Raw genomic sequence first — 922746 nt, 5'->3', positions numbered from 1 at the left:
CTGCCCGGTGGCTTGCCCGACAAACGTCAGGTGGCGGCGTCCTTCTCCCGTGCGGCGGCCAGTTACGACAGCGTCGCCGAGTTGCAACGCGCGGTGGGCGGCGAGTTGCTGAGCCGCTTGCCGGCCGGTTCCGCACCCAGCCGTTGGCTGGATCTGGGCTGCGGCACGGGTTATTTCAGTCGCGTACTGGGCGAGCGCTTTTCCACCAGCGAAGGTTTGGCGCTGGACATCGCCGAAGGCATGCTCAATCACGCACGGCCACAGGGCGGTGCGACGCATTTCGTGGCCGGTGACGCTGAGCGTTTGCCATTGCAGGCGCAGAGCTGCGATCTGATTTTCTCCAGCCTGGCGGTGCAGTGGTGCGCCGATTTCGCCTCGGTGTTGAGCGAAGCCCAGCGCGTGCTCAAACCGGGCGGCGTGTTGGCGTTCGCCAGTTTGTGTGTGGGCACGCTGTACGAATTGCGTGACAGTTGGTGTCAGGTCGATGGTCTGGTACACGTCAACCGTTTCCGAGAGTTTGGCGCGTATGAACAGCTGTGTGCCGACAGTGGCTTGAAAGTCATCAGCCTGGAAAACGCCCCCCATGTGTTGCATTACCCGGATGTGCGCAGCCTGACCCATGAGTTGAAAGCGCTGGGCGCGCATAATCTGAATCCGGGGCGGCCGGGTGGTTTGACCGGGCGGGCGCGGATCCGAGGGTTGGTCGACGCGTACGAGCATTATCGAAAGGAACACGGCCTGCCTGCGACGTATCAGGTGGTCTATGCCGTTTTGGAGAAACCGCGATGAGTGCAGCCTATTTCATTACCGGCACCGACACCGACGTTGGCAAGACCACCATCGCGGCCCGGTTTGCTGCATGCGGCGCGGTTGGCCGGGTTGAGCACGGCGGCTGGCAAACCGGTGGCGTCCGGTTGCAACGTGACGCCCAAAGGTCTGCGCAATGCCGATGCCCTGGCGCTGATGGCGCAGTGTTCGTTGCCGCTGACGTATGCGGAGGTCAATCCGGTAGCCTTTGAGCCCGCCATCGCACCGCATCTCGCGGCGCGTGAGGCGGGGATGGCGCTGACGGTCCAGTCGTTGTTGGCGCCGATGCGGCACATTCTGGATCAGCAGGCCGATTTCACCTTGATCGAGGGCGCGGGCGGCTGGCGAGTGCCGCTGGCCGATCAGGACAATCTTTCGGACCTGGCGATGGCACTCGATCTGCCGGTGATTCTGGTGGTCGGGGTGCGCCTGGGGTGCATCAATCATGCGCTGCTGACGGCCGAAGCGATTGCTCAGGACGGTTTGCAGTTGGCCGGTTGGGTGGCCAACATCATTGAGCCCAAGACTGCGCGCCTGGAAGAAAACCTCGCCACCTTGGCCGAGCGTCTGCCGGCACCGTGCCTGGGACGGGTGCCGAGGCTCAAGTCGGTGACGGCGGAAGCGGTGGCCGAATACCTTCAACTGGACTTGCTTGACTAGATTTTGCCTATGACAAGGCACTGTGCCATTAGTGTTTTTGTCGGGTGTTTTGCCGGCGTGTCTGCTTCAATGAACGCTGTTTATCCTTTGCAGGGTTGAGTTCTCCCATGGAAATCTCAGGGAATACCGCTTTCTACGCCGGTCTGAGCACCATTCAGACAGGGCAGAACCGTGTCGATCAAGCGGCCAGCCAGATCGCCAGCACCACGATTGAACGTTCGGTCACCAGCCAGTCTTCCGAAACCCAGGTGGATCGACTGCGTTCCGTGGATCGCAGTCAGCAATCGGACCTGGCCAGCAGCATGGTCGACATGTCCCAGGGCAAGATTCAGGCAGAGCTGGGCGTCAAAGTCGCCAAAGCTGCGGATGAAATGCTCGGAACGCTGATTGATACCTTCGCTTGATCCCTCGCTGAGCCTGCTGCCCGAACGCCGCGCTGAGTGCGGCGTTCTGTCGGGCATGTGCTACTCGTTCTACTAATCTTTCATACACGACACGGCTTTTGCTTCACGCAAGGGCTGCGGGCGTTCGCGTGCGCGTTGTGATGCCAGCCGTGACGAACGGCAAAGGATCGACGCTTGACAAGATTTCGGCGTAAACGTATGTTTCAAACAACTGTTTGACCGTCATAACAATTCAACGCGGTCGTCCATTCCCGGTTACATCAGCAGAGGTTTATCGCTATGCCTGACTACAAGGCCCCCTTGCGTGATATTCGCTTCGTTCGTGACGAACTGCTCGGCTACGAAGCGCATTATCAGAGCCTTCCGTCATGCCAGGACGCTACTCCTGACATGGTTGACGCCATTCTTGAGGAAGGCGCCAAGTTTTGTGAGCAGGTGCTGGCACCGCTGAACCGCGTGGGCGATACCGAAGGCTGTACCTGGAGTGAGTCCGGCGTTAAGACCCCGACTGGCTTCAAAGAAGCCTACAAGCAATTCGTTGAAGGCGGCTGGCCAAGCCTGGCCCACGACGTAGAGCACGGTGGCCAAGGCCTGCCGGAGTCTCTGGGTCTGGCTGTGAGCGAAATGGTTGGCGAAGCCAACTGGTCGTGGGGCATGTACCCAGGCCTGTCCCATGGCGCGATGAACACCATTTCCGAGCACGGCACGCCTGAGCAGCAAGAGGCTTACCTGACCAAACTGGTTTCCGGCGAATGGACCGGCACCATGTGCCTGACCGAACCGCACTGCGGCACCGACCTGGGCATGCTGCGCACCAAGGCCGAGCCTCAGGCTGATGGCTCCTACAAGGTTTCCGGCACCAAGATCTTCATCTCGGCCGGTGAGCACGACATGGCCGACAACATCGTCCACATCGTTCTGGCACGCCTGCCGGATGCGCCGGCTGGCACCAAAGGCATTTCGCTGTTCATCGTTCCAAAGTTCATGCCGAATGCTGACGGCAGCATCGGTGCACGCAACGCCGTGACCTGTGGTTCCCTGGAACACAAAATGGGCATCCACGGTAACGCCACCTGCGTGATGAACTTCGACGCGGCCACCGGTTTCCTGATCGGCCCGGCGAACAAAGGCCTGAACTGCATGTTCACCTTTATGAACACCGCGCGTCTGGGTACGGCACTGCAAGGTCTGGCTCACGCCGAGATCGGTTTCCAGGGCGGCCTGAAATACGCTCGCGACCGTCTGCAAATGCGCTCCCTGACTGGCCCGAAAGCACCAGACAAAGCGGCCGACCCGATCATCGTGCACCCTGACGTACGCCGCATGCTGTTGACCATGAAGGCGTTCGCTGAAGGTAACCGGGCGATGGTTTACTTCACGGCCAAACAGGTCGACATCGTCAAGTACGGTGTGGACGAGGAAGAGAAGAAGAAAGCCGACGCACTGCTGGCGTTCATGACGCCAATCGCCAAAGCCTTCATGACTGAAGTCGGTTTTGAATCTGCCAACCACGGCGTTCAAATCTACGGCGGCCACGGCTTCATCGCCGAGTGGGGCATGGAGCAGAACGTTCGCGACAGCCGCATTTCCATGCTGTACGAAGGCACTACCGGCATCCAGGCACTCGACTTGCTGGGCCGCAAAGTGTTGATGACTCAAGGCGAGGCTCTGAAAGGCTTCACCAAGATCGTCCACAAATTCTGCCAGACCAACGAAGGCAACGAAGCCGTCAAAGAGTTCGTTGTACCGTTGGCGGCCCTGAACAAAGAGTGGGGCGAGCTGACCATGAAGGTCGGTATGGCCGCGATGAAAGACCGCGAAGAAGTGGGCGCGGCGTCCGTGGACTACCTGATGTACTCCGGTTACGTGTGCCTGGCCTACTTCTGGGCTGACATGGCGCGTCTGGCTGCTGAAAAACTGGCTGCCGGCACCACCGAAGCGGCGTTCTACACCGCGAAGCTGCAGACGGCGCGTTTCTACTTCCAGCGCATCCTGCCACGTACCCGCACTCACGTTGTGACCATGCTGTCGGGCGCGAACAACCTGATGGACATGAAAGAAGAAGACTTCGCACTGGGCTACTAAGCCTTACGCGGATCTTCAATCAGCCGCTGCTTCTTTGGAAGCAGCGGCTTTTTTATGCCTGCGAGGAAGGTGGCCGCGAGGCTGCAAAAATTCCCGACTAAAACGCTAAGTAGAACGCTGTTGCTGCCGTTAAAGAGTGTGCGATGTGATGCCGGTCACATTGCATGTGCTTAACTGTCCGAAATGAAGGCACAATGCCATCTATTGATTTGCCGGGTCGGAGCTTTACCCTTGTTGCGTTCTTCCGCTGTACGTTTCAGTCATTTCCTACCATCGCTGCTGTTGTTGCTTGCAGGGCTTGCGGCTGCCTACGTCAAGGATCTCAACGTCTTCTTCACTTCGCTGTTCAACGTGTTGCCAACCTTGGTGCTGTTGCTCGGCGGTGCGTATTGCGCAGTTTACCGACGTCAGCGTGAACTGTTTCTGATGGTCACGGTGTACATCGCCTACTTCCTGCTGGATACCCAGACCGATTACTACCGTGACAACGGCAAAGTTCGTGATGACGCGGCGGTGGTTTTTCACCTCTGTTGTCTGCTGTTGCCGCTGCTGTACGGACTGTTCGGTGCCTGGCAGGAACGTACCCATTTGTTTCAAGACATGGTGGCGCGCTTTGCCGTGCTGCTGGCCTTTGGCAGCGTGGCCCTGGGCCTGGAACAAAGTTACCCGCATGCCTTGCTGAACTGGTTGGCCGAGATCCGTTGGCCGGCATTGCACGGCTCGTGGATGAGCCTGATCCAGTTGTCCTACCCGGTGTTTTTCGCCGCGTTCCTGTTGCTGGCGATTCAGTACTGGCGCAACCCGCGCCCCTTGCACGCTGCCCAGTTGGTGGGTTTGCTCGGGTTGTTCTGGATGCTGCCCAAGACCTTCATCCTGCCGTTCACCCTGAACATCATGTGCAGCCAGGTGATGTTGATGATTGCCGCGGCGGTGGCCCATGAAGCCTATCAAATGGCTTTCCGCGATGAACTGACCGGCCTGCCGGGCCGCCGCGCCCTGAACGAGCGCATGCAGCGCCTGGGTCGCAATTACGTGCTGGCGATGAGCGACGTCGATCACTTCAAGAAATTCAACGACACCCATGGCCACGACGTGGGTGACCAAGTGTTGCGGCTGGTGGCCAGTAAACTGTCGAAAATCAGCGGTGGCGGTCGGGCCTATCGCTATGGTGGCGAGGAATTCGCCCTGGTGTTTGCCGGAAAAACCCTCGAAGAATGTATGCCGCACCTGGAAGTCATCCGCGAGTCTATTGCCAGCTACCTCATCCAGTTGCGTAACCAGGACAGTCGCCCGCAAGACGACCAGCAAGGGCGTCAACGGCGTGCCGGTTCTGGTGCGTCCGCCGTTTCGGTCACCGTCAGCATCGGGGTGGCCGAGCGTCTCGAACAGCGCACGCCCGAAGAAGTCCTCAAGTCCGCCGACCAGGCGCTCTACAGTGCCAAGGGCGCGGGGCGGAACTGCGTAATGGCGTTCGGTCAGAATCGCCGTGGCGCAGTGCGCATGGACAGCGCTGCGGGTTGAGGGCTGATTGCGCTGAAATCTTCAGATCAATCGTCAGTGACTAAAAATTACAAACAAGTCACTAGCTGACCCTATGTGTCGTAAAAGTTGTTCGGTTACACTCAGGGTCTTGTTGAATTCCGATCCCACGAATCACTTTTCACGTTCTCACGAGGTTTGCCATGGCTGACTACAAAGCGCCCCTGCGCGATATGCGCTTCGTCCTCAATGAAGTTTTCGAGGTCGCCAAACTCTGGGCCGAGCTGCCTGCCCTGGCCGACACCGTCGATGCCGATACCGTCGAGGCAATCCTTGAGGAAGCCGGCAAAGTCACCAGCAAAAGCATCGCACCGCTCAGCCGTGCCGCCGACGAAGAAGGCTGCCACTGGAGCGACGGCGCCGTCACCACGCCAGCAGGTTTCCCACAGGCTTATCAGACCTACGCTGAAGGCGGTTGGGTCGGTGTCGGTGGCGATCCTGCCTACGGCGGCATGGGCATGCCCAAGGCTGTCTCGGCGCAGGTCGAAGAAATGGTCAACTCCGCCAGCCTGTCATTCGGTCTGTACCCGATGCTCACCGCCGGTGCCTGCCTGTCGATCAACGCCCATGCCAGCGAAGAACTGAAAGCCGCTTACCTGCCGAACATGTACGCCGGCGTGTGGGCCGGTTCCATGTGCCTGACCGAGCCGCACGCGGGCACAGACCTGGGGATCATCCGCACCAAGGCTGAACCGCAGGCAGACGGTTCCTACAAAGTCAGCGGGACCAAGATTTTCATCACCGGTGGCGAACACGACCTCACCGAAAACATCATTCACCTGGTGCTGGCCAAGCTGCCGGACGCGCCGGCCGGGCCGAAGGGCATCTCGCTGTTCCTGGTGCCGAAGTTCATGGTCAACGCCGATGGCAGCCTGGGTGCACGTAACCCGGCAAACTGCGGCTCGATCGAACACAAAATGGGCATCCAGGCGTCCGCGACCTGTGTGATGAATTTCGACGAAGCCGTGGGTTACCTGGTGGGTGAGCCGAACAAAGGTTTGGCGGCAATGTTCACCATGATGAACTACGAGCGTCTGGGCGTCGGTATCCAGGGCCTGGCCACTGGCGAACGCTCGTACCAGAACGCCGTCGAGTACGCTCGCGACCGTCTGCAAAGCCGTTCGCCGACTGGCGCGCAGAACAAGGACAAAGTGGCTGACCCGATCATCGTCCACCCGGACGTGCGGCGCATGCTGCTGACCATGAAAGCCTCGAACGAAGGTGGTCGTGCGTTCTCCACCTACGTGGCGATGCAACTGGACACCGCCAAGTTCAGCGAAGACCCGACCACCCGCAAGCGTGCGGAAGACTTGGTTGCGCTGCTGACTCCGGTGGCCAAGGCATTCCTGACCGACCTGGGCCTGGAAACCACGGTTCATGGCCAGCAGGTGTTCGGCGGCCACGGTTACATCCGCGAGTGGGGCCAGGAACAACTGGTGCGCGACGTGCGGATCACACAGATCTACGAAGGCACCAATGGCATTCAGGCGCTGGACCTGGTCGGGCGCAAGATCGTCGGCAGCGGCGGGGCGTACTACAAGCTGTTCGCCGATGAGATTCGCCATTTCACGGCCACCGCGAGCGCCGATCTGGCGGAGTTCACTCAACCGTTGAACGACGCTGTCGGCACGCTGGATGAACTGACTGCCTGGCTGCTGGACCGTGTGAAAAATAACCCGAACGAAATCGGCGCGGCTTCCGTCGAATATCTGCAAGTATTCGGCTACGTTTCCTACGCCTACATGTGGGCACTGATGGCCAAGGCCTCCTTGGGCAAAGAGGCCCAGGACGACTTCTACGCCAGCAAACTCGGCACTGCACGCTTCTACTTCGCCCGTCTGCTGCCGCGGATTCACTCGCTGAGCGCGTCGGTCAAGGCCGGTAGCGAATCGCTGTTCCTGTTGGACGCGGCGCAGTTCTGAGGGATGTAACGTCATGTAAGCAATGTCTTACATGACGTGCTGCTGTTCGCTGCTACCCGAGAATTGGATCCACGGCTAATCTACTGTTCATGGACGTAGCGCAGGAAGCGCAAAGCAATAACAGGGACACGTAGGATTCTGCCAGGATGGCGGAGTGAAATGGATGTCAGGGAAACAGTCTGCAAAGCCCCGCTTCGGCGGGGTTTTCTTTTGCCTGCGATTTGTGTTTTTGCCGCTCAGCCCTGCACGTCCAGGACTGTCGGGTGTGTGATTCGCCCGTCCGGGCCATTTATCACGTCTTCCAGCAGATTGCGCAACAACTCCAGTGTTGCTTGCTGGCGTTGCACGTCGCGACACACCAAGCCTACTTTCAGCGGCACGCGTGGCTCACTCAGTGGTTTCCACAGCAGTGCCTTGTTCCCGTGCTCCTGTTGCGAGCGCCCCGGCAGTACGGTCACCAGTTTGGTGTGGGGCAGGCTGTCGAGAATCCCGGCCATGTTGTTCAGTTCCGCCTGCACCTGAGGCCGGCGCCCGAGACTGGCCAGTTGGGTCTGCCAGATCTGTCGTACTTGAAACTCTTCCCCCAGCAGCAACATCGGCAGCTCGGCGGCCTGGCGCATGGAGACTTTCTTGAATTCACGCAGCGGATGGTCGGCGGGGATGACCAGTGTCAGTTCATCTTCGTACAACAGCACGCCGTGCAGGCCAGGTTGGCGCGGTGGCAGGTAGCTGATGCCGATGTCCAGCGAGCCATTGAGCAAGCGTCGCTCGATTTCCAAACCCGTCAGCTCATAGATCTGCACCACCAGATGGGGCTGGGCGGTGCGCACGCGCTCAAGCATCTGCGGCACCAGGCTGGTGTGAACGGTTTGCAGCACGCCGATGGCCAGCGTGCGCAACGCCTGGCCCTTGAAGTTACCCAGCGCCTCACGTGCCCGCTGCATGCCGTCGAGCAAGGGCAGGGCGTGGTTGTATAAGGTGTGAGCGGCAAGGGTGGGCAACAGGCGTTTGCTGCTGCGCTCGAACAGGCTCACATCGAGGTTCTGCTCCAGGTGGCGAATCTGCTGCGAGAGCGCCGGTTGAGAGATCGACAGGCGTTCGGCAGCCCGGCCGACGTGGCCTTCTTCGTACACCGCGACGAAGTAACGCAGTTGTTTGAAATCCATAAGTAATGCTTATCGAAAATGCTGGAAAATCGAAATGGCCCGAGGCCCCGCAGGAGCCTAGTCTAACCGCATTCACAAGGCTTACAGGGCCAGAGAGCGCGATGAATACCGTTTACGTTGATGGTGTTTACATAGGCAAGGCAAAAAACCTCGGGCAGGGTTTGATCAGCGATATCGACAAACAGCGAATTGCCAATCGGCTCTGGTTGTGGCCACAAGGCCTGGGCAGTGATGAACACGGCGACCCGCGCTTTCATACCGGCCCCGAACGCGCCCTGCATCATTACCCCGCCGAGCACTACGCCTACTGGCGCAAACGTTATCCACAGGTCGACTGGAGCGCACCGGCCTTCGGTGAAAACCTCTCGACTCATGGGCTGACCGAAGAACACGTGTGCCTGGGCGACATGTTTCGCTGGGGTGGCGCCTTGTTGCAGATCAGCCAGCCGCGTTCGCCGTGCTATCGCCTGAGCCATCGCTGGGGCGTGCCGATCCTGCCGCAACTGGCGCAGGACACTGGCCGCTGTGGCTGGTTCTACCGTGTGCTCAAACCCGGTTTTGTCAGCGCCGATCAACCGTTCGAACTGATTCAGCGCAGTTACCCCGGCCTCACCGTGGCCTGGGCCTTGCGCAGCTTTTATCGCGAACCGCTGGAGCATGCAGGCTTGAAGAAACTGGTGGACTGCCCGGCGCTCTCTTCGCGCTGGCGTGATATCGCGATAAAGCGCATGCGCAGCGGGCGCGTCGAGGACTGGTCTGCACGTTTGCTGGGTCTGCCGTTGGAGGGGCTGCGCGCATGAATCTGTTCAACCTGCGTCGCCCTCAGCCGAGCCTGGATGATCTGACCGTGGAGCCTGCGTCCGTCCAGTGCGATAACCCGTCCAGTGAGTGCCTGATGCCGAGCGTTGAGCGCCCGCGGCAAATTTTCGTACGCGGCCAGGGTTCCTGGCTATGGGACAGCGACGACCGCGCCTACCTCGATTTCACTCAGGGCGGCGCAGCCAATAGCCTCGGGCACAGCCCTTCGGCGCTGGTCAACGCCATCAGTGCTCAATCGCAGGCGTTGATCAATCCGGGGTTTGGCTTGCACAACCGTGCGCAGCTCACCCTCGCCGAACGGTTGTGCCAGAGCACTGGCAGCGATCAGGCGTACCTGCTCAACAGCGGCACCGAAGCCTGCGAGGCGGCAATCAAACTGGCGCGCAAGTGGGGCCAGTTGCATCGTGGCGGCGCGTCGCGAATCATCACCGCCAGTGGCAGTTGCCATGGCCACGGGTTTGCGGCGATGTCTGCCTCGGACTGTCAGAACAATCGCTTTGAGCCGCAGCTTCCCGGTTTCAGCCGCATCCCGTTCAATGACTTGCCGGCCCTGCACGCTGCCGTTGATGCCCGGACGGTGGCGATCATGCTTGAACCGATCCAGAGCGAGGCCGGGGTGATTCCCGCCACAGAGCATTACCTCAAGGGTGTCGAACGGCTGTGCCGTGAGCTGGGCATCCTGTTGATCCTCGACGAAGTGCAAACCGGTGTCGGACGTTGCGGCACCTTGCTGGCCGAGCAAACCTATGGCGTGCGTGCCGACATTACAGTGCTGGGCAAAGGGCTGGGTGGCGGGGTGCCGGTGGCGGCGTTGCTGGCGCGCGGTACTGCGTGTTGCTTTGCGCCGGGCGAACTGCACGGCACCCATCACGGAAACGCGCTGATGAGCGCTGCCGGTCTGGCGGTACTCGGCAGTGTGCTCGACCACGGCTTCCTCGAGCACGTTCGCGAAAGTGCTCAGCACCTGCGCGAAGGCTTGGCTCGGCTGGCCAATCGGTACGGCCACGGCGAACTACGCGGCCAAGGCTTGCTCTGGGGTCTGACGCTGAGCGACGACTCGGCTGACGCGGTGGTGAAAGCCGCGCTGTACGAAGGTTTACTGCTGAACGCTCCCCAAGCCAATTGCCTGCGCTTCACCCCGGCGCTGACGGTCAGCAAGGCCAACATCGACGAAATGCTCCTGCGCCTGACCCGGGCCTTTTCCCGGGTACGCACCGCCCAACTCCAGTGCCGTAAAGGCATCGCAGTCTGACCCGAGCACCACCTCTCAAATTCCCGAACCGTCTCGCGGTATAACGCATCGCCTCCTGCCTGATTTTTTTGGCAGGGGGCGTTTTTTTGTCTCAAGGATTTGCCGAATGCCATCCCGCGCTTGAGCACTGATCTGAATCAGTGGCTTTAAGGATTGCCGATGCCGTCACAGCGACTGTCTGTAGTGAAGCTTGTTCGAATATATACCACTCAGTGGTATGTTAACTTTGGAAGGGATGCCCATGGCGATCAGGCTGTTCAAGACTCGGCGTTTTTCAATTCAGGCAGGCAAAGCCTGGATCGGTGATGACGAGTTGCGCTGTGCATTTCTGGAGTTGCTTAAAGGGCAGGCTGTCAGTCTTGGCGGTGGTGTGTGGAAAAAACGCTTGAACGAAAACCGTCACCGTTCGATTGTCCTGGCCAAAGGTGGACGCTACTGGGTTTACCCGTTTCTGTTTGCCAAGAAAGACCAAAGCAACATCAGCCCAGTGGAACTGGGTGCTTTTCGGGCATTGGCCAAGGCCTACGAAGGGCTGAATCAAACACAGGTCCAGCAGTTGCTGGAGATGAAGGAGTTTGTGGAGATACATCATGAGTAAGCAGTTCAAGAGTGAAGCCCTGGAGTCGGTTCACGATTCGGCCAGTGCCTTATTGAAGATCGGTGCCATTGGCAAGACCACCATGCGTCAGTTCGATGAGTCGTGCCTGGCCCAGGTGCCGCAGGCCATCGCGGCCGAGCAGATCAAGGCGTTGCGCGAGCGCAGCAATGTCAGTCAGCCGGTGTTCGCTCGTTATCTGAACACCAGCGCTTCCACGGTCAAGCAGTGGGAAGCCGGAGACAAACACCCCAGCGGCATGGCGCTGAAGCTGCTGAGTATCGTGCAGAAGCACGGGCTCGAAATACTGGCTTGAAGGGCAGGCTATTGCCTTGAGCGGATCAAGACGTCGTTTCTGACGGGTATTTCTCTGAACCCTCACGCGCGGCGCGGGTCGACTGAGGGTGTGGCTCCTCCGAGCCAACCCCGATCCGGAGCTGACCCTATGGATTTCATTCGCATCATCATCGCCATTCTGTTGCCGCCACTGGGTGTGTTTCTGCAAGTGGGATTTGGCGGCGCGTTCTGGCTGAATATTCTGCTGACCTTGTGCGGTTACATCCCGGGGATCGTGCACGCGGTGTACATCATCGCCAAGCGCTGATCAGCGGTTCATCAGGCCTTCGTAAAACAACCATTCCTGTTCCAGCGCATGGGCCTGATTGCCAGCCTTGCGAAAACCGTGGCGTTCGTCGGCGTAGTAGTGGGCCTGGACCGGAATGTGGTTGGCCTGTAGCGCTTCGACCATGTCGCGGGTCTGTTGCGGCACCACCACGGCGTCGAGTTCGCCCTGGAAGAAGATCACCGGCACGCGGATGTTGTCGGCATGCAGCAAGGGTGTGCGGGCGTGGTAGCGCTCGGCGTCCCGTTCGGGGTCGCCGATCAGCCAATCCAGGTAGTCGCCTTCGAACTTGTGCGTGGCGCGGCCCAGGGCAACCGGATCGCTGACGCCGTAAAGGCTGGCCCCGGCACTGAAGACATCGTGAAAGGCCAGCGCGCAGAGCGTGGTGTAGCCGCCCGCACTGCCGCCGCGAATGAACGCGTGATCGCCGTTGATCAGGCCTTGCCCGGCGAGGTAAGCGACTACGGCGCAGGCGTCTTCGACGTCCACTTGGCCCCAGTTCAGGTGCAGCGCCTGTCGATAAGCCCGGCCATAACCGCTGCTGCCGCGATAGTTGAGGTCCGCGACGGCAAAGCCGCGTTGCGCCCAGTACTGGATGCGCGGGTCGAGCATCGGGTAGCACGCCGACGTTGGCCCGCCATGAATGAACACCACCAGTGGCGGCCGGGGGACATCGGTCATGGCCGGGTAAAAGAAGCCATGGGCCTCGCCCGCTCCGCTGGGGTAACGCAGGGTTTGCGGTTGGCTGATCATCTCGACCGGTAACAGCGCAGTGCCTCCGGCCAGTACCCGGACCTGATGGGTGGTGCGGTCGATGGCAATCACCGCCGAAGGTCGGACCGGTGATGCGGCGATGCAATAAACGAATTGCTCATCCAGCGCCAGATTGCGAAAACGGCTGAATTCGCCGGTCAGGTCCTGAAGTGCTTCGCCGGCACGCAGGCCCAAATAGCCGAAGCCTTCCAGCGTCCAACTGGCCAGATACGCCTCGTTACCCAGTGGCAGCCAGGTAGCGCCGCCGAGTTGCCACGGCGCGGGAGCGTGATCGGCCTGTGCGCTGGGCAATGCCCGTAAACCCGATTCGCTCTCGACCCATGGCTGCCAGAATCCGGCGCGGTCCGTCAGGCAATACAGGCGACCGGCGTCATCAAAACGCGGCTGTTGCAGGGACTCTTCACCCGCGTTGCCGGCCACACAGCGCGGCAGACCGAAATCACCCTCGGCGTTGCGCTCGGCAACCATCAACCGCGTCGAGGTCCAGGGCTGATGTGGCCGGCTCCACTCGATCCAGGCCAGGCGTCGGGCATCCGGGCTCAAGGTAGGCGCGGCATAGAAGTCGGCGCCTTCCACCAGCAGATGTCGCTGCCCGTCAGCCAGATCAATGGCCACCAGGCGATGCCGGTCGCGTTGTTCTTCAACGGCGAGCACCCGGCCAGCGGCATATTGCACGTCGCCGTATCGGCATCCACCGGATGTCAGCGCTTCAGGTTCTTCATCTTGCAGCGACTGGCGATACAGCTGTTGATCTGCCTCGTTGACGAAAACCACCCCCTCATCGCTCAGGCAAAATGCCCCGCCGCCGTACTCATAGACCCGACTGCGCACGCTGAACCCGAGCGGAGTCAGGCACCGGGCGGCACCGTCGCGCCAATGCCAGATCCGGCAAGCGGCGTCATCCGGGCGGTATTCGTTCCAGAACAGGCCGTGCGGGCCGGCGCGCAAGTCTGCGAAGTCGATGCCAGCGGCGACAGCCTTGAGGGCGCTCAAGGGGTCAGCCTTTGGCGATGAGGCGTGAGTTTCGTTCATTGCGAAAGGCCAGTTGTTCGATGGTCTGGGTGGCGTGTTCGGCTTCTTCGCGGGCCTTGAGAATCACACCGTGATGTTCGGACTTGCTGCACACCGGGTCGGCATTGCTGGCGTCGCCTGTGAGCATGAAGGCCTGGCAACGGCAGCCGCCAAAGTCCTTTTCTTTCTCATCGCATGAGCGGCAGGGTTCGGGCATCCAGTCGTAACCGCGAAAGCGGTTGAAGCCGAACGAGTCGTACCAGATGTGCTGCATGCTGTGATCGCGCACGTTCGGGAATTGCACCGGCATTTGCCGCGCGCCGTGACACGGCAGGGCAGTGCCGTCCGGTGTGACGGTCAGGAAGATACTGCCCCAGCCGTTCATGCAGGCTTTGGGGCGTTCTTCGTAGTAGTCCGGGGTGACGAAGATCAGCTTGCACGGGTGACCTTCGGCTTGCAGCCTGGCGCGGTATTCGTTGGTGATGCGTTCGGCGCGCACCAGTTGTTCCCGGGTCGGCAGCAAACCGACGCGGTTGAGCTGGGCCCAGCCGTAGAACTGGCAAGTGGCGAGTTCGACGAAGTCCGCCTCAAGGGCAATGCACAGCTCGATGATGCGGTCGATCTTGTCGATGTTGTGCCGGTGGGTGACAAAGTTCAGCACCATCGGGTAGCCGTGGGCCTTCACCGCACGGGCCATTTCGAGCTTTTGCGCGAAGGCTTTTTTCGAGCCGGCCAACAAATTGTTCACCTGTTCGTCGCTGGCCTGGAAGCTGATCTGGATGTGATCCAGCCCGGCCTGCTTGAAGTCGCTGATTTTCTGTTCGGTGAGGCCGATGCCCGAGGTGATCAGGTTGGTGTAGAAGCCCAGTTTGCGCGCCTCGCCAATCAGCTCGGCAAGGTCCTGACGCACCAGCGGCTCGCCACCGGAGAAGCCCAACTGCGCGGCGCCCATCTCCCGTGCTTCGCGAAATACCTTGATCCACTGCTCGGTGCTCAGTTCCTTGCCTTGTTCGGCAAAATCCAGCGGGTTCGAGCAGTAAGGGCATTGCAGCGGGCAGCGGTAGGTCAGCTCGGCGAGCAGCCACAGCGGCAGGCCAGTCTCGGGCTTGGGCGGGATGACCAAGGCCTCAGCCGAGTTCGATCCAGTGTTCTGCACGGGCGACCTCCATGAATTGCTCGATGTCGTCACCGAGCTCGGGCACGCCGGGGAACCGGGCATCGAGTTCGGTGATGATGGCCGCGACATCACGTTCGCCGTCGATCAAACCGCCAATCAGCGCGGCGCTTTCGTTGAGTTTGATCATGCCTTCGGGGTACAGCAGCACATGGCCTTTTTGCGCCGGTTCGTACTGGAAGCGATAGCCGGGACGCCAGGTCGGGGTTTTGCTGCGGTCGAAATTCATAACGCGATTCCTTTATGCCAGACCCGCTGCGCGGTCACGCTGTGATAGGGCGGGCGGTTCAGTTCGTAGGCCATGCTCATGGCATCGAGCATGCTCCAAAGGATGTCCAGTTTGAACTGGAGAATTTCCAGCATGCGCTGCTGGCCTTCATACGTGGTGTAGTGCTGCAAGGTGATCGCCAGACCATGCTCGACGTCGCGCCGCGCCTGGCCGAGGCGCGTGCGGAAATATTCGTAACCGGCCGGGTCGATCCACGGGTAATGCTGCGGCCAGCTGTCCAGGCGAGACTGGTGGATTTGCGGGGCGAACAGCTCGGTCAGCGAGCTGCTGGCGGCTTCCTGCCAATTGGCGCGGCGGGCGAAGTTGACGTAGGCGTCCACAGCGAAACGCACGCCGGGCAACACCAGTTCCTGGGAGCGCAGTTGATCCGGGTCCAGGCCCACCGCTTGGCCGAGGCGCAACCAGGCCTCGATGCCGCCGTCTTCACCGGGGGCGCCGTCGTGGTCGAGCAGGCGTTGAATCCACTCGCGGCGAATCTCGCGGTCCGGGCAGTTGGCCAGAATCGCAGCGTCCTTGAGCGGGATGTTCACCTGATAGTAGAAGCGGTTGGCGACCCAGCCCTGAATCTGCTCGCGGGTCGCCCGGCCTTCGTACATCGCCACGTGATAAGGATGGTGGATGTGGTAGTAGGCGCCTTTGGCCCGCAGGGCGTGTTCGAACTCGGCGGGGGACAGCGGTGTGTCAGTCATTTCGGTTCTCCGGGCAAGACCGGTGGATTCTGTGGTGTTTGCTCTGGCCTCATCGCGAGCAAGCTCGCTCCCACATTGGATCTGTTGAGCAAACGAAATCTCTGTGGGAGCGAGCTTGCTCGCGATGAGGGCATCCGCTACAGCAAAATACTCATGCCGTCATAAGCCACTTCAACATTGCGCCGAACCAGTTCTGCGCGCTCGGCCGAGTCTTCATCAAGAATCGGATTGGTGTTGTTGATGTGGATAAGCACTTTGCGCTGATCGGGCAGTTGCTCCAGCACTTCCAGCATGCCGCCAGGGCCGTTCTGCGCCAGGTGGCCCATCTCGCGACCGGTGCGGGTGCCGACGCCACGGCGCTGCATTTCGTCGTCGTCCCACATCGTGCCGTCCACCAACAGGCAATCGCTGCTCGCCATGATGTCCAGCAGCGGCCCATCGACCTTGCCCAGCCCCGGCGCGTAGAACAGCTTGCCGCCCGTGCGCAGGTCTTCGACGATCAAACCGATGTTGTCGCCCGGATGCGGGTCGAAACGGTGCGGCGAGTAGGGCGGTGCGGCGCTGCGCAGGGGCAACGGCGTGAAGCGCAGGTTCGGGCAGGCCGGGACGGTGAAGCTCTGGTCGAGTTCGATGCGGTTCCAGTTCAGCCCACCGTTCCAGTGGGTGAGCATGGTGAACAGCGGGAACCCGGTGCTCAGGTCCTCATGAACCATGTCGGTGCACCAGACCTGATGCGGGCAACCTTCGCGCAGGCTCAGCAGGCCGGTGGTGTGGTCGATCTGGCTGTCCATCAGGATGATCGCGCTGATGCCGGTGTCACGCAGGGCACGGCCCGGTTGCATCGGGGCAAAGCTCTGGAGTTGTGCGCGGATATCCGGCGAGGCGTTGCACAGCACCCAGTTCACGCCGTCATCGGAAAGCGCGATGGACGACTGGGTGCGCGCCTCGGCCCGCAGGCTGCCGTCGCGAAAACCTGCGCAGTTCACGCAGTTGCAGTTCCACTGCGGAAACCCGCCGCCGGCGGCGGAACCTAGAATCTGGACAAACATGGCCGCTCCATCACTCGTAAACTGAAAATAAAAACGCCCCGGACGGGCCGAGGCGTTGTGCTGCGCAACAAATCAACGGCTGGCGAAGTACATGGTGACTTCAAAGCCGATACGCAGGTCGGTGTAGGCAGGTTTGGACCAGGTCATAAAAACGCTCCTTCAGATTGGGCTGTATACATATAGTCCACCTCCGGCAGGAGATGTTCGGATGCATGGCAGGCTATGTTACTGAAACGTTTCCGCTAATTGGAGGCATCTGCCGAAGAAAGCCCGTTACAGCCCCGGTAAAGATCAGTCTGTCGGTTGCCAGGTGTCATCCGGGCGAGCACCGCTGGCCAGGCATCTGCGGCCTCCTTCTGCGTGAATCAAGCGCCTTGCCGCGTCGAGCAACGCGCTGCGGTCCAGTCGGCACACGGCCTGTTGTAACTGAAGCAGGTAATCCGACGAGTGGCCACCCAGTTTGCCCTGCCACAACAATTCAAAGGCCTGGGCAAGTGGCATGGCATTGCCGTCGAGCTGCTCGGCCAAGGCCTGTTGCTGATGGATCAACGCCTCATCATCGAGCGTCGATATCAGATCCGGCAGTTGGGTGAGGAACAACTCCAGGCGATCGAGCAGTTCGTTCACCGGCGTCTTCGGCGATTGCACGCCGAACAGCAAACCGGTTTGGCCGTTGACCTGTCGGACGCCACTGAACACCGCGTAACCCAATTGCAGTTCGACCCGCAGACGTTGGTAGAACGGCGTTTGGCAGACGTGGGCGAGCATTCGCCATGCGGCCTCGTCGGCCAGTTCCTGAGTCGGTGTAGGGCAAAACAGCAGCAAGGCGTGTTCGTTGCCTGCACAGGGCAGCTCAGACCACAGACGTTGACCGGCAATAGACGCCGGTGCGCTCATCTCGCTGTCGGGAATACCGGGCGCGCGGCTCAAGGCGCGGGTGATTGCGGTTTGAGCGGTGGCCGGCAGACCTGCGGCCAGTCCTTCCCAGCGTGCGCTGGCCCAGATTTGCTGGAGGTCATCCGCCGTGCCTGGCTGAGCGCTCGGGTTTGGCTGTTGCCCCTGACACTGCGCGGGCAGCGCCTTGAGCAATTGGCGAATCGCAATCAGCGGCGCAGGTGCGTCAGTGTTGAGCCAGGCATCGGCGGCGGGGTTGGCCAGGCACTGCAACGCCTGTTCAAGAATCGCCGGCATCGGCTCATGCCATCCGCTCATCTTCAGCAACCATTGGTTGCCGGTTTCACTGAAGGACAGCTCGACGCCCGCCTGAAGCGCGTCGTCGCACAGGCTTTGCAGGCTGCGAGCGAGCGTTGGCTGAACATTGGCAGGCACTGCGGGGTCGAGATGCCAGCGCAGGCACAGTGCCGCTTCGCCATTAGCCTGCGCCAGTGCGGGACTGAACTGCATGGACGAGCGCTCACGCCGGCCTCGCGTGCGGTCCTGAGCGAACGTGCGCAAGCCGCGATGGGCGCTGGTTTGCCCGCGAATCAGCCCGGCTGGCGCGGGTTCTTCAGCGCTGTGCAGGAATGGATTGGCCGCAGGCAGTTGCCAGGCGACGCTCATGTTATCCACAGGCGTCGGGTTGATCTGTTGCAGGATCACGCTGAGGGCAACGACACCTGTGTCCGACAGCCGGGGTTCCCGTTGTTCGCCGTCCAGTCGGGCCAGCGCCAAGGCGTTGCTGGCCTGGTGCTTTCGCTGTTGCAGCAGGGCATATTCTTCGCGCAACTCAGACGTTTCGACATGTTCGGCAAAGAAACCCAGCCAATCGTTGAACAGCTCACGGAGAGTCTCGGCCTGTGGGGTGGCGGTGGCGCTCAGTTTAAACTCGACCTGCAACAGCGCTTGTCCGGCGAACTGGTACAGCGGCGCGGCCTTCAGGCTCTCGATCAACTGGCGCTGGCGCAACTCGGCGAACAGGCCACCGGGTTTCGCGGTGTTCAGCCACGTGCAGAGAAAATCCAGTGCCTCGGGGGACGAATCCGGCAGTGCTTCAAGCGCAAACAGCAGGTTCAACCGGCGTTCGTCAGCCTGTTGATAAGTTGACTGCGAAGCTGCCATCAATGCTGGCGGCGCACTTTGCGGCTGATGATTTGCGACGGCGAAGTCGGCGCTCATACGTTGCGCCAAGTTGCGCAGTTCATCCAGCGGCTGCGGGCCGGCGAGGCTCAAGGTCATTTGGCCGGTGTGATAAAAACGCTGATAGAACCCGCCCAGCGCTTCTTGGAACTCTGGGTTGGACACCGCCAGGCTCGCGCGATTGCCTGCGTGAAAGCCCCGCAACGGGTGATTTGGCGCCAGACCATTGAACAACGCCTGCTGTTGCTGCGCCGACACATCCAGGGACCAGGCGTGGTACTCCGCTTCCAGCACTTCCCGTTCACGCAGTTGATCGTCCGTGTTCAGGCGCGGGTGGGCGAGCATGTCGCACAAGCGCTCCAGCCCACCGGCGAAGGATTTGGGTGGCAATTCGAAGAAGAAGTCAGTGGTGCGTTCACGGGTTTGTGCATTCACCTGCCCACCGTGACGTTGCACGTAAGCCATCAGCCCTTCACTGGCAGGAAAACGCTCGGTGCCGAGGAACAACATGTGCTCAAGAAAGTGCGCCAGCCCAGGCCAGGCCTGCGGGGCGTCGTGGCTACCCGCCGCGACCCGTAACTGGGCTGCGCAACGCTTCAAACCGGGGGCATGACGAAGCGAAACCCGCAGGCCGTTGGCCAGGGTTTCGGTGTGGGGGTGAAGGTGGGTCGGCGCAGGCATGAGCACTTCCGCTACTGAGGAAGCGCTCATGCTAGCGAAAACCAGGGGTCAACGCTTGTTCAGTGCGTCGTACAGTTCGGGGCGACGGTCGAGGAAATAGCGATTGGCGGCCCGGGAGTCCTGCATCAACTGCCGGTCCAGCGTGCCAACGATCAACGCCTCATCCAGACCTGCCTGGGCGATACGGCTGCCGTCCGGCGCGGCTATGCTGCTTTGCCCGCAATAGTGGATGTCGCCTTCACGCCCGCAGTAGTTGGCGTAGGCCACGTAGCACTGGTTTTCGAAGGCCCGCGAGCGCACGGTCACGTCGGCAATGAAGTCATAGGGAATCATGTTCGCCGTGGGCACCAGGATCAGCTCGGCACCGGCCAGGGCCAGGCGTCGGGCGTTTTCCGGGAACTCCAGGTCGTAGCAGATCAAAAAGCCGAGCTTCCAGCCATTGAGCTCCACAATCGGAAACTCATCCTGGCCGGCGCTGAACATCGAGTGGTCGAGATCGCCGAACAGGTGGGTCTTGCGGTAGTTGCACACGCGCTCGCCTTGCGCGTTGATTAACTGCACGGCGTTGTAGATCTGCCCGTCCTCGGCGCGCTCGGGGTAGCCGTACAGAATGGCGACTCCCGAGATTCTGGCAATCCGTGCGATCTGCTGCGTCGACTCACCGTTGTGCGCCTCGGCCAGGACGCTGACCGCGTCGACACCGATGTTGTAGCCGGTCAGGAACATCTCCGGGAACACTAGCAGGTCGGCGCCCTTGGCTTCTGTCGCAAGCTGTTGCAGACGTTGCAGGTTACCGGCAACGTCAAGCGGCAGCGGCGGGCATTGGTAAAGGGCTACGCGCATTTCAGACTCCTCTTACTCGGGCAGGGCAATCGGCCCGATTTCATGGAACACATCACCTGGACCCGGGTTTTCGGCGTGAGTTTCACCGCCGAAGTGATTCATGATGCCCCACACCGCGTTGAGCGAAGTCTGCACCGCGCCTTCGACCCAGGCCGGCGTCCATGACACGTCGTCGCCGGCGATAAAAATCCCGCGCTGTTCGGTGGGCATGTCCTGCTGCATAAAGTGCGCATACATCCGCTGGTTGTAGCGGTAATGGCCGGGCAGGGCGCCTTTGAACGCACCGAGGAAATGCGGGTCGGCTTCCCATGACACAGTGATCGGGTCGCCGATGATACGGGCGGCGATGTCGACTTTCGGGTAGATCTTTTTCAGGGCGTCGAGCGCCAGTTTCACGCGTTTTTCGATGGGTTGCGGGAGCATTTTCAGCGCGTCGCTCATCCACGAATACGACAGGCAAATCACCCCGGGTTTGTCGTCACCATTGTCGAACAGGTACGTGCCACGGGTCAGGCGATCGGTGAGCGTCATGCTCATCAGGTCGCGGCCGGTTTCCGGGTCTTTGTCTTTCCAGAACGGGCGGTCGACCATCACGAAGGTTTTCGAGGACTGCATGTAGCGGGTGCGGTCCAGGGCCATCCACATTTTTTGCGAGAACAGCGACTCTTCGCACTCGATCTGCGTGGTCAGCAGCCAGCTCTGGCAGGTGGTCAGCACGGCCGCGTATTCGCGGGTATCGCCCCAGTTGTCGGTCACGCTGAAGCGGCCATCGGCGGCACGCGAGATGCGTTTGACCCCGGTCCGCGGCGCGCCGTTGTGCAGCGAGCTCAGGCTGGTGCCTTCCGGCCAGTGGGCGCAGCGCTCCGGCACATGGCGCCAGATGCCCAGCGGCACTTGTTCCACGCCGCCGACCACCAGGTGTTGGTGATCGTCGCAGTTGGTCATCACCACGCGGAAGATTTCCAGCATCGAGTTCGGGAAGTCCGAGTCCCAGCCGCCCGTGCCGAAACCGACCTGACCAAACACTTCGCGGTGATGGAACGACAGCTTGGCGAAGGCTTTGGAGGTGGCGACGAAGTCGTAGAACGTCCGGTCATCCCACAGCGGAACCAGAGTGTTCCACAGCTCTTTGAGACGTGGCACGTCGCGGTCGCGGATCGCTTGCTGGATCTCGCCGAAGCGCGAACCGTCTTCCAGAGCGTCGGCCCACGCGTCGGCCACTTCCTGGAACAATGCAGGAAGGTCGGCGAGTTTCTGTGCGTAATGGGTCTGGCCTTCCAGGTCGATCACGGTACTGCCGGACGCCGGAGTCAGCGGGTTGGGGAAGGGTTTGGTTTGCAGGCCGAGCTTGTCGACGTAGTGATAGAACGCCGTGGACGACACCGGAAAACGCATGCCACCCAACTCGGCGATGATCCCCTCGGCGCCTTCGAAGGCCTGGGAGCGCAGGCGCCCGCCCATTTTCGAGGCTTCGTAGACGACCGGTTTCAGGCCCAGCTTCATCAGTTCATAAGCGGCCACCAGACCGGCGATACCCGCGCCGACAATCGCCACTTCCGCACCGTGGTTGTGCGCCGGGATGCTGCCCAGACCTGCCGGGTGCTCGATCCAGTCGTCGAAGGCGAATGGGAAGTCCGGGCCGAAAATGGTGACTGGTTTTTTACCGTCTGCAGGATGGCGATTATTCTTGTTCATGGCTGACCTTGCTGGCGACTCGCACGGGGTGCTGAGTATAGAAAAAGACAGCCGTCATTCTAGGGAGCGTAGCGCACGTTAATAAGACGCAATGTGTCGTCGTTTTGCATGTGATTGATACGATATGACGATTGCACTGGTCAGACTGGCTGACCGCGATCGATCTTGCTGCTGAGGATGATCGAGGTGGTGGTCTTCTCGACGCCGTCGACGCTGCCGATCTGGTCGAGCAATTGGTCGAGTTGTTCCGGTGAGTCGGTGCGCAGCCATGCCACGTAATCGAACTCGCCGCTCACGGCGCATAACTGCTGAACCTGGGCCATGGCGCTCAAGCGGCGCAGCACTTCCTTGCCGGAGCGCGGTTGCACCTTGATGCCGACATACGCCTGCAAACCGCCATCGACCACACGTTGCCCGAGGCGAACGCCATAACCAGTGATCACCCTGGCCTTTTCCAATCGCGCCAGGCGCGACGTCACCGTGGTACGGGCGATGCCCAGTTGCCGGGCGAGCATGGCCACGCTTTCGCGAGCATTGATCTGCAACGCGGCGATCAACTGCCGGTCGATTTCATCGAGGACGGGAGGGCGGGTGTCAGGCAAGGTCTTCTCCGGCGGCACGCATCAGTGGACGAGCATGTTACCGCCTCGCGGGCAGCGATGCTTGCAAGCGCTGGAGGCGTTTCGGGTACAAAAAAACCACGCAGTGCGTGGCTTTTTCATAGGGCTGGGTGGGGTTAGCGCATTGCAACGTTCACCGCGTCCCAGACAATGGCGGCCATCTCGTCAACGGTGCGTCGGCGTCCGCTGCTGTCCTTGATGGCGATTTTCGCCACGGCAGGGTCATCCGGGAGCTCCCGGAAGTAACGGTTTACGGCCTGCTGCAGGTCCAGCGAGGCTTCGTGAATGTCGGCTTCGCCTTCGGCATAGGCCCGGTTGGGGTCTTCGGCGCGGTTAAGGTGGTGGCCATCGCGATAGTAGTCGTCGTCCGAAGACAGCACGATTTCCAGGTTTGGACGCGGCAGGTCATACACGTCGTATTCCAGCCAACGCAGCAATTCGTCCAACTCTTTACGGCGCTGATCGTCTTCGATCTTCGCGCCCTGAAAAGCGATGTTGGAGGCCACAAAGCGGTCGCAGATCACCACCGAACCGTTGTCCAGCGCGTCCCGAATGCTTTGGCGTGCCACCAGGCGATCTGCTGCGAACGCCAGCCCGAGGAACTCGGGCGTCACCTGCCCGAAGTTCCCACGCAGGAAGTTACCGATCAGCTTGCCGATGGGCGTGCCAGACTTGTTGGGAAAATCGAAGGTGACGATGTGCCGGCCTTGCGACTCGAGCCGGCGCTTTAGAATCTCGAATTGGGTAGACTTGCCGAGCCCATCGCCGCCTTCGATGATGATCAAGTAACCAGACTGGGAATTGGGAAGGGATGCCATTGAGAACTACTCCGGATAAATACGCACACGCAGATGCCAACAAGCTATTTTTCAGATCGAAGCGTTACTTCATCTGCGTTTTTTCATTCATTTTTGTGGCAGGACTCGCTCTTGTCATCCTGCCGGGTCTGATACCGGTTGTCTTTCCGGATCTGAAACTGATCTCTCCCGGAACGGTGTTCATTTCGGGGGCGCTGGTTTCTATTGGCACATCGTTTATTGCAGGCGCAATGATCTCTTTTGCGACGCTATGGATCGATCATTTACGAAGTGGCGAACAAGTCAGGATGACGGAGCTGATCAGTACGGGGCTGGTGGCTGCTTATCCGCAACGAAATCTGGGGCAAGAATACGGTGTGCTGGTCGCTCGCGCCAAGGTTATCGATGTCACAGGTTACACATTGACGGCGTTCAGTGAGCAGAACAAAGAGCACTTCATCGCGTGTGTGAAGGCGAAAAAGCCGATTAAGGCGCGAATACTCTTGGTCGACCCCGATTCGGAGGCTGCCGGAATCATGGCCGCCGCAGAAAACAAAGAAGTGAGCCAGTATCTCGCATCGCACAGAACCCTCATCAAGAGCCTGTCAGGTCTCAAGGGCGTACACATCAAAATCACCAAACGGCATCTGTCCATGATGGTTTATCGGATCGACGACGTTCTGTTCACCGGCCCGTATCCATTCACGGGTAACAGCACCACGGCGACCACTTTGAAGGTGGGCCGTGGCTGGTTATTTGATCGACAAATGGAAGATTTTGATCGGTTATGGGAGGAGGCTGCTCCTTACACGCTCGATGAACCTCAACCGATCGTTGCCGCACCGCCGAGCGCCCCAACGGCAACCCCCGCGGCCTGACCGTAGATCACCGCCAGCGCATCGCCTTGCTGGACCTGTGCACCGTCGCGGCACAGCAGTTCGATGCCGCCACCGGCCACCACTCGCACACCAGGGGACGGCTCCAACCGGACGTTCACCTGGTTGTTCGCCACGTCAGCGAGCGCAATGGCGTCCCACGTCAGGTTGCCTGAGCGTTCGGCCCGCAATGTCGCCTGGGGCAAATCGCCAAGGATTGCCTGGCGCGGGTCACGGGCAAAGGCGCGAAGGAACGTGTTTTCGGCTCCATGGTCTGCCCACAACGTCACCATTGCCTGGAACGCTTCGCCGCTGGCTATTGCCTGCTTTGCGCGTTGAGTGACGGCGTTGGGGTCGAGTTTTAGCTGGTGGGCAAAGGTGTGCAGGAACCCTAGCGCAGTGCTCAGCTCCAATTGTCCTGCCTCGTCAGGCGCTCCCCCTCGCAACAGTTCGGCAATTTCCACGACTTCGGTGCTGGCGCCAACCGAACGGCCCAGCAGGCTGGCGGACTGGCGCAACTGCGCCACGATGGTGATGCCATTGCTACGGCCAATGTCCTCGCACAAGGTGCCGAAAGCCGCTGCTTCAGGGGCGGTATGCAGAAACGCGGTCGGGCCGTGAAGAATGTCGAGAATGATCACGTCGGCCGGCAAGGTGATTTGCTTGGACATGATGCTGGCAGCCATCAGGCCGGTGTCGGCTACCGTGCCGGTTTCGCCCCGGATCCGGTACATCATGGCGTCGCGGGGGCACAGTTGGGCGTCAGCTGCAAAATAGCGCACCGGTTTATCCCGGCCATCCCAGTGTGGGAGTTCGCTGACGCTGGACACTTCAAAACCCGGTATCACCGAGAGCTTGTCGCGGGTTCCACCGGTATGGGCCAGTCGGGGGGCGACCAGAAACGGTGAACACCAATGGAAGTCCGCGGCCAGGGCTCTCATCAGCGGGGGCAGTAACAGCGCCTGTTTCTCTGATATGCCTCCAGTCGGGTAGCGCCGTGCAGAGACAACCGCATGCCGGTGGGTGCGCGGTGAGGCGCCTGCGAGGAAGCGCGTGAGGTGTTGAGCCTCCTCGGTTTCGATGCCGCGAAGGAACGCATCGGCCAACCAGTAACCGGCGGCAATTTCAGTCTCGTCGCTTGACTCTTGCGGATCAAACCAGTGCGAGGCGACCCGCTCGAATACCTGCGGCGAGGGCGCTTGGCCAATAAGCGTTGCTGCCTCAGTGCCATCTTCGAACAGCTCCCGGACGACGGCTTCTGCCTGCTCGACCGCCAGTGCGGCCTCAGCGGCAACTGACAGGCCCAAAGCTTGCTTGAGCCGCAACGCACTGCCCGATTGCGCCGGGGTCAGAGGGCTTGAGAGCACCGGGTTGGCCGGCGTCCCGTTGCGGACAGCGGCGATTGCCTTGGCCAGGGTCAGGGCGGCTGACTCGTTCATAGCTCGACCCCGATGGCGACGGCGACCCGACGGGCAGTGTCCTCGGGCGTCGAGGAGGCCTGGTTCACAACAATCAGGCTTGAGCCGTGCGCTTGTTCTGCGGCCTTGCACGCCTGCAGCATTTTCTCCTGCATCTCGAAGTGTTTGTTGAGTTCGGCGTTGCGGTCGAAGTCCCGATCTCGCCGGCTCATGAACTCCGTCCAGGTCGCTTCGTCCAGGCTCAGAAACACAATCACGTCGGCTTTTGGAAGCGTCTCCCAGTCAGCGTCCACCATGGCCCTGGCGGCCGGGAAGTACGGATCCTGACGAGAAACCAGCCATTCAAAGGCGTTATCACCGAGGTAGCGGGCGATCAGGACGTCGTAATAGCTGTCGATAATGGCGGTCTTGTTGGTCTTGCGGGTTGCATCGGCCTTGAACAGCTGAGGTACACGAACCGTCCGGAACCAGCTCAGTGCGGTAAAGGCTCCGCTGGTTTCTCTTTCCCTGACCAGATCAGGCCACGCTGACTCCTCGGGCTCCAGATGAACCTCGACCTCCATCAACCGGGCCAGTGCCTTGGCGGTAGACGATTTTCCGGAGCTGGGCAGCCCTGCAAACGCAATCAGCATCAGTTATTTCCCTATTTTTGCGGGTTCCTTGAGAGGCCACCATCGTGGTGTTCTCGCATTATGAGGGCTCATAGATAAAGAAATTGACGACAAAAGGCCATCATTCATTGGTCCAATGTTTCCGAGAATCGGTATTGGCCGCGAACGTGGGATGGTCGAGCCGCTTCAGCACTTTCCTAGGCTCTGTACGAAAACTGCCTGCGTGTCGAGCATGCTGCGTTAAAAACAGGCTCGGAATGCTCATTTACACCCCGTAAACTCCGCTTCCTCGCCTGTTTTTGCCTTGCCTGATCGCCACTCGGCGACTTTTCGTACAGGCCCTAGGGTTTAAAGGATGCTCTGACTTCGCCGTGCTTATCTACGGTGCCTATTATTTTTCTGACGATGTTATAGCTACCCCCATCGTCATTGGTTCTTTTATCATCAAGAAAGATCGTAATCTTTTCGCCTGGTGTATAACCACTTGTCTTAATGAGGAACCCCGCAGTGTCCCCAGAGGATGCACTTTTAAGTTCGGTAGAAAAGTCACTTTCCATCCATGTCGCCGATATGATTTCTTTACCATCATCGTATGATGAAGTGGTCGCACTTCCTGTGCGCTCCGTCGTTTTGATCGGGGTAGGATAAACTACATTGCTGCAAGCCGTTGTCAGGAGGCTCAATGCGCAAATTACTACGAAGGATGTAAGTTTCATTGCTTGCTCACTGTATGGTTTTCACAGGGTGACGTGCTTGATGTCTTTGGCTCAAAGCTATCATGTTTAAGTAATATAAGAATGGTTGACTGATTTAGGGTGTGGCCGAGAAAGGCGCGATACGACATGATCTACAGTCTTTATATATAGCGTCCGGATCATGGTGTCACTGGCACTGGCTCGGCTTTTCAGAGTGGCCTTACTATAATGTTAATGAGCAATTGATGCGTTTGAAATGGTTATTTTTGCTTGATGAGATAAAGATTGTCATTGGCTGAAAATAGAGAATATTTTAAATTTGGATTTGTGTAATAGGCAAAGTTTACGAGTAAGCTCTCTTTCGGTGGAAAGGTTTCACCCTTGAAGTCAGTGCGGGATAAATTACCGTTGTTTTTAAATTTTAGACTGCTTTCACCCACCGTGACTTGATAGTAACCCACGCCATCCCAGCGGTAAGACATGTGGCAGCCAACCTGATCTGGGGCGCAGAATTTACTGTGCGTTTGTTTTTCAAAATAAGGAATCATAATGTTGCTTGGCGGTATGTATCGTCCAAAGCTACGTTCAATGTCAGTGAAGTTTGTGAACAAGGTGTTGGTGCCAGATATGCCTTTGCCAGAATGATCAGAGTCTAATGAATTTCCGTGCAGGATGTACCACTCGCCCGTTGAGTTAAGATAATATATTTTTCGAATTCGTCGCTTGTTTTCTTGTGTGCTGATCTTTTTCCAAACGTCAACGTTATCCAGTCGTGCGCTTTTTCTTACGACCTCTTTATAGTAAGCATCGACCTGTTCTGTACTCCAGGCTAACGCTTGATTGACGGGAATAAACGGTTTATTTGTATGGTCACCGTTGAATGGCCAGGTGGAGTAGTAAGCCTTCTCTTTGTTTACCAGGAAAGCGCCGTCAACCATTTCTTCATTGCCCGTTTTTTCCTTTATCAGGAGGCTTCTTGTAAATTGATGTCTGTCAATGATATTTCCAGAGGTGTCCAGTTTGTAGAATTCGTACAGGCGGGTACTGTCGTCAATATCTGTTGCGACTTTAATGATGACGTTGTTTGTGACTTTATTGATGTTGTGTTCGACGGTAGCCATCGGTGGAGTTTTAAACCGTTCAATGGTGTAATTCTCGAACTCTGTGATTTCGTCGATGTATTTATAATCTGCGAATTCAGTGGGTAGCGTTTCTATGTTCTCGCTAAAAAAAAGCGGGGGAGAGTCTTGATAACCGCAGCCCGCCAATACGGAGAGTGCGAAAATGGTAACAAATGAGATGATTAGGTTCATATATACGATTTTGATCCGTCAAGGAGGCTCGTTACTTATGCCGTAATCCTGCTAACTGCTCAGTCGCGCAGCTATCGACCAGATTGTTTCCTGTTCCGCATGCTTCGATTGTTTGGCAGCATCAGTGTAGCTCGCATCGCCATAGACGTACGTTCCTCCACCATAAGGCCGCCGATGCAGGAGTGTCGTGCTGCGCGTACTCAAACGTGGCCGCTGCGAGGCGGAAAAGGCGCTTGTAGAGCGTCTTTCTAGTGTTGCCGGCGTCGGTCTTTGCGACTTCAGTAGCTCATGCGCGCTGGGTTCGAAGGCTTTCCCCATCGGTTCCGGCGTGCGATATGCGGCAGTGTGATCCAGGCACCCAAGTGGGCTTGATCTAGCCGCGGGCCGGTAAATCGCATCTGCGTAGGTCGTTGAGTGTAGATTTTGGCGCGTTGGAGGTACAGAACTGGCCTGGCTGTTTTTGTCGCGGACATGAAAAAGCCGCGCAATGCGCGGCTTTCGAATTGGTGGGCCCACACGGACTTGAACCGTGGACCAAAGGATTATGAGTCCTCTGCTCTAACCAACTGAGCTATAGGCCCTCAGTAGGCCGCGGATTATAGCGACGGTTTCTCGGCTGTGCTATCCGAAAAGTTTGAAAGCGTTATACGAAGGAAGGTCGCGGCGAATTCTTCGGCCGGCAGCGGCAGGCTGACGATGTAGCCCTGGATCTGTTCGCAGCCTTCTGCGGCGAGGAAAATTTGCTGGGCCTGGGTTTCGACGCCCTCGGCGATCACCGTGAATTGCATGCTGCGGCCCAGGGCGATGATCGCGCGGACGATGGCGGCATCGTGTGGGTCGTCGGGCAGTCCACGGACGAAGGACTGGTCGATTTTCAGGAAGTCCAGCGGCAGGCGTTTGAGGTAGCTCAGGGACGAGTAACCGGTGCCGAAGTCGTCGATGGCCAGTTGCACACCCAGGCGCTTGAGCTGGTGCAGCACCGCCAGCGCTTCTTCGGCCTGGCTCATGATGAAGTTTTCGGTAATTTCCAGTTGCAGGAAACCTGGTTCGAGGCCGTAGTCCTTGAGCAGTTGTTCAATGCGCCCCAGCAGGTTTGGCTGGCGCAACTGCGCGCCCGCGAGATTGACCGAGAGCGGACCAAAACTGTCATAAAGCCGATTCCAGGCATGCAGCTGTTGGCAGGCTTGCTCCAGGACCCAGTCGCCTATTTGCAGGATCATGCCGTTTTCTTCGGCCAGCGGGATGAAATGCTCGGGCGGTACGTCGCCAAAGGTCGGGTGATGCCAGCGGATCAAGGCTTCGGCGCCGACCAACGCATGACTGACCAGGCTGATTTTCGGTTGATAGAACAGGCTCAACTCATTGCGCTCGATGGCCCGGCGCAGTTCGTGCTCCAGGGCGATGCGCTCGCTGGCCTGGGCGGTCAGGTCGCGGGTGTAGCTCTCGACCCGGTTGCGGCCCTTGGCCTTGGAGCGGTACATGGCGGCATCGGCATTCTTGACCAGCGTGGCGACGTCGCAGCCGTCCTTGGGGTAGAGGCTGGTGCCAATGCTCGCGCTGATAAAGAACTCGTGTTCACCGGCCTGGAACGGCGCCGTGAAGCAGTGCAGCAGTTTAGTGGCGATGTGTTCGGCGTCGCTGGGTTGTTGCAGGCCGGGCAGCAGAATGATGAATTCGTCGCCGCCCAGCCGGGCAACGGTGTCGATGTCGCGCAGTTGCTCTTTCAAACGCACGGCGATGCCTTTGAGCAGCAGGTCGCCGACCGGGTGGCCGAGGCTGTCGTTGATGTGCTTGAAACGGTCCAGGTCCAGAAACAGGACCGCGCCCTGACCGCCGTTGTCCTGTTGGGCATTGAGCGCTGTCAGCAGGCGACTTTCGAACAGTGTGCGGTTGGGCAGGCCGGTCAGGGGGTCGTGGTGAGCCTGATAGTCGAGCTTGGCCTGGGCATGCTTGAGGCTGGAGATATCCGCGAACACCGCCACGAAGTGGGTGATGAACCGGTCGCGGTTGCGCACGGCACTGATGGTCAGCCAACTGGGGTACAACTCGCCGTTCTTGCGCCGGTTGGAAATCTCGCCTTGCCAATGCCCTTCGGCGGTCAGTTGATGCCACATGGCCGCGTAGAAGGCGCTGTCGTGCAGGCCTGAGGCGAGCAGCCGGGGTGTGTGGCCCAACGCTTCGGTTTCGCTGTAGCCGGTGATCTCGGTGAACGCCCGGTTCACCGCGCTGATGTGTTGCTGGGTGTCGGTGATCAAGACGCCTTCTGCGGTGCTCTCGAACACGGTGGCGGCCTGTTGCAGTTTTTCCTGCATCAGGTGCCGCTCGGTGATGTCGCGCACGATGGTCAGCATGCAATCGTCTTCACCGATGGGCAGTGGCCGGCTGGACATTTCGCAGAGGCGGATCTGCCCGTCATTGCGCCGGATGTGGCAACTGAAGTCCCGTACGAAACCGTCGCGCTGGAGCAGGTCGAGCATTTGCTTGCGCTCGTTGAGGTTGACCCAGATGCCAAGGTCGAAGGTGGAGCGGTCCACCGACATGGCGGTATTGAAGCCGGTGATGCGACTGAACCCCTCGTTGATTTCGAGCAGCAGGCCATCGCGTTGTCGGGACAGCAGCAAGCCGTCGGGAGAGGCGTGGAAGGCCTTGGCGAACTTCTCTTCCGAGGTTTGCAGCAGTTGCTGGGTTTCCTTGAGCTGGCTGATGTCGCGCACCACCACCACCAGCGCCGGGGTGGTGTCCAGGTCGAAAGGCTCGGCGGAAATCAGTCCGGTAAACACTTGGCCGTTACTGCGGCGAAAGGGCATCTCCAGGTTGCGAATGCTACCGGCCTGCAAGCGTTGCAGCAGGTTGGGGCCGACGCCGGGGATGCCCCAGATGTTCAGTTCGGTGGCGGTTTGGCCGATCACGTCCTGCGCACTCAGGCCGATCTGCTCCTCGAACGCTTCGTTGACCTCCAGCAAACATCCATCGGACAACCGAGCGATGACCAGGATGTCCGGGCATTGCTGGAACACCGAGGCGAACTTCTGCTCGGACAGGCGCAAGGCTTCTTCGATGTGCTTGGTTTCGCTGATGTCGATCATCAGGCCGCGCATCACCGGCTCATGGCCGTGTTCGATCAGGCTGACGATATCGCGCACCCACAGACAGCGCCCGTCGGCGGTAATGACGCGGTAGTCGAGGCTGTGATCGCGCCCGGCCAGGACTTCATGGTCGCAAAAAGCCTGGGCACGGGGCAGGTCGGCCGGGTGGATGATGTTGCGCCAGAAGCCCGGAATCAGCCATTGGGACAGGGGATAGCCAAGCAGGGCCTCGGCGTGGGGCGAAACGTAGCTGTACGTGAAATCGCTGATGCGCGCCTCCCAGGCAATCGCCGAGAGGCTCTCCACCAGCCCGCGATAGTGGTACTCGCTGCTGCGCAGTTCTTGTTCAAGGTCGACACGCCGGGCGATTTCCGAACTCAGGCGACGGTTGATGCGGATCACCACCGCCAGCACCGCGACCAGCAGCAGAATTCCCGGCAGGCCGTACAGCAACAGGTCGGACCAGAAGGTGCGGTGATCGAGAACGTTACCGACCCAGCGCTCCTGGATGGCACTGATTTCGGCGGGGGTCATGTCTGCCAGGACTTTATCCAGAATGCCCACGAGCATTTTGTTGTCGTGCGGGACGGCCATCGCCAGTTGGTAGCGGTAGGGCGTTTCACCGCTGACGTAAAGGCCTTCCAGCTTGAGCTGCCGCAGGCTCCAGACGCTTGAAGCGAGGTCGCCCACCACGGCATCCACTTCGTCGGTCGCCAGTGCTTGCAAGGTCGAGCTGACATTGGGCATCGGGACGAGGTTCAGGTCCGGGTGGTGGGTACGCAGCAACTCATGAGGCGCGTAGTTTTCCACCACGGCTATCTTCAGCCCGTACAGGTCGTCGATTTTATGCGGTTGCGCGCCCCCCACGTGAGCGAGGATGACGATCGGGAAGTCCAGATAAGGGCGGGTGAACGAAAGGTAGGTCTGCCGTTCGGGTGTCGACATGATGCCTGGCAGCAGGTCCAGCTTGCCGTGTTTGATCTGCTCCAGGACTTCGGTCCAGCTGGCGGGCTCAACGGGGGTGAACTTGATCGCCAGGCGATCACGGATCAGGTTGATGTAATCCGCTGCCAGGCCCTGATATCGGCCCTGCTCATCGCGAAACTCAAATGGTGGCCATGAGGCGTCTACGCCCAGGCGCAATTCCGGATGGGCCGTCAGCCAGCCGCGTTCCTCATCGGTCAGAGTCAGCGCGCCAGCCGTTGCGGTCCAGGCAAGCAGCGACAGCAACAACACGGCCGGCAGTCTGGGCATAACGGTCTCGTTATGGCTCAAGGGGAATGGTTCGAGTGTAGACGGGCAATGCGAAGGGGGAGTGAAGCGCGGGGGATTTAATCGGCAGAAAGCAAAACCCCCGGCAGGGCCGGGGGTTTTGTGATCACTCGTCGAGGAAGGAGCGTAAATGCTCGCTTCTCGTCGGGTGGCGCAGCTTGCGCAACGCCTTGGCTTCGATCTGACGAATCCGTTCACGGGTAACGTCGAACTGCTTACCAACCTCCTCAAGGGTGTGGTCGGTATTCATGTCGATGCCGAAGCGCATGCGCAGAACCTTGGCTTCACGGGCAGTGAGGCCGGAGAGAACTTCGCGAGTCGCTTCTTTAAGGCTCTCAACGGTTGCAACATCGATTGGCGACTGCATGGTCGAGTCTTCGATGAAGTCACCCAGGTGGGAGTCTTCGTCATCACCGATCGGGGTTTCCATGGAGATCGGCTCTTTAGCGATCTTCAATACCTTGCGGATCTTGTCCTCAGGCATTTCCATGCGTTCGCCCAGCTCTTCCGGGGTCGGTTCGCGACCCATTTCCTGCAACATCTGGCGGGAAATACGGTTGAGCTTGTTGATCGTCTCGATCATGTGCACCGGAATACGGATGGTGCGGGCCTGGTCGGCGATCGAGCGAGTGATCGCCTGACGGATCCACCAGGTGGCATAAGTCGAGAATTTGTAGCCGCGACGGTATTCGAACTTGTCTACCGCTTTCATCAAGCCGATGTTGCCTTCCTGGATCAGATCGAGGAATTGCAGGCCACGGTTGGTGTACTTCTTGGCGATGGAGATCACCAGACGCAAGTTCGCTTCGACCATCTCTTTCTTCGCGCGGCGGGCCTTGGCCTCACCGATCGACATGCGACGGTTGATGTCCTTGATCTCGGCAATCTTCAAGCCGGTTTCGGCTTCAAGTGCGGTCAGCTTCTGTTGGCAACGAACGATATCGGCCTGCAGGCGACCAATGGCTTCAGCGTATTTGCTTTTGCCTTTGGCCAGTGCGTCGGTCCAGCTTTCGTCAACTTCGTTGCCCGGGAACTGGCGCAGGAAGTCGGCACGCGGCATGCGTGCATCACGAACGCAGAGCTGCATGATCGCGCGCTCTTGCTGACGCAGACGATCCAGGGCGCCACGCACACGCTCAACCAGGCCTTCGAATTGCTTCGGAACCAGTTTGATCGGCATGAACAGCTCGGCCAGCGCCAACATCTCGGCAATAGCCTGCTTGTTTTCGCGCCCGTGCTTTTTCAGCGCCTTGCGGGTGACTTCCATCTGGTCGGCCACAGCGCCAAAACGCTGGGCTGCGATGACCGGATCCGGACCGCTTTCGGCTTCTTCTTCGTCGTCACTGGCTTCAGCGTCGTCGTCTTCGGCGTCGTCATCCGCTTTCACGGCTTTCGGGTCGACAGGCGGCGGCACTTCTGCAGCAGGCGGCGCAATGCCGTCGTCCGGGTCGATATAACCGCTCAGGACGTCGGACAGGCGGCCACCTTCGGTGGTGACGCGAGTGTACTCGGAGAGAATATGGTCAACCGTGCCAGGGAAGTGCGCAATTGCGCCCATCACTTCACGGATGCCTTCTTCAATACGCTTGGCGATTTCGATTTCGCCTTCACGTGTGAGGAGCTCTACGGTACCCATCTCACGCATATACATGCGCACAGGGTCGGTAGTGCGACCAATGTCGGTCTCAACCGCTGCCAACGCAGCGGCCGCTTCTTCCGCGGCTGCCTCGTCGGTATCGGCGTCGGCCAGCATAAGGGCGTCCGCATCCGGAGCACTCTCGTGTACGGGGATCCCCATGTCATTAATCATGCGGATGATGTCTTCCACCTGTTCCGGATCTGAAATATCCTCCGGCAGGTGGTCGTTGACCTCTGCGTAAGTCAGATACTTCTGCTCACGACCAAGGGTGATCAACTCTTTGATACGAGACTGCTGTTGCGCTTTTCCGGACATAACACCCTATCCACTGAAGGTCTTGGCGGGCAAAAAACAAGCCGAGGATTATACCTGAGCTATGACCTCACGCGCCAGTTGAGGTCGGGTTTGATGCGGAAACCTTTTGACGCAGGAGGTCGCGCATCTGGTTTGCTTCCTCTGGACTGAGTCCAGACTGGTTTGCTTTGTTGATAAGTTTTTCCAGGTTTCGTTCACGTTGACGTGTCGCTAGCGTAGTAATGGTGTCGAAAAACTGTTGTTCAAGGTTGTCTCCCTCAATCAACCATTCCTTTTCTGCCAATGCCTTGAGCAGGCGCCCTTGTTCGGTGCCATGCCAGCGTGCGATCAGTTGAAATGAGTTTAGCTTAGGATTCTTCTGCACGGCTTCGAGCAGTGCTACCAGCAGTTGCGTGGTGGAGTGATCTTCAGCGGCAAAGTGCCCGGCGTCCTCCACTTTTTCCGCCAGTTGCGGGTGGTGCAGCAGGGTGCGCAGGGCCGTCAGCGTGGGTGGTTCGACGGACGTGGGGATACGTGGGGCGTAGGCCTGATCGCGATCACCGCCGCGTTTGCCTTTTTTGTCCCAGGGTTTGTTTTCCCACTTCTTGCCGCCGTTGCCCGGTTTTTTCGGCGTCCACTCCTGCTGGGGCGCGTAGGCCTCCTGCGGTTGGTGGTAGTCGGCATAATCCGGCATGGCGTCGTAATCGATGCCAGGGTCATAAGCGGGGGGCGCGTCCTGAGGGGCGCTGTGCACCAGTTGGTTGACGGTTTCGCTGTTGAGTCCGGTGATTTCCGTCAGGCGCTGGCGCATCAGTGTGCGTAAGTTGGCCCCCGGGACTTTGTCGATCAGCGGCGCGGCGAGGGTGGCCATGTGGGCCTTGCCTTCGAGCGAGCGCGGGTCGGACTCTTCGGTCAACTGCTGAAAAAAGTAGTCTGCCAGCGGCTGGGCATGCTGATTGATGCGGGCGCGGAAGGCATCGGTGCCTTCGGAGCGCACCAGCGTATCCGGGTCCTCACCTTCGGGCAGGAACAGAAAACGCGCGCGCCGCCCGTCTTGCAGGCTCGAAAGCGTTGACTCCAGGGCGCGCCATGCAGCGTTGCGGCCCGCCTGGTCGCCGTCGAAGCAGAACAACACGTTGGGTACGACGCGAAACAGTCGCTTCAAGTGTTCTTCGCTGGTAGCGGTGCCGAGGGTGGCGACGGCGTTGCGCAGGCCTTGTTGGGCGAGGGCGATAACGTCCATGTAACCCTCGACGACAATGATCTCGTCGAGGTTGCGATTGTTTTTGCGTGCTTCATAAAGGCCGTAGAGCTCCTGGCCTTTATGGAATACCGGGGTTTCCGGGGAGTTCAGGTACTTCGGTTTGTCGTCGCCCAGTACCCGGCCGCCAAACGCGATGATGCGCCCACGGCTGTCGCGGATCGGGAACATTACGCGATCGCGGAAGCGGTCATAGCGTTTGCCGGTTTCGGCGTTCTCGATCAACAGGCCTGCGTCGATCATGGCTTTTTGTTGCAGGGTGTCGCTGCTCAGGTGCTTGAACAGGTTGTCCCAGCCTGGTGGTGCGAAACCCAGGCCGAAATCGCGGGCGATTTCGCCGGTCAGGCCGCGGCCTTTCAGGTAGTCGACGGCCGCTTTGCGCGCCGGGTGGCTTTTCAGCGCCTGGCGGTAAAAATCGGCGGCAGCGGTGAGCAGCGGGTACAGCGGCGAGTCGGTCGGCTGTCGCGGTTTGTGCGGTCGGCCGCTTTCCTCGCGGGGAATTTCCATGCCGGCGGCTTTGGCCAGTTCTTCGACGGCCTGGGGGAAGTCCAGGTTGTCGTGGTCCATGATGAAGCCGAGGGCGTTGCCGCCCGCGCCGCAGCCAAAGCAGTAATAGAACTGTTTGTCCGGGCTGACGCTGAATGACGGGGTTTTTTCTTTGTGAAACGGGCAGCAGGCAGTGTAGTTCTTGCCGGCTTTTTTCATTTGCAGGCGCGAGCTGACCACATCGACGATGTCGGTGCGGTTCAGAAGGTCGTCAATAAAGCTCTGGGGAATTAGCCCGGCCATGGCGTTCTCGTCATCACTGCGCTGAAAATTTGATCCGCGCGAGGAGCGGCCCGATGCCGGTCATTGTTTTGAGGCGCGGCAGATGTGCGGCTCGACCAGGTATCGTCTGCGTATTCGCTGTCGGGAAGTGTATCTGCCGAAAAACCACCGACGTTAATGCTCATCAGTATTCGACTGCTTGAAAGTGTTGCGCTCAATCCGGTAGTGGCCAAAGACAGGCCTCGGATAGCTCATGTAAGTGGGCACGCATAATAGTGCCTTGCGCTGATCGTCGTGAGAGGATCAGTAAAAAGGGTGTGCTCGTCAGTAGCCTTGGAAGGCTCGTCAGAAGAGACGTGCACCGCTGGCAAAAGAGCCAGGTCTGACGTTTAAAGCAGATTTGTCTCGGTCGCGTCTGCGGCTTTGACGGTGAAGCATCAAGCGATGTCCGCAAATGCCATTAGCCCGGCTGAGGGCCGGGCTTGGCAGAAGCTTGCTACGAACGTCTGTGTATTAGTACAGACGAACGGCGCGGCGCTGTTCGCGCTGAACTTTCTTGGCGTGACGCTTAACAGCAGCAGCTGCTTTGCGCTTACGCTCAGAAGTCGGCTTCTCGTAAAATTCGCGGCTACGAACTTCAGCCAGTACACCGGCTTTTTCGCAGGAGCGCTTGAAACGACGCAGAGCTACGTCGAAGGGTTCGTTCTCTTTAACTTTGACGGCTGGCATCCAGAGCTACCTTCATTCATTACCGGGGTCAACATCCTCGCGGCAAAAATGCACTTGAAGACGTCGGTTTTTAAGGGTTGCGGATGTTAACCCCTCATCGCTCGGAATGCAAAGCCTCTGATCGAAAACCGCTGGTCGGGGCACCACGTGGCGACTATTATGCGCGCCTTCGAATTCAGCCTAAACAAGGCGCAAACCCATGCTAGTACTGGGATTAGAAACCTCCTGCGACGAAACCGGTGTCGCACTTTACGACAGTGAAAGAGGCTTGCTGGCCGACGCACTGTTCAGCCAGATCGACCTGCATCGCGCCTATGGTGGCGTAGTGCCGGAGCTGGCGTCGCGTGACCACGTCAAGCGTATGCTGCCCTTGATTCGTCAGGTGTTGGCTGAAGCCGATTGCGTGCCGACCGAGATCGATGCAATCGCCTACACCGCAGGTCCTGGCCTGGTGGGCGCTCTTCTGGTGGGGGCTTCCTGTGCTCAGGCGCTGGCCTTTGCCTGGGGCATTCCGGCCTTGGGCGTGCACCACATGGAAGGCCATTTGCTGGCGCCGATGCTGGAGCCGCAACCGCCCGAATTCCCGTTCGTCGCTTTGTTGGTGTCCGGGGGGCATACGCAACTGGTTCGGGTCGATGGCATTGGCCAATACGAGCTGTTGGGTGAGACTCTTGATGACGCTGCGGGTGAGGCGTTCGACAAGACGGCCAAGATGATGGGGATGAATTACCCCGGTGGTCCGGAAATCGCACGACTGGCTGCGCAAGGCGTTGCCGGACGTTTCGTCTTCCCGCGTCCGATGTGTGATCGTCCGGGGCTGGCCTTCAGCTTCAGTGGCTTGAAAACCTTTGCCCTGAACACCTGGCAGCAATGCGTCAGTGCCGGGGACGACAGTGAACAAACCCGCAGCGACATCTCGCTGGCCTTCCAGCAGGCAGTGGTGGAGACTTTGACCATCAAGTGCAAGCGTGCCCTCAAGCAGGCGGGTCTCAAGCGTCTGGTGATCGCTGGTGGCGTCAGCGCCAACAAGGCATTGCGGGAGTCGTTGGAGAAGATGCTCGGCGACATGAAGGGCGACGTTTACTACGCACGTCCGGAGTTCTGCACCGATAACGGCGCGATGATTGCTTTTGCCGGTTGCCAGCGTTTGCAGGCAGGTCAGCAGGAAAGCCTGGCCATCAGCGTGCAGGCACGCTGGCCGATGGAGCAGTTGTCGCCCCTGTGATGAGCGTTGTTCATGGCGGGTATTTAAAAATGCCGTTCGCGCCCGGCAAACAGGTCGCGTAGATTGCCGCGATGCCGCCACACGATCAACGCCGTCAGGGCGCTCATCGGCAGCAGTGCTTCCGGCTCTTGCCAGGCCAGCAGTGGCAGGGTCAGGGGCGTGGCGATCAGCGCAGCCAGCGAGCTGGTGCGGGTGAGGTAGAAGGTCAGTAGCCAGGCACCGATGGCCAGGAGCGCGGCGGGTGGGTAAAGCCCCAGCAGCATGCCGGCCGCGGTGGCGACACCTTTGCCGCCGCGAAAGCGGAAGTACAGCGGGAACAGATGGCCAATGACGGCGCAGACGCCGACCCAGGCCTGTTGTTGCACCGAAAGACCGGCGAGCGCGGCGATCAGCACCGGCAACAAGCCTTTGCAGAGGTCGCCGAGCAAGGTCAGGATGGCGAGTTTTTTGCCGGCCAGACGCAACATGTTGGTGGCACCGGCATTGCCGGAGCCACTCATTCGCGGATCGGGGTTACCGGTCAGGCGGCTGAGCAAAATGGCGAAGGACAGAGAGCCGAGCAGGTAGGCGAGAATCGCCAGTAACCAAAACATGCTAACCATTCCGGGCGAGGACGCCCTGATTCTAACGGCGCATTGCGCCCTTGTCGTGCTGCGGAGAAGAGTGCTTGGACAGAGTGTTTATCGAGGGCCTGGAAGTCGACACGGTGATCGGTGCCTACGACTGGGAGCGCGGCATCCGTCAGTGCCTGCGGCTTGATCTGAGCTTCGCCTGGGACAATCGTCCGGCAGCGGCCGGTGATGACCTGACCCTGGCGCTCGATTACGCCAGCGTTTCGGCGCGTATTCAGGCGTTTGCCGAGCAAGCGCAGTTTCAACTGGTTGAAACCTTTGCCGAGCGCCTGGCTGAAGTCTTGATGAGCGAATTCAAGATTACCTGGCTGCGCCTCAAGCTGACCAAGCCAGGGGCCGTTCCGGCGGCTACGGGTGTGGGCGTGGAGATCGAGCGCGGATGTCGCTGACTCAGGTTTTCCTCGGCCTCGGCAGTAACGTCGAGCGTGAAGCTCATTTGCAGGCGGGGCTGGAAGCGCTTGCCGGTTTTCTGGTGGATATTCGCTGCTCGGCGGTGTTCGAGAGTCAGCCGGTGGGCATCAAGAGTGGGCCGTTTTTCAATTTTGTGGTGTCGGCCCTATACCGATCTGCCACTGCTGGAACTGGACCGGCGCTTGAAATTCATTGAGGCGGATAATGGTCGCTATGCGCCGGACCGCAAGGGTTTGCCGCTGGATATCGATGTGTTGTTGTATGGCGAGTTGGCAGGCAACTTCGATGGGCTGATCCTGCCGCGTGTGGAAATTCTGAAAAATGCCTTCGTGCTGTGGCCGTTGTCGCTGATTGCGCCGGACAGGGTGCATCCGGGTGTAGGCAAGAGCTTTTCGACGTTGTGGAGCGAGGCGCAGATTGATCAGGTGCTGGCGCCTGTGGCGTTTGAATGGCGTGGTGAGCAGTTGACCCCTTCACATTTGTTGTGAGGCGGATGACGCCTTCGCGGGTAAGCCCGCTCCCACAAGGGTTGTGCCGGTCCTGTGGGGGCGGGCTTGTTCAGGTTGACGCCGCCTCTTTGTAAGCCTTCAGCGCTTTAAGCCTTTCACGCTTGATTGCCTCGCCCAGCCCTGGCCCCTTGAAGCCCTTCTCCAGCAACGGCTGAACGGCGATGCCTCGCGCCGCAGTAGCCGCACCACGCAAATAATCCGCTTGTGGATAACTTCTCTGCTCAAGCCCCTTGCGGCCTCGTGCGTCCATTTCGCAGGCGATGATAAATTCCTCAAAGCGCTGCGGCCGACGGTAAACGTCGAAACTCTGTAGCAGTTCCAGCAAAGTTGATGCTTTCAGTTCCAGCGCCCGGTGACCATGGGTGTGGTATTCGCCCACCAGCAGTGCCAGTTCCTGGCAGTCACGCGGTGCCTTGAAGCGTTCGTTGAGCGCTTTGATCAGCTTCAGGCCCTTGTGTTCATGGGCGATGTGCCGAGGCCATTCTTCTTTTGGTGTCAGGCCTTTGCCCAAGTCATGCAGCAGGCAGGCCCAGCGTACGGTCAGCGGTTGTTGGTGTCGCGCCGCTTGCTCCAGCACGCTCAGGGTGTGCACGCCGGTGTCGATTTCCGGGTGGTGGGCTTCGGGCTGAGGCACGCCAAAGAGTGCATCAACCTCCGGCATCAAGACCTTCAGTGCGCCGCAGTCGCGCAGCACTTGGATGAATACCTGTGGCTGATCTTCCATCAGGGCGCGGGAGATTTCTTTCCAGCTGCGTTCAGCGGTCAGGGCTTCAAGTTCGCCTGATTCGCTGAGTTGGCGCATCAGTTCCAGGGTTTCAGGGGCGACAGTAAAACCCAGCTCGGCATAACGAGCTGCGAAGCGGGCGACGCGTAGCACTCGCAGGGGATCTTCGGCGAACGCGGGGGAAACATGGCGAAGTACGCGGGCATCGAGATCGCGTTGGCCGTGATAGGGGTCGGTCAGATTGCCGTGATCGTCCTCGGCCATGGCGTTGATCGTCAGGTCGCGACGAATCAGGTCTTCTTCCAGGGTAACCTCGGGGCTGGCATGGAAGGTGAATCCGCCGTAACCCCGCCCGCTCTTGCGTTCGGTGCGTGCGAGGGCGTATTCCTCGCCACTTTTTGGATGAAGAAACACCGGAAAGTCCGCGCCGACCGGGCGGTAGCCTTTGGCGAGCATCTCTTCAGTGGTCGCGCCTACCACGACCCAGTCGATGTCAGTGACAGGCTTGCCGAGCAGGCGATCACGAACCGCACCACCGACTTTAAAAATTTGCATAAAAAACCTCCGTAAGCCCGACAGGATAACCCTTGCGTCGAACTTTCGGAGGTCTGGGTTGCATCACAGGTGAATGACAGCCAGGTCCAGTCGCCCGTAATCCCCTTCGTTGTGATCGCCTCTGGGCGGGACATGGTGGGTTTTCATGAGCTGGTCACCTTGCAGCGTCTCCAGGTGTATATCGAACCCCCACAGCCGGTGCAGGTGCTTGAGGACTTCGTCGGTGGAGTCACCCAGGGGTTTGCGGTCATGTTGTTGGTGGCGCAGGGTCAGCGAGCGGTCGCCGCGGCGGTCGATGCTGTAGATCTGCACGTTGGGCTCGCGGTTACCAAGGTTGTACTGCGCCGCCAAGGTTTCACGAATGATCCGGTAGCCTTCTTCGTCGTGAATCGCAGGCACCAGCAGGTCGTCCTTCTGATCGTCATCGAGAATGCTGAACAGTTTCAGGTCGCGGATCACTTTGGGTGACAGGTACTGCAGGATGAAGCTCTCATCCTTGAAGCTGCTCATGGCGAACTTGATGCTCGACAGCCAGTCGGTCCCGGCGATTTCCGGGAACCAGCGGTAGTCCTCTTCGGTGGGTTCTTCGCACATGCGCCGGATGTCGCGGTACATGGCGAAACCGAGGGTGTAGGGGTTGATCCCGTTGTAGTAAGGGCTGTCGAAGCCAGGCTGGAAGACCACGCTGGTGTGTGACGTCAGGAACTCCATCATGAAGCCGTCGGTTACCAGGCCCTCGTCGTACAAGTCGTTCATCAGCGTGTAGTGCCAGAACGTTGCCCAGCCTTCGTTCATGACCTGAGTCTGGCGCTGTGGGTAAAAGTATTGGGCGATCTTGCGCACGATCCGCACGATTTCCCGTTGCCAAGGCTCCAGCAGCGGGGCGTGTTTTTCGATGAAGTAGAGGATGTTCTCCTGCGGCTCGGCGGGAAAACGGGCGTTGTCCTTCTCGTTGTACTTGTCGGCCCCTTTGGGGATGGTGCGCCACAGGTCGTTGATCTGCTTTTGCAGGTGTTCTTCACGATCTTTCTGCCGGCGCCGCTCTTCTTCGGCGGAAATCGGATAAGGGCGTTTGTAGCGGTCGACGCCGTAGTTCATCAGCGCATGGCAGGAGTCCAGCAGGTCTTCTACGGCGTCGATGCCATGGCGCTCTTCGCATTGCATGATGTACTGCTTGGCGAAAACCAGGTAATCGATGATCGAGCTCGCATCGGTCCAGGTGCGGAACAGGTAATTGCCCTTGAAAAAGCTGTTGTGGCCATAGCAGGCGTGGGCAACCACCAGCGCCTGCATGCAGATGGTGTTTTCTTCCATCAGATAGGCAATGCACGGGTCCGAGTTGATCACGATCTCGTAGGCCAGCCCCATCTGGCCGCGACTGTAGGACTTCTCGGTGCTGAGGAAGTGTTTGCCATAGGACCAGTGGTGATAACCCAGTGGCATGCCGACAGACGCATAGGCGTCCATCATCTGTTCGGCGGTGATCACCTCGATCTGGTTGGGGTAGGTATCCAGCGCATAGCGGTTCGCGATACGGCTGATTTCGCGGTCGTAGGCCTGGATCAGCTCGAATGTCCATTCGGAGCCGGTGGAAATGGGTTGGCGCTTCTGCTCTTTGGCGGTCATGTCACTAACCTGCGCTGGAAGAGTTCACGGAAGACCGGATAGATATCCCCGGCCGAAACCAGCTGCTGCTGAGCGAACGTTTCAGAAAAGGCTTCGCTGATACGCTCGTATTCGTACCACAAGGCCTGGTGTTCGCGCGGGGTGATCTCCACATAAGTGTAGTACTGCACGAATGGCATGATTTGGTTGATCAGGATGTCGCGGCAGATCGGCGAGTCGTCGTTCCAGTTATCGCCGTCCGAAGCCTGGGCAGCGTAGATGTTCCAGTCGTTGCTGGGATAACGCTCTGCCATGATTTCCTGCATGAGTTTCAAGGCGCTGGAAACGATGGTGCCGCCGGTTTCGCGAGAGTAGAAGAACTCTTCCTCGTCGACTTCGCGGGCGCTGGTGTGGTGACGAATGAACACCACATCGATTTTCTCGTAGTTACGCTTGAGGAACAGGTACAGCAGGATGAAGAACCGCTTGGCGATGTCTTTGGTGGCCTGGGTCATGGAGCCGGAGACGTCCATCAGGCAGAACATCACGGCTTTGGAGCTGGGGTTGGGTTGCTTGATCAGCAGGTTGTACTTGAGGTCGAACGTGTCGAGAAACGGTATGCGATGGATTCGCGCACTCAAGCGTTCAATTTCTGCTTCGATGGTCTGGATATCGCCGAAGTTGTCGGGTTCTTCCCGTTTAAGTCGGGCCAGTTCATCTTTGGCGTCCTTCAGCTTTGCCCGGCTGCTGCCAGATAGCGCAATACGCCGTGCATGGGCTGAACGCAAAGTGCGGATGATGTTGATCCGTGACGGGTTGCCCTCGTTGCTGATGCCGGCGCGCACGGTTTTGAAGGTGTCGGTGCCGCTCAGGTTGCGCTTGACCAGGTTCGGCAGCTCCAGGTCCTCGAACATGAACTCAAGGAACTCTTCCTGGGTGATCTGGAAAACGAATTCGTCCATGCCTTCGCCGGAGTTGCCGGCCTTGCCCGGACCTTTGCCGCCACCACCACCCGGTGGACGGGCGATATGCTCGCCGCTGGTGAATTCCTTGTTGCCCGGATGCACGACGGTCTGCTTGCCGCCGCGACCATGGTGAAGCACCGGCTCGTCGATATCCCGGCCGGGAATGCTGATTTGCTCGCCGTGCTCCATATCCGTGATGGAGCGCCGGCTGACCGCCTCTTCGACGGCCTTTTTGATGTGGTCACGGTAACGCCGCAGAAACCGCTGACGGTTTACCGTGCTCTTGTTCTTGCCATTGAGACGTCGGTCGATCACATAGCTCATGACTGCTCCTTAGAAGCTGTCTTGAGAAATCGCGAGCAAGTCTGGCTGTAAGGGGCGCAAGGTAGGGGGGCGCGGTTATGCGCCTTCCGTACCTGTTGCGCGTTGCCTGGGCTTCGCTGTCGATTTCCAAACACCTTCCAGAAACCTGTGTAACAGAAATTGTGTACACAGGCTCCGGGCTAACGACAACCGGTCTGACCGGCAGCGGGTTACTGCGATTTCCTGACTCGCAGATACCACTCGGACAGCAGTCGTACCTGTTTGTCGGTGTAACCGCGCTCGACCATCCGTGTAACGAAGTCGTTGTGTTTTTGCTGGTCCTCTTTGCTGGCCTTGGCGTTGAAGCTGATAACCGGTAGCAGATCCTCGGTGTTCGAGAACATTTTCTTCTCGATGACCACGCGCAGCTTCTCGTAGCTGAGCCAGGTTGGGTTCTTGCCGTTGTTGTTGGCTCGGGCACGCAGGACGAAGTTGACGATTTCGTTGCGGAAATCTTTCGGATTGCTGATGCCCGCCGGTTTTTCGATTTTTTCCAGCTCTTCGTTGAGGGCTACGCGATTGAGGATCTCACCGGTTTCCGGATCGCGGTATTCCTGGTCCTGAATCCAGAAGTCTGCGTAAAGCACATAGCGGTCGAAGATGTTTTGACCGTACTCGCTGTAGGACTCCAGGTAGGCGGTCTGAATCTCCTTGCCAATGAACTCGATGTAACGCGGCGCCAGGTACTCTTTGAGGAAGCGCAGATAGCGCTCGCGGGTTTCCGCCTGGAATTGTTCCTGTTCGATCTGTTGCTCCAGCACGTACAGCAGATGTACCGGGTTGGCGGCGATTTCGTGCGGGTCGAAGTTGAAGACCTTCGACAGGATCTTGAAGGCAAACCGGGTCGACAGGCCATTCATGCCTTCGTCGACACCTGCGGTGTCGCGGTATTCCTGGATCGACTTGGCCTTTGGATCGGTGTCCTTGAGGTTTTCGCCGTCATACACGCGCATCTTCGAATAGATGTTGGAGTTTTCCGGCTCCTTGAGGCGCGAGAGCACGGTGAACTGAGCGAGCATCTTCAGGGTGTCGGGCGCGCAATGAGCCTTGGCCAGGGAGCTGTTGAACAACAGTTTGTCGTAGATCTTCACTTCGTCGCTGACCCGCAGGCAGTACGGCACTTTGACGATGTAGATCCGGTCGATGAACGCTTCGTTGTTCTTGTTGTTGCGGAAGGTGTGCCACTCCGATTCGTTGGAGTGGGCCAGCAGGATCCCGGTGAACGGAATCGCGCCCAGACCCTCGGTGCTGTTGTAGTTGCCTTCCTGGGTGGCCGTCAGTAATGGGTGCAGCACCTTGATCGGTGCCTTGAACATTTCGACGAATTCCATCAAACCCTGGTTGGAGCGGCAGAGTGCGCCCGAGTAGCTATAGGCATCGGCGTCGTTTTGCGGGAATTCTTCGAGCTTGCGGATATCGACCTTGCCCACCAGCGCGGAGATGTCCTGGTTGTTTTCGTCACCCGGTTCGGTCTTGGCCACGGCGATCTGGTTAAGGATCGACGGGTAGAGTTTGACCACGCGGAACTGGCTGATGTCACCGCCGAATTCGGCCAGGCGCTTGGTTGCCCAGGGCGACATGATGGTGTTGAGGTAGCGTCGCGGAATGCCGAAATCCTCTTCGAGGATCGCGCCATCTTCTGTGGCGTTGAACAGCCCCAGGGGCGACTCGAATACCGGCGAGCCCTTGATGGCATAGAAGGGCACTTTTTCGATCAGTTGTTTGAGTTTCTCGGCCAGGGACGATTTACCGCCACCGACAGGGCCCAGCAGGTAGAGGATCTGTTTCTTCTCTTCCAGGCCCTGCGCAGCATGGCGGAAGTAGGAGACGATCTGGTCGATGCATTCTTCCATTCCGTGGAAGTCTTCAAAGGCCGGATAGCGACGGATCACTTTGTTGGAAAAGATGCGCGACAGTCTCGAATTGGTCGAGGTGTCGAGCAGTTCCGGTTCGCCGATTGCCAGTAGCAAACGTTCGGCGGACGACGCGTAAGCGCTGCGGTCCTTTTTGCACAGTTCCAGATACTCTTGCAGCGTGAGTTCTTCCTGGCGCGTGGACTCGAAGCGTTGTTGGAAGTGGCTAAAAATACTCATGACGTCACCTCGCTCGATACGTGGAGCCGACGTCGGATCAGTCAGTCGATGCTGGCAAGCAACTGAAATGCAGCTGCTGTTTACCCCCCAGAACACCTTCAAAGCTATCGACCTTGAAAGCTACTCCCGATGATCCGCATGCCGGTGTACCGGCTCTCCCCTGTTTTGGATGGCCTGAGGCTAAGGATAGTTCGGAATCCGGGAGGCAAAGGGGCAATGCGTAATTTGTTGTGACGGACCGTTCGTCAGCCCACGGCGGGCGTGGGCTGGAGCGTGTGAAAAAAATTATTCGGTAGGGTTTTGAGAGATTTCTGAGGGAAAAGTCGTGCGCCACAGCTCAAAACCACCGTCCATGCTGTAGACGTCGGAGAAGCCTTGGCTGACCAGATAGGCTGCCGCCCCTTGGCTGGAATTGCCGTGATAGCAGACCACAACGGTCGGTGCATCAAGGTCGGCGGCGGTGATGAAAGCGTGCAGCGAGTGGTTGTCCAGGTGCTTTGAGCCGCTGATGTGGTTCAGGGCGAAAGTCTGCGGATCACGGACGTCGACCACGACGGCGCCTTTTTCGCGCAGGGCCTGGGCCTGCTCTGGGGGGATGCGTTTGAATTCGCTCATGGCGGGCTCCTGAGTCTAGCGCTTGGCGCTGGCTAATTGATCGGGGGTGGTGGGGGCGATGGGCTGCATAAGGTGACCTTCGTCATCGCATTCGCAATGAAGGCGCTGGCCGGTATCGATGTTCATCAAGGTCAACGAACCTCCCCAGACACAACCGGTGTCGAGGGCAAAGATACCGGGTTCGTTGCATTGGCCTTCCAGGGCCGCCCAGTGACCGAAGATGATCTTCAGCCCCTTGGTCTTGCGCTCCTTTTGCTTGAACCAGGGCGCATAGCCGGGGCGCGCGGTCTCGGCGCCTTCCTTGCCCTTGAGGTCAAGCTTGCCTTCGCTGGTGCAGAAACGCATGCGAGTGAAATAGTTGGTAATGACCCGCAGGCGGGTAACGCCCTTGAGGTCGTTGTCCCATTTCGCCGGCTCGTTGCCGTACATACCGTCCAGGTAAGGTGCGATGAGGTTATCGTCGCGCAGGGCGGCTTCGACTTCGGATGCACACTTTAAAGCCTTGCGCAGGGACCATTGCGGCGGGATGCCGGCATGCACCAGGGCCATGTCGCGTTGTTCGTCGTAGTGCATGAGCTTTTGCTGGCGCAACCACTCAAGCAGCTCCCGGGCGTCCGGTGCTTCGAGTATCTCGTGCAGGGTGTCGTTTTTTTTCAGGCGCTCGATGTTTTTCCCGGCGGCCAGCAGGTGCAGGTCGTGGTTACCCAATACGCACACCAGCGATTCGCGGATGCTATAGAGGAAGCGCAGGGTTTGCAGCGACTGCGGGCCACGGTTGACCAGATCGCCGACCAGCCACAAACGATCCTTTGCAGGGTCGAATGCCACCTGCTTGAGCAGGCATTGCAGGGGTTCAAGGCAACCTTGCAGGTCACCTACGGCGTAGGTTGTCATTAATGCAGGGCTCCGGGCACCGCCAGACGAAACGGCGCGATGACGGCGTCGAAGTGTTTTCCGTCTTCAGCGAGCATCTGGTAAGTGCCTTGCATGGTGCCGACTCGTGTGGTCATCACGGTGCCGCTGCTGTAGGTGTGGCTTTTGCCGACGTCGATCAGCGGTTGCTGACCCACGACACCGGCACCGCGAACCTCTTCGACATGCCCGTCGCCATCGGTGATGACCCAGTGCCGAGAGAGCAACTTGGCCGGGACCTGGCCGTTGTTCTGTACGGTGATGGTGTAGGCGAAGGCAAAGCGGTTGTGCTCGGGTTGCGACTGTTCTGCCAGAAAGCGGGTAACGACGCTGACGTCGACCTGATAACGAGGATCGGACATGCAAAAGGCCTTTAGAGCGAAGCGGAGCGCGGGGCATAACTGATAGAGGTCAGTCTAGGCCAAGTAGCGGGTAGTAAACCAGACTGGGCGCCTGGTGTCCTACCCGTTAACGCTCAAGGGCTGTCAGTCGGCGGCGGGCGCCGCGTTGACTTGTTCGCTGAGCTTGTCGGCCAGGCGAACGAAGGCCGCCAGGTCGAGCTGCTCGGGACGCAGGCCGCCATCGACGCCGGCAGCTTCGATTTCAGCGTTGCTCAGCAGCAACTTGAGGGTGTTGCGCAGGGTCTTGCGGCGCTGGTTGAAGGCTTCGCGAACGACGCGTTCCAGCAGGCGATGATCCTTGGCCGGGTGTGGCAGCACGTCGTGCGGCACCAGGCGGACGATTGCCGAGTCGACTTTTGGTGGCGGGTTGAACGCGCCGGGGCCAACGTTGAACAGGTGTTCAACCCGGCAGTGGTACTGAACCATGATCGACAGACGCCCCCAGTCACCGCCGCCAGGGCCGGCCGCAAGACGTTCAACCACTTCCTTTTGCAGCATGAAGTGCATGTCGCGGATGATGCCTGCATTGCTCAGCAGGTGGAAAATCAGCGGCGTGGAGATGTTGTACGGCAGGTTGCCGACGACGCGCAGGCTGTTGGGTGCTGCATTCAGGCTGTTGAAGTCGAACTTCAGCGCATCGCCCTGGTGCAGGTTGAAATTGCTCTTGCCGGCGAACTGTTGGTTGAGGATCGGGATCAGGTCCTTGTCCAGTTCAACCACGTCCAGTTGGGCGCCGCTGTTGAGCAGGCCTTCGGTGAGCGCACCCTGGCCCGGGCCGATTTCCAGCAGGCGGTCTTCAGGCTTGGCGCGGATGGCGCGCAGGATGCGGTCGATAACGCCGGCATCGTGCAGGAAGTTCTGGCCGAAGCGCTTGCGCGCCCGGTGTTGGTAATGCTCGGTCATAAACGGGTCTCGGCCATCTGATAGGCGGTTTCCAGGGCGACGTGCAGGCTGCCGGTGTCGATTCTGCCGCTGCCAGCCAGGTCCAGGGCGGTGCCGTGGTCGACTGAAGTGCGGATGATCGGCAAGCCGAGGGTCACGTTGACTGCCGCGCCGAAACCTTTGTATTTCAGCACGGGCAAACCCTGGTCGTGGTACATCGCCAGCACTGCATCGCAGTGCTCCAGATATTTGGGGGTAAACAGAGTGTCGGCGGGCAGGGGGCCACGCAGGTCCATGCCTTCGCCGCGCAGACGCTCCAGGGTGGGTTCGATGATGTCGATTTCTTCATGGCCCAGGTGTCCGCCTTCACCGGCATGCGGGTTGAGCCCGCAGACAAGGATGCGCGGCCGGGCGATGCCGAATTTTTGTTGCAGGTCGGCGTGCAGGATTCGCGTGACCCGCTCCAGTCGCTCCACGGTGATTGCATCGGCAACCTCGCGCAGCGGCAGGTGGGTGGTGACCAGGGCTACGCGCAAACCGCGGGTAGCCAGCATCATCACCACTTGTTGGGTGTGGGTCAGGTCGGCGAGGAACTCGGTGTGGCCGGAAAAGGCGATCCCGGACTCGTTGATCACACCCTTGTGAACCGGGGCGGTGATCATGCCGGCAAAGTGCCCGTCCAGGCAGCCCTGGCCTGCTCGGGTCAGGGTTTCCAGGACAAACGCGGCATTGGCCTTGTCCAGCTGACCGGCCGTGACCTTGGTGTTGAGCGGCGTATCCCAGACATACAGACTGTTGGCGGGCGCCGGAGCGTCCGGCCAATGGTCGGGGGTGACCGTCAGCAGGTCGACGACCACGCCCAGTTGCGAGGCCCGCTCAAGGAGCAGGTCGCGGCTGGTAATGGCAATCAGGGGGTGTGGCTGGGCTTGCGAGGCAAGCAGCAGGCACAGGTCAGGACCTATGCCCGCCGGTTCGCCGGGTGTCAGCGCGAAACGCTTGGGTTTCACTGCTTTGCCTGGTCTGCACCAGGGAGTTTGATCTCTACGTAGGCTTCGTCGCGGATCTGACGCAGCCAGGTTTGCAGCTCTTCGTCGTATTTGCGGTTACGCAGTACGGTCATCGCTTGCTGTTCACGGGCCTGGGTAGTGCTGTCGGTGGCGCGGCGGCCAAGGACTTCCAGTACGTGCCAGCCGTAAGGGCTCTTGAAGGGCTTGGACAGTTGACCTTGCGGGGTCTTGGCCATCACTTCGCGGAACTCCGGTACGAGCGAGTTCGGGTCGATCCAGTTCAGGTCACCGCCGTTAAGGGCGGAACCCGGGTCTTCCGAGTAGCTTTTTGCCAGGTCAGCAAAGTCTTCGCCCGCTTCAATGCGCTCGTAGAGCTTCTGTGCCAGACGCTTGGTTTCTTCTTCGCTGCGGATTTCGCTTGGTTTGATCAGGATATGGCGAACGTGGACTTCGTCACGTACCTGATTGCCGCCGCCGCGCTTTTCCAGCACTTTCAGAATAATGAAGCCACCAGGTGTGCGTGCCGGCTGAGTGATCTCACCCACGGACATGGCGCTCAGCTCACGATCGAACGGCGGTGGCAGTTGAGCGGCTTTACGCCAGCCCATGTCGCCGCCTTCCAGTGCGTTGTCGCTCGCGGATTTGGCAATGGCCAATTGGGCGAAGTCTGCACCTTGCTTGAGCTGCTGATAGATTTCCATTGCCTGGCGAGCGGCATTCTGAATCGCTTCAGAGTTGGCGCTTTCCGGCGTCGGAATCAGGATGTTGGCCAAGTGCAGTTCTTCAGAGAGCTGAACTTTGCCAAGGTCGGAGGCGAGGAAGTTCTTCACTTCCTGCTCGGACACCTGAATGCGCTCGGCTACACGGCGTTGGCGCACACGGCTGATGATCATTTCACGGCGAACCTGGTCACGTGCGTCGTCATAAGACAGGCCGTCGTGTGCCAGGGCGGCGCGGAACTGATCCACGGTCATGTTGTTGCGCTGGGCAATGGTGCCGATCGCCTGGTTCAGTTCTTCATCTGTAATGCGGATGCCGGAGCGCTCGCCGATCTGCAGTTGCAGGTTTTCGACGATCAGACGCTCAAGTACCTGCTGATCCAGTACGCCAGGCGGCGGAGTGCCGCCGCCGCGCTTGGCGATGGTTTGCTGAACTTCATGAACGCGTTGGTCCAGTTGGCTCTGCATGACCACGTCGTTGTCGACGATGGCCACCACTTTGTCGATGGACTGTACTGCGGCATTGGCCACAGTACCCAGGAACAACGCGCCCAGCATCAGCGGGCGCAGACAATCAGAAAGCTTGGTCTTCACGTTCACGATAACCCTTGATGCCTTGGTCGAGGAAACTCTCTACTTTCTGGCCAACAACGCCACCAAGTCCCTTCAGCACAATTTGGAGGAAAATGCCGCGGTCACCGCTTTCGTTTTGCGGAGCCTGCTGGCTGAACTCGTCATACTTGATCCAGTAACGGCTGATCAGGCGCAGCTTCCAGCAGCAGTTGTCGTACTCGAAACCACCAATAGCGTCGAGCGTGCGGTTGCGGCTGTAGTCGTACTGCCAACGGCTGATGGCGTTCCATTGCGGCACGATCGGCCAGATCACGGAGAAGTCGTGCTGCTGGATCTTGTAGTAGTCCTTCACGAAACCAGGAGTGCCCGGGGTGCCATAGTCGCCGCCGCCCACAATCCACTTACCGGTAGATTCGTCGTAACGAATCTGGTCGTTGCGATAGCGATAGCCGGCGTTGATGATTTTGTTCGGGTTGTCTTCAGGCTGGTAGTGGAACATCGCGCTGCCCGAACGAGGGCTGCGGCTGTCAGGGTCCCAGTTGTAGTCGGCCGTGGCGCGCCAGTCGCGGTTAAAGCGATAGGAGTATTCCATTGCATACGGTGACACATTGGAATGTGCGTCGGCGCGAGTCTTGGCATCGATACCTGGCAGTTGTACTTCGCGGTCCTTGAAGTACAGGGCCTGGCCAACACTGATGGTTTGACGTTCGAAGCCATTGTCCTCGATCCAGCGGTTGGTCACGCCCAGGGACAGTTTGTTCTCATCCCCTACGCGGTCGGAGCCGGTGAAGCGATTGTCGCGAAACAGCGACGAGTAGTTGAACGTGCTCTCGCCAGAGTCGAATACCGGGATGTCTTCCTGATTGGTCTCCGGGACATACAGGTAGTACAAGCGTGGCTCAAGCGTCTGCCGGTAGTTTTTGCCGAACCATGAAGTATTGCGGTCGAAGTAAAGGCCGCTGTCGATGCTGGCAATAGGGACGCTGCGGTTCTGGGAGCCACTGAAGTTGCCGCCGATGTAATCGGTGCCGTTTCGTGCTGCGGCTGCGCGTGCATCGTCAATCTGGACCTTGCCCAGATTGTCGAGGCTGAGGTCGTATTGGGTGTACTTGTACTTGAGCGACGGCTTCACGAAGCCGTAGGTCCAGTTCAGAGGCAGACTGACGGTCGGTTCAAGATCCAGGCGGTTACCGTTGGCGCGTGCCAGGCCGGTAACGTTTCTGTCCAGACGACCTTGATCGATGCCATCCTTGTCGAAGTAGCTACCAGTTAGCAGGTCGCGATCAAAACGCACGATTTCCGTGTTGTACGAAAAATCCAGACCGCCCGGATGTTGTGGCAGTTCACCTACGAAGGTGATCTGTGGCAGGCGGTTGTACGGCGTAATGTTGGAGACCGTTGCCAGTTCATAGGCCTGAGCATTGATGCGTGCGCGGTAGGTATCGCCACGGTAAGTAACGACGCCCTGCTGGTTAACGTATTCGTGGGATGCCTTGATCCCGATTTGATCACTTTCCAGATCCTGGAAGTAATACGGGTCGCTGATCTTGGTGTAGTCGACCTCTGTCATCAGGCGCGAATCAAGCCCGCCCTTGTGCTGCCAGTTGAGCATGTAGCGGGATTTTTCGTAGTCGCTCTGCTTGCTGCGTTCGGTATCGTCGTCGTTGAGGTACGCCGCGCCGAACTGACCTTCGCTGGACTTGGTCAGGTAGCGGAACTCGCCTTCCATCAACAGGCCGCGTTTGCTCATGTAGCGCGGGTACAACGTGGCATCGTAGTTCGGCGCCAGGTTGAAGTAGTACGGGGTGACGAGCAACATGCCCGTGTCGGTGCCGGTGCCGATGGTCGGCGGCAGGAAGCCGGACTGGCGACGGTCGTCGATCGGGAAGTAGATGTACGGGGTGTAGAGCACCGGAATGTCTTTGACCCGCAGCGTCACGTTGGTTGCGGTGCCGAAGCCGGTCGCCGGGTTCAGGGTGATGTTGTTACCCTTGAGCTGCCAGGCGTTGCTGTTCGGTTCGCACGTGGTGTACGTGCCGTCCTTGAGACGGATGATCGCGTTTTCAGCACGCTTGGCGTACAGCGCGTTACCGCGGATGCGTGACTTGTGCATCACGTATTCGGCGTTGTCGACCTTGGCTTCACCGGTGTCGAGCTGCACGTCGGCGTGGTCGCCAACGATCAGGGCACCGTTGTCGCGAATCCGCACGTTGCCGCTGAGTTCGCCACGGTTCTCGGCCTGATACAGGTTGGCTTCGTCGGCCTCGACCTGCATGCTGCCCTGACGCATGACGACGTCACCGGCCAGGGTCGCGACCTGCTGTTCTTGCTGGTAGCGCGACGCCTTGGCACCGATGAAGGTCGGCGCGTCACTTTTATTCGTCTTGTCATTCATGCCAGGACGAATGGGTTCGATATAGGAACCAGAGCAATAAGGACCGGTTTCAGCCAATTGCGCCGCGGTGAGCTTGTCACGCGGGACCCAGTCGAGGTGACTGTAGTCTTCGCTGCGGGACTTCAGGCCACGACCTTTGGATTCGGTCACCAGGACCGGTTTGGGTCCCGAGTCGTCGCTGGCACTGGTGCCCGCTGCCGATTCGTTGTTCGACGTGACGGCGCTGCCGTCATGCACGGGACGCGGCGGCAATTGGGCGGCGCTGGTTTTCGGCGCGCAGTCCCAGGCACCCGAAGCAGAGACTGAGCAGTCATACTGTTCCGCGGCGACCACATACGAAGTGGCTAGAGGTTGCAGGGCCAGCAAACTGCCGGTTACCAGCAACGGAAATTTTTTACGAAACGCGGGGGATTTCAATGCCATCTTATTAGTCCGGGCTTCCTGCGTGCCATCTGCCCGCGGTGGTGGGCCGCACGCCTCTCGATGGTCTGAAAAAGATGCTGGATAATAAAGCATGACCCGCTTGACGGCTAGCGCCGTCGGAGACCCTTGCAATGCCTGACCAAGATGTACGCTTGCAACACCTGAAAGTTTGGCTCGATGAGCAGTTGGCAATTGTGTTCGCAGATCAAGGCTGGGGCGCCGTGCCCCCGGCCACGTTGACTGCGGCCAGTAGTGACGCGAGTTTTCGGCGCTACTTCCGGTGGGAAGGCGGCGGCAAAAGCTTTGTCGTGATGGACGCTCCGCCGCCCCAGGAAAACTGCAAACCCTTCGTGGATATCGCCTTTTTACTGGCCCAGGCGCATGTAAATGTGCCGAAAATTTACGCAGAAGACCTCGAACGCGGGTTTCTTTTGCTCAATGACCTGGGCACCCAGACCTATCTGGACGTGATCGACGGCACTAATGCCGACGATTTGTTCGATAAAGCGCTGCAGGCGTTGCTGGCGTTTCAGCAGTTGCCGATGGTCGCGCCGCTGCCCAGTTATGACGTGGCGTTGCTGCGCCGTGAGCTGGAACTGTTCCCCGAGTGGTATGTGGGGCGCGAGCTGAGCGTGAAATTCGATGCCGGGCAACAGGCCTTGTGGCAACGCGTTAGCGATCAACTGATCGACAGCGCGCTGGCCCAACCCAAGGTGCTGGTGCATCGCGACTATATGCCGCGCAACCTGATGATCAGCGAGCCGAACCCCGGCGTGCTGGACTTCCAGGACGCGGTCTACGGCCCGGTGACCTATGACGTGACGTGCCTGTTCAAGGACGCGTTTCTCAGTTGGCCCGATGAGCGAGTGCGCGGCTGGTTGGCCGATTATTGGCAGCAGGCCGGTGCGCTGGGGATTCCCGTGCAGCCGGATTTCGAAGAATTCCTGCGGGCCAGCGACCTGATGGGCGTGCAGCGTCACCTGAAAGTCATCGGGATTTTCGCCCGCATCTGCCACCGTGACGGCAAGCCGCGTTACCTGGCCGATGTACCGCGCTTCTTTGCTTATATAGAAGCCGTCCTGGCCCGGCGTCCGGAGCTGGCCGAACTTGGCGAGTTGCTTGCAAGCCTGCGGGCTTCGGTCGGAGTCTGCGCATGAAGGCGTTCATTCTCGCGGCAGGCAAGGGCGAGCGAATGCGGCCCTTGACCCTGACCACGCCCAAGCCGCTGGTGCGCGTCGGCGGTGTGCCGCTGATCGAGTATCACCTGCGGGCGCTGGCGGCGGCGGGCTTCACTGACATCATTATCAACCACGCCTGGTTGGGCCAGCAGATCGAGGATTACCTGGGCGACGGCTCGCGTTTCGGCTTGAGCATTCAGTATTCGCCTGAAGAGGCGCCGCTGGAGACGGGGGGCGGAATCTTCCGGGCCTTGCCGCTGCTGGGGGACGAGCCGTTCGTGGTGGTCAACGGTGATATCTGGACCGACTACGACTTTGCGACCCTGCGCCACCCCCTCGTGGGCGAGGCGCACCTGGTGCTTGCGGACAACCCGGAGCATCACCCGACAGGTGATTTCAGCCTGATCGATGGGCAGGTGCAAGAAGGTCAGCCTGCGGCCGATACCCTGACTTACAGTGGGATTGCAGTGTTGCACCCGAAACTCTTCGCGACCTGTACCGACGGTGCTTTCAAACTGGCCCCGCTGTTGCGTGCCGCGATAGCGAAAGGTCAGGTGAGCGGTGAGCGCTTGTCTGGACACTGGGTCGATGTGGGCACTCACGAACGTTTGGCGCAAGTCGAAAAATTGTTAGAAGCGAGCTACTGATATGTTGTGGCCAGGGACTCTGATTGGAGCCGGAGCGGGCTTTGCCATAGCCAGCATTCCGGGGGCCATGCTCGGCGCATTGTTGGGGCAGGCGTTGGACCGACGCCTGCAATTGCAAAGCCTGGGGCATTTGCGTGAACGTTTGGGCGGTCGTGCGCAGCTGCGTAACGACGAACTGTTGTTTGTGTTGTTGGGGCGATTGGCCAAAAGCGATGGCCGGGTGGTCGACGGGCATATCCAACAAGCGCGTCAGGAAATGCGTTCGCTGGAGATGACGGAGTCAGCGCAGAAACGCGCCATCGCGGCGTTCAACCGGGGCAAGTCCGGCAGCGACCGGTTGCGCGGCTATCTGCGACGGCTGAGGGCGCAGCCTTTTGCGGCCGAGGGCGTGTTACGCGCGTGTTGGCGGATGATTTGGGCCGATGGCCGAGTGGGCGCCAACGAGCGTGAACTGATTGCGCAATGGGGGCGCTGGTTGGGCTGGACGCCGGAGCAGGTGCAGTCGTTGTCCGCTGAACACGACCCCCATCGAAAACCCTTGGTCAGCAGTGCTACCGCTTACAAAGAAGCGATGTTGCTGCTGGGAGTGACGGTGAACAGCGAGCCGTCGCAGATCAAGCGCGCCTATCGGCGGCTGCTCAGCCGCCATCACCCGGACAAAGTGGCGGGCACGGGCGCGAGCCTGATGCAGGTACGTGAAGCGACCGAAAGAACCCGAGAGCTGCATAGCGCCTACACATTGATTCGTGAGCGGCGGGATTTTCGTTAATCGGGTAATAGAAGGGGAACTCTGTGGCGAGGGAGCTTGCTCCCGCTCGGCTGCGCAGCGGGCGCAAATTCTGCACCTGAGGTATCCCTGACGGAATCTCGGTGGTCGATTGGGGGCCGCTTCGCGCTGGAGCGCCAGCCCGGCCCCAGCGGGAGCAAGCTCCCCCGCCACAGAGTTTGTGTCAGGCGATCAATCCGGGTTTGCCGATCAGTCCGCCGCGGGCTGAGGGCTCAACCAGCCGCGTACGCGGCGAAACAGTTGTTCCTGTTCAGCCGCGCTGTTGCCGGGCAGGGCCTTGAGGGGGATTTGGCTGAACCGCGAGGCTTTCAGGCGTTTGCTGGCTTGTAAACGCTCGAGGGCTGCGGCGCGTGCCAGCGGTTTGTCCTTGTAGAAAATATCCGCAGTAGCCAGCTTCAGGGTGGGCGTCAGCTCAGCCAGTTCAGGCTTGGCGCCGACCGGTGTTTGCGCCGCAACCATCACGAATTTCTCGATTTGCGCAGGCTGTTTTTCGCTCAGGTAGCGCGCTGCCCAATAGGCGCCGGTGCCGTGGCCCAGCAGAACGACACTGCGGGCGCTTTGCTGTTCGGCAAAGGCAATCGCGGCATCGATGCGCGCAAAGATCCGCTCGGCGTCGGCCTTGGCTTTCTCTTCAACGGTGTCGACGGTCGGTCGGTCACTGACTTCGCCTTCGCCGCCGGCCACCTGCTCGATGGGGGCTGCGGTGCTGGCGTCTTTGCTGGCGGGGTCGGTCTTGACGGGGGCCGGTGCGGCTTCGACAGCGCGTGCCTGGGCTGCGTCGCTTTGCAGGTCCGGCAGCGTCAGGCTCAGGCTGCCCCAGTCGGCATCCGGCAGTTTGTGGCGCAACGGGCTGATTGCCTGAGGCCAGTCCGCCGTTTCACCCGCCCCAGGAATGATAATGACCGCGCCTTTGGGTTCGCTGGTGTTCGCCGGTTTCCACAGGGCCAGGAAACTGTCGCTGCCGGTTTGCAACTGCTGTTGTTCCTGGGTAGGAACAATTCGCTCAAGGGCCGTGGCTTCTTCCTGACTACGCTCAAGCAATGGCTGGCGTTCGGCCGGTTTGTCTTCTGTGGGTTTTTCCGTGGCGGCGGGTGCCGGGTCGGCAGCCTGAACGGAAAACGCACAAGGCAGGATCAACGACAGGCACAATGCTGGCAGTGCCAGGCGGTAAACAGGGGGCATCGGATATTCCAGGCCAGAAGTAATCCCGGCAGCCTAATGGGTTGGTCAGTATTTGTCAGTGTGTGAGAGTTCGATGATGCGTTTTCGCTGCCTGTGGGTTATCGGCTGTTTATGGCTTCCCTTGATGGGATGGGCGGCGCCCGTACCGGTGGCGCCGGGCGTGCCATTGACGGTCGAACAGCGCCAATGGCTGGCGCAGCACGCGCAACTGCGGGTCGGCCTGGTGCTGCAAGCCCCTTACGCGCAGTACGACCGGCGCTTGCAGCGCTTGTCCGGCGCCAATGTCGAGTTGATGCAATGGCTGGGCAAGGCGCTCGACGTCGAACTGAGCTGGCGCCACTTCACCGACCTGGCGCAACTGGAAGCGGCGTTGCGCGACGGCGAGATCGACCTCGCCCCCGGCCTGACGCAAACCCCGGCGAGCCTGCGCCTCTGGCAATTTTCCGACCCGTACATGCGGGTCCCGCAACTGGTGGTCGGCGAGCAGAAAGGCGCCGGCGCCGTGGAGCTGGAAAAACTCGACAGCCAATCCCGGGTGGTGGTGCGGATGCCCAGCGCCATCGCGGACTATCTGCGGGCCACTTACCCCAACCTGAACCTGCAAGGTGTGCCGCAAGAGCGTCAGGCCCTGCAATTGTTGCTGAGCCAGCAAGCGCGCTACGCGGTGATCGATGAAGCGCAACTCAGCCGTTTGTCGGCCGAACCCGAGTTCGCCGGGCTGGCAGTGGTCGGTGATATCGGGCTGCCGCAATTGCTGCGAGTGGCGACCCGGCGCGACTGGCCGCAGTTGGCTGACATCGTCGAACGCGCCTTGCATGCGATCCCCGGCAAGGACCTGGAGCAACTGCACGCCCGCTGGTTGCAACCCAAATACCCGCGGTTGGCCGAGTCCCCGGGTTTTTGGCAGAACCTGTGCCTGCTATTGGTGGTGTTGCTGCTCGCCAGCATGGCCATCGTGTTCTGGCAGCGGCGCCAACAGCGTGCGCTGGAACTGCTGCTGGTGGCTGCCCGGGAAGACATTGCCCTGCGCGCGGCCAGCGAAGAATCCCTGCGCCTGACGCAGTTTTCTATCGATCAAAGTACGGTCGGGATTCTCTGGGTCAACTGGGACAGCCATGTCCGTTACGCCAACCCTGCCGCTGAAGCCATGCTCGGTTACCCTCCGGGCGGGGTCATTGACCGGCCGTTGATCGATTTTGAACCAGGCCTGCACATGGACCGCTGGCTGAACCTGTGGAAAAGCGCCCGGACGAGCGAGGACGGGCCGCAAAGTTTTGAAACCCACTGCGTGCGGGCCGATGGCAGCATCCTGCCGGCGGACGTGTCCCTGAGTTTTCTGCGTTTTCGCGACGGTGAGTATCTGGTGGTCTACCTCAACGACGTCACCGAGCGTCGACGTGCACTGGCCGCTCTGCAAGAAAGCGAGGCGCGGTTGCAGGGCATTGCTGCCAACGTGCCGGGTTTGGTCTTTCGCCTGGAAAGGGCGCCACTGACCGGGCAAATCGACTTTGCCTACATCAGTGAGGGCAGCGAGGGCCTGGTGGGTTATTCGCCGGCCACCTTGAGCCATCGCGACAGGGGCCTGCGCAGTCTGGTGCATCCAGACGACAAGGCCAGCTACCACCAGACTCAGGATCATGCACTGGACACCGACAGCGACTGGTCGTGGCAAGGCCGGATTCTCACGCGTCAGGGCGAACAGCGCTGGGCCGAGATCAAGGCCATTACCCGTCGGCTGGAGGACGGGACGGCAGTGTGGGACGGGATTGTCTGGGACATCAGCGAAAGCAAGCGCATCGAACTGGAGCTGGCCAGCTCCCGCGAGCAATTGCGCGAATTGTCGGCGCACCTGGAGAGCGTTCGCGAGGAGGAAAAGGCCCGCATTGCCCGAGAGGTTCACGATGAGTTGGGGCAGATGCTCACCGTGTTGAAACTCGAAACCTCGATGTGCGAACTGGCCTACGCCGAGTTGGACCCAGGGTTGAGCGAGCGCCTCCAGAGCATGAAGCGCCTGATTGCCCAGTTGTTCCAGTTGGTGCGGGACGTGGCCACGGCCTTGCGTCCGCCGATTCTCGATGCGGGGATCGCCTCGGCCATCGAGTGGCAGGCCCGGCGCTTCGAGGCGCGCACGCAGATTCCGTGTCTGGTGCAAGTCCCCGACAACCTGCCGATGTTGAGCGATGCCAAGGCCATCGGCCTGTTCCGGATTCTTCAGGAGGCGCTGACCAATGTCATGCGCCATGCCCAGGCGCATACTGTCGAGCTGACGCTGGTGCTGGAAGGTAGCGAGTTATGCCTGACCATCAGTGATGATGGTGTAGGGTTTGTCGCTTCCACCGGCAGGCCGACGTCCTTTGGCGTGGTCGGCATGCGCGAGCGGGTGTTGATCATGGGCGGGCAGTTGTCACTGGAGAGTGTGCCGGGTGAAGGCACGACCCTGAGTGTGCGCGTGCCGCTGGATGAAGCGTGATGGTTGTGTGGTGTTTGGGCTGACGCTTTCGTTGGAGCGCCGCCCGGAGCAACCCCGCTCTTGTATTTGATTGTGGGTGTGTCAGAGGTTTTGGCGACTTGCACAAATCCCTGTGGGAGCGGGCTTGCTCGCGAATGCTCTTGGCTCTGGATAAGAAAAGTGGAGAAAAACGTGATCCGTGTACTGGTAGCCGAAGACCACACCATCGTTCGCGAAGGCATCAAGCAGTTGATCGGCCTGGCCAAGGATTTACGGGTGGTGGGGGAGGCAAGCAACGGCGAGCAATTGCTGGAGACCTTGCGTCATGTGCCCTGTGAGGTGGTGTTGCTGGACATCTCGATGCCCGGCGTCAACGGGTTGGAGGCGATCCCCAGAATCCGTGCGCTGAACAATCCGCCCGCGATTCTGGTGCTGTCGATGCACGACGAAGCCCAAATGGCTGCCCGCGCGCTGAAGGTCGGCGCGGCCGGTTATGCCACCAAGGACAGCGACCCGGCGCTGCTGCTGACGGCGATCCGCAAAGTCGCAGCAGGCGGGCGTTACATCGACCCCGAACTGGCGGACCGGATGGTTTTCGAAGTCGGCCTGACGGACTCGCGGCCCTTGCATTCATTGCTTTCGGAACGCGAGTTTTCGGTGTTCGAGCGCCTGGCCCAGGGCGCCAACGTCAACGACATCGCCCAGCAACTGGCCCTGAGCAGCAAAACCATCAGCACCCACAAGGCGCGGTTGATGCAGAAACTCAACATCACCTCCCTGGCCGAGCTGGTGAAATACGCGATGGAGCACAAACTCCTGTGACACACCTAATCCCACAGGTTCACTGCAGTCCAATGTGGGATCTCCATTAGGCATCCAGTCGTGGTCATGTCCATTTGCGACATGACGGAAAGTCCGGCCCCACCGGCTTTTGTGGCTTGCAGCCTGATGCTGGCCACTATCGCTCATCGACATACCCAATCCCGCCATCTTTGTAGGGCAATCCCTACACTCGACCTTCCATCCGGCTGAGGCGATTCTCTCCTGCACCCCGATTTGCGCGGTTGGAACCAGCCACTAGGCTTAATCCACAGCCGTCAAAACAACAAAGGTGTGGTTATGAGCGAGGTCGATTCAAGCGTTGGGGCCAGTGATGTCCTGGTCAGCTTTCGTGGTGTGCAAAAGAGCTACGACGGCGAGAACCTGATCGTCAAAGACCTCAACCTGGAGATTCGCAAAGGCGAATTCCTCACCTTGCTCGGGCCGTCCGGCTCCGGCAAGACCACCAGCCTGATGATGCTCGCCGGTTTCGAAACCCCGACCGCGGGCGAAATCCTGCTGGCCGGGCGCTCGATCAACAACGTGCCGCCGCACAAGCGCGACATCGGCATGGTGTTCCAGAACTACGCGTTGTTCCCGCACATGACGGTGGCCGAGAACCTGGCGTTCCCGTTGAGTGTGCGTGGGTTGAACAAAAGCGACGTCAGTGATCGGGTCAAGCGAGTGCTGAGCATGGTTCAGCTCGACGCGTTCGCCCAGCGCTACCCGGCGCAGCTTTCCGGTGGTCAGCAGCAGCGAGTGGCCCTGGCCCGGGCGCTGGTGTTCGAGCCGCAACTGGTGCTGATGGACGAACCGTTGGGTGCCCTGGATAAACAGCTGCGTGAGCACATGCAGATGGAGATCAAGCACCTGCACCAGCGTCTCGGCGTGACCGTGGTCTACGTGACTCACGACCAGGGCGAAGCCCTGACCATGTCCGACCGTGTGGCGGTGTTCCATCAGGGCGAAATCCAGCAGATCGCGCCACCGCGCGAACTCTATGAAAAGCCCCGCAATACCTTCGTTGCCAACTTCATCGGCGAGAACAACCGGCTCAATGGCCGTTTGCACAGCCACGATGGCGACCGCTGCGTGGTCGAATTGGGGCGCGGTGAAAAGGTCGAGGCGCTGGCGGTGAACGTCGGCAAGACCGGCGAGCCGGTGACCTTGTCCATTCGTCCGGAGCGCGTGAGCCTCAACGGCGCCAGCGATCAATGCATCAACCGCTTCTCAGGGAGGGTGGCGGAATTCATCTATCTGGGCGACCACGTCCGGGTTCGCCTGGAAGTCTGCGGCAAGACCGACTTCTTTGTGAAACAGCCCATCGCCGAGCTGGACCCGGCGCTGGCGGTCGGAGACGTGGTTCCGCTTGGCTGGCAGGTCGAACACGTTCGCGCGCTCGATCCCCTTCTAGAGGCGAACTGATCGCCCCCCTTGCTTCACCCAACCCTGCACGTGGAGAGAACAATAAATGTTGAGATCCCTGAAATTCACAGCACTGACCCTGGGCCTGATGGGCGCTGCCCATGCCATGGCCGGCCCCGACCTGACCGTGGTGTCGTTTGGCGGCGCGAACAAGGCGGCGCAGGTCAAGGCGTTCTACGCACCGTGGGAAGCGGCGGGCAACGGCAAGATCGTCGCCGGCGAGTACAACGGTGAAATGGCCAAGGTCAAAGCCATGGTCGACACCAAGAGCGTGTCCTGGGATCTGGTAGAAGTGGAGTCGCCGGAATTGTCCCGTGGTTGCGACGAAGACATGTTCGAACCGCTCGACCCGGCGCTGTTCGGCAAGTCCGAGAACTACGTGAAGGGCGCGATCCAGCCGTGCGGCGTGGGTTTCTTCGTCTGGTCGACCGTGCTGGCGTACAACGCCGACAAGCTCAAAAGTGCACCGACCAGTTGGGTGGATTTCTGGGACACCAAGACATTCCCGGGCAAGCGTGGCCTGCGTAAAGGCGCCAAGTACACCCTGGAGTTCGCGTTGATGGCTGACGGCGTTGCGCCGAAAGACGTCTACAAAGTGCTGGCCAGCAAGGATGGTCAGGACCGCGCATTCAAGAAACTCGACGAGCTCAAGCCAAGCATTCAGTGGTGGGAAGCGGGCGCTCAGCCGCCGCAGTATCTGGCTTCCGGCGATGTGGTCATGAGCTCGGCCTACAACGGCCGGATCGCGGCCGTGCAGAAAGAAAGCAACCTGAAAGTGGTGTGGAACGGCGGTATCTACGACTTTGATGCCTGGGCGATTCCAAAAGGCCTGGATAAGGCTCGCGCCGAAGCGGCGAAGAAATTCATCGCCTTCTCGGTCATGCCGCAACAGCAGAAAACCTACTCGGAAAACATCGCCTACGGCCCGGCCAACACCCAAGCCGTACCGCTGTTGTCCAAAGACATCCTGAAAGATATGCCGACCACCCCGGAAAACATCGCCAACCAGGTGCAGATCGACGTCAGCTTCTGGGCTGACAACGGCGAGCAACTGGAACAGCGCTTCAATTCCTGGGCTGCGAAGTAACCGAAGCTTCAATGTCAGGGAGGCACTTTGTGGCGAGGGAGCTTGCTCCCGCTTGAGTGCGTAGCACTCACAACGTTGGCGCTGCCAATAGAATTTTGGGGCCGCTTCGCAGCCCAGCGCGAGCAAGCTCGCTCGCCACAAATGTTCACTCCCACAGGTTGCGGTGTTTCAACAGAACAGAGGCGGTCCGACGCCTCTGCATCGATCAAAGATTTCCGGAGTACGCCATGGCTATCGCCGTTCCCCTGAACGCGGGCACTGATCCCACCTTGAAGCAGCGGCTCAAGCGCGCCGAGCGGGTCAACCGCTGGAAGGCCCAGGCCTTGATCGCGCCATTGGTGCTGTTTCTGCTGTTGGTGTTCCTGGTGCCCATCGTGGCGCTGCTCTACAAAAGTGTCGGTAATCCTGAAGTGGTCGGCGGCATGCCGCGTACCGTGACGGCCATTGCCACCTGGGACGGCCGGGGCTTGCCGGCAGACCCGGTCTACAAAGCTGCCAGTGAAGACCTGGCCGAGGCCCGCAAGAATCAAACCCTGGGCGATCTTTCCAAGCGCCTGAACATGGAGTTGGCCGGCTACCGCAGCCTGCTGACCAAAACGGCGCGCGCATTGCCGTTCGCCACCGAGCCGACTTCCTATAAAGAAGCCCTCGAAGCGCTCGACGAGCGTTGGGGCGACCCTGCGTACTGGCAAGCGGTGCGCCGCAACACCAGCAGCCTGACGCCGTTTTATCTGCTGGCGGCGGTCGATCACCGAATCGATGACCTCGGCGCAGTGGCCCCGGCCACGCCCGACCAGGCAATCTACCTCGACATCTTTGCGCGCACCTTCTGGATGGGCCTGATCATCACCGCGATCTGCCTGGTGCTGGCCTATCCGTTGGCGTACCTGCTGGCCAACCTGCCGTCGCGCCAAAGCAACCTGCTGATGATTCTGGTGCTGCTGCCGTTCTGGACCTCGATTCTGGTGCGGGTGGCGGCGTGGATCGTATTGCTGCAATCGGGTGGCCTGATCAACAGCGGGCTGATGGCCATGGGGGTTATCGATAAGCCGCTGGAACTGGTGTTCAACCGCACCGGGGTTTACATCTCGATGGTGCACATCTTGCTGCCGTTCATGATTCTGCCGATCTACAGCGTGATGAAAGGCATCTCGCCCACATACATGCGTGCGGCGATTTCCCTGGGTTGCCATCCGTTCGCGAGCTTCTGGCGGGTGTACTTCCCGCAGACCTATGCCGGTGTCGGCGCCGGTTGCCTGTTGGTGTTCATCCTGGCGATTGGTTACTACATCACCCCGGCGCTGCTCGGCAGCCCGAACGACCAGATGGTCAGCTACTTCGTCGCCTTCTACACCAACACCAGTATCAACTGGGGCATGGCGACCGCGCTTGGCGGGTTGTTGCTCCTGGCGACCATCGTGCTCTATCTGATTTACAGCTGGCTGGTGGGCGCAAGCCGCCTGCGCTTGAGCTAAGGGGAGAATCGAAATGCTCAGTCCGTATATGTCGCCCGTTGAGCGGGTGTGGTTCTACAGCTTGCGCATTCTCTGCGGGCTGATCCTGTTGTTCCTGATTTTGCCGGTGCTGGTGATCATCCCGTTGTCCTTCAACTCGGGGAGTTTCCTGGTGTATCCGCTGCAAGGGTTCTCGTTGCATTGGTATCAGGACTTCTTTGCGTCGGCCGAATGGATGCGCTCGCTGAAGAACAGCATGATTGTCGCCCCGGCAGCCACAGTGCTGGCGATGGTGTTCGGCACACTGGCGGCGATTGGCCTGACCCGTGGCGACTTTCCCGGCAAGGCGTTGGTCATGGCGCTGGTGATTTCACCGATGGTGGTGCCGGTGGTGATCATTGGCGTGGCCAGTTACCTGACCTTCGCTCCGCTGGGATTTGGCAACAGCTATATTTCGCTGATCGTCGTGCATGCGGTGTTGGGTGTGCCGTTCGTGATCATCACGGTGTCGGCGACCTTGCAGGGTTTCAACCACAATCTGGTGCGGGCAGCGGCCAGTCTTGGCGCGTCGCCACTGACGGCGTTCCGTCGGGTGACCTTGCCGTTGATCGCTCCCGGTGTGATCTCCGGTGCGCTGTTTGCTTTTGCCACCTCGTTCGATGAAGTGGTGGTGACCTTGTTCCTTGCCGGCCCGCAGCAAGCAACCTTGCCTCGCCAGATGTTCAGCGGTATCCGCGAAAACCTCAGCCCGACCATCGCCGCCGCCGCGACGCTGCTGATCGCCTTCTCGGTGATCCTGCTGCTGACCCTGGAATGGCTGCGTGGGCGCAGCGAAAAATTGCGTACGGCGCAGGTTTAGCGGCGGGTTTGACGTCCACCCTCTCCCCAGTGGGGAAAGGGAGCAGATTTTCGTGCTCTTCAAATCCGGCGTTCACCTCAATTTTTCAGGTCGATGTATAACGAAAGACATCACGGTCAGTCCCCTCTCCCTCCGGGAGAGGGCTAGGGTGAGGGCGCGTCCGATCATTCACCCCCTGAATAGCAGACAAACCCAAATCCCCAGCTACTCTTGTGCCCAGCTCCCCTATCTATATAAGAGGCTGCGCACATGAGTATTTCCTCTTTCAAAATCGCTCACAAATTGCTCACAGGCACCGGTGCCATCGAGCAGCTGGCCGCCGAGCTGACCCGCCTGGATGTCGATAACCCACTGATTGTCACCGATGCCGCGCTGGTCAAATCCGGTACGGTGGAGCTGGCGTTGGCGCAGTTGGGCGAGCGCACCTACGAGATATTCGACCGGGTGCTGCCGGACCCGGAAATCGCCATCGTCGAAGACTGCATGCGCGTGTACCGCGAGGGCGGGCATGACGGGTTGATCGGCCTGGGCGGCGGCAGTGCCATCGACATCGCCAAAAGTGTCGCCGCGTATGCCGGTTATCACGGCGCGCTGGAGGACCTGTTCGGCGTCGATCAGGTGCCGCGCAAAGGCCCGCCGCTGATCGCCATCCCGACCACGGCGGGCACCGGGTCGGAGGTCACCAACGTGGCGATACTTTCCGACAAGGTCGCGCAGCTGAAAAGAGGCATTGTCAGTGATTTCCTGCTGCCGGACGTCGCCCTGGTCTGTCCGCAAATGACCCTGACCTGCCCGCGCAGCGTGACCGCGTCCAGCGGCGTCGATGCGCTGGTGCACGCCGTCGAATCCTATCTGTCGCTCAATGCCTCGGCGATTACCGATGCGCTGGCCATTGGTGCCATCAAGTTGATCGCCCGGTCGTTGCCCAAGGCTTACGCCAACCCCTCGAACCTGCAAGCCCGCGAAGACATGGCCACCGCCAGCCTGATGGCCGGCATGGCGTTCGGCAATGCGGGCGTGGGCGCGGTGCATGCACTGGCCTATCCGCTGGGCGGGCGTTTCAACATTGCGCATGGGGTCAGCAACGCCTTGCTGTTGCCGCATGTCATGCGCTGGAACCAGTTGGCGTGCGTCGAGCGCCTGCAGGACATTGCCGAGGCCCTGGGTGTAAAAACGGCAGGGTTGAGCGCTGAGGAGGCAGGGGATAAAGCGGTCGAGGCGATGGCGCGACTCTGTGCCGCAGTGGAAATCCCACAAGGCCTGCACAGCGTTGGCGTGCCTGCGGAGGCAATCCCGGCCATGGCCCTGGAGGCCGCGGGAATCGAGCGGTTGATGCGCAACAATCCGCGCAAACTGAGCACCACCGATATCGAGAAGATCTACCGAGCGGCTTACTGATCATCGCCGCCACGGTGCGCGCGCCAAAGCATGAGGTATACAATGCGCGCCATCGTGATTTTGCTCAGAAAAGGTGCGTCATGCAGCCCTTCGTAATTGCTCCGTCGATTCTCTCCGCCGACTTCGCCCGCCTGGGTGAAGAAGTGGACAACGTCCTGGCCGCTGGCGCCGACTTCGTGCACTTCGATGTCATGGACAACCACTACGTGCCGAACCTGACCATCGGCCCGATGGTTTGCTCGGCATTGCGCAAGTACGGCGTGACCGCACCGATCGACGCACACCTGATGGTCAGCCCGGTAGACCGCATCATCGGCGACTTCATCGAGGGCCGGCGCGACCTACATCACCTTCCACCCCGAAGCCACTCTACACGTCGACCGCTCCCTGCAAATGATCCGCGAAGGCGGTTGCAAGGCAGGCCTGGTGTTCAACCCGGCCACCCCGCTGGACGTACTCAAGTACGTGATGGACAAGGTCGACATGATCCTGCTCATGAGCGTCAACCCAGGCTTCGGCGGGCAGAAGTTCATTCCGGGCACCCTCGACAAGCTGCGCGAAGCGCGTGCGCTGATCGACGCGTCGGGCCGTGACATTCGCCTGGAAATCGACGGCGGCGTGAACGTGAACAACATCCGCGAAATCGCTGAAGCGGGCGCCGACACCTTCGTCGCCGGTTCGGCGATCTTCAATACACCGAACTACCAAGAGGTGATTGAAAAGATGCGTTGCGAACTGGCACTGGCTCGCCCATGAGTGGTTTTGAGCAGCTGTTCCCGGGATGTCTGCCGCGGCTGGTAATGTTCGATCTGGATGGCACGTTGATCGATTCGGTTCCGGACCTCGCGGCGGCTGTGGATAACATGCTGCTCAAACTGGGGCGCAAACCGGCCGGCATCGAGTCGGTGCGCGACTGGGTCGGCAACGGCGTGCACATGCTGGTGCGCCGGGCCCTGGCCAACAACATCGATCCGCAAGGTGTCGATGAGGACGAAGCGGCGCAGGCGCTGGAACTGTTCAACGTCGCCTATGAAGACGGCCATGACCTGACCGTGGTTTATCCCGGCGTGCGTGACACCCTCAAGTGGCTGAGCAAGCAGGGTGTCGAGATGGCGCTGATCACCAACAAGCCGGAGCGCTTCGTCGCGCCGCTGCTGGATCAGATGAAGATCGGCCGTTACTTCAAGTGGATCATCGGCGGCGATACCCTGCCGCAGAAGAAGCCCGACCCGGCGGCGCTGTTTTTCGTCATGAAAATGGCCAACATTCCGGCCTCGCAATCGCTGTTTGTCGGCGACTCGCGCAGCGATGTGCTGGCAGCGAAAGCCGCGGGCGTGAAGTGCGTGGCCCTGAGCTACGGCTACAATCACGGTCGACCGATTGCCGAGGAATCCCCGGCATTGGTGATCGACGATCTGCGCACGCTAATTCCCGGTTGCCTGGATCCAGCCGCTGAGCTAACGTTGCCCGACGTTGCTCAACCTCCTTCTGGAAACGCCATCGTGGTGGTTACTCGCAAACTCTGGATGAAAGTCATCAAGGCCCTGGCCCGCTGGCGTTGGCGCGCCTGACTTGTTCCTGGCCGGTTATCCGGCACGTTTGCCTACCTGACCGTTAGACCCTCAAGCCACGAGGCACCTCATGATCCGCGAAGAATTCCTGCGTTTGGCCGCTGCCGGCTACAACCGTATCCCGCTTGCCTGCGAAACCCTCGCCGACTTCGACACACCGCTGTCGATTTACCTGAAACTGGCCGACCAGCCCAACTCCTACTTGCTGGAGTCGGTGCAGGGCGGCGAGAAATGGGGCCGTTACTCGATCATCGGTTTGCCGTGCCGCACGGTGCTGCGCGTGCATGACCATCACATCAGCGTGACCCACGACGGTGTCGAGATCGAAACCGCTGACGTTGACGACCCGCTGGCCTTTGTCGAAGCCTTCAAGGCCCGTTACAACGTGCCGACCATCGCGGGTTTGCCGCGTTTCAACGGTGGCCTGGTGGGTTACTTCGGATACGACTGCGTGCGGTATGTGGAGACGCGTCTGGGCAAGTGCCCGAACCCGGACCCGCTGGGCGTGCCGGACATTCTGCTGATGGTTTCCGACGCCGTTGTGGTGTTCGACAACCTGGCCGGCAAGATGCACGCCATCGTGCTGGCCGATCCGTCGCAGGACAACGCCTTCGAGCAGGGGCAGGCACGTCTGGAAGAGCTGCTGGAAAAACTCCGTCAGCCGATCACGCCGCGCCGTGGCCTGGATTTCAGCCAGCAGCAAGCGGCTGATCCGGTGTTTCGTTCCAGTTTCACCCAGGGCGATTACGAGAAAGCCGTCGACACTATCAAGGAGTACATCCTGGCGGGCGATTGCATGCAGGTTGTACCGTCGCAGCGCATGTCGATCGACTTCACGGCGGCGCCCATCGATCTGTACCGGGCGCTGCGTTGCTTCAACCCGACGCCTTACATGTACTTCTTCAACTTCGGCGACTTCCACGTCGTCGGCAGTTCGCCGGAAGTGCTGGTACGGGTTGAGGACAACCTGATCACCGTGCGCCCGATTGCCGGCACCCGCCCACGCGGTGCCACCGAAGAAGCCGACCGGGCGCTTGAAGAGGACCTGCTGTCGGACGACAAGGAAATCGCCGAGCACCTGATGCTGATTGATCTGGGCCGCAACGACACCGGCCGGGTTTCAGAAATCGGTTCGGTGAAACTCACCGAGAAAATGGTCATCGAGCGCTATTCCAACGTGATGCACATTGTCTCCAACGTCACTGGCCAGTTGAAAGCCGGCCTGACGGCGATGGACGCACTGCGGGCGATTTTGCCGGCAGGCACCTTGTCGGGCGCGCCGAAGATTCGTGCGATGGAAATCATCGACGAACTGGAACCGGTTAAACGCGGTGTTTACGGTGGTGCAGTCGGTTACTTTGCCTGGAACGGCAACATGGACACCGCGATTGCGATCCGTACCGCCGTGATCAAGAACGGCGAACTGCACGTGCAGGCCGGTGGCGGCATTGTCGCGGACTCGGTGCCGGCGCTGGAGTGGGAAGAAACCTTGAACAAGCGTCGCGCCATGTTCCGCGCCGTGGCCCCTGGCCGAGCAAACCCCGCAAAGCTGACCTGTGGCGAGCGAGCTTGCTCGCGTTCGGCTGCGAAGCAGTCGTAATCGGGCCTGCTTCGCAGGCCGGCGGGAGCAAGCGCCCTCGCCACAAGAGCGGTGGCCATAAAAAAACGCTGCCCCCGCAAAGAGGCAGCGTTTTTTATGGCCTGCGGTTTAGAAGTCCAGGCTGACACCCACGTTGATGCCTTGTTGGGTGAAGTCATCATCCTTGCGGATGTTGTAGCTGGCACGTAGCGCCAGGTCCGTGGTGAGTTTGTGGCTGACGCCCAGGTTCAGGCGGTTCAGGTTGGTCTGCGGGGTGTAGCCCTCCAGCGTGAAGTCGTTGGCGGGCAGGGTGTTGAGTGCAATCTTGAGCTTTTGCGTGTCGTCGTTGTACTCGCGCTCATGTGCCACTTCGCCAAACACTTGGGTTTGCGGCGTGATCTGGTATTTGCCCTGCAAGCCGACGCCCAGGCGTTTGGAGGTACGTGCCTGGTCATCGTATGTCAGCGCGGTAGAGCGGGCGCCGTTCTCCGAGTAACCATCGACTTCCACCCGTGCGTAATCGGCGCTGACGAACGGTGACAGGTGCCATGGGCTGCTCGCCTGTTGCGCGATGTCGTAGCCCAGCCGACCGCTGAAGGCCCAGAGGCTGCCATCGGTGTCGCCTTTTTCCGCGCCTTCGCTGACGCCCAGGTCGAATTTGCGCTTGAGGTTGTCGTAGTCCAGCTTGCCACCGGTCAGCGCGGCATCCGCCCACCAGCGGTTTTGCTGGAACTGGGCGAATGCGGTGCCCAGGTAACTGTTGAGTTTGTAGTCCGAATCGTTGTGGCCCGCTTCAAGGGTCTGACGATAGAACCCTGCCGCGACACCGACACGCCAGGCCTCATTGAGGCGATAGCTGCCGCCGACATTCAGGTTGTAGCCGCTGCCATCACCACTCGCGCTGCTGTCCTGGTCATCGAAGTCCAGATGCTGTCCCCCCCCGGCGACGATGGCGCGCCATTGACCCACCGTTTGCCAGTTTTCCCAATCGGCTTGCCATTGGTTACGCAGTTCGTCCTGATGCGCACGTAAGGTGCCGTGGGCCATTTCTGGTAATAGCGTCAGTTCCCACGGCGCAGACAGTAAGGAGTAGGCGTAGTCGGCGATCAACCGTTGCCCGGCTTCGGTGGGGTGGACCGAGTCGTTGTAGATCAGTTTGGTCGGGTCCGGGGTGGCGCTGTTGATGCCGTACCTGGCGTTTTCCGTACAGCCGTTGCCGCTGAAGCAGGTGGCGGTGAGGTTCTGGTCGGCGGCGAGGCCGAATCGGGCCGGGTCGGCGAAGCTTTCTCTCAAGAGCACCGGAATGTTCAGCGGGATGACTTCGGCATTGACCGTTTGGAGTTGGCGCACCAGCTCGGTATTGAACTGCCCGCTGAGCTGGGACGTGAACGCCTGCAGCGGACTGCCGTTGATCGCCGGGGTCAGGCCCAGGTCGGGCAGCAGCCAGACCATGATGTATTTGGCTCCGGCCTGTTGCAGTGTCTGCACGCTATCGACCAGCCGACCGGCTGCGGCGTTGGCCTGGTCGAGGCTGACGACCCGCCCCTGAAGGAAGTCGTTACCGCCACCGGAGAGGTAGTAGAGGGCGTTCGGATCGGCGCGCCAGTTGTTGCTCGGCAGATAGCCGGGACGGCTGCGGTCGCCGGTGTCCGAGGTGGTGGTGATCGAATCGAGGATCTGGTCGGTCCGGTACCCGCCCACGGCCCAATTGTTGCCGTCCGGCAGGCCTTGGCTGGCGCGGGTCGCCGAGGTCGAGGCGGCGGTGTCGTTAGCGGAGAACCCCAGTTTTGCACCCAACAACTGCGTTGAGTTGGCCGCGCGAACTTCGCCGCTGCCATTCTTGTAGCTCGGCCCGACGCGGTTGGTGTAGCGCTCGGTTGCGCCCGCCGGACCGCCCGGGTCGGCAAACTGTCCGGCATCGTTCAGGCTGTCGCCAAAGACGATGAATTTTGAATAGGGGGCGGGCGATGCGATCGCCTGGGCGCAGGCCATCGCGAGAAGACAACCAGCAAGCGGCACAAACAACGTCTGTTTGATCATGAGCAAGTCCGTTTTATTTATTGTTGTAGTGAACGAAACGACAGTACCAAAAACTTTTGCGCTTTAGCTATGGCTAAAGGCTGCTTCGATTGCCGGTGTCGAGCCATATTGCACCCCGCGTCCTGCTAAGTTACTGTGCCGGAACGTATGAATGAGACCTTCCCCGTGTTGATCGTCAGCAAACTCTTGAATCAAGTGATCAAGGCCCACGCCCGTTGGCGTTGGCGTTGGCGTGCCTGATTTTCTCTGCCGGCCTGGCCGGACCTGTACAGATTTGCCTTCTTTGCCCGTATGAAATGTCGCTGTTGCTGGTCCTGTTCCAGCAACCGACTGCGCAGCACGCTGCGGGTAAATCATTCGAAGGCCGTAATGCATTCAGTGAATTCAAGAGGTTTTAACCACCATGTTGCTGATGATCGATAACTACGACTCTTTTACCTACAACGTTGTGCAGTACCTCGGCGAGCTGGGCTCGGAGGTCAAAGTGGTTCGCAATGACGAACTGACCGTCGCCGAAATCGAGGCCCTCAAGCCTGAGCGCATCGTCGTGTCGCCTGGCCCGTGCACCCCGACCGAGGCCGGCGTGTCCATCGAAGCCATCAAGTACTTCGCCGGCAAACTGCCGATTCTCGGTGTGTGCCTGGGGCACCAGTCCATCGGCCAGGCATTTGGCGGCGATGTGGTGCGTGCCCGCCAAGTCATGCACGGTAAGACTAGCCCGGTATTCCACGAGGACAAGGGTGTGTTTGCCGGGTTGAACCGGCCGTTGACCGTCACCCGCTATCACTCCTTGATCGTCAAGCGCGACACCCTGCCCGATTGCCTTGAGTTGACCGCCTGGACCCAGCTTGAAGATGGCTCCATCGACGAAATCATGGGCCTGCGTCACAAGACGCTGAACATCGAAGGGGTGCAGTTCCACCCCGAGTCGATCCTCACCGAGCAGGGCCACGAGCTGTTCGCCAATTTCCTCAAACAAACCGGCGGCACGCGCTAAGGACTTTCCATGGATATCAAGACAGCCCTGAGCCGTATCGTCGGCCACCTCGACCTGAGCACCGATGAAATGCGCGATGTCATGCGCGAAATCATGACCGGGCAATGCAGCGACGCACAGATTGGCGCGTTCATGATGGCCATGCGCATGAAGAGCGAGAGCATCGACGAGATCGTCGGCGCCGTCTCGGTTATGCGTGAGCTGGCCGACAAGGTCGAACTCAAGACCCTCGACGGTGTGGTCGACGTGGTCGGCACCGGCGGCGACGGTGCGAACATTTTCAACGTTTCGACCGCTTCGTCGTTTGTCGTCGCGGCGGCCGGTTGCACCGTGGCCAAACACGGCAACCGTGCGGTGTCGGGCAAAAGCGGCAGCGCCGACTTGCTGGAGGCGGCCGGGATCTACCTGAACCTGACGCCGGTTCAAGTGGCGCGCTGCATCGATAACGTCGGCATCGGCTTCATGTTTGCCCAGTCTCACCACAGTGCAATGAAATACGCTGCCGGCCCGCGTCGCGACCTGGGTCTGCGGACTCTGTTCAACATGCTCGGCCCGCTTACGAATCCGGCCGGCGTGAAGCATCAGGTGGTGGGCGTGTTCAGTCAGGCGTTGTGCCGGCCATTGGCTGAAGTCTTGCAGCGTCTGGGCAGCAAACACGTGCTGGTGGTGCATTCCAAGGATGGGCTGGACGAGTTCAGCCTGGCGGCACCGACCTTCGTGGCGGAGCTGAAGAATGACCAGATCACCGAGTATTGGGTCGAGCCAGAAGACCTGGGCATGAAGAGCCAGAGCCTGCATGGCCTGGCGGTGGACAGCCCGGCAGCCTCGCTTGAACTGATTCGCGATGCCCTGGGGCGCCGCAAGACCGAGAACGGTCAGAAAGCGGCGGAAATGATTGTGCTCAATGCCGGTGCCGCGCTGTACGCCGCCGACCATGCGAGTAGCCTGAAAGAGGGCGTTGCCTTGGCCCACGATGCTCTGCACACCGGTCTTGCGAGGGAAAAACTCGAAGAGCTGGGTGCCTTTACCGCGGTATTCAAAGTGGAGAATGAGGCATGAGTGTGCCGACGGTTCTGGAACAGATCCTGGCCCGTAAAGCCGAAGAAGTGGCTGAGCGCAGTGCTCGTGTGAGCCTCGCCGAGCTGGAAAGCCTGGCCAGGGCGGCCGATGCACCCCGTGGTTTTGCCAAGGCATTGTTGGCTCAGGCCAAGCTCAAGCAGCCGGCGGTCATTGCTGAAATCAAGAAAGCGTCGCCGAGCAAAGGCGTGATCCGCGAGCACTTCGTGCCGGCCGAAATCGCCAGGAGTTACGAGAAGGGCGGGGCGACTTGCCTGTCGGTGCTGACGGATATCGACTACTTCCAGGGCGCCGATGTTTACCTGCAACAGGCCCGCGCGGCGTGCAAGTTGCCGGTGATCCGCAAGGACTTCATGGTCGATCCGTATCAGATCATTGAAGCCCGTGCGCTGGGCGCCGACTGCGTTCTGTTGATCGTGGCGGCACTGGATGACGTGAAAATGGCCGAGCTGGCGGCTGTGGCCAAAAGCGTAGGCCTGGATGTGCTGGTGGAAGTCCACGACGGCGACGAACTGGAGCGGGCCTTGAAAACCCTCGACACGCCGCTGGTGGGCGTGAACAACCGCAACCTGCACACCTTCGACGTCAATCTGGAAACCACCCTCGACCTGTTGCCGCGCATCCCTCGTGATCGTCTGGTTATTACCGAAAGTGGCATTTTCAACCGGGCCGATGTCGAGCTGATGGAAATCAGCGACGTGTATTCGTTCCTGGTCGGTGAAGCGTTCATGCGCGCCGAGAGTCCGGGCGCCGAGCTGCAACGGCTGTTCTTCCCGGAGCGCGGCGTTGCGGTGAGCGGTTCTACACTCGACTGAGTGCAGGCAGGCAAACCGAGGCGCGCCTTTCGCGAGTAAGCCCGCTCCCACATTGGAATGCATTTCAAATGTGGGAGCGGGCTTACTCGCGAAGGGGCACTCAAATCCCAAAAAATCTCATGCCTTGCGGAGTCATCCATGACCCGGCCGACCATTCTGACCACCGAAGCCGGCCTGCTCGCCGAACAGGATCTGTTGGCCCATGTCTGCACTGGCGATTCGGACTTCGGTTTATTGTTCTGGCAGCCCAGTGATCGGGCGTTGGTCATGCCGCGGCGATTGAATCGTCTGCCAGGGTTCGAGGCTGCATGTGAAGTCTCGGCAGCGGCCGGTTGGCCGGTATTGCTGCGGGAAACGGGGGGCGAGCCGGTGCCTCAGTCCGCCGCGACCATTAATATCGCATTGGTTTACGCGCCGCCGCGCAGCGAAGGCGATCACGGGCGGATCGAAACGGCCTATCGGCGGTTATGCGATCCGATCTGCGCGTTGTTGATGGAGCTGGGTGGCGTGGCTTCCCTGGGGGAGGTCGACGGGGCTTTTTGCGACGGTCGATTCAACGTCAATCTCGACGGCCGCAAGATGGTCGGCACGGCTCAGCGCTGGCGCCAGAGCAAGGGTGGTCAGCGGCCGGTGGGGCTGGTGCACGGAGCGTTGTTGCTCGATGACGAGCGAGCGTCGATGGTCGCAGCGGTCAATCGCTTCAACGAAGCCTGTGGCCTGGAGGCGCGGGTGCGTGCTGAAAGCCACATTGCCTTGCATGAGCAGTTCGCCGCCCCGGATGCCATCGGGCGGCTGGACACCTTGTATCGGCAAATGCTGGCAGGGGTGATGTCGGCTTAGCGGGTGCCGAACACCACCATGGTCTTGCCTTTGACGTCCACCAGGTTGCGTTCCTCAAGGTCTTTGAGGACGCGACCGACCATCTCCCGCGAGCAGCCGACGATGCGGCCGATTTCCTGACGGGTCACCTTGATCTGCATGCCGTCCGGGTGCGTCATCGCGTCGGGTTGCTTGCACAGCTCAAGCAGGCAGCGCGCCACGCGACCGGTCACGTCGAAAAACGCCAGGTCGCCGACCTTACGTGTGGTGTTGCGCAACCGCTGTGCGATCTGTCCGCTGAGCACGTAAAGAATGTCTGGATCTTGCTGGGACAGTTCGCGGAACTTGCTGTAGCTGATTTCCGCAACTTCGCATTCCACCTTGGCCCGCACCCAGGCGCTGCGCTCCTGTTCCTGGCCTGCTTGCTCAAACAGGCCCAGCTCGCCGAAGAAGTCTCCCGGGTTCAGGTAGGCAATGATCATTTCCCGACCATCGTCATCCTCGATCAGGATGGTGACCGACCCCTTGATGATGAAGAACAGCGTGTCCGAGCGATCACCGGCACAGATGATGTTGCTCTTGGCCTGATAGCGTTTGCGCTGGCAATGCATCAACAGCTTGTCGAGGTTCTTGATCTTGGGTATGGGGGTAATAGCAACCATGGTTGTATCCCGATAAGACTGCACGGTGTGGTTTGGCTTTTTTTATGTGTGGCTGATGACGGTCGCTGAAGCGCTGGCCATGCGCCAGTGAATTGGCGCCAGCTTAACAGACACATTCCTTCAAGATTCGAGAATTTACCTACAGTGCGGGTGCTTCCTGCCTAAGCAGGGGAAGCGCTGCCCGACAGGGACCCTGTGCTAAGCTGGCGACCCTTTTTTTACAGTGGAGTCTTGGCGATGAAGGCACGCATCCAATGGGCTGGTGAAGCCATGTTCCTCGGTGAATCCGGCAGTGGCCATGTGGTGGTCATGGATGGCCCGCCAGAAGCGGGCGGTCGGAACCTGGGCGTTCGACCGATGGAAATGCTCCTGCTGGGTGTAGGCGGTTGCAGCAATTTCGACGTGGTCAGCATTCTGAAGAAGTCCCGTCAGGCCGTTGAGAGCTGCGAAGCCTTCCTCGAAGCCGAGCGTGCGACGGAAGATCCCAAGGTCTTCACCAAGATCCACATGCACTTCGTGGTCAAGGGCCGTGCGCTGAAAGAAGCCCAGGTCAAACGAGCCATCGAGCTGTCGGCCGAGAAGTATTGCTCGGCGTCGATCATGCTCGGCGCGGCGGGTGTCGTCATCACCCACGACTACGAGATCATCGAGCTCGGTTGAATCGACATTCAACTATCATAAAAGCAGCGCAGACTCTGGCGATCCCACGCTGACGTCTGCATAATGCGCCACTTTTTTCAGGGTCGTGGCCGGTCAACCGGCAGGTCACTCACCCGAACAGATAACCAAAATCGCCATCGCGAAGAGGTGTTAACCGTCCTACGCAGGTGCGTTGTTCGCATCTGACGGGCATGCTTGATCACGCGGCCGGGCCGCAATACATAGAGAGTTTTTAAACGGTGAAAAGCAAACTCAAGCTCCATGGGTTCAATAACCTGACAAAGACCTTGAGCTTCAACATCTATGACATCTGCTATGCGGAAACCCCGCAAGACCAGCAGGCGTACGTCGAGTACATCAACCAGATGTACGACGCCGAACGTCTCACGCAGATCCTCACGGAAGTTGTCGATATCATTGGTGCCAACATCCTGAACATCGCCCGTCAGGATTACGATCCCCAAGGTGCCAGCGTGACCATTCTGATTTCTGAGGAGCCGGTGACCCCCACCGAGAGCCAGATCGAAGAGTCGCCGGGCCCGATACCCGAAATCATCCTGGCCCACCTCGACAAGAGCCACATCACGGTGCACACCTACCCGGAAATCCATCCGGTGGACGGTATCGCAACGTTCCGCGTGGACATCGACGTGTCGACGTGCGGGGTCATTTCACCGCTTAAAGCGCTCAACTTCCTGATTCACCAGTTCGAGTCGGATATCGTCACCGTGGATTATCGCGTCCGTGGCTTTACCCGTGATGTTGAAGGCAAGAAGCACTTCATCGATCACGAGATCAACTCGATCCAGAACTACCTCTCCGAAGACACCCGCGACGGTTACCAGATGACCGACGTGAACGTGTACCAGGAAAACATGTTCCACACCAAGATGCTGCTCAAGGACTTCGAACTGGACAACTACCTGTTCGGCGATGCCACCAGCAACTTGTCCGCCGAACAGCGGGTTCAGGTGACTGATCGTGTGAAGCACGAAATGCTCGAGATCTTCTACGCCCGCAACATGCCGACCTGAGATTTTCGAGTACAAAAAAGGCGACTACCTTGCGGTAGTCGCCTTTTTTATTTCTGTTTGTCTGATGTGCCGTGCGAGGGCCTATCGCGAGCAGGCTCGCTCCCACATTAGATCCGCGTCAGAACTCAATGGTGTGAACGATGCGGGCTCAGTGTGGGAGCGAGCCTGCTCGCGATGAGGCCTTACAGAACGACGCAAACTTCAGATCCGATAAGTGCTCTTGGTCATGACCTTGGCCATCAGGCTCATGCCGAACTTCACCGGCGCCGGGAAGCGGAAACCGCCTGCTTCCAGCGCGCTTTCAGCGTGGTGTTCTTCGTCGATGCGCATTTGCTCAAGAATGGCCCGGGACTTTTCGTCTTCGGCCGGCAATTGTTCAAGGTGATCGTTCAGGTGCTTGCACACCTGATCTTCGGTGGCGGCAACGAACCCCAGGCTGACTTTGTCGCTGATCAGCCCGGCAACAGCGCCGATACCGAAAGACAGGCCGTAGAACAACGGGTTGAGCACGCTGGTGTGACTGCCCAACTGATGGATGCGTTGTTCGCACCAGACCAGGTGGTCGATTTCTTCTTCGGCGGCATGTTCCATGGCGGCGCGTACGTGCGGCAGCTTGGCGGTCAGGGCCTGGCCTTGATACAGCGCCTGGGCACAGACTTCGCCGGTATGGTTGATGCGCATCAGGCCGGCGACGTGCCGGGTGTCTTCATCGCTCATTTGCGCGTCGGGCTGCACGATGGCCGGCGACGGGCGATACGGCTGGCCGCTGAAGGGCAGCAAAGTGCGCATCGCAGTGTCGGCTTGCAACAGAAGGCGATCAATTGGCGAGTAGTGACGCTGGGTAGTCATGCTGACCTCCGGGAGGAATCTCGGCGGCCAGTTTACCCCAATCGGCCGGTGAAGGTTTGCGCTGGGTCATTGCAGAAGCCCACTTGGCATTGGCAGATACTGGCTTTGTGGCGAGGGAGCTTGCTCCCGCTCGGCCGTGAAGCGGTCGTAAAGTCAGCCGGTCGGGGAAGGGTCGCGGTGAATGACCTTTGGGCTGCTGTGCAGCCCAGCGGGAGCAAGCTCCCTCGCCACGGAAAATCCGAGCCAGTCTGGCAATCAGCCCGGCGGCCAGTTCATCTGGCGTTGACCGAGTACGTGCATATGAATGTGGTAAACGGTCTGCCCACCCAGTTCATTGCAGTTCATGACCACCCGGAAGCCTTCTTCGCAACCCAGTTCCAGGGCCAGGCGCTGGGCCGTGAACAGAATATGCCCGGCCAATGCCTTGTCGTCTTCGGTAAGGTCGTTAAGCGTACGGACTGCTTTCTTCGGGATAACCAGAAAGTGTACCGGCGCCTGCGGGGCGATGTCGTGGAAGGCCAGTACCTGGTCGTCCTCGTAAATGATCTTGGCGGGTATTTCTCTGTTGATGATCTTGGTGAACAGAGTATCCACAGCTGTTTCTCCGTTGAGTGGGTCCGGGCCGAGTGTACTCAGGCAACGTGCCCGCGCCCAGCCCTTTGCCCGAGATGGGTTAACGCGGGCAGTAGGCCCTTGTTGACCATGCCGACAATGGTGCGGGTCAGCCAGCGGGAGCCGAGGCGAGGCAGGAACGCAAACCAGCGATTCCGGCGGCCGGGAATGATGATTGCGCGGTTCTTGTCCAGCGCCCGCACCGTGTACAGGGCTACTTCCTCGGGGCTCATCAGCAAGTTGCTGCTGGTCAGCTTCTCGGTGTCCAGTTGAGCGGTGCGAAAGAACGCGGTGCGCGTCGGGCCAGGGCAAAGTACCGAGACCTTGACCGCACATTTTTTCAGCTCGACCCGCAAACCCTCGGAGAAGTGCAGCACATAGGCTTTGCTGGCGTAGTAGGTGCTCATCCAGGGGCCGGGATTGAAGGCTGCCACCGAGGCGACATTCAGGATCTGCCCGCCACCCTGTAGCGCCATGCTGTTGCCGATGGCGTGGCACAGGCGGGTGAGGGCCAGGATATTCACCTCGATCAGGTCCTGCTCGGTCATCCAGTCCTGAGCCAGGAACGGGCCACAGGTGCCGATGCCAGCACAGTTGACCAGCAGATCGATCTGTCGGTCACCTTCTTCGAGTTCCAGCAGAAAGCCGGACAGGCGCAGCGGCTCGCCCAGATCGCACGCACGAAACAACACCTCGACGCCAAAACGCTGGGTCAGTTCGATCGCAATGTTTTCCAGCTGATCACGCTGGCGGGCCAGCAGGATCAGGCTGCGACCGCGCCGCGCCAGCGCTTCGGCCATGGCCAGGCCTATGCCGCTGGAGGCGCCAGTGATCAGAGCGTAACGGGTCATGCAGTTCTCCATCGCAACGGCTCACAGCTTGCAGACAACGATGTCGCAGGCGTGAACGCGTTTATTCTTTCTCATAGTCTACAGGGGGCTGGGCAGCTTGCGCCTCGGTGTCTGGCTCGGCAGGTCGCGCGGCGGCACTGTACTCGTATTCATGCCTGAGGGCTGCCAGGCCACCCGCGATTATGCCAATGACACCCAGTGCCACCAATCCCAGCCAGACCCCGCACAGCGCTTTGACGGCAAGACTGTTCGGCGGCGCAGGGGCGCCATAACGATTGGGCCCCGGTGTACCGGGAAGTGCCGCCAGCAGCAGCGGCAAAATACTGCCGATAACCGGCGCCACATACAAAAAACACAGCCAGCCAGACCAGTCGAGGTCGTGCAGGCGTTGCACGGTAATCGTGATGCTCGCGTAAAGGAAGGCCAGCGTCAGTGCGAACAGCAGCAGGATGCCTGGTATAAGCAGGTCAGCGCTGAAAATGATGAGGAAAATCACTGAAGAAAGGCTGGAAGCGACCAGCACCACCACCAACATCCAGGCCAGAAAGCGCAGGCGACCAATGCGGCCCTGCACGCCGAAGATGTTGAGTTCGCCAAACTCCGGCAAGGTTTCGCCAACCGCAGAGCGTGGAGGGCTGTAAGGGGATTCATCGTCTGGAGCGGGCGTAACGGTCTTGACCTTCTCCAGGCTCGGTTCGGGCATGGGGTCGGGTTCGAGGCGGGCTTTGATGCCGGTTCTCGACAGTGCCGTCAGGTAAGTCTGAGCTTCTGTGTGCGACACGTCGCGCTTCAGCGTAATGGGTTTGCCTGTGAACAGCCTATCAATCGCGCTGACATCGCACTTGAACAGCTCGGCCAGGTTGAGCTTGGCGGTCGTGACATCAACGCCTGGCAACAGAGTCCCGTCGAAGACGATCTTGTATCGGCGTTCGTTCATCGGGCCTCCATGTCACCCATCGTTGGTGTAGCCAACCGCAAGGGTTGGCCCCTTCCGGTGGATCAGCGTGGCCAGCGTTTTGGCAGTTGTGCTGCGTGTTCCTGTGCCTTGCGGTACTCAGCGTCCAGTCGAGCCACCAATTCATCGACGCTCGGCAGGTCGTCGATTTCACCGACGCCCTGGCCGGCAGACCATACGGTTTTCCAGGCTTTGGCTTCGTCGCTCAGCGGCTTGAGTTTCGAACCGAAGTCGACCTTGCCTTTGCCTTGTAGCGCGTCGACGTCAAAACCGGCGTTCAACAGGCTTTGGCGCATGAAGCTCGCAGGTACGCCAGACACTGCTGGAGTATGGACGATGTCGGCCGCTCTGGAAGTCAGTAGCATCTCTTTGTAGGCGTCAGGTGCACGGCTTTCAGTGGTGCCGATAAATCGCGTACCGAAGTAGGCCAGATCCGCCCCCAGCAGTTGCGCGGCGAGAATCTCGTGCCCGTGGTTCAGGCAGCCCGCCAGCAGCAGGGTTTTGTCGAAGAACTGCCGAATCTCGGCAATCAGCGAGAATGGGCTCCAGGTTCCGGCGTGGCCACCGGCCCCGGCGGCAACGGCGATCAAGCCATCGACTCCGGCTTCGGCGGCTTTTTCCGCGTGACGACGGGTTGTCACGTCATGGAATACCAGGCCGCCATAGCTGTGTACCGCATCAACGAGTTCCTTCACCGCACCAAGGCTGGTAATCACGATCGGCACTTTGTGCTCGATGCAGATCGCGAGGTCAGCTTCCAGTCGAGGGTTGCTGTGGTGCACGATCAGGTTCACCGCATACGGCGCCGGGTTTTCCAGTGTGGCCAGGCCCGCTTCGATTTCCTCAAGCCACGCCTTGAAACCGCTGCTTTCGCGTTGGTTCAAGGCTGGAAAACTCCCCACCACACCATTGCGGCAACAGGCGAGCACCAGTTGCGGGTTGGAAATCAGGAACATCGGCGCTGCCACCACAGGCAGACGCAAACGTTGTTCGAGCAAAGCGGGCAGCGACATTGGAAGTACCCCGATAAATGGCGACTAGTAAGATTTAGAACGGTCGTACTACAACCAAAATTACAATAGCCAGCAATATCAGAACTGGCACTTCATTGAACCAGCGATAAAAGACATGGCTACGGGGGTTCTCGCCACGGGCGAAACGTTTTACCTGCGCGCCGCACATGTGGTGATAACCGATGAGGATCACCACCAGCGTCAGCTTGGCGTGCATCCAGCCACCCTGGCCGAAGTAGGCGCTGGGGTTGAGGCTGATCAGCCAGCCGCCGAAGATCAGGGTAGCGATCATTGCCGGGCCCATGATCGCGCGATACAGCTTGCGTTCCATGAGGCTGAAGCGTTCTTTACTGACGCTGTCTTCGCTTTGAGCGTGGTAAACGAACAGGCGCGGCAGGTAAAACAGGCCGGCAAACCAGCAAACGACGCTGATGATGTGAAAAGCTTTGAGCCACAGATAAAGCATTTTTAGTTATTCCCAGGTTCACGGTAGCCCGAATAGTAGAGGCTTGAGCCTCCGTACGTCATCTTGACGGTTGTCGCAGGGCAGAGCGCACCCTATTATCGACGGCTTTCCAGTGGGTTCGTTGAGGGCAGGTTTATGGTCAAGGTCGGTATCGTCGGCGGCACGGGTTACACCGGTGTCGAACTGCTGCGTCTGTTGGCGCAGCATCCGCAAGCTGAAGTGGTTGTCATCACTTCCCGATCCGAGGCTGGCCTGCCAGTCGCTGACCTGTACCCGAACCTGCGAGGCCACTACGACGGCCTGGCATTCAGCGTTCCGGACATCAAGACCCTGGGCGCTTGTGACGTGGTGTTCTTCGCCACCCCTCACGGTGTAGCTCACGCCCTGGCCGGTGAACTGCTCGCGGCCGGGACCAAGGTCATCGACCTGTCGGCAGACTTCCGTCTGCAGGACGCTGACGAATGGGCCAAGTGGTACGGTCAGCCGCACGGCGCGCCAGAGCTGCTGGAAGAGGCGGTCTACGGCTTGCCGGAAGTCAATCGCGAGCAGATCAGGCAAGCACGGCTGATCGCGGTTCCGGGTTGCTACCCAACCGCCACCCAACTGGGGTTCCTGCCGTTGCTTGAAGCCGGCCTGGCCGATACATCGCGTCTGATCGCGGACTGCAAGTCGGGCGTCAGTGGCGCCGGTCGGGGCGCCAGCGTCGGTTCGCTGTACTCCGAAACCTCCGAAAGCATGAAAGCCTATGCCGTCAAAGGGCATCGCCACTTGCCGGAGATTCGCCAGGGGCTGCGTCGCGCGGCGGGCAAGGACGTTGGCCTGACCTTCGTCCCGCACCTGACGCCGATGATCCGTGGCATTCACTCCACGCTCTATGCAACCGTGGTCGACCGCTCGGTGGATTTGCAGGCGCTGTTTGAAAAGCGTTATGCCAATGAACCGTTCGTCGACGTGATGCCGGCTGGCAGCCACCCGGAAACCCGCAGCGTGCGTGGTGCCAACGTTTGCCGTATCGCGGTTCATCGTCCACAGGATGGCGACCTGGTCGTTGTACTGTCGGTCATCGACAACCTGGTCAAAGGTGCTTCGGGCCAGGCGGTACAGAACCTGAACATCCTGTTTGGCCTGGATGAGCGCCTGGGCTTGTCCCATGCCGGTATGTTGCCGTAAGCAGTATCCCGTGCAGCAAAAAGGCCCGTTAAGCGGGCCTTTTTGCTTTCTGTAGGAGTGATTCTGCTGATTGCTATACCGTAACAATAGTTGACCGCTTTTCTGGGAGAAGCGGATAATGCGCGTCATCACGCATTATGGCGGCGTAACGCCGGGAGATAGTCAGCATGAGCGTCGAATCCTTCACCCCCACGGCTTTGCAATTCACCCAAGGTGCCGCGCACAAGGTGAAGAGCCTGGTCGATGAAGAGGGTAATGATCGCTTGAAGCTGCGCGTATTCGTTACGGGCGGCGGTTGTTCAGGGTTTCAGTACGGCTTCACCTTCGATGAGGATGTGGCCGATGACGACACCATCGTCGAGCGCGAAGGCGTGAGCCTGGTGGTCGACCCGATGAGCTACCAGTACCTGGCAGGTGCCGAGGTGGATTATCAGGAAGGTCTGGAAGGTTCGCGTTTCGTGATCAAGAACCCGAATGCCACCACGACGTGTGGTTGCGGTTCTTCGTTCTCGATCTGATCGCGCCTCACGCATAACAAAACGCCGCAGTGCCTCACGGCATTGCGGCGTTTTGCTGTCTGGCGATCAAGCGGGGTAGATGGCGCCGAGTACGCGCAAGCCACGAGCGCCAGTGACGCTTGGACGGTTGGCGGGGATGCTTTCGAGGCAGCAATGGGCCAGCCAGGCGAACGCCATGGCTTCGACCCAGTCCGGGTCTACGCCGTAAGCGGCTGTGCTACTGACTTTCGCGTTGGGTAGCAGGCTGGCAAGACGGCCCATCAGTGTGGCGTTGTGGGCGCCACCACCGCAGACCAGCAGTTCCTGTGTATCGGTTTGGGCCGATTGCAGTGATTCGATAATGGTCAGTGCTGTCAGCTCAAGCAGCGTGGCTTGCACGTCCTGCGCGGCAAAGGTGGGCAGATTGCTCAGGTGCTGTGTCAGCCATTGCAGGTTGAACACTTCGCGGCCCGTGCTTTTAGGGCCCTTTGTCAGGAAGAAGGGGTCGCTGAGCAAGGCTTTAAGCAGAACAGATTCAACCTTGCCACTTGCTGCCCACTGGCCATCACGGTCGAAGGTTTCACCGCGTTGCTGGTGAATCCAGGCATCCAGCAGAACATTGCCGGGGCCACAGTCAAAGCCTGAAACAGGCTTGCCGGTTTCGATCAGGCTCAGATTGCTGAAGCCACCGACGTTCAAGACTGCGCGGTGACCGCTGCGCTCTTCAAACAGGGCTTCATGAAAGGCCGGAACCAGTGGCGCACCTTGTCCGCCCGCCGCGACGTCACGGCTACGGAAATCACTGACGACGGTGATCCCGGTCAGTTCGGTCAGTAGCGCGGGATTGCCGATCTGTACCGTGAAGCCGCGTGCAGGCTCGTGGCGAATGGTTTGGCCGTGGCTGCCAATCGCACGAATGTCATGAGGGTTGAGCCGTTGCTCGGCGAGAAGGCTGTTAATGCCTTGCGCGGCCAGTTTCACCCAGTTCTGCTGGGCGATGGCGGAGCGGGCAATCTCATCGGGGCCGCTGGCGCACAAGCCAAGCAGCTCGGCGCGCAGGGTGTCTGGCATGGGGATGTAATGCGTGGCGATCAGCTTGATCGCCGGGGCCTGCTCGATCAGTGCAATGTCCAGGCCGTCGAGGCTGGTCCCGGACATCACGCCTATATAGAGCGCCATGGCTTAACGTTTGCTCGAGGCCAGTTGGGTGGCCTTCTCTTGATCCATGCGCGCCATCAGCGGTTGGCTCTGTTGCAGGAAGCGTGCGCGTTCTGCCTTGGCGATCGGGTCTGCCATCGGCAGTTTCTGGCCCAGTGGGTCAACGTGCACGCCGTTCACCTGGAACTCATAGTGCAAGTGCGGGCCCGTGGAGAGACCGGTGGTGCCGATGTAGCCGATGACCTGGCCCTGCTTGACGTTGCCGCCAGTCTGCACGCCTTTGGCAAAGCCTTGCATGTGGCCGTACAGCGTGCGGTAGCTGTTGCCGTGCTGAATGATCACAGTGTTGCCATAGCCACCACGACGACCGGCCAGCAATACTTTGCCGTCGCCGGCTGCCTTGATCGGCGTGCCGCGTGGCGCGGCATAGTCGACGCCTTTGTGGGCGCGGATTTTGTTCAGGATCGGGTGCTTGCGGCCCATGGAGAAGCGCGAGCTGATGCGGGCAAAGTCTACCGGGGTGCGGATGAATGCCTTGCGCATGCTGTTGCCGTCAGCGGTGTAGTAGCTGCTGTTGCCTTGTTTGTTGGTGTAGCGTACGGCGGTGTAGGTCTTGCCGCGGTTGGTGAAGCGGGCAGACAGGATGGGGCCGTTGCCGACCGCTTTGCCGTTTACGACTTTCTGTTCGTAGATCACATCGAACTCGTCACCCTGGCGAATATCTTGGGCGAAGTCGACGTCGTAGCCAAACACGCTGGCCATGTCCATGGTCAGGCTGTGGGACAGACCGGCCCGGGCAGCGGACTGCGAGAGCGAGCTGTTGATCACGCCGTGAACATAAGCGGAACGCACCGTTGGTTTGGCGGTAATGCGGTTGAACGCAAAACCTTTGGCGCCTTTGGTCAGGCTGATGCTTTCAAGGTCGCTGACTTTGCTGTGCAGGTTGTTCAACTGACCGTCTGGGGTGAGTTCGAACTCGAGTTTCTGACCGTGTTTCAGTTGAGTGAATTGCTTGGCCTGCTTGTCGCTGGCCAGCACCTCATGCACGGCGGTAGCAGGCAGGCCAACCTTTTCAAACAGGGTGGAAAGCGTATCGCCCTTGGCAACAATCACTTCACGGTGGCCTGGCGCTTTCTTCTCTTCAACGGCTGGCGCAGCAGGTGCTTGAGCTGTTTTCTGGGTCTCGTCGGTGCTGTTTTCGATCTGTGCGAAGGGTGACTCTACCGCCTCATTTGTGGCTTGTGCGGCGTCGGCAGCGTCTTGATCTTGTGTCAGTTGTTCAGCAGGGCTTTCCAGTTCAAGGCTCAGCGTCGTCTTTTTGGCTTCTACATCACTGGAAGGGAATACCAGGAGCGCCAGGCTGAGGAGGGCGGCGATACCACTTGCAGCGAGCAGGTGGGTCTTCGGATAAAGCGGTGGCGCTTTAGACGGTTCAGTGGTCATAGGTAATTTGACTTTGAAAATGATGAATTGGAAAAGATGAATGACATGATGAAGATGAAATAACTGTATAAAATATAACCAAATCACTCTTGAAGCAAGTCTGCGGACGCTCTGTTCGTGGATTGGCGTCCGTACGCCGGGCAAAACTTGTAATTGAGCTGCGTTCTTGTATGGTTGGTTCCCTTTGAATCTGAGCCTTGCGGGTCTGTTATGAAGTCGGTTGAAGAGCAGCTAGCGCTGATCAAACGTGGTGCGGAAGAACTGTTGGTCGAGTCCGAGCTGGTCGAGAAGCTCAAGCGCGGCCAGCCGCTGCGCATTAAAGCTGGCTTCGATCCGACTGCGCCGGATTTGCACCTGGGTCATACGGTGCTTATTAATAAGCTGCGCCAGTTCCAGGATCTGGGTCACCAGGTGATCTTCCTTATAGGTGACTTCACCGGGATGATCGGGGATCCGAGCGGCAAGAGCGCAACGCGTCCGCCACTGACGCGCGAACAAGTGCTTGATAACGCCGAGACCTACAAGACCCAGGTCTTCAAGATTCTCGACCCGGCAAAGACTGAGGTGGCCTTCAACTCCACCTGGATGGATCAGATGGGGCCGGCGGATTTCATTCGCCTGACGTCTCAGTACACCGTCGCCCGGATGCTGGAGCGCGATGACTTCGATAAGCGCTACACGACCAATCAGCCCATTGCGATCCATGAGTTCCTGTACCCGCTGGTTCAGGGATATGACTCGGTAGCGCTGCGCGCCGATGTTGAGTTGGGCGGTACTGATCAGAAGTTCAATCTGCTGATGGGGCGTGAGCTGCAGCGTGGGTACGGTCAGGAAGCTCAGTGCATTCTGACGATGCCATTGCTTGAAGGTTTGGATGGCGTGAAGAAGATGTCCAAGTCGTTGGGCAACTACGTCGGTATCCAGGAAGCGCCGGGTGTCATGTATGGCAAGCTGGTTTCGATTCCTGATGCATTGATGTGGCGTTACTTCGAACTGCTCAGCTTTCGTTCCGTGGATGAGATCAATGCATTGCGCGCTGATGTCGAGGCTGGCGCCAATCCTCGGGATATCAAGATCAAGCTGGCCGAAGAGATCGTTGCGCGCTTTCATGGTGAAGAAGCGGCCGCGAACGCGCACCGTGCTGCGGGTAACCGTATGAAGGACGGCGAGTTGCCGGATGACCTGCCGGAGATCGAACTGACTGCAACGGAGGATATGCCCATTGCGGCAGTCCTTAATAAAGCAGGGCTGGTGAAGAACTCGGCGGTCGCGCGTGACCTGCTCGGTTCTGGTGGTGTGCGTATAGATGGTGAGGTGGTTGATCGCACCTTTATATATGCACTGGGTGCGACCCATGTTTGCCAGGCGGGCAAGAAGGCATTTGCACGCATTACGCTTAAATCCGAGTAAGGCTGAAATTAGGGGTTGACGGCGTTTTATATCTGTCTATAATTCGCCCCACTTCCGGCGCAGTCGAAACGGAAAACTCCTTGGTAAACAAAGAGTTACGCAGTTTTCGGCAGCGGGTTGCTTCAGTTCATCGAAGCCTGGAAGGAGTTGAAAGAGCGGTGTAGTTTGGCTCTTTTAACGGTTCGGTCTTCTCGATCGAAAGCGGAGAAAAAGAGGGGTTGACAACAGCGAGTAACGCTGTAGAATTCGCCTCCCGCTGACGAGAGATCGGAAGCGCAAGTGGTTGAAGTTGTTGAAGAATTCTTCGAAAGCTTCTGAAAATAATCACTTGACAGCAACAGAGGCTGCTGTAGAATGCGCGCCTCGGTTGAGACGAAAGGTCTTAACCAACCGCTCTTTAACAACTGAATCAAGCAATTCGTGTGGGTGCTTGTGCAGTCAGACTGATAGTCAACAAGATTATCAGCATCACAAGTTACTCCGCGAGAAATCAAAGATGTAACCAACGATTGCTGAGCCAAGTTTAGGGTTTCTTAAAAACCCAAAGATGTTTGAACTGAAGAGTTTGATCATGGCTCAGATTGAACGCTGGCGGCAGGCCTAACACATGCAAGTCGAGCGGCAGCACGGGTACTTGTACTTGGTGGCGAGCGGCGGACGGGTGAGTAATGCCTAGGAATCTGCCTGGTAGTGGGGGATAACGCTCGGAAACGGACGCTAATACCGCATACGTCCTACGGGAGAAAGCAGGGGACCTTCGGGCCTTGCGCTATCAGATGAGCCTAGGTCGGATTAGCTAGTTGGTGAGGTAATGGCTCACCAAGGCGACGATCCGTAACTGGTCTGAGAGGATGATCAGTCACACTGGAACTGAGACACGGTCCAGACTCCTACGGGAGGCAGCAGTGGGGAATATTGGACAATGGGCGAAAGCCTGATCCAGCCATGCCGCGTGTGTGAAGAAGGTCTTCGGATTGTAAAGCACTTTAAGTTGGGAGGAAGGGCAGTTACCTAATACGTAATTGTTTTGACGTTACCGACAGAATAAGCACCGGCTAACTCTGTGCCAGCAGCCGCGGTAATACAGAGGGTGCAAGCGTTAATCGGAATTACTGGGCGTAAAGCGCGCGTAGGTGGTTCGTTAAGTTGGATGTGAAATCCCCGGGCTCAACCTGGGAACTGCATTCAAAACTGTCGAGCTAGAGTATGGTAGAGGGTGGTGGAATTTCCTGTGTAGCGGTGAAATGCGTAGATATAGGAAGGAACACCAGTGGCGAAGGCGACCACCTGGACTGATACTGACACTGAGGTGCGAAAGCGTGGGGAGCAAACAGGATTAGATACCCTGGTAGTCCACGCCGTAAACGATGTCAACTAGCCGTTGGGAGCCTTGAGCTCTTAGTGGCGCAGCTAACGCATTAAGTTGACCGCCTGGGGAGTACGGCCGCAAGGTTAAAACTCAAATGAATTGACGGGGGCCCGCACAAGCGGTGGAGCATGTGGTTTAATTCGAAGCAACGCGAAGAACCTTACCAGGCCTTGACATCCAATGAACTTTCCAGAGATGGATTGGTGCCTTCGGGAACATTGAGACAGGTGCTGCATGGCTGTCGTCAGCTCGTGTCGTGAGATGTTGGGTTAAGTCCCGTAACGAGCGCAACCCTTGTCCTTAGTTACCAGCACGTTATGGTGGGCACTCTAAGGAGACTGCCGGTGACAAACCGGAGGAAGGTGGGGATGACGTCAAGTCATCATGGCCCTTACGGCCTGGGCTACACACGTGCTACAATGGTCGGTACAGAGGGTTGCCAAGCCGCGAGGTGGAGCTAATCCCATAAAACCGATCGTAGTCCGGATCGCAGTCTGCAACTCGACTGCGTGAAGTCGGAATCGCTAGTAATCGCGAATCAGAATGTCGCGGTGAATACGTTCCCGGGCCTTGTACACACCGCCCGTCACACCATGGGAGTGGGTTGCACCAGAAGTAGCTAGTCTAACCTTCGGGAGGACGGTTACCACGGTGTGATTCATGACTGGGGTGAAGTCGTAACAAGGTAGCCGTAGGGGAACCTGCGGCTGGATCACCTCCTTAATCGACGACATCAGCTGCTGCATAAGCTCCCACACGAATTGCTTGATTCATTGAAGAAGACGATAGAAGCAGCCTGTATCGGTTTGTAGCTGAGTTGGTTAGAGCGTACCCCATGCTTTGTGGTAAGGAGCAGGGTGAGGTCGGCCTTAGTAGCTCGAAATTGGGTCTGTAGCTCAGTTGGTTAGAGCGCACCCCTGATAAGGGTGAGGTCGGCAGTTCGAATCTGCCCAGACCCACCAATTTTGTGTGGGAAACGCCTGTAGAAATACGGGGCCATAGCTCAGCTGGGAGAGCGCCTGCCTTGCACGCAGGAGGTCAACGGTTCGATCCCGTTTGGCTCCACCACTTACTGCTGTTTCTGCGTTAGAGCTTAGAAATGAGCATTTCCTTCGGATGAAGGTTAAATGTTGATTTCTAGTCTTTGATTAGATCGTTCTTTAAAAATTTGGGTATGTGATAGAAAGATAGACTGGACGTTACTTTCACTGGTAACGGATCAGGCTAAGGTAAAATTTGTGAGTTGCTCTTGATTAAGAGAGCATGCGAATTTTCGGCGAATGTCGTCTTCATAGTATAACCAGATTGCTTGGGGTTATATGGTCAAGTGAAGAAGCGCATACGGTGGATGCCTTGGCAGTCAGAGGCGATGAAAGACGTGGTAGCCTGCGAAAAGCTTCGGGGAGTCGGCAAACAGACTTTGATCCGGAGATGTCTGAATGGGGGAACCCAGCCATCATAAGATGGTTATCTTAAGCTGAATACATAGGCTTAAGAGGCGAACCAGGGGAACTGAAACATCTAAGTACCCTGAGGAAAAGAAATCAACCGAGATTCCCTTAGTAGTGGCGAGCGAACGGGGACTAGCCCTTAAGTGGCTTTGAGATTAGCGGAACGCTCTGGAAAGTGCGGCCATAGTGGGTGATAGCCCTGTACGCGAAAATCTCTTAGTCATGAAATCGAGTAGGACGGAGCACGAGAAACTTTGTCTGAATATGGGGGGACCATCCTCCAAGGCTAAATACTACTGACTGACCGATAGTGAACTAGTACCGTGAGGGAAAGGCGAAAAGAACCCCGGAGAGGGGAGTGAAATAGATCCTGAAACCGTATGCGTACAAGCAGTGGGAGCCCACTTTGTTGGGTGACTGCGTACCTTTTGTATAATGGGTCAGCGACTTATTTTCAGTGGCGAGCTTAACCGAATAGGGGAGGCGTAGCGAAAGCGAGTCTTAATAGGGCGTCTAGTCGCTGGGAATAGACCCGAAACCGGGCGATCTATCCATGGGCAGGTTGAAGGTTGGGTAACACTAACTGGAGGACCGAACCGACTACCGTTGAAAAGTTAGCGGATGACCTGTGGATCGGAGTGAAAGGCTAATCAAGCTCGGAGATAGCTGGTTCTCCTCGAAAGCTATTTAGGTAGCGCCTCATGTATCACTGTAGGGGGTAGAGCACTGTTTCGGCTAGGGGGTCATCCCGACTTACCAAACCGATGCAAACTCCGAATACCTACAAGTGCCGAGCATGGGAGACACACGGCGGGTGCTAACGTCCGTCGTGAAAAGGGAAACAACCCAGACCGTCAGCTAAGGTCCCAAAGTTATGGTTAAGTGGGAAACGATGTGGGAAGGCTTAGACAGCTAGGAGGTTGGCTTAGAAGCAGCCACCCTTTAAAGAAAGCGTAATAGCTCACTAGTCGAGTCGGCCTGCGCGGAAGATGTAACGGGGCTCAAACCATACACCGAAGCTACGGGTATCACTTAGGTGATGCGGTAGAGGAGCGTTCTGTAAGCCTGTGAAGGTGAGTTGAGAAGCTTGCTGGAGGTATCAGAAGTGCGAATGCTGACATGAGTAACGACAATGGGTGTGAAAAACACCCACGCCGAAAGACCAAGGTTTCCTGCGCAACGTTAATCGACGCAGGGTTAGTCGGTCCCTAAGGCGAGGCTGAAAAGCGTAGTCGATGGAAAACAGGTTAATATTCCTGTACTTCTGGTTATTGCGATGGAGGGACGGAGAAGGCTAGGCCAGCTTGGCGTTGGTTGTCCAAGTTTAAGGTGGTAGGCTGGAATCTTAGGTAAATCCGGGATTCTAAGGCCGAGAGCTGATGACGAGTTACCCTTTGGGTGACGAAGTGGTTGATGCCATGCTTCCAAGAAAAGCTTCTAAGCTTCAGGTAACCAGGAACCGTACCCCAAACCGACACAGGTGGTTGGGTAGAGAATACCAAGGCGCTTGAGAGAACTCGGGTGAAGGAACTAGGCAAAATGGCACCGTAACTTCGGGAGAAGGTGCGCCGGTGAGGGTGAAGGACTTGCTCCGTAAGCTCATGCCGGTCGAAGATACCAGGCCGCTGCGACTGTTTATTAAAAACACAGCACTCTGCAAACACGAAAGTGGACGTATAGGGTGTGACGCCTGCCCGGTGCCGGAAGGTTAATTGATGGGGTTAGCTAACGCGAAGCTCTTGATCGAAGCCCCGGTAAACGGCGGCCGTAACTATAACGGTCCTAAGGTAGCGAAATTCCTTGTCGGGTAAGTTCCGACCTGCACGAATGGCGTAACGATGGCGGCGCTGTCTCCACCCGAGACTCAGTGAAATTGAAATCGCTGTGAAGATGCAGTGTATCCGCGGCTAGACGGAAAGACCCCGTGAACCTTTACTATAGCTTTGCACTGGACTTTGAATTTGCTTGTGTAGGATAGGTGGGAGGCTTTGAAGCGTGGACGCCAGTCTGCGTGGAGCCAACCTTGAAATACCACCCTGGCAACTTTGAGGTTCTAACTCAGGTCCGTTATCCGGATCGAGGACAGTGTATGGTGGGTAGTTTGACTGGGGCGGTCTCCTCCTAAAGAGTAACGGAGGAGTACGAAGGTGCGCTCAGACCGGTCGGAAATCGGTCGTAGAGTATAAAGGCAAAAGCGCGCTTGACTGCGAGACAGACACGTCGAGCAGGTACGAAAGTAGGTCTTAGTGATCCGGTGGTTCTGTATGGAAGGGCCATCGCTCAACGGATAAAAGGTACTCCGGGGATAACAGGCTGATACCGCCCAAGAGTTCATATCGACGGCGGTGTTTGGCACCTCGATGTCGGCTCATCACATCCTGGGGCTGAAGCCGGTCCCAAGGGTATGGCTGTTCGCCATTTAAAGTGGTACGCGAGCTGGGTTTAGAACGTCGTGAGACAGTTCGGTCCCTATCTGCCGTGGACGTTTGAGATTTGAGAGGGGCTGCTCCTAGTACGAGAGGACCGGAGTGGACGAACCTCTGGTGTTCCGGTTGTCACGCCAGTGGCATTGCCGGGTAGCTATGTTCGGAATAGATAACCGCTGAAAGCATCTAAGCGGGAAACTAGCCTCAAGATGAGATCTCACTGGAACCTTGAGTTCCCTGAAGGGCCGTCGAAGACTACGACGTTGATAGGTTGGGTGTGTAAGCGCTGTGAGGCGTTGAGCTAACCAATACTAATTGCCCGTGAGGCTTGACCATATAACACCCAAGCAATTTAGTGACTCGAGAGAGCGCCAGATTGCGGTGTGTGAAGACGAAACGAACCGAAAGTTTGCGATTCACAAAGCACCGAGATCTATCACATCCCCATTCGCTGGAGCGTGAACCGAAAGGCACACGAGCTGGCTACCGAATTTCTTGACGACCATAGAGCATTGGAACCACCTGATCCCATCCCGAACTCAGCAGTGAAACGATGCATCGCCGATGGTAGTGTGGGGTTTCCCCATGTGAGAGTAGGTCATCGTCAAGATTAAATTCCGAAACCCCTATCTGCGTATGCAGGTAGGGGTTTTGTTTTGCCTGCGATAAAGTTGCTCCGTTGGGTTTCTATGCAACAGCCCATGGCATAGCTATCATGCGGGCCTCATTCTGAGGCGAGGCACGCATGCTGACGTTGTTAAAACTCCTGGGGGATGGCCGTTTCCATTCGGGCCAAGTGCTGGGTGCTGCCTTGGGCATCAGTCGTAGTGCTGTGTGGAAGCAACTCCAGCATCTTGAGGCTGAGTTGGGTCTTTCAATTCACAAGGTGCGTGGTCGTGGTTATCAGCTTGCCACACCGGTTGCGCTGCTCGACCCTGTCGAGATATCTCGGTATTCGGCTGCTTGTGCCTGGCCAGTATTCGTCTTTGACTCTATTGACTCCACCAATGCCGAGGCTCTGCGCTCTATTGAGAGAGGCGTGGCTGCGCCGTTTGTAGTGCTTGCTGAGCGACAAGTTTCTGGTCGCGGGCGGCGTGGTCGCAAGTGGGTAAGTCCAATTGCGGAGAACATTTACTACAGTCTTGTTCTGCGTATGGATGGCGGTATGCGCCAGCTGGAGGGGCTTAGCCTTGTTGTCGGTCTTGCGGTTATGCGAACACTGCGTGAACTGGGTGTTACAGGCGCGGGCTTGAAGTGGCCCAATGATGTCCTGGTTGGTCGGAAAAAAATCGCGGGCATATTATTAGAGTTGGTTGGTGATCCGGCTGACGTGTGTCATGTGGTTTTGGGCGTTGGGATCAATGTGAATATGCAGGTCGCGGATGAGGTCGATCAGCAATGGTCTTCTATGCGGCTTGAGGCGGGTCGCGCGTTTGATCGTAATCACGTTGTAGCGCTTCTGAATGATGTGCTTCAGGAGCATTTGAGTCGTCACCGGTCTGAAGGGTTTGTAGCGCTTCAGGGTGAGTGGGAAAACGGGCATCTGTGGCAAGGGTGCTCGGTTTCACTGGTTGCCGGCGTTAACCAGGTTGACGGTGTGGTTATGGGGATCAATGGGCAAGGCGCTTTGCGTTTGAGTGTCGGTGGTGTGGAAAAGGTCTTTAGTGGCGGAGAGCTAAGTCTGAGGTTGCGTGATGATTCTTGAGCTCGACTGCGGAAATAGCTTCATTAAGTGGCGAGTGCTGCATGCGGATGCTGCGAGCTTGTTTGCGGAAGGGGTGGTTGACTCGGATCGTGCCCTCCTGGAAAGCCTGGGCAGCTGTGATGGCCTTGCTCTTCGACATTGTCGTCTTGTCAGTGTGCGGACGAGTGAGGAGACCGGTGCGCTTGTTTCCTTGTTGGAGGATGCATTTGCGGTCACTGTTTCTTGTGCTGTGCCCGCTCGTGAGATGTCTGGCGTTCGCAATGGTTATGATGATTACGAGCGGCTAGGGCTTGATCGCTGGCTTGCAATGCTTGGTGGCTTTCATCTCGCCGCTGGAGCGTGCCTGGTGCTCGACTTTGGCACGGCGCTAACGGCGGATTTTATTGCGGCAGATGGTGAGCACCTGGGAGGATTCATTTGCCCAGGGATGCCATTGATGCGAAATCAGTTGCGCACGCATACTCGGCGAATCCGTTATGACGACCTTTCAGCCGCAAGGGCGCTGGAGAATCTCGAGCCGGGTCGAACAACAGTAGAGGCTGTGGAGCGCGGGTGCGTGCACATGCTGAGGGGCTTTGTCCTTGCTCAGATGGAGCTTGCCCGTAGTTACTGGGGGAGCGAGTTCGCAGTATTCCTCACGGGTGGTGATGCAGTTCTTGTTGCGGGCATGGTGCCGGAGGCGCTGGTGGTTCCGGATCTTGTATTTGTAGGATTGGGCATGGCTTGCCCATTGTCCTGAGGTTTCTATGCGTTGGCTGTTTTTGCTGTTGCTGGTTCTCAATGGTTTCTATTATGTCTGGCATCAGCAGGAGGCTCCTCTTCGTGCGAAGGATGTCACGCCGTTGAGTTTGTACCGAGGTTCGCAGCAGGACATACGCTTGCTGAGCGAGACTGGGGATGCTGCCATGGCAAGAGACAAGGGTAAGTCTGCGGCGGTTGAAAGTCATTGCATCTATATGGGTGGTTTCGCTCGTCAAGAGATGCTCCAGCGACTTGAGCAAAGGATGAGCGGCCTGAGTATCAAGGTTCAGCGACTGTCGATGGCTCCCCCTGGTTCTTCGGGTTACTGGTTGCGTGTCGCGCCAGAAAGCCAGCATCTGGTGGAGGAATCCTTCATTCAGGACCTTGCTAATGAATTCAATGAGTTAAAACATAAAATAATGCCGTGCGAGGGGGTTGCAACTGTCGAATAGGTTGCATAGAATGGCGCCCGCTTCGCAGTGAACGTCTCTTGAGACGGAAAGTACGAAGCGGTGTCAATGCAGCTAAGCTCAGGTTTTTAATGAGAAAAGCGCTTGACAGAAGGCTGGCATGATGTAGAATGCCGGCTCGCTTAGGAGGGGTTCCCGAGCGGCCAAAGGGATCAGACTGTAAATCTGACGTCTACGACTTCGAAGGTTCGAATCCTTCCCCCTCCACCATATTTAAGCGTGAGCTGCAAGCTCTGCGGGTATAGTTTAGTGGTAGAACCTCAGCCTTCCAAGCTGATGATGCGGGTTCGATTCCCGCTACCCGCTCCAAGTTTGCAGGTCGTGCAAAGTGTTTCGCTCTTGTAGCTCAGTTGGTAGAGCACACCCTTGGTAAGGGTGAGGTCAGCGGTTCAAATCCGCTCAAGAGCTCCATATAACAAGGCAGATATGAAAATATCTGCCTTTGTTTTAATGGCTTGTGTGACTCGCTAATTCTTCTGCTAGGGTGATTTCGATGGCTAAGGAAAAGTTCGAACGTAATAAGCCGCACGTCAACGTAGGTACTATCGGTCACGTTGACCATGGTAAAACTACTCTGACTGCAGCTCTGACTCGCGTCTGCTCCGAGGTTTTCGGTTCGGCAAAGGTTGACTTCGACAAGATCGATAGCGCCCCAGAAGAAAAAGCTCGTGGCATCACCATTAATACTGCTCACGTTGAGTACGATTCGGCTGTGCGTCACTATGCGCACGTTGACTGCCCGGGTCACGCCGACTACGTAAAAAACATGATCACCGGTGCTGCTCAGATGGACGGTGCTATCCTGGTTTGCTCGGCCGCTGATGGTCCGATGCCGCAAACTCGTGAGCACATCCTGCTGTCCCGTCAGGTTGGCGTTCCGTATATCGTTGTCTTCCTGAACAAGGCTGACATGGTTGACGATGCTGAGTTGCTGGAGCTGGTAGAGATGGAAGTGCGTGATCTGCTGAGCACTTACGATTTCCCAGGTGATGACACTCCGATCATCATTGGTTCGGCGCTTATGGCTCTGAACGGTCAAGACGACAACGAGATGGGTACTACTGCCGTCAAGAAGTTGGTTGAGACTCTGGATAGCTACATCCCGCAACCTGAGCGCGCTATTGATAAGCCGTTCCTGATGCCGATTGAAGACGTATTCTCGATCTCTGGTCGTGGTACGGTTGTGACTGGTCGTGTTGAGCGTGGCATCGTTCGCATTCAGGAAGAAGTTGAGATTGTTGGTCTTCGTGACACGGTCAAAACTACCTGTACTGGTGTTGAGATGTTCCGTAAGCTGCTTGACGAAGGTCGTGCTGGTGAGAACTGTGGCGTACTGCTGCGTGGCACCAAGCGTGATGATGTTGAGCGTGGTCAGGTCCTGGTTAAGCCGGGTACCGTTAAGCCGCACACCAAGTTTACGGCAGAAGTTTACGTTCTGAGCAAGGAAGAGGGTGGGCGTCATACTCCATTCTTCAAGGGCTACCGTCCGCAGTTCTACTTCCGTACGACTGATGTGACTGGTAACTGTGAGCTGCCAGAAGGTGTTGAGATGGTAATGCCAGGTGATAACGTCCAGATGACGGTCACTCTGATCAAGACCATTGCGATGGAGGACGGTCTGCGTTTCGCTATCCGTGAAGGCGGTCGTACTGTCGGCGCTGGTGTCGTGGCCAAGGTCATCGAGTAAGTTGTTGTAATGTCTTTTTCGGGCCGGCATAATGGTCGGCCTGATTTTGTTTTAGGTCAGTAGCTCAATTGGCAGAGCGACGGTCTCCAAAACCGTAGGTTGGGGGTTCGATTCCCTCCTGACCTGCCAGATTCACTTCGTGTGTCTGGCTTTCTTTTCACAGGATCTTCATAGATGACTCCTAAGGCTGAAGCTCAAGGCTCTCGCTTCGATCTGCTCAAGTGGCTTGTAGTAGTCGCTTTGGTGGTTGTTGGCGTTGTTGGCAATCAGTATTATTCTGCTTCGCCGATCCTGTACCGTGTACTCGCTTTGCTTGCTATTGCTGCTGTAGCTGCCTTTGTAGGCCTGCAGACTGCCAAGGGCAAGTCTTTCTTTGTACTGGTCAAGGAAGCTCGCACCGAAATTCGTAAAGTCGTGTGGCCAACTCGCCAAGAAACCACGCAGACCACCCTGATTGTGGTGGCTGTTGTTCTGGTTATGGCGTTGCTGTTGTGGGGGCTTGATTCCCTGCTCGGTTGGCTTGTTTCCTTGATTGTTGGCTAAGGGTGTCCCGTGGCTAAGCGTTGGTATGTTGTGCATGCTTACTCGGGTTACGAGAAGCATGTTATGCGCTCGCTGGTAGAGCGCGTGAAGCTGGCAGGCATGGAAGATGGCTTCGGCGAAATTCTGGTTCCCACTGAAGAAGTGGTTGAAATGCGTAATGGCCAGAAGCGCAAAAGCGAACGTAAGTTCTTCCCTGGCTATGTGTTGGTCCAGATGGATATGAACGAGGGTACTTGGCACTTGGTCAAGGATACTCCTCGGGTGATGGGTTTCATCGGCGGTACCGCTGATAAGCCAGCACCAATCACAGATAAAGAGGCAGAAGCAATTCTGCGTCGTGTTGCTGATGGCAGCGACAAGCCGAAGCCGAAGACGTTGTTCGAGCCGGGCGAAGTGGTTCGTGTTACCGATGGTCCATTTGCTGATTTTAATGGCACTGTCGAAGAAGTTAACTACGAAAAGAGCCGGATCCAAGTGGCGGTGCTCATTTTCGGTCGCTCTACTCCGGTAGAGCTAGAGTTCAGCCAGGTCGAAAAGGTCTAACTGAACAAGCATCCCAACCCCGCAGCCCTAGGCTGTGGGGTTTTGTCGTCACTGGGATAAACGCGCAAGTAACCGGGGAGCCTCTCGAGGCGTTTGAACCCGTAATTGGAGTGCCTCATGGCCAAGAAGATTACCGCTTACATCAAGCTGCAAGTGAAGGCCGCTCAGGCTAACCCAAGCCCACCTGTTGGTCCTGCACTGGGTCAGCATGGCGTGAATATCATGGAATTCTGCAAGGCTTTCAACGCCCGTACTCAGGGTCTTGAAGCAGGTCTGCCGACTCCAGTGATCATCACTGTCTACAGCGACCGTAGCTTCACGTTTGAAACCAAGTCGACTCCGGCTTCGGTTCTGCTGAAGAAGGCTGCTGGTTTGACTAGCGGTTCCGCTCGTCCAAACACCGTTAAGGTTGGCACCGTAACTCGTGCTCAGCTGGAAGAAATCGCGAAAACCAAAAACGCGGATCTGACTGCAGCTGATATGGAAGCAGCCGTGCGTACTATCGCCGGTTCTGCTCGTAGCATGGGCCTTAACGTGGAGGGTGTGTAATGGCTAAGCTGACTAAGCGCCAAAAGGCTATCGCCGGCAAAATCGAAGCAGGCAAGGCCTATAGCTTCGTTGACGCAGCTGCTCTCCTGACCGAGCTGTCGACTGTCAAGTTCAGCGAGTCGGTAGACGTCGCTGTAAACCTGGGTGTTGACCCGCGTAAATCTGACCAGGTTGTTCGTAGCGCTACTGTGCTGCCACACGGCACTGGCAAGACTGTTCGCGTTGCAGTGTTCACCCAAGGCCCAGCAGCTGAGGCTGCTCTGGCTGCCGGCGCTGATCGCGTAGGCATGGACGACCTGGCTGCCGAAATGAAAGGCGGCGACCTGAACTATGACGTAGTTATTGCATCCCCGGATGCAATGCGCGTTGTAGGTCAGTTGGGTCAGATCCTCGGTCCACGTGGTCTGATGCCTAACCCTAAAGTCGGCACCGTAACTCCAGACGTAGCTAACGCGGTTAAAAACGCCAAGGCTGGTCAGGTTCGTTATCGCACCGACAAAAACGGCATCATCCACACTTCCGTTGGCAAGGTCGGTTTCGACGCCGTCAAGCTGAAGGAAAACGTTGAAGCCCTGATCGCTGATCTGAAGCGTATCAAGCCAGCTTCTTCGAAAGGTATCTACGTCAAGCGCGTTACCCTGAGCACCACTATGGGCCCAGGTCTGGTCATCGACCAAGGCTCGCTGGACGTATAAGCAATACATTGGCGCGAGCAATCGCGCCAATTGAAAAAATTGGGGTCCCTGCCTGGCGGGGGCTATCCAAGACCGTAGGCGACGCAAGTCTTAAACCTCAAGCCTACGCAGATGGTGCTCCCGGTTCCTTACCGAATCAGACACCAAAACGACATCCGGCTTCGGCTGGATGAAACGGTAACAAGCAGGAGTTAAACCCGTGGCAATTAAACTCGAAGACAAGAAGGCCATCGTCGCTGAAGTCAACGAGGCTGCCCAAGTTGCCCTGTCTGCTGTTGTGGCTGATGCCCGCGGCGTGACAGTTGGCGCTATGACCGGACTCCGTAAAGAGGCTCGTGAAGCTGGCGTTTACGTACGTGTTGTACGTAACACCTTGCTCAAGCGCGCCGTTGCTGGCACTCAATATGACGTGCTCAACGACGTGTTCACAGGCCCGACCCTGATTGCATTCTCCAAAGAACATCCGGGCGCTGCTGCCCGTATCTTCAAAGAGTTCGCAAAGGGTCAGGATAAGTTCGAGATCAAGGCAGCTGCGTTCGAGGGCAAGTTCCTCGCAGCTAATCAGATCGACGTACTGGCAAGCCTGCCGACCCGTGACGAAGCAATCTCCCAGCTGATGAGCGTGATTCAAGGCGCTACCAGCAAATTGGCTCGTACTCTGGCGGCACTTCGCGACCAGAAAGAAGCTGCTGCAGCCTAAGGCTGAGCGACTCCTTTCAGCGTTTATTGTTTATTTCGATGGCCGCGTAGGCTGTCACCCCAATACAGGAATTTATAGTCATGTCTCTGACTAACGACCAAATCATCGAAGCAATCGGCGAAAAATCCGTTCTGGAAATCGTTGAGCTGATCAAGGCCATGGAAGAGAAGTTCGGCGTTTCCGCTGCCGCTGCTTCCGCAGGTCCTGCTGCTGTTGCTGCCGTTGTTGAAGAACAAACTGAATTCAACGTCATGCTGACCGAAGCTGGCGAGAAGAAAGTTAACGTGATCAAGGCAGTACGTGAACTGACCGGTCTGGGCCTGAAAGAAGCCAAGGCTGTAGTTGACGGCGCTCCTGCCATGGTTCTGGAAGCTGTTTCGAAAGACGCAGCTGACAAAGCCAAAGCAACTCTGGAAGAAGCAGGCGCTAAAGTCGAGCTGAAGTAAGCATCGACTTTGCGTCTCCAGCCCGAGCGTTAAGCGAAAGGCTGATGGCTGGTGGCTCTTGCCACCGGCCTTTTTCCGTTATTGGCAGCCGACTGGGTCGGTGCTGATAGCGAGCTGTAACCACCCGATGCGGTGGAGCAAACCATGGGGTTTGCACGATTTTCTGGCTGCTCCCGTCGGGAGGGGCCAAACAAGCAGGTGACCAAGCTGGGGAACGCTGATGGCTTACTCATATACTGAGAAAAAACGTATCCGCAAGGACTTTAGCAAGTTGCCGGACGTCATGGATGTGCCGTACCTCCTGGCCATCCAGCTGGATTCGTATCGTGAATTCTTGCAAGCGGGAGCGACTAAAGATCAGTTCCGCGACGTGGGCCTGCATGCGGCCTTCAAATCCGTTTTCCCGATCATCAGCTACTCCGGCAATGCTGCGCTGGAGTACGTCGGTTATCGCCTGGGCGAACCGGCATTTGATGTCAAAGAATGCGTATTGCGCGGTGTAACTTACGCCGTACCTTTGCGGGTAAAAGTGCGCCTGATCATTTTCGACAAAGAATCGTCGAACAAAGCGATCAAGGACATCAAAGAGCAAGAAGTCTACATGGGTGAAATCCCCCTGATGACTGAGAACGGTACCTTTGTAATCAACGGTACTGAGCGTGTAATCGTTTCCCAGCTGCACCGTTCCCCGGGCGTGTTCTTCGACCACGACCGTGGCAAGACGCACAGCTCCGGTAAACTGTTGTACTCCGCGCGGATCATTCCTTACCGCGGTTCGTGGCTGGACTTCGAGTTCGACCCGAAAGACTGCGTATTCGTGCGTATCGACCGTCGTCGCAAGCTGCCTGCATCGGTACTGCTGCGCGCGCTGGGCTATACCACTGAAGAAGTGCTGGACGCGTTCTACACCACCAACGTCTTCCACGTGCAAGGTGAAAACCTCAGCCTGGAACTGGTGCCTCAGCGCCTGCGTGGTGAAATTGCTGTCCTGGATATCCTGGATGACAAAGGCAAGGTTATTGTCGAGCAAGGTCGCCGTATCACTGCTCGCCACATCAACCAGCTGGAAAAAGCCGGGATCAAAGAGCTGCAAGTGCCTCTGGACTACGTCCTGGGTCGCACTACCGCCAAGGTCATCGTGCATCCGGCAACCGGCGAAATCCTGGCAGAGTGCAACACCGAGCTGAACACCGAGATCCTGGCAAAAATCGCCAAGTCCCAGGTTGTTCGCATCGAAACTCTGTACACCAACGATATCGACTGCGGTCCGTTCGTCTCCGACACGCTGAAGATCGACTCCACCAGCAACCAATTGGAAGCGCTGGTCGAAATCTATCGCATGATGCGTCCAGGCGAGCCGCCAACCAAAGACGCAGCTGAAACCCTGTTCAACAACCTGTTCTTCAGCCCTGAGCGCTATGACCTGTCTGCGGTCGGCCGGATGAAGTTCAACCGTCGTATCGGTCGTACCGAGATCGAAGGTTCGGGCGTGTTGTGCAAAGAAGACATCGTCGCGGTACTGAAGACTCTGGTCGACATCCGTAACGGCAAAGGCATCGTCGATGACATCGACCACCTGGGTAACCGTCGTGTTCGCTGTGTAGGCGAAATGGCTGAAAACCAGTTCCGCGTTGGCCTGGTACGTGTTGAGCGTGCGGTCAAAGAGCGTCTGTCGATGGCTGAAAGCGAAGGCCTGATGCCGCAAGATCTGATCAACGCCAAGCCAGTGGCTGCGGCGGTGAAGGAGTTCTTCGGTTCCAGCCAGCTGTCCCAGTTCATGGACCAGAACAACCCGCTGTCCGAGATCACCCACAAGCGTCGTGTGTCTGCACTCGGCCCTGGCGGTTTGACTCGTGAGCGTGCTGGCTTTGAAGTGCGTGACGTACACCCGACTCACTACGGTCGTGTATGCCCGATTGAAACACCGGAAGGTCCGAACATCGGCCTGATCAACTCCCTGGCCGCTTATGCGCGCACCAACCAGTACGGCTTCCTCGAGAGCCCGTACCGTGTGGTGAAAGACGCTCTGGTCACCGACGAGATCGTGTTCCTGTCCGCCATCGAAGAAGCTGATCACGTGATCGCTCAGGCTTCGGCCACGATGAACGACAAGAAAATGCTGATCGACGAACTGGTAGCTGTTCGTCACTTGAACGAGTTCACCGTCAAGGCGCCGGAAGACGTCACCTTGATGGACGTATCGCCGAAGCAGGTAGTTTCGGTTGCAGCGTCGCTGATCCCGTTCCTCGAGCACGATGACGCCAACCGTGCGTTGATGGGTTCGAACATGCAGCGTCAAGCTGTACCAACCCTGCGCGCTGACAAGCCGCTGGTCGGTACCGGTATGGAGCGTAACGTAGCTCGTGACTCCGGCGTTTGCGTCGTGGCTCGTCGTGGCGGCGTGATTGACTCCGTTGATGCCAGCCGTATCGTGGTTCGTGTTGCTGATGATGAAGTTGAGACCGGTGAAGCTGGTGTCGATATCTACAACCTGACCAAATACACCCGCTCCAACCAGAACACCTGCATCAACCAGCGTCCGCTGGTGCGTAAAGGTGATCGGGTTCAGCGTAGCGACATCATGGCTGACGGTCCGTCCACCGACATGGGTGAGCTGGCGCTGGGTCAGAACATGCGCATCGCGTTCATGGCCTGGAACGGTTACAACTTCGAAGACTCCATCTGCCTGTCGGAACGAGTTGTTCAAGAAGATCGCTTTACCACGATCCACATTCAGGAACTGACCTGTGTGGCGCGTGACACCAAGCTTGGGCCAGAGGAAATCACTGCAGACATCCCGAACGTGGGTGAAGCTGCACTGAACAAGCTGGACGAAGCCGGTATCGTTTACGTAGGTGCTGAAGTTGGCGCAGGCGACATTCTGGTCGGTAAGGTCACCCCGAAAGGCGAGACTCAACTGACTCCAGAAGAGAAGCTGTTGCGTGCCATCTTCGGTGAAAAAGCCAGCGACGTTAAAGACACCTCCCTGCGTGTACCTACCGGTACCAAAGGTACTGTCATCGACGTACAAGTCTTCACCCGCGACGGCGTTGAGCGTGATGCTCGTGCACTGTCGATCGAGAAGACTCAACTCGACGAGATCCGCAAGGACCTGAACGAAGAGTTCCGTATCGTTGAAGGCGCCACTTTCGAACGTCTGCGTTCCGCTCTGGTCGGCCACAAAGCCGAAGGCGGCGCCGGTCTGAAGAAAGGCCAGGAAATCACCGACGAAGTTCTCGACGGTCTTGAGCACGGCCAGTGGTTCAAACTGCGCATGGCTGAAGATGCTCTGAACGAGCAACTCGAGAAGGCTCAGGCCTACATCGTTGATCGCCGCCGTCTGCTGGACGACAAGTTCGAAGACAAGAAGCGCAAACTGCAGCAGGGCGATGACCTGGCTCCAGGCGTGCTGAAAATCGTCAAGGTTTACCTGGCAATCCGTCGCCGCATCCAGCCGGGCGACAAGATGGCCGGTCGTCACGGTAACAAAGGTGTGGTCTCCGTGATCATGCCGGTTGAAGACATGCCGCACGATGCCAATGGCACGCCGGTCGACGTTGTCCTCAACCCGTTGGGCGTACCTTCGCGTATGAACGTTGGTCAGATCCTTGAAACCCACCTGGGCCTCGCGGCCAAAGGTCTGGGCGAGAAGATCAACCGTATGATCGAAGAGCAGCGCAAGGTTGCCGAGCTGCGTAAGTTCCTGCACGAGATCTACAACGAGATCGGCGGGCGTCAAGAGAGCCTTGACGACTTCTCCGACCAGGAAATCCTGGACCTGGCGAAGAACCTGCGTGGTGGCGTACCTATGGCTACTCCGGTGTTCGACGGTGCCAAGGAAAGCGAAATCAAGGCCATGCTGAAACTGGCAGACCTGCCAGAAAGCGGCCAGATGCAGCTGACTGACGGCCGTACCGGCAACAAGTTCGAGCGCCCGGTTACCGTTGGCTACATGTACATGCTGAAGCTGAACCACTTGGTAGACGACAAGATGCACGCTCGTTCTACCGGTTCGTACAGCCTGGTTACCCAGCAGCCGCTGGGTGGTAAGGCGCAGTTCGGTGGTCAGCGTTTCGGGGAGATGGAGGTCTGGGCACTGGAAGCATACGGTGCTGCATACACTCTGCAAGAAATGCTCACAGTGAAGTCGGACGATGTGAACGGCCGGACCAAGATGTACAAAAACATCGTGGACGGCGATCACCGTATGGAGCCGGGCATGCCCGAGTCCTTCAACGTGTTGATCAAGGAAATTCGTTCCCTCGGCATCGATATCGATCTGGAAACCGAATAACACGTGACGCGAATGAGAGCGGGGCAGGATTGCCCGCTCTCTGCTCCGCCAGGAGGAAAGGCCTTGAAAGACCTACTGAATTTGCTGAAAAACCAGGGTCAAGTCGAAGAGTTCGACGCCATCCGTATCGGATTGGCATCGCCTGAGATGATCCGTTCGTGGTCGTTCGGTGAAGTTAAAAAGCCGGAAACCATCAACTACCGTACGTTCAAACCTGAGCGTGACGGCCTGTTCTGCGCCAAGATCTTTGGCCCGGTAAAGGATTACGAGTGCCTGTGCGGTAAGTACAAGCGCTTGAAGCACCGTGGTGTGATCTGCGAGAAGTGCGGCGTTGAAGTCGCGCTGGCAAAAGTTCGTCGTGAGCGCATGGCGCACATCGAACTGGCCTCGCCAGTTGCCCACATCTGGTTCCTGAAATCGCTGCCGTCGCGTATCGGCTTGCTGATGGACATGACCCTGCGTGATATCGAGCGCGTTCTCTACTTCGAGAGCTACGTCGTTATCGATCCAGGCATGACCACCCTTGAAAAAGGTCAGCTGCTGAACGACGAGCAATACTTCGAAGCGCTGGAAGAGTTCGGCGACGATTTCGATGCCCGCATGGGTGCCGAAGCTGTCCGTGAACTGCTGCACGCTATCGACCTGGAACACGAGATTGGCCGTCTGCGCGAAGAAATTCCGCAAACCAACTCCGAAACCAAAATCAAGAAGCTGTCCAAGCGTCTGAAGTTGATGGAAGCCTTCCAGGGTTCCGGCAACTTGCCAGAGTGGATGGTGCTGACCGTTCTGCCGGTTCTGCCGCCAGACCTGCGTCCACTGGTTCCATTGGATGGCGGTCGTTTCGCGACTTCCGACCTCAACGATCTGTATCGTCGAGTGATCAACCGTAACAACCGCTTGAAGCGCCTGCTTGATCTGTCCGCTCCGGACATCATCGTGCGCAACGAAAAGCGTATGTTGCAGGAAGCCGTCGACGCCCTGCTCGACAACGGTCGTCGTGGCCGCGCTATCACAGGTTCCAACAAGCGTCCTCTGAAATCCCTGGCTGACATGATCAAGGGTAAGCAAGGTCGTTTCCGTCAGAACTTGCTCGGTAAGCGTGTTGACTACTCGGGTCGTTCGGTAATTACCGTAGGCCCGACCCTGCGTCTGCACCAGTGCGGTCTGCCGAAGAAAATGGCTCTCGAGCTGTTCAAGCCGTTCATTTTCGGCAAGCTGGAAATGCGTGGTCTCGCGACCACCATCAAAGCTGCCAAGAAGATGGTCGAGCGCGAGCTGCCGGAAGTGTGGGACGTTCTCGCTGAAGTGATTCGCGAACACCCGGTTCTCCTCAACCGTGCACCGACCCTTCACCGTTTGGGTATCCAGGCATTTGAACCGGTTCTGATCGAAGGTAAGGCTATCCAGCTGCACCCTCTGGTCTGCGCCGCGTACAACGCCGACTTCGACGGCGACCAAATGGCCGTGCACGTACCGCTGACACTGGAAGCCCAGTTGGAAGCGCGTGCGTTGATGATGTCGACCAACAACATTCTGTCGCCAGCCAACGGTGAGCCAATCATCGTTCCGTCGCAGGACGTTGTATTGGGTCTGTACTACATGACGCGTGAAGCGATCAACGCCAAAGGCGAAGGTCGTGTGTTCGCGGATCTGCAGGAAGTTGACCGTGTGTTCCGTGCCGGCGAAGCCGCACTGCACGCTAAAGTCAAAGTGCGGATCAACGAAACCGTCAACGACCGTGATGGCGGCAGCGTAAGCAACACCCGTATCGTCGACACCACTGTCGGCCGTGCGCTGTTGTTCCAGGTTGTGCCAAAAGGTCTGTCGTACGACGTCGTCAACCTGCCAATGAAGAAAAAGGCGATCTCCAAGCTGATCAACCAGTGCTACCGCGTGGTTGGTCTGAAAGAGACCGTGATCTTCGCTGACCAGTTGATGTACACCGGTTTTGCCTATTCGACCATTTCCGGCGTTTCCATCGGTGTTAACGACTTCGTTATCCCGGATGAAAAAGCCCGCATCATCAGTGCTGCCACCGATGAAGTGAAAGAGATCGAAAGTCAGTACGCCTCCGGCCTGGTAACCCAGGGCGAGAAGTACAACAAAGTGATCGACCTTTGGTCCAAGGCGAACGACGAAGTTTCCAAGGCGATGATGGCCAACCTCTCGAAAGAGAAAGTCATCGACCGTCATGGCGTCGAAGTCGACCAGGAATCCTTCAACTCGATGTACATGATGGCCGACTCGGGTGCACGGGGTTCTGCTGCGCAGATCCGTCAGCTCGCCGGTATGCGTGGCCTGATGGCCAAGCCGGACGGTTCCATCATCGAAACGCCGATTACCGCGAACTTCCGTGAAGGTTTGAGCGTACTTCAGTACTTCATCTCTACTCACGGTGCTCGTAAAGGTCTGGCGGATACCGCGTTGAAAACGGCGAACTCGGGTTACCTGACTCGTCGTCTGGTAGACGTGGCGCAGGATCTGGTTGTAACCGAGATCGATTGCGGCACCGAACACGGTCTGCTGATGACTCCGCACATTGAAGGCGGTGACGTTGTAGAGCCGTTGGGTGAACGCGTATTGGGTCGTGTTATTGCCCGTGACGTATTCAAGCCAGGTACCGAGGAAGTTATCGTTCCTGCCGGCACTCTGGTAGATGAGAAGTGGGTCGAGTTCATCGAGCTGAACAGCATCGACGAAGTGATCGTGCGTTCGCCGATCAGCTGCGAAACCCGCTACGGCATTTGCGCCAAGTGCTACGGCCGTGACTTGGCTCGTGGTCACCAGGTGAACATCGGTGAAGCTGTCGGCGTAATCGCTGCACAGTCGATCGGTGAGCCGGGTACCCAGCTGACCATGCGTACGTTCCACATCGGTGGTGCGGCAAGCCGGACCTCCGCAGCCGACAGCGTTCAGGTGAAGAATGGCGGTACCGTCCGTCTGCATAACCTGAAGCACGTTGAGCGAGTGGATGGTTGCCTGGTTGCTGTGTCCCGTTCCGGTGAGCTGGCAATCGCTGATGACTACGGTCGTGAGCGTGAGCGTTACAAGCTGCCGTACGGTGCTGTGATTTCGGTTAAAGAAGGTGACAAGGTCGACGCTGGCGCAATCGTGGCCAAGTGGGATCCGCACACTCACCCAATCGTTACCGAAATGAAAGGTACCGTGACCTACGTGGGCATGGAAGAAGGCATCACGATCAAGCGTCAGACTGACGAATTGACCGGTATGACCAACATTGAAGTGCTCGACGCCAAAGACCGTCCAGCGGCCGGTAAAGATATCCGTCCTGCTGTGAAGATGGTTGATGACAACGGCAAGGATCTGTTGCTGCCAGGCACTGACGTAATCGCTCAGTACTTCCTGCCAGCCAACGCCCTGGTCGGTGTTGCGGATGGTGCGCGGATCGCGATCGGTGATGTTATCGCTCGTATTCCGCAAGAAACTTCGAAAACTCGCGACATCACCGGTGGTCTGCCGCGTGTTGCCGACTTGTTCGAAGCTCGTCGTCCGAAAGAAGCCTCGATTCTGGCTGAAGTCAGCGGCACCATCGCGTTCGGTAAAGAGACCAAAGGCAAGCGCCGTCTGGTTATCACCCCGAACGACGGTAGCGATCCGTATGAAGAGCTGATTCCGAAGTGGCGTCACCTGAACGTGTTCGAAGGCGAACAGGTAAACCGCGGCGAAGTTATCTCCGACGGCCCGAGCGATCCACACGACATCCTGCGTTTGCTGGGTGTGAGTGCGCTGGCCAAGTACATTGTTAACGAGATCCAGGACGTTTACCGTCTGCAAGGCGTGAAGATCAACGATAAGCACATCGAGACCATCCTGCGTCAGATGCTGCGTAAAGTTGAAATCGCTGAATCCGGCGATTCCAGTTTCATCAAGGGCGACCAGATGGAATTGACTCACGTTCTGGTAGAGAACGAGCGTTTGGCTGGCGACGACAAGTTCGTTTCCAAGTTCACTCGCGTTCTGCTTGGTATCACCAAGGCGTCGTTGTCCACCGAATCGTTCATCTCGGCGGCCTCTTTCCAAGAGACCACTCGTGTACTGACCGAGGCGGCGGTAACCGGCAAGCGCGATTACCTGCGCGGCCTGAAAGAAAACGTAGTCGTGGGTCGTCTGATCCCGGCAGGTACCGGTCTGGCTTATCACAGCGAGCGTAAGCGCCGCCGTGAGGCTGACAAACCGTTGCGCGTAAGCGCCAGTGAAGTGGAAGCTGCACTGACCGAAGCGCTGAACTCGAGCGGTAACTGAGTTCTGCGATAAATAAGTGTGGGGCCCTGGCGCTTCCGCTCATCGAATCGAGGCAATTTGTCGAGGTTCGATGAGTGGGGAGGTCGGGGCCTTGCCTTGACTGGGGGCAAGATCCTCTTTAGACTCTTGTACCCCTAAATTTGGCGGGAACTCGTTCCTGCCATTTTGCTTTTCTTGCAAGACAATAGCGTCGCAAGACAACAGTGGAGCTAGTAGATGGCAACTATCAACCAGCTGGTACGTCAGCCGCGTAAGCGTATCGTCGAGAAATCCGACGTGCCTGCGCTGCAGAACTGCCCGCAACGTCGTGGCGTATGCACCCGTGTGTATACCACCACGCCGAAAAAACCTAACTCGGCACTGCGTAAAGTATGCCGTGTGCGTCTGACCAACGGTTTCGAGGTTTCCTCGTACATCGGCGGTGAAGGCCACAACCTGCAAGAGCACAGCGTGGTACTGATCCGCGGCGGTCGTGTAAAAGACTTGCCAGGTGTTCGTTACCACACCGTACGCGGTTCTTTGGATACTTCCGGCGTTAAAGGTCGTAACCAGGGTCGTTCGAAGTACGGTACCAAGAAGCCTAAGTAGTAGCGGCTTTTTGTAAAAACTGAATTATCTATTTTTCTGAGTCGATAAGAGTAAGGTCGGAGGCGTCCCGAAAGGGCACCGATTCCGAGCGAACCTGAAGACCGTTTGAGGGCTTATCCATGCCAAGAAGACGCGTAGCAGCCAAGCGCGAAGTGCTTGACGATCCAAAATACGGAAGCCAAATCCTGGCCAAGTTCATGAACCACGTAATGGAAAGCGGCAAGAAAGCCGTTGCCGAGCGTATCGTTTATGGCGCGCTGGAAAAGGTTAAAGAACGCAAGAACAGCGATCCCCTGGAAATCTTCGAGAAAGCTCTCGACGCCATCGCTCCGCTGGTCGAAGTGAAGTCGCGCCGTGTAGGCGGTGCTACTTACCAGGTTCCGGTCGAAGTTCGTCCGTCCCGTCGTAACGCCCTGGCAATGCGCTGGTTGGTAGACTTCGCCCGTAAGCGCGGCGAGAAGTCTATGGCTCTGCGTTTGGCCGGTGAACTGTTGGACGCTGCTGAAGGTAAAGGTGCTGCTGTTAAGAAGCGTGAAGACGTGCACCGTATGGCCGAAGCTAACAAAGCTTTCTCGCACTACCGCTTCTAATTTTAGCTTCACTAATTTTGCGAGGGCTTTATGGCTCGTACTACTCCGATTAGTCGCTACCGTAACATCGGTATCGTCGCTCACGTGGATGCTGGTAAAACCACCACCACCGAGCGCGTCCTTTTTTACACTGGCAAAAGTCACAAGATGGGCGAGGTGCATGACGGCGCCGCGACCACAGACTGGATGGTTCAGGAGCAGGAGCGTGGTATTACCATTACTTCTGCTGCCATTACCGCCTTCTGGCAGGGTTCCGAGAAGCAGCACAAAGATCAGTACCGCTTCAACGTCATCGACACCCCGGGCCACGTTGACTTCACTATTGAAGTTGAGCGTTCCCTGCGTGTTCTCGACGGCGCGGTCGTTGTGTTCTGCGGTACCTCGGGTGTTGAGCCTCAGTCGGAAACCGTATGGCGTCAAGCCAACAAGTACGGCGTTCCACGTCTTGTTTACGTAAACAAGATGGACCGTGCTGGTGCGAACTTCCTGCGCGTGATCGGTCAGATCAAGCAGCGTCTGGGTCACACTCCGGTGCCAATCCAGTTGGCTATCGGTTCCGAAGACAACTTCCAGGGTCAGATCGATCTGATGTCCATGGAAGCTGTTTACTGGAATGACGCTGACAAAGGCATGACTCCACGTCGCGAGCCTATCCCTGCCGAGTTGCAGGAACTGGCTAACGAGTGGCGCGGCAACATGGTTGAGGCTGCGGCCGAAGCCAGCGAAGAGCTGATGAACAAGTACCTCGAAGGTGAAGAACTCACCAACGCAGAAATCAAGGCCGCTCTGCGTCAGCGTACTATCGCTGGTGAGATCGTTCTGGCTGTTTGCGGTTCTTCCTTCAAGAACAAGGGTGTTCCCCTGGTTCTCGACGCCGTTATCGACTACCTGCCGGCTCCTACCGACATTCCTGCCATCAAGGGTACTGACCCGGATGACGAGGAAAAGCAAATGGAGCGTCATGCGAACGACGACGAGCCGTTCTCGGCTCTGGCGTTCAAGATCGCTACCGACCCATTCGTGGGTACCTTGACTTTCGTCCGCGTTTACTCGGGCGTGTTGGCCTCCGGCGACGGCGTGATCAACTCGGTCAAGGGCAAGAAAGAGCGCGTGGGTCGTATGGTGCAAATGCACGCAAACGCCCGTGAAGAAATCAAGGAAGTGCGCGCTGGTGACATCGCGGCCTTGATCGGCATGAAGGACGTCACCACTGGTGAAACTTTGTGCGACGCTGCCAAGCCAATCATCCTGGTTCGCATGGACTTCCCGGAGCCGGTTATTTCGGTTGCCGTTGAGCCTAAGACCAAGGATGACCAGGAAAAAATGGGTATCGCTCTGGGCAAGCTTGCTCAGGAAGATCCATCTTTCCGCGTTAAAACTGATGAAGAGACTGGTCAAACGATCATCTCTGGCATGGGCGAGCTGCACCTGGACATCCTGGTTGACCGGATGCGCCGTGAGTTCAACGTCGAAGCCAACATCGGTAAGCCTCAGGTTTCCTATCGTGAGCGCATCACGAAGAACTGTGAAATCGAAGGCAAGTTCGTTCGTCAATCCGGCGGTCGTGGCCAGTTCGGCCATTGCTGGATTCGTTTTGCTCCTGCTGACGAAGGTCAGGAAGGTCTGCAATTCGTGAACGAAGTTGTGGGTGGTGTGGTTCCTAAGGAATACATCCCGGCGATCCAGAAGGGTATCGAAGAGCAGATGAAGAACGGCGTTGTTGCCGGCTATCCGCTGATCGGCCTGAAGGCTACCGTGTTCGATGGTTCTTACCACGACGTCGACTCCAACGAGATGGCGTTTAAGGTGGCTGCTTCCATGGCGACCAAGCAACTGGCCCAGAAGGGCGGTGGTGAGTTGCTTGAGCCGATCATGGCGGTAGAGGTTGTTACGCCTGAAGACTATATGGGTGACGTGATGGGCGACCTTAACCGTCGTCGCGGCATGATCCTGGGTATGGAAGATACGGTTTCCGGCAAAGTAATTCGTGCCGAGGTTCCGTTGGGTGAGATGTTCGGTTATGCGACCGACGTCCGCTCCATGTCCCAAGGTCGCGCAAGCTACTCTATGGAATTCAAAAAATACAATACAGCTCCGTCGCACATCGTCGAAACTGTTACCAAAAAACAAGGCTGATTCAGCCCTTTAGGCAAGGAGTTAATTGTCGTGGCTAAAGAAAAATTTGACCGTACCCTCCCGCACGTCAACGTTGGCACCATCGGTCACGTTGACCATGGTAAAACCACGCTGACCGCTGCTCTGACTCGCGTCTGCTCCGAAGTTTTCGGTTCGGCCGTTGTTGCTTTCGACAAGATCGACAGCGCTCCGGAAGAAAAGGCTCGTGGTATCACCATCAACACCGCGCACGTTGAATACAACTCGCTGATCCGTCACTACGCTCACGTCGACTGCCCAGGTCACGCTGACTATGTGAAGAACATGATCACCGGTGCTGCTCAAATGGACGGCGCTATCCTGGTTTGCTCGGCCGCTGATGGTCCGATGCCACAAACCCGTGAGCACATCCTGCTGTCCCGTCAGGTTGGCGTTCCGTACATCGTTGTCTTCCTGAACAAGGCTGACATGGTTGACGACGCTGAGCTGCTGGAACTGGTTGAGATGGAAGTGCGCGATCTGCTGAGCACTTACGACTTCCCAGGTGACGACACTCCGATCATCATCGGTTCGGCTCTGATGGCTCTGAACGGCCAAGACGACAACGAAATGGGCACCACTGCCGTTCGTAAACTGGTTGAGACTCTGGACAGCTACATTCCAGATCCAGTTCGTGTTATCGACAAGCCGTTCCTGATGCCAATCGAAGACGTATTCTCGATCTCGGGTCGCGGTACTGTTGTGACTGGTCGTATCGAGCGCGGTATCGTCAAGGTTCAGGATCCACTGGAAATCGTTGGTCTGCGTGACACTACTGTCACCACCTGCACCGGTGTTGAAATGTTCCGTAAACTGCTCGACGAAGGTCGTGCTGGCGAGAACTGTGGCGTACTGCTGCGCGGCACCAAGCGTGACGACGTAGAGCGTGGCCAGGTTCTGGTCAAGCCAGGTTCGGTTAAGCCGCACACTACCTTCGAAGCTGAAGTGTACGTGTTGAGCAAAGAAGAAGGCGGTCGCCACACTCCGTTCTTCAAAGGCTACCGTCCACAGTTCTACTTCCGGACCACTGACGTGACCGGTAACTGCGAACTGCCGGAAGGCGTTGAAATGGTAATGCCAGGCGACAACATCAAAATGGTTGTCACCCTGATCAAAACCATCGCAATGGAAGATGGTCTGCGTTTCGCTATTCGTGAAGGCGGTCGTACCGTCGGCGCTGGCGTCGTAGCCAAAATCATCGCCTAAGCGTTGATTGATGAAAAAGCCCCCGCTAGCGGTCTCCGCTTGTGGGGGCTTTTTTATTGGGTTGACACTATGTTGGCCCCTCTATAGAATTGCGCCTCCTTTTAACGGGCGTATTGCGCTCGCTGGGAATAGCAGCCGGAGTCTGAAATCCAATGCAAAATCAGCAAATCCGTATCAGGTTGAAGGCTTTTGACCATCGCCTGATCGACCAATCCACCCAGGAAATCGTGGAAACCGCGAAACGTACTGGTGCTCAAGTGCGTGGTCCAATTCCACTGCCTACCCGTAAAGAGCGGTTCACCGTTCTGGTCTCCCCGCACGTCAACAAAGACGCGCGTGACCAGTACGAGATCCGTACTCATAAGCGTGTTCTGGACATCGTCCAGCCAACGGATAAAACCGTTGATGCTCTTATGAAGCTTGATCTTGCGGCCGGTGTGGAAGTGCAGATCAGCCTCGGCTAAGACTCGGTCTTAGTCGTGTAACGCTCTGAAATGGGCGGCCATAGCGGGTGAAAGCCCCGTACACTCATGAGGTTTACAACATGACTATTGGTGTAGTCGGTCGTAAATGCGGTATGACCCGTATTTTCACCGAAGAAGGTGTCTCCATTCCGGTCACGGTCATTGAGATCGAGCCGAATCGCGTCACCCAGTTCAAAACTGAAGAAACCGATGGCTATCGTGCAGTGCAAGTCACTGTCGGCGAGCGTCGTGCTTCGCGTGTAACAGCTGCTCAAGCTGGCCACTTCGCTAAGGCGAACGTTGCCGCTGGTCGTACCGTAATGGAATTCCGTCTTGAAGAAGGCGAGTACCAGGCCGGCGATCTGATCAACGCTGAAATCTTCGCCGCTGGTCAACTGGTTGATGTAACCGGTCAGTCCAAGGGTAAAGGCTTCCAGGGTACGATCAAGCGTTGGAACTTCCGCGGGCAAGATAATACCCACGGTAACTCCGTGTCCCACCGCGTTCCAGGCTCTATCGGCCAGTGCCAGACTCCTGGTCGTGTATTCAAGGGCAAAAAAATGTCCGGTCATATGGGCGCTGAGCGCGTGACCGTGCAGTCCCTTGAAGTAGTGCGCGTGGACGCTGAACGCAATCTGTTGTTGGTCAAGGGCGCTGTTCCTGGCGCTACTGGCGGCAACTTGGTTGTACGTCCAGCAGCCAAGGCTCGCGGTTAAGGGGAAGCTGACATGCAATTAAATGTAAATGACGCTCAAGCGATCGAAGTTTCCGAACTGACATTTGGCGGCGAATTCAACGAGACGCTGGTTCACCAAGCAGTCGTGGCCTACATGGCCGGCGGCCGTCAAGGTAGCAAGCAGCAAAAGACCCGTTCCGATGTTCGTGGTGGCGGTAAACGCCCATGGCGTCAGAAAGGTACTGGCCGTGCTCGTGCCGGTACTATCCGTAGCCCAATCTGGCGCGGCGGCGGTACCACTTTTGCAGCTCGTCCTCAGGATCACTCCCAAAAGCTGAACAAGAAGATGTATCGCGCAGCAATGCGTTCCATCCTTGCTGAGCTGGTGCGTACTGATCGTCTGGTCGTGGTTCAGGACTTCGCTGTTGATGCACCGAAGACCAAAGATCTGCTGAACAAACTGACCGGCATGGGCCTGACTGACGTCTTGATCGTGTCTGAAGTGGTTGATCAGAACCTGTACCTGGCTGCTCGTAACCTGCCACACGTTGATGTACGTGACGTGCAAGGTTCCGATCCAGTTAGTCTGATCGCATACGACAAGGTGTTGATCACCGTGTCGGCCGTGAAGAAATTCGAGGAGCTGCTGGGATGAACCAGGAACGCGTATTTAAAGTTCTGCTTGGCCCGCACGTTTCCGAGAAGGCTACGGTTCTGGCTGACAAGAAAGGCCAGTTCGTTTTCAAGGTTGCAACTGACGCAACCAAGCTGGAAATCAAGAAGGCCGTCGAAAGCCTGTTCAGCGTGAAAGTAGAGCGTGTTACTACCCTGAATGTTCTGGGTAAGAGCAAGCGCACTGCTCGCGGTCTGGGCAAGCGTAATGACTGGAAGAAGGCAGTTATCTCCCTTCAGCCAGGCCAAGATCTCGATTTCAGCAGCAGTGCTGAGTAAGGAAGGGGTGCATCATGGCAATCGTTAAATGCAAACCGACTTCCCCTGGCCGCCGTTTTGTGGTCAAGGTGGTCAACCAGGAGCTGCATAAAGGCGCTCCTCACGCACCGCTGCTCGAGAAAAAATCGAAGACTGGTGGTCGTAACAACAATGGTCGTATTACCACTCGTCACATCGGTGGTGGCCATAAGCAGCATTATCGTCTGGTCGATTTCCGTCGCAACGACAAAGATGGCATCTCTGCCACTGTCGAGCGTATCGAATACGATCCAAACCGTACTGCTCACATCGCTCTGCTGCTGTACGCAGATGGCGAGCGTCGCTACATCATCGCCCCTAAAGGCGTGAGCGCTGGCGACCAGCTGATCGCAGGTGCTCTGGCACCGATCAAGCCGGGCAACGCTCTGCAACTGCGTAACATTCCAGTTGGTAGCACCGTACACGGCATCGAATTGAAGCCAGGTAAAGGCGCGCAAATCGCTCGTTCCGCTGGTGCTTCGGCTCAGCTGATCGCTCGTGAAGGTGTCTACGTGACCCTGCGTCTGCGTTCTGGTGAGATGCGTAAAGTGCTGGCTGAATGCCGCGCGACCCTGGGCGAGGTCTCGAACTCCGAGCACAGCCTGCGTTCGCTGGGTAAAGCTGGTGCCAAACGCTGGCGTGGCGTTCGCCCAACCGTTCGTGGTGTTGCCATGAACCCGGTTGACCACCCACATGGTGGTGGTGAAGGTCGTACCTCTGGTGGTCGTCATCCGGTATCGCCATGGGGCTTCCCGACTAAGGGCGCGAAGACTCGTGGTAATAAGCGTACCGACAAAATGATCGTCCGTCGTCGCAAGTAAATAGAGGGATACGACAGTGCCACGTTCTCTGAAAAAAGGTCCTTTTATTGATCTTCACCTACTGAAGAAGATCGAAGTGGCGGCGGAAAAGAACGATCGCAAACCAGTTAAGACCTGGTCGCGCCGTTCCATGATCCTGCCACAGATGGTCGGTCTGACCATCGCTGTACATAACGGTCGTCAGCACGTCCCAGTTCTTGTGAACGAAGACATGGTCGGCCACAAACTGGGCGAGTTTGCCGGTACCCGCACATATCGTGGGCACGTGGCAGACAAGAAAGCCAAGCGTTAAGGGGTAAGGAACGATGGAAGTAGCCGCTAAGTTGTCGGGCGCTCGAATCTCCGCCCAGAAAGCCCGCTTGGTCGCCGACCAGATCCGCGGGAAGAAGGTGGGCGAAGCGCTCAACCTGTTGGCTTTCAGCAGTAAGAAAGCCGCCGAGATCATCAAGAAAGTGCTGGAGTCGGCCGTAGCCAACGCCGAGCATAACGAAGGCGCAGACGTTGATGACCTGAAGGTCAGCACCGTTTTCGTCAACGAAGGGCGTTCGCTGAAGCGCATCATGCCACGTGCCAAAGGCCGTGCTGATCGCATCGTCAAGCGGTCTTGCCATATCACTGTCAAGGTTGCTGACAAGTAACGGAGTCGAAGAGATGGGTCAGAAAGTACATCCCATTGGCATTCGCCTGGGAATCGTCAAGGAGCACACCTCCGTCTGGTACGCAGACGGTCGGACTTATGCGGACTATTTGTTCGCTGATCTGAAGGTGCGTGAGTATCTCCAAGACAAACTAAAAAGCGCGTCCGTAAGCCGTATCGATATCCATCGTCCGGCCCAAACTGCACGTATCACCATCCACACCGCTCGTCCAGGTATCGTTATCGGGAAGAAAGGTGAAGATGTTGAGAAACTGCGCCAGGACCTGACCAAGCAAATGGGTGTGCCTGTGCACATCAATATCGAAGAGATCCGCAAGCCGGAGCTCGACGGTATGCTGGTTGCGCAGAGCGTAGCTCAGCAGCTGGAGCGTCGCGTAATGTTCCGTCGCGCTATGAAGCGCGCAGTACAGAACGCCATGCGCATTGGTGCCAAAGGCATCAAAATCCAAGTGAGCGGTCGTCTCGGCGGTGCTGAAATCGCACGTACTGAATGGTATCGCGAAGGTCGTGTGCCACTGCACACCCTGCGTGCCGACATCGACTATGCCAACTACGAAGCTCACACCACTTACGGTGTGATCGGTGTAAAGGTTTGGATCTTCAAAGGCGAAGTAATTGGTGGTCGCCAAGAAGAGCTGAAGCCACAAGCACCAGCGCCTCGTAAAAAAGCTGCTAAGTAAGGGGTACGCCAAATGTTGCAACCAAAGCGTACGAAGTTCCGCAAGCAAATGACTGGCCACAACCGTGGCTTGGCATTGCGCGGTAGCAAAGTCAGCTTCGGCGAGTTCGCGCTGAAGTCTGTTGCTCGTGGTCGTCTCACCGCTCGTCAGATCGAGTCAGCGCGTCGTGCTCTGACCCGTCACGTAAAACGTGGCGGCAAGATCTGGATCCGTGTGTTCCCGGACAAGCCTGTCACCAAAAAGCCACTCGAAGTTCGGATGGGTAAAGGTAAGGGTAACGTGGAATACTGGGTTGCCCAGATTCAGCCAGGCAAAGTCCTGTATGAAATCGAGGGTGTTTCTGAAGAGCTGGCGCGTGAGGCTTTCGCCCTGGCTGCTGCAAAGCTGCCGCTCGCCACCTCCTTTGTTAAACGGACGGTGATGTGATGAAAGCGAATGAACTTCGTGAAAAATCAGCACAGCAGCTGAACGAGCAACTGCTCGGCCTGCTGCGCGACCAGTTCAATCTGCGTATGCAGAAAGCAACTGGCCAGTTGGGGCAGTCTCATCTGCTCTCGCAAGTTAAACGTGACATCGCTCGCGTGAAGACTGTGCTCAACCAGCAGGCAGGTAAGTAATCATGGCTGAAGCCGAAAAAACTGTCCGTACGCTGACTGGCCGTGTTGTCAGCGACAAGATGGACAAGACCATCACCGTTCTGATCGAGCGTCGCGTTAAGCACCCGATCTACGGTAAATACGTTAAGCGTTCGACTAAGCTGCACGCGCACGACGAAACCAATCAGTGCCACATCGGCGACAAAGTCACTATTCGTGAAACTCGTCCGCTGGCCAAGACCAAGTCTTGGGCACTGGTTGATGTTCTCGAACGCGCTGTGGAAGTCTAAGGACTAGGGGTCGGAGAAATTATATGATTCAGACTCAATCCATGCTCGATGTGGCCGATAACAGCGGCGCTCGCCGTGTTATGTGCATCAAGGTGCTGGGTGGCTCCCATCGTCGTTACGCTGGTATCGGTGACATCATCAAGGTTACCGTCAAGGAAGCAATTCCTCGCGGTAAAGTGAAAAAAGGCCAAGTGATGACTGCTGTTGTAGTCCGCACTCGTCACGGCGTTCGCCGTGCTGATGGCTCGATTATCCGCTTTGATGGTAACGCTGCTGTTCTTCTGAACAACAAGCAAGAGCCAATCGGCACCCGTATCTTTGGGCCAGTGACCCGTGAACTTCGTACTGAGAAGTTCATGAAGATCGTCTCGCTCGCCCCAGAAGTGCTGTAAGGAGATCCGACATGCAAAAGATTCGTCGTGACGACGAGATCATCGTGATCGCCGGCAAAGACAAAGGTAAGCGCGGTAAGGTGCTTAAGGTTCTCGCTGATGACCGTCTGGTCATTGGTGGTCTGAACCTGGTTAAGCGTCATACCAAGCCAAACCCGATGTCGGGCGTACAAGGCGGTATCGTCGAAAAAGAAGCGCCACTGCACGCTTCCAACGTCGCCATTTTCAACGGCGAAACCAACAAGGCTGACCGCGTTGGTTTCAAAGTAGAAGACGGCAAGAAAATTCGTGTCTTCAAGTCGACCCAAAAAGCGGTTGATGCTTGAACACTGCTAGGTAGAAGACCATGGCACGACTAAAAGAGATTTACCGGAAGGAAATCGCACCGAAACTTAAGGAAGAACTTAAGCTTTCGAACGTGATGGAAGTTCCGCGCGTTACCAAAATCACCCTGAACATGGGTCTGGGCGAAGCGATCGGTGACAAAAAAGTCATCGAGCACGCTGTTGCTGACCTGGAAAAGATCACCGGCCAGAAAGTCGTTGTGACTTACGCTCGGAAATCCATCGCTGGCTTTAAAGTCCGTGAAGGTTGGCCGATCGGCGTCAAAGTGACTCTGCGCCGTGAGCGTATGTACGAGTTCCTGGATCGTCTGCTGTCGATCTCCCTGCCTCGGGTTCGCGACTTCCGCGGCCTGAATGCCAAGTCCTTCGATGGTCGTGGTAACTACAGCATGGGCGTGAAAGAGCAGATCATCTTCCCGGAAATCGATTACGACAAGATCGATGCTCTCCGCGGTCTGGACATCACCCTGACCACCACTGCCAAGAACGATGATGAAGGCCGCGCATTGCTGCGTGCTTTCAAATTCCCGTTCCGCAACTGATTGGAGTAGGACCATGGCCAAGATGAGCATGAAAAACCGCGAGCTGAAGCGTCAGCTCACGGTTGCCAAGTACGCCAAAAAGCGTGCAGCACTGAAAGCTATCATCGTTGATCTGAACGCAAGTCCAGAAGCGCGTTGGGAAGCTACAGTAGCTCTGCAGAAGCAGCCACGTGACGCAAGCGCTTCGCGCATGCGTAACCGCTGCCGCCTGACTGGTCGTCCACACGGCGTTTACCGCAAGTTCGGCCTTGGCCGTAACAAACTGCGTGAAGCGGCAATGCGTGGTGACGTACCAGGTCTGGTTAAAGCCAGCTGGTAAGTACTGTCAAAGTCTCGATGTTCGGGGTCGCAAGATCCTGACCATCGGTGGCCTTGAATCTGAATCAAGCCCCTTTTGGGGCTTGATTCATTTCTGGGGTGTGTCTAGAATACCCGGCTCGCCTGAGCCCGTACTTTTTTCGTGCGGCGTTTCTCGGCCGAGGTAGTAGCCGTAAGGCTTATTTTTTTGTATTAGGAGCGTCTAGCCCATGAGTATGCAGGACCCGTTAGCGGACATGCTAACTCGAATCCGTAATGCCCAGATGGCTGAAAAGTCCGTCGTAAGCATGCCATCTTCCACGTTGAAGGTAGCTGTAGCCAAAGTCCTGAAGGACGAAGGTTACATCGCGGGTTATCAGATCAGCAGCGAAATCAAGCCACTGCTGTCCATCGAGCTGAAGTACTTCGAAGGCCGTCCGGTCATCGAGGAAGTGAAGCGCGTTAGCCGTCCAGGCCTGCGTCAGTACAAGTCCGTCGATGATCTGCCAAAAGTTCGTGGCGGTCTCGGTGTGTCTATCGTCTCCACCAACAAAGGTGTGATGACGGATCGTGCTGCGCGCGCTGCCGGTGTCGGCGGCGAAGTTCTTTGCACTGTGTTCTAAGGGGGGATAAGCATGTCTCGCGTCGCTAAGAACCCCGTTAAGCTGCCAGCCGGTGTCGAAGTCAAATTCGCAGGCCAACAGCTTTCGGTGAAGGGTGCCAAGGGCACTCTCGAACTGAACATCCATTCGTCCGTTGAGATCGTTGAAGAAGCTGGTGAGCTGCGTTTCGCTGCTCGCAATGGCGATCAACAAACTCGCGCAATGGCTGGTACCACTCGTGCGTTGGTTAACAACATGGTCCAAGGCGTAAGCCAAGGCTTCGAGCGCAAGCTCCAGCTGGTCGGTGTTGGTTACAAAGCGCAAGCAAAAGGCACAGTGCTGAACCTGGCTCTTGGCTTCTCGCACCCAGTGGATTATGAACTGCCGGAAGGCATCACCGCTGAGACTCCTAGCCAGACCGATATCCTGATCCGGGGTATCGATAAGCAGCTGGTAGGTCAAGTGGCCGCCGAGATCCGCGACTTCCGTCCACCAGAGCCGTACAAAGGCAAAGGTGTGCGCTACGCGGACGAAGTCGTCCGTCGTAAAGAAGCCAAGAAGAAGTAGGGCATAGCAAATGACCGACAAAAAAGTTACTCGACTGCGTCGCGCTCGCAAAGCACGCCTGAAAATGCACGAACTCGAAGTCGTGCGTCTCTGCGTGTTCCGCTCGTCGCAGCACATCTACGCCCAGGTCATTTCGGCCGACGGCAACAAAGTCCTGGCAAGTGCCTCGACTTTGGATAAAGAACTGCGTGATGGCGCCACTGGCAACATCGACGCGGCCACTAAGGTTGGCCAGCTGGTCGCTACGCGTGCTAAAGCCGCTGGCGTCTCGCAGGTGGCTTTCGACCGCTCTGGCTTCAAGTACCACGGTCGCGTCAAGGCGCTGGCTGATGCTGCTCGTGAAGCTGGGCTGGAGTTCTAAGTTATGTCAAATAACGACCAAAAGCGCGACGAAGGCTACATTGAGAAGCTGGTTCAAGTTAACCGCGTAGCCAAAACCGTTAAAGGCGGCCGTATCTTCACTTTCACCGCGTTGACCGTGGTAGGTGATGGTAAAGGGCGTGTTGGCTTCGGCCGTGGCAAGTCGCGTGAAGTGCCTGCTGCGATCCAGAAGGCAATGGAAGCTGCTCGTCGCAACATGATCCAAGTTGATCTGAACGGCACCACTCTGCAGTACGCAATGAAGTCCGCTCATGGCGCTTCGAAGGTGTACATGCAGCCTGCTTCTGAAGGTACCGGTATCATCGCTGGCGGCGCTATGCGTGCTGTCCTCGAGGTTGCTGGCGTTCAGAACGTTCTGGCCAAGTGCTACGGCTCGACTAACCCGGTAAACGTGGTTCACGCCACTTTCAAAGGTTTGAAAGCTATGCAATCTCCTGAATCCATTGCCGCCAAGCGTGGCAAAAGCGTCAAGGAGATCTTCTGATCATGGCTACCGTTAAAGTTACGCTGATCAAAAGCATGACCGGCCGTATCCCTAACCACAAACTGTGCGTTAAGGGTCTGGGTCTGCGTCGCATCGGTCACACTGTAGAAGTACTTGATACTCCCGAGAATCGCGGGATGATCAACAAGGCTTACTACATGCTGCGTGTCGAGGGTTAATCGATGAAACTCAATGATCTGAGTCCAGCGCCGGGTTCCCGTCGCGAAAAGCATCGTCCGGGCCGTGGTATCGGTAGTGGTTTGGGCAAGACCGGTGGCCGTGGCCACAAAGGTCAGTCCTCCCGCTCCGGTGGCACTATTGCTCCAGGCTTTGAAGGCGGTCAACAGCCGCTGCATCGTCGCCTGCCGAAGTTCGGTTTCGTTTCCCTGAAGGCCATGGATCGCGCAGAAGTGCGTTTGTCCGAACTGGCTAAAGTGGAAGGCGACATCGTCACCGTGCAGTCCCTGAAAGATGCCAACGTGATCAACGTCAACGTACAGCGTGTGAAAATCATGCTGTCCGGCGAAGTTACTCGCGCTGTCACCATCGGAAAGGGAATCGGCGCCACCAAAGGTGCGCGTGCGGCTATCGAAGCAGCTGGCGGCAAGTTCGAGGAATAAATGGCTAAGCAAGGTGCTCTCTCTGCGCTCGGCAAAGGCGGTATGTCTGAACTCTGGGCTCGTCTGCGTTTTCTGTTCCTGGCGATTATCGTCTACCGAATAGGCGCACACATCCCGGTTCCAGGTATCAACCCGGACCGACTCGCGGACCTGTTTCGACAGAATGAGGGGACCATTCTTAGCTTGTTCAACATGTTTTCCGGCGGCGCGCTGGAACGGATGAGCATCTTTGCACTGGGGATCATGCCGTACATTTCGGCATCGATCATCATGCAGCTGATGACAGCCGTCAGCCCGCAGCTGGAGCAGTTGAAGAAGGAAGGTGAAGCTGGCCGTCGCAAGATCAGCCAGTACACCCGCTACGGCACTGTCGTTCTCGCTCTCGTTCAGGCTATTGGCATGTCCATTGGCCTGGCGGGGCAGGGCGTTGCGTTCACTGGTGACTTTGGCTTCCATTTCGTCGCGGTATCCACTTTTGTGGCTGGTGCGATGTTCATGATGTGGCTGGGTGAGCAGATTACTGAGCGTGGTGTTGGCAACGGTATCTCGATGTTGATTTTTTCGGGTATCGTCGCCGGTCTTCCGAGAGCAATCGGGCAGTCTTTCGAGTCTGCGCGTCAGGGTGATATCAACATCTTCGCCCTGGTTGCCATCGGTTTGCTGGCAGTAGCGATTATCGGTTTCGTGGTGTTCATTGAGCGTGGTCAGCGTCGTATTGCTGTTCACTACGCCAAGCGTCAGCAGGGCCGCAAGGTGTTTGCTGCGCAGACTAGCCACTTGCCGCTGAAAGTGAACATGGCCGGTGTTATTCCGGCTATTTTCGCGAGCAGCATTTTGCTGTTCCCGGCTTCGTTGGGTGCCTGGTTCGGCCAGTCTGAAGGTATGGGCTGGTTGCAGGACATCTCACAGTCGATCGCTCCTGGTCAGCCGTTGAATATTCTGCTGTTTAGTGCAGGGATTATTTTCTTCTGCTTCTTCTATACGGCGTTGATGTTCAATCCGAAAGACGTAGCGGAAAACCTGAAGAAGTCCGGTGCCTTTATTCCGGGTATCCGTCCAGGTGAGCAGTCTGCGCGCTATATTGATGGCGTTCTGACCCGCTTGACCATGTTCGGTGCTCTTTATATGACGGCCGTGTGCTTGTTGCCCCAGTTCCTGGTGGTTGCGGCAAACGTTCCGTTCTACCTTGGCGGGACCTCGTTGCTGATCGTCGTCGTGGTTGTGATGGACTTCATGTCCCAAGTACAATCGCACCTCGTTTCGCACCAGTACGAATCCCTGATGAAGAAAGCCAACCTGAAGGGTTACGGCAGCGGCATGCTGCGCTGACCCATAAGGTTCGAGGAGTTGGTGATGAAAGTTCGTGCATCGGTGAAAAAGCTGTGCCGTAACTGCAAGATTATTCGCCGCGAAGGTGTTGTTCGAGTAATTTGCAGCGCGGAACCGCGTCACAAACAGCGCCAAGGCTGAGTGTGATTGTGCTTCAAGCCCAGCAGCTAGTGCGCTGCTGGGTTGATTATTTGTTATTACAGCGATATTATCTCGCGCCCTATTTCTTGGCTTCCGGGGCGTAGGTAGCTGTCAATTGGAGTCCCACTGAATGGCCCGTATTGCAGGCGTTAACATTCCAGATAACAAGCATACTGTTATCTCGCTGACCTACATCTATGGTGTTGGTCGCACTACTGCGCAGAAGATCTGTGCAGTGACTGGGGTAAACCCAGCAGCAAAGATCAAAGATCTGAGCGACGAGCAAATTGAACAGCTGCGTGGCGAAGTGGCGAAGTTCACCACTGAAGGTGATCTGCGTCGCGAAATCAACATGAAAATCAAGCGCTTGATGGACCTCGGTTGCTATCGCGGTCTGCGTCATCGTCGTGGTCTGCCAGTACGCGGTCAGCGTACCAAGACCAACGCGCGTACCCGTAAAGGTCCGCGTAAGCCGATCCGCAAGTAATCGCCCCAGCGAATCGACAGGAATTTAATCATGGCAAAACCTGCTGCTCGTCCTCGTAAAAAAGTCAAAAAGACAGTGGTTGATGGCATCGCCCACATCCACGCGTCTTTTAACAACACTATCGTGACCATCACCGACCGTCAGGGTAACGCTCTTTCTTGGGCTACCTCCGGTGGTTCGGGTTTCCGCGGTTCTCGCAAGTCCACCCCGTTCGCTGCTCAAGTAGCTGCTGAACGTGCTGGTCAAGCTGCGCTGGAATACGGCCTGAAAAACCTCGACGTTAACGTCAAGGGTCCAGGTCCAGGTCGTGAATCCGCAGTCCGCGCTTTGAACGGCTGTGGCTACAAGATCGCCAGCATCACCGACGTGACGCCAATCCCGCACAACGGGTGCCGTCCGCCGAAGAAGCGCCGCGTGTAATCCAGGAGATTGTAAAGAATGGCTCGTTACATTGGTCCAAAATGCAAACTCGCTCGTCGCGAAGGCACCGATCTCTTCCTGAAGAGCGGCGTGCGCGCGATCGAATCGAAGTGCAACATTGAAGCAGCACCTGGTATCCACGGCCAACGCCGCGGTCGCCAGTCCGACTACGGCACCCAACTGCGTGAAAAGCAGAAGGTCCGTCGTATCTACGGCGTTCTCGAGCGTCAATTCAGCGGCTACTACAAAGAAGCTGCTGGCAAGAAAGGCGCAACTGGCGAAAACCTGTTGCAACTGCTCGAATGCCGTCTGGACAACGTTGTATACCGTATGGGCTTTGGTTCGACTCGTGCCGAATCCCGTCAGCTGGTATCGCACAAGTCGATCAGCGTAAACGGTCAGACCGTTAACGTTCCGTCCTACCAGGTTCGTGCTGGTGACGTGGTTGCTGTTCGCGAGAAAGCAAAGAACCAACTTCGCATTGTCCAAGCTCTCGATCTGTGTGCCCAACGTGGCCGCGTAGAATGGGTAGAAGTAGACACTGAGAAGAAGTCGGGCGTTTTCAAGAACGTTCCTGCTCGCAGTGATCTGTCCGCCGACATCAACGAAAGCCTGATTGTCGAGCTCTACTCCAAGTAAGGGCTAGAAAATAGGTGCATCCATGCAGATTTCGGTAAATGAGTTCCTGACACCCCGCCATATTGATGTGCAGGTTGTCAGTCCAACCCGCGCCAAGATCACTCTCGAGCCTCTCGAGCGTGGTTTTGGCCACACCCTGGGCAACGCGCTGCGCCGCATCCTGTTGTCCTCAATGCCCGGCTGTGCAGTAGTCGAGGCCGAGATTGACGGTGTGCTCCACGAGTACAGCGCCATCGAAGGTGTACAGGAAGACGTAATTGAAATCCTGTTGAACCTTAAAGGTCTGGCTATCAAGCTGCACGGCCGTGACGAAGTTACGCTGACCTTGTCGAAGAAGGGTTCGGGGGTGGTTACCGCTGCCGATATTCAGCTGGATCATGATGTCGAGATCGTTAATCCCGATCACGTAATCGCTAACCTGGCGTCTAACGGCGCCCTGAACATGAAGCTCACCGTAGCTCGTGGTCGTGGTTATGAACCGGCCGACTCGCGTCAGAGCGATGAAGACGAAAGCCGCAGCATTGGTCGCTTGCAGCTTGACTCTTCGTTCAGCCCGGTTCGCCGTATCGCATACGTGGTGGAAAACGCCCGTGTCGAGCAGCGTACTAACCTGGACAAGCTGGTTATTGATCTGGAAACCAACGGTACTCTGGATCCTGAAGAGGCTATCCGCCGTGCTGCAACCATTCTGCAACAGCAGTTGGCTGCGTTCGTCGACCTCAAGGGTGACAGCGAACCAGTGGTAATCGAGCAAGAAGACGAGATCGATCCGATCCTGCTTCGCCCGGTTGACGATCTGGAACTGACTGTACGTTCGGCTAACTGCCTTAAGGCGGAAAACATTTACTACATCGGCGACCTGATTCAGCGCACCGAAGTAGAACTGTTGAAGACTCCGAACCTTGGCAAGAAATCCTTGACCGAAATCAAGGACGTTCTGGCCTCCCGCGGTCTGTCCCTCGGCATGCGCCTCGACAACTGGCCGCCTGCAAGTCTTAAGAAGGACGACAAGGCGACTGCCTGATCGTCGTAATCACCGAACGTTGTGTTTGGTAAGGAATGAACCATGCGTCATCGTAAAAGTGGTCGTCACCTGAGCCGCACCAGCTCGCACCGCAAGGCCATGTTTCAAAACATGGCGGTGTCGCTGTTCGAGCACGAGCTGATCAAAACTACACTGCCGAAAGCCAAAGAACTGCGCCGCGTTGCTGAGCCGCTGATCACTTTGGCCAAGACAGACAGCCTGGCTAACCGCCGTCTGGCTTTCGACCGTACTCGTTCGAAAGCTATCGTTGGTAAGCTCTTCAACGACCTGGGCAAGCGTTACGCTACCCGTGAGGGTGGCTACCTGCGCATCCTCAAGTGCGGTTTCCGCGCTGGTGACAACGCGCCTATGGCGTACGTTGAGCTGATCGATCGTCCAGTTGGCGGTGAAGCTGTATCCGCTGAGTAAGACGTCAGTCTGAAACGAAAAACCGGGCCTAGTGCCCGGTTTTTTGTGCGCGCTCGAAAAGTATGGGTGCACGGCTAGTCGATCCCCTTGCTATCTACAAGGTATGTTCGTTAGTTATTTTCTATTGATATTGATCAATTAATGAATTTGCTGGTGTCATGTTCGTGGTCAATACTTCCTTCCAGCCGATTAGCCGGCGGTGTCCAAGACTGAAGAGGAAGATTGAGCATGAGCCAGAATAAAACGCTGACGACCGCCAGTGGTGCGCCCGTCGCTGACAACCAGAACTCCCGTTCCGCCGGCCCTCGCGGCCCGCTGCTGCTCGATGATTTTCACCTGATCGAGAAGCTTGCCCATTTCAATCGTGAGAACATCCCTGAGCGCCGCGTTCACGCCAAGGGCTCGGGTGCTTACGGTACGTTCACCGTTACCCGTGACATCACTCAATACACCAGCGCCAAGCTGTTTGAATCGGTTGGCAAGCAAACCCCAACCTTCCTGCGTTTCTCCACCGTGGGTGGCGAGCGGGGTTCGGCTGACACCGAGCGCGATCCGCGTGGTTTTGCGCTGAAGTTTTACACCGAGGAAGGTAACTGGGACATCGTTGGCAATAACACGCCAGTGTTCTTCATCCGTGATCCGTTGAAGTTTCCGGACTTTATCCACACCCAAAAACGTCTGCCGCAAAGCAACCTGAAAAGCGCGCAGATGATGTGGGACTTCTGGTCGCATTCGCCTGAGGCGCTGCACCAGGTCACCATTCTGTTTTCCGACCGTGGCATTCCTGATGGCTACCGTCACATGCACGGCTTTGGTAGTCACACTTACAGCCTGATCAACGCCAAGGGTGAACGTCACTGGGTGAAGTGGCACTACAAGACCAAGCAAGGTATCAAGAACCTGGCGCCGGCAGACGCTGCGCGCTTGGCTGGTACTGATCCGGATTACGCTCAGCGCGATCTCTTTGGCGCAATCGAGCGCGGTGATTTCCCAAAATGGCGTGTGTGCATTCAGATCATGACCGAGGCCCCAGGCTGCGGCGCATTACGAGAACCCGTTCGACGTGACCAAGACCTGGTCGCAGAAAGAGTTCCCGCTGATCGAAGTCGGTGAACTTGAGCTGAACCGAAACCCGCAGAACTACTTCGCTGAAGTCGAGCAGGCGGCTTTTGGCCCAAGCAACATGGTTCCAGGCGTGGGTCTGTCGCCGGATCGCATGCTGCAGGGGCGCGTGTTTGCCTACGCCGACGCACATCGCTACCGTATAGGCACCAATCACCAGCAACTGCCGGTGAATGCGCCGCGCAGCCCGGTCAACAGCTACCAGCGCGACGGCTCCATGGCATTTGGCAGCAATGGTGGTGGTTCGCCGAACTACGAGCCCAACAGTTACGCTGATGCACCGAAACAAGCGCCGCAATTTGCGGAGCCTGCCCTGGCCCTTAGCGGTGCGGCCGATCGCTATGATCACCGCGAAGATACTGACTACTACAGCCACGCAGGGGCGCTGTTCCGCTTGATGAGCGACGATCAGAAGGCTCTGCTGATCAATAACATTGCCGGTGCAATGGCTGGAGTTTCGAGCGATGTGGTTCAGCGTCAATTGCAACATTTCTGCAAAGCCGACAAGGCTTATGGAGAAGGAATCGCAAAGGCGTTGGGTGTACAGCTTAACTAAGTCTAAACGATAAGCAGAACCGCCCTCATCTGGGCGGTTTTTGCGTTATTTAAACCACTTTTCTCAGAATATCTTCGCTTTTATCGCGCTATTTGAGTGACCAATCGGTCTGCTTGGTTCAAACTGCAGACTTTCAAGCAGGGAGATGTAGGGCGATGCAAGGTCACCCGGACGTAATCGATTACCTCAACACATTGCTCACGGGCGAACTGGCAGCGCGTGACCAATATTTCATCCACTCGCGGATGTACGAAGACTGGGGCTTTACCGAGCTCTACGAGCGCATCAATCACGAGATGGAAGAAGAGGCTGGGCACGCCGATGCGCTGATACGCCGGATCCTCATGCTCGAAGGTACGCCGCGCATGCGTCCAGACGATCTGGATATCGGCACCACGGTGCCTGACATGTTCGCTGCGGATTTGCGCCTGGAATACAAGGTTCGCGCTGCGCTCTGCAAGGGCATCGAGCTCTGCGAACTGCACAAGGATTACGTCAGCCGAGACATGCTGCGCATTCAACTGGCGGATACTGAAGAAGATCACACCTACTGGCTGGAGAAGCAGTTGGGTCTGATCAAGCTGATCGGTCTGGAAAACTACCTGCAATCGCAGTTCTGATACTGCCTTGTAGGAGCAAGCTTGCTCCTACAGAGGCAAGAAACAAAAAAGCCCCTGTCACCGATAAAGTGACAGGGGCTTTTTCATGGGGCTGATTTAAGCCCGGTCGCGCTCAAGCAACGGCTTGAGGTAGTAACCGGTGTGAGACTGCTTCATCTCGGCCACTTCTTCCGGCGTACCGACGGCAATGATCTGCCCGCCCTTGGAGCCGCCTTCCGGACCCAGGTCCACCAACCAGTCGGCAGTCTTGATCACGTCGAGGTTGTGTTCGATCACCACCACGGTGTTGCCGTGATCGCGCAGGCGATGCAGTACGTCGAGCAGTTGCTGGATATCCGCAAAGTGCAGGCCGGTGGTCGGCTCATCGAGGATGTACAGGGTTTTGCCGGTATCGCGCTTGGACAGCTCGCGGGACAGCTTCACCCGTTGCGCTTCGCCGCCAGACAGGGTGGTCGCCGATTGCCCGAGCTTGATGTACGACAGGCCGACATCCATCAAGGTCTGAAGCTTGCGCGCCAGCGCCGGAACCGGATCGAAGAACACTCGCGCCTCTTCGATGGTCATCTCCAGCGTCTCGTGGATGTTTTTGCCCTTGTACTTGATCTCCAGGGTTTCGCGGTTGTAGCGCTTGCTCTTGCAGACGTCGCACGGAACATAAATGTCCGGCAGGAAGTGCATTTCTACCTTGATCAAGCCGTCGCCCTGGCACGCTTCGCAGCGTCCGCCCTTCACGTTGAAGGAGAAGCGCCCCGGGCCGTAACCGCGCGAGCGGGATTCCGGCACGCCAGCAAACAGTTCACGGATAGGCGTGAACAATCCGGTGTAGGTTGCCGGGTTGGAGCGCGGTGTGCGGCCGATCGGGCTTTGGTCGATGTCGACCACTTTGTCCAGATGCTCAAGGCCCTTGATGCTGTCGTGGGCGGCGGCTTCAAGGGTGGTCGCACCATTCAGTGCAGTGGCGCTGAGCGGAAACAGGGTGTTGTTGATCAGCGTCGACTTGCCGGAGCCAGAGACGCCGGTCACGCAGGTCAGCAAGCCAATCGGAATGTCCAGATCGACATTGCGCAAGTTGTTGCCACGGGCGCCCTTGAGCGACAGCGACAGCTTCTTGTTGCGTGGCGTGCGCTTGGTCGGGACTTCGATTTTCACGCGGCCGGACAGGTACTTGCCGGTCAGTGAGTCCGGGTGAGCCATGACTTCGGCCGGTGTGCCTTCGGCGACGATGTGCCCGCCGTGCACGCCAGCGCCAGGGCCGATATCCACAACGTAGTCGGCCAGACGAATTGCATCTTCGTCGTGTTCGACCACGATCACCGTGTTACCGATGTCCCGCAGATGCTTGAGCGTCCCCAGCAGGCGGTCGTTGTCGCGCTGGTGCAAGCCAATCGACGGTTCGTCGAGGATGTACAACACGCCCACCAGGCCGGCGCCGATCTGGCTGGCCAGGCGAATACGTTGTGCTTCACCGCCAGACAGCGTGTCGGCACTGCGGTCCAGCGACAGGTAGTCGAGGCCGACGTTGACCAGGAACTGCAAGCGCTCGCGGATTTCCTTGAGAATCTTGTCGGCAATTTCGCCGCGTCGGCCGGTCAGCTTCAGCGTGCCGAAGTAGTCGCAGGCATCGCCAATCGGCAGGTTGGTGACAGCGGGCAGCGTTTTTTCGCCAACCCACACATGCCGCGCTTCACGGCGCAGGCGTGTGCCACGGCAGTCCGGGCATGGCTGGGTGCTGAGGAATTTGGCCAGCTCTTCGCGTACCGAGGCGGACTCGGTTTCGCGGTAGCGACGGTCCAGGTTCGGCACGATGCCTTCGAACGGGTGCGAGCGTTTGACGATGTCGCCGCGGTCGTTCAGGTATTTGAAGTCGACGTTCTGCGTGCCGCTGCCGTGCAGGATGACTTTCTGCTGGTCGGCCGGCAGTTGGTTGAACGGCACTTCCAGGCTGAAACCGTAATGGGCGGCCAGTGAGCCGAGCATCTGGAAGTAATAGACATTACGCCTGTCCCAGCCGCGTATTGCGCCTTCGGCCAGGGTCAGTTCGCCATTGACCAGCCGTTTGATGTCGAAGAACTGTTTGACCCCCAGCCCATCGCAGGTCGGGCATGCGCCCGCCGGGTTGTTGAAGGAGAACAGCTTGGGTTCCAGCTCGCTGATGGCATGGCCGCAGATCGGGCAGGCGAAGCGTGCGGAGAAGATCATTTCTTCGCCCGGCTCGTCGTCCATCGGCGCGACCAGCGCAATGCCATCTGCCAGTTTCAGCGCGGTCTCGAACGACTCGGCCAGGCGTTGTTGCAGGTCGGCGCGAACCTTGAAGCGGTCGACCACGACATCGATGGTATGTTTTTTCTGCTTGTCGAGCTTGGGCGCTTCGTCCAGCTCATAGAGCTTGCCGTTGATCCGGGCACGGACGAACCCTTGTGCGCGCAGCTCTTCGAAAACCGACAGGTGCTCGCCTTTGCGCTCGCGGATGACCGGCGCCAACAGCATCAGCTTGCTGCCCTCCGGTTCGGCGAGGACCAGGTCGACCATCTGGCTGACGGTCTGCGCTTCCAGCGGGATGTCGTGATCCGGGCAACGCGGAATACCCACGCGTGCATAAAGCAGGCGCAGGTAGTCGTAGATTTCGGTAATGGTGCCGACCGTCGAACGGGGGTTGTGCGAGGTGGATTTCTGTTCGATGGAGATGGCCGGCGACAGGCCTTCGATGGTGTCGACGTCGGGTTTTTCCATCATCGACAGGAACTGGCGGGCGTAGGCCGACAGGGATTCGACATAGCGTCGCTGGCCTTCGGCGTACAGCGTGTCGAACGCCAGGGAAGACTTGCCGGACCCGGACAAGCCGGTGATGACGATCAGTTTGTCCCGTGGCAGGGTCAGGTCGATGTTCTTCAGGTTGTGGGTTCGAGCCCCACGAATCAGGATCTTGTCCAAGGTGGCCTCGCTCGGCGGGCGTAAAGGCAGGAGTATAAAGCCAAATACTGGATGGATGCACACTATCAAATGATGCTTTCTGAACGGTGTCTGACAAGCATGCAGAACACGTGCGCGGCAAACCGCCGCATATACCCCCTCCCTCGATGGGACTGGTAGAATCGCCGCCGGTTCACATGAGGTTTTTCCATGCACGATCCCCACAGCGAACGCATGAGTGGCAGTGAGACCCGCGCAGCAAGCGGTCTGGCCCTGGTGTTTGCCTTCCGTATGCTTGGCATGTTCATGGTGTTGCCGGTCCTGGCGACCTATGGGATGGACCTGGCGGGAGCGACCCCGGCCCTGATCGGGCTGGCGATTGGCGCTTACGGTCTGACCCAGGCGCTTTTCCAGATTCCGTTCGGGATCATTTCCGACCGTATCGGTCGGCGGCCGGTGATTTACCTCGGGTTGATCGTCTTCGCCCTCGGCAGTGTGCTGGCGGCCAATGCCGATTCGATCTGGGGCGTGATCGCCGGACGAGTCCTGCAAGGTGCCGGGGCGATTTCGGCGGCGGTCATGGCGTTGCTGTCAGACCTGACCCGCGAGCAGCACCGCACCAAGGCGATGGCGATGATCGGCATGACCATCGGCCTGTCGTTCGCCGTGGCGATGGTGGTCGGGCCGTTGCTGACCCGTGCCTTTGGTTTGTCCGGGTTGTTCCTCGCCACGGGCGGCATGGCGCTGGTGGGCATTGTGATCGTGGCCTTCATGGTGCCGCGCTCCACCGGGCCGTTGCAGCATCGTGAGTCCGGCGTGGCCCGTCAGGCATTGATGCCGACGCTCAAGCACCCGGACCTGCTGCGCCTGGACCTGGGCATTTTTGTGTTGCACGCGATGTTGATGTCGAGCTTCGTCGCGTTGCCGTTGGCGCTGGTCCAGAAAGCCGGGTTGCCTAAAGAGCAGCACTGGTGGGTGTACCTGACCGCGTTGCTGATTTCGTTCTTCGCCATGATCCCGTTCATTATCTACGGCGAGAAGAAACGCAAAATGAAACGAGTTTTACTCGGCGCCGTGATGACGCTGATGCTCACTGAGCTATTCTTCTGGCAGTTCGGCGACAGCTTGCGGGCTCTGGTGATTGGGACGGTGGTGTTCTTCACTGCGTTCAATCTGCTGGAAGCTTCGTTACCGTCGCTGATCAGCAAGGTTTCACCGGCGGGCGGCAAAGGCACGGCGATGGGGGTTTATTCCACCAGTCAGTTCCTCGGTTCGGCACTGGGCGGGATCATGGGCGGCTGGCTGTTCCAGCATGGCGGTTTGTCGGTTGTGTTCCTGGGATGCGCAGGTCTGGCTGCCCTCTGGTTGGCCTTTGCTGTTACCATGCGCGAACCCCCGTATGTGACGAGCCTGCGCTTGCCGTTATCGCCCGAAGCGATCCGCGAAGCCGGTCTGGTCGAGCGCCTGCTGGCCGTCGTTGGGGTAACAGATGCAGTGGTGGTTGCTGACGAAGCGGCCATTTACATCAAATTGGACACCGAACTATTGGATCGCACGACCCTTGAGCGCCTGGTCAACAACCCGGCGCCGACAGCGTGCGAAGCCTAGGAGAACGTTATGGCCCGTGGGGTTAACAAAGTCATATTGGTCGGCACTTGCGGCCAGGATCCCGAAGTTCGCTACTTGCCTAACGGTAACGCCGTGACCAACCTGAGTCTGGCGACCAGCGAACAATGGACCGACAAGCAAACCGGTCAGAAGGTCGAGAAGACCGAATGGCACCGTGTATCGATGTTCGGCAAAGTGGCGGAAATCGCCGGCGAATACCTGCGTAAAGGTTCGCAGGTCTACATCGAAGGCAAGCTGCAGACCCGCGAGTGGGAAAAAGACGGTATCAAGCGTTACACCACTGAAATCGTGGTCGACATGCAAGGCACCATGCAACTGCTGGGCGGCCGTCCACAGGGCGACCAACAGGGCCAGGGCGGCGGTAACAACTACCAGCAGTCTGCTCCAGCCCCGCGCCAACAGGCTCCTCGTCCACAGCAGTCGGCTCCGCAACAGCGTTCGGCTCCGGCACCACAGCAGGCCGCACCGCAGCCAGCTCCGGATTTCGACAGCTTTGATGACGATATTCCGTTCTGATCTGCCGCTGCATTCGCTCTAAATAAAAAGGCCTGTCGCTTGATGCGACGGGCCTTTTTTTGTGGGTGCGGGCTTGCTCGCGAAGACGTCGGCACATTCAACATCAATGTTTGCTGATGCACCGCTTTCGCGAGCAGGCTCGCTCCCACAGAGATTTAACTTAACTGACTGACATTAGCCCGCCGGGCGACGTTTTTCAGTCCAGAATCAGATGCGGCAGAAACCGGCTCGAATCCTTGGTGATCAGGCTGTTGTCTTCACGTACGCCGATGCCGGCAGCCTGGTCGCCGATCACCCAGGAGCCGATCAGCGTGAAGCTGTCGCCAAACTGTGGCAGCGGGGCGAACTCCTGGAGGATGAACGGCGCGTCGGTGTACGGTCCGCCTTCCTTCACGACTTTGCCATCGGGAGTGTGCAGCTCGATGTTGGCACCTTCGCGGGAGAAGAACGGCTTGCGTACCCAGCCCTTGGGCACGGCTTTGCCTGGGTCAGCGTCCAAGTGCGAAGCAAGCAGGTTCGGGTGCCCTTTGTTGAACTCCCACAGCAGGGGCAGGATGCCTTTGTTGGAGATGATCGACTTCCAGGGCCGGTTCGAAAAACTGCGTGTCGCTCTGGGCGATGGCCTCACCAAACGGCTCGTGGAAAATGAATTCCCAGGCGTGCAGTTTGAACAGGTGGGGGATCCAGCGCTCTTCGAGGTCGACGAAACGTCCTTCGTTGTTGAGGCCGATGTCTTCGATGTCGATGTGGCGCGACTCGATCCCGACTTTCTCTGCGATCAGGCGCAAGTAGTCGGTGGTGCCTTTGTCTTCGACCGAGGCTTTCATCGAGGCGAAGTAGAAAGGCTGTTTGATCTGCAGTTGCGCGAAGGCCTGGTGCAGCTTGGTGTCGATGCTGTTGAACTGGTCGGCGTGGCCGGGCAGCAAGCCACGTTCGATGCACTGCTCCAGCCAGCCCCACTGGAACGCCGCCGCTTCATACAGGCTGGTGGGCGTGTCGTAGTTGAGCTCCAGCAGTTTGGCGGGGCCGTGGCCGTTGTAGGAGAAGTCCAGGCGACCGTAAAGGTGCGGATGGCCTTCGCGCCATGACGTACAAATCATGTCGAAGAAGGGCGCCGGAATGCTCAGGCGCTCCAGCAGTTCTTCGCTCTGCACCACCCGGCTGACCAGGTCCATGCACATCTCATGGATTTCGGTGGTGGGGTCTTCGAGATCATTTTCGATCTGCTTGAGCGTGAATTGGTAATACGCGCTCTCGTCCCAGTAGGGTTCGTCGTCGATGGTGTGAAACAGAAAGCCGAGGTGTTCGGCGGTCTGTTTCCAGTCGTGACGCTCTGCGCAGAGGATTTTCTTCATGGCCCTGTTCCCTTAGCTGCTCGAACCGCCAGAACTCTTGCCCGATCCACCCCAGCCACTGCGTGCGCTGGCCTGGCTGCCGAAGCCGCCACGGGAGGTGGACGACGTAACCGACACCGGCTTGCTGCGGGTGATGGAGTCGGTGTAACTGCTACTGCTACCGTACCGCGCCTGGTTGGACCTGCTGAAGGTCGAGCCTGAAGAGACCCGCTGGCTGAGCGTCGAGGACGAGTAGCTGCCGCGATCATCGCGATACCTGTAGACCGGCTCGGAGTAATAGCTGTTGCGGTTGTTGCTGAGCATGTTGCCGATCAGCAGTCCGGTCAGCAGGCTGCTGCCGGAGATTCCCGACCCGGCGGCAGTCGCTTCCGACGCGGGCAATTTAGCCTTGGCCGCGTCCACTTCGGCTTGCGTCACCTCGCCATCGGCGCTCAGCTCGAAACCGCCGAGCCTGGGGATGAACTTGCCGGCGGAATCCTGCTGGCACCAGTCGGCGACAAAGTCGGCGTCGCAATCGGCCTTGTTGTCGTACACCGGCGTAATGCTTCGATGCTGGGCCATGGCCTTCATGTAGGCGTCAGAACAGATGTCGACCGGAAGCTTTTCATCGGCGCACTGCTGAACGGACTGGAAGTTGTACTTCTTGTGTATCTCGTAGGTTTTTTCTGCCGGCTCGCAGCCGGATATTGCAATGGCGACCGACGCCGCCAGGGACAGTTGAACGTACTTGCTGCGTTTCATCGACGTCTCTCTCCGTGGCACGATCAGTTCTGCGAAGGGGTCATGCACGCGGCATTGAGCAGGCCCACGCTGATGGCAACGGCTGCGACATAGATGGCCGAGGCAATTTCACCGTTGCGGATGCGCTCGGAAGTGCCTTTGAGCACCAGGGTAGTCATCAGGAATGCCAGCAGTTGAACCACGGCGGCAATCAGTGCCCACACCGCGAAGTCCAGCAGGCTGACCGAGTAGGCAATCACATTGCTCGCCGGGATCGCGAAACCGATGATGGCACCGGCCAGGGCGATAGCGGCGGCGGTGTTGCCGGAGCGGATCAGCTCGAACTCTTTGTGTGGGGTGATGCGGGTGTAGGCGAACTGGAAGATCGCGAACAGCACGGCGGCACCGATGATGTACGAAACAAAACCCAGGACAGCGGCTTGGTTCAGCGAGATGGAGAGTGCTTCTAGCATGGGCTTTTCCTTTTCAGAGTGTGTTGAGGTCGGTGGTGTACAGCGAGATACCCAGGGAGGTGCTCAGGCTGATGCTGCCGTCGGCATCTTCTTCGACCGAGAACAGCAGGAATTCACGGCGGTCGGTGAGGCCGGTCTCGCGGGCGTAGAGCATCGAACGGTGTTCCACGACGTAGGACTGATCCGGGTTGCGGACCTGTTCGCGCAAGCCCACCAGTTCGGTCTGGCCGGTTTCGGTGCCCCATTCGCGGCTGTATTCGACGCCGTTGTGGGTGTAGGTCGCCAGGCCGATGTTGCTGTCCGGTCCGGCGAGCCTGCGCAGTTCGGCTTCGCTGGTGAGGGTGACGTAGCTCTGGTAGTTGAACAGGATCACCGACTCAACCTGGCCGTCGATGGCCCCAGTGGTATGGACCTGTAGCCAGTAATCCTCGTCGTCCATGTAGTAGCGCGACAGCCAGGTCGACTGGCCGAGGTCGACGGTGCCGACGCTCCAGATCTGCTGGGTGCCGGGAATGACGACGCTGGTTTTTTCGTCGAGCAGCAGTTTGAGGGTGGTGTCAAAGATCACCGCTTTGCCCTGGCCAAGCCCGAGCGGGCCGGTGGTCGGCGCAACATCCTTGGGGGTTGGGGCCTCAAGGCCCATCAGCTGTTTAAACCATCCCATGGGAGATTTCCTTCAGGCGGGTAGAGGCAATGTAGAAGAGTTCGCCGCCCTGGATGCGGGTGGCCCCGGGCGGGTTGATCGACGGTTGTTGGGCGCCCTTGGCGCGATAGCCGATGAGGGTCGCGTTGTGGCGTTCTTTCAACTGCACATAGAGCTCGCCGAATGCGCCCTCAAAGCTGTCCGGCAGCTTCATCAGGTATTGGGTGGCGCCCTGGCCGACGCACAGCAGCTCATTGATGACCACTGAAGAGCCAGGGTCCTGGGAGGCGCGCACCAGCATCTCGATGGCCATGCTTGAGGTGCATTCAAGGTTCGGTGCGTAGGAACCCGCCAGCGCGGCGATTTCGCTGTCATTGAAGTGCGCGACCACGTGGCCCGCCGGTTTCAGTTGGTTGACCGCCAATACGGTGGCCAGCGTCAGGTCGTCGGAGCGGGTTCGCACCAGCACGCGTTCGGCGCCGGGGACGCCGGCGCGCAACAGCAGCGCCGCCGAGGAAAGACTTTCGCCCTTGATGAACGATGCCTTGCCGGGCATGGGGTTTTCTTCCAGCGTGGCGTCGCAAATGACGATCAGGTTGTCGTTCGAGGTTTCGTCCTGAAGCAACAACTCAATGACACGTTCGCTGGACGAGCCTTCCCAGCCAATGAGGACGGTATGGCCGGTCTTGCCGGTGTAATCGCCTTTGCCCTTCATGCCTTTTCTCCATACATCAATGACGCTGCCAGTGGTTTTGCCGATTGCGGCGGTCAACAGGGCGATGCCGCCGAGCATCACCCAGGTGGCCACGAAGATTCGCCCCGCCGGGGTTTGTGGCGCGAGGTCGCCATAACCGACCGTCAGCGTGGTCGTGAGGTAGAAATAAAGAAACGTCGTGGGGTTGGTGAGCGGTAGCTCGCCCAGCGCCAGCAGGCCCAGATAGGCCGTGGCAATGTGTACGCCCAGGGCAATGGCAAGGCCGGCCCAGCCAAACTTGTGGAAGAAGGACGCTGCGTACACGCGTAACAAGAGGAAAATCGACATTCGTCCCTGGCTCCCTGGGGGTGACGCGTCCGTGGCGAAGAAACCCGCCGCGGACCTTGTTGGGTTCAGCGTGTTTGCCGGTCAGCATTAGACCCGTTGCGCGGCGCCGAGAACAGTAGTCGGGCTGCAAAAAATCCGGCAAGTGCGCCGCCGATGTGACCTTCGAAAGACACGCCCTGGCGTGGAATGAAGCCGAAAATCAGCCCGCCATACAAGAAGGCGACAATCACCGCGATCAGCACGTTGCTCCAGCTGCGGTGGAACCAGGCGCGAGCCAGCAGGTAGGCCCAGAGGCCGAAGATCCAGGCACTGGCGCCGATATGCACGCCTTTGAAGCCGAACAGCCAGACCAGCGAGCCACCGAGCAGGATGATGATGGCGCTGACGGTCACAAAACGTTTGAGCCCATCGGCGATCACCAGGGTGCCCAGCACAAGGAACGGCACCAGGTTGGTGAGCAGGTGCGCAAGGGAGCCGTGCAGAAACGGCGAGGTGACAATCCCGACGAGGCCGTACCCGGTGCGGGGCACCAGGCCGAACATCGTCAGGCTGTAGCCTGTCAGCATGTTCAGCAGTTGTATGGCGACCATCGCCAAGGCCAGGGCCTGCGATGATCTTGAAGCCGGATACCTTGTCCATCCTTGTCCTCTGGTCGATAAAAAGAAGGGCATCAAGTATGTCGATGCCCTTCTTTTTGAGTGTGCGCCTGAGCCGGTTATTCGGCCGATTGCTTCTTCAAGCGCTCAAGAATCGCGTTCGCGCTGCCCTGGTCCGGGGTGATGCCGGCTTCGCGCAGTTTGCGCTCCAAGTCGTTGCCGACGGATGCGTCCGCCAGTTCTTCGTGGGCTTCGAGTTCGGCTGCGCGTTGTTCCTGTTTGGCCTGCAGGCGGTTCAAGGTGCCGACCGCGGTTTCCAGCTTGCCGTTGGCACCGCCGCTGGCAATGGACGCGCTGACCTGAGCTTTCTGCACGCTTTCACGGGCCTTGGCCATGTCCACTTGCTGGCGCAGGCTCTTGATGCGGGCTTCGGCCTTGGTGATGTCCTTGCGCATTTTGTCGGCGTAGGCGCCAAATTCGGTGGCTTGCTTCTGTTCGGCGTCGAGGTCGTTGGTCAGGGTCGAAATGGCTTCGGCCACTTCCAGTGCAAGGTCTTCACGGTTGGCCTGGATCGCGGCCATGGCCTTGGACTCCAGGTCCTTGATCTTGGCGTTGAACTGCGACACGCGTTCGGCCGAGAGTTTGTGCTTGGCCATGATGCTGACCAGTTCGCGCTTGGCGTTGGCCAGGGCGTTGTCGGCGTCGCGGATTTCCTGATCGAGGATGCGCAGGGCCTGTTGGTCGGCAATGGCTTCGCCGACTTCGCTGGCGCCGCCGCGCAGGGCGGTGAACAACTTGCTCCAGATCGATTGGTTTTGCATGAGTCGGTACTCCCGGAAATTAGTTGAAGAAGCTTTCGAAGGCTTCGCTGGCGCGCTGAACGTTGTCGACGAGGGTTTTGATCTCGGTCACGACGTTGGTCAGGCTGGATTCGGAACTGAGTGCGCCGAACATGCTGTAGACGGTCTGGCCGTTGGGCATGGCTTCGATGCCGATCGACGACAGCGGGAACATTTCCCGGCTGCGCAGCACGGCGTCATTGAAGCGCGGCACGTCCTTGATCGATTCGAGGTCGACCAGCACGGTGTCGACGATGATTTGCTCGCCAACGACGGCGATGTAAATCGGCAGCCCGCCAAACTCGTTCATTTCCAGCTTGATGCTTTGCTCGGAGCCTTGAACCAGTGTCAGGGTGATTTCGTTGGAAACCACCTCATCCAGGGCTTGCAGGGCGTTGAAGAGACGGTCGATGTTCCAGTTATTACCTGCGCTCATGTAATCCTCCAAGTTGAATGAGCCCGCCAGAATCGGCTGGCGTAGCTGTTTCTCCATGAGCTTGAGCAGGCTTCGGTTTTCGGGAAGCACCCAAGTCTCATGTTTTACATAGCCAGCGGCGCTAAGGCCTCCGCGCATCTGCTTCATGTAGAAGCTCGATGGTTTTTTCGCGGAAGGTTTCGATCGCTCTCCCTGGCGGCTCTCTGGAGCGGTATCTGACGCTGATGGAGAGCGGCGTTTCATGGCAGTGACTCCGTTTAGCTTGTATCACGCGTGAGAAAGCTACAGGCAATTTATAACGCCATCAATAGCTCACGCGTGAGATTTTTTATCTGACTGATTTCCATCACAAAAAAGGCCCGCAGCGTGTCAGCGCGGTGGGGCTTTTGGGTTTTGATGGGGGCAGGTTCAGTGACTGGCCGCCAGGACGTCGTCAGTGGATACCGCCGTTGCGTAGGCAAAACCGAGGGCCGACATGAAGGTGGCATGTACCTGTGCCGCCGGAACCACAAGACCGCTGAACCCCAGGTCACGGGTGGCAGGAGCCGGCAAGCTGTACGGCCCAAGTCGTTCTGAGTGCTTCAATCGAGTGTTGTAGGGAGCGACCGCTGGTCAAAAGCACCGTTCTACCTGTTATTTATGACAGTAGACGCTGTTTTGCACCTATGTTCCGATGGCCCTGCATGTCGCACAGTACGTTGCGGCCCTGAAAAAGGAGTTTTCTCATGAATGACAAAGTGTCGCTTCCCAATACTTCGGTGAGTACCACGATCGATGCTGATAAAGGGGAACCACAGGCTCTACGCATCTATGCCGTCAAAGACCCCTCAGGTAATTCCATTGGAAACCCGGGCGAAACCACTCATATCTCGGTAACGTTGTGGGGCAATGATTATCCTGGGCGGGTCGGATTTATCTATGATGGACCCACCCAACTGGCCCCGTACCAAGCAGACAGTGGCGGCGGTTTCGATGTTACGGTCCCCTTGTACAGCTGCACGACATATACCTTTATTGTTGTACCTCACGGGGGAGCGCAGCCTTCTCTACCCTGGATTGTCACGAGAGTTTGACCCAGAGGTAAAGTTCACGGCGTCAGGGTGACGAACAGTAAGCTCGCCAGGAATGAGTCTTCAGTGGGCTTGCTGTTGCTAAGTTATCGCTTAGGTGTGAACGGCATCACGCGCTTGTGATGGCAGCCTCAACCAAACGGATGATAAACCTCTGATCGGAAAGCAATCTCGACCCTGCGTTTTAAACTCGGCGATGGGACCTGGTTGAGCGACACAAAATCCAGAAACTCACCGATGCCGGATCAGTGTGTTGTGTAATTCATCACTGGCCTGTTGATCGAGTTCGAGCCAGAAATGCAGGGTGCCGGCAATGTCGGCGGCGGCCGGTAATCCGTCGCGGTACACCAGTCGATTGTTCGTCAGTGCCGGGACTTTGGGCCCTGGCAGCAAGGTGCCGGCGAGGTTCAGCGGGTCGACGCCACACACGGCAATCAGGCTGCCGTCGTGGGGGCGACGGCGGACTTCGCGCAGCAATGGAATCGCCTCCGGCAGGGCAAACTGCTCACCGGCCAGACCGCTGACGAAACGTCCGCCACGAATCTCCCCGCGTGCTTCCAGTCGGTGAAAGGTACGCAGCAATTCACGCCAGCTCGGCAACCAGTCAGCCTCGCGCGCAAGCAAGCGCCAGAACACCACGCCGTAGCGGCGCAGCAAGGTCATGGCGATGTGTTCAAGGGTGTCGCTCGGTGTTGAGGCCGGGCGGTTGTTATCCACAACCGGCGCTGGCGGCCCGCGACGCAACAAGGCCCAGCGCCCGGCATCGTCCATCCCGCCAATGAACGCCCCGCGTCCACGCCGACTGCTGCGGGCCTGGCGTTTGCTCGCCGGAGTAATCAACGCCCGCAGGCCGGCGAAACTGTCGGCGTTCACCAAACCTGCGCCCACCAGTTCCTGCAAGGCGATTTCCAGTTCGCTGCGCAGCAGGTGGGCTTCGTGGATCAGCTCATCGAAAAACAGCGCACCGTGTTGGCTCAGGGCCTGATGGACTTTTTGGGTCTTGGGCGACAGTTCGCTGGCCGGTGTCTGTTCGGTCAAACCGCTCCACAGGGCAACCTGACTGCGCGGCAGCAGCACAATCGGCGTGCTGCGAAGCGCCGTGCCAGTGCTTTGATGGCGAACAGTCAGGCGGGTCCAGACCAGTTTGCCGCTGCGGCACAACTCATCCAGCCAACTCGCCGAATAGTCCTTGAGCCGCGCGGGCAGGATGTCGCTGTCCCACGCCGACGCGGCCGCCGGATAACCTTCGAACTGACTGATGATCGCCGGCAACATCGCGCAGCCCTGACCCTGAGTGGCCGCAGACACATGCTGCCAGTCGAACAGAAACCGCATGAAATCCTGCAACGCCACTGGCTCGATTTCCCGTCGCAGGCGTTTGACGGTGTAGCGGTGAATCCGCGCCAGCAGGTGCCGCTCGCACCACTGCTCTTGCGAGGCACCAGGGCTGAAGTGACCGCGCAGCACGTAGCCTTCGCGTTCCAGTTGCGCCAAGGCCTGATTGACGTGAATCGTAGTCAGCCCCAGCGGTTGGGCGATTTCACGCAAGGTCAGTGGGCCGAATGCGCCGAGCCGCGCGCGAATCAACTCCACCAGCGCCTGTTCGCCGTCCCACGCCTCATCGAAATCCGCCAGGGCGTGCAGCGGCGGTTGCAGCGCTGCCTGTGGATAAACCGCTTGCAGGCAGGTCAGGCGTTCCAGTGCCAACCATAACCCTTGCCCTGAGTTGATCTGCAAACGGCTGGCGCGACCACCGTCGGCCAGAGTTTGCAGCCAACCAGACCACTGCGGACTGGCCTGTGCCTCGGCATCGTTGATGGCGGCCAGGCTCATCAGTACTTCATGCATTTCATCGACGTTGGCAGGCGCAGGCCAGGCCTCTTCACACACGGATTGAATGGCTTCGGCATCCAGGGCGCCGAGGTCATCGGTTGATTGCGGGTCGCTCCAACGGCGGTTGAGCACCGCTTGGGTGCGGCGTTCTTCCAGCGGCGCGTCATCGAGAAAGGTGTACGGCCGGGCGCTGAGAATCTCCGCCGCGAGCGGTGAGGGCGCGGGTAAGTCGCGGCTGAGCAAGCGCACCTCGCCACGCTCCATCCGCCGCAACAAGGCGAGCCAGCCCTCGCAATCCATGGCGTCATGCAGGCAGTCGTCGAGGGTTTGTTCCACCAGCGGGTGATCGGGAATCTCGCGCTCGCCCGCGAGGTTTTCCAGGCAGGCGATCTGATCGGGAAACACGCTGGCGATCAGGTCTTCGCTTTTCATGCGCTGGATCTGCGGCGGCACTTTGCGGCCACCGCTGTAACGCGGCAACGCCAGCGCCACACCGGCGTTCCAGCGCCAGCGCACGCCGAACAGCGGCGCGTCGAGCACGGCTTGAATCAGCAGATGTTCGGCGCTGTTGCTGTGCAGGTAACGCCACACGTCATCCAGCTCGAAACTGTGGCTGGTGGACAGCGACAACACGATAGCGTCTTCGTTGGCGGCGGCCTGCAACTCGAAGTTGAAGGTGCGGCAAAACCGCTTGCGCAGGGCCAGGCCCCAGGCGCGGTTGATGCGGCTGCCGAACGGCGAGTGGATGATCAACTGAGTGCCGCCGGACTCGTCGAAAAACCGCTCCATCAGCAGAGTGTCCCGGGACGGCAGGGCGCCGAGGGTCAACCGCGCACGGGCGAGGTAATCCACCAGTTGTTCGGCGCTGGCCGGGTTCAGGCCGAGTGTCTCGGTCAGCCAGTCGAGGCTGGGCTGCAAGTTGCCGGGGCTGGCGCCGAGCAGTTCATCGAGCCGGGCGTGTAGGCGCGCCACGGCGAACGACAGTTCCGCACTGCGCCCCGGCGCTTCGCCGAGCCAAAACGGAATGGTCGGTGGCTGGCCCTGGGCATCTTCGACCCTGACCTTGCCGGTTTCGATCCGCAGGATCCGGTACGAGGTATTGCCCAACTGAAAGACATCGCCCGCGATGCTTTCCACCGCGAAGTCTTCGTTGACGCTGCCGATGTTCAGGGCTTGCGGCTCCAGCAGCACGGCGTAATCGGCGTTGTCAGGGATGGTTCCGCCGCTGGTCACGGCGGTCAGCCTGGCCCCGCGTCGGCCGCGCAAGGTGCGGCTGACGGCGTCGCGGTGCAGGTAGGCGCTGCGGATGCCCAGGCGACCGTTGTAACCCTCGGCGAGCATCTGCAACAGGGCCTGATAGTGACGCTCATCGAGTTCGGCGTAGGGGGAAGCGCGGCGCAGGGTGTCGAGCAGTGCCTGTTCCGGCCATTCCTGACAGCTGATTTCAGCGATGATCTGCTGGGCCAGCACATCCAGCGGTGCCTTGGGGATCAGCAGGGTGTCCAGTTCGCCCCGGCGCACGCAGTCGAGCAGGGCGGCGCATTCGATCAGGTCGTCGCGGGTGGTGGCGAACAACCGGCCCTTGGGCGTGCCGCCGACCTGATGCCCGGAGCGTCCGACCCTTTGCAGAAACCCGGCAATCGAACGCGGAGAAGCGATCTGGCAGACCAGATCCACATCGCCGATGTCGATGCCCAGTTCCAGCGAAGCGGTGGCGATCAGCACTTGCAGCTCGCCGCGCTTGAGCCGCTGCTCGGCGTCGAGTCGAAACTCCTTGGCCAGGCTGCCGTGGTGGGCGGCCACTGCGTCTTTGCCCAGCCGTTCGCTCAAATGGCGGCTCAGGCGTTCAGCCAGGCGACGGGTGTTGACGAAAATCAGCGTGGTCCGGTGTTCGCGGGCCAGCGTGGCGAGGCGGTCGTAGACCAATTCCCAGACATCGTTGGCCATCACGGCCGACAGCGGCACGGGCGGTACTTCGATGTTCAGGTCCCGTGGGCGGGCGTGGCCGATGTCGACGATTTCGCATGGGCGAGCGGTGCCCACCAGAAACCGCGACACCGCATCGATGGGTTTTTGCGTGGCGGACAGGCCGATGCGCATCAGCGGTTCGGCGCCCGCCTTACTTAAGGTCAGCGCCTGCAAACGTTCCAGGCTCAGAGCCAGGTGGCTGCCGCGTTTGCTGGCGGCGATGGCGTGGATTTCATCGACGATTACCGTGCGCGTGCTGGCAAGCATGCGTCGCCCGGAATCAGAACCGAGCAGCACATAAAGCGATTCCGGGGTGGTCACCAGAATGTGCGGCGCGGTTTTACGCATGGCGCTGCGGTCTTTTTGCGGGGTATCGCCGGTGCGCACGGCGGTATTGATCGCCAGTTCAGGCAGGTCCATCACGCGCAATTGCTCGGTGATGCCGGCCAGCGGGTCTTGCAGGTTGATTTGAATGTCGTTGCTCAAGGCCTTGAGCGGCGAGACGTAGACCACCAGGGTTTCGTTCGGCAAGTGGCCGCCGTTGGCCAGCCCGCGATGGACCAGGTCATCGATCACCGCAAGAAACGCGGTGAGGGTTTTGCCCGAGCCGGTGGGCGCGGCGATCAACGTCGAGCGGCGCTGGCGAATCAACGGCCACGCCGCGGCTTGAGCGGCAGTGACCGAGGGGAAAGTGCTGTTGAACCAGGCGCTGACGGCGGGGTGGAAGTCGTTCAGCACGCGGTTGGCTGATTCGGGCAGGTTCATGGGGCAATTTATGCGGGTAGAGGAATGAAGAAGCAAGTACCGCTCAAGATCTCCAGCGATCCTTATGGCCCTTTCGCGAGCAAGCCCGCTCCCACACTGTGAATGCAATATTTGTGAACAACAGAGAACACTGTGGGAGCGGGCTTGCTCGCGAAGAGGCCAGTAGCGGCACCGCAAACGCCAGCGATCTACACTTTACGGATGACGGTTGCGCACTAAACCCGCAAAATGCAACGATTCTGGCAACTTTCAACGACAACGCCTGCGGGTGCTGTCGATAAAACCATCGTTTCAATCAGACTGGGCCTGCTGACTCTATGCGAATGCGCCTTATGTTACTGGGCGGCGGAAATGCCCTTGGGCAGGCGCTGATTCGCCTCGGTGCAGAGGAAGACATCGGTTTCCTCGCCCCCCGTCCGCCTCAGGACGGCTGGGATGCCGCGAGCCTGACGCAACTGCTCGACGACACCCGCCCGGATGCGGTGATCAACCTCGCCTATTACTTCGACTGGTTCCAGGCGGAGACCGTCAGCGAGACGCGTCTGGCTGGGCAGGAGCGCGCCGTCGAACGCCTGGCCGAACTGTGCCAGCACCACAACATCGTGCTGGTGCAGCCTTCCAGCTATCGGGTGTTCGATGGTTCACGGGCAACCGCCTACAGCGAAAAAGACGAACCGGTGCCGCTGGGCCTGCGCGGTCAGGCCTTGTGGCGCATCGAGCAAAGCGTGCGCGCCACCTGCCCGCAGCATGTGATGCTGCGGTTCGGCTGGCTGCTCGATGACAGCGTCGACGGCACGTTGGGGCGTTTCCTCGCCCGCGCCGAACAGCCGGAAGAGCTGCTGATGGCCGACGACCGGCGTGGCAACCCGACGCCGGTGGATGATGCGGCGCGGGTGATCATTTCGGTACTCAAGCAACTCGATTGCGCGGCGCCGTTGTGGGGCACTTATCATTACGCCGGGCACGAAGCGACCACGCCGCTGGCGCTGGGCCAGGCCATACTCACTGAAGCACGCAACCTGCATGCGCTAGCCATCGAAGCCCCGACCGCCCAGGCTCACGCCGCGCGACCGGACGCCGCCGAGGAGCCGCAACACGCGGTGCTGGCCTGCAAGAAAATTTTGCACACTTTCGGGATCAAGCCCCGCGCCTGGCGCGCGGCACTCCCGGGTTTACTGGATAGGTTTTATCGCCATGGCTGACGGCCCTGTTTTGATCACCGGCGGTGCCGGTTTTATCGGTTCGCACCTCACGGACGCCTTGCTCGCCAAAGGCCATTCGGTGCGGATTCTCGACGACCTGTCCACGGGCAAGCGCAGTAACCTGCCGCTGGACAATCCCAAGGTCGAACTCATCGAAGGCGATGTCGCCGACAGCGCCTTGGTGGCGCGGGCGATGCGCGGTTGCAGCGCGGTGGCGCATCTGGCCGCCGTGGCCTCGGTGCAGGCCTCGGTGGACGACCCGGTGCGCACGCACCAGAGCAATTTCATCGGCACCCTGAACGTGTGCGAAGCCATGCGCGAGGCCGGGGTCAAGCGCGTGTTGTTTGCCTCCAGCGCAGCGGTCTACGGCAACAACGGTGAAGGCGAATCGATTGACGAAGACACCGCCAAGGCACCGTTGACGCCTTATGCTTCGGACAAACTGGCCAGCGAATACTATTTCGACTTCTACCGCCGCCAGCATGGCCTGGAGCCGGCGATTTTCCGCTTCTTCAACATTTTCGGCCCACGCCAGGACCCGTCCTCGCCGTATTCCGGGGTCATCAGCATTTTCAGCGAGCGCGCGCAAAAGGGCCTGCCGATCACCGTGTTCGGCGATGGCGAGCAGACTCGCGACTTCTTGTATGTCGAAGACCTGGTGGACCTGCTGGTGCAAGCCATTGAAGCGCCGCAGGTGGAAGTCGGTGCGGTTAACGTCGGCTGGAATCAGGCGACGACCCTCAAGCAAATGCTCACGGCGCTGAGTGACGTGGTGGGGCAATTGCCACCGATCAGCTACGGCCCGGCGCGCTCGGGCGATATCCGCCATTCGCGGGCGAACAACCAGCGCCTGAAACAGCGTTTCACGCTGCCGGAGCGCACGCCAATGAGCGTGGGGCTGGCCCGGTTGTTGGGGCGCTAGAAATAGCCCTCAAGCCATCAACAAGAAAGGCGCCCAAGGGCTAATGCCAGTCAGTTAACGTCACTTTTGCGAGGAATGCTTCGGGCTGTTCGCCAGGCTCGAGAACACCCCCTTACCCTAACCCTCTCCCCAAAGGGGCGAGGGAACTGACGGCGGTGTTCATTCGAGTGACATCGACCTGAAAGTCCGAGTCGAACTCAGGTTTTGAAAGGCATGGAAATCTGCTCCCTTTCCCCTCGCCCCTTTGGGGAGAGGGTTGGGGTGAGGGGTAGATTTCAGATCAGAACAGAGCATTCAGACGCTGAGTTTTCTTAACTGACAGGCATTAGCCCAAGGGCGCCTTCTTTGTGCGGGTACGGTTTAGAACTTGTAGCCCAGGCCGACCATGTAGACCCATGGGTCCACGTCGACGTTGACCTTGGCGCGCGTGCCTTGGGCCAGGGCGTTGTTGTCCACGTAGGCGCGGGTGTCGATGTCCATGTAACGCGCCTGGGCGTTGATCATGACGTTGTCGGTCAGCATGTAGTCAGCACCGACCTGCCATGCCATGCCCCACGAGTTTTTTGCGCGGAAGTTGCTGAAGCCGTTGTTGCTGGCCTGGCTGCCGACGTGTTCGTCGTAGATCCAGGTGTAGTTGATGCCGCCGCCGACGTACGGCTGGAATGCGGACTTGGCGTCGAGCGGGTAGTAAACCAGGCTGAGGGTCGGTGGCAGGTGCTTGAGTGTGCCGAGCTTGCCGTTGGCCGCATCCAGCGAGGTGCCCTTGATCTTCACGTCGTGCTCGAACGGCGTGGCCGCGAGCAGCTCGATCCCCAGGTTGTTGGTGATCATGTAGGCGAAGTTCAGGCCCAGTTGGGTGTCGCTGGACATGGTGGCCTTGCCACCCAGGTTGGCGCCGGCCAGTGGGCCGCGGTCGACCTTGACGCTGGAGCTGTCGGCTTTCGGGTTGACGGTGATTGCACCAGCCCGGACGATGATGTCGCCAGCCTGGTGGGCGTGGGCGAGCGGGGCTGCGAGCGCGAGGGCAAAGAGGGAAGCGCTGAGCAATGACTTGTGCATGGGGGCTCCAAAGGACAGATTCAAATATTCTGTGTCCAATTGTATGGAGCGCCCGGTCAGGGGCTTTGACTCAGCTCAATGAAATCGCAAGAGGGAATAAAAACCGCTTTACCCATCGCGTTTTTGGTCTTTACTCCGGCAATTCGTACACGTAGATCTTGTCCGCATCCATCTGGTAACCGGCGTCCGCCAATTCACTGGTGGAGGCTTTCACCTGCATGGCGCCTTCCACCCAGTACGGCTGATACAGCTCATCGAGTTTGACCCCGACCGCGCTTTTGACGTGAACGATCTGGTTCGACGGCGGCGGTGGCACATGAATGCACGCGCCGAAATACGGCACCAGCAGAAAGTCCGTTGTGCGGCCTTCTTCGCTGACTTCCAGCGGCACGATGTACCCTGGCAGGCGAATGACTTGCCCGTCGAGGCTTTTCACCACGGGCGCGTTGGGCATGTCCTGCCTGGCGGCCGGCGCTGACTCGGCGGCGAGCGCGTCGCTCATTTGCGACAGGTCGTGCAGCGGTTTCATGTTCGGCACTTCCGCCGGGGCGTCCGGCGGGATCATCTCGGACCAGGTCAGGTCCTTGGGCTGCGCCGCCCAGAGCGGCAGCGCGACCAGCATCAACAGCGCAAACAGAGCGCGGGGCATGTTCAACGTCCTCATAAACGGATCGACAGGCCATCGGCCAGCGATTGGCGATAAGCGCGCCAGGCGGGCACGCTGCCCATCAGCAGGGCGGCCGCCAGAATGCCACCGAGCAGCGTCCATTCATATTCGCTCGGCCAACTCAGCGGCAGGAACAGCCCATACGTCGACTGCACATACCCCTGGGCCGCCGCGATGCAGACGTAAAGCAGCGCCACGCCGGCAATCACTCCGGCCAACGCCAGGGCGAATGCCTCCAGCACCAGCAAGGTTGCGATGTGCCAGGGGCGGGCGCCCACCGAACGCAGGATTGCCATTTCGCGGCGGCGCTCGTTGAGGCTGGTGAGAATCGCGGTGAGCATGCCGATCAACCCGGTCAGCACCACGAACAACGACACCACGAACAAGGCTTTTTCGGCGGTGCCCATCAGGCTCCACAACTCCTGCAAGGCCACGCCCGGCAGGATCGCCAGCATCGGCTCGCCACGGAATTCATTGATCTCGCGTTGCACCGAGAACGTCGCAATCTTGCTGTTGAGGCCGAGCATGAATGCGGTAATGGCTTGCGGGGTGAGGTCCATGTTACGCGCCTGGTCGGCGTTGATCCGGCCGTTGCCCTGGGCGGGCACGCCGTTGTGCCAGTCGATGTGAATCGCTTCCATGCCGCCGAGGCTGATGTGCAGCGTGCGGTCGACCGGTGTACCGGTTCGTTTGAGGATACCGACCACGGTGAACGGTTTGTCATCGTGTTTGACCAGGCTGATCACCGCCACGCCGTGGGCCAGCACCAGTTTGTCGCCGAGCTTGTAATGCAGCGCATCGGCCACTTCGGCGCCGAGCACCACTTCGAACGGGTCGGTGGCAAATGCCCGGCCGTTGGCCAGTTGCAGGTTTTGCTGACGGCCGTACTGGTAATGCTGGAAGTAGGCGTCGGTGGTGCCCATCACGCGGTAGCCGCGATGGGAATCGCCGAGGGAAATGGGGATCGCCCATTTCACTTTCGGGCTGTTGGCGAAATGCTCGAAGCTGTCCCAGCGGATGTTGTTGGTGGCGTTGCCGATGCGGAACACCGAGTACAGCAGCAGGTTCACCGAGCCCGAGCGTGCGCCGACAATCAGGTCGGTGCCGCTGATGGTGCTGGCGAAACTGGTCTTGGCTTCGGTGCGCACCCGTTCCACGGCCAGCAACAGGCAGACCGACAGGGCGATGGCGAATGCGGTCAGGAGCGCGGTGAAGCGGCGGTTTGCCAGGCTGGCCATGGCTAGACGAAACAAATACATCTCAGACCTCTAACGGCGTGGCGGCGCGATTGAGCTCGCTCAGCGACAGGTGACGATCGAACAGCGGTGCCAGGCTCTGGTCATGGCTGACGAACAACAGGCTGGAACCGGCCTCGCGGCATTCGGCGAACAGCAGGCGGAGAAATGCCTCGCGGGCGTCGTAATCGAGGGCCGAGGTCGGTTCGTCGGCGATCACCAATTCCGGTTGCCCGATCAGCGCCCGGGCGGCGGCGACCCGTTGCTGCTGGCCGATGGACAGCGAGTCGGCGCGGCGGCTCAGGATGTTTTGATCCTTGAGCCCCAAGTGCGCGAGCAAGGTCGCGGCGGCCTGGTCGACACTGCCGTGGCGCTGCACCGCACGGCTGGCGCGCAGTGTTGAGAAGTGGCACGGCAGCTCGACGTTTTCACGCACCGAGAGAAACGGTAGCAAGTTGAACTGCTGGAAGATGTAGCCGGTGTGGTCGACCCGAAAGCGGTCGCGGGCACCGGCCGACAGCTCGGTCAGCTCCTGGTCGAGCAGGCGAATGCTGCCGCGATCAGGTTTTTGCACGCCACCGAGCAGGCCGAGCAGGGTGGTCTTGCCGCTGCCGCTCGGGCCCTTGAGAAACAGGGTTTCACCGGGTTCCAGGCGAAACGCCGGGATGTCCAGCAAGGGCGGATGACCGGGCCAACTGAAGCTCAGGCCGGACAATTCGATAAGGGGTTGGGTCATGTGAAACCGGCCTGATTGGAAGTGAACCCTGTGGGAGTGAGCTTGCTCGCGATAGCGGTCTTACAATCACTCAATGTTGAATGTGCTGGCCTCATCGCGAGCAAGCTCGCTCCCACACTGGATAGGGCAGTAGTCAGAACTTCAGCGTCGCAGCCTTCGAAGTCACTTCAACCCCTTGCTGGCCGCTCGGGCTGATGAGTTGTACCTGAATTTTCTGGGTCGCGGGGAAGGTCTTGAACACCTGCGTCAGGTCCAGGGTTTTCAACGCACCAGGGTTTGCACAACTGAACTGGTAGTGAGCGTGAATCTCGCTGTGGTCGTGATGATGTTCTTTGGCGGCCAGGCCTTTGCCGTCGGTGGCATGGTCGTCGTCATCGTCATGTTCATCGGCGTCCGGTTTGTCACCGAACAATGGGCTTTCCAGTTCCTGCTGGCTGATCACGCACTGGGCCGCTGTCGGCAGGTTGAACAGCACCAGCGGTTTCTCCAGCTGTGCGCGGGTAGCGGCGACTTTGGCCTTGTCTTCAGCGCTGCTGGCAACGTGTTCGAAACCCACCAGGTTCATCGCCGGGCTTTCCAGCTCCAGCTCCAGGGTCTGGCCGTCCAGCGCTGCGTTCAACCGCCCCACGCCATGTTCATGGGCACCGAGGCTGCCGTGCTCATGATCGTGATCATGGACCTCGGCGGCTTGAGCGGCAGCCAGTGGCAACAGGGCGAACGGCAAAGCGAGAAGCAGACGGCGCATGGCAAGTCTCCGGGAGGGAAGATGAAAATTTTGTTATGTAATCTTATAACAAGAGTGCCGAGAGTTTGACTGTCCGCTTGGCGTTGCGCAAGGCGCGTGGGAGCATGTTCGTCAGAAATGTGAGGAAACCCTAATGTTGCGCATACGTGGAAGCATCGGCGACTGGCCGGTGGATTTGACGCTGGAACTCGATGATGGCGACTGGGCAAAGCTCGGCGCGCAATTGCAGGTCACTCAACCGGCGAGCGACAGCGCGCCGGTGATCAAACCGGTCAATCAGGACGAAGCGTTGTGGCAGATCGCCAAGAATTTGCTGCGCAAGGCCGGGCAGTTGACCGGGCCGGATTTGCTGGAGCAGTTGGAAGGGCTGACCGGCAACGCGGTCGCCGGTAAGCGCTTGCTGGTACGTTTGCGCCACAGCGCCGACGTCAAGGTAGTGAGCGGCGGGGATACGCCGCTCTACCGCTGGATCGAGCCCGCGTAGGCACTGAACTTGCTCTGGGCGATGGCGATCTCAAGGACGCCATCGCCGGATCGCCGCCCGCAGCAAGCCGTGCTCCTGCAAGGCTGTTTAATACAGCGCGGCGAACAGCTTGCGGCGGTACACGGTCACCAGCGGGTGATCGTTGCCCAGCAGTTCGAACACTTGCAGCAAGGTCTTGTGCGGCAAGCCTTCGCTGTAGCTGCGGTTGCGGATGAACAGCTTGAGCAGCGAATCCAGCGCCGGCTCGTATTGCTGGCGGGCCAGTTGCTGCACCGCCAGTTGATAGACCGCTTCGTCATCTTGCGGGTCTTTTGCCAGACGAGCTTTCAGGTCCGCTGCATCCGGCAAATCCTTGGCCTGACCCAGGAACTGGATCTGCGCCTTGGCGCCGGCCAGGGCAGCCTTGTGCTCATCGGTCTTGACTGCGTCGAGCACGATTTGCGCTTCGCCCAGTTCACCCCGTTCGGTCAGGCAGCGTGCGTACAGAATCAGCGCACGGGCGTGGGTGTTGTCCTCGCCCAGCAGCACTTTCAGCGTGGCTTCGGCGTCGGCGAAACGGCCTTCGTCGAACAGCGCCTGAGCCTGCTCGAACGGGTCGGCGGCGGCCGGCGGCGGCATTTGCACATGCGGTTCAAGCATCGCGCGCACAGCGGACTCGGGTTGTGCACCGGCAAAACCGTCCACCGGCTGGCCGTCCTTGAACAGCACCACGGTCGGCAGGCTGCGAATGCCGAAGCGCGAAACGATGTCCGGCTCGACGTCACAATTGACCTTGGCCAGCAGTAACTCGCCCTGATAGCTCTCGGCGATGGTTTGCAGCATCGGCATCAGCGCCTTGCACGGCGCGCACCATTCGGCCCAGAAATCCACCAGCACCGGTTTGTGGAACGAGCTCTCGATCACCGTCTGGTCGAAATCGGCAGTCGTGGCGTCGAAGATGTACGGCGTGTCTTGACTCATGGGCTCTCTCGAAAGAAACGTGAATGGGGCAACTATAAGGCTTGGCGGGGGGCGCTGAAAGCGGGGGCGGTCATTGGAGACCGATGTTGTCTGATAGGGCGCCATCGCGAGCAAGCTCGCTCCCACAGTGGTTTTGTGTCGAGCCAAGATTTTGTGGCAGCTCTAGATACCTGTGGGAGCGTGCTTGCATCGCGATGCTTTAGCCGCGCCGTGCGTGATACAGGCTCACATGCCGAAACTCTTCCGGTTCGGCCAGGTCCGGCAGGGTCATGGCTTCCAGCATGTGCAGCCGCTGATACGACGGATGACGGAAATCCCGAACCCGCGAATCCGCCACCAGCGCTTCCCGCCCACGGCTCAAGAATTCATCGAGCAATGGCAGATTCGCCCGGTCGTACAGCACGTCGGCCACCAGAACCAGATCAAAGCGATCCGCCTCGGCGAAGAAGTCCGTCGAATAGTTCAGATGCACGTCATTGAGTTCGGCATTGGCCCGGCATGCGGCTATCGCCAAGGGGTCCAGGTCACACGCCACCACCTCCAGCGCCCCGGCTTTCACTGCCGCGATACCGGCCACGCCGGAACCGGCGCCGAAATCCAGCACGCGCTTGCCGGCAACCCACTGCGGGTGTTCGGCCAGATAACGCGCCACCGCCAGGCCACTGGCCCAGCAAAAGCTCCAGTACGGCGGCTCATGCAGAATGCGTCGGGTTTCCTCGGGGCTGAACGCGCGGTCCATGTTGTCGCCGTCGATCAGCCAGAGTTTCAGGTCGGTGTCCGGCAACTCACAGGCCACCAGTTGTGCATCGCCGAGCAGTTCACCTAACGCCTGTTGCAGGTCGAGCGGCGCCTTCATGGTGCTTTGATGAACTGCAACTGGCCCAGGGCCTGGGTGGTCGGTTGATTGATGCGCTGCGCCGGCAGGTGCAGGATCAATTGCCCGGATTGGCTGGCGCGGCCACGCAGTTCAACGCGGGCTCCGGCCGGGAAGGCGTCGGGGTTGAAGCGCAGGCGAAACGGCAACGCCTGGTTGGTGCCGATCAGGTTGGTGCTGGCGAGCAAGTGCTGGGGCCGGTCACGGTCATCGATCACCAGCAACGCCAGTTCCACCTCGGCACCGGCCGGCACGCCCAGCAAGTTGCCGCTCAATTCTCGCTGGTAGGCGGGCAGCGGGCCGAGTTCGGCCGGTGCCTGGGCTTTTTTCTGCGCCTGTTGCGCAGTGCCCGGGGTCGGTGCTGCCGGTTTGGGCGCATCGCTGCTGCAGGCGATCAGCAGGCTGACGAGGCTGAGCAAAACAAGCGGTCTTAGCGGCATTTGCGGCTCCGGCAAGGTGAAATCCGTGGATCAAGGATGTAGCCAGTCTGTATACCGTAAACCCTATGGCTTGTCTTGCCAGTGGGATGCGCTACCATGGCCCTCCCTTTTTTTGTTGCCTGCCACCATGCACTGTCCCTTCTGCGGTGCCAACGACACCAAGGTCATCGACTCGCGTCTGGTCGCCGAGGGCGAGCAGGTGCGCCGCCGGCGCGAATGCCTGGCCTGCGGTGAGCGTTTCACCACCTTCGAAACCGCCGAACTGGTGTTGCCGCGCCTGATCAAAACCGACGGTAGCCGCCAGCCCTTCGACGAAGAAAAACTGCGTGCCGGCATGCAGCGAGCGCTGGAAAAGCGCCCGGTCAGCGTCGAGCGCCTGGAATTGTCGCTGGCGCACATCAAACACAAACTGCGGGCCACCGGCGAGCGCGAGGTCAAATCCCTGGTGGTCGGTGAGCTGGTGATGGCCGAGCTGCAAAAGCTCGATGAAGTCGCCTACATTCGCTTCGCGTCGGTGTATCGCCGCTTCCAGGACCTCAACGAGTTCCGCGAAGAGATCGATCGCCTGGCCCGTGAGCCGGTCAAGCCATGACGATTTCCCCGGAACAAGCGATTCTCGACGCCCATTACATGGCCCGCGCCCTGGAACTGGCGCGCAAAGGTCACTACACGACTCACCCCAACCCTCGGGTCGGCTGTGTGATCGTGCGTGACGGGCAGATTGTCGGCGAAGGCTGGCACGTGCGCACCGGCGAACCCCATGCCGAAGTCCACGCCTTGCGCGCAGCCGGCGAAAACGCCCGGGGCGCCACAGCCTACGTGACGCTCGAACCGTGCAGTCACCACGGGCGCACGCCGCCGTGCGCCGATGCATTGGTGAATGCCGGGCTGGCCCGCGTCGTGGCGGCGATGCAGGACCCGAACCCGGAAGTCGCCGGTCGCGGCCTGCAACGCCTGGAACAGGCCGGCATCGTCACCCTCAGCGGCGTGCTCGAAGGCGAGGCCCGCAAACTCAATCAAGGTTTCCTCAAACGCATGGAACACGGCTTGCCGTTCGTGCGGGTCAAGTTGGCCATGAGCCTCGACGGTCGTACCGCCATGGCCAGCGGCGAAAGCCAATGGATCACCGGCCCCGCCGCCCGTTCGGCGGTGCAACGTCTGCGCGCGCAGGCCAGCGTGGTGCTGACTGGCGCCGACACGGTGCTGGCCGATGACGCCCGTTTGACCGTGCGCGCCGCCGAACTGGGCCTGGACGCCGAGCAAACCGCGCAGGCCATGAGCCGTTTGCCGCTGCGAGTGCTGATCGACGGGCGCTTGCGGGTGCCGCTCGACGCGCCGTTCTTCAAGGCCGGCCCGGCGCTGGTCGCCACCTGTGTCGCGGTGGAAGAACAATACGCCAACGGCCCCGAATGTTTGATCGTGCCGGGCGACGATGGTCAGGTCGACCTGCGCAAGTTGCTGGTTGAACTGGCGGCGCGTGGCGTCAACGAAGTGCTGGTGGAAGCCGGCCCGCGCCTGGCTGGGGCGTTTGCCCGGCAAGGGCTGGTGGACGAATACCAGATCTTCATCGCCGGCAAGTTTTTGGGTTCCACGGCCCGGCCGCTGCTCGACTGGCCGCTGGCGCAGATGAAAGACGCGCCGGAGCTGAAAATCACTGAAATTCGCGCCGTTGGCGATGACTGGCGAGTCACTGCCATTCCTTCGCCAGCAGCGAGCGTATAATTCCGGGCCTGTGCCAAGCGAAGGCCCTGTTCTCGAGGAGGACTCCATGTTTACCGGCATCATCGAATCCATCGGCAGCATCCGTGCATTGACCCCAAAAGGTGGTGATGTGCGGGTTTATGTAGAGACCGGCAAGCTCGACCTGAGCGACGTCAAACTCGGCGACAGCATCGCGGTCAACGGCGTCTGCCTGACGGCAGTCGAGCTGCCGGGCAATGGTTTTCTGGCTGACGTCAGCCGTGAAACCCTTGATTGCACCGCCATGAACGACCTGAAAACCGGCAGCCCGGTCAATCTGGAAAAAGCCCTGACCCCGACCACGCGCCTGGGTGGGCATCTGGTCAGCGGCCACGTCGACGGCGTCGGCGAAGTGGTTGCCCGTACCGAAAACGCCCGGGCCGTGGAGTTTCGCATCCGTGCGCCGAAAGACCTGGCCAAGTACATCGCCCACAAAGGCTCGATCACCGTCGACGGCACCAGCCTGACGGTCAACGCAGTGGATGGCGCCGAGTTTGAACTGACGATCATTCCCCACACTCTCAGCGAAACCATCATGGCGGCCTATCAGCCAGGTCGCCGGGTGAACCTCGAAGTGGACCTGCTGGCCCGTTACCTGGAGCGTTTGCTGCTGGGCGACAAGGCTGCCGAATCTTCGAAGGGCACCATTACCGAAAGCTTTCTGGCCGCCAACGGCTACCTCAAATCCTGACTCAAGGGGGTGCCGCGTGGCGCTCAATAGCATCGAAGAACTGGTTGAAGACATCCGCCAAGGCAAGATGGTCATCCTCATGGATGACGAAGACCGCGAGAACGAAGGCGACCTGATCATGGCCGCCGAGTGCTGCCAGCCTGAACACATCAACTTCATGGCCAAACACGCCCGTGGCCTGATCTGCATGCCAATGAGCCGCGAGCGCTGCGAACTGCTCAAGCTGCCGTTGATGGCACCGCGCAACGGTTCCGGTTTCGGCACCAAGTTCACCGTGTCCATCGAAGCGGCCACCGGCGTGACCACCGGTATTTCCGCAGCCGACCGTGCGCGCACCGTGCAAGCGGCCGCGGCCCGTGACGCCAAGGCTGAAGACATTGTCAGCCCGGGCCATATCTTTCCGCTGATGGCCCAGGCCGGCGGCACCCTGGCCCGTGCCGGCCACACTGAAGCAGCGTGCGACCTGGCGCGCATGGCCGGTTTTGAGCCGAGCGGGGTGATCTGCGAAGTGATGAACGACGACGGCACCATGTCCCGTCGCGCCGAGCTGGAAACATTTGCCGCTGAACACAGCATCAAGATCGGCACCATCGCCGACCTGATCCACTACCGGATGATCCACGAACGTACCGTTCAGCGGATTGCCGAGCAGCCACTGGACAGCGAACTGGGCCACTTCAACCTGGTGACCTATCGTGATTCGGTAGAAGGCGACGTGCACATGGCACTGACCCTGGGCACCATTTGCGCTGAAGAACCGACCCTGGTTCGCGTGCACAACATGGACCCGCTGCGTGACCTGCTGATGGTCAAGCAACCGGGCCGCTGGAGCCTGCGCGCCGCCATGGCCGCGGTCGCCGAGGCGGGCAGCGGTGTGGTGCTGTTGCTCGGTCACCCGCTCGATGGCGACGTGTTGCTGGCGCATATCCGCGAAACGGCTGACCACGCGCCGGTGAAAAAACCGACCACCTACAGCATCGTCGGTGCCGGTTCGCAGATCCTGCGTGACTTGGGCGTACGCAAAATGCGCCTGATGAGTGCGCCAATGAAATTTAATGCGATATCCGGTTTCGACCTGGAAGTTGTAGAATACGTGCCCTCCGAATAATGACCCGGAGATTCCGGCATTGTTAACTTAGAACCATTGTGGCGAGGGAGCTTGCTCCCGCTTGGGTGCGCAGCACTCACAAGAGGGGCTGCTACGCAGCCCAGCGGGAGCAAGCTCCCTCGCCACGGATGTGTAAGTGAACGGCAATGCGGTGTTTCCGGCCGTGTATTCGTGGCTAATATCACTGAGGGATGCGTACAAGACGCGTCCCGGCTCTTTAAGAGATTTGTCGAATGACCCTGAAGACCATCGAAGGTACCTTCATCGCCCCCAAAGGCCGCTACGCTTTGGTTGTTGGCCGTTTCAACAGCTTCGTCGTTGAAAGCCTGGTAAGCGGTGCTGTTGATGCCCTGGTTCGCCATGGCGTGAGCGAAAGCGACATCACCATCATCCGTGCCCCTGGCGCCTTCGAAATCCCGCTGGTTGCGCAGAAAGTCGCTCAGAAGGGCGAGTACGCGGCAATCATCGCGCTGGGCGCGGTCATCCGTGGCGGTACTCCGCACTTCGAATACGTGGCTGGCGAATGCACCAAGGGCCTGGCCCAGGTGTCCATGGAGTTCGGCGTACCGGTTGCCTTTGGCGTGCTGACCGTTGACTCGATCGAGCAAGCCATCGAACGTTCCGGCACCAAAGCCGGCAACAAAGGTGCTGAAGCTGCCCTGTCCGCTCTGGAAATGGTCAGCCTGCTGGCGCAGTTGGAGGCCAAGTGATTAGCGACGAAAGCGATCGTTTCAACCCGCGCGATCCAAAACCTGCGGATGCTGGCAAACCATCGAAAAGCGTCAAGCGTCGCGAAGCCCGTCAGCTCGCGACCCAGGCGCTGTATCAATGGCACATGGCCAAGCAATCGCTGAACGAGATCGAAGCGCAGTTCCGGGTCGATAACGATTTCAGTGATGTCGATGCCGCGTACTTCCACGACATCCTGCACGGGGTTCCGGCGCACCGCACCGAAATCGACACCGCGCTCAAGCCATGCCTGGACATCGAAATCGAAGAGCTGGACCCGGTTGAACTGGCCGTTCTGCGCCTGTCGACCTGGGAACTGATCAAGCGTGTCGACGTGCCTTATCGCGTTGTGATCAACGAAGGCATCGAGCTGGCTAAAGTCTTCGGTTCCACCGACGGCCACAAGTTCGTCAACGGTGTTCTCGACAAACTGGCGCCGCGCCTGCGTGAAGCTGAAGTGAAGGCGTTCAAGCGCTAATCAGCGCTTGCAGTGCCCTGTCTCGCCGATAGGTTCCCTTTTTGGCGAGTGACTGTTGTTGCCAGACAAGACGCCGCGACGCGTCATCACCTGCTATGGCGAGGCGCGGCAACGCAGTCTGGCGACAACAGGCGCCGCCCAAAAAAAGAACAGTACTGGTGAGACAGGATTCCCAATGGGTGAGTTTGAGCTGATCCGCAACTACTTCGCCGCCGCGCCGTGTGCGCAGGCCGGCGAAGGGGTGGCCCTGGGGATTGGCGACGACTGCGCCTTGCTCGCTGTTCCCGCTGGGGAACAGTTGGCCATTTCCACCGACACCCTCGTGGCCGGTGTGCATTTCGCAGACCCTTGCGATCCGTTTCTGCTCGGTCAGCGCTCGCTGGCCGTGGCGGTCAGCGATCTGGCTGCCATGGGCGCCACCCCTATTGCCTTTACCCTTGCCCTGACACTACCGACGGTCACCGCCGATTGGCTGGACGCCTACGCCCGTGGTTTGAACGCGATGGCGCAAAGTTGTGGCGTGCGGCTGGTGGGCGGCGACACCACGCGCGGCCCGCTGAGCCTGACCCTGACGGTGTTCGGCCGAGTCCCGACCGGCCAGGCCCTGACCCGCAGCGGCGCGCAACCCGGCGACTTGCTGTGTGTCGGCGGCGAGTTGGGGAGCGCCGCCGGGGCGTTGTCGCTGGTGCTGGGTGAGCGCGTCGCACCGGCGGATGTCGCCGGAGCGTTGTTGGCGCATTATTGGTCGCCACAGCCACAGTTGGCGCTGGGGCAGGCCCTGCGCGCCAAGGCGACCTCGGCGCTGGACATCTCCGACGGGCTGCTCGCCGATTGCGGGCATATCGCCAAGGCTTCGGGGGTGGGCTTGCAGGTCGAGCGCGAGAAAGTGCCGCTGTCGGCGGCGTTGCTGACGTTCCTCGGTCGGGACGCTGCGCAAGTCGCTGCCCTCAGCGGTGGCGACGATTACGTGCTGGCCTTCACCTTGCCGCCGCTGGAACTGCCGGCATTGCTGGCCGACGGCTGGCCGATCCACGTCATCGGCCAGGTCGTGGCCGGGCAGGGCGTGACCCTCATGGACGCAAACGGAAAGGACATCACCCCGCGAACACGGGGCTATCAACATTTTCGGGAGACCCCGTGACAGATCACCCCAAACAGGTTCCGGCAGCGTGTGTGCCGCCATCGGTCTGGCGCAATCCCTGGCATTTCCTGGCCTTCGGTTTCGGTTCTGGCACCTTGCCCAAGGCACCGGGCACCTGGGGCTCATTAGTTGCGCTACCCTTTATCCCGTTGTGGCAGATGTTGCCCGTCTGGGGTTACTGGCTGATGCTCGGCGTCACCCTGCTGTTCGGCATCTGGCTGTGCGGCAAGGTAGCCAGCGATTTGCGGGTACACGACCACGAAGGCATCGTCTGGGACGAGATGGTCGGAATGTGGATCACCCTGTGGCTGGTGCCGCAAGGCTGGTACTGGTTGCTGGCGGGTTTTTTGATGTTCCGCTTCTTCGACATTCTCAAGCCGTGGCCGATCAGTTGGGTCGACCGGCATGTGCACGGCGGCTTCGGGATCATGCTCGACGATGTACTGGCCGGGGTGTTTGCCTGGCTGGCGATGCAGGGCCTGGTCTGGTGTTTCGCTTGAGAAACGGATTGAGGGGCTAAGGAATGGTGATGCGCTGGTGGTGGGTGCTGGTTTTTGCGGTGTTCTGTTCGGTTGCCCGTGCGGCGGACGCCCCGGCGACACCTGTCGTGATTCATCTGGCCAGCGAAGACTGGGATAACTACACCGCCGCCGACGGGCATGGCCTGGCCTGGGACATTTTGCGTGCCGTGTTTGAACCGGCCGGAGTGAAGCTTGATCGGCGCACTGTGCCTTACACCCGCTCGGTGGGGCTGGTGCAGCGTCGCGAGGTGGATGCGCTGGTCGGTTCCTATCGTGACGAAGCCGAGCAGGTGTTGTACCCGCGCTGGAACTTCGATTCCGATCATATCTATGCACTGGGGCTGGCAAGCAGCCCGACGCCGACGCTGGCGACCCTGGGCACGTATCGACTGGCCTGGGTGCGGGGTTACCGCTACGAAAGCTACCTGCCGAATATCCACCGCTATAACCAGATCGAGCGTCGCACCGGGATCTTGCCGATGCTCAAGCAAGCACGCGCGGACTTCTACATCGACGCGCTGACAGAGATCGATGCGGTGCTCGCTGAAGCCGAGGAACCGTCCCAATACCGGACCACCCACATCGCCGAACTGCCGCTGTACCTGGGGTTCGCCGATACGCCACAAGCCCGGGCACTGATGGCCTTGTACGATCGGCGCATGGAGTTACTGGTTAAAAGCGGCGAACTCAAACCGATCTTCGAGCATTGGAAGCAGCCTTATCCCTTCAGCGCGAACTGAACTCGGTCTTGTCGATGTCGACGACGCCAATGTGGGGGAGGCGGGCCAGTGATCAAACTTTTAGATCGTTATGGCCGATAATTCAGCCTAAGCGTCTGTCAGAACCTGCTGTTACAATGCCGCCTCTGCGAATCTCCACTCCTCATACAGATCAGGAGCACACGGTGCCCGTCGTTTTCGTCGCTGCTTCCAAGCTGCCAACCCCTTTTGCGCAATTCACCATGCATGGCTTTCTCGATGAGGCCACTGGCCGCGAGCACGTTGTACTGAGCCTGGGTGAGTTCGCCGATGGTGCCCCGGTACTCGGCCGGTTGCACTCCGAATGCCTGACCGGCGATGCCTTGTTCAGCCAGCGTTGTGACTGCGGTTCGCAACTTGAGGCCGCGTTGCAGGCGATTGCCCGCGAAGGCCGTGGCGTGTTGCTGTACTTGCGTCAGGAAGGCCGTGGCATTGGCCTGCTGAACAAGATCCGCGCCTATGAATTGCAGGACGGCGGCGCCGACACCGTGGAAGCCAACGAGCGACTGGGCTTTGCCGCGGATCAGCGCGACTACGCCATGTGCCTGCCGATGCTGGAACACCTGGGCGTCAAATCCCTGCGCCTGATGACCAACAACCCGCGCAAGGTCAAGGCCTTGACCGACATGGGCATCGTCGTCGCCGAGCGCGTGCCGCTGCACACCGGCCACAACCCGCACAACAAACTCTACCTGGCGACCAAGGCCAGCAAGCTCGACCACATGATGGGCAACGAGCATCAGGGCGAGGCGGACCGGGCGTGACCCGCGGCCAGGTTCGGCGGCGACTGTCCGTCAGTTGGTGGCAATACCTGGCGTTGGCCTTGTTGCCGCTGTTCGTGATCAACGGTGTATTCGGCCAGGGCGAAGCGATTCTGCCGGTGCTGGCGATGCCGTTTTTCATTGCGGGCGTGGCGTCGATGTTTGTCAGCCTGCGGTTTTTTGGCGGCTACAAACACGCCTTGATCGCCACCCAGAAAACCCTCGATACCCCGGATGAGCCTGCGGCCTGGATCGCCTTGGCGGCCAAGCGTCGCGCGGCGTTTCTGGCGGCAGGGCTGCCGGCCTGGATCGGCGCGCTGGCGGTGTTCGTCGGTCTCGAAGCGGTGCCGCTGGTGCTGCTGGCGTTGTCCACCACGGTGCTGTTCTACCTCTACCGTATTCCGCGTCAACTCGGTTGATGCGCCGCTGGCTGGCGGTTCTGCTGCTGGCCACCAGTGGCTCGGTGGTGGCGGTGGAGCGGGTGGTCAGCCTCGCGCCGTCACTCTCGGAAATCGTCGTTGAACTGGGTTCGGCGGACCTTCTGGTCGGTGTGCTGGATGCGGGCGACCGTCCCGCTGAACTCACGTCCGTGCCGTCGGTGGGCCGCTACGGTCAACTGGACATGGAACGCCTGCTCAGCCTCAAGCCTGACTTGCTGCTGCTCTGGCCCGGCAGCGTCGGTCCGGCGCAGCGCGAGCAACTCAGCCGCTTGGGGATTCCCACGTTCGTCGCCGAACCCCACAGCTTCGAACAACTCACCACCCAGATCGAAGCGATTGCCCAACAGCTTGGCCGGCCCGAGCGTGGGCAGACACTTGCGACTCATCTGCGCGCGCGACTCGCGGAGTTGCGTGAGCGTTATCGCCGCGATGAGCCGCTGAAGGTGTTTTATCAGGTCTGGGATCAGCCGCTCTACACCGTGGGCGGCGGGCAAATCATCAGCGATGCGCTTGAAGTGTGCGGGGCGCGCAACGTGTTTACCGACCTGAGTCTGCCCGCGCCGCAAGTCAGCGTGGAGGCGGTGTTGCAGCGCAACCCGCAAGCGATCCTCGCCAGCAGCCAGGCACAACTCGATGCCTGGAAAACCTGGAAACAGGTGAGCGCGGTGGCGCAAGGGCAATTGCTGCTGGTGACAGACAAAGGCCTGGAGCGCCCGAGCGGGCAGATGATCGAAGCGACGGCCACGCTCTGCCAGTTGATCGCCCCCGGTCGCTGACCTGTGGCGAGGGAGCTTGCTCCCGCTGGGCTGCGAAGCAGCCCCAAGACCTGCCAATGGTTTTCTTCAGATCAATAGTGTCGTATTTGATTGCGGCTGCTGCGCACCCGGGCGGGAGCAAGCGCCCTCGCCACAATGGCCAGTGTTGTTTGTTAGATTTCCGGCGTCCAGGTCACGCCAAACATCCACGCCCGACCTTCTTCGCGATAGCCGTACTGGTTGCCTTCGTGCTGGTACAGCGCCCGGCTGTAGCCCTTGTCCAGCAGGTTATCGACCTTCAGCTCAAGCTTGATCTCGCGATTCACCGCCCAACTGCTGCGTAGCCCGAGCAAGGCATAACCGCCCAGCGGTTGGGTGTTTTTTTCGTCGTCGTAACTGCTGCTCACCGCTTGCCAACTGGCGCCCAGGCCCAGTTGATCGAACTGCCGGTCGAGGTCCAGGCTCAATGTGCGCCGGGCGCGGCGTGCCAGGGTATGGCCGCTGTCGCGGTCCCGTGGGTCGATGAGCGACACCCCGAGGTTGCTCTGCCAGTCGAACAGCTCTTGCTTGAGCGCCGCTTCGAAACCGTTGATCCGTGCCGAGGCGACGTTTTCCGGGCGTGAATGGCTGCCGAAGATGATCGCGTCTTCAAGATCGGTGCGGTACAGCGAGGCTTCCAGGCGGCTGGTGTCGCTCAACTGGCTGCGCCACTGCACCTCGTAGCTTTTTGAGGTTTCGGGGTTCAGGTCCGGGTTGCTGAAGTCCGGGTAATACAAGTCATTGAAGGTCGGCGCGCGGAAGCCTTCGCTGTAGGTCAGCAACACATCGTTGTCCGGGTTCAGTGGCAACGTGAGCGTGCCGCTCCAGCTGTTCTGGCCGCCAAACTGCTGGTTCTGGTCACGGCGCAGGCCCAGTTCGGTGGAAAAGCGTTCAGCCTGGAAGCGATGCTGGATGAACGCCGCACGGTTCCAGCGGCTGTCTTCGTCGAACTTCGTGCTGCTGTTGACCCGGTCTTCGTACCAGTCGCCGCCCAGGATCAGGCTGTTCTGATCGTTCAGCTTCAGATCGTTCTGCCAGTTCAGCGAGTCGCGGTAGGTGTTGAACACGCTGTGCTCGTCGCTGAGCTTGTCGAAGGTTTCTTCACGGTTTTCGCTGTGCCCCAGCTCCACGCGGGACTTCCACACGTCGTTGATGCGGGCGTCGACGTAACTGCTGACGCCGCTGATGGTGAAGTCGTTGTAGGGTTTCTGGGCAACGCTTTTGAAGGTGCTCATGTCGAAGCGGCCGAACGGGTTATCAAACTCGTTTTTGCCGCGGTTATCGAGGATGTTCAGTCCGGCTTCGATGTCGTCATTGAAGGCGTGGCTCAGGTTCAGGCTCAGGGACTGGTTGCGATAAGCGTCGTGGTCGCCATCGCTTGCGTAGGACTGATGCGTGCGGTTGATCCCGGCCGTTTCATCGAGGCTGGCGCCCAGGTTGAAGCGGGTTTGTGCATCGCCGCCAGACAAGCCGAGGCTGCGTTCCCACGTCTGGTTGCTGCCAAACCCCATGTGCAGGCGCGGTTGCAGGCCCTGCTCGGTGCTGCGACGGGTGAAGATCTGAATCACCCCGCCAATCGCGTCACTGCCGTAGATCACCGAGCGTGAGCCGCGCAGCACTTCCACGCGCTCGATCTGCTGGATGTTCAGGTGCTGCAGGTTGCTGTCGCCTGAGGTCGAACTGCCGATGCGCTGGCCGTCCACCAACACCAGGCTTTGCGCCGATTTGGTGCCGCGAATGTAAATCCCCGGCAGGCTGCCGCGCCCGCCGGTCTGCGAAACCTGCACCCCTGGCACTCGTTTCAGCAGGTCGGTCACGCTGTTCGGTTGCAGGCGGTCGATGTCTTCGCGGGTGAATACCGTGTTGGCGGCGCTGCTGTCATTGCGCGCCTCGACCTGGCGGTTGGCGCTGATCAATACGTCGGGCAGCTTCAATGCCTGCTCGCGTTCGAAGGTGTCGGCAAGGGCATTGGCGGCTGGCAGCAGTATCAGCGGCAGGGCGAGGCGGGAGAGGTTCATGGGCAGTCCTTGGCATATCAAATTTGACGCTAACAACTGTGGGAGCGAGCTTGCTCGCGATGACGGTGTGTCAGGCAACATCCAAGTTGACTGACAGTCCGCTATCGCGAGCAAGCTCGCTCCCACAGGGTTTGTGCAGGTTTGGGGTTTAGAGGCCCAGTAGCTGCAAGCGCTCGCGCACCGCTGCTTCGATCCCGGCCTCGTCCAGCCCGCACTCGGCGAGCATTTGCGCCGGTTTGGCGTGTTCGACGTAAAGGTCCGGCAGGCCCAGGTGCAGCACAGGCTTGAGGATGTTTTCCCGGGCGAGAAACTCGCTGACTGCGCCACCGGCGCCGCCCATGATGGCGTTTTCTTCGACGGTCACCAGCAGCGCGTGGCTACCGGCAATCTCGCGGACCAACGCTTCATCCAGCGGTTTGACGAAGCGCATGTCGACCACGGTCGCATCCAGCGTCTCGGCGACTTTCAGCGCTTCGGCCAGTTGCACACCGAACACCAGCAGGGCGACGGTGCTGCCCTGACGACGAATCACGCCTTTGCCGATTTCAATCGGTTCGAGGTTCTTCTCGATGGTCGCGTTCGGGCCGGTGCCGCGCGGGTAACGCACCGCCGCCGGACCGTTGTACAGGTGGCCGGTAGTGAGCATTTTGCGCAGTTCGTTTTCGTCGCTCGGGGTCATCACCAGCATGCCGGGGATGCAGCGCAGGAACGACAGGTCGAAGCTGCCGGCGTGGGTCGGGCCGTCTTCGCCCACCAGCCCTGCGCGGTCGATGGCGAACAGCACGTCGAGGTTCTGCACCGCGACGTCATGCACCAACTGGTCGTAGCCGCGTTGCAGGAAGGTCGAATAGATCGCCACCACCGGTTTGGCGCCTTCGCAGGCCATGCCGGCCGCGAAGGTCACGGCGTGTTGCTCGGCAATCGCCACGTCGAAATAGCGCAGCGGGAAGCGTTCGCTGAAGGCCACCAGATCGGAGCCTTCTTTCATCGCAGGCGTAATGCCGACCAGACGCGGATCGGCGGCGGCCATGTCGCACAGCCACTCGCCAAACACGCCGGAGTACTTCGGCCCACCGGATTTCTTCGGCGCGGCGGCCGGTGCGTCCAGCGGTTCGAGTTTGGTGATCGCGTGGTAACCGATCGGGTCGACTTCCGCCGGGGCGAAGCCTTTGCCTTTCTTGGTGACCACGTGCAGGAACTGCGGGCCCTTGAGGTCACGCATGTTGCGCAGCGTGGCGATCAGGGTCGGCAGGTCATGGCCGTCGATCGGGCCGATGTAGTTCCAGCCCAGTTCTTCGAACAGGGTGCCGGGCACCAGCATGCCTTTTGCGTATTCTTCGGTGCGTCGGGCGATTTCCCAGGCGCCGGGCAGGCGCGACAGGACCTTTTTGCTGCCTTCACGCATGCTGGCGTAGGTGCGGCTGGAAAGGATCTTCGCCAGGTAATTCGACAGCCCGCCGACATTGCGCGAGATCGACATGTCGTTGTCGTTGAGGATCACCAGCATGTTGGCGTCGACTTCCGGCGCATGGTTCAGCGCTTCGAACGCCATGCCGGCGGTCAGGGCGCCGTCGCCGATCACCGCAATGGCCTTGCGATCACTGTTTTGCAGGCGGGCGGCAATGGCCATGCCCAGCGCGGCGCTGATCGAGGTGCTGGAGTGGCCGACGCCAAAGGTGTCGTACTCGCTCTCGGAGCGGCGCGGGAACGCAGCAATGCCGTCCTTCTGGCGCAGGGTGCCCATGCGCTCGCGGCGACCGGTGAGGATCTTGTGCGGATAAGCCTGATGACCCACGTCCCACACCAGCCGGTCGTCCGGGGTGTCGAAGACGTAATGCAGCGCGATGGTCAGTTCGATGACGCCAAGACCTGCACCGAAATGCCCGCCCGTCTGACCGACGGTATAGAGCAACTCCAGGCGCAACTCATCGGCCAGGGTTTCCAGCTCGGCTTCGCCTAACCGGCGCAGGCCGTCCGGCGTGTGGGCACGGTCGAGCAGGGGCGTGGTCGGGCGCTTGCGGGGAATCTCATGAAACGTCGTGGGCATCAGGCGAATCGTTATAGGTATAAAAGAGGCGGCAGTTTACCTGATGCATCGCACGCTGCCCACGCAGAGCTCGGAACTTGGCCGATATGCGGTGGGCAACGAGCAGTCGATCAGCTGCGGCGTTCGACGATATAGCGGGCCAGTTCGCGTAACGGCTCGGCGCACGCGTCAAACGGTCGCAGGGCGTGCAGGGCCTGATCGCGCAGTTCCAGGGCATAGGCCTTGGCCGCATCGAGGCCAAGCAGGGCCGGGTAGGTTGGCTTGTCGCGGGCAATGTCGGCGCCCTGGCGTTTGCCGAGGGTCGCGGTATCGCTTTCGACGTCGAGAATGTCGTCTTGCACCTGAAAGGCCAGGCCGATGGCCTGTGCATAAGTCTGCAAGGACTGGAGTTGGTCTTTCTCGGCACGACCACTGGCCAGTGCGCCCAGTTTGACGCTGGCTTCGATCAGCGCGCCGGTTTTGTGCCGGTGCATGTATTCGAGGGCTTTCTGGTCGAGCTTGAGGCCGACCGAGCCAAGGTCGATGGCCTGGCCGCCGACCATGCCGGCCGGGCCTGCCGCCAACGCCAGGGCGCTGACCATTTGCAGGCGAATCTCGGCATCGGCGCCGTTCAGATGCGGGTCGAGCAGGGCGGTGAAGGCCAGGCTTTGCAGGCCGTCACCGGCCAGAATCGCGCAGGCTTCATCGAACGCTTTGTGGGTGGTGGGCTGGCCGCGACGCAGATCGTCGTCGTCCATGGCCGGCAAATCGTCGTGCACCAGCGAATATGCGTGGATCAACTCCACCGCACACGCCGCGCCGTTGGCGTGTTCAGGGTCGGCACCCAGCGCTTCGCAGGCCGCGTAGGCCAGCAACGGGCGCACGCGCTTGCCGCCATTCATCACGCTGTAGCGCATGGCTTCATACAGGCGCGCCAGTTCCGGGCTCGGCGCGATGAACAGGGTTTCCAGTGCCGCGTTGACCCGGGCCTGACTGCTGGCCGAATACGCTGCGATCATTCTGGCTGTTCCGCGTCAAAGGGCGCCTCGGCCAGTTCGCCATCACGCTCGAGCAACACTTGAACCTTTTGCTCGGCCTGGGCCAGTGCAGCCTGGCAGTCGCGAGTCAAGCCGATGCCTTGTTCGAAGGCGGTCAGCGAGTCTTCCAGCGACAACTCGCCGTTCTCCAGGCGCTCGACCAGTGTTTGCAGGTCAGCGAGAGATTGTTCGAAATCCAGTGCAGCTTTTTTGCGGGCCATGGCGGCAATTCCGGTAGACGTTAAACCGGCGCGACACTAGCAGATAGGGGGGGGAGGGGCAATTCGCCTGTCAGCATAGCGCTGCCGCGCGCCGGGTTGATTTGTGTTCAAGGCCTGACGTAGGCTGGCGCGGCTGGCCGTTTGCGGCGCCGCTCAGGGTCGAGCGTTCAGCGTGGTTCCTCAGGATGCAGGCGACAGGCTCGGTTCGAGTGGTGTCGGCTGCCTTTAAATGCATTAGCGACACCCGGTCATTGAGACGCGCATGTCCTTGTACTTTTCCTCCTCCATTCGGCAGCCCTTGACGACTCGTCCGGGTCACGCCGTTTCGGGTCCTCATTCGGCCAACAGCCGCCGTCGCAGCATTCTGTTCGCGTTCACCTTTTCGCCGCCCACCCCAAAACACTGATTTCTTCGCGAGACCTTCGCCACCTCGATGGGCGTTTGGGCGCATGGCCTGAACCGTTGATGGGCGATGGCGTGTCTGTGTGTGGCTGTTTTGCAGGTGTGGGGTGGTGATTGATGAGTCGTTCAATGAATCGAGCGTTGTTGGCGGCGCTGATACTTGGTGTGTCGATTGTCGGCCTGAGTATCGGCTCGACGGTCCCTGTGGTCGCGCTGCGCCTGTACCAGGCCGGGGCGTCGAATGTGCAGATCGGCGTGATGTCGGCGCTGCCAGCGGCGGGTATGATGCTCTCGGCGTTTATCGTGGGGTGGCTGTGCCAGCGGTTGAGCCGCCGACACATCTACCTCGGTTGTTTCGCGCTTTCAGGTGTGAGTATTGCAGCCATCGAGGGCCTGGCGATCAATGGCTATGGCCTGGCGGTGGCACGGCTGCTGATGGGGCTGGCGGCCGGGATCATCATTATTCTCGGGGAATCCTGGGTGAATGAACTGGCCGAGGACGGCCATCGCGGCCGGACGGTGGCGGTCTACACCACCTGCTTCACGGTGTTCCAGTTGCTGGGGCCGGGCATGGTCGCGGTGTTTGGCACCGAAGGTCCGCATGTGATTGCCGCCGTGGTGGCCGGGCATGTGCTGGCCATGGCGGCCATCGGCTGGGCGATGCCAGGCGGTGTGAGCAGCCACCCGCAGGACGAGCACCGGTCCTTTTCGGTACTGGGGTTCATTCGGGTAGCGCCGGCGCTGTGCATGGGGATCATTTTCTTTTCGTTCTTCGATAGCGTGATTCTGTCGATGTTTCCGGTGTACGCCGCCAGCCACGGCTACGCCATCCAGCTCGCGGCGTTGATGGTGACGGTGATCCTGCTGGGCGATGCGGTGTTTCAGTTTCCCCTGGGCTGGCTGTCGGACAAGATCGCCCGGCCGAAAATCTACCTGACCTGCGGCGTGCTGGCGGTGCTGATCGGCATCAGCCTGCCCTGGCTGATGGGCCAACCCTTGCTGCTGTGGCCGGGCCTGGCCGTGTTGGGCGCGGTTGCGGGCGGGATCTACACCTTGGCGATCATCCTGATCGGCCAGGGTTTCAAAGGTCAGGACCTGGTCACGGCCAACGCCAGCGCCGGGTTTCTATGGGGGCTGGGCAGCCTGCTCGGTCCGCTGCTGAGTGGCGTGGCCATGTCGACAAACGTCCATGGCCTGCCGCTGGTGCTGTCCGCCGCGGCTGGCGTGTTTGTGGTGTTTGCCCTGTCGTTGTTACGGCGCTCGGCGCTGGTCAGTGCACTGGAGTGATTACGGTTTTTACCGTCTCCGGGTAGTTGATTCGATAGCGGGTGCTCCGCCCGCCGCCCGGGAGGCGGACGAGGCAGCCTTTGTCCAGAAGTTCGGCCAAATGGCGAGTTGCAGTGGCTTTGGAGACCTTTGCGACGGTTTGGTACTGAGCAGCGCTGATGCCGTCCTCAAAGCCCTTTTCTCCGCCATCGAGCAGGCGGTTCAGGACTTTTATTTGTTCGGCGGACAACGGCTGCCCTCGATGGTCATTCCAGAAGCGCGCTTTGCCGAGTACCCGTTCGATGCGGGCCATCGCCTGTTGCAGGCTGCGTAACAACGTTTGCAGAAACCACTCCAGCCATTCGCTGATATCCAGGTCGGCTTTCTGGGTGGTTTCCAGCACACGGTAATAACCTGAACGGTCATCGAGAATACTGGCCGACATGGCATAAAAGCGGATCGACTGGTTTTCGCCCTGAGCGAGCGCCAGGTCAGTCAGGGTGCGTGTCAGGCGGCCATTGCCATCATCGAAGGGGTGCAGTGTCACGAACCAGAAATGAGCCATACCCGCCCGCAAAAAGGGATCGAGGCCGGCTTGCCGTTCGCAGGCGTTGAACCAGTCGAGGAAAACCCTCAGTTGTTGCTCCAGACCCTCTCGGGGCGGGGCTTGGAAATGCACCGTCGGTCGGTCCAGCCGGCCGGACACCACTTGCATCGGTTCGTTACCGCGTAGTGCACCGACGCGGATAGACCTTGGCGTAAGGTCGTCCTGCGTGGGAAACAGGCATTCATGCCAATGCATCAACCGCTCAAGGGTTAGCGGTTGGGCGAAATGTTGCGTCGCATCCAGCATCAACTCCGCCAAACCCTCGCTGCGTTTGCTTACACGGTTATCGGCGTCCTGCTCCAGACCTAACCGGCGTGCGAGAGATGAGCGTACCGAGCCGACATTTAATTGTTCACCTTCGATGGCCGACGAAGTCACGATGTTTTGCAGCAGGGCATCGAGTTCGCTCTGCGCACTGAGTGCTTCATTGACGGTGCCAACCATGCCCAGAAGTTTTCCCTGGGCCTGCACGCACTCGCGCAGTAACGGCGCGAGTCGCTCGGCTTGCCAGTGAAGTTCTGGCCAATCGGGGTGCTGCCAGATCCAGTGAGGGTATGACATGAGGTTGGTACTCGGGCTGTGAGCCGAATAGAAAAGCTATTCGGCTCATTTGGTGAGCCGATTGTCGATGCTAATCGGCTCACCGTCCAGCTCAGGCTTGCCAGCGTGGCAGTCTCAGAAGGTGATGTTCAGCGCAAAAACAAATGTATCCGATTGTTAATAAGTAGCCGAATCGCTAACCTTCCGATCTTTCGTACAACCGTCGACGATAGCGCTGCTGAATCAGGCTCTATCCTGTCTGTACTGCGCCGAGGAATGGGTGCAAGGTTTCGTCATGCATGGCAGGAGGCATCACATGCGTCTTTTTCTTTCGCTCGCGATGACGCTGGTGTGGGCGACGGTTGCCTGGGCAGAACCCTCGGCCGAACTTCAGGAGCCGGTGGGTGGCTGGCGGTTTTCCGGCTTGCTGGACCGCACTGAAAACCCTCGCGTCGCCTACCCCACGCCGCCCATCGACCGTGGCGTACAGCGCAATCGCACGATGATCGAAGGCCAGCTCAAGGCCATCGGCACTCAGCGCGGGCCGCACACCCTGGCCGTCAATGGCAACCCCCTGAACCTGTACACCGACGAGCAAGGCCGTTTCGCCCGCCCGTATGCGTTTGGCGCCGGCTCCAACAGCGTCGAAGTGCGCAGCGCCGAAGGGCGCTCGCTCAAGCGCGTGCAATTCTACGAAGCCAATGACCTGCGAACCCCGGCGCGCATCCGCGTGGTGCTCGGCTGGGACGATCCCAAGGCTGAACTCGACCTGCACATCATCACCCCGGACGGCCAGCATGCGTTCTTCGCCCATACCGCGTTGACCAATGGCGGCGGGCTGGACCCGGACGGCGTCGACGGGCCGGGGCCGGAAATGTTCACCATGACCGCGCCGATGAAGGGCACCTATCTGGTTTACGTGAACTACTGGGGCAACTTCGGCGACGGCGGCTATAACTTCGAAGAAGGCAGCAACCAGAACGAAGTGATCACGTCGCAGATCAACCTGGTGCTCAACGAAAACACCGTTAACGAAAAACGCGAGAGCTTCGTCGTGCCTTTACGGGCAATCGGCGACCTGCTGCTGGTCAAGACTTTCAACTATTGAACATCCCGCTCCACGGATGAATTGGGTTTTGTGAATCATGAGCGAAAACATTGCTTCCCCGGACGCCGGTACACCGGCTACCACACCCTCTCGCCGTTGGCCGGCGCTGCTGATCGGGCTGTGCCTGGCGGCGGGCGCGGCGGGTGGGCTGGGGTGGTTTTTGCACACCTCCAAAGCCCCACCCGCGCAGTTGGCCGGCGACAAACTGGGCCTGAGCCGTCCCGATGGCCTGCTGGAAACCCATTCCCTGAGCCAGTTGCCCAAGGACCTGCTGGCGGTGCCGTTCCTGCGCGAAACGCTGACCGAGGATTTCGTCTTCTATTACGAAGCCCATGCCGACCGCCTCGGGCTGATCGGCAGCCTGCGCCGGATCATCTACGAGCATGACTTGAAGATGCAGGACAGCATGATTGAGGAATTGCTCGACCAGCCGGCCGATGTCGCCTTGTGGCGCGGGGCCGACGGGCGCTTGAAAGACTTCCTGCTGGTGATGGACCGTGGCGGTCTGGCCAAAGTCCTTGAGCCGCTGGCCAAGGTTGCCCTGGATGACTCGCAGTTGAGCCAGGTGGGCACCTTGACCGTGGCCGGCGACGAGGTGGCGCTGTACCAACTCAATTTCAACGCCAGCCGATCGCTGCTGTTCGCTTCCCGTGGCGACAAACTGGTGGTGCTGTCCAACCCCGGCAAGCTCTACGACTTCAGCAACGGCCCGACCGATGTGACGGGCGCGGTGTCGACCGAGGCCCTGGAAGCGCTGCTCAAGGGCGACAAACTGTTCCCCGAAGCCTTTGGCCTGACACCACGGGCACCCGAGGTCACCCAACGGATCTCGGTGAACGCCAGCGTGTTGGCCATGGGTTATCAGCGTTTCATTCCCAACTTTGCCGGCCTGCGTTTCGACATGGACGACAAGGGCTGGCACAGCTTCCTGGCGCTGGATGAGCTGGACAACCAGCCGGACTTCGACTTCAAGCCGATCTGGCAGGCCATGCCGATGGGCGCCAGCGCCTGCGTGGCGTTGCCGTTGGCGGCCGAACAGCAGAAACCCTTGCTGGTGAAGCTCGGCGCCGAAGAACCGGTGGCCCAGGCGTTGACCGAACACATGGCCGGTGCCGCAGGCCTGTGCTGGTACGCCGATTCGCGGCTGTACACACCGCTGCTGGTGGCCAGCCTCAATGACAAGAACAGCGACAAACTCGATGGCGACCTGGGCAACCTGTTCGGCTCGATGGTCGGCGCCTATGAGAGCAAGGTCGCTGAGCATGCGTTCCCGGTCGAGGAAAAACAGCAAGGCGAGGTCCACCAGTGGCAGCGCCAGGTCAGCTCCAACTTCGGGCAGTATCCGGCCAGGGAGGCGAGCGATCCGAACGCGATTACCGGCAAAAGCTTCCTGCGGGTGAGCCTGGCGCGGCACGCCTCGACGCTGCTGTTTTCGTTGGACGACAAACTGGTCGACAAAGCCCTCGGCACCCTCGACAAACGCTTCCCGCCATTGGCCGACGTACTGCCCAAGGACGTTCTGATGCCGATCTACTTCGGCCCGGACGCCATGGCGCAACTGATGCAGCAGGAAACCCTCGACAGCCTGCCGCAGGACATGGAACCCGTGTTCTTCAACGCTGCCCAGACGTACCTGATTCCGAAACTGCGCAAGCTCGGCGGTTACGGCAAATATGCCCTGACCTTGCCTGAAGGCAGCGAGCCGGACGGCCACTGGCAATGGCTGCCGCTGCAATGGAAAGCCCTGTGACAGCGTTGCTCAGAGGCCTGGGGCTGCTGGCGTTGTTGCTCGGCACGCGTTTGCACGCCGCCGAAGCACCGCCCGTGGCCGCCCTCGATGCACAACAATCCCAGGTGTTTCGTGCCTGGTTCGTGCGTATTGCCCAGGAACAACTGACCCAAGGCCCGAGCCCGCGCTGGTATCAGCAGGACTGCGCCGGGCTGGTGCGGTTCGCCGCCAACGAAGCACTGAAAACCCATGACGACAAATGGCTGCGCAGCAATGGCCTGTCCAACCGCTACCTGCCGCCCGAGCTGCAACTCAGTGACGGCCAGCGCCGCCTCGCCCAGCAATGGCAGCAGGGCGGCGGCAAGGTCGGGCCGTACGTCAACGCGATCAAACTGATCCAGTTCAACAGTCACCTGGTAGGCCGCGACCTGAATCAGGCACGCCCCGGCGACTTGATGTTCTTCGATCAGGGCGACGACCAGCACCTGATGATCTGGATGGGCCGCTACATCGCCTATCACACCGGCACCACCACTCCCACCGACAACGGCATGCGATCCGCTAGCGTGCAGCAACTCATGACATGGAAGGACACCCGATGGATACCCGACGCAGCCAACCCCAACTTCATCGGCGTCTATCGACTGAACTTCCTCTCGCAATGATCGGAGCCCGCATGCTGCGTCTGTGTTCACGTTTGCCCCTGTTGCTGGCACTGCTCGCGCCCCTGGCCACGGTCAACGCCGAGGACTCGGTGGAGCCGAGCAATTACACGCCGATGTCTGGTGAGAGCTTTTTCCTGCTGGCCGACAGCAGTTTTGCCAGCGACGAGCAGGCGCTGGTGCGACTCGAAGCGCCGGGCCGCGACTATCGGCGCTTTCGCATGGAGCCTTACGGCGGCGCGGACATTCGCGTGTACCGGATCGACAAGCCGCTGGACTTCCTCAAGCGCCAGAAAAACCTGCACCGGGTGGTCAGTGACGGCCAGTTCAAGGGCGAAGGCTTGTCGAACACCCTCGCGTACCTGTGGGATAACTGGTATCGCAAGTCCCGTCGGGTGATGCAGCGGGCGTTCTCCTACGAGTCGCGCAAGCAAGTGACCGAAGAAGTCCCGGAACTGAAAATGGGCAACGCTATCGTGGCTCCGACACCGTACGAGGCGCAGCCGCAATTTGCGCTGATCCCGGGCCTGCCGGTGGTCGGCCAGTTCCGTTATCCGCTGTGGCAAGCCAAACCGATCCAGCCACCGGCCGGGGTCAACCTGGCCGGCTCATCCAGTGAGTTCGTCAGCGTCGCACCGGGCAACGTCTACATTCCGTTGGGCAAGCTCAAACCGGGCCTGTACCTGGTGGAAGCGCTGATCGGCAAGTACCGCGCCACCACCATGGTTTTTGTTTCCAACACCGTGGCCGTGAGCAAGATTGCCGGTGACGAGTTGCTGGTCTGGGCTGCGCGCAAACACGAAGGCAGCTCGGTGCCCAAGGTCAATGTGCTGTGGACCGACGGTCTGGGCGTGATGAGCAGCGGCGCGACCGATGCCGATGGTCTGTTGCGCTTGAAACACGTGAGCCCGGAGCGTTCTTTCGTGATTGGCGAGGATGAGGAGGGCGGCGTTTTCGTCTCCGAGAACTTCTATTACGACAGCGAAATCTACGACACCAAACTCTACGCCTTCACCGACCGGCCGCTGTACCGGCCGGGCGATTGGGTGTCGCTGAAAATCGTCGGCCGCGAGTTCAAGAACGCCCGCGATTCGGTGCAGCCAGGTGCGGCGGACGTGAACGTGAGCGTGCTCGACGCCACGGGCACGGCGTTGCAGTCACTGGCGTTGAAGCTGGATTCGAAGGCTGGCACCCAAGGCCGCTTCCAGTTGCCGGACAATGCGGTCGCGGGCGGTTACGAGCTGCGTTTCAGCTACAAGGATCAGGTCTACAGCAGCGCGTTTCGCGTGGCTGAATACATCAAGCCGCATTTTGAAATATCCCTGAACCTCGCCAAACAGGACTTCCACACGGGTGAACCAGTTAAGGGCAACCTTGTGTTGCTGTACCCGGATGGCAAACCGGTGGCCGATGCACGGCTGCAACTGAGCCTGCGGGCCCAGCAACTGTCGATGGTCGACAACGAGCTGCAATACCTGGGGCAATTCCCGGTGGAATTGACCAGCGCCGAGCTGACCACCGACGCCAAGGGCAACGCGACCATCGACCTGCCGGCCGCCGAGAAGCCGAGCCGCTACATGCTCACCGTGTTCGCCAGCGATGGCGCGGCGTATCGGGTCAAGACCACCAAGGAAATCCTCATCGACCGTGGCGCCGCGAATTTCCGCCTGAGCGCGCCGCAGCGTTTCAGCGCCGTGGGTGACAAGGTCAATTTCAGCTACACCAACGAGGGCGGCAACACCCCGGCCAAGGCTGGTAAACCGGTGCGCTACAGCTGGGTGCGGCTGGAAGACCAGTCCACCGGCGAGGGCAAACTGGCCCCTGCCGACAAAGGTTTCAGCGTGGCGTTTGACCGCCCAGGCACCTACAACCTGACCATCAAGGACGAACAACAACGCGTGCTCGGCGCCACCGGGCATTCGGTCACCGGCGAAGGCGTCAAAGCCGTGCCCGGCACCGTGGAAATCGTGCTCGACAAGGCCGAGTACAAGGCCGGCGATGAAGCCTTGGCGTTGATGACCTTCCCTGAGCCGATCAACGATGCGCTGCTGTCGCTGGAGCGCGACAAGGTCGAAGCCACGGCGTTGCTGTCCAAGGGCGGCGACTGGTTGAAACTGGAAAAACTCAGCCCTACCCAATACCGCGCGCGGATTGCGGTGAAGGACAGTTTTGCGCCGAACCTGACCTTCTCGGTGCTCTACACCAAGGGTGGCGAGTACAGCTTCCAGAACGCCGGGATCAAAGTCGTCACGCCGCAAATCGACGTGGCGATTGCCACCGACAAAGACCGCTACCAGCCAGGCGAAACCGTGACCGTCGACCTGACCACCCAGTTCGTCGGCAAGCCGGTTCCGGCGCACCTGACGGTCAGCGTGGTCGACGAAATGGTCTACGCGTTGCAGCCGGAAGTGGCGCCAAGCATCGACCAGTTCTTCTATCACCCGCGCCGCAACAACGTGCGCACCAGCGCCAGCCTGTCGTTCATCAGCTACGACGTGGCGTTGCCGGGCAGCCCCGGTGCGCCGGGCAAAGCCAACCGCAGCGAACGCGGGGTGAAAGTGCTGGAGCGCCCGCGTCGCGAAGACGTCGACACGGCCGCGTGGCAGCCGGAGCTCGTCACCGACGCCAATGGCAAGACCCGTTTCACCTTCAAGATGCCGGACTCCCTGACCCGCTGGCGCATCACCGCGCGGGCGATTGCCGATGGCGGTCAGGTCGGGCAGAAGAAGCAGTTCATCCGTTCGGAAAAGCCGCTGTACCTGAAGTGGAGCGGGCCGACCCGTTTCCGCACGGGCGACAAGCCTGATCTGGGGGTGTTTGCCTTCAACCAGGCCGAGCAAGCGGTCAAGGCCGAACTGGTGATCCATTACGGCGGGCAGGAACAACGTCTGCCGCTGACGCTGAACAACGGCATCAACTACATCGCCTTGCCGGCCTTCGTGGTCGGCAATGGCGACTGGAGCGCCGAGCTGGTGCAAAACGGCAAAACCGCCGATGGCCTGGCGGTGCACCTGACGACCACCAGTGATGGCTGGCAAGTGGTGAAGACCCAGAGCGTGGACGTTGCCAGTGGCGACACACCGCTGAGCCTGCCGGCCGACGCCAGCGAGGTTCGCCTGCGTCTGGACGACAGCCCGCAAGCGCTGTTCCGTGCTTCGCTCGACGACTTGCTCGGTTACCCGTACGGCGGCGTCGAGCAAACCGCCAGCCAATTGTTGCCATTGAGCATGGCTTACCCGGTGCTGTCGGCGAACCCGCAAATCCGTGACCGCTTGCGCCTGATCATGCAGAACAGTCGCCTGCGGCTGGTGCAAATGGCCGGCCCGTCGGCAAGCTTTACCTGGTGGGGGCAGGACGGTGAGCCGGACGCGTTCCTCACTGCTTACGCCTACTACGCCGACTGGCACGCCAGTAAAGCGCTGGAACTGACCCTGCCGCCGGAGCACTGGCAACGGGTGCTGGACGTCTACGCGAAACAGGCGGGCAGCACGCCGCTGTTGCAGCGCGCACTGATTCTGTCGTTTGCCCGCCAGATGCAATTGCCGGTCAACACCTTGTTGAGCGGCCTGATGGAGGACCTGGCCAAAGCTGGCGAGGGCGCTGAGGATTTTCTCAATGAGGGGGGTGAAGACAGCCTGGTGATGGGCGCTCCCGACTCGACGTTGGGCCTGGCCAGTGCACGAGTATTGACCGCGTCCCTGGCGCGGCAGGCCAAGGTCACGCCACCGGATGCGTTCACGCAGCAGTTGGCCAATGCGCAGCAGTGGCTGGGCGTCAGCTCCGAACCGTTTGCCGAAGCCTTGAATCTGTCGATGCAGGCCTTCGATCAGGCCCATGCGCAAGCGTTGCTGCAACGTTTGTTGCCACAGCAATCGACCCTGGAACGCGCATTGGCGTTGAGCTGGCTGCAACGCAGCATCGAGCAGACACCGACACCGGTCGCGCTGACACCGGGTCAAGGCTGGAAGCAACAGCAGGGCGCCACCGGCGAAACCTTCTGGCAGTGGCAGGGTGCGCAAGCGCCGAGCGTCCTGTCGCTGAGCGGCACTCAGGAGCGCCCGGTACGTGCGGTCCTGAGTTTCCTGAGCAAACAACCGGCGTCCGGTGTGGTGCCGGCGACCATCACCCGTCGCCTGTCGCGTCTGGTGCCGGGTGACGAAGCGTTCAGCTTCAAGCTGGAGCCGGTCGGGACCAAGCCGTTGTCCAGCGACAGCCTGTACCTGGACGAAATCATCATCAATGGCAAAGGCAAGAACCCGCTGCGCTACGGCATGGTTGAAGTGCCGCTGCCACCGGGTGCGGATGTCGAGCGCACCACGTGGGGCATCAAGCTCATCGGCAAGGACGGTGACGAACCGGCACCGCTGGAAAAGGCGCGCTTCGAGCAAGGCCAGATGGCCTACGCGATTCCAGTGGACAGCCTCAGCGGCGAACTGCGGATGCGGCATCTGGTGCGCTTCTCGCAAAAAGGCCAGTTCAACCTGCCGCCAGCGCGCCTCACCCAGGTGTACGCGCCGCAGAATCAGGTTCAGGAACAGAAGCCGGCGCTTGGTCAGGTTACGGTCAAATAACATGACGTGGCGTTTGGGCTGTTTGCTGTTGTGTCTACTCCCTGCGCTGGCAACTGCGCAGGGTGAGCCGCTGCGGCTGGCCTGGAAAACCGGACAGGCCGCGGAACTGGTTCACCTGAGTAAAACCCAGGTGCTGGACCGTGAGCCGTTGCCGGCCAGCCTCCAGGCACCGTTGGGCAGTCTGTGGAAGCTGTTCGTTTACGCCTGGCTGGTCGACACGGCCAGCAATGAACCGGCCTATGACTGCCGTGGCCAGTCCCGCGAAGAAGTCTATTGCTGCACGCCGGGCGCCAGCATCGCCAGGGATCAGGCACTGGTGCGTTCCTGCGGTTTGTACTTCGACCCGCAACGGCTGCACCTGCAAGCACCGGTCTGGCGTGCTTACTGGCAGGCCCGACAGGCGCCGGCATGGTTGCAGGATCTCAGTCAGCTCCAGCCCGAAACCCGGGTGTCGGTGAGGGAACTGCTGCAATCACTCGCCACCTTACCGGCTCAGCAACAGGCACGCCGGGTGCTGCTCGACGTAGTGTTGAACGCAGCGGACGGCACAGTGGTCGGTGCGTTGGGCGGGCGTCTGCGAGTCAAAACCTGGAGCTGGCTGGCCGATCAGGATGCTCAGTCGCGTCAGGGCGGGTTTGCCGGGTGGCTGGCGGACGGCACACCGATCTGGGTTGGCGGGCGCGGCACCAGTCAGCGAGTACTGAAGGATTACGCCAACGTCTTCGCGAGTTTTCTGCCAACCACCTGGCCGACGGAGGCTGGACGCTGTGTCGAGGTCAGCCTGTTTTCGCGTTATCCGGTGCAACGGGTGACTCAGGAGGGTCGGCCAGCGGCGGCGGGGGCCTTGCAGGGGGATTACCGGGTCGAGTTCGCCAACGGCAACCAGCTCGATATCCACAGCGGCGGCGAAGTGTTTCTCCAGCAGGACGCGTCTGCGCCCCGGCTGGTCGCCCGGCTGGACCGTGAGGAGTACGTGGCGCGGGTGCTGCAACGCGAAGCCAGCAGCGAACCGGCGGAGGCCGCCAAAGCGCTGGCCGTGGCGATCCGCACCTACTTGTTACAGAACGCCGGGCGCAGTGGCGAGTGCCTGAGCATCGACGACAGCAGCAGCCGTCAACGGGTGGCGCCACGTCCGGCCACCGCCGAGTCGCGCAGTATTGCCGCCTGGACCAGCGACATTGTGCTGGCCGGGACTCCGGTCACCTATCACTCCGATCAGGCTGCACCGGACAAATTGTCCTGGCAGCAAGCCGTCGAGCAGGCCAATGCCGGGCAACGTTACGACGCCATTCTGCTGCACGCTTATCCGCGTGCCAGCCTGAGCCGTTGGGACAACCCGGTCGCGTCCTGCGAGCCGTTGCCCGCCGCGCAGGAGTGGCTGCAAAACCAGCGTCGCCGTTGGCGCCAACCGCTGGAAAGCGAAGTCGGCTACAACGAAGTCAGCCAGTTCGCGGTCTGTCGCCTGGGCTTCGGTCGACCTTATGTCGACCGCGAGCGTCAGCGCATCTACGTGCGTGGCGTGCTCTCGCTGCAAGACCGCCTCGACCTGACGCATGAATACCTGCACCTGGCCTTTGAAGCCCATCCCAACGGCCAGGATGAAACCTACATCGAAGGGCTTGCCCGTCACCTTTTACTGGAATAGGCCATGAAACTCCGTTATCCACAGGTCATCCTGTTCCTCTGCGGCGCACTGTCATTGCCCAGCGTGATCGCCGACAGCAACATCCAGCTCGATACCCCCAAGGGCGGCTGGCGCAGCGGCGCCGTCGAGGGCGATGACGAGTATTTCCAGCAGACCGTCAACTACCCGGCTTCCTCGGTCAACACGCGGCCAGGCCAAGCGAACACGGCAAGAATCATGGGCGAGATCAAAGGCGCGCCCAAAAACGCCAATGAGCCGGGCAAACTCGTCGTCAACGGCGTCAGCATGCCACTGAAGATCGACGCCAGCGGTCGCTTCGACCGTCCGTTTTCCTTCCCCAACGGCAGCAACAGCGTGGAAGTGCGCAGCGCCGACGGCCAGCAACGCAAACGCGTGCAGTTCCTCAACAGCAGCGGTGGCGCGACCCCGGCCAAGTTGCGGGTGCTGTTGTCCTGGGACAGCGACAACACCGACCTCGACCTGCACCTGGTCACGCCCGACGGCGCCCACATCTGGTACGGCGACCGCTCGGCAGCCAACGGCGCGGCGCTGGACGTTGACGTCACCACCGGCTACGGCCCGGAAATCTTCGCCATGCCGGCGCCGATCAAAGGCCAGTACCTGATTTACGTGAACTACTTCGGCGGTGGTTACCGCAGCGACGAGGAAGGTCAGGAAGATGCGGTGCAGCCGCTGACCACGGCGCAAATCACCCTCATCACCGAAGAGGGCACGCCGAACGAGAAAATGGAGTCGTTTCTGGTGCCGATGCGCGCGGTAGGCGAGCTAACGCTGGTCAAGGCGTTCAGCTATCCGTAACGAGCCGAGGCTCCCTGCTCAAGGGTGGGGAGCCGATTGATCAGTTGTTTTGGTCGGCGGGGGCTTGAACGTCGTCGATCTTCCAGCAGGTCTTGTCCTTCACCAGCCGCACCTCCAGCCGCAGCGTCGTCTCGGGTGTGTTGCCCAGCGTCACACGTTCCTTGGCCGAGGCGCCCTGTATGGCCGGCTCGCTGACCGCGATGTGGGAAACCCATTCGTCCATGTAATCCTGAGCCTTGATGAAATAGTCCTCATCAAGCCCATCCGGGCTGGCCATCTGCTTGTTGATCGAACGGATCAACGCCTCCGACACGTACTGCTTCATCTGAGGAACGTCATCGGTCAGCGGATTCTTGTCCTGGCTGACACTCATGAGATACCAGGTGTAAAACGCTTCCGTCGCCTGCCTGGGCGAACTGGCGCACTCGGCCAATGCCAACGAAGTGTGCAAAGAGGCGACGGCCAGCAGCGGCAACAGCAGTTTTTTCATGGTTGTGTCCCTACAGATGAAAGTTGAGTTGGCACTTTACCTGTCGCGGTTGGGCGTGAGGTGATACCGGCGTCATCATCCAGCGCTAACGCCCATTGCTGGCCCAGGAAATCGACTCACTCTGGGTAGCGTCTCGACACGGTTGCGGCCGTTATCCTTGGCGTCGTACAGCGCTTCATCGGCCTGCGAGAGCAGGTGAGAAAGCTCGTAACCCGATTCGTGGGTGGTCACGACACCGATGCTGACGCTGAGCAGTCCCGGTTCCAGCAGGGGCAGCTGCGCAAACGCCTGGCGAATACGCTCGGCCACTTCTACGGCGGTATGTTCATCTGCGTTCATCAGCAGACAGGCAAACTCTTCGCCGCCTATGCGCCCCAGCAGATCCTGCGGACGCAAACTGTCCACCACGACTTGGCTGAAGGCGATCAGGGCCTGGTCCCCCATTTGATGACCGAAGGTATCGTTCAGGCGCTTGAAGTGATCCAGATCGCACAACAAAAGGGCGACGGGTTCGCCCCGGCGTTTGCCATCAACCAGCATCTGCTCCCCGTGAAACATGAAGGCGCGACGGTTGCCAATGCCTGTCAGCGGGTCGCAAAAGGCTGCGGCCTTGAACTTGAGTTCGGCCCGCTCCTTGACCATTGCCAACGTCACATAGGCGATCCCGATGACGTACAGCATGGACTCGAACAGCATGAAGGAGAAAAAACACACACCCGGACCGCTTCCCTGCAGCGCTTCATCCATGGAAAAGCCCTGATCGCTGATACTTCGTGCTCCATAGAAGCCGGTATGCAACAAGGTCAGTATCAATGCCGGCATGTAAGCAACTTCGAGGTGATTGCGACTACGCCAAAACTCCAGAGCGGTCAGCAGCCCATAGCCGAGGGCTAGCACGGAGTACACGGATACTCGCGCCGGTGTCGATTCATGGAAAGCCGGAATCAGGCACAAAACCAACCAAATGCCTGCACCTGCGAAGATACCCGGTACAGAGGGTGAACGGCCGACGAATACGCGCATGGCGGTCCAGTTCATCGCGGCACTCAGTAACAGGACAACGTTGGCGAGTACCACCGGGATGACGTCGTACACCTTGCCACGCAAGCCGATGAGTACCACGCCCAGCGCGGCAAGCAACATCATGGCGCCCAAATAGGCTAACGATCGTTCACGTGTTTCGCGAAGCCAGGCGTGTCCGGTCAACAAGCCCATCAGACAAAAGACGAAGACCGAGACTATCAGCAGGGTCGTGATGTGAAGCACCATTTCCTTGGCTCCCGTTGAGCGCAATACCGGCACCTGTCCAGAGAAAAGAGTCCGGATAAAGGATGAGGCCTTTATAAGGGGCTGGATTTAGCACTTAAGCGAGATGACTGGCAAGCTCTCGACCAAGGCGAGCAGTGGTTTGGACCGGCATCAAGCGTTGCTAGCCTGCTTCCCCGCCTTCGAGGCGCTCGCGCCGCAGGGTTTTACAGAACATGAAGATCAGTCATTTGAAGCTTTGCTTTGGCTTCTTCATATATCAACTCAAGGGAAAGAGTCAGGTCGCTCATTCCTTCTTCCTCTGTCCACAGTGGAACGTGGAGCGCTATGCCAGAGCCATCCTTGTACTCATAAGTATCTATCTTCTCTACGAAAGAAGCTGGAGGTAATACCAATGTATTGCCGTACTCAGAGATTCTTGCCTCAATATCCGGTTTGTTGAGTCTGCCATACCAGTTTTTGGCGGAGATTTTACTGTTGGAAATGAAGAATCAACCTGAGCTGGAGTTTTTCAATAGTGTAGGTGGATTTGCTGACCAATCGTCGAGTAGGCGGGGATTTGTGCAGCGTCAAGGCACTTTGCCTTTACCTTGCTCTGTGTGCTGGATATTGTGACATCCATCAAACTCCAGGCAGGCCGCTGTTTCCCAAGGATGGCATCTCGAGCGCACCGAAAAATCGGCAGCGCCCCTACAAAGCCTATCTTGTTATCGCGGCCAGCCGAAGCTGAGCATCGGTTTACCGTGCCCAGACAAAACTCATTAGGCAGTTGCCCCAAAAAATTAGCGGTGATCGACGTGAACTCAGGCCCTGAAGCATTGGCTATCCAGCGGTATGAACTTGTTCTGCAATGGATACTGGAACTGGTCCCCGCAGACGGGACGGCCGTTGGCAACAAGTCACTCAGGGACCGGATCGATCGGCGAGCTGAGCTTCAGAATTTCGCCGTCTCTGAGGAAGAGTACTGGCGCCTTCGCGACGAGCTCATTACCCAGGGACTGCTCAATAAAGGCGGCGGCCGGGGAGGGTCGGTTTACCGGTTCGATACCGAGTCCAAGGGACGTTCAAAGTCCATTGAAACAGCGCCTCTTATCGATTGGGATGACCTTGATACCCCCCCAAGCGAGATACCGGAAAGCCTAGAGAAGCTGAGAAGTAGGCTTCTCGACCTCAGCGCCCGCAATCGGCTGCTGAACTTTTCACATGCGCGCTCCAAACGTTTCGTACGGATTATTGATGAGTTGCCGGATCACCTGTTCAATACCTTGGCAGATGAAAAATCCATGCGATTTGCTGCTGTTCCTGAACCAACGGAAAGGCAGCTCCTTACCCACGGCTTTTTGAAACTGGACGAAAAAACAGGCGCAGTTGTTGAGTTAAAGAAACAGCCTACGGCAGAAGTCTGGGCGCAGATCCTTGGTATAGCGACCAGCTATGAGCTACCACTGCCCCCTGAAAGCGGGCAAATAGGTAAGCATTCAGACGACGCGATTCAGACGCTCTATTACCCCGTGGAGATGGAGTCGCGGCTACAGATTCTGTATACCCAGTCGCGATCGGCTCTCGAGGAAACGGGCGCGAACATTCTTTATCTTGCGCTCGGGTTCCTGGAGTGGAGTGACTCAGTCGCAGGTAAAGACAGCACCCGCCTAGCGCCGCTGATGTTGGTGCCAGTGAACCTGGAGAAAGGCAAACTCAATCCTCAAACCGCGACGTTCGAATACCGCGTACATCCTACTGGCGAAGACATTCTTACCAACCTTTCATTACGGGAAAAGCTTCGCGTCGATTTTGGTATCGCGCTACCGCGGATAACCGACGACAGCACGCCCGAGGAATACTTCGAGCGCATTGTTGAAACGGTGCTGAAGGTTAAACCTGACTGGAAGGTTCATCGTTACGCATCGCTTGGCTTGTTCGAGTTTGGCAAGTTGATGATGTATCTCGACCTTGATCCAGGTCGTTGGAAAGACCAATCGTTGCTGGATCATGGCCTGGTTAAGCGGCTAACAGGGATGGACGGTTTACCGGCCGATTCGACAGGAAAGCAAGGCGCATTTTGCGTCGAGCATTCAATAGACGACATTGAGCAGATTCACCTGCAGTTTCCTCTAATTGATGACGCTGACAGCTCTCAGCACAGCGCATTGATAGACGTGATTCGCGGGGATGATCTTGTGATCGAGGGGCCACCCGGTACAGGGAAGTCTCAGACCATCACCAACATGATTGCTGCGGCACTGGCCCAAGGCAAAAAAGTGTTGTTCGTTGCGGAGAAGCGCGCAGCGCTTGAGGTGGTCAAAACCCGTCTGACAAGGGCAGGGTTAGGCGATTTTTGTCTGGAGCTGCATAGTCATAAGAGTCAAAAGAGCGCTGTTATCGATAGCATCCGGCAACGTATTCAGAACAGCGGTGGCTTTCGCTCGCCCAAGCAACTGGCGGATCTGATTGCCAACTATGAGCGATTGAAGCAGCAGCTCAACAAGCACGTACATCATCTCCATGCTCAGTTCGAAGAGTCGGGGATGAGTGTTCATGAGGTGCTAATGCAGGCAACGCGTTTGCGTGAGGCGTTGTCGATTAAACCTTCCGACCTGCACCCGGAGTCGGAGGCGCGAATCGATAAAATGCATTTGCGAGAGCAGGCCGGCTTTTATGCACACATCTATCGCAAGACAGCTGAGGAAGCTGGCCACGCGGGCAAACTTGAAACGCACCCGTGGTTTGGCAGCACAAAAACGCGTGTGACTGGTGCTGAGCGCTCTGTACTTCTAGAAAATCTCTCCCTGGCTCAGCAGGCGCTGAGTCGTCTAGCGACTCTTCGTCCTCAATTAGCAGAACAGCTACAGGTAGCTGTGCTGGAAACCTACAGCCCAGATCAGTTGCGAGATTTAGCCGCTTCAATTCCGGTTCTTACATTACCTAAAGGTGATGAGGATTGGGATCTGTTAGGACGACTGGATATCGAGTCCTGCGAGGCATTGAAGCTTTGGCTGCAAGGTATGGACTCCTTGTTGGACGAGCAGGGTGTACTAGCTCGATCATTGCGCGCTGATGTTATTGGCTCTGGGCAAGCGATAGCTGCTATCAAAAAAGCCTGCGCGGCCATACGTCTGCATAACGGTGATGAGACCCTGTCACTTAATGTCTTGCTGGATGTGATCGAAGAGGCTGAGGAGTTACTGGAGCTGGCTCCACGCGTTCAAAGGCTGATTCAGTTGTTGGCGGAAGGGGCTGCGGTTCAAGGCTTGCGAAGCGATTTTATCGGCATTGAACAAGTGGTGCTCTTTCTACAAATGCTCGCGGCGATGCCCGAGGATTTGGCACCTCTTCGCCATAAACGCTTCGAAGACGAGACCTTGGACGGGTTGCTCGTAGAGTTGGACAGTGACATCCCGGTCATCAAGCAGTTGCAGGAGCAGGCTGCGAGTCATTTCACGCTGGAACGATTGCCTGGTCATACGCGACTGGAAGATTTGAGTCGGGTTCTGGCAGATAAATCACTTTTCCGCTGGTTCAAGGGGCAATGGCGCTCTGCTAAAGCCGAAATCTTGGCCATGGCGCGACCAGGGCTCAAGCTGAACCAGCTTCTGGTGGTCTTGCCTGATGTCATTGCCTATTTGAAAAAGCACAGTCAACTGAATGAAAACAAAGCGTTCACCGAAAATCTGGGTGAGCATTTCCAAGGACTTGATACTCCGATCGACGCACTCAAGCGCTTGCGGGGTTGGTACAAGCTCTTGCGGGCTGAATGCGGACGTGGATTCGGTGCAAAGGTATGGGTTGCGGAGTACCTGCTTAAGGTCGAAGGGGAACTACTGGCCGGTGTTTCCGGCGATAGCGCGGAACTCGAAACCTACCTGATGGATGTTCTAAATCATCGGCTGGACCTGGAAGAGCTGTTGCCTTTTGACAGTCATGATTTGCGTTCGGAGGATTTGCTCGCTCCACAGGGACTGTATGTTCGCCTTATCAAGGATATCGGAACCCCTCTACGCTCTTTATTACCCGTAGTCAGCGAAGAGAAGCCCACAATGGGGCAACTGCTGCAGTTGATTCAGGCCGTGGAAAGTTGGCAGGGCCCCGCTCGGCGGCACTGCAAAGCGACGCAGTGCTACAAACCTGCTTGCTAGGTGAAGAGCTCCCTCGGGTAGACAACCTTTCAGCGGCTCGACCTCGCTTGACGACCTGGCGGCATACAGTTGCCTTCGTTCAGCCCATTTTGGCGTTGCCGATTCGGGATATTCTCGTTCCGCAGTTGACTGCGTGCACATCAAAGGAAGCCGAGGAGCTGATACTCCATTGGCATCAACAAGGTACAGCGCTCGCGCAAACTGTAGATATCTGGGAGCAGGCACTGGAAGCGTTTTTCCAAAGCGCTGCGGTTATTGCTGATCAGTGGTGGCAGTCCATTGAGAAAGCAGATTTCGAGCCCATGGCCAGTCGTCTGTCCTGGGCCGCTCAGAACCCCGATCTGCTCGACCATTGGTTCGAGTACCGCCGCTTGCGTTTGCACCTGGTCGAGTTAGGGTTTGAGAGCGTCGTCGAAGCAATCGAGACGCAAAAGCTGGTTTCTGAGCGTTGCATTGATGCCTGTCTGCTCGGGCTTCTTGACAGCTGGGCATTGAAAATCCTTGAGCTTGACCCCTCTCTGGGTCAGTTTTCGGGCAAAGAACAGGAGGCCATCCGCGCTCGGTTCGCTGATATCGATGAGCAGCTCAAGCATCTTCAACGTGAGCAGGTTTCTTCACGTATTAGTCAGAACAATATTCCTGTCGGAAATAGTCATGGAGCGGTCAGAGACTTTACGCAACTGGCTTTGCTGCAGCGCGAGGCTGAGAAAAAGACACGGCATGTTCCGATCCGCAGCCTGATGAACCGTGCAGCTGAAGCGCTACAAGGCCTCAAACCCTGCTTCATGATGTCGCCAATGGCCGTTGCTCAATATTTACCAGCTGGGCACGTCGAGTTCGATTTGGTTGTCATGGATGAAGCCTCTCAAATGCGCCCGGAGGAAGCATTGGGTAGCATCGCCCGAGGTAAACAGCTAGTGGTCGTGGGTGACCCGAAACAGCTGCCACCGACGAACTTCTTTTCCCGCAATGGTGGCGATTCGGATACCGATGAAACAGATGCATCATTGGCCGAGGACTCGGAAAGCATTTTGGAAGCAGCCATGCCGTTGTTCAAGCTGCGACGTCTACGTTGGCACTACCGTTCCCGTCACGAGAGCCTAATTGCTTTCTCCAACAAAGCCTTCTATGAAAGCAATTTGGTGGTGTACCCATCACCGCACCGTGAATCAACCGAATTTGGCGTCAAGTTTGTCAGAGTGCCTCGCGGGCGTTTTGTCGAGCAACGCAATATCGAAGAAGCCGAGGTTGTCGCCAAAGCCATCGAGCACCACGTTATTCACCGCCCCGATGAGTCGCTAGGTGTGGTGGCCATGAACGTCAAACAGGCTGATCAAATCGAGCGGATGCTTGAGCATCTGGCCAAACAAAGCCCGCAACTGCAAGTCGCATTGGACCGTAATCAAAGTCAGGATGAGCCACTGTTTATCAAGAACCTGGAAAACGTCCAGGGTGATGAGCGAGATGTTATTTACATCTCCGGCACCTACGGCCCTATGGAGGTAGGCGGTACCGTTCCTCAGCGTTTTGGCCCGATTAACGGTGCCAGCGGATGGCGACGTTTGAACGTGCTGTATACCCGCTCCAAGAAGCGCATGCAGGTGTTCTCCTCGTTTAGCTCGACCGATGTAGTGGTGACCGGTACTTCCAGCAGAGGCGTGCAGGCACTGCGTGATTTTCTGCATTTCGCTGAGTCCGGCCGCATGCCGCACATCAAAGAGTCTGAACGTGCTCCCGACAGTGATTTCGAAGTGGCTGTCATTGAGATGCTGTCTCGTCATGGCTATCAATGCGAGCCCCAGGTTGGTGTTGCTGGTTTCTTCATTGATCTGGCGGTACGTGATCCAGGGCAGCCCGGTCGCTACCTGATGGGGATTGAATGCGACGGTGCGGCATATCATTCGGCCAAGTCAGCGCGTGACCGTGATCGTCTGCGTCAAAGCGTGTTGGAGCAATTGGGCTGGAATATTCGCCGCATTTGGTCGGTGGACTGGTTCCGTAATGCCCGTGTGCAAATCGAACCCATCCTTCAGGAGCTTGCGCGGTTGCGAACCGAGCCAGCTGTAGAGGTCGAGGGGGGGAGTACGGAATCTGAAGAGGTTTCGATCCAGCAAGTGGCAGATGAGCAGAGCGAGCACGCTGAGCGTATTACCCTTGAGGGTAACTACAGCCTGCGAGAGAAGTTGGTCTGGCTTGAAGAGAATGTGATCCGGCCGAATCTGCCAGAGGTTCCTGTAAACCAGCGGCTATTGAGGCCGGCGATGTTGGAAGCATTGCTTGAGTTTCTTCCTTCCGACCGTATTGAGTTTCAGCAGATGATTCCAGGGTATTTACGTAATGGCACAGATGGTGCGGAGGGGCGATACATTGACGATGTATTGCTTGTAATTAGCGAGCAGTAACTGCCAGCTTGCTGAAACTAGGTCCGTGCCTTTACGGCACGGATGCGAGTTTACCCTGCACTTGGGTCCATAAAAGGATCCACGGTAAGCGTTTCTCTGGACCCTGGCAGCGACCTCAGGAGTTGGGCGAGATTCGATCTTGTGCGTCCTGGTAAGCGGCTTCGCGTTCGCGCTTACCGATGGCGACCACAAAAACCACCACTTCCTGGTCGAGGACCTGATAGATCAGCCGGTAACCGGCGCTGCGCAATTTGAGTTTGTAGCAGTCAGGCAGTTGGCGAAGCCGATTGGCTTCAATGCGAGGGTTTTCGAGGACTTCGAAGAGCTTTTTCTTGAACTGTTGGCGCAACGTATCTCCCAGCTTTTGCCACTCTTTCAGTGCGCGCCGGTCGAATTCGAGGCTATAGGTCATCCAGACTGACCTTGACTCGCTGAGGCGCGGCAAGACGTTCTGTGACCGCGGCTATCAGTGCTTCATCCTCTTCGCTGAATAGCGCGGGTTTGAATGGCAGCTTGCCGCGTTCGGCGACGTATTGAAGGGTTTGGCGCAATAGCTCGGAAGGGGTTACCCCGAGCTTTTCCAGTTCGGCGAAGGAACGCTGCTTCAAGTCATCGTCAATGCGAATGTTGATGGAAGCCATGGTGAAATACCTGTAATGACGTTTGTCATTACGGTAGCAATTGCTCCGTTGCCCGACAACCTCTGATTCCTCAGGTTTCAGTGTTTCAGACGATGGGTATGCTTTCCTGCGGACATTAAAAAGCCGGCTTGTGGCCGGCTTCTCGGGGACTGGCTTGGTTTATTTTTGGTAAACCCTACCAGCCTTCAAAACGTACACCCGGATCTTGCGTCCGGCTGTGGGACTTGGCGAGAAAGTCATCTGCCTTGTCGGGGCGGTCTAACCGGCGCTGGGCGGGTTGATGCCAATGTGGGGCGCAGCATACTGATTTTTTTCGGTCATGCCCAGTGGGAAGTGCGGGGCAGAGCGTTGTGGTCTCAGGTGAACGGCACTGGCGGTCGGCGTTTGTTGAGGGTGGACCACCAGAAGACCCAGCCCATAATGTGGATGTTTTGATGCTGGATCTGTTCGGCGCTGAACAGTTCGTCGGGGTATTCGGCACTGTTGTGGCTGCGCAGGCGCAGGGCGTTGCCGGGCATGCGGTGCAGGTACTTCACGCGCAGCATGCCATCGTGTTCCAGGGCGTAGATTTCGCCGTCGACGACCTGGGTCAGGCCACGGTCGAGGGCGATGATCGAGCCGTCGTCGATTTTCTCCGCCATGCTGTTGCCGATCATCGGTACACAGATGGCCTGGTCAGGATCGATTTCCAGGCTTTCCATGTGCCGCCGGGGCAGGCGAATGGATTGCCCGGGGACTTCGATCACGTGGTTTTGGCTGGCGCCGGGGCTGATCGGGGTTTCCTTGTACAGCGGGAGTTCGACGTCGGCCGAATGCAGGTTGACGGTGTAGACACCTTTGACCTCCGCCGCTTCAAACAATTGGCCCGGGTGGTCCAGGGAGTACAACGGGCTCGTGTGTTTCGGGCCTTCGCCGGTACTCAGCCATTTACTGGTGACCGACAGCAACCCGGCAATTTCTTCCATTCGGTAATCCGGCACACCGCGGTGATACCAGTTGTTGACGTGCTGCGGATCGACGTTGCAGAACGTGGCAAATTCCGAAGGTTTGATGCCCACCTCTTTGAGCAACGCCCTGAAGCGCGGGCCGCATGTTTTTTTCTTTTTCATGAACACGGAGTCTACTGACGAGTGTCGGGCGTTTAAATAAACAACTGGTTCATTTTTCGCAGGAAGTTTTTGTGATGGGCGGAGGCTGTTGCGAGGGTATTTAAACGTGGCTAAACGCTTTGCCGATTACTCAATAAACAATCTGTTTATTGATGTTTCCCGAGCATAAAAAAACCCCGGTCAGGCCGGGGTTTCTTGACGTATGCGGCTCAAAGCGTGCCGCTGCTGCTTAGCCTTTGTAGGCCGCAACCGACTTCATGATCTCGGCGCGAGCGGCTTCTGCGCCAGCCCAGCCTTCAATCTTCACCCATTTGCCTTTTTCGAGGTCTTTGTAGTTCGCGAAGAAGTGCTCGATCTGCTGGATCAGCAGCGGTGGCAGGTCGGTGTATTCCTTCACGTCCACGTACAGCTGGGACAGCTTGTCGTGTGGGACTGCGATGACTTTGGCATCGCCGCCGCCGTCGTCGGTCATGTTCAGGATGCCGACCGGACGGGCGCGGATAACCGAGCCTGGAGCAACCGGGTAAGGGGTCACTACCAGCACGTCCAGCGGGTCACCGTCGTCAGCCAGGGTGTTCGGGATGAAGCCGTAGTTGGCCGGGTAGAACATTGGGGTGGCCATGAAACGGTCAACGAACAGGCAATCGCTGTCTTTGTCGATTTCGTATTTGATCGGCGCGTGGTTGGCCGGAATCTCGATCGCGACGTAGATGTCGTTCGGCAGGTCTTTGCCAGCCGGAATCTTGCTGTAGCTCATTGGGCGGTGCCCCCGTAAGTTGGCCAAATGACTTGGCCGGATTGACCAAAAAGTGGCGGCGATTATAGGCATATTCTGCCGTCGATGCCACGTACCAAGGGTCGTACAGACCTTAGTCGTGTTCGCGATAAGCCGGGTGTTCGGCTTGCAGTTGCCGTAGGCGGCTCAGCGGGTCCTGGCGGTAAAACAGCGTCAGTTGCCGGTAGACCTGTGGATAAGTGTCGTGCAGCAAATCCGGGGCGCTGAAGAAGTATTCACTGGTTACGGCGAAGAACTCGGCCGGGTTTTCCGCGGCGTAAGGGTCAATCGCTGTTTCGGCGTCCGGGTTGTGGTCCAGTTGCCGGTTCAGGTCGTCGTAGGGCCTGTTGCATCACCTGTGCCCAGTCACTGACGCGCATGTCGCCGTGTAACGGTGGCAAGCCATTGGCGTCGCCGTTGAGCATGTCGAGTTTGTGCGCCAGTTCGTGGATCACCAGGTTGTAGCCTTCCCAGCCACCGCTGGCCATCACGCCGGGCCAGGCAAGGATGATCGGCCCCTGTTGCCAGGCTTCGCCGCTGTGCTCGCCGTCCCACTCATGCTCGACACCGCTGGCATCGCGATGGCGCTGCGGGCTGAGAAAGTCGTCGGGGTAGAGTACGATTTCGTGAAAACCCTGATACCAGTTCAGATCGCCCAGGTGCAGCAGCGGCAGTTGGGCTTGTGCAGCCAGCAACAGGCGTTGCTCCTGGTGCAGTTCAACGTCGGGCAGGCAGGTCAGGTGTTTGTCTTGCAGGAAAAGCACGGCGGCTTCGCGCAGCCACTGGTCCTCGACGTCCGTCAGGCCGTCGAGGAAGCTCAGTTGCTGGCGCACCCGTTGCCAGGTTTCGTCAGTAACAGGGTGCCTGGCCAGGGTGCGCCGACGGCGCCAGGCCTTCAGGGGCCACATGCTCGATCAGCGCGATTCGGCTTTGGAGCTCGCGTTGGCCAGCCGATTACGGACCACGCCAATGATCATTGGCACCAGCGACAGCAGGATGATGCCCACCACCAGCAGCGACAGGTTTTTCTTGATGAACGGCACGTTGCCGAAGAAGTAACCCAGGGTCACCAGGCCGCCGACCCACAGGATGGTGCCGAATACACTGAAGCCAAAGAAGCGTGCGTAAGGCATTTTTGCCACGCCGGCGACGAACGGCGCAAAGGTCCGGATGATGGGCAGGAAGCGCGCCAGGGTCACGGTCTTGCCACCGTGTTTGTCGTAGAAGTCATGGGTTTGTTGCAGGTAGTCGCGGCGGAAGATCTTCGAGTTCGGGTTGCTGAACAGCTTCTCGCCGGCCGTTCGCCCCACCACATAGTTGGTGCTATCGCCCAGAATCGCCGCGAGCATCAGCAAACCGCCCAGCAGCACCGGGTCCATGCCGCCGCCTGCGGCGACTGCGCCGGCGATGAACAGCAGCGAGTCACCCGGCAGGAACGGCATGACCACCAGTCCGGTTTCACAAAAGATCACCAGGAACAGGATCGCGTAGATCCACGGCCCGTAGTTGGTTACCAGCATGTCGAGGTAGACGTCGAGATGCAGAATCAGGTCGATCGGGTTGAAATCCATGCTTGGCACCTGTGGTGATGGCCCGGCTCGGCAGGCCTGTGCGATGACGTCAGAGTAGAAGGCTACACGCAGGTGTAGGTTTTCTTACGGTCCGAAAAGACCGGCATTATACGGACCAGGAGGTGAAAAGCGTGTCGAGTTTGTAGCGGGGGATGTCGACGGGAATGCTTCGGCGTTTGCCCCATTTGTCCTGGAAGGACTGTAGGCCCACTGACGGATTTCGCACGACAGGTCGTGCGCTCGGGTTTTGGAAGTGCGCCGTCCTCCTGCGGGGGGCAAGCCCCTCGCCACAGAAGCCCACCTCACTGGGAAGCGCCTTACAACTCGTCGCTGATCGGCAAGATGTAGTTCTTGAACTCGGTGTCCTCGCGAAAACCGATGGACTCGTAGGTTTTGCGCGCCACGTCGTTGTCGCTGCTGGTGGATACGCGCATACGGACGGCCTGGGTTTCCTTGGCCATTTTTTTTGCGGTGCGCATCAGGTTGTCGGCGACCAGTTGTCGGCGGGCGTCTTCAGCGACATAGATGTCGTTGAGAATCCACACGCGCTTGAGCGATAGCGACGAAAAACTTGGGTATAGCTGGCAGAAACCCAGCAGTTTGTTGTCGTCATCGTCGGGCAAGGCCAGGTAAATCACCGATTCCTTGCGTCGCAGGCGCTTTTCCAGAAAGGCCCGGGACGAGTCGGGATAGGGCAGCGCGCCATAAAATTCGCGGTATTTGACGAACAATGGCGTCAACAGGTCCAGGTGTTCGAGGGTTGCTTGAGTAATCCGCATGCTAGGCCTCAACTTCCAGTGGGTATGACGGCAATGGGTCCATTACTCGGGCAGCCGTTCGTCGATGCTGCCCCAAAGCGTAGCCAATGCGCAATCGGGGAACGGCTCAGGCATCCGGCGGACTCAGCAGGAAATTGCCCTTCATATCGCCACCTGTGTCCGTCTCAAGTGTCTGAATTTGCGCTTCATCCTTCAAATTGACCCCGGATAACTGCCGCCGACAGGCCTCACGCATCAAGTACAACAAGCGGTGCGCGGCCATGCCGTAGCTCAAGCCTTCGAGCCGCACGTTGGAGATGCAGTTGCGATAGGCGTCCGTCAGGCCGACCTTTGGATTATAGGTGAAATACAACCCGAGGCTGTCTGGAGAGCTGAGGCCAGGGCGTTCGCCGATCAGGATCACCACCATTTTGGCGCCCAGCAGCTCACCGATTTCATCCGCCACCGCGACCCGGCCCTGTTCCACGAGAATCACCGGTGACAGCGACCAGCCTTCGGCTTCGGTCTGTTCTTCCATGCGCGCCAGAAACGGCAAGGTGTGCCGATGAACGGCCAGTGCCGACAGACCATCGGCCACCACCACCGCCAGATCGACCCCGCCGGGATGGGCGTGAGCGTATTCACGCAGCGTTTGCGCCGATGCATCGCTGAGCTTGCGGCCCAGGTCCGGGCGTTGCAGGTAGCTGTGGCGATCAGTGGCGGCGCTGTGCAACAGCAGGCTGTCACGCCCGCGTTCGGCCAGTTGGGTGCTCAAGCCGGGGTGATCGAATGGCAGGTGCACCGCATCGCGGGCCTGGGCGTGGGCGTACTGAAAATCCAGCTGTGCGCCGGTCGGCAGGCTGGTGCCGGTGCGGCCCAGTGCAATACGCGCCGGGGTCAGTTTGCGCAGTTCCAGCCAGGGGTTTTGCGGGTCGACGGGTGGTTTATCCATCAGCAGATCACTCATCCCAGTTGCGCCAGGGCCTGACGGAAGGCCGGTGGCAGGTTGTTGCCGAAATGCACCTTGCCGTCACCTTGGGTGAAGATGCCCATTTTGGCCAGCCATTGCTCGAACTCCGGCGCCGGTTTCAGGCCCAGGGTCTGGCGGGCGTAGAGCGCGTCGTGGAACGAGGTGGTCTGGTAGTTGAGCATGATGTCGTCGGAGCCGGGGATGCCCATGATGAAGTTGATCCCGGCCACGCCCAGCAGCGTCAGCAGGGTGTCCATGTCGTCCTGGTCGGCTTCGGCGTGGTTGGTGTAGCAGATGTCGCAGCCCATGGGCACGCCGAGCAATTTGCCGCAGAAGTGGTCTTCAAGGCCGGCGCGGATGATTTGTTTGCCGTTGTAGAGGTATTCCGGGCCGATGAAGCCAACCACGGTGTTCACCAGAAACGGCTTGAAGTGCCGCGCGACGGCGTAGGCGCGGGTTTCGCAGGTTTGCTGGTCGATACCGAAGTGGGCGTTGGCCGACAGGGCGCTGCCCTGGCCGGTTTCGAAATACATCAGGTTTTGCCCCAACGTGCCGCGATTGAGGCTCAAACCGGCTTCGTAGCCTTCTTTTAATACGCTCAGGCTGATGCCGAAACTGGCGTTGGCCGCTTCGGTACCGGCGATGGACTGGAACACCAGGTCCAGCGGCACGCCACGGTTGATCGCCTCGATGGAGGTGGTGACGTGCGTCAGCACACAGGCCTGGGTCGGGATTTCGTAGCGCTGGATCACCGCGTCGAGCATTTCCAGCATGGCGCAGATCGAGGCGATGCTGTCGGTGGCCGGGTTGATGCCGATCATCGCGTCGCCGTTGCCGTAGAGCAGGCCGTCGAGAATGCTCGCGGCGATGCCGGCCGGTTCGTCGGTGGGGTGGTTGGGTTGCAGGCGTGTCGACAAGCGGCCGCGCAGGCCCAGGGTGCCGCGAAACTGAGTCACCACGCGGATTTTCTGTGCCACCAATACCAAATCCTGCACGCGCATGATTTTCGACACGGCGGCGGCCATTTCCGGGGTCAGGCCGGGGGCCAGGGCCCGCAGGCTCTGCTCGTCGGCGGCATCGCTGAGCAGCCAGTCGCGAAAACCGCCAACGGTGAGGTGGCTGACGGTCGCAAAGGCTGCGGCGTCGTGGGTGTCGATGATCAGCCGGGTGACTTCGTCGGATTCGTACGGAATCAGCACTTCTTGCAGGAAATGTTTGAGCGGGATGTCAGCCAGCGCCATTTGCGCGGCGACCCGCTCGCCGTCGTTGAGGGCCGCGACCCCGGCCAGAAAGTCCCCGGAACGTGCCGGGCTGGCCTTGGCCATGACGTCCTTGAGGTCGTCGAAACGGTAGGTCTGGGCGCCGACGGTATGGGCAAATGCAGCCATGGGCGGTGTCCTCCTGGTTCTATAAATGACTCAAATTCACCGCTGACCCCCTGTGGGAGCGAGCTTGCTCGCGATTCAGGCACCTCGGTGTGTCAGTCATACCTAGGCGATGCTATCGCGAGCAAGCTCGCTCCCACACGGGGTCTCAGTGCACTTCCATAAAGCAGGCCCCGGGAGATTCGCCCGGCACCGGTGCACTCAGATACCTGTGAGCATAGCGTCCGCCGGTGCGTCGGAACGCTGCTTGGCGGTCAGTTGGAAGTAGATGAAGCCTGCCGCCATGAACCCGAGGAAGATCAGCCCGATCAGGGTGTTGAACCAGGCCATCGCCACCAGGCAGACCACCGCCAGGAACAGCGCAATGCCCGGTACGATCGGATACCCCGGCGCACGGAAGGTGCGTTCCAGCAGGGGCTCGGTTTTGCGCAGTTTGAACAGGCTGAGCATGCTGATGATGTACATCACGATGGCGCCGAACACCGACATGGTGATCATCGCCGCCGTCAGGGTCATGCCTTGCAGGTTGACCAGGCCGTCGCTGTAGATCGCCGCGATGCCGATCACGCCGCCCGCCAGGATCGCTCGGTGCGGGGTCTGGAAACGCGACAGCTTGGCCAGGCCGCGGGGCAGGTAACCGGCACGGGCGAGGGCGAAGAACTGCCGCGAGTAGCCAAGAATGATCCCGTGGAAGCTTGCCACCAGGCCGAACAGGCCGATCCACACCAGCATGTGCATCCAGCTGGAGTTATTGCCGACCACGGCTTTCATCGCCTGCGGCAGCGGATCGTTGATGTTCGCCAGTTGGCGCCAGTCGCCCACGCCACCGGCCATGACCATCACGCCAATCGCCAGGAACACCAGGGTCAGGATGCCGCTGACATAGGCCCGTGGAATGGTGCGTTTCGGGTCCTTGGCTTCTTCGGCGGCCATGGCCGCGCCTTCAATGGCGAGGAAGAACCAGATGGCGAATGGAATGGCAGCAAAGATGCCGGGGATCGAGGCGATCGTGAACTCATTGGAGCCAGACCAGCCGTTAAGCACGAAGTTGCTGAAGCTGAAGCCCGGCGCAACCACGCCCATGAACACCAGCAACTCGGCCACTGCCAGCACGGTCACCACCAGTTCGAAGGTCGCGGCAATGCTGACGCCAAGGATGTTCAGGCCCATGAACACGAAATAGGCGCCGACCGCGGCGATTTTCGGGTCCAGGTCCGGGTATTGCACGTTGAGGTAGGCGCCGATGGCCATGGCGATGGCTGGTGGCGCGAAGACGAACTCGATCAGCGTGGCGATCCCGGCGATCAGTCCGCCCTTCTCACCAAAGGCCCGTCGGCTGTAGGCAAACGGCCCGCCGGCGTGGGGAATGGCGGTGGTCAATTCGGTGAAGCTGAAGATGAAGCAGGTGTACATCGTCGCCACCATCAACGCGGTGACGAGAAAACCCAGGGTGCCTGCGGTGCCCCAGCCGTAACTCCAGCCGAAGTACTCGCCGGAAATCACCAGGCCGACGGCAATACCCCACAGGTGCAGGGTGCCGAGTGTGGGTTTGAGCGTGGTTGTTGTAGTCATAAGTCCTCTCTGTCTTTTTTATTGTTTGAACTGTTGGACTTTCAGGTGTGGTTGTCGGGTTGATGAACGCTGTTCACGCAGCGGCTGTTGTGTTGAAAATCCTGAATCACGGGTACGCAAGGCCCGTGCCAGAGCGGCCAGGCGATGTGTGTTGTGTCAGTTGGGGCGCCATCGCGAGCAAGCTCGCTCCCACAGTGGACTTGTGTCAGCCCAGACTGGTGGATTCACCACAAAACCCCTGTGGGAGCGGGCTTGCTCGCGAAAGCGGTTGAAAGGGCGACACAGAAATATCTGCATCGCCCCCGGTTTTTAGAAGAAGCCCAGCGGATTGATGTCGTAGCTCACCAGCAGGTTTTTGGTCTGCTGATAATGGTCGAGCATCATTTTGTGGGTTTCACGGCCGACGCCGGACTTCTTGTACCCGCCGAACGCGGCATGCGCCGGGTACAGGTGGTAGCAGTTGGTCCACACGCGCCCGGCCTTGATCGCCCGGCCCATGCGGTAGGCGCGGTTGATGTCGCGGGTCCAGAGACCGGCGCCGAGGCCGAACTCGGTGTCGTTGGCGATGGCCAGGGCTTCGGCTTCGTCCTTGAAGGTGGTGATGCTCACCACCGGGCCGAAGATTTCCTCCTGGAACACGCGCATTTTGTTGGTGCCCTTGAGCAGGGTCGGCTGGATGTAATACCCGGTCGCCAGGCTGCCTTCGAGTTTTTCCACCTTGCCGCCGGTCAGCAGCTCGGCGCCTTCGCCCTTGGCGATTTCCAGGTACGAAAGGATCTTGTCGAATTGTTGCTCGGACGCCTGCGCGCCGACCATGGTGTCGGTGTCCAGCGGGTCGCCACGTTTGATTTGCAGGACTTTTTTCATGACCACTTTCATGAAGTCGTCGTAGATCGACTCTTGCACCAGGGCCCGCGATGGGCATGTGCAGACTTCGCCCTGGTTGAAAAACGCCAGCACCAGGCCTTCGGCGGCTTTTTCGATGAAGGTCGGTTCGGCCTGCATGATGTCGGCGAAGAAGATGTTCGGCGACTTGCCGCCCAGTTCCACGGTGGACGGAATGATGTTTTCGGCGGCGCATTTCATGATGTGCGAGCCGACCGGGGTCGAGCCGGTGAAGGCGATCTTGGCGATGCGTTTACTGGTGGCCAGGGCTTCGCCAGCTTCTTTGCCGAACCCTTGCACCACGTTCAGTACGCCGGGCGGCAGCAGGTCGCCGATCAGCTCCATCAGCACGGTAATGCCCAGTGGGGTTTGCTCGGCAGGCTTGAGCACCACGCAGTTACCGGCGGCCAGGGCCGGGGCGAGTTTCCAGGCGGCCATCAGGATCGGGAAGTTCCACGGGATGATCTGCCCGACCACGCCCAGCGGTTCGTGAATGTGATACGCAACCGTATTGCCATCGATTTCGGCGGCACTGCCTTCCTGGGCGCGAATGCAGCCAGCGAAGTAACGGAAATGGTCGGCGGCCAGCGGGATGTCGGCGTTGAGGGTTTCACGCACGGCTTTGCCGTTGTCCCAGGACTCGGTGATTGCCAGCAGTTCCAGGTTTTGTTCGATGCGGTCGGCGATTTTCAGCAGCACCAGCGAGCGCGCCTGAGCAGAAGTGCTGCCCCAGGCATCGGCAGCGGCGTGGGCTGCGTCCAGGGCTTTTTCGATGTCTTCAGCCGTGGAGCGAGGGAATTCGGCAATCGGTTGGCCGTTGACCGGCGAGGTATTGGTGAAGTACTGACCTTTGACAGGCGCGACGAACTCGCCGCCGATGTAGTTACCGTATTTGCTCTTGAACGAGACGATAGCGCCTTCAGTACCTGGGTGAGCGTAACGCATGATGAATGTCTCCTTGGCTTTTGTGCTTATAAGGGAGTACGCGCAGTAAGCGCTTGTATAAGCGTAGAGCAAAGGTCGGGCCAGTGCTGCGCAAGTCAGTTAAATCAAGGGGTTATAGGGTGTTTGCGCTGGATGAAAATGGACTCTGTGACGGATGCGGTACAGGTGTCGTGACACTTTGTACCGCTTGTGGCGCAGCCTGTGACTTGACGGTCAGGCCGGCATTGCAATGCGCCCGGTGCTGGAGGATGCTGGGCGTTCTGTGGCGAGGGAGCTTGCTCGCGCTGAGCTGCGAAGCGGCTCCAAAATGTCTGCCGATCATGTTTTTTGCGAGCGCTACGCACTCGAGCGGGAGCAAGCTCCCTCGCCACAAGGTGGTGCCAGCCCTTCACGGGGTCCCAGCACAGCATTCGGGGAGAACAATAAGAAATGCACAACACCCATTTAAGCCGCCACGCTCAGCAAGTGCTGACCGTGACTCAAGGCAAATCCCGCTTGCAGGGGCCTGGCAGCGATCCGTCCATCGCCCGTTCCTGGTTGCGCTGCCTTGAGGATTATCACCTCGACCCGGCCCTGACCATGGCGCCAACCGTCCTTGAACACGGTCGGGTGCTGGAAAGCCGCGAGCGCTTGCAGCAAGTGCTGCACATCGCCGGCAACGAGATGACCAGCCTGCATCAACAACTCTCCGGCGCCGGTCATGCGGTGCTGCTGACCGACGCCCGTGGTGTGATCCTCAACTGCGTCACGGCGCCAGCCGAACGCAAGACTTTCGAGCGTGCCGGTCTTTGGCTTGGCGCTGACTGGAGCGAGGCCTGCGAAGGCACCAACGGTATCGGCACCTGCCTGGTGGAACGCCAGTCGCTGACAATCCATCAGGACGAACACTTTCGCGGTCGCCACACCGGGCTGACCTGTTCGGCGAGCCCGGTGTTCGATCCGCACGGTGAACTGCTGGCGGTGCTCGACGTGTCGTCGGCGCGTCACGATGTCTCGCGCCAGAGTCAGTTCCACACCATGGCCCTGGTCAATCTCTCGGCGAAGATGATCGAGAGCTGCTATTTCCTGCGCTACTTCGACAATCAATGGCTGCTGCGCTTCCACTTGCAGGCCGAGTCGGTCGGGTTGTTCAGCGAAGGGTTGCTGGCGTTCGACGGGGAAGGGCGGATCAGCGCGGTCAACCAGAGTGCGCTGAACCTGCTGGGGCATATTCGCGGCGGTTTGCTGGGCAAACCGGTCGAGGCGTTTTTCGATTGCTCGCTCGACGAATTGCTCGGCCGCGCCAGCGTGAACGCCAGCGCCAGTTGGCCGTTGCGCACCCGTGACGGGCGCGTGTTGTTTGCATTGTTGCGCGGGCAGCCGCGCAGCGTGCCGACGCCGGTGGTTCAAACGCCTATCGTTGCCGAGCGCCCACGGTTGTCGGGTATTTGCCTGGGCGATGAAGGCTTGCAGAACGATTTTCGCAAAGCTTTGCGGGTCTTTGAGCGCGACGTGCCGCTGCTGATCAACGGTGAAACCGGTTCAGGCAAAGAGGCCTTTGCCAAAGCGGTGCATCAGGCCAGCCAACGGGCCGACAAAGCCTTCGTTGCGCTCAACTGCGCGGCGATTCCCGAGAGCCTGATCGAGAGCGAACTGTTCGGTTATCGCGGCGGCAGTTTCACGGGTGCCCGCAAGGAAGGCATGCGCGGCAAGTTGCAGCAGGGCCGATGGCGGGACGTTGTTCCTCGACGAAATCGGCGACATGCCGCTGGCCCTGCAGACCCGGCTATTAAGGGTGCTGGAAGATCGGCTGGTGGTGCCCATCGGCGGCGAGCCGCAAGCGGTCAACGTGCGGATCATCAGCGCTACGCACCGTGATTTGCTGGATCGGGTGCAGGACGGCAGTTTCCGCGAAGACTTGTACTACCGGCTCAACGGTCTGGAAATCGGTTTGCCGGCGTTGCGCGAACGCAGCGACAAATCCCAGTTGCTCGACTTCCTGCTGGCCGAAGAGTCAGGCGCTGAAGCGCTGTTCATCGAGCACCCGGCGCGTCAGGCGCTGCTGGATTTCGCCTGGCCGGGCAACGTGCGGCAGTTGCGCAATGTGCTGCGAACCTTGGCGGCGTTGTGTGAAGAGGGACGGATCGGGTTTGAGGACCTGCCGGTGATGATTCGCCAGGGCCGGCCGGTTCAGGCCTTGGCGCCTGTGGATGAAGTGTCGGAACATCCGCTGGACGATGCCGAGCGCCTGGCGCTGCTCAATGCGTTGGAGCAGCAGCGATGGCACATGACCCACACCGCCGAGCAACTGGGGGTCAGTCGTAATACGCTTTATAGAAAGCTGCGCAAGCATGGGATTGCCCGTTGAACCGCATGGGGCATACCTTGTGGCAAGGGGGTTTGCCCCCGTTGGGCCGCACAGCGGCCCCAAAACCTGCAATCTCGATTTCCCGGATATATCGCATGTACCTGGTTTACGACTGCTGCGCAGCCGAACGGGGGCAAGCCCCCTCGCCACAGTGGTCGTGGTCATCTCACTAAAGAGTGCGATTTTTCCCACCCTACGCTAACCTGCCTCGATGTTTACGAGGTTGACTATGCACATTCATATTCTGGGTATTTGCGGCACTTTCATGGGTTCGATGGCGGTTCTGGCCAAAGAGCTGGGCCATCGCGTGACGGGCTCCGACGCCAACGTTTATCCGCCGATGAGTACTCAGTTGCAGGCCCAGGGCATTGAATTGACCCAAGGTTACGATCCGGCGCAACTCGATCCGGCACCGGACCTGGTGGTGATCGGCAATGCCATGTCCCGTGGCAACCCGGCCGTTGAGTACGTGCTGAACAAAGGCCTGCCTTACGTCTCCGGTCCGCAATGGCTGGCCGACCATGTGCTGCAAGGTCGTTGGGTGCTGGCGGTTGCCGGTACTCACGGCAAGACCACCACCAGCAGCATGCTCGCCTGGGTGCTGGAATATGCCGGTATGGCGCCGGGTTTCCTGATCGGTGGCGTGCCGCAGAACTTCTCCGTGTCGGCGCGTCTGGGCGACACACCGTTCTTCGTGATCGAAGCCGATGAATACGACAGCGCGTTCTTCGACAAACGCTCGAAGTTCGTTCACTACCGTCCGCGCACCGCGATCCTCAACAACCTTGAGTTCGATCACGCCGATATCTTCCCCGACCTGCCGGCCATCGAGCGACAGTTCCACCACTTGGTGCGGACCATTCCGAGCGAAGGCCTGGTGATTCACCCGACCACCGAGCCGGCCTTGCAGCGTGTGATCGAAATGGGTTGCTGGACCCCGGTGCAAACCACCGGCAACGGCGGTCAGTGGCAGGTCAAGTTGCTCAGTGAAGACGGCTCGCGGTTTGAAGTGATGTTTGAAGGCGTTGCCCAAGGCGTGGTCGAGTGGGACATGACCGGCCAGCACAACGTGGCCAACGCCTTGGCCACGTTGGCGGCGGCGCGTCATGTCGGCGTGGTGCCGGCCATGGGGATCGCGGCGTTGAGCGCGTTCAAAAGCGTGAAGCGGCGGATGGAAGTCGTGGCGCAGGTCAACGGCATCACTATTTATGACGACTTCGCCCACCACCCGACGGCCATCGCCACCACCCTCGACGGCTTGCGCAAACGCATCGGCGATGCACCGTTGATCGCGATCATCGAGCCGCGCTCCAACTCGATGAAGCTCGGCGCGCACCGTGACGGCTTGCCGGAAAGCGTGGTCGATGCCGATCAGGTGATCTGGTACGCGCCGGCCAATCTGGGTTGGGATCTGGCGGCGACCGCTGCACGGTGCACGGTGCCGTCGGTGGTCAGCGATTCGTTGGACGGCATCATCGAGCGTGTCAAAAGCCAGGTCCAACCCGGCACTCACGTGGTGATCATGAGCAACGGGGGCTTCGGCGGCCTGCACGGCAAATTGGCCGAGGCGCTGCAATGAACAACGGCCCGGATCGCATCACGCTGGCGATGACCGGCGCATCCGGCGCCCAGTACGGTTTGCGCCTGCTGGACTGCCTGGTGCGTGAAGACCGCGAAGTGCACTTCCTGATTTCCAAGGCTGCGCAATTGGTGATGGCCACCGAGACGGACGTCTCGTTGCCGCCCAAGACCCAGATGATGCAGGCCTTCCTCACCGAATACACCGGCGCTGCCGCCGGCCAGATTCGCGTGTATGGCAAGGAGGACTGGATGTCGCCCGTGGCTTCGGGCTCCGGTTCGCCCGCCGCGATGGTGGTGGTGCCGTGTTCCACCGGGACCTTGTCGGCGATTGCCTCGGGTGCCTGCAACAACCTGATCGAACGCGCCGCCGACGTCACGTTGAAAGAGCGGCGACAGTTGATTCTGGTGCCGCGTGAGGCGCCGTATTCGAGTATCCACCTGGAAAACATGCTCAAGCTGTCGAACATGGGCGTGACGATTCTGCCGGCCTCACCGGGCTTCTATCACCAGCCGCAGACCATCGATGATCTGGTGGATTTTGTCGTGGCGCGGATTCTCAACCTGTTGAACATCCCGCAAGACATGCTGCCGCGCTGGGGTGAGCATCACCTGAGCAGTGATGAATAAACTGCTGTGCCTGGCGCTCGCCCTGCAACTGGGCGGGTGCGCCACGGCACGTACCTTGAACGCGGCCCAGCCCGGCGCACCGGTGGTGTATTCGGGCATGCGCCTGGACTTGTATGCGCTGGACGGCGGGTGCTGCGCCAAAGACCGTTTCGGCGCCGAGGCACCGAGTTACCCTGGCCTGGACCTGCCGGCCAGCGCGTTGCTCGACACGTTGCTGTTGCCGTTGTCGGTGCTGACGGTGCTTGGCGTAGGGTTTCAGGCGACGGGTGGGTTGTAAGAGCTGACACAACCTTTGTGGCGAGGGAGCTTGCTCCCGCTGGGGCGCGAAGCGGCCCCTAAACCTGCCGCTGTAATTTCTCAGGTAAATCCAATTGACCCGATGACGACTGCTGCGCAGCCGAGCGGGAGCAAGCTCCCTCGCCACAGAGGATCGCAGTTTACTTACCTAACTTGCGCAACTCGTCCGACTCGACAATCCGCACGCCGTCCTGTTCTTCCAGCGCCAGGCGCCACATGGCGCGGGCCAGTTGGCAGGCTTCGATGCCGCGGTACTTGCCGGGAATCAGTTTGGACAGCGGCCCGACCACTCGCTCGGCCAGGCGAGGTTCAAGGCGATCGCCGAGCAACAGGGAAGGGCGGCAAATGGTCAACTGCGGCCAGTCCTGAGCCTTGAGCGCTTGCTCCATTTCCCCTTTGACGCGGTTGTAGAACACCGAGGATTTAGGGTCGGCGCCGATGGCGCTGATCACGATCAGGTGCCGTGCGCCCATCTCCCGAGCGCGTTTGGCGAAGGCCACGACCATGTCGAGGTCCACCGCCCGGAAGGCCTGTTCGGAACCGGCCTGTTTGATCGTGGTGCCCAGGCAGCAATAGGCGATATCGACCCGGCCACTGAGTTGTGGAAGAAACACGGCGGGATCGCCGACCGGGTTTTCCAGGTGCGGGTGTTCGGCCAGTGGGCGGCGTGATGGCGCCAGCACGCGGCTGATGGTGGGTTCATTGAGCAGGCGGTCGAGCAGGTGTTCACCGGTCAGTCCGGTCGCTCCGGCGAGCAGGATGTGCTGAGGCGTCAAGTACATAATATTTTCCCCTTGATACTGTTTCAGCTTAGTTGCTCTTTGCTTCCTTGCTGGCAATCGCGGCACTTTGCAGGGCCTTTTGCGCTTGCTGTTTGCGCAGCAGTTGCCAGTGGGCAATGACGGTTTTCGGTGCCCAGATTTGTGGCTCGGAGGCTTCGAAGTTGTCCGCCAGTTCGCGTTCGGCAACGGTGGCCTTGGCCTGGTTGAAGGCTTGCTGCAAGTCGTCGGTCTGGTTCAGTGCCTGGGCGAACAACGCATCGCCGAAGTACGTGAAGTCGGCCTCTTCCGAGCAGCCGAAGGACACTCGGTCGGCTCTCGAGGCCGTCATGATCAGGGTGTGTTCGTCCTTGAGTGCGGGTATGAACCCGCCGGAGTAGCAGGCCGAGATCACGATGATTTTGTCGCGGTTTTTCAGCGGAGCAAGGACGCTCGCCAGTTCATCGGCCGGCAGGTCGGCCAGCTCCATGCGCGGCTGGTCGAGCACCAGTTCATGGTCGCTGGTGCCGTGGCTGGTCAGGTAGATGAACAGCAAGTCTTCCGGACCGCTGCGTTCGGCCAGCGTCAGGGCGGCGCGGCGCAGGTTCTCGCGGGTGGCCATCGGCCGGTCGACGAGATGGTCGCGATGGTTGACCAGGCGAATCTGGCCACGGGCGCCGAAGCGGCTGGCGAGCATGTTGCTGACGTAATCGGACTCACGCAGGAACACACTTTGTTTGCCGTCGCCGCCCAGCGTCAGCGTGTACAACTCGACCGCCGGCGTGGAAGCCGGCACTGCGGCCAAGGCTTGCTCGACCAGGCGACCCTGCGCCAGCAAACCAAGTTCGAGGCTGTCGGGCAGCAACCTGCCGTCGGCATCGCGCACGCGCTGGCCGTTGGCCCAGTAGCCGCTCTGTACCGTGCCGTCGATGAGCACCAGTGTGCCCTGGCCCTGGTAGCTGTCGCTGTCGAACTGGCCGATGTAGAAACTGCCATCCGGCAGATTCAGGCGACCGGAGCCAGTGAAGCGCCAGTCACTGAACTGGCCGGTGTAATGGCTGCCGTCGGCACCGATCAACTCGCCCTTGCCGTTCAGTGCGCCGTCCTTGAACTGACCGATCCAGACGTCGCCATCGGCGTTTTCGTAGCGGCCCTTGCCGTTCAGCTGATTCTGTTTGAAACCACCGACGTAGATGTCGCCGTCGGCGCTGTTGAACGTGCCGTTGCTTTCCAGCTGACCGTCGACAAAATGCCCGGTGAACTGGTTGCCGTTGCCATCGCTGCGCTGGCCTTCGCCGTTGGGTTTGCCATGGGCGAACTGGCCTTGATACTGGCTGCCGTCGTCGAGTTCGAGACGACCGAGCCCTGAATATTGATCGGCCTTGAATTCGCCACGGTAAGTCATGGCATTTTCTTTAAGGGTGCCTTCACCGTCACGCCGCCCGAGCTTGAAGCCGCCGGTGTAACTGCTGCCGGTGGTGGTCAGCGTGCCCTGGCCCTGAAACAGCCCTTGCTGGAATTCCCCGCGATAGACTTCGCCGTTGCTGCCATGCCATTCACCCTGGCCATGCCACTGGCCCTTGTCGAACTGCCCGGCGTACCAACTGCCGTTCGGGTAGTCGATGCGGCCCTGGCCCTGTAACAGCCCATTGACCAGATCGCCGCGATAACGGCCGCCATCGGGCAGGCGTGCGTCAGGCGGCAACAGCGATTCGCCATCACCACACGCAGTGAGCAACAGGGTCAGAGCAAGGGGTACAAGTGAGCGCATAGCGGGATCCGGGCAATTAGGCGACCGAGTATGCCGCAGCAAGATGGCTTGTATATAGAGACGCGCGAAACAGCGTGAGCTGTTTCGCAGTCAGGCGTGCTTCAGACGAAGCACAGCGACAATGGTTCAGCGATGTACGCCGGTTTGTCCGAACCTTCGATTTCCAGGGTGGCGGTGGCCTTGAGTAGCCATTGGCCGGGTTTCTTCTCGGTGACCTCGGCCAGGTCGACCTTGAGCCGGACCCGGGAATCGACCTTCACCGGTTGAATAAAGCGCACGCTGTCCAGGCCGTAGTTGACTGCCATCTTCAGGCCTTGCGGCAGGATCAGGATGTCTTCCATCAGCTTGGGGATCAGTGACAGCGACAGGAAACCGTGGGCAATGGTGCCGCCAAACGGGGTCTTCGCCGCCTTGACCGGATCAACGTGGATGAACTGATAATCGCCAGTGGCTTCGGCGAACAGGTTGATGCGGTCCTGATCGATGGTGAGCCATTCGGAACGTCCGAGTTCCTTGCCGACATAATCTTTGAGCTCTGCTACGGGAACATAGGGCATTGAGACTCTCCTTGGGTTCATCGGTTTTATATTTTTGGCTGGGGATGTGACCTCCCCGAACAACCACTTTAGATCATCATGGCAATTTGCTCAGGTCAAGCCTCCATACCGTTGGCGAATACCCTCGCATAGCATGTGCCGTGCTTATAATGCCCGGCCCGTTTGTGCGGGCCGAGTTCTGCTGGAGATGACGGATGTTGTTACGTGGCCTGACCTGGCTGGTGCTGTTTCAATTGCTCGGCACGGCCATCAACCATTTGTTTTTGCCGGTGCTGCCGGGGCCGATTGTCGGCCTGCTGCTGATGCTGGTTTTTCTGATTGTGCGCGGTGAAGTCGGTGAGCCGCTGAGTCAGGCGGCGAGCAGTTTGCTGCGTTATCTGCCGTTGCTGCTGGTACCGCCCGCCGTGGGCGTGATGGTGTATGCCGCCGATATTGCTGCGGATTTCTGGGCCATCGTCGGTGCGCTGGTGCTGTCGCTGGTGCTGTCCATGGCGTTCGCCGGGGTGCTGATGCAGCGTCTGGTCAGGCGCCAGGCACGGCGGGAGGACGGGCAATGATGTTCGACTGGCAGGGCGCCTGGGCGGCGGTGATTCACCATCCGTTGTTCGGCATCGGTATTACCCTGGGCGCATATCAGTTGGTGCTGGCGGCGTTCGAGAAAACCCGCTGGATCTTCCTGCAACCGGTGCTGGTGTCGATGTTGCTGGTGATCGGCGTGCTGCTCGGTTGTGGCCTGAGCTATGCCGAGTACCGCAAGAGCACCGAGATTCTCAGTGTCCTGCTGGGGCCGGCCACGGTCGCCCTCGCGGTGCCGCTGTACCTCAATCTGCGACGGATTCGGCAGTTGTTCTGGCCGATATTTACTACGCTGGTGATAGGCGGCGTAGTGGCCACCGGCATGGGCGTGTTGCTGGGCTGGTGGTTTGGCGCCGAGCACATGATCCTGATGACCATGGCGCCCAAGTCGGTGACGTCGCCGATTGCCATGCTGGTGGCCGAGCAGATCGGCGGTGTAGCGGCGCTGGCGGCAGTGTTCGTGTTGATCACGGGCGTGATCGGGGCGATCTTCGGGCCAAGTCTTCTGACCCGTCTGGGTGTTCATGGCCCTGAGGCGCGGGGCATGGCGCTGGGCATGACGGCCCATGCGGTCGGCACGTCGGTAGCGTTGCAGGAAAGTGAGGAGTGCGGCGCGTTCGCCGCCTTGTCGATGAGTTTGATGGGCGTGGCCACGGCGGTGTTCCTGCCGCTGGCGGTGTCGATGGTGGTTTAAGGAAACCTTTATGAACCTGGCGCTTTTTCCTCTCAATACCGTGCTGTTTCCGGGCTGCATCCTCGATTTGCAGATCTTCGAGGCGCGCTACCTGGACATGATCGGCCGCTGCATGAAGCAGGGGGCAGGCTTTGGCGTGGTGTGCATCCTCGATGGCGACGAGGTCGGCATCGCCCCCGAGGGTTATGCACTGGTGGGGTGCGAGGCCTTGATCACCGATTTCAAACAGCAGGACAACGGCCTGCTGGGCATTCGTGTCCAGGGCGGGCGCCGCTTCAACGTGCTGCGCACCGAAGTGCAGCGTGACCAGTTGACGGTCGCCGATGTCGAGTGGCTTGAAGACGAACCCGAACAACCCTTGCAGGAGGAAGACGCCGACCTGCTCGCCTTGCTCAAGGCCCTGGCCGAACATCCGATGGTCGAAGCCCTGAATATGGGCACCGAAGCCACCGGCCAGCAATCGCTGGCCAATCAACTTGCGTATTTATTGCCGTTTTCCGAGCTGGACAAGATTGATCTGCTGCAACTGGATGATCCGCAGCAACGCCTGGATGCGATCCAGGCGTTGCTCGACGAGTTGCAAGGCGAGTTGTTCGCCTAGTGCGGGTCAGCCGCGATCAGTTGCTGGCTGGCACGCTCAGGTCGGGGGCAAAAGTAACGTCATTGGAGAACACGTCTTTGCCGGCGGGAAAGTTGAGCACCGGTTTGTTTGCCGCCGCGACCTGATCAATCAGGTCGTCGTATTCATTCAGGTTGTGCGCGCCGGCCCATGTTCGCTCTTCGATACTGTCAGCCTCGCCCCTGGAGGAGTGGTCGGCATGATCATAGGATTGCGAATAGAGGTCGTTGACTCGCGCGGCACGGGTAAAAGTCGAGTTCACCAGCCAGATCCGGTCTGCGCTGAAGCCCCGGCTGGACATTGAAATATGCCCTTCCAGATCATCGTCGGGAAACCAGGTGTTGCCTCCGGTTTTTTTTGACTCATTGAGCGCGTCCCTGTTGAGCTGATAGTTTTCACGGGCCGGGACGATCTCGATGTTGCGGGTGTCGAACAGGTAACAAAAGGCTATGTTCTGGTTGCGTCTTTTCGGGTAATAGTCCTTCTCCATGATCCGTCCCAATTCGACATCCGAGCCACTGGCGCTGTTCTCGGAATCGCCGTCAGCGTCCGAAGCACTGTCACTTGAGTCTGTAACGCGCGATTGGGTGCTGTTCAAGTCGCCGGGGTATTTGTGGTACTGGGTGTCGTACAGAAGCTCTTCAATCCCGGATTGCTTGCCGAAATGATGAATGTACTGTTGCGCGTCGCTCAGGCTGAAGGTTGCGCTTACGGCCCTTTGGGTTGTTGAGCCTTCGCCCAGGTTTGCGCGCGGGAGCATATGACCGTCCCGGGAAAACTCGAAAGGTGTACGGTCATCGCCCCTGAACATGGCTGGAATATCGGTTCGGTACAAACAGTTGTGTTTGTTGCGTTTGTACCCGGCGTAGGCCAGTAAACCCTCAAGATAGGGGCGGGTGTAGCGGGTGTTGAAATCCGTAAAGCCCTGTCCGCTGTTTCGCAGGCTCAGGATTTCAGGCAGCAACTCTTCATAGGCATCGTCGAACCGGTGCGTGTTTGCCTCGTCCATGGATGATTGCTTATGGTTTTCAGCCCACGGCGGGATGCCTCCGTCGGGCTCTATCTCGGCGATCAGGCGCGTTAGCTGCCGGTTCGACAAGTTGTAAGGTTTAATCGACGCCGTCACTTCGTCCAGGGTTGGCGGGCCTTTGTCCGTGTGTGTTCGGGCTTGAAGTTGTACAACCAGTTGCTTTCTCGATTCGGCGTTTTGACGAGCCGTCTCGAGGTAGGTGAGGGCTGGTGCCGTCTCGCCGGTCGGTTGTGCCTCTGTCAGGCGGGGGTGCTTCGCAGAGCTACTGGGCCCGGGTTGCTGATCGCTCGATGTGCGTTTGCGGGCTTCTCTCTGTTGAGCGGTATTCCAATTGATGTCCACTTTGTCGAGCATCGCCAACAATTGCGCGGACGAATGGTTGTGCGGCGCCATTAGCCTGGCAAACGCTTCCTCGCTCTCCTGAGGGAATAGCCAGCGCCGGAGTTCGTGGAGCAGGTGGGGTGTGCTTCGTCGGTTCAACCGAGGTTCGGCCCCATTGTGGTTTCTTGCCGGTCAGGGCGACCTCGGCGCGAAATCGGCTGATATCCCCCCCCTGCAAATCATAAAAATCCCAGATGTCACGGTCAGTCCAGGCGGGTAGCTGCTGCGCTGGCTGGTCGATCGGACGGCCGGTCGGTTCGACGCTGACAAATTTTCCATCGATATCCGGGAATGCCAGTTGAGTCTCGGGGCCGACGGATTGATCCGCGTCCCTTTTTCTGTGCATCACCACATACCCCTGGAGGTTGGTTGCCTGCGGGTTCCAGACGTAGTGCGCAATGTCGATGTAGGTGCGCTGGCCGACAGGTTGACCTCGGTGCGCAACTGATGGGTTCATCGTGGAATTGGCGGGCTGCGGCTCGGCATTGAGGGTGTCTGTGGGGGATGCCAGGCGCCAGGTTTGGCCGTCGGCATTCAGCCGCAAGGCTGGCCCTGAGGCTGTTCGTTCGTGGCGCAGCTTTGCCCGGTACAACCCCGCCGCAGTGTCGAAGTCCACATGAACCGTACCACCAGACTGAAGGTCGGCGTACCGGCGTTGCGCATGGATTCTGAACCCGTCGCCGTCGGGTGCCGGCAGGAAGGTGGATGAGTGCGTGGACAGATGGAATGCCTGGAGCGGGTTCGTCCCTGTAGCGGATGCCGACGGCAGGGCAGTGGCAGCATCCCGAACGTTTAACGGTGGCAATGTCGGGAGTGCCGTTTCCGTCCTGGGCACGCTCACTTCCGGTAGCAAGGGGATGTATGTCGTAGAGTCAGGCGAGGTGCCACTTTGTACGCCCGGGCGAACGATTGAGGGGGCTCCCGCCGCGTGCAATGGCGGCAGCGTCAATGCTGGTGGCTCAGGCGCGGTGAATTTTGGTGGAGAAGTTACCGGTGGTTTTGGCGCCATGCTGGATTCCTTTCCAGTGGTTGAATGAGGGTGGTCGATGTGGCCGTTGGTTTTGAAGATTGATCAATGTCGGGACGGTTGCGTGGCGTGGTTCATGGCTCGACAGTGTCGGGTGCGGGGGGCATTGGCACGATGTAAACGTCTGTGGCATCCAGCGTTCTTGACCAGTCGCCTTCGACCGTCAGGTTCTGGGTCGTACCGTCGTAGTACAGGGCAGCGGCTTTGCCGTCATTCAGGCGCAAGTGCCGCAGGGGTAACAGTTCGGCCATGGGCGCGTTGGTGCGTTGATGCTGCCTGAGCTCCGACAGCAGGGCTTCGGGACTGGCATAAGCGCGCCCCTCGACCTGCGCCCAATACACCAGGCCAAACGCCAGGTCGATGTCGTATCGATGCCCGGAAGAGGTAAAGATGTGGAGGGTTTCCAGCGCAACATCAGGATCGTCAACGTCGGGTAACAGCACGTTGATGTTGCCGATCCGTAGTTGCGAGTCCGTCAGGCGGATGTGTGGGTGCTCGATCTGCTCGCTCAGGTGCTGGGTGTGGATGTTCCAGTGGGAGGCATTGGAGGTCTTCGACGCGGCACCAGGGGTTGAGAGCCTGAGCAGGGTGTCCGCTGCCGGGTAAATGTCGTAGGTCGAGGCCTGCCCTTGCAGGAGGTAAATCGCCGATTGAGGGACCGGGTCGATATCCACGCGTTGCGCCTGTGTACCGAGCACGATGGCGCGGTAATACGCCGGTTGTGCCAGCAGGTATTTGCCGGCGCGATATCCCAGCGAGCGACGTGCCTCGACACGTTTTCTGCCTGGGTGTCGATGGTCATCGACGTAGGAGTGTTCAGGTGTCTTGAGTCGAAAGGATTCGCCGTCACGCATGATCAGGATGAAACCGTGATTGAGCATCATCCCCGATGCTCTCAGGCTGCCACCGACATGGGTTCCCACGCTCGAACGATTGCGCGCCAGGTGCTTGAAGGTCAGCTGCTTCTGATCGGTGAAACGCAGCGTCAGGTCGACGTCGTGGTAGTTCAGATAGTCGAAGTTGCCCACGCGGGTCGAGGTGACGGTGTAGCCAGCGTCCACCGCTTCGATTTCGTGACTGTCGTAGCCCACATGGAGGGTGCTGGTGAGGGTGTCGTTTTCACCCTGAACGTTCAGTACGGTCGAAGGTTGATGACGACAGAGGAAGTAGCTGGCGTCAGGCGTGGCGGGAATTGAGTACTCACCCCCCTTCAACGGAGGGGGCGCCGGTTTTGCCGGACCGGCCTTCAGAATGATCACGTTGATGGCGGTTGTGCCGTGGCCATCCAGGTGTTGCGGTAAATCAGCTTTGAGCGAGTAGCCGTCACGGGTGACGAAGAGCAATTTGTCGTTCTTCAGTTCTCGCTTATCGGCCAGTTGTCGATACACGCCGCGGATCGTCACGCAGGTTTGCGGCAGTTCTCCGTCAGGGCCGTGCAACGCGGTCATCACCAGCGCAGTGCCGTCGATGTGCCAGGTCTGAATGCGCTCGAACGCCCAGCCCATTTCTATCAGGCTTTCGTCCTGACCGTCCTCGGTGATCGTGGTCGTGCCCGTTGCGTCGGCGATGGTATATCGGTCGATGCCGGCCTCGCCGTTGACGTGGCAATCGAAGCCCCGGACATGGAGCTGATCGTCGCCCGCGCCGGCATTGGTACGCTCGTCGGTCCCCCGCAACACAATCCGGTTGGCTTGCGCAGAGCCGGTCACATGGCTGGAGGCCCCGGCCAGGGTTTCGACATTTTCGATTGATTCAAGGGTCACGGGAGTGCGATCAGGGTTGGCGCGCAAACTCAGCGTGCCGTTTTCCAGATCAATGTGGAAGCCCCGGCGAGCGGTGTCTTGCGAGGCGTTCCCCAGCAGTTGCAGCGTGTCACTTCCAGCACCGCCATGCAGGTGGCTGTCAGCGCCGTTTTTCGTGTCGAGCAGGCTGTCGGCAGACTGAAAGATGAACTGATCGTCCTTGTCCCCACCGGTGAACTGCTTCCCGCCCGCGCCGTAGAGGAAGTAGTTGGGTTTGTCCTTGACCCCGACAACACGGTCGTTCCCACCGCCCAGTTGCCAGAAAATGGCCTTGTCCTGGGCCGTTGTGCCGGTAATGACGCCGGGGATAGCGTCCAGGCCCTGGCGGGCGTCGTAAACGTCATCCGTTTCCTTCACGACCGGTTCTTTGACGTCGGTGTAAGGGCGCTCGCCTGCGGCGGCGTCCCATTCAAGTTTCCAGTGCTTGGCCGGTTGCAACTCGATCTGATAGTTGCCCAGGACCACCGCTTCGACGCTGTCCTTCAACTCGCCATCGAGCCAGCCTCTCGCGGCCTGGGTGAGTCGTTGGCGGTAGTTGGCATCGGTGCGGGCGATCAGGTAACGATCCATGACATCGGTGTCCAGCGCTTGCCCGGTGAACGCGAACCAGCCCGACCGCCAGCGTTCATGAGTACTCAGGGCGATGTAATCGTCAATGTCGTCAACCTGACGGGCGGCGCCATAGATTCGTGCGCCCAGAATCAGCAGGGCTCCGGCGACGAGGGCCGACCGGGCCGGCAGCGCCGAAACCGGCCAGTGCCGCCGTTCCCAGTGCAAGGCTCAGGCCCGCGCTGGTCAAACTCAGCGCCCCGTTGAAGTACAGATCCTGGGCGGTTTTGCCCGTCGCGGTGGCGGCATCGTTGAAGGATTTGATCGCAGTGTAGAGGTCGAAGGGCAGGGTGATGGCGCTGGCAATCAGGCCGGTGCTGCGCGCCAGCCACTTACCAGCGCTGGTCGCGGAAAACCCTTTGAACACCTGTGCACCGTTTTGAATCATGACGTGACCAGTCTTCTCCAGTCCGCGCTCGACTAGCAATGAGGACATTTCTGCAAACACGCCACTTGCATTGATGGATGCATCAAGCGTGTCGTCTTTTTTCAAGGCATCGACGGTTCCCATGATGCCGCTGTAGATACCATAAGCCTGCATCCCGACGCCCATGCTGGTCATGCTGCGGCTTTTAAGCCTATCGACCCAGTCCGGCAGGTTTTCCGAGAGGATGGGTGGGCTCAATGACAATTGTTGGGCCGAGTCCAGAAGGCTGCCGAGCTTGTACACAGGCGACGGCAACTCTGGCGATACCGTGAGCAGCAGAGACTGGGCGCTGGGGGCGCGTCGGGTGGCGAGTTCGAACAGCACACCCGCAAGTTGCTCGTTGTGTGACGCACGCGCCTGAACACTGACCGGATCCAACTGCAGCGAGTTGATGAAGTTCTGGTCGGGGGACGGCGCCGGAGTGTCGTGTGTGCTGACGGGGCGCCCGTTGATTCTGGCGCCCATTTCATACAGCTCCACCCGGCTGATCGTGAATTCACCAATGCGCAGGGGGCCGAACTGGCTGTCCTGGGTTTCCAGTCGATGACGGCGACCTGATGTTGTCGAGACGTCCTTGGCCGCAAGGCCACTGATGTTGGAGACGCGAATGTGTTCAGGTATTGCCCCTTGGTGGGGGCTTGAGGGTGTCGACATAGAGAGCGTCCGTTCTTTCTGAAGGATGATGTGGGCACGCTCCGAGTATTCGGAGCTTCAGGAAGAAGGATGTTAATGAAGGGGGGGGCGGGGGGGCGGTACATAGGTATACCGATGTGTCCCGGTATTTGCTTTGCAGGGCTTACTGTTAAATGGGTTGGGAACCCCTGCCAGCGTTGGCGGGCAGGGATTTTCAGGCCTGTTTTGCAACAGCGGGATCAGTACGCGTATCGCAACATCGCATGGGGCAAGTGCCGGAGTGCGAACAGTGCAAACAATGCGCCCAATGTCGGCAGTACCCACCACCAGACCCTGGGTGGTAGCGCGTTGAGTGGACCCTGGCGCTGATTCAGCCACAGGCTGGCGGCGCACACGCAGGCGGCGAGCATGGCCCCGGCCAGCACATCGGTGGGCCAGTGAGCGCCCAGATACACCCGCGACAGGGCAATGGCCGCCGCCGGCAAGCAGCCGAGCAGCAGCCACGTCAGGCGCATGCGCGGTGGCTGGCCCCGGCCGGCAAGCACCGCCAGGGTCAGGAACAACGCAAACGAACCGGAGGCATGACCGCTGGGCATGCTGTAGCTGGTCAGCGGGTCGCTCAAGACTTCCGGGCGCACGCGGGCGAACAGGTGCTTGGTCGCCGTGTTCGCCAGCGCGGTGACCAGCAACGTGCTGCCCGCGAAGATCATGTGTCGCCATTGCTTCGTGACCAGCAGCAGGATCGTCAGCGCTGCGCTGATCACCAGCATGTTGCGGAACTCGCCAAGCTGGGTCACGCCAACGGCGATTTCATCAAGCATCGGGCTGCGATGCTCCTGCACCAGCGTCATCAGGCCCTGGTCAAGGGCACTCAAGTGCGGATAACCGAGAAACAGCCCGGTCAGAATCGCCAGGCTCAGGCCGGCAATCAATAGCGTGGCCTTGCGGTGCTGTCGCAGGCTGCTATTGATGCTCAAGCCGATCAACACGGCAAGGCTGCCGACCACGACACCTGCCTGCGGCCAGAAACCTTCGGGCAACGGCAGGCGGATGGCCGCGCCGGTGGCCCAGCCCGGCAACAGATACGCCACCGACCAACCGGCGCCGGCCAGCAGGCTCACGGCAAAGAAGCGCGGGAACGGCATGTCGAACATCCCTGCGACCATCGGCAGCATTGGCCGCAACGGGCCGATAAAGCGCCCGACCAGCAGGCTGGCAATCCCGTAGCGCTGGAAATAGGCTTCGGCGCTGCCAATCCATTCAGGGTGGTGGCGCAAGCCCGGCAAGCGTCGGATGTTCTGGTGGAAGTGTCGCCCGAGAAAGTACGACACCACGTCGCCGAGTACGCCGCCCAGAAAACCCAAAAGCAGGGTTTCACCCAGCGACAGCGCGCCGCTGCCGGCCAGTACCGCGACGGCAAACAACAACACCGTGCCCGGTACGATCAGCCCGGCGATTGCCAGGCATTCGACGCAAGCCACGATGAATACCGCGGCTGCCAGCCATTGCGGGTTGACCGTCAACCAACCGGTCACGCTATCGAGCCATGGGCCCATACATGCAACTCCATCAAATGTTCATTAGTCCCAAGGGACGACCGCAATCTTCAAAACACCACACATTGACTGTGGGAGTGGGCCTGCTTCCACAATGGATCTCAATACTCAGGGAGACACAAAATAGTCGCGTCCTTCGACCTGACCACGGCGCAAAGGGTTGCGCGTGCAGAAGGGCGCATAGGTACTGTCGACGAAGCGGTACATCAGGTGTTCGTCGCGTCCGTGAGGGATGCCCAGGCGAGTAGTCTGGATGATATGGGTCGGTGGCGTGCCAACGTCTTCGACAAACAGCACTTCATGGTCGAAGCGTTTGGCGTCCCAGGTCGGGACCTTGAGGCCCAGCGCCTTGCACAGCAGCGTCTGGCCGGCGCAGAGTTTCTGCGAGGGGCGGGGGCGCCCGGCGGCATCGGGATTGTTCAGCAGCATTTGCGCCAGGCTGGCCGGGCCGGACAGCTCGTCGACCCACGGATAAGCCGATTTGATCAGCACCGCGTTGCCAGGCCCCTGGGCGCTGAAGTTCAGCGAATCACCGCCACGAGCGTAGTACATATAGATGTGGCCGCCATCCAGAAACAAAGCCTTACGCTTTTCTGTGTAGCCGAGGGAGGCGTGGCTGCCTTTTTCTTCGCAGTAATAGGCTTCGGTCTCGATGATTCGCGCCGACAGCCACAGATCCCCCACTCGGTGGCGGATCACTTTGCCCAGCAGTTCACGGGCAAGGCGCTGGGCATCACGGTCGAAAAAACGGTCGGGCAGGGCTTTTGGCAGCTTCGCGGTGGTCAGGATGGACATGGGGTGTCAGCGTCATGAGGCCAAACAGACCTGAATGATAACAACTCCAGTCTTAATCGAGGCTGAACGTCGACGGACCCCGACTATTTGCGGTCCATTTTGACCATCCGCCCGTCACTGCTGTTAGTCGGGAGACGCGACAGCTATAATCTGCCGCTTTACTCTTTTCCAAAATCTTAGCAAAGATCTCACCAGACCATGACTGAGTCCGTTCTTGACTACATGACCCGCCTGGGTCGCGCTGCCCGCGAAGCTTCCCGCGTCATCGGCCGTGCCAGCACTGCGCAGAAAAACCGCGCCCTGCTGGCCGCCGCCAGCGCGCTGGACGCTGCTCGCGTCGAGTTGGCCGCCGCCAATGAACTGGACCTGGCCGCTGGCCGGGCCAATGGTCTTGAGCCGGCAATGCTCGAACGTCTGGCCCTGACCCCCGCACGCATCGACGGCATGATCGTCGGTTTGCGTCAGGTGGCGGCGCTGCCAGACCCGGTCGGTGCGATCCGCGACATGAGTTACCGGCCGTCGGGTATCCAGGTCGGCAAGATGCGCGTGCCGCTGGGCGTGGTCGGGATCATCTATGAGTCGCGGCCGAACGTGACCATCGACGCCGCGAGCCTGTGCCTGAAGTCGGGCAACGCGACCATCCTGCGTGGCGGTTCCGAAGCCATTCATTCCAACCGGGCCATCGCCGTGTGCATTCAGCGCGGTCTGGCCGAGGCCGGGTTGCCGGCCGCCGTGGTGCAGGTCGTCGAAGTGACGGACCGTGCCGCCGTTGGCGCGCTGATCACTATGCCCGAGTACGTCGACGTGATCGTACCGCGCGGCGGCAAGGGCCTGATCGAACGGGTCAGCCGCGACGCTCGCGTGCCGGTCATCAAGCACCTGGACGGCATCTGCCACGTGTATGTCAGTGCCCACGCCGAACTGCCGAAGGCCCAGCGCATCGCGTTCAACGCCAAGACTTACCGTTACGGCATCTGCGGCGCGATGGAAACCCTGCTGGTCGATCAGGCGGTTGCCAGGGACTTCCTGCCGGCAATGGCCGAACAGTTCCGCGAAAAAGGCGTTGAACTGCGTGGCTGCGAGCGGACCCGGGCGATCATCGACGCCGTGGCCGCAACCGAAGAAGACTGGAACACCGAGTACCTGGCGCCGATTCTCTCGATCCTTGTGGTCGACGGGCTGGACCAGGCCATTGAGCACATCAACCATTACGGCTCCCATCACACCGACTCGATCGTCACCGAACACCAGGGCGAAGCCCGGCGTTTCGTGGCTGAAGTCGATTCCAGTTCGGTGATGATCAACACCCCGACCTGCTTCGCCGATGGCTTTGAATACGGATTGGGTGCCGAGATTGGCATTTCTACTGATAAGCTGCACGCCCGCGGACCGGTGGGCCTCGAAGGTCTGACCTGCGAGAAGTACATCGTGGTCGGTGATGGCCAGTTGCGCGGCCAGGAGCCGGTCTGACTTGGGCGATCTCGACCCGTCAGCCGCAGTGATCGTGCCCCGGCGCATTGGCGTGCTGGGTGGAACCTTCGATCCGGTGCACGTCGGCCACTTGCGTGGTGCGCTGGAAGTGGCCGAATCGCTGGCCCTCGATGAGTTGCGCCTGATGCCCAGTGCTCGGCCGCCTCATCGGGACACGCCGCAGGTGTCGGCGCTGGATCGACTGGCGATGGTCGAATGTGCGGTGGCCGGAGTGGCGCCGTTGGTGGTGGACGACCGCGAACTCAAGCGCGACAAGCCGTCCTACACCATTGATACCCTGGAGCTGATGCGTGCCGAGTGGGCCGCTGAAACCCAGGTTTTTCTGCTTTTGGGCTGGGACGCATTTTGCGGCCTGCCCACTTGGCACCGCTGGGAAGAGTTGCTCCAGCATTGCCACATCCTGGTGCTGCAACGCCCGGATGCCGACAGCGAACCGCCGGATGCCTTGCGCAACCTGTTGGCGGCGCGCTCGGTGAGCGACCCGTTGGCCCTTAAAGGGCCGAGCGGACAGATTGCATTCGTCTGGCAGACGCCGCTCGCGGTATCCGCCACCCAGATCCGTCAACTGCTGGCCAGCGGTAAGTCGGTACGTTTCCTGGTGCCCGACGCGGTCCTGGCCTACATCGATGCGCACGGTCTGTACCGTGCGTCGAACTGAAACGGAGTGCTTCAAGGCACGAATCAACGTGTATTGAAGCGCCCGAACATATGAGCAAAACGAGTTTTATATGACTGACAAAGACGTATCTAAAGTAAAGCGCAAAGGCACGTTCAAGAGCGCCCCGCTGCCGGAAAAAGTGCTCAGCGGCGAGCCCCTCAAAGGCCAGGCGCTGGTTGATGTGGCGGTAGCCGCCCTGGAAGATGTGAAGGCTCAGGACGTGCTGGTCATCGATGTCCGTGACAAGCAAAGCATCACTGACTACATGATTATCGCCACCGGTACCTCCAACCGCCAGATCGGCGCGATGCTGGATAAGGTTCGCGAAGCGGTCAAGGCCCTGGGCGTCAAGCCGTTGGGTGAAGAAGGCAAGGGCGACAGCGACTGGGTATTGCTGGACATGGACGAAGTGATCGTCCACATGATGACGTCCAATGCTCGCCAGTTCTACGACCTGGAGCGTTTGTGGCAGGGCGCCGAACAGAGCCGTGCCAGCAGCGCTGCTCACCACAGCCCGGAAAACACTCACGAGCATTTCATCAAGCTCAACAAAGACCAGGAATAAGGAACGGCTGTGCGCCTGCGTCTGATCGCCGTCGGTTCCCGCATGCCCAAATGGGTGGAAGAAGGCTGGCATGAATATGCCAAGCGTCTGCCATCCGAGCTGGCGCTGGAACTGGTGGAAATACCGCTCAATACCCGTGGCAAGAACGCTGATGTGGCGCGCTTCATCCGTCAGGAAGGCGAAGCCATGCTGGCCAAAGTCGGCCCGAACGAGCGCGTTGTCACCCTCGAAGTGCACGGCAAGCCCTGGAGCACCGAGCAGCTTGCGGTCGAACTGGACCGCTGGCGGCTGGATTCGCGCACGGTGAACTTCATGGTCGGCGGCCCCGAGGGGCTGGCGCCGGAAGTCTGTGCGCGGGCGGATCAGCGTTGGTCGCTGTCGCCTTTGACCTTGCCGCACCCGCTGGTGCGGATTTTGATCGGCGAACAGCTGTATCGCGCCTGGACAGTGCTGTCCGGGCACCCTTATCACAAGTAATAGCCCTTAAATGTCCCAGCCGATCCGCATCAAGGACCACGAGAAAGACGCCCGTCTGGTGCGCGGCCGGGTCGTGTTCGGGGCAATTACGGTTGTCACGCTGATCGGCGTGCTGATCGCGCGGTTGTATTTCCTTCAGGTGATTCAGTACGAGTACCACTCGACCCTGTCGGAAAACAACCGCGTCCATGTACAGCCGATTCCGCCGACGCGCGGCTTGATCTTCGACCGCAATGGCGTGGTGGTGGCCGATAACCGGCCCAGCTTCAGCCTGAGCATGACCCGCGAGCGTTCCGGCGACTGGAAACAAGTGCTCGACGTGATCGTTGAGGTGCTTCAGCTCACACCTGAAGACCGGGTGCTGTTCGAGAAACGCATGAAGCAGGGGCGCCGGCCATTCGAGCCGGTGCCGATCCTGTTCGAGCTGACCGAAGAGCAGATCGCCCGGATCGCGGTGAACCAGTTCCGGTTGCCGGGGGTTGAAGTGGTCGCGCAGTTGGTGCGTCATTACCCGCAGGGCGCGCACTTTGCGCACTCGGTCGGGTACATGGGGCGGATCAACGAAAAAGAGCTCAAGTCCCTCGATCCGGTCAACTACAGCGGTACCCACCATATCGGCAAGACCGGCATCGAGCGTTTCTACGAGCCGCAATTGCACGGTCAGGTCGGCTACGAAGAAGTCGAGACCAACGCCCGGGGCCGCGTATTGCGCGTGCTCAAGCGTACCGATCCGATTCCCGGCAAGGACATCGTCCTGAGCCTGGACATCAAATTGCAGGAAGCCGCCGAAGCTGCACTGGGCGGCCGTCGTGGCGCCGTGGTGGCGCTGGACCCCAATACCGGCGAAGTGCTGGCAATGGTCAGCCAGCCGAGCTTCGACCCGAACCTGTTCGTCACCGGCATCAGCTTCAAGGCGTACGCCGAGTTGCGTGATTCCATCGACCGGCCGCTGTTCAACCGCGTGTTGCGCGGTCTGTACCCGCCGGGTTCGACCATCAAGCCCGCCGTGGCGATTGCCGGGCTGGACTCGGGTGTGGTGACCGCATCGAGCCGGGTTTTCGACCCTGGCTATTACATGCTGCCCAACTACGATCACAAATACCGTAACTGGAACCGCACCGGCGACGGCTATGTGGACCTGGACACGGCGATCATGCGTTCCAACGACACCTACTTCTATGACCTGGCGCACAAGCTGGGCATCGACCGGTTGTCGACGTACATGGGCAAGTTCGGCATCGGCCAGAAGGTCTCGCTGGACATGTTCGAAGAGTCGCCGGGGCTGATGCCGTCCCGCGAGTGGAAACGCGCCACCCGCCGTCAGGCCTGGTTCCCGGGTGAAACCCTGATTCTGGGGATCGGCCAGGGCTACATGCAGTCCACGCCGCTGCAACTGGCCCAGGCCACCGCGCTGGTGGCGAACAAGGGCAAATGGAATCGGCCGCACCTGGCCAAGACCATCGAAGGCGAGAAACCGGTGGATGAAAACCCGATACCGGACATCGTCCTGCGCGACCCGTCGGACTGGACCAAGGTCAACCATGGCATGCAGCAAGTGATGCACGGTGCCCGAGGCACCGCCCGTAAAGCGGCCATCGGCGCGCAATACCGGATCGCCGGCAAGTCGGGTACGGCCCAGGTCGTCGCGATCAAGCAGGGCGAGAAGTACGACCGCTCCAAGGTTCAGGAACGCCACCGCGACCACGCCTTGTTCGTCGGTTTTGCACCGGCCGATAACCCGAAAATTACCGTGGCGGTGATGGTCGAGAACGGTGAATCCGGTTCCGGCGTCGCCGCGCCGGTGGTGCGTCAAATCATGGATGCCTGGCTCCTGGACCAGGACGGCCGACTCAAACCCGAGTACGCCAGCCCTATCAGCGCGGAGGCTACGGCCCGTGAAGAGTAACTTTGATCGCATCCTCTCCAGCGAGGATGTGATGCGTCGCCGCGCGACACTGTTGCAGCGCATGCACATTGATGGTCCGTTGTTGATCCTGCTGCTGATCCTCGCAGCGGGTAGCTTGTTTGTGCTGTATTCGGCCAGCGGCAAGAGCTGGGACCTGCTGGCCAAACAGGCGACGTCTTTTGGTATCGGCCTGGTCTCGATGATTGTCATCGCCCAGTTCGAACCGCGGTTCATGGCCCGCTGGGTGCCGCTGGGCTACGTCTTCGGCGTGGTGTTGCTGGTGGTGGTGGACATCATGGGCCACAACGCCATGGGCGCCACGCGCTGGATCAACATCCCGGGGGTGATTCGATTCCAGCCTTCGGAGTTCATGAAAATCATCATGCCGGCGACCATCGCCTGGTATCTGGCCAAGCGCAGCCTGCCTCCGCAGCTCAAGCACGTGGGGGTCAGCCTGATCCTGATCGGCATTCCGTTCATTCTGATCGTGCGCCAGCCTGACCTCGGTACATCGCTGCTGATCCTGGCGGGCGGTGCGTTCGTGCTGTTCATGGGCGGGCTGCGCTGGCGCTGGATCCTCAGCGTGATTGCCGCCGCCGTGCCCGTGGCCATCGCCATGTGGTTCTTCATCATGCACGACTACCAGAAGCAGCGAATCCTGACGTTCCTCGACCCGGAGAGCGATCCGCTGGGCACTGGCTGGAACATCATTCAGTCCAAGGCCGCCATCGGCTCCGGCGGGGTGTTCGGCAAGGGCTGGCTGCTCGGCACCCAGTCGCACCTGGACTTCCTGCCTGAAAGCCACACCGACTTCATCATCGCGGTGATGGGCGAAGAGTTCGGCCTGGTGGGCATTTGTGCCTTGCTGTTGATTTACCTGTTGTTGATTGGTCGTGGCCTGGTGATTACCGCCCAGGCGCAGACGTTGTTCGGCAAATTGCTGGCCGGCGCGCTGACCATGACGTTTTTTGTTTACGTTTTCGTCAACATCGGTATGGTCAGTGGCCTGTTGCCGGTTGTGGGGGTGCCGTTGCCGTTCATTAGCTACGGAGGAACTTCGCTGGTGACGCTGCTGTCAGCGTTTGGGGTTTTGATGTCGATCCATACCCATCGTAAGTGGATCGCGCAGGTTTGAATAAGGTGAAGATTTCAATGCACGTAATGCGTGGCTGGGCGACTCGATACGCTCCGTGGGTCGGCCTGGTAGGCATCCTGGGGGCGGCGCAGGAAGCGCTGGCCGGCGATTATGAAGGCTCGCCCCAAGTGGCCGAGTTCGTCGGTGAAATGACCCGCGACTACGGTTTTGCCGGTGAACAGCTGATGGGCGTGTTCCGCGAAGCCGAGCGCAAGCAGTCGATCCTCGACGCCATCTCCCGGCCTGCCGAGCGGGTCAAGCAGTGGAAGGAATACCGGCCCATGTTCCTCACCGACGCGCGAGTCGCTCGCGGTGTGGATTTCTGGCGTCAGCACGAAGCCGTGCTGGCCCGTGCCGAGCAGGAATACGGCGTACCGGCCCAGGTGATCGTCTCGATCATCGGCGTTGAAACCTTTTTCGGCCGCAATACCGGCAATTATCGGGTGATCGACGCGCTCTCCACGCTGGGCTTCGACTATCCTCCTCGTGCCGAGTTCTTCCGCAAGGAATTGCGCGAGTTCCTGCTGCTGGCCCGCGAAGAGCAGGTCGACCCGCTGACGCTTAAAGGCTCGTACGCCGGCGCCATGGGGCTGCCGCAGTTCATGCCGAGCAGTTTTCGCGCCTACGCGGTGGATTTTGACGGCGATGGCCACATCAATATCTGGACCAACGCGGACGATGCCATTGGCAGCGTCGCCAGCTACTTCAAGCGTCACGGCTGGGAGGCCGGGTTGCCTGTGGTCAGCCGCGCCGATGTTCGCGGCGACCGGGTCGACGAAGGTTTGACCACGGGCATCGAACCGACGAAAACCGTCGGGGAGTTGCGAGCCCTGGGTTGGTCGAGTCATGATGCGCTGCGCGACGATATGCCCGTCACCGCATTCCGCCTGGAAGGTGACAATGGCCCTGAATACTGGATGGGCCTGAAGAATTTTTACGCGATTACGCGTTATAACCGCAGCGTGATGTACGCCATGGCTGTACATCAGTTGTCTGAAATGCTGGTCCAAGCACGGGGCGTCAAGTAATGCTGGCATCGCCAATCCGCAAACCCCTGAAGCTGGTGGCTTTCGCCGCGTTGTCGTTGCTCGTGGTCAGTTGTTCGACCAGTCGCGCCCCCCAGCAAAAATCCACCGCAGGCGTACGCGCCATGCCGGGCCTGGACATCAACCGGGCCCACAAGGATGGCGCGCCGTGGTGGGACGTCGATGTTTCGCGCATCCCGGATGCCACCCCGACCCTGCACACCGGCGCTTATAAAGCCAACCCGTACACCGTGCTGGGCAAGACGTATTTCCCGATGCAAGAGTCCAAGACCTACGTGGCTTCGGGCACTGCGTCCTGGTACGGCACCAAGTTCCATGGCCAGAACACTGCCAACGGCGAAGTCTATGACCTGTACGGCATGAGTGCCGCGCACAAGACCCTGCCGTTGCCGAGTTACGTTCGGGTGACCAACCTGGACAACAATCGCACGGTGATCCTGCGGGTCAACGACCGTGGGCCGTTCTATTCGGACCGCATCATCGACTTGTCCTATGCGGCGGCCAAGAAACTCGGTTACGCCGAGACCGGCACCGCGCGGGTCAAGGTAGAAGGCATCGACCCACAGACATGGTGGGCCCAGAAAGGTCGCCCGGCACCGTTGATGCTTAACGAGCCACAGGTCGCGCAAAACGCCGCGCCGGTGATCACCGCATCGACCGGCACCGTCGAGCAATGGACGCCACCGCCGCAGCAACACGCCGCGGCCATCGTGCCCGTGCAGATGGATGCAAAAAAAAACGCTTCTGTACCAGCCTCTGGCCAGTATCTGCAGGTGGGCGCGTTCGCCAACCCGGACGCTGCAGAGCTCCTGAGATCGAAGCTCAGCGGGATGGTGAGCGCTCCGGTGTTCATCAGCTCGATCGTGCGCAATCAACAGACGTTGCACCGGGTTCGCCTGGGGCCAATCGGTTCGCAGGGTGAAATCCAGCAAGTGCAGAACAGCGTGCGCCTGGCCAATCTCGGTTCGCCGAGCCTGGTCACCGCCGAGTAAGTAATACCTGATTCAAGGTTCGCTTGCGGTTTGGGGGGGGAACCTGGTTGTTGGCTCGTCGAACAACAAAAACCCGGCAAGGGTCAGAGAGTGAACAACTGAACACGCGACAACCCGCAGGCTCCATGCCTGCATGGCTGTCTGATTAGTTTTGCCCGTAGGGCAGTTTCCATTAGCGATTTCGAGAGACGGATGAACATCACCACCTTTGCCAAACGCCTGTGCCTGCTAGTCCCGCTGCTCCTCTCGCCTGCCGCTTTCGCGGTCGAGATGATGCCGTCTGCCCCACAACTGGCCGCCAAAGCCTATGTGCTCATGGACGCCAGCAGCGGTAACGTGCTGGTCGAGAACAACGGTGACCAGCGCCTGCCACCGGCCAGCCTGACCAAGCTGATGACCGCGTACATCGCGACCCTGGAAATCCGTCGCGGCCAGATCGGCGAGAACGACCCGGTTACCGTCAGCGAAAACGCCTGGCGTACTGGCGGCTCGCGGATGTTCATCAAGGTCGGCTCGCAGGTGACCGTCAGCGACCTGTTGCACGGCATCATCATTCAGTCGGGTAACGACGCCAGTGTTGCGCTCTCCGAGCACATCGCCGGCAGCGAAGACGCCTTCGCCGACGTCATGAACAAGACCGTTACCGATCTGGGCATGACCAACAGCCACTTCATGAACCCGACCGGTCTGCCGAACCCTGAGCACTACTCGTCGGCTCACGACATGGCCGTACTGGCTCGCGCGATCATCCACGAAGACCCGGCTCACTATGCGATCTACTCGCAGAAAGAGTTCTTCTGGAACGGCATCAAGCAACCGAACCGCAACCTGCTGTTGTGGCGTGACAAGACCGTTGACGGTCTGAAAACCGGTCACACCGACGAAGCCGGCTACTGCATGGTGTCCTCGGCCGTACGTGATGGCATGCGCCTGATCGCCGTGGTGTTTGGCACCAACAGCGAATCCGCTCGTGCTGCCGAAACCCAGAAACTGCTGACCTACGGTTTCCGCTTCTTCGAAACCCAGACCTTCTACCAGAAGGGCGCAGAACTGGCCCAGGCTCCAGTCTGGAAAGGCACCACTAACCAGGTCAAGGCTGGCCTGGCTGAAGACCTGACCATGACCCTGCCAAAAGGCCAGCTGAAAAAGCTCGCTGCCAGCATGACCATGAACCCGCAACTGGTCGCGCCGATCGCCAAGGGCGACGTGATTGGTAAAGTCGAAGTGAAACTGGACGACAAAGTGGTGCACAGCGCCAACCTGATCGCTCTGGACTCGGTCGACGAAGGTGGTATCTTCCGCCGCATGTGGGATAGCATCCGTCTATTCTTCTTCGGCTTGTTCAACTGATATTGTCGACCTGCATGCCCCTCTCCCTGATGTAGGGTTGGGGGCATGTCCGTCGCCACGGCTTACGAGGCCGTTACGCCATGACAGACACAGAAGTAAAGGCGCCAAAGATCGAATTCCCTTGCGCGGATTACCCAATCAAGGTGATCGGCGACACCGGCGTGGGTTTCAAGGACACGATCATCGCGATCCTCGAGAAGCATGCCACCGTAGACCATAAGACCCTGGCCGAGCGTCAGAGTACCAATGGCAAGTACACGACCATCCAGTTGCACATCATCGCCACCGGTCAAGAACAGCTGTACGACATCAACAGCGAGTTGCGAGCGACCGGTTTCGTACACATGGTGCTGTGATGTCCGCTCCGCTCGGCTTTCGCGAGCTCGGCCAGATGGCTTACGAGCCGGTCTGGCAGGCCATGCAACGGTTTACCAACGAACGCGGCAGTACGGCCCCCGATGAAATCTGGCTGGTCGAGCACCTGCCGGTGTTCACTCAGGGGCAGGCTGGCAAGGCCGAGCACTTGCTGCTGCCCGGCGACATCCCGGTGGTGCAGGCCGACCGCGGCGGTCAAGTGACCTACCACGGCCCCGGCCAGTTGGTCGCCTACCTGCTGCTGGATGTGCGCAAACTGGGGTTCGGTGTGCGTGACCTGGTCAGCCGCATGGAACAGTGCCTGATCGAGTTGCTGGCCAGTTACGGCGTTACCGCCGTGGCCAAGCCCGACGCGCCGGGCGTGTATGTCGACGGGGCGAAAATCGCTTCGCTGGGTCTGCGGATCCGCCACGGTTGCTCCTTTCATGGCCTGGCCCTGAACGTGGATATGGACCTGGAGCCGTTCCGACGGATTAATCCCTGTGGCTACGCCGGGCTGGCAATGACCCAGCTGCGTGATCACACCGGGCCGATTGAATTTGCCGAGGTAAGTGCCCGGCTGCGTGCGCAGCTCGTCAAACACCTCGACTATGCTGAGCAGACGACCCTAACGGGCGGAATCGACTGATATGACTACTGCGCAAGACGCTGTGCAAACCCTGATCCCGACGCTGGATATCTCCGAGCGCGCGCCCCGTCCGAAAGTTGAGGCGGGCGTCAAGCTGCGGGGCGCCGAGAAGGTTGCGCGCATTCCGGTGAAGATCATTCCGACCACCGAGTTGCCGAAGAAACCCGACTGGATTCGCGTGCGTATTCCGGTTTCCCCGGAAGTCGACCGCATCAAGGCCTTGCTGCGCAAACACAAGCTGCACAGCGTCTGCGAAGAGGCGTCCTGCCCGAACCTGGGCGAATGCTTCTCCGGTGGCACCGCGACCTTCATGATCATGGGCGACATCTGCACCCGTCGCTGCCCGTTCTGCGACGTGGGCCACGGTCGTCCGAAGCCACTGGACGTCAACGAACCGGAAAGCCTGGCCATCGCCATCGCTGACCTGCGCCTGAAGTACGTGGTGATCACCTCGGTTGACCGAGACGACCTGCGTGATGGCGGTGCCCAGCACTTTGCCGACTGCATCCGCGAAATCCGCAAGCTGTCGCCGAACGTACAGCTCGAAACCCTGGTCCCGGACTACCGTGGCCGCATGGATGTAGCGCTGGAAATCACCGCGGCCGAGCCACCGGATGTGTTCAACCACAACCTGGAAACCGTGCCGCGCCTGTACAAGGCTGCGCGTCCGGGCTCCGATTACCAGTGGTCGCTGACCCTGCTGCAACGCTTCAAGCAGATGATGCCGCACATTCCGACCAAGTCCGGCTTGATGCTGGGCCTGGGCGAAACCGATGAAGAAGTGATCGAAGTCATGAAGCGCATGCGCGAACACGACATCGACATGCTGACCCTGGGCCAGTACCTGCAACCGTCGCGCAGCCACTTGCCGGTGCAGCGTTTCGTGCACCCGGACACCTTCGCCTGGTTCGCCGAGGAAGGTTACAAGATGGGCTTCAAGAACGTCGCGTCGGGCCCGCTGGTGCGTTCCTCGTACCACGCCGATGAACAGGCGAAACTGGTCAAGGCCGAGTTGATGTCGTCCTGACCCGCAATGCCCGCAAGGTTTACACCTTGCGGGCATTTTTGTGTCCCGGCGCTGACTTCGGTGCTACGTCACCTTCAGTCTTTTCCTGCACCCCGTGGGACGGCTGACCCTCTTCTGTTTGCAAACAATCCCGTCTACTGTGCGTTGATATCTTTACGCAGGGAGAATCATGGATGAGCGCTCGTTCGCCTCACCTAATTAGTGAACACACCCCGGTTCCGGCATTGCCCGTCGAAGGACGGATTGGCGTCATTGCCCCCGCAGGGGCCGGCACCACTGGACACCGAAAAGGCCTTTCAGTGGATGCGTGCTCGCGGTTACTCGCTGAAGATTTTCCCAGGGGTGGCAGAGAGTGACGGCTACCTGGCGGGCAGCGACGAGGTGCGCCTCAAGGATCTGCACGATGCTTTTGCCGACCCGGCAATCGACGCCATTCTCTGCCTTCGCGGCGGTTATGGCAGCCCGAGGTTGCTCGACCGGATAGATTTTGACCTGCTGAGACGCAACGCCAAGCCGTTTGTCGGCTACAGCGACATCACCGCGCTGCATCTGGCCATCAGCCGTTATGCGGGGTTCGTGACCTTCCATGGGCCGATGCTCAACGCCGACCTGCTGGGCGACAAACAGCAACCGACCGAGTCGGCGATGTTCAGCCTGCTCAGAGGCCAGCTCAAGACCGCAAGCCTGCTCGCGCACCCGGTGGCCTACCCCTTGACCACGATTGAGCCAGGCATCGCTCGTGGACGGTTGATCGGCGGTAACCTGTCGATGATTGCCGCGACCTTGGGCACGCCCTTCGAAATCGATGCCGACGGGGGCATTCTGTTCATCGAGGATGTAAACGAGCCGCTCTACCGCATCGACCGGTTGCTGACGCATCTGCGCCTGGCAGGCAAATTGAGCCCGTTGCGGGGTGTGCTGGTGGGAGATGTGGCGGGGGTGGACGCGGACGCGTTGGCGCGGCTGCTCAAGCAAACCTTTGAACCGTACTGCATTCCCGTACTGGCCGGTTGGCGCAGCGGTCATTGCGACCCGAACCTGACGCTGCCCATGGGCGCATTGGTGCGGCTGGATGCGGGGAACAAGGAATTGGTGCTGGAGCAGGATGTGGTCGTTCGCTAGGCGCGTGGCTTTTGTGGCGAGGGAGCTTGCTCCCGCTCGGCTGCGAAGCAGTCGTCGTTCGGTCAACGGGCTCTTGCAGGTACTGCGCATTTACCCAATTGGAGGTGCTTCGCACCTCAGCGGGAGCAAGCTCCCTCGCCACAGATTGAGGCCGAGCCTCAGCGGTTACGAAGGCCTTCGAGCAGCTTGTGCGTCGGATAGCCATCCGCCGGCCAGCCAAACGACTGCTGGGCGCTGCGAATCGCTTTGCGGGTGTTGGCGCCAATGATGCCGTCGGCAGTCCCGGCGTCGTACTGATGGGCGCTCAGCAGGTTCTGCAGTTCAATCCGTTCACTGCGGCTCAGCGGCAGGTCATCCTTCGGCCATTCGCCGTTGATCAGGCCGGCACCGCTGAAGCGTTGCGACAACAGGCTCACGGCCAACGCATAGGACGACGAGTTGTTGTACTTGAGAATGGCGCGGAAGTTGTCGAGGACCAGGAACGCCGGGCCGCGATAGCCTGCGGGTAACAGCAGGGCGGCGGACAGGTGTTCGGAGCCGGCCGGTACGTTGGCACCGTTGGGCAGGGTCAGGCCCAGTTGCATCCACTCGGCAACCGTTCTGCGGGTTGCGCCGTCGGCCAGCGAATAATCGAAACCTTTCGCCAGTTGCACCTCAAACCCCCACGGTTGTCCACGCTGCCAGCCTGAGCTTTGCAGGTAGTGTGCGGTGGACGCGAGGGCGTCGGCCGGGCTGCCCCAGATGTCACGTCGACCATCGCCATCGAAGTCCACGGCATGGGTGTTGTAGGTGGTCGGGATGAACTGGGTCTGGCCCATGGCGCCTGCCCAGGAGCCGAGCATCTTCTCGGGCTCGATATCACCTTGTTGCAGGATTTGCAGGGCGGCCAGCAATTGGGCGTGGGCGAAGCCCGGGCGGCGACCTTCGTAGGCCAGGGTTGCCAGCGAGCGGATCACCGACTTGTTGCCCTGGAACTGGCCAAAGTTGCTTTCCATGCCCCAGACCGACACGAGCGCCTGACGATCCACGCCATAACGTTGCTCGATGCTTTGCAGGGTGTCGGCGTATTGATTGATCAGCGCCTGACCTTTACGCACACGCACGGGCGACAAGGCGCCATCGAGGTATTCCCACACCGGGCGGGAGAATTCAGGCTGGCTGCGGTCGGCCTTGATGACGCTCATGTCCGGCGATACGTCGGCGAAGGCGCGGTCGAACAGTTCGGCACGGATACCGGCGGCCAGGGCGTCCTTGCGGAAACCTGACTGCCATTCGGCGAAGGTCTGGGTCGGCTGGATCTCCAGGTTTTCGCCTGCTGGCACCACCGGGGGAATCACGGCGGGTGCGGGGACGGCAGGAACGGTCTGAAGGGGTTGGGCGTCGGCGGCGGTCGGTTTTTCCGCACAGGCAACCAGCAGAACAAGGCTTGCGGCAGTCATCAATTGGCGCAGGTGCCAACGGCGGGAGTTACAAAAGGGCATGCACGGGTCCAGAGAATACGAATTCAGGGTGGGACCTTATCACGGGGAGGGGGGTGTTTGCTTTAGGCGGTCAGAAAGTAAGAAGCCTCCCAGCTTTTAGACTGGAAGGCTTCGCGGCGGTAGCTGCCTTTGCCCTTGGCGGCGGGTTCCTGACGGCTGCGGAACAGTGGCTGGGCGATGATGGATTTGGCCTTGTTGGGCCGCTTGTTTTTGCTCATGGGCGTTTCTCTCGTGGGGTGGGTTTTGCGGGGCAAATAATCTGCCTAAGTCGGGGATCTGTCTAGTCCCACGATGTGTAGGAAATGACGGTCTGTGACGAGGGAGCTTGCTCCCGTCGGCCGGTCCGCGCTCGGGCGCAGCAGCCGCAGGTCAGTGAGTGTATGAGGATGGATTTTGGGGGTCGCTTCGCAACCCAGCGGGAGCAAGCGCCCTCGCCACAAAAGGCTTACTCGGCCGGCAAGGCCAGACGCTGACCGGCCATCAACAACGACAACCGGCTCAAGCTCATCCACGGTGAACCTGCGGCCTGGCCCTTGATTTGTGCGTCGATGCGTTGCGCTTCGAGCAGCAACTGCGCCCAGCGCTGTGCCGAGTAACGTTGCAGGGCTTTGCTCATCAGCGGTTTGCGTTTGTCCCAGACCGGCGGCCGGGCCTGGCTGAACGCCTTGTCCAATGGCACACCCTGGCTGTATTGCAGCGACAGGTTGGCCAGCAGCCTCAGCTCTCGCGCCAGCGCCCAGAGAATCACCGGTGGTTCGACACCTTCGCCACGCAAGCCTTCGAGCATGCGCAGCGCGTGGGCGGCTTCACCGTTCAGAATTGCATCGGTCAACCCGAAGACATCGAACCGCGCACTGTCAGCGACGGCGGCTTGCACCGTTTCGACCGTGATCTGGCCACCTTCGGCCATCAGCTTGAGTTTTTCGATTTCCTGGGCGGCTGCCAGCAAGTTGCCTTCCACCCGTGCCGCAATCAGTTCAACGGCATCCTGGCTGGCGGCGAGGCCAGCCTGGGACAGACGCTGACGAATCCATTGCGGCAACTGGTTGGCATCCACGGGCCAGATCTGCACGAACTGGGTGTGCGAACCTTCGACCAGCGCCTTGCCCCACTTGGTTTTCTGCGCACTGCCATCGAGCTTGGGCAAGCTGATCAACAACACGGTGTCTTCGGCGGGGCGCGAGCAGTATTCGATCAACGCAGCAGCGCCTTTGTCCCCCGGCTTGCCCGACGGTAAACGCAGCTCCAGCAGGCGCTTCTCGGCGAACAACGACATGCTGGCACCGGCTTGCAGCAGTGTGCCCCAGTCGAAACTGGCGTCGGCACTGAACACCTGGCGTTCGTCGAAACCTTGCTGGCGAGCGCTGGCGCGAATGGCGTCGGCGGCTTCCTGACAGAGCAACGGGTCGTCGCCGCTGACGATGTAGACAGGCGCGAGGTTACCTTGCAGGTGTTTGGCGAGTTGGGCGGGGGCGAGTTTCATAAGGCGGGCGAGCGGGGCGCTGGTGCGCCCCGCATGGCTTACTCGGTCGGAACTTGCAGAGGCGACTGGCGTGGCGTTTGCGCTTCAGCCTTTTGCGCGGCTTCCAGGGCGTCGGCTTCTGCCTTGGCCTTGGCTTCTGCCGTTTGCTGCAATTGCTCCAGTTGGGTCGGCGTGATCAGTTGCAGGCGCAACATCATGCGCTGCACCAGGTCGCGACGCATTTCCTTGCGCGCTTCGGCGGCTTGCTGGTCGGAGCCGACGAGGTTGTTGCCGTCCTGCATGTACACTTTCTGCACTTGCAGCTTGTCAGTGAGCAGCACAAGGTTGTCGTGACTCAGGATCTGGAAGTTCAGAACGCTGGTCAGTTCGTTTTCCGCCGAACGACCGGCGCCGGAATAGCTGAGGCTGCGTCGGGTTTCCTGTTCGTCGGTCAAGATCAGTTTGTAAGGTGCGCCGGCGTGGACGTTAACGCCACTGCCTTGCATTACCTGACGTAGCATCACCACGGTTTCGCCGTAGGCGTTGCGCGCGCTCAGGTCGAGTTCCTTGATCGCCAGTTCGGTGGTACCGGTGCCGCGCAGCTGGAAGCCGCAGGCGCTCAACAGTACAGCGAGGCCCATCACCAGCAGATTGCGTTTGATCATCTTGTTGCTCCCCTTGAAACCATGTGGGCCGACTGTGCGGCCCGAAAGGTTCTGTTCGGCGCCAGGTGCACGACCTGGCGCCTGATCCAATTAGCTAGCGACAATATTGACCAGTTTTCCGGGCACTACGATCACTTTACGAATAGTCAGGCCGTCGACGAAGCGCAGCACGTTTTCATTGGCCCGTGCGGCGGCTTCGACTTCTTCGCGGCTGGCGCTGGCCGGCATTTCGATCTGGCCGCGCAGCTTGCCATTCACTTGAATGACAAGCTGCAGGTTGTCCTGAACCAGAGCGCTGTCGTCCAGAACCGGCCAGCCGGCGTCGATCACTGGGTCGGCGTGACCCAGTCGATGCCACAGTTCATGGCTGATGTGCGGCGTGATGGGCGCCAGCAACAGGGTAATGGTCTCCAGACCTTCGTGAATCAGCGCGCGATCCTGATCGGTGCCTTGCGGGGCTTTCTCCAGCACGTTCATCAGCGTCATCACCTGGGCGATGGCGGTGTTGAATTTGTGATGCTGGCCGACGTCCTGACTGGCTTGCTTGATGGCCAGGTGGATCGCGCGGCGGATGACTTTCTGCTCGTCGTTCAGCGTGCCGATGTCCAGCTTGCCCGGCAAGTCCTGACCAACGTGGGCCTGAGCCAGACGCCAGACGCGCTTGAGGAAGCGGTGCGAACCTTCGACGCCGGAGTCGGACCATTCCAGGCTCATGTCGGGCGGCGAGGCGAACATCATGAACAGGCGGCAGGTGTCGGCACCGTACTGGTCGATCATCGACTGCGGGTCAACGCCGTTGTTCTTCGACTTGGCCATCTTCTCGGTGCCGCCGATTTCGACGGGCAGTCCGTCGCTGATCAGCTTGGCGCCAATGATCTTGGCCTTGCTGTCGCGTTCCAGTTCAACGTCCGCCGGGTTGTACCAGGTGAAGCTGCCATTGGCTTCGCGACGGTAGTAAGTCTCGGCGATCACCATGCCCTGGGTCAGCAGGTTCTTGAACGGTTCGTTGGAGCTGACCAGGCCTTCGTCGCGCATCAGTTTGTGGAAGAAGCGCGCATATAGCAGGTGCAGGATCGCGTGTTCGATACCACCGATGTACTGATCGACCGGCAACCAGTGGTTGGCCGCAGCCGGGTCTACCAGACCGCCTTCGTAATGCGGCGAGGCATAACGGGCGTAGTACCAGGACGACTCGACGAAGGTGTCCATGGTGTCGGTTTCACGCTTGGCAGGCTGGCCACATTTCGGGCAGCTGCATTCGTAGAACTCGGGCATGCGCGCCAATGGCGAACCGGCGCCATCGGGTACGACGTCTTCCGGCAGCACGACAGGCAGTTGATCTTCCGGCACCGGCACGTCACCGCAGGTATCGCAGTGGATGATCGGGATCGGGCAGCCCCAGTAACGCTGACGGCTGATACCCCAGTCGCGCAGGCGGAACTGAGTGCGCGAGGCACCGAGGTTCTTCTTGATCAGCGCAACTTCCATGGCGTCGAACGCGCCAGCGAAGTCCAGACCGTCGAACTCACCGGAATTGATCAGCGTGCCGTATTCGCCGTAGGCGTCTTGCCACGGAGCCGGGTTCTCGTCGCCGGCGCTGGTGCGCACCACGGACTTGATCGGCAGGCCGTACTTGGTGGCGAATTCGAAGTCACGTTCATCGTGAGCCGGTACAGCCATGACTGCGCCATCGCCGTAGTGCATCAGCACGTAGTTGGCGACCCAGACCGGCAGTTTTTCGCCGGTCAGCGGGTGCTCGACGAACAGCGAGGTCGGCAGGCCTTTTTTCTCCTGGGTGGCAACGTCGGCTTCGGCCACGCTGCCGCCTTTGCATTGCGCGATGAACGCTTGCAGTTCAGGGTTGTTCTGCGCCGCCAGTGTAGCCAGATGGTGCTCGGCTGCCACGGCAACGTAGGTCGCGCCCATCAGGGTGTCCGGACGGGTGGTGAAGACCTTCAGTGCGCCCGCTTCGCCGATCGACTCGACGTTGTACGGGAACTGCACTTCCATGCCACGGGATTTGCCAATCCAGTTGCGTTGCATGGTTTTGACTTGCTCAGGCCAGCCTGGCAGGTCGTCGAGACTCTCCAGCAGTTCATCCGCGTAGGCGGTGATCTTGAAGTAGTACATCGGGATTTCGCGCTTTTCGATCAGCGCACCGGAACGCCAGCCGCGACCGTCGATCACCTGTTCGTTGGCCAGAACGGTCTGGTCGACCGGGTCCCAGTTCACGGTGCCGTTTTTACGGTAGATCACGCCTTTTTCGAACAGGCGAGTGAACAGCCATTGTTCCCAGCGGTAGTAATCAGGCTTGCAGGTGGTGACTTCGCGCGACCAGTCGACCGCCAGACCCAGGCTGCGCAGCTGGGTTTTCATGTAGGCGATGTTTTCGTAGGTCCACTTGGCCGGCGCGACGTTGTTCTTCATCGCGGCGTTTTCCGCCGGCATGCCGAAGGCGTCCCAACCCATGGGTTGCAGGACGTTCTTGCCTTGCATGCGCTGATAGCGGGAGATCACGTCGCCGATGGTGTAGTTGCGCACGTGCCCCATGTGTAGCTTGCCGCTGGGGTAAGGGAACATCGATAGGCAATAGAAAGTCTCCTTGCCTGGCTGTTCGCTGACTTCAAAGGACTTTTGCTCATCCCAGAACGACTGGGCGGCGGCTTCTATTTCACGGGGCTGATAGTGTTCGTGCATGGCTACTTTTGTACTGAATAGGGGTGGCCTAATCCTCTTCAATGCAACGGTGGGCGGTGAGGACGCCAGAAGGGGCGCTTCGATGCCCAGCCGAGCTGGAAGTGGAGTTACAGGAAGCGCCGTAGCATACATGACCGCGCTCGGCCTAGGGAAACCCTGATTACGTCCTGTCAACCGGGCCGAGGGCCGTTGGTCGCGGCGCCAGACCGGTTTTCTCAGCGAAGCTAAGCTCTAAATGGGGAGTGAGTCTTACTTTCAATGAGGTGAGGGATGGTTGAGTCACAACGAAAAGTCACGAAACCCGAGTTGTACGAAAGGCTGATAGAACGCTTGGGCGTTGCCTTGGATGCGGCAAAGACGGCTGGCCGGTTGCGCGACGAGCGTCCTGTCGAACTGGAGCTTCGCGGGTTGAGCAGTGCCGAGTTCGCACTGATCGAGGCGTATCTGGACCGCAGTGAACGTGAGGCGCAAGGATGCTTGATAGAAGAAGCAAAACAGGCCGGCGCACCGCGTTCGGCGAAGATCATCTGGTTGAAAGACAAGGCACCTGTCGGCGGCGCGGTAAGGGTCCGGTCCCTGCAGTTCAAGTAAGCCAGTGTTGCCCTGTGCGGGCACCTGACGTCAGCAGCAAAGGCTGTTTGTTAGAAAAGTCTGATGCATTTGTTGTCGCTTTGCTTCAACCCTCTTAGGCTTCGGGCATCTTTGGAGATGCTCGATGCCTTTTCGTTATTTCATCAAACAACTTCTCTTGCCCCCCGGCATTCTGTTGCTGCTGCTTATGCTCGCCTGGTGGTTGCGCCGCTCAAGACCGCGCCTTGCAGGCGTGTGTTTTGCGTTGGGGGTGGGCGGCTTCTGGTTGATGAGTTTGCCGGTTGTGGTGCAGTGGGGCGCGCACGCCCTTGAGCAGGAGCCACCCTTGTCGCGCAGTGAGTGGGCGACGCTGGCCCAGCGTGCCGATGCAATTGTGGTGCTGGGTTCGGGGCGCGAGCGCGGCGACCTGGCGTGGGGCGCTGACCAGCCGACGGGCGTGGGCCCTGGAGCGCGAGCGTTATGCGGCGCGGCTGGCCAAGGCGTCCGGGTTGCCGGTCCTCACCACCGGTGGCCTGCACTACGGCACGCCACCGACTGAGGCGAAACTGATGGCGGATTCAATGCTGGATGATTTCGGCGTAACCGTTCGTTGGCAGGAAGGGCGTAGTCGCACCACCTGGGAAAACGCGCAGTTCACGGCCCGGATATTGCTGCCGGAAGGGATCAAGCGGGTCGTGGTGGTGACGCAGGCCTGGCACATGCCGCGCAGTGTCTGGAGTTTCGAGCAAGCGGGTTTCAGTGTGGTGCCAGCCCCGGTGGGTTTTTTGGGGGTGGATAATGCGCGACCGCTGGGTGGCTGGATGCCGGAGTTCAAATCAATCTGGCAGTCGGGGCAGTTGCTCAATGAGGCTGTAGGGCAGATTGGGTATTCGCTGTTTTATCGATAGTCGGATCAATACCGGACCTGTGGCGAGGGAGCCTGCTCCCGTTGGGCTGCGAAGCGGCCCGAAAAACGATAAATGGGGCTTGTCGGATACACCCCATCGACCGAATTACGGCTGCTGCGCAACTGAGCGGGAGCGAGCTCCCTCGCCACAACAGCCCGCTCCCCCAAACAGCAGGTTCAGTCTTTAAACAGTCTTGGCGATGCGACTGGCCAGCAACGCCCAGCCAAACAGCAAGACGCACAGGATGATCATCGGCCATGAGCGCCATTGCAGGTAGGGCGTCAGGTTGTGCATCGGCACGACTTCGCCGTACAGGATGCCGCGTTCGAACTGCGGGATCTGTGTGGTGATTTTGCCGTGCGGGTCAATCAGCGCGGTCACGCCGTTGTTGGTGGCGCGGATCATCCAGCGGCCTGCTTCGAGGGCACGCATCTGGGCCATTTGCAGATGTTGCAGCGGGCCAATGGATGTGCCGAACCACGTGTCGTTGCTGATGGTCAGCAGTAAATCGCTGCGGGCCGACAGGCTGGCGGCAAATTCCGGGTACACCACTTCGTAGCAGATGAACGGCGCCACCTGATAACCCTTGGCCTGCAGCAGCGGCTGGTCGGCGGGGCCTCGGGCGAAGTCGGACATCGGCAGGTCGAAGAAAGCGATCAGCCCACGCAGCACGTCTTGCAGTGGCACGTACTCGCCGAACGGCACCAGTTTCTGCTTGAGGTAAGTGCCATCGCCTTCGCCGACCACGGTGATGCCGTTGAAGAAGCGTTTTTCGTGGTGGATCACCTGGCGAATCGGCACGCCGGTGATCAGCGCGGTATTACGCTCGGCGGCGAAACTTCCCATCATGTCCAGGTAACCCTGCGCCGACTCCTTGAGCACCGGCACGGCGGTTTCCGGCCAGATCAGCAGGTCGACGCGCTTGGAACTCAGGCTCATGTCGCGGTACAGCGCCAGTTGCGCGTTGAGCTGCGCGGGGTCCCACTTCATGCTTTGTTCGATGTTGCCCTGAATGGCGGCCACGCTCAGCGGGTCACCCGATGGGCTGGTCCAGGCGTGCCCCTTGAGCGACACACCGATCCCCCACGGCGCAACCAGCAACATCAGACCCGCGACGATAAAGGCTTTGCGTCCGGCCTTGATCAGGCGGGGCAGGTTGTAGAGCAATGCGGCGGTCAGCGCCAGTGAGAAGGAAATCAGCCACATGCCGCCCAGTGGCGCCAGTCCGGCCAAAGGCCCGTCGAGCTGGCTGTAACCGGAATAGAGCCACGGGAAACCCGTGAGAAACCAGCCACGGAACGCTTCCTGGCCCAGCCACAATGCCGCGAAGGCCAGGGCGTCGGCCAGCGGCGCTTCGTTGCGGCGCAGCCAGCGTGCCCAGAGCCAGGCGGGCAGGGCGAAAAACCAGGCAATTGCGGCGGTGAACGCCAGCATCAGCAACCCGGCCAGCAACACTGAGGCGCCGCCAAAGTGGTGAATGCTGTAGTAGATCCAGCTGGTGCCGGCGCCAAACAGGCCGAAACCGAAACACCAGCCACGGCCCAGCGCCTGACGCGGTGTCAGTTCACGAAGGCCTGCATAGAAAAAACCGACCGCCAGCAACGCCAGCGGCCAGATATCGAACGGCGCCAGCGTCAGGGTGGTGAGAGCACCGGCCGCCACGGCCAGCAGGTTACCGGGCCAGCCGGGGCGGGTGATCCAACGCATGTCAGTCCTTAACGGGCTATAGGGGTCAAGCGCAGCAAGTGAATGCGACGGCTGTCGGCATTCAGGATGCGAAAGCGATAGGCGCCGATTTCAGTGATTTCGTTGCGTTTTGGCAAGTGCCCGAATGCGCTCATCACTAGACCGCCGACGGTGTCGAATTCGTCGTCGGAGAATTCGCTGTCGAAGAACTCGTTGAAGTTCTCGATCGGTGTCAGGGCCTTGATCAGGAAGTCACCGCTGGGCAGCGGCTTGATGTAGCTGTCTTCCTCGACGTCGTGCTCGTCTTCGATGTCGCCGACGATCTGTTCCAGCACGTCTTCGATGGTCACCAGGCCTGCCACGCCGCCGTATTCGTCAATGACGATGGCCATGTGGTTGTGGTTGGCGCGGAACTCGCGCAGCAACACGTTCAGGCGCTTGGACTCGGGCACGAAGGTGGCCGGGCGCAGCAGGTCCTTGATGTTGAAGCTGTCGCCGTTCTCCTTGAGGATCAACGGCAGCAAGTCCTTGGCCAGCAAAACGCCCATGACGTCGTCATGGCTCTCGCCGATCACCGGATACCGCGAGTGCGCGGAATCGACGACGGCCGGGAGGAACTCGCGGGGTGTCTGGGTCGCCTTGATGCTGACCATTTGCGAACGCGGGACCATGATGTCCCGCACTTGCAGGTCGGCGACCTGGATGGCGCCTTCGACGATGGCCAGCGCTTCGCTGTCCAGCAACTTGTTCTGATGGGCATCACGCAGGAGCTCCAGCAGCTCCTGACGGTTTTTCGGCTCGTGGGCAAAAGCTTGGGTGAGTTTACCCAGCCAGGACTTTTGCCCGTTGCTCGATCGATCTTCGCTCATAGCGATTACTCTGAATCCTTTGTTGTAACGATAGGGGATGTTTCGGTTTCGTCGTCTGCATAAGGGTCAGGATGACCCAGCTCTGCAAGCAACGTTCGTTCCAGTGCTTCCATTTCTTCGGCTTCATCGTCATCTATATGGTCGTAACCGAGTAGATGCAAGCAGCCGTGAATCACCAGATGAGCCCAATGGGCCTTGAGTTCTTTGCCTTGTTCGGTGGCTTCGCGCTCGACCACGGCCACGCAGATCACCAGATCGCCCAGCAGCGGGATGTCGAGAAATTCGTCGGGCACGTCAGCAGGAAACGACAACACGTTGGTCGCGTAATCTTTCTGCCGCCAGGTGTGGTTCAGCTCGCGACCTTCTGCTTCGTCAACCAGGCGAATGGTCATTTCCGAGTCGGCGGTGCGCTGGCGCAGGGCCAGTTCGCACCATTGGCGGAACTCGGCTTCGCTTGGGGCAGACGCTTCGGTTGCCAGTTGCAGATCAAGCTCAAGCATCGCGGCGGCTATCCTTTTCGGTGGAAAGCGTCGCAGGCTCGTCGATCAGGCGATTTTCGAAGCGCTCGTAGGCTTCGACAATACGCTGCACCAGCGGGTGGCGGACAACGTCCTTGGGCTTGAAGTGGGTAAAGCTGATGCCCGGTACTTCCTTGAGCACGTCGATCACATGAATCAGCCCGGACTTGGTGCCCTTCGGCAGGTCGATCTGGGTGATGTCGCCGGTGATGACGGCAGTCGAGCCGAAGCCGATCCGGGTCAGGAACATCTTCATTTGTTCGACGGTGGTGTTCTGGCTTTCATCAAGGATGATGAAGCTGTTGTTCAGCGTGCGGCCGCGCATGTAGGCCAGCGGCGCGACTTCGATTACCTGGCGTTCGATCAGCTTGGCCACGTATTCGAAGCCCAGCATCTCGTAGAGCGCGTCATACAGCGGGCGCAGGTACGGGTCGATTTTTTGCGACAGGTCGCCGGGCAGGAAGCCGAGTTTCTCGCCAGCCTCGACCGCCGGACGTACCAGCAGGATGCGGCGGATCTGCTCGCGTTCCAGCGCATCGACGGCGCAGGCCACGGCCAGGTAGGTCTTGCCGGTACCGGCCGGGCCGATGCCGAAGTTGATGTCGTTGCCGAGGATTTCCTTCACGTAGCGCTGCTGATTCAAGCCGCGAGGGCGAATCATGCCTTTTTTGGTGCGCAGGGCGACGGAGGGTTCGGCGGGGGCGTGGTTGTCCATGTCCTCGACGGCCGATTCCTGCAGGAACAGGTGAACCATGTCCGGCGACAGCTCGCTACCCTTGGTTTCGCGGTAGAGGCGGCGCAGAAGGTTTTCCGCGGAGGTGGTGTGCTTGAGCTCGCCGATCAGTTCGAACTGATTGCCGCGATTGCGGATCACGATCGCCAGGCGCTGTTCGATCAAGCGCAGATGCTCGTCGAATTGCCCGCACAGATTGGCGAAGCGATGAGCCTCAAAGGGCTCGAGGATAAAGCGATGAGGTTCTATGGGTGCGTTCAAGGTTGTTTTTAGCCGCCCTGGGGCAATGGAGATGAAATCAAGGATAACGCCAGCAGGCTACGTGCGAAAGCTCTTAAACAGCCCAGCCTCTATTGGTTGCTTTACACCTGTGGCGAGGGAGCTTGCTCCCGCTGGAGTGCGAAGCACTCCCAATTTAATCACTGCGGTTTTTCAAGTGATGCCGAGGCGCCCGGTTTGCGGTTGCTTCGCAACCGAGCGGGAGCAAGCTCCCTCGCCACACAAGCCCGCAGCCACAGCTACCGCGGTGATTATTGAATCAACGAACCACGCAGCGAGTGTGGCTGGGCGGCGTCGATGTGCACGTCCGCGAACTGGCCGATCAGGGTGGGATTGTCGCAGCGGAAGTTTACGATTCGATTATTCTCGGTGCGGCCTTGTAGTTCGCCCGGGTCTTTTTTCGAGTAATCGGTCACCAGGATCCGCTGGGTGGTGCCAACCATTTGTCGGCTGATCTCGAAACCCTGCTGGTTGAGGCGATGTTGCAGGGCGTTCAGGCGTTCCTTTTTCAGCTCTTCCGGGGTTTCGTCGGCCAGGTCGGCGGCCGGAGTGCCCGGACGCTGGCTATAGACGAACGAGTAGGAGAAGTCGAACCCGACGTCTTCGATCAGCTTCATGGTCTGTTCGAAGTCTTTTTCGGTTTCGCCAGGGAAGCCGACGATAAAGTCCGAGCTGATGCAAATGCCCGGCACGGCGGCCCGCAGTTTGCGCAACTTGGATTTGTACTCCAGCGCGGTGTGGTTGCGCTTCATCGCGGCCAGCACCCGGTCCGAGCCCGACTGCACCGGCAGGTGCAGGTGCTTGACCAGTTCCGGCACTTCGGCGTGGGCCTGGATCAGGCTGTCGGAGAACTCCAGCGGGTGCGAGGTGGTGTAGCGAATGCGATCAATGCCATCCACGGCGGCCACCACGCGGATCAGTTCGGCCAGATCCGCCAGGCGCCCATCGTGAGTCGTGCCGCGGTAACCGTTGACGTTCTGCCCCAGTAGGGTCACTTCACGCACGCCGTTTTCGGCCAGGTGGATGACCTCGGCGACCACGTCGTCGAACGGCCGGCTGACTTCTTCGCCGCGGGTGTAAGGCACCACGCAGAAGGTGCAGTACTTGCTGCAACCTTCCATCACCGACACGTAGGCGCTTGGGCCGTCGATGCGTGGCTCGGGCAGGTGGTCGAATTTTTCGATTTCCGGGAACGAAACGTCGACTTGCGGCAATTTGGTGATGCGCGCCGCATCGATCATTTCCGGCAGGCGGTGCAGGGTCTGCGGGCCGAACACCACGTCGACGTACGGGGCGCGGTCGCGAATTGCAGCACCTTCCTGGCTGGCCACGCAACCGCCGACGGCGATCACCATGTCCGGGTTGGCGAGCTTCAGTTCGCGCCAGCGGCCGAGCTGGGAGTACACCCGGTCCTGGGCGCGTTCGCGAATCGAGCAGGTGTTGAGCAGGATCACGTCGGCATCTTCAGCGCGAGCGGTGACTTCCAGGGCCTGATGTTCACCCAGCAGATCGACCATGCGCGAGCTGTCGTACTCGTTCATCTGGCAACCGTGGGTTTCGATGTAAAGCTTCTTGGCCATGGAAAGAGTCATCACGTGATTCAAAGAACCGCGCATTATAGGGAACATGTTCCCAGGTTCCTACCGCTGTGCGTCTGGCGGCTATGCTATAGTTCGCCCCCTTCTTTTTATCCCCCGATGTGTTACCCGCCCACCATGACCAAACGTGAAGCTCCAATCTACAAGGTGATTTTCCTCAACCAGGGCCAGGTGTTCGAAATGTACGCCAAGCAGATCTATCAAAGCGATCTGTGGGGTTTCCTGGAAGTGGAAGAGTTCGTCTTTGGCGAGCGCACGCAAGTGGTCGTCGATCCGAGCGAAGAGAAACTCAAGGCTCAGTTCGAAGGCGTGGTGCGCAGTTTCGTGCCGATGCATTCGATTGTGCGCATCGACGAGGTCGAGCGCCTGGGTACACCGAAAATCAGCGAAGCCCGCGGCGCGGTCGGCAATGTCATGCCGTTTCCGATGCCGATGCCTGAGAAGTAAACCGTTGCCCCTGTGGCGAGGGAGCTTGCTCCCGCTCGGCTGCGAAGCAGTCGCCAAACCTAAGAATGCGGTCTACCGGATCGACGGTGATTGCAGGGTTTAGGGCCGCTTCGCGCCCCAGCGGGAGCAAGCTCCCTCGCCACAGTAGCTCGCGCTGGATTCAGGGAAGAGGCGAAAACGGCGTACGCCCGTCCGCGCTTTGCAATTCCATCAGGTATTTACGGAAAATTTGCCCCAGCACCTGGGTTGCCACTTCCAGTTCATCGCGCTGCATGTGCTCGGCGACTTCGTCGGCGGTGTCCAGTGCGTCTTCAGCGCCGTTGACCGCGGCCATTTTCAGCACGATGTACGCCTGAACATTGTTGGCCGGTACGCCTTCGCCGTGGAAGAACATGGTGCCGAGTTTGAATTGCGCCTGGGCGTGGCCTTGCAGCGAGGCTTTTTCGAAGTAGTTCAGGGCTTGCTTGAGGTCGCGCGGTGCGTTTTTGCCGTCGTAGTAGAACTCGCCCAACTCGTATTGCGCCTGCGCATCCCCGGCGTCCGAGGCTTTCTGGCAGGCGGCGAGCGCTTGGGAAAGGTCTTCAGGCTGGGTATTGAGGGTGCAGCGACCCATCGCTGGGATCAACAACGAGTTGCCGCCTGCTTGTGCATGCGCGAGCAGGGGCTGAAGGAGCAACAGGCAGCCCAATGCAAGGGTGCGGCCGGTGCGGTTCATGGGAATCGACTTACCTCTGACGGGGCACGCGGACCCGCGGGGGGATCCAATAAGCGCGCATTATGAAATAAGCAGGACCTACCTTACAAAGTCTTTACTCGTTTTTCTGCTGCACGGGGACTATATCTGCCGCTTTCGGGGTGGTTTTCGACGCTTGTGTAGGAAAACAGTGGCAGATGTAGGCAAAAGCTGACGCCGGCAATAGCCGACGTCTGCTGCGATGGTTTACTTGAGTGCCGCGAAGGCGCGCTCGGCGGCATCCAGCGTCAGTTTCAGCTCCGCTTCGCCATGGGCGATCGAGGTGAAACCGGCTTCGAAGGCGCTCGGTGCCAGGTACACGCCACCTTCCAGCATCAAGTGGAAGAAGCGCTTGAACAGGTTGGCATCGCTGGCCATCACGTCATCGAAGGTCACGATGTCGTCGGCGCCGCTGAAGTACAGGCCGAACATGCCGCCCGCCTGGGTGGTCACGAACGGGATGCCGGCTGCATCGGCGCGCTGTTGCAGGCCATCGAGCAAATGGCTGGTGTAGTCGCTCAGCTCGGCATGGAAGCCCGGACGGCTGATCAGGCGCAGGGTGGTCAGGCCGGCCGCCATGGCCAGCGGGTTACCCGACAGCGTGCCCGCCTGGTAAACCGGGCCCAGTGGTGCGATGTGCGACATGATTTCGCGTTTGCCGCCGAAGCAGCCAACCGGCATGCCGCCACCGATGATCTTGCCGAAGGTGCTCAGGTCCGGCGTGACGCCGTAGTACGCTTGTGCGCCGCCGAGTGCCACGCGGAAACCGGTCATCACTTCGTCGAAAATCAGCACCACGCCGTGTTTGTCGCACAGGGTGCGCAGGCCTTCGAGGAAGCCCGGCGCTGGCGGCACGCAGTTCATGTTGCCGGCCACGGGCTCGACAATGATGCATGCCACTTCCTGGCCGACATCGGCGAGCATTTTTTCAACGGCGTCGATGTCGTTGAACGGCAGCGTCAGGGTGTGTTTGGCAAAGTCCGCCGGCACGCCGGCCGAGCTCGGTACGCCTTGGGTCAGCAGGCCGGAGCCGGCTTTTACCAGCAGGCTGTCGGAGTGACCGTGGTAGCAGCCTTCGAACTTGATGATGCTGTCGCGGCCAGTGAAGCCGCGGGCCAGGCGAATCGCGCTCATGGTCGCTTCGGTGCCGGAGCTGACCATGCGGACCATTTCCATCGACGGCACAATCGAGCAGACCAGGTCGGCCATCTCGGTTTCCATCGCGGTCGGTGCGCCATAGGACAGGCCGTGTTCCAACTGCTTGCGCACGGCGTCAAGCACGTCCGGGTGGCTGTGGCCGAGGATCATCGGGCCCCAGGAACCGACGTAGTCGACATAACGCTTGTCGTCTTCATCGGTGACGTAAGCGCCTTCGGCATGTTTGAAGAACAACGGCGTGCCGCCGACGCTCTTGAACGCGCGAACGGGCGAGTTCACGCCGCCGGGGATGTGTTTCTGGGCTTTGGCAAACAGGGTTTCGGAACGAGACATGGTTGGGCTCTCAAAAATCGGTAATGGAATACTTAAGCTTTGAACAAGTCATTGAAGGCGCGAGCACGGCGTGTCACTTCAGCGGTGGTTTCGGCACCGAACAGACCGTGCACGACGGCCAGCAGGTCAACCCCGTGGGCCACCAGCGGTGCGGCGTTGTCCAGGGTGATGCCGCCGATTGCGCAGATCGGCAGGTGCAGCGTGCTGCGGGCCTGATCGAGCAGCCCGAGGCTGGCGGTCGGCGCACCGGGCTTGGTGCTGGAGTTGAAAAAGCGGCCGAAGGCGACATAGCTGGCGCCTTCCTTTGCTGCTTGTTCAGCGAGTTCCAGCTGCGCGTGGCAAGTCGAACCGATGATCGCCTGACGCCCCAGCAGCGCACGGGCCGGGGTCAGCGGGCCGTCGGTCTGGCCCAGGTGAACACCGACGCCCAGGCGTGCGGCCAGTTCGGCGTCGTCATTGATGATCAACTGCGTCTGGTAGCGTTCGCACAGGCTGCGCAGGGCTTCGGCCTCACGCAGGCGGCGGGCTTCGTCGGTGCTTTTGTCGCGGTACTGCAACAGGACGACGCCGCCATCGAGCGCCGCTTCTACAAACGGCAGGAACTTGCCGGCCAGTAACTGGCTGTCGGTAATGGCGTACAGGCCACGTAATTTCATCGGGCAAGCCTCATGGCGTTACGAGCAGAAATCCAGCGGCAAGCGGCGCGGCACGAACTGGCCTTTGCCCAGCTGTTCGGCATCACGCAGGGTGCGCCACGTGTAATTGAGGGCTGACTGCACCGCGCTGGCGAGCTGTTCGCCCTGGGCCAGGCGCCCGGCCAGCGCACTGGCCAGCGTGCAACCCGAACCATGATAGCTGCCGGGCAAGCGCTGGCAGGTGAAGGTCTGGCGGCTGCCGTCGCGGCTGTACAGGCGATTGTGCACTTCGTGTTCGTCGCCGTGGCCGCCGGTAATCAGCAAGTGTTTGACGTAAGGCAGGAGTTTTTCTGCGCATTCATCAGCCGTGCCTTCGGGCAGTTCGGCGAGGATGCGCGCTTCAGGAAGGTTGGGAGTGGCGATGATCGCCAGTGGCAGCAGGCGTTCGCGCATGGCGTAGCCGACTTCGTCCTTGCCCAGGCGTCCACCGCCGCCGGCGCGCAGCACCGGGTCGCAGACTACCGGCAAGTGCGGGTGCGCCTGGAGCAGTTCGACCACGGTGTCGACCATTTCCAGTGAGCCGAGCATGCCCAGTTTGACCGCCGCGACCGTCGAGTCGTTGAGCACGGCATTGGCTTGCGCCAGCACCCACTCACGGTCGAGGACGCGGAAGTCACAGACGTTGACGGTGTCTTGCACGGTCAGGGCGGTGACTGCCGGGGCAGCATGACAACCCTGAGCGAGCAGGGCTTCGATATCTGCCTGCAAGCCGGCGCCACCACTTGGGTCGTGGCCGGAGAGACAGAGGACAACGGGGCGAGAGCAGTAGGTATTCATGGTGCGCGAGCTTACCACCAAACAGTTTTTTTCGGTTGCCGGGCCAGCGCTCATGGCTTGGCAACGGCTGCGCGAGACGCTCGTCAAAGCGCACGTGAATCAACGGGCTTCGCGCGACCGCTCTAGATCAATGGATAGCGCTGAAACGCCCGTTCTAGAGCCTTTAAACTAAAACTTTCAATGGTGTTCAATGGCCATCAACGGCTATGCTAGCGTGGATCCAAACCAATAACAGGTAATGCCGGTTTTACGTCTACTCAAAGGGAATGGGGGGCTTCCTGACACAACCGGACAAGCCACGCTGGGGCTTTATGCGCTATTTGCTGCTGTTGCTGTTGAGCTTGCCAATCTGGGCAGGCGCGGCCGAGTTCGATGAGTTCACCCAAAGCCTCCCCTTGGGTCGAGTCATGCAAGTGTACGAAGATGCAGCCGGTACGGCGGACATCGCCGAAGTCCGTGCGCAAGCCGCTGCCGGCAACTTCAAGGCTCACGACAAGGCCACGTTGAACGCCGGTTACTCGCATTCGGTGTTCTGGCTGAAAGTCGACCTGCACTACCGCCCGGGCAATCCTGCCGCCCAACGCACTTGGTTGCTGGAGCTGGCCTATCCGCCCCTCGATCATCTCGACCTGTACCTGCCCGATGCGGCCGGCAACTACCGACTGGCCCAGCGCACGGGCGACGCATTGCCCTTCGCCAGCCGGCAGATCCGCCAGAACAATTACCTGTTCGACCTCGATTTTTCTGCTGAACAGAGCAAAACCGTTTACCTGCGCCTGCAAAGCCAGGGGTCGATCCAGGCACCGCTGACCCTTTGGTCCAGCACCGCGTACCTGGAAGACCAGCCCGCGCGCCTCTATGTGCTGGGCCTGATCTATGGCGTGTTGCTGGGGATGCTGGTTTACAACCTGTTCATCTATCTCAGCGTGCGGGACACCAGTTACCTCTATTACATCGTCTATATCGCCTCGTTCGGGCTGTACCAAGTGTCGGTCAACGGCGCGGCGGTCGAGTACTTCTGGCCGGACAACCCCTGGTGGGCCAACGCGGCGACGCCGTTCTTCATCGGTTCAGCCGCGTTGTTCGGCAGCCAGTTCGCCCGCAGTTTCTTGCAGACCGCCAGCCATTCGCGCTGGCTCGATCGTCTGTTGCTGCTGCTGATTGCGTGCAGCGCGGTGGTGGTGGGCCTGTCGTTGATGACCAGTTACGCCCTGGCCCTGCGCCTGGCGACAGCGCTGGCGCTGGTGTTCACCGTGGTGATTTTTGCCGCCGGGATCTTCGCCTGGTGGCGTGGCCTGCGAGTGGCGCGGTACTTCATCATCGCCTGGTCGGCGTTCTTGCTTGGCGGCATCGTCAATACGTTGATGGTGCTGGGTTACCTGCCCAACGTGTTCCTGACCATGTACGCCAGCCAGATCGGTTCGGCGATTGAAGTGGCGCTGCTCTCGCTGGCGCTGGCCGACCGCATCAACGCCATGCGCGAACAACAGGCCCAGACCTTGTTCGATGCCGGGCAAAAACTTGAAGTCCTCAATCAGCAACTGGCCCACAGTAATCAGCTCAAGGACGAGTTCCTCGCGACCCTGACCCACGAACTGCGCACCCCGATGAACGGTGTGATCGGTTCGCTGGAACTGATGCAGACCGTCGACCTGGACCCGGAACTGGAGCAATACCAGCAGACTGCCGCCGGTTCGGCGCGGGACATGATGCGCATGGTCAACGGCATCCTGACCCTCACCGAGCTTCAGGCCGGCAAGCTCAAGACGTTCTCCGACGCCTTCAGCCTGCGGGGTGTAGCCGATGGGTTGCAGCGCCAGTTCGCCGGTAATGCCGCGGGCAAGGGGCTGGATTTCAAGGTGGAACTGGCGTCGGGCCTGCCGGACCGGTTGCACGGCGACAGCGGCAAACTGGCGCAGTGCCTGGAATGCCTGTTGGATAACGCCATCAAGTTCACCCGCATCGGTGGGCTGGCCTTGCGGGTGGCCGGTAAACCCGGCGACGAAGGCCGACTGGCGCTGTCGTTCGTGGTGATTGATACCGGCATCGGTTTCACCAACCTCGATGAAGCCACGCTCTATCAACGCTTCTTCCAGCTCGATGGCTCGATGACCCGCGAATACGGCGGGCTCGGCGTGGGGCTGGCGATCTGTCGGCAACTGGTGGAGCTGCTCGGCGGGCGCCTGACGCACCGTTCCGAGCCCGGGCGTGGCAGCCGCTTTCAACTGGATGTCGAGTTTGACGTGCCCGCGCCGTTGCCCGGTGCCGCGAAGGCTTCATTTCAGGATTGTGATGCGCTGAGTTCGCGCACGCCCCGCGAGTGCACGGTGCTGCTGGTCGACGACGACAGCATCAACCAACTGGTGCTGCGCGGCATGTTGCTCAAGCTCGGTTATCAGGTGCGCACCGCCGACAGTGGACGGGCGGCGCTTGAGTTGCTGCACGCTGAAACCGTGGACGCCATCCTGCTCGATTGTCAGTTGCCGTCGCTCGATGGCTTGTCGTTGTGCTGCCAGATTCGCGCATTGCCTGGCTACGCTGAAGTCCCGGTGCTGGCTGTCGCCCATCAGGGTGATCGGGAGCAGTGCCAGGCGGCAGGGATCACCGATTGCCTGGGTAAACCGGTGAAATTCGAGGCGTTGCAGGCGACGTTGCATCGGCGGGTGCTTTGTCCGAAACAGGGTGAAAGCGCCGACAGTTAGGCGGATATGCCACTTTGCCAGGTTCAGCGGCGGTGCTTAACTGAGGTCAGACGCTGACCCCAAGGAGGCCCCGCCATGAACCTGCATCAGTTCGCCGAAACCCACGACGTCACCAACCAGCCACCGTCGCTGGACGGCACCAACCTCTATCGCATCGACCTGCCGTTGCAAGAGTGGTCGCAACGTTTCGGGGCCGGTTGGGCCGACACGCGCATCGACGCTTATGGCGCGTTGGCCGGTGGCCCGTTGATGGCCGCCGGGTTTCTCGCCAATCAGAACAAACCGGTATTTTCCAGCCATGACCGCTACGGTCATCGGATCGACCTGGTGGAGTTTCACCCGGCCTATCATGAGTTGATGCGCACGGCGGTCGAGCATGGCCTGACGTCCATGCCCTGGACCAACCCGCAGTCCGGTGCCCATGTGGCCCGGGCGGCCATGAGTTACCTGCACAGCCAGGCCGAGGCCGGCAGCGGATGCCCGTTGACCATGACCTTTGCCAGCGTTCCCGCGTTGCGCCTGCAACCGGACATTGCGAAGCAGTGGTTGCCGAAAATCCTTGCCACTGAATACGACCCGCGCAACGTCGGCATGGCCCACAAGGCCGGTGTCACCCTCGGCATGGCAATGACCGAGAAACAGGGTGGCACCGACGTGCGGGCCAACACCACCAAGGCCTATCCGGTCGGCGCTTCGGGGCCGGGCCAGGCCTATGAACTGGTGGGCCACAAGTGGTTCTGTTCGGCGCCGATGTGTGACGCCTTCCTGACCCTGGCCCAGACCGACAAGGGCCTGACCTGTTTCCTGCTGCCGCGCCATCGCCCGGATGACACGCGTAATCAGTTCTACATCCAGCGGCTGAAAAACAAACTGGGCAACTGTTCCAACGCGTCCAGCGAAGTCGAGTTTCGCGGGGCCCTGGCGTGGATGATCGGCGAAGAAGGTCGCGGCGTGCCGACCATCATCGAGATGGTGGCCATGACCCGTTTCGATTGCATGGTCGGCTCCAGCGCCCTGATGCGTCAGGCGTTGACCCAGGCCAGCCATCACTGCGCGCACCGTAAGGTCGGCGGCAAGTTGCTCAGCGAACAACCGCTGATGCAAAACGTGCTCGCGGATCTGGCGTTGGAAAGCGAAGCCGCGCTGGCCTTGAGCCTGCGCATGGGCCGGGCGCTGGATCATCTCGATGATGCGCAGGAAGCCAAATTCGCCCGGCTGGTGACGGCGGTGGGCAAGTACTGGATCTGCAAACGCGCGCCGGCCATGATCAACGAAGCTGCCGAGTGCATGGGTGGTGCCGGGTACGTCGAGGACAGCATCCTGCCGCGCCTGTACCGTGAGGCGCCGGTGAATTCGACGTGGGAAGGTTCCGGCAACGTGCAGTGCCTCGACGTGTTGCGCGCCTTGTCGAAAGAGCCGGGTGTGCTCGATGTGCTGTTCCATGAGTTGGGTGACGGGCTGGGTGACAAACGCCTGGCCGCGCACATCAACCAGTTGCAGGCCGCGTTCAAGGACACCGACGACATCCAGTACCGCGCCCGGCAACTGACCGAAGACATCGCCTTGGGCTTGCAGGCCAAGCTGTTGCTTGAGGCCGGCAACGCTGCTGTCAGCGATGCCTTCATCGCCAGCCGCTTGGGAACAGCCGGGCGGGTGTACGGGACCTTGCCGCGAGGGCTGGATGTGGAAGCGATTGTGGCGCGGTCGACTCCGCAAGGGTTTTGAAAACCCGATTCTGAATGCACTGATAACTTGTGGCGAGGGGGCTTGCCCCCGTTGGACCGCGAAGCAGGTCCCAGCCCTGCAACCGAATTTAATCTGGCACCCCGCATTTGCCGGATTACGACTGCTGGGCAGCCGAACGGGGGCAAGCCCCCTCGCCACAGGTTTCGTGCAGGACTCTGGAGCGGCCATCCTCACACGATGGTTCCCGTGAAGCGGCGTTGCAGGCAAGATAAAGGCCTGCAAGCCAGAACACAGGAAGCTGATCGTGACCGAAGCCTTTATTGTCGTTCAAACCGCCGAGCAAGCCGTGGATCGGCTTGCCGCTCTGCATGAGCGGGCCACCACTGCGCTGAATCAGGCGCTCAAGCGTTACCTCAAGGATCGTGTCGAACCGGACGCCGAACAGCGTGCGATGTTTCGTTATCCCGAACTGCGCCTGACCTACCTTTGCCAAGGCGAAGTCCCACAGACAACCCGCGCTTACGCCAAGGTCCAGTTGCCGGGAACCTACAGTGTCACCGTCACTCACCCGGCGGCTTTCCGTAAATACCTGCTGGAGCAACTGGTGCCGCTGATGCACGACTTCACCGTGACGGTGGAAGTGGGCGTCAGCCAGCAGAACATTCCGTACCCGTACGTGGTCGAGCAGGGCGACGAACTGGCCGGTTCCGGCGTGACCGCTGCCGTGCTGGCGCGGGTGTTCCCGAGTACCGACCTGTCGGCCGCCACCGATGGCATCGCCGATGGCCTCTACGATTGGGAAAACACCGACCCGCTACCGCTGGCGTTGTTTGACGCGGCGCGGGTGGATTTCTCCCTGCGCCGTCTGGTGCATTACACCGGCAGCGACTGGCGCCACGTGCAGCCGTGGATATTGCTGACCAACTACCATCGTTATGTCGACCAGTTCATCGTCCATGGCCTGGAACAGTTGCGCAGCGACCCGCGTTTCGTGCGGATGGTGCTACCGGGCAACGTGATCATCGAGAAGAGCATGGACCACGGCGAAGCGTCGGCGATTGCCGCGGGCGTGGTCTGGCACCGTTATCAGATGCCGGCCTATCACTTGCTGGCCAGCGATGGCCACGGCGTGACGCTGGTGAACATCGGCGTCGGCCCGTCCAACGCCAAGAACATTACCGACCATCTGGCTGTGCTGCGTCCGCATTGCTGGCTGATGATCGGTCACTGCGGCGGCCTGCGTCAGTCGCAGACCATTGGCGACTACGTACTGGCGCACGCTTACATGCGTCGAGACGGGATTCTCGACCGGGTGGTGCCGCCGAACATTCCGATTCCAGCCCTGGCCGAAGTGCAGATGGCGTTGCAGCAAGCGGCGGCCAACGTCACGGGCGAGAAGGGCGATGACCTGAAAAAACGCCTGCGCACCGGCACCGTGCTGACCTACGATGACCGCAACTGGGAGCTGCGCTGGGCCCAGGAGCGTCCGTTGATCAACCTGTCGCGGGCCGTCGCGGTGGACATGGAAAGTGGCACTATTGCAGCGCAAGGTTATCGCTTGCGGGTGCCGTACGGCACGTTGCTGTGTGTCTCGGACAAGCCGCTGCACAGCGAGATCAAGCTGCCGGGTTCGGCCAACGCGTTCTATGAACGCGCGGTCAGCCAGCACTTGAAGATCGGCATCGCGGCGGTAGACCTGCTGCGCACCGAACTCAACTCGTTGCACTCGCGCAAACTGCGCAGCTTCGACGAACCGCCGTTCCGCTGATTGGATGGTGGTTATTTAACGGTCAGGCCACTAGCATTGTCGGTCCTGACCGTTAGATGTTGTGTTTGCCATGTCCCGTCCACCGCGTCCTGCTTCGCGCCGCCCAGGCGTTGCGCCTGCGTCATCCTCTTCCGCTCCGCGACGTGTCGCCAAGGCGCCACCGGCCGAGCCGAAACTGATTCTGTTCAACAAACCGTTCGACGTGCTGACGCAGTTCAGTGATGGAGAAGGGCGGGCGACGCTCAAGGACTTTATCGAGATTCCCGGGATTTACCCGGCAGGGCGACTGGACCGCGACAGCGAAGGCTTGCTGTTGCTGACCAACGACGGTCAGCTTCAGGCGCGTATCGCCGACCCGAAACACAAGTTGGCCAAGACGTACTGGGTGCAAGTCGAGGGCGAGCCGAGCGCCGAGCAGTTGCAGCGCCTGCGTGACGGCGTGGAGTTGAACGACGGCGTGACCTTGCCGGCCGAGGCGCGGCACCTTGAAGAGCCCAAGTTGTGGCCACGTAACCCGCCTGTGCGTTTTCGCAAAAGCGTGCCGACGAGTTGGCTGGAACTGGTGATTCGTGAAGGGCGCAACCGTCAGGTGCGGCGCATGACCGCTGCGGTTGGCTTGCCGACTTTGCGGCTGGTACGGGTGCGGATCGGTGACTGGTCGATCGAAGGTCTCGACCAGGGCCAGTGGAAAGAAGTGCCGGCGCGCTTATAAAGTGCCGGATTCGATCAGGCCGATCACCACGCTTTTGATGATGAACGCGGCCACGCCCAGGCCCAGTACAAAGAACAGGATGAACGAGCCGAAGCGTCCGGCCTTGGATTTTTTCGCCAGGTCCCAGACGATGAAACCCATGAAAATGATCAGGATGGTCACCAGGCCGGTCATCATCCACTCTTCAAACAATGCAGGATCAATGGAATTCAAAGGGGGTCTCCGGCAGGGGGCAGGCCAAACAGGGCGGCGCGCAGTATACGCCAAGGGCCAAGGGCGGCGCATTGACCTGCGTCGGTCTGCCGCACTCTTGAGGAAGATCGTTGCCTGTGGCGAGGGAGCTTGCTCCCGCTGGGTCGCGAAGCGACCCCAAAATCTGCGCCTGCATTTCACCGGGTAGATTGCATTCGCTGGTATTGCGACTGCTTCGCAGTCGAGCGGGAGCAAGCTCCCTCGCCACAATCAGTTGCGCAAGTGGGTCAACGGCAATTCGGTGCTGTTGAGCACCTGATTCAGCACGAAGCTTGAACGCACGCTGGTCACGCCTTCGATGCGGGTCAGGTGGCCGAGCAGCAGTTTTTGGTAATGGTCCATGTCGGGCACCACCACTTTGAGCTGATAGTCGGCGTCCATGCCGGTCACCAGGCTGCATTCGAGCACTTGTGGCAAGGTGCGGATGGCCGCTTCGAAGTTCTCGAAACGCTCGGGGGTGTGTCGGTCCATGCCGATCAGCACGTAGGCTGTCAGGCTCAGGCCGAGCAGCTTGCGGTCCAGCAGGGCGACCTGGCGGGAAATGTAGCCGTCGTCTTCCAGTTGCTTGACCCGTCGCGAGCACGGCGATGGCGACAGGCCGATGCGTTCGGCCAGCTCTTGATTGGAGATGCGCGCGTCGCGCTGCAATTCCGCCAAAATGCTCAGGTCGTATCGGTCGAGTTTGCTCATGAATCAGGCCTTTGTCATATCTATTGCGGCAGATTATCTATCCAGGGTTAAAAATTGCGCAAGTCATGTTTATTTGAGCAATCTTCGCAATCCTCTGCCGCCGCCCCACGCCTATTCTTATCACCAGAATCACTGCCCGGACAAACAGTCCACAGCGGCCCGCCGAATCAGGCCAGCCGCGGCCACCACTCCCACAGGGGTTGAGTTGGCCCCCGGGCTACACACTGTCCAGAAGACGGCGTGAGGTGAGCCGACGTCAAAAGCGTCGAGCACGGACGAAGTTCTCAAAGGGAGGCCGACGGGTCTCCCTTTTTTATTGCCTGCGAAATAAGTTCCGTGACTGATAACCTGTTGCAGAACCGGCCTGCGCTTTTCCAGTCTTACGTACAGGTCCTGAACCGCAATGAGGAATAGCATGAAGTCGCGCATCTGGCGTCTGGCAGGTGTTGGTTTGCTTTGCATGAGTGTCAGCGCGCAGTTGCTGGCCGAGAACGAGCAGCAAGATCCCCATCACGCTTCGCAACACAATGGGGGCAATGGCGGCGGTCAGCATGAGCGTGAGCATGGACCTGAAGGCCACCCCGCCAACACGCCACAGCGGCCGGAAAACACGCCACCGCGCCCGCAGAATAATCAGCCACGGCCACAAAACGAGATCATTCGCGGCGATAACAGCCGCCAGTTCGAACACAACGGCCAGCATCAGGGCGGCGACTGGCAGAGCCGTCCGCCCCACGATCCGAATGGCCAGGGCCGACCCGCGCCTGCACCTGCGCCGAGCAATAACCTGCCGATCCAGGGTCGCCCCGATACCGTGCGCCAGACCCAGGAGCCGCAGCGTGGCTATTACAAGGACATTCCACGGCGTAACGATTACAACCCCAACTGGCACACTGGCGGCCCACGTCCAGGCTACGAAGATCATCGCTGGCCGGGACGCCCGGACGGTCATGGCAATGGTTGGGGCCCCGGCCCGCAGTACCGGCCGGGTTACGTTGTCGACCGCTTCCCCGATCGCAACTACCGCGTGCCGTACCGTGGGCAGGATTACTTCTTTTCCGGTGGCTACTGGTATCGCCCGCAAGGCCCGCGCTATGTGATAGTCCAACCGCCTCGCGGGATTCGGGTGAGTTACCTGCCTGACTACGCACGTGAAGTCTGGATTGGCGGTGCGCTGATGTTCCTGGCAGCGGGGGCGTACTACACCTATGAGGAGAGTACCCAGCAATACGTCGTGGTCGAGCCGCCAGTGAGTAATCCCGCCCCTGAACCGACCGGTAACGGTTACGACGTCGTGGCGTATCCCGCCAACGGGCAGTCACCGGAGCAGGTTAATCAGGACGGTTACGACTGCTATCGCTGGGCGGTCCAGCAGAGCGGGTTTGACCCGCGGACGGTGACGTATCAGCCCGATCCTTCGGTGGTCCAGGCCTACCGTCAGGCGCAGGGCAGTTGCCTGAGCTCACGTGGGTATCAAGTGAGTTACTGATCCCGCGCGGCCTTCACCACTTCCTTCGGGTCGGCGTGCACCAGCACTTCGGCTCGCGGGTAGACGGCATGAATGGCATCGGCGGCTTGATCGCTGATGCCGTGGGCCACCAACAGCGTGAGTTCCCCCGGCAACTCCAGGTGTAACTGCACGAACCAGTGGCTGCCGGATATCCGCGTGCGCAGGTCGTGGGCACCGAGTACGCCCGGCACGCTGCACGCCAGTTCGAGCATGTGCCGGCTGACGTCGGGCGGCAGTTCTTCATCCATCAACACCGCAAAACTCTCGCGAGCGATCTGAATCGCGCTCCAGAGAATGTACACGGCGATCCCCAGACCAAACCACGCATCCAGCTGATGCCAGCCGAAACTGGCCAGCACCAACGCCACCAGAATGCTGCCGTTGAGCAGCATGTCCGAACGGTAATGCAGCGAGTCGGCCCGCACGGCGTTGGAGCCGGTTTCACGGATAACCCGATGCTGCAATGTCAGCAGGGCCAGGGTCAGTGCGAGGGAAAAAACAATGACCCCGATACTGATCAATGGCGCGCCCACAGGCTCCGGATGCTTCAAGCGTTCGAACGCCTGGAACGCGATCAGCACCGCACTGCCACCGATGAACAGCGCCTGCGCCATGCCCGACAAGGATTCCGCCTTGCCGTGGCCATAGCGGTGATCCTCATCGGCCGGGCGCAATGCGTAATGCACCGCCAGCAGGTTGAGCAACGAGGTCACGCCGTCGAGCGCCGAATCCGTCAGCCCGGCGAGCATGCTCACCGATCCGCTCAGCCACCAGGCGATGGCCTTGGCAACAATCAGCGTGGTTGCCACGGCCACCGAGGCGCGGGTGGCCAGGCGTAGCAGGCGAGCGTGTTCCGGGCTGGTGGTCATTGCGACGGTGTTTCCTCGTTGTCAGGCATCAAATGGTGGGTTGCAGGCCCAGCAGGGCCAATTGTTGAGCGCTGCCCTTGTGCTGGATCAGGCGGGGGTCATCCAGCGGGAAGTCGCGGCCCAGTTCACTTTCGAGAATAGCCTGCAGCTTGTGGTTATCGACCTGGCCGTCGGCCCCGATGGCTTGCTGAAGTTTCTCGGGCGCCACCTGCGCGGTCTTGCCCGGTTCGAAGTAAATCGCCCCGGTGGTGAAGTCCACGGCAAATGCGATCAGCCCCGGAATCACATAAAACAGCAGGCCCACGGCATCGAGCACGGCAATCGCCGGGTCGATCTTGCCGTCGATCTGGCCACGGCGGTCGGGGTAGAAAATCGAACCGCACGCGGTCACTTGGGTCAGCAGGGTCGCAACCAGTACACCGCCCATCAGGCGAAAGGGAGCACGCATGGAAAATCTCCTGAGTAAAACTTGAAACGAATCGTCGTCGGTCTGAATTAGGACCGTCACTAATGCTAGGCAGTTCGCCGTTATACTCGCGCCGGCAGGGCGTGCCCAGAGTAAATTGCGGTCGCGCCTCACCCTGGTAAGACTATGTGAGGATTGATGTTTGGTGTTTCCAGATCGACAACGCATGACGGCGAATGACTGTTTTCGGGGTTCGGCCCTTCGGGTTGGATGTGTGGGTGCACCATGCTGCGTTGCGGGACTTGGCAAGGAAACGACCCTTGCCAGCGTCCCGCGCCTTGCCTGGCACACCCACACATCCAACGCGTTGCGCTATTTACTCTGGGCACGCCCTGTGGAGCCAGCATGATTTCTTTGCCGATTGATGAAGTTTTACCTGCCTTGCGTGACGCCCTGGCGACACGCCACGAAGCCGTGCTGGAAGCACCGCCCGGTGCCGGTAAAACCACCCGCGTGCCTCTGGCGATGTTGAATGAGCCGTGGCTGGCCGGGCAAACCATCCTCATGCTGGAACCGCGTCGGCTGGCGGCGCGGGCGGCGGCCGAACGGCTGGCCAGCGAGCTGGGCGAAAAGGTCGGTGAAACGGTCGGCTACCGGATTCGCCTCGACAGCAAGGTCGGGCCGAACACCCGCATCGAAGTGGTCACCGAAGGCATCCTCACGCGCCGCTTGCAGGATGACCCTGCGTTGGACGGCGTGGGCCTGCTGATTTTTGACGAATACCACGAGCGTAGTCTGGATGCCGACCTGGCGCTGGCCCTGAGCCTGAATGGCCGTGAGCTGTTTCGCGATGACCAGCCGCTGAAAATCCTGCTGATGTCGGCGACCCTGGAAGGCGAGCGCCTGGCCGGTTTGCTCAATGACGCGCCGATCCTGCGCAGCGAAGGCCGCATGTACCCGGTGACGATGCGCTGGGGCCGGCCGTTTCAGCCGGGTGAGTTCATCGAGCCGCGTCTGGTGCAAACCGTGCTGGAAGCCTTGAATGATGAAAGCGGCAGCCTGTTGGTGTTCCTGCCTGGTCAGGCGGAAATCCGTCGCGTGCATCAACAGTTGGCCGACGCCTTGGGGGAGCGCGCTGACGTGCTGCTCTGCCCGTTGCATGGCGAACTCGACCTCGCAGCGCAACGTGCGGCCATCGAACCGGCGCCGCCCGGCCAACGCAAAGTGGTGCTGGCCACCAACATTGCCGAAACCAGTTTGACCATCGACGGCGTGCGGGTGGTGATCGACGCCGGGTTGGCGCGGGTGCCGCGCTTCGATCCCGGCAGCGGCATGACCCGTCTCGACACCCAGCGCATCTCCCGGGCCAGCGCTACCCAGCGCGCCGGCCGTGCGGGGCGGCTGGAGCCGGGGGTGTGTTATCGGTTGTGGTCGCAGGATCAGCACGAACAACTGGCGGCCTACGCCAGCGCGGAAATCCTTTCGGCGGACCTTGCCGGTCTGGCCCTGCAGCTCGGGCGGTGGGGCGTGACACCCGGGCAACTGGTGTGGCTCGATGTGCCGCCGGCGGCCGCTTATGCACAGGCGCAGGATTTGCTCGATCGACTGGGCGCACGTGAAGGCAAATCCCCCGAGGACTGCACGCTGACCCGTCACGGCCAGGCCATGGCCGAGCTGCCGGCCCATCCGCGTATCGCGCATTTGTTGTTGCGTGGGCAGGCACTGGGGCTGGCGAACATGGCCTGCGATGTGGCGGCGCTGCTCGGTGAGCGAGACATTTTGCGCGGTGCCGGTGCGGACCTGCACAGTCGTCTGGTGCTGCTGTCCGGCGAAGAGCGCGCTGCGCGTGGCGCTCAGGGTGGCGTGCAGCGGGCGCGGCAGTTGGCCCGACAGTATCGCGGCTACCTGCGGGGCAAAGCCGAGGCACCGGTCAGTGATCCGGATCATCCGCGCTGGCTCGGCGCCTTGCTGGCGCTGGCCTATCCCGACCGCGTGGCCCAGCAGCGCCGCGCCGGTGGGGCAGAGTATCGGCTGGCCAACGGTCGCGCGGCATTGTTCGCTGAAGCCGACAGCCTGATGAAACAACCCTGGCTGGTGATCGCCGATTTGGGCAGTCGTCAGGGCCAGCGGGAAGAACGTATTTATCTGGCGGCGGATTTTGATCCGGCGCTGTTCGACTCGGTGTTGGCGGAGCAAGTGCGTTGCGTCGATCAGCTCGATTGGGACGAACGCGAAGGCGTGCTGCGGGCCGAGCGTCAGCGTAAGGTCGGCGAACTGGTGCTCAGCCGCGAGCCGTTGACCGGTCTGGATGAGGCAGCGCGCAGTCAGGCGCTGGTCAACCTGGTGCGGCGCAAAGGCCTGGAGTTGCTGCCCTGGACCCCGGAGCTGCGGCAATGGCAGGCGCGGGTGGCACTCCTGCGTCAGCTCGACTTGAGCAAACAGGAGCACAGTGAATGGCCGGACGTCAGCGACGCCACACTGCTCGTCAGCCTTGAACATTGGCTGATGCCGTACCTGGGACGGGTGTCGCGCTTGAGCCACTTTGCCAACCTGGACCTGTCGAGCATCGTGCATAACCTGCTGCCGTGGCCTTTGCCGCAACGCCTCGACGAGCAGGCGCCGCATCATTTGAGCGTGCCGTCGGGCTCCTCGATTCGCCTGGACTACAGCGAACAGCCGCCGATTCTCGCGGTGCGTTTGCAGGAGTTGTTCGGCCTGGCCGAAACCCCGCGTATTGCCGGTGGGCGGCAAGTGGTCAAGTTGCACTTGCTCTCACCGGCACGGCGCCCGGTGCAAGTGACGCAGGACCTGGCGAACTTCTGGCGCAGTACTTATGCCGAGGTGAAGAAGGATTTGAAGGGGCGCTACCCGAAACACTACTGGCCGGATGATCCACTGGTGGCCGAGGCAACGGCGCGGGCGAAACCCCGCAAGTAAACGGGCCCTGTAGTGTGGAACGGCTGACACCAATCCTGTGGCGAGGGGGCTTGCCCCCGTTGGGTCGCGAAGCGGCCCTAAAATCGATGGTCGTATTGCATCAGAGAGAACGCATCTGCCGGTTTACGACTGCTTCGCAGCCGGACGGGGGCAAGCCCCCTCGCCACAGGTTGTTCATTGCTTCAGGGGGCGGCCGGCAGTAGAAACCGCGCAATCACCGGCAAGTGATCGGAGATGCGCAAGGTATCGTCCTGCCGCACTTCGGCTTCCACCCGTTTGATCCGTGGGCTGTAAAACAGATAGTCGACCGTGCGGTCCGGGCCATTGAGGGTGGGGTCGTTGGGGTAGTGGGTGAGCCAGTCTGCGCGGTCGATACCGCTGGCTTCGTTGTTGGTCGGGATCATCGGGTACTTGTCCCACAGCAGGTGCAGCGCGCTGTCGGGCGAGTAGGGCGTGCGTTGCTCCGGCGCCAGGCGTTGGTACTGACCCAGCGGCAGCAGGTTGAAATCCCCGCCGATCAGCCACGGCGTGCCGCGCCCTTCGAATTTGTCGATCACCTTGGCGACGGCTTCCACCTGGGATTGCAGGGTGTCGTCCGGTTGCGTCGCCCGGTCCAGATGGGTGTTCAGCACGGCGATCTGCCCGCCATCGCTCAATGGCAAGTAACTGACGAGCAGGGCCTCCCGAGGCTGGAACTGTCGGCGGACAAGGTTGGCCGGGGCTTGCGGCAATTGCAGGCGTTCGGCGTGTTCGATCTGGTAGCGGCTCAGGGTTGCCAGTTGCCGGCCGACGCTGCCGAAGATATGCGGGTTCGGGACGAAGTCGGCTTTCCAGTCAAACGCGTGGGTGCTGCACGGGTAGAGGTCGCTCAGGCGTTCCTGGAGCAGTGTGAGCTGGTCCTGATAGTCGCTGGCCTTGGCGCCATCGTCGAGTTCCTGAAGCAGGACAATGTCCGGTTTTTCGTCACGGACCACCCGCGCCACTTCGTCGAGGCTGAAGGCCATGTCCTCCAGGGTCGGGCGTTCGTCGGTGCCGTTGGCCAGGTCGTTCCAGAATACGTAGCGCTTGCCGGCCAGGTACTGGACGTTCCAGGTCATCACCTTCAATGCCTGGCCGGGCACCAGGGTGGGCGCCTCGGCGCGGCAACTGACCGGCAGTATTTCCTTGGTGTCGGGGCGCCAGGTCAGGCTGTAGACCACGGCAAACAGCAGGCCGACGAAGATCAGCAGGCTTGGCAGGGTGTAGCGCAGTAGACGGGTCATGGCTCGGCTTATGGCGTTACAAATTTGACCCCGAGCATAGCCCAGAGCCGGGCAGACCCCAAGGGTAGAGCGCTCAGGCCGTACTGTCAGGCGTGTCGGGCTTTTCGCAAATCAACATATACAGGCGATACAGCACCACGCTGAGGAACAATTGCAAAAAGCGGTAGGCGCTGTCCATCAGCAATGACAGCACCGGGTTCTGCAGTTCGGCGTAGACCGTCACGCTGGTGCCCTTGAACACCCACAACGGCACCATCACGCAGAGCATGCACACCAGAATCCGCAGGAAGTGCCCCTTGGTCAGTTGAAAACTCTGCTTGATGGCGTCCAGTGGCTCCAGGCTCCGCAACACCAGCAGGTACTCGGTGAAGGCCAGCATCACCATCAGCCAGACCCCCGGCAGAAAGTACAGCGACAGGCCCACGCGAAGCAGCATGCTGTTGATGGCGACCAGCACGGCCAGGCGTGGCCACAACGTCACGGACATGGCCAGCAGGTCGAGGGTTGCGGGGGATTCACCCCGGCTGCGGGCGTCGAGGAACAGAATCAGCGCGCCGGTGTACAGCGGATACACCAGCAACTCGACAATCAGGCTGTAGCCGGGAAAAGCGTCCGGCTCCACGGCATGGCCGAGCAGTTGCTGGAGCAGCGCTTCGAGCACCACCAGCGGCAGGCACAGGGTGACGATCCGGCTCAGGTTGCGCTGGAAGAAATAAAAGGAGTCGCGGAGGACATCTAGCGGATTCATCGGCAGCGATCACAAGTAACAAACTATGTCGACACTCTAACCGATGCGACCGTCAGTCGAGCAAACGTAAACGTTCGGTAAAGCTCGTTGAAACAATCTGTAACAGCCAGCGCCCGGCAGGCACGACCAGGGCGACTTCAGCAATATCGAATTACCATGACGACGATTCCTGTGTGCAGTGCACCATTCGTCCGGGGCGTTGTAGCGTCCCGGACTGATTATTCGCGGAAAAATCCTTCTGACTGGCATACTGGGCGACTTTTCAGGCCTCGGGTCTGATCAATCGCCTGCGCTAGTGTGCGCCATGAGGATTTGCGGTGAAGAAGATCGCGGTGTTCGCCGATGTCCAGAACCTCTATTACACTGTGCGCCAGGCCTATGGCTGCCATTTCAATTACGCCGCCCTGTGGGCTGACATCAGTCAGCGCGGGCAGATCGTCGAGGCCTACGCCTACGCAATTGATCGCGGCGACAGCAAACAGCAGCAGTTCCAGCAGATCCTGCGCAACTTAGGCTTTACCGTGAAACTCAAGCCGTACATCCAGCGCAGCGACGGCTCGGCCAAGGGCGACTGGGACGTGGGCATTACCCTCGACATCATGGACGCCGCCGATCACGTCGACGAAGTGGTGCTGGCTTCCGGTGACGGTGATTTCGACATGTTGCTGGAGCGCATCATCAGCAAGCACGGGGTGGAAGCGGTCGCCTATGGCGTGCCGGGGCTCACCGCCAACTCATTGATTCGCGCAGCGACGCGCTACGTGCCGATCGAAGGCGCGTTGCTGCTTAAAAACTGATTTTTACCAGTAGGAACACGTTTGGAACGCATAGCCGTCATCGACTTTGAAACCACCGGGATCTCCCCGAGCAGCAGTTGCCGGGCCACGGAAATCGCCGTGGTGATTCTTGAACAGGGGCGCATCGTCGAGCGTTACCAAAGCCTGATGAACGCGGGCGTGCGAGTGCCGGTGTTCATCGAGCAACTGACCGGCATCAGCAACGCCATGCTGCGCACCGCGCCTTCGGCCGAAACGGTGATGAACGAGGTCAACGAATTCGTCGGCTGCACTCCATTGCTCGCGCATAATGCGGCGTTCGACCAGAAGTTCTGGGACTTTGAGCTGGGGCGGATCAAACGCACCCGCTTGCAGAACTTTGCCTGCTCGCTGCTGCTGGCCCGTCGCCTGATGCCGGCCGCGCCGAACCACAAACTCGGCACCCTCACCACCTTCGCAAAACTGCCCCACACCGGCCAGGCTCACCGGGCCATGGCCGATGCGGAGATGGCGGCGAACCTGACGGCCTATCTGGCCGAGGAACTGCGGCACAAACACGGTCTGCGCGAGTTGTCCCACGACGTGCTGTGCAGCTTGCAGAAAGTACCCGCGGCAAAAATCAACGAACACCTCAAGCGCCATCGCGGTTTCTGAAGACAGCGTAGGTTGAGTGTGGGAGCGGGCTTGCTCGCGAAGACGGCGGCACATCCGCTAGAGAGGTGACGGACAACCGCTCGCGTCGGATCGCCGCCCGGTGTCTACTTCCCGTTCCCTTCCAACTGCCCCAACGGCACGCGCCGTTCGATGGCGCTGGAAAGCACAATCGACGTCTTGCTGGAGCCGAACCGCGCCACGCGGTTGATCAGGTCCTCAAGCTCGGTCATCGAACCGACCGCCGCCCGGATGATCACGCACGGGTCGCCGGTGACCCGATGGCATTCAGTGATCTGGGGGATGCTGGCCAGTTCGTCGTACGCCTTCTGGTTACCGTGCAGGGCCAGGCGCAACTCGATCACACACTGGATCGGCAGGCCGATTTTGCTCATGTCGACGGTGGCCTGGTAGCCGGTGATCACCCCGCTGGACTCAAGTTTCGCCACGCGCTCGGCGACGGCCGGGGCCGAGAGGTTCACCTTGCGTGCCAGTTCGGCGTAGGACGCCCGACCGTTTTCCAGCAGGGCACTGAGCAGCATGCGATCGTATTTGTCCATAAACAGGCTCCTGAAGTAGCAGGCTTTTGAAAGCACGGTTTATAACGGTGATCTCCATGTTTTGAAAAGTGTACGGGCCTTATAAACAGGTTTTGTAACTTAAGTTCTGTCAGTCGGCTTTCTAGAATAATGCTCCACTTGTCCTGTCGTAGAGCGTCCCCATGCCTGGCCTTCGCCGTTTCCCGTTACCGTTGATGGGTGCCTTCTTTGCGCTGTATGTGATCTGGGGATCGACCTACCTGGTGATTCGCATCGGCGTGGCATATTGGCCGCCGCTGATGCTCGGGGGCGTGCGTTTCATCCTTGCGGGGAGCCTGATGTACGCCTTTCTGCGCTGGCGTGGAGTCCCGGCGCCGACCTGGCCGCAGTGGAAAGCCGCCGCGGCCATCGGCGTGTTGCTGCTCAGTTGTGGCAATGGCGCGGTGACGGTCGCCGAGCACTCGGGTGTGGCTTCCGGCGTGGCGGCATTGGCGGTGGCGACGGTGCCGCTGTTTACCTTGCTCTGTGGATATTTCTGGGGCGCGCGTAATACCCGTCTGGAGTGGGCGGGGATTGTGCTCGGGTTGATTGGCATCGCCATGCTCAACCTCGGTTCCAACCTGCAATCGAGCCCGTTGGGTGCGGTGTTGCTGATTTTCGCTGCGGCGGCCTGGGCCTTCGGTTCGGTGTGGAGCAAGCACTTGCCGTTGCCACAAGGGGCGATGGCCAGTGCCGCCGAAATGCTCGTGGGCGGCGTGGTGCTGATGATCGGCAGCGCGTTGTCTGGCGAGCGCCTGCACAGCATGCCGCCGCTCGAAGGCTGGGTGGCGCTGATGTACCTGGTGGTGTTCGGCTCGATCGTCGCGTTCAACGCCTACATGTACTTGCTGAAAAACGTTCGCCCGGCGGCGGCCACCAGTTATGCCTACGTCAACCCGGCGGTGGCGGTGTTGTTGGGGATCGTATTTGCCGGTGAAACCATTGGCTGGGAAGAGGCGATGGCGATGACGGTGATCATCAGCGCCGTGGTGCTGATCGGCTTGCCGCAGTGGCGACGTGCTCCTGAGCGGCCAGCCGCCCTGGTGCCGACAGAATCCCGTGTGAATTAGGGTAAACTGCGCGCCATTGCACACTTGCGCTGATTTCTCCTACGGTATTCCCATGACTTTCGCCACTCTTGGCCTGATCGAACCCTTGCTGCGCGCCCTTGAGACGCTCGGTTACCAGACGCCGACCCCGGTGCAGACGCAAGCCATTCCGGCGGTGCTGGCCGGTCGCGACCTGATGGCTGCGGCCCAGACCGGCACCGGCAAGACCGCCGGTTTCGCGGTGCCGCTGTTGCAGTTGCTGGCCATGGAAGGGCCGAAAGTCACCAGTAACTCGGTGCGTGCGCTGATCCTGGTGCCAACCCGCGAACTGGCCGAGCAGGTTCACGAAAGTGTGCGCCAGTACGCCGAGAACCTGCCGCTGAGTACCTACGCGGTGTACGGCGGCGTCAGCATCAACCCGCAAATGATGAAACTGCGCAAAGGCGTCGACCTGCTGGTGGCCACGCCCGGTCGTCTGCTGGACCTGTTCCGTCAGAACGCGCTGAAGTTCAACCAGTTGCAGACCCTGGTGCTGGACGAAGCCGACCGCATGCTCGACCTGGGCTTTTCCGAAGAGCTGGGGAACATCTACAAGGTGCTCCCCAAGCAGCGTCAGACGCTGTTGTTCTCCGCGACCTTCTCCGACGCGATCCGCGAGCTGGCCGGGAAAATGCTCAATGATCCGCTGAGCATCGAAGTCAGCCCGCGCAACGTGGCCGCCAACACCGTCAAGCAATGGGTGTACACGGTCGACAAGAAGCGCAAGCCCGAGCTGTTCGTTCACTTGATGCGCAAGGGCAAGTGGAAGCAGGTGCTGGTGTTCGCCAAGACCCGCAACGGCGTGGACGCCTTGGTGGAGAAGCTTCAGGGCCTGGGCGTGAACGCCGACGGCATCCACGGCGACAAGCCGCAAGCCACGCGCCAGCGCGCACTGGACCGTTTCAAGGCCAGTGAGGTGCAGATTCTGGTGGCCACTGACGTCGCGGCCCGTGGGCTGGACATCGAAGACCTGCCGTTGGTGGTGAACTTCGACCTGCCGATCGTCGCCGAGGACTACATCCACCGTATCGGCCGTACCGGCCGTGCGGGCGCGACCGGTGAGGCGATTTCGCTGGTGTGCGCCGATGAAGTGAATTTGCTGTCGGCCATCGAGATGCTGACCCGTCAGACCTTGACCCGTCACATGGAGCAAGACTTCGAACCGGAGCACCGTGTGCCGGATACCGACGCCAGCGGCCAGGTGATCAAGAAACCGAAAAAACCGAAGAAGCCCAAAGCCTCCGGTGGCGGCAAGCGCAACCTGGGCAAATGGGTAGACAGCGGCGAGACCGTCGCGGATGTGCCGGTCAAGGCTGTGCGCAAAGTGCCGGTGTTCAACACCGGGCCGCGTAAGCGTAAGCCTTGATTGTGTGATCGGCTTGCGATTCCCCCCTCGCCTAACCCTCTCCCCTGAGGGGAGAGGGGACTGACGGTGGTGTTCTTTCGAGTTATATCGACCTGAAAGTCCGAGTCGAACTCAGCTTTTGAAAGGCATGGAGATCTGCTCCCTCGCCCCTTTGGGGGGAGGGGTGGATCTGGAAGATTACGAATCACATCCCGCGCTTCAACCACTCCACCATCCCCAACCCTGCCGCGCGCCCGCTGGCGAAACACGCGGTCAGCAAGTAGCCGCCCGTCGGCGCTTCCCAGTCGAGCATTTCCCCTGCGCAGAACACGCCGGGAAGCTGCTTGAGCATCAGTTGTTCATTCATCGCTTCGAACGTCACGCCACCGGCGCTGCTGATGGCTTCGTCCAGTGGGCGGGTGTTGACCAGTGTCAGGGGCAAGGCCTTGATGGCGTTGGCCAGCAACAACGGGTCGCTGAAGGTTTCGGCCGGCGTCAGTTCACGCAGCAACGCGGCTTTCACGCCGTCGATACCGAGTTGGCTGTGCAGGTGTTTGGCCATGGAGCGCGAACCGCGGGGTTTGCTCAGCGCTGCCTGGATTTTATCCACAGGCTTGCCGGGCAGCAGGTCGAGGTGAAGGGTCGCTGAACCGGTGTGGTTGATGGCCTCGCGGATCGGCGCCGACAACGCATAAATCAGACTGCCTTCGATACCGGTGGCCGTGATCACGCACTCGCTCAGTCGCGGCACATCGTGATTAAGCCCGATGGCGATGTTTTTCAGCGGGGCGCCGGCGAATTTGCTGACCATCAATTCGCTCCAGGCCTGCACTTCAAACCCACAGTTGCTCGGTTGCAACGGCGCCAATGCCACACCGCGTTGTGCAAGCGAAAGCATCCACGTGCCGTCCGAGCCCAGGCGCGACCAACTGCCGCCGCCCAGCGCCAGCAGCACGGCGTCAGCGCGCAGGGATTGTTCACCCTCGGGGCTGTCGATGCGCAGGCTGCCGTCGGCGTTCCAGCCCAGCCAACGGTGGCGGGTGTGGATAACTACGCCGGCCTCGCGCAGGCGTTTGAGCCAGGCGCGGAGCAGAGGGGCGGCTTTCATGTCGGTAGGAAATACCCGGCCAGAGCTGCCGACAAAGGTTTCGATACCCAGCTCATGAATCCATTGGCACAAGGCGTCGGCCCCGAATGCTCGCAGCAACGGGGCGATCTGCGGAGCGCGCTCGGCGTAGCGCGACAGGAACGCCGGGTAGGCTTCGGAGTGGGTGATGTTCATGCCGCCGACGCCGGCCAGCAGGAACTTGCGCCCCACTGACGGCATGCCGTCGTACAGATCGACCTTGACCCCGGCCTGGCTCAACACCTCGGCCGCCATCAGGCCGGCGGGGCCGCCACCGATGATGGCGATGTGGTGAGGGAGAGGGGCGGTGGACTGGGTCATGGCGTGCGCTGCGGTATGGCGGAAGAGGGCGGGCATTCTAACAGTACAACCGGGGTGTACCCGATTTGCCCGCGAAGCTCTTTGCTGGTTAAAAAACACCCAGTGGCTTGCAGGCTACACACGCTGTGGCCTGTAGGGCCTTTCGCTCAGGTTATCCACAGGCCGTTCCACAGGCATTGTGGGTAAAGCACTCACACCTCAATGACAACCGGATGACTGCCAGACCCGTTGCGCGCTGTGATGGAGAATGCCATGGCGCCGCGCCAGGGCCTTGCGGTCCTTGCTGTAGCCGCCGCCGATCACCCCGACCACCGGAATATCGCGCCCCAGGCAATGGCGCAGCACGCTTTCATCGCGGGCGGCGACGCCTTGGTCGGTCAGTTTCAGGTAACCCAGTGCATCGTCTTTGTGCACATCGACGCCCGCGTCATACAGCACCAGATCGGGCTGGTAGAGCGGCAGCAGATAGTTCAGCGCGTCATCGACCACCTTCAGGTACGCCTCATCGCCCATGCCCATTGGCAGTGGGATGTCCCAATCGCTTGTGGCTTTGCGTGCGGGAAAGTTCTTTTCGCAGTGCAGGGAAACCGTCACGGCGTCCGGGGTATGTTCCAGAATGCGTGCCGTCCCGTCGCCCTGGTGCACGTCGCAGTCGAAGATCAGCACCCGCCCGACCCGGCCGCTTTCCAGCAGGTAATGGCTGATCACCGCCAGGTCGTTGAAGATGCAAAAACCGGCCGGGTGATCGTAGTGAGCGTGATGGGTGCCGCCCGCCAGGTGACAGGCCACTCCGTGTTCCAGCGCCTGCTCGGCGGCCAGCAGTGAACCGCCGACCGCGCGCACGGTACGCCGGGCCAGGGCTTCGCTCCAGGGCAGACCGAGGCGCCGCTGGTCCTCGCGGGACAACTCGCCGCCCATGTAACGCTCGATGTAGTCCGGGGCGTGGGCCAGGGCCAGGATGTCTGCCGGGCAGAGTTCCGGACGCAGCAAGGCGCGGTCCTGGGTCAGGCCGCTGTCCACCAGGTGATCGCGCAGCAGGCGGAACTTGTCCATGGGGAAGCGGTGCTCCGCCGGGAACTCGGGGCTGTAGTCTTCGTGGTAGATCAGCGGCAGCGGCATGGCAGATTTATCTAGGAAGGTATGTAGGAATAAGTGAAGGATCCTACCAGCGATGTAGACTTGTGGCATGGAAACGGAGGGGCCCGATGGAGCCAATACTGGAACTCGAAAGCGCGCGGTTGTTGATGCGCCAGTGGCGTGATGAGGATCTGCCGGAGTTTGCAGCGATGTGCGCTGACCCGCAGGTCATGCGTTACTTTCCGGCGCTCCTGAGTCGCCTGGACAGCGCGGCATTGATCGGGCGAATGCGCGGTCATTTTGCCGAGCATGGTTTTGGTTTTTGGGCGTTGCAGCGCAAAGACACCGGCGCTTTCATCGGTCTGACCGGTTTGTTGCATGTCGGTTTCGAGGGGGCTTTTACCCCAGCCGTGGAAATCGGCTGGCGCCTGGCACGCGAGCATTGGGGCCTGGGTTACGCCAGTGAAGCGGCCTGGACCGCTCTGCGCTGCGGCTTTGACCGACTGGCGCTGGACGAGGTCGTGGCCTTTACCACCGAGGCCAACTTGCCGTCACAGAAAGTCATGCAGGCCATCGGCATGCATTACGACCCCTCGGCGGATTTTGAACACCCCAAGGTCGGGGCCGATAATCCGTTGCGTCACCACGTGCTGTACCGCATCACCCGTGAACAGTGGCTGGAAACCTTGCATGGATAAGCTGGGCGGGATGTTTACAATGTGCCCATTGTGGGTCCGAGCCTGAATCTGAATTAACCGCCGCAGCTCAGACTGCGCGGTATAGCCTGTGTGAGGAGCGTCTGAATGAGCCAAGTGTTGGAAGACCTGGTCGACTTGCTGACCCTGGAAGCGATCGAGGAAAACCTGTTTCGCGGTCGCAGCCAGGACCTGGGTTTTCGCCAGTTGTTCGGCGGCCAGGTGTTGGGCCAGTCCCTTTCCGCGGCCAGCCAGACCGTCGAGGAAGCGCGCCATGTGCATTCGATGCATGGCTATTTCCTGCGTCCCGGCGACGCTGCGTTACCCGTGGTGTATCAAGTGGACCGAGTGCGCGATGGCGGCAGTTTCAGCACTCGCCGCGTGACTGCGATTCAGAAGGGCAACCCGATTTTTACCTGCAGTGCGTCGTTCCAGTATGACGAAGAAGGTTTCGAGCACCAGAGCGTAATGCCGCAGGTGGTGGGCCCGGAAAACCTGCCCTCGGAACTGGAAATCACCCGGCAACGCGCGCACCTGATCCCGGAACACATGCGCGAAAAGCTGCTGTGCCCCAAGCCGATCGAAGTGCGCCCGGTGACCGAAAAAGACCCTTACAACCCGCAACCGGCCGACCCGATCAAGTACGTGTGGTTTCGCGCCGACGGTGCACTGGCCGATTCGCCAGCGCTGCACAAATACCTGTTGGCCTACGCCTCGGATTTCGGTTTGCTGACCACCTCGATGCTGCCGCACGGCAAGTCGGTCTGGCAGAAAGACATGCAGGTCGCCAGCCTCGATCACGCGTTGTGGTTCCACGCCGACCTGCGCGCCGATGACTGGTTGCTGTATGCGATGGACAGCCCATGGGCCGGCAACTCGCGCGGTTTTTCCCGTGGCAGCGTGTTTAACCGCGCCGGGAAACTGGTGGCGTCGGTCACTCAGGAAGGTTTGATTCGTCATCGCAAGGATTGGGCATGAGTCTCTCTGAAGTACGGCACTGGGTGTTTGACATGGACGGCACGCTGACGGTGGCCGTACACGATTTCGCGGCGATCCGCGAAGCGCTGGCGATCCCCGCCGAGCACGACATCCTCACTCACCTCGCGGCGTTGCCCGCCGACGAAGCAGCGGCCAAGCACGCTTGGCTGCTGGAACATGAACGCGATCTGGCGCTCGGTTCAATGCCGGCCCCTGGCGCGGTGGAGTTGGTGCGTGAACTGGCCGGACGTGGTTATCGCCTCGGCATCCTGACGCGCAATGCACGTGAACTGGCGCATATCACGCTGGAGGCGATTGGCCTGGCAGACTGCTTTGCGCAGGATGACGTGCTGGGCCGTGACGACGCACCGCCCAAGCCCCATCCCGGCGGTTTGTTGAAACTGGCCGAGGCCTGGGACGTGGCTCCGAGCGAGTTGGTGATGGTCGGCGATTATCGTTTTGACCTGGACTGCGGTCGGGCGGCGGGGGCGCGGACGGTGCTGGTGAACCTGCCGGACAATCCATGGCCGGAACTGACTGACTGGCATGCGCAGGATTGTGTGGCGCTGCGGCAGATGCTGTTGGCTTGAGATGACCTTTGTGGCGAGGGAGCTTGCTCCCGCTCGACGGCGCAGCCGTCGTAAACCAGCGAATGCGTTGTGCCTGATAATCCGCGGTGACCGGTTTCGGGGTCGCTTCGCAACCCAGCGGGAGCAAGCTCCCTCGCCACACTTGTTTAGCACTACTGGAACAACGCCTTCTGCCCCTCGGGCGAGGTGAACATCCGGTTCCCGTCATGCCCGATGCCGGGCACTTCGATCAGCCGCTGATTCAACCCTTCGGGATGGCGTTGCTGCAAATAGTCGAAATAGTTGTGCCCACGAATCAGCCGATACGCGCCCTGCGTCTCGGCGGCGCAGCTTCTGTCCAGGGCCGGGTGATGGGGGTTGATGTCTCTTCGGCCCAGCAAGTAGGTGACATCGCGCTGAATGTAAGCTCGCTCCAGTTGTTGCGGTGTTTGCCCGTCGGCGTAGTCCGGCAGTTTCTCCAGACCGTATTTCCAGTCATTGAAACCGGGGCACGTCGCGACATCGAACGCCGTTGGCCGCTGCGCATCGAAGTACGCGTACGAGGACGGGTTGGCGACCACAAAACGCAAGGCAATGCCGGCGGTTTTCAGGCTTGGTACGTCGTGTTCGAGCAGCGCATAGCGTTGCACCACTTGTGCGCCACCAGAGTGACCGGCGATGACGATTTCTTTCAGGGCGGGAAACTGCTGACGGTCGCTCAGGCGTTCCAGAATCTTGTCGAGCACCGCGTAGGAGCTCAGCGGGTTCGGACCGGTGGACGGCGCGCCTGCCATCCAGTCATTGCCCTGCCAGCGCAGTACGCTGTCGGGCAAGTGATGGCGCGCAACATCGGCTTCGTTGAGAAACTGCGGCGCGATCACCAGGGTGGTGGCGCTTTGTCCGGCGTGTTCAGCAGCGGTTTCGGCACTTTGGCGATAACTTTCCGCGTTGCGCAGCCGACCGTGAATCACGATCAACACGCGCAGGATCTGCGGTGAAGCCTGGCTGACGCCGACCGCCATTTCGCCGGCACCCAGGTCCAGCCGTCCGGGGCTGATGACCTTGACCCCGCGCTCGGCGGCCTGACTGGCAGTGCAGACGATCAGCAGACCGAGCAGCGCCAGCCGTTGACGGGTCATTTACAGGCTCTTTGCCGCAAAGGTATCGCACTGGCCGACCTGGCCCTGGGCGAACCCGGCCTTGAACCAGCGCACCCGTTGCGCGGAGGTGCCGTGGGTGAACGAGTCTGGCACCACGCGGCCCTGACCCTGTTGCTGCAAGCGGTCATCGCCGATGGCATTGGCCGCGTTCAGGGCTTCTTCGATGTCACCCGGCTCCAGCCAGTTCAGGCGTTTTTGTGCATTGTTGGCCCAGACCCCGGCCAGGCAATCGGCCTGCAATTCCTGGCGCACCAGCAAGCCGCCGTCGCCTTCCATGCGTTGACCTTGCTGACGCGCGGCCTGGATTTTCGCCGACACGCCGAGCAAGGTCTGCACGTGATGGCCCACTTCGTGAGCGATCACATAGGCCTGCGCGAAGTCGCCGGCGGCGCCAAAGCGCTGGGACATGTCCTTGAAGAAACTCATGTCCAGGTAAACCCGTTGATCGGCCGGGCAATAGAACGGACCGGTCGCCGAGGATGCGCCACCGCAGCCCGAGTTCACCCGACCGCTGAACAGCATCAGCTTGGGGGCCGAGTATTGGCGGCCGGCCTGCTGGAAGATCTGGCCCCAGGTGTCTTCGGTGTCACCGAGGATGCGCGCCACGAATTCCGCCTGCTCATCGTTGGCCGGGGGCGCCTGGCGGGTTTGCGTGGTGGCCGGGGCCGACGTTTGATCCATCTGCCCGACCAGTTGCCCGAGGATTTGCAGCGGGTCCTGGCTGGTGATCCAGCCGATGCCGACGATCAGGATGATGGCCGTCAGGCTCAGGCCCTTGCCACCGCCGAAACGCATTCCGCCGCCGCCACCACTGCCAACGTCGTCGCCCCGCGCATCCACCACGTTGTCGCTGCGTCGGCCTTTTTTCCATAGCATGTGGGAACCCTCTGAATGAACCTGGTGATGAGTGTCGCTGGTGAGTGGTACTGACGCCAGTCCGATCGTCAGCCGGCGCCCGCTACAGTGGCTCGGCCGCAAAGGTGTCGCACTGATCGAGTCGTCCCTGGGTAAAGCCGACGTTGAACCAGTGCATGCGCTGGGCGGAGGTGCCATGGGTGAACGTCTCAGGCAGCAGGGCGGCTGTTTGGTTCCGTTGGAGGTAGTCGTCACCGAACACGGTGGCGGCGTGCAGGGCGGCTTCGATGTCGCCCGGCTCCAGCCAGTTCAAGCGTTGTTGCGCGTGCTGTGCCCAGACCCCGGCCAGGCAATCGGCCTGCAGTTCACCGCGCACGTGCAGGCCGCCATCGCCGTCGACGGATTGCCGGGCGTCCAGCGCATCGTCCAGCGGCTTCGTCAGCCCGAGTACGTTTTGCACGTGGTGACCGACTTCGTGGGCGATGATGTAGGCCTGCGCAAAATCACCGACGACCGAATACTGCCGGGCCATTTCGTCGAAGAACGTCAGGTCCAGAAAAATCTGCTGATCGGCGGTGCAGTAAAAAGGCCCGATGGCCGAGGATGCGAAGCCGCAGCCGGAAACCACGCCGTTGTCGAAGAGGGTCAGCGAGGGGTTCGGATAGGCTTGGCCCAGCGGTTCGAGAAGCTGGGTCCAGGCCTCTTCGGTGTCACCCAGAATCGATTCGACGAAGGCCCGCGAGCGGTCGTCTTCCGGCGTGTCGTGGGGCAGTAAATCCTTGCCAAGCAGGCCGATGGCCGCCAGCGCTGCGATACCCATTCCAGCGGCGATCTTGCGGTTGATCCCGGAGCGCGGGGACGAGGATTCCCGGGTGTCCAGTACGTGGTCGCTGCGTCGTGCCTTGTTCCATAACATGATGATGCTCCTTGTAGGTTGATCGGCATCCATTGCCGCCCACAGGGATAACAGCTGGCGCACTCGCCGTTCAGGCAAATGTGTAAAGGCAAGTAATTGTGCGGCGAACGTCGCTGTACGTCCCCAGGTGCAGGGTCGATCATGCGCCTGGCGAAGTTGTATAAGAATCGTAAACGCGGGCCTAAACGGCCGCCTCCCGGCTTCCTTCACTGTGTGGTGCAGCCCATAATCGCGGGCCTGTGCAGTAATGGCCGTGAGCCCAGAATGACAATGACAGTAGAACTTCCCGCAGCCCCCCAGGCCCCTGTGGCCGAGCCGCGCAAGAGTCGCAAGAACAACCCGGAAAAGACCCGCGAAAACATTCTGCAAGAAGCCATTGTCGAGTTCGTCCAGCAGGGTCTGGCCGGCGCGCGGGTCGATGCAATCGCTGAACGAATCCACACCTCCAAGCGCATGATCTATTACTACTTCGGCAGTAAAGAGCAGCTCTACGTCGAAGTGCTGGAGAAGCTCTACGGCGATATCCGCCACACCGAAAGCCGTCTGAACCTGGCTGAACTGGCACCGCAGGAAGCGATTCGGCGGCTCGTGGAGTTCACCCTCGATCACCATGATCGCAACGTCGATTTCGTGCGCATCGTCAGCATCGAGAACATCCACAACGCCGAGTACGTAAAACAGTCCGGGGCGATCAAGGCGTTGAACAACAGCATCCTCGACTCGCTGGGAGAAATCCTGCGGCGCGGTGCCGAGCAGGGGCTTTTCCGTTCGGGGCTGGAGCCGTTGGACGTGCACTTGCTGATCAACTCGTTCTGTTTCTACCGGGTGTCGAACCGCCACACCTTCGGCGAGATCTTTCAGGTCGACCTGTCGGATGAAGTGATCAAGCAACGCCATCGCCAGATGATCTGCACGTCGGTGCTGGGTTATTTGCAGGCGTAACGGCTGCCGTCATCGTTCCTGGCGCTTCATCAGAATTTCCCCTCATCAGGTCGAACGCCGGGTCGGCCTGCGCACCTCTGTGCGTACGAACTCTCTGCATTAATTGAAAATCATTCTCGACAAGACGTAAGATGCCGCCCTGTTTCCTTCAAGTTCCAGGGAGTCGGTTTGTCGGACGTGGATCTCAAGGGCCTGTTTCTCAAGCATGCCGTTACCCTGCGCGGGTACCTGGCCCGCAAGGTACGGGACCCTCAGTTGGCTGCTGATCTGGTGCAGGAAAGTTTCCTGCGCCTGGCCGAACAGACGCGCGCGGAGCGCATCGACAATACCCAGGGCTATCTCTATCGAACGGCGAGTAATCTGCTGATCGACCACGTTCGCCAGGAAGCACGGCGCAAGACCGATTCCGTGCCCCATGAGGCGCTGGCCGAGATCGAGGATGAAATGGCCGGGTTGGAGGCTCAGGCGATGGCCGAGCAACAGCGAATGGCATTGAAGCAAGCGTTGGCGGAACTGCCGGAACGGACCCAGGAGATTTTCCGCCTGAACCGCATCGAAGGCCTGACCCACGCCGAAGTCGCCCGGCAGTTGGGGATCTCCGACAGCTCGGTGCAAAAGCATCTGTCTCGGGCGCTGGCCTACGTCATGCAGCGCTTGCAGGGCGATCATCCGACGAACGCGTTACGGTAAATACCGGGTTGAGTCGTCACTGCTTATATATAACGAGAATTCGAGATTCACACGTGAATAGCCAGGGCCAGGATCACCGCATCACCGAGGCTGCCGCCGACTGGGCGGTGCGTCTGCACGCGGGGCCGTTGAGCGCCGCCGAACAGGCCGAGTTGCAGCGCTGGCAAGCGGCGGACAGCCGTCATGGCGACGCCTTGCGTTTTGCCGAGCAGACGTGGGCGGCCCTCGGCGACTTGCGTCACGATGCCGATTTCAACCGCGCCCCGGCACCGCATCGCCAGCCACCCGCAGCGGCACCGATGCCGACTCGTTCGACACGACGACGGCGCCCCTGGCGTGTGGCTGCCAGCGCGGCGGTGTTGCTGTTGGCGCTGAGTGTCGGCGGGTGGCGCGGCCCGGAAGCGCTGCTGCACCTGCAAGCGGATTACGTCACGGCCAAGGGCGAAGTGCGTACCGTGCACCTGGCCGATGGCAGCACCGTGGAGCTGGATTCGGCCAGCGCCATCCGCCTCGACTTCAACGGCACGCAGCGGCGGGTCCGCCTGCTCAGCGGCACCGCGTGTTTTGACGTGGCGCCCATGGGGCCGAAGGAAACACGGCCCTTCGTGGTCGACAGCGCCGGCGGCCAGACCCGTGCTCTGGGCACACGGTTTGTGGTCGGGCGTGAGGACGCCGAGCATGCGTGGGTCGGCGTGCTGCAACACAGCGTTGCGCTGACCCTGCAAACCCCGCCCGCACAAGGTTCGGCCGAGCGGGTGCTGCAAGAAGGTCAAAGCGCACGCTACAGCCCGACTGCCGGAGTGCGCGCGCTGGAAGGTTTCGACCTGCAACGGGCGACCAGTTGGCGGCGCGGTGTGCTGATTTTTGATCGGCTGCCGCTGGCCACGGTGATCGAGCAACTCAATCGCTACCGTCCCGGTCGCGTGTTGCTGAGCAGTCCCGAGCTGGGCACGCGGGAAGTCAGCGGCGTGTTTCGCCTCGATATGCTTGATGCCGCGTTGCAGACCCTGACCCGTGAATTGCAGGTGCAACGCTTCGATCTCGCGGGCGTCAGCCTGATCTATTGAGCCGGCTTCGCATTCCGGCTTCGCCTTCATTGAAAAACTTCTGAAAAAAACTTACTGAGTTTCGCTGCCTGACACGTCTTGCTAAGTGAGATGCATTCTCACAAACAAGAATAGTCAGTGCAGGGATATCGAGCATGGTTGTCAGCAGTTGCAAGGAACGCCTCACCGCCAGCCGGTTGGCCCTTGCCATTCACCTTGGCGTTGCCGGGATGTTGGCCAGCGGCGGCGTGTTGCACGCCGCTGAAGCACAAGGTGTTGTCGCGCAGCAGGTCGATCAGCAAACTGCGCAGATGTTCGATATTCCCGCTCAGTCGCTGGGCACGGCCGTGCTGTTGTTCGCCGAGCAGGCGGGGCTGCAAGTGTTGTTCGACAGCCAGCGCTTGCAAGGCTTGCAGAGCGCACCGCTCAAGGGCCGCTACAGCGTGCAGGAGGGCCTGGCCCGTTTGCTCGGCACGGCACCGGTGGAGTATCGCTTCACCGGCGAACGCCAGGTGACCCTGAACCGAGTGGCTGGCCATGACGGTGCGCTGACACTGGACACCACCACCGTTTCGGGCAATCACAACGAAGGCAAGCCCAGCGACTGGGTCTACCAGACGCCGCGTTCGGTTGCGGTGATCACCCGCGATCAGATCGACAAACGTCCACCGCGCCACGCCGCCGACATGCTCGAAGAAACCGCAGGCGTCTACAGCGCCGTCAGCCAGCGCGACCCTGGTTTGTCGGTGAACATTCGCGGCGTGCAGGACTACGGCCGGGTCAACATGAACGTCGATGGCATGCGCCAGAACTTCAACGTCAACGGCCACCAGCAGCGCAACGGCACCATGGTGATCGACCCCGAGTTCATCTCCAGTATCGAGATCGACAAGGGCAGCCAGTCCGGCATGGGCGGCGCGGGCGTGCTGGGTGGTATCGCCACGTTCAAGACCCTGGAAGCCCGCGAGTTCATCGGCGAGGGCAAGGAATACGGCGGGCGGGTGCGGGCCGGCAGCGGCATCGGCGAGCTGGGCAACGGCACCTACTTCAACGGCAGCGGTGTGTTTGCATTCGGCAATGACGTGGGCGACGTGCTGCTGGGTTTCAGTGAGCGGCATTTTGGTGACTACCGGGGCGGAACGCATAATTCCGACAACCTGGGCAGCGAGATCATGGCCAAGAAGTACCGCCCCGAGGCCTGGAACGACTGGCTCGACAGTGAAGTCGGCGACTCCGGCAGCGTGACTCGTTCGCAACTGATCAAGTTCGGCCTGAACCTGCCCCAGGACCAGCGTCTGCAACTGAGTTACATGCAGTCGGACAGCGACAGCAACGATTCGTGGATCTATGAAAACGGCAACGCCTACGACTATCGCCGCCACAGCAAGAACAACCTTAGCGCGCAGAACATTGCGCTGGACTATCGCTACACCCCCGACAACCCGCTGATCGACCTCAAGGCCAAGGTCTATTACGTGACCACCCAGCTGGATCGGCGCAACGCTGGCAACGACGCCACGCTGTCCTCGGGCAACCGCTATGCCGCGTACACCGATCACTACCGCACCGACACCTGGGGCGGGCAACTGGAGAACACCGCGCGTTTTGATTTCGACGCTTACGGTTCGTTGAGCTGGAACCATGGCCTGGAGTTGTACCAGGATAAATTCCGCCCGCGGGTCGACAAAATTGCTGCGCCCAACGAGGTGGTCCTGCCGTACATCGAGGGCGGAACCCCAGCCGGCAAACGCACCATGGCCAGTCTGTTCAACACCCTGCAATACGAATACGGCGGCTGGCTGACCCTGGACGCGGGCTTGCGTTATGACCGTTATCGGCTGGAAGGCCAGACCGGCATGACGCTGTTCAAATACCCCGACGTGGGCGTACGCGGCGCGGCGTCCCACGACGTGTACGACATCGACCGCGAAGAAGGGCGCTTCTCGCCGACCTTCGGCATTGGCATCAAGCCGGGCGTGGACTGGATGCAGGTCTACGCGCGCTGGGGCGAAGGCTGGCGTCCGCCGGCCGTGACCGAAGCCTTCATGACCGGTCGCCCGCACGCCGGTAACTCCGGGGAAATGGTGTACCCCAACCCTTACCTCAAGGAAGAGAAATCCCGGGATTGGGAAGTGGGCGTCAACGTGTTCAAGGAGTCGCTGTTTTTCAACAACGACCGGTTGGGCGTGAAGGTCGCGTACTTCGACACCAAGATCCAGGACTACTCCTTCCTCAATACCGGCGTGTCGATTCCGCACTCCACGCCAGGCCTGGGTTTCGGCCGCATGGCCTATGTGAACAACCTGAGCGACACACGTTTTCGCGGCATCGAGTACCAGCTCAACTACGACATGGGGCGGATGTACACCAACCTCAGCTACACCCACATGATTGGCACCAACGAGTTCTGCTCGAAGAACTTCTACATGGGCGGCGCCAAGAAAAGCGGCGGGCGGGTCGGCACCATCACCGAGAAGGTCACGTTGCCCAACGGTAAGGTCGGCACGGTGCGCAGAACGGTCTACAAGTGGGTCGACGATGAAAAGGCCAACGCGGCCTATGACTGCAAGGGCGTGTTCGGTAACGCCACCTACATGCCGGCCGATCGCGGCTCGCTGACCGTCGGCGCGCGTTTCCTGGAGCGCACCCTGGATACCGGCGTGCGGGTGCGTTACAGCTCCGGCAATGGCGAAAACCTCGACAGCCACAGCTATGAATTCCTCGACCAGGCGACCTGGCCGAAATACACCGTCTATGACCTGTACGCCAGCTACTGGGCGACCGAAAACCTGAACATTGCGCTGGCCCTGGAAAACGCCACCGACGAAGCCTATTTCGTCGCCATGGGCGACGCCAACAATCTCACCCTGGCTCGCGGGCGAACCCTGAGCGGGATGCTGGAGTACAAATTCTGAGTCGGCGTTTTGCCACTCCCAAGGTTTTGCTCACGAGGAGCAAAAAGTACGCCGTACGTGCGTATCGATGTTCATCATTAACTTATGAAGGATCCTGTAATGACTATCTCGGTTAACTACGCAGCATCGCAAGGCTCGACCACCATCGCCCAATACCTGGTCGACTGGACCGCTGGCTTCCAGACTGCCGGTCACGGCTACAGCAACACCGGTGGCTTCAGCAGCGGTGGTCGCAACATGAATGGCGACCAGTACGCCACGCATGGCAGCAATGGTTCCGACTACGCGTTCATTGCCGACAGCAACACCACCAACGGCCTGCACTACGTGTTCACCCCCGGCGTACCGGCCAGCAGCAACATGAACCACTACCTGTGGGGCAACCTGGACAACGTGCAACTGGGCGAAGTGCTGGGCGGCGGCAGTGGCCATGACTTCTCTCTCGACAACTACGTGGTGGCGTTCAATGGCCTGGACCTGTCCGCCGCCCAAGGCGCTGGCCGTGCCGGCAACGTGGTGCAGGACGTGATCTACGGCCTGATGCAAGGCAACACCGCCAACCTGGAAACCGTGCTCAACAACCTGCTGGACGACTACGGCCTGTCCACCGCGTCGACCTTCGACGCACTGGCCGCCAAGGGCCTGGGCCACGCCACTGCCGAATCCTTCGCTACCGCCGATGTGGCACTGGTGGGCGTGCAGGACGTTGGACAGGACTGGGCACTGGCTGCCTGATTTCCCTGCTGCATAAAAAAAGCGAATGAAAGATCGCTCTTCCATTCGCCTTGCTCAAACACCGACGCCGCCCGAGTTTTCAAAGGCCAGGGCGGCGCCGGTGGCGAATTCTGGGGAGCGCCACGGCGACTGTCAACGCGCCGGGCGAGCCTCGAACCGAGCGGCTCCGCTTGAGCCCTCGGTCATGCAAGACCCTCAATTGCCCACGGAAGTACTTGATGAACAGGCCTCAACCCCCCGCCGGTAACGAGACGCTGGCCGCACTGACGGCCTATAAAAGCGGCTTCTTCAACATCGGTCTGTTCTCGGCGGTGATCAACCTGCTGATGCTCGCCCCGGCGCTTTACATGTTGCAGGTGTACGACCGGGTGCTGGCGTCCGGCAATCAGATGACGCTGCTGATGTTGACGCTGATGATCCTCGGCATTTTCGGCCTGATGGGCGCGTTGGAATGGGTGCGCAGCCAAGTGGTGATCCGCCTCGGCACGCAAATGGACATGCGCCTGAACCAGCGGGTGTACGACGCCGCGTTCGAGGCGCAACTCAAGGGCGGCGTGCAGACTGCCGGCCAGGCCCTGAACGATCTGACCGCGCTGCGCCAGTTCGCCACCGGCAACGCGTTGTTCGCGTTTTTCGATGCGCCGTGGTTCCCGGTCTACCTGTGGGTGATTTTCCTGTTTCACCCCTGGCTCGGGTTGCTGGCGTTGGGCGGCGCGGTGCTGCTGGTAGCGCTGGCGTGGATCAACCAGCACATTTGCCAGGCACCGATGACCGAAGCCAGTCAGCTGTCGATCAGCGCCAGCCAACAGGCTACCGCCCACCTGCGCAACGCCGAAACCATCGAAGCCATGGGCATGCTCGGCACGTTGCGCGAGCGTTGGTTCGGCCAGCATCAGGCGTTTCTGGCCCAGCAGAACCTGGCCAGTGAAAAGACCGCCGCCATCAGCGCCTGGTCCAAGGGCGTGCGCCTGGCGTTGCAATCGTTAGTGTTGGGCCTCGGTGCGCTGCTGGCGGTGCAGGGCGAAATCACGCCGGGGATGATGATTGCCGGTTCGATCCTGATGGGGCGGGTGTTGAGCCCCATCGACCAGTTGATTGCGGTGTGGCGCCAATGGAGTTCGGCGCGCCTGGCGTATCAGCGGTTGTCGACGCTGTTGCAGGCCAACCCGGCGCGTGCGCCGCGCATGCCGTTGCCGACGCCCAAGGGTGAGCTGACGGTGGAGCAACTGAGCGCGTGCGCACCGGGCAGCCGACGCCCGGCCCTGAGCAATCTGGGGTTCAGCTTGCCGGCCGGTCAGGTGTTGGGGGTGATCGGCCCGTCGGGTTGCGGCAAGTCGACACTCGCCCGGTTGTTGGTGGGTGCCTGGAGTCCGGTGGCCGGAAAAGTGCGATTGGACGGCGCAGAACTGGCGCAGTGGGACAAGCAACAACTGGGGCCGCACATCGGTTACTTGCCCCAGGACATCCAGTTGTTCGCCGGCAGCATCGCCGACAACATCGCCCGGTTTGGCGCACTCGATTCGGACAAAGTCCTCGCGGCCGCGCAACTGGCCGGTGTGCATCAACTGATCCTGCAACTGCCCCAAGGCTACGACACGCCACTGGGCGAGGGCGGCGCCGGGTTGTCTGGCGGGCAGAAACAACGCATCGGCCTGGCTCGTGCGTTGTACGGCTTGCCCGCGCTGATCGTGCTCGACGAACCCAACGCCAACCTCGACGAGGCCGGTGAGCAGGCGTTGCTACAGGCCATCGCGGCCCTCAAGCAACAGCGACGCACGCTGATCCTGATCACCCACAAACCCAACGTGCTGAGCCTGACCGATCAGTTGATGATCCTGCGTGACGGCCAGTTGCAAGCGTTCGGGCCGACGGCGCGGGTGCTTGAGGCCTCACAGAAAAGCAAACCCGGCGCAGCGGCCCCGGCCAGCAGACCGGTGTCGGGCGTGAACATGAGTTATCGGCTCGGCGTTGCCGCCAGCAGTGAAGGAAGCAAAGCATGAGTCAGCAACACGCGGGCGTCACACCGACCGTCCACAGTCACCAGGCCTCGGCCAAGGTGTTGGCGCTGGACCACAAAGGGTATTCGCGACTCGGCTGGTGGCTGGTGATCGGCGGGTTTGCCGGGTTTCTCGCCTGGGCTGCCTGGGCGCCGCTGGACAAGGGTGTGGCGGTGTCTGGCAAGGTCATGGTCTCGGGCCATCGCAAAGCGGTGCAGCATCCCAGTGGTGGGGTGGTCGAGCGCATCGAGGTCAAGGACGGCGACCTCGTCAGCGCCGGGCAGGTGCTGATCCGTCTCAAGGAGACCCCGTTGCGCACGCAGATGCAGTCGTTGCGCACCCAGTTCCTCGGTTCGCTCGCCAGCGAAGCGCGCTTGAACGCCGAACGCGACGGCGCAGCGAGCCTTGAGTTCGCCGCAGAACTGGTCGCGCTCAAGGATGACCCGCAGGCTGCCGCGACCATGGACCTGCAACGGCAGTTGTTCAGCAGTCGTCGTCAGGCATTGGCCATGGAGCAGCAAGGCATTGACCAGAGCATTGCCGGTTCCGATGCCCAGTTGCGCGGGACTCGCGACTCCCAGGCCAGCAAGATGTTGCAGCGCGACGCGTTGCGCGAACAGTTGCAAGGCCTGCGCGAACTGGCCCGCGACGGGTACATCCCGCGCAATCGCTTGCTCGACAGCGAGCGCTTGCTGGCGCAGATCGAAGGGGCGATTTCCGAAGACTTCGGGCGCATCGGCCAGTTGCAGCGACAGGTGCTGGAGATGCGGTTGCGCATCCGTCAGCTCACCGAAGAGTTCCAGAAAGAAGTGCGCAGTCAGTTGGCCGACACCCGCATCCGCAGCGATGACTTGCGCAATCGCCTGGCCAGCGCCGAGTTCGAACTGGCCAACAGCCTGCTGCGCGCACCGGCCGCCGGGGTGGTTGTGGGGCTGGAGGTATTTACCGAGGGCGGGGTGATCAAACCCGGTCAGGCGTTGATGGAAATCGTCCCGCAGGGTGAGCCGCTGGTGGTGGAAGCGCGGGTGCCGGTGCAGATGATTGACAAGGTTCACCCCGGCCTGTCGGTGGAACTGATGTTCTCGGCGTTCAGCCAGAGCACCACGCCACGGGTGGTGGGGCAGGTCATGCTGGTGTCGGCCGACCGCCAGGTCGATGAACGCACCGACGAGCCGTATTACACGCTGCGTGCCCAGGTCGGCGAGCAGGGCATGGCGCAACTGGCCGGGTTGCAGATTCGCCCGGGCATGCCGGTGGAAGCCTTCGTGCGGACGGGGGAGCGCTCGATGCTCAATTACCTGTTCAAGCCGCTGCTGGACCGCACGCACATGGCACTGGTGGAAGAATGAGCATGGGCGTTTTACGTGTTGCATTGCTGACGCTGTGCTGTGTCGGTGCGCCAGCGGCTCAGGCCTTGGGTGTGTTGGACGCCTATGACCTGGCGTTACGCAATGATCCGACCTTTCAAGCGGCGATCGAGGAGCGCGCTGCCGGTGAAGAGCAGCGCATCATTGGTCGCGCCGGGTTGCTGCCGAGTCTGTCGTGGAACTACAACAATTCGCGCAATGAGTCCGAGGTCACCCAGGCGGATGTCAGCAAGGACCGCGACTACCGCAGTTACGCCTCGACCCTGACCCTGCAACAACCACTGCTGGACTATGAAGCCTACGCACGTTTGCGTCAGGGCGCGGCGCAGGCGTTGTTCGCTGATGAGCGTTTTCGCAGCAAGAGCCAGGAACTGGCCGTGCGATTGCTCGGTGCCTACAGCCAGGCGTTGCTGGCGCAGGAGCGGATTGAACTGAGCCGGGCGCAAAAGCGTGCGTACGCCGAGCGCTTGCAACTCAATCAACGTTTGCTTCAGGGCGGTGAGGGCACCCGCACCGATCTGCTGGAAACCAAGGCCCGCCTGAGCCTGGCCCAGGCCGAGGAAATCGAAGCCCTGGACGTGCAGGACGTGGCGCTGCGTGACCTGCAAGCCATCGTCGGGCAGCCCTTGCAGATCGAAGAACTTGACCCGTTGGTTCGTCAGTTCGACATCCAGCCGTTGCAGCCCAACCGCTTTGAGAGCTGGCGCGACCTGGCCATCGCCCACAACCCGGAACTGGCTTCCGAGCAGCACGCACTGAGCATCGCCGAGTACGAAGTGGAGCGTAAGCGCGCCGGGCATTTCCCCAAGGTCAGCCTGTACGCCAGCAGCCGTCAGACCCGTTCGGATTCGGAAAGCACCTACAACCAGAAGTACGACACCAACAGCGTCGGGGTGCAGGTCAGCCTGCCCTTGTTTGCCGGCGGCTCGGTGTCGGCGTCGACCCGGCAGGCGGCGCGTCAACTGTCCCAGGCGCAGTTTGAACTGGACGCTAAAACCGCCAGCACCCTGACCGAGTTGCGCAAGCAGTTCAACCTGAACACCAGTGGCGCGGCGCGTATCAGCGCTTATGAGATGGCGGTCGAATCGGCCACGGCACTGGTGACCGCGACCCAGAAAAGCGTGCGCGGCGGCGAGCGGGTCAACCTTGACGTGCTGGACGCCGAGCAACAACTGTTCAGCGCTCGCCGCGATCTGGCTGACGCCCGCCATGCGTATTTGCTGGCGCGGATTCAGCTCAAGTATTACGCCGGGCTGCTGGATGACCGGGACTTGCAGGCGCTGGCCGGGTATTTCCAACCGGTCGGCTGAGGCTGTCCATCGCAGGCAAGCCTGGCTCCTGCAGAGGGAGGCGGGGTGGAATGCAAACAGCCGTCACGAGGACGGCTGTTTGGGTGTTGCGTGCAGGCGACTCAGCGCCGGGTCAACAAGACCCCGGATTCCATGTGGTGCGTCCACGGGAACTGGTCGAACATCGCGCAGCGGGTGATGCGGTGGGTGTCGTGCAACTGGGCAATGTTGGCCGCCAGTGTCTCGGGGTTGCACGAGATGTACAGGATGTTCTCGAAGCGCCGGGTCAGCTCGCAGGTGTCCGGGTCCATGCCGGCACGCGGCGGGTCGACGAATACGCTACCGAACTGGTAGCTCTTCAGGTCGATGCCGTGCAAGCGACGGAACGGGCGAACTTCGTTCAGGGCTTCGGTCAGCTCTTCAGCGGACAACCGCACCAGCGTGACGTTATCCACCGCGTTTTCGCTGAGGTTGCTCAGCGCGGCATTCACCGAGGTCTTGCTGATCTCGGTGGCCAGCACTTTGCGCACGCGGGTCGCCAGCGGCAGGGTGAAGTTGCCGTTGCCGCAGTACAACTCCAGCAGATCATCCGAACGCTCGCCGAGGGCGTCGTACGCCCAGTTCAGCATCTTCTGGTTCACCGTGCCGTTGGGCTGGGTGAATGCGCCTTCGGGCTGGCGATAGCTGAAGGCGCGACCGCCAACCTCGAGTTTCTCGACCACGTAATCATGGCCGATCACTTCGCGCTTGCCCTTGGAACGACCGATCACGCTGACGTTCAGGTCTGCGGCCAGTTTCGACGCGGCCGCGTGCCAGTGTTCGTCCAGCGGGCGGTGATAACACAGGGTGATCATCGCGTCGCCGGCCAGGGTGGTCAGGAACTCCACCTGGAACAGCTTGTGGCTCAGGGCGGCGCTGGCCTGCCAGGCAGCCTTGAGTTGCGGCATCAACTGGTTGATGCGCAGGCTTGCGATCGGGAATTCTTCGATCAGGATCGGCGTGCGTTTGTCTTCCTGGGAAAACATCGCGTAGTGACGCTCGCCGGCTTCGCGCCACAGGCGGAATTCGGCGCGCAGGCGAAAGTTCGCCAACGGCGAGTCGAACACTGAAGGTTCTGGAGCATCGAACGGCGCGAGCAGGTCACGCAAGCGCGTGACCTTTTCTTCGAGCTGAACGGCGTAAGCCTGGGAATCGAATGTCATGCGGCGAACCAACCCAACTTGATCACAAACAGAATCGACAGGATCACCAGCGCCGGGTTCAGTTCACGGCCACGGCCGGACAACAGCTTGATGGTGGTCCAGGCGATGAAACCGAACGCGATGCCGTTGGCGATGGAGTACGTGAATGGCATGGCCAGGGCGGTGACCACCACCGGCGCGGCGACAGTAATGTCATCCCAGTCTATTTCCGCCAGGCCCGAGGTCATCAGCACGGCGACGAACAGCAGCGCAGGCGCGGTGGCGAATGCCGGAACGCTGCCCGCCAATGGCGCGAAGAACAGCGCCAGCAGGAACAGAATGGCGACGACCACTGCGGTCAGACCGGTACGGCCACCGGCGCTGACGCCCGCTGCCGACTCGATGTAACTGGTGGTGGTCGAGGTGCCCAGCAGGGAACCGGCCATTGCGGCGGTACTGTCGGCGATCAGCGCACGGCCCATTTTCGGCATGTGGCCGTCCTTGCCCATCAGGCCGGCGCGCTTGGCGACGCCGATCAGGGTGCCGGAGTTGTCGAACAGGTCGACGAACAGGAAGGCGAAAATCACGCTGACCAGACCGATGTCCAGTGCACCCATGATGTCCAGTTGCAGGAAGGTCGGCGCCAGCGAAGGTGGCATCGACATCACGCCGTTGAACGGGGTGAAGCCCAGCGCGATGGACACGATGGTCACGCTCAGGATGCCGATCAGCACTGCGCCGCGCACTTTCAGGGCTTCCAGGGCAACGATCAGCGCAAAGCCCAAGGTGGCGAGGATCGGGGCCGGTTGTTTCAGATCACCGAGGCCGACCATGGTCGCCTGGTTGCTGACCACGATGCCGGCGTTGTGCAGGGCGATCAGCGCCAGGAACAGGCCGATACCGGCCGCAATCGCCGAGCGCAGTGGCAGCGGGATGCTGTTGATGATCCATTCGCGGATGCGGAAGATCGACAGCAGGAAGAACAGCACTGCCGAAATGAACACCGCGCCCAGCGCCACTTGCCAGGTGTGGCCCATGTGCAGGACCACGGTGTAGGTGAAGAAGGCGTTCAGGCCCATGCCCGGCGCGAGCGCGATCGGGTAGTTGGCGATCAGGCCCATCACGGTCGAGCCGATGGCCGCCGCCAGACAGGTCGCGACAAACACCGCGCCCTTGTCCATGCCGGTCTCGCCGAGGATGCTCGGGTTGACGAACAGAATGTAGGCCATGGCCAGGAAGGTCGTGATACCCGCAAGAATCTCGGTACGCACGTTGGTGTTGTGTGCCTTGAGTTGAAACAGCCTTTCCAGCATGTCTGCTCCCCGTGGCGCGCCTTGCGCCGTGAATGTATCGACCTGAACAGCAAAGCACAGACCGCCATGGGCGCCTGATAATTTTCTGTTGGCCGGAAAAAGCCGCGCATCATACCAGCAGCGTGCGGCTATGGCTGCTTATGGCTGCGATCGTCGGCGATGTTTTGCCACGAAGTGGACTGGGGCATACTGCGCGCAGGTTTTGGGGAGCGTTATGGACGGTATAAAGAGCAGGATCATTCTGGCCCTGGGCGTGTGCAGCGCCCTGTTAACGGGCGCACCCACGGCGTCGGCCGCCTCGGCTGCGCCACTGAGCGAGGTCAAGGTGCTCAAGGTCGAATCGCCCAGCTGCGGTTTTGAAGACATCGACGAAGGGCAGGCGCAGACGCGTTGCGATCATTCCGGTGCCAGCATCAAGGTCTATGTGCTGGAGATCGGCTACGGCCGCATGCCGCATGTCGGGCTGGACGGTTTCGAAATCGATGGCACCCGCACGCGGGTCTGCGCCTTCGATAACGGCAACCTGACCGAGTGCACTGCTAACAGCAAGATTGTCGGTTACCTGTACATCTTCGATCTGGCCGGCAAGCAGCAAGGCACGTTCACGTTCAGCAACACCTCGCTCAACGCGCCGGGCAACACCCTGTCGACCCAGCTCTACATCAAGTAATCGCGGGGCTGTAACGCGGGCTACGCTTTAAGGATCACTTGGTGGAGTCTGCCCATGACCTTTAGAGCCCTGATCACCCTCGCCGAAGGCATCGACGACCTGCAAAGCGTGACCCTGATCGACGTGCTGCGTCGTGCCAAGGTTGAAGTGGTGGTGGCGAGCATCGAGTCGCGACGCATGCTGACTTGCGCCCGTGGCACCCGGTTGACCGCCGATGCCATGCTGGTCGACGTGCTGGCGCAACCGTTCGACCTGATCGTCCTGCCCGGTGGTGGCGTCGGCGCACAACACCTGGCCGCTCATCAACCGCTGCAACAACTGCTCAAGGATCAGGTGGCGGCCGGTCGCCGGTACGCGGGCATTGCCGAAGCCCCGGCGGTGGCCCTGCAAGCCTTCGGTGTACTGCGCCAGCGGCGCATGACCTGCCTGCCGTCGGCAAGCCATCAGCTATCCGGCTGCACCTTCGTTGACCAACCGGTGGTGGTCGACGGCACGTGCATCACCGCCCAGACCTCGGCCGCTGCGTTGGCGTTTGCCTTGACGCTGGTGGAACAGGTGTGCGGCAAGGCCCGGCGGGCGGCGGTGGCGGGGGAGATGGGGGTTTAATCGGCCTCAGGTTTTTGCTTCATCCATCGGCACATGCATGCGGTCGCGTTGGGCCAGGGTCGGGAACAGCTTGGTCCACACGCCTGTGACGATCAGCGTGCCGATGCCGCCCATCACCACCGCCGGCACGGTGCCGAACCAGTGGGCGGTCACGCCGGATTCGAACTCGCCCAACTGGTTCGAGGCGCCGATGAACAGCCCGTTGACCGCACTGACCCGGCCGCGCATTTCGTCGGGGGTTTCCAGTTGCACGAAAGATGCGCGGATCACCATGCTGATCATGTCCGCTGCCCCCAACACCACCAGCACCGCCAGCGAGAACCAGAAGGACGTCGACAGGCCGAACGCGATGGTCGCGACGCCGAACACCCCGACAGCGGTGAACATGACCCGCCCGACCTTGCGCTCGACGGCAAACCGCGCCAGCCACAACGACATCAACAACGCCCCCACCGCGGGCGCGGAGCGCAGCAGGCCGAGGCCCAAGGGGCCGGTAAGCAGGATGTCCCTGGCGAACACCGGCAGCAGCGCCGTCGCGCCGCCCAGCAGCACGGCGAACAGGTCCAGGGAGATCGCACCGAGGATGTCCGGACGGCTGCGGATGAATCGAATCCCCGCGAGCAGTGAGTCCAGCGTGGCCTTGCCCTTGTTCAGCGGCGTTTGCCGTGCCGGCAGGTTGAGCATGAGGGTGCAGGCAATCAGGTACAGGATCACCGTCGGGCCATACACCCACACGCTGCCGAAGGCATAGAGCAAACCGCCCAGGGCCGGGGCAACGATGGTGGCCGATTGTTGCGCCGACTGCGCGGCCGCGACGGCGCGCGGGAACAGCGCGCTGGGCACGATGCCGGGCAGCAAGGCCTGGGTGGTCGGCATCTCGAAGGAGCGGGCCGCGCCGAGCAGGAAGGCGAGGATGAAGATCATCTCGCGGGTGACATGGTCAGTGGCGCTGCCGATGGCCAGTGCCAGTGCAATCATCGCCTGCAACGACTGACAGAGCGCCGCGACCTTGCGCCGGTCGTAACGGTCGGCGACATGCCCGGTATGGAGCATGAACAGCACGCGCGGGGCGAATTCCACCAGCCCGACCAGGCCGAGGTCCAGCACATTGCCGGTGAGTTGGTAGAGGTTCCAGCCGATGGCCACGGTCAGCATCTGAAAACCGCTGGCGGTAAACACCCGGGCCAGCCAGAACGCAATGAAAGGGCGGTGAAGACGCAACAATAGCGGGGCTTCGGTGGACATCGGCAGGCTGGCCTGAGCGCGGGATAAACCGAGATTATCACCAAGCTGTAACCAAAAGTTGCGAGGGCTGGGAATTTAGTTAGCTAGACACCGAATGAAACGGGGCTCCGCGCCCCAGGGCCTCGAAAAAATCCGTGAGACAACCTGTCACGCGACAAAAGACCACACAGTTCGGCCCTGAAAATGGGACTACTCTTTCAGCGTTGATTGATCCAGATCAACAAGCTTTGCGCGGTGGGCCGGATTCCCTGCGTCGTGATGGAAAAAGAACGGACTCCAATCACCACACTCCATAACCGTGGGGGCAGTGGATGCAGGTCACGAGCCTGCAGCTGGTATTACCTGACAGAGGAAGACTTATGTTCGGTTTGGAGGCACTTGATCTCGCCCGAATTCAGTTCGCGTTCACCATCTCGTTCCACATCCTGTTCCCCGCCATCACCATCGGTCTGGCGAGTTACCTGGCGGTGCTTGAAGGCTTGTGGCTGAAAACAAACAACAACACCTACCGTGACCTGTACCACTTCTGGTCCAAGATCTTTGCCGTGAACTTCGGCATGGGCGTGGTTTCCGGTTTGGTCATGGCCTATCAGTTCGGCACCAACTGGAGCCGATTCTCGGACTTCGCCGGTTCCGTCACAGGCCCCTTGCTGACCTATGAAGTGCTCACGGCATTCTTCCTTGAAGCCGGATTCCTGGGCGTCATGCTGTTTGGCTGGAACAAGGTGGGGCGCAGGCTGCACTTTTTCGCCACGGTCATGGTGGCCATCGGTACGTTGATCTCGACCTTCTGGATTCTCGCGTCCAATAGCTGGATGCAAACCCCGCAGGGCTACGAAATCGTCAACGGCCAGGTCATCCCGGTGGACTGGATCGCGGTGATTTTCAACCCCTCGTTCCCGTATCGCCTGATGCACATGGCGACCGCCGCGTTTGTGGCCACGGCCTTCTTCGTCGGTTCGTCGGCGGCCTGGCACCTGCTGCGCGGTCGGGACAACCCGGCCATCCGCACCATGCTGTCGATGGCCATGTGGATGGCGCTGATTGTGGCGCCTATCCAGGCGGTGATCGGCGACTTCCACGGCCTCAATACGCTCAAGCACCAACCGGCAAAAATCGCCGCGATCGAAGGCCACTGGGAAAACCACGGCGACGAACCGACGCCGCTGATCCTGTTCGGCTGGCCGGACATGAAAGAAGAGAGAACCAAGTACGCGGTCGAAATTCCGTACCTGGGCAGCCTGATCCTGACCCACTCGCTGGACAAGCAAGTACCGGCACTCAAGGAATTCCCGCCTGAAGACCGGGCGAATTCGACCATCGTGTTCTGGTCGTTCCGGATCATGGTCGGCCTGGGCATGCTGATGATCTTCACCGGCCTGTGGAGTTTGTGGCTGCGCAAGCGCGACCGCTTGTACGAGAACCGTGCGTTCCTGCACCTGGCGCTGTGGATGGGGCCATCGGGCCTGATCGCGATTCTCGCCGGTTGGTTCACCACTGAAGTGGGTCGTCAGCCGTGGGTTATCTACGGGGTGATGCGCACCGCAGATGCTTCGTCCAATCACAGCGTGGTGCAGATGAGCATCACCCTGGCACTGTTTGTCGTGGTGTATTTCTCGCTGTTCGGTGTTGGCCTGGGCTACATGATGCGCCTGGTGCGCAAAGGGCCGAAGATCGACGAAGGTGCCGAGCCGAGCCATGGCGGCCCTGGTCAGCAACGTACACCGGCCCGTCCGCTTTCCGCTGCCGATGATGGCACTGAAGGTGATCGCAGCCACAGCCTGAAAAAGGGGAATTGAGTCATGGGTATTGATCTTCCGCTGATCTGGGCCGTGATCATCATCTTCGGCATCATGATGTACGTGGTCATGGACGGTTTTGACCTGGGCATCGGGATTCTCTTCCCGTTCATCAAAGGCAAAAGCGACCGCGACGTGATGATGAACACCGTCGCTCCGGTCTGGGACGGTAACGAAACCTGGCTGGTACTGGGGGGCGCGGCGTTGTTCGGCGCCTTCCCGCTGGCCTATTCGGTGGTGCTGTCGGCGCTGTACCTGCCGTTGATCCTGATGCTGGTCGGCTTGATCTTTCGCGGCGTGGCCTTCGAGTTCCGGTTCAAGGCCAAGGACGACAAGGTTCACATCTGGGACAAGGCGTTTATCGGTGGCTCGATCACCGCGACCTTCTTCCAGGGCGTGGCCCTCGGTGCGTTTATCGATGGTTTCAAAGTGGTTGATCGGCAGTTCGCCGGCGGCTCACTGGACTGGCTGACGCCATTCACGATGTTTTGCGGCGTGGCGCTGGTGGTGGCGTATGCGCTGCTGGGCTGCACCTGGCTGATCATGAAGACCGAAGGCAAGTTGCAGGAGCAGATGCACAACCTGGCGCGACCGCTGGCGTTCGTGGTGTTGGCGGTGATCGGTATCGTCAGCCTCTGGACGCCGCTGGCCCATGCCGAGATTGCCGCACGCTGGTTTACGCTGCCGAACCTGTTCTGGTTCCTGCCGGTGCCGATCCTGGTGCTGGTGACCATGTACGGATTACTGCGCGCAGTGGCCCGCAATGCTCATTACACGCCATTCCTGCTGACGCTGGTGTTGATCTTCCTGGGTTACAGCGGGCTGGGCATCAGCTTGTGGCCGTACATCGTGCCCCCGTCGATCACCATCTGGGACGCCGCCGCACCGCCGCAAAGCCAGGGCTTCATGCTGGTCGGCACGCTGTTCATCATTCCGTTCATCCTGGGCTACACCTTCTGGAGCTACTACGTGTTCCGCGGCAAGGTGACTCACGAAGACGGTTATCACTAGTCACACGATGACGACGCGAGCCCTGGGCTTGCGTCGATGACTCAGAGGAGATTGGCATGATGGCCGGTAAACCTGACTTGCAGGAAATCGAAGCGGCTGAGAAGAAGCCGCTTTGGCAGCGACTCGGCTGGCTGGCCGGGATCTGGGTTGGCAGTGTCCTGGCGCTGTTTGTGGTGGCGAGCCTGATGCGCCTGTTCATGAACGCGGCAGGCCTGAGCACTCACTGAAACACCGGACTTCCCATCCCGTTGCCTTGCGGCACGGATTTATAACCCTCCTGACCCGGAGGGTTTTTTTTGCGTGCTACGGGCTACTTGCAGGAGGCGAGTCTAAAAAAACCTGGAGCAGCGCTTGCTCGCGAGAGCAATCTTCAGGGGCTATCGCCAGCAAACCGTGCGCCTGCGTGACGATGTGAATCAGGTTCACTTGCGGGCCTTGAGAATCACGAATTTCGGGGTGGCCGCCACTTGTTCTACCCCCCGGAACAGCCGCGCCAGTTTGCTGTGATAACCCAGGTGCCGGTTGCCGACGATGTACAACGCGCCACCGACCACCAGGGCTTCGCGGGCCTGCTGGAACATCCGCCAGGCCAGGAAATCACCCACCACTTGTTGCTGGTGGAACGGCGGGTTGCACAGCACCACGTCCAGTGACTGCGGTTCCTGACCGGCCAGGCCATCGGCGGCGCGGACGATGACGTCACGCTCCCCGAAGGCTGCGCGCCAGTTTTCAGCGGCCGATTGCACGGCCATGAACGATTCGTCCACCAGTGTGTATTGCGCATCGGGGTTTTGCAGGGCACTGGCGATGGCCAGCACGCCGTTGCCGCAACCCAGGTCGGCAACCCGCGCACTGCCCAGGTTCATCGGCAGGTGTGGCAGGAAGGCTCGCGTGCCGATGTCCAGGCCTTCACGGCAGAATACGTTGGCATGGTTGAGCAGCTCGATGGCCGGTTGGTCGAGGGTGTAGCGCGTCGGATAGGGCGACACGGCCGGTGTTTTGGTTTCCGGCGTGGCGATCAGCAGCCTGGCCTTTTTCACGGCCAGTGAGGCTTGAACCGGGCCAATGTAGCGCTCCAGCAAGTCACCCGCGGCGCGCGGCAGGTGTTTGATCATGGCACTGGCGATAACGTGAGCGCCGGGAGCCAGTTGGTCTTGCAGGCGGATCAGTTGTTCTTCGAGCAGGGCCAGGGTTTTCGGTACCCGGATCAGCACGCGATCGAAGGGGCCAACGAATCGCTCGCTGGCCGGCACACTCGGCACGGCGTCAAACGCCAGGCCGTTACGCACGAGGTTTTTTTCCAGGCCCTGGAGCGCCAGGAAAGAGTCGCTGCTGCTGGTGACCTGGACCTTCCCGGCCAGGCTGGCTGCCAGCGCGCCGAAGCTGTCATTGAGCACCAGGACGCGTGTCGCCGCTGTCGGTTGCTGTTCGGCCAGGTAATTGAGCAGGTATTCGTCCGCCGCGTCAAAGGCTTGCAGCGGTTCGTTCTGCTGTTCGGGCTGGCGAATCAGGTCGAGTTGGGCGAAAGCGGTGTCGAGCAGGGGCATGGGGCGGGGACTCTGGATAATCAACGAATGTCCCGGGTGCCGCTGGAGGCTGACGGGACCGCCTGAGTGGACGTCGACGCGGCTTCTTGTGCGTCATCACCCAGTTGGGCCGCAAATGGTACGTTTTTTTACCTTGGATTACTTGCAGGTTTTACTGCGCGCAAGCCTGGAGGGCGGGTCTTGCTGTGTTCAGGAGCCTCAGATGACTCCGGTCATGGCGGCGCGTACGACGGCCGAGATTTTGTTGGTGACGCCCAGTTTCTTGATGGAGCTGTTGACGTGAAAGTTTACCGTTCGTTCTGTCAGGTTGAGGATCGTGGCAATCACTGCCGCCGTTTTGCCTTCTGCGGACCATTTCAGGACCTCGATCTCTCGGGGTGACAGTCGGGTGATGTCGTGGCATGCAGGTTTGTTCACCTGGAGCTTCTCTACCGCCAGCGAGTGCAGTTTCTGGCTGATGAACACCGCGTAGCCGAGGTTTTCATAGAGCTCATACGGTGACACCGCCCGGTGGCTGCGGGCGATACTCAACATCCCGCACAAACCGTGTTTCTTGTCATGCACCGGTTGTGACCAACCGTGCTGCAATCCTTGTATCTGCAAGGCAATCCAGAGTTCCGGCGCTTTTGAAAAAACGCTGTCTTCCCAGAGAATGGGGAGTACTGACTGGTTGCAATGGGCCACTAGTGGGTCTGTGGCTTCGTAGTTATTGTGGGCGTATTGCGTATTCCAGTTGTGGGGGTAGTTATTCATCCTCAGTTTGTGTGACAGGTGACTGCAATTAAGGGAAGTTATTGAAAAGGCACAGTATTCGAAGCCGAGGTTGTTAACGAAGTTGAGGGCCATGTCATAAGCCGATTCGATTTTCGTCTCGTGTGCCAACTGCTTCAGTTGCGCCTCTCTCCAGATGTCCATAGTCACTCTCCATGAGTGTCGCTTTTGAGTGTCGTGGATCCAAAGACCGACACGGAAACGAGTGTAGGATAACTCTTACATCTTGGGTGGGATTATTTCGCTCTGATGAGTGCCTCTGGCGGTCTGAAAAAGTTTATGTCGTCAATACAAGAACTTGGTTTTGAATTCAGGTTGTCATGTAACGAACTCTAGAATATGTATTTTTCAGTTAGTTTTGATTCAGGCGTAAATACCACTACAAAACTGCGGTGTTTCTCTCGGCGGGTTTGCGTGACACTAGGGGGACCTGAACACCGGAGTGCCTCATGACCGCCAGTGCAGAAAAATTCACCCGTCAGACATTGCTCGACGTACAACCTCTGACGCCCAGCCTGTTTACCCTGCGGACTACACGGGATCCGGGGTTTCGTTTCCGCGCCGGGCAATTTGCCCGCCTGGGCGTGACGAAACCCTGCGGCAGCACGGTCTGGCGTGCCTATTCCATGGTGTCTTCTCCCTATGACGACTTTCTGGAGTTCTTTTCAATCGTCGTGCCTGGAGGCGAGTTCACCAGTGAGCTGAGTCGTCTTGGCGAAGGCGACGCCTTGCTGGTGGAGCGCCAGTCGTTCGGTTTTCTGACTCTGGACCGTTTTGTCGATGGCCGTGACCTCTGGCTGTTGTCCACCGGTACGGGCATCGCGCCATTTCTGTCGATCCTGCAGGACTTCGAGGTCTGGGAAAGATTCGAGCGGATCATTCTGGTCTACAGCGTGCGTGAAGCCCGTGAGCTGGCCTATCAGGCACTGATCAGCGGGCTGGCTGCGCGCGATTACCTGGCGGAGTACGCACACAAACTGCAGTTCATCGCCACAGTTACCCGCGAGGAGCACCCCGGCGCACTGAGCGGGCGGATTACCCAACTGATCGAAAACGGCGAGCTGGAGCAGGCCGCGGGCGTCGCCCTGACTGCCGAGCATTCGCGGGTCATGCTGTGTGGCAACCCCCAGATGATCGATGACACGCGCCACCTGCTCAAACAGCGAGGTATGCACCTGAGCCTCAGCCGTCGTCCTGGCCACGTTGCGGTAGAAAACTACTGGTAAAAAAAACGGCGCCCCGAGGGCTAATGCCGATCGGTTAACGTCACTTTACGAGGAATGCTTCAGGTTGTTTGCCAGGCTCGAGAACCACCCCCTCACCCTCTCCCCAAAAGGGCGAGGGAACTGACGGTGGTGTTCATTCGAGTGACATCGACCTGAAAGTCCGAGTCGAACTCAGGTTTTGAAAGGCATAGAGATCTGCTCCCTTTCCCCTCGCCCCTTTGGGGAGAGGGTTGGGGTGGGTAGATTTCGGATCAGAACAGAGCATTCAGACGCTGAGTTTTCTTAACTGACCGGCATTCGCCCCGAAGGCGCCGTTATTCAGGTTTGATTCGCGCTCAAGGTCGGTTGTTCTGGGCCTTGAGCAGGTCGCGGATCTCTCCCAGCAACTCTTCTTCCTTGGTCGGAACCGGCGGCAGGGTTGGCGCCACGGCTTCTTCGCGCTTCAGACGGTTGATGGCTTTCACACCCATGAAAATCGCGAACGCGACGATCAGGAAGTCGATGATGCTCTGGATGAATTTGCCATAGGCCATGACCACGGCCGGGGCGTCACCCTGTGCTGCCTTGAGCGTGATGGCGAGGTCTGCGAAGTCCACCCCACCGATCAGCAGGCCGATTGGCGGCATGACGACATCACCGACAAACGACGACACGATCTTGCCGAATGCGGCGCCGATGATGATACCGACGGCCATGTCGACCACATTCCCTTTGACCGCGAAGGCCTTGAACTCACTTAGCACGCCCATAGGTTATTCCTTGTTACAGATGAGGTTGGTGAACGCAGTGTAAATCAGCAGTACGGGTCTTGCTCGGCACAACGGCTGACAACGTTCGCAGTTATCGACCCACGTTCTGGCAAATAGTTTACAAAGTGCCACCATTCGCGCGCGGTTTACGCGCCAAGTCTCTGATGGGCCAGCATAAAATCTCAATCGGTGCGGTGTGTTCTTTCTATTTATATTTTGACTCGCCGGTCACTAGCCTCTGTTCAGCGCATCTGGATGCGCCCCATAAAACCAGAGGATTGCGACATGACCACCGCCCTTGGCCGAGGGACTTTCCCTCATCGCCGCACATGGGGTCTTTTGACCGCCAGCCTGTTGTCCTTCTCCGTCCACGCCGCCACCCTGACCCGGGATAATGGCGCCGCCGTGGGCGACAACCAGAACTCGCAAACCGCCGGCGCTACCGGCCCGGTGCTGTTGCAGGATGTGCAACTGCTGCAAAAGTTGCAGCGTTTCGACCGTGAACGCATACCCGAGCGGGTGGTACATGCCCGGGGGACGGGCGCTCACGGCAGCTTTACCGTGACAGATGACCTCAGTGACCTGACGAAGGCCAAGGTGTTCGCTGCTGGCCAGACGACACCGGTCTTCGTGCGATTCTCGGCAGTGGTGCACGGTAACCATTCCCCGGAAACCCTGCGCGATCCTCGTGGTTTTGCCACCAAGTTCTACACCGCGGACGGTAACTGGGACCTGGTGGGCAACAATTTCCCGACCTTTTTCATCCGGGATGCCATCAAGTTTCCGGACATGGTCCACGCTTTCAAGCCGGACCCGCGAACCAACCTCGACGATGATTCACGCCGCTTCGACTTTTTCTCCCACGTACCTGAAGCCACGCGCACCCTGACCGAGCTGTATTCCAACGCCGGCACGCCGGCCAGTTATCGGGAAATGGACGGTAATGGTGTTCATGCTTACAAGTTGATCAATGCCAAGGGTGAAGTGCACTACGTGAAGTTCCATTGGAAAAGTCTGCAGGGTATTAATAACCTCGATCCCAAAGCGGTTATTAATGTTCAGGGAAAAGATTACAGTCATATGACCAATGACTTGGTTGCTCATATTAATAAAGGCGACTTTCCAAAGTGGGACTTGTACGTTCAGGTTGTAAATTCGCAAGACCTGTACAAGTTTGATTTCGATCCTTTGGACGCTACCAAGATCTGGCCGGGTATTGCTGAACGAAAAGTTGGACAAATGGTGCTCAACCGTAATCCAGCGAATGTGTTCCAGGAGACCGAACAAGTTGCCATGGCACCGGCTAACTTAGTGCCAGGCATTGAACCCTCGGAAGATCGTTTGTTGCAGGGGCGAGTGTTCTCGTATGCCGATACCCAGTTGTATCGCCTGGGGGCCAATGCCTTGCAGTTGCCGATCAATGCGCCAAAGGTCGCGGTGAACAACGGCAATCAGGACGGTGCGATGAACATCGGTCACAGCAGCACCGGTGTGAACTACCAGCCGAGCCGCCTGGAGCCACGTGCAGAACCACAGGCGGCACGCTACAGCCAGTCGGTCCTGGCGGGCAGCACCCAGCAAGCGAAAATCCAGCGCGAGCAGAACTTCAAGCAGGCCGGCGATTTGTATCGTTCGTTCAGCCAGAAGGAGCGCAGTGACTTGATCGAGAGCTTCGGCGGCTCGCTGGCGACGACCGATGACGAGAGCAAGCACATCATCCTGTCTTTCCTCTATAAGGCAGACCCGGAGTACGGCACGGGTGTGACCAAAGTCGCCAAGGGTGATCTGGGCCGCGTCAAAGCCCTCGCGGCCAAACTGGCGGATTGATCGTAGAAGCCACACCGGTCCTCGCGCAGGTATCGTGCGCGAGGCCTTTGGAGCACCTGTCATGCGAATTTTTCTTGGCTTGTTTCTGGCGGCGCTGTCGATCAGCGTTCACGCTGAGTCGGGCGCGCCTTCTTCAGTGAAGGTCCAACTGCAGGATTATTACTTCGACGCCGCCCGCCGGGGCGACGTGCCGACGCTCGACACCTTCATCGAGGCGGGCTACTCCCTCGATACCCGTGACAGCAAGGGTTACACCGCATTGATTCTGGCGGCTTATCACGGCCAGGGTGAGGCCGTGGAACACTTGCTGGGTGCGGGGGCGGACGCTTGCGCCCAGGATCATCGCGGCAACACCGCGCTGATGGGCGCGATCTTCAAAGGTGAAATGCAGATCGCCCGACGCCTGTTGGCGGCCGATTGCAGCCCGGACCAGCGTAACGGCGCTGGCCAGACTGCCGCGATGTACGCCGGTTTGTTCAAACGATTGGAGTTGCTCGACGCTTTGGCCGCCAAGGGCGCCGACCTCAATGCCGAGGACTCGCTGGGCAACAGCGCCGCGCGTCTGGCAACGGGGCAAATCCGTACGGTGGTGCCGCGCTGATCGTGTCTGGCTGAGCTATCATCGCGGTTTTTTCCCGGGAGTTCAGATGGCCAAGGCAAAGCGCATGTACGGCTGCACCGAGTGCGGTTCGACCTTCCCCAAGTGGGCCGGCCAATGCGGCGAATGCGGGGCCTGGAACACCCTGACCGAAACCATGGTGGAAAGCGGCGGTGCCGCAGCGCCCAGCGGTCGTACCGGTTGGGCCGGGCAGCAGGCGCAGATCAAGACCCTGGCCGAAGTCAGCGTCGAAGAGATTCCGCGCTTTTCCACAGCCTCCGGTGAACTGGACCGCGTACTCGGCGGCGGTCTGGTGGACGGTTCGGTGGTGCTGATCGGCGGCGATCCGGGTATCGGTAAATCGACCATCCTCCTGCAAACCCTGTGCAACCTTGCGACCCGCATGCCGGCGCTCTACGTCACTGGTGAAGAATCCCAGCAGCAAGTGGCCATGCGTGCCCGGCGCCTGGGCTTGCCCCAGGACCAGTTGCGGGTGATGACCGAAACCTGCATCGAAACCATTATCGCCACCGCCCGGGTAGAGAAGCCCAAGGTCATGGTGATCGACTCGATCCAGACGATTTTTACCGAGCAACTGCAATCTGCTCCCGGTGGCGTGTCCCAGGTCCGCGAAAGCGCGGCGTTGCTGGTGCGTTACGCCAAACAAAGCGGCACAGCGATTTTCCTGGTCGGTCACGTGACGAAAGAGGGCGCATTGGCAGGGCCGCGGGTGCTGGAGCACATGGTCGACACCGTGCTGTACTTTGAAGGTGAGTCCGATGGTCGCCTGCGTTTGTTGCGGGCAGTGAAAAACCGTTTCGGCGCGGTCAACGAGTTGGGCGTGTTCGGCATGACCGACAAGGGCTTGAAGGAAGTCTCCAACCCTTCGGCGATTTTCCTCACGCGGGCCCAGGAAGAAGTGCCGGGCAGTGTGGTGATGGCAACGTGGGAAGGCACGCGTCCGATGCTGGTGGAGGTTCAGGCGCTGGTGGACGACAGTCACCTGGCCAACCCGCGCCGCGTAACGCTGGGGCTCGATCAGAACCGTCTGGCCATGCTGCTGGCGGTACTGCATCGCCACGGCGGCATTCCGACCCACGATCAGGACGTGTTCCTCAACGTGGTCGGCGGGGTCAAGGTACTCGAAACCGCGTCCGACCTGGCGTTGATGGCGGCGGTGATGTCCAGTTTGCGCAACCGGCCGCTGCCCCATGACTTGCTGGTGTTTGGTGAGGTCGGGCTGTCTGGCGAAGTGCGGCCGGTGCCGAGCGGTCAGGAGCGTTTGAAAGAAGCCGCCAAGCACGGCTTCAAACGTGCCATCGTGCCCAAGGGTAACGCCCCGAAAGAGGCGCCCGCCGGGCTGCGGATCATCGCGGTGACCCGACTGGAACAAGCCCTCGACGCACTGTTCGAGTAGTTTTCACTGTTGTGCACATTCCCTGTGGGAGCGGGCAGGGTGCAGGGGCTTCAGGTTTCGATCAAGGCACCCAGCTCGCGCTCAAGTTCGTCCTGATCGCCAAGGTTGAGTTCGATCAGGCGCCGCAGGCGACTGACGGACTCCAGGCTGATGTAGCGGCAGACGAAGCCGAGCTGGCGATTGTTGTCATGGGACAGTTGGATGTCCATGCGAATCTCGGCTTCGGTGCTCAAGTGAATCTCGACCGAAAACATCTTCTGGTTGTCCCCCAGCCAAGGCTCGGGGCGCTCGATCAACAGACCCTTGAGTGACAAATCGATCAACCTTACTGGCCAGATACAATCCCCCTGACTCAGCTCGGTTCGGGCATCGAACGCAATACGTTTGAAGCGGCGGCGATTGGCAGGGTGGTCGCTCATGGCGCGGTCCTCTGGTTGTTCGCTGACTATAGACCCGCATCTGCACAGGCTGCCACTACAGCGATGGCGCTAGACCAACGTCGAGCTATGGTCTTTATCGCCACTAGCGCTAAACTCGGGGTGGCTGTCTTTCTTGTCCACCCTGGCTGGAATAAAAAAATGAAAAATAATAATAGCCTGCTACGCCATCTACCCTGGCTGCTGCTGGCAATCGTAGGCGCGTGCGCCCTGGGCGTCGTGGCCTTGCGCCGAGGCGAGGCGATCAACGCCTTGTGGATTGTGGTCGCGGCAGTGGCCATTTATCTGGTTGCATACCGTTACTACAGTCTGTTCATCGCCAACAACGTGATGCAACTTGACGCGCGTCGGGCCACCCCCGCCGTCATCAATAACGACGGTCTGGACTACGTCCCTACCAACAAACACATTCTGTTCGGACACCACTTCGCGGCCATTGCGGGCGCGGGGCCTTTGGTTGGTCCGGTCCTGGCGGCGCAGATGGGCTACCTGCCCGGCACGCTTTGGCTGATTGCCGGCGTGGTGCTGGCCGGTGCCGTTCAAGACTTCATGGTCCTGTTCATGTCCACCCGCCGCAACGGCCGTTCGCTGGGCGACATGGTCCGTGAAGAAATGGGCCGCATCCCCGGGACCATCGCGCTGTTTGGCTGCTTCCTGATCATGATCATCATCCTCGCGGTGCTGGCGCTGATCGTGGTCAAGGCGCTGGCCGAGAGCCCGTGGGGTATTTTCACGGTGATGGCGACCATCCCGATCGCGATGTTCATGGGCATTTACATGCGCTACATCCGCCCGGGCCGCATCGGTGAAATCTCGGTCATCGGTGTGTTGCTGCTGCTCGGTTCCATCTGGCTGGGCGGGCAGATTGCCGCCGATCCGGTGTGGGCCAAAGCGTTCAGCTTCACCGGGATCCAGATCACCTGGATGCTGATTGGCTACGGCTTCGTCGCGGCGGTGCTGCCGGTCTGGTTGATCCTCGCACCGCGCGACTACCTGTCGACCTTCCTGAAAATCGGCACCATCATCGCGCTGGCGATCGGCATCCTGGTGACCATGCCCGAGCTGAAAATGCCGGCGCTGACCCAGTTCATCGACGGCACTGGGCCGGTGTGGAAGGGCGGTCTGTTCCCGTTCCTGTTCATCACCATCGCCTGCGGCGCGGTCTCGGGTTTCCACGCACTGATCTCCTCCGGCACCACGCCGAAGCTGCTGGATAACGAAACCAACGCCCGTTACATCGGTTACGGCGGCATGCTGATGGAGTCCTTCGTGGCCATCATGGCAATGGTTGCCGCTTCGGTGATCGAGCCAGGCGTGTACTTCGCCATGAACAGCCCGGCCGCAGTGGTCGGCGGTGACGTGGTGGCCGTGGCGCAAACCGTCAGCAGCTGGGGTTTCGCGATTACGCCGGAAGCCCTGCAAGCGGTGGCCCATGACATCGGTGAAACCACCATCCTGGCGCGCGCCGGTGGTGCGCCGACCCTGGCGGTCGGTATCGCGCAGATCCTGCACAGTGTCCTGCCGGGTGAAAACACCATGGCGTTCTGGTACCACTTCGCGATCCTGTTCGAAGCGCTGTTCATCCTGACTGCCGTCGACGCCGGAACCCGTGCCGGTCGTTTCATGTTGCAGGATTTGCTCGGCTCCTTCGTGCCGGCGCTCAAGCGTACTGAATCCTGGACCGCCAACCTGATCGCCACCGCCGGTTGTGTGGCGATGTGGGGTTACCTGCTGTACCAAGGCGTGATCGACCCGCTGGGTGGCATCAACACCTTGTGGCCGCTGTTCGGTATCTCCAACCAGATGCTGGCCGGTATCGCGCTGATGCTCGGCACGGTTGTGCTGATCAAAATGAAACGCCAACGCTACATCTGGGTGACCTTGCTGCCAGCGGTCTGGCTGTTGATCTGCACCACCACCGCAGGCTTCATCAAGCTGTTCGACGCCAACCCGGCGATCGGCTTCCTGTCGCTGGCCAAGAAATACAGCGATGCCCTGGCCAACGGGCAGATCCTCGCCCCGGCCAAGGACATCAACCAGATGCAGCACGTGATCTACAACGCGTACACCAACGCAACGCTGACGGCGCTGTTCCTGTTCGTGGTGTTCAGCATCCTGTTCTATGCGCTCAAGGTCGGTATTTCGGCCTGGGGCACGAAAGAGCGTACGGATAAAGAATCGCCATTCCAGGCATTGCCGGACGCGTAATCGAGGATTGCAACCATGTTCAATGACCTGAGTCGCCTCGGTAAATACCTCGGTCAGGCCGCGCGCCTGATGGTCGGCATGCCCGACTACGACACCTACGTCGAGCATATGCAAACCAAACACCCGGACAAACCGGTGATGAGCTACGAAGCGTTCTTCCGGGAACGCCAGGAAGCCCGTTACGGTGGCAAGGGTGGGCCCAAGTGCTGTTGATCCGTTGATTCGGGTCATGTGATGTGAGGTGGAAGCAGGCCTAAGTGGGAGCGGGCTTGCTCGCGAAGGCGGTCTGACAGTCAGCTGCACTGTTGAGTGTTGAACCGTTTTCGCGAGCAAGCCCGCTCCCACAGGTCTGCTTCCACTTTTTTATTTGTGTAGTTGAAGGAGATCGGGTTTGTCTTCTCCCATTCCGGTAACGATCCTGAGCGGCTTTCTCGGCGCGGGTAAAACCACGCTGTTGCGCCACCTGCTCAAAGCCGAGCACGGCCTGAAAATCGCCGTGATCGAAAACGAATTCAGCGATGCGGGCATCGACACCCAACTGTTGGGCGATGAGCCAGTTCAAGTCATGACGCTGTCCAACGGCTGTGTCTGCTGCACCATCCATACCGACCTGACCAAGGCCTTGTACCTGCTGCTCGAACGCCTGGACAGCGGCGAAATTGCCTTTGATCGCTTGGTAATCGAATGCACCGGGCTGGCCGATCCCGCGCCGGTGGCGCAAACCTTCTTCATTGATGAAGAGCTGCGCGAGCGCTACCTCCTCGACGGCATTATCACGTTGGTCGACGCCGCCCACGCTGATTTGCACCTGACACAGACCATCGCCCAGGCACAGATCGGTTTTGCCGACCGCTTGCTGGTGAGCAAGCGCGATCTGGTGGACGAAGCGACTTTCGAGGCGCTGAGCGAACGCCTGACCCGCATCAACCGCCGTGCGCCGATTCGCGTGGTCGAGCATGGCAAAATCGACCTGGCAGAATTGCTCGACGTGCGCGGTTTCAACCTGAACGCCGATCTGGGCGGTGGGGTGAGCTTGCGTCCGGTGAGCAAGGCGCCGTCCATCGACCGCATCTCCAGCCTGGTGCTGCGCACCGACAGGCCGCTGGATATCGACAAGCTCAGCGAGTTCATGAACGAGCTGCTGGAAGATCACGGCAAGCAACTGCTGCGTTACAAGGGCGTGCTGAGCATTGTCGGCGAACCGCGGCGGATGGTGTTTCAGGGCGTACTGAAGCTGTACGGCTTCGACTGGGATACCGAGTGGGAAGAGGGCGAACCCCGTGAAAGCGTGATCGTGTTCATTGCCGATGATTTGCCGGAAGCAAAGATTCGCGAGGGGTTTGCGCGCCTGCACGCAGCCTGATTCACGCCGCCAATCTGAGAACACAGCTTTTTTCAGGTATAAAAAAACCCGGCTCAAGCGCCGGGTTTTTTCATTCAGCTACTGCAATCATGCGCCGTATACCGGCAGCTTCTTGCAGATGGCCTTGACCTTCTCGCGAACGGCGTCGATGACGGCGTCGTTGTTCAGGTCAGCCAGGATGTCGCAGATCCAGCCGGCCAGTTCCTTGCACTCTGCTTCCTTGAAGCCACGAGTGGTCACAGCCGGAGTACCGAAGCGCAGGCCGGAGGTGACGAACGGGGAGCGTGGATCGTTCGGTACGGAGTTCTTGTTCACGGTGATGAACGCTTTGCCCAGAGCGGCATCGGCGTCTTTACCGGAGATGTCCTGCTTGATCAGCGACAGCAGGAACAGGTGGTTTTCAGTACCGCCGGAAACCACATCGAAACCGCGCTCGATGAACACACCGGCCATGGCCTGGGCGTTCTTCAGCACTTGTTGCTGGTAGGTCTTGAACTCTGGCTGCAGTGCTTCTTTGAAGCAGATCGCTTTGGCGGCGATCACGTGCTCCAGCGGGCCACCCTGGGAGCCAGGGAATACGGCGGAGTTCAGTTTCTTCTCGATGTCGGCGTTGGCGCGAGCCAGGATCAGGCCGCCACGTGGACCGCGCAGGGTCTTGTGGGTGGTGGTGGTCACGACGTCAGCGTAGGGAACCGGGTTCGGGTAGATGCCAGCAGCAACCAGACCGGCCACGTGAGCCATGTCGACGAACAGGTAAGCGCCAACCTTGTCAGCGATTTCGCGGAAGCGCGGGAAGTCCAGGATCTGCGAGTAGGCAGAGAAACCGGCCACGATCATTTTTGGTTTGTGTTCAACGGCCAGGCGCTCGACTTCGTCGTAGTCGATCAGGCCATTGGCGTCGATGCCGTACTGAACGGCGTTGTACAGTTTGCCGGACGAAGAAACGCTGGCGCCGTGGGTCAGGTGACCGCCGTGGGCCAGGCTCATGCCCAGGATGGTGTCGCCTGCTGCCAGCAGTGCCAGGTAAACGGCGCTGTTGGCTTGGGAACCGGCGTGCGGCTGGACGTTGGCGTAATCGGCGCCGAACAGTTCTTTGGCGCGGTCGATGGCCAGTTGTTCAACCACGTCGACGTATTCGCAGCCGCCGTAGTAGCGCTTGCCTGGGTAACCTTCGGCGTACTTGTTGGTCAGTGCCGAGCCTTGAGCTTCCATCACCGCTGGGCTGGTGTAGTTCTCCGAAGCGATCAGCTCAATGTGTTCTTCCTGGCGCTGAGCTTCTTGCTCCATCGCGGCAAAAAGGTCGGCGTCGTACTTGGCAATAGTCAAATCACGGCTGAACATGGCGGTCCTCAAGGATCGGGGGTGGGGGCAGAAAAAAGCCATTCTAACTCAATGGGTTTTGTCTGGCATATGAAAGGACATCATGTCGCAGACAAGTGGCTTTCATGACCGGGTATGCGGTGCCTGAGAGGGCCCTTTCGCGAGCCAGCCCGCTCCCACAATTGAAATGCATCCCCTGTGGGAGCGGGCTGGCTCGCGAAAGGGCCGCCCGCAACACCACAAGGATTCAGTCGAACATGAACAGCGCATCATTGCTGAACTGCGCTTCGAACCGGCAGACCGACGACCAGGGAGCGGCTGAGTTTCGGCCTATTAGAGGCAAGAACTACTTGATGCTGGTCAGCGATAAAGTTGTTGAGCGCGATGCAGGGTCAGCATTTTTTACCTTGTATCCGTGTCGCTGGATTTACGCGTCAGGGCACCTCTCCAATGTTATATCAGTAGGAGGGGTTGTTTAGACTTCGTCGGGATGGTCAAGGTAAGGAACATTTCTCTCAAGTATGTTCAGTGTGAAGTTTGCGAAGAGTTGAGGTCGGTCTACCGAAAAATATTTACTCTCGGGTATGGCGTGGCGGTTATGATCTAAGGGGTTTGATGTGGTGCCACTTATTGTCAGTAAGCGTCTATGGTGGGCGTATAAATTAAGTTGAATGCGATCTGTTTTCATACTGTCCAGTGACATGCTGTCAAGATCAAATTGGATTTCCCCAGCCTCGTGTGCCGAGCTTACGGCAAGCTCACCATGACTGTTTATATTGACCAGCTTGCCCTGATGCTTCTCGTCACGAACATACATGACATAAGAACCACGCTCGACCCGAAAGTAGAATTTAGTAGGTGTTCTTCCACGTTTGGCTACTAATAAGCTCTTGCGGTTGCTGCCATAAAAGTTGTCGATGCTGACGGGGTCTCCTTCACAGCTAAGTGTTCCAATAAAAGATTTTTGGCGGTCAGTGCTCATGGCGGTTCCTTAGTGTTGATTCAAGTTTGGCCGCTGTGTTTGCACTGTGCGGCCGGAAACGAAAATCTAACATGTAAGAACTGTAAGGGCTGAGGTAAGTGTTTCGCTTTGTATGCTGTTGGGAAGTATGCGTTATTTTCAGGGAGTTAAAATCCTGGCTTGTTAAGTTTTGATCTTCACTTTAGGTTTTTACTTGGGTGGTTTAAGACTTGTGGTTTTCGTCTAATCAAACATGAACAACGCATCATTGCTGAACTGCGCTTCAAATCGGCTGGCCGGCATCGGACGACCGAACAGATACCCCTGAACTTCATCGCAACCATGCTCACGCAGGAAGTCCAGTTGCTCATGGGTTTCGACGCCCTCGGCGATCACCGCCAGGTTCAGGCTGTGGGCCATGGCAATGATTGCCCGGGCGATTTGCGCGTCCTGCTCGCCGGACGGCAGGCCGTCGACGAAGGTGCGGTCGATTTTCAGCACATCGATCGGGAATTGCTTGAGGTAGTTGAGCGATGAATAGCCGGTGCCAAAGTCGTCGACCGCGATGCTCAGGCCGAGGTTTTTCAGGCCGGCCAGAATCTGCATGGCTTCGCTGACTTCGCGCATCAGGATACTTTCGGTCAACTCCAGTTCCAGGCAGGCCGGCGGCAAACCGGTGTCCTTGAGAATGGTCGCGATCCGCGTACCGAGTTGGCCGTCGGAGAACTGCCGGGCCGAGATGTTCACCGACACTTTCGGCACCCGCACCTTGGCCACGTGCCAGCTCTTGAGCTGGCGGCACGCTTCGCTGATGACCCAGTCGCCGACGTCCACCACCAGCCCGAGTTCTTCGAGTACCGGGATGAAGTCTCCCGGTGGCACCAATCCGCGTCGCGGGTGACGCCAGCGCAGCAGGGCTTCGGCACCGGTCAGGCGTTTGCCGTCGCCGCTGAATTGCGGCTGGTAGTAGAGCACGAATTCGTTTTGTTCCAGCGCGTGGCGCAGGTCGCTTTCCAGTTCCAGTCGCTCCAGGGCGCTGGCGTTCATGTCGGCCTGATAGAACTGGAAGTTGTTTTTGCCGCGCTCCTTGGCGTGATACATCGCGGTGTCGGCGTTCTTCATCAACTGGCTCAGCTCGCTGCCGTCCTGCGGGCTCAGGGCGATGCCGATACTGGCGGTGACGAAAAACTCGCGACCTTCCAGCACGAACGGCTTCACCAGGCTGGCGAGGATCTGCTCGGCCACGTGAATCGCCCGGTTCAGGGCGATCTCGCGATTGGCTCGCGGTTGCAGCAACAAGGTGAATTCGTCACCGCCCATGCGCGCCACGGTGTCGTCATCGTCGACGCAACCGAGCAGGCGGGTGGCCATTTCCTTGAGCATGCGGTCGCCTGCGGCATGGCCGAGGGAGTCGTTGATCGGTTTGAACCGGTCCAGGTCGAGGAACATCAACACTACCCAGGACTTCTGCCGCTCGGCCGATTGCAGCGCGGTGTGCAGGCGATCCTGGAACAGCGTGCGGTTGGGCAGGTGAGTCAGGGCGTCGTAATAGGCCAGGCGATGAATCCGTTGTTCGCTGGCCTTGCGCTCGCTGATGTCGCTGAAGAAGCACACGTAGCTGGCGAGGTCGCCTTCGTCATCCAGTACCGCCGTGATGCCGACCCACGCCGGGTAGTGTTCGCCGTTGCGGCGCTTGAGCCAGACTTCGCCTTCCCAGGAACTGTGCTGGTGCAGTTGCTTGAGCACATAACGCAGGTGGGCTTCCTGCTGGTCGTCGACAGTGAGCATGTTCGGCAGTTGGTCGAGGACTTGCGACACCTCGTAGCCACTGACGCGGCTGAACGCTTCGTTGGCCTGCACGATGTAACCGGCCGGGTCGGTGATCAGGATCGCCGAGGTCGAATGTTCGAATACCGTGGCCGCCATGCGCAGGTCTTTCTCGGCGCGCCGTTGCTGGCTGATGTCGCGACCGACGCCGAGCACGCCTTCGAAGGCGCCGTGTTCATCCCACACCAGCACCAGGCGCAGCTCGATGGGGATCTTGCGACCGTCGGCCCGCAGGCAGTCGAACAGGAACAACTGGGTTTGCACCTGATTGCGCAACAGGGTGAGTTGTTCGGGTTTGTCCAGGGCCTTGCTGACCCGATCCATCAGGTTGTAGATGCCGGTCAGTTGCTGCGGGTTGGCAATGGTCGTCTGCCAGCCGTTCTCGAAAATCCACTCGGCGTCATAACCCAGCACCGCTTGCACCGAGGGGCTGACGTAATTGAGCGAGAGCTTGCTGTCGGTGGAGAAGATCACGTCGCTGATGCTTTCGGCGAGCATCCGGTAGCGTTGCTCGCTGTCGCGCAACGACTCGCTGGCCTCGATCTGGTCGGTGATGTCCTTGGCCACGCCGATGATGCGCGTCACCTGATCGTGTTTGTCTCGCGCCAATGCCTGTTCGCGAATATCGAAACGCCGCCATTTGCCATCGCGGTGACGGAAGCGCAATTGCGCCTGGAGCAGTTGGGCGTAACCGGACTGGCGTTGTTCCTGGCGCAGGCGGTGGTAGTGGTCACCGTCTTCGGGGTGCAGCAGGATTTCCCAGAAGTACTCGCCCATCTGGTGCAGCTCGTTCCGGTTGTAGCCCAGGGTCTGGCCGAGATGGTGGTTGCTGAAAATCATCCGCTGGCTGATCACGTCCTGCACGTAGAGGTGATCCGGCACCGTGCGCACCACATCGGACCAGAAGCCTTCGCGTTCTAGCAGCGACAGCTCGATCAGCTTGCGGCTGGTGATGTCGCTGATGCTCAGGATCACGGCTTTATAGTCGTGCTGTTCTTCCGGCAGGCGCAGCACCAGCCACAAGTGCTGGTCGCGGCCCTGGGCGTCCTTGAGGTTGATCTCCAGTTCAAGCTGCTTTTGCTGGCTGACCAAGGCATCGAGCAACTGGTGGCCGATGGTGTTGCCGTCCAGCGGCCGACCTTCAATCAACAGCTTCCAGGCTTGCTCGCAGGACTGGACATTGAGCAGGTGCAGGGCGACCTGGTTGACCTCGGTAATGCGTAATTCCTGCAACAACTGCTGGCGTTGCTCGGGGACCTTGAGCCAGGTGTGCAGTTGCTCGAGGTTGTGCAGGTGAGCCTTGTCGAAAAACGCTTTCAAGCCTGAAAGGTCGAGCACGCACAGGGCCACGCCGGTGCCTTCGAAAATATCCTGGTAGCGCCGGCGCCCTTCATGCAACTGGCGCTGGCGGCGGCGCATGTTCAGCAGGGCGATCACCGGCAGCAGCGAAAAGGCCAGGCCCAGCAGGCATTTGCCAATGAAGGCCGGCAGCAGTTGTTCGATCACTTGCTGGCGGTCGAACAGCCCGCGCAGTTGCCAGTCGCTGCTGCTCAACGGCACCACCAACACGCTGTTGGCCAGGTCATCGGGTGTCAGGACGCCGGGTTTGGCGGAAGGCAAGGCTTCGTCGCGGCTGATGATCTGATGATTGACGCGGTTTTCAACCAGCCACAACGGGCGCAGGCCAACGTCTCCCTGTTTGGTCAGGGTCGAGAAAAAAGTCGGGGTCAGCCGCAGCGCCCAGTACCCGCGACTGTTGCCGCTGGCCTGGCGCAGTAACAGATGCACCACCGAGCCGTCATTGGCGTTGCTGAAATAGTGCGCCTGGGCGTGGCTGCGCCGGACCAGTTCGTTGAGGTAATCGGCGTCTTCGCTGTTGGGGGCGCTGTCGCTGATGACTTTGCCCGAAGGGGTCAGCAGCGCCATGCTGCGCAGGTCCGGCAGCGATTGCTGCAATTTGCGCAGCAGCGCTTGTTGCTGTTCGCCGCTTTGTGGTTGTTCGATGATCGGTAACAGGTTGAGGGCGATTTGCGCGTTCAGTGCCATGTTGAGGCTGACTTGCGCGGCCAGGTCGGCGGTGTAGTCGATGGTGTACTGGCGCTGGTTTCTCTGGGTCTCGTGGAGTTGGTCGAGCAGTTGCCAGAACAGCAGGCCGAGCAACAAAAGGACGAGCGTCGCCAGAGCGCCTTTCAAGGTGCCACGCAGGGGAGAGCCGGGCGCAGGGTGCAATGCGCGCACGGACGAGTGAGGAGTGACATTGGACAAACTGTAATCCTGCGGTTTGGCTGGACTGGCGCGACGTGCACTATAAGCCGGACGCCCGAAGGGCGGCTAGCATGCCTTGAGTTGTGGCAAAGTGCCAGCCCCTTGCGGCTGGACGGGTATGCCGCATTGAGGTAGCTTTGCCGGTTACGCAGGGCGTTCCAGCCCCAGATATTCAGGCTTTTTTACGTGCGCCGACATTGATTGCGATCAAGTGTCTGCGCTGCGCATGGCCTGCACGGGCATCGCCCGCTCTTTTTATTAGTCACTGACGCTAGGTTCACCATGGCTCAATACGTCTTCACCATGCATCGGCTGGGTAAGGTTGTTCCGCCGAAGCGGGAAATCCTGAAAAACATTTCTCTGTCTTTCTTCCCGGGCGCCAAGATCGGCGTGCTCGGCCTCAACGGTTCGGGTAAATCCACACTGTTGAAAATTATGGCTGGCGTCGACACCGAGTTCGACGGCGAAGCCCGTCCGATGCCTGACCTGAACATCGGCTACCTGCCGCAGGAACCGATCCTGGACCCAACCAAGACCGTGCGTGAAGTGGTCGAGGAAGCGGTCAGCGTGATCAAGGACGCCCAGGCTCGCCTGGACGAGGTCTACGCGGCTTACGCTGATGAAGATGCCGACTTCGACAAACTGGCCGCTGAGCAGGCCAAGCTTGAAGCCATCCTGCAAGCGGGCGACGGTCACAACCTGGAGCGCCAGCTGGAAGTCGCCGCCGATGCGCTGCGTCTGCCGGCCTGGGACGCCAAGGTCGAGTTCCTGTCCGGTGGTGAAAAACGTCGTGTGGCCCTGTGCCGTCTGCTGCTGTCCGCCCCGGACATGCTGCTGCTCGACGAACCCACCAACCACTTGGACGCCGATTCCGTTGCGTGGCTGGAACATTTCCTCCACGACTTCCCGGGCACCGTGGTTGCGATCACGCACGACCGGTACTTCCTGGACAACGTGGCTGGCTGGATTCTGGAACTCGACCGCGGTGCGGGCATTCCTTACGAAGGCAACTACTCGGGTTGGCTGGAAGCCAAGTCCGATCGTCTGGCTGCCGAATCCAAGCAGCAGTCGGCTCACGAAAAAGCCATGAAGGAAGAACTGGAGTGGGTGCGCAAAGGCGCCAAGGCCCGCCAGTCCAAATCCAAGGCTCGTCTGCAACGCTTCGAAGAAATGCAATCGCAGGAATTCCAGAAGCGCAGCGAAACCAACGAGATCTACATCCCGGCCGGTCCACGCCTGGGCGACAAGGTCATCGAATTCAAGAACGTCTCCAAGGGTTACGGCGATCGCGTGTTGATCGACAACCTGTCGTTCTCCATGCCGAAAGGCGCCATCGTCGGCGTGATCGGTGGTAACGGTGCGGGTAAATCCACACTGTTCCGCATGCTGATGGGCAAGGAAACACCGGATTCGGGCAGCATCGAAGTCGGTGAAACCGTGCAACTGGCCTGCGTGGACCAGAGCCGCGAAGACCTGGACGGCAGCAAGACCGTGTTCCAGCAGATATCCGACGGCTCCGACCAGATCCGCATTGGCAACTACGAGATCCCGTCGCGCACCTACGTTGGCCGTTTCAACTTCAAGGGCGGCGATCAGCAGAAGTTCGTCAAGGACCTGTCCGGTGGTGAGCGTGGTCGCTTGCACCTGGCCCTGACCCTGAAAGAGGGCGGCAACGTCCTGCTGCTCGACGAACCGTCCAACGACCTCGACGTTGAAACCCTGCGTTCCCTGGAAGAAGCCCTGCTGGACTTCCCGGGCGCCGCCATTGTGATCTCTCACGATCGGTGGTTCCTTGACCGCGTCGCGACTCATATCCTGGCGTACGAAGACGACTCGCAAGCGATCTTCTTCGAAGGCAACTACACCGAGTACGAAGCCGACCGCAAAAAGCGTCTTGGCGAAGCAGCGGCCCAGCCACACCGGGTACGCCACAAAAAACTGGCCTGATTTCAGGTTGGTTGCATAAAGAGCGGAGCCTTCGGGCTCCGTTTTTTTTGCGCATTTTTTCAGTGGTACCGCAGCGTTTCCTTCGCGAGCAAGCGCTCTTCAGGACGGAGCATGACTTGAGTTGCGAGTCCCTGTTCTGGTGCGCAAACACCCAGAAATCGGATTAATTTATATCCAATGCACCATTTAATTTCATAACTGCGACATTTTGCGCTGTGCCGGTGCGCAATTCGTTTGCTAGAGTCCAGGTCAATCTCTTCCAACGACAATAAATTTGCCGAGACTTTTCCATGATCGAATCCGTCGAATCCTTCCTTGCCCGCCTCAAAAAACGCGACCCGGACCAGCCTGAATTCCATCAGGCGGTAGAAGAAGTCCTGCGCAGCCTGTGGCCGTTTCTCGAAGCCAATCCGCACTACCTGACCTCGGGCATCCTGGAGCGCATGTGCGAGCCGGAGCGGGCCATCGTGTTTCGGGTTTCCTGGGTCGACGATCAAGGCAAGGTGCAGGTCAACCGCGGTTTCCGCATCCAGATGAACAGCGCCATCGGTCCGTACAAGGGCGGTTTGCGTTTCCATCCGTCGGTGAATCTTGGCGTACTGAAGTTCCTCGCCTTCGAACAGACCTTCAAGAACTCCCTGACATCCTTGCCCATGGGCGGCGGCAAGGGCGGTTCGGACTTCGATCCAAAGGGTAAGAGCGACGCCGAGGTGATGCGCTTCTGCCAGGCGTTCATGAGCGAGTTGTACCGTCACATCGGTGCGGACGTGGATGTGCCGGCCGGTGACATTGGCGTCGGCGCCCGGGAAATCGGCTTCCTGTTCGGCCAGTACAAGCGCCTGAGCAACCAGTTCACCAGCGTGCTGACCGGCAAGGGCATGAGCTATGGCGGTAGCCTGATTCGCCCGGAAGCCACCGGTTTTGGCTGCGTGTATTTCGCCGAAGAAATGCTCAAGCGTCGCGGTGAGAGGGTCGAAGGCAAGCGCGTTGCCATTTCGGGTTCCGGCAACGTTGCGCAGTACGCGGCGCGTAAGGTCATGGACCTGGGCGGTACAGTGATTTCCATGTCCGATTCTGCCGGCACGCTGTATTACGAGGGCGGCATGACCGAGGAGCAATGGCTGGCGTTGCTGGAGCTGAAAAACGTCAAGCGCGGGCGGCTCAGCGAGTTGGCCGTGGAATTTGGCCTGGAGTTCCGCGCCGGACACCACCCGTGGGACCTGCCGTGTGACATCGCGCTGCCGTGCGCCACCCAGAACGAACTCGACGCCGACGCTGCCCGCACGCTGTTGCGCAACGGCTGTGGCTGCGTGGCGGAAGGGGCGAACATGCCGACCACCCTGGCGGCGGTGGATATCTTTATCGAGGCCGGGATTCTGTTTGCCCCGGGCAAGGCGTCGAACGCCGGTGGGGTGGCGGTCAGTGGTCTGGAGATGTCGCAGAACGCCATGCGTCTGCTGTGGACGGCTGGCGAAGTCGACAGCAAATTGCACAACATCATGCAATCGATCCACCACGCCTGCGTGCACTACGGTGAAGAGAACGGCCGGATCAACTACGTCAAAGGCGCGAACATCGCAGGTTTCGTCAAAGTCGCCGACGCCATGCTCGCTCAGGGTGTGGTTTAAGCCGGTTCGATGCGGATGATTTCGATTAACTGATCGCCGGCCGGTCGCTGCCAGAGCACTTCGTCGTTCAGTTGTGCGCCGAGCAGCGCCCGCCCGAGCGGTGAACTCCAGTTGATCAGGCCTTTGGCGGCAACGGCCTGGTCTTCACCCACCAGTTGCACGCGCCGTTCGGTGCCGCGTTCATCGGCGTAAGTCACCCAGCTGCCGATCTGGACCTTTTGGGTCGAGGTTGCCGGGGTCACCACTTGGGCGCTTTGCAGGCGTTGATTGAAGTAACGCAAGTCACGCTCCAGATCGGCCTGGCGCTGCGGATCAGCCTGGTCACCGAGGGCCGATTGTTCGCTGTGCAGGGTTTGCAGTTCTGCGACCTTGGCCTGAAGCAGGGCCAGGCCTTCGGGGGTGACGTAATTGGGCTGTGCGCTGACCTGACGTTCTACCGGCTGGTCGGCTTGTGCAGCGGCGTTATCTTCATTGACGAAAGCGCGGCTCATGGCAAATCTCCCTTGATGGGGTTTAGGCCATGGTGGCAGGCTTTTGGTTTCACAGGTTGTCCGAAAACGACCTACTGCGAACGATAAGCCCGCGCCTCGCCTTGATCCTTTTCTTGCTGCCAGGCGCGATCGCGCTCGTTCAGATAACGGTTCTGATAGTCGCCACGGTCCTCGCTTTCACGCATGGCCTGGCACTGACGGAACCCATCGCTCCAGCCTTCGGCGTATTGCGCATCCTTGAGGTAGCGGGGGACGTCTTTCTTGAAGCCGCCCGTGATGGCGCCTGCCGCTTGCCGGCCGCTGCTGCAACCGTCATCGAAACCGTCGGCGAAGGCCGGTGGGTATCCTTTGGCGATCAAGTCTTCGTGGGTCGACTGGCAACCCGCAATCAACAGCAACATTCCAAAAACACCCGCACACCGCCACATCTCAGACTCCCGCGTCACTGAACGGCTTATCAGGAAAGTCTAGAAGGGCGTTGGTCAGGCGTTTGTGAAACGGCTGTGATTATTCTGTTGGCGCGTCAGCCAGCCGAGTGTGTTCCGCCAGCTCCTGTTCGATGAACGCCGCGATCATGGCGCGGTACACCTGTTCGGTAACCTGTGGGTTGGCGCCGACCTGTTCAGACAGAGCCCGGACTTTGGCGATGACCTGTTCCACACGCTGCGGCGCTTTCACCGCGTCGCTGTCTTTTTTGAAGCGGGCGGCCTGTGACACATAGGCGCCGCGCTCGGCCAGCAGGCTGACGATTTGCCGGTCCAGCCGATCGATGTGGTCGCGGAGGTCTTCGAGGGAATCGCAGATCACAGCCATGTTGAATCAACTCCTTGAATAAACGTCAGTGTGAGCGTCCCGTCCCTTTCTCGTGTAGGCGCCGAGCTCGCTCGCGAAAGGATCACCGCGATTTGCCAGTGATCAGTAGTGATACCACTTCAGCTCAAGCATGACTTCGTTTTGCGGCGTGGCCATGTGGCTGAACTCGCGTTGTGCGCTCAGGCGCAGGCCGAGGTTGCGAGACAACGCCCACTGCTGGTTCAGGCTCAGGCTGCGGCGGACTTCGCCGTTGGTGAAGAAATCGCCCTTGGCTTCGAGGCTCAGGTTGCCCAGCGGGTTTTTCCACAACAGGCCACTGTTGAACCCGGCCGCCGGGGCGATGAACCCGGCAAAGTCGTTGTTGTGTTCGACGCGCACCGTGCCAAGGGCAAAGCCCAGCAGCTCATCACCCAACTGCCAGGTGCCGCCCGCGCCGCCATTGACGTGGCTGACCAGGGTTTCGTCGTCATGCTTGCCTGGCACCCGCTCCAGCCCCCCGGTGACTTGCCACGACCAGGGTTGCAGCAATGCGTTGCGCGGTGTCAGCGAGCGGATGGTCGCGAGGTCCAGTTGCTGGAGCTGCCAGTGATTGCCTTCGTACTGGCGCAGTTTCATTTGCAGGATTTCGATTTGCGCGCCCAAGGGAAAACCCTCGGCGTTGTCATTGAGGTCGTGATAGGCCATGCGCAGTCCGTACTCGCCAAAGGCCTTGTCGCCACGGGTGCCGATGCCGGCCTGCCAGGTGCGGGATTCGTGGCCGTCTTCCGGTAGCCCCGGGCGCTCTATTTGCAGCTCCGGCGCCGGGTTCCGGTTGATTGCCCGCAGCAGTTCGAAACTGCGTTGGGCGCGCTGCGGATCGCGCTCCTGACCGTTGGCGCGGTAGCGTTCCAGGCGATAGGCCGCGTCGATGATCAGTGCCTGCCGGTCACGTGGCAGGGCCTTGAACGCCGGGTCCTGCAGCCGCGTCTGGTCGGCGCTGACGCTCAGTACCCAGGCCTGTTCTTCACCGGTCAACGGCTCGGCGCGGCTCAGCAGTTCCCGTTCACGGGACGGACGATAGTCGATTTTTTCCACCAGCCCGGCGGCTTTCACCGCTTTGACAGTGTCGGTGGGGATGGCGGTCAGCGGGAATTGCTCGGTGAGCCTGAGGCTCGGCCGGGCCACTTGCAGCAGTTCGAGCAAGCGGTAGGAGCAGTTTTCATCAAAGAAGAAGTAGTCGAACTGGACCTGCTTGAGTTCCCAGACATGCTCGACCATGCGCTCGGTTTCGACCTGTGTCAGGTTCAGCCGGTACTCCCACAGGTCGCGGTTTTCCAGGCTACGGTACTCCGAGAGTTTTTCCTGGTAGGGCACCAGCGCGAACAGGCCGGGATAACCGCCCATCAGGCCTTTCCAGGCGTACAGGATGCTGTTGTCCGACCCCTCGATGTAGGCGCCGAAGTTGATCGCATAACTGAGCAGGGCGGTGTGGTCGCTTTGCACGTCAGCCTGATCGATGCGCAGCAACGTGTGGCCGAACATCGAGGACGGGCTGTTCAAGTAAGCCGCCGGGAAGATCATCACCGCGCTGTGGGGCGATACGTCCTTGAACCATTGTTTGAATTCTGTGCAATCCAGCGCGGGCAAGTCGGTCAGGTCGAGCTGGGCTTTCAACCAGCGAGTGCGGGCCGGGTAGACGCATTGCGCATGTTGTTCACCCGCGCTGGCCGGGGCGTAGAGCGCTTGCACGGTGGCCGCCAGTTCCGCGTCGGGGTGTTCGGCGCCGTTGTCGGCGAGGAAGAACTTCTTGTCGCTGACATAGCTGCGCCAGCCACCGAGCTTGGCGGTTTCGTAATGGCCCAGGGAAATCCAGAAAGGGTCGTTGGCCAATTGCTGCAAACGGGCGTTGTCGATACGAGGCGCGGCGGACAGCGGGGCGCAGACGAACAGCGCCAGACAGGCAAGGCGTTTGAGCATGGTGGGCTACTTACTTCGAAAAAAGACCCCAAGAGGGTTAGGTCCAAAAAACAAAACCCGCCCCAGTGAAGGGGCAGGTGAGGTCGAGTTATGCCGGGGTCGCATATTTGGCCAGGCGAGCATCGCCTTTGAGCACGGCCAGGGTGTTGGTGTGGACATCTTCCGCGGTCACGTCAGCCTTGCTGAAGATCTGCTGGAAGTGTTCGTGGGTGACGGCCGCAAAATGCTCGCGGTCTTCAGGCGCAACGCCCAGGACCACGGCGTAGGTTGTCAGCGCTTCGCCCTGACCCTTGGCCATGTCTTCGGACAGTTCGTTCATCATGCCGTTCATGGCGAACCAGGACTTGCCGCCGTAGGTCAGCGAAGCATTGGTGGCGCAACCGTTGGTGCCGGACGTCATCCCGAAGGTGGCGTTACCGGACGTGCCGTTGGTGGTGGAGGCCAGGAAGTGCGCTGGAGTGCCGCGCTGGCCTTCGAACAGCATGTTGCCCCAGCCGCAGTTCGGGCCACCTGGCGATTCGGCCATGGCGTTGAGGGATACAACGGTGAAGAGAGTACCGAGAAGAATCCGTTTCATAGCTGTTTTCTCTTTATGTGCATACCAATGGACAGGAGTTCTGGCCCGACCCGGCACCAGTGGGCCGGTTATTTGCCCAGCCGCGCAGTTTGGAGTTTAGGCACGATCCCGGGGTTCCGTGGTTTTTTGCAAAACATTGGCTCAACCCGCAGGCAAGGCGCCGGCCCGCCGGTGCTCTGCGGCTTGTCTATGCTTTTACTCAAGGCGCGCCTTGCCAGTTCGGCACGGCCAGCGCCAGAATGCCGCCAACTGCCCCGCCTGATGTAAGGAAGCCCGATGCCTGATCCTGTTGCTGCCAGCTTGCGTCTAGCGCCTGAAGCGCTGACCCGTCCGTTTTCCGCTGAACAGTTCAGCTTCTCTACCACCAATGAGCTGGAGCCTTTTCGCGGTGTGCTTGGCCAGGAACGCGCGGTCGAAGCCTTGCAGTTCGGCGTGGCCATGCCGCGCCCCGGTTACAACGTATTTGTCATGGGTGAACCCGGCACCGGCCGGTTTTCCTTCGTCAAACGCTACCTCAAGGCCGAAGGCAAACGCCTGCAAACCCCGGCGGACTGGGTCTACGTCAATAACTTCGATGAGCCCCGCGAACCCCGCGCCCTGGAGCTGCCCTCGGGCACGGCGGGCGCATTCATCACCGACATCAACGGGCTGATCGACAACCTGCTGGCGACCTTTCCGGCGGTGTTCGAGCACCCGTCCTACCAGCAAAAGAAAAGTGCCATCGACCGCGCCTTCAACCAGCGCTACGACCGTGCGCTGGACGTGATCGAGCGTCTGGCGCTGGAGAAGGAAGTCGCGCTGTACCGCGACAGCAGCAACATCGCCTTCACTCCGATGAGCGAAGGCAAGGCACTGGACGAAGCCGAGTTCGCCCAGTTGCCGGAAGCCGACCGTGAGCGTTTTCATACGGACATCTCCGGACTTGAAGAGCGTCTGAACGAAGAGCTGGCGAGCCTGCCGCAGTGGAAGCGCGAATCCAGCAACCAGATGCGCCAGCTCAACGAAGAAACCATCACCCTAGCGTTGCAGCCATTGTTGTCGCCGCTGTCGGAGAAGTACGCGGAAAACGCGGCAGTCTGCGGTTACCTGCAAGCGATGCAGGTTTACCTGCTCAAGACCGTGGTCGAGCAACTGGTCGACGACAGCAAGACCGATGCAGTCGCCCGCAAACTCCTGGAAGAACAGTACTGCCCGAGCCTGGTGGTCGGTCATCCGGCCAGCGGCGGCGCGCCGGTGGTGTTCGAACCGCACCCGACGTACGACAACCTGTTTGGCCGTATCGAATACAGCACCGACCAGGGCGCGCTCTACACCACGTATCGGCAGTTGCGTCCGGGTGCGTTGCACCGGGCCAATGGTGGCTTCCTGATCCTGGAAGCCGAAAAAATGCTCAGCGAGCCGTTTGTCTGGGACGCGCTGAAACGCGCCTTGCAGTCACGCAAGCTGAAAATGGAATCGCCGCTGGGTGAGCTCGGACGCTTGGCCACGGTGACCCTGACGCCGCAACATATTCCGTTGCAGGTCAAAGTCATCATCATCGGTGCGCGGCAGCTGTACTACACGCTGCAAGACCTGGACCCGGATTTCCAGGAGATGTTCCGGGTGCTGGTGGACTTCGATGAAGACATCCCCATGGTCGACGAGAGCCTTGAGCAATTCGCCCAACTGCTGAAAACCCGCACCTCGGAAGAGGGCATGGCGCCGTTGACCGCCGATGCCGTGGCGCGTCTGGCGACTTACAGCGCGCGGCTGGCCGAGCATCAGGGGCGGTTGTCGGCACGTATCGGCGACCTGTTTCAACTGGTCAGCGAGGCGGATTTCATTCGCGACCTGGCCGGCGACGACAAGACCGATGCCGGTCACATCGAGCGTGCGCTCAAGGCCAAGGCCACTCGTACCGGACGTGTCTCGGCGCGGATCCTCGACGACATGCTGGCGGGGATCATCCTGATCGACACCTCGGGCGCTGCCGTGGGCAAGTGCAACGGGCTGACGGTGCTGGAAGTCGGTGATTCGGCCTTCGGTATACCGGCGCGGATCTCCGCCACGGTTTACCCCGGCGGCAGCGGCATCGTCGACATCGAGCGCGAGGTCAACCTCGGTCAGCCGATCCACTCTAAAGGTGTGATGATCCTCACCGGGTACCTGGGCAGCCGTTACGCCCAGGAATTCCCGTTGGCGATCTCTGCCAGCATCGCGCTGGAGCAGTCCTACGGTTACGTCGATGGCGACAGTGCCTCGCTGGGTGAGGCCTGTACCTTGATTTCGGCGTTGTCGAAAACTCCGCTCAAGCAGTGTTTCGCTATTACCGGGTCGATCAACCAGTTCGGTGAAGTGCAGGCCGTGGGTGGGGTCAACGAGAAGATTGAAGGCTTCTTCCGCCTGTGCGAGGCGCGCGGTCTGACCGGTGAGCAGGGCGCGATCATTCCCCAGGCCAACGTGGCCACGCTGATGCTCGACGAGCGGGTGTTGGCGGCCGTGCGGGCCGGGCAGTTCCACGTTTACGCGGTGCGTCAGGCCGATGAGGCGCTGAGCCTGTTGGTCGGTGAGCCGGCGGGCGAGCCGGACGCGGACGGTCAGTTCCCGGAAGGCAGTGTTAACGCACGGGTGGTGGAGCGTTTGCGGGTGATCGCGGAAATGATCAGCGACGAGGACTTGAAAGAGGCCGAGAAGGAGCTGGCTCAAGAGGCATTGGTGGAGACCAAGCCGGCCTGATGTACGCCTGAGCTGAGTTCACACCGTTCCACTGTGGGAGCGAGCCTGCTCGCGATGAGGGACTGACATTCAGCATTTGTGTTGGCTGAAAGTCCGCAATCGCGAGCAGGCTCGCTCCCACATTTTTTTGCGTGAATGACTGAAAAAGCGTCGTCGCAATGGCGTCAATATTCACACAATGACCATTCGGCGCCTTCTGGTTTCACCTGACGTGCTAGTCAGACTTTTCTTCTATCCTCAGGTCAAGGATATCGACAGTTATCACTGGATCGAGACAGCGTCCCCGTGGAGGCTGAATACCGGATCTATCGAGGGTCGCCGCCATGTCGCGCAACCTCTGCCTTACCCGCCAGTGCCTCGGCCTGGTGACCCGTATCGAATGCAGTATTCGCCCGCTGGCGGGGGATACCGGTATGTGGACCTTACTGTTTGCTGCTGGAATGGCTGGCGAACAACCTTCTGCGATCAAAGCCCAGGGGCCTTTTCATGGCCCGTTTGTGGCCGAATCAATCCTCGAAACCATCGTTGAAAGCCTGACCCTGCACGGCTATGAGTTGGCGGACGACCCGCAGATCTGGTGCCTGCATTTGCAGGCGCAATTGCGGGAAATCAATGGCGGGCGCTGTCGTAACCTCGGCGGCTTCGAGTTTCACCCCGAACACTGATCGACCGGCTCGGGCTATTCGACAGGGCTGGGGTTTTCGGCCTTGTCGAGTTTGATCTCGAAACCGTACTCGACCGTCGTCAGGTCGGTGCGCTGGTAGGTTTCCAGACTCGTCGGCTGGCCGTAGAAATAATGCACCTCGAACAGCGCCGGCCCTTCGTTGCCGGCGTCATGGCTGACGGCAAGAACTTCCTTCAGGTAGTTGCCGCTCGCATCCTTGGCAAAAAATCGCCAGTCCTGGGCCGGGAACAGCTTTTGGTCAACGACCAGGGCATTGCCCTTGAGCTCCAGGCCTTTGGGCAGTGCGTGAGTATCGAGGCTGTTCTTTTCAATGTCGGCCAGAAACAGCGGCATTGAGCCGACCACATACGTCGGGGTTTCGGGGAACAGCGTCAAGTCATAAGTGATGGTGGCGCGCAGTGGATCGATTTCGTACGCCTCGGGCGGCAACTCGATCGGTTCACCCCGTTTGCCGTTCGTATCCTGGGTAAAAAAGGTCACTGGCGTATCACCCGGGCTGAACGAGGAACCCAGCAGTTCATCGTTGAAGCTTTTCGGGTGGAGAAACTCGATGCGTGCGGCGCTGGCATCCTCTACCGACTGGCTGACGCGGATGCTCTTTTTCAGTTGATCTTCGGCCAGCGTGGCGCCCTTGAGCCAGTTCGCCGCCTGATCGTCATACACCACCACGGGCAGGCTTAGGTTCTGCACAGTCTTGTCGGTGGTGTTGCGCTCAAAATGGTGCACGGGCAGGTTCAGGTCCCTGCGGGTCACGGCCACGGCGGAGAAGTCCAGAACGCTGACTTCCAGTTGCTCGACAGGGCCGTTGAAATACACCTTGGAGTAATGGCGGGTACGTTTTTGATCGAAGGCGCGTTGTTCGTCTTCAAGGCGTTTTTCGAAGGCGTCGCTCCAGGCGGTCTGCTTCTGCATCTCGGCCAGTTGCTTCTCGTAGAAGGCGATATGGGCAGCGTCTTCGTTGATCGAGCCTGAGCGCGAGAGAAACTGCCCGGTTGTGTCGCGGGCCTGCACGATCAACGGGTTGAGCGGTATGTCGCTGACTTCCGGGGCCAGCGCGGCGCGGTTGTTGACTTCGATTTCGGCGTAGTTCCTGGCGAGGGTTCGCAAGGTGACGCTGATGTTGTCGTCGCTGCGGGTCTGGCCAACGTCCTTTTTCGTCAGTTCGAAGGTGAAGACTTTGCGTGGCGCGATGATTTGCGCCTTGCCTTGCAGGCTGACCGGTTGCGGCTGGTGCTTGTTGTCGACTTCCACCCCTTCGATGAACGGGTAGGCGACGGTCAGGTCGTCCGGGCTGGTGACGTTGGCGCTCGACGGGCTGAGCTGGATGCCGGGATCGGTTTCCGACCATTCGGGCTGGAAAGGGATGACGTTCTTGTTACTCAACGTTACCGACTGCCATTCCAGCCCGTGAGGGAAGGGGAACTCGGCGGGCATGTTGAAGGTGAACGGGAACACGGGCTGCAAGTCGGTCAGGTAGTCGGAACTGGAAGCCTTGCGCAGTACGAACAGGCCGTCGAGGTAGGTGTCGACCAGCGCCTGTGGCGTCGGGTAGTGCCTGAGCAGCGCCATGGCGTCGTCGCCGTATTCGGTTTCGAGCGGTTTTCCGGCGAGCTTTTGCTGAGCCCGTTCGAGCAGCAGCAGCGAGCCGCCGAGGTTGGCGATTGCATCCTTGAGCTTGGGGTCCTGGATGGCGTCCAGCGACTTTTCGAACTGTGCGGTCTTGTCTTCGAGGCGGGTGGGTTTTTTCTCATCGCTGGGCGAGCAACCGCTGAGCAGCAGCGCCAGGCACAGTCCGGTCCCGGCTAGAGGCAATCGCAAATCCATACTTCAGTCTTCCTGTCCGACGTCGGTGAGCTGGTTTGGACACTAGCAGAAAAACGCCGGACCGGATTTGCAGGTGACGGATTTTACGGCGGTTTATGGGGTTTTGAGCCGCTGGTATACTCGCCGCCATTTCCAGCCCCCACGTGTGAGATTCAATGGAACGCTTTATCGAAAATGCAATGTACACCTCGCGCTGGTTGCTGGCGCCGATCTACTTTGGTCTGTCGCTGGGGTTGCTGGCGCTGGCCTTGAAGTTCTTCCAGGAAGTCTTCCACGTCATTCCCAACGTGTTCTCGATGGCCGAATCCGACCTGATTCTGGTGCTGCTGTCGCTGATCGACATGGCGCTGGTAGGCGGCCTGTTGGTGATGGTGATGATTTCCGGCTACGAAAACTTTGTCTCGCAACTGGACATCGACGAAGACAAGGAAAAGCTCCACTGGCTGGGCACGATGGACTCATCGTCCTTGAAAATGAAGGTGGCCGCCTCGATCGTGGCGATTTCCTCCATTCATCTGCTGCGTATCTTCATGGACGCCAAGAACGTCGATCCCGAGCACCTTCAGTGGTACGTGATCATTCACATGACGTTCGTGATCTCTGCCTTCGCCATGGGTTACCTGGACAAGCTGACCAAGCACTGACCGGCATTGGGCATGCACCCTGTGGCGAGCAAGCTTGCTCGCGCTGGGGTGGCGAACGTCCCTGACGTGCGCACCGCCCCATCAAGTTTTACGACTGCTGTGCAGCCGAGCGCGAGCAAGCTCGCTCGCCACAGTCGTTGTGAAACGGACGGGCGGTGTTGTTTCTGGCTTGTGCTTTGATGCGCCGAGGCATATGCCTGTAAGGGTCCTGGCTTGCTATTGCGCGGGGTGCGCCCATGAACCTGCAAGAGCTGAACGCCTATGCCATCGCCGGAAAGGTCGATGAGCTGAATCTGATCTCGCTGGAAGGCGGTATCTACCTGATTGAAGCGCGAATCCACGGTGCGGCCTACCCGCTCAATGATGCCCACGGACAGGCGCTGCATCTGCGTTCGGTGGAGCACGCGCGGGAGGTGTTGCACAGCTTTCCGCGGCTGCCGTTCAACCTGATCCACACCTCGGTTCACGATGAGATGTGTGGTCTGGGCGCCAGTGCAGGAGAAAACCTGAAGGTACCCATCGCCTTTCGCACGGTGTAACCATTCTGCCCCTGGATCACCGCAAGGGCATCTGTGCTAGTCTGCTCGCCCTTTTGGTTCCGGGCGCCCGGGATGCGCTGTGCACGCACGGCAAACCCCCGAGCCGTCCGCACAGCGGAGCAGTGTTATGTCCGAAGTAAATCTGTCCACCGACGAAACCCGCGTCAGCTACGGCATTGGCCGTCAGTTGGGCGACCAACTGCGCGACAACCCGCCACCGGGCGTTAACCTGGACGCCATCCTGGCAGGCCTGACCGACGCATTCGCCGGTAAGGAAAGCCGTGTTGGTCAGGAAGCGATGTCTGCCAGCTTCAAGGTCATCCGTGAAATCATGCAAGCCGAAGCGGCTGCCAAGGCTGAAGCGGCTGCTGGCGAAGGCCTGGCCTTCCTGGCTGACAACGCCAAGCGTGAAGGCATCACCACCCTGGCTTCCGGTCTGCAATTTGAAGTGCTGACTGCAGGTGAAGGCGCCAAGCCATCCCGTGAAGACACCGTACGTACTCACTACCACGGCACCCTGATCGACGGCACTGTGTTCGACAGCTCCTACGATCGTGGTCAGCCTGCAGAATTCCCGGTCGGCGGCGTGATCGCTGGCTGGACCGAAGCCCTGCAACTGATGAATGCCGGCAGCAAATGGCGCCTGTACGTGCCGAGCGAACTGGCTTACGGCGCACAAGGCGTTGGCAGCATTCCACCGCACAGCGTTCTGGTATTCGACGTCGAGCTGCTGGACGTTCTGTAATACTTGGCCCGATGTTGGGTTGAACTAATGTGGGAGCGAGCTTGCTCGCGATTGCATCACCTCGGTTTTCCTGTGAAGCCGAGGTGGCCGCATCGCGAGCAAGCTCGCTCCCACAGGTTTTACGGCGCTTCTCATATTTCGATCTTGTTGTGCAGCTCATTGGTCGGGCGCAACGCCCGGGCATAGCAAAACAGAAACAGATTGCGTACCAATTCCTTGAGCACCACCGGCTCGCTGGAACTCAGGCCGTTGACGTCCAGGTCGCCCTGGTCCTGCAATTCGTTCAAGGCTTCTTCTTCCAATACCGCACAGACTTCGCCAGTTTCCCGATGCAGGATCCTGAGGTAAGGGTGTGGGCGATCCAGCCACGCATCGATCAAGTAAGTCATGGTTCTCATCTCCTTTGATGGGTTTCAATGAGAATAATTCTTATTCAATTAATAGCAAGTACCTATTGGCGGTTTCTGCTTTTTTCTGTGTGGGAATTGCGGGAGGTCAAAACGGCTGGCGTTTGGCTATTGCGCGGGATTACGGGGGGAATCAGGGGAGGGTGAAGCACCATCCCACGCAGGGCGCGGGATGGCGTACGAAAGGCTCAGACCTTTCTGACGAACTCGGATTTGAGCTTCATCGGGCCGATGCCATCGATCTTGCAGTCGATGTCATGGTCGCCATCGCACAGGCGGATGTTCTTGACCTTGGTGCCGACCTTGACCACCAGGGACGTGCCCTTGACCTTGAGGTCCTTGATCACGGTGATGGTGTCGCCATCTTGCAGGACGTTGCCGACCGAATCTTTTTTCACGGTTTCATCGGACGCCACGTCGGCTTCGCCATTGGCGGACCACTCGTGGGCGCACTCAGGGCAGATCAGCTGTGCGCCGTCTTCGTAGGTGTATTCGGAATTGCATTTCGGGCAGGGTGGCAACGTGCTCACTAAAGCTCCTTGATTTCAGGATGGCTAAAAAGCGCACATTGTATAGGGTTTTAGGCAGGGCAGGCGAGGCGCTGACAAAACTGTGGGAGCGAGCTTGCTCGCGATGACGGATTAACATTCAACATAGTTGTCGACTGTCGGTCCGCTATCGCGAGCAAGCTCGCTCCCACATGGGATTTGCTTTTAGTGCGTACGGGCTACCGCAAACTCGCTCAACTCGACCAGTGCATCGCGGTATTCGCTGGCGGGCAGCGTTTCGAGGCATTTGATCGCACGGGCCACATAATCGCGGGCCAGTTGGGCGGTGTAATCCAGCGAGCCCGAGGCTTCCACGGCGGCGCGGATGCTTTCCAGGTCTTCGATGCCACCTTTCTGGATCGCCTGACGCACCAGTGCTGCCTGCTCCGGCGTGCCTTCACGCATGGTGTAGATCAGCGGCAGGGTCGGCTTGCCTTCGGCCAGATCGTCACCGACGTTCTTGCCCAGGGTTTCGGCGTCGCCACGGTAGTCGAGCAGGTCGTCCACCAGTTGGAAAGCCACACCCAAGTGATCGCCAAAGGTGCGCAAGGCTTCGCTCTGTGCAGGCGTAGCGCCCGCCAAAGCTGCTGCGCTGTGGGTCGACGCCTCGAAGAGCATCGCGGTTTTGCCGCGGATGACTTCCATGTAGGTTTCTTCGGTGGTGCTGGCGTCGCGGACCTTGGACAACTGCAGCACTTCGCCTTCGGCGATGATGCGCGTGGCCTGCGACAGGATCTTCATCACCGGCATCGAGCCCAGTTCGACCATCATTTCGAACGAGCGCGAGTACAGGAAGTCGCCCACCAGCACGCTGGGCGCGTTGCCCCACATGGCGTTGGCGGTCGAACGACCACGGCGCATGCCGGACATGTCGACCACGTCGTCGTGCAGCAGGGTGGCGGTGTGCAGGAACTCGATAGTGGCGGCCAGCAGGCGCATGTCGTCGCCTTCGCGACCCAGGGCCTTGCCACACAGCAACACTAATAAAGGACGCAGGCGTTTACCGCCAGCCGAGGTAATGTAGTCGCCGATTTTCGACACCAGCGGCACTCGGGAAGTCAGCTGCTTCTTGATGATGCCGTCGACGGCGTTAAAATCGTCCGCCACCGCGCGGTAGAAAGCTTGGGGTTGCATCAGAGACAGGTGCTCCAGAAGGGTTGCGCGGCATGCTAGGACCCACGTCCGGGCCTGTCAAGGCGCGATAGGCGGCCCCTTGCAACGCGCTCGCGCCTTGCGTACAATCGCGCACCCTGAACTTCCTGGGCAGCACCTGCCTTACGCAATTGCATTTGGGGCGTTCCATCCCATGCAGCCATGCCAGCCAATACCTCTTCTTATAAAGAGCTGGGTGAGCAGGATTATCGGAGAAATACCATGTCGTACGCAGTAATCGTTACTGGTGGCAAGCAATACAAGGTCGCACCAGGTGAATACCTGAAGATCGAGAAACTGGAAATCGCTACTGGCGAATCCGTAACTTTTGATCGCGTTCTGTTGGTCGCCAATGGCGACGACGTGAATATCGGCGCTCCAGTTGTTGCTGGCGCTACCGTTGTGGCTGAAGTGATCTCCCAAGGTCGTCACGATAAAGTCCGCATCATCAAGTTCCGTCGTCGTAAGCACCACATGAAGCGTATGGGCCACCGCCAGTGGTACACCGAGATCAAAATCACCGGTATTCAGGCTTAATTTCAGCCTAATTCCTCACTAGGAGAATTGAACTCATGGCACACAAAAAAGCTGGTGGTAGTACCCGTAACGGTCGCGACTCAGAAGCCAAACGCCTTGGCGTGAAGATGTATGGCGGCCAGGTTATCATCCCGGGCAACATCATCGTGCGTCAGCGCGGCACCCAATTCCACGCCGGTTACGGTGTTGGCATGGGTAAAGATCACACCCTGTTCGCGAAAATCGACGGCGTGATCAAGTTTGAAGTAAAAGGCGCTTTCAACCGCCGTTACGTGAGCATTGTCCCGAAGACTGCAGTCGTCGCGGCATAATTACGTAGTTGCTGGAAAAGCCCTGTCTCGCGACGGGGCTTTTTCGTTTGTGGGGTGAGTCTCTTGCAAAGCTGTTTGTAATGGGCGAAAGCAGCTGGATTTGCGGTCGTTGCTTGAGGTCGCTGCGCTCATTTTTGCAAGAGTCTTATGTCTTAGTGTTTTTCGGCTCGTCCGTATGACGAGAGGCGTTTTGTTATGAAGTTTGTTGATGAAGTATCGATTCGAGTAAAAGCTGGCGACGGCGGCAATGGTTGCATGAGTTTCCGTCGGGAAAAATTCATTGAAAACGGTGGTCCGAACGGTGGTGATGGCGGTGACGGCGGCTCGGTCTTCATGATCGCCGACGAAAACCTCAACACCCTGGTGGACTACCGTTACACCCGGCACTTCGATGCCGAGCGTGGCTCCAACGGCGGCAGCACCGACTGCACCGGCAAGAAAGGTGAAGAGCTGGTGCTGCGGGTTCCGGTTGGCACCACGGTCATCGACTCTGCGACCCAGGAAGTCATTGGCGACCTGACCAAGGCTGGCCAGCGTCTGTTGGTGGCTCATGGTGGCTGGCACGGTCTGGGTAACACCCGATTCAAATCCAGTACCAACCGTGCGCCACGCCAGACTACGCCGGGCAAGCCGGGCGAGCAGCGTGATCTCAAGCTGGAAATGAAGGTATTGGCTGATGTGGGCCTGCTGGGCTTGCCGAACGCCGGTAAAAGTACCTTTATCCGTTCGGTTTCGGCGGCCAAGCCGAAAGTTGCCGACTATCCGTTCACCACGCTGGTGCCGAACCTGGGTGTGGTCAGCGTCGATCGCTGGAAAAGCTTCGTGGTCGCCGACATTCCGGGTCTGATCGAAGGCGCTTCCGACGGTGCGGGCCTGGGGATTCGCTTCCTCAAGCACTTGTCGCGTACTCGACTGCTGTTGCACCTCGTCGACATGGCGCCGCTGGATGAAACCAGTGCTCCGGACGCGGCTGAAGTCATCGTCAGCGAGCTGACCAAGTTCAGCCCTTCGCTGGCTGAGCGTGATCGCTGGTTGGTGCTGAACAAGTGCGACCAGATCCTTGAGGAAGAGCATGACGCTCGGGTCAAGGAGATCGTTGATCGTCTGGAGTGGACAGGTCCGGTGTACGTGATCTCGGCCATCTCCAAGGATGGCACCGAGCGCCTGTGCCACGACATCATGCGTTATCTGGAAGATCGTGCCGATCGCCTGGCTAATGATCCGGCTTACAAAGAAGAGCTGACCGAGCTCGATCAGCGTATCGAAGACGAAGCCCGTGCCCAGTTGCAGGCGCTGGATGATCAGCGTGCCCTGCGCCGTAGCGGCGTGAAGTCGGTCCATGACATCGGTGACGATGATTGGGACGAAGAGGATGTGGATGACGAAGACGGTCCGGAAATCATTTACGTGCGCGACTGATTCGTTTGCGGTGGTCTCGTCCCGGTGGGGCGATTCGACTTGCCCGCAATGACGGTTTATCTGGCTGGGCGCGGTGTTATCATCGCTCGCAAGCCAGTTTCCAAGGCGCCGCTCTTTAGAGCGGCGTTTTGGTGTCTGCAAAACGCAAATACGAATAATCGCATGGGTGGCGCTGGGTCGCGCCGCTCGCCGGCATAGGTTGGAAGATGATGCGGAGCAAGGTGACAGGTGCGCAGCGTTGGGTCGTGAAGATCGGCAGCGCTTTGCTGACGGCTGACGGCAAGGGTCTGGATCGCGCAGCGATGGGCGTCTGGGTTGAGCAGATGGTGGCGCTGCACGAGGCGGGCGTCGAGCTGGTGTTGGTGTCCTCCGGGGCGGTAGCGGCCGGTATGAGTCGCCTGGGCTGGACCGTACGACCCAGTGCGATGCATGAGTTGCAGGCGGCTGCCGCCATCGGTCAGATGGGGTTGGTGCAGGCCTGGGAATCGAGCTTTGCCGAGCATGGCCGGCACACCGCGCAGATTCTGCTGACTCATGATGACTTGTCCGACCGCAAGCGTTACCTCAATGCTCGCAGTACCTTGCGCGCCCTGGTTGAGCTCAAGGTCATTCCGGTGATCAATGAGAACGACACCGTGGTCACCGATGAGATCCGTTTCGGCGACAACGACACGCTGGCAGCGCTGGTGGCCAATCTGGTCGAGGCTGACTTGCTGGTGATCCTGACCGATCGTGACGGCATGTTCGACGCAGACCCGCGCAACAACCCCGATGCCAAGCTGATTTACGAAGCGCGGGGCCGATGATCCGGCCTTGGATGCGGTGGCGGGCGGTACGGGTGGCGCGCTTGGTCGTGGCGGCATGCAGACCAAGTTGCGGGCGGCGCGTCTGGCGGCGCGTTCGGGGGCTCACACGATTATTGTCGGTGGGCGTCTGGAGCGTGTGCTGGATCGTTTGAAGGCAGGCGAGCGCATCGGTACTTTGCTGTCACCCGAGCGCGGCATGCTGGCGGCGCGCAAGCAGTGGCTGGCTGGGCATTTGCAAACGCGCGGCACACTTGTGCTGGATGCGGGGGCGGTGTCGGCGCTGTCTCAGGGCAACAAGAGTTTGCTGCCGGTCGGCGTGAAGCTGGTTCAAGGCAGTTTCCGGCGCGGTGAAATGGTGGTGTGTGTGGCGCCGGACGGTCGTGAGATCGCTCGCGGGCTCGCCAACTACAGTGCGCTCGAAGCGCAAAAGATCATTGGTCAATCGTCTGAGGCGATTGTGGGTTTACTCGGTTATATGGCGGAGCCTGAATTGGTTCACCGCGATAACCTGATTCTGGTTTAAGGAAAACGCGTATGCGCATGGCGAAAGGATTGTTGGGTCTGCTGTTGGCGATGCCGCTGCTGGCTTCGGCGGAAGAAATCGGTCAGGTGTCGACCGTGTTCAAGTTGGTCGGGCCGAATGACCGGATTGTGGTCGAGGCTTTTGATGATCCCAAGGTTGAAGGTGTGACGTGCTACCTGTCGCGCGCCAAGACGGGCGGCGTGAAGGGCGGTTTGGGCTTGGCCGAGGATCGTGCGGAAGCGTCGATTGCTTGCCGTCAGGTCGGGCCGATCAACTTCAAGGGCGAGCTCAAGGATGGCGAGGAGGTGTTCAAGGAGCGCACGTCCCTGGTGTTCAAGACCATGCAAGTGGTGCGCTTCCTCGACAAGAAGCGCAATACCCTGGTGTACCTGGTCTATAGCGACCGCGTGATCGAGGGTAGTCCGCAGAATGCCGTGACCGCGATTCCGATCCTGCCGTGGGCGCACGCTCAATAAGCTGACGAAAATCCAAATGTGGGAGCGAGCAAGCTTGCTCCCACTTTTTTGTGTTGAATTCACTAAATCGCAGGCAATAAAAAACCGACCCTGAGGTCGGTTTTTTAATGAGCGTGTCGCTTAGGCAGCAGCGGCAACGTTCAGAGCCTTTACGTGGCCATTCAGGCGGCTCTTATGGCGAGCAGCTTTGTTCTTGTGGATGATGCCTTTATCGGCCATACGGTCGATAACTGGCACGGCCAGAACGTAAGCAGCTTGCGCTTTAGCAGCGTCTTTTGCGTCGATGGCTTTAACTACATTCTTGATGTAGGTACGAACCATGGAACGCAGGCTGGCGTTGTGGCTGCGACGCTTCTCAGCCTGTTTTGCACGTTTTTTGGCGGAAGGTGTGTTGGCCACCGTCGAGCTCCTCGAAAGACTTTTTAGGAAATAGCAAACAAAATAGGCCGCGAATCATGCCGATGAGTTGAAGTCTTGTCAAGGGCGGGTGATGCGTTCCGCTGAGTGGTCGATCTAAAGAGGCGGGATATTTATTTCCGGCGCTTGACCTGTAAACTCGCGAGCTTTGGCTCTGTGCTGTTGCGGCGCGGAGTATCGCATAAGTGGGCGCTTTGTTCGCCTGCTGTTTATCGACAGGCAAAAACTCTTCAATGAACCTGCTTAAATCGTTGGCCGCCGTCAGCTCTATCACAATGCTTTCCCGGGTTCTGGGGTTTGTGCGTGACACCCTGATTGCCCGTATATTCGGCGCCGGCATGGCCACGGACGCCTTTTTTATTGCCTTCAAACTGCCCAACCTGCTGCGGCGGATCTTTGCCGAGGGCGCATTTTCCCAGGCGTTTGTGCCGATTCTCGCGGAATACAAAAGCCAGCAGGGTGAGGAAGCGACGCGAACCTTCATCGCTTATGTGTCGGGCCTGCTCACGCTGGTACTGGCACTGGTCACGATTGCGGGGATGATCGCCGCGCCTTGGGTGATCTGGGCCACGGCACCGGGTTTTACCGATACGCCGGAAAAATTCGAGCTGACCTCCAGCCTGTTGCGAGTGACCTTCCCCTATATATTGCTGATCTCCCTGTCCTCGCTGGCCGGGGCGATCCTCAATACGTACAACCGTTTTTCGGTACCTGCCTTCGTGCCGACGCTGCTTAACGTCAGCATGATTGTTTTTGCGGTGTTCCTGACACCGTACTTCGATCCGCCGGTCATGGCGCTCGGCTGGGCCGTGCTGGCCGGTGGCCTGGCGCAGTTGCTCTATCAACTGCCACACCTGAAAAAGATCGGCATGCTGGTACTGCCGCGCCTGAATCTGCGCGACAGCGGCGTCTGGCGTGTGATGAAGCAAATGCTGCCGGCGATCCTCGGGGTCTCGGTCAGCCAGATTTCGCTGATCATCAACACTATTTTTGCCTCGTTTCTGGTGGCAGGTTCGGTGTCGTGGATGTATTACGCCGACCGCCTGATGGAGCTACCGTCCGGCGTACTGGGTGTGGCGCTGGGCACGATTTTGCTGCCGACGCTGGCCAAGACCTACGCCAGCAAGGATCGTCACGAATATTCGCGGATTCTCGATTGGGGGCTGCGCCTGTGCTTCGTGCTGGTGCTGCCGTGCTCGCTGGCGCTGGGGATTCTGGCCGAGCCGCTGACGGTTTCGCTGTTCCAGTACGGCCAATTCAGCGCATTTGATGCTGCGATGACCCAGCGAGCGCTGGTGGCTTATTCGGTCGGGTTGCTCGGGATTATCGTGATCAAAGTGCTGGCGCCGGGGTTTTATGCGCAACAGAACATTCGCACACCGGTAAAAATCGCGATTTTCACATTGATCGTCACTCAACTCTTCAACCTGGCCTTGATCGGTCCCTTGAAACACGCGGGCCTGGCCCTGGCCATCAGCGCCGGTGCGTGCCTCAACGCCGGCCTGTTGTTTTATCAACTGCGCAAACAGCAGATGTATCAGCCGCAGCCAGGCTGGGGTTTGTTCGGGCTCAAGCTGATCGTGGCCGTAACGGTGATGTCCGCGGTGCTGCTGGGCTTGATGCACTTCATGCCGGCGTGGGATCAGGGGCACATGCTGGAGCGCTTCCTGCGTTTGGGGGCGTTGGTGATCGCCGGCGTGGTGGCTTATTTCGGGATGCTGGCGCTGATGGGCTTCCGTCTGCGGGACTTCAATCGCAAGGCGTTGAGCTGAACGGATTGGCGCGATAAACGTGGCTCAGGCGACGGTTTTGTCGGTTCGATCACTTTGGGTTACGGTGTTGCCTGTCGTCCGTCGCCGGGTGTGGTTATAATCGGCCACTTTATGAGCAAGAAGCGCGTTATGCAGCTGGTTCGAGGCCTCCACAATCTGCGCCCCCAGCATCGGGGCTGTGTCGCCACTATTGGCAACTTTGACGGTGTTCACCGTGGTCACCAGGCTATCCTGGGCAGGCTGCGTGAACGTGCGCTCGAGTTGGGCGTGCCCAGCTGCGTGGTGATTTTCGAGCCCCAGCCGCGCGAGTTTTTCGCCCCGGACACGGCTCCGGCCCGTCTGGCGCGTTTGCGCGACAAGTTGCAACTGCTCGCCGATGAAGGGGTTGACCGGGTCCTGTGCCTGGCCTTCAATCAACGGTTGAGCAAGCTCAGCGCCGCCGAGTTCGTCGACACCATTTTGGTGGACGGCCTCGGTGTGCAGCATCTGGAGGTCGGCGACGACTTCCGTTTCGGCTGTGATCGGGTAGGGGATTTCGATTTCCTGCAACAGGCCGGAATCGTTCAGGGCTTTACCGTCGAAGCGGCGCAGACCGTGGAACTGGACGGGTTGCGCGTCAGCAGCACCCAGGTGCGTAATGCCCTGGCCGCCGCTGATTTTGCCTTGGCCGAGCGGTTGCTCGGTCGTCCGTTCCGGATTGCCGGGCGGGTTTTGCACGGTCAGAAGCTGGCGCGCCAATTGGGTACGCCAACCGCCAACGTGCAACTCAAGCGTCGTCGCGTGCCGCTGTCCGGGGTTTACCTGGTCAGTGTCGACATCGACGGCAAGACCTGGCAAGGCGTCGCCAATATCGGCGTTCGCCCCACGGTTGCAGGTGATGGCAAAGCCCACCTTGAAGTACATCTCCTGGATTTCGCCGGCGATCTGTATGACCGGCGTATGACGGTGGTTTTCCACCACAAGCTGCGTGAAGAGCAGCGTTTCGCCTCTCTGGAGGCGCTTAAGACGGCGATCAATGCGGATGTCGCCGCCGCCCGTGCCCATGCCGCACCTAGCGCCAATCGCTAATGAAGAGCCATAAATGACCGACTATAAAGCCACGCTAAACCTTCCGGACACCGCCTTCCCAATGAAGGCCGGCCTGCCTCAGCGCGAACCGCAGATTCTGCAGCGCTGGGACAGCATTGGCCTGTACGGTAAGTTGCGCGAGATTGGCAAGGATCGTCCGAAGTTCGTACTTCACGACGGTCCTCCGTACGCCAACGGCACGATTCACATCGGTCATGCGCTGAACAAGATTCTCAAGGACATGATCATCCGCTCGAAGACCCTGTCGGGTTTCGACGCGCCTTATGTTCCGGGCTGGGACTGCCATGGCCTGCCGATCGAGCACAAAGTCGAAGTGACCCACGGCAAGAACCTGGGCGCGGATAAAACCCGCGAACTGTGCCGCGCCTACGCCACCGAGCAGATCGAAGGCCAGAAGTCCGAATTCATCCGCCTCGGCGTGCTGGGCGACTTCGCCAACCCGTACAAGACCATGGATTTCAAGAACGAGGCCGGTGAAATCCGTGCCCTGGCTGAAATCGTCAAGGGCGGCTTCGTGTTCAAGGGCCTCAAGCCTGTGAACTGGTGCTTTGACTGTGGTTCGGCCCTGGCTGAAGCGGAAGTCGAGTACGAGAACAAAAAGTCCTCGACCATCGACGTTGCGTTCCCGATCGCCGACGAAGCCAAACTGGCTGCCGCTTTCGGTCTGCCGTCGCTGGCCAAGCCTGCTTCGATCGTGATCTGGACCACCACCCCGTGGACCATCCCGGCCAACCAGGCGCTGAACGTTCACCCGGAATTCAACTACGCCCTGGTCGACGTCGGCGACAAACTGCTGGTATTGGCTGAAGAACTGGTCGAGTCGTGCCTGGCCCGTTACAGCCTGGAAGGTTCGGTCATCGCGACCACCACCGGTAAAGAACTGGAACTGATCAACTTCCGTCACCCGTTCTATGATCGCCTGTCGCCGGTTTACCTGGCCGAGTACGTTGAACTGGGCGCCGGCACCGGCGTGGTTCACTCCGCGCCAGCCTACGGCGTAGACGACTTCGTGACCTGCAAGAAGTACGGCATGGTCAACGACGACATCCTGAACCCGGTGCAAAGCAACGGCGTTTACGTGCCGGCGCTGGAGTTCTTCGGCGGCCAGTTCATCTGGAAAGCCAACCCGGCCATCGTCGACAAACTGACGGAAGTCGGTGCGCTGCTGCACACCACCGTCATCGAACACAGCTACATGCACTGCTGGCGTCACAAGACCCCGCTGATCTACCGCGCCACCGCGCAGTGGTTCATCGGCATGGACAAAGAGCCAACAGCCGGCGACACCTTGCGCAAACGCGCCATCAAAGCCATCGAAGACACCAAGTTCGTTCCGGCCTGGGGCCAGGCGCGCCTGCACTCGATGATCGCCAACCGTCCGGACTGGTGCATCTCCCGTCAGCGCAACTGGGGCGTGCCGATCCCGTTCTTCCTGAACAAGGAAAGCGGCGAACTGCACCCACGTACCGTTGAACTGATGGAAGTTGTGGCCAAGCGCGTCGAAGTCGAAGGCATCGAAGCCTGGTTCAAGATGGACGCCGCCGAGTTGCTCGGCGATGAAGCGCCGCTGTACGACAAGATCAGCGACACCCTGGACGTCTGGTTCGATTCGGGCACCACGCACTGGCACGTCCTGCGCGGTTCGCACCCGATGGGCCATGAAACCGGCCCGCGTGCCGACCTGTACCTGGAAGGTTCCGACCAACACCGTGGCTGGTTCCACTCGTCCTTGCTGACCGGTTGCGCCATCGACAACCACGCGCCGTATCGCGAACTGCTGACCCACGGTTTTACCGTCGACGAGTCCGGCCGCAAAATGTCCAAGTCATTGGGCAACGTGATCGCGCCGCAAAAGGTCAACGACACCCTGGGCGCCGACATCATGCGTCTGTGGGTCGCTTCGACCGATTACTCGGGCGAAATGGCGGTGTCCGACCAGATCCTGCAACGCAGTGCGGACGCCTACCGGCGGATCCGTAACACCGCGCGCTTCCTGCTCTCGAACCTGAGCGGTTTCAACCCGGCCACCGACATCCTGCCGGCCGAAGAAATGCTCGCGCTGGACCGTTGGGCCGTGGACCGTACCTTGCTGCTGCAACGCGAACTGCAAGAGCACTACGGCGAATACCGCTTCTGGAACGTGTACTCCAAGATCCACAACTTCTGCGTGCAGGAGCTGGGCGGTTTCTACCTGGACATCATCAAGGACCGTCAGTACACCACTGGCGCCAACAGCAAGGCCCGCCGTTCGGCGCAAACCGCGCTGTTCCACATCTCTGAAGCGCTGGTACGCTGGATCGCGCCGATCCTGGCGTTCACCGCCGACGAACTGTGGGAGTACCTGCCGGGCGAGCGCAACGAATCGGTGATGCTCAACACCTGGTACGAAGGCTTGACCGAACTGCCGGAAGGCTTCGAGCTGGGCCGCGCGTACTGGGACCGGATCATGGCGGTCAAGGTGGCGGTCAACAAGGAAATGGAAATCCAGCGTGCGGCCAAGGCCGTCGGTGGCAACCTGCAAGCCGAAGTGACGCTGTTCGCCGAAGACGCCCTGAGCGCCGACCTGGCCAAGCTGAGCAACGAACTGCGCTTCGTGCTGATCACCTCGACCGCCAGCATTGCACCGTTCGTGCAAGCGCCTGCAGACGCGGTGGAAACCGAAGTCAGCGGCCTGAAGCTCAAAGTGGTCAAGTCGAGCTTCGTCAAGTGCGCCCGTTGCTGGCACTGCCGCGAAGATGTCGGCGTAAACCCTGAGCACCCGGAAATCTGCGGTCGTTGCGTCGACAACATCAGCGGCGCAGGCGAGGTTCGTCACTATGCCTAATGCTGCTGGCCGTTTCGGACGGCTGAGCTGGCTGTGGTTGAGCGTGCTGGTCCTGGTCATTGACCAGGCCAGCAAGTTCTACTTCGAAGGTTCACTGAGCATGTACCAGCAGATCGTGGTTATTCCCGACTACTTCAGCTGGACCCTGGCCTACAACACCGGCGCGGCCTTCAGCTTCCTGGCCGACAGTTCCGGCTGGCAGCGCTGGTTGTTTGCCTTGATCGCGATTGTGGTCAGCGCGGTGCTGGTGGTCTGGCTCAAGCGTCTGGGGCGCAACGAAACCTGGCTGGCTGTCGCTTTGGCGCTGGTGCTGGGCGGTGCGCTGGGCAACCTGTACGACCGCATCGCCCTGGGCCATGTGATCGACTTCATTCTGGTGCATTGGCAGAACCGCTGGTATTTCCCGGCGTTCAACTTTGCCGACAGCGCCATCAGCGTCGGGGCCGTGATGCTCGCGCTGGATATGTTCAAAAGTAAGAAGACCGGAGAAACCGTTCATGACTGAACAGGTATTGGCTGAGCAACGCATCGGCCAGAACACGGAAGTCACCTTGCACTTTGCACTGCGCCTGGAGAACGGCGACACCGTCGACAGCACCTTCGACAAAGCCCCGGCGACCTTCAAGGTCGGCGACGGCAACCTGTTGCCAGGTTTCGAAGCGGCCCTGTTCGGTTTCAAGGCCGGCGACAAGCGTACCCTGACCATCGCACCAGAAAACGCGTTCGGCCAGCCAAACCCGCAGAACGTGCAGATCATCCCGCGTTCGCAGTTCCAGGACATGGAACTGTCCGAAGGCCTGCTGGTGATCTTCAATGATGCGGCGAATACCGAGCTGCCCGGTGTGGTGAAAGCGTTCGATGACGCCCAGGTGACCATCGATTTCAACCACCCGCTGGCCGGCAAGACATTGACCTTTGACGTAGAAATCTTCAGCGTCAAAGCGCTGTAAAAAATGTGGGAGCGAGCTTGCTCGCGATGAGTGCCTGACATTCAACATTGATGTTGACTGACACTTCGCTATCGCGAGCAAGCTCGCTCCCACAGTGGTTCTTCACTGTTTCTGCGCGCAAGACACGAGGCACAGCATGCACATCAAACTCGCCAACCCCCGTGGCTTCTGCGCCGGCGTGGACCGGGCGATCGAAATCGTCAACCGCGCCCTGGAAGTCTTCGGGCCACCGATCTATGTGCGCCACGAAGTGGTCCACAACAAATTCGTCGTTGAAGACCTGCGCGCTCGCGGGGCGATCTTCGTCGAAGAGCTGGATCAGGTGCCGGACGACGTCATCGTGATTTTCAGCGCCCACGGTGTTTCCCAGGCCGTACGTACCGAAGCTGCCGGCCGTGGCTTGAAGGTATTCGATGCGACATGTCCGTTGGTGACCAAGGTGCACATCGAAGTGGCCCGCTACAGCCGCGACGGTCGTGAGTGCATCCTGATCGGCCATGCCGGCCACCCGGAAGTCGAAGGCACCATGGGCCAGTACGACGCCAGTAATGGCGGCGCGATCTACCTGGTCGAAGACGAAAAGGACGTCGCCGCGTTGCAAGTGCGCAACCCGGAAAAACTGGCGTTCGTGACTCAGACCACCTTGTCGATGGACGACACCAGCCGCGTGATCGATGCCCTGCGCACACGTTTCCCGGCCATTGGCGGCCCGCGCAAGGACGACATCTGCTACGCCACCCAAAACCGGCAAGATGCGGTCAAGCAACTGGCTGATGAATGTGACGTGGTGCTGGTAGTCGGCAGCCCGAACAGCTCCAACTCCAATCGCCTGCGTGAGCTGGCCGAGCGGATGGCCACGCCCGCCTACCTGATCGACGGTGCCGAAGACATGCAGCGTAGCTGGTTCGATGGCGTCGAGCGCATCGGCATCACCGCCGGGGCCTCGGCACCGGAAGTGCTGGTGCGTGGCGTTATCCAGCAATTGCAGGCCTGGGGTGCTACCGGTGCCGATGAACTGGCTGGTCGTGAGGAGAACATCACGTTCTCCATGCCCAAAGAGCTACGCGTTCGCTCCCTGCTCTGATTCTTCCCCTCCCGCGCACAAGGGCCTGCTCGGCCTTGTTGCTGCGCAGGCTGACCCGGCCACTGGGCGACAGCACCACCTGATGGTGGCTGACAGGTTCGCGTGCGGCGCAAATGTGCAGCGTCCCGGCCTGAAACGCACCACTGGGCATCAATGGCTCCCCCAGGCTGCTGAAACGCACAAACAGTTTGACCGGCCGATTACCGACGATCGGAATGTCTGCGCCGTCCTGATGCTCGAGCAGCAGCGGATTACTGGCGTCCTCATGGCCTTTGCCATTGCGGTCCAGAATGATTCGCCAGCCTCGGCTCCAATCCTCTTCCAGTGCGTGCATGACCACCACCTGATTGCGCAGGATGGCTTCGTTGCGGGCGTTGCGCATGCCGCTGGCAAGGTGTTGCGCCGCTGTTTCACGGCGCACTCCTTCGGCGTAATCGCTGAGTGCCGGTACGGCAAGTTGCAGAACCATCGCCGTGATTGCCAGTCCGATGAGCAGTTCTATCAGGCCAAACCCTTTTTGATGCATGACGGCTCCTTCCCTGGAGTGGCTGTGGGTTTGTGCAATCGGATCAAATCAACCCTGCGGTCATCGACCGAATGTTCTAGCGTGTACAGCTAGGTGTAGTCGTTGGCAGCGGAGGGCAGCGATGAAACATCGTTCAAAAGGTTTCACCCTGATCGAGTTGATGATCGCGGTGGCGGTATTGGCAATCCTGATCACCCTGGCCGTGCCGGCGTTCACCGGGACCCTCCAGCGGACCAAGGCCGATACCGAGATCAGCGACCTGCAACGCGGGATCAATTATGCACGCCTGGAGGCAATGGACCGGGGCATCACCACGCGGATCAGGCCCACGGCGGGCGGCAGCGTCTGGACCGGGGAGTTGTCGGTCTATGACAGCCCCGGTACACCGGCGAATGTATTGCGGGTTGTTCCGGCCATGAGCAGCGGCGCGACTCTGACGCTAACCTCTGGAGTGACCAACATCGATTTCAACAACTTGGGCGGGTTGGCGGCCCCGGCCACGGCGGTGGTGATCAGTTACACATTGGGGACGCAGAGCAGGACGCTCAGCGTGTGTCTGAATGGACGGATTGTCTTGGGTGGAAGTTGCGGATGACAGCATGGAGCAAGCGTGCACAGGACGGCATGACCCTGATTGAAGTGTTGGTCGCATTGTTGATTCTGGCAGTCGGGTTGCTGGGCGCGGCGGCGATCCAGCTGAACGCCTTGAAGTACACCGACAGTTCGCTGATGACCAGCCAGGCGAGCTTCATCGCCTACGACATGATGGACCGGATCCGCGCCAACTCGGCCGCCGACTACACCGTCACACCGCCGACATCGGGCAACCTGAACGTTGCGCGGGATCAAGACCTGTACGACTTCACCACCAACATCACCAGCTTCGGCGGCCCGACCGCCACCGGCAGCATCACCCTCAATCAGCGGGTGTACACCATCACCATCCAGTGGAACGACTCGCGGGCCACGGGGGGGTCCGGCAGCACCCGCAGTTTTGTGCTGACCAGCCGTGCCACCGTCGACCCGGTGGCCTCGCCATGAACAAACACGCCCGAGGCTTTGGCCTGATCGAACTGATGATCGCATTGGCCATCAGCCTGATCGTGGTGCTGGGTGTGGCGCAGATCTTCATTTCGGCGAAAAGCACCTACGTCAATCAAGGGGCGGCGGCGGCCATGCAGGAGGATGCGCGTTTTGTCCTGAGCAAGATGATTCAGGAAATTCGCATGGTCGGCATGTTCGGTTGCCTGGCAACGATCACCGATGCCAGTTCGGCCGGTGACTTCAATGCCAGCCAGATCGCGCCGGTCAGTTGGGACAATACCGCGCTCAAACTGACCCTGGTGACGTCGGATGTCGGCGCGAGTGGGGGTACGCCGACCTGGACAGTGGTTTCCGATTGCCGAACCAGCGCCACCGCGTACACCGGCGTCCATGCTGCCGCTGCCGGGCAGTTGGCGTTCCCCATCAGGCGGTTGGTCTACACCTTCAGCGGCGGCCAGCTCCTGATGTCCACGGGCACCGGGACCACCGCGGCGGTACTGGTGAGCAATGTCAGTGCCTTCAACGTGACCTTTGGCGTCGCCACCAGTGCCACCGATGTTGCCGCGTCGAGTTACACCACCAATCCGAGCAACCCGGCGCTGATTCGCAGTGTGCGCTTGACGCTGACACTGACCGACCCCGGCAACCGTGTGCGCAATCAGACGTTTAATGTGGCCGCCGCTTTGCGCAACCGGCTGATGTAGGGAGATGCCCATGATCCTTTTTTCCGGCAAGGCCGATACCCAGCGTGGCATGGCGCTGCTCATGAGCCTGGTGTTTCTGCTGTTGCTGACGCTGATCGGTATTTCCTCGCTGCAGAACGCCACCCTCCAGGAAAAAATGGCCGGTAGCGTAACGCTGCGCAACCAGACGTTTCAGAGCGCTGAAGCGGCGCTGCGTATCGGCGAGAGTGCTGTGCAACTGAGTACCTACACGTTGGCAGCCTGTGCCAATGCTACCCAGTGTGCGCCGCCAGCCGAATCATCCACGGTGACTGCGGCCGGCCTCAATTCCACTTCGGGAGTGAACTGGATTACGGCCGGTAGCGGCTTTTATGGCGTGCAGAACATCGGAACCACGCTGAACGCGGTGAACGTACCTAGCAACACCTCGGCGACGCTTTACCGGGTAACGGCCGTCGGGATTGCCGGCAATAACGTGCGTAGCGTGCTGGAGAGTATTTATGCCAAGTACTGAGGCGCGCGGTAGCCGTGGGTGGCACCGGTTGTCGAAAATGCTCAGTGGCGCCTTGTTGGGCCTGTATCTCATGGCACCGGCCTATGCCTTCAGTCCTTCGGATTCGCCCCTGTTGAACTCGGCGGCGGTGGCACCCAATGTCATGTTGCTGATTGACGACTCGGGGAGCATGAACAGCATCATTTATGCCTCGGGGTTTGATCCGACGATTTCGCGAACCCCGGCCCGGCAGTGCAACTATTTCTTCCTGTTGGGGTGTTTGAGCGGCTCTGACATTGTCGGTGACCCGATCCTGTTGTCCAGTTTGCCGACCTCGGGGTGTTCCAGTGGTTATTACTCGTTCTACAAGAACAGCCTGACGCCGCTGTGTCTCAAGCTTCCGGACCCGGTGGGCAGCGGCAACACCCGTTATTACGATGACTACCTTTCGTACCTGGTGAGTCTGGCCAATGGCAGCAACCGTGACTTCACCAACGGCTCGATTCCCAACGATTCCCGAATCAACGTGGCGCGCAATGTTTCCACCGCGCTGGTGACCAGCAACCGTTCGCTACGCATTGGCCTGGCGACTTTCAATCTGCCTGCCAATAACGAAACACGTGATGGCGGTTACGTTGTTCAGCCCATCAGCGATCTGGTGGCGGTCAGCGGTAGCGTGACCCAGGCCCAGGCCGACGCCAATTACAACGCACTGATCTCGGCGATCAATGGGCTGAGTGCGGTCGCCAACACTCCGCTGGCAGAAACCTACTACGAGCTCACCCGGTATTTCAGAGGGATGAAGCCGCACTACAACTCCACACCTAATACCTATACCAGCCCGATCCAGTACCGCTGCCAGAAAAACTACGGCGTGGTCATCACCGATGGCCTGCCGACCTACGACTGGAAGTTTCCTCCCAATGATCCCTTGGGCGGTAAAGACCTGCCCAACTGGGACGGAATCAACAATGACGGCAACGACCCCAAGGGCGATAACGAGGGTGACACCCTGTACCTGGATGACATTGCCAAGTTCGCTTTTGACATCGACATGCTCTCCACCGGTACGGATGCCGCGGGCAAAAGCTGGGACTCGGCAGATTTTCCCCAGCAAAACATGAACACCTACACCGTGGGTTTTGCTATCGCCAATCAGATGCTGTCGGATGCTGCCACCTATGGGCATGGTCAGTATTATCAGGCGAGCAACAGTGCCAGTCTCAACACTGCGCTATCAGCGGCGTTAAGCGACATCACGGTCAAGGCTGGCTCGGGGGGCAGTGGCGTCGCCAGCAGCAATACGGTGGCCAGTGGTTCCAGTTATTTCCAGACCAGCTACGACCCCAGGGACTGGCGCGGCACCATCAAGTCCTTTGGTTTCACCGCCAGCGGCGCCGTGGACACCGCGTCGGTGCTGTGGACCACCGACACGGCCATCGTGTCGGGGGCTGCGGCGCCGACCTATCAGTCCTGGAACACGACCACCAATGCGGCCGTGACCCTTGGTTACGGTAATTTTTCCAGCGCGCAACAGACCACCCTCAGTCAGAACCTGCCGACCGGTATCACCGGCAGTGACTTGGTGGAGTGGAGCAAGGGCAGCAATAAAACCGGCTTGAAAGTGCGAAGCGTACTGTTGGGCGACATCGTCAACTCCCCCTTGGCGCTGGCGTCACCCAGTGACAAAACGGCTTCGGACCTGACCGGAAGCACCAGTTACAGCACGTTCCTGACCGCCAAGGCCGCCAACATGAACACCAGCCTGGTGGTCAATGCCAATGACGGTTTTGTGAACGTCATCAACACCGCCAATGGCGCTCGCCAGTACGGTTACATGCCCTCAAGCGTTCTTCCGTCGCTGTATTTCATTGCCGACACGGGCTACATCAACGGTACTAGCCACAAGTTTCTCAATGACGGCCAGGTGGGCGTGTTCGACGCTCAGCTCAACAGCGCCTGGAAAACCCTGGCCCTGGGCGGTGTAGGGGCCGGCGGCAAGACGTTCTATGCGGTGCAGTTGTTCGATGCATCGGCGGGGAACGTGATCAATGCGTTATGGGAAATCAGCGCGCCGGCCACCGCCAACACGGCGAACGTCTTCAACGACCTGGGGTATGCCTATGCCCGCCCCGAGGTCGCGCGTTTGGCGGATGGTCGTTGGGCCGCGTTCATTTCCAACGGTTACGGCAGCAATTCGGGGGTGGCGGCGTTGTACGTGGTGGATATTCGTGACGGGTCGCTGATCAGGAAAATCGTGATCGACAGCACTGAAACCACCAATGGCTTGTCGTCGGTCAAGCTCAAGGTCGATTCGCAAAGTATCGTGCAGGCGGCCTATGGCGGTGATCTGAAAGGGCGGATGTGGAAGTTCGACCTGAGCAGTTCGAACGTTGCCAGTTGGGGCGTGGCATTTTCCGGCAAGCCGCTGTTCACCACGCCCGGTGGCGCGACGCAGCCGATCACCGCGCAACCCTTGCTGGCGGACAACCCCGTCAGCGGCAAAGAGGTGTTTTTCGGCACCGGGAAGTTCAACGAAACGGCAGACAAAGTCAGTAAGGACTTGCAGGGTTTCTACGCGGTATGGGATGCAGAGGGCGGCTCGGGGCAAATCACCGTGTCGACGCTTCAGGCCCAGTCCATCACTGGCGTGTTTACGGGGAGCGCAGGGGGGCAGTTCATCACCACCTCCCAGAACAACGTCACGTATCCGGCGCAGAACGGCTGGTACTTGCCGTTGGTGTACAACAATGTGCTGACCGGCGAGCGGGTCATCAACCAGGCGAGTCTGGTGCTCGGGCGGATCGTGTTTACCACCGCAGGCGTGGACACCTCGGACCCGTGCGCGAGTTTCGGCACCGGCAAACTGGTCGAACTCGATGCATTCAGCGGTAAGATGCTCAACTATGCGGTGCTCGACACCAATGGCGATGGCCTGGTCGACAGCACGGACAGCATATCCAGCGGGGTTATTTTCACCGGTGGCATCCCCACCCTGAACGCGATCGTCAATAGCGCGAGCCGCAAGATCGTGAATGATTCCAGTGGCGGCATCACCACGCTGGTGGAGAAATCCGGGGGTGGCAGCCGTCGCATCATGTGGCGACAAATCCAGTAAGCGAGAGTTGAGGCAATGCGTAGATCCAACCAAGGTTTTACCCTGATCGAAATCATGATCGTGGTGGCAATTCTAGGGATTCTCCTGACGATTTTTACCCCGATCCTCACCGAGTACGTGAAACGCAGCCACCGCACGGAAATCGCCGGGTTGTTGTCCGATCAGGCGCAAAACCTGGAGCGGTTCTATTCCAAGAACAACGTTTACACCAATGCCACGGGTGTCAGCACTGGCAATGACTACTACACCCTTACCGCAACGATTACAGATCAAACCTTCCTGCTGACGGCCGTGCGTAAGGCCGGCACGACCATGGCCGGCGACAAGTGCGGGGATTTCACCCTGACCAACACGGGCGTGCGAGGCATGAACAACGCAACCACCGGGCTGACCACCAAGGATTGCTGGGGCCGCTGAGTTTCCTTTTTGGGGCGCGTTTTGCGCCCCCTGTCTTTTTAATGGTTGGATCAGAAAATGACCAGGCAACAGCAAGTGGTGATTGTCGGTGGCGGAGTGATCGGCCTGCTGACGGCGTTCAATCTCGCGTCGCAGGGGCAGGGCGTGACTCTGCTGGATCGCTCGCATGTCGGTCAGGAGTCGTCCTGGGCCGGTGGCGGTATTGTTTCGCCACTGTACCCGTGGCGCTACAGCCCGGCGGTCACCGCATTGGCTCATTGGTCCCAGGACTTTTATCCACAACTGGCCGAGCGTTTGTTCGCCGCGACAGGTATCGACCCGCAGGTGCATACCACGGGGCTGTACTGGCTGGACCTGGATGACGAGGCTGAGGCGCTGGCCTGGGCCAAGCGGGAAAACCGGCCGCTGAGTGCTGTGGATATCTCGGCTGCCCACGATGCGGTACCGGTGTTGGGCGCCGGTTTTTCGCGGGCGATCTACATGGCGGATGTGGCCAACGTGCGTAACCCGCGGTTGGTGAAGTCCCTCAAGGCGGCATTGCTGGCGCTGCCCAACGTGACCGTTCATGAGCAGTGCGAGGTCAGCGCGTTCATTCGTGAAGGTGAGGCCGTGGTGGGCGTGCAGACGTCGAAAGGCCCGATCCATGGCGATCAGGTGGTACTGACCGCAGGTGCCTGGAGCGGCGATTTGCTCAAGACCCTGGGCCTGGCGTTGCCGGTCGAACCGGTCAAAGGCCAGATGATTCTCTACAAGTGCGCCTCGGACTTTCTCTCAAGCATGGTCCTGGCCAAGGGCCGTTATGCCATTCCCCGTCGCGATGGCCACATCCTGATCGGCAGTACGCTGGAGCACGAAGGCTTCGACAAGACCCCGACCAAATCGGCCCTGGAAAGTCTCAAGGCTTCGGCGGTGGAGTTGATTCCGGCCCTGGCGGATGCCGAGGTAGTCGGGCATTGGGCAGGGCTGCGGCCGGGTTCGCCGGAAGGCATTCCCTACATTGGGGCGGTGCCGGGGTTTGAAGGGCTTTGGCTGAACTGTGGGCATTACCGGAATGGATTGGTATTGGCGCCGGCGTCGTGTCAGTTGTTTACGGATGTGATGCTGGGCCGGACGCCGATCATTGATCCGGCGCCGTATGCGCCTGCTGGGCGGATCTGAAGCCCATAGGTCATGTGACGATGTTTTTGTGGCGAGGGAGCTTGCTCCCGCTGGGGTGCGCAGTGCCCCCAGATTTTTATCAGCCTTTACATGGGTTGATTGGCGGCGGCTGCGCCACCGAGCGGGAGCAAGCTCCCTCGCCACAGAGGCCCTCAATCCAGTCCTAATTTCTTGAGCCTGTAGCGCATCGACCGGAACGACAAGTTCAAGCGCTGAGCCGCCGCCGTGCGGTTCCAGCGGGTTTCTTCCAGGGCCTGAAGGATCAGTTTGCGCTCGATGTTTTCCAGATAGTCCTCAAGGTTGTCGATTTGCGTCAGGTCCGGTGCGCCGGGCTCGGCGCTGCAATTTCCGTCCGCCAGGCGCAAGTCGCCGGTTTCGATCTGCTTGTTCTCGCACAGGGTGTGGGCCCGTTCGAGCATGTTCTCCAGTTCACGCACATTGCCCGGGAAACGATAGTTTTTCAGGGCGTCCAGTGCTTGAGGGTGGAGGCGGGCGGCCGGCAAGCCACTGCCTGCTGCCAGACGCTTGAGCACGTTGCCGGCCAGCAGCTCGATATCGTCTCGGCGTTCGCGCAAGGGCGGAACGCGTAGCTCGATGACATTCAAGCGGTAGTACAAATCCTGGCGAAAGCGCCCGGCGGCGACTTCGGCATCCAGGTCCTTGTGAGTTGCGCAAAGGATTCGCACGTCGACCACTGTTTCCTGTTGGCCGCCAACGCTGCGCACGGCTTTCTCCTGGATCGCCCGCAGCAACTTGACTTGCATGGCCAGCGGCAGGTCGGCGACCTCGTCAAGAAACAGCGTGCCGCCGTGGGCCACCTGGAACAATCCTGGTTTGTCCTCGATAGCGCCGCTGAAACTGCCTTTTCGATGGCCAAAGAACTCGCTTTCCATCAACTCGGACGGAATCGCCCCACAGTTGACTGGCACAAAGGATTGGTTCGCACGCGGACCCTGGTCGTGGATCAGCCGTGCCACCAACTCCTTGCCGCTGCCGGACTCGCCGCTGATGTACACCGGAGCCTGGCTGCGGGCCAGTTTGTCGACTTGCCGGCGCAGGCTGCGCATAGGTAACGAGTCGCCCAGCAGGCGCCGGTCGAGGGCGGTACTCGCCGCGCCGGTTGGAGGCAGGCGCAAGGCGCTGCTGACCAGCTCACGCAAACGCAGCAGATCGACCGGTTTGGTCAGAAAGTCGAAGGCCCCGGCCTTGAGGGCATTGATCGCGACTTCGAGGCTGCCGTAGGCGGTAATCATCGCCACCGGCACCTGTGGATAACGTTGCTGGATGTATTGCACCAGTTCCATGCCGGTTCCATCCGGCAGGCGCATGTCGGTCAGGCACAGGTCAAACGCTTCCTGAGCCAGCAAACCGCGGGCCTCGCCGACATTGCGGGCGCTGAAAGTGTCGAGTTTCATCCGGCCCAGGGTGATTTCCAGGAGTTCGCGGATATCCGGTTCATCATCGACGATCAGGACTTTTTGCCGTGGGCTTGTCTTCAACTTTGTTTCCGTCCGTGAGCAAAGGTGATGCGAAAGCAGCCGCCGCCTTGGCGTGGAATGAAGTCTAGGCGGGCCTGGTTGCTTTCGCACAGCTCACGGGACAGATAGAGACCCAGGCCAGTGCCCTGGTTGCTGGTGGTGAAGAAGGGTTCGAACAGATGCGTGTGCTGGTCCGGCGCCACGCCGGGGCCGTCATCTTGAACCTCCAGGGTCGGCAACTGGCTGTGCGGGTCGATGAACAGCGAGAGCCAGACCTGCGCCTGCGAGTGCAGCATGGCGCTGTGACGCCAGGCGTTGCGCACCAGGTTGTCGAGAATCTGGGTCAGTTGGTCCGGGTCCATCAGGGTGATGAAGTGGCCCTCGGCGATCCGTACGTGGACAGGTTGCTGTTGCGGTCCGCTGGCCCGTACTTTGTGGACGAAGTCCTGCAACCAGGCCTTGAGGTCGAGCCGTTGCGGTTCGGTGGGTTGGCGTCTGGAGAGTTGCAGGACGTTTTCGATGACTCGATTCATGCGCTGGGAGTGGTCTTGGATAATCTGCGTCAGACGCCGGTCCGCGCCGGTCAGTTCCTCAGATTCACGCAGCAACTGCGCCGCATGGCTGATCGCGCCCAGTGGGTTGCGGATTTCGTGGGCGATACCGGCCGTCAGCCGTCCTAATGCGGCCAGTTTGAGTTGCTGGGCCTGTTGCGCCACTTGGGCCTGATCTTCGAGGAACACCAGGGTCTGATGCTGCGGGGTCTGGCCCAGCGCGATAAAGCTCGGTTGCAGCTCCAGGCCATTGCTGGCGACTTTCAGGCTTTGGGGGCGCAAGGTCGGGTTGTTGAACCACAGTTGCAGGCGCTCGACCAGCGGCGGTGCGTGGGTGTCGATCAACTGGCCGGTCAGGTCATGCACGCCCAGCAGGCTCAGGGCGCTCTGATTGGCCAGTTGCACCCGACGCTGGTCATCCAGCACCAGAATGCCCGTGCGCATGCGTTGCAAAATCAGGGCATTGAGGGCTTCCAGGCCAATTACTTCGCTGGCCCGCTGTTCGGCCAGGGTTTCGCTGAGTTCCAGGCGCCGGGTCAATCCTTGCACCAGCAACGCGGCGGCGAAGCACAGGGCTCCGAGGGTGCCGGCCTGCAAGTAACTGCTGGCGCCTGTCGGGTGGTTGAGGCTCAGGTAAAAGCTCAAGAACACGATGCCGATAGCCGCCACCGCCGCAATCAACAGGCCGATGCGTCCGCGCAGCAGGGTATTGCTGATGGCAACGGAGACAATCAACAGATTGCCGACGGCGCTGGCAGCTCCGCCAGCGGCGTAGAACAACGTTGAAAGCAGCAGCACGTCGACCAGGGCCAGGCTGAAGATTTGCCCGTGGCGGTGGGGATTTTCAAGAAACACCACCAGCAGGATGTTCAGCACCAGGTAGAGCCAACTGGTGTTGCGCAGCAGTTCGTCATTGGCGAACTCCAGCAACTGGTTGTCCAGGTTGCTGGAGATCAGCAGCACCAGAACGATGCCGATGCTCAAGCGGTAGAGATGATAGAGGCGCAGCAGACGCTGCGCCTGTTTGCCGTCGGGACTGATCGCCTCAGCGATCACGTGAGCCGGGGCCTTGCTCCAGATGTTTCTGGCTGCAATACCATTGTTGTTGAAGCATCAGCGCCCGGTCGCGGGGCACATGCACGCCGCAATGGGCGCAGCGGACCATGGGCGGGGCGTTCTGCTCGCCGGGTGCAGGGTGGTTATTGGCAGGGCTCTTGAATTTGCGCCAGAGCCATACCGCGGCAGCAATCAGTGCGATCCAGAACAGTAAACGAAACATGGTGGCCAGCTTCTCGACTAATGATCCGGCAGTTTAGCCAAGGACCCGCACAGCGCACAGCGCAATAAAACGCAGCAATAAAAAAGGGAGACTCGAAAGTCTCCCTTTTTGGCACTGCGCTGGCTTCAGTCGAACACGCCGAAGGTCATGTAGCTGAACCACGAACGGTCGCTATTGTTGCCTTCTGCTTCGTGCTGTTCTTCCTCGACCGCATCGCCATTGGCGTCTTTAGGCTTGAGGTCAGCCGGGATCGCGTCTTTGGCGTCCTGGTACTGCTTCATGACGTCCTGGTTGGCGCGGGTTTCTCCCGGCGGCAGCGGTGGACGGGATTCGATCAGGCCCAGGGTGGCCTTGCTCAGCCACGAACGGTTGTCGGCTTCGGCCACGCGAGGCGTGAACTGACCGTCGACCAGGGTCGGGTGGTTCGGGTAGTTGAGCTTCAGGGTCTCGAGGCTGGTGTTGGCCAGTTCGTCCAGGTGCATGCGCTGGTACGACTCGACCATGACCGCCAGGCCGTCGCCGACCGCCGGGGTTTCCTGGAAGTTTTCCACCACGTAACGGCCACGGTTGGCCGCGGCAACATAGGCCTGACGGGTCAGGTAGTAGTCGGCCACGTGGATCTCGTAAGCCGCCAGCAGGTTGCGCAGGTAGATCATGCGCTGCTTGGCGTCAGGCGAGTAACGGCTGTTGGGATAGCGGCTGGTCAGCTGGGCGAACTCGTTGTAGGAGTCGCGGGCAGCGCCCGGGTCACGCTTGGTCATGTCCAGCGGCAGGAAACGCGACAGCAGACCAACGTCCTGGTCAAAGGAGGTCAGGCCCTTGAGGTAGTAGGCGTAGTCGACGTTCGGGTGCTGCGGGTGCAGACGGATGAAGCGCTCGGCGGCAGACTTGGCAGCCTCAGGCTCGGCGTTCTTGTAGTTCGCATAAATGAGCTCGAGTTGAGCCTGATCGGCGTAGCGACCGAACGGATAGCGCGATTCCAGGGCCTTGAGCTTGGCGGTGGCGCTGGTATAGCTGTGGTTGTCCAGGTCGGCCTGCGCCTGCTGGTACAGCTCGACCTCGCTCAGGTTCTCGTCTACGACTTCCTTCGATGAGCAAGCAGCGGTCAATGCGAGGATGGCGATCAGCAGCAGGTGTTTCACTTGCATGGCGGCTTGCGTCCCTATGACGGCCGCTGTCTTGGGCGTGGCCGTCCTGTTATGATGAGCGCCCCGTTGAAAGCCCCGGGGCAAAAGACGCCGTATTTAACCACAAGCGCGCAGCCGAAACCAAAGGCTGTAGCCGACGCCTAGTCTGAGCATGTCCGATAAAATTGAACTTAGCGCAGAGGTGCCGTCCGAATTGGGCGGCCAACGCCTCGATCAAGTCGCCGCACAACTATTCGCTGAGCACTCGCGCTCGCGCCTTTCCGCCTGGATCAAAGACGGCCGCCTGACTGTGGATGGAGCGGTTATCCGCCCGCGAGACATCGTTCACGGCGGCTCCATCCTTGAGCTGACTGCCGAGCAGGAAGCTCAAGGAGAATGGATCGCTCAAGACATCGCCCTGGACATCGTCTATGAAGATGACGACATCCTGGTGATCAACAAGCCTGCTGGCCTGGTGGTGCACCCTGCCGCCGGTCACGCCGATGGCACCTTGCTCAACGCCTTGCTGCACCACGTGCCGGACATCATCAATGTGCCGCGCGCCGGTATCGTGCACCGTCTGGACAAGGACACCACTGGTCTGATGGTGGTCGCCAAGACCATTCAGGCGCAGACGCAACTGGTAACACAGTTGCAGAGCCGCAGTGTCAGCCGGATCTACGAGTGCATCGTGATCGGCGTGGTCACCGCTGGTGGCAAGATCAATGCCCCGATCGGTCGTCACGGCCAACAGCGCCAGCGCATGGCGGTGATGGAAGGCGGCAAGCAGGCGGTCAGTCATTACCGCGTGCTTGAGCGTTTCCGCTCCCACACTCATGTGCGGGTCAAGCTGGAAACCGGTCGTACGCACCAGATTCGCGTGCACATGGCCCACATCAACTACCCGTTGGTCGGAGATCCTGCCTACGGCGGCCGTTTCCGTATCCCGCCGGCAGCCAGTGTGACCATGGTCGAATCGCTGAAGCATTTCCCGCGTCAGGCGCTACATGCGCGTTTCCTGGAACTGGATCACCCGACGACCGGTAAGCGCATGAGCTGGGAATCGCCACTGCCGGACGATTTTGTCTGGTTGCTGTCGCTGCTCAAGCAAGACCGTGAGGCGTTCATCGGATGATGAACTGGCTGATTCCTGACTGGCCTTCGCCGGTCGGGGTGAAAGCCTGCGTCACCACCCGTGCGGGCGGCGTCAGTCTGGCGCCGTTCGACAGCCTCAACCTGGGCGATCACGTCGACGACAGCCCTGCGGCTGTCGCCGAAAATCGCCGTCGCCTCACCGATCACTTCTCTATTCAGCCGGCTTGGTTACAGCAGGTTCACGGCATTGCCGTGGCTCACGCTGACCCGACGACAGTCGCGATGGCCGACGCCTGCTGGACTGAAACACCGGGTATCGCCTGCACGGCAATGACCGCCGATTGCCTGCCAGCGCTGTTTTGCGACCGTGCCGGGACTCGCGTTGCGGCAGCTCACGCCGGTTGGCGTGGCTTGGCGGCAGGTGTGCTTGAAGCGACGCTGGACAGCCTGGCGGTAGCGCCTGACCAAGTGCTGGTCTGGCTCGGCCCTGCCATTGGTCCGAAAGCCTTCGAAGTTGGCCCGGAAGTTCGCGAAGCCTTTGTCCAGCAGCTCCCGCAAGCGGATCAGGCGTTTGTCCCAAGCCAAAACGCCGGCAAGTTCATGGCTGACATCTACCTGCTGGCGCGCCTGCGTCTGGCGGCACGCGGTGTGACGGCTGTTTATGGTGGCGGTTTCTGTACCGTGACCGATCCTCGCTTCTTTTCTTACCGCCGCGCGTCCCGCACTGGCCGGTTTGCCTCCCTGGTCTGGCTCGAGCGTTAGACTCTCCTGACCTGCATCAACCTTGCAGCGCTTGAATCTTCCAGAATCGACCGCATCTAGTGGGGTATCTGGCAGGTTTCTCTATTTAGGTGTGTCCATCGCTCCGGCCTGCTCAAAAGGAAGGTGACCAATGCGTATAGACCGTTTAACCAGCAAATTGCAGTTAGCCTTATCCGATGCCCAATCCCTGGCCGTCGGCCTCGATCATCCGGGCATTGAACCTGCGCACTTGATGCAGGCGTTGCTTGAACAGCAGGGCGGCTCGATCAAACCGCTGCTGATGCAAGTAGGCTTTGACGTCAACAGCCTGCGCAAAGAGTTGAGCAAAGAGCTCGACCAGCTACCGAAAATCCAGAATCCCACCGGCGACGTGAATATGTCGCAGGACCTCGCACGCCTGCTCAATCAGGCCGATCGCCTGGCCCAGCAGAAGGGCGACCAGTTCATCTCCAGTGAGCTGGTGCTGCTCGCCGCCATGGACGAGAACAGCAAACTCGGCAAATTGCTGCTGGGGCAGGGCGTCAGCAAAAAAGCCCTGGAGAATGCGATCAACAACCTGCGTGGCGGCGAAGCGGTGAATGACGCCAATCACGAGGAGTCGCGTCAGGCGTTGGACAAATACACCGTCGACCTGACCAAGCGCGCCGAAGACGGCAAGCTCGACCCGGTGATCGGTCGTGACGACGAAATCCGTCGCACCATTCAAGTCCTGCAACGCCGCACCAAGAACAACCCGGTGTTGATCGGCGAGCCTGGCGTGGGTAAGACCGCCATCGCCGAAGGCCTGGCCCAACGCATCATCAACGGCGAAGTGCCGGACGGCCTTAAAGGCAAGCGCCTGCTGTCACTGGACATGGGCGCGCTGATTGCCGGTGCCAAATACCGTGGCGAGTTCGAAGAGCGCCTGAAATCCCTGCTCAATGAGCTGTCGAAGCAGGAAGGCCAGATCATCCTGTTCATCGACGAACTGCACACCATGGTCGGCGCCGGTAAAGGCGAAGGCTCGATGGACGCCGGCAACATGCTCAAACCGGCCCTGGCCCGTGGCGAGCTGCATTGCGTCGGCGCAACCACGCTTAACGAGTACCGCCAATATATAGAGAAGGACGCGGCGCTCGAGCGGCGCTTCCAGAAAGTGCTGGTGGACGAGCCGAGCGAAGAAGACACCATCGCCATCCTGCGTGGCCTGAAAGAGCGCTATGAGGTTCACCACAAAGTGGCGATCACCGACGGCGCGATCATTGCGGCGGCCAAGCTCAGCCATCGCTACATCACCGACCGTCAGTTGCCGGACAAGGCCATTGACCTGATTGACGAGGCGGCCAGCCGCATTCGCATGGAGATCGATTCCAAGCCGGAAGTGCTGGACCGTCTGGAGCGGCGCCTGATTCAACTGAAGGTCGAATCCCAGGCGCTGAAGAAAGAAAGCGACGAAGCGGCGAAGAAGCGTCTGGAAAAACTCCAGGAAGAAATCGTTCGTCACGAGCGTGAGTACTCGGACCTCGAAGAAATCTGGAACTCGGAAAAAGCCGAAGTGCAGGGTTCTGCGCAGATCCAGCAGAAAATCGAACAGTCCCGTCAGGAACTGGAGGCCGCACGCCGTAAGGGCGATCTCAACCGCATGGCCGAGTTGCAATACGGGGTGATCCCGGACCTGGAACGCAGCCTGCAAATGGTCGACCAGCATGGCAAGAGTGAAAACCAGTTGCTGCGCAGCAAGGTGACTGAAGAAGAGATCGCGGAAGTCGTGTCGAAATGGACCGGCATCCCTGTCTCGAAAATGCTCGAGGGCGAGCGCGACAAACTGCTGAAGATGGAAAGCCTGTTGCACCAACGTGTGATCGGCCAGAACGAAGCAGTAGTGGCGGTGGCCAACGCTGTGCGGCGGTCCCGTGCCGGGTTGTCCGACCCGAATCGCCCAAGCGGCTCGTTCATGTTCCTGGGCCCGACCGGTGTCGGTAAAACCGAGCTGTGCAAGGCCTTGGCCGAATTCCTCTTTGATACTGAAGAGGCGATGGTGCGCATCGACATGTCCGAGTTCATGGAGAAACATTCCGTGGCGCGGCTGATCGGAGCACCACCAGGCTACGTGGGTTATGAAGAAGGCGGTTACCTGACCGAGGCAGTACGTCGCAAGCCGTACTCGGTGATCCTCCTGGACGAGGTCGAGAAGGCCCACCCGGATGTGTTCAACGTGTTGCTGCAAGTGCTGGAAGATGGTCGCTTGACCGACAGTCATGGCCGCACCGTGGATTTTCGCAATACGGTGATCGTCATGACCTCCAACCTGGGCTCGGTGCAGATCCAGGAACTGGTCGGTGATCGTGAAGCGCAACGTGCGGCGGTGATGGATGCGGTGTCGACGCACTTCCGTCCGGAGTTCATCAACCGGATCGACGAAGTGGTGATCTTCGAACCATTGGCCCGGGATCAGATCGCCGGCATCACCGAGATCCAGTTGGGTCGCCTGCGCAGCCGTCTGGCCGAGCGTGAGCTGAAGCTGGAGTTGAGCAGCGAGGCGCTGGATAAGTTGATCGCGGTGGGTTACGACCCGGTCTATGGCGCACGGCCGCTCAAACGAGCGATTCAGCGCTGGATCGAAAATCCGCTGGCCCAGCTGATTCTGTCCGGCAGCTTCCTGCCAGGCGCCAGCGTGACGGCCACCGTGGCGAACGACGAAATCGTGTTCAACTAAGCGTTTGTTTCACGGTAAATAGAGAAGGCCCTGCATCGCAGGGCCTTTTTTTCGTTAGGGTGTTGAACTGTAAGGAAAAGGCTTGTAAAGTGCGCCCCGCAGTAAGTCGCCCCAACGGTTTCTTCTCCCCAAGGAGAAATCTGAAATAAGTTGCAAATCATTGTCTTGAAAGCAATTTAGGGGGTTGACAGAGGGTTTTAAAATTGTAGAATAGCGCGCCTCAGACACACGAACGCAGCGATGCGAACGGGTTGAAGAGAGTGAAGCAAAGCGTCAAATGTTGTAGATGTAATTGAAATATGTAGTTCCGTGATAGCTCAGTCGGTAGAGCAAATGACTGTTAATCATTGGGTCCCAGGTTCGAGTCCTGGTCACGGAGCCAATTTCAAGCCGGGGTATAGCGCAGTCCGGTAGCGCGCCTGCTTTGGGAGCAGGATGTCAGGAGTTCGAATCCCCTTACCCCGACCATTTTTGGGTCGTTAGCTCAGTTGGTAGAGCAGTTGGCTTTTAACCAATTGGTCGTAGGTTCGAATCCCACACGACCCACCATTTTTGAAACCAGTTAACGCTGGAATCGAATCTTAAGATCAGAGGCCAAAAGCGCTGATCGAAGAAGGCGCCTTTAAAAGGTGCCTTTTTTTTACCGGGGTATAGCGCAGTCCGGTAGCGCGCCTGCTTTGGGAGCAGGATGTCAGGAGTTCGAATCCCCTTACCCCGACCATATTAAAAATCCTCGTATCGAAAGATACGGGGATTTTTTTTGCCCAAAAAATCTCATGCGCACCGCAAAAACAACTGTGGGAGCGAGCTTGCTCGCGAAGGCGTCGTTACAGTCGACATCATTGTCATCTGACAGACAGCTATCGCGAGCAAGCTCGCTCCCACAGGTTTTATATCAGTGCAGTTTCAGGCGTGGCTCTGTCCCGCGCCCAATCTTGCTGCCCAGCATCAACATCGCCGTGCGGAACGGCCCGTACAGCGCCACCTGATGCATGCGGTACAACGACACGTAAAACATCCGCGCCAGCCAGCCTTCGAGCATCACGCTGCCGGTCAGGTTGCCCATCAAGTTACCCACAGCCGAAAAACGCGACAGCGAGATCAGCGAACCGTAGTCAGTGTACTTGTACGTCGGCAATACCTTGCCTTCGACGCGCAGTTTCAGCGATTTGGCCAGCAACGATGCCTGTTGGTGCGCGGCTTGCGCACGGGGCGGTACGTTGCGGTCGGTGCCTGGTTGCGGGCACGCGGCGCAGTCACCGAAGGCGAAGATGTTTTCATCGCGGGTGGTTTGCAGGGTCGGCAATACTTGCAGCTGGTTGATCCGGTTGGTTTCCAGGCCATCGATGTCCTTGAGGAAGCCCGGCGCACGAATGCCGGCCGCCCAGACTTTCAGACTGGCGTGGATCGTTTTGCCATCCGCGGTGATCAGGCTATCAGCTGTCACTTCGCTGACGGCGGCATTGGTCATCACATTGACCCCGAGTTTTTCCAGGGTTTTATGCACAGGACCGCTGATTCGCTCCGGCAGGGCAGGTAACACCCGTGGGCCAGCCTCGATCAGCGTGATGTGCATGTTTTCCGGTTTGATCCGGTCCAGGCCGTAAGCCGCCAGCTCATGAGCGGCGTTGTGCAGTTCGGCGGCCAGTTCGACGCCTGTGGCGCCCGCGCCGACGATGGCCACGCTGATTTGCTCGACCTTGTCGGTCTGCCCGGCGTGGGCACGCAGGTAGTGGTTGAGCAATTGCTGGTGGAAGCGCTCGGCCTGTTTGCGGGTGTCCAGGAACAGGCAGTGCTGCGCCGCGCCCAGCGTGCCGAAATCGTTGGTGGTGCTACCCACCGAAATCACCAGCGAGTCGTAAGCCACTTCCCGTGCCGGCACCAGTTCCAGGCCTTGTTCGTCGTAGGTGGCGGCCAGCTGGATTTTCTTCTGTGCGCGATCGAGCCCGCTCATGCGCCCCAGCTGGAACTCGAAGTGGTTCCATTTTGCCTGGGCAACATAGTTGAGCTCGTCTTCGGAGGAGTTCAAGGAACCTGCCGCCACTTCATGCAACAGCGGTTTCCAGATGTGGGTCAGGTTCGCGTCGACCAGCATTACGCTGGCCGTGCCGCGCTTGCCCAGAGTCTTACCCAGACGGGTAGCCAACTCCAGACCGCCGGCGCCGCCGCCAACGATGACAATACGATGAGTCATGGGGATATCTCGCAAGGCTAAAAGAAATCGGTGCAATTACCCGAGCGAGCGCGATGCTGCTCATAGCGTCAGGTAACTCACAAGTCGGCTCAGCAGGCCCAGGCCGATGGTCACTGCCAGTACCACCACGAGGAGCATCCACGGCCGGAAAGGCCGGCGCTCGACTCGGTGCTGGGACAGTTGCAGGTACTCTTCGACATGCTGTTGGTCATCGGGGTTCAAGCGACTGGTCATGGAAGGCCTCGTCAGGTAGACGTAGCAAAATGTGCAGACGTTACAACGCGGATTCATCCGGCATTAAAGGCAGCATAGCTGCTGGGTGGTGAGGGGTTCGATGCTGACGCTGTCGTCCAGGCGAATGATTGCGCTTTGTATCACTCGCGCGGCGATTGCGCCATGCCCGCGTCCCTGGCCTCGCTACGGCACTTCGGTAATCAGTTCCTGCAACGGGCTCACAGGCTGATCCCGACGTCGAAGACGATGCTGCGGCCCAGGTTGCTGCGCAGAAAGTCCGGTGCGTCGGGATGGGCGAACAACACGCGGGCGAACGTCGGCCCGACCAGCGACAACGAGCGCCAGCCCTGGCGCAGGTACTCGGTGGGCGGCGGGAAGTGGCTGTTGAGGTCCAGGACTTCGCGCTTGAGGCTGGCGAAGGCGATGATGTCCAACTCGCCCAGGTCCATGCCGCGTTCTTTGTAGTTGTGGGCTTTTTTGCGCAAGGTCGGCGCCAGTCTCAACAGAAATTCATTGGCGGGGATGCGCCGTGGCTTGGCTTCGCGGCGCACCAGTTGGCTCAGGGAAAACGCGCTGCGGCGGCGTTGCAGTTCGTCGCGCCATTCGTCGTTGAGGCGCCGCCCTTCGTCAAGCACGAAGAACACCTCGAAATTCGCCTCGCGAAACAGCACGTCAGGCGGCTCGCCGGCAGGGCTGAACTCGTCGGCGCGATACGGAATATTCAAGCCTTGCAGCAGGCGTTGGCAGACCCAACGCTCACGCTCCCATTTGCGGGCATTGGACAGGAACGCGTTGGCTTGCTCGGCCGCGATGGTCAGCAGGCGCAGGTAATCTGAGTCATCCATAGGCCCAAGCTTAGCGTTCAAATGTGGTTTGGAATATACAGAGTGAAGGTGTACATCCGATGAACGACCCACGGCGCGAAATCAATACGCCAAGGCACTCGCCTTGAGTCTCGGTTGTCGGCTGGAGCCTGGAGCCTGCAGCGCTGCGGTGTAGACTGATGCCTGTGTGTTCGTGCCGGATAACAAGGAGTGTGTCGTGAAGTATGGGTTAGTGCTGTGGTTGAGTGTGCTGCCGTTGCGGGCCCAGGCAATCGAGAGCCTTCAGCCATGATCGGTGCCGATCTGCTCTCATCCGAGACCCTCACGGTCGGCTGGCTGATCTATGTGCCGGTGCTGGTCTGGGCGGTTTTACAGGCACCGTGGGTCGAACTGTTCAGTGACAGCCGCCGCCAGCATTTGCTGTTCGGTACGGTGTTCGCGTTGTTCATGTTGTGGCTGGTGCGGCGGGACTTCGATACCGGCGTGTCGTATCACTTCATTGGCATGACGGCGGTGACCCTGTTGCTGGACTGGCCGCTGGCGATTGTCGGCGGGCTGGTGGCGCAAGTCGGTCTGGTGCTGCTTGGCCGACAGGATCTGGCGGCGATGGGCGTCAACGGTGCCTTGCTGATTCTGCTGCCGGTGCTGGTCACCGAATGCTGTGCAATCCTTGTAGAGCGGGCGCAGCCGCGTAATCCCTTTGTGTATATCTTCTGTTCCGGTTTTTTTGCCGCCGCGCTCTCGGCATTGCTGTGCCTGTTGGTGGGGCTGGGGTTGTTATGGTTTGACGGGCGCTTCGCGATGCCGGAATGGCTGGAGGACTTTATCGGCTATCTGTGGCTGGTGATGTTCCCCGAGGCCTTTATCAACGGCATGGTGATCAGTGCGTTGGTGGTGTTTTGTCCCGAATGGCTGGAAACCTTCAACCGCACGCGCTACCTCTCCGCCCCCTGGAATGATAATGAGCCGCGCTCTTGAGCCGCACAGGTAATCGCAAGCCTTGATCCACATCAAATCGCCGAAGGGCTGGCGATCTCATGCTCTGAAAAACCTTCAGGAGTATCGGCATGAGTGTTTACGAGTGGGCCCGGCAGGAGTTGCGCAACAGCCTGGAGTCGGCGCATGAGGCGGGGTTTGAACCCGGTTTGACGTTGCGTGCCTTGCTCAGTGCAGTGGTGCAGCAGAGCAAGGACGTACGCAGTGTCGAGGACCTGGCCGACGAGTTGCAGTTTCTCGCCGAGAACCTCGACGACGGGCAGGATTACGGCTTTATGCGACCCTGACGGTCGGCATCAGTGGCGTGGGTCGAAGTCTTCGCTGAACAACTCGTCTTCAGCGTCCGGGCTGACCGGGATCTTGTGCTCTTCCGACGCCCAGGCGCCCAGGTCGATCAGTTTGCAACGGTCCGAGCAGAACGGTCGGAAAGTACTGGTCGCGTTCCATTCAACGGGGGCGCCGCAGGTTGGGCATTCGACGGTAGGGGGTTGGCTCATGATTGGCCTCCACGCAAAGTAAGGTAAAAGTGGTGCAGGCGTTCGACTTCGTTGTGCAGCCACGCGAGGTCGCGGTCGTTGACCACCACATCGTTGGCATGCAGCAACCGGTCCTGACGTGTGGCCTGCGCTTTGAGAATGGCGTGCACCTGCTCGGCGCTGGTCTGGTCACGTGCCAGGGTGCGTTCGATCTGCAGGTGTTCCGGGGCATCGATCACCAGCACCCGCTGGGTCATTGCGTACTGTCCGGATTCGATCAGCAACGGTGAAACCAGAATCGCGTACGGCGATTCGGCGCGAGCCAGATGGCTGGCGATCTCCTGCGCAATCAGCGGGTGCAGCAAGGCTTCCAGCCAGCGCCGCTCATCGGGCACCTCGAAGATCAGTTTGCGCAAGGCTGCCCGGTCCAGTTCGCCGTTGGCTTGCAGCACGCCATCGCCAAAATGTTCGGTGATCTGCGCCAGCGCCGGGCGACCCGGTTCCACCACCCAGCGCGCCGCGTGATCGGCGTCCACCAAGTGTACGCCCAGGTCGATGAAGTGCTGGGCGGCCGCGCTTTTACCGCTGCCGATGCCGCCAGTCAGGCCGAGGATCCAGGGTTTTTCCACAGGGCTATTCATTTAAAACCGACAGACTGCCAATAGAGGTCGGTTATTTGACCACCCCAGAGCAAGGCAATCCAGCCGGCAATGGCCAGATAAGGACCAAAGGGGATGGGCGTCGAGGTTTTTGCATCGCGCAGACGCAGTAAAACCAGCCCCAGCACGGCGCCCACCAGTGAAGACAGCAGAATGGTCAGTGGCAGGATCTGCCAGCCGCCCCAGGCGCCGAGCATTGCCAGCAGCTTGAAATCACCGTGGCCGATGCCGTCCTTGCCGGTGAGTAGCTTGAAAAGCCAAAACACCGACCACAGCGCCAGGTAGCCAGCGACGGCGCCCCACATGGCATCAGCCAAGGGGACGAACAGGCTGAAGCTGTTGACGATCAACCCCAGCCACAGCAGCGGCATGACCAGCACATCGGGGAGCAATTGATGCTCGGCATCGATCAGGCTCATCGCCAGCAAGCCCCAGCTCAGGAGCAGCACCCAGCCTGCCTGCCAGCCGAATCCGAAGTGCCAGGCGATAAACGCCGAGAGCACGCCACAGGCCAGTTCGGTCAGCGGGTAGCGGCAACTGATGGGGGTCTTGCAGTTGGAACAGCGCCCCCGCAGTGCCACATAGCTGAGCAGTGGAATATTTTCCCAGGCGCGTATGCGGTGACCGCAGTGGGGGCACTCGGAGTGCGGCAGCATCAGGTTGTAGACCGGCCCTGGCGATTCGCTCGGCAAACCGAGTACTTCGTGGGCCTGCAACCGCCATTCGCGTTCAAGCATTTTCGGCAGGCGCCAGACCACCACGTTGAGGAAGCTGCCGATCAGCAGCCCCAGCCCCAGCGCCGTCAACACAAACGCCAGTGGAACGCTGGCCAGAAACTCACTCAAAGGCATGTTCAGATCGCTGTGCCGAGTTGGAAAATAGGCAGGTACATGGCAACCACCAGACCGCCGACGATAACGCCTAGCACCACCATGATGAAGGGTTCCATCAGGCTGGTGAGGTTGTCGACCATGTTATCGACTTCCGCTTCATAGAAGCTCGCAACCTTGTCGAGCATGTCATCCAGTGCACCGGATTCTTCACCGATGGCGGTCATTTGAACCGCCATGCTGGGGAACATGCCCGTGGCACGCATGGAGAAGTTCAACTGCATGCCCGTGGAAACATCCTGCCTGATCCGGTTCACCGCGTTCTTGAACACGACGTTGCCCGTGGCCCCCGCCACCGAGTCGAGGGCTTCGACCAGCGGCACGCCGGCAGCGAACGTGGTCGAGAGGGTGCGTGCATAACGGGCCACGGATGACTTGTACATCAGCGCGCCCACCAGTGGCATTTTCAGCAGATAGGTGTCGAGTGCGTCGCGAAAGCGTTGCGAGCGCCTGAACGCTTGCCGCACGCCGAAGCCTGTGGCGATCAACACCAGCAGCACCAGCCACCACCACGTCTGCAAGAACTCGGAAAGGGCGATGACCATCAGGGTGAAGACCGGCAACTGGGCACCGAACCCGGCAAACACCGATTGGAATTGCGGTACGACCTTGATCAGGAGGATGCCGGTAACAACAACGGCGACGAAAACCACGGCCAGTGGATAGGTCATGGCTTTCTTGATTTTGGCCTTGAGGCTTTCGCTTTTTTCCTTGTAGGTGGCGACACGCTCCAGCAACGTGTCGAGGGCCCCGGCCTGCTCACCTGCGTCTACGAGGTTGCAGTAGAGCTCATCGAAGTACTGAGGTTTTTTGCGCAGCGCGGCGGCGAAGCTGTTACCGGCGGCGACTTCCTGTTTTACCTCGTCCACCAGTTTGCGCATGTTCGGGTTATCGAAACCTTCGCCGATGATGTCGAACGACTGCAGCAATGGCACTCCGGCCTTCATCATGGTCGCCATTTGCCGGGTGAACAGGGCAATGTCGTGGGCTTTGATGCGTTGACCTGCCCGCAGCAGGGAGGCGGATTTCTTTCGCACCTTACCGGGGTTGATCCCTTGCTTGCGCAACTGTGCCTTGATCAGCGCCGGGTTATGACCGCTCAGTTCGCCGGTCATTTTCGTGCCTTTTTTATCGATGCCTTCCCAAGCGTAAACGCTGACTTTTACGGCTTTGACCGCCATGGCTCAATCCTTGGTGACCCGGTTGATTTCTTCAAGGCTGGTAACGCCTTGCATGGCTTTGAGCAGACCTGAAGTGCGCAGGTCGTTGAAGCCGTCCTTGCGCATTTGCGTGTCGATCTCCAGCGAATTGCCTTCGGCCATGATCAACCGTTGCAGCTCGGGGGTGTTTTTCACCACTTCATAGATTCCCACGCGTCCTTTGTAGCCGCCAATGCAGAGTTCGCAACCGACGGGCTCATAGATCGTGAACGAGCCGATGCGTTCCCGAGGGAATCCTTCCTTGAGCAGTGTCTCTTCGGGAATGTCGATGGCTTGCTTGCAGTGGCTGCACAGTTTGCGCGCCAGGCGCTGGGCGATGATGAGGTTGACCGAAGTAGCGATGTTGAACCCTGGAATGCCCATGTTGTGCAGCCGGGTCAGGGTTTCCGCGGCGCTGTTGGTGTGCAGGGTGGAAAGCACCATGTGCCCGGTTTGCGCGGCTTTGATGGCGATTTCGGCGGTTTCCAGGTCACGAATCTCACCGACCATGATCACGTCCGGGTCCTGGCGCAGGAAGGAGCGTAGCGCCTGGGCGAAGTCCAGTCCTTGCTTGGGATTGACGTTGACCTGGTTGATGCCTTCCATGTTGATTTCCACCGGGTCTTCGGCGGTGGAGATGTTGATGTCGACGGTGTTGAGGATGTTCAGGCCGGTGTACAGCGAGACGGTTTTGCCCGAGCCGGTCGGCCCGGTTACCAGGATCAACCCTTGGGGCTGCTTGAGCGCCGCCATGTACAGGTCTTTTTGCTCGGGTTCGTAGCCGAGGGCATCGATGCCTATTTGGGCGCTGGACGGGTCGAGAATCCGGATGACGATTTTTTCGCCCCACAGTGTTGGCAGGGTGTTGACCCGAAAGTCGATGGATTTGCTGTTCGACAGGCGCATTTTGATGCGCCCGTCCTGAGGCTTGCGGCGCTCCGAGATATCCAGGCTGGCCATGACTTTGAGTCGCGCAGCGATACGGTTGGCCAACTGGATCGGCGGCTTGGCCACTTCGCACAGCAGACCGTCGGTACGCACCCGTACCCGATAGGTTTTTTCGTAGGGCTCGAAATGCAGGTCCGAGGCCCCGCCCTTGATCGCATCGAGCAGCATCTTGTTGACGAAGCGCACCACCGGCGCGTCGTCGGCGTCCTGCCCGGCGATGGCATCCTGGCGCCTGTCGTCGATTGTTTCGATGTCCAGGCTATCCAGGTCCACGTCGGCCATATCTTCAAGGCCGGTGGTGTGGCTGTCGAAGAATCGCTCAATGGCGTCAGTGAGTTTGTCGTCCTCCACCAGGATGGCTTCGGTGGTCAGCCCGGTGCTGAACTGGATGTCGTTGATGGCCTGGTGGTTGCTAGGGTCGGAGATACCGACGAACAACTTGTTGCCACGCCGCCAGAGGGGCAGGGCATGGTGTTGGCGAACCAGTTTTTCGCTGACCAGGCCAGTGGGCTGGGTTTCCTTGTCGAGGCAGTTCAGGTCCAGGAAGGCAACGCCGAAATGTTCCGAAGCGATTTCCGCGACCTGACGACTTTTCGCCAGTTTGTTCTGTACCAAGTAGCTGGCGAGGGAAATCCGGCTGCGTTGAGCGTGCTGATACGCCTGTTGCGCGCTTTTTTCAGTGAGCACTTCGGCCAGCACCAATTGCTTGGCCAGGCCGGACAGGGCGATGTCATTCATTCGGGCACCAGACGCAAACCATTGAAGACTTATAGCGTAGTCAACCGGTGGCGCCCAACCAGCGAGGCGTGGGTGACAAAAAGTGTCAGATAGTGCGCTTCTTCAGGTCCGGAGCCATGAAGGACAAGGCCTCTAACCCCACAGGGCTGGGCAGGAGTACGTTGGCATGTGCTGTGCTTTGTACTGATCAGATCATGAGATTTCGCCTCATGCCTGGAGCCGTTTATGAGCAAACAACAAGGTTTCACCCTGATCGAACTGCTGATCGTGGTCGCGATCATCGGGATTCTGGCGACGTTCGCCCTGCCGATGTATTCCAAGTATCAAGCGCGGGCGAAGCTCACTGCCGGGCTGGCCGAGATTTCGGCGATGAAGGTTCCGTATGAGGATGTGATCAATCAAGGGACCGCGCCGACCACGGCGAACGTGGGGCCTGGCGGCGCTGCGGCGACCAGCAATTGCACGCTGGTGGTGACGGGCACTGCATCCACAGGTGCCGGCACCATTGTGTGCACGCTGGTGAATGCGCCAGCGCCTGTGTTGAGCAAAACCATTACCCTGACGCGTGACGTGACAACCGGATGGTCCTGTGCGACCACTGCCTTGCAGGACTACGCGCCTAAAGGTTGCACCGGCACCTGAGTGCAGTGATGAACCAATGCCTCGCCTCTGCGGACGCGGGGCAATTTTTTGCCCGTCATTGGGGGGCGGACTGCCTTGGGGGGAATCGTTCAGTCATTCATGGCGTCAAGCCTGAAGTAAAACCTGCAACTTGCATGTAGAGAATGGCCGGGTCATGCAATTTGCATGACTCCGTTTTTTCGATGAATTTATAAGATATTGATTTGCATGAGTTTTCTATTTTATTGAAGGTTGGCACATCCTCTGCAACATCCCTGGTAACCCTGCTGAGATCGCATGCAGCAGACTTTCTGGAAAAACAGGAGTTACTCGTATGAAGAAGTTCGCTATCGCTGCCGCAACTGCTACCGCGCTGACCCTGACCCTGGCCAGCGGTGCATTTGCCCAGACCACTCAAACCACCCAGTCGCCGATGGCGGTGGCTGCCGGTGAAATGACCAAGGCCAAGGAAGCGACTTCCGACACCTGGATCACCACCAAAGTGAAAAGCGATCTGGTGACCGAGAAGGGCATTCCAGGTACCGACATCAAAGTCGAAACCAACAAAGGTGTTGTATCGCTGTCGTCGACTGTTGCGCTGACCGCCGCTCAGAAAACCACTGCCGTGGCGATCGCCAAAAAAATCAAAGGCGTGAAAGCCGTATCGGCTGACGGTCTGAAAGCCGAGTAACACGCAAGACTTCTCGCCTGGACCGGGAGAAGGCGCGACAGGTGGGCCGAGCCATACACGTGTCGCTGCTTTTGAGGTCATGCGACCGGCCACAAGGATGTGGTCATTACAGGCCCCGGCATTCGTGTCGGGGCCTGTTCTATTTGTGGCGCCGCAAACCCGACATGGGAGGTTCAGTTACCGCGCTTGCTGTCGATGTGCACCAACCTGTTTCCTTCAAAGCGCAGGTACTGGTACATGCCGCTGTTCGGGCCGTAGGTCCATTCTTCGACCTGGAACTCTTCCCGGCGATTGGCGCTGCGCTTGTAGCCCAGGGAATCACGGGCAATCGGTTCGCCGCATTTTTGCAGCACTTCGCTTGAGCGATCACCCACGCTGATCAGTTGGCTGCCGCAGCGCAGTGTATCGGCTGCCCACGCGTGGCTGGCTGCAAGCGCCAGCCCCAGGCAGATCAACATTCGGGCGTGCATTTACTCGGCATCCAGGTGCATTGGGGTGACCACGCGACCGTCACTTTCCGCCTGACCGAGGTTGGCATCGATGAAGTACACACGGTCATCGGCCAGCTGGCCTTTATCCACCAGGTAATCCTTGATGCTGCTGGCGCGGTCCTGGCCCAGTTGACGCAAGAGTACGTCGCTTGAAGCCCAGAACTTGATCACGCCTTCGCGCAGTTTGGCAGTGCGTTCATCTTTACTCAGTTGCGCCCATTCGGCCGGTGGCTGGGTTTTCAGGCGTGTGCGGTAAATGCCTTCGAGCAGCGGACTTTTCTCGCCGTCCGGGACCTCCAGCAACGAAGCCTGGGCCGGGACCTTGTCGCCGCGCCGCTGGAGTATTTTGTAGTAGTTGTACTGGTATTCGCGTTCCAGTCGCTGCTCGGCAATCAGCTGACCGTCGCTGCTTTGTGCAGCGGTGCCTTCGATTTCCAGGCGCAGCGCCGGACGTTCCTTGAGTGCGTTAGCCAGTTTGACCAGTGCGGCCTCAGCGTCCTTGTTCAGGTCGCTGGAGCCCGGTGCGAACGAAACGCTGCCCAGGTCCTCCGAATCCCCTCCGGTGACCAGGCCGCCAATGAGTTTGAACGGCGCGGCGGCGGCTTTCACGATCAGGTTACGCAGGGTTTGCCAGATAATCGGCATCACGCTGAACTGTGGATTGTTCAAGTCGCCGGTAACCGGCAGTTCGATGGAGATCCTGCCATCGACGTCCTTGAGCAACGCGACGGCCAGTTTCAGCGGCAGGCTCACGGCGTCCGGGCTGTCGACTTTCTCGCCCAGCTCCAGTTGTTCCACGACGACTTTGTTTTCTGCTTTGAGCTGGCCCTTGGTAATCAGGTAGTGAACATCGAGATTGAGTCGGCCCTTGCGAATCCGGTAGCCGGCAAATTTGCCGGAATAGGGCGTGAGGGTGGTCAGTTCGACCCGCTTGAAACTGGTGGCGATGTCCAGCGCGGCCATCGGGTCGAACGGGTTGACGCTGCCCTTGATGGTCACTGGTGCGTAGCGGTCGACCTTGCCCTTGACGTCGACGCTGGCCGGCTTGGCCTGGCGGCTGTCGATGGTGCCGATCTGGCCGTTGAGCTGTTGAATGGCTGTGGCGAAGTTCGGCGTCAGGCTGAAGTCGGCGAAGTTCGCCGAGCCGTCATTGATTGCGATGCCACCGATGTGAATGCCTAGCGGTTTGTTCGTGCCGGCCGCAGGTTTTGCTGCGGCGGTCTTGGTGCCACTGCCGGCCGGTTGCGGGATCAGCAGGTCATCGATGTTGGTGGTGCGGTCATCGTTGATCATGAAACGCACATACGGCTGTTGCAGGTTGATCTTGTCGATCGACAGGCTGTCGCCGTGCTGGTAGTTGATACCGTCGACCACCACTTGCTGCCACTTGAGGAAGTCGCGGGTTTTCAGGGTGTCGAGGGTGTGCAGTTGATCAATCTGCGCTCGGCCGGTGACGTTGAACGCCAACGGTTCGGTGCTTTTCAGGTTGACCGCCAGATCACTGCCGAGCATGCCGCTGCGTAGTTCCAGGCGAATGAACGGGCTGATATAGGACTGGGCGACACGCAGGTCGATGTCCTTGGTCTGTACGTTGAGTTTGGCGCTGATCGGCGCCAGATTGACTTCGCCACTCGCCTGGACTTTGCCCTGCTTGCCCAGCCCGGTGTCGAGCTTGAGCGTGAAAGGCGAGCCGTTGAGGCTGTCAAAGTTTTGCAGGTCGAGGTTCAGCGGGCCGACTTCCAGTGCCACGGCTGGTTGTGCCTTGCGATCAGCCAGGTGAACCTGGTAATTGCGCAATTGCACATCCTTCAACAGGACTTGCCAGGGTTTGCTCGGGGCAACCGGCTCGGCTTTGGGCGAGTCGGCTGCTGCTGGCGCCGCCGCGGGTTCTGCTTTTGCCGCCGGCTTGGCCGGTTGGCTGGCGAAGAGTTTTTGCCAGTCGAGTTGACCGTCTGACTCGAGGGCCGCCCAGGTTTCGAGTTTTTCGCTGCGAACCTTGCCGACCACCACCTGTTGCTTGGCCAGGTCGATCGTGGTTTCGCTGACGTCCAGACGCGCCAGGCGCACCAACGGCCGGCCATCCGGGGCCTTGATCGCGAACGGTGCAATGTTGAGCGCGGTGTTGCTCAGCAGCAGTTCGGTGCCCTTGGCCAGGCTGAGCTTGTAGTCGGTACTCAGGCTCAGGGTGCCCTCTTCCAGGACCAGCGGCACCGCGTCGCGCACATAGGGCCACCAGGCTTTCATCTTGCCGTTGGTGACTTTGAGTGTGCCTTCGGAGGTGAGAGGGATCAGGCTGACATGGCCGGACCAGTCGATCTGCCCGCCCTCGGGGCCGACAGCCACGAGGGTCATGGCGGCGTTGTCGTCGGGCAGGGTGGACAGGTTGCTCAGTTCGAAATCGAGTGTGTTGTACAGGAACTCGATGGGCTCGCTGGGGCGCAAGTCCTGGAAGTGGACATAGCCACCCGCCAGTTTGATGCGCTCGACGCGCACCGGGAAGGGCTTGGCGTTCGGGTCGGTGGGCGTGGGTTCGCTGGCTGGCAGTTTGAACAGGCCCAGCAGGTTGAGCTGGCCGTCCTTGCCAAAGAGAATCTCGGTCTTGGGTTTATCCAGTTCGATGTCGGCCAGGTGCAGCGCACGCGTCCAGAGGCTGTCGATCTGCAGGTTGGCGTAGAGCCGTTCGAAGCCGATCTGCTCCTTGCCCGGCTCGCCGATGTTCAGGCCCCACACGGTCAATTCCAGGCTGAAGGGATTGAGTTCGATCCGCTGGATGTGGGCCGGCACCGTGGCGTAGTGGGCCAATTGTTGGTTGGCGACCCGCAAGGCGATGCCCGGCAAAATCAGAAACCCCAGCAGGCTGTAGAGGGCCAGAGCGGTCAACAAAGCGCCGATAGCGCGAATCAATCCTTTGGGCATGTGGGGCTTCATCTGTCTGAATCGGAGTGCCTTGGAGTATGGCACGCGTTTACGGTTCCGAAGTAATCGCCTTCGTACAGGATTCTTCAGATTTTCTTGTAGGGTTTCAGAGCTGGAGGATCAGGGTTTTCAGTGGTGGCTGTTGATCCATCGACGGGAAGTCACGGCCCGGGGTCAGCACGGCGCAGTCCCGCACCGGACGCCCGGCTTTCTCGGCGCAGCGCAGGACTTGCTCGCGCCAGTCGTCGAGGCTGACTTTCGCCAGGTTGTTGCAGCAGATCAGTACGCCGTTGTCGGCAGTGGCCAGCAGTGCCGGTTTGAGCAGGCTTTGGTAATCGCGCAACAGGTCGACGGTGCCGAACGCGCTTTTTGCCCACGCGGGTGGATCGAGCAGGACCAGGTCGTATTGGCGCTGTTCCAGGCGTGGATAACTCGGCAGTTTCTGCCCTCGACGCTGGGTGATCGGCAAGCCGGCGAGTTGGCGAATGGCCGGGAAGTAGTCCGATTGCACGAACTGCATGGTCGGCAACTGGGGGTTGAGCAGGCCGTTTTCACGACCCACGGCCAGGTTGCCTTCGGCAAAGTCCAGGTTGCAGACCTCGCGGGCACCGCCAGCAGCGGCACTGAGGCCCACGCCGCAGGTGTAGGCAAACAGGTTCAGCACGCTTTTGCCGGCGCTGTGGTCCTTGACCCAGCCGCGAGCGTTTCGCAGGTCCAGGAACAACAGCGGATCTTGCCCGGCGTGGCGGCCACGGACCCGGTAGTTCAGGCCCCATTCGTGGCCAACCATGTCTGCCAGTGCGGCCTCGTCGGCGCGGTAAACCGTGTCTTCGCGATCAATGCGCGAGTTACCCCGCGAGCGGTCGTTGTAGACCAGCAGGGTATCGAGGTCGAGGTGCTGGTTGATGGTCGCGTGCAGCGCGAGCAAGTCATCGCGTTCCAGCGATTGGTGAAAGCTCTGGACCAGCAACTGCGGGCCGTAACGGTCGACGGTCAGGCCACCGGCGCCTTCCTGGCTGCCATGGAACAGTCGATAGCAGTCGGTGCCTTGCTGGTGCAGCTCGGCGAGCAGGTCTTGGCGATGATCGAGGGCGGCGCGCAGCGCCTGATTCAAGGAAGACATGGACGCGCCTTGCTGGGGAATTTGGCGCGAGAGTTTAACAGCATTGTGATCGATGGTTCCCCTGTGGCGAGGGAGCTTGCTCCCGCTCGGGCGCGTAGCGGCCGTAAAGTCTTCGACCGGGCTCTGTCTGAAAGGATTTGGGGGAAGGATTTGGGAGTGCTTTGCACTCCAGCGGGAGCAAGCTCCCTCGCCACAGGGTAAGTGTTTGGCGATGATCCAGCGTTCGATCGCCAAGGTCACACATTCAGCTGGATATCCCCATCCGCCGTTTGGCACGCTGCACCGAACCATTGCGCACCGCCCAGCGCAGCATCGGGGCACTGCGATTGACGCTGGCGCGGATCAGTTGGCGATGCAACGGATTCTGGCGGACACCCAGCATGTCACTGGCCCAGTCGGGCAGCAGGTCGATGCCGGCTTGCATCATCAGCCCGCCGAAAGGTTTGGCCAGGCGACTGGGGGACGGTGCGGCGAGGAGCAATCGCAGCACCTCGCGGCTGCGCTCATCGCAGAGCAGTTGCGGGCGAATTCGCTCAAGGTACGCGGCGACTTCGCGTCGTGAGCGCGGAACATCGCGAGCGCCCAGCCGCTCGGCGACCAGGGCGATTTCGGCGTAGTACCGGTCCTGATCGGCCAGTGAAAGGTCCGGGTTGCGGTAGCGCACATGGGCGGTGAGGAAGCTGCTGACTTCCGCCACATGCACCCAGGTCAGCAGGTCGGGATCGCTGGCAGCGTAGGGGCGGCCGTCGGGCGCGGTGCCAACGACTTGCAGGTGAATGGTGCGCACTTTGTCGATCAGCCATTCGGCGTCCTGGCGTGAGCCGAAGGTCGTGCCCGAGATGAACTGCCCGGTGCGGCGCAGTCGCCCGAGCATGTCTTCACGAAAGTTGGAGTGGTCCCAGACCCCGGCCAGTGCCAATGGGTGCAAGGCTTGCAACATCAATGCGCTGATGCCGCCAATGAGCATGCTGCTGAAGTCACCGTGGACCTGCCAACTGACCGAGTCCGGGCCGAACAGACCCGGGTCGCCCTTGGGGTTTTCCAGGTCGAGTTTGCCCAGCGACAGACCGCTCAGGCTCATGATCTGGGTTTCGATGCGCGTACGGATGAATTCCATGGCAACTCGCTGCAACAGCATTAAGGAGGGCGCGGCATGGGCCGCGCCGGTTCAACGGTTCAGGCGCTTGTCGATCAGCCCTTCGACCACGCTCGGGTCGGCCAGGGTCGAGGTGTCGCCGAGGCTATCGAGCTCATTGCAGGCAATCTTGCGCAGGATCCGTCGCATGATCTTGCCCGAACGGGTTTTCGGCAAGGCCGGCGCCCATTGAATCAGGTCGGGCTTGGCGAAACTGCCGATTTCCTGGCTGACGTGGGCCAGCAGTTCTTTTTTCAACGCTTCGCCAGGCTCGATGCCGTTCATGGGCGTGACAAAGGCGTAGATCCCCTGGCCCTTGAGGTCGTGGGGGTAACCGACTACGGCGGCTTCGGCGATGTTGTCATGCAACACCAGCGCGCTTTCGACTTCGGCGGTGCCGATGCGGTGGCCCGAGACGTTGATCACGTCATCGATACGCCCGGTGATCCAGTAATCGCCGTCTTCATCGCGGCGTGCGCCGTCACCGGTGAAGTAATAGCCGGGATAAGGTTTGAAATAGGTGTCGAGCATGCGCTGCGGATCGCCGTAGACGCTGCGGATCTGCGCCGGCCAGCTGGACTTGATCGCCAACACGCCACTGCCGGCACCGCTGATTTCCTTGCCTTGCTCATCGAGCAGCACCGGTTGCACGCCGAACATGGGCTGGGTGGCGCAACCGGGTTTGATCCGCTGGGCGCTGACCAGCGGGCTGAGCATGATGCCGCCGGTTTCGGTCTGCCACCAGGTGTCGACAATCGGGCAGCGTTGCTCGCCCACGGCGTTGAAATACCAGTCCCAGGCTTCCGGGTTGATCGGCTCACCGACACTGCCCAACAACCGCAGGCTTGCCCGTGAAGTGCCTTGCAAGGGACCCGGTCCTTCACGCATCAAGGCGCGCAGGGCGGTGGGCGCGGTGTAGAAAATGTTGACCTTGTGCTTGTCGATCACCTGCCAGAAGCGCGAGCTGTCGGGGTAGCTCGGTACGCCTTCGAAAATCAGCGTGGTCGCACCGTTGGCCAGTGGGCCGTAGACGATGTAGCTGTGGCCGGTGACCCAGCCGACGTCGGCGGTGCACCAGAAGACTTCGCCGTCGCGGTAGTCGAACACGTATTTGAAGGTCATCGCCGCTTGCAGCAGGTAGCCGCCGGTGGTGTGCAGCACGCCTTTGGGTTTGCCGGTGCTGCCGGAGGTGTAGAGGATAAACAGCGGGTCTTCGGCGTTCATCGGTTCCGGTGGGCACTCGTCGCTGACGTCACGCAAGGCCTGGTGATACCAAAGGTCACGGCCCTCGACCCAATTCACGTCGCCCTGGGTGTGCTCGACCACCACGACCGTGTTGACGTTCGGGCAACTGAGCAGGGCCTTGTCGACGTTGCGTTTGAGGGGCACATATTTACCGCCTCGCACGCCTTCATCGGCGGTGATCACGGTGTGGCAATCGGCATCCAGGATGCGGTCGCGCAGCGAGTCCGGGGAGAATCCGCCAAACACCACGGAGTGCACGGCGCCAATGCGCGAGCAGGCGAGCATGGCGTAGGCCGCTTCGGGGATCATCGGCATGTAGATGCACACTCGGTCGCCTTTTTTCACGCCACGGCTTTTCAGCACGTTGGCCAGGCGGCAGACGTAGTGATGGAGTTTTTGGTAAGTGATGTGTATCGATTCGGCCGAATCGTCGCCCTCCCAGAGGATTGCGACGTGCTCGCCGCGCTGGGCGAGGTGGCGGTCGATGCAGTTGTAGCTGACGTTTAGCTGGCCACCAGCAAACCATTGGGCAGCGCCGGTGTGGATGTCGGTTCGCTGGACGGTTTGCCAGGGCGTCGACCAGTCGAGGAAGCGTTTGGCTTGTTCGGCCCAGAAAGCATCGGGTTGCTCGATGGATTGTCGGTAGAGGCGCTGATAGTCGTCCTGACTCAGTTGCGCAGCCCGGCGGACGGCATCGGCGTTGGGGAACGTGCTGATATCGAACATGACGGTTCCTTATTCTTGTTTTGCGACAAGTGATAAAGATGCGCCGAGTGACTATCGGGTTCAAGTCGTACAGGGGACCAATGTGGGAGCGAGCAAGCCCGCTCCCACAGGGTCTGTGCAGACCTGTGGGAGCGAGGATCAGATCACCCGCGGTGACGACCGCGGAAGTAGTTGATCAGGCCCTGAGTGGAAGCATCGTCAGCCGGGGTTTCTTCGGTGCCGGTCAGGCGGTTGTAGACGCCTTTGCCCAGTTCCTTGCCCAGCTCCACGCCCCATTGGTCGAAGGCGTTGATGCCCCAGATCACGCTTTGCACGAAGACCTTGTGCTCGTACATCGCCACCAGTGCGCCGAGACGACGGGGGCTGATGCGTTCGACCACCAAGGTGTTGCTCGGGCGGTTGCCCGGAATCACCTTGTGCGGTGCGATTTTTTGCACTTCGGCTTCGGGCAGGCCTTTGTCACGCAGCTCGGCTTCGGCTTCGGCGCGGGTTTTACCGAGCATCAGCGCCTGGCTTTGCGACAGGCAGTTGGCGTACAGCCACTGATGGTGGTCGGCAACCGGGTTGAAGCTGACGATCGGCACGATGAAGTCGGCCGGAATCAGTTGGGTGCCTTGGTGCAGCAACTGGTGATAGGCATGCTGACCGTTGCAACCGACGCCGCCCCAGATGACCGGGCCGGTGTCAGTGGACACCGGCGTGCCGTCCTGGCGCACGCTCTTGCCGTTGGATTCCATGTCCAACTGTTGCAAGTGCTTGGTGATGTTGCGCAGGTAGTGGTCGTACGGCAGGATCGCGTGGCTTTGCGAACCCCAGAAGTTGCCGTACCAGACACCCAGCAGCGCCAGCAGCACCGGCATGTTCTGTTCGAACGGCGCGCTCTGGAAGTGCTGGTCCATGGTGTAGGCGCCGGACAGCAGTTCCTTGAAGTTGGACATGCCGATGGCCAGGGCAATCGGCAAACCGATGGCCGACCACAGCGAGTAACGCCCGCCGACCCAGTCCCACATCGGGAAGATGTTTTCTTCACGAATCCCGAAGGCCACGGCCGCCGCGTTGTTGCTCGATACGGCGATGAAGTGGCGATACAGCTCGGCCTCGGAACCGCCCTGCGCCAGATACCAGGCGCGTGCGGCCTGGGCATTCTTCAGGGTTTCGAGGGTGTTGAAGGATTTCGACGAGACGATGAACAGCGTGGTTTCGGCGCGAATCTTTGCCGAGAGTTCGTGGAACTCACTGCCGTCGATGTTCGCCAGGTAATGGCAGCGCACGCCTTTCTGGGCGTAGGACAGCAGCGCTTCGGAGACCAGCTCCGGGCCGAGGAACGAGCCACCGATGCCGATGTTCACCACGTCGGTGATCGGTTTTTCGGTGTAACCACGCCACAAGCCGTCGTGAATACGGCCGACCAGTTCAGTGATCTGGTTCAGCACCTTGTGGACTTCGGGCATCACGTTGACGCCGTTGACCGACAGCTTATCGCCTACCGGGCGGCGCAGGGCGGTGTGCAGTGCCGGGCGGCCTTCGGAGGAGTTGACGATTTCGCCGCTGAACAAGGCCTTGATTGCGTCTTGCAGGCCGACTTCTTTCGCCAGGCCCACCAGCAGATCGCGGGTTTCGCTGTTGATCAGGTTCTTCGAATAATCGAGAAACAGTCCGCAACTGCTCAGGCTGAATTGATTGAAGCGTTGCGGGTCGGCATTGAACGCTTCGCGCATGCTGAAATCCTGCATGGCCTGGCGGTGGTCATTCAACGCTTGCCAGGCAGGCAGAGCGGTAACGTCTTGAGGAGTGCGGTAGTACGCCATCGCTGCGGGTTTCCTTTTACTTGAACTGCCTTTAGGACACTGAAAAGCCCGGAATGTCCTGTGCACTGACAGGTGAAATCCGGTCGAACTGCGTGAGCACGATTAAATAGCGCAGGGCGATTACAGTAAACCTCGCGTATTGATCTGTCTTGGCTTTGTCTGACCTTGTGCCGGTACTTTTTTATACCGGCGCATCAGGTGTGTGCAACAGGCGGGCTTTGAGTGCGAAAGAATAGACGGTCGGTCAGGCGACCTGGACCGGGATGGCATTGCTGGTGTGGCTCAATTCGTTGCCTGGTGCCATGTAGAGCATGCGCGGCTTGAAGTTGAGCAGTTCGGCTTCGCTGTAATGGGCGTAGGCGCAAATGATCACTCGGTCACCGACCTTGGCCTTGTGGGCGGCAGCGCCGTTGACCGAAATCATGCGCGAGCCTTCTTCGCCACGGATCGCGTAGGTGGTGAAGCGTTCGCCGTTGTCGACGTTGTAGATCTGGATCTGCTCGTATTCACGGATCCCGGACAGGTCCAGCCACTCGCCGTCGATGGCGCAAGAGCCTTCATAGTCGAGCACAGCGTGGGTAACTTCGGCGCGATGCAGCTTGGCCTTGAGCATGATGGCGTGCATGAGTGATTTCCTGGTCAGATCCGAACGGCGGGCAGTTTGCCCGAAGCCTTTGAGACCGGCAATACGGGTTAAGGCCTGGAATTCAATCTAATAAGCAACACAGCCCCCCTGTGGGAGCGAGCTTGCTCGCGATAGCGGTCTGGCAGTCAACATCTTGTTGAGCGTTAAACCGTCATCGCGAGCAAGCTCGCTCCCACATTGGCTTGCGGTGTTCAGGCGTGGGCGTCGAGGTTCAGGTGCAGGTTGTCGATCAACCGCGTGGTGCCCAGGAATGCGGCCACCAGAATCACCAGATCACGATCTTCAGCCGTCGCCGGACGCAAGGTCAGGGCGTGGCGGATTTCCAGGTAGTCAGGACGCAAACCGGCGGTTTGTAATTGCTCGACCTGCCGCGCCAGCAGCGCCGGGTAATCCCGTTCGCCCTGTTTGATCGCCTCGGCGATTTCGCTCAGTGTGCGGTACACCACCGGGGCGGTTGCACGCTGTTCTTCACTGAGGAAGCCATTGCGCGACGACAGCGCCAGGCCATCGGCGGCACGAACGGTCGGCTCGCCGATGATCTGGATCGGCATGTTCAGGTCGTGAACCAGTGCGCGAATGACCGCCAGTTGCTGGAAGTCTTTCTGCCCGAAGATAGCCAGGTCTGGCTGGACCATGTTGAACAGCTTGCTGACCACCGTCGCCACGCCTTCGAAATGCCCGGGGCGGCTGGCGCCACACAGGCCTTCAGACAGCTGCGGGACGCTGACGCGGGTTTGGCCGGCCATGCCGTCGGGGTACATTTCTTCGACCGTCGGCGCGAACAGCAGGTGACAGCCAGCTTGCAGGAGTTTTTCCTGGTCGGCGGCGAGCGTGCGCGGGTACTTGTCGAGGTCTTCGCCAGCCCCGAATTGCAGCGGATTGACGAAAATGCTCGCGACCACGAAGTCCACCCGTTGGGTGGCTTTGGTCACCAGAGCGACATGGCCACTGTGCAGGTTGCCCATGGTCGGCACGAAGCCGATGCGCTTGCCTTCGCTGCGGGCGCGGGCAACGGCGGCACGCAGTTCGCGTACGGTCTTGACGGTGTTCATGCAGAGAATCCGTGTTCGGCGCCCGGGAAGGTCGCGGCTTTGACTTCACTGACGTAAGCGCTCAGGGCGGCATGAATGCTGTCTTTGCCGGCCATGAAGTTTTTCACGAACTTCGGTGAACGACCGGTCAGGGACAGGCCGAGCATGTCGTGCAACACCAGGACCTGGCCATCGGTTGCGTTGCCGGCGCCGATGCCGATCACCGGGATCTTCACCGCTTGGGTGATTTCGTGGGCCAGCTCGCTCGGCACGCATTCAAGCAGCAGCATGGCCGCGCCGGCCCTGTTCCAGGGAGATCGCGTCGGCACGCATCTGCCGTGCCTGGTTCTCGTTGCGGCCCTGGACTTTATAACCGCCCAGAATGTTCACCGACTGTGGTGTCAGACCCATGTGCGCGCACACCGGGATGCCACGTTCGGCCAGCAGGCGAATCGAGTCCGCCAGCCACAAGGCACCTTCAACCTTGACCATGTGTGCGCCGGCCTGCATCAACAGGGCACTGTTGTGCATGGCTTGTTCGGTGGTGGCGTAGGCCATGAACGGCAGGTCCGCGAGGATCAGCGCGTCAGTGTTACCGCGCTTGACTGCCGCAACGTGGTAGGCCATTTCGGCCGTGGTGACCGGCAGGGTGCTGTCGTGACCTTGCAGCACCATGCCCAGGGAATCGCCGATCAACAGCACTTCGACACCGGCCTGGTTACAGGCGTGGGCGAACGTCGCGTCGTAGCAGGTCAGCATGGTGATTTTTTCACCTTTCTGCTTGAGGCTTTGCAACGTGGTCAAGGTAATAGCTGGCATGAAAAAAGGTCCTCGTTCAGGCGCTTTGGAAACTACTGCGAGTAACGCGCGTGATTCATCAATTTACTCAGGCGCACGCTCTGTTGTCGTGCTTATAAGGCCTGGATTGCGCCCTTCAGCGCCGGGTTGGCGGCAGCGGGACGCCTATAGTCGTGAGGAGAACTCGGGAAGTCAATTGGATGTGTTACCGCCATGTTACGCCTGCGGTGTTACCGGGGTAACTGAGGCGATTCAGCAGGCACTGGCTCGCGGGAATCTTCTGTTTGGCACAAAACCAATGTGGGAGCGAGCAAGCCCGCTTCCCACAGGGGGATTTGCGTCAGTTCTGGGCGATGCGTTCCAACCCGACAAACGGGCACGCCGCCAGCAATTCGCTGAGCGCACGGCCATCCGCCAACCGCAGATCCGCAGGCGCCAGTTCGGCCAACGGATAGAGCACAAAGGCTCGTTCTTGCATGTGGTAGTGAGGCACTTTGAGGCGTGGCTCGTCGATCAGCCGATCACCGAACAGTAGGATATCCAGGTCGAGCGTGCGCGGACCCCAGCGTTCGTGACGCTCGCGCCCCTGGTCGATTTCGATGGCTTGCAGCGCATCGAGCAGTTCCAGGGGGGCGAGTTGGCTGTCGAGGGCGGCCACCGCGTTGGTGTAACGCGGTTGGCCCGGTAGCAGGGAATCGCTTTGATAGAAGGCGGAGACGCCCGCCAGCCGGGTGTGCAGCAACTGCGCCAGCGCTTCAATGGCGCTGCGCAGTTGTTGCTCCGGGGCAGCAAGGTTGCTGCCCAGGCCAATGTAGATCCGTTCCATCGGCTTACTCGCCCGACTCGCCCGAACGTTTACGCTTGGCCCCGCCGCTGCGACGACGCTTGCGGGGTGCGCCGCTGGCGCCATCGTCCTTGCTGCTGAGGTCGCGGATCATGTCGCGACGTTCGCTGTCGTTGGCGTCTTGATAGTCGGTCCACCATTCGCCCAGGCCATTGGTCTGTTCGCCCGCGCTTTCGCGCAGCAGCAGGAAGTCGTAACCGGCACGGAAGCGCGGGTTGTCCAGCAACAGGTCGGCGCGTTTGCCGCTGCGCCGTGGCAGGCGTTCCTGCATGTCCCAGATTTCGCGGATCGGCATCGTGAAGCGCTTTGGAATCGCGATCCGCTGGCACTGTTCGGCGATCAACTCGTGCGCTGCTTCCTGCATCGCCGGAATCGGCGGCATGCCACGGTCCTGCAAGCGCAGTACGCGAGCCGGCAGGGCAGGCCAGAGCAGGGCGGCAAACAGGAACGCCGGTGTGACCGGTTTGTTCTGCTTGATGCGCAGGTCGGTGTTGATCAGCGCTTCGCTGATGAGCGTGTGGGTGTAGGTCGGGTTGTGTTCCAGGGCATCGGCACTGGCCGGGAACAACGGGTCGAACAGTTGCAGGTCGACCAGCATCTCGAAGGTGTCGGCGGCGTGCCCGGACAGGAACAACTTCAGGACTTCTTCGAACAGACGTGCCGAAGGGATCTCGCGCAGCATCGGCGCCAGGTCGCGGATCGGTGCGGCGGTGTGCTTTTCGATACCGAAATTCAACTTGGCGGCAAAACGCACGGCCCGCAGCATCCGTACCGGGTCTTCCTGGTAGCGCTGGGTCGGGTCACCGATCAGGCGAATCAGGTGATTGCGAATATCGTGTACGCCGTTGGCGTAGTCGAGGATGCGCTCGCTGATCGGGTCGTAATACAGGGCGTTGATGGTGAAGTCGCGGCGTTGCGCGTCTTCTTCCAGGGTGCCGTAAACGTTGTCACGCAGAATGCGTCCGCTTTCGTTACGCGAGGACTGGTTGCTGTCTTCCTCTTCGTCGTTTTGCGGGTGATTGGCGCGGAACGTTGCGACTTCGATGATTTCGCGACCGAAGTGGATGTGCACCAGTTTGAACCGACGACCGATGATTCGCGCATTGCGAAACTCTGCCCGCACCTGTTCGGGTGTGGCACTGGTGGCGACGTCGAAATCCTTGGGCGTGATGTTGAGCAACATGTCACGAACGCAGCCACCGACCAGGTAAGCCTGGTAACCGGCGTTCTGCAGGCGTTCGACAATGTTGACCGCGTAACGGCTGAATTGGGCCTTTTGCAGCGAGTGTTGACCGCTGTTGAGCACTTCAGGCGTGCTGCGAATGTGTTGCGTACGACGCAGGGGAGAACGGAATGACTGGAACAGCTTCTTCAGCATGGGATGCACTGTTTGAAGGAATGTTCGGCCATAACGAAGAATGACCGCATGATGGGCCGGGATTCTAGCATTTAGTCGGGGGATGGTGTAGGACGCAGCTGATATGAGCTGCAAGCTGCATGCTAGAGGTGTGGAACAGGGGGGATTGTGGAATGCCGGAAACTACAAGGGGAGCCGAAGCTCCCCCAGAAGTAGTTGCGTGCTCTATTTTTATTATGGTTTTCGGGCTTCTTGTTTTTGTTGAACGCCCTCGTCATGAAGTTTTTCCTTCATGACCCTCCCAATCGGGAGCCAAGAGCAAACGGATTGCTTTGGTCGCTGTGTTGCAGTGATCTTTCGATCCAACCAGTTCAGGCTCTGTCTTAGGACAGTTTTTGTTGTTCTCGGCCTGGTCGTGGGGCAAGCCCCAAATACAACGCCTCTCCAAAAGAATCAGTTAGCTGCGCCTCTCGCCGTCTTGTTTTTATTGTGCGTGAGTCGATTCGTCTTATTTTTATTGTCTTGTGCATTGCTTGTTATTGTTCTTGTACTAAACATATAGCAGGTGCCGTGCCAACTTTTGTGAGGCCTAGTAAAACAAGGGGTTAGGTGCGTGTCCGAGCTTTTCGAGGGCGAAAAAAAGCCGGGGCTTCGTTACCGTAAGCCCCGGCTTTTGTTACGTGAAAACAATGAGGTAACAGTTTTTTCACAAAGTCACGTGTTACCCGCACGCTGTACAGGTAACGTTCAGCTCTCGCTGATGACCCCGGTCTTGCGTCGTGGGATGCCCAGGCGTTGGCGGCGTTCCCACAGGCATTTGCGGCTGACCCCGAGTTTGCGGGCCAGTTCGGTTTCGGTCATGTGGTCCTGGTGTTCGAGGACGAAGTGCTGGAAGTAGTCCTCCAGTGACAGGTCCTCGGTCGGCTCGTGGCTGGTGTTACCGGTGCTGCCCTGTTGTGGTGCCAAGCCGATGAAATCGTCATCTTCCAGGTCACTGAGTTCGATATCGATGCCCAGCAGCTCGGCCGAGATTTCCGGGCTTTCGCACAGGATCACGGCGCGCTCGACGGCGTTCTCCAGTTCGCGCACGTTGCCTGGCCAGGAGTAGTGACGAATCGCCTGCTCGGCATCAGCGGCGAATTTCAGGTCCGTGCGATTGACCCGCGCGCTTTGGCGAGCGAGGAACGCATTGGCGATTTCATTGACGTCCGCACCACGCTCACGCAATGCCGGCAGTTTCAGCGCAATCACGTGAAGGCGGTAAAACAAGTCTTCACGGAACTGGCCAATCTTGGACAGGCTCTTGAGGTCACGGTGGGTGGCCGCGATCAGGCGTACGTCGACCTTCTGCGATTGCACCGAACCCACACGGCGGATTTCACCTTCCTGCAACACGCGCAGCAGGCGCGCCTGGGCTTCGAGTGGCAATTCGCCGATTTCATCGAGGAACAGGGTGCCGCCGTCCGCCGCTTCTACCAACCCCGCACGTCCGGCGCTGGCGCCGGTGAAGGCGCCTTTTTCGTGGCCGAACAGTTCGGACTCGATCAGGCTTTCCGGGATGGCTGCGCAGTTCACCGAAATCATCGGGGCCTTGGCGCGTCTGGACAGGTTGTGCAGGGCGCGGGCGACCAGTTCTTTACCGGTGCCGGACTCGCCCTGGATCAGGACATTGGAATCTGTCGGCGCGACCTTGCGGATCTTGCTGTACAGGTCCTGCATGGGCGGGCAGGAGCCGATGATGCCGATTTCACCGTTGCTGTTGTCGACGCCCGGTTTTGCCGAACCGTTGGTGGCCTTGCCGACCACAGGTTCTGCGCCGGTGCTCTGTGCCGACTGGCGATCACGCAGGATTCGCGCGACGGCCTGGAGCATTTCGTCGTGATCGAAAGGCTTGGCGATGTAGTCCACCGCGCCCATCTTCATCGAGTCGACCGCCGAGCGCAGGCTGGCGTAGCTGGTCATGATCAACACCGGCTTGCCCTGGCCCAGTTTGATCAGTTCAGTGCCCGGTGCGCCGGGAAGGCGCAGGTCACTGACAATCAGGTCGAACGTGGGAATGCTGAAGCGTTCTTGTGCTTCCTGCACTGAACCGGCTTCGCTCACCTGGTACTGGTTACGTTCCAGCAGGCGGCGCAAGGCGGAGCGGATAATTGTTTCGTCTTCGACGATCAAAATGTGCGGCATTGATTCGATTCTCTCGACGGTCTCAGTTCACAGCGGACGTCGCTTCGACATGACGCGGTAAGGTCACCCGGATACGGGTGCCGCGTTGGCTTTGTGTGTCAGCCGGGCTGTCGATGGTGATTTGTCCATAATGCTCTTCAACGATGGAATAGACCAGTGCAAGGCCCAGACCGGTGCCTTCACCCGGATCCTTGGTGGTGAAGAAGGGTTCGAACAATCGATCCATGATGTTCGACGGGATGCCGCTGCCTTCGTCTTCGACGATCAGATCGACCGTGTGTTCGCCGGCTTCACTCTTGACCCGGACCGCGCTGCCGGCCGGCGAGGCGTCGCGGGCGTTGGACAGCAGGTTGATGAGCACCTGGGCGAGCCGTTGCGGGTCGCCGTCGACCCAGTGATCGGGGTCGCACAGGTTGAAAAACTGCACTTCGAAATTGCGTCGGTTCAGCGCCAGCAGGCCAATGGCGTCCTGCGCCACTTCAGCCAGGCAGACTGGCTCGTCATTGTGTTGATGGCTGCCGGCGTGGGCGAAGCTCATCAGCGACTGAACGATGCGGGACACGCGCTTGGTCTGTTCGAGTATCTGCCCGCTGATCTCGGTCAGCTCGGCATCCTCTTCGCGTTCTTCGCGCAGGTTTTGCGCCAGGCAGGCGATACCGGTGATCGGGTTGCCGATCTCGTGCGCCACGCCAGCCGCCAGTCGACCGATGCTCGCCAGGCGCTCGGAGTGCACCAGTTTGTCTTCGAGCATCTGGGTTTCGGTGAGGTCTTCGACCAGCAACACCAGGCCGCTGTTACCGGGCGCGAGCGGTTCGTCGATGGCTGCTTTGTGCAGGTTCAGCCAGCGGGTCTGGCCGTCGAGGGCCAGATGCTGTTTGTGCAAATGCTCGTCGGGCAGGTTGATGAAGCCTTGCAGCAAGTCTTTCCACGGCTCGCCCAGGGTACCCAGTCGCGAACCGACCACGCGTTGCGCGGCGATGCCGGTGAGTTCCTCCATGGCTTTGTTCCACATGAGGATTTCCTGGTCCTTGGCCAGCGAGCAGACGCCCATCGGCAGTTCCTGCAAGGTTTGCCGGTGGTAACGGCGCAGGGCGTCGAGTTCAGCCGCCAGGCCGGTGAGGCGCGAGTGGTAATCCTCGAGACGGCTTTCGATGAAGTGGATGTCTTCGGTGACGTAGTTCTCGCCACCGGCCTTGTACGGCAGGAAAGTTTCGACCATGTCCTGGGCGACGCTCGGCCCCATGAGGCCGGACAGGTTGGCTTCGATGCGGTCGCGCAAGCGGCGCAAGGCATACGGGCGGCGCTCGTCGAACGGCAGATAAAGGTCGCGCAGCGCCTGTTCGACTTCCTTTTGTGCGGCTTTGGCGCCCAAGGGTTTGGCCAGTTGGGTGGCGAATTCTTGTGGCGAGGCAGCGTGCAGCTCGCGGCGTTGCGGGCGGCGCACGTTGTCTACCGCGCAGGCCTCGGCAGCGCTGGTTTCTTCACTGCTGGCGTTGGTGAACAACGAGATCAGGGTGAACATCAGCACGTTCGCTGCGAGCGAGGCGATGGCTGCCATGTGCCAACTGGTGTCGTCGAGCACGTAGATCATGTTCAACAACGGGATATAGAAGCCCTGCAGGTTGCCGACCAGCGGCAACAGCATGGTCACGATCCACACCAGAATCCCTGCCAGCAAACCGGCGATGAAGCCGCGACGGTTGGCGGTCGGCCAGTACAGTACCGACAGCACGCCGGGCAGGAACTGCAAGGTCGCGACGAACGCGACGATGCCGAGGTTGGCCAGGTCCTGTTCGGCGCCCAGCAGCAGATAGAAACCATAACCGGCCATGATGATCGCGACGATCAGCGCGCGGCGGGTCCACTTCAGCCAGCGGTAGATGTTGCCTTCGGCGGGTGGCTGATACAGCGGCAACACCAGGTGGTTCAGGGCCATCCCGGACAACGCCAGGGTGGTGACGATGATCAGGCCGCTGGCGGCCGATAACCCGCCGACATAGGCCAGCAACGCCAAGGCCTTGTTGTTGGCGGCGATGCCGATGCCAAGGGTGAAGTATTCCGGGTTGGTGGTAGCGCCCAGTTTCAGGCCGGCCCAGAGAATCAGTGGCACTGCCAGGCTCATCAGCAGCAGGAACAACGGCAGGCCCCAGCTCGCACTGACCAGCGAGCGCGGGTTGAGATTTTCGGTGAACGTCATGTGGTACATGTGCGGCATGACGATGGCCGAGGCGAAGAACACCAGCAGCAGCGTGCGCCACGGGCCTTCTTGCAGCGGTGTGTGCAGGGCGGCCAGGGCGGTCTGGTTTTGCAGCAGCCAGAGTTCCAGCTGTTGCGGGCCGTCGAAGACGCCGTACAAGGCATACAGGCCGACGCCGCCGATGGCGATCAGCTTGATCACCGATTCAAAGGCTATCGCGAACACCAGGCCTTCGTGTTTCTCACGGGTCGCGATGTGCCGCGAGCCGAAGAAGATCGTGAACAGGGTGATCAGTGCACAGAAACTCAGGGCGACCCGATGCTGCACCGGTTCGCGGGTCAGGATGCCGATGGAGTCCGCCACCGCCTGAATCTGCAACGCCAGCAGTGGCAGCACGCCGATCAGCATGAAAATCGTGGTCAGCGCACCAGCCCAGGTGCTGCGGAACCGGAAGGCGAACAGGTCAGCCAGGGATGACAGCTGATAGGTGCGGGTGATCTTCAAGATCGGGTACAGCAGCACCGGCGCCAGCAGAAAGGCGCCAGACACCCCGAGGTAACTCGACAGAAACCCGTAGCCGTACTGATAGGCCCAGGCCGACCGTGCCGTAGAACGCCCAGGCGCTGGCGTAGACACCCAGCGACAAGGTGTAGGTCAGCGGGTGGCGAATGATCGCCCGCGGAATCATTCCGCGTTCGCTGATCCAGGCGACGCCGAACAGCACCGCAAGGTACGCGGCGCTGATCAGGATCATCTGGGTCAGGCTAAAGCTCATCGGCATCTTTTTGGCTCTGCAGGATGAAGGTCACGACGATCAGGATCAGCCACAGCAGATACGGGCGATACCAGGCGCCAGTGGCGTCGATCCACCAGTCCATGATGGCGGGGGAGAACAGATAGATCCCCACTACCAGGAGCAGGACCAAGCGATAGATGTACATCCCGGCCTCTCTTTATTGTGTGTGCCCGAAAACGTGCGGCGATGGTAACGGATGGGCGCCAAGCTGCAAGTGGCGTCAGCGTATTTGCGCTTCGGGTAGCGTCAGTGTGCGCGGGATCAGCGCGGCGTCCCAGTGCTGGATGCCCCAGTTCAGCACTTCCTTGGGGCTCGCGTCGCAGAGTTCATGAACCGGATTGTGCCCCAGCGCACGCAGGGCGCGCAGCAACAGCGGGGTGGCCTGGTCTTCGGTCAGCGGCGGCGAGCGGTAGGACTTGCCGAGTTTGTTGCCGTCCGGTTGGGTGATCAGCGGCAAGTGCAGGTAACGCGGTTGCGGCAGGCCCAGCAGTTCTTGCAGGTACAACTGGCGCGGGGTGGAGTCGAGCAGGTCGGCGCCCCGCACGATATCGGTGATGCCTTGCCAGGCGTCATCGAGCACCACGGCCAGTTGATAGGCGTAGAGCCCGTCGCGGCGGCGAATCACGAAGTCGCCGACGTCACGGCCCAGGTGCTGGCGGTACTCACCCTGCACGCGGTCCTGAAAGTGGTATTCCAGTTCCGGAACCCGCAGGCGAATGGCGGCGTTTTCCTGAGCATGCCCGGCGTTGCGGCACAGCCCAGGGTAAATCCCCTGATAGGGTTCCAGCTGTTTGCGCGAGCAGGTACAGGCGTACGCCAGGCCGTGGTTGAACAGTTGATTCAGCACGTGCGCGTAGGCGTCGTGACGTTCGCTTTGGCGGACCATCTCGCCGTCCCATTCAAAGCCGTAGCTTTCCAGGGCCTTGAGGATCGCGACCTGTGCACCGGGTTCTTCCCGAGGCGGGTCGAGGTCTTCCATGCGCAGCAGCCAGCGGCCACCGACCGAGCGGGCGTCAAGGTACGAAGCCAGGGCGGCGACCAGTGAACCGAAGTGCAGGTGCCCACTGGGGGTAGGGGCGAAGCGCCCGATATAGGCGGGGGATTTAATGGCAGTCATGGGCGCGATGTTAGTTGAAAGAACAAAACAGTCAGAAACAAAAACGGAGCGTTCGCACGCTCCGTTCTTTGTTCAAATCGGCGGTTACTTGCCGACTTGCTTTTCCTTGATTTCAGCAAGGGTCTTGCAGTCGACGCACATGTCGGCGGTCGGGCGGGCTTCGAGACGGCGGATGCCGATTTCAACGCCACACGACTCGCACCAACCGTATTCTTCGTCTTCGATCAGTTGCAGGGTCTTGTCGATTTTCTTGATCAGCTTGCGCTCGCGGTCGCGGGCACGCAGTTCGAGGCTGAACTCTTCTTCCTGACTGGCACGGTCGGCCGGGTCGGGGAAGTTGGCCGCTTCGTCTTTCATGTGATCAACAGTGCGATCGACTTCCTGCATCAAGTCCTGTTTCCACTTGTTCAGGATCTTGGTGAAGTGTTTGCGCATGGGCTCGCCCATGTACTCCTCACCCTTCTTCTCGATGTAGGGTTCGAAGCCGCTAATCAGTTGGCTGCTCTGTTGCTTTGCTTGGGTGGGCATGAAATGGACCGCCTCTACTCTTGTAATCCATTGCGCAGGATTGCTCCATCACCGACACCTGCCGGCCCTGCGGCTGCAAGCGGGCGAACTTACCAGATCAAATCAGAGCGCGCTACTCCCGGTTGTCGAGGCCGCGGCCTGTATGGCTTGCAAAAGATTGCAAAGCCTTGAGTGGTGCACTGGAGGTCTGCTCAATTATTGATTTTAGTCAAACTTGGGCCACGCGCCGAACTCATTGTGCGAGCCTTCTGAAGGCTCGGACTGCTTTAGGCTCTCGCTCGTTCCACGGCTTGGGTAGAATCGAATTTTTTCCCCGTTGAAGGAAGGCTAATGGCTCAGTCCTACAGTGCGCGCAGCCGCGCAATCGAACCTTTCCATGTCATGGCGCTGCTGGCGCGTGCCAACGAGCTGCAAGCGGCCGGCCACGACGTGATCCACCTGGAAATCGGCGAGCCGGACTTCACCACTGCCGAGCCGATCATCAAGGCCGGGCAGGCGGCGCTGACGGCGGGGAAAACCCGTTACACCGCCGCGCGCGGCATTCCCGAGTTGCGTGAGGCCATTTCGGGCTTTTATCAGCAGCGTTACGGGTTGAACATCGACCCGCAACGCATCCTGATCACGCCGGGCGGTTCCGGGGCGTTGCTGCTGGCCAGCGCCTTGCTGGTCGACCCCGGCAAACACTGGTTGCTGGCCGATCCGGGTTACCCGTGCAACCGGCACTTCCTGCGGCTGGTGGAAGGTGCCGCGCAACTGGTGCCGGTGGGACCGGAGGTGCGCTACCAACTGACCCCGGGGCCTGGTCGAGCGCTATTGGGACCACGACAGCGTTGGCGCGCTGGTGGCGTCGCCCGCCAACCCGACCGGGACCATCCTGACCCGCGATGAGCTGGCCGGTTTGTCAGCCGCGATCAAGGCGCGCAACGGTCATTTGGTGGTGGATGAGATCTATCACGGCCTGACTTACGGCACCGATGCCGCGAGCGTGCTGGAAGTCGACGACAGTGCGTTTGTGCTCAACAGCTTCTCCAAGTACTTCGGCATGACCGGTTGGCGCCTCGGCTGGCTGGTGGCGCCATCGGCAGCGGTGGGCGAGCTGGAAAAACTCGCGCAGAACCTCTACATCAGTGCACCGAGCATGGCCCAGCACGCGGCGCTGGCCTGTTTTGAACCCGGTACCCTGAGCATTCTCGAAGAGCGCCGCGCCGAGTTTGGCCGTCGACGCGATTTCCTGCTGCCGGCCCTGCGCGAACTGGGTTTTGGTATCGCCGTGGAGCCCGAAGGGGCGTTTTATCTGTACGCCGACATCAGTGCCTTCGGCGGTGACGCGTTTGCCTTCTGCCGCCACTTCCTTGAAACCGAACACGTTGCCTTCACTCCAGGGCTGGATTTTGGCCGCTATCAGGCCGGTCACCATGTGCGATTCGCCTACACTCAAAGCCTGCCGCGCTTGCAGGAAGCGGTGGAACGCATTGCCCGTGGCCTGCGGAGTTGGCAAGGCTGATGCACTTCAATCCTCCCCTCGAAGAAGGTCGGCTGATCCGCCGTTACAAGCGCTTTCTCGCTGATATCGAAACCATTGGCGGCGAGTTGCTGACCATTCACTGCCCCAACACCGGGTCGATGTTCAACTGCATGGTCGAAGGCGGACAGGTTTGGTTCAGCCGTTCCAACGATCCCAAGCGCAAATTGCCCGGCACCTGGGAAATCAGCGAGACCCCGCAAGGGCGGTTGGCCTGCGTGAACACGGCGCGGGCCAATGGCTTGATCGAGGAAGCATTGCGCGCCGGGTTGATCACCGAACTCAACGGTTTTACCGGGCTCAAGCGTGAAGTCCCGTATGGCCAGGAAAACAGCCGCATCGACTTTCGCCTCGATTACCCGGACGGCCCGGCTTTTGTCGAAGTCAAAAGTGTCACGCTGGGGTTTGACGCTACAAACGTCGCCGCGTTTCCGGACGCGGTGACTCAGCGCGGTGCCAAGCATTTGCGCGAGTTGGCGTGCCTGGCACGGGACGGTGTCCGTGCGGTGCAGTTGTATTGCGTCAACCTCACGGGCATCGACGCTGTGCGCCCGGCCGAGGAGATAGATCCGGGTTACGCGGCCGCGCTGCGTGAAGCGAAGGCGGCCGGGGTCGAGGTGCTGGCGTACGGTGTGAGCCTGACTTCGCAAGAGGTCCGGGTCGACCGGCGACTGGACGTGGTGCTCAACCCTTAAGGTTGCACCCAGATGCCCTGGTGGTCTTCGCGGCTCGTCAGGGCGTTGAGGAACTGCCCGGCGCAAGGGCCGGCGACGCATTCGCCGCTTTCGATCAGAAACAGCGCGCCGTGGGTGGCGCACTGGATCAGGCTGGCGCTGGGGTCCAGGAACTGGTCGGGCTGCCATTCCAGCCCCACACCGCGATGCGGGCAGCGATTTACATAGACGTAGACCTGGCCTTCGCGGCGTACGGCAAACAACTTCTGGCCGTCGATCTCGAAACCGCGGCTGCTGGCATCGACCAGCTCGGCGCTGGTGCAGAGAAACTTCATGACTATCCTCAGGTGCCGCAGGCTAAGGCCGGCGGCGGTTGTGCACGTGAGCAAATGTGTCCGTGCTTGACGTGCAAATGCTAACAATTATCAAATGGCCGCTTCGCCCGTGGTGAAGCCGTGCTGACGACGCTTCGATTCCACGGGAAAACACCTCAAAGGAAACCCTGTTATGCGCCTGAGTACCAGCGCTATTGCGCTCTGTGTCGGACTTTTGGTCAATCATGGGGCCGCAGCGGCCGAGTTGCCGCAACGTTGGGTCAGCGCCGGTGGTGCCTTGTCGGAATGGGTGAGTGCGTTGGGTGGCGAGTCGAAACTGGTCGGCGTCGACACCACCAGTCAGCATCCTGAATCCCTCAAGGCATTGCCGAGTATCGGTTATCAGCGGCAATTGTCGGCGGAGGGCATTCTGAGTTTGCGTCCGCAGATTCTGATTGGCACTGAAGAAATGGGCCCGCCGCCCGTGCTGTCGCAGATTCGCAGTGCGGGCGTGCAGGTTGAACTGTTCTCGGCGCAGGCGGATTTGCCGACCCTGCAAGGCAATTTGCAGCACTTGGGCAAGCTGCTGGGCAGTGAGGCGCAGGCCGTGCAATTGTTCCAGCACTATCAGCAGCAGCTTGAACAACAAAAAAGTTGGGTCAGTCAGGCGCAGGCCCACCAGAAAGCGCCGGGCGTGCTGCTGTTGCTCGGTCATGCGGGCGGCAAACCGCTGATCGCCGGTAAAGACACTGCGGCAGACTGGCTGCTGCAACAGGCGGGTGGCAAGAATCTGGCGACCCACACGGGGTACAAGCCGTTTTCCGTCGAGTCGCTGGCCGGGTTGAGTCCCGAAGTACTGGTGTTTGCCGACCGGGCGCTGACCGGTGACGCGGCGCGCACCGCGTTGTTCAAGGAAAACCCGATTCTGTCCTCGACCCCGGCAGCCAAGGCTGGCCGGGTGTTCGAACTGGACCCGACGCTGCTGGTTGGTGGCTTGGGGCCGCGCTTGCCGCAGAGCCTGGTGAAGCTGTCTGCCGGTTTCTATCCGGCTGAACCGGCCCAGGCAAACACTGCCCCATGACGACTCTGGTTAAACCGCGTTCGCTGTTCATTGGTTTGAGCCTGCTGTGTGTGCTGGCGATCTGGCTGTCGTTGGCGCTCGGGCCGGTCAGCTTGCCGTTGATCGATACGTTACGCGCCGCGTTGCGCATGCTTGGGCTGCCCATCCCCGCCGAGGGGCTGGAGCAGGCCGAGCTGATTCTTGGACAGATCCGCTTGCCGCGTACCTTGCTCGGTCTGGCGGTGGGCGGGGTGTTGGCGTTGTCCGGCGTGGCGATGCAGGGTTTGTTTCGCAACCCGCTGGCCGACCCTGGGCTGGTGGGGGTTTCCAGTGGCGCGGCGCTGGGCGCGGCGATCGCGATTGTCGGTGGTTCGATGTTCGGCGGTTTGCCGGAGGCCATCGGCCCGTACCTGTTGTCGATTTGTGCGTTTCTCGGCGGGCTGGGGGTGACGGCGCTGGTGTACCGACTCGGCCGGCGTAACGGCCAGACCAACGTGGCAACCATGTTGCTGGCCGGTATCGCGCTGACGGCGCTGGCCAGTTCGGCGGTCGGGTTGTTCACCTACCTGGCGGATGATGCAACGCTGCGCACATTGACGTTCTGGAACCTGGGCAGCCTCAATGGCGCCAGTTATGCGCGCCTGTGGCCCTTGCTGCTGGTGAGCGCGGCAGTGGCGCTGTGGTTGCCGCGTCGGGCCAAAGCCTTGAATGCACTGTTACTCGGTGAGTCCGAGGCCAGTCATTTGGGGATCGATGTCGAGGGCCTCAAGCGTGAACTGGTGTTTTGCACCGCGCTGGGGGTTGGCGCTGCCGTTGCGGCCGCCGGGATGATTGGTTTCGTGGGATTGGTGGTGCCGCACCTGGTGCGGCTGCTGGCCGGGCCCGATCATCGTGTCTTGTTGCCCGCTTCGGTATTGGCGGGTGCCAGCCTGCTGCTGTTTGCCGATCTGGTGGCGCGCCTGGCGTTGGCCCCGGCCGAGTTGCCGATTGGCATCGTCACGGCGTTCATCGGCGCGCCGTTCTTTCTGTACTTGCTGTTACGAGGTCGCGCCTGATGCTGCGAGCGGAAAACCTGCAGATCTGCCGTGGCAAGAAAGTCGTGCTGGCGGACATCGATCTCGAACTCAAACCGGGGGAAGTCCTTGGTGTCCTGGGACCCAACGGTGCCGGGAAAAGTACGTTGCTGGGTGCTTTGTGCGGCGAGTTGCGTCCCGACCACGGCCGGGTCTGGCTCGATCAGCGTGAACTCGGCCAGTGGGGCGGCGCGCAACGGGCGCAACGCCTGGCGGTACTGCCACAGACCTCGACCCTGGATTTTGCCTTCCGCGTTGACGAGGTGGTCGGCATGGGTCGCTTGCCCCATCAGACCGGGCGGGTGCGCGACGACGAGATTGTCGCCGCCGCCCTGCACGCCGCCGACGCCGGGCATTTGAGCGGGCGCAGTTACCTGGCGCTGTCCGGTGGCGAGCGTCAGCGGGTTCATCTGGCGCGGGTGCTGGCGCAGCTCTGGCCGGGAGAGGCGGGGCAGACTCTGCTGCTCGACGAACCGACTTCGATGCTCGATCCGCTGCATCAGCACACCACGTTGCAAGCGATTCGCGAGTTTGCCGATCACGGCGCCGCTGTGCTGGTGATCCTGCATGATCTGAACCTGGCGGCGCGTTACTGTGACCGCATCCTGCTACTGGAAGGTGGCCGCCCTCACGCGGTGGGCACGCCGCTGCAAGTGCTGCGCCCTGAACCGCTGAAAGCCGTGTTCGGCCTGGACGTGCTGGTGCAGCCGCACCCGGAGCGCGGGCATCCGCTGATCATTGCCCGTTGAGGTGAGCCTCGGTAACTTGCCTCGCACAGCACTATTGCGCGCCAATGCGTCAGTAAGCGGCTTCGGTCCGACGGTGGGATCACTTTTCAACAGGCAAAAAAAGACCCGGCAAGAGCCGGGTCAAATAACCGTGATTAGCCTGATGAGGAGATAATCTGAGAGTCCGAACCAATGGTCTTTCAGAAAATCGGCTGATCTCGCGACCAGTTGTGATAATCATAACGATTCTCATTTCTAAGTCAACTGCAGTTTCCAGGATTTATTTGACTTCATTGAAACGCTCGTTTGGAAGCCCTGTAAACATTGAGCTTCAAGGCGTTTGAAGGCGTGAGTTCAGGGCGTTGATTTGCTTGTTCAGCAGGTCGATACGACGCGCCATGCTTTCGATCAGGCTGTGGGCAATTTTCGGATTGCTCTGGGTGAGGCTCAAAAATTGCTCCTTGGGGATCAGCATCACCGTGCTCGTTTCACTGGCAATCACGCTGGCGCTGCGTTTTTCGCCGGTAAACACCGCCATCGCACCAAAGATCTCATCCTTGGGCACATCGCCTACTTTGTGACCGTCGACAAAGGCTTCGGCGTGACCTTGCAGAATCACGAAAACATGGTCGGCATCGTCGCCCTGGTTGATCAGTACCTCGCCAGCGGGCACCTGCCTGAAGCCGTTACTGCTGCGAAACTCCGGCTGCTTGAGGCGCGTCACTGCGTCGGACAGCAAAGCGGTCTGGCCAATCAGGTACTGCACGAACAGCTCCGAGCGCTGTGAGTCGGCATAGAAGTGCTGGAACACGTCGGCCCGCTTGTAGGGGATCAAGCGCAGCGGCTCATCGCTGCTCAACTGACAGCGCGGCAGCTCAATGCCTTGGCGCAGTCCCACCAGGTCACCTTCATGCAGATAAAACAGCGCACGTTCGTCGACCCGGCCATGCAATTGGCCACTCTCCAGCAGAAACAGTTGATTGCCTGGCAGGAACGCGATGAGGTCGTCGGTGGATTCAAGTTCCAGGGCTTCGCCACAGGGGGGCAACCCTTCCAGCAATTGCGTCGGAATGCTTTGCAGGTGATTGATCAGTGCGTCGGCGTAGGCCGGTTGCTCCCCGAGTAAATACATGTCGATTACTGCCCGCTCAAATTTTGTGGCGTGACGAGATGGCTTCCAGTTGCTTGTTGAGTGCGTCCTTGCGTTCGGCCGGGATGTCGTTCCAGTGCACGTCCATCAACGCGCCTTCAATTGCATACAACAACACCTTCGACGCGCGAAACCCACGAGTCCGCACGGCGCGATACGCATCCACCGCTCCCAGTCTGCGCAAGTCCGAGGCACTGTGGATGCCCACGGCATGCAGCCATTGTGCCGATGTCTTGCCGAGGTTTTTCAGGTGTTGCAGTTCATCATTCATCAAGCCTCCTTGCGACGGCCGAATGGTGCGTGGGCGAGCCTCCAAGGAGTGTAGCGGTCAGTAGGAAAAGCGTGATTGTTTGGTCAGTTTCGATGCAAAAGCTTCTAAGCGGTCAGGCCATGGCTTATGGGAAAGGGCCACAAGGGCAGCAGGAAGGTGAACGTCTCGCACAGTCCGGAGCAAAGCGGGGGCGCCGGACTTCAGGTAACAGAAAACGTGTTACCGGGTGCGATAACGCAGGCGCGTACCGAAATTCATCGACATCAGAATCTCGTCGGCCGACAACTCTGGCGGGAAGTAAGCCCCGGAGATTTGTGCGTGTGCCAGGCTTGCGCCTTCCAGCGAAGAGTTGCGGAAATCGATACCGCGCAAGTCGGCGGAGCGGAAATAGGCGTCAGTGAAATCAACTTCGTCGGCATTCAGTTCGCGCAGGTCGAGGCCGCGGAAATCACCGCCTGCCATGTCGACAGGGCCGTGCTTGGGCCGTTCGCGGTTGAAACCGGTAATGTCATCTTTGTGCAGCAAAGCGTACAGCGGGGTGTCGAGCAGTTTTGGATGGCTCATGGAACGTCACCTGTTGGTTTTATGACGCCAGTATAGTGCCACTATTTCAAAGCCGTGAAGCCAGATGGGGCTTCACGGCTGAAATACTTTCTTACAGGCCTGGCAGGCGTTGACGAATTTGCGCGACAACGGTGTCCAGGGTCCCGCTTTCATTGGTCTGCACGCGCTTGCTGCACAGAATCTCGGCAGGCGTCAGTGCTTCGCGATGAGTTTGTTGAGCCGCGATGATGGACAGGTTCGCGTCGGACGGATCGTTCTCGTCGGTCTGACGTTGCTTCAGCCAGCTCTCGATCACGGCTTGTGGTGCGTTGCAGTCAAGAATCAGGAACGGTGCGCCGGTAGCTTCGGCGATCCTGGCCGCGCCATCGCGCTGGTCGCGCTTCAGGTAAGTGGCATCAATGACCACCGGGAAACCGGCCCGCAGGATCACGTCGGCGATCTGATGCAGACGGGTGTAGGTGGCAACACTGGCGTCGGCGCTGTAAATGCCGGCTTCAGGGGTGTTCGGCACTTGTTGTTCGCCGAACATGCGCTTGCGTTCGATGTCCGAACGCAGGCGAATCGCGCCCAGGGCTTCAACCAGACGCATGGCTACGCGGCTTTTGCCGACGGCCGAAACGCCGTGGGTGATGGCCAGGAAGCGTGAAGGAATGGTGCTGTAGCTTTCGGCCAGGTTGGCGTAGTTGCGGTACTGGCGCAGGGTGGTGGCGCGTTGCACCGGGTCGGCCTCGGCCGGCATGCTGAACAGGCTCACCTTGGCGCGCACCAGGGCGCGGTAGGCTTTATAGAAGTTCAGCAGTTCCAGGCCCTGGTAGTCGCCGGTCAGCTCCAGGTACTGGCTGATGAAACGCCGTGCCAGGCTCTTGAGGCCGCGGTCTTCCAGGTCCATCGCCAGGAACCCGGTGTCGGCGTACACGTCGGTGAAGCGGAACGGTTCGTTGAACTCGATGCAGTCGAAAATCACCACCTTGTCATCGATCAGCGTGGCGTTACCCAGGTGGATGTCGCCGTGGCATTCACGGATGAAACCGTCGGCCTTGCGCTGGGCAAACAGCGGCTTGAGGCGTTCGAAGCTGCTTTCAGCCCAGGCTTGCAGGGCTTCGAGTTGCAGCAGGTCTGCCTTGTCGGTGAGGAACGGCAGGATCTGCTCGAAGTTCTGACGCACCGGCGCCATGACGCTGTCCGGTGTACCCGCTTCGTGAGCGGCCGGGACTTTGGGTGCGCTGAGGTGGAACTGCGCGATCTGGCGGGCCATCTCGTCGATGTGCGCGGTGGTCAGTTCGCCATTGGCTTGCAGGGTGCTGAGCAGTTGGCTCTGCGGGAACTGGCGCATCTTCAGTGCGTATTCGATCACCGGGCCGGTACCGCCCAGTTGTGGCGCCTCGGCGCTGCCGGTGATCGGCAGTACTTCGAGGTACAAGTCCTGGGTCAGGCGCTGGTTCAGGCGCAATTCTTCACCGCAAAAATGCTCGCGCGCTTCAAGGCCGGTAAAGTCGAGGAAGCCGAAGTTCACTGGCTTCTTCACTTTATAAGCGTAGGGGCCGGTGAGCAGCACCCAGGAAATGTGCGTTTCGATGACCTGGAACCCTTCTACCGGATGCGGGTAGAGGGCCGGGTTTTGCAGGGCGGCGATCAGTGACTGGCTCACAGGCGATCCTTCAGAGACTGGGAAAATTCAAGGGCCGTATTATGGCTGCAAGCGGGGCTAACGCAAACCTCGCGGGGCTCATGTTGATCGCGAATAAAGTGCGTATAATCCGCCGCCATGACTCGTACCCGATCCCCCCGTTCCGCTAAAAAACGTCCCTCTGGTGGCCTGCGCCCCTGGTTAGGCTGGGCCTTGAAGCTCAGCTTGGTCGGCCTCGTGGTTATCGCCGGCTTCGCGGTTTACCTCGATGCCGTGGTCCAGGAGAAGTTCTCCGGCAAGCGCTGGACCATTCCGGCCAAGGTGTATGCACGCCCGCTGGAGCTGTTTACCGGCCAGAAACTGAGCAAAGAGGACTTCCTCACCGAACTCGACGCCTTGGGCTACCGGCGCGAAGCCGTGAGTAACGGCCCCGGTGCTGCGGCGGTCAACGGCAATACCGTCGACTTGAACACTCGCGGCTTCCAGTTCTATGAAGGCATGGAAAAGCCCCAGCCCGTGCGGGTTCGGTTCTCCGGCGACTACGTGGCCGAACTCTCGGCGACCAACGGTTCGAAGCTTTCTGTGGTGCGGCTTGAGCCGCTGATGATCGGCGGAATTTACCCGAAAAACCTTGAAGATCGCATCCTGATCAAAATCGATCAGGTCCCGCCATACCTGCTCGACACCCTCGTTGCTGTGGAAGATCGGGATTATTACAGCCACTGGGGCGTGTCTCCCAAGTCGATTGCCCGAGCTATTTGGGTGAACACGTCTGGCGGCAAGATGACCCAGGGCGGCAGTACGCTGACGCAACAATTGGTCAAGAATTTCTACCTGACCAGCGAACGCAGCCTGACCCGTAAACTCACCGAAGCCATGATGGCGATGCTGCTTGAGCTGCATTACAACAAGCAGGACATCCTTGAGGCTTACCTCAACGAAGTGTTCGTCGGTCAGGATGGTCAACGTGCGGTGCACGGCTTCGGCCTGGCCAGCCAGTTCTTCTTCGGCCAGCCATTGTCAGAACTGAAACTGCATCAAGTCGCGTTGCTGGTGGGTATGGTCAAGGGGCCGTCCTATTACAATCCGCGTCGCAACCCGGAGCGGGCGCTTGAGCGACGCAACCTGGTGCTCGATGTGCTTGAGCAACAAGGTGTTGCGACTGCCGAACAAGTTGCTGCAGCGAAGGCCATGCCGCTGGGCGTGACAACTCGCGGCAAACTGGCCGACAGCTCGTTCCCGGGCTTTATTGATCTGGTTAAACGTCAGTTGCGCCAGGACTACCGCGACGAAGACTTGACCGAGGAAGGTCTGCGGATCTTCACCAGTTTCGACCCGATTTTGCAGATGAAAGCCGAGGCCTCGGTCAACGACACCTTCAAGCGCCTTGCCGGGCGTAAAGGTTCTGAAGACGTTGAAGCGGCCATGGTCGTGACCAATCCGGAAACCGGTGAAGTCCAGGCAATGATTGGCAGCCGTCAGGCCAGTTTTGCCGGGTTCAACCGGGCGCTGGATGCGGTGCGTCCGATCGGTTCGTTGATCAAGCCGGCGGTGTACCTGACCGCGCTGGAAAAACCGAGCCAGTACACCCTGACCAGTTGGCTCTCCGATGATTCGTTCTCGGTGAAGGGCGCTGACGGTCAGGTCTGGAAACCCCAGAACTATGACCGCCGCTCCCACGGCACGGTCTTCCTGTATCAAGGGTTGGCGCATTCCTACAACCTGTCGACCGCACGCCTGGGTCTGGAAGTCGGCGTGCCGAACGTCCTGAAAACCCTTGCACGGCTGGGCGTCAGCCGCGAGTTTCCGGCGTTCCCGTCAATGCTGTTGGGGGCGGGCGGTTTGAGCCCGATGGAAGTGGCGACCATGTACCAGACCCTGGCCAACGGTGGTTTCAACACGCCGATGCGCGGGATCCGCAGCGTGCTGACGGCCGAAGGCGAGCCGCTCAAGCGCTATCCTTTCCAGATCCAGCAGCGTTTCGACCCGGGTTCGATCTACCTGATCCAGAGCGCCATGCAACGTGTGATGCGCGAAGGCACCGGCAGCTCGGTGTACAACGTGCTGCCAAGAACGCTGGCGCTGGCGGGCAAGACCGGTACCAGTAACGATTCGCGTGACAGCTGGTTCGCAGGTTTCAGCCAGGACCTGTTGGCAGTGGTCTGGCTCGGTCGCGATGACAACGGCAAAACACCGTTCACCGGTGCGACGGGCGCGTTGCAGGTCTGGACCAGTTTCATGCGCAAGGCCGACCCGCTGCCGCTGGACATGCCGCAGCCGGATAACATTGTTCAGGCCTGGATCGATTCACGCACCGGGCAAGGTTCCGACGCCAACTGCCCAGGCGCGGTGCAGATGCCGTATATTCGCGGCAGCGAACCGCCTCCCGGCGCCGCGTGCGGTGGCGAAAGCCCTGTCACCAGCGAGTCGGTGATGGATTGGGTCAAGGGCTGGACGAATTAAGCAAAGAGGGTTTCAAGTGAACAAGTGGTTGATTCCAGCGGTTTCCGTTCTGGCTTTGCTCAGCGGTTGCTCCAGTGTGCAACGGGGCTCTATCCCGGTCGTCGACTCCGGCACCGCGGTGTCCAACAGCGAGCGGGTATCCAGCAACGGCGGCTTCCGTCAGACCACCGTCAAGCGTCCGGCGCAGGCCAAGACCCAGGCCATCCCGCAAGGTGATACCGGCGTGGTGGTGATGATTCCGGGCGGTGGCGCAGCGACGTCGGCACCGATCAGCAGCCAGCCGTTTACCCCTGGCCCAAGCAGTTCGGGTCCGATCACACCAGGTCCGATCGACACCTCGCCGATCCAGTCGGCGCCGATCAATCAGGGCAACTACAGCATGCCGTCGACGCCGAGCGGGATTCCTTCTGCCAGCGCGGGTGGCCTGTCTGCCGACGAACAGTTGGACGGCCCGGTCCTCGCACTGCTGACCACCGCGCAGCAGCAACAGGCCGGTGGCGACCTGAACGGCGCGTCGTCCAGCCTGGAGCGCGCCCAGCGCGTGGCGCCACGTGAGCCGCAAGTGCTCTATCGTCTGGCTCAGGTGCGCATGGCCCAAGGGGATGCAGCGCAAGCGGAACAGTTTGCTCGTCGCGGTCTGACATTCGCCAACGGTCGTCCGGATCTTCAGGCCAGCCTGTGGGGCTTGATCGCTCAGGCGCGTGAGAAACAGGGTGATGCGGCAGGCGCGGCACTGGCCCGTCAAAAGGCCAAGGTTTCGCTGTGATGGATACCCGTTTCCCAAAGATTGCCGAGCAGTTGCTGCTGATCGAGCGTGAGCTGCGGATTCAGGGCTGGTGGGATGAAGTCGCTCCGAGTGCTGAAGCGCTGTCCAGTGTCGAGCCGTTTTCGGTCGACACCCTGGACTTCGAACAGTGGCTGCAATGGATCTTCCTGCCCCGCATGAAGCTCATCCTTGAGAATGACCTGCCACTGCCCAGCGCCTCGGGCATTCAGGAAATGGCCGAGATGGTCTTTGCTGCCCGCAATGTTCAGGGCAAGGACCGGCAGTTGCAGGTCCTGCTCAAAGAGTTCGATCAACTGATCGTCGCCTCCCGCTGACCCCTGTAGTTGATTACTGGCAGTTCTCGGCAATCTGCTTCTGTGCTTCGGTGATGCGCTCCTGACGAGTCTGTTCGGTCAGGCGGCGCATTTCACCGTCGACCTCTTCCCTTAGTCGCGGGTTGTTCTGGAGTTGAGCAAGGTTCGTTCGAGCCTGTTCACAGAACACCTTGAGCTGCGCTTGCTGCTCGGCGACCTGCGTTCTCACTGTCTTATCGATGGCCTGTTGATCGCCAACAACGTTGCTGTGCGTCGGCGCGCTCGGCTTGCCGACGGGCGGGGCGGGCGTCACCACGGTGGTCGCTGGTTGTCCTTGTGGTGGTTGTGCATCGAAATGGGTCACGCCCTGACCATCGACCCACTTATAGACCTGGCCGGCCATGCACCACGGACTCAGTCCAATCAACAGGCTGGCCGTCAAGAAGTACATTCGCATGCTGCTTTCCTTGTCGTGAGTTGCGCAATTGAAGCTAACACACTGGCGGATTAAAGGTTTTTTCTTGCGTTCTCATGCGCTTAGTTCGAATTAGTCACATTGACGGCTTGACTTGGAGAGGGCGAAACAGAAGAATCCAAAGTCCGCTGTAGAGGGACTGCCAGAAGCAGACCCACTCAGCAGATCATGAGGCGCACACCCGCGCCGACCTGTTACACCCGCAACGCGTTACCTCGCGCTGGGTGGGAAAAGCCCGCAACACTTGGGACGATCCCAATACTTGCTCAGTCAGTGCTGACGTAGTCGGCGACCACCGTCGCTCATGCTCTGCTGAGAAGTAAACCTATTAAGACCCGTCCCCTTTTTTGTGGGCGGTATTCTGGCGTTTTAGAGGTGAGCAACGTGGAGCTTTTATCTGGCGGTGAGATGCTCGTCCGCTTTTTGCGTGACGAAGGCGTCAAATATATCTACGGGTACCCCGGTGGTGCTCTTCTTCATGTCTACGATGCCCTGTTCAAAGAACCGGAAGTGACCCATATCCTGGTTCGCCACGAGCAGGCTGCGACCCATATGGCTGATGGCTATGCCCGTGCCACCGGCAAGGCCGGCGTGGTATTGGTGACCTCAGGCCCGGGCGCAACCAACGCCATTACCGGTATTGCCACGGCCTACATGGACTCCATTCCGATGGTGATCATTTCCGGCCAGGTGCCTAGCACCATGGTAGGCACCGATGCGTTCCAGGAAACCGACATGATCGGTATCTCCCGGCCAATCGTGAAGCACAGCTTCATGATCAAGCACGCGTCGGAAATCCCGGAAGTCATGAAAAAGGCGTTCTACCTGGCGCAATCCGGTCGTCCTGGTCCGGTCGTTGTCGATATCCCGAAAGACATGACCAACCCGGCCGAGAAGTTCGAATACGTCTTCCCGAAAAAAGCCAAGCTGCGCTCCTACAGCCCGGCCCTTCGCGGTCACTCCGGACAAATCCGCAAGGCAGCCGAAATGCTCCTGGCGGCCAAGCGTCCGGTGATGTACGCAGGCGGCGGCGTGATCCTGGGTGGTGGCTCCGCGCCGCTGACCGAACTGGCAAAAATGCTCAACCTGCCGGTTACCAACACTTTGATGGGGCTGGGCGCCTTCCCGGGCACCGACCGCCAGTTCATCGGCATGCTCGGCATGCACGGCAGCTACACCGCCAACCTGGCCATGCACCATGCCGACGTGATTCTTGCCGTCGGTGCGCGTTTCGATGATCGCGTGATCAATGGCCCGGCCAAATTCTGTCCGAATGCCAAGATCATCCATATCGACATCGACCCGGCATCGATCTCCAAGACCATCAAGGCGGACGTACCCATCGTCGGCCCGGTCGAGAGCGTCCTGACCGAAATGGTCGCGATCCTCAAGGAAATCGGCGAGACCCCGAACAAGGAGTCCGTTGCCAGTTGGTGGAAGCAAGTGGACGAGTGGCGCGGTGATCGCGGCCTGTTCCCTTATGACAAGGGCGACGGCAGCGTCATCAAGCCGCAGACCGTGATCGAAACCCTGTGCGAAGTGACCAAGGGCGACGCCTTTGTGACCTCCGACGTGGGCCAGCACCAAATGTTCGCGGCGCAGTACTACACGTTCAACAAGCCGAACCGCTGGATCAACTCCGGTGGCCTGGGCACCATGGGCTTCGGTTTTCCGGCGGCCATGGGCGTCAAGCTGAGCTTTCCGGATGCCGATGTCGCCTGCGTAACGGGCGAGGGCAGTATCCAGATGAACATCCAGGAACTGTCCACCTGCCTGCAGTACGGTTTGCCGGTCAAGATCGTCATCCTGAACAACGGTGTGCTGGGCATGGTTCGTCAGTGGCAAGACATGAGTTACGGCAGCCGTCACTCGCACTCCTACATGGAGTCGCTGCCTGACTTCGTCAAGTTGGCCGAGGCCTATGGTCACGTCGGCGTGCGCATCACCGACTCGAAAGATTTGAAGTCGAAGATGGAAGAGGCGTTCGCCATGAAGGATCGCCTGGTGGTGATTGATATTTCGGTCGACACCAGCGAGCACGTCTACCCGATGCAGATCAAAGACGGCTCCATGCGCGATATGTGGCTCAGCAAGACGGAGCGTACTTAATCATGCGGCACATTATTTCCTTGCTTCTGGAAAACGAACCGGGCGCTTTGTCTCGTGTAGTGGGGTTGTTCTCGCAGCGTAACTACAACATCGAAAGCCTGACCGTGGCGCCAACCGAAGACCCGACCCTGTCGCGTCTGACGCTGACCACCGTGGGGCACGATGAAATCATCGAGCAGATCACCAAGAACCTGAACAAGCTGATCGAAGTGGTCAAACTGGTCGACCTGTCGGAAAGCGCTCACATCGAGCGCGAACTGATGCTGGTCAAGATCAAGGCCACCGGCGCCCAGCGCGCCGAGATCAAACGCACGACCGATATTTACCGTGGGCAGATCGTCGATGTCAGCGCCAGCGTGTATACCGTTCAACTGACCGGTACCAGCGACAAGCTCGACAGCTTCATTCAGTCCATCGGCACTGCCTCGATTCTTGAAACCGTGCGCAGTGGTGTCACCGGGATTGCCCGTGGCGACAAAGTACTCAGCATCTAAACCAAATTGGCTAATGGCCTGAACGGCCTGGATATATAGGGGAATTTCATGAAAGTTTTCTACGATAAAGACTGCGACCTGTCGATCATCCAGGGCAAGAAAGTTGCCATCATCGGTTACGGTTCCCAGGGTCACGCCCAAGCGTGCAACCTGAAAGACTCCGGCGTTGACGTTACCGTTGGCCTGCGTAAAGGCTCGGCCACTGTTGCCAAGGCTGAAGCCCATGGCCTGAAAGTGACTGACGTGGCTTCCGCTGTTGCGGCTGCCGACCTGGTCATGATCCTGACCCCGGACGAGTTCCAGTCTTCCCTGTACAAGAACGAAATCGAGCCGAACATCAAGAAAGGCGCCACCCTGGCCTTCTCCCACGGTTTCGCGATCCACTACAACCAGGTTGTGCCACGCGCCGACCTCGACGTGATCATGATCGCGCCGAAGGCTCCGGGCCACACCGTGCGTTCCGAGTTCGTGAAGGGCGGCGGTATTCCTGACCTGATCGCGATCTATCAGGATGCTTCGGGCAACGCCAAAAACGTAGCACTGTCCTACGCAGCGGGTGTTGGTGGCGGTCGTACCGGCATCATCGAAACCACCTTCAAAGACGAGACCGAAACCGACCTGTTCGGCGAGCAAGCCGTTCTGTGCGGCGGTACCGTTGAACTGGTGAAAGCCGGTTTCGAAACCCTGGTTGAAGCGGGCTACGCGCCAGAAATGGCCTACTTCGAATGCCTGCACGAACTGAAGCTGATCGTTGACCTCATGTACGAAGGCGGTATCGCCAACATGAACTACTCGATCTCCAACAACGCCGAGTACGGCGAATACGTGACCGGCCCGGAAGTGATCAACGCCGAATCCCGTCAGGCCATGCGCAACGCCCTGAAACGTATTCAGGACGGCGAATACGCCAAGATGTTCATCAGCGAAGGCGCTACCGGCTACCCTTCGATGACCGCCAAGCGTCGTAACAACGCCGCTCACGGTATCGAAGTCATCGGGGAGAAACTGCGCTCCATGATGCCGTGGATCGGTGCCAACAAGATCGTCGACAAAGCCAAGAACTAAGTCGCGAGCTTTTACGAAAAACGCGGCCTAGGCCGCGTTTTTTCGTTTGCGGGGTCGGTTCTGGTATAAAGCTGCATCGTTTGTGGCCGAACCGTCGCCACAGGCACCTGTCGAAACTTTCCACCCCGTTGCAAGGTAATGTCCATGAGCGAACGTCCCGAAGAGCCAAACAAGGCCTCTGACGCCGAAAGCCTGCTACCCATCGATGAGCATGTCGAAGAAGGGCATGACGCTGAAGGCCGTAAAGTCCGGCATCGTGGTATCTATCTTCTGCCGAATCTGTTCACCACTGCGAACCTGTTCGCAGGGTTTTATTCCATCATCAACTCCATGAGTGCACAGAGCGCCCTGAGTGCAGGTGATGCGGCCAGCGCGAGCAAGTATTTTGCCTTTGCGGCAATCGCCATTTTCGTGGCCATGGTGCTTGACGGCCTCGATGGTCGAGTGGCCCGCATGACCAACACCCAAAGTGCATTTGGTGCCGAGTACGACTCGCTGTCGGACATGGTTGCCTTCGGTGTTGCGCCGGCGCTTCTGGCCTTCGGCTGGGCGCTGGGCGATATGGGCAAGGTGGGCTGGATGGTGGCCTTCATCTATGTGGCGGGCGCGGCATTGCGTCTGGCGCGCTTCAACACCCAGGTCGGAACGGCAGACAAACGTTACTTCATCGGTCTCGCCAGCCCGGCCGCTGCCGGTGTAGTGGCGGGCATTGTCTGGGCGTTCAGCGATTATGGTATTCAGGGCTCCAAGATGTCTTTCCTGGTTGCGCTGATGGTTGCCGCTGCCGGCATGCTGATGGTCAGTAATATCAAGTACAACAGCTTCAAGGAGCTGGACCTTAAAGGTCGTGTGCCTTTTGTGGCGATTCTGGCAGTGGTCCTGGTGTTTGCCGTGGTGTTCAGTGATCCGCCGCGCATCCTGTTGCTGGTTTTTCTCGCTTATGCAGCTTCTGGCCCGGTGCAATACTTGTTGCGTCTTCGTCGGCACAAAAACGCCGAGTGATGTAATTTCCCACATACTCCGCAGTCTATTGGTGCATCTGTCCTCCAATTCTGCGGAGTTGCCATGTTATTCAAGTTCCCCAAGTCGTCCGACTGCCAAGAGTCGGACGTCACGCCCGAATCTTTTTACCTTTCTCGACGCAGTGTGCTCGGTGGCGCTATCGCGGGTATGGCCGTCAGTAGTTTGCCGCGTTGGGCCAGTGCTGCGGATACCGCTCGCTATGCGGATGTCGAGCCGGGCAGGGCGCCTTCCTGGTTTGCCGAAAAGCTTCCCACCACCCAGTGGGGGGCGGTCACTGTCAAGGATGAGGCGATCACGCCGTTCAAGGACGCCACTCACTACAACAACTTCTATGAGTTCGGTACCGACAAAGGTGATCCTGCGCAGAGTGCGGGCGCGCTAAAGACCGAGCCATGGTCGGTGGTTGTCGATGGTGAGGTGGGTAAGCCGGGGCGCTATGCGCTGGAAGACTTCATGAAGTCTTATCAGTTGGAGGAGCGCATCTATCGCCTGCGCTGTGTAGAGGCTTGGTCGATGGTGATTCCGTGGATCGGCTTCCCTCTCTCGGCGTTGCTCAGTCAGGTTGAGCCAACTTCCAGGGCGAAGTACATCCGGTTTGAAACCTTGCAGGACCCCAAGAGTATGCCCGGGCAGCGCTCCGGTTTCGCTCTGATCGACTGGCCTTATATAGAAGGGCTGCGTCTGGACGAAGCGATGAATCCATTGTCGATTCTTGCCGTCGGGATGTACGGGCGTGAGTTGCCCAATCAGAACGGCGCGCCGTTGCGTTTGGTGGTGCCGTGGAAGTACGGCTTCAAGAGCGTCAAATCCATTGTGCGTATCAGCCTGGTCAGCGAGCAACCAAAGACCACTTGGCAAAGCATTGCGTCCGATGAGTATGGTTTCTACGCCAATGTGAACCCGACGGTCGATCATCCTCGTTGGACCCAGGCGCGTGAGCGTCGTCTTCCGAGCGGGTTGTTCAGTCCAAATGTGCGCGAGACCCGGATGTTCAATGGCTACTCGGACGAAGTCGCTTCTTTATATAGTGATCTCGATCTAAGGAAGAACTACTGATGCGCTATCCGGCTTGGCGTCTTGGTGTTTTTATGATAGTTGCGATGTGGCCGGTGCTCTGGCTGTTTGAGGCTTGGAGTTTTGCCTTGGGGCCAGATCCGGGAAAGGTGCTGGTTGACCGCTTGGGGCAAGGGACGCTGATTCTGTTGTTGGTTACCTTGTGCATGACTCCTTTGCAAAAGTTGACGGGTTGGGCGGGCTGGATTGCCGTACGACGGCAGCTGGGGTTGTGGTGCTTTGCCTATGTCGTCTTGCATCTGAGCGCTTATCTGGTTTTTGTCCTGGGGCTTGATTGGTCTCAGTTGGGTGTGGAGTTGCGTAAACGGCCATACATTATTGTGGGTAGCCTGGGTTTTCTGTGTTTGCTGGTGCTTGCCGTGACCTCCAATCGCTACAGTCAGCGACGTTTAGGTGTGCGCTGGAAGAAGTTGCATCGCCTGGTCTATGTGATTCTTGGGCTTGGGTTGCTGCATATGTTGTGGATCGTTCGAGCAGATCTGAAGGAATGGGCGATTTATGCCTTTATAGGTGTGCTGCTATTAGTGTTGCGAGTGCCACCTGTTACCCGTCGAATCCCGCGATTGATAGCTCGGAAAACCCCTTCTGCAACAAAAGCGTAATTAACCCTTGACGGCAGATTCTGGAAGTCTATAATTCGCCCCACTTCCGGCGCAGTCGAAACGGAAAACTCCTTGGTAAACAAAGAGTTACGCAGTTTTCGGCAGCGGGTTGCTTCAGTTCATCGAAGCCTGGAAGGAGTTGAAAGAGCGGTGTAGTTTGGCTCTTTTAACGGTTCGGTCTTCTCGATCGAAAGCGGAGAAAAAGAGGGGTTGACAACAGCGAGTAACGCTGTAGAATTCGCCTCCCGCTGACGAGAGATCGGAAGCGCAAGTGGTTGAAGTTGTTGAAGAATTCTTCGAAAGCTTCTGAAAATAATCACTTGACAGCAACAGAGGCTGCTGTAGAATGCGCGCCTCGGTTGAGACGAAAGGTCTTAACCAACCGCTCTTTAACAACTGAATCAAGCAATTCGTGTGGGTGCTTGTGCAGTCAGACTGATAGTCAACAAGATTATCAGCATCACAAGTTACTCCGCGAGAAATCAAAGATGTAACCAACGATTGCTGAGCCAAGTTTAGGGTTTCTTAAAAACCCAAAGATGTTTGAACTGAAGAGTTTGATCATGGCTCAGATTGAACGCTGGCGGCAGGCCTAACACATGCAAGTCGAGCGGCAGCACGGGTACTTGTACTTGGTGGCGAGCGGCGGACGGGTGAGTAATGCCTAGGAATCTGCCTGGTAGTGGGGGATAACGCTCGGAAACGGACGCTAATACCGCATACGTCCTACGGGAGAAAGCAGGGGACCTTCGGGCCTTGCGCTATCAGATGAGCCTAGGTCGGATTAGCTAGTTGGTGAGGTAATGGCTCACCAAGGCGACGATCCGTAACTGGTCTGAGAGGATGATCAGTCACACTGGAACTGAGACACGGTCCAGACTCCTACGGGAGGCAGCAGTGGGGAATATTGGACAATGGGCGAAAGCCTGATCCAGCCATGCCGCGTGTGTGAAGAAGGTCTTCGGATTGTAAAGCACTTTAAGTTGGGAGGAAGGGCAGTTACCTAATACGTAATTGTTTTGACGTTACCGACAGAATAAGCACCGGCTAACTCTGTGCCAGCAGCCGCGGTAATACAGAGGGTGCAAGCGTTAATCGGAATTACTGGGCGTAAAGCGCGCGTAGGTGGTTCGTTAAGTTGGATGTGAAATCCCCGGGCTCAACCTGGGAACTGCATTCAAAACTGTCGAGCTAGAGTATGGTAGAGGGTGGTGGAATTTCCTGTGTAGCGGTGAAATGCGTAGATATAGGAAGGAACACCAGTGGCGAAGGCGACCACCTGGACTGATACTGACACTGAGGTGCGAAAGCGTGGGGAGCAAACAGGATTAGATACCCTGGTAGTCCACGCCGTAAACGATGTCAACTAGCCGTTGGGAGCCTTGAGCTCTTAGTGGCGCAGCTAACGCATTAAGTTGACCGCCTGGGGAGTACGGCCGCAAGGTTAAAACTCAAATGAATTGACGGGGGCCCGCACAAGCGGTGGAGCATGTGGTTTAATTCGAAGCAACGCGAAGAACCTTACCAGGCCTTGACATCCAATGAACTTTCCAGAGATGGATTGGTGCCTTCGGGAACATTGAGACAGGTGCTGCATGGCTGTCGTCAGCTCGTGTCGTGAGATGTTGGGTTAAGTCCCGTAACGAGCGCAACCCTTGTCCTTAGTTACCAGCACGTTATGGTGGGCACTCTAAGGAGACTGCCGGTGACAAACCGGAGGAAGGTGGGGATGACGTCAAGTCATCATGGCCCTTACGGCCTGGGCTACACACGTGCTACAATGGTCGGTACAGAGGGTTGCCAAGCCGCGAGGTGGAGCTAATCCCATAAAACCGATCGTAGTCCGGATCGCAGTCTGCAACTCGACTGCGTGAAGTCGGAATCGCTAGTAATCGCGAATCAGAATGTCGCGGTGAATACGTTCCCGGGCCTTGTACACACCGCCCGTCACACCATGGGAGTGGGTTGCACCAGAAGTAGCTAGTCTAACCTTCGGGAGGACGGTTACCACGGTGTGATTCATGACTGGGGTGAAGTCGTAACAAGGTAGCCGTAGGGGAACCTGCGGCTGGATCACCTCCTTAATCGACGACATCAGCTGCTGCATAAGCTCCCACACGAATTGCTTGATTCATTGAAGAAGACGATAGAAGCAGCCTGTATCGGTTTGTAGCTGAGTTGGTTAGAGCGTACCCCATGCTTTGTGGTAAGGAGCAGGGTGAGGTCGGCCTTAGTAGCTCGAAATTGGGTCTGTAGCTCAGTTGGTTAGAGCGCACCCCTGATAAGGGTGAGGTCGGCAGTTCGAATCTGCCCAGACCCACCAATTTTGTGTGGGAAACGCCTGTAGAAATACGGGGCCATAGCTCAGCTGGGAGAGCGCCTGCCTTGCACGCAGGAGGTCAACGGTTCGATCCCGTTTGGCTCCACCACTTACTGCTGTTTCTGCGTTAGAGCTTAGAAATGAGCATTTCCTTCGGATGAAGGTTAAATGTTGATTTCTAGTCTTTGATTAGATCGTTCTTTAAAAATTTGGGTATGTGATAGAAAGATAGACTGGACGTTACTTTCACTGGTAACGGATCAGGCTAAGGTAAAATTTGTGAGTTGCTCTTGATTAAGAGAGCATGCGAATTTTCGGCGAATGTCGTCTTCATAGTATAACCAGATTGCTTGGGGTTATATGGTCAAGTGAAGAAGCGCATACGGTGGATGCCTTGGCAGTCAGAGGCGATGAAAGACGTGGTAGCCTGCGAAAAGCTTCGGGGAGTCGGCAAACAGACTTTGATCCGGAGATGTCTGAATGGGGGAACCCAGCCATCATAAGATGGTTATCTTAAGCTGAATACATAGGCTTAAGAGGCGAACCAGGGGAACTGAAACATCTAAGTACCCTGAGGAAAAGAAATCAACCGAGATTCCCTTAGTAGTGGCGAGCGAACGGGGACTAGCCCTTAAGTGGCTTTGAGATTAGCGGAACGCTCTGGAAAGTGCGGCCATAGTGGGTGATAGCCCTGTACGCGAAAATCTCTTAGTCATGAAATCGAGTAGGACGGAGCACGAGAAACTTTGTCTGAATATGGGGGGACCATCCTCCAAGGCTAAATACTACTGACTGACCGATAGTGAACTAGTACCGTGAGGGAAAGGCGAAAAGAACCCCGGAGAGGGGAGTGAAATAGATCCTGAAACCGTATGCGTACAAGCAGTGGGAGCCCACTTTGTTGGGTGACTGCGTACCTTTTGTATAATGGGTCAGCGACTTATTTTCAGTGGCGAGCTTAACCGAATAGGGGAGGCGTAGCGAAAGCGAGTCTTAATAGGGCGTCTAGTCGCTGGGAATAGACCCGAAACCGGGCGATCTATCCATGGGCAGGTTGAAGGTTGGGTAACACTAACTGGAGGACCGAACCGACTACCGTTGAAAAGTTAGCGGATGACCTGTGGATCGGAGTGAAAGGCTAATCAAGCTCGGAGATAGCTGGTTCTCCTCGAAAGCTATTTAGGTAGCGCCTCATGTATCACTGTAGGGGGTAGAGCACTGTTTCGGCTAGGGGGTCATCCCGACTTACCAAACCGATGCAAACTCCGAATACCTACAAGTGCCGAGCATGGGAGACACACGGCGGGTGCTAACGTCCGTCGTGAAAAGGGAAACAACCCAGACCGTCAGCTAAGGTCCCAAAGTTATGGTTAAGTGGGAAACGATGTGGGAAGGCTTAGACAGCTAGGAGGTTGGCTTAGAAGCAGCCACCCTTTAAAGAAAGCGTAATAGCTCACTAGTCGAGTCGGCCTGCGCGGAAGATGTAACGGGGCTCAAACCATACACCGAAGCTACGGGTATCACTTAGGTGATGCGGTAGAGGAGCGTTCTGTAAGCCTGTGAAGGTGAGTTGAGAAGCTTGCTGGAGGTATCAGAAGTGCGAATGCTGACATGAGTAACGACAATGGGTGTGAAAAACACCCACGCCGAAAGACCAAGGTTTCCTGCGCAACGTTAATCGACGCAGGGTTAGTCGGTCCCTAAGGCGAGGCTGAAAAGCGTAGTCGATGGAAAACAGGTTAATATTCCTGTACTTCTGGTTATTGCGATGGAGGGACGGAGAAGGCTAGGCCAGCTTGGCGTTGGTTGTCCAAGTTTAAGGTGGTAGGCTGGAATCTTAGGTAAATCCGGGATTCTAAGGCCGAGAGCTGATGACGAGTTACCCTTTGGGTGACGAAGTGGTTGATGCCATGCTTCCAAGAAAAGCTTCTAAGCTTCAGGTAACCAGGAACCGTACCCCAAACCGACACAGGTGGTTGGGTAGAGAATACCAAGGCGCTTGAGAGAACTCGGGTGAAGGAACTAGGCAAAATGGCACCGTAACTTCGGGAGAAGGTGCGCCGGTGAGGGTGAAGGACTTGCTCCGTAAGCTCATGCCGGTCGAAGATACCAGGCCGCTGCGACTGTTTATTAAAAACACAGCACTCTGCAAACACGAAAGTGGACGTATAGGGTGTGACGCCTGCCCGGTGCCGGAAGGTTAATTGATGGGGTTAGCTAACGCGAAGCTCTTGATCGAAGCCCCGGTAAACGGCGGCCGTAACTATAACGGTCCTAAGGTAGCGAAATTCCTTGTCGGGTAAGTTCCGACCTGCACGAATGGCGTAACGATGGCGGCGCTGTCTCCACCCGAGACTCAGTGAAATTGAAATCGCTGTGAAGATGCAGTGTATCCGCGGCTAGACGGAAAGACCCCGTGAACCTTTACTATAGCTTTGCACTGGACTTTGAATTTGCTTGTGTAGGATAGGTGGGAGGCTTTGAAGCGTGGACGCCAGTCTGCGTGGAGCCAACCTTGAAATACCACCCTGGCAACTTTGAGGTTCTAACTCAGGTCCGTTATCCGGATCGAGGACAGTGTATGGTGGGTAGTTTGACTGGGGCGGTCTCCTCCTAAAGAGTAACGGAGGAGTACGAAGGTGCGCTCAGACCGGTCGGAAATCGGTCGTAGAGTATAAAGGCAAAAGCGCGCTTGACTGCGAGACAGACACGTCGAGCAGGTACGAAAGTAGGTCTTAGTGATCCGGTGGTTCTGTATGGAAGGGCCATCGCTCAACGGATAAAAGGTACTCCGGGGATAACAGGCTGATACCGCCCAAGAGTTCATATCGACGGCGGTGTTTGGCACCTCGATGTCGGCTCATCACATCCTGGGGCTGAAGCCGGTCCCAAGGGTATGGCTGTTCGCCATTTAAAGTGGTACGCGAGCTGGGTTTAGAACGTCGTGAGACAGTTCGGTCCCTATCTGCCGTGGACGTTTGAGATTTGAGAGGGGCTGCTCCTAGTACGAGAGGACCGGAGTGGACGAACCTCTGGTGTTCCGGTTGTCACGCCAGTGGCATTGCCGGGTAGCTATGTTCGGAATAGATAACCGCTGAAAGCATCTAAGCGGGAAACTAGCCTCAAGATGAGATCTCACTGGAACCTTGAGTTCCCTGAAGGGCCGTCGAAGACTACGACGTTGATAGGTTGGGTGTGTAAGCGCTGTGAGGCGTTGAGCTAACCAATACTAATTGCCCGTGAGGCTTGACCATATAACACCCAAGCAATTTAGTGACTCGAGAGAGCGCCAGATTGCGGTGTGTGAAGACGAAACGAACCGAAAGTTTGCGATTCACAAAGCACCGAGATCTATCACATCCCCATTCGCTGGAGCGTGAACCGAAAGGCACACGAGCTGGCTACCGAATTTCTTGACGACCATAGAGCATTGGAACCACCTGATCCCATCCCGAACTCAGTAGTGAAACGATGCATCGCCGATGGTAGTGTGGGGTTTCCCCATGTGAGAGTAGGTCATCGTCAAGATTAAATTCCGAAACCCCTATCTGCGTATGCAGGTAGGGGTTTTGTTTTGCCTGCAAAAAAGTTGGCTGTGATATCAACAAATTTGCACAGTTATTTTCGAGCGAGAACACTAGAATAGCTCCCTACCTTTTTAGAGCCTGAGTCTCTTATGACCGACCCGGTTGACGCCTCAGGGCTGTCAAATTTACCGCTGGACGATTTGGTGGCGTGTCATGAGTGCGACTTGCTGATGCGCAAGCCTCTACTCGCCCATGGTGAGAAAGCCCTGTGCCCGCGTTGTGGTTACGAGTTGTATGCCCATCGGCACAATGTCGTGGAGCGTAGCCTCGCATTGGTGATCGCTGCTCTATTGTTGTACATCCCGGCGAACTTTTTACCCATCATGCAGCTCAATCTACTCGGACAGTCGTCGCACGATACTGTCTGGAGTGGTGTAGTCGGCTTGTTCGATACGGGCATGCAAGGCGTAGCCGTTGTGGTGTTCCTGTGCAGCATGGGCATCCCCCTGCTCAAACTGCTCTGTCAGTTATTCGTCTTACTGACTATTCGCCTGGATGTTGGACGCAGTTATGGCTTGCTGCTCTATCGCATTTATCACCATCTACGCGATTGGGGGATGTTGGAGGTCTACCTGATGGGAGTGTTGGTGGCCATCGTCAAACTGGCGGATATGGCGGCGATCACCATCGGTCTTGGCCTGGTGTGTTTTGTCAGTTTGTTGTTGGTTCAGGTCTGGCTGGAGGTGGTGATGTCGCCCCATCAGATCTGGCAAGCCTTGTCGGGAGAAGACGCTCATGCGGGCGATTGATGCGGGTATTCTGATTTGTGCCGAATGCCACGAATTGAACAGGCAGGACCCGGACACCGACGAGCAGGTCTGTACGCGGTGCGGAGCCTTGGTGCATGCGCGTCGGCCGAACAGCCTGATGCGGACCTGGGCACTGCTGATTACTGCCGCGATTCTCTACATTCCTGCGAACGTGCTGCCGATCATGACGGTTAGTGCACTGGGCCAGGGTGACCCGAGCACCATCATGTCCGGGGTGATCCAGTTGGTTCAGCACGGCATGATCCCGATTGCCGCCGTGGTGTTTGTCGCGAGCATTCTGGTTCCCACCTTCAAACTTGTCGGCATTGCCCTGCTGTTGTTTTCGGTGCAACGCCACCAGCCGTTATCGGCTCGGCAGCGCATCGTCATGTATCGGTTTATCGAGTTCATTGGCCGCTGGTCAATGTTGGATATTTTCGTGATCGCCATTCTGGTGGCGGTGGTGAATTTCGGTCGGCTTGCCAGCGTCGAGGCCAATCTCGGCGCGGTGGCCTTTGCCAGTGTGGTGATTTTGACGATGCTTGCCGCAGTAACTTTCGATCCCCGACTGATTTGGGATAACACGGAGTCGGACGACGACCATGACTGATTTGCCTAAAGCTAAAACCCGACCGGCCTCCAACTGGTCGGCGATCTGGGTGTTGCCGTTGATTGCCCTGATTATCGGTGGATGGTTGGGCTGGCGTGCCTACAACGAGACAGGTATCGAGGTGCATGTCCGTTTTGAAAGTGGCGAAGGCATCCAGGCCAACAAGACCGAGGTGGTCTACAAAGGCATGTCGGTCGGCAAGGTCAAGAGCCTGACGCTTGATGATGAAGGGGCGTCCAAGGGGGTGATTGCCACCGTCGAAATGAACAAGGACGTTGAGCAATACCTCAAGACCGGCACCCGCTTCTGGCTGGTGAAACCGAGCGTTTCCCTGGCCGGGATCACGGGTTTGGAAACCCTGGTATCGGGTAACTATGTGGCGATCAGCCCAGGCGAAGGTGAGCCGAGCCGCAAGTTCAAGGCCCTGGCCGAAGAACCGCCGCTGTCGGACTCCAAGCCGGGCCTGCACCTGACCATCAAGGCTGATCGTCTTGGTTCGCTGAGTCGCGGCAGCCCGGTGTTCTACAAGCAGATTCGTGTCGGCCAGGTGAAAAGCTACCTGCTGTCAGAAGATCAGAGCACGGTCGAGCTCAAGGTCTTCATCGAACCGACTTACGCCAGCCTGGTCCGCAAATACACGCGCTTCTGGAACGCCAGTGGCATCAGCATCGACGCGAACCTGTCCGGGGTCAAAGTGCGCAGTGAATCGTTGGCGAGCATCGTCGCCGGCGGTATTGCGTTCGCCACGCCGGAGAACCGCAGGGACAGCCCACCGACTGACCCGAGCCTGCCATTCCGGCTGTATGAAGACTTCGACGCGGCACAGGCCGGAATCCGGGTCAAAGTGAAGCTCAGTGACTTCGAAGGCTTGCAGGCCGGTCGCACGCCAGTAATGTACAAGGGGATTCAGGTCGGCAGTTTGAAAGCACTGAAGGTCGACCCTGATCTGTCCAGCGCCAGTGCCGAGCTGACCCTTGATCCGCTGGCCGAGGATTACCTGGTCAACGGGACTCAGTTCTGGGTGGTCAAGCCGTCGATTTCGCTGGCCGGCATCACCGGCCTGGAAGCGTTGGTGAAGGGTAACTACATCGCGATTCGCCCGGGTGACAAGGGCGGCGCACCGCAGCGTGAGTTCGAGGCGCGCGCCAAGGCGCCGCCACTGGACCTGCGTTCACCGGGCCTGCACATGGTGCTGTTCACCGAGAACCTGGGCTCGCTGGAAGTCGGCAGTCCGATTCTCTACAAGCAGGTCAAGGTCGGTTCGGTGCAGAGTTATCAGTTCTCGCGCACCAAAAAGCAGTTGGTCATTGGTGTGCACATCGAGAAAGAGTACGAAGGGTTGGTCAACGGCTCGACGCGTTTCTGGAATGCCAGTGGCATTACGCTTTCGGGTGGCTTGACCGGTGGGATTCAGGTCAAGAGTGAGTCTCTGCAAAGTCTGATGGCCGGTGGTATTGCCTTCGAAACGCCTATCGCGAATGTTCCGCTGCGCAAGCGTATTCCACGCTTCCGGCTGTTTGCCAGCCGCGAAGAGGCGAGCCAGAAGGGCGCGGTGGTGACCATCAAGGTCGACCGTGCCGATGGTTTGCGCAGTGGTACGCCGATTCGCTTCAAGGGCCTGGACGTAGGCAAAGTCGAAGGCGTCGACTTGAGTGATGACTTGCAATCGGTCCTGCTCACCGCCCGTATCACCGAGGTGCCGGATCGTATCGCCCGGGTGGGTAGCCAGTTCTGGGTGGTCAAGCCTGAGCTGGGCCTGATCAAAACCTCGAACCTCGAAACCCTGGTGACGGGGCAGTACATCGAAGTGCAGCCAGCGGCGAAGAACCTGGGGCCGCAAAAGAACTTTGTTGCCCTGGAACAGCCACCGGAAGCCACTGCGCAGGAAGAAGGCTTGAGCCTGGTGCTGAGCGCCGCGCGTCGCGGTTCACTGAAGACCGGTGTGCCGGTGACCTACCGCGAAATTACCGTGGGCAAAGTCACCGGTTATGAATTGGGCCAGACCGCTGACCGGGTGCTGATCCATATTCTGATCGAACCCAAGTACGCACCGTTGGTGCGCGGCGGCAGTCGGTTCTGGAATGCCAGCGGTTTTGGCGTGGACTTTGGCCTGTTCAAAGGCGCGACCGTTCGCACCGAGTCACTGGAAACCCTGATCGCCGGCGGTATCGCCTTCGCGACCCCGGACGGTGAACGCATGGGCAACCCCGCGCGGCCTGAGCAGACGTTCCCGTTGTTCGACAAGTTTGAAGATGAATGGCTGATCTGGGCGCCGAAGATTCCACTCGGCAAACAGTAGGCAGTTAATCAGGCGTCTTGGGTGACGCCTTCGCGGGCAAACCCTCTCCTACAGTGACCGCGTTCTTTCATGAGGACGCGATCAAATGTGGGAGCGGGCTTGCCCGCGAAGAGGCCCTCAAATGCACTGAAAGACTAAAAGAAATGACCATGAAAAAGGCCGCGATCCATTGGATTGCGGCCTTTTTTATTGCCTTCGATTAACGCAAATCAAACCGCATCCAGCTCCGGCTCATCCGCTTCAACGTTAACCACAGCCTTCACTTCATCGTGGCGACGGATGTACTTCCAGTCCGCCTCGTCGATATAGATGCCGTTCGGTCCGCTGCCGCCTTCCAGGTCGATGGCGACACTGGCGCAGACCTGCGGCTTCACACTGGCCAGAATCGGCACGAAGCCCAGTTGCAGGCTGGTTTCCAGCAAGGCTGCCTGGTTCTTCTCGTCGATGTCCGCCGCCTCGTCGAGGTAGTACGGCAGGCGCACGCGACCGGCCTGGTCGCGGTCCATCAAGTGCAGCAACAAGTACATGTTGGTCAGCGCCTTGATGGTCATGGTGGTGCCGTTGGACGCGGCGCCATCGATGTCGGTGTGAATCACCGGTTGCCCGTTGACCTTGGTGATTTCGAACGCCAGCTCGAACAGGTCTTTCAGGCCCAACTGGTTGTGGTTTGCCGCCACCAGACGCGCCAGGTATTCCTTGGCTTCTTCGTTCTTGTTGTCCTGATCGGCGCTTTGGCTCAGGTCGAACACGGAGAGGGTTTCGCCTTCTTCGTATTGACCGGCGCTGTGGATGATCTGGTCGATGTGCTTGAGGGCTTCCTTGTTCGGCGCGAGCACGATGCGGAAGCTTTGCAGGTTGGAGACCTGACGCTTGTTGATCTCGCGGTTGAACAGCGCCAGTTGGTGCTCAAGGCTGTCGTAGTCACTGCGAATATTGCGCAGGGTCCGGGCGATGTCGGTCACGGCGGCACGGCGTGCCTTGCCCAGCGTCAGGGCTTCGTCGGTACGGTGCGCGTAAGCGTTGATCAGCAATTGCAGGCGACGCTCGACGTCGTCCTCGCTGTCGAACTTGGCCACGCCCTTGAGGCGAACCTGGGCGTACAGCGCTTCGATCTGCCCATCGACGCGCAACAGACCTTGCCAGCTGTCCTGATAGTCGTTGAGCAGCGGCAGCAGGTTGTCCATGGAATCGTCGATCGGGTCCATGAACGGCGTGCCGAACGGCAGGTCGGCCGGCAGCAACTGACGGCGGCGCAGGGCGTCGTCGAGGGTGCGTTGCTTGGCTTCCATGTCGCCGATCTGGCGGCCGACCAGTTGCAGCTTGGCCGACAGTTGCTGGACGCGTTCGGTGAAGGCGTCGCTGGAGCGCTTCAACTCATCTTGCGCGGCTTCCATCTGCGCCAACTGCTCCAGCTTGTCGCCTTCTTCAGCGCTCAGGGTTTGCGAGCGACGGAAGTCTTCCAGGGCTTTTTGCGCATCCAGCACTTGTTGGTACAGCGCTTCGGTCTGGGTCTTGCTGGCTGCGCGGTCCGCCGCCACGGCTTGCTGTGTCTTAAGCTGCTTGAGTTCTTTTTCCAGGCGCTCTTTCTGATCGCGCAACGCGGCGCGGTCAGCCAAGGCTTGCAGGGCTGGCGGTTCGATGTGCGACAGGTCGATGGACAGGCCCGGTGCTTCGAAACGCTCGCCTTTGAAACTGTCGAGGATCAGCTCCATGGATTTGACCCACTGACCCTCGTCGTCCAGCGCGATGCCATGCTCGCCCAACGGCAAGCTGAACAGGGCGCTGTTGAACAGGCGCATCAGGCGCTCCACGTCCTGTTGCGAAAACTCTTCGCGCAGGCGGGCATAGCTGTTGTTGTCAGCGTGATCGAGTTGCTGCTTGACCGACTTCAGGCGTTTTTCCAGGTCCCGCAGGCGTTCTTCAAGGTCTTCGGCGCTGAACTGACGAGACTGCGCCAATGCACCGGCCAGTTCATCGTGGGCGTCTTTGGCCGCGAGCAATTGTTGTTCAAGGACTTTGACGTCATCGACCAACGCGAAACGATGCTTGAGCACCGACAACTCGCCGAGCCAGCGCTGGATGCCGGTGATCTCGCGTTCCAGGCGCATCAGTTCCTGAGTGCCGCCGCGCTGGTCGTTTTGCAGGGCATCCTGCTCGTTGCGGTAGTGTTCGGCCTGGATCGTCAGCTCTTCCTTGCGGGCGCCGGCATAGTCCGACCAGGTGCCCAGCAAGGAGTCAAGCAGCGGCGAGATGCGGTGCAACTTGCCGCGCAGGATGTTGCGCTGGGTGACGCCTGCCGAAAGGGCTTCGACCAAAGGACCGGCGGTGACCAGCGAGTTGTAGTCCTGCTCCATGCGGCGTACATCGCGGAACGCTTCTTCGCACGCGGCAATGTAATCGACGCTGCCGGAACGCAGGCTGTGCTCGAACGCGTCGAGGAACAACTGCTTGAGCTTGGCTGCGGTGATTTCGCGCATGTGCAGCAGGTTGATGAACAGCGCGCGGAAGGTCTTCAGGCTCTGCTCGCTGGTGGAGCGCAGCGGGATCAGTGTCAGGTCCAGCGGAACCGAAGTGTGACCGCCCACCAGCAAGCGCCGCAGTTCATCAGGTTTGAGTTCGTAGGCTTTCAGGCCCTGGCGCTCAAGGTTGTTGAACAGCTCTTTCTGGCGCAGGCAGGTGTCGTCTTTCTGGTAATGGGCCAGATCGAGTTTGCCGGCGTAGGCGAAGAACTGGTGACCGAAACCACCGCCCGGGCCACGCCCGACCACGCCGATGACGTGAGGACCGTGAGGCAGCGAGACTTCGACCAGGATGTAACTGGTGTCCGAGGCGAAGTAGAAACGGCGCGACTGTTCCAGGCTGTACTTGCCGAAGCTCATGTCCGACATGCGCGCCAGAATCGGGAACTGCAAGGCGTTGATCGAGGCGGATTTACCGAGGTTGTTCGCGCCGTAGACCGACAGCGGTTCTTCCAGCGGGAACAGGCCGAGGCTGTAGCCGGCGGTGTTCAAAAGGGCAAAGCGGCGGATGCCGTAACGTTCCTTGCTCATGCGTCGAGCTCCTGTTCTTCGGCAATGGCGCGGGCCAGTGCGTCTTCTTCGCTTTCACCCTCGAATTCACTGAGGTCCAGCGGGTCATCGGTTTCCAACAGTTTTTCGTCGCTGTCGTCATCGATCAGCACTGGCACCGGCAACGGCAGCACGCTGTGCAGGCTGGCGGCCAGGTCACGGTCCTGTTGAACAGAGAGGCAGACGTCGAGGAAGCGGTGCATCGGTGGCAGGAAACGGTAGATGCCGTTCTCTTCACCGGCGAAACCCAACTGCGTCATGCGGCGCATGATTTTTTCTTCGAGTTCTTCGACGGTCTGCACTTCGGCCTGGATGAACAGGTCGCGGTACTTTTCCAGCAAGGAGGGCAGTTCATCGCGACCGAGGCTGCCGCCATCAAGCACGGCAATCGGGTCGCGGCCCTGGTCGGCCAGGTGCTCGACGAGGATGAAGGTGAACAATGCCAGACGCTGGGCGGTCTTGTTCACCGCAGCGGCGGCGAGGTCCGGCACGAAATAGTAGAAACCACGCGTGTCGCAGACCAGCTCAAAGCCCAGGGCCTTGAACAGCGTGCGGTACTGATCCTGGAAGTTCGACAGCTGCGCGTACAACTCGGGATCGCGGCGGCTGACGTGGTAACCCTTGAACAGCTCGCGAAAGATCGGCGCCAGCTGGGACAGTTCGGAAAGATCAAGTTGCATGGGAAGTACTTGCATAGAGGGTGCTCGCAGAATCCTCGGCGGTGTCGCGGGCCGAGAGCAGGGCGAAGGAGCGCAGGCTGACCTGGTGCTCGTGAGTGTGGTAATCGCGGCGTTCCAGACGCTCGCGTTTGAAGCGTTTTTCCCGTGACAGGCGGGAGAACCAGTACAGCAATTCGTCGGTTGCACCGTCTGGTTCCTGCTCCAGCAGCCAGGTCATCAGGTCTGGCATCGGCAGCGCGTCTTCGCAGCGCTCGAGCATTTCGCGAACGGTGCGCGGCGCGCGTGGCGCTTCGCCTTTTTGAGTCTTGTGGGCCTTGGGGAAACGCGCCGGTTTCGGCTCGAAACGCGCCAGGGCGTAGACGTAGGCTTCGACCTGGCTGGCGCTGCCGAGGAAGGTGCTTTGCGGCCGGGTGAACATCGGCATGGCCGCTTGTGGCACAGCGTCGATGCCCTTGCGGCGGATCATCGACAAGGCCAGTGCGGCGCCACGGGTCACTGCGTTGTGACGGCGGGCTTCTTCCCGCAACGGCAGCAGCAATTCGCGAGCGTGACGCAGGGTCAACTGGGCGCTGGTTTGCATTTCGAGGATGCGCGCATGGGTGCGCAGCAGCATGTCGTCGTCGACCAGATGCCCCAGGCGCTGCTGTTCGCTGAGCATGCGCAACAGCACGTTTTCAACCTTGCGCACGCCTTGCTCGAACGCGCCGTCGGCGTTCACCAGTTGGATCATCGGCTCGACGTATTCGTCCCAGGTCGCCAGGACTTCGGCGTAACGCTGGCGCAACGGGATTTGTCGGTCGCTGGTCTTGGCCCGTTCGGCGACGGCCACCAGGGCCTGTTCGTCGTTGGCGAGTTTTTTCAGCACATCGCGTACGCGCATGTCGAGCAAGCGCAGTTGGCGCGCCAGGTCGTTGCCATCACGGATGTCGAAGGCGTCCTGGATGTAACCGGCCAGCCGCTCCAGATGGCGCAGGTAGGCTTCGATTTCCAGGCACAGGCCCAAGCGGTGCTCGCGGCGCAGGTAGGCGAGGAAGTCGTGGATCTGCGCGTTCAGCTCAAACCGGTTCGGGCTTTTGGCCACGGGCACCAGAATGTCGAGGCGAATCCACACATCCAGCAGGCTGGTGATGTCCTGTGGCGTGCTGTCCAGTTGCTGGGCGGCCAGTTGCGAGCGCAGTTCGTTGAGGCTCAGGGTGCCTTGGTCGAAGTGCTCGCACAACGGCTCCAGAAGTGCCCAGTGTTCAGCGAGGGCGCGCAAGACGCGCTTGGGTTCGATCATGGTAATGGCCGGTTGGTTGGCGATTAAAAGCGGCGATTGTACTGCATCGCGCGCGATGGGAATCCCTCTCGGGCGATCGACGGGACGGACAGTCTGCTTTCTATCGATCAACTGCGGGCGATCTTGAGCGAAGGGCGGTAGAATCCCCGCACTTTAGTTATCCACAAGTGGCCGACCTTTGCTTATCGAGTCCCGTCGCCGCGCCTATTTGACCGCCATGCAGGTGGTCAACTGGCTGCCGCGCACCGAATTGCCCTTTGCCGCGCCGTCACGGCCCGAGCTGCTGGAAGTGCCAGAGCCGTTGGTCGAGACGCCGAGGGTGCCTGCTCAGGTCGCGAAAGCGCCTGTAGAGCCCGCGCCCCGGCCCGCCGAGCGGGTCAAGATCGAGGTCCCGCGCCCGACGCCTTCGGTTGCACGCCCGGTGAGCAAACCGGTCGAAGACGCCGAACCTGCGCCGGTCGTGGCCAAGACGCCGCCCGTACCGCCGCCGCGTTTTGCCCTGCAACTGCTGCGTGCCGGCCGTTGCCTGCTGCTGGTGGAGTTACCCACAGGCGGAGCGTTCCAGAGTCGCGATCCGGCGTACTTGCTGCTCAAGGACATGCTGCGCGCCGCTGGGCTGCCGGACAGCCCGCAAATTGTCGGCGAACCGGTGCGCTGGCCGTTGCTGGCTCGCGGCACCATGGATCAGGGCCCGGACGCCGCGCGCGACTTCGTGCAGGGTTTCCTCTCGGCTCGCCTCGAAGACGCACCCTGTGTGTGCACGTGGCTGATCGGCTTGCCCGCAGTGCGTTTTGCCGGTGAGGCCAATGCCGAGTCTTACAATCGCGAACTTCAGGTCGAAGGCCTGGGGTCGGTCTGGGCCCTGCCTGGCCTGGAATTATTAATGGATGAGCCACAGCGTAAGGCTGATGTCTGGCAAGCCATGCGTCGGCTGATGGCGCGCTGGAAAGAATCAAATGAGTGACGCTGTATCGTTTCGCCCCATGACCGAAGCGGATCTGGACGCTGTTCTGAAAATCGAATACGCGGCGTTCAGCCATCCCTGGACCCGCGGAATCTTTCTCGACGGGTTGGGCAAGTATCAGATCTGGTTGATGTTCGAAGGCCAGCAGCAGGTCGGCCACGGCGTGGTGCAGATCATCCTTGATGAAGCGCACCTGCTGAACATCACGGTCAAACCCGAGAATCAGGGCCGAGGGCCTGGGCCTGACGCTGCTTGAGCACCTGATGTCGATTGCCTACAAGGCGCAGGCACGGGAGTGTTTCCTGGAAGTGCGCGACAGCAACCGCGCGGCATTTCGGTTGTATGAGCGTTATGGCTTCAACGAGGTCGGCCGTCGCCGTGATTACTACCCGGCGGTGGGCGGGCGTGAAGATGCAGTTGTCATGGCCTGCACGTTGGTGGATTGATGCATGACCATTGTGGTGAGGGAGCTTGCTCCCGTTGGGCCGAGAGTCGGCCCTGAAATCGGCAGCCGCGATTCATCAGGAAGAACACGTTAGCCGATTTTACGACTGCTTCGCAGCCGAGCGGGAGCAAGCTCCCTCGCCACAGATTCAACGATTCCCGTCAACAGGATCACGCTCCGCCATTTCCGCTTCATCCAGCCCATTGCCTCCGCCAATTTCGTTCTCGTCGACGATACTCAAGTCCCAATCGGCGCTAAAATCTTCCCCGGCTTCGTGAGCATCACGGGCACCATCTTCACGGATCAGGTTTCCCGGGCTCAGGTCGTCGTCGGACTCGTCGTCATCCGTCGAGTTCTCGTGCATGCCTGATTCACGCAGGTGTTTGCTGGGTGTCGGTTGCTCACGCTGGTGCTCGGGAACCAGGTCGCCAATGGTCTCGCCGGGTTCTTCATCGAAATCCAGTTCACGCATCGTGCCCATGCGGTCTTCGTTGTCGTCGATGGGTTCGGGTTGTACCGCATCGAAAGGACGTCGTGATTCGGTCATGGCAAATCCTCATACTGTGGGCCTTACTACGGTTGACCGATTGCACCCTTGAAGATTCCCCCCCCGGCATGGATCTCGGGTATCTGCACCAAACGCGTGACCCCGACGGGCGGTTGTCTGTCAAAGCAGCGCACCATTCTTGAGGCTTCCGAGCATGAACGAATTACAAGATCTGATTGATAACAACGAGCGTTGGGCCGATGCGATCAAGCAGGAAGATCCTGACTTCTTCGCCAAACTGGCCCGCCAGCAGACGCCTGAATACCTGTGGATCGGCTGTTCGGACGCCCGTGTACCGGCCAACGAGATCGTTGGCATGTTGCCGGGCGACCTGTTCGTGCACCGCAATGTGGCCAACGTGGTGCTGCACACCGACCTCAACTGCTTGTCGGTGATTCAGTACGCGGTGGACGTGCTCAAGGTCAAACACATCCTGGTCACCGGTCACTACGGTTGCGGTGGCGTGCGCGCCTCGATGCAGGATCGCCAGTTGGGCCTGATCGACGGTTGGTTGCGCTCGATTCGCGACCTGTACTACGAAAACCGTGAAGTGTTGGCGCAACTGCCGACCGAAGAAGAGCGTGTCGACCGTCTCTGCGAGCTCAACGTGATCCAGCAAGTGGCCAACGTCGGGCACACCAGCATTGTGCAAAACGCCTGGCATCGTGGGCAGAGCCTGTCGGTCCACGGTTGCATCTACGGCATCAAGGACGGTCGCTGGAAAAGCCTGAACGCGACCATCAGTGGTTTTGAGCAATTGCCGCCGCAGTACCGTTTGCGCCCGGTCGGTGCACTGTAGGTCCCAGTGCCTAGCCGTGATGTCGATGCCTGTGTTGTAGAAACAACAGGCCTTCGGCATTGGGCGGTTCATCGTACCCGGTGATCCAGCCCCGGCAGTCGGGCGAGCCACACTGGCAGGCAAACTGACGCATCAGTTTGTCTTCGGTGCTGGCGTAGTCCATGCACAGCACGCTGCCGGGCGTGATGTCCTTTAATGCCCATAACCACAGCTCACTCATGTCCAGGAACACGTTCGGGTCGCAGGAGTGCAGCAGCAATCCGGAAAAAAACGGATCGTGGACGTGAACGCCCGGTATCAGTTGCAGGGTGTGCAGTTGGCGAGCATGGGTCAGTAGTCCGGACACCCGGCACATACGGCTGATGCGCAGGTAATCGCGCAACGCGGTGATGCCTGCACCCCGCCCATCGGCGGTCTGGATGACCTCGAAGTGCGCCCGGGAAGGGTAGCCCTGGCAGGTGCTGGTTTCTTCGTAAGGGTAAACGCAGTCGCTGGGCTGTGTACGTGGCTTGCCCTCGGCCTGAGATTTCATGACGATCCTTGTCTGTTGGGGGCTGCGACCTCCGGAGGCTGACGATCCTGTCCGCCCTGCAGCACATGGGTACCCTCGGAGAGTCTCGCAAAAAAATGGAAAGGTCTACTGTCAAATTTGACAGTTGAGATCGCCTGTGTCCCGCGTAAGTAAATGCTTACGCGGGGTCAGTACTTGCTGATTTACAGGTGCGGGACTGCCACGGAGGTCGCAGGCGCCGGGGCTTTCAGCTGATCGAGCTGGGTCTTGATCGGCGTGCTCGCGCACTGGGTTTGAGCCTCTTCAGGCGTGAGATTGCGCACCGAAGTAAAAAACAGCTCGCAGGTTTTGACTTTGTCGGTCACTTGCCAGGTTTGCGTGCAACTTTTGAGCAGGGCATTCGGGTCGCTGGCGGGTTTGCTGCCCATGCCGGCTTGCCAGCACGCGGCGCTGAGGTCTTGCCCCATGACCTTCAAACCTGCCGCATCGGCCTTGGCTTGATCGTTGTCATAGTTGGCCGGATCGGCGGCGTACCAGATGTAACTCGGATGGTTGGAGCCCAGCACCGGCACTTTGACGCCTGCGCTCGGGCTGATTTGCGCCAGGCTCAGGACATTCACGGTGACACCGTATTGCAGCTTGATCCAGTTGCGTACCGGTGCGCCGAAGGCGACCATCGGCAAGGTCACGCCAGCGGCGGTCTGGCTGAACTGTTTGACCAGCGTGGTCTGGTAGTCGGTGAAGTAGCCGTAAACGCCTTCCAGGTCCTTGCCGGCGCTGGAGGGCGCGGCAATCGGGGCGATGTCGATGATCGTCTGAAAGGCCGGTGTCTGGTCTGGCGCAATGCCGTTGGCCGTCAGCAGCGTGGCCCAGCGGTCGGTGGTCTTGGATTCCAGATAGTCCTGGGCCTGGGTCAGCGAGTAGTCCGGTGGAAAGTGCAGCAACTCGACGCTCTTGCGGTTTTCCAGGGCCATGCCCAATGGCAGGAACAAGTACCAGCTGTAGGCCCACTTGCCGTCGGAGTTCAGTTTGCTGGCGCCGGTGTAGGCCAGGTCCCCGGCATCGAGCAGCGCTGCCAGGGGTTTTTCATACCCGTGTGGCACACCGCTGATGGCGGCGTAGAGCTGATTGTTATCGGTTTTGACACTGACTTTGGCTGCGCTGTAACCGTCGCGCTGCACACTTTGGGTCAGGTAATGCTCGACGGTCTGTTCCAGTGTCCAGTTGCGAAAGCAGATGACGTTGCAGTTGTTGGGGTAGGCGAACAGGCGTGTCACCCGCTCGCTGCTGCCCAGCTTCAGGTCGACATCGGCGTGGGCGGTGGCGCTCAGCGTGAGCGCGGCGAGGGTGAGGCTCAATCCAGCGAGTTTGAACATGCTCAGATCCTTTTCAGCGATGTCCCGTCGGAGCGGGGGTGAACGCCATACTGGATCAGGAGCGAGTGACAGAGAAGTGGGCGATGGCTGAATTTTTCATGGGGGGAGCGCACACGCCCAGGGTTTAGGAGGTTGCGTCTGTCAGCCCGCCAGATCGGGAGGCGGGCCAACGCATGGCGTGTAGGGTTACAGAAGACGCAATGCCAATTGACTGCCCGCGTTCAGGTACTGGACTTGTGCCGTCACCGCATCTTTGACAATGGCTTCACCGGTATCGCTCAGCTTCGCTCTTTTGGCGTCGATGACGCACAGTTGCAGCAATTGCATGGCGACATCCATTGCCTTCTGGAAGGCTGTGACGTTGTTGTGTTGGCCAAATTCGCGAATCAATGTCTCCATTCGACGGTCGGAGTCATCGCGAAGTTGTTTGTATTCAGAAAACGAAACGCTGCCATCCTTGTAGATTTCAGCCAGCATTTCTTCCAGTGTTTTTGATAGGGGAGACATCGATTGTTCATCCTTGAGGTAATGACCCAGTGGTTTACCTGAGTGGTATACGGTGCATGGGCAAGTCGAAGCTTAATGCAGGGATGAACAGATCAGCGGTAGGGCGCACCTTTGTTTGATGTCAGGCCACACCGCTCCAGAATGTAAGACGGGACGCTGTTATGGCTGCGCGGTCATCACCCAATCATGTGGGATTCATGGCACGGTCGCTCCTTGGGCAAGGAGCGACGCCGGTTTCGGTCAGACGGAAAAATCCAACGCGTTACTCAAATCACCCATGGGTGCCTGCCCGCGAGCGATCATCGCGGCATCTCGCTGCTTGATCCCGTCGAGCGTTTCCAGCTGGAACACCCGGGTGATCAACCGCAGGATCGACGCCGTATCGTAAATCGTATGGTCCACCGTGGCTTTGCGGGCGAAGGGTGACACCACCAACGCCGGCACCCGGGTGCCCGGGCCCCAGCGGTCGCCTTGCGGCGGCGCGACGTGGTCCCACCAGCCACCGTTTTCGTCGACCGTGACCACCACCACCATGTTTTTCCACTGCGGGCTCTGTTGCAGCACTTTCAGGGCGCGGACGATGTGCCGGTCGCCGGAGGCCACGTCAGCGTAACCGGCGTGCATGTTCAGGTTGCCTTGAGGTTTGTAGAAACTCACCGCCGGTAGCTTGCCGGCCTCGGCGTCGGAGAAAAAACGGTTGGTGCTCGATTCGTCGCCCAAGCCTGCATCGCGCAGGCGCTTGTTGCGTTCGGCCGGGTTGTGCGGGCCTTGCTGCTGGAAGTAGTTGAACGGCTGATGGTGATACTGGAAGTTGGGGATCTTCGGAATGCCGCCCGAGTCCTTGTACTGCTCCAGCGTCGCCTGCCAGGCGCCGGCGTACCAGGCCCAGTCGACGTTCTTTTTCGACAGCTTGTCGCCAATGTGCTCGTGGCTTTGCGGCACCAGCACGTTGGGCAAGTCGGGTTTTGAATAGTCAGGGCGTTCCGGGTCGCGGATCCAGGTCGGCCAGTAGGGTGGCGCCAGGGTGTTGACCGCGTAACCGTCCGGCGTCAGGGCGCTGGGGCCGAACTGCGGTGGGCCGGTCATGGCGCTGGCCGGGGATTTTTCCAGCGGCTTGAGGCGTGTGTCGAGTGGGTCATCGCTTTGCAGCGAAGCGATCTGTGACTTGGCCACTGAGTGGGCGGCGTCCGGATAGAACGGCACGGCAGCGCTGATCAGGTACTGATGGTTGAGAAACGAGCCGCCGAAGACGCCCTGGAAGAAGTTGTCACAGAGTACGAAGTCCCGCGCCACATCCCACAAGCGCAGGGAGTAACGGCTTTGGGCGTAATGCCCCATGGTCAGGCCGCCCGAATCGGCCCAGGCGACAAAGCAGTCGTTTTTGCCGCCGTTGATCTGCATCTGGTTTTGATAGAACACGTGCCACAGGTCCCGCGTCACCAGGCCGAGCGGCAAGTCTTCGCCATTCGGGCCTTTGAGGGCGTAAGGCGCGTTGGGCAGGTTTTCCTGAAACTGAATGTCGTTCGGGTAGGTCACGCCATCGAGGGTTTGCGGGCCGATCTGCAACACGCCGCCCCAGGCGGGCGGCAGGGTGTGCAGCAGGCTGGCATCGCGGTCGCGCTGTTGATACTCCTCGGGCTTGAGCGCGGACAAGGGTTTTTCAAGGCCCGGGAAGTCGCCAAACAAATTGTTGAAGCTGCGGTTCTCGGCGTAGATCACTACCACGGTCTTCACCTGATCGTGCAGCGCCTTGTCCAGTTCGGCGGGGGACAGCGGCCGCGCCTGCGGTTTGCCCGGCGCATCGCTGGCAGTGCCGCAGCCACTCAAGGTGGCACCGACCCCCCAGCACTGCCACGCCGCCGAGGAAGCGCCGACGGCTGGTGTCGGTGGGAGGATCGGTGTGAGGCGTGTCCTTGCCTGTGTTCTCGTCGTTCATCCTGACTTTCCTGTTGCAAAATATTTCGTGCGGACGGTAGCAAGCCAATATGAAGGAAAAGCGACATAACGGCTTACCTGGAGGGGGAGAAATGCTTGAGGGGCAGCCATTCCTTGAAGTTAACGAGGCGTTTGACGGCGGGATGTGAGCGAACATTTCACGATCAGGAATGTTAGCGTTAAGTCTTTGTCCGCACTGCTAGACTGACGCCATATTGCTTCGAATCGAGAGGGTACGGTATGAAGCCTTCAACTGCTCTAGAGCTTAAACGCGCCGCTGTACGCGAAGTGGTGGGGCGTTTTCATACGGCCAACCCGCGTGTTTTCGGTTCGGTGTTACGCGGTACTGACGAGGACGGTAGCGATCTGGACCTATTGGTGGATGCGCTACCGGGTGCAACGCTGTTAGACCTTGGTGGATTGCAGGTTGAACTGGAGGATTTACTCGGTGTTTGCGTTGATCTGCTGACGCCTGGAGATCTACCGGTAAAGTTTCGTGAGCAGGTGTTGGCTCAGGCGCTTCCCGTATGAATGAGAACCGCCTCGACGACTACCTCGATCATAATGCGTCGCGCTGCTGGTGATGCTCTGATCTTTGTTGACGGTCTGAGTAAAGAGGCATTCTTCGACGATAAGCGTACCCTGCAAGCAGTCATCATGAGCCTTGTCATCATGGGTGAGGCTGCTACCAAAATCATGGATGGTTACGCTGAGTTCACCGCGATGCATCCCTTGGTGCCATGGCGCAGCATGCGGGGCATGCGCAACCGAATTGCCCACGGTTACTTTGATATCAACCTTGAGGTGGTGTGGGATACCGTTCAGGTCGCGTTGCCAGAGCTGTTGAAGTGTTTGCCTGCCGACTGAATAGTGCTCTGCTTGGTCGATACATCTCTGTAACCCCATTTTGTTAGGGCCGCTCCCGACCTCAGTCGAGAGCGGGGAGACTGCCTACGGCATCACCGGCGCCGCGTACTTGAGCGTTGTCCCCAGCGCCCACAGCAGCACCAGCACCAGCGGCGTGTGCACCAGCAGTTGCACAAACGAGAACCCGATCAGGTCCCGCGCCTTCAGGCCCAGTACACCCAGCAGCGGCAGCATGTAGAACGGGTTGATCAGGTTGGGCAGGGCTTCGGCGGCGTTGTAGATCTGCACGGCCCAGCCCAGGTGATAGTTGAGGTCGTTGGCGACTTGCATCACGTAGGGCGCTTCGATGATCCACTTGCCGCCGCCCGACGGAATGAAGAAGCCCAGCACCGCCGAGTACACGCCCATCAACAACGCGTAGGTGTCGTGGGAGGCGATGCTGACGAAAAACGTCGAGATGTGGTGCGCCAGGGTCTGGCCGTCGGTGCCTTTGACCACGGTCATCAGCGCCGCGATGGAGCCGTACAGCGGGAACTGGATCAGCACACCCGTGGTGGTCGGCACGGCGCGGGTCACCGCATCCAGGAAACTGCGCGGGCGCCAGTGCAGCAAGGCGCCGAGCATCAGGAACAGAAAGTTGTAGGTGTTCAGGCCCGAGATCGCGCTGATCGCCGGTTTGGTCGAGAACTCATGGAACAGCCATCCGGCTGCCAGCAATACCAGCGCGATAGTCAGAATCGGGCTGTGTTCCAGCCATTCCCCAGGACGGGTACGCGGCGCTGGCGCCGGCAGGCTGAAGCTGGGGTCGATACCGCAGGCCTTGGCATCACGGGCGGAGTTCGGCCCGGGCGCGGTGGCGTAGGCGATAATCAGCGACACCACGATCAGCGCCAACAGCAACACGCCGGACTGCCAGAGGAAAATCGTCTGGGTGAACGGAATTACCCCGGTGATCGACAGGATCGACGGCGGCAGACTGGCCGGGTTGGCCTGCAACTGTGCCGCCGACGACGAAAGCCCCAACGCCCACACGGCACCGAGCCCCAGGTACGCGGCCGCACCGGCGGCGCGGTAGTCCATGCGCAAATCGGTGCGACGGGCCAGCGCCCGCACCAGCAAACCGCCGAACACCAGCGACAGGCCCCAGTTCAACAGCGACGCGACCATGGAAATCAGCGCGACCCAGGCCACGGCCGAACGACCGTTTTTCGGGATCCGCGCCAAGCGGTCGATCAGCTTCACGGCCGGTGGCGAACTGGCGACCACATAGCCGCCGATGACCACGAAGGCCATTTGCATGGTGAAGGGGATCAGGCTCCAGAAACCGTCGCCAAAGGCCATCGCCGCGTCGGTGGGTTTGGCGCCCATGGCCATTGTGGCCACGGCAACGATGATCACCGCGAGGGCGGCGAACACCCAGGAGTCGGGAAACCAGCGTTCGGCAAAGTTTGAACAACGCAGGGCAAAGCGTGCAGAGCGGCTATCTTCGATATCAGCGGCCACGGGAAAACCTCGAATTTTTATGTTTATTGTGAGGGCGGTCGCAGCGTCAGGCGCCGACCGCGAACTGTGCAAGAATGCGGCAATTGGCAATCACTGAAAAGGACTGACGCGCATGCCATTCCCCGAAACAGAGCGCTTGGCGCTGCTTGAGCTCAAGGGCGTAGGGCCGACGGTGGTCGCCCGTCTCGAACAGTTGGGCTTCGAATCCCTGGAGCAATTGGCCAACGCCGATGCCCTGGAGATTGTCAGCGCGGCGTCGGCCGTGGTCGGCTCGACGTGCTGGAAAAACAGCCCGCAGGCGCGCTCGGCGATTCAAGCGGTCATTGCCTTGGCCAAGGCCCGCTGAGAGGGAGTTTCGAGCATTGCGCAAGCCTTCGGTCTTCGCCTATCAAGGCGTGTATCGCTACCTCGTCGAGTTGATCGACAGTGGCCCGCGTCAGCAGGAGCAAAAGCTCCCGTCGTTGCGTCAATTGGCGCTGCGCCTGAATGTTTCGGTGTCGACCACCAAATATGCCTATGCCTTGCTTGAAGACGAAGGGCGGATTCATGCCCGGCCCAAGCTCGGTTACTTCACGCGAACAATGCCGATGCTGCCTCCGAGTGAGGGCATAGCCAACCTGATCGACAATGTCTACATCTGTTCGCGCCAACCGGGGATGCTGGCGCTGTGTAGCGATGCGCCGGCGATGTTGCTGTCGCTGGAGCAGCCACTGCTGATGGTCGAGCGCGAACTGGCGCGCCAGTACCCGCGCACGGCTGCGCCACTGTATCAGCCGTTTGGCGAGGATGAGCTGCGGCGGGCGTTGGCCGAGCGCTATACCCGCTCCGCCGATCACGCCTGGCAGGCCGAGCAGGTGTATGTCGGCGCGGACCTGCGCAGTGTGTTCGAGTTGTCGTTGCAGGCTCTGGATCTGGCCGGCAGTGCGGCGCTGGTGGAGTCGCCGTGTTCCTGGGCGGTGTTGCGCCAGTTGCAGGCGGCAAACCTGCGGGTGATCGAAATGCCGCTGGGCCGCGACGGCCGTTTTGACCTCCAGCGCCTGCACGATGTGCTGAACCGTGAGCCGGTACGTTTGGCGGTATTCTCGTCAGGCGTAAGCCTGCCCCACGGCAGCCTTATGCCTGCCTCGGACAAACAACAGGTGTGCGACTGGCTGAGCGAGCGCGGTGTGTGGCTGTTGGAGAACGACAGCTATGGCGAGTTCAGCTTCGCGCCCATGACTGCGCGTTACCGTGATGTGGCCGACCCCGAGCGGTTGCTGGTGTTTTCCAGTGTCGACAAGATCATCGGCGCCGAGGCGCCCTTCGGTTATGTGCTGGCACGTGGGCTGAAGGGGCCCTTGCAGCGGCAATTTCTTGAGCGGGCGAGCCGGTTGTCACCTATGCGCCAGAAAGCAGTTGCCCGGCTGTTCAGCACCGGGCGCATTGACACACACCTGCAACGGCTGCGCGGTCAGTTACAGGTGTGCATGCAGCGGATGAACCGTCTGCTGGAGGAACACACGGCTGGCCAATTGCGGGTACAGACCCCGGCCGGTGGCGCGACTTTCTGGGCCGAGGCCCAGCACCCGGTGAACATGCGTCGGGTCTACGAGCGGCTGCTGGCCAAGGGCATCGTGGTTGCCCCCGGCGAGATATTCAGCCAGCAGGGGCTTTGGCACCAGCACCTGCGCCTGAGCTACACCCTCGACTGGAGCCAGGACATCGCCCAGGCACTGGAACACCTCGGCGAGGCCCTCGACCACGAGCGTCAGTTGACCCCGTAGCAGTGGCGCAACTCGGGAAAGCTGCCATCCCGCACTTCACTGGCGAAACATTCAAAGGCCTGGCTGAGCAGGGCGCCGGCATCCACGTACTGTTTGACGAAACGCGGTGGCTGCGCGCCGCCCAGTCCGAGCAAATCCTCGGTGACCAACACCTGACCATCGCAGGCCGGGGAGGCGCCGATGCCAATGGTCGGCATCGGTGAAAAATCGCTGATGCGCCGGGCCAGCGGTTCGGCGACGCCTTCGAGCAGCAGGCTGAAGGCCCCGGCCGCCAGGTGCGCACGGGCGTCCTCCTCGATACCTTGCGCGGCGTGGTCGTTCATCCCCTGGGCCTTGAACCCGCCCATGGCGTTGACGTACTGGGGCATCAGGCCGATGTGGGCCATCACCGGAATGCCTCGTTGCACCAGAAACTCCACGGTGTCAGCCAGCACTTTGCCGCCCTCAAGCTTCACTGCATCGCATCCCGTGCGGGCCAGCACTTGGGCGCAGTTGCGGTAGGGCCTGTTGCGGCGACTCCTGATAACTGCCGAACGGCATGTCGGCGATCACGCAGGCCAGGCGTGTGCTGCTGACCACGGCGCGGGTGTGGCCGATGATTTCTTCCAGGCTCATGTCCAGGGTCGAACTGCGGCCATAACCGACCATGGCGGTGGAATCGCCGATCAGGATGAAGTCGACAAACGGGTCCATCAGCCGGGCCATGTGGCTGGTGTAGGCGGTCAGGGAAACGATTTTCTGCTGGCCTTTGAGGGCGACCAGTTGTGGAACGGTCAGGCGACGGGTTCGGGTGTGCAGGCTCATGGCGACTTTCCTTGGGGCTGACTGCGGGTGGAAAGTGCCCGATTATTGGCGTCGCCGAGGCGAATTCAATGCACAGATCTTCGCTAAAAACCAACCCAGCGCTCGGTTCGGGTTGTTCCCGATGGCGTTTGCGTAGACCATTGGCGCCTTGGTTTTTGCCCATTTCAGAGGTCGATTCATGACTGTCACCCCTGCTGCGCGACCGGCGCCGTTTTCTCGGTCCGACTACAAGACCCTGGGTCTGGCGGCGCTGGGTGGGGCGCTGGAAATCTACGACTTCATCATTTTCGTATTTTTCGCCCTGACCCTCAGCCAGTTGTTCTTCCCGCCGGAAATGCCCGAGTGGCTGCGGCTGCTGCAAAGTTTCGGGATTTTCGTGACCGGTTACCTGGCCCGGCCGCTGGGCGGGATCCTGATGGCGCACTTCGCCGACCGGATGGGGCGCAAGAAGGTGTTCAGCCTGAGCATCCTGATGATGGCGTTGCCGTGCCTGCTGATCGGGATCATGCCGACCTACGCCCAGATCGGTTACTTCGCCCCGTTGCTGCTGCTGGCATTGCGGGTGCTGCAAGGCGCGGCGGTGGGCGGTGAAGTGCCGAGTGCCTGGGTGTTCGTGGCCGAGCACGCACCGACCGGGCATCGCGGTTATGCCCTGGGTTTTTTGCAGGCCGGGCTGACCTTCGGCTACTTGATCGGTGCGTTGACGGCGAGCCTGCTGGCGCAACTCTACAGCCCGGCGGAAATCCTTGATTACGCCTGGCGCTACCCGTTCCTGCTGGGCGGGGTGTTCGGGGTGATCGGCGTCTGGTTGCGTCGCTGGTTGAGCGAGACCCCGGTGTTCATGGCGTTGCAGGCCCGTCGCGAACAGGACGTCGAACTGCCGCTGCGCACGGTATTGCGTGAGCATCGGCTGGCGATGTGGCCGGCGATGCTCCTGACTTGCGTGCTGACCTCGGCAGTGGTGGTGTTTGTGGTCATTACCCCGACCATGATGCAGAAAACCTTCGGCATGACCGCCAGCCACACCTTCGCCTTGAGCAGCCTGGGCATTGTGTTCCTGAACATCGGCTGCGTGATTGCCGGGCTGATTGTTGACCGCATCGGCGCCTGGCGCACGGTGATGCTTTACAGCCTGCTGTTGCCGCTGGGCATCGGCGTGCTTTACACCTGCCTGATTGCCGGAGGCGAGTGGACCGGTCTGGCGTACGCCGTGGCAGGGTTGAGCTGCGGCGTAGTCGGCGCGGTGCCGTCGGTGATGGTTAACCTGTTTCCGGCGCGGATCCGTGTTTCCGGGATCTCCTTCACCTACAACATCGCTTACGCGGTGTGGGCGAGCATCACGCCGTTGCTGCTGATCGGCCTGATGCCGTGGAGCCCGTGGATCTGCGTGATGTTTTGCGCGGTGATGGGCGCGGTGGGCGTCGGCAGTGCGCTGTACTTCGGCGCGCGCATGCCGCTGGCGTGTGGCCGGACGGCGGTCAGCGCGGCCTGAGCCTTCATCGCAGCAAGCCTCGCTTCATCATGAAGCGAGGCGTTTCCTGGTCATCGGGCGCGCTGCGGGCTCACTCGGGGATCAGCGCGACAATCATGTCGACTTCCACCGAGGCATTCTTGGGCAATTGATACACCCCAACCGACGTGCGCGTGTGCACGCCGACGTCGCCGAAAATGCTGTAGAGCACCTCTGACGCGCCGTCGGCGACTTCACTTTGCAGGGTGAAGTCGGCAGCGCTCTGGACGTAGACGTTGATCCGCAGAATCCGTTTGATCCGGTCAAGGTCACCCAGCCGTTGCACGAGCACCGCCAGCGCCCGCATCGTGCAGATCTTCGCCGCGTGCCGGCCCTGTTCCAGCGACACCTCGGCGCCAACCCGGCCGACGACCATCACGGTGTTGTCGATGCGCGGGATCTGGCCGCTGACATACACCTCATCGCCGTTTTGCACCGCCGGCACATAGTTGCCGCCGATACGCAGCGGGCCATCGAAGCGGTGGCCGAGTTGCTGGGCGATGGTGTCGAAAAGCGCCTGGCGAGATTGCTCCATGCTGTACTCCTGGGGTGGCTAAGGACGTTGGAGCGTGGACTATAACCTGACCAATGGCTGAAAAAACCCTGCGGTTTTTCAGGGTGTGGAAGGGTGTTGGCGGCTACACCAACTATTTTTGTAGGACACCCCGCAAACGCTCTTCAGAAATACCCGGCAATGCCGATGTTAGGCTCAATAAGCCCTCAACTTCTGCCCATCGGTGCGCCCCCATGTTCAACAAACGCTTGAAGCAGGAGCTGTCGGCTCTTCGCGAGGAACTCTCCAGCCTTCTGCAAGTGAAAGAAAGCCTGGAAAGCGAGATGCTCGTCTTGACCCTGGACCCCGATGGCCGGATTCAGTCGGTCAATCAGAACTTCACCCAGGAAATGCTCTACAAGAGCAACGACCTGATCGGGCGTGTCATCGAGGACCTTGTTCCGGCCCACGTCAAGGCTGACGATTTCCACCATCGCTTCAAATCGGCGCTGACCCGTGGCGAGCACTTCGCTGGCGTGGTTCGCTTGTTGCGCGGCAATGGCGAAGAGGCATGGCTGCGTTCGATCATGCAACCGGTGCGCAATTCCGAGGGGCGGATCAAGCACTTTTCGATTTTTTCCAGCGACTTGACCCGCACCATCGAAGCGTCTCGCGAACACGAGAACCTGATCGGTGCGCTGGTGCGTTCGACGGCGGTGATCGAGTTCGACCTCAACGGTAACGTGCTGACGGCCAACGAGCGGTTTCTCGGCGGCATGGGTTACAGCCTGGCGCAGATCAAGGGCAAGCATCACCGTACGTTCTGTGAACCGCAGGAGTACAACAGCCCCGAGTACCAGGCGTTCTGGAGACGCTTGAACGCCGGTGAGTTTGTGGCTGGCCGCTTCAAACGGGTTGATAGCCACGGGCGTGTGGTCTGGCTGGAGGCCTCGTACAACCCGGTGGTCGACGCCAACAACAAGCTCTACAAAGTGGTCAAGTTCGCCACGGTGATCACCGATCAGGTCAATCAGGAACAAGCAGTCGCCGAAGCCGCCAACATCGCTTACAGCACCTCCTTGCAGACTGACAGTTGCGCGCAACGCGGCACGACCGTGGTCACCCAGGCCGTGGATGTGATGCGTGACCTGGCCCGGCACATGCAAACCGCAGGCGAAGGGATCGAAGCGCTCAACGAACAATCGGTGGTGATCGGCACCATCGTCAAGACCATCAGCGGCATCGCCGAACAGACCAACCTGCTGGCGCTCAACGCCGCCATCGAAGCGGCCCGTGCCGGCGAGCAGGGGCGTGGGTTTGCGGTGGTGGCCGACGAGGTTCGGCAATTGGCCTCGCGGACCAGCCAGGCCACCGATGAGATTGTCGGCGTGGTCCGGCAGAACCAGGACATGGCGCGCAACGCCGTGGCGCTGATGACCGATGGCAAGCTTCAGGCCGAACAAGGCCTGGCGCTCGCGGCGGAAGCGGGCACGGTGATCGTCGAGATTCAGGACGGCGCGCAGAAAGTGGTCAGCGCGGTGGGGCAGTTTGCCAACCAGTTGTCGACGTAAGCCCTGAGCCAAGCCTGTGCCCGCTCGCGGGCACAGGCGGGTTTGCTGTGGTGCGCGCCGGTTCCGGCGTCAGTTGAAGTCAGCCCGCAGCCGTGACAGCACCAGCAAGTCCTGATGTTGCCCTTGCCAGAAACCGGCCTCACGCAGGCGACCTTCCTCTTCGAAACCCAGGCGCTTGAGCAGCTTCAAGCAGGCCTGGTTGTCCGGGTGCACGGTGGCTTCCACACGGTTGAGCTGCATCTGCGCAAAGCCCCACGCCAGTATCGCCGCCAGTGCTTCGTGCATCAGCCCTTGGCCCCAACCGGCTGGGGCGAGGGCGAAGCCCAGCGAGCAACTCTTCCAGGGACGATTCCATTTGAACAGACCGACATTGCCGACGAGGCTTTCCTGGTTCTTGAATTGGATGCCCCAGCGCGTGCTGGGGTTGGCGTGGGTCCGCCCCTCGGCGAAGGTATCGACCAGCGCCTGAGCCTCGGCCAGCCCGGTCATCGGGTCGATGCCAAACCACTTCATGGCCTGGGCATCGCCATGCATCGTCAATAAGTTCGGGGCATCGTCCATGACGATTTCACGCAAGCGCAGGCGCTCGGTCTCCAGGGTGGGGAACGCGTCCATTCAGTGTCCTTGTGGGTCAGTCGGGGTAACCGCCGAGGCGGGTGAGGGTGAAGCTCAGGTATTCGCCAATCAGTGCCGGGTCGTTTGAACACACCACGTCTTCGACCTGTAAAACCCCGCACTCAACGATCACCGGGCTGACGCTGAGCACTTTTCCAAAGGCGCGATAGGCCCATCCACCCAGCGATTGCAGGCCGATCCGCTGATCAGGATTGCCGGAGAATTGCGCGTCCCAGGACTCATCGCCAGCCAGTTCGGCGCAGAACCGGAACTCGAATGTGTCGCCGGTTTTCGGCGCCGTGTCGGCGCACACACTGAATTCGTCCAGCACGCAGTAGCGAACCCCGTCGATTTCAAGGAGTGCTTCAAGGTAAGGGCCTTGAGTGGAAATCAGCGTGGCGAGGGGCATGTCGTGGGCCTGTCGGGTGGGTGAAGCGTGATCGTCATGGGGGTCGAGCCAGTCGATGTGCCGGGCGATCAGTAACCTGACGGCGCTCAACGATATCGGCACAAACCGTTACCAGCGAGCCTGCCCCAGTGCCTCGGCAAATGCCATCAGTTTGGGTGAGTACTGGCGCGATGGCGGATAGACCAGCGACAGCGCCCGGCTGCGTCCGGCGTAGCCTTCCAGCAACGGCACCAGTCGTCCCGCGGCGAGGGCGTCTTTCACCGCGAACTCCATCAGTTGGGCCACGCCGTAGCCGCCGAGCACGGCGTCCACCAGGGCATCGCCGATGTCGAAGATCAGTCGGCTGCTGACGCTCACGTCACGCACCTTGCCGTCGAGCATGAACTGCCAGTCCACCAGCCGTCCGCTGCGCAGGTTTCGCACGCTCAGGCAGTTGTGCTGTTGCAGGTCGTCCACGGTCAGCGGTGCGCCGTGCCGGGCGAGGTAGGCCGGGGAGGCGACGGTGATCCAGCGCAGGGCGTGCAGCGGGCGGGCGATCAAACGCTGGTCCTGAATCTCGCCAGTGCGCAGCACCGCGTCGAAGCCCTCGTCGACGATGTCCACCAAGCGGTCGGTCATCACCGCTTCGATGCACAGTTCGGGGTAACGCTGGGTCAGTTCGCCGATCACCGGCATCACCACGTTGCGCCCGAACAGCGACGGCGTGCTGATTTTCAACAGGCCGGACGGCGTAGCACGGCGGTCCAGCAGTTGCCGTTCGGCGTCGGCCAGTTCCAGGAGTAACGGCGCACTGCGTTCGTAGAGTACCTGGCCGTCTGGCGTCAGGCTGACGCTGCGGGTGTTGCGTTGCAGCAAGCGCACGCCCAACTCGCTTTCCAGGCGCGAGATGGCGCGCGACAGACCGGATTGGGTCAAGCCAAGGTCCCCGGCGGCGCGGGTGAAGCTGCGGGTTTCGGCAACCCGTACCAGCAAGCGGAGGGCGTTTAGATCCATGATTAAAGTCATCACTGAAAGGCTTGAGTCGGTATTTATCATTTAAACGGCATCAAAGACACTGGCGCCTGTTCATTTCTGCACAGGACTCGCCGTGATGCCCATTGCTTCAAAACCCTCTGGCTGGATGCTGACGCTGCTGGCCACCGCCCAACTGATCATCGCGCTGGACGCGACCATCGTGTTTGTCGCCTTGCCCGAAATCGGCAGCCATCTGGGCTTCTCGGCCCAGCAGTTGCAGTGGGTGGTCAGTGCGTACAGCGTGGCGTTCGGCGGGTTCCTGTTGCTCGGTGGCCGGGCGGCCGATTTGTTGGGCAAGCGCCGTTTGTACGTGCTTGGGCAGTCGTTGTACGCGTTGGCGTCGCTGGCGGGCGGGTTGGGTGGCAGTGCGTTGTTGTTGGTGCTGGCGCGAGCGATTCAGGGTGTCGGCGGAGCGATGTTGTTCCCCGCGACGCTGGCGTTGATCAACACCCATTACCCCCAAGGGCCGGCGCGTAACCGCGCCTTCGCGGTGTGGAGCGCGGCGTCGGCAGCCGGGTTGGCGTTGGGGGCATTGCTGGGCGGGGTGCTCACGCAATGGTGGGGGTGGGAGGCGGTGTTTCTGGTCAACGTGCCCTTGGCAGGTGCCTGTGCACTGGCGGCGCGGCGCTGGATTCCGGCGGATGGCGAGCGCGAACGTGGGCGCAATTTCGACCTTGGCGGCGCACTGGCCGTCACTCTCGGCGGTACGTTGCTGGTGTTCTCCATCGTTCAAGGGCCGGAGTGGGGCTGGACCGCCCCCGCGACGCTCGGCTGCATGGGTTTGGCGCTGGCGTTGCTGGGCGTGTTTGCCTGGATCGAACACCGTGGCCATGACCCGCTGATGCCGCTGCGGTTGTTCGGCTATCGCGAGTTGCGCATGGCGATGGTGCTGACGGCGGTGTTCATGAGTAGCTTCGGCGTGCAGTACTACTTTCTGGCGTTGTATTACCAACAGGTCTACGGCTACAGCGTGTTGCAGTCGGGGCTGGCGTTTTTGCCGGCGACGCTGTTGTGCACGCTCGGTATCTGGCTGGCTGAACGCTCACTGCCGCGTTTCGGACTGCGTGCCACGCTGGTCAGCGGCTTGCTTGCCGGTGCAGTGGGGATTGCCTGGGTGTACCTGGCGTTGCCCGGTGGCAAAGGGTTTTGGTCGTTGTTGCCGGGGATCGTCATCCTCAGCGTCGGCCAGGGCCTGACCTGGACCGCCATGTGGGTCTCGGCCGGTCAGGGCATTGCGGCGGGCGAGCAGGGTGTGGCGGCCGGCATGGCCTCGACCAGTCAGCAGATCGGCGGTGCGCTCGGGCTGGCGCTGTTGGTGTCTCTGGCCAACAGCGCCGCGGGGGCTTCAACCCAGGCCCACGGCATCGAGTTGGCGTTGCTCGCCAGTGCGCTGATTGCGTTGTCGGGCGCGGTGCTGGCGCTGCGTTTGCGCAGTGGTGCGCAGGCCGGGCGGGTAGCGGCGGGTGAACACGCTTGATGTTTGACGTTACCCGCCTCAGGCCGGCAGTGCCTGCCTGGCGCGGGTGATGCGTGCGGTTCCCCGGCAGGCGAGCATGTCGATCACCGGGCGCAGGTGTGGCTTTCTTCTGTCAGCCGGGACTTAACGGGTGGCATCAGATCCACAGGTCATTCTGCGCCGTACGCTCGCCCCCTTCGCTCCCGGTGTTGAGTACTCCCTTGGGTTCGATCAACAGCAGCCTGACTTCCTCTTCGGCAAACGGTTTGTGCTCGATCCCTTTGGGCACCACATACATTTCGCCTGCGCGCACCAGCACCTGTCCATCACGAAAGTCGATACGCAACTGGCCTTCAAGGACGATAAACGTTTCGTCGGTTTCGAGGTGTTCGTGCCAGATGAAATCCCCGAGCAGTTTCACCACTTTGAACTGGTAGTCGTTCATTTCGGCGATGACCCGAGGTGACCAGTGCTCGTGAATCTGTTCAAGTTTGTGACGCAAGTTCAGGCTCTGATACAGACTCATGGCGGCGCTCTCAAGGGTTGATTCAGGCGCCACGATAAGCCGGGGAGGTGCGGACATCTTGCACGATTGTGCGTGAATCAGCGCCGATGCATGCTCAGCCAGCGAGCGGGCGAGAGGCCGTAGGTCTTGCCGAACTGGCGGGTCATGTGGCTTTGGTCGCTGAAGCCGGCGATCAGCGCGGCGTTGGTCAATGACTGGCCCTGGATCAGCAGTGAACGCACCAGGTCCAGGCGTCGCATGCTCAGGTAGCGATAAGGGCTGGTGCCAAACAACAGGCGAAAGTCGCGCGACAGGCTCCAACGATCACGTCCGCTGTGGGCCGCCAGTTCATCCAGGGTCAGGGTGCGGTCGAGGGCGCTGTGGATGAATTCCCGCGCACGTTCCGCCGCCTGATAATCGAAGCGCTGGCGATGGGGTGTCACGCCGGACACGGCGTTCATCGCCTGGGCCAGGTCGAACAGCGCATCCTGTTCTTCCAGGGGATCGAGCGGGTTGTCGAGGCTGCGCAGCAGCGCTTGGGTTGCGGCGAGCAAGCGTGGGTCGGCGGACAAACCGGTCTTGATGAACGGCAACGGCTGGCCTCCCAGCATTTGCTGAATCAGCGCCGGTTCGATGTACATCATTCGGTATTGGAAACCGTCTTCGGTGCCGGCCTCGCCATCGTGTACTTCGTCCGGGTGCAGGACCATGGTCACGCCGGGCTGGCTGTGGCGCCAACCGCCGCGGTACTGAAAACTCTGCACGCCGGCCAGGGTCCGGCCGATGGCGTAGGTGTCGTGACGGTGCAAGTCGTAGCCGTGGCCCGAAAAGTACGCCTCGATACGCTGCACCCCGCCCGCGTCGGGCGCCCGGTGAAACCAGTCAGTGAGGATTTTTTGCTTGCCCATGCTGAGCCTTCGTTGCCGTGAGCGCGGTGGCAAATACGTTAACCCAGCCGTCGACGGCTGTCTGTGTTCGAATTCTAATGGTTGTATTGTGATAATTAATTATTGTTTTGCGATAATTATTTGGCTAATGTGGCGTCACATTCATCCAGAGGGCTTCACATGACTTCCAATCGACTTGCTCAACTCAGCCAGCGCATGGCATCCGTCACCCTGCTGCTGATCGTTGCGATGCTGCTGCTCAATGCCGCGATGTGGCTGTTCCCTGGCCTGAGCACCGTGGGTGCGGGTTTTGCGTTGACCGAACGCCAGCTCCCGATCATTGCCGACCAAGCGTTGCTGTTTACGTGGTGGCAGGTGTTGGGCGGTATCGTGTTGTCGAGCGTGCCGTTACTCGCTCTGGCAGGTGGGCTTGGTCACTTGCGTCGGTTGTTTCAGGGCTACGCCAAAGGCGTGTATTTTTCCGCTGATTCAGCACAGCACTTGGGCAAGGTCGGTCGGGCGGTGGCAATCTGGGTACTGCTGGATTTCGTTTGCGAACCGCTGCTCAGCATGTGGGTAACCCTGCACGCCCCCGCGGGTGAACACTTGATCACGATCAGTTTCACCCCGCCGACCTTCGTTGCACTGTTCCTGGCCGCCTGCATTTCGATCATTGCCCGCATCTTGGGTCAGGCCAGTGAAGTCGACTCAGAAAACCGCTCGTTCGTTTGAGATTGCCATGTCAATTGTCATACAGCTGGACGTGATGCTTGCATTGCGCAAAGTCAAATCCAAAGACCTCGCGGCGGCGATCGGTATCACCGAAGCCAATTTGTCCTTGCTCAAGCAGGGCAAGGTCAAGGGTCTGCGGCTTGCGACGCTGGACGCGATCTGTGCGTACCTGAACTGTCAGCCTGGCGACCTGTTGATTCATGTGCCCGAGGTCGAGTAAAACCTGATGGCATCCTGTTGTGGTGATGACGTTGGGGTCCAGTGTCGTCAGCGTTGCGCGGCGGGCGGTCCATGGCTGGAAACTCGAAGGGAGATGACACAAGGCATGAATACGGGATCAGTTGAACCGCAAATGGACGTGCGCTTTCGGGCCGTCAGTGAACAGGACATCCCGCGCATCTGCAGTTTTGCGCGTAATGAGCAGGAGCTGTTTTTCTTCTTTCCCGCCGCGACCTGGCCGCTGACCGAGGCGCAGTTGCGGGACTCGATTGCCCAGCGCTCGGACTCGACCGTCATCGAACTCGATGGCGTCGTCGCCGGTTTCGCCAACTTCATGCGCTGGGAAGAGCAGGGTACCTGCACCATCGGCAACGTCATCGTCGACCCGCAACTGCGCGGCGCCGGCATGGCCGGGAAACTGGTCCGGCACATGATCGCCACTGCCCGGGGCAAGCACCGGGCCAGCGAGGTCACGTTGTCGTGTTTCAATACCAACGTGGCCGGGTTGTTGCTCTATCCACGGCTGGGTTTCACGCCCTATGCAATCGACGAGTACGCCGGCAAACAGGGTGAGCGACTGGCCCTGATTCGTCTGCGGCTGACTCAGGCCCCAGGCCTTTAACCGCTTTACTTCACAGGGGCGCGGTTGATTGGCCGCGCATCTGTCTGCATTTTTCAAGGATTTACCGATGACTGATTCAAGCAACGCGCAGGTGTACCTTTTTTCCTATGGCACCTTGCAGGACAAAGCCGTGCAACTGGCCAACTTCGGCCGCGAACTGAGCGGCAGTGCCGACGCCATGCTGGGCTATGAACAATCCTGGGTCGAGATCACCGATCCAGACGTGCTGGCCACCAGCGGCAAGACCCATCACCCGATCCTGCGCCCCGGTAACGCAGACAGCGCGCCGATTCCCGGGATGGTGTTCCAGATCACCGCGCAGGAGCTGGCCGCCGCCGACAGCTATGAAGTGTCGGATTACAAACGGGTCAGCGTGGTACTGGCCTCAGGGATCGAGGCGTGGGTGTATGTGAGCGTCTGAGTCAGTTCGTGGATGTAGTCTCTCTCCGAGCCCGGCCACGGGCTCGGTAGTTCTGTCATGGCCGTCAATAATGCGATGTCAATTTACCGGCAAGTCCTTTAAGATCGCCGCGCTTTTGATGGGTGGCACTTAGCTATCATTTTTTGATGTGTAAGGGTGTTGCATGAGCGTCACACACGGAAGCGTCTGGATTTTTTTGTAGTTGTTAAGGATGAAGACGTGACGCCAGCTCTCTTTCGCAAGACCCTGCTCTCCCTCGCCATTGCCACCACGGCCAGCACCGCCCTGCCAGTTTGTGCACAGACGCTGCAACTGACCGACGCCGGCCTGAGCTCGGTACTGCAAACCTACACCGATACCGTTGAAGTCAACGGTACGTTCACCAGCGCCAACAGCGATCTGGATGCCGTCGCCTTCAATGGCTCGACCTTCCAGAAAGACCTGATCCTCAACGCCACCATCGACGCCAACGGCAACTTCGCCGATGGCGTGGACATGGACCAGGCCGACTCGAACGGCCAACTCAATACCGTTGCCGGCAACCTGATCAACAAGGGCAGCATCTCGGCCATTGGCGGCGGCGCCACTGCGCTGCTGATCGACCCGGTTGTGGTCGGTGGCAATGTGATCAACGAAGGCAGCCTGATCGCCAAGGGCGAGCCGATCCAGGACGGTAAGGACCTCGATGTCGCCCGTGCGCTGGAAGTTTCCGGTTCGTCGGTCATCAGTGGCGATCTGGTTAACGCCGCCACTGGCAAGATCATCGCCGAAGGTACGGGTGCCAAAGGCATCTTGCTAATGGGTGGCGAGATCAAAGGCAAAGTGATCAACAACGGCTTGATCCAGGTGACGGGCAAAGATGCTACCGCGCTGGATATGACATCGAACGAGAAGAGCAACTACAACAATCTTGCGAAAATTGGTGGTTTTGAAAACCACGGCACGATCATTGCCAAAGGCGATGATGCCTCTGGCCTGAAGATTGATGGTGCTTACTTCACGGGAGATACTCCGCAGATCATCAACACCGGGGTGATTCAGGCCGATGATGCCGCAATTGCCATTAACGGTTTCCAATCGGAAAGGATCACGCTGAACATCGTCAACAGCGGCACCATCATCTCCAAGGATGAAGCTATCGATGCCTCTGATGTTCGAGCTCAGATTTACCTGACAATGAAGGACGGCAGCAAAATCACCGGCAACCTGATTGGTCTGGATGGCGCCACGGTCTATGGTCATGCAGTGTTCAATGGCACTGACGCAACCGTTGATGGTGCCAACATCAAAATGCTGGATGGGCGTGGCTGGGTAGACGTTGGTCTGGACATCAATGAAGGTATGCCGGTAGAGGTTGGGCATCTGGAACTCGGTCAGCCTCACACCAGCCTCATTGGCAGTATCGGGTTTACTGAAGGTTCGTCGCTGGATCTGAATCTCAGCCGCGCAACGGACCCGAACAAGGCTGTATTGTCAGTCAGCGAAATTGCTCAGTTTGACCACGGTTCGCAAATCCGCCTGGCCGCCCAAGGCCAGGATTTCAACCCGAAAGGCGTCAGTTACAAACTGGTCCAGGCGGGTCGGGTAACAGATGAAGGCCTGAGCGTCGTCAGCACCTCGGCCTTGCTCAACGTCGACACGTTCACCGTGCGAGACAGCCAGATCTTCGCCAAGGTCACCGGCAAAGGTGAAGCCGAAGTCAACGAAATCATCGTTAACCACGGTGCCAACCGCAACACCCAGCAAGCGCTGTCGAGCTTCAGCCGTGATGCAATCATGAGCAAACTCAAGGGCGACGACGCGGTGTTCCAGGCGTTCGCCAACGCCAGCGAAGCGCAACTGGCCGAACTGGCCAAACAGCTGACGCCGGACGTGGACGGTGGCGCGACCCAAGCGGCCACCACCAGCCAGACCCTGATCAGCAACGTCACCGGCAACCGTACGGCGGGCGTGCGCGGTCAGTCGTCGGGTGAAGCCTTCAAGGACACCGGTGTCTGGGTGCAGAGCCTTTACAGCGATGCCACGCAGGACCTGCGTGACGGCGTGGCCGGTTACAACGCTTACAGCCGCGGTGTGGCAGTGGGTGCCGATGGCAAGCTGAACGAGAACGTAACCCTGGGTCTGGCGTACAGCTTCCTGAACACCGACGTCAACGGCAAGACCGGCAACAAGACAGCCGTCGACTCCCAGGCATTCACCCTGTACGGCGGTTTCGAGCAGGGCAACTACTTCGTCGATGGCAGCCTGACTTACGGCAAGAACGACAACGAAAGCAAACGTCGCATTGCCGGCACCACCGCCAAGGGCGATTACGACAGCAACCTGCTGGGTCTGAACCTGGCCGGCGGCTACACCTATCACCTGAACGATGAAGTGCTGATCGAGCCGCGTGTGGCGGCCCGTTACACCATGGTCGACATCGACGGCTACCGCGAGAAGGGTTCTTCGGCGGCGCTGAAAATCGATGACCAGCGTTATGAAGCACTGGAACTGGGCGCCGGTCTGCGGGTTGCCGGTCACTATCCGCTGGGCCAGGGCACGCTCGTGCCGCAAGCCAAGTTGATGGCGTACCACGACTTCGCGGCGGACAAGGCGTCCAGCACGTCGACCTTCGTGGTCGGTGATACCCCGTTCATCACCAGTGGCGCCAAGGCTGCGCGTAACAGCTACGAAGCCGGTGTGGGCACCGATTATCGTCTGGGTGCGGTGACCCTGGGCCTGAACTACGACTACGTCGGCAAGTCGGGCTTCGATGCGGACACCTTCACCGCCAAAGTGCGTTACGACTTCTGATGAAGTCCACAACCTTCGGCCCGCGCTCGCGGGCTGGACGTTGGCTGCCAGGCGCGGCGCTGTTGATCGGCGCCGCGTTGAGCGGTTGTCAGTCGCCACAGCAGGCCTTGCAGGCATTGGCCGCAAGCCACGGCCAGCGACTGGAGATCATTTCCACACAAGCATTCCCCCTGGCCCTGAGCGTTTCGCTACAGCGCCTCGATTCATCCCGAATTCGTATTTACCTGGAAGGCGATGGCCGTGCCTGGGCGACGTCCAGCCAGCCGAGCCTTGACCCGAGCCCGCGTCACCTGTTGATGGCCGAGATGGCGTTCAACGACCCGACGCCCAGCCTCTATCTGGCCCGTCCTTGCCAGTTTGTCCGCGCCCCCGCGTGCCGCCCCGCACTGTGGACCGACCGGCGCTTCTCGCCTGAGGTGCTGGACAGCCTCGATCAGGCCCTGAGCCAGATCAAGGCGCGCTTCGGCAATCAGGACTTCGAACTGATCGGCTACTCCGGTGGCGCCGCCCTGGCGCTGTTGCTGGCGGCCCGACGCGACGACATTGCCCAGGTGCAAACCCTGGCCGGCAACCTGAGCCCCCGGCAGTGGGCTGAGTTGCTGCGCCTCAGCCCGTTGCAGGGTTCACTCGACCCGCTGGACTATCGCGAGCGGCTGGCGCGGATACCGCAGCGGCACATCGTCGGCCGCGACGACCCGATTGTTCCGCCAGCATTGCTCGACAGCTATCGGCAAGCGCTGGGTACGGCGACGTGCCTGGAGGCGGTGGTGGTGCCGGGCGTGACCCATGCCGAGGGTTTGGCCGATGCCTGGGCCAAATGGCGAGAGCGGCCGATCCGCTGCGCTGAGCCCACAACGCGACAGCCATAAAAAAGGGCCTGCCTCACGGCAAGCCCTTGTGTGTTTCCAGTGTCGCTCAATCCCCCAATGCTTCACCCTCGCGCCGAGGGTCGGCACCTCCGGCCCAGGTGGCATTGCCTTGCGCGTCACGCACCCGGACGATGGCTTGGGTCCCGCTGGTCATGTCGATTTCGTTGACCGTGTGGCCCTTGTCCTTGAGCGCCTGAATCAGCGCCGGGCTGAACTGGCCTTTTTCCAGTTCGGTCGGGCCGTTGCGGCTGCCGAAGTTCGGCAGGCTGATGGCGGCCTGCGGGTCGAGGTTCCAGTCGAGCATGCCGACCACCGATTTGGTGACGTACTCGATGATTTGCGAACCACCGGGTGAGCCGACAGTGGCGAGGAATTCGCCGTTCTGACGGTCGAAGATCAGCGTCGGCGCCATGGACGAGCGCGGGCGCTTGCCGGGTTCTACGCGGTTGGCCACGGGTTGGCCGTTCTCTTCAGCGATGAACGAAAAATCGGTCATCTGGTTATTGAGCATGAAGCCCTGAACCATCAGGTGCGAACCGAAGGCCGCTTCCACCGTGGTGGTCATCGAGACTGCGCCACCCAGGTCATCGACCGCCACCACTTGCGAGGTGGAGATGCGCAGCGGCGAACGATCCGGCGCGTACGCCACCTGAATGCCCGGCGGGGTGCCGGGTTTGGCGGTGCCCATGCTGCGCTCGCCGATCAAGGCCGCGCGGCTGGCCAGATACGTCGGCGATACCAGGCCTGCGACCGGCACCGGGACGAAGTCCGTGTCGGCAACGTACAGCGCGCGGTCGGCATCGGCCAGGCGCTCGGCTTCGGCGATCAGGTGCACCGCCTCGGGAGCGGGTTCCATGCCGGCCGGGGTGTTGGCTTTCTGTGGTTTGAGCGGTGTCAGGGACAGGCGTGGGTCGCGGCCTTCAAGGGCCTGCAAGGTGCCGAGGATTTGCGCCACGGCGATCCCGCCCGACGACGGCGGCGGCATGCCGCAGACTTGCCAGCGTTTGTAGTCGGTGCACAGCGGCGCACGTTCCTTGGCGGCGTAGCCCTTGAGGTCGCTCAGTGACAGGCTGCCGGGGTTGGTGTGGCCCTGGACCTTGGCGACGATCTCCTGGGCAATCGGGCCTTGATACAGCGCATCAGGACCTTCCTTGGCGATGCGCTTGAGGACGTTGGCCAGCGCCGGGTTCTTCAGCAACGTACCGACGGCTTTCGGGCTGCCGTCGCCGTCGAGAAAGTACGCGGCCATGTCCGGCGAGCGCGACAGGAACGGGTCGGTGGCAATCATGGTGTGCAGGCGTGGCGAGATCGCGAAGCCTTTTTGCGCCAGCGCGATTGCCGGTTCGAACAAGGTCGCCCATGGCAGGCGTCCGTGTTTGCGATGGGCCATTTCCAGGGCACGCAACACGCCCGGTGTGCCGACCGAGCGCCCGCCAATCTGCGCCTGCGGGAAGGGCATGGGTTTGCCATCGGCTTGCAGGAACAGCTTCTCGGTGGCGCCGGCCGGTGCCGTTTCGCGACCGTCATAGGTGCGCACGGTCTTGCCGTCCCAGAGCACGATCATCGCGCCACCGCCGATGCCCGAGGACTGTGGCTCGACCAGCGTCAGCACTGCTTGCATCGCAATGGCCGCATCGATGGCTGAACCACCCTGACGCAGTATCTCCCTGCCGGCCGCTGCTGCCAGCGGGTTGGCAGCTGCCGCCATGTGTTTGGCAGCGTATTGGGTGCGAAGGTCGGTGCGATAGCCAGAGGCGATTTCCGGGGCGACCGGCAAGGCTCCGACAGAAGGGGCTGAAGGCGGGGCGTTGCACGCCGCGAGCGTCAGGGTGGCGGCTATCAGCGCAGTGGCGGATAGGCGGTAAGGGTTCACGTGGAAGGCTGAGAACACGCGGTCGCTCCGTGCGTTGGGAAAATGAGAGGTCGACGCTAAACGATTGTCTCGGTTTGGGCCAGATCGAATGCCGTCATCAGTGTCGGGATCATCGCCAGCAACCGCTCGGGGCTGACGCCATCGCGGGCCTGCACGGACAGCCCGTGCAGCAGCGTCGCGTAGTAATCGCCGAGGGCGGCGGCATCGGTGTCTTCCTTCAACTCACCGGCTTCGATGGCATGGCGAAAGCGCTGGATGATCGACTCGGTGCGCTGCTGCCGATGCTCGGCCAGCCATTGGCGGATGCCGTCGTTGCCTTGCGAGCAATTGGTGGCCGCCGACACCACCATGCAGCCGTATGGCTGCTCGGGGCGGGTGTACAGGGCAATGGCGTCGCGGAACATTCGTTGCAAGCCGTCGCGCAGCAAGGGTTCTTGTTCCAGGGCCAGGGCAGCGAATGCGCCTTCACCGGTTTCGTAGGATTCGATGGCCTCGCGAAACAGCGCTTCCTTGGAACCGAAGGCGGCGTATATCCGGGCCGAGGCAATGCCCAGCTCCGTGACCAGGTCGGCCATCGACGTGGCTTCGAAACCCCGTTGCCAGAACAGGTCCCGGGCTTTGTGCAGGGCCTGGGTGCGGTCGAATTGTCGGGGTCTGCCAGCCATTCGGGCGGTGCCTTTTATGCGAGTGAAGGCGGCAGTATCGCTGATTGTTTGCTGATCGACAAAAAATAAACGGCCACGCCTTGACGCGGGTTCTTGATGCTCCCTATTCTTTGTCGACCAACAAAGAATAGGGAGTTCACCATGAAAACCATCAAGGGTCCGAGTTTGCACCTGGCCCAATTCAGCGATGTTCATCCGCCGTTCGACAGCTTGCCCTCGGTGGCTGCGTGGGCCGCTGCGCAAGGCTTCAAGGCGTTGCAGATCCCCGCGTGGGACAAGCGCTTGCTGGACATCGAGCTGGCCGCCGAGAGTCAGACCTACTGCGACGAAATCACCGGGCTGCTGGCGGAGCACGATCTGGTCGTCAGCGAGCTCACCACGCACATGTTCGGTCAGTTGGTGGCGGTGCATCCGGCTTACGATTCGATGCTCGACGGCTTTGCCCCTGCATCATTGAAAGGTAACGCCCAAGGCCGTAGCGAGTGGGCGGTCGAGCAGTTGAAGAGGGCGGCCAAGGCTTCTCAACGCTTGGGGCTGACGGACATGGGGAGTTTTTCCGGGTCATTTGCGTGGCCGTACTTTTTCCCCTTTCCGCAGCGCCCCGAAGGTTTGGTCGAGGCGGCCTTCGATGAACTCGCCAAACGCTGGTTGCCGGTGTTGAACAGTTGCGAGGATCACGGCGTCAATCTGTGCTTCGAGATCCACCCCGGCGAAGACCTGCACGATGGCACGACCTTCGAAATGTTCCATGAACGCGTCGGCCAGCATGAGCGCTGCAAGATGCTCTATGACCCGAGCCACTTCGTGTTGCAGCAGCTCGATTACCTGGATTTCATCGACATCTATCGCGACCAGATCCGCATGTTTCACGTCAAGGACGCGGAGTTCAACCCAACCGGCCGCCAGGGCCTCTACGGCGGTTATCAGTCGTGGGCCGATCGGGCGGCGCGCTTCCGTTCGCTGGGTGACGGGCAGGTCGACTTCAAGGCGATTTTTTCGAAACTGACCCACTACGACTACGCCGGTTGGGCGACGCTGGAGTGGGAATGCTGCCTGAAGAATCCGCAGGACGGTGCCCGTGAAGGCGTGGCGTTCATCAACGACCACATCATTCGGGTCACTGACAAAGTGTTCGATGATTTTGCCGGCGCACCGCTGGAGCGCGAGCAGATCCATTCATTGCTGGGCATCTCCAGCGTCACGCCATCCAACCCGAAGGTTGTTCTATGAATCTTTCCCGTTTGAGTGCATCCGAGTCGCCGGACCTGACCCATGGCTATGCGTTCGTCGAAGGTGTGCGCCTGCATTACGTCACTCAAGGGCAAGGGCTGCCGGTTCTGTTGATTCCGGGCTGGCCGCAAACCTGGTTCACCTGGCGCTTCATCATGTCGGCGCTGGCGGCCAACGGGTTCCAGGCCATTGCGGTGGACCCGCCGGGCACCGGCCTTTCCGACAGGCCAGAGAGCGGTTACGACACCGGCACCGTGGCGCGTCGCCTGCAGGGTTTGATGGTTTCGTTGGGGCACAGTCACTATCAGGTGGTGGGGCATGATGTCGGCATGTGGGTCGGTTATGCGCTGGCCAGCGACTATCCACAGGCCATCCGCAAACTGGCGCTCTGCGAAGCGGTCATCCCTGGGTTGGCGCCCGCGCCGACGATTTTTGCCGCGCCGCAGCAGAACAAGTTCCTGTGGCATTTCATGTTCAATCAGGTTCCTGACTTGCCGCAGGTTTTGATCGCCGGCAGGGAGGCGGCGTACCTGACGTACATGTTCGACACCTGGTCTCATCGCCGCGACCGCGTGGCTGTGCAGGTGTACGTCGATGCCTACTCGGCGCCGGGTGCATTGCGCGCAGGGTTTGGTTATTACCGGGCGATCCCGGAAACCATTGAGCAGAATCTTCAGCGGGCGAAAACGCCACTTTCGATGCCGGTGCTGGCGATCGGTGCGCAGCATGCGACGAACGATGCGCCGCTGCTGACGATGCAAGGCAATGCCAGCGATTTGCGTGGCGCGGTGATTGCCGATTGTGGGCACTTCGTCACCGAAGAAGCGCCCGAAGCGTTTATCGCTCACCTGTTGCCGTTTCTTTTGGCAAACGCCTGAACAGAGGCCCGCCGTTGCGCGGGCCGTCTAGCCGATACTCATCCGGCTTGGTTCATTGCGGGGTGTACTGCCGAGCGGGAAGGGCGGTACTTTTCTGCGGGCATAAAAAAACGGCCTACCTTTCGGTAAGCCGTTTTTAGTACTTGGTGGCTACACAGGGACTTGAACCCCGGACCCCAGCATTATGAATGCTATGCTCTAACCAACTGAGCTATGTAGCCAAGTGGCGCGCATTATTGGCTCGTAATGAAGATGTGTCAAGCATAAATCTAAAATATTTCTCTACGCTTTCAACCGCTTATCGACCTGAGCCGAATAAACCGGCGCGGCGCGGGGATTAATTGAGCTGAAACCTCCCGGTATTCGCGCTCAAGGCCTTGCTGCCCTGGCTCAGTGTGTCTGCCGCCAGGTTCACGGCCCGGGCGCCTTCCAGCAAGCGTACGGCGGCCTGATCGACCTGCTGAATATTGCCGCTGACCTCGTCGGCCGTGCAAGCCTGCTCCTCAACCGCCGTCGCGATTTGCGCCAGGGTGTCGGTGACGCTCTGCACCGCCGTGGCAATTTCCCCCAGGCGTTCGCCCAGCCCGGTCACCGCTTGCGCGTCACTTTGCGCCTGACCGCACGCGGCTTCCATCAGGTTTACCGCCTCGTTGACCGTGTTGCGCAGGCTGTCGACCGTACCCGCAATCTGTGCAGTGGACGATTGAGTGCGTTGCGACAGGCTGCGCACCTCGTCGGCCACCACCGCAAAACCACGACCCTGTTCGCCCGCCCGCGCAGCTTCGATGGCGGCGTTGAGCGCCAGCAGGTTGGTCTGCTCGGCGACCCCGCGAATCGTATCGACCACCAGTTGAATCTGTTGACCCTGCTCACTGACGCGACCCAGCGCGGCCGCCGTATCGTTCAGGCGCTGATTGAGCTGCTGAATGCTCGCCGTGGTGCGCTGGCTGTCACGGCTGCTGTCGGCAGCGATGCGCTGGGTGTGCTGAGCGCTGCCGGAAGCCTGTTCGCAACTCTGGGCAACCCCTTGGGACGTCGCGGCCAGTTGCGTGGCGGCAGCGGCGATCTGGCTGATCTGCAACTGCTGGGCTTCGACTTCGCCCAGTGCACCGCTGGAATGAGTGTTGAGGGTGCGCACCGCGTCGCTCAGTTGCAGGGTTTCGTGATCGACCCCCAGCAGGCTCGTGCGCAATTGCACCACGGCGACGTTGAGCGCGGTGCTGATGGCCGCCAGTTCGTCACGTCCCTGCACCGGCACTTGCAGGCTCAGGTTGCCGTCGCGCAGGGCTTCGGCGAGCAAGGTGATGCCGCTGGCGCTGCGGCGGATCGAGGCCTGCAAACAGATGAACAGGTACAGCGCCGCCAGCAGCAGGCAACCGAAGATACTCGCCACGACGATCAACTGACGAATTGCCGAGCCGTGATAGTGATCCAGCCGTTGGTCCAGTGCTGTCAGGGATTGCTGGCGTAGTGAGGCAAAGTCGCCGAGCAGGGCGTCGAGGCTGCGTTCGAAGTCTTCCGGCTTGAGGTTGATGCTGCCGCCGAACACGCCGTCGTCGAGCACTTTCAAGCCGCTGTCGAGGCGCTTGAGGCTGTCCTGGTAGTGCGCGGCCCAAGTCTGCAACTCGCTGGGCAAACGGGCTTCGAGCAGGCTGCCGGTCTTGATGAGTTGCTCACGGGCATCGCCGATGCGGCTGCGCAGGTCGCGCAGTTGCAGGCGGCTTTGCAGGGTGAACTGCCCGGACACCACGGACGCCTGGCCGACGCTGGCCAGCCGGCCCACGCGCTCGATCAGGTCGGGCGTGTGCTGGGTGGCGATCTGCGTGAGCAAGTAGGTTTCCAGCCAAGGCGCGAGGGTCAGGCGATTGTCCATGACGATCTGCTCGCGCAACGCTTGCAACGCGCTGAGGGCGGCAGTGAAGCGCTCATAGCCATCGGGCCACCAACCCACGCTGCTCAGGCTTTTGGAATCCAGGCCCGCGAGCGCGGCTTGCAGGGCTTGATAGCGGCTGAGGGTTTGCGCTTCGGCGCCTTCTGCTTGCAGCGTGCTGCCCAAATCGATGGCTGCCTGGTTGAGCGCGGGTGAAACTCCATCGAAGGCGGCCATCGCCGCCAGCGTCGCCGGTGTGGGTTGGCGATTGGTTTCGGTGGCGCGCCAGCGGGCGGCGCGATCACGTTGGGCGGCGAGCAGGTTGTCCAGGGTGTCGAGGGCCAGCAACTGGCTCACCCCGGCGCGTTCGCCGGCAAGCAGGTTGAGTTTGTCGCGATAATCCTGGCCAATCATCCACAAGCTGCCGGCCAGCGGCAGGATAAACAGCAGAAACAACAACTGAAACTTGCGCGCGAAACCAAAACGCCCAAGCAGTCTGATCCCCGGTGATAAAAACGCCTGCATGCCCGACGACTCCCCTGAGCAACACGCACCGTTGGCGTGCGGTGACGGCGCGATGGCCGAAACCTGTGCCCGCAAAAAAAGGCCTCGAAAGTTCACGGCCACCGGCGGTGTCGGCCAGGGCTGGGGTGAAACTTCCCATTCTCGGTGCCCTTTGTAAGGGCCCGCGTTGAAGTGGAGAGACAAGGCAAGATTCAGACCATGGCTTTACGCTATCAGCCATCTTCGACGAATGCCAGGTCGTTAGCAGGCTAAGGGGATGGCGCTGCCGCACTGAAAAATGGCACATTGACGCACCTGCAACTGCGCTCCCATCCGCTGTATGGAAACTCTCATGGCTCTCAGTAATGTTCAGTCCGCCGCAACGTCGGCGTCCGCTGCTTCGCAAAGCAGTCCCCTGGTCATGCGTATCATCGGTGCGGTGGCGCTGGCGCATTTGATCAACGACCTCATTCAGTCGGTGCTGCCGTCGATCTACCCGATGCTCAAGGCCAACTATGGCCTGACGTTCACCCAGGTCGGCCTGATCACGCTGACCTTTCAGCTCACCGCATCGCTGTTGCAGCCGTGGGTCGGTTACCACACCGATCGTCATCCCAAGCCATGGCTATTGCCGGCCGGGAGCGTTTGCACGCTGATCGGTATTTTGATGATGTCGGTGGTCGGCAGCTTCCCGATGATTCTGCTAGCGGCGGGGTTGATCGGGATCGGTTCCTCGACCTTTCACCCGGAAGCTTCTCGCGTGGCGCGGCTGGCCTCGGGCGGACGCTTTGGTTTGGCGCAGTCGACGTTCCAGGTGGGCGGTAATGCCGGTTCAGCCTTCGGGCCATTGCTGGCGGCGGCCATCATTATTCCGTTTGGCCAGGGTAACGTTGCCTGGTTCGGCCTGTTCGCGGTGTTTGCGCTGGTGCTGCTGTATGGCATCAGTCGCTGGTACGCCCATCACTTGAACCTGTTCAAGCTCAAACAAGGCCAGGCGGCGACTCACGGGCTGTCGAAGGGCAGGGTGACCAGTGCGTTGGTGGTGCTCGGTTTACTGGTGTTCTCCAAGTATTTCTACATGTCCAGCCTCACCAGTTACTTCACCTTCTACCTGATCGAGAAATTCGACCTGTCGGTGGCCAGTTCACAGTTGCATCTGTTCCTGTTCCTGGGGGCCGTAGCGGCGGGGACCTTCTTTGGCGGGCCGATTGGCGACAGGATCGGCCGTAAGGCGGTGATCTGGTTCTCGATCCTCGGCGTTGCACCGTTCACCTTGCTCCTGCCTCACGTTGATTTGTTCTGGACCAGCGTCCTCAGTGTGGTCATCGGTTTCATCCTGGCTTCGGCGTTCTCGGCCATTGTGGTGTATGCGCAGGAATTGGTGCCAGGCAATGTCGGGATGATCGCCGGGATCTTCTTCGGTCTGATGTTTGGTTTCGGTGGGATTGGCGCTGCATTGCTGGGGTATCTGGCGGACACTCACGGCATCGAGTACGTGTACCTGCTGTGCTCGTTTCTGCCATTGCTGGGAGTGTTGGCGATCTTCCTGCCGCGCACCAAAAAGGCCTGACCTGATACAAAAACAAGGTGGGAGCGAGCAGGTTCGTTCCCACACGTAGTTCATTCAGGAAACAGCCGCGCACAGACGCGGCTTTTTCTTGGGCGCGATTTTTCTGTTGAGGGTTTCAATGGATTGCGCAGGCCCGTGATCCATGGGCTTGAGCCTTTTCGGCTGGATTTTTTTGACGAGGAGAATGAATTATTTTGACAAATATCGATTTAATGCTTTTCTGAATGATATTGATTTGCATTACACTTCGTCCCCTTCAGTGCTCCGCAATGGTGCATGTTGGCTCAACAAGGACAGTTTGTGATGAAGAACACCCCCTGCCTTTTCAACTCTCTTTTCCTGACAGCCGGCGTACTACTAGCCGCCCCGGCGTTGCAAGCAGAGGAGATTGGTGAGGTCGATAAGCATAACGTGACCGAACTCGACACCTCGTTTGTCACCGCCACGGGGGGAGCAACCGACCTTCGCGATGCGCCAGCCAGTGTCAGTGTCATCTCCCGCGAAGAAATCGAACGTCAACCGGTGTATGACCTCAACACCTTGTTGCGGCGCATTCCCGGTGTCACTGGCGGCTTCGGCCCGGTGGGCGAACAGTCGAAGATCAAGCTGCGAGGCCTCGATGACAAGTACACCCTGATTCTGGTCGACGGCAAACGTATCGGCAGTTCATCGGACTTGAGCTATCGCCGTGACCTTGGGCGCCAGGACCTCAACTGGATCGCGCCGAGCATGATCGAGCGCATCGAGATCGTGCGTGGCCCGATGTCTTCGCTGTATGGCTCGGATGCCATGGGCGGGGTGATCAACATCATCACTCGCAAGGTGTCGAAAACCTGGAGTGGTTCGGCCAACGTCAACACCACCATTCCCGAAGATTCCGACCGTGGCCAGACCACCCAGACCAGCCTCAACCTGTCCGGGCCGCTGACCGATTCCCTGGGCCTGCGCCTGGGTGCGAATCTGACGCGCCGCGCGGCCGATGAAGTCGAGGCCCGTCGCGACAAGACAGGTGAGTTCATGTATGGCGACGGCGCCGGTGGCTCCAAGGATCATAGCCTCAACGCTTTGCTCGACTGGCGCATCAACGACGAGCAGAGTTTGTCGTTTGAAGCCGTGCACGGCGTTGAGCGGTCCTGGTCGAGCAAAAAGACCTTCGGCGACTGGGGCGAAACGATCGGTGCCCAATTCGGCGCCGGGCGACTGATCCGCGACAGCTACACCCTTTCCCACACCGGAGACTGGAGTTTCGGTAGCTCGAAAGTGGACATGTACCTGAACAAATTCAAGAACGACATCGATTGGGGCAAGGCCAGTTCGGAAGAGAAGATCGTCGAAGGCAGCCTCAACATTCCGTTTGAGTTCTTGCTCAATCAGCGCCTGACAGTGGGCGGGCAGTGGAAGCGCGAAGAGCTGACCAACAGCGATACGCTCGGCACCGTACCGGTGGACTACCAGGGGGCTCCCGTGAGCGGCGCCACGCTGAAAGGGGATTACTCGGCGGCCTTCATCGAGGATGAGCTGTTCCTGCTCGACAACCTGACCCTGACCCTGGGTAACCGCTTCGACCACAGTGAGGAGTACGGCAACCACAACAGCCCGCGCGCGTATCTGGTCTACCATCCGCATCCAGACTGGACGGTGCGTGGCGGTGTGTCCAAAGGCTTTCGTGCGCCGAGCCTGAAAGAAGGCAGCGCCGGTGCGGCGACTGAATCCGGTGGTCGCGGCTGTGGCTCGCTGCGACCTCTGGGCTACACCACCGGCAGTTGCTGGATGGCCGGTAACCCGAACCTGGCCCCGGAAACCAGCGTCAACAAAGAAGTGGGCGTGTCCTTTGACCGCGATGGTTGGGAGGCGGGCCTGACCTACTTCCATACCGACTTCGAGGACAAGATCGAGTACGCACCGTTGGGTTTCTACCAGGGTCGCTGGTGGACCATGCTGGAAAACGTCGAAAAGGCGCGTACCCGTGGTTGGGAAGGTTCGGTTCGCGTACCGCTGACGGATTCCGTGGACTGGCGCACCAATGCCACTTACATGCTTGAAAGCAAAAACCTGTCCACGGGTGAAGACCTGATCAGCGCGCCAAAACTGTCTGCGTTCAGTGCGATCAACTGGCAGGTGACGGATCAGCTAAACACCGAAGTTTCGGCGCAGCATGTGGGTAAACAACGTGGCGTTGGCACCGATTTCGTCAAGTCGTACACCACCTATGACCTGACCGCGAATCTGGCCGTGACCAAATGGCTGACGTTGAATGCGGGCGTACAGAACCTGTTGGATGAAGATCTGCGCGATGGCTCGACGACCTTCTACGTGCCTGGCCGGGCGTTCTTTGCGGGGGCTACGACGTACTTCTAGGAATGGCGGTGCGGGGCAGGGCGTTACCAATCGCCTGCCCCAAACGCAAAAAAGCCCGCCACCTTCTCCCTGATCTACAGAGAGGGTGGCGGGCTTTTCAGTCCGCCTGAAACAGGAGGATTACCGTTAGACGTTAAAGCGGAAGTGCATCACGTCGCCGTCTTTGACGATGTATTCCTTGCCTTCCAGGCGCCATTTACCGGCTTCCTTGGTACCGGCTTCACCTTTGTACTGGATGAAATCGTCGTAGGCGATCACTTCGGCGCGGATGAAGCCTTTTTCGAAGTCGGTGTGGATCACGCCAGCGGCTTGTGGTGCGGTGGCACCGACGCGGACGGTCCAGGCGCGGACTTCTTCGACGCCAGCGGTGAAGTAGGTCTGCAGGTGCAGCATTTCGTAGCCGGCGCGGATTACGCGGTTCAGGCCAGGCTCTTCCAGGCCCAGGGCCTCAAGGAACATGTCTTTCTCTTCGCCGTCATCCAGCTCGGCGATTTCCGCTTCGATCTTGTTGCAGACCGGTACAACCACTGCGCCTTCTTCTTCGGCGATGGCCTTGACCACGTCCAGCAGCGGGTTATTTTCGAAACCGTCTTCAGCCACGTTGGCGATGTACATGACTGGTTTGGTGGTCAGCAGGTGGAAGCCACGGATCACCGCTTTTTCGTCGGTGCTCATGTTCTTCATCAGGCTGCGCGCAGGCTTCCCGAGGGTGAAGTGAGCGATCAACTGCTCCAGCAGGCCTTTCTGAACGACAGCATCCTTGTCGCCACCCTTGGCGTTGCGAGCGACTTTCTGCAGTTGCTTCTCGCAGCTGTCGAGGTCGGCGAAGATCAGTTCCAGGTCGATGATCTCGATGTCGCGTTTCGGGTCGACGCTGTTGGAGACGTGAATCACGTTCTCGTCTTCGAAGCAGCGGACCACGTGGGCGATGGCATCGGTTTCGCGGATGTTGGCCAGGAACTTGTTACCCAGGCCTTCACCTTTCGAGGCACCGGCAACCAGGCCCGCAATGTCGACGAATTCCATGGTGGTCGGCAGGATGCGCTTTGGATTGACGATGGCCGCCAGGGCGTCCAGGCGTGGATCCGGCATCGGCACGATACCGCTGTTCGGCTCGATGGTGCAGAAGGGGAAGTTCTCGGCCGCGATACCGGATTTGGTCAGGGCGTTGAACAGGGTGGACTTGCCGACGTTAGGCAGGCCGACGATGCCGCAATTGAATCCCATGGTGTTTCCCCTCGGGTAAGAGTCAGGCCTTCTGGCTGTGCAGGTTTTTCATCGCGCGGTTCCATTCACCGGCGAAGATATCCGGCAGCACGCCGAGGGCAAAATCGATGCTGGCATCGAGTTTTTCCTGTTCGGCGCGTGGCGCACGACCCAGGACAAAGTTTGAAACCATACTGGCAACGCCCGGGTGGCCAATGCCGAGCCGCAGACGGTGAAAGGTATTCTGGTTGCCCAGTTGCGCAATGATGTCGCGCAACCCGTTGTGACCGCCATGCCCGCCGCCCTGTTTGAGCTTGGCAACGCCGGGAGGCAAGTCGAGTTCGTCATGCGCCACCAGGATCTCTTCCGGCTTGATGCGGAAAAAACCGGCAAGTGCCGCCACGGCCCTGGCCGCTACGGTTCATGTAGGTGGTGGGAATCAGCAGGCGAACATCCTGACCCTGATGCGAGAAGCGCCCGGTCAGGCCGAAATACTTGCGATCGGGCACAAGGTTTACACCTTGGGCGTGCGCGATGCGCTCAACAAAAAGGGCCCCTGCGTTATGCCGGGTCTGTTCGTATTCGGAGCCTGGATTTCCCAGGCCAACGATCAGTTTGATGGCACTCACGTCAGGGGCCCTTCCTTGGAGTGGTTGATAACATCGCGGCAATGGGGTTGTGCGGCGAAAGTGGACGAAAAATGCTCATTTACCATGATGTAAACTCCGCGTTCCGCCCGCTTTCTCGCTACGTTCCAGTCCGCGATGTTACTTGCTCACTCCGGCGTACAGAGTGAATTACTCTGCAGCGCCTTCTGCAGCTGGAGCAACACGTGGAGCGTGAACGTTGGCAACAGCCAGGTCGTTACCGTGAGCCAGAGCAACAAATTCAACGCCTTTAGGGGCCTTGATGTTGGACAGGTGAATGATCGAGCCGATTTCGGCGTCAGCCAGGTCGACTTCGATGAATTCAGGCAGGTCTTTTGGCAGGCAGGAAACTTCAACTTCAGCAACAACGTGCGAAATTTCGCCGCCTTTTTTCACTGCAGCAGCTTCGTTGATGAAGTGCACAGGAACGTGAGCGGACAGTTTCTGACCAGCAACAACGCGTACGAAGTCAGCGTGCATCACGTGGCCTTTGGCCGGGTGACGTTGCAGAGCTTTGATGATTACGTTTTGCTTGGTGCCGCCAACGTTCAGCTCGATGATGTGGCTGTAAGCCGCTTCGTTTTCGAGCAGTTTGGCAACTTCTTTAGCCAGCATGCTGATGGATTCAGGGGCTTTTTCGCCACCGTAAACTACAGCTGGAACCAGGCTTGCGAGACGACGCAGGCGGCGGCTCGCACCTTTCCCCAGGTCGGAACGCACTTCAGCATTCAGAGTAAATTCGTTCATGTTGTATCTCCAAAATAACCACATTCGCCCCAGCGTTTGCGACCAGCGCTAAAGGCGATATGGGCAAAAAAGCCCCGCCCCGACAGGAATGCCGGGGCGGGGCGCTTTTCGTCAACGAGAAGTGTCCGAAAGGGCAGGGCCCTTAGCGGAACATCGCGCTGATCGATTCTTCATTGCTGATGCGGCGAACCGCTTCGGCAACTACCGGTGCGATATCCAGTTGACGGATACGTGCACAGGCTTGTGCTGCGGCGGACAGCGGGATGGTGTTAGTCACCACCAGCTCGTCCAGCACGGAATTTTCAATGTTTTCGATCGCTCGACCCGACAGCACAGGGTGTGTGCAGTAGGCAAAGACTTTGGCAGCGCCATGCTCTTTCAAGGCTTTAGCCGCGTGGCACAGGGTGCCGGCGGTATCAACCATGTCGTCGACCAGAATACAGGTACGCCCTTCGACATCACCGATGATATGCATCACTTCAGAGTGATTGGCTTTCTCACGGCGTTTGTCGATGATCCCGAGGTCCACGCCCAGGGACTTGGCAACAGCACGTGCACGCACGACGCCGCCAATGTCCGGGGACACGATCATCAGGTTTTCGAAGCGCTGATCTTCAATGTCATCCACCAGAACCGGGGAGCCGTAGATGTTATCTACCGGAATATCGAAGAAACCCTGGATTTGGTCAGCATGCAAATCAACCGTGAGAACACGATCGATGCCGACTACGGTAAGCATGTCAGCAACGACTTTCGCGCTGATAGCCACACGTGCGGAACGCGGACGGCGATCCTGACGGGCATAACCAAAGTAAGGAATAACAGCAGTGATACGAGTTGCTGAGGAGCGGCGGAAGGCATCAGCCATCACGACGAGTTCCATCAGGTTATCGTTGGTCGGAGCGCAAGTCGGCTGAATAATGAAAACATCTTTACCGCGGACGTTTTCATTGATCTCGGCTGTAATTTCGCCGTCGGAAAATTTACCGACAGAGATGTCACCGAGAGGGATATGCAGCTGACGTACAACACGCCGAGCCAGATCGGGGTTAGCGTTCCCCGTAAAGACCATCATCTTGGACACGCGCAGTACCTGAAGGCTGAGGGTAACCTGGATGAGTATTAGAAAATGGCAGGGGCGGCTGGATTCGAACCAACGCATGGCAGGATCAAAACCTGCTGCCTTACCGCTTGGCGACGCCCCTGTATCTGTTGCAACGAGTACCCAGTACTCGATTCCTTTTAGAGCAGACTTTGTAGTTTGCGATGCAACATCGAAACGTTGCTTCCCTTTGCTACAAACCCTGTAAGGGTCTCTGTAAGAAGGGCCGAGACTTTATCAGCTTCAGCTTTGCTTGGGAAGCCCCCAAACACACAACTTCCAGTTCCGGTGAGTTTTGCTTCGGTAAATTTACCTAGCAAATTCAAAGCGTTACGTACATCTGGATAACGCCTTGTTACCACCGGTAAGCAGTCATTTCGACTGTTTCCCTTGGGAACGGGGCGCACTTTAATGGGAGAAGAGTTACGTGTCAACAGCGGATCTGAAAAAATTTCTGCTGTACTTACAGATACTTGCGGCACAAGCACCAGATACCACGGTTCTTCGGGGTCTACGGGGGTGAGCTTTTCTCCCACGCCCTCGGCAAATGCGGCATGCCCACGCACGAAAACCGGGACGTCGGCGCCCAGGGTCAGGCCCAGGGTGGCGAGCCGATCTTCATCCCAGCCCAGTTGCCAGAGATGATTGAGCCCCAGCAATGTAGTGGCGGCATTCGAGCTGCCGCCGCCGATTCCACCGCCCATGGGCAGGATTTTTTCGATCCAGATATCAATCCCGAGCGTGCAGCCGGATTGTTCCTGGAGTTTCTTGGCGGCTTTGACGATCAGATTGCTGTCGTGAGGGACGCCTTCGAATTCGGTATGCAAACGAATGACACCGTCATCGCGTACGGCGAAGGTGATTTCATCGCCGTAATCGAGAAACTGAAACAGTGTTTGCAGCTCGTGGTAGCCGTCTTCACGGCGACCGAGGATGTGCAGCATCAAATTGAGCTTGGCGGGCGAGGGCAGGGTCAGGCGATTTGCTGGCATGTCATTGCCCCAATTTGCGAGGTTGCCAGTCCTTGATCACCAGCGTGACGTCAAGGTCGATGCCGTGCAGTTTGATCCGCTCCGGTAGCCAGTAGCCATTTTGTTGGGTGTAGCTGAGGTATTCGACCTGCCAGCCATCCTGCTCCAGTGTGGCCAGGCGACTGTCGGCATCGAGGCTCAAGCGACTTTTGCTGTCGGGCGCGGGTAAGCCGCGAACCCACCAGACCAGGTGCGAGACCGGCAGCTTCCAGCCCAGTTGTTCTTCCAGCAAACCTTCGGGGGTGGACGCTTCATAGCGACCCTGGTTGGCGACTTCCAGCGAAACCTTGCCGGGCCGTCCCATCAGTCGGGCAGCACCGCGGCCTAATGGACCGGAGAGGCGGATGTCGTAGTAATCCTGGCGTTGCAGCCAGAACAACGTGCCGCTACCCGAATCTTTCGGGGCGCGAATGCCAACCTTGCCGTTGATTTGCCAGCCATCGAGGCTGGCCAGTTGCTGCTTGTGCTCGCTCCATTGTGCGGGGTTGCCGTGACCTTCGACCGACTCACGGGCACCAAAGCCTGCGCAACCGGCAAGCAGGGCGATAAAGCTGAAAACGATAACGTGGCGCAAAAACATGATTTTAAAGAGTCTCGGAACCGGTCAGGCGCTTGATGGTGCTGCGCAGGGTAGGGCTGTCAGGTTGATCTTTGAGGAACTTGCTCCAGATCTGTCTGGCTTCGCGTTGTTTGCCGTTGGCCCACAGGACTTCGCCCAGGTGCGCAGCGACTTCCTGGTCGGGGAACCGCTCCAGGGCCTGACGCAGCAAGCGTTCAGCTTCGTCGAGGTTGCCCATTCGGAAGTTCACCCAGCCGAGGCTGTCGAGAACGGCCGGGTCTTCGGGATTCAACTGGTGAGCCTGTTCGATCAGCGCCTTGGCTTCGGCGTAGCGCGTCGTGCGGTCAGACAAGGTGTACCCCAAGGCGTTGAGCGCCATGGCGTTGTCCGGGTCGCGCTTGATGATCAGTCGCAGGTCTTTCTCCATTTGCGCCAGGTCATTGCGCTTTTCCGCCAGCATGGCCCGCGTATAGAGAAGGTTCAGGTCATCCGGATATTGCTGCAACGCTTGTTCAAGGACCTTCCAGGCGCGATCGCCCTGATTGTTGGCCGACAGGGTCTCGGCTTGTATCAGGTATAGCTGGATCGCGTAGTCAGGCTGCTCGTCGCGTTCCTTGGCCAGGCGTGTTTCGGCTTCGGCCGTGCGGCCGTTGTTCATCAGGATGTCGGCCTGGCGCAATTGCGCCGGTAGATAGTCGTTGCCGGGGCCGACCTGGGCGTACTCGATCAGTGCGCCTTGCGGATCGTTGCGTTCTTCGGCGATGCGGCCCAGGTTCAGGTGCGCCGAGTCGACATGGCTTTCGCGTGCAATCAGGTCTTCCAGGTAACCCTTGGCCTCATCCCACGCCTTGGCTTCCAGGCAGACGAGTGCCAGGGAGTAACGCAGTTCGTCGTCTTCCGGGTATTGCTGGACCAGGCTGGAAAACTGCGTCTTGGCGTCGTCCATGCGGTCCTGTTCGACCAGCATGCGCGCATAGGTCAGGCGCAGGCGTTTGTCGTCGGGGTATTTGCGGATGCTTTTTTCCAGCAGCGGCATGGCTTCGCTGCCACGGTTCAACCCTTGCAACAGGCGAGCGCGCAGCAGGATTGGCGCAATCTCGCCGTCTTCCGGAGGGTGTTTCTCCAGCAGGGTCAGCGCGCCCTTGGCGTCACCGTCCTGTTGCATCAAGAGCGCCTTGCCGAAAATCAGCTGGCCGTTGTTAGGGTGACGCTGCAACAAACGGTCAAAACTTTTCATCAGGCCGTTGCGCGTGTCCTGATCGGTGTCAGCCGCTGACAGTGCCAGAAAGTCGAAATGAGTGTCGCCTTTGCCTTGCAGGACTTTTTCCATATAGACCATGGAATCGTCGTAGCGGCCAGCGCGGGCCAGTTGTACGGCGGCGGCGCGTTGGGCTTCGAGGTCGGTCGGAGCGTTTTTGGCCCAGATCAATGCGGTATCCAGCGCAGCCTGATCGGCGCCCAGGTATTCGGCGATGCGGAAGGCTCGTTCGGAAACCCCTGCATCCTGAGTGTTGATGGCCTGGGTCACGTAGTTGTCCAGGGCAATGTCGAAACGATTGCGCTGGCCGGCCAGTTCCGCACTCAACAGGCTGAAGATGGTTTCTTCACTGAAGGAGGCGTAAACCTTGGGTTTTTCAGGGGCTGGGGCGCTGTCTTCGACCGGCGGCGTACCGTCCGACGAAACGGGTGCCAAGGCCTGGCAGCCGCTGAGGAAGACAAAAGCGAGGAGCAACGCGGAAGATCTATTCATATAGGAAGAGGACGACTAACCTGCGGTCGGATCATCATGACACAAGCCTTCGGCCAAACATAACCGAGACTCAATGAGTGCCTTTTCACAGGCGGTCTATTAGGACAATAGTCTGCGGTGGTTGTTCTGGCCCGGACGAAGTAGGACAATTGTCGGCTTCTCGACATCATCAGCGACCTTGAATGGCCTTCCTTGCACTTGGTATTAACCACAAGACTGCGTCAGTAGACGTGCGCGAGCGCGTGGCTTTTACTCCAGAGCAGCTGGTTGAAGCCTTGCAGCAGCTCTGCCGACTCACCGACAGTCGCGAAGCTGCGATCCTCTCCACCTGCAATCGCAGTGAACTCTATATAGAACAGGATCACCTTTCGGCCGAAACCGTGCTGTGCTGGTTGGCCGATTATCATCATTTAAGCCTCGATGAGCTGCGCGCGAGTGCTTATGTGCATGAAGATGATGCGGCAGTTCGTCACATGATGCGCGTGGCCTCCGGGCTCGACTCGCTGGTATTGGGCGAACCGCAGATTCTCGGTCAGATGAAGTCCGCCTATGCCGTGGCCCGTGAGGCCGGCACGGTGGGGCCGCTGCTCGGGCGTTTGTTCCAGGGCCACGTTCAACGCGGCCAAGCAAGTGCGCACCGACACCGCCATTGGCGAAAACCCGGTGTCCGTGGCGTTTGCGGCGGTCAGCCTGGCCAAACAGATTTTCAGCGACTTGCAACGCAGCCAGGCCTTGCTGATCGGTGCCGGCGAGACCATCACTCTGGTCGCCCGCCATTTGCATGAGTTGGGCGTGAAGCGGATCGTGGTCGCCAACCGGACCCTGGAGCGCGCGAGTATCCTGGCCGAACAGTTCGGCGCCCACGCGGTGCTACTCTCGGACATCCCGGCAGAGCTGGTGCGCAGCGACATCGTCATCAGTTCCACCGCCAGCCAGTTGCCGATCCTCGGCAAGGGCGCGGTCGAAAGTGCGCTGAAGCTGCGCAAGCACAAACCGATCTTCATGGTCGACATCGCCGTGCCACGGGATATCGAGCCGGAAGTCGGCGAGTTGGACGACGTTTACCTCTATAGCGTCGACGATCTCCACGAAGTGGTCGCCGAAAACCTCAAGAGTCGCCAGGGTGCAGCCCAGGCGGCGGAAGAGATGGTTTCCATCGGTGCTGATGACTTCATGGTTCGCCTGCGTGAGCTGGCGGCGGTCGATGTGCTCAAGGCCTATCGTCAACAAAGCGAACGCCTGCGCGATGAAGAATTGCAAAAAGCCCAGCGACTGCTCGCCAACGGCGGCAATGCTGAGGACATATTGGTGCAACTGGCGCGTGGCCTGACCAACAAGTTGCTGCATGCGCCCAGCGTTCAGTTGAAAAAACTGACCGCCGAAGGCCGCCTCGATGCGCTGGCCATGGCCCAGGAACTCTTTGCCCTCGGTGAGGGCTCTTCGGATAGCTCTTCGGATAAAAAACCGCAATGAAAGCGTCACTGCTCAATAAGCTGGACATCCTCCAGGACCGTTTCGAAGAACTGACAGCCTTGCTTGGCGATGGCGAAGTCATTTCCGATCAGAACAAGTTCCGCACCTATTCCAAGGAATACGCGGAAGTTGAGCCGATTGTCGCCACCTATAAGCAGTTGCTCAAGGTTCAGGGTGACCTCGAAGGTGCCCAGGCACTGCTCAAGGACAGCGACCCGGACATGCGCGAAATGGCCGTGGAAGAAGTTCGCGAAGCCAAAGAGCAACTGATCGAGCTCGAATCCAGCCTGCAACGCATGTTACTGCCCAAGGACCCGAACGACGGGCGCAACGTGTTCCTGGAAATCCGTGCCGGCACCGGGGGTGATGAAGCGGCGATTTTCTCCGGCGACCTGTTTCGCATGTATTCGCGTTACGCCGAGCGGCGTGGCTGGCGGGTCGAGATTCTCTCTGAGAACATCGGCGAGCACGGCGGCTATAAGGAAGTCATTGCGCGGGTTGAAGGCGACAACGTCTACGGCAAGCTCAAGTTCGAATCCGGCGCGCACCGTGTGCAACGGGTTCCGGCCACTGAGTCCCAGGGCCGCATCCACACCTCGGCCTGCACCGTGGCGGTGTTGCCGGAGCCGGACGAGCAGGAAGCGATCGAGATCAACCCGGCGGATTTGCGGGTCGACACCTATCGTTCTTCCGGCGCGGGCGGTCAGCACGTGAACAAGACCGACTCGGCCATTCGGATCACTCACTTGCCGTCGGGCATCGTGGTCGAGTGCCAGGAAGAACGTTCCCAGCACAAGAACCGGGCGCGGGCAATGTCCTGGCTTTCGGCTAAATTGAACGACCAGCAAACCAGCGCCGCCGCGAATGCCATCGCCAGCGAACGCAAGTTGCTGGTGGGCTCGGGCGACCGTTCCGAGCGCATCCGTACGTACAACTTTGCCCAGGGCCGGGTCACCGACCACCGGGTCAACCTGACGTTGTATTCCCTCGACGAAATCCTCGCCGGTGGCGTCGATGCCGTGATCGAGCCGTTGTTGGCTGAATTCCAGGCCGACCAACTGGCGGCGATAGGTGAATAAATGACCATCATTGCCAGTTTGTTACGCGCGGCTGACCTGCCGGATTCGCCCACTGCGCGCCTGGATGCCGAATTGCTGCTGGCCGCGGCCCTGGGCAAGTCCCGCAGTTTTCTGCACACCTGGCCCGAGCGCATCGTGCCGAGCGAAGCGGCGCTGACCTTTGCCGAATACTTGCAGCGCCGCCGTTCCGGTGAGCCGGTGGCGTACATCCTCGGCCAGCAGGGTTTCTGGAAACTCGATCTGGAAGTGGCGCCACACACGCTGATCCCGCGCCCGGACACCGAGTTGCTGGTCGAAACCGCGCTGGAACTGTTGCCCGCGACACCGGCCAATGTCCTTGATCTGGGCACCGGCAGCGGCGCCATTGCCCTGGCCTTGGCCAGCGAACGTCCGCTGTGGAGTGTCACAGCCGTGGACCGCGTGCTGGAAGCGGTGGCCCTGGCCGAGCGCAATCGCCAGCGCCTGCACTTGAATAACGTGACGGTGCTGAGCAGCCACTGGTTCGACTCGCTGAAAGATCATCGCTACACGCTGATCATCAGCAACCCGCCGTACATTGCCGCTGCCGATCCGCATCTGGTGGCCGGTGATGTGCGCTTCGAACCCGCGAGTGCGCTGGTGGCCGGCACCGATGGCCTCGACGACCTGCGTTTGATCATCGCCCAGGCACCGCAACACCTTGAGGCAGGCGGCTGGCTGATGCTCGAGCACGGTTACGATCAGGCCGACGCGGTGCGTGATTTGCTGCTGACCCAAGGCTTTGAAGAAGTCCACAGCCGCAAGGACCTGGGCGGTCACGAACGTATCAGTCTGGGGCGCCTGCCGTGCTGAATGATCAGGAACTGTTGCGCTATAGCCGGCAGATTCTGTTGCAGCACGTCGACATCGACGGGCAATTGCGGCTCAAAGGCAGCCGCGTACTGATCGTCGGCCTCGGCGGTCTTGGCGCACCGGTTGCGTTGTATCTGGCGGCGGCGGGGGTCGGTGAGCTGCATCTGGCGGACTTCGACACGGTCGACCTGACCAACCTGCAGCGCCAGATCATCCATGACACCGACAGCGTCGGCTTGAGCAAAGTCGATTCGGCAATCAAGCGCCTGGCGGCGATCAACCCCGAGATTCAACTGATCGCCCATCGCACCGCGCTGGACGAAGATTCGTTGGCGGCGGCGGTGGCCGGTGTCGATCTGGTGCTTGATTGTTCCGATAATTTTTCCACCCGCGAAGCGGTGAACGCGGCCTGCGTGGCGGCGAAAAAACCGTTGGTCAGCGGTGCGGCGATTCGCCTGGAAGGGCAGTTGTCGGTGTTCGACCCGCGTCGCGCCGAGAGCCCGTGCTACCACTGCTTGTACGGGCACGGCAGCGAAGCCGAACTGACTTGCAGCGAGGCCGGCGTGGTCGGTCCGCTGGTGGGGTTGGTCGGCAGCCTGCAAGCCCTTGAAGCGCTGAAACTGCTGGTGGGTTTCGGTGAGCCCTTGGTGGGGCGGTTGTTGCTGATCGATGCCTTGGGCACGCGTTTTCGTGAATTGCGGGTCAAGCGTGATCCGGGTTGCAGCGTCTGCGGGGGCACTCATGCGTGAAGCGCCGATTGGTGTGTTCGATTCCGGCGTTGGTGGGTTATCGGTATTGGCCGAGATCCAGCGCCTGTTGCCCAATGAAACGCTGCTGTACGTTGCCGACTGCGGGAACATTCCCTACGGCGAGAAGACCCCGGAGTTCATTCGCCAGCGATGCAGCGTGATGGCCGGGTTCTTCCAGCAACAGGGCGCCAAGGCTCTGGTGTTGGCCTGCAACACGGCGACCGTGGCCGGTGTCGCGGACTTGCGTCGTGACTATCCGAACTGGCCTCTGGTCGGCATGGAGCCTGCGGTAAAACCGGCCGCGGCCGCCACCCGCAGTGGCGTGGTCGGGGTGCTGGCCACCACAGGCACCTTGCAGAGCGCCAAGTTCGCGGCGCTGCTCGACCGATTTGCCACTGATGTGCGCGTCATCACCCAGCCTTGTCCGGGGCTCGTGGAGATGATCGAGGCGGGCGATCTGCACAGCTCCGCGCTGCGTCGGTTACTGGCCGGTTACCTTGAACCGTTGCTGGCTGGCGGGTGTGACACGATCATTCTCGGCTGCACTCACTATCCCTTCCTCAAGCCGATGCTCAAGCAGTTGATCCCCGCGGACATCAGCCTGATCGACACCGGTGCTGCCGTTGCCCGGCAACTTCAACGTCTGCTCGCCGAACGTGAACTGCTCGCGCAGGGCCCGCCCGCGGAAGCGCAGTTCTGGACCAGCGCCAGTCCCGAACACATGAGAAAAATTCTGCCGTTGCTGTGGAATAAGTCGGGTGTTGTGCGAAGCTTCAGCCAATAAAAAATCGTGAATTTCTGACGAAACGCTGATTTCTATAGCTGTGTCTGTTAGGCAATGAAAACCACACGAACTCGTTTGGAAAAGGATGTTTCTAATGAAGCGACTGTTCTGCCTGGCCGTGATTGCGGCCGCACTATCGGGGCAAAGTTTGTCGGCGCAGGCCGCCGGTGTCGAATTTGCGGTCGGCCAGACCAGTGACTCGACCCAGTCTTACCGCTTGGGGGTGCAGTTTGATTGGGACCAGAGTTGGCTGCAGAGCGATGTCGGTCGCCTGACAGGATATTGGAGCGGTGCCTACACCTTTTGGGATGGCGACAAGAGCGCCAGCAATCACAGCCTGTCCTTCTCTCCGGTGCTGGTTTACGAGTTTGCCGGGCAAACCGTCAACCCGTATCTGGAGGCGGGGATCGGCGTTGCGGTGTTCGCCCACACCGAAGTCGAAGACAACAGGCTGGGCTCGGCCTTTCAGTTCGAAGACCGTGTCGGTTTCGGCCTGCGCTTTGCCGGTGGGCACGAAGTGGGGATTCGGGCGACGCACTATTCAAACGCCGGGATCAGCAGCCCGAATGATGGGGTAGAGAGTTACTCACTGCATTACACGATGCCGCTGTAACGGTTCTGAGCGGTGGCGGGTAATTGTGGAGGGGGAGCAAGCGCCCTCGCCACATTGGACCGCGTCAATCAGGATCAGCGGTACGCCGTCGTAATTCCCTGGCGCTCGTCGATGCACTCAGGCGCGCCCATTTCAAACTCGCGGCAGATCAGCGGACGCTTTTCGTAGATGGTGCACATCATGCTGTTGCGATCCAGCGCGGCGCACCAGCCGTCGTCCAGGCGCAGCATGACTTCCCCGCCCCAGTCGTCGGTGTCGATGTAGCGTTCGGGGACGCCGGTGTTGGTGATCAGCATCACTTCGAGCTGGCAGCAGCACGCCGCGCAGGTCGAACAAGTGACCGCCGGTTCAGCGATAGTGGTGAGGGGGATGGTGTTCATGGCGCGCAGTGTAAGGCAGTGAGCCGTTGCTGTGTGAAAGGCCTGACGGACGCTTGGTCGATGGCAGTGCATTGCTCGGCAGGTAAGCGCTGGTCCTTCCCGAGATACCACTGCCGATGATCGCGATGTTCACGGCTGATCCTTGATCGGCGGTGAACTGCGGACCATCCGTTTGCCGATCGCCAGTTTGATCCGGTTGGGTATTTTCGACAGTGGCCAGAGCGTGGCCATGAACAGGGCCGGGAAGGCAATTTCCGGAGGGCGTTGTTTGAGTTTTTCGAGGATGTGCCGCGCAGCCTTGTCGACCGGCCACTTCAGCGGCATGGGGAAGTCGTTCCCGATGGTCAGCGGGGTGTCCACAAAACCTGGGCTGACCACGCTGACTTCAATGCCTTCGGGCGCCAGGTCAATGCGCAGCGATTCGAACAGGTAGCGCAGGCCGGCCTTCGAGGCGCCGTAGGCTTCGGACCGTGGCAGCGGCAAGTACGTCACTGAACTGGCGATGCCCACCAGGTGCGGTGCCAGACCTGCGCGCAGCAAGGGCAGGGCAGCTTCGATGCAATAGCTGCTGGCGAGCAGGTTGGTGCGCACCACGTGTTCGATGATCGAGGCGTCCAACTGCTTGGCGTCGACATACTCACAGGTGCCGGCGTTGAGGATTACGGTGTCCAGCGAGCCCCAGTCGTGCTGGATCTGTTCGCCGATTTCGCGCACGGTCTGACTGTTGGTCAGGTCGCCCGGCACCACCAGCACTTGTCCCGGATAGCGATGGGCCAAGGCTTTCAGCGGTGCGACCGTGCGGGCACTGACCGCCAGGTGCACGCCGGATTTCAGCAGTTCCTCGGCCAGCGCGGCGCCAAGGCCGCTGCTGGCTCCCGTCAACCAGTATCGTCGTGGCGTGGTGAGGTTCATCCCCGTCTCCTTTTCAGCCAGGCAATGGCCCGGCCCAATACGGTTAAACGCTGCAGAAACTCACTCATACACACCTCCGGCATCCAGGCGTGAAGGCAGGTTTTTGAACGCCGCCAGTGCGCGTTCGCGTGAGGTGCTCAGGTTGACTATCGGCAGCGGGTAATTGGCCACGCCAAACAACCCGCCCATGGCCGCCGGGTTGTGGATATCTTTTTTGTTCAGTCCCGCCAGTTCCGGCATCCAGTGTTTGATGAACAGCCCGTCGGCATCGAATTTAGCCGACTGGCTCAAGGGGTTGAAGATCCGGAAGTAAGGTGCCGAATCCGTCCCGGTGGACGAGCTCCATTGCCAGCCGCCGTTGTTCGCCGCCAGGTCGCCGTCGATCAGGTGCTGCATGAAAAAGCGCTCGCCTTCGCGCCAGTCGATCAACAGGTTCTTGGTCAAAAACATCGCCACCACCATCCGCAGCCGGTTGTGCATCCAGCCGGTTTCCAGCAGTTGGCGCATCGCCGCGTCGATAATCGGCAGGCCGGTGCGTGCCTCTTTCCAGGCTGCCAACTCTTCGGGCGCATCGCGCCAGGCCAGGGCTTCGGTTTCCGGGCGAAAGGCGCGATGCCGGGAGACGCGGGGGTAGCCCACCAGAATGTGTTTGTAGAATTCGCGCCACAGCAGCTCATTGATCCAGGTGACGGCGCCGACGTTGCCGCTGTCGAATTCGCCCTGATTGGTTTGCAGCGCGGCGTGCAGGCACTGGCGCGGGGAGATGACCCCGGCAGCCAGATACGCCGACAACTGGCTGGTGCCGGGCCTGGCTGGAAAGTCGCGTTCGCTTTGGTAGTAGTCGATCTGTTGATCGGCGAAAGTCTCGAGGCGTCGCCGGGCCTCGGCCTCACCGGCCGGCCAGAGCTGGCGCACAGGTTCGTCGGGCGTGGCAAAACCTTCGACCTGTGACGGCACGGGATCAGGGTTGATGCCGGTCGCGGCTTGAGCGTTGGGCGCGGCAATCAGGTTCGGTAACGATCCGTGCAAGCGGGAATAACAGACTTTGCGGAACTGACTGAAGACCTGGAAACAGGTGCCGGTTTTGGTCAGTACCGAGCCGGGTTTGAACAGCAACTGATCCAGGTAACTGTGGAAGGTGCAGCCCTGCGCTTCGACGGCGCGAGCCACCGCCAGGTCCCGGCGGGACTCGTGAATGCCGTATTCCTCGTTGACGTGCAGTGCCTGGGCCTTTAACTCCCGACAGAGCCGAGCCAGCACGCCGGGTGCGTCATCCCAGTGCGGCGCACGGCGGATCAACAGGGGAATGTTCAGGTGGTTCAGGGCCTGGCTCAGCAGGCTCAGGTTGCGCAGCCAGAAATCCACTTTGCACGCGGCATCGTCATGGGCCAGCCATTGCTCCGGGCTTATCAGGTACACGGTGACGCTCGGGCCGCGTGCTGCGGCGGCCGCGAGGGCGGTGTTGTCATGTAGGCGCAGGTCGCTGCGCAGCCAGATCAATTGCATGGCGATGTCCGGTCAACCATTAAATAAGTCCACGCTCTATCAGCTCCTGATGCGCCGACAACGGGTCGGGCGCCAGGAACAAACCGGCGATCTCTGATGTGCTTGCGGACAACTCGGCATGGTGGATACACACCGTGGGGCCGGCAATGAGTGTTGGGCAACTGACGCCGCTGAGTAGTTTCGTCAGCGGGTTGAGATTGATGGCTTTACTCGAATAAAGCAGCACCCCCCGAGCGTGCAGGTGTTCGACCGCCAGTGCCAGTTCACCCAGTGGCAGGGGCCAGTCAAAAACTTCCACGGGGCAATCGGTGCTGCTGATCAGCCAGGCACTCAGCCACAGGTGGGGTTCGAGTGCCAGGTCGGACTGGTTGATCAGCAGCCACGGCGCGCCACGCAACTGGCGGTTGTTGTGGTAGATGCGTGCGCCCAATTTGCTGCGTAGCCAGGAGTAGAAAAACACCCGCTCCATTTGCGCACTGAATTGCCCTTGCCAGCGCTGCTGGAGTTCGGCCAGCAGGGGCATCAGCAGTTGCGCGCACAAGGTGCGTGGCGGATACAGCGACATGGCCTGGTTGAACGTGTCGTCGACCTGACGCTCGGCCAATTGGCTGATGGCCTGTATCAGGCGGATGCGCAGCACTTGCCAATCGTTCCCCACCGATTCGGTCAGGGGAGAGGTGTCGAGCAATGGCTTGACCTGGCTGACGGTCACGCCGCGATTGAGCCAGACGAGGATGTTGTGGATGCGTTGCACGTGTTCAGCGGAAAACAGCCGATGCCCCTTGGCTGTGCGATGGGGCACGATCAAGCCATAGCGGCGCTCCCAGGCGCGCAGGGTCACGGCGTTGACGCCGGTCTGCCGGGCTACCTCGCGGATCGGCAGCCAGCCATCATCGAGCGCTTTCTGGAGATCGGCGCCCTGGTCTTCGCAGGCAGGCGTGTCAGGTGTGTTGTTCATTTAAATCGCATTTCGCAGGCTGAGATTTTCCGGGTGCGGTTGCAGATAGACCTGTTGCGCCACGTACGGATCGGGGTGTTGCCGCAAGTGGTGCTTGAGCAGCGTCAACGGCACCACCAGCGGCACGATGCCGTGGCGATACTGGGCGATGACGTGCTGCACCTCCTGTTTATCTTCGGCGCTGATGGCTTGCTTGAAGTAACCACTGAGGTGTTGCAGAACGTTGGTGTGGGTGCGACGGGTGGCGCACTTTTTCAGAGCGGCCATCAGTTCGCTGAAATAGCGTGGGCCGAGTTCTTCGGGATCGCGCTTGCCCATGTTGCCCAACAGGTTGCCCAGGGTTTTGTATTGCAGCGGATGGTGGGCCATCAGCAGGTATTTGTAGCGCGAGTGAAAGTCGGTCAGGGCGCGACGACTCAAGCCTTGTTGCAACAGCTGTTGCCAGGCAGCGTAGACAAACACGCGGGTCAGGAAGTTTTCCCGAAGTACCGGGTCGTTGAGGCGGCCGTCTTCTTCGACCGGTAAATCCGGGTGCCGGGCGCAGAACGCCTGGGCATAGATACCGCGTCCGCCACCGTCCACCGGGCTGCCGTTGGCGTGGTAGACCTTGACCCGGTCCAGCCCGCAGGACGGCGATTTTTGCATGAAGATGTAGCCGCAGATATCCCCCAGCTCGCCAGCCATCTGCTGGCCGTAGTCGGCCAGGGGCTGGGTCACGTTGAGGTCGGGATGGACCGTGCCCAGCGCCAGTGGATCTTTTGGGTTACCCACCAGCCGGATCGGCTCGCGGGGAATACCCAGGCCGATGGCGACTTCCGGGCAGACCGGAATGAATTCGAAATAGTCAGTGAGGGTGCGGCTGCACAGGCGCGATTCCTTGTGGCCACCGTTATAGCGGACCTCGGCCCCCATCAGGCAGGCACTGATGGCGATTTTGGGTTTGCTGGTGGAATCGCTGGGCATCGGGACACCTCTGATCTATCCCTGTACAGGTGATTTTGCCTGTACAACATGGATGGATAATAGATTTAAAGGTGTACAAGTCAAATTAATTGTATAAGTTTTTTGAGCGATCATCACAAGCCAGCTCGCTCCCCCAGGTATTACTTCCAGCCCATTAACCTGGCGTCGTGGTTTTGCGGATGGGCTGTCGTGCGCTTCGACAGCAGCAATTTACCGGGGGTGATGTGTTTCATTGCAGGTGTTGATGCAGGCGCCGAGCGGCTTCCTGGCCGCTGAGCCAGGCCCCTTCGACGCGACCGGACAAGCACCAGTCGCCGCACACGTACAGGCCCAGATCGGCATCGGCCAGCGCCCCCCATTCGTGACTGCTTGCCGGGCGGGCGTAGAGCCAGCGGTGGGCGAGGCTGAAGGTCGGGGCGGGCATGGCGCTGTGCAGCAACTCTGCGAATGCGCCGTGCAGTTGCTCGATCACGGCTTCCTTGGGCAGGTCAATGTGTTGTCGGCTCCAGGCGCTGGTGGCGTGCAGCACCCAGGTGTCGAGCTGGGTGTCGCGCCCCGGTTTGCTGCGGTTGCGCGCCAGCCAGTCCAGCGGGCTGTCCTGCACGAAGCAGCCTTCCATCGGGGTATCCAGCGGCGTGTCGAACGCGAGGGCGATGGCCCAGGTCGGGTCCATTTTTACCCCGGCGGCGGCCCCGGCAAGTTTCGGCGCAGCGGCCAGAAGGGCGGTGGCCTGAGGGGCCGGAGTGGCGATGATGACGTGCCCGAAGGGCCCGTGGGTGAAGCCCTCCGCGTCCTGCAGGTGCCAGTGTTCTTCGCCGCGATACACTTCCGTGATCCGGCAGGCGAAATGCACTTCGAGATCGCCGAGCAGGGCGCGGGTGATGGCGCTCATGCGTGGGGTTCCGACCCAGCGGGTCTGCTCGTCCGGCGACAGGCTGAGCAGGCCGCCCTGGTAGGTATAAAGTTGCGGCGCCCATTCGGCGACCCATCCATTGGCTTGCCAGCGCTGCACTTCGGTGACAAAGCGGCGATCGCGCGCGGTGAAGTACTGCGCGCCCATGTCCAGCGCACCAGCATCACTGCGCTTGCTGGACATGCGGCCACCGCTGCCTCGGCTTTTGTCGAACAGCTGTACGACATGGCCGGCCTCACTGAGGGCTTGGGCGGCGGAGAGTCCGGCGATGCCGGTGCCGATGATTGCGATGGGTACAGTCATAGGGGCCTCGTTTACCTTTCTGTACAGGCTACGCCGTGGTTCAAGCCTGTACAATATTGTTTTTCGGTATAACTTTTAGCGTTATCGTTCTGGTAGCTTGTCCTAGTGTTAAGCACAGAGCTTGCCCGATCCGAATGTCCCTGCTTATAAAAATAGACTAGTGATCGGCAGAAAACGCCACGCGAGGAAGAAGTCATGCACATATTGCTGACCGGCGGTACTGGATTGATAGGACGTCAGCTCTGCCGACACTGGTTGAGTCGCGGTCATACGTTGACGGTGTGGAGTCGCAGCCCAGGGCTCGTGGCCCGCGTGTGTGGCGCGCAAGTGCGCGGGATCGCGCGCCTGGAAGACCTCGGCGCGGAACCGGTCGATGCGGTGATCAACCTGGCTGGCGCGCCCATTGGCGATCGTCACTGGACGCACAAACGCAAGGCGTTGCTGTGGAGCAGCCGAATCGGGCTCACCGAAACCTTGCTGGCGTGGCTGGAAAGCCGCGCACAAAAGCCTTCGGTGCTGATTTCCGGGTCGGCGGTAGGCTGGTATGGCGACGGCGGTGAACGAGAGTTGACCGAGGACACTTCGCCGGTCAGCGAAGATTTCGCCAGTCAGTTGTGCATTGCCTGGGAAGAAACCGCGCAACGTGCCGAGGCGCTAGGCATCCGAGTGGTGCACGTGCGCACCGGTTTGGTGCTGTCGGCCGAGGGGGGCTTTTTGTCACGGCTGTTGCTGCCGTTCAAGCTGGCCTTGGGCGGCCCGATCGGCAGTGGCCGGCAGTGGATGCCGTGGATTCATATCAACGATCAAATTGCCCTGATAGATTTTCTCCTGCATCGCAATGACACCAGCGGTCCTTATAATGCCTGCGCCCCGAAACCGGTGCGTAATCGCGAGTTTGCCAAGACGTTGGGCAGCGTATTGCACCGGCCGGCGATTATGCCGATGCCAGCCTTTGCGTTGCGGCTGGGGCTTGGCGAGTTATCGCAGTTGCTGTTGGGCGGTCAGCGGGCGACACCGGCGCGGTTGCTGGCGGCGGGTTTCACTTTCCAGTTCACTGATTTGCGCGCGGCGTTGGACGATCTGTCCAGCCGCCTTTAGAAATAGGACGTTGCATGACCGATCACGCGTTGCTCCTGGTCAACCTGGGTTCGCCGGCTTCCACGAAGGTGGCGGACGTACGCAGCTACCTCAATCAATTTCTGATGGACCCTTACGTCATCGACCTGCCATGGCCGGTGCGGCGTTTGCTGGTCTCGCTGATTTTGATCAAGCGCCCCGAGCAATCGGCTCATGCCTATGCGTCCATCTGGTGGGACGAGGGTTCGCCGCTGGTGGTCCTCAGCCGCCGTTTGCAACAGGTCATGAGCGCCCGGTGGACCCAGGGGCCGGTGGAGTTGGCGATGCGCTACGGCGAGCCGTCGATCGAGTCGGTACTCACGCGTATGGCTGGGCAGGGCATCAAGAAAATCACCCTTGCTCCGCTGTATCCACAGTTCGCCGACAGTACCGTGACCACGGTGATCGAAGAAGCGAAGCGGGTGGTGCGCGAGAAGCAACTGGATGTGCAGTTTTCGATTCTTCAGCCGTTTTACGATCAACCGGAATACCTTGATGCATTAGTCGCCAGCGCCAGGCCTCACCTGGAGCAGGATTACGATCACCTGCTGCTCAGCTTCCACGGTTTGCCGGAGCGGCACCTGAAGAAGCTCAACCCGGGCCACACCTTCGAAGGCCATGGTGATTGCTGTGCCGGAGCGCCGGCGGAAGTGATTGCGACGTGTTATCGCGGCCAGTGCTTGCGCACCGCTGCCGCGTTTGCGCGACGCCTGGGGTTGCCAGAGGGCAAGTGGTCGGTGTCGTTCCAGTCGCGACTGGGCCGCGCCAAGTGGATCGAGCCCTACACCGAAGCGCGCCTCGATGAGTTGGCCCGGCAAGGCGTGAAGAAGATCCTGGTGATGTGCCCGGCGTTTGTCGCCGATTGCATCGAGACCCTGGAGGAGATCGGTGATCGCGGCCTGGAGCAGTTCCGCGAGGCGGGAGGCGAGGAGTTGGTGCTGGTGCCGTGCCTCAATGACAACCCGGACTGGGCGAAGGCGTTGAGCACGTTGTGCGAAAGGGCGCCGCTGGCGTTGTAGGTGAACAGCCTTGTGGCGAGGGGGCTTGCTCCCGCTCGGCTGCGAAGCAGTCGTCAATCCGGTTGTCGCGGTCTTTGTGATGCAACGCGGTGTCCGGTTTTAGGAACGCTTCGCGCTCCAGCGGGAGCAAGCTCCCTCGCCACAGGGGGCTGTGTAAGCCGTTAGAGCAACGGCTCATCCGGCTGTTTTTTCTTCCAGCCATCATTGCCCGGCAGGATCAGGTTCAACGCAATCGCCACAATGGCGCACAACGCGATGCCCTTGAGGCCAAAGTCATCCGGGCCGGTGCCGGTGCCAACCAGTACACCGCCAATCCCGAACACCAACGTGACCGATACAATCACCAGATTGCGCGCCTCGCTCAGGTCGATCTTGTGGCGGATCATGGTGTTCATGCCCACCGCGGCAATCGAACCGAACAACAGGCACAGAATCCCGCCCATCACCGGCACCGGGATGCTTTGCAGCAGCGCACCGAACTTGCCGATAAACGCCAGGCTGATGGCGAAGATCGCCGCCCAGGTCATGATTTTCGGGTTGTAGTTTTTGGTCAGCATCACCGCGCCTGTGACTTCGGCGTAGGTGGTGTTGGGTGGGCCGCCGAGCAGCCCGGCCGCGGTGGTAGCGATACCGTCACCAAACAGCGTGCGGTGCAGGCCTGGTTTTTTCAGGTAATCACGACCGGTCACGCTGCCGACGGCAATCACGCCGCCAATGTGCTCGATGGCCGGGGCCAGCGCCACCGGGACAATGAACAGAATGGCCTGCCAGTTGAACTCCGGTGCGGTGAAGTGCGGCAGTGCAAACCAGGGCGCGGCAGCGATTTTCGCGGTGTCGACGACGCCGAAGAAAAACGCCATGCCAAACCCGACCAGCACGCCCGAAATGATCGGCACGAGGCGGAAGATGCCTTTGCCGAACACGGCCACGATCAACGTGGTCAGCAGCGCCGGCATGGAGATCAACATCGCCGTTTGGTAAGGGATCAGTTCGGTACCGTCGCCGGCCTTGCCCATCGCCATGTTCGCGGCAATCGGCGCCATGGCCAGGCCGATGGAGATAATCACCGGGCCAATCACCACGGGTGGCAGCAGACGGTCGATGAAACCGGTGCCCTTGATCTTCACGGCCAGGCCGAGAAAGGTGTAAACGAAACCGGCCGCCATCACGCCGCCCATGGTCGCCGCGAGGCCGAACTGGCCCTTGGCGAGAATGATCGGGGTGATGAAGGCAAAACTCGACGCCAGGAACACCGGCACTTGCCGTCCGGTGACCACCTGGAACAGCAGAGTCCCGAGGCCCGCCGTGAACAGCGCGACATTCGGGTCGAGGCCGGTAATCAGCGGCATCAACACCAACGCGCCAAACGCCACGAACAGCATCTGCGCGCCAGAAAGAATCTGGCGCCAGAGCGGGTCGTTGAACTCATCCTGCATGCTCACGCGTCCTTCTGCTTGGTGCCGAAGATCTTGTCGCCAGCATCGCCCAGGCCAGGAATGATGTAGCCGTGTTCGTTCAGCTTCTCATCGATGGAGGCGGTGTAGATGGTCACGTCCGGGTGAGCTTGCTCGACTGCTGCGATACCTTCAGGCGCGGCCACCAGAACCATCGCACGGATGTCCTTGCAACCGGCCTTCTTCAGCAGGTCGATGGTGGCGACCATGGAACTGCCGGTGGCGAGCATCGGGTCGATGATCATGGCCAGGCGTTCGTCGATCTCCGGGACCAGTTTCTCCAGGTAGGTATGAGCCTTCAGGGTTTCTTCGTCGCGGGCCACGCCGACAGCGCTGACCTTGGCGCCCGGGATCAGGCTCAGGACACCTTCGAGCATGCCGATTCCGGCGCGCAGGATCGGTACGACGGTGATTTTCTTGCCGGCGATTTTTTCAACCGATACGGTGCCGCACCAGCCTTCAATGTCATAGGTTTCAAGGGGCAGGTCTTTGGTGGCCTCGTAGGTCAGTAGCGCCCCGACTTCCTGAGCAAGCTCACGGAAATTCTTCGTGCTAATGTCTGCGCGGCGCATAAGGCCAAGTTTGTGTCGGATCAGCGGATGGCGGATCTCACGGATGGGCATAGGGAAAAGCTCCGGCGGCGGGCAAAAAAAACGGCCTAGATTAATCTATCCGGGGGTGTTGTCCTATAGACATACAGTACGTTAGTCCACAAACGCTTGATCTGGCCTCGCTTGATGCGTACCTTTGCCCGCTTTTCTGAATCCGACCCTCCCCCTCAAACCCCCTTGGAGAGCGCCATGTCCGCTGATCTCGAGCATATCCGTCAAATCATGCGAGAGGCTGACTGCCTGTACACCGAAGCTGAAGTCGAGGCGGCCATCGCCCGCGTCGGTGCACACATCAACGAAGAACTCGCTGAGCGCAATCCGGTGGTGTTCTGTGTGATGAACGGCGGCCTGATTTTCTCCGGCAAGCTGCTCACCCATCTGAAGTTCCCACTGGAAGCGTCCTACCTGCACGCCACCCGCTATCGCAACGAAACCAGCGGCGGCGAGCTATTCTGGAAGTCCAAGCCGGAAGTGTCCTTCATCGACCGTGACGTGCTGATCATCGACGACATCCTCGACGAAGGTCACACCCTGGGCGCGATCATCGACTTCTGCAAACACGCCGGCGCCCGCGCCGTGCACACCGCCGTACTGATCGACAAGGACCACGACCGCAAGGCTCGGCCGGACCTGAAAGCCGATTACGTCGGCCTGCCGTGCATCGACCGCTACATTTTCGGTTATGGCATGGACTACAAAGGCTACTGGCGCAACGCCGCCGGCATCTTCGCCGTCAAAGGAATGTAAAACATGACAACGCCCAGCTTTCTCGATCAAACACTGTTTACCGAATTGGCCGAGAAAGCGGCGGCCAACCCCCGTGGCCGGCAGCATCACAACTTCCACCAGATGGAAGAGCCGTGCCACCGGATGGCGGTCGGCTTGCAGCCGGCCACCTATATTCCGCCTCACCGGCATTTGAGTGACGACAAGGCAGAAACCCTGCTCGTCCTTCAGGGGCGCCTGGGCGTGCTGATCTTCGACGAGGCGGGGCAGGTTGTCGCCAAGCGGGTCTTGCAGGGCGGTGGCGATACTTTGGGGGTGGATTTGCCTGCGGGCGTCTACCACGGCCTGGTGGTGCTGGAAGCGAACAGCGTGATGTTCGAGTGCAAGTCCGGTCCTTATCGGCCGGTGGGCGAGGGTGAGCATGCTCACTGGGCGCCCCGCGAAGGTGAGCCTGGCGTTGCCGAGTACCACGCCTGGATGCGCGCGCAGTTCGACTGATCTTCACCCATGTGGGAGCAGCCGCGCTCCCACATGGGATCGTGTTCACGGATTCACTTTCGTATACCCCATGCTAGAGTGCTTGGCCCCGCCCTTCGGAGCCTGTCATGAGCCTTTTGATCCGCAACTGCGCCGCCCTGTTGCTGACCCTCAGCCTTCCGCTGGCGGCCGCGCCAGCGGTCATGCACGGGCAGCTCCTGCCACCCGACGACCTGTTGCTGCGTGGTGGCCAACCCGAGCAACAGCAACTGTTGCAGGTCACCGAGTATTCGGTGGTGGTGGGCAGTCAGCGCCAATCCACGCAACAGCCGATCCCGGTGACTTCACCGTTGATGATTCGCCTCAAGGGCAAACCGTTGAACAAGGGCGCGACCATCAGCCAGGTGCTGGTGAATTTCGACGGCGAAAGCAAAAGCCTGAAAAAACCGATCTATGACGACAAGAGCAAAACTCTGACGCTCTACTACCCGCTGACTCAGTACCGGGTGGTGATGGACTTGCTGCGTAACGATACGGTGTATTGCCAGTTCCTCAGTTACGCCAACGGGCATGTCTGGGCAGACCTGCACACCGGCAGCCAACGCACGCGTTGAGCCCGGAGCCGCGCGGGGGGTAAACTGCCCGCCCCGTGTAATGTCTGCGAGCTGGAGTCGGCAATGCGTAAAGATAAAAAGCAGTTGATTGGTGACGAGATCGGCGATGCGCAGATCAAACTGTTCCTGGATTTCGAACCGGTCGACGCCACTTCACCGTCCCTGCATAAACTGATCAAGGCTTACCGCGGTCTGCGGATCGACGATTTCGAGCGTTTCTTGGTGTTCTTCGTCGAGGCCGGGCTGGACCTGGACGGCAAGGATGAGCACGGCAATGACTTCGTTGCCTTGATCAAGGATCAGCGCAACGCGCCGGACTACATCGAGCTGATCGAAAAAGCTCGCGGCTGATTCCTCAGGTACATCGGTAAGTGTGGCGAGGGAGCTTGCTCCCGCTTGAGTGCGCAGCACTCACAAGATCTCCGCCGTTCGCAGAGTTTTGGGGCCGCTTCGCAGCCCAGCGGGAGCAAGCTCCCTCGCCACAAATCAGATTTGCCCGGTCATAAAAAAACGCCCCGCTCTCAACGAGAACGGGGCGTTTTTTATGCCTCAAGACTTCAAGCGAAGCTTGGGGTCTCGCTGCTTTCTTCAACCAGCTCCAGCGCGACGTTGTTCTGCGCGTTGATCTTGCGATACAGCGCAGCGTCGGTTTCCAGAACCTTTTCACGGGCCGGGAAGATTTCCGCCAGTTTGGCGGCCCATTCACCGGAAGCTTTGTTCGGGAAGCATTTTTCGATCAGTTCCAGCATGATCGAGACCGTTACCGACGCGCCCGGCGAAGCGCCGAGCAGGGCCGCGAGGGAACCGTCCTTGGCCGCCACCAGTTCGGTACCGAACTGCAGAACGCCACCTTTCTTCGGGTCTTTCTTGATGATCTGCACACGCTGGCCAGCCACTTCCAGGCGCCAGTCTTCGGCTTTGGCCTCGGGGTAGAAGCGGCGCAGGGATTCCAGGCGTTGTTCCATCGACTGCATCACTTCGCTGACCAGGTACTTGGTCAGGTCCATGTTGTTTTTCGCCACGGCCAGCATCGGGCCGATGTTGCCGGCACGAACCGACATCGGCAGGTCCATGAACGAACCGTGCTTGAGGAACTTGGTGGTGAAACCGGCATATGGCCCGAACAGCAGGGACTTCTTGCCATCGACCACGCGGGTGTCCAAGTGTGGCACCGACATCGGCGGCGAGCCGACCGCAGCCTGGCTGTACACCTTGGCCTGGTGGTGCTTGACCACTTCCGGGTTATCGCAACGCAGCCACTGGCCGCTGATCGGGAAGCCGCCGAAGCCTTTGCTTTCTTCGATGCCCGACGCCTGCAACAGCGGCAATGCCGCGCCGCCAGCGCCGAGGAAGACGAACTTGGCGTTGACTTCACGGGTGTTGCCGCTGTTGACGTCCTTGATGCTGACAGTCCAGCCGTTGCTGTTGCGCTTGAGGCCGGTCACCCGCTTGCAGTACTTGACCTGGGCATCGGGTGCGCTGGTCAGGTGCTTGAGCAGTTGATTGGTCAGGGCGCCGAAGTTGACGTCGGTGCCGTTCATCACGCGGGTGGCGGCGATGGTTTCGTCAGCCGGACGCCCCGGCATCATCAATGGCATCCAGCCCGCCATTTTTGCCTTGTCTTCGGTGTATTCCATGTCGGCGAAGGCGTGGTGCTTGCTCAGCACGTTGAAGCGTTCCTTGAGGAACGAAACGCCAGCATCGCCTTGCACGAAGCTCAGGTGCGGGACCGGGCTGATGAAGGACTTCGACGAGCCGAAGGTGCCTTTTTTGGTCAGGTAGGACCAGAACTGCTTCGACACCTCGAACTGGGTATTGATGTGCACGGCTTTCTTGATGTCGACGCTGCCGTCGGCGGCCTGTGGCGTGTAGTTGAGCTCACACAGCCCGGCGTGACCGGTACCGGCGTTGTTCCACGGGTTGGAACTCTCCGCGGCACCGGAATCCATCAACTCGACGACTTCCAGCTTGATCGCGGGGTCGAGCTCTTTGAGCAGTACAGCCAGGGTGGCACTCATGATGCCGGCCCCAACCAGTACTACGTCGACTGCTTCGTTATGCGCCATTTAACGCGTCTCCAAAATCTGCAGCACCAAATTGTCGGCATAGCTGCCAGGAGTTACGGGGCAAGCTTTGTAGAGCCCCAGGTCACCCATGGCCAGGATCGCCATGTCCGAATCTTCGCAATTTTTCGCAACTTCGACAGACGCTACCCACCGGGCCCTAGGGTTCCTATGAACTCACTTCAGCGCGCGGGAGGCAATTCGACTTATGGTCGATACGTCCGTTTGTGCAACCAAATCCGTAGCGGACAGGCTTCAGGCTCCGGTGTTTGAGGAGCACTCGGTCCTGTGTCGTTGGGCTGTTGTAGACGCTAATGGTGCATGTTCAGACGCAAAACTATTCATTTGCTCGCCACACTCTCGTGAAGTTGTGAAAACCCGTTTTTTCACGCTCTTTTGAAGACGTGAACCTCAAAAAAGGGCTGTCCCAGCCTGGCACTGTGCCCGAGGACCGCCGCCATCGACAAAACAATGGCAGGCAACGCAGGCAAACAGCTCAGTGACCGAGCGTAATGACAGCTCTGGCAGATTCGCGAGAAGGGGTGTTTTGCAGGATAAACAGCAAGCACGCCAGCTTCACTCGATCTGTGTGGGCGGCTCTCTGTGGGCGGTTATGGGTGCCAATACTTGCGTATTGACGGTGCTGCGGGGCCCGATCAGGAGACGTCCTTATAATCGGGGGGAGATTGTAGCGAAGAAACGTGGGGAAATGGTCGTGTTTAATGACTTTTATTAGCCGTCTGGTCAGGAGGGCAACAGCTGTTGCAGCCATGAGCGTGGAGCGCGCCCCCTGACACGGGCGCTGTCGGGCAACGGCCGGTGCAGCCAGTTGAGGCGGATCTCCTGGATTTCCACCCAGCCTTTGCCCGTTGGTACCCGTTGGCAGTGCCTGAACGCCAGGCAGCATTGATTGGCGTCGAGCTGGGCGAAGTAGCGATATTTACGTCGTGAGACGAACAGCGGCCAAAGGATTGTCATGGCAATGTATCCGGTGTGTGACTGCTTTGAAGAATGTCAGTGTGGCATGACATTGGCGTTACTGCCTGGCGTGAAGCATGACTTTGAACAACTGTTCAGCCCGTATTCAGGGTCGCTGGTTTGCAGCCGGCACCCACCGCTATACTGCCGGTCTGTTTGTGCCTGATTCTGGAGAGAAGCGCATGTTGCAACGCCTGTTGTTCGGTTTGATCACTGTGACCAGTTTGACCCTGGTTGGCTGCGCCCACAGCCCGCAACAACTTAGTCCGCAACCCAAGCTCACGAGCCAGCTCGCGCCGGTAGGCCATGGCCAGCCGGTGGTGGTGCGTGTGGTTGATGGCCGTCCGTCGCCTACCTTGGGCACCCGTGGTGGCTTGTACCCGGAAACCAGCGCCATTACCGTCCAGGGCGCCGACATCCTGCCCAAGCTGCAAGCCCAGGCTGAGGCCGCCGTTCGTCTGCTGGGCTTCACCCCGACCGCCAACGCCTACAACGCGCCGCAGTTGACCGTGACCCTGGCCGAGTTGAAGTACCAGTCGCCCAAAGAAGGCATGTACGTGACCGAAGCGACCATCGGCGCGACCTTCCGCTCCGATGTGCAGAACGCCAACCGTCGCTACAGCGGCCGTTATGGCGCCTCGCTGGACCAGCGTTTCGGCATGGCGCCGAACCAGGAAACCAACACCAAACTGGTGGGCGATGTGCTGAGTGATGCGCTGACGCGTCTGTTCAAGGACCCGACCGTCGGTCAGATTCTCGGCGAGTAAACATTCGCGAGATTCAAAAAAGCCCGGTGCCAGTGATGGCCCGGGCTTTTTCATGCCTGCCAATTATGCAGATGCACACCTCCCACAAGAGGGCAGCGTTGTCAGGCCGCTTGCGAGTAAAAATCCAGCACGCTGACACCGGTCAGCAAATCGGTTTCAGGCAGGTCGGCGTGTTGATGCCCGCCGAGGGCGCAATACACTAGCCAGTGGCGGTCCTGGACGTTGAAGGCCAGGCTGCCGACCAGCGCTTGCTGTTCATCGCTTTGGGCGATCAGGTAGAGGCGGTCCTGGTTTTCGGCGTGCAGCATGACAAGCTCCATGGGGATTCGAGGGGCCACAGACTGGCTTGTTTAGATGACGAAGGCATGACGGGCTAAATTAATTGGCGCATCGGTCGTTGTTTCGTCTTAAAGCGCGGGCAACACGCCAGGCTTTCGGTAGAATCCGCGCCGCGAGAGCAGGCCTGATGCTCCGCCTTACCGGTTTTGCTTGAGGTTTATGATGTCGTTGCACCTGATCTCGCTGTTCTCTGCACACCCCGCCAAACTGATCAACCTGCTGGCCCTGCTGTTTGCCTGCCCCGGCGGTTGGCTGCTGCACGCCACCCGGCGCCGTGAGCAACGGGCCCTGGCCCACCTTGCCGAACAAAGCGAACGTCGTGCGGTTGATCAACCGATGTTGTTGCTGGACGTCGCGACCTTGCGCATGAACCGCTTTTTCTACCGTTTCGGTTTCGCCTGCCTGGCATTGGCGCTGCTGGTGTCGTGGATCAGCACCCGGGTTTAAGGGTTTCAAGGCACAAAGAAACGGCGCCCATGGGCGCCGTTGTCGTGTCTGGTTCAGGCCTTAGAGTGGCAGGCCAGCCTTGACGCGGTACTGATTGCGTACCGGCGTTGCGTATTGCAGCACCAGGAACGGTCGATGTGCCTCGGGGCAGGCGTCGAGGCGCCGTTGCCATTCTTCCTGGGCCTTGGCCAGCTCATCGGCGGCAAACACCTGGGTGGCATCGGGCACCTGCAATTGCGGGTCGGCGTCGCTCCACTGGGCATAAGCCAGGTAGTGCACCGGGAACAAGCGGTAGCCACCAAGGATCTGCCGGTCCATTTCGCTCGCCAATTGCTTGGTGTCGTCGTAACGTTCGGTGATCGGCGCTGCGAAGTTCACGTGCACCCGGCCTTTGTAGCCGGTGATGCCCTTGGCGATGCTCGCGTCATCCTCGCCGGGCACTTTGGCGTAAGTGCCGGTGGTGGCGCGGATGTACAGCTCGCGGGCCTTGGCCTGGTCGCAGGGGTCGTATTCGTAGCTGATCGACACCGGGGTGACGTTCAACGACTGAATGACTTCGCCAAACGGCTCGTCCTTGCGGCTCATGTGGAACATCTTGAGGATCGCCGACTCGGTACGGTCGTCGCCGTCCTTGGCCCGTCCTTCGGCCTGGGCGATCCAGATCGACTGGCAGTCGTTGCGGATCGAGTGGTTGATGTACGCCGAGAGCAACTGGTAAGCCGCCATTTTTTCGCGTCGGCCGGTGATCGAGCGGTGCACGATAAAGCTCTTGTTCAGGCGCATCAGGTCGCTGACATAGGGCTTTTGCAGCAGGTTGTCGCCAATGGCGATGCGTGGCGTCGGCAGGCCGGCGTGGTACACCGCGTAGTTGACGAAGGCCGGGTCCATCACGATGTCGCGGTGGTTGGCGATGAACAGGTAGGCGCTGCCGGACTTGAATTGTTCGACGCCGGTGTAGGTCACGCCGTCGGTGGCGCGCTCGATCGTGTGGTCGACGTACAGTTCGACCTTGTCCTGCAAGGTGGCCACCGAGCTGACACCCGCAAACTCACGGCGCAGCCGATAAGCGATAAGGGGTTTGAGCAACCAGCCGAAGGCCCCGGCAAAACGCGGGAAGCGGAAGTGGGTGAGGATATCTAGAAACGCCTTGTCGCCGAGCAGCCTGGCCAGTACTGCCGGGACTTCGCTGTCGTCGTAAGGTCGGATGGCATCGAATTCGCCCATCATGCTCTCTTGTTAGAAACGGCTAGGGTAAGTAATGGATTGGATCGATTACACAGAGGGCACGGTCTGAAAAATACGCTCAAACAAAAATAGCCCTGCAAATAGACCGGCGATTATACGCACAAGTCACTTGGGAGACCGCGATGCTGGAAACTGCGCACTATGACTGCCCTTATTGCGGGGAGGAAGTGGAAGCCGTGCTGGACCTGTCCGGCGGCGATCAGCAGTACATTGAGGACTGTCCGGTATGTTGCCGGCCAATTGTATTCACGCTGCAAACCGACGGTCAGGAATGGATGCTCGACGTTCACACTGAAAACGAGTGAAGGGTGACCCCTATGCAGCGCATCTACGAACCGGAAAACCTGATGGAAGGCGAACTGCTGCAAGGCATGCTGGCCAGTGAAGGGGTGGAAGCGCATCTGGTGGGGCGCGACCTGTTGGGCGGTGTGGGCGAACTGCCGGTGTTCGGCCTGCTCGGGCTGGCGGTGGACAACGACCAGGCGCAATACGCGCGTGAGCTGATCGCCGCGTACAATGCGGCGCTACCTATGCCTGGCGACGAACCGCACACTGTTCCCGGGGTGCTGGTCTGTTAGGCTGACGTTCGTTTGAGTGAGAGTCGTGTTGCCCCATGTGTGGACGTTATGCCCTGTTTCGTTGGAACCCCGCGTTTGCGGCCTTGCCCGGATTTCCGGCCGATCAGCAGGCGCAGTGGAATATTTCGCCCAATGACTCGGTGTTGATGCTGCGGGCGGACGCGGGCCAGCGCACGTTGGCGCGTGCGCGTTGGGGGCTGACGCCACCCTGGCTCACCGACTTGTCGCGGACCCCGGCGCACGCCCGTGCCGAGACCCTGGCCGAACAGCCCATGTTTCGCGAGGCCTTTCGCCTGCGTCGTTGCCTGTTGCCGGCCAACGGGTTCTATGAATGGCGCGGCACCACCCGCAAGCGTCCTTACTGGCTGACTCCGGGGGAGGGTTCCTCGCTGTTTTTTGCGGCGATCTGGGAAGCGTACCCGGTGCAGGAGCAGGTCTGGTTGAGTACGGCGGTGGTGACCCAGGCTGCGTCGAATCAGCGCCGGCCGTTGATTCTCGATGCGGCAGGGCAGGAAGCCTGGCTTGACCCCGAAACCCCGCTGCACACCTTGCAGGCGCTGCTCGCCAGCGAACCTGCCGCGTTGCGCGAGCGGGTGTTGGCGAACCTGGTGAATGATCCAAAACTCAATGCGCCGGAATGCCTGACGCCGGGTTAAGCCTGAGTCAAAAGCCCCTCACCCCAGCCCTCTCCCGGTGTGAGAGGGAGCTGACCGAGTTGTCTTACTCTATTCATCGACCTGAAGTAGTCGAGTCGATTATGGAGTCGGTGAAGTGCTATCAGGTCGGTGTGTTTCTGAAGCATCCCCCAATGAGTCCCCTCTCCCTCTGGGAGAGGGTGATGGGTTTTGTTTTTCAGACCTTGAACTGATTGATCAACCGTCGCTGCTGCTCGGCCAGTTTGGTCAGGTCCGCACTGGCCGCGCTCGACTCATCCGCACCGCCCGCGACTTCATTGGCCACCTGGCCGATATTGATCACATTGCGATTGATGTCGTCAGCCACCGCGCTTTGTTCTTCCGCGGCGCTGGCGATCTGGGTGTTCATGTCGTTGATCACCGATACTGCCTGCGTGATGATCTCCAGGGCCTCGGCTGCTTGAGCAGCGTGCTGCACGCTTTCGTCCGTGCGGTTCTGGCTGTCTTCCATGACGCGCACCACATCGCGGGTGCCTTGCTGCAACTGCTGGATCATCGACTGGATTTCTTCGGTGGCCTGCTGAGTCTTCTGCGCCAGGTTGCGCACTTCATCGGCGACCACTGCAAAACCACGTCCCTGTTCACCGGCCCGAGCGGCCTCAATCGCGGCGTTCAAGGCCAGCAGGTTCGTCTGTTCGGCGATCCCGCGAATGGCGGTCAGGATCGCGTTGATGTTCTCGCTGTCCTTGGCCAGGGTCTGCACCACACCCACCGCTTTGCCGATCTCCACCGCGAGAGCGCCAATCGAGGTCGAGGTATTGCGCACGATCTGCATGCCCTGGGCGGCGGCGCGGTCGGCGTGGCTGGCGGCTTGCGCGGCCTGGGTCGCGTTGCGTGCGACGTCCTGGGCGGTGGCGGTCATTTCATGCACTGCGGTGGCCACTTGATCGATCTCGGCCATTTGCTTGTGCACGCCAATGTTGGTGCGAATGGCGATGTCGGCCGTGTGTTCGGACGAATCGCTGACGCTCTGCACCGACGTCACGACCTGGGTGATCATCGCCTGCAACTTGGCCAGGAAGGTGTTGAAGCCCTTGGCGATCGAACCCAGTTCATCGGCGCGGTCGCTGGTCAGGCGGCGCGTCAGGTCGCCTTCGCCCTGGGCGATATCGTCGAGCATGGCCACCATCTGCTTCAGCGGTCGGGCAATGCCGTGGCCCACCAGCCAGATCACCAGCAAACCGATACCGGCGATCAGCAGGCCGACCATGGTCATGCCGAACGTGTCGGAGTTGCGCTGTGCCTTGAGGTCGCTTTGCAGGGTTTGCAGGTCGGCCATCACCGCGTTCAGCGGCAATTGCAGCAGCAGGGTCCAGCGAGCGTCGGTCTGGCCGATGCCGAAAGGCAAATACAGCTCGATCTTGCCGCGAGCCTTGTCGACGTTGTAGGTCACTTCGCCGCGATTGAGGTGGCTCAGGTTGGCGACCTGGCTGGCGTCGAGAATGTCGCTGACCTTCTCGCCGAATTTGCTCGGGTCCTTGGTGTAGGCGACCAGGCGCTGGTTGCCGCCGATCAGGGCCATTTCACCGACGCCGTTGTAGAGCTTCTGGTTCGCGCCCAGCAGCATGTCCTGAATGAAGTTCACTGAGAGGTCGGCGCCGACGATGCCCTGGAATGTGCCGTTGACCATGATGGGTTCAATGAAGGACGCCAGCATCACGGTTTTGTCGCCGACCTTGTAGGGCGCCGGGTCGATCACGCAGGCTTTTTTGCTCTCCTGGGAGCACAGGTAGTACTCGCTGGCGCGCACGCCGGTGGAGAGGGCGGTGCGATCGTTGACGTCCGCCAGTTTGTCCAGGCCCAGGCTGGCGTCTTCGTTGCGGAACCACCACGGCAGAAAGCGTCCGGTGCCCGCGTCGATGCCGGCCACTTTGCTGCCGACATACGCCGCGTCGTTATGGTCCAGCGCGTTGGGTTCCCAGCCGATGTAGGTGCCGAGGATTTTCGGGTTCTGTGCGACGTTTTCCTTGATCAGGCTGATCAGTTGCTCACGGCTCAGGCTCAACTGCGGTTTGCCGTCGGCATCCGGAGTGCCGATCAGCGCGTTGACCCGCACCAGCCCACCAGCAATCAGCAGCGGTGCTTCAAGTTCGCGCTGGATCTGGCTGACCTGGGTTTGCGCAAGCCCGCGCAGACGCTGTTCGATGACTTGCTCAAACTGCGCTTGAGTACGCTGCTGGACCATGTCCTGGGTCCGCGCTCCGGAAAACACGGCATACAACACCAGGGCGGCGACAACGCTCAATACGATGGCACCGGCCAGGGCGGCAACGGAAAACTGGATCGACTTGAATTTCATAACGGCTCCGGACGCGGGAATGACGTCTGCGGAGGGTTATCGGCGGCCGGAGGGCCGGGCATGAGGGGGAATTTTCAAAATGACTGTTTTGAATCGGTAGGTGTCGCTCAGGGGCAGGTTGTCAGCCTTCATTGCATCAGGCGGTCGATGATTTATGAATTTATTGCAACGGCGAGGTCGTACGTATCTGAAATTAACGTGCAGCACGTCTGTTGTATCTGGCGCCGATACAGATCACGGCCTAGGATACGCGCCATCTTTTCAGGGAGAGAGTGTTCATGAGTAAGCGTTTGGTTTTGTGTGCATTGAGCGCAGGTCTGCTGCTCGCGGGGTGCCAATCGGTCAATACGACCAGCGGCGGCGCGGTGGGTATCGAGCGCAAGCAGTACATGTTCAGCATGTTGTCGACCGATGAAGTCAATCAGATGTATGCCCAGTCTTATCAAAAGACACTTGGCGAAGCGCGCAACCAGGGTGTACTGGACAAGACCAGCTCCGAGGCTCGGCGTGTGCAGGCGATAGCTGATCGCCTGATTGCCCAGGCCCCGAACTTCCGCCCGGATTCGGCGCAATGGAAGTGGGAAGTCAACCTGATCAAGAGCGACGAGCTCAACGCCAACTGCGGTCCTGGTGGCAAGATCATTTTCTACACCGGGTTGATCGACAGCCTGAAACTTACCGATGATGAAATCGCCGCGATCATGGGCCATGAAATTGCCCACGCCTTGCGCGAACACGGTCGTGAAGCGATGTCCAAGGCCTATGGCATCGAAATGGCCAAGCAGGGCGCTGGCGCGTTGTTCGGTCTTGGGCAGGACAGCCTGGCGCTGGCCGATACCGTGGCGAACTACGGCATGACCTTGCCTAACAGCCGTGCCAACGAAAACGAAGCCGACCTGATCGGCCCTGGAGCTTGCGGCCCGTGCCGGTTACAACCCGAACGCCGCGATCACCTTGTGGAACAAAATGAGCAAGGCTTCCGAAGGCGCGCCACCGGAGTTCATGAGCACTCACCCGGCGTCCACCAGCCGTATTGCCTCCCTGCAAGCGGCGATTCCGAAAGTCATGCCGCTGTACGAGAAAGCGCCGAAGTCCTGATGTTTTTACATCGTCAGTAAGGACGCCTTCGTCGGATCGCCGCCCGGAGCAAGCTCGCTCCGGGCGGCGATCTGAACGACCGAATCAGACCCAGCCACTGCTCTGCATTGCCTTGTACACCGCCACAATGGCAAGTACGAGGAACGCCGACGCCGCCAGGCGACGGATCAGGGTCAGGGGCAGTTTATCCGCGGCAAAGTTACCCGCCAAAACCACCGGCACGTTGGCAATCAGCATGCCCACCGTAGTGCCGATAATCACCAGCCACAACTCAGGGTATTGCGCCGCGAGCATCACAGTGGCGACTTGAGTCTTGTCACCCATCTCCGCCAGGAAGAACGCAATCAGTGTGGTCAGGAACGGTCCGAACTTACGGGCGGTGCTGGCTTCGTCGTCATCCATTTTGTCTGGCACCAGGGTCCACAGCGCGGTCGCTGCAAAGCTCGCGGCCAGAATCCAGTGCAACGTTGAATCCGAGAAGAAGCTGCCAAACCAGGCGCCGACTGCGCCGGCTGCTGCGTGGTTGGCCAGGGTCGCGGCGACGATACCGGCAATGATCGGCCAGGGTTTGCGAAAACGGGCGGCGAGAATGAGTGCGAGCAGTTGCGTCTTGTCACCGATTTCGGCCAAGGCAACGATTGCAGTAGGAACGAGCAGAGAATCCAGCATCAGGTAATTTCCAAGGGGCGGGTCGACACGGCTATGACACGTACAGCCTTCCCGCCCCGGGTAAGGTGTTCGTGTCATAGGTCTTGTCAAACCCTGCGATCCGTCTGTGCGGACGCTGGGGTCGCATACGCCATGGTCTGAGGACCAAGTATGTTGACGTATGCCGGACGAGCATGGCGCTCGTGGGAGACTACTCCCCTAGGACGGAGCGGATTCTGCCTAGGCAAATCCGATAGGGCAAGCGTTTATTTCTCAGCCGCGTTTGGCCCGGTAAATCCGAAAACCTTGCCCTTCGGCCTTGATCGTACACGTCCCCAAGTGCTCTTCGATCAGCGGTTGGTACTTCAGGAAACTGTTGGCCACCAGGCGAAGTTCGCCGCCGTTTTTCAGATGTTTGGCTGCTTTTCGCAGCAAATTCTCAGTGGCGAAATAATCGGTATGCACCCCGACATGGAACGGCGGGTTACTCAGGATTGCGCTCAAACCCATCGGTGCTGCGTCGATGCCATCGCCCGTCAGCACCTCGGCTTCCAGACCGTTGGCCGCCAGGGTCAGGCGACTGCTGGCGGCGGCGAAGGCATCGACGTCCAGCAGGGTGACGGTGTTGTGCGGATAACGCCGCTTGACCGCCGCGCCCAGGACGCCGGCGCCGCAACCGAAGTCCAGCAAATGGCCGCTCGGCAGTTTGTCCAGGTGTTCAAGCAGCAGCGCGCTGCCGCGATCCAGGCGACCGTGGCTGAACACGCCCGGCAGGCTGATGACTTTCAGCGGGCCTTCGGCCAGTGGCAGTTCATATTCCTGGGCCAGGCTTTCCAACGATTTGGCCTCGGGCGCATTGGCCACGGTGACCTGCCAGAGTTGGCAATGCCGCGCGCTGTCGAGCTTGCGCGGTTTGCCGAAGGGGTTCAGTTGTTTGGCTGCGCCTTCGATGCCGCTGCGCTTCTCACCCACCAGGTACAGCTCGCGACCGGCCAGGCGCGAGGCGAGGGCATTGAGGATGTAGTCGGTCAGGTCCTTGGACTTGGGCAGAAACACCACGGCTGTCTCAAACGCGCGGTCCGGTGCGTTCACGCCAAAGTGGCTGCGCTCGGCAAAGCGTGCGTCCAGCGCGGCTTGGTCGCCCGCATGCCAGCACCAGCCGTGAGCGTTTGGCAATTTGCCCAGCAGGTCATCGGCGGGCAAACCGGCCAGCAGCAACGAGCCTTGAAACAAATCAGCCTGACGAAGCAGTACTTCACTGCGCGGATCCATAGTCTGCTCCTTGAAAAAAGTGCGGCAGTTTATCAACTGACGACCCGCAGCGCTGTACCGCTGAAAAACGCCTGGGCGTTTTCCGTCAGTTGGCCGACGATCCGCTGCCGCGCCTCGCGGCTACCCCAGGCGTTGTGCGGGGTGACGATCAAGCGCGGAATGTCATGGGCCAACAGCGGATTGCCGGCAGTCGGTGGTTCGACGCTCAGCACATCGGTGGCCGCACCGCCCAGGTGACCGCTGCGCAGGGCATCGGCCAGGGCCTGTTCGTCGATCAAGCCACCGCGGGCAGTGTTGACCACAAAGGCGCCCGGCTTGAGCAATGTCAGTTCGCGAGCCCCGATGAAATGGCGAGTGTGTTCGTTGAGCGGGCAGTGGAGGGTCAGTGCGTCGACTTGCGGCAGCAGTTCATCCAGCGGCAGCCGATCCGCGCGGGCAGGGCGGCCAGGAATCTGCCCCGACACCACCCGCATGCCAAAGGCTTCAGCCAGCCGTGCCACCGCGCCGCCCAACTCGCCATGGCCGAGCAGGCCGAGGGTTTTGCCTTCGAGTTCGACGATCGGAAAGTCCAGCAGGCAGAACTGTTTCGCCTGCTGCCAGCGACCTTCGCCGACGGCTTTTTGATAGTCGCCCAAGCGTGTGGCGAGGTTAAGCAGCAGCATGATTGTGTGTTGCGCCACCGACGGCGTGCCGTAACCCTGGCAGTTGCTCACGGTGATCCCGTGGGCGCGGGCGGCGTCGAGGTCGACGTTGTTGGTGCCGGTGGCGGCGATCAGGATCAGCTTCAGGTCCGGGCAGGCTGCGAGGGTTTCAGCGTTCAGCAGGACTTTGTTGCTGATGGCCACGCGGGCACCCTTGAGCCGTTCAATGATGTTTTTCGGCGTGGTCAGCGAACACCGTTGCAGGTCATCGAAGCAGGCCTGCAAACCACTGAGGTCCAGGTCGCCGAGGTCCAGGGAACTGTGGTCGAGAAAAACGGCGCGGGTGTTGTTCGTCATTAACTGTACCTTTTGCGCGGGGATCTGAAGGCGTAATCTGCCGAGCCTACCAGATGAACTGTGGCGAGGGAGCTTGCTCCCGCTCGAGTGCGCAGCAGTCGCAAAGCGGCCAACCCGGAGCACCTGACGAAGCGCGGTTGCAGAGTTCAGGGCTGCTTCGCAACCCAGCGGGAGCAAGCACCCGCGCCACAGGTATGATGTTCAACCAAGGAATCTTCAATTGATCTGCCTGGCCAAAAGGAGCCCTCATGTACTTGACCGAGTTTTTGACCGTTGCCCTGATTCACCTGCTCGCCGTGGCCAGCCCGGGACCGGACTTTGCCGTGGTGGTGCGTGAAAGCGTGACCCACGGTCGCCGCGCCGGCACCTGGACGGCGCTGGGTGTGGGCACGGCGATCTTCCTGCACGTGGGCTATTCGCTGCTGGGCATTGGCCTGATCGTGTCGCAGTCGATTGTGCTGTTCAACGCACTCAAATGGCTGGCGGCTGCGTACCTGCTGTACATCGGCTTCAAGGCCCTGCGGGCGCAACCGGCCAAGCCTGCCACCGAAGACCTGCACAAGGAAGTCGGCGAGCGCACCGCGCGTGGCGCCTTCACGTCGGGTTTCGTGACCAATGGCCTGAACCCCAAGGCCACGCTGTTTTTCCTTTCGCTGTTCACCGTGGTTATCAACCCGCACACGCCGCTGTCGATCCAGGCCGGTTACGGGATTTACCTGGCCGTGGCGACCGCCGTCTGGTTCTGCCTGGTGGCGATGCTGTTCAGCCAGCAGCGCGTACGGGCCGGTTTCGCCCGCATGGGCCACTGGTTCGACCGGATGATGGGCGCGGTCCTGATCGCCATCGGTGTGAAGCTGGCCTTTACCGAGATGCATTGATCGCGTCGTCCGTTCGCACCTTGATACCGTTCAGGTGTGTGGCCGGACGTTTGTAGGCCAAATCGACTAATCAGTGAAGAATCCGGGCAAATGCTGGCGCAAAGCTAGCATTTGTACGGCTCTGCAAATCATTCCTTTGGCTGATTTGGCCGGCGTTCAAGGGCTCTAGAGTGCTTAACTCAATGCCAAGACCGTGCAGTCAGAAAAGGGATTCTTATGTTGCAGACTCGCGTTATCCCCCCGGCTGAAGGGGCCTACCAATACCCGCTGCTGATCAAGCGTCTGCTGATGTCAGGCAGCCGCTACGAAAAAACCCGTGAAATCGTCTACCGCGATCAGTTGCGCTATACCTACCCGACCCTGATCGAGCGGGTCGCGCGGCTGGCCAACGTATTGACGGCGGCAGGGGTCAAGGCCGGGGATACCGTGGCGGTCATGGACTGGGACAGCCACCGTTACCTGGAATGCATGTTTGCGATCCCGATGATTGGTGCGGTGATTCACACCATCAACGTACGCCTGTCTCCCGAACAGATTCTCTACACCATGAACCACGCCGAGGACCGCTTCGTGCTGGTCAACAGCGAGTTTGTGGGGCTCTACCAGGCGATTGCCGGGCAACTGACCACGGTCGAGAAAACCCTTCTGATCACCGACGGGGCTGACAAAACGGCTGACCTGCCGAACCTGGTGGGCGAGTACGAGCAATTGCTCGCCGCTGCCAGCACCCAATACGACTTCCAGGATTTCGACGAAAACTCGGTCGCGACCACCTTCTACACCACCGGCACCACCGGTAACCCCAAAGGCGTGTATTTCACCCACCGGCAACTGGTGCTGCACACCATGGGCGTGGCGGTGATCATGGGCAGCATCGACAGCGTACGCCTGCTCGGCACCCGCGACGTGTACATGCCCATCACCCCGATGTTCCATGTGCATGCGTGGGGCCTTCCGTATGTGGCGACCATGCTGGGCCTCAAGCAGGTCTATCCCGGCCGTTACGACCCGGAATACCTGGTGGAGCTGTGGCGCAGGGAGAAGGTCACCTTCTCTCACTGTGTGCCGACAATCCTGCAGATGCTGCTCAACTCCAAGGCTGCACAAGGCACCGATTTCGGCGGCTGGAAAATCGTCATTGGCGGTAGCGCCCTCAACCGTGGGCTGTACGAAGCGTCCAAGGCCAAGGGCATCCAGTTGACTGCGGCGTATGGCATGTCGGAAACCGGCCCGCTGGTGTCTTGCGCGCACCTGAATGAAGAGTTGCTGGCCGGCACCGATGACGAGCGCACCACCTACCGCATCAAGGCCGGGGTGCCGGGGCCGCTGGTGGAGGCTGCCATTGTCGACGACGACGGCAACTTCCTGCCCGCCGATGGCGAGTCCCAGGGTGAGCTCGTGCTGCGCGCCCCTTGGTTGACCGAGGGCTATTTCAACGAGCCGCAAAAGGGTGCCGAACTCTGGGCCGGTGGCTGGTTGCACACGGGCGATGTCGCGACCCTGGACAGCATGGGCGTGATCGATATCCGTGACCGCATCAAGGACGTGATCAAGACCGGCGGCGAATGGGTCTCCTCGCTGGCACTCGAAGACCTGATCAGCCGTCACTCGGCGGTACGTGAAGTAGCAGTGGTCGGCATTCCCGATCCGCAATGGGGGGAGCGGCCGTTTGCCCTGCTGGTGGTTCGAGAAGGCCATGTGATCGGGGCCAGGGAACTCAAGGAACACCTCAAGCCTTTCGTGGAGTTGGGGCATTTGAGCAAGTGGGCAATCCCGAGTCAGATAGCCCTTGTTACTGAAATTCCCAAGACCAGCGTCGGCAAGCTCGACAAGAAGCGCATCCGCCTCGACATCACGCAGTGGCAAGCCAACAACAGCACCTTCCTTTCGACGCTTTAAGCGTCCCTTGCCGTGCCCGAAAGGGCACGGCAAGCCCACCAAGCAAGCGCTTGGCTTGTGAAATCGAAAATTTCAGCCATTCTTGCCGTGCCGGCATTTGCCGGTCTGGCGAAACGACTGTTCCAGAGTGCCCGGGGGCTGCAAATCACACTTTAGAGGGATCAAGCGGTACCCCCTGCTGGCTATAGTCGCTCAAGGATTTTTAAGAACGAGGCAAACGCACACAACGGGGCGATGCAACTTGAATGATGTCGGGAGCTTCTGGTTTCCGGTCACTCAGAACGTTTTTAGAAGTGCTCACTGCCATAACAATAAAGCACATGGAGTAGCGTCGATGACATCTACCAACCAGTTCTGGCGCCGGGCGAAACTGCCCCTGGCGGTCAGTCTCGCCTCTACGCTCGCCGGACCCGCATTCGGCGTCAGTTTCAATATCGGTGAAATCGAAGGTCAGTTCGACTCGTCCCTGTCGGTCGGTGCCAGCTGGTCCACTCAGTCACCCAACAAGAATCTGATCGGTGTCAACAATGGCGGGCACGGCCTGTCCCAGACCTCCGACGATGGCCATGCGAACTTCAAGAGCGGGGAAACCTTCTCGAAGATCTTCAAGGGCATCCATGATCTTGAACTGAAATATGGCGATACCGGCGTATTCGTACGAGGCAAATACTGGTACGACTTCGAATTGAAAGACGAAAGTCGTGAGTTCAAAGACATCAGCGACCACAACCGCAAAGAAGGCGCGAAGTCCTCAGGCGGTCAAATTCTCGATGCGTTCGTTTACCACAACTACTCGATAGGCGATGAGCCTGGCTCGGTCCGTCTGGGCAAGCAGGTGGTGAGCTGGGGTGAAAGTACGTTCATCGGTGGCGGCATCAACTCGATCAACCCGATCGACGTGTCTGCGTTCCGTCGTCCGGGTGCCGAGGTCAAGGAAGGCCTGATCCCGGTCAACATGTTCTACGTTTCCCAAAGCCTGACCGAAAACCTGTCGGCCGAAGCGTTCTATCAGTTGGAATGGGACCAGACCGTTGTCGACAACTGCGGCACCTTCTTCTCCCAGCCAGACATCATCGCCGACGGTTGCACCGACAACCTGCGGGTACTGAACAAGCGTTCGCAAATTCCGGCCATCGCCCTGGGGCCATTGGCCAACTTTGGCGTTGACGTCAACGAAGAGGGTGTGCTGGTTGCCCGTGGCGGCGACCGCGATGCACGGGACAGCGGCCAGTGGGGTCTGTCGTTCAAGTACAACTATGAACCGCTGGACACCGAGTTCGGTGCCTACTTCATGAACTACCACAGCCGTGCGCCGATTTTCAGCGCCACGGCTGCACCACAGTCGATCTACAACATCGCCAAGGGCCTGCCAGGTCCATTCGCGGCATTGGGGCCGTTACTGGTGGCCGGTAACTCCAAGTACTTTGTCGAGTACCCGGAAGACATTCGCCTCTACGGTTTGAGCTTTTCCACTACCTTGCCTACCGGCACAGCGTGGCAGGGCGAGATCAGCTACCGCCCGAACGCGCCAGTGCAACTGAACTCCACCGACATCCTGTTCAACGGTGTGCGTCCATTGGGTGGTCCGCTCGCCAATGCTTCGCTGCTCAACGGTCAGCCTGGCCAGGACCTGCACGGTTATCGTCGTAAAGAAATCACGCAGTTGCAAACCACGTTCACGCACTTCTTCGATCAGGTCATGGGCGCCAGCCGTCTGACCTTGGTGGGTGAAGTCGGTCTGACCTACGTCGGCGGCCTGGAAAGCACCTCCAACGTACGTTATGGACGTGACCCGGTTTACGGACCAGGTGAATTGCCAAATGGCAGTTGCGAGTACCTGAACGCCCGGACCATTGCGGGCGCCGGTCCAGGCACCGCCAAAAACAACGCCACCCGTAACTGTAATGACGACGGGTTCACCACCTCGACTTCCTGGGGTTATCGCGGTCGTGCGATCTGGGAATACAACGACGTGTATGCCGGTGTGAACCTTAAGCCGAACGTGGCCTGGTCCCATGACGTCAGCGGTTACTCACCTGGCCCTGGCGGCAACTTCGAAGAAGGCCGCAAGGCCGTCAGCCTGGGTGTCGATGCCGAGTACCAGAACACCTACACCGCGAGCCTGGCCTACACCAACTTCTTCGATGGCAAGTACACCACCGTGGATGACCGCGACTTCGTTGCGCTCAGCTTCGGCGTGAACTTCTAAGTACTGCTACTTCAGGACGAACAAGAATATGAAAATGACCAAGAGTCTGTTGCACGTCGCAGTAGTGGGGCTTTCGTTGTTGGCGGCCAATGTCATGGCGGCCGTTCCGGCGGCGGAAGCGGACAAGCTGGGCAAGAGCCTGACCCCGATGGGCGCGGAAATGGCCGGCAATGCCGACGGATCGATTCCAGCCTGGAAACCCCTGCCGAAAAACGCCGGGACCGTGGACAGCAAAGGCTTCCTGTCCAACCCGTTTGCCAGTGAGCAACCCCTGTTCACCATCACTGCGCAAAACGTCGACAAGTACAAAGACAAACTGGCGCCGGGCCAATACGCGATGTTCAAGCGTTACCCGGACACTTTCAAAATGCCGGTGTACCCGTCCCATCGCGGTGCCACCGTGCCGGATGAAGTATTTGCCGCGATCAAGCGCAACGCCACCAGTACCAACCTGGTTTCAGGTGGCAACGGGCTGGAAAACTTCGAGACCGCCGTTCCGTTTCCGATTCCGAAAACCGGCGTAGAGGTGATCTGGAACCACATCACCCGTTATCGTGGCGGTAGCGTGACCCGACTGGTGACCCAGGCAACGCCGCAAGCGAACGGCTCGTACAGCCTGGTGTACTTCCAGGATCAGTTCGTGTTCCGCGACAAGATGAAGGACTACGACCCGAAAAACCCGGGCAACATACTGTTCTACTTCAAGCAAAAAGTGACCGCGCCGGCACGCCTGGCCGGTGGCGTTCTGCTGGTTCACGAGACGCTTGACCAGGTCAAGGAGCCGCGTTCGGCGTGGGTCTACAACGCCGGTCAGCGTCGTGTGCGTCGGGCTCCACAGGTGTCCTACGACGGTCCGGGTACTGCGGCTGACGGCTTGCGTACATCCGACAACCTCGACATGTTCAACGGTGCCCCGGATCGCTACGACTGGAAGCTTGAAGGCAAGAAAGAGATGTACATCGCCTCCGACAGCTACAAGCTCGACGATCCGAAACTGAAGTACGCCGACATCATCAAGGCCGGTCACATCAACCAGGATCTGGCGCGTTACGAGCTGCGTCGTGTCTGGCATGTGGTTGCAACCCTGAAGGAAGGTCAGCGTCATATCTATGCCAAGCGTGACTTCTTCATCGACGAAGACACCTGGCAAGCGGCGGTGATCGATCACTACGACGGTCGCGGCCAACTATGGCGCGTCGCTGAGGCTCACGCCGAGGATTACTACGACAAGCAAGTGCCGTGGTACGCCCTTGAAACCCTCTACGACCTGCAGTCTGGTCGTTACCTGGCTCTGGGCATGAAGAACGAAGAGAAGCAGGCGTATGACTTCGGCTTTACCGCCACCACCAGCGACTTCACGCCGGCTGCACTGCGTCAGGAAGGGGTTCGCTAACCCGCTGTAACCCGAGGCCGCATCCTCGTAAAAACGCCCCGACTGGATCGGGGCGTTTTTTTTACTAAGGATTACTGGCCGGTCGACCGTGAGACGTACTCTTTTTGTAGCCATTTGTAGCAACAACCTTCAAAGCCATCCCGTTTACCGCTAGTCTGCGGACATCTGCAATGCCGCCAACAGAATTTTAACAAGAGCCGGCCATGAATGATTTGTCCCCCCATTCGGGTTCCGCCAGTGTTGCCATCACGGCATTGGACGGGCGTTTTTTCCGACCTCCGTTGCCTGATGGCCACGTGTGGCGACCTCGCTTATGCGAACGCCTGACAGCGGGGTTGAACGGAAGGCTGCTGCTGGTCAGTGCGCCGGCAGGTTTCGGTAAAAGCTCGTTGGCCGTGGAGTTCTGCCAGAGCCTGCCCGCTCATTGGCAAAGCCTCTGGTTGGGGCTTAGCCCGCGAGACAATGATCCCGGTCGCTTCCTCGAACGGCTGCTGGACGGTCTGCAACACTACTTCCCCCGGTTGGGCGCCCAGGCCCTCGGCCTGCTGAAAATGCGCCAACGGCACCAGCCTTTTGCCTTCGAGGAATGGCTCGACGGCCTGCTCGACGATTTGGCCGCTCACGTATCGAGCCGCGCACCGTTGCTGCTGGTCCTTGATGACTATCACCTGGCGCAGGGCCCGGTCCTTGATCGTTGTCTGCAGTTTTTTCTCAATCACCTGCCTGAAGGTGTGCTGGTGCTGGTGACCAGTCGACAGCGCCCGGACTGGCATCTGGCGCGTTTGAGGCTGTCGCGACAACTGGTCGAGCTGCACGAGCAAGACCTGCGCCTGACCCATGATGAATCCCTGGCCTTGCTTGACCGTCACAGCAGCTCGCTGCGTGGTGAAGCGCTGGAGCAACTGATCCAGCGCAGCGAAGGGTGGGTGGCCGGTTTGCGCTTCTGGCTGCTGGCGGCCTCCGAGGCCGGTGGCGATGAAGCACTGCCGCAGGCGTTGAAGGGCAGCGAAGGCTTGATTCGCGACTACTTGCTGGAAGAGGTCATCGATTGCCTGCCTGCCGAGGTGCAATCATTTTTGTACGACACGGCGTCCCAGGAGCGCTTTTGCAGCGACCTCTGCGACGCCGTGCGTGAAGCCCACGACAGTGCGCAGATCCTTCGGTATCTGCTGGCGCATCAGGTGTTTCTGGTACCACTGGACGAACAAGGTCTTTGGTATCGCTACCATCATCTGTTTTCCGATCTGCTGCGCAGCAGGCCTTCGGTCAACGCCATGGTCCCTACCGCCAGCCTGCATTTGCGCGCCTGCCGCTGGTTCAACGCGCAAGGCTTGATCGACGAGGCGGTGGAGCAGGCCTTGCGCGCCGGGCACCTGGATGTCGCGGCGAACCTGGTGCAGAACCTGTCCGAGGAGCAACTGCTGGCCGAGCAGAACGTCGCCATGTTGCTGCGCTGGAAAATGGACTTGCCCGACAGCCTGCTGATCAGCACGCCGCGGCTGATCGTGTTGTATAGCTGGGCGCTTGGGCTGGCCTGTCAGTTGGACGCGGCTGAGGAGTTGGCCAGTCATTTGAGCCGATTCCTGCCGGCGCCTTCGGCAACGGCGCAAAAGTCCATGCTGGCGCAATGGTTGGCGCTGAGCGGGATTATTGCCCGGGGGCGCGGGAATCGTGAACTCACCGTGCTGTATTGCACGCAAGCGCTGGAGAGCCTGCCGGCCAAGCGATACGGCCAGCGCCTGATGTGTCTATCGACCCTGTCCAACCTGGCCATTGCCGACGCTGACCTCTGGCGTGCGCGAGGCCTTAATCGCGAGTCTCTGGAGTTGGCGCAACGGGTTGGCAATCCGTTGTTCGAGGCGCTGGCTCACTACGACCGGGCTCGAGTGCTGCAAGCACGCGGGGAAATACTGCGTGCACTCGATGAAGTGCATCAGGGTCTGCAACGGTTGCAAGGATTGTCGGCGCAGCGGCTGTACGCAGTCCGTGCGCGCCTGATGCTCTATGAAGGTTTTTTGCTGACCATGCGCTCGCAACCCGAGGCCGGATTGATCCGGTTGCAGGCTGGACTGGTCGAAGCACGGGCGTGTCGGGACATCAGCGTGCTGATTGGTTACTGCGTCATCGCCAATCTGGAAGGGCGTCGCGGTCATTTTGCCGCCGCGTTCGCCGAACTGGCAGAGGCCGAGCGACTGATGCACATCTGGGATGTGCCACCGATCTACTACCTGGCGATGATCACTCTGGTCAAATGTGAACTCTGGCTGGCCCAGGGACGCACCGACCTGGCCGAAGCCTGGCTGGCGAGGCTGGGACAGACTTACAACGGCGAACTGGCGGCAGCCCCGCCAGAATTCCATCCGCAGCTCCCGTTGCACATTGAGTTGCAGCAAGCGCTGCTTGAGACGATTCAAGGGCAGCCGATGCGTGCAGAGGGACGTTTGAATGCACTGATCGAGCATGGGCAGCGCACGGGCCGACAAATGCTCAGTGCGATGGCCTTGAATCAGAAACTCGCGTTGTTGATCGGCGGTCGAGAGACCGAGGCGCGGCAAACCTTGTTGCAGGCTGTTGATGCGGCGGCGGGGGGCGTCTTGCAACCTTTCGAATGGTTATTGCGTGATCATCCGCAATGGTTGCGCGAGCAGTTGGCGCACTGCCCGCCAACACCCTTGCGCGAGAGCCTGCTCGAGCGATTGCCGGTGATTGCCATGCGTGAAGCAGTGGACTCGCAGCATCACACCGAAAATCTCAGTGTCCGGGAGCAGGCGGTGCTTCAGTTGATCGCTCAAGGTTGTTCGAACCAGCAAATCAGCGATCAACTGTTTATCTCGTTGCACACCGTCAAAACCCACGCCAGCCACATCAACAGCAAGCTCGGTGTCGAGCGTAGAACGCAGGCTGTGGCGCGGGCGAAGGCGTTGGGGTTGTTGGGTTAAGCGCCTCACACTTGCTGTTGTTTATTGCTGGAGGCGGCCCATCGAGGTTGTGTCGTACTCGCGAACGTCGGTGGTGCGCCGGTTGAACGCTACGTGACCGGCGGCGACGCTTTTATCGAGAAAAGTACCCGCGCCGATGATCGCACCATCCCCGAGTTGCAAGTCGTCGGAGATAATGCAGGCATGTGCATGAACCCTGACCCCGTCGCCGATGAGCAGCTTGACGTCATTGCACAGTCCTTTGATCCCGATGGTGCTGTTCTGCCAGATCTTGAAGTTTTTACCGATCTGCGCGTGTGATGTAATCACGATCCCGTTGGGGTGAGCGATCCACAGGCCTTCGCCAATGGTCGCGCCGAGCATGATTTCTACGTTGTACTCGCGACTCAATTTTTCGTTGAGCAGCTTGCCGCGACGTCTCCAGAATTTATTGCCTTGTTCATTTAAAACATAGGCAACGCGAAACCAGAATACATAACGATAACGGCTGTATCTGCGGCACTTTTGAAATAGCCGCTTCCAGCTGAAAGGTTTGTCGAGGCTGCCAATAATTTCGATATGCCAATAACGTTTTGCGGCGCTAAACATACTAGTTGTCACGGATGGTTTTCTCGCAAGCGCTATTCAATCGTGTGTGCTGGGCCAGAATGACGCCCAGAGGCAGCCAGAACACGATCCAGTAGACGCCGGGCCGATTCATGACGGTGTGGTAGTTGAACAAGGCTGTCATCATGCCGAAAACAAGCAACGGCAAACCAATCGAACCCAGAGGGGCGCTCCAGATCCTTCGATCCGCTGCTTGTCGGAAGGCAGTCATCAGCAGGGTTAGCATCAACAGAACACCGATGACGCCATATTCATAAAAGAACTGCAGAAAGAGATTGTGGGCCTGATTGAAGCATTCACCTGATGCAATGCAGATGTCGAAGCTGCGACCTGCGCCTGCCCCCGCTAACCAGAATTCGTTCAGGCGTGCGAACCAACCTTCCCAAATGACGTCTCTCAAGCTGAAGCCGCGTACTTGTTGCTCCCGCACTACGGGGGAAAGCCAAATGCCAATAACAGCAGCGACTAACACTGCACCCATCAGCCATTTTCTGGTACGGGGGGTGTGAAAGAGAGCGGCGGCCGTTAAAGCAGCAACGCCATACCCCAGCCAGACGCCACGAGCCCCGGTGCAGAACACGTACAGGGACAGACTGACCAGGCAGGCGCTGAACAAGATAGTGATCGGTAGCGAGTAGCGTTTGGTCAACAGTTGGCAAAAGCCATAGACACCGAAGAAACCATAAAATAGCGCTGCAATGATAGGGTTTTGAAAGTCACCATAACGCCCATATCCCAGGCTGAACAGGCGATAACCACTAAAGACAATATTCCGATCTTGCAGAATGGATTGCAGGACGACGCTGGTAATGGCGCAAACACCGGCGATAACAAACAGAATGTTCAGGCACGCCTCCATCTTGCCTTCTCTGACCAAGAGGGCAATGGTCGCGAGGTACAAGACAATATATAAGGCTATTTTGAACTGATCATACGTGGAGTTTTCAGAGCCACTATTGGTAAAGGCAATGGCCACTGTAAAAATCAGCATTGCACCGATGAGCCAGTATCTTTTCTCGATCATGCTTTTACGAAGTCGAGCGTCTCCTATGCATAGAATCAACGAAGGTATGAACAGGACCATATTGGATACGGCGGTGCGAGTGCTTCCATCAGTGATGAAAATCATCCCTGCAACATGCGTAATGAAACCGGCAATCAAGACCATCAGCGTAAATCGCAGAATCACATTGTTCTGGTAGGTCATGAAAAATCCATTGTCAGGTTAAGCTTATCGAGCGGCTCACGTTTAGTACTTAACATTTGTATTCTGATGCTTCCTGCGGGTGAATGATTAAGTGTTTCCGGCTACCTTCTAGTCGAGGTTTGCCAGGGGGCTGGAGTCGTTAATTTGTGATCATCAAAGGGAGGGGACGTTCGCACGACCAGCATGGATAGTGGCATTGTGCCAAAAATCTGCCATGAATCTTACAGGAGTCCCTATGATCATGCCAAAAACTGCAATAGTCCGAGAGTCTTTTCCGGTAGGCCCGTTGCAGTGTAATTGCACAATTATCGGCGATTCGATTACCAGGAAGGCGATTGTCGTCGATCCTGGAGGTAATCACGAGTTGATCCTTGATCGGCTCCGCGCGTTGGATTTGCACGTTGTAAGCATAATTCATACCCACGCCCACCTTGATCACTTCCTCGCTTCCGGGCAGTTAAAGGAAAAAACCGGCGCCACCTTGCATCTGCATAAAGAAGATCAGTTCCTTTGGGACAGCCTTGAGATGCAGTGCCAGATGTTCGGGGTGCCCTACACCCCGGTGCCGCCGCCGGATCACTGGCTGGTGGATGATGAGGCGCTGGCCTGCGGATGTGGCGTGGCGTTGCACACGCCAGGTCATACGCCTGGTTCCATGAGCTTTTGGTTTTCAGAGGCTAAGCTGCTGATTGCTGGTGATACGTTGTTTCGTCGTGGGGTAGGGCGGACGGACTTGTGGGGTGGCGATCAGGCCACCCTCGTGCGTTCGATCAAGCAACGCCTGTATACCCTGGACGAGGAGGCAACGGTGGTCACCGGGCATGGTCCCGACACCCGTCTGGGCGATGAAATGCGCGAGAACCCTTTTGTGCGGGCCTGATTTCCAGGTGTGAGTGAAGCTCATGGAATTTTTGCCGCTCATGGTGATCCAACGCCCGCAAAGGTCTATTGCCAACGTCCGTTGCACCACAGAATGCAAAAGTAGGAGCTTTCCATGTTGACCTCGCGTCGTTTGATTATTGTCGCTACTGCCGTGGCATTGCTGTCCGGCTGCGCTTCACCTAACCCGTATGACAACCAGGGGCAGGCCGACGGCGGCTCTCAGGGCATGAGCAAAACCGCTAAATACGGTGGCCTGGGTGCGCTGGCCGGTGCGTTGGCCGGCGCAGCCATCAGCCACGACAATCGTGGCAAGGGCGCGCTGATTGGCGCGGCAGTCGTCGGTGCTTCTGCTGCCGGTTATGGCTACTACGCTGACCAGCAGGAAAAGAAACTGCGCGCCAGCATGGCCAACACCGGGGTAGAAGTGCAGCGCCAGGGTGATCAGATCAAGTTGATCATGCCGGGCAACATCACATTCGCTACCGATTCGGCGAACATCGCTCCAAGCTTCTACCAGCCGTTGAACAACCTGGCCGGGTCGCTGAAAGAGTTCAATCAGAACCAGATTGAAATCGTCGGCTACACCGACAGCACCGGCAGCCGTCAGCACAACATGGACCTGTCCCAGCGTCGGGCCCAGAGCGTGGCGACTTACCTGACCTCCCAGGGTGTCAGCGGTGCCAACCTGTCGGCACGTGGTGCCGGCCCGGATAACCCGGTTGCCAGCAACGGTGACGTCAATGGCCGTGCGCAAAACCGTCGTGTAGAGGTCAACCTCAAGGCGATTCCCGGTCAGCAGTATGGCCAGCCACAAGGTCAGCAGTACCAGTAACAAGCCTGACTGAACCCCAGGTGTAAAAAGCCCGCCCGATTCTCAGCAGATCGGGTGGGCTTTTTTTGTTTCCTGTTAGGGCCTCATCGCGAGCAAGCTCGCTCCCACATTTGATCTTCAGTGGGCACAAAATCTGTGCCCTACGCGGTCCAGTGTGGGAGCGAGCTTGCTCGCGATGAGGCCCGCATAGGCGATCAACCCCCTCAGAAACAAAAAAGCCCTCGGACATCACCTGTCCGAGGGCTTTTCAGGTCGAGCGAAACCTGATTACTTCTTCAGGCCGTAATGTTCGTCGAGCATGCCCGGAGCGTTTGGCGCTTTCGGTGCGTAGTCGCGTGGTGGCTCCTGATTGCGCGGCGGGGTCAGGCGTTCGCGCGGGGTTGTTTGCACGGCATCGGCGTGCAGGGCTGCCAGCAGGCGTTGGCGAGTCTGTTCGTCCAGGGCCAGGCGGTTGGCACCTTCGGCGAGGTGGTCTTGCACTTCCTGATAGCTCTGAGTGAGTTTCTTCACCAGCATTGCGGTGCTGTTGAAGTGGGTAACCACTTCATTCTGATAGCTGTCAAAACGTTCCTGAATGTCGTCCAGCTGACGTTGCGTGCGGTTAGGCGCAGCGTTGGGCAGCAGTCGAGCAACCAGGAATCCAATGGCGACACCGGCAACCAGGGCAAGAGTCGGCAACAACCAAACTAAGAGCGAGTGTTCCACGAGTCCTTCCTCTATAAACGGCTTTGCTTTACGTTAACGGCTCGGACCTGCGCTGTATACCGCGATGAGATCGCAATCATGCCAGGCACAGACTTTTAGCTAGACGAGTCGACCCCTCGAGAGGTCACGGAGTTCCTTCCTTGCTTATGCGTGAAACCCCTGTATTGATTGATGGCCCGGTGGGTCAACTGGAAGCCTTGTACCTGGATTCCCCCGAACCACGCGGCCTGGCGCTGATTTGCCACCCCAACCCGGTGCAGGGCGGCACCATGCTCAATAAAGTCGTTTCGACTTTGCAGCGCACCGCTCGCGACGCCGGTTTGATCACATTGCGTTTCAATTACCGTGGCGTGGGTGCCAGCGCGGGTTCCCATGACATGGGCACTGGCGAAGTCGACGATGCACGCGCGGCGGCCGAGTGGTTTCGCGCCAGGCACCCTGAGCTGCCGATGACCCTGTTCGGTTTCTCCTTTGGTGGTTTTGTCGCGGCCAGCCTGGGTGGGCGTCTGGAGGCCAGCGGCGAACGCCTGGCGCAGCTGTTCATGGTTGCTCCCGCAGTGATGCGCCTGGGCGATCAGGATCAGTTGCCACAGCACTGCCCGCTGACTGTGATTCAGCCAGAAACCGACGAAGTCATCGACCCGCAGCTGGTTTACGACTGGTCTGACGCCCTGGATCGCCCCCATGAGCTGCTGAAAGTGGCAGAATGCGGACACTTTTTTCACGGCAAGCTGACAGATCTCAAGGATCTGATCCTGCCGCGCCTTTCGAATTGATTGCAGTCTGATAAGCGATTACCCATGACTACTCGTACGCGCATCCTCACCGGCATCACCACCACCGGCACGCCGCACCTGGGCAACTACGCCGGCGCCATCCGCCCGGCGATCCTCGCCAGCCGCGACAGCAATGCCGATTCGTTCTACTTCCTGGCCGACTACCACGCCCTGATCAAATGCGATGACCCGCTGCGCATCCAGCGCTCGCGTCTGGAAATCGCCGCGACCTGGCTGGCCGGTGGTCTGGATGTGGATCGGGTAACGTTTTATCGCCAGTCCGACATCCCGGAAATCCCGGAGCTGACCTGGCTGCTGACCTGCGTCGCCGCCAAGGGCCTGCTCAACCGTGCGCACGCCTACAAGGCGTCGGTGGACAAGAACGTCGAGACCGGCGAAGACCCGGATGCCGGCATCACCATGGGGTTGTACAGCTATCCGGTGCTGATGGCCGCAGACATCCTGATGTTCAACGCCCACAAGGTGCCGGTCGGTCGCGATCAGATCCAGCACGTGGAAATGGCTCGCGACATCGGCCAGCGCTTCAACCACCTGTTTGGCCAGGGCAAGGAATTCTTCACCATGCCGGAGGCGCTGATCGAAGAAAGCGTCGCCACGCTGCCGGGCCTTGATGGCCGGAAGATGTCGAAAAGCTACGACAACACCATTCCGTTGTTCTCCAGCGCCAAAGAAATGAAGGATGCGATTTCGCGGATTGTCACCGACTCCCGCGCGCCGGGCGAAGCCAAGGACCCTGACAACTCGCACCTGTTCACCCTGTTCCAGGCTTTCGCCACCCCGGCGCAGGCTGACGAGTTCCGCAGTGAGCTGTTGCAGGGCCTGGGTTGGGGCGAAGCGAAGAATCGCCTGTTCCAGTTGCTGGACAACGAGCTGGGCGAGTCCCGTGATCGCTATTACAAGCTGATTGAGCGCCCGGCAGACCTGGAAGACATCCTGCAAATTGGCGCCAAAAAGGCCCGTTCCGTGGCGACGCCGTTCCTCAACGAATTGCGTGAGGCGGTCGGCCTGCGTTCGTTCGTCAACCAGACGCAAGTGGCGGCCACTACCAAGAAGAAAGCCGCGAAAGCTGCGCGTTTTGTCAGCTTCCGTGAAGACGACGGCAGCTTCCGCTTCCGTCTGCTGGCGGCCGATGGCGAGCAGCTTGTGCTGTCGCGTCACTTCGCGGATGGCAAAACCGCAGGCGTGGTGACCAAGCAACTGCAGTCCGGTCAGCCGCTGGACGTGCGCAGCGAAGACCTGAGCTTCAGCGTCTGGCTGGAGGGCGAGTGTGTCGCCGACAGTCCGGCTTTTGCGGACAGTGCCGAGCGGGATGTCGCCATCGACGCCTTGCGGGTTGCTCTGACGCCTGTTCAGGAATAATCAGCGGCTCGGCCCGACCAAGGGCTGATTGCCATTCCCCGGGGCCGTCGCTACAGTGGCGGCCCGTTTTTGTTGCCTTGCTAACGAATTATGACGCCCCTAGAACGATATCAAGCTGATTTGAAACGCCCGGAATTCTTCCATGACGCGGCGCAGGAAACTGCCGTGCGTCATTTGCAGCGTCTGTACGACGATCTGGTCGCGGCCTCGCAAAGCAAGCCGGGCCTGTTCGGCAAACTGTTTGGCAAGAAAGACCAGGCGCCGGTCAAGGGCCTGTACTTCTGGGGCGGCGTAGGTCGCGGCAAGACGTATCTGGTCGACACCTTCTATGAAGCGCTGCCGTTCCAGGAAAAGTCCCGCACCCACTTCCACCGTTTCATGAAGCGCGTGCACGAAGAGATGAAGACCCTCGGCGGCGAAAAGAACCCGCTGACCATCATCGCCAGGCGTTTCGCCAACGAAGCGCGGGTGATCTGTTTCGATGAGTTCTTTGTGTCCGACATCACCGATGCGATGATCCTCGGCACCTTGATGGAAGAGCTGTTCAAGAACGGCGTGACCCTGGTCGCGACGTCGAACATCGTGCCGGACGGTCTGTACAAGGATGGTCTGCAACGTGCGCGATTCTTGCCGGCCATCGCGCTGATCAAGCAGAACACCGACATCGTCAACGTCGACAGTGGCGTCGATTACCGTCTGCGCCACCTGGAGCAAGCCGAGCTGTTCCATTTCCCGCTCGACGAAGCGTCCCACGAGAGCCTGCGCAAAAGCTTCCGCGCACTTACGCCGGAATGCACTCAAGCCGTCGAAAACGATGTGTTGATGATCGAGAATCGTGAAATTCGCGCCTTGCGCACCTGCGACGACGTGGCCCTGGTTCGACTTCCGCGAGCTGTGCGACGGGCCGCGTAGCCAGAACGACTACATCGAGCTCGGCAAGATCTTCCATGCCGTGCTGATCAGCGGTGTGGAGCAGATGAGCGTCACCACCGATGACATCGCCCGACGGTTTATCAACATGGTCGATGAGTTCTACGACCGTAACGTCAAGCTGATCATCTCGGCGGAAGTCGAGCTGAAAGACCTCTACACCGGCGGTCGTTTGAACTTCGAGTTCCAACGGACGCTGAGTCGTTTGTTGGAAATGCAGTCGCACGAATTTCTGTCGCGGGCGCATAAGCCTTAGCGCCTAAAGAAAGTAGGGCATTTCGGAAAATAAAAAGGGCCTGCAGATGCAGGCCCTTTTTTATGCGCTGGAGATCCTCTGTGGGAGCGGGCTTGTGTGGCGAGGGAGCTTGCTCCCGCTCGGCTGCGAAGCAGTCGCAAAGCTTTTTTGGGGCCGCTTCGCGACCCAGCGGGAGCAAGCTCCCTCGCCACACAGGCTCGCACCACCTTGGATCTCTGTTGTATCAGGCGGCTTGCTGAAACTGCTGCCGATACTGGTTCGGCGACAACTCCGTGTGCTGTCGGAACAGGCGGGCGAAGAAACTCGCGTCGTCGTAGCCGACCTCGTAGCTGATGGTCTTGATGCTCTTGCGGCTGCCGGACAGCAGGCCTTTGGCCGTTTCGATGCGCAGTCGTTGCAGGTAATGCAGCGGTTTGTCGCCGGTGGCGGTCTGGAAGCGGCGCATGAAGTTGCGGATGCTCATGCCGTGTTCGCGGGCGACGTCTTCGAAGCGGAATTTGTCGGCGAAATGCTCTTCGAGCCAATGCTGGATCTGCAGGATGATTACGTCCTGGTGCAGCTTCTGCCCGCCGAAACCGATGCGGCCCGGGGCATAGCTGCGTTGCACCTCATACAGAATGTCACGAGCCACGGCTTGGGCCACGTGAGCACCGCAGAAGCGTTCGATCAAGTAGATGTAGAGATCGCATGCCGAGGTGGTGCCGCCCGCGCAGTACAGGTTGTCGGCGTCGGTCAGGTGTTTGTCCTGGTTGAGCTGGACCTTGGGGAAGCGTTCCTCGAAGGCATTGAAAAACCGCCAGTAGGTGGTCGCCTCCTTGCCATCGAGCAGGCCGGCTTCGGCGAGCCAGAACACCCCGGTGGCTTCGCCGCAAAGCACAGCGCCGCGGGCGTGTTGTTCGCGAAGCCAGGGCAGCACTTGTGGATAACGTTGGCAGAGGGTGTCGAAATCGTCCCAGAAGGCCGGAAGGATGATGATATCGGCATCCTCCAGTGCGCCATCCACGGGGATGATCACATCACTGAAGCTGCACACCGGTTTGCCGTCGGGGCTGACCAGGCGGGTTTTGAACGCCGGTGTCAGGCCTTGGCCCAGCTGTTTGCCGTAACGCAGGCTGGCCAGATGGAAGAAGTCCTTGGCTTGCATGAGGGTGGAAGCGAAAACCCGGTCGATAGCCAGGATGCTGACGCGCCGCAAGGGCGTGGAGGCTTGGTTAGACATAGTTCAATTTATTCTTATAGGGGAAAGTGGTCACCAGACGGCTGGATCGTCTTATTTTTTGTCGGATGTGTCCAGTGCCCTCTTGCAGGGAGGGGGCTAGGCTCACTGATCCATTTCCGGCAAACAATAACGACAGGTGCCCGCATGATCCCCAGAACCTTGTTCAGCCCCGACCACGAGCTCTTTCGCGACAGCGTACGGACCTTCCTTGAGAAAGAGGCTGTGCCATTCCATGGGCAGTGGGAGAAGCAGGGTTACATTGATCGCAAGCTGTGGAGCAAGGCGGGGGAGGCGGGGATGCTCTGCTCCCACCTGCCGGAAGAATACGGCGGCCTGGGCGCGGACTTTCTCTACAGCGCGGTGGTGATCGAAGAGGTGGGACGGTTGGGGTTGACCGGCATTGGTTTCTCCCTGCATTCGGACATCGTGGCGCCGTACATCCTGCATTACGGCAGTGAGGCGCTGAAGCACAAGTATTTGCCGAAACTGGTCTCCGGCGAGATGGTCACTGCCATTGCGATGACCGAGCCGGGCGCGGGTTCCGACCTGCAAGGGGTAAAAACCACTGCGGTGCTGGAGGGCGACGAGTACGTGATCAATGGTTCGAAAACCTTCATCACCAACGGCTTTCTGGCGGACCTGGTGATTGTCGTCGCCAAGACCGACCCCAAGGCCGGCGCCAAGGGCACGAGCCTGTTCCTGGTGGAGGCGGACACACCGGGCTTCGCCAAGGGCAAGCGGCTGGAAAAAGTCGGAATGAAAGCGCAGGACACTTCCGAGCTGTTCTTCCAGGACGTGCGTGTGCCCAAGGAAAACCTGCTGGGGCAGGCCGGGATGGGGTTCGCTTACTTGATGCAGGAATTGCCGCAAGAACGCCTGACGGTCGCCATCGGCGGTCTGGCTTCAGCCGAGGCGGCGTTGCGATGGACCCTGGATTACACCCGCGAGCGCAAGGCATTCGGCAAGGCAATTGCGGATTTCCAGAACACCCGTTTCAAACTGGCGGAAATGGCCACGGAAATCCAGATTGGCCGGGTCTTCGTCGATCGCTGCCTGGAGCTGCACCTGCAAGGCAAGCTCGACGTGCCGACGGCGGCGATGGCCAAGTACTGGGGCACCGACCTGCAATGCAAGGTGCTCGACGAGTGTGTGCAGTTGCATGGTGGTTACGGCTTCATGTGGGAGTACCCGATTGCCCGGGCCTGGGCGGATGCGCGGGTGCAGCGGATCTATGCGGGCACCAATGAAATCATGAAAGAGATCATTGCGCGGTCGCTTTGACCGTGAGTTGACCGGGCGGGCGCCATCGCGAGCAAGTTCGCTCCCACATGGGTTCTATGTATGACCACATGTTTGTGATCGGCATAGGCTCCTGTGGGAGCGGGCTTGCTCGCGAATGGATCTAAAGGTCAATCAGGGTGCCGGGTTCGGGTGATCCTTGTGGATCACATCGATTCCCGCCAGCACTTCATCCGACAGCTTCAGGTCGAAGCTGGCAATGTTGCTGTCCAGTTGCTCCAGTGTTGTCGCCCCAATGATGTTGCTGGTGACAAACGGTTGCTGGGTCACAAAGGCCAGGGCCATTTGTGCCGGGTCCAGGCCATGTTCACGGGCCAGAGCCACATAGCGGCTGCACGCGGCTTCCGACTGCGCGTTGAAATAGCGGCTGAAGCGGCTGTAGAGGCTCAGGCGACCTTTGGCCGGGCGTGCCCCGCCTTCGTACTTGCCCGAGAGAAAGCCGAACGCCAGCGGCGAGTAGGCGAGCAGGCCGCATTGTTCGCGGATGGCGATTTCCGACAGGCCCACTTCGAAGCTGCGGTTGAGCAGGTTGTAGGGGTTCTGGATCGATACCGCGCGCGGCCAGCCTCGGGCCTCGGCCAGCGCGAGGAATTTCATGGTGCCCCATGGCGTCTCGTTGGACAGGCCAATGTGGCGGATCTTGCCAGCCTTGACCTGTTCGTCGAGCGCTTCGAGGGTTTCCTCCAGCGGGGTGAACGCTTCGTCTGCGTTGTGCTTGTAGCCGAGCTGGCCGAAGAAGTTGGTGCTGCGCTCGGGCCAGTGCAGTTGGTAGAGGTCGATCCAGTCGGTCTGCAAGCGCTTGAGGCTGGCATCCAGGGCTTCGACGATGTGCCGGCGATTGTGTTTGAGCTGACCGTCGCGGATGTAGTCGATGGTGTTGCCGGGGCCGGCGATCTTGCTTGCCAGAATCCAGTCGGCGCGATCACCACGGCTCTTGAAGTAGTTGCCGATGTAGCGTTCGGTGGTGGCGTAGGTTTCTGCCTTGGGTGGCACCGGATACATCTCGGCGGTGTCGATGAAATTGATCCCGGCGCTCTTGGCCCGTTCAATCTGTGCGAAGGCCTCTGTCTCGCTGTTTTGCTCGCCCCAGGTCATGGTCCCGAGGCAGATTGCACTCACGTTCAGATCGGTACGGCCCAGCTGTCGATAGTCCATCGGGTAGTCCTTGGAGGAAAACAATCATAAAAGCAGGTTGAATTTTTTTTCGCAATCTGCATAATTGCGCACCTCTTTCTGCAGTGGAAGTGATGCGCCGCCTGCCGAAGAATCTTGCCGTTGAACGGACGCGCCGACCCGAGCCCCCGATAGCGTCTGTACCCGGCTGCCTTTGACTTGTCAAAGTACGCACTATTCAGTAAGATCCGCCGTCTAAATTTACAGGGCGGCCCCTGAGGCTATAAAGAATGAAAACTTTTACTGCTAAACCGGAAACAGTAAAGCGCGACTGGTTCGTCGTCGACGCTGCTGGTCAGACCCTGGGTCGTCTGGCCACCGAGATCGCGAGCCGTCTGCGTGGCAAGCACAAGCCTGAGTACACTCCTCACGTTGACACCGGCGACTACATCGTCGTTATCAATGCCGAGCAGATTCGTGTGACTGGTGCTAAAACCACCGACAAAATCTACTACTCCCACTCCGGTTTCCCGGGCGGCATCAAGTCGATCAACTTCGAAAAACTGATCGCTAAAGCCCCTGAGCGCGTGATCGAGACCGCGGTCAAAGGCATGCTGCCTAAGAACCCGCTGGGTCGCGACATGTATCGTAAGCTGAAAGTCTATGCGGGCGCTGCACACCCTCATACTGCTCAGCAGCCCCAAGAACTGAAGTTTTAACGGAATAGTTCATTATGTCGGCGACTCAAAATTACGGCACTGGCCGTCGCAAGACCGCAACCGCACGCGTTTTCCTGCGTCCGGGCACTGGTAACATCTCCATCAACAACCGTTCGCTGGATAATTTCTTCGGCCGCGAAACTGCCCGCATGGTAGTTCGTCAGCCGCTGGAATTGACTGAGACTGTCGAAAAATTCGACATCTACGTCACCGTGATCGGTGGTGGTGTAAGTGGTCAAGCTGGCGCAATCCGCCACGGTATCACTCGCGCTCTGATGCAGTACGACGAAACTCTGCGCGGTGCTCTGCGCAAAGCCGGCTTCGTTACTCGCGATGCACGTGAAGTTGAACGTAAGAAAGTGGGTCTGCGTAAAGCGCGTAAGCGTCCGCAGTACTCGAAGCGTTAATTCGCTTTCGCGTTCAAAGCGCCCAGTCTCCTCACGGAGCTGGGCGTTTTTTATGGGCGGCGTTTTATGGTGTGACAACTTGCCACATCCGCAGAGGCCCTATACTACAAGGCTTGGCGCTGGTGTCGGGTGGTAATTACCTTGTCAGAATAGGGGCTTTTCATTACCATTCTGCAAAATTTTTATAAGTTCAGATTTTTACTTAGTAGATGCCTGATTTAACAGGCCACAAAGCTGATGGGAGAGGACTGAATGAGCAATGACGGCGTGAATGCAGGCCGGCGTCGCTTCTTGGTAGCAGCCACATCCGTGGTGGGTGCTGCAGGAGCGGTGGGGGCTGCGGTCCCGTTCGTGGGGTCATGGTTTCCCAGTGCCAAGGCGAAAGCTGCAGGTGCACCGGTGAAAGTGAATGTCAGCAAGATTGAACCAGGTCAGCAGATGATTGCTGAGTGGCGCGGTCAGCCGGTGTTCATTGTCCGCCGTACCGAGGAAATCCTGGGGAATCTTAAGAAGATCGAGGGACAGCTGTCTGACCCTTCCTCCAAGAACTCGACACAACCAACTTATGTCGACCCGGAAGTGCGATCGATCAAGCCAGAAATTCTGCTGCTGATCGGTATCTGCACGCACCTGGGCTGTTCGCCGACCTTCCGTCCAGAAGTGGCGCCTGCGGATCTGGGCAAAGACTGGGTAGGTGGCTATTTCTGCCCTTGCCACGGTTCCCACTACGATCTGGCTGGCCGCGTCTACAAGTCGCAACCTGCGCCTTTGAACCTGCCAGTTCCCCCGCATTCCTATGAGTCGAACGACATCATTGTCGTTGGCGTCGATACGGAGAAAGCGTGATGAGCAAGTTCATGGATTGGGTTGATGCGCGCTTCCCCGCAACCAAAATGTGGGAAGACCATCTCAGCAAGTATTACGCCCCGAAGAACTTCAACTTCTTCTACTTCTTTGGCTCCCTGGCACTGCTGGTTCTGGTTAACCAGATCGTTACCGGTGTCTGGCTGACCATGAGCTACACCCCGTCGGCGGAAGAGGCATTCGCCTCCGTCGAATACATCATGCGCGACGTCGAGTACGGCTCGATCCTGCGTCTGCTGCACTCCACTGGCGCTTCGGCGTTCTTCATCGTGGTTTACATGCATATGTTCCGTGGCTTGCTCTACGGTTCGTATCAGAAACCACGTGAGCTGGTGTGGGTGTTCGGCATGCTGATCTACCTGGCGCTGATGGCTGAAGCCTTCATGGGCTATCTGCTGCCGTGGGGCCAGATGTCCTACTGGGGTGCCCAGGTGATCATCTCGCTGTTCGGTGCGATCCCGGTCATCGGTAACGACCTGACCCAGTGGATCCGTGGTGACTACCTGATTTCCGGTATTACCCTGAACCGCTTCTTCGCCTTGCACGTCGTGGCTTTGCCTATCGTGATCCTGGGCCTGGTGGTGTTGCACGTCCTGGCGCTGCACGAAGTCGGTTCGAACAACCCGGACGGCGTGGACATCAAGAAATACAAAGACGAAAACGGCGTACCGCTGGATGGCATTGCTTTCCACCCGTACTACACCGTGAAAGATATCGTCGGCGTGGTGGTGTTCCTGTTCATCTTCTGTTCGATCGTGTTCTTCTTCCCCGAGATGGGTGGTTACTTCCTCGAGAAGCCGAACTTTGAAGTCGCGAACGCCTTCAAGACCCCGGAACACATTGCACCGGTTTGGTACTTCACCCCGTTCTACGCGATCCTGCGTGCGGTTCCGGACAAGCTCCTGGGCGTTATTGCCATGGGTGCTGCGATTGCCGTGCTGTTCGTGTTGCCTTGGCTTGACCGTAGTCCGGTCAAATCCATGCGCTACAAAGGCTGGCTGAGCAAGATCTGGCTCTGGGTGTTCTGCATTTCGTTTGTGATTCTGGGTGTGCTGGGTGTTCTGGCACCTACGCCAGGCCGTACGTTGCTGTCGCAGGTATGTACCTTCCTGTACTTCGCCTACTTCATTCTGATGCCGTTCTACACCAGGCTCGAGAAGACCAAACCGGTTCCGGAAAGGGTGACTGGCTGATGAAAAAGCTATTTGCTGTATTGATTCTCGCGGCGTTGCCTGTGTTCTCCTTTGCGGCTGAACACGGTGGCCCGGAGCTGGAAAAAGTCGACATCGACGTTTCCGACAAAGCGGCCATGCAGGACGGCGCGCGTACGTTCGCCAACTATTGCATGGGTTGCCACAGCGCCAAATTCCAGCGCTATGAGCGTGTTGCCGACGATCTGGGGATTCCTCACGATCTGATGCTGAAAAACCTGGTGTTCACGGGCGCCAAGATCGGCGACCACATGAGCATCGGCATGCAGCCGGCAGACGCCAAGGCCTGGTTCGGCGCTGCGCCGCCAGACCTGACCCTGGTGGCTCGCGTTCGTGGTACCGACTGGCTCTACGGTTACCTGAAGTCGTTCTACGAAGATCCGTCGCGTCCTTGGGGTGTGAACAACAAGGTGTTCCCGAACGTCGGTATGCCTAACGTTCTGGTCGGCCTGCAAGGTCGTCAGGTGGTAGGCTGCAAGCAGGTTCCAATCGTCGAGGATGGCAAGAAGCAGTATGATCCTCTGACCGGTACGCCTTTGACTCATGAAGCGTGCGACCAGCTGACCATCGTGGAAAAAACCGGCGCGCTGAACGAAGAGCAGTTCGATGAGAAGGTCAAGAACCTGGTGACCTTCCTGGCCTACTCGGCCAACCCGGTGAAGCTGCAGCATCAGCGCATCGGTACCTACGTGTTGCTGTATCTGGCGTTCTTCTTCGTATTCGCTTACTTGCTCAAGCGTGAATACTGGAAAGACGTACATTGATAAAACGTTAAGCAATTGCTGTTGAACGCGCGCGCCCAAGGGCGTCTCTGAAAGTGTAACGAGCCTGGTCCGCCAGGCGTTACGGGAGGCGCCCTCTGGGCGCGCGCGTTTTTCCGCTTCCGATAATTTCAACAAGCGAGGAGGACCGCCATGGGCGTGACCAATCGGTTGGCCTGTTACTCCGACCCCGCTGACCACTATTCCCACCGAGTGCGCATCGTACTGGCAGAGAAGGGTGTCAGCGCCGAGATCATCAGTGTGGAGGCGGGTCGTCATCCGCCAAAACTGATCGAAGTGAACCCTTACGGCAGCTTGCCCACCCTGGTCGATCGTGACCTGGCGTTGTGGGAGTCGACCGTGGTGATGGAATATCTGGATGAGCGTTATCCGCACCCGCCGCTGCTGCCGGTTTATCCTGTAGCGCGTGCCAACAGTCGTCTGCTGATTCATCGTATTCAGCGTGACTGGTGTGGTCTGGTGGATCTGATCCTGGATTCGCGGACCAAAGAGGCGGCGCGTGCCGTGGCTCGTAAAGAGCTGCGCGAAAGCCTGACCGGTGTTTCGCCGTTGTTCGCCGACAAGCCGTTCTTCCTCAGCGAGGAACAAAGTCTGGTGGACTGCTGCCTATTGCCAATACTCTGGCGTTTGCCGATTCTGGGTATTGAACTGCCGCGGCCTGCCAAGCCGCTGCTTGATTACATGGAGCGCCAGTTTGCGCGTGAGGCTTTCCAGGCGAGTCTGTCTGGCGTCGAACGCGATATGCGCTAAGGCTTAAGGAGCCGCTATGAACTCCAGTCGACCTTATCTGGTCCGCGCGCTCTACGAGTGGATTGTGGACAACGATTGCACCCCGCACATGCTGGTCAATTCCGAGTACCCGTCTGTACAGGTGCCACAAGGTTTTGCCAGTGACGGACAAATTGTCCTGAACGTTTCGCCTGCCGCTGTGCGTCACTTGCACATGGACAACGACGCGGTCAGCTTCGAAGGGCGTTTCGGCGGCGTGCCGCACACCCTGTACGTGCCTATCGCTGCGATCCTGGGCATTTACGCCCGGGAGAACGGCCAGGGCATGGTGTTTGATCTGGAATCGCCTATGGACGACGAGGAAGAGATCGAGCCCGATGACGATCTGCCGCCACCCGATAGCGAACCGCCGCGCCCAACCGGCCGGCCAAGTTTGAAGGTTGTGAAGTAATAAAAAAGGCGATCCACATGGATCGCCTTTTTTGTGCCTGCTCTTCTGTCGTTCTGCAGGAGCAAAGCCTGCGAGTGGGACAGGTATCAGTCGATGTATTCGAACAGCTTCACGATTTTCTGCACGCCCGAAACACCTTGCACCAGGTTGGTGGCCTGGGCGGCTTCCTGCTTGGTCAGCAGGCCCAGCAGGTAGACGATGCCGTTCTCGGTCACGACTTTGATGCGTGAGCCGGGGATGCTGGCGTCGGTGAGCATCTGGGTTTTGATCTTGGTGGTCAGCCAGGCATCGTTCTGGCGGGCCAGCAACGAAGACGGTTGCAGGATTTGCAGTTCGTTGTGCACGGTCTTGACGCGCTGAACGGCGGCTGCGGCTTGCCCGGCCTGTTCCTTGAGGTCGGCACGTGGGGTTTGCCCGGCGAGCAGCACGACGCCGTTGAAGCTGGTGACGACGATGTGCGAGTTGTTGTCCAGGTCCGGGTTGGCCTTGGCAACGTTCACGCCAACCTTGGTATCAATCAAGGAGTCATCGATCTTGCTGCCGAAAGTGCGGGTGCCACGGTCGTCTTCAATGGGGGCTTCGCGGCTGGCGGTAATCACCGAGGTGCAACCGCTGATGCCAAGGCACAGGGTCAGGGCCAGAAGGCCAAGGCGATGAGGGGTCATTCTTCACTCCCGAACAATTGGCTGTCGATCAAATCGCAAAGGCAATGGATCGCCAGCAGGTGGACTTCCTGAATACGTGCTGTGACGTTGGCCGGTACGCGAATCTCGACGTCTTCGGGCAATAGCAGCGAAGCCATGCCGCCGCCGTCGCGACCGGTCAATGCTACGACAATCATTTCGCGATCATGTGCGGCCTGGATCGCTTGAATAATGTTTGCCGAGTTGCCGCTGGTAGAAATCGCCAGCAGTACGTCGCCGGGTTGGCCGAGGGCGCGGATCTGTTTGGAGAAGATTTCGTTGTAGCTGTAGTCGTTGGCGATCGAGGTGATCGTCGAGCTGTCGGTTGTCAGCGCGATGGCAGGCAGGCTCGGGCGCTCACGTTCGAAGCGGTTGAGCAGCTCCGAGGAAAAATGCTGGGCATCGCCGGCGGAGCCGCCGTTGCCGCAGGAGAGCATTTTGCCTTCGTTGAGCAGGGCATTGACCATCACCTGGCTGGCTTGCTCGATGTGCGGTGCAAGTACGTCCATCGCCTGTTGCTTGGTGTCGATACTGGCCTGAAAAAGCTGGCGAATTCGCGATTGCATGTCCATCTGTGTGACCTTAAGTAGCGCGGCGTGGTGGCACAGGAATGTGCAGCCCGCAAAGCAAAGAGCAAAAGTGCAGGGTGAAAATCGGCCTTGCCTGAGAGCATTCAGCTGTCAAAGGCGTTCCGTAGCCAGTTCAATTGGGCGGCGGTGCTGTCGATGGCAACCACATCGAAACGACAGGGATGGTTGGCCCAGCGTGACTCGCGCTGCAAAAAATACTGCGCCGCGAGAATCAGTTTCTGACGCTTGCGTGCATCAATGCTGGCGAGCGCGCCACCCCATTGGGTGTTTTGTCTGTAGCGGACTTCGACGAATACTACTGTATCGCCGTCAAGCATGACCAGATCAAGCTCGCCGCGTTTACACAACCAGTTCTGCGCCAGAAGGCGCAGACCCTGTTGCTGGAGATGCCTGAGCGCCTGGCTTTCGGCATCTCGACCGCTTTGTTGGCTTGACCTGTCGGGCATCAGCGCGGGGTATCGGGCAGGCGTTGAACCTGGCCGCTGACAAACTGCGCCCACGGCAACTGGCGCTGGATACGTTGAGATGGAGTCATGGCGAGGCTGCCCGACTGGCCTTCGATGCGGCTGTCCGGCAACGCTTTGAGCTGGCCCAGGCGAGGCGCCAGGCGATAGGCGTCCACACCCATGGCGTACAGGCGGCCCAGGCTGCTGCCGGCTTGTGGCCACTGTGCAGTCACTTGTTTGCGCAGCGGGTCGTTGGCGTCCAGCAACCATGGGGTTTCGCAGAAGCGAATACCGTTCATGTCGTTGTACTGATTCTGGTCACCGCTGGCGCTGTACACGTGAGAGGTGGCATAGACCGGCACGTCACCGGCGTACTGGAAGTTCAGGGTCGGTTTGATCTGCTGGGCCTGCTGAGGCGTGCCGGCAAGGAAAATGAACTCGATATCCTGACGACGTGCAGGCTGGGCGGCGATCTGGGTGCCGACGGTGCTTTGCAGGCTCTTGGCGCGACCTTCGCTTTGACGCAGCTGGAACAGGTCGGCGATCTGCTGGGCCAGGGCGACGGGCTGGTCAATGCGCTCGATACCGATCACCGTGCCACCGTTGGCTTCCCAATCCTGACGGAAGGCTTTGAGCACGCGATCGCCCCATTCGCCTTTCGGCACCATGGCAGCGGCGCGATGCAGGCCGTCGGCACGTGCGCGACGCGAAACTTCGCGGGCTTCGTCTTCGGCGGCAAGGCCGAACTGGAACAGTTGCGCAGGACCTTGTTCGCCTTCGCTGTAGTTCAGCGCAAGGGTAGTGATTGGCAGTTGCGGGCGGGCGCTGAGTTGTTTGACCAGTGGTTTTTCCAACGGGCCGATCACCAGTTGCACGCCATCGGCCTGGGCCTTGCGATAGAAGTCGTCCAGCGAAGTCAGGCGCGAGCTGTCATAGAACTGGATGCTTGGCGGCTTTTGCCCGGCTTGTTGAGCCTGGTAATGAGCGGCCATGAAGCCTTCGCGCAGTGCTTTGGCCACCGATGCCAGCGGGCCATCTTGCGGCAGCAGCAGGGCGATTTTGTTCAGTGGCTGGCTGGCCAGTTCCTTGAGCTTGGTCAGTGGCAGCGGCAGTTGAATAGCGGCCGGGTGCTTGGGATTCTGGGCGCGCCAGTTGTCGATGGCTGCCTGTTGTTGCTCCAGGGTGCCGGCAGATTTAACGGCCAGGGCCAGGCTCAACCAGCCGCCGAGGTCGTCGGTGCTGGCAGGTTGCAGCTGTTCGGTCGGCAACGAGGCGATCAGTGCCCAGATGCTTTCGTGGTTCTTGCTGGCTGCATCGCCGCTGAGCAGCGGTGCGATGAAGATCCGCTCACGAGCGGCGGCCAGTGTTTGACCATCCGCTTCAAGCGCGCGGGCGTGAACAGTGCCTGTACGCACTTGTTGCTCCACCGGCAGCTCGCCCAAGCGTTGCAGGCTTGGGTGGCTCAATGCGGTCAGCGCAGCTTTGGGCTGGTTGCGGGTCATGGCCAGTTCGGCCGCCAGGGTGCTGGCGAAAACCTGTTGGCCAGGTTTCAACTGCTCCAGCGGGACCAGTTGCAGAATTTGTGCGGACTTGCCGGCGTTGCCCTGGCGGTAGGCCAGGTCTGCGGCGCTCAAGCGCAGCAAGGCTGTCTTGTCCGGTGATTTGCTGGCGGTGGCCTGTTCAAGCAATTGCTCGATACTGGCATCCGGGGTCCGTGGAAGTTCGCCAAGGCTGGAGGAGGGCGAGCTGGCGCAAGCCGCCAACAGGGCAGCGAGGCAAAGGGCAGAGAGCAGCCGCAGGCAAGCGATCATGTAAGTGTTCCTGATACTCGATCAAATTAGCGTCGAATTGTACCCAAGCGCTGGCCGGGGCGCGATGTTACTGGCGTTAAACGGTCAATTTAGGTCGTGTAAATGTTGCCGGACCCGAGAAAAGCCTGCGTCGCAAGATTTCTGCCGCACGCATTCAAAGTGCTTCTACGCGCTACAATGCCGGTTTTACCGATCATGAGGTGTGCGTTTTGACTGCTCCAGGTGCTTTGAATTCTGCTGCTGGCTCGCTTTATGTGGTGGCGACGCCCATCGGCAACCTGGACGACATCAGTGCGCGGGCGCTGAAAATCTTGCGCGAGGTGGCGTTGATCGCCGCTGAAGATACCCGCCATTCGTTGCGTTTGTTGCAGCACTTCGGGATCGCTACACCGCTGGCAGCGTGCCATGAGCACAATGAGCGCGATGAAGGCAGTCGCTTTATCACGCGGTTGCTGGCCGGCGACAATGTTGCGCTGATCTCCGATGCCGGGACGCCGCTGATTTCCGATCCGGGCTATCACTTGGTGCGTCAGGCGCGCGCGGCGGGTATCAGTGTGGTGCCGGTTCCGGGTGCGTGTGCGTTGATCGCCGCGTTGTCGGCGGCGGGACTGCCCTCGGACAGGTTTATTTTCGAAGGTTTCTTGCCGGCCAAAGCGGTGGGGCGTCGGGCGCGCCTGGAAGCTATAAAGGAAGAACCGCGCACGCTGATCTTCTATGAAGCGCCGCACCGGATTCTTGAGTGCCTGCAAGATATGGAGTTGGTGTTCGGTCCTGAACGTCCGGCCTTGCTGGCGCGTGAGCTGACCAAAACCTTCGAAACACTTAAAGGGCTGCCGTTGGCTGAGCTGCGGGCCTTTGTCGAGGCCGACAGCAATCAGCAGCGCGGCGAGTGTGTGGTGTTGGTGGCTGGCTGGACGGCGCCCGAAACCGAAGATGCGGTCAGCAGCGAGGCGATGCGTATTTTGAATCTGCTGCTCGAAGAGATGCCGCTCAAGCGTGCGGCGGCGCTGGCAGCGCAAATCACTGGCGAGCGCAAGAATGTGCTGTATCAGGTGGCACTGGAAAAACAAAAAGCCGAGTAACAACGCGGGTTGCAGAGCGGCAAAAGGCTTTTAGCGCTTGTTCTTCGGCCGCTCTGCCGTTAACCTTCGCGACGGAGAGTCGATCGGACAGTCGCTGCCCTCTATGAAAATTAGGGGGGGGAGGAAAGTCCGGGCTCCATAGGGCGAAGTGCCAGGTAATGCCTGGGAGGCGTGAGCCTACGGAAAGTGCCACAGAAAATAACCGCCTAAGCGCTTCGGCGCCGGTAAGGGTGAAAAGGTGCGGTAAGAGCGCACCGCACGTCTGGCAACAGTTCGTGGCTAGGTAAACCCCACTTGGAGCAAGACCAAATAGGGTCCCAAGGCGTGGCCCGCGCTGGGACCGGGTAGGTTGCTAAAGATGTCCAGTGATGGCCATCGTAGACGAATGACTGTTCAAGACAGAACCCGGCTTACAGATCGACTCTCCACCTTTTTCCGCTGCTGCTGAATCATCGGCAGAAGCACCCGTAGTACTGATTGGCCACTTGCTTGATCTCATGGCAGTGGCACCGAGATAGTGGCCATTTCCCTCCCTGCTTGAATCACTAGCAGAAGCGCTTTTGTAATACCGAAAAAATCTTACTCTTAACAAATTACTTTAACTTCTGAGTCTAGCTTTCTGAGTGGATTGAAGTTATTGGGCAAAATCCTCCGCCAAATTCTCGTTACCCCTCCTCTTACGCTCCTAAATCTCCGTTCTGTAAGGGTTTTCCTTTAATCCGCGCCTTGACGGTGTAGTGGGCGCATTCCTATAGTGTGCGCAAGTGGCGGAAAGTGGCATGAAGTGGGTTTTTTGAGCGTAAAACGCTAATATTTGGAGAAACGCAGACGTGTTTCGCGGAGCCAACGCTATCAGTCTCGATGCAAAAGGCCGACTCGCTATGCCGAGCCGGTATCGTGACGAGCTCGTTTCGCGAAGTTCCGGGCAGTTGATCGTCACGATCGACGCTGTTGACCCTTGTTTGTGTGTTTACCCGCTCGATGAGTGGGAGCTGATTGAAACCAAACTGCGCGCACTGCCTTCGCTTCGCGAAGAAAACCGCCGTTTGCAGCGTTTGCTGATTGGTAACGCCGTCGACCTCGAGCTCGATGGCAGTGGTCGTTTTCTGGTTCCACCACGTCTGCGCGACTATGCCAAGTTGGATAAGCACGCGATGTTGGTAGGCCAACTGAACAAGTTCCAATTGTGGGACGAGGATGCCTGGAACGCGGTTTCTGCTGCGGACCTGGCTGCTATTCAACAACCGGGCGCCATGCCTGATGAACTGCGTGATTTGATCCTGTGACTATTGATAGCGGCTTTAACCACATCACCGTACTGCTTGACGAAGCCGTCGAGGCTCTCGCTGTACGCCCTGATGGTTGCTATCTGGATGGCACATTCGGGCGCGGCGGACATAGCCGCCTGATACTCAGCCAGCTCGGTCCTGATGGACGGTTGCTGGGGTTCGATAAAGATCCTCAGGCGATTGCCACCGGGCAAACGCTAGCGGCCGAAGACGGCCGCTTTGTCGTTGTGCAGCGCAGCTTTGCCGAGCTGGGTTCGGAAGTTGCCGAGCGCGGCCTGGCCGGCAAGGTCAGCGGCGTTCTGCTCGATCTGGGCGTCTCTTCGCCACAGCTCGACGACCCTGAGCGCGGCTTCAGTTTTCTCAATGACGGCCCGCTCGATATGCGCATGGACCCGTCTCGCGGGATCAGCGCTGCCGAATTCGTCAACACCGCCCCCGTTGAAGAAATTGCCCGTGTGTTCAAGGAATACGGTGAGGAGCGTTTCTCCGGTCGTATGGCGCGCGCCGTGGCCGAGCGTCGTGATATCAAGCCGTTCGAGCGTACGGGCGACCTGGCTGAAGTCCTGAAAGTTGCGAACCCGGCGTGGGAGAAGGGCAAGAACCCGGCAACCCGTGCGTTCCAGGGCCTGCGTATTCATGTGAATAACGAACTGGGCGATCTGGAAACCGGCCTTGAAGCCGCGATGGAATGCCTGGAGATTGGTGGCCGTCTGGTGGTCATCAGCTTTCACTCCTTGGAAGACCGCATCGTCAAACTGTTCATGCGCAAGCTGGTGAAAGGCGAAGCCGATAACCTGCCGCGCAATCTGCCGGTGCGACACGTCGCTTTCGAACCCAAAATCAAAGTCCATGGCAAAGCGCAGACGGCCTCCGATGCCGAACTCAAAGCCAACCCTCGTTCCCGTAGCGCCGTCATGCGCGTCGCGGAGAAGCTGCGGTGAGCAAGCTTTTCGCCAAGCCACTTCCTGGCGGAAGCTTTTTCATGCTTTTGCTGTTCGTCGGCGTATTGGTGTCCGCGATTGCGGTGTCTTACAGCGCCCACTGGAACCGTCAGTTGCTGAACGCGCTGTATGGCGAATTGAGCGTGCGTGACAAGGCGCAAGCCGAATGGGGTCGGTTGATTCTTGAGCAAAGTACCTGGACCGCGCACAGCCGTATCGAAGTGCTGGCGAGCGAGCAGTTGAAGATGCACATCCCGGGCGCGGCAGAAGTCCGCATGGTGGCGCCATGATGAAACTCGAGGGCGCCCTCTATCCCTGGCGATTCCGTGTGGTGCTGGGGCTGCTGGCACTGATGGTCGGCGCGATCGCCTGGCGTATTATCGACCTGCAAGTGGTCGACCGCGATTTCCTCATCGGTCAGGGCGATGCGCGCAGCCTTCGCCACATCCCGATTCCGGCTCACCGCGGTTTGATCACCGACCGCAACGGCGAGCCGTTGGCCGTGAGTACCCCGGTCACTACGCTGTGGGCCAATGCCAAGGAAATGCAACTGGCCAAGGACAAGTGGCCGGCATTGGCCGCTGCGTTGGGGCAGGACCCGAAGGCACTGACCGAGCGTCTTGAAGCCCAGGCCAACAAAGAATTCATTTACCTGGTGCGCGGGTTGACCCCCGAGCAGGGCCAGGTTGTGCTCGACCTTAAAGTGCCAGGCGTTTATGGCATTGAAGAGTTCCGGCGTTTCTATCCGGCCGGTGAGGTCACCGCCCACATGGTCGGTTTTACCGACATTGATGACCGTGGTCGGGAAGGCGTCGAATTGGCCTATGACGAATGGCTGGCCGGAGTTGCCGGCAAACGTCAGGTCATCAAGGACCGTCGCGGCAGACTCATTAAAGATGTACAGGTCACCAAAAACGCCAAGGCCGGCAAGCCCTTGGCGTTGTCGATTGACCTGCGCCTGCAATACCTGGCCAACCGCGAGCTGCGCAACGCCATCGTCGAGAACGGTGCCAAGGCTGGCAGCCTGGTGATCATGGACGTGAAGACCGGCGAGATCCTCGCCATGGTCAACCAGCCGACCTACAACCCGAACAACCGTCGCAACCTGCAACCGGCAATGATGCGTAACCGCGCCATGATCGACGTGTTCGAGCCGGGCTCGACCATGAAAGCGATCTCCATGAGCGCGGCGCTGGAAACTGGCCGCTGGAAGCCGAGCGATACCGTCGAGGTTTATCCGGGCACCCTGCAACTGGGCAAATACACCATTCGCGACGTTTCCAAGACAGAAGGCCCGGTGCTCGACCTGACCGGCATTCTGATCAACTCCAGTAACGTGGGCATGAGTAAGGTCGCCTTCGATATTGGCGGTGAAACCATTTTCCGCCTGGCGCAGAAAATCGGCCTCGGCCAGGACACCGGCCTGGGGTTCCCGGGCGAGCGCGTCGGCAACCTGCCGAACTATCGCGAATGGCGCAAAGCCGAGACAGCTACGTTGTCGTACGGCTACGGCCTCTCGGTGACCGCCATTCAACTGGTCCACGCCTTCTCGGCGTTGGCCAACAACGGCCGTATCGCGCCGCTGACCCTGATCAAGACCGACAAGACTCCGCAAACCACCCAGGTGATTCCGGAGAAGGTTGCGAAAACCATGCAGGGCATGTTGCAGCAAGTGATCGAGGCCCCACGTGGCGTGTTCCGTGCACAAGTGCCGGCTTACCACGTGGCCGGAAAATCCGGTACTGCGCGTAAAACGTCGGTGGGCACCAAAGGCTACGCCGAGAACTCCTACCGTTCGCTGTTTGCCGGTTTCGGCCCGATGAGTGATCCGCGTTATGCCATCGTGGTGGTCATCGATGAGCCGAGCAAGGCTGGCTACTTCGGCGGCCTGGTCTCTGCGCCGGTGTTCAGCAAAGTGATGTCCGGCACCCTGCGCCTGATGAATATCACCCCGGACAACCTGCCGCCGACCCAGCAAGCCAACGCTGCACCGGTCATTCCCGTTAAAGCCAATGGAGGGCGTGGCTGATGTCTCTGAGCCTGAACAAGATTTTCGCCCACGCTGGTCGTGATCTGCTGATTCGCGAGCTGACCCTGGACAGCCGTAACGTGCGGGCTGGCGATCTGTTTCTCGCCGTTCCTGGCGGCAAACTCGATGGTCGCGCGCACATCGCCGATGCCTTGCAGCGTGGCGCAGCCGCCGTGGCTTACGAAGTCGAAGGCGTGACGGTGCTGCCGATTACTGACGTGCCGCTGATCCCGGTCAAGGGCCTGGCCGAGCAACTGTCGGACATCGCCGGGCGTTTTTACGGCGACCCGAGCCGCCACCTGAATCTGGTCGGCGTGACCGGCACCAACGGCAAAACCAGCGTGACCCAATTGGTTGCGCAGGCACTGGACCTGCTGGGTCAGCACTGCGGTATCGTCGGCACCCTGGGCACCGGTTTCTACGGCGCGCTGCAAAGCGGCCTGCACACCACGCCCAACCCGATTGCGGTGCAAGCCACCCTCGGCGACCTGAAAAAGGCCGGCGCCAAAGCCGTGGCCATGGAAGTATCGTCCCACGGTCTGGATCAGGGCCGCGTTACCGCGCTGGCCTTCGATGTGGCGGTGCTGACCAATCTGTCCCGCGATCATCTGGACTACCACGGCACCATGCAGGCCTACGGCGACGCCAAGGCCAAGCTGTTCGCCTGGAATGACCTCAAGTGCCGTGTCATCAACCTTGACGACGAGTTCGGTCGCCAACTGGCTGCCGAAAAACGCGAGTCTCGACTGATTACCTACAGCCTGGAAGATGCCAGCGCTTACCTGTACTGCCGTGAGGCTCAGTTCGACGATGAAGGCGTGCGCGCCACATTGGTCACGCCTCAAGGCGAGCACCATTTGCGCAGTACCTTGCTGGGGCGCTTCAACCTGAGCAACGTGCTGGCGGCTGTCGGCGCCTTGCTGGGGCTGGACTACGCGCTGGATGAAATCCTGCGCGTGCTGCCGAAGCTCGAAGGTCCGGCCGGTCGCATGCAGCGCCTGGGCGGCGGTTCTCAACCGCTGGTGGTGGTCGATTACGCCCATACCCCGGATGCCCTGGAAAAAGTCCTGACCGCTCTGCGTCCGCACGCCAAGGGCAAGTTGCTCTGCCTGTTCGGGTGTGGCGGTGATCGCGATCGCGGCAAGCGTCCGCTGATGGCCGAAGTGGTAGAGCGCCTGGCCGATGGCGTTCTGGTCACCGACGACAACCCGCGCACCGAAGACCCTGCACGCATCTTCGACGACATCCGCGCCGGTTTCACGGCTGTGGATAACGTTCGTTTCGTCGCCGGCCGTGGTCAGGCGATTGCCCAGTTGATCGCCAGTGCGTCGGCGGATGATGTGATCGTTCTCGCGGGCAAAGGTCACGAGGACTATCAGGAAATCAACGGCGAACGCCATGATTTCTCCGACCTGGTGGAGGCCGATCGTGCCTTGACCGCCTGGGAGGTGGCCCATGCTTAAGGCCCTGTTGCTGAGTGATGTGGCAGGTCCGTTGGCCGGTCGTGTACTCGCCGCCGATAGCCGTTTCGATGGCGTGAGCATCGACAGCCGGGCTATCAAGCCAGGCCAGCTGTTTGTTGCCCTGACCGGACCACGTTTCGACGGTCATGACTACCTGAACGACGTGGCCGCCAAAGGCGCGGTCGCAGCCCTGGTCGAGCGTGAAGTGGCGAACAGCACATTGCCGCAACTGCTGGTAAAAGATACCCGTCAGGCCTTGGGCGAACTCGGCGCGCTGAACCGTGCGGCCTATTCGAATCCGGTGGCGGCGATTACCGGTTCCAGCGGCAAGACCACCGTCAAGGAAATGCTCGCGAGCATCCTGCGCACGCGCGGGCCGGTGCTGGCGACCCGTGGCAACCTGAACAACGACCTCGGTGTACCGCTGACGCTGCTCGAACTGGCGGCCGAACACACCGCTGCTGTCATCGAACTCGGTGCTTCGCGTATCGGCGAGATCGCCTACACCGTCAGCATGACCAAGCCGCATGTGGCCGTGATCAACAACGCCGGAACCGCCCACGTCGGCGAGTTCGGCGGGCCGGAAAAAATCGTTGAAGCCAAGGGCGAGATTCTCGAAGGGCTGGATGCCGATGGCATCGCCGTTCTCAATCTCGACGACAAGGCGTTCGGCATCTGGAAGGCCCGCGCTGCTGGTCGCAAAGTGCTGACCTTCGCCCTGAACAACCCAAGCGCCGACTTCCATGCCAGCGATCTTGACCGCGATGCTCGCGGTTGCCCGGCATTCAATCTGCACAATCCTGAAGGTGTGGAACGGGTTCAATTGAACCTGCTCGGTACCCATAACGTCGCCAATGCGATGGCCGCCGCCGCTGCCGCTCATGCCTTGGGCGTGTCGTTGTTCGGCATCGTCGCGGGCCTGAATGCCGTGCAACCGGTCAAGGGCCGTGCCGTCGCCCAATTGGCGACCAGCGGCTTGCGTGTAATTGATGACACTTACAACGCGAACCCCACCTCAATGTGCGCCGCCGTTGATATACTCGCCGGCTTTTCCGGCCGCACCGTCCTGGTGCTCGGAGATATCGGCGAGTTGGGCGAGTGGGCGGAGCAGGGGCACCGCGAAGTGGGCGAGTATGCCCGCGGCAAGGTTTTCGCGCTTTACGCAGTGGGTCCGATGATGGCGCATGCCGTCACGGCCTTCGGTGAACACGCTCATCACTTCGCCAATCAGGCTGATCTGATCGCGGCGCTGAGCGCCGAGCACGCAACAAACACCACTATTTTGATCAAGGGCTCGCGCAGCGCGGCGATGGAAAACGTCGTCGCGGCATTGTGCGGTTCGAGCGGGGAGAAACATTAATGCTGCTGCTGCTAGCGGAGTATCTGCAACAGTTCTACAAAGGCTTCGCGGTCTTCCAGTACCTGACCCTGCGCGGGATTCTTGGCGTACTGACCGCGTTGTCGTTGTCGCTGTGCCTGGGCCCGTGGATGATCCGCACCCTGCAAAATCGTCAGATCGGTCAGTCGGTGCGTAACGACGGCCCGCAATCGCACCTTTCCAAATCGGGCACCCCAACCATGGGTGGCGCGCTGATTCTTTCCGCCATCGGCGTCAGCACTTTGCTCTGGGCTGACCTGCACAACCGCTACGTCTGGGTGGTGTTGCTGGTAACCCTGTTGTTCGGCGCCATTGGCTGGGTCGACGACTACCGCAAAGTGATCGAGAAAAACTCCCGTGGCCTTCCGAGCCGCTGGAAGTATTTCTGGCAATCGGTGTTCGGCCTCGGCGCGGCGATCTTCCTGTACATGACGGCGCAAACCCCGGCCGAAACCACGCTGATCCTGCCGATGCTCAAGGATTACAGCATTCCGCTGGGCCTGGGCTTCATCGTCCTGACCTACTTCGTGATCGTCGGCACCAGCAACGCGGTCAACCTGACCGACGGCCTCGACGGCCTGGCGATCATGCCAACCGTGATGGTCGGCGGCGCACTGGGGATCTTCTGCTACCTGTCGGGTAACGTGAAATTTGCCGAATACCTGCTGATTCCTTACGTACCGGGCGCAGGCGAGTTGATCGTCTTCTGCGGCGCGTTGATCGGCGCCGGTCTGGGGTTCCTCTGGTTCAACACCTACCCGGCCCAAGTGTTCATGGGCGACGTCGGTGCACTGGCGCTGGGCGCGGCCCTGGGCACCATTGCAGTGATCGTTCGTCAGGAAATCGTTCTGTTCATCATGGGCGGCGTGTTCGTGATGGAGACCCTGTCAGTGGTCATTCAGGTCGCTTCCTTTAAGCTGACCGGTCGCCGTGTGTTCCGCATGGCACCGATTCACCACCACTTTGAACTCAAGGGCTGGCCCGAGCCGCGCGTGATCGTCCGTTTCTGGATCATCACCGTGATTCTCGTGTTGGTCGGCCTTGCCACCCTGAAGCTGAGGTAGAACGAGTGTCTCTGATCGCTTCTGACCACTTCCGCATCGTTGTCGGCCTCGGCAAGAGCGGCATGTCACTGGTTCGCTTCCTGGCGAACCGGGGCGTGTCCTTTGCCGTTGCCGATACGCGGGAAAATCCGCCGGAGCTGGTCACGCTGCGCCGCGATTACCCGCACGTGGAAGTGCGTTGTGGCGAGCTGGACGTCGAGTTTCTCTGCCGCGCCGATGAGCTCTACGTGAGCCCAGGCCTGGCGTTGGCGACACCGGCCCTGCAAGCGGCCGCGGCCCGTGGCGTGAAGCTGTCCGGCGACATCGAGCTGTTCGCGCGTAACGCGAAAGCGCCGATCATTGCCATCAGCGGTTCCAATGCGAAAAGCACCGTGACCACCCTGGTCGGCGAAATGGCCGCTGCGGCGGGCAAGCGTGTCGCCGTGGGCGGTAACCTCGGTACGCCGGCGCTGGACCTGCTCAGCGATGACGTCGAGTTGTACGTGATGGAGCTCTCGAGCTTCCAGCTAGAAACCACCGATCACCTCGGCGCCGAAGTGGCCACCGTGCTCAATGTCAGCGAAGACCATATGGATCGCTACAGCGGTCTGCCGGCTTATCACCTGGCCAAGCACCGGATTTTCCGAGGGGCGAAACAGGTGGTGGTCAACCGTCAGGACGCCTTGAGCCGTCCGCTGATGAGCGAAGGCTTGCCGTGCTGGACGTTCGGCCTGAGCAAACCGGATTTCAAGGCCTTTGGTCTGCGTGAAGAAGACGGCGAGAAGTACCTGGCCTTCGAATTCCAGAACCTGATGCCGGTGCGCGAATTGAAAGTCCGCGGCGCCCACAACCAGTCCAACGCCCTGGCGGCGTTGGCATTGGGGCACGCCGTCGGCCTGCCGTTCGACGCCATGCTCTCAAGCCTGCGGACCTTCGCCGGGCTTGAGCACCGTTGTCAGTGGGTTCGTGACCTGGACGGCGTCAGTTACTACAACGATTCCAAAGCCACCAACGTGGGCGCCGCACTGGCCGCCATCGAAGGCCTGGGGGCGGACATCGACGGCAAGCTCGTGCTGATCGCTGGCGGCGATGGCAAGGGTGCCGAGTTCAAGGATCTGCGGGGCCCGGTCGCGGCCAACTGCCGTGCCGTGGTGTTGATGGGCCGTGACTCCGGGTTGATTGGCCAGGCCATCGGCGATGCCGTACCGCTGATTCGCGTCAATTCCCTGGATGAAGCAGTCGAGCAATGCCGGGCTCTCGCCGAGCCGGGCGATGCCGTGTTGCTGTCGCCGGCGTGCGCCAGTTTCGACATGTTCAAGAACTACGAAGAACGTGGTCACCAGTTCGTCCGCGCTGTGGAGGACCTGGCATGAGCCTGAGAAACATCATCAAGCCGTATCCTTCGCCGCTCATCACCGGGCGTGGTATCGACCTCGACTTCCCGATGCTCGCTGGCTGCCTGGCATTGCTCGGCCTCGGGCTGGTCATGATTGCATCGGCCTCGACCGAAGTGGCGGCGGCGCAGTCGGGCAGCGCGCTGTACTACATGATTCGCCACCTTATCTACATAGTGCTGGGCCTGGGAGCCTGCATCGTCACCATGATGATTCCGATCGCCACCTGGCAACGCCTGGGCTGGATGATGCTGATTGGTGCGTTCGGTTTGCTGGTGATGGTGATCACTCCGGGGATCGGCCGTGAAGTGAACGGTTCGATGCGCTGGATCGGTTTCAGTTTCTTCAACGTTCAGCCTTCCGAGATCGCCAAGGTGTTCGTGGTGATCTACCTCGCCGGTTATCTGGTGCGTCGCCAGAAAGAAGTGCGCGAAAGCTGGATGGGCTTCTTCAAGCCGTTCATCGTTCTGCTGCCGATGGCGGGTCTGTTGCTGATGGAACCGGACTTCGGTGCCACCGTTGTGATGATGGGGGCTGCTGCGGCAATGCTGTTCCTCGGCGGGGTCGGGCTGTTCCGGTTTTCCTTGATGGTTGTCCTTGCGGTTGCGGCGGTGGTGTTGTTGATTCAGGTGCAGCCGTATCGAATGGCGCGCTTGACCAACTTTGCGGATCCGTGGGCTGACCAGTTCGGTGCCGGCTATCAGTTGTCTCAAGCGTTGATCGCTTTTGGTCGCGGCGAATGGCTGGGCGTAGGCCTGGGCAACAGCGTGCAGAAACAGTTTTACCTGCCGGAGGCTCACACCGACTTCGTGTTCTCGGTCCTGGCCGAAGAGCTGGGTGCCGTGGGTTCCATGTGCACGGTGGCGCTGTTCGTCTTTGTCTGTATTCGTGGCATGTACATCGGTTATTGGGCCGAGAAAGCCAAGCAATTTTTCGCCGCCTACATCGCGTACGGCTTGTCATTCCTGTGGATCGGCCAGTTCCTGATCAACATCGGGGTGAACGTCGGTTTGCTGCCGACCAAAGGGCTGACCTTGCCGTTCCTCAGCTACGGCGGCAGTTCCCTGGTGATCTGTTCTGCGTGCCTGGGCCTGTTGTTGCGTATCGAGTGGGAAAGTCGAACTCACCTGGGCAGCGAAGAGATGGAATTCAAGGAAAGCGATTTTGCCGAGGAGCCACCCCATGGGCGCTAACGTGCTGATCATGGCCGGCGGCACCGGTGGCCACGTGTTCCCGGCGCTGGCCTGTGCCCGCGAGTTTCAGGCGCGCGGTTACACCGTGCACTGGCTCGGGACGCCACGCGGCATCGAAAACGAACTGGTTCCGGCGGCGGGTCTGCCGTTGCACCGGATCAATGCCAGCGGTCTGCGCGGCAAGAGCAAGCTGTCGCTGCTCAAGGCGCCGTTCATGCTGCTCAAGTCGATCTGGCAGGCGCGGGCGGTCATTCGCCAGTTGAAGCCAGTTTGCGTGCTGGGCTTTGGCGGTTATGTGACCGGCCCCGGTGGCGTGGCCGCGAAACTGGCGGGCGTGCCGGTGATCGTTCACGAGCAGAACGCGGTGGCGGGTACCGCTAATCGGTTGCTGGTGCCGTTGGCCGCCCGAGTCTGTGAAGCGTTCCCCGACACCTTTACCCTGTCGGACGGTCGGCGTACCACCGGGAATCCGGTACGCACCGAGCTGTTCCTCGAGACACCGCGTCAGGCCCTGGCCGGACGCAAGGCGCGTTTGCTGATCCTGGGCGGAAGCCTGGGCGCAGAGCCGTTGAACAAGTTGCTGCCTGAAGCCCTGTCGCTGGTCGCCCCCGACCTGCGCCCGGAAGTGTTTCATCAGGCCGGCAAACACCACGATGAAGTGACTGCTGAGCGTTACCGCGCTGCCGGTGTCGAGGCGCAGGTGCAGCCTTTCATCAAAGACATGGCCCACGCCTATGGCTGGGCCGACCTGGTGGTTTGTCGCGCAGGCGCGCTGACCGTCAGTGAACTGGCCGCCGCTGGTCTGCCCTCGATGCTGGTGCCTTTGCCCCACGCGATCGACGATCACCAGACCCGCAACGCCGATTATTTGGCACAGGAGGGCGCTGCCTTCCTGATGCCGCAAAGAACGACTGGCGCAGCGGATCTCGCTGCACGCCTGACAGAGGTCTTGATGCAGCCACAACGACTCAACGATATGGCTGGCGCCGCGCGCCGCCTGGCCAAACCCGATGCCACCCGTAATGTGGTCGATACCTGCCTGGAGGTGGCCCGTGGTTGAGAATCAGAAAGCCATGCCACAACCGGAAATGCGCCGGATCCGCCGCATCCACTTCGTCGGCATCGGCGGCGTGGGCATGTGCGGGATTGCCGAAGTGTTGTTGAACCTGGGCTATCAAGTCTCCGGTTCCGACCTGAAAGCGTCGCCGGTGACCGAACGTCTCGAATCGTTCGGCGCACAGATTTTCATCGGCCACCGCGCCGAGAACAGCGCGAGCGCCGATGTACTGGTGGTGTCGAGTGCCGTGAACACCTCGAACCCGGAAGTCGCGACCGCCCTTGAGCGTCGCATTCCGGTGGTGCCGCGTGCCGAAATGCTGGCCGAGCTGATGCGCTACCGCCATGGCATCGCCGTGGCCGGTACCCACGGCAAAACCACCACCACCAGCCTGATTGCTTCGGTGTTCGCGGCCGGTGGCCTGGACCCGACATTCGTGATCGGTGGTCGTCTGAATGCCGCTGGCACCAATGCACAGTTGGGCACCAGCCGTTACCTGATCGCCGAAGCCGATGAAAGCGATGCGAGCTTCCTGCACTTGCAACCGCTGGTGGCCGTGGTCACCAACATCGACGCCGACCACATGGCGACCTACGACGGTGACTTCAACAAACTGAAGAAAACCTTCGTCGAATTCCTGCACAACCTGCCGTTCTACGGTTTGGCCGTGATGTGCCTGGACGACCCGGTTGTGCGCGAAATCCTGCCGCTGGTCAAGCGTCCGACCGTGACCTACGGCTTCAGCGAAGACGCTGACGTACGCGCGATCAATGTTCGCCAGCAGGGCATGCAGACCTTCTTTACCGTGCTGCGTCCTGACCGTGAGCCACTGGATGTGTCGGTGAACATGCCGGGCAACCACAACGTGCTCAATTCCCTGGCAACCATCTGCATCGCCACCGACGAGGGCGTCAGCGATGAAGCCATCGTTCAGGGCCTGTCGGGCTTCCAGGGCGTGGGTCGACGCTTCCAGGTCTACGGCGAACTGCCCGTCGAAGGTGGCAACGTGATGCTGGTGGACGACTACGGTCACCACCCGACCGAAGTGGCCGCGGTGATCAAGGCCGTGCGCGGTGGCTGGCCGGAGCGCCGTCTGGTGATGGTTTACCAGCCGCACCGTTACAGCCGCACCCGCGACCTGTACGACGATTTCGTCAATGTACTGGCCGACGCCAACGTGCTGTTGCTGATGGAAGTCTACCCGGCCGGTGAAGAACCGATTCCCGGTGCCGACAGCCGCAAGCTGTGCAACAGCATCCGCCAGCGCGGTCAGTTGGACCCGATCTACATCGAGCGCGGCATTGACCTGGCGCCAGTGGTCAAGCCACTGCTGCGTGCCGGCGACATCCTGTTGTGCCAGGGCGCCGGTGACATCGGTGGCCTCGCGCCGAAACTGTTGAAAAGTCCGTTGTTCGCGGGCGCCGTTGCGGCTGCCGGCCCGGAGAAATTGAAATGACTGCTGCCTATTCCAGCCTGTTCTCGACGATTGCCCCGAAAGACTTCGGCCGCGTCGCCGTGCTGTTCGGCGGCAAAAGCGCCGAGCGTGAGGTGTCGCTGAAATCCGGCAACGCGGTGCTTGAAGCCCTGCAAAGCGCGGGCGTGGATGCGTTCGGCATCGACGTCGGCGACGACTTCCTGCAGCGTTTGCTGAACGAGAAGATCGATCGCGCGTTCATCATTCTCCACGGCCGTGGCGGTGAAGACGGCAGCATGCAGGGCTTGCTCGAGTGCCTGGGTATTCCCTACACCGGCAGCGGCATCCTCGCGTCGGCGCTGGCGATGGACAAACTGCGGACCAAACAGGTCTGGCACACCCTGGGTATTCCAACGCCACGTCATGCGGTGCTGAGCAGCGAAGCCGACTGTATTTTGGCGGCGACGGAACTGGGCTTCCCTTTGATCGTCAAACCGGCCCATGAAGGTTCCAGTATCGGTATGGCCAAAGTGTCCAGCGCGTCTGAATTGATCGACGCCTGGAAAGCGGCCAGTACCTACGATTCGCAAGTGTTGGTCGAGCAATGGATTCAAGGTCCGGAGTTCACCATCGCCACCCTGCGTGACCAGGTGTTGCCGCCGATTGCCTTGGGCACACCGCACACGTTCTACGACTACGACGCCAAGTACGTGGCATCCGATACCCAGTATCGGATTCCTTGTGGCCTGGACAGCACCAAAGAACAAGAACTCATGGACCTCACGGCGAAAGCCTGTGAGGCGCTGGGTATCGCCGGTTGGGGACGGGCTGACGTGATGCAGGACGCCGAAGGGCAGTTCTGGTTCCTGGAAGTCAACACTGCACCGGGTATGACCGACCACAGTCTGGTCCCAATGGCAGCACGCGCCGCCGGTCTGGATTTCCAACAGTTGGTGTTGGCGATCCTGGCGGCCAGTGTTGGCAGCAACGCTGCCGGTAACAAAGAGCCGCGAGGGTAAGTCCATGCAAGGCCACCAGCTACGTCATCAGCCACCCGCACCCGGCCGCAAGCCGGTGCCGCGGGGTGCCAGCCGGATGGTGGCCAAAGAGCCGATGTCGGTGCGCCTGCCGAAAGCCAACTTTGGTTTTCTCAAAGCCTTGTTCTGGCCCGTGCTGCTGGTTGCCCTTGGGTTCGGTACTTACGAAGGCGCGCAGCGGTTGCTGCCCTACGCCGACCGGCCGATCACCAAGATCAACGTGCAGGGCGACCTGAGCTACATCAGCCAGCAAGCGGTGCAGCAGCGGATCGCCCCGTACGTGGCGGCGAGCTTCTTCACCATTGATCTGGCGAGCATGCGTACCGAGCTGGAGCAGATGCCATGGATCGCTCATGCCGAAGTGCGGCGCGTGTGGCCGGACCAGGTGGTGATTCGCCTGGAAGAGCAATTGCCCGTGGCCCGTTGGGGCGACGAAGCGTTGCTGAACAACCAGGGCCAGGCGTTCACGCCGCGTGAGTTGGCCAACTACGAACACCTGCCTCAACTGTTCGGGCCTCAACGGGCACAGCAACAAGTGATGCAGCAGTACCAGGTATTGAGCCAGATGCTGCGCCCGATGGGCTTCTCGATTGCACGCCTGGAACTGCGTGAACGAGGCAGCTGGTTCCTGACCACCGGTGCCGGTAGCGCAGGCCCCGGGATCGAACTGCTGCTGGGACGCGGCGCCCTGGTAGAAAAGATGCGCCGCTTCATTGCCATTTATGACAAGACGCTCAAAGAACAGATTACGAACATCGCGCGCATCGACCTGCGTTATGCCAACGGCCTCGCCGTCGGCTGGCGGGAACCTGTAGCGCCCACGACGGCCCAACCCGCCGTCGCGAAGAATTAAGAGAGGCAGGACCATGGCAAACGTGCAAAGCGGCAAAATGATCGTCGGTCTGGATATCGGCACCTCCAAGGTAGTGGCGCTGGTAGGCGAGGTCTCGGACGACGGCACGCTGGAAATCGTCGGGATCGGCACCCATCCCTCGCGCGGCCTGAAGAAGGGCGTGGTGGTGAACATCGAGTCCACGGTGCAATCGATCCAGCGCGCCATCGAAGAAGCGCAGTTGATGGCCGGTTGCCGGATCCACTCGGCGTTCGTCGGCGTGGCGGGTAATCACATCCGCAGCCTGAACTCCCACGGCATCGTTGCGATCCGTGATCGCGAAGTCAGTTCGGCTGACCTCGAGCGCGTCCTCGACGCAGCCCAGGCTGTTGCGATCCCGGCTGACCAGCGGGTTCTGCACACCCTGCCGCAGGATTATGTGATCGACAACCAGGAAGGCGTTCGTGAACCCCTGGGCATGTCCGGCGTGCGTCTGGAAGCCAAGGTTCACGTCGTGACTTGCGCGGTGAACGCGGCACAGAACATTGAAAAATGCGTGCGTCGCTGTGGTCTGGAAATCGACGACATCATTCTTGAACAACTGGCTTCCGCGTACTCGGTGTTGACCGATGACGAGAAAGAACTGGGCGTTTGCCTGGTGGACATCGGTGGCGGCACCACCGACATCGCGATCTTCACCGAAGGCGCGATCCGTCACACCGCCGTGATCCCGATTGCGGGCGACCAGGTGACCAACGACATCGCCATGGCGTTGCGCACCCCGACCCAGTACGCCGAAGAAATCAAGATCCGTTACGCCTGCGCCCTGGCCAAACTGGCCGGTGCCGGTGAAACCATCAAGGTCCCAAGCGTCGGTGATCGTCCGCCACGCGAGCTGTCCCGCCAGGCCCTGGCCGAAGTGGTCGAGCCGCGTTACGACGAACTGTTCACGCTGATCCAGGCCGAACTGCGTCGCAGCGGCTACGAAGACCTGATCCCGGCCGGCATCGTGCTGACCGGCGGTACGTCGAAAATGGAAGGCGCGGTCGAACTGGCCGAAGAGATTTTCCACATGCCGGTGCGCCTGGGCGTGCCGCACGGCGTCAAGGGGCTGGACGACGTGGTGCGCAACCCGATTTATTCCACCGGCGTTGGATTGCTGATGTACGGCCTGCAAAAGCAGTCCGACGGGACGTCCTTCTCGGGCATCGGCAGCCGCGACAGTTACAGCAACGAAGAACCTAAAGCGGCCTTGCTCGACCGTATCAAGAGCTGGGTTCAGGGCAACTTCTAAAGATTTACCGCAATACAGCAGCAAGCAGGTTTCAAGCGGCAGGCAACACGCAGTAGGCAGTACGCAGTAGGCGCAGTAGGCGAAAAAACTAGAGAAATGAAAGGAGAGGGAACATGTTCGAACTCGTAGACAACATCCCGCAGAGCCCGGTAATCAAGGTTATCGGTGTTGGCGGTGGCGGCGGCAACGCCGTGAATCACATGGTCAAGAGCAACATTGAAGGCGTTGAGTTCATCTGCGCCAACACTGATGCCCAGGCGCTGAAAAGCATTGGCGCGCGGACCATCCTGCAACTGGGCACAGCCGTTACCAAAGGGCTGGGCGCGGGCGCGAACCCGGAAGTCGGTCGTCAGGCCGCTCTGGAAGACCGCGAGCGTATTGCCGAAGTGCTGCAGGGCACCAACATGGTGTTCATCACCACGGGCATGGGCGGCGGTACCGGTACCGGTGCTGCGCCGATCATTGCCGAAGTGGCCAAGGAAATGGGGATCCTCACCGTTGCGGTGGTGACCCGTCCGTTCCCGTTCGAAGGTCGCAAGCGCATGCAGATCGCCGATGAAGGCATCCGTCTGCTGTCTGAAAGCGTCGACTCGTTGATCACTATCCCCAACGAGAAGCTGCTGACCATCCTGGGTAAAGACGCCAGCCTTCTGTCGGCTTTTGCCAAGGCTGACGATGTACTGGCCGGTGCCGTTCGCGGTATCTCCGACATCATCAAGCGTCCGGGCATGATCAACGTCGACTTCGCGGACGTGCGTACCGTGATGAGCGAAATGGGCATGGCGATGATGGGCACTGGCTGCGCCAGCGGTCCGAACCGTGCACGCGAAGCAACGGAAGCGGCTATCCGCAACCCGCTGCTCGAAGACGTGAACCTGCAAGGTGCACGCGGCATCCTGGTGAACATCACCGCCGGTCCTGACCTGTCCCTGGGTGAGTATTCCGACGTGGGTAGCATCATCGAAGCCTTCGCTTCCGAGCACGCGATGGTCAAGGTCGGTACTGTTATCGATCCGGACATGCGCGATGAACTGCACGTGACCGTGGTTGCCACAGGTCTGGGCGCAAAAATCGAGAAGCCTGTAAAGGTCATCGACAATACCGTTCACACCTCCATGGCTGCTCAGGCGCCAGCCCCTGCTCGTCAGGAACTGCCGTCGGTCAACTACCGTGACCTGGACCGTCCAACTGTAATGCGCAACCAGGCTCAGGCCGGTGCAGCAGCAGCGGCGAAGCTGAATCCGCAAGATGATCTGGACTACCTGGACATCCCGGCTTTCCTGCGTCGCCAGGCCGATTGATGAAATGTATCAGGGGTATTAGGGTGATTGGTGTTCAGCAAAGGTCTGGTCTGCTATCATCGCCAGCCTTTGTTGATACCAGTTCGCAATTTGCGCTGAAGCGGCCCATGCCATGATTAAACAACGCACCCTGAAGAATATTATCCGTGCCACAGGTGTAGGCCTGCATTCCGGGGAGAAGGTTTACCTGACTCTCAAGCCTGCGCCTGTCGACACTGGCATTGTGTTTTGTCGTGCCGACCTCGACCCTGTGGTGCAGATTCCTGCTCGCGCGGAAAACGTTGGTGAAACCACTATGTCGACCACACTGGTCAACGGTGACACCAAAGTGGATACGGTGGAGCACTTGCTCTCGGCCATGGCTGGCCTGGGCATCGATAACGCCTACGTCGAGCTCTCCGCGTCCGAAGTCCCGATCATGGATGGTAGCGCTGGACCTTTCGTATTCCTGATTCAATCGGCCGGCCTGGAAGAACAGGACGCAGCCAAGAAGTTCATCCGCATCCTGCGTGAAGTGACAGTGGAAGACGGCGACAAGCGCGCCACTTTCGTCCCTTTCGAAGGATTCAAAGTGAGCTTCGAGATCGATTTCGATCACCCGGTGTTTCGCGACCGCACCCAAAGTGCCAGCGTGGATTTTTCCAGCACTTCGTTCGTAAAAGAAGTCAGTCGCGCCCGTACCTTTGGTTTCATGAGTGATATCGAGTACCTGCGCAAGCACAACCTCGCACTCGGCGGCAGCGTCGAAAACGCCATTGTGGTCGACGCGGATGGTGTACTGAACGAAGACGGCCTTCGCTATGAAGACGAATTCGTGAAGCACAAGATCCTCGATGCCATTGGTGACCTCTACCTGCTGGGCAACAGCCTGATAGGTGAGTTCAAAGGCTTCAAGTCGGGGCATGCACTGAACAACCAGCTTCTGCGCAAATTGATTGAGCAGAAAGATGCGTGGGAAGTCGTGACCTTCGAAGACGCCAGCACTGCGCCGATCTCTTACATGCGTCCGGTTGCGGCCGTGTAAGCATTACTCTCTTTCTTTAGTTTTTAAAGGCTGCCTTCGGGTGGCCTTTTTTTATGGTCTGGATAAAGAGGTTGCCTGTGTTTTTCGGGAGGCTGTTCGGGCCTCATCGCGGGCAAGTCGGATCGCCACACCGCTCGTGACTACGCGAGCGCGGCGCGGCTTTTGACACGCCAAACCCGTTCAGCCCGCAGCAACCACCCGGTTACGCCCGGTGTGCTTGGCGCGGTACAGCGCTTTGTCAGCCTCGAACATCAACGCATCAAGGCTCTCACCGGGTTCGCCCACCCACGTGCCGAGCCCGATGCTGACGGTGATCGGCGACGTGTCACCGTCGACCGGCGGTATTTGTTCGATGGCTGCGCGGATGTTCTCGGCGATACGCAGCGCGCCGCTGGGGTCGGTTTCGGCCAGGACCACACAAAACTCCTCGCCGCCATACCGTGCCACCAGGTCGGCCGGGCGACGGATATTCTGGCTGATGACCTGGGCGACGTTGCGCAGGGCGTCGTCGCCGACCTGGTGACCATGGCGATCATTGAACGCCTTGAAGTGGTCGGCATCGATCATCAACACCGACAGTGGCTTGCCGGAGCGTTGCGCGCGGGACCATTCACGGCTCAGTGCCTGATCCAGTGCGCGGCGGTTGGCCACGCCGGTCAATGCGTCGGTGGCTGCCAGTTGTGCCAGTTCCCGTTCGGCCTGCTGGCGTAGCCGCAGTTCGCGACACAGCAACCAGGTCAGCCACAGCAGGCCGAGGCACAGCACGCCGGTCGCGCCGCTGATCAGGATTGCGGTCCGCCGCCACGCGGCGAACACCTCTTCGGTGGACAGCGCGACGCTGACGGTCAAGGGCAGGTTGCCGACGCGCGAAAAGGTGTACAGACGATTTTTTTGGTCGATGCTCGAGACGCTGGTGAAGCTGCCGGTGCCTTCGCGCATGATGCGCACGACGTTGGGGCGGTTGCCGAAGCTCTGGCCGATGGCTGCATTGTTCAATATGGGTTTCTGCGCCAGCAGGATGCCGTCGCTGTTGAGCACGTTGAGGGTGCTGTCGCGTCCTATGTCCAGGCTGTTGAACAGTTCGTCGAAGTACGCCAGGTGCATGGAAGCAACGGCGACGCCGAGAAACTCGCCGGTCGAGGAGGAGATACGGCGGCTGAAACTGATGCGCCAGAGGTCCCGGTCATCGCAGTTGCAACGGGGCTTGAACGGGCGGCTGATGAACATCCCGGTGTCTTTGCTGAACACGTGGGCGAGGAAATAATCGCGGTCGGCGAAGTTGCCGGGCTTAGGGTCTACCCGCGACGAGTCGGCAATGACATTGCCGTGCTTGTCCAGCAACAGGAAGTCGCCCCGGAAGCGGGCGGTACTGGCACGGTCGAATAACACCAGATGGCGGATCTGTGGCGAAACCTTTTGCAGGTCGTCGCGCATGGAGGCGGTAATCAGGCCTTGCAGCGCCATGTCATAGAGTTCGACGTTGCGCAGTACATCGGCGTCGATCAGTTGCACGATGTTGGTCGCGCCACGGGTTGCCGACTGTTTGGCGTTGGCGTGTTCGCGGATCAACAAAAAAGTGACGATGCTGAGGATGGCGATAACGGTCAGAGAGCTGCCGAGGATCAACATGAGTTCGGGGCGTCCGGTTTTGATCGGAACCTCGAGGGGCGTGCGGCTCACAGTCATGGTTCTGATTTCTGCTGGAGGGACGGTATAAGCGTAGTGCCCGAACAGAGGGGCAGCGTCGCAGCGATCAGTTCATTGATGCGTGTTCATATGATGAGAATGTATAAATCCGGGACACAAAAAAGGCCAGCGAAAGATGCTGGCCCTTTGATGGGTGTGTTTAGAACACATCCATCGGGTAGTCGACGATCACCCGATACTCATCGGTGTCCTGATCAAGCGTGCCGTAGCCATTGCCACCACGGTTGGTCGCCCATTGCAGGCGGACCGCCAGATCCTTGGCCGCGCCGGCCTGAACCACGTACTTGAGGTCCAGGTCACGTTCCCAGTGTTTGGCGTGCTCGCCGTTCTGGTTGTACCAGGCTGCGTAACCACGGCTCTGCGGATCGACCTTGCTCAGGTCCAGTTCGCCACGCGAGTACGACACGGCCGAGGTCAGGCCCGGGAAGCCGAGGCCGGCGAAGTCGTAGGCGTACTTGAGTTTCCAGGAGCGTTCGTTCGGGCCGTTGAAGTCCGAGTACTGCTGGGAGTTGTCGAGGTAGATGCTGTCGCCCTGGGAGATGTAGTCGAACGGCGTGTTGCCGTTCACCCGCTGATACGCGGCGGTGACGCTGTGGTTACCAACGCCGACGGTGAAGTGCAGGCTGTAGGTGTTGTTGTCGATCTTGCCCAGCAGCGAATCGCCGGTGTCCTGGGTGTGATAGTAGTGCAGGCCCGGGTTCAGGCTGACCAGCTCGTTGACCGCGTAGGTGTAGTCGAGGTCGTAGTAGTACTGGTTCCAGATGTTCTTGAGTTCGGACGCATACAGGCTGCTGGTCAGCCCCGGCAAGCCGCTCCAGGCCACCCCGGCCCAGTTCAGGTGCTGGCTTTCGTCGCCGCTCGCCAGTTTGCCGTAGGACGTGCCGATGCGCTGGCGGCCGCTTTCGTTGTACGGCTTGGTGAAACTGGCCTGGCCACCTTCGATCATCCAGCCATCGAAGCTGTGGTTGGTCAGGCTGACGCCACGAAAGGTCTGCGGCAGCATGCGGCTCATGCCACCGGCAATCACCGGGTTGTTGAGGAACAGGTCGCCGGCCTTCAGTTCGGTGTCGAAGGCGCGCATTTTCAGGGTGCCGCCAGCGCTCGAGAACGAGCCCGGGGCTTTGCCGTTGCCGCTGCCGACCGGCAGGATGCTCGAGCCGTCGGTGCCGCCACCGCCGTCGAGTTTGAGCCCGAGCATGGCGTTGGCGTCAATACCGAAGCCGACCGTGCCCTGGGTGTAACCGGATTCGAAAATCCCGATGAAGCCCTGGCCCCATTCGATGTTGTCGTCGGTTCGCTGCAAACGGTTGCGGTTCATGTAGTAGTTGCGTGCGGTCAACTTGAGGCTGGAGCCTTCAACGAAACCTTCGCTTGTTGAGGTTTCAGCCGCTTGGGTACTGGCAGCCATCATTGCGGTCATTGCAATGAACAACGGGCTGAGTTTTAAAGTGATACTCACGTGGGGTACAGCTCCTTGGGTCTTTAACGAACTTTATTCTTTTAACTGAGCAGTGTTTGCAGTGGCCAGTTTCTTGTTAGAGAAGATGAACACGTATTACACAACGAAAAAAAGCCGCTGACAGCAGCGGCTTGAAGACAACTTCATCAGGGAAAGAGCCCCGTGAAGTGTCGAGGGAAACTAAGGGGTGTGGCGGATCAGCTGTCTTTCTCAACCTGGGGTTGAGTGTGATTGACGGATGTTTGCTGGGGTTGCACAGCGTTTTGCGCCTTGGCGGTCAGTTCTGCCCGGGACTTTTCGAAGGCGTCGGCCCGCGCGGCGTTTTGCGCGATAAAGGCAGGCGACTCTTCAGCCATGACGAACGGCGACATCAACAACGAAGACAAAACAAAAGCGCTGGCAATACCCATACTGTTGGACATGTTTAAAGACCTTCTTGCTTGGCAAGTGCTGTTTGGTGCGGCAAAAGTAAAGGTCTTCGGTGTTTCGAAAAAGAGCGGATTGCAGAAAGGACTGTTGCGCCATTAGCAATAGTCACGTCGACCTGTGGCGAGGGGCTTTTGTGGCGAGGGAGCTTGCTCCCGTTCGGCTGCGCAGCAGTCGTAAACCAGTCTTCAATATATGCCTGTTGAATCGCGGCTGGATTAATTGGGGCCGCTTCGCAGCCCGGCGCGAGCAAGCGTGCTCGCCACAGGGATAGCGCTAAACCGGTAGATAAATACCGAACGTGTTAACCCCGTCATCACTGCGCGCAAACACATCCCCGCCATGCATCAACGCAATCGCCTTGACGATCGCCAGCCCCAACCCGTGGTTGTTGCCGCTGTTGCTGCGTGAGGCGTCGACCCGATAAAACCGCTCGAACAATCGCGGCAGATGCTCACTGGCAATCGGCGCCCCCGGGTTGGCCACGCCGATACTCACCTGATGTTCCTCGGCCTCAATCCGTACCTCAATCACCTGCCCAGGCGCGGTGTGCTGCACCGCGTTGCTCAGCAGGTTGATCAGTGCTCGGCGCAGGTGGGCGATTTCAATCCGCACCTGGGCATCGCCGCTGACCTGGACCTTGACCTGCGCGTCTTCGAGGATGAAGTCGAGGTAGTCCAGGGTGGTCGCCACTTCATTGGCCAGCGAGGTCGAGGTCAGTTTGGTGGCCTTGCTGCCCTGATCGGCGCTGGCCAGAAACAGCATGTCGTTGATGATCGAGCGCAGGCGTTCGAGTTCTTCAAGGTTCGATTGCAGGACTTCGAAGTAATGTTCCGCCGAGCGTCCACGCGTCAGGGCGACCTGGGTCTGGCCGATCAGGTTGGTCAGTGGCGAGCGCAGTTCGTGGGCGACGTCGGCGTTGAACGACTCCAGGCGTGTGTAGGCTTGTTCGACCCGTGCCAGGGTGGAGTTGAACGCAGTGACGAACTGATCGAGTTCCGGTGGCAGCGGTGACAATTGCAGCCGTGCCGACAGCAACGGCGGCGCCAGTCGCTGGGCTTCCTGGGACAGTTTGATCAAGGGCTTGAGGCCGATCTTCGCCACCCAGTAACCCAGCGCCGAGGCCAGTACTACGCCGAGGATCGCCAGGCTGATCAGGGCCATCAACAATTGGTGCCGGGTTTCATAAATCGTGTGGGTGTCGATGCCGATCATGAAGCGCAGCGGCGGGCGCTGGTCCTTGGCCGGAAACTGGCTGACCAGCACTTTCAACGGGTAGGGCTGATCCGGCAGTTGCAGGTCGCGCATGCCCATCGGGCCTTCGGCGAAGGTGCGGATCTGCGGCGTGAGATGGCCGTATTCGTAACTTGCATCACCACTGATGATCCAGAAGCGGATGCGCTTGTCTTCCTCGCTGAGCAGATTGAGTTTGTTGTTGATCTTCACCCAATGCTCCGGCGTGCCGTAACGGCCCACCGTCGACTCCAGCACGCTGTAACGCGCATCCAGCTCGGCCTCGGGCAACAGGCCCAGGCCCTTGTCGACCTGTTGATACAACGCCCAGCCAATCACCAGGAACACCAGCGCCGCCACCAGCGTGAACAGACCACTGAGGCGCAGGGCGATGGAGTTACGAGGCACGACGGCTCTCCAGTACGTAACCCATGCCGCGAATGGTGTGCAGCAGTTTCTCTTCGAACGGCCCGTCGAGTTTGGCGCGCAGGCGTTTGATCGCGACTTCGACGACATTGGCGTCGCTGTCGAAATTGATGTCCCAGACCATTTCGGCGATGGCGGTTTTCGAGAGGATTTCGCCCTGGCGCCGGGCCAGCACGCTGAGCAGCGAAAACTCCTTGGCGGTGAGGTCCAGTCGCGTCCCGGCACGGGTGGCCTTGCGGCTGATCAAATCGATCCACAGGTCGGCGATGGTCACTTGCACCGGCTCATGACCACCGCTGCGGCGGGTCAAGGCTTGCAGGCGCGCCACCAGTTCTAGAAAGGAAAAGGGTTTGCCCAGGTAATCGTCGGCCCCGTCGCGCAGGCCTTTGACCCGGTCTTCGACGCGTTCGCGGGCGGTGAGCATGATCACCGGGGTTTGCTTGCGTGCCCGCAGCGCGCGCAGTACGTCATACCCGTCGAGGCCCTGGCAGCATCACGTCAAGGATGATCACCGCGTAATCGGTTTCCAGCGCCAGGTGCAGGCCTTCGACCCCGTCCGGGGCGCGGTCCACGGTGTAGCCCTGTTCCGTCAGGCCGCGGCGCAGGTAGTCCGCGGTTTTTTCTTCGTCTTCGATAATCAGAACGCGCATGACCCGCCTCAGTGTGTGCTCGCCAGCGCAGGCGCTGGTGTGGGCCGATGGAATAGCCGCTCTAGCCACAAGTATATGACCGGCGTGGTAAACAGCGTCAGGGCCTGGCTGACCAGCAACCCGCCGACCACCGCGATCCCCAGTGGCTGGCGCAGTTCGGCACCGGTGCCGTAGCCGAGCATCAGCGGCAGCGCGCCGAGCAGGGCGGCGAGGGTGGTCATGATGATCGGCCGGAACCGTGTCAGGCAGGCTTCGTAGATTGCTTCTTCGGGAGGCAGCCCTCGATTGCGCTGGGCGTCGAGGGCGAAGTCGATCATCAGGATCCCGTTTTTCTTGACGATCCCGATCAGCAGCACCAGGCCGATCAGCGCCATGATCGAGAAGTCCTGCCCCAGAATCCACAGCAGCATCAGGGCACCGAGCCCGGCCGAAGGCAGGGTGGAGATGATCGTCAGCGGGTGCACGAAACTCTCGTAGAGCACGCCAAGGATGATGTACACCGCCACCAGCGCCGCGAGAATCAGCCACGGCTGGCTGGCCAGCGAACTCTGGAATGCCTGCGCCGCGCCCTGGAAGTTGCCGTTGACCGAGGCCGGCATGCCGATTTCGCTTTTCGCCTGATTGAGCATGATCACCGCGTCACCCAGTGCGACGCCGGGGGCCAGGTTGAATGACAGGTTGGCGGCCGGGAACATGCCGTCATGGGCGATGGACAACGGGCCGATGGTGGGCGCGTCGAACCTGGCCAATGCCGACAGCGGCACCATTTCACCGCTCAGCGGCGAGCGCAGGTAGAAGTAGGCCAGGCTTTCGGCCTTGCCGCGCTGGCGGGTGTCGAGTTCGAGGATCACGTTGTACTGGTTGATCTCGGTCTGGAACTCGTTGATCTGCCGCTGCCCGAAGGCGTCGTACAGCGCTTCGTCGACGTCGCTGGCGGTCAACCCGAAACGTGCCGCAGCCGCCCGGTCGATGTTGATGTGGGTGATGCTGCCGCCCAGTTGCAGGTCGTTGGAAATGTCGCGAAACGCCGGGTTGCCACGCAGTTTTTCCGTCAGGCGCTGGGTCCAGGTGTTCAGCGTCGGGCCGTCGTTGCTCTTGAGCACGTACTGATACTGGGCGCGGCTGGGGCCGGAGCTGAGGTTGATGTCTTGCCCGGCACGCAGGTACAGGACGATGCCGGGCACTTTCATCAGCTGTGGGCGAATCCGGTCGATGAACTGGCTGGCCGACACATCGCGGTCACCGCGTTTTTTCAGGGCAATCCAGAAGCGCCCGTTGGCGATGGTCTGGTTGCTGCCCGAGACGCCCACCGAATGGGAGAAGGCTTGCACCGCCGGATCGGCAGCTACGATTTCGGCCATCGCCAAGTGTTTTTTCACCATGTCAGTGTAGGAAATATCGGCGGTCGCTTCCGTGGTCCCGAGCACAAAACCCGTGTCCTGAACCGGGAAGAACCCCTTGGGGATAAACACGTAGCCGGCAATCGCCATGCACAGTGTCAGGCCGAAGATCCCCAGCATCAGTTTCTGATGGGCCAGGGCCCGGCGCAGGCCTTGTTCATAGAGCGCCAGCAAGCGTTCGCCGAACGTGGCTTTGGCGTGGGCGTGATGCTCTGGTGCGCGCATGAACAGCGCGGCCAGGGTGGGCGCCAGGGTCAGGGACACCACCACCGAAATCATGATGGTCGAGGTGGCGGTCAGGGCGAATTCCTTGAACAAACGGCCCACCACGCCGCCCATGAACAGCAGCGGAATGAACGCCGCCACCAGCGAGAAGCTGATTGAAACCACGGTAAAACCAATCTCGCCAGCGCCTTTGATCGCCGCTTCACGCATGCCGTCGCCGGCCTCCAGATGACGGTGGATGTTTTCCACCACCACGATGGCATCGTCGACCACGAAGCCCACGGCGATCACGATCGCCACCAGCGTCAGGTTGTTCAGGCTGAAACCCATCACGTACATCAAGGCGAAACTGGCGATCAGTGACACCCCGAGTACGCTGGCGACGATCAGCGTTGCCGACCATTGGCGCAGGAACAGCGCCATGACTGCGACCACCAGCAACACCGCGATCAGCAGGGTGACTTCCACTTCGTGCAGCGAGGCGCGAATGGTCTGCGTGCGGTCGATCAGCACGTTGACCTGCACTGATGCGGGAAGCATGGCTTGAAGGCCTGGCAAAGCGGCCTGAATCCGGTCCACGGTCTCGACGATGTTGGCCCCCGGTTGCCGCGAGATCACCAGATTCACCCCCGGTTCGTCACCGGACCAGGCCTGGACGTAGGCGTTTTCCGAGCCATTGACTACCTTCGCCACATCCTTGAGCTGGACCGGCGCTCCGTTCTTATAGGAGACGATGAGTTGGCCGTACTCCTCGGGATGGAACAACTGATCGTTGGTCGACAGCGTGGAAATACTCGACTCGCCGTACAACGCACCTTTGGCCAGGTTGAGGCTGGTTTGCTGGATCGCCAGGCGAATGTCGGCGAGTGTCAGGCCGATGGCCGCGAGTTTGTCGGCCGAGGCCTGGACCCGGATTGCCGGGCGTTGCTGGCCGGTGATGTTGATCTGGCCAACCCCGTCGATCTGGCTCAGTTGTCGCGCCAGCAGGGTTTCGGCGTAGTCGCTGAGTTCGGTGCCGGGTATTTGCGTGGAGCTGATGCTGAGGATCAGCACCGGGCTGTCGGCCGGGTTGACCTTGCGCCAGGTCGGCAGCGTCGGCATGTCCTTGGGCAGTTTGCCGGCGGCGGTGTTGATGGCGGCCTGCACTTCCTGCGCGGCGGTGTCGATGCTTTTGTCGAGGGTGAATTGCAGGGTCAGGTTGGTCGAACCCAAGGCGCTGCTGGAGGTCATTTGGGTCATGCCGGGGATGGCGCTGAACTGCACTTCCAAAGGCGTGGCCACTGACGAGGCCATGGTGTCCGGGCTGGCGCCGGGTAACTGGGCGGCGACCTGAATCGTCGGGAACTCGGCTTCCGGCAGCGGCGCAATCGGCAGGCGCGGGAAGGCAATCAGCCCCAGCAGCACCAGGGCGAAGGTCAGCAGGACGGTCGCGACCGGGTGGTCGATGCACCAGGCGGAAATCGAGCCCCGGCCTTTCATGGCCGCTGCTCCGGCGCGGCAGCCTGGGTCACGGCCGGTGGGGCGCCGAGCACTTGCACGGTGGCCCCCGGCTTGAGTCGTGACTGGCCGTCACTGACCAGCACGTCGCCGGCCTGCACGCCCTTGATGATGTTCAGCTCACTGTCCTGGTAGACCATGTGCACCGGCACGGTTTCGACTTTGTCACCTTTGACCCGGTACACGAAATGCTGGTCCAGGCCTCGCTGGACCACGCCCGGCGGCACCACCAGGGCGCCTTTGTCGAGAGCGGTCTGGATCTTGACCGTCACCAATTGCCCAGGCCAGAGCCGTTGCGTGGCGTTGTCGAACTCAGCCTTGGCGCGCAGGGTCCCGGTGTTGGCATTGATCTGGTTGTCGATCAGCGTCAAATGGCCTTCGCCCAGCAAATCGCCGGTAGCACCGTCGGCGCCAATGTAGGCATCCACCGCAGCAGGCTGCGGGGCGGCGATCAGCCGTTGCAGGGTCGGCAGCATCTGCTGCGGCAGGGAAAACTCGACCGCGATCGGGTCGATCTGGGTCACCGAAAACAACCCTTGGGTATCGCTCATGCGCAGGAAGTTACCTTCGTCGACGGTACGGATACCGACCCGCCCCGTCACCGGCGAGCGAATCTGCGTGTACGAAAGCTGTACCTGCGCGGCATCAATGGCGGCCTGATTGCCCTGCGCCGTGGCTTTCAACTGATTGACCAGCGCCTGTTGCTGGTCGTAGGTCTGTTTGGACACGCCGTCATCGACCGTCAGCAGTTTGTAGCGCTTGAGATTGACCTCGGCCACCTGCAACTGCGCCTGGCTTTCGCCCAGTTGGGCGCGGGCCTGATCGAGGCTGGCGCGGATCGTTCGATCATCGAGGGTCGCCAGCAGGTCGCCGGTCTTGACCAGTTGGCCCTCCTTGACCAGCAGTTTGGTGAGGATGCCGTCTATCTGCGGCCGGATCACCACGCTGTGCAAGGACAGCACCGAACCGATCCCGCTGACGTAGCGTGGCACGTCCTGTTCAACCACGCTGACCACGCGTACCGGAATCGCGCTCGGTGCAACGAGGCGGGCACTCGCCGGTTTGAGTGCGACCCAGGTGGCCACCGCCACGGCGACTGCCAGCAGGCCTGTAATCGCGAGGGTTTTTCCAGGAATAAGCATGGGTATCGAGCGCCGGGGCAAAAGGGTCGGATATTAATGGTTCACTTATAAACCGATGATCGGGTCGGCACCGTGACGGCTAACTGTCAGCGCTGTCAGAAAGGCTGCGGCGAGCGTTCATCTTCGGGCCAGAGTGTGTGCTGTCCGGCTGCAATTTGCCGCTGGTAACTTGAAGCTTGCGGCTGCGCTTCTCGTTATACTGCCGCCTTTCGCGGCTCATCATCCGGGCCCGACTCAATGCAACACCCGGAGCTTTCATGACTTCCCCGACACAACCGCCTGTGGCTGAAAACGACCAGGCTGACCTGCCAGACAGCGTCGACTCCAGCGCCGACAGCGAAACCAAAGCCGCGATCCCGGCTTTCAAGTTCCCGTTCAAACCGGGTGAACTGGCCGCTGCCAAAAACGCCAATCAGCCGTGGTACAAGAACGGCGCCAAGAACGGCCACACCAAGACCCCCGGCGCAGCGCCTCCCGGCACTCGTCGCTCGATGGGCAAACGCTGAGTCGCCAGCCAGGCTGACAAGCCCGGTTTATCGGGTTTTCAGTCGCAATGATGGCTAAGTGCTCATTTCCTGAGCCAGATCAGTATTTGCGGAATCAGTGCGCTTAGAGTCAGCAGCCCTGCCGACTCTTCCAATAAAACGAGCGCGCTCTCCATGAAGATCAATCTCCCGGTAACGGGGCGAAATGTGGATTTTGCCCCCGACGCGAACATTCTTTCGACCACCGATCTGACTAGCGCGATCACCTACGCCAACGCCGATTTTATTCAGATCAGCGGTTACAGCCGGGAAGAGTTGCTGGGCTCACCTCACCATTTGCTTCGTCACCCCGACATGCCCTCGGCCGCGTTCGGCCATATGTGGCGCACGCTCAAGCGGGGCCGCTCATGGATGGGTATGGTCAAGAATCGCTGCAAAAACGGTGATCACTATTGGGTCAGTGCCTATGTCACGCCGGTGACGCAGGGCGGGCAGGCGATGGAATACCAGTCCGTGCGCACCAAACCCAGCGCGGAGCAGATCGAGGCGGCCGAAAAAGCCTACGCCCGGATGCGCAGCACCCGTTCGCCGTTATGGCGACAACTGCCGGCGCCAGGGTTGAAGCTCAAACTGTGGGCGTCGTTCAGTGCGGTGCTGGCCTTGAGCCTGGCGGCGGCCGATTGGCTGACGTCCTGGTCGCCGTGGTGGTCGTTGCTGGTGCTGGTGGTTGGCAGCGGCGTTGCCGGGATTGCCGTCAGCCTGGCGTTGCGTCCGCTGGGGCGCTTGACCGAGCGGGCCCGGGTGATTGCCGATAACCCGCTGAGCCAGGGAATTTATACCGGGCGCCGGGATGAGTTCGGTCAGGTCGAGTTTGCCTTGCAGATGCTCGAAGCGCAGGTCGGCGCGGTGGTGGGCCGTATTGGCGATGCCTCGCAACGCCTGGCGGGCCACGCGGCCGAGTTGGTCGAACACCTGCAAAGCAGCCACAGCAGCACCCTTGATCAGCAGGCGGAAACCGATCAGGTCGCCGCCGCGATTCATCAGATGGCGGCCAGTGTGGCGCAGGTCGCCAGCCATGCGCAGCAGGCCTCGCAGGCAGCCGACCAGGCGGAAAGTGAAACCCGCGAAGGTCATCATCTGGTGGGCGAAAGCCGCAGCGCGGTGTTGCGCCTGGCCACCGAACTGTCTCGTGCCACCGAGGTGATTCATCAACTGGAAGGGCACAGCACGGATATTTCCGGGGTGCTGGAGGTGATCCGCAGCATTGCCGATCAAACCAACCTGCTGGCACTCAACGCCGCCATCGAGGCCGCCCGCGCAGGCGACGCCGGCCGTGGTTTTGCGGTGGTGGCCGATGAGGTGCGGGGGCTGGCGCAGCGCACGCAGCAGTCGACGAATGAAATCCAGCGGATGATCAGCACCCTGCAAAACGGTGCGCGGGACGCGGTGCAGGTGATGCAGCTAAGCAGCGAGCATGTGGAAAACAGCGTCGACCAGGCCCAACGCGCCGCAACGGCGCTGGACGGCATCAGCCAGCGGGTCAACCAGATTACCGAAATGAGCCTGCAAATTGCCGCTGCCGTGGAGCAGCAAAGTGCGGTCAGCGAAGACATCAACCGCAACATCATCAGCATTCGCACCGCGTGCGAGGCCACGGTCTGCGCCGGACAGCAGAGCCACGTCAATTCAGAGGACGTGGCGGGGCTGGCGGGTGACTTGCAACTGCTGGCGCGCGAGTTCTGGAACAAGCGCGGGTAGTTGATCATTCCTGCGTGAGAGTCGGGCACAGCTTCCCGGCAGCGCAGGGGGCGAGGTGCTTATGCGGCGCGCAGGGAGATGAACGCATAGTTCTGGGGGGCGACCGTTGTCAGGTGAGCGCCAGCGGCTTGCACCTGTCCGGCGATGTCATCGCCCGAGACATGGAACAGCCATTCGCCCGCCGAATCCGGCAACGGCGCTGCCTGAACCTGATCAATGGCTTGGGCAAACGCGGCCATGTCCGGCAGGTACGCGGTGAAGCCGTCACCTTTAAGGGCTGTGGTACGAATCCCCAGCCGTTCGCAAATCGCTTCCTTGGCCTGAATGTCGTCGCGGTCCGCCTGACGTGAGTGCTGGATCAGCATTGCCAGTTCCTGGTCCACTAACTGGCCACCGACGATCAGCGCCGGGCCCTGTTCCCAGGATTCGGGCGGGCAATCCTTGGCGCTCGGGTTCAGGGGAATGTGCGGGTTGATTTCCATCGGGTAGATGCGGCACACCAGTGGTCGGCGCTCGTAGATGCCGCACCGGTTGTCTTCGTCAAGATTCCGGCAGGGACCGGCGTTGTACGCGGCAAAGGTGATTGCCACGTGGGCCTGGGTCTCGCCGCTCTGAACGATCACCGAACGGCGTTCGGCGTGTTCGCGTTGTTGCACTGGCAGGCCCAGGCCATTGCCGAGAAAACCTTCCACCAGCACGATCACTGTGCCGCCATCCGCCGCCCACATGCGGGCTTCGGCGAGGGTCAGGGGGACGTGGTGGTCGTTGCAGCATTTGCCGCAGCCTACGCAGGAATAGGTCGTGTTCATCGGGTGGCCGGTCGCATTCCAGAGGTGTCGGCGATGGCGAAAAACCACCGCGAAGGGCCCTGTCAAAGCAAGTTGTGCGCCAGTCACCGGGGCTGATCGGACGAACGGATCGAGTCCCATTCGGTGACCACCGCGGTTCTGGATTTTTTGTTGTACAGGCACAACTCGGTGCCTTGCTGGCCTTTCATGTGTTTTTGCGGGTATTGGCCTTGCAGCAACAGCGCGGTGTAACCGACCCGGTCGTCGAACTGTGCGGGGTTGCCGACGGGTTTGGGGTGGCTCAATTGGCTGGCCTGGGTGCAACTGGCGAGTACGGCTTTGTCGAAGGCGGCCCAGGCGTCCGGGCTGGAGGCCTGCGCCAGAGAGGCCAGGGCGGTGAAGCAGAAGACGGTCAGGGTGGCAGCTTTCATGGTTGGGGCATCCTTGGGGGAACCAAGGTTGGAGTATGCCTGATGGTGTTGGGTGGGTTGGGCGGGCCTCATCGTGGGCAAGCCCGGCTCCTACAGTTGATCTTCATAAGGCGCAAATTTTGTAGGCGCCGAGCGCGCTCGCGATGGCGGTGTCAGTCCGCAACGATTTCCCGGCGGACGACGCGCATCCCGGCGCTTTCATACAGCGCCCGGGCGCGATGGTTGTCTTCCAAAACCTTCAAGTCGACAAACCCTTCGCGCCGCTGTTGAAACGCATGGAACGCCTGCAGCAGCAGGGCACGTCCCAACCCTTGGCGCTGAGCGCGCGGGTGCACCACCAGGTTCTTGATGTAGGCGCTGGTCCAGCACTGAACCACGCCGACAATGCCCTGGGCATCGGTAGCGATGAAGCACAGCGCCGGGTCGTATTCGGCGTCGGATTCAAAGCGCTCGCGCCAGACATCGAGCGCCGGCACTCGGCCGCCACCCTGTTGATAACCCCGTTCCATCAGCCCATGAACCGCTTCGGCCGATGCCGGGCGGTAGTCGCTCAACCGGACGCCATCCGGCCAGACACTCGGCGGCACTCCCGATGATAGGTCGCGCCGCATAAGCAGGCAGTACGCGTCAGCCAAGGCTCAGTACCCTTGCTGGGCGACGGTTTTGGCGGCCTCGATCAGGCACTTGGTCAGCTCTGGCGAGGAGAACTTGGTCAGCACCGCGTTGGCCCCGGCCAAACGGGCTTTTTCGCTGTTCATCGCGCTGTCCAGCGAGGTGTGCAGCAGCACGTAGAGGTGGGAGAAGTCCGGTGTTTCGCGCAGGGTGCGGGTGAAGGCGTAGCCGTCCATTTCCGACATCTCGATGTCCGAGACAATCAGGTTGATCTGCTGGGCGGTGCCTTGCAGGTCCAGCAGGCAATCGATGGCTTCCTTGGCGCTGCGGGCGGTGTGGCATTGCAGGCCGAGGTTGCGCAGGGTGTGGACCGACTGTTGCAGCGCCACCTGGCTGTCATCGACTACCAGGATCTTGGCGTTGCCCAGCACTTCGGCGTCTTCCATGCTCAGCTCGGTCGGGGCCATTTCGATCTGCGCCGGGGCGATACCGTGGATGACTTTTTCGATGTCCAGTACTTGCACCAGTGTGCCGTCGACCTGGGTCACGCCCGTGATGTAGGAGCGCACGCCACCGGAGCCAAAGGGTGGCGGACGGATGTCGGTGGTCAGGCAGTGAACAATCTTGCTCACGGCTTGCACATGCAGGCCCTGTTTGGAGCGGCTCACGTCGGTGACGATCAGGCAGCCGCCATCCGGGTCGGCCAGGGGCATTTCGCCAATCGCCCGGCTGAGGTCGATCACCGACAGCGAGGCACCACGCAACGTGGCGATGCCTTTGACGTGCGGGTGCGACTCCGGCAGTTTGGTCAGGGGCGGGCAGGGGATGATTTCACTGACTTTCAGCAGGTTGATCGCCATCAGCTTGCCGCTGCGCAAGGTAAAGAGCAGAAGCGAAAGTGAGTCTGCGCGGGCTTTGTTGGAAGACATAAAAACCTTCTGTGGAAAAAGGTGATGGGCGATGACGGGATCGCCAACAACTATTGATGCCGGGTTATCGACTTGTCGGGGGCAGGCTTTAGGGTTATTGGCAGTCTGTGCGTCATACGCTGAACCTTGTGGCGAGGGAGCAAGCTCCCTCGCCACAGGGGACCGAGTTTGGCATGCGATCACTTCATGCCCAATCTTTTGGCCATCCTTCCAAGGTTCGCCCGATCCAAGCCTAGTTCACGGGCGGCGCTGGCCCAGTTGTTCTGGTGGCGTTCAAGACAAGCGGCGATCAACTGACGCTGGTAGTTTTCGGTGGCCTGGCGCAGGTCGCTGCCGACCTCAAGGGCCGGCGCTGCCATGGCGACAGACTGTTCGGGCGCGGCGTCGAGGGGCGTGTGGGGCAAATCCAGGTCTGCCGCGCTGAGGCTCAATATCTTCGGTCGTTCACGGCAATTGCCCAAGGCCTTCAAGGCGCTGCGGCCAATCAAGTGTTCCAGTTCGCGCACGTTGCCCGGCCAGCCGTAGGCCAGCAGCGCGGCCTGGGCATCGCTGTTCAGGCGCAGGCTGTTAAGGCCCATGCGCGAGCGGTTCTGTTCCAGAAAGTAACCGCTGAGCAGCAACACATCGCGGCCGCGATCCCGCAGGGCCGGCACCAGCAATGGATACACGCTGAGGCGATGGTAGAAGTCGGCGCGGTAGCGGCCGCTGCGTACCTCGAAGGCGAGGTCGCGGTTGGTCGCGGCGATCAGGCGCACGTCCACCTGATGTTCCTTGTCCGAACCGAGCCGCTGCAACTGACCGCTTTGCAGCACCCTCAGCAACTTGGCCTGAACCGTCAGGGACAATTCGCCGACTTCATCGAGAAACAGCGTGCCGCCATTGGCCAGTTCGAACTTGCCACGCCGGTCATTCATCGCCCCGGTGAACGCCCCGCGCACGTGGCCGAACAGTTCGCTTTCCACCAGCGTGTCCGGTAGTGCGGCGCAGTTGAGGCTGATGATCGGTTTTTCGGCGCGCGGGGACGCGGCGTGAATCGCTTGCGCCACCAACTCCTTGCCGACCCCGGTTTCGCCGGTGATCAGCACGGTCAGGTCGCTGCCGCCGACCAGGTTGATCTCTTCGACGAGGCGTTTGTGGGCCTTGCTCTGGCCGATCATTTCACGCTGCTGCTGGCCGCTGGCCTGGCGATAGACCTCGGCGCGCTGATGTTCGTCCTCGGCGCGAGTGGCTAGCCGTTCGATGCGCTCGGCGGCGTTGACCGTGGCGGCCGCGAGGCTGGCGAAGGCTTGCAGGGCGTCCAGTTCAATCGGTTCGAAGCGTTCCGGGTCCAGCGCATCGAGGGTCAACAAGCCCCACGGCCGCTCGTCGATGAACAGCGGGCAGCCCATGCAGTCGTGGACTTGCAGGTGTTCGTCGAGGCCATCGACCAGCCCGTCGTAAGGGTCCGGTAAATCACTGTCGCTGGGGAAGCGGGTCGGCCCGGGGCTGGCGAGCAGTGCGGCGAAGCGCGGGTGCTCGCTGACTTTGAAGCGCCGCCCGAGGGTGTCGGTGCTCAGGCCGTTGACGGCGAGCGGCACCAGCCACTCGCCATCGAGGCGCAACAGGGCGGCGGCGTCGCAAGGCAGCAGGGCGCGCAGGGCTTCGAGCAGGCGTCGGTAGCGTTCGCCTTCGGGCAATTCGCGCGAGAGGTCGGACACCAGCGGCAGCAGGGTGGTCAGCAGGGATTTTGCGGTCATATTGACTCCGTGTAGTCAGGGTGACTATAAAACAGCTTGGGTCTTAATGACTACGTGTTATTCAAGCTATTGATTTGTATAGATTAAATTGTTGGCATGGAAACTGATACGTATAGGGCAATCCACTAGAAACTCATTTGTTCAGGAGTGTTCCTTATGCTGAGTGCCCAAGACCGTGCCATCGTCAAATCCACCGTGCCGCTGCTTGAAAGCGGCGGGGAAGGGTTGATCACCCATTTCTACCGCATGATGCTCTCCGAATATCCGCAAGTGCGGGTGCTGTTCAATCAGGCGCACCAGGCCAGTGGCGATCAGCCGCGTGCCTTGGCCAACGGTGTGCTGATGTACGCCCGCCACATCGACCAACTCGATCAGTTGGGCGACCTGGTGGCGAAGATCATCAACAAGCACGTCGCGCTGCAAATCCTGCCGGAGCATTACCCGATTGTCGGCCACTGCCTGCTGCGGGCGATTGGCGAAGTGCTCGGTGAAGAAATCGCCACGCCGCAAGTGATCGCGGCCTGGGGCGCGGCCTATAACCAGTTGGCCGACATCCTGATCGGCGCCGAAACGGCGATCTACGACGAAAAAGCCGCGGCTGTCGGCGGCTGGCGCGGGGCGCGTGAGTTCAAACTGGCCGCGCGGGTGGAGGAGAGTTCTGAAATCACCTCGTTCTACTTCGAACCGGCCGATCATGGGCCGATCCTCGCCGCAGAACCGGGTCAGTACATCGGCCTGCAACTGTTTGTCGACGGTGAAGAGATTCGTCGCAACTACTCGTTGTCGTCCCTGGGCGACAACGGTCAGTACCGCATCAGCGTCAAGCGCGAGAACGGTGGTCGTGCCTCCAATTACCTGCACGACCAGTTCCAGGTGGGTGCGAGCATCATGCTGTTCCCGCCCTCGGGCGAGTTCACCCTGACCGCCAGCGACAAACCGCTGGTGCTGATCAGCGGCGGGGTGGGGATTACCCCGACCCTGGCAATGCTGGAAGCTGCGCTGGCCACCGAGCGGCCGGTGCACTTTATCCACTGCGCGCGCAACGGTGGGGTGCATGCCTTCCGTGATTGGGTCGATGGCCTGGCGGCACGTCATCCGCAGCTCAAGCGCTTCTATTGCTACGCCGAAGACGATGGCATCAGCCCGGCGGCGCACAAGGTCGGGATGCTGAGCCAGGAGCAACTGGCCGACTGGCTGCCGCAAGAGCGAGACCTGGACGCTTACTTCCTGGGGCCTAAAGGCTTCATGGCGGCAATCAAGCGCCACCTCAAGGCCCTCGGCGTACCAGAGAAACAGAGCCGTTACGAGTTCTTCGGCCCGGCTTCGGCGCTGGAGTGATTTTTGAAGGCTGCCCGGGAAACCGGGTCGCCTTTTTCGCGAGCAGTCCCGATTAGTAAAAATCCCTTAAAAGTTAATCCGCTCTTAACCGGTTTATCGTTTATTCCCCGATGCTGATGATAGGCGCTCGTTCGCAATCATGATCAGGATCACCCCATGTCGCAGCTCGTCATCTCCCGTCGTCTCTCCCTCGCCAGCCTCAGTCTGGCGGCTATGTTGCTCAGTTCCGTTGCCACGGCCGACAGCGCGTTACTCCAGCCGCAGACCCTGATCGTCGATCAGAGCCTGCCCCAGGCGCAGCGCGACTCGATGGTATTGGCGGCCCGGCGCTATGGCAGTTTCTGGAACAGCGGCGATGCGGCACTGGCCAAGGCAGCCTTGTCGGAACAGTTCATCGACAAGACCCCGCCCGAAGGCCGGGTGCAGGGGCCGGGCGGGCCTTTGCTGGCGTCGGCGTTCTTTCGCACGGCGGTGCCGGACCTGAGCTGCGAGATCGAGCAGATGATCGTGGCCGGCGACCGCGTGGTGGTGCATTTGCACTTTCGTGGACACTTCACGGGGCAGTTCAATGCGCTCAATGGTCATGGTCAGCGTGTAGACTTCCGGGCAACTGATATCTATCAGATCGACAACGGCCGCATTGCGGCCAACTGGCATATCGAAGACAACATCAGCTTGATGCAGCAGCTCAATACGCTGGCGCCTTCGAGCTGATCCACGTACGAAAAAGGGAAACGCGATGAGTGAGGAAATGATGCGGTTGGGACGTGAGCGGCGCTTCCTGGTGTTGTTGGGCATTATCTGCCTGGCGCTGATCGGGGGGGCGCTGTACATGCAAATCGTGCTGGGTGAGGCCCCTTGCCCGCTGTGCATCCTGCAACGTTATGCGTTGCTGCTGATTGCCATCAGCGCCTTCATTGGCGCAGCCATGCGCACCCGCCGCAGCATTACCGTATTCGAAGTGCTGGTGGTGATCTTCGCTCTCGCGGGGATGGGGGTGGCCGGGCATCACGTCTACACCCAGTTCTACCCGGCGGTCAGCTGTGGCATTGATGTGCTGCAACCGATTGTCGACAGCCTGCCGCTGGCCACGCTGTTCCCACTGGGCTTCCAGGTCGATGGCTTCTGCTCCACGCCGTATCCGCCGATCCTCGGTTTGTCCCTGGCGCAGTGGGCGCTGGTGGCGTTCGTGCTGATCGTGGTGCTGGTGCCGCTGCTGACCTCGCGCAACCGCAAGCACCTGCGCTGAGGCCATGGGCTCACCGCCCGGTGAGCCCAAAACGCCCCGGTCCTCCTTGAGAGGGCCGGGGCGTTTTGCATTTCAGTCGCGGTGTAAAAAGTCTGTGATGCGTAGCAATGAACGGTGCGATCCATGTGCGACATGTTGTCACAGGTGATGTGTCGCAAGTCATTTCAAGGTGACGGAAAGTTCCCTGGCCGAGCCTGAAAAATTCGTCACTGATCCGTCATTTGAAAGCCTCCCTGATCTGCCGCAGCAGGCAGTTTTAACAGGCTTCGGTGAAACGCCACAGCCCCTGTCGCAAGGGGTTTTGCGGGGGCGTGACGATGGCCTGACGGTGCGTGAACCTGTCTGAAGTGGGCGAAGTAGGCCTACATTTTTTGGGGTTCTTGTTGAGAATTAATCGCGATAAGATTCGAGACCTTTGCGAAATACGTTAATGATTGTTGCTGGATCCGATAAAAATTATTTCGGGATGAGTCATGGTTTATAAAACGTTACATATCTACAATCGCCCGCACTGAATTTCCGGCACTGCTCTTTCTTGAGCACGAGGGGCGGTCGAGGGGCGTTTTCAGCTCCATGCGACGCCAGGTGTCGGCGCCTTCCAATTATCCGCACCAAATGGAATTGGTCTGTAACAAGGCCTTTGACCACGAATTCGAATAAGAACTAACCGCTTGCCCAGGATGTGTCGATCGCCGTTTACGTGCGACGGGCAGGCCCTTATTCAATCCAAGAAAAATGCCAACCCTTGGCAGGGTGAAGTGTTGGCGATCAAAACCCAACTGCATTGCGCAAGCTGCTTTAGAGGTCGTGAGATGAGTAAAAACAGGTACCCCAGATTACTAGGCTTATTGCCGCTGCTCGGCACGTTGTTGCTGGGAGGCTGCAACATGACCTTGCTCGATCCCAAGGGGCAGGTGGGTCTGGATGAACGAAACCTGATCATCACCGCAACGCTGCTGATGCTCCTTGTCGTGGTGCCGGTCATCGTGATGACCTTCGCTTTCGCCTGGAAATACCGCGCCTCGAACACTGAGGCGACCTACGCACCTAAGTGGTCGCACTCCACCAAGATCGAAATCGCGGTGTGGGCTGTTCCGGTACTCATCATCATTGCCCTGGGTTACGTGACCTACAAGTCGACCCACGCACTGGACCCGTATCGTCCGCTGGAATCCGACGTCAAGCCGATCACCATCGAAGTGGTCTCCATGGACTGGAAGTGGCTGTTCATCTATCCCGAGCAAGGGATCGCCACCGTCAACAAGATCGTGTTCCCGGCCAATACGCCGATCAACTTCAAGGTGACTTCCGACACCGTGATGAACTCGTTCTTCATCCCGGGCCTGGGTGGCCAGATCTACGCGATGGCCGGCATGCAGACCAAGCTGCACCTGATCGCCAACCAGAACGCCGAGCTTGACGGGATCTCCGCCAACTACAGCGGTGCTGGCTTCACCGGCATGAAATTCAAAGCAATCGCAACGTCCCAGGCAGATTTCGATGCCTGGGTCAGTGACGTCAAGAAGTCACCTAAACAGCTTGAAAAGGCTGAATACGAAGCCCTTTCCAAACCAAGCCAGAACAACCCTGTAGAGCTCTACTCCTCGTTCACGCCGAACCTGTTCCAGATCATCCTCGACAAGTACGAGGGCATGAAACCGGGCAAGCCGATGCACCACGAGAAGAAAGAGCACGAAGTGGCCGGCGCCGGTATGGAAGGGATGGACATGAGTTCGCATTCAGCTGCCGGGGCAGAGGAGTAAACGATGTTTGGTAAATTAAGTTGGGAAGCGGTCCCGTTCCACGAGCCGATTGTGATGGTGACCATCGCCATGATCGCGCTCGGCGGTCTGGCGGTGTTCGCTGCAATCACCTATTTCAAGAAGTGGACCTACCTGTGGTCCGAGTGGCTGACCTCGGTCGACCACAAGAAAATCGGCGTGATGTACATCATCGTTGCCATGATCATGCTGCTGCGCGGTTTTGCCGACGCCATCATGATGCGCTCCCAGTTGGCCATGGCCACCGAAGGTTCGCCTGGCTACCTGCCACCTGAACACTATGACCAGATCTTCACCGCTCACGGTGTGATCATGATCATCTTCATGGCGATGCCATTCTTCACCGGCCTGATGAACCTCGTCGTGCCGCTGCAGATCGGCGCGCGTGACGTTGCCTACCCGTTCCTGAACTCCCTGAGCTTCTGGCTGCTGGTGTCCGGCGTGGTGCTGGTGAACGTGTCCCTGGGTGTCGGCGAATTCGCCCGTACCGGTTGGGTTGCGTATCCGCCGCTGTCGGAACTGGGCTACAGCCCTGGCGTGGGTGTGGACTACTACATCTGGGCACTGCAGCTATCGGGGCTAGGTACGACGCTGACGGGGGTCAACTTCCTGGCCACCGTGCTGAAAATGCGTACCCCGGGCATGAAAATGATGGACATGCCGATCTTCACCTGGACCTGCACCTGGGCCAACGTTCTGATCGTCGCTTCCTTCCCGATCCTGACCGCAACCCTGGCATTGCTGACGCTTGACCGTTACATGGATTTCCACATTTTCACCAATGAACTTGGTGGTAATCCGATGATGTACGTCAACCTGTTCTGGGCCTGGGGTCACCCCGAGGTCTACATCCTGATTCTGCCGGCGTTCGGGATCTTCTCCGAAGTCATCTCGACCTTCTCCGGCAAGCGTCTGTTCGGCCACCACTCGATGATCTACGCCTCGGGCGCGATCTCGATCCTGGGCTTCATGGTCTGGCTGCACCACTTCTTCACCATGGGTTCGGGGGCCAGCGTCAACGCCTTCTTCGGCCTGGCGACGATGCTGATTTCGATCCCGACGGGGGTGAAGCTATTCAACTGGCTGTTCACCATCTACCACGGTCGCCTGCGCTTCACCAGCCAGGTGCTGTGGACCCTGGGCTTCATGGTCACCTTCGCCATCGGCGGCATGACCGGCGTACTGCTGGCCATCCCGGGTGCTGACTTCGTGCTGCACAACAGCCTGTTCGTGATCGCTCACTTCCACAACGTGATCATCGGCGGCGCGGTATTCGGTTACATCGCAGGCTTCAGCTTCTACTTCCCTAAAGCGTTCGGCTTCAAGCTGCACGAAGGTTGGGGCAAGGCAGCGTTCTGGTTCTGGATCTCGGGCTTCTTCGTCGCGTTCATGCCGCTCTATGTACTGGGCTTCATGGGCATGACCCGTCGTCTGAACAGCACCACCAACCCTGAGTGGACGCCTTACCTGCACGTGGCCATGTTCGGTGCGGTCCTGATCGCCATCGGCATTGCCTGCCAGTTGATCCAGCTCTACGTGAGTATCCGTGATCGCAAGCAGAACATGTGCGAAGCCGGCGACCCGTGGAATGCCCACACGCTGGAATGGTCGACCTCCTCGCCACCACCGTTCTACAACTTCGCGGTACTGCCCAAAGCCGAAGGCATCGACCCGTTCACCGAGGCCAAGGAAAACGGTACGGCGTACCAGGCTCCAAGCCGCTATGAACCGATCCACATGCCAAACAACACCGCGACCGGTCTGGTCATGGGTGCTCTGTTGACCGTGTTCGGTTTCGCAATGATCTGGCACATCTGGTGGATGGCCATCGCGGGCCTTGTCGGGACCGTGGTGTACTTCGTGATCCACGCTGCACGTGATGACCAGGGCTACATGGTGCCGGTCGAGACAATCGAACGCATCGAAGCCGAGCAGCACCAGCGTCTGGTAGCGGCCAAAGCCATTCCGGCCACCGCCACCCGTGTTGAAACCTCGTTGGAACAGGCTTAAACCATGTCGAACTTAGTGACCCCTGTTGGACACGCCCATGGTCATGACCATGGGCACGATGACCATCACCACGACTCGGGCGAGATGACCGTATTCGGTTTCTGGCTCTACCTGATGACCGACTGCATTCTGTTTGCGTCGATCTTCGCGGTGTACGCGGTACTGGTTAACAACGTTGCGGGTGGCCCATCGGGCCACGACATCTTCGAACTGCCGTACGTGCTGGGCGAAACCGCCCTGCTGCTGTTCAGTTCGATCACCTACGGCTTCGCCATGCTGGCGTTGTTCAAGGGCAAGAAGAACCAGGTACTGGGCTGGTTGGCCATGACCTTCCTGTTCGGTGCCGGCTTCATCGGCATGGAGATCAACGAGTTCCACATGCTGATCTCCGAAGGCTACGGCCCTAGCCGCAGCGGCTTCCTGTCCGGGTTCTTCACCCTGGTCGGCACCCACGGTCTGCACGTGACCAGCGGCCTGATCTGGATGGCGATCATGATGTATCAGGTCCAGAAAAACGGCCTGACGGCGACCAACAAGACCCGTCTGAGCTGCCTGAGCCTGTTCTGGCACTTCCTGGACGTCGTGTGGATCTGCGTATTCACCGTTGTTTACCTGATGGGGACTCTGTAAATGGCTAACGCAGCTCACTCACACAATGGCCACGATAGCCACGACGCCGGCCACGGCAGCGTCAAGTCCTACGCCATCGGTTTCATCCTGTCGGTGATCCTCACCGTCATTCCTTTCGGCCTGGTGATGTACCCGACCCTGCCAAAAGACGTGACCCTGTGGATCGTACTGGCGTTCGCAGTGATCCAGGTGCTGGTGCACCTGGTGTACTTCCTGCACCTGGACCGCTCCGCTGCCCAGCGTAACAACGTGATTGCGTTCGTGTTCGCTGCGCTGGTGATCGTCCTGCTGGTCGGCCTGTCGCTGTGGATCATGTTCAGCATCCATCACGTCATGATGGCGCACTGAGGAAAGTCCGGATGTCCTTAAAGCACTTTATCCAAATCACCAAACCGGGGATCATTTTCGGTAACGTGCTTTCTGTGGCAGGCGGGTTTTTCCTGGCCTCGAAAGGGCATGTCGATCTGGCCATCTTCCTGGCGGCGATGATCGGCACGTCCCTGGTCGTGGCGTCGGGTTGCGTGTTCAACAACTGCATCGACCGCGACATCGACCTGAAGATGGAACGCACCAAGAACCGCGTGCTGGTGCAGGGCTTGATCTCCCTGAAACTGGCACTGGTTTATGCGACCGTCCTGGGTGTTGCCGGTGTGGCGCTGTTGTACCGCGTGGCGAATCCGTTGGCCGCGTTGTTCGCGGTGATCGGGTTTGTCATCTACGTCGGCTTCTACAGCCTGTACCTCAAGCGCAAGTCGGTTCACGGCACGCTGGTGGGCAGTCTGTCGGGCGCCATGCCGCCAGTGATTGGCTATGTCGCGGTCAGCAATAGCTTCGACATGGCCGCGCTGACGCTGCTGGTGATGTTCAGTTTGTGGCAGATGCCGCATTCCTATGCCATTGCGATCTTCCGCTTCAACGATTACCTGGCGGCATCGATTCCGGTGTTGCCGGTGAAGCGCGGGATTCAGGTGGCCAAGAAGCACATCCTGATCTACATCCTGGCGTTCCTGGTGGCGACGTTGATGCTGACGTTCAGCGGCTACGCTGGCATGAGCTATCTCGCTGTCGCGGCGGCCATGGGCATGTACTGGTTGTACATGGCGTGGACTGGCTATAAGGCGGTGGATGACACGGTCTGGGCACGCAAGCTGTTCGTGTTTTCGATTTTCACCATCACTGCGCTGAGCGTGATGATGTCGCTGGACTTCAAGGTGCCGAGTGAGTTGTTGCTGACTTACGCGCCTTAAGGTTTTTGCGGTTGTACGAAAAGCCTCGCCTTCGAGAGAAGCGCGGGGTTTTTTATTGCACTCGATTTACTTGTGGGAGTGAGCCTGCTCGCGATGGCGGCCTGATAGCCGACCATTCTCTTGCAGGTGTACATATCCGTTGCTGCGGTAACGGCCGCTTAGGGTTTCGCCCTGACGGCGACTCACTTTTCCAGACGCCGAAAAGTAAGCAAAAGGCTTCGCCCCAAGCGTACGGCACCTCGCCTAGGCTCGGCGTCCCCTCATTCCGGTGTCCATCAGGGGGCATCGCCTACGGTCTGCTGCGCGACGACCTCCTCTCGATGTGTCCGGCTGCGCCGTACGGCGCTGCGCGCCAACCCCCTGCTGAACACCTCCACTCGGCCTCCCGAAGGGGCGGTCAGGTCAAGGTCAACAGCGGCAGGCGAGCTAACGCTCGGCCTGTTGAGTGGTGGGGGGGCGCTACTTCATTGTGGGGGGGATCTGTAGGATCTGCCGAAGGCTGCGATCTTTTGATCTTGGCTTTTTTATTTTGATTTTTTCTGGTGGACCGTGTTGCCCCTTTCGCGAGCAAGCCCGCTCCCACATGGGCTCAGTGTCGTTCACAAAATGTGAGGCAACTCCGATCAAGTGTGGGAGCGGGCTTGCTCGCGAAGGCAGCACCCGGTGTATCAGGAAAATCGCTAATAGCCGTTTGAGCTGAGCGCCGAAATCTGCAAAGCCCCGCCTTCAAGAGAAGCGCGGGGCTTTTTCGTTCAGTTGTGCGGGTTGCCCTGTACGCCAAGCACCTTCACCACGTCATCGATCACCGCCTTACTCATCTCCTGCAAATAATGCGACGCCCAGGCATAGCGGTCCTTGCCGCGTTCCATCGCCGCATCTTCGGCCAGCAGTTTGGAGAGGTGGAGCAAGTCGGACACGTGGGATAAGGCTTCGTGGATCGAGACGCCGCTGTTGACGCGGAACAGGGCTTGGTCGGAATGGATGGAGAAGGGCGTGAGGCCGGCGGTTGTCAGGTCTTGGAGATTAGTCATGGGATACCTCCGAGAGTTGGGAGGTGATGACTAGCGGAGCAGAAGCGCGGACTTTGGACGGATCAATAGCGTGCATTAGCAATACTCCAGAAACAAAGTAGAGCGGCCACGTTCGTTATCAGGCGAATGGGTGGCAGCTGTGCGCAGGCTGATAAACCGGTATGCACGCGACCCGGCAGACCCGAAGGTCTCCCACGCACAGCCGCCATTGCACGAAAGTACAGGCATAAAAAACGCCGGCAATCGAGTTTTTTGGCGCTGGTGCGCGCGCATATTACCCGGGTTATCAGGCCCGGTCGCTAAATGGGCAGCGACGGTTTGAAGTTAGCTTGGGCAGGTTGGGCGAACAATCGTAGCGATGTAGTGGCTCGGGTACGATTTTTTGAGGTGTTGGCGAGGTGGGAGCGCCGCAGGGCGCGGTCGTGCGGGGAGGTGGCTCGGAAATGAACCAGATGTCCACAAGCAAGATTCAGAACGGTCCTACATTTGCTGATCGTTCCCAGCAGAGCGCGGGAACGATCAACCTCGTCAGCGGTTATTGCACAGCGATGCTGTAACCCTCAAACGCCGTCTGCTGTTGCAGCGCGGTGACGATGGCCTTGCGGGTGGCCGGTTGTTCGGCGCCGGTGTTGTCGAGGAACGTCTCGCTTTCCAGCTCCGCCTCATCGCCTTCACCCACGAAGACAAAACCGAGGAACTCGAACGCTTCGCGGTCCACATTCGGTTTGGAGCGTGGGGTGCGCAGTGGCAGGCTGACGCTCACGCCGTCCTTGCTGATGCTGAATACTTCGGCTTCTTTCTTGGCGCGGGCGGCCTTGCTCTTGCCGCTGCTCGGGTTGCTGATGGCTTGATGTGTCTGGTTCAGCACTTTCAGGGCCAGGCTGTAGACCAGTTCCTGGAAGGCCGGGTCATCCTTGTAGCTCGACAGAATCCGGCTGATCGAGAACTTGCTGCTCAGGTCTTCCAGGGCAGCGATATCGGCGGCCTCGGCGTCCTTGAGTTGCTTGAGTTCACCCATCAGTTCGTAGGCTTTGTCGTCGTCGAAGCGGTCGTGGGCCTGGCGAATCGCGGCGCGCAACTCACGGATCTGGTCGCTTTCTTTCGCGCTCTGGAACGCGTCGAGAACCATCTCGCTGATGGTTTTCGCCTGCGGCACATGCTGGGAAAGATGGATGGAGTTTTCGTACTCCGCTTTGGACGACAAGGTGACGACGGATTCAGCGATGTTGGAATCAGGCATTGAAATTTCACTACTTCTTTAAACAGAGTTTGAGACAGGAACAGCGTCGAGCATTTTTCAGGTCGCCTAATCTATTGGACCCACGCCGCATTGTCACGGCTGAACAGGCCAGCGGTGCATTTTGTACGCGTGGGGGCTTTCGGGTCAGAGGGCCGTGGCGGCGCGCCGGGCCTTGAGCGAGCGGAACAGGCGATAGAACTTCAATGACCGACCGCTGAAAATTCCGACGGCCAGACCCGCTGCGCCGGCCTTGAGCGTGAGCATTTCAAGGCTTGTGGCGTTCTCGGGGTGAACATCATTCTGATAACCGAAGTAGTAGTTCGCCACAAACAGCAGCAGGTAGAACACCAGGGTCTTCACCGTGCCGGGAACGATCAAGCCGTTTTCCGGATCGTCCAGTTCAACGCCTCGGGTGGAGAAAACAATCATCCCCAGCAGGCTGCCAAGCAGCAACGCGGCGATCCCGACGCCGATCAACAGCGTTGGGTCTGCTGAAAAGTCCAGGGCAAGCGCCGCCCAGGCCAGCAACACCAGCGGGCTGAAGATCAATGAGTTTTTGCTTTCCTGGGTGGGCGAACAGGCCTTGATGCCGTGGTAACCCAGAAACAGCAACACGAGATACGCCCAGAACGGCGTATTCAGCAGAATATCGAACATCGGTTATCCCCGAACAGCCAGGCCAGTGGGGATCGTATGTGCGCAGCAACGCGGCATTGTCAGCATCCTTGCAGGGCGCGACCGATGGCGTCGCGAAGGGCGCTGATAATGCCTGAACCTCACGCCTGTGTCTGTTGCCGGAACTCGGCAAACGACACCATGCATTGGCGTTTCGGGTCCCAGAGTTTCAGGTTCAGGCAGCGATAGATGTCGCGTGGGTGCAACGAGGTGCTGATTGGTGTACTCAGCGCCGGGATCGCCGCCATGGCCTCCGGCAGGCGATAGAACGCAATGCCCGGATTGGCGTGGTGCACATGGTGATAGCCGATGTTGGCGGTAAACCAGGCCATGACCGGGCCGGTGCGCATGTAGCTGGAAGAGAACACGGCCGTGGCGGCGTAGTCCCAGTGTTCGCGGTCGGGGTAACGCACGCCGGGAAAGTTGTGCTGGCAGTAGAACATGTACGCACCCAGCGCCGAGCCGCTGAGGCTGGGGATCAGCACCGAGTACAGCAGAATGTCCGGCGCCAGCACGGCCAGGGTGATGCCGGCGGCCAGGTTGAGGGTCAGCGCCAGCAATGACCAGAGCCGGTGCCGGGGTTGGGTGATCAGCGAGACCATGCAGATGCTGAAGAGGAAAATCGTCAACGAGGCCAGCGCGATCATCAGGGGGTGGCGGGCGATTCGGTAGCGCAGGCGTTTGCCGCGGCTGGCCCGGGCGTACTCGTCGGTCGAGAGCAGGGGGAAGGTCCCCAGGTCGGTGTGGGTCGACAGCAGCGGCAGCCGCCGTTCTTCGGCGCCGACGTATTGGCAGCTGTGCCCGTGGTGGTAGTCGTGGGACTGTTTCCACAGGGTCGGTGGCGCCATCAGCAGCAGGCCGAAGGTCTTGAAGAACCCGGCGGCGAAGCGCGAGTTCTGCAAGATCGCCCCGTGCATGTAGTCGTGATACAGCACGAACAGGCGCACCAGCGAAAGCCCCAGCAGCACGCCAAAACACGCACGCAACGGCCACCACAAGGGGCTGGCCGCCGCGGCGCCGAACAGGCCGATCACCAGCAGCGTCGAGTAGAAGTGCCACCAGCTCAGCCGCCGGTTTTCCACGGTGAAGGGCAGGGTCTGGCGGATCAGGTCGCGCCCGTAATGCGCCAGCGCTTCGCGGTTCAGCCCGTCGGTTGGCCAGGGCACGAAGGTGCCCGGGTCGACCGGTTGGGCGTGGTCACCGGGGTGCGGCGGGGAGGGCGACGTCTCGACTGCGCTCATGCTTGGTGCTCCAGGTTCATCCGGCGAGGGCTTCGCGGCTGAGGGGTTGTAAAAACAACGGGGGGCGGCGGTTCTTCCACGGTTGGGCGTGTTCCAGTTGGCCGGCCAGGCGCAACAGCAACGCTTCTTCGCCAACGCCCGCACTGAGCATCAGGCCAATCGGCAACCCTTCGGCATTCCAGTGCAACGGCAACGAGATCGCCGGTTGCCCGGAGGCGTTGTGAATGGCGGTGAACGGGCTGTAGTCGAGCATCGGCGAATAGACTTTTTCCACGTCCGATTGCTGCACATCGACCACGCCGTTACGCAAGGGTGGGGCGGCCAGGGTCGGGGTCAGCCAGCAATCGTAGGTCTGGTGGAAGCGGGCCATTTCCCGGCCGGCCTGTTGCAGCACCAGTTCGGACATCTGGTAGTCGACTGCGCTCATCCCCAGCCCACGCTGGTGCACGCCTTGGGTAAAGCCTTCCAGTTCACCCGGCCGCGGGCCGCGGCCCAGTTGCAGGCTCATCAGTTCGACGGCGAAGGCAATCCCGGAAAACCACAGCGCACTGAACGCGTCGACGAAACTCGCTTGATCAATCTGCGGCGAGGCTTCTTCGACCTCATGCCCCAGGGACAGCAACAGCTTGGCCGTGTGTTCCACCGCCGCGACGCAATCGGCGTGCAGCGGTCGCCCGGCCGGGTCGACTCGGGAGAAGGCGATGCGCAGGCGTCCGGGTTCAATCGACAGTTGCTGCAAGAAGCTGCCGTGCATGGTCGGCGCACGGTATGGGTCGCCGGGGACCATGCCGTGGGTGGCGTCGAGGATGGCGGCGCTGTCACGCACTGAGCGGGTCAGCACATGCTCGTCGAGCAGGCCACTGAGCAATTCACCGAAGTCCGGCGCCAGGGAGTTGCGCGCGCGGGTCGGTTTTAACCCGACCAGCCCGCAGCACGACGCCGGGATGCGGATCGAGCCACCGCCGTCGTTGCCGTGGGCCGCCGGCACCATGCCGGTGGCGACGGCCGCCGCCGCGCCACCGCTGGAGCCGCCGGTCGAGTATTCGAGGTTCCACGGGTTACGCGCGGCGCCATAGAAGGCGCCTTCGGTGGTCGGCAAGATGCCGAACTCCGGGGCGTTGGTTTTGCCGACGAACACCAGGCCGGCCTGCCGAAACCGGCTGACCAATTCACAATCCTGTGGCATCACGCGTTCACACAGCATACGAGAGGCGAGTGTCGAGGGCAGGCCCTGGCAATCGCCGAGGATGTCCTTGAGCAAGAACGGCACACCGTGCAATGGCCCGCTTGGCGTCGCCAGGTCTTGTGCCGCCGCCATGTCGCGGGCCAGGTCATAGGCTTTGAACACCACGGCATTGACTGCCGGGTTAAAGGCTTCGATCCGTCGAATTGCTTCTTCTGTCAATTCGGAGGGCAACACTTCCTTGTTTCTGACCAACTCGGCCAGGCCTACGGCATCGAATTCAGCGTACTCGGTAAAAGACATCCCTTTCTCTCCTGTTGCGCTCGATTTCAGGTCGGCCAGGACGTTTTTGTCGCGCTGCCGCGTCTCATGACACAGCGCGCAATACATGCTCGGCTGACGGATGTGCCTTGTTGTCAGTACGACGTGACTCAGGCGAGAAGCATCTGGCGCACAGCAGCGATCGCCGGGCGCGCCACACACCCGAAATCGACTATGCGCCGAAGGCCAGAATTGCGGGTATACGCCGTTCGGAGTATTAACTTCGGCGGCCCGGTCCCAGAGGATGAACAGGCGTAAAGGATGCGGAACGCCCTGATTCAGGGCGTTCCGGGAGTTTGGCTAAGTATGGCTGCCTGGATAAAAACAATGACTACGAACGACCACGACCGCGACGTTCCGTATGTGAATTTTTCGGAATGTCTACAGCACCACGCACGAACGATCCCCCATCACCTGGCGTATCGTTTTCTGCAAAACGGCCGCGATGAAGAAATACTGATCAGCTTTGCTGAACTGGACACGGCTGCACGCGCAGCCGCGGCGACCCTGCAACGTCATTGTGTGGTCGGCGACCGGGTCCTGATATTGCTCAGGCCTGGCCTCGACTATGTAACGGGCTTTATGGCTTGCCTGTATGCCGGGCTGGTGGCGGTTCCGGCTTATCCACCGGGTGCGAGCAAAACCCTGGACCGGCTCGACGGGATCATCAATGACTGCCAACCGGCAGCCGCATTGGCGACGGCCGAGGATGCCCCGACCATCCGCGCCCGGCTTGAACAAGCCACATCATCGGCGCTGGTGCTGGACATCTCGGCGCTCGATCAGACGATCGCGACGCAATGGCGCCCGGTGGCGGTGTCGCGTGGCGACCTGGCGTTTCTGCAATACACTTCCGGCTCCACCGGCACGCCCAAAGGGGTGACGGTGACGCACGGAAACCTGATTCACAACTCGCGCAGCATGAGCCGTGGCTTCCTGACTCATCAGGGCAGCCACCTGGTGAGCTGGTTGCCGCCTTATCACGACATGGGGCTGATCGGTGGCATCCTGCAGTCGTTGTTCGTGGGCTTCTCATCAACGTTGCTGGCGCCGATTCACTTTCTGCAACGGCCGTTGCGCTGGTTGCAAGCGATCAGTAAATACCGTGGCACGGTGAGCGGTGGACCGAACTTTGCGTATGAATTGTGCCTGCGCAAAATCAAGGACGAGGAGCTGGCCGGGCTCGACCTGAGTTGCTGGGAAGTGGCGTTCAACGGTGCCGAGCATGTGCGGGCGCAGACCATTGACGCCTTTCATCAGCGCTTTGCACAGTGCGGTTTTCCGCGCACGGCTGCGTTCCCTTGCTATGGGCTGGCCGAAGGCACGCTGATGGTCAGCGCCGCCGGCACGGTGCGTGAGCCGTTGATTCGACCCTTTCATGCCGCCATGCTGGAGGACAACCGCGCCGAGCCGTTCACCAGCGAGCGGCCCCAGGATGCACGGGTTCGTAACCTGGTCAGTTGTGGCCGGGGGATTCCCGGCAGTGAGCCGTTCATCTGTGATCCGGCCACCGAGCAACGCCTTGAAGAAGGCCAGGTCGGGGAGATTTGCATTGTGGGTGACAGCGTCGCCAGTGGTTACTGGCAGCGCCCCGACAGTACCGCCGCAGCGTTCCGTGATGCACTGCCCGAGCAGACCCCATGGCCACGTTTTTTCCGCACCGGCGACCTGGGCTTTTTGCTCGACGGCGAACTGTTTGTCACCGGACGTCTCAAGGACCTGATTATCGTTAACGGCGTAAACCATCACCCCGGTGATATTGAAAACACGGTGCTGCGTACCCACGACAGTTTCCGGCCCGATGGCAGCGCAGCATTCAGCGTAGAGCTGGGCAATACTGAGCAGGTGGTGATCGTCCAGGAGATCGAGCGCCGCGCCCTGAAGTCTCTCGATGTGCCGGCGTTGTTCGCCGACCTCAAGACGCGTCTTTGGCAACAGCATCAACTGGCTCGGCCGATCCTGGTCCTGGTGTTTGGCGGCACCTTGCCGCGGACCTCCAGTGGCAAGATCAAGCGTCAGGAGTGTCGCAAGGTTTTCCAACCGTGGCTGACGCGCTCCGCTACTGTGCAGGAACCGGGCGGTGTGGTCTGGGACAAGTCGATCGTGGCCGTGGACAGTAACGGGCAGATCGTCTTCGATATCACGCTCGCCAGTCAGGTCCTGGAGGTATGACCAGCGTATGGATTGGCCCGGCGCATGCCCATAAACCTGCGGCGTTGCTGTTTGCCCCGCCGAGCTTTGGAGAACCGCGCATCGAGCTCAGTAGTCGCCCGCGCGGTGTGCTCGCGTTGCCCCCCACGGACAGCCAGCAGCGCTTGCAGCTGACCGGGGTGCTCAACTCGATCACTTCGTCGCGGACCATCGCTGACCTGAAGGTGCAGACACAACTGGCGCTGCCGCAGATCATGCCGTGCGAAAGCTTTGTCTTCGCCAGCGGCAGGATCCGTGGCCACCGGGTGTTCATTTCGCACCTGATCTACCCCGACAACGTCAGCGAGGCATTCGTCCAGGCGATTGTCGGGCGTGACGGCATGGTGCCGCCGATGGACATCGACCCGGTCGAACATTGCGGCCGGCCAAGGTTCACCTCGCTGGACCGTCTGGACAGTCCGATCGACCGGGTCTGGGCCAATATCTTCCGGGCTCACGGCATTCGCAACCTGGGGTGGACCTTCCTCCCCGGGCTGCACCGCAACACCTTTACCGGCTACTTCTTCCACAACATTTCGCCGGTGGTCGCCCACGAAAGCAAGATGCGCATGATGGTCTTCGCACCGTACCTGCACATCGCCCTGAACCGGGCCCTGGGCAGCAAACTGCTGCGTCATCAGCAAAGCCGCGATCCGCATCAGCAGTTGATTTCGATCCTCTCCAACCGGGAGGCCGAGATCGCACGCTGGGTGTCCCGTGGCAAGACCAATTGGGAAATCGGGCAGATCCTGGGGATCAGCGACAAAACCGTGAAAACCCACATGCAGAACATCTTTTTCAAGCTCGAAGCCTCGAGCCGGGCCCAGGTCGCCGCGCTGTTTTCTGACGAATAAGCCGTTGTTGTCACCCCTTCGATACACCCTGTAACGGTTAGCGCTGACGGGTTCAGCGCTATGAGCGGCATGGCCGTGCCTGTTCACTTCATTTCCCTGCGTTATGCCCAGAGTCTCGGCCTCGGTCTGCGGCTGCGTGTCGCCTGCCAATCGCGGCGTCGTTGTCCCGTTGGTTACTCCGTACGGAGTATTGAGAGCAGAGGCCCGTGCGCCGAGCATTGGGGCGTAGGAACGGTGCTGCCCGAGCGGGCAGTTATCCACTCACGCGCTTGCAGCATGGTGCCGATCAGCGAGTACGGCGAACCTCTCGCGGGTCATTGGCACGGCACAGGGAGCGAAAAACATGCATGGAGGCGAATGTGCACATTGATGAAATTACCGACGCAGTCACCCAGACCCTGGCGACGTTGCTCGAAGTCGATTCGGCAGGTCTGGATGTCGAGCGCTCGTTCCATGAAATGGGGGTCGACTCGGTGCTGATCGTCGGCATGTCGGCCGAGTTCGAGGACCGTTTCGGGGTCTCTCTGGACCCCGAGCTGGGTTACCTGCACGACACCGTGCGCAAGATCAGCCAGCACTTGTACGGCGTTATCAACCAGGCGAGAGCGAACTAAGCCATGACCCTTTCACTGCTCAACATTACCCGTCAGGAACTGTTGGATTTCGTCGGCCTCAACGAGACCGTGGTCAATGCCCGTGGCACCCGCATCGAGACCGCCAGCGGCCAGACCCTGATCGACTTCGTCGGCCAGTTCGGCGCGGTGCCGTTCGGTTATGCGGCGCCGTCGATGGTCGCAGCGGCCAATGCCTTTCTGGCTTCCGGGAAGCCGAGCCTGATCCAGCCACTGCTCAACCCGGACGCCGAAGAACTGGCCCGGCGCCTGATCGAACTGGCGCCCGGCAACTACTCGAAAGTCACCTTCACCACCAGCGGCGCTGAGGCCGTGGAAGCGGCGATCAAACTGGCCCGCGCGGCGACCAACCGTGAGTTGATCGTCGGCACGTTCAGCGGCTTTCACGGCAAGACCCAGGGCGCGGTAGGCGTAACCGGCAAGGCCTCCTATCGCGATCCGTTCCACCTGCGCTCCGACGGTTTTGCCCATGTGCCTTACGGCGATCTCGGGGCGCTGGAAGCTGCGCTCAAAGACAAACGCGCCGCTGCGTTTTTCATCGAGGCCATACAGGGCGAGGCGGGGATGATTACGCCACCGGGCGGCTACTTGCTCGCGGCGCAGAACATGTGCCGGCAGTACGGCACGCTGTTCGTGCTTGACGAAGTGCAGACCGGACTGGGCCGCACGGGTGAGTTGTTCGCCGCGTCGGCCGAGGGCTTGAGCCCGGACGTGATGCTGCTGGCCAAGGCCCTGGGCGGCGGCCTGGTGGCCATCGGTGCGTGCATTTATGGCGAGCAATGCTGGACCCGCGACTTCGACCGTCATCACAGTTCGACCTTCGCCGTGAACGGCTTTAGCGCGGCCATCGGCCTGGCGGTGCTCGACCAGCTCACCGCGAAGGACGGCGCGTTGGTCAAGCAGGCGGCGAAACAGGGCGCCTACTTGCATGAAGGGCTCACGGCGCTGGTGCAGCGTTATCCCGAGGTGTTCGAAAGCCTCGACGGACGCGGGTTGATGCTCGGCCTGAAATTCCGGCGCTGGAGCGGCGAGCGCTTGTACACCTTGTCCCTGGCCAGTGCTTTTGGCGCGTTGGTGCCGATCGTCTGTGGCTACCTGAAAACCCGGCATGGGGTCTATTGCCTGCCCACGCTCACCGAAGGCAACGTGCTGCGGATTCAACCGCCGCTGACCGTCACCCGGCCCGACATCGATGTACTGCTCGAAGGTTTGCGCTCGGTGGCCGAGCTGGTGATGCAGCATCAGCAGCATCGCTTGATCCTCGAGGCCCACGGTTTTGCCGCCGCGCCGCAGCCGCTGGTGAACTGGCCGCAACCGGTGGCCGGTAAACCTCGCGTCGACAGCGGCAAATGCCTGGGGCGCTTTGCGTTCCTGCTGCACCCGACCACCGCCGAAAGCGTCAACGGCGACAGTGTCGTCGAGGGCCTGGGCCTGGCGGGCGAGGAAAAAGCCTTTATTCAGGACTGGCTCAACGAGTTCTCCGAGTGGGCCAAACCCGATCTCGACACCGGCGTCTCGTTCCATGCACGGCGCCTCTACAACCTGGCCGGTGATTACGTCGAAGGCTGGTTGGTGGGCAGCCTGTTGCAACCTCGGGACCTGATGCGCCTGAGCCTGGGCAAACGTCGCAAGTTACTGGGCAATTACCTGGAAAGCGTCGGCAAACTCAACGTCGATTTCGTCGGCCTCGGCGCCTACACCTCGGTGATTTCCAATGCTGGCGAAGACATGCTCAACGAGCGTTTCCACACCACCACCGGCAACAGCCTGACGGCAATGGTGGGGGTCGATGCCTTGCTCACCACCTGCGCCAACCGTGGCACGCCGTTGGCCAAGCGCTTGACCGGCGTCATCGGTGCCTACGGTTCGGTGGGGCGCCTGGCGAGCCTGCGCCTGGGCAAGTTCTGCGAACACCTGGTGTTGCTCGGCAATGCCGCCAACCGGGGCGCGATGGATGAACTGCGGCGCGTGGGTGGCGAGTTGTACCGCGATGCACTGCTGGCGATTCAGCAAGGGCACAGCAGCGGCATCGCCAAAAGCCTGGTGCAACTGTTGCCGAGCCTGGCGAGTGTCGAGCATCTGCTCGACCGGGATTTCACCGACGACGAGCAACTGCGTGCGCTGTTCGATGTGGTCGACGGGTTGGCCCGGGAAAAACCCAACATGCAGCCGCCGCTGGTGATTACCGCGGACCTCGCGGTCTGGTTGCCACGCCTGGAAACCGTGCTCTCGGCGACCTCCAACGGCTCGGCATTCATCGACCCGGCCGTGCTGCACCCCAACGCGATTCTGTGCGATTGCGCGCAGCCGCCAGACATCGGCCCGGCCGCCCTGGCCTTGCGTCCGGACGTCACGGTGATCGAGGGCGGGCTGATCAATCTGCCCGAGCGCAGTTACCGCTTCGGCCAGCAGAACCTCACCTGCCTGCCGACCGGCGTGACCTTCAGCTGCCTCGCCGAAACGATTGTCCTGACCATGGCCGGTGCGCAGCGTGACTACAGCATTGGCAAACGGCCGCCGCTGGAAGACGCCGAAGCGATCTTCGACCTGGCCCGCAGTTTCGGTTTTGCGCCGGCCATCGAGCTGTCGATCGAGAAGGCCGGTTAACCCCTTTACCCCGAACAGAGGCTTCAACCATGTCCATGCACAGCGCCGTAAGCGCCACTGAAAAATACCTGCCGGGTCTGTTGGCCACGCTGGAAAGCCGCGGGTTGATGGCCCTGGAGCAGGCTGACCCGAGCGAAATCTGTGAGCTGTTTCGCGGTTTTCGCGCCGCTGGCCTGATCATTCCCCAGAGCTATGGCGGCCTCGGCGCCACGCCGAGCGAGACCGTGGAAATCCTGCGGGCCATCGGTTCTCGCTGCCCGTCGCTGGCGGTGATGATGACCATGCATCACCACACCATCGCCACCATCGTGCAGCTGGGCGGCTTGATTCCTGCCGCCGACGAATTGCTGTGGGGCATCAGCCAGAATCAGCTGCTGATTGCCTCGGCCTTCGCCGAGGGCAAGCCGGGCGCCGAGATTTTCAACACCAGCGTCAAGGCCCGCGCCGTGGAGGGCGGCTTTGTTCTCGATGGCGTCAAGAAGCCTTGCACCATGAGCCACCAGATGGACGTGATCGTCGTCGGTGTGGCCTGCGAGCAAGACAACGGCAGCGTCAGCCAGGGCTTTGCCGTGGTGTTTGCCGATGGCAGCAATGTCAGCCGCGAACCGTTCTGGAACGCCACGGTGCTGCGCGCCTCGGACAGCCATGCGCTGGTGTTCAACGGCGTATTCGTGCCGGCCGAACGCATGCTGCTGGCCGATGGGGCCGACGCTGCCGAAGTGGCGGCCACCGCCATGGAAACCTCGCTGAACGGCTTGAGCTGGTTCCAGTTGATGGTTGGCGGTACTTACCTGGGCGTGGCTTCGGCACTGGTGCGGATGCTGCTGAAAAGGTCCACCGTCGACGCCGCGCAACTGGCGCAACTGACCATCGAGTTTGAAGGCGCTCACCAGGCGCTGATGGGCACGGCGGCTGAGCTGCAAGCGCAAACCGTCGCGCCGCTGACCACATACAACAAGGCCTTGTGCACGCGGTTCCTGGTGCAGGCGGCCATTGAGCGCGGCACTAACCTGAGCGTCGAGTTGCTGGGGGGGATGGCGTTCATCGGTTCCGATGACGTCGCCTACTTGCTCGCCGCTTCACGGGCCATCTGCTTTCACCCGATCTCACGGGCCGCTGCCACGCCAATGCTGGTGGCTTTTCTGCGCGAGTCATTCATCGCAGACACCTGACCGCCATCGTTGCCGAAGGCGACGTCGCACCCGCGCCGTCGCCCAGGGCGGCGATGAACTCGATGCCTGAAGGAGTAGGAATCTTGAGCACCTCCACCGATACGCTGTACCCGCAACGCCCGGCCAACATCAGCCGGCTCTTTCACTTTTTTGCCATCCCGCTGTTCAGCGTCTTGATGGTTTTCAACCTCGCCGCCGTTGCCGTGATCCTCGTCATTGCCTTCACCTTGCAGGGCGCTCGTTGGCTGTTGGCAAAAATCCCGGGCGTCAGCGCTGCCAGTGGCGCCTGGGTACGCGGCTATCACCGGCTGGTGCAGCGGCTGGCGAACAAGATCCTCAAGGACCCGCGCGACGAGCAGATTCTTGCGGCGGCCATCAGCCTGAGCGTGACCGCTGTACCGGTGTTCATTGCGCAACTGTGGCTCAAGGAAATTTCCTGGCCGCTGGTGGTGGCGTTCTACGCCTGTGTCTATGGGCCGAACATTCGCAGCTTCGTGCGTTCCTTCAGTGCCATGCATCAGGACGGGCACGTGCCGGGCGGGATTTTCAAACAGTCGAGCGTGCTGGATCGCTGGGTCGGCAACTCGTTCTTGTACATGTACTTCGCCATTCCCATGGGCCTGACGCCTCACGCGGCCGCCCATTTGCAGCAGCATCACCGCGAAAGCGCCGGGCCGCTGGATGTCTACGCCACGGCCCGTTATGACCACGCCAATCTCTGGCACTTCATGGTGTACATGGTGCGCGAGGTGATGTACCAGCAACTGCTGATTTCACCGTGGCTGTATTTCAAGAGCAAAGACAAACCAACCCAGGCCCGCAGCATGGTCGCCGGCGTGTTGGTGCACCTGGGTGTGTTCGTGGCGCTGGCGCTCTACAGCCTGCCGATTGCCGTGCTGTACATGCTGGTGCCGTGGTGCGCGAGCAACATTCTGATGGGCGTTATCCACTGGAGCCAGCACGCGTTCTACGGCGGCCAGCAAGACCCGCATGACTGGATGTACAACACCGTCACGCTGCTGGAAAAACCGGTGAACATCTTCAACGAGGGCTACCACGCCTGCCACCACCACTGGTCCATCGGCCACTGGAGTGAAGCGCCTGCGCTGTTCGAAAAACTCAAGCCGGAACTGGCGGCGGCACAGTCGATGGTGTTTCGTGACCTGAGTGTGCTGGACATCTTTTTCATGCTGATTTTCCGGCGCTTCGACGCCATGGCGCACAAGCTTGACTGGTGGGAGCCGTTGACCCACGAAGAGAAAGTCCAGCTGCTGCGCCGCCGTGTATTGCCAGCCCCGATCCATGCCCACGAACAGGCGCATCAGCACCGTACGCCAGCGCCTTCGTCGGCCCCAGAACCTCAAGCGGCGTACAACGCCATGAGCCCGCCATGAACAAGCCACTGACCCTGAAAGTTGCCTCCATCGAGCGGGAAACCGACGACGCGGTGACCATCCACCTCAAGCAACCGATGCTGCGCAAAGTGCGTTACAGCGCAGGGCAGTACCTGACGCTTGAGGTCGAGGTCGACGGTGTCAAAGGCTGTCGCGCCTATTCCATCAGCAGCACGCCGGGGCTGGACAAAACCTTGTCGATCACCGTCAAGCGGGTGGCCGGGGGCAAGGTGTCCAACCAACTGGTGCAGCAACTGAGTGCCGGTGATGTGGTGCAGACCCTCGGCACGCACGGGCGATTCACCTTCGCCCCGCAGCCGGGGAGTCGCCGGCACATTGTATTGTTGGCGGCGGGCAGTGGCATCACGCCGATCTTCTCGATTTTGAAGTCGGCGCTGCACTTCGAACCGGATTCCCAGGTGTCGCTGATCTACGGCAACCGCAACACCGGATCGGTGATTTTTCGCGACAAGCTCGAGCAGTTGCAACGCACCTTCGGCGAGCGCTTGAAGCTGGTTCACGTGCTGTCCCAACCCGAGGCGCCTGCTGCCCAGGGCGGTCGGTTGACCCAACAGCGCCTGGTGGAACTGTTGCGCGCATTGCCCGACAGTGGCGCGCAAACCCGCGAGTACTACAGCTGCGGGCCGGGCGGGATGATGGATGAAGTGACGGCCGCGCTGACCTCCATGGGCATCGCCGCCGAGTCGGTGCATCAGGAGCGTTTCACCCCGGCCAAAGCCGCGGCCGTTGCGCCGGTGTCCGAGGCGCCGAAGCGCGTGCAACTGCTGATGCAGGGGCAGGAATTTAGCTTCATGGTGCCCAGCGGCCAGACCCTGCTCGAAGCTGCGCTGGCCAGCGGCGTGACCCCGCCGTTTTCCTGCCGCGCCGGTTTTTGTACCGCGTGCGTGTGCACGCGGCTGGCGGGTGACGTGCGCATGCGCGAGGACCACGGTCTTTCCACCGCTGAACTGAACATGGGCCAGGCGCTGCTGTGTGTCGGCTATCCGCTGACGGACAACGTTCGCCTGCAAGTCCATTAGTGCTTATTCCTGGGAAGGGAGACGTTATCCATGAACACCCACGCCGCTTTCGCGGCTGATGACGAGTACCGCTTGGCCAAACGCGCCGAGCTTCGGGTCGACCGTGAGCTCCAGGCCCGGTTGCAGGCGCTGATGCAGCCGCAACCGCTGAAATTCGCGCTGTGGTCGTTGTTCCATGTCGCGGTCTGGATTGCTGCCGCGTTGTACCTGCTACGTGCTGAAAACCCTTGGGGACAACTGGCGGCGGTGCTGGTGCTGGGCAATCAGTTGCATGCGTTCACCGTGCTGCAGCATGACTGTGGCCATCAAAGCGCGTTCCGCGCGCCGTGGCAGAACCTCTGGGTCGGGCGTTTCATGGCCTGGTTCATTGTGTTTCCGTTTTCATCGTTTACCGAGTGCCACAAGTATCACCATCGCTACCTGGGCGACCCGGACAAGGACCCGGACGACTGGAACTACGAGGCTGGTGTGGCCTGGATGTTCGTGCGCATCGCCGTGTTCGTGCCGCGTTTCATCTACTTCTCGCTGGTGCGCTATGGCCGTCAGGTGCGCAACCTGGTGCTGCGCGAACTGGCCTTCAATGTGTTGAGCATGGCGGCGCTGTGCGCCTGGTTCGTCAGCCAGGGCATGCTGTTGCAGTTCGTGCTGATCTTTGTCGCCCCGTTGCTGGTGCTGGCGCTGGTGATCAATCCGGTCTCCCGGGGTTACGAGCACTTCCCCATGGCGACCCTCGACCCCGAACACCATGACCGCCTCGACCTGGCAAAAAACACCGTGACCGTGACTGACCGGCTGATCGGATTTTTGTGGGCCAACATCAACTACCACGTCGAGCATCACGTTTACCCCAATGTGCCCTTCGTCAACCTGCGCAAACTCTCGGCATTGCTGGACAACAAGGTCTATCTGCGTGATCGCTGGCTGTTGGCGCGGATGTTCAAACGTCGCCCATCGCCGCCCGATACTGAGCCGGGGAGGGTGGCGTGAGCTACATTTACTCCGCCTATTGGAAAAATACCCGGCGAGGAGTCACGGATGAACTGTATTTTCTGCCAGATCACAGCGGGCACATTGCCCGCGGCCCAGGTCTATCGCGACCCGCACTGCATGGCGTTCATGGATGTTCACCCCTTGGGGCAGGGCCATTTGCTGCTGATTCCGTTGCAGCACGTAGAGAAACTCGAGCAGTTGCCCGACACCACCCGGTTTCACCTGTACCGGGTGTTCGACACGCTGATCGCGGCCCAGCGCAGCGCCGGTTTCGGCGTCGAGGGCACGCACTTGATCGTCAACGACGGCAAGGCCACCAACCAGCACATTCCTCATGCGCACCTGCACCTGGTGCCGCGTCGACAGGGCGATGCGCTGGGCTTTGGTCTGCGCATGTTCATGCATCTCACCGGGCTGTTCGGCCCCCGTACCCGTCACGAAAAACTGCTGGCCCAGGCCACGGCCATCGCCACCCATATCGATCCACTGGCGCTGCAAACGTTGTCTGTGCGTGCGGTGCAAATGAACAGCCCCCAACCGGTTTGACCCTCTGCGCCGGGGGCTTTGCCCCGGCGCTCAATCCCGTTTTTTCAACGTCCAGTCGTTCATGTGCTGCGGGCACGGTTGCCCGGCTACAGCGTTGTCAGGAGCAAGGAAAATGAGTGCCGTACTTCAGGAACATGCATCTGTGGCGCGGGTTTACCGCGTCTTGATTATTGGTGCCGGGTTCTCCGGTATCGGCATGGCGGTGAGCCTCAAGCAACGGGGCGAGCAGGACTTTGTCATCTACGAGCAGGAGGCCGGCGTCGGCGGAACCTGGTGGGTCAACCAGTATCCAGGGTGCGCTTGCGATATTCCTTCGCACCTTTACTCGTTTTCCTTCGAACCGAACCCCCATTGGTCGCGACGCTTCTCGCCGCAGCCGGAAATCCGCGACTACCTCAAACACTGTGCCGACAAGTATCAGGTGCTTGCTCACTGCCGCTTCAATACTCAGGTCGCCAGCCTGCGCTGGCTGGAATCCCGGGCCCTGTGGGAAGTGACCGACGCAGCAGGAGACGTGGCCTACGCCCGAGTGGTGGTGGCCGGCACTGGCGCGTTGTCGACACCTGAAGTGCCAGCGCTGGAAGGGCTTGAGCGATTTGGCGGACGGATCTTTCACTCGCAGCAATGGGACCACAGCTACTCATTGGCCGGAAAACGCGTGGGGGTGATTGGCACCGGGGCCTCGGCGATCCAGTTCGTTCCACAGATCCAGCCTCAGGTCGCACAGTTGAGCGTGTTCCAGCGCACCCCGCCGTGGGTCATTCCCAAGCCTGATCGAGCCTTCAGCACCCGATCACAGTGCCTGTTGCAGCGCTTTCCCACGTTGCAGCAGCTGCTGCGAGGGCTGATCTACAGTGCCCACGAAGTCCGGGTGCTGGGGTTTGTGTTCAACCCACGCTTGATGGCATTGCACAAAATGCTGGCCCTGAATCTGTTGCGGCGCCAGGTCAAGGACCCGGTGCTGCGTCGGCAACTGACCCCGAATTACTCGATTGGCTGCAAGCGCATCCTGCTCTCCAACAATTACTTTCCTGCGTTGGCGCAAGCCAACACCCACCTGGTCACCAGCGGTATTCAGCGCATCAGCAAGGACGCGGTCATCACTGCCGACGGTCAACGTCATCCGGTGGATGTGCTGATTTTCGGCACCGGGTTCAAGGCCCGCACGCCATTTCCCAAGGGCATGATTTTCGGTCGGGAGGGGGCTGACATCGTCGACACCTGGCAGGCCGGGTCCGAGGCTTACAAAGGCACCACCGTCAGCGGCTTTCCCAACCTGTTTCTGTTGATGGGGCCCAACACCGGGTTGGGGCATAACTCCATCGTCTACATGATCGAGTCGCAGATCACCTACATCCTCGGCGCGCTCGACACCCTGGATGCCGAAGGCATCGCCAGCCTCGATGTGCACCCCGAGGCCCAGCAGGCGTTCAATCAGCGCTTGGGGCATCGGATGCGGGGCGCGGTATGGAGCGTCGGCAGTTGCAAGAGCTGGTACATGGACCCGGACTCCGGGCGCAACGTTGCGCTGTGGCCCGGCTTCAGCTGGAAATTCCGCCAACAGACCCGGCGCTTCGACGCCGAAGTCTATCGCCTGATGCCTGAACCACAAGGACCTCGACCATGAGCCATTCCGGGAAAACCGTGTTTGTGTTTGGCCTCTACATGCTGTTGCTGGGCATGCCGTTGCTGATCGCCCCGAACCTGTTGCTGCCGTTGTTCGGCTTTGCCCTGACAGACGAAGTGTGGATCCGCGTCATGGGGCAACTGGCGTTGTACCTGGGCATTTACTACGTGTGGGCCGGGCGCAAGAACCAGCGTGAATTCATCGCGCTGACCGTGCCGATCCGGCTGTCGGTGATCGTGTTTTTCGCGCTCTTCGTCGCCGCAGGCCTGGTACCGCCGGTGTTGCTGCTCCTGGGATTGCCGGACCTGTGCAGCGCCACATGGACCTGGCGTGCATTACGCCAGGAGCGGAGCCGGGCAGTGATTGGCGGGCGGGTGATGGACCGTTAAAGGTGAGGGGGGAAGTTCAATAGTGGTAGCGACACATCAGAATCTGAATGTCCTCGCCGTCTATCCCATAGACCAGACGATGTTCCGCTGTCACACGTCGTGACCAGAACCCACTCAGGTTGTGCTTGAGGGGTTCTGGCTTGCCGAGGCCGTCAAAGGGATCACGCTCAATGGCCTTTATCAGCAAGTTGATGCGCTTGAGTCCCGCTTTGTCATGCTGCTGGAACCAGAGGTAGTCATCCCAGCCTTCGGGCGTAAACAAGATATTCATTCTTCGATGAGCTGCCTGGCTTTGGCTTTACCTGCGCGCAGGTTATGGATCGATTGGATGAGTCGTTCGGCGTTGGCGGGAGATCGCAGTAGGTAAGCGGTCTCTTCGAGGGCGTTGTATTCCGCCAGGGAAATCATCACCACAGGTTCGCCTTTTTGACGGGTCACGAGTAAGGGCACCCGGTCTTCGTTGACCCGATCCATGGTTTCCGACAGATGAGCGCGGGCGTTGGTGTAGTTAATGGTTTGCATGGTGGGTCCTCGCTTGATGCGATAAACGTACAGAAATGAGTACATATCGGCAAGGTCCTTCTTACGAGTGGTTGTGCAGCGAATTCACGTTCATCGAGCGCACGGCCAGCGGCGCCGCCGTTTCTTCGTCTTGCGGTAGCGCGAAGCGAAAGGTCGCGCCCCGGCCGGGGATGTCCATCAGTCGGATGTCCAGGCCATGCAATTGCAGGATCCGGTGCACGATGCGTAGCCCGAGGCCGCCGTCGCGGCGGGCGCCGCCGATGTTGAACGGGCGCAGGAACAGGCCTTCGCGCAGTTCGGCGGCGATACCGGGGCCGGTGTCGCTGACCGTGACTTCGACAAATTTCCCGACGGGCAGCAGGCTTATCTCGATGTCTCCGCCTGCCGGGGTATGGCGCAGGGCGTTGTCGAAAAGGTTGGTCAGCACGCGCTCGATCAGCCCCAGGTCGGCGCAGACCCCGGACACGTTCGGCGCAAACCTGGCCTGCAGGGTGACCTGCCGCGCCTCGGCGGTGAGTTCGAACTTCTGGAAGATGTCCTGCACCAGGTCGGTCAGGGAAAAACGTTCGAGGATGGGCTGCACGAAACCGTGTTCCAGGCGCACCAGCTCCAGCAGCGATTGCGCCAACCCGCCGACCTTGCGGCTCTGATCCAGTGCAATGCCCAGGTAGCGACGGCGCTCGGCCGGGGTCAGTGTGCTGTCCTTGAGCGACAGGGTTTCCAGGTAACCGTGCAGCGACGCCAACGGAGTGCGCAGGTCGTGGGAAATGTTCGCCACCAGCTCACGTCGCTCCTGATCCTGGCGGGTCAATGTGCGCCACTGATCCCGCAAGCGGATTTGCATCTGCCGAAACGCGGCATCAAGCACGCTGATTTCGTCGTGGCGGACGGTGTCCGGCTGGAGGGCGGGTGGCAGCGGGGCGGCGGGAATGGCGTCGATGTCGAATTGTGCGACGTTTTCGGTCAGCCGGCGCAACGGCCGGGTGATCAGGGTGAACGCGGTGAGGCCCGCGATCAGGCACAGCAACGCGACCAGTCCGATGGACCAGAGCGCGGTGTTCAGCGCCACGCTGGTGGCGCCGCGCTCGGCGAGGCGGTCGTGTTCTTCGCTGAGCAGCACCACGTAGAGGTAACCGGCCGGTTGACCGTTGACCCGTAACGGCGCGGCGCTGAAGACCTTGCGCCCGTCGGGGCTGCGCGGGTCGTCGCCGAGGATCGGCAGCGCGTCGCCATTGAGCAAGCGCTGGAGTGGGGCCAGATCCACCTGTTCGCGGCGCAAGTGGCCCTCGGGCGCGGCGTTGCCGACCACGCGGCCGGTGGTGTCGAGCAGGTACACCTCGACACTCGGGTTGACCCGCATCAGTTGGCTGAACAGCTCGCGCAGGGCCTCGGGTTTCAGGCCGTTGGCGTCCATCAGTTGGGTGTCGCGGGCAATGTGCCGGGCGAGATCGCGGGACAGCCCTTGCACCACTTCCAGCTCATGCATTTTGTTGGAACGCACCTGCATCCACGCAGACGTACCGCAGCACACCAGCAACAGCAGGGCGAACACGGCCGACAGGCGTTGAGTCAGGGTCAGTCTCATGGTTGTTCCTGCGCCGAGGCAAACTTATAACCGCGACCCCACACCGTGAGAATGCGCACCGGTTGGGCCGGGTCGGTTTCTATTTTCGCCCGCAGGCGGTTGATGTGGGTGTTGACCGTATGTTCGTAGCCTTCATGGCTGTAACCCCACACGGCGTTGAGCAAGTCCATGCGCGAGAAGACCTTGCCGGGTTGGCGGACGAAGAAGTACAGCAGGTCGAACTCTCTGGGCGTGAGGTCCAGCCGACGCCCGTCGAGGGTTACATCACGGGTGATCGGGTCGATGAACAAGCCGTCGGTAGTCAGGCTGCCGGTGTCCATTTTCAGGTTGCGGGCCATGGCGTCGACCCGGCGCAGCAGGGCCTTGACCCGTGCCACCAGCTCCAGCATCGAGAAGGGTTTGGCCAGGTAGTCGTCGGCGCCCAGTTCCAGGCCGAGGATGCGGTGCACTTCGCTCGAGCGGGCGCTGGTGATGATGATCGGGGTGTAGCGGGCCATGGCGCGGGCGCGGCGGCAGATTTCCAGGCCATCGACACCGGGCAGCATCAGGTCGAGGACCAGCGCATCCCAGCTGCCCTGTTCGAGCAGTTTCAGGCCCTGATGGCCGTCGGCGCTGTGCACGACTTCAAAGTGTTCATCGCGCAGGTGCAGGCAGATCAGGTCGGCGATGTGTTGGTCGTCCTCGACGACCAGGACGCGTTTGGGTTGATCCATATGAGCTGAATCCTGTGGCGCAGTGAGCGCATTGTGCGGGTTTTCTCCCCGCCGAGTTATCACGAATTGTTTAACTCCCCGTGAGGATTTGGCGATCACCTCAAGCCTAGGCTGTGTTCCATGTAAACCACGGCGAATTTAGGGAGAGGGCCATGATTTCACGGCGACAGATTCTTCTGGCAGGCGGCGGGCTGGGCGTTGCAGCGCTGATCGCCGGTGTGTTGCCAAAATTGACTGCCAGCGCTGCGCTGGTGGGTGATGCGGTTGCCGCCGAGGCCTTCGAGGTGACCCACACCGAGGCCGAATGGCGGGCCATGCTCAGCGCCGGGCAGTTCGACATCCTGCGCGAGGAAGGCACCGAGCGGGCCTACAGCAGCGAACTGAACAACGAACATCGCGAGGGTACGTTTGCCTGCGCCGGCTGCGATCTGGCGCTGTTTTCATCGGACACCAAATTCGACAGCCACACCGGTTGGCCGAGTTTCTGGGCACCGCTGGCAAACGCCGTGGCAACCCACGATGACCGTTCGTTCGGGGTGTCGCGCACGGAGGTTCACTGCCGTCGCTGCGGCGGCCATTTGGGCCATGTGTTCAACGATGGGCCCAAACCCACCGGGCTACGCTATTGCATGAACGGTCTGGCCATGACCTTTGAGCCGCGAACGGCCTAATCCCATGGGCATGTCATTTTCCTCACTTCATACAGGTCATTGTTATGTGGCTTCTGGTCCTCGCTTATCTCGGTGGTGTGCTGACGATTGTCAGCCCGTGCATTCTGCCGGTACTGCCCTTTGTCTTCGCTCGCACCGGGCAGCCGTTTATGAAAAGTGGCTTGCCGCTGTTGGCGGGGATGGCGCTGACCTTCGCGCTCGTCGCCTCGTTGGCGGCAGTGGGCGGCGGTTGGGTGGTGCAAGTCAATCAGTACGGTCGCTGGCTCGCGTTGCTGTTCGTGGCACTGTTCGGGCTGACGCTGCTGCTGCCGCGCCTCGCCGACCGGCTGACCCGGCCACTGGTCGCGGCCGGCAGTCGGTTGTCGGATGCGGCGGGCGCCGATGCCCGGCCGCGTCCCGGCGCTTCGTTCCTGATCGGCGTCGCCACGGGCCTGCTCTGGGCACCGTGCGCCGGGCCGATTCTGGGATTGGTGCTGACCGGCGCAGCGCTGCAAGGCGCCAGCATCGGCACCACGTTGCTGTTGCTGGCCTACGCGGCGGGCGCTGCCACTTCCCTCGCCGGGGCGTTGTTGCTGGGCGGTAAAGTCTTCGCGGCGATGAAACGCTCGATCGGTGCCGGTGAATGGCTGCGTCGGGGCTTGGGTGCGGCGATGCTGGCGGGGGTGGCGGCCATCGCTCTCGGGCTGGACACCGGCATTCTGGCGCGGGTGTCGACAGCCTCCACGGGCGGTATCGAACAGGCGCTGGTCGGGCGACTGGCCGGTAAATCACCGGCCAACAACGGCGCGATGATGGCGCAGGTTCCTCAGTCCCAAGCGGGGGCAAACATGATGGCGGCTGGCGGTGCGATGAAACTGTCCGCCAACGGTCCCGCGACGCTGCCGGTCGAAGGCAACCTGCCGCCGCTGGAGGGCACCGTGCAATGGCTCAACTCGCCGCCTCTGGATGCCCAGGCATTGAAGGGCAAAGTGGTGTTGGTGGATTTCTGGACCTACTCCTGCATCAACTGCCTGCGCACCTTGCCGTACGTCAAGGCCTGGGCCGAGAAGTACCGCGATCAGGGCCTGGTGGTGATCGGCGTGCATGCCCCGGAATTTGCCTTTGAGCGCGACGTAGGCAACGTGACCAGGGCCATGAAGGATCTGGGTATCACCTACCCGGTGGCGATCGATAACGACTACCGGATCTGGCGGGCGTTCAACAACGAATACTGGCCGGCGCATTACTTTGCCGACGCACAGGGACGTATCCGTTATCACCACTTCGGTGAGGGCGACTACGCCGAGTCGGAACGGGTGATCCAGCAACTGCTGCGTGAGGCTGGCGCCGCGAAAGTCGCGGACGGCCTGATCAATGCCGACGCCCAAGGCGTGCAACGGGCGCCGGACATGAATGAAGTGCGCTCGCCGGAAACCTACGTCGGCTATCAGCGTTCGGAACATTTTGTACCCGAAGCCAGTCTTGCCCCGGACAAGGTGGCGGCGTACAGCGTGCCGAGCGCTTTATCGCTCAACGACTGGGGGCTGAACGGGCAGTGGAACGTAGGCGCCGAACGGGCGACGTCCACCGCGCCCGCCAGCGGCATCGTCTATCGCTTCCATGCCCGTGATTTGCATCTGGTGCTGGGCCCTGGCGCTGACGGCAAACCGGTGCGCTTCAAGGTCACGATTGACGGCAAGGCCCCGGGCGATGCCCACGGCACCGACGTCGCGCCGGATGGCAGCGGGAGTGTCACTGAACAGCGCCTCTACCAATTGCTGCGCCAGCCGGGCGACGTGGTGGACCGCACCTTCAGCATCGAATTCCTTGATCCGGGCGTGTCGGCCTATGCGTTCACCTTCGGTTAACGCCCACCGATTCTCGCCACCTATTCAGCAGGAGTCAGCCCAATGAAATCCTCATCGAAAACTACCGCTACGGGCGTGCGTCGTGTGCTGTTGGGTCTGGTCATCGCTGCGGCGGCAGGCCAATGCTTGGCGTTCTCCTTTGGCGCCTCCGAGGACGCCGTGGCCATCGCGCCGCCAACGCTGGACGAAACGCCTCAGGCCGGCAGCGAAACCGCTGTGTTTGCGGGCGGCTGTTTCTGGGGCGTGCAGGGCGTGTTCCAGCATGTCAAAGGCGTGAAGAACGCTGTTTCAGGTTACGCCGGTGGCGCCGCCAACACGGCTCAGTACGAGCGAGTCAGCGATGGCGATACCGGCCACGCCGAATCCGTTGAAGTGACCTTCGACCCGAGCCAGGTCAGCTATGGCGCCTTGTTGCAGATCTACTTCTCGGTGGCCCACAACCCCACCGAACTCAACCGCCAGGGGCCTGACACCGGCACTCAATACCGCTCGGCGCTCTTTATCCACAGCCCCGAGCAGCAGCGCATTGCCAAGGCCTACATCGTCCAGCTCGACGCAGCCCATTCGTTCAACAAACCGATTGTCACCACGCTGGAAACCTACAACGGTTTCTATCCTGCCGAGGCGTATCACCAGAACTTCCTGACAGAGCACCCGAGCTATCCCTACATCGTCATCAATGACCTGCCGAAAGTCGCGCAGCTCAAACAGTTGTATCCGCAGCGCTATCAGGAACAGCCGGTGCTGGTGAAGGCGGGTTTGTAGGTGTTCGGGTACAACGTTCTACGGCTTCGAGCGTGGGCGTTCCATGGCGATGGTCGACTCCTCGAACCCCAGGCCTGAGAAAAACGCCGAGGCGCCCAGCCGACCGGCGCGCAACACCCAAGTAATGTCCGGGTTGTCCCCCATGATGTGTTCAACCAGTGCGCGGCCAACACCGGCGCGCCGATGCTGCCCGGACACCACCACCATCGACAGGTAGCCATTGGATAAGCCATCGCTGATGCCCCGTGCAAATCCGATGATCTGCGACGCTTCAACGGCAATCGCCGTACGCTGGGAGTTGGCGATGAGTTGGGCGAAGTGCTCGGGAGAACCGATGCGGTGTCCCCAGCCATTGGCGGCAAGAAACTGGCGAACGGATTCGACTTCGGTGGGTAGCAGGTCGCGAATGGTCATGGGTAGTACCGGGTGATCTCGCGCCAGAGGTAGGCGTAGCGAAACCTCAGCCAGCGAATGTGCAGGGTGCCCAAGTACCGACGAAAGCGACTGCGTTGGCGCTTTTCAAGCATGGCCTGAATCTGGATTTCCAGGCTGGCCGGGTCAAAGCACGACCAGATCGGCGGAATGACGGTTTCCAGGTTGGTGTGGCACACCGGCGCCACTTCGGCATACAGGATGTGTTCGATGGCATCGCGGTCGTAATCGGCGGTGTCCCGGGCAATCACGGCGTAGTTCACGTCGTTGTCGACAAAGGCATCCGATAACGTCCAGTGGATGGCCGCGCGTTCTTCCTGGCTGATGGGGCGTCCCATTCCAACAACTCCTGTTGCAGGTCTCAGTCTGACTGAACCGGGCCGACCATCCGGGTCGGCGGCGAGCCATTGGCGTTGTGTTGATAAATCGTTTGTGGCTGGCCGCTGGCATTGAAGAACACCTGGCCGATCCCGGCCGAATTCCACAAGCGCTCGCCGGCTTGCGCGTGTTCGGGAATGTGCGGGACCACCCGCATCAAACGGCGTTTGGTCAACCAGTTGAGCGGTGAACGCGGCGAGTAGAGCCAGCGGTTGAGGCGGTCGAACCATTCGAGCAAGGTGTGCGGGAACTCGTTCTTGATGCCGCTGCTGGTGATCTGCCAGATCCTCGGGCCGGCCTTGCGGTGGCGGATCAGCACTTCATAGACGAACGAGTAATGCACGTCCCCGGACAGAATCACGTAATTGCCCGGCGTGCGCGAATGGCGAAAAATGTTCAGGATGACCTGCGCCGAACCCCGGTGAGCCATCCAGTTTTCCGCATCGACCAGCAGTGGATAACCGCACCAACTGAACACGCGCTGTATGGTTTCGATCAACTTGACGCCAAACACCGGCGCCGGTGAAACGATGATCGCCGACGGGTGATCGAGCAGTGCCTGTTGCAGTTCGCTGAGGGCTTCCCAGTCGAGCAAACCCGAGGGCTGTTTCAGGTTGAACTCGCTGCGCCAGCGTCGGGTGCGGGTGTCGAGCACCACCAGCGCCGGGCTGGTCGGCAGCATGTAATGCCAGTCCTGGAATTTCAGCAGTTCATCGATCAGGCTGTCCTGCGCGGCGCTGTCCAGGTAGCGGTTCTGGCTCGTAGCCTTCAAGGCGCGGGTTTTCTCCAGCACAACGTCGAACACATCCGGGTTGTTGCCCCAGCCCTGGCACAGCAGGTAGGCGATCAAGGCGTTGCCGATGATGCGTTTGGAGAACGGGTGACCGTAGGCGGTTTCCTCCCACTGGGCGGACAGGTTCCAGTCATCGGTGATGTCGTGGTCGTCGAAAATCATCAGGCACGACAAGTGCGCCAGTACCCGGGCGACGCCGCCAAGCCCAGCCTGGAAAGCATCGATCCGCGTCTGTTCATGGGCGTAGCGCTTGCGCCGTTCGGGTGTCAGCGCGGGTGGTTGCGGGGCGATCAGCGTCCAGGGCGTCGGCGACCAGACCAGTAGGTACATGGCCATGACTTCGGCGAAGGTCACCAAATGGTTGTCGGCGTTGCTGCTGGTGAAAATCGGTTTGCGTACGCCGCCGAAAAACCGTTCGCGCAGGGTTTCGTTACTCGAAAGCTTCGGCAGCAAATCGGCGCGATGGTAGTAGCTGGCCGGGTGTTCATAGAGCTTGGCGCTGTCGTTCACCACCGCGCCGTCCAGGTGTTCCTCGAACAAGCCCAGGCGTTCGATCAGCGCATGAATCGCACGCAGCATCGGCCCGGCCACATCGTCGGCGTACACCTGATCGCCACTCATCATCAACAGGGCGGGGCGCTGAGCGACCTCAGGGTTGGCTGCCAGCAACCGGTCAACGCACAGCAAACCGTCGTCGGCCTGATGATGGGGTTTGCGGCAGGAACCGTGCAGCAGTTGATCGATACGGCTGCGCAGCACGAAGTTCGGACGGCTGGCCTCGCCATAAAGAAGATGCGGCGCCCAGTCGGCAATCCCGGTGTGTGAACCGTCAGCCTGAGTGACTCGTACGTCGTACTCGATGGCCACGTCGCCGGGCAGGGCGCTGTCCAGGTGAACGTCGATCAGATGAACAAAGGCGTGGGTGCCGACCGGAATGACCTGACACTGGCGGGCGTCGAGCGCAATGTCCACGCCCGGTTCGCCATCGGCCCTGCACATGCAGCGTCAGCGCTAACGCCCGCGACCCGACCAGCCACAGCACCAGCCGCGTCGGTTCCAGGCGCCGCAACAGCGGGCCGACCAGGACGGGTGGCAACGTGGAGTGATCGTCAGGTTTCATCCGGGGTCAGGCTCTTGGCGCGAAGTAGCCGGCGATCATAACGCAGCTGTCGCTGTGCGATGTAGGGTGTTCAGGGGACGCTATCGGGCGTGTGGCTAAGGCGAGCCAGTATTTCGTAAATAAAGGTTTCAAGGGACAGAAAAGCAAAGAGCGGGCGTTCACGATTTCTGTCCCCGGTGTGCGTCAACCCATCGCTGGGGGCGTCGATGCCTCGCTGCTGTGCGCCAGGGGCAGCGCCTCGCCATGGGCGATCAGCCAGCGCAGCATGTCGGTCACCGGCACACGGTGGCTGCGTTCGACCGATTGCATGCCGTCGGGGCTGTAATGTTCGCTGTAGCGCGTGAGGATCAGTTCGCGCTGGTCGCTCGATAACTGCAGGCTGACTTCGCGGCAATGCACGTCGGTGTTGGCACGCTTCACCACGTGTTGGTGCAGGATCAGGGGTTGGTTGTCAGAAACCATCGGCAGGGTCTTCCTGGCAGCGTTGCTTTTGCGGTTCGGGGGCGGCTTGCTGGCCTTTGAGCACAACGTCGGCACGGTGTTCGGCGATCATCCACTCGGCCGGGCTGTACAACGGGTTGGCGAGTTGTGCACAGGTGACGGTTTCGGCTGGCGTGCGGTTGCTGCATCCCGTCAGGTAGGCCTGGGTCAGCCGCCGCGCGGCGTGGCGAACCTGGGCGGGTGAATGCTTGAGCGAGGGCATAGGCAAACAGTCGTCGGAGAAAAGGTGCCAGATGCTGACATCAAGGTTTTGCGCAAAGATGTCTGGTTTTTTACCGCGTTGACGCTGTGTTACCGAGTTGAAATAAATGACGGAGCGCGCCGAATGGTTTTAGATACTGGCTCATTCAGACCTTAAGTGAAGCCCACCGGTGAGCAGTCTTTTGATCGTGGACGACGACCTTGAGGTCCTCGCTCTGCTGAAGAAGTTTTTTATGCAGCAAGGCTATGCCGTCGAGGTCGCCACCGAGGGCGTCTCGCTGTGGGCGGCCATGGAGCGCCAAGTGCCGGACCTGATCATCCTCGACCTGATGCTGCCGGGCGAGAACGGCCTGACCCTGTGCCAGCGCCTGCGCCAGCAGTACGCGACCCCGGTGATCATGCTGACCGCCATGGGCGAGTTGAGTGATCGGGTGGTAGGGCTGGAAATGGGTGCCGACGATTATCTGAGTAAACCCTTCGACGCCCGGGAACTGTTGGCCAGGGTGCGTGCGGTGTTGCGCCGCGCCGGCGAGAGTCGGCCGCTGGCGGGAGAGGTGCCGCGCCCGCTGATCAAGTTCGCTGACTGGCAACTGGACCTCACCCGCCGCGAGCTGCGCTCGCCGGATCAGGTGATGATTCCACTGTCGGCCGGGGAGTTCGATTTGCTGCTGGTGTTCGTCGAGCACCCGCAGCGCATTCTCACCCGTGAGCAGTTGCTGGACCTGGCGCGGGGGCGTTCCCATGAAGCGTTTGATCGCAGCATCGACGTTCAGGTCAGCCGCTTGCGGCGCAAGCTGGAATACGACACCAAGCGACCGGAGATGATTCGCACCGTGCGCAACGGCGGCTACCTGTTCACCCCCAGCGTGACGCGCCAGTGATCAGGTTCAAGGCTGGCTGGCGCTTGCGCCCCCGGGACACGGTGGCCCGCTGGATTGCCCTGACCACTATCGTCGCCATGCTGATTTCCCTGGCCTTCAACGCGCTGTTTACGCAGTTGGCCGGTGTCTGGGCGTATCCGCCGCTGGCTGAAACCGGCCTTCTGGAAAAAACCGCCTCGATAACCCGCGTGATCGAAGCGTCCGAAGCATCGCAGCGCGAACGGCTGGCAGCCGCCGCCAGTGATAGCGGCATGAGCGTGAGCTGGCACGCCAGCCGTGAGGGCCTGGATTTGCCTGCGGTCACCGACGCGGCGTACCGCACGGCCTCACCGGCGGCCAAGCGCTTGTTCAACACCCCGACGCGTCGGGTCGAAGCCTATCAGCCTGGCGACTGGCCGCAGAAAAACGGCCATTACGCCTTGCTGGTGCAACTGGCGGATGAGTCCTGGCTGATGTTCAGCGTGCCGTCGCGCAGTTGGGGGCTGGATGAGGGGCCGCGAAACCTGATCGTCATCATGCTGGTGCTGCTGTCGACTGCCGTTGTCGCGCTGATCGCCACCCGTCACCTGGCCAGGCCCTTGCAGCACTTCGCCCAAGGGGCGCGGCGCTTTGGCGCGGACTTTCGCGCCCCGCCCATCGAGCCGGTCGGGCCTCACGAAATTCGTCAGGCAATCCTCGCGTTCAACGCCATGCAGGCGCAGTTGCAGCACTTCATCAAGGACCGCACCCAGATGCTCGCGGCCATTTCCCACGACTTGCGCACCCCGTTGACCCGGATGCGCCTGCGCGGCGAGTTCATCGAAGATGCGGACCAGCAACAACGGCTGTTTCGAGACGTCGACGAAATGCAGGCGATGATCAACTCGGCGCTGGAGTTCTTCCGCGACGACGCCCGGCTGGAGCAGGCGACCCAGTTCGACCTGGCTGAACTCCTGCAAACCCTGATCGACGACTACCGCGATCAGTCCATCGACATCACCTTCAGTGGCCCGCCCCGGCTCGTGTACTTCGGCCGCCCGCTGGGCCTCAAGCGCGTTATCACCAACCTGCTGGACAACGCGATCAAGTACGCCAGCGAACAGGCCATTGAATTGCGCAACGCGGAGGATCAGGTGACCATCCGCGTACTCGACCGTGGGCCGGGGATTCCTGCCGACAGTTATGAACAAGTGTTCACCCCGTTTTTCCGGCTGGAAGCCTCGCGCAACAAAAGCACGGGCGGGGTCGGGCTGGGACTTTCGGCGGCAAGAGCCATTGTGTTGGAACATGGAGGAAGTTTGACGGTGAGGAATCGCAAGATTGGAGGGCTGGAGGCGCGCGTGGTATTGCCGGTGCAGGTGACAGCCCTATGACGCGCCATCCATTCGGCGCTCTGGTCGTGAGCGTTATCGGTTTGATGGGTTTCCCTGTAACCCTGCTGGCTGACGAGCAATCATGTTCAATCCATGTACCGAACACCGCGTGGGTGGTTGCCGATTGCCACAAGGAAGGCAGCGTCGAAGTACTAAAACTGCTTCCCGCCAATGTCCCCCTCTATGGCTCGGAGTTCGACAAGCTTCCAACCGTCATCGTGGCCGGGAGTAACCCGGATGAAGTCTTGAGAAAAGTCGGTCTGGGCGCTGCCAATCCCTACAACAATTTGATAGAACTCCCCGGTTATGGGGCGATCACTCGCTACTCCGACGCCGCCGGGACCGCGAAAGCAAAAGTGATGCAAGAGGGCTGGAAGTTACTGGACATGAAAGATATTCAGTATGTGGCCGGGCGCGAAAGCGATGGGGAAGGGTATAGCCTTGTTTGCAGTACGTTTGAACGAGTGATCGGGCAGAGGGTTGTGGTGGTTTCGCAGTGCAATGACTTTTATGAAGAAGATGTATCCAGGCTGAAAAATATCCTTCGGTCGTTGGAGGGGTGAGGTTTGGTTGGGCATTTGAAGTGTCTGTGAGCGATAAGAGCGTGACCCAGCCACCTGGAAGATGAGTCCCTGTGTTCAGCTTGCCGTTGCGTAGTTGGGGTTGCCGGTGCAGGAAGGTTAGAGACGATTCATGGTTGATGGCCAGCTGCCATCTAACGATAATTCCGCTCCCCTACACTCACGCAAGGAAACGTCGTGAAAAAGTCCCTCCTGCTCGTCCCGCTGCTCCTACTGCTGCAAGGTTGCGGTGTCAGCATGACGCGCTATGAGCCAAGCTACGAGAACGTCCAACAGCTCAAGCAGACCCCACCGCTGCAATCGATCAGCAATGCTCAGGTGAAGGCGGAATTTGGCCAGGGCTCGTTGACGGTTCGGGCTAATCCGATCAGTTCGCCGAGTGGCAGCATCCCTCTGCATATTCAAGAGGCCATCAATGAAGAACTGCGTCGTGCGGGCCTGCTGGATCCGCAGGCACAGCGGCACCTCGACGTACTGTTGGTCAAGAATGAGCTGACGGCAGGAATGGGGACCGGTACTGGCGAGCTTGCAGCCCGCTTTACTCTGCTCAAGGGCAATGAAGTGGTTTACGACGCGACCAAGAACGTGAGCCACCAGTGGGACAGCAGCTTTTTCGGTGTCATTGCGATCCCGAATGCCGCCAACGCCTACAACCCGATGGTTCGTGATTTGCTGAAGACCTTGTACAGCGATCCGCAATTCATCCAGGCCCTGAAATAAGGGTAAAAAAAGAGCCGCAATTGCGGCTCTTTTTTTATCAAACCCGTGGCACAACGGAATCGAGTGCCGAATATTTCAGGCTCTTGCTCTCCACCATTTGTTTGAGCAACGCGTTGACCTGACGGCTGAAGGTATCGCTAACCGCCGCTTTCGGGGTGTTAGCCATCAAAGGCACAAACCAGATGCCCATCCAGGTATTGATCGCGTCATGGTTACTGGCATTGCTGACGGTCAGCCCTTGTGGGTCAAGCGCCTCGAGGCTCATGGTGTATTGATCCGTCGCCATCGTAGGAATCACGGTAAAGGTGAACCCACTGATAAAGGCCATGACCATCTGACCACCACCCGGCGGGTGGTTGTAAACCTTCAGGCGCAAGTTGTAGTCGCCAGGCTGCTTCTGAAACTCGTCCAGCGTGACGCGGCCAAACAGCCCGGAATCGTTCAGCACTTTTTGCAGTTCAGGCTTGAGCATGTCGCGCGCTTGTGGAACTTCAACGGCTGAAGCGCTTTTTGGCTCGCCTTGATAGAAGTCGAAGTCCACATAGACATTCGGCTTGTTCGAATAGCTGGACATGGACGGCATAGTCACCGGAGCCACTTCGTCCTTGGTAAAACTGGCGCAACCGCTTAGCCCAAGTACCAGGGCCAACCCCAGAATTTTTCCAAATTGCATGACGACTTCCTTAATTGATGGCAAAGCGCCTCCATTCGGAGGGCCGCGCGGATTCTAGAAGGTGTCAGGTAATTGCAAAAGGCCATATCTGAGAAAAATTGGCTGGGAATCGGAAAAAAGAGCAGGTTTTTCCATAGCTGGAGCGGCTGCTTCATGCTCTGAGGAAGTCAGTTAACGTTGATCAACGTTCTTGAGCTGCGCAATCGTAGGGTGAGTGGGTTCTCCGCGCCCTCGATGCTCGAGGTTAAAAACCTCTGGAACACCCCTTGGCCTGTCTTCACAGGCCAAGGGGCAATTCCAAGGGATCGTGTGAATCTAAGCCTCCCAACCCGCCCCACTGACCGCCGCCTGTGCCAGTGGGTGCAAGTCTGCCCCGTGATGCGCCGTCTGCCAGGCCAGCAACTCCTTGCGCATGCCGGGCGTCCAGTACATCTGCAGATGATTACGCACGCCGAGCACGGCCTGTTGCGGGTCCGGTTCGTTGGCGAAGTACTGGGCGATCTGGTTGGCCATTTTGATCAGGTTGGCGGTGCTCATCGGCGTACCTCGGCTTTTGCTCCGGTGGTGCGCGCCTGGCGGCGTTCGTCGAGCAGGCGTTGTTGTTCGTCACTGAATGCCTGGTAGCGTTTTTGCCACTCGGAAGGGTGGTAGACGCGGCTGACTTCCACGGCGGTGACCTTGTACTCCGGACAGTTGGTGGCCCAGTCGGAGTTGTCGGTGGTGATGACGTTGGCGCCCGATTCCGGGAAGTGGAAGGTGGTGTACACCACGCCAGGGGCTACCCGTTCAGTGACCCGCGCACGCAGTACGGTCTGTCCGGCGCGGCTGCCGATGCCGACCCAGTCGCCTTCGTTAATGCCTCGACTCTCGGCGTCGGTCGGGTGGATTTCCAGGCGGTCTTCGTCGTGCCAGGCGACGTTGTCGGTACGCCGGGTCTGGGCGCCGACGTTGTACTGGCTGAGGATGCGCCCGGTGGTCAGCAGAAGGGGATAGCGAGTGTTGACCTTTTCCTCGGTGGGCACGTAGCCGGTGAGCATGAAGCGTCCCTTGCCACGCACGAATTCCTCGATGTGCATGGTCGGCGTGCCGTCCGGTGCCGCGGCATTGCAGGGCCATTGCAGGCTGCCGTGGCGATCCAGTTCGGTGTAGCTGACGTTGGTGAAGGTCGGCGTCAGGCTGGCGATTTCATCCATGATTTGCGACGGGTGCTGGTAGTTCATGGGATAACCCAGGGCATTGGCCAGGGCGACTGTGCCTTCCCAGTCGGCCTTGCCGCCAAGAGGCTCCATGACCTTGCGCACCCGGGAGATGCGCCGCTCGGCGTTGGTGAAGGTGCCGTCCTTTTCCAGGAACGAGCTGCCCGGCAGGAACACGTGGGCGAACTTGGCGGTTTCGTTGAGGAAAATGTCCTGCACCACCACGCATTCCATGGCCGACAGGGCCGCGGTGACGTGCTGGGTATTGGGGTCGCTCTGGGCGATATCTTCGCCCTGGCAATACAAGCCCTTGAAGCTGCCGCCCAGGGCTGCCTCGAACATATTGGGGATGCGCAGGCCCGGGTCGGGTTGCAGGGTGACGTTCCAGGCCTGTTCGAACTGCGCGCGTACCACCTCGTTGGAAATGTGCCGGTAGCCGGGCAACTCGTGGGGGAACGAGCCCATGTCGCAGGAGCCCTGAACGTTGTTCTGCCCCCGCAGCGGGTTCACGCCCACGCCTTCGCGGCCGATGTTGCCAGTGGCCATGGCCAGGTTGGCGATGCCCATGACGGCGGTGCTGCCCTGGCTGTGTTCGGTGACGCCCAAGCCGTAATAGATCGCCGCGTTGCCGCCGGTGGCGTACAGGCGTGCGGCGGCACGGATGTCGGCAGCGTCTACGCCGCAGATGGCGGCCAACACTTCCGGCGAGTTTTCCGCACGGCTGACGAATTCGCTCCAGCGGGCGAAATCGCTGCCCTCGCAACGGGCGTCGATAAAGGCCTGGTTGAGCAGGCCTTCGGTGACGATAACGTGGGCCAGCGCGTTGAGCATGGCGACGTTGGTGCCCGGGCGCAGGGCCAGGTGCAGTTCGGCACGGGCATGCACCGAGTCCACCAGATCAATGCGTCGTGGGTCGATCACAATCAACCGCGCACCTTCACGCAGGCGGCGTTTGAGCTGGGAAGCGAACACCGGGTGCGCATCGCTGGGGTTGGCGCCCATCACCAGGATCACGTCGGCCTGCATCACCGAATCGAAACTCTGGGTGCCGGCGGACTCGCCCAGGGTTTGTTTCAGGCCATAGCCGGTAGGCGAGTGGCAGACCCGCGCACAGGTGTCGACGTTGTTGTTGCCGAAGGCGGCGCGCACCAGTTTTTGCACCAGGTAGGTTTCTTCGTTGGTGCAGCGGCTGGAGGTGATGCCACCAATGGAGTCGCGGCCGTATGTTTGCTGCAACCGGCGGAACTCGCTGGCGGCGTAGGTCACCGCTTCATCCCAGCTGACTTCCTGCCAAGGGTCGTTGATGTGATGGCGGATCATCGGCTTGGTGATGCGATCCGGGTGGGTGGCGTAGCCCCAGGCAAAGCGGCCTTTGACGCAGGAGTGGCCGTGGTTGGCCTGGCCGTTCTTGTCGGGAACCATGCGCACCAACTGGTCGCCTTTCATTTCGGCGCGGAACGAGCAGCCCACGCCGCAATAGGCACAGGTGGTGATCACGCTGCGTTCGGGCTGACCCAGTTCTACCACGCTTTTTTCCATCAGGGTCGCGGTGGGGCAGGCTTGCACACAGGCGCCGCAGGACACGCATTCGGAGTCGAGGAAGTTCTCGCCACCAGCGGCCGCGACCCGGGATTCGAAACCGCGCCCGGTAATGGTCAGGGCAAAGGTGCCCTGGGTTTCTTCGCAGGCGCGCACGCAGCGGTTGCAGACGATGCACTTGCTCGGGTCGTAGTCGAAGTAGGGGTTGGAGGTGTCCTTCTGGTCAGCCAGATGGTTCTCGCCTTCATAGCCGTAACGCACTTCCCGCAGGCCGACCTGGCCGGCGACGGTTTGCAGCTCGCAGTTGCCGTTGGCCGAGCAGGTCAGGCAGTCCAGCGGGTGATCGGAGATGTACAGCTCCATGACGTTGCGGCGCAGGGTGGCGAGCTTCGGCGTCTGGGTGTGCACGCTCATGCCTTCGCTGACCGGCGTGGTGCAGGACGCGGGGTAGCCGCGCATGCCGTCGATCTCCACCAGGCACATGCGGCAGGAGCCGAAGGCTTCCAGGCTGTCGGTGGCACACAGCTTGGGAATGGTGGTGCCCAGCAGCGCGGCGGCGCGCATCACCGAAGTGCCTTCGGGCACGCTGATGCTGCGGCCGTCGATGTTCAGGGTGACCTGCACCTCGCTGTTGCGAGCAGGGGTGCCCAGATCGATATCGGTGTTCGGGTCGAAGAGAGTAATCATTGGTCGGCCTCCGAGGACTGCAAGCCGAAGTCGGCGGGGAAGTACTTGAGGGCGCTGGCGACCGGAAAGGAGACCATGCCGCCCAACGCGCACAGCGAGCCGTATTGCAGGGTGTCGCAGAGGTCCTTGAGGATGATCACCTGCGCATCGCGACCGCTCTGGTCAGGCGCGGCCAGCAGGCGGTCGATCACCTCCACGCCCCGGGTCGAGCCGATGCGGCAGGGGGTGCATTTGCCACAGGATTCCTCGGCACAGAACTGCAGGGCGAAGCGCGCCATGTGGGCCATGTCCAGGCTGTCGTCAGCCACCACCACACCACCGTGACCGAGCATCGCGCCAATGGCGGCGAAGGCTTCGTAATCCAGCGGCGTGTCGAATTGCCCCGGTGGCACCCAGGCGCCGAGGGGGCCGCCAACTTGCGCGGCCTTCAGCGGCCGGCCACTGGCGGTACCGCCGCCGTAGTCTTCCACCAGTTCGCGCAGGGTCAGGCCAAAGGCCCGTTCCACCAGGCCGCCGTGACGAATATTGCCCGCCAGTTGGAAGGGCATGGTGCCCAGAGAGCGGCCCATGCCGTAATCGCGATAGAACTGCGCGCCCTTGGCCAGAATCAGCGGCACCGAGGCCAGGGTCAGCACGTTGTGCACCAGCGTCGGCAGGCCGAACAGGCCCTGCAATGCCGGAATCGGCGGCTTGGCGCGGACGATCCCGCGCTTGCCTTCAAGCGAGTCGAGCAGCGCGGTTTCTTCACCGCAGATGTAAGCGCCGGCACCGACGCGTACTTCCATATCGAAGGCCTGGCCGCTGCCGTCGACATTGGCGCCGAGGTAACCGGCGGACCGGGCGATATCCAGCGCTGAGCGCAGTGTGGCCACGGCCTGTGGATATTCCGAGCGCACATAGATGTAGCCGTAGCTGGCCCCGACGGTGATGCCGGCAATAGCCATGCCTTCAATTAGCAGGAAGGGGTCGCCTTCCATCAACATGCGATCGGCGAAGGTGCCGGAGTCGCCTTCGTCGGCGTTGCACACAATGTACTTCTGCGCCGCTTGGGTGGCGCGCACCGTGCGCCATTTGATCCCGGCGGGGAAGGCTGCGCCGCCACGGCCGCGCAGGCCTGAATCGAACACTTCCGTCGCGGTCTGTTCGCCACCGATGGTGATGGCTCTTTTCAAACCCTCGAAACCGCCATGTTCTTGGTAATCGTCGATGTACAGCGGCTGGGTGATGCCGGCGCGGGCGAACAGCAGGCGTTGTTGAGTCTTAAGATAGGGCAACTCTTCCACCAGGCCCCAGGGCCAGAGGATGAGCAGACGGCTCGCCTTTCAAGGCTTCGAGCACTGACGGTACATCGTCAGCAGTCAGTGGGCCGAAGCCGAAACGGCCTTGTGGCGTGTCCACTTCCAGCAATGGTTCCAGCCAGTACAGGCCGCGCGAGCTGGTGCGTTGCAGGTCCAGCGGCAGATTGCGTTCACGGGCCTGAGTGGCCAGGGCCACGGCCACCTCATCGGCACCCACGGCACGGGCAAGAGAATCACAGGGCAGATAAAGACTCGGCATCATGCGTCCTCCAGGCAAGCGTCGAGCAGGGCATCCAGACGCTCGGCGCTGAGCCGCGCATGCACCTGACCATCCAGCTCAAGGGCCGGCGAGCAGGCGCAAGCACCCAGGCAATACACCGGCCGCAAACTGATGCTGCCATCGGCGCTGCTGCCGTGATCGTCCAATTGCAGGCGTTCACGCAACTGCGCAGCGAGCTGCTCGGCGCCGCGGCTCTGGCAGGACTCGGCCCGGCACAGACGCAGGATATGCCGGGCCGGGGGCGCGGTGCGGAAGTCATGGTAGAAACTGATCACCCCGCGCACCTCGGCCTGACTCAGGTTGAGGGCATGGGCAATCTCGGGGATGGCGGCATCGGGGATGTAACCGATGCCCTTCTGAATATCATGAAGGATCGGCAACAGTGCGCCGGGCGAACCCTTGTGGCGCGCCAGCAGGCTGTTGACCATCGGCAGGTGCAACATCTCATCAGGCATACAGCATTCCTCACGGTCACGGACACACCAGGCGGTTGTCGGTTGTCCGAAAGTGTCGGCTGCGGCATTCACACCACGTCACGGTATCGTGGCATTTTCAGGCCGTTGGCCAGGCACCCTGAGCGGGCATCTTGTTGGGCCCGGTGCGGTCTTTGCCGCACCTCTTCAGGGCATAAATCGCAGCTTGCCACGCTGGCATTGATTCAACTGCACAAAAGCGACGTGCTTGGTTCTTTCTACGACCAATCGTTGAGTCTAGAAGAGCGTAGTCGAAGGCGTCGTCGATGAAGGGGTTGTTATGCTTTTTTGCTTGAGGGGTTATGCGCAATGAATTGCTGGCGGGGAAGATGATGGCTGAGCTCACCGGGAGGAATTCGACGGTGGAAACTTCGAAACTGATTTCTCAGCATTCGCTTTGCCTCGAATATTGAAACCCCGAAAACTCGGGGTTAATCCCAAATTCCAGTCAGCACGCACAACCCCTGTGGGAGCGAGCTTGCTCGCGATAGCGCCAGATCAGCCAACACCAATGCTGAATGCCCAGCCATCATCCCAAGCAGCCCGCTCCCGCAGACTTCACACCTCACCGACCGGTATCAGGGAGGAAGCGGGGACAGACCACGTTTTACTCACACCCGTAATCGTGGTCTGCCCCTGTATCTCCCAACTACTTCTTGACCACTACTTCGCTATCGAACGCTAGCGATGAAACGCCGTATTTCCCGCTCGACCTTTTCGGGCTGGTCGAGCTGTATCCAGTGTCCCGTATTAGCCACCACGGCGTGGGGTAGCTCCGGTCGTAACGCGTAAAGCGCATTGGGGTTGTCGTTCGCGCTACTGACCAGGATAAAAACCGGACCCTTCCATGCATCCAGCGCGGACTCGGGGTTCCAATTGGCGAACGCCACCGCAAACCCCAACCGTGCAGCCGCATCGACCGCAGTACAATCTTCCAGAACTCTGGACTTTACCTTTGCGTTATTGCCCGCGATCGTCGCATAGAACCCCTGTTGCACATCAAGGCTCGCAGGCCCCCGCAAGCGCTTCCAGCATTCCGGCGCGAACCTCATCAGGAAGTGCCCTTGGATCTGTCGCGGGATCAAGCAAGAACAAGCCAGCCACGCGGTCGGCGTATCTGGCGGCATAGTCCAGCGCTGCGGCGCCACTTCCGCTGTGGGCCACGATGATGAAACGCTCAAGCTTGAAGGCTGCGGCTGTATCGATGATGTCTTGCGCGCGTCCTGTATATGAATAGTCTCCATTCGCGGCCGGGGAGCTGTCGCCGCTGCCCCGTGAATCAAGGGCATAGACTTTCCTGTCTCGTCCGATCGGCTCAAGCATTTCCGCCCACTGGCTTGCTCGACCGGAGTCTGCGTGGAGGAAGAGCACCGGCAAACCTTCGCCATGTCCTGCTTCAACCACCGCAAGATTGCCCTGCGTTCCGGCGAATATTGTCTGCTTCATAGTGTTCTCCTTTGTGTGTTCCGTACCGTCCGTGGAAAAAGATAAGCCGACGACAACTCCAATCCGCAGCGCTGGGCAAAGCATGGAGGCAGACCACGTTTTCTCACACCCATAATCGTGGTCTGTTCCTGTATTTCTTTTGGGCGTTGGAGGGGGTAGGTAGTTGCAGGGTAATGAACAGGTGAGGGCGGTTATTGATACAAGAAGAGATCTTCAGAAGAGTCGACCTCTCCCCATTCTCCTGTGTAAGGAACGGCTTGTATCGGGACCTGACCCGCATCAATGACGTGCTGAAGGGTGTTCGTCATATGCACGTTGTCACACTGCTCCGGGGTTAATGCCGAGCGAAGCCGAACGACTTCTGCCCAACCCTCAGGCGTGAAGCGCAAAAGCCCCATGTATTGGCCCTGAATATCGTCTGCCGATTCTGGTTTGTTGCCGATTTCGGCCAAGGTGTCAGCAGCTGTCAGGCGGAACGTTTCTGCATCCAGTAATGGATTGCCAAAACGCTGTGTCCAAAGCTCCAGCCAATTCGGGTCATAGGTGACTGCCAGGGAAGCCTTGCATGTCATCAACGACTGGACCGCTGCAGGGCTGTAGAAGATATCGGAATAACTCACGATGCACGGCTCTGCCTGCAACCAGGTTTCAGCACACGCCAATGACGACACCATATTGGTTTGCGCCCAGCGTGAGTTATGGAATTCGATCAGCCCTTGGTCCGCCAGCAACTCGCGTTTGTAACCCGTAACGATGGCTATCTCTCGAACGCCTGCAGCGTGCAGCGCCGCAAGCTGCCACTCCAGCAGTGTCTTGCCCCGCAACTCGACCATGCACTTGGGACGTTCATCCGTGAGGCTTTTCATGCGGCTGCCACGTCCGGCAGCCAAAATAATGGCTTTCACAACAGTTCTACCTCATGAATATTCGAATGGAATTCGTCTCGGCGAGTTCGGCTCCAAGTGCCACCGCTTAGGCAGATACAGGTTTTAGTCACCGAATAACTGCTTCAATCGATGAACGTCGTGCGATGCAAAAACCGCCTCTCGTTCCGGGTGCCACATCCAGCCTTCCCAGGGCCGGCTGAGGTGTCGGATGGCTTCGATTTCCCCATCTTCACTTCGCGCCAAAACCTCAAACCCTTCCGGGCAGCCGGCAAGGGCAAAACTGTGATAACTGTTCACCTCGGCAACTATTTGCCCTGATAACGTGTGCCGGGTTCGCACATGACCTGTAACCGGTTTTAGTTCGCCACCTTCCGAGTGCGCCATCATCTGCATGCCCCGGCAAATTCCGAGTACTGGCAGGTTGTGGGATCGTGCATGGTCAAGCAGCCTGCCTTCGGTCAGGTCGCGTGCCGAACACTGCCCGATGTCATTTCCGCCCGAAAGAACGATGGCCTGGGGGGATACCGCGTTTAGCCAGCCATCAAGGGCATCCTGAGTTACCCCCCCATCGAGTGTTCGCAGGTGCAACCCGTTGGGTACCGGCACCGGTATAAAACCGGCAGCCAGAAGAAAGCTGACCAGACACTGGTCCAGTGCATCACGGTTTTCGCCGCGCTCAGGCAACACGTCCACACGCTGACTGACGGCAACAACCTTCATGCCAGCATCTCCACCCAGCGCCCAGGACAGTCCAGATGCAAGCGCTGAGCCGCCGACCAGCGGCGGTAGAGCACTTCACCGGCACCGATGACCGCTGGCAGGCCAAGCTCACCGGCACGAATGGCCATGTGCGAGTTGGCGCCGCCCCACGCCGTTATCAACCCGGCAATCGGGTAGGCAAACAGCCAATCAAAACCTGGGTCTGCATTGGGAATGCAGACAATCGCCCCGGCAAGCTTTTCTCGGTCATCGCTGCGCACCACGGGGGCTGTGACCTGCTTCTGGGTGATGAAGTTGGGCGCTGTTTCCGGCCACTCGAAGGACCAGACATCCTCAGGTCGGGTAATCACCGGCGGTAGCGATATCTTGAGGGTCTTTTCGTAGCGGGCCTTGCCCTGTTCAATGCTGCGCAAAAGCACATCTTTCGGGTCGGCAGCTGCAACGTGCAGTTCCTTTAAGGCACTGATGTCGCAATAGGCCATGTCTTCGCGTCCAATGCCATGCTGGGCGCCTACTTCAGCAATCAATGCCAAGGCATCCGAGAGATTGCGGGTGAAGTGGAACTTGGCCAGCTCGCGCAGTTCGATACCGGCTTGCATGAAGTCCAACAAGCCAACGGGATCAGGCTCCAGGCCGTGCGCTTCCTGCTGCTTCACGATTTCGCGCATCTGTGGAAGGGTCAGCGAAAAAGGCTGTACTGGCTCTGGGGTGGATGGACGCTGAGTCCAGTCGAAGTAGAGTTCCGGTGCTTCATCGTAACGCGGCGAAAGGATGTCGTAGGTGCCCGGGCGCAAGTGTCCGTAGCGCGCGAGGAACGTCGCCTTGTCCAGTGTCGCTCGGTCACGTGCCAACTGGCCGCTGACGGTTGAGACACCCCCCATGAAGCAATCGTAGTCAGCCTGCGAGAACACTCCCACCGTCACCAGCGATTTAAGCATCTGCACCGCGACGAAGCCGGCGCGGGCCAGACCGGCGAATGGCAGGGTGCCGTAGCGTTTTGCATCTTCCAACAGCCAGTAAATCCGCTCTAAAGGGTCGGCGTTGGATGCCAGCAACTCTTCGCGTCGCGCATTCAGCATGTCGAGCTTGTTTGCATCGGCGCGCCATAGGCCGTCCTTGGGGTGAACGATGCGGTTGGTCAGCTTGCGCAAACTGGTGCTGATGGCCTCAAGCTCGTGCTCCAGGAAACCGGCACTGGCCAAACGCTCCAGTCGCTGCGACAAATCCAATGTGTAGCACGAGAAAACAATCTCGAACTCCACCTTATCGTGCAGCGTCGGTTCGGCCAGCAGCCGATCGATATAGTGATCGACCAAGCGCCCGGCCAGTCCCTCATCAAGGTCTGCTGGAATGAAGGAGTTGAACGACAAGCGCACATCGATGTACGGCAACCCGAAGAAATGCGGCATCAGCGGGAAGCTACGCAAGTTGCGGTAGCCGTAATTGTGGCGCTGGTAGGCCCAGATTGAGTCAGTCACCAAATCCCGGTACAGCGAGAGCGCCAGCGGTTTGGGACGGATACCGATAATCTCGGCCGGATTCCAGTCCGGCATCACGCCATAGACGGTACGCTGCCCCATCAGGAATGGATGCGGCTGCATACCCCGCGCTACCTTGCGCTGAATACTTTCCAGGCAATCGGCCTGTGTTGCTTCGGATTCCGCAGGTGTTGGCAAAATCAATGGCCGGGCTTGTAACAGCCACAACACCTCGCCTTCTGCTTCGCGTGTGACAGCGAACTCGCAATCGACCGGTGCGCCATCGAACAACGCCAGCAACTCTTCGAGCAAGGCAATCAAGGGTGCGAAACTTGGCGGTGGCGGCACTTTGCTAAGTGCCGCCTGCTGCCAAAGCCGACCGCCCATGCCGCCGGTGACAGATGCCGTGTCACTGCCTTCCGACCAGTTCACCACCCGATACGGCGCGCAGGTATTCGGGTCGTGGGAAAAGGCAACGCCGGAACGAACCACGTTACCCAACATCGGTTGAATCAGTACCTCGTCTGCCAGGTGTACATCGCCATAACTTGCGATTACCTGTTCAACGGCCGATACCAATCCTGCTTCATTGACGTCAGGGACCGAGAGAAAGGCCCCCGCACAGGAAGCTTGCGCGCCATCTTCGCGCAGACAACTGGAGCGTACGATCCAGGGACCGGCCCCCAGCTGTCCCTGGAGATCACGAAAACAGGCTTGCCCACCGATTTGCCAGTCCCTCACGGTGAACGACAGCAGCGGCGCAATGCGAGCCGACTTGAGCCGCTCTTGTAGGCTGGCCAATGTGCCAGCCTTGGTTGAGAAATGCAGCGCCATCGGCATTATCTCAACTGAGCAACCCAGATATTGGTCGAGTACGGAATCTGGATCGAGGATGTCTGAAGGCTTTTCAGATAGTCATCGATTGCGCTGATCACCTCATGGAATTTCGCACCGGCTTGGCGCTCCAGTGTTGCGTGAGAACGCCAGGCTTCCAGGCACTCTTCAATGCTTTGCTCGTGAATGACACGTGCATCAAGATGAACAACAGGACCGAAAAGCCCACTGGCATCGATCACGGCAGTTTGATCTTCACGACGAGTACCGTAGCCATAACCTTGTACCCGCTCTTTAATGATGGCTTCGATGCGGGCCTGGATCGGATCATCAAGATGGCGATGATTCCACATACAGGCGAACCAGCCTCGTGGCTTGAGAATGCGCGCGGTTTCCTTGAGTGCCTGCTGGCGGTCGCAGACATTGAAGGAACTACCAAAGGTGACCATGTCGAAAGCTTGCGACGTTTGTCCTGTGACTTCGCCCGTTCCTTCATGCCAACTTACATTGGCCAGGTCGGCGGTACGCTTGATGCCATTCGCGCGCATCGCATCATTAGGTTCCACCGCAACAACATTCAAACCACGCGCAGCCAGCATCATGGTCAGGTGTGCGACGCCTGCTCCGACATCGCAGAACTTGTCGCCTTGCTCGGCACCTGCAATTGAAAGCATTGCATCAATCGCGGCATCTGCGTAGTCAGGACGTTTCAAATAAGCATCGGCCAGCGTGGTGTAATCCCATTCGGTTTTCATACTAACTTCCTTTTACAAAATCGATGTAGTAAATCATCTGTTAAAGTTTGCAGGGAACGCTGAGGTTCGAACTCAACCACCCAGTCTGCCGCTGTCGGTTCATCAATCGATAAATCGAGCCCAGCGACATCGTGCAGCTCGCCCGCATCGAATCGGCGGTATAGGCCCTTGGGATCCCTGCGGCGCAGTTCCTCCACCGGCACCTTCAAGTAGACTTCGAAGTAACCTGGCAAATGGGCTCGGTTCCAGGCATGAACTTCCCGAAACAGCGAAATCGTAGCGATCACTACGGTGTGCCCTTGAGCGGCAATGACTCTGCACAGATGAGCGTATTGCATGGCCAGCGCCAATCGCCCCTCTCGCCCATAATTCTGCGGATGGGCAGCCGTTGCGCCAAATACGTCGCGCAGTTCATCCCCGTCCAGCATGATGACCGAGTGGCCTTGGTTTCGAAGCCCGGCAATAAACTCCCGGGCTAATGTTGATTTTCCTGCACCCGACAGCCCTGTAATCCACACTACTTGCCCGATGAAATCAACTTTCATATCGACCTGATTCGTATGCAGTCTATAAATTTTAATTGGAATTCATACACGATCATTGCAGCACGTTTTCTGTGCCCTTGATCGTTCTCTCGTTGACTTCTCCATTCGCATGCATCGCAAAGTAGCAAAACCTGGAATCATGCTGCTCATGAACCAGATCCTGAAACACTTCATCCGGGTGATGAAAGTCTCTGTATTCTGACTCGTAGAACTTCTTATATATATAATGTCTTTGCTCGGGTGTAATCAACTCAAACCCACCCATCAGCTCTTTAAGTTCGCTGCCATTTTTAGCGATTGGCAAAAAATTATCCATTTGTTCCAGCCACGCATTAACGATAGGGTGGCTCTCGCTGCCTGACGGAACGTAATAAATGGGTAGCCTGCATGTGTTGAGCATAAACGAAACACCACCGCTCGAAGCGTCGGTAATGATCGTGTCACACTGCTGGTAGAAGTCCTTGCTGCTGCCCTTGGCATAATCTATTGAAATCCACGGATACTTGACCAGCTGTTCACACATCTCCTTTACATACGGATTTTCAAAATCAGTCATGTAAGGTCGCACAATAATTTTTGCACTAGGAATCTGGGTTTTAACTGCAGTAATAACCACTTCCATGTTTTCAAATAGAGAGGCGCCACTTGGGCATATTCCTATTTGCGTCGGCAGAATGCCTACGACATACTGCTCAGATGTTCGCAGGAAGGCAGGCGGCGAACTTAAAAACTCGGGGAGTTTAACTGGCAGTGTGGATATTGCACTCGTTTTTCGAAGATCGGATCGCTGTATTTTCGCTACATAGGCTAGACGCGACGCGTTTCTGTCATGCCTGTAAAGCTGTAGACCTGTTTTCATCAGACCAAAAAGCGATCTGGATGGAGAAACAATCGCATCCCAAAATGATAACAAGCTGGAACAATAATACTTGTCTCTGAGCGGCATGCCGACGTTGCCATGCGCGATAAATACTCCGAAATTTGACTCGTCAAGCAGCGACCCAACGAAGGCATCATTCGAGATAATTGTTTGTGATTTTAAGCTTTCGATATAATCCAGCCCTACCTCCTCGACTGGATAACTTAGAACCTGCTCTGCTTCATATTTGCTCAAGCCGGTAATATTTGTTTGAAGCACTACGCAATTATAGTTATTTCGAAGAGCATTTAGCGCTGGTAGCAGGTATTCAAGGTATGTTTTTCCGCCATTGCTGACGTTGCTGATCAAGTAAACGTTTTTCATGATAAAAGGTGCACCTTCAATGCTTTCCTAGGCAAAACCAGTTTCAGACCATGTAGTCGCACGAAGGCGGAGAGGCTTGCGGTCTTACCCTGGCGCTTCTCCCTCAGCACGTGTACACCCTTGTCGTGATGCAAATCAGACTAAAATCGTATTAAATTTCCTTGGGAAATCAGCTACAGAACTTGGCTGTGGATGCACAACATATCCCGAATATACCACGCGATTGGCAAATCGCCATCGTCTCGAACGGCAATTCTTTTCTCCTTTGCGCATCTAGATGGTTCCCACTTACAGGTGTCGGCGTCGTCCATTTTATCGCTGTACAAGAGGTGGGTTTTCGGCGGGAACCACTGTAAGCGTTCCTAAACCCCGCCTGTTAAAAATAGACGGGGTTTATGGAGCGCTTACACCGGTTTTGACTTCGGGCTGCGCCTTTTACACCTCGATGAACTTGCGTCGCGCAGGTGGGAGCGATCAGTGAGGGTGTAAAGGGGCACCCTGCGTACTCCCAGCCCGATCATTCACTGAATGTCTTTCAAGTAATCCTTAAGCGCAATGAGCGGAGTATCAAGCTGCTCCATGGTCTGCGCAGCGCTGAAATCAATCGACAATCTATCCAGCTCTCGCCCCAACGGCGTACCAGCCCCACCTATCGCCTCAAGCGCCAGCCCCAGGCATTCAGCCACTTTGACCTTGATGGTCTCGACATCACCTCTGCGCACCAGCAAGCCGAATACGTCCCTCTGGTAGTCGTTCATCATCAGATCGTCACGCAGGATCGGGCTTTGGCCTTCCGTTTCGTAAGCCAGCTTAAGGGAGAAGAGGGCGACTGTTTCCAGTGGCAATTCCATAGGGAGAGTCCTTGAGGCATTTCCTGTCGGGTGAGGATGCGAAGATCAAAAGACCGTCCGAGCGCGGCCTGAACCTGCGGCAGCTCCTGCAGGAGTGGCGCACTTTTCTACAGGCGAAAAAAAAGACCTTGAATTTCAAGGTCTTTTTTAATTTGGTGCCCCGAGGGAGACTCGAACTCCCACTCCTTTCGAAAACGGATTTTGAATCCGCCGCGTCTACCAATTCCGCCATCAGGGCTCAATGGCGGCGAAGTATAGAGATGAGATTACCGTTGGTCAATCACGTTTCGTGGTCTATTTTCACTATTTCCGCTAGACTTCCCGGCCCTGCTAGACGAACTCCATCATGCGCGTTGCTGACTTTACTTTCGAACTCCCTGATTCGCTGATCGCTCGCCACCCTTTGGCTGAGCGGCGCGGCAGTCGCCTGTTGACCCTGGATGGGGTCAGCGGCGCCCTGGCACACCGTCAATTCACTGATTTGCTTGAGCATTTGCGCCCAGGCGACTTGATGGTGTTCAACAATACCCGGGTGATTCCGGCGCGGCTGTTTGGCCAGAAGGCGTCCGGCGGCAAGCTGGAAATTCTGGTGGAGCGGGTGCTCGACAGTCATCGCGTGCTGGCTCATGTGCGTTCCAGCAAGTCGCCGAAACCGGGTTCGAAGATCCTCATCGACGGCGGTGGCGAAGCTGAAATGCTCGCGCGCCACGATACGTTGTTCGAACTGGGGTTTGCCGAGGAAGTGCTGCCGCTGCTCGACCGCGTCGGGCACATGCCGCTGCCTCCTTATATAGATCGCCCGGACGAAGGCTCGGACCGCGAGCGTTATCAGACCGTGTACGCCGAGCGCCTGGGCGCAGTAGCCGCACCGACCGCCGGCCTGCATTTCGACCAGCCGCTGCTGGAGGCGATTGCCGCCAAGGGCGTTGAAACCGCGTTCGTGACCTTGCACGTCGGCGCTGGCACCTTCCAGCCGGTGCGCGTGGAACGCATCGAAGATCACCACATGCACAACGAATGGCTGGAAGTCAGCCAGGACGTGGTGGATGCGGTTGCTGCGTGCCGTGAGCGTGGCGGGCGTGTGGTGGCCGTGGGGACCACCAGCGTGCGTTCGCTGGAAAGCGCTGCCCGCGATGGCGTGCTCAAGCCGTTCAGCGGCGACACCGATATCTTTATCTACCCGGGCCGACCGTTTCATGTGGTCGATGCCCTGGTGACCAACTTTCATTTGCCCGAATCCACGTTGTTGATGCTGGTTTCGGCGTTCGCCGGTTATCCCGAAGCCATGGCGGCCTACAAGGCTGCCGTCGAGCATGGATACCGCTTTTTCAGCTACGGTGATGCGATGTTCATCACCCGTAATCCGGCGCCAACCGCTCCCAAGGATTCGGCCCCAGAGGAAACAGAATGAGTCGTACAAGTCGTATGTCTTTCGAGCTGCTGGCCACTGACGGCAAGGCTCGTCGCGGTCGCCTGACCTTCCCGCGTGGCACGGTCGAGACCCCGGCGTTCATGCCGGTCGGCACCTATGGCACGGTCAAGGGCATGTTGCCGCGCGATATCGTCGCCACCGGCGCCGAGATCATCCTGGGCAACACCTTCCACCTGTGGCTGCGTCCTGGCACGGAAGTGATCAAGAAACACGGCGACCTGCATGATTTCATGCAGTGGAAAGGCCCGATTCTGACCGACTCCGGCGGTTTCCAGGTGTTCAGCCTGGGCGCCATGCGCAAGATCAAGGAGGAGGGCGTGACCTTCGCTTCTCCGGTAGATGGCGCGAAAGTGTTCATGGGGCCGGAAGAGTCGATGCAGGTCCAGCGCGACCTGGGCTCCGACATCGTGATGATTTTTGACGAATGCACGCCGTACCCGGCCGACGAAGACGTCGCGCGGGTGTCCATGGAGTTGTCGTTGCGCTGGGCTCAGCGCTCGAAAAACGCCCATGGCGACAACACGGCGGCGCTGTTCGGTATCGTTCAGGGTGGCATGCACCAGGACCTGCGCATGCGCTCCCTGGAAGGCCTCGACAAGATCGGCTTCGATGGCCTGGCGATCGGCGGTCTGTCGGTGGGCGAGCCCAAGCACGAGATGATCAAGGTGCTCGACTACCTGCCGGGCCAGATGCCGGCGGACAAACCTCGTTACCTTATGGGCGTTGGCAAACCGGAAGACTTGGTTGAGGGTGTGCGCCGCGGGGTGGACATGTTCGATTGCGTGATGCCAACCCGTAATGCCCGCAATGGGCATCTGTTCATTGATACCGGCGTGCTGAAGATCCGTAACGCGTTCCATCGCCATGATGATTCGCCGCTCGATCCGACCTGCGATTGCTACACCTGCCAGAACTTCTCCCGCGCTTATCTGCATCATCTGGACAAGTGCGGCGAAATGCTGGGGAGCATGCTCAATACCATCCATAATTTGCGCCATTACCAAGTGCTTATGGCTGGTTTGCGCGAGGCTATTCAACAGGGTACATTGGCCGCCTTTGTCGATGCCTTCTATGCCAAACGCGGGTTGCCTGTTCCGCCTTTGGACTGAGTTTTAAAACGTTTACGACACTAATTTTGCAACTGGAGTGCTAAATGAGCTTTTTTATCTCTAATGCGATGGCAGACGCCGCTGCGCCGGCTGCCGGCCCTGCTGGTACTGGCTTCGAGTGGATTTTCCTGGTCGGTTTCCTGGTCATTTTCTACCTGATGATCTGGCGTCCACAGGCCAAGCGCGCCAAAGAGCAGAAGAACCTGCTCAGCAACTTGCAAAAAGGTGACGAAGTTGTGACGTCTGGCGGTATCGCCGGCAAGATCACCAAAGTAGCTGATGATTTCGTTGTTCTCGAAGTTTCTGACTCGGTAGAGCTGAAGTTCCAGAAAGGCGCCATCGCTGCCACGCTGCCAAAAGGCACGCTGAAAGCGATCTAAGTTTCATCTTTTACCAATCGACGGGGCGCGCAAGGCGCCCCGCGTCATAAGCGGGCGGCGTGATGCTGAACAAATACCCTCTGTGGAAATACATACTGATCCTGGCAGTGCTGGCGATCGGTTTAATTTATTCCGCTCCCAATCTTTATCCTGACGACCCGGCCATTCAGGTCAGCGGTGCAAGCACTGCGCTGCAAGTCACTCAGGCCGATCTGGATCGTACGAGCAAAGCGCTCATCGACGCCGGGATCAACGTCAAGGCCGCCACTATTGCGGCTAACGGCAAGGGCGGTTTGTTGCGTCTGACCAAGCAGGAAGACCAACTTCCAGCCAAGGACGTAGTGCGCAAGGTGTTGGGTGATGACTACGTCGTCGCGCTGAACCTGGCACAGACAACCCCGCAATGGCTGCGCAGCCTCGGCGCGCATCCGATGAAGCTGGGTCTGGACTTGTCCGGTGGTGTGCACTTCCTACTGGAAGTGGACATGGACAAAGCCCTCGACGCACGCCTGAAAGTCTACGAAGGCGACGTCAAGAGCCTGTTGCGTAAAGAGCGTCTGCGCTATCGCAGCCTGCCGCAACTCAATGGCGCCATTCAGCTGGGCTTCAGCGATGAAGCTTCCCGCGAACAGGCCCCGTGCGCTGATCCGCAAGAATTTCAACGATTTCGACATTGTTCCGGCCGACCTCAATGGTCAGGCGGTACTGCGTCTGGCGATGACCCCGGCCAAGCTGGCGGAAATCCGTGAGTACTCCATCAAGCAGAACTTGACCACGGTACGTAACCGCGTCAACGAGCTGGGTGTTGCCGAACCTATCGTTCAGCGTCAGGGTGCCAACCGCATTGTGGTTGAACTGCCAGGCGTGCAGGACACTGCCGAAGCCAAGCGTATCCTCGGCAAGACGGCCAACCTTGAGTTCCGCCTGGCCGCTGAGCCTGGCGCTTCGAAAGCGACCTCCGAAACCTTCGAATTCCGTGAAGGCAAGCGCCCACCTGCGCAAATCGAGCGTGGCCTGATCATCACGGGCGACCAGGTGACTGACGCCAAGGCCGGTTTCGGTGAGCACGGTACGCCGGAAGTGAACATTCGTCTGGATGGTCACGGTGGCGAGCTGATGAGTCGTGCGACTCGCAGCAACGTGGGTCGCAGCATGGCGGTGATCTTCATCGAGCAGCGCCCGGTGACCACCTACGTCAAGCAAATGGTCAACGGCGTCGAGAAAGACGTGCCGGTCCAGACCTTCAAGGAAGAGAAAAAGATCATCAGCCTGGCGACCATTCAGTCGCCGCTGGGTGCTCAGTTCCGCATTACTGGCCTGAACGGTCAGGGCGAATCCTCGGAGCTGGCCTTGCTGCTGCGTGCCGGTGGTCTGGCGGCGCCGATGTACTTTGCTGAAGAGCGCACCATTGGCCCAAGCCTGGGTGCCGACAACATTGTCAAGGGTGTCGATGCGTCGCTGTGGGGCATGCTGTTCGTGTCGCTGTTCATCATCGCCATCTACCGCTTCTTCGGCATCATTGCCACAGTTGCGCTGGCAGTGAACATGGTGCTGCTGCTGGCCTTGATGTCCTTGCTGGGTGCCACGCTGACCTTGCCAGGTATCGCCGGTATCGTGTTGACCATGGGGATGGCGGTCGACGCCAACGTACTGATCTTCTCGCGGATACGTGAAGAGATCGCAGCCGGCATGACGGTGCAGCGGGCAATCAATGAAGGCTTCGGCCGGGCATTTACTGCGATTCTCGACGCCAACCTGACCACGTTGCTGGTCGGCGGCATCCTCTTTGCCATGGGCACCGGCCCGGTCAAGGGCTTTGCAGTGACCATGTCCCTCGGGATCTTTACCTCGATGTTCACGGCCATCATGGTGACCCGCGCGATGGTCAACCTGATCTTCGGCGGTCGTGACTTCAAGAAGTTGTGGATTTAAGGGGCTGCCATGTTACGTACTATCAACTTCATGGGCGTTCGCAACGTTGCGTTCGGCGTCACATTGTTCCTTACCGCTCTGGCGCTGTTCAGCTGCTTCCACAAGGGCATGAACTACGGTCTGGACTTCACCGGCGGTACGCTCATCGAGCTGACCTACGAGCGTCCGGCCGACGTCATGAAAGTCCGTGGTCAACTGGCGGATGCCGGTTATCACGAAGCAATCGTTCAGAGCTTCGGTGCGACTACTGATCTGCTGGTGCGCATGCCGGGTGAAGACCCGCAGCTGGGTCATCAGGTAGCTGAAGCCCTGCAGAAAGTCGGTGGCGACAACCCGGCCGTGGTCAAGCGCGTCGAGTTCGTGGGGCCGCAGGTGGGTGAAGAGCTGCGCGACCAGGGCGGCCTCGGCATGCTGATGGCGCTGGGCGGCATCCTGATCTACCTGGCTTTCCGCTTTCAGTGGAAGTTCGCGGTGGGTGCGATTGTTTCGCTGATCCACGACGTGATCGTGACCATCGGTATCCTGTCGTTCTTCCAGATCACCTTCGACCTGACGGTGCTGGCGGCGGTACTGGCGATCATCGGTTACTCGCTCAACGACACCATTGTGGTATTCGACCGGGTTCGTGAGAACTTCCGTGTGCTGCGCAAGGCCAGCCTGATCGAGAACATCAACATCTCGACCACGCAAACCCTGCTGCGGACCATGGCGACGTCGATCTCCACCTTGCTGGCGATTGCCGCTCTGCTGTTCTTCGGTGGCGACAACCTGTTCGGCTTCTCCATCGCGCTGTTTGTCGGTGTATTGGCGGGTACTTACTCGTCGATCTACATCGCCAACGTGGTGCTGATCTGGCTGAACCTGAGCAGCGAGGACCTGATTCCTCCGGCCAATACCGAGAAGGAAGTGGACGACCGTCCTTAAGGCGTTATCTCTTCTCGTTATAACCAGAAGGCGCGAGTATTGAACTCGCGCCTTTTTTTATGCTCCAAGGTTGGGAGAAGCGCGGGCAAGCCCCGCATGTGATGGTCAGGAGGTTCATGTGAACAAGTCGTTACTGGTTGGTGCGGTATTGGGTGCTGTCGGTGTAACTGCCGGGGGTGCTGTTGCCACCTACAGCCTGGTAAAAAGCGGCCCTGAGTATGCGCAAGTACTGGCAGTTGAGCCGGTCAAGACACAGATCAAGACTCCACGTGAAGTGTGCAAGGATGTCACCGTGACCCGGCAAGCGCCGGTGAAAGATCAACACCAGATCGCCGGTACGGTGGTAGGTGCGTTGGCTGGCGGTTTGCTGGGTAACCAGATCGGCGGCGGCACCGGCAAGAAAATTGCCACGGTCGCAGGCGCGGTCGGTGGTGGTTATGCCGGTAACAAGGTCCAGGAGGGTATGCAGAATCGTGATACCTACACCACGACGCAAACCCGCTGTAACACTGTGAATGACATCAGTGACAAGGTTGTCGGTTACGACGTGCGTTACTCGCTGGACGGCAAGGAAGGCAAGGTGCGGATGGATCGTGATCCGGGCAATCAGATTCCGGTCAACAAGGACGGTCAGCTGATCCTGGGGCAGAACCAGCCTGCTCAGAAGTAAGCTGAATGCCAGACTCAAAAAAGCACCCGAACGGGTGCTTTTTTTGTGCCCGAGATTTCATCCCGAAAACACCACGCCTCAATGTGGGAGCGAGCTTGCTCGCGATGACAACCTATCAGTCAGCACTGATGTCGACTGACATGCCGCTATCGCGAGCAAGCTCGCTCCCGCAGGGGGGGGGGTGGTGAGGCACAAATTTCAGGCATAAAAAAAGCACCCCGAAGGGTGCTTTTTTGTGCCTGTCGCTTAGCGTTTCAGCGAGGCTGGCAGGTGCGGCTGGATGGCCGTCAGCACTGCTTTGAAGCATTTGGTGTTGCCGGCAACGATGTGGCCTTTTTCAAGGAAGTCGTGACCGCCGGTAAAGTCGCTCACCAGACCGCCTGCTTCCTGAATCAGCAGGGCGCCTGCTGCCATGTCCCACTCGGACAGGCCCGACTCCCAGAATGCGTCGAAACGACCCGCGGCAACGTAAGCCAGGTCCAGGCTCGCGGCGCCAGCACGGCGGATGCCGGCGGTCTGGCCAACCAGGCTGCGGAACATGCCCAGGTAGTTTTCGAGGTTGTCCATCTGGTCATCACGGAACGGGAAGCCCGTACCCAGCAATGCGCCTTCCAGGCTGGTACGACCGCTGACACGCAGGCGACGACCGTTAAGCTGGGCGCCACGACCGCGGCTGGCGGTGAATTCTTCCTGGCGAACCGGGTCCAGAACCACTGCGTGTTCCAAACGGCCGCGGTATTTGCAGGCGATGCTCACGGCGAAGTGTGGAACACCACGCAGGAAGTTGGTGGTGCCGTCCAGTGGGTCGATGATCCACAGGTAATCTGCGCCTTCGCCGCTGCCGGCGTGCATGCCGGTTTCTTCGCCCATGATGGCGTGAGTCGGGTAGGCCTTGCGCAACGCATCGATGATTTTCTGTTCGGCGGCGCGGTCAACTTCGGACACGTAGTCCTTGGCGTCTTTTTCGTCGACCTTGATGGTATCCAGGCGCTCGATGGAGCGGAAGATCAATTCACTGGCGCTGCGGGCGGCGCGCAGCGCGATATTCAGCATGGGCTGCATGGATGTGTCACCTAAGGTTGTTAAAGAAAGCCGGGCATTCTAGCAGAAAGTTTCTACAGATGAACGACGACGTTCGCTTTCATCGCTTAACTTTGCATCCCGCCTCAGAAATGCGTTCAATTTTTGACGAGTGGTCACTGTTGTCAGGCAAGTCGCGGCAACGGCTCATGGCTGGCTATGGGGAGGCGTGGCAACGCAGCATGGCAACAGTGGGCACCGTCAAAAGTGAGCAGTTTTTTTTGAGGCGGGATGCCTGGATGAGCTGTAAGATTTGCTCCCCTTTTCACTGTCCGAGAGCGCCTCCCTTGCTGCAGAACATTCGTGTCGTCCTGGTCAATACCAGCCATCCGGGAAATATCGGCGGGGCTGCGCGTGCCATGAAGAACATGGGGCTGTCGCGGTTGGTGTTGGTCGAACCACGGCTTTTCCCTCATCACGAAGCCGATGCGCGGGCCTCTGGCGCTGGCGATATCCTGGAAAGTGCGCAAGTCGTCGCCACGCTTGAAGACGCCTTGGTCGGCTGCAATCTGGTGTTGGGCACCAGTGCTCGTGATCGTCGGATCCCTTGGCCGCTGCTGGACCCTCGCGAGTGCGGGGTGAAAGTGGTCGAGGAGGCCGCGCAGGGCGCCGAGATCGCTTTGGTGTTCGGCCGTGAAGACTCCGGCCTGACCAATGAAGAGCTGCAACGATGTCATTATCACGTGCACATCCCATCAGACCCTGAGTTCAGCTCGCTGAACCTCGGGGCTGCGGTGCAGGTGCTGGGCTATGAAGTGCGCATGTCCTGGCTGGCGGCCCAAGGTCAGCCGAGCAAGGTCGAGAAGGATGAAGTGGCGTCCACCAAGAGTGGCGAACTGGCGACCATGGATGAGCTGGAGCGATTCTATGAGCACCTGGAGCAAACGCTGGTAGCCATCGAATTTCTCGATCCTGAAAAACCGCGGCACTTGATGGCGCGCCTGCGCCGGTTGTACGGACGAAGCTCGGTCAGTCGGGCGGAAATGAATATTTTGCGTGGCATCCTCACGGAAACCCAGAAAGCGGCCCGTGGTGAGCTTCTTAAGCGGAAGGATTAATAATGTTCGAGCGTTTGCGTGAAGATATCCAGAGCGTTTTCCACCGTGATCCGGCGGCACGTAATGCATTTGAAGTGCTGACCTGCTATCCGGGCATGCATGCGATCTGGATTCATCGTCTCTCTTCCGCATTGTGGGGCATGGGCTGGAAATGGCTGGCGCGCGTGGTGTCGAACTTCGGTCGCTGGTTGACCGGGATCGAAATTCACCCGGGCGCCAAGGTTGGGCGGCGCTTCTTTATTGACCACGGTATGGGCATTGTCATTGGCGAAACGGCCGAAATCGGCAATGACGTGACGCTCTATCAGGGCGTGACCCTGGGCGGCACCAGTTGGAACAAGGGCAAGCGCCACCCGACCCTGGAAGATGGCGTGGTGGTAGGGGCGGGCGCCAAGGTGCTTGGGCCGTTTACCGTCGGGGCGGGTGCCAAGGTGGGCTCCAATGCGGTGGTGACCAAGGCGGTTCCGGCGGGTGCGACTGTGGTCGGGATTCCGGGGCGGATCATCGTCAAGTCCGATGACGAACAAGAAGCCAAGCGCAAGGCCATGGCCGAGAAGCTCGGGTTCGATGCTTACGGCGTCAGCGAGGACATGCCGGACCCGGTGGCGCGGGCCATTGCTCAGTTGCTCGACCATCTGCAAGCGGTGGACGGTCGGCTCGAAGGCATGTGCGGCGCGCTGAAGGATCTCGGCAGCCCATACTGTGCCAAGGACCTGCCTGAGTTGCGCGAGGAAGACTTTGCCTGCGTGAAAGGCAAGGATGAGCGTCCGGCCAGCTGATTCGCGCGGCTATCTGTAGCGGCTTGCGTTGTGTATGGCAGCCGCTACAGGTAAATGTCATACGTTGCAGGTGTGCTATTAAGCCGCAGACCCTGCTATCATTCGCGCGCTCTTTTTGCGGGTAAACCTGACTAAAGTACTAGGTCTTATAGTTGACTTAAATACTCGGGAATTGCATACTCGCCCCATCCCGTAACCCCCGTGGTAATTGTCCATGCGACTGACTACAAAAGGCCGATACGCTGTCACCGCCATGCTTGATCTGGCGTTGCACGCGCAGCATGGCCCGGTGTCCCTGGCCGATATCTCTGAGCGCCAAGGCATTTCCTTGTCCTACCTTGAACAGCTTTTTGCCAAGTTGCGCCGCAGCAATCTGGTTTCCAGTGTTCGTGGTCCAGGCGGTGGCTACCAGCTATCGCGTGAGATGCAGGGCATTCAGGTTGCTCAGGTGATCGACGCGGTGAACGAATCGGTCGATGCAACCAAATGCCAGGGCCAGGGTGACTGCCATTCCGGCGACACCTGCCTGACCCACCACTTGTGGTGTGACCTCAGCCTGCAGATCCACGAATTTCTGAGCGGTATCAGCTTGGCTGATCTTGTGACTCGCCGTGAGGTGCAAGAAGTAGCCCAGCGTCAGGACCAGCGCCGTTGCAATGGCAAGGCGCCGCGCCTGGACAAGATTGAAGCGTCCGCCGTCGAATGACAGCCAAAGAGCCAGCGGCACGCCAGCCAGCCTGATTTAGGAGAGAGTCCATGAAATTGCCGATTTACCTTGATTACTCTGCGACCACCCCGGTTGATCCGCGTGTCGCGCAAAAGATGAGTGAATGCCTGCTGGTCGACGGAAACTTCGGTAACCCGGCGTCCCGCTCCCACGTGTTTGGCTGGAAAGCCGAAGAAGCGGTCGAAAACGCTCGCCGCCAGGTCGCCGACCTGGTCAATGCCGACCCGCGTGAAATCGTCTGGACCTCCGGTGCCACCGAGTCCGACAACCTGGCAATCAAGGGTGTCGCGCATTTCTACGGTTCCAAAGGCAAGCACCTGATCACCACCAAGATCGAACACAAGGCTGTCCTCGACACCATGCGCCAACTGGAGCGCGAAGGTTTCGAAGTCACCTACATCGAGCCTCGTGAAGACGGTCTGGTTACGCCTGAGATGATCGAAGCCGCGTTGCGTGATGACACGATCCTGGTGTCGATCATCCACGTGAACAACGAAATCGGCACCATCAACGACATCGCAGCCATCGGTGAACTGACCCGTTCCAAGGGCATTCTGCTGCACGTCGACGCTGCGCAGTCCACCGGCAAAGTCGAGATCGACCTGCAAAAGCTGAAAGTCGACCTGATGTCCTTCTCTGCCCACAAGACTTACGGCCCTAAAGGCATCGGCGCGCTGTACGTGAGCCGCAAGCCGCGTGTTCGCCTTGAAGCGACCATGCACGGTGGCGGTCATGAGCGCGGCATGCGCTCCGGCACCCTGGCAACTCACCAGATCGTCGGCATGGGTGAGGCGTTCCGCGTGGCCAAGGAAGACATGGCTGCCGAAAACGTCCGCATCAAAGCCTTGAGCGACCGTTTCTTCAAACAGGTCGAAGGCCTCGAAGAGCTGTACGTCAATGGCAGCATGACTTCGCGCGTTCCGCACAACCTGAACCTGAGCTTCAACTACGTTGAAGGCGAGTCGCTGATCATGGCGCTCAAGGATCTGGCGGTATCGTCCGGTTCGGCGTGCACCTCGGCATCCCTGGAGCCTTCGTACGTACTGCGCGCCCTGGGCCGCAACGACGAACTGGCACACAGCTCGATCCGTTTCACCTTCGGCCGTTTCACCACCGAAGAAGAAATCGACTACGCCGCGCAGAAAGTCTGCGAGGCCGTTACCAAGCTGCGCGCTCTGTCGCCGCTGTGGGACATGTACAAAGATGGCGTCGACATTTCGAAGATCGAGTGGGCGGCGCACTGAATATAAGTCGCCGCACACGGGCTCTGTCGGACGTATTGAAAGGTCGGCTTGCAGAGCCCAAAGAGCGACTCTCTGATGAGTGAGGATAGAACCATGGCTTACAGCGAAAAGGTCATCGACCACTACGAAAACCCGCGCAACGTCGGCAAGATGGACGCGGAAGATCCTGATGTCGGCACCGGCATGGTCGGCGCCCCAGCGTGCGGCGACGTTATGCGCCTGCAAATCAAGGTCAACGAGCAAGGCATCATCGAAGACGCCAAGTTCAAGACCTATGGCTGCGGCTCTGCCATTGCTTCCAGCTCCCTCGCCACCGAGTGGATGAAGGGCAAGACCCTGGACGAAGCCGAAACCATCAAGAACACTCAGCTGGCTGAAGAACTGGCTTTGCCGCCAGTGAAAATCCACTGCTCGGTACTCGCTGAAGACGCCATCAAGGCCGCCGTTCGCGATTACAAGCAGAAGAAAGGCTTGATCTGACTTTCAAGATTTGGCGACGAGTAAGGAGTCACCGATGGCTATCAGCATGACAGAAGCGGCAGCTCAACACGTGCGACGCTCCCTCGACGGGCGCGGCAAAGGTGAAGGGATTCGTCTGGGTGTTCGCACCACAGGCTGTTCCGGCCTTGCCTACGTGCTGGAGTTTGTCGACGAGGTGGTTGCAGAAGATCGGGTGTTCGAAAGTCACGGCGAGAAAGTGATTATCGACCCGAAAAGTCTGGCTTACCTGGACGGCACCGAACTCGATTTCGTCAAGGAAGGGTTGAACGAAGGCTTCAAGTTCAACAACCCCAACGTGCGCGGTGAATGTGGCTGCGGCGAAAGCTTCAACATCTGAGGCTGCTCGTGGGTACTCCTTGTCATTTCGCTTTATTCGAGCTGCAACCGAGCTTCACTCTGGACCTCGATCAGTTGGCTACGCGCTACCGTGAGTTGGCGCGCGGCGTTCATCCAGACCGCTTTGCCGACGCTTCCGAGCGTGAGCAGCGGCTGGCGCTAGAGCAATCCGCAAGCCTCAACGAGGCCTACCAGACGCTCAAAAGTCCCCCCAAGCGCGCGCGTTACCTGCTCGCCATGGGCGGTCGCGAGCTGCCGCTGGAGGTCACGGTGCATGATCCGGCGTTTCTTCTGCAGCAGATGGAGTTGCGTGAAGAGCTCGAAGACCTGCAAGACAGTGCCGATCTGGCCGGGATTGCCGTGTTCAAGCGCCGTCTGAAGGTTGCTCAGGATGAGCTGAACGAAAGCTTCGCAGCTTGCTGGAATGATGCAGCGCAACGTGAACAGGCCGAACGCCTGATGCGGCGCATGCAGTTTCTCGACAAGCTCACCTACGAAGTGCGCCAGTTAGAAGAGCGCCTCGACGATTAACCCAGTGCCGCCTCGGTCGCACGCCTGATATACAGATAAGTCCTGATAACGATGGCCCTACTGCAGATCGCCGAACCCGGCCAAAGTCCTCAACCGCACCAGCGTCGTCTGGCTGTGGGGATTGACTTGGGCACTACCAATTCGCTGGTCGCTGCATTGCGCAGTGGTCTTTCCGAGCCGTTGGCCGACGCCGCCGGGCAGGTCATCCTGCCGTCTGCGGTGCGCTATCACGCCGACCGCGTCGAGGTTGGCGAGTCCGCCAAACTGGCGGCGTCCACTGATCCGCTGAACACCGTGTTGTCGGTCAAGCGCTTGATGGGTCGTGGTCTGTCCGACGTCAAGCAGCTGGGGGAGCAGTTGCCGTACCGCTTTGTCGATGGCGAGTCGCACATGCCGTTCATCGATACCGTGCAAGGCCCGAAAAGCCCCGTCGAAGTTTCCGCCGATATCCTCAAGGTGTTGCGTCAGCGTGCCGAAGCGACGCTGGGTGGCGAACTGGTCGGTGCGGTGATCACCGTCCCTGCCTATTTCGACGACGCTCAGCGTCAGGCCACCAAGGATGCGGCCAAGCTGGCGGGTCTGAACGTGCTGCGCTTGCTCAACGAGCCGACTGCTGCGGCGGTGGCTTATGGTCTGGATCAGCACGCCGAAGGCCTGGTCGCCATTTATGACCTGGGCGGCGGTACGTTCGATATTTCGATTTTGCGTCTGACCGGCGGTGTGTTTGAAGTCCTGGCGACCGGTGGCGACAGCGCCCTGGGCGGCGATGACTTCGATCACGCGATTGCCGGCTGGATCATCGAGAGCGCGGGTCTGTCCGCCGATCTCGATCCGGGTGAGCAGCGCAGTCTGTTGCAAACTGCGTGTGCGGCCAAAGAAGCGCTGACCAACGCTGCGAGTGTTGAAGTCGCTTACGGCGACTGGAAAGCCTCGCTGACTCGCGAAGCCTTTGATGCGCTGATCGAGCCAATGGTCGCTCGCAGCCTGAAAGCCTGTCGTCGTGCGGTACGTGATTCCGGTGTCGAGCTGGAAGACGTGCAAGCGGTGGTGATGGTCGGTGGTTCGACCCGCGTACCACGCGTTCGCGAAGCGGTGGCTGAGGCTTTTGGTCGCCAGCCGTTGACCGAAATCGATCCGGATCAAGTGGTGGCCATCGGGGCCGCGATCCAGGCCGATACCCTGGCGGGTAACAAGCGCGATGGCGGCGAACTGCTGCTGCTCGACGTGATTCCGTTGTCCCTGGGGCTGGAAACCATGGGCGGCCTGATGGAGAAGGTGATTCCGCGTAACACCACCATCCCGGTTGCCCGCGCTCAGGACTTCACCACCTACAAAGATGGCCAGTCGGCCATGATGATCCATGTATTGCAGGGCGAGCGTGAGCTGATCAGCGATTGTCGCTCCCTGGCGCGCTTCGAGTTGCGTGGTATTCCGGCGATGGTCGCGGGCGCGGCGAAGATTCGGGTGACCTTCCAGGTCGACGCCGATGGCCTGCTCAGCGTTGCCGCTCGCGAACTGGGTTCGGGCGTCGAGGCGAGCATTCAGGTCAAACCGTCCTACGGTCTGACCGACGGCGAAATCGCCCGCATGCTCAAGGACTCGTTCCAGCACGCCAATGACGACAAGGTTGCCCGCGTGCTGCGCGAGCAACAAGTCGACGCCCAGCGCCTGATCGAAGCGGTGCAGGGCGCCCTCGATGTTGACGGCGAGCGCCTGCTCGACGCCGAAGAGCGCATGGTCATCGAGTTGCAGATGCAGGAACTGACCGAATTGATGAAAGGCACCGATGGGTATGCCATCGAGCAGCAGACCAAGCGTCTGTCGCAAGTGACCGATGCCTTTGCTGCCCGCCGCCTGGACTCGACGGTGAAAGCCGCGCTGGCGGGGCGCAACCTGAATGAGATTGAGGAATAACGATGCCGCAGGTCATTTTTCTGCCACACGAAAAGTTTTGCCCGGACGGCATGGTCGTGGAAGCTGAACCCGGTACGTCCATCCTCGACTTGGCGCATGAGCACCATATCGAGATGGAAAGTGCCTGTGGCGGCGTCTGCGCTTGCACGACGTGTCACTGCCTCATTCGGGAAGGTTTCGACTCGCTGGAAGAGGCTGACGAGTTGGAAGAAGACTACCTTGATAAGGCTTGGGGGCTGGAAGCTCAGTCGCGCCTGGCCTGTCAGGCAAAAGTCGGGACGCAAGACCTGACTGTCGAAATTCCGAAGTACTCGCTCAACCATGCCGCCGAAGCGCCGCACTGATTCAAGGAGCTGTCATGAGCCTGAAATGGGTTGATGTGCTGGAAATCGCGATCCAGCTGGCTGAATCCAAGCCGGATGTGGACCCGCGTTATGTGAACTTCGTCGATCTGCACCAATGGGTGCTGGGATTGCCGGAGTTCAGCGATGATCCGACCCGCGGTGGCGAGAAGGTGCTTGAAGCCATTCAGGCCGCCTGGATCGAAGAAGCCGACTGAGCGCACCGTACGCCGTTAGGCAATACCAAAGAACCCGCGTATAATTCGCGGGTTTAATTTTTCGCAAATTACCGTTTCTGGAGTTACACCATGGCTGTTCAACGTACTTTCTCCATCATCAAGCCTGACGCTGTTGCAAAAAACGTTACTGGTGAAATCATCACCCGTTTCGAAAAAGCTGGCCTGCGCGTTGTAGCTTCGAAAATGAAGCAACTGTCCAAAGCCGAAGCTGAAGGCTTCTACGCTGAGCACAGCGCTCGTGGTTTCTTCGGCGACCTGGTTGCTTTCATGATCTCCGGTCCGGTTGTTGTTCAGGTTCTGGAAGGCGAAAACGCTATCGCTCTGAACCGTGAGCTGATGGGCGCTACCAACCCTAAAGAAGCTGCTGCCGGCACCATCCGCGCTGACTTCGCTGATTCCATCGACGCCAACGCTGTGCACGGTTCGGACTCCGAAGCCGCTGCTGCTCGCGAAATCTCGTACTTCTTCGCAGCTACTGAAGTAACCACTCGCTAAGCATTGGCTTAAGAGTGAAGGTGAATCCATGACTACATCGACTGTTAAAACTAACCTGCTGGGTCTGACTCAGCTGGAAATGGAAAAATTCTTCGACTCAATCGGGGAGAAGCGTTTCCGTGCCGGTCAGGTAATGAAATGGATTCACCACTTTGGCGTCGATGATTTCGACGCCATGACGAACGTCAGCAAAGCCTTGCGCGACAAGCTCAAGGTTATTGCTGAAGTTCGCGGCCCCGAAGTGGTCAGCGAGGACATCTCCAGCGACGGCACCCGTAAGTGGGTGGTGCGCGTGGCGTCCGGCAGCTGCGTCGAGACCGTGTACATTCCCCAGGGCAAACGCGGCACCTTGTGCGTTTCGTCCCAGGCAGGCTGTGCCCTGGATTGCAGTTTCTGCTCCACCGGCAAGCAAGGCTTCAATAGCAACCTCACCGCCGCCGAAGTCATCGGTCAGGTGTGGATTGCCAACAAATCCTTTGGCAGCGTCCCGGCAACCGTCGACCGTGCCATCACCAACGTGGTGATGATGGGCATGGGTGAGCCGCTGCTGAACTTCGACAACGTCGTGGCTGCCATGCACCTGATGATGGACGATCTGGGATACGGTATTTCCAAGCGCCGTGTGACCCTGTCGACCTCAGGCGTAGTGCCGATGATCGATGAGCTGTCCAAGCACATCGACGTCTCCCTGGCGTTGTCCCTGCACGCACCAAACGATGCGCTGCGCAACCAGTTGGTACCGATCAACAAGAAGTACCCGCTGAAAATGCTCCTTGAGTCCTGCCGCCGCTACATGTCGTCCCTGGGCGAAAAGCGTGTGCTGACCATCGAGTACACCTTGCTCAAAGACATCAACGACAAGGTTGAGCACGCTGTTGAAATGATCGAGTTGCTCAAGGACACGCCTTGCAAGATCAACCTGATCCCGTTCAACCCGTTCCCTCATTCCGGTTACGAGCGGCCGAGCAACAACGCCATTCGTCGTTTTCAGGATCAACTTCATCAGGCAGGCTTCAATGTCACCGTGCGCACCACGCGCGGCGAAGATATTGATGCGGCCTGCGGCCAACTGGTCGGGCAGGTGCTGGATCGCACCCGTCGCAGCGAACGTTATATTGCCGTGCGTGAATTGAACGCCGACAGCGATATGGCGCAAGACGCTGCGAATCGTACTTAAAGAGAGGACCTCTATGCCATTGCGCCTCGCGCTGCTTCTGCTGTTCGCCAGCCTGTCGGCTGGTTGTGTTCTGTCGGGTGATTTCAATCCGATGAAAACCAGCAAGGGCCGCGACGAGGCGCGAGCCGCCTATGTGCAGCTGGGCGTTGGGTATTTGCAACAGGGCATGACCGAGCGGGCGAAAGTCCCGCTCAAGAAGGCCCTGGAGCTGGACAGTTCGGACGCCGATGCCAATGCGGCGCTCGGTCTGGTGTTTCAGGCCGAGATGGAAAACGAGCTCGCGGACCAGCATTTTCGCAAGGCACTGTCTTCCCGTCCTGGCGATGCGCGCATCCTGAATAACTACGGCAGCTTTCTTTTTGAAGAAAAACGTTACAAAGAAGCTTACGAGCGCTTTGAACAGGCGGCTGCCGATAGCCTTTACCCTGAGCGTTCGCGGGTTTTCGAGAACCTGGGTATAACAGCTTCGATGCTTGGCCAGCGTCAACTGGCCCAGCAACAACTGGAAAAAGCCCTGCGTTTGAACCGTCAGCAACCACGTGCGTTGCTGGAAATGGCTGAGTTGTCCTTCGAAGACAGGCATTATGTGCCGTCGCGCGACTATTACGACCGTTTTAGCCTGCTTGCCGAGCAAAATGCACGTAGTCTATTGCTCGGCGTCCGGTTGGCTAAAGTGTTCGACGATCGCGACAAGGCCGCCAGTTTTGGCCTGCAATTAAAACGACTCTATCCCGGTACGCCGGAATATCAGCAATACCTGTCGGAGCAATGATGAAAGCGGCGCATCCCGAAGTTGTAGCAGCGACTCGCGTAAACCCCGGTGAGACCCTGCGTCAGGCCCGCGAAAGCAATGGTTGGTCGCTGGCTGAAGTGGCCCTGAAGCTCAATCTTACCGTGAGTTCCTTGAGCAATCTGGAAGCCGGCGCTTTCGACAAGCTGCCAGGGCACACCTTTGCTCGCGGCTACATCCGTGCTTATGCAAAGTTGCTGGGTATGGACCAAGCGGTCCTGGTTCAGCAGTTCGACCAGAGCACGGGCACCGATTCCCAGGGCAGCAATGTCCACAGCCTGGGTCGTATCGAAGAACCTACACGGGTTTCCCACACCATTTTGCGAATCGTCAGCCTGTTGTTGCTGATCGCGGTGGTGGGCGGCGGTTTCGTCTGGTGGCAGGATCAAACCTCGCTGCGCACCAAGGAACTGATTGGCATCAACCCTGAACACGTTGAAGTCGAAGGTGCTGACGGCACTACGCAGATCCACCCGCTCGACGAGCCGGAAGACCAGGCTGTGGTTGAAGGTCAGACCGAAGGCGAGACCGCACTGGTATTGCCGGAAGGTCAGGCACCGGCTGAAACCCCGGTCACCGCTCAAGCTCCTGCGCCAATGGCTCCAGTGGTTGCACCTGCTCCTGTGGTCCCCGTGGCCCCTGTTCACAATGCAGTGGCGCCAATCGTCGCCGCAACACCGGCCGCACCGGCTCCCGTCGTGCCTGTCGTTGCGCCAGTCGTGACCGCACCGGTTGCGCCAGTCGCACCCGTGGTGGCAGCAAGCGCTCCGGTTGCCGGGGCAGGTCAGGTCCGGATCCAGTTCAGCGCCGATTGCTGGGCGCAGGTTACCGACGGCAACGGCAAAGTGTTGCTCAGTGGCCTCAAGCGTAAAGGCGAAACCGCCGACGTCAGCGGCAAACCACCGTTTGCAGTACGCCTGGGCTATGCCCGCGGCGCGCAGGTCAGCTACAACGGGCAAGTGGTCGATGTAGCTCCGTTCACCAGTGGCGAGACCGCTCGCCTGAAGTTGGGTCAATAAGTCATGCACGGCGAATCACCAATCAAACGTCGCGAGTCCCGCAAGATCTGGGTCGGTAACGTGCCTGTGGGCGGCGATGCACCTATCGCTGTGCAGAGCATGACCAACAGCGATACCAATGACGTCGCGGCCACCGTGGCCCAGATCAATCGTCTGGAAGCGGCTGGCGTCGATATCGTGCGGGTTTCCGTACCCGACATGGACGCTGCCGAAGCCTTTGGTCGCATCAAGCAGTTGGTCAAGGTGCCGTTGGTTGCCGACATCCACTTCGACTACAAGATCGCCTTGCGTGTAGCGGAACTGGGTGTGGACTGCCTGCGGATCAACCCGGGCAACATCGGTCGCGAAGACCGCGTGCGCGCCGTGGTCGATGCCGCGCGTGACCGGGGCATTCCGATTCGTATTGGCGTCAACGCCGGTTCGCTGGAAAAAGACCTGCAAAAGAAATACGGCGAACCGACCCCGGCTGCACTGGTCGAGTCTGCCTTGCGTCATGTTGAGCACCTTGAGCGCCTGAATTTCCAGGACTTCAAGGTCAGCGTGAAAGCGTCCGACGTGTTCATGGCCGTCGAAGCCTACCGTTTGCTGGCCAAGGAAATCGTCCAGCCGCTGCACCTGGGCATTACTGAAGCGGGTGGATTGCGTTCAGGCACAGTGAAATCCGCTGTGGGCCTCGGTATGCTGCTCGCCGAAGGGATTGGCGATACTATTCGCATCTCGTTGGCGGCTGACCCGGTCGAGGAAGTGAAAGTCGGCTACGACATTCTCAAGTCCCTGCACCTGCGTTCCCGTGGCATCAACTTCATCGCCTGCCCGAGTTGCTCGCGGCAGAACTTCGATGTGGTGAAAACCATGAACGAACTGGAAGTGCGCCTTGAAGATCTGCTGGTGCCGCTGGATGTTGCGGTCATCGGTTGCGTGGTCAACGGTCCTGGCGAAGCCAAAGAGGCGCATGTGGGCCTGACCGGTGGCACGCCAAACCTGATTTACATCGACGGCAAACCGTCGCAGAAATTGACGAATGACAATCTGGTGGATGAGCTGGAACGGCTGATCCGCCAGAAAGCGGCCGAAAAGGTCGAAGCCGACGCAGCACTGATCGCCCGCGGCTGATTCAACCGAATTTAAGGATTTATAGTGAGCAAGTCTCTGCAAGCCATTCGTGGCATGAACGACATCCTGCCCGAACAGACCCCGCTGTGGCGTCATTTCGAAGGCACCGTTTCGCGTCTGCTGGATAACTACGGTTACAAGCAGATCCGCATGCCGATCGTCGAGTTCACCGAGCTGTTCAAGCGCTCTATCGGTGAAGTGACCGACATCGTCGAAAAAGAGATGTACACCTTCGATGACCGCAACGGCGACTCCCTGACCCTGCGCCCTGAAGGCACGGCGGCCTGTGTGCGCGCAGTGCTGGAACACGGCATCACCGGTGGTGGCCAGGTGCAGAAGCTCTGGTACATCGGCCCGATGTTCCGCCACGAGCGTCCACAGAAAGGCCGTTATCGCCAGTTCCACCAGATCGGTTGCGAAGTCTTCAACCTCGACGGTCCGGACATCGATGCCGAGCTGATCGTCCTGACTTGGCGCCTGTGGGGCGAGCTGGGGATTCGCGATGCGGTCAAGCTTGAGCTCAACAGCCTGGGCACCAGCGAATCCCGCGGTCGTTATCGCGAAGCGCTGGTGGAGTTCCTGACGGCTCGCCTGGACAAACTGGACGAAGACAGCCAGCGCCGTCTGAAAACCAACCCGCTGCGCGTGCTTGATACCAAGAACGCCGACACGCAAGCCGCCCTGGTCGACGCGCCGAAAATGGCCGACTACCTGGACGACGAATCGCGCATTCACTTCGAAGGCCTGAAGGCACGACTGGATGCCGCGGGCATTCCGTACGTGATCAACCCGAAGCTGGTGCGCGGCCTGGATTACTACAGCAAAACCGTTTTCGAATGGGTCACCGACAAACTCGGCGCCCAGGGCACTGTCTGCGCGGGCGGCCGTTACGACGGCCTGGTCGAGCAGATGGGCGGTAAGCCGACTGCAGGCGTTGGTTTCGCCATGGGCATCGAGCGTCTGGTGCTGCTGCTGGAAACCCTGGAGCAGATCCCGGAAGAAATTTCCCGGCAGGTCGATGTCTACCTCTGCGCTTTTGGCGAAGCCGCCGAACTGGCAGCCCTGACACTGAGTGAGCGGGTTCGCGATCAGTTGCCTGACTTGCGCTTGCAAATCAATGCCGGTGCCGGCAGCTTCAAAAGCCAGTTCAAGAAGGCCGACAAGAGCGGTGCGTTGTACGCATTGATCCTCGGTGACGACGAAATGGCCCAGCAAGTGGTAGGTTTCAAACCCCTGCGTGGCCAGGGCGAACAACAAAGCATTGCCTGGGATGCGCTTGCCGCTCACTTGGCCACCTGCGTCGTGCAGGGTTGAAGCTGTCAAACAGCCGATTTAGCGAATAAGGAGTATTGGGGTGTCGAGTACCGAAGACGAACATCTGGCGGAATTCAAAGACTGGTGGCAGCGTAACGGCAAACCTCTCGTGACCGGAGGCCTGCTGGCGCTGGTCATCGTGTTCGGCTGGCAGGCGTTTCACAAGTATCAGGGCAATCAGTCGCAAGGCGCCTCGATGCTCTATCAGCAACTGCTCGAAACCACGCTGACGCCTGACGGCAAGCCTGACGCAGCCCGCGTTGCGGACCTGGCCGGCAAGCTCAACAGCGAGTTCGGCGGTTCGGCGTATGCGCAGTACGGCAGCCTGTTCGTGGCGAAAGTCGCGGTCGACAGCGGCAAGCTGGACGATGCGGCTAACGAGCTGAAAGCCGTAGCCGACAAACCCGCCAACCCGACCCTGGGCGAAGTGGCGCGTCAGCGTCTGGCCCAGGTACTGGCGGCGCAGAACAAGACCGAAGAAGCACTGAAATTGCTCGAAGGCGATGCCGACAAGGCGTTCCTGGCCACTCGCGAAGAACTCAAGGGTGACCTGCTGGTCCAGTTGGGTCGTACCGACGAAGCCCATGCTGCTTATCAAAAAGCCAAGGCTGCGCTGTCGGATGAAGCGGCGGTCGGTGGCCTACAAATCAAGCTGGACGACCTGGCCAAAGGGGATGCGTGACGTGATCCGTTGGAAACATGCAGCATTGCTGGCTCTGGCCGTTCTGGCCGCGGGTTGCAGCAGCAACAGCAAAAAAGAACTGCCACCGGCTGAGCTGGTCTCCTTCAAGGAAGAAGTGGTCCTGCAAAAGCAGTGGAGCCGCTCGATTGGTGACGGTCAGGGCGAAACCTACAACATGCTGGTGCCGGCGATTGACGGCGACACCATCTACGCCGGTGATGTTACCGGCGTAGTCATGGCGATGGATCGCAGCAACGGCGACGTCAAATGGAAGAAAGACCTTGAGCTGCCTGTTTCCGGCGCCGTTGGCGTGGGTTACGGTCTGGTCATGATTGGCACCCTGAAGGGCGAAGTGGTTGCCCTGGATGCCAGCAACGGTGAAGAGAAATGGCGTGCTCGCGTGACCAGCGAAGTTCTCGCACCGCCGGCAAACAACGGTGATGTGGTCGTGGTTCAGACCCAGGACGATCGTCTGATCGGTCTGGACGCAAGCACCGGCCATCAGCGCTGGTTGTATGACAGCACTCCGGCGGTCCTGACCCTGCGCGGCACCAGTGCGCCGGTGGTCACCAACCGTCTGGCGGTAGCGGGTCTGTCGACCGGCAAGGTGGTTGCACTGGATATTTCCAACGGCGTGCCGGTCTGGGAACAACGTGTAGCCATTCCGCAAGGTCGTTCGGAACTCGATCGTGTGGTCGACATCGACGGTGGCCTGCTGTTGTCCGGCGGCACGTTGTATGTGGCCAGCTATCAGGGCCGCGTTGCGGCGCTGGACCTGGAGAGTGGTCGTCAGCTCTGGCAGCGTGATGCTTCCAGCTATGCCGGCGTTGCCCAGGGTTTCGGCAGTGTTTACGTGAGCCTGTCTTCGGGCACCGTTGAAGGCGTCGACGAGCGTTCTACCACAGCATTGTGGACCAACGACTCGCTGGCCCGCCGTCAACTGTCGGCTCCGGAAGTGTTCTCCAGCTATGTTGCAGTGGGTGACCTGGAAGGTTACCTGCACCTGCTGAGTCAGGTGGACGGTCGTTTCGTCGGCCGCGAACGCATCGACAGCGACGGTCTTCGTGCCCGTCCGCTGGTGGTGGGTGACACGATTTATGTGTATGGCAACAGTGGCAAACTGGAAGCCCTGACCATCAAGTAATATTTTCTCCAAAGGCGCCGAGCGAAGATCAAGCCAGGCGAACATCAGCAAAGGGGCGACGTTGACGTCAGTCAATGAGCCCGCCAAGCTGATTTTCACCGCGGTGTGATCGAGTGCAGGCCTTTTGGCTATGCTTGGGGTAATCCCCAAGCGGCCTTGCTCTGCAAGGCTTGCGGCACATTACGTGCTGCCCCGAGCACCAGCCGCTGCCTCGCAGCGGCTTTTGTATTTTCTGAAATAACGAAGTGGAGAGCCGCATGGTTCCCGTAATCGCCCTGGTGGGCCGACCGAACGTCGGCAAGTCCACCATGTTCAACCGCCTGACCAAAAGCCGCGACGCCATTGTCGGCGACCTCTCTGGTCTGACCCGTGACCGCCAATACGGTGAGGCAAAGTGGCAAGGGCGCTCCTACATCCTGGTCGACACCGGTGGTATTTCCGGTGACGAACACGGCATGGACGAAAAGATGGCCGAGCAGTCGCTGCTGGCCATCGAAGAAGCCGATGTCGTTCTGTTCCTGGTAGACGCCAAGGCTGGCTTCACCGCCGCCGACCAGATGATTGCCGAGCACTTGCGCAAGCGCAACAAACGCTCCCTGCTGGTGGCCAACAAGATCGACAACATCGATCCTGAAATGGCCCGCGCCGAATTCGCCCCGCTGGGCATGGGCCACGCCATCGGCGTTGCCGGTGCGCAAGGTCGCGGCGTGAACACATTGCTGGAAGCCGCCCTTGGCGAATTCCCGCGTGACACCGAAGAAGAGGATTTCAACGCTGACGTCGCCGAAGGCGAAGAAGCCGTACGGATTCCTGGCCCGAGCGAAAAAGATGGCATCAAGATCGCCATCATCGGTCGTCCGAACGTCGGCAAGTCGACCCTGGTCAACCGCATGCTCGGTGAAGACCGGGTTATCGTGTATGACGAGCCGGGCACCACCCGCGACAGTATCTACATCCCGTTCGAGCGTAACGACGAGAAGTACACGCTGATCGACACCGCCGGTGTGCGCAAGCGCGGCAAGATCCACGAGGAAGTCGAAAAGTTCTCGGTGGTCAAAACCCTGCAAGCGATCAAAGACGCCAACGTGGTGATCTTTGTGATGGACGCCCGCGAAGGCGTGGTTGACCACGACCTGAACCTGCTGGGCTTCGCCCTGGAAACCGGTCGTGCAATCGTTATCGCGCTGAACAAATGGGACGGCATGACGCCTTCCGAGCGTGATTTCGTGAAGATCGAGCTGGAGCGTCGTCTGTTCTTCGTCGACTTCGCCGATATCCACTTCATCTCCGCCCTGCACGGCACTGGCGTGGGCAACCTGTATCAGTCGGTACAGAACTCGTTCAAGTCGGCGATCACTCGTTGGCCGACCAACCGTCTGACCCAGATCCTGGAAGACGCCGTTGGCGAGCACGCACCGCCGATGGTCAACAACCGCCGGATCAAGCTGCGTTACGCTCACTTGGGTGGTGCGAACCCGCCGCTGATCGTGATCCACGGTAACCAGGTCGAGCGCGTTCCGAAGTCCTATGTGCGTTATCTGGAAAACACTTACCGCCGTGTGCTGAAGCTGGTCGGTACGCCGATCCGCATCGAGTTCAAAGGTGGCGAGAACCCGTACGAAGCCAACAAGAACACGCTCACCGACCGTCAGGTCAACAAGAAGCGCCGCTTGATGTCGCACCACAAGAAAGCCGACAAGAAGCGCCGCGACAAGCGCTGATTGGTGCGCCGGCTCGTCCCGTCGGGATGGGCTTCTGTGGCGAGGGAGCTTGCTCCCGCTCGGCTGCAAAGCAGCTGCAAAATCAGCAGAGGCGTTCTACCTGAATAACCTTGGTTTCAGGTTTTGGGGTCGCTTCGCGGCCCAGCGGGAGCAAGCTCCCTCGCCACAGGTGATGTGGTAGCTGTATTAGAAGAAGGGCGCCTATGGCGCCCTTTTTCGTGTCTGGCGTTTAAGCTATCCTCGGGATCTCCCGCGCCGCCGTAGAGCCGGGTGTTCAGTAGGGAACCACCGATGATCACCAGCAAGCTGCCGAATGTCGGCATCACTATCTTCACCCAAATGTCTCAGCTCGCGGCTTCGAGTGGTGCGCTGAACCTGTCTCAAGGGTTCCCTGATTTCGATGGCCCGCAAGCCCTGCGCGATGCGGTCGGTCGGCACATTGCCAATGGCCATAACCAGTATTCACCCATGACCGGGTTGCCGGCGCTGCGCCAGCAAGTCGCGGCAAAAATCGCCCGCAGCTACGGCGCCCACGTCGATGCCGACAGCGAGGTGACCATCACCCCTGGCGCGACCCAGGCGATTTTCTGCGCCATTGCCGCCGTGATTCACAGCGGCGATGAAGTGATTGTTTTCGACCCGGCCTACGACAGTTATGAGCCCGCCGTGCAGTTGGCGGGCGGTCGATGTGTGCATGTGCAACTGGGCCTGAACGACTTCGCCATCGACTTCCAGAAACTCGCTGACGCACTGACGCCGCGCACGCGGATGATCATCCTCAACACGCCGCACAACCCGAGCGGGGCGCTGATTTCCCGCGCTGATCTGGACCAGTTGGCGACGCTGATTCGTGACCGCGACCTCTACCTGATCAGCGACGAGGTGTATGAACACCTGGTGTTCGACGGCGTGCCACATGTCAGCGTGCTGGCCCATGAAGAACTGTATCAACGCGCCTTCGTGGTCAGTTCGTTCGGCAAGACGTACCACGTCACGGGCTGGAAAACCGGTTATGTGGTCGCGCCGCCGGCCCTCAGTGCCGAATTGCGCAAGGTGCATCAGTACGTCAGTTTTTGCGGTGTGACGCCGCTGCAATACGCCTTGGCTGACTACATGGCCGAGCACCCGGAGCATGTCGAAGAGTTGCCGGGTTTCTATCAGGCCAAACGTGATCTGTTCTGCGACTTGCTCGTGTCGTCCCGGTTCAGCTTTACCAAGGTCGCTGGCACCTATTTTCAGTTGGTGGATTACTCGCAGATTCGCCCGGACCTGAATGACGTCGACATGGCTATCTGGATGACCCGTGAGCACGGCGTGGCATCGATTCCGATCTCGGTGTTCTACCAGGAGCCACCGGCAGGGCAGCGCCTGGTCCGTCTGTGTTTTGCCAAGCGTGAGGAGACGCTGCGTCAGGCAGCGGAAAAGCTATGCGTGATCTGAGTGCCTTGCCCAATCTGAACGTCGCACTTGTCCAGACCACATTGGCCTGGCATGACCGGCAGGCCAACCTCGAGCATTTCGAGCAATTGCTGGAGCAGGCGCGAGGCGCTGACCTGGTGATCCTGCCGGAGATGTTCACCACCGGGTTTTCCATGGAGTCCGAAACCCTGGCGGAGTCGGAAAACGGTCCGACCAGCAAATGGATGCGGGCGCAGGCAGCCAGGCTCGATGCGGTGATCACCGGCAGTGTGATCGTCCAGGCGGCCGATGGCAGTCATCGCAACCGCTTGTTGTGGGCGCGGCCGGACGGTGAAGTCTGGCATTACGACAAGCGCCATCTGTTTCGCATGGCCGGCGAGCACAATCACTACACGCCGGGTGAGCGTCAGGTGCAGTTCGAACTCAAGGGCTGGCGGATTCGTCCGCTGATTTGCTACGACCTGCGTTTCCCGGTGTGGAGCCGCGATGCTCAGGACACCGATCTGCTGCTGTACACCGCCAACTGGCCGGGCGCACGCCGTCAGCACTGGAATCGGCTGTTGCCGGCGCGAGCCATCGAAAACCTGTGCTATGTGGCGGCAGTGAATCGTATCGGCACTGATGGCAAGGGCTTCGCCTATACCGGTGACAGTCAGGTACTGGATTTCCAGGGAGAGACATTGCTCAGCGCCGGTGAGGCGGATGGCGTGTTTCAGGTGGTGCTGGACGCTGCGGAACTGGCGGCTTATCGCACGCGGTTTCCAGCGAACCTGGATGCCGATACCTTCGAGTTCACCTGAGATCTTTGTTGTCTGACGTGGCCTCTTCGCGAGCAAGCTCGCTCCCACGTGGACCTGTGTGAACACAGATGTTGTGTACACCCAAAAAACCTGTGGGAGCGAGCTTGCTCGCGATAGCGGACTGGCTGCCACGCATAAACAGCAGGCAAACAAAAAGGCCCCAAGGTTCGCACCTTGGGGCCTTCTGCATTTCAGTGACGGTGTTTACGCCGCTTTCGCTTCCGGTTGGCTCAGGGAGCGGTTCAGCGCACTGAACAGGGCCTTGAAGCTGGCGGTGGTGATGTTTTCATCGATGCCCACGCCATGCACCGCACGTTCGCCGTTCACGCGCAGTTCAATGTAGGCCGCCGCCTTGGCATTGGTGCCCGCGCCGATGGCGTGTTCGTTGTAGTCCATGATTTCCACCGGGATAGGCAGCCCGGCCACCAGTGCTTCCAGTGCACCGTTGCCCTTGCCGCGCCAGTGCAGGTTGGTTTCGCCCTGGCCCTTGCCGGAGACTTCCACTTCCACGGCGCTGTGACCGTTTTCTTCTTGAAGACGATGGCTGACCAGCGCGTACGGCGTGTTGGCCTGCAAGTACTCGCTGTGGAGCAGGCCGTGGATCTGCTGTGCGGTCATCTCAAGACCCAGGCGGTCGGTTTCACGCTGCACGACCTGGCTGAATTCGATCTGCATGCGGCGCGGCAAGTTGATGCCGTATTCCTGTTCCAGCAGGTACGCGATGCCGCCCTTGCCCGACTGGCTGTTGACGCGAATGACGGCCTCGTAGCTGCGGCCGATGTCGGCCGGGTCGATCGGCAAGTAAGGCACTTCCCACAGTTCGTCCGGTTTCTGCTGGGCGAAGCCCTTGCGGATGGCGTCCTGGTGGGAGCCGGAGAATGCGGTATGGACCAGATCGCCGACGTACGGGTGACGTGGGTGCACCGGAATCTGGTTGCACTCTTCGACGACCTTGCGCACGCCGTCGATGTCGGAGAAATCCAGCTCAGGGTTGATGCCCTGGGTGTAGAGGTTCAGGGCCACGGTGACGAGGTCGACGTTACCGGTACGCTCGCCGTTGCCGAACAGGCAGCCTTCGACGCGGTCGGCACCGGCCATCAGGCCCAACTCGGTGGCGGCAACGCCGGTGCCACGGTCGTTGTGGGTGTGCAGGCTGATGATCACGCTGTCACGACGGTTGATGTGACGACCGAACCACTCGATCTGGTCGGCATAGATGTTCGGTGTGGCGCATTCGACGGTGGCCGGCAGGTTGAGGATCACCTTGTGCTCAGGCGTCGGGTTCCAGACCTCGATCACCGCGTCGCAGACTTCCTTGGCGAACTCAAGCTCAGTGGCGCTGAAGGTCTCAGGCGAGTATTCGAAGCTCCACTCGGTTTCAGGCTGCTGGGAGGCGTATTTGACGAACAGCTTGGCGGCATTCACCGCAATGGCCTTGACTCCCTCCTTGTCCTGGTTGAAGACAATGCGGCGGAAGGACGGGGAGGTCGCGTTGTACAGGTGAACGATGGCTTTTTTCGCCCCGCGAAGGGATTCGAAGGTGCGCTCGATCAGGTCTTCACGGCCCTGGGTCAACACTTGAATGGTGGTGTCGTCCGGGATGTGGCCGTCTTCGATCAGGGTGCGCACGAAGTCGAAGTCGGTTTGCGATGCGGCCGGGAACGACGCTTCGATTTCCTTGACGCCGACGGACACCAGGGTTTTCCAGAAGCGCAGCTTTTTCACCGCGTCCATTGGCTCGATCAGCGACTGGTTGCCGTCGCGCAGGTCGGAACTGCACCAGATCGGCGCGGCGGTGATGGTCTTCGACGGCCAGGTGCGGTCCGGAATATCGATGGTCGGGAACGCGCGGTATTTCGAAGACGGGTCTTTGAGCATGCTCATCGGGTAATCCTTATTGTGTGGGCCGAAAAGAGGCGGCCTGCCGGTGGATCAAAACTGTGTGGGGTAAAACAGGAGACGAGGCACCGCGATTCAGCCTGGCAGTCGTGCGCTGACGAGGCACAGGCTGCGGTGCTGGCGAAGCTGAATGAGGGTGTGAGAGGTTTTCATGCCTTCAACCCTAACCGCGAGGGTGAAAGATGGCAAGCAGTCGAAAAACTTTGAGATAAGTTCTTCTTTGGCAGGATATTGCGCGATTTTATGGCGCTGAATTTGAGATCTTGCGTCTTTGATTGCGTCGATGTTTGAAGGTCGGCAATCTTGAAATTGTGGGCGATGCTGGAATCGCCATCGCGAGCAAGCTCGCTCCCACTGGTTTTGTGCGGTCTTTGTGGGAGCGAGCTTGCTCGCGATGAGGCCATTAGCCCCAGCGAATATTCAAGGTTGGAATGCGCCAATGAAAATCGCCGGGTCCACCCGTGCATCGTTCAGGCTGACGTTCCAGTGCATGTGCGGTCCGGTAGCGCGACCGGTGGAACCGACCTTGCCGACCACGCCGCCGCGAGCCAGTTGCTGCCCGACCTTCACGTCGATTTTCGACATATGGCAGAACATGCTGATGAAGCCCTGGCCGTGGTCGACGAACACGGTATTGCCATTGAAAAAGTAGTTGCCGATCAGGATCACCTTGCCGGCTGCCGGGGTTTTGATCGGCGTGCCCGCGGGCACCGCGAAGTCCAGGCCCGCGTGGGGGTTGCGCTCTTCGCCGTTGAAGAACCGGCGCACACCGAACTTGCTCGACAGCGGGCCATTGACCGGCTTGTCCAGCAATAGGTTGCTCGGGGTGTTCGGGCTGAACGTGCGGTAGGCACGGATCTGCTCGGCCAGCTCACCGTCGATGCGTTTGAGGTCGGCCGGGTTCGGATTGACCTGACGCGGGTTCTTCAAGGTGATGTGCTGTTCGGGGTACTTCTTGTTGCCGACCACGAAGTTCAGATTGCGGCCGCCGCTGTTCAATTGCTGGCTGCCGGGTTTGACGGCCAGTGGCACGCCGACAATCGCCAGCCAGTCGTTTTGTTCCTTGACCACCAACACCGGTTTGCCTTGATAGCTGGCCTTGGGCGACTGGGCCGAAGCGCCCAGGTTCACCACCGCCACGCCCCCCGGCACCGGTTTGTTCAGCAGGCGGGTGATGTAGCTGTCGGCATGGGCGTTGAAGGTCAGGCAAAGCAACAGCAGGGAGCTAAGAAAACGCGGCATGGATCAATCCAGTAAAGAGAGGGTGACAGGCGTCAGATGATTGTCTTCGACCCGCACCTGCAATTCGCCGTCGCCGAGTTTGGCTTTCAGGCGTTGGCCATTGTGAGTTTGTTCGGCGCTGCGGATCGCGTTGCCGCGTTCGTCCAGCAAAATGCTGTAGCCCCGGCCCAGGGTCGCCAGTGGGCTGACCACGTGCAGGGTTTGCATCTGGCTTTGCAGTTGCAGGCGCCGGGCCTTCAGGCCTTCGCGCATAGCACGCGGCAGGCGTTCGGCGAGGCCGTCGAGACGCTGACGGAGCATCGCCAGTTGGCGCCCTGGATGTTGCCCGGCAAGTCGGGTCTCCAGGCGAATCAAGCGCTCGCGGCGTACCGCCAGGCTGCGTTCGAATGCCCGGCGCATGCGCATGTCCAGGTCGTCGAGACGTTGCGCTTGTTGGCGCAGGCGTTCGCCGGGATGGCGCAAGCGGCGTGACAGGCCTTCCAGGCGCAGACGGTCGCGCATCAAGCGGTCGCGAATGCGCATGACCAAACGCCGATGCAGGCTTTCGACCCGGCGCACCAGGTCGCTGGAATCCGGGGCCAGCAGTTCGGCGGCGGCGGAGGGCGTCGGGGCCCGGACGTCGGCGACGAAGTCACTGATCGAGACATCGGTTTCGTGACCGACGGCGCTGACGATTGGCGTGACGCAGGCGTCCACGGCGCGGGCCACGGCTTCCTCGTTGAAGCACCAGAGGTCTTCCAGCGAACCGCCGCCACGGGCCAGGATCAGCGCGTCAAAACCGCGCGCATCGGCCAGCTTCAGGGCGCGGACAATCTGCGCGGTAGCCTCGCGGCCCTGCACGGCGGTGGGGATCAGGGTCAGTTCCACTTGCGGGGCGCGGCGGCGGAACACGCTGATGATGTCGCGGATCACCGCGCCGGTCGGCGAGCTGATGATGCCGATGCGTTGCGGGTGAGCCGGCAGCGGCACTTTGCGCTCGGCGCTGAACAGTCCTTCGGCACTGAGTTTTTCTTTCAGGGCATCGAAGGCCAGGCGCAGTGCGCCGTCACCGGCCGGCTCCACAGTGTCGAGAATCAGTTGGTAATCGCCACGGCCTTCGAACAGCGAGACCTTGCCGCGCACCTTGACGGCCAGACCGTCTTTCAGCGCCTGACGGACCCGCGCCGCGTTCTGGCGGAACAGGGCGCAACGCACCTGGGCGCCGCTGTCCTTGAGGGTGAAATACACATGGCCGGACGCCGGTCGGGCGAGGTTGGAGATTTCGCCTTCGACCCAGATGTTGCTGAACACGTCTTCGAGCAACACCCGCGCGCGGCCGTTGAGCTGGCTGACCGTGAGGACTTCGCGGTCCAGGCCGAGTCTTGCAAAGGGATCTTTAATCATGGGGCGCAGTTTAAAGGCATTCGGTGATCAATCTCCATGCGTCCAGGAAAATCCTTGTGGGAGCGAGCCAGCTCGCGAAAACGGTGTGTCAGTCGGCATTGATGTTGAATCGTGAACCGCCTTCGCGAGCAGGCTCGCTCCCACAGGGACCTGTGAAGGTATTGATGAATTGCTGGACCAGCGCCGTGGGATTTTGCGGATAGGCGAGGGCCACGGTGCTGTGGCAATCGGTGCCCGTCAGGGGCAGGAAGTGGATGTCGGGCGGTGCGATGTCCTGCATCGATTCCGGCAGCAGGGCGATGCCGAAGCCTGCCTGGATCAATTGCAGCTGTGTGGTCTTGCGCGACACCACGCGAGCAGCCTTGGGGAAGAAACCTTGGCGCATGCACAGCTCGGCGGACAGATAACTCAACCCACCGCGTTGCGGGTGAGGAATGGAGATAAACGCTTCATCCTTTAATTGCGCCAGATCGATGCCTTGAGTGGGCTTATCCACAGCCAGTCGATGCTTCGGCGGAACGGCCAGCAACAATCGCTCGCTATACAGAGGCACAATTTGCACCCCTTCGCGCTGGCGCAGCACTGGCAAGCGCAGCAGCCCGACATCCACACGTCCTTCGGCCAGCGCTTCAAGTTGTGCTTCGGATGAGCGCTTGGCGATGTCCATCGAGACGCCGGGGCAGTGATCGAGGTAGCGACTGATGGCGCTGAGCAGCCGGCCGCTCATGGGGACGGTGCTGGAATGGCTCAAGCGCAAGGTGCCCAATTGACCATTGCCCACCAGGGTCGCCATTTCGCTGGCCTTGGTCAGTTCGTTCAGCAGGTTTCTGGCCCGAGGGTAAAAGGCTTCGCCGGCGGCGGTCAGCTTTGGCTGGCGAGCGGTGCGCTCGAACAGCGGGGTATTGAGTTGGCTTTCCATGTCCTTGATCTGTCGGCTCAAGGCCGACTGGGCAACGAACAGTCGTTCGGCGGCAGCGCTGAAACTGCCGGTTTCGGCGATTTCGACGAAGTAGCGCAGTTGGCGGGTTGAGATCACGAGTCATGCCTTTTCGAGATGAGTGAGCGACTTTGATGATATTAGTCGCAAGGCTCGCGGCTGGCTAAAGTCATCTCACATGAATTCAGGAAGTTGACCGATGAGTGTTGTCGCACTGTTGCAGCAATGGCCGTTTGGCACTGTGGACTGGCTGGTGATCGGCGTGGGGATTGTTCTGGCTTACGTCGTGTTCGGCATCGCCGGTTTTGGCACGGCGCTGGTGGCGGGGCCCATTCTGATTCTGTTCATGCCGCTGTCGAAGATCGTGCCGCTGCTGGTGTTGCTGGATTTTGTCGCGGCGTTCGGCAACCTGCTGCCCTCGCGACGGGACGTGGCCAGGCCCGAACTGCTGCGGCTGCTGCCGTGCATGGCGGTCGGTTGTACGTTGGGGGTGATCTTTCTGTTGAACCTCAAGTCCGACCTGTTGCTGTTGTTGATGGGGCTGTTTATCAGCGTTTATGCGATTTACAGCCTGGGGGTGAAAGCCCGGCCGGCTCAATTGGCGGCGGGTTGGGCGGTGCCGATGGGCACGGTGGGAGGCATGTTCGGGGCGCTGTTCGGCAGCGGTGGTTTTTTGTATGCGATCTACCTGAACAGTCGCTTGCCGAAGGACGCGGCCCGGGCGACCCAAAGTGCGCTGATCAGTTGCAGCACGGTGGTGCGCTTGAGCCTGTTCGTCATCGCGGGTGTCTACGGCGAGCTACCCTTATTGGTACTGGCGGTGTGTTTGTTGCCGGCCATGGCGCTGGGGTTGTGGGTCGGTCGTCGCCTGACGATGAGGCTGTCGCGCGAGGCCTTTGTGCGCTTGGTGACCTGGTTGGTGCTGGCCAGCGGGATTGCCTTGATAGGGCGCTATTTGAGTACTTGACCTGTGCGTGTCAGGGATTAAGCTGCCCGGCCGTTCTGACGCCTTCGCTGGCACGCCGCAGAAAAATCCCTTTGACGCAGTAGGCTTGCACCATGAATTCGCAAAGCATCATCGTTCCGAAAATCTCTACTCTGCCGGTGCATGAGCCCCGGGCGCGGGCGATTGTGCGGTGGCTGGTGCGCAAGAACATCATTGAAGAGGAACTGACCACCTGCGGACGTACCGGCAATCGCATGGCCCACGCCATCGCGCCCGGTGCGCGGGCGGTGGTGCTGCACCCCGACGCGCTGCCATTCGGTCAGCCGGTCAACGGGCTGGAGATCATCACAAAACGCTGCATCTATACGCCGTCCAGGGGCTTTCTCGAAGAAGCCGGTTGCGCCGAGTGCCGCAAGGAAATCGGCGAAGCGCTGTTTGAAAGCCTGGAAGACTGGATGCCGGGGCGCACCGATAACTTCACCTGCCCCGAATGCGGGCATGAAGACGACATCAACGGTTTTCTGTTTTTGCAGGAATGCGGCTTTTCCAACCTGGGTTTTATCTTCAATAACTGGCTCGAGGCCGGGTTCAAGCAGAGCTTTATCGACGAGTTCGCCCAATGGCTGGACCTGCCCGTGAGTTGGGTCAAAGTCGAACTGTAACTGTAGGCGCGAGCGGTGCGGCGCCCGACTTGCTCGCGAAGGCATCGCTGCGCTACATCAGATACACCGAGTCGATGCCTTCGCGGGCAAGCCTCGCCCCTACGGGATTTGTGTAGCAAAAAACCCGTCGATCGACCGCATCAATAATAGACAGAGTTTTACCTTTCGCCTTCGGGGGTGTCTGAGTATAATGGCGCGCTTCCATTTTCCCGCTCGGGAGCCCCCGCGATGCTGCGTATCAGCCAAGAAGCTCTGACCTTCGACGACATTCTTTTAGTGCCTGGTTATTCCGAGGTACTTCCTAACGAAGTCAGTCTCAAAACCCGCCTTACCCGTGGCATCGAGCTGAATATTCCACTGGTTTCCGCCGCCATGGACACCGTCACTGAAGCCCGTCTGGCCATTGCCATGGCTCAGGAAGGCGGTATCGGTATCATCCACAAGAACATGACCATCGAGCAGCAAGCTGCCGAAGTGCGCAAGGTCAAGCGGTACGAGGCCGGCGTGGTCAAGGACCCGATCACCATCGAGGCTGAAGCCACGGTGCGCGAACTGTTCGAACTGACCCGCCTGCACAACATCTCCGGCGTTCCGGTGCTGCACGATGGCGACCTCGTCGGCATCGTCACTTCCCGTGACGTGCGTTTCGAAAACCGTCTGGACGCCACCGTTCGTGAAGTGATGACGCCTAAAGAGCGTCTGGTCACGGTCAAGGAAGGCGCCGACAAGAACGATGTTCGTGAGCTGTTGCACAAACACCGTATCGAACGCGTGCTGATCGTCGATGACAAATTTGCCCTCAAAGGCATGATGACCGTCAACGACATCGAAAAAGCCAAAGCCTACCCACTGGCCAGCAAGGACGACCAGGGTCGTCTGCGTGTCGGCGCTGCGGTGGGTACTGGTAAAGACACCGGTGATCGCGTTGCAGCCCTGGTCGCTGCCGGCGTTGACGTGGTGGTGGTCGACACCGCTCACGGTCACTCCAAAGGCGTGATCGACCGCGTTCGCTGGGTCAAGCAGAATTTCCCTGAAGTACAAGTGATCGGCGGCAACATTGCCACCGGCGCTGCAGCCAAGGCCCTGGCCGAAGCGGGCGCGGACGCGGTCAAGGTCGGTATCGGCCCTGGCTCGATCTGTACCACCCGTATCGTTGCCGGTGTCGGCGTGCCGCAAATCAGCGCCATCGCCAACGTTGCCGCTGCCCTTGAAGGCACAGGCGTACCGTTGATCGCTGACGGCGGCATTCGTTTCTCCGGTGACCTGTCCAAGGCCATCGTTGCGGGTGCATCCTGCGTGATGATGGGCTCGATGTTCGCCGGTACTGAAGAAGCGCCAGGCGAGATCGAACTGTTCCAGGGCCGTTCGTACAAGGCTTACCGTGGCATGGGTTCGCTGGGCGCCATGTCCCAGGCTCAAGGTTCCTCCGACCGTTACTTCCAGGACTCTTCGGCAGGTGCCGAGAAGCTGGTTCCGGAAGGCATCGAAGGGCGTGTGCCGTACAAGGGCACCCTGAGCGCCATCATCCATCAACTGATGGGCGGCCTGCGTTCTTCCATGGGCTACACCGGTAGCGCCGACATCGAAGAAATGCGCACCAAGCCAGAGTTCGTGCGCATCACCGGCGCCGGCATGGCGGAATCTCATGTTCACGACGTGCAGATCACCAAAGAAGCGCCAAACTACCGCGTAGGTTGATGCTTCGAGAAAAACGTTAAGTAACCGGGGCTGTTTTCAGCCCCGAGTTGTTTCTGAATTACGACTGTTTACGAATTACTTAGACGAGACTGAATCATGGCCCTCGACATTCACGCTCACCGCATCCTGATCCTCGACTTCGGTTCCCAGTACACCCAACTGATCGCCCGCCGCGTGCGTGAAATCGGCGTGTATTGCGAACTGCACCCGTTCGACATGGATGAAGAAGCGATTCGCGAATTCGCTCCAAAAGGCGTCATCCTCGCCGGTGGCCCCGAGTCCGTCCACGAAGCCAATAGCCCGCGCTGCCCGCAAGCGGTGTTTGACCTGGGCGTACCGGTCTTCGGTATCTGCTACGGCATGCAGACCATGGCCGAGCAACTGGGCGGCAAGGTTGAAGGTTCCGAGTTGCGTGAGTTCGGTTATGCCCGCGTTGACGTAGTCGGCAAGAGCCGCCTGCTTGACGGCATCGAAGACCACATCGACGCCGATGGCCTGTTCGGCCTCGACGTGTGGATGAGCCACGGTGACAAGGTCACCAAGATGCCGGAAGACTTCCACGTCCTGGCCAGCACCCCGAGCTGCCCGATCGCCGGCATGTTCAGCGACGAGCGCCGCTACTACGGCGTGCAGTTCCACCCGGAAGTGACCCACACCAAGCAGGGCGGTCGCATCCTGTCGCGCTTCATCCTCGACATCTGCGAGTGTGAAGCCCTGTGGACGCCGTCGAAAATCGCTGAAGACGCCATCGCCAACATTCGTGCGCAGGTCGGCACCGACAACGTCCTGCTCGGCCTGTCCGGCGGTGTGGACTCCTCGGTGGTTGCCGCGCTGCTGCACAAGGCCATTGGCGACCAACTGACCTGCGTCTTCGTCGACAACGGCCTGCTGCGTCTGCACGAAGGCGAGCAAGTGATGGCCATGTTCGCCGAGAACATGGGCGTCAAGGTGATCCGTGCCAACGCTGAAGACCAGTTCCTGAACAACCTGGCCGGCGAGTCCGACCCAGAGAAAAAACGCAAGATCATCGGCCGCACGTTCATCGACGTATTCGATGCCCAGTCCAACAAACTGGACAACATCAAGTACCTGGCCCAGGGCACCATCTACCCGGACGTGATCGAGTCGGCTGGCGCCAAAAGCGGCAAGGCCCACGTGATCAAGTCGCACCACAACGTGGGTGGCCTGCCGGACGAAATGAACCTCAAGCTGGTTGAACCCCTGCGCGAGCTGTTCAAGGACGAAGTCCGTCGTCTGGGCCTGGAACTCGGCCTGCCGTACGACATGGTCTACCGTCACCCGTTCCCGGGCCCGGGCCTGGGCGTGCGGATCCTCGGTGAAGTGAAGAAGGAATACGCCGACCTGCTGCGTCGCGCCGACCACATCTTCATCGAAGAACTGCGCAAAGCCGACTGGTATCACAAGGTCAGCCAGGCATTCGTGGTGTTCCAGCCGGTGAAATCGGTTGGCGTGGTCGGCGATGGCCGTCGTTACGCCTGGGTAGTTGCCCTGCGTGCGGTAGAAACCATCGACTTCATGACCGCACGTTGGGCGCACCTGCCTTACGAACTGCTGGAAACCGTTTCCGGCCGCATCATCAATGAAATCGAAGGCATCTCCCGCGTCACCTACGACGTGTCGAGCAAGCCGCCAGCGACCATTGAGTGGGAGTGATCCCGCGCAGGCCTGGATGGCTTGATCGCAGGTAACTGAAAAGGCCGTGTTCACACGGCCTTTTTGCGTTTCAGACGCCGGGTAGCCGGACGGGGGTCATGCCCATTCTGTGCAGCGCTGAACTCAAGCCCTCTGTGGTTTGAAAGCGCCTACCGCTGATCTGCCAGGCATCCCGTTCGACGTAGTACCCATCTGCATCATGCTTGATGTGCGTTCGAACGAGTTTGCCACGGGTGATGATGCCGTTACTGGTGATGACTCTGTTGGTGAGGGTTCTGCTGCGATGAACCAGAAAGGGTTCACCGGTACTGGTGCTGAGGGTGTACATGCCAGGCCTGGGCAGGCCATCCTCCAGCCTTTGCGCCAGGATCACGCTGTTCGGCGTCGGGATTTGCAGTAATAAATCATTTTTGGCAAAACCGGCCGCTTGTCCTGGGCGCGGCTCGTCGACTACCCCCGGGTCGACCTTGATACCGCCGAGCTCATCCGGGCCCACGCTTTCAATACGCAGCCCGATGCTGCCTTCAAGTTCACTGACCCCCGCCACGCCGGCATAGGTGTTGGCGTGGCTGTTACCGACCAATGCCACCCAGAGGTGCGTGCCTCTGGCTGTCTGGTCGGCGCTGATCACCTGTCGGGCGAAGAAATTCATCATTTTTTGCCGAAAGTTAATATTTGCCCCCTGAATGCCGGCGCTGCGGTAACTGGCCAGACAGTCGATGGCCTGAACGCGAATATGGTTTTTTTGCGCCGTCCTGACCACCTGTTCAAAGGTGAATTGTTCGCTGGGGTCCGTCGAGAAACCTGCGTCAAGGTCCTTGAGGTAGCTTTCCAGATTCTCGGACATCACCCCGGTCCTGTTGAAGACGTCCAGGTCAGCCTGATGGAAATCGGTCAGCAGATGCTCCATGTACAGGGTTTTGACCTTTTGTGTGCGCAGCACGCTCATGTTCTCGACCAGAAACTGCTTGCTGCCCACGCTGGCGTGACTTTCACCGATGACCAGGCTCTGCGACCGCTTGAAAATGGTTTTGATGATGTCCTTGAGCTTTGCATTCGGGATGAACGATGGAATAGCCGGCCTGGGTGGCAGTTGCAGTTGTGAATAGAAGGTCTGGGCGTCGGTGTGTAGCGCTCGGCGCAGTCTCTTGAAGGCTTCCAGCTCATCGTCCGGGTTGTTGGGATTGATAAAGCCGTCCTTCAAATCCCCCTTCGAGGCCATACCCTTGGCCGCTTGTTCGAGGGCTGGCTTGATGTCCTGCGGAACATCGTATGCAGTCGCCGGGGCATCGAAGTCCGGAAGTGGCGGCTCGGCCCTGGCAAACAGATCGGCAAATTTGCCACCCCCGGCCAGACCGGGACGCGTGACAGGGACCCATTCACTGGCTTCATTCAGGCGCACGGGAATGTTGCGGTAAAAGGAGTAGGGGTTGACCGGGTCGATGATTGCCCAGCGCTTCAGGTCATTGCTGTAGCGCACCTGGAAAAAACTATCATTGATGGCGATGTAGTTACCCCCCGTTTCTGGCTGATAAATACCCCGTAACGTGCCTTCGTTGCTGACCGGGGCATAACCGTCAAGAATCTCGTTGGTTTCAAAAGGGGCCAGGATGTCGGCGTCGGTCGGGCCAGGAGCAATGGCTTCGATGGCTGGCGGTGGCACGGTGCCGGTTGCAACCTCTGCGTTCAGCGCTTCCTCGGGCGTGAGTACCTCTTCAGCCTCCAGCGCTTCAGCCAGTTCGCCCGCGCCGCGCAGAAACGGCAAGTTGAACAGCACCTCCACGCTGCCAAGGATGGCGCCAGTCACTGCGGCCTTGCGTTCGGCCGGGGTCTGGCCGTTGATGGCCTGGTCGATGTGAAGCCCAACATTGGCGATACCGGCACCGATGACAACCAGTGCTGCGGGCCATGCAAGGGCGGCCATGGGCCCGAAGGTGTGGCTGAAGGCATTGAGATAGCCGATCCAGAGTTGCTTGCGGATCTCGCCGTTGGAGTGCAGCAGGAAGTTGCCGTCGCTGAGCATGCGCTCATGGGTGGACCGGCTCAGGTGGGTGAACGCATCACCGACAACTTTCTCGCCACGGTAGTGGAGCAAATGATGGTCTGCGACGGCATAGTCGCCGGGCAATATGTCATAGGCATGGGTGAGGCCGATGTTTTCGGTTTCCGTCTCCTCGAACGCATGAATGATCAGGCCAATGCCGGTGAAGTTGGTGAGCTTGTGCCCCAGTGAAGTGGGCTTGTCCTGAATAATGTCGCGCTCTTCCTGTTTGAAGTGCATGAGCATGCGCTCACGGCCTTCGTCATCCTTGACTTCATTGACCAACCATTCGTGCAGCTCCTCGACCTTGTTAAAGCAGTGAAATCCTCTGGGTTCGCCTGGAACGTAGAGAATGTTCAGGTCACGGTCGTCGGTGATACTGAAAATGTCCGTCGACACGTACTGATCAATGCAAAACGTGCGAATCGATAAACCGCTGCCCGATGGTGCCTCGTCCAGCAGCATTTGCCGGGTGAGTGGCCTGCTCACATTTGCGGTGGCTGCCCTGAGCACCAGGCTGAAGTGTTCGCGGGTCAGGTATCCCTTCTCGTAGTCTTCAATGGCTTTGGCGATGAACGTGCACTTGGCCAGCGCGCGGAAGTTGGCACTGTGTTTTTCCCAGAACGTCGCGATGGCCGTTTTGTAGCGGTCGCTGAAGTTGATGTCCCAGAAGGCTTTCAGCGCATCCCTGGCATGCAGGCGAACTTCGTTGGTTTCATCGTAGTTTTCGCCCTGCGCACCGACGCGATAGAAGCCGCTGTCAGTGTCCAGCAGGTCAGCGTTGTCCTGGTCGTGGACGCTGAAACGCTGCATGACCAGTTGCGGGAAGGTCATCGACTCCCTGGGTTTTTCGAACACATGCTGCCAGCCGGTAAAGGTCTTCGAACTGCTCTGCGCGGCCCGAAAACGATGCCAGTAGACCTTGTCGGGCTCGATGTCGGTGATCTGGTGCTGAACGAGAATGTCTTTGGCGACCTGGTACGCCATGGCATACATATCGGGGCAATCGGCAACCAGATCCGGGATCAGGGCCTTGAGTGCCAACGCATCGGCGGCGTTGGGCAGGTGTATGTCTTGAGTATCGTCCATGATGCTCTCCTTGAGAGGTCGCTTGTGGGCGCTCACTATCTCAAGGGGCATCGGTTCCATCTGTAAGGCACTGGGTAGCTGGCGCTCGTCAGTTGCTGATAGAAGCAGCAGGACAGGGCGAGTGCTTGAGTCAGGCTCAGCGCCGTGCAATGTCCGAAAAGTAGAACTTGTCCAGGGTATGCCGCGATTCGGTGTACTCGAACTGGCGACCATCCTGCAAAAAGGTCTGGTTGCTGACCACGATCACATGGCTCTGGCCGTCGAGGTCCAGGTGTTGCTGGTCGTCCTTGCTGCGCGGTACGGCTTCGATGGTGCGTTGCGCGTAGCTGATCTGCAATTGCAGGGTTTGCTCGATGAAGGCGTAGATCGAGTGTTCGGCGATTTCGCGATCAAGCCCCGGAATCAGCTCGGCGACGAAGTGGTTGATGTCGAGGATGACCCGTTTGCCGTCGATGCGCCGCACCCGTTTGATCCGTGTGATCAGGCAGCCTTCTTCGGCGCTGAGGTGTTCCAGCAGGGCGCCCTGAAGCGGGATCTGTTCGAACTCGACGACTTCGGTGCTGACGTCGTTGCCCAGCCGTGGGTAGGTTTCCTGGAAGCTGACGATGCCGCCGAGCTGAAACTCGATCGGGTTGGGCGACAGCACGAAGGTGCCTTTGCCGTGGATTTTCTGGGCGAAGCCGCGTTCCTGAAGCAGTTCGATGGCCTTGCGCACGGTGCCGCGGCTGGCCTGGTAGCTGTCCATCAATTCGGTTTCGGAAGGCAGGCGGGCGCCGCGTTCCAGGCGTTCGGTGCTGATGCTGGCAAGCAGATCGCTGTAGATCTGGTTGTACTTACTCATGGGAATGGCCGGGTTGTGCTCAAGGCAGGAACCTTAGGGAACGCGTGCCGGTTTGTCTATTGCGCAGACGTCGGGTTCGTCACGACTGTCAGGAATGTCGCCACTGGTCGGGTCGTGGATAAACAAAAGCAAGCTCGTCTGTACGAGTTGTTGCTTTAACTCGTACAGACGAGTACTTTTCGCTTCGGCGTGCTGCCAACAACAAAAAACAATGTGGATGAAAAAGCATGAGCCACGATTATCCGACTATCGCCCGCGAGCTGCTCCAGAGCCTCGGTGGCGCCGATAACCTTGAACAGGCCGCGCATTGCGTCACGCGTCTGCGCCTGGCCCTCAAAGACCCTGGCCTGGTCGACAGCGCGACGCTGAATCAAATCGATCTGGTCAAAGGTTCGTTCTTCACCGGTGGTTTGTTCCAGGTGGTCATTGGCCCTGGCGAAGTGGAGAAGGTCTACGCCGAACTCCGCCAGCAGACCGGCCTTGCGGCCTCGACCATCGCCGACGTGAAACAGAAGGGCGCCGACAAGACCAACGCCATGCAGCGTCTGGTGCGGGTGTTCTCCGATGTGTTCATGCCGATCCTGCCGGCGCTGATCATTGCCGGCCTGCTGATGGGCGTGAACAACCTGATCGGCGCCAAGGGCATGTTCATCACGGACAAAACCCTGCTTGAGGCTTACCCGACGCTGGACGGTGTCTGGAGCCTGATCAACCTGATGGCCAACACCTCGTTCGTATTCCTCCCGGCGCTGGTGGGCTGGTCGGCGGCCAAGCGCTTTGGCGGCAGTGAAATCCTCGGCATCGTCCTGGGCCTGATGCTGGTTCACCCCGATCTGCTGAACGCCTGGAACTACGGCAAAGCGGTGGCCGGGCTGGATGGTCAGAGCCTGCCGTACTTCGATATTTTTGGCTGGTTCAAGATCGAGAAAGTCGGTTATCAGGGGCAGATCCTGCCGATCCTGCTGGCGGCCTATGTGATGAGCGTCATCGAAAAATGGCTGCGGGCACGGGTACCGAATGCCATCCAACTGCTGGTAGTGCCGATCACCACCATCGTCGTCACCGGTGTGCTGGCGCTGGCCGTGATTGGCCCGGTGACCCGGCACCTGGGGATTCTGATCACCGAAGGCGTGGTCACCCTGTTTGACCTGGCGCCGATGGTCGGCGGGGCGATTTTCGGCCTGCTCTATGCACCGCTGGTGATCACCGGCATGCACCACATGTTTCTTGCTGTCGACCTGCAACTGATCTCCACCCAGGGCGGCACGTTCATCTGGCCGATGATCGTCATGTCCAACCTCGCACAGGGCAGCGCGGCACTCGGAGTGTTCTACATGAGCCGCAATGCGCGGGACAAAAGCATGGCCTCGACCTCGGCGATTTCCGCTTACTTCGGCATCACGGAACCGGCGATGTTCGGCGTCAACCTGCGCTACAAGTTTCCGTTCTACGCCGCCCTGCTGGGGTCGGCGCTGGGCTGCATGTTCCTGTCGCTGAACAAGGTCCAGGCCTCGGCGATTGGCGTCGGCGGGTTACCCGGTTTCATCTCGATCATCCCGCAGTTCATTCCGATGTTTGTGGTCGGGATGATCATTGCGATGGTTGTGCCGTTTGTTTTGACCTGTGGCTTGAGCATGAAAATCGTCCGGCCTGGGTATCGCGTTGCTTAACCAGGCAGGGCACACCTGTGGCGAGGGAGCTTGCTCCCGTTCGGCTGCGAAGCAGCCGTAAACCGGCTGGCGCGGTGTGCTTGGCTAAATGCATTTACTAGTTCTTGGGCCGCTGCGCAGCCCAGCGGGAGCAAGCTCCCTCGCCACAAATGAACAATGCTCAGCGCATTTATTTAAGGATTTGAGCCATGCAAGACTGGCAGCGTTCGGTGATCTACCAGATCTACCCGAAGAGTTTTCACAGCCACGCTGGCAACGCCACGGGCGATCTGCTCGGGGTGGTGGCCAAGCTCGATTACCTGCAATGGCTGGGGGTCGACTGCTTGTGGCTCACCCCGTTCCTGCGCTCGCCGCAGCGCGACAACGGCTACGACATCAGCGATTACTACGCCATCGACCCGAGCTACGGGACCATGGCCGACTGCGAATTGCTGATTGCCGAGGCGGCCAGGCGCGGCATCAAACTGATGCTCGATATCGTGGTCAACCACACGTCCATCGAGCACACCTGGTTCCAGCAGGCGCGCTTGAGCCTCGACAACCCGTACCGCGATTTCTACATCTGGCGTGATCAGCCGAACAACTGGGAATCCAAGTTCGGCGGTTCGGCCTGGGAGTACGAGGCGCAAACCGGCCAGTACTTCCTGCACCTGTTCGACCACACCCAGGCCGACCTGAACTGGGACAACCCGTTGGTGCGTGCCGAAGTCTTCAAGCTGATGTGCTTCTGGCGCGACAAGGGCGTGGGCGGTTTTCGTCTGGACGTGATCAACCTGATCTCCAAACCGGCGGACTTCCCCGAGGACGACACCGACGGTCGGCGCTTCTACACCGACGGCCCGAACGTGCACGACTACTTGCAGGAAATGCACCGCGAAGTCTTCGACGGCCACGACCTGATCAACGTCGGCGAGATGTCCTCCACCAGCCTTGAACACTGCATTCGTTACTCGCGGCCCGACTCGAAAGAGCTGTCGATGACCTTCAATTTTCATCACCTGAAGGTCGATTACCCGAATATGCAGAAGTGGGTGCGCGCCGATTTCGACTTCCTCGAACTCAAGCGCATCCTCAGCGACTGGCAAACCGGTATGCAGGCCGGGGGCGGCTGGAACGCGCTGTTCTGGTGTAACCACGACCAGCCGCGAGTGGTGTCGCGGTTTGGCGATGACGGCGAGCACCGGGTGGTCTCGGCGAAAATGCTCGGCACCGCGCTGCACTTTTTGCAGGGCACGCCGTTCATCTACCAGGGTGAAGAATTGGGCATGACCAATCCGGGTTTTGAGCGCATCGAACAGTACCGCGATGTCGAGACCCTGAACATCTACCGCTTCAAGCGCGAAGCCGGAGAGTCCGAGGCGTCGAGCATGAGCGCGATCATGCAGAAATCCCGCGACAACAGTCGCACTCCTATGCACTGGAACGCGCAACCCAATGCCGGTTTCAGCAGCACCGAGCCGTGGATCGGCGTGCCGGCCAACGCCACGCTGATTAACGTCGAAAATCAGCTCGACGACACGACTTCGGTGCTGCACCACTATCGCCAGTTGATTGCCTTGCGCCGCAGCGAGCCGTTGATTCAGGACGGCGTGTTCCGCCAATTACTGGCCGACCATCCGCACGTTTGGGCTTATCTGCGCGAGGGCGAGGGCGAACGGTTGCTGGTGGTGAACAACTTCTACGGTGCGCCGTGCGAAGTCCGTTTGCCGGACGGGATCATCAGCGATCAACTGGCGCAGCGGCTGGTCATCAGCAATTACTCCGACCATGAGCGCCGATCTGCGCAGCTGTTCTTGCGGCCTTACGAGTCGTTCGTGCTGCACCTGACTGAATAAACAAACCCGATTTCACAACTCGCAGAACCCTGCGCGGGGACGCTTTACGCGCAGGTTTTGCCCAGCAAACAATAAAAATAATGGGGTGGTTCTTGAAGACATTACTCAATCGCAGCCTGGCGGTGTCCTGTGTGTGCCTGGCATTGCCGCTTTCGGCCCACGCGCTGGAGTTTGCCGGTTACTTGCGCAGCGGCGTCGGGACCTCGGTCAACAGCAGTTCGCAATCGTGTTTCCAGTTGCCCGGCGCACAGTCCAAATACCGTTTGGGCAACGAGTGCGAGCAGTACGCGGAACTGGAGTTGCGCCAGGACTTGCTCACCCTCGACGACGGTTCGGTGCTCAGCGTCGACGGCATGGCGTCGCTGTACAACCAGTACGACCGCAACCTGACTTTCCAGGGCGACAACGGCTCGGTGCGCATGCCGCAGATGTACGCCCAGTGGTCGAACATGCCGAGCCTCAATGGCGGTTCGTTGTGGGCCGGTCGGCGTTACTACAAGCGTAACGACATCCACATTTCCGATTTCTACTACTGGAACCAGAGCGCCACGGGCGGCGGTATCGAGGACGTGAAGATTGGCGACCTGAAATACAGCTACGCCTTTTCGCGCAAGGACAACCTCTACCAGAAGGACTACGTCACCCGGCACGACTTCAACGTCGCCGGGTTCAAGACCAACCCGGACGGTGAGCTGGAATTCGGCCTGAGTTACCTCGACAAACCGGACCGGCGCGACGCCCATGCAGGTTGGGCAATCACCACCCAGCACGTGCAGAAAAACTTCTTCGGCGGCAAGAACAAACTGGCCCTGCAGTACGGCGAAGGCCCGGGCACCGGCCTGGGTTACACCGGTAATGTGGGCCTGGACGACAGCAACAAAAGCTATCGTCTGGTGGAGTTTTTCGACTGGCAGGTGACGCCGCGTTTTGGCGGGCAGGTCGAGGCGGTCTATCAAAAGGACATCCGCCCGGACGGCAACGATCAGAACTGGATTTCCTTAGGCATTCGTCCGGCGTACGCGATCACCGAACAGTTCAAACTGGTCACCGAGCTGGGCCACGATCAGGTCGAGGCGCCGGGCGGCACGCGCAAACTGAGTAAATTCACGTTCGCCCCGACCTGGTCCCCCAAAGGCCCGGACTTTTGGGCACGCCCCGAGGTGCGTCTGTATTACACCTACGCGAGCTGGAACGAGGCGGCCAAACGGGCGGCCAATGAACTGGCGGCGGGCTCGGCGTTATCCGACACGGGTGCCTTCGGCACGGCGCGCCATGGTGCGAACGTCGGATTGCAGGTCGAGTACTGGTGGAAATAAGCGATGCTGGCGGGGCTCGCGCTCCATCGGCACTTCAAAGAACAAAACCGCAGGTGACGTCATGACCACAACCCAACCACTGCAACTGCTGGCGCCGCTGTCCGGGCTGCTGATGCCGCTCGATCAGGTGCCGGACCCGGTGTTCGCCAGCCGCGTGATCGGCGATGGCCTGTGCATCGATCCGACCTCGCAGACCCTCTGCGCGCCGCTGGCCGGGGTGGTCAGCAACCTTCAGCACACCGGGCATGCCATCAGCATCACTGACGACAACGGTGTGCAGGTGTTGCTGCACATCGGCCTGGACACGGTGAACCTGGCGGGCAAGGGGTTCAGTGCGTTGGTCGAGGAAGGTCAGCGCGTGGAGGCCGGGCAGCCGTTGATCGAGTTCGATGCCGATTACGTGGCCGTGCATGCACGCAGCCTGCTGACCTTGATGCTGCTGGTCAGCGGCGAGCCGTTCAGCCTGTTGATGCCGGACAGCGGTCTGGTGGCGAGCGGGCAGCCCTTGCTGACGGTGAATGTTTCAGCGGAGCGCACAGCCGTTGCGGCGCAGGAGGAGGGCGAGGCGTTGTTCTCCAAACCGGTGAACCTGCCCAACCCCAATGGCCTGCACGCGCGTCCGGCGGCGATTTTCGCGCAAGCGGCGAAGGGCTTTGCCGCGAACATTTGCCTGCACAAACAAACGGTCAGCGCCAACGCCAAGTCATTGGTGGCGATCATGGCGCTGCAAACGGTGCAGGGCGATGCGGTGCAGGTCAGCGCCGTGGGCGAGGATGCCGAACAGGCGATCAACACCCTGGTGGAGTTGCTGGCGGCCGGGTGCGGTGAAACGCTGATGGCGCCGGTGAAGAGCGAGCCGATTGTGGCGATTCCCGTGTCATCGATGAACCTGCTGCGCGGTGTTTGTGCCTCGCCAGGTTCGGCGTTTGGCCGGGTGGTGCAGGTGGCGCAGCAGCGCTTTGAGGTGGATGAGTTCGGCGCGGATCAAACGGTTGAGCGCGCACGTTTGACGCAGGCCTTGAGGCTGGCGGACCAAGCGTTGCAGACCTTGCGTGACAACGCCGTCGGCGAGGCTCAGGCAGGGATTTTCCAGGCTCATCAGGAACTGCTGCAAGACCCGAGTCTGTTGGAGCAGGCCCAGGCGTCGATGGCCGAGGGCAAGAGCGCGGCATTCGCCTGGCGGGGCGCCACCGAAGCAACGTCGGCGCTGTTCAACAGCCTGGGCAGCACGTTGCTGGCCGAACGGGCGCTGGACCTTGCCGATGTCGGCCAACGGGTGCTCAAACTGATTCTCGGGGTGCAGGAGAGTGCCTGGGACTTGCCGGAGCAGGCGATCCTGATCGCCGAACAACTCACCCCGTCGCAGACCGCAGGCCTGGACACTCGTAAAGTCGTGGGGTTTGCCACGGTGGGCGGCGGCGCGACCAGCCATGTGGCGATCCTCGCCAGGGCCTTCGGTTTGCCGGCGGTGTGCGGCTTGCCCCTTGAAGTGCTGACACTGGCCAGCGGCACGCAAGTGCTGCTCGATGCCGACAAAGGTGAATTGCACCTGAACCCGACGTTATCGGCCATCGAAGCGCTGCACCATCAGCATCAACAGCAACGCCAGCGTCACCAGCGTGAGCTGCAAGACGCAGCGCTGGCGGCCACCACCCGCGACGGTCATCACATCGAGGTCACGGCCAACGTCGCCTCGCTGGCCGAAGTCGAGCAGGCCCTGAGCCTGGGCGGCGCAGGCGTTGGCTTGCTGCGTTCGGAGTTCCTGTACCTGGAGCGCCACAGCGCGCCGACGTATGACGAGCAAGCCCAGACCTACAGCGCCATCGCCCGCGCCCTCGGCCCGCAACGCAATCTGGTGGTACGGACCCTGGACGTGGGCGGCGACAAGCCTCTGGCGTACGTGCCGATGGACAGCGAGACCAATCCGTTTTTGGGCATGCGCGGGATTCGCCTGTGCCTGGAGCGGCCGCAGTTGCTACGCGAGCAGTTGCGGGCGATTTTGAGCAGCGCGGCGCTGGCGCGCCTGCACATCATGCTGCCGATGGTCAGTCAGCTGTCGGAGCTGCGTCTGGCGCGGCAGATGCTGGAAGAAGAGGCGCTGGCCCTCGGGCTCACGGAACTGCCGAAGCTGGGCATCATGATTGAAGTCCCGGCCGCCGCATTGATGGCTGATCTGTTTGCCCCCGAGGTGGACTTCTTCTCCATCGGCACCAACGACCTGACTCAATACACCCTGGCCATGGACCGTGATCACCCGCGATTGGCCAGCCAGGCCGACAGTTTTCACCCCTCGGTGCTGCGCCTGATCGCCAGCACCGTCAAAGCCGCGCACGCCCATGGCAAGTGGGTCGGTGTGTGTGGCGCGCTCGCTTCGGAAACCCTGGCGGTGCCGCTGTTGCTGGGGTTGGGCGTGGATGAGCTGTCGGTCAGCGTGCCGCTGATTCCGGCGGTCAAAGCCGTGGTTCGCGAGGTCGACCTGGTCGATTGCCAGGCGATTGCCCAGCAAGTGCTGGGCCTGGAAAGCGCCGATCAGGTGCGCGAGGCGCTGCGCCTGTATCACGCGGCCACTGTCGATACTTCATTGGCTCTGGAGAACTGAGCATGTTCGAGAAAATGCAGCGGGCGTTCTGGAAGGCCCTGACCCCGGACCTGGTGGTGGATGAGCCGAAGGTGGCGCAGGTTGAGTCCGGATTGGCGCCGGATATTGTGGCCGCGTTGGGGGGTGGGGATAACCTCAAGTCGCAGCAGCCGGTGGCGTTGACGCGGGTGCGGGTGGAGTTGAAGGATGCCACCCGGCTGGACGAGAACGCCTTGCGCGCAGCGGGTGTGCCGGGAGTGATGACGTTGCCGGGTGGTGTGGTGCATTTGATCACTGGATTGGACGCGTAACCGAATCCAGTGGCGAGGGAGCTTGCTCCCGCTCGACTGCGAAGCAGTCGTAAAACCATCCAGCGCGTGGTGTCTGATGGAATGCGATTGCAGGTTTTAGGGCCGCTTCGCGTCCCAGCGGGAGCAAGCGCCCTCGCCACAGGTGATGTGTGTCCCTTTGCCGCCCTTACTGTTTCGCAATCGCAGGTGTATCGTATTCGCCTTTTGCGGGCGCAGGTCCGCCGCTGATACGTGAGGTAGTTGAGTCCATGTCCTTTACCCGTCGACAAATACTCGGTGGTTTGACCGGTCTTGTAGTGGTTGGCGTGGGAGCCGGCGGCGCATCGCGTTACTGGCTGGGGAAAATGGCCGACGAACAGGCCGGGCACGATTACGAACTGATCGCCGCACCGCTGGACGTCGAACTGGTGCCGGGCCACAAGACCGAGGCCTGGGCCTTTGGTCCATCGGCGCCGGGCACCGAATTGCGCGTGCGTCAGGGCGAGTGGCTGCGGGTGCGTTTCATCAACCACTTGCCGGTGGCGACCACCATTCACTGGCACGGCATCCGCCTGCCGCTGGAGATGGACGGCGTGCCTTACGTCTCCCAGCTTCCGGTGCTGCCGGGCGAATACTTCGACTACAAATTCCGCGTGCCGGACGCCGGCAGCTACTGGTATCACCCGCATGTGAACAGCAGCGAAGAGCTCGGTCGCGGATTGGTCGGGCCGCTGATTATCGAAGAGCGCGAGCCCACCGGTTTCAAGTTCGAGAAAACGCTGAGCCTCAAGAGCTGGCACGTCGATGAAGAGGGCGCCTTCGTTGCGTTCAGCGTTCCTCGCGAAGCCGCTCGCGGCGGGACGGCCGGGCGCTTGTCGACCATCAACGGCGTGTCGCAAGCCGTGGTCGAGTTGCCGGCCGGGCAGATCACCCGGGTGCGCTTGCTGAACCTCGATAACACCCTGACCTATCGCATCAACATTCCGGGCGTTGAGGCGCAGATCTATGCGCTGGACGGCAACCCGATCGAACCGCGCCCGATGGGCAAGGAATACTGGCTGGGCCCGGGCATGCGCATTTGCCTGGCGATCAAGGCACCCAAGGCGGGCGAAGAGTTGTCCTTGCGCAACGGCCCGGTGCGCCTGGGCACGTTCCGCTCGGTGGCCAACACCGACGCGCCGACCGAGTGGCCACCGGCCCTGCCGGCCAACCCGATCTCCGAGCCGGACATGGCCAACGCCGAGAAACTCAACTTCAATTTCGAGTGGGTTGGTTCGGTGTCGGTGAACGTCGACAACGGCAAGCCGCCGAGCCTCTGGCAGATCAACGGCCGGGCCTGGGACATCACCGACAAGACCTGCGCCGACCGGCCGATTGCGACGCTCAAGAAAGGCAAGACCTACATTTTCGAATTGAAGAACATGACCCAGTATCAGCACCCGATCCACTTGCACGGCATGAGCTTCAAAGTCATCGCCTCGAACCGCAAGAAGATCACCCCGTACTTCACCGACACCTACCTGCTGGGCAAGAACGAGCGCGCCCAAGTGGCGTTGGTGGCGGATAACCCAGGGGTGTGGATGTTCCACTGCCACGTGATCGACCACATGGAAACCGGCCTGATGGCCGCCATCGAGGTGGCGTGATGCGTCAGATTCGCCCCGCGCAGATCATCGACCGCAGCCGCGATCAGCATTTCATGCGCGAAGCCCTGGCCCTGGCCGCACAAGGTGCCGCCCTCGGCGAAGTGCCGGTAGGCGCGGTGCTGGTGCAGGACGGGGAAATCATCGGGCGCGGCTTCAATTGCCCGATCAGCGGCAGCGACCCCAGCGCCCACGCCGAAATGGTCGCGATCCGCGCCGCTGCGCAGGCAGCCAGCAACTATCGCCTGCCAGGCAGCACGCTGTACGTCACGCTGGAGCCGTGCAGCATGTGCGCCGGGTTGATCGTGCACTCGCGCATTGCCCGGGTGGTCTACGGGGCGCTGGAGCCTAAAGCCGGGATCGTGCAAAGCCAGGGACAGTTCTTCACCCAGGGCTTTCTCAACCATCGGGTGCTGTTTGAAGGTGGGGTGCTGGCGGACGAGTGCGGCACGGTGCTGAGCGAATTTTTCAAGGCGCGACGGGCCAAACCTGCGATCTGAGACACGACGCAAATCAATTGTGGGAGCGAGCTTGCTCGCGATGAGGGCCTTACAGTCAACAATGATGTTGAATGACAGTCCGCTATCGCGAGCAAGCTCGCTCCCACAGGGGATCTCTATTGGCAGGGGATCGGGCGTTATTTCCTGGCGACGATCACGGCGCGCATCGGTGCCGGCAGTCCTTCAATGGTCTTGCTGTGATCATCCGGGTCGAGGAAGTCGCTCAGGGACTGATACTTCATCCACTCGGTCCCGCGCTGTTCTTGCACCGTGGTCATGCTGACATCCACGCAGCGCACATCGCTGAACCCGGCGCGGCGCAGCCAGAGCATCAGCGCCGGCACCGACGGCAGGAACCACACATTACGCATCTGCGCGTAGCGGTCCTCGGGCATCAGCACTTGCTGCTCGTCGCCTTCGACCACCAGGGTTTCCAGCACCAGCTCACCGCCCTTGACCAGGCAATCCTTCAGCGCCAGCAAATGCTCGATCGGCGAGCGGCGGTGGTAGAACACGCCCATGGAAAACACGGTGTCGAAGCCTTCCAGGTTCGGCGGCAGGTCTTCGAAGGGAAACGGCAGGTGCCACGCGGATGGCTCGGACAGGTAACGCTGCACTGCCTGGAATTGGCAGAAGAACAGCCAGTTCGGGTCGACGCCAATCACGCTGTCGGCGCCGGCACCGAGCATGCGCCACATGTAATAGCCGTTGCCGCAGCCGACATCGAGGATGCGCTTGCCTTTGAGGTCAAGGTGCGGGGCGACCCGCGACCACTTCCAGTCCGAGCGCCATTCAGTGTCGACGTGCACGCCAAACAGGTCGAACGGCCCTTTGCGCCATGGTGACAAACCCATCAACGCGGTGCGCATTTGGGCGCGGGTTTCATCGTCGCAGTCAGTGTCCAGGGTCAAGCCGTTCAGCAAATCGACTTCACTCGGCTGGATCTTCGGCAACGCGTCCAGCGCACTCTGCCAGCGCTCCAGGTCGCCATGACCCTTTTCCATTTTTGCATCGAGTTGCGCTTGCAGGGTGTTGGCCCAGTCGGCCAGCGGTGTGCCGGCCAGACGGCGGGCGAGGGGAGACAGATCAATCATGGCAAGGCAATCAACGAGGCAAAGTTAAGACACTGGAACCACGGCACGACTTTCGAGAACCCGGCCGCCAGCAGGCGTTCGCGGTGTTCTTGGAGGCTGTCGGGCTTCATGACGTTTTCGATGGCGCTGCGCTTCTGGGCTATTTCCAGTTCGCTGTAGCCGTTGGCGCGTTTGAAGGCGATGTGCAGGTCGGTGAGCAGGGCGTGCTCCTCGCTGTCTTCAAATCGCAGTTTTTCCGAGAGGATCAGCGCGCCGCCCGGCAACAGCGACTGGCGGATGCGGCTCAGCAGTGCAGTGCGCTGGTCCGGGGCGATGAATTGCAGGGTGAAGTTCAACGCCACCACCGACGCCGGCTTGAACTCCAGCGCAAGGATGTCGCCTTCGATCACTTCAACCGGCAGCAACTCCTGGAACATCGAGTCCTGAGCGTTGAGGTATTCGCGGCAGCGCTCGACCATCGCCGCCGAGTTATCCACCGCGATCACCCGGCAACCGTCGGTGCGCACGTGACGGCGCAAGGCCTGAGTCACCGCGCCAAGGGACGAACCGAGGTCGTAGAGCACGCTGCCCGGTTGGGCGAATTGCGCCGCGAGCACGCCGAGGTTTTCGACAATGGTCGGGTAACCGGGCACCGAGCGCTTGATCATGTCCGGGAACACCCGCACCACGTCCTCGTTAAAGGCGAAGTCAGGCACCTGGGCCAGGGGTTGGGCGAAAAGGCGATCGGGTTCTTTGCTCACGGCGGTTCCAGCGGTGGAGGTGGAAAAGGCCGGCATTTTAGCCAAGTTGGCGAGGGGATGCGCGGGTTGTCTGATAAACCGCTGCGGACCATGACAATCCATTGTGGCGAGGGCGCTTGCTCCCGCTCGGCTGCGTAGCAGTCGTCTCCCGGTGAACGCATTTGGACGGGAAGAATGCGGGGCTGGGGTTGGGGCCGCTTCGCAGCCCAGCGGGAGCAAGCGCCCTCGCCACGGAGTTCAGCGCGGTTTTGGGTGGAACGCCGACGCCGTGATCCCCCATTGCCCCAGCCAGTAACTGAGGATGATCAGGTACGGCGCGGCGGCAAACGGCTCTACAAAACGGCTGATGCCGATCACGCTGTCCGAAAACACAAACGCCAGCGCACCCGCCGCCGCGAGCCAGGCCGAGCGCCTGGGCACGTCGGTGCCGAGCCGTGCCAGCGCCCGCCAGAGCATGGCGCTGATGGTCAGGCCATAAACGATCACCGGTATCAGCAAGGGGCCCAGGCCTTTGGACGTCAGCACCCACAGCAACACGGCGCCGGCCGCCAGCGCGATCAGCAGCGGCAACAGCGCCCAGCGACGACAGTCGCTCACATAGGCTTTCACGTACAGCAGGTGGGCCACCAGAAACGCCCCGAGGCCAAACACGAACAAGTCCATGGGCATCGCCAGCAGCACGTCGCCCACCAGAGAAAACATCAGGCCCAGGCTGATCCAGCGACGGTACTCGGTGGGCGGTGCATCGTGCAGCCAGCCGAGCAGCGCCAGCACCGGCAGCGGTTTGACCAGCAAACAGAGCAAGTCGGCATGAACGCTCGTCCCGTAGAGAAAGGTCACCGCGCCCATCAGCGCCAGAATCAGCCAGCCCATGATCAGTTCACCGTAATTGCACAGTCGAAGGTTTGCGCGGGCTCTACTTCCGGTTCCCACGGCTGTTGAGAGGTCAGGCGCAAACGCCCGGAGCCGGCGGCGAAGGCCTGGAAGCGCCAGGTCGATTGCCCGCCACTGCCCACCAGCCCGGTGTTCTGCGGGTTGGTGTAAACCTCAGGGCTGATCGCGTGCAGCACGCCACCGGCCGAATCCTGGATGGCCCAGCGATAACCCGTGGTCGGGTTGCTCGGCAGGGTCAGGATCAGGTTTTGACCGGCGGTGAGTGTGACCGGGCATTCGTCCTGCGCCTCCACTGTGACGTTCTGTTTCGGCGAACTGGCGCAGGCGGCCAGCAGGGCGAGGCTCAGGGGTAACAGCAGGCGGATGGGGGACATAGGGTCAAGCGCTCCGGTTTCACGACGAACGGCGAGCATAACCGAAGATGAAACAAATTGTGACCAGAGCCGGATTGAAGAATTTTCAGGGCATCGGGCTCTGGTGTAAGGGTGAAAAAGTAGAAGTTAAGTAGGGTTTAGTCCAGTAATGTCAAGCTCACCTTCGATATCGGGATTATTACCGTGGAAATTTAATTTAAACCTCATTTTGTATTTTTCATTCAGGTTATCCAATTGGGCATTGAAGGTTCCGGAGAAAGCGGAATGGTCACCCGTCGGCGTAATTAAAATAACCCGAGTGCCTGTGTCTGGCACAAATGCCTGTTCACCACTCGGAGTGGATGGATTGATCCACACCGAACAAGCGTTTTGATGAGTAAAGTCAATGCCCTCAAGCAATAGAGTGCCTTGATGGTTTTGCGCAACAACGATGGTGATGTTAAATAACTCTTTGCCGTACTGGCTTGCTTTGAAATAACCTGTTGATTTTGTTTCCTGTGCAGGTTTATTGGTCGACATGAAGATGCTCCCTAATCATTAAGCGCTAAATGAAGAACTAATATAATGAGGGGGTGGCGGGTGTGATACTGTTAGTTCTAACAGTTGTTTAAAACTATTCGCGCTTAGAAGTTAAGTTTTTAGATGATCAGCGGTGAAGTTTTGTAATTACGCTAGTGCTCAAGTGGTTCACGTGATGCGCTGTCGTTCAATACAAGCAGAGCGACCCGACAAAGGTCGGGTCGCTTAGTGTTGGGTTTGCCGGCTTAGAACAACACCTTCGCCACATCCGCAAACCGCTTGGCAAAGTGCACGGTAATCCCTTCCTTCAGGTAGTCCGGCAGTTCCTCGAAGCTGCCCCGGTTAGGCTCCGGCAAGATCAGCTCGAAGATCTTCTGGCGCCGCGCCGCAATCACCTTCTCGCGCACGCCGCCAATCGGCAGTACATGCCCGGTCAGGGTCAGTTCACCGGTCATGGCCACGCCTTTTTTCGGTGGCTGGTTGCGTGCCAGCGAGAGCAGGGCGCTGGCCATGGTCACGCCAGCGCTCGGGCCGTCTTTCGGGGTGGCACCTTCAGGCACGTGCAGGTGGATGAAGGCTTCGTCGAAGAACTTCGCGTCGCCACCGAACTGCTTGAGGTGCGAGCTGACGTAGCTGTAGGCAATCTCGGCGGACTCCTTCATCACATCACCCAGTTGCCCGGTGAGCTTGAAGCCACGGTTGAGGGTGTGAATGCGGGTGGCTTCGATCGGCAAGGTCGCGCCGCCCATGCTGGTCCACGCAAGGCCGGTGATGACCCCGGTGCCGGACAACACCTGTTCGTTGCGGAACACCGGCATGCCGAGGGAGGCTTCAAGGTCTTTGGGGACGAGTTTGATCACCGCGGTGGGTTCGTCGATCAGTTTCACTACGGCTTTGCGCACCAGTTTGCCCAGTTGTTTTTCCAACTGGCGCACACCGGCTTCGCGGGCATAGCCGTCGATCAAGGCTTTGAGCGCGCTGTCGCTGATGCTCAGGCTGGTTTTGGACACCCCGGCTTTCTCAAGCTGTTTGGGCCACAGGTGCCGCTTGGCGATGGCGACTTTTTCTTCGGTGATGTAGCCCGACAGGCGAATCACTTCCATCCGGTCGAGCAACGGGCCGGGGATCGAGTCCAGGGTGTTGGCGGTGCAGACGAACAGCACTTTGGACAGGTCCAGGCGCAGGTCCAGGTAATGGTCGAGGAATTCGACGTTCTGTTCCGGGTCCAGGGTTTCCAGCAGTGCCGAGGCCGGGTCGCCCTGGTAGCTTTGGCCCATCTTGTCGATCTCGTCGAGCATGATCACCGGGTTCATCACTTCAACGTCTTTCAACGCCTGGACGAGTTTGCCCGGCAGTGCGCCGATGTACGTGCGGCGGTGGCCCTTGATCTCGGCTTCGTCGCGCATGCCACCAACGCTGAAGCGATAGAACGGCCGGCCCAGCGATTCGGCAATGGATTTGCCGACGCTGGTCTTGCCCACGCCTGGCGGCCCTACCAGCAACACGATGGAACCGGAGATTTCACCTTTGTAGGCCCCGACCGCGAGGAATTCGAGGATCCGGTCCTTGATGTCATCGAGCCCGGCATGGTGCTTGTCGAGCACTTTGCGTGCGTGTTTGAGGTCGAGTTTGTCCTCGCCATAAACACCCCACGGTACTGCGGTGGCCCATTCCAGGTAGTTGCGGGTGACCGCGTACTCCGGCGAACCGGTTTCGAGGATCGACAGTTTGTTCATTTCTTCTTCGACGCGTTTTTGCGCCTGCGGTGGCAAGACCTTGCCCACCAGCCGCTGCTCGAACTGTTCGAGGTCGGCACTGCGGTCGTCCTTGGTCAGGCCCCAGCTCCTGCTGGATGACCTTGAGCTGTTCCTTGAGGAAAAACTCGCGCTGGTGCTCGCCGATCTTGCGGTTCACTTCGGCGGAGATTTCTTTCTGCAAACGTGCGACTTCGACTTCCTTGCGCAGCATCGGCAGGACTTTCTCCATGCGCTTGAGCATGGGCACGCAGTCGAGCACTTCTTGCAGCTCGCTACCGGTAGCGGAAGTCAGGGCGGCAGCGAAGTCGGTCAGCGGCGACGGGTCGTTGGGGCTGAAGCGGTTGAGGTAGTTTTTCAGCTCTTCGCTGTACAGCGGGTTGAGCGGCAGCAGTTCCTTGATCGCGTTGATCAGCGCCATGCCGTAGGCCTTGACCTCGTCGGTCGGCTCGCTCGGCTGGTGCGGGTATTCGACTTCCACCAGGTACGGCGGGCGATGGTGTTTGAGCCAGGTGCGGATGCGCACGCGGGTCAGGCCCTGGGCGACGAATTGCAGCTTGCCGTTTTCGCGGCTGGCGTGATGCACCTTCACCAGGGTGCCGTAGAGCGGCAGGGCAGAGGTGTCGAAATGCCGTGGATCTTCCGGGGGCGTGTCCATGAAAAACAGGGCAAGGGCGTGGTGGTCGGACTTGCTCACCAGCTCCAGGGTTTCGGCCCAGGGTTCTTCGTTGACGATCACCGGCAACACTTGCGCCGGGAAGAACGGCCGATTGTGAATCGGGATGACGTAGACCTTGTCCGGCAGGTTCTGTCCCGGCAGGGCCAGGCCTTTGCCTTCTGAGGTGAGGTGTTCGGCGTTTTCGGGGTCGGCGTAGTCGCTCGGGTTTTCGGGGAATGCTTGCTGGTCGCTCATGGGGCACCTGCGCAATGGGGTATGGAAGTTAGATGGGGCAGGTGCGGGGTGGTTTCAATGGGCAGCTGTTGTTAGCGGGTATTTCATGGGCGGTGTTCAGGTCGGGGACAGGTGCCTGAACCGCTACTGGCCGGACTCGGCCCTGGCCAGCAGGCTCGGCAGTTCGGGCTCTATTGCGTCGTGGGGCAGGTGCTGCAAAACGTCCTGGATGCTGGCGGCGTACATCGCTTCGATGGGCGCATCAGCCCATTCCAGTTCGCAGGCGGCGGATGCTCGAACGTTGAGGTAAGGCGAGGCCAGCAGCAGGCCTTTGAGCAACTCGATGGCATTGGCGGAACGTTCCGCCCCCAGCACCTCGGCGCAGCGTGCTTGCCAGTGCTGCGGCTGGCTCGTGATGCGCTCGCGCAGTTGTTCCCATTGCGCTGCGCTGAACCCGGCCAGGACGCCTTTTGCCACGTGCTCGCAGTGGTATTCGTTCCAGGGGCTGTTCTCGCGGTCGCCGATCCAGGCGTTCAAGGTGTCCATGGGGGTGTTCCGTGATCGGCGTTGCCGATGATTCGTTCGACCGTTGCCTGAGCTTCTCGCAAGCCCTGTTCAAGCGTTTGCAGGGAGTTTGCGTGGATCTGCGCGCAGGGACTGTGCCATTGCTCATGCTGGATGACGTAGACCCGGAACGCGCCGTCGGCACAGAACTCGGGATACCAGCCGACGTCGATCAGCAGGTTTTGCGGGTACTGGACCTGAAGCAGGTCTTCTTTCAAGGCGTCGAGCTGATCCTGCACGTCGACATTGTCGAGGGTCGACAGGTCATTGAACGTGACTGTGCCGTGGAGGTAACCGAGGTCGATCATATGGGCGCCGATGCCTTGAACGCAGGAGGGCGAAGTGTAATCAGGTTTGTTTCAGCACTGGCATTGAAATTGATCGCTCCCGCGCAGTGGAGTGTGGGAACGATCAAGGGATGAACACTCAACGTGGGCTTTTACAGCGGTTCTGGCTGATCAAAATTATCCAGCGCCTGGTCCACCAACAGTTGCCCTAACGAGATCATCTGCTGAATCGCCAACGCTACATGCCGACGCGTGCCTTCAAGTTCGAACGCCAAGTCACTGGCCATCACATTCAACGATGCCAGGGTTTCCGAGGCGTGGGCCAGCAAGGTTTCGTTATCCAGATCGGGGATGACTGCGAAGACGTTGGAGGGACGTTTGTCGGGCAGGTTGGCTTGGGCGAACGGCGGTTTCAGGTGGTGGTCCAGCGCACGCTCGGCGGCGTCGTGGAGTTTTTTGGAGTCGTTGGACGCGTAGGGGGAAGTGTTTGGGGTTTCAGGCGGATTTGGAGTGACTTTGTGCATGATGAAGCTCCCAGAGTAGTGGAGCTGCCACCGTCCGCGGTCAAACGAAATAGGGTGGCAACTGTACGCGGGTTGACCGACCGGGACTCTAGGAACCCGGCATACCCGAAGGTATCCCGCGCACAGCCGCCATAACATGAAATGACAGACATAAAAAAAGCGTCTGCTCATGAACAGTGGACGCTGTGCGCCTAGAGTGTACACGGACGGTCAAATCCGGTCGCTGAATTGGCAGCGACCACCAAAGACTAGTCATGCGGCTTCCCACCGACAACCTGAAAACCATGTCAGATGCTTCTCTGAATCCTACTCATGGATAAACGCTCAGCCTGTGGCGAGGGAGCTTGCTCCCGTTGGAGTGCGTAGCACTCCCAAAACCTGCAATCGGGTTTCGTCAGGCACACCCGATTCGCTGGGTTTGCGAGCGCTTCGCACTCGAGCGGGAGCAAGCTCCCTCGCCACAGTACGGTGTTGCCGCTATTCCGACTGATCGCCCACAAAAAAGGTGCACTTTCCGAGCGACAACCTGAAAAAACATGTCAGATGCTTCTCTGAATCCTACTCATGGATAAACGCTCAGCCTGTGGCGAGGGAGCTCGCTCCCGCTGGGCTGCGGAGCAGCCCTGAAACCTGCAATCGGGTTTCGTCAGGCACACCCGATTCGCTGGGTTTGCGAGCGCTTCGCACTCGAGCGGGAGCAAGCTCCCTCGCCACAGTACGGCGTTGCCGCTATTCCGACTGATCGCCCACAAAAAAGGTGCACTTTCCGAGCGACAACCTGAAAAAACATGTCAGATGCTTCTCTGAATCCTACTCATGGATAAACGCTCAGCCTGTGGCGAGGGAGCTCGCTCCCGCTGGGCTGCGGAGCAGCCCTGAAACCTGCAATCGGGTTTCGTCAGGCACACCCGATTCGCTGGGTTTGCGAGCGCTTCGCACTCGAGCGGGAGCAAGCTCCCTCGCCACAGTACGGCGTTGCCGCTATTCCGACTGATCGCCCACAAAAAAGGTGCACTTTCCGAGCGACAACCTGAAAAAACATGTCAGATGCTTCTTTGAATCCTACTCATGGATAAACGCTCAGCCTGTGGCGAGGGAGCTTGCTCCCGCTGGGCTGCGGAGCAGCCCTGAAACCTGCAATCGGGTTTCGTCAGGCACATACGGTTCGTTGGGTTTACGAGCGCTTCGCACTCGAACGGGGGCAAGCTCCCTCGCCACAGTACGGTGTTGCAGCTATTCCGACTGATCGCCCACAAAAAAAGATGCACTTTCCGAGCGACAACCTGAAAACCATGTCAGATGCTTCTCTGAATCCTACTCATGGATAAACGCTCAGCCTGTGGCGAGGGAGCTTGCTCCCGCTGGGCTGCGGAGCAGCCCTGAAACCTGCAATCGGGTTTCGTCAGGCACATACGGTTCGTTGGGTTTACGAGCGCTTCGCACTCGAACGGGGGCAAGCTCCCTCGCCACAGTACGGTGTTGCAGCTATTCCGACTGATCGCCCACAAAAAAGGCGACTGCCTCTCGGTAGTCGCCTTTTTCTTTACTGCCAGGAGTGCTTATTCCGACAGTTTGTAAGCGATCACGTAATCGCCCATTTTGGTGCCCAGGGAGCCGTGGCCACCGACGACGAGCAGGACGTACTGTTTGCCGTCCTTGCCGGTGTAGGTCATTGGCGTAGCCTGGCCGCCGGCCGGCAGGCGCGATTTCCAGAGCTCCTTGCCAGTGTTGACGTCATAGGCGCGCAGGTACTGATCCAGCGTGCCGCTGAGGAAGCCGACGCCGCCAGCGGTGACGATCGAGCCGCCCATGCTGGGCACGCCGACGGGCAGGGCCGATCGGCAGCGGCGAGCTGTCGCGGCTGGTGCCGTTCTTGCGTTTCCAGACTACTTTGTTGGTGGTCAGGTCGATACCGGCCACATAGCCCCAGGCCGGTGCCTGGCAAGGCACGCCGAGTGGTGACATGAACGGGTGCATGATCACCGCGTACGGCGCACCGGTGTTCGGTTGCACGCCAGCCGTTTCGCTTTCACGTTTGCTGCCGGCCGCCACTTCGGCGCGAGGCACCATTTTGGAAACGAATGCCATGTAGTTCGGGCTGGTGAACAGCATCTGGCGAACCGGGTCGACCGACACGCCGCCCCAGTTGAAGACACCGACGTTACCCGGATAGATCAGGCTGCCCTGGATCGACGGCGGGGTGTACTGGCCTTCGTAGCGCAGTTCCTTGAACTGGATGCGGCACAGCATCTGGTCGAACGGGCTCGCGCCCCACATGGCTTTCTCGTTCAGCTCCGGCGCCAGCAGGTTCAGGTCCGAGCGGGCCTGGGTCGGGGCGGTGTGATCGCCCGGGACTGCGCCTTGTGGCACCGGGATTTCGCGGATCGGCACGATCGGTGTGCCGTCGCGACGGTCGAGCACATACAGGCTGCCCTGCTTGGTCGGTGCAATCAGCGCAGGCTTGATGCCGTCGGCGGTTTTCAGGTCGAGCAGGGTCGGCTGGCTGCCGACGTCCATGTCCCACAGGTCGTGGTGAGTGAACTGGTAGTTCCAGCGCACCTTGCCGGTGGCCAGGTCCAGCGCAACCATGCCCGCGCTGAATTTCTCGGCGCCCGGTGTGCGGTCGCCCCCCCATTGGTCAGGCGTCTGGTTGCCCAGTGGCAGGTACACCATGCCCAGTTTTTCGTCGACACTGGCCAGCGACCACATGTTCGCCGAGTTGCGGCTGTAGATCTGGCCGGGAGCCAGCGGTTCGGTGGCGTCCGGGTTGTTGCTGTCCCAGTTCCAGACCAGATGGCCATCGCGCACGTCGAAGGCGCGGATTACGCCGGACGGTTCGTTGGTCGACTCGTTGTCGGTGACGTGACCGCCCATGATCACCAGGTCACGGGTGATTGCGGCGGGCGAGGTGGAGTAGTAACCGCCCGGCGTGAACGGGCCGATGCCCTGGGTCAGGTCAACCACGCCTTGATGGCCGAAGCCTTCGCAGATTTTGCCGGTGTCGGCATTCAGGGCGATCAGGCGTGCATCGGCAGTCGGCAGGTACAGGCGACGCGGGCACGCCTGGGCCACGGCTTTAGCTGCTTCGGAGACGGCGGCGGCCGAGGCATTGTCAGCCTTGGCGTAAGCGTTCTCGTCGTAGTAGGAAACGCCCCGGCAGGTCATGTGGGCGAAGCCCTTGAAGCCCACCGGGCTCTTGATCTGCGGGTCGAAACGCCAGAGTTCCTTGCCGGTGTCCGGGTCCAGCGCCAGCACTTTGCTGTGAGCGGTGCAGGCATAGAGCATGCCGTTGGCCTTCAGCGGGGTGTTTTCGTTGGTCAGCTCCACCGGGTCGCCAGCGGTCGGCAGGTCGCCGGTGCGGATGCGCCAGGCTTCTTGCAGTTTGCCGACGTTGGCCGGGGTGATCTGCTTCAGCGGCGAGTAACGGTCGCCGAATTCGCTGCGGCCATACGCCTGCCAGTCGCCTTCGGGCATCTGTGGCGCGGTGCTGGTCATGTCGGCGCTGTCACGGCCCAACTCGCCGAGGACTTCGCCGGGGTGGGTGAATTGGCTGGCAATGGCCGTTGCGCCCGCCAGTACCACGGCCACGCTCAGTGCGCCGGTGGCCATCGGTGCGGGACCATCGCGCAGTAACGGACGACGGAACCACGGCAGCAGCATGACCACGCCAAGGGCGAACCACAGCGACAGGCGCGGCACCAGTTGCCACCAGTCGAGGCCGATTTCCCACAGCGCCCACACGGTACTGGCGAACAGCACCAGTGCGTACACGCCCAGCGCCGCTCGGCGTGCTGCCAGCAGCAGGACCCCGGTCAGCAGCAGGCCGATGCCGGCCAGCAGGTAGTACAGCGAGCCGCCGAGCAGGCTCAGCTTGATCCCCCCGGCCAGCAAGGCCAGGCCCATTAGCAGAAGCACGATACCGAGCAGGCTCGGCAGCAGACGGCTTCGACTCAAAGCACCATCAGTGCTCATAGTGTGGTTCTCCGTGACGTTTTAAGTAGTCCCGCGCCTGTTTCACTGTAGATGACGATCAGGCATGGGCAGGGTTCAGTAAAAAGTTCAGTTGATGCATTCCCTTGCTCGCGATAGCGGCTTGCCATTCAGCACGGATGTCGACTGACAGACCGTCATCGCGAGCAAGCTCGCTCCCACAGGGTTGTGTGTCGTTGGTCAGAACGACGACTGGATTTTGATCCCGCCGATCAGCGCGTCATCGACCTTGTCCACGCCGCCCGGATGGCGGATGTATTGCAGGTTCGGGCGCACGGTCAGCCAGTTGCTCAGGTGCACGCCGTAATAGAGCTCGGCGCTGTATTCGGTGTCTTGCGGTGGCAGGTAGGTCGGGTTGTCGTAATCGAAGACGGCGTGCGCCTGGTTGGCGGCCTCGGCGTTCTTGCGATAGGCCGGGTTGACGTGAACCCGGGCCATGGCGAAACCGATGTCGTCCTTGGCGCGGGCGTCAAACAGGCCTTTGTAGACGACGCCGGCCTGGACGTAGTTGTCGACGGCGTTGGTTTTCTTGTCGTGCATCGTGCCGTTGGCGAACACGCTCAGGCCGCGTGAGTGGTCGCTGGCACGGCTGGTCAATTGTTGCTGCACGCCCAGCCACACGCCGTGTTTGCTTGAAGCGCTGCGGTAGGCTTCGCCGCTGAGGGCCGCCGGTTGGCCGTTGCGGTCCTTGTAAACATCGGTGGCGCTGGCGTTGCTGTAGTAGTAACCGGCGCGGTATTCGCCCGGCAGGCCATTGAGTTTCGGCGTCCACACCAGTTCCACCGGCAGCACGGCGCCCTGAGTGCCGCTGCCGCTGAGCTTGAAGCCGTTGTCGCGGTCCAGGTTCGACGGGTTTTGCTCGTAGGCACCGATCTGGGCATAGAGCTCGGGCGTCAGGTGATACTTGACCCGCAGCGCCCACTGGCTGACGGGCCAGTTGTACCAGATGCCGCCAGCCCAGTTGCCGACCTGGGAGCCGCAGAACGCCAGGTTCTGGAAGTCGCAAGGGAAGCTGTTGAAGTCTTCGCCTTCGCCGAAGCGGCCGACCTTGATGTCGAGTGTCTGGTCGAAGAACTTCTGCTGATACCACATCTGCGTCAGGCGCCAGGTCTGGCCACGGCCCCAGACTTCCTGGGCCGAGGTGAAGCCCGGTGCGCGCGGGTCGTTGATCCGGTCGTTGCTGATGTTGTCGCCGTTGCGCTTGGTGATAGTCAGCTGGAATTCAGCGTCGTTCCAGCCGAGGATTTTCTGCAAGTCCAGGTGCGTACCGAGGCCGAACTGGTCGCTGTAGCGCGCCGTGCGGTCGTGGTCGTAGCCACCGTGCAGGTTGCTGCCCATTTCACCGGTGTAATCGACTTTGAAGTCGTAGCCTTTTTCCGAAAGTTCGGTGCGCGTGCCGTTCCAGTCACCGAGCATCCACGGTGAATCGCTGTCGAAGGCCGGCGCTGCCTGAACGCAGGTGGCGAGGCCAAAAGCGCTGACGCTGGCGAGCAGGTTCAGGGGAATTACGCGGGAACGCGGGCGTCGGACAGCGCTGTCTTTGAGTGTCTGGAAGTCGGGCATGGAGGCAGTCTTAGATCTTTTTCTGGGGATGGACACGAATACCGGGCGCGCACCCGAATGCTGCAGCGGGTGCATGGACCGTTGATTTCAAGGAAGAAGGTGAAACGGTTCAGCGTGAAGGCCGCAAGGATAAAGCGCTGCCTCTGGGAGAGAAAGCGCTTTTATTGACATGGATCATTTCGGATTTGGTAACAGTCAAATCCGCCCCGTTCGATTAACGCGGTGCAGGCATCAACAACCCCAGTTGAGTGTGGATGGCGGCCAGTGCGTCGTGACGGCTGAAGTCCTCTGCAATCGCTTGGGCGTGTGCCTTGAACGACGGGGTTCGCAGGGTTTTTTCGACCGCTTCGCGGATGGCCTGTTCTGTCGGATAGCTGGTGCCCAGGTTGATCCCGCAGCGTGCCCAGACCACTCGCGCCGCCGTTTCGGCTTTGTCTTCACCGGTGCCGGCAACGATCACCGGAACGCCATGGCTGAGGGCGCCATTGATGGCGCCGAAGCCGCCGTTGGTGATGAACACACTCGCCTCGGGCAGCACGTCGACATAGGAAACGAAGTCGATGATGCGGGCGTTTTGTGGCGCCACCGCGTCGGTGTCCCGCCCCCCTGTGAGGGCAAGCACCTTGACCGGCAGGTCGGCCAGAGCGCGCAGGGTCGGCAACAGCAACTGGTTCAGGTCGGCATTGGCCAGGGTGCCTTGCGTCACCACCACCAAGGGCCGCTCGTCACCGGGAAACAGTTCGGCGACGCTTTGGCCATTCGGGTGTTTGACGTTCAGCGGGCCGACAAACTGCACCGTCGCCGGCAGTTCGGCGCGGGCGTAGTCGAAGGCTTGGGTCGAGAGTTGCAGGAAGCGATCAACGTTGAGAATCAGGCTGTCGGTCACCGCCGATTGCAACGGTGGATGCCCGTGGGCGCTGAGTGTGGCGTTGAAGTACGCCTGCACGTCGTCAATCAGTTGCAAAGTGGATGGCTCCACCAGCGTGCTTCGGCTCAGGTCGTCGGGCAGTACGGCAGGCGGAATCCGTGGGCCGTAGAAAATCGAGTCGCGTGAGGACAGGGTCAGCGGTGTCACGCCGATGCAGGCCACTTTGGGGCGCTGGTCTTTCGGGCCCAACAGTAACGGCAAGGCACCGTAGAAGGTGTTTTCGATCAGCACAACGTCGGGGGACAGTTGCGAGATCAACCGCCGCAGGTCCTGATCCTGAAACGGCATGGCGTCGGCGAAGAAGTTCTTCAGCGCCAGGGCCATTTGCGCAGGCCCTGGCGGCAATGTGGCGCGCAGCGGGAAGTGGCTTTCGAGGTGGCGATAATCGAAGTCGATGCGTTCGTCGAAAGGCTGGAACTGTGCGCCAGTTTTTTCCACGTCCTGGCGAAACAGCTTGCCGCTGAGCACGGTCACGGCATGGCCGTGGCGGACCAGGTGTCCGGCGATTTTCAGCAGTGGGAAGACGTGTCCCGGCGTCGCGGTGGAGGCGATCAGAATACGTGCCATGGGAAGTCCTTATCCTTGAGTTGCAATGGGCAGACCGTCGCCGGCATGGGCCAGCGCAGTGTTGTGGCACACGGGCGAGCCGTGGATGTGCACGCGCTGCAAGTGCCGGGCAGACCGGGCTGTGAAGGCTTCGCGGCCATGCAGCAGGGAGAAGTTGTCGGCGATCACCACGTCGTTCGGCTGCCAGGTGTGAGCGTAGAAGAAACGCGGGTCGTGCAGGCGTCGATGCAGGTCCTGTTCGAAGGCTTCAACCTGTTCGGGCGCAAGGCCGTGGTACTCCAGGGCGTGGCGGTTGAGGAAGCGTTTGTCCTTTTCTGCCGGTTCGTTGTAGCGCAGTACCCACTGCCCGTCGCGCGGGTCGGCCACCAGCAGCGGCGAACAGACCTCGCCGCCGTAGTGCACGACTTTCTGGATGCGGTAGGTCACGCGCACGGTTTTCCACAGCTCCAGAATCGCGGGCGGAACGTCGGCGAGCAGGGCGCGGGTATTGAGGAACGTGGTGCAACCGCCCTCGTTTTCGGCGGGGGCGTGCAGGCAGTTGAACAGTTGGAATTCGGGAATGGTCGGCTTGTACATGCCGTCCCAATGCAAGGGCACGCCACTGTGGTCGAAAATGTGGTCGGTGGCGTCATGGTGTTCGCGCACATCCAGCACGGCGCCGAACGGCCACATCTTGATCTCGCCCCACTGCCGGGCGTAGCGGGTCAGCGACGGTGAGTCACGGAAGGTCGGCGCAAAGCCGCGCAGGACCAGCAAATGATGCTCGCGGGCCAGCGCTCGCAGTTCGCTGACCGGCAGTTGCTCGACGGTTTGGCCGCTGAACGCCGGGCCGATGAGCAGGCCGAAAGGCTGATGAGGTGTGACGTGAAAACGCGTGTGAGGGTTCATGGTGATTCACCGGACGTATAGGCAGGGAGAACGCGGCCGTCAGGCCACTTCGGCGCGTGGCTGGGTGGTGACCTGGTAATGGCTGTGAGCGCCATCGATCCACACCGGCTCGGCGTTGATTTCCAGGGCTTCGGCCTTTTTCATCAGCACGAAGCTGCCGTCGATTTCCACGGCGGTGCCGTGCCATGGCGTCAACCAGTCGTCCTTGGTCGGCAGCATGTGGATGCCCATCTTCAGGCTCGACGCCGGTTGCGGGTGGATCGACAGCCGAATCGCGTCGGGAAAGCACCGGGCCAGCAAATTGCCCCAGGCCCAACTGCTCTGGATCACCCCGTAGGCGCGTTGCCGGGCGTCGCGTTGCAGCGCGGTCTTGGAACCCTGGTAGTCCGGCAGCAAACCGTCTTCAAACAGGAATCGGGTAATGGCGCGGTACAACCGGGTGCCGTCCTCGTCGCTGATCAGTTGATCGCGGATGGCGTCCAGCGGGTCGGCATAGCCCTTGATAAGCGTGTCGCGCAGGGCATCGTAGTTGCCGATCAGGGGTGAGAACTCCTGAATGTCACCCAGGTTCAGCACCGCCAGGTGTTGCAGGTTTTCATCGCGTATCAGTGCCTTGATCTGGTCCTGATAGACGTTGATGGTGGCATCGGAAACGCCGATCAGGTCGGAAAATACGTGGCCGTCGGAACAGATCGTCAGCCGTGCGCCGGGGGCGTAATGCTGCTGGATGGTGCGGCAGACCTCATTGAGGAAGGTCAGCGAGAGTTTTTCGGCCATGTCCGGCACTTCGCCCAGCACCTTGTTGGGGTTCGGCGATTTGGCCGGGAACGCCGGCAGCACAAACTCGATCGGCCGGTTCTGGGCCACGAAGGCTTCGATGCGCGGCAATTGGGTGTGCCGCACAAGTCGGTTTTCTGCGCTAAGGTCTTGGTCGGCCGCTGAAAAGCGTCGGCGGTATTGCAGGATTTCGTCGAGGATGACTGAGGCAGTGGATTGGCTAGGGATTCCGTGCACGAAAAGGCTCCATCTGTTGTAGGAAACAAGAGGGCGCCAGCGTGAAGGGGGCGAAAGGGCCAAGTGCGGTACATATGTATAGGTTTCAGGTTTTTTTTGTGCGCAGCCTGGGTGGTACGAACGGCGACGGATCGTCTGGAACTCTCCTACAGTTAAGTTCGCACCTGACGAACGCCATTGCGTAAGGTCCTTCCACCGGACGACACCCTCGGCTAAGGTGCGCGGCTTCCTTTTCCTACTTCGCTCAAAGGCCTGGCATGACCGAACAGAACACCAACCCGTTGCACGGCGTGACGCTGGAACAGATCCTCACGGCGTTGGTTCAACACTACGAGTGGGCGGGGCTGGCCGAGCGGATCGACATTCGTTGCTTCAAGAGCGACCCCAGCATCAAGTCCAGCCTGACGTTCCTGCGTAAAACGCCGTGGGCGCGGGAGAAGGTCGAGCGTCTCTACGTGAAGCTGATGCGCACCAAACGTCCGCTGTAAGGAGCCGCGATGCACGCCGAGCCGGTTGCCCGATCGCGGGGGATGCGCGCTTTCATTACCGCGGCAGCGGTGCTGGGCTGGGTCGGGTTGAGCATTCAGCTGTACCTGATTTTCTACGGGCGCTGGAGCGTCGGGGCGAGTTTGCTCGGCGGGCTGGTGAGCTTTTTCAGTTTCTTTACCGTGTTGACCAACACCCTGGTGGCGGTGGTGCTCAGCCATGCGCTGACGGGCCGAACGTCAAAGGCCCGAGGTTTTTTCCTGACGCCTTGGGTCAGCAGCGCGATTGCGGTGAGCATCGCGGTGGTGGGCCTGGCGTACAACCTGTTGCTGCGGCATTTGTGGCACCCGCAGGGTTGGCAGTTTCTGGCCGATGAGTTGTTGCACGACGTGATGCCGCTGCTGTTTCTGGGCTACTGGTGGTGCTGTGTGCCCAAGGGCACATTGCGTTTGCGGCATATCGCGGTGTGGGTGATTTATCCACTGGTGTATTTCGCCTACGCGTTGCTGCGCGGGCATTTGCTGGGGTTGTATCAATACCCGTTCATTAACGTTGAAAAACTCGGTTACCCCCAGGTGTTCATCAACGCTGGGGGCATTTTGCTGGGGTTTGTGGCGATTGCTTTAGTGGTCGTCGCGCTGGACCGCTGGAAAGGGCGGTCGTAGCTATCCCATATTGCTTTCGTGGCGAGGGAGCTTGCTCCCGCTGGGTTGCGAAGCGACCCCAAAACCATTCACTCAGGTTGCATCAGGAAGATAGCATCAGCCGTTTTACGACGGCTGCGCCGCCGAGCGGGAGCAAGCTCCCTCGCCACGGGGATGGATGATTACTCTTCGTCGCTTTCGTCCAGCTTCCAGTAGCCCACGGCCTTCACCTGATCCTGATTCAAACCCTTCTCGTCCAGCAGCACGCGACGGATCTGCCGTGAGACTCTGGATTCCGTTGCGATCCATGCATACAACTCGCCGCTCGGCATTGACAGCTGTTGCACGGTCGTCAGCAGGTGGTTCTGACCCGTTTCGCGCAAGACCCAGATCATCTTGACCTCTGCCTGACTTTCGAGGATTTGCTGTTCAGCGCCGTTCTCGATTTCCACCACCACCAGCGCGCGCCGGTTGGCGGCCAGCCCTTCGAGACGACGGGCAATGGCCGGGAGGGCGGTTTCGTCGCCGATCAATAAGTAGCTGTCGAAGACATCCGGTACCACCATCGAACCCCGTGGCCCGGCGATGTGCAGGTGTTGACCGGGTTTGGCCTGTTCGGCCCAGGTCGAGGCAGGGCCGTCGCCGTGCAGCACGAAGTCGATGTCCAGTTCCAGGGTGTTCAGGTCGTAGCGGCGCGGGGTGTAGTCGCGCATGGCGGGCATCGGGCCGTTGTCCTTGCCCGCGCCGATCACCAGGGTTTCCAGCGCGGCCCTGTTCTTCGGCGGTCTGTGGGAACAACAACTTCACATGGTCGTCGGTGCCCACGCTGACAAACCCGGCCAATGCTGGCCCGCCGAGGGTGATGCGGCGCATGCGCGGGGTCAGGTCGACCACGCGCAGTACTTCCAGGCGCCGGCGTTTGATTTCGTGGCTGACGCGGTGGATGGTTTGCACGTTCACTGAATTCATTCGGCGTTCTCCTGTGCCGCGAGTGGGGAGGGGCCATCGACGATGGCTTTGGCGGTGTTGTTGAGCAGGTCGCGTACCCGAAGAATCTCTTCGGCGCTCCAGCGACCGTGATGCATTTGCAGGGCGTGGCGCAGGTTGTGCACCGCTTCGTGAATTTCGGCGGGGCGGTCGTGGCCGCGCAACGAACGCTTGCTGACTTCGATGCGCATGCGCACGCCGTCCAGGGCAATCGCCTGGTCCGTTAAAGACAGACGTCCGGCGTCGGTGATGCTGTAGCGTTTTTTTCCGCCATCGGCGTCGCCCAGAATCATTTCGCTTTCTTCCAGGAACGTCAGGGTCGGGTAGATCACGCCGGGGCTGGGGCTGTAGGCGCCGTCGAACATGCTTTCGATCTGGCGGATCAGGTCGTAGCCGTGGCACGGCTGTTCGGCGATCAGCGCCAGCAGCAGTAATTTCAGGTCACCGGGGGCGAATACCCGGGGGCCGCGACCGCCGCGTTCACGGCCGGGGCCAGGGCGTTTTTCGAAGCCATCGCGGCTGTCGACGTGTTCGCGGTGGGAATGATGGTCTCTCATTTTCGTTCTCTCGTCGTGTTTAGATACAACTTAAGATATATCTTTGCAAAAAAGCAAGGTCCGAGGACCAACGGTCGGATGCAAAAAGTGGCGGAAGGGGCATGCCGTTCCCGGACAAGTGCCAGGCTGTTTTCAGTATCAATTATTTGCAGGTTTTAAATCCGATGCGTGTTTGAAAATTAGTGTTAACTCTCTAATGGTTTGGTATTGGCCTGTGTTTGCTAGTTGTGTGGTACAGGTCTTACGGACACAACGTGGGTCCATATTCTGTATTGTTTTTCTATTGCGTCTGTTTGTAGTCTGACTCTTACGGTTGGTAACAGCTTTTTTTGATATTTCAGGTTTTGTCATACCAGGCTTGTGGCGCTCTAGCTACAGTCTCTTCGGAATTTGCCTACTTACTTTCTATAGGAATTACCCGATTATTGCGGCGTTGAAAGTTGAGACAAAGTGCTATCAAGGTGCCTGATTGATCTTCGCTTTGTTGTAACTTTCAATGACCCAATTCTTATTGAAAAGACAGGTATCGAATGATGTTCAAGAAATTTGCAATCGTAACCCCGCTGGCGGTTTTGGCACTGAATTCTTCTCTGGCATTTGCTGTTGAGCCGATCTCGCAAACTATTAACGTACGTACGTTCATTCCGACCGCTACATTTAACGTTGCGCCGCAAAATCCTGACTTCGGTAAGGACCTGGAAATTCGCTTGGTCAATAGCAACGACAGCAGTGCCGGTTTTCAACCGGTGAGTGCCGTTCATAACCTCAAGCACACCGATGCAAAAGGTGCAATTAATGCTTTCATCGAGGGTGGTCAGGCTGCTGCGACTCTCTACAACGGCACTAGCGGTATTCCGATGACGGTTTCCATGGGCAGTGTTGAGTTGACTGATAAATCTGAGGAAATCGTCAACGAAACGGACTCCGTCGCCGGCGTGCAGCGCACAATGACGATCAGAACCTCCACGCCGACTGCCGCGCAAACAGGGGATTTTGCCGGAGTTTTTACCGTCGTCTATGAACCTGTTATGAAACCGTGATTTACCCGCGTTAATTGCTTGATGGTGTAAACCGAAAGGTCGCCGTTATCGGCGGCCTGTCGGATCTTTTTAAGTTTCCGAAACTTGAGTATTCAGTTCATGTTCCCGATGACGCCCATCGCGGCTGCGCTTGTTTTGTGTGCGTGTGTAAGTGCAAGTGCAAGTGCAAGTGCAAGTGCATTAGCGGCACCTACTAAAGACAGTACAACTCCCCGAGGTTTGCTCGCTCAAGCCAAAGGTTTGCCTGCGGATTTCGAGGAGCACTTCTTCGACGTGCCGCTGGCTGTTCGGATGGAACTTGATCAACAAATGCTCGGTGAGGCGATGATTGTGTTAACGCGCGATGATCGCATCACCTTGCTCGAATTCACCGATACCAGTGACAGTCGCTTCCAGGCCAATGAACGTGAAATATGGTCGGCTTATTTGCAAAAAGGCGTGGCCCTGGGCGCCTGCGAAGGCAGTTGCCCAGAGCAGATGCTGGCCGTGCATTACAACCTGGCTAAGTCGCTGGTATCGATTGTCACTGAAAACGCCGAGCGCGACACTGAAACCAAACGCCATTACGCGTTACCCGAAGGCGGCAGCAGCGGCTTGATCGTGCACAACCAGTTGAACCTCAACGGTGGGCAAGGGCAGGACCTGGGCGGCCGTTATGGCCTGGAGGCCAGCGCCAGCCTGGGCAACTGGACCCAAAGCGTGAATATGCAACTGGCACGCTTGGGGGGGGAGGATGACAAGCTCTATCACGCGGTATACGAACTCTACAGCCAGCGAGAATTGCAAGGCACCTTTGTGCGCCTGGGTTATTTCACGCCCAACTCCGAGGGCTTGAGTCGTCAGCCGCGTGCATTTGGCGCCAGCCCGGATACGGCGATCGGCGTGATGTACGGCAGCTCCGACAGCCTGGCGGTCAACAACCCCACACCCAGCGTCTACCCGATTTACGTCACGGCCAATCGTCTGGGGTCGGTGGAGATCTATCGCAATGGTCTGCTGATCAACACGCAACCGGTGCCCGCCGGTTTGCAGACCCTCGATACCCGGCCATTGCCCGGTGGTATTTATGAAGTCGAAATACGCCTGATCGAAGACGGCCAGATAACCTCCAGCACTCAGGAGCTGGTCTACAAGCCCAACAACTGGCGCAACCACGATGAACGTTGGCGCTATAACCTGTTTGCCGGTCGGGAAAGCAAACTGCTGAGTAACTGGGAGGAGCATGCCGAGGGCGACATGACGGCCGGTGCCGCGTTCAACTTCCTGTTGCACCCACGCGTGATCCTTGGGGTCTCGGGGCGTCAGGTTCGTGACGCGTTGCAATTGGGCACCTCGGTCGACTGGACGATGGCCAACAACGCCAGCGTGTTTGCCAACATCTATCAGACTCAGAACCAGGGCACCGGCCTCGATGTGCAAGGGCTATACAGCTATAGCTCGGGCAACGTGGTTGCCAGCCACAACCGCAGTTGGCTGGACACGCGCAACACCTACGAAACCCTGCCGGACGGCACGCGTATTCGCCAGCGCAACGTCTACAACGGCCAGGCCAGCAATTCGTCGTTGTCGGTGAGTCATCGTTTGAACCAGCGCACCTCGCTCAACGCCCGCGTATCCCACAGTGAAGGTAACGTCGAAGGCATGGGCCTGGACCTGGGCTGGAGCCAGCGCGGCAACCTGTTTGGCAGCGATGCCAACTGGCGATTTACCGTGTTTGATCGACCGGGCAGTGTCAGCAGCGGTAATGACCGTAACCGTGGTGTGGACCTGAGCGTCAGCCTGGCCCTTGGGGCGCCGGGGGAGCACATCTCCGGCAGCATTGGTTCGCGTACTTCACGCGATGGCGGGCGGGATAACAATGCATCGCTGACTTACCGCAAAGACCTGCAAAACCATGTGCTGCAAAGCGTCTCGGCCACCGGCATTACCGACACTTACGGTGTGGGCGTGTCCGGCACCGCGAACTTCATGACGGACACACTGATGGGTGACGCCTTTGTCCAGCGCTCCTCTTACAGCGGCGACTTCACCGGCGGCTTGAACCTGAACAGCACCTTCGCCGTGGGCGGTCAGACAATGGCCCTCACCAGCCAGCACAATGGGCAGGGTGCTGGAATGATTATCGATGTGGAGTCGGACGTGGATGAAATCGCCTTGCGCGCCGACGACTTGAGCGGTGGCAGCACGGCCCTGCGTCCGGGGCGCAACTTTGTGCCAATCACGGCCTACAAGAGCAGCTCCGTGAGCTTCGACTTCGAAGGCAACCATGTGCCGGCCGCCACCATCCAGCCGGCCCGAACGAGCTATCACCTGAACAAGGGTGGCGTGGAGTATCGCAAGGTCCGCGTAATGCGAACCCTGACCGTGCTCGGTCGTTTGCTCGACCCGCAGGGTCAGCCACTTAGAGGCCATCACATCATCAACCACGCCAGTCGTGGGGTGAGTGAAGTCGACGGGTTCTTCTCCATGGAAATGAACGCCGGTTCGCCGACCCTGGAAGTGCGTCATGGCAATCAGTTGCTGTGCCAGTTCCGTCTCGACCCGAGCAAGGCCCGCGTCGAGCAGGATGTGTTGATGATCGGTGACTTGCGCTGCACGGCGGACACCCTCGCCGACTCCACTTACAAGGCTGAACAGGCAGGTTGATCAATGATGAACAAACAGTTTGGACGACGCCTTCAAGGTGTGTTCTTCGTCGGCATGCTATTCGCTGATCCGGTGCGTGCCGTGACCTATGACATCACGGCCGTATTCCGGCCGGACCCGACAAACCCCCAGGTGAACAAGTTCACCAACACCACCCCGATCAGTTCCGTGTGCAAGTCGCATATCCAGCTTCAATGCGAGAGGCTGGGGATTTTCAGTCTGCGAGACGAAAGCTTCAGGGCGCTAGCCAACGCACCCATGCCGGCACTCACCGCGGGGCCTGATTCTCGACGAGCGGCGATGTTCAAGGTGCCGTCGGAGTGGCGACCTGTACAGGTCACGCATGTCGGTACCGGGGAAGTCGAGACGGTAGAGATGCGAATTGCCGGTGTCGGAAGCAATTGGAAGGCGCCGAATGTCTCTTACTGGGGCTGGCCGGGAGTGGGATGGAGCACATTTTGGCGGACGCCGCCTGCTCCATGTATCGCGACCAGTTTTTTTACGGCAGACACCACGTCAGCAAACTTTTTCTGGGTTGTACCGGAAAACGCCGGGGCGTGTACCGTGACCCCCGGTACTGAAATCCCTGACTTGCTGTATCGCACGCTTGAATATGCCTACGAACTTAAAACACCCAAGCCATTGAGCATGTCGACGGGGCAATACGTCGGCAATATCACTTACACGATGCAACCCCGAGGTGATTTCGATTTCGGCGACATCATGATCCCGGTCGATGGCCTGATGACCTTTAACTTCACCCTGGATGTTCAACACACCCTCAAAGTGGAAGTACCTCCGGGCGGTAACCGTGTGGAGTTGGTCCCTCAAGGGGGCTGGCAGGCCTGGCTGCAACGCAACCGCAAACCGGAGCGCTTGTTCCGGGACCAGACGTTCAATCTGTCGGCGTCCAGCCGTTTCAAGATGCGCCTCGCTTGTCAGTATGGCGACGGTGGCAATACCTGCATGTTGTATGAGCCCAACTCCGGGGGCGCAGTGCCTGTGGATATCGCCGTCACCCTGCCCAATGGCATGACCGACGCGGCGGGGCAACCGGTCAACCGGCGCCCGTTGTTGCGCGACGGCAGTGGCACCGAGCTCTTTCAACCCGGCCACTACATCGATCGAAAACCGGGAACCCTGCACTTCGAAATCGCCCGCCCGGCCGTCGAGGAAATGCTCACCGGGCCCGCCAAAACCTACGCGGGTAACGTCACGGTGATCTGGGATTCGGAAGTCTGATCACCCCACCGATTTCAGCCGATCACTGTTTATTACCAAGAGGACAAGAAAATGAATTATCGATGGGTACTGCTGTGTGCAGGTTTGTTGCCGCTGATCGCCCACGCCGGGCCGGCAATCAATGTGGGGGTGGTTTACGACTACCTGGACGGGGACAAAAGTACTTACCTGAAACGGGTATTCAATGGCGGTGACAGCACGGCATTCGTCAAGGTCAACATTCTGGAAATTATCTACGACGCGCAGGGTAAACCCGAAGAAGCGGAGCTCAAGCCACAAGGTGACGGTGCTTCCCGAGAGGGGCTGATGGCCAGTCCTGCGCGGCTGATCGTCCCGGCCAACGGTATGCAGGGTACGCGTCTGCTGTTTATGGGCGAGCGTGATCGCGAGCGTTATTTCCGGGTGCGGTTTGTCCCGGTTGTCCCCGAGAAAGAAGATGAGTTCGCGATCCCTGTCGAGGAGCGTGAGCAATACAAGCAATCACTGTCGGCCGGGGTCAATGTGTTGGCGGGCTATGGCACGATTTTTTTCGTGCGCCCCAAGGACTCTCGCTATAGCACCCAGATTGACAACGGCGCCGTTAACTACACGCTGACCAATAATGGCAATACGGTGGTGGTAGTCGACGAGTTCAAGGACTGCGCCGTCAAGGATGAAAACGACTGCGCTCCGGTGACTAAAAGCCATGTGATGCCGGGCAAGGTCTTCAGCTTCCAGAAGCAGGCCGGCAGGCATTACCAGTTCAAGCTGGTGGAAGGTGCCGAGCAGAAAAAACATGAGGTGAAAGGGTGAGTCGTTACCGGGAAGCAGGGCTGCGTGCGAGGGTGGGTGGCGCCCTGTTACTGGTCAGCAGCCTGGCCTGGGGCATACGTGAAGAGCAGGAATTTCATGTCTCGGTCACCCTTCCTACCCACGAGTTTTATGTGCTGCCGGTCAATTCGGGGTTTCTGGAGCGCGAGCAGGTCATGGCTTGGCACCCGGTGACCGAAGAGCTGCGCCCGTTGCGCGAACCGTTCGATGTGAAGAATGTGAATGGCAGCGTTTCTGCGCGGTTGGCAGTGATGCCTTACCTGTTCAACGGGCGCGAGCGTATCGAGCTGAACGTGCGGTTCAACCGGGAGTTGTTGTCGTTGCTCGACACGCCGGTGGTCAATGACGAACAGGCGCGTGTCGGGCAGCGGGTACAACTGGAGATCGAGGCGGTGAAGCCGGTTGATGGTTACGTCCCGGGTTCGTACTTCGGGACGGTGCACCTGATGTTCGAGGCGGTGAATCCATGAGTCTGAAGCGCTGCAATGGTTGGGTATTGGCCGGGGTTCTATTGTGCGCAGCGCCAGCGCAAGCGGAGGTGATACAGATCACCGCTGAATTCAGCCCTGACCCATCCCGGCCACATGTCAATGAATTCAAGAACACGACACGCAACAGCGGCTACTGTGAGCGACTGCCGTCGGAGTGCAAGCGCTGGGGGATATTCAGTCTCGGCACTTCTATCACGATGGAATCTGCTCGATCCATTGTGGCTAATCACCCCGATCCACGTCAGGGGGCCATCTTCAGTGTCCCGGCCGGTTGGCGAGATGTGAGTGTGACCAATGAGAGCGGTCAGTCCTTTACCGTTCAGGTGCGGATCGCCGGCATCGGCGGGGCTTAGCGATTGTCACAGCGGGTGCAGGATCTGGTTGGCCTGGATGATTTGGATGCCTATCGGGCGCACGACAAGCTTTGGTGGAATGGGAGTTGGATCGAGGCGCCCAGGCCTTGCACCGAAGGGCCCTATTCTAAATACACGGATTTCAGTTGGTCTTTCTTCTGGATGACTCCGGTGGCAGGCGTGTGTTCCAACCAGGCCCTGTTCGACATTCCTGACATCGCCTACGAAAACATGGATTTCGCTTACCAACTGAAAACACCCGATCCGCTCAAGATGGCTCCCGGCACGTATCGGGGCCCGATGGTGTACAGCGTAGGACCGGGTGGCGATTTTGATACGGGCGACATCATGCGTCCCAGTGATGGCAGCCTTATGCTGGACTTCACCCTGACCGTGGAGCATGTGCTTGCCGTGGAAATCCCTCCCGGCGGCAATCAGGTGCAACTGATACCTCAGGGCGGTTGGCAGGCCTGGTTGCAGCAGCACCGCAAGCTGACTCGCTTGTTCCGCGACCAGACCTTCAACCTCTGGGCCTCGACGCCGTTCAAGATGCAATTGAGTTGTGCTATCAACGTGGGCAACACCTGTGGCCTACAAGATGTGGCGGGAAACCGCGTGGCCGTCGATGTGGCCGTGACCCTTCCTGCGGGGATGACGAGCCTTGGCCAAGCCGTGAATCGTCAGCCCCTGTTGCTGGATGGTCAAGGCACCGAGCACTTTGAACCGAGCCTGTATGTGGCGCGTAAACCGGGAACCCTGCATTTCTCGGTGGAAAAGGACGGTGTCCGGCAGATGCTGAAACTGGGGAGCGAGCGATTTTCTGGCAGCGTAACGGTGATTTGGGATTCGCAAGTGTGATCACGCTTCAAGCGTCAAGACTCAAAAGGTGAAGGCGCATTCACCTTTCGAGCACATTGCTGTGAGGGTGGGGGCAGCCTGTTACAGGCCGGCTTTTTTCAGTGCATCGTGTGTCAGGCGCCTGCTCAGGTTCTTTTCCTGATCGTGCATTTCATTGTTCAGGCGATCCTCTGTTTGCACCGACATCGGCTGATCGGTAAAGACCTCCTCGCGAGGTATCGACAGGCTGTCCACCAGAACGGCCAGGCGCTCTTGCAACATGGTTCGTTGCCCGGCGGTCAACTCCTCGGAGGCGGCCCACTCCCGTTGCGCCGTGATCAGGTCGGTCAACAGGCCCGACCTTGTCTGATACAGCGCTTCATTTTCTCTGAACTTGCCTGGGAAGCGCTCGTTCAGGTAGTTGATCCAGAAGTCTCGCTCATTCATCGAGTCCACCAGGCCGTCGCCTTCCTCAAGCGCGGTCACCGTTTCAAAGGCTTGCTCGATGCTGGTTTCGCTGACACCGGCAACGACCCGATAGAGCATGCGTTGCGACTGCCACGGCAGGTCCAGGCGCTTGGCCAGGGAGGTCTGGTAGGCCAGATAGACTTCGACGTCATCCGGGTCACCTCCGCGTGCCTGGATGTCGGCGCGCGCAATTTCGTTGACCCGCTCCAGGCGTGCGGCGCCCCTGGCCAGCGCCACCAGTTTGCTCTCCAGCACGGCGTTGGAGGTTGAAAACGCGTGCGCCTCGGCGGCCAGCACTTGCACGCCCATGTTGTTGAAGAGTTGAGCACCCGCGTCGGCGCAGTTGGCGGGGGTGGAGGCCATGGCGAACAGCTTTTCACGCAGCCCGGCATTCAGGTCCATGGCATCGATGGTTCGCCACACCCGTGAAGACAATTGCAGGCGTGCGTCGCCGCTGGCGCGGTAGTCGGCGGACTGCGTCAGGCTATCGATGACACTGAAAAAATCAGTTGAGCCGGGTTCGGCGCCCAGGTCAGACCAGGCTACGGGCCTGGCAACGCCTCGCCCATCGAGAGGTCCCCACCAGCCCGCATCATTGGACCTTGGCCATTTTTCCCTGACGTTTTCGGCGGGTGCGTTGTAGGCGTGACGGCGGGGGATTCCCGCCGAAGTCCGATAGTTTTCATATTGCAGTCGGTTCGGCTCCGACAGGTCTATTGAATTGAGGCGTGTTCGCGCCACGATGAACGCTTCATCGGAGCCCGGAACGACCTCGGGGATCTTTGTAATGGGGTTGAACCTCATGTCGAGGAAAAACCCGCGGGGTCGGCGTTTGGCCCAGAGACCTTCTGGCCAGGTGTCGATGTTGGTATTGAACAGCGTCAATTCGCGCAACGCCGGCATGCGGCTGACGTCTGGTAGATGCCCCAATGGATTGTTATCGAGCCTCAGGATTTCCAGGCGCGTCAGGTCTTTGAGTTGCTGAACATTCTCGTCCGTCAACGGGATGAAGTTGTCGCTCAACCGTAGCGTCTTGAGCCAGTGCATCTGGCCGATGTGTTCAGGCAGCGCGGTCAAATGGCATCGACGTGCCGACAGGCTGCGCAGCTGTCGGAAGTCTTTCAGCAGGCCATTGGCTTGCGTGGGAAACGGGGTGTTGTCCAGGTTCAGTGCCGTGATTTTATCCAGGTACTTGCCCAGATCCGGCAGCGTTTTCCACCAGTGGCCCACACTGATGTCCTGCTTGTAAGCACTCGACAAATCCAGGGTGTAACCGCTGTCCAACTGCGGCCCCGGTGCATCGAGCGTTCGGGTTTGCCTTTCGAAACACTTGATCAGTTGCTTGGAGATGTATCGTCCGCCGTCGACAAAATTCGGGCTGCCGGGGCCCCATTTTTCGGGCTGTTGATAGCGCCATTTGTTCAGGGTGACGCGCAGTTCATCGAGCTCTTGCTCAAGCTGCTCGACGGCGGCGAATGGCTCGGGGTGACGGTTCAAGGATTCAACGAACGAGGTTACGTCATGGAGGTTCATGCTGGGGTAGAGGTCCTGGACCTTTTCGGTCAGGGTCGTGGCTTCTCTGCTCTGGCCTCCACCGCGAACCAAAAGCAGGGTTTCGCGACGCGGCGCCCCCCGCACGGGCGGTTCTGCCAATAGTGTGCGGCGCACGCTGGGCCGTTCGGTTTTGGCCGCGACCCATTGTTTGAAGAACTCGCCCTGGCCAACGCGGTAACCCAGGGCTCTGCGCTGTTTGTCGGGCAGTGCGCGCAGGATGGACTCATAGAAGTCATCCGCCTCATGCAGCAGGTTGTGTTGTGCGTCGCGGACCTCGTAGCGCTGCGCTGCCTTGTTGATCAGCAACCTGACGGTCGAGGCATCCCGTGGGCCCGCGTCACTGCTCAGTGGACCGTCGACGCGGCCCTCGCGGACCTCGATTCGCAGGTCACCGAAGGTGTCGGTGTTCTGGCGCAGGGCGCCGAGTACCAGCCGTTCGGTGTGTCGGGTAAACAGCGAATCGCGAACAAACCCTTCACTGGCCCGGGTGGCCTGTACTTCGGATTGCAGCTCCCGGGCGATATTTTTCAAACGCAGGGGAATGCGCTCTTCGTCATTGATGGCGGCGCCTTCCAGTGGATCGGCGCGGGTCAACAGGCGTTCGATCACGGTTGTGGGCAGTTCAGGGAACTGGCGCTTGATCACCCCGGCAGGCTTGTCGCGGGTATGGCTGCGGCTGGCGTAGTCATCATTGAACAGCGCTGCCCGGTTTTGCTGTGCCAGTGCTGCCAGTTTCTGGCGTAGCTGGCGGGTACGAACCGTGAGCGAGGCGTGCGGGCTGCCGAGCGGTTGGTCGAGAATGACCGACGTCGCATTGGCATCGAGTGTTTCCATCACACTGTCCAGCAGCTTGTTCTCGAGTAACTGTCGTTCACTCAATTGCACGATCAGTTTGCGGCCCTGCGCCGCTTTTGAGCTGGTGTACTCCCAGACGGTGCTGAACTGATTGTCGAGAATTCGCATCGAGACACCGTCGGGCCAGAGGCCGTAACGCGTCATAAGGTGCAATTGAGTGATGGGGCTTGCCTGGGCGTAGAACGCGGGATCGTCGCTGTTCATCTGGTCGATGAAGGTTTGCACGTCGTCGTCGACGGCCAACCGGGTGAGCGTGTCGTCGAACAACGGAGGGGGCGTGGCGTTTTCGACGTACATCCTGCGCAGTTCGTCGGGCTGTGTGCCGCTGGTCCGCAGGGCCTCTTCACGTTGGCTCTCGCTCAGGTCGTTCACCGAGCGTCCCATCCGACGTAGCAGGGTTGTCGTGTCCCATGTGCGGGGTTGCTCGACGTCGAGCACGTAAGCGCCGGCACCGTTATGGCTGAATGCCGGTTGGTAGGCGTCGGTGCGCGCGGGGTGCTGGAGTTGTTGCAGGGCCGGTTCGGAAGTTGTCCTTGACCTCATAGAAGTGTGTATCGAGCTGCACGAGGTTTTTTCCGGCATGCCGGTAGACGCCCGGTTCAATCGGGGCGAGGTGTTCCGGCAGTCGCCCCTTGAAGCGGTAAGGTTCCAGGTCGGGTTTCCACAAGCGGGTTTTGCCATCGGGCAGTTTGATCGGCTTCAATCCCTCGATGAAAGGTGAAACCGTGTAGTGGAACACCGGCGCGAGGACGGCGGCGGTGGCGACGTTTTCGATGACGTCGCTAATGTGCGCCCAACCGGCCTCGCGGTCACCTTCGCTGAGTTCTATGGCGCCTTCGAGGACTTCTGACAGCAACTGGCCGGCCATGACCACCAGCATGGCTTCGCCGAGGCCCGGCACGAACATCGCAAATACACCGACAGTGGTGAAACCGATGTTCAGGTAGTTGGCCCAGCGCGCTGATCGCGCCTTGGCATTCTGATCCTCGGTGGGGACCGCCATGATGCGGGCATCCTCAAACAGACGATCCAGCTTGATGTCGTGAAGCAATGACCAAGGGTCGAAAGACTCCCACAACCCTTTGCCTCTCATGGTCACACCCCGGATGTAGAAGTTGGGGGAGTCTATCGGGTCGCGGCGTGTATCCCGATCCGGTGGGCCTGGCAGCGCGGTATGCAGCAGCGCCTGTTCGGTGATCCGAACCAGTTCATGACGCCGCCAGGCGACCGCAAAGGACTCCGGTGGACCGTCGCTGACCTGCTCGGTAAAGCGACTGAAGTAATAGGATTTGTCTCGCTCGGCCACGAACCGGCTGAAAAAAACCTGGTAGTCGGTCGGTTCCAGAGTCGCTTGTCCGCTGGCACTGCCTTGCGGGCGGAACATGAATTGTCGGGTCAACTCTTGTTCGAACTCGGAAAACGAGGCGTAGCGCTTGACCGGGTGTTCAGGGTCATCGGGAATGTAGGCAATCACATAGCCGTGGTGATAGCGATGTGGAACGGTGGGCATGAAGACCATGCAGTCGGACAGCCTCAGGCCCATGACACTCAGGCTGGTGAAGAAAACCTGCTTGTCACCCTCCATGATCTTTTGTTGACCAGCGACCACCTTCAGCAGCAGTTCGTAATCGCGTTGCTCAATGTCTTTTTTGACCAGTGCCATGTACGCCGCGGCTTTCAGGGCGTTTTTCTGATGGGTTGTCACCTTGTTCTGCAGAAACGTGCGGGCGACCGGGTCTTCAGGGCGCAGAAAACCCTTGAGGTAAGCCTGGTACTTCCCACCAATGTCCAGGGTTCGAGACAGGCGTGTGAAAGTCTCGATGCCCAGCGACGTTCGGACGCGATCGAAGTGTCCTCGCTTGTCGGGTTGGCTGATGAAGCCAGAGCTGCTGTCAAAGAATCCGGGCTCGACTTCCTCTGATTCGAAGTTGTGCAGCGCAGCGTGCAACAACGAAAACGTCTTGACGGCAAAGCCACCGCTCTTGATGCCGAACAGGCCCAGGCTTTTTGGGGCATAGAGCCTCAGCCAGGTTGTATCGGGGTCGAGGTTGGCATCGAGTTTTTTCAGCTCCGGCAGCAGCAGCTCCCTGGCGAAGTCATGAATGTTTTTCAGGGTTTTCTTGAAAATCCGGTCCTGCTCGTTCTGGGATTTCAAGAGTGCATCATTGAGGGCCTTAAGCTGGTTCTTCTGTTCCGGTGACGCGTTGTCGTACCAAGCGGGCGTGATCGGCCGGGTTTGCTTGAGTGCGGCACGTCGATCGGCAGTCGCCTGGAAATGGTGCGGCGAAATGGCATTCTTGATGAGTTGAAAATGTGCGCCCTGATTGTTGAGGGCGGGTAACCCGTGTGGGCTTCCTGGAAATTCAGACACGGCTCGTCTCCTTGAGTCAGTCGGGAAAGCCCCAGCCTACTCAGACGTGCCGCGTGAATGAGCTACATAGTTATCGTGTGATCAACGGTTGGCCATGGTCGCCTGACACAGGGTGTGGGTGCCCGGTTGCAAGTACGGCGTGAGAATCGGCGCCATGCCCTTGAGCACTTGCACAGGCAACGCCGAGGTGAACTTGAAGGCCTGCGCCGAGGCGCCGGGCACGTAGGCGGTGAGGGTGCCGAAGTGGCTGTCGCCGATGTAGAAGACAAACGTGGCGGTGCGGTTGATCGATTTGGAGCTGAGAATCCGTCCGCCGGGCCCGATGGCTTCGATGCGGTTATCGCCGGTCCCGGTCTTGCCGCCCATGGCCAGCGGTGTGCCATCGGCCAGTTTGAAACTGCCCGCCACGCGTTTCGCCGTACCGGCGTCCACCACTTGCGAGAGGGCTTCGCGCAAGGCCGTGGCGACTTCCGACGGCATGACCCGTTTGCCGTTGTCCGGGTCGTTGATCAGTTGGGTTTCATAGGGCGTATCGGCGGCGAAATGCAGGCTGTCGATGCGCAAAGTCGGCATGCGCACGCCGTCGTTGAGGATGGTGCCGATCAGTTCCGCCAGCGCCGCCGGGCGATCGCCGGAGCTGCCGATGGCGGTGGCCAGTGACGGCACCAGGTGATCGAACGGATAGCCGACTTTCTGCCAGCGCTGGTGAATGTCGAGGAACGCTTCGATCTCCAGCATGGTGCGGATGCGGCTGTCACGCGCGCTCTTGTGCCGGCTCTTGAACAGCCAGCTATAGACTTCCTGCCGCTCGAATTCGCTGGCTTTCACAATCTGGCTGAACTTGGCGTCGGGGTTGTTCAGCAGGTAGCCCATCAGCCACAGGTCCAGCGGGTGGACCTTGGCGATGAAGCCCTGGTCGGGCAAGTCGAACGCGCCGGGACCATAGCTTGTATAGAGTTTGTCCAGACGTTCGTCGGTGAGTTTTTCGGTGCTCTTGCCGGTTTTTTTATCGGTGGTCTTGACGGCCTTCAGGTGCGAGCGCACGAAGCTGTTGAAACTTTCCTGACTGGCCTCCGGCAGCAGGTAGCGGTGCACGGCGGCCAGGCGAATGGCGGTGGGGTGCATGCTGTCCAGGAAGGTGTCGAGGCGAGCCTGGGTGTCCTTGTTCCGGTATTTTTTCCAGAAGCGCAGCAGGAACGACGTGCCTTCGCGGTCGGCGAATTGCGCCAGGTACTCCTGCCGACGTGGATCGTCGTCATCCTTGAGCAATTGGGCGCTGTTGCTGGGGCCGGAGTAAGTGCTGTAGCGCACCAGGTCACGCATCAGGCGAATGAACGGCAGGTTGATCGACTCGCGCAAGGCATCGCGCAGGGTCGGCATGCGGCCGTTGTCTTCACTGCGAAAGTTGTGGAACGTGTGCAGGCCTCCACCGGTAAAGAACGCCTCGCCGGGGCTCGCCGAGTACTTGCGGTCGAGGGCGGCGGCGAGCATTTTCGGCAGGCTGCGGTCATTGTTCTGGATCAGGTAGTCGACGGCCCAGCGGGTCAGGCGATCCTGGTCGGCCACCTCGACTTTCTTCAGTTCTGCTGGCGTTTGCGCGCCATAGCGGTCGTGCAGTTCCGAGATGATTTGCAGGTAGGTGGTCAGCACCCTCAGCTTGGCGGTGGAACCCAGTTCCAGCTTGCTGCCTTCGTTGATGTCGAACGGTTGGTCGGTGCTGTCCGTCTGTACCCGTACGCGCGAACCGTCGGGCGTCAGCTCCAGCAGGGTGAAGCTGTAGCGCACCTGAGTGGTGCTGGTGGGCGTCAGCAAACGTTCGCCAAGCAGGCCCATTTGCGCGGCGAACGTCGGGTCGGCCAGGTGTTTCAGGTACTCGGTGGCCTGGGCTTGCAAATCGCTTTGCAAGGTACTGGTAGCCGAAAGGTCGAGACGGTCGAGGTCATACAGTGGCCGGTTGAGCAGGGTGGCCAGGCGACTGCGGGCGACGCTGATGCCTTTGTTGGTTTCGATCGGCTGAATAGTCGGCTGCTGCTGCCAGTCGCGGTAGGTCACTTTGCTGGCCAGTGCGGCCGCCGTGAGTCTGGGGTCGATCACGTTGTTCTGCGACAACAGGCGAATGTGGCTGTCGGTGAGTTCGGCCAGTTCCGCCCGGCCCTTGGCCAGGTAATGCGAAGGCCGGCGCTGGGCGATCATCAGCGACAGCACTTCACGCAGGGCCAGGCCTTTCTCCGCCAGGCTCTTTGAATCGGTGGCGTCACTGGCCAGGCGTTCGTTGACCTTGGCGAAGTCTGCGCCGTACCAGACCCGCAGCCCTTCGGCCATGCCATGGACTTCACCGTGACCGGGCACGGCTGACAACGGCACGCTGTTAAGGTAATCACGCACGATGTTCTTGCGCGCTTCGAGGGTCTGCGGTCCGTCCTGATAGGCGCGCACACTGGCGGAAATCATCTGGCGGATTTTTTCACCTCCGGACACGGTCAATCCGTCCGGCGAATGGCGGTATTTTTCCAGTTGAGTGGCCAGGGTGCTGCCCCCAGCGGTCTGGCCGGGCAAGTGCAGCAGTTTGGCGATTTGTGACCACGCCGCCTTGCCAAAGCGCGGCCAGTCCACGGCCGGGTTGGCCAAGGGTTGTTTGGGGTCGAGCAGGTAGCGGTTCTCGATGAACAACAGGCTTTGCACCATCACCGGCGGGATCGAGGCAAAGCTTGAATAGAGTTGTTGCGGGTACTTGAACTGGTACAGCGGCGCGGCGCGGCAATCGGTGATGGACAGCCCGGCCTGGATTTTTTCGGCGTAGGGCACGAAAAAGCCTTTTTCGCTGTAGTCGAACAATTGGGGGGAGAAGCGGGTTTGTGCCTGCACCAGGTAATTGCGCTTGAGCAGCCGAGGCAGGAATTCGCCCAGCGCGCTGTAACCCAGGCGTTTGTCGAAGGGCCCGGCGCCCGGATAGAAAATCGAATCACTGGGGCCGGCTTCCAGGGAATAGCTCAAGGAGGCGGCGAGCGAACTGAACTCCCGGGCCTGCCATTTCGAGGTGCGCATTTCCTTGGAGGCGGCGAAGCCCAGGGCAATCAGGGCAATCAGCAGCAATAGCCAGAACAATCGCCAGGCATGTCTGCTACGGCGAGGTTTCTTCGGTGACGGCGCTTCATCCACACGGTTTGTTGGCACCACTGCTTCACTCGAATCGGTTTGCCACAAAGCGCCCATAGTCGACTGATCCATTCACGCAGATTGATCTGACTTGTCTGAAGCTTAGACGCTGGTTGGCGCTGGTGAAAAAATTGTGAATAGACAAATTTCAAAAGCGCATTGATACCTGTGGCGAGGGAGCTTGCTCCTGCTGGGCCGGTCCGTGCTCGGGCGAAGCAGACTCAAACCCTGCAATTGCGGTTTGTCTGTCAAATCTGGATTTCAGGTTTTGCGACTGCTGCGCAGCCGAGCGGGAGTAAGCTCCCTCGCCACAGGGTTGTGCGGGGCTATTTATTAGAGCCAACAGGCATCCCAGAGCGGGTAGTCGCCAATTTTTTCCACCAGCCCTGCGCGCAATGGGTTTGCAACAATGTAGCGAGCAAAGGGCAGAAGATCTTCGTCATCACGGATTGCCTGATCGTGATAGCCGGTTTGCCAGAAAGCACCTTTGCGGTTTAACGCCCGGTTGATAGTGAGCGTGCTACGGGATTTGGTGGCCTGAATGAGTTGCGCCAGGGTGTGCTGTTCGAGTTGTACCAGCCAATGAAAGTGGTCCGGCATGATGACCCAGGCTATCGAGTTGACCCTTTGCTCCTCATGAGCCCTTCTGAGTTCTGCCACCAACAGCCGTCCCAACGACCATTCGCTGAAAATATGGCGGCGCTGATGCACAACGGCTGTTATGAGATAGGCCCTACCCGGTTCTGAACAGCGTCCATGGCGTAGCAGGTGTGAGTTTGGGCGAGGGGGCATTCCTTTGCATCCTTAAGCAGTGAGTCAAACTCACCCTAGTCATCCATCTACCTACACGTAGCCGCAACTCCTGAGTGAGTATTCCTAAATGAATGTATGAAGGATCCAGTTTGCGTCGCAATTACCTGTGGCGAGGGAGCTTGCTCCCGCTGGGCTGCAAAGCGGCCCTTATTTCTGCCATTGAGTCTTGCCGATAAATCTGTGCGCCCGAGCGCGGATCGGTCGGCGGGAGCAAGCTCCCTTGCACAGAGATTTTTCAGGCTGCAAGTGTTGTTCTAGACACTTCGATGGATAAATAAGACCAACGTCTAGGGCATGACGATGCACCAAGGCTGTGCAATACTCGGCAACATTCGAACGACCACTCAATTGATGAAATACAGGTAATGCGCCTCGGTAAACCGGGCTTTTACCGAGATTTATCACTGAATTTAGTCGTTTATAGAGTGAAAGGTTCTGTATAGAGCTTTTTATACTGCACGCCCCGCTGATCTTGAAGGTTTTGTCCTACAAGACGGTTCTACCCACGAAGTAGTCCCGGTATCGGGAAGTCCAGGCCTATCGGCCGGGGCTTCGCACACTCGGTGGTCACATCCAATAACAAGACGAGGTTGTACCCTATGCCAGTTGGCAATCCCCTGCCTCACGGCGAGACCGCTCAAGGCGGACCGCTTAAACGCGAACTCGGCGAACGGCATATTCGCTTGATGGCGCTGGGCGCCTGTATCGGCGTCGGTCTGTTCCTGGGCTCGGCCAAGGCCATCGAAATGGCCGGCCCGGCAATCATGCTGTCCTACATCATTGGTGGTCTGGCGATCCTGGTGATCATGCGCGCCCTGGGCGAGATGGCCGTGCATAACCCGGTGGCCGGCTCCTTCAGCCGTTACGCGCAAGATTACCTCGGCCCGTTGGCGGGTTTTCTGACGGGCTGGAACTACTGGTTCCTGTGGCTGGTGACCTGCGTCGCGGAAATCACCGCGGTGGCGGTGTACATGGGCATCTGGTTCCCCGATGTGCCGCGCTGGATCTGGGCACTGGCGGCGCTGGTGAGCATGGGCTCGATCAACCTGATCGCGGTCAAGGCCTTCGGTGAGTTCGAGTTCTGGTTCGCCCTGATCAAGATCGTCACCATCATTGCGATGGTGCTCGGCGGCATCGGCATCATCGCGTTCGGCTTCGGCAATGATGGCGTGGCGCTGGGGATTTCCAACCTGTGGACCCACGGCGGCTTCATGCCAAACGGTGTGCAGGGTGTGTTGATGTCCCTGCAAATGGTGATGTTCGCCTACCTGGGCGTCGAGATGATCGGCCTCACGGCCGGTGAAGCGAAGAACCCGCAGAAGACCATTCCCAATGCCATCGGCTCGGTGTTCTGGCGCATTCTGCTGTTTTACGTCGGCGCACTGTTCGTGATTCTGTCGATCTACCCGTGGAACGAAATCGGCACTCAGGGCAGCCCGTTCGTGATGACCTTCGAGCGTCTGGGCATCAAAACCGCTGCCGGTATCATCAACTTCGTGGTGATCACCGCTGCACTGTCGTCTTGCAACGGCGGTATCTTCAGCACCGGGCGCATGCTCTATAGCCTGGCGCAGAATGGCCAGGCCCCGGCCGGTTTCGCCAAGACCTCGAACAACGGTGTGCCACGCCGTGCGCTACTGCTGTCGATTGGTGCGTTGCTGGTGGGCGTGCTGCTCAACTACCTGGTGCCCGAGAAAGTCTTCGTCTGGGTGACCGCGATTGCGACCTTCGGGGCGATCTGGACTTGGGTGATGATCCTGCTGGCGCAGCTCAAGTTCCGCAAAGGCCTGAGCCCGACCGAACGTGCGGCGCTGAAGTACCGCATGTGGCTGTACCCGATCAGCTCCTACCTGGCGCTGGCGTTCCTGGTGCTGGTGGTCGGCCTGATGGCGTACTTCCCGGAGACCCGCATTGCGCTGTACGTCGGCCCGGCATTCCTGGTGCTGCTGACTGCGGTGTTCTACGTATTCGAGCTGCAACCGAACACGGCTGCGCAAGGTACGGTGGGTTCGGCGTCGTAAGTGTGTGACGCTGTAAAAGCAAAAGCCCCGGTCGATTGACCGGGGCTTTTGCGTTTCAGGCCGTGGCCATGGGCATTGGCCGGTTCAGCCGTTTGTTGAAGTCCAGCCACGCCCCCAGCATTGCCATCAGCGCAACCCCCAGCGTTGCACTGAAGATCTGCATAGCCAGTGCATCGCTGGCCTGGGCGTTGAGCATGTCCGCCAGCGGTGCCAGCAACACGCCAAAGCAGAACACTTCCAGCGAGTAACGGCCCATGCGGCAGCTTTGCTGTGCGAGCCAGTTCTGGGTCCAACCGTGGCTGGGCAGCAGTTTGGCGACGACATACGCCATGGCCAGGAAGTGCAGCAGCCGTACCGGCGACAGGTTGGTCTTGCTGATCGGGTACAGCCATTCACCGAGCATTTTGGGCATGAAGGCATCGTGAATCGCTGGCCATTTCCATGACAGGGCGATCAGCCCCGTCACCAGCAGATAGACCGCCGCGGCGACAAACAACGGCTGGCGAGGCAATGCGCGCGTTTGCGGCACACGCGGACGTTGCCCGTGGATCGCCGCTGCACCGCCGAGGATAAACAGCAGTTGCCAGGCCATCGGGTTGAAGAACCACACGCCGCCGTCGGTGGCGGCCAGGTTCCACTGAAACCATGGCGCCGCGAGGTACAACATCACCGAAAGCCCCACCACGTACTCGGCCTTGCGCAGCATCAGCGGCAACACGGCGGGCAGCCCGATCAGCAGCAGGATGTACAGCGGCAGCGGGTCCATCAGGTTGGGTTTGAAGCGCAACAGCAGCTCATCGACCAGCGCTTGCTGCGGGTTGCTGAGGAAATACTGCAAGCCCATTTCCTGCACCAGGTCGCGGGTTTCCACGTGGCTGTTGGCAAAAAATACGATGCCCATCAACAGCGCCAACAAGAAGATATGCACCACGTACAGCACCCAGGCGCGGCGCAGGATTTTCACCGTGGCGATCAGAAACCCGTCGCGCCGGGCGATCTTGCCGTAGGCCAGCACCGCCGCGTAACCGGCCAGGAACACGAAAATCTCCGCCGCATCGCTGAAGCCGAAGTTGCGCACGGTGAAGTGGGCCAGCGGGTTTTGCGGCACGTGATCCCAGAAAATGAAGATCAGCGCCAGACCGCGAAAGAAGTCGATGCGAGGGTCGCGTCCATTAGTCATGACTACGGGCTCTTGAACGGGTGTGAGTAAAAAGAGTGATCTGGCACCCAAGAGGTTGCGCGCCACCTGCCGGCGGCGCGCAGGGTGGCGGTATTCGCCGGGAATTGCAAAGGCTGGATATTACGGGATGTCTCGTGAGGCTTGCGCCTGCGGACACAGCCATATTTGCCACTATGCTGAAACATCGATCGTTGAGCGTTCCAGGCATCAAGCGCTCAATGCCAGGAGGCAGTGATAAAGGAGCTTAACGTTGAATTTCAAGGGTGAAGCAAGCAGCAGGTATGGGTTCAGGACCTTTTGGTGGCTACCGCTTATCGCAATGGCGGCACTGGTACGTTTTTATGGTCTGAGCGAGCCGGCCATTTGGTCAGATGAAGGTTTTACCTTGTTGCTGAGTTTGCGCCCGGTGCCTCAGATCCTTTTTCATACCGCTCAAGATGTCCACCCACCGCTCTATTACGTGTTGCTGCATGGGTGGATGAGCGTATTTGGACCTGGCGTGTTCTCTGCCCGTAGTTTCAGCGTGCTGGCCGGTGTGGGGACCGTAGCGCTCGGTATCTGGCTGGTTTGCTTGATCAGTACTCGACGCGCAGCGGTTTTGGCTGGGGTGTTGCTGGCGTTGCTGCCGTTTGCCGTTCGTTACAGCCAGGAAGTCCGGATGTACGCACTGCTTGGCCTGTTGTTGCTCGGGGCCACGGTTGCATTGGTCTACTGGGTCAGCAACCCCGCCAATTATCGTGCGCTCGCGGTGTATGTGCTGTTGATGGTCGCGGGGTTGTATACCCACTACTTTGCGGGGGTGTGCCTGGCGTCACATTGGGCTTACTTGCTGGTGTTGAGGTGTCAACGCTCAGTGCGGCATCAACCCCTGTCGATGCCCGCGTGGTGGCTGGCCAATGGGTTGATCGTTGTACTTTTCCTGCCTTGGGTGCCCAGCTTGATACACCAGCTACGGTTTTCAGGGCCGAACTGGATCCAGCAGCCAGACATTTCTACGGTGCTGGTGAGCGTCTGGAGATTTGTCAGTTACAGCGACGGACCGCTGTCTTCTATTTGGCTGGCGATAATATTGCCGGTGGCTTTATTGGCGGTGTCACTGTTGATCGGCCTGCGTGATCGCAGTGAAAACAGATTCAACGTGCTTCTGGTGATCCATACCTGGTTTCCATTGGCGTTGATCGTGGTTGTTTCTGTTGTTATCCCGTTGTTTGTCGATCGCTATTTCCTGTTTGCCGCGTTGGGCTTGCCGATGATTGCGGCGATAGCGCTGGAGGCGGTTTGGGATCGCTGGCGGTTATTTTCTGTGGTGCTGCTGGTGTTGATGGTTGCGGTGGAAGGCGTGGGATTACATAACGTCAGGTTGAAGGGGCATGCGGTGTACGACGAGGTGAACAAAGTCGATGCCCTGGCTGAGCATCTCAATCGCCATGTCCTTTCTGGAGACAGCATCGTGGTGATGAACGGGTTTTTGTACTTCCCCTTCAGCTACTACAACCAGAGCGGGGTGATCCCGTTGCTGTATACCCCTGCGCAAAAAGATGGCACTTCCGGACGCCCCCAGGGCACCCAGATCTGGACGCTGGTTCAACAAGAAGCTGACACGGTGTACGTCGACACGCTGGAGCAGGTAAAACCGAGCTCAGGCCGAGCCTGGGTCCTGGATGCTACGGGGAGCCGGTCACAGAAGATTGCTTTCCCTGATTACTGGCACTTGATCAGTACTTTCGTTGCAGGTGACGCTCAAATCCGGCTGTTCGTGATTTGTGCTGATGCCACGGCGGTCACGCAGCCGTTATGTCGCCAGCCTTGATTCTGGCGGGGCCGACCTGACCGACCAACGAGGATTTCCAGGTGCCCGGCAGTTGGTGGTCCGGTCAGGCGGGATCTCAGAACGCATCCATCAGCACGACGATGCAGTCCCTGGCCTGATAACGATTGATCTGCGGCACCAGTCGGCGAAAGTGCTCCGACTGGCAATGAGCATCCAGCGCAGCCTGGTTCGGCCACTGCTCAATGAAGACAAAGTGCCCGGGGTCTTTCTGATCGACGAACAGGTCGTAGGCGATACAGTCGGGTTCCAGGCGGGTCTTTTCCACGAGTTCGGCGTACCACGGGCGAACGGTGTCGAGGTGTTCGGGCTTGATGAAATCCCGGGCAATCACTTTGAGCATAAACGTCCTTCCTTGGGGACAGGGCCAACCCCGCAAGGGATCGGCGTGGTGGGTGTTTTCAGGCGGCGACGTCATTGGGCTCGAAGCTGTCGGCCCGTGCCATCTGCCACATCCGCGAATAGAACTCGCCGTTGACTTCGCCGGTCAGCAATTCGCCGGGTTTGAGGAACACATGCAACTGCGAGAACAGTTTGATTTCGGTCGCCGACATGCGCCGTACCAGGTGTTTGGCCGACAACTGCGAGGGGTGTTCGAGGCCGGCGGCGGCGAGCATTTCGGCGAGGGCCTTGAGGGTGCTGCGGTGGAAATTGAACACCCGCTGGGCTTTGTCCGGCACCACCAGGGCACGCTGGCGCAGGGTGTCCTGGGTGGCGACGCCGGTCGGGCACTTGTTGGTGTGGCAGCTCTGCGACTGGATACAGCCGATGGCGAACATGAAACCGCGAGCCGAGTTGGCCCAGTCGGCGCCGATGGCCAGGACGCTGGCGATGTCGAAGGCGCTGACAATCTTGCCGCTGGCGCCGAGTTTGATTTTGTCCCGCAGGTTCAGGCCCACCAGGGTGTTGTGCACGAACAGCAGCCCTTCGCGCATCGGCACGCCAATGTGGTCGGTGAACTCCACGGGCGCGGCGCCGGTCCCGCCTTCCTTGCCATCGACCACGATGAAGTCCGGCAGGATGCCGGTTTCCAGCATGGCCTTGGCGATGCCCATGAACTCCCACGGGTGGCCCAGGCAGAATTTGAAGCCCACCGGTTTACCGCCCGACAGCTCACGCAGTTGCTTGATGAAGTGCATCATCTCGATGGGCGTGGAAAACGCGCTGTGCCGCGACGGCGACACGCAGTCTTCGCCCATCATGATGCCGCGTGTTTGCGCGATTTCCTTGGTCACCTTGTGTTTGGGCAGGATGCCACCGTGGCCGGGCTTGGCGCCCTGGCTCATTTTGATTTCGATCATCCGCACTTGTGGGGTCTGTGCCTGGGCGGCGAAGCGTTCCGGGTCGAACCGGCCGTCAGCGGTGCGGCAGCCGAAGTACCCGCTGCCCAGTTCCCAGGTCAGGTCGCCACCGTGTTCACGGTGATAGGGGCTGATGCTGCCTTCGCCGGTGTCGTGGGCGAAATTGCCGAGTTTGGCGCCCTGGTTCAGCGCGCGAATGGCGTTGGCGCTCAGCGAACCAAAACTCATCGCCGAGATGTTGAACACCGACGCCGAATACGGCTGGGTGCACTGCGGACCGCCGACAATCACCCGAAAGCCGCTCGGGTCGCTCAACGGCGCCGGGCGCATGGAGTGGCCGATGAATTCGAAGCCCGACTGGTACACGTCGATCAGCGTGCCGAAGGGTTTGTCGGCGCTTTCATTTTTGGCTCGCGAGTAAACCAGCGAGCGCTGGGCGCGGGAGAAGGGCAGGGCGTCGCTGTCGGATTCGAGCAGGTACTGGCGGATTTCCGGGCGGATGCCTTCTACCAGGTAGCGGATGTTGCCCAGGATCGGGTAGTTGCGGCGCACCGCGTGGGGGCTTTGCAGCAGGTCGAAAATGCCCAGCAGGCTCAGCAGGCCGGTGACGATGCTGATCGGCCAGAGCCAGTCATGTTCAAGAAACGGCAGGCTGGCGAGGGTAAATATCACGCAGACGGCAAAGAAGGCGTAGCGGCTCAGGAGGGACAGGCTCATACGGTTTCCTTGGGTTCGGACTCGGTAAATGTAGGGCAGTGGCATACAGGTTTCTGTGGCGAGGAAGCTTGTTGGAGCGCCGCATCGTCCCGCTCGGCTGCGCATCAGTCGCAAAACCTGCTGACGGGCTTTGTCTGACCGAATGTATTGCCTGTTTTGGGATCGCTACGCGATCCAGCGGGAGCAAGCGCCCTCGCCACAGAGATCTCCTGTGCCAGAACAGGGTGTCAGGCATTTTGTGCCTGGAGAAAGATCGAAAACAGCTCGGCCTGGGATTTGATCCCTAGCTTGCTGTAGATGTGTTTCTTATGGACTTTCACGGTTTCAACAGAGATTTGCAGCTTACGAGCGATGTCCTTGCTGGAGCAACCGCCGAGCATCAGGCGCCCGACATCCAGTTCGCGGGCGGTCAGTTGCACGCCGTTGAGTTGCTGCACCGAGGCCACCAGCCGGGCCCGCCAGTCGATGTCCGGGGCGGTTTGCACGGGCATTTCGCGCAGGTCATGGGCAAGGCGCTGACGCATCAGGCTCAACACCCAGGGCTCGATCAGCGACAGCAGCGCCATCTGCTCGGGGTCAAAGTGTTGTTTGCTGCCCAGCGACAGGCACAGGATGCGTTCGCCTTCGAGCAGACAATTGAACTGGATTTCGTCGGCCACCACATTCAGACGAAAGTAGCGCTGGTAATACTCGGTTTGCTCGAAATGCTCCGGCGCCACGTCGGCCAGGCGATAGAGCCCGGTGCGCGTGTGCTCGCGGCAATTGAGGTAGAACGGGTCGAGCAGGAACAGGCCCTTGAGGTAATCCTGGAACAGCAGGTCGGGGCGGCCGTCTTCACTCGGGCATTCGGCAAACACCAGGGGCGCTTGTTCGCCATTGAAAAGCAGGGCGACCCAGCTGTCGAAGGTCACGTACTGACCCAACTGACGCACCAGTCGGGTCCAGAAGACGGGTTTATCCAGCGCGTCGATCAGTTGCCCGACCGAGCGATGCCAGGCGATGTCTTGCAGCGAGTGCGTCATATCCAGCCCTGTCGGATGACTTGGCCGCGTCACGCGCTGGCCGGTTGCAGGCGCACATACTGGCGCACCGTGACTGCGCGGGCAATCACTCTGCCTGCCGTGGGCAACCGCGGCACTGAACCCGACGCCGCTTTCGCCGCTGGTCAAGCCGCGGGTTTTGATTGTCGCAGCGGCAGTTCAATCCGAAACGTTGTCCCCACCCCGACCTCACTGCGCACCGAAATCTCGCCACGATGCTTTTTCACGATGCCGTACGACAGCGACAGGCCAAGACCGGTGCCCTGGCCCACCGGTTTGGTGGTGAAAAACGGGTCGAAGATTTTCTGCAAACTGTGCGGCTCGATGCCTGAACCGGTGTCAGCGACTTCTATCCAGACCTTTTCCCCTTCAAGCCCGTTGCTCAAGGTAATGGTGCCGCGCTCGGGCCCTATGGCCTGGGCGGCGTTGACGATGAGGTTCATGACCACCTGATTGATTTGCGAGGGCAGGCATTCGACGTCCGGGAGGGGCTGGTACAGCTTGACCACATCGGCCTTGTACTTGATTTCATTGGCGACGATGTTCAGCGTCGAGTCGATGCCGTGTTGCAGGTTGGCCCACTGCCATTCCTGCGTGGGGTCCACCCTGGAAAAATCCTTGAGGTCCTTGACGATTTGCCCGACCCGGGCGATGCCGTCCTTGGACTCCTTGATCAACTGCGGAATGTCGTCGCGCAGGAAGTCCAGCTCGATCCGCTCACGCAACGCTTTCAGGCGTGCGATCAGCTCACTCGAACCGATGGCTTCCTCGGCGTCCAGGTAGGCGTCGAGCATTTCCTGCAGTTGCTTGAAGTAGCCGTCCAGCGCGCCGAGGTTGGAGGAAATGAAGCCAATGGGGTTGTTGATTTCATGGGCAACCCCGGCCGCGAGTTGGCCCAGGGAGGCAAGTTTTTCCGACTGCACCAGTTGGCTTTCGAGCAGTTTGCGCTCATCGATTTCCTGTTGCAGATCGACGCTCGCCTGCCGGTATTGCTGGGTCCGGCGCTCCACCAGGTGGCCCAATTGGTCCAGTTGCACGCTGGCGCGTTGGGTCATGTCCCACTTGGACGTCAGGGTGTTGGCCATTTGCTGGACTTCGATGTTGTCGAAGGGCTTTTTCAGAATCAACAGACGGTCACGGGCCTGCAAGCGCTCCAGCAGTTCGTCCCATGAGTGGTCGGAGTAGGCAGTGCAGACCACCACTTGCAGGCGCGGGTCTTCTTTCCACAAGTGCTCGATGGTTTCGGCGCCGTCCCAGCCTTGGGGCATGCGCATATCGACGAAGGCCAGTGCGTAGGGGCGTTGCTCCTCCATGGCTTGCAGCAGTTTACTCAAGCCTTCCTGGCCACCATAAGCCGAGTCCAGTTCAAACAGCGTTGCCGCGGGTTTGGCCTCGCTGCCGAACAACGCGGCCTCCATGTCGTCCAGCTCGGCAGTGTGCTGCGCTTCGGGCGTCAGGATCTTGCGAAAGTCCTCATGTATCGACGGGGTGTCGTCGATCAACAGTATGCGCCGGTTCGGCGGGGTGCTCATGCTTCACCTGCCACGGTTTTCAAGGGGATTTGCAAGGTGAACAGCGCGCCTTTGCCCGGCCCGTCACTGTGGGCGGTGAGGTGGCCGTTCATTTCGATCGCGGCCAGGGCGCAACTGTGCAGGCCGAAGCCGTGGCCTTCCTTGCGAGTGGTGAAGCCGTGCGCAAAGATCCGCGTCATGTTCTCCGGGGCGATGCCTTCGCCTTCGTCCTTGACGCTGACTTGCAGGGTGGTGGCGTCGATGACCTTGACCCCCAGGGTCATTTCCCGAGGACGGTCGCTGAGGTCGGACATGGCGTACTTGGCGTTGCTGATCAGGTTGATCAGGATCAGTAGCAGCCGGTGTTTGTCGCCCATCACTTGCGGAACGTCACTGTAATCCTTGACCACCGTGACGTGGTGCCGGGTCAGGGCGCCGGAGTTCATGCGCAGGGCGTCCTCAAGCAGTTCGCTGAGGTACAGCGGTTCCATCAGGCTGGTGGCGCCGGCATAGGATTGTTGCGTGGCGACGATGTCCTTGATGTGATCGACGCTTTTGCTTAACTGCGCCAGCTCATCGGTGATGCCTTGCTGCTCGAGTGCAATGGCGTCCACCAGTTGATTCAGGTAACCGGGGAGCAACTTGCCCTTTTCATCTTCGGTGATGAAGTGCCCGAGGTCTTGCGGGTGTTCGTTGATCAGTTGCATGGCCTTGCCCAGGCCGAGAGCCTTGCTGGTGCGCAGCTTGCGGGTCACCAGGTCGGCGGAAATGTTCACGCTGTTGAGCACGTTGCCGACATTGTGCAAAACGTTGGTGGCAATCTCGGCCATGCCCGCCATGCGCGCGGTGTCCAGCAGCTCGCTTTGGGTATCGCGCAGTTCCCGGGTGCGTTCTTCGACCCGCTGTTCAAGCTCTTCGTTGGCGGTTTGCAGGGCCTTGTTGACGCGATTGATCTCCGAGAAGCTGCGCATCAGGCGAATCGCCAGGTACAGCAGTAACAGCACCAGCAGCGTGGAGAACACCAGCAAGTAGAAGTGATACTTCTGGTTCACCGCGTCGTTGAGCTGCTGATCCTTGTTCAGCAGGGACGTGATGTCGTCCAGCCGTTCGGCGACCTGGATCGTTTCGATCTTCTCCAGCAACGTGTTGACGATCGGTTGTTCGCGCAGGATCAACGCGATGTGGTTGCTGAGAATCTCCACCGGCCCATGGAATTGTTCGGGTAACCGCTGCTGGTTCACCGCCAGTTTGTTCAGGCCCACCAGAATGTCCGCCGCCCTGTCGTCGGTGGTGACCTGGGAAAACTCCAGGCTGCTGAGCAGCAAGTCATAGGTGTCGGTGGCGATATTCTGCAGTTGCAGTTTGTCTTCGTCGCTCACGTTGGCGAGCTGGTTCTGGATGTCGTCTTCGGCGGTCGGCAGAAACGCCAGGGAGTTGCGCAGCACGGCGTTGTGGGATTTGAACTGCTCCACCAGCCGGGTTTTTTCCTTGATGGCGTTCAAGTAACCGTCATGGCTGGTTGCCCACAGTGCGGAGTCGTTGCGGCCATGGCTGGATTCCATCGTGTCGAACCGTTCCCACAACCGGATCATTTCGGTCAGGGGGGAAACCAGCGGGTCGTAGTTGTGGCTGATGGCGATGCGGGCCTTGAGGATTTCAGCTTCCCATTGCGCGTCCAGTTGTTTGATCTGGCGAATCAGGTCCCGTGATTCGGTATAGGTCGTGGTCTGGTCGGAGCTGGACATGAAATACAGGAACAGCAGGATCGAGGCCAGGAGCGCGGCCATGCCTGCCAGGATGGCCAGGCTGAGGTTGCGAGAGACGGTCATAACGGCTTGCCTCCCCATTCACCGGTCAGGGTCTTGAGGAATTTGATGATCAGGGTTTTGTCGTCGGTCGACGGCACGCGCCCCAATTGAAACTTGAACATGATGTCCACGGCTTCTTCGAGGGTCTTGGCCGAGGCGTCGTGAAAGTACGGTGCGGTCACCGCGACGTTGCGCAGGCTGGGGACCTTGAACACGTAGCGGTCCTCATCGTCCTTGGTCACCAGGTAGCGCCCCAGGTCCGACTCCAGCGGGTTGCCCCGGGCCTGGAAGTAATCGCCCATCACACCAAACTTCTGGAACATGTTGCCGCCGATGTTCACGCCCTGATGGCAGGCGATACAGCCGTAGTCCTTGAAGCGCTGGTAACCGTACTTCTCGTCGATATCGAGGATGTCGGTATTGCCCAGCAGGTATTGGTCGAAACGCGAGTTGCTGCTCAGCAGCGTGCGTTCGTAGGTGGCCAGTGCATCCTGCACATTGGTGGTGGTCACCCCGTCGGGGTAGGCCTTGCCGAACGCCGATTGATAGGCCGGGTCGGCGGTGAGGGTCTCAATGACATGCTCCCAATGACTGCCCATCTCGCTCGGGTTTTGCACCACTTCGTGGGCTTGCGCCTCCAGGGTGTCGGCGCGGCCATCCCAGAACTGCCGGAAATTAAGGCTGGCATTGAACACACTTGGGGTATTGAACGCCACGGGGGTGCCAGTGACGCCGATGGAGAACCCTTTGTCGTCGGCCCCGCCTTTTTCCAGCTGATGACAGCTGGCGCACGACAGGCTGTTGTTGACTGATAAACGGGGTTCGTTGAACAGCAGACGGCCAAGCTCAACGCGCTGCGGGTCCTGTTTTGGCACCGGTGGCAAGGGTTTCAGCGGCTCATCCAGCGGCTCGGCGCTCGCAGCCAGGGCAGCCGCAAGCAGCAGGGGCAAGACGAGGGTCGGTCCGTGTGGCCACATCAGAAGCCTCCTTGGCGCAGCAGTGCTACTGACCTGCTAATGGATACGGCGTTGCCGGTTTCAGGAAGTGTGCGAAGTCCTCGGGGGACACGGCTCTGCTGAAGTAATAACCCTGGCCTTCTTCGCACTGGTGGGCTTTGAGAAAGTCCAGTTGCTCAAGGGTCTCGATGCCTTCGGCGATGATGTTCAGGTGCAGGCTCTTGCCCAGGCTGATGATGGCGCTGACCAGCGCTGCATCGTTGCTGTCGTAGCTCACGCCGCGCACGAACGACTGATCGATTTTCAGGACGTCCACCGGGAATTTGCGCAAGTAGCTCAGGCTCGAATAACCCGTGCCAAAGTCATCAATGGCCAACCTGACGCCCAAGGCCTTGATGGCTTGCAGGATCAGGACCGTGGTGTCGATGCTTTGCATCAACACACTTTCGGTGATTTCCAGTTCCAGCAAACTCGGTTCAAGCCCGGTCTGGCGCAATATGTCCACAATCCCGTCAACAAAACCGCGTTGGCGAAAGTCGATGGCGGACACGTTCACCGACATGCAGATCGCCGGCAGCCCCGCCTTTTGCCAGGCGCAGGCCTGTCGACAGGCCTGGCCCAGCACCCACTTGCTCAAGGGCACGATCAACCCGCTGTCTTCAGCCACGCCGATGAAGTCCGACGGGTAGATCCAGCCATGATCCGGCTTGAACCAGCGTATCAACGCTTCGGCACCGACCACTCGGCCGCTGTTGAGGTCAAGTTTGGGTTGGTAATGCAGAACAAATTCGTTGCGCTCCAGGGCCAGGCGAATGCCCGATTCGATGCTTTGTTGTTGGCGTGCGCGCAGGTTCATTTCGTCAATGAAGAAGCTGAAATCGTTCGGGCCGCTTTCCTTGACGTTACGCATCGCGGTTTCGGCTTTTTTGATCAGCGCCACGGCATCGAAGCCGTCGTCGGGGTAGATGCTGATACCCAGGCTGGCGGTCACGCGCAGGTCATGGCCGGCGATATGCTGGGGTGTGCTGACCGCGGCCAGGAGTTTTTCAGCGACGCCTTTGGTCTGCTGGGGGTGGTGGATGTCGGCCAGGATCACCACGAACTCGTCCGCGCCGTAGCGAAACACCGAGTCGGACTCGCGCACGCTGCTCACCAGGCTCTGGCCGACGCGCTTGAGCATTTCATCGCCGGTCGGGTGGCCCAGGGCATTGTTGATGCGCTTGAAGCGGTCAAGGCCCAGAAACATCACCGCCAGTTGTTTGTCATGGCGCCGTGAAAGGGCCAGGGCCTGATTCAGGCGATCACCGAGCAAGGTGCTGTTGGGCAGTTCGGTGAGGACGTCGTACTGCAACAGGTGGGAGACCTTGAGCAACTCATGGACGCGCTCCTCGATGGTTCGCTCAAGGCTGAGCATCTTGAGGGCGGCGTCCTGGGCCATCTGCCATTTCCACGTCAGGGCACTGGCCATCTGACGGATTTCCAGGCTGTCGAACGGCTTCTTCAGCACCAGCAACTGGTCACCGAACTCCAGCCGTTCGGCCATCGCTTCCCAGGAGTAATCGGAAAATGCCGTGCACAAGGCGATTTGCAGGTTTGGGTCGACTTTCCACAAGCGCTCGATGGTTTCCAGGCCATCCCAGCCAGGTGGCATGCGCATGTCCGTGAAGGCCAGGGCATAAGGCCGGCCCTCCGCCTGGGCGCGGGTGACCAGGTCCAGCGCCTCTTTGCCTTGATAGGCTGAGTCGAGGTCAAAGGTTGGACGGCTTTTGGGGGGTGTACCGAACAGGCACGCCTCGGTATCGGCCAGGGCACTTTCACCCTGGGCATCGGGCCCCAGGATCTTGCGAAAGTCCTGATGGATCGAAGGAGTGTCATCAATGATCAGGATGCGCCGGTTGGTCTGGGCAAACGCTGGGTTCATCGCGTGGCCTCCGGGGGCGGCGGATCTTGCGCGGTCGGGGTCGGCAGAGTGGTGGGCACGATACTGCCGGCCTGCAACAACTCGGCGGCCTGTTCACTGCTGACGGCTTTGCTGAAGTAATAACCCTGGGCGTTCATGGGTGAACCGGTGGACATCAGCGAACTGCGCTGTTCCTGTGTCTCGACGCCCTCGGCGATGATGCCGATGCCCACGTCCCGGGCAAAGTTGATGATGGCGCGCAGGGTGGTCGCACTGGCCGCATCGCGGCTGGCGCTATCAATGAACGCCTGGGCGATTTTCAGGTGATTGACCCGGTAGGTCTTGAGGTAGTCGAACGAGGAGTATTCGGTGCCGAAATCATCAATGGCGATTTTCACTCCCAGCTCGCGCAAGCGTGGCAGCACATCGTTGTGGGTCCATTTGGTCTGCGCCAGCGTGGCTTCGGTGACGTCGAAGCGCAGGTCCCACGGGCAGAGGTTCCAGCGAGCGGTGGTGCGCAGCACGTCATAAATCAGGTCCGGACCGCTTTTGAGCTGGGCCAGGGACAGCTTGATGGCGATCACCGGGGGCGACATGCCCTGGTCGCGCCATTGGCGCATTTGCTGGCAGGCGCGATCCAGCAACCAGTGCCCGAGGGCGATGACGGTGCCGGTTTTTTCGGCCGCGGGCATGAAGGTGTCCGCCTCAAGAAGGCCGCGTTGCGGGTGGTTCCAGCGCACCTGGGCTTGCATGCCGAGGATCCTGCCGGTGCCCAGGTCCACTTCCGGCAAGTAATGCAGCTCCAGCTCGTCCAGTTCCAGGGCCTGTTTCAAGTCATTGGCAATGGTCATCCGGTCGACCACTTCCTGATTGATCTCCTCGGAGTGGAAGTGGTACTGGTTGCGGCCCTTTTCCTTGGAACGGTACAGCGCCATGTCGGCCTGGGTCAGCAGGGTGTCGGCACTGGGGGTTTCCTGGGTGCAGGTGCTGATGCCGATGCTGACCGAGACCCGCACATTGTTACCGTCCAGCGAGTAGGGCAGCACCAGCCTGTCGCGAATCTTGGCGGCGAGGGAGGCACAGTGCGACGGGTCGCCGATGTCCAGTTGCAAGATCGCGAATTCGTCACCGCCCAAACGTGCCACCACGTCGTTTTCCCGCACGCAGGCCTTGATGCGCCGGGCGACTTCCTGCAACAACAAGTCCCCGATGGGATGGCCCAGGGTGTCGTTGATGCGTTTGAAGTGGTCGAGGTCCAGGTAGAAGATTGCAAAGGGTGTTGCCCCACGGCGGGTCGCGGCGAAAGCCTGGTGCAGCCGTTCGATCAGGGTGGCGCGGTTGGCCAGGCCGGTCAGCCCGTCGGTGCGTGCCAGTTGGGCGATTTTTTCTTCGGCCAGCTTGCGTTCGGTGATGTCGATGATGATGCCTTCGACCTCCAGCAGCCGACCGTCATGGTCGCGCACCGGGACATAGCGGTTTTCGACCCAGCGCCAGTCGCCATCACCGGTTCGCAGGCGGAACTCGATGGACGCGCCGGCGGCATGCCGGTCGAGCACCCGCGCCATGGCCGCGTCGACCTTGTCCTGGTCCTCGGGGTGAATCAATTCTTGAGCCCAGTTGGCCGAAGCCACCAAGTGTGCCGCCAGGTGGCCGAACTTGGTGATGTTGTGGGAGATGTACATCAGCGGAAACGACGGCTCGCCGCGCAGCCGGTACAAAATGGTCGGGCTGTTCTGGACGATGACGTTGGCGTCGGACAGCTCGCGGGTGCGTTCTTCAACAGCTTGCTCCAGCAGGTTCATCTTCAGCGCGGCGTCTTCGGTCATTTGCCACTTGACCGTCAGGGCGCTGGCCATCTGGCGGATTTCGATGGCATCGAAGGGTTTCTTCAGGATCAGCAGGCGATCGCCCAGCTCCAGGCGCTCGGCGATGTCGTCCCAGGAGTAGTCGGAATAGGCTGTGCAGAGCGCAACTTGCAGCTTGGGATCGACCTGCCACAGCCGTTCGATGGTTTCCAGGCCATCCCAGCCCGGCGGCATGCGCATATCAATGAAGGCCATGGCATACGGCAGGTCCTTGGCCAGGGCGGCTTCGACCTTGGCCAGGGCTTCCAGGCCCTGAAAGGCGGAATCGAGCACAAAACCTTGCAGGGCAACCGCCGCCGGGGCTCCGAACAAGGCTTCTTCGGCGCTGCTCAGTGCGTCGTCATCAAAGATCTGCGGGGCGAGGATCTTGCCAAAGTCCTGATGGATCGACGCCGTATCGTCGACGATCAAGATCCGCCGGTTGGCCTGGCCCAGCGGCGTCTTCATCGGGTTGCACCCTTACCGATGTTCAATAACGTCGTGTTCATGTGGCATCCCTTCCTGATCACCTGACAGTGCGGGTACAGACACTGGATCCGTGTTGACTGAGCATAGCCGTGCTCTTTTGAGTTCGCCCGGCGGCGTGTCTCAAATCACTTCGGAGTGGCACGAAAAATCATCTAGCCTGTAGGTCAAGCGCCGGGAATTGAGGACGTTTCCTGGGCGCGCACGCGATCATGTGTCTGTTTCAAGCGAGGTGACGCCATGGAAGAGCAACCCCCGATGACCCAAGCCAGTAAACCCAGGGTGCTGCTGGTCGATGACGAGGAACCGATTCTCAACAGCCTGCGCCGCTTGTTGCGCACCCAGCCCTATGAGGTGGTTCTGGCGACCAGTGGCGCCCAGGCCCTGGAAATCATGGCGCAGCAGCCGGTTGACCTGGTGATGACCGACGCACGCATGCCCAACATGGACGGTGCGACCCTGCTGGCCCATATCCATGAACGCTACCCCGACACGGTCCGCATCCTGCTGACGGGGTATGCGGATCTGCCGACGATTATCAAGGCCATCAATGACGGGCAGATCGATCGTTACCTCAGCAAACCCTGGAGCGACGAAGAGATGCTGCTGACGTTGCGCCAGTCCTTGTTTCACCAGGACTGCGAGCGCGAGCGGATACGGCTGGTGCAGGTGACCTGGGATCAGAACGAGCAGTTGAAGATGCTCAACGAGTCCCTGGAAAAGCGCGTGCTGGCGCGCACGGCCGAGCTTCAACAGACCGCCGACATGCTTGACCTGGCATACGAAGAGCTCAAGCACAGCTATGTCACCGGCACCGAGATGTTCTCGCTGCTGGCCAACCTGCGCCTGCCGCCCTCCAAGCAGACCAGCCGGCAGACCATCGAGTTGATCCGGGTTTACTGCAAACTCCATGAGTTGGACGAAGTCAGCAGCCGCAACCTGATCATGGCGGCCGCGCTCTACAACATTGGCAAGATGAGCTGGACCGACAGCATGATGACGGCGCCCGCAGACCTGCTGCACCACACGGACCGCGAGCGCTATCGCAGTTACCCGAAACAGAGCGAGTCGCTGTTGATGACCCTCGACCCGATGAAGGATGCCGCGCGGCTGATCCTTCATCATCAGGAGCGCTGGGATGGCAGCGGTTTTCCGGATCGCCTCAAGGGCGAGGCGATTCCCTTCGGCTCGCGGTTGTTGAAGCTGGCAGTGGACTTCATCGAATTGCAGCGCGGCTTGATCCTCGAACGGCAGATGAACAGCGATGAAGCGCTGGTCTATATCCGCCAATACACCGGCAAACTCTACGATCCGGACCTGGTAGAAGACTTCATCAAGGTGTGTGCGGCGTACTTGAGCGATGTCACCCTGGCGGACCCGAACGTGAAGGTGATGGGCACCCGTGATCTGGCGGCGGGCATGGTGCTGGCGCGCAACCTGAATGCCGACAATGGCATGTTGTTGCTCAATGCCGGCAAGGTGTTGAGCGGGCCGTTGGTGGAAAAACTCATTGCCTTCGAGGCCATGGAAGGTGGCAAGTACAGTGTTTTTGTAAAAATCCCGGAGCCACAAGAGTTCATCGCTGCAACAGGCTGAACCGGGGGCATCAATTGCCCCGACGGTCATGGGCGTGTGATCCTTGCGCCTTTGCGTTCAAGGCCAGCATTCTCATGACTGTTTTATCCACGGCTCCATTGCCCTCCATCATCCGCATTGCCGCCGCGCTTTTGATCGGCACCGATAATCGCACCCTGCTGGTGCGCAAGCGCGGCACCCAGGCCTTCATGCAACCGGGCGGCAAGATTGAAGCCCATGAGCGGCCGGTCGATGCCCTGACCCGTGAGCTGGAAGAAGAACTCGGGCTGGTGATCGAACCCGCCCAGGCGAGCTACCTCGGACACTTCTCGGCGCCCGCCGTCAATGAGCCGGGCTTCGAAGTGCAGGCCGAGTTGTTCCTGGTGCATATCGCGTGCGACGTCACCCCGGCGGCAGAGATCGAGGAAGTGGTCTGGATCGACCCTGCAACCGATGGCGATCTGGTGTTGGCGCCATTGACACGGGACCTGATCCTGCCGTTTTATCGCTCATCGCTGACCCCTTCGGCCTGACCGTCCACGGACAAAGGATTGCTCCATGATTCCCACGCAAGACTTGCTGATTTTCGCCGCCGCCGCGCTGCTCATGGTGCTCACGCCGGGGCCGAACATGATCTACCTGATTTCCCGTTCGATCTGCCAGGGGCGCAAGGCCGGGGTGACGTCGTTGCTGGGCGTGGTGGCGGGGTTCTTTGTTCACCTGTTCGCGGCGGCGGCGGGGTTGACCGCGGTGTTTCTCGCGGTGCCGATGGCCTATGAGGTACTGAAATGGGCCGGGGCCCTGTACCTGTTGTGGCTGGCCTGGCAGGCGCTCAAACCCGGTGCGCGTTCACCGTTCGAAGCGCAGCAACTGCCGCCGGATTCCTCGCGAAAACTGGTGCTGATGGGTTTTTTGACCAGCGCCCTGAACCCTAAAATCGCGGTGTTCTACCTCTCGGTGTTCCCGCAGTTCATCACCCCGGAGCACGGTTCGGTGTTTACCCAAAGCCTGATCCTGGGCACGGTCCAGATCACGGTGAGCTTTTCAGTCAACCTGTTGATTGCCTTGTTCGCGGCGGGCATCGCCTCGTGGTTCGTCAACAACCCGACCTGGCTGGTGGTTCAGCGTTATTTCATGGGGTTTGTACTGGCGGCGCTGGCGGTGCGGCTGATGCTCGAGCAACGTCGTACGGCCTGAACCCATGACTGTCCAGCGAATGAACGCCCGCCATGCCCACGCCTGCCGGGCACTGATGTTGGAGGCAGCGGCATCCGCAGGCGTTCGCAAGCTCCCTCGCCGCAGGGACAGTGTCGCGTGAGGGTGTCAGCGCACCGCGCTGACACCATCGAGGGTCGAGAACGACGTGTCCTTGGCCGTCAGCAGGAAGTCGCGCATGTACGGCGCATCCAGCATGTCCGCGCGGATCCCGGCGTACAGCGTGGCAAACAAACCTTTCTCTCCCAGCCGCTTGGCCTTCACGTAACCCCGTGAGCTGTATTCATGCAGCGCCCAATGCGGCATGCCACACACGCCCCGGCCACTGGCCACCAGTTGCATCATCATCACCGTCAGCTCCGAGGTGCGGACCTGCGCCGGTTCGATGTCGGCCGGCTCCAGGAAGCGGGTGAAGATGTCCAGCCGATCCCGTTCCACCGGGTAGGTGATCAGGGTTTCGCTGAGCAGGTCTTCGGGGACGATGTACGGTTTGCTCGCCAGCCGATGCTGGTTGGCCACCGCGAGCATCGCTTCGTAGGTGAACAACGGCACGTAGGTGATCCCGGCCAGTTCCACCGGGTCGGACGTCACCACCAGGTCGAGGTCGCCACGGGCCAGGGCCGGCAGCGGGGCGAAGGAGAAGCCCGAGGCCAGGTCCAGTTCGACTTCCGGCCAGGCGTCGCGGAACTGGTCGATGGTCGGCATCAGCCACTGAAAGCAGCTGTGGCATTCGATGGCCATGTGCAGCCGCCCGGCGGTGCCGCCGGCCAGTCGCGCAATGTCACGCTCGGCGCCGCGCAGCAGCGGCAGGGTGGCGTCGGCCAGTTGCAGCAGGCGCAGGCCGGCGCTGGTGAAGCGCACCGGTTTGGTCTTGCGCACAAACAACGGCATGCCCATGCGCTCTTCCAGCTCTTTGAACTGGTGAGACAGGGCGGACTGGGTCAGGTGCAGGCGTTCGGCGGCTTCGACCAGGCTGTCGGCTTCGCGCAAGGCGTGCAAGGTCTTCAGGTGACGGATTTCGAGCACCAGGGTCTCCATGAGCAAATTTTGTGATCAACACGAAAAGGTTGAGTTTGTCTCATGTTGGGTTGGCTGTCGACAATAGCGCCATCATTTACTCAGGAGGAACACGCCATGGCCTTGGCCCATACACTCGGTTTTCCACGCATCGGTGCCGACCGCGAACTGAAAAAAGCCCTTGAATCCTATTGGAAGGGCGACCTCGAACAGTCCGCATTGCTGACAGTGGGCCGTGAATTGCGGGCCAGACACTGGCAACTGCAAAAAGACGCCGGCATTGACCTGCTGCCAGTGGGTGATTTCGCCTGGTACGACCAGGTGCTGACTCACTCGCTGACCTTTGGCGTGATCCCCGAGCGCTTCGACTCCACCCTGGACGCTCAGGGCCGCCCGACCCTCGACACCTTGTTCGCCATGGCCCGTGGCGCCAGCACCGGGTGCTGCGGCGGCGACCACGCCAAGGCACAGTACGCCCAGGAACTGACCAAGTGGTTCGACACCAACTACCACTATCTGGTCCCGGAGTTCACCGCCGATCAAGTGTTCACGCTGAACTGGGAACAGTTGTTCGACGAAGTCGATGAAGCCCAGGCGCTGGGTCACACCGTCAAACCGGTGATCATCGGCCCGCTGACTTACCTGTGGCTGGGTAAAACCAAGGGCAATGACTTCGACAAGCTCGACCTGCTTGAACGCCTGCTGCCGCTGTACGGTGAAATCCTCAACCGCCTCAAGGCCCAAGGCGTGGAGTGGGTGCAGATCGACGAACCGATCCTCGCCCTCGACCTGCCGCAAGCCTGGAAAAACGCCTTCGAACGCGCCTACCACATCCTTCAGTACTCGCCGCTGAAGAAACTCGTGGCCACCTACTTCAGTGGCCTGGAAGACAACCTCGGGCTGGCCGTGAGCCTGCCGGTGGACGGCCTGCACATCGACGCCGTGCGGGCGCCGGACCAACTCGGCCAAGTGCTCGACCGTCTGCCGACCTACAAAGTGTTGTCGGTGGGCCTGGTCAATGGCCGCAACGTCTGGCGCTGTGAACTGGAACAAGCGCTGGCGCAACTGCAACCGGCGCAGGAACGTTTCGGCGACAACCTGTGGGTCAGCAGTTCCTGCTCGCTGCTGCACAGCCCGGTCGACCTGGACCGTGAAGACAAACTCGATGCCGAGTTCAAGAGCTGGTTGGCGTTTGCCGTGCAGAAGTGTGGCGAAATCGCCGTGCTGCGCGATGCCCTGAACGACCCGCAGTCGCTGAAAGTCAAAGCCGCCCTGGCCCAAAGCCGTGCTGTACAGGCCAGCCGTGCGCAGTCGCCACGGATTCACAAAGCCGAAGTGCAGGCGCGGATCAAGGCCATTCGCGACACCGACAGCCAACGCCATGCCCCATTTGCCAAGCGCATCGACTTGCAACGTGCCGGCCTGAAACTGCCGGCGTTCCCGACCACCACCATCGGTTCGTTCCCGCAAACCGCGTCAATCCGGCTGGCGCGTCAGGCGTTCAAGCAGGGCAAGTTGTCGGCCAACGATTACACCGATGCCATGCACAGCGAAATCCGCCACGCGGTGCAGGTTCAGGAGCGCCTCGGTCTTGACGTGTTGGTGCACGGTGAAGCCGAGCGCAACGACATGGTCGAATACTTCGCCGAGCAACTGGACGGTTACCTGTTCACCCGTTTCGGCTGGGTTCAGAGCTACGGTTCGCGCTGTGTGAAACCGGCCGTCATCTACGGCGACTTGAGTCGTCCGAAAGCCATGACGGTCGACTGGATCACGTACGCCCAGAGCCTGACCGATAAGGTCATGAAAGGCATGCTGACCGGTCCCGTGACCATGCTGATGTGGTCGTTCCCGCGTGAAGACGTTTCGCGCAAGGTTCAGGCGCAACAGTTGGCGCTGGCCCTGCGTGACGAAGTGGTCGACCTGGAAAAGGCCGGGATCAAGATTGTGCAGATCGACGAAGCTGCTTTCCGCGAAGGCTTGCCGCTGCGTCGGGCGCAATGGCAGGCGTACCTGGACTGGGCGGTGGAAGCGTTCCGCCTGAGTGCCTCGGGTGTGCGTGATGAAACCCAGATCCACACCCACATGTGCTACAGCGAGTTCAACGACGTGATCCAGTCCATCGCGGCCATGGACGCGGACGTGATCACCATCGAAACCTCGCGTTCGGACATGGAGTTGCTGGAAGCCTTCGAAGCGTTCGACTACCCGAACGACATCGGTCCGGGGGTCTATGACATCCACTCGCCTCGGGTGCCGGACACGGCCGAGATGGTCAAGTTGATCAGCAAAGCAGTCCAGCGCATCCCGGCCGAACGGCTGTGGGTCAACCCGGACTGCGGCCTGAAAACCCGCGCCTGGCCGGAGACCGAAGCCGCGTTGGTGAACATGGTGGCAGCGGCGCGACAGTTGCGTAGCCAGTTGGCCTAAAGCCCTGGGGCGCCTGCTCGGGCGCCTTCGCAAGCAAGCTCGCTCCCACGTTTGATCTTCAGTGAACACAGAATTTGTTCATGACGAAGATCCAGTGTGGGAGCGAGCTTGCTCGCGATGAACGATAACGCGGTCCCCAAAACGACCGTTCGGCACTCTTCATCAAACTGTCACGCAACTGTGGCAGCGCGCTTGAACAAACATCATCAGACTCGCGCTCTACTGGGGTTCTGCGTTTCGGTGTTTTTCATGCGGGTACGATTTTTTTCCACTGCACTGCTTCTGGCCGGGCTGTTGTTCGGCCTGCCGTCCTTGGCGGCTGCGCGTTGCGACGTCAATGTGCCGACCCAGCGGGTCGATCTTCCACAGGTGAGCCTGGCGTACCAGAGCATTGGTCGCGCCTCGGACCCGGCATTGCTGCTGGTGATGGGGTTGGGCGGGCAGTTGATTCACTGGCCGGATGAAGTGGTGGTGGCGCTCTGTCAGCAGGGTTTTCGGGTGATTCGCTATGACAACCGTGACGTCGGGTTATCCACTTGGCGGCAAGCCCCCGCGAGCGCCAACCTGACCTTCGAAGTGTTGCGCTACAAACTGGGCTTGCCGGTGGCGGCGCCTTATACGCTGACCGACATGGCCGACGATGCACTGGGTTTGATGGACGCCCTGCACGTGGAACAATTCCATGTGCTGGGCGCGAGCATGGGCGGGATGATCGCCCAGCATATGGCGGCCATGGCGCCGCAGCGGGTGGAAAGCCTGACGCTGATCATGACCAGTTCCGGTGCCGAAGGGCTGCCGGCGCCGAACGCGGCGTTGGTGCAGTTGCTGTCGCGGCGCAGTGCGCCAAGCCGCGAGGTGGCGCTGGAACAGCAGGCCGACTTGTTGGCGGCGCTGGGCAGCCCGCAGGTGAGGGATGATCGCCAGGCGTTGTTGCATCAGGCGGCGGTCTCCTATGACCGGGCGTTCAACCCCGAAGGCGTGAAACGCCAGATCATGGCAATCCTCGCCGAACCGAGCCGGGTGACGCTGCTGAACCAACTGCGGGTGCCGACCCTGGTGGTGCACGGCACCGCCGATCCGCTGCTGCCGGTGATGCACGGCATTCACCTGGCAGCGCATATTCAGGGCAGCCAGTTGAAGCTGATTCCGGGGTTGGCCCACCGTTTTCAGGAAGCCTTCAAGGCGCCGTTGCTGGCGGCGGTGTTGCCGTACCTGAAAACCCATCGAGAAGACACCTCGCATTGGGCGCAGATCGATCCGGTGGCGGCACCGAACCTGTTGTAACGTTCAACAGGCCGAAGGTGCGCCTTTGTGGCGAGGGAGCTTGCTCCCGTTCGACTGCGTGGCAGTCGCAGATTGTTTCTATCTGAAAGTACGCGGCGACGGGTTTAGGGCCGCTGCGCAGCCCAGCGGGAGCAAGCTCCCTCGCCACAGGGGGCGCGTCGAGCGTTTCAGCGCACGATTTTGTCCACATGGATCCCGAGCTTCTTCAGCCGATACCAGAAACTACGCTCGGAGATGCCGATCAATTGTGCGGCAGCGGCTTGTACGCCATTGCTTTGCTGGAGCGCGGCAAGGATGTAGGCCTTCTCGACTTCCATCAGTGCGGCATCCAGGTCAGCGGGTACGCTGCTGCCGTCGCTGAGGATCGCACTGGCGCTGCCGTCGTTGGGCCGTGAGGCGAACAGATAGGCCGGCAGGTCGTCTTCTTCGATCACGCTGCCCGAGGCGACGATGGTGGCGCGCTCGACGCAATTTTGCAGTTCGCGGATGTTCCCCGGCCATGAATAGTTGGCCATGGCCTGCAAGGCTTCCGGGCTGAAACCATTGATGCGTTTACCGGCTTCGGCACCCAGGGTGTGGGCGAAGTGGCGGGCCAGCGGCGCGATGTCTTCGGCTCGCTCGCGCAAGGCCGGCAGCGGAATCGGAAACACGTTGAGGCGGTAATACAGGTCCTCGCGAAACTCCTTGTTGGCCACCGCTTCCAGCAGGTTCTTGTTGGTGGCCGCGATGACCCGCACATCGACCTTGCGCTCGCGCGGGTCGCCCACCGGCTCGATCACCCGTTCCTGCAAGGCCCGCAGGATTTTTGCCTGCAAGGCCAGCGGCATGTCGCCGACTTCGTCGAGGAACAGCGTGCCCTTGTCGGCCTGCATGAAGCGCCCCACGCGGTCAGCCACGGCGCCGGTGAACGCGCCTTTGCGATGACCGAACATTTCGCTTTCCAGCAGGCCTTCCGGGATGGCCGCGCAGTTCACCGCGACAAACGGTTTGTCGGCGCGGTTGCCGTGTTTGTGGATGGCCCGGGCGACCATTTCCTTGCCGGTGCCGCTTTCGCCGGTGAGCAGGATGGTGGCGTTGCTTTCACGCACCGAGTCCACCGCTTGCAGGACCCGGCGGAAGGTCGGGCTGTCGCCCACCAGGCTGTCGATCTGCTGATGCTCGTCGAGTTCGGCGCGCATGCGCTGGTTGTCTTTGAGGATGTCGCGAAATTGCAGGGCCTTGCTGACCGTGATGTCCAGCTCGTCGATGTCGAACGGCTTGGCGATGTAGTCAAAAGCGCCGTTGCGCATCGACTGCACGGCGTTTTTCACCGTGCTGTAGGCGGTCATGACGATCACCGGCAGTTGCGGGTAACGCACCTTGATTTCCGCCAGCAGCTGCGGCCCGTCCATGCCGGGCATGCGCCAATCGCTGATGACCAGGTCGATGTCTTCCTGCTCCAGCACTTTGAGCGCATGCAGGCCGTTGCCGGCGGTAAACACCTGGATGTCGTTCTGGCCCAGGGCAGAGGCCAGCAGGTCGCAGAGCTTGGGCTCGTCGTCCACCACCAGAAGGTTATGCGTCATCGCCGTCCTCGCCATCGTCTTCACCGTTGGCGGGAATGTACAGGCTGAACGTGGCGCCGGCATCTTTTTCACTGACGCATTCGACCCGTCCGTCATGGTTTTCCATGATCGAGAAAACTTTCGCCAGGCCCAGGCCCGTACCGGAAGCCTTGGTGGTGACAAACGGGGTAAAGATGCGTTCGAGCATGTCCGATTCGATGCCCTGGCCGGTGTCGGACACGCTGATGACGGTGTATTCGTCGTCGCTGCTGATGCCCAGGGTCAGGCGTCCGCCGTCGGGCATGGCGTCGATGGCGTTGAGCACCAGGTTCAGGCACGCCTGCTTGAGCTGGCGGGCGTCGGCGTGCAGGGTTGCGCCGGGCGCCTTGTCTTCGATCCGCGCATCAATGTTGTGGGTGGCCAGTTCCGGTGCGCAAAAGCCCATCAGTTCATCCACCAGCGGCCGTGCCAGCACGGTGGCGCGCATCGGGGCGCTGGGTTTGGCGAAGTCGAGGAAATCGGTGATCAGGTCGTTGATCCGGCTGACTTCGCTGACCACGTATTCCAGGTGCCGTTTATCGGTCTCCGGCAGGTCGGCGCGGCGGTGCAGCAGTTGGGTCGCGGTTTTGATGATGCCCAGCGGGTTGCGGATTTCATGGGCCAGGCCCATCGCGACTTCACCGAGGGCATGCAAACGGTCGCGACGGCGCAGTTGGGATTCCAGGTGCTGCAACTCGCCCAGACGTTGGCTCATGTGGTTGAAGGTGCTGCTGAGTTCGGCCAGTTCATCGCCACCGATAACCGGCACCCGTTGGCGGTAATCCCCTGTAATCACTGCTTGTACGCCTTTGGACAGCCCGCGCAGGGGCCGCGTCAGGCGTTGGGACACCAGCCAGCCGACGCACAGTGAAGCGGCGGAACTGAGCAGGAAAATAAACACGAACAGGCTGCTTTGGTTGACCAGCCCGACAAGGCTGGTGTGGCGCAGCAGGCCGCTGAAAATCACGCCCTGGAGTTCACCGTTATCGTTGAGGATCGGTCGATAAATGCCGCTGTAGCGGTTGGTGAATTGCTCGATGGGTTCCTTGGTGCTGCGCAGGATTTCTTCGATTTTGTGCGGCACCAGTTGCGGGTGATCCTCGAAGCGCTGGGTGGAGAAAATCTCCGAGAAGTCATCGGCCTTGGCCAGGTACAAGCGCAAGTCCAGGGAGTGCACTTCGGCCACGCTGGTGAGGAAGCTGCTGTCCAGGTAAGTGGCGATCACCAGTTGATAGTCGACACCGTCCTGGGTTGTCTCAAAGGTCGAGACCACCGTGCCGGTGGCGACGCCGCCGACTTGCAGCGTCTGCAATACGGCTTTGGGCGCGGTGTTGATTTGCCGCACGATGTCATTGGCGGCCGTGCTGAACACCACTTTGCGGTCGCTGATGCGCACCAGTGCCACCACATCGATGCCCATCGAATCGGCGATGTCGGCGGTCAGCTTGTCGTGCTTGGTCGAGGAGTGGTCGGTGGGCGGGCGGGTATAGCGCAGGAACAACTGCGCCACTCGGGCGTTGTCGCGCAGGATTTCGGTGATTTCGTCTTCGACGATTTTGGTCGACTCCTGCAACCAGATCCGCACGTTGCTATCGAAAATCTGCGACAGGGTCGTGGCCGCGAGTTCGGCGGCGATCATGGTCGGGATCACGCTGACCAGCCAGAACGCCAGAACCAGCTTGCGTTGCAGGCTCCAGCGGGAGATGGCGAAGGGGCGGGCTTTACGGCGGCGGTCTCTGATCATCGGGTTTCGCTTATCGCAGCAGCCATGGCAGGGTCGGATCGATCCGGTCGGATAAACAGTTTGACGACTTTCAACAGGGCGTTGAGCAGTCGGTTGCGGTGGTGAAAGAACAGTGTATTGCCTTCAAACGAGCAACCGAGCCGCAGCTTACTGGCATACCCGGCCTGGCCGCACTCGTACAACGGGATCTTATGCTCAATACAGTAGTCGACATTGGCCAGCCAGCTTCTGAAGTACAGGTTGTACTCGCGGGTCTGGTCCAGGTCGTGGGCGAAAAATTTGTCCACCAGCCGCTGCTCGTCGAGCAGCACCAGGTTGAACGCCACCAGTTGCTCGTCGACCCAATACAGCACGCACGCGGCGCGGTCGTCGAGGTGTTCGAGGATGTTGGTGAAGTACGCGGGTGACAGGCGTTCGAACTCCAGATCGCTGCGCGCCAGCGTGGCTTCGTACAGGCGCATCATGGTCGGCAGGACGTCATCCACCGAACGTCGCCATTCGATGCGCGGACCCTTGGCCCGGAGTTTGCGGCGCAGGTCCTTGCGGGTTGATTTGCCCAGAGAGCCCAGGTACGCGTCCAGAGAGCCGAACGCGATGGGCAGCACGGCGCTCGGCAGCCCGGGCATGTCCTGCAACCCGGCCTCACGGCAGACGTCCAGCCATTGTGGGTCGTTGCTGGGTGCATCCTTGACCGCCAGCAAGCCGATGCCCGCCTGGTTGGCGTCACTGCGGGCGAGCGTCAGCAACTGGCGCAGCAACGCCGGGCGCTGCGCCTCGGTCACGGAGCGAGCCGTGCCCACGTGGCACTGCTCGGCAACCGGTGAGCCGAGGGCATACAGGTGGATATCCAGCAGGCCCGGCAACCAGCGGCGCAACCGTTCGGTGACCCGCTTGGCCAACCCCTGAACCGTGGTGTCGAGCGAGTACACGGTGGTGAACGCCACCGCGGCCGCGATCACGCGACCGTCCTCTTCCAGCGTCAGGTAACGCCACTGGAAATCGGCGATCCCTGCCTTTTCAACGGCCCGATAGTAGTCCCAGTCCTCGAGCTCTGCGGGGAAGCAGTCATTCCAGGCGCAGCGTTCGATGGCCTCGATGGTTGAAAAGGCTTGGGCGGTGATCACGTCGGTTCCTTAGGCTACGCCAGCTGTCGATACGCTTCGCGCACGGGCGGGGTCACCGTCCGCTGGGCGATGAAGTCCGCGCTCAACTCCACGACGCGGCGGTACTGCAGGTCGACCGTGATCATGTGGTAGCAGTTATCCAGCAGAATCTTGGTCACGGGGCCGCCGAGTTTGCGTTCCACGTAATCGGCGTTCCAGCGGCTGGTGATGTCGTCCTCGCGTGAGTGCAGCACCAGCGCGGGGACGTTGATCGAAGGCATGCGTTTCTTGACCACAGCGTTCATCCGGTGCAGTTCGCGCACGGTGACGCCTTCCATGGTCAACAGCCCGGCATTGCTGCTTTCACCTGCCTTCATCTGGCGCTCGACGATGGCCCGCAGGCGCTCGTTCTTGATGCCATAGGGCGGCTTTTCTTCGAAACGGCAAATGTGCACGCCGAACGGGATTTTCATCAGCAAAGGCGTCAGGAACGCCAGTTTGTGAATGCTCCAGCCGTCGTAGCGCAAGGTAGTGGAATACATCAGCAGGCCGCTGATCTGTCCCGGGTGCTCGGAGGCCAGGTACATGGACATGACCGCGCCCATGGACAGGCCGCCGACGAACACCTGTTCGTGTTTACGGCGAATGCCGGCGAACGTCTTGCGCACGCCTTCGTACCAGTCGCGCCAGCCCGTGGCTTGCAGGTCGGCGTTGTCACCGCAGTGCCCGGCCAGGGTGGGCACGTACACCGTGCACCCTGCCTTGGCCAGGCCGATGGCCACCCGACGCAACTCCGTCGGGGTGCCGGTCAGGCCGTGGATCAACAACACCGCGACCTCACCACTGCCGAGAACGAAACCGGCGCTACCTTCGCCCATATCGATCTCTGGCTCGATCATCGCTTCATCGCTCGAGCCAGCAGACGGTCGAGCAGGGCGATGCCCAGGTCGATTTCCGGGTAGCTGATTTCCAGCGACGGCGCGAGGGTGATCACGTTCTTGTAGTAACCGCCCACATCGAGAATCAGGCCCAGGCGCTTGCCGTCGATTTCGATGTCGCCCTTCATGCCTTCTTCAACCATGAAGTCCAGGGTGGCCTTGTCCGGCGTGAAACCGTCCGGGCCGCAGATTTCGCAGCGCAGCGCCAGGCCCAGGCCGTCGACATCGCCGATGATCGGGTAGCGTTTTTGCAGGTCCTTGAGGCCTTCCAGGAAGTATTTGCCCTTGGCCATGACCATCGCGCCGTAATCGACTTCGCTGGTCATCTTGAACATTTCCAGGCCGACAGCCGTGCCCAGCGGGTTGGAGGCGAAGGTGGAGTGAGTCGAGCCTGGCGGGAAGATTTTCGGGTTGATCAGTTCTTCTTTCGCCCAAATACCGCCCAGTGGGTTGAGGCCGTTGGTCAGCGCCTTACCGAAAACGATCACGTCCGGTTTGACGTCGAAGTGCTCGATCGACCACAGCTTGCCGGTGCGCCAGAAGCCCATCTGGATTTCGTCGACGACCATCAGGATGCCGTGCTGGTCCAGCACGTGCTTGAGTTCGCTGTAGAAGTTCATCGGCGGGATCACGTAGCCGCCGGTGCCCTGGATCGGCTCGACGTAGAACGCCGCGTATTCGCTCTGGCCGACCTTCGGGTCCCAGACGCCGTTGTATTCGGTTTCAAACAGACGGGCGAATTGTTGTACGCAATGGCTGCCGTATTCTTCCTTGGTCATGCCTTTGGGGCCACGGAAGTGGTACGGGAACGGGATGAAGTTGGCGCGCTCACCGAAGTGACCGTAGCGGCGACGGTAGCGGTAGCTCGAGGTGATCGACGAGGCGCCGAGGGTGCGACCGTGGTAGCCGCCCTCGAAGGCAAACATCAGGCTCTTGCCGTTGGTGGCGTTACGCACGACTTTCAGCGAGTCCTCGATGGACTGCGAACCGCCGACGTTGAAGTGCACGCGACCGTCGAGGCCGAACTTCTTCTTGGCGTCGACCGCGATCATTTCAGACAGCTCGATCTTGCCTTTGTGCAGGTATTGGCTGGCGATCTGCGGCAGGGTGTCGATCTGCTGTTTCAGCGCATTGTTCAGGCGCGGGTTGGCGTAACCGAAGTTGACGGCCGAGTACCACATTTGCAGGTCGAGGTAAGCCTGGTCTTCGGTGTCCCAGACGTAGGAGCCTTCACAGCGGCTGAAAATACGCGGCGGATCGATGTAGTGAACGGTGTCGCCGTACGAGCAGTACTTGGCTTCTTTGTCCAGAAGGACCTGGTCTTCTGCGGTAGCGATTCGGATATCAGACATGGTGGAAGAGTTCCTGTTGGTCAGAAGGGTGTTCGCAGGGGTGATCAAGCGAGAAGGTGTTGGCGTTGGCGGCACTGCCGTTTGGCAGTTGGGCCAGCAACGCAGGCAGTTCGGCGAAGCTGTCGAAGCGGGCGTAGGCAATGCCGTTGCGCTCGCAATGCTCGGCCAGGCGGTCCTTGGCAAACACGAAGTCGGCGGTGGAGGCCACGCACATGTCGGACTGGCCGTCACCGATCACCAGCACGCGTTTGCTGCTGGGGGTGGACTTGCATTTGCAGTTGCCGGAAGCGGCGCGACAGGCGTCGCTGGAATACGGAAAGTCGATGCGCCAGCAGTTGTGGTCGACTTGCCGCAGGCGGTTGGCGAGGATCGGCAGCAAGCTCACGTAGTGGCGTGCCAGGATCCGGGCGATGCCTTGCTCGATGCCGTCGCTGACCACTTCCAGGGTGGCGCCGAGGCCGACCACGTGGTCGACGAAGTCGGGGAAATCCGGGTCGATTTCAACCGTGTCGAAAAAGCCGAGCAGCTCGGCAGGCGAGGCCTTGACCAACGAGAGCTGGCGACTGAGGCATTCACGCGAACCGATGTCACCGGCCAGCCACTGTTCCTCGATGGCTTCCCAGCTTGGGTCGGCGAAGCGTTGAAGGATGCTGTCGATCACGTCGGTGCGGGTGATGGTCCCGTCGAAATCACACACGATGTGCCAGTCATTCATCTGTAGTACCTGTTTATGGCGAGGCAGTGGGCAGGGCGCGCTGTTTGCGCTTGCAGTGGGGTAGAGCAGGGACTGTGCCAAGTCGTTTTGGCCCATGCCTGGCGGGCTTTCGGCGCGTAGGGGAGGATTCGAAGCTACAATTTTTGTAGGTCGCTACAAACAACATGAGTGCTTGCGCAGGGCGCCGGACCTGAGGATTGATGCGCGCATGTCACGATAAGGAATCGCACCATGTTCAGGTTTATCTCTGCTGTATTCGCCAGTCTGCTGTGCCTGTGCGGTGTTTGCGCCACGGCGTGGGCGGACGGCATCACCGGTGAAGCAGGGTTGGGAATCAGCTATCAACCCTACGACCCGACCGGCAGCCGCTACGAAACAGTCCCCGTGCCGTACTTCGATCTGGACTGGGGCGATGTCAGCCTCGGCACCGACGACGGCTTGACCTGGAGCGCCCTGAAAACCAATGGTTTGAGCGCCGGGCCATTCATCAATTACCTGCCGGGGCGCAGTGCCAACCGGTCGTTGTACGGCTTGCACGATGTGCCGGATATGGGCGAGGTCGGTGGTTTCATTCAGTACAGCCCGGCCGACTTCTGGCGGGTGTTTGCCCAGGTCGGCCAGGCCGTGGGCGGTAATGGCGGCCAGGGCGGCGTACTGGGTCGGGTCGGCGGGGAAATAGGCTATCCGCTGGGCGGCGGGGTGATCGGCAGCAGTAACCTGACGGCGCATTTTGCCGATGGGCGCCAGACCCAGACCTTCTTCGGTGTGACGGACAAGGAGTCCCGGGCCTCGGGCATTCGCGAGTACAACGCCAGCGGCGGCTTGCAGAACGTGGCCTTGACCCAGAGCTTTGAATTCCCGCTGACGCAACACTGGTCGCTGGTGACCAGCGCCAGCTGGATTCACCTGACCGGTTCGGCGGCGGACAGCAGCATCGTCAAGGAAAAGGGCAACGTGAACCAGGGCGAAGTGCAGGCGGCGATCAGCTACAAGTTTGATTGAGCGCAGCGCATTGATCGTTCCCCGAATGCAGTCAAGGAACGCCCTCCGCCGAACATGCCGGCGGGGTGGCATCGGATTGCGGCTGGCCCGTCCCTTGCATTTACTCCCGCAAGCCCGTTCGGCCGGCCTTCATGAGTGATGGAGCCGGTGTCTGAGGGGGTCTGACAAGGGTGAATCCAAACCTTGAATATTTTAGATCTCGACCACAGCCTGACAGCCCAGGCGCCCATCGCTCGATTGCTGGAAAGCGGCCAGGCGCGGCGTCTGGACCTGCTCGACCTGGGCCCGAAACTGCGCTTATGGTCCAGCGAGAAAAACTACCGGCGTTTTTCCGAGCGCCTGCGCCAACGGCCTCGCCACACGGGCCCGCAACCGGAAATCTTCTTTGTCGGCTCCGGTGACTACCACCACCTGACCCCGGCCTTTCTCGCCGATGTTGCAGAACCGGTCAGCCTGATCCACTTCGATAACCACCCCGACTGGGTGTGTTTTGCGCCCCGTCGTCATTGTGGTTCTTGGGTCAACCGGGCGCTGAAACTGCCGAACATCAAGCGTATCGTCACCCTCGGCCCGTGCAGCGACGACTTGCATAACCCGCAACTGCGCGGCGGTAACCTCGGTGCGCTGAAGCGTGGCGACCTGCAATTGTTTCCCTGGCAACACCCGCCGTCCCAGGTCTGGGGCCGAATCGGCGATGGCGCCGGGCACCGGCAACTCGAAAACCACCTGCACTGGCGCAACCTGGCCGACCTCGATTGGCCGGTGTTTCTGGCGCAGTTGATCGAGAGCCTGCCCACCGAAGCGGTGTGGATCACCCTCGACAAAGATGTGCTGGCCAGCGAAGACGCGGCCACCAATTGGGATCAGGGCGGCATGCGCCTGACTCACTTGTTGCAAGCGTTGCGCGCACTGGCGGCGGGCAAGCGGATCCTGGGCATCGACGTCTGTGGCGAGTTCGCCCAGCCGGCCTTCAGTAACGCCTTCAAGCGCTGGGAAGCCAAGTCCGACCAGCCGCCTCCCGAGCGCTGGAGCGCTGACGACCTGCTGCGCAATTCAACCACCAACCAAGCGCTGATCAGCCTGTTCGAGGAGTTGTTCCCGTGACCCTGACCGTGGTTTTACTGGTGGCGTTTTCGATTGTCCTCGACGTCATTGGCCAGCTCTGTTTCAAACTCGGCCTGGACCGTTTGCCCGAGCTTGAAGGCGGTTTTCGCTTGAACGCATTCTGGGGTCAGGTGTTCAATGCACCGCTGCTCTGGTGCGGGATCGGCGCCTATGTGATCGAATTTTTCGTCTGGCTTGAAGCCCTGTCCCGAGCGCCCTTGAGCCTGTTGTTTCCAGCCGCGGCGCTGGCGTATTGCGGGGTGGTGCTGGCCGGCAAAGTGGTGCTGGGGGAAACCGTCAGCCGCCGCCGCTGGCTCGGCACCCTGGTGATTACGGCGGGCGTCATGCTTGTGTGTGTGGCCCATGTCTGACGCTCAATCAATGATGGAAGGGAACAACACAATGGGGTGGTTGCACGGACGGCTGGGTACGGTCGTGCTCTGGGTGTTGCTGATCGCCTTTGAAAGTGGCGGCCAGATCGCCACCAAGGTCGGTGGCGATCAACTGGGGCAGATGGATTTCACCTGGCAATGGCTGCTGGCCGTGGCCGGCAATCCGGGGGTGTTGACGGCCATTGCCTGCTATATCGGGGCGTTCTTCGTCTGGATGCTGATCCTGCGACGCAGCAGTTTGTCGCTGGCGTTTCCCCTGAGCTCGCTGGTGTTTGTCGGGGTCTTGCTCGGTTCGTGGCTGGGCTTGGGCGAGCAGATCAGCTTGCTGCACTGGCTTGGCGTGGCGGTGATCGTGGGCGGGATTGCGTTGCTGGCCGAGGGGGAAGAGGCCTGAGCTTTTGCAGGTGCCGAGCGTGCTCCGGGCGGCACCTGCAGGATGGGGCGGTGGCCACGGCCGCCAGCAACGTCAGGCGTGCAGGCGCACCCAAACGCTGACCAACACCGTCGCCGCCATCAACCACGCCACCGCCGCCACCGCCAGCGATGCCTCCAGTCGCATCCGGTCGACCATCACGTACAAGGTCGCCAGGTACACGAAGTACGGAATGATCGACCACATGCCAAACACGATGGTGGTCTTCAGGTCATCCAGCGAGCGGCCCTTGCCGACGATGTAGTGGGCAATCAGCGCAAAGGTCGGAAACAGCGGCACCAGCCCTGCGATGTAATAGTTCCTGGTCTTGGCCAGTGCGGCGAGGATCACCACCACCGCGGCACCGAGTGCAGCCTTCAACAGTAAATCCACGGGCATTCTCGCGGCGGGTTAGTGGCTCAGGCCGTACTTCTTGACCTTGTCGAACAGCGTGGTCTTGGCCATGCCCAGTTCCAGGCTGGCCTGGGTCAGGTTGCCGCCGCTGCGTTGCAGGGCGTCGTTGAGCAGGTTGCGCTCAAACGCTTCCACCGCTTCGGCAAACGCCAGCCCTTGAGTGCTGCCACCGGTACCGGATTTCTTGAAGGCTGGCAAACCGAGGGCGAAGCGTTCGGCGACGTTGCGCAGTTCGCGCACGTTGCCCGGCCAGTCGTGGCTCATCAGGTTCGACAAGGTCTGGTTGTCCAGTTCGGGCAACGTGCGGTCAAAGCGCAAGGACGACTGCTGCAAGAAGTGTTCGAACAATTGCAGGATGTCTTCGCGACGCTCACGCAGGGGCGGCAGTTCCAGGGTCACCACGTTGAGGCGGTAATACAGGTCGCTGCGGAACTGGCTGGCGCGGCTCAATTCGTCGAGGTCGGACTTGGTGGCGGCGATCACTCGGCAATCGACGGCAACGCTCTGGTTCGAGCCAAGACGCTCCAGGGTGCGTTCCTGCAAGACCCGCAACAATTTGATCTGCAAGGGCAGCGGCATGCTTTCCACTTCATCGAGGAACAGCGTGCCGTCATGGGCGTGTTCGATCTTGCCGATGCGCCGTTTGCCGGCACCGGTGAAGGCGTTGGCTTCGTGGCCGAAGATTTCGCTTTCGAACAGGTTTTCCGGCAAGCCGCCGCAGTTCAGGGCCACGAATTGTTGGGAGTGGCGGCGACTGAAGTCGTGCAGGCAACGGGCAACCAGTTCTTTGCCGGTGCCGGTTTCACCTTCGATCAGCACGTTGGCCGAGGTGTCGGCCACGTTGGCGATCAACTCGCGCAAATGCTGCATGGCCGGTGAACGGCCAATGATCCGGCCTTCGAGGGAATCGCGTTCGGCCAGTTGCCGACGCAGCGACGTCACCTCGCGGGCCAGTCGGCGCTGCTCCAGCGCGCGGCGTGCGACGTCCACCAGACGTTCGGGGGAGAAGGGTTTCTCCATGAAGTCGTAGGCGCCTTTTTGCATCGCGCCAACGGCCATGGAGATATCGCCGTGGCCGGTAATCAGCACCACGGGCAGGCTGCGGTCGCGGGCCTTGAGGCGGGTCAGCAGTTCCAGGCCATCAATGCCGGGCAGGCGAATGTCGCTGACGACGATCCCGGCGAAGTTCTCGCCGACGCGCTCCAGCGCTTCTTCGGCGCTGCCCACGCCAATGCACGGAATGTCTTCCAGGGTCAGGGCTTGCTGGCAGCCGAGCAGGACATGGGGGTCGTCTTCGACGATCAGCACACTAAGGTCGTTGTTCATATTGGCTCGGCGGGAAGGGGGCTTACCAACGGTAAACTGAGGACGAAAGCGGTACCACCGCTGGCCGGGTGCTCGACGCCCAAATGGCCGCCAGTGGCGGCGGCCAGGCTTGCCGAGAGGGTCAGGCCGAGGCCCAGGCCCTGTTCGCCAGGTTTGGTGGTGAAGAAAGGTTCGAACAAATGTTTGCGCGTCTCGAGGTCAATGCCGTGGCCATTGTCGCGCACGCGCAGGCGATATTTGCCCTCGACAGCGTCGCCCTCCAGCCATAGCACCGGCAGTGGCTGCGCTTGCATGGCGTCGAGCGCGTTGCCGATCAGGTTGACCAGAATCTGCTCCAGACGGGTCTGGTCGATCTGCACCTGAACATCGGAAAAGTGCCGATGCACCTGCAAGTGCGCGGACTCCACGCGACTGCCCAGCAGTTGCAACGCTGCGTCTACGGCTTTGCCCAGGCTGGCCTGACCCTGATCGTCACCGCGCCGGGCGAAGGAGCGCAGGCTGGCGGTGATCCGGCCCATGCGGTCGATCAGTTCGTTGATGGTCTTGAGGTTGGTACTGGCGACATCGAGCTGACCACGTTCGAGGAACCGAACCGTGTTGCCCGACAGCGTGCGCAGGGCCGCCAGCGGTTGATTCAATTCATGGGCGATGCTGGTGGACATCTGCCCGATGGCGGCGAGTTTGCCGGCCTGCACCAGTTCATCCTGGGCGCGGCGCAAGGTTTCTTCGGCCTGGCGCCGCTCGCGGATCTGGCTCTTGAGGCGCTCGTTGCTGGCGCGCAGGTCGCCGGTGCGCTCGGTGATCCTGCGCTCCAGTTGGTTGTTGGCCTCTTGCAGCGCTTCACGGGCGGCGAGGCGGGTGGCGATGACTTTGCGTCGCTCGTTCCAGGCAATCAACAAAAACGCCACCAGGGCAAACGCCACCGCCACCAGGATTCCCTGATTGATTGCCTCGCGCCGCAAATCCTGCAACGGCGTGAGCAGGGTGAAGTTCCACGGTGTGTCGCTCAAGGGCCGGGTCTGTGACAGGTAGCTGACTTCTTCTTCGTCGGACACCAGTTCGGTGTTGGCCGGGAAGGTCAGTTTCTCCACGCCTTCGGCCAGCCGCTCGCGAGCCAGCGGCTCGAGTTCGTTGAGCGGGAACCAATAGTATTGAAGGCTGCGGGCCAGGCGTTCCTTGGTCTCGTCGCTCAGGGGCATGACCGATTTGAGTCGTCGCGCCGGGTCGCTGGAAAGGATGATGATGCCGTTTTCGTCGCTGACGAAGGCTTCCAGTCGGGCACGTTGCCAGCGTTCTTCGAGGGCTTCGAGGCGGACCTTGACCACCGCGACGCCGATGATCTTGCCTTGCTCTTCCAGGCCGTGGGCCAGGTAGTAGCCGGGTTCGCCGTTGGTGCTGCCAATGCCGTAGAAACGTCCGGGCTGGCCGCGTATGGCGTTCTGGAAATAAGCGCGAAAGGACAGGTCTTCACCGAGGTAGCTGTCGACATCGCGCCAGTTACTGGTGGCCAGCACGCGGCCAGTGGTGTCCATCACGTAGATAGCCCGACTGCGGCTGCGCCGGTTCAGGCCTTCAAGGTAATCATTGACCGCTTGCCGGTGTTCCGGCGACGGGTCGTCCAGCAATTGCGAAACACTTGATTCGAGTTCCAGCAGGCTGGGCAGGTAGGTGTATTTGCTGATCTCGCTTTCGACCGTGCGGGCGTGCAGTTCCAGCTGACGCTGTCCGTTCTCGCTCAGGCTGCGGATGCCGTAGTGTTCGCTGGTCCAGAAACCGACGTAACCGAGACCGACCATCAGCAAGATGACCAGTGGCGGCAGAAACAGATGGCGAATCAGACGGGGTTTCACGGCGAGTGATGGCGGTGCGGCGCGATAGAGAGTGGGGTCGCATTTCATCACAGATGCCTTGGGTCAACCAGCGTGGCAGCGGGCTTACCCTTTATTCAGTCGAGCGCAGAACCTGTGGCGAGGGAGCTTGCTCCCGCTGGGGCGCAGAGCGGCCCTGAAACTTGCCAATGCAATTTATCTGATACACCGCACTGGCTGGTTCTACGACTGCTTCGCAGCCGAGCGGGAGCGAGCTCCCTCGCCACAAGGGCAAAACTGCTCTCCTATCGAGAGCAGTACCGGTTTTAGTGCTGCAGGATCTTCTCGAGGAAGTGCTGTGCACGCTCGGAGCGGGCGCTGATGTCGCCGAAGAACTCTTCTTTCTGGCAGTCTTCGATGATCTTGCCCTGGTCCATGAAAATCACCCGGTCTGCCACTTTACGGGCGAAGCCCATTTCGTGGGTCACGCACATCATGGTCATGCCTTCGTGCGCTAGTTGCACCATCACGTCGAGCACTTCGTTGACCATTTCCGGGTCGAGTGCCGAGGTCGGTTCGTCGAACAGCATGACGATAGGGTCCATCGCCAGCGCACGGGCAATCGCCACACGCTGCTGCTGACCACCAGAGAGCTGGCCCGGGTGCTTGTGAGCGTGAGCGGAAAGACCGACGCGCTCGAGCAGTTGCAGGCCTTTCTTGGTGGCCTCTTCCTTGCTGCGGCCCAACACCTTGATCTGCGCGATGGTCAGGTTTTCGGTGATGGTCAGGTGCGGGAACAGTTCGAAATGCTGGAACACCATGCCCACGCGCGAACGCAGTTTCGGCAGGTCGGTCTTCGGGTCGGCGATGGACGTGCCATCGACCACCACGTCGCCTTTCTGGAACGGTTCCAGGGCGTTGACGCATTTGATCAGGGTGGATTTGCCGGAGCCGGACGGCCCGCACACCACGATCACTTCGCCTTTTTTGACCTCGGTGCTGCAATCAGTCAGTACCTGGAAGTCGCCATACCACTTGTTGACATTCTTGATAGAGATCATACGGCAAACCTTTTTTGCAGACGCTTGACCAGCAGCGAGGCGGCAAAGCTGATTGTGAAGTACACGAGACCTGCGAAGATCAGGAACTCATTGGAGCGGCCGATGATGTCGCCACTGGCCCGCGAAGCATTGAGGAAGTCCACCAGACCGACCGCGTACACCAGCGAGGTGTCCTGAAACAGGATGATGCTCTGTTGCAGCAGCAGCGGGGTCATCTTGCGGAATGCTTGCGGCAGGATGATCAAACGCATCATCTGGCCATACGTCATGCCCAGAGCCTGGGCGGCGCCCATCTGGCCTTTTGGAATCGACTGCACGCCGGCACGGACGATTTCGCAGAAGTACGCCGCTTCGAACATCATGAACGCCACGATGCACGAGGCGAACGCGCCGATCGGGGTGTCTTCGCCGGTGATCCAGCGCAGGACGAACGGCACCGCCAGGTAGAACCAGGTGATCACCAGCAGCAGTGGGATCGAACGGAAGTAGTTGACGTAGGCGCCGGCAATGTTCGACAGCAGCTTGTTGTGGGACAGGCGCATCAGCGCCAGGATCGTGCCGAGGATGATCCCGCCGACGACGCCGAGCGCCATCAGTTGCAGGGTCATGACCATGCCGTTCCACAAGCCCGGCAGGGACGGAATGACGCCCGAGAAGTCGAATTCCATCATTTACCCCCTACGGAGATCAGGCCGGGTACGGCAACTTTCTTCTCGACCACACGCATCAGCAGCATCAGGCTCATGTTCAGGGTGAAGTAGATCAGGGTCGCCAGGGTGAAGGCTTCGAACAGGTTGGCGGAGAATTCTGCGGTCTGTTTGGTCTGCGCGAGCAGCTCCATCAGGCCGATCAGGGACGCCACGGACGAGTTCTTGAAGACGTTGAGAAATTCCGAGGTGAGCGGCGGAATGATGATCCGGTAGGGCCTGGGGCAGCAGCACGTTCCAGTAGATCTGCGGCAGGCTGAAACCCATGGCGCGGGCGGCCGATTCCTGGCCACGCGGCAGCGCCTGGATACCGGTGCGCACTTGTTCGCACACCCGGGCAGCGGTGAACAGGCCCAGGCACACGACAACGCTCAGGTAGGCGGAGGTAGTCGGGTGCAGGTCCTGCTTGTACCACTCTTGCAGGTCGGCGGGCAGCAGGTCGGGCACCAGGAAGTACCAGATGAACAGCTGAACCAGCAGCGGCACGTTACGAAAGAGTTCCACGTAGCAGGTGGCGATGCCCGATACCAGGCGATTCGGTACGGTGCGCATGACACCCAGAATCGAACCCAGCAGCAACGCGATGATCCAGGCCACGATGGCGATGGCGATGGTCCAGCCCAGCCCGGAAATGAACCAGTCGAGATAGGTCTCGCTGCCCACGCCGGTGGACTTGAAGAACACGCCCCAGTCCCAGTTGTAATTCATTAGGGTCTCCCCTCAGATCGATCGATGTACAAGTGCCCGCCTGGGGAAAGTCCGTTCCCGCCTGATTCGAAAATCAGGCACACACGATCGGCTCGACAACCACCGGTTCGAGTGCTTCCAAAAAAGTGCCAGCAGGGAGTGACAGCCTTCTGAAAGGGCGCGGGCCCTTTCAGAAGGTAAGGTTAGTCAGAAATCAGGATTTTTTGTCGTCAGCCGCTTTGTCGGTCGGATTGGCGATCAGGGCCTTGAGCTCGTCGCTCATCGGGAACATCAGGTTCAGGCCTTTTGGCGGGATTGGCTGCAAGAACCACTTTTCGTAGATCTTGTTGATTTCGCCCGAAGCGTAGGTCGCCTTGATGGCGTCATCGACAGCCTTCTTGAACGGCTCGTCGCCCTTGCGGACCATGCAGCCGTAAATTTCATAGGACTGTGGTGTGCCGGTCACGGCCCAGTCGGTCGGCTTCTTGGCCTTGGCCATTTCACCGGCCAGCAGCGCATCGTCCATCATGAAGGCAACAGCGCGGCCCGATTCCAGCATCTGGAAGGACTCGCCGTGGTCTTTGGCGGAGATGACGTTCATGCCCATCTGCTTGTCGGCGTTCATCGACTTGAGGATGCGCTCGGACGTGGTGCCTGCGGTGGTCACGACGTTCTTGCCTTTGAGGTCAGCGAAATCCTTGTAGGTCGAGTCCTTTTTGGACAGCAGACGCGTACCGATTTCGAAGATGCCGACAGAGAAGTCAACTTGTTGCTGACGCTCGACGTTATTGGTGGTGGAGCCGCACTCGACGTCCACGGTGCCGTTCTGCACCAGCGGAATACGGGTTTGCGAGGTGACCAGGTTGTACTTGACCTGCAGGTTAGGCATGTCCAGGTCTTTTTTGATGGCTTCGACGATTTTCAGCTGAATATCGTGGGAGTAGCCGACCGGTTTGCCGGTAGCGTCCGCGATGTAGGAAAACGGAATGGAAGCGTCGCGATGGCCCAGGGTGATGGTGCCGGACTCTTTGATCTTCTTCAGCGTGCCGGTGAGTTCGGCTGCGAAAACTGGAGTGCTAATCAGTGCGGCAGCGATAGCTGCGCCCAGAAGATGGGGAACGATGCGCATCAAATTTTCCTCGACATTGTTTTTATATGGAGCCAGTTCATCGGCCCTTTTTTTGTACTGCGAATGCCTTGACGGCTCCTGAAGTGTTGGCACATCCGGCATTCGTCCCAGAGTGTAGAGCATGAGTCGTGCCAGGCCAGGTGGCTCGCATCAACGTATTGATTTAGAAGGCTATTAAGTATTTGTGACGGTATTTTCCCCGGTTATTAATCCGGTTTACCGAATTGACCACAGGGTCGCGTTCGGAAAACCGAATGCAATCCTGTGCCCGGCACTTCCCCTGTGGGAGCGAGCTTGCTCGCGATAGCGGTGTGCCAGGCGAGCTCAATGTTGGATGTGCGGGCCCTATCGCGAGCAAGCTCGCTCCCACAGTGGATCTGTGATGGGCATCAGAATGCAAAAAGCCCCTGAATCATGAGATTCAGGGGCTTTCGTTTAACCGGAATATCGATCAGGCCGCTTCGATCTTGCTGCGGTTCTGCTCGACCTTGTTCAGGTAGTGCTGCACGTTCTGTTGTTCCGCCGGGGTGGTGAACAGCCCGAGTTTGCTGCGGCGCCACAGGATGTCGTGGGCGGTGGTGGCCCACTCTTCGCTGCACAGGTAATCGACTTCGCGGGTGTAGAGGCCGCCACCCAAGTGTTCGCCCAGGTCGCTGAGGTTCTGCACGCCCTCAAGCATGCGCCAGGTGCGGCTGCCGTAGGTGGTGGCCCAGCGGCGGGCAATTTCGGTTGGCACCCAGTCGAACTTGTCGCGAATCAAGGCGCTCAAGGCTTGTGGCGTGGTCATGTCTTCGCCGCCCGGCAGGGGCGCGGTGGCGGTCCAGCTTGGCTTGATGTGCGTGAAGTACGGCGTCAGCTGCGCCATGGCCGATTCGGCCAGTTTGCGGTAGGTGGTCAGCTTGCCGCCGAACACCGACAGCAGCGGTGCTTCTTCGCCACTGCCGGACAGCGCCAGGGTGTAGTCGCGTGTGACAGCCGATGGGTTGTCGGATTCGTCGTTGCACAGCGGGCGAACACCGGAATAGGTGTGCACGATGTCGTCGCGGCTCACTTGCTTCTTGAAGTGGGCGTTGACGACCTTGATCAGGTAATCGGTTTCGCCTTCGGTGATCGCCACTTTTGCCGGGTCGCCGGTGTATTCGCGGTCAGTGGTGCCAATCAGGGTGAAGTGATTGAGGTACGGAATGGTGAACACGATGCGCTGGTCTTCGTTCTGAAGGATGTGCGCGTGCTCGCCTTCGTACAGCTTCGGCACGATCAGGTGGCTGCCCTGGATCAGGCGGATGCCGTAAGGCGATTCCATCTTCAGGTCGTCCTTGATGAACTTGGCGACCCATGGGCCGGCAGCGTTCACCAGCGCCTTGGCGCGGATCGAAAACAGGCTGCCATCGGTGCGTTCCAGGTTCAGTTCCCACAAGCCTTTGCTGCGGCGGGCGCTGACGCAGCGGGTTTGTGTATGAACGTGAGCGCCTTTTTCGCGGGCAGCCATGGCGTTCAGCACCACGAGGCGGGCGTCGTCGACCCAGCAATCTGAGTATTCGAAGCCTTTGGTGATTTCGCTTTTCAGCGCGCTGTCGGCACCGAACTTCAGGCTGTTGGAGCCTGCGAGTTTTTCCCGCTTGCCCAGGTGATCATAGAGGAACAGGCCGGCGCGGATCATCCACGCCGGGCGCAGGTGCGGGCGGTGTGGCAGTACGAAGCGCATCTGCTTGACGATGTGCGGGGCCTTGGCCAGCAGCACTTCGCGTTCGGCCAGGGCTTCGCGCACCAGGCGGAACTCATAATGTTCGAGGTAGCGCAGGCCACCGTGGATCAGCTTGCTGCTGGCCGACGAGGTGTGGCTGGCCAGATCGTCCTTTTCGCAAAGGAACACCGAAAGACCGCGACCGGCTGCGTCTGCTGCAATCCCTACGCCGTTGATCCCGCCGCCAATAACGGCAACATCATAGACTTCGGCAAGCGGTGGAGCAGGCAAGGTAGAGGTGGTCATGAGCAGGCCTCGCGATCTTTTATGATCTGATCGTATTGGAATTCGAACATTAATGTTCATTTGCGAAAATGGTAGCCCATAAAGCCGCCCGCAGCCAGTCAACTTCGATTGAAAATACTGATCGAAGGGCCGCCAAAGGAAAGTTTCCGAACATTGAATGAGGCTGGGAGTGCTTTTGTGGCGAGGGAGCTTGCTCCCGCTGGGCTGCGAAGCAGCCCTAAAACCGGTGGGCGCGGTTTTTCAGGAAGAACATATCGTCTGATTTGCGTCTGCTGCGCAGCCGAGCGGGAGCAAGCTCCCTCGCCACAGGGGAGCTTTGCTGTCGGGTGGGGTTAAACGACTTCCAGCCGAATCTTGTGTTGATTCAACAGTTGAGCCAGCGCCGGCACCGGCTGCTGGTCGGTGACCAGGCAATCGATCAGGCTGATCGGCCCCAGGCGAATCATGGCGTTACGCCCGAACTTGCTGGAGTCGGCGGCCAGGATGACTTGCCGGGCGTTGGCGATGATCGCCTGGGAGACGCGCACTTCCTGATAGTCGAAGTCCAGCAGGCTGCCGTCTTCGTCGATACCGCTGATGCCCACCAGCGCGAAGTCGACCTTGAACTGGTTGATGAAGTCGACGCTGGCCTGGCCCACCACACCGCCATCACGCCGCACGTTGCCGCCCGTCAGCAGGACGTCGAAGTCGTCCTTGGCACTGAGCATGGTCGCGACGTTCAGGTTGTTGGTGATGATTTTCAGGTGGCTGTGATTGAGCAGCGCCCGAGCGATGGACTCGGTGGTGGTGCCGATGTTGATGAACAGCGAGGCATGATCGGGGATTTGCTTGGCGATGGCTTCGCCGATGCGTTGTTTCTCATCGCGCATCTGATCGGCGCGCATGGCGTAGGCGGTGTTTTCTACGCTGGAGTCGTAGGCTGCGCCGCCATGGTAGCGACGCAACAGATTTACTTCCGCCAATTGATTGATATCGCGGCGGATGGTTTGCGGTGTGACGACGAACAGCTGAGCCATTTCCTCGATGCTGACGTAGCCGCGTTCGCGGACCAGTTCGAGGATTTGCTGCTGACGGGGAGGCAGATTCATGGGGCTTCCTTTGGGCTGCCGTGCAAAATTTGCCCATGATGCCGCAGGAATCCGCTCCCTACCAGTTAGAACCCTTTAAGGGTCCAGAGCCTGGCTTATTCAGCGCCTTCGTGTGGTTCCCAGTCGCGGGTGCGGCTGACGGCTTTTTTCCAGCCTGCGTAGAGTTTTTCCTTCGCGGTTTCGTCCAGGGTCGGATCGAATTCGCGCTCGATCACAGCCTTGCCGCGCAGTTCTTCCAGGCTGCCCCAGAAGCCGCAGGCCAGACCGGCCAGGTAGGCAGCGCCGAGAGCGGTGGTCTCACGCATTTGCGGGCGTTCGACCTGAGTGCCGAGGATGTCGGCCTGGAACTGCATGAGGAAGTTGTTTGCAACCGCGCCGCCATCCACGCGCAGGGCCTTGAGGCGCTCGCCGGAGTCCTGTTGCATGGCATCGAGTACGTCGCGTGTCTGGTAGGCAATCGACTCCAGCGCTGCACGAATGATGTGATCCACGCGTACGCCACGGGTCAGGCCGAACAGTGCGCCACGGGCATACGGGTCCCAGTAAGGGGCGCCGAGACCGGTGAAGGCCGGCACCAGGTACACGCCATTGCTGTCCTTGACCTTGTTGGCGAAGTACTCGGTGTCGTGTGCGTCGTTGATGATTTTCAGTTCGTCGCGCAGCCACTGCACGGTGGAACCGCCGTTGAAGACGGCCCCCTCCAGGGCGTAGGCCACTTCGCCACGAGGGCCGCACGCGATGGTGGTGAGCATGCCGTGCTTGGACTTCACGGCTTTGTCGCCGGTGTTCATCAGCAGGAAGCAGCCGGTGCCATAGGTGTTCTTGGCCTGCCCCGGTTCAACGCACATCTGGCCGAACAGTGCCGCTTGCTGGTCGCCGGCGATACCGCCGATGGCGATGCCGCTCTTGGTGTGGCCGTAGATTTCAGACGACGATTTGACCTCTGGCAGCATCTCGCGCGGGATGTCCAGGATCTCCAGCATCTTCGCGTCCCACTCTAGGGTGTGGATGTTGAAGAGCATGGTGCGCGAGGCGTTGGTGTAGTCGGTGACGTGGGTCTTGCCGCCGGTAAATTTCCAGATCAACCAGCTGTCGACGGTGCCGAACAGCAGTTCGCCGTTGCGAGCGCGTTCGCGGCTGCCTTCAACGTTGTCCAGGATCCACTTGAGCTTGGTGCCGGAGAAGTACGGGTCGGTGACCAGGCCGGTGGTGTCGCTGATGTATTGCTCGTGGCCATCGCGCTTGAGCTGCTGGCAGATCTCGGTACTGCGGCGGCACTGCCAGACGATCGCGTTGTAGATCGGGCGGCCGGTGGTCTTGTCCCAGACCACGGTAGTTTCGCGCTGGTTGGTGATGCCGATGGCGGCCACCTGGTCATGGTGCAGGGCCGGCTTGAGCCAGGGCCTCGACCATCACGGCGCTTTGTGTGGCGAAGATTTCCATCGGGTCGTGTTCGACCCAGCCGGCTTGCGGGTAATGCTGGGCGAATTCGCGCTGCGCAGTGCAGACCACGTTGGCGTCGCGGTCAAAAATGATCGCTCGCGAACTGGTCGTACCCTGATCGAGGGCAATGATGTAGTTCTTATTCTGAATGTCGGTCATGTCGATTGCCTTGGACGAAATAAGGGAGAGGGCGCAAGCGCGAGATCAGGTTGGGCAGGATCTCGCGCCATCGGTTTCAAGAAATTCTTGGTTTGCCGTCAATGGCCTGTTCTGCATCCTTTGTAGCAGGTGTGGCGTTGGGCAGATAACGGGCAATCAGCCCGCGATAGGCGGCAGCGCCGAGGCAGGCACCCACGATGGGGGCGAATACCGGAATCAGGAAGTACGGAATATCACGGCCGCCAGTGAAGGAAATTTCACCCCAGCCAGCGAAGAAAGTCATCAGCTTCGGACCGAAGTCTCGCGCCGGGTTCATCGCAAAACCGGTCAGCGGGCCCATCGCGCTGCCAATTACCGCAATCAGCAGGCCGATCAGCAGGGGCGCCAGCGGACCCTTCGGCAGGCCGTTGTTGTCATCGGTCAGGGACATGATCACGCCCATCAGAATGGCCGTGATGATCACTTCCACCAGGAACGCCTGGCCAGTAGACAGTGCCGGATGCGGGTAGGTGGAGAACACCGACGCCGTTTCCAGGCTGGCTTGTGTGCCGCGGACGATGTGGTGGGTTTGTTCGTAATCGAAGAACAGGTTGCTATAAAGCGTGTAAACCAACAGCGCTGCGCAGAAGGCGCCAGCGACCTGGGCGATGATGTAGAACGGCAGTTTGCGTTTTTCAAAGTCAGCGAAAACGCACAGCGCGATGCTCACGGCCGGGTTCAGGTGGGCACCGGAAACGCCAGCGGTCAGGTAGATCGCCATGCTGACGCCAACCCCCCAGATGATGCTGATTTCCCACAAGCCGAAGCTCGCACCCGCAACCTTGAGCGCGGCAACGCAACCCGTGCCGAAGAAGATCAGTAACGCAGTCCCCAGAAACTCGGCCATGCATTGGCCGGAGAGTGACGGTTGTTGTAAAGCAGTTGTCATTGAAAACCTCGGTTTTTGTTGTTGTCGGGCGCTGTTTCCGAAGGGTCTGAGCGCGATTTTCACCGAGGCAGGATCCCCATCCTGGTCTCGGCTTTGCTGCTGGGTGCTGCGCAGGATGTTTCGTATGGTATTCAGATTCGAAAAAATATAGACAAGAAACACTGCTGTCAAAGGTCGAAAGTGAACCATCAGTCACTTTTCAACTATTAGTTGTGTGAATGATCGCGTTGACAGTGTCGGGTCAGTTGGCAAAAGTCTGTGGACGGCCGGCCCTACAGCGGCGAAACGGTCTTGAGGTAGAGCCTTTTCAACGGGTATGACCTAGAATCTTGCGGTAACGATTTTTTCTCTCGCTGGCTTGGAGCTGCCATGACCCCTGCATTGGACCTGCTGAAAAAAGTTCGTGCCGAACATCGCGTGCACAGTTACGAACATGATCCGAAAGCCGCGTCCTATGGATTGGAGGCCGCGGAAAAACTGGGGCTGGACCCGGCGCAGGTGTTCAAGACGCTGTTGGCGGCCAGTGAAAAAGGCGAGTTGCTGGTGGCGGTGGTGCCGGTGGTCGGAAGTCTCGACTTGAAGGGGCTGGCACACGCGGCGGGGGTGAAGAAAGTTGAAATGGCTGATCCCGCGGCCGCACAACGGTCGACGGGTTATCTGCTGGGAGGCATCAGCCCACTCGGGCAGAAGAAGCGCTTGCGCACCTTTATCGACAATTCGGCTCAGCCATTCGTGAGTATTTTTGTCAGTGCGGGGCGGCGGGGACTTGAGGTGGAGTTGGCGCCGGCGGTGTTGGCGGAACATACCCAGGCGAAGTTCGCGGATATTGGCCGTACGTGAAAAATAGCTGTGGGAGCAAGCTCCCACATTTTTTCGCGTGTATCAGTTAGCGGCGCTGTATCGCCGAACACCGGATTCGACCGCTGGAATCTGCGCTGCCGTGCTGCCGCTGGCTTGGAACAACACCAGGTGTTCGGCGGCCACGCGGATACCGACATCGGCGCCGACCAGATGGTCGGCATGGCTTGGGAAGATCGATTCCAGTTGGCTGCCCGTGGGGAGTTGCAAGCGATACAACGTCGAGGCACCGAGGAAGGTCTTGCCGACAATCCGTGCTCTCAAGTCACTGTCTGGCGCATAAACGATATCGTCCGGGCGCAGCAGTACATCAACCGCGCCACCCGTAGGCCAGGTATAGGCGCGATTGCCGCGCAGAACGCCAAGCTCGGTTTGCACCGACTCCGGGGAGTGCAGTTGGCCGCGAATGAAGTAGCCCTGACCGATAAAGCTCGCCACAAACGGTGTCTGCGGTTCGTGGTACAGGTTGTAAGGCGTGTCCCACTGCTCCAGGCGACCCTCTTTGAACACGCCGACCTGATCACTGACGGCGAAGGCTTCTTCCTGGTCGTGGGTCACCAGAATCGCGCTGGTGCCACGGGCCTTGAGGATGTCGCGCACTTCGTGGCTGAGCTTGCGGCGCAATTCGCCATCGAGGTTGGAGAACGGCTCGTCGAGCAGCAGTAGTTGCGGTTCCGGCGCCAGTGCGCGAGCCAGTGCCACACGTTGCTGCTGACCGCCAGAGAGTTCGTGAGGGAAGCGCTTGCCGAGGTTTTTCAGGTTGACCAGCTCGAGCATTTCCTCGGTGACCCGATCTTTTTGCGGATGCTTGCGAATGCCGAAGGCAATGTTCTCGGCCACGCTCAGGTGCGGGAACAGGGCGTAATCCTGGAACACCATGCCGATCCGGCGTTTCTCCGGTGCCAGGGTGAAACCGGCACTGGAGATGGTTTCGCCGGCCAGTTGTATTTCGCCTTCATGCACCGGTTCGAAACCGGCGATTGCCCGCAACGTGGTGGTCTTGCCGCAACCGGACGAGCCGAGCAGGCAACCGATGTCGCCAGCATTCAGGTGCAGGTTGAGGTTCTGGACGACCCGTTGGTCCTGATAGCCGCAGGCCAGGTTACGCAGGTTCAGCAGTAATGGATGGCTCATGCGTGGTGGTACGCCGGCGTAACGAGAAATTCGAGCAGGGCCTTTTGTGCGTGCAGACGGTTTTCGGCCTGGTCCCACGCGACCGAGCGTGGGTCGTCGAGCAGGTCGAGGCTGATTTCTTCGCCGCGGTGCGCGGGCAGGCAATGCATGAACAATACGTCCGGCGCGGCCAGGTCGAGCAAGGCACGATTGACCTGGAATGGCGCGAACAGCTTGAGCCGCTTGGCGGTTTCTTCTTCCTGGCCCATGGAGGTCCAGACGTCAGTGCTGACCAGGTGGGCGCCGAGTACGGCGTCCCGAGGATCGCGGACGATGGTCACTCGATCGAAGGCTTTGGCCACGAAGTCAGGGTTGGGTTCGTAGCCTTCAGGGCAGGCGATGCGCAACTGGAAGTCGAACTGAATCGCCGCTTCTATATAGCTGTTGCACATGTTGTTGCCGTCGCCGATCCAGGCCACGGTCTTGCCTTGAATCGAGCCGCGGTGTTCAAGGAAGGTCTGCATGTCGGCCAGCAACTGGCACGGGTGCAGGTCGTCGGACAGGCCGTTGATCACCGGTACGCGGGAGTTGGCGGCAAACTCGGTCAGGGTGCTGTGGGCAAAGGTGCGGATCATCACGGCATCAAGCATGCGCGACATGACAATGGCGCAGTCGCCGATCGGCTCGCCACGGCCCAGTTGGGTGTCACGTGGCGACAGGAAAATCGCCTGGCCGCCGAGCTGGATCATGCCGGCCTCGAATGACAGGCGTGTGCGGGTTGAGGATTTCTCGAAAATCATCCCCAGAACGCGGTTTTTCAAAGGCTCGAACAGTACGCCGCGGTTACGCAGGTCTTTGAGCTCAATGCCTCGACGGATCATGCTGACCAGCTCTTCGGGCGTGCAATCCATCAGGGAGAGAAAGTGCCTTGCGCTCATCATTGACTACCTTTTGCAACGGACCGCAGATACTCAAAGCCTTGTTTAACTGGAAAACGGGCGAGACCTGCGGCGGGAGCCGCACGGGGCGACGAAATAGGGGAAGGCGCGATATTGACACTAAATGTCGCGTCTTACCAATAGGCTACAGTTTTTAGGGGATATCAGAGGGGCTACGGGATCGTCACGGTAGCGCTTTTGAAGCCTGTTTCCTGATAGCAGCAAGCCATTTGTACACCGCCCTCGCGCGCCTTGGCAATTGATGACGGCGGCCAAAGCCTTGTGTGGGTCGGTTTCTGACCCGTCAGCCGAGGTGCCGCTCTGCATGATCTGCCCGGCGGGGAGTCGAAACATTTGCTAATGCAAAGTGCTGGGTTATAACTAATTCACATGCGACACAGGACGCCTGGAATGGAATCGAAAGAACAGCAATTGATGGCGCTGCTGGGACTCACGGCACGCTCCCTGACTCACTTGACCGCGTCCATGACCTCGATGTCGTTCGAACTGTTGCACAGTGAGGACGAAGTGACCAAGGCTGCCGGTCGACGGATGATCGATCGAATGGCCACTGTCAGCGCCGGTCTCGACGAGCATTGGCGGTTGATCGGCGAGCTCACGGGCGTGCATGTCGCTCATGAGCAGATCGAAACCGTTGAGGAAATCCAGTTGCAGGTGCCATCCAGCTGGCCACAGACCTGAGCGTGCGCCCGCTATCGGCTGGCCTGATGCCGCTCGATTCACAAGACGAACGTCGCTGGCGCAGCGCCAGGTCACGGCCCATAGTTTTGTTCCCGCAACCTGATGCCGGTTGCCCGAACAAAACAGAGACTGGCCATGACCAAGACTCTTCATCACCGTGCCTGCCACCTGTGTGAAGCCATCTGCGGCTTGACCCTCGAAACCACTGCCGCGGATGACGCCGTGCAGATCACCTCGATCAAGGGCGATCCTCAGGACAGTTTCAGCCGTGGCCACATTTGTCCCAAGGCCGTGGCGCTGCAAGATATCCAGAATGATCCGGATCGCCTGCGCCAGCCGATGCTCAGGGTTGGCAGCGAGTGGCAGCCGATTGCCTGGGACGACGCCTTTGCGTGGGTGGCCGAACGTCTGGCGGACATTCAGGCCCGCCATGGGCAAAACGCGGTGGCGGTCTATCAGGGCAATCCCAGTGTGCACAATTACGGGCTGATGACCCACAGCAACTATTTTCTGGGTTTGCTGAAAACCCGCAATCGCTTCTCCGCGACTTCGGTCGATCAACTGCCTCATCACCTGACCAGTTACTTTATGTATGGCCACGGTCTGCTGCTGCCGATACCCGATATTGATCACACCGATTTCATGCTGATCCTGGGCGCGAATCCCCTGGCCTCTAACGGCAGCATCATGACCGTCCCGGATGTCGAGAAGCGCTTGAAGGCGATACAGACCCGGGGCGGAAAAATCGTGGTGGTCGACCCGCGTCGCAGCGAGACGGCAGCCATGGCTGACCAGCATGTGTTTGTGCGCCCCGGAGGCGACGCTGCGTTGTTGTTCGGGCTGCTCAACACGTTGTTCGCCGAAGGGCTGACCTGTGAGGGGCACTTGCCGGTGGATGGGCTGGAGGAGGTTCGCCACGCGGTTGCCGGGTTTACGGCGCAACGCATGAGTCCGTTGTGCGCCGTGCCGGCAGAGCAGATCCGCCAGCTCGCGCGCGACTTCGCTGCTGCACCTACGGCAGTCTGTTACGGGCGGATGGGCGTGTCGACTCAAGCGTTCGGCACGTTGTGTCACTGGCTGGTGCAGGTGATCAATCTGGTGACCGGCAATCTTGATCGGGTCGGTGGTGCGTTGTGTACCGAACCTGCGGTGGACCTGGTGGCATCGACCTCGGGCGGGCATTTCAATCTCTGGCAAAGCCGCGTTTCCGGGCGCCCGGAATACGCCGGCGAGTTGCCGGTGTCGGTGCTGGCCGAAGAGATGCTCACGGAAGGGGAAGGGCAGGTGCGGGCGTTGATTACCGTGGCCGGTAATCCGGTGCTGTCGACACCCAACGGCCGCCAACTGGAGCAGGCGCTCGACGGGCTGGAGTTCATGCTCAGCATCGATTTGTACATCAATGAGACCACCCGTTATGCCGACCTGATTCTGCCGTCGACATCGGCGCTGGAGAACGATCACTACGACACGACATTTAATATGTTCGCCGTGCGCAATGTCAGCCGTTTCAACCGGGCGATCCTGGCCAAGCCTGAAGGCGCGCTGCATGACTGGGAGATATTCGTCGGGCTGGCTCAGGCTTTCGCGGCAAAAACCGGCAAGGAACTCAAACCAACCGTGGCGCCCGCGCAGATGATTGATCTGGGGTTACGGGCGGGACGCTATGGCGATGCGTCGACCTACACGTTGTCACTGGCAACGTTGTTTGATCATCCCCACGGCATCGATCTGGGGCCGCTGAAGCCCAACCTCGGACCGCGACTCAAAACGCCGGATCAGCGCATCCAGGCTGCACCGCCCGCGATTCTTGCCGACCTTGCGCGGTTCGCCGCATTGCAGGCTCCAGTGGCGGATGAATTGCTGATGATCGGCCGACGCCATGTGCGCAGTAACAACTCCTGGATGCATAACTACCACCGGCTGGTGAAGGGCAAGCCCCGGCATCAATTGCTGATGCACCCGGACGACCTCTCCAGCCGAGGGCTCAGTGATGGGCAGCGGGTGCGGGTCAGCTCTCGGGTCGGGGTGATCGAGGTCGAGGTCATGTCCAGCCTCGACATGATGAAGGGCGTGGTCAGCCTGCCTCACGGTTGGGGGCATGCCAGGCCGGGTGTGCAGATGAGTATCGCGATGGCGCAACCGGGTTCCAGTGCAAACGATTTGACTGATGAGTGTCAGCTCGATGAGTTGTCGGGTAATGCGGCGCTCAATGGGGTGCCGGTCACAGTGGCGGCGGCCTGAACATGTCTGTCGGGGAGACCGAGCAGGGCGGCAGGCTTTCCGTTACAATGCGTCACCGTGCCGACAACCGAGTCGGAAAGTTCAGCCGAGGTGCTCCATGGATATCATCGAAACTATTAAAGAGCAGATTGCCAACAACACCATTCTGCTTTACATGAAAGGCTCGCCGAATGCCCCGCAGTGCGGCTTTTCTGCGAAAGCCTCCCAGGCCGTGATGGGCTGTGGTGAGAAGTTTGCTTACGTGGACATCCTGCAGAACCCGGAAATCCGCGCCAACCTGCCAAAGTACGCCAACTGGCCAACCTTCCCGCAACTGTGGGTCGGTGGTGAGCTGGTCGGCGGCAGCGACATCATGATCGAAATGGCCGCTGATGGTTCGTTGCAGGCCTTGATTAAAGACGCGGCTGCCAAAGCAGCTGCGAACAAGTCTGAAGCCTGATTGCAGTTGGCGCTGTAACTTTTCTCGGTAGAAGTTACAGCGCAATAAAAAGCCCCGCCTCTCGTCAGAGGGCGGGGCTTTTTGTTGGCGCAGGGTAAGTCGTATTAACTTACTCGCCCATTTGCGATTGCAGGTAGTTCTCGATACCGACTTTGTCGATCAGGCCAAGTTGGGTTTCCAGCCAGTCGATGTGTTCCTCTTCGGACTCAAGAATGTCTTCGAGCAATTCGCGGCTGCCGAAGTCACCCGTCACTTCGCAGTGAGCGATGGCGGCCTTGAGGTCGGCGTGACCGATGCGTTCGATACGCAGGTCGCACTCCAGCATTTCCTTGGTGTGCTCGCCGATGTGCAGCTTGCCCAGGTCCTGCACGTTCGGCAGGCCTTCAAGGAACAGGATGCGCTTGATCAGCTTGTCCGCGTGCTTCATCTCGTCGATGGACTCGTGATACTCGTGCTTGCCCAGCTTGTTCAGGCCCCAATCTTCATACATGCGGGCATGCAGGAAGTACTGATTGATTGCGACCAGTTCATTGGCAAGAATCTTGTTGAGGTGCTGGATGACTGTTACGTCGCCTTTCATGATGGGGTCCTGCCCTTAAGTAACCGTATATAGGGCGAGTTTGAGCCGGGCAGTGCTGAGTGTCAAACCTAAGTTATTGAATAATATATGAAAATTAATCGGAATAAGAATGTTTGTGTTCCGCATCCATTCTCTAAGCGATTGAATTACAGGCATAAAAAAACCGGACACTAAGTCCGGTTCTTCAATTCGTGCTGTTTACGCGGCAGAAAATTCTACAGGGAAGGGTATTGCCGCCTGGCTGATTTGCAGCTCGGCGAGGGTTTCACGTACCACTTGCTTGGCAAGGCAGGCGCATTTACCACATTGGCTGGCGACGCCGGTGGCTTGGCGCACCTCACGGTAGCTGCAGCAACCTTCATAGATTGCATCGCGGATTTTCCCGTCAGTGACGCCAGTGCAGAGGCAAACATACATAAGGTGAGAACCGTCGCTGGTTATGGCTCAATTGCGATGGATCTTAATGTTAACGAGAATGATTGTCAAAGTGGTTTCTGAAGGCATTGGCCTGAAGCGCAGGTTGGCTGACGAACGGTTTTGCCCGGCATTATGGGGGCGTGGAATTTGTGTCCGGATGTTTTTGGATTCGGCATAAAAACCGCTAAGGACAGGTCAAAAACGCGGTGTATGATGGTCGGTCCTTGCGAAGGGCGATCACGTCACAGGCCTGTCGCTGAATTGCGGCACACTGTTGCAGATTTGCTCTTCACGCCACCACACCAGGAGATATCCAATGAGCGTACTCGTAGGCAAACAAGCCCCTGACTTCACCGTTCCGGCCGTACTCGGCAATGGCGAAATCGTCGACAGCTTCACCCTGTCCTCGGCCATCAAAGGCAAATACGGCCTGGTGTTCTTCTACCCACTGGACTTCACCTTCGTTTGCCCGTCCGAGCTGATCGCTCTGGACCACCGCATGGCTGATTTCAAAGCGCGCAATGTTGAAGTAATCGCGGTTTCGATCGACTCGCACTTCACCCACAACGCCTGGCGCAACACCCCGATCAATGCCGGCGGCATCGGTCAGGTTCAGTACATCATGGCTGCTGACATGAAGCACGACATCGCCAAGGCCCTACGACGTTGAGTCCGAAGGCGGCGTGGCTTTCCGTGGCGCGTTCCTGATCGACGACAAAGGTGTTGTTCGCTCGCAGATCGTCAACGACCTGCCGCTGGGCCGTAACATGGAAGAGCTGATTCGTCTGGTTGACGCCCTGCAATTCCACGAAGAGCACGGCGAAGTCTGCCCTGCCAACTGGAAAAAAGGCGACAAAGGCATGACCGCTTCGCCAGAAGGCGTTGCTGCTTACCTGACCGAGAACGCTGGCAAGCTGTAAGCCAGGCGTCAGGCAAAAAAAACCGGCCCCTCGAGGCCGGTTTTTTTATGCAGGGCATTTGTTCACACGACGTAAATCAGTCGTTGAAATCTTCCCAGCCGCCCATCTGTTTCCAGCGATTGACGATGCCGCAGAACAGATCGGCAGTCTTCTCGGTGTCATAGCGCGCCGAGTGAGCCTCGCGGCCGTCGAAATCGATGTCCGCCGCCTGGCACGCCTTGGCCAGCACGGTTTGACCGTAAGCCAGGCCCGCCAGTGTTGCGGTGTCGAAGCTGGAGAACGGGTGAAACGGGTTGCGTTTCATGTCCAGGCGCGTGACGGCGGCGTTGAGGAAGCCCAAGTCGAAGCTGCTGTTGTGGCCGACCAGGATTGCGCGTTTGCAGCCATTGGCTTTCAAGGCCTTGCGTACGCCACGGAAGATGTCGGTCAGGGCTGCCTCTTCACTCACCGCCATGCGCAGTGGGTGGTCGAGTTTGATCCCGGTGAACTCCAGGGCCGCGGCTTCGACGTTCGCGCCTTCGAAAGGCTCTACACGAAAGAAATAGGTGTGCTCAGGGAACACGAAGCCTTTTTCGTCCATGCCGATGACGGTTGCGGCGATTTCCAGCAGGGCGTCGGTGGCGCAATTGAAACCACCGGTTTCAACGTCGACAACGACCGGCAGGTAGCCACGAAACCGGGCTGCCATCGGGTGGCGCGAACCGCCTCCACCGCCATGACCGTCCTGTTCGTCGTCGAAATGATCTTCACTCACGCGTGTTCCTCCAGCAGGCGCCAGCGCAGTTTTTCACCGGCGCGCAGCGGGATTACAGTCAGCTCGCCGAATGGCAGGCTGGTAGGGGCGGTCCACTCTTCGCGGACCAGGGTAATGCGATCGGTGTTTGCCGGCAGGCCGTAGAAGCGCGGGCCATTCAGGCTGGCGAAGGCTTCGAGTTTATCCAGCGCGTTGCGCTGCTCAAAGGCTTCGGCGTACAGCTCGATCGCAGCAAAAGCGGTGTAGCAACCGGCACAGCCGCAGGCCGTTTCTTTGGCGTGCTGGGCGTGCGGGGCCGAATCGGTGCCCAGGAAGAACTTCTCGCTGCCACTGGTGGCGGCATCGAGCAGGGCAACCTGGTGCGTGTTGCGCTTGAGAATCGGCAGGCAATAGAAGTGCGGACGAATCCCGCCGACCAGCATGTGGTTGCGGTTGTACAGCAAGTGGTGGGCGGTGATAGTCGCGCCGACGTTGGCCGAAGCCTCGTTGACGAACTGTACTGCCTCTGTGGTGGTGATGTGTTCAAACACCACTTTGAGCGTCGGGAAACGCTCCACGACACGGCGCATGTGTTCGTCGATGAAGACCTTTTCGCGGTCGAAGACATCGACGTCGCCACGGGTGATTTCACCGTGAATCAGCAACGGCATCCCGACTTCGGCCATGGCCTCGATCGCCGGGAAGATCTTGTCGATGCTGGTGACACCGGAATCGGAGTTGGTGGTCGCGCCGGCCGGGTACAGCTTGGCGGCGTGAACAAAACCGCTGGCCTTGGCCGCGCGAATTTCTTCAGGCTGGGTCCGGTCGGTCAGGTAGAGCACCATCAGTGGCTCGAAACGGCTGCCGGCCGGGCGCGCAGCGAGAATGCGCTGGCGGTAGGCGTCGGCTTCAGCGGCGTTGCGCACCGGTGGCACAAGGTTAGGCATGATGATGGCGCGACCAAAGGTGCGCGCGACATCCGCGACAGTGTTGGGCAACGCAGCACCATCGCGAAGATGAATATGCCAGTCGTCGGGACGCAGCAGGGTCAGGCGGTCGGACATTGGGAATTCCAGGCGGGTCAAACTGAGGGGAATGCTACCGGAAAAGACTCTCTCAGGCACTCGCTATCAAGTTTTGTAGGAAGCAACCGATATCCCTTGGGTGTGCTGTAAACAAGTGATATGCCGTAAACGAGTGTGTCGGTCTTTTGTGTAGAAGCCAGTGGAGCCTCCCGTGCGCCAGCGTTATTTAGCCTTGCTCAGTGTGTTTGCCAGCCTTCCTGCGATGGCGCTCACTTTCCAGACCCGTCTGGAGAGCATTGAGTGGACGGTCGAAGGCGACAAATTCGAATGCCGTTTGATCCAGCCGATTACCGATTTCGGTTCGGGTGAATTCGTACGGCGCGCCGGCGAGCAGGCCACGTTTCGCCTGAAGGCCTACAACTCCATGATGGGTGGCGGTTCGGCCACCTTGCTGGCGGCCGCCGCGCCGTGGCAGCCAGGGCGCGGCGACATCAACCTGGGGGCGGTGAAGGTCGGCAGCGGCAATGTGCTGTTGAACAGTTCGCAGCAACAGGCCGGTCGGTTGATTGGCGGTTTGATGGATGGCCGCAGCCCGGTGGTTCGCCATTACTCGCGCGACGGTGGCGTCTCGGAAGTGCGTTTGCTGCCGGTCAAATTCAGCAAGGCGTATGCTGACTATCAAGGGTGCGTGGCCAAGCTGTTGCCGAAGAACTATGAGCAGGTGAAGCAGGCCGAAGTCGGTTTCCCGGGTGGCGGCATCGAACTGGATGCCCAGGCCAAGGCCAAGCTGCAGGTCATGCTGGACTTCATGAAGGCCGACCCGACGGTCAATCACATCGAACTCGATGGCCACTCCGATAACAGCGGCAACCGCCTGACCAACCGCGACCTGTCGCGGCGCCGGGCCTTGGCCGTCATGGACTTCTTCAAGGCCAATGGCTTTCAGGAATCGCAGATAACCATGCGTTTCCACGGCGAACGGTATCCGTTGGCACCCAATACCAACGCGGCCAACCGGGCCAAGAATCGTCGTGTCAACGTGCACCTCGAGCGTGTTGCGCCGGTCGAGAAACCAGCCCCTCAGGCCAGCTCCGCGCCGAACGCTGCAGCCACCTCCTGAACCCGCTGTAATCGTCGCTCACTCGACATAATCTGTCGCTTCGTCGTCATAAGCTGTCGCGCCACTGTAAATTTTCCGGTTTGATCGGTAGACTTGACGGCTTTCCGTACAACCCGGTGGAGTGATGGCATGGCGGACGTAAACAAGGTCGTTCTGGCGTATTCCGGCGGCCTGGACACTTCGGTGATCCTCAAGTGGCTGCAGGATACTTATAACTGTGAAGTAGTGACCTTCACCGCTGATCTGGGTCAGGGCGAAGAGGTCGAACCGGCCCCGCGCCAAGGCACAGGCCATGGGCGTAAAAGAAATCTACATCGATGATCTGCGCGAAGAGTTCGTGCGTGATTTCGTTTTCCCGATGTTCCGCGCCAACACCGTTTACGAAGGTGAGTACCTGCTGGGTACTTCTATCGCTCGTCCGTTGATCGCCAAACGCTTGATCGAAATCGCCAACGAAACCGGCGCTGACGCCATTTCCCACGGCGCAACCGGCAAAGGCAACGACCAGGTTCGCTTCGAACTGGGCGCCTATGCACTCAAGCCAGGCGTGAAAGTGATCGCTCCGTGGCGTGAATGGGACCTGCTGTCGCGCGAGAAGCTGATGGACTATGCCGCGAAGCACGCGATCCCGATCGAACGTCACGGCAAGAAAAAATCCCCGTACTCGATGGATGCCAACCTGCTGCACATCTCCTATGAAGGCGGCGTGCTGGAAGACACCTGGACCGAGCACGAAGAAGACATGTGGAAATGGACCGTCTCCCCGGAGAACGCTCCAGACAAGGCGCAGTACCTGGAACTGACCTACCGCAACGGCGACATCGTCGCGCTGGACGGCGTCGAAATGACTCCGGCCACCGTGCTGGCGACCCTGAACCGTATCGGTGGCGAACACGGCATCGGCCGTCTGGACATCGTCGAAAACCGTTACGTGGGCATGAAGTCCCGTGGCTGCTACGAAACCCCTGGCGGCACCATCATGCTGCGCGCTCACCGGGCGATCGAGTCGATCACCCTGGACCGCGAAGTGGCTCACCTCAAAGACGAGCTGATGCCTAAATACGCCAGCCTGATCTACACCGGCTACTGGTGGAGCCCTGAGCGCCTGATGCTGCAACAAATGATCGACGCATCCCAGGCCCATGTGAACGGCGTCGTTCGCCTGAAGCTGTACAAGGGCAATGTGATCGTCACCGGGCGCAAGTCCGATGAGTCGTTGTTCGATGCCAACATTGCTACCTTCGAAGAAGATGGCGGCGCCTACAACCAGGCTGATGCGGCGGGCTTCATCAAGCTCAATGCGCTGCGCATGCGTATTGCTGCCAACAAGGGTCGGAAACTTTTCTGAGTCCCTTGACCTGAGTGATGCCATGACCCTGCTTCAAACAGGGTCATGGCCGATTCAAACTCAGAGTTGCCGCTGAATCGTTGCATTCGAATCAAAACTTTCCTTCCTGTTGTTCAGGTCTCTACGGCGAGCGTCGTCGTCCAGGTCAACGCTAGTCAATAACGGTCATTGTCAGCTTTCTCAGGCTGTAGATCATGTAGGCATCTTTAGCGCCTCTGTCGTTGCGTGGGTAGCTCTTGAGTGTCGACTTGTTGAAGGCACGGTCTGTCTTGCTATCGGTGATGAATACAATGATGCCATGAGTTGTTTCTCGCTGTTGTCGGTTTTTCGTCATTACATGGTCAAGCTCCTTCTTGTTACGTAGTTGTCGCACATCAATAAACTGAAGGTGATTAAGTTTTCCCGCAATCCTCAGGGTTTGCTGGGGGGTTGCATTCATGGTGAGTGCTATCTCCTCGGGTGGGGATTGTCCGTGAATGGGAACGTCGTCTGACGGTGCTGTGTTGGTGCTGTTTTTAGTGTGCTTTTTCGTTTCGGCTCGGTTGTTTCTACATCGGCCATTAGCGGTTTCTTTAAGTTTTTCTTTCTCTGTGCGACTGGCTTCATCGATAACTTTTATAAATTGCTTGCTCTTTTCGAAGTCTGAAGGGGCGTACAGCGACTTGTAGTTGAAGTTAAGGGTGACGAAGAAAAGTAGTAACAAGTAAAAAGGAAAGCTGATGAGGAACCAAATGTAGATTTCTCGTTCTTCGTCGTCGAGAAAGGGAAGTGATACGGCTGCCGATGTTTCAGATATTGCCGCAAAAATGGCAATGATGGTCATGGGGTTAGTGATTTTTCTCTGATGTTTTATCATGTCGGTTACTCATTAAAACTTTTCTATTCTATAGGATTGATTGTCCTGGGTTGGTTGATGTGCTGGGCAGTTGCAGTTGTAGTGTGAGTGTAAATGGTATTTTGACGTTTGATGTGCGTGAATGTGGTTTTTAATGTGAGTTGGTTTATTTTGATTTACGTTTTGGATGAACAGTGCGCGCATGTTACAGCGTGCAGGTGCTGTTTTATCGACACGCGGGTTGCAGTGGAGGCTGTGAGCTGAGTGTTGTTGTGAACTTTATACTCTGGGTAAGGGTGTTGCTGATGTTGAATGGTGATTATTATCTGACGATAGACTATTGGCGAGTTTTTGGTGAGGCGGGGGGTAGATTTTCGCAGGGTTGTGCAACGTCGCGTGATACAAAAAAAGTTTCTCGGTGCTGGAAGCGTGAGCATCTTAATTTTTAGGCACATTGTTTTTTGCGATTTCTTGTAGGGCGAATCCGTGTTGCTTGTAGGAATTGTCTTTCGGTGAGGGTGGCCGGTCGAAGCAGCATGCCATGGGTGAAACGACTAGGCTATTGTGCGGGCTCTAAAAAATCGAACAGCGAAACTGGACTTGCCCATGAATAAAGTGCTGATCGTAGACGATCACCCCGTCATTCGTCTTGCTGTGCGCATGCTGATGGAGCGTCATGGCTACGAAGTGATTGCAGAGACGGATAATGGCGTTGATGCGTTACAACTTGCCCGTGAACATATGCCGGATATTGTTATTCTGGATATTGGTATCCCCAAACTGGATGGGCTTGAGGTTATCGCGCGGCTGACTTCTACTGCCACACCTTTGAAGTTGCTGGTGTTGACGTCTCAGGCGCCCGGTCATTTCTCAATGCGTTGCATGCAGGCCGGTGCGGCAGGGTATGTCTGTAAACAGCAGGACCTCACGGAGTTGCTCAGTGCAATCAAAGCCGTACTCTCGGGATACAGTTACTTTCCGAATCAGGCCTTGCACACCGTGCGTTCAAGCTTGGGGAATGCCAGCGAGGCCGACATGGTGGACAGGTTGTCCGGCCGGGAAATGATGGTGTTGCAACAATTGGCTCGTGGGAAAACCAATAAGGAGATTGCCGATGGCATGTTTCTCAGTAACAAGACCGTCAGTACTTACAAGACACGCTTGTTACTGAAACTCAATGCGCGCTCGCTGGTTGACCTGATCGAACTGGCACAGCGTAATGGGCTGGTGTGAGTCCGGCGCTCCAGAGGCAAGGACAGTCATCGGATATGCCTGTCGGCGTGAGCAGTGGCTGATACCACCTTGCAGTGATCGGTGAGTCGCTCAGCTTCACCGCTGGAAATCGAGCAATAACGCAGCGAAACCGGAGCCGGGCCGCAGCGCCTGGTAAAAAGCCTCCGTTTCGGGAGGCTTTTACGTCTTACAGGTCAAAATCGTAGTCGGCCAATTGCTTCTGCAAGCGGCGCTCCTCCAGCAGGTTGTCGATGGTGCGACGTTTGCTCAGGTTGGTCTTGGCTACTTCCACCACAGGCTCGGCGTCATCGGTCTCAACAGGGGTGAAGTCGTCTTCTACGTCCAGTTGTTCTTTGTCAGTGCTCATAAGGTTAACTCCAGACTAAGACTGCCGTTGGGGCTCCTTATAGCGACAATCTCCTGGCGGGTAAAAAAGATTTTTTCAATCGGTACATCAATAAACGCTATAGCGCCTCAATCGTCGGAAGTCTTTTCCTTGTATTCGCACAGGTCTTCTATCCGACAGCTGCCACAGCGAGGCTTGCGGGCCAGACACACATAACGTCCGTGAAGGATGAGCCAGTGATGGGCGTCCAGCAGGTATTGCCTGGGGACGAACTTCATTAACTTCTGCTCTACTTCCACCACGTTTTTTCCAGGCGCCAGGCCGATGCGGTTACTGACCCGAAAGATATGGGTGTCGACCGCCATGGTCAGCTGACGAAACGCGGTATTGAGGACCACGTTCGCAGTCTTCCTGCCAACGCCGGGCAGTGCTTCCAGTTCTTCGCGGGTTTGCGGTACTTCACCACCGTGGCGTTCGACCAGTAATCGGCAGGTTTCAATCACATTTTTGGCTTTGCTGTTGAACAGGCCGATGGTCTTGATGTAGTCGGACAAGCCTTCTACACCGAGCGCATGGATGGCCGCCGGGGTGTTGGCGACAGGGAACAGTTTTGCAGTCGCCTTGTTGACGCCGACGTCGGTGGACTGCGCCGAGAGAATGACTGCGATCAGCAGCTCAAACGCAGAGGCGTAGGCCAGCTCGGTTTTAGGTTCCGGGTTGTCTTCGTGAAACCTGCGGAAAATTTCCAGGCGTTTTGCAGCATTCATGGGCAGAGCATTTCCTTGAAGCCAGTCAGTGTGATTGGGAGGCGCCAGTCCAGGCCTGTTTTGCAGCGATGAGCAGGCCCAGCAGGATAAAACCGCCGGGCGCCAGGGTTGCCATGTGCAGGCCACCATCGGCGCTGAACAACCCGCCGTTTCCGAGCAGTGCCGGTATAAAGTCATGGCCCAACGAGGCGTTGCCGATAACCTCGCGCAGCAGGCCCAGGCTGAGCATCAGGGCGCCAAACAGGCCGGCCAGTCGAAGCCGTCGGGGTTGCTGGAAAAACCCGTTGTGCTCCAGCACCACGCATTGCAGGGCGATCAACCCCACGTAGATTCCCAGCGCTTTGTGCAGTTCGTAGGCCCAGGCCTGTAGCGCCAGTGCTGCGAGGCCCGTCAGCAGCGCGGCCAGTAGAAGGCTGGTGATCAACAGCAAGCCTGGAACCATTCGCGGCCGCAGCACGCTCATCTTCAGCCCGTACAGGCTGATGACCAGTACGGACATCAGCCACAGCGTTACAGCCTTGCCCAGCGAGTCGCTGGCGCCAATCAACGGGGCGAGAACCAGCGAGTGCTGCAGTGCCGATGATCTGTTCACGGGGTGCTCTCGATCCATTGGGCCTGATGTTCGTCGAAGTAGCGTAACGCATCGTGGATGGCGTTGATCACTGCTCGCGAGGTGACCGTCGCACCGGCCATCTGATCGAATTGCCCCTGATCTTTCTTCAAGGCCCAGCCGCTGTCCGGTGGATCGTTGCGCGATTTGCCAAAGAAGCCCTGAAGCCAGCCATTGGGTTGCGCGGCGATTTTCCCACCCAGCCCCGGGGTTTCCGATTGCCGCAGGGTTTTGACGCCGAGCAACTTGCCCTTGGCATCAATCACGATCAACAGTTCGATTGTTCCGACGTAGCCGAGGGTCTGGCTGCGCAGAATGACCGCGCTGGTTTTACCCGCAACGCTCGCCAGATAACCCTCCAGCAATGTGCTGTTGGCCAGCGAGGGGGCCTTGAGCGTCAGCGGATGGTCCAGCGGTTGATTGTCGTAGCTGCCGACTGGGAGCATGTCCAGCAGGCGGCGACTTTCGATCAGGCGTTGCTCGGCAGAAATACGCGGTGCCAGGCTCTGTTGCAGAACGTAGATCGCAGCACCGCCCACGGCGATGATCAGTACCAGAATCAACACGCTACGTGTGCGGTTCATGGCGAGGACGCCTCAGGCCGGGTGGCAACGAGGCGCTCCAGGGCCGGCACGCCGAGGTTCATCAACAGCACGGCGAATGCCACCCCGTCAGGGTATCCGCCCCACGTACGGATCAGGTAGGTCAACAGGCCTACGCCGGCGCCGAACAACAACCGGGCTCTGGGGCTCTTTGCCCCGGACACCGGTTCTGTCGCGATAAAGAACGCCCCCAGCATGGTCGCCCCCGTCAGCAGATGAAACAGAGGTGAGCCGTGAGAATCGGAGCCCGAACCGTTCCAGCACACCAAGCTGATGATGAACAGGCTACCCAGCATGCCGACCGGTGCATGCCAGCTGAACACGCGTTGTTGTAACAGCCAGAGGCCGCCGGCGAGAAAGGCCAGGTTCACCCATTCGATGCCTTTGCCGCCCAGGTGACCGAACGCCGGATTGCCGGCGAACAGTTCATCCATGGTCAGGCTTTTGTTGATGTGCAGGCTGTCCAGCGCTGTCGCTTGAACCCAGGCGTCGGGCTGATCGTTCAAGTGAATGCCGAAAATCTGTTGCAGGCCGCCCGACAGGTCCATCCCGTGGGACGCTGGCCAGTGGGTCATCTGCTGGGGGAAGCACACCAGCATCAGCGCAAAACCGAGCATTGCCGGGTTGAACGGGTTTTTACCGACGCCACCGTAAAGGTGTTTGCCGAAAAACATCGCGGATGCCGCAGCACTCACCGTCAGCCACCACGGGCAATAGGGCGGCAGGGCCAGCGCCAGTAACGTTGCACTGACCAGTGCACTGCCGTCGCTCAGTGACGGCATGAGGGCGCGTTTTCGTAGCCGCAGGACCAGCGCCTCAGCCGCCAGTGCACTGCTGCCCGCCAGCAGCAGATTGATCAAAACACCCCAACCCGATACCCAGAACAGCACCAGCATGCCCGGCAGCGTGGCCAGCAGCACTCGCTGCATCGCCTGCTGAAGGCGTTCGTCGACCGGTTCAAGGGCTGACATGGGCGTCCACCTGACGTTGCGCCTCAGTGAGCCGCTCACGGGCCTTGGTCATGAGTTCGGCCGGGGTATGAGGTTGTCGCTCCAGTTTGCTGAGGTCGGCGCGGGCGTAGGCCAGTTCGGTTTTCAACTGCCGCAGTTGAGCGTCGATGGGACGCTTCTCGACGCGAACCAGGTCTGGTGCAGGCTTGCCGCTGGCATCCTCGGCCTCGTGCAGCGCCTGCTCGGCGTGTGCCAGCGCAGCGCTCAGGGCGTTCAATTGCTCGACTGGTGCTTCACTGAGCTGGGCTTTTTTCAGTTCGGCGCGGCGCATCGCCAGTTGGATTTTCGCCCGTTTGAGTTCGGCGTCCTTGGCGGGCGCGCTCGTTTGCACTGGGGCGAGGGGAGCCGCGCTCTCAAGAAGGGCCAAGGCTTGCTCGGCCGCTTCGAACTGCTGCTGAAGCAGGATCAACTGCGATTGTTGCTCGAAGGTCGGCGGATGGCCGAAGGCTTTCAGTGATTTGTGCAATTGCGCTCGGCTCATTGCCACGTCGATCTTGGCTTTTTTCAGCGCCGCGTCTGCGGCTGCGGCTTTTTGTGCCTGAACCCGGGAAATGGCGTCCTGCACCGGGTTGCTGTTGGCTTCGTTAGGCTGAGCCGCTTTTTGCGCACGGGCCAGACGGTCCGCCTGTTTCTGTTCTTCTTCGCGACGCAGGCGTGCGTTGCGCTGTTCGAAGCGTTGGCGGGCGTGATCGCGTTTGAGGGTTCTTGCTCGTTGTTCTTCAACGCGGGTGGCCAGGCCGCCGACAATCGGAACGATGTCTGCCAAGGGCAGCGGGTGCATTTCGATGCAGTCGACCGGGCAAGGCGCCACGCACAGGTCGCAACCGGTGCACTCGTCGATGATCACCGTGTGCATCAGTTTTGCCGCGCCGACAATCGCATCGATCGGGCAGGCCTGAATGCACTTGGTGCAGCCAATGCATTCGGCTTCACGGATGAACGCAATTTGCGCCGGTGCCGAGCCCCGGCTGATGTCGAGTTCCAGCACCGGAATGTTGAGCAGTTCGGCCAATGCCGAGATGGTCTCGGCACCGCCCGGTGGGCACTTGTTGATCGCCTCGCCGCTGGCAATGCCCTCGGCGTAGGGTTTGCATCCGGGGTGGCCGCACTTGCCGCATTGGGTCTGCGGCAGGAGTGCGTCGATGCGTTGAATCAGACTCATGTTTTGATCAGTCCGCTGAAACTGAGAAATGCCACTGCGATCAGTCCGGCGCTGATCAGATCGATCGGCAGGCCACGAAAGGGCAGGGGCACATCGTTGTTGAGAGTGCGCTGACGCAGGTCGCTGAACAGGCTCAGCACCAGCCAGAAACCCAGCCCGGCGCCGAGGCTCAGTGCGGCGTGATCGCCAAAACCCTTGTCATTTTGCAGGTTGAGCAGGCTCAGCCCCAGCACACCGGCATTGCCCAGCAGCAAGGGCCACAGACCGCTGAACGGTAACGGCGGCAAAGCCTGCGCCAATACACTCAGCAATGGCTTGATCAGCAGCACGCTCAGCGGCAAAAACACCAGCAGGTGCAGAGACGCCAGCCCCAAGGGGATGAGCAGCCAATGATAAGCGGCATAGCCCAGCACACCACTGAGCAGCATCAGGCCTGTGGTCGCAATGCCCAAGGCGTGGACCTGGCGCCGTTCGGTCGCCGGCTCGCGGGTTGCCTGCACCATCGGATCGACGCCCAGCGGCCACTGCAACAGGAAGTTATTGATCAGGGCGGTGCTGATGAGCGTAAGCAGAATATCGGTCATGGGCGTGCCGGTTGAGCGAGGGACCTGTTCTTGAAGATTAGGCAGTATCCGGCAAGGCAGATATGAAAATCCCACCGCCGCGAATCAACGCGACGGTGGGATCGGTCCAGCCAGGCGATTTACTTGATGCGCTGACCCGGCTTGGCGCCGCTGTCGGGGCTCAACAGGTAGATTTCTTCGCCACCAGGGCCGGCTGCCATGACCATGCCTTCGGAGATCCCGAAGCGCATTTTGCGCGGCTTGAGGTTGGCGATCATCATCGTCAGGCGACCTTCAAGCTTGGCCGGGTCCGGGTAGGCGCTCTTGATGCCGGAGAACACGTTGCGTTGCTCGTCACCGATGTCCAGGGTCAGGCGCAGCAGTTTGTCCGCGCCTTCCACGGCTTCGGCCTTGAGGATCAGGGCTACGCGCAGGTCGACGGCGGCAAACGCATCGAACTCGATCTCGGCCGAGAGCGGGTCCTTGGCCAGTTCGCCGTTGCCTTGGGGGGCAGCAGCGCCGGTGTCGGTCTGGCTGGCGGCCAGGTCTTCCTTGGAGGCGTCGGTCATGGCTTGCACTTTTACCGGGTCGATGCGGGTCATCAGCGGCTTGAACTCGTTCAACTGATGGTTGCTGAGCAGGGTCGCGTGGTCGTTCCAGGTCAGCGGCGCGACGTTGAGGAACGCCTCGGCGTCGGCGGCCAGCAACGGCAGCACCGGCTTGAGGAAGATCACTAACTGGCGGAACAGGTTGACGCCCAGGGCGCAGATTGCCTGGACCTCGTCGTGCTTGCCTTCCTGTTTGTTCAGTGACCACGGCGCCTTGTCGGCGATCCAGGCGTTGGCACGGTCGGCCAGGCCCATGATCTCGCGCATGGCGCGGGCAAAGTCGCGAGCCTCGTAGGCGTCGCAGATGCTTGGCGCAGCGGCCAGGAACGCTTCAGTCAGTTCTGGCGCGGCATTGCCGGCCACCAGCACGCCAGCATTCCCTTTCTGGATGAAACCTGCGCAACGGCTGGCGATGTTGACGACTTTGCCCACCAGGTCGGAGTTGACCTTCTGCACGAAGTCTTCGAGGTTCAGGTCCAGGTCGTCGACGCCACGGCCCAGCTTGGCTGCGTAGTAGTAACGCAGGTATTCCGGCGACAGGTGATCCAGGTACGTGCGGGCCTTGATGAACGTGCCTCGGGACTTGGACATCTTCTGGCCGTTGACGGTCAGGTAGCCGTGGACGTTGATGCCGGTCGGCTTGCGGTAGCCTGCGCCTTCAAGCATGGCTGGCCAGAACAGGGCGTGGAAGTTGACGATGTCCTTGCCGATGAAATGGTACAGCTCGGTGGTCGAATCCTTGGCCCAGAACGCATCGAAGTCCAGCTCGGGACGGCGTGCGCAGAGGTTCTTGAAGCTCGCCATGTAACCGATTGGCGCGTCCAGCCAGACATAGAAGTACTTGCCCGGCTCGTCCGGGATTTCGAAACCGAAGTACGGCGCATCGCGGGAGATGTCCCACTGTTGCAGGCCCACATCCAGCCATTCGGCGATCTTGTTCGCGACGGCGTCTTGCAGGGTGCCGCTGCGGGTCCATTCCTGCAGCATCTGCTGGAAGTCCGGCAGCTTGAAGAAGAAGTGCTGGGAATCCTTGAGCACCGGGGTGGCGCCAGAGATTGCCGACTTCGGGTCCTTCAGGTCGGTCGGTGCGTAGGTCGCGCCGCATTTTTCGCAGTTGTCGCCGTACTGGTCTTCGGTGCCGCATTTCGGGCAGGTGCCCTTGATGAAGCGGTCGGCCAGGAACATTTTCTTTTCCGGGTCGAAATACTGCGTGATCGAGCGCGTGGCAATGTGCCCGGCGTCGCGCAGCTTCCGGTAGATATGGCCCGACAGCTCACGGTTTTCATCGGCGTGAGTGGAGTGGAAGTTGTCGAAGTCCACCAGGAACTCGGCAAAGTCGGCGCTGTGTTCAGCCTGGACGTTGGCGATCAGTTGTTCCGGGGTGATGCCTTCTTTTTCTGCGCGCAGCATGATGGCCGAACCGTGGGCATCGTCCGCGCAGACATAAATGCATTGATTGCCGCGGTGCTTCTGGAAGCGCACCCACATATCGGTCTGGATGTACTCAAGCATATGGCCGAGGTGAATCGAACCATTGGCATAGGGCAGGGCGCTGGTGACGAGGATCTTGCGTGGCTCGGACATGGGGCTCGGCTACTTGATGAAACGGAGGTCGGCCACTATAAAGCGCCGGCGCATATTTTTCACCCCGTGAGCCTGTATCCAAATGCGCCGACCGCAAAAAACTGAGCTCAGGGTTGAATTTGCTGACGGCGCGCTTTTGTGGCGAGGGAGCTTGCTCCCGCTGGGTGGCGAAGCCGCCCCAAACCGGGCGACGTGGGCAGTATAAGCGGCTCGGCCCAATGGCGACTGCTGCGCAGTCGAACGGGAGCAAGCTCCCTCGCCACAGGCAACCCCCCTCGCGACTAAGGAAGCTCTCCGGCCACAGTAATCTGTTCGCCACAAATCCGTGTCCGGCGTACGATACCCGCCTGATTTTCCAGTCTTGTTATCGGAGTTGCCTATGAGCGCCGTCAATCGCGCAGCGGTGGAAGCCGTCCTTCGCCAGTACACCGACCCTTATCTGAACCAGGACCCGGTCAGCGCCGGTTGCCTGCGCGGCATCGACATCCAGGGTGATCGCGTCAGCGTTCAACTGGAAATCGGTTACGCCGCCGGTCTGTTCAAGAGCGGTTGGGCGCAGATGCTGCAAATGGCCATTGAAGGCCTGGACGGTGTGACGTCGGCCAAGGTCGACATCACCACTGTGATTGCCGCGCACAAGGCTCAAGCGCAGATTCCGGGGCTGGCCAACGTCAAGAACGTGGTCGCCGTGGCGTCCGGCAAGGGGGGCGTGGGCAAGTCCACCACGGCTGCCAACCTGGCGTTGGCGTTGGCCCGTGAAGGTGCCAGGGTGGGGATTCTCGACGCGGACATCTACGGTCCGAGCCAGGGCATCATGTTCGGTATTGCCGAAGGCACCCGACCGAAGGTCAAGGATCAGAAGTGGTTCGTGCCGATCGAGTCCCATGGCGTTGAAGTCATGTCGATGGCGTTCCTGACCGATGACAACACTCCGATGGTCTGGCGCGGCCCGATGGTGTCCGGCGCGTTGCTGCAACTGGTCACGCAAACCGCCTGGGGCGATCTGGATTACCTGGTCATCGACATGCCGCCAGGCACCGGTGATATCCAGCTGACGCTGGCGCAGAAAGTTCCGGTGGCCGGGGCTGTGATCGTGACCACGCCGCAGGATCTGGCCCTGCTGGACGCGCGCAAAGGCGTGGAGATGTTCCGCAAGGTCAACATCCCTGTGCTCGGTGTCGTGGAAAACATGGCCGTGCACATCTGCTCCAACTGCGGGCATGCCGAGCATCTGTTCGGTGAGGGCGGCGGGGTGAAGCTGGCCAGCCAGTACGGGGTCGAACTGCTGGCGTCGTTGCCGCTGTCGATGGTCATCCGTGAGCAGGCCGATGGCGGCAAACCAACGGTAATCGCCGAGCCAGACAGCCAGATCGCCATGGTCTACCAGGAACTGGCCCGCCACGTCGGTGCGCGGATCGTGTTGCAGGAAGCGGCGACGCCGGCGATGCCGAACATCACCGTCAGCGACGATTGATTCAGCAACGCGAGGGAACTGCTTTTGTGGCGAGGGAGCTTGCTCCCGCTCGGCTGCGCAGCAGTCGTAAATCAGCTGACGCATTTTTACGGGTAGAACGCGTCAGCCGGGTTTAGGGCGGCTTCGCCACCCAGCGGGAGCAAGCTCCCTCGCCACAGAGGCGGGCTGAATCTTAAATGCGCAACCCGCCATCCATTTCCAGGATCCGGCCGGTGTAATAGTCGTTCTCGAAAATGTACGCCGCCGAATGGGCGATCTCTTCCGGCTTGCCCATGCGCTTGAGCGGAATGCCTGCGGTCATTTTCTCCAATGCTTCCGGTTTCATGCCCAGGGTCATTTCGGTTTCGATGAAGCCCGGAGCGATCCCCGCCACGCGAATGCCGTAGCGCGCCAGTTCCTTGGCCCAGGTCACGGTGGCCGCCGCGACGCCAGCCTTGGCGGCGGAGTAGTTGGTCTGGCCAACGTTGCCCGCGCGGGAGATCGAGGAAATGTTGATGATCGCGCCGCTGTTTTTCAGCTCGACCATCTTCGCCGCCACTTCACGGGTGCACAGGAACACGCCGGTCAGGTTGACGTCGATCACGGCCTGCCATTGGGCCAGGCTCATCTTGGTCATTTCGCCGTCCTTGACCTTGAGCAGCAAGCCGTCGCGCAGAATCCCGGCGTTGTTGATCAAGCCATGGATCGCCCCGAAATCTTCGGCGACCTGGGCGACCATGTGGGTCACCTGTTCTTCATTGGCCACGTTGCACAGGTAGGCGCGGGCCTCGACGCCCTTGGCCTTGCACGCGGCGACCGTGTCATCGAGCTTTTCCTGGTTCAGGTCGACCAGTGCCAGCTTCGCGCCTTTGCCGGCGAAATACTCGGCCATCGAACGGCCTAAACCCTGGCAACCGCCGGTGATAATGATTACTTTGTCAGTGAGTTGCATTCGCATGCCCCAATAGCAGGTCAGAGTGGTGTCCTTTTAGAGAGCCTCTCGATCTGCGCCTGACGTGGCCTGGCTGCACATGAGAACTGCCCCGATGGCGTGCTGGAACTTTCACCCAGGCGCCTGTCCGTTTTTTCGACGGATTCTATATAAGGAGTCATAAATTGAGCGTTCAAGCTGCCAAGCATGCCCGAGAATTGCTGCTCAAGGAATACCGTGGCGTGCTGTCGACGCACTCCAAGGCCATGCCGGGTTTTCCGTTCGGTTCGGTGGTTCCTTATTGCCTGGACGAGCAGGGCCGGCCGCTGATCCTCATCAGCCGCATCGCCCAGCACACCCACAACCTGCAGAAAGATCCCAAATGTTCGCTGCTGGTGGGTGAGCGCGAAGCTGAGGATGTGCAAGCCGTCGGTCGCCTGACCTACCTGGCCGAGGCGGCAAGAATCGACGACGAAGCGGCGATTGAAGCCGCCGCCGAACGCTACTATCGCTATTTCCCGGATTCGCAGAACTACCACACGGCTCACGACTTCGACTTCTGGGTGCTGGAGCCGGTGCGTCATCGCTACATCGGCGGCTTCGGTGCGATTCACTGGGTCGACAAGGTCACCCTGGCCAACCCGTTCGCCGGCAAGGCCGAAGTGAACATGGTCGAACACATGAATGCCGATCACGCCAAGGCCATCGCCCATTACGTGGAACTGGCCGGCCTGCCGAAAACCGCCCCGGCGCAGTTGACGGGTATCGACAGCGAAGGCATGCACCTGCGTATTGGTCAAGGGCTCTACTGGCTGCCGTTCCCACAGGTTTGTAATACGCCGACACAAGTGCGCGAGGCCTTGGTTTTACTGGCTCACGCCGAGCATTGGCCGAAAAATGAAGCGGCCGACGCTTGAAATCACGAAACAGCGACGTCATCTAAGGTGAACTGGCAAGGCATTCTTGCGTTGAGGAACCATTTGATGCGCCCTTTTTTGTTGCTCTTTCTGCTGTTTCCGCTGCTAGAGCTGTATGCATTCGTCAAGGTCAGTGCGGCCATCGGGTTTTTCCCGGCGCTGCTGCTGATCATTCTCAGCACGGCCTTCGGTGTCTTCGTGCTGCGTGTCGCCGGCCTGGCCACCGCATTGCGCGCCCGTGAAAGCCTGAGCCGTGGTGAGTTGCCGGCCCAAACCATGATTGAAGGCCTGATGCTGGCGTTGGCCGGTGGCCTGCTGCTCTTGCCGGGTTTCATCAGCAGCGTGGTCGGTTTGATCCTGATGTTGCCGCTCTCGCGTCGACTGCTGGCCAACAAAATGCGCCAGCGCGCCGAAGACCAGGCGATCCGCCAGCGGGCTTTTGCCGACGACTTTCAACCGCGTAGTGGCCCGACCCCGGGTCAACCGCTGGGGCGCGAGCCCAACGTGATCGAAGGCGAGTTCGAGCATCGCGATTCCAAGTAACCCTTCATCGACACGGCACCTTCGGATGCCGTGTTTGTTTTGGCCGCCCCGGATGCAAAAAAAAACACGGCGGCGCCCTTGTAATAAGCTTATGCGCCCTTATGTAACGGTCACCGCAAGGTTTCTGGTGAAGATCGCCAGACAGACTTCCGCGTCTCGCTTGACGAGCCGCAACCGGCAACGCCGGAACTTAACCCGCCGGGATTACACCGGCCGCTGAAAACCGCAAATTAGGAGAGATCGACAATGAAGCTTCGTCCTCTGCATGACCGCGTCGTCATCCGTCGCAGCGAAGAAGAAAAGAAAACCGCTGGCGGTATCGTTCTGCCAGGTTCGGCTGCTGAAAAAGCCAACAGCGGCGAGATCCTCGCTGTCGGTACCGGCCGCGTGCTGGACAACGGTGAAGTGCGTGCGCTGGCTGTGAAAGTGGGTGACAAGGTTGTGTTCGGCCCGTACTCCGGCAGCAACACTGTGAAAGTTGACGGCGAAGACCTGCTGGTAATGGCTGAGAACGAGATTCTCGCTGTTATCGAAGGCTGATCCGCACTCAATTTCCCGCTACTACAAAGTATTTAAGGAATATCGATCATGGCTGCTAAAGAAGTTAAATTCGGCGATTCCGCCCGTAAAAAAATGCTCGCCGGTGTCAACGTCCTGGCTGACGCAGTAAAAGCGACCCTGGGCCCTAAAGGCCGTAACGTGATCATCGAGAAGAGCTTCGGCGCTCCGACCATCACCAAGGACGGCGTGTCCGTTGCCAAAGAAATCGAGCTGAAAGACCGCTTCGAAAACATGGGCGCGCAGCTGGTCAAAGACGTTGCCTCCCGTGCCAACGATGACGCAGGCGACGGCACCACCACCGCTACCGTTCTGGCTCAATCGATCGTCAACGAAGGCCTGAAAGCCGTCGCTGCCGGCATGAACCCGATGGACCTCAAGCGCGGTATCGACAAAGCGACCATCGCGATCGTCAAAGAGCTGAAGTCCCTGTCCAAGCCTTGCGCTGACACCAAGGCCATCGCTCAGGTCGGCACCATCTCGGCCAACTCCGACAGCTCCATCGGCGACATCATTGCCGAAGCCATGGAAAAAGTCGGTAAAGAAGGCGTGATCACCGTTGAAGAAGGCTCGGGCCTGGAAAACGAACTGTCGGTTGTAGAAGGCATGCAGTTCGACCGTGGCTACCTGTCCCCGTACTTCGTCAACAAGCCAGAGACCATGACTGCCGAGCTGGACGGTCCGCTGATCCTGCTGGTCGACAAAAAGATCTCGAACATCCGCGAAATGCTGCCAGTACTGGAAGCCGTTGCCAAAGCCGGCCGTCCACTGCTGATCGTGGCCGAAGACGTTGAAGGCGAAGCCCTGGCGACTCTGGTTGTGAACAACATGCGTGGCATCGTTAAAGTCGCAGCCGTCAAGGCTCCAGGCTTCGGCGACCGTCGCAAGGCCATGCTGCAGGACATCGCTGTTCTGACTGGCGGTACCGTAATCTCCGAAGAGATCGGTCTGAGCCTGGAAAGCACTACCCTGGAACACCTGGGTAATGCCAAGCGCGTGATCCTGTCCAAAGAAAACACCACCGTGATCGACGGTGCCGGCGTTGAGGCTGACATCCAGGCTCGCGTTCTGCAGATCCGTCAGCAAGTGGCTGACACCTCGTCCGACTACGACCGTGAAAAACTGCAAGAGCGTCTGGCCAAGCTGTCCGGCGGCGTTGCAGTGATCAAGGTTGGCGCTGGCTCCGAAGTTGAAATGAAAGAGAAGAAAGCCCGCGTTGAAGACGCCCTGCACGCAACCCGTGCAGCCGTTGAAGAAGGCGTGGTACCTGGCGGTGGCGTGGCACTGGTTCGCGCTCTGCAAGCCATCTCCGAACTGAAAGGCGACAACGCCGATCAGGACGTGGGTATCGCTCTGCTACGTCGTGCTGTTGAAGCGCCGCTGCGCCAGATCGTTGCCAACTCCGGCGACGAGCCAAGCGTTGTCGTTGACAAGGTCAAGCAGGGTTCGGGTAACTTCGGTTACAACGCTGCTACCGGCGAATACGGCGACATGATCGAAATGGGTATCCTGGACCCGGCTAAAGTGACTCGTTCGGCTCTGCAAGCGGCTTCGTCGATTGCCAGCCTGATGATCACCACCGAAGCCATGATCGCCGAGATCAAGGATGACGCTCCAGCTGGCGGCGGTATGCCAGACATGGGCGGTATGGGCGGCATGGGCGGCATGATGTAAGCCAGCCTTACCCCGTACGCAAAACCCCGCCTGTGTTAAGCAGGCGGGGTTTTTTATTGCCCGCATTCCAGGGGACTCGAACCCTTGTGGGCGTTGCGCAATTGCTGTGGGGCGATGGCCTCAGTTCAGACGCTGACAGGTGTTGCCCTGGACGCCGGGCGATACAGGATGAAGTAATACGAGCCCAGGCAAATCAGCCAGCAGAAAATCGCCGTCCACACGTTGTGCGAGAAGAAGTGCGCCCCCTGGATCATCCGGCTGACGGAGAAAATCGATCCCAGGGTGAAGGCAAGCACCAGGGCTTGACGGGCCAGGCGCGGGCGCCGGTCACGCAGCACGAAGAACAGCGCAAACAGCGTAAAACCGGTCGCCGCATGGCCGCCGGGCCAGCAGCGGCCAGGCTTGTCGGTGGCTGGGCGGGGGCTCAGCAGTTCGCTGTAGGTTTCCTTGCCGCCGAATTCCTTCAGGCTCCAGGGGCACTGCACGGCGGTCACGGCTTTGACCGGCGTGACGAACGAAGTCGCCAGCCCCAGCGACAACACCAGGCAACCCAATTCGCGTTTGAACGGCTTGAGTCTCGCCATCAGGAAACTGGCGATGAACCCCAGAATGGCGAACACCGAAAAGGCGATCACCACCTGCTTGGCGCGGTCGTGCAGGATGTTTTCCAGAAAATAACTGTGCTTGCCGATGAAGCCGCCAGCGGCAGGATCGTAGAACAGCTTCGCGAGGTTCATGTCCAGCGACGTCAGTTCAAGGGCAAGCAGGGCGGCGGCCGCGACGGCAGGAATGCCCAGGCACACCCAGGGATTCAGTGGGCGCGAGGCAGGGCGGACAACGGGAGATGACATCATGGATCCTGAACATTCAAAAAGCGCCCCGGCTCATCCATCCGGGGCGTTTTCGGTTAACGAGTGCTGATCTGCCCGGCACCCTCCTTGGGCGCTTTCCAGCCAAGCAGCTGTTGTTTGAAGCCATAACTGGCGGTTTGGTAATACGTGATGGCGCGGGTAATCAACGGGTCGTTGGCGCTGGCCCTGGATTCGCGGCTGTCGGTCAGTGCCTGGTCATGTCGGCGCAGGCCCTGGCGAGGGCTGAGGATGGCCAGGTCCGTGCCGTCGAACAGGCCCAGGTGCTGATAGTTACCGACCACCACGCGGGGTGGCAGCGGGTTGTCCTGCAACAGGTTGCGGCCGAAGAATGTCGACTGATAGTCCAGGTTGAGCAGGCCGAGCAAGGTCGGCGCCAGATCGATCTGGCTGGCCAGTTGCGCGGTTTCGCGAGCAGGGATCAGCTTGGGCGCATAGACGAACAGCGGAATCTGGTAGTTGCTGATCGGCAAGTCTTCCTTGCCCGCGCTGCCCGCCGTGTGGTCCGCGACGAAGACGAAAATCGTGTTGTCGAACCAGGGTTTCTGGCGTGCCTCGTTGAGGAACTGGCCGATGGCGTAGTCGGTGTACTTCACCGCGCCGTCACGGCCGCTGCCCGATTTGATGTCGATCCGGCCGTCAGGGAAGGTGTAGGGACGGTGGTTGGACGTGGTCATCAGTTGCAGCAGAAACGGTTGTTGTTTCGCGTAGTCGGCGTCGGCCAGTTTCAGGGTTTGCCGGTACAGGTCTTCGTCGGCCATGCCCCATGCGTTCTTGAAGTGGATATCGGCTTCGTCGACGCTGCTTTGGTCGACCACCCGGTAACCGTTACCGCTGAAGAACGCGTTCATGTTGTCGAAGTAACCGCGCCCGCCATACACGAAGACGCTGTCGTAACCCACGGCCGTGAGTTGCTGGCCGAGGCTGGCAAAGCCGCTTTCGCGCCCGACCCGTTTGACGATCGAGCGCCCCGGTGTTGGTGGAATAGCCAGGGTGATTGCTTCCAGGCCACGGTCGGTACGGGTGCCGGTGGCGTAGAAATTGTTGAAATACAGGCTCTGCGGGCGCAAGGCATCCAGGTTTGGCGTCAGGTTGCGCGGGTTGCCGTTGCTGCCCATGTACTTGGCGCTGAAGCTTTCGAGGGTCACCAGCACGATGTTGGGTTGGCGTGGCGTGCCGGGGTTGTCGATTTGCCGGCGGATATCCAGCGAGTCCTGGCCGATGAACCGGGCATTGGGTTCGCTCAGTTCGGCGCGCATCTGGTGCGCCACTTCGGCGGGCGGCAGGCTGCTGTAGAACTGGGTGTAGTCCAGTTCGTTATTACGGAAAGCGGCGAAGAACTGGTAAGGACCGTTGCTCGCCAGTTCATTCTGGTAGGCATTGCCGCCCTGGGCGCGCGGGGCATCCTGGCTGAGCAGTTGCAGGGTCAGGCCACTGACCAGCAGCAAACCGAGCCCGCTGAGCAGGCGCCCACGCAAGGCAGGAAGCGGCGCGTCCAGTGTGACATTGAACGGTTTGCGCAAGGCCAGGCAAAGGACCACTGCCAGTACCGTGAGAATGCTCAGTAACGTGCCGATCGGGTAGGACTCGAGCACGTTGTTCAGCACTTCATCGGAATAGACCAGGTAGTCCACCGCGATAAAGTTGAAGCGCACGCCGAATTCGTCCCAGAACAACCACTCCGCAACGGCAGTAAACAACATGGCGAACACGCTGGCGCCGAGCAGTCCTTGCAGAAACCAGCGATGCCCGCGCCGACGCCACAGGGCGGGCGGGCACAGCAACAGGTAGAGGCCCAGCGGCAGTGCAGCGTAAGCGAGGAAACCCAGGTCGTATAAAAGGCCGATGCCGAACACGGGCAGCCAACCGCTGCCGGCTTCGTCAAGGTGGGTGAGGAGCAAAACGCTGCGGGTCAGCAGGAAGATCGCCAGCCAGAGGCCGGTGACAAGCACCAGAAATCGCATGGGTGCTGTCTTGAAAAAGTCCATTGGAAACATTCCTTATAATCAATGGCGCAGGAGTGTGCGGCTGACACTGTAGTCAGGTTGTGAATCGATAGTGAAAACTTTGTTAAGGCTGAGTGAACGCCCTCTGGTCCCTGAACACCTGGCGCACACAGCCCTAGCCGTGAGCCACGCTTGGCCTTAAGCTGCGCGGGCCAAGACGGCCGTTACTGTGTACGGAGAGAGTGCCGATGCGAATTCTATTGGTTGAAGACAACCGCGATATCCTGGCCAACCTGGCCGATTACCTGGGACTCAAGGGTTACACCGTGGATTGCGCGCAGGACGGTTTGTCGGGCCTGCACCTGGCGGCCACCGAGCATTACGACCTGATCGTGCTCGACATCATGTTGCCCGGCATCGACGGCTACACCCTGTGCAAACGCCTGCGCGAAGATGCCCGGCGTGATACCCCGGTGATCATGCTCACTGCCCGCGACCAACTGGATGATCGCCTCCAGGGGTTCAAGTCGGGTGCCGACGATTACCTGATCAAACCGTTTGCGCTGTCCGAACTGGCGGCGCGGATCGAGGCGGTCATGCGCCGTGCCCAGGGCGGTGGACGCCGCGCCTTGCAGGTCGGCGACCTGAACTACGACCTCGATACCCTGGAAGTCGTGCGCGAAGGGCGCCTGCTCAAGCTCAACCCGGTCGGCCTCAAACTGCTGGCGGTGTTGATGCAGAAAAGCCCGCACGTGCTGCGCCGCGAAATTCTTGAAGAGGCCCTGTGGGGCGATGACTGCCCGGACAGCGACAGTCTGCGCAGCCACGTTCACCAACTGCGCCAGGTGATCGACAAACCGTTCGCCAAACCGCTGCTGCACACCGTGCATGGCGTGGGCTATCGCTTGGCCGAGGGTCGGGATGGAGTTTAAGCAGAGCCTTGCCCAGCGGATCATCATCGCCTTTGCGTTGATGAGCGCGCTGGTGGCAGGGGCGTTCGCCATGGGGATTGTGGCGACCGTGCACCTGGTTGAAGAAAAACTGATCTCCGCAGGCCTGGGCGGCGATTTGCAGCGCTTGCTGTTGATGGACAGCATGTCTGACTGGAGTCACCGTCCCGAGCCCGACCAGTTGTTTTACTTCAGCGGTGGCCCGGGCGACTTCGACCTGCCCAAGGACCTGCGCAACCTGGATGCCGGGTTCCATGAAGTCTTTCGCGAACAGCTGTCGTATCACGCCATTGTGGAAATCGTCGACGGGCGGCGCTACGTCCTGCTGCAAGACCAGAGTGATTTCGAGGAGCGCGAGCGGGTGCTGTTTGCCGTGGTGCTGGTGGGGTTTGTCCTGAGCCTGGCGCTGGCGGTATTTTTGGGCTGGATCCTGGCGCGCAAGGTGATGGCGCCAGTGGTGCGGCTGGCCCGGCAAGTGCGTCATCGCGATCAGTTGCTGGGGCTGGCGCCGCCCCTGGCGCCGGACTACGCGGCCGATGAAGTGGGAGAACTGGCGGTGGCCTTCGACGCCACCCTGGGGCGCCTGCGCCAGGCGTTGACCCGCGAGCGGTTGTTCACCAGTGACGTCAGCCACGAATTGCGCACGCCGTTGATGGTGCTGGCCAGCTCCTGCGAGCTGTTGCTGGAAAACCCCGGTATCGACCAGCGCGGCCGGGCACAGGTCGAGCGTATTGCCCGGGCGTGCGAAGAAATGCGCGAGCTGGTGCAAACCTTTCTCATGCTGGCGCGGGCCCAGCGTGAAGACGCGAGCATGTCGCCTCAGCAGACCTTGCAACAAGTCGCCGAGGAGTTGCTCGGCCTGTGGCGCGAACCGATCCAGAGCAAGGGGCTGGCACTGACGTTTGAGCCTGACCATCCGCTGGGCACCTGCTACAACGCGACGTTGCTGCACGCGGTCATGGGCAACCTGCTGCGCAATGCCCTGCACTACACCGACAGCGGGTTCATCCGTTTGACCCTTCAGCCACGCGGGTTTGTGGTCGAAGACAGCGGCGTGGGTATCCCCGAGGAAAAACGCGAAGCGATGTTCGAGCCGTTCGTGCGTGGCAGTGAGAATCGCGGCGAAGGCCTGGGGTTGGGGTTGTCATTGGTTCAGCGCATTTGCGAGAACCAGGGCTGGACCGTCAGCCTCAGCACCATGGAGCCCAACGGTTGTCGTTTCCAGGTCGAGTTGCATCCCTCAAAACCCTGAGAGCGGCGGTGGCCGGGGCCCGGCGCCAACGTCGCTGGGGGCTGGCCGCCGACCGCTCTTTTGTCGTGTAAAACCTTGAAATAGTTGAGGATTGGACGGGACGAAGTTTTCACAAAGGGATGACCTGACGCTGACATCTGGCTGCCTAAGGTGGCCATCATCAGCCCCAGGAGTCCTTGATGATGGCCACCCCGATCAAACTTCCATTCTCCAACAAGTACGACCAGCAGCATGCGCAGGAGTACTTGCTCAAGCATCAGGACGGCCTTGCCCGCAAGTTGTCCCACAAGCGTGACGAGCAACTGGCCAGGGGCGCTCTGGCCCTGGCGGGAGAGCCTGGGCTGGTACTTGACCTGCCTTGTGGCGTAGGCCGCTTCTGGCCGCTGCTGGCGGAAAAGCCGAACCGCGTGATTATCGGCGCAGACAATTCGGCCGCCATGCTCGAGATCGCCGCCCTGGCCCAACCGGCCGACGTGGTGAAACGGGTACAACCCTTGCAGACCTCAGCATTTGCCATCGACTTGCCGGATAACGCAGTCGACAGCATTTTTTGCATGCGGCTGCTCCATCACATCGGCGACCCGGCTCATCGGTTGGCCATCTTGCAGGAATTTCAACGGGTTACCCGCGACAGCGTGATTGTTTCGCTGTGGGTAGACGGCAATTTCAAGGCCTGGAAACGTAAACGCCTGGAGCAAAAACGCCGGTTGGGCGAAGAACAGGGCGGTTACCAAAATCGCTTTGTGTTACCAGCTGCTACGATTGAAGACGAATTCAGGCAAGCGGGGTTTCGCATTCAGGAGCACCTGAACTTTATTCCGCTTTATGCCATGTGGCGGGTTTACGTACTGCGCAAGAGGTAAACGGATGGCAGTCGATTATGTATCGGACACGGAAGTCACTTCGCAACAACGCTTCGACTATTTCTGGCGCCAGCATGGCGAGTGGGTTGAAGCCCCCAACCAGCGTCGGGGCGGGGAAAGCGGAGTACAGCGACTCACCAGCAGCGACGGACGGTTGCTCTACGCCAAACGGCAGACCGGGCATATTTATCGCAGCTGGCTGTACCCCTTCGGTCGCCCGACCGTGTTGCGCGAGCGTGAGGCACTGGAAGGCCTGCGCTTGCACGATGTGCGGGTTCCGGAACTGGTGTTTTGCGGGGCCCAACGTGAGGCCGGGCAGCCGTGGCGCGCAATGCTGGTCACGGCTGAGCTGGAAGGTTTCATCGAGATCGACCAGTGGTACGCCGCCGGTGGTCTGGAGCGCTACGGTGACGTCGTGCATGACCGATTGTTGCGCGAGTTGGCACTGACCCTGGCCCGTATGCACCGGGGCCGCTGGCAGCACGGCTGCCTGTACCTCAAGCATATTTTCGTGCGGGTGAGTGGTGAAGGCGATACGGCTGCGGTGGAGGTTGCACTGCTGGATCTGGAGAAGTCCCGGCGGCGCTTGACCCGGGCCCGTGCGGCGTCCCACGACATGAAACAATTACGTCGCCATTCGTCGTGGAGTGCAGCGTACTGGGCCAGGCTCGTCTACTTTTATGAGACGGCGTTTGGCAGCGCTATCAAAGGTTTACAGCGATGAAATTAGAAATTGCACGAGGAGTGTTCTTGCTAGGAGCCTTGGCAGTTGCTTCATTGGCAGTGGCGGCCTGGGAGCAGCCTAAAACCCAGTTCCTCAGTTCCGCCCATGACGGTGCGCATTGCCCTTTGCCACGGGTTGCCAAGGTATCGCAGGCGACCAAACCCGATCATGATTTGTTGTTGTTCATGTTCGGACTTTCTCAAGGCATGAAGCCTCAGAGCTGATATCCCACACGACGTCCCTATGAAAGGCCTCGCATTGCGAGGCCTTTTGTTATTGCACGGTCACCGATGACGGCCTCAGGTCTTGTCGGACCTGGCCAGCACGGTGTAGACGCAGGGCAACACGAACAACGTGAAGAGCGTGCCAATCGACATGCCGGTGGCGATCACCGTACCGATGTCGAAGCGGCTGACCGCGCCGGCCCCCGTAGCGATGATCAACGGCACCATGCCGAACACCATGGCGGCCGTGGTCATCAACACCGGCCGCAGACGAATGGCCGCCGCTTCCTCCACCGCGTCCCGCGCGCTCAGCCCTTTGTCCTTGCGCAACTGGTTGGCGAACTCGACGATCAGGATCCCGTGTTTGCTGATGAGCCCGATCAAGGTCACCAGGCCGACCTGGGTGTAGATGTTCATGCTCGACCAGCCCAGGAACAACGGAATCAAGGCACCGCAGATCGACAGCGGCACGGTCACCAGAATCACCAGCGGGTCGCGGAAACTTTCGAACTGCGCCGCCAGCACCAGGAAAATGATGGCCAATGCCAGGGCAAAGGTCACCCACAGCGCGCTGCCTTCCTGAAAGAACTGCCGCGCCGCGCCTGCGTAGTCGAAGGCGTAGCCCGGCGGGGCTTCCTCACTGGCGATCTGGCGCACGGTGTCCAGTGCTTCGCCCATGCTGACCAGCGGCACGCCCGAGACAATGGCCGAATTGAGTTGCTGGAACTGATTCAGCTGTCGCGGTCGGGCCCGGTCGGTGACGGTGATCAGCGTCGACAGGGGTAACAGCTCAGCCTTGGCGTTTTTCACGTAGTAGTTGTTCAGCCACTCGGGATTGTCCCGATAGGCACGCTCCACCTGGGCGATGACCTTGTAGCTGCGACCCTCGATGGTGAAACGATTGATTTCGGCTTCGCCCAGCAAGGTCGCCAGCGTGGCGCCCAGGTCCTGCATGGAAACGCCCATCTGCGCCGCTTTGGCGCGGTCGATGTCGACCACTACCTCAGGTTTGTCGAACGCCAGGTCGATGTCGAGAAAGGCAAACTTGCCGGATTCCAGCGCGCGTTTCTTCACCCGGTCCGCCACGTTCAGCAGCGATTCGTAGTCATTGGCGGTGTTGATGACGAACTGAAACGGCAGCCCTTCACCGGTCCCCGGCAGGGAGGGCAGGTTGAAGCCGAAGATTTGCAGCCCGCTGATGCTGGAGAGCTTGCCCTGCACCTCGGGGAGGATTTGCATCTGGGTACGGCTGCGCTCGTTCCACGGCTTGAGCAGGAAACCGCCGATCCCCGACTGAACGCCATTGAACCCGTTGATCTGGAAGGACGAGTAGTACTCGGGAAACTCCTTGAAGATCGTGATGAATTCATCGGTGTAGGTGTTGAGGTAATTGAGGTTCGTCGGCTGCGGTGCGTTGGCCATCATGAAAATGATGCCCTGGTCTTCGTCTGGCGCCAGTTCCGATTTGGTGAACTTGAGCAACACCGGAATCAGGCACAGCACGATCACCGCGAACACCAGCACCACCGGCCGGGTGTTGAGCGTGCCGTGCAGCGTGCGTTGGTAGCGTTGTTTGAGGCCTTCAAAGATCCGGTCGAGGCGATGGGCCAGGCCGCTCGGGTTTTCGTCATGGCGCAGGAGCAGGGCGCACATCATCGGCGACAAGGTCAGGGCGACGATCCCGGAAATCACCACGGCGCCGGCCAGGGTCAGCGCAAACTCCTTGAACAATGCGCCGGTCAGCCCCGTCAGGAAGCCGATGGGGGCGTAGACCGCCGCCAGGGTAATGGTCATCGAGACCACCGGCATGGCGATTTCCCGTGCGCCTTCGAGGGCGGCGTCCAGCGGGGTTTTACCTTCCTCGATGTGCCGGTGGATGTTCTCCACCACGACAATGGCATCGTCCACCACCAGGCCGATCGCCAGCACCATGGCCAGCAGCGTCAGCAGGTTGATCGAGTAGCCCATCAGTTGCATGAAGAACATCACGCCGATCATCGACAGCGGAATGGTGACCACCGGGATCACCACCGAGCGCAACGCTCCCAGGAACAGGAACACCACGACGATCACGATCAGCACCGCTTCGAAGAGGGTTTTCACCACTTCGTTGATCGATGCCTGGATGAACAGCGTGGCGTCATAGGCAATTTCGGCCTTGAGGTTGGGCGGCAGTTGGGATTCCAACTCCGGCATGAGCTTGCGCACTTCCTTGATCACGTCCAGCGGGTTGGCGCCCGGCGTAGCCTTGATGCCGATGTACACCGACGGCGTGCCGCCGAATGAGCTGACCGAGTCGTAGTTTTCCGCACCCATTTCCACCCGGGCCACATCACTGAGCAGCACCCGGCTGTCGCCCACGGTTTTCAGCGGGATGGCGGCGAAGGCTTCGGCGGATTTGAGTTCGGTGTTGGCGTTGATACTGGTGACGACATACTCGCCTTTGACCTCGCCGGCCGCCGACAGGAAGTTGTATTGGCGCACGGCGGTGGTGACGTCGCTGGCGCTGAGGCCGTAACCGGCCAGTTTCACCGGGTCGAGCCACAGGCGCATGGCGAACACCTGGTTGCCAAGAATCTCGGCTTCGGCCATGCCGGGCAGCGTCGCCAGTTTGGGCTGGATCACCCGTGACAGGTAATCGGTGATCTGCGGGTTGTTCAGTTCCTTGCTGAAGAAACTGATGTACATCAGCGCCGAGGCGTCGGCTGCTTCCTTACTCAGCACCGGGTCTTCGGCGTCTTGCGGCAGCTTGTTCTTGACCTCGTTGGCCTTGGCCAGCAGTTCGGTGAACAGCCGGTCGCTGTTGGAGCCGATGCGTGCGTAGATCGAAATCACCGAGAAGTTCTGGCGGCTGACCGAGGTCATGTAGTCGATGCCCTCGGCACTCGCCAGGCTTTGCTGCATCGGTTGGGTAATGTAGCCCTGGATGGTTTCGGCGTTGGCGCCGGGGTAAGCGGTGGTCACCGTGATCAGCGCGTTTTCCATCTGCGGGTACTGGCGCAGCGGCAGTTTGCTCCAGGCCTGGAAGCCCAGCAGCACAATCAACAGGCTCACCACCGTGGCGAGCACCGGGCGGCGGATGAACGGATCGGTAAAAGCCATGGAGGTTCCTTGATCAGTTCGTGCGGGGCGGGCTCGTCTGTTCGGCGGGCAGGGTCTTGTCGGCGCTGATGGCGATATGCGCGCCGTTGTCCAGTTTGATCTGGCCGCCGCTGACCACCTGCTCGCCGTTTTGCAGGCCTTTGGTAATCAGCACCAGGCCCTCGCGGCGTTCGCCGGTCTCGATGAAGCGCCGTTCGGCGACCAGGATCGGCTGGCCCTTGTCGTCTTTTTCAACGCTGCCATCGGCGGCTTTCTTCTCGGCCACCACGTACAGCGAGTTGCCATAGAGGGTGTAGGTGATGGCGCTTTCCGGCACGACGATTTTTGGCTGCGGGTTCGGCAGCAGCACCTGAAGGTCGGCGAACATGCCCGGTAGCAACTTGCCGTCAGGGTTGGCCAGGGTGGCGCGGACCAGCACGTTGCGGGTGCTGTTTTCGACTTTCGGGTTGATGGCGCTGATGGTGCCGGGGAAGTCCAGGCTCGGATACGCCGACACACTGACGTGTACCCCTTGGCCCAGGGCAATTTTCGGCACGGCTTGTTCGGGGACGTAGAAGTCCACGTAGAGGCTGCTCAGGTCTTGCAGGGTGGCGATTACCGTGCCGCTGGGAAGGAAGTCGCCGACGTCGACCTGACGAATGCCGATGGTGCCGCTGAACGGCGCAACGATGTGCTTCTTCGCCAGTGCAGCCTTGAGCTGATTGACCGTGGCCTTGTTCTTGGCAAGCTGCGCGGTGAGGCGGTCGAACTCGCCTTTGGAGATTGCCTGGCTGCCCACCAGTTGGCTGCCGCGACCGTAATCCAGTTGGGCCAGGCCGAGGTCCGCCTGGGCGGTTTCGAGCAGGGCGCTTTCGACGGCGCTGTCGAGTTGCACGATGGGCTGGCCGGCGGTGACCTTCTGCCCGGACTCGAACTGCACGTCCTTGACCGTACCGGCGATCTCCAGGCTCAGGTTCACCCCTTGCAGCGCCTTGAGCGTGCCGACCGTGGGCAGGCGCGCTTGCCACGGGCGTTCGGTGGCGGTGGCCACGGCGACGCTGATTGGCGGTTTCGGTACGGCGAAGGTCTGGACCATTTTGTAGATGGAGAAGGCTTTGTAGCCTCCCAGCATCAGGATGATCAACAGGACAACACCCAACATGATCAGCATGCGGCGGCGCAGCATATTCCACATCCTTGGAGATGAACCGGAAAAAACTGGCGAGTCAGACGCTGACATTACTCCGAGTGCGGGGGGGAATCCAACTGACACGTCTAACAGGCAGAGCACGTCCCTTGCAGGAGCAGAGCAAGCTTTGCTCCTGCAAGGGACGTGCGAGGTCAGATCAGGTGAAGATGGTTGTCCCAGAGTCCTGCGGGTAAATCGAGGGGCTTTGCAACGAGGGGAGCCTGGCGGCAATCGTAGAAGCGGCAACGCCCCTGGCCGGAAGTGACGACGAAACCGTCAGCCACCGCGCCGACCCCGGCGCAGTCCGGCAGCGGCGCATCGAGACGCAGTGCGCCGCTGTCCAGGTCCCAGATGAAAAAGCGGTTGCCGCGCGGTGCCGTGAGGGCCACCAGACGCAGATCGCTGTGCACCGCGACGCTCGCGGTGTAGTGCCCCATCGCCTGCAATTGTTGCTCGGCGACCGGGAACGCCACGAAGGGCTGGCCGGGACGCTTGATCGCCAACAGCTCGGACGACTCATGAGCGGCGCCCATGAATTGTTGGCCGGTGACGATGGTGCCGTCGCTGGCAATGCCCATGTGCCGCACGCTGTTCATCTGCTGGGCCAGGGTTTCCTTGCTCAGCAGGGTGCCGTCGCGCTGCATCAGCACCAGGCTCGGCTCCATGGCGTTGAGGTTCATTTCGACCCGGCTCTCGGCCTCGGTGCGAATGCCGCCGTTGGCCACCACCAGGGTTTCACCGTCGGGCATCCACGACACTTGATGCGGGCCGATGCCGTGGGTGGACATCTCGCCGCTGTGCACCAGCCGCTCGCCTTCGAACCGGTACACCCCGAGCAGGCCGCGACCCGGGTCGGTGGTGTCGTTTTCAGTGGCGTACAGCCACTCGCCACTGTGATGAATCACCGCGTGGCCGTAGAAGTGCCGACCGGGTTGCGACACCACGGTTTGCAGCAGCGTGCCGTCGCGCAGGTCGATCAGGTAACTTTCGGTGCCGGGACGCCGGGCGACAAACAAGGCCATCGGCAGCGTCGGGTGGTTGATGATGTCATGGCAACGCAGGCCGACCTGGGTGGTGAACACTGGCGTGCCGTCCAGCCGATAGCCGACGGCGTAGTGCTTGCCGTCGCTGTCGTCGCGGGCCGAGAGCAGCAAGGGGCCGTGGTCCTTTTGCTTGAACAGCTTCCAGCCGCCCAGCGTCACGGCACCCAGCAACAAGCTGCCCACTGTCAAAACCTGGCGTCGCAGCATGGCGCTACCTCTCATCAGTCACCGTCGTTGGCGTTGAAGCCCAGTTGGATGCCCAGCGCCTTGGCCAGTTCGCCTTCGTGCAGGCGATGGACGACGTTGAGGCTGTCGTAGAGGTCATTGAGCTGCTGGCGGCCGGCATCGTCGGCGAGCATTTCGGTGAGCGAGCGCTGGCTGCTGGCGAACAGTTTCAGGGACGCGGCATAAGCGGCGTCGATCTTGTCGGCCAGGGCTTTCTGCTCTGTCGGCAACAACCCGCGCAGGCCTTTGTTGTCGACGCCTGCCCACACGGTTTGAGCGGCGGCCAGGCTGGCTTCCAGGCTTTGCAGCGAGGATTGGCTACGCCATGCGTCCGCCTGGAACGGCTGTGGAATGCCCTTGGTCTGGCGACCCATCGGCGTGCCGAGTTTTTTCTTCAGGGTGTCGAGCGCGGTCACTTGAGCACGCAGCAGATCGGCGATGGCCTCGTGGGAGTCGGCGTAACGCTGGTTCGGGAACTTGGTCATCTGGGCGAGCATGCCGTCGGTGCTGTTCCAGCTGGCCAGGATCTCTTCGGCGAGCAGTTTCTGACGTTCGCCGATGGCGCTCAGCAGAGGGCAGTAACGGGCCTTTTGCGCGGCGTCGGCCACGTTGGCCTTGTCGTCGAACAAAATGTATTCGTAGGCCGAGAGGCCCTGGACGACGACACTGGATTTGGCCAGTGCGGCGGCGTCAATCTGCGGCTGGGCGTTGACCAGTTGCTCGACCTGACGGCCGACCAGGTTTTTCTTGTCCGGCCAGAATTGCACCTGCCACGAGCGGTTGCCTTCGGCCAGCGGACCGACCAGCAGCGGTTGCAACTCGGCCCAGGCTTTTTGTGCGTGGAGGAAGTCGGCGCGAGCGGTTTGCAGGTCCGACTTGCCTTCGCAGTAGGCCAGCGCACTCACGGCCAACTGGCGGTCGGCGTCGACCCAGCGGCTGTAGGTCGGCAGGATCACTTGCTTGGCGATGGCTGCCGACGTGACGGCTTGTGGGTCTTGGGGGGAGCAGGCACCCAGGGCGAGTGCGGCAAGGCTGGTGAACAACAACTTGGGACGAAACATGTCGGGCTCCCTTTTCTTTTGGGGTGAAAGCTTTATCTCGACGCTTGTGGTCAGCGTTAAAGAGAATTCAGAAAGGCCAGCAGCGCAGCGCGCTGCTCGGCGTTAAACGCTAAAACCTGTTGCTGCGCAGCCGTAGCTTCACCGCCGTGCCAGAGCACAGCTTCGAGCAGGTTGCGGGCGCGGCCGTCATGCAAAAACTGGGTGTGACCGCTGACCGTCTGCGTCAGGCCGATGCCCCACAACGGCGGTGTGCGCCAGTCGCGGCCGGAGGCCTTGAATTCGGTGCGGTTGTCGGCCAGGCCGTCGCCCATGTCATGCAGCAGCAGATCGCTGTAGGGGCGAATCACTTGATTGGCCAGTTCAGGTTCTGCGGCATTGGCGGCGGTGGTGAACTTGGGGGTGTGGCATGACTGGCAGCCGGCCTGATAGAACAGGTTCTTGCCGGCCAGTACTTGCGGTGCGCCAACATCGCGGCGCGCGGGGACAGCGAGGTTACGCGTGTAGAAATGCACCAGCCGCAGAATGTTGTCGCTGACTTCCGGTTCGCCCTGCGGGCCATCGCCGTTGGGAGCCTGCTTGCAGGCGGTCTGGGCATCGGTGCAATCATCGAGGTGTCTCAGGCTGGTCGTGAGGCCCATATCACCAGAAAACGCGTGAACGTTTTGTTGATTGAGATTCGGTTGCCCGGCTTTCCAGCCAAAACGGCCCAGCACCGTTTTTTGCCGGGCGTCATCCCACACGAGGTTCGGTCGCCCGGCGATGCCGTTTTCGGCTTTTTTCTGTTGCTCGGCGTTGGCCAGAATGTCGGCATCGGAAATCGCTTCGAGCAATCCCAGGCCGATCATTGGCGGGGCAACGCGCGCGGAAAAACGCGTGTCCGGGTGCAGGGGGCCGTAGCCGAGCTGGGTGATCTGCAATGTGGGTTTGCGCAGTTCGACGACGGTGCCGTCCTTGAACTGCACCGGGAGCGGTTCATAGGTGACGCGCACCTTGCCCTCCGGGACGACGCCCGGTATCGACATGTCCTGGAACTGCCCGCCATAGACGGGTTCGGGCACGACGCCCAGCTGTTCGATGACCTTGGCATAGGCCGGATCGTCAGGGATCGACAGACGCACCAGCATGGACACCGCGTTGTCGGAACTGGCGGTTGGCGGGTGACCGCGACCGTCCTTGATGTGGCAGCCCTGGCAGGCATTGGCGTTGAACAACGGACCGAGACCATCGCGGGCGGTGGTGGTCGACGGCGCAATCACCCAAGGGCTGCGAAAGAAACTGTTGCCGACGCTGAAGTCCAGGCGCCGGGTAGGCGACAGGTTGGCCGAGGGCAGGGAGAACGCATTCTGATCGGTTTTGCGCACCGTCGCGGCGCCACCGGAGCGGGCCTCGCCGGGTTCGGCCTTGGTAAAGCGCGGGGCGTCATCGCAGGCACTCAGGCCAAGGGCCAGCAACAGAGCGGACAAGCGAAGAGGCAGCGAGGGCATCAGACTTCCTGCAAGGCGAGCAAAACAAGGGCGCAAAGTTTAACAGGGCAGGGGAAATTGAATAAGAGGAATTATCGTTTGCTTGACCTGGGGCAGTGTTTATCTGGACACCACAATTCTCCTGTGGGATCACAATCCAGTGTGGGAGCGAGCTTGCTCGCGATGGCGGTCGCCGATTCAGCATCAATGTTGGCAGTGATGGCCCTATCGCGAGCAAGCTCGCTCCCACTGGGGGCCGTGTCAGGCGGATATAAAAAAGGCGACCCGAAGGTCGCCTTTCTGTTCAGCCAGCGTTGATCAGAACTCGTGATCAGCGTTGTCCGGGTTCAGGTCGCTGATACCCAGTTTGCCGGCAGCCGATTCGATCGAACCGGTCTGCTTGACCAGGGAGGCGATGGCGTCACGGACGATCTGGTTGCCAGCGGTATTGCCTGCTGCGATCAACTGGTCGTAGTGCTCACCCTTGTTGGCGTGGTCAACCATGACCTGGATCTTGGCTTCGGTTGCGGCCAGGTCGGCCTTGAGCGCTGCGTCGGCTGCCGGGTCGACTTTAGCCACCAGCGACGACAGGCTGGCGCCGGTCATTTTGGTGCCGTCTACGCGGGTGTACTCGCCCAGGTACACGTTACGAATGCCTTTGGCGTCGTAGAAGTGCGAGTTGTGGGTGTTGTCGCTGAAGCAGTCCTGCTCGTCTTCAGGAGAGTTGGCTTCCAGGGAAACCTTCATGCGCTCGCCCGCCAGTTCGCCCAGCGACAGGCTGCCCATGCCGAAGAGCATTTTGCGCAGGCCAGTCTCGCCCGGCTCGGCTTCCAGGGTGGCGCGGTAGTTGTCGGTCACGTCCGGTTTCCAGTTGCCGACCATTTCTTCCAGATCGCTGACCAGCAGTTGGGTCACGGCCTTGAGGTAGGCGCGACGACGGTCGTTGTGGCCGCCGGTGGCGCCAGCGCCTTCCAGGTAGTCCGATGCCGGGCGGTTGCCGGCGCCAGGGCCGGTGCCGTTCAGGTCCTGGCCCCAGAGCAGGAATTCGATGGCGTGGTAGCCGGTGGCAACGTTGGCTTCGGAACCGCCCAGCTCGTTCAGGCTGGCGAGTTTTTCCGGGGTGATGTCTTTGACGTCGACCTTGTCTTCGCCGACCTGGACTTCGGTGTTGGCGATGATGTTGGCGGTTGCGCCCGGGTTGCCCAGCGCGTGCTCGTAAGACTTGTCGACGTAGTCGATCAGGCCTTCGTCCAGCGGCCAGGAGTTAACCTGACCTTCCCAATCGTCAATGATGGTGTTGCCGAAGCGGAACACTTCACTTTGCAGGTACGGAGCGCGTGCCGCGACCCAGGCAGCCCTGGCGGCTTTCAGGGTTTCTTCGTTCGGCTTGGCGAGAAACGCGTCGATAGCGGTTTGCAGGGTCTTGGCAGTGGATTCGGCATCGCTGTAGACGGCGAAAACCATGTCGGCGTAATGCGCGACAACGGCTTTGGATGCAGCCTCATCGACTTTACCGGCAGCAGGCGCGGCGGGTGTTGCGGTGCTGGCGGCCGGGGTCGGTGCTTGAGGCGCGGTGGCCTTGTCTTTACCTTCGCCGCAACCGGCGAGGGAAATAGCGATGGCCAGCAGACTGGCGGTGGCCAGAGGCATACGAATCATGGCGAACATCCTGCTTCGGTGAATGAGTGGACAGGCGCGTGGGTGCGCAAAGCTGCGACATAATGCAAATCTTTCGCATTATGTGTAAAGAGCTGTACCTGTAAATATTTCCTATTCACGCGGCGGTTGCCCTGGGTCAAGCCTCAGGCTTCACAGGGGCAGGGCATGAGTACGCTGGGCTTGCTTGAGGTAGGCGCTCAACTCCCGGGCCGGCAGCGGTTTGCTGTAGTGATAGCCCTGACCCTCGTGGCAGCCTTCGGAAATGATGTAGGCCTCTTGCTCGGCGGTTTCGACCCCTTCGGCAATGACTTGCATGCCCAGGCTCTTGCCCAACTGGATGATCGCCCGAACGATGGTCGCATCGTCGTCGTCATCGAGCAGGTCCTGCACAAAGCTCTTGTCGATCTTGATCTTGTCCAGCGGCAGGCTCTTGAGGTAGCTGAGCGACGAGTAGCCGGTGCCGAAGTCATCGATGGCAATCAGCGCGCCTGAACGGCGCAGGCTCAGCAGGTGCTGGGCGGCGGTGCTGATGTCTTCCATCAGGCCGGTTTCGGTGACTTCCAGCTCCAGGCTGCGTGGCGGCAGGCGATAGATTTGCAGCAGGTTGTTGACCACGCGCGGCAGCTCGGCGTGGTGCAACTGCACGGTAGACAGGTTGACGGCCATGCGCAGGTCGACGAAGCCCTGGTCGTGCCATTCGCGCAGTTGCCGGCAGGCCTGGTCCAGCACCCATTCACCGATGGCGATGATCGTGCCGTTTTGTTCGGCCAGCGGAATGAACAGGTCCGGCGGCACCAGGCCGTGTTCGGGATGCTGCCAGCGAATCAAGGCTTCGACGCCCACCACCCGGTGATCGCGATAGCTGATCTGCGGCTGGTAGACCAGGTAAAACTGCTCGCGGGTGAGCGCGTCGCGCAGGTCTTTTTCCAGTTCGCGGCGGCGGCGCATCTCACTGTCGACACTGGCAATGTAGAACTGATAGCGGTTGCGTGAGCGGGTCTTGGCCAGGGTCATGGTCTGTTCGGCTTTCTGCAACAGCTTCTCGGTGCTGTCGCCATCCTCCGGGAACAGGGTGATACCGATAGTGGCCCGCAGGCGAATTTCCTGGTGGTCGAGGGCGAACGCCGCTTCGAGGTCGTCGAGGATGCTTTGCGCCAGCTCCGCGGCCTCGTAGGGTTGCTCGATGTCGGCCTGGACCAGCGCGAACTGATCGCCGCCCAAGCGGGCGAGGGCGCCGAGGCGACCGCTATGGGCGCGCAGGCGGTCGGCCAGGGCCAGCAGCAACTGGTCGCCGGTCTGGTAGCTGAATTGTTCGTTGATGCCTTTGAAATCGTCCAAGCCTACACACAGCACCGCCACCCGCCGTTGCAGGCGACCGGCGTCCACCAGGATCTTGTCCAGTTGCTGCTGCAATTGCTGGCGGTTGGGGAGCCCGGTGAGGAAGTCGTACTGCGCCATGCGCAACAGGCTGTTTTCCGCTTCGTGGCGCAGGTGCGTGTTGCGCTCGATGGATTCAAGCAACTGGTTGGCGGTGTTGATCCAGATCCCCAGTTCGTTCTTTTCGTGGCCCTTGAGCAGCGGGATCTTGTGCTCGCTGGGGCGGTCGGGATTGATGGTGGTCAGGTGCTCGATGATGCGCGACAGCGGTTTGGTCAGCAGCCAGTGATACACCAGGTACAGCACCAGGCCCATGGCCAGGGCGCGCAGTACGCCGGAGATGAAAATGATCACCGAACTGATGATAAACCCTTGGCCGTAGGTGGCCGTGTCGAGGGTGATGCTCAGGTCGCCGTAGTACTCGCTGTAAGGGCCACGACCCACCAGTTGGGTGGTGAAGGTGCGTTCCTTGCCCAGGATCAGGTCCGTCAGCCAGCGGCTGTGGGAGTGCTGCAGTTCGCGGGACTTTTGCGCGAGCATGGTTTCGTTGGGATGGCCGATGGACGCCATGCGCACAGCATCATCCTGAAACAGGCCTTCGATCACTTGCATGCCCATTTCCCGGTCGAGGCTGTAAACGGCCTGGGTCGAGGGGTCGCGGAACATGTCGAGGATACGCTGGGCGTCGTTGGCCACGGCCTGGTGTGTTTTATAGGCGTCGAAAACGATCTGCGCGCAGCTCAAGACGACGCCGACGATCAATGCCGAAAGGAGCACGACCCGGAGCAACTTCACCGACAAGCTGTTCTTGAGTTCCAGCTTCAAAGGGTAATTCCTTGTTCCGTGCGGGTAGCGTCAAGTTGCCATGAGTATTGGCAATCCCGGGATGGCAGTCAAAGGGACAATCATGCCAGGGAGATTTTGTTTGCAGGCTTGGCCACAATGCCGTGGTTGTTGGCGATTGGAGCCATTTGTTATGTGTCGGTAGGCACCTCCTGCAACTTGAGGGGCAGGGGAGAATATTTCCGCCTTGTCGAGGCTAGACAACGGGGGCGCAGGGGCAAGCGCGCGGTGGTTTGCAGCCTGTTGCACAGGAACAGGAGCAGCCGGGTGAGGGGCATAAAAAAACCCGGCAATGCCGGGTTTTTTCACTGCAAGCGGACTTAAGCGGTGAAGACTTTGCCTTCGAACTGCTCAGCCACGAACTTCCAGTTGACCAGGTTCCAGAACGCTTCGACGTACTTCGGACGAACGTTGCGGTAGTCGATGTAGTAGGCGTGTTCCCAGACGTCGCAGGTCAGCAGCGGGGTGTCGCCGCTGGTCAGCGGGTTGCCGGCGCCGATGGTGCTGGCCAGGGCCAGGGAACCGTCAGCTTTTTTCACCAGCCAGCCCCAACCGGAACCGAAGGTGCCGACGGACGTCTTGGTGAACTCTTCCTTGAACTTGTCGAACGAACCGAACGCAGCGTTGATGGCTTCAGCCAAAGCGCCGGTTGGTTGACCGCCGGCGTTTGGCGCCAGGCAGTTCCAGTAGAACGTGTGGTTCCAGACCTGAGCGGCGTTGTTGAAGATGCCGCCCGAGGAAGTCTTGACGATTTCTTCCAGGGTCTTGCCTTCGAACTCGGTGCCTGGCACCAGGTTGTTCAGGTTCACGACGTAGGTGTTGTGGTGCTTGTCGTGGTGGTATTCCAGGGTTTCCCTGGAGATGTGCGGCTGCAGGGCATCGTGTGCGTAAGGCAGCGGCGGCAATTCGAAAGCCATGATGATTCTCCTAATCAGGTCAGTTGCGGTGAGCGCAAGGCCGATCACGGGCGGCCAGACAAGCGCCGGGGAGTTTGTACTCTTTGCGGCGCAGGTGTCGGATCATAGCACCGGGGGTGCGGCATAACCACGCAACAACTGTGTGGAATAGAGGTTCCAGAGCCTTTTGGAATATTCGCGTAGCCCGATTAATTGAATCGCTACATCAGGCCGCGCTGATTAGCTGAAAGGCTACGGTGAACATCATTACGGCGACCAGCAGGTCGAGAATCCGCCAGGTGCCGGGGCGTGCCAGCCAGGGTGCGAGCCACGCGGCGCCGAGGGCCAGGGTGAAGAACCACAGCAGCGAGGCACTGGCGGCACCGACCACATACGCGCCGGGCTCGGTCTGTTGGGCGCCGAGGGAGCCGATCAGCAACACGGTGTCCAGGTAGACATGCGGGTTGAGCAGCGTCACCGCCAGTGCACTGAGCATCACCGCCCGCAGCGAGCGCACAGTCTGGTTTTCACCTTGTTGCAGGCTTTGTTTCGAGCAGGCCCCGACGCAGCGCCAGGCTGCCGTACCACAGCAGGAACGCGGCGCCGCCCCAACGTGCAACGGCCAGCAGCAGCGGATTTTGCGCCAGGATCGTCGCCAGCCCGTACACTCCGGCCGCGACCAGCAGGGCATCGCACGTCACGCAGAGCGCCGCGACGGGCAGGTGATGTTCGCGCCGCAGGCTTTGCGCCAGCACGAACGCGTTTTGGGTGCCGATCGCCATGATCAGCCCGGCGGCCACCAACAGGCCATTGACGTAGCTTTGCCACATAAGGATTTACTCCGCGTTTGTCGCCAATTGCCGCAATACGTTCATGGCACGATCAGCATCGGCCTGACCGACAAACAGGTGATCGTGGTAGTAACCGGCGATCACGTTGCAACTGATACCGGCCTGCCCCAATGCCGTGGCAAATGCCGCCGTGAGGCCCACTGCCTCCAGCGCCGAATGCACGTTGAGGGTGATCCACGCCGCCACGTAGTCGAAACTGAAACCGGCCTTCACCGCTTGCCGTCGTTCGAGGATAACCGTCAGGCCTTCCTGTTCGCGGAAGCTGCCGATGATCTCGCAGTCCCTGGGCAGGTGCCCGTCGCGGATAGTGCAGAACACGTATTCGCCGTCGTTGAGTTCCGGACTCATGCTGCGCAGCAGGGTTGCCAGGGAAGTTTCGCCAGCCATGTCGCTGATCCTTGTTCAAGAGTTCTTGCTGGCCATTCTCCGGTTCCACGCTGTATAAGAAAAACCAATATTACTGATCGCTCATTAGGAAAACTGATGTTCGACTATAAATTGCTTTCCGCCCTGGCCGCCGTGGTCGAGCAGGCCGGTTTCGAACGGGCCGCTCAAGTACTGGGCTTGTCCCAGTCGGCCATCTCCCAGCGGATCAAATTGCTTGAGGCGCGGGTCGGCCAACCCGTGCTGGTGCGGGTCACACCGCCAGCCCCGACCGAGATCGGCCGGCGCCTGCTCAACCATGTGCAGCAAGTGCGACTGCTGGAGCGCGACTTGCAGACGCTGGTGCCGGCGCTCGATGAAGAAGGTTTGCCGGAGCGCCTGCGTATTGCCCTCAATGCCGACAGCCTGGCGACCTGGTGGGCCGAGGCCGTGGGGGATTTTTGCGCCGACCAGCACCTGTTGCTCGACCTGGTGGTGGAGGATCAGACCGTGGGCCTCAAACGCATGCGGGCCGGTGAAGTGGCTGCGTGTGTGTGCGCCAGCGAACGTCCGGTGGCGGGCGCTCGCAGCGTGTTGCTGGGCGCCATGCGCTATCGTGCACTGGCCAGCCCGGCGTTCATCGCCCGGCATTTCCCGCACGGGGTTCGTGCCGATCAGTTGGCCCGCACGCCGGCGCTGGTGTTCGGGCCGGATGACTTTTTGCAGCATCGTTACCTGGCGTCGTTGGGCGTGGATGGCGGTTTCGAGCACCATTTGTGCCCGTCCTCCGAAGGTTTTATTCGCCTGACCGAAGCCGGGCTGGGCTGGGGGCTGGTGCCGGAATTACAGGTGCGCGATCAACTGGAACGTGGCGTTCTGGTGGAGTTGCTGGCAGATAAGCCGATCGATGTGCCGCTGTACTGGCATCATTGGCGCAACGGGGGGCAGTTGTTGGCCCAACTGACCGAGCATCTGGCACGGTCCAGCGGCCAATGGCTGGTGCCCTTGGACTGACCGGCAGCGTCAAGACCTCAAGCAGTCCGTAGTGCAACACGCATGACATTGAAAGACATCGGAGCAACTCATGAAAATTCTGGTCACCGGCGCAAGCGGCTTCATTGGCGGGCGTTTTGCGCGTTTCGCCCTGGAGCAAGGGCTGGACGTGCGGGTCAACGGTCGTCGGGCCGAAGGCGTCGAGCATCTGGTGCGCCGTGGCGCGCAGTTCGTCCAGGGGGACTTGAGTGATCCAATGCTGGTTCGCGACCTGTGCCTGGATGTCGACGCGGTGGTGCATTGCGCGGGCGCGGTGGGACTTTGGGGGCGGTATCAGGACTTTCATCAGGGCAATGTGCTGGTCACGGAAAACGTGGTCGAAGCCTGCCTGAAACAGAACGTTCGGCGGTTGGTGCACGTGTCGTCGCCCTCGATCTACTTCGATGGCCGCGACCATCTCGGCCTGACCGAAGAGCAGGTGCCCAAGCGCTTCAAGCACCCATACGCGGCGACCAAGTACCTGGCCGAGCAGAAAGTCTTCGGCGCCCAGGAATTCGGCCTCGAAGTACTGGCCTTGCGTCCGCGCTTCGTCACGGGGGCCGGTGACATGAGCATCTTCCCGCGGTTATTGAAGATGCAGCGCAAAGGACGCCTGGCAATCATCGGCAATGGCCTGAACAAGGTCGATTTCACCAGTGTGCAGAACCTCAACGAGGCGCTGCTCAGCAGCCTGTTGGCGACGGGGTCCGCGCTCGGCAAGGCCTACAACATCAGCAACGGCACGCCGGTACCGTTGTGGGATGTGGTCAATTACGTGATGCGCCAGATGGAAGTCCCACAGGTTACCCGCTACCGTTCCTACGGTTTGGCCTACAGCGTTGCGGCGCTGAACGAAGGGGTTTGCAAGCTGTGGCCGGGACGACCGGAGCCGACGCTGTCGCGTCTGGGCATGCAGGTCATGAACAAGAATTTCACCCTGGACATCAGCCGCGCCCGGCATTATCTGGACTACGACCCGAAAGTCAGCCTGTGGACCGCCCTCGACGAGTTCTGCGGTTGGTGGAAGGCCCAGGATATTCGCTGAAATAAACACTGAACCGAGTGTGGGGTTCAAGGTCGATCAGTGCGGCGAGTGAGCGGTTTATACTCGCAGCATTTAGCCATCACCGTGCTTTAGAAAGGTTGCCTCATGTCTATGCGTAACGATGCCAACGACGACTTCGACGATGTACCCAACCTGCGGGGCCGACACCCTCGACGACGACTTTGAACCGACTTCCGCTGCCCGCGAGCGCACCTCGGTGCATTCCCGGCCTGCGCCGGCGGCCAGGGTCAAAAGTGCGAACACGGGCCCGTTGTGGGCGCTGGTCGGTGCGTTGTTTTTCGCCTTTGCCGGTTTGGCCTGGTGGAGTTTTCAGCAGATTTCGCTGATGGAACAGCAACTGGTCGCCACCCAGGAAAGCTTTGCGCGGATCAGTGAGGAAGCGGCGGGGCGCTTGCAGGATATTTCCGGCAAGGTCGTGGCCAGTCAGACCAACGTCACCAGTGACAGCGAAGCGTTGAAGCTGCAAATCAAGCAACTGGAAAGCAAGCTGCTGGAGCAGAACAAACAGCAGCAGGGCGTCGCGGGCCAGGCCACGGACCTGGACAAGCGCCTGGCGCAAATGACCGCGCAAACCGCCGAGCAATTAGCCGCCAACGGTCAACTGCAAGCGCAGGTGAAAGCCTTGGGGACTGAACTGGCTGCGCTCAAGGGCGCTCAGCCGGACACCGGCAAGGTCGATGCCCAACTCAAGAGCTTGGGGGCGGACATCGCTGCCTTGAAAAAACAGGGCAACCCGGCCATCGAGCGTCTGGAGCAGGAGTTGATCGTCCTCAAAAGCCAACAGGACAATCGCCCGGCCTCGGTTCCGGGTGGCGGCAACACCGCCGAGTTCGATGCGTTCCGTGGCCAGGTCACGCGCAACATCAACACCTTGCAAAGCCAGATCCAGAACCTGCAACAGCAGATCAGCGCCCGTCCTTGACCCTGGTACGTTCCCGCGCCCGCGGGAACGCTTGCTGAACATCCATGCTTGCCTCATTGCCGTCTACGCTCTTGAAACATTAACAAGACGAGGGATGCGCAATGAGGTTTCTGCACAACACTACCTTGCTGGGTTGGCTGCTGGTGCTGTGCCTGGGGCAGGCGCACGCGGCTGCCAAGGCTGCGGATGACAGCCAGGCAGCGCTGACCCTGCTGGAAAAAGCCCTGGCCTATTACCACGACAATGGCGACAAAGCCTTCGCGGCATTCAGTCGCCAGGGCGAGTTTGTCGACAAGGACCGCTATGTTTTTGTGGTCGACACCCAAGGGGTGATGCTCGCCAGCGGTGGACCGTCTTCGGCATTGATCGGCCGCGATGTGTCTGAGGCGCTGGGGCCGGACTTGCAGAAAGCCTTCAAAAACGCCTTGCTGGTGCCTGAGGGTAATGGCATCCAGGAGGCCGAGTACCGCTGGCAGAACTGGGCCGATGGCAAGGTCGAGCGCAAACGGGTGTTCTACCAGCGCATCGGCGGCCGCATCCTGGCGGTCGGTTATTACCTGCCGCGTGCCTCGGCCGAGCAGGCCAAGGCGTTGCTCGACAAAGCCGCGAGCGATCTGGCCAAGGACGAGAAAGGCACGCTGACGGCGATCAACTCGCTCAAGGGGGGCTTTTTGCAGGATGACCTGTATGTGTTTGTCGTCGACCTGGACAACCAGCGCTACGTTGCCCATGGCACCAACCTGCGCTTGATCAACACCGACTTCGGCAAGATCAAGGACCCGGAAGGCAAACCCGTGGGGGAGCCGATCCTGGCGCTCATGGGGCAGCAGGATCAGGGTGAATACGCATACCGCTGGAAAAACCCGGTCACCGGCAAAATCGAAGACAAGCATGCCTACCTGAAAAAGGTCGACCACTTGCTGGTGGCGGTGGGGTATTACAGCCCTTGATGATGGCAGGCAGACTCAGTCTGCCTATCGGGCCTTGTCCTCCCGCCCTCGCAACAGCTTGTTCGGCATGCTGATGGCCGCCGCAAGGCCGAGTATCGACACCGCCGCGCTGTCGGCACCGGCACCGATGCCCTGAATGATCCGTGCGAGCACCCGTTGCTCCATGCTCTGGGCCATGCCGCACAACAGCGACGCCAGGGTGAACAGGCCCATGCCGAACAGCATCAATCGCCGTCGACCCTACCGATCACCGAGTTTGCCGTAGATCGGTACCGCCACGGTCATCGCCACCCTGTAGCCGGAAATCACCCAGGCCAGCAGGCTGACATCCTTGAACTGCGCGCAAATGGCCGGTGGGTGGTTTTTATCAATCGAGTGCTTGCATTTTTTGCGTGTGAGTCTGTCAATTGAAGGTGAAAGCTGAGCCGATACCTGTTCTTTTTGCCAAACGGTGCGATTATCGCCCGACACTCTGAGGCCTGGACTGAAGTGATGAACAAGCCTGCCCTTCCTTCGATTCCCGTATTCAAACTCCATGGCGAAAGCCTGGACTGGCCAACCCCGGACCTGCTGCATTGCGAAACCCTCTCCAAACGCAGTCGCGAACATCAGTGGGAAATCAAACCCCATCGGCACGCCGATCTGTGCCAGTTACTGTTTGTCTTCAAGGGCCACGCGGAGCTTGAGATCGAGGGCAAGCGCACCCGTATCGAAGAACCGGCGATCCAGGTGCTGCCACCGTTGTCGGTGCACGGGTTTCGGTTTTCCGAGGATGTCGAAGGCTTTGCGGTGACCCTCGCCGCGCCGCTGGTAGCGCACCTCCAGGCGCAGTTGGGCGACTCGGTGAGCGCATTCGTGCAGGCTGAAAGTTACCCGGCCCGCCAGGACAGCGAGTACCTGAACAGCCTGTTTTCCTCCCTGCAAAACGAATACGTCGGCCATCAGCCGGCCCGTGAAATGCTCATGCATTCGCTGGTCAGCGTGATTATGGTGTGGGTCAGCCGCCAGGTGATCCAGCGCCACGCTGCGAGCCAACGGCCACAACGTGCGCGCGAGTACCTCAACGGGTTTATTCAACTGGTCGAAGAACACTACCGCGAACATGTGAAGGTCGAAGACCTGGCGCACAAGCTGGGGATTTCCGTTTCCCACCTCAATGGCACCTGCCGTGAACTGGCAGGGCAACCGGCCTTGCAGATCATGCACGAACGCCAGCTGCTCGAAGCCAAGCGCTTGCTGACGTACACCAGCATGACCATTTACGAGATGTCCGATGTGCTCGGGTTTTCTGATCCGACCAACTTCACCCGGTTGTTTCGGCGGCGCGTGGGGATATCACCCAAGGCGTTTCGTGACCGGCTCAAAGCCGATCAGGACGGCGAGGATTGAAACCGCCCGTTACCTGAGGGCGTTCAGGGTCGCGTTGTGGGGTATGCAACGTTCGACGTTGCAACTCGCGTATTCACGTGGCAACTGCCGGGCCTGCTCCACCCGGTAGGCCGCAGTGCCATACAGCACCAGCGTGGCGGTGCAGGTGATGAAGATCGCGAGGTATCTTCTTGTTTTGGTGTTCATGGCGCTGACCTCTGAACGAATACCCTTGGGTATTACTATCAGCATAGGTCAGCGGGGGGGCGCCGCAAGCGACAGGCCTGGAACCGTGTGATATCCGCTCAAAGGCCGGCGTCCCATGCCGGCTCTTCGGGAAACCTCAGCACCAGGAAATCCAGCATGCTGCGCAGCGCCGCCGGCATGTGTTTGCGTGACGCATAAACGGCATACATGTTCATCTGCCGGGGCTCGGTGCCCGGCAGCAAGCGGACCAGTTCGCCGCTGTGAATGTGCACCCCGGCTTGATAAGTGGGCAGCATCGCCACACCGGCGCCGGCCATGGCGGCGCGCAGCAGGGTGCTGGCTTCGTTGGCGCTGATGTTGCCCTGTACCGGCACCGAAACCTGCTCGCCGTCCTGCTCGAAATGCCACAGGCTTTTGCCGAAGTAGGAGTGAGTCAGGCAGTTGTGCCGGCTCAGGTCCTCGGCCCGCTGCGGTGTCGGGTGTTCACGCAGGTAGGCGGGGGAGGCGCAGATCACCGAGCGGCAGACCGTCAGCCGCCGGGCGATCAGGTTCGGGTCCAGGTCGTTGCTGGTGCGGATCGCGAGGTCGATGCGCTCATCCACCAGGTTCACCGTGCGGTCGAGCATTTGCAGGTCGATGCTGACGCCGGGGTAGCGCTTGACGTACGCGGCCACGGCATCGGCCAGTTGCGCCTGACCGAACGAGGTGCTGACGCTGATACGCAACAGGCCACGCGGCGCATCGTCCGGCTCGCTGACGGCGGCCTGCATGTCGCTGGACAAGTCGAGCATCTGCCGGCACCGCGGCAGGATCTCGGTGCCCGCCGCGGTGAGGCTCAGTTTGCGGGTGGTGCGGTGCATCAACCGCGCGCCGACCCAATCTTCCAGTTCCGCCAGATACCGCGACACCACCGGCCGTGAGAGGTCCAGGTGATCGGCGGCGGCTGACTGGCTGCCCAGGTCGACTACCGTGATGAACACCCGCATTGCTTGAAGACGATCCATGATTTGCCCGCTTTCAGAAACAAACTATGTCCAAGCATCGCATTTTTTGTAACGAGTCAGGCAACTAAGCTCTCTCCCATCGCCAATCACGGCAGCACAGACCCGGAGCACATCATGATCGGATTCACCTCACTCAAGCGCTTGTTGCTGGCCACCGCCACTTTGGGTTTCGCTGCCCATGCTGCCGCCGCCCCCGCGCCGTTGACGCTGGACGTTTACAACCCAGGCACCGCTGCCATCTTCCCGGTGAGCTCGGTGCTGGTCAGCGGCAAGCACGACGCCATCCTGGTGGACGCGCAATTCGGCAAGTCACAGGCCGAGCAGGTCGTGGAAAAAATCCGCGCCAGCGGCAAGGAACTGACCACTATCTACATCAGCCACGGTGACCCGGATTACTACTTCGGCCTGGACACCATCACCGCCGCTTTCCCGAAAGCCAAAGTGGTTGCCTCGCAGCCGACGGTTGACCACATCAAGGCAACCGTTGAAGGCAAAGTTGCATTCTGGGGCCCGAAAATGGGCGCCGACGTACCGGCCAAAACCATCGTTCCGACCGTACTCAAGGGCCACAGCCTGACGCTGGAAGGCCAGAAGCTGGACATCATCGGCCTGGACGGCAAACAACCGGACCGCACTTTCGTGTGGATCCCGTCGATCAAAGCCGTGGTTGGTGGTGTGGTGGTAGCTGAAAACATTCACGTGTGGATGGCCGATACCCAAACCCCGCAGTCCCACAAAGACTGGCTCGTGACCCTGGACACCATCAAAAACCTGAAGCCTGCGACCCTCGTGCCAGGTCACTACCTGGGTGAGAGCGCTCGTTCGCTGGCTGCCGTGCAGTTCACTGCCGACTACATCAAGGCCTTCGATGAAGAAACCGCCAAGGCCAAAGATTCGGCCGAGCTGATTGCAGCGATGAAAAAGCGTTTCCCGACCCTCGGCGAAGAAAGCTCGCTGGAACTGAGCGCCAAAGTCGCCAAGGGCGAAATGAAGTGGTGAGTCGTTTTACCCTTTGTGGCGAGGGAGCTTGCTCCCGTTCGAGTGCGCAGCACTCGCAACATTTGCCATGAGTACGAAGCTTTTGGGGCTGCTGCGCAGCCCAGCACGAGCAAGCGCGCTCGCCACAGATCACACCTGAACTGGAGAACGTCATGAGCAAGATTGCAATTATCGGCGCCACTGGCCGTGCCGGCAGCCAACTGTTGGAAGAAGCCCTGCGCCGTGGTCACAGCGTCACCGCGATTGCCCGCGACACCTCGAAAATCGGCCAGCGTGACGGCGTCATCCGCAAGAATGTCGACGTCGCCGATGCCGCCGCCCTGCAAGCCGCCGTGGCTGGCCATGACGTGGTGCTCAGCGCCGCGCACTTCTCCAGCATTCCGGTCAGCGCCATTCTCGGTCCGGTGAAACAGGCCGGCGTCAAACGCTTGCTGGTGGTCGGTGGTGCCGGCAGCCTGTTGCTGCCGACGGGCAGTAAAGTCATCGACAGCCCGGGTTTCCCCGATGCCTACAAGGCCGAGGCCAGTGCCGGTGGCGTCTACCTCGATACCTTGCGCCAGGAAAAGGAACTGGACTGGACCTTCCTGTCGCCCTCGGCGGAATTTGTCGAAGGCGAGCGCACCGGTACCTTCCGCGTGGGCAAGGATGACCTGCTGGTGAGCGCCGAAGGCAAGAGCTGGATCACCTTCGCCGACTATGCGATTGCCATGCTCGATGAAGTCGAGAAACCAGCGCACAGCCGTCAGCGGTTTACGGTCGGTTACTGATCGGTCGCCAAAGCACGGACTGCCCCTTGGGCAGTCCGTGCTTTTTGCTATTCGCTCACTTTTAAAATTGGTCTCATCCTGCTCTGCAATGGAGTGTCGGCGAAGTTCAAGGCGGGTGGGGTATTGCCAGTGTGAAACCGAATATTAAAAAAGCGGATGAGGCGGGTTGTTTGGTTTTTTTTAGAATTCCTCAGTAATAATTTCTACTTCATCTTTGAGATCGGTGATTAAAGGCTTTGAAGAGGGGCGGTTTACATTTTTTAGTCTGTTGTTTTTCTGGATGTTTAATTTTCAAGTGTTTGTGTGTCGGGTGTTTTTAATTCCTACGAAGTGCGGGGTGTAGAGCGAACTTGTGGTGTCGCTTGCCTGCTATTAGTGTTGTGTTCTGGTTTGAGTGGCGAGGAGTGCTACTAAGGCTTGTAAAAAGGAGATGGTTTGAGGCGATTTGCCCTCACTGTATGGAGGTGGACAATGAATGCAGAAACGAAGATGGAACTTCAGGACAGGTTGAAGTTAACGGCCCGTCAGGCCGTTGCCGAGATGGAAGGTGTCAGCACGGTCAGTGAGGCGGCGAAATATGTACCGGTTCAGTATTTCGGGGTCATGGCGGGTGAAAAGGGAAGCGCTTACAAGGGCGGAACATTTATTGTTCAGAAACACAATATTGTGGCCATCAAGCGTTATGTCAAAGCGGCCTTGGCATTACCGGTCGATTTGACTCCGATTGAACGTCAGTTGGGTTACATCAGGTCGGGCAGAGAAGGGTTGGAGCCGGCCGACATCCAGAACCTGCATCAGAGGATTCACCAGCATGCGTTGTCCTGGGGAACCCTTGAGCGTGATACCAAGGATCTTGGGGGGCGGCTGGATCTGTTTTCCAGTGGGTTTATCAGAACCGGAAACCTGGTGGTCGAGCACCTTAAAAGCTTCCAGGGCTACAAGGACCTGAGCGGTACGATTGAGACCCTGACCGCACTGGAGCGGGCCCAGATGGCCGCAATCCCGCTGGGGAACTCGGACACCGACAAGGTCGAAAGCCTGGAAAAGTACCTGGCGCGGATGAAGAACGATATCGAGAGTTTCTGCCGCAGGATCAGCGCGGTAAAAGCGCTGGCGACGGAGTTCTCGCGCAAGATCACCGAAGACCTGTTACCGCTCGTCAAGGCAAAACTCAGCGATGTGGAGCGCGCCGGTTTTGATCGGGTCGCAGAGGAAGAGCAACTCAGGGCTGAAATAAAAGAACTGGATAAACGTATCGCCGAGAAACTCAAGGAGTACGACAGTCTGGTGGGGTATGCCTTTACCGGGCTGGTGTTTGGTCCCATAGGCGTTGCGATCACGGGTGGAATCTTTGGCTCGAAGGCGGAAGCGACCAAGGCAGAGAAAAACAGCTTGATCGAGGCACGGGATAACTTACTCAAGGACATGGATAAGGCCCGATTGTCCAAGCTGTTGATGGAACTGCGCATGCGCCTGGAAAATATGAAATCGCAGATGGTCGATGCCGAACAGGGCGCGAAAAACCTGGAAGATGTCTGGGCCATTATCTGGATGAACATTGAGGAGTCTCGAGTGCGGCTATTTGAAATGGATAATGCATTTGATTTGAGTTTGCTGGTTATGGATATTCAGGATGTGGTAGGGCCTTGGGAAACCATTAAAGGCTACGCCGCCAATTTGTCTGAAGTGTTTAATTCGGTTGTGGATTAAGTTGTCACTCTATTGCGTTCAAGGAAGAATGTTATGACGGTTCATGAGTTTAAGGGTCTGTTCAGTTATGCCGTGCCGGATACGGGGTTCATGAAACAGGCCAAGAGTCAGTTTGACTTGAAAGTGGCGGGCAAAACCTTTGCCTTCGCTCCGGCGGTACAGGAAAAGGTCGAGTACTTGCGTACACAGATCAACGACACGGATCAACAGGTGTTTGAACACATCAAGAGGGTGCAGGTCTCCCTGGGCAATGTCAGTTTTGAGAGTACGCTGGCGCGTATTGCGGAGATTGAAGGGAACACTGTGGCCACCGCTGCAACACGTGCCAAAAAAATCGAAGATCTGGTGACGTACTGCGTTCAGCGGCTGAGCAGCTCGCGGATGCCGTTGCTTGTGGCTCAGGACCATCTGTCCCGAGAGCTGCCCGAAATTGACGGCATCCAACTGGTTCAGGAGGGCGCGCAATGGAGCGGTCCCTATGAAGCGAGGCGTGCAGCGCAAGAACGCAGGCTCCAGCTGCTCAATGGCGACCTCAGTGAACTCGCTGAAGCGAAACGCAGCGTCGACGAGACGCTGCAACAGTTTAAGTCCCCCACCTGGATCGACATTTTCAAGGGCATGATTCCAACCGCCCAGGAGATTGAGGCGGCGCTCAAACTGGTCACCACGAAAAAGCCTGATCGCGAATTCCTGGAGCTTGCCTTGAAAAGGCTCAACGGTAACCTCGACGGCATCGAGCAAGGTCGCCAATACCTGAACTTCGTAGAGGCGCGAGACGCTATTTACACGCGCACCGATGGCGTGCGGATTGAGGTCAAGGAGGTTGAAAAAGAGCTGCTGGAACTGAACCGCACACTGAGCAAGCTCGATGAGATCGGTAGCCTCGACCAATACAGGCTGAGCTGGTTGCAGGAAGCGCAAAAGCTCGCCGCCGCTTATGAGCATTTCATCGCGGCAACTCAACCGCAAAAGCTGCGCGATGCTGTGTCGATCAAAGAAATGGCGGCACGTTATAGCACCATGCTGGATTACCTGAGCGTGATTAGAAGGGGCTGACTGGATCAGATGTCCGTGAAAACGCTCCGTCCTGAAGGCGGAGCGTTTCTATGCAGTGGCAATGGGTGTTTTTATGGTGTCCAACACGCCTTTGCGCTCATGTGCCTGCTTCACCAACCACTCCAGCAATTCACGCAGTGGCGGCGACGGTTCCGGTTTCTGCGCGAATACCAGGTAGTACCCCAGCCCGGTTTTCACCTTCAACTCAAAAGGCATGACCAGCCGTCCGGCGCTCAGGTCTTCGCCGATCAATGACCAGTCCCCAATCGCCACGCCCGTTCCTTGAGACGCCATCGACATGGCCAGGTCCAGGGTTTCGAATTGCTGCCCACGGGTGCGGTTGCCCAGGTTGACGCCAGCGGCGTTCAGCCAGGTTTTCCAGTCGCGTTGATCGCGAGTGGGGTGCAGCAGCAAGTGGTTTTCCAGGTCCTGCGGGGTGTGCAACGGCACCGGGCCGTCGAGCAACGGAGGGGAGCAGACCGGCGTCAGTTGTTCATCGAACAAATGCAGGGCGAGCAGCGAGTTGTCCGGTGGCGCGCCATACATCACCGCCGCGTCGAATTGCTCACGCCCAAAGTCCACGCCGTGCTGCACCGTGGTGGTCAATTCCACCGGCACCTGCGGGTGTTCCTTTTGCCATTGCAGCAACTGCGGCAACAACCAGCGCATCACGCAGGTGGGGGCCTTGAGTTGCAGGGTCTCGCGGCGGGCGCCGATGTGTTCCACCGTCTCGCCGAGCAACCCGAACACTTGCTGGATACGCGGCAACCACTCAAGCCCTTCGGCCGTCAGGCTCAGGCCGCGTGCCTGGCGCTGAAACAACGCATAACCCAGATGATGTTCCAGCCCGGCGATCTGCCGGCTCACCGCGCCCTGGGTGATGTGCAGTTGCTCGGCCGCCCGCGTGAAGTTGCAGCACTGGGCCGTGATCAAAAACGTGTGCAGGGCGGGAAGGGGAGGAAGGCGCTTCATGGCGGGACCGAGGCATGACGTAGGGACATGGCGAGTATGACTTTTAATCGATTGTTGCGGCTACCCGCTCACCGTTCCAATAACGCCATGCCTGCGCCGGTGAAGGCTGCGCAGGTTCCTCGTTGATCAGAACAAAAAGGGTGAGAGATGGCGACGTGCGGCGAAGTCCTGGTGAAGTTGCTGGAAGGGTATGGGGTCGAGCAGGTGTTCGGCATTCCGGGTGTGCACACGGTTGAGCTGTATCGCGGACTGGCCGCTTCAAGCATCAACCACGTCACCCCGCGTCACGAGCAGGGCGCCGGTTTCATGGCTGACGGTTATGCGCGCACGAGCGTAAAACCGGGTGTGTGCTTCATCATCACCGGCCCCGGCATGACCAACATCACCACCGCCATGGGCCAGGGGCCTATGCCGACTCGATCCCGATGCTGGTGATCTCCAGCGTACAGTCGCGCAGCCAATTGGGCGGCGGACGCGGCAAGCTGCATGAGCTGCCGAACCAGGGTGCGCTGGTGGCGGGCGTTGCAGCGTTTTCCCACACGCTGATGTCTGCCGCTGAACTGCCGGGCGTATTGGCCCGAGCCTTCGCGGTATTTCAGGCGGGGCGCCCGCGTCCGGTGCACCTCGAAATCCCCCTCGATGTGCTGGTGGAAAACGCCGACGCATTGCTCGGCAGCCAACCCGTGACCATCACCCGTGCCGGCGCCGCACCCTCGGCTATCGCCCGGATGAGCGAACGGCTGGCCAACGCCAAGCGGCCGTTGATCCTCGCCGGTGGTGGTTCGATTGATGCCGCCGCCGAGCTGACCCGGCTCGCCGAGTTACTCGACGCACCCGTGGCGCTGACCATCAACGCCAAAGGCATGCTGCCGTCGGCTCACCCGCTGCTGATCGGTTCGACCCAGACACTGGTGGCGACCCGCGCCCTGGTGGCCGAAGCCGATGTGGTGTTGGCCATCGGCACCGAACTGGCCGAAACCGATTACGACGTGACCTTTGCCGGTGGTTTCGAGATTCCCGGTGCCTTGCTGCGCATCGACATTGACCCGGACCAGACCGTGCGCAATTACCCGCCGACAGTGGCGCTGGTGTCCGACGCACACAGCGCCGCCCAGGCCTTGCTCGACAGTGTGGCCAAACATTCGCTGACCGAACGCGGCAGTGATTGGGGCCAGGCTCGCGCCGCGACCTTGCGCGCCGAGCTTGAAACCACCTGGGATGCCCCCACCCGCGCCCAGACGTTGTTCCTGCACACCGTGCTGGAAGAACTGCCGGACGCGGTGTTTGTCGGCGATTCGACGCAACCGGTGTACACCGGCAACCTGACGTTCAACCCGCAAAAGCCCCGGCGCTGGTTCAACTCGTCGACCGGTTACGGCACCCTCGGCTATGCCTTGCCGGCGGCCATCGGTGCCTGGCTCGGCGGTCAAGAGGTACGCAACAATCGTCCTCCGGTGGTGTGCCTGATCGGTGACGGCGGGTTGCAATTCACCCTGCCGGAACTGGCCAGTGCGGTGGAAGCGCGCACGCCGATCATCGTGTTGCTGTGGAATAACCAGGGCTACGAAGAGATCAAGAAATACATGGTCAACCGCGCCATCGAGCCGGTGGGCGTCGACATCTACACCCCGGACTTCATCGCCGTGGCCAAGGGGCTGGGCTGCGCGGCGCAGGCCATCAGCGGTGTTGAAGAACTGCGCGCAGCGCTGCGTGCGGCCACTGATCGACAAGGTCCGACGCTGATCGAAATCGACCAGAACCAGTGGATGAAAGGGGGACAGGCATGAGCACTGAAAGCATCCTCCACGGCCTGTACATCGATGGTCGATGGTCAGCGGGCGATCAGAGCAGCATCGGCCGTGAATTGGGGCCATGGGGGTTGGCCGCGTTTCAGGAGATCAAGCACGTGATTCGCGCCGTGCAAGCGACTACGAGCGCAATCGCGCCAGATCCCGCAGCGGTGGCGCGCCAAACAGTCGGCTGTACTCGCGGCTGAACTGCGAGGGGCTTTCATAGCCCACGCGGTAACCGGCCGCCGAGGCGTCGATGCCTTCGGCGAGCATCAAGCGCCGCGCCTCTTGCAGGCGCAGTTGCTTCTGGTATTGCAAGGGGCTCATGGCGGTCATCGCCTTGAAGCGGTGATGCAGGGTCGATACGCTGAGGTTCACTTCCCTGGCCAATGCTTCAATGCGCAGCGGCAGCTCGAAGTTGCCATTGAGCCATCTGATCGCCTGGCTGATGCGATGGCTCTGGCTGTTGGCAATGGCGATTTCATACAAGCGATGGCCCTGCGGGCTGCGCAACAGACGATACAGAATCTCCCGACGAATCAGGGGCGCGAGCATGGCGATGTCTTTCGGCGTATCGAGCAGGCGCGCCAGGCGCAACACCGCGTCGAGCATCGACTGATCCAGTTGTTCGACGTAGAGGCCACGCCCGGCGGGTCGCGAGGGTACGCCGAGCGGGCCGGCGTCGGCGATCAGCGCGGTGATTTCTGCCGGGTCGATGTCCAGGCGCAAGGCCAGGATCGGGTGGTCCGGCGAAACGTTCACCACCCGACCACTGAGTGGCATCGAGACCGACACCACCAGGTAGTTGAGCGGGTCGTAGTTGAAGAACTCATCGGCCAGGCGAACTTCCTTGCGGCCCTGAGCCATGATGCACAGCGCCGGTTGCGCGAGCACCGGGGCAAAGTCGTGGGACTGGCTGTGGCGCGACAGAAACAACGAACCGATGGCGGTCGCGTAGCTGCCGTCCTCGTGGGTATTGCGGCGAATGATCGCGGCCAGTTCCACCCGGTGTTTTTCCATGCCGGCGTCCAGCGGGGTGTGGGTGTGATCCAGAGGCGCCATGGGAAACATCCTCGGCAAGGCTGATGGGATGGGCACAGCTTATGTTTGTGCAAGCCAGGGGGGTAGGCAAATCCTGCGTAAAACTTGCCTGATCCTGTTCCTGGGCCGCCATCAGTCTGAAGAACATGAGCTGAGGCGGGAGAAACTTGCTTGAAACACCTCTGTCACGTGCAGCGTCCGGTTGAACTCGGGTTTGGCGTCACTGGCGTGCGGGGGCAGGATTGTGCAACAAGCCGGCAGGAATCGACTAACGGCCCGTGACGGGGGCGCTTAATCTGGGTTCCTGTCGCAGCCTCTCAGAGGCTGCTGATCGTTTACATCCAGGGAGAGTCGAACATGTCCACGCAAATCCCCGTCAGCCACATGGCGTTTGTCCGCGCCCGCGCTGGCCGTTCAACGGAGTTGGGTGCGCGCCTGAGCAGCCTGATCGAACCTTCGCGCCAGGCCAGCGGTTGCCTGCACTTTGCCTTGCAATACTCCCTGTGTGACCCCGAACTGTGGCTGGTGTCCGGATTCTGGACCGACCAACGCGCCATGACGGACTACTTCAGCAGCCCGGCGATGGAGGTATTCAGCGAGCTGGTGCAGGAACTGGTGGTCAATAGCCTGGACTTTCACACCTTCAGCGATGTGTCGGCACATCAGGCGCAGGGCGAATATCCGCCGTTCAACGCCGCGCCGTTGCAGCAGTTGGCCAGCTGAGGTTTAGAATGGCCGACTTTCCATTGGCCAGGATCCGCAACATGGCACGTAAAGAGTTTGCACAGTTCGAAGCCGTTTCTGCCGCCGTGCGCGGTGAGGAAGGCTATAGCGCCGCCATTGCCGTCAAGGCCCTGGGTGGTTCAGGCGCCCCGCGGTTTCACAAAATCCTCGATGACCAGACCTTCAAGACTGCCCTGGTGGCCGATCAGGCTGCCGAATCGAAACTCGAGCAACTGACCGACGTGACTGAAGACGGCGAACTGGTCTGGTAACCATCAGGCTCAGGCCTTGGTCGCCCCCGGGCGGAACATTTTGAACAGGGCTTCAGGCCCCAACTGGAAATAATCCGCCGGCCCGCCGCCGCGCAGAATCGGTTCTGCCGCGGCGGTGTCGTACACCCCGTCCTTGAGCAGCCACTTGGCGATATGCACGGCGACCACTTCGCCGAGGATCAGCCAGCTCGGCACCACTTCTTTATCTGCGCGTTGCAACTGAATGATCTGCGTGACCTTGCATTCAAAGGACACCGGGCTTTCGGCGACCCGTGGCACCTGGATGACTTTCGAGGCGACAGGCGTCAGCCCGGCCAATTCGAATTCATTGATGTCGGCCGCAACCGTCGCGCAGCTTTGGTTCATCTGCTCGGCCAGCGGGCGGGTGGCCAGGTTCCAGGCGAATTCGCCGGTCTGTTCGATGTTGTTCAGGCTGTCTTTGCGGCCAACGCTTGAGAACCCGATGATCGGCGGAATGTAGTTGAACGCGTTGAAAAAGCTGTAAGGCGCCAGGTTCAGCCGGCCTTCACTGTCCTGCGAGGAAATCCAGCCGATGGGGCGCGGGCCGACGATGGCATTGAACGGGTCGTGGGGCAGGCCGTGGCCGTGGGCGGGTTCGTAGTAGTGGATGTCGTCGGGCATTGCGTAGATTCCAGAGCGGGTAATGGGTGCAATAGTGCCGGGCGGGTACGGTTTATTCCAGCGGCACCGGGTGCAAAATCCGGCCCTCCAGAAACGACTAAGCCCGGCCGAAGCCGGGCTGTGATGCCGCGTTCAAGTGTTAGCTGAGGGATGCCGAGCCAGTGCGGTCATAGCCGTCGGCAGCAACGGTGGCAGAGCCGGTGCGGTCGTAGCCATCTTCAACCAGACCTTTTTCTTCCAGGCGATCGCGGCCACCTTCGGCAACGGTTTGGCCTTGTGGGGTGCGGTCGAAACCATCAGCGGCGAGGGTAGCGGAACCGGTGCGGTCGAAGCCATCAGCCGCAACAGTGGCGGAACCCGTACGGTCATAACCATCGGCCGCGACAGCGGAACCGGTGCGCTCAAAGCCGTCGGCGGCGAAGGTGTTGGCAGCCAGTACGGAGAGGGTCAGGGCGAGGATCAGTTTGGTTTTCATGATGTGTACTCCGGGTTCGTTTGCGTGTTGTGCGTTGGGTATGGGGTTCATACTACGCTTGTAAAGTTGATTAAAAAGCGCAAATAAATGCTAAAATCAATCGATTTATACGATGTTATCGGCGTCGCAAGATGTTGTCAGACGCCGCTCGGTGGCCTGCATTCTGTATACGTACGAAACCTCGATCTGGATTCAGAGGCCGGCAGAATGTCGCGTGGGCATTAACGGATCATTAATCTCGCCCCGCCCTTGAAGCGCCCGGATAAACGGATTTTTCATTCTGGCCTTACCTAATTTTCACCGTGCCCCCGGCAGCCTTCGCGTCGGCCAAAAACTCAAAGACAGGCCGTCTTGAATCGAGCTCTGGAGCACTGCACCGAATGAACAAACTTCCACAGATCACCCTGGCCTTCTGGGTCATGAAAATCTGCGCGACGACCCTGGGGGAAACGGCTGGGGATTTGCTGTCGATGACCTTGAATGTCGGCTACGCCATCAGCTCGATGATCCTGATCAGCGTGTTTTTGCTGACCCTGGTGACACAGCTGTTTTCCAAAACCTACAACCCGGTGCTGTACTGGATCGTGATCCTTTCGACCAGCACCGCCGGCACCACGATGTCGGACTTCATGGACCGTACGCTGGGCCTGGGCTATGCGTCGGGGTCGATGATTCTGATCGCCATCCTGATCGCGATCTTTGCGGCCTGGCGCCTGAGCGGCGAATCGCTGAACGTGAACAAGGTCCAGAGCTTTCGTGGCGAGATGTTCTACTGGATCGCGATCCTGTTCTCCAACACCCTGGGCACCGCGCTGGGTGACTTCCTGGCGGACGACTCGGGGCTGGGGTTTGCCGGTGGCGCATTGCTGATCGGCGCGACCATCGCCGTGGTGGTACTGCTCAAGTACTTCACGAAGATCTCGGCGGTGCTGCTGTTCTGGTTGGCGTTCGTGTTGACGCGACCGTTCGGCGCGACCCTGGGCGACTTCCTGACCAAACCCCATGAAAAGGGCGGGCTGGATTTCGGAACCATTGGTTCGTCGCTGGTGTTGGCGGGGATTCTGGTGGTGATGATTGCCGGTGCATCAATCGTGCAGAACAAATACGGGGGCCGTGAGGCTGCGCAGTTGTCCTGACCGTTTCGAGACCGAGTCGCGGTCATCGCGAGCAGGCTCGCTCCCACATTAAATCGGCGTCAGGCACATAGTCTGTAGTTGACGCGATCAGTGTGGGAGTGAGTTTGGCCCGGGCGGCGTTCCGGCGATGGGACCCTGGCAGTCACCGTTGCGGTGACTGCCAAACGCGGTCAGTCCGTCTCGATCCGCGAGTGTTTACGGGTGTCTTTCATGGTGATGTACACTAGCAACGACACCGCAATGCACGCCGTCACGTACCAGTAGTAACCGGTCTCCATGCCGATGCTCTTGAACCACAGCGCGATGTATTCGGCGGTGCCGCCGAAGATCGACACGGTCAGTGCGTACGGCAGGGCCTACGCCCAGCGCACGGATTTCGGTCGGGAACAGCTCGGCTTTGACCACGGCGTTGATCGAGGTGTAGCCGCTGACGATGATCAGTGCCGCCATGATCAGGAAGAACGCGCCCCACCAGGTCTGGATGGTGTGCAGGGTCGTGAGGATCGGCACCGTGAACAGCGTGCCCAGAATGCCGAAGGCAATCAGGATCGGCCGCCGTCCGACTTTATCCGACAAGCCACCGATGATCGGTTGCAGGCACATGAACAGGAACAGCGTGGCCGCCGAAATGGTGGTGGAGTCGCTGATGCTCATGCCGACCGTGTTCACCAGGTACTTCTGCATGTAGGTGGTGTAGGTGTAGAACGCCAGGGTGCCGCCCATGGTCAGGCCGACCACGGTCATCAACTCCTTGGGGTGACGCATCAGGGTGCGCATGGCGCTTTCTTTGGACTTTTCTTTCTTGGTGAACGACTCGGTTTCTTCCATCCCGCGACGCAAGTACAGCGCCACGACTGCGCACAAGGCACCGATGGCAAACGGAATGCGCCAGCCCCAGTCGTACAGTTGTTCGGTGGTCAGGGTTTGCTGCAGAACGATCAGCACACCCAGGGCGATGAGCTGGCCGGAAATCAGCGTCACGTACTGGAAGCTGGAGAAGAAACCGCGACGTTCCTTGGTCGCCATCTCGCTCAGGTACGTCGCCGAGGTGCCGTACTCGCCACCGACCGACAGGCCTTGTAGCAAACGGGCGAACACCAGCAGAACCGGTGCACCGACGCCGATGGTTTCATAACCCGGGCTCAGCGCGATGATCAGCGAGCCGAAGCACATCAGATACACCGAAGCCATCAACGCGGCTTTACGCCCGGCACGGTCGGCATACAGCCCCATCAGCCAGCCGCCGATCGGGCGCATCAGGAAGCCCACGGCGAAAATCGCGGCGGTGTTCAACAGTTGGGCGGTGGTGTCGCCTTTGGGGAAAAAGGCTTTGGCGAAGTACAGGGAGAAGGCGGCGTAGACGTACCAGTCGTACCACTCGACCATGTTGCCGACAGAACCGCTGAAGATCGATTTGATGCGGCTGGCCGTGGTTCTTTCTTTGGCAGGCACGGCGGCCGACCCGAGAGGCAGGGATTGTGAGTTATCCATGACGGATCCTTCATTTAATTGTTTTTGTGGAGCGCGAGTAAACGCAGCCTGCTTGGGCTATAGCAGGAGCTGTGCCAACGGGCAGAGGGCCGGTTTAGAGGGGGTAAGACGGTTTGTTGAGCGGAAATCCGCTTATAAAAGATTGGCTGTGAGCGGAAAATTGCTTATTCGGCTCATGAATTGGCTTCGCCTGTGTGGGCCTCTTCGCGAGCAAGCCCGCTTCCACAGTGGTTCTATGGCGAACTCATGATTTGTGTAAACCCGAGATCAAATGCGGGAGCGGGCGTGCCCGCGAAGAGGCCGGCTCAGACACTACAGGAACATCTCTCGATTCAATCCATGGCGCTGCATCTTTTCATTGAAGGTGCGGCGCGGCAGTTGCAGTTCTTCGAGCACGGCTTTGATGTCGCCTTTGTGCCGGGTCAGCGCGGCGCGCAGGCACTGGGCCTCGAAGGCTTCCTGCTGGGCGGCGAGGGATTGGCCGGGTTCGAGGCCGACCGGTTCCGGCTCACCCAGCCCCAGCACCTGACGCTCGGCGACGTTCGCCAGTTCGCGCACATTGCCCGGCCAGTCGTGACTCAGCAAACGGCTCAAGTGCGGCCCGCTCAGCGGTGCAACACTGCGCCCCAGTCGCTCGGCGGCGGTGTGAGCGAAGTGTTCGTACAGCAACGGAATGTCTTCACGTCGCTCGCGCAACGGTGGTAAACGCAACTCCGCGACGTTCAGCCGATAGGCCAGGTCTTCGCGAAAACGTCCCGCGCGGGCTTCATCCAGCAGGTCGGGTTTGGTCGCCGCAATAATGCGCAGGTCCACATGAATGCTCTGGTTGGAGCCCAGGCGTTCGAGTTTCTGTTCCTGTAGCACCCGCAGCAGTTTGACTTGCTGGGCCAGCGGCATGCTTTCGATCTCATCGAGGAACAGCGTGCCACCGTCAGCGTATTCAAGCTTGCCGATGCGTTTGCCCTGTGCGCCCGTGAAGGCACCGCTTTCATGGCCGAACAGTTCCGCCTCGAACAACTGCTCGGGGATGGCCGCGCAGTTCAGGGCCACGAAGGGTTTGTCGGCGCGCGGGCCGAAGTCGTGCAGGCAGCGGGCGACGAGTTCCTTGCCGCTGCCGGTTTCGCCGCGAATCAGCACGTTCACCGGTAAGGCGGCGAGGTCCAGCACTTGTCGGCGCAAGGTCTGCAACCCTCGGGACACACCCAGCAGGCTGGCCTCGAGTTTGCTGCGGTTGTCGGCCTGTTCATGCAGCGCGCGGTTTTCCAGCACCAGGCGCCGCTTGTCCAGCGCCCGGCGCAAGCTGCTTAGCAGCGTCTCGGGGCTGAAGGGTTTTTCCAGAAAATCGTAGGCCCCGTCACGCATCGCTTCGACGGCCATCGGCACATCGCCGTGGCCTGTCAGCAGGATCACCGGCAGTTCGACGTCCAGTTGTTGCAGCCGGGCCAGCAGTTCCAGGCCGCTCATGCCTGGCATGCGCACGTCGCTGAGAACCACCCCGGGGAAATGCGCCGGCAACTGCGCCAGGCAGTCCTCGGCGCGGCTGAACAACTGCACGTCAAACCCCGACAGGCTCAGCCATTGCTTGACCGCGCTGCGAATGCTCGCTTCGTCGTCGACGACGATTACTGAGTTGAGCATTGAATGTGCGCCTCCAGGTCGATCGGCAGGGTGAGGGTAAACAGCGCGCCCTCACCCTGGTTGCCAGCGATCAAGCGACCACCGAGTTCATGAACAATCGCGAAGGACACCGCCAACCCGAGGCCCAGGCCATCGCCCACGGGTTTGGTGGTGAAGAAGGGGTCGAAGACATTCGGCAAATCCTGCTCGGCAATACCGCCGCCGCTGTCGGCAACGGTCAGGCACCAGAGCTGCTGATCGGCCTTGAGGCGGATTTCCAGGCGCTTGAGTGGTTTGTCGCGCATGGCGTCGAGGGCATTGCGCAGCAGGTTGATCAACACCTGTTCGAGACGGATTGCATCGCCGCGCACCCACGCCGGGCGAGTCAGGTCGAGCACGCAGCCAATGTGTTCGTCGCGAAAGCGCGCGTCGAGCAATTGCAGGGACTGGTCGACCACGGCCGCCAGGTCCAGGCGCTCGCGCAAGCCGCTGGGGCTTTTGCGCGCGAAGGTCTTGAGATGGCCGGTGAGGGCAGCCATGCGAGTCAGCATGTCGTCCACCGGTTTGAGCGCCTTGTAGGCATCGTCGACGCGGCCATGATCGAGCAGCAGGCGCAACGTCGCCAGTTGCATGCGCTGGGCGGTCAGTGGCTGGTTGATTTCATGGGCCAGGGCCGCGGACATCTGCCCCAGTGCCGCCAGTTTGGCCGATTGCACGAGGCCGTCCTGGGCGGTGCGCAGGTCGCGGGTGCGTTCATCGACCAGGCGCTCCAGCTCTTCGCGGCTGCGTTGACGGAGTTTGGCCAGACGCCAGCGCTGGTTGAGGAATAACAGCAAAAATACCAGCGTCAGCCACAGCCCGGCAGCGGCCAGCCCGGCGTTACGCAGATCTTCAAAGGCCACCTGCGGGCGACGCAGCAGGTGCAAGGTCCAGCCTTCGGTACTCAGGGGCAGGGATTCCCAGAGGTACTCGGCCGATCCGTCGGGGCCGTTGACGCGGGCCAGATAGCTGTTGTCGTCAAAGTGCCGAATGGGTTGATGGTCCAGCGGTGTCAGCGGTTGCTTGTCGTACTGGCGGGTCAGTTTGAGTTCGGCGCGATCGGTGTCCGAGAGTGCGCTCAGCAGCCGATAGCGCCACCCCGGCTGATTGGCAATGAAGATGATGCCACGAGCGTCACTCACCAGCAGGGTGTCGCTGCCCTGGCGCCATTCGCGTTCCAGTTCCGGAAATTCGAGCTTGACCACCATGGCACCGCGGAACTCACCGTTGTCACCGGTCACGGCGCTTGAGAGGAAGTAGCCGGGAATCCCGCTGGTCACGCCCACCGCGTAAAAACGCCCGGTGCCCTGGCTGCGAGTCTGGCGGAAGTAAGGGCGGAAACCGTAGTTGTGGCCGACGTAACTGCTGGGCAGACGCCAGTTGCTGGCGGCGACGGCCAGCCCGGTGTGGTCCAGCAGTTCCAGCGTGGAAGACTGGGCGGCGCCGTTGATCTTCTCGAGCTTGTGGTTGAGCAGGTCTTGCTGATCCGCACTGACTGAACCTGCCAGGGCCGAACGCAGTTCCGGGTCCAGCGCCAGCACGGCGGGCAGGGCGCGGTAGCGTTCGATCAGCGTATGCAGGGAGTTGGCGTACAGCGCCAGTTGCTGATTGGCGCGGGCGGCGTCGTCCACCAGCGACTGGCGCTCGGTATGACGCATGGCCAGGGTGGCGGCAATAGCCGCACCGGCGAGGATCAGCAACGTATACAACGTCAGACGCAAGGTACGAGAAGTTGGCAGCATGCTGTAGAAAACAGGTGAGTGTTCGGGCAGGCACCATAGCATGCAGCAGGATCGCGTACGTGCCTTTGAGATGATTTTGCCTAGACCGCCGTGAACCGGGAGGAACGCGAGTGGAGTACGGTCCGCGTGTCCTTCAATTGATTGATGACCTTGTTGGTTTTCTCCCGAAGCCGTTGTGGTGTATAGCCAAGGGCTTCGTCTCGGCCCAGTTCGGTAAATCGGGATTGCAGGTTCGTCATCCCGCGATCCAGGGTCGTGGCCAGGTTGACGAGGTGGTTATCCAGTTCCTGGACTTGCTCCGCCGACAGTGGCGTTCCCGCCTCATCGACCTCATGGAGGACTTCAATGAGGTTGGGGATGGTCTTAAGCCCTGGGCCCAGCAGGGGAACGCTTCCCAGAGCTGCACGTGCTCCGGTGGCCTTCAGGTTTTTTTGTCCATGAGCCGTGGTGGGGTTGAGTGTCTGTTTCAGATGATTGAATCGAGCCTCTGTTCCGGAGGCCTTGGCGAAGACTTCGCGGGTGATGTTGTCAGGGGCCATGAGTCGGGTATTCAAACTGACTGACGCGCTGGTGCCGGTTTTCTCTGCGCCATAGCCCACTGCCTTTTTGACTGCCTTGCCTGCGATGAATCCGGCGGCAGCAGTGATTGCCATCAGTGGTGGCCCGCCAGGCGCACCCAATGCTGCACCCACGCCGGTTGAGACCAGTTCGACTGCGCCGAACTTGAGGAGAAGTGTGCCGGTTCTGCGTGTGGTGGAAAGGGCATGTTCGGTGGAAGATCGGTGATTGAGTATCTGCTGCCCGGCGTCACGATTTCGCAGTTTCACCAGGCTTAGTATTTCCAGGTGACGGTGGATTTTCAAATCGAAGAGCATGTCCGGGTCGCCGTTGGCGAAGGTCGCTTTGATCTGTGCCGTCACCCCACCCTGTAACCGTATCCCCCCATCCAGGTCCAGGTACGTGACGGGGTTGTTCCCCACCATCGCATACAGATTCAGCCCATCCACATCGCCCCCAGGGTCAGGATTGATCCAGCGCTGCAACCACGGCGCGTAGTAACGCAATCCGTAGTAATACAACCCACTGGCGTCCATTTCCTTGCCTGAGTAACGAACCGTCTTGTAGTCCGCGTCTACCGCCGAACGCGCCGCCCACCACGCCGTGCCGCCGAAAGGGTAGTAAACCTCGTGGCTGATCCGTTCGCCGTGTTCGCCCAGTTCAAGGCTGCTGGAACCCAGGTGATCGTCGAGGCTGTAGCGCAGTTGGGTTTTGTCGATACCCACGGGCTGGCCCTTGACCCAGTGCAGGCAACGCACGCTGCCGGGCAGGGTGATGACGTGCAGTTCTTCGCGGTCGTCGAGGGTGCGGATTTCCAGCCCCGGCAAGTAACGGACAGCACGGCTGTGGCTGACGCTTTTGGCCTGGCTCACCTGATGTTTGAAAACCCGGGCGCCTTGGCTGTAGGCGTAGGTTTCCTCGTCGTCGAGGCCCGTTTTGCGGCGGATCAGCGTGACACCGGCCAGTTGATCCTGAGTATTCCAGCGCAACGGTTGGTGGTTGTTCAGCGCTTGCAGGTTGCCATGGGCATCGAAGGCGTCGTCGAACCCCGGGTCGGGGTCGCCTTCCTTCCAGGGCAGGCCGCGATTGCTGTGGGGCGCGATGCGCAGGCTTTGGGTGTAGCAATGGCCGTCGCGAACATGACGCAACCGGATCAGGTTGCCGCCCAGGTCGTAGTCGTAATGTTGGCTGTAGTTGAAGCGGGGGCCTGGATCTGCAGGCGTGTTCAGCTCAGGCAAACCGGGCAGCAGATGAGGTGTTTCACCTTCGAAACCGCTGGCGCTGATCAGTTGATACAGGGAGTCGTAGATGAAGCTGCGATGGCCGTCGATGCGCTGGTTGGCGAAAAACACCGGGGGCAGGGTGTGGTCGTCGATGTGCAGCACATTGCCCACGGGGTCGTAGACGTAGCTGAGGTTCTGCTGAAGGCTTTCCCCCGCAACGCCGGATTTAAGCGCACTGAGGCGTCCATCGGCGGGGTTGTAGGTCCAGTGGCTGAATACACCGTTGCCGGTGATTTTCGACTCGACTTGATTGAAGGCGTTGTACTCCAGCGTGCTGACAATGTTTTGCGGCGCGCTGGCCTCCTTGAGGTGCAGGCTGATGGCCTTGAGCTGCCCGGCGACATTGAATCGGCTGATTTGCCGGTGTCCCGCGGCATCGGTTTGCACGAGTAATCGGGCGGTGGCGCTGTATTGCCAGAGGCTGGTGAATACCGGGCCATCGGCAAAGGTGCGCGTTTCTTCGAGACGCTGGCCGTGCAGGCTGAAACGGTTGATGTTCAGCTCGCCGGAAGGCTCGACCAGACGGATCAGTTGCCCACGTCGATTGAACGCCGGGTCGGCCGAGTGATCGGCGTAGGTCAGGCGCTCAAGGGTGTCAGGCGCTTGTCCGGTGGGGCGCTGGTGCACGGCGACGATACGCAGTTGATCGTCATAGTCGGTTTGCCAATGGGTGCCGCGTGCGTCCCAGCGTTGCAGTTCCTGATGAGCAATGCCGGCCAGGCTCAGGCGCTGGCCGGCGTCGACACTGTCGACCCGCAGCGCGGTACCGGACAACCGATAGACGCTGGCCACATTGGGTTTGGGTGCAGAGCCGTACAGGCGCGGGTCCCATTGTTCGATCAACCGGCCGAGGGCGTCGTGGACTTGCCGGGTGGGCAGTGCCTGTGCCGTCGCACCCGCAGCGTTGCGCCAATACGCGACGTGGCGAACGGGCAGGCCGCGGCCGTCGTTGATCCGCAATGTGGGGGTATGCAAATCAAGGGTCGGCGTCATCGGGACTGCTCGGGTTAGGCCGCGTTATTCAAATACGCCCGGTAATCGTGTTGGGCGGGTTCCTGGTGGGTGTGATGTTTCACACTGAGGTTTCGAGCGTTCTGCGGGTTCTGGGTTTTACAGTGGCGCGCGGATCAAGAGCGGACGCCAGTGCTTGGGTCTGCGCAGCACCTTGGTTGAGAAAGCCGTCGGGAATCAAGTCGCCTGATTCACTCATAAGTTCCGAGGCTTTATCGGGCAGAGCGGCAGCCTTATCAGTCAGCTCCCTGATTCGCTCGGCAAAGCCCTCAAGTCCATTGTCAGCCATAATTTCATCAGCTTTCTGACGCGCCGCTTGTTCTGCTCTTTCGGTCACAGCGATCAACTTTTCAAGGTAAATGGGGTCTTTCGGATCGAACCTGGATAGATCCAGACGCTCGGCACGTGTCATCGCATTCAATGCAAACTGGATGTCCTTGGGAATCAACTCGTCCAGCGCATTGCTCACCATCTCTGGAACCTTGCCATTGGCCACGTCATTGGCAGCATTGGCGACGTCGCGGGAGACTGTTTGAATTGCTTCGGTGTATTGCCCGGCTTTGAAATTGTGCTTATAGGTTAAGTAGCGGATACCGACCCCGACTGCGCCCCCGACCACTGCGCCGATCAAACTCCCCGTCAGATTGCCCCAGCCCGGGCCGAAAACAGTCCCGACCGCACCACCGATGGCAAGACCGATGCCCGCGCCCCATTTAAAGGAAGCCCTGCCACTTTTGGAGCGCGCGAACTTCCAGAAAGTCATGGCTTTGTTTTCTTCAGCCGTAAAGGCGTTGTCTGGAACGAGCGCATCAAAAGTTGATGCCGCGTTGTGCAAATCCCCTGCAATGTTGGCGGCAGTCGTTGCACCTTGCGCTACGGTGTTCAAGGCCTCGGCGACGTGCCTTATGTCTCCATTCCTGTCGACGTACAGCATCGGGTTATTCCCCACCATCGCATACAGGTTCAACCCATCCACATCCCCCGCCGGGTCCGCGCTGACCCAGCGCTGTAACCACGGCGCGTAGTAGCGCTGCCCGTAGTAATACAGCCCGCTGATATCCATTTCCTTGCCCGAGTAGCGCACGGTCTTGTAATCGGCTTCCACGGCCGAGCGCGCCGCCCACCAACAACTGCCGCCGAACGGGTAGTAAACCTCCCGGCTGATCAGCGCGCCGTTGCGGTCCAGTTCAAGGCTGCTGGAGCCCAGGTGATCGTCGAGGCTGTAACGCAGTTGATGGGCGTCGATTCCGTCAGGTTTGCCCTTGGCCCAGTACAGGCAACGAACACTGCCATGGCCACCTGCCAGGGTAATGACGTGCAGTTCCTGGCTGTCGTCCCGGGTGCGGATCTCCAGCCCCGGCAAGTAGCGAACATCGTCGATGTGGCTGAGGGCGCGCGCCTGTCGTATCAACCGCTTGTGGACCCGCACACCCTGGCTGTAGGCATAGGTTTCCTCATCACTGGCACCGCTGTCGCGCTGGATCAGGGTGACGTTGTTCAACTGATCGCGGTGGTTCCAGCCAAGAGGCTGGCCAGCCTGTAACAGGCCTTGATTGCCGTGGGCATCGAAGCCCCTGGAAAAGTCGGGGTCCGGGTCGCCTGTCTGCCACGCCAGGCCACGATTACTGTGGGGGGCGATGCGCAGGCAGCGGGTGTAACAATGGCCGTCGCGAACGTGGCGCAACCGGGTGAGGTTGCCGCCCGGGTCGTAGTCGTATTGCTGGGTGTAGTTGAAGCGTCGACCGCAATCCTCGGGTTTGATCAGCTCGGGCAAACCGGGTTGAAGATGAGGTGTTTCGCCTTCGAAACCGCTGGCGCCGGTCAGCCGGTACAACGAGTCATAGATGAAGTCACGGTGACCGTCGGTCCGTTGGTTGGCAAAAAACACCGGTGAAAGGGTGTGATCCTCAATGCGCAGCACGTTGCCCGTTCGGTCATAGACGTAGCCGAGGTCTTGCCGCAAGGCCTGACCGGGGATGCCGGCTTTCAGGCTCGTCAGACGACCGTCCGCGGGGTCATGGCCCCAGGTGCTGACAACGCCGTTTCCCGCCCGTTGCGTGTCGAGTTGGCCAAACGCGTTGTACGTCAGGTGCTGATAGAGGGGCTGCGGGTCGCTTTCATCCTTGAGTTGCAGAAAAACGTGCTTGAGCTGACCGGCGAGGTCGAACCCTGTGTGCTGCCGGTGGCCAGCGGCATCGGTCTGGGTCAGCACCGCCCCTTTGGCGTTGTAACGCCATGAGGTCGTGCAGGCCATGCCATCGAGAAAGGTCCGGGTTTCACGTAGCGGTATACCCAGCAGGCTGAAGCTTGGGAAAACCAGCGAGCCGGAAGGATCGTCCTGTGCAATCTTCTGCCCGCGCAGGTTATGGGCCGGGTCGGCCAGGTTACCTGCGTACTCGACGTACTCAACGATGGTTTGCGGTTGTTCGGGCGGTTGTTCATGAACGGCGACGACCCGTAACTGGTTGTCGTAATCGGTTTGCCAGTGACAACCGCGTGCATCCCAGCGGCGCAACGACTGTCCTGCGACCCCGATCAGGTTCAAACGCCACCCCGCGTCGACGCTGTCGAACCAAACGGCATGGCCGGACAACCCATAGGCCGTGGATACATTGGGTTTGGGCGCCACGCCAAACAGTCGCGGGTCCCATTGCGCGATCAGTCGCCCCAAGGCGTCATGGACTTGTCGGCTGATCAGCGCCAGGGCTGGGGTTTCGATCCCCGTGCGCAAGTAGTCGACTTGCCGGACCGCCAAACCCCGACTGTCGTTGACTTTTAGGGTCGGGGTGTTGCGATGCACCTGAAGGTTCATAAAAGGTGCTCGTCCGGGACCGGCTCATAGGTGTCGTTGAAGTCTTCGCTGGTCTGATACCAGGGATGGTGGCTCTCGCGGGACACATAGCCTTTGGCGCTGATGACCTGGACGGGCCGGCCCAATGGATCGTAAAACTGCTGGTCGTGATAGCCGAACTGGCTGAACGACTGGTCGTTGATGTAGCGGTAAGCATTGGCAAAGTAAGGGCGATACACCCGCACCGCGAGGCCCTTGTTGTTGTACTCGACCCGTTCGCTGACCCGCCAGCGCAGGGCAGCGTGGCTTTCCTTCGGTTTGCCGGTCTGCGGGTCCAGTTCAAGTTCGCCGCTTGCGTTGACGACGTAGGCCATTCCCGGTTCAACCAATTGCTTGGTTTGCAGGGTGCGACCAAAGCCGTCGATGCAGGTCAGTTGCATCTGAATCTGTTGGCCGTTCTCGGCTTCAGGGTAGTCATCGGCGGTCAGCACCAGGCTGTGCACCGGTTCACGCGGTGTACTGCGGATCAGCTCCAGCAGCGTTTGTTCGGCGGCGGTCCTGGCCTTGAGCCGGGTCAGGCGTTGGCGCGCAGAGGCGCGAATATGCAGCGTCGGCAGCACGTAACCCTGGGCGATCCATTGGGCCTGACTATCGGGGCATGGCGACGCCGAACCACCGAGTGTACCCATCCAACTGTGCAAATCCTTGCGCAAGACGCTGGCGGCTTTATCCAAGGCGTCGATGGGGTTGTCGATGGCAGCGCCTGGGCTTGGATCATCAGGGCGTTGATGTTCGCTGAGGGGTTTGAAACCGATGTCCGCGCCGTTTTCCGTGCCGAAGAAACTGGTCGCGAGGGGGTGGCCGGAAGGTTCGTAAAGAGCCTCCTGAGTATTGTCGTTGGCATCGATGACACGTTCGGGCGCCAGGGCGTGGTAGTCGCATTCGGCGCGGGTGGTACAGCCATCCGGCAACGTGACGGCGGTGGTCAGCAGATGGTAGTCGTCGTAGGTGACACGCGTCAGGCCGTGGCTGACGGTGGCGTTGAAGGCCTGCACTTTGTAGAAACCGTCAAGCTTCGCGTACTGGGTAAAACCGTTTAGCCCCGACCACAGGTTTTCCTTCAGGTCTTCCTCTTCGTCATCGTCGAGAAACAGTGCCATGGGGTGGAATTCGATTTTTCGAAGCTCCTCCCTGATATTGAACGGCGGCGGCAGGCTGTCGTAGGCCGCCAGTGCGGTCTTGTCCAGTTCGGCCAGCTCCAGTGGGCCGGTCAGCGCCTCGAAATGTGCATGTGCGTCCGGCAGCAGGCTGCCATCGACTGTGCTCAGGTAGCGCTGGCGCGATAGCTGGCTCAACAATCGCTGGGCGTTCCATTCGGCCGATGCCTGAAACTGGCTGAAGCACTCGTACGACACCTCATCGGCCCTTGAGCCCCGAAGGCAGCGATCCCTTGGGCAGTACCAGTGCGTTGGTACGTTGACGCCAGGGCAGACCCAGCCGCCAGCCTTGCACATCGTCGCGGTGAATGAGTTCAGCGCGAGCCTCACTCAGGTAATAGCTCTGTTGAGCGTCATCATGCGCGTCGCGCCACCATTGCACCTGATCGGCGTCTTCAAACGGGGGCTCATCGGTGTCGATTTTTCGCCGGGCATAACTGACGGTGAACGAGTGGGTGGGGATACCAAACCGATCCCACAGCAGGGTGACGTCATGTTGGCACAGCGGGTCGTCGGCGAAGCGTTCGTACTGGTAGCTGATTTTCTCGGCCAGCAGCGGCAGGACGATTGCGTGAGGATGGTGAGGTGCCATGGGCCGAAGTTCACGCACAAGGTAGCGCGATTGTTCCACCGCGTATGGCACTGCCGTGGCGGGCTCATCTTCAGCGGCAAACACTTCCACACGTAGCACCGAACCGCTCAGGCTCCGGGCGATTTCGTGCAGGGTGTCTTCATCCGTGGGCTCAAACACTTGATCGGCACAGTCGTTCGCGTGGTAACGACAGATCAGCGTAGTGCCCAACGGGTGGGCCTGGTCATCGCGGTTGTAAAAGTCATCGCGAGGCAGGTCCACCAAGCGGCCCGTATGGAACCAGGTGCGTGTCAGGGCGGGTGCGGTAAAACCGGTTTCGCCTGCGTCGGGGCTGGTTTCGCTGTCGGTTTGATGCAGCAGGCCGAAGCCGCGAAACTCGCGGTCATGGCTGTCGTAGTAGCCCTGAAAATAGGTGAAGCGCTGAGTCAGGCAATTGCCGGTGATTTCGTCGAGTTGGGTTTGCCGGCTGACCACTTGCACAGGGAAAGGCAGGTAACTGGGCAACGGTTTTTCAGGTGTGGACCCTTGGCGTTTTTCGTCCAGCCATTCCTGCGCCGAACTGCGGTAGCGAACGGTCGCGGAGCAGCCCATGTTGTTATTGGACGCGACCAGTGCGTAGGGTCTTGTTCCGACAAAGTCGTAACGCCAGTGCCGTGGCGACATATGCGGCACGGTCAGGATCAGGCTGGCACACCCAAGCCCTTGCAGGTCGGCGAAGCTGACCTGGCTCAGGGTGTCGTAGCGAATGCCCTCGGGCCACGCTACGCGGATCGGTGCCTGCTCCAGCCGATTGCCGCCGCGATTGAGGTAGATCTCGAAGTGATCCGAGTTGAGGTAAATCAGCGCCGGGGCACCAGAGCCGTCCAGGTCGGCGATTCGCACCCGCGCTGAGTCGAACTGTGCGTAGTCGAAGGGCAGGGCGCTCATGACGACACCCTTGCCGAAACGCCCGTGGCCCAGGTTTGGCCAGCATTTGATTTCGTCGTGGCGGATGCGGCACAAGTCCGGCAAGTCACTGCTCAGCATGTGGCCCAGAAACACCAGTTCGCTGCGCGAGTTGCTGAACAGCGGCAGATTGTCGTCGGCCGGCAGGTGGGGAATGTCCTGTGCGGGCGCGAAACCGTCCTCGCGAAGGCTGCCATACAGGCGCACGCTTTTGGGACCGATCAGCGCCAGCGAGTGCAGGCCGCTCCCCGTCAGGTCGCCAAATTGCGCGAGGACGTTGAAGAACTCCAAAGGAAATGAGCTGAACTCACTGAACGGCGACCAACTGCGGTCCGGGTTCAGGGTGTAGAACCCGCTGATGGAGGGTTGGGCGACGATCCAGTCCAGATAGCCGTCACCGGTCAAGTCGGTGAGCGACTGCTTGATTGTTCTGTTGCCATCGGCGACGGGAATGGTCGGCAGCGCCTGCCACGGGCTGTAGCTGATGTCATCGGGGGCATTGGCCCCGCGTACCGGCTCGCGGTAATACCAGCTCTGGTCGTACCGGCAGAGAAACCCCGGAACGCCTTCGCCGTACAGGTCGACGCACTGGTGGTATTGCTCATCCTGGATGCCGGGCATGTGTTCGAAGGGGAAAAACGGTGCTGACTGGGTATTGAGGTCGAACGGCGAGTAGTCGAACTCCATGGGCGGCATGTTTTCTGCCGTACCGCTGGCGTCATAGGCCTGATAGTGCGCCGCTTGCAGTTGGCTGTAGAACGCGGGTTCCGGCAGGTACTCCAGCAACAGGCGTTTGACCAGCGCAGGCGTTGGCCCCAGCTCCTTGGGAAAATGGTGAAACATCAGGACCTGCTGACAGAGGCGCCGGGTGCTCAATTCAAAGCCGTAGCCATAGGTAAAGAACGGGTCACGACGGGTGAGCCATTCACCCGTCGGGTCGCTCGGGTCCGGGAACGGTTCGCCGTAGACCGGCTTCTCGCTCCAGTCCAGGGTCCGCTCGCCGTAGTCGAATAACAGATGGAAATGCCAGTCCAGCGTGGCTGGGTTCTCAAGAGTCCAGGCATATAAATGTTCGCTGGCCTGGGCGTTACCGTACAGCACACGGCTCAGGTAACGCTGGGCGCTGAAGTCGTGAGGCTGGCCGGGAGAGGGTGTTGCGTCGTCGGGCTTGTACTCGAAGACGATGTGTTCGCCATGGGCGTTCATGCTTTCGAGCAGCAGCCAGGCCCCGACCCGCAAGGCATCTTGCGGGTCGGCGCGTCGCGTCGCCTCGGTCTTGCCGTAAATGTGCAAACTGCCGTCGGCCCCGTGCACCAGCCAGAACGGTGGCTGGGCAAGTTTGGTGCTCGATTGCCAAAGCTCGATCAGGCCGAAGGCGCCTTCGACCCGGGGCCAGTAGCGCACCACTGAATGTTTGCCAACGGGTTCGCCCTTATAGCGGTCTTCGGGGCGGGACTGGATCTGCCCTTTGTCATCCCGTTCCGGCATCCATTCATCGCCACCGGGCCCGATCATCACATCGTCGGCGAGATAGCGGGGCACACCCTTGCTGGTCTGGCGGGTAATGGCATTGACGCTCAAACGCCAGCCAAAACCGAACGGCCCATTACCCGCCTGGCTGTCGTAGCTCAACCCCAGTGCTGGAGCAAAGCCACGCCCCGGCGTAATTGGCAAAGGCAGTTCGAAGGACGCCTTGCCGCTGGTACCGACCGCACCCCAGCTTTTGCCGAGCGTGGTAATCGACGCACTCTTGGCAATGGACGGTGGGGTAATGCTTTGGGATGCCTGATCTTCCATGTGCGGTTCCTGTTCCAGCCCTGTGGGCGGGCGGCGCTAATCGGTGACCCACGATGCCCGCCAGGACGCACGGCGGACAGGGGTCACGCTATCAACTCGCAAGGGGCACGTAACCTGTCAGATCTGACAGGTGGGAGGGGGATTTTTAGAACAAATAAGCCTGATAAAGACTGTTCTTATCGCAGATTGTTAAACAGTCGCCATGAAACCGCAGGCAAAAAAAAAGCCGCGCTGTTTGTGCAAACAGCGCGGCTTTCGTTCAACGGGCAGGTTGAAGGCTTACTGCACTTCTACCGCCAGGCTTTCACTGATCTTTTGCTGCCAGATGGCCGGGCCGGTGATGTGCACCGACTCGCCCTTGCTGTCGACCGCAACGGTCACGGGCATGTCTTTGACGTCGAACTCGTAGATGGCTTCCATCCCCAGTTCGGCGAAAGCCACCACGCGGGATTTCTTGATGGCTTGCGCCACCAGGTAAGCCGCGCCGCCCACTGCCATCAAGTAAACAGCCTTGTGGTCCTTGATCGCTTCGATGGCGGTCGGGCCGCGCTCGGATTTGCCGATCATGCCCAACAGGCCGGTTTGCTCGAGGATCTGGCGAGTGAACTTGTCCATCCGCGTGGCCGTGGTCGGGCCCGCCGGGCCAACCACTTCTTCGCGCACCGGATCAACCGGGCCGACGTAGTAGATGAAGCGACCCTTGAGGTCTACCGGCAAGGTTTCACCCTTGTTCAGCATCTCGACCATGCGCTTGTGCGCAGCATCGCGACCGGTGAGCATCTTGCCGTTGAGCAGGACGGTTTCGCCCGGCTTCCAGCTCTGCACGTCTTCAGGCGTCAGGGTGTCGAGGTTGACGCGACGGGCCGACGGGCCGGCTTCCCAGACGATTTCCGGGTAGGCGTCCAGCGGTGGCGCTTCCAGCGACGCCGGGCCAGTGCCATCGAGCACGAAGTGGGCGTGACGGGTGGCGGCGCAGTTGGGGATCATGCACACCGGCAAGGATGCGGCGTGGGTCGGGTAATCCATGATCTTCACGTCGAGCACGGTGGTCAGACCGCCCAGGCCCTGGGCGCCGATGCCCAGTTGGTTGACCTTCTCGAACAGCTCCAGGCGCATCTCTTCGATACGATTCTGCGGGCCACGGGCCTTCAGCTCGTGAATGTCGATGGATTCCATCAACACTTCCTTGGCCATCACGGCGGCTTTCTCGGCGGTGCCGCCGATACCGATGCCGAGCATGCCCGGAGGGCACCAGCCAGCGCCCATTTCGGGAACGGTTTTCAGTACCCAGTCAACGATCGAGTCGGACGGGTTGAGCATGGCCATTTTCGACTTGTTCTCGGAACCGCCGCCCTTGGCTGCCACGTCCACCTCCACGGTGTTACCCGGAACGATGGAGTAGTGGATCACGGCCGGGGTGTTGTCCTTGGTGTTTTTACGAGCGCCCGCCGGGTCGGCGAGGATCGAGGCACGCAGGACGTTTTCCGGCAGATTGTAAGCGCGACGCACGCCTTCGTTGATCATGTCGTCCAGGCCCATGGTGGCGCCATCCCAGCGCACGTCCATACCTACGCGAACGAACACGGTCACGATGCCGGTGTCCTGGCAGATCGGACGGTGGCCGGTGGCGCACATGCGCGAGTTGATGAGGATCTGCGCCATCGAATCGCGGGCTGCCGGCGATTCTTCACGCAGGTAGGCCTCGTGCATGGCCTGGATGAAATCCACGGGGTGGTAGTAGGAAATGAACTGCAGGGCGTCGGCAACGCTCTGAATCAGGTCGTCTTGCTTGATCACGGTCATGAGTCGCGCTCCTCTAAAAGACGGGAACATTCAATAAGGTGCTTGCAGTGGGGTGCATCGGTCGGCTGCAAACACCTTTCAAGGCACGCCGGGGTTACTGGCGCGACGCTAAAAAGGCGCGGCAGTATACCGCGCATCAAGGGCGGGTACACCCGCCGACAGTCAAACGTTGGTCGCATGAACCGCCTTGTGAGCGGCTAGACTTTTATAGGCATGCCTCGCCTTGGCCTTCGCTGGTGGCGACCTGAGTGCTTGATGTGTCGCGCCGAAAATTGAATGGTCATTTTTGGGTTGCAACACTAAAGTGGCAACTGGCCTTTAGGGTAAGACACTCCTTTCAGCCCCTCCTTGCGTACGGTGAGTCAACGATTGCCCCATAAAGCCATCCAGCGTTTGTTACTCAAGCGTTTCACCCTGGCGGCCGGTACTTACCTGTTGGCGCTGGTGTTGCTGTGGCTGGCTATTTTCAGTGGGCATTACCGGGCACCGATCAGCAGCGCGTTGATCAGCAGTGCGTTGGTGGTGCTCAGCCAGTGTGTTCTGTTGGGGGTGTTCCTCAGCGGCCGTAACTTGAGTTTCGCCGACCCGAGCCTGACCGAGGCGCAGGTGTTGGTGGGGCTTGGCTGGCAAACCTGGTTGATGGCTCATCTGGACCTGGCGCGGGGCGCCTTCCTGGTGTTCTACGTGCTGATCCTGCTGTTCGGCCTGTTCCATCTGTCGCGTCGGGCCTTTGTGCGGTGTGCGTCGTTGGTGTTTTTCAGCTTCGCGGGCATCAATCTCTGGGACGGCTATCACTTGCAGTTGAATGATCCGCCCCTGGCCGCGTTGCAGGTGTGCGTGCTGTTTCTGGTGCTACTGTGGCTGGTGCTTTATGCCCGCTACGTCCAGGCTTCGCGCCAGCGCATGCGCCAACGGCGTTTCGCCCTGCAAGCGCATCAGGACACCCTGCGCGGCATGATGCGTCAGCTGGAAGACCTGGTCGCCACCGACGAACTCACGGGGCTGTTCAATCGCCGGCATTTCTTGCGCCTGGCCTCCCGCGAGCTCAATGCCATGGACGCTGGCGTGGTGCACGGCCTGGCGTTGATCGACCTCGACCACTTCAAACGCATCAACGACCTCCACGGCCATGCCGCAGGTGATCAGGTGTTGCAGGCGTTCGCCGCCGTTGCCATGGCCTGTTTGCGCGACGGTGATGTGTTGGCACGTTATGGCGGCGAAGAGTTCGTTGTGCTGTTGCCCGATTGCGACGCCGAGCGACTGACGTCCTGTTGTGAACGCTTGCGCATTGCGTTTACCGAGGTTGAGTTGATCGGCCTGAGCGTGCGCGACCTGAGCCTGTCGGCAGGCATGACGCTGCTGGCGTTGGGCGACGACCTGGACGATGCCTTGCAACGTGCCGATCAGGCGCTTTACCGGGCCAAGCGCGACGGTCGCAATCGCTGCGCCGCCGCGTGGGAGAACGTCGATGCCTGAGTTGCGGGTGGGCGATCTTCAGTGGACGGTGGCGCAGGGCAGCAACCTGCTCGATGCCTTGAACCAGAACGGCATGCACGTGCCTTACAGCTGCCGCGCCGGCAGTTGCCATGCGTGCCTGGTGCATTGCCTTAAAGGCGAGGTGAGCGACCGGCGTCCCGATGCACTGAGCGCCGAGCAGCGTCAGCAAGGTTGGCGCCTGGCCTGTCAGTGTGAAGTCGTCGATGACCTGCAGGTGGCGGTGTTTGATCCACTGCGTGACGGTTTGCCGGCCACCGTTGAAGCCGCTGACTGGTTAAGCCCCAGTGTATTGCGCCTGCGCTTGAGGGCTGAACGTCCCTTGCGCTACCAGGCCGGTCAGCATCTGGTGCTGTGGGCCGGGAACGTGGCGCGCCCGTATTCATTGGCCAGCCTGCCGCAGGAAGATCGTTTTCTGGAGTTTCACCTCGACTGTCGCTTGCCGGGTGAATTCAGCGATGCGGCGCGCCAGTTGAAGATCGGCGACCCGCTCCGGTTGGGCGAGTTGCGTGGCGGTGCGCTGCATTACGACCCCGATTGGCAAACCCGACCACTGTGGCTGCTGGCGGCCGGCACCGGGTTGGGGCCATTGTTCGGTGTATTGCGTGAAGCGCTGCGCCAGGATCATCAGGGCCCTATTCGGGTGATACACCTGGCCCACGATGCCAGCGAGCATTACCTGGCCAAGCCCTTGGCGGCGCTGGCAGCGAACCATCCCAACCTGAGTCTCGAGTTACTGACGGCGGCTGAGCTGACAGCGGCTTTGGCACAATTGCGCCTGGGTTCACGGCAAACCCTGGCCTTGGTCTGTGGATCGCCCGACAGCGTCGACGCCTTTGCCCGACGTTTGTACCTGGCCGGGTTACCCCGTAATCAACTGTTATCGGACCTGTTCGTACCTCGGGGTTGAGCATGCAGTTGCGCACCGCAGAAATGTAGGCGCCTGGCTTGTAACTGCGGGTATTAAGGCTTGCCCGCGAAGGCAGCAGGCTTGGCGAACTATCAGCAGAATGTCGAAATGCAACAGCTCGCCATTCACAAAGCGGGGCTGTTGCGTTTCGCAGGTCCGGCTCGCTGCGATGCCCGTTCATCGCTACTGTCAACTCTGACAGTAGATCTGAGTCGTTGTTTGTCGTATTCAAAAATGAGGCGAGTGCATTAACTGCTTGTGATGCACTTCAACTCATTTTCATGGATTGAAAACGCTCATGTCCGATACTACACCTGCATCACTTAATGCTTTCACTCCCACCCTCACGGCGCTGGATCCGCGTGGGTTGGCGGTCAGGGCTGTCAATTATCATCGAGCTCAGGGCGATGCACCCGCACAGTCCAGAATCACCCGTCAGAAGTACGATTGGCATGGCCGTTTGAGCGCTTCAATAGATCCTAGGCTAGGCCTGTTAGCCGAGTCGGACGCAGCGGTGCCGGATAATCTTTCGAACACGTTCAACGTGTCTGCGGCGGTGCTGTTTTCTAACAGTGTCGACTCTGGGTGGCGTTTGGATCTGTTGGCTGAAACCGGGAAATCCGTGTGTTTCTGGGATGGCCGAGGGGCACGGCGACAGCAGCAGTATGATGCATTGGGCAGGCTTGTCGCCGTGATCGAAAGTACCTCGGATCAACCTGCGGCGGTAGTCGAGTGTTTGCGTTACGGTGCTTCGGACATCGAAATGGCCAGGCATAATCAATGCGGGCGACTGGTCCGGCATGACGACACCGGGGGCACCGTTTTTACCTCAGACTACGGACTGCTCGGCTCGCCACTTGAGCAAGGGCGGCGTTTCACAAAGGCATTGACTGTGCCTGATTGGCCGTTGGAGGAGGCCGCACGGGAGGCGTTGCTTGAAGAGCAGCAAGCCACTACCTGTTGGGACTTCAACGCTTTGGGCGAATCCCTTAGTCAAGTCGATGCCCGGCAAAACATTCAGCGCACGGTCTACGACGTTGCAGGGAATCTGAAGAGCGCTTACTTGCGGGTCAAAGGTGCGGGAGAAAAGACCGTTGTCAGTGCTGTTACCTATGACGTGCTGAACCGGGTCAAAGGTGAAACAGCGGGTAATGGAGTTAAAACGACCTTCGAATACGACGAGGGTGATGGACGACTTGTTCATCTGTATGCCATGGGAGGGGACCAGCAATCGCTGCAAAGTCTGCGCTATGAATACGATCCGGTTGGCAATGTTCTTACCATTAATGACGAGGCTGCCGTACCGGTTTACTTTCGTAATCAGAGGGTCGAGCACCGCTGTACCTATACCTATGACTCGCTCTATCAATTGATTAAAAGTACAGGTTTCGAAGCAATCAGAGGCCATGGCCCAGCTGCAGGTCATGCACTCTATACTTCCGTTCAGGATTCCGGGCAGGTTGCCAATTATCGAGAAGACTATGACTACGATGGCGCCGGTAATTTATGTACGTTGGTGCATGTCGGCGCAAACCAATATACCCGGAGAATGATCACGGCTGCACACAGCAACCGCAGCCTGGCCGTTTATGAGGATGAACTGCCAGGAGAACCGGAAATCGGCAACGGGTTTGACCGCAACGGCAATTTGCGGGCGTTGTTGCGTGGTCAGGTATTGGAGTGGAATGGCAGAAACCAACTGTATCGCGTAACTCCGGTCATCAGGCCTGATGGTCAACACGATAGTGAAGTGTATGGCTATGACAGTGACGGGCAGCGGTTACGTAAGTCTGCAACGCGCTTGAGCAAGGTGAGGGTTGTGACGCGAGAGGTACGTTACTTGCCGGGACTTGAGCTTCACTGTGATGCCGTCAATAACAAGACCTATCAGGTCATCAAGCCAACAACAGGGCATAGTCACATTAGTGTCATGTATTGGGAGTCAGATCCCCCCGCCGGGGTCGAGCGAGAATTTTGGCGTTACAGCCTGTCTGATCATGTGCAGTCCAGTTCGGTCGAATTGAGTCAGGCGGGTGAAGTATTAAGTCAGGAGCGTTATTACCCTTACGGTGGAACGGCGTGGTGGGTGGATAACGGTAGTCCAGAGGCCAGTTACAAAACCATTCGTTATGCAGGGAAAGAGCGCGATGCGAGTGGGCTCTATTACTACGGCTTACGTTATTACGCGCCATGGTTGCAGCGCTGGATCAATCCTGATCCGGCGGGGGATATCGATGGGTTGAACCTTTATCGGTTTGTCAGGAATAACCCGGTCACATTGAGAGATGCCAATGGACTCTCTCCAGTTACCTTGTTGTATGGTTTTGACACTGCACGGGAAAGGGTGGTGCCGGGTTTGTACGCAGCCTATCCGGATCAGAGCATTGTGACTATCGATAAGCTCAATGCTGCACTGATGATTACGCCTGAAAACGCCAAGGATGATTATCTAGGCGTCGTGGAGATGATCAATGAGGGCATTGAGATAGAGGACGAAAATGCAAAGTTTTTCATGTCAGTCTCACCCAGCTATAGAGGGACTGCCGGCGATGCGAAGCTTATGCTGCAAAGCTGGGCGGGCTATCTCAAGTCGCACAGTAGCTCGTTGAGTATCGAGCGAAAAATGAACACTTATGAAAGTTCTCAAGCCTCAGGAAAATCGCCGCATGAGTTCTGGGCAAAGAATCTGGATGCGCCGATACCGACAGCCAACTTCGAGGAGATAACAGGGCTCCTGCAAACTACCCCCAATGATTTTTTTGCGCTGTCGTCGGGTACTGCGAAAATGGCGACAAATGCTGTTGTTAATTGGTTTTTTCGTCAGACTTCAAAGCTTGGGTTGAGTTGGTTCGCGGAAACTCAAGCTGAAGGTTCCATTGTTTTTCTGGATGTAGCACTGAAAAGTCCGGCTCACGAATCCTCTGGATGGACTCAGCTTCAGCCTGACGTATTTGGGGCGAAACCGTATAAGACGGCTTCGGAGGTCGGGAAGACTTACAATCCGATCACGTTCTCGGAGAGACGTTACCTTGAGAAAAAATTGGCTGACTCGCAATCAATGCAGGCCAATAGAACACGAATCTTGAATCATGCAGCGGCATTAACCTACATGAAGTAGATCGCTCCTTTGGTACGCGGAGGAGGAGCTTATTCAGGACGGGACAACGCAACGAAAAAAGCCCCGCAGCGTTAACTGCGGGGCTTTCGTTTTTCAGCGATCTGACACTCAGACCATCTTGTCGCCAACGTGCAGGATTTTCATCCCGTTGGTGCCGCCGATGGTGTGGTAGCTGTCGCCTTTGGTCAGGATGACCCAGTCGCCTTTCTCGACCACGCCGAGTTTGAGCAACTCGTCGATGGCGGCCTGGCTGACTTGCTCAGGCGGCAACGAGGCCGGGTCGAACGGTACGGTGTAGACGCCACGGAACATGGCCGCGCGGGCCTGGGTTTCGCGGTGCGGAGAGAACGCGTAGATCGGCACCGAGGAACGGATGCGCGACATGATCAACGGCGTGTAGCCACTTTCGGTCAAGGCGATGATCGCCTTCACGCCCGGGAAGTGGTTGGCGGTGTACATGGCGGCCAGCGCGATGCTCTGGTCGCAGCTTTCGAACACTTTGCCGATGCGATGGCTGGAGGTTTTGCTGGTCGGGTGCTTTTCAGCGCCGACGCAAATCCGTGCCATGGCCTGGACCGCTTCGAGCGGGTAGAGGCCGGCCGCACTTTCGGCCGAGAGCATCACGGCGTCGGTGTAGTCGAGCACGGCGTTGGCCACGTCGGACACTTCGGCGCGGGTCGGCATCGGGTTCTGGATCATCGACTCCATCATCTGGGTCGCCACGATCACCGCTTTGTTGTGGCGGCGTGCGTGCAGGATGATCTTCTTCTGAATACCCACCAGCTCGGCATCGCCGATTTCCACGCCCAGGTCGCCACGGGCAACCATCACCGCGTCGGAAGCCTTGATCAGGCCGTCCAGGGTTTCGTCGTCGGCCACGGCTTCGGCGCGTTCGATCTTCGCCACCAGCCAGGCAGTACCGCCAGCTTCGTCGCGCAGTTTACGGGCGTATTCCATGTCGGCAGCGTCACGCGGGAAGGACACGGCGAGGTAGTCGACTTCCATTTCCGCGGCGAGTTTGATATCAGCTTTGTCTTTTTCAGTCAGGGCTGGAGCGGTCAGGCCACCGCCGCGACGGTTGATGCCTTTGTGGTCCGACAGCGGGCCGCCGATGGTCACGGTGCAATTCAGCTCGGTGGCGGTGGCGGTGTCGACACGCATGACCACGCGGCCGTCGTCGAGCAGCAGCTCGTCGCCCACACCGCAGTCCTTGACCAGGTCCGGGTAGTCGATGCCGACGATTTGCTGGTTGCCTTCGGTCAGCGGATGGCTGGTGGAGAAGGTGAATTGATCACCGATCTTCAGCTCGATGCGCTTGTTGGCGAATTTGGCGATACGGATTTTCGGGCCTTGCAGGTCACCCAGCAGGGCGACGAAGCGGCCGTGCTTGGCGGCGAGGTCGCGCACCAGTTTGGCACGAGCCTTGTGCTCGTCCGGGGTGCCGTGGGAGAAGTTCAGGCGGGCGACGTCCAGGCCAGCCAGAATCAGCTGTTCGAGAACTTCCGGCGAGTTACTGGCCGGGCCAAGGGTAGCGACGATTTTGGTACGACGGACGGACATGCAAAGACTCCTCAATTCAAGCGCAACGAGAGGCTACTATGGTCCGCGGTTGTAGTCATTGTTCGTTTGCACTACTTATTCGTTTGTTTCTTTAAACGAACAATCCTGAAGATAGTCTGAACCGCCCAATGAGACGCGCCAACCGTTCGTCGGCACTGTTAGTTCTAACAGGTAGGCAGGCTCTGGGGGGGCGAGGTTGAATGGTCAGCAGCCTCGTCAAAGGGTGACGAGTCAAGGAGATGACAACATGACCACGGACACTAAAGTACTGCATGCACCGGTTATTGATGAACCGCGAGCGGGCGCGACAGTGGAAAACAAAGTCAGGTTCAAGGGAACCGGCGAGGCAGGTGCTACCGTTCAGATCACAACGGTAGACGGTAACCATTTGGTTTTGAAAACAGTGGTGTCAGCGGACGGCTCTTGGGCAGGTACTGCACCTGAAAATCTGCCCACGGGTTTGATCACGGTTTCGGCGCTCCAGACCCTTCACCACGCCAGTTCGCCTGCATCGCGGAATCGAAAATTCACGGTCAAATGACCTGAGCGTTTTCGTTCATGTGCAAGCCCACTGAGCCTAGCGGTTCAGTGGGCTTTTTTCGTTCGGCCCGCACAGTGAGCGTCATACCTTCAGTCGATACGCCACAGCAGGTGATTAGGTACCCTATGTCTTTTGCGGCTATACGCTTGATTCCAGTGCCCGGTTATTGAAGATTTTCACCAACGGGTCGATACAGAGCTCAAGACAGGAGAACCCCCATGCGATTCGTGCTCATTGCTGCCCTTGCCCTCAGTGTCGTGGGCTGCACCCGTTGGTCGATGAACCATCATTTGAATAGCGCCTACAGCGCGTATGACCGCGGCAACTGCGAGCAGGTGATGCTCGACCTGTCCAAGGTCGACCGCGAGAGCCGCACCCGCCGTTATGTGCAGCCGGAAGTATCGATGCTGCGCGGACAGTGCCTGGAACGTCAGAAGTTGTTTGTCGACGCCGCCCAGACGTATCAATTCATCATCACTCAGTACCCCAGCAGCGAGTACGCGTACCGCGCCCGTGCCCGCCTCGAAACCCTGCAAACGTTGGGTCATTACCCAGCCCGCAGCACCGCGCAAGTGCGTCCGACCGCTTTGTGATGACCGTTGTCATTTAACGGGTGAGCGTGTTGCGGTTTCATCTGTTGCCCACCTCTGCCTGACCCCCTGGGGCGCCCAGCGCTTGCCCGCAATGGGAGCCCTTGGTGCTTCAGGCATATCGCGCCATCGCTCTTCGCCGCCCGGCCACTCCTACAACTGAAGCCCGTAGGTGATCGGCTGGATCGGGTACTCGTTGTCCAGCGCCTTCTCGACCAGTAACAACCCGTGCTCGGTCAATTGATGGATCGCCAGCGCCAGGTTGCGGTGCTTGTCTTCCAGGTCATCGGACAGGTCGAGGATCAACGTGCTCACCGAGCAGAAGGCTTCGTTGTTGATGTCGGGCAATACGGCGAAGAACTTCATCGTGCGTTTTTCGAAGTTTCGGGGGTTGCCGGTGCCGGGTTTGAGGTAGTGGTCCAGCGCCTTGTGGGCAGCAGCGTGAAGTTCTTTCGTGTCGAGGGACGCGTAGGGGGAAACGCAATCGTGTTCCGGGGGATTGGGTGTGGCTTTGAACATTTTGATACTCCGTGGTGTGGCTACCACCGCCTCGCGACTAAACGAAGGGTGGCGGCTGTACGCAGGTTAGTCGACCGGACGGAGTACGAAAACCGGCGCGCCCGAGGGCGCCCTGCGCACAGCCACCATAGAGTTCAGGGATAGGGAATACCTGACGGTCTGGCGTGCAGTGCACCTTCGTACAACGTCCGAGCGACTAAACCCGATCGCTGATGGGCAGCGACAGGACTCACGTTAGCGGTGGCGACCAAGGCGCACAAGCCGGGGGATTCTGGCGGATGTGTAGGCTGCGACGCAAGGTGATGTAGCCGCGGGCTGAGGAACTGAAAGCACGGGGAAACGGTTACCGTTGGTCGGGACTGTCAGTTCTTACAGGTAGTCAGAACTCAAGTCGGGAAGTAGAACAGTGGCCATGTAAGTAATCCTTGACCGGAGAACGTGTATGGACGCTGATTTTGAAGAGTCTTCCCCGAAGGACCCTGTTTTGGACCCTGTTTTGGAACCTTTCCGCATAACAAGTCCTGAACATGGTGAAGAGCTCACCCGGCAGAACGTTTCGATTTCCGGAAGGGGCGGGCTGCCGTTCTTCATTCATGTGCGCAAGATACACGCCGATGGCAGCCAAACACTCTTGGGGATCACCTATCCAGCCGTCTCGCCGGGGGGGCCATGGGCAATTCCGTTTATTCCCTTTCGAGGCGGCCTGCATACCGTCATTGCCGTGATAATTGGTGTTGATGGTACGGAGGTCCCATCCGACCCGATTACTTTTTCGGTCAAGGTGCCGTTGGGTATTCCCACCATAGAAAGTCCTCAGCCCGGTGCCGTAGAGAATCAGCAACCTGTGGTCAGGGGGACGGGGGGTGCAGCGTCAATTGACGCACGTGTCGAGATTCTCTTGGATCTATCAAAAGATACTGTCGTTGGCGACGGTGGTGTAAGCCAGAACGGGAACTGGAGTGCGAACATTCGTACCCATCTGGAGCCAGGCACTGTGTCTATCGTCGCGCGGCAATCTTTGGATGGAAGGTATTCAGGTCGTAGCCGCCCGCTGACATTCAAAGTCCGCCCCCCCAAACTGGCCGTCACTGTCACACCGCAACCCAATGAACGAGTGAAGTTTTCAGGCGCCGGCCATACCGGCGCCATGGTCGAGGTCACGAAACTCAGCGGGCCGGGCGAAGCCGTGTTACCTCCCATTGAAGTGAAAAACGGTACCTGGGAGCTCATCGCCACCCGTTGGGTGCCTGGGACGTACACCCTGTCGGCGATTCAAAAGGTTTCCGACAACGCCGGTAGCTGGATCCCCTCCGAGGGCCTATCCGTTCACGTTCACCTGGGAGCTCCCCGTCCCGACCGTGAGGTACACGAGCGACTACACACCCACCTTTTCCGGCGAGGGGTACACCGGTGCCACGGTGGTGATTGAGTCTCCGAAGGGGACGAGCGCCGCGTCGAACACCGTGGTTGCTGGCGGAGCATGGTCGAGGACAGTTTCGCAAGAGTGGGGGCCGACGAACAAACGGCGTGTTTATGTGCAGCAACGTCTGAATGATCAATCTTCCTCTGCCTGGGTTGAGGTTGAGGTGACGATCCCTCCCTTGGCGCCAGAGATCACGGCCATTACCGACAATGAGTTGTCGCCCACCATCACCGGCACCTGCTGGCCGGGGGCCGTGGTCAATCTTGTCTACAGCGGTAGCTCCACGGTGCATAAACCGACGGTCACCAACGGCAGTTGGACCTTTCGGCGTGACATTCCCTTTGCCCCGGACGTGCCCCATACCGTCACCGTGACCCAGACCGCCGCGACGCTGACGTCGCTGCCGACATCCCGAACATTCACCGTGCACACCCCGCTCCACCAACCGGTCATCACGCAGCCCCAACAGAATCAGGAGGTCGGCCGCGACTTGATCGTTAAAGGCACGGACGGAGTGAAAGGGGCCACGATGAAGCTTCGGGACGCTCAGTTCGACAGGCCCTTGGGGACGCCGAAACTGCTGGCCAGCGACGGCGACTGGTCAATGGATCTCAAGGGCCTGGAGTTTCGCAAGTACACCCTTGACGCCGTGCAGAGCATGGGCCCGCGAGACTCCCCGCGCAGCGAGCACTGTTTTTTTGAGGTGGTGGTGCTGCCACCGGAAATCACGGTGCCGGCACCGGGAGGCGCTCTGCCGCGTACCTCGACGATTTCTGGCACGGGTCTGCCCGGTGCTCGGGTCGAAGTGTGGTTGCAGGACGCTACAGTGCCGTTGCTCAGCAATATTCTCGTCGGTGAAAACCACCGCTGGGAGGGTGAGGTGACATTACCGATCGGGGCGAAAACCATCAGGGCCAAACAAACGCTTGATCAGGAGCGGCCGTCCAAAGACAGTCCCTGGCTGACCTATAACGTTGTGCCCGCTTCACCCTTTATCGAAACCCCCGCCGAGGGCGAGCGGGTTAGCCGGCAGGGGGTGGTGTCAGGTTTTGGTTATTCGGGGGATATGGTGGCGGTGGCGTTTGCCGATGCTGCGCAGACGGAGTTGGGGCGCGCAACGGTCCTTGACGACCGCACATGGTCGGTCAGGGTCACGCTTGACCGGGCGGGCGGGGTCCAGCGCTTGATTGCCGTGCAGTCGCGTGATGGTTTCAAATCCGCTCCGTCACCTGAACAGCCAGTGTTGCTGGGCTCGTATCTACCGACAATCGACAAACCTGAGCAAGGGCAATGGGTCAGCGACCCGGTCGTGTTTGCAGGGCAAGGTCAAGCGGGTTTCGGGGCCGTGGCTGCCTGGTTCAATCCTGAGCTGGCGCTGGTCGGTGGCTTCGATATCGATGGCGCGGATTGGCAGGTCACGGCCGAGAGAGCGTTGAGGGTGGGGGGGAACTGGGTTCGCTTCGTGCAAACCGTTCCGGGTGACGGAGGCGGCTTTCCAGTGTTCTCTGACTGGGCTGACAGCGAGCGCTTCGAGGTGGAGCCGCCAACGCCAGCGCCTGAGTAGCGTCTTCCAGGGCTGCCGACGAGCGGTCGGCTCTACTGTCAGTTATGACAGTAGACGCTGGCCTCGCGCTAGCGCCCAATTTAACCATTGAGCTGAACAGCGCGGCCGCCTCGCCAGGCTGTTTAGTCACTCTGTCTTCGGTACAAGGAGTTCCACCATGGCTGTCACCCAGGTTCGCCCCTTGCAGTTGCTGTTCGAAGAAGTGTTCAAAGAAGATCAGCGCAATAAAAAATATGCTGATCTGCGCACCTACATCGAACAGGGCGGCTCGGTATTCCCGTTGGTGGAAAAGGGGGTACAAGGCCTGGTGCGTGACTTCGGCTTGAGCCGGGAGGATGCGCAAAGCTATCTGCGGCGGGCCAATGCCTTGGCCATCTATGTGCGGCGTCAGTTCATCGAACAGACGTTGACCGGGGATGAAGCAGAGCCGAGCCAGCCGACGAGCGGGCTTTTGTCACTGGTGCCGGGGCCGAGTTTTGAGCAGCTGTTCTGGCCCCGCTTTGACAATTTTTGCCCTCCGGATGCGCTGGAGTCACTGGCCTCGCCGGTTGCCTATCTGATTGAACTGCTGCTGTGGATCAGCAATCGTATCGAGCTTCATGGCGACACTGGAAAAATGCCGCTCAATGAGCGGCGCACAGACCTTCTGACGTTGCCGGTTGACTTCAAGGCGGTGCATCAAGCGGTGTCGTCGGTGGGCATCATCATCCCGGTGCTGGAAACCTTCATCAGGGCCCACAGCGAGAGCCCTGATGACCTCGATCAGGCCATGAGTGCAGCGCGCTATCCCAACGGGCTGCCCTATTACCGGGACTGGACGACGATCGACTTTGTCGCCCGCCACCATGACCTGTCGGTGGGAGACGTGACGCGGGTGGTTGACTTGGCGTTTCCGTATTTTCTGCAACCCAATGGGCAGAGCACTGAGGCGGAGAGAGCCTTGCTGCATGCCTCTCGGTTGGGGCCTTACCAGCGGGAGTTGTTGACTGAGGATCCCAATGACAGTGAGGATCCCGATGACATTGAAGTTTTCTATCAGCAGAACTTTGGCGCCATGGGGTTGGAGTGGCAGAACATCAACCAGGTGATGTTCTTCTGTGAAAGGACAAAACTTGATGCCATGGGGCTTGAAGCGCTGCTTTCGATTCGAAGTTTCGCCCCGGTGCGATCCGTCAACGCGCCTGGGGGCGGCGATGAGCTGGTGCCAGACGGTGCACAGTCAGGTTCGGTCTATCTCAATGCAGGTCTGGCACCTTCTGTCGGTATCGATTTCAGGGTGGGACTGGGTGGGCCCCTTCACCGATTGAAAGATGCCAGTCATGCTCGATACGACCGAATGAATCGCAAGCTGCGTCTGGATCAATGGGTGGGGCTGCCCCCCGAGCAGGTGGATGCACTGCTCATGGCCGCTATCAATACCGAGACGCGGCCCCAGGCTCTAGAACACTCGTGCTGGATATCGAATCACACCCTGCGCGCCATTGGCTTGTTTCAGGGGTTGCGCGAGCGTTGCGGCTGCACCGTCGAGGACTTCGCGGTGTACATCGATGAACTGTCGATTTTCGGTCGTGGCGAAGTGCTCTCGCAGTTTGATCGGGTCTTCAATGACCAGGCGTTCTCCTCCACGCCCCTGGCACTCGATGGCAGCGACTTCCCGGTGTTTCCTGGTCCCGGTGAGGAGGCGTTGACGGTCAACCTGCTCTGTCGTGGCTTGAATATTAATCTGCACACGTACCGGCACCTGGCCGAGGCCATTGCCCAGGCTCAGAATAAGGGGAATACGCTGCACTGCGACGTGGCAACGGTCTCGAGTTTTTATCGCCTGGTGAAGCTGCCGCTGTTGTTGGGGATTACCCCGGTGGAGGGCATCGTCTTGCTCATGACGTTGGGGAACGACTGGCTCGAGGCGCTGGCCGGGGTTCCTCGGCTCCACTCCAATGAGCAGCAAGACACCACACCGGACGTGTTGAACGTGATTCACGCCATGGACGCGTGCGTACGCTGGTGCAATGAGCACACGCTGCCCGTGGCCTGGATGCTGCAGGTCGTTACGCCGATTACGGTGCCGGCAGCAACGTCCACGGATGAGCACAAGCTGTTCGAGCAACTGCGCAGCCTGCTGACAGCGGCGTTGTTTTCCAATACGGCGTTGTTGATGGCCGGTGTTCCTCCGCTGGCGAGTGGGGCTGACTGGCTGGATCTGCTGACGGCACTGGTCGACCGCGACGGTTTGGTGATTGTCCAGTCGCAGGCGATAGAGCCCGATTATCAGAAGTACGCCCTCGAGCAACTGGACCTGGCCGTCAGGGCCGGTATTGGTGAGGGCGATGAGGCCTCACGTGCCCAGATCGTCGAAAAAATGCTCGGGGTACTGCTGCAGGCCAGGGCTGGCCAGGTGTCAGTGGTCAGAGAGTGTCTGGCGGTGTACGCGGGGTTGCGCTCGGAGCTGGTGGTGTGGGTACTCGCCTGGGCGCAGGGCACCGTGCATCAAGTGCTCAGGCAAGCACTCGATCGAAAGACCGAGCGCGACGAGGTGGCGGTCTCCCGGCGACGGGTAGAGGACGAAGGGGATACGTTCCTGGTGTTACTGGCCGATGTGCAGCGTCGCAGTGCGGTGGTGATCAAGCTCGACCTCAGCGCCGCATTGCTGGAGGACTACTTGGCCTACGGTTACCGCGACTGGCTCAAGCGTGAGGACAAACACGAGTTCACCTTGAGTACGCTGTACTCCCTGACGGTACTCACCGGGGCATTCGCATTGGGCGCATCGGGGGACCAGCCGCCAGCAGCACTGCTCGATTACCTGCGAGAGGTCAACGCCTTGCCCGACGTGCTGACGGGGGATGCCTTAAGCCTGGCCCAGGAGACGGCGGCCATCCGGTTGGCGATTTTTTTCACCTGGAGCATCCAGGAGGTGCGCGAGTGCGCAAAGTGGGCCGATCCAGCTCAGGGCCTGATCAAAAGCCTGACGCAGCTGGATCTGTTGATTCGTGTCCGCACGTTGGCGGCCAGCAGTGGCATGGATGCACAGACGATTTTCCTGATGGGCAGCCTGCCGGCAGAGGTTGGCGGCGCGGCTTACTCACAGACGGCCGAACATGCACTGCTCAGCCTGTCTGCGCCCCCGGCACCCTTCGTACCCCACGACGGGGAGGCTCTGGAACACACGGTGACGACGACGTGCACTGTCGATCGTCGCGAGTTGGTGGCCAATAAACCCAATGAACGAGCCACGTACACGGTGACCGTTAAAGACCTCGGCGGGAAGGGCTTGAGCGGGGTCATGGTGTATTGGCAGACCGAGCTGGGCACCATCGTTGCAACTCCAACCTCGGTCTACGGGGTGGCCACGGCAGTGTTCACGCCAAGCGGCGTCATGGGCACCGTCGCCCCGAGTTATTGGCTGGCCCTGCATCCGAAACAGCAAGCGCCCAGTGTGGAGATCGGTGTTGATAAAGCTGAACTGTTCTTTCCTGCGCCGCTCAAGTCTCAGGTGCCGAACGGTGTTGTACCGGCAGGTCAGGAGGTCGAGCTGTTTGCGGTGATGAAGGATAAGTTTGGCAATCTGGGTATTGGCCAGCCCGTGCAGTGGAGCACTAAGGCGGCGGGGGTTGAAATTTCAAATCTGGTTATCCGCCCCAGCGAAGCGCTGACCAACCAGGAGGGGCTCACGCGGGTATTTGTCTCCAGCCCATCGGGGGGGACATTCGAGGCCAGAGTCACCAGCGTCGATAGCAATAAATCCTCGCTTTTTGACCCGATTACATTCGCCAGCAGCGTTCAGCACCGCTGACGGGTACCCCCTCAATCCGGGCAGCCGGCTCCCCGGTCGCGCCCAACCTGGCTATACCTCAGGAGCAACGATCATGGACAACCAGCACATCGCCGGCCTGCTCGAACAGCGCCGTACGGCATTGGTCGAGTACTGCATCGGGCAGCTTAAAAAGGGCCCGCCTGGCAGTGAGGGCGGCGAGTTCAATTTCTTGAGAACACCGGCCGACTTGTTCGAGCTCCTGCGCATGGACCCGCTGGACAGTTACCCGGTGCTGAACTCCCGGGTCGCCGAGGCGACCAGTTGTGCCCAGCAATACATCCATGCGGTGTACCGCAAGCTGGAGCCTGGGTATTCAGCCGTCGAGTTCGATAAACGGGATCTGAAAACCTGGGAGCTCTACAACAACTACCCGGACTGGGCCGCGTTACAGATGATCGCCCTGTACCCGGAAAACTACATCACTCCTTATGTGCGTCGACGCAAGACCAGCCTGTTCAAAACCCTCGAGAACAACCTGAACCAGACACGGCTGAGCACTGACTCGGTGCAGCTGGCCTTGCAGGATTACCTGCAAGCGTTCGAACAGACCTGCAACCTGGACGTGATCAGCGGTTACATGGACGGCATCTCGCCCACGCGCGCCGATTATTACTTTGTCGGTAGGCAGCGGGTGCAGCCCTTTCAGTATTTCTGGCGCAAGGCTGAGGTTGAGCTGACGTCCAACTGCCGGGGGATCAACCCGGCGGCGTGGAGTGAATGGCAACCGGTCGAGATTCCAGTCGGGGAGCGTGTGCTGGATATGCGGCCGGTGTTCTGGGGCGGACGTTTGTGTCTGGTCTGGGCGCAGTGGCGTGACAAGGTGGCGGGTTCACAGGCCGGTGAGTTCTTGCCATACAAGCTGGACATCCAGCTGGCGTACATGGCGCAGAACGGGCATTGGTCGGCGCCGTTGTCTTTGCATAGCTCTGAGCATAATGCGGATGGTTCGGCGGGCTGCCGGCTGGTTGCCACCGTGTTTGTCGACGACCAGCACCCCAAAGGTAAATTGGGGGTGTTGCTGACCAATCGCAGCAGTCCGATGCCTGAAATTCCTGTCGATGTGTACCTGATACGCGATGTCCTGTTCCGTAGCGTGCCCAATGACGATGGTGGCTGGCTGGCGCCATTGGCGGACCATCGTTTTGTCGGACCGGACATTGTGCAGCACCCAATTTTGCGCCAGAACGTTCCGAGCATTGTCGGCACCGACGACCCCAGCGGCAGCTTGACGCCGTACTACTCCTTAGAGGCGATGATTTTGCGCGCGGGTGCGCAGGATGTTCTTGTGGTCAGAGGCCTTTGCGCGGTGAAACCAGGTGCCACTGGGGTCACCAAGAACTTTGAATTGAGGTTGCTCAATGGGGCAGAGGGGGATCCTGCACCGATCACGGGGGATTTTTCCAATGCCGGTGGATGGAGTACTGCCTGGATGGCCGCTAAAAGGCCGGCGGGCGGTTTTGCAAACCCCGTCAATTTTGAATTCGGTGGTGTTACCTCAACGGATGGACTCGGGCGCAAAAAGTACGTGGTGACGGTGGGGGAGGTTGTGTCGTTTGTCCCGCCATCACTGGAAAAAACCAACGCCCAGGGCGCGCAGTTTCTCACCCTCAACCAGCCCGAACCGCTCCTCAAACATGTACGCCTGAACTCGTTGTTTGGCCCCGAGCTGGTGCAGCGCGCCAATATTTCGGTCGAGGCCGTGCTGGACTGGGAGACCCAGCACCTGCCAGAACCGGCCCCGACCGCAGGTCCCATCGACGAGCCCAACGGCGCGTTCGATGGCGCCAACGGGTTGTTTTTCTGGGAGCTGTTTTTCCATCTGCCGCACCTGGTGGCCTCACGGTTAAATGCCGAGAACCGTTTTCTGGAGGCTCAGCAGTGGCTGCATTATCTCTTCGACCCTCAGGCGCCAGCGGACTTGGCTGCGTTGCCCATCACGGCTTCACCCAAACCCCTTTACTGGCGTTGCCGGCCATTGGAAGGCCCTGGCAACCTGGGCTGTGAAGCCGAGGCGCCGACCGATCCGGATGCCATCGGCTATTCGGCTCCCAAGCATTTCAAGATTGTGGCGTTCACCGAGTATGTAAAAAACCTGCTGGCCTGGGGCGATGGGTACTATCGCCAGCTCACCCGTGACAGCCTGGTGGCGGCCAAATTGTGTTACGTGCAGGCCGAGTTCCTGATGGGCAAGGCCCCGACGGCGCGCACCGTCAACCGCTGGCAACCGAAAACGGTTGGTCAACTGTTGGCCGATGCCAGCACTCGTCCCGCGCTGGAAAGCTTCGAACAAAACCTGGTATTCACCCTGGCGGATGTGCCGGCCAAGGCCGAGGCAGCGCCCGAGCTTGGCCTGTTGGGGGTCAAAGGTTTTGAACAGCCGATCAATGAGCAGTTGCTGGAGCTGTTCGCCTTGCCTGGCGGCCGCCTGCATAACCTGCGCAATAACCTCACCCTCGATGGCAAGCCGCTGCTGATTCCGCTGTTCAGCCCGCCGACGGACCCCAACCAGCTGTTGCGGGACCTGGCCGCCGGCGGCGCCGGTTCGCCGCGGCCGATGGGCGGGCAACTGGTGGTGGTGGCGTTTCGTTGGCGGGTCATGTTCGAGGCTGCACTGCGTGCAGTGCAGACGTTGCAGGACCATGGCAACCAGGTGTTGCGCCTGCTCGAACAACGCGACCGGGCCGAGATGGAGGAGTTGCAGCACAACCATCTGGTGGATTTGGGAACCTACGCCCAGACCGTGCAGGAGCAGACCATCGCGCAGCTTGAGGCCAGTGTGACCGCGTTGGGGCAGAGCCGGGCGGTGGCGCAGGAGCGTGCGGATGCGTATGTGAAAAAGTATGAAGACAACGTGAGCGACGTTGAATACCAGGTCATGGATCAACTGCTTCAGGCCAAACAAATGAGCCTCACATCGAAGGCCATCAAGGGCGGTGGCGCAGTGATTGCCTCGCTCCCCAACATCTTCGGTGTAGCTAGCGGTGGGCATAGAGGGGAAAAGCTTGCGGATGCCATTGTCTATGGGCTGGAGCTTGGTTCCATGGCGCTGCAAATGGACGCGGAGAAAGCCGCCACCACCGAAACCTACCGCCGCCGTCGCGGCGAGTGGGCACTGCAACGCGATCAGGCGCTGGCGGAAGTCCGTGCCATCGACGAGCAAGTCACCGCGCAGACTCACGCCGTCGAAGCGGCCAAGGCCAGCCTGCGGCAAACCCTGCGGGCCAACGCCCACGCGCTGACGCTTTACACCTTTATCAAAAAGCGTGCGAGCAACGCCGAGCTGTTCGGCTGGCTGCTGGGCCAGCTCAAGGCCTTGCATTATCAGGCGTATGACGCGGTCGTCAGCTTGTGCATCAGTGCCCAGGCCTCATTGAGCTTTGAAACCGGCGATTACGATTCGCAGATTCCCCTGCCGCAGGTCTGGCTGGACGAGCGTCACGGGCTCACGACGGGGGAACACTTGAAGGTGCACTTGCTGCGCATGGAGCGTGAATACCTGCACCGCCATGAGCGGCGTCTGGAGTTGGTCAAGACGATCTCCGTGCGGCAATTGTTCAATGACACGGTGGACCCGCAAGAAGGTTTCAGTGACTGGAAAACTGCGCTTGCGGACCTGCAAAACACCGGCACGCTGGACTTCAAACTCACGCAATTGCTCTTCGATCGTGACCATCCTGGCCATTACTGCCGACAGATCAGCACGGTAGAAGTCGACCTGCCGGTCCTGGTCGGCCCCTTCGAGAATGTGCGGGCGATCTTGTCCCAGGTCCAGAGCGTCACGGCGACCAAGGCATCCACTCGCTCGGTGGAGTACCTGCACAACCCTGGCAACGCGGTGGCCCCTGCCGATGTACGGTTCAACCTGCGCAGTGGCCAGCAAATCGCGTTGTCGGTAGGTATTGGCGACACGGGCATGGCTGCGGTGAAACCCGATGACGGTTTGCTCAATCCATTCGAATGCTCGGGGGCGGTATCGCGTTGGACACTGAAGTTCCCTCGGCCACTCAAGGACCCGCAGAAAACCATGCTCTTGTCATTGACGGACATCATCGTGCGCGTTCGCTACACGGCCAAGGCCGGCGACCCGACGTTTACGCGCAGAGTCGAGGAACTGGTCAAAGGCAAGGATCCGGATGATCCACCGGCGTTAGCGCTTGATTGAACGTCGATACGCACGAGAAAACCGGACAGGGACAGGAGCAGGCAATCATGAGTGATCCGATTATTCAGGCCAATGCGAGCCTGGTACTCAATGGCGAATTTTACGAAGGGTATGAACACTGGGTAGAAGGCTCGACCAATCCCAGTTGGATTGATCGCGGAGACGACTCCTATAACGGCGAAGTAATTACTTATCTGATCGTTGGCAATCAAGCCTCGGTCAGTCAGGTGATCGAGGTGCCAAAGGACCTTCGCGCTAACGCCAATTACATCCTGAGCTTTCTTTGCGAATCGTGGCACTACGCAGCTGGCCGCGTGGAGGTCCGCATTGAAGGGAGTTCCGAACCTGCGCAGGTGATAACGATTCCTCCTGGCCGGTCTCGAAATAGCCAGGCACAACCCATGGAGTTCAAGCCTGTCGGGTACGAAGTCGAGTTGACGCTACCACTCAAACAAAACGACAGGGTTCGTGTCAGCGTGATCAGCCCGGCCAGCCGAGATGATGAATACGAGATGATCATCTTTATCACCCGGATCAAGATTCTCCTGCACCTGGAGCCGTTGGTGCTGCAACAGCTGACATTCGACGACCAGCCCCTGTCGCCGGAGCGCCCGTTGTACCTGTGTCTGGGGGCGAGCGGGAGTTATCAACACCGGCTTGGCTTTGTGCCGGCGCCGGACAATGCCTGGCTCGATACCCACGCCTCACTGAACAGCGAAGACAACCCGCAAGGTGCCATTGTGGCGACGCCGATGCTGGGGGTGGATCACCCGCTTGATGATCAATGGTTGCTCGACTGCCCGCTGATCGAGGGTGATGGCCCCCATGAGTTTTCGTTCAACTTGTTGAACAAGTACACCGCCGATGCCTACCCGATCCGGGTTTCATTCGGGCATCACCGGCTCGCCTTCCGTGAGGTCCTGGAGGCGGCTTACTATCCGGTTCTCGAGTACCAACAGCGCGTGCGCCTGGGGGTTCAGGTGGCGTCGCACTACACCGGTGAACCGCTTGACGGCCGGACGGTGAACTGGGGAGTAAGAGGGCAGCGGCAGACAACCTCGGTGCTCACCGATGGCGAGGGTTGGGCTTACTTCGATTACGCACCAGCCCGCGCGGGTGACGTTGTCATCGAGGCGTCGGTGGAGAGTCTGTACTACGCCAGCGGTGTGTTCACTCAAGGGTTTGACGTTCGGGTGCTGGCGACCGATCCCTGGAAAGAGATCATGGCTGTCATCGACGGCAAGGCAGCCCGTTGGGACGAGAAGACCGGCTACCCCAATCGCGGTACCCACTACCCGGTGACCGTGAAACTGCCTGACGACAGTCCATTGCTGGAGACCGAACTGTGGCTGCAGTGGGAGGGTGACTCCGCTGCCGAGTTGGGGGTGACGGTGAGTCCGCAGCTTGAAGAGCCGGTCCCGGTGAGCGCCGCTGAACTGACCTGGACCCTGACCTGCGATGATCGTCTCGATGGCAAGTTCGATCTGCTGCTGGGCTGCTCAAAGCTGTTGCTTGCGTCGAGCAAAAAACCGATGTCACTGGCACGCAACAGGGTCGAGATTGGCGACGTGCGGGAGGCCAACAAATCCCCGGTGGTGGATGAGCAAGAGAGTGTGCTGCTGATGGTGCAGGCGCTGCATATCCTCGCCAGTGGGCCTGGTGACCCGGTGGTCAATGCCTTGGTTGACTGGGTGGGGCCCAATGGCACGGTGTCCACCGTCACGGGGGCGGGGGGCTGGGCCAGTGTGCTGGATACGCCAAAAAACGCAGGGGCTTACACCATTACCGCAAACGTCAGGGCCCACGTGGACATGCCGCCGGTTGAGCGCGAGTTTGCAGTGACAGCGTTGGCGAGCAGCCCGTGGAAGGACAAAGTCTTGTTTCATCTGGATAACGAGCCCGTGGACCGGGCCACTGTCGGGATCGCCTGTCTACGTGACCAGTCGCATACCTTTCGCGTGACGCCGACGGCGGGTAGCCCGGTGAAGGACAAACCCATGAGCTTGACCTTGCGCGATGGAGCGCCGGATCTGGGGTTGACGATTGGAGTGCCGACCGCGACGTCGCAAGGTGGCTGGGAATGGAGGCTGAGCTCCGGGTTCAGTACCAGCCGCAGTGGCTTGTTCGAGTTGTCGCTCACGAGTACCGAGGTCTCGGGCGCTCGGGAGCTGTCCGGGCGTTTACTTTCCGAAAATCTGGCCGATGAAGGGCACATCGTGCTCGATCAGGTGTCGGCAACGGTGGGCAACCAGACGCTCTATCCGTGTCTGGGGGCGCTTCATCGTTACAACTTCTTGCCCCATGCCCTGAGTCCGCTGATCGGATTGAACTTAAAACTGGAATGGTCGGGCAAGCCCGCCGATGAGCTGGGGGTAACGGTTACACCTGAGTTGCACCTGCCTCAGGCCATCAGCGCCGGGGGCGCAGCCTGGGCGCTGGACTTCTCCGCCAGTCAGAACAACGGCCAGTTTGCTCTGGCGCTGGCGCTGCCTCAGCTCTCGCTGACGTCCACCGCCAATGTGATGCAACTGGCGCACAACAAAGTCAGGATCGAGGCGCTGCACGAAGCGGCCGTGGACCCGGTCGTCGGGCAGGATCGTGCCTGGCTGTGGGTTCAAGTGGTGTCCGCGTTCACCCGGCAACCGGTCGCGCAGGTGCCTGTGCGGTGGCGCGGGGATACTGCACCGGACGTGGTGAACACCGACACCCGCGGCTGGTCCGGCTATGCCTTCACGCCGGTGGCCGCGCAGCGGTATGACGTTGAGGCGCAGGTTTCCAGCCCTTATGACGATTATCAGGACAAACGTTCCATGATCGTCAACGCGCTGGCGAGCGATCCGTGGCAGGAACTCAAGGTCAGCTTTGATCTGCAGCCCGCCCAGGACTGGGGCGCCAAGACGTATTTCCCTCGGCGCAAGGGGGAGCACAGTCTTAAGTTGTCGGTGCCGGAGGGCAGTCCGTTGCTGGATCAGTACGTGACGCTGGGGTTGACGGGCACAGGCCCTGCCGAGCTGGGCCTGAGCTTCGCGTCGTCGGCCCTCGGGGTGCCGCAATTGATGACCCATCAGGGGTTGAGCTACACGCTCAAGGGGGGAGACCTGAAGAATGGCAGTTTTGCGCTGCGCCTGGCCGCGTCGCGGTTGTCGAACCTGTCATCGGCCAATGCGCTGTCGCTGGGCAGCGGTTCGCAGGTACTGAAAATCATCGGGAACAACCGTGTTCATCAAACACTCGATTGGGGGCAGGAGCTGTATGAGCAGGTGACAGTGGTGTCTGCCGTCAGCGGCAAGCCGATGTCCGGTTGGACCGTGACCTGGCGCAGCCCCGACCTTGGGGCGGTGACAACGGTGACCGATTTTTATGGTGTGACGCGGATCAACTTCACTCCGAAAACCCCGGGGGCCGCCGAGCTGAGGGCAACGGTGGGGGATGAGGTGTATTCCGAGTCGGCTTCGTTGGCGTTTGTGGTGAATGAGCCGCGTGAAATCAAGACATTGGTTCGCGTCGGTCAGGGCGCCTATCCGGGGGAAGAGGGTGAGGCACAGGCCACCATGGTGTCGGCTCTTACCGGTCAGCCTTTGAGCAATGTTGAAGTGATGTGGGAGTTTGCCGGCCTTTCGCTGGCCCCGACGCGGACCGATGCCGAGGGCAAGGCGAGTGTTCGTTTCAGGCTCGGTGCGCCTGGTGATGCGGTGTTGGTGGCCTCGGTGCGTGGAGGGCTGGGGGGCTGGGATACGGCTTCGTTGTTGTTTACGACGCAGGAAGATGCGTTGTTGCTTGAAGGCCTTTCTACCGAAAAACCGACTGTTTATCTTGGGGAAGAAGCTGCTGCTCAAGCCAGGGTCGTTTATGGCCGTAGTGGTGCGCCAGCGCACGGTGCACAGGTGAGCTGGAGCTTCCCGCAGTTGCAGTTGTTACCCTCGCTCACCGATGCCGATGGAAGCACGAGCGTCAAGTTCAAGCCTGCGAATATCGGGACGTTTGACCTGATTGCAACGACCAGTGGCAGTGGCTCTGCCTCAAAAAGCCAGGCATTTACGGTGCTGGATCCACTCACGGATCCAACACATGCCAAGGTAGCGGCTGTTACTGCATCGAAGAATCCGGTTGGTATCCGGGAGTATGTGACGTTTACAGCCAGGATCGTTGCCACAGTCTCCGGGGATCCGATGCCAGGCAGAGAGGTGTTTTACTCGGTGGCGGGTAGTGGCTATTTATCGGCGACGACTGATCACAAGGGTGAGTTGTCGCGCATTTACAGTCCTCTTGAGGCTGGGGGTTTAAGTTTTTCGGTCGAACTGCGTAATCCGGGCGGGACTACCGAATCTGGTAGCGTCACCGTAACGGTGGAAAACTTATCGGAACCAGAAAGCCGCACTTGATTGGTGGCGGACAAGTGGCTTTTTAACATGGCTACATCACGCCTGCTTTTTTCCTGCTCAGATACTGCGTGACTAATCCGGTCCCCAGTTCTGAGGGTCGCACATCCAGCACCGACACTCCCTGGGCGCTCAACTGCTCATGGAGTTCGGTCCGTGCATTCAAGTAATCCACCGTGCCGCAATAGGCCCAGGGCGTCGGGCAAGGTGTGCACGGGGGCATGGCGCAGGTGGTCCAGGACTTCTTCGCGCAGGCTGGCCACCAGCACTTGATGGTATCGGCTCAGGCGTTTTACAGCGCTGAGCAGCTCGTGGTCATCGTCATCGCGCAGGTTGGTCACCAGCACCACCAGGGCACGGCGTTTCTGGCGTGTCAGCAACTGGCTGGCAGCGGCCTGGTAGTCGGCGGGTCGCTGGCTGCTGTCCAGGTCGTAGACGGCGTTGAGTAATACGTTGAGCTGGCCGCTGCCTTTGATGGGGGCGAGGTAACGCGTTTGGTCGCCGGCAAAGGTGCTCAGCCCCACGGCGTCGCCCTGGCGCAGCGCGACGTAACTGAGCAGCAGGCAGGCGTTGAGGGCGTGGTCGAAGTGGGTCAGTTCACCGTCCTGGCTGCGCATGCGCCGGCCGCAATCGAGCAGGAAGATGATTTGCTGGTCGCGTTCATCCTCATATTCCCGTGCAATCGGCGTGCGCTGGCGAGCGGTGGCTTTCCAGTCGATCTGGCGCAGGCTGTCGCCCTCACGGAACTCGCGCAGTTGATGAAATTCCATACCCAACCCGCGCCGTTGTCGCTGGCGCACGCCCAGTTGACTGAGCCAGTGGTCGACTGCCCGCAGTTGGGCGCCATACAGGCGCGAGAAATCCGGGTAGACACGGGTGTCGTTTGCGACGCTTACAAAACGCCGTGCGGTCCACAAACCCAGCGGGCTCGGGAGGCTGATCTCACACCGTTCAAAGGTGAAATGCCCGCGCTTGAGCGCACGCAAGCGATAGTGCAAACGGCTCTGCTGGCCAGGTTGCAGCTCGACCTGTTGCGGCAGGTGCTCGATGCTCAAACCGTCCGCAACGTGGTCGAACACCGTAACATTCAGTGCGTGTGAACAGTCGTGTTCAATGTTCAGTTGAATTTTCCCCCAACGCCCGAGTGCCAGGCTTGTGGGAACCTGCCGTTGTACCCGTGGCGACGGCACGCGCCTGAGCCGGGAGGCATCCAGTACCGCCAGCAGTAAAAGTGCCAGCAGCAAGCCCCAATTGATCGACAGCAGGCTGGGCGCGATGTCCAGTCCCAGTGCCCTGCAACTGCCGGGCACGATGCTCAAACCCAGCAGGATGGCGAGCCAGGCCAGCAGCAGGCGAGAGGGTTTCATGGGGTGAGGGTCCTTGTCATAGGGCCACCGACCTGTTTGCAAGGCATACGAGTTGTGGCGAGGGAGCTTGCTCCCGCTGGGTTGCGCAGCAGCCCCAAAAACCGCCAACGTGTAATGTCAGGTAAAACGCGTCTACCTGTTTTACGACTGCTGCGCAGCCGAGCGGGAGCAAGCTCCCTCGCCACAGGGTTAGGTGTCATCGACATCGCGATACTCACACTCTTGGTGCCGGGACTTGCTCAAGCAATTGCTTGAGCACCTGATCGACATCCAGCCCTTCGATGTCCAGTTCCGGGGCGATTCGCACGCGATGGCGCAGCACCGCCAAGGCGCAGCCTTTGATGTCATCGGGGATCACAAATTCACCGCCGCGCAACAGCGCCCGGGCCCGGGCACCGCGCACCAACGCGATGGATGCACGCGGCCCGGCGCCCAGGGTCAGGCCGGGCCAGCTGCGCGTGGCACGGGCCAGGCGCACGGCGTAATCGAGGACCTGATCGTCGAGGGGCAGGTCGCTGGCGATCCGTTGCAAGGCCTGTACATCCCTGGCCTGTAGAACGACGCGCAAGGGCTGCACTTCCAGCATGTCGGCGCGGGTCGAGCGACAGACCTGCCGGACCATGTTCAGTTCTTGCTCGGCGTCCGGGTAGTCCATACGCACCTTGAGCATGAAGCGGTCCAGTTCGGCCTCGGGCAGGGGGTAGGTGCCTTCCTGTTCGATGGGGTTCTGGGTGGCCAGCACCATGAACGGTTGCGCAATCGGCAGGGCCCGGCCTTCGAGGGTAACCTGGCGTTCCTGCATGGCTTCAAGCAACGCGGCCTGGGTTTTGGCCGGCGCACGGTTGATCTCGTCGGCCAGCAGCAGGTTGGTGAACAGCGGGCCTTTGCGCAGCTTGAATTGCTCGGTGTGCAGGTCGTAGACCGCATGCCCGGTAACATCGCTGGGCATCAGGTCCGGGGTGAACTGAATCCGCGCGTACTCGCCCGCAAAGCAGCGTGCCAATGCCCGCACCAGCAGGGTTTTACCCAGGCCGGGCACTCCTTCGAGCAGCACATGGCCGCCAGCGATCAGTGCCGTGAGGACGTCGTCGATCACGGCGTTTTGACCGATCACGACTTTTTGCAGCTCCAGGCGCACCGCCTGCGCCAGTTGGCTGGCCCGTTGTCGTTGTTGGGCGGCGTGGCTTTGGCCGGTGGGCTCGATCTGTTCACTCATAAGGCATTCCTGAGGGTTTGCAGGTGGGCGACCTGACGGGCGAAGTCAGCGCTGGACAGCCGCTGTTTTGGCCGTGGGCTGAGGGCCTGGCTGATGGTGCGGGTGGGTTGGCGGGTCAGGCGTGCGAGCACCTGCCATTGTTCGGTAACGCCAAGGTGTTCGAAGCCTGGGTGACGGTGCCGCGCCCGACGCAGAAGGTCTTGCTGCAACGCTTGCAACAGACGCTCCTGCCCGTTGCGCCGCAGCAGAAAGTCGGCACTGGCCCGCACATGTTCCTGAAGTTGCCGACGTGCCTTGGGAGGTGGTGCCTGCAGAGGGCCGTGACGCAACGCCACGTGCCAGATCCACAGGCCAATCAATGCGGCCAGCGCCACCAGCGCCTGCGGGAAATAGCGCAGCAACAAAGTCAGCAGGTCATCGTGATCCATATTGAAGACCAGCGTCACGTCGGTGCCCGAATACAAGTACCAGAGCAACCAGGCGTTGTCGTAGCGCCCGATGTTCGGGGTTTTCCAGAGGTCTGCATCGGTGACCACGGTGATCGAACCCTGGCCGTAACTCAGTTGCATCAGGTGCGTGGCCAGGGCGCTGTTGGCCCAGGAGTCAGCGAGGTTGTTCGGGTCTTCAAGGTGGAACTCGGTGTCGAAGCTGGCGTAGGCCGGGGCGTCTTCGTCTTCCAGATACAGTTTGGTGAGGTTGGGGTATGGGTCTTCGCCGATGTCGGGTGGCGGTTCTTTCAGGTCTTTGCTCAAGGATTGGTGCAGTTGCACCCGGTCGAGCAACAGGTCGCCGCTGCTGGCGGTTCTTTCATCCCAGAGCGCCTCGGCAACCATCAGCACCCGGCCGCCGGCCCGCGCCCAGTTCAGCACCTGATCGGCCTGGCGTGGGGTTATGTTCGAACGTTCGCCCAGCAGCAACAGGCTGTGCCCGTTCGGCTCCAGGGTCGCCAGAATGCTCAGGTTGTTGGCGTGGCTGACATTCAGCCCCTGTTTGCGCAGGAAGTGCTCGGCCGCCAGGTACGGATTGGCCCGAGCTTCGGGTGAGGGGCCGTAATCGATAACCTCCTGATAAGGCGTGGCATTGAAATACACGGACAGGCCCAGGGCGGCCAGCAAACCGATAACCGGCACGCCGAGCAGCCACCACAGGCGCCGGTTCAATGCACCGCTCCCGGACCGAACACATCGCGCCAACCCTGGCAGAGCTGCTGTTGCAGAAGGGGCGGTGGCAAGCGATGCCCGTAGGCCATGTTTTGCCAGTGTCGGGTCAGCTCGGTGCTGAAGGTCAGCAGGGCGGGTTGCTGCAATTGCCTGATCCGCTCCAGCACCTGGCCTTCGGTGTCGGCAGGGCCGAGGGGGAGGGCGAAGTCATGCTGCACGCGGCTGAGCAGTGCGCGATACAGCAATCCGAGCGCCTCCCGAGGCTGGGTCTGCCAGAGGCGTTCAGCATGGGCGGCCACGTCATCGGGCAAGGTTTCGATGTCGGGATCAGTTCGTGTGGCCAGCGTAGGTGATGGTGCGCGTCGGGCGGGTGGTCGTCGACCGACAAAGGCCTGTACCCCATCGCGATAACGCCAGATCAGCCACGCTGCGGCGCTGATCACGCTGGCCCAGAGCAGAATCTCCAGCACTTTGGTGATGTGGCTCAACGTGTGACTGTCGAGCCAGTCAAAGAGGCGTTTCAACCAGTCTGGTGTCTTTTCATCGCCTGACGCTTCGGGCTGATTCTCGCCGAAGCGATAGCGGGTAACGGTTTGCGTGTTCTTGAAGGGCGGGGCGTCGAGAATGACGTTGATGCTGTCTTGTGACGCCTGGCTGGTCAGCGGCTGTGTCAGCAGGCGCGGGCTGTCGGGTGATGCGGGAGGCTCGTCGGCCCAGAGTGGCTGGGCGCCGGTTATCAGCAACAAGGTGCCCAGCAGCAGAGTGACGGCAACGTTGCTGAGCCGTTGGCGTAATCGGCGGAACACCAGTTCGATGTCCCAGGCTTCCAGTACGGTGCGCCGGTTCAGGTAGAGGCTGAAACCGCAGGCGACGTAAATCGGTTCCCAGACGATCAGCACCAGCGCGTAAAAGGCGTTGCTCAGGTGCTCCAGCCACAACCAGTCCTGCTCGGACGCGGCGATCAGCGTCTGCCAGTCCCACTCGAATTCGATCTGTAGCGGCAACATCAAGTAGAACAGCGTCATCAAGCCGATCCACAACGCGCTTTCCAGGTGTACGCCGATCACCGTCAGCCAGCGGGCGGCGCTGGTGTTGTGCTGTTGCAGCACCCGCAAACGTTGTTGCCGTGCCTGTCCGCCCAGGCCCTCCAGTTGCATCACGGGCATCACGAAGCTGCGGCTGAGGCTGAACCGGCGCCAGGTCAGGCTCGCCAGCAGTTGCGGTTTGAGCAGGCGTGGCCATTGGCGAAGCGCCTGTTTCAGGCTGGGTGTTTCATCGAACAGGGCGGTTGAGAGGATGTACAGCGGCAGCCGTTCGAACGCCGGTTTCAGCCACCAGAAAATCAGCAGGGCCAGAGACGGTGAGTCCCACAGCAACAGGCTCAACAGGCCGAACACCGGCAGGGTGACAACGGCCCAGCTGATCATCAGCAACCGGCGATGTTGCTGGCTCAACAACACCCCCAGGTCCATGGCTTCCCAGGGCGTACGTGGACGGATAACGACGCTGGCATCACTCAGGCGCATGGGGCGTTCGTCCGGCCAGGGTCAGGTAAGCGGCGACCAACAACCATAGCCCGGCGCCGACCCGGTATTTGGTCTGCGGTGAGGGCCCGGCCAGGGATGACCAGTAGGCTTCGATGAACGCCGCGATCAGCAGAAACAGCATCACCCCGGCAATCAGTTGCACGCTTGTGCGGGCGGCCAGTTGCAGGGCTTCGCCCCGTGAAAGGCGCCCCGGTGCAATCAGCGCCCACCCCAGTTTCAACCCGGCCGCCCCGGCGAGCACGATGGCGCTGAGTTCGAACGCGCCATGGCCAATGACGAATGACCAGAAGCTTTGCCCGAAACCCATGTGCGTCAGGTGACCGGCGACGGCGCCAATCATCAGGCCGTTGAATAGCAGGAAAAACACGCTGCCCAGACCAAAGAGCAGGCCACTGGCGAAGGTCTGAAAGGCAATCGTGATGTTGTGCATGATGTAGTAGCCGAACATCAGCCAGTTCTGGCTGGACGCCTGTTCGGTCGTGCGCCCCATTTGCCCGGTGGCGGGGTCGTAGAGGTTTTGGATGGCACTCACCTGTTCCTCCGGCATCAGGCTGTAAATCAGTGGCGGAAACAGATAGACCAGCAATCCGATACCCAGCAGGCTGCCAAGGAACACCAGGCTGGCCAGCAGTACACATCGCCATTGCTCACGCACCAGCCGGGGGAAACCGGCGAGGATGAAGCCCAGCAGGCTGGCGCCGAGTCGGGTGCGATGCCGATAGAGTTGCTGGTGGCCCCGGAGTACGAGTTGTTGCAGCGGGTCGATCAGGAAACTGCTGTAGCCGCGAGCTTGGGCCAGTGCCAGATGCTGGCAGATGCGACGGTAGTCCTTGGGGAAGTCGGTGTCTTCGGTGGTGCGAGCCTTGCCACGTTCAAGCCGCTGCAAGCATTGGGAGAATTGCTCCCACTCGGTGTGATGACGGGCTTCGAAGAGGCTTTGCTTCATGTCGGCCCCAGCAAGCCACGGGCGATGCCGTTGAGTTCTGTGACCGCCTGGGCGGCCGGCACCTTTAGCGGCCCGGCGAGGAGGGCGGCCAGTTCGCTGACACGGTCGGCGGACAGTTCACTTTGGCGTTCGGCAAAACCGAGGATGGCGCGCTGCTCTATCAGGCTGAGGGCAAACGGGGCATGCCGCGCCTGTGCCGCAGGCAGTTTGGGCCGGGTGAGCGGTTGCTCGCGGTAGATCACCAGAGTGCCGGCAGCCAGGTCGCCGAGTCGCTTGAAGGTCGGGTGTTGCAGGCAACTGAGGGCGCCGAAGAAGTAACCGAAGGGCAGCATGTCGACAAACCGCAGCAGGTTGCGGGTCAGCGAAGGTCCCCAGTCGATGGGCGTGCCGTCATCCCGTACGACGCGCAATCCCATGATCTGCTTGCCGGGTGAGCGGCCCTGGTTGAGCACCTCGAACAGCACCATGTACAACCAACTGACCACCAACAGCAGAATCGAGCCCAGGCCCAGCCCCAGTTCACCGAGAGACACCAGGGCAATAAACAGCAGGCCGAGGATCAGCCCGCGAAACGCCAGGTCGATCGAAAACGCCAATGCACGCGGCATCAGCCCGGCCGGTCGCAGGGGCAGGTCGACACCTTCAGGCGTTTCGACCTTGTACCCGGTGTCCAGTGGCGGGTGCAGCGGTGCAGTCCGTGGCAGTGCTGGGGTCTCGAACATGGGCAACCTGATGATGTGGCCGGAACGGGATTCAATACCCGCTCGATGCTAGCAGCCTTGCGGGAACGAACGACATAACTATGTATGACAAGGTAGCAGCCGGAAAATGTTTGAATGGCAAGAATGCTGGTCGACGCGGGTAGTGAGCGCCTAGACTTCGCCGGTCTTCAGTTCAGGAACAGCCCGTGACCTCCATCTTCTGGTACGACTATGAAACCACTGGGATCAACCCGCGCTGCGACCGCCCCTTGCAGGTGGCGGGGATTCGCACCGATTTCGATCTCAATGAGATAGACGCGCCGGTCAATCTCTATTGCCAGCCCAGCGACGACATCCTGCCCCACCCCGTGGCATGCATGATCACTGGCATCACCCCGAGCCGCCTCGCCGAGCAGGGCTTGAGCGAAGCCGACTTCATGACTCGGGTGCATGCGCAACTGGCCGCCCCCGGCACCTGTGGCGCCGGTTACAACACCCTGCGCTTCGATGATGAGATGACCCGCTACAGCCTCTATCGAAACTTCTTCGACCCTTACGCCCGCGAATGGCAGGGCGGTAACAGTCGCTGGGACTTGATCGATGTGGTGCGCGCCGCGTATGCGTTGCGCCCGGACGGCATTGTCTGGCCCGAGGAGGACGGTCGCGTCACGCTGAAACTCGAACGCCTGACGGCGGCCAACGGCATCGACCATGGTCATGCCCACGAGGCCTTGTCCGATGTGCGTGCGACCATCGCCCTGGCGCGCCTGATTCGTGAGAAACAACCCAAGCTCTATGACTGGTTGTTCCAGTTGCGCAGCAAGCAGCGGGTGATGGACCAGGTTCGGTTGTTGCAACCGATGGTGCACATCTCCGGTCGCTTCTCGGCGGCCCGGCATTATGTCGGCGTGGTTCTGCCGCTGGCGTGGCACCCGCGTAACCGCAATGCGCTGATTGTCTGCGACCTGCACCTCGATCCCCAGGGCCTGCTCGATCAGGACGCCGAGACCTTGCGCCAGCGGTTGTATACCCGCCGTGACGACCTGGCCGACGGCGAACTGCCGGTGCCGCTCAAACTCATTCACGTCAATCGTTGCCCGGTGGTAGCACCGTTGTCGGTGTTGCGTGCCGAAGATCAGCAACGTTTGCAGTTGGACATGGCCGAGTATCAGGCACGGGCGCTGCGGCTAACTGACGCACAAGAAGTGTGGGGGCATAAACTTCAGGCGATTTATGCCAGTGATGACTTCGCGGCAAGTCTGGACCCTGAACAACAGTTATACGACGGTTTTCTAGGTGACCGGGATCGCCGTTTATGCGAACGCGTCAGGACCGCGGAGCCGATGCAATTAGCACAAGAGCAGTGGCCGTTCGATGACGAGCGTTTGCCGGAATTATTATTTCGTTATCGCGCCCGTAACTTTCCCGATACGTTGAGTGGCGAGGAGCAAGAACGCTGGCAATTATTTTGTCGGCAGCGTTTGTCTGAGGCTGAACTGGGCGCCCCGAATACCTTGAGTTCTTTTAATGAGGCGCTGGCAGAGTGCTCGCTTAGTGCTTCATCGATTCAGCGACTGGTACTGGACGAGTGGCAAGACTATGCGCAATCTTTACGCAAACGTTTGAGTCTTTAAAAACTACCTGTGCTAACACCCGAATCACAGGCATAAAAAAACGCCAGCGAATGCTGGCGTTTTTTGGTGACCGCAGCGTGTGCTGCGATCACAGGTTGCGGCTTAGCCCAGCAGGGTAGCCCAGCCTTCAACCACGTCGCCGCCCCACTTGGCTTTCCACTCTTTCAGCGTCTTGTGGTTGCCACCTTTGGTTTCGATGACTTCGCCGTTGTGCGGGTTTTTGTATTGTTTAACCTTGCGAGCACGTTTGGTGCCGGTAGTTTTCACAGCGCCGCGTGGTGCTTTAACTTTCGATTCTGGATCCAGCAGCGCGATGATGTCGCGCAGGGACTTGGAGTACTCGCCCATCAGGGTGCGCAGTTTGCCTTCGAATTCCAGCTCGGTTTGCAGTTTGTCGTCTTGGGACAGGTTCTTCAAACGGGCTTGCAGCTCTTTGATAGCTTCTTCTGTGGCGCGGTATTCGTTGATCAGGGACATGAGGACTACCTTATGTTGGGCGCTGGATGACAGGTTACAGTGCGGCAATAATAGTCAGACAGTTTCATCAAGTAAACATTTAGACGGGCTTTTATTTAATTTAATTAGTGTGGTTAGCGCAAAAAGCGGGTGTGCAGTTAAATAAGGTGATGTAGTCAACACAGATATTCACAATTGCGTGCTTGTGTAATGAACCAAACAGCGATCTCGACGCTGTCGCGTAACGCGCCCGAGCGGCCTCTGCATTCCATGGCGAGTTCATCCTGTGACCCAAGCGTCAGGAGTACTGCAGGTTTGCCGCACAATCGCTAGAATAGCGGCCTTTGCGAAGTTCTGGAGTTTTCCCCTCATGCGCACTTTTCGGCTAGTGATTGCTTGCCCGGACCGCGTCGGCATCGTTGCTAAAGTCAGTAACTTTCTGGCGTCACATAACGGCTGGATCACTGAAGCGAGCCATCACTCGGACAATCTCAGTGGCTGGTTCTTCATGCGTCACGAAATTCGTGCCGATTCGCTGCCTTTCGGTATTGAGGCTTTTCGCGAGGCGTTTGCGCCCATCGCCGAGGAGTTCTCGATGGATTGGCGCATTACCGACACCGAGCAGAAGAAGCGCGTGGTGTTGATGGCCAGCCGTGAATCCCACTGCCTGGCTGACCTGCTGCACCGCTGGCACAGCGATGAGCTGGACTGCGAGATTTCCTGCGTGATTTCCAACCACGACGACCTGCGCAGCATGGTCGAGTGGCATGGCATTCCTTACTACCACGTGCCGGTCAATCCTCAGGATAAAGAACCGGCGTTCGCCGAAGTGTCGCGCCTGGTCAAGCAGCACGATGCCGAAGTGGTCGTGCTTGCCCGTTACATGCAGATTCTGCCGCCGGCGTTGTGCACCGAGTACGCGCACAAGGTCATCAACATTCACCACAGCTTCCTGCCGTCGTTCGTTGGCGCCAAGCCGTATCACCAGGCGTCGATGCGCGGCGTGAAGCTGATCGGCGCTACATGCCACTACGTGACCGAAGAGCTGGATGCCGGCCCGATCATCGAGCAGGACGTGGTGCGCGTCAGCCACAGCGACAGCATTGAAGACATGGTGCGTTTCGGCCGTGACGTCGAGAAGATGGTGCTGGCCCGTGGCCTGCGTTATCACCTTGAGGACCGAGTGCTGGTCCACGGCAACAAAACCGTAGTGTTCTGATCGCCGACGTGATGATTGAAAAAACAAGGGCCTGAGCGTTCAATCGCCTCAGGCCCTTTTTCAGAGTGAGGTAGGGGAGATGGCTGATCCACTGGACAAAGCGACTTCCAAGGCGCCAGCAACCCTGGGCGAGGGCTGTCTGAGTCGTTACGATCCGGATGACCTGAGTGCCGAGGACGGCACGGATTTTCCTGGTGCTGCCGAACTCTGGGAGCAATTGCAGGAGAAGCCCGCACCTACGCCTGTAGGCGCGGAATTACCCGCAAAGAAGCCCTGAAGGGCGTTAGATTCGGAAACTGCCTACCAACTGCTTCAGGCGTGCAGCTTGCTGTTCCAGGTCGGAGCAGGCACGCAGTGTCGATTGCAGGTTCTCTACCCCTTCCTGATTGAGCGTGTTGATCTCGGTGATGTCGATATTGATCGACTCCACCACGGACGTCTGTTCCTCGGTGGCGGTGGCCACCGACTGGTTCATGCCGTCGATCTCACCGATACGCAAGGTCACGCTGTTGAGGCGTTCGCCGGCCAGGTTGGCGATTTCCACGCTGTCCTGACTGTGACGCTGGCTTTCGCTCATGGTGCTGACCGACTCGCGGGCACCCACTTGCAGTTCCTCGATCATCGTTTGTACTTGCTGCGCCGACTCCTGGGTGCGGTGTGCCAGGTTGCGCACTTCATCAGCCACCACCGCGAAACCGCGCCCGGCTTCACCGGCTCGTGCCGCTTCAATCGCCGCGTTGAGTGCCAGCAGGTTGGTTTGCTGGGAGATGCTGGTGATCACTTCCAGAATCTGCCCGATGTTCACGGTCTTGCTGTTCAGCGATTCAATGTTGGTACTTGACGCGCTGAGCATGCTCGACAACTGGTTCATCGCTTTGATGCTGCGGTCCACCACTTGCTGGCCGTCTTCGGCCAGGTTGCGGGCGTCGCTGGCCTGATGGGAGGCCTGAGCGGCATTGCGGGCGATTTCCTGGGCGGCGGCCCCCAGTTGATTGATCGCGGCGGCCACGCTGTTGGTACGGCTTGATTGCTCGTCAGAGTTGAGCATCGAGGAGTTGGACGCACTCACCACCCGCAAGGCGACTTCGTTGACGTGCTCGGTGGCCGAAGACACTTCGCGGATCGAACCGTGGATGCGCTCCACGAAACGGTTGAACGCGTTGCCGAGGATGCCGAATTCATCCTGGTTCTGGATGGCCAGGCGTCGGGTCAGGTCGCCTTCACCGTCGGCGATGTCCTGCATGGCGCGCGTCATCACGTTCAGCGGCTGGAGCAGGATGCGGATCAACATGCCCAGCAGGGCGATGATGATGGCCACGGCAATGACGGTGGCGATAATCGCGGAGGCGCGGAAATCGCTGAGCATGGAAAAGGCTGTGTCTTTGTCCACGGACAGGCCGATGTACCAGTTGACCGATGGCAGGCCTTTGATCGCGGTGAAGGTGATGATGCGGGTTTTGCCATCGACTTCGACTTCGGCGACGTCGCCATTGATACGCGGGGTGTTCTGCGGGTAGGCCTCGCTCAGCGATTTCATCACCAGCGCTTTGTCCGGGTGAACCAGGATCTTGCCGTCGGCGCTGACCAGGAAGGCATACCCCATGCCGTCGAAATCCAGGGCCTTGAGGTTGTCGATCAGGGTTTGCAGGCTCAGGTCGCCGCCGACTACGCCGACGCTCTGGCCGGCTTTTTTCGAGGCGGTGGCGATGGAAATGATGGTCTGGCCGGTGGCTGCGTCGATATAGGGTTCGGTCAGCGTGGCGCTGGCATTGTTTTCAGCGCCCTTGTACCAGGGCCGAACGCGCGGATCGAAGCCGTCCGGCATTTTCGCGTCCGGGCGGATGGTGAAACTGCCACGGGCATCACCCAGGTAGGACGCCATGAAGGTCGACGTCAGGGCTTTCTGTTCCAGCAAGCTGGCAACGTTGGCCTGTTCCGGGTTGATAGCGATGTTCTGGGCCAGGTTTTCGATCAGCAGGATGCGTCCCGACAACCAGGTTTGAATATTGCCCGCAGTGACATCACCCATTTCGTGCAGGTAATTGTCCAGATCATTGCGAATCGCATTGCGCTGTAAGTAGTCGTTGTACAGCGTGAAAGAGGCGAAGGCGGCAATGACGATGAGGGCGGCGGCAAGCAGGATTTTATGGCTGAAGCGCAGATTTTTGTTCATGGCTTGTGGTGTCCGCTAAGGTCTTATTGTCCAGGGCGCGCTGTTGGAAATACGCGCAAAATGGGCATTATTGAAAGTAAGCTGATATTTCCATCTCTCCTTAGGGAATTATCTGACCTAATTTTCAGTCTGGTCTCTCGCTTAACTCTATCGGCCGTGCAGGACTAAAGATTAACCATGGGTGACAAAATGCCTGACTCCTCGCAACTCGTTATCGGTGCTGACCTTGAGGGGCAACCGATCGCTCAGGCCATGCGCCTGGCGAACCGTCACGGTCTGGTGGCAGGGGCCACCGGCACGGGCAAAACCGTGACGCTGCAACGGCTGGCCGAAGCGTTCAGCGATGCTGGCGTGGCGGTGTTTGCCGCGGACATAAAAGGTGACCTGTGCGGTCTGGGCGCAGCCGGCAACCCTCAGGGGAAAGTCGCCGAGCGTATCGCCGGGATGCCTTGGCTCAACTACAAGCCTCAGGCGTATCCGGTGACCTTGTGGGACATCCACGGCCAGAGCGGTCATCCCTTACGCACAACCTTGAGTGAAATGGGCCCGCTGCTATTGGGCAGCTTGCTGGAGTTGACCGACAGTCAGCAGTCGGCGTTGTACGCCGCGTTCAAGGTCGCCGACCGTGAAGGCCTGTTGCTGCTGGACCTCAAGGATCTAAAAGCACTGCTCAACCACCTCAAGGATCATCCCGAGCTGCTGGGCGATGACGCCGCGCTGATGACCACCGGTTCCAGTCAGGCGCTGTTGCGGCGGTTGGCGACTCTGGAGCAACAAGGCGCGGAAGCGTTGTTCGGCGAGCCTGCGTTGCAATTGCAAGACATCCTCGCGCCGGCCAGCGACGGTCGTGGGCGGATCCACTTGCTGGACGCCAGCCGATTGGTGCATGAGGCGCCCAAGGTTTACGCGACATTCCTGCTATGGCTGCTGGCAGAACTGTTCGAACAGTTGCCTGAGCGCGGTGATGCGGAAAAACCGTTGCTGGCGTTGTTCTTCGATGAGGCGCATTTGCTGTTCGCCGGTACGCCCAAGGCGTTGCAGGAGCGGCTGGAGCAGGTTGTGCGGTTGATCCGTTCAAAAGGCGTTGGTGTGTATTTCGTCACCCAGTCCCCTGGCGACTTGCCAGATGACGTCCTGGCTCAGTTGGGGCTGCGCGTGCAACATGGCTTGCGGGCGTTTACCGCCAAAGAGCAGAAGTCCCTGAAAGCGGTGGCGGACGGTTTTCGGCCGAACCCTGCGTTCAGCACACTGGGCGTGCTGACGGAGCTGGGCATCGGTGAGGCGCTGGTCGGCACCTTGCAGGAAAAGGGCACCCCGGAAATGGTCCAGCGTGTGCTGGTGGCACCGCCGCAATCGCGTATCGGGCCGTTGAGTGAGGCTGAGCGAGCAGCACTGATCAGCAGTTCGCCGCTGGTCGGTCGTTATGACAAACCGATTGATCGCGAGTCGGCCTATGAAGTGCTGATGGGGCGTAAAGGCCTGGCGCCGGAAACAGAAGCCGCACCGGGTAAGCCGCAAGCCGAAGAACCGAGCCTGGCCGACAAGGCGGGCGAGTTCCTGGGTACCGCCGCCGGGCAGGCATTGAAGTCGGCCATGCGCCAGGCCGCCAATCAACTGGGTCGACAACTGGTGCGCGGTTTGATGGGGTCGTTGCTGGGCGGCAGCAAACGCCGGTAGTGTCTGACACTCGGCGGTGTGTCGATCGCGAGCGGGCTCGCTCCCACACTGGATTGTGTTCAACTCCGATCTAATGTGGGAGCGAGCCTGCTCGCGATGGAAGCGCCTCGGTGTTACGGCTATACCGCGTTATCGTTCATCGCGGGCAAGCCCGACTCCTACAGAATGTGTGGATGCGTCAGGTTTTGGGTTTGGCGTGAGCCGCCAACCGCTCCAGCGCGGCGCGCAGGTTCGGGTCGCTGATACCGTCGGCGGTGGCCTGAATGGTCGCGCCGGCATCGGTCGACAAACTGATGGTGTGGCCGGCAGCGCCCTGTTGCACGGTTGGCGGTTGCACCTTGAACAGAATCCGCGTCAGGCTGGCGAACTCGTCGAACATCTGCAATTGCCGTTGCAGGCGTTTCTGCTGATAGCGCAGCCGGGTCGCCCAATGGCCATCCGTGACAATCAGCAGCAAACTGCCTTCGCGCCAGGAGGCCACGTGACAGTGCTCGCGGGCGGCAGGTTGCAGTTGGCTTTCCAGCAGGCGCTGTAAATGACCCAGGCGTTGTGCATGGCCGAAAATGGCTTTCAGCGGCTTGGCTTCGCGAAGCAGAACGGCGGGTGCCCTGGCCGTAAGAGGGCGAAATGCCATGATCGAACACCTGAAGTAACAGAGTCGCCATGGTAGCAGAAAGCATCCGATGCGCCTGACCCATTGCTTTGTTACCGCTTTACCCATTAAATCAACGGGTAACTTCTGCCGAGGACGGCTTGAAGTTCAGCAAAATGCCCTTATTTTAAGTGAGCCCCGTCACAGCGCTGTGCATGCATCGTGGAATAACGCCACTTTCCTCACCATCGTTTCCGGGTAGAATGCTCGTTCGCATGCGGCCATGAGGGCTGCACGGGCGACTCACGGGGCCGCCCTCCATCCCTTTGTGTGGAAGATCCTGCCGATATGTTTGCGCCTTTGTTAAAGAAACTTTTTGGAAGCAAGAACGAGCGCGAAGTTAAACGCATGCTCAAGACGGTACAGATCGTCAATGCCTTCGAAGAGCAAATGGTGGCCCTTTCGGACGATCAGCTACGCGCCAAGACCGAAGAGTTCAAGGCCCGCATCGCCAAAGGTGAAACCCTCGACAAACTGCTGCCTGAAGCCTTTGCGGTCGCCCGCGAAGCCGGCAAGCGTGTCATGGGGATGCGTCACTTCGACGTCCAGTTGATCGGTGGCATGACCCTGCATGAAGGCATGATTGCCGAAATGCGTACCGGTGAAGGCAAGACCCTGGTGGCAACACTGGGTGTTTACCTCAATGCACTGTCCGGCAAGGGCGTGCACGTTGTTACCGTGAACGACTACCTGGCGCGCCGCGACGCCAACTGGATGCGTCCGCTCTACGAATTCCTCGGTCTGACGGTCGGTGTGGTCACCCCGTTCCAGCCGCCAGAAGAAAAGCGTATCGCCTACGCTGCCGACATCACCTACGGCACCAACAACGAATTCGGTTTCGACTACCTGCGCGACAACATGGCGTTCAGCATGGAAGAAAAATTCCAGCGCGAACTCAATTTTGCCGTGATCGACGAAGTCGACTCGATCCTCATCGACGAAGCCCGTACCCCGCTGATCATTTCCGGTCAGGCCGAGGACAGCTCCAAGCTGTACATCGAGATCAACAAACTGATCCCGCAGCTTGAGTTGCACGTCGAGGAAGTCGAAGGCGAAGTCACCAAGGCCGGTCACTACACCGTTGACGAGAAGACCCGCCAGGTCGAACTCAACGAAGCCGGTCACCAGTACATCGAAGAAGTGCTGACCCGCATCGGCCTGCTGGCTGAAGGCGAGAGCCTGTACTCGGCGCACAACCTGGGCCTGTTGACCCACGTTTACGCCGGTCTGCGTGCGCACAAACTGTTCCATCGCAACATCGAATACATCGTTCAGGACGGTCAGGTCGTACTGGTCGACGAACACACCGGCCGTACCATGCCGGGTCGCCGTTTGTCCGAAGGCCTGCACCAGGCCATCGAAGCCAAGGAAAACCTGAACATCCAGGCCGAAAGCCAGACCCTGGCCTCGACCACGTTCCAGAACTACTTCCGTCTCTACAACAAACTGTCCGGCATGACCGGTACGGCAGACACCGAAGCGTTCGAATTCCACCAGATCTATGGTCTGGCGGTCATGGTCATTCCACCGAACAAACCGCTGGCGCGTAAAGACTACAACGACCTGGTGTTCCTCACCGCGGACGAGAAGTACGCCGCCATCGTTGCCGACATCAAGGAAAGCATGGCCCAGGGCCGCCCGGTGCTGGTGGGTACTGCCACCATCGAAACGTCCGAGCACATGTCCCGACTGCTTGAGCAGGAAGGCATCGAACACAAGGTTCTGAACGCCAAGTTCCACGAAAAAGAAGCTGAAATCATCGCTCAGGCCGGTCGCCCGGGTGCACTGACCATCGCCACCAACATGGCTGGTCGTGGTACTGACATCCTGTTGGGTGGCAACTGGGAAGTGGAAGTCGCGTCGCTTGAAGACCCGACGCCAGAGCAGATCGCCCAGATCAAGGCCGACTGGCAGAAACGTCACCAGCAAGTGCTCGAGTCGGGCGGTTTGCAGGTGATTGCATCCGAGCGTCACGAATCGCGCCGTATCGACAACCAGTTGCGCGGTCGTGCGGGTCGTCAGGGCGACGCCGGTTCCAGCCGTTTCTACCTGTCGCTGGAAGACAGCCTGATGCGTATCTTCGCCTCTGACCGGGTGAAGAACTTCATGAAGGCCCTTGGCATGCAGCCAGGCGAAGCGATCGAGCACCGCATGGTGACCAACGCCATCGAAAAGGCTCAGCGCAAGGTTGAAGGTCGTAACTTCGACATTCGCAAGCAACTGCTCGAGTTCGACGACGTCAACAACGAACAGCGTAAAGTGATCTATCACATGCGTAACACGTTGCTGGCTGCCGACAACATTGGCGAAACCATCGCTGACTTCCGTCAGGACGTGCTCGACGCCACCGTCAGCGCTCACATTCCGCCGCAATCGTTGCCTGAACAGTGGGACGTTGCCGGTCTGGAAGCCGCTCTGCAGAGCGACTTCGGGGTGAAACTGCCGATCCAGCAATGGCTCGACGAAGACGATCACCTGTACGAAGAAACCCTGCGCGAGAAGCTGATGGCCGAGCTGATTGCCGCGTACCACGAGAAAGAAGACCAGGCGGGCGTCGAAGCGCTGCGCACCTTCGAGAAACAAATCGTTCTGCGCGTTCTGGATGACTTGTGGAAAGACCACCTGTCGACCATGGACCACTTGCGTCACGGCATCCACTTGCGTGGCTATGCACAGAAGAACCCGAAGCAGGAATACAAGCGCGAGTCGTTCACGCTGTTCTCCGAGCTGCTGGATTCGATCAAGCGCGACTCGATCCGTGTGCTGTCTCACGTTCAGGTTCGCCGCGAAGACCCGATCGAAGAAGAAGCACGCCTGCGTCAGGAAGCCGAGGCACTGGCTGCGCGCATGCAGTTCCTGCACGACGAGGCTCCAGGTCTGGAGCAACCGGAGTTGCTGGGTGAAGAGGTCGATGTTGCCCTCGCCACCGCGCCGGTACGCAACGAGCAGAAGCTGGGTCGCAACGAACTCTGCTACTGCGGTTCGGGCAAGAAGTTCAAGCATTGCCACGGGCAGATCCAGTAACACCCGTTTCATACGCTGATATACCCGCGCCGCGACCGGCTTCAGCCGTCGCGGCGTTTTGCCATTTAAACCACCGTCCCTTGTGATGACGGTGCAGACATCACACCTATTTAGGAGCGCACTCATGGCTGTTGGTCTTGGTCCTTTGCCTACGTTGCACCCGGTTGCCGGTTTTGAACTCGGTATTGCCTCGGCCGGCATCAAGCGCCCAGGGCGCAAAGACGTCGTGGTCATGCGCTGTGCTGAAGGCTCGACAGTGGCGGGGGTATTCACCCTGAACGCTTTTTGCGCCGCTCCGGTGATCCTGGCCAAGCAACGCGTGCAAGGTCCGGTGCGTTACCTGTTGACCAACACCGGCAACGCTAACGCCGGGACCGGCGAGCCTGGCCTGGCTGCCGCCGAGCGTACCTGCGCCAAACTGGCCGAACTGGTGGGCGTCGATGCAAGCCTGGTGCTGCCGTACTCCACGGGTGTGATCGGCGAACCGCTGCCGGTCGAGAAGATCGAAGGCGCGCTGCAAGCGGCCCTCGACGACCTGTCGGTGAACAACTGGGAAGCCGCGGCCACGGGGATCATGACCACCGACACCCTGCCAAAGGGTGCGAGCCGCCAGTTCCAGCACGACGGCGTGACCATCACCGTCACCGGCATCAGCAAAGGCGCCGGGATGATTCGTCCGAACATGGCGACCATGCTGGGTTACATCGCCACCGACGCCAAAGTGTCGCGCGATGTGCTGCAAAACCTGCTGCTGGACGGCGCCAACAAGTCGTTCAACCGCATCACCATCGATGGCGACACCTCGACCAACGACTGCTGCATGCTGGTTGCGACCGGCCAGGCTGCACTGCCGGAAATCACCGAGGCCAGCGGTCCGCTGTTCGCCTTGCTCAAACAAGCGGTGTTTGAAGTGTGCATGGACGTAGCCCAGGCCATCGTCCGCGATGGTGAAGGCGCAACCAAGTTCGTGACCGTTGAAGTCAACGGCGGCGGCAATCATCAAGAGTGCCTGGATGTCGGTTACACCGTGGCACACTCGCCGCTGATCAAGACCGCGCTGTTCGCCTCCGATCCGAACTGGGGCCGTATCCTGGCGGCCGTGGGCCGTGCCGGTGTGCCGAACCTGGACGTGAGCAAGATCGACGTGTTCCTCGGCGAAGTCTGCATTGCCAGTCGTGGTGCCCGCGCAGCGACTTACACCGAAGCCCAGGGCTCGGCGGTGATGCAACGTGAGGAAATCACCATCCGTATCGAGCTGGGGCGCGGCGATTGCAGCGAAACCATCTGGACCACTGACTTGTCCCACGAATATGTGAAGATCAACGCCGAGTACCGTACCTAATCACCTGTTAGACCGAGTCGTTGCAATCGCGAGCAAGCTCGCTCCCACAGTAGATCTTCATTGAACACAGTAGTTGTGTACGGCAGGATCCAATGTGGGAGCGAGCTTGCTCGCGATGACGGACGACCAGAAACTGAAGACTCTGGCCTGTTCCCCCTTACGAGAAGGCACCAAAACATGAGCCTCCACCTGATCATCGGCGACAAACTCTATTCCTCCTGGTCCCTGCGCGGTGCCTTGGCACTGGAACTGGCAGGTGCGACCTACACCGAAGAATTGATCAAGCTGAACCAGCCGGACACCCGTGAGCGCCTGCTCAAGCACTCGCCGACCGCCAAGGTGCCGCTGCTGAAAACCGAACACGGCACCATTGCCGACTCGTTGGCCATCGCTGAGTACCTGGCCGAGCGTTTCCCGAACGCCGACCTTTGGCCAAAAGACATCGCCGCACGGGCCCAGGCGCGTTCCGCCTGCGCACAGATGCACAGCGGTTTCTTCGCCATGCGCGGCAACATGCCGTTCGACCTGAGTCACGACGCGGCGCTGTCGCCGACGCCACCTGAGGTGAAGGTGGAAATCGAGCGGATGCTGGCGTTGTGGGCCGAATGCCGTGCAGCAGCCACCGAAACCGACCCGTTCCTGTTTGGGCAGGCAAGCCTGGCGGACGCCTTCTTCGCACCGATTGCCGTGCGTTTGCGCACGTACCAAGTGGCGTTGCCGCCCGCGGACGCGGTGTATGTCGAAGCCATTTATCAATGGCCAGCCTTCAAGGCCTGGCAAACAGCCGGTTTAGAGGAAGCAGCGCGGTGAAACGAGTCCATGTAGCAGCAGCCGTGATCCGCGATGCCAGCGGCAAGATCCTGATCGCCCGCCGTGCCGACACTCAGCATCAGGGCGGTTTGTGGGAGTTTCCCGGTGGCAAGGTCGAGGCCGACGAGTCCGTCGAAGTCGCCCTGGCCCGTGAGCTCCATGAAGAGCTGGGCATCGTTGTCGGCGCTGCGCGTCCGTTGATCAAGGTTCAACACGATTACCCGGACAAGCAGGTGTTGCTGGATGTCTGGGAGGTCTCGGCGTTTACCGGCGAACCTCACGGCGCAGAAGGCCAGCCGTTGGCCTGGGTGACGGCGCGTGAGTTGGCAGGCTACGAGTTCCCGGCCGCCAACCAGCCCATTGTTGCGGCTGCGCGGTTGCCGAGCGAGTACCTGATCACCCCTGAAGGCCTGGAAACCCCGACCTTGCTGCGAGGTATCCAGAAAGCCGTTGCCAGCGGGATCAAGCTGATTCAGTTGCGTGCGCCGAATGGCTACGACCCGCAATACCGGGATCTGGCGGTGGATGCGGCGGGGTTGTGTGCCGGCAAGGCGCAACTGATGCTCAAGGGGCCGTTCGAGTGGCTGGGGGACTTCCCGTCCGCCGGTTGGCACATCACGGCGGCGCAGTTGCGCAAATACGCCAGCGCCGGGCGACCGTTGCCGACGTCGCGCTGGTTGGCGGCGTCGTGCCACAACGCCGAGGAGCTGAGCCTGGCAGAGCAGATGGGCGTGGATTTCGTCACGCTGTCACCTGTGCAACCGACCCAGACTCATCCAGACGCTCAGCCATTGGGTTGGGAGCAGGCGTCGACCTTGATCGAGGGCTTCAGCAAACCGGTGTTCCTGCTCGGTGGCGTTGGCCCGGCCGAACGGCAGAAGGCTTGGGAAAGCGGTGCGCAAGGTGTGGCTGGGATTCGGGCGTTCTGGCCTGAGGCGTAAGCCTGCGTTGCTGCTACTGCCGTCATCGCGAGCAAGCTCGCGATGACGGCCTGACAGGCGACAACTTCCTCTCGGATTAAACGCCCGGTTTGGCGGCGGCCTGCCACAAAATCTCCGCAATCCCCTGGCGCTTGGCAATCAGCCGCGCCGCCACGAACAGCAAATCCGACAACCGATTGATGTATGCCAGGCCAACCCCGGCCAACGGTTCAACCGCGTTCAAATGCTGGCAACGCCGCTCGGCGCTGCGGGCCAGGCTGCGGCAGACATGAGCTTGGGCAATCAGGGCCGAGCCGCCAGGCAAAATGAAGTTTTCCAGTGGCCCCAGTTCTTCGTTCCACACATCAATCGCCGCTTCCAGCCGTTCGACTTCGGCCCCGTTCAATGCCTGATACACCGGCATCGCCAGTTCGCCGCCCAGGTCGAACAACCGGTGTTGGCAAGGTTCAAGCACCTCGATCACTTCGGCCAGGCCCGGATGCACAGGGCGCTGTTCCGCCAGCCCGGCCAACAGCAAACCCAGTTGACTGTTGAGCGTATCGACCTCGCCAATGGCTTCTACCCGAGGATGGTCCTTGGGTACGCGGCGACCGTCGCCCAGCCCGGTTTCGCCCTTGTCCCCGGTGCGGGTGTAAATCTTCGACAAGCGAAAACCCATGCTTAGCTCTCCAGTAGATTGAGTTCTTGAGGGGCGAGCGGGGTGCTCGCCAGTGGCAGGCGCAGCGTGAAGCAAGTGCCTTGGCCCAGCGTCGACTGCACTTCCATCTGCCCCTTGTGGTTGTTGGTGATGATGAAATAGGAAACCGACAACCCAAGGCCGGTGCCCTGGCCGATTTCCTTGGTGGTGAAGAAGGGTTCGAAGGTGCGTTTGCGCACGTGTTCACTCATGCCCACGCCGTTGTCTTCCACCTGGATTTCCGCCCATGGCGGATTCAGTCTTGTGCGCAGAATGATGCGTCCGGGTTCGCTGTCGTCCTCGCGCTGGTGGATTGCCTGCGCGGCGTTTTTCAGCAGGTTGAGCAGCACTTGTTCCAGTTCGTTGGCCGTGCCGGGCACGGGGCCCAGTTGCGGATCGAATTGCCGCACAATCGCCTGGCCCTTGAAGTCGAAGCCGACGATCAGGTCGAAGTCGTTACCAGCGATTTCCACCGCTTGATCGATCAGTGCCGGCAGGTCGCACGGTGCCATCTGCCGGTTGCTGCGGCGACTGAAACTCAACATGTGGGTGACGATCTTCGCCGCTCGCCCGCCGGCCTGTTGAATGCCGTCGAGCAGTTGCGGAACTTCACGGCTTTGCAGGTAGCGGTTGACGCTATCGAGCTCGATACCGGCCTGCTCCGCGGCTTCGAGGTTCTTGGGCAGCTCGCTGGAGAGTCGACGGCGGATGTTCTGCACGTTATGCAGAATCGCCCCCAGCGGGTTGTTGATCTCATGGGCCATGCCGGCCGCGAGACCGCCCACCGAGAGCATTTTCTCCGACTGCACCATCATTTCTTCCAGGGACAGGCGCTGGGTGATGTCGTCGATCCGGATCACCACGCCCCGTCCGGCACCGCCCATCAACGGGTAAAACGTCAGCGCGTAGTGTTTGGCTTCGTCGTCCTTGACCCAGGTCACGCGCTCGATCTTGGCGACCGTGTGTTGCTCGACGGTTTCCTTGAGCTGCGGCAAAAAGGGTTTGAGTGGTTCGAACGCCAGGAAGATCGGCTGGTTCAGGGCTTCGTCCAGACGCGTACCGGAAAGCGCACTGGCTTCCTGGTTCCACTGAGTGACGTAGAGCTGTTCGTCGAGGGCGATCAAGGCGGACGGCATGGAGTCGATGATGCTGTTCAGGTAGTTCTGAAAACCGGTGAGTTTTTTCTCGATCTTGCTGCGAACCTGGACTTCCAGCTCCAGTTTCCGGTTGGTGTGACGGGTTTCTTCCGCCAACCCCTGAGCCTGATCGTAGGCGGCCTGGGAGTCGTCCCGTGCACGTTTGAGTTGCTGTTCGCGGGCTTCTATGCGCGAGAGCATGGTGTTGAAGGCCTCGGCAAGGCTGCCGATTTCGTCGTAGTTGCCGCGTGATGCGCGTAATGAGTAGTTTTCTTCGCGGGTGACCTGGCGCGACAGCTCTTCAAGTTCATGGATCGGTCGGGTGATCAGGCGTTTGATCTGCCGGGCAATCACCAGCCACAACAACACGCTGAAAATCAGGATGCCCAGGCTGGCGGTCAGGGTGCCGGTGTAGAACGCCATCGGCAATTCGCTGCTGGCCACCAGTAACAGATGGCCGGGCTCTTCGCCGGGGCGGGGCAGGGTGATCAGTTGATTGCTGCGAAACTCGGTGGCTTGCCAGGCTTCAATGTGTCGGTAGCGCTCGGGCAGTTGCAGTTTGTCGCCATGCTGCACCTGGGCCAGCCGCACGCCTTTGCCGTCGTACAGGGCAGCGGCGCGCAGGGGGGAATAGGTGTTGAGTTCATCCAGCAGCCTTTGAGCCGTTTGTGGCGAGTCAAGTGCCTGAGCGGCAATGGCCGGGTTGGTCACCAGTCGGCCGATGGTTTGCAGGGCCTGCGGGGCCATGCTTTCCTGGGAGATCCAATACGCGGCGCTGATAAAGGTCAGGTTGGCCACCAGCAGTACGGTGGTCAACAGCACCAGCAGGGCAGCCAGCAGTTTCTGGCCGACCGGCAGGTTTTCAAGGCGCTGGCGCAATGGCATCGGGGTCGTCGCTAAAAAGGAACAGGCAGGCAGCGTAGCCGCTGCTCAGTCGCTGGGCAATCCGCGTGTGTGCAAGTGGGCGATCAGGCGCTGTTGCAGCTGGGCAAGGTGCGGCAGCACCAGTTGATGCCTCGACGCGACCGCGCAGGCGTGCCCCAGCAAGTAGCTGATCTCGGTCCGGCGCTGGTTGGCGACGTCCTGGTACATCGACGAGTAATTGGCCGCTGTCGCGTGGATCACCCGTTCGACTTCCTGTTGCAGGTCCTGCGCGGCGGCCGGTTGACCGCATTGTTCCAGCAGTTCAGTCAGTTCGGCGCACAAGGTCGCGACTTCGCAATGATGCTGCTGCAAACCGCCGTTGCGGCAGTCGTGCAGCACGGTCAGTGGGTTGATCGCGCAATTGAGCGCCAGCTTGCGCCACAGGCGCGTGAGGATGTCCGGGGTCCACTCATGGGGAATGCCGGCGGTGCTCAGGTCATCCAGCCAGAACGGCGCGACAGGGTGGCTGGCGTCGCCCAGCCAGGTGTAGCCGTGGCCGGCGAACACCACGCGCCAATCACCATCGCGAAACGCGCCCTCGGTGCTGGAGGCAAAGATGCAGCGTGCCTGCGGCACCTGCGCGGCTACCGCTTCCTGGCTGCCGAGGCCGTTTTGCAGCAACACCAGCTCGGCATCGGGCGTGAGGCGCGACGCCAGTTGGGCGACGGCGGTTTGCGCGTCGTAGGCCTTGCAAGCCACCAGCAAGCGCTTGATCGGCCCGGAGCTGTCAAAGGTTTCGCCAGGCACGGCGTACACGCGTGCTTCGCCCTGTTCGACCAGCGTCAGCCCGCCTGTCGCTTGATAGGCTTGCAATCGCGCGGCGTCCCGCAGGATCAGTTTCACTGGAAGACCGGCCCGTGCCAGGCGCGTGGCCCAGAGGGTGCCGAGGCTGCCGGCGCCGAGGACATGCCAGGTGGTCGACATCAGCTTTTTGCTCGGATTGTCAGGTGCATGTGAGGCTCGCCCTTCGGATGAGAAAGACCCGTTATAATCAGCGCGGATTTTAACCGCAAGCCAGGCGTGCTCCATCTCTATCGAGCGTGCCCTTTTTTTATTGGAGAGATTACATGCCGTCGTTCGACGTGGTATCCGAACTGGACAAACACGAAGTCACCAACGCGGTCGAGAACGCCGTCAAGGAACTCGACCGTCGTTATGACTTGAAAGGCAAAGGCAGCTTCGAGTTCAAGGAGAAGGACCTGACTGTCAACCTGACCGCCGAGGCCGACTTCCAGCTCGAAGCAATGATCGAGATCCTCAAGCTGGCCCTGGTCAAGCGCAAGATCGACGTTCAGTGCCTGGAAGTGAAAGACGCCTTCGCCTCCGGCAAGCTGATGAAGCAGGAAGCCGTGCTCAAGGAAGGCATCGACAAAGAGATGGCGAAAAAGATCGTCGCCCACGTCAAGGACGCCAAGCTCAAGGTCCAGGCCGCCATTCAGGGCGAGCAGGTGCGTATCACCGGCAAGAAGCGCGATGACTTGCAGGAAGCCATTGCGGCCCTGCGCGCCAAAGAGTTCGGCATGCCGCTGCAGTTCAATAACTTCCGCGACTGATCGGTCTGAGGGAACCTGTGGGCATTATTGACGTCCCAGGCCCAAGCAACGGCAGAAATGAGCGAGCCCCACCGGCCCGGTCTTTCTGCCGTTCAGTTTTTACAAGCCGGGTACCCGGAATCAGGAGAGTGGAATGGATTTGAATGCTGAAGTAGATAACCTGGTCAAGGCGTCCCAGGCGTGGATTCCAATGATCATGGAATACGGCAGCCGTGTGCTGCTGGCAGTCCTCACCCTGGCCATTGGCTGGTGGCTGATCAACAAGCTGACTCACAAGGTTGGCAAACTGCTGGCCCTGCGTAACGCCGACCAAGCGTTGCAAGGGTTTATCAGCAGCCTGGCGAACATCATTCTCAAGGTCCTGCTGATTGTCAGCGTGGCCTCGATGATCGGTGTCGAAACCACGTCGTTCGTGGCCGCGATTGGTGCCGCCGGCCTGGCCATCGGCCTGGCCTTGCAAGGCAGCCTGGCGAACTTTGCCGGTGGCGTGCTGATTTTGCTGTTTCGTCCGTTCCGCATTGGCGACGTGATCGAAGCGCAGGGCATCACCGGTACGGTCGATAGCATCCAGATCTTCCATACCTTGCTGCGCACCGGTGACAACAAGACGGTCATCGTGCCCAACGGCAATCTGTCCAACGGCATTATCACCAACCACAACCGTCAGCCGACCCGTAAGGTGGTGTTCGATGTGGGCGTGAACTACGAGGCCGATCTGCAGAAGGCCCGTGAAGTGCTGCTGGACCTGGCCAAGGATGAGCGCGTTCTGACCGATCCTGCACCGGTGGCGGTGGTTTCGATGCTGGGCGACAGTTCGATCACCCTTTCCCTGCGAGTGTGGGTGAAGACGGCGGATTATTGGGACGTGATGTTCCAGTTCAATGAACATTCCCGCGACCGTTTGAAAGCAGCGGGTATTGATATTCCGTTTCCGCAGCGGGTTATTCGCGTAGTTCAGGAAGCAACGGCCTGACGGTGTTGTTTCCATTACTTGGCTGTTCGGTCAAGTATCGGCGGTGAACTCAAGGGGCGATAAGCCTCTTGGGTGTTTACTCTTCCCTGTGTATTGATCACGTTTGTGCAGGGTATCGGCCACTGTCGAGCATGAAGTGCGTATGTTGTTAGCGTGCTATCAATTAACTTGAAGGCAGCCGTCATACCGCTGAAACAAAAAAGCCGCTCACCTGAATAAGGTGAGCGGCTTTTTGTTGGAGCGCAGTTCTATGACGCTATCGAACGACTGAACAATTACAAGATGTTCAGTGGGTACTCGACGATCAGACGGGTGTCGTTCAGGTCGTTGTAGTTCGAGGCGGAGTAGTTGCTGGTCGAACGGTAGATCGCGTTACGCAGGCGCAGGGACAGATCCTTGGCCGGGCCTTCCTGGACCACGTACTTGGCTTCGAAGTCGAATTCGTGTTCCTTGCCTTCGCCAGCAGAAGCACCGGTGCGAGCACCATCAACGTGAGTGTTCACGTTGTCGCCTCGGACGTAGCGAGTCATGAAGCTCAGGCCTGGCACGCCGAAGGAAGCCATGTTCAGGTCGTAGCGAGCCTGCCAGGACTTCTCGTCTTCGCCGACGAAGTCGGAGATTTGCACGGAGTTGGCCAGGAACACAGTACCGCCGCCGTCTACGCCGTAGACGTAACCGGTCTTGCCGCTCGACTGCTGGTAAGCAAGGGTGAACTTGTGCGCGTCGATGGAATAGGCTGCCGCGAGGCTCCATACCTTGTTGTCGATGATGCCGGAACGCTTCTGGCCGTCATCTTCACTTTTGTACGCGTTCAGGTCGAAGTTCAGTGCCTGACCTTGGGTAACCGGAATGGTGTAGTTCAGGTTGATGTATTGCTTCTTGAAGTGGTCTTCAACATCGGAAGCAGCAACACCGCCCACCAGGTTGTCGGTGAACTGATAGGTCGCGCCAGCGATGTTCGCGGAGGTCAGACCCTGGTTCTTGCGGCCAGTGCTGCCGTCGCGACCGTTGATGCTGTCATTGTACTGACCGGTCTGGGAGCGCATGGCGGTGAAGCGACCTGCACTCAGCTCCAGGCCTTTGATTTCCTTGCTGGTAATCAAGGTGCCGGTAGCGACTTCTGGCAGCAGACGGCTGTCGTCTGTCGAGAAGACCGGGCTGGCAACGAACTGGTTACCGTACTTCAGCACAGTGTCGGAAACGCGGAACTTGACTGCGCCGCCTACTGCCGACGAAGTGTCTTCAGGTTCGCCGCGGCTGTTGTTGGCAGCCAGGCCGTTGCCCGAACGACCAGCGCCGCCGTCCAGTTTGATGACGCCCATGGCGAAAGCATCAAGACCGAAACCTACTGTCCCTTGAGTGAAGCCGGATTCGTAGTTAAGCAGTTCGCTGAGACCGGTGTCCTGACGGTAGCCGCTCTTGAAAGTACCGTCAGCGCGCTGATGGTTACCTGCACCGTTCTTGAAGTCACGGTTCATGTACTCAAGGCGAGTCTTGGCTTTCAGGCTGCTATCTTCGATAAAGCCCTTGGCGTCGTCCTGGGAGGACGCGATTGCGAACTGCGAGGTGCCTGCTGAAACAGCCAGTGCGATCATGCTCCACTTCATCACGCGCATCGTGATTTGCTCCTTTGGTTTTTAGGAAGAGTACTGCCGTCCCACCTGATTTATTATCTGGGCGGCTCTTTCTTTTTGTGTCGGCGCAAACTTATATCACGCTGACAATGTTGGCGATACTTGCCTATCTATCCTTTCAGCTTCTTTACGGCCCTGTCGCAATTTGCTTGATTCAGGTCGCAAATCCACAATCCGGTGCAATACGGGCTGACAACTTAAGTACTGTTTTTCAAGGCTTGAGCATTGATAAAAAAGTTTCCCTGTCCCAGCACTCGATCTCCGTCGGGCAACCCTGCCTCTGTTTTTTTGCCTGAAGGCGTTCGCTTCCAGCGACGTTTTCTTCAGGGCATGTGTGTATGAATGCAAAGAGCGTGCACAAAGTAATAAATTCTTGACGTTTTTTTCATGTTCACCGGATAAAACTGTAAAGGCCTCGTAAAACCGGGTACTTCGCGGTGGTCTGGTTTGAGCTTGACGCCAGGATTTTCCTGGTGTTGCCGTTTGGATAATCGGTCAAATAATTCAAAACGTTACCGGTCCACCCTGAAAAGTGAGTACTTGGCGGATGCCTGACGCATTGAGCGTAGACGCGATGTGCGGTTTTGGTGCAAAAATTTTGCAAGATTGTGCGAGGCCGACGGATTCCCACGACGCTATGCCAGACGAATCAATGGGTGTGGTCACTGTGTGGCGGGGTTTGTGTTGTTGGTTTCGCCTCGGTGCAATGAGTTCAGAAACGTTCCAGTGAGGGGCGTGCAAGCGTATTGCGTTGCCTTGCGCGTGTTGTCGTCGGTTCTGGCGAGGCCGTTAGCCGTGAATGCACAGGCATTCGCAGGTATGCTGCGCGCCTGTCGTTTGGCGGGCAGCCGCGCTGGCTGGACGCTAAGCTGAATTCTGATGAGCTGAACGGGAGTGTGCGCGGTGTTCGCTTTAGATCCACGGCTTCAACAAGACACGTTGCCGATCGGGGACTTCCCCTTGTGCCGGTTGCTGTTGTCCAACGATTCGAACTATCCCTGGTTCATCCTGGTGCCTCGTCGTGAGGACATCAGCGAACTGTTTCAACTCGATGCGGCTGATCAGCAGCAGTTGTGGCAGGAAACCACGGCCCTGGCCGAAATGCTCAAGGACTCGTTCGACGCCGACAAGCTGAACGTCGCGACCTTGGGCAATGTGGTGAGCCAACTGCACATGCATGTGATTGTGCGCAAACGCGACGATGCGGCATGGCCGGCGCCGGTCTGGGGCAAACTCCCGGCGCAACCCTATACGGGTGAGCAGGTGGCGGTGATCCGCGAGCGGTTGCGTTTGGTGTTGACCGCCGATTTCAACTTTCTGGAGGGCTGAAACATGAGCCTTGAAGAGCGAGTCATGGAGCTGGAAAGCCGATTGGCGTTTCAGGATGACACCATCCAGGCGCTGAATGATGTGTTGGTGACACAACAGCGCGTTGTCGAGCGTTTGCAGCTGCAAATGGCGGCACTGCTCAAGCGTCAGGAAGAAATGGTCGGGCAGTTCGAATCGTTCGAAGAAGAAGCTCCACCACCGCATTACTGATGCCATTGGCGTTTAGCCAATGTGCAGGCAATAAAAAACCGCGAGCAGCCAGGCTGCATCGCGGTTTTTTTGCGACCTGAATCAGCGGCGCGGCAGGGCCGCGATCACGTCTTCGGCTTGCAGGCCTTTGTCGCGATTCATGACCGAGAACTCCACGCGCTGGCCTTCGACCAGAACGCGGTGCCCTTCGCCCCGGATTGCCCGGAAGTGCACGAAAATATCATCGCCGGAGTCGCGGGAAATGAAACCGAAACCTTTAGAGGTGTTGAACCACTTGACGGTGCCGGTATCGCGGTTGGTCATGTCGTAGTTTTGTGGAGCAGCAGCAGGTGACGATTTGTAGAAGCTGACGGCCAGGTGCAGAAGAACGGCTGTCAGGGCAACGATGAGGCTCAGCAGAACAGCCGGTTGGCCGCCTATCTCTGGCATTGGCGCAAGCAATGTCAGGGTTTGCAGGACAACCGCCAGCACCAGCAGGGCGCTGACCAGGTTTTGCAGTTGATGACGAGGGCCTTTGTTCCAGTAAGGGATAACCGGAGCGAGGGTCAGGTTGAGCAGGCCGAAGAACGCCAGGTACAGCGCGTCAGGTTGTTGCAGGTAAATAACGGCTTCGGAGCGCAGGCTAGGGATGAAGGACAGCAGCAGGGCAGCTGCGCCCATTAGCAGGTGGACGATTTTCAACATTTTGATTAACTCACGTTAAGACGGATCGCAAGGAAGAGCTGACGGGGTACGGTTCGCTTCTGAACAATGGGAGGCGTTGGGCACGTACCGGGTATCAGCCTATGCGCTGCGCCGCAGAAAATAGGCGACAGCGACACACTGCCTATTTAACAGCAAAGCCTGTGGCTTCTCAAATCAGCTGATGGGGGCTGATGCGTTACCACGCCGGCGTCTGATGTGAGCGTCGCTGCAAAGCCTTGGTCTAGACGATCAAGGCGGGTTTTCTGGCGATTTTGACGTTTTCAGGACGGGCGGGTAGGGGGTTGGGCGGTGATGCCGGGCGGTGGCGCATTTGTCGCAGGCAGGTGGGGGAGGGAAGGCTGTCAGGTGCGCCGGGCCTTGCTAGAGTGGTCCTGCACCTGAGAGATGAATTCCATCGTATCAAGGAGGTAAACATGGCAATTGATATCGGTATCAGTGAAGAGGATCGCAAGTCCATTGTCGACGGACTTTCGCGCCTGCTGTCGGACACGTATGTGCTGTATCTGAAAACGCATAACTTTCACTGGAACGTGACAGGTCCGATGTTCAGGACGCTGCACCTGATGTTTGAAGAGCAATATAACGAGTTGGCGCTGGCAGTCGATTTGATTGCCGAGCGGATTCGTGCGCTGGGGTTTCCTGCGCCGGGTGCCTACTCGATCTACGCCAGACTTTCTTCTATCAAGGAAGAGGAAGGTGTGCCCAGTGCCGAGGATATGATCAAACAACTGGTTCAGGGGCAAGAGGCTGTAGTGCGGACCGCGCGAGGGATCTTTCCATTGCTCGATAAAGTCAGTGACGAGCCCACTGCCGATCTGTTGACTCAACGTATGCAAGTTCATGAGAAAACGGCATGGATGTTGCGCTCGCTGTTGGATAACCAGTAACGCCATCACGCGGGTGGCGCCCTGGGGGTGCCGCCCACGCCCCGCTCTGCAAGGGCAGGCGAGGGGGGGATTGAACTCTCGCTGCTATTTACAGTCATTGATCCGCGTCTTCTCTTGTGTGTCTGGGTGGTCTGGCATATTGCCAGCGCCTGAAAGTTGCCATTTGTCTTGATGGCAAACTGATTATTAAATACTGCACAACCCAATTCGTAATAACGTTATGCAAAAAACAATGGAAGTGTAGGACGGCGCAAAGGGTCGTCCCGCTGTTGTTGGCTTGTCCTACGTTGATGGTCATAAAGTCATCTGGATATAACTATCTGGTTACGCTTTTATATGGAGACAGATTGTTGCTCTTATTGAAAGCAAGTATGGCAAAGGAGTGTCAACGGGATGATTCAGGAAGTAAGCAGGGGGGCGAAGGATGTCGCCCGATTTCACGATATAAAGGTAGATCCGTTTGTCAGGGAGTTCGACATGGGCCTGGCTCGGCCATTGTCCAGGTCGGTGCGCTTGAATGGTTTTGCCACGTGCCTCAGGCTTGAGCAAGTCTATTGGGACATTCTCGGCGACATGGCCAGGGTCAATTGCTGCTCGGTCAGCGCCTTGCTCTCCTATGTTGACCGAGAGGTCCATTTGCGCCACGGCGGCGTGAAGAACTTCAGTGGCCTGGTGCGTGTTGTCTGCGTCGTGCACAGCTTGAAAGAGGGCGCCTGCGCCTCGTAACTGGGTCGAGTTCCAGCCTGCGCTGTCATACGGCTGCACAGGCTGCATTTAATGGATATAATCGCGCTCTTTGCCGCCAGGCCCGAGGTTTGCGCGGTAATCATCCGAGCGCCGAGACAACCTCATGCCGATGTACGACTATCAATGTGCTTCCTGTGGTCATCAGTTGGAAGCCATTCAAAAGATCAGCGCAGCACCGCTGGTCGACTGCCCTGCATGCCAGGCGCCTGAACTGAAAAAGATGCTCTCCATGCCGGGTTTCCGCCTCAGCGGTACCGGTTGGTACGAAACCGATTTCAAAACCGGTTCGAAGAAGAATCTGGCCGGCGGCGACAAAGCTGACTAAGTTGAACTCTACGCGCGAGTTCTTGCATCATCAGGCGCCTTATTCAGGTGCGGCGGTGCGGCAAGGCCTCCCATCGAATTTCGAATTACGAGAAGTGAAACCACTACCATGATGCGCAGCCATTATTGCGGCCAACTGAACGAAAGCCTGGAAGGTCAGGAAATTACCCTTTGCGGATGGGTCCATCGTCGTCGTGACCACGGCGGGGTGATTTTCCTCGATATCCGTGATCGTGATGGTCTGGCCCAAGTGGTGTTCGACCCGGACCGCGCTGAAACCTTCGCCGCTGCCGACCGTGTGCGCAGCGAGTACGTGGTCAAGGTCACCGGCAAGGTGCGCCTGCGTCCGGCCGGTGCCGGCAACGCCAACATGGCTTCGGGCATGATCGAAGTCCTGGGCTATGAGCTGGAAGTACTGAACGAAGCGGAAACCCCGCCGTTCCCGCTCAACGAGTTCTCAGACGTCGGCGAAGAAACCCGCCTGCGTTATCGCTTCATCGACCTGCGTCGTCCGGAAATGCTCGAGAAGCTGCGTCTGCGTTCGCGCATGACCACCAGCATCCGTCGCTACCTGGACGAAAACGGCTTCCTGGACGTTGAAACACCGATCCTGACCCGTGCCACGCCTGAAGGCGCGCGTGACTACCTGGTGCCGAGTCGTACTCACGCCGGTAGCTTCTTTGCACTGCCGCAATCGCCGCAGCTGTTCAAGCAACTGCTGATGGTGGCCGGTTTCGATCGTTACTACCAGATCGCCAAATGCTTCCGCGACGAAGACCTGCGTGCCGACCGCCAGCCGGAATTCACCCAGATCGACATCGAAACCAGCTTCCTTGATGAAAAAGACATCATGGGCCTGACCGAAGGCATGATCCGCAACCTGTTCAAGGAAGTGCTGGATCTGGAATTCGGCGACTTCCCGCACATGACCTTCGAAGAGGCCATGCGTCGTTACGGTTCCGACAAGCCGGACCTGCGTAACCCGCTGGAGCTGGTTGACGTTGCCGATCAACTGAAAGAAGTCGACTTCAAGGTGTTCAGCGGCCCTGCCAACGACCCGAAATGCCGCGTTGCCGCTCTGCGCGTTCCAGGCGCGGCAAGCATGCCGCGCAAGCAAATCGACGACTACACCAAGTTCGTCGGCATCTACGGTGCAAAAGGCCTGGCGTACATCAAGGTCAACGAGCGCGCTAAAGGTGTTGAAGGCCTGCAGTCCCCGATCGTCAAGAACATTCCTGAAGCCAACCTCAATGTGATCCTGGATCGCGTTGGCGCGGTTGACGGCGACATCGTGTTCTTCGGTGCCGACAAAGCCAAGATCGTCAGCGAAGCCCTGGGCGCGCTGCGGATCAAGGTTGGTAACGATCTGAACCTGCTGACCTGCGAATGGGCACCGATGTGGGTTGTCGATTTCCCGATGTTCGAAGAGAACGACGACGGCAGCTTCACTGCCTTGCACCACCCGTTCACCGCGCCGAAGTGCACCCCGCAAGAGCTTGAAGCCAACCCGGCGACCGCTCTGTCCCGTGCCTACGACATGGTATTGAACGGCACTGAGCTGGGTGGCGGTTCGATCCGTATCCACCGCAAAGAGATGCAGCAGTCGGTGTTCCGTCTGCTGGGTATCAGCGAAGCGGAACAGGAAGAGAAATTCGGCTTCCTGCTCGACGCCCTGAAATACGGCGCGCCGCCGCACGGTGGTCTGGCGTTCGGCCTGGACCGTCTGGTGATGTTGATGACCGGCGCCCAGTCGATCCGTGAAGTGATCGCGTTCCCGAAAACCCAGAGCGCTGCCTGTGTCATGACCCAGGCTCCAGGGCCTGGTGGATGCCAAGGCACTGCGTGAGCTGCACATTCGTCTGCGCGAACAGCCAAAGGCTGAGTAAGGCTTGATCACGGTGGCGCATCACTCGATGCGCCACTGCATCAGAGCAGATTTTATTGCCCGCTCGCCTTCATGGGCGTGCGGGCATTGTTTTAAAGAGAATCGGAGCGAGTTATGGCGGGTCATTCCAAGTGGGCGAACATCAAGCACCGCAAAGAACGTCAGGATGCCAAGAAGGGCAAGATTTTCACCAAGTGGATTCGTGAGCTGACTGTCGCGGCCCGCCAGGGTGGCGGTGATCCGGGTTCCAACCCGCGTTTGCGTCTGGCGCTGGATAAAGCCCTTGGCGCGAACATGAGCCGTGACATCATCGATCGCGCGGTGGCCCGTGGTGCTGGCGCGGCCGACACCGATGACATGGTCGAGCTGAGCTATGAAGGGTATGGCCCGGGTGGCGTGGCGGTGATGGTTGAGTGCATGACCGACAACCGCAACCGTACCGCCGCCGCTGTGCGTCATGCGTTCAGCAAGTGTGGCGGCAACCTGGGGACCGACGGTTCGGTGGCGTACCTGTTTGAGCGCAAGGGGCAGATCTCCTTCGCGCCGGGCGTTGATGAAGATGCGTTGATGGAAGCCGCCATGGAGGCTGACGCCGATGACGTGGTGACCCACGAAGACGGTTCCATTGACGTATTTACCTCGTTCGCCGGTTTCTACACCGTGCGCAACGCGCTGGAAGCTGCCGGTTTCAAGGCCGATGACGCAGAAATCGTCATGCTGCCAACCACCAGTGCCGAACTGGACCTGGACGGTGCGCAGAAGGTGCTCAAGCTGATCGACATGCTGGAAGATCTGGACGACGTGCAGAACGTCTACTCCAACGCGGACATTCCCGAGTCGGTGGCTGAACAGCTCGGTTAAGGGCGACTAAGATCCAGAGTGGGAGCGAGCGTGCTCGCGAACGCGGATTTTCAGGCAGCATCGTTGCTGAATATGAAACCGCTTTCGCGAGCAGGCTCGCTCCCACATTTGTTATTCGTGTATTGAATATTGTGCTTTTACCCTAACCCGCAGGCGTTATGACTTTAATTCTTGGCATCGACCCCGGTTCGCGCATTACCGGTTATGGCGTGGTCCGCGATACCGGTCGTGGCTGCGTGTACGTGGCCTCAGGCTGTATTCGTACCGGCTCTGGCGAGTTGCACGAGCGCCTGCAAATCGTCTATCGCGGCGTGCGGGAAGTCATCCAGACCTACGGGCCAGTGACCATGGGTATCGAAAAGGTCTTCATGGCACGTAACGCCGACTCGGCCCTCAAGTTGGGGCAGGCACGTGGCGCCGCCATTGTTGCGGGTGCCGAAGAAAACCTGGAAATCGCTGAGTACACTGCGACTCAAGTGAAACAAGCGGTGACCGGAACCGGCGCGGCGAATAAAGAGCAGGTGCAGATGATGGTCATGCACATGCTGAAATTGACCAGCAAGCCGCAAATCGATGCCTCGGACGCCTTGGCCATTGCTATCTGCCATGCCCACACCCGATCCAGTCTGTTACCCCATGGCCTGGGGACAGCACGCAGTCGTGGCGGTCGCCTGCGCCTCTGATCTGATAGCATCAGCCCACTCATTTTGTTCGCTGAGCGTTTTGCGCCTGTCCTGTCGGCCATCACGCTCAATTTGTGAATCGTCAGCCGTCTCTGGCCAACGCTTAAGGATTTGAAACGTGATTGGACGTTTGCGCGGCACCTTGGCTGAGAAACAGCCGCCGCACCTGATTCTCGATGTAAACGGCCTGGGCTATGAGCTGGAAGTGCCGATGACCACCCTCTACCGACTGCCGTCGGTCGGTGAGCCGATCACTTTGCACACCCATTTGGTCGTGCGCGAAGACGCCCAGTTACTCTATGGCTTCATCGGCAAGCGCGATCGGGACTTTTTCCGCGAGCTGATCCGGCTGAACGGTGTGGGGCCGAAACTGGCGCTGGCGCTGATGTCGAGCCTGGAAGTCGATGAGCTGGTACGTTGCGTGCAGGCCCAGGACACCTCGGCCCTGACCAAGGTCCCGGGCGTCGGCAAGAAGACGGCAGAGCGTTTGTTGGTGGAACTCAAGGACCGCTTCAAGGCATGGGAAACCGTGCCAAGCATGTTCGCGCTGGTGCCGAATCAGCCTGATGCCCCGGCACAACCTGTGGCGTCGGCTGAAAGTGATGCGGTCAGCGCGTTGATTTCCCTGGGCTACAAGCCGCAGGAAGCCAGCAAGGCGATTTCTTCCATCAAGGAGAAGGGCTTGAGCAGTGAAGACCTGATTCGTCGTGCCCTGAAGGGAATGATTTAAGTGATTGAAGCTGATCGTCTGATCGCCGCCACGGGTGGCCCCCGTGACCGCGAAGAAGTCCAGGACCGGGCGATTCGTCCCGTCAGCCTGGCTGAATACATCGGCCAGCCGACCGTTCGCGAGCAAATGGAGTTGTTCATCCAGGCTGCCCGTGGGCGCAATGAATCCCTTGATCACACGCTGATCTTCGGTCCGCCGGGCCTGGGTAAAACCACGCTGGCCAACATCATTGCCCAGGAAATGGGCGTGTCGATCAAAAGCACCTCGGGGCCTGTCCTTGAACGGCCGGGTGATCTGGCGGCATTGCTGACCAATCTCGAACCCCATGATGTGCTGTTCATCGACGAAATCCACCGCTTGTCGCCCATTGTCGAAGAAGTGCTGTACCCGGCCATGGAAGACTTCCAGCTCGACATCATGATCGGCGAAGGGCCGGCGGCGCGCTCGATCAAACTCGACCTGCCACCGTTCACCCTGGTCGGTGCGACTACCCGCGCCGGGATGCTGACCAACCCGCTGCGTGACCGTTTCGGGATCGTCCAGCGCCTGGAGTTCTACAGCACCGCGGACCTGGCCACGATTGTCAGCCGCTCGGCGGGCATTCTGGGCTTGCCGCTGGACCCGGAAGGGGCGTTCGAGATTGCTCGCCGGGCGCGCGGCACGCCGCGAATCGCCAACCGCTTGCTGCGCCGGGTGCGCGACTTCGCCGAAGTCCGTGCCAAGGGCCACATCACCAAGCCGATTGCCGACTTGGCGCTGAACCTGCTGGATGTCGACGAGCGTGGCTTCGATCATCAGGACAGGCGTTTGCTGCTGACCATGATCGAGAAGTTCGATGGCGGACCTGTCGGGGTGGACAGTCTTGCGGCGGCCATCAGTGAAGAACGGCACACCATCGAAGACGTGCTTGAGCCTTATCTGATTCAGCAGGGCTACATCATGCGAACCCCTCGTGGGCGCGTGGTGACCCGGCATGCGTACCTGCATTTTGGTTTGAACATTCCATCGCGCATGGGCGAGATGCCCGTGGTAGACGAGTTTCTCGACGCGGTGGACGATTAATAGACGGTCTGCGCCGATTTATTCGGGTTTTGTGCGGTCCTAGGTGGCTGGCGCGGCCCTTCCCTGGCAGGAAAGGCGCAGAAGAATGAAAAACAGTTGCCTGGCCGGATTGGCAACCTGAGGAGTAAGCACTAGAGTATGCGCGCGCAAAACGGGCTAGAGTCGTTCGCACATCGTTGTCGCGTTTATTACGAGGACACCGATGCCGGCGGCATCGTGTATTACGTTAATTACCTCAAGTTTATGGAACGGGCTCGAACCGAGCGGCTTCGTGAACTGGGCTTTGCCCAGTCGCAGCTTGCCGGGGAGGACCTGTTGTTCGTTGTGCATTCCAGCGAAGCGCGCTACCACGCGCCGGCGCGACTGGACGACGAGCTTTTGGTAAGTGCACAAGTAATCGAATTGAACCGTGCCAGCCTGCGCTTTAAACAGCAGGTCAGGCGGGCCACGGATAATGTGCTGCTCTGCGAAGGGCAGTTTTTGGTGGCCTGCGTGCGCACCGACAGTTTGAAACCCCGGGCCATTCCCGAAGCTCTACGTGCGGCTTTTGCCGACGTGAGCGGCGCGGGTACACACTCAGAGCAGGAGATAAAGCGTGGAAGCTAACGTCGTCGACCATTCCTCCATGTGGAGCTTGGTCAGCAATGCCAGCATCGTTGTACAGTTGGTAATGCTGATCCTGGTAGCCGCATCGGTGACCTCATGGATCATGATCTTTCAGCGCAGCAACCTGCTGCGTGCCGGTCGACGTGCCCTGGAGAGCTTTGAAGAGCGCTTCTGGTCGGGTATCGACCTGTCAAAACTCTACCGCCAGGCGGGCAGCAACCCGGACCCTGACTCGGGCGTCGAGCAAATCTTCCGTGCCGGTTTCAAGGAATTCTCCCGTCTGCGCCAGCAGCCGGGCGTTGATCCGGAAGCCGTCATGGAAGGTGTGGCGCGTGCCATGCGCGTAGCCATCTCCCGTGAAGAAGAAAAACTGGAGCAGAGCCTGCCATTCCTCGCCACTGTTGGCTCCGTCAGCCCGTACATCGGCCTGTTCGGTACGGTCTGGGGCATCATGAACTCCTTCCGCGGCCTGGCCACTGCCCAACAAGCGACCCTCGCCACCGTGGCGCCGGGTATCGCCGAGGCACTGATCGCTACCGCTATCGGCCCTGTTCGCAGCAATCCCCGCAGTAATCGCTTACAACCGTTTCGCCGCTCGCAGCGAAACTCTGATCAGCCGTTACTACACCTTCGCCGATGAATTCCAGGCGATCCTGCACCGCAAAGTGCACACCAGCGAAGAATAAGCAGGTAATTTCCAATGGCTTTAATCGCTCGAGCTCGCAAAAAGCGCAAGCCGGTTGCCGAGATGAACGTGGTGCCCTACATCGACGTGATGTTGGTACTGCTGGTCATCTTCATGGTGACCGCGCCGATGCTCAATCAGGGCGTGAAGGTTGATCTGCCCAAGGTTTCCAGCGAAGCCTTGCCGCAGGACAACAACACCCAGGTCCTGACCATTTCGATCAAGTCTGACAAGACCTATTACTGGAACCTTGGCAGCGAAGTCGACACCGAAAAGCAGCAAGACAAGGCCATGACCTTGCCACAGATGACCGATGCGGTGACCAAGATCATTCGCGCCGGCAACGAAGGCGGCAAGCACACCCAGGTGTTCATTCGCGGCGATAAAACCGTCGATTACGGCTCCGTCATGGGGGCCATGGGCGGGTTGCAGAAGGCCGGAGTCGGTAATGTTGGCTTGATTACCGAGGCGCCCTGATGCAGCAACAACGAGAGCCAACAGCCTCGGAAAGCTACTTCTGGCCTAGTGTCTGGGCGATTGGCTTGCACGTGCTGGTGTTCGGCATGCTGTTCGTCAGTTTTGCCCTGACGCCGGAGTTGCCGCCGGCCAAGCCGATTGTCCAGGCGACCCTGTACCAACTGAAATCGAAAAGTCAGGCGACCACCCAGACCAATCAGAAGATTGCGGGTGAGGCGAAGAAATCCGCCGCGCGTCAGACCGAAGTCGAACAGATGGAACAGAAAAAGGTCGAGCAGGAAGCGGTGAAGGCTGCGGAACAAAAGAAAGAAGAAGCGGCTCAAAAAGCCGAGGAAGCCAAAAAGGCTGACGAGTCCAAGAAAGCGGATGAGGCGAAGAAGGCTGATGAAGCCAGGAAAGCCGATGAAGCCAAGAAGACTGCGGAAGCTAAAAAGGCCGAAGAGAAGCAATTGGCTGATGTAGCCAAGAAGAAAGCCGAAGAAGAAGCCAAGAAAGAAGCTGAAGAAGAGGCCAAGAAAAAGGCCGCTGAAGAAGCGAAGAAGAAAATCGTCGAAGACGCGAAGAAGAAAGCCGCCGAAGACGCCAAGAAAAAAGCTGAAGCAGACGAGGCGAAGAAGAAAATCGCCGAGGACGCGAAGAAGAAAGCGGCTGCCGATGCTGCGAAGAAAAAGTCGCAGGAAGCAGCACGTAAATCCGCTGAAGAGAAAAAGGCTCAGGCCCTGGCAGATTTGCTTTCCGACACGCCGCAGCGTCAGCAGGCCTTGGCCGATGAGCAGGGCGATGAAGTCGCCGGCAGTTTTGACGATCTGATTCGTGCTCGTGCAGCAGAAGGCTGGGCTCGTCCTCCTTCGGCCCGCAAAGGCATGACGGTCGTGCTGCAAATAGGCATGTTGCCTGATGGTACGGTGACTTCGGTCAGCGTGGCCAAGTCCAGTGGTGATGGTCCGTTTGACGCTTCGGCTGTTGCGGCGGTCAAGAACATTGGTCGATTGACAGAAATGCAGGGAATGAAACCGAGCGATTTTGCTCCCTATCGTTCATTCAAGATGACATTCACACCTGAGGATCTAGCCTTGTGAGAAACCTTCTTCGAGGAATGCTTGTCGTTATTTGCTGCCTGGCAGGGATAGCGGCGGCGGATGAAAAAAACATTCTGGTCACCAGCGGCAGTGATCGGGCAACGCCGATCGCGGTAGTACCGTTCGGCTGGCAGGGCGGCAGCGTGCTGCCGGATGACATGGCGGAAATCATCGGTAACGACCTGCGCAACTCGGGTTACTACTCGCCGATTCCAAAGCAGAACATGATCAGCCTGCCCACCCAGGCCAGCGAAGTCATCTACCGTGACTGGAAGGCCCTGGGCGCCCAGTACATCATGGTCGGCAGCATCGTTCCGGCCGGCGGTCGCCTGCAGGTGCAGTACGCACTGTTCAACGTCGCTACCGAACAGCAAGTGCTGACCGGCAGCGTGTCGGGCAGCGTCGATCAACTGCGCGACATGTCGCACTACATCGCGGACCAGTCGTTCGAAAAACTCACCGGTATCAAAGGTGCGTTCTCGACACGGATGCTCTACGTGACAGCCGAGCGCTTCTCCGAGAAGAACACGCGCTACACGCTGCAACGTTCCGACTATGACGGTGCGCGCGCAGTGACCTTGCTGCAATCGCGTGAGCCGATCCTCTCGCCGCGTTTTGCACCCGATGGCAAGCGCATTGCCTATGTGTCGTTCGAACAGAAGCGCCCGCGCATCTTTGTTCAGCACATCGACACCGGTCGCCGTGAGCAAATCACCAACTTCGAAGGCCTGAATGGCGCGCCAGCCTGGTCGCCGGACGGTTCTCGCCTGGCTTTTGTACTGTCCAAGGACGGTAACCCGGATATTTATGTGATGAATCTGGGGTCGCGTCAGATCAATCGCGTGACCGCAGGTCCTGGCATTAATACCGAACCTTTCTGGGGTAAAGATGGCTCGACTATCTACTTTACGTCCGACCGTGGCGGCAAACCGCAGATCTACAAAACCAGCGCAAGTGGCGGCGGGGCTGAGCGCGTGACGTTTATCGGCAACTACAACGCCAACCCGAAGCTCTCGGCTGACGAAAAGACGCTGGTGATGATTCACCGGCAGGAAGGCTTCACTAATTTCAAGGTGGCGGCTCAGGATTTGCAGCGCGGAAGTGTAAAAATCCTTACAGATAGCACACTTGATGAGTCACCTACTGTTGCGCCCAACGGCACCATGGTAATCTACGCCACCCGCCAGCAGGGCCGGGGAGTCTTGATGCTCGTGTCCATTAATGGACGCGTAAGGCTCCCGCTTCCTACCGCTCAAGGCGAAGTCAGAGAACCTTCCTGGTCCCCTTACCTGAACTGACGCGGCGCTACACGTTTTACTTAACACATTGGGGTTCATTAGGAGTTTCACGATGGAAATGCTGAAGTTTGGTAAGTTTGCTGCGCTGGCTCTGGCCATGGCTGTAGCTGTAGGTTGCTCGTCCAAAGGCGGCGACAATGCCGGTGAAGGCAATGTTGATCCAAACGCTGGTTACGGCGCTAACACTGGTGCTGTTGATGGCTCCCTGAGCGAAGAAGCTGCTCTGCGCGCAATCACCACCTTCTACTTCGAATACGACAGCTCGGACCTGAAGCCAGAAGCCATGCGCGCTCTGGACGTTCACGCCAAAGACCTGAAAGCAAACGGCGCTCGCGTTGTTCTGGAAGGCAACACCGACGAACGTGGTACTCGTGAGTACAACATGGCACTGGGCGAGCGTCGTGCGAAAGCCGTTCAACGCTACCTGGTACTGCAAGGTGTTTCCCCAGCTCAGCTGGAACTGGTTTCCTACGGCGAAGAGCGTCCAGTTGCTACCGGCAACGACGAGCAGTCCTGGGCTCAAAACCGTCGCGTCGAACTGCGTAAGTAATTCGTCATGCGAACGTGCCGTCGTGCTGTAACTGTTTTGGCTCTCAGCCTCGCGCCGCTTGCGGCGTGGGCTGCGGTTCCTGTGGTCGATGACAACTCCGGTTATAACAATAGCGGGAGCAGTTATCCGCCTGCGGGTTACGGTACGAACGGCGCCTATGCCGGGGGAGGGGTTTCGGCCCCTGTCTCGGCACAGGGCGAGCTGTTCAACCAACTGCAACAAATGCAGGAACAGATTTCGCGCCAGCAAGGCGTGATCGAAGTTCTGCAAAACGATGTTTCGCGCATGAAGCAGGAAAGCCTGGAGCGATACCAGGATCTTGATCGGCGCATTGGATCCGGCGGTGCTCCTGCCGTGGCTCCTGAAAATTCTTCTGCCGGTGGCGATATGAATGCCGCCGGTGCAGCAGCGGGCGCGGGTGCAGCTACCCAGCCGCCAGCCGCCAGCAGCGAACCGGGTGATCCGGCGAAGGAAAAGCTCTATTACGATGCTGCCTTCGACCTGATCAAGGCCAAGGATTTCGACAAGGCCAGCCAGGCTTTTTCGGCGTTCCTGCGCAAATACCCGAACAGCCAATACGCGGGTAATGCCCAGTACTGGTTGGGTGAAGTGAACCTGGCCAAAGGCGACCTGCAAGGTGCCGGCCAGGCGTTTGCCAAGGTTTCGCAGCTATATCCCAAGCACGCTAAAGTGCCGGACTCGCTGTACAAGCTCGCTGATGTAGAGCGCCGACTGGGTCATACCGACAAGGTCAAAGGCATTCTGCAACAGGTGGTTGCCCAATATCCGGGGACTTCCGCTGCTCAGCTGGCCCAACGCGATCTGCAGCGCATGTAAGCCTGCTGGCCCGTTTACAAGAAACCCGCGCTTGCCGCGGGTTTTTTCGTTAGAATTCACGCCCTTTTTATGAAACACCGCTTTTTGGAGTCTACGCGTTGGCGGGGTTCCAGAAAGTGCCTGACGGAGGCGGACAGCCTGTTTAGCTGTTACGCCCGTGGCGACTATGCAAGACACATTGAGAATTACCGAAGTTTTTTACTCGTTGCAGGGTGAAACGCGCACTGCCGGGCTGCCCACAGTATTTGTGCGCCTCACCGGTTGCCCATTGCGCTGCCAATACTGCGACAGTGCCTACGCATTCAGCGGCGGCACCATCAGGCCCCTCGACGATATCCTTGAGCAGGTTGCAGGCTTCAAGCCCCGTTACGTCTGCGTGACGGGCGGCGAGCCGCTGGCGCAGCCCAATGCGATTCCCCTGCTCAAGCAATTGTGTGACGCCGGTTACGAAGTGTCGCTGGAAACCAGCGGTGCTTTGGACATCAGTGCCATCGATCCACGGGTCAGTCGGGTGCTCGACCTGAAAACACCAGGATCGAAAGAAGCCCACCGCAATCTTTATGAGAATATCGAGCTACTGACGCCAAACGATCAGGTCAAGTTCGTGATCTGTTCTCGTGAAGACTATGACTGGGCGGTGTCCAAGCTGATTCAGTACGGCCTCGGCCGACGTGCCGGGGAAGTCCTGTTTTCACCGAGCCACCATGACTTGAGCGCGCGCGACCTGGCTGACTGGATTGTCGCGGACAACTTGCCAGTGCGCCTGCAATTGCAGTTGCATAAATATCTTTGGAATGACGAACCGGGGCGCTGAAATGACGGAACAATTGAACACTGCTGAAAAACGTGCGGTCATCCTGCTGTCCGGTGGCCTGGACTCGGCAACCGTAGTGGCCATGGCCCGTGCCGAAGGCTACAGCTGCTATACCATGAGCTTTGACTATGGCCAGCGTCACCGTGCCGAGTTGCATGCCGCTGAACGTATCGCCCGGGATCTGGGTGTGGTCGAGCACAAGGTGATAGGCCTGAACCTGAACGGCATCGGTGGCTCGGCGTTGACCGACAGCTCCATCGATGTACCTGAGGCGCCAAGCGAAGGCATCCCGATTACCTATGTGCCGGCTCGCAACACTGTGTTTCTGTCGCTCGCCTTGGGTTGGGCTGAAGTGCTTGGTGCCCGCGACATCTTTATTGGTGTGAATGCCGTGGACTACTCCGGTTACCCGGACTGCCGTCCCGAGTTTGTCGAGGCTTTCGAACGCATGGCCAACCTGGCGACCAAGGCGGGGGTCGAGGGCAACGGTTTCCGTATTCAGGCACCCCTGCAAAACCTCAGCAAGGCCCAGATCGTTCAGGCGGGCGTAAAGCTCGGTGTCGACTATGGCCTGACAGTGTCCTGCTATCAGGCGGACGATAATGGCCATGCCTGCGGCAAATGCGACAGCTGCCGCCTGCGTGCCGAGGGCTTTGCGGCGGCCGGTATCAGCGACCCAACACCTTATTTTTGATTTATTTTAAATTAGGTGTTGAATAGTCCTTAAAAATCAGTATTATACGCGCACCACACAGCGGGTCGTTAGCTCAGTTGGTAGAGCAGTTGGCTTTTAACCAATTGGTCGTAGGTTCGAATCCCACACGACCCACCATTTTTGGCGGTTTAGAAAATCCGGAAGGCCCACGTAAGTGAGGATTTCCGGGTTTTTTTTTGCCTTCGATTTGAGCCTGGCTCAAACCGGCTGTTCCATCGCGTGACGCAGGTCAGAATGATCTTTTGCATCCGAGGGATATTCTGTAGCCTTGCGCAGCTTCAACGCTGTCTGTGCCTGATGAATACTCACTCTCCCGGCGGTACCCTGAGTGGTCCGGAGCCGGGTGTATACTCGACTTTCGCGCGAAAGCGCCCGCAGGTCTTGCGATCATGACGCAAATTTCCGAACGCCTTCTGGTACAAGCCCACCTCGACGCCAAGCAGCCCAAGCCGCTGAGTGCCGAAGAGCAGGCTCATTACCGCGCTGCCATCGCCGCCGAGCTCAAGGCTCAGGACGCGGTGCTGGTTGCCCACTTCTATTGCGACCCGATCATTCAGGCCCTGGCCGAAGAAACCGGTGGCTGCGTTTCCGATTCTCTGGAAATGGCTCGCTTCGGCAATGCTCACCCGGCCAAGACTGTTGTGGTCGCCGGCGTGAAGTTCATGGGGGAAACCGCCAAGATCCTCAACCCCGAAAAACGTGTGCTGATGCCGACCCTGGAAGCGACCTGCTCGCTGGACCTGGGTTGCCCGGTGGAGGAGTTCTCGGCGTTTTGCGATCAGCACCCCGAGCGCACGGTGGTGGTGTATGCCAATACCTCGGCGGCGGTGAAGGCGCGGGCGGATTGGGTGGTGACATCCAGCTGCGCGCTGGAGATTGTCGAAAGCCTGATGGATAACGGCGAGACGATCATCTGGGGGCCGGACAAGCACCTGGGCACTTACATTCAGCGCAAGACCGGTGCTGACATGCTGCTCTGGGACGGTGCCTGCATCGTTCACGAAGAGTTCAAGGCCAAGCAGCTGGAAGACATGAAAGCGCTGTACCCGGATGCCGCCATCCTGGTGCACCCGGAGTCGCCGACGGCGGTGATCGAGTTGGCTGACGCGGTAGGCTCTACCAGTCAGTTGATCGCCGCTGCGCAAAGCCTGCCGAACAAAACCCTGATCGTGGCCACCGACCGCGGCATTTTCTACAAAATGCAGCAGCTGTGCCCGGACAAGGTCTTTATCGAGGCGCCAACCGCCGGTAATGGCGCGGCGTGCCGCAGTTGCGCGCATTGCCCATGGATGGCGATGAACACCCTTGAGCGCACACTGCAGTGCCTGCGTGAGGGCTCGGGCGAGATTTTTGTCGACCCGGCCTTGATCCCGCAGGCGATTCGCCCGCTCAAGCGCATGCTCGACTTCACGGCGGCAGCGCGGATGAAACTGGCAGGTAACGCCTGATCGCTTCTGCGGCGAGGGAGCTTGCTCCCGCTGGAGCGCGGAGCGGCCCCTAAACCCGCTGACTCGGTTTGTCAGTCAAAGGCGCATTGCAAAATTTTGCGACTGCTGCGCTGTCGAGCGGGAGCAAGCTCCCTCGCCACAGAGTTCGGCGTTGAGGCGGATTATTTTTTCTTCTTCGGGATCCGTACCAGTTGGCTGTCGGAATAGATGTCGTGCCAGCTGCGTTTCTGTTTGTCGAAGAGCATCCAGAAAAAGCCCAGGCCTGCGCACAGCAGGGAAGCGATCGACACCACAAAGCGCAGCAGCGCCTGCCACAGGCTGATGGCCGAGCCGTCGGCGTTCTGGACGCGGATGCACCACACCTGCATGCCCAGCGTCTGCCCTGACCAGGTCCAGAACCTGGCGAAGAACCCAAACAGTACAAACAGCAGGATGGTCGAGAACAGTGGATCGCCGTCCAGTGCGCCCGCGTCGGTCATGGTGCGCATTCTCTCTTCGCCAAGGATTGCCATCTGCACCATCTTGTAGAGGCCGCCCGTCACGATCAGCAGGGCGGTGCACAGCAGGAAGTCATAGAACATCGCGGCCAGGCGACGACCCAGGCCGGCGACGGGAAATTCGCCCTGGGGGGTGAGCAGGTGTTTCGACATGGCACGGCTCTCGGAGAAAAAAGAAGCCATTTTACGGAATAACGCGCATAAAAAAGCCCCTGATGTCAGCATCAGGGGCTTTTTGTCGCAGAAGATCAGCCTTCTGCTTGTACTTCGTCAGCCTGCATGCCTTTTTGGCCCTGCACAGCGATGAAGGTGACTTTCTGGCCTTCTTTCAGGCTCTTGAAGCCGTTGCCTTGAATGGCACGGAAATGCACGAACAGATCCGGGCCGCTTTCTGGAGTGATAAAACCAAAACCTTTCTCGTCGTTAAACCACTTGACGGTGCCGCTCTGACGTTGGGACATTTCTTATTTCCTTTGACGCAAAAATTGATGACAGCCTCTTTCTCATGAAAGAGTACTGGGGCTGGTTGCAGGAAAGTAGAAAGACGTCGAACGGGTTGTAGCAAACTTGTTGGCTACTGCCCAGGTCACGATTCCAAGCGACCCATGCAAACACAGTGAACAAACTTTACGCCAACTACGGGAGAAAAAACAAGCCCCCGCGAAGCCCCGGTTTTACTCGGGTTACGGGTACTTGGTGAGTCCGTTAGAGCGGGCTTATTCGATAGCGTTGTTCAGTTGTTTTCGATCGTTATAAGTAAGGTTCATATTCGAAACGGCGCACTGTTTTATGGCGGTTGCGTTACAGATTAGTGCACGCTTAACGCAACCGCGTTACGTATAGAAACAGTCAATCAACCACGATAGTAGCGTTGTGGAACAAATGGCATTTTGCTTACAAGCAAAGGCACCTTTTTCCCACGTACTATTGCCCAAACTTGGGTATCCAGTGCCATGTAGGCACTGTTGAGGTAACCCATGGCCAAAGGACCGCCCAGGGTCGGCCCGAAGCCGCCACTGCACACGGTGCCGATGATTTCACCCGCTTCGTTGACGATTTCTGCGCCTTCACGCACCGGTGTGCGTTCCTGCGGCAGCAAACCGACGCGTTTGCGGCTGACACCGCTCTGTTGCTGGGCGAACACGGTTTCGGCACCCGGGAAGCCTCCGGCGCGTGCGCCATCGGCGCGACGTGGCTTGGAGATGGCCCACAGCAGGCTGGCTTCAATCGGTGTGGTCTCGGTGTTCATGTCGTGGCCATAGAGGCACAGGCCGGCTTCCAGGCGCAGCGAGTCACGGGCGCCAAGGCCGATGGCGGCGACTTCAGGCTCGGCCAGCAAGGCGCGGGCCAGGGCTTCGGCGTTGGCGGCCGGTACGGAAATTTCGAAACCGTCTTCGCCGGTGTAGCCCGAACGGCTGACGAAGCAGTCGACGCCCAGCAGTGTCACGCGGGCGAACTGCATGAATGTCATCTTCGCCACTGTAGGTGCGAGGCGCGCGAGCACGGTGACCGCTGCCGGGCCTTGCAGGGCGAGCAGGGCGCGTTCTTCAAACAAGGGCTCGATGCTGCACTGAGCGCCAATGTGCTGGCGCAGGTGCGCCAGGTCCTGATCCTTGCAGGCGGCGTTGACCACCAGGAACAGTTCATCATTGCCCAGGTTGGCGACCATCAGGTCGTCGAGGATGCCACCACTTTCGTTGGTGAACATTGCATAGCGCTGCATGCCCACCGGCAGGTCGATGATGTCCACCGGAACCAGGGTTTCCAGAGCCTTGGCGGCATTGGCGCCGGTCAGGCGGATCTGGCCCATGTGCGAGACATCGAACAACCCGGCTTGATCACGGGTGTGCTGGTGCTCTTTCATCACACCGAGCGGGTATTGCACCGGCATGTCGTAGCCGGCGAACGGCACCATGCGGGCGCCGAGTTCGAGGTGCAGTGCGTGGAGCGGGGTTTTCGACAGTTGTTCGGTGGACATGCGTAGCTCCTTGAAAATGTGGTTCGGGATCAGGATAAAAGCCCCTCACCCCAGCCCTCTCCTGGAGGGAGAGGGGGCTAGTTACGTTCTCTCCCGCAAGAGAGAAGAAAAATCAGTGATCAGCATTCGATAATGTTGACCGCCAAACCGCCACGGGCGGTTTCCTTGTATTTGCTTTTCATGTCGGCGCCGGTCTGGCGCATGGTGCGGATGACCTTGTCCAGGGAGACAAAGTGCTGACCGTCGCCACGCAGGGCCATGCGCACCGCGTTGATGGCTTTGACCGAGCCCATGGCGTTGCGCTCGATACACGGCACTTGCACCAGCCCGCCAATCGGGTCGCAGGTCAGGCCGAGGTTGTGTTCCATGCCGATTTCGGCGGCGTTCTCCACCTGCTGCACCGTCCCGCCGAGGACTTCGCACAGGGCGCCGGCCGCCATGGAGCAGGCCACGCCGACTTCACCCTGACAGCCGACTTCCGCGCCGGAGATCGAGGCGTTTTCCTTGTACAGAATGCCGATGGCGGCGGCGGTCAGCAGAAAGCGCACCACGCCGTCGTCATTGGCACCGGGGATGAAGCGCATGTAGTAATGCAACACTGCCGGAATGATTCCGGCCGCACCGTTGGTGGGCGCCGTGACCACGCGCCCGCCATTGGCGTTTTCTTCGTTGACCGCCAGGGCGTACAGGTTGACCCAGTCCAGCACCGACAGCGGATCGCGCAGTGACGATTCCGGGTTCTTGCACAGTTGCCGATGCAGCGCCGCCGCACGGCGCTTGACCTTCAAGCCACCGGGCAGGATGCCTTCGTTGCGGCAACCGGCGGCGACGCAGTCCTGCATCACTTGCCAGATTTTCAGCAGGCCGGCGCGGGTTTCCGCCTCCGGGCGCCAGGCACTTTCGTTGGTCAGCATCACCTGGCTGATGGACAGCCCGTAAGTGGCGCAATGGCCGAGCAGGTCCTTGGCGCTTTTGAACGCAAAGGTCAGGGGCGTGGCGTCTTCGACGATGCGGTCGGCGCCGGCGGCGTCTTCATCAACCACGAAACCGCCGCCCACCGAGTAGTACTCACGGCTGCGAATCTGGATGCCGGCGGCATCAAAGGCACGAAAGATCATGCCGTTGGGGTGATAGGCCAATGGCTTGCGGATCATCGCCAGGTGGAGTTTTTCATTGAATTCGATGACGTGCTCACCGAGCAGGTTCAGGCGACCGCTGCTGCGAATCTCATGCAGGCGGGCGGCGATGTTTTCGGTGTTCACGGTGTCCGGGTGTTCACCTTCCAGGCCCAGCAATACAGCCTTGTCGCTGCCGTGGCCTTTGCCAGTGGCGCCGAGCGAGCCGTAGAGCTCGACTTTGACGCAGGTGGTGTCTTTGAGCTGGTTTTCACGGCGCAGGCCTTCGACGAAGCGCGCAGCGGCACGCATCGGGCCGACGGTGTGGGAGCTGGAGGGGCCGATGCCAATCTTGAACAGGTCGAACACGCTTAACGACATGGTTGTTCTCCGGTTTCTTGTTATAGGAGTGACTGAGGCTGGTGCAAGGCGTAGATCCCCTGTGGGAGCGAGCCTGCTCGCGAAAGCGGACTGACTTTCACCATCAATGTCGACTGAAAGACCGCTATCGCGAGCAAGCTCGCTCCCACAAGGTTTTGTGTTGTTCTTGAAAGAGGGGGCGAGCGAACCCGCCCCCCACATTTTTAAGCGTAGCTTTCGATCGACGGGCAGGCGCAGATCAGGTTGCGGTCGCCAAACACGTTGTCGACCCGGCCGACCGGTGGCCAGTACTTGGCTTCGATCAGCGACGCCACCGGATACACCGCTTGCTCACGGCTGTAGGGATGGCTCCACTCGCCGACGATTTCCGCCGCGGTGTGCGGGGCGTTTTTCAGCGGGTTGTCGTCCTTGTCCAGCGTGCCGTTTTCCACCGCGCGGATTTCTTCGCGGATGCGGATCATGGCGTCGCAGAAGCGGTCCAGCTCTTCTTTTGATTCACTTTCGGTCGGCTCGATCATCAGCGTGCCGGCCACCGGGAACGACATGGTCGGGGCGTGGAAACCGAAGTCGATCAGGCGCTTGGCGACGTCATCGACGCTGATGCCGCTGCTGTCTTTCAACGGACGCAGGTCGAGGATGCATTCGTGCGCCACCAGGCCGTTGCTGCCGGTGTACAGAACCGGGTAGTGCTCTTCAAGGCGACGGGAGATGTAGTTGGCATTCAGGATCGCCAGTTGCGAAGCACGCTTGAGGCCCGCGCCGCCCATCATCCGAATGTACATCCAGGTGATCGGCAGAATGCTCGCGCTGCCGAACGGTGCCGCGCAGACCGCGCCTTCCTTGCGCGCCATGGTGCCGTGCCCCGGCAGGAACGGCGTCAGGTGGGATTTCACGCCAATCGGGCCGACGCCCGGGCCGCCACCGCCGTGGGGGATGCAGAAGGTTTTGTGCAGGTTCAGGTGGGACACGTCGCCGCCGAACTTGCCTGGTGCGCACAGGCCGACCATGGCGTTCATGTTGGCGCCGTCGATGTACACCTGGCCGCCGTTGTCATGAATGATCCCGCAGATTTCGCGGATGCTTTCTTCGAACACACCGTGGGTCGAGGGGTAAGTGATCATCAGCGCGGCGAGGTGTTCGCGGTGCTCGATGGCTTTGGCGCGCAGGTCTTCGATGTCGACGTTGCCGCGTGCGTCGCAAGCGGTCACGACCACTCGCATGCCAGCCATGTTGGCGGTGGCCGGGTTGGTGCCGTGGGCCGAGGATGGGATCAGGCAGATGTCGCGGCGCTCTTCGCCACGGCTCTGGTGATAGGCACGGATCGCCAACAAGCCAGCGTATTCACCTTGGGAACCGGCGTTCGGTTGCAGCGAGATCGCGTCGTAACCGGTGGCAGCGCAGAGCATCGCTTCCAGTTCATCGGTCAGTTGCTGGTAACCGGCGCTTTGCTCGGTCGGGGCGAACGGGTGCAGGGCGCCGAATTCGGCCCAGGTCACCGGGATCATTTCGCTGGCGGCGTTGAGTTTCATGGTGCACGAACCCAGCGGGATCATGGTGCGATCCAGGGCCAGGTCCTTGTCGGCGAGCTTGCGCAGGTAGCGCATCAGCTCGGTTTCCGAGTGATAACGGTTGAATACCGGGTGGCTGAGGATCGGCGATTGGCGCACCAGCGCGGCCGGGATTGTGCGTTGAACGGAGGCGGCGAGGGCGGCGAAGTCCGGCAGTGTTTTGCCGTCGGCCAGCAAGGCCCAGAGGGTTTCCACATCAGCTTGCGACGTGGTTTCGTCGAGGGACAGGCCCAGTCGTTCACCCTCTACCACACGCAGGTTGATGCGCTGGGCGCGGGCCTTGTCGTGCAGCGCAGCGGTTTGCACGCCAGTGTTCAGGGTCAGGGTGTCGAAGAAGCTTGCTTGCTCAACCGCAACGCCCAATGCGCTCAAGCCTTTGGCGAGGATCGCGGTCAGGTGATGAATGCGGTTGGCGATCTGCGTCAGGCCTTTAGGGCCGTGGTACACGGCGTACATGCTGGCGATGTTGGCCAGCAGCACTTGGGCGGTGCAGATGTTGCTGGTGGCTTTCTCGCGGCGGATATGTTGCTCGCGGGTTTGCATGGCCAGACGCAAGGCCGGCTTGCCGAAGCGGTCCACGGAGACACCGACCAGACGGCCCGGCATGTCACGCTTGAACGCATCTTTGGTGGAAAAGTACGCCGCGTGTGGGCCACCGAAGCCCAGCGGGACGCCGAAGCGTTGGGCGCTGCCGATGGCCACGTCGGCACCGAACTCGCCCGGCGGGGTCAGCACGGTCAGGGCCAGCAGGTCGGCGGCCACGGCCACCAGCGCGTTGGCGGCGTGGAAGCGTTCGGTCAGTTCGCGGTAATCGAACAGGTCACCATTGCTCGCCGGGTATTGCAGCAGGGCACCGAAGTAGGTGCTGACATCAGTCAGTTCACGCTCGTCGCCGACCACCACGTCAATGCCCAACGGCTCGGCACGGGTGCGCAGCACGTCGAGGGTTTGCGGGTGGCAATGGATGGAGGCGAAGAACGCATGGCTGCTTTTGTTCTTGCTCAGGCGTTTGCAGAAGGTCATGGCTTCGGCAGCGGCGGTGGCTTCGTCGAGCAGGGAGGCGTTGGCGATCGGCAGGCCGGAGAGGTCGCTGATCAGGGTCTGGAAATTCAGCAGTGCTTCGAGGCGGCCCTGGGAAATTTCTGGCTGGTACGGGGTGTACGCGGTGTACCAGGCCGGGTTTTCCAGCAGGTTGCGCAGGATCGGCGACGGCGTGTGGCAGTTGTAGTAGCCCTGGCCGATGTAGGTCTTGAACAGTTGGTTCTTGGCGGCGATGGCTTTGATCGACGCCAGTGCGTCGGCTTCGCTCAGGCCAGCGCCGAGGTCCAGCACGCTGGTGCCTTTGATGCTGTCGGGAATGACGCTGGCGCTCAGGGCTTCCAGGGAATCAAAGCCCAGGCTGTTGAGCATGGCTTGCTCGTCGCCTGAACGCGGGCCGATGTGACGCGCGATGAATTCGTTGGCGGTGCTCACACTTACAGAAACAGGAGGTACTTGGGTCATGTCGGCGCTCCTCAGGCTTCGGCTTGGGCTTTGATCAGGCGGTCGTAGGCGTCCTGATCCAGCAGTTGGCCGACAGCGGCGGCATCGGCCGGGATGAAGCGGAAGAACCAGCCTTCGCCCAGCGGCGCTTCATTGACCAGCTCCGGGTTGCCTTCGAGCGCCGAGTTGGTTTCGACCACTTCACCGGTCAGCGGCATGTACACGCCGCTGGCGGCTTTTACCGATTCAACGGTGGCGGCTTCTGCGCCTTGCTCATAGGCCTGCAATTCCGGCAGTTGCACATACACCACGTCGCCCAGGGCGTTCTGTGCGAAGGCGGTGATGCCGACTGTCACGCTGCCGTCAGCTTCGGTGCGCAGCCATTCGTGATCTTCAGTAAAACGCAACTCGCTCATGGAAACTCCTCGGGGGCCAGATTCGTCTGGTGGACGCGATTGAATGCTCGTGCAGGGCAGAGCTGTTATGGATAAAGACATAGCAAAAACGCGGCCAATGTTTTTTATTCGTTATAAATCAACGAGTTAATTGTTTCTCAGGAAGATGTCAGTGACATGGTTGTAGCGAAAACGCTACAGCTCGGGGCGAGGAGAAAAGACGATGGGGATCAAAGCCTTGCGTAGCGCAGGCGAAACGGCTGTGTAGCGAAATCGTTCCGCTGTAGCGCTTTCAGTACAGATGGAGGTCGGTTTTGATTGGGTGAGTTTTGTGGTGCGGCGCAGGGCCTCATCGCGAACAAGCTCGCTCCCACACTGGTTTGCATCGGTCACACATTATGTGATCACCGGAAATCCCCTGTGGGAGCGAGCTTGCTCGCGATGGCGATTTCAGGCCTTGCCGGGAATCCCGTACTTGCGCAATCGGTGGGCGATGGCGGTGTGGGAGGTTTGCAGGCGGCTGGCCAGTTGGCGGGTCGAGGGGTAGTTGACGTAGAGCTTTTCCAGCAGGGTCTTCTCGAAGGCTTCCATGGCTTGTTCGAGGCTGTCGACGTCGGTGTCGCTCTGGCGCGCTACGGAGGTGCCGGCGATGTCCAGGTCACCGATGTCCACCAGGCTGCTTTCACAAATGGCGGCGGCGCGGAAGATCACGTTCTGCAATTGCCGCACATTCCCCGGCCAGCGGTTACCGAGCAGGGCCGGGTAGGTGCCGGGCGCCAGACGACAGACCGGGCGCTGGATTTGCGCGCAGGCCTGCTGCATGAAGTAGCGCGCCAGCAACAGGATGTCCTGGCCGCGTTCGCGCAGCGGCGGCACGGCGACGTTGAGCACGTTGAGGCGATAGAACAGGTCTTCGCGAAAGGTGCCTTCGCTGACCATTTTTTCCAGGTCACGGTGGGTTGCACTGAGGATCCGCACGTTGACCTTGACCTCACGGTCGCCGCCCACGCGCCGGAAGCTGCCGTCATTGAGGAAGCGCAGCAGTTTGGCCTGCAAGTACGGCGACATTTCGCCGATCTCGTCGAGAAACACCGTGCCCTGGTTAGCCAGCTCCATCAGCCCCGGTTTACCGCCGCGTTGTGCGCCGGTGAAGGCGCCGGGGGCATAGCCGAACAGTTCGCTTTCGGCGAGGTTCTCCGGCAATGCCGCACAGTTCAATGCCAGGAACGGCGCACTGTGCCGGGCACTGATGGCGTGGCAGGCGCGGGCCACCAGTTCTTTGCCGGTGCCAGTTTCGCCCTGGATCAGCAGCGGCGCATCCAGCGCCGCCACCCGTTGCGCACGGGCCTTGAGGGTGCGGATGGCGGCAGATTCGCCGAGCAGTGCATCAAACCCTTCGGCGTGATCGTGGTGCAATGCCGACAGTTGCTCGCCGATGCGGTTGGGTTGATACAGGGTCAGCAGGGCACCGGCGTCGGTAATCGGCGTGGCGTCCAGCAGCAAGGTCTGGCCGTTGAGGGTGATTTCGCGCAACGGCAAGCGAAAGCCCTGTTCCAGCAAGGTATCCAGCAACGTCGGGTCGGCGAACAGTTCGGCGACGCTTTCCCCGGCCGGCTCGCGGCCATACAAGGTGATCAGCGCCGGGTTGGCCAGCAACACGTTGCCGGCGCTGTCGAGGGCCAGCACCGGGTCGGTCATCGCGGCGAGCAGAGCGTCGAGTTGCAAGTGTCGACGTTGACCGGGAAGGATGTCGACCACCGTCACCGCTTGCACGCCATGTACGCTGAACAACGCATCGCGCAGTTCTTCGAGCACCTGGGGGCTGAGGGTCGGGGCGTCGATGTAGACGTTGGGCGGAACCATTTCCACGGCATCCAGGTTGAGATTGCGCCCACCGAGCAAGGCCAGGACTTCCTGGGTGATGCCGACGCGGTCGATGAAGCTGACGTGGATACGCATGGGGCGTTTCAGTGTTCTGGATTGCGGAGGGTGGCCAGTATGCCTTGGGGCGGGTCAATGGTGAAATGCACGGTGCTTTTCCGGCGGATATAGATCCCCTGTGGGAGCGAGCTTGCTCGCGATGACGGACGGACATTCAGCATGGATGTTGACTGAAAGACCGCTATCGCGAGCAAGCTCGCTCCCACAGGGATTTGGGGTGTTCGGGGGAGCAGGGCTCACTCCAAATGTTCAGGATTCACCGGGTCGCCAGACTTCATATTCAGTTGCACCCGCACATCTTCAAACATCGCGTCGTAGTGCTTGTGTACCGAGCCGATCTGGCTATGTGTC

General features: G+C 59.9%; 787 protein-coding genes, 17 tRNA genes, 6 rRNA genes, 1 other RNA gene, 44 pseudogenes and 1 riboswitch (2 of these 856 only partly in view). Of the genes and pseudogenes, 466 read left to right on the top strand and 389 right to left on the bottom strand.

Annotation, left to right across the window (positions count from 1 at the left end):
- The 6 genes and pseudogenes from bioC to AABM54_RS23845 all read left to right on the top strand — a co-directional run.
- Positions 1-789, top strand: partial view of a malonyl-ACP O-methyltransferase BioC gene (bioC, locus tag AABM54_RS23870; protein WP_347902369.1) — the 3' portion only. 24 nt of this gene lie to the left of the window's left edge; 789 of the gene's 813 nt are visible here — the last part of the coding sequence; the start codon falls outside the window, past its left edge; its stop codon occupies positions 787-789.
- Positions 786-1467, top strand: a pseudogene (bioD, locus tag AABM54_RS23865) (dethiobiotin synthase). Before bioC ends, bioD begins: the two are co-directional and overlap by 4 nt.
- Positions 1468-1574: 107 nt before the next feature.
- Positions 1575-1871, top strand: a complete 297-nt coding sequence (locus AABM54_RS23860; RefSeq protein WP_347902368.1) for a pyrroloquinoline quinone biosynthesis protein PqqE — start codon at positions 1575-1577, stop codon at positions 1869-1871.
- A 279-nt stretch (positions 1872-2150) separates the two neighbouring features.
- Positions 2151-3956 (top strand): phenylacyl-CoA dehydrogenase, encoded by a 1806-nt coding sequence (locus AABM54_RS23855; RefSeq protein WP_347902367.1) that lies wholly within the window; start codon positions 2151-2153, stop codon positions 3954-3956.
- Between the two features lie 231 nt (positions 3957-4187).
- A complete protein-coding gene (locus AABM54_RS23850; protein WP_347902366.1) occupies positions 4188-5477 on the top strand; it encodes a GGDEF domain-containing protein in 1290 nt (429 codons plus the stop codon).
- Positions 5478-5638: 161 nt separating this feature from the next.
- Positions 5639-7417, top strand: a complete 1779-nt coding sequence (locus tag AABM54_RS23845; RefSeq protein ID WP_347902365.1) for an acyl-CoA dehydrogenase C-terminal domain-containing protein — start codon at positions 5639-5641, stop codon at positions 7415-7417.
- A gap of 236 nt (positions 7418-7653) precedes the next feature.
- Here the strand turns inward: AABM54_RS23845 and AABM54_RS23840 are convergent, their stop codons facing one another.
- Positions 7654-8583 (bottom strand): LysR family transcriptional regulator, encoded by a 930-nt coding sequence (locus AABM54_RS23840; protein ID WP_347902364.1) that lies wholly within the window; start codon positions 8581-8583, stop codon positions 7654-7656.
- Between the two features lie 101 nt (positions 8584-8684).
- On the opposite strand from AABM54_RS23840, the gene AABM54_RS23835 reads away from it, so the two are divergent.
- The 5 genes from AABM54_RS23835 (at position 8685) to AABM54_RS23815 (ending at position 11853) form a co-directional block, all read left to right on the top strand.
- Positions 8685-9383: an MOSC domain-containing protein gene (locus AABM54_RS23835; RefSeq protein ID WP_347902363.1), complete on the top strand. Its 699-nt coding sequence runs from the start codon at positions 8685-8687 to the stop codon at positions 9381-9383.
- Positions 9380-10654, top strand: coding sequence for an aminotransferase class III-fold pyridoxal phosphate-dependent enzyme (locus AABM54_RS23830; RefSeq protein ID WP_347902362.1), 1275 nt, complete (start codon positions 9380-9382; stop codon positions 10652-10654). Before AABM54_RS23835 ends, AABM54_RS23830 begins: the two co-directional genes overlap by 4 nt.
- Before the next feature lie 241 nt (positions 10655-10895).
- The gene (locus AABM54_RS23825; RefSeq protein WP_347902361.1) at positions 10896-11252 is read left to right on the top strand and encodes a type II toxin-antitoxin system RelE/ParE family toxin; all 357 of its coding nucleotides are present in this window, start codon (positions 10896-10898) and stop codon (positions 11250-11252) included.
- Positions 11245-11565 (top strand): DNA-binding transcriptional regulator, encoded by a 321-nt coding sequence (locus AABM54_RS23820; RefSeq protein WP_347902360.1) that lies wholly within the window; start codon positions 11245-11247, stop codon positions 11563-11565. Before AABM54_RS23825 ends, AABM54_RS23820 begins: the two co-directional genes overlap by 8 nt.
- 129 nt (positions 11566-11694) lie before the next feature.
- Positions 11695-11853 carry a YqaE/Pmp3 family membrane protein gene (locus AABM54_RS23815; protein ID WP_003228885.1) on the top strand — a complete coding sequence of 53 codons (159 nt, stop codon included), beginning with the start codon at positions 11695-11697 and terminating at the stop codon, positions 11851-11853.
- Here the strand turns inward: AABM54_RS23815 and AABM54_RS23810 are convergent, their stop codons facing one another.
- The 11 genes from AABM54_RS23810 to AABM54_RS23760 all read right to left on the bottom strand — a co-directional run bounded on the left by AABM54_RS23810 (position 11854) and on the right by AABM54_RS23760 (position 23590).
- Positions 11854-13677 carry a S9 family peptidase gene (locus AABM54_RS23810; protein WP_347902359.1) on the bottom strand — a complete coding sequence of 608 codons (1824 nt, stop codon included), beginning with the start codon at positions 13675-13677 and terminating at the stop codon, positions 11854-11856.
- A complete protein-coding gene (pqqE, locus tag AABM54_RS23805) occupies positions 13643-14812 on the bottom strand; it encodes a pyrroloquinoline quinone biosynthesis protein PqqE (RefSeq protein WP_347902358.1) in 1170 nt (389 codons plus the stop codon). The genes AABM54_RS23810 and pqqE overlap by 35 nt, the downstream gene beginning before the upstream one ends.
- Complete coding sequence (gene pqqD, locus AABM54_RS23800; RefSeq protein ID WP_347902357.1) at positions 14784-15059, bottom strand: pyrroloquinoline quinone biosynthesis peptide chaperone PqqD; 276 nt, start codon at positions 15057-15059, stop codon at positions 14784-14786. The genes pqqE and pqqD overlap by 29 nt, the downstream gene beginning before the upstream one ends.
- Positions 15056-15808 (bottom strand): pyrroloquinoline-quinone synthase PqqC, encoded by a 753-nt coding sequence (gene pqqC, locus AABM54_RS23795; RefSeq protein ID WP_347902356.1) that lies wholly within the window; start codon positions 15806-15808, stop codon positions 15056-15058. The genes pqqD and pqqC overlap by 4 nt, the downstream gene beginning before the upstream one ends.
- Before the next feature lie 137 nt (positions 15809-15945).
- Entirely contained in the window at positions 15946-16857 is a 912-nt protein-coding gene (gene pqqB, locus AABM54_RS23790; RefSeq protein WP_347902355.1) for a pyrroloquinoline quinone biosynthesis protein PqqB, read from the bottom strand.
- A gap of 72 nt (positions 16858-16929) precedes the next feature.
- Complete coding sequence (gene pqqA / locus AABM54_RS23785) at positions 16930-17004, bottom strand: pyrroloquinoline quinone precursor peptide PqqA (RefSeq protein ID WP_003194766.1); 75 nt, start codon at positions 17002-17004, stop codon at positions 16930-16932.
- Between the two features lie 144 nt (positions 17005-17148).
- Positions 17149-19614: a pyrroloquinoline quinone biosynthesis protein PqqF gene (gene pqqF, locus AABM54_RS23780; RefSeq protein ID WP_347902354.1), complete on the bottom strand. Its 2466-nt coding sequence runs from the start codon at positions 19612-19614 to the stop codon at positions 17149-17151.
- Positions 19615-19662: 48 nt separating this feature from the next.
- Positions 19663-20457, bottom strand: a complete 795-nt coding sequence (locus AABM54_RS23775; protein WP_347902353.1) for a carbon-nitrogen hydrolase family protein — start codon at positions 20455-20457, stop codon at positions 19663-19665.
- A 12-nt stretch (positions 20458-20469) separates the two neighbouring features.
- Positions 20470-22152, bottom strand: a complete 1683-nt coding sequence (locus AABM54_RS23770) for an FAD-dependent oxidoreductase (protein ID WP_347902352.1) — start codon at positions 22150-22152, stop codon at positions 20470-20472.
- Between the two features lie 140 nt (positions 22153-22292).
- A complete protein-coding gene (locus AABM54_RS23765; RefSeq protein ID WP_150708514.1) occupies positions 22293-22754 on the bottom strand; it encodes an Lrp/AsnC family transcriptional regulator in 462 nt (153 codons plus the stop codon).
- 134 nt (positions 22755-22888) lie between these two features.
- Positions 22889-23590, bottom strand: a complete 702-nt coding sequence (locus tag AABM54_RS23760; RefSeq protein ID WP_347902351.1) for a hypothetical protein — start codon at positions 23588-23590, stop codon at positions 22889-22891.
- Here AABM54_RS23760 and AABM54_RS23755 point away from each other — a divergent pair.
- The gene (locus AABM54_RS23755; RefSeq protein ID WP_347902350.1) at positions 23584-24447 is read left to right on the top strand and encodes a hypothetical protein; all 864 of its coding nucleotides are present in this window, start codon (positions 23584-23586) and stop codon (positions 24445-24447) included. The two genes, AABM54_RS23760 and AABM54_RS23755, sit on opposite strands and share 7 nt — an antisense overlap.
- Here AABM54_RS23755 and AABM54_RS23750 read toward each other — a convergent pair.
- The 10 genes and pseudogenes from AABM54_RS23750 to rpsU all read right to left on the bottom strand — a co-directional run bounded on the left by AABM54_RS23750 (position 24393) and on the right by rpsU (position 37530).
- Positions 24393-25883, bottom strand: a complete 1491-nt coding sequence (locus AABM54_RS23750; protein ID WP_347902349.1) for a hypothetical protein — start codon at positions 25881-25883, stop codon at positions 24393-24395. The two genes, AABM54_RS23755 and AABM54_RS23750, sit on opposite strands and share 55 nt — an antisense overlap.
- Positions 25880-26494 carry a hypothetical protein gene (locus AABM54_RS23745; protein ID WP_347902348.1) on the bottom strand — a complete coding sequence of 205 codons (615 nt, stop codon included), beginning with the start codon at positions 26492-26494 and terminating at the stop codon, positions 25880-25882. Before AABM54_RS23745 ends, AABM54_RS23750 begins: the two co-directional genes overlap by 4 nt.
- A gap of 320 nt (positions 26495-26814) precedes the next feature.
- Positions 26815-27189: a hypothetical protein gene (locus AABM54_RS23740; protein ID WP_347902347.1), complete on the bottom strand. Its 375-nt coding sequence runs from the start codon at positions 27187-27189 to the stop codon at positions 26815-26817.
- Between the two features lie 239 nt (positions 27190-27428).
- Positions 27429-28481, bottom strand: a complete 1053-nt coding sequence (locus AABM54_RS23735) for a hypothetical protein (RefSeq protein WP_347902345.1) — start codon at positions 28479-28481, stop codon at positions 27429-27431.
- A gap of 54 nt (positions 28482-28535) precedes the next feature.
- Positions 28536-28634 (bottom strand): annotated as a pseudogene (locus AABM54_RS23730) (IS5/IS1182 family transposase); the annotation flags it as partial.
- A 351-nt stretch (positions 28635-28985) separates the two neighbouring features.
- A tRNA-Ile gene (locus AABM54_RS23725) sits at positions 28986-29062 on the bottom strand.
- Positions 29063-29077: 15 nt separating this feature from the next.
- Positions 29078-32821 (bottom strand): EAL domain-containing protein, encoded by a 3744-nt coding sequence (locus tag AABM54_RS23720; RefSeq protein WP_347902344.1) that lies wholly within the window; start codon positions 32819-32821, stop codon positions 29078-29080.
- A gap of 124 nt (positions 32822-32945) precedes the next feature.
- Positions 32946-34793: an RNA polymerase sigma factor RpoD gene (gene rpoD / locus AABM54_RS23715; protein WP_347902342.1), complete on the bottom strand. Its 1848-nt coding sequence runs from the start codon at positions 34791-34793 to the stop codon at positions 32946-32948.
- A 67-nt stretch (positions 34794-34860) separates the two neighbouring features.
- Positions 34861-36822, bottom strand: coding sequence for a DNA primase (gene dnaG / locus AABM54_RS23710; RefSeq protein WP_347902341.1), 1962 nt, complete (start codon positions 36820-36822; stop codon positions 34861-34863).
- A 492-nt stretch (positions 36823-37314) separates the two neighbouring features.
- Entirely contained in the window at positions 37315-37530 is a 216-nt protein-coding gene (gene rpsU / locus AABM54_RS23705) for a 30S ribosomal protein S21 (protein ID WP_002551877.1), read from the bottom strand.
- A gap of 199 nt (positions 37531-37729) precedes the next feature.
- On the opposite strand from rpsU, the gene tsaD reads away from it, so the two are divergent.
- Positions 37730-38755, top strand: coding sequence for a tRNA (adenosine(37)-N6)-threonylcarbamoyltransferase complex transferase subunit TsaD (tsaD, locus tag AABM54_RS23700; protein WP_347902340.1), 1026 nt, complete (start codon positions 37730-37732; stop codon positions 38753-38755).
- Between the two features lie 23 nt (positions 38756-38778).
- Here tsaD and plsY read toward each other — a convergent pair whose 3' ends face one another.
- Positions 38779-39348 carry a glycerol-3-phosphate 1-O-acyltransferase PlsY gene (gene plsY / locus AABM54_RS23695; protein WP_347902339.1) on the bottom strand — a complete coding sequence of 190 codons (570 nt, stop codon included), beginning with the start codon at positions 39346-39348 and terminating at the stop codon, positions 38779-38781.
- 74 nt (positions 39349-39422) lie between these two features.
- Here plsY and folB point away from each other — a divergent pair, with 74 nt between their 5' ends.
- Both folB and folK (AABM54_RS23685) read left to right on the top strand, forming a co-directional pair.
- Entirely contained in the window at positions 39423-39776 is a 354-nt protein-coding gene (gene folB / locus AABM54_RS23690; protein ID WP_347902338.1) for a dihydroneopterin aldolase, read from the top strand.
- A pseudogene (folK, locus tag AABM54_RS23685) lies at positions 39767-40286 on the top strand (2-amino-4-hydroxy-6-hydroxymethyldihydropteridine diphosphokinase). The gene folB and the pseudogene folK (AABM54_RS23685) overlap by 10 nt, the downstream one beginning before the upstream one ends.
- A gap of 70 nt (positions 40287-40356) precedes the next feature.
- Here folK (AABM54_RS23685) and AABM54_RS23680 read toward each other — a convergent pair.
- The 11 genes from AABM54_RS23680 to AABM54_RS23630 form a co-directional block, all read right to left on the bottom strand.
- Positions 40357-41586 carry a multifunctional CCA addition/repair protein gene (locus AABM54_RS23680; RefSeq protein WP_347902337.1) on the bottom strand — a complete coding sequence of 410 codons (1230 nt, stop codon included), beginning with the start codon at positions 41584-41586 and terminating at the stop codon, positions 40357-40359.
- A 63-nt stretch (positions 41587-41649) separates the two neighbouring features.
- On the bottom strand, positions 41650-43212 hold the full coding sequence (locus AABM54_RS23675) for a SpoVR family protein (protein WP_347902336.1): 1563 nt from the start codon (positions 43210-43212) through the stop codon (positions 41650-41652).
- Positions 43209-44480 (bottom strand): YeaH/YhbH family protein, encoded by a 1272-nt coding sequence (locus AABM54_RS23670; RefSeq protein ID WP_347902335.1) that lies wholly within the window; start codon positions 44478-44480, stop codon positions 43209-43211. The genes AABM54_RS23675 and AABM54_RS23670 overlap by 4 nt, the downstream gene beginning before the upstream one ends.
- A gap of 209 nt (positions 44481-44689) precedes the next feature.
- On the bottom strand, positions 44690-46612 hold the full coding sequence (locus AABM54_RS23665) for a PrkA family serine protein kinase (RefSeq protein ID WP_145014440.1): 1923 nt from the start codon (positions 46610-46612) through the stop codon (positions 44690-44692).
- 285 nt (positions 46613-46897) lie between these two features.
- Positions 46898-47227, bottom strand: coding sequence for a thiosulfate sulfurtransferase GlpE (glpE, locus tag AABM54_RS23660; protein ID WP_347902334.1), 330 nt, complete (start codon positions 47225-47227; stop codon positions 46898-46900).
- 15 nt (positions 47228-47242) lie between these two features.
- Positions 47243-48121 (bottom strand): symmetrical bis(5'-nucleosyl)-tetraphosphatase, encoded by an 879-nt coding sequence (locus AABM54_RS23655; protein WP_347902333.1) that lies wholly within the window; start codon positions 48119-48121, stop codon positions 47243-47245.
- The gene (apaG, locus tag AABM54_RS23650; RefSeq protein WP_347902332.1) at positions 48121-48501 is read right to left on the bottom strand and encodes a Co2+/Mg2+ efflux protein ApaG; all 381 of its coding nucleotides are present in this window, start codon (positions 48499-48501) and stop codon (positions 48121-48123) included. Before apaG ends, AABM54_RS23655 begins: the two co-directional genes overlap by 1 nt.
- 123 nt (positions 48502-48624) lie before the next feature.
- Positions 48625-49443: a 16S rRNA (adenine(1518)-N(6)/adenine(1519)-N(6))-dimethyltransferase RsmA gene (gene rsmA, locus AABM54_RS23645; RefSeq protein WP_347902331.1), complete on the bottom strand. Its 819-nt coding sequence runs from the start codon at positions 49441-49443 to the stop codon at positions 48625-48627.
- On the bottom strand, positions 49440-50429 hold the full coding sequence (pdxA, locus tag AABM54_RS23640; protein ID WP_347902330.1) for a 4-hydroxythreonine-4-phosphate dehydrogenase PdxA: 990 nt from the start codon (positions 50427-50429) through the stop codon (positions 49440-49442). Before pdxA ends, rsmA begins: the two co-directional genes overlap by 4 nt.
- Positions 50426-51742 carry a peptidylprolyl isomerase SurA gene (surA, locus tag AABM54_RS23635; protein ID WP_347902329.1) on the bottom strand — a complete coding sequence of 439 codons (1317 nt, stop codon included), beginning with the start codon at positions 51740-51742 and terminating at the stop codon, positions 50426-50428. The genes pdxA and surA overlap by 4 nt, the downstream gene beginning before the upstream one ends.
- A complete protein-coding gene (locus tag AABM54_RS23630; RefSeq protein WP_347902328.1) occupies positions 51723-54539 on the bottom strand; it encodes an LPS-assembly protein LptD in 2817 nt (938 codons plus the stop codon). The genes surA and AABM54_RS23630 overlap by 20 nt, the downstream gene beginning before the upstream one ends.
- A 131-nt stretch (positions 54540-54670) precedes the next feature.
- Between AABM54_RS23630 and AABM54_RS23625 the strand changes: the two genes are divergently transcribed.
- The 3 genes from AABM54_RS23625 to AABM54_RS23615 are packed head-to-tail and all read left to right on the top strand — an operon-like array spanning position 54671 to position 57133.
- Positions 54671-55696 carry a phosphotransferase gene (locus tag AABM54_RS23625; protein WP_347902327.1) on the top strand — a complete coding sequence of 342 codons (1026 nt, stop codon included), beginning with the start codon at positions 54671-54673 and terminating at the stop codon, positions 55694-55696.
- Positions 55693-56364 carry an N-acetylmuramate alpha-1-phosphate uridylyltransferase MurU gene (gene murU, locus AABM54_RS23620; protein WP_347902326.1) on the top strand — a complete coding sequence of 224 codons (672 nt, stop codon included), beginning with the start codon at positions 55693-55695 and terminating at the stop codon, positions 56362-56364. The genes AABM54_RS23625 and murU overlap by 4 nt, the downstream gene beginning before the upstream one ends.
- A gap of 1 nt (position 56365) precedes the next feature.
- The gene (locus AABM54_RS23615) at positions 56366-57133 is read left to right on the top strand and encodes a TerB family tellurite resistance protein (protein ID WP_347902325.1); all 768 of its coding nucleotides are present in this window, start codon (positions 56366-56368) and stop codon (positions 57131-57133) included.
- Positions 57134-57340: 207 nt separating this feature from the next.
- Here the strand turns inward: AABM54_RS23615 and AABM54_RS23610 are convergent, their stop codons facing one another.
- Positions 57341-58333, bottom strand: a complete 993-nt coding sequence (locus AABM54_RS23610) for an alpha/beta hydrolase family protein (protein WP_347902324.1) — start codon at positions 58331-58333, stop codon at positions 57341-57343.
- A 73-nt stretch (positions 58334-58406) separates the two neighbouring features.
- On the opposite strand from AABM54_RS23610, the gene AABM54_RS23605 reads away from it, so the two are divergent.
- From AABM54_RS23605 to AABM54_RS23575, 7 genes are all read left to right on the top strand, one after another.
- Positions 58407-60803, top strand: a complete 2397-nt coding sequence (locus AABM54_RS23605) for a transporter substrate-binding domain-containing protein (protein ID WP_347902323.1) — start codon at positions 58407-58409, stop codon at positions 60801-60803.
- Positions 60804-60974: 171 nt separating this feature from the next.
- Positions 60975-61604 (top strand): response regulator transcription factor, encoded by a 630-nt coding sequence (locus AABM54_RS23600; RefSeq protein WP_347902322.1) that lies wholly within the window; start codon positions 60975-60977, stop codon positions 61602-61604.
- A gap of 297 nt (positions 61605-61901) precedes the next feature.
- The gene (locus AABM54_RS23595; protein ID WP_347902321.1) at positions 61902-63026 is read left to right on the top strand and encodes an ABC transporter ATP-binding protein; all 1125 of its coding nucleotides are present in this window, start codon (positions 61902-61904) and stop codon (positions 63024-63026) included.
- Between the two features lie 46 nt (positions 63027-63072).
- The gene (locus tag AABM54_RS23590) at positions 63073-64113 is read left to right on the top strand and encodes an ABC transporter substrate-binding protein (RefSeq protein WP_347902320.1); all 1041 of its coding nucleotides are present in this window, start codon (positions 63073-63075) and stop codon (positions 64111-64113) included.
- 227 nt (positions 64114-64340) lie between these two features.
- A complete protein-coding gene (locus AABM54_RS23585) occupies positions 64341-65588 on the top strand; it encodes an ABC transporter permease (RefSeq protein WP_347902319.1) in 1248 nt (415 codons plus the stop codon).
- 13 nt (positions 65589-65601) lie between these two features.
- Entirely contained in the window at positions 65602-66426 is an 825-nt protein-coding gene (locus AABM54_RS23580) for an ABC transporter permease (RefSeq protein ID WP_347902318.1), read from the top strand.
- Between the two features lie 249 nt (positions 66427-66675).
- Positions 66676-67824 carry an iron-containing alcohol dehydrogenase gene (locus AABM54_RS23575; protein ID WP_347902317.1) on the top strand — a complete coding sequence of 383 codons (1149 nt, stop codon included), beginning with the start codon at positions 66676-66678 and terminating at the stop codon, positions 67822-67824.
- On the opposite strand, the gene AABM54_RS23570 is transcribed toward AABM54_RS23575, so the two are convergent.
- Positions 67818-68006, bottom strand: coding sequence for a hypothetical protein (locus AABM54_RS23570; RefSeq protein WP_347906310.1), 189 nt, complete (start codon positions 68004-68006; stop codon positions 67818-67820). The genes AABM54_RS23575 and AABM54_RS23570 overlap by 7 nt on opposite strands.
- On the opposite strand from AABM54_RS23570, the pseudogene rpe reads away from it, so the two are divergent.
- The 3 genes and pseudogenes from rpe to trpE all read left to right on the top strand — a co-directional run bounded on the left by rpe (position 67920) and on the right by trpE (position 70995).
- A pseudogene (gene rpe, locus AABM54_RS23565) lies at positions 67920-68580 on the top strand (ribulose-phosphate 3-epimerase). The gene AABM54_RS23570 and the pseudogene rpe overlap by 87 nt on opposite strands.
- Positions 68577-69395: a phosphoglycolate phosphatase gene (locus AABM54_RS23560; RefSeq protein WP_347902316.1), complete on the top strand. Its 819-nt coding sequence runs from the start codon at positions 68577-68579 to the stop codon at positions 69393-69395. The pseudogene rpe and the gene AABM54_RS23560 overlap by 4 nt, the downstream one beginning before the upstream one ends.
- A gap of 70 nt (positions 69396-69465) precedes the next feature.
- Positions 69466-70995 carry an anthranilate synthase component I gene (trpE, locus tag AABM54_RS23555; protein ID WP_347902314.1) on the top strand — a complete coding sequence of 510 codons (1530 nt, stop codon included), beginning with the start codon at positions 69466-69468 and terminating at the stop codon, positions 70993-70995.
- Positions 70996-71103: 108 nt separating this feature from the next.
- On the opposite strand, the gene estP is transcribed toward trpE, so the two are convergent.
- Positions 71104-73014 (bottom strand): esterase EstP, encoded by a 1911-nt coding sequence (gene estP / locus AABM54_RS23550; protein WP_347902313.1) that lies wholly within the window; start codon positions 73012-73014, stop codon positions 71104-71106.
- A gap of 403 nt (positions 73015-73417) precedes the next feature.
- Here estP and AABM54_RS23545 point away from each other — a divergent pair, with 403 nt between their 5' ends.
- From AABM54_RS23545 to AABM54_RS23530, 4 genes are all read left to right on the top strand, one after another.
- A complete protein-coding gene (locus AABM54_RS23545) occupies positions 73418-74011 on the top strand; it encodes an aminodeoxychorismate/anthranilate synthase component II (RefSeq protein WP_347902312.1) in 594 nt (197 codons plus the stop codon).
- Between the two features lie 9 nt (positions 74012-74020).
- Positions 74021-75070 (top strand): anthranilate phosphoribosyltransferase, encoded by a 1050-nt coding sequence (gene trpD, locus AABM54_RS23540; protein ID WP_347902311.1) that lies wholly within the window; start codon positions 74021-74023, stop codon positions 75068-75070.
- The gene (gene trpC / locus AABM54_RS23535; protein WP_347902309.1) at positions 75067-75903 is read left to right on the top strand and encodes an indole-3-glycerol phosphate synthase TrpC; all 837 of its coding nucleotides are present in this window, start codon (positions 75067-75069) and stop codon (positions 75901-75903) included. The genes trpD and trpC overlap by 4 nt, the downstream gene beginning before the upstream one ends.
- Before the next feature lie 138 nt (positions 75904-76041).
- Positions 76042-76743 (top strand): lipoate--protein ligase family protein, encoded by a 702-nt coding sequence (locus tag AABM54_RS23530; protein WP_347902307.1) that lies wholly within the window; start codon positions 76042-76044, stop codon positions 76741-76743.
- Here AABM54_RS23530 and crp read toward each other — a convergent pair.
- Positions 76740-77384, bottom strand: coding sequence for a cAMP-activated global transcriptional regulator CRP (gene crp / locus AABM54_RS23525; RefSeq protein WP_347902306.1), 645 nt, complete (start codon positions 77382-77384; stop codon positions 76740-76742). The genes AABM54_RS23530 and crp overlap by 4 nt on opposite strands.
- 237 nt (positions 77385-77621) lie before the next feature.
- On the opposite strand from crp, the gene AABM54_RS23520 reads away from it, so the two are divergent.
- Both AABM54_RS23520 and speD read left to right on the top strand, forming a co-directional pair.
- Positions 77622-78044, top strand: a complete 423-nt coding sequence (locus tag AABM54_RS23520) for an OsmC family protein (RefSeq protein WP_003194686.1) — start codon at positions 77622-77624, stop codon at positions 78042-78044.
- A 239-nt stretch (positions 78045-78283) separates the two neighbouring features.
- Entirely contained in the window at positions 78284-79078 is a 795-nt protein-coding gene (gene speD / locus AABM54_RS23515) for an adenosylmethionine decarboxylase (RefSeq protein WP_347902304.1), read from the top strand.
- Positions 79079-79279: 201 nt separating this feature from the next.
- Here speD and coq7 read toward each other — a convergent pair whose 3' ends face one another.
- The 6 genes from coq7 to hemJ all read right to left on the bottom strand — a co-directional run bounded on the left by coq7 (position 79280) and on the right by hemJ (position 83824).
- On the bottom strand, positions 79280-79927 hold the full coding sequence (gene coq7, locus AABM54_RS23510) for a 2-polyprenyl-3-methyl-6-methoxy-1,4-benzoquinone monooxygenase (protein WP_347902302.1): 648 nt from the start codon (positions 79925-79927) through the stop codon (positions 79280-79282).
- A 255-nt stretch (positions 79928-80182) separates the two neighbouring features.
- On the bottom strand, positions 80183-80521 hold the full coding sequence (locus tag AABM54_RS23505) for a histidine triad nucleotide-binding protein (RefSeq protein WP_347902301.1): 339 nt from the start codon (positions 80519-80521) through the stop codon (positions 80183-80185).
- A 38-nt stretch (positions 80522-80559) separates the two neighbouring features.
- Complete coding sequence (locus AABM54_RS23500) at positions 80560-81390, bottom strand: SDR family oxidoreductase (protein ID WP_347902300.1); 831 nt, start codon at positions 81388-81390, stop codon at positions 80560-80562.
- Between the two features lie 61 nt (positions 81391-81451).
- A complete protein-coding gene (locus AABM54_RS23495; RefSeq protein WP_347902298.1) occupies positions 81452-82327 on the bottom strand; it encodes a DUF805 domain-containing protein in 876 nt (291 codons plus the stop codon).
- A 62-nt stretch (positions 82328-82389) separates the two neighbouring features.
- The gene (locus AABM54_RS23490) at positions 82390-83358 is read right to left on the bottom strand and encodes a nitronate monooxygenase family protein (protein WP_347902297.1); all 969 of its coding nucleotides are present in this window, start codon (positions 83356-83358) and stop codon (positions 82390-82392) included.
- Positions 83359-83392: 34 nt separating this feature from the next.
- Entirely contained in the window at positions 83393-83824 is a 432-nt protein-coding gene (gene hemJ, locus AABM54_RS23485) for a protoporphyrinogen oxidase HemJ (protein WP_347902296.1), read from the bottom strand.
- 135 nt (positions 83825-83959) lie between these two features.
- Between hemJ and argC the strand changes: the two genes are divergently transcribed.
- Both argC and erpA read left to right on the top strand, forming a co-directional pair.
- Complete coding sequence (gene argC / locus AABM54_RS23480; RefSeq protein ID WP_347902295.1) at positions 83960-84994, top strand: N-acetyl-gamma-glutamyl-phosphate reductase; 1035 nt, start codon at positions 83960-83962, stop codon at positions 84992-84994.
- A 167-nt stretch (positions 84995-85161) separates the two neighbouring features.
- Positions 85162-85512: an iron-sulfur cluster insertion protein ErpA gene (gene erpA / locus AABM54_RS23475; RefSeq protein WP_347902294.1), complete on the top strand. Its 351-nt coding sequence runs from the start codon at positions 85162-85164 to the stop codon at positions 85510-85512.
- 66 nt (positions 85513-85578) lie between these two features.
- On the opposite strand, the gene AABM54_RS23470 is transcribed toward erpA, so the two are convergent.
- Together AABM54_RS23470 and AABM54_RS23465 are read right to left on the bottom strand one after the other, a co-directional pair.
- Positions 85579-86670: an anhydro-N-acetylmuramic acid kinase gene (locus AABM54_RS23470; RefSeq protein WP_347902293.1), complete on the bottom strand. Its 1092-nt coding sequence runs from the start codon at positions 86668-86670 to the stop codon at positions 85579-85581.
- A 3-nt stretch (positions 86671-86673) separates the two neighbouring features.
- On the bottom strand, positions 86674-88092 hold the full coding sequence (locus AABM54_RS23465; protein WP_347902292.1) for a peptidoglycan DD-metalloendopeptidase family protein: 1419 nt from the start codon (positions 88090-88092) through the stop codon (positions 86674-86676).
- Between the two features lie 210 nt (positions 88093-88302).
- Here AABM54_RS23465 and tyrS point away from each other — a divergent pair, with 210 nt between their 5' ends.
- The 56 genes and pseudogenes from tyrS to bfr (AABM54_RS23185) all read left to right on the top strand — a co-directional run bounded on the left by tyrS (position 88303) and on the right by bfr (AABM54_RS23185) (position 132072).
- Complete coding sequence (gene tyrS, locus AABM54_RS23460) at positions 88303-89502, top strand: tyrosine--tRNA ligase (RefSeq protein ID WP_347902290.1); 1200 nt, start codon at positions 88303-88305, stop codon at positions 89500-89502.
- 553 nt (positions 89503-90055) lie between these two features.
- Positions 90056-91594 (top strand): 16S ribosomal RNA (locus tag AABM54_RS23455).
- Positions 91595-91756: 162 nt separating this feature from the next.
- Positions 91757-91833 (top strand) — tRNA-Ile (locus tag AABM54_RS23450).
- A gap of 30 nt (positions 91834-91863) precedes the next feature.
- Positions 91864-91939, top strand: a tRNA-Ala gene (locus AABM54_RS23445).
- 253 nt (positions 91940-92192) lie between these two features.
- A 23S ribosomal RNA gene (locus tag AABM54_RS23440) occupies positions 92193-95084 on the top strand.
- Positions 95085-95242: 158 nt separating this feature from the next.
- Positions 95243-95358, top strand: a 5S ribosomal RNA gene (rrf, locus tag AABM54_RS23435).
- The 16S, 23S and 5S rRNA genes sit together here with 2 tRNA genes alongside, the layout of an rRNA operon.
- Positions 95359-95493: 135 nt before the next feature.
- A complete protein-coding gene (birA, locus tag AABM54_RS23430; protein WP_347902289.1) occupies positions 95494-96453 on the top strand; it encodes a bifunctional biotin--[acetyl-CoA-carboxylase] ligase/biotin operon repressor BirA in 960 nt (319 codons plus the stop codon).
- Positions 96443-97192, top strand: coding sequence for a pantothenate kinase (locus AABM54_RS23425; RefSeq protein WP_347902288.1), 750 nt, complete (start codon positions 96443-96445; stop codon positions 97190-97192). The genes birA and AABM54_RS23425 overlap by 11 nt, the downstream gene beginning before the upstream one ends.
- Before the next feature lie 7 nt (positions 97193-97199).
- Entirely contained in the window at positions 97200-97646 is a 447-nt protein-coding gene (locus AABM54_RS23420) for a hypothetical protein (RefSeq protein ID WP_347902286.1), read from the top strand.
- A gap of 143 nt (positions 97647-97789) precedes the next feature.
- Positions 97790-97874, top strand: a tRNA-Tyr gene (locus tag AABM54_RS23415).
- Positions 97875-97899: 25 nt separating this feature from the next.
- A tRNA-Gly gene (locus AABM54_RS23410) sits at positions 97900-97973 on the top strand.
- A 26-nt stretch (positions 97974-97999) separates the two neighbouring features.
- A tRNA-Thr gene (locus AABM54_RS23405) sits at positions 98000-98075 on the top strand.
- Between the two features lie 82 nt (positions 98076-98157).
- Complete coding sequence (tuf, locus tag AABM54_RS23400) at positions 98158-99351, top strand: elongation factor Tu (protein ID WP_007896619.1); 1194 nt, start codon at positions 98158-98160, stop codon at positions 99349-99351.
- 53 nt (positions 99352-99404) lie between these two features.
- A tRNA-Trp gene (locus AABM54_RS23395) sits at positions 99405-99480 on the top strand.
- A gap of 45 nt (positions 99481-99525) precedes the next feature.
- On the top strand, positions 99526-99894 hold the full coding sequence (secE, locus tag AABM54_RS23390; protein WP_009045851.1) for a preprotein translocase subunit SecE: 369 nt from the start codon (positions 99526-99528) through the stop codon (positions 99892-99894).
- A gap of 9 nt (positions 99895-99903) precedes the next feature.
- Positions 99904-100437, top strand: a complete 534-nt coding sequence (nusG, locus tag AABM54_RS23385) for a transcription termination/antitermination protein NusG (RefSeq protein WP_003186097.1) — start codon at positions 99904-99906, stop codon at positions 100435-100437.
- Positions 100438-100554: 117 nt separating this feature from the next.
- Entirely contained in the window at positions 100555-100986 is a 432-nt protein-coding gene (rplK, locus tag AABM54_RS23380; protein WP_095147410.1) for a 50S ribosomal protein L11, read from the top strand.
- Positions 100986-101681, top strand: coding sequence for a 50S ribosomal protein L1 (gene rplA / locus AABM54_RS23375; RefSeq protein ID WP_092306067.1), 696 nt, complete (start codon positions 100986-100988; stop codon positions 101679-101681). The genes rplK and rplA overlap by 1 nt, the downstream gene beginning before the upstream one ends.
- Positions 101682-101880: 199 nt before the next feature.
- Positions 101881-102381, top strand: coding sequence for a 50S ribosomal protein L10 (gene rplJ, locus AABM54_RS23370; RefSeq protein ID WP_259496991.1), 501 nt, complete (start codon positions 101881-101883; stop codon positions 102379-102381).
- An 80-nt stretch (positions 102382-102461) separates the two neighbouring features.
- Positions 102462-102827 carry a 50S ribosomal protein L7/L12 gene (rplL, locus tag AABM54_RS23365; protein ID WP_008073881.1) on the top strand — a complete coding sequence of 122 codons (366 nt, stop codon included), beginning with the start codon at positions 102462-102464 and terminating at the stop codon, positions 102825-102827.
- Between the two features lie 220 nt (positions 102828-103047).
- Entirely contained in the window at positions 103048-107121 is a 4074-nt protein-coding gene (gene rpoB, locus AABM54_RS23360; protein ID WP_347902285.1) for a DNA-directed RNA polymerase subunit beta, read from the top strand.
- Between the two features lie 63 nt (positions 107122-107184).
- Positions 107185-111384, top strand: coding sequence for a DNA-directed RNA polymerase subunit beta' (gene rpoC / locus AABM54_RS23355; protein ID WP_347902284.1), 4200 nt, complete (start codon positions 107185-107187; stop codon positions 111382-111384).
- 216 nt (positions 111385-111600) lie between these two features.
- Positions 111601-111972, top strand: coding sequence for a 30S ribosomal protein S12 (gene rpsL / locus AABM54_RS23350; protein ID WP_002555494.1), 372 nt, complete (start codon positions 111601-111603; stop codon positions 111970-111972).
- Positions 111973-112091: 119 nt separating this feature from the next.
- Positions 112092-112562, top strand: a complete 471-nt coding sequence (rpsG, locus tag AABM54_RS23345) for a 30S ribosomal protein S7 (protein ID WP_002555493.1) — start codon at positions 112092-112094, stop codon at positions 112560-112562.
- A gap of 30 nt (positions 112563-112592) precedes the next feature.
- Entirely contained in the window at positions 112593-114698 is a 2106-nt protein-coding gene (fusA, locus tag AABM54_RS23340; RefSeq protein ID WP_347902283.1) for an elongation factor G, read from the top strand.
- Positions 114699-114728: 30 nt separating this feature from the next.
- Positions 114729-115922, top strand: coding sequence for an elongation factor Tu (gene tuf / locus AABM54_RS23335; RefSeq protein WP_008145495.1), 1194 nt, complete (start codon positions 114729-114731; stop codon positions 115920-115922).
- A gap of 152 nt (positions 115923-116074) precedes the next feature.
- A complete protein-coding gene (rpsJ, locus tag AABM54_RS23330; RefSeq protein ID WP_003186070.1) occupies positions 116075-116386 on the top strand; it encodes a 30S ribosomal protein S10 in 312 nt (103 codons plus the stop codon).
- Between the two features lie 80 nt (positions 116387-116466).
- Positions 116467-117102, top strand: a complete 636-nt coding sequence (rplC, locus tag AABM54_RS23325) for a 50S ribosomal protein L3 (RefSeq protein WP_003186059.1) — start codon at positions 116467-116469, stop codon at positions 117100-117102.
- A 12-nt stretch (positions 117103-117114) separates the two neighbouring features.
- A complete protein-coding gene (gene rplD, locus AABM54_RS23320; protein ID WP_071553150.1) occupies positions 117115-117717 on the top strand; it encodes a 50S ribosomal protein L4 in 603 nt (200 codons plus the stop codon).
- Positions 117714-118013 (top strand): 50S ribosomal protein L23, encoded by a 300-nt coding sequence (gene rplW, locus AABM54_RS23315; RefSeq protein ID WP_002555488.1) that lies wholly within the window; start codon positions 117714-117716, stop codon positions 118011-118013. The genes rplD and rplW overlap by 4 nt, the downstream gene beginning before the upstream one ends.
- A gap of 14 nt (positions 118014-118027) precedes the next feature.
- Positions 118028-118852, top strand: a complete 825-nt coding sequence (gene rplB / locus AABM54_RS23310) for a 50S ribosomal protein L2 (protein WP_003176423.1) — start codon at positions 118028-118030, stop codon at positions 118850-118852.
- Positions 118853-118868: 16 nt separating this feature from the next.
- A complete protein-coding gene (gene rpsS, locus AABM54_RS23305; RefSeq protein WP_002555486.1) occupies positions 118869-119144 on the top strand; it encodes a 30S ribosomal protein S19 in 276 nt (91 codons plus the stop codon).
- 13 nt (positions 119145-119157) lie between these two features.
- On the top strand, positions 119158-119490 hold the full coding sequence (gene rplV / locus AABM54_RS23300) for a 50S ribosomal protein L22 (protein ID WP_003210077.1): 333 nt from the start codon (positions 119158-119160) through the stop codon (positions 119488-119490).
- Positions 119491-119503: 13 nt separating this feature from the next.
- Entirely contained in the window at positions 119504-120190 is a 687-nt protein-coding gene (rpsC, locus tag AABM54_RS23295; RefSeq protein WP_003176422.1) for a 30S ribosomal protein S3, read from the top strand.
- Between the two features lie 12 nt (positions 120191-120202).
- Positions 120203-120616, top strand: a complete 414-nt coding sequence (rplP, locus tag AABM54_RS23290) for a 50S ribosomal protein L16 (protein WP_003186052.1) — start codon at positions 120203-120205, stop codon at positions 120614-120616.
- Positions 120616-120807, top strand: coding sequence for a 50S ribosomal protein L29 (gene rpmC, locus AABM54_RS23285; protein WP_002555481.1), 192 nt, complete (start codon positions 120616-120618; stop codon positions 120805-120807). The genes rplP and rpmC overlap by 1 nt, the downstream gene beginning before the upstream one ends.
- A gap of 2 nt (positions 120808-120809) precedes the next feature.
- Positions 120810-121076, top strand: coding sequence for a 30S ribosomal protein S17 (rpsQ, locus tag AABM54_RS23280; protein WP_003176419.1), 267 nt, complete (start codon positions 120810-120812; stop codon positions 121074-121076).
- Positions 121077-121099: 23 nt separating this feature from the next.
- On the top strand, positions 121100-121468 hold the full coding sequence (gene rplN / locus AABM54_RS23275; protein WP_002555479.1) for a 50S ribosomal protein L14: 369 nt from the start codon (positions 121100-121102) through the stop codon (positions 121466-121468).
- A gap of 11 nt (positions 121469-121479) precedes the next feature.
- A complete protein-coding gene (gene rplX, locus AABM54_RS23270) occupies positions 121480-121794 on the top strand; it encodes a 50S ribosomal protein L24 (RefSeq protein ID WP_071553151.1) in 315 nt (104 codons plus the stop codon).
- Positions 121795-121814: 20 nt separating this feature from the next.
- Positions 121815-122354: a 50S ribosomal protein L5 gene (rplE, locus tag AABM54_RS23265; protein ID WP_003210069.1), complete on the top strand. Its 540-nt coding sequence runs from the start codon at positions 121815-121817 to the stop codon at positions 122352-122354.
- 13 nt (positions 122355-122367) lie between these two features.
- A complete protein-coding gene (rpsN, locus tag AABM54_RS23260; RefSeq protein ID WP_003176414.1) occupies positions 122368-122673 on the top strand; it encodes a 30S ribosomal protein S14 in 306 nt (101 codons plus the stop codon).
- Between the two features lie 208 nt (positions 122674-122881).
- Positions 122882-123274 carry a 30S ribosomal protein S8 gene (gene rpsH / locus AABM54_RS23255; protein ID WP_003186040.1) on the top strand — a complete coding sequence of 131 codons (393 nt, stop codon included), beginning with the start codon at positions 122882-122884 and terminating at the stop codon, positions 123272-123274.
- A 12-nt stretch (positions 123275-123286) separates the two neighbouring features.
- On the top strand, positions 123287-123820 hold the full coding sequence (gene rplF / locus AABM54_RS23250; RefSeq protein WP_007896774.1) for a 50S ribosomal protein L6: 534 nt from the start codon (positions 123287-123289) through the stop codon (positions 123818-123820).
- Between the two features lie 10 nt (positions 123821-123830).
- Complete coding sequence (gene rplR / locus AABM54_RS23245; RefSeq protein WP_003186037.1) at positions 123831-124181, top strand: 50S ribosomal protein L18; 351 nt, start codon at positions 123831-123833, stop codon at positions 124179-124181.
- Positions 124182-124184: 3 nt separating this feature from the next.
- The gene (rpsE, locus tag AABM54_RS23240) at positions 124185-124685 is read left to right on the top strand and encodes a 30S ribosomal protein S5 (protein WP_003186035.1); all 501 of its coding nucleotides are present in this window, start codon (positions 124185-124187) and stop codon (positions 124683-124685) included.
- 2 nt (positions 124686-124687) lie between these two features.
- The gene (gene rpmD / locus AABM54_RS23235) at positions 124688-124864 is read left to right on the top strand and encodes a 50S ribosomal protein L30 (RefSeq protein WP_003186033.1); all 177 of its coding nucleotides are present in this window, start codon (positions 124688-124690) and stop codon (positions 124862-124864) included.
- Between the two features lie 3 nt (positions 124865-124867).
- Positions 124868-125305, top strand: coding sequence for a 50S ribosomal protein L15 (rplO, locus tag AABM54_RS23230; RefSeq protein ID WP_007896782.1), 438 nt, complete (start codon positions 124868-124870; stop codon positions 125303-125305).
- Positions 125306-126634 (top strand): preprotein translocase subunit SecY, encoded by a 1329-nt coding sequence (secY, locus tag AABM54_RS23225; protein ID WP_003228718.1) that lies wholly within the window; start codon positions 125306-125308, stop codon positions 126632-126634.
- Between the two features lie 24 nt (positions 126635-126658).
- Entirely contained in the window at positions 126659-126775 is a 117-nt protein-coding gene (rpmJ, locus tag AABM54_RS23220) for a 50S ribosomal protein L36 (protein WP_002555468.1), read from the top strand.
- A gap of 130 nt (positions 126776-126905) precedes the next feature.
- Positions 126906-127262: a 30S ribosomal protein S13 gene (gene rpsM, locus AABM54_RS23215; protein ID WP_003186020.1), complete on the top strand. Its 357-nt coding sequence runs from the start codon at positions 126906-126908 to the stop codon at positions 127260-127262.
- Positions 127263-127292: 30 nt separating this feature from the next.
- Positions 127293-127682 (top strand): 30S ribosomal protein S11, encoded by a 390-nt coding sequence (gene rpsK / locus AABM54_RS23210; protein ID WP_002555466.1) that lies wholly within the window; start codon positions 127293-127295, stop codon positions 127680-127682.
- An 18-nt stretch (positions 127683-127700) separates the two neighbouring features.
- The gene (gene rpsD / locus AABM54_RS23205; RefSeq protein ID WP_003176404.1) at positions 127701-128321 is read left to right on the top strand and encodes a 30S ribosomal protein S4; all 621 of its coding nucleotides are present in this window, start codon (positions 127701-127703) and stop codon (positions 128319-128321) included.
- Between the two features lie 22 nt (positions 128322-128343).
- Positions 128344-129345, top strand: a complete 1002-nt coding sequence (gene rpoA / locus AABM54_RS23200) for a DNA-directed RNA polymerase subunit alpha (protein ID WP_003176403.1) — start codon at positions 128344-128346, stop codon at positions 129343-129345.
- Positions 129346-129387: 42 nt separating this feature from the next.
- Entirely contained in the window at positions 129388-129774 is a 387-nt protein-coding gene (gene rplQ / locus AABM54_RS23195; RefSeq protein WP_003210053.1) for a 50S ribosomal protein L17, read from the top strand.
- A gap of 228 nt (positions 129775-130002) precedes the next feature.
- Positions 130003-131452: pseudogene (locus AABM54_RS23190) on the top strand (catalase).
- A 155-nt stretch (positions 131453-131607) separates the two neighbouring features.
- The gene (bfr, locus tag AABM54_RS23185; RefSeq protein WP_347902282.1) at positions 131608-132072 is read left to right on the top strand and encodes a bacterioferritin; all 465 of its coding nucleotides are present in this window, start codon (positions 131608-131610) and stop codon (positions 132070-132072) included.
- Between the two features lie 96 nt (positions 132073-132168).
- Here bfr (AABM54_RS23185) and uvrA read toward each other — a convergent pair whose 3' ends face one another.
- A complete protein-coding gene (gene uvrA, locus AABM54_RS23180; protein WP_347902281.1) occupies positions 132169-135003 on the bottom strand; it encodes an excinuclease ABC subunit UvrA in 2835 nt (944 codons plus the stop codon).
- Between the two features lie 189 nt (positions 135004-135192).
- On the opposite strand from uvrA, the gene AABM54_RS23175 reads away from it, so the two are divergent.
- A complete protein-coding gene (locus AABM54_RS23175; protein ID WP_347902280.1) occupies positions 135193-136590 on the top strand; it encodes an MFS transporter in 1398 nt (465 codons plus the stop codon).
- Between the two features lie 9 nt (positions 136591-136599).
- A complete protein-coding gene (locus AABM54_RS23170; RefSeq protein WP_347902278.1) occupies positions 136600-137127 on the top strand; it encodes a single-stranded DNA-binding protein in 528 nt (175 codons plus the stop codon).
- A 196-nt stretch (positions 137128-137323) separates the two neighbouring features.
- Here the strand turns inward: AABM54_RS23170 and AABM54_RS23165 are convergent.
- The 9 genes and pseudogenes from AABM54_RS23165 to AABM54_RS23125 form a co-directional block, all read right to left on the bottom strand.
- Positions 137324-138482, bottom strand: a pseudogene (locus tag AABM54_RS23165) (glutathionylspermidine synthase family protein).
- A gap of 12 nt (positions 138483-138494) precedes the next feature.
- Entirely contained in the window at positions 138495-139223 is a 729-nt protein-coding gene (locus AABM54_RS23160; RefSeq protein WP_347902277.1) for a DUF1190 domain-containing protein, read from the bottom strand.
- A gap of 23 nt (positions 139224-139246) precedes the next feature.
- Positions 139247-139675, bottom strand: coding sequence for a DUF350 domain-containing protein (locus AABM54_RS23155; protein ID WP_347902276.1), 429 nt, complete (start codon positions 139673-139675; stop codon positions 139247-139249).
- A 13-nt stretch (positions 139676-139688) separates the two neighbouring features.
- Positions 139689-140339 carry a DUF2491 family protein gene (locus AABM54_RS23150; protein WP_347902275.1) on the bottom strand — a complete coding sequence of 217 codons (651 nt, stop codon included), beginning with the start codon at positions 140337-140339 and terminating at the stop codon, positions 139689-139691.
- Complete coding sequence (locus AABM54_RS23145; protein WP_347902274.1) at positions 140326-141360, bottom strand: ion channel; 1035 nt, start codon at positions 141358-141360, stop codon at positions 140326-140328. Before AABM54_RS23145 ends, AABM54_RS23150 begins: the two co-directional genes overlap by 14 nt.
- A gap of 65 nt (positions 141361-141425) precedes the next feature.
- Positions 141426-141999 (bottom strand): annotated as a pseudogene (locus tag AABM54_RS23140) (rhomboid family intramembrane serine protease).
- A gap of 76 nt (positions 142000-142075) precedes the next feature.
- Positions 142076-142777, bottom strand: coding sequence for a PspA/IM30 family protein (locus AABM54_RS23135; protein ID WP_347902273.1), 702 nt, complete (start codon positions 142775-142777; stop codon positions 142076-142078).
- 19 nt (positions 142778-142796) lie between these two features.
- Positions 142797-143474: a YjfI family protein gene (locus tag AABM54_RS23130; protein WP_347902272.1), complete on the bottom strand. Its 678-nt coding sequence runs from the start codon at positions 143472-143474 to the stop codon at positions 142797-142799.
- Between the two features lie 165 nt (positions 143475-143639).
- Positions 143640-143777 (bottom strand): annotated as a pseudogene (locus AABM54_RS23125) (cysteine hydrolase); the annotation flags it as partial.
- Positions 143778-143956: 179 nt separating this feature from the next.
- On the opposite strand from AABM54_RS23125, the gene AABM54_RS23120 reads away from it, so the two are divergent.
- Positions 143957-144304 (top strand): hypothetical protein, encoded by a 348-nt coding sequence (locus AABM54_RS23120; protein ID WP_347902271.1) that lies wholly within the window; start codon positions 143957-143959, stop codon positions 144302-144304.
- A gap of 228 nt (positions 144305-144532) precedes the next feature.
- On the opposite strand, the gene AABM54_RS23115 is transcribed toward AABM54_RS23120, so the two are convergent.
- The gene (locus AABM54_RS23115; protein ID WP_347902270.1) at positions 144533-148867 is read right to left on the bottom strand and encodes a DEAD/DEAH box helicase; all 4335 of its coding nucleotides are present in this window, start codon (positions 148865-148867) and stop codon (positions 144533-144535) included.
- Positions 148868-149184: 317 nt separating this feature from the next.
- On the opposite strand from AABM54_RS23115, the gene AABM54_RS23110 reads away from it, so the two are divergent.
- On the top strand, positions 149185-150069 hold the full coding sequence (locus AABM54_RS23110; RefSeq protein WP_347902269.1) for a sugar nucleotide-binding protein: 885 nt from the start codon (positions 149185-149187) through the stop codon (positions 150067-150069).
- Positions 150062-150991, top strand: a complete 930-nt coding sequence (locus AABM54_RS23105) for an NAD-dependent epimerase/dehydratase family protein (RefSeq protein WP_347902267.1) — start codon at positions 150062-150064, stop codon at positions 150989-150991. Before AABM54_RS23110 ends, AABM54_RS23105 begins: the two co-directional genes overlap by 8 nt.
- Before the next feature lie 360 nt (positions 150992-151351).
- On the opposite strand, the gene AABM54_RS23100 is transcribed toward AABM54_RS23105, so the two are convergent.
- From AABM54_RS23100 to AABM54_RS23080, 5 genes are all read right to left on the bottom strand, one after another.
- Positions 151352-152050, bottom strand: a complete 699-nt coding sequence (locus AABM54_RS23100; protein ID WP_347902266.1) for an OmpW family outer membrane protein — start codon at positions 152048-152050, stop codon at positions 151352-151354.
- A gap of 130 nt (positions 152051-152180) precedes the next feature.
- Positions 152181-152714, bottom strand: a complete 534-nt coding sequence (locus AABM54_RS23095) for a DUF3299 domain-containing protein (protein WP_347902265.1) — start codon at positions 152712-152714, stop codon at positions 152181-152183.
- Complete coding sequence (locus AABM54_RS23090) at positions 152711-153976, bottom strand: ABC transporter permease (RefSeq protein WP_347902264.1); 1266 nt, start codon at positions 153974-153976, stop codon at positions 152711-152713. Before AABM54_RS23090 ends, AABM54_RS23095 begins: the two co-directional genes overlap by 4 nt.
- A 1-nt stretch (position 153977) precedes the next feature.
- Positions 153978-154688 carry an ABC transporter ATP-binding protein gene (locus tag AABM54_RS23085; RefSeq protein WP_347902263.1) on the bottom strand — a complete coding sequence of 237 codons (711 nt, stop codon included), beginning with the start codon at positions 154686-154688 and terminating at the stop codon, positions 153978-153980.
- A gap of 133 nt (positions 154689-154821) precedes the next feature.
- Positions 154822-155433, bottom strand: coding sequence for a DUF2796 domain-containing protein (locus AABM54_RS23080; protein ID WP_347902262.1), 612 nt, complete (start codon positions 155431-155433; stop codon positions 154822-154824).
- A 133-nt stretch (positions 155434-155566) separates the two neighbouring features.
- Here AABM54_RS23080 and AABM54_RS23075 point away from each other — a divergent pair, with 133 nt between their 5' ends.
- Complete coding sequence (locus AABM54_RS23075) at positions 155567-155917, top strand: hypothetical protein (protein ID WP_347902261.1); 351 nt, start codon at positions 155567-155569, stop codon at positions 155915-155917.
- Positions 155918-156004: 87 nt separating this feature from the next.
- Here AABM54_RS23075 and trxA read toward each other — a convergent pair whose 3' ends face one another.
- The 3 genes from trxA to AABM54_RS23060 form a co-directional block, all read right to left on the bottom strand.
- Positions 156005-156877: a thioredoxin gene (trxA, locus tag AABM54_RS23070; RefSeq protein WP_347902260.1), complete on the bottom strand. Its 873-nt coding sequence runs from the start codon at positions 156875-156877 to the stop codon at positions 156005-156007.
- Between the two features lie 199 nt (positions 156878-157076).
- Complete coding sequence (locus AABM54_RS23065; protein WP_347902259.1) at positions 157077-157733, bottom strand: 50S ribosomal protein L11 methyltransferase; 657 nt, start codon at positions 157731-157733, stop codon at positions 157077-157079.
- Positions 157730-158191 (bottom strand): YbaY family lipoprotein, encoded by a 462-nt coding sequence (locus tag AABM54_RS23060; protein ID WP_347902258.1) that lies wholly within the window; start codon positions 158189-158191, stop codon positions 157730-157732. The genes AABM54_RS23065 and AABM54_RS23060 overlap by 4 nt, the downstream gene beginning before the upstream one ends.
- Before the next feature lie 127 nt (positions 158192-158318).
- Between AABM54_RS23060 and nrdR the strand changes: the two genes are divergently transcribed.
- The 12 genes from nrdR (at position 158319) to AABM54_RS23000 (ending at position 167334) form a co-directional block, all read left to right on the top strand.
- On the top strand, positions 158319-158783 hold the full coding sequence (gene nrdR / locus AABM54_RS23055) for a transcriptional regulator NrdR (protein ID WP_347902257.1): 465 nt from the start codon (positions 158319-158321) through the stop codon (positions 158781-158783).
- Positions 158780-159913, top strand: a complete 1134-nt coding sequence (gene ribD, locus AABM54_RS23050) for a bifunctional diaminohydroxyphosphoribosylaminopyrimidine deaminase/5-amino-6-(5-phosphoribosylamino)uracil reductase RibD (protein WP_347902256.1) — start codon at positions 158780-158782, stop codon at positions 159911-159913. Before nrdR ends, ribD begins: the two co-directional genes overlap by 4 nt.
- Positions 159914-159959: 46 nt before the next feature.
- Complete coding sequence (locus AABM54_RS23045; protein WP_347902255.1) at positions 159960-160622, top strand: riboflavin synthase; 663 nt, start codon at positions 159960-159962, stop codon at positions 160620-160622.
- A 16-nt stretch (positions 160623-160638) separates the two neighbouring features.
- The gene (ribBA, locus tag AABM54_RS23040) at positions 160639-161730 is read left to right on the top strand and encodes a bifunctional 3,4-dihydroxy-2-butanone-4-phosphate synthase/GTP cyclohydrolase II (RefSeq protein ID WP_347902253.1); all 1092 of its coding nucleotides are present in this window, start codon (positions 160639-160641) and stop codon (positions 161728-161730) included.
- A gap of 233 nt (positions 161731-161963) precedes the next feature.
- Positions 161964-162440: a 6,7-dimethyl-8-ribityllumazine synthase gene (gene ribE, locus AABM54_RS23035; protein WP_003185938.1), complete on the top strand. Its 477-nt coding sequence runs from the start codon at positions 161964-161966 to the stop codon at positions 162438-162440.
- Positions 162437-162937 (top strand): transcription antitermination factor NusB, encoded by a 501-nt coding sequence (gene nusB, locus AABM54_RS23030; protein ID WP_347902252.1) that lies wholly within the window; start codon positions 162437-162439, stop codon positions 162935-162937. The genes ribE and nusB overlap by 4 nt, the downstream gene beginning before the upstream one ends.
- 175 nt (positions 162938-163112) lie before the next feature.
- A complete protein-coding gene (thiL, locus tag AABM54_RS23025; RefSeq protein WP_347902251.1) occupies positions 163113-164078 on the top strand; it encodes a thiamine-phosphate kinase in 966 nt (321 codons plus the stop codon).
- The gene (locus AABM54_RS23020) at positions 164075-164578 is read left to right on the top strand and encodes a phosphatidylglycerophosphatase A (protein ID WP_347902250.1); all 504 of its coding nucleotides are present in this window, start codon (positions 164075-164077) and stop codon (positions 164576-164578) included. Before thiL ends, AABM54_RS23020 begins: the two co-directional genes overlap by 4 nt.
- 23 nt (positions 164579-164601) lie before the next feature.
- Entirely contained in the window at positions 164602-165339 is a 738-nt protein-coding gene (locus AABM54_RS23015) for a transporter substrate-binding domain-containing protein (protein WP_347902249.1), read from the top strand.
- A 164-nt stretch (positions 165340-165503) separates the two neighbouring features.
- Positions 165504-166121 (top strand): GTP cyclohydrolase II, encoded by a 618-nt coding sequence (gene ribA / locus AABM54_RS23010; RefSeq protein WP_347902248.1) that lies wholly within the window; start codon positions 165504-165506, stop codon positions 166119-166121.
- Complete coding sequence (locus AABM54_RS23005; RefSeq protein ID WP_347902247.1) at positions 166118-166537, top strand: MFS transporter; 420 nt, start codon at positions 166118-166120, stop codon at positions 166535-166537. Before ribA ends, AABM54_RS23005 begins: the two co-directional genes overlap by 4 nt.
- Positions 166537-167334 carry a cobalamin-binding protein gene (locus AABM54_RS23000; protein WP_347902246.1) on the top strand — a complete coding sequence of 266 codons (798 nt, stop codon included), beginning with the start codon at positions 166537-166539 and terminating at the stop codon, positions 167332-167334. Before AABM54_RS23005 ends, AABM54_RS23000 begins: the two co-directional genes overlap by 1 nt.
- A gap of 152 nt (positions 167335-167486) precedes the next feature.
- Here the strand turns inward: AABM54_RS23000 and AABM54_RS22995 are convergent, their stop codons facing one another.
- The 4 genes from AABM54_RS22995 to AABM54_RS22980 all read right to left on the bottom strand — a co-directional run bounded on the left by AABM54_RS22995 (position 167487) and on the right by AABM54_RS22980 (position 172654).
- Positions 167487-169370 carry a TonB-dependent receptor gene (locus AABM54_RS22995; RefSeq protein ID WP_347902245.1) on the bottom strand — a complete coding sequence of 628 codons (1884 nt, stop codon included), beginning with the start codon at positions 169368-169370 and terminating at the stop codon, positions 167487-167489.
- A gap of 148 nt (positions 169371-169518) precedes the next feature.
- On the bottom strand, positions 169519-171417 hold the full coding sequence (gene dxs, locus AABM54_RS22990) for a 1-deoxy-D-xylulose-5-phosphate synthase (RefSeq protein WP_347902244.1): 1899 nt from the start codon (positions 171415-171417) through the stop codon (positions 169519-169521).
- A 110-nt stretch (positions 171418-171527) separates the two neighbouring features.
- Positions 171528-172415, bottom strand: coding sequence for a (2E,6E)-farnesyl diphosphate synthase (ispA, locus tag AABM54_RS22985; RefSeq protein ID WP_347902243.1), 888 nt, complete (start codon positions 172413-172415; stop codon positions 171528-171530).
- On the bottom strand, positions 172412-172654 hold the full coding sequence (locus AABM54_RS22980) for an exodeoxyribonuclease VII small subunit (protein ID WP_095080522.1): 243 nt from the start codon (positions 172652-172654) through the stop codon (positions 172412-172414). Before AABM54_RS22980 ends, ispA begins: the two co-directional genes overlap by 4 nt.
- 531 nt (positions 172655-173185) lie before the next feature.
- On the opposite strand from AABM54_RS22980, the gene AABM54_RS22975 reads away from it, so the two are divergent.
- On the top strand, positions 173186-174343 hold the full coding sequence (locus tag AABM54_RS22975; RefSeq protein WP_347902242.1) for an MFS transporter: 1158 nt from the start codon (positions 173186-173188) through the stop codon (positions 174341-174343).
- Here the strand turns inward: AABM54_RS22975 and AABM54_RS22970 are convergent.
- The gene (locus tag AABM54_RS22970) at positions 174327-175490 is read right to left on the bottom strand and encodes a Fic family protein (RefSeq protein ID WP_347902241.1); all 1164 of its coding nucleotides are present in this window, start codon (positions 175488-175490) and stop codon (positions 174327-174329) included. The genes AABM54_RS22975 and AABM54_RS22970 overlap by 17 nt on opposite strands.
- Positions 175491-175785: 295 nt before the next feature.
- Between AABM54_RS22970 and AABM54_RS22965 the strand changes: the two genes are divergently transcribed.
- Genes AABM54_RS22965 through AABM54_RS22940 form a run of 6 tightly spaced genes read left to right on the top strand, consistent with a single transcriptional unit; the run spans position 175786 to position 186003 of the window.
- Complete coding sequence (locus AABM54_RS22965) at positions 175786-176577, top strand: DUF2135 domain-containing protein (protein WP_347902240.1); 792 nt, start codon at positions 175786-175788, stop codon at positions 176575-176577.
- A gap of 37 nt (positions 176578-176614) precedes the next feature.
- Entirely contained in the window at positions 176615-178327 is a 1713-nt protein-coding gene (locus tag AABM54_RS22960; RefSeq protein WP_347902239.1) for a DUF2138 domain-containing protein, read from the top strand.
- The gene (locus tag AABM54_RS22955) at positions 178312-178971 is read left to right on the top strand and encodes a DUF1175 family protein (RefSeq protein ID WP_347906288.1); all 660 of its coding nucleotides are present in this window, start codon (positions 178312-178314) and stop codon (positions 178969-178971) included. Before AABM54_RS22960 ends, AABM54_RS22955 begins: the two co-directional genes overlap by 16 nt.
- The gene (locus AABM54_RS22950) at positions 178968-183539 is read left to right on the top strand and encodes an alpha-2-macroglobulin (RefSeq protein ID WP_347902238.1); all 4572 of its coding nucleotides are present in this window, start codon (positions 178968-178970) and stop codon (positions 183537-183539) included. The genes AABM54_RS22955 and AABM54_RS22950 overlap by 4 nt, the downstream gene beginning before the upstream one ends.
- Before the next feature lies 1 nt (position 183540).
- A complete protein-coding gene (locus AABM54_RS22945) occupies positions 183541-185184 on the top strand; it encodes a DUF2300 domain-containing protein (RefSeq protein ID WP_347902237.1) in 1644 nt (547 codons plus the stop codon).
- Between the two features lie 3 nt (positions 185185-185187).
- A complete protein-coding gene (locus AABM54_RS22940) occupies positions 185188-186003 on the top strand; it encodes a DUF2135 domain-containing protein (RefSeq protein WP_347902236.1) in 816 nt (271 codons plus the stop codon).
- Positions 186004-186043: 40 nt separating this feature from the next.
- On the opposite strand, the gene AABM54_RS22935 is transcribed toward AABM54_RS22940, so the two are convergent.
- Together AABM54_RS22935 and AABM54_RS22930 are read right to left on the bottom strand one after the other, a co-directional pair.
- Positions 186044-186493 carry a DUF3828 domain-containing protein gene (locus tag AABM54_RS22935; RefSeq protein WP_347902235.1) on the bottom strand — a complete coding sequence of 150 codons (450 nt, stop codon included), beginning with the start codon at positions 186491-186493 and terminating at the stop codon, positions 186044-186046.
- Positions 186494-186568: 75 nt separating this feature from the next.
- Complete coding sequence (locus AABM54_RS22930; RefSeq protein ID WP_347902234.1) at positions 186569-187762, bottom strand: GGDEF domain-containing protein; 1194 nt, start codon at positions 187760-187762, stop codon at positions 186569-186571.
- A gap of 785 nt (positions 187763-188547) precedes the next feature.
- On the opposite strand from AABM54_RS22930, the gene AABM54_RS22925 reads away from it, so the two are divergent.
- Both AABM54_RS22925 and AABM54_RS22920 read left to right on the top strand, forming a co-directional pair.
- Positions 188548-191892, top strand: coding sequence for a DUF4011 domain-containing protein (locus tag AABM54_RS22925; protein WP_347902233.1), 3345 nt, complete (start codon positions 188548-188550; stop codon positions 191890-191892).
- Between the two features lie 47 nt (positions 191893-191939).
- Complete coding sequence (locus tag AABM54_RS22920; protein WP_347902232.1) at positions 191940-194294, top strand: AAA domain-containing protein; 2355 nt, start codon at positions 191940-191942, stop codon at positions 194292-194294.
- Positions 194295-194409: 115 nt separating this feature from the next.
- Here the strand turns inward: AABM54_RS22920 and AABM54_RS22915 are convergent, their stop codons facing one another.
- The 11 genes and pseudogenes from AABM54_RS22915 to AABM54_RS22865 all read right to left on the bottom strand — a co-directional run bounded on the left by AABM54_RS22915 (position 194410) and on the right by AABM54_RS22865 (position 204905).
- Positions 194410-194706, bottom strand: coding sequence for a type II toxin-antitoxin system RelE/ParE family toxin (locus tag AABM54_RS22915; RefSeq protein ID WP_347902231.1), 297 nt, complete (start codon positions 194704-194706; stop codon positions 194410-194412).
- Entirely contained in the window at positions 194696-194935 is a 240-nt protein-coding gene (locus AABM54_RS22910; RefSeq protein ID WP_347902230.1) for a type II toxin-antitoxin system RelB/DinJ family antitoxin, read from the bottom strand. The genes AABM54_RS22915 and AABM54_RS22910 overlap by 11 nt, the downstream gene beginning before the upstream one ends.
- 356 nt (positions 194936-195291) lie before the next feature.
- Positions 195292-196044 carry a helix-turn-helix transcriptional regulator gene (locus AABM54_RS22905; RefSeq protein WP_347902229.1) on the bottom strand — a complete coding sequence of 251 codons (753 nt, stop codon included), beginning with the start codon at positions 196042-196044 and terminating at the stop codon, positions 195292-195294.
- 229 nt (positions 196045-196273) lie between these two features.
- The gene (ppa, locus tag AABM54_RS22900) at positions 196274-196801 is read right to left on the bottom strand and encodes an inorganic diphosphatase (RefSeq protein ID WP_347902228.1); all 528 of its coding nucleotides are present in this window, start codon (positions 196799-196801) and stop codon (positions 196274-196276) included.
- 112 nt (positions 196802-196913) lie between these two features.
- Positions 196914-197727 (bottom strand): annotated as a pseudogene (locus AABM54_RS22895) (zinc-dependent peptidase).
- 6 nt (positions 197728-197733) lie between these two features.
- Positions 197734-198390, bottom strand: coding sequence for a DedA family protein (locus tag AABM54_RS22890; RefSeq protein WP_347902227.1), 657 nt, complete (start codon positions 198388-198390; stop codon positions 197734-197736).
- Positions 198391-198707: 317 nt separating this feature from the next.
- A complete protein-coding gene (locus AABM54_RS22885; RefSeq protein ID WP_347902226.1) occupies positions 198708-199169 on the bottom strand; it encodes a GNAT family N-acetyltransferase in 462 nt (153 codons plus the stop codon).
- Positions 199170-199275: 106 nt separating this feature from the next.
- Entirely contained in the window at positions 199276-200100 is an 825-nt protein-coding gene (gene eutC / locus AABM54_RS22880; RefSeq protein WP_347906287.1) for an ethanolamine ammonia-lyase subunit EutC, read from the bottom strand.
- An 11-nt stretch (positions 200101-200111) separates the two neighbouring features.
- Positions 200112-201506, bottom strand: a complete 1395-nt coding sequence (locus tag AABM54_RS22875; protein WP_347902225.1) for an ethanolamine ammonia-lyase subunit EutB — start codon at positions 201504-201506, stop codon at positions 200112-200114.
- Positions 201507-201704: 198 nt separating this feature from the next.
- Positions 201705-203075: an ethanolamine permease gene (gene eat / locus AABM54_RS22870; RefSeq protein ID WP_347902224.1), complete on the bottom strand. Its 1371-nt coding sequence runs from the start codon at positions 203073-203075 to the stop codon at positions 201705-201707.
- A 309-nt stretch (positions 203076-203384) separates the two neighbouring features.
- The gene (locus AABM54_RS22865; RefSeq protein ID WP_347902223.1) at positions 203385-204905 is read right to left on the bottom strand and encodes an aldehyde dehydrogenase family protein; all 1521 of its coding nucleotides are present in this window, start codon (positions 204903-204905) and stop codon (positions 203385-203387) included.
- Between the two features lie 429 nt (positions 204906-205334).
- Between AABM54_RS22865 and AABM54_RS22860 the strand changes: the two are divergent.
- The 4 genes and pseudogenes from AABM54_RS22860 to AABM54_RS22845 all read left to right on the top strand — a co-directional run bounded on the left by AABM54_RS22860 (position 205335) and on the right by AABM54_RS22845 (position 209737).
- Positions 205335-207252, top strand: a pseudogene (locus AABM54_RS22860) (sigma-54-dependent Fis family transcriptional regulator).
- Positions 207253-207481: 229 nt separating this feature from the next.
- On the top strand, positions 207482-208831 hold the full coding sequence (mpl, locus tag AABM54_RS22855) for a UDP-N-acetylmuramate:L-alanyl-gamma-D-glutamyl-meso-diaminopimelate ligase (RefSeq protein ID WP_347902222.1): 1350 nt from the start codon (positions 207482-207484) through the stop codon (positions 208829-208831).
- On the top strand, positions 208828-209460 hold the full coding sequence (ubiX, locus tag AABM54_RS22850; RefSeq protein ID WP_347902221.1) for a flavin prenyltransferase UbiX: 633 nt from the start codon (positions 208828-208830) through the stop codon (positions 209458-209460). Before mpl ends, ubiX begins: the two co-directional genes overlap by 4 nt.
- Positions 209453-209737, top strand: a complete 285-nt coding sequence (locus AABM54_RS22845) for a YceK/YidQ family lipoprotein (protein WP_347902220.1) — start codon at positions 209453-209455, stop codon at positions 209735-209737. Before ubiX ends, AABM54_RS22845 begins: the two co-directional genes overlap by 8 nt.
- Before the next feature lie 160 nt (positions 209738-209897).
- On the opposite strand, the gene AABM54_RS22840 is transcribed toward AABM54_RS22845, so the two are convergent.
- From AABM54_RS22840 to AABM54_RS22830, 3 genes are all read right to left on the bottom strand, one after another.
- Positions 209898-210539, bottom strand: a complete 642-nt coding sequence (locus AABM54_RS22840) for an oxidoreductase (RefSeq protein ID WP_347902219.1) — start codon at positions 210537-210539, stop codon at positions 209898-209900.
- Positions 210540-210567: 28 nt separating this feature from the next.
- On the bottom strand, positions 210568-212286 hold the full coding sequence (locus AABM54_RS22835) for a C13 family peptidase (protein WP_347902218.1): 1719 nt from the start codon (positions 212284-212286) through the stop codon (positions 210568-210570).
- 101 nt (positions 212287-212387) lie between these two features.
- Positions 212388-212843 carry a MaoC family dehydratase gene (locus AABM54_RS22830; RefSeq protein ID WP_347902217.1) on the bottom strand — a complete coding sequence of 152 codons (456 nt, stop codon included), beginning with the start codon at positions 212841-212843 and terminating at the stop codon, positions 212388-212390.
- Positions 212844-213037: 194 nt separating this feature from the next.
- On the opposite strand from AABM54_RS22830, the gene AABM54_RS22825 reads away from it, so the two are divergent.
- The 3 genes from AABM54_RS22825 to AABM54_RS22815 are packed head-to-tail and all read left to right on the top strand — an operon-like array spanning position 213038 to position 214714.
- Positions 213038-213400 (top strand): CidA/LrgA family protein, encoded by a 363-nt coding sequence (locus tag AABM54_RS22825; RefSeq protein ID WP_347902216.1) that lies wholly within the window; start codon positions 213038-213040, stop codon positions 213398-213400.
- On the top strand, positions 213397-214113 hold the full coding sequence (locus AABM54_RS22820) for an LrgB family protein (protein WP_347902215.1): 717 nt from the start codon (positions 213397-213399) through the stop codon (positions 214111-214113). The genes AABM54_RS22825 and AABM54_RS22820 overlap by 4 nt, the downstream gene beginning before the upstream one ends.
- Before the next feature lie 10 nt (positions 214114-214123).
- A complete protein-coding gene (locus AABM54_RS22815) occupies positions 214124-214714 on the top strand; it encodes an LON peptidase substrate-binding domain-containing protein (RefSeq protein ID WP_347902214.1) in 591 nt (196 codons plus the stop codon).
- Positions 214715-214730: 16 nt separating this feature from the next.
- Here the strand turns inward: AABM54_RS22815 and AABM54_RS22810 are convergent, their stop codons facing one another.
- The 6 genes from AABM54_RS22810 to AABM54_RS22785 all read right to left on the bottom strand — a co-directional run bounded on the left by AABM54_RS22810 (position 214731) and on the right by AABM54_RS22785 (position 222992).
- Entirely contained in the window at positions 214731-216116 is a 1386-nt protein-coding gene (locus AABM54_RS22810) for a hypothetical protein (protein WP_347902213.1), read from the bottom strand.
- Positions 216025-216978: a hypothetical protein gene (locus AABM54_RS22805; RefSeq protein WP_347902212.1), complete on the bottom strand. Its 954-nt coding sequence runs from the start codon at positions 216976-216978 to the stop codon at positions 216025-216027. Before AABM54_RS22805 ends, AABM54_RS22810 begins: the two co-directional genes overlap by 92 nt.
- Positions 216979-217244: 266 nt before the next feature.
- Entirely contained in the window at positions 217245-219749 is a 2505-nt protein-coding gene (locus AABM54_RS22800) for a calcium-binding protein (RefSeq protein WP_347902211.1), read from the bottom strand.
- Positions 219634-220662, bottom strand: a complete 1029-nt coding sequence (locus AABM54_RS22795) for a hypothetical protein (protein ID WP_347902210.1) — start codon at positions 220660-220662, stop codon at positions 219634-219636. Before AABM54_RS22795 ends, AABM54_RS22800 begins: the two co-directional genes overlap by 116 nt.
- Positions 220663-220880: 218 nt before the next feature.
- On the bottom strand, positions 220881-222197 hold the full coding sequence (locus tag AABM54_RS22790) for a bifunctional DedA family/phosphatase PAP2 family protein (protein WP_347902209.1): 1317 nt from the start codon (positions 222195-222197) through the stop codon (positions 220881-220883).
- 108 nt (positions 222198-222305) lie between these two features.
- On the bottom strand, positions 222306-222992 hold the full coding sequence (locus AABM54_RS22785) for a DNA-3-methyladenine glycosylase (protein ID WP_347902208.1): 687 nt from the start codon (positions 222990-222992) through the stop codon (positions 222306-222308).
- A 198-nt stretch (positions 222993-223190) separates the two neighbouring features.
- On the opposite strand from AABM54_RS22785, the gene AABM54_RS22780 reads away from it, so the two are divergent.
- The 13 genes and pseudogenes from AABM54_RS22780 to AABM54_RS22720 all read left to right on the top strand — a co-directional run bounded on the left by AABM54_RS22780 (position 223191) and on the right by AABM54_RS22720 (position 235764).
- Positions 223191-224462 carry a glutamate-5-semialdehyde dehydrogenase gene (locus AABM54_RS22780; RefSeq protein ID WP_347902207.1) on the top strand — a complete coding sequence of 424 codons (1272 nt, stop codon included), beginning with the start codon at positions 223191-223193 and terminating at the stop codon, positions 224460-224462.
- A 34-nt stretch (positions 224463-224496) separates the two neighbouring features.
- Positions 224497-225141, top strand: a complete 645-nt coding sequence (gene nadD / locus AABM54_RS22775; protein ID WP_347906286.1) for a nicotinate-nucleotide adenylyltransferase — start codon at positions 224497-224499, stop codon at positions 225139-225141.
- A 70-nt stretch (positions 225142-225211) separates the two neighbouring features.
- A complete protein-coding gene (gene rsfS / locus AABM54_RS22770) occupies positions 225212-225706 on the top strand; it encodes a ribosome silencing factor (RefSeq protein ID WP_347902206.1) in 495 nt (164 codons plus the stop codon).
- A gap of 9 nt (positions 225707-225715) precedes the next feature.
- Positions 225716-226183 carry a 23S rRNA (pseudouridine(1915)-N(3))-methyltransferase RlmH gene (gene rlmH / locus AABM54_RS22765; protein ID WP_007937439.1) on the top strand — a complete coding sequence of 156 codons (468 nt, stop codon included), beginning with the start codon at positions 225716-225718 and terminating at the stop codon, positions 226181-226183.
- A 10-nt stretch (positions 226184-226193) separates the two neighbouring features.
- A complete protein-coding gene (gene mrdA, locus AABM54_RS22760; RefSeq protein WP_347902205.1) occupies positions 226194-228089 on the top strand; it encodes a penicillin-binding protein 2 in 1896 nt (631 codons plus the stop codon).
- A gap of 31 nt (positions 228090-228120) precedes the next feature.
- Positions 228121-229224, top strand: coding sequence for a rod shape-determining protein RodA (gene rodA, locus AABM54_RS22755; RefSeq protein ID WP_347906285.1), 1104 nt, complete (start codon positions 228121-228123; stop codon positions 229222-229224).
- Between the two features lie 17 nt (positions 229225-229241).
- Entirely contained in the window at positions 229242-230252 is a 1011-nt protein-coding gene (gene mltB / locus AABM54_RS22750; protein ID WP_347902204.1) for a lytic murein transglycosylase B, read from the top strand.
- Positions 230252-231262 carry a septal ring lytic transglycosylase RlpA family protein gene (locus tag AABM54_RS22745; RefSeq protein WP_347902203.1) on the top strand — a complete coding sequence of 337 codons (1011 nt, stop codon included), beginning with the start codon at positions 230252-230254 and terminating at the stop codon, positions 231260-231262. Before mltB ends, AABM54_RS22745 begins: the two co-directional genes overlap by 1 nt.
- Positions 231263-231454: 192 nt before the next feature.
- Positions 231455-232612 carry a D-alanyl-D-alanine carboxypeptidase family protein gene (locus AABM54_RS22740; RefSeq protein WP_347902202.1) on the top strand — a complete coding sequence of 386 codons (1158 nt, stop codon included), beginning with the start codon at positions 231455-231457 and terminating at the stop codon, positions 232610-232612.
- An 80-nt stretch (positions 232613-232692) separates the two neighbouring features.
- The gene (locus AABM54_RS22735; protein ID WP_347902201.1) at positions 232693-232968 is read left to right on the top strand and encodes a DUF493 domain-containing protein; all 276 of its coding nucleotides are present in this window, start codon (positions 232693-232695) and stop codon (positions 232966-232968) included.
- A complete protein-coding gene (gene lipB / locus AABM54_RS22730; protein WP_347902200.1) occupies positions 232968-233615 on the top strand; it encodes a lipoyl(octanoyl) transferase LipB in 648 nt (215 codons plus the stop codon). Before AABM54_RS22735 ends, lipB begins: the two co-directional genes overlap by 1 nt.
- 1 nt (position 233616) lies before the next feature.
- A complete protein-coding gene (lipA, locus tag AABM54_RS22725; RefSeq protein ID WP_347902199.1) occupies positions 233617-234642 on the top strand; it encodes a lipoyl synthase in 1026 nt (341 codons plus the stop codon).
- Between the two features lie 173 nt (positions 234643-234815).
- Positions 234816-235764, top strand: a pseudogene (locus tag AABM54_RS22720) (LD-carboxypeptidase).
- A 158-nt stretch (positions 235765-235922) separates the two neighbouring features.
- Here AABM54_RS22720 and AABM54_RS22715 read toward each other — a convergent pair.
- The 5 genes from AABM54_RS22715 to leuS all read right to left on the bottom strand — a co-directional run bounded on the left by AABM54_RS22715 (position 235923) and on the right by leuS (position 242069).
- Positions 235923-237245, bottom strand: a complete 1323-nt coding sequence (locus AABM54_RS22715; RefSeq protein ID WP_347902198.1) for a lytic murein transglycosylase — start codon at positions 237243-237245, stop codon at positions 235923-235925.
- A gap of 62 nt (positions 237246-237307) precedes the next feature.
- The gene (gene arfA / locus AABM54_RS22710) at positions 237308-237463 is read right to left on the bottom strand and encodes an alternative ribosome rescue factor ArfA (protein WP_347902197.1); all 156 of its coding nucleotides are present in this window, start codon (positions 237461-237463) and stop codon (positions 237308-237310) included.
- Positions 237464-237690: 227 nt separating this feature from the next.
- Positions 237691-238728 (bottom strand): DNA polymerase III subunit delta, encoded by a 1038-nt coding sequence (holA, locus tag AABM54_RS22705; RefSeq protein WP_347902196.1) that lies wholly within the window; start codon positions 238726-238728, stop codon positions 237691-237693.
- Positions 238729-238766: 38 nt separating this feature from the next.
- On the bottom strand, positions 238767-239372 hold the full coding sequence (gene lptE, locus AABM54_RS22700; protein WP_347902195.1) for an LPS assembly lipoprotein LptE: 606 nt from the start codon (positions 239370-239372) through the stop codon (positions 238767-238769).
- Positions 239373-239462: 90 nt separating this feature from the next.
- Positions 239463-242069, bottom strand: coding sequence for a leucine--tRNA ligase (gene leuS / locus AABM54_RS22695; protein WP_347902193.1), 2607 nt, complete (start codon positions 242067-242069; stop codon positions 239463-239465).
- Positions 242070-242339: 270 nt separating this feature from the next.
- Between leuS and AABM54_RS22690 the strand changes: the two genes are divergently transcribed.
- A complete protein-coding gene (locus AABM54_RS22690; protein WP_347902192.1) occupies positions 242340-242660 on the top strand; it encodes a hypothetical protein in 321 nt (106 codons plus the stop codon).
- Positions 242661-242784: 124 nt separating this feature from the next.
- Positions 242785-243547: pseudogene (locus AABM54_RS22685) on the top strand (YdcF family protein).
- Positions 243548-243730: 183 nt separating this feature from the next.
- Here the strand turns inward: AABM54_RS22685 and lnt are convergent.
- From lnt to miaB, 5 genes are all read right to left on the bottom strand, one after another.
- Positions 243731-245254 (bottom strand): apolipoprotein N-acyltransferase, encoded by a 1524-nt coding sequence (lnt, locus tag AABM54_RS22680; protein ID WP_347902191.1) that lies wholly within the window; start codon positions 245252-245254, stop codon positions 243731-243733.
- Between the two features lie 8 nt (positions 245255-245262).
- On the bottom strand, positions 245263-246102 hold the full coding sequence (locus AABM54_RS22675) for an HlyC/CorC family transporter (RefSeq protein WP_016773041.1): 840 nt from the start codon (positions 246100-246102) through the stop codon (positions 245263-245265).
- A gap of 5 nt (positions 246103-246107) precedes the next feature.
- Positions 246108-246602 (bottom strand): rRNA maturation RNase YbeY, encoded by a 495-nt coding sequence (gene ybeY / locus AABM54_RS22670; RefSeq protein ID WP_347902190.1) that lies wholly within the window; start codon positions 246600-246602, stop codon positions 246108-246110.
- Positions 246595-247614, bottom strand: a complete 1020-nt coding sequence (locus tag AABM54_RS22665; RefSeq protein ID WP_347902189.1) for a PhoH family protein — start codon at positions 247612-247614, stop codon at positions 246595-246597. The genes ybeY and AABM54_RS22665 overlap by 8 nt, the downstream gene beginning before the upstream one ends.
- 269 nt (positions 247615-247883) lie before the next feature.
- Complete coding sequence (miaB, locus tag AABM54_RS22660) at positions 247884-249212, bottom strand: tRNA (N6-isopentenyl adenosine(37)-C2)-methylthiotransferase MiaB (protein ID WP_347902188.1); 1329 nt, start codon at positions 249210-249212, stop codon at positions 247884-247886.
- A 135-nt stretch (positions 249213-249347) separates the two neighbouring features.
- Between miaB and AABM54_RS22655 the strand changes: the two genes are divergently transcribed.
- Positions 249348-249677 carry a DUF1820 family protein gene (locus tag AABM54_RS22655; protein WP_003185742.1) on the top strand — a complete coding sequence of 110 codons (330 nt, stop codon included), beginning with the start codon at positions 249348-249350 and terminating at the stop codon, positions 249675-249677.
- A gap of 160 nt (positions 249678-249837) precedes the next feature.
- Here AABM54_RS22655 and AABM54_RS22650 read toward each other — a convergent pair whose 3' ends face one another.
- The 4 genes from AABM54_RS22650 to AABM54_RS22635 all read right to left on the bottom strand — a co-directional run bounded on the left by AABM54_RS22650 (position 249838) and on the right by AABM54_RS22635 (position 253373).
- Positions 249838-250392 carry a tetratricopeptide repeat protein gene (locus tag AABM54_RS22650; protein ID WP_347902187.1) on the bottom strand — a complete coding sequence of 185 codons (555 nt, stop codon included), beginning with the start codon at positions 250390-250392 and terminating at the stop codon, positions 249838-249840.
- Between the two features lie 225 nt (positions 250393-250617).
- Complete coding sequence (hemL, locus tag AABM54_RS22645; RefSeq protein ID WP_347902186.1) at positions 250618-251901, bottom strand: glutamate-1-semialdehyde 2,1-aminomutase; 1284 nt, start codon at positions 251899-251901, stop codon at positions 250618-250620.
- Positions 251902-251933: 32 nt separating this feature from the next.
- Entirely contained in the window at positions 251934-252557 is a 624-nt protein-coding gene (gene thiE / locus AABM54_RS22640; protein WP_347902185.1) for a thiamine phosphate synthase, read from the bottom strand.
- Between the two features lie 18 nt (positions 252558-252575).
- Positions 252576-253373, bottom strand: coding sequence for a hydroxymethylpyrimidine/phosphomethylpyrimidine kinase (locus AABM54_RS22635; RefSeq protein WP_347902184.1), 798 nt, complete (start codon positions 253371-253373; stop codon positions 252576-252578).
- Positions 253374-253684: 311 nt separating this feature from the next.
- On the opposite strand from AABM54_RS22635, the gene AABM54_RS22630 reads away from it, so the two are divergent.
- The 4 genes from AABM54_RS22630 to AABM54_RS22615 all read left to right on the top strand — a co-directional run bounded on the left by AABM54_RS22630 (position 253685) and on the right by AABM54_RS22615 (position 260241).
- A complete protein-coding gene (locus tag AABM54_RS22630) occupies positions 253685-256075 on the top strand; it encodes a 7TM diverse intracellular signaling domain-containing protein (protein ID WP_347902183.1) in 2391 nt (796 codons plus the stop codon).
- A gap of 75 nt (positions 256076-256150) precedes the next feature.
- Positions 256151-257800: an acyl-CoA dehydrogenase family protein gene (locus tag AABM54_RS22625; RefSeq protein ID WP_347902182.1), complete on the top strand. Its 1650-nt coding sequence runs from the start codon at positions 256151-256153 to the stop codon at positions 257798-257800.
- A 265-nt stretch (positions 257801-258065) separates the two neighbouring features.
- Positions 258066-259529: an AMP nucleosidase gene (gene amn / locus AABM54_RS22620; protein WP_347902181.1), complete on the top strand. Its 1464-nt coding sequence runs from the start codon at positions 258066-258068 to the stop codon at positions 259527-259529.
- 70 nt (positions 259530-259599) lie between these two features.
- Positions 259600-260241 carry a pseudouridine synthase gene (locus AABM54_RS22615; RefSeq protein ID WP_347902180.1) on the top strand — a complete coding sequence of 214 codons (642 nt, stop codon included), beginning with the start codon at positions 259600-259602 and terminating at the stop codon, positions 260239-260241.
- Here AABM54_RS22615 and AABM54_RS22610 read toward each other — a convergent pair.
- Complete coding sequence (locus AABM54_RS22610; RefSeq protein WP_347906284.1) at positions 260236-260445, bottom strand: DUF2788 domain-containing protein; 210 nt, start codon at positions 260443-260445, stop codon at positions 260236-260238. The two genes, AABM54_RS22615 and AABM54_RS22610, sit on opposite strands and share 6 nt — an antisense overlap.
- Positions 260446-260703: 258 nt before the next feature.
- On the bottom strand, positions 260704-261183 hold the full coding sequence (locus tag AABM54_RS22605; protein WP_347902179.1) for an Lrp/AsnC family transcriptional regulator: 480 nt from the start codon (positions 261181-261183) through the stop codon (positions 260704-260706).
- Positions 261184-261598: 415 nt separating this feature from the next.
- Here AABM54_RS22605 and AABM54_RS22600 point away from each other — a divergent pair, with 415 nt between their 5' ends.
- On the top strand, positions 261599-262672 hold the full coding sequence (locus AABM54_RS22600; RefSeq protein ID WP_347902178.1) for a DUF6515 family protein: 1074 nt from the start codon (positions 261599-261601) through the stop codon (positions 262670-262672).
- Here the strand turns inward: AABM54_RS22600 and AABM54_RS22595 are convergent.
- Both AABM54_RS22595 and AABM54_RS22590 read right to left on the bottom strand, forming a co-directional pair.
- Entirely contained in the window at positions 262666-263562 is an 897-nt protein-coding gene (locus tag AABM54_RS22595; RefSeq protein ID WP_347902177.1) for a cation diffusion facilitator family transporter, read from the bottom strand. The two genes, AABM54_RS22600 and AABM54_RS22595, sit on opposite strands and share 7 nt — an antisense overlap.
- Before the next feature lie 28 nt (positions 263563-263590).
- Entirely contained in the window at positions 263591-264010 is a 420-nt protein-coding gene (locus AABM54_RS22590; protein ID WP_347902176.1) for a polyribonucleotide nucleotidyltransferase, read from the bottom strand.
- A 363-nt stretch (positions 264011-264373) separates the two neighbouring features.
- On the opposite strand from AABM54_RS22590, the gene hrpB reads away from it, so the two are divergent.
- Positions 264374-266905 carry an ATP-dependent helicase HrpB gene (gene hrpB, locus AABM54_RS22585; protein WP_347902175.1) on the top strand — a complete coding sequence of 844 codons (2532 nt, stop codon included), beginning with the start codon at positions 264374-264376 and terminating at the stop codon, positions 266903-266905.
- 182 nt (positions 266906-267087) lie between these two features.
- Here the strand turns inward: hrpB and AABM54_RS22580 are convergent, their stop codons facing one another.
- On the bottom strand, positions 267088-268167 hold the full coding sequence (locus AABM54_RS22580; RefSeq protein ID WP_347902174.1) for an endonuclease/exonuclease/phosphatase family protein: 1080 nt from the start codon (positions 268165-268167) through the stop codon (positions 267088-267090).
- Positions 268168-268240: 73 nt separating this feature from the next.
- On the bottom strand, positions 268241-268915 hold the full coding sequence (locus tag AABM54_RS22575; RefSeq protein ID WP_347902173.1) for a YciC family protein: 675 nt from the start codon (positions 268913-268915) through the stop codon (positions 268241-268243).
- A gap of 317 nt (positions 268916-269232) precedes the next feature.
- Between AABM54_RS22575 and AABM54_RS22570 the strand changes: the two genes are divergently transcribed.
- Both AABM54_RS22570 and AABM54_RS22565 read left to right on the top strand, forming a co-directional pair.
- On the top strand, positions 269233-269712 hold the full coding sequence (locus AABM54_RS22570) for an NYN domain-containing protein (protein WP_347902172.1): 480 nt from the start codon (positions 269233-269235) through the stop codon (positions 269710-269712).
- Positions 269713-269733: 21 nt separating this feature from the next.
- Positions 269734-270345 (top strand): 3'-5' exonuclease, encoded by a 612-nt coding sequence (locus tag AABM54_RS22565; RefSeq protein ID WP_347902165.1) that lies wholly within the window; start codon positions 269734-269736, stop codon positions 270343-270345.
- A 104-nt stretch (positions 270346-270449) separates the two neighbouring features.
- On the opposite strand, the gene AABM54_RS22560 is transcribed toward AABM54_RS22565, so the two are convergent.
- Positions 270450-270902 (bottom strand): Lrp/AsnC family transcriptional regulator, encoded by a 453-nt coding sequence (locus tag AABM54_RS22560; protein WP_347902164.1) that lies wholly within the window; start codon positions 270900-270902, stop codon positions 270450-270452.
- 161 nt (positions 270903-271063) lie between these two features.
- Here AABM54_RS22560 and yedA point away from each other — a divergent pair, with 161 nt between their 5' ends.
- Positions 271064-271990 carry a drug/metabolite exporter YedA gene (yedA, locus tag AABM54_RS22555; RefSeq protein WP_347902163.1) on the top strand — a complete coding sequence of 309 codons (927 nt, stop codon included), beginning with the start codon at positions 271064-271066 and terminating at the stop codon, positions 271988-271990.
- Between the two features lie 52 nt (positions 271991-272042).
- The gene (locus AABM54_RS22550) at positions 272043-273374 is read left to right on the top strand and encodes a DEAD/DEAH box helicase (RefSeq protein ID WP_347902162.1); all 1332 of its coding nucleotides are present in this window, start codon (positions 272043-272045) and stop codon (positions 273372-273374) included.
- A 184-nt stretch (positions 273375-273558) separates the two neighbouring features.
- Here the strand turns inward: AABM54_RS22550 and AABM54_RS22545 are convergent, their stop codons facing one another.
- Together AABM54_RS22545 and AABM54_RS22540 are read right to left on the bottom strand one after the other, a co-directional pair.
- A complete protein-coding gene (locus AABM54_RS22545; protein WP_347902160.1) occupies positions 273559-274800 on the bottom strand; it encodes a TIGR03862 family flavoprotein in 1242 nt (413 codons plus the stop codon).
- A 198-nt stretch (positions 274801-274998) separates the two neighbouring features.
- Positions 274999-275919, bottom strand: a complete 921-nt coding sequence (locus tag AABM54_RS22540) for a histone deacetylase (RefSeq protein WP_347902159.1) — start codon at positions 275917-275919, stop codon at positions 274999-275001.
- An 86-nt stretch (positions 275920-276005) separates the two neighbouring features.
- Between AABM54_RS22540 and AABM54_RS22535 the strand changes: the two genes are divergently transcribed.
- From AABM54_RS22535 to AABM54_RS22525, 3 genes are all read left to right on the top strand, one after another.
- Positions 276006-276575: a GNAT family N-acetyltransferase gene (locus tag AABM54_RS22535; protein WP_347902158.1), complete on the top strand. Its 570-nt coding sequence runs from the start codon at positions 276006-276008 to the stop codon at positions 276573-276575.
- Positions 276576-276680: 105 nt separating this feature from the next.
- Positions 276681-277550 carry an acyl-CoA thioesterase II gene (gene tesB / locus AABM54_RS22530; RefSeq protein ID WP_347902157.1) on the top strand — a complete coding sequence of 290 codons (870 nt, stop codon included), beginning with the start codon at positions 276681-276683 and terminating at the stop codon, positions 277548-277550.
- The gene (locus tag AABM54_RS22525) at positions 277547-278140 is read left to right on the top strand and encodes an HAD family hydrolase (RefSeq protein WP_347902156.1); all 594 of its coding nucleotides are present in this window, start codon (positions 277547-277549) and stop codon (positions 278138-278140) included. Before tesB ends, AABM54_RS22525 begins: the two co-directional genes overlap by 4 nt.
- 152 nt (positions 278141-278292) lie before the next feature.
- Here AABM54_RS22525 and AABM54_RS22520 read toward each other — a convergent pair whose 3' ends face one another.
- From AABM54_RS22520 to AABM54_RS22510, 3 genes are all read right to left on the bottom strand, one after another.
- Positions 278293-279258 (bottom strand): alpha/beta hydrolase, encoded by a 966-nt coding sequence (locus AABM54_RS22520; RefSeq protein WP_347902155.1) that lies wholly within the window; start codon positions 279256-279258, stop codon positions 278293-278295.
- A complete protein-coding gene (locus tag AABM54_RS22515) occupies positions 279259-280155 on the bottom strand; it encodes a neutral zinc metallopeptidase (RefSeq protein WP_347902154.1) in 897 nt (298 codons plus the stop codon). It lies immediately after the preceding gene.
- A gap of 82 nt (positions 280156-280237) precedes the next feature.
- The gene (locus AABM54_RS22510) at positions 280238-281050 is read right to left on the bottom strand and encodes a neutral zinc metallopeptidase (protein WP_347902153.1); all 813 of its coding nucleotides are present in this window, start codon (positions 281048-281050) and stop codon (positions 280238-280240) included.
- 264 nt (positions 281051-281314) lie between these two features.
- Here AABM54_RS22510 and AABM54_RS22505 point away from each other — a divergent pair, with 264 nt between their 5' ends.
- The 8 genes from AABM54_RS22505 (at position 281315) to AABM54_RS22470 (ending at position 292052) form a co-directional block, all read left to right on the top strand.
- Positions 281315-281992, top strand: coding sequence for a TetR/AcrR family transcriptional regulator (locus tag AABM54_RS22505; protein WP_347902152.1), 678 nt, complete (start codon positions 281315-281317; stop codon positions 281990-281992).
- A gap of 168 nt (positions 281993-282160) precedes the next feature.
- A complete protein-coding gene (locus AABM54_RS22500) occupies positions 282161-282682 on the top strand; it encodes an RNA polymerase sigma factor (protein ID WP_347902151.1) in 522 nt (173 codons plus the stop codon).
- 53 nt (positions 282683-282735) lie between these two features.
- Positions 282736-283749: a FecR family protein gene (locus AABM54_RS22495; protein ID WP_347902150.1), complete on the top strand. Its 1014-nt coding sequence runs from the start codon at positions 282736-282738 to the stop codon at positions 283747-283749.
- Between the two features lie 134 nt (positions 283750-283883).
- Entirely contained in the window at positions 283884-286643 is a 2760-nt protein-coding gene (locus AABM54_RS22490; protein ID WP_347902149.1) for a TonB-dependent hemoglobin/transferrin/lactoferrin family receptor, read from the top strand.
- A 99-nt stretch (positions 286644-286742) separates the two neighbouring features.
- Positions 286743-287378 carry a heme acquisition protein HasA gene (locus tag AABM54_RS22485; RefSeq protein WP_347902148.1) on the top strand — a complete coding sequence of 212 codons (636 nt, stop codon included), beginning with the start codon at positions 286743-286745 and terminating at the stop codon, positions 287376-287378.
- A 218-nt stretch (positions 287379-287596) separates the two neighbouring features.
- Positions 287597-289378, top strand: coding sequence for a type I secretion system permease/ATPase (locus AABM54_RS22480; RefSeq protein ID WP_347902147.1), 1782 nt, complete (start codon positions 287597-287599; stop codon positions 289376-289378).
- A complete protein-coding gene (locus AABM54_RS22475) occupies positions 289375-290724 on the top strand; it encodes an HlyD family type I secretion periplasmic adaptor subunit (RefSeq protein ID WP_347902146.1) in 1350 nt (449 codons plus the stop codon). The genes AABM54_RS22480 and AABM54_RS22475 overlap by 4 nt, the downstream gene beginning before the upstream one ends.
- Before the next feature lie 2 nt (positions 290725-290726).
- Entirely contained in the window at positions 290727-292052 is a 1326-nt protein-coding gene (locus AABM54_RS22470; protein ID WP_347902145.1) for a TolC family outer membrane protein, read from the top strand.
- Between the two features lie 101 nt (positions 292053-292153).
- On the opposite strand, the gene trmA is transcribed toward AABM54_RS22470, so the two are convergent.
- Complete coding sequence (gene trmA, locus AABM54_RS22465) at positions 292154-293233, bottom strand: tRNA (uridine(54)-C5)-methyltransferase TrmA (RefSeq protein WP_347902144.1); 1080 nt, start codon at positions 293231-293233, stop codon at positions 292154-292156.
- Positions 293230-294525 carry an NCS2 family permease gene (locus AABM54_RS22460; RefSeq protein WP_347902143.1) on the bottom strand — a complete coding sequence of 432 codons (1296 nt, stop codon included), beginning with the start codon at positions 294523-294525 and terminating at the stop codon, positions 293230-293232. The genes trmA and AABM54_RS22460 overlap by 4 nt, the downstream gene beginning before the upstream one ends.
- Positions 294526-294739: 214 nt before the next feature.
- Here AABM54_RS22460 and AABM54_RS22455 point away from each other — a divergent pair, with 214 nt between their 5' ends.
- Entirely contained in the window at positions 294740-295195 is a 456-nt protein-coding gene (locus AABM54_RS22455; RefSeq protein WP_347902141.1) for a DUF4879 domain-containing protein, read from the top strand.
- A gap of 54 nt (positions 295196-295249) precedes the next feature.
- Positions 295250-295801 carry a DJ-1 family glyoxalase III gene (locus tag AABM54_RS22450; protein WP_347902140.1) on the top strand — a complete coding sequence of 184 codons (552 nt, stop codon included), beginning with the start codon at positions 295250-295252 and terminating at the stop codon, positions 295799-295801.
- 6 nt (positions 295802-295807) lie between these two features.
- Here AABM54_RS22450 and AABM54_RS22445 read toward each other — a convergent pair whose 3' ends face one another.
- Complete coding sequence (locus AABM54_RS22445) at positions 295808-297046, bottom strand: MFS transporter (protein ID WP_347902139.1); 1239 nt, start codon at positions 297044-297046, stop codon at positions 295808-295810.
- A 359-nt stretch (positions 297047-297405) separates the two neighbouring features.
- Here AABM54_RS22445 and AABM54_RS22440 point away from each other — a divergent pair, with 359 nt between their 5' ends.
- From AABM54_RS22440 to AABM54_RS22430, 3 genes are read left to right on the top strand one after another with little or no spacing between them, the layout of a single operon-like run.
- On the top strand, positions 297406-298845 hold the full coding sequence (locus AABM54_RS22440; protein ID WP_347902138.1) for a cytochrome ubiquinol oxidase subunit I: 1440 nt from the start codon (positions 297406-297408) through the stop codon (positions 298843-298845).
- A gap of 3 nt (positions 298846-298848) precedes the next feature.
- The gene (gene cydB / locus AABM54_RS22435) at positions 298849-299856 is read left to right on the top strand and encodes a cytochrome d ubiquinol oxidase subunit II (RefSeq protein ID WP_347902137.1); all 1008 of its coding nucleotides are present in this window, start codon (positions 298849-298851) and stop codon (positions 299854-299856) included.
- A gap of 59 nt (positions 299857-299915) precedes the next feature.
- Positions 299916-300083, top strand: coding sequence for a DUF2474 domain-containing protein (locus AABM54_RS22430; RefSeq protein ID WP_347906283.1), 168 nt, complete (start codon positions 299916-299918; stop codon positions 300081-300083).
- 195 nt (positions 300084-300278) lie between these two features.
- Here AABM54_RS22430 and AABM54_RS22425 read toward each other — a convergent pair whose 3' ends face one another.
- The gene (locus AABM54_RS22425) at positions 300279-301403 is read right to left on the bottom strand and encodes a methyltransferase (RefSeq protein ID WP_347902136.1); all 1125 of its coding nucleotides are present in this window, start codon (positions 301401-301403) and stop codon (positions 300279-300281) included.
- A gap of 198 nt (positions 301404-301601) precedes the next feature.
- Positions 301602-302318, bottom strand: a complete 717-nt coding sequence (locus AABM54_RS22420; protein ID WP_347902134.1) for an autoinducer binding domain-containing protein — start codon at positions 302316-302318, stop codon at positions 301602-301604.
- A gap of 305 nt (positions 302319-302623) precedes the next feature.
- Here AABM54_RS22420 and AABM54_RS22415 point away from each other — a divergent pair, with 305 nt between their 5' ends.
- Entirely contained in the window at positions 302624-303400 is a 777-nt protein-coding gene (locus AABM54_RS22415; RefSeq protein WP_347902132.1) for a ferredoxin--NADP reductase, read from the top strand.
- A gap of 335 nt (positions 303401-303735) precedes the next feature.
- On the opposite strand, the gene mscL is transcribed toward AABM54_RS22415, so the two are convergent.
- On the bottom strand, positions 303736-304149 hold the full coding sequence (gene mscL / locus AABM54_RS22410) for a large-conductance mechanosensitive channel protein MscL (RefSeq protein WP_347902131.1): 414 nt from the start codon (positions 304147-304149) through the stop codon (positions 303736-303738).
- A 285-nt stretch (positions 304150-304434) separates the two neighbouring features.
- Here mscL and katB point away from each other — a divergent pair, with 285 nt between their 5' ends.
- The 3 genes from katB (at position 304435) to radA (ending at position 307991) form a co-directional block, all read left to right on the top strand.
- A complete protein-coding gene (gene katB / locus AABM54_RS22405) occupies positions 304435-305976 on the top strand; it encodes a catalase KatB (RefSeq protein WP_347902129.1) in 1542 nt (513 codons plus the stop codon).
- A gap of 61 nt (positions 305977-306037) precedes the next feature.
- Positions 306038-306577: an ankyrin repeat domain-containing protein gene (locus tag AABM54_RS22400; RefSeq protein WP_347902128.1), complete on the top strand. Its 540-nt coding sequence runs from the start codon at positions 306038-306040 to the stop codon at positions 306575-306577.
- 46 nt (positions 306578-306623) lie between these two features.
- Positions 306624-307991 (top strand): DNA repair protein RadA, encoded by a 1368-nt coding sequence (gene radA, locus AABM54_RS22395; RefSeq protein ID WP_095166434.1) that lies wholly within the window; start codon positions 306624-306626, stop codon positions 307989-307991.
- A 50-nt stretch (positions 307992-308041) separates the two neighbouring features.
- Here radA and AABM54_RS22390 read toward each other — a convergent pair whose 3' ends face one another.
- Positions 308042-308410, bottom strand: coding sequence for a PilZ domain-containing protein (locus AABM54_RS22390; RefSeq protein ID WP_347902126.1), 369 nt, complete (start codon positions 308408-308410; stop codon positions 308042-308044).
- 159 nt (positions 308411-308569) lie between these two features.
- Between AABM54_RS22390 and AABM54_RS22385 the strand changes: the two genes are divergently transcribed.
- The 3 genes from AABM54_RS22385 (at position 308570) to yjiA (ending at position 311999) form a co-directional block, all read left to right on the top strand.
- Positions 308570-310636, top strand: coding sequence for a carbon starvation CstA family protein (locus AABM54_RS22385; protein WP_347902125.1), 2067 nt, complete (start codon positions 308570-308572; stop codon positions 310634-310636).
- Positions 310637-310651: 15 nt separating this feature from the next.
- On the top strand, positions 310652-310849 hold the full coding sequence (locus AABM54_RS22380) for a YbdD/YjiX family protein (protein ID WP_010448516.1): 198 nt from the start codon (positions 310652-310654) through the stop codon (positions 310847-310849).
- Between the two features lie 178 nt (positions 310850-311027).
- The gene (yjiA, locus tag AABM54_RS22375; protein WP_347902124.1) at positions 311028-311999 is read left to right on the top strand and encodes a GTPase; all 972 of its coding nucleotides are present in this window, start codon (positions 311028-311030) and stop codon (positions 311997-311999) included.
- 87 nt (positions 312000-312086) lie between these two features.
- On the opposite strand, the gene glyA is transcribed toward yjiA, so the two are convergent.
- The 3 genes from glyA to AABM54_RS22360 all read right to left on the bottom strand — a co-directional run bounded on the left by glyA (position 312087) and on the right by AABM54_RS22360 (position 318372).
- Positions 312087-313340, bottom strand: a complete 1254-nt coding sequence (glyA, locus tag AABM54_RS22370; protein ID WP_347902123.1) for a serine hydroxymethyltransferase — start codon at positions 313338-313340, stop codon at positions 312087-312089.
- Between the two features lie 454 nt (positions 313341-313794).
- Positions 313795-314301: a hypothetical protein gene (locus AABM54_RS22365; RefSeq protein WP_347902122.1), complete on the bottom strand. Its 507-nt coding sequence runs from the start codon at positions 314299-314301 to the stop codon at positions 313795-313797.
- 222 nt (positions 314302-314523) lie between these two features.
- Positions 314524-318372 carry an EAL domain-containing protein gene (locus AABM54_RS22360; RefSeq protein WP_347902121.1) on the bottom strand — a complete coding sequence of 1283 codons (3849 nt, stop codon included), beginning with the start codon at positions 318370-318372 and terminating at the stop codon, positions 314524-314526.
- A 282-nt stretch (positions 318373-318654) separates the two neighbouring features.
- Between AABM54_RS22360 and ettA the strand changes: the two genes are divergently transcribed.
- Both ettA and gdhA read left to right on the top strand, forming a co-directional pair.
- Complete coding sequence (gene ettA / locus AABM54_RS22355; protein WP_347902120.1) at positions 318655-320319, top strand: energy-dependent translational throttle protein EttA; 1665 nt, start codon at positions 318655-318657, stop codon at positions 320317-320319.
- A 290-nt stretch (positions 320320-320609) separates the two neighbouring features.
- On the top strand, positions 320610-321947 hold the full coding sequence (gene gdhA, locus AABM54_RS22350) for an NADP-specific glutamate dehydrogenase (RefSeq protein ID WP_347902118.1): 1338 nt from the start codon (positions 320610-320612) through the stop codon (positions 321945-321947).
- On the opposite strand, the gene AABM54_RS22345 is transcribed toward gdhA, so the two are convergent.
- The 5 genes from AABM54_RS22345 to AABM54_RS22325 all read right to left on the bottom strand — a co-directional run bounded on the left by AABM54_RS22345 (position 321944) and on the right by AABM54_RS22325 (position 325784).
- The gene (locus AABM54_RS22345; RefSeq protein WP_347902117.1) at positions 321944-322438 is read right to left on the bottom strand and encodes a GreA/GreB family elongation factor; all 495 of its coding nucleotides are present in this window, start codon (positions 322436-322438) and stop codon (positions 321944-321946) included. The two genes, gdhA and AABM54_RS22345, sit on opposite strands and share 4 nt — an antisense overlap.
- Before the next feature lie 71 nt (positions 322439-322509).
- Positions 322510-322866 carry a hypothetical protein gene (locus AABM54_RS22340; protein ID WP_347902116.1) on the bottom strand — a complete coding sequence of 119 codons (357 nt, stop codon included), beginning with the start codon at positions 322864-322866 and terminating at the stop codon, positions 322510-322512.
- Between the two features lie 79 nt (positions 322867-322945).
- Positions 322946-323251 (bottom strand): chorismate mutase, encoded by a 306-nt coding sequence (locus AABM54_RS22335; RefSeq protein WP_347902115.1) that lies wholly within the window; start codon positions 323249-323251, stop codon positions 322946-322948.
- A gap of 102 nt (positions 323252-323353) precedes the next feature.
- The gene (locus AABM54_RS22330; RefSeq protein ID WP_347902114.1) at positions 323354-325207 is read right to left on the bottom strand and encodes a DUF4105 domain-containing protein; all 1854 of its coding nucleotides are present in this window, start codon (positions 325205-325207) and stop codon (positions 323354-323356) included.
- An 88-nt stretch (positions 325208-325295) separates the two neighbouring features.
- Positions 325296-325784 (bottom strand): DUF3015 domain-containing protein, encoded by a 489-nt coding sequence (locus AABM54_RS22325; RefSeq protein WP_347902113.1) that lies wholly within the window; start codon positions 325782-325784, stop codon positions 325296-325298.
- Positions 325785-326060: 276 nt separating this feature from the next.
- Between AABM54_RS22325 and AABM54_RS22320 the strand changes: the two genes are divergently transcribed.
- Positions 326061-328499, top strand: coding sequence for an AAA family ATPase (locus AABM54_RS22320; protein WP_347902112.1), 2439 nt, complete (start codon positions 326061-326063; stop codon positions 328497-328499).
- A 323-nt stretch (positions 328500-328822) separates the two neighbouring features.
- Positions 328823-329164 (top strand): hypothetical protein, encoded by a 342-nt coding sequence (locus AABM54_RS22315; RefSeq protein WP_347902111.1) that lies wholly within the window; start codon positions 328823-328825, stop codon positions 329162-329164.
- A 14-nt stretch (positions 329165-329178) separates the two neighbouring features.
- Here the strand turns inward: AABM54_RS22315 and AABM54_RS22310 are convergent, their stop codons facing one another.
- Entirely contained in the window at positions 329179-331008 is a 1830-nt protein-coding gene (locus tag AABM54_RS22310) for a hypothetical protein (protein ID WP_347902110.1), read from the bottom strand.
- A gap of 155 nt (positions 331009-331163) precedes the next feature.
- Between AABM54_RS22310 and AABM54_RS22305 the strand changes: the two genes are divergently transcribed.
- The 3 genes from AABM54_RS22305 to AABM54_RS22295 all read left to right on the top strand — a co-directional run bounded on the left by AABM54_RS22305 (position 331164) and on the right by AABM54_RS22295 (position 332936).
- The gene (locus AABM54_RS22305; RefSeq protein ID WP_347902109.1) at positions 331164-331652 is read left to right on the top strand and encodes a TIGR00645 family protein; all 489 of its coding nucleotides are present in this window, start codon (positions 331164-331166) and stop codon (positions 331650-331652) included.
- Positions 331653-331888: 236 nt separating this feature from the next.
- The gene (locus AABM54_RS22300) at positions 331889-332191 is read left to right on the top strand and encodes a DUF6482 family protein (protein ID WP_347902108.1); all 303 of its coding nucleotides are present in this window, start codon (positions 331889-331891) and stop codon (positions 332189-332191) included.
- Between the two features lie 127 nt (positions 332192-332318).
- Positions 332319-332936: an FKBP-type peptidyl-prolyl cis-trans isomerase gene (locus tag AABM54_RS22295; RefSeq protein WP_347902107.1), complete on the top strand. Its 618-nt coding sequence runs from the start codon at positions 332319-332321 to the stop codon at positions 332934-332936.
- A gap of 131 nt (positions 332937-333067) precedes the next feature.
- Here the strand turns inward: AABM54_RS22295 and AABM54_RS22290 are convergent, their stop codons facing one another.
- The 3 genes from AABM54_RS22290 to AABM54_RS22280 form a co-directional block, all read right to left on the bottom strand.
- On the bottom strand, positions 333068-333325 hold the full coding sequence (locus AABM54_RS22290; protein ID WP_007938432.1) for a hypothetical protein: 258 nt from the start codon (positions 333323-333325) through the stop codon (positions 333068-333070).
- Between the two features lie 206 nt (positions 333326-333531).
- Positions 333532-333873: a zinc ribbon domain-containing protein YjdM gene (locus tag AABM54_RS22285; RefSeq protein ID WP_347902106.1), complete on the bottom strand. Its 342-nt coding sequence runs from the start codon at positions 333871-333873 to the stop codon at positions 333532-333534.
- Positions 333874-334056: 183 nt separating this feature from the next.
- Complete coding sequence (locus AABM54_RS22280; protein WP_347902105.1) at positions 334057-335025, bottom strand: polyprenyl synthetase family protein; 969 nt, start codon at positions 335023-335025, stop codon at positions 334057-334059.
- Between the two features lie 240 nt (positions 335026-335265).
- Between AABM54_RS22280 and rplU the strand changes: the two genes are divergently transcribed.
- From rplU to AABM54_RS22255, 5 genes and pseudogenes are all read left to right on the top strand, one after another.
- Positions 335266-335580 carry a 50S ribosomal protein L21 gene (rplU, locus tag AABM54_RS22275; RefSeq protein ID WP_003176051.1) on the top strand — a complete coding sequence of 105 codons (315 nt, stop codon included), beginning with the start codon at positions 335266-335268 and terminating at the stop codon, positions 335578-335580.
- Between the two features lie 35 nt (positions 335581-335615).
- Positions 335616-335891: a 50S ribosomal protein L27 gene (rpmA, locus tag AABM54_RS22270; RefSeq protein ID WP_046048788.1), complete on the top strand. Its 276-nt coding sequence runs from the start codon at positions 335616-335618 to the stop codon at positions 335889-335891.
- Positions 335892-336086: 195 nt separating this feature from the next.
- Positions 336087-337310 carry an Obg family GTPase CgtA gene (gene cgtA, locus AABM54_RS22265; RefSeq protein ID WP_347902104.1) on the top strand — a complete coding sequence of 408 codons (1224 nt, stop codon included), beginning with the start codon at positions 336087-336089 and terminating at the stop codon, positions 337308-337310.
- A gap of 209 nt (positions 337311-337519) precedes the next feature.
- Positions 337520-338639 (top strand): annotated as a pseudogene (gene proB, locus AABM54_RS22260) (glutamate 5-kinase).
- An 11-nt stretch (positions 338640-338650) separates the two neighbouring features.
- Complete coding sequence (locus tag AABM54_RS22255; protein WP_347902103.1) at positions 338651-339115, top strand: CreA family protein; 465 nt, start codon at positions 338651-338653, stop codon at positions 339113-339115.
- Between the two features lie 120 nt (positions 339116-339235).
- Here AABM54_RS22255 and rpsT read toward each other — a convergent pair whose 3' ends face one another.
- Complete coding sequence (gene rpsT, locus AABM54_RS22250) at positions 339236-339514, bottom strand: 30S ribosomal protein S20 (protein WP_007901883.1); 279 nt, start codon at positions 339512-339514, stop codon at positions 339236-339238.
- Positions 339515-339765: 251 nt separating this feature from the next.
- On the opposite strand from rpsT, the gene murJ reads away from it, so the two are divergent.
- Positions 339766-341304: a murein biosynthesis integral membrane protein MurJ gene (gene murJ / locus AABM54_RS22245; protein WP_347902102.1), complete on the top strand. Its 1539-nt coding sequence runs from the start codon at positions 339766-339768 to the stop codon at positions 341302-341304.
- 24 nt (positions 341305-341328) lie between these two features.
- On the opposite strand, the gene AABM54_RS22240 is transcribed toward murJ, so the two are convergent.
- Positions 341329-341526: a hypothetical protein gene (locus AABM54_RS22240; protein WP_347906308.1), complete on the bottom strand. Its 198-nt coding sequence runs from the start codon at positions 341524-341526 to the stop codon at positions 341329-341331.
- Here AABM54_RS22240 and ribF point away from each other — a divergent pair.
- From ribF to ispH, 5 genes are all read left to right on the top strand, one after another.
- Positions 341434-342372 carry a bifunctional riboflavin kinase/FAD synthetase gene (ribF, locus tag AABM54_RS22235; protein ID WP_347902101.1) on the top strand — a complete coding sequence of 313 codons (939 nt, stop codon included), beginning with the start codon at positions 341434-341436 and terminating at the stop codon, positions 342370-342372. The genes AABM54_RS22240 and ribF overlap by 93 nt on opposite strands.
- 13 nt (positions 342373-342385) lie before the next feature.
- Complete coding sequence (gene ileS / locus AABM54_RS22230) at positions 342386-345217, top strand: isoleucine--tRNA ligase (RefSeq protein ID WP_347902100.1); 2832 nt, start codon at positions 342386-342388, stop codon at positions 345215-345217.
- Entirely contained in the window at positions 345210-345722 is a 513-nt protein-coding gene (gene lspA, locus AABM54_RS22225) for a signal peptidase II (protein WP_347902099.1), read from the top strand. Before ileS ends, lspA begins: the two co-directional genes overlap by 8 nt.
- A gap of 7 nt (positions 345723-345729) precedes the next feature.
- The gene (gene fkpB / locus AABM54_RS22220; protein WP_347906282.1) at positions 345730-346167 is read left to right on the top strand and encodes an FKBP-type peptidyl-prolyl cis-trans isomerase; all 438 of its coding nucleotides are present in this window, start codon (positions 345730-345732) and stop codon (positions 346165-346167) included.
- A 136-nt stretch (positions 346168-346303) separates the two neighbouring features.
- Positions 346304-347251, top strand: coding sequence for a 4-hydroxy-3-methylbut-2-enyl diphosphate reductase (gene ispH / locus AABM54_RS22215; RefSeq protein ID WP_347902098.1), 948 nt, complete (start codon positions 346304-346306; stop codon positions 347249-347251).
- Here ispH and AABM54_RS22210 read toward each other — a convergent pair.
- On the bottom strand, positions 347205-347777 hold the full coding sequence (locus AABM54_RS22210; protein WP_347902097.1) for a GspH/FimT family protein: 573 nt from the start codon (positions 347775-347777) through the stop codon (positions 347205-347207). The genes ispH and AABM54_RS22210 overlap by 47 nt on opposite strands.
- 121 nt (positions 347778-347898) lie before the next feature.
- On the opposite strand from AABM54_RS22210, the gene AABM54_RS22205 reads away from it, so the two are divergent.
- The 7 genes from AABM54_RS22205 to thiO are packed head-to-tail and all read left to right on the top strand — an operon-like array spanning position 347899 to position 354690.
- Positions 347899-348372, top strand: a complete 474-nt coding sequence (locus AABM54_RS22205; RefSeq protein ID WP_347902096.1) for a GspH/FimT family pseudopilin — start codon at positions 347899-347901, stop codon at positions 348370-348372.
- Positions 348369-348818: a type IV pilus modification protein PilV gene (gene pilV, locus AABM54_RS22200; protein ID WP_347902095.1), complete on the top strand. Its 450-nt coding sequence runs from the start codon at positions 348369-348371 to the stop codon at positions 348816-348818. The genes AABM54_RS22205 and pilV overlap by 4 nt, the downstream gene beginning before the upstream one ends.
- The gene (locus AABM54_RS22195) at positions 348815-349525 is read left to right on the top strand and encodes a prepilin-type N-terminal cleavage/methylation domain-containing protein (RefSeq protein WP_347902093.1); all 711 of its coding nucleotides are present in this window, start codon (positions 348815-348817) and stop codon (positions 349523-349525) included. The genes pilV and AABM54_RS22195 overlap by 4 nt, the downstream gene beginning before the upstream one ends.
- Positions 349526-349535: 10 nt before the next feature.
- Entirely contained in the window at positions 349536-350018 is a 483-nt protein-coding gene (locus tag AABM54_RS22190) for a PilX N-terminal domain-containing pilus assembly protein (protein ID WP_347902092.1), read from the top strand.
- Positions 350005-353115: a PilC/PilY family type IV pilus protein gene (locus tag AABM54_RS22185; RefSeq protein ID WP_347902091.1), complete on the top strand. Its 3111-nt coding sequence runs from the start codon at positions 350005-350007 to the stop codon at positions 353113-353115. Before AABM54_RS22190 ends, AABM54_RS22185 begins: the two co-directional genes overlap by 14 nt.
- Positions 353116-353130: 15 nt before the next feature.
- On the top strand, positions 353131-353532 hold the full coding sequence (locus tag AABM54_RS22180; protein WP_347902090.1) for a type IV pilin protein: 402 nt from the start codon (positions 353131-353133) through the stop codon (positions 353530-353532).
- A gap of 57 nt (positions 353533-353589) precedes the next feature.
- Complete coding sequence (gene thiO, locus AABM54_RS22175) at positions 353590-354690, top strand: glycine oxidase ThiO (protein WP_347902089.1); 1101 nt, start codon at positions 353590-353592, stop codon at positions 354688-354690.
- A 152-nt stretch (positions 354691-354842) separates the two neighbouring features.
- Here the strand turns inward: thiO and AABM54_RS22170 are convergent, their stop codons facing one another.
- From AABM54_RS22170 to AABM54_RS22155, 4 genes are all read right to left on the bottom strand, one after another.
- Positions 354843-356189 (bottom strand): sigma-54 dependent transcriptional regulator, encoded by a 1347-nt coding sequence (locus AABM54_RS22170; RefSeq protein WP_347902088.1) that lies wholly within the window; start codon positions 356187-356189, stop codon positions 354843-354845.
- Positions 356186-357775 carry an ATP-binding protein gene (locus tag AABM54_RS22165; protein ID WP_347902087.1) on the bottom strand — a complete coding sequence of 530 codons (1590 nt, stop codon included), beginning with the start codon at positions 357773-357775 and terminating at the stop codon, positions 356186-356188. The genes AABM54_RS22170 and AABM54_RS22165 overlap by 4 nt, the downstream gene beginning before the upstream one ends.
- A complete protein-coding gene (locus AABM54_RS22160; protein WP_347902086.1) occupies positions 357765-357998 on the bottom strand; it encodes a PP0621 family protein in 234 nt (77 codons plus the stop codon). The genes AABM54_RS22165 and AABM54_RS22160 overlap by 11 nt, the downstream gene beginning before the upstream one ends.
- A gap of 125 nt (positions 357999-358123) precedes the next feature.
- Positions 358124-359146, bottom strand: a complete 1023-nt coding sequence (locus tag AABM54_RS22155; protein ID WP_347902085.1) for an outer membrane protein assembly factor BamD — start codon at positions 359144-359146, stop codon at positions 358124-358126.
- Between the two features lie 151 nt (positions 359147-359297).
- Here AABM54_RS22155 and rluD point away from each other — a divergent pair, with 151 nt between their 5' ends.
- From rluD to AABM54_RS22120, 7 genes are all read left to right on the top strand, one after another.
- Positions 359298-360260 carry a 23S rRNA pseudouridine(1911/1915/1917) synthase RluD gene (gene rluD, locus AABM54_RS22150; RefSeq protein ID WP_347902084.1) on the top strand — a complete coding sequence of 321 codons (963 nt, stop codon included), beginning with the start codon at positions 359298-359300 and terminating at the stop codon, positions 360258-360260.
- The gene (gene pgeF, locus AABM54_RS22145) at positions 360257-360982 is read left to right on the top strand and encodes a peptidoglycan editing factor PgeF (protein ID WP_347902083.1); all 726 of its coding nucleotides are present in this window, start codon (positions 360257-360259) and stop codon (positions 360980-360982) included. The genes rluD and pgeF overlap by 4 nt, the downstream gene beginning before the upstream one ends.
- A 130-nt stretch (positions 360983-361112) precedes the next feature.
- Positions 361113-363677 (top strand): ATP-dependent chaperone ClpB, encoded by a 2565-nt coding sequence (clpB, locus tag AABM54_RS22140; protein ID WP_347902082.1) that lies wholly within the window; start codon positions 361113-361115, stop codon positions 363675-363677.
- 306 nt (positions 363678-363983) lie between these two features.
- Positions 363984-364059 (top strand) — tRNA-Asn (locus AABM54_RS22135).
- Between the two features lie 9 nt (positions 364060-364068).
- Positions 364069-364145: transfer RNA gene (locus tag AABM54_RS22130), tRNA-Pro, on the top strand.
- Positions 364146-364150: 5 nt separating this feature from the next.
- Positions 364151-364226 (top strand) — tRNA-Lys (locus AABM54_RS22125).
- A gap of 95 nt (positions 364227-364321) precedes the next feature.
- A tRNA-Pro gene (locus AABM54_RS22120) sits at positions 364322-364398 on the top strand.
- A gap of 174 nt (positions 364399-364572) precedes the next feature.
- Here AABM54_RS22120 and AABM54_RS22115 read toward each other — a convergent pair.
- The 4 genes and pseudogenes from AABM54_RS22115 to AABM54_RS22100 form a co-directional block, all read right to left on the bottom strand.
- On the bottom strand, positions 364573-365871 hold the full coding sequence (locus AABM54_RS22115) for an NAD(P)/FAD-dependent oxidoreductase (protein ID WP_347902081.1): 1299 nt from the start codon (positions 365869-365871) through the stop codon (positions 364573-364575).
- A 60-nt stretch (positions 365872-365931) separates the two neighbouring features.
- A complete protein-coding gene (locus tag AABM54_RS22110) occupies positions 365932-366105 on the bottom strand; it encodes a DUF3094 family protein (protein ID WP_347902080.1) in 174 nt (57 codons plus the stop codon).
- 53 nt (positions 366106-366158) lie between these two features.
- Positions 366159-366276, bottom strand: a pseudogene (locus AABM54_RS22105) (MOSC domain-containing protein); the annotation flags it as partial.
- 47 nt (positions 366277-366323) lie between these two features.
- Positions 366324-366950 (bottom strand): DUF1780 domain-containing protein, encoded by a 627-nt coding sequence (locus AABM54_RS22100; protein ID WP_347902079.1) that lies wholly within the window; start codon positions 366948-366950, stop codon positions 366324-366326.
- 267 nt (positions 366951-367217) lie between these two features.
- On the opposite strand from AABM54_RS22100, the gene AABM54_RS22095 reads away from it, so the two are divergent.
- Both AABM54_RS22095 and AABM54_RS22090 read left to right on the top strand, forming a co-directional pair.
- A complete protein-coding gene (locus tag AABM54_RS22095; RefSeq protein WP_347902078.1) occupies positions 367218-367907 on the top strand; it encodes an energy-coupling factor ABC transporter permease in 690 nt (229 codons plus the stop codon).
- An 89-nt stretch (positions 367908-367996) separates the two neighbouring features.
- On the top strand, positions 367997-368212 hold the full coding sequence (locus AABM54_RS22090) for a hypothetical protein (protein ID WP_347902077.1): 216 nt from the start codon (positions 367997-367999) through the stop codon (positions 368210-368212).
- A gap of 9 nt (positions 368213-368221) precedes the next feature.
- On the opposite strand, the gene yacG is transcribed toward AABM54_RS22090, so the two are convergent.
- The 5 genes from yacG to pilB are packed head-to-tail and all read right to left on the bottom strand — an operon-like array spanning position 368222 to position 372835.
- Entirely contained in the window at positions 368222-368422 is a 201-nt protein-coding gene (gene yacG / locus AABM54_RS22085) for a DNA gyrase inhibitor YacG (RefSeq protein WP_347902076.1), read from the bottom strand.
- Positions 368419-369042 carry a dephospho-CoA kinase gene (gene coaE, locus AABM54_RS22080; RefSeq protein WP_347902075.1) on the bottom strand — a complete coding sequence of 208 codons (624 nt, stop codon included), beginning with the start codon at positions 369040-369042 and terminating at the stop codon, positions 368419-368421. Before coaE ends, yacG begins: the two co-directional genes overlap by 4 nt.
- Positions 369039-369911 (bottom strand): A24 family peptidase, encoded by an 873-nt coding sequence (locus AABM54_RS22075; RefSeq protein WP_347902074.1) that lies wholly within the window; start codon positions 369909-369911, stop codon positions 369039-369041. Before AABM54_RS22075 ends, coaE begins: the two co-directional genes overlap by 4 nt.
- Before the next feature lie 2 nt (positions 369912-369913).
- Positions 369914-371131: a type II secretion system F family protein gene (locus AABM54_RS22070; protein WP_347902073.1), complete on the bottom strand. Its 1218-nt coding sequence runs from the start codon at positions 371129-371131 to the stop codon at positions 369914-369916.
- A 3-nt stretch (positions 371132-371134) separates the two neighbouring features.
- Entirely contained in the window at positions 371135-372835 is a 1701-nt protein-coding gene (gene pilB / locus AABM54_RS22065; protein WP_347902072.1) for a type IV-A pilus assembly ATPase PilB, read from the bottom strand.
- 225 nt (positions 372836-373060) lie between these two features.
- Here pilB and AABM54_RS22060 point away from each other — a divergent pair, with 225 nt between their 5' ends.
- A complete protein-coding gene (locus AABM54_RS22060) occupies positions 373061-373477 on the top strand; it encodes a pilin (RefSeq protein WP_347902071.1) in 417 nt (138 codons plus the stop codon).
- Between the two features lie 313 nt (positions 373478-373790).
- Entirely contained in the window at positions 373791-374147 is a 357-nt protein-coding gene (locus AABM54_RS22055) for a BON domain-containing protein (protein WP_347902070.1), read from the top strand.
- Between the two features lie 173 nt (positions 374148-374320).
- On the opposite strand, the gene AABM54_RS22050 is transcribed toward AABM54_RS22055, so the two are convergent.
- The 16 genes and pseudogenes from AABM54_RS22050 to dksA form a co-directional block, all read right to left on the bottom strand.
- Positions 374321-374617, bottom strand: coding sequence for a DUF2845 domain-containing protein (locus AABM54_RS22050; RefSeq protein ID WP_347902068.1), 297 nt, complete (start codon positions 374615-374617; stop codon positions 374321-374323).
- Entirely contained in the window at positions 374618-377566 is a 2949-nt protein-coding gene (locus tag AABM54_RS22045; protein WP_347902067.1) for a DUF748 domain-containing protein, read from the bottom strand.
- A gap of 94 nt (positions 377567-377660) precedes the next feature.
- The gene (locus AABM54_RS22040; protein WP_347902066.1) at positions 377661-378677 is read right to left on the bottom strand and encodes a class I SAM-dependent methyltransferase; all 1017 of its coding nucleotides are present in this window, start codon (positions 378675-378677) and stop codon (positions 377661-377663) included.
- A 244-nt stretch (positions 378678-378921) separates the two neighbouring features.
- Positions 378922-379794 (bottom strand): oxygenase MpaB family protein, encoded by an 873-nt coding sequence (locus AABM54_RS22035; protein ID WP_347902065.1) that lies wholly within the window; start codon positions 379792-379794, stop codon positions 378922-378924.
- A gap of 51 nt (positions 379795-379845) precedes the next feature.
- Positions 379846-381783, bottom strand: a complete 1938-nt coding sequence (acs, locus tag AABM54_RS22030) for an acetate--CoA ligase (protein WP_347902064.1) — start codon at positions 381781-381783, stop codon at positions 379846-379848.
- Between the two features lie 143 nt (positions 381784-381926).
- Entirely contained in the window at positions 381927-383591 is a 1665-nt protein-coding gene (gene pgi, locus AABM54_RS22025) for a glucose-6-phosphate isomerase (RefSeq protein ID WP_347902063.1), read from the bottom strand.
- A 244-nt stretch (positions 383592-383835) separates the two neighbouring features.
- Entirely contained in the window at positions 383836-384216 is a 381-nt protein-coding gene (gene panD, locus AABM54_RS22020; RefSeq protein ID WP_003228271.1) for an aspartate 1-decarboxylase, read from the bottom strand.
- Positions 384217-384428: 212 nt separating this feature from the next.
- Complete coding sequence (gene panC, locus AABM54_RS22015; RefSeq protein WP_347902062.1) at positions 384429-385289, bottom strand: pantoate--beta-alanine ligase; 861 nt, start codon at positions 385287-385289, stop codon at positions 384429-384431.
- A pseudogene (gene panB / locus AABM54_RS22010) lies at positions 385286-386087 on the bottom strand (3-methyl-2-oxobutanoate hydroxymethyltransferase). Before panB (AABM54_RS22010) ends, panC begins: the two are co-directional and overlap by 4 nt.
- 319 nt (positions 386088-386406) lie before the next feature.
- Positions 386407-386892, bottom strand: a complete 486-nt coding sequence (folK, locus tag AABM54_RS22005) for a 2-amino-4-hydroxy-6-hydroxymethyldihydropteridine diphosphokinase (protein ID WP_347902061.1) — start codon at positions 386890-386892, stop codon at positions 386407-386409.
- 4 nt (positions 386893-386896) lie between these two features.
- Positions 386897-388288, bottom strand: coding sequence for a polynucleotide adenylyltransferase PcnB (locus AABM54_RS22000; protein WP_347902060.1), 1392 nt, complete (start codon positions 388286-388288; stop codon positions 386897-386899).
- A 726-nt stretch (positions 388289-389014) separates the two neighbouring features.
- Positions 389015-390451 carry a sigma-54 dependent transcriptional regulator gene (locus tag AABM54_RS21995; protein ID WP_347902059.1) on the bottom strand — a complete coding sequence of 479 codons (1437 nt, stop codon included), beginning with the start codon at positions 390449-390451 and terminating at the stop codon, positions 389015-389017.
- 22 nt (positions 390452-390473) lie between these two features.
- Positions 390474-393429: pseudogene (locus AABM54_RS21990) on the bottom strand (ATP-binding protein).
- A complete protein-coding gene (locus AABM54_RS21985; RefSeq protein WP_003176118.1) occupies positions 393413-393589 on the bottom strand; it encodes a hypothetical protein in 177 nt (58 codons plus the stop codon). The pseudogene AABM54_RS21990 and the gene AABM54_RS21985 overlap by 17 nt, the downstream one beginning before the upstream one ends.
- A 75-nt stretch (positions 393590-393664) precedes the next feature.
- Positions 393665-394561, bottom strand: coding sequence for a tRNA glutamyl-Q(34) synthetase GluQRS (gluQRS, locus tag AABM54_RS21980; RefSeq protein WP_347902058.1), 897 nt, complete (start codon positions 394559-394561; stop codon positions 393665-393667).
- Positions 394562-394645: 84 nt separating this feature from the next.
- Positions 394646-395089, bottom strand: a complete 444-nt coding sequence (gene dksA, locus AABM54_RS21975) for an RNA polymerase-binding protein DksA (protein WP_347902057.1) — start codon at positions 395087-395089, stop codon at positions 394646-394648.
- Positions 395090-395419: 330 nt separating this feature from the next.
- On the opposite strand from dksA, the pseudogene AABM54_RS21970 reads away from it, so the two are divergent.
- Both AABM54_RS21970 and sfsA read left to right on the top strand, forming a co-directional pair.
- Positions 395420-396593 (top strand): annotated as a pseudogene (locus tag AABM54_RS21970) (pyridoxal phosphate-dependent aminotransferase).
- Positions 396593-397306, top strand: coding sequence for a DNA/RNA nuclease SfsA (gene sfsA, locus AABM54_RS21965; protein WP_347902056.1), 714 nt, complete (start codon positions 396593-396595; stop codon positions 397304-397306). Before AABM54_RS21970 ends, sfsA begins: the two are co-directional and overlap by 1 nt.
- Here the strand turns inward: sfsA and AABM54_RS21960 are convergent.
- On the bottom strand, positions 397303-397620 hold the full coding sequence (locus AABM54_RS21960; RefSeq protein WP_347902055.1) for a Rieske 2Fe-2S domain-containing protein: 318 nt from the start codon (positions 397618-397620) through the stop codon (positions 397303-397305). The genes sfsA and AABM54_RS21960 overlap by 4 nt on opposite strands.
- Before the next feature lie 172 nt (positions 397621-397792).
- On the opposite strand from AABM54_RS21960, the gene AABM54_RS21955 reads away from it, so the two are divergent.
- The 3 genes from AABM54_RS21955 to AABM54_RS21945 are packed head-to-tail and all read left to right on the top strand — an operon-like array spanning position 397793 to position 400481.
- A complete protein-coding gene (locus AABM54_RS21955) occupies positions 397793-398680 on the top strand; it encodes an ABC transporter substrate-binding protein (protein WP_347902054.1) in 888 nt (295 codons plus the stop codon).
- A gap of 50 nt (positions 398681-398730) precedes the next feature.
- Positions 398731-399714, top strand: coding sequence for an iron ABC transporter permease (locus AABM54_RS21950; RefSeq protein WP_347906281.1), 984 nt, complete (start codon positions 398731-398733; stop codon positions 399712-399714).
- Positions 399714-400481: a heme ABC transporter ATP-binding protein gene (locus AABM54_RS21945; RefSeq protein ID WP_347902053.1), complete on the top strand. Its 768-nt coding sequence runs from the start codon at positions 399714-399716 to the stop codon at positions 400479-400481. Before AABM54_RS21950 ends, AABM54_RS21945 begins: the two co-directional genes overlap by 1 nt.
- 310 nt (positions 400482-400791) lie before the next feature.
- Here AABM54_RS21945 and AABM54_RS21940 read toward each other — a convergent pair whose 3' ends face one another.
- The 4 genes from AABM54_RS21940 to AABM54_RS21925 form a co-directional block, all read right to left on the bottom strand.
- Positions 400792-401592 carry a cyclic nucleotide-binding domain-containing protein gene (locus AABM54_RS21940; protein WP_347902052.1) on the bottom strand — a complete coding sequence of 267 codons (801 nt, stop codon included), beginning with the start codon at positions 401590-401592 and terminating at the stop codon, positions 400792-400794.
- A gap of 16 nt (positions 401593-401608) precedes the next feature.
- Positions 401609-401881: a TfoX/Sxy family protein gene (locus AABM54_RS21935; RefSeq protein WP_347902051.1), complete on the bottom strand. Its 273-nt coding sequence runs from the start codon at positions 401879-401881 to the stop codon at positions 401609-401611.
- A 219-nt stretch (positions 401882-402100) separates the two neighbouring features.
- Complete coding sequence (locus AABM54_RS21930) at positions 402101-402445, bottom strand: pentapeptide repeat-containing protein (protein ID WP_347902050.1); 345 nt, start codon at positions 402443-402445, stop codon at positions 402101-402103.
- Positions 402446-402536: 91 nt separating this feature from the next.
- On the bottom strand, positions 402537-404093 hold the full coding sequence (locus AABM54_RS21925; protein WP_347902049.1) for a bifunctional aminoglycoside phosphotransferase/ATP-binding protein: 1557 nt from the start codon (positions 404091-404093) through the stop codon (positions 402537-402539).
- Between the two features lie 117 nt (positions 404094-404210).
- On the opposite strand from AABM54_RS21925, the gene mrcB reads away from it, so the two are divergent.
- The 3 genes from mrcB to AABM54_RS21910 are packed head-to-tail and all read left to right on the top strand — an operon-like array spanning position 404211 to position 407636.
- On the top strand, positions 404211-406535 hold the full coding sequence (gene mrcB / locus AABM54_RS21920) for a penicillin-binding protein 1B (protein WP_347902048.1): 2325 nt from the start codon (positions 404211-404213) through the stop codon (positions 406533-406535).
- 16 nt (positions 406536-406551) lie between these two features.
- Complete coding sequence (locus AABM54_RS21915; RefSeq protein WP_347902047.1) at positions 406552-407301, top strand: tetratricopeptide repeat protein; 750 nt, start codon at positions 406552-406554, stop codon at positions 407299-407301.
- Positions 407301-407636 carry a YqcC family protein gene (locus AABM54_RS21910; protein ID WP_347902046.1) on the top strand — a complete coding sequence of 112 codons (336 nt, stop codon included), beginning with the start codon at positions 407301-407303 and terminating at the stop codon, positions 407634-407636. Before AABM54_RS21915 ends, AABM54_RS21910 begins: the two co-directional genes overlap by 1 nt.
- Positions 407637-407649: 13 nt before the next feature.
- Here the strand turns inward: AABM54_RS21910 and AABM54_RS21905 are convergent, their stop codons facing one another.
- Positions 407650-408072 carry a DUF4124 domain-containing protein gene (locus AABM54_RS21905; protein WP_347902045.1) on the bottom strand — a complete coding sequence of 141 codons (423 nt, stop codon included), beginning with the start codon at positions 408070-408072 and terminating at the stop codon, positions 407650-407652.
- 402 nt (positions 408073-408474) lie between these two features.
- Between AABM54_RS21905 and AABM54_RS21900 the strand changes: the two genes are divergently transcribed.
- The 15 genes from AABM54_RS21900 to AABM54_RS21830 all read left to right on the top strand — a co-directional run bounded on the left by AABM54_RS21900 (position 408475) and on the right by AABM54_RS21830 (position 424225).
- On the top strand, positions 408475-410199 hold the full coding sequence (locus tag AABM54_RS21900) for an acetolactate synthase 3 large subunit (protein WP_347902044.1): 1725 nt from the start codon (positions 408475-408477) through the stop codon (positions 410197-410199).
- A 2-nt stretch (positions 410200-410201) separates the two neighbouring features.
- A complete protein-coding gene (ilvN, locus tag AABM54_RS21895) occupies positions 410202-410693 on the top strand; it encodes an acetolactate synthase small subunit (protein ID WP_103894818.1) in 492 nt (163 codons plus the stop codon).
- A gap of 48 nt (positions 410694-410741) precedes the next feature.
- Positions 410742-411758, top strand: a complete 1017-nt coding sequence (gene ilvC / locus AABM54_RS21890) for a ketol-acid reductoisomerase (protein ID WP_347902043.1) — start codon at positions 410742-410744, stop codon at positions 411756-411758.
- Positions 411759-411902: 144 nt separating this feature from the next.
- Positions 411903-412760 (top strand): CDP-diacylglycerol--serine O-phosphatidyltransferase, encoded by an 858-nt coding sequence (gene pssA / locus AABM54_RS21885; RefSeq protein WP_347902042.1) that lies wholly within the window; start codon positions 411903-411905, stop codon positions 412758-412760.
- A gap of 63 nt (positions 412761-412823) precedes the next feature.
- Entirely contained in the window at positions 412824-413837 is a 1014-nt protein-coding gene (gene msrP, locus AABM54_RS21880; RefSeq protein ID WP_347902041.1) for a protein-methionine-sulfoxide reductase catalytic subunit MsrP, read from the top strand.
- Positions 413837-414457 carry a protein-methionine-sulfoxide reductase heme-binding subunit MsrQ gene (gene msrQ / locus AABM54_RS21875; RefSeq protein WP_347902040.1) on the top strand — a complete coding sequence of 207 codons (621 nt, stop codon included), beginning with the start codon at positions 413837-413839 and terminating at the stop codon, positions 414455-414457. The genes msrP and msrQ overlap by 1 nt, the downstream gene beginning before the upstream one ends.
- Positions 414458-415002: 545 nt before the next feature.
- A 16S ribosomal RNA gene (locus tag AABM54_RS21870) occupies positions 415003-416541 on the top strand.
- Positions 416542-416703: 162 nt separating this feature from the next.
- Positions 416704-416780, top strand: a tRNA-Ile gene (locus AABM54_RS21865).
- Positions 416781-416810: 30 nt separating this feature from the next.
- Positions 416811-416886: transfer RNA gene (locus AABM54_RS21860), tRNA-Ala, on the top strand.
- Positions 416887-417139: 253 nt separating this feature from the next.
- Positions 417140-420031: ribosomal RNA gene (locus tag AABM54_RS21855) — 23S ribosomal RNA — on the top strand.
- A 158-nt stretch (positions 420032-420189) separates the two neighbouring features.
- Positions 420190-420305, top strand: a 5S ribosomal RNA gene (rrf, locus tag AABM54_RS21850).
- Between the two features lie 148 nt (positions 420306-420453).
- The gene (locus tag AABM54_RS21845; RefSeq protein ID WP_347902039.1) at positions 420454-421113 is read left to right on the top strand and encodes a paraquat-inducible protein A; all 660 of its coding nucleotides are present in this window, start codon (positions 420454-420456) and stop codon (positions 421111-421113) included.
- Positions 421100-421723, top strand: a complete 624-nt coding sequence (locus AABM54_RS21840) for a paraquat-inducible protein A (RefSeq protein WP_347902038.1) — start codon at positions 421100-421102, stop codon at positions 421721-421723. The genes AABM54_RS21845 and AABM54_RS21840 overlap by 14 nt, the downstream gene beginning before the upstream one ends.
- Positions 421716-424022 carry an MlaD family protein gene (locus AABM54_RS21835; protein WP_347902037.1) on the top strand — a complete coding sequence of 769 codons (2307 nt, stop codon included), beginning with the start codon at positions 421716-421718 and terminating at the stop codon, positions 424020-424022. Before AABM54_RS21840 ends, AABM54_RS21835 begins: the two co-directional genes overlap by 8 nt.
- 17 nt (positions 424023-424039) lie before the next feature.
- A complete protein-coding gene (locus AABM54_RS21830) occupies positions 424040-424225 on the top strand; it encodes a hypothetical protein (RefSeq protein WP_347902036.1) in 186 nt (61 codons plus the stop codon).
- Between the two features lie 6 nt (positions 424226-424231).
- Here AABM54_RS21830 and mksF read toward each other — a convergent pair whose 3' ends face one another.
- From mksF to mksB, 3 genes are read right to left on the bottom strand one after another with little or no spacing between them, the layout of a single operon-like run.
- Complete coding sequence (gene mksF / locus AABM54_RS21825) at positions 424232-427072, bottom strand: Mks condensin complex protein MksF (protein WP_347902035.1); 2841 nt, start codon at positions 427070-427072, stop codon at positions 424232-424234.
- Positions 427069-427770: an Mks condensin complex protein MksE gene (mksE, locus tag AABM54_RS21820; protein ID WP_347902034.1), complete on the bottom strand. Its 702-nt coding sequence runs from the start codon at positions 427768-427770 to the stop codon at positions 427069-427071. The genes mksF and mksE overlap by 4 nt, the downstream gene beginning before the upstream one ends.
- On the bottom strand, positions 427760-429049 hold the full coding sequence (gene mksB / locus AABM54_RS21815) for an Mks condensin complex protein MksB (RefSeq protein WP_185015318.1): 1290 nt from the start codon (positions 429047-429049) through the stop codon (positions 427760-427762). The genes mksE and mksB overlap by 11 nt, the downstream gene beginning before the upstream one ends.
- A 217-nt stretch (positions 429050-429266) precedes the next feature.
- Between mksB and AABM54_RS21810 the strand changes: the two genes are divergently transcribed.
- Positions 429267-430013, top strand: a complete 747-nt coding sequence (locus AABM54_RS21810) for an energy transducer TonB (RefSeq protein ID WP_347906280.1) — start codon at positions 429267-429269, stop codon at positions 430011-430013.
- Positions 430006-430459, top strand: a pseudogene (gene rimI / locus AABM54_RS21805) (ribosomal protein S18-alanine N-acetyltransferase). The gene AABM54_RS21810 and the pseudogene rimI overlap by 8 nt, the downstream one beginning before the upstream one ends.
- 147 nt (positions 430460-430606) lie before the next feature.
- On the opposite strand, the gene AABM54_RS21800 reads toward rimI, so the two are convergent.
- On the bottom strand, positions 430607-431005 hold the full coding sequence (locus AABM54_RS21800) for a serine kinase/phosphatase (RefSeq protein ID WP_347902033.1): 399 nt from the start codon (positions 431003-431005) through the stop codon (positions 430607-430609).
- Between the two features lie 154 nt (positions 431006-431159).
- Between AABM54_RS21800 and can the strand changes: the two genes are divergently transcribed.
- Entirely contained in the window at positions 431160-431804 is a 645-nt protein-coding gene (gene can / locus AABM54_RS21795) for a carbonate dehydratase (protein WP_347902032.1), read from the top strand.
- Between the two features lie 10 nt (positions 431805-431814).
- On the opposite strand, the gene AABM54_RS21790 is transcribed toward can, so the two are convergent.
- From AABM54_RS21790 to acpA, 4 genes and pseudogenes are all read right to left on the bottom strand, one after another.
- The gene (locus tag AABM54_RS21790; protein WP_347902031.1) at positions 431815-432336 is read right to left on the bottom strand and encodes a lysine methyltransferase; all 522 of its coding nucleotides are present in this window, start codon (positions 432334-432336) and stop codon (positions 431815-431817) included.
- A 182-nt stretch (positions 432337-432518) separates the two neighbouring features.
- Positions 432519-433691: a hypothetical protein gene (locus tag AABM54_RS21785; RefSeq protein WP_347902030.1), complete on the bottom strand. Its 1173-nt coding sequence runs from the start codon at positions 433689-433691 to the stop codon at positions 432519-432521.
- Positions 433692-433877: 186 nt separating this feature from the next.
- Positions 433878-434198, bottom strand: coding sequence for a hypothetical protein (locus AABM54_RS21780; protein WP_347902029.1), 321 nt, complete (start codon positions 434196-434198; stop codon positions 433878-433880).
- A 240-nt stretch (positions 434199-434438) separates the two neighbouring features.
- Positions 434439-436134: pseudogene (acpA, locus tag AABM54_RS21775) on the bottom strand (acid phosphatase).
- A 239-nt stretch (positions 436135-436373) separates the two neighbouring features.
- On the opposite strand from acpA, the gene AABM54_RS21770 reads away from it, so the two are divergent.
- Both AABM54_RS21770 and AABM54_RS21765 read left to right on the top strand, forming a co-directional pair.
- Complete coding sequence (locus tag AABM54_RS21770; RefSeq protein WP_347902028.1) at positions 436374-436664, top strand: nucleotidyltransferase family protein; 291 nt, start codon at positions 436374-436376, stop codon at positions 436662-436664.
- Positions 436661-437000 (top strand): annotated as a pseudogene (locus tag AABM54_RS21765) (DUF86 domain-containing protein). Before AABM54_RS21770 ends, AABM54_RS21765 begins: the two are co-directional and overlap by 4 nt.
- 84 nt (positions 437001-437084) lie before the next feature.
- Here the strand turns inward: AABM54_RS21765 and AABM54_RS21760 are convergent.
- Positions 437085-438503, bottom strand: a complete 1419-nt coding sequence (locus AABM54_RS21760; protein WP_347902027.1) for a TIGR00366 family protein — start codon at positions 438501-438503, stop codon at positions 437085-437087.
- A 112-nt stretch (positions 438504-438615) separates the two neighbouring features.
- Here AABM54_RS21760 and AABM54_RS21755 point away from each other — a divergent pair, with 112 nt between their 5' ends.
- A complete protein-coding gene (locus AABM54_RS21755) occupies positions 438616-438849 on the top strand; it encodes a helix-hairpin-helix domain-containing protein (protein WP_347902026.1) in 234 nt (77 codons plus the stop codon).
- 16 nt (positions 438850-438865) lie between these two features.
- Positions 438866-440266: a PLP-dependent aminotransferase family protein gene (locus AABM54_RS21750; protein WP_347902025.1), complete on the top strand. Its 1401-nt coding sequence runs from the start codon at positions 438866-438868 to the stop codon at positions 440264-440266.
- On the opposite strand, the pseudogene panB (AABM54_RS21745) reads toward AABM54_RS21750, so the two are convergent.
- Positions 440251-441070 (bottom strand): annotated as a pseudogene (gene panB, locus AABM54_RS21745) (3-methyl-2-oxobutanoate hydroxymethyltransferase). The gene AABM54_RS21750 and the pseudogene panB (AABM54_RS21745) overlap by 16 nt on opposite strands.
- Positions 441071-441248: 178 nt before the next feature.
- Between panB (AABM54_RS21745) and AABM54_RS21740 the strand changes: the two are divergent.
- On the top strand, positions 441249-442562 hold the full coding sequence (locus AABM54_RS21740) for an MFS transporter (RefSeq protein ID WP_347902024.1): 1314 nt from the start codon (positions 441249-441251) through the stop codon (positions 442560-442562).
- Positions 442563-442632: 70 nt separating this feature from the next.
- Here AABM54_RS21740 and AABM54_RS21735 read toward each other — a convergent pair whose 3' ends face one another.
- Entirely contained in the window at positions 442633-443115 is a 483-nt protein-coding gene (locus AABM54_RS21735) for a RidA family protein (RefSeq protein ID WP_347902023.1), read from the bottom strand.
- Between the two features lie 212 nt (positions 443116-443327).
- On the opposite strand from AABM54_RS21735, the gene AABM54_RS21730 reads away from it, so the two are divergent.
- Positions 443328-444644 (top strand): PAS domain-containing methyl-accepting chemotaxis protein, encoded by a 1317-nt coding sequence (locus tag AABM54_RS21730; RefSeq protein WP_347902022.1) that lies wholly within the window; start codon positions 443328-443330, stop codon positions 444642-444644.
- A 69-nt stretch (positions 444645-444713) separates the two neighbouring features.
- Here AABM54_RS21730 and AABM54_RS21725 read toward each other — a convergent pair whose 3' ends face one another.
- Genes AABM54_RS21725 through AABM54_RS21715 form a run of 3 tightly spaced genes read right to left on the bottom strand, consistent with a single transcriptional unit; the run spans position 444714 to position 446661 of the window.
- Positions 444714-445259: a GNAT family protein gene (locus tag AABM54_RS21725; RefSeq protein ID WP_347902021.1), complete on the bottom strand. Its 546-nt coding sequence runs from the start codon at positions 445257-445259 to the stop codon at positions 444714-444716.
- Positions 445260-445275: 16 nt separating this feature from the next.
- The gene (locus tag AABM54_RS21720) at positions 445276-445770 is read right to left on the bottom strand and encodes a hypothetical protein (protein ID WP_347902020.1); all 495 of its coding nucleotides are present in this window, start codon (positions 445768-445770) and stop codon (positions 445276-445278) included.
- A 6-nt stretch (positions 445771-445776) separates the two neighbouring features.
- Positions 445777-446661: a LysR family transcriptional regulator gene (locus AABM54_RS21715; RefSeq protein ID WP_347902019.1), complete on the bottom strand. Its 885-nt coding sequence runs from the start codon at positions 446659-446661 to the stop codon at positions 445777-445779.
- A 127-nt stretch (positions 446662-446788) separates the two neighbouring features.
- On the opposite strand from AABM54_RS21715, the gene AABM54_RS21710 reads away from it, so the two are divergent.
- Positions 446789-448159 (top strand): MFS transporter, encoded by a 1371-nt coding sequence (locus AABM54_RS21710; protein WP_347906279.1) that lies wholly within the window; start codon positions 446789-446791, stop codon positions 448157-448159.
- A gap of 136 nt (positions 448160-448295) precedes the next feature.
- Here the strand turns inward: AABM54_RS21710 and AABM54_RS21705 are convergent, their stop codons facing one another.
- Positions 448296-448664 (bottom strand): cupin domain-containing protein, encoded by a 369-nt coding sequence (locus tag AABM54_RS21705; RefSeq protein ID WP_347902018.1) that lies wholly within the window; start codon positions 448662-448664, stop codon positions 448296-448298.
- A gap of 77 nt (positions 448665-448741) precedes the next feature.
- A complete protein-coding gene (locus AABM54_RS21700; RefSeq protein WP_347902017.1) occupies positions 448742-449551 on the bottom strand; it encodes an AraC family transcriptional regulator in 810 nt (269 codons plus the stop codon).
- A gap of 159 nt (positions 449552-449710) precedes the next feature.
- Here AABM54_RS21700 and AABM54_RS21695 point away from each other — a divergent pair, with 159 nt between their 5' ends.
- The 6 genes from AABM54_RS21695 (at position 449711) to AABM54_RS21670 (ending at position 455186) form a co-directional block, all read left to right on the top strand.
- Positions 449711-450262, top strand: coding sequence for a DUF2975 domain-containing protein (locus AABM54_RS21695; RefSeq protein ID WP_347902016.1), 552 nt, complete (start codon positions 449711-449713; stop codon positions 450260-450262).
- Between the two features lie 7 nt (positions 450263-450269).
- Positions 450270-450482: a helix-turn-helix transcriptional regulator gene (locus tag AABM54_RS21690; protein ID WP_347902015.1), complete on the top strand. Its 213-nt coding sequence runs from the start codon at positions 450270-450272 to the stop codon at positions 450480-450482.
- 132 nt (positions 450483-450614) lie between these two features.
- Complete coding sequence (locus AABM54_RS21685) at positions 450615-451103, top strand: GNAT family N-acetyltransferase (protein ID WP_347906278.1); 489 nt, start codon at positions 450615-450617, stop codon at positions 451101-451103.
- Positions 451104-451170: 67 nt separating this feature from the next.
- A complete protein-coding gene (locus AABM54_RS21680; RefSeq protein WP_347902014.1) occupies positions 451171-451524 on the top strand; it encodes a gamma-glutamylcyclotransferase family protein in 354 nt (117 codons plus the stop codon).
- A gap of 219 nt (positions 451525-451743) precedes the next feature.
- A complete protein-coding gene (locus AABM54_RS21675) occupies positions 451744-454317 on the top strand; it encodes an autotransporter domain-containing protein (protein WP_347902013.1) in 2574 nt (857 codons plus the stop codon).
- Positions 454317-455186 carry an alpha/beta hydrolase gene (locus tag AABM54_RS21670; protein WP_347902012.1) on the top strand — a complete coding sequence of 290 codons (870 nt, stop codon included), beginning with the start codon at positions 454317-454319 and terminating at the stop codon, positions 455184-455186. Before AABM54_RS21675 ends, AABM54_RS21670 begins: the two co-directional genes overlap by 1 nt.
- A gap of 46 nt (positions 455187-455232) precedes the next feature.
- Here AABM54_RS21670 and ggt read toward each other — a convergent pair whose 3' ends face one another.
- Complete coding sequence (gene ggt, locus AABM54_RS21665) at positions 455233-457077, bottom strand: gamma-glutamyltransferase (protein WP_347902011.1); 1845 nt, start codon at positions 457075-457077, stop codon at positions 455233-455235.
- Positions 457078-457115: 38 nt separating this feature from the next.
- Entirely contained in the window at positions 457116-457724 is a 609-nt protein-coding gene (locus AABM54_RS21660) for a helix-turn-helix domain-containing protein (RefSeq protein ID WP_347902010.1), read from the bottom strand.
- Between the two features lie 141 nt (positions 457725-457865).
- Here AABM54_RS21660 and AABM54_RS21655 point away from each other — a divergent pair, with 141 nt between their 5' ends.
- Positions 457866-458954: a sugar phosphate isomerase/epimerase gene (locus AABM54_RS21655; protein ID WP_347902009.1), complete on the top strand. Its 1089-nt coding sequence runs from the start codon at positions 457866-457868 to the stop codon at positions 458952-458954.
- Positions 458951-459832, top strand: coding sequence for an alpha/beta hydrolase (locus AABM54_RS21650; RefSeq protein ID WP_347902008.1), 882 nt, complete (start codon positions 458951-458953; stop codon positions 459830-459832). The genes AABM54_RS21655 and AABM54_RS21650 overlap by 4 nt, the downstream gene beginning before the upstream one ends.
- Positions 459833-459976: 144 nt before the next feature.
- Here the strand turns inward: AABM54_RS21650 and AABM54_RS21645 are convergent.
- Together AABM54_RS21645 and AABM54_RS21640 are read right to left on the bottom strand one after the other, a co-directional pair.
- Positions 459977-460053 (bottom strand) — tRNA-Met (locus AABM54_RS21645).
- Positions 460054-460169: 116 nt separating this feature from the next.
- Positions 460170-462227: a methyl-accepting chemotaxis protein gene (locus tag AABM54_RS21640; protein ID WP_347902007.1), complete on the bottom strand. Its 2058-nt coding sequence runs from the start codon at positions 462225-462227 to the stop codon at positions 460170-460172.
- Positions 462228-462558: 331 nt separating this feature from the next.
- Between AABM54_RS21640 and AABM54_RS21635 the strand changes: the two genes are divergently transcribed.
- On the top strand, positions 462559-463776 hold the full coding sequence (locus tag AABM54_RS21635) for an MFS transporter (protein ID WP_347902006.1): 1218 nt from the start codon (positions 462559-462561) through the stop codon (positions 463774-463776).
- A 303-nt stretch (positions 463777-464079) separates the two neighbouring features.
- Entirely contained in the window at positions 464080-466134 is a 2055-nt protein-coding gene (locus AABM54_RS21630) for a TonB-dependent receptor (RefSeq protein WP_347902005.1), read from the top strand.
- Positions 466135-466260: 126 nt separating this feature from the next.
- On the opposite strand, the gene ychF is transcribed toward AABM54_RS21630, so the two are convergent.
- The 8 genes and pseudogenes from ychF to AABM54_RS21590 form a co-directional block, all read right to left on the bottom strand.
- On the bottom strand, positions 466261-467361 hold the full coding sequence (ychF, locus tag AABM54_RS21625; protein WP_347902004.1) for a redox-regulated ATPase YchF: 1101 nt from the start codon (positions 467359-467361) through the stop codon (positions 466261-466263).
- A gap of 22 nt (positions 467362-467383) precedes the next feature.
- A pseudogene (gene pth / locus AABM54_RS21620) lies at positions 467384-467969 on the bottom strand (aminoacyl-tRNA hydrolase).
- Between the two features lie 168 nt (positions 467970-468137).
- Positions 468138-468734: a 50S ribosomal protein L25/general stress protein Ctc gene (locus AABM54_RS21615; protein ID WP_145019846.1), complete on the bottom strand. Its 597-nt coding sequence runs from the start codon at positions 468732-468734 to the stop codon at positions 468138-468140.
- Between the two features lie 142 nt (positions 468735-468876).
- Complete coding sequence (locus tag AABM54_RS21610) at positions 468877-469818, bottom strand: ribose-phosphate pyrophosphokinase (protein ID WP_003171603.1); 942 nt, start codon at positions 469816-469818, stop codon at positions 468877-468879.
- A gap of 46 nt (positions 469819-469864) precedes the next feature.
- A tRNA-Gln gene (locus tag AABM54_RS21605) sits at positions 469865-469939 on the bottom strand.
- A 37-nt stretch (positions 469940-469976) separates the two neighbouring features.
- Positions 469977-470828, bottom strand: a complete 852-nt coding sequence (gene ispE, locus AABM54_RS21600) for a 4-(cytidine 5'-diphospho)-2-C-methyl-D-erythritol kinase (protein WP_347902003.1) — start codon at positions 470826-470828, stop codon at positions 469977-469979.
- A 1-nt stretch (position 470829) separates the two neighbouring features.
- A complete protein-coding gene (lolB, locus tag AABM54_RS21595; protein WP_347902002.1) occupies positions 470830-471447 on the bottom strand; it encodes a lipoprotein insertase outer membrane protein LolB in 618 nt (205 codons plus the stop codon).
- Between the two features lie 4 nt (positions 471448-471451).
- The gene (locus tag AABM54_RS21590) at positions 471452-473176 is read right to left on the bottom strand and encodes a tetratricopeptide repeat protein (protein ID WP_347902001.1); all 1725 of its coding nucleotides are present in this window, start codon (positions 473174-473176) and stop codon (positions 471452-471454) included.
- 182 nt (positions 473177-473358) lie between these two features.
- Here AABM54_RS21590 and hemA point away from each other — a divergent pair.
- From hemA to AABM54_RS21560, 6 genes and pseudogenes are all read left to right on the top strand, one after another.
- A pseudogene (gene hemA, locus AABM54_RS21585) lies at positions 473359-474649 on the top strand (glutamyl-tRNA reductase).
- Entirely contained in the window at positions 474646-475728 is a 1083-nt protein-coding gene (gene prfA / locus AABM54_RS21580) for a peptide chain release factor 1 (RefSeq protein ID WP_347902000.1), read from the top strand. Before hemA ends, prfA begins: the two are co-directional and overlap by 4 nt.
- Positions 475729-476559: a peptide chain release factor N(5)-glutamine methyltransferase gene (prmC, locus tag AABM54_RS21575; RefSeq protein ID WP_347901999.1), complete on the top strand. Its 831-nt coding sequence runs from the start codon at positions 475729-475731 to the stop codon at positions 476557-476559.
- Positions 476553-477308, top strand: coding sequence for a molybdopterin-synthase adenylyltransferase MoeB (locus AABM54_RS21570; RefSeq protein ID WP_347901998.1), 756 nt, complete (start codon positions 476553-476555; stop codon positions 477306-477308). The genes prmC and AABM54_RS21570 overlap by 7 nt, the downstream gene beginning before the upstream one ends.
- Complete coding sequence (gene murI, locus AABM54_RS21565; RefSeq protein WP_347901997.1) at positions 477301-478092, top strand: glutamate racemase; 792 nt, start codon at positions 477301-477303, stop codon at positions 478090-478092. The genes AABM54_RS21570 and murI overlap by 8 nt, the downstream gene beginning before the upstream one ends.
- A 94-nt stretch (positions 478093-478186) precedes the next feature.
- The gene (locus AABM54_RS21560) at positions 478187-478705 is read left to right on the top strand and encodes an acyloxyacyl hydrolase (protein ID WP_347901996.1); all 519 of its coding nucleotides are present in this window, start codon (positions 478187-478189) and stop codon (positions 478703-478705) included.
- Positions 478706-478779: 74 nt separating this feature from the next.
- Here the strand turns inward: AABM54_RS21560 and AABM54_RS21555 are convergent, their stop codons facing one another.
- The 6 genes from AABM54_RS21555 to AABM54_RS21530 all read right to left on the bottom strand — a co-directional run bounded on the left by AABM54_RS21555 (position 478780) and on the right by AABM54_RS21530 (position 484640).
- Positions 478780-479085: a YkgJ family cysteine cluster protein gene (locus AABM54_RS21555; protein ID WP_347901995.1), complete on the bottom strand. Its 306-nt coding sequence runs from the start codon at positions 479083-479085 to the stop codon at positions 478780-478782.
- A 129-nt stretch (positions 479086-479214) separates the two neighbouring features.
- Positions 479215-479997, bottom strand: coding sequence for an SDR family NAD(P)-dependent oxidoreductase (locus tag AABM54_RS21550; protein WP_347901994.1), 783 nt, complete (start codon positions 479995-479997; stop codon positions 479215-479217).
- Positions 479998-480057: 60 nt separating this feature from the next.
- Positions 480058-481503: a deoxyribodipyrimidine photo-lyase gene (gene phrB / locus AABM54_RS21545; RefSeq protein ID WP_347901993.1), complete on the bottom strand. Its 1446-nt coding sequence runs from the start codon at positions 481501-481503 to the stop codon at positions 480058-480060.
- Positions 481504-481522: 19 nt separating this feature from the next.
- Complete coding sequence (locus AABM54_RS21540) at positions 481523-482461, bottom strand: MerR family transcriptional regulator (RefSeq protein WP_347901992.1); 939 nt, start codon at positions 482459-482461, stop codon at positions 481523-481525.
- Positions 482462-483424 carry a DUF523 and DUF1722 domain-containing protein gene (locus AABM54_RS21535; protein WP_347901991.1) on the bottom strand — a complete coding sequence of 321 codons (963 nt, stop codon included), beginning with the start codon at positions 483422-483424 and terminating at the stop codon, positions 482462-482464.
- Positions 483425-483653: 229 nt separating this feature from the next.
- Positions 483654-484640, bottom strand: coding sequence for an FAD-dependent oxidoreductase (locus AABM54_RS21530; RefSeq protein ID WP_347901990.1), 987 nt, complete (start codon positions 484638-484640; stop codon positions 483654-483656).
- A 195-nt stretch (positions 484641-484835) separates the two neighbouring features.
- Between AABM54_RS21530 and AABM54_RS21525 the strand changes: the two genes are divergently transcribed.
- Both AABM54_RS21525 and hemH read left to right on the top strand, forming a co-directional pair.
- Complete coding sequence (locus AABM54_RS21525) at positions 484836-485738, top strand: TIGR01777 family oxidoreductase (protein ID WP_347901989.1); 903 nt, start codon at positions 484836-484838, stop codon at positions 485736-485738.
- Between the two features lie 14 nt (positions 485739-485752).
- Positions 485753-486775, top strand: coding sequence for a ferrochelatase (gene hemH, locus AABM54_RS21520; protein WP_347901988.1), 1023 nt, complete (start codon positions 485753-485755; stop codon positions 486773-486775).
- A gap of 161 nt (positions 486776-486936) precedes the next feature.
- On the opposite strand, the gene AABM54_RS21515 is transcribed toward hemH, so the two are convergent.
- The gene (locus AABM54_RS21515; protein ID WP_347901987.1) at positions 486937-488211 is read right to left on the bottom strand and encodes a uracil-xanthine permease family protein; all 1275 of its coding nucleotides are present in this window, start codon (positions 488209-488211) and stop codon (positions 486937-486939) included.
- Between the two features lie 2 nt (positions 488212-488213).
- The gene (gene upp / locus AABM54_RS21510; protein WP_347901986.1) at positions 488214-488852 is read right to left on the bottom strand and encodes a uracil phosphoribosyltransferase; all 639 of its coding nucleotides are present in this window, start codon (positions 488850-488852) and stop codon (positions 488214-488216) included.
- Between the two features lie 177 nt (positions 488853-489029).
- On the opposite strand from upp, the gene AABM54_RS21505 reads away from it, so the two are divergent.
- The 4 genes from AABM54_RS21505 to AABM54_RS21490 all read left to right on the top strand — a co-directional run bounded on the left by AABM54_RS21505 (position 489030) and on the right by AABM54_RS21490 (position 491008).
- On the top strand, positions 489030-489587 hold the full coding sequence (locus AABM54_RS21505) for a hypoxanthine-guanine phosphoribosyltransferase (RefSeq protein ID WP_347901985.1): 558 nt from the start codon (positions 489030-489032) through the stop codon (positions 489585-489587).
- Between the two features lie 3 nt (positions 489588-489590).
- A complete protein-coding gene (locus AABM54_RS21500) occupies positions 489591-490064 on the top strand; it encodes a WbuC family cupin fold metalloprotein (RefSeq protein WP_347901984.1) in 474 nt (157 codons plus the stop codon).
- Positions 490065-490171: 107 nt separating this feature from the next.
- Entirely contained in the window at positions 490172-490657 is a 486-nt protein-coding gene (locus AABM54_RS21495) for a hypothetical protein (protein ID WP_347901983.1), read from the top strand.
- Between the two features lie 63 nt (positions 490658-490720).
- Positions 490721-491008, top strand: a complete 288-nt coding sequence (locus AABM54_RS21490) for a PA4642 family protein (RefSeq protein WP_347901982.1) — start codon at positions 490721-490723, stop codon at positions 491006-491008.
- 206 nt (positions 491009-491214) lie between these two features.
- Here AABM54_RS21490 and mqo read toward each other — a convergent pair whose 3' ends face one another.
- On the bottom strand, positions 491215-492723 hold the full coding sequence (gene mqo / locus AABM54_RS21485; RefSeq protein WP_347901981.1) for a malate dehydrogenase (quinone): 1509 nt from the start codon (positions 492721-492723) through the stop codon (positions 491215-491217).
- Positions 492724-493464: 741 nt separating this feature from the next.
- Positions 493465-493698, bottom strand: coding sequence for a hypothetical protein (locus tag AABM54_RS21480; protein ID WP_347901980.1), 234 nt, complete (start codon positions 493696-493698; stop codon positions 493465-493467).
- Between the two features lie 182 nt (positions 493699-493880).
- On the opposite strand from AABM54_RS21480, the gene AABM54_RS21475 reads away from it, so the two are divergent.
- A complete protein-coding gene (locus AABM54_RS21475) occupies positions 493881-494465 on the top strand; it encodes a YajG family lipoprotein (protein ID WP_347906277.1) in 585 nt (194 codons plus the stop codon).
- A gap of 101 nt (positions 494466-494566) precedes the next feature.
- On the opposite strand, the gene AABM54_RS21470 is transcribed toward AABM54_RS21475, so the two are convergent.
- Positions 494567-494773: a hypothetical protein gene (locus AABM54_RS21470; protein WP_084320502.1), complete on the bottom strand. Its 207-nt coding sequence runs from the start codon at positions 494771-494773 to the stop codon at positions 494567-494569.
- A gap of 193 nt (positions 494774-494966) precedes the next feature.
- On the opposite strand from AABM54_RS21470, the gene AABM54_RS21465 reads away from it, so the two are divergent.
- Positions 494967-495251 carry a hypothetical protein gene (locus AABM54_RS21465; protein ID WP_347901979.1) on the top strand — a complete coding sequence of 95 codons (285 nt, stop codon included), beginning with the start codon at positions 494967-494969 and terminating at the stop codon, positions 495249-495251.
- Between the two features lie 60 nt (positions 495252-495311).
- Here AABM54_RS21465 and AABM54_RS21460 read toward each other — a convergent pair whose 3' ends face one another.
- Complete coding sequence (locus AABM54_RS21460) at positions 495312-496475, bottom strand: 1-acyl-sn-glycerol-3-phosphate acyltransferase (protein WP_347901978.1); 1164 nt, start codon at positions 496473-496475, stop codon at positions 495312-495314.
- Between the two features lie 143 nt (positions 496476-496618).
- Here AABM54_RS21460 and AABM54_RS21455 point away from each other — a divergent pair, with 143 nt between their 5' ends.
- The 3 genes from AABM54_RS21455 to AABM54_RS21445 are packed head-to-tail and all read left to right on the top strand — an operon-like array spanning position 496619 to position 497730.
- Entirely contained in the window at positions 496619-496801 is a 183-nt protein-coding gene (locus AABM54_RS21455; protein ID WP_347901977.1) for a CPXCG motif-containing cysteine-rich protein, read from the top strand.
- Positions 496802-496813: 12 nt separating this feature from the next.
- Positions 496814-497074: a DUF2007 domain-containing protein gene (locus AABM54_RS21450; RefSeq protein WP_347901976.1), complete on the top strand. Its 261-nt coding sequence runs from the start codon at positions 496814-496816 to the stop codon at positions 497072-497074.
- Positions 497075-497109: 35 nt separating this feature from the next.
- On the top strand, positions 497110-497730 hold the full coding sequence (locus AABM54_RS21445) for an SOS response-associated peptidase (RefSeq protein WP_347901975.1): 621 nt from the start codon (positions 497110-497112) through the stop codon (positions 497728-497730).
- A 196-nt stretch (positions 497731-497926) separates the two neighbouring features.
- Here AABM54_RS21445 and AABM54_RS21440 read toward each other — a convergent pair whose 3' ends face one another.
- The gene (locus AABM54_RS21440) at positions 497927-500068 is read right to left on the bottom strand and encodes a methyl-accepting chemotaxis protein (RefSeq protein WP_347901974.1); all 2142 of its coding nucleotides are present in this window, start codon (positions 500066-500068) and stop codon (positions 497927-497929) included.
- Positions 500069-500346: 278 nt separating this feature from the next.
- On the opposite strand from AABM54_RS21440, the pseudogene AABM54_RS21435 reads away from it, so the two are divergent.
- Positions 500347-501166 (top strand): annotated as a pseudogene (locus tag AABM54_RS21435) (M48 family metallopeptidase).
- An 84-nt stretch (positions 501167-501250) separates the two neighbouring features.
- Here the strand turns inward: AABM54_RS21435 and AABM54_RS21430 are convergent.
- The 3 genes from AABM54_RS21430 to AABM54_RS21420 form a co-directional block, all read right to left on the bottom strand.
- Complete coding sequence (locus AABM54_RS21430) at positions 501251-501835, bottom strand: TMEM165/GDT1 family protein (RefSeq protein ID WP_347901973.1); 585 nt, start codon at positions 501833-501835, stop codon at positions 501251-501253.
- Between the two features lie 75 nt (positions 501836-501910).
- Positions 501911-502046: riboswitch (yybP-ykoY riboswitch) on the bottom strand.
- Positions 502047-502087: 41 nt separating this feature from the next.
- On the bottom strand, positions 502088-503086 hold the full coding sequence (locus AABM54_RS21425; RefSeq protein WP_347901972.1) for a class I SAM-dependent methyltransferase: 999 nt from the start codon (positions 503084-503086) through the stop codon (positions 502088-502090).
- Positions 503087-503118: 32 nt separating this feature from the next.
- Positions 503119-504084 carry a 2-hydroxyacid dehydrogenase gene (locus AABM54_RS21420; protein ID WP_347901971.1) on the bottom strand — a complete coding sequence of 322 codons (966 nt, stop codon included), beginning with the start codon at positions 504082-504084 and terminating at the stop codon, positions 503119-503121.
- 248 nt (positions 504085-504332) lie between these two features.
- Here AABM54_RS21420 and AABM54_RS21415 point away from each other — a divergent pair, with 248 nt between their 5' ends.
- From AABM54_RS21415 to AABM54_RS21395, 5 genes are all read left to right on the top strand, one after another.
- Positions 504333-504962, top strand: a complete 630-nt coding sequence (locus AABM54_RS21415; RefSeq protein ID WP_347901970.1) for a LysE family transporter — start codon at positions 504333-504335, stop codon at positions 504960-504962.
- A gap of 216 nt (positions 504963-505178) precedes the next feature.
- Positions 505179-506861 (top strand): fatty acid--CoA ligase, encoded by a 1683-nt coding sequence (locus tag AABM54_RS21410; protein ID WP_347901969.1) that lies wholly within the window; start codon positions 505179-505181, stop codon positions 506859-506861.
- Positions 506862-507195: 334 nt separating this feature from the next.
- Positions 507196-509070, top strand: coding sequence for a DUF1302 domain-containing protein (locus AABM54_RS21405; protein ID WP_347901968.1), 1875 nt, complete (start codon positions 507196-507198; stop codon positions 509068-509070).
- 28 nt (positions 509071-509098) lie between these two features.
- Complete coding sequence (locus tag AABM54_RS21400; protein ID WP_347901967.1) at positions 509099-510463, top strand: DUF1329 domain-containing protein; 1365 nt, start codon at positions 509099-509101, stop codon at positions 510461-510463.
- 203 nt (positions 510464-510666) lie between these two features.
- Positions 510667-513402, top strand: a complete 2736-nt coding sequence (locus tag AABM54_RS21395) for a LuxR C-terminal-related transcriptional regulator (protein WP_347901966.1) — start codon at positions 510667-510669, stop codon at positions 513400-513402.
- A 21-nt stretch (positions 513403-513423) separates the two neighbouring features.
- Here AABM54_RS21395 and AABM54_RS21390 read toward each other — a convergent pair whose 3' ends face one another.
- Both AABM54_RS21390 and AABM54_RS21385 read right to left on the bottom strand, forming a co-directional pair.
- A complete protein-coding gene (locus tag AABM54_RS21390; RefSeq protein ID WP_347901965.1) occupies positions 513424-513990 on the bottom strand; it encodes a serine acetyltransferase in 567 nt (188 codons plus the stop codon).
- Between the two features lies 1 nt (position 513991).
- The gene (locus AABM54_RS21385) at positions 513992-515215 is read right to left on the bottom strand and encodes an O-antigen ligase family protein (protein ID WP_347901964.1); all 1224 of its coding nucleotides are present in this window, start codon (positions 515213-515215) and stop codon (positions 513992-513994) included.
- Between the two features lie 241 nt (positions 515216-515456).
- Here AABM54_RS21385 and AABM54_RS21380 point away from each other — a divergent pair, with 241 nt between their 5' ends.
- Positions 515457-516095, top strand: coding sequence for an MBL fold metallo-hydrolase (locus AABM54_RS21380; RefSeq protein ID WP_347906276.1), 639 nt, complete (start codon positions 515457-515459; stop codon positions 516093-516095).
- 114 nt (positions 516096-516209) lie between these two features.
- On the top strand, positions 516210-516929 hold the full coding sequence (locus AABM54_RS21375) for an OmpA family protein (RefSeq protein ID WP_347901963.1): 720 nt from the start codon (positions 516210-516212) through the stop codon (positions 516927-516929).
- A 267-nt stretch (positions 516930-517196) separates the two neighbouring features.
- Here the strand turns inward: AABM54_RS21375 and AABM54_RS21370 are convergent, their stop codons facing one another.
- Positions 517197-517634 (bottom strand): DUF1043 family protein, encoded by a 438-nt coding sequence (locus AABM54_RS21370; protein ID WP_347901962.1) that lies wholly within the window; start codon positions 517632-517634, stop codon positions 517197-517199.
- Positions 517635-517780: 146 nt separating this feature from the next.
- Between AABM54_RS21370 and AABM54_RS21365 the strand changes: the two genes are divergently transcribed.
- From AABM54_RS21365 to zapE, 3 genes and pseudogenes are all read left to right on the top strand, one after another.
- On the top strand, positions 517781-518410 hold the full coding sequence (locus AABM54_RS21365; RefSeq protein ID WP_347901961.1) for an alpha/beta hydrolase: 630 nt from the start codon (positions 517781-517783) through the stop codon (positions 518408-518410).
- A 24-nt stretch (positions 518411-518434) separates the two neighbouring features.
- The gene (locus tag AABM54_RS21360) at positions 518435-519790 is read left to right on the top strand and encodes a tryptophan--tRNA ligase (protein ID WP_347901960.1); all 1356 of its coding nucleotides are present in this window, start codon (positions 518435-518437) and stop codon (positions 519788-519790) included.
- Between the two features lie 90 nt (positions 519791-519880).
- Positions 519881-520976: pseudogene (gene zapE / locus AABM54_RS21355) on the top strand (cell division protein ZapE).
- Between the two features lie 223 nt (positions 520977-521199).
- Here zapE and AABM54_RS21350 read toward each other — a convergent pair.
- Entirely contained in the window at positions 521200-522096 is an 897-nt protein-coding gene (locus AABM54_RS21350) for a GlxA family transcriptional regulator (RefSeq protein WP_347906275.1), read from the bottom strand.
- Between the two features lie 225 nt (positions 522097-522321).
- On the opposite strand from AABM54_RS21350, the gene AABM54_RS21345 reads away from it, so the two are divergent.
- Complete coding sequence (locus AABM54_RS21345) at positions 522322-523476, top strand: acyl-CoA dehydrogenase family protein (protein ID WP_347906274.1); 1155 nt, start codon at positions 522322-522324, stop codon at positions 523474-523476.
- 132 nt (positions 523477-523608) lie between these two features.
- Here the strand turns inward: AABM54_RS21345 and AABM54_RS21340 are convergent, their stop codons facing one another.
- Positions 523609-524649, bottom strand: coding sequence for an NADP(H)-dependent aldo-keto reductase (locus AABM54_RS21340; RefSeq protein WP_347901959.1), 1041 nt, complete (start codon positions 524647-524649; stop codon positions 523609-523611).
- Between the two features lie 248 nt (positions 524650-524897).
- Here AABM54_RS21340 and rplM point away from each other — a divergent pair, with 248 nt between their 5' ends.
- The 7 genes from rplM (at position 524898) to AABM54_RS21305 (ending at position 529770) form a co-directional block, all read left to right on the top strand.
- Positions 524898-525326, top strand: a complete 429-nt coding sequence (rplM, locus tag AABM54_RS21335; protein ID WP_019693576.1) for a 50S ribosomal protein L13 — start codon at positions 524898-524900, stop codon at positions 525324-525326.
- A 14-nt stretch (positions 525327-525340) separates the two neighbouring features.
- Positions 525341-525733 (top strand): 30S ribosomal protein S9, encoded by a 393-nt coding sequence (gene rpsI / locus AABM54_RS21330; protein ID WP_002555064.1) that lies wholly within the window; start codon positions 525341-525343, stop codon positions 525731-525733.
- A gap of 252 nt (positions 525734-525985) precedes the next feature.
- Positions 525986-526579, top strand: coding sequence for a ubiquinol-cytochrome c reductase iron-sulfur subunit (petA, locus tag AABM54_RS21325; RefSeq protein ID WP_347901956.1), 594 nt, complete (start codon positions 525986-525988; stop codon positions 526577-526579).
- Positions 526579-527790 carry a cytochrome bc complex cytochrome b subunit gene (locus AABM54_RS21320; protein ID WP_347901955.1) on the top strand — a complete coding sequence of 404 codons (1212 nt, stop codon included), beginning with the start codon at positions 526579-526581 and terminating at the stop codon, positions 527788-527790. The genes petA and AABM54_RS21320 overlap by 1 nt, the downstream gene beginning before the upstream one ends.
- Positions 527790-528572 (top strand): cytochrome c1, encoded by a 783-nt coding sequence (locus AABM54_RS21315; protein WP_347901954.1) that lies wholly within the window; start codon positions 527790-527792, stop codon positions 528570-528572. Before AABM54_RS21320 ends, AABM54_RS21315 begins: the two co-directional genes overlap by 1 nt.
- A gap of 150 nt (positions 528573-528722) precedes the next feature.
- Entirely contained in the window at positions 528723-529340 is a 618-nt protein-coding gene (locus tag AABM54_RS21310; RefSeq protein WP_347901953.1) for a glutathione S-transferase N-terminal domain-containing protein, read from the top strand.
- A gap of 16 nt (positions 529341-529356) precedes the next feature.
- Entirely contained in the window at positions 529357-529770 is a 414-nt protein-coding gene (locus AABM54_RS21305; RefSeq protein WP_347901951.1) for a ClpXP protease specificity-enhancing factor, read from the top strand.
- Positions 529771-529856: 86 nt separating this feature from the next.
- Here the strand turns inward: AABM54_RS21305 and AABM54_RS21300 are convergent, their stop codons facing one another.
- From AABM54_RS21300 to AABM54_RS21285, 4 genes are all read right to left on the bottom strand, one after another.
- Complete coding sequence (locus AABM54_RS21300) at positions 529857-530435, bottom strand: BON domain-containing protein (RefSeq protein WP_347901950.1); 579 nt, start codon at positions 530433-530435, stop codon at positions 529857-529859.
- On the bottom strand, positions 530432-531025 hold the full coding sequence (locus AABM54_RS21295) for a phosphoheptose isomerase (protein ID WP_007904374.1): 594 nt from the start codon (positions 531023-531025) through the stop codon (positions 530432-530434). Before AABM54_RS21295 ends, AABM54_RS21300 begins: the two co-directional genes overlap by 4 nt.
- Before the next feature lie 101 nt (positions 531026-531126).
- Positions 531127-531489 (bottom strand): YraN family protein, encoded by a 363-nt coding sequence (locus AABM54_RS21290; RefSeq protein WP_347901949.1) that lies wholly within the window; start codon positions 531487-531489, stop codon positions 531127-531129.
- The gene (locus tag AABM54_RS21285; RefSeq protein WP_347901948.1) at positions 531489-533300 is read right to left on the bottom strand and encodes a penicillin-binding protein activator; all 1812 of its coding nucleotides are present in this window, start codon (positions 533298-533300) and stop codon (positions 531489-531491) included. The genes AABM54_RS21290 and AABM54_RS21285 overlap by 1 nt, the downstream gene beginning before the upstream one ends.
- A gap of 209 nt (positions 533301-533509) precedes the next feature.
- Between AABM54_RS21285 and rsmI the strand changes: the two genes are divergently transcribed.
- From rsmI to lpxC, 18 genes are all read left to right on the top strand, one after another.
- The gene (rsmI, locus tag AABM54_RS21280; RefSeq protein ID WP_347901947.1) at positions 533510-534382 is read left to right on the top strand and encodes a 16S rRNA (cytidine(1402)-2'-O)-methyltransferase; all 873 of its coding nucleotides are present in this window, start codon (positions 533510-533512) and stop codon (positions 534380-534382) included.
- Between the two features lie 75 nt (positions 534383-534457).
- Positions 534458-534811, top strand: an RNA gene (rnpB, locus tag AABM54_RS21275) — RNase P RNA component class A.
- A 401-nt stretch (positions 534812-535212) separates the two neighbouring features.
- Positions 535213-535668 carry a division/cell wall cluster transcriptional repressor MraZ gene (gene mraZ, locus AABM54_RS21270; RefSeq protein ID WP_347901946.1) on the top strand — a complete coding sequence of 152 codons (456 nt, stop codon included), beginning with the start codon at positions 535213-535215 and terminating at the stop codon, positions 535666-535668.
- Positions 535669-535670: 2 nt separating this feature from the next.
- Positions 535671-536612, top strand: a complete 942-nt coding sequence (gene rsmH / locus AABM54_RS21265; RefSeq protein ID WP_347906273.1) for a 16S rRNA (cytosine(1402)-N(4))-methyltransferase RsmH — start codon at positions 535671-535673, stop codon at positions 536610-536612.
- Positions 536609-536902: a cell division protein FtsL gene (gene ftsL, locus AABM54_RS21260; protein WP_347901945.1), complete on the top strand. Its 294-nt coding sequence runs from the start codon at positions 536609-536611 to the stop codon at positions 536900-536902. Before rsmH ends, ftsL begins: the two co-directional genes overlap by 4 nt.
- Complete coding sequence (locus tag AABM54_RS21255; protein ID WP_347906272.1) at positions 536902-538641, top strand: penicillin-binding protein 2; 1740 nt, start codon at positions 536902-536904, stop codon at positions 538639-538641. Before ftsL ends, AABM54_RS21255 begins: the two co-directional genes overlap by 1 nt.
- Entirely contained in the window at positions 538641-540104 is a 1464-nt protein-coding gene (locus AABM54_RS21250; RefSeq protein ID WP_347901944.1) for a UDP-N-acetylmuramoyl-L-alanyl-D-glutamate--2,6-diaminopimelate ligase, read from the top strand. The genes AABM54_RS21255 and AABM54_RS21250 overlap by 1 nt, the downstream gene beginning before the upstream one ends.
- Positions 540097-541464 carry a UDP-N-acetylmuramoyl-tripeptide--D-alanyl-D-alanine ligase gene (murF, locus tag AABM54_RS21245; protein ID WP_347901943.1) on the top strand — a complete coding sequence of 456 codons (1368 nt, stop codon included), beginning with the start codon at positions 540097-540099 and terminating at the stop codon, positions 541462-541464. The genes AABM54_RS21250 and murF overlap by 8 nt, the downstream gene beginning before the upstream one ends.
- Positions 541464-542546, top strand: a complete 1083-nt coding sequence (mraY, locus tag AABM54_RS21240) for a phospho-N-acetylmuramoyl-pentapeptide-transferase (RefSeq protein ID WP_347901942.1) — start codon at positions 541464-541466, stop codon at positions 542544-542546. The genes murF and mraY overlap by 1 nt, the downstream gene beginning before the upstream one ends.
- Positions 542547-542551: 5 nt before the next feature.
- Entirely contained in the window at positions 542552-543898 is a 1347-nt protein-coding gene (murD, locus tag AABM54_RS21235; protein ID WP_347901941.1) for a UDP-N-acetylmuramoyl-L-alanine--D-glutamate ligase, read from the top strand.
- A gap of 2 nt (positions 543899-543900) precedes the next feature.
- The gene (gene ftsW, locus AABM54_RS21230) at positions 543901-545112 is read left to right on the top strand and encodes a putative lipid II flippase FtsW (protein WP_347906271.1); all 1212 of its coding nucleotides are present in this window, start codon (positions 543901-543903) and stop codon (positions 545110-545112) included.
- Positions 545102-546172, top strand: a complete 1071-nt coding sequence (gene murG, locus AABM54_RS21225) for an undecaprenyldiphospho-muramoylpentapeptide beta-N-acetylglucosaminyltransferase (protein ID WP_347901940.1) — start codon at positions 545102-545104, stop codon at positions 546170-546172. Before ftsW ends, murG begins: the two co-directional genes overlap by 11 nt.
- A 13-nt stretch (positions 546173-546185) precedes the next feature.
- Positions 546186-547625, top strand: coding sequence for a UDP-N-acetylmuramate--L-alanine ligase (gene murC / locus AABM54_RS21220; protein WP_347906270.1), 1440 nt, complete (start codon positions 546186-546188; stop codon positions 547623-547625).
- Positions 547622-548602 (top strand): D-alanine--D-alanine ligase, encoded by a 981-nt coding sequence (locus AABM54_RS21215; RefSeq protein ID WP_347901939.1) that lies wholly within the window; start codon positions 547622-547624, stop codon positions 548600-548602. The genes murC and AABM54_RS21215 overlap by 4 nt, the downstream gene beginning before the upstream one ends.
- A 4-nt stretch (positions 548603-548606) precedes the next feature.
- Positions 548607-549473: a cell division protein FtsQ/DivIB gene (locus tag AABM54_RS21210; protein WP_347901938.1), complete on the top strand. Its 867-nt coding sequence runs from the start codon at positions 548607-548609 to the stop codon at positions 549471-549473.
- 13 nt (positions 549474-549486) lie between these two features.
- On the top strand, positions 549487-550746 hold the full coding sequence (ftsA, locus tag AABM54_RS21205) for a cell division protein FtsA (RefSeq protein WP_347901937.1): 1260 nt from the start codon (positions 549487-549489) through the stop codon (positions 550744-550746).
- A 113-nt stretch (positions 550747-550859) separates the two neighbouring features.
- On the top strand, positions 550860-552047 hold the full coding sequence (ftsZ, locus tag AABM54_RS21200; RefSeq protein WP_347901936.1) for a cell division protein FtsZ: 1188 nt from the start codon (positions 550860-550862) through the stop codon (positions 552045-552047).
- Positions 552048-552159: 112 nt separating this feature from the next.
- Entirely contained in the window at positions 552160-553071 is a 912-nt protein-coding gene (gene lpxC / locus AABM54_RS21195; RefSeq protein ID WP_347901935.1) for a UDP-3-O-acyl-N-acetylglucosamine deacetylase, read from the top strand.
- Positions 553072-553251: 180 nt separating this feature from the next.
- Here lpxC and AABM54_RS21190 read toward each other — a convergent pair whose 3' ends face one another.
- The 7 genes and pseudogenes from AABM54_RS21190 to AABM54_RS21160 form a co-directional block, all read right to left on the bottom strand.
- Positions 553252-554757, bottom strand: coding sequence for a sensor domain-containing diguanylate cyclase (locus tag AABM54_RS21190; RefSeq protein WP_347901934.1), 1506 nt, complete (start codon positions 554755-554757; stop codon positions 553252-553254).
- 160 nt (positions 554758-554917) lie between these two features.
- Positions 554918-556237: an OprD family porin gene (locus AABM54_RS21185; RefSeq protein WP_347901933.1), complete on the bottom strand. Its 1320-nt coding sequence runs from the start codon at positions 556235-556237 to the stop codon at positions 554918-554920.
- 197 nt (positions 556238-556434) lie between these two features.
- Positions 556435-556659, bottom strand: coding sequence for a hypothetical protein (locus tag AABM54_RS21180; RefSeq protein ID WP_347901932.1), 225 nt, complete (start codon positions 556657-556659; stop codon positions 556435-556437).
- A gap of 280 nt (positions 556660-556939) precedes the next feature.
- Positions 556940-558304, bottom strand: a complete 1365-nt coding sequence (locus tag AABM54_RS21175) for a heavy metal sensor histidine kinase (protein WP_347901931.1) — start codon at positions 558302-558304, stop codon at positions 556940-556942.
- A pseudogene (locus tag AABM54_RS21170) lies at positions 558294-558972 on the bottom strand (heavy metal response regulator transcription factor). The gene AABM54_RS21175 and the pseudogene AABM54_RS21170 overlap by 11 nt, the downstream one beginning before the upstream one ends.
- An 8-nt stretch (positions 558973-558980) precedes the next feature.
- Positions 558981-562076: a multidrug efflux RND transporter permease subunit gene (locus tag AABM54_RS21165; RefSeq protein WP_347901930.1), complete on the bottom strand. Its 3096-nt coding sequence runs from the start codon at positions 562074-562076 to the stop codon at positions 558981-558983.
- Positions 562073-563236, bottom strand: a complete 1164-nt coding sequence (locus AABM54_RS21160; protein ID WP_347901929.1) for an efflux RND transporter periplasmic adaptor subunit — start codon at positions 563234-563236, stop codon at positions 562073-562075. The genes AABM54_RS21165 and AABM54_RS21160 overlap by 4 nt, the downstream gene beginning before the upstream one ends.
- A gap of 257 nt (positions 563237-563493) precedes the next feature.
- Here AABM54_RS21160 and AABM54_RS21155 point away from each other — a divergent pair, with 257 nt between their 5' ends.
- Positions 563494-563742 (top strand): hypothetical protein, encoded by a 249-nt coding sequence (locus tag AABM54_RS21155; RefSeq protein WP_347901928.1) that lies wholly within the window; start codon positions 563494-563496, stop codon positions 563740-563742.
- A gap of 153 nt (positions 563743-563895) precedes the next feature.
- Positions 563896-565479, top strand: a complete 1584-nt coding sequence (locus tag AABM54_RS21150; protein ID WP_347901927.1) for a PAS domain-containing methyl-accepting chemotaxis protein — start codon at positions 563896-563898, stop codon at positions 565477-565479.
- 59 nt (positions 565480-565538) lie between these two features.
- Here the strand turns inward: AABM54_RS21150 and AABM54_RS21145 are convergent, their stop codons facing one another.
- The 5 genes from AABM54_RS21145 to norR form a co-directional block, all read right to left on the bottom strand.
- Complete coding sequence (locus tag AABM54_RS21145) at positions 565539-566288, bottom strand: YkgJ family cysteine cluster protein (protein ID WP_347901926.1); 750 nt, start codon at positions 566286-566288, stop codon at positions 565539-565541.
- An 83-nt stretch (positions 566289-566371) separates the two neighbouring features.
- Positions 566372-566698: a hypothetical protein gene (locus AABM54_RS21140; protein ID WP_347901925.1), complete on the bottom strand. Its 327-nt coding sequence runs from the start codon at positions 566696-566698 to the stop codon at positions 566372-566374.
- Between the two features lie 152 nt (positions 566699-566850).
- Positions 566851-567333 carry an N-acetyltransferase gene (locus AABM54_RS21135; protein ID WP_347901924.1) on the bottom strand — a complete coding sequence of 161 codons (483 nt, stop codon included), beginning with the start codon at positions 567331-567333 and terminating at the stop codon, positions 566851-566853.
- Between the two features lie 3 nt (positions 567334-567336).
- Positions 567337-568239: a chemotaxis protein gene (locus AABM54_RS21130; protein ID WP_347901923.1), complete on the bottom strand. Its 903-nt coding sequence runs from the start codon at positions 568237-568239 to the stop codon at positions 567337-567339.
- Positions 568240-568418: 179 nt separating this feature from the next.
- Complete coding sequence (gene norR / locus AABM54_RS21125; protein WP_347901922.1) at positions 568419-569975, bottom strand: nitric oxide reductase transcriptional regulator NorR; 1557 nt, start codon at positions 569973-569975, stop codon at positions 568419-568421.
- A gap of 156 nt (positions 569976-570131) precedes the next feature.
- On the opposite strand from norR, the gene hmpA reads away from it, so the two are divergent.
- From hmpA to cyoE, 8 genes are all read left to right on the top strand, one after another.
- Complete coding sequence (hmpA, locus tag AABM54_RS21120; RefSeq protein ID WP_347901921.1) at positions 570132-571313, top strand: NO-inducible flavohemoprotein; 1182 nt, start codon at positions 570132-570134, stop codon at positions 571311-571313.
- Positions 571314-571469: 156 nt separating this feature from the next.
- Complete coding sequence (locus AABM54_RS21115) at positions 571470-572027, top strand: ester cyclase (RefSeq protein WP_347901920.1); 558 nt, start codon at positions 571470-571472, stop codon at positions 572025-572027.
- A 25-nt stretch (positions 572028-572052) separates the two neighbouring features.
- Entirely contained in the window at positions 572053-572562 is a 510-nt protein-coding gene (locus tag AABM54_RS21110; RefSeq protein WP_347901919.1) for a disulfide bond formation protein B, read from the top strand.
- An 812-nt stretch (positions 572563-573374) separates the two neighbouring features.
- Positions 573375-574325 (top strand): ubiquinol oxidase subunit II, encoded by a 951-nt coding sequence (cyoA, locus tag AABM54_RS21105; RefSeq protein WP_347901918.1) that lies wholly within the window; start codon positions 573375-573377, stop codon positions 574323-574325.
- A 3-nt stretch (positions 574326-574328) separates the two neighbouring features.
- On the top strand, positions 574329-576353 hold the full coding sequence (gene cyoB, locus AABM54_RS21100; RefSeq protein ID WP_347901917.1) for a cytochrome o ubiquinol oxidase subunit I: 2025 nt from the start codon (positions 574329-574331) through the stop codon (positions 576351-576353).
- A 3-nt stretch (positions 576354-576356) separates the two neighbouring features.
- Complete coding sequence (locus tag AABM54_RS21095) at positions 576357-576983, top strand: cytochrome o ubiquinol oxidase subunit III (protein WP_347901915.1); 627 nt, start codon at positions 576357-576359, stop codon at positions 576981-576983.
- Positions 576984-577331 (top strand): cytochrome o ubiquinol oxidase subunit IV, encoded by a 348-nt coding sequence (gene cyoD / locus AABM54_RS21090; protein WP_347901914.1) that lies wholly within the window; start codon positions 576984-576986, stop codon positions 577329-577331. It abuts the gene before it with no gap.
- Between the two features lie 11 nt (positions 577332-577342).
- Positions 577343-578230: a heme o synthase gene (gene cyoE / locus AABM54_RS21085; protein WP_347901913.1), complete on the top strand. Its 888-nt coding sequence runs from the start codon at positions 577343-577345 to the stop codon at positions 578228-578230.
- A 752-nt stretch (positions 578231-578982) separates the two neighbouring features.
- Here cyoE and AABM54_RS21080 read toward each other — a convergent pair.
- From AABM54_RS21080 to AABM54_RS21060, 5 genes are all read right to left on the bottom strand, one after another.
- Positions 578983-579261 carry a DUF3077 domain-containing protein gene (locus tag AABM54_RS21080; RefSeq protein WP_347901912.1) on the bottom strand — a complete coding sequence of 93 codons (279 nt, stop codon included), beginning with the start codon at positions 579259-579261 and terminating at the stop codon, positions 578983-578985.
- 535 nt (positions 579262-579796) lie between these two features.
- Positions 579797-580501, bottom strand: coding sequence for a hypothetical protein (locus AABM54_RS21075; RefSeq protein ID WP_347901911.1), 705 nt, complete (start codon positions 580499-580501; stop codon positions 579797-579799).
- Between the two features lie 144 nt (positions 580502-580645).
- Complete coding sequence (locus AABM54_RS21070) at positions 580646-581158, bottom strand: hypothetical protein (RefSeq protein ID WP_347901909.1); 513 nt, start codon at positions 581156-581158, stop codon at positions 580646-580648.
- Between the two features lie 119 nt (positions 581159-581277).
- Positions 581278-582417, bottom strand: a complete 1140-nt coding sequence (locus tag AABM54_RS21065; RefSeq protein WP_347901908.1) for a fatty acid desaturase — start codon at positions 582415-582417, stop codon at positions 581278-581280.
- A 16-nt stretch (positions 582418-582433) separates the two neighbouring features.
- Positions 582434-583903 (bottom strand): amidase family protein, encoded by a 1470-nt coding sequence (locus AABM54_RS21060; protein WP_347901907.1) that lies wholly within the window; start codon positions 583901-583903, stop codon positions 582434-582436.
- Between the two features lie 345 nt (positions 583904-584248).
- Here AABM54_RS21060 and AABM54_RS21055 point away from each other — a divergent pair, with 345 nt between their 5' ends.
- The 11 genes from AABM54_RS21055 (at position 584249) to AABM54_RS21005 (ending at position 597362) form a co-directional block, all read left to right on the top strand.
- Positions 584249-586093 (top strand): fatty acyl-AMP ligase, encoded by a 1845-nt coding sequence (locus tag AABM54_RS21055; RefSeq protein WP_347901906.1) that lies wholly within the window; start codon positions 584249-584251, stop codon positions 586091-586093.
- Positions 586090-586965, top strand: coding sequence for a LuxR C-terminal-related transcriptional regulator (locus AABM54_RS21050; RefSeq protein WP_347901904.1), 876 nt, complete (start codon positions 586090-586092; stop codon positions 586963-586965). Before AABM54_RS21055 ends, AABM54_RS21050 begins: the two co-directional genes overlap by 4 nt.
- Before the next feature lie 359 nt (positions 586966-587324).
- Positions 587325-587579, top strand: a complete 255-nt coding sequence (locus AABM54_RS21045) for an acyl carrier protein (RefSeq protein WP_347901903.1) — start codon at positions 587325-587327, stop codon at positions 587577-587579.
- Between the two features lie 3 nt (positions 587580-587582).
- Complete coding sequence (locus AABM54_RS21040; RefSeq protein WP_347901902.1) at positions 587583-590204, top strand: aminotransferase class III-fold pyridoxal phosphate-dependent enzyme; 2622 nt, start codon at positions 587583-587585, stop codon at positions 590202-590204.
- 29 nt (positions 590205-590233) lie between these two features.
- On the top strand, positions 590234-591376 hold the full coding sequence (locus AABM54_RS21035; protein ID WP_347901900.1) for an acyl-CoA dehydrogenase family protein: 1143 nt from the start codon (positions 590234-590236) through the stop codon (positions 591374-591376).
- An 83-nt stretch (positions 591377-591459) separates the two neighbouring features.
- A complete protein-coding gene (locus AABM54_RS21030; protein WP_347901899.1) occupies positions 591460-592770 on the top strand; it encodes a fatty acid desaturase in 1311 nt (436 codons plus the stop codon).
- Positions 592767-593810, top strand: a complete 1044-nt coding sequence (locus AABM54_RS21025; RefSeq protein ID WP_347901898.1) for a ferredoxin--NADP reductase — start codon at positions 592767-592769, stop codon at positions 593808-593810. The genes AABM54_RS21030 and AABM54_RS21025 overlap by 4 nt, the downstream gene beginning before the upstream one ends.
- Positions 593811-593840: 30 nt before the next feature.
- Positions 593841-594797 carry a fatty acid desaturase gene (locus AABM54_RS21020; protein WP_347901897.1) on the top strand — a complete coding sequence of 319 codons (957 nt, stop codon included), beginning with the start codon at positions 593841-593843 and terminating at the stop codon, positions 594795-594797.
- 48 nt (positions 594798-594845) lie between these two features.
- The gene (locus AABM54_RS21015; RefSeq protein ID WP_347901896.1) at positions 594846-595346 is read left to right on the top strand and encodes an HIT family protein; all 501 of its coding nucleotides are present in this window, start codon (positions 594846-594848) and stop codon (positions 595344-595346) included.
- Between the two features lie 112 nt (positions 595347-595458).
- Positions 595459-596973 carry an NAD(P)/FAD-dependent oxidoreductase gene (locus AABM54_RS21010; RefSeq protein WP_347901895.1) on the top strand — a complete coding sequence of 505 codons (1515 nt, stop codon included), beginning with the start codon at positions 595459-595461 and terminating at the stop codon, positions 596971-596973.
- Positions 596970-597362: a hypothetical protein gene (locus tag AABM54_RS21005; protein WP_347901894.1), complete on the top strand. Its 393-nt coding sequence runs from the start codon at positions 596970-596972 to the stop codon at positions 597360-597362. The genes AABM54_RS21010 and AABM54_RS21005 overlap by 4 nt, the downstream gene beginning before the upstream one ends.
- A gap of 16 nt (positions 597363-597378) precedes the next feature.
- On the opposite strand, the gene AABM54_RS21000 is transcribed toward AABM54_RS21005, so the two are convergent.
- From AABM54_RS21000 to AABM54_RS20985, 4 genes are all read right to left on the bottom strand, one after another.
- Positions 597379-597633 (bottom strand): Txe/YoeB family addiction module toxin, encoded by a 255-nt coding sequence (locus AABM54_RS21000; RefSeq protein WP_347901893.1) that lies wholly within the window; start codon positions 597631-597633, stop codon positions 597379-597381.
- Positions 597630-597884 carry a type II toxin-antitoxin system prevent-host-death family antitoxin gene (locus AABM54_RS20995; protein WP_347901892.1) on the bottom strand — a complete coding sequence of 85 codons (255 nt, stop codon included), beginning with the start codon at positions 597882-597884 and terminating at the stop codon, positions 597630-597632. The genes AABM54_RS21000 and AABM54_RS20995 overlap by 4 nt, the downstream gene beginning before the upstream one ends.
- A 61-nt stretch (positions 597885-597945) precedes the next feature.
- On the bottom strand, positions 597946-599469 hold the full coding sequence (locus AABM54_RS20990) for a HAMP domain-containing sensor histidine kinase (protein ID WP_347901891.1): 1524 nt from the start codon (positions 599467-599469) through the stop codon (positions 597946-597948).
- Positions 599466-600182, bottom strand: a complete 717-nt coding sequence (locus AABM54_RS20985; protein ID WP_347901890.1) for a response regulator transcription factor — start codon at positions 600180-600182, stop codon at positions 599466-599468. Before AABM54_RS20985 ends, AABM54_RS20990 begins: the two co-directional genes overlap by 4 nt.
- Before the next feature lie 152 nt (positions 600183-600334).
- On the opposite strand from AABM54_RS20985, the gene msrB reads away from it, so the two are divergent.
- Genes msrB through msrA form a run of 3 tightly spaced genes read left to right on the top strand, consistent with a single transcriptional unit; the run spans position 600335 to position 603465 of the window.
- Positions 600335-600853 carry a peptide-methionine (R)-S-oxide reductase MsrB gene (gene msrB, locus AABM54_RS20980; protein WP_347901888.1) on the top strand — a complete coding sequence of 173 codons (519 nt, stop codon included), beginning with the start codon at positions 600335-600337 and terminating at the stop codon, positions 600851-600853.
- A gap of 44 nt (positions 600854-600897) precedes the next feature.
- On the top strand, positions 600898-602700 hold the full coding sequence (locus AABM54_RS20975) for a cytochrome c biogenesis protein DipZ (RefSeq protein ID WP_347901887.1): 1803 nt from the start codon (positions 600898-600900) through the stop codon (positions 602698-602700).
- Between the two features lie 42 nt (positions 602701-602742).
- Positions 602743-603465, top strand: a complete 723-nt coding sequence (msrA, locus tag AABM54_RS20970) for a peptide-methionine (S)-S-oxide reductase MsrA (protein WP_347901886.1) — start codon at positions 602743-602745, stop codon at positions 603463-603465.
- Between the two features lie 18 nt (positions 603466-603483).
- On the opposite strand, the gene AABM54_RS20965 is transcribed toward msrA, so the two are convergent.
- The 5 genes and pseudogenes from AABM54_RS20965 to AABM54_RS20945 form a co-directional block, all read right to left on the bottom strand.
- On the bottom strand, positions 603484-603879 hold the full coding sequence (locus tag AABM54_RS20965) for a GNAT family N-acetyltransferase (RefSeq protein WP_347901885.1): 396 nt from the start codon (positions 603877-603879) through the stop codon (positions 603484-603486).
- On the bottom strand, positions 603876-604235 hold the full coding sequence (locus AABM54_RS20960; protein WP_347901884.1) for a hypothetical protein: 360 nt from the start codon (positions 604233-604235) through the stop codon (positions 603876-603878). Before AABM54_RS20960 ends, AABM54_RS20965 begins: the two co-directional genes overlap by 4 nt.
- Positions 604236-604258: 23 nt before the next feature.
- Positions 604259-606188, bottom strand: a pseudogene (locus tag AABM54_RS20955) (alkaline phosphatase D family protein).
- A 183-nt stretch (positions 606189-606371) separates the two neighbouring features.
- A complete protein-coding gene (locus AABM54_RS20950) occupies positions 606372-606650 on the bottom strand; it encodes a hypothetical protein (protein ID WP_347901883.1) in 279 nt (92 codons plus the stop codon).
- Complete coding sequence (locus tag AABM54_RS20945) at positions 606640-606891, bottom strand: hypothetical protein (protein ID WP_347901882.1); 252 nt, start codon at positions 606889-606891, stop codon at positions 606640-606642. Before AABM54_RS20945 ends, AABM54_RS20950 begins: the two co-directional genes overlap by 11 nt.
- Positions 606892-607060: 169 nt before the next feature.
- Here AABM54_RS20945 and AABM54_RS20940 point away from each other — a divergent pair, with 169 nt between their 5' ends.
- From AABM54_RS20940 to AABM54_RS20925, 4 genes are all read left to right on the top strand, one after another.
- A complete protein-coding gene (locus tag AABM54_RS20940; protein WP_347901881.1) occupies positions 607061-607771 on the top strand; it encodes a response regulator in 711 nt (236 codons plus the stop codon).
- Between the two features lie 77 nt (positions 607772-607848).
- Positions 607849-609123, top strand: a complete 1275-nt coding sequence (locus AABM54_RS20935; RefSeq protein WP_347906269.1) for an ATP-binding protein — start codon at positions 607849-607851, stop codon at positions 609121-609123.
- Complete coding sequence (locus tag AABM54_RS20930) at positions 609120-609686, top strand: hypothetical protein (protein WP_347901880.1); 567 nt, start codon at positions 609120-609122, stop codon at positions 609684-609686. Before AABM54_RS20935 ends, AABM54_RS20930 begins: the two co-directional genes overlap by 4 nt.
- 195 nt (positions 609687-609881) lie before the next feature.
- Entirely contained in the window at positions 609882-610424 is a 543-nt protein-coding gene (locus tag AABM54_RS20925) for a hypothetical protein (protein ID WP_347901879.1), read from the top strand.
- A gap of 37 nt (positions 610425-610461) precedes the next feature.
- Here the strand turns inward: AABM54_RS20925 and AABM54_RS20920 are convergent, their stop codons facing one another.
- The 14 genes and pseudogenes from AABM54_RS20920 to AABM54_RS20855 form a co-directional block, all read right to left on the bottom strand.
- Entirely contained in the window at positions 610462-611097 is a 636-nt protein-coding gene (locus AABM54_RS20920; protein ID WP_347901878.1) for a hypothetical protein, read from the bottom strand.
- Between the two features lie 315 nt (positions 611098-611412).
- Positions 611413-611634 (bottom strand): formate dehydrogenase subunit delta, encoded by a 222-nt coding sequence (locus AABM54_RS20915; protein ID WP_347901877.1) that lies wholly within the window; start codon positions 611632-611634, stop codon positions 611413-611415.
- Positions 611631-614519 carry a formate dehydrogenase subunit alpha gene (gene fdhF / locus AABM54_RS20910; RefSeq protein ID WP_347901876.1) on the bottom strand — a complete coding sequence of 963 codons (2889 nt, stop codon included), beginning with the start codon at positions 614517-614519 and terminating at the stop codon, positions 611631-611633. The genes AABM54_RS20915 and fdhF overlap by 4 nt, the downstream gene beginning before the upstream one ends.
- A pseudogene (locus tag AABM54_RS20905) lies at positions 614516-616079 on the bottom strand (formate dehydrogenase beta subunit). Before AABM54_RS20905 ends, fdhF begins: the two are co-directional and overlap by 4 nt.
- Positions 616076-616552 (bottom strand): formate dehydrogenase subunit gamma, encoded by a 477-nt coding sequence (locus tag AABM54_RS20900; protein ID WP_347901875.1) that lies wholly within the window; start codon positions 616550-616552, stop codon positions 616076-616078. Before AABM54_RS20900 ends, AABM54_RS20905 begins: the two are co-directional and overlap by 4 nt.
- A gap of 1017 nt (positions 616553-617569) precedes the next feature.
- Complete coding sequence (locus AABM54_RS20895) at positions 617570-618016, bottom strand: alpha/beta fold hydrolase (protein ID WP_347901874.1); 447 nt, start codon at positions 618014-618016, stop codon at positions 617570-617572.
- A gap of 191 nt (positions 618017-618207) precedes the next feature.
- Positions 618208-618921 carry a phosphocholine cytidylyltransferase family protein gene (locus tag AABM54_RS20890; RefSeq protein WP_347901873.1) on the bottom strand — a complete coding sequence of 238 codons (714 nt, stop codon included), beginning with the start codon at positions 618919-618921 and terminating at the stop codon, positions 618208-618210.
- Between the two features lie 84 nt (positions 618922-619005).
- Complete coding sequence (locus tag AABM54_RS20885; protein WP_347901871.1) at positions 619006-619623, bottom strand: gamma-glutamyl-gamma-aminobutyrate hydrolase family protein; 618 nt, start codon at positions 619621-619623, stop codon at positions 619006-619008.
- A complete protein-coding gene (locus AABM54_RS20880; protein WP_347901870.1) occupies positions 619620-621935 on the bottom strand; it encodes a PEP-utilizing enzyme in 2316 nt (771 codons plus the stop codon). The genes AABM54_RS20885 and AABM54_RS20880 overlap by 4 nt, the downstream gene beginning before the upstream one ends.
- A gap of 5 nt (positions 621936-621940) precedes the next feature.
- Entirely contained in the window at positions 621941-622690 is a 750-nt protein-coding gene (locus tag AABM54_RS20875; RefSeq protein ID WP_347901869.1) for a class I SAM-dependent methyltransferase, read from the bottom strand.
- On the bottom strand, positions 622687-623235 hold the full coding sequence (locus AABM54_RS20870; RefSeq protein ID WP_347901868.1) for an adenylyl-sulfate kinase: 549 nt from the start codon (positions 623233-623235) through the stop codon (positions 622687-622689). The genes AABM54_RS20875 and AABM54_RS20870 overlap by 4 nt, the downstream gene beginning before the upstream one ends.
- 52 nt (positions 623236-623287) lie before the next feature.
- Positions 623288-624478, bottom strand: coding sequence for a hypothetical protein (locus AABM54_RS20865; protein WP_347901867.1), 1191 nt, complete (start codon positions 624476-624478; stop codon positions 623288-623290).
- Between the two features lie 521 nt (positions 624479-624999).
- A complete protein-coding gene (locus tag AABM54_RS20860) occupies positions 625000-625329 on the bottom strand; it encodes a hypothetical protein (protein WP_347901866.1) in 330 nt (109 codons plus the stop codon).
- A gap of 153 nt (positions 625330-625482) precedes the next feature.
- A tRNA-Leu gene (locus AABM54_RS20855) sits at positions 625483-625567 on the bottom strand.
- Between the two features lie 108 nt (positions 625568-625675).
- On the opposite strand from AABM54_RS20855, the gene queA reads away from it, so the two are divergent.
- The 6 genes and pseudogenes from queA (at position 625676) to AABM54_RS20825 (ending at position 631776) form a co-directional block, all read left to right on the top strand.
- Positions 625676-626740, top strand: a complete 1065-nt coding sequence (queA, locus tag AABM54_RS20850; protein WP_347901865.1) for a tRNA preQ1(34) S-adenosylmethionine ribosyltransferase-isomerase QueA — start codon at positions 625676-625678, stop codon at positions 626738-626740.
- Between the two features lie 14 nt (positions 626741-626754).
- Positions 626755-627870, top strand: a complete 1116-nt coding sequence (gene tgt, locus AABM54_RS20845) for a tRNA guanosine(34) transglycosylase Tgt (protein ID WP_019651852.1) — start codon at positions 626755-626757, stop codon at positions 627868-627870.
- A 44-nt stretch (positions 627871-627914) separates the two neighbouring features.
- Positions 627915-628250: a preprotein translocase subunit YajC gene (yajC, locus tag AABM54_RS20840; protein WP_095166066.1), complete on the top strand. Its 336-nt coding sequence runs from the start codon at positions 627915-627917 to the stop codon at positions 628248-628250.
- A 62-nt stretch (positions 628251-628312) separates the two neighbouring features.
- Positions 628313-630182, top strand: a pseudogene (gene secD, locus AABM54_RS20835) (protein translocase subunit SecD).
- Between the two features lie 9 nt (positions 630183-630191).
- Positions 630192-631106 carry a protein translocase subunit SecF gene (gene secF / locus AABM54_RS20830; protein ID WP_347901864.1) on the top strand — a complete coding sequence of 305 codons (915 nt, stop codon included), beginning with the start codon at positions 630192-630194 and terminating at the stop codon, positions 631104-631106.
- Positions 631107-631224: 118 nt separating this feature from the next.
- On the top strand, positions 631225-631776 hold the full coding sequence (locus tag AABM54_RS20825) for a glycine zipper 2TM domain-containing protein (protein ID WP_347901863.1): 552 nt from the start codon (positions 631225-631227) through the stop codon (positions 631774-631776).
- A gap of 246 nt (positions 631777-632022) precedes the next feature.
- Here the strand turns inward: AABM54_RS20825 and suhB are convergent, their stop codons facing one another.
- A complete protein-coding gene (gene suhB / locus AABM54_RS20820; RefSeq protein WP_347901862.1) occupies positions 632023-632838 on the bottom strand; it encodes an inositol-phosphate phosphatase in 816 nt (271 codons plus the stop codon).
- A gap of 305 nt (positions 632839-633143) precedes the next feature.
- Between suhB and trmJ the strand changes: the two genes are divergently transcribed.
- From trmJ to AABM54_RS20715, 21 genes are all read left to right on the top strand, one after another.
- Positions 633144-633914, top strand: a complete 771-nt coding sequence (gene trmJ / locus AABM54_RS20815; RefSeq protein ID WP_347906268.1) for a tRNA (cytosine(32)/uridine(32)-2'-O)-methyltransferase TrmJ — start codon at positions 633144-633146, stop codon at positions 633912-633914.
- 2 nt (positions 633915-633916) lie between these two features.
- Positions 633917-634693 carry a serine O-acetyltransferase gene (gene cysE / locus AABM54_RS20810; RefSeq protein WP_347901861.1) on the top strand — a complete coding sequence of 259 codons (777 nt, stop codon included), beginning with the start codon at positions 633917-633919 and terminating at the stop codon, positions 634691-634693.
- Positions 634694-634907: 214 nt separating this feature from the next.
- On the top strand, positions 634908-635399 hold the full coding sequence (gene iscR, locus AABM54_RS20805; RefSeq protein WP_092278442.1) for a Fe-S cluster assembly transcriptional regulator IscR: 492 nt from the start codon (positions 634908-634910) through the stop codon (positions 635397-635399).
- A 50-nt stretch (positions 635400-635449) separates the two neighbouring features.
- The gene (locus AABM54_RS20800) at positions 635450-636664 is read left to right on the top strand and encodes an IscS subfamily cysteine desulfurase (protein WP_347901860.1); all 1215 of its coding nucleotides are present in this window, start codon (positions 635450-635452) and stop codon (positions 636662-636664) included.
- Between the two features lie 93 nt (positions 636665-636757).
- Positions 636758-637144, top strand: a complete 387-nt coding sequence (gene iscU, locus AABM54_RS20795) for a Fe-S cluster assembly scaffold IscU (RefSeq protein WP_003443374.1) — start codon at positions 636758-636760, stop codon at positions 637142-637144.
- Positions 637145-637178: 34 nt separating this feature from the next.
- Positions 637179-637502, top strand: coding sequence for an iron-sulfur cluster assembly protein IscA (iscA, locus tag AABM54_RS20790; protein WP_347901859.1), 324 nt, complete (start codon positions 637179-637181; stop codon positions 637500-637502).
- An 8-nt stretch (positions 637503-637510) separates the two neighbouring features.
- A complete protein-coding gene (gene hscB / locus AABM54_RS20785) occupies positions 637511-638032 on the top strand; it encodes a co-chaperone HscB (RefSeq protein ID WP_347901858.1) in 522 nt (173 codons plus the stop codon).
- A 51-nt stretch (positions 638033-638083) separates the two neighbouring features.
- Complete coding sequence (hscA, locus tag AABM54_RS20780) at positions 638084-639946, top strand: Fe-S protein assembly chaperone HscA (protein ID WP_347901857.1); 1863 nt, start codon at positions 638084-638086, stop codon at positions 639944-639946.
- A gap of 2 nt (positions 639947-639948) precedes the next feature.
- Complete coding sequence (fdx, locus tag AABM54_RS20775) at positions 639949-640290, top strand: ISC system 2Fe-2S type ferredoxin (RefSeq protein WP_347901856.1); 342 nt, start codon at positions 639949-639951, stop codon at positions 640288-640290.
- Positions 640291-640304: 14 nt separating this feature from the next.
- On the top strand, positions 640305-640505 hold the full coding sequence (iscX, locus tag AABM54_RS20770) for a Fe-S cluster assembly protein IscX (RefSeq protein ID WP_347901855.1): 201 nt from the start codon (positions 640305-640307) through the stop codon (positions 640503-640505).
- Positions 640506-640595: 90 nt separating this feature from the next.
- Positions 640596-641021: a nucleoside-diphosphate kinase gene (ndk, locus tag AABM54_RS20765; protein ID WP_347901853.1), complete on the top strand. Its 426-nt coding sequence runs from the start codon at positions 640596-640598 to the stop codon at positions 641019-641021.
- Between the two features lie 28 nt (positions 641022-641049).
- Positions 641050-642198, top strand: coding sequence for a 23S rRNA (adenine(2503)-C(2))-methyltransferase RlmN (gene rlmN / locus AABM54_RS20760; RefSeq protein WP_347901852.1), 1149 nt, complete (start codon positions 641050-641052; stop codon positions 642196-642198).
- A gap of 13 nt (positions 642199-642211) precedes the next feature.
- The gene (pilW, locus tag AABM54_RS20755) at positions 642212-642970 is read left to right on the top strand and encodes a type IV pilus biogenesis/stability protein PilW (RefSeq protein ID WP_347901851.1); all 759 of its coding nucleotides are present in this window, start codon (positions 642212-642214) and stop codon (positions 642968-642970) included.
- Complete coding sequence (locus AABM54_RS20750; protein WP_347901850.1) at positions 642970-644007, top strand: RodZ family helix-turn-helix domain-containing protein; 1038 nt, start codon at positions 642970-642972, stop codon at positions 644005-644007. Before pilW ends, AABM54_RS20750 begins: the two co-directional genes overlap by 1 nt.
- Before the next feature lie 3 nt (positions 644008-644010).
- Positions 644011-645120, top strand: a complete 1110-nt coding sequence (ispG, locus tag AABM54_RS20745) for a flavodoxin-dependent (E)-4-hydroxy-3-methylbut-2-enyl-diphosphate synthase (protein WP_347901849.1) — start codon at positions 644011-644013, stop codon at positions 645118-645120.
- 24 nt (positions 645121-645144) lie between these two features.
- Positions 645145-646434, top strand: a complete 1290-nt coding sequence (gene hisS / locus AABM54_RS20740; protein WP_347901848.1) for a histidine--tRNA ligase — start codon at positions 645145-645147, stop codon at positions 646432-646434.
- 40 nt (positions 646435-646474) lie between these two features.
- Positions 646475-647116 (top strand): tetratricopeptide repeat protein, encoded by a 642-nt coding sequence (locus AABM54_RS20735; protein WP_347901847.1) that lies wholly within the window; start codon positions 646475-646477, stop codon positions 647114-647116.
- Positions 647109-648260, top strand: a complete 1152-nt coding sequence (gene bamB / locus AABM54_RS20730; protein ID WP_347901845.1) for an outer membrane protein assembly factor BamB — start codon at positions 647109-647111, stop codon at positions 648258-648260. Before AABM54_RS20735 ends, bamB begins: the two co-directional genes overlap by 8 nt.
- Before the next feature lie 257 nt (positions 648261-648517).
- Complete coding sequence (der, locus tag AABM54_RS20725; protein WP_347901844.1) at positions 648518-649981, top strand: ribosome biogenesis GTPase Der; 1464 nt, start codon at positions 648518-648520, stop codon at positions 649979-649981.
- Between the two features lie 291 nt (positions 649982-650272).
- Positions 650273-651421 carry a pyridoxal phosphate-dependent aminotransferase gene (locus tag AABM54_RS20720; protein ID WP_347901843.1) on the top strand — a complete coding sequence of 383 codons (1149 nt, stop codon included), beginning with the start codon at positions 650273-650275 and terminating at the stop codon, positions 651419-651421.
- Positions 651409-652200, top strand: a complete 792-nt coding sequence (locus AABM54_RS20715; RefSeq protein ID WP_347901842.1) for an amidohydrolase — start codon at positions 651409-651411, stop codon at positions 652198-652200. Before AABM54_RS20720 ends, AABM54_RS20715 begins: the two co-directional genes overlap by 13 nt.
- A 204-nt stretch (positions 652201-652404) precedes the next feature.
- On the opposite strand, the gene leuA is transcribed toward AABM54_RS20715, so the two are convergent.
- From leuA to AABM54_RS20695, 4 genes are all read right to left on the bottom strand, one after another.
- A complete protein-coding gene (leuA, locus tag AABM54_RS20710) occupies positions 652405-654084 on the bottom strand; it encodes a 2-isopropylmalate synthase (protein ID WP_347901841.1) in 1680 nt (559 codons plus the stop codon).
- A 435-nt stretch (positions 654085-654519) separates the two neighbouring features.
- Positions 654520-655341 carry a peptidoglycan DD-metalloendopeptidase family protein gene (locus tag AABM54_RS20705; RefSeq protein ID WP_347901840.1) on the bottom strand — a complete coding sequence of 274 codons (822 nt, stop codon included), beginning with the start codon at positions 655339-655341 and terminating at the stop codon, positions 654520-654522.
- Between the two features lie 3 nt (positions 655342-655344).
- Positions 655345-656724: an exodeoxyribonuclease VII large subunit gene (gene xseA / locus AABM54_RS20700; RefSeq protein ID WP_347901839.1), complete on the bottom strand. Its 1380-nt coding sequence runs from the start codon at positions 656722-656724 to the stop codon at positions 655345-655347.
- A gap of 88 nt (positions 656725-656812) precedes the next feature.
- Positions 656813-657760, bottom strand: a complete 948-nt coding sequence (locus AABM54_RS20695) for a LysR family transcriptional regulator (protein WP_347901838.1) — start codon at positions 657758-657760, stop codon at positions 656813-656815.
- A 100-nt stretch (positions 657761-657860) separates the two neighbouring features.
- Here AABM54_RS20695 and AABM54_RS20690 point away from each other — a divergent pair, with 100 nt between their 5' ends.
- From AABM54_RS20690 to guaA, 4 genes are all read left to right on the top strand, one after another.
- Complete coding sequence (locus AABM54_RS20690; protein WP_347901837.1) at positions 657861-658628, top strand: sulfite exporter TauE/SafE family protein; 768 nt, start codon at positions 657861-657863, stop codon at positions 658626-658628.
- A gap of 92 nt (positions 658629-658720) precedes the next feature.
- Positions 658721-659269: a sugar ABC transporter ATPase gene (locus AABM54_RS20685; protein WP_347901836.1), complete on the top strand. Its 549-nt coding sequence runs from the start codon at positions 658721-658723 to the stop codon at positions 659267-659269.
- Between the two features lie 228 nt (positions 659270-659497).
- Entirely contained in the window at positions 659498-660967 is a 1470-nt protein-coding gene (guaB, locus tag AABM54_RS20680; RefSeq protein ID WP_347901835.1) for an IMP dehydrogenase, read from the top strand.
- A gap of 96 nt (positions 660968-661063) precedes the next feature.
- Positions 661064-662641 carry a glutamine-hydrolyzing GMP synthase gene (gene guaA / locus AABM54_RS20675; RefSeq protein WP_347901834.1) on the top strand — a complete coding sequence of 526 codons (1578 nt, stop codon included), beginning with the start codon at positions 661064-661066 and terminating at the stop codon, positions 662639-662641.
- Positions 662642-662711: 70 nt separating this feature from the next.
- Here the strand turns inward: guaA and AABM54_RS20670 are convergent, their stop codons facing one another.
- Positions 662712-665771 carry a membrane-targeted effector domain-containing toxin gene (locus tag AABM54_RS20670; protein WP_347901833.1) on the bottom strand — a complete coding sequence of 1020 codons (3060 nt, stop codon included), beginning with the start codon at positions 665769-665771 and terminating at the stop codon, positions 662712-662714.
- 136 nt (positions 665772-665907) lie between these two features.
- Positions 665908-666612 (bottom strand): trehalose operon repressor, encoded by a 705-nt coding sequence (gene treR, locus AABM54_RS20665; protein WP_347901832.1) that lies wholly within the window; start codon positions 666610-666612, stop codon positions 665908-665910.
- Positions 666613-666839: 227 nt separating this feature from the next.
- Between treR and treP the strand changes: the two genes are divergently transcribed.
- The 7 genes from treP to tadA all read left to right on the top strand — a co-directional run bounded on the left by treP (position 666840) and on the right by tadA (position 676444).
- On the top strand, positions 666840-668282 hold the full coding sequence (treP, locus tag AABM54_RS20660; protein ID WP_347901831.1) for a PTS system trehalose-specific EIIBC component: 1443 nt from the start codon (positions 666840-666842) through the stop codon (positions 668280-668282).
- A 188-nt stretch (positions 668283-668470) separates the two neighbouring features.
- The gene (gene treC, locus AABM54_RS20655) at positions 668471-670117 is read left to right on the top strand and encodes an alpha,alpha-phosphotrehalase (RefSeq protein ID WP_347901830.1); all 1647 of its coding nucleotides are present in this window, start codon (positions 668471-668473) and stop codon (positions 670115-670117) included.
- A 92-nt stretch (positions 670118-670209) separates the two neighbouring features.
- A complete protein-coding gene (locus AABM54_RS20650) occupies positions 670210-671433 on the top strand; it encodes a carbohydrate porin (protein WP_347901829.1) in 1224 nt (407 codons plus the stop codon).
- Positions 671434-671494: 61 nt separating this feature from the next.
- Positions 671495-674032, top strand: a complete 2538-nt coding sequence (gene ptsP / locus AABM54_RS20645) for a phosphoenolpyruvate--protein phosphotransferase (protein WP_347901828.1) — start codon at positions 671495-671497, stop codon at positions 674030-674032.
- Between the two features lie 2 nt (positions 674033-674034).
- Positions 674035-674322 (top strand): PTS transporter subunit EIIB, encoded by a 288-nt coding sequence (locus tag AABM54_RS20640; RefSeq protein ID WP_347901827.1) that lies wholly within the window; start codon positions 674035-674037, stop codon positions 674320-674322.
- Between the two features lie 248 nt (positions 674323-674570).
- Positions 674571-675947, top strand: coding sequence for a multicopper oxidase family protein (locus tag AABM54_RS20635; protein WP_347901826.1), 1377 nt, complete (start codon positions 674571-674573; stop codon positions 675945-675947).
- Positions 675947-676444 (top strand): tRNA adenosine(34) deaminase TadA, encoded by a 498-nt coding sequence (gene tadA, locus AABM54_RS20630; RefSeq protein ID WP_347901825.1) that lies wholly within the window; start codon positions 675947-675949, stop codon positions 676442-676444. Before AABM54_RS20635 ends, tadA begins: the two co-directional genes overlap by 1 nt.
- Before the next feature lie 137 nt (positions 676445-676581).
- On the opposite strand, the gene cmoB is transcribed toward tadA, so the two are convergent.
- From cmoB to AABM54_RS20560, 14 genes and pseudogenes are all read right to left on the bottom strand, one after another.
- Entirely contained in the window at positions 676582-677538 is a 957-nt protein-coding gene (gene cmoB / locus AABM54_RS20625; protein ID WP_347901824.1) for a tRNA 5-methoxyuridine(34)/uridine 5-oxyacetic acid(34) synthase CmoB, read from the bottom strand.
- Positions 677535-678278 carry a carboxy-S-adenosyl-L-methionine synthase CmoA gene (cmoA, locus tag AABM54_RS20620; RefSeq protein WP_347901823.1) on the bottom strand — a complete coding sequence of 248 codons (744 nt, stop codon included), beginning with the start codon at positions 678276-678278 and terminating at the stop codon, positions 677535-677537. The genes cmoB and cmoA overlap by 4 nt, the downstream gene beginning before the upstream one ends.
- Positions 678279-678515: 237 nt before the next feature.
- Positions 678516-679151 carry a lysoplasmalogenase gene (locus AABM54_RS20615; protein ID WP_347901822.1) on the bottom strand — a complete coding sequence of 212 codons (636 nt, stop codon included), beginning with the start codon at positions 679149-679151 and terminating at the stop codon, positions 678516-678518.
- 2 nt (positions 679152-679153) lie between these two features.
- On the bottom strand, positions 679154-679546 hold the full coding sequence (locus AABM54_RS20610) for a protease inhibitor I42 family protein (RefSeq protein ID WP_347901821.1): 393 nt from the start codon (positions 679544-679546) through the stop codon (positions 679154-679156).
- A 126-nt stretch (positions 679547-679672) separates the two neighbouring features.
- Complete coding sequence (locus tag AABM54_RS20605; RefSeq protein ID WP_347901820.1) at positions 679673-680065, bottom strand: hypothetical protein; 393 nt, start codon at positions 680063-680065, stop codon at positions 679673-679675.
- Between the two features lie 245 nt (positions 680066-680310).
- Positions 680311-682732 (bottom strand): annotated as a pseudogene (gene lon / locus AABM54_RS20600) (endopeptidase La).
- 123 nt (positions 682733-682855) lie between these two features.
- Positions 682856-683257 (bottom strand): HEAT repeat domain-containing protein, encoded by a 402-nt coding sequence (locus AABM54_RS20595; protein ID WP_347901819.1) that lies wholly within the window; start codon positions 683255-683257, stop codon positions 682856-682858.
- Complete coding sequence (locus AABM54_RS20590) at positions 683245-683583, bottom strand: hypothetical protein (RefSeq protein ID WP_347901818.1); 339 nt, start codon at positions 683581-683583, stop codon at positions 683245-683247. Before AABM54_RS20590 ends, AABM54_RS20595 begins: the two co-directional genes overlap by 13 nt.
- A gap of 131 nt (positions 683584-683714) precedes the next feature.
- Positions 683715-684086 (bottom strand): DUF6124 family protein, encoded by a 372-nt coding sequence (locus tag AABM54_RS20585; protein WP_347901817.1) that lies wholly within the window; start codon positions 684084-684086, stop codon positions 683715-683717.
- A 1559-nt stretch (positions 684087-685645) separates the two neighbouring features.
- Positions 685646-688058: pseudogene (locus tag AABM54_RS20580) on the bottom strand (glucose/quinate/shikimate family membrane-bound PQQ-dependent dehydrogenase).
- A 198-nt stretch (positions 688059-688256) separates the two neighbouring features.
- Positions 688257-689639, bottom strand: a complete 1383-nt coding sequence (locus tag AABM54_RS20575; RefSeq protein WP_347901816.1) for a carbohydrate porin — start codon at positions 689637-689639, stop codon at positions 688257-688259.
- A gap of 214 nt (positions 689640-689853) precedes the next feature.
- Positions 689854-691134 carry a nucleotide disphospho-sugar-binding domain-containing protein gene (locus AABM54_RS20570; protein WP_347901815.1) on the bottom strand — a complete coding sequence of 427 codons (1281 nt, stop codon included), beginning with the start codon at positions 691132-691134 and terminating at the stop codon, positions 689854-689856.
- A gap of 9 nt (positions 691135-691143) precedes the next feature.
- On the bottom strand, positions 691144-692022 hold the full coding sequence (locus AABM54_RS20565) for a TauD/TfdA family dioxygenase (protein ID WP_347901814.1): 879 nt from the start codon (positions 692020-692022) through the stop codon (positions 691144-691146).
- Positions 692023-692061: 39 nt separating this feature from the next.
- Positions 692062-693036: an isocyanide synthase family protein gene (locus tag AABM54_RS20560; RefSeq protein WP_347901813.1), complete on the bottom strand. Its 975-nt coding sequence runs from the start codon at positions 693034-693036 to the stop codon at positions 692062-692064.
- Between the two features lie 257 nt (positions 693037-693293).
- Here AABM54_RS20560 and AABM54_RS20555 point away from each other — a divergent pair, with 257 nt between their 5' ends.
- Together AABM54_RS20555 and AABM54_RS20550 are read left to right on the top strand one after the other, a co-directional pair.
- On the top strand, positions 693294-693524 hold the full coding sequence (locus tag AABM54_RS20555) for a VF530 family protein (RefSeq protein WP_347901812.1): 231 nt from the start codon (positions 693294-693296) through the stop codon (positions 693522-693524).
- 42 nt (positions 693525-693566) lie between these two features.
- The gene (locus tag AABM54_RS20550; protein WP_347901811.1) at positions 693567-694187 is read left to right on the top strand and encodes a Pr6Pr family membrane protein; all 621 of its coding nucleotides are present in this window, start codon (positions 693567-693569) and stop codon (positions 694185-694187) included.
- 161 nt (positions 694188-694348) lie between these two features.
- On the opposite strand, the pseudogene AABM54_RS20545 reads toward AABM54_RS20550, so the two are convergent.
- Together AABM54_RS20545 and AABM54_RS20540 are read right to left on the bottom strand one after the other, a co-directional pair.
- Positions 694349-695135 (bottom strand): annotated as a pseudogene (locus AABM54_RS20545) (siderophore-interacting protein).
- Positions 695132-695710: a PadR family transcriptional regulator gene (locus AABM54_RS20540; protein WP_347901810.1), complete on the bottom strand. Its 579-nt coding sequence runs from the start codon at positions 695708-695710 to the stop codon at positions 695132-695134. Before AABM54_RS20540 ends, AABM54_RS20545 begins: the two are co-directional and overlap by 4 nt.
- A gap of 533 nt (positions 695711-696243) precedes the next feature.
- On the opposite strand from AABM54_RS20540, the gene AABM54_RS20535 reads away from it, so the two are divergent.
- The 7 genes from AABM54_RS20535 to AABM54_RS20505 all read left to right on the top strand — a co-directional run bounded on the left by AABM54_RS20535 (position 696244) and on the right by AABM54_RS20505 (position 703150).
- Positions 696244-696750, top strand: coding sequence for an adhesin (locus AABM54_RS20535; protein ID WP_347901809.1), 507 nt, complete (start codon positions 696244-696246; stop codon positions 696748-696750).
- Between the two features lie 99 nt (positions 696751-696849).
- Positions 696850-699396 (top strand): CS1-pili formation C-terminal domain-containing protein, encoded by a 2547-nt coding sequence (locus AABM54_RS20530; protein ID WP_347906267.1) that lies wholly within the window; start codon positions 696850-696852, stop codon positions 699394-699396.
- Positions 699397-699399: 3 nt separating this feature from the next.
- Positions 699400-700638: a hypothetical protein gene (locus tag AABM54_RS20525; protein WP_347901808.1), complete on the top strand. Its 1239-nt coding sequence runs from the start codon at positions 699400-699402 to the stop codon at positions 700636-700638.
- Between the two features lie 51 nt (positions 700639-700689).
- Positions 700690-701430, top strand: a complete 741-nt coding sequence (locus AABM54_RS20520) for a molecular chaperone (protein ID WP_347901807.1) — start codon at positions 700690-700692, stop codon at positions 701428-701430.
- Complete coding sequence (locus AABM54_RS20515) at positions 701427-701918, top strand: CS1 type fimbrial major subunit (RefSeq protein WP_347901806.1); 492 nt, start codon at positions 701427-701429, stop codon at positions 701916-701918. The genes AABM54_RS20520 and AABM54_RS20515 overlap by 4 nt, the downstream gene beginning before the upstream one ends.
- A complete protein-coding gene (locus tag AABM54_RS20510; RefSeq protein WP_347901805.1) occupies positions 701915-702292 on the top strand; it encodes a hypothetical protein in 378 nt (125 codons plus the stop codon). The genes AABM54_RS20515 and AABM54_RS20510 overlap by 4 nt, the downstream gene beginning before the upstream one ends.
- Positions 702293-702307: 15 nt before the next feature.
- A complete protein-coding gene (locus AABM54_RS20505; protein ID WP_347901804.1) occupies positions 702308-703150 on the top strand; it encodes a hypothetical protein in 843 nt (280 codons plus the stop codon).
- 81 nt (positions 703151-703231) lie between these two features.
- Here the strand turns inward: AABM54_RS20505 and AABM54_RS20500 are convergent, their stop codons facing one another.
- The 4 genes from AABM54_RS20500 to AABM54_RS20485 form a co-directional block, all read right to left on the bottom strand.
- Complete coding sequence (locus AABM54_RS20500) at positions 703232-706549, bottom strand: NEL-type E3 ubiquitin ligase domain-containing protein (RefSeq protein ID WP_347901803.1); 3318 nt, start codon at positions 706547-706549, stop codon at positions 703232-703234.
- Complete coding sequence (locus AABM54_RS20495; protein ID WP_347901802.1) at positions 706461-708377, bottom strand: DUF6543 domain-containing protein; 1917 nt, start codon at positions 708375-708377, stop codon at positions 706461-706463. Before AABM54_RS20495 ends, AABM54_RS20500 begins: the two co-directional genes overlap by 89 nt.
- 81 nt (positions 708378-708458) lie before the next feature.
- Positions 708459-711590: a transglycosylase domain-containing protein gene (locus AABM54_RS20490; protein ID WP_347901801.1), complete on the bottom strand. Its 3132-nt coding sequence runs from the start codon at positions 711588-711590 to the stop codon at positions 708459-708461.
- A 276-nt stretch (positions 711591-711866) separates the two neighbouring features.
- Positions 711867-712325: a transposase gene (locus tag AABM54_RS20485; protein ID WP_347901800.1), complete on the bottom strand. Its 459-nt coding sequence runs from the start codon at positions 712323-712325 to the stop codon at positions 711867-711869.
- A 620-nt stretch (positions 712326-712945) separates the two neighbouring features.
- On the opposite strand from AABM54_RS20485, the gene AABM54_RS20480 reads away from it, so the two are divergent.
- Positions 712946-714367: an amino acid permease gene (locus AABM54_RS20480; protein WP_347901799.1), complete on the top strand. Its 1422-nt coding sequence runs from the start codon at positions 712946-712948 to the stop codon at positions 714365-714367.
- A 55-nt stretch (positions 714368-714422) separates the two neighbouring features.
- Here AABM54_RS20480 and AABM54_RS20475 read toward each other — a convergent pair whose 3' ends face one another.
- Positions 714423-715547 carry an OpgC domain-containing protein gene (locus AABM54_RS20475; protein ID WP_347901798.1) on the bottom strand — a complete coding sequence of 375 codons (1125 nt, stop codon included), beginning with the start codon at positions 715545-715547 and terminating at the stop codon, positions 714423-714425.
- A gap of 250 nt (positions 715548-715797) precedes the next feature.
- Here AABM54_RS20475 and AABM54_RS20470 point away from each other — a divergent pair, with 250 nt between their 5' ends.
- Positions 715798-717357, top strand: a complete 1560-nt coding sequence (locus tag AABM54_RS20470; RefSeq protein WP_347901797.1) for a glycosyltransferase family 39 protein — start codon at positions 715798-715800, stop codon at positions 717355-717357.
- 76 nt (positions 717358-717433) lie between these two features.
- Here the strand turns inward: AABM54_RS20470 and AABM54_RS20465 are convergent, their stop codons facing one another.
- The 8 genes from AABM54_RS20465 to AABM54_RS20430 form a co-directional block, all read right to left on the bottom strand.
- The gene (locus AABM54_RS20465) at positions 717434-717718 is read right to left on the bottom strand and encodes a putative quinol monooxygenase (protein ID WP_347901796.1); all 285 of its coding nucleotides are present in this window, start codon (positions 717716-717718) and stop codon (positions 717434-717436) included.
- Positions 717719-717776: 58 nt separating this feature from the next.
- Positions 717777-719393, bottom strand: coding sequence for an FMN-binding glutamate synthase family protein (locus tag AABM54_RS20460; protein WP_347901795.1), 1617 nt, complete (start codon positions 719391-719393; stop codon positions 717777-717779).
- Between the two features lie 227 nt (positions 719394-719620).
- Complete coding sequence (locus tag AABM54_RS20455) at positions 719621-720415, bottom strand: helix-turn-helix transcriptional regulator (protein ID WP_347901794.1); 795 nt, start codon at positions 720413-720415, stop codon at positions 719621-719623.
- A 143-nt stretch (positions 720416-720558) separates the two neighbouring features.
- Positions 720559-721965, bottom strand: a complete 1407-nt coding sequence (locus AABM54_RS20450; RefSeq protein WP_347901793.1) for an ATP-binding protein — start codon at positions 721963-721965, stop codon at positions 720559-720561.
- Positions 721962-723773, bottom strand: a complete 1812-nt coding sequence (locus AABM54_RS20445; protein ID WP_347901792.1) for a DAHL domain-containing protein — start codon at positions 723771-723773, stop codon at positions 721962-721964. Before AABM54_RS20445 ends, AABM54_RS20450 begins: the two co-directional genes overlap by 4 nt.
- Positions 723770-724729, bottom strand: a complete 960-nt coding sequence (locus tag AABM54_RS20440; RefSeq protein WP_347901791.1) for a cytochrome c peroxidase — start codon at positions 724727-724729, stop codon at positions 723770-723772. The genes AABM54_RS20445 and AABM54_RS20440 overlap by 4 nt, the downstream gene beginning before the upstream one ends.
- 25 nt (positions 724730-724754) lie before the next feature.
- Positions 724755-726629, bottom strand: a complete 1875-nt coding sequence (locus AABM54_RS20435) for an EAL domain-containing protein (RefSeq protein WP_347901790.1) — start codon at positions 726627-726629, stop codon at positions 724755-724757.
- Positions 726626-728920 (bottom strand): EAL domain-containing protein, encoded by a 2295-nt coding sequence (locus AABM54_RS20430; protein ID WP_347901789.1) that lies wholly within the window; start codon positions 728918-728920, stop codon positions 726626-726628. The genes AABM54_RS20435 and AABM54_RS20430 overlap by 4 nt, the downstream gene beginning before the upstream one ends.
- Positions 728921-729178: 258 nt before the next feature.
- On the opposite strand from AABM54_RS20430, the gene AABM54_RS20425 reads away from it, so the two are divergent.
- The 3 genes from AABM54_RS20425 to AABM54_RS20415 all read left to right on the top strand — a co-directional run bounded on the left by AABM54_RS20425 (position 729179) and on the right by AABM54_RS20415 (position 731710).
- Entirely contained in the window at positions 729179-730534 is a 1356-nt protein-coding gene (locus tag AABM54_RS20425; protein ID WP_347901788.1) for an HD domain-containing phosphohydrolase, read from the top strand.
- 74 nt (positions 730535-730608) lie between these two features.
- Positions 730609-731046: an NUDIX domain-containing protein gene (locus AABM54_RS20420; protein WP_347901787.1), complete on the top strand. Its 438-nt coding sequence runs from the start codon at positions 730609-730611 to the stop codon at positions 731044-731046.
- Positions 731047-731071: 25 nt separating this feature from the next.
- Positions 731072-731710, top strand: coding sequence for a LysE family translocator (locus AABM54_RS20415; protein WP_347901786.1), 639 nt, complete (start codon positions 731072-731074; stop codon positions 731708-731710).
- Positions 731711-731836: 126 nt separating this feature from the next.
- Here AABM54_RS20415 and metR read toward each other — a convergent pair whose 3' ends face one another.
- Positions 731837-732754: a transcriptional regulator MetR gene (gene metR, locus AABM54_RS20410; protein WP_347901785.1), complete on the bottom strand. Its 918-nt coding sequence runs from the start codon at positions 732752-732754 to the stop codon at positions 731837-731839.
- 108 nt (positions 732755-732862) lie between these two features.
- Between metR and metE the strand changes: the two genes are divergently transcribed.
- Positions 732863-735175, top strand: coding sequence for a 5-methyltetrahydropteroyltriglutamate--homocysteine S-methyltransferase (metE, locus tag AABM54_RS20405; RefSeq protein ID WP_347901784.1), 2313 nt, complete (start codon positions 732863-732865; stop codon positions 735173-735175).
- Between the two features lie 249 nt (positions 735176-735424).
- Entirely contained in the window at positions 735425-736459 is a 1035-nt protein-coding gene (locus tag AABM54_RS20400) for an alpha/beta hydrolase (RefSeq protein ID WP_347901782.1), read from the top strand.
- Between the two features lie 167 nt (positions 736460-736626).
- Here the strand turns inward: AABM54_RS20400 and AABM54_RS20395 are convergent, their stop codons facing one another.
- The 6 genes from AABM54_RS20395 to AABM54_RS20370 are packed head-to-tail and all read right to left on the bottom strand — an operon-like array spanning position 736627 to position 743894.
- Positions 736627-738024: a sigma-54 dependent transcriptional regulator gene (locus AABM54_RS20395; RefSeq protein ID WP_347901781.1), complete on the bottom strand. Its 1398-nt coding sequence runs from the start codon at positions 738022-738024 to the stop codon at positions 736627-736629.
- Positions 738014-739786: an ATP-binding protein gene (locus AABM54_RS20390; protein WP_347901780.1), complete on the bottom strand. Its 1773-nt coding sequence runs from the start codon at positions 739784-739786 to the stop codon at positions 738014-738016. The genes AABM54_RS20395 and AABM54_RS20390 overlap by 11 nt, the downstream gene beginning before the upstream one ends.
- Positions 739783-740910 (bottom strand): GNAT family N-acetyltransferase, encoded by a 1128-nt coding sequence (locus AABM54_RS20385; protein WP_347901779.1) that lies wholly within the window; start codon positions 740908-740910, stop codon positions 739783-739785. Before AABM54_RS20385 ends, AABM54_RS20390 begins: the two co-directional genes overlap by 4 nt.
- 14 nt (positions 740911-740924) lie before the next feature.
- A complete protein-coding gene (locus tag AABM54_RS20380; protein WP_347901778.1) occupies positions 740925-741788 on the bottom strand; it encodes an alpha/beta fold hydrolase in 864 nt (287 codons plus the stop codon).
- Positions 741785-743179, bottom strand: coding sequence for an aminotransferase class III-fold pyridoxal phosphate-dependent enzyme (locus AABM54_RS20375; RefSeq protein ID WP_347901777.1), 1395 nt, complete (start codon positions 743177-743179; stop codon positions 741785-741787). Before AABM54_RS20375 ends, AABM54_RS20380 begins: the two co-directional genes overlap by 4 nt.
- Positions 743172-743894 (bottom strand): MtnX-like HAD-IB family phosphatase, encoded by a 723-nt coding sequence (locus AABM54_RS20370; protein ID WP_347901776.1) that lies wholly within the window; start codon positions 743892-743894, stop codon positions 743172-743174. The genes AABM54_RS20375 and AABM54_RS20370 overlap by 8 nt, the downstream gene beginning before the upstream one ends.
- A gap of 231 nt (positions 743895-744125) precedes the next feature.
- On the opposite strand from AABM54_RS20370, the gene AABM54_RS20365 reads away from it, so the two are divergent.
- The 4 genes from AABM54_RS20365 to AABM54_RS20350 all read left to right on the top strand — a co-directional run bounded on the left by AABM54_RS20365 (position 744126) and on the right by AABM54_RS20350 (position 746786).
- The gene (locus tag AABM54_RS20365; RefSeq protein WP_347901775.1) at positions 744126-744896 is read left to right on the top strand and encodes a MipA/OmpV family protein; all 771 of its coding nucleotides are present in this window, start codon (positions 744126-744128) and stop codon (positions 744894-744896) included.
- A 183-nt stretch (positions 744897-745079) separates the two neighbouring features.
- On the top strand, positions 745080-746000 hold the full coding sequence (locus tag AABM54_RS20360; protein ID WP_347901774.1) for an arginase: 921 nt from the start codon (positions 745080-745082) through the stop codon (positions 745998-746000).
- Positions 745997-746371: an EamA family transporter gene (locus AABM54_RS20355; RefSeq protein WP_347901773.1), complete on the top strand. Its 375-nt coding sequence runs from the start codon at positions 745997-745999 to the stop codon at positions 746369-746371. Before AABM54_RS20360 ends, AABM54_RS20355 begins: the two co-directional genes overlap by 4 nt.
- A gap of 13 nt (positions 746372-746384) precedes the next feature.
- The gene (locus AABM54_RS20350) at positions 746385-746786 is read left to right on the top strand and encodes a transporter (RefSeq protein WP_347906266.1); all 402 of its coding nucleotides are present in this window, start codon (positions 746385-746387) and stop codon (positions 746784-746786) included.
- A gap of 72 nt (positions 746787-746858) precedes the next feature.
- Here AABM54_RS20350 and AABM54_RS20345 read toward each other — a convergent pair whose 3' ends face one another.
- From AABM54_RS20345 to AABM54_RS20295, 11 genes and pseudogenes are all read right to left on the bottom strand, one after another.
- Positions 746859-747188: a GlpM family protein gene (locus tag AABM54_RS20345; protein ID WP_347906265.1), complete on the bottom strand. Its 330-nt coding sequence runs from the start codon at positions 747186-747188 to the stop codon at positions 746859-746861.
- Between the two features lie 27 nt (positions 747189-747215).
- On the bottom strand, positions 747216-748544 hold the full coding sequence (locus tag AABM54_RS20340; RefSeq protein ID WP_347901772.1) for a sigma-54 dependent transcriptional regulator: 1329 nt from the start codon (positions 748542-748544) through the stop codon (positions 747216-747218).
- Positions 748541-750442 (bottom strand): sensor histidine kinase, encoded by a 1902-nt coding sequence (locus AABM54_RS20335; protein WP_347901771.1) that lies wholly within the window; start codon positions 750440-750442, stop codon positions 748541-748543. Before AABM54_RS20335 ends, AABM54_RS20340 begins: the two co-directional genes overlap by 4 nt.
- Before the next feature lie 236 nt (positions 750443-750678).
- Positions 750679-751413: an amino acid ABC transporter ATP-binding protein gene (locus AABM54_RS20330; RefSeq protein ID WP_150709842.1), complete on the bottom strand. Its 735-nt coding sequence runs from the start codon at positions 751411-751413 to the stop codon at positions 750679-750681.
- A complete protein-coding gene (locus tag AABM54_RS20325; RefSeq protein WP_347901770.1) occupies positions 751410-752081 on the bottom strand; it encodes an ABC transporter permease subunit in 672 nt (223 codons plus the stop codon). Before AABM54_RS20325 ends, AABM54_RS20330 begins: the two co-directional genes overlap by 4 nt.
- Positions 752081-752828: pseudogene (locus tag AABM54_RS20320) on the bottom strand (amino acid ABC transporter permease). The gene AABM54_RS20325 and the pseudogene AABM54_RS20320 overlap by 1 nt, the downstream one beginning before the upstream one ends.
- A 193-nt stretch (positions 752829-753021) precedes the next feature.
- Positions 753022-753936 carry a glutamate/aspartate ABC transporter substrate-binding protein gene (locus AABM54_RS20315; RefSeq protein WP_347901769.1) on the bottom strand — a complete coding sequence of 305 codons (915 nt, stop codon included), beginning with the start codon at positions 753934-753936 and terminating at the stop codon, positions 753022-753024.
- 451 nt (positions 753937-754387) lie between these two features.
- Complete coding sequence (gene glpD, locus AABM54_RS20310) at positions 754388-755926, bottom strand: glycerol-3-phosphate dehydrogenase (RefSeq protein ID WP_347901768.1); 1539 nt, start codon at positions 755924-755926, stop codon at positions 754388-754390.
- A gap of 332 nt (positions 755927-756258) precedes the next feature.
- Positions 756259-757014, bottom strand: coding sequence for a DeoR/GlpR family transcriptional regulator (locus tag AABM54_RS20305; RefSeq protein ID WP_347901767.1), 756 nt, complete (start codon positions 757012-757014; stop codon positions 756259-756261).
- A gap of 95 nt (positions 757015-757109) precedes the next feature.
- Positions 757110-758616: pseudogene (gene glpK, locus AABM54_RS20300) on the bottom strand (glycerol kinase GlpK).
- 76 nt (positions 758617-758692) lie between these two features.
- On the bottom strand, positions 758693-759544 hold the full coding sequence (locus AABM54_RS20295) for an MIP/aquaporin family protein (protein WP_347906264.1): 852 nt from the start codon (positions 759542-759544) through the stop codon (positions 758693-758695).
- 369 nt (positions 759545-759913) lie between these two features.
- On the opposite strand from AABM54_RS20295, the gene ybaK reads away from it, so the two are divergent.
- Positions 759914-760384 carry a Cys-tRNA(Pro) deacylase gene (gene ybaK, locus AABM54_RS20290; RefSeq protein WP_347901766.1) on the top strand — a complete coding sequence of 157 codons (471 nt, stop codon included), beginning with the start codon at positions 759914-759916 and terminating at the stop codon, positions 760382-760384.
- Positions 760385-760426: 42 nt separating this feature from the next.
- Here the strand turns inward: ybaK and AABM54_RS20285 are convergent, their stop codons facing one another.
- Both AABM54_RS20285 and argF read right to left on the bottom strand, forming a co-directional pair.
- A complete protein-coding gene (locus tag AABM54_RS20285) occupies positions 760427-761536 on the bottom strand; it encodes an ABC transporter ATP-binding protein (RefSeq protein WP_347901765.1) in 1110 nt (369 codons plus the stop codon).
- Entirely contained in the window at positions 761533-762453 is a 921-nt protein-coding gene (gene argF / locus AABM54_RS20280; protein ID WP_347901764.1) for an ornithine carbamoyltransferase, read from the bottom strand. Before argF ends, AABM54_RS20285 begins: the two co-directional genes overlap by 4 nt.
- 411 nt (positions 762454-762864) lie before the next feature.
- Between argF and AABM54_RS20275 the strand changes: the two genes are divergently transcribed.
- The 3 genes from AABM54_RS20275 (at position 762865) to grxD (ending at position 765835) form a co-directional block, all read left to right on the top strand.
- Positions 762865-763155, top strand: coding sequence for a hypothetical protein (locus AABM54_RS20275; protein WP_347901763.1), 291 nt, complete (start codon positions 762865-762867; stop codon positions 763153-763155).
- 135 nt (positions 763156-763290) lie between these two features.
- On the top strand, positions 763291-765396 hold the full coding sequence (locus tag AABM54_RS20270) for a molybdopterin oxidoreductase family protein (RefSeq protein WP_347901762.1): 2106 nt from the start codon (positions 763291-763293) through the stop codon (positions 765394-765396).
- Between the two features lie 97 nt (positions 765397-765493).
- Entirely contained in the window at positions 765494-765835 is a 342-nt protein-coding gene (gene grxD, locus AABM54_RS20265) for a Grx4 family monothiol glutaredoxin (protein ID WP_347901761.1), read from the top strand.
- Positions 765836-765944: 109 nt separating this feature from the next.
- Here grxD and bfr (AABM54_RS20260) read toward each other — a convergent pair whose 3' ends face one another.
- Together bfr (AABM54_RS20260) and AABM54_RS20255 are read right to left on the bottom strand one after the other, a co-directional pair.
- Positions 765945-766415 carry a bacterioferritin gene (bfr, locus tag AABM54_RS20260; protein WP_347901760.1) on the bottom strand — a complete coding sequence of 157 codons (471 nt, stop codon included), beginning with the start codon at positions 766413-766415 and terminating at the stop codon, positions 765945-765947.
- 198 nt (positions 766416-766613) lie between these two features.
- Complete coding sequence (locus AABM54_RS20255; protein ID WP_347901759.1) at positions 766614-766832, bottom strand: bacterioferritin-associated ferredoxin; 219 nt, start codon at positions 766830-766832, stop codon at positions 766614-766616.
- 316 nt (positions 766833-767148) lie between these two features.
- Between AABM54_RS20255 and AABM54_RS20250 the strand changes: the two are divergent.
- Positions 767149-767752 (top strand): annotated as a pseudogene (locus AABM54_RS20250) (peroxiredoxin).
- Between the two features lie 76 nt (positions 767753-767828).
- Here the strand turns inward: AABM54_RS20250 and rnt are convergent.
- Positions 767829-768506, bottom strand: a complete 678-nt coding sequence (gene rnt / locus AABM54_RS20245; protein ID WP_347901758.1) for a ribonuclease T — start codon at positions 768504-768506, stop codon at positions 767829-767831.
- Positions 768503-769549, bottom strand: a complete 1047-nt coding sequence (gene pyrC, locus AABM54_RS20240; RefSeq protein ID WP_347901757.1) for a dihydroorotase — start codon at positions 769547-769549, stop codon at positions 768503-768505. The genes rnt and pyrC overlap by 4 nt, the downstream gene beginning before the upstream one ends.
- A gap of 172 nt (positions 769550-769721) precedes the next feature.
- Between pyrC and AABM54_RS20235 the strand changes: the two genes are divergently transcribed.
- Positions 769722-770630 carry an OmpA family protein gene (locus AABM54_RS20235; protein ID WP_347901756.1) on the top strand — a complete coding sequence of 303 codons (909 nt, stop codon included), beginning with the start codon at positions 769722-769724 and terminating at the stop codon, positions 770628-770630.
- Between the two features lie 129 nt (positions 770631-770759).
- Positions 770760-771978, top strand: a pseudogene (locus tag AABM54_RS20230) (argininosuccinate synthase).
- A 151-nt stretch (positions 771979-772129) separates the two neighbouring features.
- Here the strand turns inward: AABM54_RS20230 and AABM54_RS20225 are convergent.
- Complete coding sequence (locus AABM54_RS20225) at positions 772130-772834, bottom strand: hypothetical protein (RefSeq protein ID WP_347901755.1); 705 nt, start codon at positions 772832-772834, stop codon at positions 772130-772132.
- Positions 772835-773419: 585 nt separating this feature from the next.
- Between AABM54_RS20225 and AABM54_RS20220 the strand changes: the two genes are divergently transcribed.
- Positions 773420-774046, top strand: coding sequence for a response regulator transcription factor (locus AABM54_RS20220; RefSeq protein ID WP_347901754.1), 627 nt, complete (start codon positions 773420-773422; stop codon positions 774044-774046).
- A 187-nt stretch (positions 774047-774233) separates the two neighbouring features.
- Here AABM54_RS20220 and AABM54_RS20215 read toward each other — a convergent pair whose 3' ends face one another.
- From AABM54_RS20215 to metG, 8 genes are all read right to left on the bottom strand, one after another.
- Positions 774234-774413 (bottom strand): PA3496 family putative envelope integrity protein, encoded by a 180-nt coding sequence (locus tag AABM54_RS20215; protein WP_347901753.1) that lies wholly within the window; start codon positions 774411-774413, stop codon positions 774234-774236.
- A gap of 107 nt (positions 774414-774520) precedes the next feature.
- Positions 774521-775159 (bottom strand): endonuclease III, encoded by a 639-nt coding sequence (gene nth, locus AABM54_RS20210; protein WP_347901752.1) that lies wholly within the window; start codon positions 775157-775159, stop codon positions 774521-774523.
- A gap of 25 nt (positions 775160-775184) precedes the next feature.
- Positions 775185-775751, bottom strand: a complete 567-nt coding sequence (locus AABM54_RS20205) for an Rnf-Nqr domain containing protein (protein ID WP_347901751.1) — start codon at positions 775749-775751, stop codon at positions 775185-775187.
- On the bottom strand, positions 775748-776353 hold the full coding sequence (locus AABM54_RS20200; RefSeq protein ID WP_347901750.1) for an RnfABCDGE type electron transport complex subunit G: 606 nt from the start codon (positions 776351-776353) through the stop codon (positions 775748-775750). The genes AABM54_RS20205 and AABM54_RS20200 overlap by 4 nt, the downstream gene beginning before the upstream one ends.
- A complete protein-coding gene (locus AABM54_RS20195) occupies positions 776350-777342 on the bottom strand; it encodes an RnfABCDGE type electron transport complex subunit D (protein ID WP_347901749.1) in 993 nt (330 codons plus the stop codon). The genes AABM54_RS20200 and AABM54_RS20195 overlap by 4 nt, the downstream gene beginning before the upstream one ends.
- Positions 777329-778543, bottom strand: a complete 1215-nt coding sequence (rsxB, locus tag AABM54_RS20190; protein WP_347901748.1) for an electron transport complex subunit RsxB — start codon at positions 778541-778543, stop codon at positions 777329-777331. Before rsxB ends, AABM54_RS20195 begins: the two co-directional genes overlap by 14 nt.
- On the bottom strand, positions 778540-779127 hold the full coding sequence (locus AABM54_RS20185) for an Rnf-Nqr domain containing protein (RefSeq protein WP_347901747.1): 588 nt from the start codon (positions 779125-779127) through the stop codon (positions 778540-778542). The genes rsxB and AABM54_RS20185 overlap by 4 nt, the downstream gene beginning before the upstream one ends.
- A 119-nt stretch (positions 779128-779246) precedes the next feature.
- Positions 779247-781298, bottom strand: coding sequence for a methionine--tRNA ligase (metG, locus tag AABM54_RS20180; protein WP_347901746.1), 2052 nt, complete (start codon positions 781296-781298; stop codon positions 779247-779249).
- Between the two features lie 379 nt (positions 781299-781677).
- Between metG and apbC the strand changes: the two genes are divergently transcribed.
- Positions 781678-782772 (top strand): iron-sulfur cluster carrier protein ApbC, encoded by a 1095-nt coding sequence (gene apbC / locus AABM54_RS20175; RefSeq protein ID WP_347901745.1) that lies wholly within the window; start codon positions 781678-781680, stop codon positions 782770-782772.
- Between the two features lie 172 nt (positions 782773-782944).
- Here apbC and AABM54_RS20170 read toward each other — a convergent pair whose 3' ends face one another.
- Positions 782945-783703: an SDR family oxidoreductase gene (locus AABM54_RS20170; RefSeq protein WP_347901744.1), complete on the bottom strand. Its 759-nt coding sequence runs from the start codon at positions 783701-783703 to the stop codon at positions 782945-782947.
- 164 nt (positions 783704-783867) lie between these two features.
- Between AABM54_RS20170 and AABM54_RS20165 the strand changes: the two genes are divergently transcribed.
- From AABM54_RS20165 to groL, 4 genes are all read left to right on the top strand, one after another.
- Positions 783868-784599, top strand: coding sequence for a HugZ family protein (locus AABM54_RS20165; protein ID WP_347901743.1), 732 nt, complete (start codon positions 783868-783870; stop codon positions 784597-784599).
- 66 nt (positions 784600-784665) lie between these two features.
- Positions 784666-785142: an FxsA family protein gene (locus AABM54_RS20160; protein WP_347901742.1), complete on the top strand. Its 477-nt coding sequence runs from the start codon at positions 784666-784668 to the stop codon at positions 785140-785142.
- Positions 785143-785388: 246 nt separating this feature from the next.
- Positions 785389-785682 carry a co-chaperone GroES gene (locus AABM54_RS20155; protein ID WP_019827816.1) on the top strand — a complete coding sequence of 98 codons (294 nt, stop codon included), beginning with the start codon at positions 785389-785391 and terminating at the stop codon, positions 785680-785682.
- A gap of 48 nt (positions 785683-785730) precedes the next feature.
- On the top strand, positions 785731-787374 hold the full coding sequence (groL, locus tag AABM54_RS20150) for a chaperonin GroEL (RefSeq protein WP_347901741.1): 1644 nt from the start codon (positions 785731-785733) through the stop codon (positions 787372-787374).
- Between the two features lie 125 nt (positions 787375-787499).
- Here groL and AABM54_RS20145 read toward each other — a convergent pair whose 3' ends face one another.
- Positions 787500-788225 carry a phosphatase PAP2 family protein gene (locus AABM54_RS20145; protein WP_347901740.1) on the bottom strand — a complete coding sequence of 242 codons (726 nt, stop codon included), beginning with the start codon at positions 788223-788225 and terminating at the stop codon, positions 787500-787502.
- A gap of 56 nt (positions 788226-788281) precedes the next feature.
- A complete protein-coding gene (locus tag AABM54_RS20140) occupies positions 788282-790231 on the bottom strand; it encodes an LTA synthase family protein (RefSeq protein WP_347901739.1) in 1950 nt (649 codons plus the stop codon).
- A gap of 206 nt (positions 790232-790437) precedes the next feature.
- On the opposite strand from AABM54_RS20140, the gene colR reads away from it, so the two are divergent.
- The 5 genes from colR to AABM54_RS20115 all read left to right on the top strand — a co-directional run bounded on the left by colR (position 790438) and on the right by AABM54_RS20115 (position 794202).
- Positions 790438-791121, top strand: a complete 684-nt coding sequence (gene colR, locus AABM54_RS20135; protein WP_347901738.1) for a two-component system response regulator ColR — start codon at positions 790438-790440, stop codon at positions 791119-791121.
- The gene (locus AABM54_RS20130; protein WP_347901737.1) at positions 791111-792391 is read left to right on the top strand and encodes a HAMP domain-containing sensor histidine kinase; all 1281 of its coding nucleotides are present in this window, start codon (positions 791111-791113) and stop codon (positions 792389-792391) included. The genes colR and AABM54_RS20130 overlap by 11 nt, the downstream gene beginning before the upstream one ends.
- A gap of 182 nt (positions 792392-792573) precedes the next feature.
- Entirely contained in the window at positions 792574-793254 is a 681-nt protein-coding gene (locus AABM54_RS20125) for a class I SAM-dependent methyltransferase (protein WP_347906263.1), read from the top strand.
- A 4-nt stretch (positions 793255-793258) separates the two neighbouring features.
- Positions 793259-793978, top strand: coding sequence for a lipopolysaccharide kinase InaA family protein (locus tag AABM54_RS20120; RefSeq protein ID WP_347901736.1), 720 nt, complete (start codon positions 793259-793261; stop codon positions 793976-793978).
- Positions 793975-794202 carry a hypothetical protein gene (locus AABM54_RS20115; protein ID WP_347901735.1) on the top strand — a complete coding sequence of 76 codons (228 nt, stop codon included), beginning with the start codon at positions 793975-793977 and terminating at the stop codon, positions 794200-794202. The genes AABM54_RS20120 and AABM54_RS20115 overlap by 4 nt, the downstream gene beginning before the upstream one ends.
- A gap of 75 nt (positions 794203-794277) precedes the next feature.
- Here the strand turns inward: AABM54_RS20115 and AABM54_RS20110 are convergent, their stop codons facing one another.
- The 10 genes and pseudogenes from AABM54_RS20110 to AABM54_RS20065 form a co-directional block, all read right to left on the bottom strand.
- Complete coding sequence (locus AABM54_RS20110; RefSeq protein WP_347901734.1) at positions 794278-797304, bottom strand: multidrug efflux RND transporter permease subunit; 3027 nt, start codon at positions 797302-797304, stop codon at positions 794278-794280.
- A 13-nt stretch (positions 797305-797317) separates the two neighbouring features.
- On the bottom strand, positions 797318-798469 hold the full coding sequence (locus AABM54_RS20105; protein ID WP_347901733.1) for an efflux RND transporter periplasmic adaptor subunit: 1152 nt from the start codon (positions 798467-798469) through the stop codon (positions 797318-797320).
- A 155-nt stretch (positions 798470-798624) separates the two neighbouring features.
- Positions 798625-799722, bottom strand: coding sequence for a DUF1513 domain-containing protein (locus AABM54_RS20100; protein WP_347901732.1), 1098 nt, complete (start codon positions 799720-799722; stop codon positions 798625-798627).
- A gap of 14 nt (positions 799723-799736) precedes the next feature.
- Positions 799737-800801 carry an imelysin family protein gene (locus AABM54_RS20095; protein ID WP_347901731.1) on the bottom strand — a complete coding sequence of 355 codons (1065 nt, stop codon included), beginning with the start codon at positions 800799-800801 and terminating at the stop codon, positions 799737-799739.
- Between the two features lie 56 nt (positions 800802-800857).
- Positions 800858-802285, bottom strand: a complete 1428-nt coding sequence (locus AABM54_RS20090; RefSeq protein ID WP_347901730.1) for a di-heme oxidoredictase family protein — start codon at positions 802283-802285, stop codon at positions 800858-800860.
- 297 nt (positions 802286-802582) lie between these two features.
- Complete coding sequence (locus AABM54_RS20085; RefSeq protein ID WP_347901729.1) at positions 802583-803923, bottom strand: imelysin family protein; 1341 nt, start codon at positions 803921-803923, stop codon at positions 802583-802585.
- A 150-nt stretch (positions 803924-804073) separates the two neighbouring features.
- Positions 804074-806125: an EAL domain-containing protein gene (locus AABM54_RS20080; RefSeq protein ID WP_347901728.1), complete on the bottom strand. Its 2052-nt coding sequence runs from the start codon at positions 806123-806125 to the stop codon at positions 804074-804076.
- Positions 806126-806463: 338 nt separating this feature from the next.
- Positions 806464-807060, bottom strand: a complete 597-nt coding sequence (locus tag AABM54_RS20075) for a Fe-Mn family superoxide dismutase (protein ID WP_347901727.1) — start codon at positions 807058-807060, stop codon at positions 806464-806466.
- 205 nt (positions 807061-807265) lie between these two features.
- Positions 807266-807869 (bottom strand): annotated as a pseudogene (locus tag AABM54_RS20070) (LysE/ArgO family amino acid transporter).
- 6 nt (positions 807870-807875) lie between these two features.
- Complete coding sequence (locus tag AABM54_RS20065; protein WP_347901726.1) at positions 807876-808277, bottom strand: ACT domain-containing protein; 402 nt, start codon at positions 808275-808277, stop codon at positions 807876-807878.
- Between the two features lie 96 nt (positions 808278-808373).
- Between AABM54_RS20065 and AABM54_RS20060 the strand changes: the two genes are divergently transcribed.
- The 4 genes and pseudogenes from AABM54_RS20060 (at position 808374) to AABM54_RS20045 (ending at position 812223) form a co-directional block, all read left to right on the top strand.
- The gene (locus AABM54_RS20060) at positions 808374-809267 is read left to right on the top strand and encodes a LysR family transcriptional regulator ArgP (RefSeq protein WP_347901725.1); all 894 of its coding nucleotides are present in this window, start codon (positions 808374-808376) and stop codon (positions 809265-809267) included.
- A 70-nt stretch (positions 809268-809337) separates the two neighbouring features.
- Positions 809338-810330 carry an NAD-dependent epimerase/dehydratase family protein gene (locus tag AABM54_RS20055; RefSeq protein ID WP_347901724.1) on the top strand — a complete coding sequence of 331 codons (993 nt, stop codon included), beginning with the start codon at positions 809338-809340 and terminating at the stop codon, positions 810328-810330.
- Between the two features lie 105 nt (positions 810331-810435).
- A pseudogene (locus AABM54_RS20050) lies at positions 810436-811273 on the top strand (ATPase).
- Positions 811274-811374: 101 nt separating this feature from the next.
- The gene (locus tag AABM54_RS20045) at positions 811375-812223 is read left to right on the top strand and encodes a cache domain-containing protein (RefSeq protein ID WP_347901723.1); all 849 of its coding nucleotides are present in this window, start codon (positions 811375-811377) and stop codon (positions 812221-812223) included.
- Between the two features lie 87 nt (positions 812224-812310).
- Here AABM54_RS20045 and AABM54_RS20040 read toward each other — a convergent pair.
- A pseudogene (locus tag AABM54_RS20040) lies at positions 812311-812577 on the bottom strand (MFS transporter); the annotation flags it as partial.
- A gap of 138 nt (positions 812578-812715) precedes the next feature.
- Here AABM54_RS20040 and AABM54_RS20035 point away from each other — a divergent pair.
- Positions 812716-813612 (top strand): helix-turn-helix domain-containing protein, encoded by an 897-nt coding sequence (locus AABM54_RS20035; RefSeq protein WP_347901722.1) that lies wholly within the window; start codon positions 812716-812718, stop codon positions 813610-813612.
- Positions 813613-813621: 9 nt separating this feature from the next.
- Here the strand turns inward: AABM54_RS20035 and AABM54_RS20030 are convergent, their stop codons facing one another.
- Both AABM54_RS20030 and AABM54_RS20025 read right to left on the bottom strand, forming a co-directional pair.
- Positions 813622-813798: a hypothetical protein gene (locus AABM54_RS20030; RefSeq protein WP_347901721.1), complete on the bottom strand. Its 177-nt coding sequence runs from the start codon at positions 813796-813798 to the stop codon at positions 813622-813624.
- Between the two features lie 98 nt (positions 813799-813896).
- Positions 813897-814802, bottom strand: a complete 906-nt coding sequence (locus AABM54_RS20025) for a LysR family transcriptional regulator (RefSeq protein WP_347901720.1) — start codon at positions 814800-814802, stop codon at positions 813897-813899.
- A gap of 114 nt (positions 814803-814916) precedes the next feature.
- On the opposite strand from AABM54_RS20025, the gene AABM54_RS20020 reads away from it, so the two are divergent.
- The 4 genes from AABM54_RS20020 (at position 814917) to AABM54_RS20005 (ending at position 819334) form a co-directional block, all read left to right on the top strand.
- Positions 814917-815801, top strand: coding sequence for an MBL fold metallo-hydrolase (locus AABM54_RS20020; RefSeq protein ID WP_347901719.1), 885 nt, complete (start codon positions 814917-814919; stop codon positions 815799-815801).
- Between the two features lie 152 nt (positions 815802-815953).
- Complete coding sequence (locus AABM54_RS20015; RefSeq protein WP_347901718.1) at positions 815954-816568, top strand: NAD(P)-dependent oxidoreductase; 615 nt, start codon at positions 815954-815956, stop codon at positions 816566-816568.
- Between the two features lie 471 nt (positions 816569-817039).
- The gene (locus AABM54_RS20010) at positions 817040-818278 is read left to right on the top strand and encodes an alpha-xenorhabdolysin family binary toxin subunit A (protein WP_347901717.1); all 1239 of its coding nucleotides are present in this window, start codon (positions 817040-817042) and stop codon (positions 818276-818278) included.
- A 33-nt stretch (positions 818279-818311) separates the two neighbouring features.
- Positions 818312-819334 carry an alpha-xenorhabdolysin family binary toxin subunit B gene (locus AABM54_RS20005; protein ID WP_347901715.1) on the top strand — a complete coding sequence of 341 codons (1023 nt, stop codon included), beginning with the start codon at positions 818312-818314 and terminating at the stop codon, positions 819332-819334.
- A gap of 48 nt (positions 819335-819382) precedes the next feature.
- Here AABM54_RS20005 and AABM54_RS20000 read toward each other — a convergent pair whose 3' ends face one another.
- Positions 819383-820306 (bottom strand): LysR substrate-binding domain-containing protein, encoded by a 924-nt coding sequence (locus tag AABM54_RS20000; RefSeq protein WP_347901714.1) that lies wholly within the window; start codon positions 820304-820306, stop codon positions 819383-819385.
- Between the two features lie 147 nt (positions 820307-820453).
- Between AABM54_RS20000 and AABM54_RS19995 the strand changes: the two are divergent.
- A pseudogene (locus AABM54_RS19995) lies at positions 820454-822093 on the top strand (5-guanidino-2-oxopentanoate decarboxylase).
- A gap of 141 nt (positions 822094-822234) precedes the next feature.
- Here the strand turns inward: AABM54_RS19995 and AABM54_RS19990 are convergent.
- Positions 822235-823158, bottom strand: a complete 924-nt coding sequence (locus tag AABM54_RS19990; RefSeq protein WP_347901713.1) for an AraC family transcriptional regulator — start codon at positions 823156-823158, stop codon at positions 822235-822237.
- A gap of 336 nt (positions 823159-823494) precedes the next feature.
- On the opposite strand from AABM54_RS19990, the gene AABM54_RS19985 reads away from it, so the two are divergent.
- Positions 823495-823860, top strand: coding sequence for an antibiotic biosynthesis monooxygenase family protein (locus AABM54_RS19985; protein WP_347901712.1), 366 nt, complete (start codon positions 823495-823497; stop codon positions 823858-823860).
- 8 nt (positions 823861-823868) lie between these two features.
- On the top strand, positions 823869-824132 hold the full coding sequence (locus tag AABM54_RS19980; RefSeq protein WP_347901711.1) for a hypothetical protein: 264 nt from the start codon (positions 823869-823871) through the stop codon (positions 824130-824132).
- A gap of 9 nt (positions 824133-824141) precedes the next feature.
- Here AABM54_RS19980 and AABM54_RS19975 read toward each other — a convergent pair whose 3' ends face one another.
- Positions 824142-824774 carry a flavin reductase family protein gene (locus AABM54_RS19975; RefSeq protein WP_347901710.1) on the bottom strand — a complete coding sequence of 211 codons (633 nt, stop codon included), beginning with the start codon at positions 824772-824774 and terminating at the stop codon, positions 824142-824144.
- Between the two features lie 139 nt (positions 824775-824913).
- Complete coding sequence (locus AABM54_RS19970; protein ID WP_347901709.1) at positions 824914-825249, bottom strand: hypothetical protein; 336 nt, start codon at positions 825247-825249, stop codon at positions 824914-824916.
- A gap of 380 nt (positions 825250-825629) precedes the next feature.
- Here AABM54_RS19970 and AABM54_RS19965 point away from each other — a divergent pair, with 380 nt between their 5' ends.
- Positions 825630-826385: a hypothetical protein gene (locus AABM54_RS19965; protein WP_347901708.1), complete on the top strand. Its 756-nt coding sequence runs from the start codon at positions 825630-825632 to the stop codon at positions 826383-826385.
- 170 nt (positions 826386-826555) lie between these two features.
- On the opposite strand, the pseudogene AABM54_RS19960 reads toward AABM54_RS19965, so the two are convergent.
- The 8 genes and pseudogenes from AABM54_RS19960 to AABM54_RS19925 form a co-directional block, all read right to left on the bottom strand.
- Positions 826556-827876: pseudogene (locus tag AABM54_RS19960) on the bottom strand (MFS transporter).
- Between the two features lie 312 nt (positions 827877-828188).
- The gene (locus tag AABM54_RS19955; RefSeq protein ID WP_347901707.1) at positions 828189-829514 is read right to left on the bottom strand and encodes a sigma-54 dependent transcriptional regulator; all 1326 of its coding nucleotides are present in this window, start codon (positions 829512-829514) and stop codon (positions 828189-828191) included.
- Positions 829499-831274 (bottom strand): ATP-binding protein, encoded by a 1776-nt coding sequence (locus AABM54_RS19950; protein ID WP_347901706.1) that lies wholly within the window; start codon positions 831272-831274, stop codon positions 829499-829501. Before AABM54_RS19950 ends, AABM54_RS19955 begins: the two co-directional genes overlap by 16 nt.
- A gap of 80 nt (positions 831275-831354) precedes the next feature.
- Entirely contained in the window at positions 831355-834108 is a 2754-nt protein-coding gene (locus tag AABM54_RS19945; protein WP_347901705.1) for an RHS repeat-associated core domain-containing protein, read from the bottom strand.
- 79 nt (positions 834109-834187) lie between these two features.
- The gene (locus AABM54_RS19940) at positions 834188-836938 is read right to left on the bottom strand and encodes an RHS repeat-associated core domain-containing protein (RefSeq protein ID WP_347901703.1); all 2751 of its coding nucleotides are present in this window, start codon (positions 836936-836938) and stop codon (positions 834188-834190) included.
- The gene (locus tag AABM54_RS19935) at positions 836935-838332 is read right to left on the bottom strand and encodes a hypothetical protein (RefSeq protein ID WP_347901702.1); all 1398 of its coding nucleotides are present in this window, start codon (positions 838330-838332) and stop codon (positions 836935-836937) included. Before AABM54_RS19935 ends, AABM54_RS19940 begins: the two co-directional genes overlap by 4 nt.
- Position 838333: 1 nt before the next feature.
- A complete protein-coding gene (locus tag AABM54_RS19930; protein ID WP_347901701.1) occupies positions 838334-841468 on the bottom strand; it encodes a SpvB/TcaC N-terminal domain-containing protein in 3135 nt (1044 codons plus the stop codon).
- Positions 841469-841747: 279 nt separating this feature from the next.
- Complete coding sequence (locus AABM54_RS19925) at positions 841748-843271, bottom strand: fumarate hydratase (RefSeq protein ID WP_347901700.1); 1524 nt, start codon at positions 843269-843271, stop codon at positions 841748-841750.
- A 369-nt stretch (positions 843272-843640) separates the two neighbouring features.
- On the opposite strand from AABM54_RS19925, the gene AABM54_RS19920 reads away from it, so the two are divergent.
- The 3 genes from AABM54_RS19920 (at position 843641) to AABM54_RS19910 (ending at position 848793) form a co-directional block, all read left to right on the top strand.
- The gene (locus tag AABM54_RS19920) at positions 843641-844747 is read left to right on the top strand and encodes a GGDEF domain-containing protein (protein WP_347901699.1); all 1107 of its coding nucleotides are present in this window, start codon (positions 843641-843643) and stop codon (positions 844745-844747) included.
- Positions 844740-845675 carry an iron-sulfur-binding ferredoxin reductase gene (locus AABM54_RS19915; protein ID WP_347901698.1) on the top strand — a complete coding sequence of 312 codons (936 nt, stop codon included), beginning with the start codon at positions 844740-844742 and terminating at the stop codon, positions 845673-845675. Before AABM54_RS19920 ends, AABM54_RS19915 begins: the two co-directional genes overlap by 8 nt.
- Positions 845676-845973: 298 nt before the next feature.
- Positions 845974-848793 (top strand): RHS repeat-associated core domain-containing protein, encoded by a 2820-nt coding sequence (locus tag AABM54_RS19910; protein ID WP_347901697.1) that lies wholly within the window; start codon positions 845974-845976, stop codon positions 848791-848793.
- A 108-nt stretch (positions 848794-848901) separates the two neighbouring features.
- On the opposite strand, the gene pyk is transcribed toward AABM54_RS19910, so the two are convergent.
- Positions 848902-850353 carry a pyruvate kinase gene (pyk, locus tag AABM54_RS19905; RefSeq protein WP_347901696.1) on the bottom strand — a complete coding sequence of 484 codons (1452 nt, stop codon included), beginning with the start codon at positions 850351-850353 and terminating at the stop codon, positions 848902-848904.
- A 247-nt stretch (positions 850354-850600) separates the two neighbouring features.
- On the opposite strand from pyk, the gene AABM54_RS19900 reads away from it, so the two are divergent.
- Complete coding sequence (locus AABM54_RS19900; protein WP_347901695.1) at positions 850601-850894, top strand: Ig-like domain-containing protein; 294 nt, start codon at positions 850601-850603, stop codon at positions 850892-850894.
- Positions 850895-851112: 218 nt separating this feature from the next.
- Entirely contained in the window at positions 851113-851487 is a 375-nt protein-coding gene (locus tag AABM54_RS19895; RefSeq protein ID WP_347901694.1) for a tetratricopeptide repeat protein, read from the top strand.
- 150 nt (positions 851488-851637) lie between these two features.
- On the opposite strand, the gene AABM54_RS19890 is transcribed toward AABM54_RS19895, so the two are convergent.
- Positions 851638-852003 carry a DUF6124 family protein gene (locus AABM54_RS19890; RefSeq protein ID WP_347901693.1) on the bottom strand — a complete coding sequence of 122 codons (366 nt, stop codon included), beginning with the start codon at positions 852001-852003 and terminating at the stop codon, positions 851638-851640.
- Between the two features lie 442 nt (positions 852004-852445).
- On the opposite strand from AABM54_RS19890, the gene AABM54_RS19885 reads away from it, so the two are divergent.
- The 5 genes from AABM54_RS19885 to AABM54_RS19865 all read left to right on the top strand — a co-directional run bounded on the left by AABM54_RS19885 (position 852446) and on the right by AABM54_RS19865 (position 867348).
- Positions 852446-853432: a hypothetical protein gene (locus AABM54_RS19885; RefSeq protein ID WP_347901692.1), complete on the top strand. Its 987-nt coding sequence runs from the start codon at positions 852446-852448 to the stop codon at positions 853430-853432.
- Between the two features lie 106 nt (positions 853433-853538).
- Entirely contained in the window at positions 853539-854990 is a 1452-nt protein-coding gene (locus tag AABM54_RS19880; RefSeq protein ID WP_347901691.1) for a hypothetical protein, read from the top strand.
- 157 nt (positions 854991-855147) lie between these two features.
- Complete coding sequence (locus tag AABM54_RS19875; protein WP_347901690.1) at positions 855148-858783, top strand: Tc toxin subunit A; 3636 nt, start codon at positions 855148-855150, stop codon at positions 858781-858783.
- Between the two features lie 73 nt (positions 858784-858856).
- The gene (locus AABM54_RS19870; RefSeq protein ID WP_347901689.1) at positions 858857-862966 is read left to right on the top strand and encodes a neuraminidase-like domain-containing protein; all 4110 of its coding nucleotides are present in this window, start codon (positions 858857-858859) and stop codon (positions 862964-862966) included.
- 47 nt (positions 862967-863013) lie between these two features.
- Positions 863014-867348 carry a hypothetical protein gene (locus tag AABM54_RS19865; RefSeq protein WP_347901688.1) on the top strand — a complete coding sequence of 1445 codons (4335 nt, stop codon included), beginning with the start codon at positions 863014-863016 and terminating at the stop codon, positions 867346-867348.
- A gap of 31 nt (positions 867349-867379) precedes the next feature.
- On the opposite strand, the pseudogene AABM54_RS19860 reads toward AABM54_RS19865, so the two are convergent.
- The 6 genes and pseudogenes from AABM54_RS19860 to AABM54_RS19835 all read right to left on the bottom strand — a co-directional run bounded on the left by AABM54_RS19860 (position 867380) and on the right by AABM54_RS19835 (position 874303).
- Positions 867380-868712, bottom strand: a pseudogene (locus AABM54_RS19860) (DUF58 domain-containing protein).
- Positions 868713-868926: 214 nt separating this feature from the next.
- Complete coding sequence (locus AABM54_RS19855) at positions 868927-869928, bottom strand: MoxR family ATPase (protein WP_347901687.1); 1002 nt, start codon at positions 869926-869928, stop codon at positions 868927-868929.
- Positions 869925-871088 (bottom strand): DUF4350 domain-containing protein, encoded by a 1164-nt coding sequence (locus tag AABM54_RS19850; RefSeq protein ID WP_347901686.1) that lies wholly within the window; start codon positions 871086-871088, stop codon positions 869925-869927. The genes AABM54_RS19855 and AABM54_RS19850 overlap by 4 nt, the downstream gene beginning before the upstream one ends.
- Positions 871085-872614 (bottom strand): DUF4129 domain-containing protein, encoded by a 1530-nt coding sequence (locus tag AABM54_RS19845; protein ID WP_347901685.1) that lies wholly within the window; start codon positions 872612-872614, stop codon positions 871085-871087. Before AABM54_RS19845 ends, AABM54_RS19850 begins: the two co-directional genes overlap by 4 nt.
- Complete coding sequence (locus AABM54_RS19840) at positions 872601-873581, bottom strand: stage II sporulation protein M (RefSeq protein WP_347901684.1); 981 nt, start codon at positions 873579-873581, stop codon at positions 872601-872603. Before AABM54_RS19840 ends, AABM54_RS19845 begins: the two co-directional genes overlap by 14 nt.
- Positions 873578-874303: an RDD family protein gene (locus AABM54_RS19835; RefSeq protein ID WP_347901683.1), complete on the bottom strand. Its 726-nt coding sequence runs from the start codon at positions 874301-874303 to the stop codon at positions 873578-873580. The genes AABM54_RS19840 and AABM54_RS19835 overlap by 4 nt, the downstream gene beginning before the upstream one ends.
- Positions 874304-874488: 185 nt before the next feature.
- Here AABM54_RS19835 and sbcB point away from each other — a divergent pair, with 185 nt between their 5' ends.
- Entirely contained in the window at positions 874489-875916 is a 1428-nt protein-coding gene (gene sbcB / locus AABM54_RS19830) for an exodeoxyribonuclease I (RefSeq protein ID WP_347901682.1), read from the top strand.
- 102 nt (positions 875917-876018) lie between these two features.
- Here sbcB and mvaT read toward each other — a convergent pair whose 3' ends face one another.
- A complete protein-coding gene (mvaT, locus tag AABM54_RS19825; protein WP_005790963.1) occupies positions 876019-876393 on the bottom strand; it encodes a histone-like nucleoid-structuring protein MvaT in 375 nt (124 codons plus the stop codon).
- A gap of 349 nt (positions 876394-876742) precedes the next feature.
- On the opposite strand from mvaT, the gene purU reads away from it, so the two are divergent.
- Both purU and AABM54_RS19815 read left to right on the top strand, forming a co-directional pair.
- Entirely contained in the window at positions 876743-877591 is an 849-nt protein-coding gene (gene purU, locus AABM54_RS19820; protein ID WP_347901681.1) for a formyltetrahydrofolate deformylase, read from the top strand.
- 79 nt (positions 877592-877670) lie between these two features.
- Positions 877671-877868, top strand: coding sequence for a hypothetical protein (locus AABM54_RS19815; RefSeq protein WP_347901669.1), 198 nt, complete (start codon positions 877671-877673; stop codon positions 877866-877868).
- Positions 877869-877874: 6 nt separating this feature from the next.
- On the opposite strand, the gene AABM54_RS19810 is transcribed toward AABM54_RS19815, so the two are convergent.
- Positions 877875-879764, bottom strand: a complete 1890-nt coding sequence (locus AABM54_RS19810; RefSeq protein ID WP_347901667.1) for a methyl-accepting chemotaxis protein — start codon at positions 879762-879764, stop codon at positions 877875-877877.
- Between the two features lie 189 nt (positions 879765-879953).
- Between AABM54_RS19810 and AABM54_RS19805 the strand changes: the two genes are divergently transcribed.
- Positions 879954-881441 (top strand): helicase HerA-like domain-containing protein, encoded by a 1488-nt coding sequence (locus tag AABM54_RS19805; RefSeq protein WP_347906262.1) that lies wholly within the window; start codon positions 879954-879956, stop codon positions 881439-881441.
- 178 nt (positions 881442-881619) lie between these two features.
- Here AABM54_RS19805 and AABM54_RS19800 read toward each other — a convergent pair whose 3' ends face one another.
- Positions 881620-882075, bottom strand: coding sequence for a DUF721 domain-containing protein (locus AABM54_RS19800; RefSeq protein WP_008147416.1), 456 nt, complete (start codon positions 882073-882075; stop codon positions 881620-881622).
- Between the two features lie 306 nt (positions 882076-882381).
- Here AABM54_RS19800 and secA point away from each other — a divergent pair, with 306 nt between their 5' ends.
- The 4 genes from secA (at position 882382) to AABM54_RS19780 (ending at position 888210) form a co-directional block, all read left to right on the top strand.
- Positions 882382-885117, top strand: coding sequence for a preprotein translocase subunit SecA (gene secA, locus AABM54_RS19795; protein ID WP_347901666.1), 2736 nt, complete (start codon positions 882382-882384; stop codon positions 885115-885117).
- 124 nt (positions 885118-885241) lie between these two features.
- Positions 885242-886459 carry a bifunctional glutamate N-acetyltransferase/amino-acid acetyltransferase ArgJ gene (gene argJ / locus AABM54_RS19790; RefSeq protein ID WP_347901665.1) on the top strand — a complete coding sequence of 406 codons (1218 nt, stop codon included), beginning with the start codon at positions 885242-885244 and terminating at the stop codon, positions 886457-886459.
- Positions 886460-886636: 177 nt separating this feature from the next.
- The gene (locus AABM54_RS19785; protein ID WP_347901664.1) at positions 886637-887269 is read left to right on the top strand and encodes a glutathione S-transferase family protein; all 633 of its coding nucleotides are present in this window, start codon (positions 886637-886639) and stop codon (positions 887267-887269) included.
- Entirely contained in the window at positions 887266-888210 is a 945-nt protein-coding gene (locus AABM54_RS19780) for a Nudix family hydrolase (protein WP_347901663.1), read from the top strand. Before AABM54_RS19785 ends, AABM54_RS19780 begins: the two co-directional genes overlap by 4 nt.
- Positions 888211-888286: 76 nt before the next feature.
- On the opposite strand, the gene AABM54_RS19775 is transcribed toward AABM54_RS19780, so the two are convergent.
- The 3 genes from AABM54_RS19775 to AABM54_RS19765 are packed head-to-tail and all read right to left on the bottom strand — an operon-like array spanning position 888287 to position 891870.
- Entirely contained in the window at positions 888287-888868 is a 582-nt protein-coding gene (locus tag AABM54_RS19775; protein ID WP_347901662.1) for a cob(I)yrinic acid a,c-diamide adenosyltransferase, read from the bottom strand.
- Between the two features lie 2 nt (positions 888869-888870).
- Positions 888871-890907, bottom strand: coding sequence for an ATP-binding protein (locus AABM54_RS19770; RefSeq protein WP_347901661.1), 2037 nt, complete (start codon positions 890905-890907; stop codon positions 888871-888873).
- Positions 890908-890952: 45 nt separating this feature from the next.
- Positions 890953-891870, bottom strand: coding sequence for a putative 2-dehydropantoate 2-reductase (locus AABM54_RS19765; protein WP_347901660.1), 918 nt, complete (start codon positions 891868-891870; stop codon positions 890953-890955).
- A 143-nt stretch (positions 891871-892013) separates the two neighbouring features.
- Between AABM54_RS19765 and AABM54_RS19760 the strand changes: the two genes are divergently transcribed.
- Complete coding sequence (locus AABM54_RS19760; RefSeq protein WP_060539637.1) at positions 892014-892499, top strand: YajQ family cyclic di-GMP-binding protein; 486 nt, start codon at positions 892014-892016, stop codon at positions 892497-892499.
- A 133-nt stretch (positions 892500-892632) separates the two neighbouring features.
- Positions 892633-893472: a mechanosensitive ion channel family protein gene (locus AABM54_RS19755; protein WP_347901659.1), complete on the top strand. Its 840-nt coding sequence runs from the start codon at positions 892633-892635 to the stop codon at positions 893470-893472.
- Positions 893473-893747: 275 nt separating this feature from the next.
- On the opposite strand, the gene AABM54_RS19750 is transcribed toward AABM54_RS19755, so the two are convergent.
- A complete protein-coding gene (locus AABM54_RS19750) occupies positions 893748-895088 on the bottom strand; it encodes an OprD family porin (RefSeq protein ID WP_347901658.1) in 1341 nt (446 codons plus the stop codon).
- Positions 895089-896009: 921 nt separating this feature from the next.
- Here AABM54_RS19750 and AABM54_RS19745 point away from each other — a divergent pair.
- Both AABM54_RS19745 and AABM54_RS19740 read left to right on the top strand, forming a co-directional pair.
- A complete protein-coding gene (locus AABM54_RS19745; protein WP_347901657.1) occupies positions 896010-896435 on the top strand; it encodes an HIT domain-containing protein in 426 nt (141 codons plus the stop codon).
- 3 nt (positions 896436-896438) lie between these two features.
- The gene (locus tag AABM54_RS19740) at positions 896439-896645 is read left to right on the top strand and encodes a SlyX family protein (RefSeq protein ID WP_347901656.1); all 207 of its coding nucleotides are present in this window, start codon (positions 896439-896441) and stop codon (positions 896643-896645) included.
- A gap of 81 nt (positions 896646-896726) precedes the next feature.
- Here AABM54_RS19740 and AABM54_RS19735 read toward each other — a convergent pair whose 3' ends face one another.
- Entirely contained in the window at positions 896727-897329 is a 603-nt protein-coding gene (locus tag AABM54_RS19735; protein ID WP_347901655.1) for a cold-shock protein, read from the bottom strand.
- A 434-nt stretch (positions 897330-897763) separates the two neighbouring features.
- On the opposite strand from AABM54_RS19735, the gene AABM54_RS19730 reads away from it, so the two are divergent.
- The 19 genes and pseudogenes from AABM54_RS19730 to nadA all read left to right on the top strand — a co-directional run bounded on the left by AABM54_RS19730 (position 897764) and on the right by nadA (position 913038).
- Positions 897764-898237, top strand: coding sequence for a Dps family protein (locus AABM54_RS19730; protein WP_347901653.1), 474 nt, complete (start codon positions 897764-897766; stop codon positions 898235-898237).
- Between the two features lie 393 nt (positions 898238-898630).
- A complete protein-coding gene (locus AABM54_RS19725) occupies positions 898631-898963 on the top strand; it encodes a ribbon-helix-helix domain-containing protein (RefSeq protein ID WP_347901652.1) in 333 nt (110 codons plus the stop codon).
- A 124-nt stretch (positions 898964-899087) separates the two neighbouring features.
- Positions 899088-899309, top strand: a complete 222-nt coding sequence (locus tag AABM54_RS19720; RefSeq protein ID WP_010457489.1) for an FmdB family zinc ribbon protein — start codon at positions 899088-899090, stop codon at positions 899307-899309.
- Between the two features lie 108 nt (positions 899310-899417).
- Positions 899418-901194: pseudogene (aspS, locus tag AABM54_RS19715) on the top strand (aspartate--tRNA ligase).
- Positions 901195-901307: 113 nt separating this feature from the next.
- A complete protein-coding gene (locus AABM54_RS19710; protein WP_347901651.1) occupies positions 901308-902054 on the top strand; it encodes a YebC/PmpR family DNA-binding transcriptional regulator in 747 nt (248 codons plus the stop codon).
- Between the two features lie 158 nt (positions 902055-902212).
- The gene (gene ruvC / locus AABM54_RS19705) at positions 902213-902737 is read left to right on the top strand and encodes a crossover junction endodeoxyribonuclease RuvC (RefSeq protein ID WP_019693260.1); all 525 of its coding nucleotides are present in this window, start codon (positions 902213-902215) and stop codon (positions 902735-902737) included.
- Between the two features lie 118 nt (positions 902738-902855).
- On the top strand, positions 902856-903467 hold the full coding sequence (ruvA, locus tag AABM54_RS19700) for a Holliday junction branch migration protein RuvA (protein ID WP_347901650.1): 612 nt from the start codon (positions 902856-902858) through the stop codon (positions 903465-903467).
- Positions 903468-904529, top strand: a complete 1062-nt coding sequence (gene ruvB, locus AABM54_RS19695) for a Holliday junction branch migration DNA helicase RuvB (protein WP_347901649.1) — start codon at positions 903468-903470, stop codon at positions 904527-904529.
- A gap of 138 nt (positions 904530-904667) precedes the next feature.
- The gene (gene ybgC / locus AABM54_RS19690; RefSeq protein ID WP_347901648.1) at positions 904668-905135 is read left to right on the top strand and encodes a tol-pal system-associated acyl-CoA thioesterase; all 468 of its coding nucleotides are present in this window, start codon (positions 904668-904670) and stop codon (positions 905133-905135) included.
- A pseudogene (gene tolQ, locus AABM54_RS19685) lies at positions 905125-905821 on the top strand (protein TolQ). Before ybgC ends, tolQ begins: the two are co-directional and overlap by 11 nt.
- A gap of 23 nt (positions 905822-905844) precedes the next feature.
- Positions 905845-906297, top strand: coding sequence for a protein TolR (gene tolR / locus AABM54_RS19680; protein WP_347906261.1), 453 nt, complete (start codon positions 905845-905847; stop codon positions 906295-906297).
- Complete coding sequence (tolA, locus tag AABM54_RS19675; RefSeq protein WP_347901647.1) at positions 906297-907376, top strand: cell envelope integrity protein TolA; 1080 nt, start codon at positions 906297-906299, stop codon at positions 907374-907376. Before tolR ends, tolA begins: the two co-directional genes overlap by 1 nt.
- A 17-nt stretch (positions 907377-907393) precedes the next feature.
- Entirely contained in the window at positions 907394-908674 is a 1281-nt protein-coding gene (tolB, locus tag AABM54_RS19670) for a Tol-Pal system beta propeller repeat protein TolB (RefSeq protein ID WP_347901646.1), read from the top strand.
- A 52-nt stretch (positions 908675-908726) separates the two neighbouring features.
- A complete protein-coding gene (pal, locus tag AABM54_RS19665; protein ID WP_347901645.1) occupies positions 908727-909224 on the top strand; it encodes a peptidoglycan-associated lipoprotein Pal in 498 nt (165 codons plus the stop codon).
- A gap of 6 nt (positions 909225-909230) precedes the next feature.
- The gene (gene ybgF, locus AABM54_RS19660; protein WP_347901644.1) at positions 909231-910061 is read left to right on the top strand and encodes a tol-pal system protein YbgF; all 831 of its coding nucleotides are present in this window, start codon (positions 909231-909233) and stop codon (positions 910059-910061) included.
- 166 nt (positions 910062-910227) lie between these two features.
- Positions 910228-910875 carry a 7-carboxy-7-deazaguanine synthase QueE gene (queE, locus tag AABM54_RS19655; RefSeq protein ID WP_347901643.1) on the top strand — a complete coding sequence of 216 codons (648 nt, stop codon included), beginning with the start codon at positions 910228-910230 and terminating at the stop codon, positions 910873-910875.
- A gap of 1 nt (position 910876) precedes the next feature.
- Positions 910877-911569, top strand: coding sequence for a 7-cyano-7-deazaguanine synthase QueC (gene queC, locus AABM54_RS19650; RefSeq protein ID WP_347901642.1), 693 nt, complete (start codon positions 910877-910879; stop codon positions 911567-911569).
- A gap of 62 nt (positions 911570-911631) precedes the next feature.
- Positions 911632-911707: transfer RNA gene (locus AABM54_RS19645), tRNA-Lys, on the top strand.
- 272 nt (positions 911708-911979) lie between these two features.
- Complete coding sequence (gene nadA / locus AABM54_RS19640) at positions 911980-913038, top strand: quinolinate synthase NadA (RefSeq protein WP_347901641.1); 1059 nt, start codon at positions 911980-911982, stop codon at positions 913036-913038.
- A gap of 161 nt (positions 913039-913199) precedes the next feature.
- On the opposite strand, the gene AABM54_RS19635 is transcribed toward nadA, so the two are convergent.
- The 8 genes from AABM54_RS19635 to AABM54_RS19600 all read right to left on the bottom strand — a co-directional run.
- Entirely contained in the window at positions 913200-913688 is a 489-nt protein-coding gene (locus AABM54_RS19635) for an RDD family protein (RefSeq protein ID WP_347901640.1), read from the bottom strand.
- Positions 913689-913783: 95 nt separating this feature from the next.
- Entirely contained in the window at positions 913784-913996 is a 213-nt protein-coding gene (locus AABM54_RS19630) for a cold-shock protein (protein WP_007931076.1), read from the bottom strand.
- Positions 913997-914388: 392 nt separating this feature from the next.
- The gene (gene gcvT / locus AABM54_RS19625; RefSeq protein WP_347901639.1) at positions 914389-915513 is read right to left on the bottom strand and encodes a glycine cleavage system aminomethyltransferase GcvT; all 1125 of its coding nucleotides are present in this window, start codon (positions 915511-915513) and stop codon (positions 914389-914391) included.
- 119 nt (positions 915514-915632) lie between these two features.
- On the bottom strand, positions 915633-917009 hold the full coding sequence (locus AABM54_RS19620) for an L-serine ammonia-lyase (protein WP_347901638.1): 1377 nt from the start codon (positions 917007-917009) through the stop codon (positions 915633-915635).
- Between the two features lie 203 nt (positions 917010-917212).
- On the bottom strand, positions 917213-920080 hold the full coding sequence (gene gcvP, locus AABM54_RS19615; RefSeq protein ID WP_347901637.1) for an aminomethyl-transferring glycine dehydrogenase: 2868 nt from the start codon (positions 920078-920080) through the stop codon (positions 917213-917215).
- Positions 920081-920091: 11 nt separating this feature from the next.
- On the bottom strand, positions 920092-920475 hold the full coding sequence (gene gcvH / locus AABM54_RS19610) for a glycine cleavage system protein GcvH (RefSeq protein ID WP_347901636.1): 384 nt from the start codon (positions 920473-920475) through the stop codon (positions 920092-920094).
- A 429-nt stretch (positions 920476-920904) separates the two neighbouring features.
- The gene (locus AABM54_RS19605; RefSeq protein ID WP_347901635.1) at positions 920905-922413 is read right to left on the bottom strand and encodes a sigma-54-dependent transcriptional regulator; all 1509 of its coding nucleotides are present in this window, start codon (positions 922411-922413) and stop codon (positions 920905-920907) included.
- Positions 922414-922631: 218 nt separating this feature from the next.
- A protein-coding gene (locus tag AABM54_RS19600; protein ID WP_347901634.1) for a DUF5064 family protein crosses the window boundary here: on the bottom strand, positions 922632-922746 show its 3' portion. The gene runs 248 nt beyond the window's last position; the window shows 115 of its 363 coding nt (coding positions 249-363); its start codon lies off the right edge, out of view; its stop codon occupies positions 922632-922634.

This window comes from Pseudomonas purpurea (genome assembly GCF_039908635.1).
Taxonomy (GTDB): domain Bacteria; phylum Pseudomonadota; class Gammaproteobacteria; order Pseudomonadales; family Pseudomonadaceae; genus Aquipseudomonas; species Aquipseudomonas purpurea.
The sequence above is the reverse complement of the archived record's forward strand: the minus strand, read 5'-3'. Positions and strand labels throughout refer to the sequence as shown.

Bases quoted from the DNA above. Each gene is read 5' to 3' on its own strand.
- AABM54_RS23860 (WP_347902368.1), top strand. From the start codon at position 1,575: ATGGAAATCTCAGGGAATACCGCTTTCTACGCCGGTCTGAGCACCATT.
- AABM54_RS23855 (WP_347902367.1), top strand. From the start codon at position 2,151: ATGCCTGACTACAAGGCCCCCTTGCGTGATATTCGCTTCGTTCGTGAC.
- AABM54_RS23845 (WP_347902365.1), top strand. From the start codon at position 5,639: ATGGCTGACTACAAAGCGCCCCTGCGCGATATGCGCTTCGTCCTCAAT.
- AABM54_RS23840 (WP_347902364.1), bottom strand. From the start codon at position 8,583: ATGGATTTCAAACAACTGCGTTACTTCGTCGCGGTGTACGAAGAAGGC.
- AABM54_RS23835 (WP_347902363.1), top strand. From the start codon at position 8,685: ATGAATACCGTTTACGTTGATGGTGTTTACATAGGCAAGGCAAAAAAC.
- AABM54_RS23830 (WP_347902362.1), top strand. From the start codon at position 9,380: ATGAATCTGTTCAACCTGCGTCGCCCTCAGCCGAGCCTGGATGATCTG.
- AABM54_RS23825 (WP_347902361.1), top strand. From the start codon at position 10,896: ATGGCGATCAGGCTGTTCAAGACTCGGCGTTTTTCAATTCAGGCAGGC.
- AABM54_RS23820 (WP_347902360.1), top strand. From the start codon at position 11,245: ATGAGTAAGCAGTTCAAGAGTGAAGCCCTGGAGTCGGTTCACGATTCG.
- AABM54_RS23815 (WP_003228885.1), top strand. From the start codon at position 11,695: ATGGATTTCATTCGCATCATCATCGCCATTCTGTTGCCGCCACTGGGT.
- AABM54_RS23810 (WP_347902359.1), bottom strand. From the start codon at position 13,677: ATGAACGAAACTCACGCCTCATCGCCAAAGGCTGACCCCTTGAGCGCC.
- pqqD (WP_347902357.1), bottom strand. From the start codon at position 15,059: ATGAATTTCGACCGCAGCAAAACCCCGACCTGGCGTCCCGGCTATCGC.
- pqqC (WP_347902356.1), bottom strand. From the start codon at position 15,808: ATGACTGACACACCGCTGTCCCCCGCCGAGTTCGAACACGCCCTGCGG.
- pqqB (WP_347902355.1), bottom strand. From the start codon at position 16,857: ATGTTTGTCCAGATTCTAGGTTCCGCCGCCGGCGGCGGGTTTCCGCAG.
- pqqF (WP_347902354.1), bottom strand. From the start codon at position 19,614: ATGCCTGCGCCGACCCACCTTCACCCCCACACCGAAACCCTGGCCAAC.
- AABM54_RS23775 (WP_347902353.1), bottom strand. From the start codon at position 20,457: ATGCGCGTAGCCCTTTACCAATGCCCGCCGCTGCCGCTTGACGTTGCC.
- AABM54_RS23770 (WP_347902352.1), bottom strand. From the start codon at position 22,152: ATGAACAAGAATAATCGCCATCCTGCAGACGGTAAAAAACCAGTCACC.
- AABM54_RS23755 (WP_347902350.1), top strand. From the start codon at position 23,584: ATGCCATTGAGAACTACTCCGGATAAATACGCACACGCAGATGCCAAC.
- AABM54_RS23760 (WP_347902351.1), bottom strand. From the start codon at position 23,590: ATGGCATCCCTTCCCAATTCCCAGTCTGGTTACTTGATCATCATCGAA.
- AABM54_RS23750 (WP_347902349.1), bottom strand. From the start codon at position 25,883: ATGAACGAGTCAGCCGCCCTGACCCTGGCCAAGGCAATCGCCGCTGTC.
- AABM54_RS23745 (WP_347902348.1), bottom strand. From the start codon at position 26,494: ATGCTGATTGCGTTTGCAGGGCTGCCCAGCTCCGGAAAATCGTCTACC.
- AABM54_RS23740 (WP_347902347.1), bottom strand. From the start codon at position 27,189: ATGAAACTTACATCCTTCGTAGTAATTTGCGCATTGAGCCTCCTGACA.
- AABM54_RS23735 (WP_347902345.1), bottom strand. From the start codon at position 28,481: ATGAACCTAATCATCTCATTTGTTACCATTTTCGCACTCTCCGTATTG.
- AABM54_RS23720 (WP_347902344.1), bottom strand. From the start codon at position 32,821: ATGCCCAGACTGCCGGCCGTGTTGTTGCTGTCGCTGCTTGCCTGGACC.
- rpoD (WP_347902342.1), bottom strand. From the start codon at position 34,793: ATGTCCGGAAAAGCGCAACAGCAGTCTCGTATCAAAGAGTTGATCACC.
- dnaG (WP_347902341.1), bottom strand. From the start codon at position 36,822: ATGGCCGGGCTAATTCCCCAGAGCTTTATTGACGACCTTCTGAACCGC.
- rpsU (WP_002551877.1), bottom strand. From the start codon at position 37,530: ATGCCAGCCGTCAAAGTTAAAGAGAACGAACCCTTCGACGTAGCTCTG.
- tsaD (WP_347902340.1), top strand. From the start codon at position 37,730: ATGCTAGTACTGGGATTAGAAACCTCCTGCGACGAAACCGGTGTCGCA.
- plsY (WP_347902339.1), bottom strand. From the start codon at position 39,348: ATGTTTTGGTTACTGGCGATTCTCGCCTACCTGCTCGGCTCTCTGTCC.
- AABM54_RS23680 (WP_347902337.1), bottom strand. From the start codon at position 41,586: ATGCAAATTTTTAAAGTCGGTGGTGCGGTTCGTGATCGCCTGCTCGGC.
- AABM54_RS23675 (WP_347902336.1), bottom strand. From the start codon at position 43,212: ATGACCGCCAAAGAGCAGAAGCGCCAACCCATTTCCACCGGCTCCGAA.
- AABM54_RS23670 (WP_347902335.1), bottom strand. From the start codon at position 44,480: ATGAGCTATGTGATCGACCGACGTCTCAATGGCAAGAACAAGAGCACG.
- AABM54_RS23665 (WP_145014440.1), bottom strand. From the start codon at position 46,612: ATGAGTATTTTTAGCCACTTCCAACAACGCTTCGAGTCCACGCGCCAG.
- glpE (WP_347902334.1), bottom strand. From the start codon at position 47,227: ATGAGCGAATTCAAACGCATCCCCCCAGAGCAGGCCCAGGCCCTGCGC.
- AABM54_RS23655 (WP_347902333.1), bottom strand. From the start codon at position 48,121: ATGACAACCTACGCCGTAGGTGACCTGCAAGGTTGCCTTGAACCCCTG.
- apaG (WP_347902332.1), bottom strand. From the start codon at position 48,501: ATGTCCGATCCTCGTTATCAGGTCGACGTCAGCGTCGTTACCCGCTTT.
- rsmA (WP_347902331.1), bottom strand. From the start codon at position 49,443: ATGACCGAGCATTACCAACACCGGGCGCGCAAGCGCTTCGGCCAGAAC.
- AABM54_RS23630 (WP_347902328.1), bottom strand. From the start codon at position 54,539: ATGGCATTGAAATCCCCCGCGTTTCGTAAAAAATTTCCGTTGCTGGTA.
- AABM54_RS23625 (WP_347902327.1), top strand. From the start codon at position 54,671: ATGCCTGACCAAGATGTACGCTTGCAACACCTGAAAGTTTGGCTCGAT.
- murU (WP_347902326.1), top strand. From the start codon at position 55,693: ATGAAGGCGTTCATTCTCGCGGCAGGCAAGGGCGAGCGAATGCGGCCC.
- AABM54_RS23615 (WP_347902325.1), top strand. From the start codon at position 56,366: ATGTTGTGGCCAGGGACTCTGATTGGAGCCGGAGCGGGCTTTGCCATA.
- AABM54_RS23610 (WP_347902324.1), bottom strand. From the start codon at position 58,333: ATGCCCCCTGTTTACCGCCTGGCACTGCCAGCATTGTGCCTGTCGTTG.
- AABM54_RS23605 (WP_347902323.1), top strand. From the start codon at position 58,407: ATGATGCGTTTTCGCTGCCTGTGGGTTATCGGCTGTTTATGGCTTCCC.
- AABM54_RS23595 (WP_347902321.1), top strand. From the start codon at position 61,902: ATGAGCGAGGTCGATTCAAGCGTTGGGGCCAGTGATGTCCTGGTCAGC.
- AABM54_RS23590 (WP_347902320.1), top strand. From the start codon at position 63,073: ATGTTGAGATCCCTGAAATTCACAGCACTGACCCTGGGCCTGATGGGC.
- AABM54_RS23585 (WP_347902319.1), top strand. From the start codon at position 64,341: ATGGCTATCGCCGTTCCCCTGAACGCGGGCACTGATCCCACCTTGAAG.
- AABM54_RS23580 (WP_347902318.1), top strand. From the start codon at position 65,602: ATGCTCAGTCCGTATATGTCGCCCGTTGAGCGGGTGTGGTTCTACAGC.
- AABM54_RS23575 (WP_347902317.1), top strand. From the start codon at position 66,676: ATGAGTATTTCCTCTTTCAAAATCGCTCACAAATTGCTCACAGGCACC.
- AABM54_RS23560 (WP_347902316.1), top strand. From the start codon at position 68,577: ATGAGTGGTTTTGAGCAGCTGTTCCCGGGATGTCTGCCGCGGCTGGTA.
- trpE (WP_347902314.1), top strand. From the start codon at position 69,466: ATGATCCGCGAAGAATTCCTGCGTTTGGCCGCTGCCGGCTACAACCGT.
- estP (WP_347902313.1), bottom strand. From the start codon at position 73,014: ATGATCAAACAGACGTTGTTTGTGCCGCTTGCTGGTTGTCTTCTCGCG.
- AABM54_RS23545 (WP_347902312.1), top strand. From the start codon at position 73,418: ATGTTGCTGATGATCGATAACTACGACTCTTTTACCTACAACGTTGTG.
- trpD (WP_347902311.1), top strand. From the start codon at position 74,021: ATGGATATCAAGACAGCCCTGAGCCGTATCGTCGGCCACCTCGACCTG.
- trpC (WP_347902309.1), top strand. From the start codon at position 75,067: ATGAGTGTGCCGACGGTTCTGGAACAGATCCTGGCCCGTAAAGCCGAA.
- AABM54_RS23530 (WP_347902307.1), top strand. From the start codon at position 76,042: ATGACCCGGCCGACCATTCTGACCACCGAAGCCGGCCTGCTCGCCGAA.
- crp (WP_347902306.1), bottom strand. From the start codon at position 77,384: ATGGTTGCTATTACCCCCATACCCAAGATCAAGAACCTCGACAAGCTG.
- AABM54_RS23520 (WP_003194686.1), top strand. From the start codon at position 77,622: ATGAAGGCACGCATCCAATGGGCTGGTGAAGCCATGTTCCTCGGTGAA.
- coq7 (WP_347902302.1), bottom strand. From the start codon at position 79,927: ATGACTACCCAGCGTCACTACTCGCCAATTGATCGCCTTCTGTTGCAA.
- AABM54_RS23500 (WP_347902300.1), bottom strand. From the start codon at position 81,390: ATGACCCGTTACGCTCTGATCACTGGCGCCTCCAGCGGCATAGGCCTG.
- AABM54_RS23495 (WP_347902298.1), bottom strand. From the start codon at position 82,327: ATGAACGAACGCCGATACAAGATCGTCTTCGACGGGACTCTGTTGCCA.
- AABM54_RS23490 (WP_347902297.1), bottom strand. From the start codon at position 83,358: ATGTCGCTGCCCGCTTTGCTCGAACAACGTTTGCGTCTGCCTGTGGTG.
- hemJ (WP_347902296.1), bottom strand. From the start codon at position 83,824: ATGCTTTATCTGTGGCTCAAAGCTTTTCACATCATCAGCGTCGTTTGC.
- argC (WP_347902295.1), top strand. From the start codon at position 83,960: ATGGTCAAGGTCGGTATCGTCGGCGGCACGGGTTACACCGGTGTCGAA.
- erpA (WP_347902294.1), top strand. From the start codon at position 85,162: ATGAGCGTCGAATCCTTCACCCCCACGGCTTTGCAATTCACCCAAGGT.
- AABM54_RS23470 (WP_347902293.1), bottom strand. From the start codon at position 86,670: ATGGCGCTCTATATAGGCGTGATGTCCGGGACCAGCCTCGACGGCCTG.
- AABM54_RS23465 (WP_347902292.1), bottom strand. From the start codon at position 88,092: ATGACCACTGAACCGTCTAAAGCGCCACCGCTTTATCCGAAGACCCAC.
- tyrS (WP_347902290.1), top strand. From the start codon at position 88,303: ATGAAGTCGGTTGAAGAGCAGCTAGCGCTGATCAAACGTGGTGCGGAA.
- birA (WP_347902289.1), top strand. From the start codon at position 95,494: ATGCTGACGTTGTTAAAACTCCTGGGGGATGGCCGTTTCCATTCGGGC.
- AABM54_RS23425 (WP_347902288.1), top strand. From the start codon at position 96,443: ATGATTCTTGAGCTCGACTGCGGAAATAGCTTCATTAAGTGGCGAGTG.
- AABM54_RS23420 (WP_347902286.1), top strand. From the start codon at position 97,200: ATGCGTTGGCTGTTTTTGCTGTTGCTGGTTCTCAATGGTTTCTATTAT.
- tuf (WP_007896619.1), top strand. From the start codon at position 98,158: ATGGCTAAGGAAAAGTTCGAACGTAATAAGCCGCACGTCAACGTAGGT.
- secE (WP_009045851.1), top strand. From the start codon at position 99,526: ATGACTCCTAAGGCTGAAGCTCAAGGCTCTCGCTTCGATCTGCTCAAG.
- rplK (WP_095147410.1), top strand. From the start codon at position 100,555: ATGGCCAAGAAGATTACCGCTTACATCAAGCTGCAAGTGAAGGCCGCT.
- rplA (WP_092306067.1), top strand. From the start codon at position 100,986: ATGGCTAAGCTGACTAAGCGCCAAAAGGCTATCGCCGGCAAAATCGAA.
- rplL (WP_008073881.1), top strand. From the start codon at position 102,462: ATGTCTCTGACTAACGACCAAATCATCGAAGCAATCGGCGAAAAATCC.
- rpoB (WP_347902285.1), top strand. From the start codon at position 103,048: ATGGCTTACTCATATACTGAGAAAAAACGTATCCGCAAGGACTTTAGC.
- rpsL (WP_002555494.1), top strand. From the start codon at position 111,601: ATGGCAACTATCAACCAGCTGGTACGTCAGCCGCGTAAGCGTATCGTC.
- rpsG (WP_002555493.1), top strand. From the start codon at position 112,092: ATGCCAAGAAGACGCGTAGCAGCCAAGCGCGAAGTGCTTGACGATCCA.
- fusA (WP_347902283.1), top strand. From the start codon at position 112,593: ATGGCTCGTACTACTCCGATTAGTCGCTACCGTAACATCGGTATCGTC.
- rpsJ (WP_003186070.1), top strand. From the start codon at position 116,075: ATGCAAAATCAGCAAATCCGTATCAGGTTGAAGGCTTTTGACCATCGC.
- rplC (WP_003186059.1), top strand. From the start codon at position 116,467: ATGACTATTGGTGTAGTCGGTCGTAAATGCGGTATGACCCGTATTTTC.
- rplD (WP_071553150.1), top strand. From the start codon at position 117,115: ATGCAATTAAATGTAAATGACGCTCAAGCGATCGAAGTTTCCGAACTG.
- rplW (WP_002555488.1), top strand. From the start codon at position 117,714: ATGAACCAGGAACGCGTATTTAAAGTTCTGCTTGGCCCGCACGTTTCC.
- rplB (WP_003176423.1), top strand. From the start codon at position 118,028: ATGGCAATCGTTAAATGCAAACCGACTTCCCCTGGCCGCCGTTTTGTG.
- rplV (WP_003210077.1), top strand. From the start codon at position 119,158: ATGGAAGTAGCCGCTAAGTTGTCGGGCGCTCGAATCTCCGCCCAGAAA.
- rpsC (WP_003176422.1), top strand. From the start codon at position 119,504: ATGGGTCAGAAAGTACATCCCATTGGCATTCGCCTGGGAATCGTCAAG.
- rplP (WP_003186052.1), top strand. From the start codon at position 120,203: ATGTTGCAACCAAAGCGTACGAAGTTCCGCAAGCAAATGACTGGCCAC.
- rpmC (WP_002555481.1), top strand. From the start codon at position 120,616: ATGAAAGCGAATGAACTTCGTGAAAAATCAGCACAGCAGCTGAACGAG.
- rpsQ (WP_003176419.1), top strand. From the start codon at position 120,810: ATGGCTGAAGCCGAAAAAACTGTCCGTACGCTGACTGGCCGTGTTGTC.
- rplN (WP_002555479.1), top strand. From the start codon at position 121,100: ATGATTCAGACTCAATCCATGCTCGATGTGGCCGATAACAGCGGCGCT.
- rplX (WP_071553151.1), top strand. From the start codon at position 121,480: ATGCAAAAGATTCGTCGTGACGACGAGATCATCGTGATCGCCGGCAAA.
- rplE (WP_003210069.1), top strand. From the start codon at position 121,815: ATGGCACGACTAAAAGAGATTTACCGGAAGGAAATCGCACCGAAACTT.
- rpsN (WP_003176414.1), top strand. From the start codon at position 122,368: ATGGCCAAGATGAGCATGAAAAACCGCGAGCTGAAGCGTCAGCTCACG.
- rpsH (WP_003186040.1), top strand. From the start codon at position 122,882: ATGAGTATGCAGGACCCGTTAGCGGACATGCTAACTCGAATCCGTAAT.
- rplF (WP_007896774.1), top strand. From the start codon at position 123,287: ATGTCTCGCGTCGCTAAGAACCCCGTTAAGCTGCCAGCCGGTGTCGAA.
- rplR (WP_003186037.1), top strand. From the start codon at position 123,831: ATGACCGACAAAAAAGTTACTCGACTGCGTCGCGCTCGCAAAGCACGC.
- rpsE (WP_003186035.1), top strand. From the start codon at position 124,185: ATGTCAAATAACGACCAAAAGCGCGACGAAGGCTACATTGAGAAGCTG.
- rpmD (WP_003186033.1), top strand. From the start codon at position 124,688: ATGGCTACCGTTAAAGTTACGCTGATCAAAAGCATGACCGGCCGTATC.
- rplO (WP_007896782.1), top strand. From the start codon at position 124,868: ATGAAACTCAATGATCTGAGTCCAGCGCCGGGTTCCCGTCGCGAAAAG.
- secY (WP_003228718.1), top strand. From the start codon at position 125,306: ATGGCTAAGCAAGGTGCTCTCTCTGCGCTCGGCAAAGGCGGTATGTCT.
- rpmJ (WP_002555468.1), top strand. From the start codon at position 126,659: ATGAAAGTTCGTGCATCGGTGAAAAAGCTGTGCCGTAACTGCAAGATT.
- rpsM (WP_003186020.1), top strand. From the start codon at position 126,906: ATGGCCCGTATTGCAGGCGTTAACATTCCAGATAACAAGCATACTGTT.
- rpsK (WP_002555466.1), top strand. From the start codon at position 127,293: ATGGCAAAACCTGCTGCTCGTCCTCGTAAAAAAGTCAAAAAGACAGTG.
- rpsD (WP_003176404.1), top strand. From the start codon at position 127,701: ATGGCTCGTTACATTGGTCCAAAATGCAAACTCGCTCGTCGCGAAGGC.
- rpoA (WP_003176403.1), top strand. From the start codon at position 128,344: ATGCAGATTTCGGTAAATGAGTTCCTGACACCCCGCCATATTGATGTG.
- rplQ (WP_003210053.1), top strand. From the start codon at position 129,388: ATGCGTCATCGTAAAAGTGGTCGTCACCTGAGCCGCACCAGCTCGCAC.
- bfr (WP_347902282.1), top strand. From the start codon at position 131,608: ATGCAAGGTCACCCGGACGTAATCGATTACCTCAACACATTGCTCACG.
- AABM54_RS23175 (WP_347902280.1), top strand. From the start codon at position 135,193: ATGCACGATCCCCACAGCGAACGCATGAGTGGCAGTGAGACCCGCGCA.
- AABM54_RS23170 (WP_347902278.1), top strand. From the start codon at position 136,600: ATGGCCCGTGGGGTTAACAAAGTCATATTGGTCGGCACTTGCGGCCAG.
- AABM54_RS23160 (WP_347902277.1), bottom strand. From the start codon at position 139,223: ATGAAACGCAGCAAGTACGTTCAACTGTCCCTGGCGGCGTCGGTCGCC.
- AABM54_RS23155 (WP_347902276.1), bottom strand. From the start codon at position 139,675: ATGCTAGAAGCACTCTCCATCTCGCTGAACCAAGCCGCTGTCCTGGGT.
- AABM54_RS23150 (WP_347902275.1), bottom strand. From the start codon at position 140,339: ATGGGATGGTTTAAACAGCTGATGGGCCTTGAGGCCCCAACCCCCAAG.
- AABM54_RS23145 (WP_347902274.1), bottom strand. From the start codon at position 141,360: ATGTCGATTTTCCTCTTGTTACGCGTGTACGCAGCGTCCTTCTTCCAC.
- AABM54_RS23135 (WP_347902273.1), bottom strand. From the start codon at position 142,777: ATGCAAAACCAATCGATCTGGAGCAAGTTGTTCACCGCCCTGCGCGGC.
- AABM54_RS23130 (WP_347902272.1), bottom strand. From the start codon at position 143,474: ATGAAACGCCGCTCTCCATCAGCGTCAGATACCGCTCCAGAGAGCCGC.
- AABM54_RS23120 (WP_347902271.1), top strand. From the start codon at position 143,957: ATGAATGACAAAGTGTCGCTTCCCAATACTTCGGTGAGTACCACGATC.
- AABM54_RS23115 (WP_347902270.1), bottom strand. From the start codon at position 148,867: ATGAACCTGCCCGAATCAGCCAACCGCGTGCTGAACGACTTCCACCCC.
- AABM54_RS23110 (WP_347902269.1), top strand. From the start codon at position 149,185: ATGCGAATGCGCCTTATGTTACTGGGCGGCGGAAATGCCCTTGGGCAG.
- AABM54_RS23105 (WP_347902267.1), top strand. From the start codon at position 150,062: ATGGCTGACGGCCCTGTTTTGATCACCGGCGGTGCCGGTTTTATCGGT.
- AABM54_RS23100 (WP_347902266.1), bottom strand. From the start codon at position 152,050: ATGCACAAGTCATTGCTCAGCGCTTCCCTCTTTGCCCTCGCGCTCGCA.
- AABM54_RS23095 (WP_347902265.1), bottom strand. From the start codon at position 152,714: ATGAGGACGTTGAACATGCCCCGCGCTCTGTTTGCGCTGTTGATGCTG.
- AABM54_RS23090 (WP_347902264.1), bottom strand. From the start codon at position 153,976: ATGTATTTGTTTCGTCTAGCCATGGCCAGCCTGGCAAACCGCCGCTTC.
- AABM54_RS23085 (WP_347902263.1), bottom strand. From the start codon at position 154,688: ATGACCCAACCCCTTATCGAATTGTCCGGCCTGAGCTTCAGTTGGCCC.
- AABM54_RS23080 (WP_347902262.1), bottom strand. From the start codon at position 155,433: ATGCGCCGTCTGCTTCTCGCTTTGCCGTTCGCCCTGTTGCCACTGGCT.
- AABM54_RS23075 (WP_347902261.1), top strand. From the start codon at position 155,567: ATGTTGCGCATACGTGGAAGCATCGGCGACTGGCCGGTGGATTTGACG.
- trxA (WP_347902260.1), bottom strand. From the start codon at position 156,877: ATGAGTCAAGACACGCCGTACATCTTCGACGCCACGACTGCCGATTTC.
- AABM54_RS23065 (WP_347902259.1), bottom strand. From the start codon at position 157,733: ATGAAGGCGCCGCTCGACCTGCAACAGGCGTTAGGTGAACTGCTCGGC.
- AABM54_RS23060 (WP_347902258.1), bottom strand. From the start codon at position 158,191: ATGCCGCTAAGACCGCTTGTTTTGCTCAGCCTCGTCAGCCTGCTGATC.
- nrdR (WP_347902257.1), top strand. From the start codon at position 158,319: ATGCACTGTCCCTTCTGCGGTGCCAACGACACCAAGGTCATCGACTCG.
- ribD (WP_347902256.1), top strand. From the start codon at position 158,780: ATGACGATTTCCCCGGAACAAGCGATTCTCGACGCCCATTACATGGCC.
- AABM54_RS23045 (WP_347902255.1), top strand. From the start codon at position 159,960: ATGTTTACCGGCATCATCGAATCCATCGGCAGCATCCGTGCATTGACC.
- ribE (WP_003185938.1), top strand. From the start codon at position 161,964: ATGACCCTGAAGACCATCGAAGGTACCTTCATCGCCCCCAAAGGCCGC.
- thiL (WP_347902251.1), top strand. From the start codon at position 163,113: ATGGGTGAGTTTGAGCTGATCCGCAACTACTTCGCCGCCGCGCCGTGT.
- AABM54_RS23015 (WP_347902249.1), top strand. From the start codon at position 164,602: ATGGTGATGCGCTGGTGGTGGGTGCTGGTTTTTGCGGTGTTCTGTTCG.
- AABM54_RS23000 (WP_347902246.1), top strand. From the start codon at position 166,537: ATGCGCCGCTGGCTGGCGGTTCTGCTGCTGGCCACCAGTGGCTCGGTG.
- AABM54_RS22995 (WP_347902245.1), bottom strand. From the start codon at position 169,370: ATGAACCTCTCCCGCCTCGCCCTGCCGCTGATACTGCTGCCAGCCGCC.
- dxs (WP_347902244.1), bottom strand. From the start codon at position 171,417: ATGCCCACGACGTTTCATGAGATTCCCCGCAAGCGCCCGACCACGCCC.
- ispA (WP_347902243.1), bottom strand. From the start codon at position 172,415: ATGATCGCAGCGTATTCGGCCAGCAGTCAGGCCCGGGTCAACGCGGCA.
- AABM54_RS22980 (WP_095080522.1), bottom strand. From the start codon at position 172,654: ATGGCCCGCAAAAAAGCTGCACTGGATTTCGAACAATCTCTCGCTGAC.
- AABM54_RS22975 (WP_347902242.1), top strand. From the start codon at position 173,186: ATGAATCGAGCGTTGTTGGCGGCGCTGATACTTGGTGTGTCGATTGTC.
- AABM54_RS22970 (WP_347902241.1), bottom strand. From the start codon at position 175,490: ATGTCATACCCTCACTGGATCTGGCAGCACCCCGATTGGCCAGAACTT.
- AABM54_RS22965 (WP_347902240.1), top strand. From the start codon at position 175,786: ATGCGTCTTTTTCTTTCGCTCGCGATGACGCTGGTGTGGGCGACGGTT.
- AABM54_RS22960 (WP_347902239.1), top strand. From the start codon at position 176,615: ATGAGCGAAAACATTGCTTCCCCGGACGCCGGTACACCGGCTACCACA.
- AABM54_RS22955 (WP_347906288.1), top strand. From the start codon at position 178,312: ATGGAAAGCCCTGTGACAGCGTTGCTCAGAGGCCTGGGGCTGCTGGCG.
- AABM54_RS22950 (WP_347902238.1), top strand. From the start codon at position 178,968: ATGATCGGAGCCCGCATGCTGCGTCTGTGTTCACGTTTGCCCCTGTTG.
- AABM54_RS22945 (WP_347902237.1), top strand. From the start codon at position 183,541: ATGACGTGGCGTTTGGGCTGTTTGCTGTTGTGTCTACTCCCTGCGCTG.
- AABM54_RS22940 (WP_347902236.1), top strand. From the start codon at position 185,188: ATGAAACTCCGTTATCCACAGGTCATCCTGTTCCTCTGCGGCGCACTG.
- AABM54_RS22935 (WP_347902235.1), bottom strand. From the start codon at position 186,493: ATGAAAAAACTGCTGTTGCCGCTGCTGGCCGTCGCCTCTTTGCACACT.
- AABM54_RS22930 (WP_347902234.1), bottom strand. From the start codon at position 187,762: ATGGTGCTTCACATCACGACCCTGCTGATAGTCTCGGTCTTCGTCTTT.
- AABM54_RS22915 (WP_347902231.1), bottom strand. From the start codon at position 194,706: ATGACCTATAGCCTCGAATTCGACCGGCGCGCACTGAAAGAGTGGCAA.
- AABM54_RS22910 (WP_347902230.1), bottom strand. From the start codon at position 194,935: ATGGCTTCCATCAACATTCGCATTGACGATGACTTGAAGCAGCGTTCC.
- AABM54_RS22905 (WP_347902229.1), bottom strand. From the start codon at position 196,044: ATGAAAAAGAAAAAAACATGCGGCCCGCGCTTCAGGGCGTTGCTCAAA.
- ppa (WP_347902228.1), bottom strand. From the start codon at position 196,801: ATGAGCTACAGCAAGATTCCGGCTGGCAAAGACCTGCCGAACGACATC.
- AABM54_RS22890 (WP_347902227.1), bottom strand. From the start codon at position 198,390: ATGGATTTCAACCCGATCGACCTGATTCTGCATCTCGACGTCTACCTC.
- AABM54_RS22885 (WP_347902226.1), bottom strand. From the start codon at position 199,169: ATGCGGATTACTCAAGCAACCCTCGAACACCTGGACCTGTTGACGCCA.
- eutC (WP_347906287.1), bottom strand. From the start codon at position 200,100: ATGGATAAACCACCCGTCGACCCGCAAAACCCCTGGCTGGAACTGCGC.
- AABM54_RS22875 (WP_347902225.1), bottom strand. From the start codon at position 201,506: ATGGCTGCATTTGCCCATACCGTCGGCGCCCAGACCTACCGTTTCGAC.
- eat (WP_347902224.1), bottom strand. From the start codon at position 203,075: ATGACTACAACAACCACGCTCAAACCCACACTCGGCACCCTGCACCTG.
- AABM54_RS22865 (WP_347902223.1), bottom strand. From the start codon at position 204,905: ATGCGTTACGCTCACCCAGGTACTGAAGGCGCTATCGTCTCGTTCAAG.
- mpl (WP_347902222.1), top strand. From the start codon at position 207,482: ATGCACATTCATATTCTGGGTATTTGCGGCACTTTCATGGGTTCGATG.
- ubiX (WP_347902221.1), top strand. From the start codon at position 208,828: ATGAACAACGGCCCGGATCGCATCACGCTGGCGATGACCGGCGCATCC.
- AABM54_RS22845 (WP_347902220.1), top strand. From the start codon at position 209,453: ATGAATAAACTGCTGTGCCTGGCGCTCGCCCTGCAACTGGGCGGGTGC.
- AABM54_RS22840 (WP_347902219.1), bottom strand. From the start codon at position 210,539: ATGTACTTGACGCCTCAGCACATCCTGCTCGCCGGAGCGACCGGACTG.
- AABM54_RS22835 (WP_347902218.1), bottom strand. From the start codon at position 212,286: ATGCGCTCACTTGTACCCCTTGCTCTGACCCTGTTGCTCACTGCGTGT.
- AABM54_RS22830 (WP_347902217.1), bottom strand. From the start codon at position 212,843: ATGCCCTATGTTCCCGTAGCAGAGCTCAAAGATTATGTCGGCAAGGAA.
- AABM54_RS22825 (WP_347902216.1), top strand. From the start codon at position 213,038: ATGTTGTTACGTGGCCTGACCTGGCTGGTGCTGTTTCAATTGCTCGGC.
- AABM54_RS22820 (WP_347902215.1), top strand. From the start codon at position 213,397: ATGATGTTCGACTGGCAGGGCGCCTGGGCGGCGGTGATTCACCATCCG.
- AABM54_RS22815 (WP_347902214.1), top strand. From the start codon at position 214,124: ATGAACCTGGCGCTTTTTCCTCTCAATACCGTGCTGTTTCCGGGCTGC.
- AABM54_RS22810 (WP_347902213.1), bottom strand. From the start codon at position 216,116: ATGCTCGACAAAGTGGACATCAATTGGAATACCGCTCAACAGAGAGAA.
- AABM54_RS22795 (WP_347902210.1), bottom strand. From the start codon at position 220,662: ATGTCGACACCCTCAAGCCCCCACCAAGGGGCAATACCTGAACACATT.
- AABM54_RS22790 (WP_347902209.1), bottom strand. From the start codon at position 222,197: ATGGGCCCATGGCTCGATAGCGTGACCGGTTGGTTGACGGTCAACCCG.
- AABM54_RS22785 (WP_347902208.1), bottom strand. From the start codon at position 222,992: ATGTCCATCCTGACCACCGCGAAGCTGCCAAAAGCCCTGCCCGACCGT.
- AABM54_RS22780 (WP_347902207.1), top strand. From the start codon at position 223,191: ATGACTGAGTCCGTTCTTGACTACATGACCCGCCTGGGTCGCGCTGCC.
- rsfS (WP_347902206.1), top strand. From the start codon at position 225,212: ATGACTGACAAAGACGTATCTAAAGTAAAGCGCAAAGGCACGTTCAAG.
- mrdA (WP_347902205.1), top strand. From the start codon at position 226,194: ATGTCCCAGCCGATCCGCATCAAGGACCACGAGAAAGACGCCCGTCTG.
- rodA (WP_347906285.1), top strand. From the start codon at position 228,121: ATGCGTCGCCGCGCGACACTGTTGCAGCGCATGCACATTGATGGTCCG.
- mltB (WP_347902204.1), top strand. From the start codon at position 229,242: ATGCACGTAATGCGTGGCTGGGCGACTCGATACGCTCCGTGGGTCGGC.
- AABM54_RS22745 (WP_347902203.1), top strand. From the start codon at position 230,252: ATGCTGGCATCGCCAATCCGCAAACCCCTGAAGCTGGTGGCTTTCGCC.
- AABM54_RS22740 (WP_347902202.1), top strand. From the start codon at position 231,455: ATGAACATCACCACCTTTGCCAAACGCCTGTGCCTGCTAGTCCCGCTG.
- AABM54_RS22735 (WP_347902201.1), top strand. From the start codon at position 232,693: ATGACAGACACAGAAGTAAAGGCGCCAAAGATCGAATTCCCTTGCGCG.
- lipB (WP_347902200.1), top strand. From the start codon at position 232,968: ATGTCCGCTCCGCTCGGCTTTCGCGAGCTCGGCCAGATGGCTTACGAG.
- lipA (WP_347902199.1), top strand. From the start codon at position 233,617: ATGACTACTGCGCAAGACGCTGTGCAAACCCTGATCCCGACGCTGGAT.
- AABM54_RS22715 (WP_347902198.1), bottom strand. From the start codon at position 237,245: ATGCCCTTTTGTAACTCCCGCCGTTGGCACCTGCGCCAATTGATGACT.
- arfA (WP_347902197.1), bottom strand. From the start codon at position 237,463: ATGAGCAAAAACAAGCGGCCCAACAAGGCCAAATCCATCATCGCCCAG.
- holA (WP_347902196.1), bottom strand. From the start codon at position 238,728: ATGAAACTCGCCCCCGCCCAACTCGCCAAACACCTGCAAGGTAACCTC.
- lptE (WP_347902195.1), bottom strand. From the start codon at position 239,372: ATGATCAAACGCAATCTGCTGGTGATGGGCCTCGCTGTACTGTTGAGC.
- leuS (WP_347902193.1), bottom strand. From the start codon at position 242,069: ATGCACGAACACTATCAGCCCCGTGAAATAGAAGCCGCCGCCCAGTCG.
- AABM54_RS22690 (WP_347902192.1), top strand. From the start codon at position 242,340: ATGGTTGAGTCACAACGAAAAGTCACGAAACCCGAGTTGTACGAAAGG.
- lnt (WP_347902191.1), bottom strand. From the start codon at position 245,254: ATGCGTTGGATCACCCGCCCCGGCTGGCCCGGTAACCTGCTGGCCGTG.
- AABM54_RS22675 (WP_016773041.1), bottom strand. From the start codon at position 246,102: ATGAGCGAAGATCGATCGAGCAACGGGCAAAAGTCCTGGCTGGGTAAA.
- ybeY (WP_347902190.1), bottom strand. From the start codon at position 246,602: ATGCTTGAGCTTGATCTGCAACTGGCAACCGAAGCGTCTGCCCCAAGC.
- miaB (WP_347902188.1), bottom strand. From the start codon at position 249,212: ATGGCCAAGAAGCTTTACATCGAAACCCACGGTTGCCAGATGAACGAG.
- AABM54_RS22655 (WP_003185742.1), top strand. From the start codon at position 249,348: ATGACCAAACGTGAAGCTCCAATCTACAAGGTGATTTTCCTCAACCAG.
- AABM54_RS22650 (WP_347902187.1), bottom strand. From the start codon at position 250,392: ATGAACCGCACCGGCCGCACCCTTGCATTGGGCTGCCTGTTGCTCCTT.
- hemL (WP_347902186.1), bottom strand. From the start codon at position 251,901: ATGTCTCGTTCCGAAACCCTGTTTGCCAAAGCCCAGAAACACATCCCC.
- thiE (WP_347902185.1), bottom strand. From the start codon at position 252,557: ATGAAATTACGTGGCCTGTACGCCATTACCGACAGCCAGTTACTGGCC.
- AABM54_RS22635 (WP_347902184.1), bottom strand. From the start codon at position 253,373: ATGAATACCTACTGCTCTCGCCCCGTTGTCCTCTGTCTCTCCGGCCAC.
- AABM54_RS22630 (WP_347902183.1), top strand. From the start codon at position 253,685: ATGCGCTATTTGCTGCTGTTGCTGTTGAGCTTGCCAATCTGGGCAGGC.
- AABM54_RS22625 (WP_347902182.1), top strand. From the start codon at position 256,151: ATGAACCTGCATCAGTTCGCCGAAACCCACGACGTCACCAACCAGCCA.
- AABM54_RS22615 (WP_347902180.1), top strand. From the start codon at position 259,600: ATGTCCCGTCCACCGCGTCCTGCTTCGCGCCGCCCAGGCGTTGCGCCT.
- AABM54_RS22605 (WP_347902179.1), bottom strand. From the start codon at position 261,183: ATGAGCAAACTCGACCGATACGACCTGAGCATTTTGGCGGAATTGCAG.
- AABM54_RS22600 (WP_347902178.1), top strand. From the start codon at position 261,599: ATGAAGTCGCGCATCTGGCGTCTGGCAGGTGTTGGTTTGCTTTGCATG.
- AABM54_RS22595 (WP_347902177.1), bottom strand. From the start codon at position 263,562: ATGACCACCAGCCCGGAACACGCTCGCCTGCTACGCCTGGCCACCCGC.
- AABM54_RS22590 (WP_347902176.1), bottom strand. From the start codon at position 264,010: ATGCGTGCTCCCTTTCGCCTGATGGGCGGTGTACTGGTTGCGACCCTG.
- hrpB (WP_347902175.1), top strand. From the start codon at position 264,374: ATGATTTCTTTGCCGATTGATGAAGTTTTACCTGCCTTGCGTGACGCC.
- AABM54_RS22580 (WP_347902174.1), bottom strand. From the start codon at position 268,167: ATGACCCGTCTACTGCGCTACACCCTGCCAAGCCTGCTGATCTTCGTC.
- AABM54_RS22575 (WP_347902173.1), bottom strand. From the start codon at position 268,915: ATGAATCCGCTAGATGTCCTCCGCGACTCCTTTTATTTCTTCCAGCGC.
- AABM54_RS22560 (WP_347902164.1), bottom strand. From the start codon at position 270,902: ATGGACAAATACGATCGCATGCTGCTCAGTGCCCTGCTGGAAAACGGT.
- yedA (WP_347902163.1), top strand. From the start codon at position 271,064: ATGCCTGGCCTTCGCCGTTTCCCGTTACCGTTGATGGGTGCCTTCTTT.
- AABM54_RS22550 (WP_347902162.1), top strand. From the start codon at position 272,043: ATGACTTTCGCCACTCTTGGCCTGATCGAACCCTTGCTGCGCGCCCTT.
- AABM54_RS22545 (WP_347902160.1), bottom strand. From the start codon at position 274,800: ATGACCCAGTCCACCGCCCCTCTCCCTCACCACATCGCCATCATCGGT.
- AABM54_RS22540 (WP_347902159.1), bottom strand. From the start codon at position 275,919: ATGCCGCTGCCGCTGATCTACCACGAAGACTACAGCCCCGAGTTCCCG.
- AABM54_RS22535 (WP_347902158.1), top strand. From the start codon at position 276,006: ATGGAGCCAATACTGGAACTCGAAAGCGCGCGGTTGTTGATGCGCCAG.
- tesB (WP_347902157.1), top strand. From the start codon at position 276,681: ATGAGCCAAGTGTTGGAAGACCTGGTCGACTTGCTGACCCTGGAAGCG.
- AABM54_RS22525 (WP_347902156.1), top strand. From the start codon at position 277,547: ATGAGTCTCTCTGAAGTACGGCACTGGGTGTTTGACATGGACGGCACG.
- AABM54_RS22520 (WP_347902155.1), bottom strand. From the start codon at position 279,258: ATGACCCGTCAACGGCTGGCGCTGCTCGGTCTGCTGATCGTCTGCACT.
- AABM54_RS22515 (WP_347902154.1), bottom strand. From the start codon at position 280,155: ATGCTATGGAAAAAAGGCCGACGCAGCGACAACGTGGTGGATGCGCGG.
- AABM54_RS22510 (WP_347902153.1), bottom strand. From the start codon at position 281,050: ATGTTATGGAACAAGGCACGACGCAGCGACCACGTACTGGACACCCGG.
- AABM54_RS22505 (WP_347902152.1), top strand. From the start codon at position 281,315: ATGACAATGACAGTAGAACTTCCCGCAGCCCCCCAGGCCCCTGTGGCC.
- AABM54_RS22490 (WP_347902149.1), top strand. From the start codon at position 283,884: ATGGTTGTCAGCAGTTGCAAGGAACGCCTCACCGCCAGCCGGTTGGCC.
- AABM54_RS22485 (WP_347902148.1), top strand. From the start codon at position 286,743: ATGACTATCTCGGTTAACTACGCAGCATCGCAAGGCTCGACCACCATC.
- AABM54_RS22480 (WP_347902147.1), top strand. From the start codon at position 287,597: ATGAACAGGCCTCAACCCCCCGCCGGTAACGAGACGCTGGCCGCACTG.
- AABM54_RS22475 (WP_347902146.1), top strand. From the start codon at position 289,375: ATGAGTCAGCAACACGCGGGCGTCACACCGACCGTCCACAGTCACCAG.
- AABM54_RS22470 (WP_347902145.1), top strand. From the start codon at position 290,727: ATGGGCGTTTTACGTGTTGCATTGCTGACGCTGTGCTGTGTCGGTGCG.
- trmA (WP_347902144.1), bottom strand. From the start codon at position 293,233: ATGACATTCGATTCCCAGGCTTACGCCGTTCAGCTCGAAGAAAAGGTC.
- AABM54_RS22460 (WP_347902143.1), bottom strand. From the start codon at position 294,525: ATGCTGGAAAGGCTGTTTCAACTCAAGGCACACAACACCAACGTGCGT.
- AABM54_RS22455 (WP_347902141.1), top strand. From the start codon at position 294,740: ATGGACGGTATAAAGAGCAGGATCATTCTGGCCCTGGGCGTGTGCAGC.
- AABM54_RS22450 (WP_347902140.1), top strand. From the start codon at position 295,250: ATGACCTTTAGAGCCCTGATCACCCTCGCCGAAGGCATCGACGACCTG.
- AABM54_RS22445 (WP_347902139.1), bottom strand. From the start codon at position 297,046: ATGTCCACCGAAGCCCCGCTATTGTTGCGTCTTCACCGCCCTTTCATT.
- AABM54_RS22440 (WP_347902138.1), top strand. From the start codon at position 297,406: ATGTTCGGTTTGGAGGCACTTGATCTCGCCCGAATTCAGTTCGCGTTC.
- cydB (WP_347902137.1), top strand. From the start codon at position 298,849: ATGGGTATTGATCTTCCGCTGATCTGGGCCGTGATCATCATCTTCGGC.
- AABM54_RS22430 (WP_347906283.1), top strand. From the start codon at position 299,916: ATGGCCGGTAAACCTGACTTGCAGGAAATCGAAGCGGCTGAGAAGAAG.
- AABM54_RS22425 (WP_347902136.1), bottom strand. From the start codon at position 301,403: ATGCCCCTGCTCGACACCGCTTTCGCCCAACTCGACCTGATTCGCCAG.
- AABM54_RS22420 (WP_347902134.1), bottom strand. From the start codon at position 302,318: ATGGACATCTGGAGAGAGGCGCAACTGAAGCAGTTGGCACACGAGACG.
- AABM54_RS22415 (WP_347902132.1), top strand. From the start codon at position 302,624: ATGACCGCCAGTGCAGAAAAATTCACCCGTCAGACATTGCTCGACGTA.
- mscL (WP_347902131.1), bottom strand. From the start codon at position 304,149: ATGGGCGTGCTAAGTGAGTTCAAGGCCTTCGCGGTCAAAGGGAATGTG.
- katB (WP_347902129.1), top strand. From the start codon at position 304,435: ATGACCACCGCCCTTGGCCGAGGGACTTTCCCTCATCGCCGCACATGG.
- AABM54_RS22400 (WP_347902128.1), top strand. From the start codon at position 306,038: ATGCGAATTTTTCTTGGCTTGTTTCTGGCGGCGCTGTCGATCAGCGTT.
- radA (WP_095166434.1), top strand. From the start codon at position 306,624: ATGGCCAAGGCAAAGCGCATGTACGGCTGCACCGAGTGCGGTTCGACC.
- AABM54_RS22390 (WP_347902126.1), bottom strand. From the start codon at position 308,410: ATGAGCGACCACCCTGCCAATCGCCGCCGCTTCAAACGTATTGCGTTC.
- AABM54_RS22385 (WP_347902125.1), top strand. From the start codon at position 308,570: ATGAAAAATAATAATAGCCTGCTACGCCATCTACCCTGGCTGCTGCTG.
- AABM54_RS22380 (WP_010448516.1), top strand. From the start codon at position 310,652: ATGTTCAATGACCTGAGTCGCCTCGGTAAATACCTCGGTCAGGCCGCG.
- glyA (WP_347902123.1), bottom strand. From the start codon at position 313,340: ATGTTCAGCCGTGATTTGACTATTGCCAAGTACGACGCCGACCTTTTT.
- AABM54_RS22365 (WP_347902122.1), bottom strand. From the start codon at position 314,301: ATGAGCACTGACCGCCAAAAATCTTTTATTGGAACACTTAGCTGTGAA.
- ettA (WP_347902120.1), top strand. From the start codon at position 318,655: ATGGCTCAATACGTCTTCACCATGCATCGGCTGGGTAAGGTTGTTCCG.
- gdhA (WP_347902118.1), top strand. From the start codon at position 320,610: ATGATCGAATCCGTCGAATCCTTCCTTGCCCGCCTCAAAAAACGCGAC.
- AABM54_RS22345 (WP_347902117.1), bottom strand. From the start codon at position 322,438: ATGAGCCGCGCTTTCGTCAATGAAGATAACGCCGCTGCACAAGCCGAC.
- AABM54_RS22340 (WP_347902116.1), bottom strand. From the start codon at position 322,866: ATGTGGCGGTGTGCGGGTGTTTTTGGAATGTTGCTGTTGATTGCGGGT.
- AABM54_RS22335 (WP_347902115.1), bottom strand. From the start codon at position 323,251: ATGGCTGTGATCTGCGATTCCCTCGAAGACCTCCGCGACCACATCGAT.
- AABM54_RS22330 (WP_347902114.1), bottom strand. From the start codon at position 325,207: ATGCTCAAACGCCTTGCCTGTCTGGCGCTGTTCGTCTGCGCCCCGCTG.
- AABM54_RS22325 (WP_347902113.1), bottom strand. From the start codon at position 325,784: ATGAAACGGATTCTTCTCGGTACTCTCTTCACCGTTGTATCCCTCAAC.
- AABM54_RS22320 (WP_347902112.1), top strand. From the start codon at position 326,061: ATGCCTGATCCTGTTGCTGCCAGCTTGCGTCTAGCGCCTGAAGCGCTG.
- AABM54_RS22315 (WP_347902111.1), top strand. From the start codon at position 328,823: ATGTCGCGCAACCTCTGCCTTACCCGCCAGTGCCTCGGCCTGGTGACC.
- AABM54_RS22310 (WP_347902110.1), bottom strand. From the start codon at position 331,008: ATGGATTTGCGATTGCCTCTAGCCGGGACCGGACTGTGCCTGGCGCTG.
- AABM54_RS22305 (WP_347902109.1), top strand. From the start codon at position 331,164: ATGGAACGCTTTATCGAAAATGCAATGTACACCTCGCGCTGGTTGCTG.
- AABM54_RS22300 (WP_347902108.1), top strand. From the start codon at position 331,889: ATGAACCTGCAAGAGCTGAACGCCTATGCCATCGCCGGAAAGGTCGAT.
- AABM54_RS22295 (WP_347902107.1), top strand. From the start codon at position 332,319: ATGTCCGAAGTAAATCTGTCCACCGACGAAACCCGCGTCAGCTACGGC.
- AABM54_RS22290 (WP_007938432.1), bottom strand. From the start codon at position 333,325: ATGACTTACTTGATCGATGCGTGGCTGGATCGCCCACACCCTTACCTC.
- AABM54_RS22280 (WP_347902105.1), bottom strand. From the start codon at position 335,025: ATGCAACCCCAAGCTTTCTACCGCGCGGTGGCGGACGATTTTAACGCC.
- rplU (WP_003176051.1), top strand. From the start codon at position 335,266: ATGTCGTACGCAGTAATCGTTACTGGTGGCAAGCAATACAAGGTCGCA.
- rpmA (WP_046048788.1), top strand. From the start codon at position 335,616: ATGGCACACAAAAAAGCTGGTGGTAGTACCCGTAACGGTCGCGACTCA.
- cgtA (WP_347902104.1), top strand. From the start codon at position 336,087: ATGAAGTTTGTTGATGAAGTATCGATTCGAGTAAAAGCTGGCGACGGC.
- AABM54_RS22255 (WP_347902103.1), top strand. From the start codon at position 338,651: ATGCGCATGGCGAAAGGATTGTTGGGTCTGCTGTTGGCGATGCCGCTG.
- murJ (WP_347902102.1), top strand. From the start codon at position 339,766: ATGAACCTGCTTAAATCGTTGGCCGCCGTCAGCTCTATCACAATGCTT.
- ribF (WP_347902101.1), top strand. From the start codon at position 341,434: ATGCAGCTGGTTCGAGGCCTCCACAATCTGCGCCCCCAGCATCGGGGC.
- ileS (WP_347902100.1), top strand. From the start codon at position 342,386: ATGACCGACTATAAAGCCACGCTAAACCTTCCGGACACCGCCTTCCCA.
- lspA (WP_347902099.1), top strand. From the start codon at position 345,210: ATGCCTAATGCTGCTGGCCGTTTCGGACGGCTGAGCTGGCTGTGGTTG.
- ispH (WP_347902098.1), top strand. From the start codon at position 346,304: ATGCACATCAAACTCGCCAACCCCCGTGGCTTCTGCGCCGGCGTGGAC.
- AABM54_RS22210 (WP_347902097.1), bottom strand. From the start codon at position 347,777: ATGCATCAAAAAGGGTTTGGCCTGATAGAACTGCTCATCGGACTGGCA.
- AABM54_RS22205 (WP_347902096.1), top strand. From the start codon at position 347,899: ATGAAACATCGTTCAAAAGGTTTCACCCTGATCGAGTTGATGATCGCG.
- pilV (WP_347902095.1), top strand. From the start codon at position 348,369: ATGACAGCATGGAGCAAGCGTGCACAGGACGGCATGACCCTGATTGAA.
- AABM54_RS22195 (WP_347902093.1), top strand. From the start codon at position 348,815: ATGAACAAACACGCCCGAGGCTTTGGCCTGATCGAACTGATGATCGCA.
- AABM54_RS22190 (WP_347902092.1), top strand. From the start codon at position 349,536: ATGATCCTTTTTTCCGGCAAGGCCGATACCCAGCGTGGCATGGCGCTG.
- AABM54_RS22185 (WP_347902091.1), top strand. From the start codon at position 350,005: ATGCCAAGTACTGAGGCGCGCGGTAGCCGTGGGTGGCACCGGTTGTCG.
- AABM54_RS22180 (WP_347902090.1), top strand. From the start codon at position 353,131: ATGCGTAGATCCAACCAAGGTTTTACCCTGATCGAAATCATGATCGTG.
- thiO (WP_347902089.1), top strand. From the start codon at position 353,590: ATGACCAGGCAACAGCAAGTGGTGATTGTCGGTGGCGGAGTGATCGGC.
- AABM54_RS22160 (WP_347902086.1), bottom strand. From the start codon at position 357,998: ATGTTTCGTTTACTGTTCTGGATCGCACTGATTGCTGCCGCGGTATGG.
- AABM54_RS22155 (WP_347902085.1), bottom strand. From the start codon at position 359,146: ATGCAAGTGAAACACCTGCTGCTGATCGCCATCCTCGCATTGACCGCT.
- rluD (WP_347902084.1), top strand. From the start codon at position 359,298: ATGTCCGATAAAATTGAACTTAGCGCAGAGGTGCCGTCCGAATTGGGC.
- pgeF (WP_347902083.1), top strand. From the start codon at position 360,257: ATGATGAACTGGCTGATTCCTGACTGGCCTTCGCCGGTCGGGGTGAAA.
- clpB (WP_347902082.1), top strand. From the start codon at position 361,113: ATGCGTATAGACCGTTTAACCAGCAAATTGCAGTTAGCCTTATCCGAT.
- AABM54_RS22115 (WP_347902081.1), bottom strand. From the start codon at position 365,871: ATGACTCATCGTATTGTCATCGTTGGCGGCGGCGCCGGCGGTCTGGAG.
- AABM54_RS22110 (WP_347902080.1), bottom strand. From the start codon at position 366,105: ATGACCAGTCGCTTGAACCCCGATGACCAACAGCATGTCGAAGAGTAC.
- AABM54_RS22100 (WP_347902079.1), bottom strand. From the start codon at position 366,950: ATGGATGACTCAGATTACCTGCGCCTGCTGACCATCGCGGCCGAGCAA.
- AABM54_RS22095 (WP_347902078.1), top strand. From the start codon at position 367,218: ATGATCGGTGCCGATCTGCTCTCATCCGAGACCCTCACGGTCGGCTGG.
- AABM54_RS22090 (WP_347902077.1), top strand. From the start codon at position 367,997: ATGAGTGTTTACGAGTGGGCCCGGCAGGAGTTGCGCAACAGCCTGGAG.
- yacG (WP_347902076.1), bottom strand. From the start codon at position 368,422: ATGAGCCAACCCCCTACCGTCGAATGCCCAACCTGCGGCGCCCCCGTT.
- coaE (WP_347902075.1), bottom strand. From the start codon at position 369,042: ATGAATAGCCCTGTGGAAAAACCCTGGATCCTCGGCCTGACTGGCGGC.
- AABM54_RS22075 (WP_347902074.1), bottom strand. From the start codon at position 369,911: ATGCCTTTGAGTGAGTTTCTGGCCAGCGTTCCACTGGCGTTTGTGTTG.
- AABM54_RS22070 (WP_347902073.1), bottom strand. From the start codon at position 371,131: ATGGCGGTCAAAGCCGTAAAAGTCAGCGTTTACGCTTGGGAAGGCATC.
- pilB (WP_347902072.1), bottom strand. From the start codon at position 372,835: ATGAATGACATCGCCCTGTCCGGCCTGGCCAAGCAATTGGTGCTGGCC.
- AABM54_RS22060 (WP_347902071.1), top strand. From the start codon at position 373,061: ATGAGCAAACAACAAGGTTTCACCCTGATCGAACTGCTGATCGTGGTC.
- AABM54_RS22055 (WP_347902070.1), top strand. From the start codon at position 373,791: ATGAAGAAGTTCGCTATCGCTGCCGCAACTGCTACCGCGCTGACCCTG.
- AABM54_RS22050 (WP_347902068.1), bottom strand. From the start codon at position 374,617: ATGCACGCCCGAATGTTGATCTGCCTGGGGCTGGCGCTTGCAGCCAGC.
- AABM54_RS22045 (WP_347902067.1), bottom strand. From the start codon at position 377,566: ATGAAGCCCCACATGCCCAAAGGATTGATTCGCGCTATCGGCGCTTTG.
- AABM54_RS22040 (WP_347902066.1), bottom strand. From the start codon at position 378,677: ATGTCTTCCTTGAATCAGGCGCTGCGCGCCGCCCTCGATCATCGCCAA.
- AABM54_RS22035 (WP_347902065.1), bottom strand. From the start codon at position 379,794: ATGGAATTCATCCGTACGCGCATCGAAACCCAGATCATGAGCCTGAGC.
- acs (WP_347902064.1), bottom strand. From the start codon at position 381,783: ATGTTCGATATCAGCACGTTCCCCAACGCCGATGCCGTCCGCCGGGCT.
- pgi (WP_347902063.1), bottom strand. From the start codon at position 383,591: ATGGCGTACTACCGCACTCCTCAAGACGTTACCGCTCTGCCTGCCTGG.
- panD (WP_003228271.1), bottom strand. From the start codon at position 384,216: ATGCACGCCATCATGCTCAAGGCCAAGCTGCATCGCGCCGAAGTTACC.
- panC (WP_347902062.1), bottom strand. From the start codon at position 385,289: ATGAACACCGTCAAGACCGTACGCGAACTGCGTGCCGCCGTTGCCCGC.
- folK (WP_347902061.1), bottom strand. From the start codon at position 386,892: ATGGAACGGATCTACATTGGCCTGGGCAGCAACCTTGCTGCCCCGGAG.
- AABM54_RS22000 (WP_347902060.1), bottom strand. From the start codon at position 388,288: ATGCTGAAGAAGCTGTTCCAGTCATTCCGTTCTCCCCTGCGTCGTACG.
- AABM54_RS21995 (WP_347902059.1), bottom strand. From the start codon at position 390,451: ATGCCGCACATTTTGATCGTCGAAGACGAAACAATTATCCGCTCCGCC.
- AABM54_RS21985 (WP_003176118.1), bottom strand. From the start codon at position 393,589: ATGTACATCTATCGCTTGGTCCTGCTCCTGGTAGTGGGGATCTATCTG.
- gluQRS (WP_347902058.1), bottom strand. From the start codon at position 394,561: ATGACTGCCATTAAATCCCCCGCCTATATCGGGCGCTTCGCCCCTACC.
- dksA (WP_347902057.1), bottom strand. From the start codon at position 395,089: ATGCCCACCCAAGCAAAGCAACAGAGCAGCCAACTGATTAGCGGCTTC.
- sfsA (WP_347902056.1), top strand. From the start codon at position 396,593: ATGCACTTCAATCCTCCCCTCGAAGAAGGTCGGCTGATCCGCCGTTAC.
- AABM54_RS21960 (WP_347902055.1), bottom strand. From the start codon at position 397,620: ATGAAGTTTCTCTGCACCAGCGCCGAGCTGGTCGATGCCAGCAGCCGC.
- AABM54_RS21955 (WP_347902054.1), top strand. From the start codon at position 397,793: ATGCGCCTGAGTACCAGCGCTATTGCGCTCTGTGTCGGACTTTTGGTC.
- AABM54_RS21945 (WP_347902053.1), top strand. From the start codon at position 399,714: ATGCTGCGAGCGGAAAACCTGCAGATCTGCCGTGGCAAGAAAGTCGTG.
- AABM54_RS21940 (WP_347902052.1), bottom strand. From the start codon at position 401,592: ATGTATTTACTCGGGGAGCAACCGGCCTACGCCGACGCACTGATCAAT.
- AABM54_RS21935 (WP_347902051.1), bottom strand. From the start codon at position 401,881: ATGAATGATGAACTGCAACACCTGAAAAACCTCGGCAAGACATCGGCA.
- AABM54_RS21930 (WP_347902050.1), bottom strand. From the start codon at position 402,445: ATGAGCCATCCAAAACTGCTCGACACCCCGCTGTACGCTTTGCTGCAC.
- mrcB (WP_347902048.1), top strand. From the start codon at position 404,211: ATGACTCGTACCCGATCCCCCCGTTCCGCTAAAAAACGTCCCTCTGGT.
- AABM54_RS21910 (WP_347902046.1), top strand. From the start codon at position 407,301: ATGGATACCCGTTTCCCAAAGATTGCCGAGCAGTTGCTGCTGATCGAG.
- AABM54_RS21905 (WP_347902045.1), bottom strand. From the start codon at position 408,072: ATGCGAATGTACTTCTTGACGGCCAGCCTGTTGATTGGACTGAGTCCG.
- ilvN (WP_103894818.1), top strand. From the start codon at position 410,202: ATGCGGCACATTATTTCCTTGCTTCTGGAAAACGAACCGGGCGCTTTG.
- ilvC (WP_347902043.1), top strand. From the start codon at position 410,742: ATGAAAGTTTTCTACGATAAAGACTGCGACCTGTCGATCATCCAGGGC.
- pssA (WP_347902042.1), top strand. From the start codon at position 411,903: ATGAGCGAACGTCCCGAAGAGCCAAACAAGGCCTCTGACGCCGAAAGC.
- msrP (WP_347902041.1), top strand. From the start codon at position 412,824: ATGTTATTCAAGTTCCCCAAGTCGTCCGACTGCCAAGAGTCGGACGTC.
- msrQ (WP_347902040.1), top strand. From the start codon at position 413,837: ATGCGCTATCCGGCTTGGCGTCTTGGTGTTTTTATGATAGTTGCGATG.
- AABM54_RS21845 (WP_347902039.1), top strand. From the start codon at position 420,454: ATGACCGACCCGGTTGACGCCTCAGGGCTGTCAAATTTACCGCTGGAC.
- AABM54_RS21840 (WP_347902038.1), top strand. From the start codon at position 421,100: ATGCGGGCGATTGATGCGGGTATTCTGATTTGTGCCGAATGCCACGAA.
- AABM54_RS21835 (WP_347902037.1), top strand. From the start codon at position 421,716: ATGACTGATTTGCCTAAAGCTAAAACCCGACCGGCCTCCAACTGGTCG.
- mksF (WP_347902035.1), bottom strand. From the start codon at position 427,072: ATGAGCAAGGAACGTTACGGCATCCGCCGCTTTGCCCTTTTGAACACC.
- mksE (WP_347902034.1), bottom strand. From the start codon at position 427,770: ATGCAACTTGATCTTTCCGAACTGTCCCAGCTGGCGCCGATCTTTCGC.
- mksB (WP_185015318.1), bottom strand. From the start codon at position 429,049: ATGATCGAACCCAAGCGCGTCTTGCGCGCCCTCGCTGAACACTGGGCA.
- AABM54_RS21810 (WP_347906280.1), top strand. From the start codon at position 429,267: ATGCAGGTGGTCAACTGGCTGCCGCGCACCGAATTGCCCTTTGCCGCG.
- AABM54_RS21800 (WP_347902033.1), bottom strand. From the start codon at position 431,005: ATGACCGAATCACGACGTCCTTTCGATGCGGTACAACCCGAACCCATC.
- can (WP_347902032.1), top strand. From the start codon at position 431,160: ATGAACGAATTACAAGATCTGATTGATAACAACGAGCGTTGGGCCGAT.
- AABM54_RS21790 (WP_347902031.1), bottom strand. From the start codon at position 432,336: ATGAAATCTCAGGCCGAGGGCAAGCCACGTACACAGCCCAGCGACTGC.
- AABM54_RS21785 (WP_347902030.1), bottom strand. From the start codon at position 433,691: ATGTTCAAACTCGCTGGATTGAGCCTCACCCTCGCCGCGCTCACGCTG.
- AABM54_RS21780 (WP_347902029.1), bottom strand. From the start codon at position 434,198: ATGTCTCCCCTATCAAAAACACTGGAAGAAATGCTGGCTGAAATCTAC.
- AABM54_RS21770 (WP_347902028.1), top strand. From the start codon at position 436,374: ATGAAGCCTTCAACTGCTCTAGAGCTTAAACGCGCCGCTGTACGCGAA.
- AABM54_RS21755 (WP_347902026.1), top strand. From the start codon at position 438,616: ATGCCATTCCCCGAAACAGAGCGCTTGGCGCTGCTTGAGCTCAAGGGC.
- AABM54_RS21740 (WP_347902024.1), top strand. From the start codon at position 441,249: ATGACTGTCACCCCTGCTGCGCGACCGGCGCCGTTTTCTCGGTCCGAC.
- AABM54_RS21735 (WP_347902023.1), bottom strand. From the start codon at position 443,115: ATGGAGCAATCTCGCCAGGCGCTTTTCGACACCATCGCCCAGCAACTC.
- AABM54_RS21730 (WP_347902022.1), top strand. From the start codon at position 443,328: ATGTTCAACAAACGCTTGAAGCAGGAGCTGTCGGCTCTTCGCGAGGAA.
- AABM54_RS21725 (WP_347902021.1), bottom strand. From the start codon at position 445,259: ATGGACGCGTTCCCCACCCTGGAGACCGAGCGCCTGCGCTTGCGTGAA.
- AABM54_RS21715 (WP_347902019.1), bottom strand. From the start codon at position 446,661: ATGGATCTAAACGCCCTCCGCTTGCTGGTACGGGTTGCCGAAACCCGC.
- AABM54_RS21710 (WP_347906279.1), top strand. From the start codon at position 446,789: ATGCTGACGCTGCTGGCCACCGCCCAACTGATCATCGCGCTGGACGCG.
- AABM54_RS21705 (WP_347902018.1), bottom strand. From the start codon at position 448,664: ATGAGTCTGTATCAGAGCCTGAACTTGCGTCACAAACTTGAACAGATT.
- AABM54_RS21700 (WP_347902017.1), bottom strand. From the start codon at position 449,551: ATGGGCAAGCAAAAAATCCTCACTGACTGGTTTCACCGGGCGCCCGAC.
- AABM54_RS21695 (WP_347902016.1), top strand. From the start codon at position 449,711: ATGACTTCCAATCGACTTGCTCAACTCAGCCAGCGCATGGCATCCGTC.
- AABM54_RS21690 (WP_347902015.1), top strand. From the start codon at position 450,270: ATGTCAATTGTCATACAGCTGGACGTGATGCTTGCATTGCGCAAAGTC.
- AABM54_RS21685 (WP_347906278.1), top strand. From the start codon at position 450,615: ATGGACGTGCGCTTTCGGGCCGTCAGTGAACAGGACATCCCGCGCATC.
- AABM54_RS21680 (WP_347902014.1), top strand. From the start codon at position 451,171: ATGACTGATTCAAGCAACGCGCAGGTGTACCTTTTTTCCTATGGCACC.
- AABM54_RS21670 (WP_347902012.1), top strand. From the start codon at position 454,317: ATGAAGTCCACAACCTTCGGCCCGCGCTCGCGGGCTGGACGTTGGCTG.
- AABM54_RS21660 (WP_347902010.1), bottom strand. From the start codon at position 457,724: ATGGCTGGCAGACCCCGACAATTCGACCGCACCCAGGCCCTGCACAAA.
- AABM54_RS21655 (WP_347902009.1), top strand. From the start codon at position 457,866: ATGAAAACCATCAAGGGTCCGAGTTTGCACCTGGCCCAATTCAGCGAT.
- AABM54_RS21650 (WP_347902008.1), top strand. From the start codon at position 458,951: ATGAATCTTTCCCGTTTGAGTGCATCCGAGTCGCCGGACCTGACCCAT.
- AABM54_RS21640 (WP_347902007.1), bottom strand. From the start codon at position 462,227: ATGCAGGCGTTTTTATCACCGGGGATCAGACTGCTTGGGCGTTTTGGT.
- AABM54_RS21635 (WP_347902006.1), top strand. From the start codon at position 462,559: ATGGCTCTCAGTAATGTTCAGTCCGCCGCAACGTCGGCGTCCGCTGCT.
- AABM54_RS21630 (WP_347902005.1), top strand. From the start codon at position 464,080: ATGAAGAACACCCCCTGCCTTTTCAACTCTCTTTTCCTGACAGCCGGC.
- ychF (WP_347902004.1), bottom strand. From the start codon at position 467,361: ATGGGATTCAATTGCGGCATCGTCGGCCTGCCTAACGTCGGCAAGTCC.
- AABM54_RS21615 (WP_145019846.1), bottom strand. From the start codon at position 468,734: ATGAACGAATTTACTCTGAATGCTGAAGTGCGTTCCGACCTGGGGAAA.
- ispE (WP_347902003.1), bottom strand. From the start codon at position 470,828: ATGCCAGCAAATCGCCTGACCCTGCCCTCGCCCGCCAAGCTCAATTTG.
- lolB (WP_347902002.1), bottom strand. From the start codon at position 471,447: ATGTTTTTGCGCCACGTTATCGTTTTCAGCTTTATCGCCCTGCTTGCC.
- AABM54_RS21590 (WP_347902001.1), bottom strand. From the start codon at position 473,176: ATGAATAGATCTTCCGCGTTGCTCCTCGCTTTTGTCTTCCTCAGCGGC.
- prfA (WP_347902000.1), top strand. From the start codon at position 474,646: ATGAAAGCGTCACTGCTCAATAAGCTGGACATCCTCCAGGACCGTTTC.
- prmC (WP_347901999.1), top strand. From the start codon at position 475,729: ATGACCATCATTGCCAGTTTGTTACGCGCGGCTGACCTGCCGGATTCG.
- murI (WP_347901997.1), top strand. From the start codon at position 477,301: ATGCGTGAAGCGCCGATTGGTGTGTTCGATTCCGGCGTTGGTGGGTTA.
- AABM54_RS21560 (WP_347901996.1), top strand. From the start codon at position 478,187: ATGAAGCGACTGTTCTGCCTGGCCGTGATTGCGGCCGCACTATCGGGG.
- AABM54_RS21555 (WP_347901995.1), bottom strand. From the start codon at position 479,085: ATGAACACCATCCCCCTCACCACTATCGCTGAACCGGCGGTCACTTGT.
- AABM54_RS21550 (WP_347901994.1), bottom strand. From the start codon at position 479,997: ATGAACCTCACCACGCCACGACGATACTGGTTGACGGGAGCCAGCAGC.
- phrB (WP_347901993.1), bottom strand. From the start codon at position 481,503: ATGCAATTGATCTGGCTGCGCAGCGACCTGCGCCTACATGACAACACC.
- AABM54_RS21540 (WP_347901992.1), bottom strand. From the start codon at position 482,461: ATGAACAACACACCTGACACGCCTGCCTGCGAAGACCAGGGCGCCGAT.
- AABM54_RS21535 (WP_347901991.1), bottom strand. From the start codon at position 483,424: ATGCCCAGCGATTCCACCAGCAAACCCAAAATCGCCATCAGTGCCTGC.
- AABM54_RS21530 (WP_347901990.1), bottom strand. From the start codon at position 484,640: ATGACTGTACCCATCGCAATCATCGGCACCGGCATCGCCGGACTCTCC.
- AABM54_RS21525 (WP_347901989.1), top strand. From the start codon at position 484,836: ATGCACATATTGCTGACCGGCGGTACTGGATTGATAGGACGTCAGCTC.
- hemH (WP_347901988.1), top strand. From the start codon at position 485,753: ATGACCGATCACGCGTTGCTCCTGGTCAACCTGGGTTCGCCGGCTTCC.
- AABM54_RS21515 (WP_347901987.1), bottom strand. From the start codon at position 488,211: ATGCAGGATGAGTTCAACGACCCGCTCTGGCGCCAGATTCTTTCTGGC.
- upp (WP_347901986.1), bottom strand. From the start codon at position 488,852: ATGCCCATCCGTGAGATCCGCCATCCGCTGATCCGACACAAACTTGGC.
- AABM54_RS21505 (WP_347901985.1), top strand. From the start codon at position 489,030: ATGTCCGCTGATCTCGAGCATATCCGTCAAATCATGCGAGAGGCTGAC.
- AABM54_RS21500 (WP_347901984.1), top strand. From the start codon at position 489,591: ATGACAACGCCCAGCTTTCTCGATCAAACACTGTTTACCGAATTGGCC.
- AABM54_RS21495 (WP_347901983.1), top strand. From the start codon at position 490,172: ATGAGCCTTTTGATCCGCAACTGCGCCGCCCTGTTGCTGACCCTCAGC.
- AABM54_RS21490 (WP_347901982.1), top strand. From the start codon at position 490,721: ATGCGTAAAGATAAAAAGCAGTTGATTGGTGACGAGATCGGCGATGCG.
- mqo (WP_347901981.1), bottom strand. From the start codon at position 492,723: ATGGCGCATAACGAAGCAGTCGACGTAGTACTGGTTGGGGCCGGCATC.
- AABM54_RS21480 (WP_347901980.1), bottom strand. From the start codon at position 493,698: ATGACAATCCTTTGGCCGCTGTTCGTCTCACGACGTAAATATCGCTAC.
- AABM54_RS21475 (WP_347906277.1), top strand. From the start codon at position 493,881: ATGTTGCAACGCCTGTTGTTCGGTTTGATCACTGTGACCAGTTTGACC.
- AABM54_RS21470 (WP_084320502.1), bottom strand. From the start codon at position 494,773: ATGCTGCACGCCGAAAACCAGGACCGCCTCTACCTGATCGCCCAAAGC.
- AABM54_RS21465 (WP_347901979.1), top strand. From the start codon at position 494,967: ATGTCGTTGCACCTGATCTCGCTGTTCTCTGCACACCCCGCCAAACTG.
- AABM54_RS21460 (WP_347901978.1), bottom strand. From the start codon at position 496,475: ATGGGCGAATTCGATGCCATCCGACCTTACGACGACAGCGAAGTCCCG.
- AABM54_RS21455 (WP_347901977.1), top strand. From the start codon at position 496,619: ATGCTGGAAACTGCGCACTATGACTGCCCTTATTGCGGGGAGGAAGTG.
- AABM54_RS21450 (WP_347901976.1), top strand. From the start codon at position 496,814: ATGCAGCGCATCTACGAACCGGAAAACCTGATGGAAGGCGAACTGCTG.
- AABM54_RS21445 (WP_347901975.1), top strand. From the start codon at position 497,110: ATGTGTGGACGTTATGCCCTGTTTCGTTGGAACCCCGCGTTTGCGGCC.
- AABM54_RS21440 (WP_347901974.1), bottom strand. From the start codon at position 500,068: ATGAAATTCAAGTCGATCCAGTTTTCCGTTGCCGCCCTGGCCGGTGCC.
- AABM54_RS21430 (WP_347901973.1), bottom strand. From the start codon at position 501,835: ATGCTGGATTCTCTGCTCGTTCCTACTGCAATCGTTGCCTTGGCCGAA.
- AABM54_RS21425 (WP_347901972.1), bottom strand. From the start codon at position 503,086: ATGGATCCGCGCAGTGAAGTACTGCTTCGTCAGGCTGATTTGTTTCAA.
- AABM54_RS21420 (WP_347901971.1), bottom strand. From the start codon at position 504,084: ATGACGAACAACACCCGCGCCGTTTTTCTCGACCACAGTTCCCTGGAC.
- AABM54_RS21415 (WP_347901970.1), top strand. From the start codon at position 504,333: ATGTACTTGACCGAGTTTTTGACCGTTGCCCTGATTCACCTGCTCGCC.
- AABM54_RS21410 (WP_347901969.1), top strand. From the start codon at position 505,179: ATGTTGCAGACTCGCGTTATCCCCCCGGCTGAAGGGGCCTACCAATAC.
- AABM54_RS21405 (WP_347901968.1), top strand. From the start codon at position 507,196: ATGACATCTACCAACCAGTTCTGGCGCCGGGCGAAACTGCCCCTGGCG.
- AABM54_RS21400 (WP_347901967.1), top strand. From the start codon at position 509,099: ATGAAAATGACCAAGAGTCTGTTGCACGTCGCAGTAGTGGGGCTTTCG.
- AABM54_RS21395 (WP_347901966.1), top strand. From the start codon at position 510,667: ATGAATGATTTGTCCCCCCATTCGGGTTCCGCCAGTGTTGCCATCACG.
- AABM54_RS21390 (WP_347901965.1), bottom strand. From the start codon at position 513,990: ATGTTTAGCGCCGCAAAACGTTATTGGCATATCGAAATTATTGGCAGC.
- AABM54_RS21385 (WP_347901964.1), bottom strand. From the start codon at position 515,215: ATGACCTACCAGAACAATGTGATTCTGCGATTTACGCTGATGGTCTTG.
- AABM54_RS21380 (WP_347906276.1), top strand. From the start codon at position 515,457: ATGCCAAAAACTGCAATAGTCCGAGAGTCTTTTCCGGTAGGCCCGTTG.
- AABM54_RS21375 (WP_347901963.1), top strand. From the start codon at position 516,210: ATGTTGACCTCGCGTCGTTTGATTATTGTCGCTACTGCCGTGGCATTG.
- AABM54_RS21365 (WP_347901961.1), top strand. From the start codon at position 517,781: ATGCGTGAAACCCCTGTATTGATTGATGGCCCGGTGGGTCAACTGGAA.
- AABM54_RS21360 (WP_347901960.1), top strand. From the start codon at position 518,435: ATGACTACTCGTACGCGCATCCTCACCGGCATCACCACCACCGGCACG.
- AABM54_RS21340 (WP_347901959.1), bottom strand. From the start codon at position 524,649: ATGGACTATCGACAGCTGGGCCGTACCGATCTGAACGTGAGTGCAATC.
- rplM (WP_019693576.1), top strand. From the start codon at position 524,898: ATGAAAACTTTTACTGCTAAACCGGAAACAGTAAAGCGCGACTGGTTC.
- rpsI (WP_002555064.1), top strand. From the start codon at position 525,341: ATGTCGGCGACTCAAAATTACGGCACTGGCCGTCGCAAGACCGCAACC.
- petA (WP_347901956.1), top strand. From the start codon at position 525,986: ATGAGCAATGACGGCGTGAATGCAGGCCGGCGTCGCTTCTTGGTAGCA.
- AABM54_RS21320 (WP_347901955.1), top strand. From the start codon at position 526,579: ATGAGCAAGTTCATGGATTGGGTTGATGCGCGCTTCCCCGCAACCAAA.
- AABM54_RS21315 (WP_347901954.1), top strand. From the start codon at position 527,790: ATGAAAAAGCTATTTGCTGTATTGATTCTCGCGGCGTTGCCTGTGTTC.
- AABM54_RS21310 (WP_347901953.1), top strand. From the start codon at position 528,723: ATGGGCGTGACCAATCGGTTGGCCTGTTACTCCGACCCCGCTGACCAC.
- AABM54_RS21305 (WP_347901951.1), top strand. From the start codon at position 529,357: ATGAACTCCAGTCGACCTTATCTGGTCCGCGCGCTCTACGAGTGGATT.
- AABM54_RS21300 (WP_347901950.1), bottom strand. From the start codon at position 530,435: ATGACCCCTCATCGCCTTGGCCTTCTGGCCCTGACCCTGTGCCTTGGC.
- AABM54_RS21295 (WP_007904374.1), bottom strand. From the start codon at position 531,025: ATGGACATGCAATCGCGAATTCGCCAGCTTTTTCAGGCCAGTATCGAC.
- AABM54_RS21290 (WP_347901949.1), bottom strand. From the start codon at position 531,489: ATGCCCGACAGGTCAAGCCAACAAAGCGGTCGAGATGCCGAAAGCCAG.
- AABM54_RS21285 (WP_347901948.1), bottom strand. From the start codon at position 533,300: ATGATCGCTTGCCTGCGGCTGCTCTCTGCCCTTTGCCTCGCTGCCCTG.
- AABM54_RS21255 (WP_347906272.1), top strand. From the start codon at position 536,902: ATGAAACTCGAGGGCGCCCTCTATCCCTGGCGATTCCGTGTGGTGCTG.
- AABM54_RS21250 (WP_347901944.1), top strand. From the start codon at position 538,641: ATGTCTCTGAGCCTGAACAAGATTTTCGCCCACGCTGGTCGTGATCTG.
- murF (WP_347901943.1), top strand. From the start codon at position 540,097: ATGCTTAAGGCCCTGTTGCTGAGTGATGTGGCAGGTCCGTTGGCCGGT.
- mraY (WP_347901942.1), top strand. From the start codon at position 541,464: ATGCTGCTGCTGCTAGCGGAGTATCTGCAACAGTTCTACAAAGGCTTC.
- murG (WP_347901940.1), top strand. From the start codon at position 545,102: ATGGGCGCTAACGTGCTGATCATGGCCGGCGGCACCGGTGGCCACGTG.
- murC (WP_347906270.1), top strand. From the start codon at position 546,186: ATGCCACAACCGGAAATGCGCCGGATCCGCCGCATCCACTTCGTCGGC.
- AABM54_RS21215 (WP_347901939.1), top strand. From the start codon at position 547,622: ATGACTGCTGCCTATTCCAGCCTGTTCTCGACGATTGCCCCGAAAGAC.
- AABM54_RS21210 (WP_347901938.1), top strand. From the start codon at position 548,607: ATGCAAGGCCACCAGCTACGTCATCAGCCACCCGCACCCGGCCGCAAG.
- ftsA (WP_347901937.1), top strand. From the start codon at position 549,487: ATGGCAAACGTGCAAAGCGGCAAAATGATCGTCGGTCTGGATATCGGC.
- ftsZ (WP_347901936.1), top strand. From the start codon at position 550,860: ATGTTCGAACTCGTAGACAACATCCCGCAGAGCCCGGTAATCAAGGTT.
- lpxC (WP_347901935.1), top strand. From the start codon at position 552,160: ATGATTAAACAACGCACCCTGAAGAATATTATCCGTGCCACAGGTGTA.
- AABM54_RS21190 (WP_347901934.1), bottom strand. From the start codon at position 554,757: ATGACTGTGAGCCGCACGCCCCTCGAGGTTCCGATCAAAACCGGACGC.
- AABM54_RS21180 (WP_347901932.1), bottom strand. From the start codon at position 556,659: ATGTCCAACAGTATGGGTATTGCCAGCGCTTTTGTTTTGTCTTCGTTG.
- AABM54_RS21165 (WP_347901930.1), bottom strand. From the start codon at position 562,076: ATGAAAGGCCGGGGCTCGATTTCCGCCTGGTGCATCGACCACCCGGTC.
- AABM54_RS21160 (WP_347901929.1), bottom strand. From the start codon at position 563,236: ATGCTTATTCCTGGAAAAACCCTCGCGATTACAGGCCTGCTGGCAGTC.
- AABM54_RS21155 (WP_347901928.1), top strand. From the start codon at position 563,494: ATGACTTCCCCGACACAACCGCCTGTGGCTGAAAACGACCAGGCTGAC.
- AABM54_RS21150 (WP_347901927.1), top strand. From the start codon at position 563,896: ATGAAGATCAATCTCCCGGTAACGGGGCGAAATGTGGATTTTGCCCCC.
- AABM54_RS21145 (WP_347901926.1), bottom strand. From the start codon at position 566,288: ATGAACACGACCTATTCCTGCGTAGGCTGCGGCAAATGCTGCAACGAC.
- AABM54_RS21140 (WP_347901925.1), bottom strand. From the start codon at position 566,698: ATGAAAGCTGCCACCCTGACCGTCTTCTGCTTCACCGCCCTGGCCTCT.
- AABM54_RS21130 (WP_347901923.1), bottom strand. From the start codon at position 568,239: ATGTCTTCCAACAAAGCCCGCGCAGACTCACTTTCGCTTCTGCTCTTT.
- norR (WP_347901922.1), bottom strand. From the start codon at position 569,975: ATGACCGCAAAATCCCTGCTGACCACCCTGCTGCCGCTGGTGTCCGAC.
- hmpA (WP_347901921.1), top strand. From the start codon at position 570,132: ATGCTGAGTGCCCAAGACCGTGCCATCGTCAAATCCACCGTGCCGCTG.
- AABM54_RS21115 (WP_347901920.1), top strand. From the start codon at position 571,470: ATGTCGCAGCTCGTCATCTCCCGTCGTCTCTCCCTCGCCAGCCTCAGT.
- AABM54_RS21110 (WP_347901919.1), top strand. From the start codon at position 572,053: ATGAGTGAGGAAATGATGCGGTTGGGACGTGAGCGGCGCTTCCTGGTG.
- cyoA (WP_347901918.1), top strand. From the start codon at position 573,375: ATGAGTAAAAACAGGTACCCCAGATTACTAGGCTTATTGCCGCTGCTC.
- cyoB (WP_347901917.1), top strand. From the start codon at position 574,329: ATGTTTGGTAAATTAAGTTGGGAAGCGGTCCCGTTCCACGAGCCGATT.
- AABM54_RS21095 (WP_347901915.1), top strand. From the start codon at position 576,357: ATGTCGAACTTAGTGACCCCTGTTGGACACGCCCATGGTCATGACCAT.
- cyoD (WP_347901914.1), top strand. From the start codon at position 576,984: ATGGCTAACGCAGCTCACTCACACAATGGCCACGATAGCCACGACGCC.
- cyoE (WP_347901913.1), top strand. From the start codon at position 577,343: ATGTCCTTAAAGCACTTTATCCAAATCACCAAACCGGGGATCATTTTC.
- AABM54_RS21080 (WP_347901912.1), bottom strand. From the start codon at position 579,261: ATGACTAATCTCCAAGACCTGACAACCGCCGGCCTCACGCCCTTCTCC.
- AABM54_RS21075 (WP_347901911.1), bottom strand. From the start codon at position 580,501: ATGCCTGATTCCAACATCGCTGAATCCGTCGTCACCTTGTCGTCCAAA.
- AABM54_RS21070 (WP_347901909.1), bottom strand. From the start codon at position 581,158: ATGTTCGATATTCTGCTGAATACGCCGTTCTGGGCGTATCTCGTGTTG.
- AABM54_RS21065 (WP_347901908.1), bottom strand. From the start codon at position 582,417: ATGAGCGCAGTCGAGACGTCGCCCTCCCCGCCGCACCCCGGTGACCAC.
- AABM54_RS21060 (WP_347901907.1), bottom strand. From the start codon at position 583,903: ATGTCTTTTACCGAGTACGCTGAATTCGATGCCGTAGGCCTGGCCGAG.
- AABM54_RS21055 (WP_347901906.1), top strand. From the start codon at position 584,249: ATGACTACGAACGACCACGACCGCGACGTTCCGTATGTGAATTTTTCG.
- AABM54_RS21050 (WP_347901904.1), top strand. From the start codon at position 586,090: ATGACCAGCGTATGGATTGGCCCGGCGCATGCCCATAAACCTGCGGCG.
- AABM54_RS21040 (WP_347901902.1), top strand. From the start codon at position 587,583: ATGACCCTTTCACTGCTCAACATTACCCGTCAGGAACTGTTGGATTTC.
- AABM54_RS21035 (WP_347901900.1), top strand. From the start codon at position 590,234: ATGTCCATGCACAGCGCCGTAAGCGCCACTGAAAAATACCTGCCGGGT.
- AABM54_RS21025 (WP_347901898.1), top strand. From the start codon at position 592,767: ATGAACAAGCCACTGACCCTGAAAGTTGCCTCCATCGAGCGGGAAACC.
- AABM54_RS21020 (WP_347901897.1), top strand. From the start codon at position 593,841: ATGAACACCCACGCCGCTTTCGCGGCTGATGACGAGTACCGCTTGGCC.
- AABM54_RS21015 (WP_347901896.1), top strand. From the start codon at position 594,846: ATGAACTGTATTTTCTGCCAGATCACAGCGGGCACATTGCCCGCGGCC.
- AABM54_RS21010 (WP_347901895.1), top strand. From the start codon at position 595,459: ATGAGTGCCGTACTTCAGGAACATGCATCTGTGGCGCGGGTTTACCGC.
- AABM54_RS21005 (WP_347901894.1), top strand. From the start codon at position 596,970: ATGAGCCATTCCGGGAAAACCGTGTTTGTGTTTGGCCTCTACATGCTG.
- AABM54_RS21000 (WP_347901893.1), bottom strand. From the start codon at position 597,633: ATGAATATCTTGTTTACGCCCGAAGGCTGGGATGACTACCTCTGGTTC.
- AABM54_RS20995 (WP_347901892.1), bottom strand. From the start codon at position 597,884: ATGCAAACCATTAACTACACCAACGCCCGCGCTCATCTGTCGGAAACC.
- AABM54_RS20990 (WP_347901891.1), bottom strand. From the start codon at position 599,469: ATGAGACTGACCCTGACTCAACGCCTGTCGGCCGTGTTCGCCCTGCTG.
- AABM54_RS20985 (WP_347901890.1), bottom strand. From the start codon at position 600,182: ATGGATCAACCCAAACGCGTCCTGGTCGTCGAGGACGACCAACACATC.
- msrB (WP_347901888.1), top strand. From the start codon at position 600,335: ATGATTTCACGGCGACAGATTCTTCTGGCAGGCGGCGGGCTGGGCGTT.
- AABM54_RS20975 (WP_347901887.1), top strand. From the start codon at position 600,898: ATGTGGCTTCTGGTCCTCGCTTATCTCGGTGGTGTGCTGACGATTGTC.
- msrA (WP_347901886.1), top strand. From the start codon at position 602,743: ATGAAATCCTCATCGAAAACTACCGCTACGGGCGTGCGTCGTGTGCTG.
- AABM54_RS20965 (WP_347901885.1), bottom strand. From the start codon at position 603,879: ATGACCATTCGCGACCTGCTACCCACCGAAGTCGAATCCGTTCGCCAG.
- AABM54_RS20960 (WP_347901884.1), bottom strand. From the start codon at position 604,235: ATGGGACGCCCCATCAGCCAGGAAGAACGCGCGGCCATCCACTGGACG.
- AABM54_RS20950 (WP_347901883.1), bottom strand. From the start codon at position 606,650: ATGGTTTCTGACAACCAACCCCTGATCCTGCACCAACACGTGGTGAAG.
- AABM54_RS20945 (WP_347901882.1), bottom strand. From the start codon at position 606,891: ATGCCCTCGCTCAAGCATTCACCCGCCCAGGTTCGCCACGCCGCGCGG.
- AABM54_RS20935 (WP_347906269.1), top strand. From the start codon at position 607,849: ATGCTGATTTCCCTGGCCTTCAACGCGCTGTTTACGCAGTTGGCCGGT.
- AABM54_RS20930 (WP_347901880.1), top strand. From the start codon at position 609,120: ATGACGCGCCATCCATTCGGCGCTCTGGTCGTGAGCGTTATCGGTTTG.
- AABM54_RS20920 (WP_347901878.1), bottom strand. From the start codon at position 611,097: ATGCAATTTGGAAAAATTCTGGGGTTGGCCCTGGTACTTGGGCTAAGC.
- AABM54_RS20915 (WP_347901877.1), bottom strand. From the start codon at position 611,634: ATGAGCACCGCCAACCTGATCAAAATGGCCAACCAGATCGCCCAGTAC.
- fdhF (WP_347901876.1), bottom strand. From the start codon at position 614,519: ATGATTACTCTCTTCGACCCGAACACCGATATCGATCTGGGCACCCCT.
- AABM54_RS20900 (WP_347901875.1), bottom strand. From the start codon at position 616,552: ATGCCTGATGAGATGTTGCACCTGCCGATGGTCAACAGCCTGCTGGCG.
- AABM54_RS20895 (WP_347901874.1), bottom strand. From the start codon at position 618,016: ATGAAGCAGACAATATTCGCCGGAACGCAGGGCAATCTTGCGGTGGTT.
- AABM54_RS20885 (WP_347901871.1), bottom strand. From the start codon at position 619,623: ATGAAGGTTGTTGCCGTCAGTCAGCGTGTGGACGTGTTGCCTGAGCGC.
- AABM54_RS20880 (WP_347901870.1), bottom strand. From the start codon at position 621,935: ATGGCGCTGCATTTCTCAACCAAGGCTGGCACATTGGCCAGCCTACAA.
- AABM54_RS20875 (WP_347901869.1), bottom strand. From the start codon at position 622,690: ATGAAAACCGAATGGGATTACACCACGCTGGCCGATGCTTATTTGAAA.
- AABM54_RS20870 (WP_347901868.1), bottom strand. From the start codon at position 623,235: ATGAAAGTTGATTTCATCGGGCAAGTAGTGTGGATTACAGGGCTGTCG.
- AABM54_RS20865 (WP_347901867.1), bottom strand. From the start codon at position 624,478: ATGAAAAACGTTTACTTGATCAGCAACGTCAGCAATGGCGGAAAAACA.
- AABM54_RS20860 (WP_347901866.1), bottom strand. From the start codon at position 625,329: ATGGAATTGCCACTGGAAACAGTCGCCCTCTTCTCCCTTAAGCTGGCT.
- queA (WP_347901865.1), top strand. From the start codon at position 625,676: ATGCGCGTTGCTGACTTTACTTTCGAACTCCCTGATTCGCTGATCGCT.
- tgt (WP_019651852.1), top strand. From the start codon at position 626,755: ATGTCTTTCGAGCTGCTGGCCACTGACGGCAAGGCTCGTCGCGGTCGC.
- yajC (WP_095166066.1), top strand. From the start codon at position 627,915: ATGAGCTTTTTTATCTCTAATGCGATGGCAGACGCCGCTGCGCCGGCT.
- secF (WP_347901864.1), top strand. From the start codon at position 630,192: ATGTTACGTACTATCAACTTCATGGGCGTTCGCAACGTTGCGTTCGGC.
- suhB (WP_347901862.1), bottom strand. From the start codon at position 632,838: ATGCAGCCCATGCTGAATATCGCGCTGCGCGCCGCCCGCAGCGCCAGT.
- cysE (WP_347901861.1), top strand. From the start codon at position 633,917: ATGTTCGAGCGTTTGCGTGAAGATATCCAGAGCGTTTTCCACCGTGAT.
- iscR (WP_092278442.1), top strand. From the start codon at position 634,908: ATGCGACTGACTACAAAAGGCCGATACGCTGTCACCGCCATGCTTGAT.
- AABM54_RS20800 (WP_347901860.1), top strand. From the start codon at position 635,450: ATGAAATTGCCGATTTACCTTGATTACTCTGCGACCACCCCGGTTGAT.
- iscU (WP_003443374.1), top strand. From the start codon at position 636,758: ATGGCTTACAGCGAAAAGGTCATCGACCACTACGAAAACCCGCGCAAC.
- iscA (WP_347901859.1), top strand. From the start codon at position 637,179: ATGGCTATCAGCATGACAGAAGCGGCAGCTCAACACGTGCGACGCTCC.
- hscA (WP_347901857.1), top strand. From the start codon at position 638,084: ATGGCCCTACTGCAGATCGCCGAACCCGGCCAAAGTCCTCAACCGCAC.
- fdx (WP_347901856.1), top strand. From the start codon at position 639,949: ATGCCGCAGGTCATTTTTCTGCCACACGAAAAGTTTTGCCCGGACGGC.
- iscX (WP_347901855.1), top strand. From the start codon at position 640,305: ATGAGCCTGAAATGGGTTGATGTGCTGGAAATCGCGATCCAGCTGGCT.
- ndk (WP_347901853.1), top strand. From the start codon at position 640,596: ATGGCTGTTCAACGTACTTTCTCCATCATCAAGCCTGACGCTGTTGCA.
- rlmN (WP_347901852.1), top strand. From the start codon at position 641,050: ATGACTACATCGACTGTTAAAACTAACCTGCTGGGTCTGACTCAGCTG.
- pilW (WP_347901851.1), top strand. From the start codon at position 642,212: ATGCCATTGCGCCTCGCGCTGCTTCTGCTGTTCGCCAGCCTGTCGGCT.
- AABM54_RS20750 (WP_347901850.1), top strand. From the start codon at position 642,970: ATGAAAGCGGCGCATCCCGAAGTTGTAGCAGCGACTCGCGTAAACCCC.
- ispG (WP_347901849.1), top strand. From the start codon at position 644,011: ATGCACGGCGAATCACCAATCAAACGTCGCGAGTCCCGCAAGATCTGG.
- bamB (WP_347901845.1), top strand. From the start codon at position 647,109: ATGCGTGACGTGATCCGTTGGAAACATGCAGCATTGCTGGCTCTGGCC.
- der (WP_347901844.1), top strand. From the start codon at position 648,518: ATGGTTCCCGTAATCGCCCTGGTGGGCCGACCGAACGTCGGCAAGTCC.
- AABM54_RS20720 (WP_347901843.1), top strand. From the start codon at position 650,273: ATGATCACCAGCAAGCTGCCGAATGTCGGCATCACTATCTTCACCCAA.
- AABM54_RS20715 (WP_347901842.1), top strand. From the start codon at position 651,409: ATGCGTGATCTGAGTGCCTTGCCCAATCTGAACGTCGCACTTGTCCAG.
- leuA (WP_347901841.1), bottom strand. From the start codon at position 654,084: ATGAGCATGCTCAAAGACCCGTCTTCGAAATACCGCGCGTTCCCGACC.
- AABM54_RS20705 (WP_347901840.1), bottom strand. From the start codon at position 655,341: ATGCCGCGTTTTCTTAGCTCCCTGCTGTTGCTTTGCCTGACCTTCAAC.
- xseA (WP_347901839.1), bottom strand. From the start codon at position 656,724: ATGATTAAAGATCCCTTTGCAAGACTCGGCCTGGACCGCGAAGTCCTC.
- AABM54_RS20690 (WP_347901837.1), top strand. From the start codon at position 657,861: ATGAGTGTTGTCGCACTGTTGCAGCAATGGCCGTTTGGCACTGTGGAC.
- AABM54_RS20685 (WP_347901836.1), top strand. From the start codon at position 658,721: ATGAATTCGCAAAGCATCATCGTTCCGAAAATCTCTACTCTGCCGGTG.
- guaB (WP_347901835.1), top strand. From the start codon at position 659,498: ATGCTGCGTATCAGCCAAGAAGCTCTGACCTTCGACGACATTCTTTTA.
- guaA (WP_347901834.1), top strand. From the start codon at position 661,064: ATGGCCCTCGACATTCACGCTCACCGCATCCTGATCCTCGACTTCGGT.
- AABM54_RS20670 (WP_347901833.1), bottom strand. From the start codon at position 665,771: ATGGACGATACTCAAGACATACACCTGCCCAACGCCGCCGATGCGTTG.
- treR (WP_347901832.1), bottom strand. From the start codon at position 666,612: ATGAGTAAGTACAACCAGATCTACAGCGATCTGCTTGCCAGCATCAGC.
- treP (WP_347901831.1), top strand. From the start codon at position 666,840: ATGAGCCACGATTATCCGACTATCGCCCGCGAGCTGCTCCAGAGCCTC.
- treC (WP_347901830.1), top strand. From the start codon at position 668,471: ATGCAAGACTGGCAGCGTTCGGTGATCTACCAGATCTACCCGAAGAGT.
- ptsP (WP_347901828.1), top strand. From the start codon at position 671,495: ATGACCACAACCCAACCACTGCAACTGCTGGCGCCGCTGTCCGGGCTG.
- AABM54_RS20640 (WP_347901827.1), top strand. From the start codon at position 674,035: ATGTTCGAGAAAATGCAGCGGGCGTTCTGGAAGGCCCTGACCCCGGAC.
- AABM54_RS20635 (WP_347901826.1), top strand. From the start codon at position 674,571: ATGTCCTTTACCCGTCGACAAATACTCGGTGGTTTGACCGGTCTTGTA.
- tadA (WP_347901825.1), top strand. From the start codon at position 675,947: ATGCGTCAGATTCGCCCCGCGCAGATCATCGACCGCAGCCGCGATCAG.
- cmoB (WP_347901824.1), bottom strand. From the start codon at position 677,538: ATGATTGATCTGTCTCCCCTCGCCCGCCGTCTGGCCGGCACACCGCTG.
- AABM54_RS20615 (WP_347901822.1), bottom strand. From the start codon at position 679,151: ATGGGCTGGCTGATTCTGGCGCTGATGGGCGCGGTGACCTTTCTCTAC.
- AABM54_RS20610 (WP_347901821.1), bottom strand. From the start codon at position 679,546: ATGTCCCCCATCCGCCTGCTGTTACCCCTGAGCCTCGCCCTGCTGGCC.
- AABM54_RS20605 (WP_347901820.1), bottom strand. From the start codon at position 680,065: ATGTCGACCAATAAACCTGCACAGGAAACAAAATCAACAGGTTATTTC.
- AABM54_RS20595 (WP_347901819.1), bottom strand. From the start codon at position 683,257: ATGGACACCTTGAACGCCTGGATCGGCGACCGCGAGAACAGCCCCTGG.
- AABM54_RS20590 (WP_347901818.1), bottom strand. From the start codon at position 683,583: ATGATCGACCTCGGTTACCTCCACGGCACAGTCACGTTCAATGACCTG.
- AABM54_RS20585 (WP_347901817.1), bottom strand. From the start codon at position 684,086: ATGCACAAAGTCACTCCAAATCCGCCTGAAACCCCAAACACTTCCCCC.
- AABM54_RS20575 (WP_347901816.1), bottom strand. From the start codon at position 689,639: ATGCCCGACTTCCAGACACTCAAAGACAGCGCTGTCCGACGCCCGCGT.
- AABM54_RS20570 (WP_347901815.1), bottom strand. From the start codon at position 691,134: ATGGCACGTATTCTGATCGCCTCCACCGCGACGCCGGGACACGTCTTC.
- AABM54_RS20565 (WP_347901814.1), bottom strand. From the start codon at position 692,022: ATGAACCCTCACACGCGTTTTCACGTCACACCTCATCAGCCTTTCGGC.
- AABM54_RS20555 (WP_347901812.1), top strand. From the start codon at position 693,294: ATGACCGAACAGAACACCAACCCGTTGCACGGCGTGACGCTGGAACAG.
- AABM54_RS20550 (WP_347901811.1), top strand. From the start codon at position 693,567: ATGCGCGCTTTCATTACCGCGGCAGCGGTGCTGGGCTGGGTCGGGTTG.
- AABM54_RS20540 (WP_347901810.1), bottom strand. From the start codon at position 695,710: ATGAGAGACCATCATTCCCACCGCGAACACGTCGACAGCCGCGATGGC.
- AABM54_RS20535 (WP_347901809.1), top strand. From the start codon at position 696,244: ATGTTCAAGAAATTTGCAATCGTAACCCCGCTGGCGGTTTTGGCACTG.
- AABM54_RS20530 (WP_347906267.1), top strand. From the start codon at position 696,850: ATGTTCCCGATGACGCCCATCGCGGCTGCGCTTGTTTTGTGTGCGTGT.
- AABM54_RS20525 (WP_347901808.1), top strand. From the start codon at position 699,400: ATGATGAACAAACAGTTTGGACGACGCCTTCAAGGTGTGTTCTTCGTC.
- AABM54_RS20520 (WP_347901807.1), top strand. From the start codon at position 700,690: ATGAATTATCGATGGGTACTGCTGTGTGCAGGTTTGTTGCCGCTGATC.
- AABM54_RS20510 (WP_347901805.1), top strand. From the start codon at position 701,915: ATGAGTCTGAAGCGCTGCAATGGTTGGGTATTGGCCGGGGTTCTATTG.
- AABM54_RS20500 (WP_347901803.1), bottom strand. From the start codon at position 706,549: ATGAGGTCAAGGACAACTTCCGAACCGGCCCTGCAACAACTCCAGCAC.
- AABM54_RS20490 (WP_347901801.1), bottom strand. From the start codon at position 711,590: ATGGGCGCTTTGTGGCAAACCGATTCGAGTGAAGCAGTGGTGCCAACA.
- AABM54_RS20485 (WP_347901800.1), bottom strand. From the start codon at position 712,325: ATGCCCCCTCGCCCAAACTCACACCTGCTACGCCATGGACGCTGTTCA.
- AABM54_RS20480 (WP_347901799.1), top strand. From the start codon at position 712,946: ATGCCAGTTGGCAATCCCCTGCCTCACGGCGAGACCGCTCAAGGCGGA.
- AABM54_RS20475 (WP_347901798.1), bottom strand. From the start codon at position 715,547: ATGACTAATGGACGCGACCCTCGCATCGACTTCTTTCGCGGTCTGGCG.
- AABM54_RS20465 (WP_347901796.1), bottom strand. From the start codon at position 717,718: ATGCTCAAAGTGATTGCCCGGGATTTCATCAAGCCCGAACACCTCGAC.
- AABM54_RS20460 (WP_347901795.1), bottom strand. From the start codon at position 719,393: ATGAGCCTGTCCCTCCTGAGCCGCTACGCCTTCTTTGCCGTCTGCGTG.
- AABM54_RS20455 (WP_347901794.1), bottom strand. From the start codon at position 720,415: ATGACGCACTCGCTGCAAGACATCGCCTGGCATCGCTCGGTCGGGCAA.
- AABM54_RS20450 (WP_347901793.1), bottom strand. From the start codon at position 721,965: ATGAGCACCCCGCCGAACCGGCGCATACTGTTGATCGACGACACCCCG.
- AABM54_RS20445 (WP_347901792.1), bottom strand. From the start codon at position 723,773: ATGACCGTCTCTCGCAACCTCAGCCTGGCCATCCTGGCAGGCATGGCC.
- AABM54_RS20440 (WP_347901791.1), bottom strand. From the start codon at position 724,729: ATGTGGCCACACGGACCGACCCTCGTCTTGCCCCTGCTGCTTGCGGCT.
- AABM54_RS20435 (WP_347901790.1), bottom strand. From the start codon at position 726,629: ATGAACCCAGCGTTTGCCCAGACCAACCGGCGCATCCTGATCATTGAT.
- AABM54_RS20430 (WP_347901789.1), bottom strand. From the start codon at position 728,920: ATGAAGACGCCGCTGGGCCAGGCCAACCGGCGGATCTTGATCGTCGAC.
- AABM54_RS20425 (WP_347901788.1), top strand. From the start codon at position 729,179: ATGGAAGAGCAACCCCCGATGACCCAAGCCAGTAAACCCAGGGTGCTG.
- AABM54_RS20420 (WP_347901787.1), top strand. From the start codon at position 730,609: ATGACTGTTTTATCCACGGCTCCATTGCCCTCCATCATCCGCATTGCC.
- AABM54_RS20415 (WP_347901786.1), top strand. From the start codon at position 731,072: ATGATTCCCACGCAAGACTTGCTGATTTTCGCCGCCGCCGCGCTGCTC.
- metE (WP_347901784.1), top strand. From the start codon at position 732,863: ATGGCCTTGGCCCATACACTCGGTTTTCCACGCATCGGTGCCGACCGC.
- AABM54_RS20400 (WP_347901782.1), top strand. From the start codon at position 735,425: ATGCGGGTACGATTTTTTTCCACTGCACTGCTTCTGGCCGGGCTGTTG.
- AABM54_RS20395 (WP_347901781.1), bottom strand. From the start codon at position 738,024: ATGACGCATAACCTTCTGGTGGTGGACGACGAGCCCAAGCTCTGCGAC.
- AABM54_RS20390 (WP_347901780.1), bottom strand. From the start codon at position 739,786: ATGATCAGAGACCGCCGCCGTAAAGCCCGCCCCTTCGCCATCTCCCGC.
- AABM54_RS20380 (WP_347901778.1), bottom strand. From the start codon at position 741,788: ATGATCGAGCCAGAGATCGATATGGGCGAAGGTAGCGCCGGTTTCGTT.
- AABM54_RS20375 (WP_347901777.1), bottom strand. From the start codon at position 743,179: ATGTCTGATATCCGAATCGCTACCGCAGAAGACCAGGTCCTTCTGGAC.
- AABM54_RS20370 (WP_347901776.1), bottom strand. From the start codon at position 743,894: ATGAATGACTGGCACATCGTGTGTGATTTCGACGGGACCATCACCCGC.
- AABM54_RS20365 (WP_347901775.1), top strand. From the start codon at position 744,126: ATGTTCAGGTTTATCTCTGCTGTATTCGCCAGTCTGCTGTGCCTGTGC.
- AABM54_RS20350 (WP_347906266.1), top strand. From the start codon at position 746,385: ATGGAAGGGAACAACACAATGGGGTGGTTGCACGGACGGCTGGGTACG.
- AABM54_RS20340 (WP_347901772.1), bottom strand. From the start codon at position 748,544: ATGAACAACGACCTTAGTGTGCTGATCGTCGAAGACGACCCCCATGTC.
- AABM54_RS20335 (WP_347901771.1), bottom strand. From the start codon at position 750,442: ATGAAATGCGACCCCACTCTCTATCGCGCCGCACCGCCATCACTCGCC.
- AABM54_RS20330 (WP_150709842.1), bottom strand. From the start codon at position 751,413: ATGATCTCTATCAAGAATGTCAACAAGTGGTATGGCGACTTCCAGGTA.
- AABM54_RS20325 (WP_347901770.1), bottom strand. From the start codon at position 752,081: ATGGAATTCGACTTCTCGGGCGTCATTCCGTCCCTGCCGGGCTTGTGG.
- AABM54_RS20315 (WP_347901769.1), bottom strand. From the start codon at position 753,936: ATGCGCATCGTTCCCCATCTTCTGGGCGCAGCTATCGCTGCCGCACTG.
- glpD (WP_347901768.1), bottom strand. From the start codon at position 755,926: ATGACCACCTCTACCTTGCCTGCTCCACCGCTTGCCGAAGTCTATGAT.
- AABM54_RS20305 (WP_347901767.1), bottom strand. From the start codon at position 757,014: ATGAATCTGCCTCCCCGTCAGCAGCAAATCCTCGAACTGGTCCGCGAA.
- AABM54_RS20295 (WP_347906264.1), bottom strand. From the start codon at position 759,544: ATGACAACTGCTTTACAACAACCGTCACTCTCCGGCCAATGCATGGCC.
- ybaK (WP_347901766.1), top strand. From the start codon at position 759,914: ATGACCCCTGCATTGGACCTGCTGAAAAAAGTTCGTGCCGAACATCGC.
- AABM54_RS20285 (WP_347901765.1), bottom strand. From the start codon at position 761,536: ATGAGCCATCCATTACTGCTGAACCTGCGTAACCTGGCCTGCGGCTAT.
- argF (WP_347901764.1), bottom strand. From the start codon at position 762,453: ATGAGCGCAAGGCACTTTCTCTCCCTGATGGATTGCACGCCCGAAGAG.
- AABM54_RS20275 (WP_347901763.1), top strand. From the start codon at position 762,865: ATGGAATCGAAAGAACAGCAATTGATGGCGCTGCTGGGACTCACGGCA.
- AABM54_RS20270 (WP_347901762.1), top strand. From the start codon at position 763,291: ATGACCAAGACTCTTCATCACCGTGCCTGCCACCTGTGTGAAGCCATC.
- grxD (WP_347901761.1), top strand. From the start codon at position 765,494: ATGGATATCATCGAAACTATTAAAGAGCAGATTGCCAACAACACCATT.
- bfr (WP_347901760.1), bottom strand. From the start codon at position 766,415: ATGAAAGGCGACGTAACAGTCATCCAGCACCTCAACAAGATTCTTGCC.
- AABM54_RS20255 (WP_347901759.1), bottom strand. From the start codon at position 766,832: ATGTATGTTTGCCTCTGCACTGGCGTCACTGACGGGAAAATCCGCGAT.
- pyrC (WP_347901757.1), bottom strand. From the start codon at position 769,549: ATGTCCGACCGCCTGACCCTGCTGCGTCCCGACGACTGGCATATTCAT.
- AABM54_RS20225 (WP_347901755.1), bottom strand. From the start codon at position 772,834: ATGATAAAACATCAGAGAAAAATCACTAACCCCATGACCATCATTGCC.
- AABM54_RS20220 (WP_347901754.1), top strand. From the start codon at position 773,420: ATGAATAAAGTGCTGATCGTAGACGATCACCCCGTCATTCGTCTTGCT.
- AABM54_RS20215 (WP_347901753.1), bottom strand. From the start codon at position 774,413: ATGAGCACTGACAAAGAACAACTGGACGTAGAAGACGACTTCACCCCT.
- nth (WP_347901752.1), bottom strand. From the start codon at position 775,159: ATGAATGCTGCAAAACGCCTGGAAATTTTCCGCAGGTTTCACGAAGAC.
- AABM54_RS20200 (WP_347901750.1), bottom strand. From the start codon at position 776,353: ATGAACCGCACACGTAGCGTGTTGATTCTGGTACTGATCATCGCCGTG.
- AABM54_RS20195 (WP_347901749.1), bottom strand. From the start codon at position 777,342: ATGTCAGCCCTTGAACCGGTCGACGAACGCCTTCAGCAGGCGATGCAG.
- rsxB (WP_347901748.1), bottom strand. From the start codon at position 778,543: ATGAGTCTGATTCAACGCATCGACGCACTCCTGCCGCAGACCCAATGC.
- AABM54_RS20185 (WP_347901747.1), bottom strand. From the start codon at position 779,127: ATGACCGATATTCTGCTTACGCTCATCAGCACCGCCCTGATCAATAAC.
- metG (WP_347901746.1), bottom strand. From the start codon at position 781,298: ATGTCCGAGCCACGCAAGATCCTCGTCACCAGCGCCCTGCCCTATGCC.
- apbC (WP_347901745.1), top strand. From the start codon at position 781,678: ATGAGCGCCGTCAATCGCGCAGCGGTGGAAGCCGTCCTTCGCCAGTAC.
- AABM54_RS20170 (WP_347901744.1), bottom strand. From the start codon at position 783,703: ATGCAACTCACTGACAAAGTAATCATTATCACCGGCGGTTGCCAGGGT.
- AABM54_RS20160 (WP_347901742.1), top strand. From the start codon at position 784,666: ATGCGCCCTTTTTTGTTGCTCTTTCTGCTGTTTCCGCTGCTAGAGCTG.
- AABM54_RS20155 (WP_019827816.1), top strand. From the start codon at position 785,389: ATGAAGCTTCGTCCTCTGCATGACCGCGTCGTCATCCGTCGCAGCGAA.
- groL (WP_347901741.1), top strand. From the start codon at position 785,731: ATGGCTGCTAAAGAAGTTAAATTCGGCGATTCCGCCCGTAAAAAAATG.
- AABM54_RS20145 (WP_347901740.1), bottom strand. From the start codon at position 788,225: ATGTCATCTCCCGTTGTCCGCCCTGCCTCGCGCCCACTGAATCCCTGG.
- AABM54_RS20140 (WP_347901739.1), bottom strand. From the start codon at position 790,231: ATGGACTTTTTCAAGACAGCACCCATGCGATTTCTGGTGCTTGTCACC.
- colR (WP_347901738.1), top strand. From the start codon at position 790,438: ATGCGAATTCTATTGGTTGAAGACAACCGCGATATCCTGGCCAACCTG.
- AABM54_RS20130 (WP_347901737.1), top strand. From the start codon at position 791,111: ATGGAGTTTAAGCAGAGCCTTGCCCAGCGGATCATCATCGCCTTTGCG.
- AABM54_RS20125 (WP_347906263.1), top strand. From the start codon at position 792,574: ATGGCCACCCCGATCAAACTTCCATTCTCCAACAAGTACGACCAGCAG.
- AABM54_RS20120 (WP_347901736.1), top strand. From the start codon at position 793,259: ATGGCAGTCGATTATGTATCGGACACGGAAGTCACTTCGCAACAACGC.
- AABM54_RS20115 (WP_347901735.1), top strand. From the start codon at position 793,975: ATGAAATTAGAAATTGCACGAGGAGTGTTCTTGCTAGGAGCCTTGGCA.
- AABM54_RS20110 (WP_347901734.1), bottom strand. From the start codon at position 797,304: ATGGCTTTTACCGATCCGTTCATCCGCCGCCCGGTGCTCGCCACGGTG.
- AABM54_RS20105 (WP_347901733.1), bottom strand. From the start codon at position 798,469: ATGCTGCGCCGCCGCATGCTGATCATGTTGGGTGTTGTCCTGTTGATC.
- AABM54_RS20100 (WP_347901732.1), bottom strand. From the start codon at position 799,722: ATGCTGCGACGCCAGGTTTTGACAGTGGGCAGCTTGTTGCTGGGTGCC.
- AABM54_RS20095 (WP_347901731.1), bottom strand. From the start codon at position 800,801: ATGTTTCGTCCCAAGTTGTTGTTCACCAGCCTTGCCGCACTCGCCCTG.
- AABM54_RS20090 (WP_347901730.1), bottom strand. From the start codon at position 802,285: ATGCCCTCGCTGCCTCTTCGCTTGTCCGCTCTGTTGCTGGCCCTTGGC.
- AABM54_RS20085 (WP_347901729.1), bottom strand. From the start codon at position 803,923: ATGATTCGTATGCCTCTGGCCACCGCCAGTCTGCTGGCCATCGCTATT.
- AABM54_RS20075 (WP_347901727.1), bottom strand. From the start codon at position 807,060: ATGGCTTTCGAATTGCCGCCGCTGCCTTACGCACACGATGCCCTGCAG.
- AABM54_RS20065 (WP_347901726.1), bottom strand. From the start codon at position 808,277: ATGGCTGGCGAAACTTCCCTGGCAACCCTGCTGCGCAGCATGAGTCCG.
- AABM54_RS20060 (WP_347901725.1), top strand. From the start codon at position 808,374: ATGTTCGACTATAAATTGCTTTCCGCCCTGGCCGCCGTGGTCGAGCAG.
- AABM54_RS20055 (WP_347901724.1), top strand. From the start codon at position 809,338: ATGAAAATTCTGGTCACCGGCGCAAGCGGCTTCATTGGCGGGCGTTTT.
- AABM54_RS20045 (WP_347901723.1), top strand. From the start codon at position 811,375: ATGAGGTTTCTGCACAACACTACCTTGCTGGGTTGGCTGCTGGTGCTG.
- AABM54_RS20035 (WP_347901722.1), top strand. From the start codon at position 812,716: ATGAACAAGCCTGCCCTTCCTTCGATTCCCGTATTCAAACTCCATGGC.
- AABM54_RS20030 (WP_347901721.1), bottom strand. From the start codon at position 813,798: ATGAACACCAAAACAAGAAGATACCTCGCGATCTTCATCACCTGCACC.
- AABM54_RS20025 (WP_347901720.1), bottom strand. From the start codon at position 814,802: ATGGATCGTCTTCAAGCAATGCGGGTGTTCATCACGGTAGTCGACCTG.
- AABM54_RS20020 (WP_347901719.1), top strand. From the start codon at position 814,917: ATGATCGGATTCACCTCACTCAAGCGCTTGTTGCTGGCCACCGCCACT.
- AABM54_RS20015 (WP_347901718.1), top strand. From the start codon at position 815,954: ATGAGCAAGATTGCAATTATCGGCGCCACTGGCCGTGCCGGCAGCCAA.
- AABM54_RS20010 (WP_347901717.1), top strand. From the start codon at position 817,040: ATGAATGCAGAAACGAAGATGGAACTTCAGGACAGGTTGAAGTTAACG.
- AABM54_RS20005 (WP_347901715.1), top strand. From the start codon at position 818,312: ATGACGGTTCATGAGTTTAAGGGTCTGTTCAGTTATGCCGTGCCGGAT.
- AABM54_RS20000 (WP_347901714.1), bottom strand. From the start codon at position 820,306: ATGAAGCGCCTTCCTCCCCTTCCCGCCCTGCACACGTTTTTGATCACG.
- AABM54_RS19990 (WP_347901713.1), bottom strand. From the start codon at position 823,158: ATGGCGCCTCTGGATCACACCCACACCCCGCTGGACGCCGGCATGGAA.
- AABM54_RS19985 (WP_347901712.1), top strand. From the start codon at position 823,495: ATGTCCACGCAAATCCCCGTCAGCCACATGGCGTTTGTCCGCGCCCGC.
- AABM54_RS19980 (WP_347901711.1), top strand. From the start codon at position 823,869: ATGGCCGACTTTCCATTGGCCAGGATCCGCAACATGGCACGTAAAGAG.
- AABM54_RS19975 (WP_347901710.1), bottom strand. From the start codon at position 824,774: ATGCCCGACGACATCCACTACTACGAACCCGCCCACGGCCACGGCCTG.
- AABM54_RS19970 (WP_347901709.1), bottom strand. From the start codon at position 825,249: ATGAAAACCAAACTGATCCTCGCCCTGACCCTCTCCGTACTGGCTGCC.
- AABM54_RS19965 (WP_347901708.1), top strand. From the start codon at position 825,630: ATGAACAAACTTCCACAGATCACCCTGGCCTTCTGGGTCATGAAAATC.
- AABM54_RS19955 (WP_347901707.1), bottom strand. From the start codon at position 829,514: ATGCTCAACTCAGTAATCGTCGTCGACGACGAAGCGAGCATTCGCAGC.
- AABM54_RS19950 (WP_347901706.1), bottom strand. From the start codon at position 831,274: ATGCTGCCAACTTCTCGTACCTTGCGTCTGACGTTGTATACGTTGCTG.
- AABM54_RS19945 (WP_347901705.1), bottom strand. From the start codon at position 834,108: ATGACGCCGACCCTTGATTTGCATACCCCCACATTGCGGATCAACGAC.
- AABM54_RS19940 (WP_347901703.1), bottom strand. From the start codon at position 836,938: ATGAACCTTCAGGTGCATCGCAACACCCCGACCCTAAAAGTCAACGAC.
- AABM54_RS19930 (WP_347901701.1), bottom strand. From the start codon at position 841,468: ATGGAAGATCAGGCATCCCAAAGCATTACCCCACCGTCCATTGCCAAG.
- AABM54_RS19925 (WP_347901700.1), bottom strand. From the start codon at position 843,271: ATGACCGTGATCAAGCAAGACGACCTGATTCAGAGCGTTGCCGACGCC.
- AABM54_RS19915 (WP_347901698.1), top strand. From the start codon at position 844,740: ATGCCTGAGTTGCGGGTGGGCGATCTTCAGTGGACGGTGGCGCAGGGC.
- AABM54_RS19910 (WP_347901697.1), top strand. From the start codon at position 845,974: ATGTCCGATACTACACCTGCATCACTTAATGCTTTCACTCCCACCCTC.
- pyk (WP_347901696.1), bottom strand. From the start codon at position 850,353: ATGTCCGTCCGTCGTACCAAAATCGTCGCTACCCTTGGCCCGGCCAGT.
- AABM54_RS19900 (WP_347901695.1), top strand. From the start codon at position 850,601: ATGACCACGGACACTAAAGTACTGCATGCACCGGTTATTGATGAACCG.
- AABM54_RS19895 (WP_347901694.1), top strand. From the start codon at position 851,113: ATGCGATTCGTGCTCATTGCTGCCCTTGCCCTCAGTGTCGTGGGCTGC.
- AABM54_RS19890 (WP_347901693.1), bottom strand. From the start codon at position 852,003: ATGTTCAAAGCCACACCCAATCCCCCGGAACACGATTGCGTTTCCCCC.
- AABM54_RS19885 (WP_347901692.1), top strand. From the start codon at position 852,446: ATGGACGCTGATTTTGAAGAGTCTTCCCCGAAGGACCCTGTTTTGGAC.
- AABM54_RS19875 (WP_347901690.1), top strand. From the start codon at position 855,148: ATGGCTGTCACCCAGGTTCGCCCCTTGCAGTTGCTGTTCGAAGAAGTG.
- AABM54_RS19870 (WP_347901689.1), top strand. From the start codon at position 858,857: ATGGACAACCAGCACATCGCCGGCCTGCTCGAACAGCGCCGTACGGCA.
- AABM54_RS19865 (WP_347901688.1), top strand. From the start codon at position 863,014: ATGAGTGATCCGATTATTCAGGCCAATGCGAGCCTGGTACTCAATGGC.
- AABM54_RS19855 (WP_347901687.1), bottom strand. From the start codon at position 869,928: ATGAGTGAACAGATCGAGCCCACCGGCCAAAGCCACGCCGCCCAACAA.
- AABM54_RS19845 (WP_347901685.1), bottom strand. From the start codon at position 872,614: ATGCGCCTGAGTGATGCCAGCGTCGTTATCCGTCCACGTACGCCCTGG.
- AABM54_RS19840 (WP_347901684.1), bottom strand. From the start codon at position 873,581: ATGAAGCAAAGCCTCTTCGAAGCCCGTCATCACACCGAGTGGGAGCAA.
- AABM54_RS19835 (WP_347901683.1), bottom strand. From the start codon at position 874,303: ATGTTCGAGACCCCAGCACTGCCACGGACTGCACCGCTGCACCCGCCA.
- mvaT (WP_005790963.1), bottom strand. From the start codon at position 876,393: ATGTCCCTGATCAACGAATACCGCGCCACAGAAGAAGCTATCAAAGAG.
- purU (WP_347901681.1), top strand. From the start codon at position 876,743: ATGCGCACTTTTCGGCTAGTGATTGCTTGCCCGGACCGCGTCGGCATC.
- AABM54_RS19815 (WP_347901669.1), top strand. From the start codon at position 877,671: ATGGCTGATCCACTGGACAAAGCGACTTCCAAGGCGCCAGCAACCCTG.
- AABM54_RS19810 (WP_347901667.1), bottom strand. From the start codon at position 879,764: ATGAACAAAAATCTGCGCTTCAGCCATAAAATCCTGCTTGCCGCCGCC.
- AABM54_RS19805 (WP_347906262.1), top strand. From the start codon at position 879,954: ATGCCTGACTCCTCGCAACTCGTTATCGGTGCTGACCTTGAGGGGCAA.
- AABM54_RS19800 (WP_008147416.1), bottom strand. From the start codon at position 882,075: ATGGCATTTCGCCCTCTTACGGCCAGGGCACCCGCCGTTCTGCTTCGC.
- secA (WP_347901666.1), top strand. From the start codon at position 882,382: ATGTTTGCGCCTTTGTTAAAGAAACTTTTTGGAAGCAAGAACGAGCGC.
- argJ (WP_347901665.1), top strand. From the start codon at position 885,242: ATGGCTGTTGGTCTTGGTCCTTTGCCTACGTTGCACCCGGTTGCCGGT.
- AABM54_RS19785 (WP_347901664.1), top strand. From the start codon at position 886,637: ATGAGCCTCCACCTGATCATCGGCGACAAACTCTATTCCTCCTGGTCC.
- AABM54_RS19775 (WP_347901662.1), bottom strand. From the start codon at position 888,868: ATGGGTTTTCGCTTGTCGAAGATTTACACCCGCACCGGGGACAAGGGC.
- AABM54_RS19770 (WP_347901661.1), bottom strand. From the start codon at position 890,907: ATGCCATTGCGCCAGCGCCTTGAAAACCTGCCGGTCGGCCAGAAACTG.
- AABM54_RS19765 (WP_347901660.1), bottom strand. From the start codon at position 891,870: ATGTCGACCACCTGGCATGTCCTCGGCGCCGGCAGCCTCGGCACCCTC.
- AABM54_RS19760 (WP_060539637.1), top strand. From the start codon at position 892,014: ATGCCGTCGTTCGACGTGGTATCCGAACTGGACAAACACGAAGTCACC.
- AABM54_RS19755 (WP_347901659.1), top strand. From the start codon at position 892,633: ATGGATTTGAATGCTGAAGTAGATAACCTGGTCAAGGCGTCCCAGGCG.
- AABM54_RS19750 (WP_347901658.1), bottom strand. From the start codon at position 895,088: ATGCGCGTGATGAAGTGGAGCATGATCGCACTGGCTGTTTCAGCAGGC.
- AABM54_RS19740 (WP_347901656.1), top strand. From the start codon at position 896,439: ATGAGCCTTGAAGAGCGAGTCATGGAGCTGGAAAGCCGATTGGCGTTT.
- AABM54_RS19735 (WP_347901655.1), bottom strand. From the start codon at position 897,329: ATGTTGAAAATCGTCCACCTGCTAATGGGCGCAGCTGCCCTGCTGCTG.
- AABM54_RS19730 (WP_347901653.1), top strand. From the start codon at position 897,764: ATGGCAATTGATATCGGTATCAGTGAAGAGGATCGCAAGTCCATTGTC.
- AABM54_RS19725 (WP_347901652.1), top strand. From the start codon at position 898,631: ATGATTCAGGAAGTAAGCAGGGGGGCGAAGGATGTCGCCCGATTTCAC.
- AABM54_RS19720 (WP_010457489.1), top strand. From the start codon at position 899,088: ATGCCGATGTACGACTATCAATGTGCTTCCTGTGGTCATCAGTTGGAA.
- AABM54_RS19710 (WP_347901651.1), top strand. From the start codon at position 901,308: ATGGCGGGTCATTCCAAGTGGGCGAACATCAAGCACCGCAAAGAACGT.
- ruvC (WP_019693260.1), top strand. From the start codon at position 902,213: ATGACTTTAATTCTTGGCATCGACCCCGGTTCGCGCATTACCGGTTAT.
- ybgC (WP_347901648.1), top strand. From the start codon at position 904,668: ATGCGCGCGCAAAACGGGCTAGAGTCGTTCGCACATCGTTGTCGCGTT.
- tolA (WP_347901647.1), top strand. From the start codon at position 906,297: ATGCAGCAACAACGAGAGCCAACAGCCTCGGAAAGCTACTTCTGGCCT.
- tolB (WP_347901646.1), top strand. From the start codon at position 907,394: ATGCTTGTCGTTATTTGCTGCCTGGCAGGGATAGCGGCGGCGGATGAA.
- pal (WP_347901645.1), top strand. From the start codon at position 908,727: ATGGAAATGCTGAAGTTTGGTAAGTTTGCTGCGCTGGCTCTGGCCATG.
- ybgF (WP_347901644.1), top strand. From the start codon at position 909,231: ATGCGAACGTGCCGTCGTGCTGTAACTGTTTTGGCTCTCAGCCTCGCG.
- queE (WP_347901643.1), top strand. From the start codon at position 910,228: ATGCAAGACACATTGAGAATTACCGAAGTTTTTTACTCGTTGCAGGGT.
- queC (WP_347901642.1), top strand. From the start codon at position 910,877: ATGACGGAACAATTGAACACTGCTGAAAAACGTGCGGTCATCCTGCTG.
- nadA (WP_347901641.1), top strand. From the start codon at position 911,980: ATGACGCAAATTTCCGAACGCCTTCTGGTACAAGCCCACCTCGACGCC.
- AABM54_RS19635 (WP_347901640.1), bottom strand. From the start codon at position 913,688: ATGTCGAAACACCTGCTCACCCCCCAGGGCGAATTTCCCGTCGCCGGC.
- AABM54_RS19630 (WP_007931076.1), bottom strand. From the start codon at position 913,996: ATGTCCCAACGTCAGAGCGGCACCGTCAAGTGGTTTAACGACGAGAAA.
- gcvT (WP_347901639.1), bottom strand. From the start codon at position 915,513: ATGTCCACCGAACAACTGTCGAAAACCCCGCTCCACGCACTGCACCTC.
- AABM54_RS19620 (WP_347901638.1), bottom strand. From the start codon at position 917,009: ATGTCGTTAAGCGTGTTCGACCTGTTCAAGATTGGCATCGGCCCCTCC.
- gcvP (WP_347901637.1), bottom strand. From the start codon at position 920,080: ATGACCCAAGTACCTCCTGTTTCTGTAAGTGTGAGCACCGCCAACGAA.
- gcvH (WP_347901636.1), bottom strand. From the start codon at position 920,475: ATGAGCGAGTTGCGTTTTACTGAAGATCACGAATGGCTGCGCACCGAA.
- AABM54_RS19605 (WP_347901635.1), bottom strand. From the start codon at position 922,413: ATGCGTATCCACGTCAGCTTCATCGACCGCGTCGGCATCACCCAGGAA.